At 70.8% G+C, this 922746-nt stretch carries 846 protein-coding genes, 10 tRNA genes, 4 pseudogenes and 3 riboswitches (2 of these 863 running past the window's edge); of the genes and pseudogenes, 402 read left to right on the top strand and 458 right to left on the bottom strand.

What is annotated here, in order from left to right:
- Positions 1-587 carry the end of an acyltransferase family protein gene (locus HNR67_RS13345; protein WP_185002346.1) on the top strand. The gene continues 739 nt to the left of window position 1, outside the view, so 587 of the gene's 1326 nt are visible here — the last part of the coding sequence; its start codon lies beyond the left edge, outside the window; it ends in the stop codon at positions 585-587.
- On the opposite strand, the gene HNR67_RS13340 is transcribed toward HNR67_RS13345, so the two are convergent.
- Positions 582-1910 carry a glutamate-1-semialdehyde 2,1-aminomutase gene (locus tag HNR67_RS13340; protein ID WP_221489882.1) on the bottom strand — a complete coding sequence of 443 codons (1329 nt, stop codon included), beginning with the start codon at positions 1908-1910 and terminating at the stop codon, positions 582-584. The two genes, HNR67_RS13345 and HNR67_RS13340, sit on opposite strands and share 6 nt — an antisense overlap.
- Positions 1910-2566 carry a GNAT family N-acetyltransferase gene (locus HNR67_RS13335; RefSeq protein WP_185002344.1) on the bottom strand — a complete coding sequence of 219 codons (657 nt, stop codon included), beginning with the start codon at positions 2564-2566 and terminating at the stop codon, positions 1910-1912. Before HNR67_RS13335 ends, HNR67_RS13340 begins: the two co-directional genes overlap by 1 nt.
- A 42-nt stretch (positions 2567-2608) precedes the next feature.
- Between HNR67_RS13335 and HNR67_RS13330 the strand changes: the two genes are divergently transcribed.
- Positions 2609-3361, top strand: a complete 753-nt coding sequence (locus HNR67_RS13330; protein WP_185002343.1) for a WecB/TagA/CpsF family glycosyltransferase — start codon at positions 2609-2611, stop codon at positions 3359-3361.
- 25 nt (positions 3362-3386) lie between these two features.
- A complete protein-coding gene (locus tag HNR67_RS46205) occupies positions 3387-4505 on the top strand; it encodes a glycosyltransferase (protein WP_185002342.1) in 1119 nt (372 codons plus the stop codon).
- Positions 4506-4532: 27 nt separating this feature from the next.
- Here HNR67_RS46205 and HNR67_RS13320 read toward each other — a convergent pair whose 3' ends face one another.
- From HNR67_RS13320 to HNR67_RS13280, 9 genes are all read right to left on the bottom strand, one after another.
- Positions 4533-4910, bottom strand: coding sequence for a hypothetical protein (locus tag HNR67_RS13320; protein ID WP_185002341.1), 378 nt, complete (start codon positions 4908-4910; stop codon positions 4533-4535).
- A complete protein-coding gene (locus HNR67_RS13315) occupies positions 4900-5505 on the bottom strand; it encodes a DUF1707 SHOCT-like domain-containing protein (protein WP_185002340.1) in 606 nt (201 codons plus the stop codon). The genes HNR67_RS13320 and HNR67_RS13315 overlap by 11 nt, the downstream gene beginning before the upstream one ends.
- Before the next feature lie 329 nt (positions 5506-5834).
- The gene (locus tag HNR67_RS13310) at positions 5835-6974 is read right to left on the bottom strand and encodes a glycoside hydrolase family 6 protein (protein WP_185002339.1); all 1140 of its coding nucleotides are present in this window, start codon (positions 6972-6974) and stop codon (positions 5835-5837) included.
- 59 nt (positions 6975-7033) lie between these two features.
- Entirely contained in the window at positions 7034-8521 is a 1488-nt protein-coding gene (locus HNR67_RS13305; RefSeq protein WP_185002338.1) for an oligosaccharide flippase family protein, read from the bottom strand.
- Positions 8518-9342: a glycosyltransferase family 2 protein gene (locus HNR67_RS13300; protein WP_185002337.1), complete on the bottom strand. Its 825-nt coding sequence runs from the start codon at positions 9340-9342 to the stop codon at positions 8518-8520. Before HNR67_RS13300 ends, HNR67_RS13305 begins: the two co-directional genes overlap by 4 nt.
- A gap of 2 nt (positions 9343-9344) precedes the next feature.
- Positions 9345-10286: a glycosyltransferase family 2 protein gene (locus tag HNR67_RS13295; protein WP_185002336.1), complete on the bottom strand. Its 942-nt coding sequence runs from the start codon at positions 10284-10286 to the stop codon at positions 9345-9347.
- Positions 10283-11575: an O-antigen ligase family protein gene (locus HNR67_RS13290; RefSeq protein WP_185002335.1), complete on the bottom strand. Its 1293-nt coding sequence runs from the start codon at positions 11573-11575 to the stop codon at positions 10283-10285. Before HNR67_RS13290 ends, HNR67_RS13295 begins: the two co-directional genes overlap by 4 nt.
- Positions 11572-12303: a hypothetical protein gene (locus tag HNR67_RS13285; protein WP_185002334.1), complete on the bottom strand. Its 732-nt coding sequence runs from the start codon at positions 12301-12303 to the stop codon at positions 11572-11574. The genes HNR67_RS13290 and HNR67_RS13285 overlap by 4 nt, the downstream gene beginning before the upstream one ends.
- A gap of 14 nt (positions 12304-12317) precedes the next feature.
- Positions 12318-14462: a glycosyltransferase gene (locus HNR67_RS13280; RefSeq protein WP_185002333.1), complete on the bottom strand. Its 2145-nt coding sequence runs from the start codon at positions 14460-14462 to the stop codon at positions 12318-12320.
- A 28-nt stretch (positions 14463-14490) separates the two neighbouring features.
- Between HNR67_RS13280 and HNR67_RS13275 the strand changes: the two genes are divergently transcribed.
- Positions 14491-15036 carry a dTDP-4-dehydrorhamnose 3,5-epimerase family protein gene (locus HNR67_RS13275; RefSeq protein ID WP_185002332.1) on the top strand — a complete coding sequence of 182 codons (546 nt, stop codon included), beginning with the start codon at positions 14491-14493 and terminating at the stop codon, positions 15034-15036.
- Between the two features lie 173 nt (positions 15037-15209).
- On the opposite strand, the gene HNR67_RS13270 is transcribed toward HNR67_RS13275, so the two are convergent.
- The 6 genes from HNR67_RS13270 to HNR67_RS13245 form a co-directional block, all read right to left on the bottom strand.
- Positions 15210-16244, bottom strand: coding sequence for an NAD-dependent epimerase/dehydratase family protein (locus tag HNR67_RS13270; protein WP_185002331.1), 1035 nt, complete (start codon positions 16242-16244; stop codon positions 15210-15212).
- Between the two features lie 5 nt (positions 16245-16249).
- Positions 16250-16903, bottom strand: a complete 654-nt coding sequence (locus HNR67_RS13265; RefSeq protein WP_185002330.1) for a PIG-L deacetylase family protein — start codon at positions 16901-16903, stop codon at positions 16250-16252.
- A gap of 1 nt (position 16904) precedes the next feature.
- On the bottom strand, positions 16905-17738 hold the full coding sequence (locus HNR67_RS13260) for a glycosyltransferase family protein (RefSeq protein ID WP_185002329.1): 834 nt from the start codon (positions 17736-17738) through the stop codon (positions 16905-16907).
- Positions 17735-19003 carry a class I SAM-dependent methyltransferase gene (locus HNR67_RS13255; RefSeq protein WP_185010587.1) on the bottom strand — a complete coding sequence of 423 codons (1269 nt, stop codon included), beginning with the start codon at positions 19001-19003 and terminating at the stop codon, positions 17735-17737. Before HNR67_RS13255 ends, HNR67_RS13260 begins: the two co-directional genes overlap by 4 nt.
- Positions 19000-20373: a sugar transferase gene (locus HNR67_RS13250; protein WP_312987157.1), complete on the bottom strand. Its 1374-nt coding sequence runs from the start codon at positions 20371-20373 to the stop codon at positions 19000-19002. Before HNR67_RS13250 ends, HNR67_RS13255 begins: the two co-directional genes overlap by 4 nt.
- A 443-nt stretch (positions 20374-20816) precedes the next feature.
- Positions 20817-21560, bottom strand: a complete 744-nt coding sequence (locus HNR67_RS13245; RefSeq protein ID WP_185002328.1) for a hypothetical protein — start codon at positions 21558-21560, stop codon at positions 20817-20819.
- A 106-nt stretch (positions 21561-21666) separates the two neighbouring features.
- Between HNR67_RS13245 and HNR67_RS13240 the strand changes: the two genes are divergently transcribed.
- From HNR67_RS13240 to HNR67_RS13225, 4 genes are all read left to right on the top strand, one after another.
- A complete protein-coding gene (locus HNR67_RS13240) occupies positions 21667-22152 on the top strand; it encodes a MarR family winged helix-turn-helix transcriptional regulator (protein ID WP_185002327.1) in 486 nt (161 codons plus the stop codon).
- A gap of 16 nt (positions 22153-22168) precedes the next feature.
- Positions 22169-22792 carry a TetR/AcrR family transcriptional regulator gene (locus HNR67_RS13235; protein ID WP_185002326.1) on the top strand — a complete coding sequence of 208 codons (624 nt, stop codon included), beginning with the start codon at positions 22169-22171 and terminating at the stop codon, positions 22790-22792.
- A gap of 10 nt (positions 22793-22802) precedes the next feature.
- Positions 22803-24821 (top strand): MDR family MFS transporter, encoded by a 2019-nt coding sequence (locus HNR67_RS13230; RefSeq protein WP_185002325.1) that lies wholly within the window; start codon positions 22803-22805, stop codon positions 24819-24821.
- 96 nt (positions 24822-24917) lie between these two features.
- Positions 24918-25121 carry a hypothetical protein gene (locus tag HNR67_RS13225; RefSeq protein ID WP_185002324.1) on the top strand — a complete coding sequence of 68 codons (204 nt, stop codon included), beginning with the start codon at positions 24918-24920 and terminating at the stop codon, positions 25119-25121.
- A gap of 63 nt (positions 25122-25184) precedes the next feature.
- Here HNR67_RS13225 and HNR67_RS13220 read toward each other — a convergent pair whose 3' ends face one another.
- From HNR67_RS13220 to HNR67_RS13195, 6 genes are all read right to left on the bottom strand, one after another.
- A complete protein-coding gene (locus HNR67_RS13220) occupies positions 25185-26516 on the bottom strand; it encodes an FAD-binding oxidoreductase (RefSeq protein ID WP_185002323.1) in 1332 nt (443 codons plus the stop codon).
- Positions 26517-26545: 29 nt separating this feature from the next.
- Complete coding sequence (locus tag HNR67_RS13215; RefSeq protein WP_185002322.1) at positions 26546-27517, bottom strand: penicillin-insensitive murein endopeptidase; 972 nt, start codon at positions 27515-27517, stop codon at positions 26546-26548.
- Positions 27518-27571: 54 nt separating this feature from the next.
- Positions 27572-28546: a hypothetical protein gene (locus tag HNR67_RS13210; protein ID WP_185002320.1), complete on the bottom strand. Its 975-nt coding sequence runs from the start codon at positions 28544-28546 to the stop codon at positions 27572-27574.
- Positions 28543-30753: a hypothetical protein gene (locus HNR67_RS13205; protein ID WP_185002319.1), complete on the bottom strand. Its 2211-nt coding sequence runs from the start codon at positions 30751-30753 to the stop codon at positions 28543-28545. Before HNR67_RS13205 ends, HNR67_RS13210 begins: the two co-directional genes overlap by 4 nt.
- Positions 30747-31427, bottom strand: a complete 681-nt coding sequence (locus HNR67_RS13200; RefSeq protein WP_185002318.1) for a hypothetical protein — start codon at positions 31425-31427, stop codon at positions 30747-30749. The genes HNR67_RS13205 and HNR67_RS13200 overlap by 7 nt, the downstream gene beginning before the upstream one ends.
- Positions 31428-31511: 84 nt before the next feature.
- The gene (locus HNR67_RS13195; protein WP_185002317.1) at positions 31512-32168 is read right to left on the bottom strand and encodes a Crp/Fnr family transcriptional regulator; all 657 of its coding nucleotides are present in this window, start codon (positions 32166-32168) and stop codon (positions 31512-31514) included.
- Positions 32169-32375: 207 nt separating this feature from the next.
- Between HNR67_RS13195 and HNR67_RS13190 the strand changes: the two genes are divergently transcribed.
- Both HNR67_RS13190 and HNR67_RS13185 read left to right on the top strand, forming a co-directional pair.
- Positions 32376-33320, top strand: a complete 945-nt coding sequence (locus tag HNR67_RS13190) for an NAD-dependent epimerase/dehydratase family protein (protein WP_185002316.1) — start codon at positions 32376-32378, stop codon at positions 33318-33320.
- 14 nt (positions 33321-33334) lie between these two features.
- Positions 33335-33949: a flavin reductase family protein gene (locus HNR67_RS13185; protein ID WP_185002315.1), complete on the top strand. Its 615-nt coding sequence runs from the start codon at positions 33335-33337 to the stop codon at positions 33947-33949.
- 13 nt (positions 33950-33962) lie between these two features.
- On the opposite strand, the gene HNR67_RS13180 is transcribed toward HNR67_RS13185, so the two are convergent.
- Positions 33963-34310: a hypothetical protein gene (locus tag HNR67_RS13180; RefSeq protein ID WP_185002314.1), complete on the bottom strand. Its 348-nt coding sequence runs from the start codon at positions 34308-34310 to the stop codon at positions 33963-33965.
- A gap of 146 nt (positions 34311-34456) precedes the next feature.
- Between HNR67_RS13180 and HNR67_RS13175 the strand changes: the two genes are divergently transcribed.
- From HNR67_RS13175 to HNR67_RS13155, 5 genes are read left to right on the top strand one after another with little or no spacing between them, the layout of a single operon-like run.
- On the top strand, positions 34457-34990 hold the full coding sequence (locus tag HNR67_RS13175) for an RNA polymerase sigma factor (protein ID WP_185002313.1): 534 nt from the start codon (positions 34457-34459) through the stop codon (positions 34988-34990).
- Positions 34980-35447 (top strand): hypothetical protein, encoded by a 468-nt coding sequence (locus HNR67_RS13170; protein ID WP_185002312.1) that lies wholly within the window; start codon positions 34980-34982, stop codon positions 35445-35447. Before HNR67_RS13175 ends, HNR67_RS13170 begins: the two co-directional genes overlap by 11 nt.
- 10 nt (positions 35448-35457) lie before the next feature.
- Positions 35458-35793, top strand: coding sequence for a nucleotide pyrophosphohydrolase (locus tag HNR67_RS13165; RefSeq protein WP_185002311.1), 336 nt, complete (start codon positions 35458-35460; stop codon positions 35791-35793).
- Positions 35794-35818: 25 nt separating this feature from the next.
- On the top strand, positions 35819-36778 hold the full coding sequence (locus HNR67_RS13160; RefSeq protein WP_185002310.1) for a LysR family transcriptional regulator: 960 nt from the start codon (positions 35819-35821) through the stop codon (positions 36776-36778).
- A 29-nt stretch (positions 36779-36807) separates the two neighbouring features.
- Positions 36808-37887 (top strand): NAD(P)-binding domain-containing protein, encoded by a 1080-nt coding sequence (locus tag HNR67_RS13155; protein ID WP_185010583.1) that lies wholly within the window; start codon positions 36808-36810, stop codon positions 37885-37887.
- On the opposite strand, the gene HNR67_RS13150 is transcribed toward HNR67_RS13155, so the two are convergent.
- The 3 genes from HNR67_RS13150 to HNR67_RS13140 are packed head-to-tail and all read right to left on the bottom strand — an operon-like array spanning position 37798 to position 41382.
- Positions 37798-39348, bottom strand: coding sequence for a PH domain-containing protein (locus HNR67_RS13150; protein ID WP_185002309.1), 1551 nt, complete (start codon positions 39346-39348; stop codon positions 37798-37800). The two genes, HNR67_RS13155 and HNR67_RS13150, sit on opposite strands and share 90 nt — an antisense overlap.
- Complete coding sequence (locus tag HNR67_RS13145) at positions 39348-39863, bottom strand: PH domain-containing protein (RefSeq protein ID WP_221489880.1); 516 nt, start codon at positions 39861-39863, stop codon at positions 39348-39350. Before HNR67_RS13145 ends, HNR67_RS13150 begins: the two co-directional genes overlap by 1 nt.
- Positions 39864-39867: 4 nt before the next feature.
- Positions 39868-41382 carry a glycosyltransferase family 39 protein gene (locus HNR67_RS13140; RefSeq protein ID WP_185002308.1) on the bottom strand — a complete coding sequence of 505 codons (1515 nt, stop codon included), beginning with the start codon at positions 41380-41382 and terminating at the stop codon, positions 39868-39870.
- A gap of 98 nt (positions 41383-41480) precedes the next feature.
- On the opposite strand from HNR67_RS13140, the gene HNR67_RS13135 reads away from it, so the two are divergent.
- Genes HNR67_RS13135 through HNR67_RS13115 form a run of 5 tightly spaced genes read left to right on the top strand, consistent with a single transcriptional unit; the run spans position 41481 to position 45555 of the window.
- On the top strand, positions 41481-42182 hold the full coding sequence (locus HNR67_RS13135; RefSeq protein ID WP_185002307.1) for a TetR/AcrR family transcriptional regulator: 702 nt from the start codon (positions 41481-41483) through the stop codon (positions 42180-42182).
- Between the two features lie 18 nt (positions 42183-42200).
- Positions 42201-42686 (top strand): hypothetical protein, encoded by a 486-nt coding sequence (locus tag HNR67_RS13130; RefSeq protein ID WP_185002306.1) that lies wholly within the window; start codon positions 42201-42203, stop codon positions 42684-42686.
- A 26-nt stretch (positions 42687-42712) separates the two neighbouring features.
- A complete protein-coding gene (locus tag HNR67_RS13125; protein ID WP_185002305.1) occupies positions 42713-43786 on the top strand; it encodes a sensor histidine kinase in 1074 nt (357 codons plus the stop codon).
- Positions 43783-44430 carry a response regulator gene (locus HNR67_RS13120; RefSeq protein WP_185002304.1) on the top strand — a complete coding sequence of 216 codons (648 nt, stop codon included), beginning with the start codon at positions 43783-43785 and terminating at the stop codon, positions 44428-44430. The genes HNR67_RS13125 and HNR67_RS13120 overlap by 4 nt, the downstream gene beginning before the upstream one ends.
- A gap of 54 nt (positions 44431-44484) precedes the next feature.
- Positions 44485-45555 (top strand): alpha/beta hydrolase, encoded by a 1071-nt coding sequence (locus tag HNR67_RS13115; RefSeq protein WP_185002303.1) that lies wholly within the window; start codon positions 44485-44487, stop codon positions 45553-45555.
- Between the two features lie 37 nt (positions 45556-45592).
- Here HNR67_RS13115 and HNR67_RS13110 read toward each other — a convergent pair whose 3' ends face one another.
- Positions 45593-46480 carry an SGNH/GDSL hydrolase family protein gene (locus HNR67_RS13110; protein ID WP_185002302.1) on the bottom strand — a complete coding sequence of 296 codons (888 nt, stop codon included), beginning with the start codon at positions 46478-46480 and terminating at the stop codon, positions 45593-45595.
- Positions 46481-46646: 166 nt separating this feature from the next.
- Here HNR67_RS13110 and HNR67_RS13105 point away from each other — a divergent pair, with 166 nt between their 5' ends.
- Both HNR67_RS13105 and HNR67_RS13100 read left to right on the top strand, forming a co-directional pair.
- Complete coding sequence (locus HNR67_RS13105) at positions 46647-47819, top strand: sensor histidine kinase (RefSeq protein ID WP_312987146.1); 1173 nt, start codon at positions 46647-46649, stop codon at positions 47817-47819.
- Complete coding sequence (locus tag HNR67_RS13100; protein WP_185002301.1) at positions 47810-48454, top strand: response regulator transcription factor; 645 nt, start codon at positions 47810-47812, stop codon at positions 48452-48454. The genes HNR67_RS13105 and HNR67_RS13100 overlap by 10 nt, the downstream gene beginning before the upstream one ends.
- Here the strand turns inward: HNR67_RS13100 and HNR67_RS13095 are convergent.
- Both HNR67_RS13095 and HNR67_RS13090 read right to left on the bottom strand, forming a co-directional pair.
- Positions 48451-49068, bottom strand: a complete 618-nt coding sequence (locus tag HNR67_RS13095; protein ID WP_185002300.1) for a DedA family protein — start codon at positions 49066-49068, stop codon at positions 48451-48453. The genes HNR67_RS13100 and HNR67_RS13095 overlap by 4 nt on opposite strands.
- A 108-nt stretch (positions 49069-49176) precedes the next feature.
- Positions 49177-49623: an SRPBCC family protein gene (locus HNR67_RS13090; protein WP_185002299.1), complete on the bottom strand. Its 447-nt coding sequence runs from the start codon at positions 49621-49623 to the stop codon at positions 49177-49179.
- Positions 49624-49691: 68 nt separating this feature from the next.
- On the opposite strand from HNR67_RS13090, the gene HNR67_RS13085 reads away from it, so the two are divergent.
- The 3 genes from HNR67_RS13085 (at position 49692) to HNR67_RS13075 (ending at position 51856) form a co-directional block, all read left to right on the top strand.
- Positions 49692-50267 (top strand): TetR/AcrR family transcriptional regulator, encoded by a 576-nt coding sequence (locus HNR67_RS13085; protein ID WP_312987144.1) that lies wholly within the window; start codon positions 49692-49694, stop codon positions 50265-50267.
- A gap of 68 nt (positions 50268-50335) precedes the next feature.
- Positions 50336-50971, top strand: a complete 636-nt coding sequence (locus HNR67_RS13080) for a Crp/Fnr family transcriptional regulator (protein ID WP_185002297.1) — start codon at positions 50336-50338, stop codon at positions 50969-50971.
- A 117-nt stretch (positions 50972-51088) separates the two neighbouring features.
- Positions 51089-51856 carry a hypothetical protein gene (locus HNR67_RS13075; RefSeq protein ID WP_185002296.1) on the top strand — a complete coding sequence of 256 codons (768 nt, stop codon included), beginning with the start codon at positions 51089-51091 and terminating at the stop codon, positions 51854-51856.
- 5 nt (positions 51857-51861) lie between these two features.
- Here HNR67_RS13075 and HNR67_RS13070 read toward each other — a convergent pair whose 3' ends face one another.
- Positions 51862-52434, bottom strand: a complete 573-nt coding sequence (locus HNR67_RS13070; protein WP_185010577.1) for a ClpP family protease — start codon at positions 52432-52434, stop codon at positions 51862-51864.
- A gap of 124 nt (positions 52435-52558) precedes the next feature.
- Positions 52559-52861 carry a DUF6355 family natural product biosynthesis protein gene (locus HNR67_RS13065; protein WP_185002295.1) on the bottom strand — a complete coding sequence of 101 codons (303 nt, stop codon included), beginning with the start codon at positions 52859-52861 and terminating at the stop codon, positions 52559-52561.
- A gap of 264 nt (positions 52862-53125) precedes the next feature.
- On the opposite strand from HNR67_RS13065, the gene HNR67_RS13060 reads away from it, so the two are divergent.
- Genes HNR67_RS13060 through HNR67_RS13045 form a run of 4 tightly spaced genes read left to right on the top strand, consistent with a single transcriptional unit; the run spans position 53126 to position 56662 of the window.
- Positions 53126-53701: a hypothetical protein gene (locus HNR67_RS13060; protein ID WP_185002294.1), complete on the top strand. Its 576-nt coding sequence runs from the start codon at positions 53126-53128 to the stop codon at positions 53699-53701.
- A gap of 52 nt (positions 53702-53753) precedes the next feature.
- Positions 53754-54455: an RNA ligase family protein gene (locus tag HNR67_RS13055; protein WP_185002293.1), complete on the top strand. Its 702-nt coding sequence runs from the start codon at positions 53754-53756 to the stop codon at positions 54453-54455.
- Complete coding sequence (locus tag HNR67_RS13050) at positions 54442-55569, top strand: AAA family ATPase (protein ID WP_185002292.1); 1128 nt, start codon at positions 54442-54444, stop codon at positions 55567-55569. Before HNR67_RS13055 ends, HNR67_RS13050 begins: the two co-directional genes overlap by 14 nt.
- Before the next feature lie 10 nt (positions 55570-55579).
- A complete protein-coding gene (locus tag HNR67_RS13045) occupies positions 55580-56662 on the top strand; it encodes a glycosyltransferase family 4 protein (protein WP_185002291.1) in 1083 nt (360 codons plus the stop codon).
- A 13-nt stretch (positions 56663-56675) separates the two neighbouring features.
- Here HNR67_RS13045 and HNR67_RS45620 read toward each other — a convergent pair whose 3' ends face one another.
- On the bottom strand, positions 56676-57410 hold the full coding sequence (locus tag HNR67_RS45620) for a glycosyltransferase family protein (RefSeq protein ID WP_312989572.1): 735 nt from the start codon (positions 57408-57410) through the stop codon (positions 56676-56678).
- A gap of 78 nt (positions 57411-57488) precedes the next feature.
- On the opposite strand from HNR67_RS45620, the gene HNR67_RS13035 reads away from it, so the two are divergent.
- Positions 57489-58508 carry an LLM class flavin-dependent oxidoreductase gene (locus tag HNR67_RS13035; RefSeq protein WP_185002289.1) on the top strand — a complete coding sequence of 340 codons (1020 nt, stop codon included), beginning with the start codon at positions 57489-57491 and terminating at the stop codon, positions 58506-58508.
- Positions 58509-58567: 59 nt separating this feature from the next.
- Here HNR67_RS13035 and HNR67_RS13030 read toward each other — a convergent pair whose 3' ends face one another.
- Positions 58568-59152, bottom strand: a complete 585-nt coding sequence (locus tag HNR67_RS13030) for a hypothetical protein (protein WP_185002288.1) — start codon at positions 59150-59152, stop codon at positions 58568-58570.
- A 493-nt stretch (positions 59153-59645) separates the two neighbouring features.
- Positions 59646-61826, bottom strand: coding sequence for a UvrD-helicase domain-containing protein (locus tag HNR67_RS13025; protein WP_185002287.1), 2181 nt, complete (start codon positions 61824-61826; stop codon positions 59646-59648).
- A 178-nt stretch (positions 61827-62004) separates the two neighbouring features.
- Here HNR67_RS13025 and HNR67_RS13020 point away from each other — a divergent pair, with 178 nt between their 5' ends.
- On the top strand, positions 62005-64479 hold the full coding sequence (locus HNR67_RS13020) for an AAA family ATPase (protein ID WP_185002286.1): 2475 nt from the start codon (positions 62005-62007) through the stop codon (positions 64477-64479).
- Between the two features lie 35 nt (positions 64480-64514).
- The gene (locus HNR67_RS13015) at positions 64515-64895 is read left to right on the top strand and encodes a hypothetical protein (protein WP_185002285.1); all 381 of its coding nucleotides are present in this window, start codon (positions 64515-64517) and stop codon (positions 64893-64895) included.
- A 57-nt stretch (positions 64896-64952) separates the two neighbouring features.
- Here HNR67_RS13015 and drmB read toward each other — a convergent pair whose 3' ends face one another.
- From drmB to HNR67_RS12990, 5 genes are all read right to left on the bottom strand, one after another.
- Positions 64953-66809 carry a DUF1998 domain-containing protein gene (gene drmB, locus HNR67_RS13010; RefSeq protein WP_221489878.1) on the bottom strand — a complete coding sequence of 619 codons (1857 nt, stop codon included), beginning with the start codon at positions 66807-66809 and terminating at the stop codon, positions 64953-64955.
- Positions 66806-69985 carry a helicase-related protein gene (locus HNR67_RS13005; protein ID WP_185002284.1) on the bottom strand — a complete coding sequence of 1060 codons (3180 nt, stop codon included), beginning with the start codon at positions 69983-69985 and terminating at the stop codon, positions 66806-66808. Before HNR67_RS13005 ends, drmB begins: the two co-directional genes overlap by 4 nt.
- Entirely contained in the window at positions 69985-71859 is a 1875-nt protein-coding gene (locus HNR67_RS13000) for a UvrD-helicase domain-containing protein (protein WP_185002283.1), read from the bottom strand. The genes HNR67_RS13005 and HNR67_RS13000 overlap by 1 nt, the downstream gene beginning before the upstream one ends.
- Positions 71856-76577, bottom strand: coding sequence for a DEAD/DEAH box helicase (locus HNR67_RS12995; protein ID WP_221489877.1), 4722 nt, complete (start codon positions 76575-76577; stop codon positions 71856-71858). The genes HNR67_RS13000 and HNR67_RS12995 overlap by 4 nt, the downstream gene beginning before the upstream one ends.
- Before the next feature lie 328 nt (positions 76578-76905).
- Positions 76906-76980 (bottom strand) — tRNA-Ile (locus tag HNR67_RS12990).
- A gap of 205 nt (positions 76981-77185) precedes the next feature.
- On the opposite strand from HNR67_RS12990, the gene HNR67_RS12985 reads away from it, so the two are divergent.
- The 3 genes from HNR67_RS12985 to HNR67_RS12975 are packed head-to-tail and all read left to right on the top strand — an operon-like array spanning position 77186 to position 79725.
- The gene (locus tag HNR67_RS12985) at positions 77186-78469 is read left to right on the top strand and encodes an SAM-dependent methyltransferase (RefSeq protein WP_185002281.1); all 1284 of its coding nucleotides are present in this window, start codon (positions 77186-77188) and stop codon (positions 78467-78469) included.
- Positions 78466-79254, top strand: a complete 789-nt coding sequence (locus HNR67_RS12980) for a DUF1295 domain-containing protein (RefSeq protein WP_185002280.1) — start codon at positions 78466-78468, stop codon at positions 79252-79254. Before HNR67_RS12985 ends, HNR67_RS12980 begins: the two co-directional genes overlap by 4 nt.
- A 12-nt stretch (positions 79255-79266) precedes the next feature.
- Positions 79267-79725, top strand: coding sequence for a peroxiredoxin (locus HNR67_RS12975; RefSeq protein ID WP_185002279.1), 459 nt, complete (start codon positions 79267-79269; stop codon positions 79723-79725).
- Position 79726: 1 nt separating this feature from the next.
- Here HNR67_RS12975 and HNR67_RS12970 read toward each other — a convergent pair whose 3' ends face one another.
- From HNR67_RS12970 to HNR67_RS12925, 10 genes are all read right to left on the bottom strand, one after another.
- Positions 79727-80992, bottom strand: coding sequence for an SAM-dependent methyltransferase (locus HNR67_RS12970; RefSeq protein WP_185002278.1), 1266 nt, complete (start codon positions 80990-80992; stop codon positions 79727-79729).
- A complete protein-coding gene (locus HNR67_RS12965; RefSeq protein WP_185010573.1) occupies positions 80989-81717 on the bottom strand; it encodes a DUF1365 domain-containing protein in 729 nt (242 codons plus the stop codon). Before HNR67_RS12965 ends, HNR67_RS12970 begins: the two co-directional genes overlap by 4 nt.
- Complete coding sequence (locus HNR67_RS12960; RefSeq protein WP_185002277.1) at positions 81711-82973, bottom strand: NAD(P)/FAD-dependent oxidoreductase; 1263 nt, start codon at positions 82971-82973, stop codon at positions 81711-81713. The genes HNR67_RS12965 and HNR67_RS12960 overlap by 7 nt, the downstream gene beginning before the upstream one ends.
- The gene (locus HNR67_RS12955) at positions 82970-83674 is read right to left on the bottom strand and encodes an alpha/beta hydrolase (protein WP_185002276.1); all 705 of its coding nucleotides are present in this window, start codon (positions 83672-83674) and stop codon (positions 82970-82972) included. Before HNR67_RS12955 ends, HNR67_RS12960 begins: the two co-directional genes overlap by 4 nt.
- 84 nt (positions 83675-83758) lie before the next feature.
- A complete protein-coding gene (locus tag HNR67_RS12950) occupies positions 83759-86392 on the bottom strand; it encodes a PEP/pyruvate-binding domain-containing protein (RefSeq protein WP_185002275.1) in 2634 nt (877 codons plus the stop codon).
- A complete protein-coding gene (locus HNR67_RS12945) occupies positions 86379-86867 on the bottom strand; it encodes a MarR family winged helix-turn-helix transcriptional regulator (RefSeq protein ID WP_221489876.1) in 489 nt (162 codons plus the stop codon). The genes HNR67_RS12950 and HNR67_RS12945 overlap by 14 nt, the downstream gene beginning before the upstream one ends.
- A 109-nt stretch (positions 86868-86976) precedes the next feature.
- Entirely contained in the window at positions 86977-88134 is a 1158-nt protein-coding gene (locus HNR67_RS12940) for a trypsin-like serine protease (protein ID WP_312987136.1), read from the bottom strand.
- A 197-nt stretch (positions 88135-88331) separates the two neighbouring features.
- A complete protein-coding gene (locus tag HNR67_RS12935) occupies positions 88332-88970 on the bottom strand; it encodes a hypothetical protein (RefSeq protein WP_185002274.1) in 639 nt (212 codons plus the stop codon).
- Between the two features lie 216 nt (positions 88971-89186).
- Positions 89187-89723 (bottom strand): chloramphenicol phosphotransferase CPT, encoded by a 537-nt coding sequence (cpt, locus tag HNR67_RS12930; protein ID WP_185002273.1) that lies wholly within the window; start codon positions 89721-89723, stop codon positions 89187-89189.
- A gap of 124 nt (positions 89724-89847) precedes the next feature.
- A tRNA-Asn gene (locus HNR67_RS12925) sits at positions 89848-89920 on the bottom strand.
- A 131-nt stretch (positions 89921-90051) separates the two neighbouring features.
- Here HNR67_RS12925 and HNR67_RS12920 point away from each other — a divergent pair.
- Positions 90052-90336: a hypothetical protein gene (locus HNR67_RS12920; protein WP_185002272.1), complete on the top strand. Its 285-nt coding sequence runs from the start codon at positions 90052-90054 to the stop codon at positions 90334-90336.
- Positions 90337-90346: 10 nt separating this feature from the next.
- On the opposite strand, the gene HNR67_RS12915 is transcribed toward HNR67_RS12920, so the two are convergent.
- The 3 genes from HNR67_RS12915 to dnaG all read right to left on the bottom strand — a co-directional run bounded on the left by HNR67_RS12915 (position 90347) and on the right by dnaG (position 93653).
- On the bottom strand, positions 90347-91108 hold the full coding sequence (locus HNR67_RS12915; protein WP_185002271.1) for a trans-aconitate 2-methyltransferase: 762 nt from the start codon (positions 91106-91108) through the stop codon (positions 90347-90349).
- A 100-nt stretch (positions 91109-91208) separates the two neighbouring features.
- Positions 91209-91754 (bottom strand): hypothetical protein, encoded by a 546-nt coding sequence (locus tag HNR67_RS12910; RefSeq protein WP_185002270.1) that lies wholly within the window; start codon positions 91752-91754, stop codon positions 91209-91211.
- Positions 91755-93653 (bottom strand): DNA primase, encoded by a 1899-nt coding sequence (gene dnaG / locus HNR67_RS12905; protein ID WP_185002269.1) that lies wholly within the window; start codon positions 93651-93653, stop codon positions 91755-91757.
- Between the two features lie 34 nt (positions 93654-93687).
- Here dnaG and HNR67_RS12900 point away from each other — a divergent pair, with 34 nt between their 5' ends.
- A complete protein-coding gene (locus tag HNR67_RS12900) occupies positions 93688-94614 on the top strand; it encodes a sigma-70 family RNA polymerase sigma factor (protein ID WP_312987133.1) in 927 nt (308 codons plus the stop codon).
- Here the strand turns inward: HNR67_RS12900 and HNR67_RS12895 are convergent.
- The 9 genes from HNR67_RS12895 to HNR67_RS12855 all read right to left on the bottom strand — a co-directional run bounded on the left by HNR67_RS12895 (position 94595) and on the right by HNR67_RS12855 (position 101785).
- Positions 94595-95224: a carboxymuconolactone decarboxylase family protein gene (locus HNR67_RS12895; protein WP_185002267.1), complete on the bottom strand. Its 630-nt coding sequence runs from the start codon at positions 95222-95224 to the stop codon at positions 94595-94597. The two genes, HNR67_RS12900 and HNR67_RS12895, sit on opposite strands and share 20 nt — an antisense overlap.
- Positions 95225-95320: 96 nt before the next feature.
- On the bottom strand, positions 95321-95530 hold the full coding sequence (locus HNR67_RS12890) for a hypothetical protein (RefSeq protein WP_185002266.1): 210 nt from the start codon (positions 95528-95530) through the stop codon (positions 95321-95323).
- A gap of 43 nt (positions 95531-95573) precedes the next feature.
- Positions 95574-96842: a deoxyguanosinetriphosphate triphosphohydrolase gene (locus HNR67_RS12885; RefSeq protein ID WP_185002265.1), complete on the bottom strand. Its 1269-nt coding sequence runs from the start codon at positions 96840-96842 to the stop codon at positions 95574-95576.
- Positions 96829-97512 carry a YdcF family protein gene (locus tag HNR67_RS12880; protein ID WP_185002264.1) on the bottom strand — a complete coding sequence of 228 codons (684 nt, stop codon included), beginning with the start codon at positions 97510-97512 and terminating at the stop codon, positions 96829-96831. Before HNR67_RS12880 ends, HNR67_RS12885 begins: the two co-directional genes overlap by 14 nt.
- A 362-nt stretch (positions 97513-97874) precedes the next feature.
- Positions 97875-98480: a response regulator transcription factor gene (locus HNR67_RS12875; RefSeq protein WP_185002263.1), complete on the bottom strand. Its 606-nt coding sequence runs from the start codon at positions 98478-98480 to the stop codon at positions 97875-97877.
- On the bottom strand, positions 98477-99562 hold the full coding sequence (locus HNR67_RS12870; RefSeq protein WP_185002262.1) for a sensor histidine kinase: 1086 nt from the start codon (positions 99560-99562) through the stop codon (positions 98477-98479). The genes HNR67_RS12875 and HNR67_RS12870 overlap by 4 nt, the downstream gene beginning before the upstream one ends.
- 20 nt (positions 99563-99582) lie before the next feature.
- Positions 99583-100320, bottom strand: a complete 738-nt coding sequence (locus HNR67_RS12865; protein ID WP_185002261.1) for an ABC transporter permease — start codon at positions 100318-100320, stop codon at positions 99583-99585.
- Complete coding sequence (locus HNR67_RS12860; protein WP_185002260.1) at positions 100317-101249, bottom strand: ABC transporter ATP-binding protein; 933 nt, start codon at positions 101247-101249, stop codon at positions 100317-100319. Before HNR67_RS12860 ends, HNR67_RS12865 begins: the two co-directional genes overlap by 4 nt.
- 68 nt (positions 101250-101317) lie before the next feature.
- Positions 101318-101785, bottom strand: coding sequence for a MarR family winged helix-turn-helix transcriptional regulator (locus HNR67_RS12855; RefSeq protein ID WP_185002259.1), 468 nt, complete (start codon positions 101783-101785; stop codon positions 101318-101320).
- A 41-nt stretch (positions 101786-101826) separates the two neighbouring features.
- Between HNR67_RS12855 and HNR67_RS12850 the strand changes: the two genes are divergently transcribed.
- Together HNR67_RS12850 and HNR67_RS12845 are read left to right on the top strand one after the other, a co-directional pair.
- Positions 101827-102555 carry a Type 1 glutamine amidotransferase-like domain-containing protein gene (locus tag HNR67_RS12850; protein ID WP_185002258.1) on the top strand — a complete coding sequence of 243 codons (729 nt, stop codon included), beginning with the start codon at positions 101827-101829 and terminating at the stop codon, positions 102553-102555.
- 126 nt (positions 102556-102681) lie between these two features.
- Positions 102682-103584 carry a hypothetical protein gene (locus tag HNR67_RS12845; protein WP_185002257.1) on the top strand — a complete coding sequence of 301 codons (903 nt, stop codon included), beginning with the start codon at positions 102682-102684 and terminating at the stop codon, positions 103582-103584.
- 26 nt (positions 103585-103610) lie between these two features.
- Here HNR67_RS12845 and HNR67_RS12840 read toward each other — a convergent pair whose 3' ends face one another.
- The 5 genes from HNR67_RS12840 to HNR67_RS12820 all read right to left on the bottom strand — a co-directional run bounded on the left by HNR67_RS12840 (position 103611) and on the right by HNR67_RS12820 (position 110017).
- Positions 103611-104996 carry a glycine--tRNA ligase gene (locus HNR67_RS12840; RefSeq protein ID WP_312987129.1) on the bottom strand — a complete coding sequence of 462 codons (1386 nt, stop codon included), beginning with the start codon at positions 104994-104996 and terminating at the stop codon, positions 103611-103613.
- Positions 104997-105667: 671 nt separating this feature from the next.
- Positions 105668-106069: an acyl-CoA thioesterase gene (locus HNR67_RS12835; RefSeq protein ID WP_312987128.1), complete on the bottom strand. Its 402-nt coding sequence runs from the start codon at positions 106067-106069 to the stop codon at positions 105668-105670.
- Between the two features lie 315 nt (positions 106070-106384).
- Entirely contained in the window at positions 106385-107848 is a 1464-nt protein-coding gene (locus HNR67_RS12830; protein ID WP_221489875.1) for an FAD-binding protein, read from the bottom strand.
- Between the two features lie 34 nt (positions 107849-107882).
- Positions 107883-108389: a class F sortase gene (locus HNR67_RS44300; protein WP_312987125.1), complete on the bottom strand. Its 507-nt coding sequence runs from the start codon at positions 108387-108389 to the stop codon at positions 107883-107885.
- A 413-nt stretch (positions 108390-108802) separates the two neighbouring features.
- Positions 108803-110017: a hypothetical protein gene (locus HNR67_RS12820; RefSeq protein WP_185002254.1), complete on the bottom strand. Its 1215-nt coding sequence runs from the start codon at positions 110015-110017 to the stop codon at positions 108803-108805.
- 192 nt (positions 110018-110209) lie between these two features.
- Here HNR67_RS12820 and HNR67_RS12815 point away from each other — a divergent pair, with 192 nt between their 5' ends.
- Positions 110210-110545: a hypothetical protein gene (locus HNR67_RS12815; RefSeq protein WP_185002253.1), complete on the top strand. Its 336-nt coding sequence runs from the start codon at positions 110210-110212 to the stop codon at positions 110543-110545.
- Between the two features lie 50 nt (positions 110546-110595).
- On the opposite strand, the gene HNR67_RS12810 is transcribed toward HNR67_RS12815, so the two are convergent.
- Positions 110596-110979: an antibiotic biosynthesis monooxygenase family protein gene (locus HNR67_RS12810; RefSeq protein ID WP_185002252.1), complete on the bottom strand. Its 384-nt coding sequence runs from the start codon at positions 110977-110979 to the stop codon at positions 110596-110598.
- Between the two features lie 58 nt (positions 110980-111037).
- Here HNR67_RS12810 and HNR67_RS12805 point away from each other — a divergent pair, with 58 nt between their 5' ends.
- The 3 genes from HNR67_RS12805 to HNR67_RS12795 all read left to right on the top strand — a co-directional run bounded on the left by HNR67_RS12805 (position 111038) and on the right by HNR67_RS12795 (position 112199).
- Positions 111038-111310: a DUF6703 family protein gene (locus HNR67_RS12805; protein WP_185002251.1), complete on the top strand. Its 273-nt coding sequence runs from the start codon at positions 111038-111040 to the stop codon at positions 111308-111310.
- Positions 111311-111441: 131 nt separating this feature from the next.
- Complete coding sequence (locus HNR67_RS12800) at positions 111442-111786, top strand: ArsR/SmtB family transcription factor (protein ID WP_246493137.1); 345 nt, start codon at positions 111442-111444, stop codon at positions 111784-111786.
- Positions 111783-112199, top strand: coding sequence for a Fur family transcriptional regulator (locus HNR67_RS12795; RefSeq protein ID WP_185002249.1), 417 nt, complete (start codon positions 111783-111785; stop codon positions 112197-112199). Before HNR67_RS12800 ends, HNR67_RS12795 begins: the two co-directional genes overlap by 4 nt.
- A 141-nt stretch (positions 112200-112340) precedes the next feature.
- Here the strand turns inward: HNR67_RS12795 and HNR67_RS12790 are convergent, their stop codons facing one another.
- From HNR67_RS12790 to HNR67_RS12780, 3 genes are read right to left on the bottom strand one after another with little or no spacing between them, the layout of a single operon-like run.
- Positions 112341-113882 (bottom strand): alpha/beta fold hydrolase, encoded by a 1542-nt coding sequence (locus HNR67_RS12790; RefSeq protein WP_185002248.1) that lies wholly within the window; start codon positions 113880-113882, stop codon positions 112341-112343.
- Positions 113883-113898: 16 nt separating this feature from the next.
- Positions 113899-114693 carry a TIGR03943 family putative permease subunit gene (locus tag HNR67_RS12785; protein ID WP_185002247.1) on the bottom strand — a complete coding sequence of 265 codons (795 nt, stop codon included), beginning with the start codon at positions 114691-114693 and terminating at the stop codon, positions 113899-113901.
- Positions 114693-115721, bottom strand: a complete 1029-nt coding sequence (locus HNR67_RS12780) for a permease (RefSeq protein WP_185002246.1) — start codon at positions 115719-115721, stop codon at positions 114693-114695. Before HNR67_RS12780 ends, HNR67_RS12785 begins: the two co-directional genes overlap by 1 nt.
- Positions 115722-115890: 169 nt before the next feature.
- On the opposite strand from HNR67_RS12780, the pseudogene mtnA reads away from it, so the two are divergent.
- The 4 genes and pseudogenes from mtnA to mtnC all read left to right on the top strand — a co-directional run.
- Positions 115891-116886: pseudogene (gene mtnA, locus HNR67_RS12775) on the top strand (S-methyl-5-thioribose-1-phosphate isomerase); the annotation flags it as partial.
- Positions 116887-117278: 392 nt separating this feature from the next.
- Entirely contained in the window at positions 117279-117896 is a 618-nt protein-coding gene (gene mtnB, locus HNR67_RS12770) for a methylthioribulose 1-phosphate dehydratase (RefSeq protein WP_185002244.1), read from the top strand.
- On the top strand, positions 117893-118471 hold the full coding sequence (locus HNR67_RS12765; RefSeq protein WP_185002243.1) for a 1,2-dihydroxy-3-keto-5-methylthiopentene dioxygenase: 579 nt from the start codon (positions 117893-117895) through the stop codon (positions 118469-118471). Before mtnB ends, HNR67_RS12765 begins: the two co-directional genes overlap by 4 nt.
- A complete protein-coding gene (mtnC, locus tag HNR67_RS12760) occupies positions 118468-119160 on the top strand; it encodes an acireductone synthase (protein ID WP_185002242.1) in 693 nt (230 codons plus the stop codon). Before HNR67_RS12765 ends, mtnC begins: the two co-directional genes overlap by 4 nt.
- A gap of 863 nt (positions 119161-120023) precedes the next feature.
- On the opposite strand, the gene HNR67_RS12755 is transcribed toward mtnC, so the two are convergent.
- The 7 genes from HNR67_RS12755 to HNR67_RS12725 are packed head-to-tail and all read right to left on the bottom strand — an operon-like array spanning position 120024 to position 125167.
- Positions 120024-120449, bottom strand: a complete 426-nt coding sequence (locus tag HNR67_RS12755; RefSeq protein ID WP_312987121.1) for a YbjN domain-containing protein — start codon at positions 120447-120449, stop codon at positions 120024-120026.
- The gene (locus HNR67_RS12750; protein ID WP_185002241.1) at positions 120446-121333 is read right to left on the bottom strand and encodes an isoprenyl transferase; all 888 of its coding nucleotides are present in this window, start codon (positions 121331-121333) and stop codon (positions 120446-120448) included. The genes HNR67_RS12755 and HNR67_RS12750 overlap by 4 nt, the downstream gene beginning before the upstream one ends.
- A gap of 29 nt (positions 121334-121362) precedes the next feature.
- Complete coding sequence (gene recO, locus HNR67_RS12745) at positions 121363-122124, bottom strand: DNA repair protein RecO (RefSeq protein WP_185002240.1); 762 nt, start codon at positions 122122-122124, stop codon at positions 121363-121365.
- 31 nt (positions 122125-122155) lie between these two features.
- Positions 122156-123064 carry a GTPase Era gene (gene era / locus HNR67_RS12740; protein WP_185002239.1) on the bottom strand — a complete coding sequence of 303 codons (909 nt, stop codon included), beginning with the start codon at positions 123062-123064 and terminating at the stop codon, positions 122156-122158.
- Positions 123048-123458, bottom strand: a complete 411-nt coding sequence (locus HNR67_RS12735) for a hypothetical protein (protein ID WP_185002238.1) — start codon at positions 123456-123458, stop codon at positions 123048-123050. The genes era and HNR67_RS12735 overlap by 17 nt, the downstream gene beginning before the upstream one ends.
- Positions 123459-123479: 21 nt before the next feature.
- Positions 123480-123818, bottom strand: a complete 339-nt coding sequence (locus tag HNR67_RS12730) for a (2Fe-2S) ferredoxin domain-containing protein (RefSeq protein WP_312987120.1) — start codon at positions 123816-123818, stop codon at positions 123480-123482.
- Positions 123819-123829: 11 nt separating this feature from the next.
- Positions 123830-125167: an MFS transporter gene (locus HNR67_RS12725; RefSeq protein WP_185002237.1), complete on the bottom strand. Its 1338-nt coding sequence runs from the start codon at positions 125165-125167 to the stop codon at positions 123830-123832.
- A gap of 19 nt (positions 125168-125186) precedes the next feature.
- Between HNR67_RS12725 and HNR67_RS12720 the strand changes: the two genes are divergently transcribed.
- Complete coding sequence (locus tag HNR67_RS12720; RefSeq protein WP_185002236.1) at positions 125187-126158, top strand: GlxA family transcriptional regulator; 972 nt, start codon at positions 125187-125189, stop codon at positions 126156-126158.
- A gap of 46 nt (positions 126159-126204) precedes the next feature.
- On the opposite strand, the gene HNR67_RS12715 is transcribed toward HNR67_RS12720, so the two are convergent.
- From HNR67_RS12715 to hrcA, 9 genes are all read right to left on the bottom strand, one after another.
- Positions 126205-126537, bottom strand: coding sequence for a cytidine deaminase (locus HNR67_RS12715; protein ID WP_185002235.1), 333 nt, complete (start codon positions 126535-126537; stop codon positions 126205-126207).
- On the bottom strand, positions 126530-127861 hold the full coding sequence (locus HNR67_RS12710) for a hemolysin family protein (RefSeq protein ID WP_185002234.1): 1332 nt from the start codon (positions 127859-127861) through the stop codon (positions 126530-126532). The genes HNR67_RS12715 and HNR67_RS12710 overlap by 8 nt, the downstream gene beginning before the upstream one ends.
- A 13-nt stretch (positions 127862-127874) precedes the next feature.
- Complete coding sequence (ybeY, locus tag HNR67_RS12705) at positions 127875-128507, bottom strand: rRNA maturation RNase YbeY (protein ID WP_185002233.1); 633 nt, start codon at positions 128505-128507, stop codon at positions 127875-127877.
- Positions 128504-129541, bottom strand: coding sequence for a PhoH family protein (locus HNR67_RS12700; RefSeq protein ID WP_185002232.1), 1038 nt, complete (start codon positions 129539-129541; stop codon positions 128504-128506). Before HNR67_RS12700 ends, ybeY begins: the two co-directional genes overlap by 4 nt.
- Positions 129542-129653: 112 nt before the next feature.
- On the bottom strand, positions 129654-129995 hold the full coding sequence (locus HNR67_RS12695; protein ID WP_185002231.1) for a histidine triad nucleotide-binding protein: 342 nt from the start codon (positions 129993-129995) through the stop codon (positions 129654-129656).
- Positions 129992-130618 (bottom strand): TetR/AcrR family transcriptional regulator, encoded by a 627-nt coding sequence (locus HNR67_RS12690; RefSeq protein WP_185002230.1) that lies wholly within the window; start codon positions 130616-130618, stop codon positions 129992-129994. The genes HNR67_RS12695 and HNR67_RS12690 overlap by 4 nt, the downstream gene beginning before the upstream one ends.
- Before the next feature lie 444 nt (positions 130619-131062).
- A complete protein-coding gene (locus tag HNR67_RS12685; RefSeq protein WP_312989568.1) occupies positions 131063-131830 on the bottom strand; it encodes a 16S rRNA (uracil(1498)-N(3))-methyltransferase in 768 nt (255 codons plus the stop codon).
- Positions 131830-133005, bottom strand: a complete 1176-nt coding sequence (dnaJ, locus tag HNR67_RS12680; protein WP_185002228.1) for a molecular chaperone DnaJ — start codon at positions 133003-133005, stop codon at positions 131830-131832. The genes HNR67_RS12685 and dnaJ overlap by 1 nt, the downstream gene beginning before the upstream one ends.
- Positions 133006-133042: 37 nt before the next feature.
- Positions 133043-134077 carry a heat-inducible transcriptional repressor HrcA gene (hrcA, locus tag HNR67_RS12675; protein WP_185002227.1) on the bottom strand — a complete coding sequence of 345 codons (1035 nt, stop codon included), beginning with the start codon at positions 134075-134077 and terminating at the stop codon, positions 133043-133045.
- A 79-nt stretch (positions 134078-134156) separates the two neighbouring features.
- On the opposite strand from hrcA, the gene HNR67_RS12670 reads away from it, so the two are divergent.
- Positions 134157-134450 carry a type II toxin-antitoxin system VapB family antitoxin gene (locus tag HNR67_RS12670; protein ID WP_185002226.1) on the top strand — a complete coding sequence of 98 codons (294 nt, stop codon included), beginning with the start codon at positions 134157-134159 and terminating at the stop codon, positions 134448-134450.
- Here HNR67_RS12670 and hemW read toward each other — a convergent pair.
- Positions 134447-135664, bottom strand: a complete 1218-nt coding sequence (hemW, locus tag HNR67_RS12665; RefSeq protein ID WP_185002225.1) for a radical SAM family heme chaperone HemW — start codon at positions 135662-135664, stop codon at positions 134447-134449. The genes HNR67_RS12670 and hemW overlap by 4 nt on opposite strands.
- An 84-nt stretch (positions 135665-135748) precedes the next feature.
- Between hemW and HNR67_RS46640 the strand changes: the two genes are divergently transcribed.
- The 12 genes from HNR67_RS46640 to HNR67_RS12610 all read left to right on the top strand — a co-directional run bounded on the left by HNR67_RS46640 (position 135749) and on the right by HNR67_RS12610 (position 145893).
- The gene (locus HNR67_RS46640) at positions 135749-135841 is read left to right on the top strand and encodes a putative leader peptide (protein ID WP_407645127.1); all 93 of its coding nucleotides are present in this window, start codon (positions 135749-135751) and stop codon (positions 135839-135841) included.
- 124 nt (positions 135842-135965) lie between these two features.
- Positions 135966-137651: a nitrite/sulfite reductase gene (locus tag HNR67_RS12660; protein ID WP_185002224.1), complete on the top strand. Its 1686-nt coding sequence runs from the start codon at positions 135966-135968 to the stop codon at positions 137649-137651.
- Positions 137648-137806, top strand: a complete 159-nt coding sequence (locus HNR67_RS12655) for an Insertion element protein (protein ID WP_185002223.1) — start codon at positions 137648-137650, stop codon at positions 137804-137806. The genes HNR67_RS12660 and HNR67_RS12655 overlap by 4 nt, the downstream gene beginning before the upstream one ends.
- Positions 137803-138498, top strand: a complete 696-nt coding sequence (locus HNR67_RS12650; protein ID WP_185002222.1) for a phosphoadenylyl-sulfate reductase — start codon at positions 137803-137805, stop codon at positions 138496-138498. The genes HNR67_RS12655 and HNR67_RS12650 overlap by 4 nt, the downstream gene beginning before the upstream one ends.
- A gap of 10 nt (positions 138499-138508) precedes the next feature.
- The gene (cysD, locus tag HNR67_RS12645; protein ID WP_185002221.1) at positions 138509-139420 is read left to right on the top strand and encodes a sulfate adenylyltransferase subunit CysD; all 912 of its coding nucleotides are present in this window, start codon (positions 138509-138511) and stop codon (positions 139418-139420) included.
- Positions 139420-140757, top strand: a complete 1338-nt coding sequence (locus tag HNR67_RS12640) for a sulfate adenylyltransferase subunit 1 (protein WP_185002220.1) — start codon at positions 139420-139422, stop codon at positions 140755-140757. Before cysD ends, HNR67_RS12640 begins: the two co-directional genes overlap by 1 nt.
- Before the next feature lie 32 nt (positions 140758-140789).
- On the top strand, positions 140790-141881 hold the full coding sequence (locus HNR67_RS12635) for an ABC transporter substrate-binding protein (protein ID WP_185002219.1): 1092 nt from the start codon (positions 140790-140792) through the stop codon (positions 141879-141881).
- A gap of 10 nt (positions 141882-141891) precedes the next feature.
- Complete coding sequence (locus HNR67_RS12630) at positions 141892-142680, top strand: ABC transporter ATP-binding protein (protein WP_185002218.1); 789 nt, start codon at positions 141892-141894, stop codon at positions 142678-142680.
- Positions 142667-143551, top strand: coding sequence for an ABC transporter permease (locus HNR67_RS12625; RefSeq protein ID WP_185002217.1), 885 nt, complete (start codon positions 142667-142669; stop codon positions 143549-143551). The genes HNR67_RS12630 and HNR67_RS12625 overlap by 14 nt, the downstream gene beginning before the upstream one ends.
- Entirely contained in the window at positions 143551-144318 is a 768-nt protein-coding gene (locus HNR67_RS12620; protein WP_185002216.1) for a sirohydrochlorin chelatase, read from the top strand. Before HNR67_RS12625 ends, HNR67_RS12620 begins: the two co-directional genes overlap by 1 nt.
- Before the next feature lie 184 nt (positions 144319-144502).
- Entirely contained in the window at positions 144503-145030 is a 528-nt protein-coding gene (locus tag HNR67_RS12615) for a cyclase (RefSeq protein ID WP_312987112.1), read from the top strand.
- A gap of 86 nt (positions 145031-145116) precedes the next feature.
- A complete protein-coding gene (locus HNR67_RS12610; protein ID WP_185002214.1) occupies positions 145117-145893 on the top strand; it encodes an enoyl-CoA hydratase-related protein in 777 nt (258 codons plus the stop codon).
- 22 nt (positions 145894-145915) lie between these two features.
- Here the strand turns inward: HNR67_RS12610 and HNR67_RS43445 are convergent, their stop codons facing one another.
- Positions 145916-146515 (bottom strand): superoxide dismutase family protein, encoded by a 600-nt coding sequence (locus HNR67_RS43445; RefSeq protein WP_221489873.1) that lies wholly within the window; start codon positions 146513-146515, stop codon positions 145916-145918.
- Positions 146503-147345, bottom strand: coding sequence for a GNAT family N-acetyltransferase (locus HNR67_RS12600; RefSeq protein WP_246492504.1), 843 nt, complete (start codon positions 147343-147345; stop codon positions 146503-146505). Before HNR67_RS12600 ends, HNR67_RS43445 begins: the two co-directional genes overlap by 13 nt.
- Here HNR67_RS12600 and HNR67_RS12595 point away from each other — a divergent pair.
- Positions 147344-148339 (top strand): hypothetical protein, encoded by a 996-nt coding sequence (locus HNR67_RS12595; protein ID WP_185002213.1) that lies wholly within the window; start codon positions 147344-147346, stop codon positions 148337-148339. The two genes, HNR67_RS12600 and HNR67_RS12595, sit on opposite strands and share 2 nt — an antisense overlap.
- Here HNR67_RS12595 and HNR67_RS12590 read toward each other — a convergent pair.
- From HNR67_RS12590 to HNR67_RS12580, 3 genes are read right to left on the bottom strand one after another with little or no spacing between them, the layout of a single operon-like run.
- Positions 148336-148626 (bottom strand): barstar family protein, encoded by a 291-nt coding sequence (locus HNR67_RS12590; RefSeq protein WP_185002212.1) that lies wholly within the window; start codon positions 148624-148626, stop codon positions 148336-148338. The two genes, HNR67_RS12595 and HNR67_RS12590, sit on opposite strands and share 4 nt — an antisense overlap.
- On the bottom strand, positions 148623-149093 hold the full coding sequence (locus HNR67_RS12585; protein WP_185002211.1) for a ribonuclease domain-containing protein: 471 nt from the start codon (positions 149091-149093) through the stop codon (positions 148623-148625). The genes HNR67_RS12590 and HNR67_RS12585 overlap by 4 nt, the downstream gene beginning before the upstream one ends.
- Positions 149080-149274, bottom strand: coding sequence for a hypothetical protein (locus tag HNR67_RS12580; RefSeq protein WP_312987110.1), 195 nt, complete (start codon positions 149272-149274; stop codon positions 149080-149082). Before HNR67_RS12580 ends, HNR67_RS12585 begins: the two co-directional genes overlap by 14 nt.
- A 78-nt stretch (positions 149275-149352) precedes the next feature.
- Here HNR67_RS12580 and HNR67_RS12575 point away from each other — a divergent pair, with 78 nt between their 5' ends.
- The gene (locus HNR67_RS12575) at positions 149353-150318 is read left to right on the top strand and encodes a zinc-binding dehydrogenase (RefSeq protein ID WP_185002209.1); all 966 of its coding nucleotides are present in this window, start codon (positions 149353-149355) and stop codon (positions 150316-150318) included.
- Positions 150319-150361: 43 nt separating this feature from the next.
- On the opposite strand, the gene HNR67_RS12570 is transcribed toward HNR67_RS12575, so the two are convergent.
- Positions 150362-150976 (bottom strand): MOSC domain-containing protein, encoded by a 615-nt coding sequence (locus tag HNR67_RS12570; RefSeq protein WP_312987107.1) that lies wholly within the window; start codon positions 150974-150976, stop codon positions 150362-150364.
- A gap of 164 nt (positions 150977-151140) precedes the next feature.
- On the opposite strand from HNR67_RS12570, the gene HNR67_RS12565 reads away from it, so the two are divergent.
- Positions 151141-152592, top strand: coding sequence for an amino acid permease (locus HNR67_RS12565; RefSeq protein WP_185002207.1), 1452 nt, complete (start codon positions 151141-151143; stop codon positions 152590-152592).
- On the opposite strand, the gene HNR67_RS12560 is transcribed toward HNR67_RS12565, so the two are convergent.
- Complete coding sequence (locus tag HNR67_RS12560; protein ID WP_185002206.1) at positions 152583-153644, bottom strand: nitronate monooxygenase; 1062 nt, start codon at positions 153642-153644, stop codon at positions 152583-152585. The two genes, HNR67_RS12565 and HNR67_RS12560, sit on opposite strands and share 10 nt — an antisense overlap.
- Before the next feature lie 16 nt (positions 153645-153660).
- Between HNR67_RS12560 and HNR67_RS12555 the strand changes: the two genes are divergently transcribed.
- From HNR67_RS12555 to HNR67_RS12545, 3 genes are read left to right on the top strand one after another with little or no spacing between them, the layout of a single operon-like run.
- Positions 153661-154131, top strand: a complete 471-nt coding sequence (locus tag HNR67_RS12555; protein ID WP_185002205.1) for a bifunctional (p)ppGpp synthetase/guanosine-3',5'-bis(diphosphate) 3'-pyrophosphohydrolase — start codon at positions 153661-153663, stop codon at positions 154129-154131.
- Positions 154132-154187: 56 nt separating this feature from the next.
- Positions 154188-155423: an MFS transporter gene (locus HNR67_RS12550; protein ID WP_312987103.1), complete on the top strand. Its 1236-nt coding sequence runs from the start codon at positions 154188-154190 to the stop codon at positions 155421-155423.
- A complete protein-coding gene (locus HNR67_RS12545; RefSeq protein WP_246492503.1) occupies positions 155393-155752 on the top strand; it encodes a helix-turn-helix domain-containing protein in 360 nt (119 codons plus the stop codon). Before HNR67_RS12550 ends, HNR67_RS12545 begins: the two co-directional genes overlap by 31 nt.
- Before the next feature lie 22 nt (positions 155753-155774).
- On the opposite strand, the gene HNR67_RS12540 is transcribed toward HNR67_RS12545, so the two are convergent.
- From HNR67_RS12540 to HNR67_RS12510, 7 genes are all read right to left on the bottom strand, one after another.
- On the bottom strand, positions 155775-156173 hold the full coding sequence (locus HNR67_RS12540) for a type II toxin-antitoxin system VapC family toxin (RefSeq protein ID WP_185002204.1): 399 nt from the start codon (positions 156171-156173) through the stop codon (positions 155775-155777).
- Positions 156170-156526, bottom strand: coding sequence for a type II toxin-antitoxin system Phd/YefM family antitoxin (locus HNR67_RS44290; RefSeq protein WP_185002203.1), 357 nt, complete (start codon positions 156524-156526; stop codon positions 156170-156172). The genes HNR67_RS12540 and HNR67_RS44290 overlap by 4 nt, the downstream gene beginning before the upstream one ends.
- 119 nt (positions 156527-156645) lie before the next feature.
- On the bottom strand, positions 156646-158487 hold the full coding sequence (lepA, locus tag HNR67_RS12530) for a translation elongation factor 4 (protein WP_185002202.1): 1842 nt from the start codon (positions 158485-158487) through the stop codon (positions 156646-156648).
- Positions 158488-158586: 99 nt separating this feature from the next.
- Positions 158587-159003: a nuclear transport factor 2 family protein gene (locus HNR67_RS12525; protein WP_312987099.1), complete on the bottom strand. Its 417-nt coding sequence runs from the start codon at positions 159001-159003 to the stop codon at positions 158587-158589.
- A 55-nt stretch (positions 159004-159058) separates the two neighbouring features.
- Positions 159059-159901, bottom strand: coding sequence for a transglutaminase family protein (locus HNR67_RS12520; protein WP_185002201.1), 843 nt, complete (start codon positions 159899-159901; stop codon positions 159059-159061).
- Complete coding sequence (locus tag HNR67_RS12515; RefSeq protein ID WP_185002200.1) at positions 159898-160845, bottom strand: alpha-E domain-containing protein; 948 nt, start codon at positions 160843-160845, stop codon at positions 159898-159900. Before HNR67_RS12515 ends, HNR67_RS12520 begins: the two co-directional genes overlap by 4 nt.
- 36 nt (positions 160846-160881) lie before the next feature.
- Positions 160882-162492 carry a circularly permuted type 2 ATP-grasp protein gene (locus HNR67_RS12510; protein WP_185002199.1) on the bottom strand — a complete coding sequence of 537 codons (1611 nt, stop codon included), beginning with the start codon at positions 162490-162492 and terminating at the stop codon, positions 160882-160884.
- Between the two features lie 106 nt (positions 162493-162598).
- Here HNR67_RS12510 and HNR67_RS12505 point away from each other — a divergent pair, with 106 nt between their 5' ends.
- The 4 genes from HNR67_RS12505 to HNR67_RS12490 all read left to right on the top strand — a co-directional run bounded on the left by HNR67_RS12505 (position 162599) and on the right by HNR67_RS12490 (position 167577).
- Complete coding sequence (locus HNR67_RS12505) at positions 162599-163207, top strand: class I SAM-dependent methyltransferase (protein WP_185002198.1); 609 nt, start codon at positions 162599-162601, stop codon at positions 163205-163207.
- Positions 163208-163270: 63 nt separating this feature from the next.
- On the top strand, positions 163271-163903 hold the full coding sequence (locus HNR67_RS12500; RefSeq protein WP_185002197.1) for a PadR family transcriptional regulator: 633 nt from the start codon (positions 163271-163273) through the stop codon (positions 163901-163903).
- Positions 163900-165471 (top strand): FAD-dependent monooxygenase, encoded by a 1572-nt coding sequence (locus HNR67_RS12495; RefSeq protein WP_185002196.1) that lies wholly within the window; start codon positions 163900-163902, stop codon positions 165469-165471. Before HNR67_RS12500 ends, HNR67_RS12495 begins: the two co-directional genes overlap by 4 nt.
- A gap of 609 nt (positions 165472-166080) precedes the next feature.
- The gene (locus HNR67_RS12490) at positions 166081-167577 is read left to right on the top strand and encodes a serine/threonine-protein kinase (RefSeq protein WP_312987094.1); all 1497 of its coding nucleotides are present in this window, start codon (positions 166081-166083) and stop codon (positions 167575-167577) included.
- Between the two features lie 64 nt (positions 167578-167641).
- On the opposite strand, the gene HNR67_RS12485 is transcribed toward HNR67_RS12490, so the two are convergent.
- The 7 genes from HNR67_RS12485 to HNR67_RS12455 form a co-directional block, all read right to left on the bottom strand.
- Positions 167642-167968 (bottom strand): DUF1048 domain-containing protein, encoded by a 327-nt coding sequence (locus tag HNR67_RS12485; protein WP_185002195.1) that lies wholly within the window; start codon positions 167966-167968, stop codon positions 167642-167644.
- Between the two features lies 1 nt (position 167969).
- On the bottom strand, positions 167970-168326 hold the full coding sequence (locus HNR67_RS12480; protein WP_185002194.1) for a DUF1048 domain-containing protein: 357 nt from the start codon (positions 168324-168326) through the stop codon (positions 167970-167972).
- Positions 168323-168649, bottom strand: coding sequence for a PadR family transcriptional regulator (locus tag HNR67_RS12475; RefSeq protein ID WP_185002193.1), 327 nt, complete (start codon positions 168647-168649; stop codon positions 168323-168325). The genes HNR67_RS12480 and HNR67_RS12475 overlap by 4 nt, the downstream gene beginning before the upstream one ends.
- A 135-nt stretch (positions 168650-168784) precedes the next feature.
- On the bottom strand, positions 168785-169234 hold the full coding sequence (locus HNR67_RS12470) for an SRPBCC family protein (RefSeq protein WP_185002192.1): 450 nt from the start codon (positions 169232-169234) through the stop codon (positions 168785-168787).
- Entirely contained in the window at positions 169231-169542 is a 312-nt protein-coding gene (locus HNR67_RS12465; protein ID WP_185002191.1) for an ArsR/SmtB family transcription factor, read from the bottom strand. The genes HNR67_RS12470 and HNR67_RS12465 overlap by 4 nt, the downstream gene beginning before the upstream one ends.
- A gap of 33 nt (positions 169543-169575) precedes the next feature.
- Positions 169576-171153, bottom strand: a complete 1578-nt coding sequence (locus HNR67_RS12460; RefSeq protein WP_185002190.1) for a hypothetical protein — start codon at positions 171151-171153, stop codon at positions 169576-169578.
- The gene (locus HNR67_RS12455) at positions 171138-171908 is read right to left on the bottom strand and encodes an ABC transporter ATP-binding protein (RefSeq protein ID WP_312987089.1); all 771 of its coding nucleotides are present in this window, start codon (positions 171906-171908) and stop codon (positions 171138-171140) included. The genes HNR67_RS12460 and HNR67_RS12455 overlap by 16 nt, the downstream gene beginning before the upstream one ends.
- Before the next feature lie 99 nt (positions 171909-172007).
- On the opposite strand from HNR67_RS12455, the gene HNR67_RS12450 reads away from it, so the two are divergent.
- From HNR67_RS12450 to rpsT, 5 genes are all read left to right on the top strand, one after another.
- Positions 172008-172913, top strand: a complete 906-nt coding sequence (locus tag HNR67_RS12450) for an SPFH domain-containing protein (protein WP_185002189.1) — start codon at positions 172008-172010, stop codon at positions 172911-172913.
- A 12-nt stretch (positions 172914-172925) separates the two neighbouring features.
- A complete protein-coding gene (locus HNR67_RS12445; protein WP_185002188.1) occupies positions 172926-173168 on the top strand; it encodes a hypothetical protein in 243 nt (80 codons plus the stop codon).
- Between the two features lie 66 nt (positions 173169-173234).
- The gene (locus HNR67_RS12440) at positions 173235-174014 is read left to right on the top strand and encodes an esterase/lipase family protein (RefSeq protein ID WP_185002187.1); all 780 of its coding nucleotides are present in this window, start codon (positions 173235-173237) and stop codon (positions 174012-174014) included.
- Positions 174015-174164: 150 nt separating this feature from the next.
- Positions 174165-176450: a glycoside hydrolase family 3 N-terminal domain-containing protein gene (locus HNR67_RS12435; RefSeq protein ID WP_221489868.1), complete on the top strand. Its 2286-nt coding sequence runs from the start codon at positions 174165-174167 to the stop codon at positions 176448-176450.
- A gap of 172 nt (positions 176451-176622) precedes the next feature.
- Positions 176623-176883 carry a 30S ribosomal protein S20 gene (rpsT, locus tag HNR67_RS12430; RefSeq protein ID WP_185002186.1) on the top strand — a complete coding sequence of 87 codons (261 nt, stop codon included), beginning with the start codon at positions 176623-176625 and terminating at the stop codon, positions 176881-176883.
- A gap of 137 nt (positions 176884-177020) precedes the next feature.
- Here rpsT and HNR67_RS12425 read toward each other — a convergent pair whose 3' ends face one another.
- Complete coding sequence (locus HNR67_RS12425; protein WP_185002185.1) at positions 177021-177578, bottom strand: RNA polymerase sigma factor; 558 nt, start codon at positions 177576-177578, stop codon at positions 177021-177023.
- Between the two features lie 361 nt (positions 177579-177939).
- Between HNR67_RS12425 and HNR67_RS12420 the strand changes: the two genes are divergently transcribed.
- Positions 177940-178335 (top strand): SSI family serine proteinase inhibitor, encoded by a 396-nt coding sequence (locus HNR67_RS12420; protein WP_185002184.1) that lies wholly within the window; start codon positions 177940-177942, stop codon positions 178333-178335.
- Between the two features lie 714 nt (positions 178336-179049).
- On the opposite strand, the gene holA is transcribed toward HNR67_RS12420, so the two are convergent.
- Entirely contained in the window at positions 179050-180030 is a 981-nt protein-coding gene (gene holA, locus HNR67_RS12415) for a DNA polymerase III subunit delta (protein WP_185002183.1), read from the bottom strand.
- Between the two features lie 112 nt (positions 180031-180142).
- Positions 180143-180273, top strand: a riboswitch (SAM riboswitch).
- Positions 180274-180284: 11 nt separating this feature from the next.
- Between holA and thrC the strand changes: the two genes are divergently transcribed.
- Entirely contained in the window at positions 180285-181550 is a 1266-nt protein-coding gene (thrC, locus tag HNR67_RS12410; RefSeq protein ID WP_185002182.1) for a threonine synthase, read from the top strand.
- Positions 181551-181642: 92 nt separating this feature from the next.
- Here the strand turns inward: thrC and HNR67_RS12405 are convergent, their stop codons facing one another.
- From HNR67_RS12405 to nadD, 7 genes are all read right to left on the bottom strand, one after another.
- On the bottom strand, positions 181643-183718 hold the full coding sequence (locus tag HNR67_RS12405; protein WP_344965711.1) for a DNA internalization-related competence protein ComEC/Rec2: 2076 nt from the start codon (positions 183716-183718) through the stop codon (positions 181643-181645).
- A gap of 1084 nt (positions 183719-184802) precedes the next feature.
- Positions 184803-185642 (bottom strand): ComEA family DNA-binding protein, encoded by an 840-nt coding sequence (locus HNR67_RS12400; protein ID WP_185002180.1) that lies wholly within the window; start codon positions 185640-185642, stop codon positions 184803-184805.
- Positions 185643-186114: 472 nt separating this feature from the next.
- Positions 186115-186966, bottom strand: coding sequence for a DegV family protein (locus HNR67_RS12395; protein WP_185002179.1), 852 nt, complete (start codon positions 186964-186966; stop codon positions 186115-186117).
- Positions 186967-186977: 11 nt separating this feature from the next.
- A complete protein-coding gene (octT, locus tag HNR67_RS12390; RefSeq protein WP_185002178.1) occupies positions 186978-187694 on the bottom strand; it encodes a diglucosylglycerate octanoyltransferase in 717 nt (238 codons plus the stop codon).
- On the bottom strand, positions 187691-188302 hold the full coding sequence (locus HNR67_RS12385; protein WP_185002177.1) for a histidine phosphatase family protein: 612 nt from the start codon (positions 188300-188302) through the stop codon (positions 187691-187693). Before HNR67_RS12385 ends, octT begins: the two co-directional genes overlap by 4 nt.
- Positions 188299-188694: a ribosome silencing factor gene (gene rsfS, locus HNR67_RS12380; RefSeq protein ID WP_185002176.1), complete on the bottom strand. Its 396-nt coding sequence runs from the start codon at positions 188692-188694 to the stop codon at positions 188299-188301. The genes HNR67_RS12385 and rsfS overlap by 4 nt, the downstream gene beginning before the upstream one ends.
- 59 nt (positions 188695-188753) lie before the next feature.
- Positions 188754-189350, bottom strand: a complete 597-nt coding sequence (gene nadD, locus HNR67_RS12375) for a nicotinate-nucleotide adenylyltransferase (protein WP_185002175.1) — start codon at positions 189348-189350, stop codon at positions 188754-188756.
- Positions 189351-189638: 288 nt separating this feature from the next.
- Between nadD and HNR67_RS12370 the strand changes: the two genes are divergently transcribed.
- Entirely contained in the window at positions 189639-190328 is a 690-nt protein-coding gene (locus HNR67_RS12370; RefSeq protein ID WP_185002174.1) for a nitroreductase family protein, read from the top strand.
- Between the two features lie 13 nt (positions 190329-190341).
- On the opposite strand, the gene HNR67_RS12365 is transcribed toward HNR67_RS12370, so the two are convergent.
- The 5 genes from HNR67_RS12365 to HNR67_RS12345 form a co-directional block, all read right to left on the bottom strand.
- A complete protein-coding gene (locus HNR67_RS12365) occupies positions 190342-190569 on the bottom strand; it encodes a ferredoxin (protein WP_185002173.1) in 228 nt (75 codons plus the stop codon).
- Between the two features lie 12 nt (positions 190570-190581).
- Positions 190582-191802, bottom strand: a complete 1221-nt coding sequence (locus tag HNR67_RS12360) for a cytochrome P450 (protein ID WP_185002172.1) — start codon at positions 191800-191802, stop codon at positions 190582-190584.
- A gap of 10 nt (positions 191803-191812) precedes the next feature.
- The gene (locus HNR67_RS12355) at positions 191813-193015 is read right to left on the bottom strand and encodes a cytochrome P450 (protein WP_185002171.1); all 1203 of its coding nucleotides are present in this window, start codon (positions 193013-193015) and stop codon (positions 191813-191815) included.
- 108 nt (positions 193016-193123) lie between these two features.
- The gene (locus HNR67_RS12350) at positions 193124-193693 is read right to left on the bottom strand and encodes a TetR/AcrR family transcriptional regulator (RefSeq protein ID WP_185002170.1); all 570 of its coding nucleotides are present in this window, start codon (positions 193691-193693) and stop codon (positions 193124-193126) included.
- Between the two features lie 58 nt (positions 193694-193751).
- Positions 193752-195056 (bottom strand): glutamate-5-semialdehyde dehydrogenase, encoded by a 1305-nt coding sequence (locus HNR67_RS12345; RefSeq protein ID WP_185002169.1) that lies wholly within the window; start codon positions 195054-195056, stop codon positions 193752-193754.
- 70 nt (positions 195057-195126) lie between these two features.
- Between HNR67_RS12345 and HNR67_RS12340 the strand changes: the two genes are divergently transcribed.
- Complete coding sequence (locus tag HNR67_RS12340; RefSeq protein ID WP_221489864.1) at positions 195127-197250, top strand: RecQ family ATP-dependent DNA helicase; 2124 nt, start codon at positions 195127-195129, stop codon at positions 197248-197250.
- Here the strand turns inward: HNR67_RS12340 and HNR67_RS12335 are convergent, their stop codons facing one another.
- Positions 197251-198516, bottom strand: coding sequence for an FAD-dependent oxidoreductase (locus HNR67_RS12335; protein WP_185002168.1), 1266 nt, complete (start codon positions 198514-198516; stop codon positions 197251-197253).
- 112 nt (positions 198517-198628) lie between these two features.
- Here HNR67_RS12335 and HNR67_RS12330 point away from each other — a divergent pair, with 112 nt between their 5' ends.
- Positions 198629-199255 carry a TetR/AcrR family transcriptional regulator gene (locus HNR67_RS12330; RefSeq protein WP_312987077.1) on the top strand — a complete coding sequence of 209 codons (627 nt, stop codon included), beginning with the start codon at positions 198629-198631 and terminating at the stop codon, positions 199253-199255.
- Here HNR67_RS12330 and proB read toward each other — a convergent pair.
- The 6 genes from proB to HNR67_RS12300 form a co-directional block, all read right to left on the bottom strand.
- Positions 199252-200355, bottom strand: coding sequence for a glutamate 5-kinase (proB, locus tag HNR67_RS12325; RefSeq protein WP_185010546.1), 1104 nt, complete (start codon positions 200353-200355; stop codon positions 199252-199254). The two genes, HNR67_RS12330 and proB, sit on opposite strands and share 4 nt — an antisense overlap.
- Positions 200356-200372: 17 nt before the next feature.
- Positions 200373-201848: a GTPase ObgE gene (gene obgE, locus HNR67_RS12320; RefSeq protein WP_185002166.1), complete on the bottom strand. Its 1476-nt coding sequence runs from the start codon at positions 201846-201848 to the stop codon at positions 200373-200375.
- A 107-nt stretch (positions 201849-201955) separates the two neighbouring features.
- Positions 201956-202213, bottom strand: coding sequence for a 50S ribosomal protein L27 (rpmA, locus tag HNR67_RS12315; protein WP_185002165.1), 258 nt, complete (start codon positions 202211-202213; stop codon positions 201956-201958).
- Between the two features lie 15 nt (positions 202214-202228).
- Complete coding sequence (gene rplU, locus HNR67_RS12310; protein ID WP_185002164.1) at positions 202229-202537, bottom strand: 50S ribosomal protein L21; 309 nt, start codon at positions 202535-202537, stop codon at positions 202229-202231.
- Between the two features lie 237 nt (positions 202538-202774).
- Positions 202775-205555 carry a translation initiation factor IF-2 N-terminal domain-containing protein gene (locus HNR67_RS12305; RefSeq protein WP_185002163.1) on the bottom strand — a complete coding sequence of 927 codons (2781 nt, stop codon included), beginning with the start codon at positions 205553-205555 and terminating at the stop codon, positions 202775-202777.
- Between the two features lie 188 nt (positions 205556-205743).
- Positions 205744-206505 carry a TIGR03936 family radical SAM-associated protein gene (locus HNR67_RS12300; RefSeq protein ID WP_185002162.1) on the bottom strand — a complete coding sequence of 254 codons (762 nt, stop codon included), beginning with the start codon at positions 206503-206505 and terminating at the stop codon, positions 205744-205746.
- A gap of 154 nt (positions 206506-206659) precedes the next feature.
- Here HNR67_RS12300 and HNR67_RS12295 point away from each other — a divergent pair, with 154 nt between their 5' ends.
- The 3 genes from HNR67_RS12295 (at position 206660) to HNR67_RS12285 (ending at position 211157) form a co-directional block, all read left to right on the top strand.
- Positions 206660-208189 carry a S8 family peptidase gene (locus HNR67_RS12295; RefSeq protein WP_185002161.1) on the top strand — a complete coding sequence of 510 codons (1530 nt, stop codon included), beginning with the start codon at positions 206660-206662 and terminating at the stop codon, positions 208187-208189.
- A gap of 94 nt (positions 208190-208283) precedes the next feature.
- Positions 208284-209684 carry a S8 family peptidase gene (locus HNR67_RS12290; RefSeq protein WP_185002160.1) on the top strand — a complete coding sequence of 467 codons (1401 nt, stop codon included), beginning with the start codon at positions 208284-208286 and terminating at the stop codon, positions 209682-209684.
- A gap of 78 nt (positions 209685-209762) precedes the next feature.
- Positions 209763-211157 carry a S8 family peptidase gene (locus HNR67_RS12285; RefSeq protein WP_312987075.1) on the top strand — a complete coding sequence of 465 codons (1395 nt, stop codon included), beginning with the start codon at positions 209763-209765 and terminating at the stop codon, positions 211155-211157.
- Between the two features lie 63 nt (positions 211158-211220).
- On the opposite strand, the gene HNR67_RS12280 is transcribed toward HNR67_RS12285, so the two are convergent.
- The 8 genes from HNR67_RS12280 to HNR67_RS12245 form a co-directional block, all read right to left on the bottom strand.
- Entirely contained in the window at positions 211221-213185 is a 1965-nt protein-coding gene (locus HNR67_RS12280) for a TIGR03960 family B12-binding radical SAM protein (protein WP_185002159.1), read from the bottom strand.
- A 420-nt stretch (positions 213186-213605) separates the two neighbouring features.
- Positions 213606-214550 carry an ABC transporter permease gene (locus HNR67_RS12275; RefSeq protein WP_185002158.1) on the bottom strand — a complete coding sequence of 315 codons (945 nt, stop codon included), beginning with the start codon at positions 214548-214550 and terminating at the stop codon, positions 213606-213608.
- 1 nt (position 214551) lies between these two features.
- Positions 214552-215391 carry an ABC transporter permease gene (locus HNR67_RS12270; RefSeq protein ID WP_185002157.1) on the bottom strand — a complete coding sequence of 280 codons (840 nt, stop codon included), beginning with the start codon at positions 215389-215391 and terminating at the stop codon, positions 214552-214554.
- Positions 215391-216323: an ABC transporter ATP-binding protein gene (locus HNR67_RS12265; RefSeq protein ID WP_312987072.1), complete on the bottom strand. Its 933-nt coding sequence runs from the start codon at positions 216321-216323 to the stop codon at positions 215391-215393. Before HNR67_RS12265 ends, HNR67_RS12270 begins: the two co-directional genes overlap by 1 nt.
- 114 nt (positions 216324-216437) lie before the next feature.
- The gene (ndk, locus tag HNR67_RS12260; protein ID WP_185002156.1) at positions 216438-216854 is read right to left on the bottom strand and encodes a nucleoside-diphosphate kinase; all 417 of its coding nucleotides are present in this window, start codon (positions 216852-216854) and stop codon (positions 216438-216440) included.
- A gap of 67 nt (positions 216855-216921) precedes the next feature.
- Positions 216922-217323: a LapA family protein gene (locus HNR67_RS12255; RefSeq protein WP_185002155.1), complete on the bottom strand. Its 402-nt coding sequence runs from the start codon at positions 217321-217323 to the stop codon at positions 216922-216924.
- Between the two features lie 442 nt (positions 217324-217765).
- On the bottom strand, positions 217766-223549 hold the full coding sequence (gene pulA / locus HNR67_RS12250) for a pullulanase-type alpha-1,6-glucosidase (protein ID WP_185002154.1): 5784 nt from the start codon (positions 223547-223549) through the stop codon (positions 217766-217768).
- A gap of 86 nt (positions 223550-223635) precedes the next feature.
- Positions 223636-225723, bottom strand: coding sequence for an MMPL family transporter (locus tag HNR67_RS12245; protein WP_185002153.1), 2088 nt, complete (start codon positions 225721-225723; stop codon positions 223636-223638).
- 111 nt (positions 225724-225834) lie between these two features.
- Between HNR67_RS12245 and HNR67_RS12240 the strand changes: the two genes are divergently transcribed.
- The gene (locus HNR67_RS12240) at positions 225835-226536 is read left to right on the top strand and encodes a response regulator transcription factor (RefSeq protein WP_312987069.1); all 702 of its coding nucleotides are present in this window, start codon (positions 225835-225837) and stop codon (positions 226534-226536) included.
- Positions 226536-227930 (top strand): sensor histidine kinase, encoded by a 1395-nt coding sequence (locus tag HNR67_RS12235; RefSeq protein ID WP_185002152.1) that lies wholly within the window; start codon positions 226536-226538, stop codon positions 227928-227930. The genes HNR67_RS12240 and HNR67_RS12235 overlap by 1 nt, the downstream gene beginning before the upstream one ends.
- 1 nt (position 227931) lies before the next feature.
- Here the strand turns inward: HNR67_RS12235 and HNR67_RS12230 are convergent, their stop codons facing one another.
- Positions 227932-229503, bottom strand: coding sequence for an alkaline phosphatase D family protein (locus HNR67_RS12230; RefSeq protein WP_185002151.1), 1572 nt, complete (start codon positions 229501-229503; stop codon positions 227932-227934).
- A 171-nt stretch (positions 229504-229674) separates the two neighbouring features.
- Between HNR67_RS12230 and HNR67_RS12225 the strand changes: the two genes are divergently transcribed.
- Entirely contained in the window at positions 229675-229923 is a 249-nt protein-coding gene (locus tag HNR67_RS12225; protein WP_185002150.1) for a hypothetical protein, read from the top strand.
- A 135-nt stretch (positions 229924-230058) separates the two neighbouring features.
- On the opposite strand, the gene HNR67_RS12220 is transcribed toward HNR67_RS12225, so the two are convergent.
- The 6 genes from HNR67_RS12220 to HNR67_RS12195 are packed head-to-tail and all read right to left on the bottom strand — an operon-like array spanning position 230059 to position 234862.
- On the bottom strand, positions 230059-230427 hold the full coding sequence (locus tag HNR67_RS12220; protein ID WP_185002149.1) for a hypothetical protein: 369 nt from the start codon (positions 230425-230427) through the stop codon (positions 230059-230061).
- A gap of 56 nt (positions 230428-230483) precedes the next feature.
- Complete coding sequence (locus tag HNR67_RS12215; protein ID WP_185002148.1) at positions 230484-230867, bottom strand: DUF4233 domain-containing protein; 384 nt, start codon at positions 230865-230867, stop codon at positions 230484-230486.
- Positions 230864-232240, bottom strand: coding sequence for a bifunctional tetrahydrofolate synthase/dihydrofolate synthase (gene folC / locus HNR67_RS12210; protein WP_312987065.1), 1377 nt, complete (start codon positions 232238-232240; stop codon positions 230864-230866). The genes HNR67_RS12215 and folC overlap by 4 nt, the downstream gene beginning before the upstream one ends.
- 26 nt (positions 232241-232266) lie before the next feature.
- Positions 232267-233022 carry an FAD:protein FMN transferase gene (locus HNR67_RS12205; protein WP_221489862.1) on the bottom strand — a complete coding sequence of 252 codons (756 nt, stop codon included), beginning with the start codon at positions 233020-233022 and terminating at the stop codon, positions 232267-232269.
- A complete protein-coding gene (locus HNR67_RS12200) occupies positions 233022-233459 on the bottom strand; it encodes an FMN-binding protein (RefSeq protein ID WP_185002147.1) in 438 nt (145 codons plus the stop codon). Before HNR67_RS12200 ends, HNR67_RS12205 begins: the two co-directional genes overlap by 1 nt.
- A gap of 35 nt (positions 233460-233494) precedes the next feature.
- Complete coding sequence (locus HNR67_RS12195) at positions 233495-234862, bottom strand: ferredoxin reductase family protein (RefSeq protein WP_312987062.1); 1368 nt, start codon at positions 234860-234862, stop codon at positions 233495-233497.
- A 165-nt stretch (positions 234863-235027) separates the two neighbouring features.
- On the opposite strand from HNR67_RS12195, the gene HNR67_RS12190 reads away from it, so the two are divergent.
- Both HNR67_RS12190 and HNR67_RS12185 read left to right on the top strand, forming a co-directional pair.
- Positions 235028-235735, top strand: a complete 708-nt coding sequence (locus HNR67_RS12190) for a response regulator transcription factor (RefSeq protein ID WP_308301070.1) — start codon at positions 235028-235030, stop codon at positions 235733-235735.
- Positions 235732-237219 carry a sensor histidine kinase gene (locus tag HNR67_RS12185; RefSeq protein WP_185002144.1) on the top strand — a complete coding sequence of 496 codons (1488 nt, stop codon included), beginning with the start codon at positions 235732-235734 and terminating at the stop codon, positions 237217-237219. The genes HNR67_RS12190 and HNR67_RS12185 overlap by 4 nt, the downstream gene beginning before the upstream one ends.
- On the opposite strand, the gene HNR67_RS12180 is transcribed toward HNR67_RS12185, so the two are convergent.
- The 4 genes from HNR67_RS12180 to HNR67_RS12165 are packed head-to-tail and all read right to left on the bottom strand — an operon-like array spanning position 237165 to position 242584.
- The gene (locus HNR67_RS12180; protein WP_185002143.1) at positions 237165-238043 is read right to left on the bottom strand and encodes an oxygenase MpaB family protein; all 879 of its coding nucleotides are present in this window, start codon (positions 238041-238043) and stop codon (positions 237165-237167) included. The genes HNR67_RS12185 and HNR67_RS12180 overlap by 55 nt on opposite strands.
- Entirely contained in the window at positions 238040-239338 is a 1299-nt protein-coding gene (locus HNR67_RS12175) for an MAB_1171c family putative transporter (RefSeq protein ID WP_185002142.1), read from the bottom strand. The genes HNR67_RS12180 and HNR67_RS12175 overlap by 4 nt, the downstream gene beginning before the upstream one ends.
- Positions 239335-239907, bottom strand: a complete 573-nt coding sequence (locus tag HNR67_RS12170; RefSeq protein ID WP_185002141.1) for an ImmA/IrrE family metallo-endopeptidase — start codon at positions 239905-239907, stop codon at positions 239335-239337. The genes HNR67_RS12175 and HNR67_RS12170 overlap by 4 nt, the downstream gene beginning before the upstream one ends.
- Before the next feature lie 43 nt (positions 239908-239950).
- A complete protein-coding gene (locus HNR67_RS12165; protein ID WP_185002140.1) occupies positions 239951-242584 on the bottom strand; it encodes a valine--tRNA ligase in 2634 nt (877 codons plus the stop codon).
- Positions 242585-242717: 133 nt separating this feature from the next.
- Between HNR67_RS12165 and HNR67_RS12160 the strand changes: the two genes are divergently transcribed.
- The 3 genes from HNR67_RS12160 to HNR67_RS12150 all read left to right on the top strand — a co-directional run bounded on the left by HNR67_RS12160 (position 242718) and on the right by HNR67_RS12150 (position 247020).
- A complete protein-coding gene (locus HNR67_RS12160; protein WP_185002139.1) occupies positions 242718-243638 on the top strand; it encodes a hypothetical protein in 921 nt (306 codons plus the stop codon).
- A 246-nt stretch (positions 243639-243884) separates the two neighbouring features.
- The gene (locus tag HNR67_RS12155) at positions 243885-244655 is read left to right on the top strand and encodes a sugar phosphate isomerase/epimerase family protein (protein ID WP_185002138.1); all 771 of its coding nucleotides are present in this window, start codon (positions 243885-243887) and stop codon (positions 244653-244655) included.
- A gap of 55 nt (positions 244656-244710) precedes the next feature.
- On the top strand, positions 244711-247020 hold the full coding sequence (locus HNR67_RS12150; protein ID WP_185002137.1) for an FdhF/YdeP family oxidoreductase: 2310 nt from the start codon (positions 244711-244713) through the stop codon (positions 247018-247020).
- A gap of 3 nt (positions 247021-247023) precedes the next feature.
- Here the strand turns inward: HNR67_RS12150 and HNR67_RS12145 are convergent, their stop codons facing one another.
- The 5 genes from HNR67_RS12145 to HNR67_RS12130 form a co-directional block, all read right to left on the bottom strand.
- Positions 247024-247650, bottom strand: coding sequence for a hypothetical protein (locus HNR67_RS12145; RefSeq protein WP_185002136.1), 627 nt, complete (start codon positions 247648-247650; stop codon positions 247024-247026).
- The gene (locus HNR67_RS12140) at positions 247647-247928 is read right to left on the bottom strand and encodes a hypothetical protein (protein WP_185002135.1); all 282 of its coding nucleotides are present in this window, start codon (positions 247926-247928) and stop codon (positions 247647-247649) included. Before HNR67_RS12140 ends, HNR67_RS12145 begins: the two co-directional genes overlap by 4 nt.
- Positions 247929-248019: 91 nt before the next feature.
- Positions 248020-248772: a VOC family protein gene (locus HNR67_RS12135; RefSeq protein WP_185002134.1), complete on the bottom strand. Its 753-nt coding sequence runs from the start codon at positions 248770-248772 to the stop codon at positions 248020-248022.
- Between the two features lie 60 nt (positions 248773-248832).
- Complete coding sequence (locus tag HNR67_RS46830; protein ID WP_425554130.1) at positions 248833-248946, bottom strand: MFS transporter small subunit; 114 nt, start codon at positions 248944-248946, stop codon at positions 248833-248835.
- The gene (locus HNR67_RS12130) at positions 248946-250310 is read right to left on the bottom strand and encodes an OFA family MFS transporter (RefSeq protein WP_185002133.1); all 1365 of its coding nucleotides are present in this window, start codon (positions 250308-250310) and stop codon (positions 248946-248948) included. Before HNR67_RS12130 ends, HNR67_RS46830 begins: the two co-directional genes overlap by 1 nt.
- Positions 250311-250401: 91 nt before the next feature.
- Between HNR67_RS12130 and fdhD the strand changes: the two genes are divergently transcribed.
- From fdhD to HNR67_RS12115, 3 genes are all read left to right on the top strand, one after another.
- A complete protein-coding gene (fdhD, locus tag HNR67_RS12125; RefSeq protein WP_185002132.1) occupies positions 250402-251232 on the top strand; it encodes a formate dehydrogenase accessory sulfurtransferase FdhD in 831 nt (276 codons plus the stop codon).
- A 19-nt stretch (positions 251233-251251) separates the two neighbouring features.
- Positions 251252-252430: a CaiB/BaiF CoA transferase family protein gene (locus tag HNR67_RS12120; protein ID WP_185002131.1), complete on the top strand. Its 1179-nt coding sequence runs from the start codon at positions 251252-251254 to the stop codon at positions 252428-252430.
- Positions 252431-252558: 128 nt separating this feature from the next.
- On the top strand, positions 252559-253476 hold the full coding sequence (locus HNR67_RS12115; RefSeq protein ID WP_185002130.1) for an alpha/beta hydrolase: 918 nt from the start codon (positions 252559-252561) through the stop codon (positions 253474-253476).
- Here the strand turns inward: HNR67_RS12115 and HNR67_RS12110 are convergent.
- The 7 genes from HNR67_RS12110 to tig form a co-directional block, all read right to left on the bottom strand.
- The gene (locus HNR67_RS12110) at positions 253448-254206 is read right to left on the bottom strand and encodes a trypsin-like serine peptidase (RefSeq protein ID WP_185002129.1); all 759 of its coding nucleotides are present in this window, start codon (positions 254204-254206) and stop codon (positions 253448-253450) included. The two genes, HNR67_RS12115 and HNR67_RS12110, sit on opposite strands and share 29 nt — an antisense overlap.
- Entirely contained in the window at positions 254203-255558 is a 1356-nt protein-coding gene (locus HNR67_RS12105) for a S8 family peptidase (RefSeq protein ID WP_185002128.1), read from the bottom strand. The genes HNR67_RS12110 and HNR67_RS12105 overlap by 4 nt, the downstream gene beginning before the upstream one ends.
- A gap of 12 nt (positions 255559-255570) precedes the next feature.
- Positions 255571-256167: an RBBP9/YdeN family alpha/beta hydrolase gene (locus HNR67_RS12100; protein ID WP_185002127.1), complete on the bottom strand. Its 597-nt coding sequence runs from the start codon at positions 256165-256167 to the stop codon at positions 255571-255573.
- Between the two features lie 208 nt (positions 256168-256375).
- Positions 256376-257656, bottom strand: a complete 1281-nt coding sequence (clpX, locus tag HNR67_RS12095) for an ATP-dependent Clp protease ATP-binding subunit ClpX (protein WP_185002126.1) — start codon at positions 257654-257656, stop codon at positions 256376-256378.
- A 227-nt stretch (positions 257657-257883) separates the two neighbouring features.
- A complete protein-coding gene (locus HNR67_RS12090; protein ID WP_185002125.1) occupies positions 257884-258513 on the bottom strand; it encodes an ATP-dependent Clp protease proteolytic subunit in 630 nt (209 codons plus the stop codon).
- Positions 258514-258542: 29 nt separating this feature from the next.
- On the bottom strand, positions 258543-259124 hold the full coding sequence (locus tag HNR67_RS12085) for an ATP-dependent Clp protease proteolytic subunit (RefSeq protein ID WP_185010531.1): 582 nt from the start codon (positions 259122-259124) through the stop codon (positions 258543-258545).
- A gap of 164 nt (positions 259125-259288) precedes the next feature.
- On the bottom strand, positions 259289-260653 hold the full coding sequence (gene tig / locus HNR67_RS12080) for a trigger factor (protein WP_185002124.1): 1365 nt from the start codon (positions 260651-260653) through the stop codon (positions 259289-259291).
- A 289-nt stretch (positions 260654-260942) separates the two neighbouring features.
- On the opposite strand from tig, the gene HNR67_RS12075 reads away from it, so the two are divergent.
- Both HNR67_RS12075 and HNR67_RS12070 read left to right on the top strand, forming a co-directional pair.
- Positions 260943-261524 (top strand): hypothetical protein, encoded by a 582-nt coding sequence (locus HNR67_RS12075; RefSeq protein WP_185002123.1) that lies wholly within the window; start codon positions 260943-260945, stop codon positions 261522-261524.
- Positions 261525-261540: 16 nt separating this feature from the next.
- Positions 261541-262134: a response regulator transcription factor gene (locus HNR67_RS12070; protein ID WP_185002122.1), complete on the top strand. Its 594-nt coding sequence runs from the start codon at positions 261541-261543 to the stop codon at positions 262132-262134.
- Between the two features lie 165 nt (positions 262135-262299).
- On the opposite strand, the gene HNR67_RS12065 is transcribed toward HNR67_RS12070, so the two are convergent.
- A tRNA-Pro gene (locus HNR67_RS12065) sits at positions 262300-262373 on the bottom strand.
- A gap of 67 nt (positions 262374-262440) precedes the next feature.
- Here HNR67_RS12065 and HNR67_RS12060 point away from each other — a divergent pair.
- From HNR67_RS12060 to HNR67_RS12050, 3 genes are all read left to right on the top strand, one after another.
- Positions 262441-262514 (top strand) — tRNA-Gly (locus HNR67_RS12060).
- A gap of 179 nt (positions 262515-262693) precedes the next feature.
- Complete coding sequence (locus HNR67_RS12055) at positions 262694-263341, top strand: TetR/AcrR family transcriptional regulator (RefSeq protein WP_185002121.1); 648 nt, start codon at positions 262694-262696, stop codon at positions 263339-263341.
- Entirely contained in the window at positions 263325-263819 is a 495-nt protein-coding gene (locus HNR67_RS12050) for a nuclear transport factor 2 family protein (protein WP_185002120.1), read from the top strand. Before HNR67_RS12055 ends, HNR67_RS12050 begins: the two co-directional genes overlap by 17 nt.
- Positions 263820-263822: 3 nt before the next feature.
- Here the strand turns inward: HNR67_RS12050 and HNR67_RS46200 are convergent, their stop codons facing one another.
- From HNR67_RS46200 to HNR67_RS12035, 3 genes are all read right to left on the bottom strand, one after another.
- Positions 263823-264680 (bottom strand): HNH endonuclease, encoded by an 858-nt coding sequence (locus HNR67_RS46200; RefSeq protein ID WP_312987048.1) that lies wholly within the window; start codon positions 264678-264680, stop codon positions 263823-263825.
- 66 nt (positions 264681-264746) lie between these two features.
- Positions 264747-265415 (bottom strand): lysophospholipid acyltransferase family protein, encoded by a 669-nt coding sequence (locus tag HNR67_RS12040; RefSeq protein ID WP_185002119.1) that lies wholly within the window; start codon positions 265413-265415, stop codon positions 264747-264749.
- 116 nt (positions 265416-265531) lie between these two features.
- Positions 265532-266071 (bottom strand): NADAR family protein, encoded by a 540-nt coding sequence (locus HNR67_RS12035; RefSeq protein ID WP_185002118.1) that lies wholly within the window; start codon positions 266069-266071, stop codon positions 265532-265534.
- 73 nt (positions 266072-266144) lie between these two features.
- Here HNR67_RS12035 and HNR67_RS12030 point away from each other — a divergent pair, with 73 nt between their 5' ends.
- Positions 266145-266723: a suppressor of fused domain protein gene (locus HNR67_RS12030; RefSeq protein WP_185002117.1), complete on the top strand. Its 579-nt coding sequence runs from the start codon at positions 266145-266147 to the stop codon at positions 266721-266723.
- A gap of 415 nt (positions 266724-267138) precedes the next feature.
- On the opposite strand, the gene HNR67_RS12025 is transcribed toward HNR67_RS12030, so the two are convergent.
- Positions 267139-267843 carry a maleylpyruvate isomerase family mycothiol-dependent enzyme gene (locus HNR67_RS12025; protein ID WP_185002116.1) on the bottom strand — a complete coding sequence of 235 codons (705 nt, stop codon included), beginning with the start codon at positions 267841-267843 and terminating at the stop codon, positions 267139-267141.
- Between the two features lie 58 nt (positions 267844-267901).
- Between HNR67_RS12025 and HNR67_RS12020 the strand changes: the two genes are divergently transcribed.
- Positions 267902-269110 carry a GNAT family N-acetyltransferase gene (locus HNR67_RS12020; protein WP_185002115.1) on the top strand — a complete coding sequence of 403 codons (1209 nt, stop codon included), beginning with the start codon at positions 267902-267904 and terminating at the stop codon, positions 269108-269110.
- A 103-nt stretch (positions 269111-269213) separates the two neighbouring features.
- Positions 269214-269960: a hypothetical protein gene (locus tag HNR67_RS12015; protein ID WP_185002114.1), complete on the top strand. Its 747-nt coding sequence runs from the start codon at positions 269214-269216 to the stop codon at positions 269958-269960.
- On the opposite strand, the gene HNR67_RS12010 is transcribed toward HNR67_RS12015, so the two are convergent.
- The 3 genes from HNR67_RS12010 to HNR67_RS12000 are packed head-to-tail and all read right to left on the bottom strand — an operon-like array spanning position 269961 to position 271625.
- Positions 269961-270767: an Fpg/Nei family DNA glycosylase gene (locus HNR67_RS12010; RefSeq protein ID WP_185002113.1), complete on the bottom strand. Its 807-nt coding sequence runs from the start codon at positions 270765-270767 to the stop codon at positions 269961-269963. It abuts the gene before it with no gap.
- A gap of 19 nt (positions 270768-270786) precedes the next feature.
- The gene (locus HNR67_RS12005) at positions 270787-271134 is read right to left on the bottom strand and encodes a hypothetical protein (RefSeq protein WP_185002112.1); all 348 of its coding nucleotides are present in this window, start codon (positions 271132-271134) and stop codon (positions 270787-270789) included.
- A gap of 17 nt (positions 271135-271151) precedes the next feature.
- Entirely contained in the window at positions 271152-271625 is a 474-nt protein-coding gene (locus tag HNR67_RS12000; RefSeq protein ID WP_185002111.1) for a ribose-5-phosphate isomerase, read from the bottom strand.
- A gap of 66 nt (positions 271626-271691) precedes the next feature.
- Here HNR67_RS12000 and HNR67_RS11995 point away from each other — a divergent pair, with 66 nt between their 5' ends.
- The 3 genes from HNR67_RS11995 to HNR67_RS11985 all read left to right on the top strand — a co-directional run bounded on the left by HNR67_RS11995 (position 271692) and on the right by HNR67_RS11985 (position 274455).
- Positions 271692-272453 carry a 2-phosphosulfolactate phosphatase gene (locus HNR67_RS11995; protein ID WP_185002110.1) on the top strand — a complete coding sequence of 254 codons (762 nt, stop codon included), beginning with the start codon at positions 271692-271694 and terminating at the stop codon, positions 272451-272453.
- A 13-nt stretch (positions 272454-272466) separates the two neighbouring features.
- Positions 272467-273282, top strand: a complete 816-nt coding sequence (locus HNR67_RS11990; protein WP_185002109.1) for an MBL fold metallo-hydrolase — start codon at positions 272467-272469, stop codon at positions 273280-273282.
- Between the two features lie 180 nt (positions 273283-273462).
- On the top strand, positions 273463-274455 hold the full coding sequence (locus tag HNR67_RS11985; RefSeq protein ID WP_221489858.1) for a hypothetical protein: 993 nt from the start codon (positions 273463-273465) through the stop codon (positions 274453-274455).
- Positions 274456-274531: 76 nt separating this feature from the next.
- Here the strand turns inward: HNR67_RS11985 and HNR67_RS11980 are convergent, their stop codons facing one another.
- The 4 genes from HNR67_RS11980 to HNR67_RS11965 all read right to left on the bottom strand — a co-directional run bounded on the left by HNR67_RS11980 (position 274532) and on the right by HNR67_RS11965 (position 278738).
- Entirely contained in the window at positions 274532-274735 is a 204-nt protein-coding gene (locus HNR67_RS11980) for a cold-shock protein (protein ID WP_185002108.1), read from the bottom strand.
- 442 nt (positions 274736-275177) lie between these two features.
- Positions 275178-276551, bottom strand: coding sequence for an L-serine ammonia-lyase (locus HNR67_RS11975; RefSeq protein WP_221489857.1), 1374 nt, complete (start codon positions 276549-276551; stop codon positions 275178-275180).
- 84 nt (positions 276552-276635) lie between these two features.
- Positions 276636-278009 carry an aldehyde dehydrogenase family protein gene (locus HNR67_RS11970; protein WP_185002106.1) on the bottom strand — a complete coding sequence of 458 codons (1374 nt, stop codon included), beginning with the start codon at positions 278007-278009 and terminating at the stop codon, positions 276636-276638.
- 114 nt (positions 278010-278123) lie between these two features.
- Entirely contained in the window at positions 278124-278738 is a 615-nt protein-coding gene (locus HNR67_RS11965; RefSeq protein ID WP_185002105.1) for a mycothiol-dependent nitroreductase Rv2466c family protein, read from the bottom strand.
- A 167-nt stretch (positions 278739-278905) separates the two neighbouring features.
- Between HNR67_RS11965 and pepN the strand changes: the two genes are divergently transcribed.
- Positions 278906-281467 (top strand): aminopeptidase N, encoded by a 2562-nt coding sequence (gene pepN, locus HNR67_RS11960; protein WP_185002104.1) that lies wholly within the window; start codon positions 278906-278908, stop codon positions 281465-281467.
- A 69-nt stretch (positions 281468-281536) separates the two neighbouring features.
- Here the strand turns inward: pepN and HNR67_RS11955 are convergent, their stop codons facing one another.
- Both HNR67_RS11955 and ctaJ read right to left on the bottom strand, forming a co-directional pair.
- Positions 281537-282013, bottom strand: coding sequence for a DUF5130 family protein (locus HNR67_RS11955; RefSeq protein ID WP_185002103.1), 477 nt, complete (start codon positions 282011-282013; stop codon positions 281537-281539).
- Positions 282000-282254, bottom strand: a complete 255-nt coding sequence (ctaJ, locus tag HNR67_RS11950) for an aa3-type cytochrome oxidase subunit CtaJ (protein ID WP_185002102.1) — start codon at positions 282252-282254, stop codon at positions 282000-282002. Before ctaJ ends, HNR67_RS11955 begins: the two co-directional genes overlap by 14 nt.
- Before the next feature lie 549 nt (positions 282255-282803).
- Here ctaJ and HNR67_RS11945 point away from each other — a divergent pair.
- Complete coding sequence (locus tag HNR67_RS11945) at positions 282804-283379, top strand: DUF2345 domain-containing protein (protein WP_312987041.1); 576 nt, start codon at positions 282804-282806, stop codon at positions 283377-283379.
- On the opposite strand, the gene HNR67_RS11940 is transcribed toward HNR67_RS11945, so the two are convergent.
- The gene (locus HNR67_RS11940) at positions 283380-284045 is read right to left on the bottom strand and encodes an HNH endonuclease (protein ID WP_407645126.1); all 666 of its coding nucleotides are present in this window, start codon (positions 284043-284045) and stop codon (positions 283380-283382) included.
- A gap of 153 nt (positions 284046-284198) precedes the next feature.
- Between HNR67_RS11940 and HNR67_RS11935 the strand changes: the two genes are divergently transcribed.
- The 9 genes from HNR67_RS11935 (at position 284199) to HNR67_RS11895 (ending at position 293722) form a co-directional block, all read left to right on the top strand.
- On the top strand, positions 284199-286310 hold the full coding sequence (locus tag HNR67_RS11935) for a prolyl oligopeptidase family serine peptidase (RefSeq protein ID WP_185002101.1): 2112 nt from the start codon (positions 284199-284201) through the stop codon (positions 286308-286310).
- Positions 286311-286492: 182 nt separating this feature from the next.
- On the top strand, positions 286493-286900 hold the full coding sequence (locus HNR67_RS11930; protein ID WP_185002100.1) for a hypothetical protein: 408 nt from the start codon (positions 286493-286495) through the stop codon (positions 286898-286900).
- Positions 286897-287523 (top strand): DUF3558 family protein, encoded by a 627-nt coding sequence (locus HNR67_RS11925; protein ID WP_185002099.1) that lies wholly within the window; start codon positions 286897-286899, stop codon positions 287521-287523. Before HNR67_RS11930 ends, HNR67_RS11925 begins: the two co-directional genes overlap by 4 nt.
- A gap of 23 nt (positions 287524-287546) precedes the next feature.
- Entirely contained in the window at positions 287547-288779 is a 1233-nt protein-coding gene (locus HNR67_RS11920) for a hypothetical protein (RefSeq protein WP_185002098.1), read from the top strand.
- A 20-nt stretch (positions 288780-288799) separates the two neighbouring features.
- The gene (locus HNR67_RS11915) at positions 288800-289609 is read left to right on the top strand and encodes an ESX secretion-associated protein EspG (RefSeq protein ID WP_185002097.1); all 810 of its coding nucleotides are present in this window, start codon (positions 288800-288802) and stop codon (positions 289607-289609) included.
- Between the two features lie 52 nt (positions 289610-289661).
- Complete coding sequence (locus tag HNR67_RS11910) at positions 289662-290639, top strand: mechanosensitive ion channel family protein (protein ID WP_185002096.1); 978 nt, start codon at positions 289662-289664, stop codon at positions 290637-290639.
- A 22-nt stretch (positions 290640-290661) separates the two neighbouring features.
- Complete coding sequence (locus tag HNR67_RS11905) at positions 290662-291045, top strand: globin (RefSeq protein WP_185002095.1); 384 nt, start codon at positions 290662-290664, stop codon at positions 291043-291045.
- A 99-nt stretch (positions 291046-291144) separates the two neighbouring features.
- Complete coding sequence (locus HNR67_RS11900) at positions 291145-292743, top strand: glycoside hydrolase family 13 protein (protein WP_407645174.1); 1599 nt, start codon at positions 291145-291147, stop codon at positions 292741-292743.
- Positions 292744-292798: 55 nt separating this feature from the next.
- Entirely contained in the window at positions 292799-293722 is a 924-nt protein-coding gene (locus HNR67_RS11895; protein ID WP_185002094.1) for a DMT family transporter, read from the top strand.
- A 4-nt stretch (positions 293723-293726) separates the two neighbouring features.
- On the opposite strand, the gene HNR67_RS11890 is transcribed toward HNR67_RS11895, so the two are convergent.
- The 6 genes from HNR67_RS11890 to HNR67_RS45605 all read right to left on the bottom strand — a co-directional run bounded on the left by HNR67_RS11890 (position 293727) and on the right by HNR67_RS45605 (position 307558).
- A complete protein-coding gene (locus tag HNR67_RS11890) occupies positions 293727-294362 on the bottom strand; it encodes a hypothetical protein (RefSeq protein ID WP_185002093.1) in 636 nt (211 codons plus the stop codon).
- Positions 294355-294786 (bottom strand): acyl-CoA thioesterase, encoded by a 432-nt coding sequence (locus tag HNR67_RS11885; RefSeq protein WP_185002092.1) that lies wholly within the window; start codon positions 294784-294786, stop codon positions 294355-294357. Before HNR67_RS11885 ends, HNR67_RS11890 begins: the two co-directional genes overlap by 8 nt.
- Entirely contained in the window at positions 294786-299708 is a 4923-nt protein-coding gene (locus HNR67_RS11880) for an NAD-glutamate dehydrogenase (RefSeq protein ID WP_312989563.1), read from the bottom strand. The genes HNR67_RS11885 and HNR67_RS11880 overlap by 1 nt, the downstream gene beginning before the upstream one ends.
- Before the next feature lie 275 nt (positions 299709-299983).
- A complete protein-coding gene (locus HNR67_RS11875; protein WP_185002090.1) occupies positions 299984-304933 on the bottom strand; it encodes a GGDEF domain-containing protein in 4950 nt (1649 codons plus the stop codon).
- 12 nt (positions 304934-304945) lie between these two features.
- Positions 304946-306622 (bottom strand): energy-dependent translational throttle protein EttA, encoded by a 1677-nt coding sequence (gene ettA / locus HNR67_RS11870; protein WP_185002089.1) that lies wholly within the window; start codon positions 306620-306622, stop codon positions 304946-304948.
- Between the two features lie 183 nt (positions 306623-306805).
- Complete coding sequence (locus HNR67_RS45605; protein ID WP_185002088.1) at positions 306806-307558, bottom strand: single-stranded DNA-binding protein; 753 nt, start codon at positions 307556-307558, stop codon at positions 306806-306808.
- Between the two features lie 207 nt (positions 307559-307765).
- Here HNR67_RS45605 and HNR67_RS11860 point away from each other — a divergent pair, with 207 nt between their 5' ends.
- From HNR67_RS11860 to HNR67_RS11850, 3 genes are read left to right on the top strand one after another with little or no spacing between them, the layout of a single operon-like run.
- Positions 307766-308395, top strand: a complete 630-nt coding sequence (locus HNR67_RS11860; protein ID WP_185002087.1) for a TetR/AcrR family transcriptional regulator — start codon at positions 307766-307768, stop codon at positions 308393-308395.
- A gap of 31 nt (positions 308396-308426) precedes the next feature.
- A complete protein-coding gene (locus HNR67_RS11855) occupies positions 308427-309371 on the top strand; it encodes an ATP-binding cassette domain-containing protein (protein ID WP_185002086.1) in 945 nt (314 codons plus the stop codon).
- 11 nt (positions 309372-309382) lie between these two features.
- Positions 309383-310207: an ABC transporter permease gene (locus HNR67_RS11850; RefSeq protein ID WP_185002085.1), complete on the top strand. Its 825-nt coding sequence runs from the start codon at positions 309383-309385 to the stop codon at positions 310205-310207.
- A 19-nt stretch (positions 310208-310226) separates the two neighbouring features.
- Here the strand turns inward: HNR67_RS11850 and HNR67_RS11845 are convergent, their stop codons facing one another.
- A complete protein-coding gene (locus tag HNR67_RS11845) occupies positions 310227-312191 on the bottom strand; it encodes a cytochrome c oxidase assembly protein (protein WP_185010518.1) in 1965 nt (654 codons plus the stop codon).
- Between the two features lie 154 nt (positions 312192-312345).
- Here HNR67_RS11845 and HNR67_RS11840 point away from each other — a divergent pair.
- From HNR67_RS11840 to HNR67_RS11815, 6 genes are all read left to right on the top strand, one after another.
- Positions 312346-312419, top strand: a tRNA-Arg gene (locus HNR67_RS11840).
- Between the two features lie 200 nt (positions 312420-312619).
- Positions 312620-313384: an SDR family oxidoreductase gene (locus HNR67_RS11835; protein WP_185002084.1), complete on the top strand. Its 765-nt coding sequence runs from the start codon at positions 312620-312622 to the stop codon at positions 313382-313384.
- A gap of 100 nt (positions 313385-313484) precedes the next feature.
- Complete coding sequence (locus tag HNR67_RS11830; RefSeq protein ID WP_185002083.1) at positions 313485-314234, top strand: SDR family oxidoreductase; 750 nt, start codon at positions 313485-313487, stop codon at positions 314232-314234.
- Between the two features lie 64 nt (positions 314235-314298).
- Positions 314299-315759 carry an MFS transporter gene (locus tag HNR67_RS11825; protein ID WP_312987036.1) on the top strand — a complete coding sequence of 487 codons (1461 nt, stop codon included), beginning with the start codon at positions 314299-314301 and terminating at the stop codon, positions 315757-315759.
- Between the two features lie 198 nt (positions 315760-315957).
- Entirely contained in the window at positions 315958-319830 is a 3873-nt protein-coding gene (locus tag HNR67_RS11820) for an nSTAND1 domain-containing NTPase (RefSeq protein WP_185002082.1), read from the top strand.
- 213 nt (positions 319831-320043) lie between these two features.
- Positions 320044-320559, top strand: a complete 516-nt coding sequence (locus HNR67_RS11815) for a DUF2165 domain-containing protein (RefSeq protein WP_185002081.1) — start codon at positions 320044-320046, stop codon at positions 320557-320559.
- Here HNR67_RS11815 and HNR67_RS11810 read toward each other — a convergent pair.
- From HNR67_RS11810 to HNR67_RS11795, 4 genes are all read right to left on the bottom strand, one after another.
- Entirely contained in the window at positions 320510-321271 is a 762-nt protein-coding gene (locus HNR67_RS11810; RefSeq protein ID WP_185002080.1) for a MerR family transcriptional regulator, read from the bottom strand. The genes HNR67_RS11815 and HNR67_RS11810 overlap by 50 nt on opposite strands.
- A 5-nt stretch (positions 321272-321276) precedes the next feature.
- Positions 321277-321828 (bottom strand): hypothetical protein, encoded by a 552-nt coding sequence (locus HNR67_RS11805; protein WP_185002079.1) that lies wholly within the window; start codon positions 321826-321828, stop codon positions 321277-321279.
- A 57-nt stretch (positions 321829-321885) separates the two neighbouring features.
- A complete protein-coding gene (locus HNR67_RS11800) occupies positions 321886-322863 on the bottom strand; it encodes a DUF1996 domain-containing protein (RefSeq protein ID WP_185002078.1) in 978 nt (325 codons plus the stop codon).
- Positions 322864-323009: 146 nt separating this feature from the next.
- Positions 323010-323558 carry an NADPH-dependent FMN reductase gene (locus HNR67_RS11795; protein ID WP_185002077.1) on the bottom strand — a complete coding sequence of 183 codons (549 nt, stop codon included), beginning with the start codon at positions 323556-323558 and terminating at the stop codon, positions 323010-323012.
- Between the two features lie 73 nt (positions 323559-323631).
- On the opposite strand from HNR67_RS11795, the gene HNR67_RS11790 reads away from it, so the two are divergent.
- The 5 genes from HNR67_RS11790 to HNR67_RS11770 all read left to right on the top strand — a co-directional run bounded on the left by HNR67_RS11790 (position 323632) and on the right by HNR67_RS11770 (position 327397).
- Entirely contained in the window at positions 323632-324288 is a 657-nt protein-coding gene (locus HNR67_RS11790; protein WP_185002076.1) for a 4'-phosphopantetheinyl transferase family protein, read from the top strand.
- 110 nt (positions 324289-324398) lie between these two features.
- A complete protein-coding gene (locus HNR67_RS11785) occupies positions 324399-325301 on the top strand; it encodes a hypothetical protein (RefSeq protein ID WP_185002075.1) in 903 nt (300 codons plus the stop codon).
- Positions 325302-325375: 74 nt separating this feature from the next.
- Positions 325376-326056: an SRPBCC family protein gene (locus HNR67_RS11780; protein WP_185002074.1), complete on the top strand. Its 681-nt coding sequence runs from the start codon at positions 325376-325378 to the stop codon at positions 326054-326056.
- A complete protein-coding gene (locus HNR67_RS11775; RefSeq protein WP_185002073.1) occupies positions 326053-326757 on the top strand; it encodes a DUF4166 domain-containing protein in 705 nt (234 codons plus the stop codon). Before HNR67_RS11780 ends, HNR67_RS11775 begins: the two co-directional genes overlap by 4 nt.
- Positions 326750-327397: a TetR/AcrR family transcriptional regulator gene (locus HNR67_RS11770; protein ID WP_312987032.1), complete on the top strand. Its 648-nt coding sequence runs from the start codon at positions 326750-326752 to the stop codon at positions 327395-327397. The genes HNR67_RS11775 and HNR67_RS11770 overlap by 8 nt, the downstream gene beginning before the upstream one ends.
- An 88-nt stretch (positions 327398-327485) precedes the next feature.
- On the opposite strand, the gene HNR67_RS11765 is transcribed toward HNR67_RS11770, so the two are convergent.
- Positions 327486-328166: a DUF3800 domain-containing protein gene (locus HNR67_RS11765; protein WP_185002072.1), complete on the bottom strand. Its 681-nt coding sequence runs from the start codon at positions 328164-328166 to the stop codon at positions 327486-327488.
- A gap of 153 nt (positions 328167-328319) precedes the next feature.
- On the opposite strand from HNR67_RS11765, the gene HNR67_RS11760 reads away from it, so the two are divergent.
- The 3 genes from HNR67_RS11760 to HNR67_RS11750 all read left to right on the top strand — a co-directional run bounded on the left by HNR67_RS11760 (position 328320) and on the right by HNR67_RS11750 (position 329976).
- Positions 328320-328637 (top strand): hypothetical protein, encoded by a 318-nt coding sequence (locus HNR67_RS11760; protein ID WP_185002071.1) that lies wholly within the window; start codon positions 328320-328322, stop codon positions 328635-328637.
- Positions 328634-329017, top strand: coding sequence for a ribbon-helix-helix protein, CopG family (locus tag HNR67_RS11755; protein ID WP_185002070.1), 384 nt, complete (start codon positions 328634-328636; stop codon positions 329015-329017). The genes HNR67_RS11760 and HNR67_RS11755 overlap by 4 nt, the downstream gene beginning before the upstream one ends.
- A gap of 215 nt (positions 329018-329232) precedes the next feature.
- A complete protein-coding gene (locus HNR67_RS11750; protein WP_185002069.1) occupies positions 329233-329976 on the top strand; it encodes a S1 family peptidase in 744 nt (247 codons plus the stop codon).
- A gap of 69 nt (positions 329977-330045) precedes the next feature.
- Here the strand turns inward: HNR67_RS11750 and HNR67_RS11745 are convergent, their stop codons facing one another.
- From HNR67_RS11745 to HNR67_RS11730, 4 genes are all read right to left on the bottom strand, one after another.
- Positions 330046-330666 carry a hypothetical protein gene (locus HNR67_RS11745; protein ID WP_185002068.1) on the bottom strand — a complete coding sequence of 207 codons (621 nt, stop codon included), beginning with the start codon at positions 330664-330666 and terminating at the stop codon, positions 330046-330048.
- Positions 330667-330730: 64 nt separating this feature from the next.
- The gene (locus HNR67_RS11740; protein ID WP_185002067.1) at positions 330731-331327 is read right to left on the bottom strand and encodes a DUF6875 domain-containing protein; all 597 of its coding nucleotides are present in this window, start codon (positions 331325-331327) and stop codon (positions 330731-330733) included.
- The gene (locus HNR67_RS11735; protein ID WP_185002066.1) at positions 331324-331944 is read right to left on the bottom strand and encodes a hypothetical protein; all 621 of its coding nucleotides are present in this window, start codon (positions 331942-331944) and stop codon (positions 331324-331326) included. Before HNR67_RS11735 ends, HNR67_RS11740 begins: the two co-directional genes overlap by 4 nt.
- Entirely contained in the window at positions 331941-333302 is a 1362-nt protein-coding gene (locus HNR67_RS11730; protein WP_185002065.1) for a pyridoxal phosphate-dependent decarboxylase family protein, read from the bottom strand. Before HNR67_RS11730 ends, HNR67_RS11735 begins: the two co-directional genes overlap by 4 nt.
- A gap of 142 nt (positions 333303-333444) precedes the next feature.
- Here HNR67_RS11730 and HNR67_RS11725 point away from each other — a divergent pair, with 142 nt between their 5' ends.
- The 4 genes from HNR67_RS11725 to HNR67_RS11710 all read left to right on the top strand — a co-directional run bounded on the left by HNR67_RS11725 (position 333445) and on the right by HNR67_RS11710 (position 335960).
- Complete coding sequence (locus tag HNR67_RS11725; RefSeq protein ID WP_185002064.1) at positions 333445-334104, top strand: PadR family transcriptional regulator; 660 nt, start codon at positions 333445-333447, stop codon at positions 334102-334104.
- 140 nt (positions 334105-334244) lie between these two features.
- A complete protein-coding gene (locus HNR67_RS11720; RefSeq protein WP_185002063.1) occupies positions 334245-334643 on the top strand; it encodes an SgcJ/EcaC family oxidoreductase in 399 nt (132 codons plus the stop codon).
- Positions 334644-334716: 73 nt separating this feature from the next.
- The gene (locus HNR67_RS11715; RefSeq protein WP_185002062.1) at positions 334717-335205 is read left to right on the top strand and encodes an acyl-CoA-like ligand-binding transcription factor; all 489 of its coding nucleotides are present in this window, start codon (positions 334717-334719) and stop codon (positions 335203-335205) included.
- Complete coding sequence (locus HNR67_RS11710; RefSeq protein WP_185002061.1) at positions 335190-335960, top strand: alpha/beta fold hydrolase; 771 nt, start codon at positions 335190-335192, stop codon at positions 335958-335960. The genes HNR67_RS11715 and HNR67_RS11710 overlap by 16 nt, the downstream gene beginning before the upstream one ends.
- Positions 335961-336010: 50 nt before the next feature.
- Here the strand turns inward: HNR67_RS11710 and HNR67_RS11705 are convergent, their stop codons facing one another.
- Entirely contained in the window at positions 336011-336889 is an 879-nt protein-coding gene (locus tag HNR67_RS11705; protein WP_185010513.1) for a lipase family alpha/beta hydrolase, read from the bottom strand.
- 146 nt (positions 336890-337035) lie between these two features.
- On the opposite strand from HNR67_RS11705, the gene HNR67_RS11700 reads away from it, so the two are divergent.
- The 3 genes from HNR67_RS11700 to HNR67_RS45600 all read left to right on the top strand — a co-directional run bounded on the left by HNR67_RS11700 (position 337036) and on the right by HNR67_RS45600 (position 339275).
- Entirely contained in the window at positions 337036-338238 is a 1203-nt protein-coding gene (locus tag HNR67_RS11700) for a PucR family transcriptional regulator (RefSeq protein WP_185002060.1), read from the top strand.
- A gap of 2 nt (positions 338239-338240) precedes the next feature.
- On the top strand, positions 338241-338927 hold the full coding sequence (locus tag HNR67_RS11695) for a TetR/AcrR family transcriptional regulator (RefSeq protein ID WP_185002059.1): 687 nt from the start codon (positions 338241-338243) through the stop codon (positions 338925-338927).
- 69 nt (positions 338928-338996) lie between these two features.
- Complete coding sequence (locus tag HNR67_RS45600; protein WP_185002058.1) at positions 338997-339275, top strand: DivIVA domain-containing protein; 279 nt, start codon at positions 338997-338999, stop codon at positions 339273-339275.
- 888 nt (positions 339276-340163) lie between these two features.
- Here the strand turns inward: HNR67_RS45600 and HNR67_RS11685 are convergent.
- Positions 340164-342239 carry a phosphocholine-specific phospholipase C gene (locus HNR67_RS11685; RefSeq protein ID WP_185002057.1) on the bottom strand — a complete coding sequence of 692 codons (2076 nt, stop codon included), beginning with the start codon at positions 342237-342239 and terminating at the stop codon, positions 340164-340166.
- Between the two features lie 155 nt (positions 342240-342394).
- Between HNR67_RS11685 and HNR67_RS11680 the strand changes: the two genes are divergently transcribed.
- Genes HNR67_RS11680 through HNR67_RS11665 form a run of 4 tightly spaced genes read left to right on the top strand, consistent with a single transcriptional unit; the run spans position 342395 to position 346940 of the window.
- Entirely contained in the window at positions 342395-343204 is an 810-nt protein-coding gene (locus tag HNR67_RS11680; RefSeq protein WP_185002056.1) for an SAM-dependent methyltransferase, read from the top strand.
- A 2-nt stretch (positions 343205-343206) separates the two neighbouring features.
- Positions 343207-344004, top strand: coding sequence for an SAM-dependent methyltransferase (locus HNR67_RS11675; protein WP_185002055.1), 798 nt, complete (start codon positions 343207-343209; stop codon positions 344002-344004).
- Positions 344001-344816 (top strand): SAM-dependent methyltransferase, encoded by an 816-nt coding sequence (locus HNR67_RS11670; RefSeq protein WP_185002054.1) that lies wholly within the window; start codon positions 344001-344003, stop codon positions 344814-344816. Before HNR67_RS11675 ends, HNR67_RS11670 begins: the two co-directional genes overlap by 4 nt.
- A gap of 6 nt (positions 344817-344822) precedes the next feature.
- Positions 344823-346940 carry a putative bifunctional diguanylate cyclase/phosphodiesterase gene (locus HNR67_RS11665; protein WP_185002053.1) on the top strand — a complete coding sequence of 706 codons (2118 nt, stop codon included), beginning with the start codon at positions 344823-344825 and terminating at the stop codon, positions 346938-346940.
- A gap of 155 nt (positions 346941-347095) precedes the next feature.
- Here the strand turns inward: HNR67_RS11665 and HNR67_RS11660 are convergent, their stop codons facing one another.
- Complete coding sequence (locus tag HNR67_RS11660) at positions 347096-347986, bottom strand: LysR family transcriptional regulator (RefSeq protein WP_185002052.1); 891 nt, start codon at positions 347984-347986, stop codon at positions 347096-347098.
- Positions 347987-348056: 70 nt separating this feature from the next.
- Here HNR67_RS11660 and HNR67_RS11655 point away from each other — a divergent pair, with 70 nt between their 5' ends.
- From HNR67_RS11655 to HNR67_RS11635, 5 genes are read left to right on the top strand one after another with little or no spacing between them, the layout of a single operon-like run.
- Entirely contained in the window at positions 348057-348785 is a 729-nt protein-coding gene (locus HNR67_RS11655; protein ID WP_185002051.1) for an SDR family oxidoreductase, read from the top strand.
- Positions 348786-348799: 14 nt separating this feature from the next.
- Positions 348800-349177 carry a nuclear transport factor 2 family protein gene (locus HNR67_RS11650; protein ID WP_185002050.1) on the top strand — a complete coding sequence of 126 codons (378 nt, stop codon included), beginning with the start codon at positions 348800-348802 and terminating at the stop codon, positions 349175-349177.
- A gap of 18 nt (positions 349178-349195) precedes the next feature.
- The gene (locus HNR67_RS11645) at positions 349196-350284 is read left to right on the top strand and encodes a quinone-dependent dihydroorotate dehydrogenase (RefSeq protein WP_185002049.1); all 1089 of its coding nucleotides are present in this window, start codon (positions 349196-349198) and stop codon (positions 350282-350284) included.
- Between the two features lie 48 nt (positions 350285-350332).
- Entirely contained in the window at positions 350333-351910 is a 1578-nt protein-coding gene (locus HNR67_RS11640) for a glycoside hydrolase family 10 protein (RefSeq protein WP_185002048.1), read from the top strand.
- Complete coding sequence (locus tag HNR67_RS11635) at positions 351910-353169, top strand: C39 family peptidase (RefSeq protein WP_185002047.1); 1260 nt, start codon at positions 351910-351912, stop codon at positions 353167-353169. Before HNR67_RS11640 ends, HNR67_RS11635 begins: the two co-directional genes overlap by 1 nt.
- Positions 353170-354167: 998 nt before the next feature.
- On the opposite strand, the gene HNR67_RS11630 is transcribed toward HNR67_RS11635, so the two are convergent.
- Positions 354168-354356, bottom strand: a complete 189-nt coding sequence (locus tag HNR67_RS11630) for a hypothetical protein (RefSeq protein WP_185002046.1) — start codon at positions 354354-354356, stop codon at positions 354168-354170.
- Between the two features lie 140 nt (positions 354357-354496).
- Here HNR67_RS11630 and HNR67_RS11625 point away from each other — a divergent pair, with 140 nt between their 5' ends.
- The 3 genes from HNR67_RS11625 to HNR67_RS11615 are packed head-to-tail and all read left to right on the top strand — an operon-like array spanning position 354497 to position 356936.
- The gene (locus HNR67_RS11625; protein ID WP_185002045.1) at positions 354497-355342 is read left to right on the top strand and encodes an ABC transporter substrate-binding protein; all 846 of its coding nucleotides are present in this window, start codon (positions 354497-354499) and stop codon (positions 355340-355342) included.
- Positions 355339-356190, top strand: a complete 852-nt coding sequence (locus tag HNR67_RS11620) for an amino acid ABC transporter permease (protein ID WP_312987024.1) — start codon at positions 355339-355341, stop codon at positions 356188-356190. Before HNR67_RS11625 ends, HNR67_RS11620 begins: the two co-directional genes overlap by 4 nt.
- Positions 356187-356936 carry an amino acid ABC transporter ATP-binding protein gene (locus HNR67_RS11615; RefSeq protein WP_221489855.1) on the top strand — a complete coding sequence of 250 codons (750 nt, stop codon included), beginning with the start codon at positions 356187-356189 and terminating at the stop codon, positions 356934-356936. The genes HNR67_RS11620 and HNR67_RS11615 overlap by 4 nt, the downstream gene beginning before the upstream one ends.
- A 51-nt stretch (positions 356937-356987) precedes the next feature.
- On the opposite strand, the gene HNR67_RS11610 is transcribed toward HNR67_RS11615, so the two are convergent.
- From HNR67_RS11610 to HNR67_RS11595, 5 genes are all read right to left on the bottom strand, one after another.
- Positions 356988-357137 (bottom strand): DUF6307 family protein, encoded by a 150-nt coding sequence (locus HNR67_RS11610; protein ID WP_185002044.1) that lies wholly within the window; start codon positions 357135-357137, stop codon positions 356988-356990.
- 10 nt (positions 357138-357147) lie between these two features.
- On the bottom strand, positions 357148-357291 hold the full coding sequence (locus tag HNR67_RS46635; protein ID WP_374206961.1) for an RGCVC family protein: 144 nt from the start codon (positions 357289-357291) through the stop codon (positions 357148-357150).
- Positions 357292-357420: 129 nt separating this feature from the next.
- A complete protein-coding gene (locus HNR67_RS11605; protein WP_185002043.1) occupies positions 357421-357921 on the bottom strand; it encodes a hypothetical protein in 501 nt (166 codons plus the stop codon).
- Between the two features lie 49 nt (positions 357922-357970).
- The gene (locus HNR67_RS11600) at positions 357971-358636 is read right to left on the bottom strand and encodes a M23 family metallopeptidase (RefSeq protein ID WP_185002042.1); all 666 of its coding nucleotides are present in this window, start codon (positions 358634-358636) and stop codon (positions 357971-357973) included.
- A gap of 320 nt (positions 358637-358956) precedes the next feature.
- Positions 358957-359433, bottom strand: a complete 477-nt coding sequence (locus HNR67_RS11595; RefSeq protein WP_221489853.1) for a MarR family winged helix-turn-helix transcriptional regulator — start codon at positions 359431-359433, stop codon at positions 358957-358959.
- An 88-nt stretch (positions 359434-359521) separates the two neighbouring features.
- Here HNR67_RS11595 and HNR67_RS11590 point away from each other — a divergent pair, with 88 nt between their 5' ends.
- Entirely contained in the window at positions 359522-360628 is a 1107-nt protein-coding gene (locus HNR67_RS11590; RefSeq protein WP_185002041.1) for a serine hydrolase domain-containing protein, read from the top strand.
- Between the two features lie 16 nt (positions 360629-360644).
- Here HNR67_RS11590 and HNR67_RS11585 read toward each other — a convergent pair whose 3' ends face one another.
- Both HNR67_RS11585 and HNR67_RS11580 read right to left on the bottom strand, forming a co-directional pair.
- On the bottom strand, positions 360645-361424 hold the full coding sequence (locus tag HNR67_RS11585) for an FHA domain-containing protein (RefSeq protein WP_185002040.1): 780 nt from the start codon (positions 361422-361424) through the stop codon (positions 360645-360647).
- A 144-nt stretch (positions 361425-361568) separates the two neighbouring features.
- Complete coding sequence (locus tag HNR67_RS11580) at positions 361569-363329, bottom strand: serine/threonine-protein kinase (RefSeq protein WP_185002039.1); 1761 nt, start codon at positions 363327-363329, stop codon at positions 361569-361571.
- 133 nt (positions 363330-363462) lie between these two features.
- Here HNR67_RS11580 and HNR67_RS11575 point away from each other — a divergent pair, with 133 nt between their 5' ends.
- Complete coding sequence (locus HNR67_RS11575; protein ID WP_185002038.1) at positions 363463-364155, top strand: hypothetical protein; 693 nt, start codon at positions 363463-363465, stop codon at positions 364153-364155.
- Positions 364156-364245: 90 nt separating this feature from the next.
- A complete protein-coding gene (locus HNR67_RS11570) occupies positions 364246-365256 on the top strand; it encodes a sporulation protein (protein ID WP_185002037.1) in 1011 nt (336 codons plus the stop codon).
- A gap of 77 nt (positions 365257-365333) precedes the next feature.
- Here HNR67_RS11570 and HNR67_RS11565 read toward each other — a convergent pair whose 3' ends face one another.
- Positions 365334-366089 (bottom strand): thioesterase II family protein, encoded by a 756-nt coding sequence (locus HNR67_RS11565; RefSeq protein WP_185002036.1) that lies wholly within the window; start codon positions 366087-366089, stop codon positions 365334-365336.
- A gap of 231 nt (positions 366090-366320) precedes the next feature.
- Here HNR67_RS11565 and HNR67_RS46195 point away from each other — a divergent pair, with 231 nt between their 5' ends.
- The 7 genes from HNR67_RS46195 (at position 366321) to HNR67_RS11530 (ending at position 371209) form a co-directional block, all read left to right on the top strand.
- Positions 366321-366953, top strand: coding sequence for a DUF4097 family beta strand repeat-containing protein (locus HNR67_RS46195; protein ID WP_185002035.1), 633 nt, complete (start codon positions 366321-366323; stop codon positions 366951-366953).
- Between the two features lie 93 nt (positions 366954-367046).
- On the top strand, positions 367047-367616 hold the full coding sequence (locus HNR67_RS11555) for a DUF3558 domain-containing protein (protein ID WP_185002034.1): 570 nt from the start codon (positions 367047-367049) through the stop codon (positions 367614-367616).
- A gap of 142 nt (positions 367617-367758) precedes the next feature.
- Positions 367759-368073, top strand: coding sequence for a PE domain-containing protein (locus HNR67_RS11550; RefSeq protein WP_185002033.1), 315 nt, complete (start codon positions 367759-367761; stop codon positions 368071-368073).
- Positions 368066-368653 carry a DUF3558 domain-containing protein gene (locus HNR67_RS11545; RefSeq protein ID WP_185002032.1) on the top strand — a complete coding sequence of 196 codons (588 nt, stop codon included), beginning with the start codon at positions 368066-368068 and terminating at the stop codon, positions 368651-368653. Before HNR67_RS11550 ends, HNR67_RS11545 begins: the two co-directional genes overlap by 8 nt.
- 11 nt (positions 368654-368664) lie before the next feature.
- Positions 368665-369846 carry a PPE domain-containing protein gene (locus HNR67_RS11540; protein ID WP_185002031.1) on the top strand — a complete coding sequence of 394 codons (1182 nt, stop codon included), beginning with the start codon at positions 368665-368667 and terminating at the stop codon, positions 369844-369846.
- A 4-nt stretch (positions 369847-369850) separates the two neighbouring features.
- On the top strand, positions 369851-370639 hold the full coding sequence (locus HNR67_RS11535; protein ID WP_185002030.1) for an ESX secretion-associated protein EspG: 789 nt from the start codon (positions 369851-369853) through the stop codon (positions 370637-370639).
- Positions 370640-371209 (top strand): ASCH domain-containing protein, encoded by a 570-nt coding sequence (locus HNR67_RS11530; protein WP_185002029.1) that lies wholly within the window; start codon positions 370640-370642, stop codon positions 371207-371209.
- Between the two features lie 163 nt (positions 371210-371372).
- Here the strand turns inward: HNR67_RS11530 and HNR67_RS11525 are convergent, their stop codons facing one another.
- Entirely contained in the window at positions 371373-373088 is a 1716-nt protein-coding gene (locus HNR67_RS11525; protein ID WP_185002028.1) for a thiamine pyrophosphate-binding protein, read from the bottom strand.
- Positions 373085-375781, bottom strand: coding sequence for an aldehyde dehydrogenase family protein (locus tag HNR67_RS11520; protein ID WP_185002027.1), 2697 nt, complete (start codon positions 375779-375781; stop codon positions 373085-373087). Before HNR67_RS11520 ends, HNR67_RS11525 begins: the two co-directional genes overlap by 4 nt.
- A gap of 844 nt (positions 375782-376625) precedes the next feature.
- On the opposite strand from HNR67_RS11520, the gene HNR67_RS11515 reads away from it, so the two are divergent.
- On the top strand, positions 376626-377192 hold the full coding sequence (locus tag HNR67_RS11515) for a hypothetical protein (RefSeq protein WP_185002026.1): 567 nt from the start codon (positions 376626-376628) through the stop codon (positions 377190-377192).
- Between the two features lie 190 nt (positions 377193-377382).
- Here the strand turns inward: HNR67_RS11515 and HNR67_RS11510 are convergent, their stop codons facing one another.
- The 4 genes from HNR67_RS11510 to sph form a co-directional block, all read right to left on the bottom strand.
- Positions 377383-378324, bottom strand: coding sequence for a tetratricopeptide repeat protein (locus tag HNR67_RS11510; RefSeq protein ID WP_185002025.1), 942 nt, complete (start codon positions 378322-378324; stop codon positions 377383-377385).
- 71 nt (positions 378325-378395) lie between these two features.
- Positions 378396-380168: a GMC family oxidoreductase N-terminal domain-containing protein gene (locus HNR67_RS11505; protein ID WP_185002024.1), complete on the bottom strand. Its 1773-nt coding sequence runs from the start codon at positions 380166-380168 to the stop codon at positions 378396-378398.
- Positions 380168-381067 (bottom strand): hypothetical protein, encoded by a 900-nt coding sequence (locus HNR67_RS11500; protein WP_185002023.1) that lies wholly within the window; start codon positions 381065-381067, stop codon positions 380168-380170. Before HNR67_RS11500 ends, HNR67_RS11505 begins: the two co-directional genes overlap by 1 nt.
- Before the next feature lie 1299 nt (positions 381068-382366).
- Complete coding sequence (sph, locus tag HNR67_RS11495; protein WP_185002022.1) at positions 382367-383320, bottom strand: sphingomyelin phosphodiesterase; 954 nt, start codon at positions 383318-383320, stop codon at positions 382367-382369.
- A 168-nt stretch (positions 383321-383488) separates the two neighbouring features.
- Here sph and HNR67_RS11490 point away from each other — a divergent pair, with 168 nt between their 5' ends.
- From HNR67_RS11490 to HNR67_RS11465, 6 genes are all read left to right on the top strand, one after another.
- The gene (locus HNR67_RS11490) at positions 383489-383689 is read left to right on the top strand and encodes a hypothetical protein (RefSeq protein ID WP_185002021.1); all 201 of its coding nucleotides are present in this window, start codon (positions 383489-383491) and stop codon (positions 383687-383689) included.
- A gap of 2 nt (positions 383690-383691) precedes the next feature.
- Positions 383692-384210: a GNAT family N-acetyltransferase gene (locus HNR67_RS11485; protein WP_185002020.1), complete on the top strand. Its 519-nt coding sequence runs from the start codon at positions 383692-383694 to the stop codon at positions 384208-384210.
- Positions 384211-384288: 78 nt separating this feature from the next.
- A complete protein-coding gene (locus HNR67_RS11480; protein WP_185002019.1) occupies positions 384289-386193 on the top strand; it encodes an SDR family oxidoreductase in 1905 nt (634 codons plus the stop codon).
- 22 nt (positions 386194-386215) lie between these two features.
- Positions 386216-387850: an AMP-binding protein gene (locus HNR67_RS11475; RefSeq protein WP_312987017.1), complete on the top strand. Its 1635-nt coding sequence runs from the start codon at positions 386216-386218 to the stop codon at positions 387848-387850.
- Between the two features lie 248 nt (positions 387851-388098).
- Positions 388099-388620 carry a PH domain-containing protein gene (locus HNR67_RS11470; protein ID WP_312987015.1) on the top strand — a complete coding sequence of 174 codons (522 nt, stop codon included), beginning with the start codon at positions 388099-388101 and terminating at the stop codon, positions 388618-388620.
- Complete coding sequence (locus HNR67_RS11465; protein ID WP_185002018.1) at positions 388617-390233, top strand: PH domain-containing protein; 1617 nt, start codon at positions 388617-388619, stop codon at positions 390231-390233. Before HNR67_RS11470 ends, HNR67_RS11465 begins: the two co-directional genes overlap by 4 nt.
- Here HNR67_RS11465 and HNR67_RS11460 read toward each other — a convergent pair.
- Positions 390230-391756 (bottom strand): helicase HerA-like domain-containing protein, encoded by a 1527-nt coding sequence (locus tag HNR67_RS11460; protein WP_185002017.1) that lies wholly within the window; start codon positions 391754-391756, stop codon positions 390230-390232. The two genes, HNR67_RS11465 and HNR67_RS11460, sit on opposite strands and share 4 nt — an antisense overlap.
- A 118-nt stretch (positions 391757-391874) precedes the next feature.
- On the opposite strand from HNR67_RS11460, the gene orn reads away from it, so the two are divergent.
- Both orn and HNR67_RS11450 read left to right on the top strand, forming a co-directional pair.
- Entirely contained in the window at positions 391875-392495 is a 621-nt protein-coding gene (orn, locus tag HNR67_RS11455) for an oligoribonuclease (protein ID WP_185002016.1), read from the top strand.
- Between the two features lie 66 nt (positions 392496-392561).
- Positions 392562-392634 (top strand) — tRNA-His (locus tag HNR67_RS11450).
- 217 nt (positions 392635-392851) lie between these two features.
- Here the strand turns inward: HNR67_RS11450 and HNR67_RS11445 are convergent.
- Entirely contained in the window at positions 392852-394066 is a 1215-nt protein-coding gene (locus HNR67_RS11445) for a L,D-transpeptidase (RefSeq protein ID WP_185002015.1), read from the bottom strand.
- 300 nt (positions 394067-394366) lie between these two features.
- Here HNR67_RS11445 and HNR67_RS11440 point away from each other — a divergent pair.
- Positions 394367-394439: transfer RNA gene (locus HNR67_RS11440), tRNA-Lys, on the top strand.
- Between the two features lie 117 nt (positions 394440-394556).
- Here the strand turns inward: HNR67_RS11440 and HNR67_RS11435 are convergent.
- The 10 genes from HNR67_RS11435 to HNR67_RS11370 form a co-directional block, all read right to left on the bottom strand.
- Positions 394557-395504, bottom strand: coding sequence for an NAD-dependent epimerase/dehydratase family protein (locus HNR67_RS11435; protein ID WP_185002014.1), 948 nt, complete (start codon positions 395502-395504; stop codon positions 394557-394559).
- 28 nt (positions 395505-395532) lie between these two features.
- On the bottom strand, positions 395533-397059 hold the full coding sequence (locus HNR67_RS11430; RefSeq protein WP_185002013.1) for an alpha/beta fold hydrolase: 1527 nt from the start codon (positions 397057-397059) through the stop codon (positions 395533-395535).
- A gap of 256 nt (positions 397060-397315) precedes the next feature.
- Positions 397316-406495 carry a type I polyketide synthase gene (locus tag HNR67_RS43425; protein ID WP_221489850.1) on the bottom strand — a complete coding sequence of 3060 codons (9180 nt, stop codon included), beginning with the start codon at positions 406493-406495 and terminating at the stop codon, positions 397316-397318.
- 69 nt (positions 406496-406564) lie between these two features.
- Positions 406565-407608, bottom strand: a complete 1044-nt coding sequence (locus tag HNR67_RS11400) for a ketoacyl-ACP synthase III family protein (protein WP_185002011.1) — start codon at positions 407606-407608, stop codon at positions 406565-406567.
- A gap of 30 nt (positions 407609-407638) precedes the next feature.
- A complete protein-coding gene (locus HNR67_RS11395) occupies positions 407639-408829 on the bottom strand; it encodes a cytochrome P450 (RefSeq protein ID WP_185002010.1) in 1191 nt (396 codons plus the stop codon).
- A gap of 104 nt (positions 408830-408933) precedes the next feature.
- Positions 408934-411195, bottom strand: coding sequence for an ATP-binding cassette domain-containing protein (locus tag HNR67_RS11390; RefSeq protein ID WP_185002009.1), 2262 nt, complete (start codon positions 411193-411195; stop codon positions 408934-408936).
- 85 nt (positions 411196-411280) lie between these two features.
- The gene (locus HNR67_RS11385) at positions 411281-411583 is read right to left on the bottom strand and encodes an antibiotic biosynthesis monooxygenase family protein (protein ID WP_221489848.1); all 303 of its coding nucleotides are present in this window, start codon (positions 411581-411583) and stop codon (positions 411281-411283) included.
- 76 nt (positions 411584-411659) lie between these two features.
- Complete coding sequence (locus HNR67_RS11380; protein ID WP_246492499.1) at positions 411660-413111, bottom strand: NDP-hexose 2,3-dehydratase family protein; 1452 nt, start codon at positions 413109-413111, stop codon at positions 411660-411662.
- A 256-nt stretch (positions 413112-413367) separates the two neighbouring features.
- The gene (locus tag HNR67_RS11375; RefSeq protein WP_185002007.1) at positions 413368-414189 is read right to left on the bottom strand and encodes an NmrA family NAD(P)-binding protein; all 822 of its coding nucleotides are present in this window, start codon (positions 414187-414189) and stop codon (positions 413368-413370) included.
- 71 nt (positions 414190-414260) lie between these two features.
- Positions 414261-414911 carry an FMN-dependent NADH-azoreductase gene (locus HNR67_RS11370; protein WP_185002006.1) on the bottom strand — a complete coding sequence of 217 codons (651 nt, stop codon included), beginning with the start codon at positions 414909-414911 and terminating at the stop codon, positions 414261-414263.
- Between the two features lie 184 nt (positions 414912-415095).
- Between HNR67_RS11370 and HNR67_RS11365 the strand changes: the two genes are divergently transcribed.
- Both HNR67_RS11365 and HNR67_RS11360 read left to right on the top strand, forming a co-directional pair.
- Positions 415096-416058 carry an NAD-dependent epimerase/dehydratase family protein gene (locus tag HNR67_RS11365; RefSeq protein ID WP_185002005.1) on the top strand — a complete coding sequence of 321 codons (963 nt, stop codon included), beginning with the start codon at positions 415096-415098 and terminating at the stop codon, positions 416056-416058.
- 1 nt (position 416059) lies between these two features.
- Positions 416060-417178: a DegT/DnrJ/EryC1/StrS family aminotransferase gene (locus HNR67_RS11360; protein ID WP_185002004.1), complete on the top strand. Its 1119-nt coding sequence runs from the start codon at positions 416060-416062 to the stop codon at positions 417176-417178.
- Between the two features lie 67 nt (positions 417179-417245).
- Here HNR67_RS11360 and HNR67_RS11355 read toward each other — a convergent pair whose 3' ends face one another.
- The 3 genes from HNR67_RS11355 to HNR67_RS11345 form a co-directional block, all read right to left on the bottom strand.
- A complete protein-coding gene (locus HNR67_RS11355; RefSeq protein WP_185002003.1) occupies positions 417246-418388 on the bottom strand; it encodes a glycosyltransferase in 1143 nt (380 codons plus the stop codon).
- Between the two features lie 62 nt (positions 418389-418450).
- Complete coding sequence (locus tag HNR67_RS11350) at positions 418451-419254, bottom strand: ABC transporter permease (RefSeq protein ID WP_185002002.1); 804 nt, start codon at positions 419252-419254, stop codon at positions 418451-418453.
- On the bottom strand, positions 419251-420261 hold the full coding sequence (locus HNR67_RS11345; protein WP_185002001.1) for an ATP-binding cassette domain-containing protein: 1011 nt from the start codon (positions 420259-420261) through the stop codon (positions 419251-419253). Before HNR67_RS11345 ends, HNR67_RS11350 begins: the two co-directional genes overlap by 4 nt.
- Before the next feature lie 303 nt (positions 420262-420564).
- Between HNR67_RS11345 and HNR67_RS11340 the strand changes: the two genes are divergently transcribed.
- Both HNR67_RS11340 and HNR67_RS11335 read left to right on the top strand, forming a co-directional pair.
- Positions 420565-421071, top strand: a complete 507-nt coding sequence (locus HNR67_RS11340; RefSeq protein ID WP_185002000.1) for a hypothetical protein — start codon at positions 420565-420567, stop codon at positions 421069-421071.
- A gap of 115 nt (positions 421072-421186) precedes the next feature.
- Positions 421187-421681 (top strand): hypothetical protein, encoded by a 495-nt coding sequence (locus HNR67_RS11335; protein WP_185001999.1) that lies wholly within the window; start codon positions 421187-421189, stop codon positions 421679-421681.
- A 146-nt stretch (positions 421682-421827) separates the two neighbouring features.
- Here the strand turns inward: HNR67_RS11335 and HNR67_RS11330 are convergent, their stop codons facing one another.
- The 5 genes from HNR67_RS11330 to HNR67_RS11310 form a co-directional block, all read right to left on the bottom strand.
- Positions 421828-422250 carry a nuclear transport factor 2 family protein gene (locus tag HNR67_RS11330; protein WP_185001998.1) on the bottom strand — a complete coding sequence of 141 codons (423 nt, stop codon included), beginning with the start codon at positions 422248-422250 and terminating at the stop codon, positions 421828-421830.
- 55 nt (positions 422251-422305) lie between these two features.
- Positions 422306-423070, bottom strand: a complete 765-nt coding sequence (locus HNR67_RS11325; protein WP_312987008.1) for an AfsR/SARP family transcriptional regulator — start codon at positions 423068-423070, stop codon at positions 422306-422308.
- Positions 423071-423465: 395 nt separating this feature from the next.
- On the bottom strand, positions 423466-424245 hold the full coding sequence (locus HNR67_RS11320; RefSeq protein ID WP_185001996.1) for an SDR family NAD(P)-dependent oxidoreductase: 780 nt from the start codon (positions 424243-424245) through the stop codon (positions 423466-423468).
- A gap of 20 nt (positions 424246-424265) precedes the next feature.
- Positions 424266-425171, bottom strand: coding sequence for an MBL fold metallo-hydrolase (locus HNR67_RS11315; RefSeq protein WP_185001995.1), 906 nt, complete (start codon positions 425169-425171; stop codon positions 424266-424268).
- On the bottom strand, positions 425171-425638 hold the full coding sequence (locus tag HNR67_RS11310; RefSeq protein WP_185001994.1) for an SRPBCC domain-containing protein: 468 nt from the start codon (positions 425636-425638) through the stop codon (positions 425171-425173). Before HNR67_RS11310 ends, HNR67_RS11315 begins: the two co-directional genes overlap by 1 nt.
- Before the next feature lie 139 nt (positions 425639-425777).
- Between HNR67_RS11310 and HNR67_RS11305 the strand changes: the two genes are divergently transcribed.
- Both HNR67_RS11305 and HNR67_RS11300 read left to right on the top strand, forming a co-directional pair.
- Positions 425778-427043, top strand: a complete 1266-nt coding sequence (locus HNR67_RS11305) for a beta-ketoacyl-[acyl-carrier-protein] synthase family protein (RefSeq protein ID WP_185001993.1) — start codon at positions 425778-425780, stop codon at positions 427041-427043.
- A complete protein-coding gene (locus HNR67_RS11300; RefSeq protein ID WP_185001992.1) occupies positions 427040-428254 on the top strand; it encodes a beta-ketoacyl synthase N-terminal-like domain-containing protein in 1215 nt (404 codons plus the stop codon). Before HNR67_RS11305 ends, HNR67_RS11300 begins: the two co-directional genes overlap by 4 nt.
- 331 nt (positions 428255-428585) lie before the next feature.
- Here HNR67_RS11300 and HNR67_RS11290 read toward each other — a convergent pair whose 3' ends face one another.
- The 4 genes from HNR67_RS11290 to HNR67_RS11275 all read right to left on the bottom strand — a co-directional run bounded on the left by HNR67_RS11290 (position 428586) and on the right by HNR67_RS11275 (position 431406).
- The gene (locus HNR67_RS11290) at positions 428586-428780 is read right to left on the bottom strand and encodes a hypothetical protein (RefSeq protein WP_185001990.1); all 195 of its coding nucleotides are present in this window, start codon (positions 428778-428780) and stop codon (positions 428586-428588) included.
- A 346-nt stretch (positions 428781-429126) separates the two neighbouring features.
- Positions 429127-429396 carry an acyl carrier protein gene (locus tag HNR67_RS11285; RefSeq protein ID WP_185001989.1) on the bottom strand — a complete coding sequence of 90 codons (270 nt, stop codon included), beginning with the start codon at positions 429394-429396 and terminating at the stop codon, positions 429127-429129.
- A 36-nt stretch (positions 429397-429432) separates the two neighbouring features.
- Positions 429433-430380 (bottom strand): aromatase/cyclase, encoded by a 948-nt coding sequence (locus HNR67_RS11280; RefSeq protein WP_185001988.1) that lies wholly within the window; start codon positions 430378-430380, stop codon positions 429433-429435.
- Between the two features lie 24 nt (positions 430381-430404).
- Entirely contained in the window at positions 430405-431406 is a 1002-nt protein-coding gene (locus HNR67_RS11275) for an acyltransferase domain-containing protein (protein ID WP_185001987.1), read from the bottom strand.
- Positions 431407-431586: 180 nt separating this feature from the next.
- On the opposite strand from HNR67_RS11275, the gene HNR67_RS11270 reads away from it, so the two are divergent.
- Both HNR67_RS11270 and HNR67_RS11265 read left to right on the top strand, forming a co-directional pair.
- Entirely contained in the window at positions 431587-433017 is a 1431-nt protein-coding gene (locus HNR67_RS11270; protein ID WP_185001986.1) for an alpha/beta fold hydrolase, read from the top strand.
- A gap of 39 nt (positions 433018-433056) precedes the next feature.
- Positions 433057-433785, top strand: coding sequence for a class I SAM-dependent DNA methyltransferase (locus tag HNR67_RS11265; protein ID WP_185001985.1), 729 nt, complete (start codon positions 433057-433059; stop codon positions 433783-433785).
- Positions 433786-433859: 74 nt separating this feature from the next.
- Here HNR67_RS11265 and HNR67_RS11260 read toward each other — a convergent pair whose 3' ends face one another.
- The 3 genes from HNR67_RS11260 to HNR67_RS11250 all read right to left on the bottom strand — a co-directional run bounded on the left by HNR67_RS11260 (position 433860) and on the right by HNR67_RS11250 (position 437003).
- A complete protein-coding gene (locus tag HNR67_RS11260) occupies positions 433860-434813 on the bottom strand; it encodes an NAD-dependent epimerase/dehydratase family protein (RefSeq protein ID WP_185001984.1) in 954 nt (317 codons plus the stop codon).
- An 8-nt stretch (positions 434814-434821) separates the two neighbouring features.
- Positions 434822-435958 carry a nucleotide disphospho-sugar-binding domain-containing protein gene (locus HNR67_RS11255; protein ID WP_185001983.1) on the bottom strand — a complete coding sequence of 379 codons (1137 nt, stop codon included), beginning with the start codon at positions 435956-435958 and terminating at the stop codon, positions 434822-434824.
- A gap of 166 nt (positions 435959-436124) precedes the next feature.
- Positions 436125-437003, bottom strand: a complete 879-nt coding sequence (locus tag HNR67_RS11250) for a sugar nucleotidyltransferase (protein ID WP_185001982.1) — start codon at positions 437001-437003, stop codon at positions 436125-436127.
- A gap of 109 nt (positions 437004-437112) precedes the next feature.
- On the opposite strand from HNR67_RS11250, the gene HNR67_RS11245 reads away from it, so the two are divergent.
- Positions 437113-438333, top strand: coding sequence for a class I SAM-dependent methyltransferase (locus tag HNR67_RS11245; RefSeq protein WP_185001981.1), 1221 nt, complete (start codon positions 437113-437115; stop codon positions 438331-438333).
- A 72-nt stretch (positions 438334-438405) separates the two neighbouring features.
- Here HNR67_RS11245 and HNR67_RS11240 read toward each other — a convergent pair whose 3' ends face one another.
- Positions 438406-439740 carry an aminotransferase-like domain-containing protein gene (locus HNR67_RS11240; RefSeq protein ID WP_185001980.1) on the bottom strand — a complete coding sequence of 445 codons (1335 nt, stop codon included), beginning with the start codon at positions 439738-439740 and terminating at the stop codon, positions 438406-438408.
- A gap of 86 nt (positions 439741-439826) precedes the next feature.
- On the opposite strand from HNR67_RS11240, the gene HNR67_RS11235 reads away from it, so the two are divergent.
- Positions 439827-440447 (top strand): DJ-1/PfpI family protein, encoded by a 621-nt coding sequence (locus HNR67_RS11235; protein ID WP_185001979.1) that lies wholly within the window; start codon positions 439827-439829, stop codon positions 440445-440447.
- A 4-nt stretch (positions 440448-440451) separates the two neighbouring features.
- Here the strand turns inward: HNR67_RS11235 and HNR67_RS11230 are convergent, their stop codons facing one another.
- Positions 440452-441357 carry a LysR family transcriptional regulator gene (locus HNR67_RS11230; protein WP_185001978.1) on the bottom strand — a complete coding sequence of 302 codons (906 nt, stop codon included), beginning with the start codon at positions 441355-441357 and terminating at the stop codon, positions 440452-440454.
- 102 nt (positions 441358-441459) lie between these two features.
- Here HNR67_RS11230 and HNR67_RS11225 point away from each other — a divergent pair, with 102 nt between their 5' ends.
- Genes HNR67_RS11225 through HNR67_RS11205 form a run of 5 tightly spaced genes read left to right on the top strand, consistent with a single transcriptional unit; the run spans position 441460 to position 445304 of the window.
- Complete coding sequence (locus HNR67_RS11225) at positions 441460-442251, top strand: inositol monophosphatase family protein (protein ID WP_185001977.1); 792 nt, start codon at positions 441460-441462, stop codon at positions 442249-442251.
- A gap of 32 nt (positions 442252-442283) precedes the next feature.
- Positions 442284-442955, top strand: a complete 672-nt coding sequence (locus HNR67_RS11220) for an NADPH-dependent F420 reductase (protein ID WP_185001976.1) — start codon at positions 442284-442286, stop codon at positions 442953-442955.
- A gap of 50 nt (positions 442956-443005) precedes the next feature.
- Complete coding sequence (locus tag HNR67_RS11215) at positions 443006-443359, top strand: GntR family transcriptional regulator (RefSeq protein ID WP_185010491.1); 354 nt, start codon at positions 443006-443008, stop codon at positions 443357-443359.
- Positions 443356-444270, top strand: a complete 915-nt coding sequence (locus tag HNR67_RS11210) for an ABC transporter ATP-binding protein (protein WP_185001975.1) — start codon at positions 443356-443358, stop codon at positions 444268-444270. The genes HNR67_RS11215 and HNR67_RS11210 overlap by 4 nt, the downstream gene beginning before the upstream one ends.
- Entirely contained in the window at positions 444267-445304 is a 1038-nt protein-coding gene (locus tag HNR67_RS11205; protein ID WP_185001974.1) for a hypothetical protein, read from the top strand. The genes HNR67_RS11210 and HNR67_RS11205 overlap by 4 nt, the downstream gene beginning before the upstream one ends.
- A gap of 7 nt (positions 445305-445311) precedes the next feature.
- On the opposite strand, the gene HNR67_RS11200 is transcribed toward HNR67_RS11205, so the two are convergent.
- Entirely contained in the window at positions 445312-445911 is a 600-nt protein-coding gene (locus tag HNR67_RS11200; protein WP_185001973.1) for a TetR/AcrR family transcriptional regulator, read from the bottom strand.
- A 69-nt stretch (positions 445912-445980) separates the two neighbouring features.
- Between HNR67_RS11200 and HNR67_RS11195 the strand changes: the two genes are divergently transcribed.
- Positions 445981-447492 carry an MFS transporter gene (locus HNR67_RS11195; RefSeq protein WP_185001972.1) on the top strand — a complete coding sequence of 504 codons (1512 nt, stop codon included), beginning with the start codon at positions 445981-445983 and terminating at the stop codon, positions 447490-447492.
- Here HNR67_RS11195 and HNR67_RS11190 read toward each other — a convergent pair.
- From HNR67_RS11190 to HNR67_RS11180, 3 genes are read right to left on the bottom strand one after another with little or no spacing between them, the layout of a single operon-like run.
- Positions 447476-449287 carry an FAD/NAD(P)-binding protein gene (locus HNR67_RS11190; protein WP_185001971.1) on the bottom strand — a complete coding sequence of 604 codons (1812 nt, stop codon included), beginning with the start codon at positions 449285-449287 and terminating at the stop codon, positions 447476-447478. The genes HNR67_RS11195 and HNR67_RS11190 overlap by 17 nt on opposite strands.
- Positions 449287-451416 carry an aldehyde dehydrogenase family protein gene (locus HNR67_RS11185; RefSeq protein WP_185001970.1) on the bottom strand — a complete coding sequence of 710 codons (2130 nt, stop codon included), beginning with the start codon at positions 451414-451416 and terminating at the stop codon, positions 449287-449289. The genes HNR67_RS11190 and HNR67_RS11185 overlap by 1 nt, the downstream gene beginning before the upstream one ends.
- Positions 451413-452333, bottom strand: a complete 921-nt coding sequence (locus HNR67_RS11180) for a ribonucleotide-diphosphate reductase subunit beta (RefSeq protein ID WP_221489847.1) — start codon at positions 452331-452333, stop codon at positions 451413-451415. The genes HNR67_RS11185 and HNR67_RS11180 overlap by 4 nt, the downstream gene beginning before the upstream one ends.
- A 665-nt stretch (positions 452334-452998) precedes the next feature.
- Between HNR67_RS11180 and HNR67_RS11175 the strand changes: the two genes are divergently transcribed.
- From HNR67_RS11175 to fabF, 8 genes are all read left to right on the top strand, one after another.
- Positions 452999-453667 (top strand): GNAT family N-acetyltransferase, encoded by a 669-nt coding sequence (locus HNR67_RS11175; protein ID WP_281403232.1) that lies wholly within the window; start codon positions 452999-453001, stop codon positions 453665-453667.
- 56 nt (positions 453668-453723) lie between these two features.
- A complete protein-coding gene (lanKC, locus tag HNR67_RS11170) occupies positions 453724-456363 on the top strand; it encodes a class III lanthionine synthetase LanKC (protein ID WP_185001967.1) in 2640 nt (879 codons plus the stop codon).
- 211 nt (positions 456364-456574) lie between these two features.
- Positions 456575-456667 carry a SapB/AmfS family lanthipeptide gene (locus tag HNR67_RS11165; RefSeq protein WP_185001966.1) on the top strand — a complete coding sequence of 31 codons (93 nt, stop codon included), beginning with the start codon at positions 456575-456577 and terminating at the stop codon, positions 456665-456667.
- 52 nt (positions 456668-456719) lie between these two features.
- The gene (locus tag HNR67_RS11160; protein ID WP_185001965.1) at positions 456720-456812 is read left to right on the top strand and encodes a SapB/AmfS family lanthipeptide; all 93 of its coding nucleotides are present in this window, start codon (positions 456720-456722) and stop codon (positions 456810-456812) included.
- A gap of 145 nt (positions 456813-456957) precedes the next feature.
- Entirely contained in the window at positions 456958-458253 is a 1296-nt protein-coding gene (locus tag HNR67_RS11155) for an MFS transporter (protein ID WP_185001964.1), read from the top strand.
- 27 nt (positions 458254-458280) lie between these two features.
- Positions 458281-458487, top strand: a complete 207-nt coding sequence (locus HNR67_RS11150; RefSeq protein ID WP_185001963.1) for a DUF5708 family protein — start codon at positions 458281-458283, stop codon at positions 458485-458487.
- A gap of 281 nt (positions 458488-458768) precedes the next feature.
- Positions 458769-459728, top strand: a complete 960-nt coding sequence (locus HNR67_RS11145) for an ACP S-malonyltransferase (protein WP_185001962.1) — start codon at positions 458769-458771, stop codon at positions 459726-459728.
- Positions 459729-459741: 13 nt separating this feature from the next.
- Complete coding sequence (fabF, locus tag HNR67_RS11140; protein ID WP_185001961.1) at positions 459742-461022, top strand: beta-ketoacyl-ACP synthase II; 1281 nt, start codon at positions 459742-459744, stop codon at positions 461020-461022.
- 43 nt (positions 461023-461065) lie between these two features.
- On the opposite strand, the gene HNR67_RS11135 is transcribed toward fabF, so the two are convergent.
- From HNR67_RS11135 to HNR67_RS11125, 3 genes are all read right to left on the bottom strand, one after another.
- Positions 461066-462613: a carboxylesterase/lipase family protein gene (locus HNR67_RS11135; protein WP_246492497.1), complete on the bottom strand. Its 1548-nt coding sequence runs from the start codon at positions 462611-462613 to the stop codon at positions 461066-461068.
- Between the two features lie 143 nt (positions 462614-462756).
- Positions 462757-463725, bottom strand: a complete 969-nt coding sequence (locus HNR67_RS11130; RefSeq protein ID WP_185001960.1) for an isopenicillin N synthase family dioxygenase — start codon at positions 463723-463725, stop codon at positions 462757-462759.
- Positions 463722-465059, bottom strand: a complete 1338-nt coding sequence (locus HNR67_RS11125) for an MFS transporter (protein ID WP_185001959.1) — start codon at positions 465057-465059, stop codon at positions 463722-463724. The genes HNR67_RS11130 and HNR67_RS11125 overlap by 4 nt, the downstream gene beginning before the upstream one ends.
- 263 nt (positions 465060-465322) lie before the next feature.
- On the opposite strand from HNR67_RS11125, the gene HNR67_RS11120 reads away from it, so the two are divergent.
- The gene (locus tag HNR67_RS11120) at positions 465323-466372 is read left to right on the top strand and encodes a chitinase (RefSeq protein ID WP_407645125.1); all 1050 of its coding nucleotides are present in this window, start codon (positions 465323-465325) and stop codon (positions 466370-466372) included.
- Positions 466373-466418: 46 nt separating this feature from the next.
- Here the strand turns inward: HNR67_RS11120 and HNR67_RS11115 are convergent, their stop codons facing one another.
- From HNR67_RS11115 to HNR67_RS11105, 3 genes are all read right to left on the bottom strand, one after another.
- A complete protein-coding gene (locus tag HNR67_RS11115; RefSeq protein ID WP_185001957.1) occupies positions 466419-466964 on the bottom strand; it encodes a hypothetical protein in 546 nt (181 codons plus the stop codon).
- Positions 466965-467075: 111 nt separating this feature from the next.
- Entirely contained in the window at positions 467076-467471 is a 396-nt protein-coding gene (locus tag HNR67_RS11110) for a hypothetical protein (protein WP_185001956.1), read from the bottom strand.
- Positions 467472-467771: 300 nt separating this feature from the next.
- On the bottom strand, positions 467772-469076 hold the full coding sequence (locus HNR67_RS11105; RefSeq protein WP_185001955.1) for an MFS transporter: 1305 nt from the start codon (positions 469074-469076) through the stop codon (positions 467772-467774).
- A gap of 191 nt (positions 469077-469267) precedes the next feature.
- On the opposite strand from HNR67_RS11105, the gene HNR67_RS11100 reads away from it, so the two are divergent.
- From HNR67_RS11100 to HNR67_RS11070, 7 genes are all read left to right on the top strand, one after another.
- Positions 469268-469918, top strand: coding sequence for a hypothetical protein (locus HNR67_RS11100; RefSeq protein ID WP_185001954.1), 651 nt, complete (start codon positions 469268-469270; stop codon positions 469916-469918).
- An 85-nt stretch (positions 469919-470003) separates the two neighbouring features.
- Positions 470004-471260, top strand: a complete 1257-nt coding sequence (locus tag HNR67_RS11095) for an MFS transporter (protein ID WP_185001953.1) — start codon at positions 470004-470006, stop codon at positions 471258-471260.
- 122 nt (positions 471261-471382) lie between these two features.
- Positions 471383-472933: a substrate-binding domain-containing protein gene (locus tag HNR67_RS11090; RefSeq protein WP_185001952.1), complete on the top strand. Its 1551-nt coding sequence runs from the start codon at positions 471383-471385 to the stop codon at positions 472931-472933.
- Positions 472934-472986: 53 nt separating this feature from the next.
- Positions 472987-474159 (top strand): bis-aminopropyl spermidine synthase family protein, encoded by a 1173-nt coding sequence (locus HNR67_RS11085; RefSeq protein ID WP_185001951.1) that lies wholly within the window; start codon positions 472987-472989, stop codon positions 474157-474159.
- Positions 474156-474620 (top strand): GNAT family N-acetyltransferase, encoded by a 465-nt coding sequence (locus HNR67_RS11080; protein ID WP_221489846.1) that lies wholly within the window; start codon positions 474156-474158, stop codon positions 474618-474620. Before HNR67_RS11085 ends, HNR67_RS11080 begins: the two co-directional genes overlap by 4 nt.
- Positions 474621-475685 (top strand): HAD-IIIC family phosphatase, encoded by a 1065-nt coding sequence (locus HNR67_RS11075; RefSeq protein ID WP_185001950.1) that lies wholly within the window; start codon positions 474621-474623, stop codon positions 475683-475685. It begins immediately after the preceding gene.
- Positions 475682-475936, top strand: coding sequence for an acyl carrier protein (locus HNR67_RS11070; RefSeq protein WP_185001949.1), 255 nt, complete (start codon positions 475682-475684; stop codon positions 475934-475936). Before HNR67_RS11075 ends, HNR67_RS11070 begins: the two co-directional genes overlap by 4 nt.
- Positions 475937-476015: 79 nt before the next feature.
- Here HNR67_RS11070 and HNR67_RS11065 read toward each other — a convergent pair whose 3' ends face one another.
- Positions 476016-476192, bottom strand: a complete 177-nt coding sequence (locus HNR67_RS11065; protein ID WP_185001948.1) for a DUF3073 domain-containing protein — start codon at positions 476190-476192, stop codon at positions 476016-476018.
- A gap of 168 nt (positions 476193-476360) precedes the next feature.
- Positions 476361-477077: a YwaF family protein gene (locus tag HNR67_RS11060; protein ID WP_185001947.1), complete on the bottom strand. Its 717-nt coding sequence runs from the start codon at positions 477075-477077 to the stop codon at positions 476361-476363.
- A gap of 112 nt (positions 477078-477189) precedes the next feature.
- Here HNR67_RS11060 and HNR67_RS11055 point away from each other — a divergent pair, with 112 nt between their 5' ends.
- The 3 genes from HNR67_RS11055 to HNR67_RS46190 all read left to right on the top strand — a co-directional run bounded on the left by HNR67_RS11055 (position 477190) and on the right by HNR67_RS46190 (position 482145).
- A complete protein-coding gene (locus tag HNR67_RS11055; RefSeq protein WP_185001946.1) occupies positions 477190-477879 on the top strand; it encodes a TRADD-N-associated membrane domain-containing protein in 690 nt (229 codons plus the stop codon).
- A gap of 79 nt (positions 477880-477958) precedes the next feature.
- Positions 477959-479794, top strand: a complete 1836-nt coding sequence (locus tag HNR67_RS11050) for a VWA domain-containing protein (RefSeq protein WP_185001945.1) — start codon at positions 477959-477961, stop codon at positions 479792-479794.
- A 1229-nt stretch (positions 479795-481023) separates the two neighbouring features.
- The gene (locus HNR67_RS46190) at positions 481024-482145 is read left to right on the top strand and encodes a glycoside hydrolase domain-containing protein (RefSeq protein WP_185001944.1); all 1122 of its coding nucleotides are present in this window, start codon (positions 481024-481026) and stop codon (positions 482143-482145) included.
- Here the strand turns inward: HNR67_RS46190 and HNR67_RS11040 are convergent, their stop codons facing one another.
- A complete protein-coding gene (locus tag HNR67_RS11040) occupies positions 482146-483123 on the bottom strand; it encodes an ArsR/SmtB family transcription factor (RefSeq protein WP_185001943.1) in 978 nt (325 codons plus the stop codon).
- A 135-nt stretch (positions 483124-483258) separates the two neighbouring features.
- Here HNR67_RS11040 and HNR67_RS11035 point away from each other — a divergent pair, with 135 nt between their 5' ends.
- Complete coding sequence (locus tag HNR67_RS11035; RefSeq protein WP_185001942.1) at positions 483259-483924, top strand: C39 family peptidase; 666 nt, start codon at positions 483259-483261, stop codon at positions 483922-483924.
- A gap of 92 nt (positions 483925-484016) precedes the next feature.
- On the opposite strand, the gene HNR67_RS11030 is transcribed toward HNR67_RS11035, so the two are convergent.
- Genes HNR67_RS11030 through HNR67_RS11015 form a run of 4 tightly spaced genes read right to left on the bottom strand, consistent with a single transcriptional unit; the run spans position 484017 to position 487556 of the window.
- The gene (locus HNR67_RS11030; protein WP_221489845.1) at positions 484017-485243 is read right to left on the bottom strand and encodes an ABC transporter permease; all 1227 of its coding nucleotides are present in this window, start codon (positions 485241-485243) and stop codon (positions 484017-484019) included.
- A complete protein-coding gene (locus tag HNR67_RS11025) occupies positions 485240-485923 on the bottom strand; it encodes an ABC transporter ATP-binding protein (protein WP_185001941.1) in 684 nt (227 codons plus the stop codon). The genes HNR67_RS11030 and HNR67_RS11025 overlap by 4 nt, the downstream gene beginning before the upstream one ends.
- Complete coding sequence (locus HNR67_RS11020) at positions 485920-487020, bottom strand: peptidoglycan-binding protein (protein ID WP_185001940.1); 1101 nt, start codon at positions 487018-487020, stop codon at positions 485920-485922. Before HNR67_RS11020 ends, HNR67_RS11025 begins: the two co-directional genes overlap by 4 nt.
- Complete coding sequence (locus HNR67_RS11015; RefSeq protein ID WP_185001939.1) at positions 487017-487556, bottom strand: hypothetical protein; 540 nt, start codon at positions 487554-487556, stop codon at positions 487017-487019. Before HNR67_RS11015 ends, HNR67_RS11020 begins: the two co-directional genes overlap by 4 nt.
- Before the next feature lie 129 nt (positions 487557-487685).
- Here HNR67_RS11015 and HNR67_RS11010 point away from each other — a divergent pair, with 129 nt between their 5' ends.
- From HNR67_RS11010 to glyA, 5 genes are all read left to right on the top strand, one after another.
- Positions 487686-488339 carry a response regulator transcription factor gene (locus HNR67_RS11010; protein ID WP_185001938.1) on the top strand — a complete coding sequence of 218 codons (654 nt, stop codon included), beginning with the start codon at positions 487686-487688 and terminating at the stop codon, positions 488337-488339.
- Positions 488320-489498 (top strand): sensor histidine kinase, encoded by a 1179-nt coding sequence (locus HNR67_RS11005; RefSeq protein WP_185001937.1) that lies wholly within the window; start codon positions 488320-488322, stop codon positions 489496-489498. The genes HNR67_RS11010 and HNR67_RS11005 overlap by 20 nt, the downstream gene beginning before the upstream one ends.
- 53 nt (positions 489499-489551) lie before the next feature.
- Positions 489552-489651, top strand: a riboswitch (glycine riboswitch).
- A riboswitch (glycine riboswitch) is annotated at positions 489652-489747 on the top strand.
- Positions 489748-489814: 67 nt separating this feature from the next.
- Positions 489815-490906, top strand: a complete 1092-nt coding sequence (gene gcvT / locus HNR67_RS11000; protein ID WP_185010483.1) for a glycine cleavage system aminomethyltransferase GcvT — start codon at positions 489815-489817, stop codon at positions 490904-490906.
- 43 nt (positions 490907-490949) lie between these two features.
- Positions 490950-491321 (top strand): glycine cleavage system protein GcvH, encoded by a 372-nt coding sequence (gene gcvH / locus HNR67_RS10995; RefSeq protein ID WP_185001936.1) that lies wholly within the window; start codon positions 490950-490952, stop codon positions 491319-491321.
- 15 nt (positions 491322-491336) lie between these two features.
- Positions 491337-492587 (top strand): serine hydroxymethyltransferase, encoded by a 1251-nt coding sequence (gene glyA, locus HNR67_RS10990; RefSeq protein ID WP_185001935.1) that lies wholly within the window; start codon positions 491337-491339, stop codon positions 492585-492587.
- A gap of 160 nt (positions 492588-492747) precedes the next feature.
- Here the strand turns inward: glyA and HNR67_RS10985 are convergent, their stop codons facing one another.
- The 3 genes from HNR67_RS10985 to HNR67_RS10975 form a co-directional block, all read right to left on the bottom strand.
- Positions 492748-492954: a hypothetical protein gene (locus HNR67_RS10985; RefSeq protein WP_185001934.1), complete on the bottom strand. Its 207-nt coding sequence runs from the start codon at positions 492952-492954 to the stop codon at positions 492748-492750.
- A 136-nt stretch (positions 492955-493090) separates the two neighbouring features.
- Positions 493091-495331 (bottom strand): FtsX-like permease family protein, encoded by a 2241-nt coding sequence (locus tag HNR67_RS10980; protein ID WP_185001933.1) that lies wholly within the window; start codon positions 495329-495331, stop codon positions 493091-493093.
- Positions 495328-496023 (bottom strand): ABC transporter ATP-binding protein, encoded by a 696-nt coding sequence (locus tag HNR67_RS10975; RefSeq protein ID WP_185001932.1) that lies wholly within the window; start codon positions 496021-496023, stop codon positions 495328-495330. The genes HNR67_RS10980 and HNR67_RS10975 overlap by 4 nt, the downstream gene beginning before the upstream one ends.
- 278 nt (positions 496024-496301) lie before the next feature.
- On the opposite strand from HNR67_RS10975, the gene HNR67_RS10970 reads away from it, so the two are divergent.
- The gene (locus tag HNR67_RS10970) at positions 496302-497585 is read left to right on the top strand and encodes a sensor histidine kinase (RefSeq protein ID WP_312986977.1); all 1284 of its coding nucleotides are present in this window, start codon (positions 496302-496304) and stop codon (positions 497583-497585) included.
- Positions 497582-498241: a response regulator transcription factor gene (locus tag HNR67_RS10965; RefSeq protein ID WP_312986975.1), complete on the top strand. Its 660-nt coding sequence runs from the start codon at positions 497582-497584 to the stop codon at positions 498239-498241. Before HNR67_RS10970 ends, HNR67_RS10965 begins: the two co-directional genes overlap by 4 nt.
- Here the strand turns inward: HNR67_RS10965 and HNR67_RS10960 are convergent.
- Positions 498231-499205 carry a TetR/AcrR family transcriptional regulator gene (locus HNR67_RS10960; protein WP_185001931.1) on the bottom strand — a complete coding sequence of 325 codons (975 nt, stop codon included), beginning with the start codon at positions 499203-499205 and terminating at the stop codon, positions 498231-498233. The genes HNR67_RS10965 and HNR67_RS10960 overlap by 11 nt on opposite strands.
- A gap of 84 nt (positions 499206-499289) precedes the next feature.
- On the opposite strand from HNR67_RS10960, the gene HNR67_RS10955 reads away from it, so the two are divergent.
- The 5 genes from HNR67_RS10955 to HNR67_RS10935 all read left to right on the top strand — a co-directional run bounded on the left by HNR67_RS10955 (position 499290) and on the right by HNR67_RS10935 (position 508010).
- On the top strand, positions 499290-501290 hold the full coding sequence (locus HNR67_RS10955) for a prolyl oligopeptidase family serine peptidase (RefSeq protein WP_185001930.1): 2001 nt from the start codon (positions 499290-499292) through the stop codon (positions 501288-501290).
- A 183-nt stretch (positions 501291-501473) separates the two neighbouring features.
- Positions 501474-502271 (top strand): DUF3995 domain-containing protein, encoded by a 798-nt coding sequence (locus tag HNR67_RS10950; RefSeq protein ID WP_185001929.1) that lies wholly within the window; start codon positions 501474-501476, stop codon positions 502269-502271.
- A gap of 161 nt (positions 502272-502432) precedes the next feature.
- Positions 502433-505723, top strand: a complete 3291-nt coding sequence (locus HNR67_RS10945) for a GH92 family glycosyl hydrolase (protein ID WP_312986972.1) — start codon at positions 502433-502435, stop codon at positions 505721-505723.
- A 268-nt stretch (positions 505724-505991) separates the two neighbouring features.
- Positions 505992-506933, top strand: coding sequence for a ricin-type beta-trefoil lectin domain protein (locus HNR67_RS10940; protein ID WP_246492496.1), 942 nt, complete (start codon positions 505992-505994; stop codon positions 506931-506933).
- 24 nt (positions 506934-506957) lie between these two features.
- On the top strand, positions 506958-508010 hold the full coding sequence (locus tag HNR67_RS10935; protein ID WP_246492495.1) for a zinc-binding dehydrogenase: 1053 nt from the start codon (positions 506958-506960) through the stop codon (positions 508008-508010).
- 76 nt (positions 508011-508086) lie between these two features.
- On the opposite strand, the gene HNR67_RS10930 is transcribed toward HNR67_RS10935, so the two are convergent.
- The 4 genes from HNR67_RS10930 to HNR67_RS10915 all read right to left on the bottom strand — a co-directional run bounded on the left by HNR67_RS10930 (position 508087) and on the right by HNR67_RS10915 (position 524418).
- Positions 508087-511980, bottom strand: a complete 3894-nt coding sequence (locus HNR67_RS10930; protein WP_185001928.1) for a glycoside hydrolase family protein — start codon at positions 511978-511980, stop codon at positions 508087-508089.
- Between the two features lie 248 nt (positions 511981-512228).
- Positions 512229-516137: a glycoside hydrolase family protein gene (locus tag HNR67_RS10925; RefSeq protein WP_185001927.1), complete on the bottom strand. Its 3909-nt coding sequence runs from the start codon at positions 516135-516137 to the stop codon at positions 512229-512231.
- A 212-nt stretch (positions 516138-516349) separates the two neighbouring features.
- Positions 516350-520249, bottom strand: coding sequence for a glycoside hydrolase family protein (locus HNR67_RS10920; RefSeq protein ID WP_185001926.1), 3900 nt, complete (start codon positions 520247-520249; stop codon positions 516350-516352).
- 254 nt (positions 520250-520503) lie between these two features.
- Positions 520504-524418, bottom strand: coding sequence for a hypothetical protein (locus HNR67_RS10915; protein ID WP_185001925.1), 3915 nt, complete (start codon positions 524416-524418; stop codon positions 520504-520506).
- A 243-nt stretch (positions 524419-524661) separates the two neighbouring features.
- Between HNR67_RS10915 and HNR67_RS10910 the strand changes: the two genes are divergently transcribed.
- A complete protein-coding gene (locus HNR67_RS10910) occupies positions 524662-528231 on the top strand; it encodes an nSTAND1 domain-containing NTPase (RefSeq protein ID WP_185001924.1) in 3570 nt (1189 codons plus the stop codon).
- Positions 528232-528318: 87 nt separating this feature from the next.
- On the opposite strand, the gene HNR67_RS46185 is transcribed toward HNR67_RS10910, so the two are convergent.
- Complete coding sequence (locus tag HNR67_RS46185; protein WP_185001923.1) at positions 528319-530070, bottom strand: sensor histidine kinase; 1752 nt, start codon at positions 530068-530070, stop codon at positions 528319-528321.
- Positions 530067-530750: a response regulator transcription factor gene (locus HNR67_RS10900; RefSeq protein WP_185001922.1), complete on the bottom strand. Its 684-nt coding sequence runs from the start codon at positions 530748-530750 to the stop codon at positions 530067-530069. The genes HNR67_RS46185 and HNR67_RS10900 overlap by 4 nt, the downstream gene beginning before the upstream one ends.
- Positions 530751-530903: 153 nt before the next feature.
- Between HNR67_RS10900 and HNR67_RS10895 the strand changes: the two genes are divergently transcribed.
- The gene (locus HNR67_RS10895; protein ID WP_185001921.1) at positions 530904-531740 is read left to right on the top strand and encodes a serine hydrolase; all 837 of its coding nucleotides are present in this window, start codon (positions 530904-530906) and stop codon (positions 531738-531740) included.
- Here the strand turns inward: HNR67_RS10895 and HNR67_RS10890 are convergent, their stop codons facing one another.
- The 3 genes from HNR67_RS10890 to HNR67_RS10880 form a co-directional block, all read right to left on the bottom strand.
- Positions 531741-532682: a ribose-phosphate diphosphokinase gene (locus HNR67_RS10890; protein ID WP_185001920.1), complete on the bottom strand. Its 942-nt coding sequence runs from the start codon at positions 532680-532682 to the stop codon at positions 531741-531743.
- A gap of 152 nt (positions 532683-532834) precedes the next feature.
- Complete coding sequence (locus HNR67_RS10885; RefSeq protein WP_185001919.1) at positions 532835-534127, bottom strand: cytochrome P450; 1293 nt, start codon at positions 534125-534127, stop codon at positions 532835-532837.
- Between the two features lie 13 nt (positions 534128-534140).
- Positions 534141-535415, bottom strand: a complete 1275-nt coding sequence (locus HNR67_RS10880) for an MFS transporter (RefSeq protein WP_185001918.1) — start codon at positions 535413-535415, stop codon at positions 534141-534143.
- A 99-nt stretch (positions 535416-535514) separates the two neighbouring features.
- Between HNR67_RS10880 and HNR67_RS10875 the strand changes: the two genes are divergently transcribed.
- The 4 genes from HNR67_RS10875 (at position 535515) to HNR67_RS10860 (ending at position 542991) form a co-directional block, all read left to right on the top strand.
- Complete coding sequence (locus HNR67_RS10875) at positions 535515-536798, top strand: hypothetical protein (protein WP_185001917.1); 1284 nt, start codon at positions 535515-535517, stop codon at positions 536796-536798.
- An 83-nt stretch (positions 536799-536881) separates the two neighbouring features.
- Positions 536882-539269 (top strand): HAD-IC family P-type ATPase, encoded by a 2388-nt coding sequence (locus HNR67_RS10870; protein ID WP_312986967.1) that lies wholly within the window; start codon positions 536882-536884, stop codon positions 539267-539269.
- Between the two features lie 368 nt (positions 539270-539637).
- On the top strand, positions 539638-541698 hold the full coding sequence (locus HNR67_RS10865) for an NPCBM/NEW2 domain-containing protein (protein ID WP_185001915.1): 2061 nt from the start codon (positions 539638-539640) through the stop codon (positions 541696-541698).
- Positions 541699-541899: 201 nt separating this feature from the next.
- Entirely contained in the window at positions 541900-542991 is a 1092-nt protein-coding gene (locus HNR67_RS10860; protein ID WP_185001914.1) for a glycoside hydrolase family 5 protein, read from the top strand.
- 71 nt (positions 542992-543062) lie between these two features.
- Here HNR67_RS10860 and HNR67_RS10855 read toward each other — a convergent pair whose 3' ends face one another.
- Both HNR67_RS10855 and HNR67_RS10850 read right to left on the bottom strand, forming a co-directional pair.
- The gene (locus HNR67_RS10855; protein WP_185001913.1) at positions 543063-543977 is read right to left on the bottom strand and encodes a hypothetical protein; all 915 of its coding nucleotides are present in this window, start codon (positions 543975-543977) and stop codon (positions 543063-543065) included.
- A 72-nt stretch (positions 543978-544049) separates the two neighbouring features.
- On the bottom strand, positions 544050-544946 hold the full coding sequence (locus tag HNR67_RS10850; protein ID WP_185001912.1) for a LysR family transcriptional regulator: 897 nt from the start codon (positions 544944-544946) through the stop codon (positions 544050-544052).
- A 105-nt stretch (positions 544947-545051) separates the two neighbouring features.
- Here HNR67_RS10850 and HNR67_RS10845 point away from each other — a divergent pair, with 105 nt between their 5' ends.
- The gene (locus HNR67_RS10845; protein WP_185001911.1) at positions 545052-545909 is read left to right on the top strand and encodes an aldo/keto reductase; all 858 of its coding nucleotides are present in this window, start codon (positions 545052-545054) and stop codon (positions 545907-545909) included.
- Between the two features lie 122 nt (positions 545910-546031).
- Here HNR67_RS10845 and HNR67_RS10840 read toward each other — a convergent pair whose 3' ends face one another.
- Positions 546032-546976 (bottom strand): hypothetical protein, encoded by a 945-nt coding sequence (locus HNR67_RS10840; protein ID WP_312986965.1) that lies wholly within the window; start codon positions 546974-546976, stop codon positions 546032-546034.
- 229 nt (positions 546977-547205) lie between these two features.
- On the opposite strand from HNR67_RS10840, the gene HNR67_RS10835 reads away from it, so the two are divergent.
- Together HNR67_RS10835 and HNR67_RS10830 are read left to right on the top strand one after the other, a co-directional pair.
- Entirely contained in the window at positions 547206-547754 is a 549-nt protein-coding gene (locus tag HNR67_RS10835) for a sigma-70 family RNA polymerase sigma factor (protein WP_185001910.1), read from the top strand.
- Entirely contained in the window at positions 547751-548431 is a 681-nt protein-coding gene (locus tag HNR67_RS10830; RefSeq protein ID WP_185001909.1) for an anti-sigma factor family protein, read from the top strand. Before HNR67_RS10835 ends, HNR67_RS10830 begins: the two co-directional genes overlap by 4 nt.
- Before the next feature lie 64 nt (positions 548432-548495).
- Here the strand turns inward: HNR67_RS10830 and HNR67_RS10825 are convergent, their stop codons facing one another.
- Positions 548496-552137 carry a S8 family serine peptidase gene (locus HNR67_RS10825; protein WP_185001908.1) on the bottom strand — a complete coding sequence of 1214 codons (3642 nt, stop codon included), beginning with the start codon at positions 552135-552137 and terminating at the stop codon, positions 548496-548498.
- Between the two features lie 299 nt (positions 552138-552436).
- Here HNR67_RS10825 and araD point away from each other — a divergent pair, with 299 nt between their 5' ends.
- Together araD and HNR67_RS10815 are read left to right on the top strand one after the other, a co-directional pair.
- Positions 552437-554161: an L-arabinonate dehydratase gene (gene araD / locus HNR67_RS10820; RefSeq protein ID WP_221489841.1), complete on the top strand. Its 1725-nt coding sequence runs from the start codon at positions 552437-552439 to the stop codon at positions 554159-554161.
- 7 nt (positions 554162-554168) lie between these two features.
- Positions 554169-555056 carry a dihydrodipicolinate synthase family protein gene (locus HNR67_RS10815; protein ID WP_185001907.1) on the top strand — a complete coding sequence of 296 codons (888 nt, stop codon included), beginning with the start codon at positions 554169-554171 and terminating at the stop codon, positions 555054-555056.
- A gap of 70 nt (positions 555057-555126) precedes the next feature.
- Here HNR67_RS10815 and HNR67_RS10810 read toward each other — a convergent pair whose 3' ends face one another.
- The gene (locus HNR67_RS10810) at positions 555127-555351 is read right to left on the bottom strand and encodes a hypothetical protein (RefSeq protein ID WP_185001906.1); all 225 of its coding nucleotides are present in this window, start codon (positions 555349-555351) and stop codon (positions 555127-555129) included.
- A 324-nt stretch (positions 555352-555675) separates the two neighbouring features.
- Here HNR67_RS10810 and HNR67_RS10805 point away from each other — a divergent pair, with 324 nt between their 5' ends.
- Together HNR67_RS10805 and HNR67_RS10800 are read left to right on the top strand one after the other, a co-directional pair.
- Entirely contained in the window at positions 555676-556707 is a 1032-nt protein-coding gene (locus HNR67_RS10805; protein ID WP_185001905.1) for a helix-turn-helix domain-containing protein, read from the top strand.
- A gap of 50 nt (positions 556708-556757) precedes the next feature.
- The gene (locus tag HNR67_RS10800; RefSeq protein WP_185001904.1) at positions 556758-557330 is read left to right on the top strand and encodes an HD domain-containing protein; all 573 of its coding nucleotides are present in this window, start codon (positions 556758-556760) and stop codon (positions 557328-557330) included.
- 44 nt (positions 557331-557374) lie between these two features.
- Here HNR67_RS10800 and HNR67_RS10795 read toward each other — a convergent pair whose 3' ends face one another.
- Positions 557375-558523 carry an ABC transporter permease gene (locus HNR67_RS10795; protein WP_185001903.1) on the bottom strand — a complete coding sequence of 383 codons (1149 nt, stop codon included), beginning with the start codon at positions 558521-558523 and terminating at the stop codon, positions 557375-557377.
- Complete coding sequence (locus HNR67_RS10790; protein ID WP_185001902.1) at positions 558520-559452, bottom strand: ABC transporter ATP-binding protein; 933 nt, start codon at positions 559450-559452, stop codon at positions 558520-558522. Before HNR67_RS10790 ends, HNR67_RS10795 begins: the two co-directional genes overlap by 4 nt.
- Before the next feature lie 71 nt (positions 559453-559523).
- On the opposite strand from HNR67_RS10790, the gene HNR67_RS10785 reads away from it, so the two are divergent.
- Both HNR67_RS10785 and HNR67_RS10780 read left to right on the top strand, forming a co-directional pair.
- Positions 559524-559793, top strand: a complete 270-nt coding sequence (locus HNR67_RS10785; RefSeq protein WP_185001901.1) for a helix-turn-helix transcriptional regulator — start codon at positions 559524-559526, stop codon at positions 559791-559793.
- Complete coding sequence (locus tag HNR67_RS10780) at positions 559790-560299, top strand: hypothetical protein (RefSeq protein ID WP_185001900.1); 510 nt, start codon at positions 559790-559792, stop codon at positions 560297-560299. Before HNR67_RS10785 ends, HNR67_RS10780 begins: the two co-directional genes overlap by 4 nt.
- Here HNR67_RS10780 and HNR67_RS10775 read toward each other — a convergent pair.
- From HNR67_RS10775 to HNR67_RS10760, 4 genes are all read right to left on the bottom strand, one after another.
- The gene (locus tag HNR67_RS10775; RefSeq protein ID WP_185001899.1) at positions 560287-560886 is read right to left on the bottom strand and encodes a hypothetical protein; all 600 of its coding nucleotides are present in this window, start codon (positions 560884-560886) and stop codon (positions 560287-560289) included. The two genes, HNR67_RS10780 and HNR67_RS10775, sit on opposite strands and share 13 nt — an antisense overlap.
- Before the next feature lie 133 nt (positions 560887-561019).
- Positions 561020-562843, bottom strand: a complete 1824-nt coding sequence (gene ggt / locus HNR67_RS10770) for a gamma-glutamyltransferase (RefSeq protein ID WP_312986961.1) — start codon at positions 562841-562843, stop codon at positions 561020-561022.
- A 36-nt stretch (positions 562844-562879) separates the two neighbouring features.
- On the bottom strand, positions 562880-565444 hold the full coding sequence (locus tag HNR67_RS46180) for a bifunctional lysylphosphatidylglycerol flippase/synthetase MprF (protein WP_185001898.1): 2565 nt from the start codon (positions 565442-565444) through the stop codon (positions 562880-562882).
- Positions 565445-565456: 12 nt separating this feature from the next.
- Positions 565457-566764 carry an alpha/beta hydrolase gene (locus HNR67_RS10760; RefSeq protein ID WP_185001897.1) on the bottom strand — a complete coding sequence of 436 codons (1308 nt, stop codon included), beginning with the start codon at positions 566762-566764 and terminating at the stop codon, positions 565457-565459.
- 103 nt (positions 566765-566867) lie between these two features.
- Between HNR67_RS10760 and HNR67_RS10755 the strand changes: the two genes are divergently transcribed.
- From HNR67_RS10755 to HNR67_RS10730, 6 genes are all read left to right on the top strand, one after another.
- Positions 566868-568541, top strand: coding sequence for a beta-N-acetylhexosaminidase (locus HNR67_RS10755; protein WP_185001896.1), 1674 nt, complete (start codon positions 566868-566870; stop codon positions 568539-568541).
- 41 nt (positions 568542-568582) lie between these two features.
- Positions 568583-568948: a hypothetical protein gene (locus tag HNR67_RS10750; RefSeq protein ID WP_185001895.1), complete on the top strand. Its 366-nt coding sequence runs from the start codon at positions 568583-568585 to the stop codon at positions 568946-568948.
- A 57-nt stretch (positions 568949-569005) separates the two neighbouring features.
- Complete coding sequence (locus tag HNR67_RS10745; RefSeq protein ID WP_185001894.1) at positions 569006-570112, top strand: PLP-dependent cysteine synthase family protein; 1107 nt, start codon at positions 569006-569008, stop codon at positions 570110-570112.
- Complete coding sequence (locus tag HNR67_RS10740; protein WP_221489839.1) at positions 570064-571359, top strand: MFS transporter; 1296 nt, start codon at positions 570064-570066, stop codon at positions 571357-571359. The genes HNR67_RS10745 and HNR67_RS10740 overlap by 49 nt, the downstream gene beginning before the upstream one ends.
- Positions 571360-571679: 320 nt before the next feature.
- The gene (locus HNR67_RS10735; RefSeq protein ID WP_185001893.1) at positions 571680-572024 is read left to right on the top strand and encodes a hypothetical protein; all 345 of its coding nucleotides are present in this window, start codon (positions 571680-571682) and stop codon (positions 572022-572024) included.
- A gap of 142 nt (positions 572025-572166) precedes the next feature.
- Positions 572167-572769, top strand: a complete 603-nt coding sequence (locus tag HNR67_RS10730; RefSeq protein WP_246492494.1) for a TetR/AcrR family transcriptional regulator — start codon at positions 572167-572169, stop codon at positions 572767-572769.
- A gap of 26 nt (positions 572770-572795) precedes the next feature.
- Here HNR67_RS10730 and HNR67_RS10725 read toward each other — a convergent pair whose 3' ends face one another.
- Positions 572796-573017, bottom strand: coding sequence for a DUF3618 domain-containing protein (locus HNR67_RS10725; RefSeq protein ID WP_185001892.1), 222 nt, complete (start codon positions 573015-573017; stop codon positions 572796-572798).
- Positions 573018-573135: 118 nt separating this feature from the next.
- On the opposite strand from HNR67_RS10725, the gene HNR67_RS10720 reads away from it, so the two are divergent.
- Positions 573136-573209 (top strand) — tRNA-Leu (locus HNR67_RS10720).
- 474 nt (positions 573210-573683) lie between these two features.
- Complete coding sequence (locus tag HNR67_RS44245) at positions 573684-574271, top strand: hypothetical protein (RefSeq protein ID WP_246492493.1); 588 nt, start codon at positions 573684-573686, stop codon at positions 574269-574271.
- Positions 574272-574666: 395 nt separating this feature from the next.
- On the opposite strand, the pseudogene HNR67_RS44240 reads toward HNR67_RS44245, so the two are convergent.
- A pseudogene (locus tag HNR67_RS44240) lies at positions 574667-574822 on the bottom strand (TetR/AcrR family transcriptional regulator); the annotation flags it as partial.
- A 67-nt stretch (positions 574823-574889) separates the two neighbouring features.
- Here HNR67_RS44240 and HNR67_RS10710 point away from each other — a divergent pair.
- Positions 574890-575663: an NAD(P)-dependent oxidoreductase gene (locus HNR67_RS10710; RefSeq protein ID WP_185001891.1), complete on the top strand. Its 774-nt coding sequence runs from the start codon at positions 574890-574892 to the stop codon at positions 575661-575663.
- Here HNR67_RS10710 and HNR67_RS10705 read toward each other — a convergent pair.
- Positions 575626-576087, bottom strand: coding sequence for an Lrp/AsnC family transcriptional regulator (locus HNR67_RS10705; RefSeq protein ID WP_312986956.1), 462 nt, complete (start codon positions 576085-576087; stop codon positions 575626-575628). The two genes, HNR67_RS10710 and HNR67_RS10705, sit on opposite strands and share 38 nt — an antisense overlap.
- A 70-nt stretch (positions 576088-576157) precedes the next feature.
- On the opposite strand from HNR67_RS10705, the gene HNR67_RS10700 reads away from it, so the two are divergent.
- Positions 576158-577096: a threonine ammonia-lyase gene (locus tag HNR67_RS10700; protein WP_312986955.1), complete on the top strand. Its 939-nt coding sequence runs from the start codon at positions 576158-576160 to the stop codon at positions 577094-577096.
- A gap of 176 nt (positions 577097-577272) precedes the next feature.
- Positions 577273-577821 carry a snapalysin family zinc-dependent metalloprotease gene (locus tag HNR67_RS10695; protein WP_185001889.1) on the top strand — a complete coding sequence of 183 codons (549 nt, stop codon included), beginning with the start codon at positions 577273-577275 and terminating at the stop codon, positions 577819-577821.
- Between the two features lie 61 nt (positions 577822-577882).
- Here the strand turns inward: HNR67_RS10695 and HNR67_RS10690 are convergent, their stop codons facing one another.
- Both HNR67_RS10690 and HNR67_RS10685 read right to left on the bottom strand, forming a co-directional pair.
- The gene (locus tag HNR67_RS10690) at positions 577883-578218 is read right to left on the bottom strand and encodes a tetratricopeptide repeat protein (RefSeq protein ID WP_185001888.1); all 336 of its coding nucleotides are present in this window, start codon (positions 578216-578218) and stop codon (positions 577883-577885) included.
- Between the two features lie 279 nt (positions 578219-578497).
- On the bottom strand, positions 578498-579706 hold the full coding sequence (locus tag HNR67_RS10685; RefSeq protein WP_407645124.1) for an ROK family transcriptional regulator: 1209 nt from the start codon (positions 579704-579706) through the stop codon (positions 578498-578500).
- Between the two features lie 212 nt (positions 579707-579918).
- Between HNR67_RS10685 and HNR67_RS44235 the strand changes: the two genes are divergently transcribed.
- From HNR67_RS44235 to HNR67_RS10665, 4 genes are all read left to right on the top strand, one after another.
- Positions 579919-582174, top strand: coding sequence for a histidine kinase (locus tag HNR67_RS44235; protein WP_185001887.1), 2256 nt, complete (start codon positions 579919-579921; stop codon positions 582172-582174).
- 1 nt (position 582175) lies between these two features.
- Entirely contained in the window at positions 582176-582826 is a 651-nt protein-coding gene (locus tag HNR67_RS10675; protein WP_185001886.1) for a response regulator, read from the top strand.
- A gap of 159 nt (positions 582827-582985) precedes the next feature.
- On the top strand, positions 582986-583618 hold the full coding sequence (locus HNR67_RS10670; RefSeq protein WP_185001885.1) for a response regulator transcription factor: 633 nt from the start codon (positions 582986-582988) through the stop codon (positions 583616-583618).
- 38 nt (positions 583619-583656) lie between these two features.
- A complete protein-coding gene (locus HNR67_RS10665; protein ID WP_221489838.1) occupies positions 583657-584181 on the top strand; it encodes a Pvc16 family protein in 525 nt (174 codons plus the stop codon).
- Here HNR67_RS10665 and HNR67_RS10660 read toward each other — a convergent pair whose 3' ends face one another.
- The gene (locus HNR67_RS10660; protein ID WP_185001884.1) at positions 584182-585111 is read right to left on the bottom strand and encodes a cation diffusion facilitator family transporter; all 930 of its coding nucleotides are present in this window, start codon (positions 585109-585111) and stop codon (positions 584182-584184) included.
- 82 nt (positions 585112-585193) lie between these two features.
- Positions 585194-586870 carry an SDR family oxidoreductase gene (locus HNR67_RS10655; protein ID WP_185001883.1) on the bottom strand — a complete coding sequence of 559 codons (1677 nt, stop codon included), beginning with the start codon at positions 586868-586870 and terminating at the stop codon, positions 585194-585196.
- 101 nt (positions 586871-586971) lie between these two features.
- On the opposite strand from HNR67_RS10655, the gene HNR67_RS10650 reads away from it, so the two are divergent.
- Positions 586972-587046, top strand: a tRNA-Arg gene (locus tag HNR67_RS10650).
- Between the two features lie 68 nt (positions 587047-587114).
- Here the strand turns inward: HNR67_RS10650 and HNR67_RS10645 are convergent.
- The 8 genes from HNR67_RS10645 to HNR67_RS10610 all read right to left on the bottom strand — a co-directional run bounded on the left by HNR67_RS10645 (position 587115) and on the right by HNR67_RS10610 (position 597631).
- Complete coding sequence (locus tag HNR67_RS10645; RefSeq protein ID WP_185001882.1) at positions 587115-588845, bottom strand: ABC transporter ATP-binding protein; 1731 nt, start codon at positions 588843-588845, stop codon at positions 587115-587117.
- A complete protein-coding gene (locus tag HNR67_RS10640; protein ID WP_221489837.1) occupies positions 588842-590584 on the bottom strand; it encodes an ABC transporter transmembrane domain-containing protein in 1743 nt (580 codons plus the stop codon). Before HNR67_RS10640 ends, HNR67_RS10645 begins: the two co-directional genes overlap by 4 nt.
- Complete coding sequence (locus tag HNR67_RS10635) at positions 590581-591771, bottom strand: alpha/beta hydrolase (RefSeq protein ID WP_185001881.1); 1191 nt, start codon at positions 591769-591771, stop codon at positions 590581-590583. Before HNR67_RS10635 ends, HNR67_RS10640 begins: the two co-directional genes overlap by 4 nt.
- Positions 591768-592613, bottom strand: coding sequence for an ABC transporter ATP-binding protein (locus HNR67_RS10630; RefSeq protein ID WP_312986950.1), 846 nt, complete (start codon positions 592611-592613; stop codon positions 591768-591770). Before HNR67_RS10630 ends, HNR67_RS10635 begins: the two co-directional genes overlap by 4 nt.
- Positions 592610-593647 (bottom strand): FecCD family ABC transporter permease, encoded by a 1038-nt coding sequence (locus tag HNR67_RS10625; protein ID WP_185001880.1) that lies wholly within the window; start codon positions 593645-593647, stop codon positions 592610-592612. Before HNR67_RS10625 ends, HNR67_RS10630 begins: the two co-directional genes overlap by 4 nt.
- Positions 593648-593715: 68 nt before the next feature.
- Positions 593716-594762, bottom strand: coding sequence for a FecCD family ABC transporter permease (locus tag HNR67_RS10620; protein WP_185001879.1), 1047 nt, complete (start codon positions 594760-594762; stop codon positions 593716-593718).
- Positions 594759-595742 carry an ABC transporter substrate-binding protein gene (locus HNR67_RS10615; protein ID WP_185001878.1) on the bottom strand — a complete coding sequence of 328 codons (984 nt, stop codon included), beginning with the start codon at positions 595740-595742 and terminating at the stop codon, positions 594759-594761. Before HNR67_RS10615 ends, HNR67_RS10620 begins: the two co-directional genes overlap by 4 nt.
- Positions 595743-595780: 38 nt before the next feature.
- Complete coding sequence (locus HNR67_RS10610) at positions 595781-597631, bottom strand: siderophore-interacting protein (RefSeq protein ID WP_185001877.1); 1851 nt, start codon at positions 597629-597631, stop codon at positions 595781-595783.
- Positions 597632-597763: 132 nt separating this feature from the next.
- On the opposite strand from HNR67_RS10610, the gene HNR67_RS10605 reads away from it, so the two are divergent.
- On the top strand, positions 597764-599365 hold the full coding sequence (locus HNR67_RS10605; RefSeq protein ID WP_221489836.1) for a helix-turn-helix transcriptional regulator: 1602 nt from the start codon (positions 597764-597766) through the stop codon (positions 599363-599365).
- A gap of 219 nt (positions 599366-599584) precedes the next feature.
- A complete protein-coding gene (locus HNR67_RS10600; RefSeq protein ID WP_185001875.1) occupies positions 599585-600274 on the top strand; it encodes a S1 family peptidase in 690 nt (229 codons plus the stop codon).
- Between the two features lie 41 nt (positions 600275-600315).
- On the opposite strand, the gene HNR67_RS10595 is transcribed toward HNR67_RS10600, so the two are convergent.
- The gene (locus tag HNR67_RS10595) at positions 600316-601215 is read right to left on the bottom strand and encodes an XRE family transcriptional regulator (RefSeq protein ID WP_185001874.1); all 900 of its coding nucleotides are present in this window, start codon (positions 601213-601215) and stop codon (positions 600316-600318) included.
- Between the two features lie 211 nt (positions 601216-601426).
- On the opposite strand from HNR67_RS10595, the gene HNR67_RS10590 reads away from it, so the two are divergent.
- A complete protein-coding gene (locus HNR67_RS10590) occupies positions 601427-602260 on the top strand; it encodes a ThuA domain-containing protein (protein ID WP_185001873.1) in 834 nt (277 codons plus the stop codon).
- On the opposite strand, the gene HNR67_RS10585 is transcribed toward HNR67_RS10590, so the two are convergent.
- Positions 602238-602645 (bottom strand): pyridoxamine 5'-phosphate oxidase family protein, encoded by a 408-nt coding sequence (locus HNR67_RS10585; protein ID WP_246493064.1) that lies wholly within the window; start codon positions 602643-602645, stop codon positions 602238-602240. The two genes, HNR67_RS10590 and HNR67_RS10585, sit on opposite strands and share 23 nt — an antisense overlap.
- A gap of 203 nt (positions 602646-602848) precedes the next feature.
- Here HNR67_RS10585 and HNR67_RS10580 point away from each other — a divergent pair, with 203 nt between their 5' ends.
- Positions 602849-603403, top strand: a complete 555-nt coding sequence (locus HNR67_RS10580) for an RNA 2'-phosphotransferase (protein WP_185001871.1) — start codon at positions 602849-602851, stop codon at positions 603401-603403.
- On the opposite strand, the gene HNR67_RS10575 is transcribed toward HNR67_RS10580, so the two are convergent.
- Together HNR67_RS10575 and HNR67_RS10570 are read right to left on the bottom strand one after the other, a co-directional pair.
- Positions 603400-604269, bottom strand: coding sequence for an alpha/beta fold hydrolase (locus tag HNR67_RS10575; RefSeq protein WP_185001870.1), 870 nt, complete (start codon positions 604267-604269; stop codon positions 603400-603402). The two genes, HNR67_RS10580 and HNR67_RS10575, sit on opposite strands and share 4 nt — an antisense overlap.
- Positions 604270-604294: 25 nt before the next feature.
- Complete coding sequence (locus HNR67_RS10570) at positions 604295-605179, bottom strand: helix-turn-helix domain-containing protein (protein WP_185001869.1); 885 nt, start codon at positions 605177-605179, stop codon at positions 604295-604297.
- Between the two features lie 149 nt (positions 605180-605328).
- Here HNR67_RS10570 and HNR67_RS10565 point away from each other — a divergent pair, with 149 nt between their 5' ends.
- Entirely contained in the window at positions 605329-606183 is an 855-nt protein-coding gene (locus HNR67_RS10565) for an oxidoreductase (protein WP_185001868.1), read from the top strand.
- 8 nt (positions 606184-606191) lie between these two features.
- On the opposite strand, the gene HNR67_RS10560 is transcribed toward HNR67_RS10565, so the two are convergent.
- Positions 606192-607946: an ABC transporter ATP-binding protein gene (locus HNR67_RS10560; protein ID WP_185001867.1), complete on the bottom strand. Its 1755-nt coding sequence runs from the start codon at positions 607944-607946 to the stop codon at positions 606192-606194.
- A 121-nt stretch (positions 607947-608067) separates the two neighbouring features.
- On the opposite strand from HNR67_RS10560, the gene HNR67_RS10555 reads away from it, so the two are divergent.
- Positions 608068-608652 carry a TetR/AcrR family transcriptional regulator gene (locus HNR67_RS10555; protein WP_185001866.1) on the top strand — a complete coding sequence of 195 codons (585 nt, stop codon included), beginning with the start codon at positions 608068-608070 and terminating at the stop codon, positions 608650-608652.
- Here HNR67_RS10555 and HNR67_RS10550 read toward each other — a convergent pair.
- Positions 608606-609217 (bottom strand): TetR/AcrR family transcriptional regulator, encoded by a 612-nt coding sequence (locus HNR67_RS10550; RefSeq protein WP_185001865.1) that lies wholly within the window; start codon positions 609215-609217, stop codon positions 608606-608608. The genes HNR67_RS10555 and HNR67_RS10550 overlap by 47 nt on opposite strands.
- Before the next feature lie 92 nt (positions 609218-609309).
- On the opposite strand from HNR67_RS10550, the gene HNR67_RS10545 reads away from it, so the two are divergent.
- The 4 genes from HNR67_RS10545 (at position 609310) to HNR67_RS10530 (ending at position 612272) form a co-directional block, all read left to right on the top strand.
- The gene (locus HNR67_RS10545; protein WP_185001864.1) at positions 609310-609879 is read left to right on the top strand and encodes a TetR/AcrR family transcriptional regulator; all 570 of its coding nucleotides are present in this window, start codon (positions 609310-609312) and stop codon (positions 609877-609879) included.
- Positions 609880-610076: 197 nt separating this feature from the next.
- Positions 610077-610421, top strand: a complete 345-nt coding sequence (locus HNR67_RS10540) for a hypothetical protein (RefSeq protein WP_185001863.1) — start codon at positions 610077-610079, stop codon at positions 610419-610421.
- A 16-nt stretch (positions 610422-610437) separates the two neighbouring features.
- Positions 610438-611463: a WXG100 family type VII secretion target gene (locus tag HNR67_RS10535; RefSeq protein WP_185001862.1), complete on the top strand. Its 1026-nt coding sequence runs from the start codon at positions 610438-610440 to the stop codon at positions 611461-611463.
- A complete protein-coding gene (locus tag HNR67_RS10530; RefSeq protein ID WP_185001861.1) occupies positions 611460-612272 on the top strand; it encodes an ESX secretion-associated protein EspG in 813 nt (270 codons plus the stop codon). The genes HNR67_RS10535 and HNR67_RS10530 overlap by 4 nt, the downstream gene beginning before the upstream one ends.
- On the opposite strand, the gene HNR67_RS10525 is transcribed toward HNR67_RS10530, so the two are convergent.
- The 6 genes from HNR67_RS10525 to HNR67_RS10500 all read right to left on the bottom strand — a co-directional run bounded on the left by HNR67_RS10525 (position 612190) and on the right by HNR67_RS10500 (position 619646).
- Positions 612190-612681 carry a methylated-DNA--[protein]-cysteine S-methyltransferase gene (locus HNR67_RS10525; protein ID WP_185001860.1) on the bottom strand — a complete coding sequence of 164 codons (492 nt, stop codon included), beginning with the start codon at positions 612679-612681 and terminating at the stop codon, positions 612190-612192. The genes HNR67_RS10530 and HNR67_RS10525 overlap by 83 nt on opposite strands.
- Positions 612682-612689: 8 nt before the next feature.
- Complete coding sequence (locus tag HNR67_RS10520) at positions 612690-614159, bottom strand: AlkA N-terminal domain-containing protein (protein ID WP_185001859.1); 1470 nt, start codon at positions 614157-614159, stop codon at positions 612690-612692.
- Positions 614160-614230: 71 nt separating this feature from the next.
- Positions 614231-615637: a glycoside hydrolase family 28 protein gene (locus HNR67_RS10515; protein WP_185001858.1), complete on the bottom strand. Its 1407-nt coding sequence runs from the start codon at positions 615635-615637 to the stop codon at positions 614231-614233.
- A 405-nt stretch (positions 615638-616042) separates the two neighbouring features.
- A complete protein-coding gene (locus tag HNR67_RS10510; RefSeq protein ID WP_185001857.1) occupies positions 616043-618199 on the bottom strand; it encodes a putative bifunctional diguanylate cyclase/phosphodiesterase in 2157 nt (718 codons plus the stop codon).
- 180 nt (positions 618200-618379) lie between these two features.
- Positions 618380-619225, bottom strand: a complete 846-nt coding sequence (locus HNR67_RS10505) for an NAD(P)H-binding protein (RefSeq protein ID WP_185001856.1) — start codon at positions 619223-619225, stop codon at positions 618380-618382.
- The gene (locus tag HNR67_RS10500) at positions 619218-619646 is read right to left on the bottom strand and encodes a nuclear transport factor 2 family protein (RefSeq protein ID WP_185001855.1); all 429 of its coding nucleotides are present in this window, start codon (positions 619644-619646) and stop codon (positions 619218-619220) included. Before HNR67_RS10500 ends, HNR67_RS10505 begins: the two co-directional genes overlap by 8 nt.
- Before the next feature lie 71 nt (positions 619647-619717).
- Between HNR67_RS10500 and HNR67_RS10495 the strand changes: the two genes are divergently transcribed.
- Both HNR67_RS10495 and HNR67_RS10490 read left to right on the top strand, forming a co-directional pair.
- Positions 619718-620344 carry a TetR/AcrR family transcriptional regulator gene (locus HNR67_RS10495; RefSeq protein ID WP_185001854.1) on the top strand — a complete coding sequence of 209 codons (627 nt, stop codon included), beginning with the start codon at positions 619718-619720 and terminating at the stop codon, positions 620342-620344.
- Between the two features lie 17 nt (positions 620345-620361).
- Complete coding sequence (locus HNR67_RS10490; RefSeq protein ID WP_185001853.1) at positions 620362-620790, top strand: nitroreductase family deazaflavin-dependent oxidoreductase; 429 nt, start codon at positions 620362-620364, stop codon at positions 620788-620790.
- Position 620791: 1 nt separating this feature from the next.
- Here the strand turns inward: HNR67_RS10490 and HNR67_RS10485 are convergent, their stop codons facing one another.
- The gene (locus HNR67_RS10485) at positions 620792-621844 is read right to left on the bottom strand and encodes a phosphotransferase (protein ID WP_185001852.1); all 1053 of its coding nucleotides are present in this window, start codon (positions 621842-621844) and stop codon (positions 620792-620794) included.
- Positions 621845-622088: 244 nt separating this feature from the next.
- On the opposite strand from HNR67_RS10485, the gene HNR67_RS10480 reads away from it, so the two are divergent.
- Genes HNR67_RS10480 through HNR67_RS10470 form a run of 3 tightly spaced genes read left to right on the top strand, consistent with a single transcriptional unit; the run spans position 622089 to position 628444 of the window.
- Positions 622089-624299, top strand: a complete 2211-nt coding sequence (locus tag HNR67_RS10480) for an FtsK/SpoIIIE domain-containing protein (RefSeq protein WP_185001851.1) — start codon at positions 622089-622091, stop codon at positions 624297-624299.
- A gap of 8 nt (positions 624300-624307) precedes the next feature.
- Positions 624308-626569, top strand: a complete 2262-nt coding sequence (locus HNR67_RS10475; protein ID WP_185001850.1) for an FtsK/SpoIIIE domain-containing protein — start codon at positions 624308-624310, stop codon at positions 626567-626569.
- 24 nt (positions 626570-626593) lie between these two features.
- Positions 626594-628444: an FUSC family protein gene (locus HNR67_RS10470; RefSeq protein WP_312986941.1), complete on the top strand. Its 1851-nt coding sequence runs from the start codon at positions 626594-626596 to the stop codon at positions 628442-628444.
- Here HNR67_RS10470 and HNR67_RS10465 read toward each other — a convergent pair.
- On the bottom strand, positions 628431-628775 hold the full coding sequence (locus tag HNR67_RS10465; protein ID WP_185001849.1) for an RNHCP domain-containing protein: 345 nt from the start codon (positions 628773-628775) through the stop codon (positions 628431-628433). The two genes, HNR67_RS10470 and HNR67_RS10465, sit on opposite strands and share 14 nt — an antisense overlap.
- 15 nt (positions 628776-628790) lie before the next feature.
- Between HNR67_RS10465 and HNR67_RS10460 the strand changes: the two genes are divergently transcribed.
- The 3 genes from HNR67_RS10460 to HNR67_RS10450 are packed head-to-tail and all read left to right on the top strand — an operon-like array spanning position 628791 to position 631839.
- Positions 628791-629837: a FecCD family ABC transporter permease gene (locus tag HNR67_RS10460; RefSeq protein ID WP_312986940.1), complete on the top strand. Its 1047-nt coding sequence runs from the start codon at positions 628791-628793 to the stop codon at positions 629835-629837.
- Positions 629838-629839: 2 nt separating this feature from the next.
- Positions 629840-630850: a FecCD family ABC transporter permease gene (locus HNR67_RS10455; RefSeq protein WP_312986938.1), complete on the top strand. Its 1011-nt coding sequence runs from the start codon at positions 629840-629842 to the stop codon at positions 630848-630850.
- Between the two features lie 11 nt (positions 630851-630861).
- Positions 630862-631839, top strand: coding sequence for an ABC transporter substrate-binding protein (locus HNR67_RS10450; RefSeq protein ID WP_185001848.1), 978 nt, complete (start codon positions 630862-630864; stop codon positions 631837-631839).
- A gap of 19 nt (positions 631840-631858) precedes the next feature.
- Here the strand turns inward: HNR67_RS10450 and HNR67_RS10445 are convergent, their stop codons facing one another.
- Positions 631859-633070 carry a lipase family protein gene (locus HNR67_RS10445; RefSeq protein ID WP_312986937.1) on the bottom strand — a complete coding sequence of 404 codons (1212 nt, stop codon included), beginning with the start codon at positions 633068-633070 and terminating at the stop codon, positions 631859-631861.
- Between the two features lie 126 nt (positions 633071-633196).
- Between HNR67_RS10445 and HNR67_RS10440 the strand changes: the two genes are divergently transcribed.
- Positions 633197-633838 (top strand): TetR/AcrR family transcriptional regulator, encoded by a 642-nt coding sequence (locus HNR67_RS10440; protein ID WP_185001847.1) that lies wholly within the window; start codon positions 633197-633199, stop codon positions 633836-633838.
- Here the strand turns inward: HNR67_RS10440 and HNR67_RS10435 are convergent.
- Together HNR67_RS10435 and HNR67_RS10430 are read right to left on the bottom strand one after the other, a co-directional pair.
- Positions 633835-634290 (bottom strand): hypothetical protein, encoded by a 456-nt coding sequence (locus HNR67_RS10435; protein WP_185001846.1) that lies wholly within the window; start codon positions 634288-634290, stop codon positions 633835-633837. The genes HNR67_RS10440 and HNR67_RS10435 overlap by 4 nt on opposite strands.
- Positions 634291-634319: 29 nt before the next feature.
- Positions 634320-635024, bottom strand: a complete 705-nt coding sequence (locus tag HNR67_RS10430; RefSeq protein ID WP_185001845.1) for a DUF998 domain-containing protein — start codon at positions 635022-635024, stop codon at positions 634320-634322.
- Between the two features lie 112 nt (positions 635025-635136).
- Here HNR67_RS10430 and HNR67_RS46175 point away from each other — a divergent pair, with 112 nt between their 5' ends.
- Together HNR67_RS46175 and HNR67_RS10420 are read left to right on the top strand one after the other, a co-directional pair.
- Positions 635137-636390: a sensor histidine kinase gene (locus HNR67_RS46175; protein WP_185001844.1), complete on the top strand. Its 1254-nt coding sequence runs from the start codon at positions 635137-635139 to the stop codon at positions 636388-636390.
- Entirely contained in the window at positions 636387-637088 is a 702-nt protein-coding gene (locus tag HNR67_RS10420) for a response regulator (protein ID WP_185001843.1), read from the top strand. The genes HNR67_RS46175 and HNR67_RS10420 overlap by 4 nt, the downstream gene beginning before the upstream one ends.
- Positions 637089-637092: 4 nt before the next feature.
- On the opposite strand, the gene HNR67_RS10415 is transcribed toward HNR67_RS10420, so the two are convergent.
- From HNR67_RS10415 to dhbC, 3 genes are all read right to left on the bottom strand, one after another.
- Positions 637093-637758, bottom strand: coding sequence for a glycoside hydrolase family 75 protein (locus HNR67_RS10415; RefSeq protein WP_185001842.1), 666 nt, complete (start codon positions 637756-637758; stop codon positions 637093-637095).
- Between the two features lie 111 nt (positions 637759-637869).
- Complete coding sequence (locus tag HNR67_RS10410; RefSeq protein ID WP_185001841.1) at positions 637870-639054, bottom strand: 3-deoxy-7-phosphoheptulonate synthase; 1185 nt, start codon at positions 639052-639054, stop codon at positions 637870-637872.
- Between the two features lie 14 nt (positions 639055-639068).
- Entirely contained in the window at positions 639069-640238 is a 1170-nt protein-coding gene (dhbC, locus tag HNR67_RS10405) for an isochorismate synthase DhbC (RefSeq protein ID WP_185001840.1), read from the bottom strand.
- A gap of 187 nt (positions 640239-640425) precedes the next feature.
- On the opposite strand from dhbC, the gene HNR67_RS10400 reads away from it, so the two are divergent.
- Positions 640426-641364 (top strand): hypothetical protein, encoded by a 939-nt coding sequence (locus HNR67_RS10400; RefSeq protein WP_185001839.1) that lies wholly within the window; start codon positions 640426-640428, stop codon positions 641362-641364.
- A gap of 52 nt (positions 641365-641416) precedes the next feature.
- Here the strand turns inward: HNR67_RS10400 and HNR67_RS10395 are convergent, their stop codons facing one another.
- A complete protein-coding gene (locus HNR67_RS10395) occupies positions 641417-642574 on the bottom strand; it encodes a S8 family peptidase (protein WP_185001838.1) in 1158 nt (385 codons plus the stop codon).
- A gap of 190 nt (positions 642575-642764) precedes the next feature.
- On the opposite strand from HNR67_RS10395, the gene HNR67_RS10390 reads away from it, so the two are divergent.
- The 3 genes and pseudogenes from HNR67_RS10390 to HNR67_RS10385 all read left to right on the top strand — a co-directional run bounded on the left by HNR67_RS10390 (position 642765) and on the right by HNR67_RS10385 (position 647801).
- Positions 642765-645620 carry an ATP-binding protein gene (locus tag HNR67_RS10390; protein ID WP_221489834.1) on the top strand — a complete coding sequence of 952 codons (2856 nt, stop codon included), beginning with the start codon at positions 642765-642767 and terminating at the stop codon, positions 645618-645620.
- A gap of 372 nt (positions 645621-645992) precedes the next feature.
- Positions 645993-646223, top strand: a pseudogene (locus tag HNR67_RS46630) (helix-turn-helix domain-containing protein); the annotation flags it as partial.
- A 186-nt stretch (positions 646224-646409) separates the two neighbouring features.
- Entirely contained in the window at positions 646410-647801 is a 1392-nt protein-coding gene (locus HNR67_RS10385) for an NB-ARC domain-containing protein (RefSeq protein ID WP_246492492.1), read from the top strand.
- Between the two features lie 102 nt (positions 647802-647903).
- Here the strand turns inward: HNR67_RS10385 and HNR67_RS10380 are convergent, their stop codons facing one another.
- Positions 647904-648506 carry a class I SAM-dependent methyltransferase gene (locus HNR67_RS10380; RefSeq protein ID WP_185001836.1) on the bottom strand — a complete coding sequence of 201 codons (603 nt, stop codon included), beginning with the start codon at positions 648504-648506 and terminating at the stop codon, positions 647904-647906.
- Between the two features lie 354 nt (positions 648507-648860).
- On the opposite strand from HNR67_RS10380, the gene HNR67_RS10375 reads away from it, so the two are divergent.
- Both HNR67_RS10375 and HNR67_RS10370 read left to right on the top strand, forming a co-directional pair.
- The gene (locus HNR67_RS10375) at positions 648861-649379 is read left to right on the top strand and encodes a pyridoxamine 5'-phosphate oxidase family protein (RefSeq protein ID WP_185001835.1); all 519 of its coding nucleotides are present in this window, start codon (positions 648861-648863) and stop codon (positions 649377-649379) included.
- A 118-nt stretch (positions 649380-649497) separates the two neighbouring features.
- Positions 649498-650475, top strand: a complete 978-nt coding sequence (locus HNR67_RS10370; protein ID WP_185001834.1) for a GNAT family N-acetyltransferase — start codon at positions 649498-649500, stop codon at positions 650473-650475.
- 65 nt (positions 650476-650540) lie between these two features.
- Here the strand turns inward: HNR67_RS10370 and HNR67_RS10365 are convergent, their stop codons facing one another.
- A complete protein-coding gene (locus tag HNR67_RS10365; protein WP_185001833.1) occupies positions 650541-651770 on the bottom strand; it encodes an aminotransferase class I/II-fold pyridoxal phosphate-dependent enzyme in 1230 nt (409 codons plus the stop codon).
- A gap of 349 nt (positions 651771-652119) precedes the next feature.
- Between HNR67_RS10365 and HNR67_RS10360 the strand changes: the two genes are divergently transcribed.
- The 5 genes from HNR67_RS10360 to HNR67_RS10340 all read left to right on the top strand — a co-directional run bounded on the left by HNR67_RS10360 (position 652120) and on the right by HNR67_RS10340 (position 656858).
- Complete coding sequence (locus tag HNR67_RS10360) at positions 652120-653193, top strand: WD40/YVTN/BNR-like repeat-containing protein (protein ID WP_185001832.1); 1074 nt, start codon at positions 652120-652122, stop codon at positions 653191-653193.
- A gap of 141 nt (positions 653194-653334) precedes the next feature.
- Positions 653335-654564, top strand: coding sequence for a cytochrome P450 family protein (locus HNR67_RS10355; RefSeq protein WP_312986930.1), 1230 nt, complete (start codon positions 653335-653337; stop codon positions 654562-654564).
- Positions 654565-654709: 145 nt separating this feature from the next.
- Positions 654710-655054 carry a hypothetical protein gene (locus HNR67_RS10350; protein ID WP_185001831.1) on the top strand — a complete coding sequence of 115 codons (345 nt, stop codon included), beginning with the start codon at positions 654710-654712 and terminating at the stop codon, positions 655052-655054.
- 2 nt (positions 655055-655056) lie between these two features.
- Complete coding sequence (locus tag HNR67_RS10345; protein WP_185001830.1) at positions 655057-655653, top strand: DUF3558 domain-containing protein; 597 nt, start codon at positions 655057-655059, stop codon at positions 655651-655653.
- The gene (locus HNR67_RS10340) at positions 655653-656858 is read left to right on the top strand and encodes a hypothetical protein (protein WP_185001829.1); all 1206 of its coding nucleotides are present in this window, start codon (positions 655653-655655) and stop codon (positions 656856-656858) included. Before HNR67_RS10345 ends, HNR67_RS10340 begins: the two co-directional genes overlap by 1 nt.
- 65 nt (positions 656859-656923) lie before the next feature.
- Here the strand turns inward: HNR67_RS10340 and HNR67_RS10335 are convergent, their stop codons facing one another.
- Positions 656924-657343 (bottom strand): organic hydroperoxide resistance protein, encoded by a 420-nt coding sequence (locus HNR67_RS10335; protein WP_185001828.1) that lies wholly within the window; start codon positions 657341-657343, stop codon positions 656924-656926.
- Positions 657343-657804 (bottom strand): MarR family winged helix-turn-helix transcriptional regulator, encoded by a 462-nt coding sequence (locus HNR67_RS10330; RefSeq protein ID WP_185001827.1) that lies wholly within the window; start codon positions 657802-657804, stop codon positions 657343-657345. Before HNR67_RS10330 ends, HNR67_RS10335 begins: the two co-directional genes overlap by 1 nt.
- Before the next feature lie 173 nt (positions 657805-657977).
- Between HNR67_RS10330 and HNR67_RS10325 the strand changes: the two genes are divergently transcribed.
- The gene (locus HNR67_RS10325) at positions 657978-659411 is read left to right on the top strand and encodes an FAD-dependent monooxygenase (RefSeq protein WP_185001826.1); all 1434 of its coding nucleotides are present in this window, start codon (positions 657978-657980) and stop codon (positions 659409-659411) included.
- A 1-nt stretch (position 659412) separates the two neighbouring features.
- Here HNR67_RS10325 and HNR67_RS10320 read toward each other — a convergent pair whose 3' ends face one another.
- Positions 659413-660363 carry an acyl-CoA desaturase gene (locus HNR67_RS10320; RefSeq protein WP_185001825.1) on the bottom strand — a complete coding sequence of 317 codons (951 nt, stop codon included), beginning with the start codon at positions 660361-660363 and terminating at the stop codon, positions 659413-659415.
- A gap of 153 nt (positions 660364-660516) precedes the next feature.
- Here HNR67_RS10320 and HNR67_RS10315 point away from each other — a divergent pair, with 153 nt between their 5' ends.
- Positions 660517-661572, top strand: a complete 1056-nt coding sequence (locus HNR67_RS10315) for a Gfo/Idh/MocA family oxidoreductase (RefSeq protein WP_185001824.1) — start codon at positions 660517-660519, stop codon at positions 661570-661572.
- A gap of 1 nt (position 661573) precedes the next feature.
- Here the strand turns inward: HNR67_RS10315 and pdxR are convergent, their stop codons facing one another.
- The gene (gene pdxR, locus HNR67_RS10310; protein WP_185001823.1) at positions 661574-662929 is read right to left on the bottom strand and encodes a MocR-like pyridoxine biosynthesis transcription factor PdxR; all 1356 of its coding nucleotides are present in this window, start codon (positions 662927-662929) and stop codon (positions 661574-661576) included.
- Between the two features lie 65 nt (positions 662930-662994).
- Between pdxR and HNR67_RS10305 the strand changes: the two genes are divergently transcribed.
- The 4 genes from HNR67_RS10305 (at position 662995) to HNR67_RS10290 (ending at position 665193) form a co-directional block, all read left to right on the top strand.
- Entirely contained in the window at positions 662995-663456 is a 462-nt protein-coding gene (locus HNR67_RS10305) for a carboxymuconolactone decarboxylase family protein (RefSeq protein ID WP_185001822.1), read from the top strand.
- Entirely contained in the window at positions 663449-664207 is a 759-nt protein-coding gene (locus HNR67_RS10300; protein ID WP_185001821.1) for an isocitrate lyase/PEP mutase family protein, read from the top strand. The genes HNR67_RS10305 and HNR67_RS10300 overlap by 8 nt, the downstream gene beginning before the upstream one ends.
- A gap of 72 nt (positions 664208-664279) precedes the next feature.
- On the top strand, positions 664280-664669 hold the full coding sequence (locus tag HNR67_RS10295) for an SSI family serine proteinase inhibitor (protein ID WP_185001820.1): 390 nt from the start codon (positions 664280-664282) through the stop codon (positions 664667-664669).
- Between the two features lie 89 nt (positions 664670-664758).
- Positions 664759-665193 (top strand): SSI family serine proteinase inhibitor, encoded by a 435-nt coding sequence (locus HNR67_RS10290; RefSeq protein WP_185001819.1) that lies wholly within the window; start codon positions 664759-664761, stop codon positions 665191-665193.
- 242 nt (positions 665194-665435) lie between these two features.
- On the opposite strand, the gene HNR67_RS10285 is transcribed toward HNR67_RS10290, so the two are convergent.
- The gene (locus HNR67_RS10285) at positions 665436-667802 is read right to left on the bottom strand and encodes a glycosyl hydrolase family 95 catalytic domain-containing protein (RefSeq protein ID WP_185001818.1); all 2367 of its coding nucleotides are present in this window, start codon (positions 667800-667802) and stop codon (positions 665436-665438) included.
- Positions 667803-668036: 234 nt separating this feature from the next.
- Between HNR67_RS10285 and HNR67_RS10280 the strand changes: the two genes are divergently transcribed.
- The 3 genes from HNR67_RS10280 (at position 668037) to HNR67_RS10270 (ending at position 669904) form a co-directional block, all read left to right on the top strand.
- Positions 668037-668906 carry a trypsin-like serine peptidase gene (locus tag HNR67_RS10280; protein WP_185001817.1) on the top strand — a complete coding sequence of 290 codons (870 nt, stop codon included), beginning with the start codon at positions 668037-668039 and terminating at the stop codon, positions 668904-668906.
- A gap of 324 nt (positions 668907-669230) precedes the next feature.
- Positions 669231-669590 (top strand): YidH family protein, encoded by a 360-nt coding sequence (locus HNR67_RS10275; RefSeq protein ID WP_185001816.1) that lies wholly within the window; start codon positions 669231-669233, stop codon positions 669588-669590.
- Entirely contained in the window at positions 669587-669904 is a 318-nt protein-coding gene (locus HNR67_RS10270) for a DUF202 domain-containing protein (protein ID WP_185001815.1), read from the top strand. Before HNR67_RS10275 ends, HNR67_RS10270 begins: the two co-directional genes overlap by 4 nt.
- On the opposite strand, the gene HNR67_RS10265 is transcribed toward HNR67_RS10270, so the two are convergent.
- The 3 genes from HNR67_RS10265 to HNR67_RS10255 form a co-directional block, all read right to left on the bottom strand.
- Complete coding sequence (locus HNR67_RS10265) at positions 669888-670985, bottom strand: glycosyltransferase (protein WP_185001814.1); 1098 nt, start codon at positions 670983-670985, stop codon at positions 669888-669890. The genes HNR67_RS10270 and HNR67_RS10265 overlap by 17 nt on opposite strands.
- Positions 670986-670998: 13 nt before the next feature.
- On the bottom strand, positions 670999-672090 hold the full coding sequence (locus HNR67_RS10260) for a nucleotide disphospho-sugar-binding domain-containing protein (RefSeq protein ID WP_185001813.1): 1092 nt from the start codon (positions 672088-672090) through the stop codon (positions 670999-671001).
- A gap of 76 nt (positions 672091-672166) precedes the next feature.
- Positions 672167-673309, bottom strand: a complete 1143-nt coding sequence (locus tag HNR67_RS10255; protein ID WP_185001812.1) for a nucleotide disphospho-sugar-binding domain-containing protein — start codon at positions 673307-673309, stop codon at positions 672167-672169.
- Positions 673310-673991: 682 nt separating this feature from the next.
- Between HNR67_RS10255 and HNR67_RS10250 the strand changes: the two genes are divergently transcribed.
- From HNR67_RS10250 to HNR67_RS10225, 6 genes are all read left to right on the top strand, one after another.
- On the top strand, positions 673992-674927 hold the full coding sequence (locus HNR67_RS10250) for a hypothetical protein (protein ID WP_185001811.1): 936 nt from the start codon (positions 673992-673994) through the stop codon (positions 674925-674927).
- A 98-nt stretch (positions 674928-675025) separates the two neighbouring features.
- Positions 675026-676141 carry an ABC transporter ATP-binding protein gene (locus HNR67_RS10245; protein WP_185001810.1) on the top strand — a complete coding sequence of 372 codons (1116 nt, stop codon included), beginning with the start codon at positions 675026-675028 and terminating at the stop codon, positions 676139-676141.
- Positions 676141-676971 carry an ABC transporter permease gene (locus HNR67_RS10240; RefSeq protein WP_185001809.1) on the top strand — a complete coding sequence of 277 codons (831 nt, stop codon included), beginning with the start codon at positions 676141-676143 and terminating at the stop codon, positions 676969-676971. The genes HNR67_RS10245 and HNR67_RS10240 overlap by 1 nt, the downstream gene beginning before the upstream one ends.
- Before the next feature lie 38 nt (positions 676972-677009).
- Positions 677010-680759: an ABC transporter ATP-binding protein gene (locus tag HNR67_RS10235; RefSeq protein ID WP_185001808.1), complete on the top strand. Its 3750-nt coding sequence runs from the start codon at positions 677010-677012 to the stop codon at positions 680757-680759.
- Positions 680760-681139: 380 nt separating this feature from the next.
- Complete coding sequence (locus tag HNR67_RS10230; RefSeq protein ID WP_185001807.1) at positions 681140-684823, top strand: multifunctional oxoglutarate decarboxylase/oxoglutarate dehydrogenase thiamine pyrophosphate-binding subunit/dihydrolipoyllysine-residue succinyltransferase subunit; 3684 nt, start codon at positions 681140-681142, stop codon at positions 684821-684823.
- Positions 684824-684895: 72 nt separating this feature from the next.
- Positions 684896-685078, top strand: coding sequence for a DUF6104 family protein (locus tag HNR67_RS10225; RefSeq protein ID WP_185001806.1), 183 nt, complete (start codon positions 684896-684898; stop codon positions 685076-685078).
- Here HNR67_RS10225 and HNR67_RS10220 read toward each other — a convergent pair.
- A complete protein-coding gene (locus HNR67_RS10220; protein WP_185001805.1) occupies positions 685075-686028 on the bottom strand; it encodes a helix-turn-helix transcriptional regulator in 954 nt (317 codons plus the stop codon). The genes HNR67_RS10225 and HNR67_RS10220 overlap by 4 nt on opposite strands.
- A 61-nt stretch (positions 686029-686089) precedes the next feature.
- On the opposite strand from HNR67_RS10220, the gene HNR67_RS10215 reads away from it, so the two are divergent.
- The 3 genes from HNR67_RS10215 (at position 686090) to HNR67_RS10205 (ending at position 689754) form a co-directional block, all read left to right on the top strand.
- Entirely contained in the window at positions 686090-687382 is a 1293-nt protein-coding gene (locus HNR67_RS10215; protein WP_185001804.1) for an FAD-binding oxidoreductase, read from the top strand.
- A 93-nt stretch (positions 687383-687475) separates the two neighbouring features.
- Complete coding sequence (locus tag HNR67_RS10210) at positions 687476-688462, top strand: DNA cytosine methyltransferase (protein WP_185001803.1); 987 nt, start codon at positions 687476-687478, stop codon at positions 688460-688462.
- Positions 688463-688560: 98 nt separating this feature from the next.
- The gene (locus HNR67_RS10205) at positions 688561-689754 is read left to right on the top strand and encodes a DNA cytosine methyltransferase (protein WP_246492489.1); all 1194 of its coding nucleotides are present in this window, start codon (positions 688561-688563) and stop codon (positions 689752-689754) included.
- 15 nt (positions 689755-689769) lie between these two features.
- Here the strand turns inward: HNR67_RS10205 and HNR67_RS10200 are convergent, their stop codons facing one another.
- The 5 genes from HNR67_RS10200 to HNR67_RS10180 all read right to left on the bottom strand — a co-directional run bounded on the left by HNR67_RS10200 (position 689770) and on the right by HNR67_RS10180 (position 695318).
- Entirely contained in the window at positions 689770-690651 is an 882-nt protein-coding gene (locus HNR67_RS10200) for a DUF6339 family protein (protein WP_185001802.1), read from the bottom strand.
- Complete coding sequence (locus HNR67_RS10195; RefSeq protein ID WP_185001801.1) at positions 690648-691628, bottom strand: hypothetical protein; 981 nt, start codon at positions 691626-691628, stop codon at positions 690648-690650. Before HNR67_RS10195 ends, HNR67_RS10200 begins: the two co-directional genes overlap by 4 nt.
- Complete coding sequence (locus HNR67_RS10190; RefSeq protein ID WP_312986916.1) at positions 691625-693724, bottom strand: helix-turn-helix transcriptional regulator; 2100 nt, start codon at positions 693722-693724, stop codon at positions 691625-691627. Before HNR67_RS10190 ends, HNR67_RS10195 begins: the two co-directional genes overlap by 4 nt.
- A 103-nt stretch (positions 693725-693827) precedes the next feature.
- On the bottom strand, positions 693828-694250 hold the full coding sequence (locus tag HNR67_RS10185) for a very short patch repair endonuclease (protein WP_185001800.1): 423 nt from the start codon (positions 694248-694250) through the stop codon (positions 693828-693830).
- A gap of 99 nt (positions 694251-694349) precedes the next feature.
- Entirely contained in the window at positions 694350-695318 is a 969-nt protein-coding gene (locus tag HNR67_RS10180; protein WP_185001799.1) for an aldo/keto reductase, read from the bottom strand.
- A gap of 69 nt (positions 695319-695387) precedes the next feature.
- On the opposite strand from HNR67_RS10180, the gene HNR67_RS10175 reads away from it, so the two are divergent.
- From HNR67_RS10175 to HNR67_RS10165, 3 genes are all read left to right on the top strand, one after another.
- On the top strand, positions 695388-695939 hold the full coding sequence (locus tag HNR67_RS10175) for an AAA family ATPase (protein ID WP_185001798.1): 552 nt from the start codon (positions 695388-695390) through the stop codon (positions 695937-695939).
- Between the two features lie 67 nt (positions 695940-696006).
- A complete protein-coding gene (locus HNR67_RS10170; protein WP_185001797.1) occupies positions 696007-696675 on the top strand; it encodes a response regulator transcription factor in 669 nt (222 codons plus the stop codon).
- Entirely contained in the window at positions 696672-697880 is a 1209-nt protein-coding gene (locus HNR67_RS10165) for a sensor histidine kinase (RefSeq protein WP_185001796.1), read from the top strand. The genes HNR67_RS10170 and HNR67_RS10165 overlap by 4 nt, the downstream gene beginning before the upstream one ends.
- 22 nt (positions 697881-697902) lie before the next feature.
- Here HNR67_RS10165 and HNR67_RS10160 read toward each other — a convergent pair whose 3' ends face one another.
- Positions 697903-698223 carry a hypothetical protein gene (locus HNR67_RS10160; RefSeq protein ID WP_185001795.1) on the bottom strand — a complete coding sequence of 107 codons (321 nt, stop codon included), beginning with the start codon at positions 698221-698223 and terminating at the stop codon, positions 697903-697905.
- Positions 698224-698329: 106 nt separating this feature from the next.
- Between HNR67_RS10160 and HNR67_RS10155 the strand changes: the two genes are divergently transcribed.
- Positions 698330-699391: a pentapeptide repeat-containing protein gene (locus HNR67_RS10155; protein ID WP_185001794.1), complete on the top strand. Its 1062-nt coding sequence runs from the start codon at positions 698330-698332 to the stop codon at positions 699389-699391.
- Here HNR67_RS10155 and hutI read toward each other — a convergent pair.
- From hutI to hutH, 6 genes are all read right to left on the bottom strand, one after another.
- Complete coding sequence (gene hutI / locus HNR67_RS10150; protein ID WP_185001793.1) at positions 699355-700512, bottom strand: imidazolonepropionase; 1158 nt, start codon at positions 700510-700512, stop codon at positions 699355-699357. The two genes, HNR67_RS10155 and hutI, sit on opposite strands and share 37 nt — an antisense overlap.
- A complete protein-coding gene (locus HNR67_RS10145; protein WP_185001792.1) occupies positions 700509-701819 on the bottom strand; it encodes a formimidoylglutamate deiminase in 1311 nt (436 codons plus the stop codon). The genes hutI and HNR67_RS10145 overlap by 4 nt, the downstream gene beginning before the upstream one ends.
- On the bottom strand, positions 701816-703018 hold the full coding sequence (locus HNR67_RS10140; protein WP_185001791.1) for an allantoate amidohydrolase: 1203 nt from the start codon (positions 703016-703018) through the stop codon (positions 701816-701818). The genes HNR67_RS10145 and HNR67_RS10140 overlap by 4 nt, the downstream gene beginning before the upstream one ends.
- A gap of 2 nt (positions 703019-703020) precedes the next feature.
- On the bottom strand, positions 703021-704340 hold the full coding sequence (tnpB, locus tag HNR67_RS10135) for an IS607 family element RNA-guided endonuclease TnpB (protein ID WP_312986911.1): 1320 nt from the start codon (positions 704338-704340) through the stop codon (positions 703021-703023).
- Between the two features lie 2 nt (positions 704341-704342).
- The gene (hutU, locus tag HNR67_RS10130) at positions 704343-706034 is read right to left on the bottom strand and encodes a urocanate hydratase (protein ID WP_312986909.1); all 1692 of its coding nucleotides are present in this window, start codon (positions 706032-706034) and stop codon (positions 704343-704345) included.
- Between the two features lie 172 nt (positions 706035-706206).
- On the bottom strand, positions 706207-707745 hold the full coding sequence (gene hutH / locus HNR67_RS10125) for a histidine ammonia-lyase (protein WP_185001790.1): 1539 nt from the start codon (positions 707743-707745) through the stop codon (positions 706207-706209).
- Positions 707746-707834: 89 nt separating this feature from the next.
- Here hutH and HNR67_RS10120 point away from each other — a divergent pair, with 89 nt between their 5' ends.
- Positions 707835-708626 (top strand): IclR family transcriptional regulator, encoded by a 792-nt coding sequence (locus HNR67_RS10120; RefSeq protein ID WP_185001789.1) that lies wholly within the window; start codon positions 707835-707837, stop codon positions 708624-708626.
- Positions 708627-708630: 4 nt separating this feature from the next.
- On the opposite strand, the gene HNR67_RS10115 is transcribed toward HNR67_RS10120, so the two are convergent.
- From HNR67_RS10115 to HNR67_RS10100, 4 genes are read right to left on the bottom strand one after another with little or no spacing between them, the layout of a single operon-like run.
- Positions 708631-709521 carry an ABC transporter substrate-binding protein gene (locus HNR67_RS10115; RefSeq protein ID WP_185001788.1) on the bottom strand — a complete coding sequence of 297 codons (891 nt, stop codon included), beginning with the start codon at positions 709519-709521 and terminating at the stop codon, positions 708631-708633.
- Complete coding sequence (locus tag HNR67_RS10110) at positions 709518-710300, bottom strand: ABC transporter permease (RefSeq protein ID WP_185001787.1); 783 nt, start codon at positions 710298-710300, stop codon at positions 709518-709520. Before HNR67_RS10110 ends, HNR67_RS10115 begins: the two co-directional genes overlap by 4 nt.
- Entirely contained in the window at positions 710297-710974 is a 678-nt protein-coding gene (locus HNR67_RS10105; protein WP_185010443.1) for an ABC transporter permease, read from the bottom strand. Before HNR67_RS10105 ends, HNR67_RS10110 begins: the two co-directional genes overlap by 4 nt.
- On the bottom strand, positions 710971-712065 hold the full coding sequence (locus HNR67_RS10100) for an ABC transporter ATP-binding protein (protein ID WP_185001786.1): 1095 nt from the start codon (positions 712063-712065) through the stop codon (positions 710971-710973). Before HNR67_RS10100 ends, HNR67_RS10105 begins: the two co-directional genes overlap by 4 nt.
- Positions 712066-712188: 123 nt before the next feature.
- On the opposite strand from HNR67_RS10100, the gene HNR67_RS10095 reads away from it, so the two are divergent.
- Both HNR67_RS10095 and HNR67_RS10090 read left to right on the top strand, forming a co-directional pair.
- A complete protein-coding gene (locus tag HNR67_RS10095; protein WP_185001785.1) occupies positions 712189-713742 on the top strand; it encodes a bis-aminopropyl spermidine synthase family protein in 1554 nt (517 codons plus the stop codon).
- Between the two features lie 52 nt (positions 713743-713794).
- Positions 713795-714565 (top strand): alpha/beta fold hydrolase, encoded by a 771-nt coding sequence (locus HNR67_RS10090; RefSeq protein ID WP_185001784.1) that lies wholly within the window; start codon positions 713795-713797, stop codon positions 714563-714565.
- Here HNR67_RS10090 and HNR67_RS10085 read toward each other — a convergent pair.
- Both HNR67_RS10085 and HNR67_RS10080 read right to left on the bottom strand, forming a co-directional pair.
- Entirely contained in the window at positions 714562-717819 is a 3258-nt protein-coding gene (locus HNR67_RS10085) for a bifunctional diguanylate cyclase/phosphodiesterase (RefSeq protein ID WP_312986906.1), read from the bottom strand. The genes HNR67_RS10090 and HNR67_RS10085 overlap by 4 nt on opposite strands.
- Positions 717820-718103: 284 nt before the next feature.
- Positions 718104-719285, bottom strand: a complete 1182-nt coding sequence (locus tag HNR67_RS10080) for an NAD(P)-dependent malic enzyme (protein WP_185001783.1) — start codon at positions 719283-719285, stop codon at positions 718104-718106.
- A 321-nt stretch (positions 719286-719606) separates the two neighbouring features.
- On the opposite strand from HNR67_RS10080, the gene HNR67_RS10075 reads away from it, so the two are divergent.
- Positions 719607-720221, top strand: a complete 615-nt coding sequence (locus tag HNR67_RS10075) for a dTDP-4-dehydrorhamnose 3,5-epimerase family protein (RefSeq protein ID WP_185001782.1) — start codon at positions 719607-719609, stop codon at positions 720219-720221.
- A gap of 54 nt (positions 720222-720275) precedes the next feature.
- On the opposite strand, the gene HNR67_RS10070 is transcribed toward HNR67_RS10075, so the two are convergent.
- Positions 720276-720575: a S26 family signal peptidase gene (locus tag HNR67_RS10070; protein ID WP_312986903.1), complete on the bottom strand. Its 300-nt coding sequence runs from the start codon at positions 720573-720575 to the stop codon at positions 720276-720278.
- Between the two features lie 102 nt (positions 720576-720677).
- Here HNR67_RS10070 and sodN point away from each other — a divergent pair, with 102 nt between their 5' ends.
- From sodN to HNR67_RS10055, 3 genes are all read left to right on the top strand, one after another.
- Positions 720678-721088, top strand: a complete 411-nt coding sequence (gene sodN / locus HNR67_RS10065) for a superoxide dismutase, Ni (protein ID WP_185001781.1) — start codon at positions 720678-720680, stop codon at positions 721086-721088.
- Positions 721089-721171: 83 nt separating this feature from the next.
- The gene (locus HNR67_RS10060) at positions 721172-721768 is read left to right on the top strand and encodes an acid phosphatase (RefSeq protein WP_185001780.1); all 597 of its coding nucleotides are present in this window, start codon (positions 721172-721174) and stop codon (positions 721766-721768) included.
- 17 nt (positions 721769-721785) lie between these two features.
- Positions 721786-722271 carry a GNAT family N-acetyltransferase gene (locus HNR67_RS10055; RefSeq protein ID WP_185001779.1) on the top strand — a complete coding sequence of 162 codons (486 nt, stop codon included), beginning with the start codon at positions 721786-721788 and terminating at the stop codon, positions 722269-722271.
- A 1-nt stretch (position 722272) separates the two neighbouring features.
- Here HNR67_RS10055 and HNR67_RS10050 read toward each other — a convergent pair whose 3' ends face one another.
- Positions 722273-722788 (bottom strand): mycothiol transferase, encoded by a 516-nt coding sequence (locus HNR67_RS10050; RefSeq protein ID WP_185010440.1) that lies wholly within the window; start codon positions 722786-722788, stop codon positions 722273-722275.
- Between the two features lie 93 nt (positions 722789-722881).
- Here HNR67_RS10050 and HNR67_RS10045 point away from each other — a divergent pair, with 93 nt between their 5' ends.
- Positions 722882-723178 carry a DUF2695 domain-containing protein gene (locus tag HNR67_RS10045; RefSeq protein WP_246492488.1) on the top strand — a complete coding sequence of 99 codons (297 nt, stop codon included), beginning with the start codon at positions 722882-722884 and terminating at the stop codon, positions 723176-723178.
- Here the strand turns inward: HNR67_RS10045 and HNR67_RS10040 are convergent.
- Together HNR67_RS10040 and HNR67_RS10035 are read right to left on the bottom strand one after the other, a co-directional pair.
- Positions 723121-723831: a tRNA-dependent cyclodipeptide synthase gene (locus HNR67_RS10040; protein ID WP_185001778.1), complete on the bottom strand. Its 711-nt coding sequence runs from the start codon at positions 723829-723831 to the stop codon at positions 723121-723123. The genes HNR67_RS10045 and HNR67_RS10040 overlap by 58 nt on opposite strands.
- Before the next feature lie 53 nt (positions 723832-723884).
- Positions 723885-724808, bottom strand: a complete 924-nt coding sequence (locus HNR67_RS10035) for a LysR family transcriptional regulator (protein WP_185001777.1) — start codon at positions 724806-724808, stop codon at positions 723885-723887.
- Positions 724809-724880: 72 nt separating this feature from the next.
- Between HNR67_RS10035 and HNR67_RS10030 the strand changes: the two genes are divergently transcribed.
- Positions 724881-725858 carry an EamA family transporter gene (locus tag HNR67_RS10030; RefSeq protein WP_185001776.1) on the top strand — a complete coding sequence of 326 codons (978 nt, stop codon included), beginning with the start codon at positions 724881-724883 and terminating at the stop codon, positions 725856-725858.
- Here the strand turns inward: HNR67_RS10030 and HNR67_RS10025 are convergent.
- Positions 725759-726178 (bottom strand): hypothetical protein, encoded by a 420-nt coding sequence (locus tag HNR67_RS10025; protein WP_185001775.1) that lies wholly within the window; start codon positions 726176-726178, stop codon positions 725759-725761. The two genes, HNR67_RS10030 and HNR67_RS10025, sit on opposite strands and share 100 nt — an antisense overlap.
- Before the next feature lie 322 nt (positions 726179-726500).
- On the opposite strand from HNR67_RS10025, the gene HNR67_RS10020 reads away from it, so the two are divergent.
- Both HNR67_RS10020 and HNR67_RS10015 read left to right on the top strand, forming a co-directional pair.
- Positions 726501-727415 (top strand): diacylglycerol/lipid kinase family protein, encoded by a 915-nt coding sequence (locus tag HNR67_RS10020; protein ID WP_185001774.1) that lies wholly within the window; start codon positions 726501-726503, stop codon positions 727413-727415.
- A 232-nt stretch (positions 727416-727647) separates the two neighbouring features.
- The gene (locus HNR67_RS10015; protein WP_185001773.1) at positions 727648-727902 is read left to right on the top strand and encodes a WhiB family transcriptional regulator; all 255 of its coding nucleotides are present in this window, start codon (positions 727648-727650) and stop codon (positions 727900-727902) included.
- 140 nt (positions 727903-728042) lie between these two features.
- Here HNR67_RS10015 and HNR67_RS10010 read toward each other — a convergent pair whose 3' ends face one another.
- Positions 728043-729545 carry a sensor histidine kinase gene (locus tag HNR67_RS10010; RefSeq protein WP_185001772.1) on the bottom strand — a complete coding sequence of 501 codons (1503 nt, stop codon included), beginning with the start codon at positions 729543-729545 and terminating at the stop codon, positions 728043-728045.
- A gap of 124 nt (positions 729546-729669) precedes the next feature.
- Between HNR67_RS10010 and HNR67_RS46625 the strand changes: the two genes are divergently transcribed.
- Positions 729670-729744 (top strand): 50S ribosomal protein bL37, encoded by a 75-nt coding sequence (locus HNR67_RS46625; protein WP_143174383.1) that lies wholly within the window; start codon positions 729670-729672, stop codon positions 729742-729744.
- A gap of 83 nt (positions 729745-729827) precedes the next feature.
- On the opposite strand, the gene rsrA is transcribed toward HNR67_RS46625, so the two are convergent.
- On the bottom strand, positions 729828-730187 hold the full coding sequence (rsrA, locus tag HNR67_RS10005) for a mycothiol system anti-sigma-R factor (protein WP_185001771.1): 360 nt from the start codon (positions 730185-730187) through the stop codon (positions 729828-729830).
- Complete coding sequence (locus tag HNR67_RS10000; RefSeq protein ID WP_185001770.1) at positions 730184-730882, bottom strand: sigma-70 family RNA polymerase sigma factor; 699 nt, start codon at positions 730880-730882, stop codon at positions 730184-730186. The genes rsrA and HNR67_RS10000 overlap by 4 nt, the downstream gene beginning before the upstream one ends.
- 184 nt (positions 730883-731066) lie before the next feature.
- Here HNR67_RS10000 and ybaK point away from each other — a divergent pair, with 184 nt between their 5' ends.
- Both ybaK and HNR67_RS09990 read left to right on the top strand, forming a co-directional pair.
- A complete protein-coding gene (gene ybaK / locus HNR67_RS09995) occupies positions 731067-731546 on the top strand; it encodes a Cys-tRNA(Pro) deacylase (protein WP_185001769.1) in 480 nt (159 codons plus the stop codon).
- Positions 731547-731583: 37 nt separating this feature from the next.
- Positions 731584-732414 carry a PPK2 family polyphosphate kinase gene (locus HNR67_RS09990; protein ID WP_185001768.1) on the top strand — a complete coding sequence of 277 codons (831 nt, stop codon included), beginning with the start codon at positions 731584-731586 and terminating at the stop codon, positions 732412-732414.
- Here the strand turns inward: HNR67_RS09990 and HNR67_RS09985 are convergent.
- The 4 genes from HNR67_RS09985 to HNR67_RS09970 are packed head-to-tail and all read right to left on the bottom strand — an operon-like array spanning position 732411 to position 735344.
- Positions 732411-733022 (bottom strand): alpha/beta hydrolase family protein, encoded by a 612-nt coding sequence (locus tag HNR67_RS09985; RefSeq protein WP_185001767.1) that lies wholly within the window; start codon positions 733020-733022, stop codon positions 732411-732413. The genes HNR67_RS09990 and HNR67_RS09985 overlap by 4 nt on opposite strands.
- Entirely contained in the window at positions 733019-733834 is an 816-nt protein-coding gene (locus HNR67_RS09980) for an SOS response-associated peptidase (protein WP_185001766.1), read from the bottom strand. Before HNR67_RS09980 ends, HNR67_RS09985 begins: the two co-directional genes overlap by 4 nt.
- A gap of 26 nt (positions 733835-733860) precedes the next feature.
- Positions 733861-735009, bottom strand: coding sequence for an HAAS signaling domain-containing protein (locus tag HNR67_RS09975; protein ID WP_185001765.1), 1149 nt, complete (start codon positions 735007-735009; stop codon positions 733861-733863).
- On the bottom strand, positions 735006-735344 hold the full coding sequence (locus tag HNR67_RS09970; RefSeq protein ID WP_185001764.1) for a PadR family transcriptional regulator: 339 nt from the start codon (positions 735342-735344) through the stop codon (positions 735006-735008). The genes HNR67_RS09975 and HNR67_RS09970 overlap by 4 nt, the downstream gene beginning before the upstream one ends.
- 94 nt (positions 735345-735438) lie before the next feature.
- Here HNR67_RS09970 and aroA point away from each other — a divergent pair, with 94 nt between their 5' ends.
- From aroA to HNR67_RS09945, 5 genes are all read left to right on the top strand, one after another.
- The gene (aroA, locus tag HNR67_RS09965; protein ID WP_312986900.1) at positions 735439-736734 is read left to right on the top strand and encodes a 3-phosphoshikimate 1-carboxyvinyltransferase; all 1296 of its coding nucleotides are present in this window, start codon (positions 735439-735441) and stop codon (positions 736732-736734) included.
- A 13-nt stretch (positions 736735-736747) separates the two neighbouring features.
- Entirely contained in the window at positions 736748-737764 is a 1017-nt protein-coding gene (gene rsgA, locus HNR67_RS09960; protein ID WP_185001763.1) for a ribosome small subunit-dependent GTPase A, read from the top strand.
- Positions 737765-737883: 119 nt separating this feature from the next.
- The gene (locus HNR67_RS09955) at positions 737884-738732 is read left to right on the top strand and encodes a hypothetical protein (RefSeq protein ID WP_185001762.1); all 849 of its coding nucleotides are present in this window, start codon (positions 737884-737886) and stop codon (positions 738730-738732) included.
- Positions 738733-738991: 259 nt separating this feature from the next.
- The gene (locus HNR67_RS09950) at positions 738992-739780 is read left to right on the top strand and encodes a hypothetical protein (protein ID WP_185001761.1); all 789 of its coding nucleotides are present in this window, start codon (positions 738992-738994) and stop codon (positions 739778-739780) included.
- A gap of 27 nt (positions 739781-739807) precedes the next feature.
- Positions 739808-740647: a hypothetical protein gene (locus HNR67_RS09945; protein WP_185001760.1), complete on the top strand. Its 840-nt coding sequence runs from the start codon at positions 739808-739810 to the stop codon at positions 740645-740647.
- 65 nt (positions 740648-740712) lie between these two features.
- On the opposite strand, the gene pruA is transcribed toward HNR67_RS09945, so the two are convergent.
- From pruA to HNR67_RS09930, 3 genes are all read right to left on the bottom strand, one after another.
- Positions 740713-742341, bottom strand: coding sequence for an L-glutamate gamma-semialdehyde dehydrogenase (gene pruA / locus HNR67_RS09940; RefSeq protein WP_185001759.1), 1629 nt, complete (start codon positions 742339-742341; stop codon positions 740713-740715).
- 97 nt (positions 742342-742438) lie between these two features.
- Positions 742439-742942: a DUF6912 family protein gene (locus tag HNR67_RS09935; RefSeq protein WP_185001758.1), complete on the bottom strand. Its 504-nt coding sequence runs from the start codon at positions 742940-742942 to the stop codon at positions 742439-742441.
- On the bottom strand, positions 742939-744351 hold the full coding sequence (locus HNR67_RS09930) for a WS/DGAT/MGAT family O-acyltransferase (protein WP_185001757.1): 1413 nt from the start codon (positions 744349-744351) through the stop codon (positions 742939-742941). Before HNR67_RS09930 ends, HNR67_RS09935 begins: the two co-directional genes overlap by 4 nt.
- Positions 744352-744426: 75 nt before the next feature.
- Here HNR67_RS09930 and HNR67_RS09925 point away from each other — a divergent pair, with 75 nt between their 5' ends.
- Both HNR67_RS09925 and HNR67_RS09920 read left to right on the top strand, forming a co-directional pair.
- On the top strand, positions 744427-745185 hold the full coding sequence (locus HNR67_RS09925) for a TrmH family RNA methyltransferase (RefSeq protein WP_185001756.1): 759 nt from the start codon (positions 744427-744429) through the stop codon (positions 745183-745185).
- A 21-nt stretch (positions 745186-745206) separates the two neighbouring features.
- Entirely contained in the window at positions 745207-745839 is a 633-nt protein-coding gene (locus HNR67_RS09920) for a hypothetical protein (protein WP_185001755.1), read from the top strand.
- Here the strand turns inward: HNR67_RS09920 and HNR67_RS09915 are convergent.
- A complete protein-coding gene (locus HNR67_RS09915) occupies positions 745828-746247 on the bottom strand; it encodes an HAD-IA family hydrolase (protein WP_185001754.1) in 420 nt (139 codons plus the stop codon). The two genes, HNR67_RS09920 and HNR67_RS09915, sit on opposite strands and share 12 nt — an antisense overlap.
- A 30-nt stretch (positions 746248-746277) precedes the next feature.
- Between HNR67_RS09915 and HNR67_RS46170 the strand changes: the two genes are divergently transcribed.
- A complete protein-coding gene (locus tag HNR67_RS46170; RefSeq protein ID WP_185001753.1) occupies positions 746278-746745 on the top strand; it encodes an Rv3235 family protein in 468 nt (155 codons plus the stop codon).
- Positions 746746-746894: 149 nt separating this feature from the next.
- Here HNR67_RS46170 and secA read toward each other — a convergent pair whose 3' ends face one another.
- From secA to mtrA, 6 genes are all read right to left on the bottom strand, one after another.
- On the bottom strand, positions 746895-749705 hold the full coding sequence (gene secA / locus HNR67_RS09905) for a preprotein translocase subunit SecA (protein ID WP_185001752.1): 2811 nt from the start codon (positions 749703-749705) through the stop codon (positions 746895-746897).
- 241 nt (positions 749706-749946) lie between these two features.
- A complete protein-coding gene (hpf, locus tag HNR67_RS09900) occupies positions 749947-750630 on the bottom strand; it encodes a ribosome hibernation-promoting factor, HPF/YfiA family (protein ID WP_185001751.1) in 684 nt (227 codons plus the stop codon).
- 299 nt (positions 750631-750929) lie between these two features.
- Positions 750930-751751 carry a ComF family protein gene (locus HNR67_RS09895; protein WP_185001750.1) on the bottom strand — a complete coding sequence of 274 codons (822 nt, stop codon included), beginning with the start codon at positions 751749-751751 and terminating at the stop codon, positions 750930-750932.
- A 107-nt stretch (positions 751752-751858) separates the two neighbouring features.
- Complete coding sequence (locus HNR67_RS09890) at positions 751859-753586, bottom strand: LpqB family beta-propeller domain-containing protein (RefSeq protein ID WP_185001749.1); 1728 nt, start codon at positions 753584-753586, stop codon at positions 751859-751861.
- A complete protein-coding gene (gene mtrB, locus HNR67_RS09885; RefSeq protein ID WP_185001748.1) occupies positions 753583-755283 on the bottom strand; it encodes an MtrAB system histidine kinase MtrB in 1701 nt (566 codons plus the stop codon). Before mtrB ends, HNR67_RS09890 begins: the two co-directional genes overlap by 4 nt.
- 34 nt (positions 755284-755317) lie before the next feature.
- Positions 755318-755995, bottom strand: a complete 678-nt coding sequence (mtrA, locus tag HNR67_RS09880; protein WP_221489828.1) for an MtrAB system response regulator MtrA — start codon at positions 755993-755995, stop codon at positions 755318-755320.
- A gap of 312 nt (positions 755996-756307) precedes the next feature.
- Between mtrA and HNR67_RS09875 the strand changes: the two genes are divergently transcribed.
- A complete protein-coding gene (locus tag HNR67_RS09875) occupies positions 756308-756796 on the top strand; it encodes a VOC family protein (protein ID WP_185001746.1) in 489 nt (162 codons plus the stop codon).
- Here HNR67_RS09875 and HNR67_RS09870 read toward each other — a convergent pair.
- From HNR67_RS09870 to HNR67_RS09860, 3 genes are all read right to left on the bottom strand, one after another.
- A complete protein-coding gene (locus HNR67_RS09870) occupies positions 756793-757440 on the bottom strand; it encodes a dTMP kinase (protein WP_185001745.1) in 648 nt (215 codons plus the stop codon). The two genes, HNR67_RS09875 and HNR67_RS09870, sit on opposite strands and share 4 nt — an antisense overlap.
- Positions 757441-757525: 85 nt before the next feature.
- Positions 757526-758305 carry a hypothetical protein gene (locus tag HNR67_RS09865; RefSeq protein WP_407645123.1) on the bottom strand — a complete coding sequence of 260 codons (780 nt, stop codon included), beginning with the start codon at positions 758303-758305 and terminating at the stop codon, positions 757526-757528.
- On the bottom strand, positions 758302-758895 hold the full coding sequence (locus HNR67_RS09860; RefSeq protein WP_185010434.1) for a papain-like cysteine protease family protein: 594 nt from the start codon (positions 758893-758895) through the stop codon (positions 758302-758304). The genes HNR67_RS09865 and HNR67_RS09860 overlap by 4 nt, the downstream gene beginning before the upstream one ends.
- A 331-nt stretch (positions 758896-759226) precedes the next feature.
- Between HNR67_RS09860 and HNR67_RS09855 the strand changes: the two genes are divergently transcribed.
- Entirely contained in the window at positions 759227-760171 is a 945-nt protein-coding gene (locus HNR67_RS09855; RefSeq protein WP_185001744.1) for a hypothetical protein, read from the top strand.
- A gap of 64 nt (positions 760172-760235) precedes the next feature.
- Here the strand turns inward: HNR67_RS09855 and ahcY are convergent, their stop codons facing one another.
- Positions 760236-761699: an adenosylhomocysteinase gene (gene ahcY, locus HNR67_RS09850; RefSeq protein WP_185001743.1), complete on the bottom strand. Its 1464-nt coding sequence runs from the start codon at positions 761697-761699 to the stop codon at positions 760236-760238.
- 173 nt (positions 761700-761872) lie between these two features.
- On the opposite strand from ahcY, the gene HNR67_RS09845 reads away from it, so the two are divergent.
- Entirely contained in the window at positions 761873-764185 is a 2313-nt protein-coding gene (locus HNR67_RS09845; RefSeq protein ID WP_185001742.1) for a hypothetical protein, read from the top strand.
- Here the strand turns inward: HNR67_RS09845 and HNR67_RS09840 are convergent.
- On the bottom strand, positions 764182-765489 hold the full coding sequence (locus tag HNR67_RS09840; RefSeq protein ID WP_185001741.1) for a glutamate mutase L: 1308 nt from the start codon (positions 765487-765489) through the stop codon (positions 764182-764184). The two genes, HNR67_RS09845 and HNR67_RS09840, sit on opposite strands and share 4 nt — an antisense overlap.
- 30 nt (positions 765490-765519) lie before the next feature.
- On the opposite strand from HNR67_RS09840, the gene HNR67_RS09835 reads away from it, so the two are divergent.
- A complete protein-coding gene (locus HNR67_RS09835; protein ID WP_185001740.1) occupies positions 765520-766062 on the top strand; it encodes a hypothetical protein in 543 nt (180 codons plus the stop codon).
- Positions 766059-766694, top strand: a complete 636-nt coding sequence (locus tag HNR67_RS09830; RefSeq protein WP_185001739.1) for a hypothetical protein — start codon at positions 766059-766061, stop codon at positions 766692-766694. Before HNR67_RS09835 ends, HNR67_RS09830 begins: the two co-directional genes overlap by 4 nt.
- A 1-nt stretch (position 766695) precedes the next feature.
- Here HNR67_RS09830 and HNR67_RS09825 read toward each other — a convergent pair whose 3' ends face one another.
- The 7 genes from HNR67_RS09825 to HNR67_RS09795 form a co-directional block, all read right to left on the bottom strand.
- Complete coding sequence (locus HNR67_RS09825) at positions 766696-768231, bottom strand: amino acid permease (protein ID WP_185001738.1); 1536 nt, start codon at positions 768229-768231, stop codon at positions 766696-766698.
- A gap of 204 nt (positions 768232-768435) precedes the next feature.
- Positions 768436-769365 carry a cation diffusion facilitator family transporter gene (locus HNR67_RS09820; protein ID WP_185001737.1) on the bottom strand — a complete coding sequence of 310 codons (930 nt, stop codon included), beginning with the start codon at positions 769363-769365 and terminating at the stop codon, positions 768436-768438.
- A gap of 58 nt (positions 769366-769423) precedes the next feature.
- Positions 769424-770659, bottom strand: coding sequence for a mannose-6-phosphate isomerase, class I (gene manA, locus HNR67_RS09815; protein WP_185001736.1), 1236 nt, complete (start codon positions 770657-770659; stop codon positions 769424-769426).
- Positions 770660-770700: 41 nt separating this feature from the next.
- Entirely contained in the window at positions 770701-771783 is a 1083-nt protein-coding gene (locus HNR67_RS09810; RefSeq protein ID WP_185001735.1) for an SIS domain-containing protein, read from the bottom strand.
- Between the two features lie 5 nt (positions 771784-771788).
- Positions 771789-772007 carry a Trm112 family protein gene (locus HNR67_RS09805; protein ID WP_185010431.1) on the bottom strand — a complete coding sequence of 73 codons (219 nt, stop codon included), beginning with the start codon at positions 772005-772007 and terminating at the stop codon, positions 771789-771791.
- Positions 772008-772030: 23 nt separating this feature from the next.
- Positions 772031-773380, bottom strand: a complete 1350-nt coding sequence (locus HNR67_RS09800; protein WP_185001734.1) for a phosphomannomutase/phosphoglucomutase — start codon at positions 773378-773380, stop codon at positions 772031-772033.
- Between the two features lie 72 nt (positions 773381-773452).
- Positions 773453-773812 carry a DUF3499 domain-containing protein gene (locus tag HNR67_RS09795; protein WP_185001733.1) on the bottom strand — a complete coding sequence of 120 codons (360 nt, stop codon included), beginning with the start codon at positions 773810-773812 and terminating at the stop codon, positions 773453-773455.
- An 81-nt stretch (positions 773813-773893) separates the two neighbouring features.
- Here HNR67_RS09795 and HNR67_RS09790 point away from each other — a divergent pair, with 81 nt between their 5' ends.
- Positions 773894-774361: a metallopeptidase family protein gene (locus tag HNR67_RS09790; protein ID WP_185001732.1), complete on the top strand. Its 468-nt coding sequence runs from the start codon at positions 773894-773896 to the stop codon at positions 774359-774361.
- Here HNR67_RS09790 and HNR67_RS09785 read toward each other — a convergent pair.
- Together HNR67_RS09785 and HNR67_RS09780 are read right to left on the bottom strand one after the other, a co-directional pair.
- Positions 774345-777623, bottom strand: a complete 3279-nt coding sequence (locus HNR67_RS09785) for a glycosyltransferase family 2 protein (protein WP_246492486.1) — start codon at positions 777621-777623, stop codon at positions 774345-774347. The two genes, HNR67_RS09790 and HNR67_RS09785, sit on opposite strands and share 17 nt — an antisense overlap.
- A gap of 147 nt (positions 777624-777770) precedes the next feature.
- The gene (locus tag HNR67_RS09780) at positions 777771-778037 is read right to left on the bottom strand and encodes a WhiB family transcriptional regulator (protein ID WP_185010429.1); all 267 of its coding nucleotides are present in this window, start codon (positions 778035-778037) and stop codon (positions 777771-777773) included.
- A 226-nt stretch (positions 778038-778263) separates the two neighbouring features.
- On the opposite strand from HNR67_RS09780, the gene HNR67_RS09775 reads away from it, so the two are divergent.
- From HNR67_RS09775 to HNR67_RS09760, 4 genes are all read left to right on the top strand, one after another.
- Positions 778264-779028 carry a site-2 protease family protein gene (locus HNR67_RS09775; protein ID WP_312986892.1) on the top strand — a complete coding sequence of 255 codons (765 nt, stop codon included), beginning with the start codon at positions 778264-778266 and terminating at the stop codon, positions 779026-779028.
- 64 nt (positions 779029-779092) lie between these two features.
- Complete coding sequence (gene cofD, locus HNR67_RS09770) at positions 779093-780079, top strand: 2-phospho-L-lactate transferase (protein ID WP_185001731.1); 987 nt, start codon at positions 779093-779095, stop codon at positions 780077-780079.
- Entirely contained in the window at positions 780072-781412 is a 1341-nt protein-coding gene (locus tag HNR67_RS09765; RefSeq protein ID WP_185001730.1) for a coenzyme F420-0:L-glutamate ligase, read from the top strand. Before cofD ends, HNR67_RS09765 begins: the two co-directional genes overlap by 8 nt.
- Complete coding sequence (locus tag HNR67_RS09760) at positions 781409-781951, top strand: NUDIX hydrolase (protein WP_185001729.1); 543 nt, start codon at positions 781409-781411, stop codon at positions 781949-781951. Before HNR67_RS09765 ends, HNR67_RS09760 begins: the two co-directional genes overlap by 4 nt.
- Here the strand turns inward: HNR67_RS09760 and HNR67_RS09755 are convergent.
- The 6 genes from HNR67_RS09755 to HNR67_RS09730 form a co-directional block, all read right to left on the bottom strand.
- The gene (locus HNR67_RS09755) at positions 781936-782865 is read right to left on the bottom strand and encodes a DNA-3-methyladenine glycosylase family protein (protein WP_185001728.1); all 930 of its coding nucleotides are present in this window, start codon (positions 782863-782865) and stop codon (positions 781936-781938) included. The genes HNR67_RS09760 and HNR67_RS09755 overlap by 16 nt on opposite strands.
- Positions 782862-783983 (bottom strand): mannose-1-phosphate guanylyltransferase, encoded by a 1122-nt coding sequence (manB, locus tag HNR67_RS09750; RefSeq protein WP_185001727.1) that lies wholly within the window; start codon positions 783981-783983, stop codon positions 782862-782864. Before manB ends, HNR67_RS09755 begins: the two co-directional genes overlap by 4 nt.
- Before the next feature lie 359 nt (positions 783984-784342).
- A complete protein-coding gene (locus tag HNR67_RS09745) occupies positions 784343-784705 on the bottom strand; it encodes a hypothetical protein (RefSeq protein ID WP_185001726.1) in 363 nt (120 codons plus the stop codon).
- Between the two features lie 167 nt (positions 784706-784872).
- Positions 784873-785751, bottom strand: coding sequence for a glycosyltransferase family 2 protein (locus tag HNR67_RS09740; RefSeq protein ID WP_185001725.1), 879 nt, complete (start codon positions 785749-785751; stop codon positions 784873-784875).
- A 19-nt stretch (positions 785752-785770) separates the two neighbouring features.
- The gene (locus HNR67_RS09735) at positions 785771-786901 is read right to left on the bottom strand and encodes a glycosyltransferase family 4 protein (RefSeq protein ID WP_185010428.1); all 1131 of its coding nucleotides are present in this window, start codon (positions 786899-786901) and stop codon (positions 785771-785773) included.
- Positions 786902-787005: 104 nt separating this feature from the next.
- The gene (locus HNR67_RS09730) at positions 787006-788136 is read right to left on the bottom strand and encodes a glycosyltransferase family 4 protein (protein WP_185001724.1); all 1131 of its coding nucleotides are present in this window, start codon (positions 788134-788136) and stop codon (positions 787006-787008) included.
- A gap of 42 nt (positions 788137-788178) precedes the next feature.
- Between HNR67_RS09730 and HNR67_RS09725 the strand changes: the two genes are divergently transcribed.
- On the top strand, positions 788179-789093 hold the full coding sequence (locus HNR67_RS09725; RefSeq protein WP_185001723.1) for a glycosyltransferase family 2 protein: 915 nt from the start codon (positions 788179-788181) through the stop codon (positions 789091-789093).
- Here the strand turns inward: HNR67_RS09725 and HNR67_RS09720 are convergent.
- Positions 789090-791213 (bottom strand): AAA family ATPase, encoded by a 2124-nt coding sequence (locus HNR67_RS09720; protein ID WP_185001722.1) that lies wholly within the window; start codon positions 791211-791213, stop codon positions 789090-789092. The two genes, HNR67_RS09725 and HNR67_RS09720, sit on opposite strands and share 4 nt — an antisense overlap.
- Entirely contained in the window at positions 791210-791728 is a 519-nt protein-coding gene (locus tag HNR67_RS09715; protein ID WP_185001721.1) for a ClpX C4-type zinc finger protein, read from the bottom strand. Before HNR67_RS09715 ends, HNR67_RS09720 begins: the two co-directional genes overlap by 4 nt.
- Before the next feature lie 135 nt (positions 791729-791863).
- Here HNR67_RS09715 and HNR67_RS09710 point away from each other — a divergent pair, with 135 nt between their 5' ends.
- The 5 genes from HNR67_RS09710 to HNR67_RS46620 all read left to right on the top strand — a co-directional run bounded on the left by HNR67_RS09710 (position 791864) and on the right by HNR67_RS46620 (position 798110).
- Positions 791864-794377: a glycosyltransferase gene (locus tag HNR67_RS09710; protein ID WP_312986887.1), complete on the top strand. Its 2514-nt coding sequence runs from the start codon at positions 791864-791866 to the stop codon at positions 794375-794377.
- A 14-nt stretch (positions 794378-794391) separates the two neighbouring features.
- Entirely contained in the window at positions 794392-795483 is a 1092-nt protein-coding gene (locus tag HNR67_RS09705) for a glycosyltransferase family 4 protein (protein WP_312986886.1), read from the top strand.
- A gap of 123 nt (positions 795484-795606) precedes the next feature.
- The gene (locus HNR67_RS09700) at positions 795607-796956 is read left to right on the top strand and encodes a hypothetical protein (protein ID WP_185001720.1); all 1350 of its coding nucleotides are present in this window, start codon (positions 795607-795609) and stop codon (positions 796954-796956) included.
- Between the two features lie 25 nt (positions 796957-796981).
- A tRNA-Glu gene (locus HNR67_RS09695) sits at positions 796982-797055 on the top strand.
- A 107-nt stretch (positions 797056-797162) separates the two neighbouring features.
- Positions 797163-798110, top strand: coding sequence for a cold-shock protein (locus HNR67_RS46620; protein WP_185001719.1), 948 nt, complete (start codon positions 797163-797165; stop codon positions 798108-798110).
- Positions 798111-798317: 207 nt separating this feature from the next.
- Here the strand turns inward: HNR67_RS46620 and HNR67_RS09685 are convergent.
- From HNR67_RS09685 to HNR67_RS09675, 3 genes and pseudogenes are all read right to left on the bottom strand, one after another.
- Positions 798318-798874: pseudogene (locus tag HNR67_RS09685) on the bottom strand (transposase).
- A gap of 158 nt (positions 798875-799032) precedes the next feature.
- Positions 799033-801012: a hydantoinase/oxoprolinase family protein gene (locus tag HNR67_RS09680; protein ID WP_185001718.1), complete on the bottom strand. Its 1980-nt coding sequence runs from the start codon at positions 801010-801012 to the stop codon at positions 799033-799035.
- A 103-nt stretch (positions 801013-801115) separates the two neighbouring features.
- Positions 801116-801760 (bottom strand): GntR family transcriptional regulator, encoded by a 645-nt coding sequence (locus HNR67_RS09675; protein WP_185001717.1) that lies wholly within the window; start codon positions 801758-801760, stop codon positions 801116-801118.
- Between the two features lie 127 nt (positions 801761-801887).
- On the opposite strand from HNR67_RS09675, the gene HNR67_RS09670 reads away from it, so the two are divergent.
- Positions 801888-802772 carry a hydroxymethylglutaryl-CoA lyase gene (locus tag HNR67_RS09670; protein ID WP_221489825.1) on the top strand — a complete coding sequence of 295 codons (885 nt, stop codon included), beginning with the start codon at positions 801888-801890 and terminating at the stop codon, positions 802770-802772.
- A gap of 52 nt (positions 802773-802824) precedes the next feature.
- Here the strand turns inward: HNR67_RS09670 and HNR67_RS09665 are convergent, their stop codons facing one another.
- The 3 genes from HNR67_RS09665 to rfbB all read right to left on the bottom strand — a co-directional run bounded on the left by HNR67_RS09665 (position 802825) and on the right by rfbB (position 805526).
- Entirely contained in the window at positions 802825-803478 is a 654-nt protein-coding gene (locus tag HNR67_RS09665; RefSeq protein WP_185001715.1) for a hypothetical protein, read from the bottom strand.
- A 133-nt stretch (positions 803479-803611) separates the two neighbouring features.
- Positions 803612-804529, bottom strand: coding sequence for a dTDP-4-dehydrorhamnose reductase (gene rfbD, locus HNR67_RS09660; RefSeq protein ID WP_185001714.1), 918 nt, complete (start codon positions 804527-804529; stop codon positions 803612-803614).
- Between the two features lie 4 nt (positions 804530-804533).
- Positions 804534-805526 carry a dTDP-glucose 4,6-dehydratase gene (rfbB, locus tag HNR67_RS09655; protein ID WP_185001713.1) on the bottom strand — a complete coding sequence of 331 codons (993 nt, stop codon included), beginning with the start codon at positions 805524-805526 and terminating at the stop codon, positions 804534-804536.
- A gap of 167 nt (positions 805527-805693) precedes the next feature.
- Between rfbB and HNR67_RS09650 the strand changes: the two genes are divergently transcribed.
- From HNR67_RS09650 to HNR67_RS09640, 3 genes are read left to right on the top strand one after another with little or no spacing between them, the layout of a single operon-like run.
- Positions 805694-807427 carry an LCP family protein gene (locus tag HNR67_RS09650; RefSeq protein ID WP_246492485.1) on the top strand — a complete coding sequence of 578 codons (1734 nt, stop codon included), beginning with the start codon at positions 805694-805696 and terminating at the stop codon, positions 807425-807427.
- Between the two features lie 47 nt (positions 807428-807474).
- Positions 807475-809082, top strand: a complete 1608-nt coding sequence (locus tag HNR67_RS09645; protein ID WP_312986883.1) for an LCP family protein — start codon at positions 807475-807477, stop codon at positions 809080-809082.
- Between the two features lie 13 nt (positions 809083-809095).
- Positions 809096-809800: a TIGR03089 family protein gene (locus tag HNR67_RS09640; protein WP_185001712.1), complete on the top strand. Its 705-nt coding sequence runs from the start codon at positions 809096-809098 to the stop codon at positions 809798-809800.
- Here HNR67_RS09640 and HNR67_RS09635 read toward each other — a convergent pair.
- The 3 genes from HNR67_RS09635 to HNR67_RS09625 form a co-directional block, all read right to left on the bottom strand.
- The gene (locus HNR67_RS09635) at positions 809797-810213 is read right to left on the bottom strand and encodes a DoxX family protein (protein WP_185001711.1); all 417 of its coding nucleotides are present in this window, start codon (positions 810211-810213) and stop codon (positions 809797-809799) included. The genes HNR67_RS09640 and HNR67_RS09635 overlap by 4 nt on opposite strands.
- 104 nt (positions 810214-810317) lie before the next feature.
- Positions 810318-810746 carry a DoxX family protein gene (locus HNR67_RS09630; RefSeq protein ID WP_185001710.1) on the bottom strand — a complete coding sequence of 143 codons (429 nt, stop codon included), beginning with the start codon at positions 810744-810746 and terminating at the stop codon, positions 810318-810320.
- A gap of 248 nt (positions 810747-810994) precedes the next feature.
- Complete coding sequence (locus tag HNR67_RS09625) at positions 810995-811696, bottom strand: hypothetical protein (RefSeq protein WP_185001709.1); 702 nt, start codon at positions 811694-811696, stop codon at positions 810995-810997.
- 132 nt (positions 811697-811828) lie between these two features.
- Between HNR67_RS09625 and HNR67_RS44205 the strand changes: the two genes are divergently transcribed.
- The 5 genes from HNR67_RS44205 (at position 811829) to HNR67_RS09605 (ending at position 815611) form a co-directional block, all read left to right on the top strand.
- Positions 811829-812902, top strand: coding sequence for a sensor histidine kinase (locus HNR67_RS44205; RefSeq protein WP_246492484.1), 1074 nt, complete (start codon positions 811829-811831; stop codon positions 812900-812902).
- A complete protein-coding gene (locus HNR67_RS44200) occupies positions 812899-813573 on the top strand; it encodes a response regulator transcription factor (protein WP_312986880.1) in 675 nt (224 codons plus the stop codon). Before HNR67_RS44205 ends, HNR67_RS44200 begins: the two co-directional genes overlap by 4 nt.
- A gap of 519 nt (positions 813574-814092) precedes the next feature.
- On the top strand, positions 814093-814644 hold the full coding sequence (locus HNR67_RS09615) for an SMI1/KNR4 family protein (RefSeq protein ID WP_185001708.1): 552 nt from the start codon (positions 814093-814095) through the stop codon (positions 814642-814644).
- Positions 814641-815036: an SMI1/KNR4 family protein gene (locus HNR67_RS09610; protein ID WP_185001707.1), complete on the top strand. Its 396-nt coding sequence runs from the start codon at positions 814641-814643 to the stop codon at positions 815034-815036. Before HNR67_RS09615 ends, HNR67_RS09610 begins: the two co-directional genes overlap by 4 nt.
- A complete protein-coding gene (locus HNR67_RS09605; RefSeq protein WP_185001706.1) occupies positions 815033-815611 on the top strand; it encodes a DUF3885 domain-containing protein in 579 nt (192 codons plus the stop codon). The genes HNR67_RS09610 and HNR67_RS09605 overlap by 4 nt, the downstream gene beginning before the upstream one ends.
- A 20-nt stretch (positions 815612-815631) precedes the next feature.
- Here HNR67_RS09605 and HNR67_RS09600 read toward each other — a convergent pair whose 3' ends face one another.
- Complete coding sequence (locus tag HNR67_RS09600; protein WP_185001705.1) at positions 815632-816789, bottom strand: acyl-CoA dehydrogenase family protein; 1158 nt, start codon at positions 816787-816789, stop codon at positions 815632-815634.
- 144 nt (positions 816790-816933) lie between these two features.
- Between HNR67_RS09600 and HNR67_RS09595 the strand changes: the two genes are divergently transcribed.
- Positions 816934-818220: a pyridoxal phosphate-dependent aminotransferase gene (locus HNR67_RS09595; protein WP_185001704.1), complete on the top strand. Its 1287-nt coding sequence runs from the start codon at positions 816934-816936 to the stop codon at positions 818218-818220.
- The gene (locus tag HNR67_RS09590; protein ID WP_185001703.1) at positions 818204-819043 is read left to right on the top strand and encodes a MurR/RpiR family transcriptional regulator; all 840 of its coding nucleotides are present in this window, start codon (positions 818204-818206) and stop codon (positions 819041-819043) included. The genes HNR67_RS09595 and HNR67_RS09590 overlap by 17 nt, the downstream gene beginning before the upstream one ends.
- Here HNR67_RS09590 and purE read toward each other — a convergent pair.
- The 3 genes from purE to HNR67_RS09575 are packed head-to-tail and all read right to left on the bottom strand — an operon-like array spanning position 819031 to position 821587.
- Complete coding sequence (gene purE / locus HNR67_RS09585) at positions 819031-819534, bottom strand: 5-(carboxyamino)imidazole ribonucleotide mutase (RefSeq protein ID WP_312986876.1); 504 nt, start codon at positions 819532-819534, stop codon at positions 819031-819033. The two genes, HNR67_RS09590 and purE, sit on opposite strands and share 13 nt — an antisense overlap.
- A gap of 1 nt (position 819535) precedes the next feature.
- Positions 819536-820729 (bottom strand): 5-(carboxyamino)imidazole ribonucleotide synthase, encoded by a 1194-nt coding sequence (locus HNR67_RS09580; protein ID WP_185001702.1) that lies wholly within the window; start codon positions 820727-820729, stop codon positions 819536-819538.
- 30 nt (positions 820730-820759) lie between these two features.
- Entirely contained in the window at positions 820760-821587 is an 828-nt protein-coding gene (locus HNR67_RS09575) for a GGDEF domain-containing protein (protein ID WP_312986873.1), read from the bottom strand.
- 186 nt (positions 821588-821773) lie between these two features.
- On the opposite strand from HNR67_RS09575, the gene HNR67_RS09570 reads away from it, so the two are divergent.
- From HNR67_RS09570 to HNR67_RS09560, 3 genes are all read left to right on the top strand, one after another.
- Positions 821774-823993, top strand: a complete 2220-nt coding sequence (locus HNR67_RS09570; RefSeq protein WP_185001701.1) for a sigma-70 family RNA polymerase sigma factor — start codon at positions 821774-821776, stop codon at positions 823991-823993.
- A gap of 114 nt (positions 823994-824107) precedes the next feature.
- A complete protein-coding gene (locus HNR67_RS09565) occupies positions 824108-824692 on the top strand; it encodes a GtrA family protein (RefSeq protein WP_312986871.1) in 585 nt (194 codons plus the stop codon).
- Positions 824693-824728: 36 nt separating this feature from the next.
- The gene (locus HNR67_RS09560; RefSeq protein WP_407645122.1) at positions 824729-825364 is read left to right on the top strand and encodes a GtrA family protein; all 636 of its coding nucleotides are present in this window, start codon (positions 824729-824731) and stop codon (positions 825362-825364) included.
- A gap of 3 nt (positions 825365-825367) precedes the next feature.
- Here the strand turns inward: HNR67_RS09560 and HNR67_RS09555 are convergent, their stop codons facing one another.
- Together HNR67_RS09555 and HNR67_RS09550 are read right to left on the bottom strand one after the other, a co-directional pair.
- Complete coding sequence (locus tag HNR67_RS09555; protein WP_185001700.1) at positions 825368-826645, bottom strand: sensor histidine kinase; 1278 nt, start codon at positions 826643-826645, stop codon at positions 825368-825370.
- Between the two features lie 16 nt (positions 826646-826661).
- The gene (locus tag HNR67_RS09550) at positions 826662-827336 is read right to left on the bottom strand and encodes a response regulator transcription factor (protein WP_185001699.1); all 675 of its coding nucleotides are present in this window, start codon (positions 827334-827336) and stop codon (positions 826662-826664) included.
- A gap of 17 nt (positions 827337-827353) precedes the next feature.
- Between HNR67_RS09550 and hisN the strand changes: the two genes are divergently transcribed.
- Positions 827354-828145 carry a histidinol-phosphatase gene (hisN, locus tag HNR67_RS09545; protein ID WP_185010415.1) on the top strand — a complete coding sequence of 264 codons (792 nt, stop codon included), beginning with the start codon at positions 827354-827356 and terminating at the stop codon, positions 828143-828145.
- 64 nt (positions 828146-828209) lie between these two features.
- On the opposite strand, the gene HNR67_RS09540 is transcribed toward hisN, so the two are convergent.
- A complete protein-coding gene (locus tag HNR67_RS09540) occupies positions 828210-828581 on the bottom strand; it encodes a winged helix-turn-helix transcriptional regulator (protein ID WP_185001698.1) in 372 nt (123 codons plus the stop codon).
- 92 nt (positions 828582-828673) lie between these two features.
- Between HNR67_RS09540 and HNR67_RS09535 the strand changes: the two genes are divergently transcribed.
- Positions 828674-829513: an SDR family oxidoreductase gene (locus HNR67_RS09535; RefSeq protein WP_185001697.1), complete on the top strand. Its 840-nt coding sequence runs from the start codon at positions 828674-828676 to the stop codon at positions 829511-829513.
- A gap of 108 nt (positions 829514-829621) precedes the next feature.
- On the opposite strand, the gene HNR67_RS09530 is transcribed toward HNR67_RS09535, so the two are convergent.
- Genes HNR67_RS09530 through HNR67_RS09515 form a run of 4 tightly spaced genes read right to left on the bottom strand, consistent with a single transcriptional unit; the run spans position 829622 to position 832833 of the window.
- Complete coding sequence (locus tag HNR67_RS09530; protein WP_185001696.1) at positions 829622-829903, bottom strand: hypothetical protein; 282 nt, start codon at positions 829901-829903, stop codon at positions 829622-829624.
- A complete protein-coding gene (locus tag HNR67_RS09525; RefSeq protein WP_185001695.1) occupies positions 829900-832059 on the bottom strand; it encodes a TNT domain-containing protein in 2160 nt (719 codons plus the stop codon). Before HNR67_RS09525 ends, HNR67_RS09530 begins: the two co-directional genes overlap by 4 nt.
- Before the next feature lie 37 nt (positions 832060-832096).
- Entirely contained in the window at positions 832097-832405 is a 309-nt protein-coding gene (locus tag HNR67_RS09520; RefSeq protein ID WP_185001694.1) for a WXG100 family type VII secretion target, read from the bottom strand.
- Positions 832402-832833: a YbaB/EbfC family nucleoid-associated protein gene (locus HNR67_RS09515; protein ID WP_185001693.1), complete on the bottom strand. Its 432-nt coding sequence runs from the start codon at positions 832831-832833 to the stop codon at positions 832402-832404. Before HNR67_RS09515 ends, HNR67_RS09520 begins: the two co-directional genes overlap by 4 nt.
- Before the next feature lie 99 nt (positions 832834-832932).
- Here HNR67_RS09515 and HNR67_RS09510 point away from each other — a divergent pair, with 99 nt between their 5' ends.
- Together HNR67_RS09510 and selD are read left to right on the top strand one after the other, a co-directional pair.
- Entirely contained in the window at positions 832933-833379 is a 447-nt protein-coding gene (locus HNR67_RS09510) for a MaoC family dehydratase (RefSeq protein WP_185001692.1), read from the top strand.
- Positions 833380-833387: 8 nt separating this feature from the next.
- Positions 833388-834359, top strand: a complete 972-nt coding sequence (gene selD, locus HNR67_RS09505; RefSeq protein ID WP_185001691.1) for a selenide, water dikinase SelD — start codon at positions 833388-833390, stop codon at positions 834357-834359.
- On the opposite strand, the gene HNR67_RS09500 is transcribed toward selD, so the two are convergent.
- The 5 genes from HNR67_RS09500 to HNR67_RS09480 are packed head-to-tail and all read right to left on the bottom strand — an operon-like array spanning position 834332 to position 836758.
- Positions 834332-834880, bottom strand: a complete 549-nt coding sequence (locus tag HNR67_RS09500; RefSeq protein WP_185001690.1) for a hypothetical protein — start codon at positions 834878-834880, stop codon at positions 834332-834334. The genes selD and HNR67_RS09500 overlap by 28 nt on opposite strands.
- Positions 834881-834898: 18 nt before the next feature.
- Positions 834899-835048: a hypothetical protein gene (locus tag HNR67_RS09495; protein ID WP_185001689.1), complete on the bottom strand. Its 150-nt coding sequence runs from the start codon at positions 835046-835048 to the stop codon at positions 834899-834901.
- Entirely contained in the window at positions 835045-835581 is a 537-nt protein-coding gene (locus HNR67_RS09490) for a hypothetical protein (RefSeq protein ID WP_185001688.1), read from the bottom strand. The genes HNR67_RS09495 and HNR67_RS09490 overlap by 4 nt, the downstream gene beginning before the upstream one ends.
- Positions 835578-836060, bottom strand: coding sequence for a hypothetical protein (locus HNR67_RS09485; protein WP_185001687.1), 483 nt, complete (start codon positions 836058-836060; stop codon positions 835578-835580). The genes HNR67_RS09490 and HNR67_RS09485 overlap by 4 nt, the downstream gene beginning before the upstream one ends.
- Positions 836060-836758: a hypothetical protein gene (locus HNR67_RS09480; RefSeq protein ID WP_185001686.1), complete on the bottom strand. Its 699-nt coding sequence runs from the start codon at positions 836756-836758 to the stop codon at positions 836060-836062. The genes HNR67_RS09485 and HNR67_RS09480 overlap by 1 nt, the downstream gene beginning before the upstream one ends.
- A gap of 219 nt (positions 836759-836977) precedes the next feature.
- On the opposite strand from HNR67_RS09480, the gene HNR67_RS46155 reads away from it, so the two are divergent.
- Positions 836978-839713 carry an ATP-binding protein gene (locus tag HNR67_RS46155; protein ID WP_185001685.1) on the top strand — a complete coding sequence of 912 codons (2736 nt, stop codon included), beginning with the start codon at positions 836978-836980 and terminating at the stop codon, positions 839711-839713.
- Here the strand turns inward: HNR67_RS46155 and HNR67_RS09470 are convergent.
- The 5 genes from HNR67_RS09470 to HNR67_RS09450 form a co-directional block, all read right to left on the bottom strand.
- Positions 839682-840320, bottom strand: coding sequence for an adenosylcobinamide amidohydrolase (locus tag HNR67_RS09470; protein ID WP_185001684.1), 639 nt, complete (start codon positions 840318-840320; stop codon positions 839682-839684). The genes HNR67_RS46155 and HNR67_RS09470 overlap by 32 nt on opposite strands.
- Positions 840317-841267 carry a hydroxymethylglutaryl-CoA lyase gene (locus HNR67_RS09465; protein ID WP_185001683.1) on the bottom strand — a complete coding sequence of 317 codons (951 nt, stop codon included), beginning with the start codon at positions 841265-841267 and terminating at the stop codon, positions 840317-840319. Before HNR67_RS09465 ends, HNR67_RS09470 begins: the two co-directional genes overlap by 4 nt.
- Entirely contained in the window at positions 841267-841797 is a 531-nt protein-coding gene (locus HNR67_RS09460; protein WP_185001682.1) for a PH domain-containing protein, read from the bottom strand. The genes HNR67_RS09465 and HNR67_RS09460 overlap by 1 nt, the downstream gene beginning before the upstream one ends.
- 83 nt (positions 841798-841880) lie before the next feature.
- Positions 841881-842762, bottom strand: a complete 882-nt coding sequence (locus HNR67_RS09455; protein WP_185001681.1) for a biotin--[acetyl-CoA-carboxylase] ligase — start codon at positions 842760-842762, stop codon at positions 841881-841883.
- A gap of 35 nt (positions 842763-842797) precedes the next feature.
- Positions 842798-843544, bottom strand: coding sequence for a CAP domain-containing protein (locus HNR67_RS09450; protein WP_185001680.1), 747 nt, complete (start codon positions 843542-843544; stop codon positions 842798-842800).
- A 167-nt stretch (positions 843545-843711) separates the two neighbouring features.
- Between HNR67_RS09450 and HNR67_RS09445 the strand changes: the two genes are divergently transcribed.
- On the top strand, positions 843712-845091 hold the full coding sequence (locus tag HNR67_RS09445) for a sigma-70 family RNA polymerase sigma factor (RefSeq protein WP_185001679.1): 1380 nt from the start codon (positions 843712-843714) through the stop codon (positions 845089-845091).
- On the opposite strand, the gene HNR67_RS09440 is transcribed toward HNR67_RS09445, so the two are convergent.
- Positions 845088-846134: a questin oxidase family protein gene (locus tag HNR67_RS09440; protein WP_185001678.1), complete on the bottom strand. Its 1047-nt coding sequence runs from the start codon at positions 846132-846134 to the stop codon at positions 845088-845090. The two genes, HNR67_RS09445 and HNR67_RS09440, sit on opposite strands and share 4 nt — an antisense overlap.
- A gap of 108 nt (positions 846135-846242) precedes the next feature.
- Here HNR67_RS09440 and HNR67_RS09435 point away from each other — a divergent pair, with 108 nt between their 5' ends.
- The 3 genes from HNR67_RS09435 to HNR67_RS09425 are packed head-to-tail and all read left to right on the top strand — an operon-like array spanning position 846243 to position 849204.
- Positions 846243-847892 carry an acyl-CoA carboxylase subunit beta gene (locus HNR67_RS09435; RefSeq protein ID WP_185001677.1) on the top strand — a complete coding sequence of 550 codons (1650 nt, stop codon included), beginning with the start codon at positions 846243-846245 and terminating at the stop codon, positions 847890-847892.
- Positions 847889-848995 carry a hypothetical protein gene (locus HNR67_RS09430; protein ID WP_185001676.1) on the top strand — a complete coding sequence of 369 codons (1107 nt, stop codon included), beginning with the start codon at positions 847889-847891 and terminating at the stop codon, positions 848993-848995. Before HNR67_RS09435 ends, HNR67_RS09430 begins: the two co-directional genes overlap by 4 nt.
- Positions 848992-849204, top strand: coding sequence for an acyl-CoA carboxylase subunit epsilon (locus tag HNR67_RS09425; RefSeq protein ID WP_185001675.1), 213 nt, complete (start codon positions 848992-848994; stop codon positions 849202-849204). Before HNR67_RS09430 ends, HNR67_RS09425 begins: the two co-directional genes overlap by 4 nt.
- Before the next feature lies 1 nt (position 849205).
- On the opposite strand, the gene HNR67_RS09420 is transcribed toward HNR67_RS09425, so the two are convergent.
- Both HNR67_RS09420 and HNR67_RS09415 read right to left on the bottom strand, forming a co-directional pair.
- The gene (locus HNR67_RS09420; RefSeq protein ID WP_185001674.1) at positions 849206-850747 is read right to left on the bottom strand and encodes a carboxylesterase/lipase family protein; all 1542 of its coding nucleotides are present in this window, start codon (positions 850745-850747) and stop codon (positions 849206-849208) included.
- Entirely contained in the window at positions 850723-851340 is a 618-nt protein-coding gene (locus HNR67_RS09415; protein ID WP_221489824.1) for a TetR family transcriptional regulator, read from the bottom strand. Before HNR67_RS09415 ends, HNR67_RS09420 begins: the two co-directional genes overlap by 25 nt.
- Before the next feature lie 167 nt (positions 851341-851507).
- On the opposite strand from HNR67_RS09415, the gene HNR67_RS09410 reads away from it, so the two are divergent.
- The gene (locus tag HNR67_RS09410; RefSeq protein ID WP_312989553.1) at positions 851508-853430 is read left to right on the top strand and encodes a Xaa-Pro dipeptidyl-peptidase; all 1923 of its coding nucleotides are present in this window, start codon (positions 851508-851510) and stop codon (positions 853428-853430) included.
- A gap of 961 nt (positions 853431-854391) precedes the next feature.
- On the opposite strand, the gene HNR67_RS09405 is transcribed toward HNR67_RS09410, so the two are convergent.
- A complete protein-coding gene (locus HNR67_RS09405) occupies positions 854392-855537 on the bottom strand; it encodes an ROK family protein (RefSeq protein ID WP_185001673.1) in 1146 nt (381 codons plus the stop codon).
- A gap of 67 nt (positions 855538-855604) precedes the next feature.
- Here HNR67_RS09405 and HNR67_RS09400 point away from each other — a divergent pair, with 67 nt between their 5' ends.
- From HNR67_RS09400 to HNR67_RS09390, 4 genes are all read left to right on the top strand, one after another.
- The gene (locus HNR67_RS09400; RefSeq protein WP_185001672.1) at positions 855605-857407 is read left to right on the top strand and encodes an alpha-galactosidase D; all 1803 of its coding nucleotides are present in this window, start codon (positions 855605-855607) and stop codon (positions 857405-857407) included.
- 43 nt (positions 857408-857450) lie between these two features.
- Positions 857451-858083: a Maf family protein gene (locus HNR67_RS09395; protein ID WP_185001671.1), complete on the top strand. Its 633-nt coding sequence runs from the start codon at positions 857451-857453 to the stop codon at positions 858081-858083.
- 77 nt (positions 858084-858160) lie between these two features.
- A complete protein-coding gene (locus HNR67_RS46615) occupies positions 858161-858238 on the top strand; it encodes a putative leader peptide (protein WP_374205690.1) in 78 nt (25 codons plus the stop codon).
- A 56-nt stretch (positions 858239-858294) separates the two neighbouring features.
- Positions 858295-859617, top strand: a complete 1323-nt coding sequence (locus HNR67_RS09390) for a dicarboxylate/amino acid:cation symporter (protein ID WP_185001670.1) — start codon at positions 858295-858297, stop codon at positions 859615-859617.
- Positions 859618-859624: 7 nt separating this feature from the next.
- Here HNR67_RS09390 and HNR67_RS09385 read toward each other — a convergent pair whose 3' ends face one another.
- The gene (locus HNR67_RS09385) at positions 859625-860377 is read right to left on the bottom strand and encodes a hypothetical protein (protein ID WP_185001669.1); all 753 of its coding nucleotides are present in this window, start codon (positions 860375-860377) and stop codon (positions 859625-859627) included.
- Between the two features lie 181 nt (positions 860378-860558).
- On the opposite strand from HNR67_RS09385, the gene HNR67_RS09380 reads away from it, so the two are divergent.
- From HNR67_RS09380 to HNR67_RS09340, 9 genes are all read left to right on the top strand, one after another.
- The gene (locus HNR67_RS09380; RefSeq protein WP_185001668.1) at positions 860559-862316 is read left to right on the top strand and encodes an acetyl/propionyl/methylcrotonyl-CoA carboxylase subunit alpha; all 1758 of its coding nucleotides are present in this window, start codon (positions 860559-860561) and stop codon (positions 862314-862316) included.
- Between the two features lie 5 nt (positions 862317-862321).
- A complete protein-coding gene (locus HNR67_RS09375) occupies positions 862322-862591 on the top strand; it encodes a hypothetical protein (RefSeq protein WP_312986861.1) in 270 nt (89 codons plus the stop codon).
- Between the two features lie 68 nt (positions 862592-862659).
- Positions 862660-863154 (top strand): DUF1707 SHOCT-like domain-containing protein, encoded by a 495-nt coding sequence (locus HNR67_RS09370; RefSeq protein WP_185001667.1) that lies wholly within the window; start codon positions 862660-862662, stop codon positions 863152-863154.
- 9 nt (positions 863155-863163) lie between these two features.
- Entirely contained in the window at positions 863164-863628 is a 465-nt protein-coding gene (locus tag HNR67_RS09365) for a DUF1707 SHOCT-like domain-containing protein (protein WP_185001666.1), read from the top strand.
- A 10-nt stretch (positions 863629-863638) separates the two neighbouring features.
- Positions 863639-864178 (top strand): GNAT family N-acetyltransferase, encoded by a 540-nt coding sequence (locus tag HNR67_RS09360; RefSeq protein WP_185001665.1) that lies wholly within the window; start codon positions 863639-863641, stop codon positions 864176-864178.
- A gap of 20 nt (positions 864179-864198) precedes the next feature.
- Positions 864199-864777: a DUF3558 domain-containing protein gene (locus tag HNR67_RS09355; protein ID WP_185001664.1), complete on the top strand. Its 579-nt coding sequence runs from the start codon at positions 864199-864201 to the stop codon at positions 864775-864777.
- 100 nt (positions 864778-864877) lie between these two features.
- Positions 864878-865264: a transcriptional regulator gene (locus HNR67_RS09350; RefSeq protein ID WP_221489823.1), complete on the top strand. Its 387-nt coding sequence runs from the start codon at positions 864878-864880 to the stop codon at positions 865262-865264.
- A 14-nt stretch (positions 865265-865278) separates the two neighbouring features.
- Positions 865279-866424 (top strand): PPE domain-containing protein, encoded by a 1146-nt coding sequence (locus tag HNR67_RS09345; protein ID WP_185001663.1) that lies wholly within the window; start codon positions 865279-865281, stop codon positions 866422-866424.
- Positions 866421-867215 (top strand): ESX secretion-associated protein EspG, encoded by a 795-nt coding sequence (locus HNR67_RS09340; RefSeq protein ID WP_312986856.1) that lies wholly within the window; start codon positions 866421-866423, stop codon positions 867213-867215. Before HNR67_RS09345 ends, HNR67_RS09340 begins: the two co-directional genes overlap by 4 nt.
- Positions 867216-867388: 173 nt before the next feature.
- Here the strand turns inward: HNR67_RS09340 and glpD are convergent, their stop codons facing one another.
- Positions 867389-869131: a glycerol-3-phosphate dehydrogenase gene (gene glpD, locus HNR67_RS09335; protein ID WP_374205680.1), complete on the bottom strand. Its 1743-nt coding sequence runs from the start codon at positions 869129-869131 to the stop codon at positions 867389-867391.
- A gap of 179 nt (positions 869132-869310) precedes the next feature.
- On the opposite strand from glpD, the gene HNR67_RS09330 reads away from it, so the two are divergent.
- Both HNR67_RS09330 and glpK read left to right on the top strand, forming a co-directional pair.
- Positions 869311-870048 (top strand): MIP/aquaporin family protein, encoded by a 738-nt coding sequence (locus HNR67_RS09330; RefSeq protein WP_185001662.1) that lies wholly within the window; start codon positions 869311-869313, stop codon positions 870046-870048.
- A gap of 30 nt (positions 870049-870078) precedes the next feature.
- Positions 870079-871599 carry a glycerol kinase GlpK gene (gene glpK / locus HNR67_RS09325; protein WP_185001661.1) on the top strand — a complete coding sequence of 507 codons (1521 nt, stop codon included), beginning with the start codon at positions 870079-870081 and terminating at the stop codon, positions 871597-871599.
- Positions 871600-871701: 102 nt separating this feature from the next.
- Here glpK and HNR67_RS09320 read toward each other — a convergent pair whose 3' ends face one another.
- The 6 genes from HNR67_RS09320 to HNR67_RS09295 all read right to left on the bottom strand — a co-directional run bounded on the left by HNR67_RS09320 (position 871702) and on the right by HNR67_RS09295 (position 876232).
- Positions 871702-872340 carry a class F sortase gene (locus HNR67_RS09320; protein WP_312986853.1) on the bottom strand — a complete coding sequence of 213 codons (639 nt, stop codon included), beginning with the start codon at positions 872338-872340 and terminating at the stop codon, positions 871702-871704.
- Positions 872321-872944 carry a hypothetical protein gene (locus HNR67_RS09315; RefSeq protein ID WP_185001660.1) on the bottom strand — a complete coding sequence of 208 codons (624 nt, stop codon included), beginning with the start codon at positions 872942-872944 and terminating at the stop codon, positions 872321-872323. The genes HNR67_RS09320 and HNR67_RS09315 overlap by 20 nt, the downstream gene beginning before the upstream one ends.
- A 178-nt stretch (positions 872945-873122) precedes the next feature.
- Positions 873123-873677 carry a class F sortase gene (locus HNR67_RS09310; protein WP_185010399.1) on the bottom strand — a complete coding sequence of 185 codons (555 nt, stop codon included), beginning with the start codon at positions 873675-873677 and terminating at the stop codon, positions 873123-873125.
- 35 nt (positions 873678-873712) lie between these two features.
- Positions 873713-874417, bottom strand: a complete 705-nt coding sequence (locus HNR67_RS09305; protein ID WP_185001659.1) for a hypothetical protein — start codon at positions 874415-874417, stop codon at positions 873713-873715.
- Positions 874414-874728 (bottom strand): hypothetical protein, encoded by a 315-nt coding sequence (locus HNR67_RS09300; RefSeq protein ID WP_185001658.1) that lies wholly within the window; start codon positions 874726-874728, stop codon positions 874414-874416. The genes HNR67_RS09305 and HNR67_RS09300 overlap by 4 nt, the downstream gene beginning before the upstream one ends.
- Positions 874729-874828: 100 nt before the next feature.
- Entirely contained in the window at positions 874829-876232 is a 1404-nt protein-coding gene (locus tag HNR67_RS09295) for an NAD(P)H-quinone dehydrogenase (RefSeq protein WP_185001657.1), read from the bottom strand.
- A gap of 135 nt (positions 876233-876367) precedes the next feature.
- Here HNR67_RS09295 and HNR67_RS09290 point away from each other — a divergent pair, with 135 nt between their 5' ends.
- Entirely contained in the window at positions 876368-876829 is a 462-nt protein-coding gene (locus HNR67_RS09290) for a gamma-glutamylcyclotransferase family protein (protein WP_185001656.1), read from the top strand.
- Positions 876830-876902: 73 nt separating this feature from the next.
- Here the strand turns inward: HNR67_RS09290 and HNR67_RS09285 are convergent, their stop codons facing one another.
- The 7 genes from HNR67_RS09285 to xylB all read right to left on the bottom strand — a co-directional run bounded on the left by HNR67_RS09285 (position 876903) and on the right by xylB (position 885100).
- A complete protein-coding gene (locus HNR67_RS09285) occupies positions 876903-877802 on the bottom strand; it encodes a hypothetical protein (protein WP_185001655.1) in 900 nt (299 codons plus the stop codon).
- A 157-nt stretch (positions 877803-877959) separates the two neighbouring features.
- Positions 877960-879246 (bottom strand): M20 family metallopeptidase, encoded by a 1287-nt coding sequence (locus HNR67_RS09280; protein ID WP_407645121.1) that lies wholly within the window; start codon positions 879244-879246, stop codon positions 877960-877962.
- Positions 879243-880463: a M20 family metallopeptidase gene (locus HNR67_RS09275; protein WP_185001654.1), complete on the bottom strand. Its 1221-nt coding sequence runs from the start codon at positions 880461-880463 to the stop codon at positions 879243-879245. The genes HNR67_RS09280 and HNR67_RS09275 overlap by 4 nt, the downstream gene beginning before the upstream one ends.
- Positions 880464-880688: 225 nt before the next feature.
- The gene (locus tag HNR67_RS09270; protein ID WP_185001653.1) at positions 880689-880997 is read right to left on the bottom strand and encodes a hypothetical protein; all 309 of its coding nucleotides are present in this window, start codon (positions 880995-880997) and stop codon (positions 880689-880691) included.
- 109 nt (positions 880998-881106) lie between these two features.
- Positions 881107-882270, bottom strand: coding sequence for a xylose isomerase (xylA, locus tag HNR67_RS09265; protein WP_185001652.1), 1164 nt, complete (start codon positions 882268-882270; stop codon positions 881107-881109).
- Between the two features lie 2 nt (positions 882271-882272).
- Entirely contained in the window at positions 882273-883562 is a 1290-nt protein-coding gene (locus tag HNR67_RS09260) for an ROK family transcriptional regulator (protein WP_185001651.1), read from the bottom strand.
- A 137-nt stretch (positions 883563-883699) separates the two neighbouring features.
- The gene (gene xylB, locus HNR67_RS09255; RefSeq protein ID WP_185001650.1) at positions 883700-885100 is read right to left on the bottom strand and encodes a xylulokinase; all 1401 of its coding nucleotides are present in this window, start codon (positions 885098-885100) and stop codon (positions 883700-883702) included.
- 139 nt (positions 885101-885239) lie between these two features.
- Between xylB and HNR67_RS09250 the strand changes: the two genes are divergently transcribed.
- Genes HNR67_RS09250 through HNR67_RS09240 form a run of 3 tightly spaced genes read left to right on the top strand, consistent with a single transcriptional unit; the run spans position 885240 to position 889433 of the window.
- A complete protein-coding gene (locus HNR67_RS09250; protein WP_281403339.1) occupies positions 885240-886931 on the top strand; it encodes a serine/threonine-protein kinase in 1692 nt (563 codons plus the stop codon).
- Between the two features lie 31 nt (positions 886932-886962).
- Positions 886963-887772, top strand: coding sequence for a purine-nucleoside phosphorylase (locus HNR67_RS09245; protein ID WP_185010395.1), 810 nt, complete (start codon positions 886963-886965; stop codon positions 887770-887772).
- Entirely contained in the window at positions 887769-889433 is a 1665-nt protein-coding gene (locus HNR67_RS09240) for a phospho-sugar mutase (RefSeq protein WP_185001648.1), read from the top strand. Before HNR67_RS09245 ends, HNR67_RS09240 begins: the two co-directional genes overlap by 4 nt.
- A gap of 198 nt (positions 889434-889631) precedes the next feature.
- Here HNR67_RS09240 and HNR67_RS09235 read toward each other — a convergent pair whose 3' ends face one another.
- The 4 genes from HNR67_RS09235 to HNR67_RS09220 form a co-directional block, all read right to left on the bottom strand.
- Positions 889632-890624 (bottom strand): aldo/keto reductase, encoded by a 993-nt coding sequence (locus tag HNR67_RS09235; RefSeq protein WP_185001647.1) that lies wholly within the window; start codon positions 890622-890624, stop codon positions 889632-889634.
- Positions 890621-891022 (bottom strand): MerR family transcriptional regulator, encoded by a 402-nt coding sequence (locus HNR67_RS09230; protein WP_185001646.1) that lies wholly within the window; start codon positions 891020-891022, stop codon positions 890621-890623. The genes HNR67_RS09235 and HNR67_RS09230 overlap by 4 nt, the downstream gene beginning before the upstream one ends.
- A 63-nt stretch (positions 891023-891085) precedes the next feature.
- Positions 891086-891472, bottom strand: a complete 387-nt coding sequence (locus HNR67_RS09225; protein ID WP_185001645.1) for a type II toxin-antitoxin system death-on-curing family toxin — start codon at positions 891470-891472, stop codon at positions 891086-891088.
- 21 nt (positions 891473-891493) lie between these two features.
- Positions 891494-891700, bottom strand: a complete 207-nt coding sequence (locus HNR67_RS09220; protein ID WP_185001644.1) for a ribbon-helix-helix protein, CopG family — start codon at positions 891698-891700, stop codon at positions 891494-891496.
- A 90-nt stretch (positions 891701-891790) separates the two neighbouring features.
- Here HNR67_RS09220 and HNR67_RS09215 point away from each other — a divergent pair, with 90 nt between their 5' ends.
- The gene (locus HNR67_RS09215; RefSeq protein WP_185001643.1) at positions 891791-892393 is read left to right on the top strand and encodes a TetR/AcrR family transcriptional regulator; all 603 of its coding nucleotides are present in this window, start codon (positions 891791-891793) and stop codon (positions 892391-892393) included.
- 65 nt (positions 892394-892458) lie between these two features.
- Here the strand turns inward: HNR67_RS09215 and HNR67_RS09210 are convergent, their stop codons facing one another.
- The 3 genes from HNR67_RS09210 to upp form a co-directional block, all read right to left on the bottom strand.
- Positions 892459-893802 carry a glycoside hydrolase family 18 protein gene (locus HNR67_RS09210; protein WP_246492482.1) on the bottom strand — a complete coding sequence of 448 codons (1344 nt, stop codon included), beginning with the start codon at positions 893800-893802 and terminating at the stop codon, positions 892459-892461.
- A gap of 78 nt (positions 893803-893880) precedes the next feature.
- Positions 893881-895824: a glycosyl hydrolase family 18 protein gene (locus HNR67_RS09205; protein ID WP_221489820.1), complete on the bottom strand. Its 1944-nt coding sequence runs from the start codon at positions 895822-895824 to the stop codon at positions 893881-893883.
- Positions 895825-896331: 507 nt separating this feature from the next.
- The gene (gene upp, locus HNR67_RS09200) at positions 896332-896955 is read right to left on the bottom strand and encodes a uracil phosphoribosyltransferase (protein WP_185001642.1); all 624 of its coding nucleotides are present in this window, start codon (positions 896953-896955) and stop codon (positions 896332-896334) included.
- Positions 896956-897052: 97 nt separating this feature from the next.
- On the opposite strand from upp, the gene deoC reads away from it, so the two are divergent.
- From deoC to HNR67_RS09185, 3 genes are read left to right on the top strand one after another with little or no spacing between them, the layout of a single operon-like run.
- Positions 897053-898057, top strand: a complete 1005-nt coding sequence (gene deoC / locus HNR67_RS09195; protein ID WP_185001641.1) for a deoxyribose-phosphate aldolase — start codon at positions 897053-897055, stop codon at positions 898055-898057.
- Between the two features lie 2 nt (positions 898058-898059).
- On the top strand, positions 898060-899499 hold the full coding sequence (locus tag HNR67_RS09190) for an aldehyde dehydrogenase family protein (protein ID WP_185001640.1): 1440 nt from the start codon (positions 898060-898062) through the stop codon (positions 899497-899499).
- A complete protein-coding gene (locus HNR67_RS09185; protein WP_185001639.1) occupies positions 899492-900358 on the top strand; it encodes an aldehyde dehydrogenase family protein in 867 nt (288 codons plus the stop codon). Before HNR67_RS09190 ends, HNR67_RS09185 begins: the two co-directional genes overlap by 8 nt.
- Before the next feature lie 39 nt (positions 900359-900397).
- Here the strand turns inward: HNR67_RS09185 and HNR67_RS09180 are convergent, their stop codons facing one another.
- From HNR67_RS09180 to HNR67_RS09165, 4 genes are all read right to left on the bottom strand, one after another.
- Positions 900398-900937 (bottom strand): hypothetical protein, encoded by a 540-nt coding sequence (locus HNR67_RS09180; protein WP_185001638.1) that lies wholly within the window; start codon positions 900935-900937, stop codon positions 900398-900400.
- Positions 900934-901455 (bottom strand): hypothetical protein, encoded by a 522-nt coding sequence (locus HNR67_RS09175; protein ID WP_185001637.1) that lies wholly within the window; start codon positions 901453-901455, stop codon positions 900934-900936. The genes HNR67_RS09180 and HNR67_RS09175 overlap by 4 nt, the downstream gene beginning before the upstream one ends.
- A 75-nt stretch (positions 901456-901530) precedes the next feature.
- The gene (locus HNR67_RS09170; protein ID WP_185001636.1) at positions 901531-902112 is read right to left on the bottom strand and encodes an SMI1/KNR4 family protein; all 582 of its coding nucleotides are present in this window, start codon (positions 902110-902112) and stop codon (positions 901531-901533) included.
- Between the two features lie 139 nt (positions 902113-902251).
- Positions 902252-902614 carry a PadR family transcriptional regulator gene (locus HNR67_RS09165; RefSeq protein ID WP_312986843.1) on the bottom strand — a complete coding sequence of 121 codons (363 nt, stop codon included), beginning with the start codon at positions 902612-902614 and terminating at the stop codon, positions 902252-902254.
- Between the two features lie 180 nt (positions 902615-902794).
- On the opposite strand from HNR67_RS09165, the gene HNR67_RS09160 reads away from it, so the two are divergent.
- From HNR67_RS09160 to HNR67_RS09140, 5 genes are all read left to right on the top strand, one after another.
- Positions 902795-903115 (top strand): type VII secretion target, encoded by a 321-nt coding sequence (locus HNR67_RS09160; RefSeq protein WP_185001635.1) that lies wholly within the window; start codon positions 902795-902797, stop codon positions 903113-903115.
- A gap of 19 nt (positions 903116-903134) precedes the next feature.
- Positions 903135-904289, top strand: coding sequence for a C40 family peptidase (locus HNR67_RS09155; protein WP_185001634.1), 1155 nt, complete (start codon positions 903135-903137; stop codon positions 904287-904289).
- A 14-nt stretch (positions 904290-904303) separates the two neighbouring features.
- Positions 904304-904705, top strand: a complete 402-nt coding sequence (locus HNR67_RS09150; protein ID WP_185001633.1) for a YbaB/EbfC family nucleoid-associated protein — start codon at positions 904304-904306, stop codon at positions 904703-904705.
- On the top strand, positions 904702-905157 hold the full coding sequence (locus HNR67_RS09145) for a YbaB/EbfC family nucleoid-associated protein (RefSeq protein ID WP_185001632.1): 456 nt from the start codon (positions 904702-904704) through the stop codon (positions 905155-905157). The genes HNR67_RS09150 and HNR67_RS09145 overlap by 4 nt, the downstream gene beginning before the upstream one ends.
- A 62-nt stretch (positions 905158-905219) precedes the next feature.
- Positions 905220-906449 carry a primosomal protein gene (locus tag HNR67_RS09140; protein WP_185001631.1) on the top strand — a complete coding sequence of 410 codons (1230 nt, stop codon included), beginning with the start codon at positions 905220-905222 and terminating at the stop codon, positions 906447-906449.
- Positions 906450-906514: 65 nt separating this feature from the next.
- Here the strand turns inward: HNR67_RS09140 and HNR67_RS09135 are convergent, their stop codons facing one another.
- Entirely contained in the window at positions 906515-907603 is a 1089-nt protein-coding gene (locus HNR67_RS09135) for an adenosine deaminase (protein WP_185001630.1), read from the bottom strand.
- A gap of 407 nt (positions 907604-908010) precedes the next feature.
- On the opposite strand from HNR67_RS09135, the gene HNR67_RS09130 reads away from it, so the two are divergent.
- Positions 908011-909276: an apolipoprotein A1/A4/E family protein gene (locus HNR67_RS09130; protein ID WP_246493015.1), complete on the top strand. Its 1266-nt coding sequence runs from the start codon at positions 908011-908013 to the stop codon at positions 909274-909276.
- Between the two features lie 599 nt (positions 909277-909875).
- On the opposite strand, the gene HNR67_RS09125 is transcribed toward HNR67_RS09130, so the two are convergent.
- From HNR67_RS09125 to HNR67_RS09100, 6 genes are all read right to left on the bottom strand, one after another.
- Positions 909876-911153 carry a thymidine phosphorylase gene (locus HNR67_RS09125; RefSeq protein WP_185001628.1) on the bottom strand — a complete coding sequence of 426 codons (1278 nt, stop codon included), beginning with the start codon at positions 911151-911153 and terminating at the stop codon, positions 909876-909878.
- On the bottom strand, positions 911150-911551 hold the full coding sequence (locus HNR67_RS09120; RefSeq protein WP_185001627.1) for a cytidine deaminase: 402 nt from the start codon (positions 911549-911551) through the stop codon (positions 911150-911152). Before HNR67_RS09120 ends, HNR67_RS09125 begins: the two co-directional genes overlap by 4 nt.
- Positions 911552-911553: 2 nt before the next feature.
- A complete protein-coding gene (locus HNR67_RS09115; RefSeq protein WP_185001626.1) occupies positions 911554-912825 on the bottom strand; it encodes an ABC transporter permease in 1272 nt (423 codons plus the stop codon).
- Positions 912822-913895 (bottom strand): ABC transporter permease, encoded by a 1074-nt coding sequence (locus HNR67_RS09110; protein WP_246493014.1) that lies wholly within the window; start codon positions 913893-913895, stop codon positions 912822-912824. Before HNR67_RS09110 ends, HNR67_RS09115 begins: the two co-directional genes overlap by 4 nt.
- Before the next feature lie 2 nt (positions 913896-913897).
- Entirely contained in the window at positions 913898-915466 is a 1569-nt protein-coding gene (locus HNR67_RS09105) for an ABC transporter ATP-binding protein (protein ID WP_185001625.1), read from the bottom strand.
- Positions 915467-915548: 82 nt separating this feature from the next.
- Positions 915549-916679 carry a BMP family lipoprotein gene (locus tag HNR67_RS09100; protein ID WP_185010385.1) on the bottom strand — a complete coding sequence of 377 codons (1131 nt, stop codon included), beginning with the start codon at positions 916677-916679 and terminating at the stop codon, positions 915549-915551.
- 391 nt (positions 916680-917070) lie between these two features.
- On the opposite strand from HNR67_RS09100, the gene sdhC reads away from it, so the two are divergent.
- Genes sdhC through HNR67_RS09080 form a run of 4 tightly spaced genes read left to right on the top strand, consistent with a single transcriptional unit; the run spans position 917071 to position 920471 of the window.
- Positions 917071-917499, top strand: a complete 429-nt coding sequence (gene sdhC / locus HNR67_RS09095) for a succinate dehydrogenase, cytochrome b556 subunit (RefSeq protein WP_185001624.1) — start codon at positions 917071-917073, stop codon at positions 917497-917499.
- Position 917500: 1 nt separating this feature from the next.
- Positions 917501-917923, top strand: a complete 423-nt coding sequence (locus HNR67_RS09090) for a succinate dehydrogenase hydrophobic membrane anchor subunit (protein ID WP_185001623.1) — start codon at positions 917501-917503, stop codon at positions 917921-917923.
- A gap of 14 nt (positions 917924-917937) precedes the next feature.
- Positions 917938-919689 carry a succinate dehydrogenase flavoprotein subunit gene (sdhA, locus tag HNR67_RS09085; RefSeq protein ID WP_185001622.1) on the top strand — a complete coding sequence of 584 codons (1752 nt, stop codon included), beginning with the start codon at positions 917938-917940 and terminating at the stop codon, positions 919687-919689.
- On the top strand, positions 919689-920471 hold the full coding sequence (locus HNR67_RS09080) for a succinate dehydrogenase iron-sulfur subunit (RefSeq protein WP_185001621.1): 783 nt from the start codon (positions 919689-919691) through the stop codon (positions 920469-920471). The genes sdhA and HNR67_RS09080 overlap by 1 nt, the downstream gene beginning before the upstream one ends.
- 993 nt (positions 920472-921464) lie before the next feature.
- Here HNR67_RS09080 and HNR67_RS09075 read toward each other — a convergent pair.
- The gene (locus HNR67_RS09075; protein WP_185001620.1) at positions 921465-921812 is read right to left on the bottom strand and encodes a hypothetical protein; all 348 of its coding nucleotides are present in this window, start codon (positions 921810-921812) and stop codon (positions 921465-921467) included.
- A gap of 43 nt (positions 921813-921855) precedes the next feature.
- Positions 921856-922101 carry an SCO4848 family membrane protein gene (locus HNR67_RS09070; RefSeq protein ID WP_185001619.1) on the bottom strand — a complete coding sequence of 82 codons (246 nt, stop codon included), beginning with the start codon at positions 922099-922101 and terminating at the stop codon, positions 921856-921858.
- Between the two features lie 60 nt (positions 922102-922161).
- On the opposite strand from HNR67_RS09070, the gene HNR67_RS09065 reads away from it, so the two are divergent.
- Positions 922162-922746 carry the 5' portion of a D-alanyl-D-alanine carboxypeptidase family protein gene (locus HNR67_RS09065; protein ID WP_312986835.1) on the top strand. 738 nt of this gene lie beyond the right edge of the window, so 585 of the gene's 1323 nt are visible here — the first part of the coding sequence; its start codon is at positions 922162-922164; the stop codon falls past the right edge of the window.

Raw genomic sequence — 922746 nt, 5'->3', positions numbered from 1 at the left:
TCGGGCCGTACCCGCCGGCGCCGATCGGGCTGCCGGACGTGCCGGTGTCCAACCTGGCCCCGCCCACCGTGCTGATGGTGCTGCTGGGCATCGCGCAGGTGGCGCTGCTGGCCCGGTTCACCCCGTGGCTGGAGCGGAAGCTGGACGGGGCGCGGACCCGGAAGCTGTTGCAGCGCGGGAACTCCACCCTGATGACGGTCTACCTGTGGCACATCCCGGCGGCGCTGCTGGTGGCCGGGGTCTGCCTGCTCGCGCCGGAGCTGCTGCTGCCGCAGCCGGGCGCGGCCTGGTGGTCCTCCCGGCCGATGTGGCTGCTGGCCTGCGGGCTGGTGCTGTTCGTGCTGGTGAAGTGGTTGCGCCACTTCGAGACCGGCGAGCGGGAGACCCGGCGGTCCGGGCCGGTGTCCGCGCCGCTGATCGTGGCGGGCACGGTGGCCGCGGCCTTCGGGTTGCACGAGATCTTCCTGTACGGCCTCGACCTGGCCGCGCAGGACGCCGCGGGATCGTGGCGCGGGGTGCTCGCACTGGGGGTGGGCGCGGTGCTGTTGCGCGTCGCCGAGCGGGCTACCTCATCCTCAGCGTCATAGTCGCCGTGGTTCGGCCCGGCTCCGCAACGCGGGGGCGACCGGGCGGCCCTGGAGCAGGCCCTCGACCGAGCCTGCCTCCAGGGCCTTGCGGTACACCCCGAGCGCGCCCTGCACCGCCTCGGCGGTGTGCGCCAGGTCGGCGTCGGTGTGCGCGGCGGAGATGACGAAGGACTGGCCGAGCACACCCCGGCTGAGCAGCTCCTGCAGGAACAGCGTGCGGTAGGCCTGGGACGGGCGGCCCTGGGCGTCGCGGGTGGTGAAGACCAGGCAGGACGGGCGGCCCAGCGCGGCCACCGCGTCCTGCACGCCGTACTCCCTGGCCAGCTGGTTCACGGTTCCCGCCAGTGATGTGCCCTGGCGTTCCATCACCGCCACCGGATCGGACTCCCGGTACACCGCGGCCACCGCCCGGAACGCGGCCAGCGAGACCGATTCCGCGCCGTGCGTGGTGGAGAGCAGGAACACCCGGTCCGCGTCGGTGGCCAGGCCGCCCAGCTCCATCAGCTCCCTGCGACCGGCCAGCGCGGCGATCGGGAAGCCGTTGCCCATCGCCTTGCCCCAGCAGGACAGGTCGGGGCGCACCCCGTACACCTGCTGCGCGCCACCGGCGGACCAGCGGAAACCGGTGATCATCTCGTCGAAGACCAGCACGATGCCGTGCCGGTCGCAGATCTCCCGCACGCCTTCCAGGAAGCCGGGCTCGGGTTCGGCCAGCGCGGTGGCCGCCTCCAGCACCACGCAGGCGATCCGTCCACTGTGGATGTCCACAACGGACCGCAGCGAGTCCAGGTCGTTGTAGCGGAAGGCCACGCTCAGCGCGCGGACCGCGGCCGGGATGCCGGCGGACATCGGCACGGTGCCGATGAACCAGTCGTCGGTGGAGAAGAACGGCTGGTCGGCGCAGAGCGCGACCAGGTCGCGGCCGGTGGCGGCCCTGGCCAGCCGGACCGCGGCGGTGGTCACGTCCGAGCCGTTCTTGGCGAACTTGACCATGTCCGCGCCGGGCACCGCGGCCAGGAAGTCCTCGGCGGCGGCCAGTTCCAGGGTGGTCGGGCGGGTGAAGTTGAGGCCGTCGGCCAGCACCGCGCGCACCGCGTCGACCACCGGGGCGTAGCCGTGCCCGAGGGTCACCGCGCGCAGGCCCATGCCGTACTCGACGAACTCGTTGCCGTCGGCGTCGGTGACCCTGGCGCCGGCGCCCTTCACCAGAACCGGGGTCATGAATTCGGGGTACTGGTCGGCGCCCCTGGCGTAGGTGTGCGCACCCCCGGGCACCAGCTCGTGCAAACGCGCCTGGAGCTGGGCCGATCGGTGGAAGCTCATCAACCCACAATATTCGCCGGGCTCCGCAGCCATTCCGCGTCCTCCGGCAACAGGCCCCAGAGCTGGTGGTCGAGCAGTTTGCCGCCGACGTGCATGTGCGAGCGCAGCACGCCCTCCTTGCGGAAGCCGTTGCGCGCCACCAGGATGCCCGCCGCCCGGTTGCCGACCCCGACCGGTGCGGTGAGCCTGCGCAGGCCGACCGGGCCGAAGCCGTGCCGGATCAGCGCGCGCATGGCGGTGGCGGCCACCGCGGTGCCGTGGAAGGCGGAGTAGACCCAGCCGCCGAGTTCGGCCAGGCCCTGGTCGCGGTCGATCCGGTCCAGCATCATCTCCCCGGCGAAGCGGCCGTCCACCTCGACCACCATCGGGATCATGCCGCCGCGCCGGGCCGCGCGCAGGAAGTTGTCGCAGCGGGCCCGCCAGACCTGCTGGCAGGACCGGCTGTCCCAGGAGGCGGCGCTGGTCGGCCACCAGGGTTCCAGCCACTTGCGGTCCGCACGCACCGCCTCGCACCAATCGGGTGCGTCGGCTGGTCTGGGTGGACGCAGGGTGACCGCGCGGTCGTGTCCGGACATCGGGCCGAGCACCGCGGGCCAGCCCGGGTGGTGTGGCCGCAGCCGCCGGGTCACCGCGGCCAGTAATACGCCGCTGCGCATGAAATTCCACTCCTCACAGCCATTCGACGGCAAGATACTGACATGCGCTCGAACGTCCCGACAGTGACCGTGCTCGGCATTCGGGTGGTTTGCCTGCCCCGGAAGCAGGTGCTCTCCGTAGTGGGCGAACTGCTCGACTCGCCCGCCCCGCGACTACTCGCCTACGCCAACGCGCACTCGCTCAACGTGGCCGTCCGAAATGCCGCCTACCGGCGGGTTCTGGACGACGCGGCGCTGGTGCTCAACGACGGCGCCGGCCTGGCGATCGCCGCCAGACTGCAGGGAAAAAGCTTTCCGGACAACCTCAACGGCACCGACCTGACCCCGGAGATCCTGCGGGTGGCGGCGGAGCGTGACGCCCCGGTGTACTTCCTTGGCGGCGAACCGGGCATCGCGGAGACCGCTGCGAGAAACCTCACCACCAGGATCCCCGGGTTGCGGGTTGCGGGCACCCGGCACGGCTATTTCACCCCGGCGGAGCAGTCCGAGGTGATCGAGGGGATCAAGGCGTCCGGGGCGCGGATCCTGGTGGTGGCCATGGGAAATCCGCGGCAGGAGCTGTGGCTGGACCGCCATCTGGCCGATACCGGCGCCCGGTTGGGGGTAGCCGTTGGCGCCTTCCTGGATTTCGCCGCGGGCAAGGTTTCCCGGGCGCCTGAGTGGATGCGGAAGGCCGGGATCGAATGGCTCTACCGGCTCGGACTGGAGCCGCGCAGGCTGTTCGCCCGCTACGTGCTGGGCAACCCGCTGTTCCTGGCCAGGGTGCTGGCCGAGCGGGTCTTCACGAAAAGGTGACCGGGGGCGAGTACAAATCGAGGCCGTGACGACTTCCCGGGTGTGCTTCGTGACCACCTACCCGCTGGGCCGGGCCGAACTCGGCGGCAGCGGCTGGGTGGACCGCAGGCTGGTCGCCGTGCTGCGCTCCACCGGCGTCGAGGTCGAGGTGGTGTGCGTCACCGGCCCGCCCGGCCAGTGGGCCGAGCAGGAGGTGGTCTGCCACGCCGCGGGCGATGTCCCGCTGGAGATCCGCGGCGACCGGGCCAAGCTGCTGCGGGTCGCGGCTGGCATGGCCGTGACCGAACAGCCCTACCTCTCCCGCAAGTTCACCGCCTTCCCCGGCTGGCGGGCCGCCGCCAGGCTGCTGCGGGAACGCGCGGCAGGCCGGAAGGTGATCACCAGTGGCTGGCCGGGCCTGCTGCTGGCCGAGGCGGCCGGGGTGCCGGTGGCCGCGCACATCGCGCACAACGTGGAGAGCACCATCGCGGTGGAGCATTCGCCGCGGCCACTGCGCCTGCTGGGTGAGACCTGGCGGCTGCCGAAGGCGGAACGGCGGCTGCTCTCCTTGCCGCGCACCGTCTTCGCGCTCTCCCGCACCGACGCGGAGTTCATCACCCGCTGGGCCGCGCCTGCCATGCCACTGCCGCTGACCGTCCGGCCGGTGCCGGATCCCGTTGCGGCGCAGGCGGTCGGCTTCATCGGCAAGGCCAGCTGGCCGCCCAACGAGCGGGCGCTGGCCAGCCTGCTCGGGCCGGTGCACGAGGAGCTGACCCGGCTGGGCACCGATGTGAAGTTCGTCCTGGCCGGGTCGGGAACCGAGGTGCACCAAGGACATCCGCGCACCACCGCGCTGGGCCGGGTGGCCGACGAGGCCGAGTTCTACCGGCAGGTCGGCCTGGTGGTGGTGCCGCGGTTCGGGGCGAGCACCGGGATCAGCGTGAAGATGCTGGAGGCGGCCGAGTACGGGCTGCCCTCGGTGGTGCCGCCGCAACTGGCCGAGGCGGTGGACCCGGCCGGTCCCTGGCTGATCGCCGACGGCCCGGCGCAGACCGCCGAGGTGATCCGGCGCTGGCACCGCGGTGAGACGCGGGTGGACGTGCCGGGGTGGACGGCCGCGCACGACGGCACGGAGACCGGGCAGGCGCTGCTGGCGGCGCTGTAGCGGCCGGGGGTGGCGGGCCGGGTGGCGCTACAGGTCCGGCAGTGGGTCGGGCGGCAGGAAGGTGGTCTCGTCGATCTCCGCGTCCGCGCAGCGCACCACCGGGATGTACTCGTCCTCGATCTCCAGCATGGTGCTGCCGATCTCGATGGTCGCGGTGGTGCGGATGTCCACCGGGCCGAGCTGGATGGTCCTCGGGTAGTGCGCGAGGACCCCGTTCGGCCGGTTCCTGCGGAGGAAACTGCAGGTCAGGATGGTCACCGTGCGGCTGGTGACGGCGACCAGCACCGGGGCCATGCCCGGGTTGAGGGTGATCGCCGGGAAGAGGTAGCGCAGTTCGGCGCCCGCGGGCAGGAACCCGCGGCACCGCTCGCGCACCTCACCGGATAACGGCACCTCAGTCGTCATCCCCGCGGGAGATGGCCTTGCGCGCGGACTTGGTCCGGATGTCGATGCCACCCATCACGGCGAAGCCCTTGACGTGCACCACGGGCGCGTTCGGCGGCAGGTCCTCGTCGTCGACCTTGACCTCCTTGCCACCCATGAAGCTGAACCCGCCGACCTCCACCCGCACCCCGGGCGGCACGGTGATCTCCACCCCGCCCATGACGGCCACCGCGATGATGGTGATCTCCGGCGCGCTGAACTCGGCCCGGCGCAGATCGATCTCGGTGCCACCCATGACCGCGATCGTCGCGGTTCTACGGGAGACCCGCCAGCGCCCCTTGCGCGTCGCGCCGGAGAGGAAGGCGACCACCCACTTGGTCTTCTCCCCCACCGGGCTGTGCCGGATCGGCACCGGGGTCGGCGCGGGCGCGGCGAGCACCGGCAGGTCGGCGACCACCCGGTCCAGCTCACCGCGGGTCACCGCGGCGTAGGCCAGCCCGACCCGCTCGTTGTACTCGGTCAGGGTGATTCGCCCCTCGCCGACCGCCTGGTTGAGGCGCTGGGCGATCAGGTCGCGTTCGGCGTCGCTGACCCGCATCTCGGGGAGGTCGTTCATGGGAGCCAGGCTAGTGGGTGCCCTCCTCAGCACGCCGAGTGTTGGCCGAACTGGTACGGCGTGTTTGCCGTTGTCGTACGCCTCGTTGGCCGTTGTGGGACGGGTCGGTGCACGGGCGAAGATCAAGAGCCACCCCGGCCGCCCGTTCGGGCTTCGCCGTCCCACAACGGCCAACATCCCGTACGACAACGGCCAACACGGCGTACCAGTTCGGCCAACACGGCGTACGACAACGGCCAACACGCGGGGAGGGGTTCAACCCCACCGGCGTGTTGGCCGTTGTGGTACCGCGTGTTGGCCGTTGTGGACGGTGTGTTGGCCGTTGTGGGCTAGATGCCGTTGAGGAGGCTCATGGCCAGTTCGGGGACGAAGGCGCCGGAGTCGGTGCCCTTGCCGGTGCCGCAGTCGCCGTCGGAGGCGCCGGGTTGCTTGATCCAGAGGAGCGCGTCGGGTACCTGGGGGGAGGAGCCGTCCACCGAGGGGGACTGGCCGATCTTGCGGCCGGGTGGGTTGCACCATTCGCCGTTGGAGCCGTTGCCGTTGCGGCTCACGTCGATGATGAACCCGTGTTTGCCGCCGCCGCGGGCGGAGATCGCGGCCTGCACCAGCCTGCCGTAGGCGATGGCCTCGTTGGTGGTGTTGAAGTTGGACACGTTGACGGCGAAGCCACGGGCTCCGCTCACCCCGGCGTCGATGAGGCGCTGGGCCAGGGTGCCGGGCGGGTTGTACCTGCCGTCACCGCCGTCGAGGTAGGTCCAGGTGTTGGGGGCGCGCTGGCTGAGGGTCGCGACCGCCTCGGCGAGCATGCGCAGCCGGTCCTGCTTGCCGGTGGGGTCCAGGCAGGACAGGTGGATCAGGGCGTCCGGTTCCAGCACCACCAGGGCAGGCGTCTTGCCGATGGCGTCGGCCACCGTCTCCACCCACTGGCGGTACTTGTCCACCGAACCGGCGCCGCCCGCGGAGTGGTTTCCGCAGTCCCGGTTGGGGATGTTGTACGGCACCACCACGGGGAGCTGGTCCTCGCGGGCGGCGGCCTGCACGTAGGCGCCCAGCCAGCTCCGGATGTCGCCGTCTCCGCCGATCCAGCGGGCCATCGGCTGGGCGGCGATGCGTTCGTTGATCAGGTGTGCCCGGCCGTCGCCCTTGTTGGCGCGCACCCAGCGGGCGGCGTTGCTCTCCGAGTCCACGAACAGGCCCCTGGTCTCCGCGATGGGGCTGGGCGCGGCGGGCCCGGCGGGCGGGCGGGGCTGGTTGCCCGGTTTGCTCGTGGGCGGGTTGCCCGAGGGCGCCGGGGCCGGCATCGAGCCGGACGGCAGCTCGGGCACCGAGGTCGAATCGGCCAGGGCCGGTGGTTCCGTCGAGCTGGAGGGGGCGGCCGCGGGCTCCGGAGTTGTGCACGCGGCCACGGCTAAGAGCACCGCGAGCGCGGTCGCCGCCAACCCCCGTCGGCGCGCTGTGTTCGATCCCATCAGCTTTGCTCCCGTGTGGGTTTGTTTTTCCCCTGCTGGGGGTGCCAGAACCTGTGAGACTAAGACCCTTCCCTGAAGGTCGCGACTGGTCGATGGGGTGATGCGCCGTTCAGCGCACGATCGATGTGGTGCCGTCGGGCGTACCAGCCCACGCCGACGATGGCGGCCGTCAGCGCACCGCCGAGTGCCACGTCCAGCAGCGGTGACTCGGCGAAGGCGCGGATGGCCAGCAGTCCGGTGACCGCGAGCAGCCCGGCCAGCGCCGGGTAGGCCAGCCCCTTGGCCAGCGCGCCGAGGGAGATCCCGGCGCGGTGCAGCCGCCAGGCGTGCACCGGCACGGCCACCGTGAAGGCGACCACCGCCTGCGCCCAGCCGACCCCGACCAGCCCCCACATCATCGCCGCGAAAATGGTCGCGGGCACCAGCGCGACCAGCCAGGACACGTTCACCAGGGCCGAGGACAGCGGGGCGCCCACGGCCAGCAGCAGGTGGAAGGCGAGATCGGTGAGCACCCTGGCGACCGCGGCGATGGCCAGCGCGCTGAGCACGTGCGCGGCCGGCGCCCAGACCGAGCCGTAGATCACCTCGACGATCGGCCCGGACAGGATCGCCAGCGCCAGCCCGCCCGGCAGCACCGCGATGCCGACCATGCCGACCACCTCGCCCGCGGCCCGGTTGAGATCGACACCGCGGTCCCTGGCCCGGGAGAAGGTCGCCAGCGCGATGCGGTCCAGGGTGGTGGACACGATCGACACCGGCCAGTTGGCCACGTTGTTGGCCACGTACAGGAAACCTAGAGCGGTGCCGCCGAGCACGCTGCCGGTGACCACCTGGGGCACCGCGTTGGACAGCACGATCACGATGCCGGAGGCCACCACGGTGATCCCGTACCGGCCGACCTCGCCGAAGTGCCCGCGATCGAAACCGAAGCGCGGCAACTGCCTGCTCACGCACAGCAGCACCACCACGACCACGAAGGTGCCGGCGACGTGCCCGATGGCCAGCGCCCAGGCGCCGAAGCCGGCCAGGGCCAGCCCGCCGGTCAGCGTCAGGTTGACCACCACCCCGGACAGGTCGGCCACCATCCGGCTGGCCTGACGCAGTTCCCTGGTCAGCAGCGCGCCAGGCACGGCGGCGAAACCGTCCAGGAACACGTTGGCGGCCAGCAACCGCACGATGTCGGTGGCACCGGGGCTGCCCAGTCCGGTGGCCAGCGCGGGCGCGATCACCAGGCACAGCACGAAAGCCGTGGTGCCACCGCAGACCGCGACCGTCCACGCGGTGGGCAGCAGTGGCCGCACATCGCCGGAGTGCCGCACCACCGAGGCGGCCGCGCCGAGGTCGTTGAAGGTCAGCAACAGCATCTGCACGATCAGCGCGGCGGCGTAGATGCCGAACTCGTCCGGGGTGAGCAGCCGGGCCAGCAGCACGCCGAGCAGGAAGGTGCCCAGCCGGGACAGCAGTGTGTTGAGCAGGCTCAGGCCAAGGCCGCGGCGGAAGCGCCCGCCGAGTTCGGCCTGCTGCACGGCTCCGTCGGCGGCGGTCACCGGTCGGCTCCGAGTGCCTCGGTGGTCCACTCGCTGAAGTAGCTGCCGGCGTGCACCGCGTAGTCCACGGTCACCTCCGGCAGGTGCTCGACGCGGAGTCGCGCGGAGAGCCGATGCACCAGTTCCCAGTCCTCTCGGGGGTGTACCCAGCCGGGCCTGGCCCATGGATCGAAGCGCAGGCCGGGGAAACGGCGCACGGCCAGCGCGTTGACGTCCACCCAGGCGGTGTCGGCGTGCGCGCGGCGGTCGAAGTCCCGGCCGAGGATGTCCACTGTGGACCCGTCGGGGCGGGTGCGGTGCAGGTCGGTGTAGACCAGTCCGGCGCCGCGGCGCAGTGCGGGCAGCACGGTGGCCAGGTGGTGCGGGCGCCAGGTGTTGTCGTCGTCGAGGAAGGCCACGAACGGCGATCGGGTCAGCCGGATGGCGACGTTGCGGGCCAGTCCGGGGCTGTGGTGGTTGCGCCCCAAGGACAACACGGTCAGCCGCGGGTCGGCTGGCAGCTCGCCGAGTTCGCCGCCGCCGTCGTCCACGACGATCACCGACAGGTCGGTGACGGTCTGCGCGAGCGCGCTGCGCACCGCCCGGCCCAGTGCTTCCGGCCGCCGGTAGGTGGGCACCGCCACGGTGACCAGCGCGGTCGGCCGCACCGGCAATGTCGGTGCCAGCCGGGCGATCTCACTGTCCTCCGCCTTGGCCGCCGCGGTCCGGTCGGCGGCGAACTTCAGCCGCCACCAGCCCTCGGCCACCACATAGCGCCCGACGGTGCGGCGCAACGCCTGTTTCACCCCGTCGGGCAGCAGCCCGTAGTCCCGGTTGCCCATCCTCACCCTTCCGCGAGCTGAGCTGAGACCTCGGCGGTGGCGGCCGGGTTGGTCGGGAACCCGGCGAGCAGCCGGGCACGTCCGGTCAGCAGTTCCCGCAGCGCGCGCCGGTGCGTGCCGCGCCGCAGCGGGAGTCGCAGCGCCTGGCCGAGCACCAGGGCGAGCCAGCCGGCCACGGCGGCGCGGCGGGACTCCCAGGTGGCCAGGTGCACGACCTTGTTGGTGATCAGTTGCGCCCACAGCGCGGGCGAGACGCCGAACTCGCCGCCGCGGTGCAGCGCGTGCGCGCGCGGGGCCTGCCGGATCCGCCAGCCGGCGTCGGTGACCCGGCGGCAGTAGTCGGTCTCCTCGGAGTAGAGGAACAACTCGGCGCGCCAGCGGCCGACCCGGTGCGCGACCCCTGGCGCGAGCATCAGCGCGGCCCCGTTGGCCCAGTCGATCCGCTCCCTGGCCGGTCCGGGCGGCAGCTGCTCGCCGTAGGCCCCGGCACGCGCGCCCAGCAGCGTCTCGGCCAGCACCCGCAGCGGGGTGGGGCGGCGGCGCAGGGTGGACTCGGGGTGGCCGTCCGGGTGGCGCACCAGCGGCACCGCGATGCCCACCGCGGGATCGGCGCAGACCTCCAGGAGTTCGCGCACCGCACCGGATTCCAGCCGCACGTCCGGGTTGAGCACCAGCACGGCCTCGTCCGGGCCCGCCAGTTCCAGGCAGGCGTTGACCCCGGCCGCGTAGCCCAGGTTGCCGCCGGTGTGCAGCACGGTGGCCTTGGGCGCGAGTTCGGCGACCAGTTCGGCGCTGCCGTCGCCGGAGGCGTTGTCCGCCACCACCAGCCGCCACTCCGGCACCCCGTCCAGGGCGGCGGGCAGGGCGTCCAGGAAGGCGGGCAGGTCGGCCGCGGAGTTGTAGGTCACCACGGCCAGCACCACGCCGGGTACTCGCGGGCTCATCGTTCTCCTCCGGCTTGGGTCACGATCGCGCCCGCCATCCCGATCATCAGGAAGGTCAGCGCCTGGAACTGGGGGAAGGACAACGCGTCGAAGGTGGCGAAGCAGACCGCGCACACCACTAGTCCCGCGGCCACCGCCCACGCCGCGTCGCGAAGCTCGGGCGCGATGGTGCCAGGCCGCCGGAAGATCCGCCAGGCCAGCCAGGCCGGGATCAGCAGCAGGACCACCAGGGCGAGCACGCCGGGCAGGCCGGATTCCACCGCGGTGAGCAGGTACTGGTTGTCCAGGTAAGGCTGTGGTGGCGCGGTGTAGGTGCCGAAGCCCTGGCCGCTCAACGGCGCGGCGGCCAGTTTCTCCGCCACGTAGCTGTAGTCGTCCAGCCTGCCGGTGAGGCTGTTGTCGGTACGCGCGCCCAGGATCGAGTTGCCAAGCACCTCGGCCAGCCTGGGCACCGCTACCGCGGCGAGCGCGACCCCGCTGCCCAGCAGCACCACCCCGGTGCCCCAGCGCAGGCCGCCGATCCGGGGCAGGCTCAGCAGCAGCACGATGACCAGGCCGAGCAGGCCGGTGCGGGAGATGCTGACCACGATGCCGCCGCCGAGCACGGCCACGCAGGCCCACCACAGCAGCGGGTGCCGGGCGTGCCTGGTCAGGTGCAGGGCCAGCGGGACGGCGGTGGCGCAGACCGCGGCCAGTTCGATCGGGTGGTTGGCGAAGCCCAGCGCGCGTTCCAGGCCGCCGCGGGCCAGGTCCACGGTGCCAAGGCCCTGGGCGGTCAGGCCGGGGAAGCTGAGGTAACCACGCAGGTCGATCTTGAGCGCGAAGTGCACGCCCGCGGCGAAGGCGGACACGGTGGCGCCGAGCACCACCGCGCCGAAGACCGCGCGCAGCATGGCAGGCCGGTTCAGGCCGTCGCAGGCCAGCAGCGCGACCCCGGTGCACACCGCCAGCAGCAACGTGTTCCGGTCCGCCGAGCCGAGCCGGTCATCCGGCACGCCGAGGAACAGCGCGAGCGCGTTGGCCGCGGCGAAGACCAGCAGCGCGCCGAAGAGGGTGGCCCGCACCGGGTTGGGCGCGGGTTTGAGGCCGAGGCCGCCGCCGAAGCGGGCCACCAGCCACCACAGCAGGCACAGCGCGCCCAGCAGGCGGCCGGGGGTGAGCGAGCCGCCGACCCCGGAGATCACCAGGTTCTGCGGCAGCGCGAACAGCAGCGTGGCCGCCACCAGCACCCGGTGCGGTGGCAGCCGCCGTGCCGGGGCGACCGGGACGGCCGCCACGCGCACGTTCACTGGCGTTCCTGGGGGAGGACTTCGGCCACCTCCGCGAGCTTGATGTGCTCGGTGGCCTCCGCGTCGGAGTCCTGCAACCGCTTGCGCGGCGAGGGTTTGGGCTCGGGTTCCGGTGCGGGCGGCTTGACCCGGTTGCCCCGGCGGTCCACCAGGATCACGGTGAGCACCACGATGATCAGGCCGATGCCGCCGGTGATGCCCAGCGCGCGCAACTGCCCGGCCCTGGTGGTGCTGACCTCGTTCGGCGAGAGCACCTCGTTCAGGGTGAGATGTTGCTCGACCGGCACCAGCAGGGTGTCCTGCCGCCGCTTGAGTTCGTCCTTGATCCGCTGCGTGGCCAGCTGCCCGGTCTTGCGCACCGCGGCCTCGCTGGTCCCGGTGGCGATCACGGTGATGAACGGACTGTCCACTGTGGACACCCCGCCGCCCTCGTTGGAGACCTCGAGGGCCGCGGTGCCGCCCTGGGCGGCCAGCTCCCTGCGGGTCTGCGGTGCGTTGAGCACCGCGATCACCACGACCGCGATCTGCCCCTGCGAGCGATCCATCGCGGCGAAGGGGTTGCGGTCCTGGCCACCGTACTGGCGCAGGACCATGGTGAGGCTGTTCGCCCGGTACTGCTGCGGCACCGCGAAGGCGACCGCGCCCAGTAGCAGGACCAGCCCGGCGAGCAGCAGGGCGGTGAGCTTCCACCGTCGCCGCAACACCCGAATGACATCCAATGCGTCCACGTGCTCTCTCCCGATCACCGATCGTCCGGGCGTCCCGGCCCGGTGATCATTCTCGCGCCGTCCACCGCTGCCCGCGCCACGTTGCGCGCCATCGGTACCGCGTTGGCCTGGAACCAGGGTCGCAGCGCCCACAGCGCCCTGCCCAGTTCGGTCCCCCGCAGTGGTGAGTTACGCACCGCTTTGAGGTACCAGCCCGCCTCCTCGACGTTGGGCAGCACCAGTTTGCGCCCGTCGGTGCGCTGTTGCCGGTACCAGTCCCGCTGGGAGACGCTCTGGGTCAGTCTGCGCTCGTGCAGCCGGTGGAACAGCAGGTCCTGTTCCACCTCGGCGAAGGGTCCGTGCAGCGCCAGTTCGGCGACCAGGATGCGGTCGTTGTTCTTCACCGGCGGCAGCAACAGCGTACGCAGCAGCACGTCCCGCTTCATCAGGCCGTAGCAGTGGTAGTTCTCGTGTTCCAGCCCGATCAGGTCGCGCAGCCGCACCACCGGGTCCAGGTGGTTGGTCCGGCACGGGTTGCGCCAGACCTCCAGGGTGTTGCCGTTGCTGTCGATCTGCCGGGCGGCGCTGAAGGACAGCACCGCGAACGGGTCCCGTTCCAGGGCTTCCAGCAGCAGCCGCAACCGGTCCGGGTGCGAGGCGTCGTCGGAGGCCGCCCACAGGAAGTAGGGGCTGTTGACCTCGCGCACCAGCATGTTGTGGTTGGCGGTGACGCCAACGTTCTCGGTCCGGCGCTGGTAGTGCACGCGTTCGTCGTTGGCGGCCAGTTCGCGGCAGATGTCCTCGGTGCCGTCGTCGGAGCAGTTGTCCGCGATGTGCAGCTCGAAGTCCACCCCGCGCTGGGCCAGCAGCGAGTCCAGCGCGCCCTGCAGGTACGGCTTGCCGTTGCGCACCGGGAAGCCGATCGCGATGGGCGCGGGGGCCTTGCCGATGAGCGCGGGAGCCGGACGCGGGGCACTGGCGGGTCGGTCGTCGGTCGGGGCGCTCATCGGGGGTTCCTCTCGGCTCGGCGGCTGCGCGGCTCGTGGCTCGGGTTCGGCGATGACCCAGCCGGTGATCTCCGGGTAGGCGGCCCGGACCTCGGTGAGCAGGTCCGGCAGGAACAGCAGCACCTCATCGGGCGCGGCCGCGATCAGCTCGGGTGGCGCGACCACGGGCACCCCGCTGCCCGGCATCCGCCGTCCGTGCTTGGCCGGGGAGGCATCGGCCACCGCCGGCAGGAGTTCTGGTCCGACCCCGGCCGCGCACAGCAGCGCGACGGCCCTGGAGGCGGCCCCGTAGCCGAGCACCCTGGTCCCGGCGGCCCGCCGCTGGGTCAGGTAGCCGTGCAGGGCCTTGGCGCTCACGCTGACCTGGCGCTGCAAGGTGGCCAGCACGGCCGGGTCGGTCACGCCGAGGGAGTTCTCCCCGATCAGCAGCGCGGACAACCCGGGTTCGGGCGCGGCCGGTCCCTTGACCGCGGCCAGCAGCACGGTGCCGCCGTAGAGGTCGAACACCCAGGCCGCGCGCGGGCTGAGCCCGGCCACGGTGAGCATCCTGGCCAGCGCCGGGGTGGAGTAGTAGGCGTAGTGGCCGTGCCGCAGCGCGTTCCACTGTCCACATCGGAGGATGGTGGCCAGCGAGTGGAACTGCACCAGCAGCACGCCGCCGGTCTCCAGGCGGTCCACCCGTTCCTTGAGCGCGGCGGCCTGGTCGGCGTGGTGCATCAGCCCGAAGCAGTCCAGCACCACCTGGGCGGTCTCGCCGGGCGCGACCGGATGCAGGCCGCGTTCGGTGAGCCGGGGCAGCCAGGAACCGCCGTGCGGGCTGCCGTACTCGGCGACGGTGGCCCCCTCCGGCAGCAGCCCGGCTGCGGCCACCCGGTGCACGGCGTCGGCGGCCTGCTCGGCCAGCGCGGCCGGTTCGGTGGCCCGAGGCTCCTCGGGCACGGTCGGGTCGTCGAGCAGCTGGGCCAGTCCGCAGTTGTCGCACAGCCACAGCTGCAGCGGGTAGGCCGGATCTGGCCCGGGGTCGGTGGCCGACGGGAAGTGGTCGCAGGCGGGCTGGGTGTGCAGGTCCAGCACGACCGCGCCCCGGCCACCGCGGCAGAACCGGCAGGCGTGCCGAGGAGCGGTGGCGGATTCTCCTTGTGCCGCAACGACACTCTTCTGGTCAGTGCGCATCGGTGCCTCGCTGGGGCAGGATGCCCGGGTGGAGATTCGCCGCACCGACCTCGCCGACGTCCTGCTGTTCGTGCCCGCCCCGCACCACGACGGCCGGGGCCTGTTCACCCGCACCTTCGACGCCGACATCGCCGCCGCGCACGGCCTGGACCCCGACTCCTTCCGGCAGGACTCCCAGTCCAGGTCCAGGGCCGGGGTGCTGCGCGGCATGCACGGCCGGATCGGTCGCGGCGAGGCCAAGCTGGTCCGCTGCGCCCGCGGCGCCGTGCACGACGTGCTGGTCGACATCCGACCCGGCTCGCCCACCTTCGGCCACCACCAGGCCTTCCGGCTCGACGACGAGACCTTCGCCCATCTCTATGTCCCGCCGGGCTTCCTGCACGGCTTCCAGGTACTGAGCGAGACGGCTGACGTGTGCTACCGGATCGACCGCGCGCACGACCCCGCCGAGGACGTCGCGGTGCGCTACGACGACCCGGACCTGGCCATCCCCTGGCCACACCCGGTCCAGACGATCAGCCCCCGCGACGCCGCCGCCGGCACCTGGGCGGCGTTGCGCGACACACTGCGCTAACCCCTCCCGGGCGTGTTGGCCGAACTCGTACGCGGTGTTGGCCGAACTGGTACGCGGTGTTGGCCGTTGTGGGCGGCCCGGCAGGACCCGACCGTCCGTATCGGCCAACCTGGCGTACGACAACGGCCAACGTGGCGTACGACAACGGCCAACACTCGGGGGGATGGGGGCGGTCACGGGACCGGCTCCCAGACCGGGCGGAGGTCCTCGGCCAGGGTGCCTGCCGCCATCCGGTCGGAGAGGCGGGGCAGGCGGGTGAAGGTGCGTTGGAAGGTTTCCTGGGTCAGGTTGTACTTCCGGTAGGCGTCGGCCAGTTCCGCTGCCCCGCCCAGGACTGTCCACTGTGGACGGTACTCGGGCAGTGCCTCGGTGATCTTGGCGAAGTCGACCCGGTAGGAGCGCGGGTCGTTGCCTGCCTCGCCGGTGATCAGCAGTTCCGCGCCGGGCACCGCGGCCACCACCGATTCGGCGATCTGGGCCACGGTGAGGTTGTTCTCCACCATGCCCACGTTGAACGCCTGGCAGTGCACGGTCTCCGCGGGCGCGTGCAGCGCGGCCAGGAAGGCCGCGGCGATGTCGGCGGCGTGCACCAGCGGCCGCCAGGGCGTGCCGTCGGAGAGCACCCGGACCTGGCCGGTGAGGATGGCGTGCCCGACCAGGTTGTTGAGCACGATGTCCGCGCGCAGCCGCGGTGAGAAGCCGAAGGCGGTGGCGTTGCGCAGGAACACCGGGCTGAACCCGGCCCCGGCCAGGTTGACCAGGTCGTCCTCCACCCGCACCTTGCTCTCCGCGTACGGGGTGACCGGCCGCAGCGGCGCGTTCTCGCCGACCAGCTCCTCGCCTGCCGCGCCGTAGACCGAGCAGGTGGAGGCGTAGAGGAACCGGGTGACCCCGGCCTCCTTGGCCAGCCGGGCCAGCCGCACCGAGGCGGCGTGGTTGATGTCGTAGGTCAGGCCGGGGTCCAGCGAGCCGAGCGGGTCGTTGGACAGCGCGGCCAGGTGGATCACCGCGTCGAACCCGGCCACGTGCTCGGCGGTGACATCGCGCAGGTCGACGAGGTGGCCGTCCGGATCGGCGGGCTCGGGGCCGAGCACGCAGTCGGCGAAGAGCCCGGAGTCAAGGCCGTGCACCTGGTGCCCGGCCGCGATCAGCGCCGGGGCCATGACACTGCCCAGGTAACCCTGGTGCCCGGTGAGCAGCACCCGCATGGATCTCACCCTTCTGTGTCCAGCCGGAGCTGGATCTTGTCCGTGTGGAAGGCCTCCGCGTACCGGGCGCGGGTCTGCACGCCGCGGATCCGGGCGAGGCCGAGGAAGGTCTCCCGGTCGAACCAGTCCTTCGCCCGCTGCGACGGGTAGTGCTCGTCCAGCAGCGCGGCCTTCGCCTGCGCGACGGTGGGTTCGAGTGGCTGGAAGACGGTGGGCTGGGCGAGGTCGCTCTCCCACTTGAGGATCTCGTAGCCGAGGCGGAGCTGGTCCCGGAAGACCTGGGGGACCAGTTCGGCCAGGGCGCGGTGGTCCTGGTGCACGTCGTGCGGGGCCGGGGCGAAGACCAGCTGGGCCTCGACCCGGTCCCGGAAGGCGGCCAGCTCGTCCTTGGCCCGGCCCCAGTGCTGGGGCACCCGGCCGTCGGGCAGGTCGAGCACGGTCACCTCGAGGTCCGCGCCGGGACAGAACGCGGCCAGTGCGGCGCGTTCCTCGTCCTCGCGCTTGGTTCCGGCGCCGGTGAGCACCAGCGCGCGCACCCGTTGCCCCGGCCGGGCCGCGCACAGCGACAGCAGCGTGCCGCCGCAGCCGATGGCGATGTCGTCGCAGTGCGCGCCGAGCACCACCACGGGCGCGGGTCCGGCCGGGGACAACGAGAGCACCTCACACCCCGCTCAACCGGAGCACCTTGGCCACGGGCGCGGAGTCCACGGCGGCCGCGGACTCCTGTTCCCACAACATCCACGGCCGGTCACCGGCCTGGTACCCCTGTTCGAGTGCGACCCGCTCCTTGACCGTGTCCGCGGGCTGCCAGAAACCGCGGTAGGGATAGGCCAGCAACTTGCCCTGCTTGGCCAGTGCGCCGCAGCCGTCCTCGACCAGGTCGCCGTTCTCCGGGATGTGCTCGAAAACCTCCGGGCGCAGCACGAAGAAACCGCCGTTCTCCCACAGCGGCAGGCTGCTCACCGGGGTGATCCCGGAGACCTTGCCGTTCTCCCCCAGGTCCACGCAGTGGAAGGAGGACTGCGGCGGCACCACCATCATCGAGGCCGAGGCGCCGCTGGTGCCGAACCGGCGGACCATCTCATCCAGCGGGGCGTCGGTGAGCACGTCGGCGTAGTTGGCCAGGAACATCTCCTCGCCCTCGAGGAGGTGCCGTACCCGCCGCAGCCGCTCGCCGATCGGCGAGTTCTGGCCGGTCTGGGCGAAGGTGATGGTCCAGTCACTGATGTCGGTGGAGAGCAGCTCGACCTTGCCGTCACGCAGCACGAAATCGTTGGACGTGGTTTCGGCGTAGTTCAGGAAGAAATCCTTGATGTACTGCGCGCCGTATCCCAGGCACAGGATGAAGTCCTTGTGCCCGAAATGCGCGTAGTACCTCATCACATGCCAGAGCAACGGCCGTGGGCCAACCGGGTGCATCGGCTTGGGCAGATCGTCGGCGGAACCGTTGCGCATGCGCATCCCGTAACCACCGCAGAACAGCACTACCTTCATGGGTTCACCTCATTGTGTCCGCCGGCCGTGCCTGCAGCGGGATCGACTATCGAGAGTCGCGGAATGGGAAAAACCAGACGACCGCCCCATTCCGCCACACCGCGGAGTTGTTCGGTCAACTCGGCGCGCAGGTTCCACGGCAGCACCAGGACGTAGTCCGGGCGGTCCGCCTCGATGCGCTCCACCGGCAGCACCGGGATCCGGGTGCCGGGGGTGAACCGCCCGTGCTTGTACGGGTTGCGGTCCACGGTGTAGCGGAGCAGATCGGGCCGGATGCCGCAGTGGTTGAGCAGGGTGTTGCCCTTGCCGGGCGCGCCGTAGCCGACCACGGTCTTGCCGGCCTCGGCCGCGTCGAGCAGGAAGCGCAGCAGATCCCGGCGCACCCGCTCGACCTGCCGGGCGAACTCGCCGTACCCGGCGACGGTGTGCAGCCCCGCCGCGGCCTCTTCCTCGAGGATCGCGGCGACCCGTGGACCGGGTTCCCCGGCGATCTCACTTGGCCGCGCCCACAGCCGGATGGACCCGCCGTGGGTGGGCAGCAGCTCGACGTCGAGCAGGGTCAGCCCGCCGCTGGCCAGCGCGCGCTGGGCGGAGGCGACGGTGTAGTACTGGAAGTGCTCGTGGTAGATCGTGTCGTACTGGGTCTGCTGGACCAGCGTGAGCAGGTGCTGGACCTCGATGGAGACCCAGCCGTCCTCGGCCACCAGCGCCCGCAGGCCCTGGCTGAAGCCGAGCACGTCCGGGATGTGCGCGTAGACGTTGTTGGCCACCACCAGATCGGCTGGCCCGTGTTCGGCGCGCACCTTCGCCCCGGTCTCCGGGGAGAGGAACTCGGTCACGGTGGGCACGCCCTTGGCCCTGGCCGCCTCGCCCACGTTCACCGAGGGCTCGACGCCGAGGCAGCGGATGCCCCTGGCCAGCACGTGCTGCAGGAGGTAGCCGTCGTTGCTGGCCACCTCCACCACGAACGAGTCGCCGTCGAGCCCGAGGCGCTGGGCGGCCTCGGTCACGAACTTCTCCGCGTGCGCCACCCAGGAGGTGGAGAAGGAGGAGAAGTAGGCGTACTCGGTGAAGGTCTCCTCGGGCGTGATCAACGGCGGCAGCTGCGCGAGCAGGCAGTCCGCGCACACCCGCAGGTGCAGCGGGAAGGTCTGCTCGGGCAGGTCGAGTTCCGCGGCGGTGAGGAAGTGCTCACACGGCGGGCTCGCGCCCAGGTCGACCACGCTGTGCAGCGCGGCGGAGCCGCACAGTCGGCAGGTCATCAGTAAGCACCCCGCCCACCGACGACCGCCGACGCGGTCTTCCACAGGATCACCAGGTCCATGAACAACGACCAACTCTCCACATAACGCAGGTCAAGCCGCACCGACTCCTCCCATGACAGGTCGCTGCGCCCGCTGACCTGCCACAACCCGGTCAGACCGGGTTTGACGAGCAGGCGCCTGCGGGCATCGGGGCCGTAGCGGGCGACCTCCTCCGGCAGCGGCGGGCGCGGACCGACCAGGGACATCGAGCCGGCGAGCACGTTGAAGATCTGCGGCAGCTCGTCCATCGAGTAGCGCCGCAGCACCGCGCCGACCCTGGTCACCCTGGGGTCGCTGCGCATTTTGAACAGCGGTCCGGCGGCCTGGTTGGCCCCGGCCAGCTCGGCCTTGCGGTGGTGCGCGTCCGGCACCATGGACCGGAACTTGAGCATGGTGAACATCCGCCCGTCCCGGCCCACCCGCGACTGCCGGTACAGCACAGGGCCGCGGCTGGTCGTCTTGATCGCCAGCGCGATGACCAGGAACGCCGGGCTGAGCAGCACGGCCAGCAGCAGCGCGGACAACCGGTCCACCACCGCCTTGACCAGCCAGCCCGCTCCGCTGAAGGTGGGCGCGCTGACCCAGAGCATGGTCAGCCCGAACACCGGGGCCACGTGCAGCCGCGGTCCGGCGATCTCCACCAGCGAGGGCGCCACGACCAGTTCGGCCGTGCTGCCCTCCAGCTCCCAGGCCAGCCGCTGCAGCCGGGCCGGGGTCCAGTCGGTCGACCCGGCCACGGCCACCATCCGGTAGCCGCCCAGCCGGACCCGGTCGACCAGGTCGTCCAGGTCGCCGACCACCGGCACGCCGGCGATCTCCCCCGGCACGCGGCGGCCGTAGCCCGCCCCGTGCGGGGTGCAGACGGCTTCCACCCGCCAGCCAAGGTGTGAGTCCTTGCGGGTGCGTTCGATCAGGTCGCGCACTGCCTCCGGGCTACCGGCGGCCAGCACCGGCAGCAGGCAGCTGCCGAGCCGGCGGCGCCGGTGCAACACCCGGCGCAGCAGGTAACGCACCGGGATGGCGATCCCGGCGAAGGCGGGCAGCGCGGCGAAGACCCAGCCACGCAGTCCCTGGATGTCGGTCGCCAGCGCGACCAGCGCCAGCGCGACCATGCCGGTGAGCGCGGCGCGCCCGACCCGGCGGAACTCCTCGGGGCCCTGCCCCAGCACCCGTGGATCCCAGGCCCGGCTCAGCGGCAGCGCCAGCAGCGCGGTCGCCCCGGTCGCCAGGCCCAGCATCAGCGCGAGGCGGCTGGTCCCGGCCGCCTCGGTGGTCTTGAACACGCCGACCGCCACCACCGCGCAAACGATGGTCAGCAGGTCTCCCACCACGACAGCCAGTTGGTAACGCAGCTCCCACCCTGCGAAAACCTTCCGGGCCTGTAACGCGGGGGCCTCGGTTGCCGATAATTTCTTCTCTCCCGTTTGCCACAAAGCGGCTCGCACTTATTCACCTCGCGGTAACGCCACCGTTTTTTGGGCACAGAAGAGCCACGATTGTTACCTAATCCCCCGTGACCAGGTAACGGTCAACGCCTGCCTGTCGGAGACTTACTGAAAGCCGCCTGGCCGCGCCCAGGCTGAAGCTTCTGTCGCCGTAGATTCCGCGCTGCGTGAAACTCCCCGTCCCGAACGGAAGGTAGTCGACGACAAAAACAGACAAAAATCGTCCGAACGGGGGACGCAACTGACCGGTAGTCAGCTTTTACTCCATTTGGTCTAGAGAATGACCCCGAACAGCCTATTAACCCAGCTGCCGTTTGGCCCCTCTGGGATCACTCGGAGACATCGGCCACAGCCGACTCGTTACGACTCGGTGACCTCATTTCACCCGCACGAGGGACCTTCGGAGAGGTACTCCGGTCCACCGGCGGGCGGGCTACCGGGATGTTCAGCCGGGACGGGTCCGGCCGGGCGGGTTTGGTCAGGTAGGGCCGCAGCAGCCGGGTGAGCGCCAGACCGGGGGCCAGCAGCGGAACCATGCCCGAAAGGGCAGCCGCGACGGCGCCCGCGGTGAGCACGTCCATGGGCAGCAGCCGGGGCCGCCGGTCGACCAGCTTGCCGCGGTTGGGCAGCGCGCACAGCGCGAGCAGCGCGATGAACCCTGCCAGCACGCCCACCGCCCTGGAGATGGCGGGCTGATAGCCCAGCCCCTCGGCGGCGGCCATCACCACCAGCCAGCCGGCCAGCGCGGGCAGCTGGGCGCGTTCGCTGGTGGCCGCCCAGAGCAGTCCGGCCGCCCAGGCCGCCGCGGTGAGCACCCCGGCGTGCGCCGGATCACGCAGCCAGGCGCCGACCACGTCCAGCCAGCCGGTGGCGCCCGCGCCGAAGCGGGCCAGCACCGCCCTTGGCGCGTCCAGCGGGGTGAACACCGCGCCGGTGGTGGTGAACTGGGCGCCGACCCAGACCAGCACCCACAGCGAGATGGGGAAGGCCAGCACCAGCTGCCAGCGTGGGCGGGTGACCGCCGCCGCCCAGGCACCGGGGAGTTCACGCCACCTCGACCACACCACCGCCACGGATCGATCCTGGTGCGCTCGCGTTCGGTGAGCAACCCACGACAGAGCGCGGTCGATGGAAAATCGTTCAACCGGGGAATTGTTGCCCCGGCAGTAGAGTGCCCCCATGCACCACGGCGGCTATCCCCAGGGCGGCAGCGCGGCGTTCCTGCTGGCGCAGCTCGGATTCGCCGCGGCCCGGCGCTTCGCCGAGCGGCTGGCCCCGCTGGACCTGGAGCCCCGGCACGTGGGGCTGCTGCGGATGGTCGCCGGGGCCGAGGGCCAGTCCCAGCAGGCCATCGGCGAGCGGATGCGGATCGCACCCAGCCGGATGGTCGCCTTCGTCGACGACCTGGAACAGCGCGGCCTGGTGCAGCGCAGGCGCAACCCGGCCGACCGCCGCGCCTACGCCCTGTACCTGACCGACCGCGGCCGCGACCTGCTGGAGACCGCACTGGCCGAGGCCGCCACCCACGACGCGGAGGTCACCGCCCCGCTGACCGAGGAGGAGCGGACCCGGCTGCACGAGCTGCTGACCAAGCTGGCCGGCGCGCAGGACCTGGAGCGACACCGGTTCCCCGGCGGGCACCCGCGCGCCACCCGCGAGTGCTGAGCGGCGAGGAGGAGCAGTGACAGGCTCGCGGAAGAAGGTCCCGCTCAGCGATCCGGACCGGTACCGGGAGGTGCTCTCCGCGGCCCGCGCGGTGCTGGCCGAGGTCGGCTACGAGCGGTTCAACATGGACCTGGTCGCCCGCCGCGTGCAGGCCAGCAAGGCCACCCTGTACCAGCGCTGGCCGTCCAAGGCGGCGCTGATCATCGACGCCGTGCACGCCTACCGGGCCCGCCCGGAGTGCCCGGACACCGGCTCGCTGGTGGAGGACTTCCGGGTGCTGGGCCGGATGGCCGTCGCGCAGAGCAGCGCCGACACCCGCGGCCTGGTGATCGGCCTGCTGGAGGGCAGCCGCCGGGACGAGGAACTGGCCAGGCTGTACCAGGAGCGCATGCAGCAGTCCGGCCCCGACCTGGCCGACCTGGTGGTCCGCCGGGCCGAGGCCCGCGGCGAGCTGGCCCCCGGCGTGGACCCGGAGATGCTGCGCGACCTGGTGGGCGCGCTCTACCTGTTCCAGTTGCTGGTGCGCGGGGTGCCGCCGGACGACGCGCTTATCGATCGGGTGGCCGACGGGCTGATCGCGCCGCTTTCCACCGAACGGGCGATCTCCGCCGCCCAGCAGACCCCCGGGGCAGCGCCCTAGGTTCCGAGGTATGACGGCTGCCGTTGAGGTCGAAAGCGGGTCCAGGACCAACCTGGTGTTCGGCGCGATGGTGCTCGGCCTGCTGCTGGCGGCCCTGGACCAGACCATCGTGGCCACCGCGCTGCCCACCATCGTCAGCGAGCTGGGCGGGGCGAACCACCTGTCCTGGGTGGTCACCGGCTACATGCTGGCCGAGACCATCGCCACCCCGCTGTTCGGCAAGTTCGGCGACCTGTTCGGGCGCAAAGTGGTCTTCCAGATCTCGGTGGCGCTGTTCACCGCGGGCTCGCTGTTCTGCGGGATGGCCACCGGCATGTTCGGCCTGGTCGCGGCGCGGGCGTTGCAGGGCTTCGGCGCCGGCGGGCTGATGGTGACCTCGATGGCGCTGGTGGCCGACCTGATCCCGCTGCGCGAGCGCGGCAAGTACCAGGGCCTGATGGGCTCGGTCTTCGGCGTGGTCACGGTGGCCGGGCCGCTGCTGGGCGGGCTGTTCGTGGACCAGCTCAGCTGGCGGTGGGCCTTCTACATCAACGTGCCGCTGGGCCTGCTGGTGCTGCTGGTGGCCGGCGCGGTGATGCCCAAGGTGCCCAAGGGCTCCCGGCCGGTGATCGACTACCTGGGCATCCTGCTGCTGGCGCTGGGCGCGGGCGGGCTGACCCTGGTGACCAGCTGGGGCGGCACCACCTACGCCTGGGACTCCGCGGAGATCCTCTGGCTGGGGGTGGCCTCGCTGGTGGCGGTGGCGCTGTTCGTCTGGGTGGAGCTGCGCGCGAGTGAGCCGGTGCTGCCGATGCGGCTGTTCCGCGGCCGGGTGTTCTCCGTCTCCGGCGTGCTCAGCTTCGTGATCGGCTTCGCCATGTTCGGCGGCATCACCTACCTGCCGATCTTCCTGCAGGTGGTGCAGGGCCACTCGGCCACCGAGTCCGGGCTGCGGATGCTGCCCATGGTGGCCGGGCTGATGGCGGCCTCGATCTTCAGCGGCAACATGGTCGGCCGCACCGGCCGGTACCGGCACTTCCCGATCATCGGCACCGGCATCACCGCGGTCGGCCTCTGGCTGATGTCGCACCTGGACCGGGAGACCACCCTGGTCACCGCCTCGCTGTACATGATCGTGCTCGGCATCGGCATCGGGCTCGGCATGCAGGTGCTGGTGATCGCGGTGCAGAACACCTGCGACTACGCCGACCTGGGCGCGGCCACCAGCGGCGTGACCTTCCTGCGCACCCTGGGCAGCTCCTTCGGCGTCGCGGTCTTCGGCGCGATCTTCTCCGCCCAGCTCACCGCCAACCTGGCAGGCGCCAACCTGCCGCCCGGCTTCGATCCCGGCGCGGCCGCCAACCCGGAGATGATCAGGCACCTGCCCGCCGAACTGCTCGGCCCGCTCGCCACCGCCTACCAGGACAGCCTGCAGACGGTGTTCCTGTGGGCGCTGCCGGTGGCGCTGCTGGCCTTCGCCATCGCCTGGCTGCTGCCCGAGGTCAAGCTGCGCGACTCGGTCCGGGACAAGTCCGGCGACCTGGGCGAGGCATTCGGCATGCCCGAATCGCACACCAGCGAACAGGAGCTGGAGAAGTCGGTGGCCGCGGTCTGGCAGCGCCGCCGCAAGGAGCTGCGACCGCTGCTGCGCGAACGGCTGCGGCACTGCATGGACGAGACCGACGCCTGGCTGCTCGGCCAGATCTTCCGCAACAGCAAGCAGGAGGGCCGCACCACCCTGGCCGAGATCGCCGAGCCGCTCGACCTGCCGCCGGGCATCCTGGCCCCCACCGCCGAGGACCTCATCCGGCGCGGGCTGCTGGTCCGCGACGGCGACTGGCTCAGCTTCACCACCGAGGGCGAGCAGGCCGTGGTGCGGCTGGCCGGGGTGTGGCGGGAATGGCTCACCGAGCTGCTGACCACCGAGGACCCCGACCGCGAGGCCGAATTGACCGCCGCGGTGGACCGGCTGGCCCGCCGCATGATCGCCGACCACACCACGCTGCGCGAACGCCGCTGGGATCGAACCGGTCACGCCGCGCACACGTGAGCACGGCCCCGGCAACAGGTTGGCCAAAACCTCCTACGGAACGAGCCCGATCGGGTTAAAGTCCACCGCTCGTCTCACCGTTCCAAGGAGTACACCGTGCAGTTCGGCATCCTGCTTCTCGTCCTGGGCGTCGGTTCCTTCGTCCTGCCCATGATCGGCTTCCAGTTCAGCCTGATGAGCCTCATCGAGGACTACCAGCCCTGGGCCGGCATCGGCGTCGCCGCCATCGGCGCGATGATCACCATCGCGTTCATGCTCAACCGCAAGCCGCAGGTCGCGGACGGCCAGCAGGCCGCCTGAGCAGAGCTTCTCTGGGGGAGATGACCACCTGCTGAGCCGGGTGGTCGTCTTCTTGCCCGTGCCCTAGGGCTGGACCAGCCTGCGGTCCCCGCCGAACAACCCGGCCGGGTCGTAGTGCGCCTTGACCGCCGCCAGCCGCTCCCGGTACTCCGCAGGGAACGCCGCGGCCACCTGCTCCGGCAGCCCACCGGCCTCCGGCGGCGCGAGCAGGAAGCTCATCAGGTTGTGCCCGGTCCGGTAGGGCGCGCACACCTGTGCCACCTTCCGGCCGAACTCCCCGGCCTCGGCCACGCTGGTCTCATCCGGCGTCACCGCCATGGTGAACACCAGGAACTCCGCGCCCTCCGCGCCCAGTCGCGCGCCCGCGCCCGCCACGTGCCTGGCCTCCAGCGAGACGAAGGACTCCCCCGTCCTGGCCAGCTCCACCAGACCGGCGGGCAGCTCGGTCACCGCGGTGGAATACCCGGTGCGCGGCAACGGTTTCACCGGGTCGTTGGTCACCGTGTCGATCTCCCGGTAGGCCATCTCGCGGAAGCTGTCCAGCACCGCGCCCGGCCGGGAACGCAAGGGGCGCAACACTTCCACCGCCGCCGACTCGCCACCGGCGTAGACCCCGCGCAGGGCGACCAAGGTGCGGCCGCGCAAGGGTTCCGGCAGTGCGGGGCTCTCCGGGTACTGCAGGAAGGTCAGCGCGGAGGTCAGCTCCAGCGGGGTGCCCGCCACCCAGTCCCGGTACAGCGCGAAGACCTCGGCGGCGTCCTCGATCGGCCAGTAGGTGGCCCCGGCGAAGACCTGCGGGACCGAGACCAGGCCCAGGCGCAGCTTGGTGATCACGCCGACGTTGGGGCCGCCGCCGCGGACCGCCTGCCACAGCTCGGGTTCGCGGTCGGTGTCGACCCAGCGCAGCCTGCCGTTGGCGGTGACGATCTCCGCGGCCAGGATGCTGTCCGAGCAGAGCCCGTGCTTGCGGGCCAGCCAGCCGGAGCCGCCGCCGAGGGCGTAGCCGGTGACGCCCAGGTTGCCGGAGGAGCCGGACAGCCCGGCCAGGCCGTAGGGGTGCGCGGCCTCCAGGAGTTCCTGCCAGCGGGTGCCAGCGCCCACCTCGGCGGTGCGGGCCACCGGGTCAAGGCGGATGCCGGTGAGCGCGCTGGTGTCCAGCAGCAGTCCGCCCTCGGCGGCGGCCAGCGCGCCGTGACCGGTGGACTGGACCCGGACCGGCAGGCTCAGCTCGGCGGCGAAGCGGACCGCGGCCTGCACGTCGGCGGCGTCGCCCGGGGTGACCACGACCTCGGGGCGATGCCGGATCCGGCTGTTCCACCCGGTGCACACCTCGGCGTAGCGCGGCATGTCACTGGTGATGATCCGGCCGGTCAGCCAGCTCAGCTGTTCGCTCACCCGGGAAGCAGACCACAGACCGGCGGAGATCAACAGGCGTAGAGCGGGTTCGGATGCACCGGCGCGCAGTACCGGATGTGCAGGTGGTTGTCGTGGTTGTCATACCGGGTGGTCAGGCCGGCCCTGATCAACTCGGGATCGTTGAAGAAGATCAGTTTCACCCGGCCGGGGGCGGCCGAGCGCAGGGCCTGCACCAGCGCCCTGGTGGCGGCCCGGTCGTAGCCGGCGGACTGCCAGGTGATCCGGCCCGCGGTGCACTGCGCGCTGTCGGTGCGGATCGGCCACAGGTCGGCGTCCAGGCCGACCTCGTGGCTGGCGTGGCCGCCGATGTCGCCGCCGTGTTCCTTGCTGATATCACCCAGCGGCACTTTGCCCTGGCCGGTGGCGGCGAAGGTCCGGGCCGCGGCCTCCAGCTGGCCGATGGCGGACGCGGTGCCCCAGTTGGCGGTGCCGTTGCCGTCCGGGTCCTTGTCGCACAGGTTGGTCAGGTCGGGATAGTCGTAGTGCCACAACAGGTTCCGCCAGGTGTCCGGACCGGCCACGCCGTCGGCGCCGATCCCGGCGTGCTGCTGGAAGGCCAGCACCGCGGACCGGGTGGCCGCGTCGAAGGTGCCGTTGACCGGCAGGCTCAGCCCGCGTTTGGCGTTGAGCTGGGCCTGCAACGCCGAGACCGCCGCACCGCTGTCCCCCTGGCGGCGGGTGACCAGCAGCGCGCCCCAGGTCGCCGCGCCCGCGACGCCGTCCACCGCCAGTCCCTTGGCCTGTTGGAAGGCCCGGACCGCGGTGGTCGTGCTCGCGCCGAAGACCCCGTCCGCGGGCGGGGTCTGGCCCTGCTGACGCAGCAGCTGCTGGAGCGCCAGCACATCGGCGCCCCGGTTGCCCGCGCCCTGCGCGGGGAGGAACGCGCCGGGGAAGGCCGCGGCCGGAGCGGCCGTGCTCACCAGCGCCAGGGTCGTCACGGTCAGGGCGAGCGCCGCCCGTCGAACCACACGCGCGAACATGTCAAAATTTTTCGCACATGTCTTACTTCAGGACAATCCTCCACCAGTCGGGAGTCAGAGTGACCCCTGGCCGTTGCGCGGGTCCGGCGGGAACCGGGAGGCGGCCGGGTAGTCCGGCATCTCCGGCAGCTGGGTGCGGTTGGCCGCGAACTCCCGCAGCGCCCGCCCCGGCCCGGCCTGCAGGTGCGCCAGCACCCGGCGCAGCGCCTCGCCGCCGAGCTGGTCGATGTCCACGTCCTGGGCGAAGCCGGAGTCCAGCAGCGACTGCACGATGCCCCGGCTGGTGTCCAGGCTCAGCTTCTCCTGCTCGGCCAGCAGCTGCACCACCTTCGCGGTGTCGCCGGGATGCTCGGCCAGGTGCAGGGCCAGCACCGCGTAGTGCCCGTCCTCGACCAGCCTGCGCAGCCGCTGCGCCCTGGTCACGATCAGCTCGCCCTGCTGCTGGTCGGCCAGCATGGCCAGCCGGTGCTCACGCAGCCGGTGGTCCTGGGTGATCCGCACGTGGCAGCGGAACAACGTCACGCCCTCTGGCAGCACCGCTGGCGAGACCGCGGGCAGCTGGTTGAGCGCGGTCTCGGCCAGCGCGGTGGCCGCCGGGTCGAACCGGCGGGACTCCTGCCGGAGCTGGGCCAGCAGGTGCCTGCGGCACAGCTCCACCGCGTCGGTGAGCCGGTTGCGCACCACCTGCACCGGATCGTGCACCCGCCAGCCGAACTCCAGCTCGGTGTGGAACTGGAACAGGTCGCCGTGGCAGGGCAGCAGGACGGTGGTCAACGCCCAGTGATCGGCCAGGTCCACCTCGTAGAGCCAGCGCACCCCGGTGGAGCGCCATTCCCTGGCACTGGGCATCCGGGTCGGCACGTAGGCGTTGCCGTCCACCGTGGACAGCACGAACGTGGTGTGCGGGCGGGGCGCCGGACGGTTGGCCAGCAGCCTGCGGGCAGGCAGTTCGATCTCACTGCGGATGGGGCTGCGGAGGTCGGCGGAGAGGTGGGGTTCCGCCGTGTGCTCGTCATGGGGTGCGGTCAAGGCCGTGCTCCTCGGACTGGTGACGACAGCGCGTCGAGCACCGCGGCCGCGGCCGCGGTGGCTGGCGGGTCGGCGTCCGGCCAGGTGAGCGCGGCGCGACGCAGGATCTCAACCTCCCTCGGCAGTCGCGCGACGGAGCGGGCCAGCCTGGCCAGGGCCGTGGTGGCGGCGGTATCACCTTCGCAGGACTGTGCCCACCAGCGCAGCACCCACCTGGCCGGGCGATTGACCAGCGGGTCGATCAGCGCCCGCCGCCACAGCCCGGCCAGCGCCAAGGTCGGCTCCGCGCCCTGGTCAGCCCACTGCAACAGCCGCGGCGCGCTGTGCTCGCCCGGTCGGCACAGGTCGGCGCAGAGCTGCAGGAAACCGTAGACCCCCACGTGCCTGCGGTGCGCCCGGTGCGAGGTCGCCCAGCTCTCCACCGTGGCCACCACGGTGGCCAGCAGCGCGTCGTCGGCGGAGCGGGCCAGCTCCACCAGGCTCTGCGAGATCGCGAACACCCCGCCCGGATCGGACTGCCCGGCCAGCTCGCCGAGCACCTCGAAGGCGGTGTCCGGCACCAGGTGCCCCAGTGACTCGCCGAAGGCGCGGGCCGCGGTGCGCCGCAGCTGCCACTCGCCGGAGCGGGACCAGCTGTGCGCCAGCCGCACCACCGCGCCGGTGAGCTGGAAGTCCCCCGCGGCCACGCCCAGTGCCACCAGCGCGGCCTCCCGGCCAGCCGGATCGTCCCCGGCGGCCCATGGCTCCAGCACGGCCCGGCGGAAGGTCTCGAACTCCCTGGACATCAGCAGCCCCACCGCCGCCCCTGCCCCGCCGCGCACCGGCCGGGCGTGGTGCGTGCCCAGCTCGCGCAGCCAGCGCAGCAGCGCGGGGCGGCCGTAGTAGCCGGCGCACCAGAGCTGGTCCACGATCCACGGCCGGTGGTCGGCCTGGCGCAGCCGGACGATCTCGGTGGGCACCCGGCCGTACGGCGTGTGGCTCCAGGCCCGCAGGATCTCGGTGCGGGTGCGCTCGCAGCGCGCCTGGCGGCCGTGCGGCGGCCCGTCCACCCTGGCCGCGGCCCGGCCGGTGGTCAGCCGGTCCAGCCGTTCGGCCAGGTCCACCACGGTGCCGTAGGCCAGGCCGTCGAACATGGCCACGCACAGCAGGAAGGCCCGGTCCGGCGAGGACACCTCGTCCAGCCAGGCCCGCAGCTCCTCCTTGGAGCGCACGGTCAGCCGCTGGGCCAGTTCGGTCACCCCGACGCCGCGGTCCAGCCTGGCCAGCTCCTCGGCCAGCCGGACCAGCGCGGCGGCCTCGAACGGCTCCTGGCAGCTGCCCTCGATCAGCTCGGCCACCGCGTGCTGCCCGGTCAGCTCGGCCACCCGCTCGGCGGCCAGCAGCCTGCCCAGGTGGGCCAGCAGCAGCGCCCTTGGCTCGGGATGGTCGGAGACCGGGAGCTGGCAGGGCTTGGCCGCCGCACCCGCCCCGGCCACGGTGAGCACCAGCCGGGCGCCCCTGGCGGTGACCTCCTCGTCCAGCCGGTGCAGGTCCGCGCCGCGGGCCGCGGTCAGCACGTGCGGCGGCAGATCGGTGACCAGGTAGCCGCGCCCGGCCTTGAGCGCGCCGGTGGGCAGCCGCAGCAGGTCCTCGATCGGCTCGAACTCATACACCTCGCCCTGGCAGCGCTCGGCCAGCAGCACCATGCCCAGCGCGGTCTTGCCCCAGCCCCTCGGCCCGGCCAGCAGCACCAGCCCCGGCCTGGCCAGCCGGTCCCTGATCGCCCCGGCGCTGCCGGGTTCGACGAAGGCGCCGCGGAAGCCGGCCAGCACCGGCGCGGCCACCCGGCGGGCCACCGGCTCGGCGGTGTCCACCCCGCCGCCGCGGCGGCCGACGAAGGAGTCCCGGCCGACCACGTCACCGGTGACATCACCCATGATCACGATCGGCGCGGCCGCCTGCCCGCCGCCACCGGCCGGGCGCAGCGTGCTGACCTGGCGGTGGATCTCCTCCACCAGCGAGACCGAGTCGAGCAGCCGGGCCGGGTTGCTGAGCTGTTCCTTGATCTTGTCGATGGTCAGCGCCCTGGCGGCCTCCCGGTGCGGGCCGCCCTCGCCCTCGGGCGCGCCCGGCCCGCCGCTACCGGCGCGGCCGGTGTGGTCGACCCCGTGGTGTGCCCGATCCGGCAGCGGCTCGGCCAGTCCTCCGACGCGGTCGGCACTCACCATGGCCCGCCGACGTGCTTGTCCCGGCCGACCACGTCACCGTTGACGTTGCCGCGCACGGTGATCGCGGGCGGTCCGCTGCCGCCGCTGTCCAGCTCCAGCCGGGCCAGCGGGGCCAGGATGCCCGGCACGTGCACCCACGCCTCGGCGCTGACCTCCTTGCGATGCACCTCGATCTGGTGGAAGGAGGCCGGGTCGACCGCGCCGTAGCCGTGCCGGACCACCGCGTTGTGGATGGCCTCGGAGACGATCACCACCAGCTCGGCCTCTGGCACCGCGGCCAGCACCTCGTAGAGCGCCTCGCTGCCGACCAGGCGGAAGGCGAAGTTCAGGTCGGTGCCGGACCAGCCGTCCCGGTCCCGGTGCACCTCACCGGCGTGCACCGACATGCGCAACCGGATCTGGCCCTGCTCGCTGGTGAACTGGTTGTGCTGGCGCAGCGCCACCGCGAGCCTGCCGATGAGCGGGTCCAGCAGCCGGACCTTGGACACCGAGGCCGGGATGAGCAGGCACTTGCCGTCCCCTCGGTCCTCGATCGCGAGTTCGTCCCAGTCGATGCCGGACTCCTCGAACGCCTGCTTGAGCACAGCCGTCAGCCCGCTGCGCAGCAGCAGCTGGAACCGGTCATCTCGGGTGCCGAACTTCGCGATGTCCACGACCACGATCGAGAAATGCACCGGGTGGTATTGCATCAGCGTGTGTTTACCCTAAAACCGCAGGTCAATCTGTGATCCAACGCACTTTCGGGGTGTGATTCAGCCTTACGTCCCAAGGTAGGAGTCCAGCCGGGTGGGCGCCAGAATCGTGATCCGCCTGCGTGCGGTGCTGAGCAGACCGTCGTCGCGCAGCTCGGCCAGCGCCCGGGAGACCGACTCCCTGGTGGCCCCGATCGCGCTGCCCAGCTCCTCCTGGGTGAGCTGCGCGGCGATCTCCACCCCGCCGTCGGCCCGCTCGGTGCCGTGGGTGGCGGCCAGCTCGCCGAGGAAGCGGGCCAGTCGCTGGGACACCGTGCAGGTGCCGACCTCCAGCCGCCGCCGGTCAGATTCATCCACTCGGGTGACGAGTAAAGACAGCACGTCGCAGGCGAGTCCGGAGAACTGGCGCAGCAGCGAGCGGAACCGGGCCGAGGCGATCACCACGACCGTCGAGTCGGTCAGCGCGACCACGGTGGCCGAGCGCCGACGTGCTGTTATGGCGCCGAACTCGCCGACCAGCTCACCGCTGCCGCGCAGGGCGAGCACGCTGTCGGTGCCGTCCTGGCTCACCACCGAGATCCGCAGCAGCCCGTGCTCGACCAGCAGGACCGAGTCGGACTCGTTGTCCTGCCTGAACAGCACCGTGCCCCGGCGCACGCTGCGACGACGCCCGACGTCGGCCAGTAAAACCCGGCTGGCCGCCCCGAGCCCTTCCACGCTCATAGAGGAAGGGTCGACGTTGACGCCAGGGAATATGGAGGGGAAAGGTCCACTACTCACCCGATAGCCAGCAGATAATGCCCCGAACGGCCCAATGCGAACAACTCCCTGTCACAGCGTTTCTCCCTACCGGAGTAAGGTAATCCCGACCTCCGTGTGAAGGCCACAAAACTTGCCGGTGCACCCATTTCCTTCTGGTGAGATGGTGCTATGCGAGTCCTCGTCACCGGCGCGAGCGGCTATGTCGGACAGGCCGTCGTACGCCAACTTTCCCAGACCGGCCACGATGTCGTGGCATTGGTCCACCGCTCAGTGGTCAACGTGCCCGAGGGGGTGGAGCTGCGCAGGGGCGACGTGCTGGACGGCGAGGGCCTGCTCGCGGCCGCGGACGGGGTGCATGCCGCGGTGCACCTGGTCTCGCTGACCCGGATCAGGGAGGCGTTCGCGCACCCTACGCTGTACTACCGGGTCAACCTGGGCGGCACCCTGCACGTGCTGGAGGCGCTGGCCAGACAGGCCGAGGTCACCGGCGTCAAACCCCGGCTGGTGATGGCCTCCACCGCCAGCGTCTACGGCACCCCGGCCCGCCAGCCCATCGACGAGACCACCCCGGTGGCCCCGGAGAACCCCTACGCCGCCTCCAAGGTCGCCGCCGAGGAGGCCATCCGCTGGCAGGTGGCCACCGGCGGCCTGGGCGCGGTGGTGCTGCGGATCTTCAACATCGCCGGCGCGGTCGGCGAGCTGGGCGACTACGACGACACCCGGATCATCACCAGGGCGGTGGGCGTGGCAGCCGGCCACCTGCCGTCGGTGGAGATCAACGGCGACGGTTCGGCGACCAGGGACTTCGTGCACGTCAACGACGTGGCCAGGGCCATGGTGCACGCGCTGGAGGACGCCACGCCGGGCCGCTTCGACGTCTACAACGTGGGCGCCATCCCGGCCAGCGTGGCCGAGATCGTGGACACCGTGCGCGCGGTGACCGGCCGGGAGATCCGGGTCACCCACCGCCCGGCCAACCCCGGCGAGACCCAGCGCTCGGTCGGCGACAACACCCTGATCAGGGAGCGTCTGGGCTGGTCACCGCAGCAGTCAACGCTGACCGAGATGGTCCGCGGCCAGTGGGAGGCGGAACTGTTGCGCCGACACCGCTGAGTGAGAATCAGGCCATGCGCCTGGACTTCGCCCCGGACACGACGGGCATCGGCCGGTTCTACCGGCTGCTCACCGCCGTCGTGGTGCCGCGCCCGATCGCCTGGGTGTCCACGGTCTCCGCCGAGGGCGTGGACAACCTCGCCCCGCACTCCTTCTTCACCGTGGCCTGCGTGACCCCGCCGATCGTCCAGTTCACCTCGGTCGGCCGCAAGGACACCCTGACCAACGTCGAGGCCACCGGCGAGTTCGTGGTCAACCTGGCCAACCAGGACAACTTCGCCCAGGTCAACGCCACCGGCACCGACTTCCCCCCGACCACCAGCGAATTCGACGCCGTCGGCCTGGCAAGGGAACCCAGCAGCAAGGTCAAGCCGTTCCGGGTGGCGAGCAGCCCGGCCGCGCTGGAGTGCGTGCTGCACAGCACGGTGCGGCTGGGTGACTCGACGGTGGTGTTCGGGCGGGTGGTGCACGCGGCGGTGGCCGAGGAGATGTTCACCGACGACCTGCCGGGGATCGAGCTGCTGCGGCCGCTGGCCAGGCTGGGGCGGGATGAGTGGGGGACGGTGGGCGAGGTGCTGGAGACGACCCGGATCCGGCATCAGGACTGGCCGGGGCACTACCGGGGCTAGACCGCGCCCCGGCTCAGAATCGCGCCTCCCGATCCCGGTCCTCCGGCGCCCTCGGCCGCAACGCCCCCCTCGGCACCAGGTTCTTGATCTCCAGCGGCGGCACCGCCCCACCCGGCCGCGCCGCCACGTAGTAGGACACCAGCCCCGCCCAGTACCCCTCCTCGGTCCGCAACCAGGCGTGCAGCGTCCCCGGCACCCGCCCGGTCAGCACCAGGCCCTGTTGCCGGATGAGCAGGCTGGCGGCGGTGCGGTCGCCAAGGAAGCTGTGCCGGTACAGCTCGTTGAGGTCCACCCAGACCGGCTTGCTGCGGTCGTAGACCCGGCCGAGGGAGGGAGCCAGCTGCACCGTTCGGTCGAACACGTGTGCGAGTCTGGATGACTAGGTAGATCGACAGCAAGCCGGGTCACGGGGGCTGATCAGGTCGTTACCCAGGGTGGGTGTGGCGGGTCGTGAACCTTTCCGGGGTGCACACCGACTGAGCCGGTGACCGACTGGGAGGTGAGTGCGTGACCGAGGACCGGGACACCGCGTTGCTGGTGGTGCGGTGCCAGCTCGGCGAGCCCGCGGCGCTGGCCGAGCTGGTGCGGGCCTGGCACCCGCCGCTGTGGACCTACCTGCGCCGGATGAGCACCCCGCAGACCGCCGACGATCTCGTGCAGGAGACCTGGCTGGCGGTGCTGGGCGCCTTGCCGCGGTTGCGGGAGCCGGGGCGGTTCGCGCCCTGGGTGTTCACCATCGCGCGGCGGACGTTGCTGGACCGGCTGCGCGAGCGGTACCGGCCCGAGCCGCCGCCGCCCGAACCGGTGGCCGGGCCCGCCGCCGAGGCCGTGCTGGATGTGCTCGAACTGCGGGCCGGGCTGGCCGAGGTGCCATTGCCCGAACGCGAGGTGCTGGTGCTCTTCCACCTCGCCGATCTGTCCCTGCGGGACTGCGCCGAGGTGCTCGGGGTGCCGGTGGGCACGGTCAAGTCCCGGTTGTCCCGCGCTCGCGGACTGCTCCGCGAACGCCTGCTGGAGAAGGGGTTCCGCCATGACGGATGACCGTTTCGACGTTCCCGCGCGCTCCGCGGAGGACATCCTGGCCACACTCGCGCCCGCCCGGCGACTGCGGCTGGTGCTGGTCGGGCTGGCCGGACTGACCGGGGCACTGCTGACCGGCGCGCTGTGGCTGACCGAACCGGCGCTGCCCCTGCCCACCCAGGTGGCCTTCGGGTTGCTGACGCTGGTGGGGACGACCTGGGCCGCCTTCGCGGGGTGGGCGCTGACCCGGCGTGGGCCGTTGCTGGCCAGGGACAGCGTGGTCGCGGGGTGGCTGGCGCTGACCTTCGCCACCGGGACCGCGGTCGGGCTGGCCGTGGTCACCGCGCAGCGTGGTGGGTTGCCGGTGGCGCTCGCGCTGGGCGGTGGGCTGGTGGTGCTGGCGGGGGTGGTGCTGGGCAGGGCGATCCGGCGGCGGCGGGAGCTGACCCTGCTCAAGCGGGAGCTGGGTGGGTTCTAGGGTTGCGGGCATGTCTGGATTCGACGAGCTTGTCCCCCGGTTGCGGGCGTTCGCGGCGGCGCGGGAGTGGGAGCCCTTCCACACCCCGCGCAACCTGGCCATGGCGCTCTCCGGCGAGGTCGGCGAACTCGTCGCGGAACTGCAATGGTTGAGCGACAAGGAGATCCGCGAGCAGCTCGACGGCGGCGCGTTGCGCGAGCGGGTGGCCGACGAGGTCGCCGACGTGCTGCTCTACCTGGTGCGTTTCGCCGATGTGTGTGGTCTGGACCTCGCGGCCGAGGCGCACGCCAAGATCGACCGCAACGAGCACCGGTTCCCACCGCTGGAGGCAAACCCTTCCGCCTGAGCCGCAAGGGATTTAGCGTCGACGTATGGAACTGGAGCTGCGGCATCTGCGGGTCATCTGCACTGTCGCGGACACCGGCAGCGTGACCAAGGCGGCGGCCAGGCTCGGACTCGCCCAGCCCGCGTTGACCGCCCAGCTCAACCGGATCGAACGCGCACTCGGCGGCACCCTGTTCGAGCGGGACCGGCGCGGCTCCCGGCCCACCCCGCTCGGCGAGCTGGTGCTGGCCAGGGCCCGGATGTTGTTGCCGGCGGTGAGCGAACTGCGCGAGGAGGCCGCCCGGCTGGCCAACTCCGCGGGCGAGGACACCGCGCACTACCGGATCGGCGCGACCAACGGACCGATGCTGGGCGGGCTGATGCACCACCTGGGCGCGGCCCGGCCGCAGGCCCGGATCTCCCCGCAAAGCTCCTGGTCCGCCGATGAGCTGACCGACCTGGTCGCCGCGGGCCGGCTGGACTACGCGCTGGTCGGGGTGTGCGGGGAGTCCGCGCCGCCCGCCGCGGCCGGGGTGCGATGGCGGTTGCTGGCGGTGGACCCAGTGTTCGTGCTGCTGCCCGAGGACCACCCGCTGGCGGGCAAGGACGAGGTGGACCTGAGCGATCTGGCCGAGGCGCGCTGGTCGGCCACCCCTGGCGACGGCTGTTTCGGCGACTGCTTCGCCGCCGCCTGCGCCCGCGCCGGATTCGCGCCACGGGACCTGTACGAGACCGATGTGGTCAGCTGCGTGGACCTGGTCCGCTCCGGGGACGCGATCGCGCTCTGCCAGCCCACCTTCCGCGAGATGCCGGGCGTGATCCCGGTGCCGATCGCCGGGATCCCGTTGCGCTGGCGGCAGTTCATCGGCTGGCACAGCGGCTGCCAGTCCCCGGAGGAGGTGGCCAGGCTGGCCGGGCACGCGCTGTCGGCCTACGCCGACGTGCTGGCCCGCAGCCCGCGCTACACCGACTGGCTGGCCGGGCATCCCGGCTTCGGCATGAACTGAGCGCCGGTGTGACCTTCCCCCGCGGGGGAATGCCCGCCGCGCCCACCGGCGTTGTCGCGGACGTGGACACGGACGTGGTGGTGATCGGGGCCGGCCAGGCCGGTCTGTCCAGCTCGTACTTCCTGCGCCGGGCCGGGATCGGGCACGTGCTGCTGGACTCGGCCCCGCACGCCGGTGGCGCCTGGCAGCACTACTGGCCCTCGCTGCGCTACGCCGACGTGCACGGTTTCCACGCCCTGCAGGACCTGCCGCTGATCGTGCCTGACCCGGAACGTCCCGCGGCCGAGGTGCTCTCGGCCTACTTCACCGAGTACGAGCAGCGCTTCGACCTGCCGGTGATCCGCCCGGTCCAGGTCCGCTCGGTCCGGCACGACGGCCCTGACTTCCTCGTCGAGGCCCCGGAGGGCAGCTGGCGGGCCCGCGGCGTGATCAACGCGACCGGCTCGTGGAGCCACCCGCTGTGGCCGCACTACCCGGGCGCGCGGGAGTTCCTCGGCCGTCAGCTGCACACCGCGCACTACCGCGGACCGGCCGGATTCGCCGGGCAGCGGGTGGTCGTGGTCGGCGGCGGGGCCTCCGCGCTGCGGTTCCTGGACGAGCTGTCCCCGATCGCGGAGACGATCTGGGTGACCCGGCGGGAACCGGAGTTCAGCGAGGCCGAGTTCACCCCCGAACGCGGCCGGGCGATCATCGCCAGGGTCGAGGAGTCGGTGCGGGCCGGGAAACCCCCGCGCAGCGTGGTCTGGAACACCGGGCTCGCGCTCACCCCGCTGATCAAGGACCTCACCGCGCGCGGGGTGCTGCGCCGCCGCCCGATGTTCGAGCGGATCACCCCGGACGGCGTGACCTGGGCCGACGGCAGCCACGAGCGAGTCGACACGATCATCTGGGCCACCGGGTTCCGGGCCGCGCTCAACCACCTGGCCCCGCTGCGGCTGCGCGCGCCCGGCGGCGGGATCGTGATGGCCGGTGGCCACCCCGCCGCCGAGCCGCGGCTGCACCTGGTGGGTTATGGCCCCTCAGCGAGCACCATCGGCGCCAACCGGGCCGCCCGCACCGCAGTCGGCGAACTCCGCCGGGAGCTGTTCCCCCTCGGCGTCGCGGTCTAGGAACTCGGTCAGGATCCCCGGCACGGCCCGGTCGGCGAACCCGGCCGAGTCCGCCGCGGCCATGTCCGGCACCCGGTAGCCACCGGCGGCGGTGGCCACCGCGGCGGTCAGCGTGACCACCCCGGCCCGGCGGGCGAACGGGCTGTCGGTGAAGGTCCAGGACAGCACGTCGTCGCGGCGCAGCGCCGCGGTGTCCCGGCTGAACGTGCCCGAGCGGGTCAGCAGGTAGGACCCGGACAGGCCGTGCCCCAGGTTGCGGTAGGCGTCCCTGGCGAACCACAGCACGAACGGCAGGGACGCCAGCGCGGTGCTCCAGGCCAGGTGCAGCAACACATCCGTGAGCAGCCAGCCCAGGATCCCCTGCACCACCAGCAAAGGCGCGGTCACGAACAGCAGCCCGCGCACGATCCGCCGCCGCAGCGCCACCCGCGGATGCCCGGCCAGCACCGGATCCACCAGTGGCCCAACGGGTTCGCGCAGCACACCCGCGGTCACCCGCAGCGCCTCGGGCAGCGGCGCGGGCGGCAGCACGGCACTGCGCGCGCTGTCCTGCTCCTCGTTGCCCAGCCCGCCCGCCACCACCTTCACCGTCGCGCCACCCCCGGCGCGCAGCAGCAGGGGTTCGCGCAGCAGCACGCCGAAGAGGCGGTTGCGCTCGATGGAGACCGAGCGGGTGGTGAGCAGGCCGCGGCGCACCCGCAGCAGGTGATCGCTGACCCATTCCAGCCGGTAGTGCCACCAGTTCTCCAGGTACAGCCCGAGCGCGCCGATCACCCCGAGCAGGGTGGAGGCCAGCAGCACCAGCGGGATGGTCAGCCACAGCGCGCTGGAGCCGAACTCCACCGCCAGCTGCTGCACCAGTGGCAGCCGCCAGGCCTCGATGCCGATCGCCTCCAGCGCCCGGTAGCCGAGCCCGAGCACCAGGACCACCCCGCCGAAGACCCAGAAGGTCAGCGGCGCGTACCGCAGCCAGCGCGGGTTCATCACCGAGACCACCGGGTCCTGGGCGGCGGCGCGGGTGACGTGCGCGAGCAGTTCGGCACGCAGGGCCTGGGCGTCCGTCCTGGACAGCGCGTCCAGCTTGATCTCACTGCCGGTGTCGTTGGACCCGGCGGTGCCGATCCGCAGCGTGGTCACCCCGAAGATCCGGTGCACCGGGCTGGCGGTGAGGTCGACGTTGCGGATCCGGTTGAGCCGCACCGTGCGCAGGGTTTTGATGAACATCCCGGTGCGCACCTCCACCGCGTCGGCGGTGATCCGGTACCGGGTCTTGGCCCAGGTGGCGATCCCGATCGTGGTGAAGGTCAGGAAGCCCAGCGTCACCCCGGCCAGGGTGAGCCAGGAGCGCAGCTCCAGCCTGCCGCCGGAGATCAGCAGGGTGAGCAGGAGGGAGGCCGCGGGCGCGGCCAGCCAGCTCACGTGCACCGCGATCATGCGCGGGTCCAGCCTGCGCCAGTCCATCACGCCTCCTCGACCGCGGCGGCCTCGCCGATCCGCCTGGCCAGCTCGTTCGCCTCGTCCATGGCCAGCCCGGAGATCCGCACGTCGCCGGCGGTGGAGGCGGTGGTCACGATCACCGTGGCCAGGCCGAAACCACGCTGGATCGGGCCGATCACGGTGTCCACGGTCTGCACCTTGGTCAGCGGGGTGATCCGCCGCCGCTGCCAGAACCAGCCGCTGGCCGAGTAGACCGCGTGCTCGCCCAGTTCCCAGGCGTGCACCCGGTACCGCCACGGCGGCATGACCAGCAGGTAGCCCAGGCCGGGCAGCACCAGCACGCCGAGCAGCAGCGGGCCGAGCCAGCCCAGCGCGCCGGGGAAGAACAGCAGGGACAGCGTGGTCATGGTCAGCGCGACCAGGAACGCCGGTCCGGTCACGGTGAGCAGCGCCTGCACGGTCCACCAGCGGCGCGCGCTCGGATCCACCCGGTAGCGCGGCGGGCGCAGCCTGGGCGCGGAAGTGTTCAGCATGGTCATGGGGTCACCCCAGCTTCCGGAATCGGGGCCACAGCTCGGCCCAGCTCTGCGTGCGCCCCGTCGCCAGCAGCAACGGCGCGCCGTCCACGGCCTTGTTGGCCTTCAAATTCGTCTCCAGCACCCGCAGCTGGGTCACCGTGCGGAAGGACTCGGCCAGCACCGGCTGCGGGCGGCCGACGAAGAGCACCGCGTCCGCGGACTCCGGCGGCGCGCCGAAGTACCAGTAGCCCCGAGACCCGCTCTGCGGCGCGGGCAGTCCGCGCGCAGGCCCGAACCAGGCCAGCGCGCTGGCCGTCCAGTAGCCGTTGGTCAGCACCGCGGTCCTGGCCCGCTGCTCCGGCGGCAGCCTGCGGTACTCGGCGGCCACCTGATCGGCCAGCTCGGTCCAGCCCACGCTGTGCGTGCTGATGAAGTCCACCGAATCGGTCCCGGCCCGGCTCGCCACCGGCTCCAGCGGCAGTGCGAAGAAGGACATCGCCAGCGTGGAGACCAGTGCCACCGGCAGGCTCGCCGACCAGCGCCACCAGCCGGCCACCCGGTTGCGGGACAGCTCCACCGCACCGGCCGCCCACAGCACCGGGAACATCCCGGCCACGTAGTACGGCCTGCCGCCCGCGACCAGGAACAGCGCCGCCACGCCGAGGAAGGTCCAGCCCAGGAAGGCGTACGGGCGCAGTTCGGCCGAGCGCAGCAGCCGCCAGGTCCCGTAGAGCAGCACCACCAGCCCGCTGATCAGCCCGGCCAGGAACAACATCATCGGCACGAAGCCGAGCAGTCCGCCGTGCATCAGCTCGCCCTCGGCGGCGATCTGCCCGGTCATGCCCAGCTGCGGCCAGCCGTGCCTCGCCTGCCACAGCAGGCTGGGCAGCGTGGTCAGCAGCGCGATCCCCGCGCCCAGCCACAACATCGGCCTGCGCAACAGCTCCCTCGGCCCGGCCACCAGCACGGCCACCGCGAGCACCACCCAGAACCCGGCGATGAGGAACTTGCTCTGCACCGCGATCGCGGTGACCACGCCCAGCCAGGGCAGCACCGCGTCCCGCCGGGTACGCACCCAGCGCACCAGCAGCCAGCAGGCCAGCGCCCACATCAGCACGTCCGGCGAGTTGGTGGTGAGCAGGTGCCCGTTGCCGACGAGGAACGGCGAACCCGCGGTGACCAGCGCGGCCAGCGCCTGGGCGCGCCGGGCGCCGCCGAGTTCGCGGGCGATCAGCGCGGTCACCGCCACGGTGGCCAGCACCATCAGCACCGAGGGCAGCCGCAGCGCGGTCAGCGAACCGGGGAACACCGACTCCATCACCAGCGCCAGCAGCGGCGCCAGCGGGCCCTGGTCGGCATATCCCCAGTCCAGCCGCTGCCCGGCGGCGAGGAAGTACAGCTCGTCGCCGAACCACCCGTACCGCTCGGCGAAGGCCACCAGCAGCACGCCGAGCACCCCGGCGATCGCCAGTACCGGCACCCTGGCGAACGGCGGCAGCGCCCGCGTCTCCGATCCTCGCTCGCTGACCTGGACTTGCATCACGACTCCCCCAGTTGATCCCCTGGTAACCAGCTCCCCGCCGGTTACAATGCAGGTGCATGGTAACCACCACGTGGAAGCCGTTGCAATGCGTCCGCATGAAGAAAGTGTGGCTGTCCGTGCCGAAGCAGGTTGACCACGAGGAACGTCGGCGGCACATCGCCGAGGCGCTGTGGCGGATCATCGCCAAGCACGGCATGGAGGCGGTGAGCCTGCGCGATGTGGCGGCCGAGGCGGGCGTCTCGATGGGCTCGGTCCAGCACTACTTCAAGACCAAGGACCACATGCTGGAGTTCGCGCTGGAGTTCAGCAGCGTGCAGACCGGCGACCGGGTGCGCGCCCGGCTGGCCCGCGAGCTGGCGGGCGACCCGCCGCCGTGGGCGGTGCTGCGCGCCTGCATGGTCGAGACGCTGCCCATCGACGAGCACACCCGCACCGGCCGCCTGGTCGGCATCGCCTACTTCATCCGCGCGCTCAACGAGCCCTCGCTGCGCCGGATCTACCTGCAGGGCCAGCCGAAACTGTTCAACTTCTTCGCCGACATGATCCGCGCGGCCCAGGAACGCGGGGTGACCGCGCCGGGCATCGATCCGGACAAGGAGTCGATGCTGCTGTGGTGCATCATCGACTCCCTCGGCTCGGACATCCTGCTGGACAACAGCACCCCGGAGGAGGCGACGGCCACCGCCGACTACTACCTGCGGCGGCTGTTCCCCGGTGTGCCCGAGGACGAGTGGCCGCCGGCGGGCTCGATCTCCACCCCCGGCTCCACCCCTGAGCCCACGAACTCCACCCCCTGATCTTCCTACCGTGCTCCCATGACGATGAGCACGCTGTTCAACGGGGCCCTGGCCATCGCCGTGGTGGTCCTGGTGATCGTCCGCCGGATGAACTGGCGGGAGCTGACCAAACGCGGTGAGGACGTCTGGGTGGGCCCGGCGGTGATCGCGGTGATCGGCCTGTTCCAGCTGAAGAACAAGCTGGGCGCGGACTACCACATCGCGCCGATCGACCTGACCTTCCTGGTGCTGGGCCTGCTGCTGGCGGCAGGCGCCGGGGTCGGCCTGGGCCGGACCAGCGAGGTGCAACTCCGCGAGGGCCGGATCTTCACCCGGATGCGTGGTCCGGCGATCGGGGTGTGGGTCGCCTTCATCGGGCTGCGGGTGCTGCTCGGCTTCCTCGGCCACGCCATGGGCGCGACCCTGACCAGCGGCGGCGGCGCGATTTTGCTGACGCTGGGGGTCAGCCTGCTGGTCCAGTCGCTGGTGCTGGCCACCCGGGTGGGTCATCCGGTGCGGCACTGAGCCCCCGGCACCCGCAGACTGCCCCCATGCATCCCACGCCGTCGGTGCACGACCGCAGGGCCATGCACGTCCTGGTCACCGCGCTGCTGGTGTACGCGCTGCTCAGCTCGCCGAACACACCGCGGTGGGCCTGGCTGGTGCTCGGCCCGGCCTTCCTGGGCTGGCTGGTGTTCCTGGCGCTGACCCGGCGCGCACCGCGGGTGGCACTGGCCGCGCTGGCCGCCTGCTCGCTGCTGGCCTCGGCCATCGTGGGCGTGCCGGAGGCATCGGCCACCACCATCGCCGCGGTGGCGCTGATGGTCTTCATCTCGCACCCGGTGCCCAGCCTGGGACTCGGCTTCGCGCTGACCGCCGCGGACATCACCCTGGTCACCGTCAGCGGCCTGCTCTGGGAGCGCGGCACCGGCGCCCTGCTGAGCAACCTGGGCATCTTCGCGCTGCTCACCCTGCTCGGCCTGGTCCAGCGGCAGCACCGGCAGCAGAACGCGCAGGCCGCCCGGCTGCTCGCCGAGACCGAGCGGACCAGGATCGCCAGGGAACTGCACGACGTGCTGGCGCACTCCCTCGGCGCGCTGGCGGTGCAACTGGAGGTGGCCGAGGCGCTGCTCAGCGAGGGCCGGGACCCGGAAGGGGCGCTGGCCAGGGTGCGGCGGTCCCGGCGGCTGGCCGTGGACGGGCTGACCGAGGCGCGGGCCGCGGTGGCCGCGCTGCGCTCGGACGTGCCGCCGCTGCCTGCCGCGCTGGCCGAGCTGACCCAGGCGCACCAACGGGATCACCAGTCCGAGGTCCGGCTGCGCACCGACGGCGGGACCCGCGCACTCTCCCCAGCCGCCGAGGTCTCGTTGCTGCGCACCGCCCGCGAGGCGCTGACCAACGCGGCCAAGCACGCCGCGGGCGCGCCGATCGAGGTCGATCTGTCCTATGTGGACGGAGCGGTCCGGCTGTCGGTGCGCAACGCGGCGGGCACCGCGCGCACCGAGTTGCCCGGCGGCGGGTTCGGGCTGACCGGGATGCGGGAGCGGCTGGCGCTGCTGGGTGGCACACTCACCGCGGGCCCGGACGGGGACGGCTGGCTGGTGCGCGCGGAGGTGCCGGAATGACCATCAGGGTGATGGTGGTCGACGACCAGCAGATCATGCGCGAGGGCCTGGTCGCCCTGCTCGGCCTGGTCGAGGACATCGAGGTGGTCGCTGACGCGGGCGACGGCGAGCAGGCCCTGGCGCTGCTGGCCGAGCACGAGGTGGACCTGGTGCTGATGGACCTGCGGATGCCGGTGCTGGACGGGGTCGAGGCCACCCGCCGGATCACCGAGCGCTTTCCCGGGGTCGGCGTGCTGGTGCTGACCACCTACGCCGACGACGAGTCCATCGCCGACGCGCTGCGCGCGGGCGCCCGCGGCTACCTGACCAAGGAGGCCGGCCGGGCCGAGATCGCCGCCGCCCTGCGCGCCGCCGCGGCGGGCCAGTCCACCTTCGCCCCCGCGGTCTCCCAGCGCCTGGTCGCCGCGCTGACCCGCCAGGAACCAGCGAAACCACACCGCCCGCCGGACGGCCTGACCGCCCGCGAGGCCGAGGTGCTGACCCTGATCGCGGGCGGGCGCAGCAACCCGGAGATCGCCGCCGCCCTGTTCATCAGCGAGGCCACGGTGAAGACCCACATCAACAACGCCTTCGCCAAGATCGGCGCGCGCAACCGGGCCGACGCCACCCGTTACGCCTACCGCACCGGCCTGACCGCGCCCTGAACCAGCCGATCAGCTTGGCTGCCAAGCGCACTACCCGTGGGTAGCATCGGGGCCATGACCCCTCCTCGTCCGGCACTGCGTGAGTTGGTCGAACGCTCGCTGGCCACCGCGGTCGGCGCGCTGCCCGCTCCGGCGCAGCGCGTGATCGGCGGCCGCACCACCGTCATCGACGGTCAGGAACTGCACCCCGAGGTGCAGTCCATGCTCAAACTGATGAGCCTGGCCAAGGAGAACCCGCTCAGCGCGGGTTCGGTCGCGCAGGCGCGACGCGGGCTGCGCCAGACCGCGGCCATCATCGGCGGGGCCGCGCTGGAGGTGGCCGAGGTGCGCGAACTGAGCGTGCCCGGCCCCGGCGGCCCGATCCGCACCAGGGTCTACCTGCCCGCCGGGCTGCCCAGCCGGGCCCCGGCGCTGGTCTTCTACCACGGCGGCGGCTGGGTGGTCGGCGACCTGGAGACGCACGACAACCTGTGCCGGTTCCTGGCCGTGCACGCCGGGGTGGCGGTGCTGTCCGCGGACTACCGGCTGGCCCCCGAGCACAAGTTCCCGGCCGCCACCGAGGACGCCCTCACCGTCTACCGCTACGCCTTGGAGAACGCGGACTCCCTCGGCCTGCACCCCGGCCAGATCGCGGTCGGCGGGGACAGCGCGGGCGGCAACCTGGCCGCGGTCACCGCCCAGCTGGCCAAGGCCGCGGGCGACCCGGTGCCCGCCTTCCAGCTGCTGATCTACCCGGCGGTCGACTTCTCGGTGCGCCGGGAGTCCCGCCGCCTCTTCGGCGAGGGCTTCGTGCTGACCTCGGACAAGATGGACTGGTACCAGGAGCAGTACCTCAACTCCACCGACGAGGTGCTCGACCCGAGGGCTTCGCCGCTGCTCACCGAGGACCTCTCCGGGCTGCCGCCTGCCTACCTGGTCACCGCCGGTTTCGACCCGCTGCGCGATGAGGGCGAGGCGTACGCGGACAAGCTGATCAAAGCCGGGGTGCCGGTGTTCCTGCGCCGTCAGCGCGGCCTGATCCACGGCTTCGCCAACGTGCTCGGCATCGGCCACACCGGCCGGGACGCCGCCCTGGAAGCCGCCGCGGCCCTGCGCATGGGCCTGTCCTTCGCCGCCGCGAAGTAGCCGGTCCCGGGGGCGCGGTCGCCCGCGCCCCCGGGCCTCAGCCCTTCTTGACCCTGGTGTTGAGCGCCCGCTGCACCGCGTCGGCCATGCCGACCATGCCGGTGCGGAACGGGTGGTAGCTCAGCGCCGCGAGCAGGTCGGTGTGCTGCCCGTTCACCCAGGCCACCCCGCGCCGCTGGCAGGCGTCGTGGCCGAGCGAGGGGCCGTAGGTGTCCACGTAGGTGTCGCCGGTGACCCCGGCCGCCCGCCGCAGCGCCGCGTTGAGCTGCTGCTCCACCCCGTCCAGGAACGGGTAGTCGCCGGTGGCGAAGGGCAGCGTGGACGGGCAGGTGCCGCTCGGCGGCGCGATCCGCGGATAGCCCACCACCAGCACCCTGGCCTTGGGCGCGCGTTCCCGGATCCCGCGCAGCACGGCAAGCACCCGGCCCTCGGTCTGGCCGATCCGCTTGCTCAGCTCGTCGCCGAACTTCTTCGCGCACGGCGCGCCGTCCGGATCACTGCCGCGCAGGCTCGCGCAGGTGGAGATGGTGTCGCCGAAGACGCTGAAGTCGTTGCCGCCGATGCTCACCGAGACCAGGTCGGTGTCCTTGGTCAGCGCGGAGAACTGGGCGGGGTTGCGGCCCAGCGGCACCGACTGCGGCTCGAGCATGTTCGTGGTGTCCGCGGCCCCGCAGCTGATGTCGGTGAACCGGGCCGGCCGGATCCGCCGGTTCAGCAGGCTCGGGTAGTTCTCGGTGGATCGCGCGCAGCCCAACGGGTTCAGCCGCGGCAGCGGGATCAGCGGACCCGAGGTGAACGAGTCACCCAGGGCCACGTAGTGCCGCGCCTGCTGGACCGCGGCCTCCGCCCCGGAAGCGAACAACGCGGCCGCGGCGACCGCCACCGCCCCGATGGTCGTGAGCCGACCTGCGATGCCTACCGACATGCCACACCTCGCTGTGAGCCCGGCCACACCATGACGGACTGACGCTAGGTTCGCCCGCGCGCACCGGTCAATCGTCCGATGAGGTCAGCCACGCTGCGGGTTTCCCCAGCCACTCGTACGGTTTTCCACAGTCCCCCGAACGGCCCTGCCCGCTAGCCTGCACGCTGTGCGTCCGCTGCCCCTGCTCACCGCCGCCGCGCGCATCGGGGCCGGACTGACCCTGGGCGCGCTGGCCGCACTGGCCGAACTCGCCTACCTGCTGATCTCCGCTCTGCCGCTGGTGTTGCTGCTGCCCTGGCCGTCCACCCGGAAACGGCTGGACGAACTGCTGCTCCGCGGCGCGCGGTGGCTGGCCCGCCGGGACGCCCGCCGGGTGGCGAGGTACTTCGGCGGCGGCGAGGCCGAGGCGCAGAGCCGCCCGTGGATGTACCTGCTGCTGCGGACGCCGGTCGGCCTCGGCGGCGGCGTCATCCTGTTCCTGCTGGGCTACGGCCTGCTCACGGTGGTGGCCAGCTTCGGCGCCTGGTTCACCGGCGGCAGCATCTTCACCGGCAACCCGGCCGGCCGGATCACCACCGAGTCCATCCTCGCGCTCAGCCTGCCCGGCCTGGTGCTGCTCTACCTCGCCCTGCAAGGGCTGTACGCACTGTCCACTGTGGAGCGCCGACTGGTCCGCGAGTTCCTCGGCCGCAGCCCGGCGCAACTGCGGCAACGGATCGAGGACCTCACGCTCACCAGGGCGGGCGTGGTCGAGGCGGTGGACGCCGAACGCCGCCGGATCGAACGCGATCTGCACGACGGCGTGCAGCAACGCCTGGTCGCCCTCGGCCTGCTGATCGGCCGGGCCCGCCGCGGCGCCGACCCGGCCAGGTCCGAGGCACTGCTGGCCCAGGCACACCAGGAATGCCAGGAGATCCTCAGCGATCTGCGCGAGGTCGCCTGGCGGGTCTACCCCACCGCGCTGGACAACCTTGGCCTGCCCGAGGCGATCGCCAGGGTGGTCGAGGGTTCCCCACTGCGCACCACGGTCACCTGCGAGCTGCCGCCACAACGGCCGCCCGCGCAGGTCGAGGCCGCCGCGTACTTCATCGTGTGCGAGGCCGTCACCAACGCCACCAAACACGCCGACGCCGCCACCATGGCCGTGCGGCTCACCTGCCTCGACGCCCCGGCCCGGCTGCTGGTGGAGATCGCCGACGACGGGGTCGGCGGCGCCGATCCGGCAGGCGGCGGACTCTCCGGCCTCGCCCAGCGGGTGGCGGCCATGGACGGCGAGTTCCAGGTGCGCTCACCCCTGGGCGGCGGCACAGTCATCGGAGCCAGCCTGCCATGCGCCTGATCCTCGCCGACGATTCGATCCTGCTCAGGGAAGGGCTGGTCCGCCTGCTCGTGGAGGAGGGCCATGAGGTGCTCGCCGCGGTCGGCGACGGCGCCGCGCTACTCGCCGCGGTGGCGCACGAGCAGCCGGACGTGTGCGTGATCGACGTTCGAATGCCGCCCACGCACACCGCGGAGGGCTTGCAGGCCGCGCTGGAGATCCGGGCCCGCTGGCCAGAGGTCGGCGTGCTGATGCTGTCCCAGTACGTGGAGAAGCGCTACGCCACCGAGTTGCTCACCGGGGAGAGCGCCAGGGTCGGCTACCTGCTCAAGGACCGGGTGGCCCAGGTCGGGGAGTTCCTGGACGCGCTGGACCGGGTCGGCTCCGGCCGGGCCGCCTTCGACCCGGAGGTGGTGCGCCAGCTGCTGGCCCGCACCACGCACACCGACCCACTGGCCAGGCTCACCGAACGGGAGCGGGAAGTGTTGCGGCACATGGCCCAGGGCCACACCAACGCGAGCATCTCCACCGCGCTGCACATCTCGCAGAGCGCGGTGGAGAAGCATGTGAACGCGATCTTCGACAAACTCGACCTGTCGCACACCACCGGCTACAGCCGCCGGGTGCTGGCCATCCTGCGCTACCTGGGCAGTTAGACCCGCTGCCTACTCCGGCGGCGCACCCTGGACACCACGAAGGCGATCACCGCGACGGCGACCACGGCCAGCACCGCCTTGGACAGGAACCCGGCGTAGGTCTCCACCAACGTCCAGTTCTCACCCAGGAAGTACCCGGCGAGCACGAACACGGTGTTCCAGATCAGGCTGCCCAGCGCGGTGAACAGCAGGAACACCCCCAGCCGCATCCGCTCCACGCCCGCTGGCACCGACACCAGGCTGCGGAAGATCGGGATCATCCGGCCGAAGAAGACCGCCTTGACCCCGTGCTTGGCGAACCAGGCCTCGGTGCGATCCAGGTCGGAGACCTTGACCAGCGGCAGTTTCGCCGCGATGGCCCTGGTGCGGTCCCGGCCGAGCAGCGCACCCAGGTAGTACAGCGCGACCGCGCCGACCACCGAGCCCGCGGTGGTCCAGATGATCGCGGCCAGCAGGCTCATCCCGCCGCGGCTGGCGGTGAACCCGGCCAGCGGCAGGAACACCTCGCTGGGCAAGGGCGGGAACAGGTTCTCCAGCGCGATGGCCAGACCGGCGCCCGGCGCGCCGAGGGTGGTCATGAGGTCGGTGACCCAGTTGATGATTCCGTCGAACATGGTGCCAACGCTAGGAATTCCGGACTGAGAACACCCTGAGGCCGACCACCCGATCAAGGCGGGCCGACCACAGCGAAACTGTGCGGGAAACCGCAGTGCGCGCCCGGCTCAGCGCTGATTGGCGTGCTCGGCCAGGCCCAGCGCGCAGCGGCGGATGAACGCGCCGAGCACCAGCCGGTACAGCCAGCCGGTGCCGGGGAAACGCGGCCGGAAGCTGGAGTACCAGTGGATCTCGGTGCCCGCCGCGGTCGGCGCGAGGTCGATGGTGGCCCGGTAATCCCGGATCGGCAGCCCGGACAGCAGCGTGTAGCCGAGCCTGCGGTCCGGCACCAGCTCCACCACCCGCTCCCGGCTGACCACCGACCCGATCGGCTGCTTGGTGCGGAACACCCGGATCGCGCCCAGGCTCTCCTGCCCCTGCTCGCCCTCACTCTCCAGCTCGAAGGAGCTGATCGGCGACCACACCGGCCAGCTCGGCCCGCTGCGCACCAGCGCGTAGACCGCGGCCGGGGCCGCCGTGGACCGCACCCGGACATCGATCCGCTGCACCGCCATCAGACACCTCCATCGTGTACCGGTTGGTACATGTACCATATGGTTCACCCAGACGGAAGGCGGTGCCGGTGTCGGCGGCGAAGGAGAAACTGCTGGCCGCGGCGGTGGCCTGGTGCGCCGAGCACGGCGTCGGCGAGGTGAGCCTGCGGCAGCTGGCGACCGCGCTGGGCACCAGTCACCGGATGCTGATCTACCACTTCGAGTCCAAAGAGGGCCTGCTGGTCGAGGTGGTCCGCGAGGTCGAACGCCGCCAGCGCGCCGCCTTCGCCGAACTGGACCGGGCGGGCGCCTCCCCGGCCACCGCGCCGCGGGAGTTCTGGCGCAGGCTCACCGATCCGGAACTGGCCCCGCTGATCCGGCTGTTCTTCGAGCTGTACGGCCAGGCCCTGCAGGGCCGCCCCGGCACCACCGAGTTCCTGGACGGCATCGTCACCTCCTGGACCGAACCCATGGCGGACTGGCTGCGGGCCAACGGTTTCCCGGACGCCGCGGCCAAGGCCCAGGCCCGCCTCGGCGTCGCGGTCACCCGCGGCCTGCTGCTGGACCTGCTCGCCACCGGCGATCGGGCGGGCGTGGACGCGGCGATGGAGGCTTTCATCCTTTCCACCGAGGACACCCAGCGCCGACTTGCATCGATCGGGTGACCGGAGCAGCCACCGTTCACCCGGTCGGTCCCTCCCTGCCGAGCTGGCCGGTTGGAGATGATGCGGTGATGGCGAGGGAGGACGCGGTCCGGGCGGTGCTGCGCCGATACGGCAGGTCCAGGGACTTCCACCGACAACAGACCCTGCTGTCCGAGGGCGCCGAGAGCGACGAGGTCCTGCTCATCGAGCAGGGCCTGGTCAAGGTGCTGCTCTCCGGCGGCAACGGCACCGAACTGATCGCCGGTTTCTACGGGGCCGGCGAGCTGATCGGCGAGCTGGGTGTGATCGAGGAGGTGCCGCGCAGCGCCACGGTCATCGCGCACACCGCGGGCAGCGCCGTGCACGTGCCCAGGGCGGTGTTCCTGAGCCTGATGCGCACCAACCAGGACGTGCTGCTGCTGGTGAACTCCACCCTGCAACGACGACTGCGCAACGCCGATCACCGCGGCCTGTCCGTGGCCTTCCAGGACGTGCCGACCAGGGTGGCCAAACAGCTACTGAGCTGGGCCGATGACCGCGGCGAGCAGACCGAGCACGGGGTGGCCATCCGCGGCATGAGCCAGAAGGAACTGGCCCAGTCGGTGGGCGCCTCGGCCAAGACGGTGGACGCCGCGCTCAAGCGGTTCCGCGCCCAGGGCCTGGTCCGCACCAGCCGCCTGCGCTACCTGCTGCCCGACCCACGCCGCCTGGCCGAACAGGTCTGAGCCAGTCGAGCCGTTCTCCCTGGGACGCGGGAGAACTCATCGGCCATTCGCAGCACACTCCCGCCCATGGCGTGGCCTATCCGTCTGGCACCCGTGTGGAGGTAGTGCGTGGCCCTCATGCCCGTAAACCGGACCGTGCTCGGCATCGACCTGATCGACTCCGGCAGCAACCCCGGCTACCACCTGGACGTGGCGGCCCAGAGAATGCGCGAACTCACCGAGCAGGCCCTGGCCGCCCGCGAGCTGACCAGGGCCGACGCCGTGGACTGGCAACACACCGGTGACGGCCTGCTCGCCGCCTTCCCCCAGGAGACCCTCGGCAACCTGCTCGACGCCACCCAGCTGCTCGACGAACTGGCCGCCGAGCACAACCGCTGGCACAAGCCCGACGTCCGCCTGCGGGTATCCCTCGGCATCGGCCCCCTGCCCGCGCACGAGGGCCTGCACCGCACCAACATCGACTGCGCCCGGATGCTGGACGCCCCCGCCTTCCGCACCGTGGTCCGCCACTGCGCCCAGGCGAACCCCACGGAGTTCAACACCGCCCTGATCCTCTCCGCCAAGGCCTACCAGGACGTCTTCGGCGGCCCCTACACCGACCTGGTCAAACAATCCGACTTCGGTCGAATCACCTTCCAGCACAAGGAAACCGAGAACACCGCCTGGCTCCGCGTCCCCGGCTTCGCCGCCGACCGCCTCACCGCCTTCGCCGAACCCCAGCCCCTGCCCGAACCCGCGACCACGCCGGAGAGCAAGCCCGGTGAGGCGGCCCGCCGGATCGCGGCCGGGGGCGGGGTGGCGAACACGGTCCACGGCGAGATGAACGGGGTGCAGGCGGGGGAGATCCACGGCGGCGTGCACTTCGGCGACCGACGCCGCCGCTGAGGACCTCAGCCCAGCGCACCCGGCCGGCTGACCACCTCATCCGCCAGCCCGTACGCCACCGCCTCCGGCGCGTTGAACCACCGGTCGCGGTCGGCGTCGGCGGTGATCTGCTCCACCGTCTTGCCGGTCTGCGTCGCGGTGATCTCCGCGACCAGCAGCTTGAGCTTGCCGAACTCCTCGGCGCGGATGGCGATGTCCGAGGCGGTGCCGGAGAGCCCGGCGTGCGGCTGGTGCATGAGCACCCTGGTGTGCGGCAGCACGTATCGCTTGCCCGGCGTGCCGGAGGAGAGCAGGAACTGGCCCATCGAGGCAGCCATGCCCATCGCCCAGGTGGAGACGTCCGGGGCGATCAGTTGCATGGTGTCGTAGATGGCCAGGCCCGCGCTGACCGAGCCGCCGGGGGAGTTGATGTAGAAGACGATGTCCCGTTCCGGGTCCTCGGCGGCCAGCAACAGCATCTGGGCGCTGATTCGGTTCGCGCTCTCATCGTCCACTTCGGACCCGAGGAACACGATGCGCTCACTCAGCAGCCGGTCGAACACCGAATCGCTGAGACTGAACCCGGCCCCCGCGCGCATCCGCAACCCATTGTCCTGAGCCACGTTCCCACCTCCCTGGTCGTTGTCCGTGCTCGACGGTAGACCGGGCGGCCGGGAGGCGGGACCGGGTTCGCTCTCGGCGCATCCCGGTCCCGCCGGCCGGTCAGCAGCCGTCGCGCAGGTAGTAGGCGTTGGAGATGAACCGGTCACCCGAGTTGCCCTGGCGTTCCAGGTTCGTCACACCCTTGCCGACGCACCGGTCCGCGGTGCCGCCGAAGCCGCCGTACCAGCGCACCCGGATGGTGATCCGGTCCGCGGCGCCGCAGTGGTTGTACTTGGCGTAGTTGTTCTCCACGAAGAATCCACACGGCGCCTGTGCGGCCGACGGGGACGCGAGGGCGACCGCACTGCCGGAGAATGCGGTCACCGCGAAAGCGAAAACGGTGAGTGATCGAGCGATACGCATACCCGGAAGTATGTCGGCGACCCCGGGGGGCACGCACGGCGAATCAAGATCATCGCCGCCACGTTCATTCGATGGTGGCCTGAGGGTCGCCGACGCACGAGCCGGGCGAAGGTTGCTTACCACCTCCGCGACCAGCAAATATAACGACTCGATATACCCGGCAGACCTGCTGGCAACCCCCGGGCCCCAGGAGGCGTCTTCTTCACGGAGCCACCAAGACCGCCCCAATTACGCGGCGGCGATCCATCAAGGGGGAAAAAGGAAATGGGTACTCGTCTCGCATTCACCGGAATTACCGCGGCCGCTATCGCCACCGCATTTCTCGCCGCGCCGGTCGCGTTCGCCGCGGACGAGGTCATCGGCGCCATCGGCGTCCAGGACAAGTCGATCCGGGCCGGCCAGGAGGTCCTGGTGCGGGCCTACTGCAAGGACCCCAGGTTCACCGGCTCGAAGATCACCTCCGCGGTGCTGGACGCGCCGCCGCTGACCGGCAAGCCCGGCCAGTCCTACACCTCCGACGGCCGGATCAAGCCGGACGCCAAGCCTGGCACGCACACCCTGTCCTTCACCTGCGCGGGCAAGACCATCACCGGCAGCTTCGAGGTGCTGCCCAGCCAGCGCCGTCCCGGCACCACCCCGCGCAAGCCGGTGGAGACCAAGGCCAACGAGCAGGTCAAGGTCAAGCCCAAGGGCGCGGCCGAGACCGGTGGCGGCGCACTGGCCCAGCAGGGCCTCGGCGAGAGCCTGGACTGGATGTCCGTCGGTGGCTTCGCCGCGGGCGGTCTGGCCGCCGTGGCCGCCGGTGTGATCATCTTCCGGAACCGCCGCCAGAAGGTCTGAACCGGCCAAAACCGTTCGCCGGGGGGATGAACGGGCAGGTAGAACAACACCCATGCTTCGCAAGTACCCGCGCACGCCGCACCTGGAGGGGTCCCGGCTGCAGCCCGGTGACCACGACCTCGCCGCGGTCGGGTACGCCGAGATCGCCGGCCGCCACCTGGTGGTGGAGGAGAAGCTGGACGGGGCGAACGCCGCGATCAGCTTCACCGCCGAGGGCGAGCAGCGGTTGCAGAGCCGCGGCCACTACCTCACCGGCGGCCCCCGGGAACGCCAGTTCGACCAGTTCAAGTCCTGGGCCGCCGCGGCCGCGCACCTGCTGTGGCCGCGGCTGACCGACCGGTACGTGCTGTACGGGGAATGGCTCTACGCCAAGCACACCGTCTACTACGACCGGCTGCCGCACTACTTCTGCGAGTTCGACGCCCTGGACCGGCACACCGGGGTCTTCCTGTCCACCACGGCCCGTCGCGCACTGCTCGACGGGCTGCCGGTGTGCCCGGTGCCGGTGCTGCACACCGGCCCACTGTCCACCGTGGCCGAACTGACCGCGCTGCTCGGCCCGTCCACCTGCGGACCGGAGCAGATGGAGGGGCTCTACATCAAGGTCGAGCAGGGCGCGGAGACCGTCGGCCGGTACAAGTGGGTGCGCCCGAGCTTCCTGACCGAGGTGCTCGACTCCGGCGGCCACTGGCTGGACCGCCCGATCACGCCCAACCGGCTCGCCGACCCGGAGGCGCTGTATGCGGGTCTTTGAGCGACTCTGCCCGACCGGTCCACAGTGGACAGTGCCATGGGCGGAGATCACCGAGGCGTTCGACTGGGTGCGCCGGCTGCGCGGCGTGGCCCAGGATCCGGTGCACCACGCCGAGGGCGATGTCTGGACGCACACCAGGATGGCCTGCGAGGCGCTGGCCGCCCTGCCCGAGTGGCGCGCCCGCCCGGCCGCGGAGCGGGTCCGCCTGTTCGCCACCGTGCTGCTGCACGACGTGGCCAAACCGGTGTGCACCCAGGTGGATGCGGAGGGCAGGATCACCGCCCGCGGCCACTCCCGCCGCGGCGAGATCATGGCCCGCCGCATCCTGTGGGAGCTGGACGCGCCCATTGCCTGGCGCGAGCACGTCTGCTGCCTGATCCGGCACCACCAGGTCCCGTTCTGGGCGCTGGAACGCCCTGACCTGGACCGCATCGCCTTCCGCGCCAGCCTGCTGGCCGGCAACGCCGACCTGGTCCTGCTGGCCACCGCCGACATCCTCGGCCGGAGCTGCGCGGACACCGCCGAGGTGCTGGAGAACATCGCGCTGTACCAGCAGTACTGCGCCGAATCCCGCTGCCTGGACGGTCCACGCGAGTTCGCCTCCGAGCACGCCCGCTTCACCTACTTCCGCACCCCCGGCCGTGATCCGGACTACGCCGCGCACGACGACACCCGCCTCACCGCCACCGTCCTGAGTGGACTCCCCGGCGTCGGCAAGGACCACTGGATCGCCCGGCACCGCAAGGGAATCCCGGTGGTCAGCCTGGACGCGCTGCGTGCGGAACTACGCATCGCCCCCGACGGCGACCAGCGCCCGGTGGCCGCCGCAGCGCACGAGGCCGCCCGCGAACACCTGCGCGCCGGCCGGAGTTTCGTCTGGAACGCCACCAACATCTCCCGCCAGCTCCGCGAGCGCTGCATCGGCCTGGCCGCCGCCTACCACGCCCGCATCGACCTGGTGTCGCTGGAAGCCCCGCCCGCGATCCTGCGTGCCCGCAACCGGTCCCGCCCCGCGCCGGTGCCGGAGGCGGTGCTCGAGCGTCTGCTGCACCGCTGGGAAACCCCCGACCCCACCGAGGCCCACCGGGTGAGCTGGCTCAGCACCGCCGGGTAGAACTGGAGGCATGGCGTCGCGCGTGACCTTCATCCTGCCGGTGTTCCCCCGGACCCCCATCGGCGGCTTCCGGGTGGTCTACGAGTACGCCAACCGCCTCACCGCCCTGGGCTGCCAGGTCACCGTCGTGCACGAACGCTGGCGCGAAGGCCGCCGACACCCCCTCCGTCACCTGCGCGAACAGGCCCGCGACCACCGCAACACCCGCGACCCGCACCGCGCGATCCCCTGGCTGCCGATAGACCCCCGGGTCCGCCTGCTGATCGTCCCCACCCTCACCCCAGGGCACATCCCACCCGCCGACGTGGTCGTGGCCACCCACTGGCGAACCGCCACCCTGCTCCCCCGCCTCACCCCGGCCCACGGTGTCCCGTTCCACCTGGTCCAGGGCTACGAGACCTGGAACGTCGCGGACCCCGCCCCCGTCGACGAAGCCCTGCTGCTCCCCATCCCCAAGATCACCGTCTCCACCCACCTCACCCGGATCCTCACCGACCTGGGCGTCCACAGTGGACAGATAACCACCATCCCCAACGGCCTGGACCACACCATCTACCACCCACCACCCCGCGCCCAGCCCCGCGCGGGCGTGGCCGTCCTGCTCAGCGACAGCACCGCCAAGGACTCCCCCACCGCCCTGGCCGCCCTGCGCCAGGTACACGCCAAACACCCCGGCCTCCAGGTCAGGGCCTTCGGCGTCATCCCCAAACCCCACCACCTGCCACCCTGGATCGACTACGCCCAGGGCCTGACCGGCAAGGCCCTCGCCGACCGTGTCTACCGCCAGAGCGCGATCTACCTGTGCAGCTCCAGCACCGAGGGCTGGGGCTTCCCGGCGGCCGAGGCGATGGCCTGCGGCGCCGCCGTGGTCAGCACCCGCAACGGCGGCGTGGAGGACTTCTGCCACCACAACAAGAACGCCCTGCTGGTCAAGGTGGGCGACCCCACCGCCATGGCGGATGCCATCCTCCGCCTACTCCGCAACGAAACCCTGCGCACCCACCTGACCACCGCCGCCCAGGCCACCACCGCGACCATGGACTGGCAGTCCTCCGCCACCAAACTCCTGACCACCCTCGAAAAAGCAACCTAAATCCCTGCCCCCACTACCCCAACCTCATCCCCAATCCCCGCAACGCGTCCGCCCGCTCCCCCATCAACTTCATCCGCGCCGCCCACTCCACCGCCTCATAGTGCGCACTCCCCGCCGCCGACCCCTGCCCCGGCCACTTCCGGTAGTGCAACCCCACCGCGGACTCGAAAAACCCACCAGCCACCACACTCGCGGCGAGCAACAACCCGGTGTCATCACTCCCGGGAACAGCCATCCACCCACCCAGCAGAACCGCCAGCTCCCGCCGGATACACAGGGTCGTCGGATGCACCGGCAGCCGAAACCCGTTCTCCCGCCACCGATCCAGCACAAACCCCGGCTCCAGCCACCCCGCGGCCGGATCCCCCTCGAACCCCACCAATTCCCCATCAGGCAACAAATCCAACGCCCGCGAGGTGGTCCACCCCACCCCGTCATTCCCGGTGACCGCGGCGATATCCCGCGCCAGCACCCCCGGCGTCAGCACATCATCCTGATCCAGGTTCTTCACCAACTCGCCCGAAGCGCGCGCCAGCGCCAGATTCCGGGTGATCGCCACCCCACCCGGCCGCCCGTCCCCGAACCGGATCCGCTCGTCCGCGGGCAACACCTCCACCGCGACCCCGGTCCGCCCATCCTCCTGAACCAGCCATTCCCACCGCCACCCCGCGGGCAACTCCTGCCCCCGCAACGATTCCCAAGCGGCCAGCAAATGCTCAACCCGAGGCCGGTACACGGCGGTGATCACCGAAATCGCACGCACCACCCCACCCTACTGAGCCACCCGCGAGAATCCCGGTAACCACCGGCCCCGCGAAGGACCCCCATGAGCACCCCCACCATCCGCCTTTCCATCCTGGACACCTCCCCCATCGTCCAGGGCGCCACCCCCCAACAGGCCCTGCACAACACAGTCGACCTGGCCGCCCTGGCCGACACCCTGGGCTACCACCGCTACTGGGTCCCCGAACACCACGGCATGCGCGGCGTGGCCAGCACCTCCCCCGCAGTCCTCATCGCCCACCTGGCAAACACCACCAAAAACCTCCGCCTGGGCGCCGGCGGCGTCCTGCTCCCCAACCACGCCCCCCTGCTGATCGCCGAACAATTCACCACCCTGACCGCCCTGCACCCCGGCCGAATAGACCTCGGCATCGGCAAAGCCCCCGGCGGCCGCCAACAAGTGATCAACGAAATCCGCCCACCCCAAGCCCGAACCGCAAAACCCTTCCCCCACCAACTAGCCGAACTACAGACCTACCTCAACCCCCCGGAAAACGCCCCCATCAAAGCGATCCCCGCCATCAACGGCACCCCACCACCCCTCTGGCTACTCGGCTCCTCCCCCACCAGCGCCAAACTGGCCGCCACCCTGGGCCTCCCCTACGCCTACGCCCACCACCTGAACCCCACCCAAGCGACAGAAGCCCTGAACACCTACCGCTCCCACTTCCGCCCCACCCCCCAAACCCCAACCCCGACAACCCTGATCAGCCTCACCGTGATAGCCGCGGAAACCAACACCCAAGCCGAATACCTGGCCGGCCCCATCCGCCTGAAAGTCCTCAGCCGCCACCAAGACACCCGAATCCAACTCCCCACCCCGGAACAAGCCGCCGCCCATCCCTACACCGCGGCCGACCAAACCCACCTGGCCACCCACTCCGCCAAGCTCCTACTCGGCAACCCGGAAAAACTGACCACCGACCTACAGGCGATCCTGGACGCCACCGGCACCGGAGAACTCATGGTGACCACTCCGGTGTATCGCCACGCGGACCGCCGCCGGTCCTACGAACTACTCGCCACGATCACTGACCAGCTGAACGTGACCTCGAAACCCTGAACCAGTCCGGCTCCAAGGCGTACCCAACAGGCACCAGCAACCACCCTGCTGGACAGAACTTAGTCACCAAGCCTAAGCAGGGCGTAAAGCTTTCCGTTCTCAGGCGAAGCCTCGACGGTCACTTTTCCTCGACGACTGACCTCGACCTGATATAACTCGTGCCCAACCGGTACTTTGGCGACAGCAATCGGAAAGTTGCACACGTCAGCAGACTGACTACCGGCACGCCCCTTACCCAACGAACCAACCGCAATAATCTTGCTCGCCGCATCGTACACCTTCACCTCCGCACCCTCTGCGATATCCCGATAGCCACGACTGCCACGACTGCCACGACATTCATACATACCGTCGGCGCCTTCCACTGTTCGATCGAGAACGACAATGCTGCGCGAACTGAAAGTGGCGTCACCGTCCTTGAGACTCATCACCCCTGACAGCTCGTAGACGCTTGTCCCAGCAGCACCGTTGATCGCGACCACAGACACCGCGATGACGACCGTGGTGGCCACTCCGACAAATGCCCACTGCCACCAAGAAAGTTTCCAGCGGGACCGAACCCGCGCCGCGACCGGCAACATGAGATCCGACGACAAGGACTCAGCAACAGTGGGTTGATCACCGTCTTGAGGCGAAGCGCTCATTATGGCTCCTCATCAGGAAGCTGCCAGAGAAACTGCGGCGTCGCCCCACACGTCGAGACTTACACGATGGCCGTTAACAGCTGATGGCCTACCGTTATGTTCCAGCAACTCCAAGGACATAATCGGCATACAGGTCTAGACCCATCCCACCCGACCCCGACTCCACGAACCAGCGGACCCGGCGCGACTCCGACAGTTGCTGCCCACGTCAGGGACAGAGCTCAATGTTGATCACCGATCTGCCACTGCCGGGGATCATCGGCTTGCCGGAGTTACCCGCCGGTCAAGCCTCAAGTCGCGATCTTGCCGTACAGATCCGATCCAGGCCGCAAGCCTCCAGAGGAACGCGGCATGCCGCCCACGTTGCCTCAGTTCGTTGAGGCAGGATGGGTTCCGATCCACGCCAACGGGCAAGTTCGACGGAATCGTTCGCCCCCAGGTCCAGCGTGGCGAACAGCAGCACGCAGCAAGTGAGTTGCTTGCTCAGCAACGATCACTTCGCCGGCGGACCCTGTTGAATTTCAGATGGGAGGTACCTTGACGGTTCCCCTGCCCAAGTGATGACCAGTTGATCACGAGCGCGTGTGCAGGCCACGTAGAGCAGGCTGCGCGCCTTCCGTTCGATGTCGGCCTGATCGTGCCCGCTCGCTTGCTCGAGAGTCCACCGCAGCGGGATCTTCTCGGACTGCACGTCCGCCACGATGCACCGAGCGAACTCGGTGCCCTTCGCTCGGTGCATCGTGGCCACTTGAACGCTCGTCGGGTCCAACGGGCCATTTTCGTTGACCTCTGTGACCGGAACTCCCGCCCGCTCCAACGCCCGAATCACCTCTACAACGGCAGTGCCATCCGGAACCAGCACCGCAAGCGAATCGGGCGCGGGTGCGGGCACGTCGACCAACCATCTTTTCACGGTCTGGACGATGTACCGTTTCTCGTCGTCCCAATCATGGGCCGGGTACTTCTTCGGGTCAGGACCTGCCAACAATGACCTGTAATGCCGGGTTGACTCTTCCTCCTCCTCCATATCCTGGAAGGTCTCACCTACAAGCACCTGGGTCGCATACTTCAGCACCTGCTTCGTAGTGCGGTAGTTCAATGTGAGTCGCTGCGACCGGCCTCTGGTCTCGATTCCGAGCTTGCTCAGTACCACACGTTCGCCGTAGATCCGCTGATGGGCATCTTCGCAGATGAACAGGTCATTGGGACCGCTTGCCACGACGGCCCGCAGCAATCGCCAGTGCGCAGGCGAGAGATCCTGCCCCTCGTCCACCACCACGTGGTCGTACGTGTTGGCAACCGGTCGGTCCGAAGACTGCGCGATCGCCGCCGCTCTGGCCGCCGTCAACGCCCAGGTGGTGCACTTGTCCACCGACAGCAGCCTGCGGAACTCATCGACGATCCGCCAGACCCGCAACTTCTGGCTCGGGTCGATCGAAACTCGGCCTCGCCGATACGCCTCCAGGTACTTGTGCTTGTCGTGGTTGGCCATGCCCAGCACAACCTGCTTGTGCTCACTTGCGAGGAAGTACGGGGTGAATACCGCACGATCCTTGGCCGAGAGATCCGGGACATTCGCCACTGCATTTTCCCAGTAGCGGCGTTCGTCCTTCTCCCTCAGGATGGCGAGCCGATCCCCGGTCGCCCTGCCCACGACATCTCGAACCAGCTGGTCTATGTTGCAGACTTCGATCCGCGCATACGTATCGGGGTCAGCAAGGTGCCTCAGTCCCGCCTTGAGCTGGTGGGCGAGATTCTTCGTAAACGTGGTGAGCAGCACGCGGGCCGCGGGGTTCCGCTTGGCGAGTTCCGCCGCGCGGTGCAGGGCGACGATTGTCTTACCGGTCCCCGCGCCACCGGTGACCCGGTAGGGGCCATTACGGTCCTTTTCGACCACCCGCCGCTGTTCAGGATGCAGGAACAGTCGCCAGGCGGCGAAATCTCCCTGGAGCATGCGACGCAGATGCTCGTCACCCTCGACAACGACGAACTCCATCCGCGACGAGAAGTGACTGAGCGAATCGCGTAGCTGATCCGGATTGCTCGCGTCGGTGGGGACATCCTGGCGTGCGCTCTTTCCCTCGGGGCGTGAATAGGACGAACGCACTTCTTCCAGAGACTTGCCGTCGGCGAGGTCGAGCAGTGCGTTGCTCTGCCATCTGGGCGCGGTCTCGCAGAGTTTCAGCAGCTCGTCCACATCACGGATCTGGACAGCTCGCTCGGCAAGTTCGGACATGATGCCGACGCTCTTCAGCTCGGCGGCCAGGAACGGCACCAGGAAGCGGCGATCGTCGGCCACGGTGCGCTCAGGTGCCAAAGGAACCGGGGGAGCAGGCGTGAGGTCACGCAGCACTTCGAGGACGCCGTTGGTCGGGTTGAGCTGCGTGGTGATCTGCGCGGCGTACCGGTAAGCGTCGTCATGCGGCCGAATGGCGACCAGCAGGTAGTACTGATCGGCGTCCGAACCGATGGCGAACAGCACCGCACGGTGGTTGTCCGTCACCCGCGCGGTCCGCACTCGCGGATCCCGCGCCCCCTTCGGGATCTTGAGATCCAGGCCGGTGAGGTCCTGGTCAGCCATGAGTTTGCTGAGCAGGTCCCATGCCCTCGGCTTGAGTGATCCGTCGACCGCCAGGTTTTTCTGGAGTTCCTTCGCAAGCACCACCGTGGCCATCGGCGTCCAGCCCCCTGGTCCATCGCCCTTGTTTCCCACCCGAACCAACGACCCTACCGGTCACTCCCCGTCGCGAACCACGCACTGGCTCGAATCGGTCGCAATGCTAGGTTGCCAGTGATTGAGGGGGCCGGTCTTGTTCGACTCATCCGAGGATCGCCGCACCACACGCACCGCCATGACCGTTGCAGAGCTCGACGCGGTACTGCTGCCCGGCGGAGTGTCGGATGCCGTCGACGAGATCGTCAGCGGTGTGCTGCGTCGCTGCCGCGAAAGCGCCCACACCGACGAGGACGTGCTGCTCGACGCGCTGGCTGCCGGACCGTGGGCGCTGCGCTCCGTTGAGGTGAGCGGCTTTCGTGGGGCAGCCAACGGAACCGACCCGGACGGCGCCTACCCGGATCCATTCCGGTTGGAGCTGCCGAACTCCGCTGGCGTTGTGGTCGTGCACGCTCCGAACGGCACCGGTAAATCGACCATCACCGATGCCCTCGAAGTCGCCCTCTTCGGTGGTATCAAACTTTCCCCCGCATTCGACTCGACCGACGCCCGCAGACCGACTGCGCTCCACGCGGACGCCGAACGTGCCGACGTGCTGGTGATTCTCGATAATGATCGAGGCGACCGGCTTCGATTGAACTGGCGTCTGGCCGCGGGCGTCGAGAAGACAGCCGTGACCTGGTACTCACACGACGCTCCGGAAGACATCAGCGAAATTCCCGGCTCTGTCTGGGCGGCAGCCGTCGCCGCCCGACGCCCGGTGGTCGGCTACGACCACCTGGCGCACCGACTGAGAGGAGGCCGCCTCGCAGACTTTGTACAAGACACTCTGAGTCTCGGCGATGTCTGGTGGCAGGTCCTGAACCTGCTGAAGACCGATCACGACGCCGCGTTGCATGCGCACGACGAATGGCTCCGGGTCCGCGGCGAGGTCACCGACGCGCTCGAGCTGTTGGACGAAGAATTCGCCCGGCGATACCCGGAGATTCGGGCACCCCGTGCAGTCGAACTGCCCGAGACGCCTACAGAAGACGTGGCGACATGGTTCTCTACTTGTTTCGGTTCCACAGCCGAATCGATGTCGGCGGTTGAGGTTGATCGCCTACTCAGTCGTGAAGTGGCGCAGGCGAGAGCATCGGCGCTGGCAGCGCTGAACCGCAGCGAGCGGGCTCAGGCACAAAGCAACCAAGAACTCTGGTCCGGCGGTGGACTGTCTGCACTGGGCGATCTCCTCGATCACCTGAGCGCCCACGAAAAGGGGCCGTGCCCGATCTGCGGCGGTGCGACCGGGGATTGGTCGGACAAGGCTCGGAGCACCGTGGCCGATCTACGACTCGTCCGGGAGGAGTTCAACCTGGCCCAAGCCGAACTGCACGCGCTGGGCGAGCTACTGGTCGACAAGCTACTTCCTCTGCTGCGGATCGCGGACTGCATAGCGCACACGGACGGAGTGACGGACCGGTTGTGTGCGCTGATCGAGCCGTTGATCGACAGGAGTCCACGGTCGGAACACGATCGCGCCTGGCAAGCCCTGCGTGCAGTGGCCGAAGACGAGGAATTCGATCACCAGGTACACAGTGTGCTGACCAAGCTGGGCACGGTCTTCGACGAACTCGCGCATTGGCGGGCGGCCCGACGCAGGTGCTGTCTCCCACTGGTCGAGGCGCAGACGAAACACGGCGCGGCGGCGGTCCGACTGGAAGACCACCGCAAAGCACTCGACCGCGTTGCCCATGCCTTCGACGCGGTACACGGCGACCGCCGGAACGCAGTCCAGAGCGCAGTGAACGAACAGCTGCACCGACTGTTGGCCGACGTGCAGTTCGGCGGCCTCACGCTGACTGCAGGCGCTTCCGACCACGACGGCTTCGGCGAGACGACAACCCTGCAACTGTCCTTGAACGGTCGGGACACCGGGATGGGTCTGCTCTCCGCAGGCCAGTACAACGCATTGGTGTTGGCCCTGGTCCTGGGGGTAAGCGACGCCGGACCGTTCCGTTTCCTGGTCCTGGACGATCCAGTACACGCTTTCGACGAGTTCCGCACCGACATCTTCGCCGAACTGGTGACTCGCCGCGCGGCGGCAGGCGGGCAGGTCGTACTGCTGACCCACGACACACAGCTGGTCGACATGTTGCGGCACCACGTGCCCGATCTGTGTCTGATCAAGCTCGCTCGAGATGAAGCAGGCAACATCGAGCAGGTCGACGCCACCCACCCTTGGCAGCCGCTGATCGCGGACGCACGTGCACTACTGCGGTCCAACACCGACAACACGGGCCGCTCCCTGGTGTTGTCCGACACCTCCGCGGGCCTGCTGGTGCTGGGCTTCTGCAGGCAGGCGATCGATGCCGCATTGCGTGAATTCGTACTCGCCTACGGGCACCGGGCCGGCAATTCGCGAGCAGCTCTTGCGGGCCTGAATCGAGCCTTCAGCACCAATGCGGCCATCGACGTGGCCAAGAGGCTTGCCGGTGAAGGGCACCCAGCCCAGCCTGTGTTGGAAAAACTCGATCCACGCTACGTGCATGAACTGAACGGTGGCGCGCATGCCGATACCACAACGCTGCAATCGATAGCCGGGCACCTGGCTGACCGGGTACAACGTGCCGAGAAATTCTGCATCGACCTGCTCAGCACGGTGGACCGCTGATGTGGACACCTGCAGACGGCTGGCAGGAGGCAGCAATGGCCGAACTTCCGGCCGTGTTGCGGGCCCGATGCCAGATCTTGCTACTTCGGATGCGGATCGAAAATCTGATCAAGTCGGCGCCTTCAGAACTCCTGGTGACAGGCCCGGGTACCAACAAAGTACGACTCCGGCTGTGGGGTCTGCTCTCGTCGATCCCGCAGCAAGACCGTCCGCGCGCAGACAGGCTGATCCGGCAGGTGCACAGGGTCTATGGACTGAGCAGCGACTACCTGCACAGCAGACAGTCCTCGATCGTTCCGTCACCCGCCGAGTTGGCGGCCTGGCTCGCCTGCGTCGAAGCGTTGGAGCTCCTGGTCACGTCCGCTGATCCGGACCGCGGAACAGCGGGAGCTGCAGAACAACCGCCGGCAGGCTGAGCGGAATCAGCCTGCCGAACGACGTCTCCTCGATCTCGCCCCAAGAATCGGTTGCGATCAGGTCCGAGAGAAGAACCCGACCTCCGGTTGCCCTGCGGTGCCGATCAGCAGCCCACGGTCCAGGAAGCTGTTGTTGGTTTCACAACTGCTCTCCGGGACCATCACGCAGGCGTAGCAGGCGGCCAGGTTCAGGCTGTCCGTCCCCGCCGCCTCGGCCTCCGCGCACGGCGGGTCCTGCGAGCACCACGCGAGTCGGTCCATCGCCGACGCCAGACTCGCGGCCAGCCTGCTGTGTTCGCCCTGAGCTACCACGCCGCCGAGACTGCCTGCAGAATCACTGGTGGCGGTGTAGATCAACAGTCCTGCGTGCTGGTCGGCGACGTAAATCCGTTCTCGGAGCGAGGCTGCCGGATATCCGGCGTCCAGACTCCATTCATTGATCAGGGCATGCGCCAGCGTGTGCAGGAGCACGTATCGGGCCGAAATCGGCGAGTCCAGGATCTCCGGGGAGCGGTCATCGCCGAGAGACCGGGCAGAGTTGCGCAGCACCCTGTTGTGGTGCTCCTGCATGATCCCGGCACGATCACGAACGGCCAGCTTCGCTTCCCACTCCCGCAGCCGCTCGGAGTCCATGGCGAGGAAAACTCCCTCCCCGCTGACCTCGATGGCGGGCAGCCAGTCCTTGGGCTCTTTCGAGAGAGCGGCGTATCGACTCCGATCCGGCACCGGTCCGGGTGGGGCGACCCTGGTGAAGGTGTGCAGGGCCCGGACCTCACGCAGCCGCTTGACCAGCATGCTGCGTTCGATGCCTGTCGGCGGCGCCACCGTGCCGAAGTCACCTGGCCTGGTGCACTCGAAGTCGTCCCCTTCATGCGCCTCATCCGTACCGAAGTGCAGGTGCGGGTACTCCTCCATGCGGAACTGACTGAACGCCTCGATCACAGCCGTGGATTCGGCATCGGGCGAGCCGTCCTCTTCGTACTGCTTTCGCTGCCGCGTGGCCTTGAGCATCTCCACCGGGTCGAACTTGTTGTTCATGCCCACGGGCGTACTCTTGATCAGCTTGACCGCCGTCGCCAGGTCGAGTTCCAGGTAACCGACAAGATACTGGAAGTGCTTGGCCACGTGCTTGTCCAGAGTGTTCGACCACGGCGGGATCGACAGAGACGAACGAACCACCGCGAACCAGGACGCCGAGGCTCCTCGTTGCAGGGCACGGGGAGCGGCAATGCACCCGGGCTGGTCCGTCCCCTTGCCAAGCCAGGGTCGCCTGCCCGTACACCTGATGCCCAGTCCGTCGAGGGCCTTCTTGCCGAAAGCTCCCTCCAGTGAACGCTTGTGCCCACAGGAGCACTCGACGATGACCGACCGCAGCGAAGCCGATCGGCCATCGCTGTACAGCAGCAAGTCGTGCGGGCCCGATCGGGACTCGTTCTGGTGATGGACCCACTCCCAGTACGGAAAGTCGTCCAGGTGCCCGTTCTCGCAGGCAACCACGAACCTCGACGGTACGAGGGTGCGATCGCAGATGCACTTGTTCTTGGTCGGCGTCGCCCCGAACTTGCGGTACTCCTGGAGCTTGCGGCACGTAGGACTAGGACAGGAGTACATGGTCGGGAATCGACGGACGCCGACACCCTGGTTGTACCGGGTCTCGTCCGCAGGCGGCATGTGGAACCGCTGAACTCCCAAACGTCGTTCCAGACGCGGTTCGCGCAGTTCGGCGCCGTCTCCGATCTTCCAGTCGTCCAAGCCGCAGACGACGAACGACTGGTCGTCGACCGCGATCATGGCGCCCACTCCGTAAGTGGTCACAGCCTGTCCACGCCGAACGTTGCCCACCTTCGTGTTCGACGCGGTGCGGGCGGGGCCGAACGGCCGGTTCTGCGGGGGTTTACGCAAGGCCATGCTCATCGCTCCAGGAAAAGACGGGTCTCGGCGTCGACGTCACGCAGACTCCACAGGGTGGGGAATGCCTCGGTCAGGTCCTCGTCGGTGTAGTTCCGGAGGAGGGCGTCGTAGGGCCCTCGTGCCGTGTCCTGCCGCGGAGGCGCCTCGTACTTCAAGTCGCTGTTGCAGATCGCCAGGCCACGCCACCAGTCGATGATGTCGTCGATCTGCGCTTCGGTGCTCTCGTACTCGTCCTTGGCGACCCGTTGCACCCGGTTGAGAATCAGGTCTTTGACCTCTTCCAGTTTCGACGGGTACCGATCGATGTCGGCGGCCGCGTCATTCGGCCGCAGTTCCTTGTGCAGCAACCGGGCCATGCCCACCACCACTGCGTGCAGGCCGCGGTCTCTGGCGCGCGCGGAGAACGGGGTGACGCTGGTGGACTCCACCGTCCGGTAGAGCGCCGAGTGGTAAGAGGCGAAATTCTCGTAGTGAGAGCGGTCTCGGGATCGAGCCGCGTTGAGCAGGGTCACCACCATGCCGGGGTGGGATCGCCCCACTCTGCTGCTCGCCTGGATGTACTCGGCCGTTGTCTGCGGTTGTCCCATGATTGCCATCAGGCCGAGTCGATCGACGTCCACACCGACTGAGATCATGTTGGTGGCAAGCACAACGTCCAGCACATCGTCGTCGGGCAGTTCCTGTTCCAGTTGCTTGAGGTGCTTGGGCACCTGGGTGGACTTGATCCGGCTGGTCAGCTCGATGACAGCATCCACGGGCCGGGCATCCTGCTCCGACTCGTTGACGAGCTGCCCCAGTCGTTCCCGAACGTCGGCGTGGACCTGAAGTTCAGCCGCCGCCAACAGGCGGAGGCTGTTGAAGTAGCCGACCAAAGTCCAGTAGGCGTCCCGGACCGAGTCCTTGCCTTCGTTCCTGGCCGCGCGGTCGAGCAGCGCCGCGTAGACCCGTACCAACAAGGTGGCCTGGCTGGTGTTCGGCGCGAGCAGGCCGACATACCGACGGTTTGCCTTGTCCGCGGAGGGGGTCTCCACGGCGAACCACGAATCACGGGCATCGAGCCCCGGTGGCGGGAACTGCGCGACCTCTCGGTCGAACAGGTGCAGAGCCTGTTCACGTGCTCGCCGGATTGTCGCGGTCGATGCGATCACCTTCGGCCGCTTCGCAATTTCGTCGATGGCCGTCTCGTAGAGGCCGGCCAGACTGCCGAGCGGGCCGGAGATCAGGTGCAGTTCGTCCTGCACGATCAGTTCCGGTGGCAACCCGTCTTCGATGTCGCAGTTGAACAAGCTCGCCACGTCTTCCCGCCACGGCAGCCGAGCGAACTTGTCGGAGGTGGCGATGATCAGAGTGGGGTGTTCGCGGTAAACCATCTCGTCCACGACGTGGACGGGCAACGCATCTCGGTAAGGGCAGTCCGGCCTTCCGCAGAAGATCCGCATGTTGTCGTGCTCGACGTCGACGACGTAGTTGCGGTGGTCCATCTTCGTTCCACACCAGGGACAGGCATGCAGCTGGACCGGGTTCTTCTCGTTCAGATCGGGGTTTGTCTCGAGCTTCTTCAGCGCAGCCTTGGCATCCTTCAACGAGTTGGGCGTTGCCGACTGTCCCACCCACATGCCCAGAGAGATGGGTGTCGTGCCGAGCCTGCGCTCGTTCCGACGGCGGATCTGCTCCATGGCGCAGATCAGTGCTGCTGCACGCTCGAACTGCTGCAGGGTGAGCAGCCTGAGCGTGTACCGCATGATCGCCGTGACGCCTTCTCCCGCAGCCCCTCTACGCAGCCTGCGAAGAAAGACGGTAAAGGCGATGAGTCCTAGATACGCCTCGGTCTTTCCACCACCGGTCGGGAACCACAACAGATCGACCAGCTTCCGGTCGTCGTGCTCGGGATCGACGATTCCGTCCAGGCATTGCAGCATGAACGCGATCTGGAACGGCCGCCATCTCCCGTTGTATACCGGTTCGCCGTTTCGGCCGCCCTTGATCCAGACTGTCCGACCCCGCTGCAGTGCCATCGCCTCGTTGGCGAGCTGGAAAGCCTTGTATGCCTCGGCATTCGAGCGCAGGAGGCGGATGCCGCTCTCAATGCGCCGCTTCGCTTCGACACATCGATCGAGGTGTTCGCCAGCACGAACGCGGAAGGACTCCGTCGAGAGTCGGGTTGCGTCAGTCCGCCGTTCCTCGATCCAGTCCCCGTAAGCCGCTGCCAACCGATTCAGCGTCTCGACCAGATCCTGCCTGTCCGCCCTGGCCAGCTCGCGCATCATCAGCGATCTGCTGTCGATTTCGGTGTTGGAATCGGTGAGCAACACGTCGTGCGACGGCACGAACGTGGTTCGAACCTCCGGCACGGTGATGTCACGCTCATCCACTCCGACAAGTTCCGCAGGTGCAGGCGGAGTCCAATCCCACTCGACTGAGCATCCGTGGCCAACGGCGAACGTGGGCGCGTACCGGTGCAGGAGCCTGCTCCCGATCACCTCGTCCTCGTCACCCCCACCAGGCCCCGGGCGCTGAACAATTGCACCGCGCACGGTGATCCCAGCCTGGCAGAAGCAGTGCTCGTCGTGAAGTCCGTTTTCGGGAATCTTGGTGATGTTGATCAGGGTGACTGTGATGGAAACCGTGCCGTCCTTCGGTTTCCGCACCCGAAGTCTGCATTCCAGACGTTTGTCTACAACAGACACACGATCCGGCGCGTCTGCCAGATCCAGCGTGGTGGAGAAGGCAGGAACAGGCACGCGCCGCCACCGGATGTCGTCCTCACCGGTGGCACCCCGCGTCGAGCGCTTCGCCTCGACTCGGTTGCCGTCGGGCCCGATCGGATCATACGAAGCGACGGTGACCTCGATCGTCAGTGCCGAGGACACCTCGCAATCGACGGCAAAGGTCAGTCCCATCGAGGACGGAGCTTGCACATTGGCCATGGCAACGCCGGTGTCGACCACTTCGTCCACATCACCCGGCAGCACGGCCACGGACGACAGGTCGACGTCGGTCTCGGCAGTGTGCTGTCGCTGCTCGCGCACCGGGAAGAGAATCCCGGTCACATAGGTGGTTGCAGGAGGATCATTGACGATCTCCTCGTCGTCCTCCTTGTCCACCGGCCCGAAGAGGTCTCGACGCAGTCCATCACGCATCTGGTCGCGAAAGGTGTAGTGCTCGTCGTACCTGGACATCACAGATCTCCCAGACTGGAGTGGCCGCCGTAGACAAAGGAGCTCAGACCGACCAACTTCGGAACGAGCCACACTCCGTGTGGGCCAAGGCCCGCTTCGACGCCTGTGGCCTCGCTACCGCAGACCGCCTCGATCGCGTCGACCCGGACTCGTTCCAGCCTGCGTGGCCATGTCGGTTCGCCGCCATACGCACCTGTCTGCAGAAACCGCCGGATATCCAGCCGGAATCTGCGCGAGGTGGTGGCGATCGCGCGGCCGTGGTGCAGCACCAGGTAAGGCGGACTCTCCTTGTCCCCCAACGGCAGATCGTGCAGACGTTCCAACACCACCTCATCTCCCGGGCGGACCTTGTTCATCAGGTAGACCTGCAGATCCGGACAGTCGGCCGTGAAATCCACCGTTCCGGGTGGATCATCTCCGGACACATCGTCACCCCGGATCTCCATGCCATGGCGCTGCCTGCGATCCCAGCCGACCTTCACCCACCGCGTGCTGACTGTGTCCTTGCAAACCCGACCGTTCGGGTAAGCAGGTGTTTCGATCCAGGCCACGTCGTCACGCGCCCTGGTGAGGGCGACGAACAACATGCGTGCCTCATCGGCCGACTCGGCGTCGGACTCCTCCCTGCCCATTCCCGGATCGGCGACGATCACCCGATCGAATTCGAGGCCCTTGGCACGGTGATAGGAGGAAACGACCAAGTTCGTCGACGGCTGCTCGACCAATTCGTCCGGCAGCATCCCGCCTGCCATCCGCACACGCAGGATCGACAGGTCGACTGCTCTGGTGCCACGGCCGGCCGCAGTGGCTCGGACCAACCAGTCCCACAGCAATTCGGGATCGTCATCCGATCCGAAGGGCAACTCGGGCAGACGACGATCGAACTCTGCGCGCGTGATCGTGGTGCTCCGGACAGTCGACATCAGCCTCCCGATCCAGGCAGGCACTACCTGGTCGACCGCCGATCGCTGCAACCGGTGCCGGATACCTGCATCATGCAGCTCCTCCGAAACCAGCAGCGCATGTCCGTTGGTCCGGCAGAGCACGGCCGTGGTTACGCCCTCGGCCGACAACATGGCGCGCTCGAACTGTCCACTGAGCGATTCCAACGGCATGGTGCCGCGAAGCATGCTGTGCAGACCTCGGCGGAGCATCTTGCCGTCGCCCCCGTTGCTGCGGAGGCGCGTGCCGAACGACAATGCGCCCTCAGCCTCCGGATACCGAACCCGAAAGTTCTCGGTCAACGCAAGTTCGACGAGTTCATCGGCAAAAATCTCGCGCAGCCATGCAGCGAAGCGACCGTTCTCCGCAGCACGCTCCACCAGGTTTCGGATTTGAAATCCATAGATCGCCTGAGCCGGATCGCCGACAACGGTGAAACCGCAATCGAAGCGGTCGAGCAACGACTCGACCATCACCCTTCGTTCCCCCACCAGATCCTGGAACTCGTCGATCGCGACGTGCCCGAGTTCCTCGCAAAAGTCATCAGCCTCCCCAATTTGGATGGCTGCTGCCGCGGCGCGGATCCGGGCATCGAAGGGCTGGATCCGCCAGTCCACCTCGCCTCGAACCGTGGTCAGCAGTTCCAATGCCCACGCGTCGAAGGTGTGCACGCGCACATATCGCGCGGCCTGGCCGTGCCGAGCGAGTCTGGCGCGCAGCTCCCGTACAGCGGCACGAGAGAAGGTCAGTACTAGGAGATCTCCTGCCGTCGCCTCACCGTCGTCGACCAACATTTCCAGCCGTCGCACCAACGTGTGTGTCTTGCCCGCTCCCGGTCCCGCAGTCACCAGCGCCCGGGTTTCCACCGGCAAGTCCACAACTGCGCGCTGCTCGGTGGTGAGCAGACCGAATGGCTTCTCCGCCACCCTCATCCGCGGCTCCAGAGGTGCTCAAATCCGGTAAATGCAAGGGCACTGCGGTAGTTGGTGATGTTGTCCCGAACGTCCAGGATCAGACAGGTGTCCTTTCCGCCGTTCTTCGGACCGCGCAGGCCGCGACCGATCATCTGGGTGTACACATTCGGGCTGTAGGTCGGGCGAGCCACAATGACGACCCGGGTCGCCGGCGCGTCGAATCCCTGGGCCAACACACCGTAGTTGGTGATCACTTGGATCTTCCGTTCGCGGTAGTCCTCGACGATCTTCCATCGTTGCGCGGCCGGAGTGGAACTTTCCAACGCGGCTGCCTTGATCCCCTTGTCGTTGAGGATCGCCGCCATCAGCTTGGCATGGTTGACCGAGGTGGCGAACAACAGCACCGGCCAGTCCCTCGGCAAACGCTCGATCTCGGCAACCAGCATCCGGTTGCGCTCGCTGTTGCCGGACAGGCGCCGTTCGGCCGTGCTCGGCAGGTTGTGCTGAAACGGCAGGGCCAACTTCTGCAGTTCGTCCTCAGTCAGCTGGAGAGTCGTGCCTGCCAATTCCCGATGTTCGACCTGGGCCAACATCCCGAGCGACTGCAATGAAGTGTAAGGATCAGCATCGAAGACGCCCGCGTCCAGTCTGCGGCCCTCATACCGGTCGACGAGCTTTCGAGTCTCGACATCGTTGTTGCCGCGGAACGGGGTAGCGGTCAGGCCGACCAGCGGACGTGCGTTCGAGTGCGAGGTGAGGCCGAGTTCTCGGAAAAGCTTCGTGTAGGTGTCGTTGGTCGAGACATGTGCTTCGTCCACCACAACCAGCGCGGCATCACGCAACCAGGCGTAGCGGGAGGCCGCCAGGCATCGGTGCAGCTTCGCATCAGTGGCAACCACGAGGTGTGCGTTAGTGGTCACCGCGACGGCCTCGTTGCTCGACCACAGCCTGCTGACCGTGAGACGTTCCTCTGGACCGACCTTGCCCCACACGAACATCCAGCTCTGCACGGCCTGCTCGCACAGCTCGTCGGTCTGGGCGATCCACAGCACCGGTTTGCCCTCGAGACCGCGCTCCTTGATGACCCGGATCACCGACTCGGCTGCGATTCTCGTCTTGCCCGCACCGGTGGGCAGGCACAACATTCCCCGCTGCGGAGCCGGCGTCGTCAGCAGCTCGAACATGTTCCGAGCCAGACGCTCCTGGTAGTCGTGCAATGCCGGGTACGGAGTCGGGCCGCTGACGGTCTCGGTGGCACTCCTGGTCTGAGCCGTCTGGACCCCAGCGAAGGAGTCCGGGAACTGAAGATCACTCACCAGTTGACGGGAAGCACTGTCACCCCTGAAAGAACGGCCACTTCCAGGTAGGCGCTCTTCCAGATCCTTGACGTGCTGGTGCAACAGTTGGTCGCCGTGGGCGGCAACCGCGAGTTCGGCCAGCCTGTGGTGATCCGGCTCTTGGCCGGCCTCCGCCGCCGCGTAGTCCACCAGTCCGTCGGGAAGCTGCCGCTTCAGCTGTTCTGGCTGGAACAACCGGACCGCCTTGTCCGGCACCGTCGGTGCCGCCCTTACTTCCTTGATCTTGTTGTCGTCCCGTGCCTTCTGCCGCTTCCTGATGACTTCCTGGCAGCCGCCCTCACCCAGCCCGAGCTTGAGCACGCGGTCGACGACTCGCAGCGCAGTCAGGTCCTCCGGCGGATTCAGCACGAGCACCCGCCTGTCCTTGACTGCGGACGGGATCGACTCTGTCCGTACGCCGTTGGGCGTGTGCGTGATCTCCTCGAGCTCGCTGCACCGCACCAGCGACCAGCCCTCGATCTTGTTTCGCCCCATCAGTTTGAGGGGTGGAAACTCGTCCGTCAGCAGGAGCGGCTCAGCTTGCTCCACGTACCGGAATTCCTTCTCGACCACGTCCCCCGGGTCGAGCAATCCCCAGTTCGCCATCATGAGCTGCGCGGTCTCTTCGGACGGCACGAGGATCGCGGGCACTTCTTCCGCAACGAGCAGGTCGTACTCCTTGCGCTCGGCCGTCACCGCGATCTCGTTGTCGGGGCGGTCGTTCGTCCACTTTGCGCCAACCCGACACCGGGTGTTGCCGATCGACTCGGACAGTTCGACGTCGAATCGGAACAGCAGGTCGTAGGCCCGGCCCGGAAACTCGTCGTCCTCGCTCACGGCAACCTCTGCCAGAAGCGATGTCCAGAACCGCTCCGGCAAGGCGGCCATGTCATCGGGCAGGCGAAGCGATTCGGCCGTGATGATCGGCAGGTCCGCCACCGGGAAGAAGTCGGAGTAGGCGACCAATGCGGGGCTGACGGCTCTGGCCAGCGGCACCACACCCTTCGAGGTGTGCAGCCGACCGTGTTTGCGCGCCATCCACACCATCGGCGAGGCAACCGTGCGACGCACTACCTGCTGGCCGCCTGCGTAGTAGTTCCACTGTGAAATCAGGCTGGCCCTTGGTAGGGCCTTGAGGAACTCCGCTCGTCCTTCCTCGGACAGCTCGGTCAGCAGGTGCAACGGCCCTGGTGGATTTGTGCCGGACACCTTGACGTTGCGCAGCTGAACCCGAGGCGCTTCCGTTGGCAACGTCTCCAGGTGCCGGTTCCAACATTCCTCAACGTAGCTGCCGAACCACGCCTCTCCGGTCGGGTCCACGCTGTTGCGAGGGGTGTCGATCAGGCCGAGATCACGCAGAACCGAACGATCCGGTCCGTGGAAACGGAGATCGACCGCGATGGTGTCGTCCCGAGTACCGTCACCCGGCACCACCACGCCTGGCAACAGGCAGTCGCCCAGTCGGCGGTATCGCCCCGAAACCGTACGCACGTGCACAAATCGCCGAGGGTCCTCACCAGTTCCCCGCAGAACCGTCAGCACCGTGTCCAGTCCGGCTTTCCTGGAAAGCATCCACAACTCGGTCCACCGCTGATCGTCGTAGTCGGCGAAGCCCTGATCGACCACGGCGGCGAAGCGACCTGCCGCATCGGCCTCGTGGATGCCCAGTGTGTCCAGGGCACTGGTAACACCGAACTCCACCGTCACCCGGTCGTCCACGTAGACATTCGAGTCGGCGAGGGAGTCATCGGACACCCGCCGGAAGACCTGGCCGCGGACCGGTGCGACCAGTCCATGCGACTCGGTCAGAAGAATGCGGGCCTTCTGCGCTTCGTCGGCAGCCATGTCCTTGCCACGCACCATGTCGGCCGCGATCCGCAACGCAGTCGCTGAAGCTGCAGGAGTCCCGTCCTGTGCAAGAGCTTCGAGCCATTCCCGGACCGAGGCGATCGGCACTGTGGCCGTGTTGCAGATCAGCTCCGCACTCGCCCGGCGCATCCGGCTGCTGTCCACCGAGTGGTGTACCCAGTCAATCGGTCGCCCGTCGTAGTTCCGCCACAGTTCGAGCCACTCACGTTTGAGATCGGCCGGGTGAAGCCGAACCTCCGCCGGGATCCGCAACCGGCCGTGTTGATCCGGCAGCGAAGGCTTCGAGGTGGTGGCCACCCACACCGCGCTGACGAGCTGGTCGGATGCCCATTGCGGCTCTTCCCGGCCACGGGCGGGAGTGGCGTCCAGATAGGCAGCCGGATCGACGTCGCGGGTCAACGCCTGCAGGGAGTCGACGACCAGGTCTGCCATGACTCTGATCAGCTCGCGGTTGAACTCGTTGCCGCCGTACAGATTTTGCCGGTCCTCGCTCGTCTTCCACGGAGCGTTGACAATCCCGCGCAGAGTGGTCTTGTACTTGGTGGGGAAATATGCCCAGAACTCCCCGAGCTTGTTGTCCCGACCGAGTCGGTCCGGCACCGCCCAGGCGATGTCGATCTCGGGGCGATCGTGCAGTTCACCGGCCGCTTCCAGCGCGGAGTCGGTAGGCCGATGCACACGGGAGAACACTCGCCAATACGAGGTCGAACTCGCCCCATTCGCCGATTGCTCTTCAAGCGCACGCCGGTCGCCCTCGCTGCGTTGAAAGATCTGGCGCCGTACCACCACGCTGGTGCGGCGATCCTCCAGAGTCACCGTGCCGACATGCGGGGAGAACAGCAAGAACTCGGCAGGAAAGGTGGCCAGGTCACGAGCCAGTCCGTTCACTGCCCGCGGCTGCAGGGGGAGGCGCACCACGGTCGTGGCCCATTTCAGCAGGCCGGCCAACACGCCATCGGTTTCGACCGCGCGTTCCTGACTGATCGGGCGGGCCATACGGAGCACTGGAACGTCATCGACCTCGGGCTGAACCTCTCGGATGCGCGATGCGGACCATTCCTTGTCGAATCCGAACGAGCCGGTGGCGCTGAAGAACTCCGGCGAGTCGGAGACGCTGAGCACCGACTTGACCCCGACCCCGAAGCGACCGATCTGGCCACCTCGCTTGCGAGACGAGCTCATGCGAAGGATGACGTCGGTGCCCTCCGGAGTGATCGGGCTACCCTGATTCGCGCAGTACAGGTGCGACTTCGTCAGCACGACGGCGATCTCCCCACCGACCTGCCGAGCGGACTCGTGATACTCCTGTCTCAGCTCATCAGCACCGTTCTGTACCAGCTCGTAGATCTGCCGGTCACCATAACCACCCTGCGTGATGCGGCGTTCGGCGTTCGCGTGCTCGCGGATGAGCCCGGGATCGATCCGATATGTCTCGAGAACTCGCTTCGACTGCTCGAGAACGACCTGCAGAACGGACAGAGCTGTGGTTTCCACCGCTTGATCAACCTCACGACGGTCTGCGCTGTTCAACGAGTGAACTTCCGGCTCGAGCAGGCAAAACCCAGCTCCTCGCATTGCCGAACCAATTCGCTACCCCCTCTATCGACAGGCGAACCTGACAGGATATTCGCTCTGTCAACCCCTGATGTTAGCCAGATCACAGGACCCGGCCGAACCGTTATGCATGGCGCCCCCGTCACGCCGTGATCACACACGGTGATCCTAGAGGTGTCGGCGCGTGCGAGACAGGCACTTCAGAGAACTCGGCAGAGCTGCCGGATACCACCTGAAAAGCGGGAGACGGCGGCGATGATCCCAAAACAAGAGCGAGCGACGACCTGTCCCCAGCGATGAAAGGTGGGGCAGGTGGGGCTCGAACCCACGACCTGACAGATTATGAGTCTGCTGCTCTGACCAGCTGAGCTACTGCCCCCAGCGACGTCCGCCGCACCCGGGATGGGATGCGGATCACCCTACCAACGCCGCCCTCGCCCCCCGTCGCGAACCCGGCACACTCCCCCCACCCCTGGCAAGTGACCCACGCCACACCGCGCACCCCGATCCGAACCCCCGCCACGCACGAACCCCCTGCAGACCCCCCGGTCCCACCGCGGGGTCCTGAGTGGAGGTGGCACGGCATGCCGGAGGTGGCCGCAACGCTGGGCAGGCTGGTGGAGGACGTGCTGGGCACGGGGTTGCCGGTGCGGGTCCGGGGGTGGGACGGGAGTGAGGTGGGGCCTCCTGGTGGGCCGGTGGTGGTGTTGCGGTCGCCGGTGGGGGTGCGGCGGTTGGTGTGGGATCCGAGCGAGTTGGGGTTCGCGCGGGCTTTTGTGGCCGGGGAGATCGACGTGGAGGGCGATCTCTACGAGGCGTTGCGGCTGGTGTGGGCGTTCGCGCGGGAGCGGGGGCGGCCTCGGGTGGGGTGGCGGCAGCGGGTTCGGGCGGTGCGGGTGGCGGCTCGGCTGGGGGTGCTGGGGCGGCGGCCCGCGGCACCGGCGGAAGAGGCTCGGTTGCGGGGGCGGATGCATACCCGGGGGCGGGATCGGGCGGCGATCGCGCATCACTACGACCTGGGCAACGAGTTCTACGAGGCGTTGCTGGAATCGCACATGGCCTACTCGTGCGGGTACTGGACCTCCGGCGAGGCGGACTACACGCACTCCGACGCGCAGCGGGACAAGCTCGACCTGGTCTGCCGGAAACTGGGGCTGCGGCCGGGAATGCGGTTCCTGGACGTGGGTTGCGGGTGGGGGTCGCTGATCCTGTTCGCGGCCGAGCACTACGGGGTGCGGGCCACCGGGATCACGCTGTCGGCCAGGCAGGGCGAGTTCGTGCGGCGGCGGATCGCCGAGCGTGGGCTGGGCGAGCTGGTCGAGGTGCGGGTGCAGGACTACCGGGAGCTGACCGGGGAGCCGTTCGACGCGGTGGCCTCGATCGAGATGGGTGAGCACGTGGGCGCGGTGAACTACCCGGCCTACACCGCCACCCTGTTCCGGATGACCAAGGCCGAGGGCCGGTTGTTGCTGCAGCAGATGTCCCGCGGTGCGGTGGCGCCCGGCGGCGGCGCGTTCATCGAGGGCTACGTGGCCCCGGACATGACCATGCGGCCGGTCGGGCAGACCGTGGACGCGCTGGAGCAGGCCGGGTTCGAGGTGCGGGACGTGCACGCGTTGCGCGAGCACTACGTCCGCTCGGTGCTCGCCTGGGCCGGCACCCTGGAAGCGCGCTGGGAGGAGTTTGTGCGACTGGCCGGCGTTGGGCAGGCGCGGGTGTGGCGGCTCTACCTGGCGGGTGGGGCGCTGGCCTTCGCGGAGAACCGGATGGGGGTGGACCAGATCCTCGCGGTGCGGCCCACCACCGCGGGGGTCAGCGGAATGCCGGCTACCCGGGAACACCTGCTGGGCGCGAGGATGCCCGGATGAACCCGGTGCTGCTCAACCTGCTGATCTCCCTGGGCGCCCTGCTCGTGCTGCTGGGCGTGACCTTCCTGATCTCGGTGACCCGGCGGCGCTACGACATCATCGACGGCTTCTGGGGCGCCGGGTTCGCCGCGGTCGCGCTGGTCAGTTTGTGCCTCTCCGCCGGGCACGGGGTGCTGTGGCAGCGGGCGCTGATCACCGCGCTGACCGTGGTCTGGGGACTGCGGCTGGCCTGGCACATCCTGCGCCGCAACCACGGCCAGCCCGAGGACAAGCGCTACGTCGAACTCATGGCCAAGGCCACCGGGAACCCGTTGGCGCACCTGGTGAAGCGGGTCTACCTGCCGCAGGGCGCGGTGCTGTGGTTCGTCTCGCTGCCGGTCCAGATCGGACAGTACGCGCAGCCGGTCAGCACGCTGCTGACCGTGCTCGGCGTCGCGGTGTGGGCGATCGGGTTCGGCTTCGAGGCGGTCGGGGACGCCCAGCTCAAGCGGTTCAAGTCCGATCCGGGCAACAAGGGCCAGGTCATGGACTCGGGGCTGTGGCGCTACACCCGGCACCCCAACTACTTCGGCGACGCCGCGATCTGGTGGGGCCTGTACCTGCTGGCCTGCCAGAGCTGGCCAGGGGCGGCCACCGTGCTGTCCCCGGTGCTGATGACCTACGTTCTCACCAGGCGCACGGGCAAGGCGCTGCTGGAGCGCCACCTGCTGGTCTCCCGGCAGGGATACCGCGACTACGTGCGGCGGACCAGCGGGTTCTTCCCGTTGCCGCCCAAGAAGTACTGAGGAAGGAACGTCATGCGCGTCGGAGACCTCGTCGACGAGTTCGAGCTGCCCGACCAGGACGGCAAGCCCCGCACGCTCAGCGGGCTGCTCGCCGACGGTCCGGTGGTGCTGTTCTTCTACCCGGCCGCGATGACCTCCGGCTGCACCGCGGAGAGCTGCCACTTCCGGGACCTGGCCGCGGAGTTCGCCGCCGTCGGCGCGCAGCGGGTGGGCATCAGCGCGGACCCGGTGGACAAGCAGCGCCAGTTCGCCGAGACCAACTCCTTCGACTACCCGCTGCTGTCCGATGTGGACCGTACCGTGGCCAAGAAGTTCGACGTGGCAAGGCGATTCGGCCCGCTCGCGGTCAAGCGGCACACCTTCGTGATCGGCCAGGACCGCCGGATCATCGCGGTGATCAAGAGCGAGCTGCGGATGAGCGTGCACGCGGACGACGCTCTGGCCGCCCTCCGCGCGCACGCCCAGTCCTGAGCTATCCCTTGCGGGACAAGGCGATCTGCCACACGTTGAGATAGCCGGAGCGGAACCCGGCCTCGGAGTAGGCCAGGTAGAACTCCCACATCCGGCGGAAGGTGCGGTCGAAGCCGAGCTGTTCGACGCGGGGCCAGTTGGCCAGGAACCGTTCCCGCCACAGCCGCAGGGTCCGCGCGTAGTGCGGACCAAGCGGCCTGCGGCCCGCGCCGGTCAGCTCGGTGTCCTCGCGCACGTTGCGCCCGATCGACTCCAGCGACGGGCAGATGCCGCCGGGGAAGATGTACTTGTGGATCCAGGTGTAGCCGGCCGCGGTGGCCAGCATCCGGTCATGCGGCATGGTGATCGCCTGGATCGCCACCCGCCCGCCTGGCCTGGTCAGCCGGTTCAGCGTGCTGAAGTACACCGGCCAGAACTCCCGGCCGACCGCCTCGATCATCTCCACGCTGACCACCGCGTCGTAGCCGCCCTCGGCCTGCCGGTAGTCCTGCAGCCGCACGGTGATCCGCTCACTCAGCCCGGCCGCGGCGATCCGCTGCTCGGCGAGCTGCTTCTGCTCCGGTGAGATGGTCAGCGAGGTGACCTCGGCGCCGCGCTGGGCGGCCCGGATCGCCAGCGCGCCCCAGCCGGTGCCGATCTCCAGCAATCGGGTGCCCTGACCCACACCCGCGTAGTCCAGGATGCCGTCGATCTTGCGGTGCTGGGCCAGTTCCAGGTCCTCGCCGTCCGCGGCGAACCAGGCCGCGGAGTAGGTCATGCTGGGGTCCAGGAACAGGCTGAACAGCTCGTTCGACAGGTCGTAGTGCCGGTGAATATTCTCCCGGGCGCCGTCCACGGTGTTCTTCTCCGCGACCGGCTGGGTGCGTTCCACCCAGTGCCGCAACGCCTGCAGGGGTTTCGGGATCAGCCGGGACATCCGGGCGGCGAACGGGGTGAGCAGGTCGGCCAGCTCGGAGGCGGTCCAGTCGCCGGCCATGTAGGACTCGCCGAAGCCGATCTTGGCGTCCGCGCCGAGCCGGTGGAAGAAGTCGCGGGGCCGCAGCACGCGCATGACCGGCGTGCCCGGTCCGCCCGCGCCGAGGCGTTCGCCGCCTGCCAGCAGCACCCGCACCGGCAGATCGCGCACCGCGTGCCGGAACAGCCGTTCGGCCACCCACGCGCGCACCGGCGAGTGCGGTGCGGTGGCCAGGCCGGGCCAGCGTTGCTCGGCCGGCCGCGGCAGTTCGCGTCCGGCCTTCGCGGCAGGACCAGCGGATAGTGTCGTCACTGGATGCCCTCCTGGGGAACGTGCGCGAGTCGGCGGACCACGGGTACCCGGCGTAGCCACAACGCTATGCCGTGCAACCGGATCAGCGCGCTCACCCGATAGGTGAGCAACGGGCGCCGCAGCAGCAGGCTGGCCAGCACACCGGGGGTGACCGGTCGCCGTCGACCGCGCAGGGTTGCCACGAACGGGGGTTTCTCCGGCTGGCGCAACGTGATCGTCACCGCCACGCGCTCCCCCGGCTGGCTGATCCGCATGTGGTAGCGGCCGCCCATGGCCAGGAACGGGGACACGTAGAACTCCTTGTCCACCTGGACCCGTCCGTCCTCGTCGGGGTGCAGCACATAGCAGTGTCGTTCGCCGTAGGTGTTGTGCACCTCGGCCAGCACGCATTCCAGTCCACCGTCCGGGCGGTGGCACCAGAAGACGCTGATCGGGTTGAACACGTGCCCGAGCAGGCGAGCGTTCGCCATCATCACAACCCGGCCGCCGCGCAGGTCTATTCCGCGCGTGGCCAGGAAGTCGGTCACGTTGGCCCGGATCGTCCGCTCGGGCGAGCCCAGGTGGTCGCGGGCCTCGAACCGGGCGAAGGGCCGCAGCCACCAGGGCAGCCGGGGCAGCTCGTCCAGGTCGACCAGCCACAGGTACACCTTGTGCCGCAACACCCGGTGCAGGCGTTCCCGGCGCACGTGCCTCACCTCGGCGTCATACAGCGCGGCGCTCACCAGGCCACGCCCAGCGCCCGCGCGGCCCGCACCCCCGCGGCGCAGCCGTCCTCGTGGAAGCCCCAGCCGTGATAGGCCCCGGCGAACGCGGTGACCCCGGTGTTCAGCTCGGGCAGACGTTGTTGCGCGGCAACGGACTCCGGCGTGTACACCGGGTGCTCGTAGACCATCTTCGCCAGCACCGCGTGCTCCGGGATGCGGTCGGTGGCGTTGAGGGTGACCACGTAGTCCAGTGGTTCGGCCAGCCGCATCAGCCGGTTCATGTGGTAGCTGACCAGCACCGCTCCGCCCTCGGGCGCGCAGGCCGGTTTGCGGTAGTTCCAGGCGGCCCTGGCCCCGGCCGCGCGCGGCAGCACCGCGGGGTCGGTGTGCAGCCAGGTCTCGTTGCGGGAGTAGCGGAACGCGCCCAGCACGGCCTGTTCGGCCGGGGTCGGCTCGGCCAGCAGCGCCAGGGCCTGATCGGCGTGGGTGGCCAGCACGACCTTGTCCACCGCGTGCAGCTCGTCGTCCTCGCCGCGGACCAGCACACCGTCCGCGCCGCGGTGCACCGCGCGCACCGGGGTGGCGGTGTGCACGGCGGCCAGGTTCTTCGCCGCACGCTCCACATAGGACCGGGAGCCGCCGGTGACGGTGCGCCACTGGTGACTGCCGCCGACCGACAGCAGGCCGTGGTTGCGCAGGAACTCGAACAGGTAGCGGGCCGGGTACTGGCGGCTCAGCTCCGTTCCGGCCGACCACACCGCGGAGACCACCGGCAGCATGAAGTGGTCGACGAAGTAGCGCGAGTAGCCGCCGATGGCCAGGAACGCGCCCAGGGTGACATCCCAGGTGTCCGGATCGGCCAGCAGCCGCCTGGCGTGCCGGTGGAAGCGGGTGACCTCGCCGAGCATCCGCAGGTAGCGCGGGTTGCCGAGGTTGCCGGGCTGGGCGAACAGGCCGGGCAGCCGCCGCGCGCCGGCGTACTCCAGCCCGCAGCCCTCGCAGGCCACGCTCATCGACATCTCGGAGGCCTGGGTGGCCACCTCGAGTTCGCCGAAGAGCTTGAGCAGGTACGGGTAGGTGTGCTCGTTGTGCACGATGAAGCCGCTGTCGATGGCGGCCAGCCTGCCGTCCGGGGTGAGCACGTCGTGGGTGTGCGCGTGCCCGCCGAGCCGGTTCTCCTGCTCGAACAGGGTGACCTCGTAGCGGCGTTGCAGCAGGTAGGCGGCGGTGAGTCCGGCCACCCCAGCGCCGATCACGGCGACCTTGGGCCGGTTCATGCCCGCACCCCCGCCAGCGGCACCCGCAGCCCGTCGGGCGCGGGCAGGGCGAAGGCCCTGGCCAGTTCGCTGTCCCAGGGCCCGATGCCGAGCACCCCGAAGACGAACCGGCGGACCAGCGCGGTCCACTCGGCGGCCCGGCGCAGCATGGCGTGGTTGTCGCCGTGCACGTCGAAGCGGCAGACCCGGTCGGCGACCTGGCGGGCGTGCACCGCGTAGCGGTAGGACAGCCCTGGGTCGGTCCAGCGTTCCCGGTCGCCGTGCGCGATGAGCACGGTGGTCCCGGCGAGCTGTTCGACCGGTTCGCCCGCCGGCAGCCAGGGCGCGAGCGCGGCGACCCCGCGGACCGCCTCGTCCCCGGCCACCCTGAGCGCGGCCCGGCCGCCCATCGAGTGCCCGACGAGCACCACCGGTAATCCGGGATGCTGTCGTTTGGCCTGGTCCAGGGCCCAGCGGGCGTCCTGGACCGGGTCGAGGTCGGGGGCGTTCCAGCCGCGGAAGCGGTAGCGCAGCAGCCAGACCAGCAGGCCGTGCCGCCGGCCGGCGCGGTGCAGTTCCTTGGCGAAGGGCAGCATCCGCAGGTAGGTCAGGCGGCCCCGGTGCGGGCGGCCGTGGCTGTGCTCACGGCCGCCGTGCAACAGGACCACCAACGCGCGGGGGGCCGGGACGGGCCATTCCCGCAGGCGCGGAGTTCGGGGCATCGGACCTCACCTGAACCGGGGGGGTTTCATCGGGTACCGGGAGTTCGTCTCCAGGCATCGATCGGTTCTCCGGTGAGGTCCAGATCACACTTCCTCGACGGTGACCTGCCCGCTGGAGCCGTTGACCGTGACCCGCTGCCCGGTGCTGATCCGCTCGGTCGCCCCGGACACCCCGACCACGGCCGGGATGCCGTACTCGCGGGCGACCACCGCGCCGTGCGAGTTGGGCCCGCCCATCTCCATCACCAGGCCGCCCGCGGTGAGGAACAGCGGGGTCCAGCCGGGGTCGGTGGAGGGGGCGATGAGGATCTCGCCGGGTTCCAGGTGCGCGCCGGTGGGGTCCATGACCACCCTGGCGATGCCGGTGACCGACCCGGCGGAGGCGGCGGTGCCGGTGAGCGCGCCCTCGATCTGCTCGGTGCTGGCCAGAGCCTCGGCCTCGGGCTCGGCGCCGTCGGAGAGCAGGAGCCGCGGCAGGTGCTTGCGCCGCAGTTCCCGCTGGTGCTCGGCCTGCCGGTGCGTGATCAGCTCCCGGTGGTCGGCGCCGCCGAGTGCGGCCCTGACCTCCTTGGTGTCCAGGAAGAACACGTCCTCGGCCGTGGTGAGCAGCCCGCGGGTGGCGAGTTCCTCGCCCAGCAGCCGCAGCTGGGCACGCATCCGGGCCAGGGTCAGCACCAGCAGGTACTTGGGCAGCTCGCGCAGTCCGGCGATGCCGCGCACCCGGTGCAGCGCGAACCGCAGCAGCTTCCCGCGGAGCCGGCTGCGCCTGCTCACCTTGGCGACGAGTTCGGCGGCCTTGGCCTCGGCCTCGGCGGTGGCGCGGGCGAACTGGGCGTCCGCGGCCAGGTCCGGGTGGTCCGCGCGCAGGTAGTTGGCCAGCACGCCGAGCACGTGCGTGGGGTCCTCCGACCAGCGCGGCACCCCGAGGTCGATCTCGGCCACCGCCCGATGTCCGTACCTGGCCAGGAAATCGGTCAGTCCACTGTGGATCGTCTCGGGCAGCAGACCGGCCCGGAAGCGGATGAGGAGGTCCTCCTTGGGCGTGTCCAGCAGCTCACAGGCTGCCGCCTGGTCGGCGCGGATGGCGGTGGCCAGCCGCCACAGCTCCAGGTCCATCTCGGTGGTCGGGTTGTGCGGGATGCCGCTGAGCACCATCCGCAGCTCCTCCGCACCCCCGTCCTTGCCGAGCAGCTTCCCGGCCAGCGCGAGCAACGCGAACCCGGCAGGCACCAGCGGCATGATCCGGGCGATCCGGGGTGCGGTGATCTCCGGCATGGCCGCCTCGACGAAGGCCAGCCGCTGGGTGTGGGTGAGGCCGTCGGAGACGGTGAGCAGGCGGTCGATCTCGGCGGTGACCCGATCCGCCTTGGCGCGTGCTCGGGCCGGATCGCGCAGCGCGCCGAGCACGGTGACCGGGGCGTGGGTGCGGCGGGCGAACCTGGCGATGGTGCGCAGGAACGGCCACGGCGACTTCTGGGTGACGCTGAACCGCTCGTCGTGGAACAGATCCCGGAGCAACTGGGCGGACCTCGCCTCCATCAGGTCGAGCAGTCTGGGCGCGAGCGCGCGGCCGACCGTGCTGCGCACGACCGGGGTGAGGTCGAAGAACAACCGGCCGGCGGCCACGGCCAGCAGCGGCGGCCCGGCCACCGGATCGGGCACCCGCAGGCCGACCGCGGCGCTGATCCCGCCGGTGGCCAGCCGCAGCCCGGCCACCCCGGCCGGGGTGATCGGCCGGTACACGCCCTGGGCGACACTGCCGTTGAAGAACACCCGCGGACCTGGTTTGTCGGTGTGCGGCAACGGGAACAGCGTGGTGATCGGCCGGGACTGGGTCAGCCACAGCGTGCCGTGGGCATCGATGGCCCACTCGGTGTCCTGCGGCGCCCCGTAGTGCTGCTGCACCCGGCGGCCCAGCACGGCCAGATCGCGCAACTGCCCAGGGTGCAGGCAGGGTTGGTCATCGGCCGCGGCGCGGGTGCTGTGCTCGGTGCCGCCACCGGCCTTGCCACGGATGACCAGCAGCTTGTCGCCGAGGCGGCTCTGCTTGATCGCGCCGGTGTGCCCGTCGAGCACGAAGTGGTCCGGGTTGACCGACCCGGACACCACGGCCTCGCCGAGTCCCGGGCTGGCGTCGACCACGATCTCGTCGCGGTGGCCGGTGACCGGGTTGGCGGTGAACATCACCCCGGCGATCTCGGCGGCGACCATCCGCTGCACCACCACGGCCAGGCGCACGGTGGTGTGGTCGATCTGATTGGTCTCCCGGTAGCTGACCGCGCGGTCGGTCCACAGCGAGGCCCAGCAGCGGCGGACCGCTTCCAGCAGGGCGTCCGCGCCGACCACGTTGAGGTAGGTGTCCTGCTGACCGGCGAAACTGGCGAAGGGCAGGTCCTCTGCGGTGGCCGAGGAGCGGACCGCGACCGGTTCGTCCCTGCCGAGCCGGGCGTAGGCGGCGGTGATCAGCTCGATGAGTCCGGCAGGCACCGGCGCGGTGCGGATCAGCTCCCGCGCCGCGGCCGGGTCCAGTGCCGCGCCGCTCAGCTCCAGCGGATCGGCCACCGCCCGGTAGGCGTGTGTGGTGAGCACGAACCCCGGCGGCACCGGCAGATCCGCGCCGATCATCTCCCCCAGGTTGGCCGCCTTGCCGCCGACCAGCTCCCCCGCACCGGCCCTGACCTCGCTCAGGTCAAGGACAACCGGCTCACCTGTGTTCATCCCCGTGCCTCCTCGCCGCATCGGCCAGCAGCGTCATCGCCTCGCGGACGGTGCGCTGCTCTGTTTCGGAGAGGTAGGTCATCAGCCGCAACTGGCCCTCGGCCCGGCTCCTGGCGACACCGAGCAGGAACCGCGTGCCCGCCTCGGTCAGGCCGACCCGCTTGGCCCGCCGGTCGCTCTCGTCCTCGCGCCGGTGGATCAGCCCGCGCTGGGCGAGCTGGTCGAGCAGTCTGCTGGTCGCCGAGACCGAGCGGCCGATGCGTTCGGCCAGCTCACGCACTGTCGGCTCGCTCCCCCGGTCGAGCGTGAACAGCGTGGCGATCTGCACCAGCTGGAGGTCGGCGCCGCCGGTGCTCCGGCTCAGGTTGATCAGCATCTCGCCGATCAGCTCCCGCCGGACCACCCCCAGCTCCTCGACCAGCCGGTCCCGCTCCGTCGCGCTGATGACTTCCTCCAAACCCTTGCGTGCACGCAACTAATGCACTGGCGCAACGGTAGCGCGGAGGCGAGCGGCAAGTCAACAGGCGTTGAATAAAAAGCGGTGGGACGGGGCCGCAACCCCGTCCCACCTGGCAGAACGCCGACTACCGGGTGACGGTGAGGACGAACTCGGCGCTGCCGGTCTTGCCGTTGGAGGTGCCGGTGATCTTGAGCGGGTAGCTGCCCGCCGGAGTATTGAAGCCGGTCCAGACGAAGGCGGTGGAGGTGCCGCCGGAGCTGACCGTGGCCGGGGAGAAGAACACGCTGGTCCCGGCGGGCGCGCCGGTGGCGGTCAACGTGGTCTGGCCGCCACCGGTGACGGTGACCTTGGTCTGCAGGAAGCCGCCGGGCCGGGCGCTGCCGCTGTCCGGGGAGAGCGCGAGCTTGATGTCCCCCGGCGGGGGCTCCTCGCCGCCTTCGAGCTGCAACTTGACCCAATCGCCCATGTCGTTGTTGAGCCGGCCGTAGACGGAGTACCAGCGGAAGTCGCTGCGGCTCCAGGAGGCGACGCCGACCACCTTGCCGTCCACGGTCAGCGGTCCGCCGCTGTCGCCCTGCAGGATGGTGATCCGGCCGTCCGGGTAGCCGGAGCAGATCATGGTGGCCTCGCGGAACCCGGCGCCGACCCCGTTGCAGTTGCTGCCCTCCACGATGGGCAGCTCGAACTTGTGCAGCTCGACGTTGCGGGTGTTGTCGTTGTGGTCCTTCTTGCCGTAGCCAAGGCCGAGGCCGGTCTTGCCGGGGGCGTGCAGGCCGGTGTCGGCGGAGGTGGCGACCTTGGCGTAGGCGCCGCCGGGCACCGGGATGTCATCGGCCACGGTGACCACCGCGACGTCGTAGCCCTGGTCGAAGTTCACGTACTTGGGGTGCTTCTTGTACTCCAGCACCTTGGTGCGGAACCCGCCGCCGGCGTTGAGGTCGTCCAGCCCGTACAGGAAGGACTTCGCGCCCGCGGCGTCCGCGCAGTGCGCCGCGGAGAGGATCTTGCGCGGCGCGATCACCGAGCCGGTGCAGGTCTGCCCCTGTGGCCGGGGCCCGCCCTCACGCAGTCCGCCGATCATGAACGGGTAGTCCTTGACCGAGGCCCGCTGCCCGCCGATGGACAACGTGCCGGGTCCGGCCGGGGGTGTCTGGGCGAGGTCGGTGGGCGCCACAGCACGCCCGCCGGGCTCCTGCTCCGCCAGCGCGAGGCCGGGTAGCAGGGGCACGGCGAGCGCGGTGACCGTCAGGGCGATCAAGCTCGCCCTCCGGGTGATGTTCACGGTGTTCCTCCCGCGAGGTGGTGGCGGTCGGCAGGGAAATCGGCCGCTGCCAGCACCTTCCGGTCGGGCGAGGTCGCCGGACAATCCGGGGGAACATCCGTAGGGGTACGCGACTTTTTCCGCGGCACCCGGGGTGCGGCGGGCCCGCCGAGTCCCCTGGGGCGGACTCGGCGAAGGACCCCGTCGCCGCGAACCGGCTAGGCGATGGCCTGCCAGATGGTGCTGAAGTTGGCCAGCGCCCCCGCCACCGAGGCGTCCAGCCGCTTCGGGGAGGCGTTGGCGCGCAACCGGAACAACTTGCCCCGGCGCACGTCCAGGATGGCCGCCCGCCCCCCTGGCAGGATCTCCGCGAGCTGCCGCTCGACCATCCACAGTGGAATGTTGGCCGCGGCCTGGGTCAGCTCGGGCTTCTTCAGGTAGAGCATGACCGCGTGCGGCCGAGGATCAGTCCCGAGCGTGAGCCCGAGGTGCGGACTGATCCCAACCTCGCCGTCGCTGCCCCGCCACACCGAGCCGCCGACCGGAACCAGCGCGGGCCGTGCCTTCGCGAACCATGTCAGAAATCCCCCTCGTAGTTCTTGGAAATGCGCAGCCTTAGCCGGATCGTCAATCCGCCGCACCACTGAATCCAGCACTTCCCCCGGTTCTTCACTGGCCAGCGCGCGCTTTATCCCATTGACCATCGGCTCGTAGTAGAACCAAGGCCGAGCGGCCTCGTCGAGATACATCCGCCGAAGGTTCTCCACCGTCCTGGTCTGCAACCCCGGACCACTGACCACGAAGTCGATGATCGCCCCAAGCTTCACCTGGGGAACCTCGGTCTCCGCTGCCGTCATCCACCACCTCCAGTAGCTCTGACCTGCATCTTCCGTGCCTGTCGAACTACTGTTAACCCTATCGCCGCCCCCCGACAATTCCGGCCCCCCAGAGCCCCCAACCCCATTTACCTACGCAAACTTCAACCCCCGGAACTTTCCCCCACGAATCACCCCAACACCACCCGTGTCAACCCCCACTTCCCCCAAACAATCACCGCAAGAAAAAACCCGCCCTCACCGCCGAACCCACCCCGCGATAACCCGCGCACACACCACCGACTCCACCCCAACGGTGTCCACCTCAAGGTCGTACACCACCCCCCGGTGCACCGACTCGGCCTGCGCGACCGCCATCCCCGCGATCCGATCCCCCCGAGCCATCTCCCGCCCAGCCGCGACCTCAGCCGAACACCGAACCCCCACCCACAACACCTCAAGCCCAGCCAGCGCCACCCCCCACCGCCGCTGCCCCTCCACACCCCCCAGCAACACCTCGTCGATGATCACCCGAGCCCCCGCCCGCACCATGGCCGCGATCCCAGCGGCCCAGGTGTCCTCCAACGCCCGAAACCCCGCCCCCACCACAACCTGCCCATCCGCCCCGAACTCCACCCCACCGGAGCCACCCCGCAAGGACGCAGGCAACAGCTCGATGAACGTGTCCACCCCCACCAGCAACCAGGGCTCAGGCAACACAGCCTGCAAACACCGAGCGATCCCGGACTTCCCCGAGCTGGACCCACCATTGAGCACAATCACCTGCGTCGCCATGCCAGCAACCTACGAACCCAGCCCCCACCCGGCATCCCAGTTTCCGGGCACCCACACCAGAAACCCCAGACCGGCAACTTGCCCTGAAAAGCAAACAACCCCAGGCCAATGACCTGGGGTGAAGCTCCTCCGGTTGGACTCGAACCAACAACCCTGCGATTAACAGTCGCATGCTCTGCCAGTTGAGCTACGGAGGACTGGCATGTGTCCGGCGGTGCCTGACGGGTAATACCTTAGCGCACCCCGCGGAGCGGTTTTCACCACCCCCCTTCCCAGGGATCTTCGCCCCGCGAGCCTGGGTGTTCGTGCAGGTCAGAGAGGAGTGGTCATGATCAGGTTCGCGTTGGGGGTTGCGGTGGGGTACGTACTCGGGACTCGGGCGGGGCGGGAGCGGTACGACGGTCTGGTCCGGATGTATCACCGGTTGGTGGGTCACCCGGCCGTGCAAGGAGCCGCGGGAGCGGGGCGGGCCAAGATCGACGAGTGGCTGGGGCGGCGGAGTCCTCGGGATGTGGTGACCGGGCTGGGCGAGACGGTGGTGTCCGAAGTGGATCGTCAGCGGGTGCGCGCCGAGTCTCCCCCGGCGGCGACGCCGGCCGCGACGGCGCCGTAGCCACCGCGGGTCATTTCTTGTGGCCCACGGCGAAGATCCGGCGCATCGGGAACCAGGTGACGTCCTCGCCGTGGGCGGGGTAGGCGGCGCGCAGCCGGGGCGCCAGTTCGGCGGTGAACTCCTGCCAGCGGGTCTCGTCCAGGGCGGCGCGAACGGGGCGCAGGGCGGTGCCGCTGATCCAGTTCAGCACCGGGTCGGCGCCGCGCAACTCGTGCAGGTAGGTGGTCTCCCAGACGTCGGCGGCGAAGCCTGCCTCGGCGAGCACACCCGCGTAGACCTCGGGCCGGGGCACCGCGTCCACCGGGCGGAACGTGCCGCCCAGGGTGTCCCGCCAGGCCGGGCTCTCGGCGATGCCGCGCGGGATGGTGTGGCTGTGCTCGGCGAAGTTGCCGGGCACCTGGAAGGCGAACCAGGCGCCGGTGGGCAGGCGGTCCAGCCAGGCGGGCAGCAGGTCGAGGTGGCCGGTGACCCACTGCAGCACGGCGTTGCAGACCACCACGTCGGTGTCCGGGTCGGGCTGCCAGTCCCGCACGTCGGTGAGCGCGGCGTCGATCCCGGCGGCCCTGGCGGCCTCGACCATCTCGGCCGAGGAGTCCAGCGCGGTGATCTTGGCCGCGGGCCAGCGGTGGGACAGCACCGGGGTCAGCTGGCCGGGGCCGCAGCCCAGGTCGACGACCTGGCGGGGGTCGGTGGCGCCGACCCGGGCGAGCAGGTCGTGGAACGGGCGTTCGCGGTGGCCGGCGAAGGCCAGGTAGGTGGTCGGATCCCACATGGGACAGCCTCCAGCTCGCTTAGCAAACCGTACGTACGTACTTTATGGCGCGAGCGAGGCGGCCGGAAGAGGGTGCGGGTGTGTTCTGCCAGACGGTGTTCTAGAAGGCGTTGGCCTGGGCCTCGCGGAGTTTGCGGGCCACGTCCGCGGCCAGCGCGCTCACCGCCGCCTCGTCCGTGCCGGGATCGGCGCGCACCTGGAGCTGCACGCCGTCGCGGCCGGGGATCTTGCGCTGGACGAACCAGGCGCCGCCGCCGGGCAGCTCGTGCCGGTGGGTGGACCGGATCGAGCCGGTGACCCTGGCGTGCACCACGTCGGGCAGCTTGGCCGGCTGGGCCAGCGGGTAGCGCCGCGGCGGCAGGTCGGCCAGCAGCACCGCCTCGCCCGCGGTGCCGTGCTCGGCGGCCTCGGTCACCACCAGCACGTCGTTGCCCCACACCGCCTTGCTGACCAGGTGCCAGGAGATCCGCCGCTGCCCGTCGTCCTCGGCCACGACCAGCGCGTAGGAGGTCGCCACCAGGTGCCCGCCGCCGGCCAGCTCGGCCACGGCCATGATCCGTTCCTCACCGGTGAGCGGCACCCGAAGGCCCTCGGGCAGCCGGACGCCGCCGGTGATCTTCTCGATGAAGCGTTGCCACCAGCTCATCTACACGCCGCCCATCGCCTGTTCGCGGAGTCCCTTGTGGTACTGCTCCAGGGCCACCAGATCACCGAAGAGCGACCGGTACTCATCGGCGTCGGTGACCGGGGAGATGCGTTGCAGCCTGGACTTGATGTCGGCGATCTGCCGGGCCACCAGGTTGGCCTGCAGGTTGGCGATCAGCCCGTGCACGTACCGGTCCTCGGCCGAGCGGGTGCGCAGCGGCTCCACCGACAGCTCGGTGATCAGCGAGCGGACCACGGTGTGCTTGCACTGCTTGCCGACCGCGTCCACGAAGGTCGCGCCGGACAGGCCGCTGGAGGTGCCGCCCGCGGCCAGGATCGCCTGGTGCAGTTCCAGGTAGGCGGGGTGGGTGAAGGCCTCTTCGGAGATCGAGTCGTAGGCCGGTCCGGCGATGCCGGGCAGCTGGATGGCCGATTTCAGCACCTCGCGCTGGGAGTGCAGCTGCGGGTCCTGCGGGGACGGCCGGGCCGGTCCCTCGACCTCCACCGCGAGCGCGCCCTGGTTCGGGTCGACCGGGCGGCGGCGCGGGGTCTTCTCCGGGGCTGCCTTGCCGCCCGCGGTCTCCCGGACCCGCCGCAGCACCCCGGGGATGTCGTCCCAGCCGACCCAGCCCGCCAGCTGCCGCGCGTACTCATCCCGCAGCGCGACCTCCTTGATCCGGGCGATCAGCGGCACGGTGCGGCGCAGTGCCTCCACCCGGCCCTCGGCGGTCTCCAGGTTCTGCTCGGCGAGCAGGGTGCGGATGGCGAAGGCGAACAGCGGTTGCCGCCGGGCGACCAGGTCCCGCACGGACATGTCGCCCTTGGACTGGCGCAGCTCGCACGGGTCCATGCCGTCCGGGGCGATCGCGATGAAGGTCTGCGCGGCGAACTTCTGCTCGTCGTCGAAGGCCTTGAGCGCGGCTTTCTGCCCGGCCGCGTCGCCGTCGAAGGTGAAGATCACCTCGCCGCGGAAGGCGTCGTCGTCCATCAGCAGCCTGCGCAGCACCGAGATGTGGTCGGCGCCGAATGCGGTGCCGCAGGAGGCGACCGCGGTGGGCACGTCGGACAGGTGCATGGCCATCACGTCGGTGTAGCCCTCGACCACCACCACCTGGTGCCGACGGGCGATCTCCCGTTTGGCCAGGTCGATGCCGAAGAGCACGTGGGACTTCTTGAAGATCGGGGTCTCGCTGGTGTTGACGTACTTGGCCTCGATCGGGTCGTCCGGGAAGATCCGGCGGGCGCCGAAGCCGACGACCTCGCCGCCCAGGTCCTTCAGCGGCCACAGCAGCCTGCGGTGGAACCGGTCGATCGGGCCCTGCCTGCCCTCCTTGGCCAGCCCGGACTTGTACAGCTCGTCCATCTCGAAGCCGCGGCCGATGAGGTGTTTGGTCAGCCGGTCCCAGCCCGCGGGGGCGAAGCCGCAGCCGAACCGGTCCGCGGCGGCCTGGTCGAAGCCGCGTTCGGCGAGGAACTCGCGGGCCTTGACCGCATCGGGGGTGTGCAGCTGCTCCATGTAGAACTGGGCGGCCGCCTTGTGCGCCTCCAGCATCCGGGTCTTGGTGCCCCGGTCACGCTGCACGGTCGCGCCGCCGCCGGTGTAGGTGAGCCGGTAGCCGATGCCGTCGGCCAGCCGCTCCACCGCCTCGACGAAGCCGATGTGCTCGTACTGCTGGATGAACTGGATGACGTCGCCGCCGACGCCGCAGCCGAAGCAGTGGAAGGTGCCCTTGCTGGGTCGCACGTTGAACGACGCGGTCTTCTCGTCGTGAAATGGGCACAGCCCTTTCAGCGTGCCACCGCCGGCTCGGCCCAGGTTGACGTACTCGCCGACCACGATGTCGATCCGGCAGCGATCACGGACCTCGGCTATGTCGCTGTCCCGGATTCGTCCTGCCACGAGGGCAAGTCTAGGAGTACGTCAGGATGGACGTGTGACCGTCAGCGACGAGACCCTGGCCACGGTGTTCAGCGAGCACCGCGGGCACCTCATCGGGGTCGCCTACCGCATCACCGGGACCAGGGCCGACGCCGAGGACGCGGTGCAGGACGCCTGGCTGCGCCTGGCCGGGCAGAGTGCCGCGGCGCGGGCGGAGATCCGCGATCTGCGGGGCTGGCTGACCACGGTGGTGGGGCGGATCTGCCTGGACCGGCTCAAGTCGGCCAGCGCCCAGCGGGAGAGCTATGTGGGCTCGTGGCTGCCGGAGCCGGTGGTGCGGCCGTTGACCACCCAGCCGAGTGAGGATCCGCTGGATGTCGCGGTGCGCGAGGACGGTGTGCGGATGGCGGCCATGGTGGTGCTGCACGAGCTGAGCCCGGAGCAGCGGGTGGCCTTCGTGCTGCACGACGCGTGCGGGGTGCCGTTCCCGGAGATCGCCACCGCGCTGGGTACGACCCCGGCGGCGGCCCGGCAGCTGGCTTCCCGGGCGCGGCGCGCGGTGAGCGAGGCGGACGCTCCGCCGCGGATCGAACTGGCCGAGCAGCGGGCGGTGCTTGAGCGGTTCACCGCGGCGCTGGCCAGCGGCGACATGGACGAGTTGCTCAAGGTGCTGCACCCGGACGTGGTGGTCATCGGCGATTCCGGCGGCAAGGCCAGCACCGCGCGGCGGCCGGTGTTCGGTGTGGACAAGGTCGCCCGCTTCGCCTTCGGCCTGCTGAACAAGTACGGGGCGGACTCGGTGTTCACCGGCATGATCCCGATGCTGGTCAACGGCGATCTGGGCTTCCTGGCCCAGACCGAGGGCGACGACGAGCACCGCCCGGTGGACCGCCGGGTGGTCACGCTGGCGGTCCGGGACGGGCGGATCGTGGCGATCTACGACGTGGTGAATCCGGACAAGCTCACGAACGTTCCCTGGTGATCCCGGTCGCGGTGATCCCGGTCGCGGCGGCCTCGGCCGGGGCGACCGGCAGCGGCACCCGGCAGGCTTCGCCGGAGGTGAAGCCCTGGTCGAGGATGCCCAGCGCGTCGTTGAACCGGGCCCGCTGGTTCTCCACCGTGATCAGGTAGGTGAGTTCGATCAGTCCCTTGTCCCCCAGGCGTTCCCGGAGTTCGGCGACCTGCTCGTCGGTGACCCGCACCGGCGTGGCGGTGATCGCGTCGGCGTAGCCGATGGCGAGTTTCTCGGTCTCGGTGAACCGCGGCGAGTCGGCGTAGGCGTGGATCTCCTGGAGCCGCTCGATGTCCAGGCCCTTGTGCCGCTGCAACATGGTGCCGAAGTCCACGCACCAGGAGCAGCCGAGTTCGGTGGCGACCCGGTAGACCACCAGGTCGGCCAGGTTGTCCGGCAGGTGCTTGGCGGCACGTTCCACCGCGGTCTCGGCGAGCGCGGCCGCGATCATCAGGCCCCGGTGGTGGGCCAGGACCGCGAACGGCTCGGGCACCGCGCCGAAGCGCCTCTTCGCGTAGCCGTACATGCGCCGGATGAACCAGCCGGCCTGGTCGACGGTGCGGGCGGGAATGCGTGGCACGACGATCTCCCCGTGGGTCGGTGACGCTGTCCCACGGTGGACGAGCACCCCGCGCCCACTGTGACAAGCCGCTGCTCAGCGACGGCCCGCCACTGCTCAGCGACGCGGATCGGGCAGCGTCACCCGCTGCGCCGGCGCGGGCGGCTCAGCTGCGGCGGCCCCGCTGAGCGGGCCGGGCGGACGCGGCCGCCGGGGCTCGCGCACCCCGGCGCCGCCCGGATCGTCCCGCCGCCGGGGCGGGGCACCCGCGGGCACCTTGCGCCGTAACGGGCCGAACACCGCACGCAGTACCTCTCGAAGTCCCATGACCTCGAGTAAACCAGAAATCGTCAATGTAGGTTGACGACGTTCAGGTGGTCAGCCGCCGGTGCCAGCTCACCGCCTGGGCGTCGGTGAGCAGCGCGACCTGGTCGATGACCACCCGCAGCCGCTCCGCGTCGTCACCCGCGGCTGCCCACGCCGGCCGGAACGCGGGGTCGAGTGCCTCCGGCGCGCGCAGGCAGAGCGCCTCGGTGAGCTGGGTGATCAGCTCCCGCTGCCGGATCTGCACGGCCAGTCGTTCCGGATCGCTCATCACGTACCGCAGCGCGACCGCCTTGAGCAGCGCGACCTCGGCGGCCACCGGCGGCAGCACGACCAGGTCGGCGTCGTAACGGCGCAGTGCTCCGGTGCCGTGTGCCTTGCGGGTGCCGGTGACCGCGGCGGAGGCGAAGCGTCCGACCAGTTCGCTGGTGAGCTGTTTCAGCGCGACCTGGTCGGCCAGGGTGCCGTCGTAGTCGTGCCGGGCGAGCGCGGCCACCGCGGGCAGTCGCAGCAGTCCGTCGGCGGCGGCCTCGATCGCCTCCACCGGTTCGTGGCTGAAGTGCGCGGCGGCCAGCGCGGCGATGACGTGCCGTTCGGCCGGGCTGCCCAGCGCGCGCAGTGAGATGCGTCCGGCGAGCACCCCGTCCTCCACGTCGTGCACCGAGTAGGCGACGTCGTCGGACCAGTCCATCACCTGGGCTTCCAGGCACTGCGCGTCGGCGGGCGCGCCCTGCCGGAGCCAGCCGAAGACCGGGAGGTCGTCGGCGTAGACCCCGAACTTGACGGTGCCTTCCCGCCGCGGCCACGGGTACTTGGTCGCGGCGTCCAGCGCGGCCCTGGTCAGATTGAGCCCGTACTGGCGCCCGTCCGGTCCGAGCGCCTTGGGTTCGAGCCGGGTGAGGATGCGCAGGGTCTGCGCGTTGCCCTCGAACCCGCCGCAGGGCCCGGCCAGCGCGTTGAGGGCGCGTTCGCCGTTGTGCCCGAACGGCGGGTGGCCGATGTCATGGGCCAGCCCGGCCAGGTCGACGATGTCGGGATCGCAGCCCAGTTCCCCGCCGATGCCCCGCCCGATCTGGGCGACCTCCAGGGAGTGGGTGAGCCGGGTGCGCGGCACATCCCCCTCCCCCGGCCCGACCACCTGGGTCTTGCCTGCCAGGCGGCGCAGCGCGGCGGAGTGCAGCACCCTGGCCCGGTCCCTGGCGAAGGGCGTGCGCGCCTCGGTCTCGGCTTCGGCCAGGGTGCCGTGCTTGGCGGGTTCGGGCAGCAGCCGCGCGGTGTCGTGCGCGGAGTAGCCGTGCGGTTCAGCCGAGACCATTGTCAGCCATGTGGGTGGAGGTGTGGGTGAGCCGGTAGTAGAGCACGCCCGCGGTCTCCCGCAGGATGTAGCGCAGCTGGGTCTCCCTGGTCTGCACGATGGGCCCGCGCCGGGTCGGCGAGGCCCAGGCGGCGAGTCCAGTGTCCCCGGCCATGGTGCGGGCCCGCAGCGAGTGCCAGGGATCGCTGACGATCACCGCGCTGTGCCAGCCGCGTTTCTCCGCCTCCCTGGCCACGGCCTGCAGGCTGCCGAGGGTGTCCGCGCCCTCGTTGACCGCGACCACCTTGTCCTTGGGAATGGCCTTCTTCGCCGTGCCGGACTTGGTCTCATCGCCCACCAGCCACCGCTGCCCCGCCTCGGCCTCGGTGTAGGTGTCGCCAAGCCCGCGCCCGCCCACGGTCACCACGGTCTTGGCCACCCCGCGCTCGAAGAGCTGCTGGGCGTGCGCCAGCCGCGCCTCCAGCACATCGGAGGGCCGCCCGCCGTACTGCGCGGCGCCCAGCACCACGGCGATGTCCGCGGTGGACCGGTCGTCCAGCCGAGCGACCTGCCACACCCGGAAGGCGGTGCCACCGACGATCAGTAAGGGCAGCAGCACGATCCCGGCCAGCACGCGCCGCAACAGCCGTGCCGTCGCCCGCCGGCCGGTGGTGGGTGCGTGTGCAGTCATGCCGCAATGCTGTCACGAACTCGGCCAAGATCGAGTTCCGGTCACCGCCGGATTCCCGTTTTGTCAGCCCCCACCGGTAAAATGGAAATCGGGGGGTTTCCCCGCGCGCGCGTGTTGTGTGCCGGGCCGGTTGGCCGGGTGTGGCGGGGGCGTGGAATACCCGGTTGAGGGGACCTGGGATTGGGTTCGTACCGGCGGTACGGCCATAAGCGCGGTCAACAGCTCGTGGTCGGCGCCGATCAGGCCGAGCTGACCCGGGCAGTCGCCACGCACTCTCGGCAGGATCGCCTCGCCTGACACCGCTCGCCACCACTGATCGGTCCGCACGCGGCCGGTCACCTGATCCCGGCCACCGCCGCGGGTCACAGCCAGCCGCGGTCGTCGGCGATGCGCACGGCCTCGGCCCTGGTGCGCGCGCCGGTCTTGCCGATCGCCGCCGACAGGTGATTCCGCACGGTCCCCTCCGACAGGTGCACCGCCCTGGCCAAATCGGCCACGGTGCCGCCGTCCCGCGCGGCCGCCAGCACCTCGCGTTCCCGCCCGCTCAACGGGCTGGCCCCGCTGGACAGCGATTCCGCGGCCAGCCCGGGGTCGACCACGCGCAGCCCCGAGTGCACCCGCCGCACCGCGTCGACGAGCTGTTCCGGCGGGGCGTCCTTGACCACGAAGCCGGCCGCGCCCGCGCTCATCGCCCTGGCCAGGTACCCCGGCCTGCCGAAGGTGGTCAGGATCAGCACCCGGCACCGGGGCAGGGCGTCGCGTAGTTCGGCGGCCGCGGCCAGCCCGTCCTTGCCGGGCATCTGCACGTCCAGCAACGCCACGTCCGGCCGGTGTTCCAGGGCCGCGGCGAGCACCTCGTCCCCCGAGCCGACCTGCGCGACGACCTGGATGTCGGCCTCCAGCCCGAGCAGCGCGGCCAGTGCCCCGCGGATCAGGGCCTGGTCGTCGGCGAGCAGGACCCGGATCACTCGTCGTCCCCGATCTCCGCGCGCAGCCGGAAGCCGCCTGCGGGCAGTGGCCCGGCCGCCAGGGTGCCGCCGACGGCGGCGAGTCGTTCGGTCAGGCCGGTGAGCCCGGTGCCGGTGCGCCCGGTGGTGGCCTGGGGCGCGCCGTCATCGGTGACCTCCAGCCAGGACAACCCGAAGCGCACCTCGCAGCGGGTGGCGCCGCTGTGCCGGAGCACGTTGGTGACCGCCTCGCGCAGCACGTAGGCGAAGACCGGCTGGTGCCGCGGCGCGACGTTGTCCACGGCGTGCGGCAGGTCGGCGGTGATCCCGGCGGCCTGCAACGCCACCCGTGCCCCGGCCAGTTCCGCGGCCAGCGAGGTTTCCCGGTAGCCGGAGACGGTGGCGCGGACGTCGGTGAGCGCGGCCCTGGACAGCGCTTCGACATCGCTGACCTCGACGATCGCCGCCTCCCGCTGTCCGGCTTCCAGCAGTCGCCTGGCCAGCCCCGCCTTGATGGTGATGGTCGTCAGGCTGTGCCCGAGCACGTCGTGCAGGTCGCGGGCGAGCCGGGCACGTTCCTCGGCGACGGCGAGCAGCGCGGCCTGTTCCTGTTCGCGGTACAGCTTGATGTTGCCGCGGATCAGCTCGGCCACGCCGAGCACGCTGAAGGTGCTCAGCAGCATGGCCAGGATGATCCAGGCCAGCCAGAACGGCCCGCCGTCGAGCACGGCGCGCACCGCGACGATGCTGGGCACGACCGGCACCAGCACGGCCAGCCAGACCGGCAGCAGGATCGCCGCGGTGGCGGCGAGGTAGACGAACAGGCTGAGGAACTCCACCCCGAAGGCCAGCGTGATCAGCGTGATCAGCGCGGCCTGGCCGAGCACGAGCGCGATCCGCTGCCACATCGGCGCCTCGAACAACCGGGGCGGCACCACCAGGTAGGTGACGCCGATGACCCCGATCCCGATCAGTCCGGCGATCTTCCACAGCACCGGGAGACCGCCTGCGAGCAGGTAGTAGACCGGGAAGAGCAGGAACAGCAGGAAGAAGCCGGCGAACAGCTCCCAGGAGCGCATCCTGGGTCCGGCTCTCGTGGTCATGGCGTTCACCGTAGGCAAGGTCAGCGTCCGGCGCTGAGCCGGTACCGCCTGGCCACGAACAGGCCGAGCACCAGGGTCACGCCGCTGAGCACGGCGATCGCGGGCAGGCTGACCGTGCCCTCGGCGATCACCCGGATCCCGTTCTCCCGGAACCAGAAGCTGGGCAGCGCCCTGGCGATGTTGCCGACCCAGTCGGGCATGATCTCCACCGGCACCATGAGTCCGCCGACCATGGCCATCGCCATCATCACCGCGGGGGTGACGGCCTGGGCGGATTCGGCGCTGGCGAGTTGACCGATGGCCATGCCCAGCAGCGCGAACGGCACCGAGCCGAGGATGAGTCCGGCGATCAGCATGGCCCACTGCGCCAGGCTGAGGTCGATCTGGCGCACGAGCATTCCGACGGCGAGCACGCCGAGCATCGCCGGGATGGCGACCAGGACGGCGATGAGTCCCTTGGCCAGCAGGTAACCGCCACCGCTGAGCGGGGTGAGCCGGAGCTGCCGGTGCCAGGCGATCTGGCGTTCCAGCGCGATCCGGCCGCCGGTGACCAGGGCGGCGGACATGGCGGCGAAGCTGGCCATGCTGACCATGGTGGCGGCGCTGACCGGGGTGCCGTTGCGGAAGGTGGCGGTGCTGCCGCCGAAGATGCCGGAGAAGATCAGGAACATCGCGGTGGGCACCACGATGGTGAAGAAGAGGAAGGCGAACTGCCGGACGATGAGCTTGACCTCGATGAAGAGGTAGGTCGGGTTCACTTGTCCTCCTGGCTGGTCAGCGCGAGGAAGGCGTCTTCCAGGCCGACGGTGGTGATCTCGATGTCGCGGGCGCCGGGGTAGTGGTTGAGCAGGGCGCGCAGGGTGGCGTCGGAGTCGGTGGAGGCGATGGTGGCGTGCTCGCCGCGCAGGTCGGCGTGGGTGACGCCGGGCAGCAGCACGAGCGAGCCGTGATCACTCCCAGGGAGCACGGCGCGCAGGGTCCGTCCGGCGGCGGTGGCCCGGATCTGGGCGACGGTGCCGTCGGCGACGACCGCTCCGGCGCGCATGAGCACGACCCGGTCGGCGTAGCTCTCGGCCTCTTCGAGGTAGTGGGTGGCGAACAGGACGGTCTTGCCGGTGGCGGTGAGGGCGCGGATGTTGTGCCAGAAGTGCCGCCGGGTCTCCACGTCCATGGCCGCGGTGGGTTCGTCCAGGATCAGCAGGTCGGGGTCACTGACCAGGGCGATGGCGAAGCGGACGCGTTGCCGCTGACCGCCGGAGAGCTTCTTGCAGCGGCGTTTGACCAGGTCGGCGACGCCGGCTTCGGCGAGTGCGGTGGCGGCGGCCTGGGGGCGGCGGTGCAGGGCGGCGACCATGCCGACGACTTCACCGACGGTGGCGTCCTCGATCAGCGCGCCGCCCTGGAGCATGGCGCCGATGACGCCGTCGCGGACGGCCTGGTCGGGGCGCCTGCCGAAGACGTGCACCTCGCCGGCGTCGGGGCGGGTCAGGCCGAGGATCAGGTCGACGGTGGTGGACTTGCCCGCGCCGTTGGGGCCGAGCAGGGCGAGCACCTCGCCGGGGGCCACGGTCAGGTCGACGCCGTCCACGGCGCGCACCGGTCCGAAGTGTTTGCGCAGGCCACGGAGGCTGATCGCGGCGCCGGCGGCGATCTCTCGCTCAGTGCCGGGCAGGGTTGTGGTGGACATGCCACCACGGTGCCGCCCGCGGGGGTCCTGGACGCAGGCCGCTCGTCACGGCCCGGCCATGACATCTGTCAGGGGTGCTCGGCCTTGCGGACGCGTTCGCGCACAGCGGTCATGACCTCGTCGACCACGGCCCGTTGCTCGGGGGTCATGAGGTCGATGAGGTAGTCCCGGACGGTGTCAACGTGGCCGGGGGCGATCTTGTCGAGCAGGCGCTGGCCGGTGTCGGTGAGCACGGCGACGACGCCGCGTTCGTCGGTGGCGCAGGATTCCCGGCGCACCAGCCCGGCTTTCTCCAGGCGGCTGACCTGGTAGGTGAGGCCGCTCTTGGAGACCACGGTGCGGCCGGCCAGTTCGGTCATCCGCATGCGCCTGCCGGGGGCCGCGGACAGGGTGGAGAGCACGTCGTACTGGGCGTGGGAGAGCCCGCCGTCGGTCTGCAGCTGGTGTTCCAGCCTGCGTTCCAGTAGATGGGTGGCCTCGACAAAAGTGATCCACATCCGCAGCTCGGCCTCGGACAGCCAGCGGGGCTCGTTCATGTCCGGACCCTAACCGTCGGCGGGGATGGCACGATCGAACCATGCCTGCTGAGCAACCGACGATCCTGGCCACCTCGGGTGGTCTGCGCCGTGGTCACCGCACCGATCTGGAGTTCGCGCCGCTGTTGACCTACGCGGTGGATCTGGCCGGGGTCGAAGGCAGGCGCCCGAAGTTGTGCCACATCGGCACGGCGCTTGGTGATCAGCGGGGATTCAACGCGACCTTCGCCGAGGCCGGGGAGGTCGCCGGGGTCGAGGTGGTGCACCTGAACCTGTTCCCGATGCCGCCGACGGCTGATCTGCTCGACTACGTGCTGTCCTGCGATGTGGTGTGGGTGGGCGGGGGTTCGGTGGCGAACCTGCTCGCGGTGTGGCGGGTGCACGGGCTGGATTCGGTGTTGCGGGAGGCGTGGCTGCGCGGGGTGGTGCTGACCGGGGTGAGCGCGGGCTCGTTGTGCTGGCACGTGGGCGGGCCGACCGATTCCTTCGGGCCGGAGCTGCGGATCGTCACCGACGGGCTGGGTTTCCTGCCCTATGGCAACGGGGTGCACTTCGACTCCGAGGCGGCGCGGCGGCCGGCGGTGCTGGGCGCGGTGGCCAACGGGGTCATCCCGGACACCTACTGCACCGATGACGGGACCGGGTTGCTCTACCGCGGCATCGAGCCGGTCGAGGCAGTCTCCGAACGCAAGAACGCCGGTGTCTACCTGGTACGACGCGAGGACGAGGGCTCGGCGGTGGAGCACGCCCTGGACGTCCGCCGCCTCTGACCCCCACTACCACATCCCCGGCCGCACCACCCCTTCAAGATCGCGACCTATCCACAATCGCCCACTTGTCCACAGCCCGCTCCGGCGCCGCTGGCCCCCGCCCAGCCGCCGGAGCAGGCTGGCCCCATGACCACAACCCTCGTCCCGGTCCGCCTTGACCGCCTGGCCGCGATGTTCCCGCACCAGGTGGCCCGCACCTCCGAGCTGTACCGGCTGGGCGTGCCCGGCAAGCTGGTGAGTTCCTGGCGGGAGGCGTTGCCGGGTGTCGTGCTGCTCACCGGAAACCGCCCCACCAGAGCCGGTTTCCTGCGCGCGGCCCTGCGCTACGCCGAACCGAACGCCGTGATCACCGGCTATGACGCCCTGCAGCTGCACGGCATCCCGATACCGGGGCTGGACGGCACGGTCCACCTGCTGGTCCCGTTCGCCAACCCCCGGCTCACCCCGGTCCCGTCGTTGCATGTGGACCGGCTGCGGGTGCTGCCGAAGTGGACGATGTCGAGGGGGTTCCCGGTGGCCTCGGTGGCCAGGGCGACCTTGGACGCGGCCCGTCGGACCCGGGGCCCGACCGAGTTGGACACACTGCTGCGCCTGGCCTGTGCCCATGGCGGGGTGTCCCCTGCCGAGCTGTCGACGGAGCTGGCCGAGTCGCCGCAGCGGGGCCGTCCCGCGGTGCGCGAGGCGCTGGACAAGCTGCCGCGCAACGTGGTGGACATCCAGCAGGCGCGGGCGAAGCGGATCCTGACGGTGGCCGGGTTGCCGCGGCCGACCTGGGACAGACGGATCACCTCGGACGGCCGCCAACTGCTCGGCACGGCCAATGTCTGGTGGGACGAGGTGGGCCTGGCCTGGATCTGGCTGGAAAACCGGCGGCCGGACGGTCCTGATCCGTTGGCGAACGCGGGTGTGCACGTGGTGCGCACGCCAATGGGGCGGTTGGCCGAGGCGCCCGAGGCGCTGGCCGAGGAACTGCGGATGGCCTATTCCCTGGCGCGGCTCAGCCCGCGACCGGGTGTGATCGCGAGCTGAGCCGGGAAGGAGTGGGAGTCGTGACCTCAGCAGCCGAGCAGCCGCGCGGCCAGGTAGGCCTCGATCTGGTCGATCGAGATCCGCTCCTGGCTCATGGTGTCGCGCTCGCGCACGGTCACCGCGTGGTCGGTGAGGGTGTCGAAGTCGACGGTGACGCAGAACGGGGTGCCGATCTCGTCCTGGCGGCGGTAGCGGCGGCCGATGGCGCCCGCGTCGTCGAAGTCGATGTTCCAGTTCCGGCGCAGCGCGGTGGCCAGGTCACGGGCCTTGGGCGAGAGGTCGGCGTTGCGGGACAGCGGCAGCACGGCGGCCTTGACCGGCGCGAGCCTGCGGTCCAGCTTGAGCACGACCCGCTTGTCCACGCCGCCCTTGGCGTTGGGGGCCTCGTCCTCGTGGTAGGCCTCCAGCAGGAAGGCCATCATCGGACGGCCGACACCGGCGGCGGGCTCGATCACGAACGGCCGGTAGCGGGAGTTGGTGGCCTGGTCGAAGTAGGACAGGTCCACACCCGAGTGGTTGCTGTGGGTGCCCAGGTCGAAGTCGGTGCGGTTGGCGATGCCCTCCAGCTCGCCCCACTCCTGACCGGCGAACTGGAACCGGTACTCGATGTCGGCGGTGCGCTTGGAGTAGTGGGACAGCTTCTCCTGCGGGTGGTCGTAGATCCGCAGGTTGTCCTTGGCGATGCCCAGCTCGGTGTACCAGCGGGTGCGCTCGTCGATCCAGTACTGGTGCCATTCCTCGTCGGTGCCGGGCTCGACGAAGAACTCCATCTCCATCTGCTCGAACTCGCGGGTCCGGAAGATGAAGTTGCCGGGGGTGATCTCGTTGCGGAAGGACTTGCCGATCTGGCCGATGCCGAACGGCGGCTTCTTGCGCGAGGTCGTCTGCACGTTGAGGAAGTTGATGAAGATGCCCTGCGCGGTCTCGGGGCGCAGGTAGTGCAGGCCTTCCTCGGTCTCCACGGGGCCGAGGTGGGTCTTGAGCATCATGTTGAACTCGCGGGGCGCGGTGTACTGGCCGCGGGTGCCGCAGTTCGGACACGGGACGTCGGTGATGTCGTCCTCGGTGGTGGGCTTGCCGGTGCGCTCGGCGTACTCCTCGGCAAGCTGGTCCGCCCGGAACCGCTTGTGGCAGGAGGTGCACTCCACCAGCGGGTCGTGGAAGGCGTTGACGTGCCCGGATGCCTTCCACACCTCACGGGGAAGAATCACCGAGGAGTCCAGTCCAACGACGTCCTCACGCCCCTGCACCATGAACTTCCACCACTGGCGCTTGATGTTGTCCTTCAACTCCACGCCGAGCGGCCCGTAGTCCCAGGCCGACCTCGTACCGCCGTAGATCTCCCCACAGGGGTAGACGAAGCCTCGGCGCTTGCAGAGGTTGACGACGGTATCAATCCGATCGGCCGACACGGACACTCCAGAGCAGGTCATAGGCATTCAGCGGGAGGCTGCAAGGGTAGCGACCGCCTCCCCGCCCCCGACAACCGCGTTCCACCACCCCCCATTTCCACCCCACCCCAGCCCCCCTCACCCCACCAAACCCACCCCCAACCAACCACGCCACCTCACCCCCTTCCCCCAACCACAACCCACCACGTCCGCGCCCACCTCACAGCCGGCCCACCCCCGCCAAACCCCCGGCCCGCCCCACCCCCGCCTCCGCACCAAGACCCCTCACCCGCAACTCGTCTCCCCGCCCCCGGCTTGCCCCCAGCCCCAACCTCTTGCACCGGCCGCCAACTCCCCCGACCACCCCGTTCCCGGCTCCGGCTCGGCTTCAACCCCAGACCCGGCCCCAGCCCCGCCCCCGCCCCGGCCTTAGCCCTGGCCCCGGCTCACGAAATCCCCAGTCCCCAATCCCACAGCCGCCCTTCTCAACTCGGGCCAACCGCCCCCTCCCCGAACCATCCCCACTTCAAGGCCACTCCCGCCCGCCCACTCCCCGCCGCACCGCCGCACCGCCGCACCGCCGCACCGCCGCACCGAGACCACCCGGTATCAAGCGCTCCCACAGCCACAAGAGCCCCCAGCCAAGCAAGCCCCCACCGCAAAACCCGGCCCCACGAAAAACCCCGAATCCCCTACAACCCAACCAACTCCGGCACCACCGCCAGCCTCCGAAACACCGCCTCCGGATCCGCCACCAGCCGTCGGGTCCCCAGATCCAGCACCCCGCCCACATTCACCACTTCGGCAACGAGTTCCGCTCCGCGCCGAACCTCCTGCCGCACCCGGAAGACCTTCCCCTGCCCCCACTCGAACACGCAGTCCAACTCAACCTGGTCGCCCGCCCGAAGTTCCCGGTGATACCGAATGGTCTCCTCGATCCGCACCGGCGCGACCCCCAACTCCCGCAACGCCTCCAGGCCGATCCCCGCCGCCAGCAGACACTCCCACCGCACGTGCTCGGCGTACTGCAAATACACCGCCCCGTTCACGTGCCCCAACGAGTCCAACTCATAAGCCCGGACCCCGATCCCCACCCGAAACCCATGCCCCATAACCACTCCCCACGCCAGCCTCGACTGGCGCGCACGCTAACCCCCACCCCCGACAACCACCCGCCCACACATCCACCAACCGACCAGCCCCGCCCGGCCACCTCGCCTCGGCGAAACCGGGCCCAATTCATCCCACCCAACCGGCACGGCAAGGCATCGCCCCCAAACCGCCCGCACCAGCCAAGCCCATCCCCCGACCTGGCTCCAGGCTCATTCCCACCCCTCAGCCGTGCTCCGGCATCCGTGCCCCGCCGCTCCCCTCCCACACGTCCGCCGCCGCGACAACCAACTTCCGCCTCAACGCCCCAGTTCAGCCCGGATCGCCGCGGGCAGCCCCGTCCCCTGGTTGAGCTGCAGGTGCGGGTTGTATCGCGCGACCGTCTCCGCGAAGTCGCGCCAGTGCTCCCCGAGCCGCACCGCATGTGGCCACACCCCGTCCCAGCAACCCCAGATCGGGTAGGCCACGCCCCCGTCGGCGCGTGCCTGTTCGTGCGCGCCCCGCCTGCTGCCGCGCACGGTGGCGGTCCAGGACGGGTCGGCGCCGGGCAGGCCGCGGTCGCGGAGGGTGTCGACCAGCACGATCCGGTCGCTGTCCCCGGCCGGCACGGCGAATGCCGGGCGGGTGAAGGCGGACCTGCGGTGCGGGAAAGCGAGCACGAACTGCGGGATCTCGGTGGCCCAGTCCGCCGGGGTGAACGCGGCGACCCGGCGGGTCAGGTAGTGCTCGGCGTGCTGGCCGGACAGCAGCACGTCGTCCCAGAGCTTTGTGGTGTCGTCCCAGGAAAGTGAGGTGCGGAAACTGTCGAACATCTCGGTGATCATCCGGCTGCGTTCGGGGTAGGTCACCAACTGCGTCAGGCGATGCTCCGGTTCCGGTTCCACCGGCAGCGGCTGTGTCTCGTGGCGGTCGGTGTGCTGGTAGGCGTGCACCTGGAAGGTCGCGCCGGGCCTGCCGCCGGTGCCGGGTCGTTGGACCCACAGGTAGACCTCGTCGGCGGCCTCGTTGTCCATGAGGCAGTCCATGGCGGCGAAGGCGGTCGCGGCGGCGGCGTAGTCCAGCAGGTCCAGTTGCACGCGCGGCTGGGCCGGGGTCAGTTCGAGCCAGGCGTCGGTGATCACGCCGACGGCGCCGAGTCCGGCCAGCGCGGCCTCGAACAGGTCGCGGTGTTCGGCGGCCGAGGCGAGCAGGATCTCGCCGCGGCCGGTGACCACCCGGAGGCGGCGGACCCGGTCGGCCAGGGTGCCTTCGCGCCACCACGCGGAGATGCCGCCGACCGCGAGCACGCCGCCGACGGTCAGTCCGTGGTAGTCGGGCAGGCCTGCGGCCGGGCGGTAGCCCGCGGCGAAGGCCGCGGCGTCCAGGTCGGCGAGCATGACCGCGGCGCCGACCTGGATGACGCCCTCGGTGTCGACCTCGCCGATCCGGCCGAGGCCGCCGACGAGGGTGAGCACCACACCGTCGGTGAGGGCGTGCCCGGACAGGCAGTGGCCGGCGCCGCGGACCGCGACCGGGATGCCGCGCGCGCCGGTGTGCCGCAGCAGTTCCGCCACGGCCTCGGCGGTTCCGGCGCGGAACACCGCGGCGGGGCGCCGGTGGTCGAGGTTGCCGGCGTCGGTGGCCGCGGCCTCGCGGGCGGCCGGGTCGACGGTGAGGTCGCCGGACCAGTGGGTGGCGCGTTGTTCCAGCTCGGCCAGCCAGGCCGGGGGCGGAGCAGCGGCCTGGTCGGGCTGGGTCGCCGTCACGGGTTGGGCCACGCTCATGGACGTCTCGGCTTTCCGGCCGGTGGCTGCCGGCTCAGTTGAGGTGTGCCTGTGGCGACACGGGTTCGGCCACCACGATGCGATTGTCGCGGTAGCCGTCGGTGCCACCGACGAAGTCCCCGCCACAGGTGACGAGCACGACCCGGTGTGGTCCGCGCGCGTTGAACAGCCGTTCGGCGTGCCGGGGCAGCTCGTCCTTGTGCAGGGTGAGGATCTCGGTGACGCGGTAGGTCCAGCGCAGACCTGCGGCGTCGGAGATCGTCACCGGCTGACCGCGCTCGGCGCGCCACAGCTCGTCGAACGGTCCGGTGCGGCCACGCCAGTTGACGTGGCCGGAGAGCACCGCGGCCCCGTTCGGCGCGCCCAGGCCGACGCCCCACCAGGCGGCCTCGTCGAGGCTTTCCGGGATGGGCAGGGTGCCGTCGGGAGTGATCTCCCGACGCACCAGCCGTGCGCTGCCGCCCGCGGCGAGCCGGATGGTGCCCGGCCGTTGCCCCGGCGGCGGTGTGGTGACCGTCGTCGGCGCGCTGCTGGCGGTCACCGGCGGCGTGCTGCTCCGCGACGTCGCCAGCGGCAGCACAAGATCAGGAGCGGCGGAGGTGGGGAGGGGGTGGGGGGTGGGCCCCCTGAAGGCGGCGGCGACGGCGACGGTCGCGCCCACGGCGAGTGCCGTGAGCACGACCGCACCGATCACGAGTCGCCTGCGAGGAGGCCGCGACTTCTCCCCGTTGGCGGGCTCGAGGTTCGTGGCGGACGCCGGCGGGGTGGCCGGTGCGGCGTCAGCCTCAGGTGGTGCGTCCGGCCGGGGGTTCCCGGCTGACGTGCCGGTGATCGCCGACATGCCGGTGGTCGCTGATGAGGTGGCGGCTTGGGTAGGCGGGGTGGTCTTCTCCTCGCCTGGCGGGTGGGTCGGGGGGAGGCCCGGCTCGGGGTCCGATCCCGACCACATCTGGGTCAGTCCTCGTGGCCGCGGCGGACGCTGGTGGCGCGTTGGCGGCGGGCTAGTGCGGGGACGGCGCGGCGGCGCAGGATCACGGCGGCGCCGGTGGTGGCGAGCAGGGCCAGGCCGAGCAGGGCCAGGGGGAGGGTGTCCGGGCCGGTGCTGGTGGTCGTGCCGGGGATGGCCTGGGGGTGCTGGCCGGGGTGGTCGGCGGGGTTGGTCTGGGGGCCTGCCGGGATCTTGACCGGGACGGTGGGGGTGCTGGTGGTGGTCGCGGTGGGGTCTGGCTTGGGGGTGAAGTCCTTCGCGGTGGTGCACAGGGCGGCGCCCAGGACGAAGGTGTTGTCGGCCAAGACCGGGCCCTTGCCGTCAGCGGGGCTGGTCTCGCCGGGGGCGGGGCTGGTTTCGCCGGGGGCGCCGTTGCCGTTGGCGGGGGTTTTGCCGTCGGGGGCGCGGTAGTCGAGGACGTCGACCCGCCAGCCCGCGACGGCTTCCACGCCCCGGCTGGCCAGTGCGGTCTGGGTGACCAGGTCGGCGAGTTTGGTGACGCGGCGGATGGTGATGTCGGAGACGATCTCGCCCGCGTCGGTGGTGCGGCCGGTAGGCACGTTGGTGCTGGTGAGGGGTTCAGCGCCGGTGGGGAGGTTGACCTTGCGGAGCTGGCCGTCGGCGTAGCGCAGCCACAGGCCGTCGGCGGTGGTGTTGCTGGTCAGCGTGGTCGGGGTGGCGCAGCTCGCCTCGGTGACGGCGTTCTGCAGGTAGACCAGCTGGCCGTGGTCGGTGGTGGAGACGCCCAGGTCGCCGGTGATCTTGGCGGTGGGGGCGTTGTTGGCGCGGAGGGTGGCTTCGGCGCGGTAGCGAGCCTGGCCCGCGGGCACGCCGGGCGGTGGGGTGTCCTTGTGTGCGGCCGCGGTGCCGGCGCCCAGGCGGAAGCGGCCCTCGGTCTGGGGGTCCGGCAGGCTGAGGCGGTCGCCTGCCTCGATGGTGTCGCCGGGGTTGAGCGGGGAGCGCAGCAGCTTGCTCAGTGCCGGGGACGGGGTGAGGGCCGTGCCCTGTCCGGCCAGGACCAGGGCGTGCGCGAGGGGGCCGGTGTGCTCGTCGACGGGGTCCGCGAGGGCGGCGCCGGGGGTGGCCAGCAGCAGCGCGGTGGCGGTCGCGAGTACGGCGACGCCGGTGGCGGCGTGGCTGATGACCGGGCGGGTCCCTGGGCAGGGCGGTCGGACAGACATGAGTGCTCCCCCATGAGAATCACCCATCAGAGGTGTGTTGAGCACTGTGCCAGAGGTGCTCAGCACTAAGGAAGGGCTTGTGAAAAAAGGGGCAAGTTCACCCTTTCAGGGCAGAGCCGGCCACTGGGTGAGCAATGCACAGGTGCGCATATGAGTATCGGTTGGTCATCGAGTCCAGAAAGGCCATTCACCATGACCAGCACCCTTGAGCACCGGCCCGCCGAAACGCACCGGCACACCCACGGTCCCGGTTGCGGGCACGACGCGGTGGTGCACGGCGACCACGTCGACTACCTGCACGACGGGCACGTGCACCGGGAGCACCAGACCGAGGACGGGGTGCACTACGACGAGTGCGCGCTGTGCCAGTGCGCGAACTGCTCGGACTCCTGCGCGTTGTGCCAGTGCGCCGACTGCACCTGCGCGACCTGCAACCACGCCCGCTGTGACTGCGCGGGGTGTTCGGACGCCTGCGCCAACTGCACGTGCGCGGACTGCTCCTGCGCGACCTGCGACCACGCGGCCTGAGCCGCGGCAGGGTGAGGGGCGGTCTCAGCCGCGGCGAGGCGGGGGCGGGGCTAGTGGCGGGGAGTTGCCGGGCCGCCTGCCTCGCCAAGGCGGACCGTGCCCGCGTCCTTGGCGACCAGGCTGTCGCGGCGTTCGGCGACGCCTCCGGTGACGTCCCACAGCTCCTCGTAGGCCGCGGGTTCATCCGCCAATGCCTGGGAGAGCAGGGGGATGACGTGTTCGCGGACCTCGAAGGGGGACAGTGCCCTGCGGTAGGCGGGGACGGAGTCGAATTCGGCGATCAGCACCCAGCGGTCCGCCTCGTCGGTGGCCCGGCTCAGCCTGCCGCGGCGGCAGTGCGGGCCCGCGGTGAGCAGTTCCAGGGCGTGTTTGGCCCTGGCCAGGAAGTCCTCGACCTCGGCCTCGGGCACGGCGAACCGGCAGACGAGCAGCACACCGGCGACGGTAGACGCCGCCGGTGAGGGGTTGGCGGGCTGGGTGTAGGAAAGGACTGTGAGCGGGTCGCAGTCTCAGCCTGGCCGGACCACCGGTGCCGGGCCGCGCAAGTCCTTGCCGCCGCCGGTGGCGTTCCTGGTGGTGGCGGCGGTGTTCGCGGCCGGGGTCATCACCGGCGGGGTGATCGGGGCGGTGTTGCTGGCCGCGCTGGGGTTGTTCGTGCTGGCCATGGTGGTCAGCACCTGGTCCCGGTTGCGGACGCCGGATCGGGTGTTGCGGATCGTGGTGCTGGCCATCCTGGTTGGGGTGATCGTTTCGCTTTTCCGCTAGGTGTGGCGAACTGATCGGTAACCGGGTTGCCTAGGATGACGGGTAGCCTCGGTCGTTCACGGGTACGTAGCTGCGTGCCCCGGCGCCGGGTGGTGAGAGGAGCGCACATCGTGAACAGGGAGATCGCGCCACTGGCCGATGACCATGTGCACTCCCCCGATCGTGCGCCGGTGCCGCCCGCCCCGCAGCGTTCGGGTGACGTGCTGGCCATGGCCGGTGACCTGCTGCGCGCGCTGGCCGCGCCGGTCCGGATCGCCATCGTGCTGCAGCTGCGGGCCTCGGAACGGTGCGTGCACGAGCTGGTCGACGCCCTGGGCGTGGCCCAGCCGTTGATCAGTCAGCACCTGCGGGTGCTCAAGTCCGCCGGGGTCGTACGCGGGGAGCGGCACGGCCGGGAAGTGGTGTACCGCCTGGTGGACGAGCATCTCTCGCACATCGTGGTGGACGCGGTCGCGCACGTCGAGGAGGGGCAGTGACAGTGAGCGAACGACCGGCCGCGGTTCCCGGACTGCGCTCGACCCGGCAGCGTGCCGCGGTGTCGAAGCTGCTGGACCAGGTGGACGAGTTCCGGTCGGCCCAGGAGATCCACGAGGAGCTGCGCCGGCGCGGCGAGGGCATCGGGCTGACCACGGTCTACCGCACGTTGCAGAGCCTGGCCGAGGTCGGCGAGCTGGACGTGCTGCGCACCGACTCGGGCGAGGCGATCTACCGGCGTTGTTCCCAGCACCACCATCACCACCTGGTGTGCCGCCGCTGTGGCCGCACCGTGGAGGTGGAGGGGCCGGATGTGGAGAAGTGGACCGAGCGGGTGGCGGCCGAACACGGGTTCGGCGAGGTCAGCCACACCGTGGAGATCTTCGGCACCTGCGCCGACTGCACCAGGGGCTGAGCAGGGCCGCACCCGGGCCGGACGGGCCCAGAGGCTGATGGATCCCGGGTCTGACTGCCCCAGGGACTAGCTGGCCAATCGTGCTGACCAGACGGGCCGCGCCCGGGACTGTGCTGTCCCGGACGCGGCCCGATCTGCTGATCACGCGGGTGCCGGGTCGTCCTCGCAGCGGGCGCCGCGGGCCGGGAGCTTCTTGCTCACCAGGTAGTCCGCGGTGGCCTGCCGGGCGCAGGCGCTGTTGCTCATTCCGCTGTGGCCCTCGCCGACGAAGGTGAGCAGCCGGGCGTTGCGCAGCGTCCGGGACAGCACCACCGAGTCCTGGTACGGGGTGTCCGGGTCGCCGGTGGTGCCGATGACCAGGATCGGGTCCGAGCCCTTCGCCGACCAGGGACCGGCGTAGCGGCTGGCCTGCTTGGCGGGCCACTGCTGGCAGACCGCGGCGTGCGAGTGGTCGTAGCCGGGGGTGCCGTAGGCGGCGACCGGGCCCAGGCGCGGGGCCACCGCGGCCGCGATGGCCAGGCGGGCGCGCAGCTGGAGGGTGCTCTTGGGGTAGACGCGGTCGGCGCATTCCACCGCGGTGTTGGCGGCGAAGAACGCGGCGTTGGCGGCGATGGGGCGCAGCAGCCTGCCGGTGCGGGTCTGCGCCTCGGCGAGCTGGGTGCCCAGGGTCGGCCAGCTGGGGCTGCCGCCGTTGACCGCGAAGATGATCCGGTAGGCCAGGCTGGCGCCGTTGGCGGTCACCTTGCCCTCGGCGTCCTTGACCGGGTCGCGGTCCAGGTCGGCGACCAGCTTGTCGAAGGCCTGGCCGGGGTTGCCGTTGCCGAACTTGCACTTGTCCGGGGTCTTGGCGCACCAGTCCAGGAAGCGATTGAAGGCGGCCTCGGTGGCGCGGAACTGGCCCAGGTCGTAGCGGTACGGGTCGTTGGCGTAGGACTCCGGGTCGTAGCCGCCGTCCAGGGCCAGCACCCGGAAGTTCTTCGGGAACAGGTTGGCGTAGACGGTGCCGATGTAGGTACCGAAGGAGACGCCGTAGTAGTTGAGCTTGGCGTCGCCCAGTGCCGCGCGCAGCACGTCGATGTCGCGGGCCACGTACTCGGTGCCCACGTACGGCAGCAGCGCCCCGCTGCGGGCCTGGCAGCCTGCGTGGAACTCGGCGGCGAAGGCCTGGCCGCGCTCGAAGTCGCCGGGGCGGCGGGCGGCGGTCATCCGGGCGAAGGCCGCGCGGGTCTGTTCGGGGTCCAGGCAGGCCAGCGCGGAGCTGAGGCCGACGCCGCGCGGGTCGAAGCCGACCACGTCGAAGCGTTCGGCCACCGCCGCGGGCAGTTCCTCGACCACGCCGCGGGCGAAGCCGACGCCGGAGCCGCCGGGACCGCCGGGGTTGACCAGCAGCGAGCCGATCCGCTGCTCCGGCTTGCTCGCCGGGCGGCGCGCCAGGGCGAGGGACAGGGTGCCGGCGGACAGGTCGCGGTAGTCCAGGGGCACCTGGGCGGTGGCGCACTGGAAGCCGTCGCCGGTGCCACAGTCCTGCCAGTTCAGGCTGGGCACGGCCACGCCGGCGACGCCGCCGGGGGCCTCGGGCGCGGGCGCGGCGGTCGCGGGCGCGGCGGTCGCGGCCGGGCTGGCCACGACAACGAGGGCCAGCACGGCGGCGATGGCCACCGGGCGGCGCAGGGTCACCCGCATGCGGGGTCCTTTCAGGTCAGGATTCGTACTGTTCGGCGGGAGCGGGGATCGGCTTGATCTCGCTCACGTCGAAAGCGGGGGTGTAGGCGTTGGCCTCGGTGGCCGTGCCGGGTTGCACTTTGCCGGTCAGCTCCAGCCAGGAGTCCATCGGGATCTCCTTGACCTCGCCGGCGCGCGGGCCGTCCAGGCGGACCTTCATCGGCTGGGCGTCGGCCGCGCAGCAGCCGATCACCATCCGGGTCAGGTAGCTCACGCCCTTGTCCCGGTACATGAACCCGGTGAGCCGGACCTCGCGCCCGTTGAGCGTGCCCGAGTCGTCCCACACCACCCTGGTCAGGAAGTCGGTCATCTTCATCGGGATCACCGGACCGGCGGGCAGGGGCTCGAAGTTGGCGCTGCCGTTGCGTTTGCTGGGTTCGGTGACGGTGCGGGTGTCGTTCGGGTTGACCGAGGCCGCGCCGAGTGCGGGCGGGGCGATCAGGAAGATGGTCAGCACCGGCAGCAGCAGGAACCAGGGGCTGCGTGATCTGCCGTGCTCGTGCCCGTGGTCATGCTCGTGCCCGGACTCGGCCGCGGCGGGCTGGGCGCCCTCGGCGCAGACCGGGACCGGGACCGGCTTGTCCTTGTGCCGCATGCGGATGATGTCCTGGGTGATGGCCACGAAGGCCAGGCCCAGCATGACCACCGCGGCGGCGATCAGGAACGGCAGGAACGAGGGTTTGACGTAGCGCAGGTACTGGCCGTTGAGCGCGATCTTCAGCAGGGCGCCGCCGAGCAGCACCAGCAGGACGTTCTGCGTCTCGCGTCGCATCAGCGCACCTCACCGAAGACGAGCAGGAAGGCGCCGACCCCGCACAGGATCGCCACCAGGAAGGTCAGCGGCGCGAACCGCACGACGAACTTGCGGCCGAAGGTACCGGCCTGCAGCGCGATCAGCTTGACGTCGACCGCGGGTCCGACCACCAGGAACACCAGCCGGGGCAGCAGCGGCAGCGCGGACATGCTGGCCGCGACCAGCGCGTCGGCCTCGCTGCACAGCGCCATGACCACCGCGGCCACCGCCATGACCAGCACGCCGAGCACGATCTGGCCGGAGAGCGAGCTGAAGAAGTCGGACGCGGTGACCTTGAGCACCGCGGCGATGATGCCGCCGATGACCAGGAACCCGCCTGCCTCGACCAGGTCGTGCCGGGCGGTCTCGGCGAAGACGCCCCAGCGGGAGGTCCCGGCCGGGCGTTCGTAGCGGCGCAGCGCGCGTTCGGCGATCCACTCGGTCTTGCCGATGCGCACCCACAGCCAGCCCATGACCAGCGCGGTGGCCAGCGAGCCGACGAAGCGGGCCACCACCATCAGCGGCTCGCCCTGGAAGGCCACGGCGGTGGAGCCGAGCACGATCGGGTTCACCGCGGGCGCGGCCAGCAGGAAGGTCAGCGCGACCGCGGGCCGCACGCCCTGCTGCATGAGCCTGCCCGAGACCGGCACCGCGCTGCACTCGCAGCCGGGCAGTGCCACCCCGGCCAGCCCGGCCACCGGCACCGCGAGGGCCTGGTTGCCGGGCAGCAGCTTGCGCAGCCGCTCCGGGGAGACGAAGGCCGCGATCGCGCCGCTGATCAGCACCCCCAGCACCAGGAACGGCATGGCCTGGATGCAGACGGAGATGAACACCGTGGAGGCGGTGCGGATCCGCTCGTCGGTCAGCAGGGAGGCGATCTGCCCTTGGAACACGATGGCCAGCAGCAGGACCCCGCAGAGGATTTCCAGCGAGGTGATGCCCCGGCCCCGTGGCTTGTGCCCGGTGGGCTCGGCCGTCTCGGTCGCAACGGTGCTCACGGGAGTCATGCTGCCATGCGATTGGGCGAATTGATAACCGTTGCCGAGAGGCAGCCATCCGGGCTACCGGGTTGCGCCCATCGGGGCCCAGGTGCTGGGACGGGCTCCCTGGGGGCTGGCGCGGATGAATACCGTGGGGGGGTCGAGCCGGACCACGGCGTATCGATTGGGGTGGCGGATGACCTACACACTCGGCTGGGACGACGGCGTGGTCGTGGCCATCGACCAGCGGGTGCTGCCGCACGAGCTGCGGTGGTTGCGGCTGGCCACGGTCGAGGAGGTGATCGAGGCGATCACCACGCTGGCCGTGCGCGGGGCGCCCGCGATCGGCCTGGCCGGGGCGTTCGGGGTGGCGCTGTCCGCGCACCTGCACGCCGACCCGGCGGTGGTGCGCGCGGACGCGGAGCGGCTGGCCAAGGCCCGGCCGACCGCGGTGAACCTGGCCTGGGGGGTGCGGCGGGCGCTGGGCAGGCTCGATCAGGGCGCGCCGGCGGTGCTGGCCGAGGCGTCGATGATGCTGGCCGAGGACGAGGCGACCAACCGCACCGCAGCCCGGCTGGCCGCGGGCCTGGTGCTCTCGCTGACCCCGGACCGGCCGCTGCGGGTGCTCACGCACTGCAACACCGGCAGGCTGGCCACCGCGGCCTGGGGCACCGCGCTGGGCACGATCAGCGATCTGGCCGGGCGCGGCCTGATCGAGGAGGTGCTGGTCGACGAGACCCGCCCGCTGCTGCAGGGCGCCCGGCTGACCGCGTGGGAACTGGCCGAGCAGGGCATCCCGCACCGGTTGCTGGTGGACTCGGCGGCCGCGGCGGCGATGTCGCTGGGTCAGGTGGACGTGGTGCTGGTCGGCGCGGACCGGATCACCGCCCGCGGCGATGTGGCCAACAAGATCGGCACCTATGGGCTGGCGGTCTCCGCGGCCCGGCACCGGATCCCGTTCATCGTGGTCGCGCCGGAGTCCACCGTGGACAACACGCTGGCGCACGGCTCGGAGATCGTGGTCGAGGAGCGGGCCGCGGCGGAGGTCACCTCCTTCGGTGGCACTCCGGTGGCCCCGGCCGGGGTGGCCGTGTTCAACCCGGCCTTCGACGTGACCCCGGCCGAACTGGTCAGCGCGGTGGTCACCGAGCGGCGGGTGTGGCGGCCCAACCACGGCGCCGAGCTGGCCCGGCGGATCACCGAGGCGCTCGGCGAGGGCCTGGACCTTTCCGGGGTGTACACCGACCCGGCGTTGTTCGGGGCGACCGCGGGCGCGCTGGCCGAGGAGTTCCGCGGGTCCTTCGACGCGGTGCTGGGGCTGGCCTCCGGTGGTTTGCTGCTGGGCGCGGCGCTGGCCAGGCACGCCGAGGTGCCGCTGGTGCTGCCGGGCAACCCGGTCGCGCCGGGCACCAGGGTGCTGGTGGTGGACGAGGTGCTCGGCGACCGGCTCGGCGATGCCGCCGAACTGGTGTGGGGCAGTGGCGGCACGGTGGCCGGGTTCGGCGTGCTGCTGGTGGAGTCCGGGTCCGGGGATGCGGAGAAGCTGGCCCCGCACAAGGTGGTCGCGCTCGCCGAGGTGTCCGGATGAGTCCCGGGGCGGTGCTGGCCGCGGCCGCGCGGGAGCTGTACCAGCGGGGCTGGCTGCCCGGCACCTCGGGCAACATCTCGGTGCGGCTGAGCGCGGACACGGCGCTGATCACCGCCAGCGGGCGGGACAAGGGCGCGCTGACCGAGTCGGACACGGTGCTGGTCTCGGTGGATACCTCCGCCGCGGTGCGGCCCGAGGCGCCGAGGCCTTCGGCCGAGACGACCATCCACACCGCGATCTACCGGGCCACCAAGGCCGAGGCCGTGGTGCACACCCACTCCCCCTACGCCACCGCGGTCGCCACCCGGGCAGGCAACCGCGCTGAACTGTCCACAGTGGACTTCCGAGACTTCGAGCTGTTGAAGGGCCTGGGATTGCGCGATCCCAGCGCGACCTCGATCCCGGTATTCCCCAACCACGCCGACGTGCCGCGGATCGCCGCCGAGGTGGAGCGGTACCTGATCGAGCACCCGGACGCGCCGCCGGTGCTGCTGATCGAACATCATGGGCTCACCACCTGGGGTGCGGACTACGCGCAGGCCCGCAACCGGATGGAATGCGTGGAGTCCATCTGCCAGTTGTCGCTGTTGTTGAAAGGACGTGCGTTCTCATGACGCTCCTGCAGGTCATGCCGGAAAGCGAGCCCACCACCGTCGAGTTGCGCACCAGGGACAGCGAGAAGATCGCGGCCACCCTGGCCGAGCTGGGGGTGGAGTACGAGAACTGGGCGACCAGGGACCTGCCGGCCAAGGCCGACCAGGACACCGTGCTGGCCGCCTACGCCACCGAGGTCGAGGACCTCAAGGCCAAGGGCGGGTTCCGCCTGGTCGACGTGGCCGCACTGCGCCCCGACCCGGAGGACGAGACCTATCCCGCCCGCGCGGCCAAGGCCCGCGGCACCTTCCTGGACGAACACCGCCACGCCGAGAACGAGGTCCGCTTCTTCGTCGCCGGCCAGGGCTGCTTCTACCTGCACCTCAACGAGCGGGTCTACGCGGTGGTGTGCGAGGCGGGCGACCTGTTGTCGGTGCCGGCCGGGACCACACACTGGTTCGACATGGGCCCCACCCCCGACTTCGTCGCCATCCGCTTCTTCGAGGAGGAGGACGGCTGGGTTGGCGACTTCACCGGCGACCCCATCGCCGCCAACTTCCCCCGCCTGGACGAGTTGGTGGCGGACCCCGCGTGAGCAGGCCACAGGCGGTGGTCCTGGACATCGAGGGCACCACGAGTCCACTGTCCGCCGTGCACGACCAGCTCTTCCCGTACGCCCGCGCCCGGGTGGCCGACTGGCTGTCCGGGCACCGCGGCACACCCGAGGCGACCGAGGTCGTCGAGGGCGTGCGCGCGGAACTCGGCCAGCCAGGGGCGTCGGAGGCCGAGGTGGTGGCGGCGTTGGTGGGCTGGATCGACCAGGACGTGAAGGCCCGTCCGCTCAAGCAACTCCAGGGCCTGATCTGGCACAGCGGCTTCCAGGCCGGTGAACTGCGCGGACAGGTCTATTCGGACGTGCCGGTGGCGTTGAAGAGCTGGCAGGCCGCGGGTCTGGGGCTGCATATCTACTCGTCCGGGTCGGTGGCCGCCCAGCGGGACTGGTTCCGCCACAGCGACCATGGTGATCTGTCCGGCCAGCTCAGTGGGCACTTCGATCTGACCACGGCGGGGCCCAAGCGGGAGGCCGCTTCGTATCGGCGGATCAGTGAGGCGCTGGGTGTGCCGGCGGGGGCCACGTTGTTCCTGTCCGACGTGACCGCGGAACTGGACGCGGCGGTCGAGGCGGGTTGGCAGGCGGTCGGTGTTCGACGTCCGGGTGAGGCACATGGACCGGATGGCGACCACCGGTGGATCACGGAGTTCGGCGAACTCGACTTGAGCTGACCACAACGGCCAACACGCGGGATGTTCTTCAACGCCTTGGGCGATCGCGTGCGGGCGGAGCCCGAACAGGTGGCTGGGGTGGCTTTTCAACACTCCCCGAGCGGTTCCCCCATCCCCGTCAGCCTGGAGAGGACACACCACATCCCGGGCAAGCGGCCTGCAACCTGCCGCCGCCCTAGCCTCTCAACCGCAACGGGCCGCTTGCCCGGGATGTGGTTTGGTATCGGAAGGCTGACGGGGATGGGGGAACCGTACGAGCACTGCTCTTTGCTCTTGCCCTTGTCTTTGAATTTCCCCCCCATCCTTTGATTCCTGCCCGTCCGGCGAGGACGATCTTGATCTTGATTTTCGTTCGAGTACCTCAGCAACAGAGGCCACAAGCGCAAAGATCAAGAGCGGAAAAGATGGCCTCGCCGGCCGGGCAGACCACCGGAGGGGGGAGGGCAGATCAAGAACCGGGATGAGCAGGTTGCGGGGCTGGGTTTGTGCTGCCGGGGCCTGAACCAGCGTGGCTCCGAGGGCTCGTGTGTTCTCCGCACGGCCTTCCGCAAGCCAACCACACCTCACCGAGCGGCCCCCGTCACGTTGGGAGGCTAGGGCGGCGGCAGGTTGCAGGGGCCACTCGGCGAGGCGCGGTCAGCAAGCTCCAGGCCGTACGGAGAACACACGAGAACCCTCGTCGTGGGGTTTTCACCCCAACCCCAAACCCCAACCCCCGGCCTGCGGCCGTACGACAACGGCCAACGACCCGTCCCACAACGGCCAACACGGCGTACAAGAACGGCCAACACGCGGTACGACAACGGCCAACACGCGGGGAGCTGGGTGAGCCTTTGTGCGTGTTGGCCGTTGTGGGGTGGGGGTTAGGGGTTGGTTTGGGCTGCTGCGTCCAGCAACTCGGTGCGGAGTTGGGAGGCTGTGGAGACGACCAGCATGAGCAGGGTGCTCAGGGGGGCGGCGCCCATGCCTTCGGCGGGGAAGGCGTAGCGGAGGGTTACGTCCATGCCGGTGCCGGTGCGGATCACGCCCAGGGTGCCGAAGAGGCCTTGGCCTGCTCGTTCGGCTGCTGAGGCGGCCAGTTTCTCGTCGTCGGGGAGGTCCCAGGCGACCACGCAGGTCAGGCTCAGGACGGTCAGGCCCTCGGAGAGTTGCATGGCCTGTACGGCGCAGGGGACCTCGCCGTGGCGGAAGGTCAGCGCGCCGTCGTCGTCGACGTGCACGTCGTGGAACATCTCCAGGGCTTCCCTGGCCGCGGTCAGCAGGGTCGCGGTGGTCAGCGCTTCGGTCACCGGGTGCCTCCGGTCACGGGTTCGATGCCCACGGCCTGGATGGGGTCGATGTGTTCCAGGGAGAACTCCTCGGGTTTTGCCGAGACGGGGTTGGGCAGTGCCCCTCCGTATCGGCGGTCGCGCATGGCGAACTGCTCGCAGGCCCGCCACAGGTCCCTGCGGTCGAAGTCCGGCCACAGGATGTCCTGGAAGACCAGTTCGGCGTAGGCGGACTGCCAGAGCAGGAAGTTGCTGGTGCGCATCTCGCCGCTGGGGCGGATGAACAGGTCCACGTCGGGCATCTCCGGCTGGTACATGTGCCGGGACAGCATCTTCTCGTCGACCTTGTCCGGGTTGATCTTGCCGGCGGCGACCAGGCGGGCGATCTCGCGGGCGGCGTCGCCGACCTCGGCGCGGCCGCCGTAGTTCAGGCACATGGCCAGGTTGATCACGGAGTTGTCCTTGGTGCGCTCCTGCGCGACCTCCAGCTCCTTGATCACGCTGCGCCACAGCTTGGGGCGACGGCCCGCCCAGCGGATGCGCACGCCCAGCTCGTCCAGCTCGTCGGTGCGGTCGCGGATCACGTCCCGGCTGAAGCCCATCAGGAACCGCACCTCATCCGGGGTGCGCTTCCAGTTCTCGGTGGAGAAGGTGTACAGCGAGATCCATTTCACACCCAGCTCGATCGCGCCCTTGACCACCTCGACCACGACCGCCTCGCCGCGCTTGTGCCCCTCGGTGCGCGGCAGCCCGCGTTCCTTGGCCCAGCGGCCGTTGCCGTCCATCACCACGGCGATGTGCTTGGGCACCAGGTCAGCCGGGATCGCCGGCGGGCGCGCGCCGGAGGGATGCGGATCCGGTGGCCGGACGCTCGTATCGGCGCGTCCAACCCGCCGTCGCAGCATCGTCGGCTTCCTCCTCATCGTGAGAACAACTAGATCTGTGGCTCGGGCACCACGGCCGAGCGCTTCCGTTCCACCAACGGTAGCGAACGCAGCTGGCGCTCCAGATGCCACTGGAGGTGCGCGGCCACCAGGCCGCTGCCCTCCCGTCGCGCGGAGTGGCCGGCCTGCTCGGCGACCGGCCAGTCGCCGTGCAGCAGCGCCTCCAGCAGGCCGATGGTCTCCTGGGTCGGTTTGGTCGACCCCGGTGGGCGGCAGCGGTGGCACACCGCGCCCCCGGCCTGCACGCTGAAGGACTGGTGCGGACCCGGCACCCCGCAGCGCGCGCACTCGCTGAGCGCGGGCGCCCACCCGGCGTACCCCATGGCCCGCAACAGGAAGGCGTCCAGCACCAGCGGCGCGTCCCGGCTGTTGTCGGCCAGTGCCCGTAACGCGCCCACCACCAGCATATACAGCCGCAGCGCCGGCGCGTTCTCCTCGGCGGTGAGCCGGTCGGCGGTCTCCAGCACCGCGCAGCCGGCGGTGTAGCGCGGGTAGTCCCCGACGATCGGCGCGCCGAAGGCGTCCAGGGTCTGCACCTGGGTGATCACATCCAGCGTGCGGCCGGTGTAGAGCTGCACGTCGATGTGGCAGAACGGCTCCACCCTGGCGCCGAAGCGGGAGGTCATCCGGCGCACGCCCTTGGCAACCGCGCGCACCTTGCCGTGCCGGCGGGACAGCAGCGTGACGATGCGGTCCGCCTCGCCCAGCTTCTGCACCCGCAGCACCACGCCGGTGTCGCGGTAGAGACTCACCCGGTCATCGTCCCATGCCCGGGTGTCAAGCTCAGAATCCCAGGCGGCGGAGCTGCTTGGGGTCCCGCTGCCAGTCCTTGGCGATCTTGACGTGCAGGTCCAGGTAGACCTTGGTGCCGAGCAGGCTCTCGATGTGCTTGCGCGCGGTCGAGCCGACCTGCTTCAACCGGGCCCCCTTGTGCCCGATCATGATCCCCTTCTGGCTGTCCCGCTCCAGGTAGACCACGGCGTGCACGTCGATCATGTCGGTGCGGCCCGGGTGCGGCACCATCTCCTCGACGGTGACCGCGATCGAGTGCGGCAGCTCGTCCCGCACGCCCTCCAGCGCGGCCTCCCTGATCAGCTCGGCGACCAGGGTGGCCTCCGGCTCGTCGGTCAGCTCGCCGTCGGGGTAGAGCTGCGGGCCGCGCGGCAGGCGGTCCACCAGCAGCTGGGTCAGCGTCTCGACCTGGAAGCCGTCCACCGCGGAGACCGGGATCAGCTCGGTGAACTCCATGATCTCCTGCAGCGCGAGCAGCTGCTGACCGACCACGTCCTGGCTGACCAGGTCGGTCTTGGTGATGATGCCGATCACCGGGGTGCTCTTGGCGATCTTCTTCAGCTCGGCGGCGATGAACTTGTCGCCCGGCCCGACCGGCTGGTCGGCAGGCACGCACAGCCCGACCACGTCGACCTCCGACCAGGTCTCCCTGACCAGGTCGTTGAGCCGCTGGCCGAGCAGGGTGCGCGGGCGGTGCAGGCCGGGGGTGTCCACGATGACCAGCTGCGCGTCCGGCCGGTGCACCACACCGCGGATGGTGTGCCGGGTGGTCTGCGGGCGGCTGGAGGTGATGGCGACCTTGGTGCCGACCAGTGCGTTGGTGAGGGTGGACTTGCCGGCGTTGGGCCTGCCGACGAAGCAGGCGAAGCCGGAGCGGTGGGTGTCACTGACGCTGGTCACCCGTCCATTCTCGCAGCTCCCCGGCGAACCACTCCCTGGCCTCCGCCTTGAGCAGGGCCCGCAGCACCAGCGCGGCGAAGACGAACGGGACCAGCGCCTGCGGGGTGAACCGGCCGAGGAGGAGTCCGCCGGCCAGGTTGAGCAGGGCGCCGGCGACCACGATCCACTCCACTGCCAGCGTGGTGTGCCGCACCCACGGCTCGCGCCGGTGGAACCGCAGGGCGCACACCAGCAGCAGCGCCATGATCAGCATCGAGGCCACCAGGAGCACGCCCTGCTGGTTCACCGGCCTGGCCTGCTGGACGAGCAGGACCAGCGCGAACCCGTTGAGCCCGAGGTTGAGCAGGGCCTGGACCACCACCACGACCGCGGCGATCAGCAGAAACTTCGGCATGCGCCGTGTTGTAGCCCGGGTCTACCGGGATCCTTCCCGGACCGGCGGGCTGATCCGGTGCAGTTCCAGGGTGTCCGGCAGCGGCGCCCGGCCGGGTCCGCCCGCGGCCAGCCAGCGGTCCAGGTCGCCGAGCACCGCCTCGCCCAGGATCAGGCCCAGCCAGACCGGTTTGCCGCCGCCTGGGCGTTGCACCACGACCACGTTGGACTGGGCGCACACGTCCAGGCAGTCCGAGACGGTCACCCTGGCCCCGTGCGCCGCGGCGATCTCGCGCAGTCGCCTCAGCTGGAGATCGTGGTCGATCTCGGGGTGCTTGCGGGTGGTCCCGCAGCAGCAGTCACGGCACACGGTCAGACGCACAGGCGTCCACGCTACGGGGCGACCGGGGCCGGGGCCGAGCGCTGAACGCGTGAGGTGGCGATCATCATGGAGCAGACCGCGGCGATCATGCAGAGTCCGGCGGCCAGGTACCAGGAGGCGGTGTAGGTGCCAAGGTGCTCGCGCAGCAGGCCGGCGCCGGTGGCCGCGATGGCCGCGCCGATCTGGTGCGAGGCGAAGACCCAGCCGAACACGACCGGTCCGTCGGCGCCGAAGTGCTCCCGGCAGAGCGCGACCGTCGGCGGCACGGTGGCCACCCAGTCCAGGCCGTAGAAGATGATGAAGACCAGCATGCTGGGCCCGGCGCTGGCGTCGAACAGGCTGGGCAGCACGAACAGGGACACCCCGCGCAGCAGGTAGTAGGCGCCCAGCAGCAGCCGGGAGTCGACCCGGTCGGTGAGCCAGCCGGAGAAGACGGTGCCCACGATGTCGAAGATGCCGACCAGGGCGAGCAGTCCGGCGGCGGTGGTGGTCGGCATGCCGTGGTCGTGCGCGGCCGGGATGAAGTGCGTGCCGACCAGGCCGTTGGTGCTCATCCCGCAGATGGCGAAGCCGACGACCAGGAACCAGAACGTCTTGACCCGGGAGGCGGCGGCCAGCGCGGTGAGTGCCCGCCGGGCCGCGCCGCCGGCAGGCCGGGCCGGGGCCTGGGGTTCGCCGGTGGCGCCGTAGGCGGTGAGGCCGACCTCGGCCGGGTGGTCGCGCAGCAGCCACAGCACCAGCGGGGCCACCGCGAGCGCGCCCAAGGCCACCACGAGCGAGGCCCAGCGCCAGCCGTAGGACTCCACCAGCAGCGCCTGCACCGGCAGGAACACCAGCTGACCGGCGGCGCTGCCCGCGGTGAGCACGCCGGTGACGATGCCGCGGTGCTTGACGAACCAGCGGGTGGTGACGGTGGCGACGAAGGCCAGTGCCATCGATCCGGTGCCCAGCCCGACGAAGACGCCCCACAGCAGCACCAGCTGCCAGGAGGCGGTCATGAACACGGTGAGCCCGCTGCCCGCGGCGACCAGCACCAGCGCGCAGGCCACCACCTTGCGGATGCCGAAGCGTTCCATCAGCGCGGCGGCGAAGGGCGAGGTCAGCCCGAACAGCAGCAGGTTGATCGAGACGGCCAGCGAGATGGTGCCCAGTGGCCAGCCGAACTCCTGTTGCAGCGGGTTGATCAGCACGCCGGGGGTGGCGCGGAAGCCGGCGGCGCCGACCAGCGCGACGAAGGCGACAGCGGCCACCACCCAGGCCCGGTGCAGCCGGGGACGGGTGAGCTGGGTCTGGGTCACCGAGTCAGCCTCGGTCAGTCCGGGTCCGGACACGAGTGGCCCGAAGGCCATCCTGTGCAAGGATCGGGCCATGGCCCGTCCGCATCGTGTCGCCGTGCTGACCTTCGACCACGCCGCCGGGGTGGACCTCGGGGTGCCGCCGCAGGTCTTCGGCACCGCGCGGGACGAGGACGGCAGGCGGCTCTACGAGGTGCGGGTGTGCACCCCGGACGGCGGTCCGGTGTGGGCCACGGCCGGGTACCAGGTGCTCCCGCAGCACGGCCTGGAGGCGTTCGAGTGGGCGGACACGATTGTCGCCTGCGGGGTGCACGACGGCCCGATCGTCACCGAGGGCGTGCTGCCCGAGGGGGTCGGCGAGGCGTTCCGGGCGGCGGTGGCGGCGGGCAAGCGGGTGATGTCGATCTGCACCGGGGCGTTCGCGCTGGCCGCGGCGGGTTTGCTGGACGGTCGGCCGGCGACAACGCACTGGTGGTGGGTGAACCGGTTCCGGCGGCTGTTCCCGGAGGTGCGGCTGAACCAGGAGGTGCTCTTCGTCGACGACGGCCAGGTGCTGACCTCGGCCGGGGTGGCCGCCGGCCTGGACCTGTGCCTGCACGTGGTGCGGCTGGATCACGGCAGTTCGGTGGCCAACCGCAGTGCCCGGCGGTGCGTGGTGGCGCCGTGGCGGGACGGCGGGCAGGCCCAGTTCATCGAGCGGCCGCTGCCGGTGGAGCCGGATTCGGGCACCACCGAGGTCCGCGAGTGGATGCTGGGCAACCTGGAACAGCCCCTGGAGCTGCGCGAACTGGCCGTTCGGGCGCGGATGAGCGTGCGCACCTTCACCCGCCGCTTCCGCGAGGAGACCGGGCTGAGCCCAGGCCAGTGGCTGGTGCGGCAGCGGGTGGAACTGGCCAGGCGGCTGCTGGAGGAGACCGATCTGCCGGTGGACCGGATCGCCGGCCAGGCCGGTTTCGGCACCTCGGCGTCACTGCGCGCGCACCTGCGCAGCCAGCTCGGCACCGCGCCCAGCAGCTACCGCCGCACCTTCCGCCGGACCGGCTGATCCTTCAGCTCCCGCCGCCGGGCTGCTCGCCGCCGTCGTCCACGGCTCAGTGCGTGGTGTGCACCACGCCGTCGCCCGCGGCCACGTGCACCGGCGCCTTCGGCGCCAGGTCGCGCACCGCGGCCAGCGAGTCCGCGTCCGCACCCTCGGCGGCGGTGACCACCACCGCGGCCTCCAGCCCGTCCACCCCGCTGGCCACCGCGGCGGCCACCGCGGCCTGCAACGCGGTCAGCTTCAGCGAGGGCAGCGCGACCGTGGTGGCGGCGTAGGTCCGGCCGTCGGTGTCCCGGACCGCGGCGCCCTCGGCCGCGCCGGTGCGGGCGCGGGAGGCGCGGGCCAGCACGACGAGTTTGGTGTCTTCAGCGTCCAGCTCAGGCACGGCTGTCCTTTCCGTCGGTCTCGGCCACGGCGGCCGCGGTCAGCGCGGCGGCCGGGGTCACCAGCACGGTGGTGATCCGCATCCGGCCGCGGTTGTCCTTGCCGCCCTCGGCGCGCAGCCGCAGGCCCTCGATCTCGGCCTCCGCGCCGGGCAGCGGGACCCGGCCCAGCCGCTGGGCGAGCAGGCCGCCGACCGTCTCCACCTCGGAGGCGTCCAGTTCCACGCCGAAGTACTCGCCGAGGTCCTCCACCGGCAGCCGGGAGGAGACCCGGACCGCGGGGGTGCCGTCGCCGAGCACCTCGATCGGCGGGCGTTCGTCGGCGTCGTGCTCGTCGGTGATCTCGCCGACGATCTCCTCGATGATGTCCTCGATGCTGAGCAGCCCGGCGGTGCCGCCATACTCGTCCACCGCGATGGCCAGGTGGTTGCGGGAGAGCTGCATCTCCTTGAGCAGTTCGGCCAGCCGCTTGGAGTCGGGCACGAAGCTGGCCGGGCGCATCAGCTCGCGCACCCCGACCGTGCGGTCGGCCTCGGCGACGCCCTCCACCGAGGAGCGCACCAGGTCCTTGAGGTTCACCACGCCGACCACGTCGTCCACGCTCTCCCCGATCACCGGGATCCGGGAGAACCCGGTGCGCAGGCACAGCGCGAGCGCCTGCCGGACCGACTTGTCCTGTTCGATCCAGACGATCTCGGTGCGCGGCACCATGACCTCGCGGGCGATGGTGGCGCGCAGCTCGAACACCGAGTGGATCATCTCGCGCTCGCCGGCGGCGACCACGCCGCGTTCCTGGGCCAGGTCGACCAGTTCGCGCAGTTCGACCTCGGAGGAGAACGGGCCTTCGCGGAAGCCGCGGCCGGGGGTGATCGCGTTGCCGATCAGGATCAGCAGCCTGGCCAGCGGGCCGAGCACCGAGACCAGGGCGCGCACCGGTCCGGCGACCAGGGTGCCCACGCTGTAGGGGTGCTGGCGGCCGATGGTGCGCGGGCCGACGCCGACCAGCACGTAGCTGGCCACCAGCATGCTCAGCATGGCCACCAGGGCGGCCAGCCATTCCGGCTCGAACCAGAACAGGCAGGCCAGGGTGACCAGCACGGTCGCGGCCAGTTCGCAGCCCAGCCGCAGCAACAGCAGCAGGTTGATGTGCCGGGGCCGGTCGGCGACCACCAGCGCGAGCTGGCGGGCCCCGGCGCGGCCCTGCCGGACCAGGGCGTCCACCCTGGCCCTGGAGACCGTGCCGAGTGCGGCGTCGGCGGCGCCGAAGAGTCCGGCGGCGAGCACCAGCAGGACCGCGATGACCACGAGCGAGACGGGGTCGGACATCGCCGCGGCCGCCTCAGTTCGCGGAGTCGGAGTCCGCGCGCCGCTCCGGCTCCGCCGCCACGGCGGGCGCCTCGGCCTCGGCCACGGCTTCGGGCTCGGCCGCGGGTTCGAGGGCCTCGCCGGTCTCCGGGTCGTGCAGGCCGACCGCGCCGAGCACCTTGTCGTCGGCTGCGCGCTGCTGTTCCTGGGCGCGGGCGCCGCGGAAGTCGGCGAGGATGCGGTTCTGCAGGGAGAACATCTCCCGCTCCTCCTCCGGCTCGGCGTGGTCGTAGCCGAGCAGGTGCAGCACGCCGTGCACGGTGAGCAGGTGCAGTTCGTCGGTGAGGCTGTGCCCGGCCTTGCGGGCCTGGTCCTTGGCGAAGGCCGGGCAGAGCACGATGTCGCCGAGCAGCGCGGGCCCGACCCCGGCCGCGTCGGGGCGGCGCGCGGAGTCCAGCTCGTCCATCGGGAAGGCCATCACGTCGGTGGGACCTGGCAGGTCCATCCAGCGTTCGTGCAGGTCGGACATGACGTCCAGCTCGACAAGCAGCACGGACAGCTCTGCCAGCGGGCTGACACCCATGCGATCCAGCGCGAACCTCGCCGCGTCGACGATCGAGGTCTCCTCGACCCCGACCCCGGACTCGTTGGCGATCTCGATGCTCAACGCCTTGCCTTTCGGGTGTGGGCGCGCTGCCCGGCAGCGCCGTTCTCTGCGTTGTCCTGCACGACCTGCCAGCGGTCGTAGGCGTCCACGATCTCCCCGACCAGGCGGTGCCGGACGACGTCCTGGCTGGTCAGGATGGAGAAGTGCACGTCGTCCACGCCTTCGAGGATGTCCCTGACCACCTTGAGACCGCTGCGCTGCCCGCCGGGCAGGTCGATCTGGGTGATGTCGCCGGTGACCACGATCTTGGAGCCGAAGCCGAGCCGGGTGAGGAACATCTTCATCTGCTCGGGCGTGGTGTTCTGCGCCTCGTCCAGGATGATGAAGGCGTCGTTGAGGGTGCGGCCGCGCATGTAGGCCAGCGGCGCGACCTCGATGGTGCCTGCCTGGGTGAGCCGGGGAATGGACTCCGGGTCGACCATGTCGTGCAGCGCGTCGTAGAGCGGCCGCAGGTACGGGTCGATCTTGTCGTAGAGGGTGCCTGGCAGGTAGCCCAGCCGTTCGCCTGCCTCGACCGCGGGCCTGGTCAGGATGATCCGGCTGACCTGCTTGGCCTGCAACGCCTGTACGGCCTTGGCCATGGCCAGGTAGGTCTTGCCGGTGCCTGCCGGGCCGATGCCGAAGACCACGGTGTTCGCGTCGATGGCGTCCACGTAGTGCTTCTGGTTCAGCGTCTTGGGCCGGATGGTGCGCCCGCGGCGGGAGATGATGTTGAGGCTGAGCACCTCGGCCGGGGATTCCTCGGTGCCCGCGCTGAGCATGGCCACCGTGCGGCGCACCGCGTCCTGGCCGACCGGCTGGCCCTTGCCCGCCAGGGTGACCAGTTCGGCGAAGACCCGTTCGGCGAAGGCGACGTCGGCCGGTTCGCCGGTCAGGGTCAGCTCGTTGCCGCGGACGTGCACGTCGGCGGTGAGCAACTCCTCGAGCAGGCGCAGGTTCTCATCACTGGAACCCAGCAACGCCAGGACTGCGGTGTCGGGCAGGGAGATCTTCGACCCGGGCTGGGTCGCTTCACCAGGTGCGGTTCCGGCCACGTGGCCTCGGGCCTGCTTTCTGCTGACGACTGGACTGGACGACGGATGTGGTCTGTCGCCTCAGATGCTAACGCCAGGCCCTGACGCGTCCCCACCGCAATAGGCGTCGTGCCTAGCCAGGCCAGTTCAGGCGGGTGCCGCCGAGCAGGTGCAGGTGGGCGTGGAAGACGGTCTGGCCGCCGCCGGGGCCGGTGTTGGCGATGAGCCGGTAGCCGGGTTCGGCGATGCCGGTGGCCGCGGCCACCTCGGCGGCCAGGCCGATCAGTTCGGCGGCCAGGCCGGGGTCGGCGGCGGTCATGCCCGGCACGTCGCGGTGGTGTGCCTTGGGCACGATCAGCACGTGCACCGGGGCCTGCGGCGCGATGTCGTCGAAGGCCAGGGCATCGGGGCTGCTCGCGCGCACCCTGGCGGGCAGTTCACCAGCCACGATCCGGCAGAAGACGCAGTCGCTCACGTGCTCAGGTCCCGGCCGGGGAACACCTCGCGGAGGTGGTCCTCCAGGAGCTGGACCATGAGTTCCGGCGGCATCGCCTCCGGGGTGATCAGGCCGTGCAGGGCCAGGCCGTCGGTGAGCGCGAGCAGCCGCAGCGCCTCGCGCACCGGGTCGGCGCCGGTGCGCAGGATGCCCTCCTCTGCGGCGTCCCGCAGGCGGTCCAGCAGCCACTCCGCGATCAGCTCGTCGCCCTTGCGCCCGGCCGCGCGCAGCACCGGGTCGACCCTGGCCCTGGTGACGAAGGCCATCCACACCTCGGCGGAGACCTTGCTGTCGGCGTCCAGCGGCAGCAGCGTGGTCAGCAGCCTGCGGACCCGCCAGGGCGCGGAGTGCTCCTGTGGCGGCACGCCGTGCTCGTCGAGGGCGCGGGCCCGTTCGGTGAACTTCTCCGCGGCCAGGTCCATCGCGAAGTGCAGCAACGCGTCCTGGGTCGGGAAGTAGTGCCGGAGCGCGCCTGCCGACCAGCCGGACTCGGCGGCCACCGCGCGCACCGAGGCGCGTTCGACGCCGTCGCGCTGGACCACCCGCCACACGGCCTGGGCGAGTTCCCGGCGACGGGCCTCGTGGTCGACGAGTTTGGGCACTGTACTTTTCTAGCACAGCCGTGTTATAAAAAAATCCACAAGCGATTCCACCGGCAGAGTGGACACGAACCTCGACACAGAACAGCCGAACCCCGGACTTGCCACAGGGTGGGTGATGGGGGTGGTTGCGTCGCGACGGAGCCTGGGGGTCACTCCGTCGCGACGCAACCGCGCCGGACCGAGGGGGGAGGTGTCCGGCGATCCTTCGGGTGCCCGTCACCCGAGGCCAGCTTTGGCAAGTGCTCTGAGGTGGGCCGACGAAGGCTGCCCCAGAACTTTCTTGCCCGTCGGCGACAGAGCGTAGCTCCTTTCCGGCCCCTCGCGCTACACCTGGACCGAATGGATCACGCCGCTCGGCGCGCCAAAGCTGCCGTTTGGCGATCGATCGCTGGGCCGGTCGCCATTTGTCGTGGACGCGATAACAGAACTGCGCGGAAGTCGTTGCTAACGAGCAACTTCGCCGGTGCTTCCGGTGGGTTGCCAACGCCTGGTCAGCACCCCGATCGCGCCCAGCGCGACGGCCGCGGCGGTGGAGGCGCGCAGCACGGTGGGTCCGAGCCGGACCGGAACGGCCCCGGCTTCGACGAGTCGCGAGACCTCGCTCTCCGTGATACCGCCCTCCGGACCGACCACGATGAGCAGATCGCCCTCGGCAGGCAGCTCGACCTCGCCGAGCACCACCTCGGCCGCCTCGTGCAGCACCAGGGTGGCCGCGGCGTGCTGGACGAGCTGGGCGAGCTGGCCGGTGCCCAGTGGCTCACCGACCTCGGGCACCCAGGCGCGGCGGGCCTGTTTGGCCGCCTGGAGCGCGGTGGCGCGCCACCGGCCCAGCGCCTTGGCCCCGCGTGGTCCGTCCTCCCAGCGGGCCACACAGCGGGCCGCACGCCACGGGTGCACGGCGTCCACCCCGGCCTCGGTGGCCAGTTCGACCGCCAGTTCCCCTCGGTCGCCCTTGATCAGCGCCTGCACCAGCACCACCCGGGGGCTGGGCGCGGGCTCGGTCCAGCGCGCCAGCACGTCCAGGTCGAGGAAGTCCTTGCCGACCGCGGTCACCGCGCACCGGGCCAGGCCGCCCGCGCCGTCGGAGAGCACCAGCTGCTCCCCGACGCGCGTGCGCAGCACGGTGGCCGCGTGCCTGCCCTCCGGCCCGTCCAGCCTGGCCTGATCACCCTCGGGCAGGCCCTCGGTGTGGAAGACCGGGATGCCGTGGATCAACGCTGTCCGAAGGAGTGCCGCAGCCGGGAGAACAGCCCGCCGCCGTTGCGCCCGTTGGCGTTGGTGGCCAGTTCGGATGCCTCCTCGCCGCGGAGTTCGGCGAGCTGGCGCAGCAGCGCGGTCTGTTCCTCATCCAGCTTGGTCGGCACCACGACCTCGACGTGCACGTGCAGGTCGCCGCGGCCGTCGACCCGGCCGGAGGAGCGCAGCCGGGGCATGCCCTTGCCGGGCAGCACCAGCTCGGTCTCCGGCTGGGTGCCGGGGTCCAGCGGCAGTTCCTGCACGCCGTCGAGGGTCTGCATGGGGATGGTCGCGCCGAGTGCGGCCGCGGTCATCGGCACCCGGATCGTGCAGTGCAGCTCGGTGCCGTCCCTGGTGAAGGTGTCGTGCGGCAGTTCCTCGACCTCGACGTAGAGGTCACCTGCCGGTCCGCCGCCGGGGCCGACCTCGCCCTGGCTGGCCAGCCGGACCCGCATGCCGTCGGCCACGCCCGGCGGGATCTTGACGTTGATGGTGCGCCGCGAGCGCACCCGGCCCTCGCCGGCGCACTGCTGGCAGGGGTCGGGGATGACCTCGCCGAAGCCGCGGCAGACCGGGCAGGGCCGCGCGGTGACGACCTGGCCGAGGAAGGAGCGCTGCACGGACTGGACCTCGCCGCGCCCGCCGCAGGTGTCGCAGCGGACCGGGGAGGCGCCCTCGGCGCAGCCTGAGCCCTCGCACAGGGTGCACAGGATCGCGGTGTCCACGGTCAGCTCGCGGGTGATGCCGCTGGCGCATTCCTCCAGGCTGGCCTCCAGCCGGATCAGCGCGTCCGAACCGGGCTGGGTCCGGCTGCGCGGTCCCCTGCTGGCCGGTCCGCCGCCGAAGAAGGCGTCCATGATGTCGCCGAGGCCGAACCCGGCGAACGGGTCGCCCATGCCACCGCCGCCACCGCGTCCGCCGCCACCGCCGCCGGGCGAGAGCGGGTCACCGCCGAGGTCGACGATCTTGCGCTTCTCCGGGTCGGAGAGCACCTCGTAGACCGCGGTGACCTCACGGAAACGCTGCTGGGCACTCTCCTCCGGGTTCACATCCGGGTGCAGCTCGCGGGCGAGCTTGCGATAAGCCCGCTTGATCTCCTCCTGCGATGCGTCCGAACGCACGCCGAGAGTGCCGTAGTAGTCCCTTGCCACCGTCTCCCAGTCCCTACTTCCCCACAGCCGGCGCCGCTCAGCGACCGGCCAGGATGTCTCCCACGTATGCGGCAACGGCGCGGACGGCCGCCATCGTTCCCGGGTAGTCCATTCTTGTCGGCCCGACCACGCCCATACCGCCGAGCACGGTGCCCGCGGAGGAGCCGTAACCGATGGAGACCACGGAGGTGCTGCGCATCTCCTCGGCCTCGTTCTCCTCACCGATCCGCACGGTGATCGTCGACTGGTCGTGCGCCGCCTGCAGCAGCTTCAGCACGACGACCTGTTCCTCCAGCGCCTCCAGCACATTACGCAGGGAGTTGGGGAAGTCGGCCACGTTGCGGGTCAGGTTGGCGGTGCCGCCCAGCAGCAGCCGCTCCTCCGGGAACTCCACCAGCGATTCGATCAGCGCGGTGCACACCCGGATCATGATGTCGCGCAGTTCGGTCGGGGCGGCCTCGGGCAGCTCGGCGACCCGCGCGGAGGCGTCGGCGAGCCTGCGCCCGACCAGGGTGGAGTTGAGCACCGACCGGACCCTGGCCACATCGTCCGGGCTGATCACGTCGCCGAGGTCGACCATGCGCTGCTCGACCCGGCCGGTGTCGGTGATGGTCACCAGCATCAGCCTGGCCGCGGTGATCGGCACCACCTCGATGTGCCGGACCGAGGACCTGGTCAGGGTCGGGTACTGCACCACCGCGACCTGCCTGGTCAGCTGGGCGAGCAACCGGACGCTGCGCCGGAGCACGTCGTCCAGGTCCATCGCCCCGTCCAGGAAGGCCTGGATGGCCCGGCGCTCGGCGGTGGACAGCGGTTTGACCTCGGAGAGCCGGTCCACGAAGACCCGGTAGCCCTTGTCGGTGGGCACCCGGCCCGCGCTGGTGTGCGGCTGGGTGATGTAGCCGTCCTCCTCGAGCACGGCCATGTCGTTGCGCACGGTCGCGCTGGACACCCCGAGGTTGTGCCGATCGACCAGCGCCTTGGACCCGACCGGCTCCTGGGTGTTGACGTAGTCGGCGACGATCGCCCGCAACACCTCGAAGCGCCGGTCCTCCGGCGACCCTGTGTTCACCGCGCGTCACCTCCCTGTCGGCACCAAGTCTAGGGTCTGGGGTGGGGTGCACGGCGCGAGTGCTGGCAGGGAGGCCGGGGTGATCTTCAAGGACGTCCGGGACGGGCGGCCGTACCCGGACCACGGGCTGAGTACCAGGGAGTGGGCGAAGATCCCGCCCCGACCGGTCCGGCTGGACGAATTGGTGACCACGAAGAAGGTCCTGGAGCTGGACCGCCTGCTCAGTTCCGACTCCACCTTCTTCGGCGACCTGTTCGCCCACGCGGTCCAGTGGCGCGGGGAGATGTTCCTGGAGGACGGGCTGCACCGGGCGGTGCGGGCGGCACTGCAGCAGCGCAACTTCATCCACGTCCGGGTGCACGTGCTGGGTTAGGGCACCAGGCGCCGGACCACCGCGTCGGCCAGCAGCCTGCCCTGGTCGGTCAGCACGCACCGCCCGCCGTCCAGGCTCGCCGGATCCAGCAGCCCGTCCGCCGCCGCCACCCGCGCCTCCGCCCGCCCTGCCGGATCCAGCACGTCCACCGGCAGCCCCTCCACCAGCCGCAACTCCAGCAGGATGCGCTCGACGTCCCGGTCGGCCGCGGTCAGCGTCTCCCGTCCGGCCGCGGGCGAGTGCCCCTCGGCCAGCAGCGCGGCGTACCGGCTCGGGTGCTTCACGTTCCACCAGCGCACCCCGCCAACGTGGCTGTGCGCGCCGGGGCCCGCGCCCCACCAGTCGCCGCCGAGCCAGTAGCCGAGGTTGTGCCGGCAGCGGGCGGCGTCGTCGGTGGCCCAGTTGGAGACCTCGTACCAGGTCAGGCCCGCGCGCTGGAGGGTCTGGTCGACCTGTTCGTAGCGTTCGGCGAGGACGTCGTCGTCGGTGTTGGCCAGTTCGCCGCGGCTGATCCGGCGGGCCAGGGCGGTGCCCTCCTCGACGATGAGGGCGTAGGCGGAGACGTGGTCGACGCCGCCGTCCAGGACCACGTCCAGGGATTCGGCCAGGTCCTGGGGGCGTTCGCCGGGGGTGCCGTAGATGAGGTCGAGGTTGACGTGCTCGAAGCCGGCGGCCCGTGCTTCCTTGGCGGCGGCTCGGGCGCGGCCCGGTGTGTGCGTGCGGTCCAGGATCTGGAGCACGTGCGGGGCGGCGGACTGCATGCCGAGGGAGACCCGGGTGTAGCCGGCGGCCAGGATGCCCGCGAAGAACTCCGGGGAGGTGGACTCCGGGTTGGACTCGGTGGTCACCTCGGCGCCGGGGGCCAGGCCGAAGGTGTCCCGGATCGCGCCCAGCACCGTGGCCAGGCCGTCCGCGCCGAGCAGGGACGGGGTGCCGCCGCCGATGAACACGGTGTCCGCGGCCGGTGGGCTGCCCAGCACCCGCGCGCCCAGTTCCAGCTCCCGCCGCAACCCCGCCAGCCAGGACTGCGGGGAGGCGGAACTGCCCAGCTCACCGGGGGTGTAGGTGTTGAAGTCGCAGTAGCCGCAGCGGGTGGCGCAGAACGGCACGTGGACGTACAGCCCGAACGGGCGGGAACCCAGGCCGGTCAGGGCGGCGGCGGGCAGCGCGCCGTCCTGCGGCGCCGGATCGCCGTCGGGAAGTGCAGAGGGCATAACAGCAGTGTCTCAATCCGTCTCGTTATCCCACTATGCGGATGGCGGTAGACCCATCGGGGGACGCGTGGCACGCTGGTCCACATGACCTCGCCTGGACGCCGTGTTGTCCTCGTGGCTCGCCGCCACGTGGACTACCTGCGCGTCTCCAGCGCGCTCTGCCGACAGTACGTCTAGTCGGCCGCTGCATTTCTCTTGACCAGCCGGCGACGGGCGTCCCGGCTGAAGATCCCCTTCCCACCATGTGAAACCTGGGGCTTCGACGGTGCGCACGGCCGCCTCGAATCCCGGAGGTCGGACCATGGTCCCCCCAACCTCTCCCCCGGCGCGGGCCGCGAAAGCGCGCCGCGGTGAAGGGCAGTGGGCGCTGGGCTACCGCGAGCCGCTGAACCCGAACGAGCGCTCGAAGAAGGACGACAACCCGCTCAACGTGCGGGCCCGGATCGAGAACATCTACGCCCATGGCGGCTTCGCCTCGATCGACCCGGCTGATCTGCGCGGGCGCTTTCGCTGGTATGGCCTCTACACCCAGCGCAAACCCGGCATCGACGGCGGGCGGACCGCCGTGCTGGAACCGGAGGAACTGGACGACGAGTACTTCATGCTCCGGGTCCGGGTCGACGGCGGCGCGCTGAGCACCGAGCAGTTGCGGGTGCTTGGCGAGATCTCCCAGACCTACGGCCGGGACACCGCCGACATCACCGACCGCCAGAACATCCAGTACCACTGGATCCAGATCGAGGACGTGCCCACGATCTGGGAGAAGATCGAGGGCGTCGGCCTGTCCACCACCGAGGCCTGCGGGGACAGCCCGCGGGTGGTGCTGGGCTCGCCGGTGGCCGGGATCTCCGCCGACGAGATCATCGACGGCACCCCGGCCATCCACGAGATCGTCAAGCGCTACATCGGCGACCCGGCCTACTCGAACCTGCCGCGCAAGTTCAAGAGCGCCATCTCCGGTGTGCAGGACGTGGCGCACGAGGTCAACGACATCTCCTTCGTCGGCGTGGACCACCCCGAGCACGGGCCCGGCTTCGACCTGTGGGTCGGCGGCGGGCTGTCCACCAACCCGATGATCGCCAAGCGACTCGGCGTGTGGGTGCCGCGGGATGAGGTGCCGGACGTGTGGGAGGGCGTGATCAGCCTCTTCCGCGACTACGGCTACCGGCGGCTGCGGCACCGGGCCCGGATCAAGTTCCTCATCGCCGACTGGGGTGTGGACAAGTTCCGCGAGGTGCTGGAGACGGAGTTCCTCAAGCGCAAGCTGCTCGACGGGGTCGCGCCGCCCGCGTCAGGGCCGATCGACCACGTGGGGGTGCACCCGCAGAAGGACGGCAAGTTCTACATCGGGGTCGCGCCGATCGCCGGGCGGGTCTCCGGCTCGATCCTGGTCGAGGTGGCCAAGGCGGTGGAACGGGCAGGCTCGCGCCGGGTCCGGTTGACCGCACAGCAGAAACTGGTCGTGCTCGACGTCGCCGAGTCCGAAGTGGACACCCTGGTGGACGAGCTGGCCGGCCTCGGTCTGCACGCCCGGCCCTCGCCGTGGCGGCGCAGCACCATGGCCTGCACCGGGATCGAGTTCTGCAAGCTCGCCATCGTGGAGACCAAGGCCAGGGCCGCGCGGCTGGTGGACGAGCTGGAGAAGCAGCTCGCCGACGTGCAGCACACCCTGGCCGAGTCCGCGATCAGCGTGCACATCAACGGCTGCCCCAACTCCTGCGCCCGGATCCAGACCGCGGACATCGGGCTCAAGGGCCAGATCGTGACCAACGGGGAGGGCCAGCAGGTCGAGGGCTACCAGGTGCACCTGGGCGGCGGGCTCGGCCTGGACGCCGGATTCGGCCGGAAACTGCGTGGCCACAAGGTGACCAGCGCCGAACTCGGCGACTACGTGGAGCGGGTGGCGCGCAACTTCGTGGCCCAGCGCACCGACGGCGAGCGGTTCGCCCAGTGGGCGGCCCGCGCGGAGGAGGCGGATCTGCGATGAGCGAACGAGCCACGCCGTTCTACTGCCCCTACTGCGGGGATGAGGACCTGCGCCCGCAGGAGGAACCGCACGGGGCGTGGGGCTGCACGGGCTGCCAGCGGGTGTTCTCGCTGAAGTTCGTCGGCCTGCGACGCCCGGTGGAGGTGATCCGGTGAGCGCGGTGACCGACCTCAAGTCGCTGGCCGAGCGGGCCGCGGACGAACTGGCCGAGGCCACCGCGCTCGAATCGCTGACCTGGGTGGCCGAGACCTTCCCGCTCAACCGGTGGATCCTGGCCTCGAACATGCAGGACGCGGTGCTGATCGACCTGGCGGCCAAGGTGGTCAGCGGGTTCGACGTGCTGTTCCTGGAGACCGGGTACCACTTCGCCGAGACCATCGGCACCAGGGACGCGGTCGAGTCGGTGTACCCGTTGACGATCGTCAACGCGCTGCCCGATCAGACCGTGCCGGAGCAGGACGCCGAACACGGGCCGAACCTGTTCGAGCGGGCGCCGGATCGCTGCTGCGCGCTGCGCAAGGTGATCCCGTTGCAGCGCACGCTGTCCCGCTATGACGCCTGGGTCACCGGCGTGCGCAGGGTGGACGCGCCGACCAGGGCGAACACGCCGATCGTCGGCTGGGACGAGCGCAACGGGCTGGTCAAGATCAACCCGATCGCCGCCTGGACCGACGAGGAGTTCAACGCCTACATCGCCGAGCACGGCATCCTGGAGAACCCGTTGGTGGGCGCGGGATATCCGTCCATCGGCTGTGCGCCCTGCACGGCGAAACCGTTGCCGGGCGCCGACCCGCGCAGCGGACGCTGGGCGGGCCAGGGCAAGACCGAGTGCGGACTGCACGGATGAGGGCGGGGGAATGACGAGCACACTGCCTCAGGCACAGGACAATCTCACGGCACTGGAATCGGAAGCGATCCACATCTTCCGCGAGGTGGCCGGGGAGTTCGACCGGCCGGTGGTCCTGTTCTCCGGCGGCAAGGACTCCACGGTGCTGGTGCACCTGGCGCTCAAGGCCTTCTGGCCCGCGCCGGTGCCCTTCACCCTGCTGCACGTGGACACCGGGCACAACTTCGAGGAGGTCATCTCCTTCCGGGACGACCTCATCGCCAAGCACGGGCTGCGGCTGGAGGTCGCGCACGTGCAGGACTGGATCGACGACGGACGGCTCACCGAACGACCCGACGGCACCCGCAACCCGTTGCAGACCGTGCCGTTGCTCGACTCGATCACCGCGCACAAGTTCGACGCGGTCTTCGGCGGTGGGCGGCGGGATGAGGAACGGGCTCGGGCCAAGGAGCGCATCTTCAGTCTGCGCAACGCCTTCGGCCAGTGGGAGCCCAAGCGGCAGCGGCCGGAGCTGTGGAACCTCTACAACGGACGGCACCGCCCCGGCGAGCACGTCCGGGTCTTCCCGCTGTCCAACTGGACCGAACTGGACATCTGGCGCTACATCGACCGGGAGAACATCGAGCTGCCCTCGATCTACTACTCGCACGAGCGCGATGTCTACCTGCGGGACGGCATGTGGCTCACCGAGGGTCCGTGGGGCGGTCCGAAGCCCGGGGAAACGGTGCAGCGCAAGGTGATCCGCTACCGCACGGTCGGCGACGGCTCCTGCACGGGGGCGGTCGAGTCCGAGGCTGCCGATCTGGCCGCGGTGATCGCCGAGGTCTCCGCCTCCCGGCTCACCGAACGCGGCGCCACCCGCGCCGACGACCGGCTCAGCGAAGCGGCCATGGAAGACCGGAAGCGAGAGGGCTACTTCTGATGACCGACCTGCTGAGGCTGGCCACCGCCGGATCCGTCGACGACGGGAAGTCGACCCTGGTCGGCCGCCTGTTGTACGACACCAAATCCGTGCTGGCCGACCAGCTCGAAGCCGTGCAGCGGGCCAGCGTCGACCGGGGACTGTCCACACCGGACCTGTCCCTGCTCGTCGACGGCCTGCGCTCGGAACGTGAGCAGGGCATCACCATCGACGTGGCCTACCGCTACTTCGCCACCCCGCGACGCAGCTACGTGCTCGCCGACACCCCTGGGCACGTGCAGTACACCCGCAACACGGTCACCGGCGCGTCCACCGCGCAGCTGGCGATCCTGTTGGTGGACGCCAGGAAGGGCGTGATCGAGCAGACCAGGCGGCATGCCGCCGTGCTGGCCATGCTCGGCGTGCCCCAGCTCGTGCTGGCCGTGAACAAGATCGACCTGATCGACTACGACGAGAACCGGTTCGGGCTGATCGCCAAGGAGTTCCTGGCACACGCCAACGCACTGGGCTACCCCGAGTCCTCGGTGGTGTCCGTACCGGTGTCGGCGCTGGTCGGCGACAACGTGGTGGACCGCTCCGAACGCACCCCCTGGTACACCGGTCCGACCCTGCTGGAGCACCTGGAAACCGTTCCGGTGCAACCGGATCCGCATGACGTGCCGTTCCGGTTCCCGGTGCAGTACGTAATCCGGCCGCGCACGCCGGAGTACCCCGACTACCGCGGCTACGCCGGCCAGGTGGCGGCCGGGGTGGTGCGGCCGGGCGATGAGATCATCGTGCTGCCCGCCGGCCTGCGCAGCACCGTGGTCCGGATCGACACCGCGGACGGCGAACTGTCCGAAGCGGGCGCCGGTCAATCGGTGACCCTGTTGCTGGACAACGATTTGGACATCTCCCGTGGCGATCTGATCGCGGGCGCGGAACAATATCCAGCAGTGAGTGACGAACTCAACGCCACCGTCTGCTGGCTGGCCGAGAAACCGTTGCTCCCCAACGCCCGTGTCCTGATCAAACACGGCACCCGCACCGTCCCGGCCATCGTCACCGAGTTGGCCGACCGCTTCGACGAACAGCGCCTGTCCACTGTGGATACGCCGGATTCGTTGCAGCTCAACGAGATTGGCCGAGTGCTCATCCGGACAGCAGAGCCGCTGCCGGTTGATGAGTACACCAGCAGCCGGCGCACCGGGTCCTTCCTCGTGATCGACCCGAACGACGGCGCCACCCTGGCCGCCGGTCTCATCGGCGCTCCACTGCCCATCCCGGATGTCAACGAGGACACCGGACTCGGCGGCGCGACCGCCGACGACCGAGCCCTCGTCTCGCCCGGCCCCTAGCCTTCTTTCCCTTTGTCTCCAGGAGGAACCCCGTGCGTACCCCGCGACGCCGTCATCGCGTCCTGCCCGCAGTGCTCGCCGTCACCGCGCTGATCGCCGCGGTCAGCGGCTGCTCGAGGGCAGCCGAATCCACCGCCTCGGCCAATGACTCCGGTCCGGCGGCGGAACTGCGGCTCGGGTTCTTCCCGAACGTCACGCACGCCCCGGCCCTGGTCGGCATCGACGAGGACAAGAAGTTCATCGCCAAGGAACTCGGCGGCACCAAGCTGAGCACCCAGGCGTTCAACGCCGGTCCCTCCGCGGTGGAGGCGCTGCTGGCCGGGTCCCTTGACGCGACCTTCATCGGTCCCAACCCGACCATCAACGCCTTCACCAAGTCCAACGGCAAGGCGGTCCGGCTGATCGCGGGCGCGGCCACCGGCGGCGCGCAACTGGTGGTGCGCAAGGAGATCAACGGTCCGCAGGACCTCAAGGACAAGAGCATCGCCACCCCACAGCTCGGCGGCACCCAGGATGTGGCGCTGCGGGCCTGGCTGGCCGGGCACGGGCTGAAGGTGGAGACCACCGGCGGCAAGGACGTCAAGATCGCCAACACGGAGAATCCGCAGACCTTCGACGCCTTCCGCACCGGTCAGCTCGACGGCGGCTGGCTGCCCGAGCCCTGGTCCTCCCGGCTGGTGCTGGAAGCCGGCGGCAAGGTGCTGGTGGACGAGCGGGACCTGTGGCCGGGCGGGAAGTTCCCGACCACGGTGCTGATCGTGCGCACCGAGTTCGCGCAGAAGCACCCGGCCACCGTGCAGGCGTTGCTGCGCGGGCACGTCGCCGCGACCAAATACCTCACCGACAGCCCGGCCGAGGCCAAGAAGACGGTCAACGCCGCACTGGGCAAGTACGCGGGCAAGCCACTGCCGGAACCGGTGCTGGAGCGGGCGTTCAGCCAGATCTCCTTCACCACCGACCCGGCAGCCGGCACCTTCCCGAAGCTGTCCAAGGACGCCGTGGCCGCCGGGGTGGCCAAGCAGGAGTTCGACCTCAAGGGCCTGGTGGACCTGGCCGCGCTCAACAACGCGCTCAAGGCCGCGGGCCTGCCCGGGGTGGACGCGTCCGGACTCGACGGAAAGTGAGGGCACGGCGATGACCGCGACTCTGGAACACACCCGCCCGTCCGGCCACGTCGGGGACGCGGTGGTGCACCTGGACAACGTCAGCAAGTCCTTCGGCCGAGGCACGAACACGGTGGTGGCGCTGGACGGGGTCGACCTGACCGTGCGCCCCGGCGAGTTCGTCTGCCTGCTCGGCGCCTCCGGCTGCGGCAAGTCCACCCTGCTCAACCTGGTGGCCGGACTGGACAAGCCGAGCACCGGCACCGTCTCCGTCCACAGTGGACGGCCCGCGGTGGTCTTCCAGGAGCCCGCGCTGATGCCGTGGCTCACCGCCGCGCGCAACGTGGAACTGCCGCTGCGGCTGCGCGGACTCGGCCGGACCGAACGCGCCGCCGCCGCGACCAGGCTGCTGGACCTGGTGCGGCTGGCCGAGGTCGGCCGCAAGCGCCCGCACGAACTCTCCGGCGGCATGCGCCAGCGGGTCGCGCTGGCCCGTGCGCTGGCCACCACCCTGGACGAGGCCGAGGGCGGCAACCCGTTGCTGCTCATGGACGAGCCCTTCGCCGCGCTGGACGCGATCACCAGGGACGCGCTGCAGGGCGAGCTGCGCCGGATCTGGTCGCAGACCGGCACCGCGGTGCTGTTCGTCACCCACGACGTGCGCGAGGCGGTGCGGCTGGGTCAGCGGGTGGTGCTGCTGTCCTCCCGGCCCGGCCGGGTGGTGCGCGAGTGGCAGATCACCGAGCAGGACACCGACAAGCTCACCGAGGAGATCACCGGCCACCTGCGGGAGGTGATCTCCAGCCATGGCCGCGCCTGAAGCCAAGTCCAGCCCGGACCTGGCCGCGCTCGAAGCGGGCCTGGACGCACTGGACGCGCCGCCGCCACCGCGCTCGACCGGCGGGTGGCGGCGGTTCGCGAGCACCGCGCTGCCCCCGCTGGTCGCGCTCGCGCTGATCATCCTGGTGTGGCAGCTGTTCTGGGCCTCGGCGATCGAGCCCGAGTACAAGCTGCCCTCCCCGCTCACCGTGGCCGGCGTGCTGTGGGAACGACTGCTGGATGGCCGGGCCTGGGAAACGCTGTGGGTCTCCACCCACCGCGCGGTGCTCGGCTTCCTCGCCGCGGTGGCCATCGGCACCCCGCTTGGCCTGCTGGTGGCCCGGATCCCGTTGGTGCGCGCGGCGATCGGGCCGCTGCTGAGCGGGTTGCAGAGCCTGCCCTCGGTGGCCTGGGTGCCTGCCGCGCTGCTGTGGCTGGGCCTGAACGACTCGATGATCTACGCCGTGGTGCTGCTGGGCGCGGTGCCCTCCATCGCCAACGGCCTGGTCGCCGGGATCGACCAGGTGCCACCGTTGTTGCTGCGGGTGGGCACGGTGCTCGGCGCCGGCCGGTTGCAGTCGGCCCGGCACGTGCTGCTACCCGCCGCGCTGCCCGGTTATCTGGCCGGGCTCAAGCAGGGCTGGGCGTTCTCCTGGCGGTCGCTGATGGCCGCGGAGATCATCGCCCGCTCCCCCGACCTGGGCATCGGCCTCGGGCAGATGCTGGAGGAGGGCCGTCAGCTCACCGACATGTCGCTGGTGATCGCGGCGATCCTGCTCATCCTGGCCGTGGGCATCGGGGTGGAACTGCTGTTCTTCCGTCCACTGGAGCGCGCCGTGCTGCGTGCCCGCGGCCTGGCGGCGGCGGTGTGATGAACAGCCGGATCCCGTTGGTGGCACTCGCGCACGGCAGTCGCGACCCGCGTTCGGCGGCCACCGTGCACGAGCTGGTCACCGTGGTCCGCGCGCTGCGGCCGGGCCTGGACGTGCGGGTGGCCTTCCTTGACCTGTCCGCGCCACGCCTTGGCGATGTGCTGACCGGACTGCACAACGAGGGCCACCGCGAGGTCGTGGTGGCGCCACTGCTGCTCGGCCGGGCCTACCACGCCAAGGTGGACGTGCCCGGCGCGGTGGCCGAGACGGTGACCCGGCTGCCCCGGCTGTCGGTGCGCATCGCCGACGTGCTCGGCCCCGACCCCCGGCTGGAATCGGCCGCGCTGCGCAGGCTGGCCGCGGCCGGAGCCCTGCCAGGGGACGGAAAACTCGGTGTGGTGCTGGCCGGTGCGGGCTCCTCGCACGCCCCGGCCAACGCCGCCGTGCACCAGCTCGCCCGCCGCTGGTCCTTCGGCGCGGGCTGGGCCGGGGTGGAGCCCGCCTTCGCGGCCAGCACCCAACCGGACGTGCCCACCGCCCTCGCGCGACTGAAAGCCCGTGGCGCGCAACGGATCGCGCTGGCCTCCTGGTTCCTGGCCCCCGGTCTGCTGCCGGACCGGGTGGCGGCCGCGGCACTGGCAGGCGGGCTGGACACCGTAGTGGCCCAACCACTCGGTGACGACCCCGAGGTGGCCGAGCTGGTGCTGCACCGCTATGCCGAGGCGTGTGCCGCCGAACGGCGCAACATCACGACTTTAGTGGGTTAACAACAGAATGATCGTCGTGTGAGACTCACCTCAACCGCCGCCGTGTCGGGAGGAATTTTCTACAGCGAGGTGGGATATGTCCCCTGCACGACGCTCCACCGCTCGACTGTTGTTAGTCGCGACCGCTGTTGTCGCTCCACTACTCACCCTTGCCGGTCCCGCCGCGGCCTCCCCTGCGGCCGCGGTGACCTTCGCCTGTCAGGCCAGCAGTCCACTCGGCCCGGTTGACGCCACCTTCAGCCAGGACCTCACCGCCGCCGCGCCGGCCACCGTCGCCCCCGGCGGCGAGGTCACCGCGGTGTTCGACCCGGCGCCGAACAAGGTGCCGGACAAGGTCGGCAACTACACGCTGCGCGAGATCAAGACCTTCGTGCTCACCGTCCCCGTCCCGGCCAACTCCAGCTACGTCTCGGCCACCCTCTCCGGCGGGTCCGGTGTGGGCACCCCGACGATCACCAAGGTCGGCAACAACCTCGAGGTCAAGTTGAGCGCGGCGCTCAAGGGCGGCGCGGCCTTCGAGATCCCGACCATCACGGTGAAGCTGACCGCTGGCGCCAGCGGCACCATCGAGACCAAGCTCGGCGGCTCCAGCTTCGCCAACCCGGGCCTGACCTTCGTCGCCACCGCGGTGGTGTTCGGGTTCCCGGTCGACGCCCCCACCAAGTGCTACCCCAACCCCAACCCGGCGTTGACCACCACGACGATCGGCTGAACTGCCTCCTTTCAGCCGTTCCAGACCGCATCGGGGAGAACCGCCCGTCTCCCCGATGCGGTCACTTTTATGTCTAGGGTGCGTGCATGGCTGACGAACTCGTCCACTACGCGGTCGACCGCGGGATCGCCGAGATCACCCTCGACTCCCCGCACAACCGCAACGCCCTCTCCGCCCAGCTCCGCCGCGAACTGCGCGCCCACCTGAGCGGCGCGATCGCCGACGAGGCGGTCCGGGTGATCGTGCTGGGCCACACCGGCACCGTGTTCTGCTCCGGCATGGACCTCAAGGAGTCCCGCGGCGCGGGCGCGGACGCCCAGGGCGTCAACGAGTTCCCGGCGATCCTGGAGGACATCTGGACCAGCCCCAAGCCGGTGGTGGCCAAGATCGCCGGTCCGGCACGGGCCGGTGGCGTGGGCATCATCGCCGCCTGTGACATCGCGGTGGCCACGCACGAGTCCAGCTTCGCCTTCACCGAGGTCCGCATCGGCGTGGTCCCTGCGGTCATCTCGGTCACCGTGCTGCCCCGGCTGCTGCCGCGCGCCGCGCACGAGCTGTTCCTCACCGGCGAGAAGTTCGACGCCGCCCGCGCCGCGGCCATCGGCCTGATCAACTCCGCGGTCGCCGCCGACGCGCTGGAGTCCGAGGTCCGCCGCTACACCGACATGCTCGCCCTGGGCGGCCCCACCGCGCTGGCGGCCACCAAGGCCATGCTGCGCCGCTCCCCCGCGTCCGGTCTGGGCGAGGACTTCGCCGACATGCTGGAACTCTCCGCCGAGCACTTCGCCAGTGCCGAGGGCCAGGAGGGCATCCGCGCCTTCGCCGAGAAGCGCCCGGCCTCCTGGGTGCCGCCCGCCGGATGAGCCCGGCAGGCGGCCGCAGGGGCTAGCGGAACGGGGTGGTCAGGCAGGCCAGGCGCTCGCCCGCGGTGCCTGCCTTGCCCGGGTCGTGGTGGTTGGTGTGGTCGATGTGCAGGACCACCGAGTTGGCCTCGTTCGGCCGCCACTTCCAGGCCACGGTGGCGCTGGCCTTGCCCGCGCCGCTGGCGTCGGTCTCCAGGTCCAGCCAGACCTCGTTCTTGGGGTTGGCGAAGGCCGGGTCGACCGAGGGCTGCACCGGGTCCAGCTTGTCCTGGTAGTGCGGGCCGGAGTCCAGCGGCTTCGGTCCGCACACCTTGGTGTGCACGTGCGAGCCGTACTTGCGGTTGGGGCGCAACCCTCTGACGTCCAGGCTCACCGTGGTGCCAGTGCCCGCGGCGTTGGCCGTGACCATGGCGGCGGCGCCCGCGGGCACCAGCTCGGTGTTGTGCACCACGCCGGCGGGCTGGGCGCCTGCGGCGGCCGGTGGGGCGAAGGTCGCCGCGGCCACCGGGGCCGCGCTGCTGGTGGGGGTCTGCGTGCCGGTGGACCCGGTGCCGCCGGACGAGCACGCCGTGAGGCCGATCATCGCCACCGCGGTCAGCACGGCCGGTGTCATTCGTCGCATGCCGGCCGATTCTGCTGGGGTGGCGGGGCCACCGCCAGACCGGGTGCACCTTCGTACATCCCGGATGCCGCTGCGGGCACCGCGTGCTCGGTGAAGCTTCCGCAGGCCTGGAAACCCAGTCGCCGGTACACCGGTTCGCCGTCGGCCGATGCCTGCAACACCGCGGTCCGGTACCCGGCTTCCCTGGCCACCCGCAGGGCCGCGTCGGTGACCGCGCCGCCGAAACCGCGGCGGCGGTGGGTGCTCGCGGTGGCGATGTTGTAGAGCCCGGCGACCCCGGCGTGCAGGGTCACCTCGGCGGTGCACACCGGCTCGCCCTCGGCGTAGCCCACCAGGAATCGCGCGGAGCAGTCCAGCGCGCCGGGCCTGGCGTAGTAGGCGGGCACGGTGGGCGAGGGCGGGTCCCAGAGCGCGGCGAGCACGGTGGCGTAGTCGGCCAGCTGTGCCTCGGTGCCGGCCACCACCAGGTCCAGGCCCTCGGCCAGCCGGGGCGCCGGCAGTTCGTCCAGGCTGAGCCACATCGCGGTCTCGGACTCGGTGGCGGGCAGTCCGGCCGCGCTCAACCGCGCGGACAGGTCAGTCGGTGTGGCGGCCGGGCCGACCCACCAGGAGAACGGGCGGCCGGTGCCGCGCAGGGTGGCCACGGTCTCGGCGATCCGGCGATCCGCGGTGGCCTCGGTGAAGCGGGCCCCGGCCACGATGTTGAAGGTGTCATCGGCCAGTCCGCTGTCCGCGTGGAACAGATCCGGGGTCTCGGTGACCCGCGCCGGATCGTGCAACAGACTCGCGTGCCGGGCCAGATTGGCCTCCATCTGGCGGAGCAGATCCATGCCACACACCATAGGCTCGATCTTCGTGCCGAAGATCTTCCCGTGGCGGCGGTCCAGCACCCTGCCCGAGGCCCGTGAGGGCCTGACCTACGGCAGCCCCGAACTGGAGGCGGTCAGGGCGGCCGCCCGTGCCGGGGACCGGACCGCGGTGGCCGCGCTGATCGCCTGCGCGCAGGATTCCGACGACCGCTCCGACACCGTGCTGGTCGCGGCGAGCACGGTGGTGGCCGGGCACGGCGGCACCGTGCCGCGCTGGCTGCTGGACTGGGTCACCGGCGAACCCGGTGACCCGATCGGTTGGACTCTGCGCGGGGCGGTGGAGGTGTTGCGCGCCTGGGAGGTCCGCGGTTACCACCGGGTCAGGGAGCCGGGTCCGGGCTTCCCCCGGATGCTGGACGCGGCCGAGGTGATGTGCGCCCGCGCCGCCGAACTCGACCCGGCCGATCCGACGCCGTGGGTGTGGCTGGTGCACCTGGCCCGCGGCCAGGACGGCCCCCCGACCGCGCTGCGCGAGCGCTGGACGCGGCTGCGCGCGCTGGCCCCGCAACACCTGCGCGGGCACGAGCAGATGCTCATCTCGCTGTCCCCGAAATGGGGGCACCCGCCACGGGTGATGACCGAGTTCGTCGCCGGTGCGGTGGCCACCGCGCCGGTCGGCTCCGCGCTGAACCTGTTGGTGCTGCGCGGATACCTGGAGGAATGGGTGGAGTGCTCCCCCGGCGGGCAACGCCGGTTGCTGGAGCGGCCCGAGGTGCGCGCGCACGCCCAGCAGGCGGTGGACCGCTGGCTGCACCCGCACGGCGTGGACCCTCGGGCCCGGATCAGCGGGCACAACCTGGTCGCGTTCTGGTACTCGCTGTGCGGTGAGCCGGAGCTGGCCCGGCCGCATTTCGAGGCCACCCGAGGGCACGCCGACCGGTATCCCTGGTCCTACCTGCGCGCCGACTTCTTACGCGCCTACCTGCGCTGCAGGCAGCGCTCCGGCCTGGTCTAGGCGGTGACCCGCACGGTCAGCAGCGGGTTGGCCGCGACCGCGTCGGCGAGCACCTCGCTGATCCCGGCGAAGGCGTCCGGATCGTTGCGCCGCAACACCTCGGCGTGCGTCCAGTGCACGTGGTGCTCGACCGCGGGCAGCCAGGACAGGTCGGTCAGGCAGTCATAGAGCGCGTCCAGGTTGCCGCCGAAGTAGTCCGGGAAGGACAGCGCCTCGGCGAAGGCGGCCAGCGCGGCCCGCCCGGTGCGCAGGGTGCTGCCGTCGACCACGTGCTCCACCGGGGTCATCGGTTCGGATCCACCTTCACGAAGCTCTCGTAGTGGTCGGCGGTGTAGTACAGCTCCTTGGTGCCGCCGCCGGTGACCAGCCGCCGCGCGCCGCGGGTGCGCTCGCCCGGCGTGGGCACGGTGTACTCGCGGTAGTAGCCCTTGCCCTGACTGGGCAGCCGCTTCTCCCGGTTGCCGAACTCCACCCCGTCCCGGTCCGGGTGCGGGAAGGGCCCGTTGCTCTGGATCAGCTTCCAGGTCCTGGCCGCCTCGGCGGGCAGCTTGGACAGCGCCTCGGTGACCTCCCCGCCGGAGCGGGTCGCCTTGCCGGAGCTGGTCGCGCCACCGGCCTGCTGCGAGCTGACCACGGTGGTCTTCGACGGCGGCGCGGTGGTGTCCCCGCCGATCAGGCCGCGGGCGAACCAGCCGACGAGCACCAGTCCGAGCAGTCCGGCCAGGGCCAGGGTGATGCGCTTACGAGAGGTCACTGTTGCGGTCCCGGATCCTCGACAGTCCCGCGGAGACCTGGTCGACCGCACGGTCGATCCCCCAGGCAACCGCCCAGCACAACGGCAGCAGCACGGCCATCACCAGCAGGAACTGGAACGGGAACCACTGCTGGGCGAGCCACAGCCCGACCGCGTCCCAGGAGTCAGCCAACCACTGCACGGCCCCGAGCCTACGCGGGGTCATCGCAGTGACCGGCATCACGGGCGGGTGACCGGGTCAGGCGATAAGTTTCCCACCATGTTCGCCGTATACGCCGACAAGCCGAATCCCGAGGATCCCCTGGCCGGCCTGGTGGTCGGCGAGCGCCCTGAGCCGGAGGTCCCAGCGGGCTGGGTCGCGGTCAACGTCAAGGCCGCCAGCCTCAACATGCACGACCTGTGGACGCTGCGCGGGGTCGGCATCAAGGCCGAGCAGTTCCCGATGGTGCTGGGCTGCGACGGCGCGGGCACCCTGGCCGACGGGTCCGAGGTGGTCATCCACGGGGTGATCAACGACGAGGACTGGCGCGGGGACGAGACCATGGACCCCAAACGCACGCTGCTGACGGAGAAGCTGCAGGGCTCCTTCGCCGACACCATCGTGCTGCCCAAGCGCAACGTGCTGGCCAAACCGGCCGGGCTGTCCTTCACCGACGCCGCCTGCCTTGGCACCGCCTGGCTGACCGCCTACCGGATGCTGTTCACCAAGGCCGCCGCCCGTCCGGGGCAGACCATCCTGGTGCAGGGCGCCTCCGGTGGCGTGGCCACCGCGCTGGTGCAGCTGGGCAAGGCGGCGGGCCTGCGGGTGTGGGCCACCGGCCGCTCCGAGGACAAGCGGGCGCTGGCCGAACGGCTGGGCGCGCACGGGGTCTTCGAGCCCGGCGCCCGGCTGCCCGGCAAGGTGGACGCGGTGTTCGAGACCGTGGGCGAGGCGAGCTGGTCGCACTCCATGCGCGCGCTCAAGCCCGGCGGCGTGATCGTCTGCTCCGGCGCCACCACCGGCGGCAACCCGCCAGCCGAACTCCAGCGCCTGTTCTTCTTCCAGCTGCACGTGGTCGGCTCGATGATGGGCACCAGGGACGAGCTGGCCGACCTGGTCACCTTCCTGGACCTGACCGGCCTGCGCCCGCAGGTGGGCCTGGAGCTGCCGATGGAGAAGGCCGAGGAGGGCTTCCGGGCCATGCTCGGCGGCGAGACCGCCGGGAAGATCGTCTTCACCCGCTGAGCCTGCTGTGCGCGGGGACTGCCCACGCGGTCCCCGCGCCGCCTCAGACCGCCGCGTGCTCCCGCACCCAGCCCTGCACCTTCGGCGGGAAGTCGGTCATCGCGGGCAGCAGTTCCGGCACCCGGTCCCGGTTGTTGCGGCCCACGAAGTCGAACACGGTCGCGATGTCCACCCCGTGCGCCGGCGTGGACAAGGTCTCCACCGCGTCACCCGGCCGCACCTCGCCGGGGGTCTCCACCGCGAAGTAGGCCCCGGTGCGCCCGGCCACGGTGAACCGCTTCACCAGTCCGCGCACATCCCAGAACCCGGCGAAGACCTGGCAGGGGATGCGTGGCGCGGTCACCCGCAGCACCGCGGTGCCGACCCGCAGCCGCTGGCCGATCACCAGCGCCTGGGTGTCCACTCCGGACAGCGACAGGTTCTCCCCCGCGTTGCCCGGCGTCAGCGTGCGATCCAGTTCGGCCGACCAGAACGCGAGGTCCTCCACCGCGTAGGCGTAGACGGCCTGGAACTCGCCGCCGTGGTGCTCCAGATCGCTGATCTCGTCCCCGGCCAGGCCGAGCCGCTCGATCCGGGCGAGTTCGACCGGCCGCTTGTCGATACCGCTCTTGCCCTTGCGCCCGGCCCAGTCCACGGCCTGGATGGCGCCGACGTTCACTGAAACGACACTCCCTGCACCCATGCCACCAACCTAGTCGGCACGGATCACCCCAGCCTGGCGATTTTCTGGTCTTGGACGAGGTACTGACGCTGCCGTGAGCAGGTCCGGTCGTCTACGGTGTGCGCGGCACAGCGGCGTGCCCGGGTGGAGGGAGCAGGAAGATGACAAGGGCGCAGAGTCCGTCCGGCGGCCGGAGTGTGTTCCGGCGCAAACCGATCGAGCAGGTGAGCGCGGAGTCCGAGGGTGGGCTGGCCAAGTCGCTCGGGCTGTGGCAACTGACCGCGATCGGCGTCGGCGGCATCATCGGCGCCGGCATCTTCTCGCTGGCCGGTGCGGTGGCCAACAAGACCGCCGGTCCGGCGGTGCTGATCTCCTTCCTGATCGCCGGCATCGCCAGCGCGGCCGCGGCCTTCTCCTACGCCGAGTTCGCCGGCCTGATCCCCAAGGCCGGATCGGCCTACACCTACGGCTACGTGGTGCTCGGGGAGCTGGCGGGCTGGTTGATCGGCTGGGACCTGTTGCTGGAGTACACCGCGATCGTGGCGGTGGTCGCCATCGGCATCTCGGGCTACTTCAACAACCTGCTCGGTCTGCTGGACCTGCAACTACCGGCCTGGATGCTGGGCGCGCCGGGCACCGAACCCGCGGGCGTGGCCCCTGGCAGCTACAGCGTGAACCTGTTCGCCGCGCTGCTCTGCCTGCTCATCGCCTATGTGCTCAACCTGGGCATGAAGAGCGCGGCCCGGTTCGAGAGCGCGCTGGTCTGGCTCAAGGTCGGCGTGGTGCTGCTGGTCATCGTGGTCGGCGTCTTCCACATCAACACCGGCAACTACAGCAACTTCTTCCCGTTCGGCTTCGGCGGCGCGGTCACCGGTGCGGCCACCGTGTTCTTCGCGGTGTTCGGCTACGACGCGATGAGCACCGCGGCCGAGGAGTCCAAGGACTCCCAGCGGCACATGCCCAAGGCGATCATCTACTCGCTGGCCATCTCGATGGTGCTCTACGTGCTGGCCTGCCTGGTGCTGACCGGCATGGTGCACTACACCAAGATCAACGGTGAGGCGGCCTTCGCCAGTGCCTTCGCCGACGTCGGCCTGCCGGTGCTCGGCATGATCATCTCGGTCGGCGCGATCCTGGGCATCCTCACCGTGATGTTCACCTTCATGATGGGCGTGACCAGGGTCGGCTACGCGATGAGCCGGGACGGCCTGCTGCCCCAGTTCCTGGCCAAGACCAGCGTCAAGCGCAAGGTGCCCAGCCGGATCACCTGGATCGTCGGTGTCTGCTCGGCCTTCATCGCCGGGTTCCTCAACATCAACGAGGCGGCCGAGCTGACCAACATCGGCATCCTGCTGGCCTTCGTGGTGGTCTGCATCGCGGTGATCGTGCTGCGCTACCGGCAGCCGGACCTGCCGCGCACCTTCCGCACCCCCGGCATGCCGGTGGTGCCGATCATCGGCGTGGTGTTCTCGATCTGGCTGATCACCTTCCTGCAGCCGGAGACCTGGCTGCGCTTCGCGATCTGGTTCGCGATCGGCCTGGTCGTCTACTTCGCCTACTCCTACCGCAAGTCCAAGCTCAACCAGCCTGCCGAGCAGTCCACTCAGGACTGATCGAGCCAGCGACCACAGGCCCGGGACCAGGCGTCCCGGGCCTGTGTCATGAGCAGCTCCACCAGTTCGGCCGCGGGCAGTTCGGGGGCCAGCCGGTAGGTCTGCCCGGCCCACAGCGACATCGCCTCGGGGTCACCGGCCTTGGCCGCGGCCGCGCGCACCGGCCTGGTCAGGTGGTGCAGCTGCGGGTAGGCGGCCGGGGCGGCGGGGCTGTGCTCGGTGAGCACCCGGTTGACCAGTCCGCGCGCCGGGCGGCCGGTGAAGGCGCGGGTCAGCGCGGTCTCCCGGTCCGCCGCGGCCAGCGCGGCCCGCTGCGCGGGCTGGGTGCCTGCCTCCGGGCAGCGCAGGAACGCGGTGCCCAGCTGCGCGGCCGCCGCACCCGCGGTGAGCACCGCGGCGACGTCCGCACCGTGCACCAGCCCGCCGGTGGCCACCAGCGGCAGCTCGGTGACCGCGCCGATCAGCCGCAACGCGGCCAGCAGCCCGTACAGCGGCGCGGCGCCGGGCTGCCCTGGGTCGTTGGCGAAGGCGCCCCGGTGCCCACCGGCCTCCATGCCCTGCACCACCAGCACGTCCGCGCCGACCCCGGCGGCGAGCCGGGCCTCCGCCGGCGTGGTGACCGTGACCCACACCTCGGTGCCCACGGCCTTGAACCTGGTGACCAGTTCCGGCGCGGGGTGACCGAAGGTGAAGGACACCACCGGCACCCGCCGGGCCAGCAGCAGTTCGGCCTTGGCCGGGTAGTCGTCGTCCTCCCAGCGCGGCTGCCCCAGCTCGGCCCCGTACCGCCGCGCCTCCGCCGCCAGCCGCTCGGCGTAGTCCCCGACCGGCACTCCCGCGTCGGCGCCCGGCACGAACAGGTTGACCCCGAAGGCATCCACCCCGAGTGCCCTGGTCCGCTCGATCTGGCCGTCCAGGGCTTCGACGCTGAGGTAACCGGCGCCGAGGAAGCCGAAGGCCCCCGCCGAGCCTGCCGCGGCGAGCAGTTCCGGGGTGGACGGGCCGCCCGCCATGGGCGCGACGATCAGCGGCACGCGCGAGGTAGCGATCATGTGCTCGAATCTAGCCATGCCGAGCAGCTCTGACAGCTTCTCGCTCGCGCGTGCGGTGGAGATCGCCACGCGGGCGCACGAAGGCCAGATGGACAAGGCCGGACTGCCCTACATCCGGCACCCGTTGCGGGTGATGGACAGCGTGACCGGCGAGTGGCCCAAGATGGCCGCGGTGCTGCACGACGTCATCGAGGACACTGAGGTCACCGCGGATGACCTGCGCGCGGCGGGCTGCCCGGAGCGGGTGGTGACCGCGGTGCTGGCGTTGAGCAAACGGCCCGGCGAGCCGATGGAGGGCTACCTGCGCCGGGCCGCCGCGGACGAGATCGCGATCGTGGTCAAACACGCCGACATCGCCGACAACAGCGGCCCCGACCGGATGGGCCGGCTGGACCCCGCGACCCAGGACCGGCTGCGCGCCAAGTACGCCAAAGCCCTGTCCCTGCTCGCCGAGTACCGCGCTGACCAGGAGAAACCCAAAACCTGAGTCTTCACGACTCAAGCTACTTGCGCCCATCACACTCAAGCTGCCACAGTGCCCTGGTGACCAAGGACACCGCCCGGCGGCCCGGCGGGCTGCTCCGGCAACGGGACTTCCGGCACCTGTGGGCGGCCGACGTGCTCAGCCAGCTCGGCACCCGGGTCAGCCACCTGGCCCTGCCCCTGCTCGCCGCCGAGACCCTGCACGCGGGCGCCTTCGAGGTCTCCGCGATCCGCACCCTGCAGACCGCGGCCTTCCTGGTGCTCGGCCTGCTGGTCGGCGCCTGGTGCGACCGGATGCGCGCCCTGCCGGTGCTGGTTGTCGCCGACCTGGCCCGCGCGGCGGCGTTCTGCTCGATCCCGGTGGCCGCCGCCTTCGACGCGCTGACCCTGACCCAGGTGTACGTGGCCGTGCTGATCGCCGGGGTCTTCTCGGTCTTCTTCGAGATCGCCCACCAGACCTACCTGCCCCGCCTGGTCCCGGCCCAGGACCTGATCGAGGCCAACGCCAAACTCCGCGGCAACCACGCCGTCGCCGCCACCGCAGCCCCCACCGTGGCCGGCCTGTTCTTCCAGTCCTTCGGCGCCCCGGCCACCGTGCTGGTCAACGCCGCCGGCTACCTCTGGTCCGCCCTGTGGCTACGCGGCATCCGCCACCACGAACCCCAGCCCCCGGCCCCCACCCAGCGCCACCTCGGCCGCGAGATCACCGAGGGCCTGCGCCTGGTCTTCGGCCACCCCCTGCTGCGCGCCTTCGGCCTGCACGGCGCCACCTTCGTCCTCTTCCAGTCCATCCAGGTCGCCCTGGGCGTGCTGTTCCTGCTCCGCGAGATCAACCTCTCCCCCGGCGCCATCGGCCTGCTCAGCAGCCTCGGCCTCACCGGCGCCCTGGCCGCCGCCCTGCTGGCCCGCCGCCTGGCCACCCACCTGGGCCAGGACCGCACCATCCTGTGCTCCGGCACCGCCCTGGGCGTGCTCTTCCTCGGCTTCCCGCTGACCACCCCCGGCTACGGCCTGATCTGGTGGGCGGTGGCCGCCTTCGGCACCGCGTTCAGCCTGATCGTGCTCACCGTGTCCATGTCCAGCCGCCAGCAGGCCCTCTGCCCACCGGCCCTGCTCGGCCGGATGAACGCCACGATGTTGTTCCTGGTCTGGGGCGCGATCCCGGTGGGCAGCCTGCTCGGTGGGGTGCTGGGCGAGGTGATCGGGTTGCGCGGGGCGCTGTGGGTGGCCACGGCGGGGGCGATGCTGGCCGCGTTGTGGCTGGTTTGCTCGCCACTACGCAGAAGCAGCGACTGACAGCGGTCCAGGCGGACAAGGAGAAGCTCGATCGCGACGCAGGCCGGGACGTCCACGCCGCCCGCGCCGACGCTCGTCGGCACACCGCGGCCTACGTGGTCGGCTATCGCCTGGCGGAGCTGCGCAAGGAAGCCGGGCTGACGCAGGTCGAGGTGGCCAAGCGGATGGGGATCAGTCAGGCGCGGGTCAGTCAGGTGGAACGCGGCGAGGTCGGCGAACTCGAGGTCGACACGGTGCACCGGTACGTCACCGCGATCGGCGGGCGGCTCCGGCTGATCGCCCAGCTCGACGAGCACGAGGTGCCGTTGTCGACCGGCATCTCCGCCTGAGCGTGGCCCCGCGGCCGAGCGCTCAGGTCCGGGCCGCGCCCGGCGCCCGCACCGTCAGCCCGGCCTTGGCCGCCGCCTCGTTCAACCGCCGGTCGTAACTCACGAACCGCGTCGTCGGCACCCGCAGCGCGGTGGCCAGGTGCAGGGCGTCCAGGCTGCGCAGGTACCGGTCGGGCAGGGCGGCGGCGGCGCGGACCACCGGGGCCAGTGGGAGCTGGGTGATGTTGTCCAGTAGCTCCTCGGCCAGGGTGCGGGCCTGCTCGCCTGCCTCGATGCGGGTGAGGGCGCGGTGCACCTCGACCACGGCCAGCTCGGAGCTGACCAGTGGTTCGGTGCGGGTGTCCAGGTAGCCGAACAGGTCCTCGGACAGGGGTTCCGGCACGATCAGTTTGATCAGCGCGCAGCTGTCGAGGTAGATCACCGATCGGTGTCCTCGCGGTCGGCGAGCACCGCGGCCGAGCCGCGGTCGTCGCCGGGCTTGGCGGTACGGGCCGGCAGGGTGCGGAGCAGGCCGCGCAGGGTGCTCTGGCGGACCCGCCAGTCGGCGGCGACCTGGCCCGCGGCGGCCAGCTCGTCCAGCGCGACCTCGTCCGGGTCGGGCGCGGTGAGCACGGCGACGACCTTGCCGTTGCGGGTGACCTGGACCCGCTCGCCATCGGTGATCCGGCCGAGCACGCTGGGCCAGTCGTGCAGCAAGGTGCCAACGGGGACCTGGATGGTCACCGCGGCAGCAGGCCCACTCACCAGCAGGCCGTACTCCTTGTGCTTCCCCATAACCCCCAGGGTACCCCCACCACCCACCCCCCGCACCCCCACTTTCCACAGGGTCCGGCCGGTGGGTCACCACCACACCCGCTCCGGTGACCGGGCCAGCAGACCCGGTCACCGCGCGGCTACTTCTTCTTCTTGTCCCCGGCCTCGTCGGTGGACAGCGCGGCCACGAACGCCTCCTGCGGCACCTCGACGCGGCCGACCATCTTCATCCGCTTCTTGCCTTCCTTCTGCTTCTCCAGCAGCTTGCGCTTACGGGTGATGTCACCGCCGTAGCACTTGGCCAGCACGTCCTTGCGGATGGCGCGGATGGTCTCGCGGGCGATCACCCTGGACCCGACCGCGGCCTGGATCGGCACCTCGAACTGCTGCCGCGGGATCAGCTCGCGCAGCTTGCTGGCCATCCGGGTGCCGTAGGCGTAGGCGGCGTCCTTGTGCACGATCGCGCTGAAGGCGTCCACCGGCTCGCCCTGCAGCAGGATGTCCACCTTGACCAGGTCGGAGGCCTGCTCGCCGGCCTCCTCGTAGTCCAGGGAGGCGTAACCGCGGGTGCGCGACTTCAGCGAGTCGAAGAAGTCGTAGATGATCTCGGCCAGCGGCATGGTGTAGCGCAGCTCGACCCGGGTCTCGGAGATGTAGTCCATGCCGCCGAGCTGACCGCGCCGGGCCTGGCACAGCTCCATGATGGTGCCGACGAACTCCGCGGGCGCGATCACCGTGCACTTGGTGATCGGCTCGAAGATGTCCTTGATCTTGCCGCCCGGCCAGTCCGAGGGGTTGGTGACGATGTGCTCGGTGCCGTCCTCCATGACCACCCGGTTGACCACGTTGGGCGCGGTGGAGATGAGTTCGAGGCCGAACTCGCGCTCCAGCCGGTCCCTGGTGATCTCCAGGTGCAGCAGGCCGAGGAAGCCGCAGCGGAAGCCGAAGCCCAGCGCCGCGGAGGTCTCCGGCTCGTAGGTCAGCGCGGCGTCGTTGAGCTGCAGCTTGTCCAGCGCCTCGCGCAGCGCCGGGTAGTCCGAGCCGTCCAGCGGGTACAGCCCGGCGTAGACCATGGGCTGCGGTTCGCGGTAGCCGGAGAGCGCCTCGGTGGCGCCCTTGCGCTCGGAGGTGATGGTGTCGCCGACCTTGGACTGGCGGACGTCCTTCACGCCGGTGATCAGGTAGCCCACCTCGCCGACGCCCAGCCCGACCGAGACCTTGGGCTCCGGCGAGATGATCCCCACCTCGAGCAGCTCGTGGGTGGCGCCGGTGGACATCATCCGGATCCGCTCGCGCGGGGTGATCCGGCCGTCCACCACGCGGATGTAGGTGACCACGCCGCGGTAGATGTCATAGACCGAGTCGAAGATCATCGCGCGGGCCGGCGCGTCGGAATCGCCGACCGGGGCCGGGATGGTCTGCACGACCTTGTCCAGCAGCTCCCTGATGCCCACGCCGGTCTTGGCCGAGACCCGCAGCACGTCGTCGGCCTCGCAGCCGATGATGTGCGCGATCTCCGCGGCGTAGCGGTCCGGGTCAGCGGCCGGCAGGTCGATCTTGTTCAGCACCGGGATGACCGTGAGGTTGTTCTCCATGGCCAGGTACAGGTTGGCCAGCGTCTGGGCCTCGATCCCCTGCGCCGCGTCGACCAGCAGGATCGCGCCCTCGCACGCCTCCAGCGCCCGGGAGACCTCATAGGTGAAGTCGACGTGCCCCGGGGTGTCGATCAGGTGCAGCACGTACTCGGTGCCCTCGTGCACCCACGGCAGGCGCACGTTCTGCGCCTTGATGGTGATGCCGCGTTCGCGCTCGATGTCCATCCGGTCGAGGTACTGCGCGCGCATGGAACGGTCGTCGACGACGCCGGTGAGCTGCAACACCCGGTCGGCCAGCGTGGACTTGCCGTGGTCGATGTGGGCGATGATGCAGAAGTTCCGGATGCGCTCCGGCGGCGTGAAGGTCTTGTCGGCGAACGTGGCCACTGATTCCCTCGCTGAAACGGACGGGTGACGACCTATCGTCCCATGCCGGAGGGAGTGCCCCGAACAAGTCCCGGTGATCTGTGTCTCGACCGGCTTCCGTCACCGGTCCGCGCCGGTGCAGGCCGCCGCCACCGCCGCGGTGTCCCAGTAGAACGGCCGGACCTCGGCCAGTCGACCGTTGCGCAGCCGGATGAGCTGCAGGATCGGGAACTCCAGTTCGGTCCCGGTGGCCCGCCCGCGCGCCCTGACCTGGCTCAGCACGCTCACCCGGTCACCGTCGACCAGGGTCTCCTGGGCCAGGATCTCGAAGGACGCCCAGGTCCGCGCCATCTCCGCCATGAACCGGGCCAGCCCGTCCGGCCCGCGCCACTGCCCGCCGTAGGGCAGGCCCTCGGCCTGGTGCAGCACGATCTCCGGGTCCAGGAACTCCGCGACCGGCTCGAACCCCGTCGCACCGGAGAGGTAGGCCAGCTCGGCGGCGTAGAAGCGGTCCAGGATCGTCAACGTCTCACTCACCAGGCCAGCCAACCAACGGCCGCGGCCGGACTCCGGCGGGAATCGGCCGCCTTGTTCAGGCCAGCCGGGTGATGTCCACGGTCACCTCCAGCGCGGAGGACCCGCCGCCGGAGTAGATGCCCTTGAGCGGGGCGACGTCGGCGTAGTCCCTGCCCAGCGCCACCCGCACGTGCCTGGAGCCGATCGGCACGTCGTTGGTCGGGTCATAGCCCCACCAGCCGCCGGTCCAGGCCTCGATCCAGGCGTGGCTCTCCCCGCGCACGGTCTGGCCGAGGCGGGCATCCGGCTGGGTGTGCAGGTAGCCGGAGACGTAGCGGGCCGGGATGCCGATCGCGCGCAGCAACAGCAGGGTCAGGTGCGCGTAGTCCTGGCAGACGCCCTCGCGGGCCCGCCAGGCGTCGATGGCCGAGCTGTGCACGCCGGTGGTGCCGGGCCGGTAGGTGAGCTGCTCGTGCACCCAGGCGCACACCGCGAGCACCGCGTCCGCCGGTTCCAGGCCGCGCTGCAGCTTGCGGGCCACCGCGGCCAGCTCGCGGTTGGTCGGCACGTAGGAGCTGGCCTCCAGCAGTTCGCCGAAGCGGTCCAGCACGTCCGCGGAGGCCAGCCCTGACCACTCGGTGACCCGGATCGGCTTGTCCTCGTCCGCGGTCTCCACCACCGAGGAGGCGACCACCTTCATCTCGGTGTGCGGGGCGTGCAGGTCGAAGGAGGTGACCGCGGTGCCCCAGTAGTCGGTGTACTTGTAGGCGCGGGTGGCCGGGGTGGTCTCCACCCGGTTGACCACCAGGTTCTGCCTGCCGTCGCCGCGCGGGGTGAGCCTGGCCTCGTTGTAGGACTGGATCACCGGCTCGTCGTAGCGGTAGCCGGTGGTGTGCACGATGCGTACCCGCCAGCTCACGAGGTCACCTCCGCGTTGGTCCAGGCCACCCAGGGCGCGGCGTGGAAGTACTGCAACGACACCGCCTCGCCGACCTCCCGAATGGTGCCCTGCAGCGAACTGAGCCGCTTGGGCAGGTCGTCCAGCAGGTCGGCGGGCCGCAGGAACTCCAGCTCGCTGCGGGCCCGGCCGAGCAGCCGCAGCGCCTCGGCCTTGGCCCCGATGCGCACGCTGGGCCGGTGGTCCAGCTGTTCCAGACATGCCTCGGCGTTGCGCAGGGCGTGGAAGACCGAGCGCGGGAACAGCCGGTCCAGCAACAGGAACTGCACCACCCGCCCGGCGTCCATGGCCCCTCGGTAGGTCCGCAGGTAGGTGTCGTGCGCGCCCGCCGAGCGCAGCACGGTGACCCAGCCCGGCGAGGATGCCTTGTCCCCCACCCGGGAGAGCAGCAGCCGGACCACCATGTCCACCCGTTCCACCGAGCGGCCCAGCAGCAGGAACCGCCAGCCGTCGTCCCGGCTCATGGTCGAGTCGGCCAGTCCGGCGAACATGGCCGCGCGCTCCTCCACGAAGGAGAAGAAGGCGTGCGGGCCCATCTGCCTGGCATAGCGCTGCCGTTCGGGAAGCGCATTCCAGGTGGCGTTCAGGCATTCCCACATCTCGGTGGAGACCACCTCGCGGGCGCCCCTGGTGTTCTCCCGCGCGCTGGTCAGCGAGGCCACGATGGAGCCGGAGTTGGCCGGGGCGTAGGCGACCAGCTCGGTCAGCGACCAGGCGTCCAGCTCACGGCCGTCGGGCGGCTGGATGCCCAGCACGTGCAACAGCGCCCGGCTCGCCGAGTCCGGGTCGACGGTGGCGTCCTCCAGTAGCTGGTGGACGGAGACGTCGAGGATGCGCGCCGTGTCGTCGGCCCGTTCCACGTAGCGGCCGATCCAGTACAGCGACTCTGCGTTGCGGGCCAGCATGACACCACCCTCTGCCGTCCGTGTTTCCGTGACATGTCACTGCTGTTGCTGCTGTTGCTGCTGACTCGTGGTCAGCTCGGGGCCGTGCTCGGCGGCCTGTCCGTCGGTCACCGCCCCGGCCAGTCCCGGCTCGGCCAGTTCACTCTCCACAGTGGACGATCGGGGGGCCAGCACCCAGGTGTCCTTGGAGCCGCCGCCCTGGGAGGAGTTGACCAGCAGGCTGCCCTCGCGCAGCGCGACCCTGGTCAGCCCACCGGGCAGCACGAAGACGTTCTCGCCGTCGTTGACCGCGAACGGCCGCAGGTCCACGTGCCGCGGCGCCAGCTTGTTGCCGATCTTGGTGGGCACGGTGGAGAGCTGCACCACGGGCTGGGCGATCCAGCCGCGCGGATCGCTGCGGACCCGTTTGCGCACCGAGGCCAGCTCGCGCGCGCTGGCGTCCGGGCCGAAGACGATGCCGTACCCGCCGGAGCCCTCCACCGGTTTGATCACCAGCTCGTCCAGCCGGTCCAGCACCTGCTCGCGCTCCTCGTCGAGCCAGCAGCGGAAGGTGTCCACGTTGGGCAGCAACGGTTTCTCGCCGAGGTAGTACTGGACCATCTCGGGCACGTAGGTGTAGACGAGCTTGTCGTCGCCCACCCCGTTGCCGACCGCGTTGGCGATCACCACGTTGCCCGCGCGGGCCGCGTTGACCATGCCGGCCACGCCCAGCACCGAGCTGGGGCGGAAGTGCAGCGGGTCAAGGAACTCGTCGTCGATGCGCCGGTAGATGACATCGACCCGGCGTTCGCCCTCGGTGGTGCGGATGTAGACCGCGTTGTCCCGGCAGAACAGGTCCCTGCCCTCGACCAGCTCCACACCCATCTGCCTGGCCAGCAGCGAATGCTCGAAGTAGGCGGAGTTGTGCACGCCGGGGGTGAGCACAACCACGGTGGGGTCGGCGGCGTTGGGCGCGGCCGAGGCACGCAGCGCGCGCAGCAGGTGCCCGGCGTAGTCGCCGACCGCGCGCACCCGGTGCCGGGCGAACAGGTCGGGGAAGACCCTGGCCATGGTGCGCCGGTTCTCCATCACGTAGGACACCCCGGACGGGCAGCGCAGGTTGTCCTCCAGCACCCGGAAGACGCCCTCGCCGTCGCGGACCAGGTCGATCCCGGCGACGTGGATGCGCACGCCGTTGGCCGGGGAGATGCCGGCGGCCTCGCGGTGGAAGTGCGCGCAGGAGGTGATCAGCCGCCGGGGCAGCACCCGGTCCCGCAGGATCTGCGCGTCGCCGTAGATGTCGGCCAGGAATGCCTCCAGCGCGCGGACCCGCTGCACGATGCCGCGTTCCAGCCGGGCCCACTCGGTGGCGCCGATCACCCGGGGGATCAGGTCCAGCGGGAACGGGCGCTCCTGGCCGGAGAGGGAGAAGGTGATGCCCTGGTCGACGAAGGCGCGGCCGAGCGCCTCGGCCCGCGCGGCCAGGTCGGCCACCTCCGAGGGCGCGATCGACTCGTACAGCCTGCGGTAGGCCTGCCGGACCTGGCCGTCCTCGTCGAACATCTCGTCGTGCACGCCCGCGTACGGGCCGTCGGGATCCTGGTAGCCCTCGAACAGCGGGCTGCGCGGGGTGCGGGTGCGGCGCGCGCGGGTCACGGCGGGGCTCATTCAGTCATCCTCACCCGAGGGACGATCTTTGCGCACTACCTCCGAGTGAAGGAATTTCAGGGAAGTCCCCGATGCGAGCAGCCACGATGCGAGCTGTGCTGGAGGTATGGCTACTTCCTTCCCGCGGATCGTGGACTCCGCGTTCGGGCATCCCCGCGGCCTCGCCGGCCGGATCGGCGGGGCGATCATGGCGCGCGCCAACGCCGCCACCGAGCGGGAACTGGTGGCCGAGGCCGGTTTACGGCACACCGACACGGTGCTGGTGCTCGGCCCCGGCCCCGGGGTCGGGCTGGCCGCGGCGGCCGCGGCGGCTTCGGCCGGACGGGTGATCGGGGTGGATCCGGCCGAGGAGATGCTGCGCCAGTGCCGGGAGCGCTGCGCCGAGCAGGCCAGAACCGGACACGTGCGGCTGCACCGGGGTGACGCCGAGGACACCGGGCAACCCGACGGCAGCGTCGACGTGCTGCTCACGGTGAACACACTGCACCTGTGGCCGGACCGGACCAGGGCACTGACCGAGCTGTACCGGGTGCTGCGGCCGGGCGGGCGGCTGATCATGTCGGCGCACCGGATGCTGCTGGAGGGCAGTCCGGCCACGCTGCGGCTGGATGTGGAGTGCGCCGGGTTCACCAGGGTGCTGCTGCGGCTCAACGACCGCCGCGGCCTGCTCGGCCCCAGCTACGAACTGCACGCCGGCCGCCCGGAGAACCGCTGACCACTCCCCCTGAGTCCCCCTCGGGGTTGCCATAGTCATAATCTCACTAGTAGGTTTATGACTATGGCAACCCCGATCCGTCGTTCGCCGCTGGCACTGACCGTGTTGTGCCTGGTGATCGAGGCCCCGGTGCACGCGTACCGGATTCAGCAGCTGATCAAGGAACGCGGCAAGGACCGGGTGGTCAACGTCCGGCAGCGGGCCAGCGTCTACCAGACCATCGAACGCCTGCTGAAGGCCGGACTGATCAAGGTCAAGGAGACCGAACGGGCCGACAACCGGCCGGAGCGGACCATCTACGAGATCGGCCCGGAGGGGCTGGCCACGGCCCGCGCCTGGCTGCGCGAGATGTTCACCGCGACCGGCACCGAGTTCCCGGAGTTCCCGGCCGCGGTGGCGTTCATGCCGCTGCTGGAGCCGGGCGAGATCCGCGCGCTGCTGGCGGTGCGCGCGGACAAGCTCGCCGAACTGGTCGCCGAGATCGACACCGTGATGGCCGAGGCGCTGGCCACCGGCCTGCCCCGGCTGTTCCTGCTGGAGGAGGAGTACCAGCGGGCCACGCTGGTCGCCCAGCTCGACTGGGTGCGCGCGACGGTGGCCGAACTCGACGACGGCCGGATCAGCTGGGACCAGGAGTGGCTGCGCGCGGTCGGGGACAGCTTCAGCACACCAACCGACGAGGGGGAATCGTCATGAGCAGCAACGCCGAACGAGTGCCGGTGCTCATCACCGGCGGCGGCCTGGCCGGCCTGACCGCCTCGCTTTTCCTGTCCTCCCACGGGGTCGAGTCGATCCTGGTGGACAAGCACCCCGGCCCGTCGCCGCAGGGCAGGGCGCGCGGGATCAACGTGCGGACCATGGAGATCTACCGCGCCTTCGGCATCGCGGAAGCGGTGTACGAGGCGGGCAAGCCGTTCGAGAACGACAAGGGCGGCGTGCACTGCCAGTCACTGGCCGGCGAATGGCGCTGGCTGTTCCGGCTGGGCGCCACCGCGAGCTACGACGAGTACAGCGCAGGCCGGTTGTGCCTGGCCGACCAGAGCACGGTGGAGCCGGTGCTCAGCGCGGCGGCCCAGGCCCGCGGCGCGGAGCAGCGGTTCAACACCGAGCTGGTGTCCTTCACCGAGACCGCCGACGGCGTGCACGCGGTGACCAAGGACCGCGCCACCGGCGAGGAGTACCGGATCCACGCGGACTACCTGATCGCCGCCGACGGCAACCGCGGCACCATCCGCGAACAGCTCGGCATCCGCCGCGACGGCCCCGGCATCCTGGGCGACTTCCTCGGCGTGCTCTTCGAGGCGGACCTGTCCGAACTGATCCCGGAACGCGCCGTGATGTGGTTCGTGGTCAAGCCCGGCGGCCCGCCCGGCTTCCTGACCACCACAGCGCACCCCGGCCGCTGGGCCGCCGCGTTCAGCTACGACGCCGCGGTGGACACCCCGGCCGACTTCACCCAGCAACGCCTGACCCCGATGCTGCACGAGCTGCTGGGCCGGGACGACATCCCGGTCAAGGTGGTCGACGTGACCCCGTGGCAACAGGTGGCCGCGGTGGCCGAACGGTTCCGCCAGGGCCGGGTCTTCCTGGCCGGGGACAGCGCGCACGTGTGGCCGCCCGCTGGTGGCTACGGCGCGAACACCGGCGTCCAGGACGCGCACAACCTGGCCTGGAAACTGGCCGCGGTGCTCAAGGGCTGGGCCACGCCCGCCCTGCTGGACAGCTACGAACCCGAACGCCGCCCACTGGCCAAGGAGTTCGTGGACATCACCATCAACCGCCAGGAGAGCCGCACCAGCAGCGACCCGGAGGAGGAGGCCAACTCCGACATCCGCTGGATGTTCGGCCAGCGCTACACCTCCCCCGCCATCCTGGGCAGGCCCTACGAGTCCGCCTTCACCCAAGACCACCACCCCGTCCCCGAACCAGGCCACCGCGCCCCCCACCTGTGGCTGACCCACAACGGCGACCGCCTGGCCCTGCACGACCTGGTCTCCACCGGCCTACTCCTGCTCACCGGCCCCCAGGGCGACGACTGGCGCCGGGCAGCCACCGAACTGGCCGAGCGCTCCGGCATCCCGCTGACCGCCCACCGGATCGGCACCGACCTGCTCGACCCGGAAAACCAGTGGCCAACCCGCTACGCCCTGCCCGAGGGCGCGGTGCTGATCCGCCCGGACGGCTACCTGGCCTGGCGCACCGAGTCCGACGCCAATCCACACGACCAGCTCAGCGCCGCACTGGAACAACTGCTCCGCGCCTGACCCCCCGGACCCCGGACTCCCGGCCTCGGACTCCCCGGCCCTCAGCCTCGGACTCCGGACCCCGGACTTCGGGCCTCGGGCCTCGGGCCTCGGGCCTCGGGCCTCGGGCCTCGGGCGCCACCATCCCCGCACCCTCGCGTCCCCGCGCACGGCGCCTCCCGCCGTGCGCGGGGACCCCACGCCGCCGAATCGACGACAGCGTGACCAACGCCACGCCGACCGGATCGTTATCCCGCGCCCGCCGCGCCCACCCCGCCGCGATCCGCTGACCAGGCATCCAACACCGCCAGCCACCACGGCCACACCGCGGGCGACCACCGCGCACTGGCCGTCCCCGGCCCTGGGCTGCGCCGGAGCCCGGGGCCAGGACCTGCCCCTCCGGCAGCGTCTCGACACCGAACGTGATCAAGGCCAGACTGCTTGCGCCTGAAAGTTGCCGCAATTAGTCCATTTGTCGTAACGCCAGTGAGTCCCTAGGCACTATTTTCGCCAACCTAACGCTCACCAACCCCCTCCAGCGCGTCAATTAGGGTGGACGCGTCTGGCAGACGGCGTGGGGCCGTCACCACTCATCAGGACGAGGAGCGATCGGCCATCGACAGGGGCCAGGTGATCGCCGGGAACTACCGGCTGGTCGAGCACATCGGCAGCGGCGGCATGGGCGCGGTGTGGCAGGCATACGACGAGCGCCTTCAGCGCCCCGTCGCCATCAAGCAGCTCCTGCTGCAGCCGGGCCAGTCCGAGGATCAGACCTTGGACGCGCGGCGCAGGGCGATGCGGGAGGCCCGGATCGCCGCCCGGCTGTCCCACCCCAACGCGATCACCATCTTCGACGTGGTGCAGCACAACGGGGACCCCTGCCTGGTCATGGAGTTCCTGCGCTCGCGCAGCCTGGCCGACCTGCTCGACGAACGCGGCACGCTGCCCATCCGCGAGGTCGCCGCGATCGGCGGCCAGGTCGCCGGCGCGCTGGCCGCCGCGCACCAGGCCGGGATCGTGCACCGGGACATCAAGCCGGCCAACATCCTGGTCAGTGAGTCCGGGCTGGCCAAGATCACCGACTTCGGCATCTCCAGGGCCGCGGGCGACGTCACCGTCACCCAGACCGGCATGATGGCCGGCACCCCGGCCTACCTCTCGCCGGAGATCGCCAAGGGCCACGACCCGGCCCCGCCCTCGGACGTCTTCTCCCTCGGCGCGACGCTCTACACCGCGATCGAGGGCAAGCCGCCCTTCGGCAACAACCCGAACCCGCTGGCGCTGCTGCACCTGGTCGCCGCAGGCAAGGTCGAGCCGCCCCGGCAGGCAGGCCCGATGACCGCGGTGCTGATGAGCCTGCTCCGCGAGGAGCCGGCCGACCGGCCCAGCATGTCCCAGGCCGCCGCCACGCTCAGCTCCCTGGCCAACGACCCGAACCTGGCCAACGCCCAGCCCACGCCGCTGCGCCCGGCGCCGAGCACCCGGGTACTCGGCGGCAACACGCCGCCACCGCCCTACCGGCCGCCGACCCAGCCGCAGCTGAACCGACCGACGCCGAACCCGACCATGTCCACGCCGCGCCCGCGCCCGGCGGCCTACGTCCGCGACCCCGCCTCGCCACCGCGCAAGAAGTCCCGGCGTGGCCTGGTGATCGCCATCGCGGCCGCGATCGCCCTGCTGGCCGGCGTTGGCGGCGCCTACTACGGGCTCCGCGGTACGCCCCAGAACTCCGCGGGCGGCCAGACCAGCAACTCCAGCACGCCCCCGCCGCCGACCTCCGTCGCGGACAAGCCGACCCCGCCGGATGACTCGGCGCCGATCGGTTTCCGCGAGGCGGGCCAGTTCGTGGTCGACTACTACGGTGCCGCCGGCCGGGCGGCCGACCGCGGCCAGGCCTTCGACATGCTCACCGACAACGCCAAGGGCCTGATCGGCGGCGAATCCGGGTTCACCCAGTACTGGTCGCAGTACAAGCTGGTGTACAGCCAGAAGGCGACCGGCAAGAAGACCTCGGACAACGCCGTGGACGTCACCCTCACCGTGGTCTACCCCAACCGGTCCGAGCAGCGCACGATCCGGGTGATCCGCTCCGGCGGCGGCCTGAAGATCGACAGCGACGCCCGCTAGTCACGTCGTCCCCGAGCGTGGGCCAGGGGCTGCTCGCCCCGGGTTCGCGCCGGGACGGCGGGTGTCACCTCTCGGCCGGGCCGGATTTCCCGCTGATGGACTCCTGATAGATGTCCGCGTTGGTGCGCGAGTCCTTGATCAGGTCGTCGCAGAAAGCGGCCACGTCATCGCCGATGAGTTCCAGGACGCCCTTGCCGCCCGCTACTCCCTCCTCGAAGAAGTCGACAATCCCGGAGAGCAGGGTGCCCTCCAGTAAGTCGACCGGCCCGACCTTGAAGAAATACCGCTGCATCTCCTTGTAGACGATCTGATAGTCCGGCGGGAGCGCCTTGACCCGCGCCATATGCGCCCGCCACTGCTTCTTGCCCTCGATCATGTCCCGGATGCCCACATCAGCCTCCCAGCCTGCCCAATTTCCTGGCGACATTCCTGTTCAACTGCTCACGCCACCGGTCGCGGTAATCCCGGCTTCGTTCTTCGCCGGCCAGCGCCGCGCAGAAACCCTTGACGTCATCACCCAGCACCTCGTGAATGCCCTGGCCATCGGCCGCGGTCTCCTCGAGCAGGCCCAGGGCGCTGTCGAGGATCGGCATCAGGTTCCGGCCGGTGAAGTCCGAGTAGGGCATGAGATGGCCCTTGATCTGCTCCCACGCCGCCCGGTGCTCCGCGGGCAACACCTCGGCCCTGGCCTCGAACGCCTTGAAATCCCTGGTGATATCGCTACCGGTGATGGTCTCCCAGAAATTCATCGCCCGCCCTCCTTGAGCTTGTCGATCCGCGATGTCATGTACTCCCATTTCGCCCAGAACTTCACGAGTTCCGCGCGCCCGTCATCGTTGAGCGCGTAGAACTTGCGCGGCGGCCCCTGCCCGGACGGTCGTTTCGTCACCAGGACGAGCCCGTTCTTCTCCAGGCGCAGCAGAATGGTGTACACCGTGCCCTCGACGACATCGGTGAAGCCGAGTTCGTTCAGCCGACGCGTGATGGCATACCCGTAGGTCTCCTCACTGGCGATGATCTCCAGCACGCAACCCTCAAGCGTGCCCTTCAGCATCTCCGTCAGGTCGTCCATCGTGAGCCCTCTTCGATCTCCGAAGTACTCGGTGGTACCGAGTACCGGTACAACGTATCACCGAGTAGTGGCTCATGGCCAGCGCGGCCGGACCGCGGGTCGTTCAGATCGCGGAGGAGTGTGCGACGGACACCGTCAGTCGGTCTCCTCGTCCAGTAATCGCGCCAGCGCCGCGGCCACACCCGAACTCCAGCCACTGCCCATGAACTTGCGGGAGAGCTGCTGGAACTCGTTGTCCGGGTCGAATCCGGTGTGCGCCAAGAACAACCGGGTGCCGCGACCCTCGGGCTCCAGGGTCCAGGTGATGGTGGTCCGCATGCCGTTGTCCGGACCGCTGTCGTCGAAACTGATGCGCAGCAGGCGTTCCGGCTCGATCGCCAGCACCTCGCAGTGCGCGATGCCGTCGGTGCGGACCGCGGGCAGCGGTTCACCGCGATTGAAGGTGAAGCGGTGGCCGAGCACGGGCTGGAAATCGTTGGGCATCAGCCAGCGGGCCAGCCGGGCCGGGTCGGTGAGCGCCCGCCAGACCTTGGCGGGCGGATGGGCCAGGTACTGGTCCACCTTGATGTCGGTGGCGTTGGTCATTCCTCTTCTTCCTCCTCGTCGAGCAGGTCGGACAGCGCGGACAACCGCTCCCGCCAGAACCGCTCGTACGGCGTGAGCCAGTCCCGAAGCTCCTGCAGGGGCTCGGGTTCGAGCTGGTAGTGCCGTTCCCGGCCGCGCCTGGCTTCCGCGACCAGCCCCGCGTCCTTGAGCACCCGCAGGTGCTCGGACACGCTCGGGCGGCTCATGTCGAAATGCTCCGCGAGGGACTGCACCGGCCGCGGCCCACGCAGGAGCAACCCCAGCAACTCCCGGCGGGTCGGATTGGCCAACGCAGCGAACACATCCATGCGGAGGAGAATAGGTAGGAAATCTCCTACGCGTCAAGTCCGGACGGCGGCCAGCAGCTCAGGGCCGCGTTCGGCCAGCCGCCGGGCCGCGAGCGCGCCCCACCACCAGCCGAACAGCACCCCGGAGCCGATCCCGGCCGGCAGTGCCAGCCAGGTCAGCACCGCGTTGCCGGAGAGCGCGCCACCGAGCAGCAGCAGCCCCGGCGGCACCGCCGCGACCACCAGCAGCAGCCCGATCACCAGTTGCAGCAACACTTTCGCGCAGCCGGGGTTCCCGGAACCGGCGAACGGGTTGCCGCGCTGGGGGGCCACCGGGAACGGTGCGAACACCGAGAGGATCACCAGCAGCCCGGCCCCGCCGCCGAGCAGCGCGGGCAGCAGCGCGAGCACGTAGGGATATGCCTGCGGCCGCCCGGTCACCGCGGGCAGCACCAGCACCGCGAGCAGGGCCACCGGCGCCACGTAGACCAGCCAGCCGAGCTGCCTGCCGCGGATGTCGGCGCGGGCGGCGTCGGGCTGCACCAGGATGTGCCACAGCGCGGTGCCGTCGAAGCCGTACAGGTTGCCCGCGTTGAGCGCGGCGAAGCCGACCACGAGCAGCCCGCCGGCCGGCGCGACCATGCCCGCCGCCGGGTTGACGCTGGACAGCACCAACGGCAGCACCAGCCCGATCACCAAGGCGGGCAACAACACCGCCCGCCGTCGCGGATCACGCCACCAGGTGCGCACCTCCTTGGCGGCCACCGCGCCGACCGGCCCGGACGGCAGAAACCTTTGCAGCAGCCCGTTCCCGGCGCGCACGTCCGCGCCGCGCAGCCCGACGCTGGGCCGGGTCATCCTGCGCCGCAACAGGATCGCCCACACCTGCGCGAGCGCAAGGGTCAGCGCCACCAGTCCACCCAGCCCCGCCACCACGGTAAGCCAGTCACCCCGCACCGACGCGGCGACCGCGGCAGGCGCCCAGCCAGGGGGCAGCCACCGCAGCACCGCACCCAGTTCCGGCGGAAACCCCAGCACCAGCCCGGCGGAGACCGAGTTCAGCACGTACTGCAATGGCAGCACCAGCAGACCGACGCAGGCCGCGAGCAGCACCCCCAGGTCCTGCCCGCGCCGCGAGCGCAGCACGTCGCCGAGCGCCCCGACCACCACCCGGGACAGCGTGAGCACGAACGCCAGTTGCGCGAGCACGCCGACGATCGCGACCAGCGCGGGCACCAGGCCGTCCGCCGAGGCACGCAGCACCAGTCCGCCGAAGGCGAGCAGGCTGGCCACCGCCGGCACGCCGACCACCGCGGCGACCAGCAGGCCGACGGCCAGTTTCCGCGGACTCACCGGCAGCAGCCGGAAGTGCTCGGGCTGCAGGGTCTCATCACTGCCGGCCACGAAAATCGGTCCGAGCACCCAGCCGAGGGTCCACCCGGCGAAAATCCCCGCGGTCAGGTCGTAGCCGGGCACCGGTGCGCCCAGGAGGTCGATGTTCATCAGGAACACCGAGAACCCGGCCGCGATCAGCCCGCCCAGCACCCCACCGATCAGTGTGATCGCCCGTGCCACCCCACGCAGTCCGTGGCTGAGCAGGCGCAGTTTCATCCGGATCAGGACGCCAACCACGACAGCCCCTCCCCACCACCGGTGCGACCGCCGACCAGGTGCACGAACCGTTCCTCCAGGCTGCCCGCACCCCGTACCTCGGCCAGCGGACCGGCCGCGACCACCCGGCCGCCCGCGATCACCGCGACGTGGTCGCACAGCCGCTCCACCAGGTCCATCACGTGGCTGGAGAGCACCACCGCACCGCCCCCAGCGACGAAGCGCTGCAGGATCACCCGGATGGTGCTGGCCGAGACCGGGTCCACCGCCTCGAACGGCTCGTCCAGCACCAGCAGCCGCGGCCCGTGCAGCAACGCGGTGGCCAGCGCGATCTTCTTGCGCATCCCGGCCGAGTAGTCCACCACCAGGGTGCGCTCGGCCCCGGTCAGCTCCAGCACGCCGAGCAGTTCGGCCACCCGCGCGGCGACCGTGGCCTCGTCGATGCCGCGCAGCAAACCCATGTAGGTCAGCAGTTCCCGCCCGGTGAGCCGCTCCGGCAGGGACAGCCCGTCCGGCAGCACGCCGACCAGGGCCTTGGCCCGCACCGGGTCCTCCCACACCTCCACCCCGAACACGCGCGCGGTGCCCGCGTCCGGCCGCAGCAGGCCGACCGCCATGGACAGCGAGGTCGTCTTGCCCGCGCCGTTCGGCCCGACCAGTCCGAAGAAGGACCCGCGCGGCACCACGAGGTCCACCCGATCCACCGCGATCGTCTCGCCGAAGCGCTTGCACAGGCCGGACAGCCGCAGCGCCGGTCCGTCGGTCTCGATCTCCACCGGCTTCCCTTCCCCCCGGCGCGTTGCCGGTTCCGACTTAAAGTGATATCACTTTGCTAGGCACCGCGACAGGCGGCGCATGGGGAGAGTGGACCAGAGATGACTACATCGACGCTTGTCAAAGCGCCCGTGGCGGGCGTACGGGAACGGGTGCCCTTCACCTTGCCGGGGATCGCCGCGGCGGCCGCCCTGCTGTTCTTCGGGCTGGCCAGCCTGGGCGGGATCGCGCTGGGCCTGTTCGTCACCGGACCGGCCGCCGTCGTGGTGAGCGCGGTGGTGCTGGTGACCGTGCTGACCCTGGCCTGCGGGCTGATCATGGTCTCCCCCGGCGAGGCGCGGGTGCTGCAGTTCCTCGGCCGGTACAACGGCACCCTCCGCCAGGACGGCCTGAGCTGGGTGAACCCGTTCACCAAGCGCACCACGGTGTCCACCAGGATCCGCAACCACGAGTCCGCGGTGCTCAAGGTCAACGACGCCGACGGCAACCCGATCGAGATCGCCGCGGTGGTGGTCTGGCAGGTCGAGGACACCGCGAAGGCCGTCTTCGACGTGGACAACTTCGTCGGCTTCGTCGGCATCCAGACCGAGACCGCGGTCCGGCACATCGCCACCAGCTACGCCTATGACAACCACGGCGAGACCGGACTGTCCCTGCGCGAGAACGCCGATGAGATCACCGAGAAGCTCAGCGCGGAGATCTCGGCCCGGATCACCTCGGCCGGCGTGCACGTGATCGAATCCAGGATCACCCACCTGGCTTACGCCCAGGAGATCGCGCACGCCATGTTGCAGCGGCAGCAGGCAGGCGCGATGGTCGCGGCCCGGCAGCGGATCGTGGAGGGTGCGGTCGGCATGGTCGAACTGGCGCTGGCCCGGCTGGCCGAGCACGACGTGGTGGAACTGGACGAGGAGCGGAAGGCGGCCATGGTGAGCAACCTCCTGGTGGTGCTGTGCGGGGATCGTGCGACCCAGCCGGTCGTCAACGCGGGCTCGCTCTACCACTAGTGGCCGGCCACCGTGGCTGACCGCAAGAGTTTCCTGCTCCGCCTGGACCCGGCCGTGCACGACGCGCTGACCAGGTGGGCCGGGGACGAACTGCGCAGCGTCAACGCGCAGATCGAGTTCCTGCTGCGCCGGGCGCTGAGCGAGCAGGGGCGGATGCCCAGCGAGGCCGGGCGACCGGCCAAACGGGGCCGCCCGCGCAAGCCCGTCGCAGAGGACCAAACGGAAGATCAGCAGGGCGACCGTTCAGCGGAGTGACCTCCACTGTGACGCACCTTACATTGGTGTCTCCCAGGTTACCGCCAGGTAATAACGGAGGACGCCATGCGCCGGACGCTCGCCCTGCTGGGCACCGCGATCCTCGTCCTGCTCGCCGGCCAGCTTCCGGCCGCGGCCACGCCAGCGCAATCGTTGGCCGACGTCGCGGGCTGCCAGTCGGACAAACGCCCGGTGGTGCTGTTGCACGGGACGTTCAAGAAGTCCGGCTGGAGCTGGGGCGGCCTCGCACCCGAGCTGTCCCGCAACGGTTACTGCAGCTACACGCTGGACTACGGCAACGGCGGCCTGAACCCGGTCGCCGACTCCGCCGCCGAGCTGGCCAGGTACGTGGACCAGGTCAGGGCGAGCAGCGGGTGGTCCACAGTGGACATCGTCGGCTACAGCCAGGGCGGGATGATGCCGCGGCACTACCTGAAGTTCCTCGGCGGCGCGGCCAAGGTCAACGCGCTGATCGGCATCGCCCCGTCCAACCACGGCACCAGCCAGCCGCTGGCGAAGCTGCTGGGCGCCACGTTCTGCCCGGCCTGCGGCGACCAGGCGTCGAACTCGGCCTTCATCCGGCGGCTCAACGAGGGCGGCGACCTGGCCGGGTCGGTGAAGTACACGACGATCACCACCCGCTACGACGAGGTGGTCACTCCCTTTGCCAGCCAACACCTTTCCGGTCCGGCGAACCGGGTGACCAACGTGGTGCTGCAGGATGCCTGCCCGGCCAACCTGAGCGAGCACCTCTACATCCCGCACTCCTCGGCCACCATCAAGTGGGTGCTCAACGCACTGGGTCGCGGCGGCGTGGCCGACCCGCGGTTCCGCCCCTGCGGTTGAGCCGAAAGCACCTTAATTCAAGCCAAAAATAATGGGCGTACTTCATCTACCTGAAAGCGCTCTCACATTCCGCCGTTCAGCCGATGGACGTGGCCGGTGCCGGGCAGCAGGGTCGGTCCCTGACACCGCTCTCACGCCACTGGAGGCTTTGTGCTGCGGACACGTCCCACACTCGCGTTGACGGCCGCCGCGGCCCTGATGCTGGCATCCGCCCATGCCGGCACCGCCCAGGAACCAGGTGCGGAGCAGGGACCCGCGGCCTACCAGGACGCCGCCGCGCCGGTGGAGCGGCGGGTCAACGACCTGCTCCGGCGGATGACGCTGGAGGAGAAGGTCGGGCAGATGACCCAGATCCGCGTGGGCAAGCTGCGCGGGGACTGCAACAACGTGCCGGGGCCGCTGGTCGAGTCCTGCATGAAGACCGTGCTGGGCGAGGCCAAGGTCGGCTCGATCCTCTCCGGCGGCGGTGACAACCCGGCCCCGGACCCCGGTCCGAAGGCCTGGGCCGAGATGACCAACCAGATCCAGAAGTACGCGCTGGACAACAACCGGCTCAGGATCCCGGTGATCTACGGCGCGGACGGCGTGCACGGGCACAGCAACCTGCCGTCGGCGGTGATGTTCCCGCACCAGATCGGCCTCGGCGCGACCTGGAACCCGGAGCTGATCCAGCAGGCGGGCAAGGCCACCGGCGAGGCCATGCGGGCCACCGGCGTGTTCTGGAACTTCGCCCCGGTCTCCGACATCGCCAGGGACACCCGGTGGGGCCGCTACTACGAGGCATACAGCGAGGACCCGTTCCTGGCCGGCTCGCTGGCCGCGGCCGCGGTCAAGGGCATGCAGACCCCGGCCAAGGACACCGCGCAGCTCACCGCGACGGCCAAGCACTTCGCCGGGTACTCCGAGCCGAAGAACGGCCACGACCGCAGTGCCGCGTTCATCCCGGTGCGGCAGTTGCAGGACACCGTGCTGCCGCCGTTCCAGGCGCAGTTCGACGCGGGCGTGAAGACCGTGATGATCAACTCGGGCGCGATCAACGGCATCCCGGTGCACGCCTCGCGGTACATGCTCGTCGAGCAGCTCCGGGAGCGGATGGGCTTCCAGGGCGTGGCCGTCAGCGACTGGGAGGACCTGCGGAAACTGGTCACCCACCACAAGGTCGCCGCGGACTACCCGGCCGCGATCGCGATCTCGGTGAACGCGGGCGTGGACATGGCGATGGAGCCGTCCAACGCCGCGGAGTTCACCCAGGGCCTGCTCACCGTGGTCCGTGACGGGCGGGTCAGCCAGCGCCGGATCGACGAGGCGGTGCGGCGGATCCTCAAGCTCAAGTTCGAGCTGGGGCTCTTCGAGCGGCCGTTCGTGGACCCCGCGGCGGCGGAGCGGGCCGTGATCGGCAACGGCGTGGACATCGCGCGCAAGGCCGCGACCGAGTCGATGGTGTTGCTGCGCAACGAGAAGTCCACCCTGCCACTGTCCACTTCGGTCAAGAAGCTGGTGGTCGCCGGGGACACCGCGGACGACGCGCGGCGGCAGCTCGGCGGCTGGACCGTGGAATGGCAGGGCGTGCCCGCGGAGGGCCCGTTCCCGGAGACCACCACGGTGCTGGAAGGCCTGAAGGCCGCGGCGCCGCAGACCGAGATCAGCCACGCCAAGGACCAGGCCAGTGCGGTCGCCGAGGCCAAGTCGGCGGACGCGGTCGTGGTGGTGCTGGGTGAGAAGGAGGGCGCGGAGGGCCCCGGCGACACCGAGGACCCGTCGCTGAGCCCGGCGCAGCAGCAGTTGGTGGACGCGGTGCAGGCCACCGGCAAGCCGGTCGTGGTGGTGTTGCTGACCGGCCGCGGCCGGGTGCTGGGTTCGGTCTCCGACGCGGACGCGCTGCTCTCGGGCTGGCTGCCCGGCACCGAGGGCGGGCACGCGGTGGCGGATGTGCTCTTCGGCAAGGCCAACCCCAGCGGCAAGCTGTCGGTGTCCTGGCCCAAGACCGTTGGCGACCAGCCGATGTCCTACGACCAGCTGCCCGGGGCCAACGGCGGCGCGAGTTCCAAGTACGACCCGGCCTACCCGTTCGGGTACGGGCTGTCCTACACCAGCTTCGAGGTGGGAGCGCCGACCACGCCGAGCGTGGCCAAGGCACGGGACAACGTGAAGGTGTCCTTCACCGTGCGCAACACCGGCTCGCGGGCGGGCACCGAGGTGGTGCCGGTCTACATCCAGCAGCCGGTGAGCGCGGTGCAGGTGCCGGAGCGGCGACTGGTCGGGTTCGCCAGGGCCACGCTGAACCCCGGTGAGCAGAAGACGCTGGAGGTGACCTTCGACACCGACCAGCTGGCGCTGACCGTGGGCGATGTGGACGGCGCAGGCCGTCGCGAGGTCGCCAGGGGCGGGTATCTGGTGGAGGCCGGCGGCAAGACGGCCCCGCTGACCCTGCGCTGATCAGGCGGTCCGCTGGTCGCTGACCAGCCTCGATTGGGATCCCGCACGGCACGGCTGATAGCATCTCCAGCCGTGCCGTGCGGCATTTCCGCCCTGGAGGAAGGCTGCGCGTTCCGCGTAGCGCCACTACAGCGCGGCACGACTTCCGATCAGATGAGACCGAGGTAGCACCATGGCCAACATCAAGTCGCAGATGAAGCGCATCCTGACCAACGAGAAGGCGCGCCTGCGCAACAAGTCCGTCAAGTCGGAGGTCAAGACCGCCGTCCGCAAGTTCCGCGAGGCCGCCGAGGCCGGGGACAAGGACAAGGCTCTTGAGCTGCTCCGCGTGGCCAACCGCAAGTTGGACAAGGCGGCGAGCAAGGGCGTGATCCACGCCAACCAGGCCGCGAACAAGAAGTCGGCCCTCGCGCTGCGCGCCAACAAGATCTGAGTCCGCCGCTCCGCACGGAGTGAGCAGGGCACGGAACGCTGAACGACGAAGGCGCCGCCCCACCGGAAGGTGAGGCGGCGCCTTCGTCGTATCGGGTCCCCGGTGCGGTGCCCTGCACACCGCACCGGGGTCCCTATTTAGTAGCCGGCTCGCTCCCCTGCTGAGCGGAGCCGACGAGCCATCCACCGGCGAACCCGGCATCGCGCCCTGCTCGCGATGCACTCGGTCGCCCTGCGCGTGGTGCCGAGCAGACGTGAGATCTCCTCATGAGGAAGTCCCTGGTCAAGCCACAGCAGGACGAGCCATTCGCGCTGACTCAATTTCCCACACCTGGCCAGCAACCAGCGAGCCTCATGCCGATCCGTCACCACATCGGCGGGATCGATCACCTGCATGGGCAACAGTCCGGGGTGGGTGCACACTTGCTGTGCTGATGCCCGCCGCCGCAACTCGTCCACACCCAGGCGTTTCACCACCGTGACCAGGAACGGCATCAGCCTTCCGTGGTCGAGCTGTGCGTACTGTGCGGCGCGGAGGAACGCATCGTGCACGACGTCCTCCGCTTCGGCCGGGTTCACACCCTGCCGCCGGGCCACCCGGATCAGCGCGGGCCGCAGCCGCAGGCACTCCCGCCAGAAGCTCTGCCGCGTACCCACGGCAGACGTCTCACCATCCAGACCACCTTCGTTCTTCACCAACTGCCCCTTCGCCCCGTGAGAAATCAACCCGGTAGATCCTGGGGTAATCACCGGTAATTCCTTTCGAGGCGCGTCCCGTCCGAGGGCGGTCATCCGGAAGTGCGTTACACCCTGATGACACCGCAGAACCGGCGCGTTGGCAAGCATGGTTGCTTTCGAGGACAAGCTTCGTATGTTTCGGGACTGTTGCGTACCGCCGTTCGTGGGACAGGAAAGGGTGTTACCCGGGAGTCATGTGACCACAGTCACCGTGCGCCGAAATCACTGTATTCGTATTCATCATGGCGGCCGGAACAGGCGGCCACAAACAGACTCATTCCTTGAAAGGCGAACAATGTCTCGCAAGCGACTTCTGCCGTTGGCACTCGGGCTGACAGCGACCCTGCTGCCCCTTGCCGTGGTCACCGCGCCCACCGCGACGGCCACGACGGCGACTCCGCGAGCAACCAGCTGGCTGGTGCTGACCAGCAACCCCGGCGAGGCCCCGACCAGGGACGCCCGCGCACGCACACTGACCTGCGAACCCGCAGCCGGCGCGCACCCCCAGCCCGCCTGGTCCTGCCACGAGCTGAAGAAGACGGCAGGCGACTTCCGCCGAGTGAACGTCGGCCCCCAGGAACCGTGCTACCTGATCTACGCTCCCATCACCGTCACCGCCCGCGGCATGTGGAACGGCCGCCCCGTCACCTATCAGGAAACGTTCCCCAACGATTGCGTGCTGTATCAGGAAAAGGGCCCACTCTTCCGTTTCTGATCAGGCCTCCAGGTATCACCCGGTCGCCGTATTGACAGAAATACGAAAATCGAGCGCAACACCCACGCGATGACCTTTCGGCGCAGGCAACCGATTGCCAGGCACAACCGAAGGCAATCTGCGACTCGCAATATGCGCCACCACTCTCCGCACATCACTCACCCAAGCGGCAGAACAAAGGCAAACAAAGCCGGTACACACGGTGACAAACACTTCCCCACAGCCCCCGGCACACAAAACCCGTGGTACCGAAGTGCCATACCCCCGTCATCAACGCACACCCACCACCGGCCCCCAACAACCCGAACAACCAACCTCTACCCAGCCCACCCACTAGTTACCTAGGTATCTCCAGGTCGGCGGCCGGCCAAATCCCGGCTCGGCCCGCCCCCAACCCCCAACCCCCAGCCGCCTGCCGATCGGCAGGCCCCGGCGAGGTTCCTCGGCACGCCGCTGGCCGAGGAACCTCGCCAGCACCACCTCCGGCCGGATCGCGCGATCAGCACGATCCACGCGGATCGGCTCAGCCGGTCCGGCCCAGCACCATCAGCCGCCGTGGCCGACTCCTCGACTCAACCGGCTCCGACTCCGGGCCCAGGCCCAGCACTCGGATCAGCCTTAGGGCTGGTGCCAGGTCCTAGGACTGGCACCAAGTCCAAGGCCCCGGCCAGACCGGGGCCGGGGTCGAGTCCGCGGCCTGGCCTCACTGCCGGCTCAGCGACCTCGCCGAACCAGGATCAACCTCAGCACCGCTCGCTCCAGTGCGTAACCGCCGTCGGCGGCGACGCCCTTCACATCCGCGTTTAGCCTGGCCACCAGGTTCATGGCCTCGGCGAGTCCTTCTGGTTCCCAGCCGCGGGACTGGGCCAGGGCCTTCTTGACCTTCCACGGCGGCATGCCCAACTGACCGGCCAGCGCGAACGGGTCGGCCCGGCCGCCGGCGGTCACCCTGGCGATGGTGCGGACCGCGTCGGCCAGGGCGTCCGCGATCAGCACGTGCGGCACGCCGGTCTGCAGTGCCCAGCGCAATGCCTCCAGCGCCCCGGCGCGGTCGCCGGTCACCGCCTTCTCCGCGACCACGAACCCGGTCACCTCGGCCCGGCCGCGGTGGTAGCGGCGCACCGCCTGCTCGTCGACCTGGCCGCCGGTGTCGGCCACCAGTTGCGAGGCGGCGGCGGCCAGTTCTCGCAGGTCCGAGCCCACGGTCTCGATCAGCGCGGCCAGGCCTGCCGGGTCGACCCGGCCACCGGCCCGGCGGAACTCCTCCTTGACGAAGGACTCGCGCTCGCCAGGCTTGCTCAGCTTCCCGCAGGTAGTGACCTTGGCGCCGGCCTTGCGCAACGCGTCCGGCAGTTCCTTGGCGAGCTTGCCCCGGCCGCCGCCGCTGTGCACGACCACCAGCACAACGCCCTCGCTGGGCGCTTTGCAGTAGGCGCCGATCGCCTCCGCGATCTCCTTGCCCGCCTCCTGGGCGGCCTCCAGCACGATGACCCGGCCCTCGGCGAACAGGGACGGACTCACCAGTTCGATCAGCTCCGGCGGGGTGAGGTCGGTCACCCGGACCTTGCTCAGCTCGGTCTGCGGATCGGCCAGCCGCGCGGCGTCCAGAGACGCCTTGACGGCCCGCTCGACCAGCAGTTCCTCTTCCCCGATCACCAGATGCAGTGGCTCCGGGGTGACGGCTGGGGCGCTCACGTCGGCAATCCTTTCACGGGGGTCTGACAGCCCCGCGGGCTCCCGCATACTGGGCTGACGGTAGCTCTCAGTGGCGACCGTGCCGTACGGTGAGTCGCAGACAACTGAATACAGCTCATCCAGAGGGGTAGAGGGATCGGCCCTACGACACCCCGGCAACCGGCACAGGCTCGACGCGTATTCCGCGAGGGAGCAGGTGAACACGGTGCCAAATCCGCCCCGCGCCAGCGGGAAAGATGAGGAGAGACCTCGCGATGACGACCATCGAGGCGCCCAACAGCGCCCAGCAGACCCTTGACCTCGGCCCGGCGCGCAGCCTGGTCTGTCGGGAGTGCGGCCACCAGGTCCCACTCGCCGCCGAGTTCGCCTGTTCCGAGTGTTTCGGTCCCCTTGAGGTCGGCTACGACTTCGGGACCGTCCGCCGGGAGGACATCGAAGCCGGCCCGCAGTCGATCTGGCGCTACCGCAACCTGCTCCCCGTGCCGTCCACTGTGGACGCCCACCCGAACACCGACCCCGGCTGTACCAGGCTGGTCCGCGCGGACCGCCTGGCCAAGGCACTGGGCGTCCGCCGGATCTGGGTGAAGGACGACACCGGCAACCCCACCCACTCGTTCAAGGACCGCGTGGTCGCGGTGGCCCTGGCCGCCGCCCGCGAGCTGGGCTTCAAGGTCCTGGCCTGCCCCTCCACCGGCAACCTGGCCAACGCCGTCGCCGCGGCCGCCGCTCGCGCCGGCTGGGAGTCGGTCGTGCTGATCCCGTCCTCGCTGGAACGGGCCAAGATCCTCACCACCGCCGTGTACGACGGCGCCCTGATCGCCGTCGACGGCAACTACGACGACGTGAACCGCCTGGCCACCGAACTGGCCGCGGACCACGAGGACTGGGCGTTCGTCAACGTCAACGTCCGGCCCTACTACGCCGAGGGCTCCAAGACCCTGGGCTACGAGGTCGCCGAGCAGCTCGGCTGGCGGCTGCCGGACCAGATCGTGGTGCCGATCGCCTCCGGCTCCCAGCTCACCAAGGTCGACAAGGGCTTCCGCGAACTGGGCGAACTGGGCCTGGTCGAGCAGTCCCCGTACCGCGTCTTCGGCGCCCAGGCCACCGGCTGCTCCCCCGTCGCCGCCGCCTTCAAGGCAGGCCACGACGTGGTGACCCCGGTCAAGCCGGACACCATCGCCCGTTCCCTGGCCATCGGCGCCCCCGCCGACGGCCCGTACGTGCTCGACACCGTCCGCCGCACCAACGGCTCCATCGAGAACGTCTCCGATGAAGAGGTGGTCGAGGGCATCCGGCTGCTCGCCCGCACCGAGGGCATCTTCGCCGAGACCGCGGGCGGCGTGACCGTCGCGACGGCCAAGAAGCTCATCGAGACCGGCCAGCTCGACCCGGACGCCGAAACCGTCCTGCTGATCACCGGCGACGGCCTCAAGACCCTGGACGCGGTGCAGGACCGGATCGGCCCGCGCGCCACCGTTCCCCCGTCAGCCGCCGCGGTCCGCGAGGCCCTCGGCCTCTGACCCCAAGCTCCGCCTTCCGGCGTGTCACCTGGTCTCTTGCGACCGGGTGACACGCCGGACGTGTTTGTGGCGGGTGACAGGGTTCTGGGGAGTCATCGTGCTGTCCGGGATTCTTGTTTGCCGTGGCGGGAGATCACCGGGCCGTGAGGGCTGGGGGCGATGGCCAGGTCGCCGTCCTGGTCGGTGCGGAGGATGTGGGTTCCCTGGGCGCGGAGGGTTTCCAGGATCAGGGGGCTGGGGTGGCCGTAGTCGTTGCCGGCGCCGACGCTGATCAGGGCGATCCGGGGGCGGACGGTGGCCAGGAATCTGGGCAGGCTGTAGCGGGAGCCGTGGTGGGGGACCTTGAGGATGTCGGCCGCTAGCTCGGATCCCTTGTCCGCCAACAGGTCTGCCTGGCCGGCCAGTTCGATGTCGCCGGTGAGCAGGACCCGGCCCGCGGTGGTGTGGGCCCGGATGACCACGGAGGCGTCGTTCAGGGCCGTGCCGCCGACGCGTTCGCCGGTGGCGCCCAGGGCCGCTGGGCTGCGGGGGCCGAGGATGTCGATGGTCAGGCCGGGCCAGGTGGTGCTGGTGCCGGGGCGGAGTTCGGTCAGGGGGACGCCCGCGGACTCGGTGGCGCGGCGGATTTCCTTGATGGCCCAAGGTGGTTGCTGGACGGGGCTGATCGCCACCGCGCCGACCTGGTGCCCGGCGAGTACCTCGGCCAGGCCGCCGATGTGATCGGCGTGCAGGTGGGTGAGGACGAGTAGCGCGATCCGGTCGATGTCCAGGTCCCGGAGGCAGTTGGTGATGGCGATCGGGTCCGGGCCGGTGTCGACGAGGACCGCGCGACCGGGTTCGGCGGTGGACAGGACGATGGCGTCACCTTGATCCACATCGCAGGCGACCACGGCCCAGTCCGGTAGTGGCCAGCCGGGACGCAGGGCTCGGATCGGGACGAGGACCAGGAGCGCGAGCAGGATCGCCGCGATGAGCAGGGCGCGGAAGCGGCGTTGGCGTAGGACCAGGGCGAGGACGATCAGGACGCCGATGAGCAGGAAGCCGCCGCCGAGTCCACTGGGCCAGGGCAGGGTGGCCATCGGGATGGCTGCGGCCTGGTGCGCGACCGTGACCAGCCACCACATCGCCGGTCCGGTGAGGTGGACCAGGAGTTCGGCCGTGCCGGGGTGGATCACCGACAGGACGGCTGCCAGCACGCCGAGCACAGTGGCCAGGGCGACCACCGGGGCGGCGAGCAGGTTGGCGAGGATGGCGGTGAGGCTGAGTTCGCCGGTCATGCCGACCACCACGGGGGCGGTGAACAGGTGCGCGGCGGCGGGGATGGCCAGGGCTTCGGCCAGACCACCAGGGACGTGTCGGCGGCGCAGGGCGTCGGACCAGCGTGGGGCCAGGAGCACCAGCGCCGCGGTGGCCAGCACGGACAGGACGAAGCCCAGGTCACCGGCCAGTTCCGGATCGGCGAGCAGCAGGATCGTGACGGTACCGGCCAGGGCGGGGATCGCGGCTCGGTCGCGGCCGGTGGTCAGTGCGTACAGGGCGATGGCGGCCATGACCGCCGCGCGCAGGACGCTCGGTTGTGGCCGGGCCAGGATGACGAATCCGAGTAGTGCCAAGGCGGCCACCGCCGTCGCGGTGCGCGGACCGGTGCGGACTGCCCGGCACAGCAGGAGGACCGCGCCGCAGACGATCGCGAGGTTGGTACCGCTGACGGCGAGTAGATGCGCCAGGCCCGCGGTGCGGAAGTCGGCGATGACGCGGGGAGCCAGGGTGGTGGTGTCGCCGACGACCAGGGAGGGCAGCAGACCGGCCTGGTCGGTGGGGAGGACTGCGCTGGCTTGGCGGAGGCCGGCGCGGATGTGAGTGGCGGCGCGTTGCCAGAACGGTGGTGTGCCAAGGAGTTCGGGCGCGTTGTGGACGCGGAGGGCGGCGACGGTCAGGTCGCCGGGGTGGGCTGGGGCGAGTTTTCCGGTGGTGCGGAGGCGTTGGCCGGGTGAGATGTCGGACCAGGACTCGTGCATGGCGAGCAGGAGGACCGTGCCGCCGACGGACATGGTGTCGCCGGTGGTGTGGGCGGTGTCGAGGGCGAGGGTGAGGACGGTGCCGTTGCTGTTGGCGGGGCGGCCGCCGTAGGCCGGGGTGCGCATGGGGCGGGGGTCGCCGGTGACCACGCCGGTAAGGGTCGCGGTGGCGCCTCGTTCGGCGGCTGCGTGCAGGGGATGTGTTGTGGCGGCGTGGGTTTTGAGGGCGATGCCGATGGCCGCGGCTCCGGACAGGGCGCAGGCGGTGAGGACTGCGGCGGCCAGGCGGTGGCGTCGGGAACGTTGGTGGGGAAGGGAATGGGGATGGGGGCGTTGGTGGGGAAGGAGATCGAGGTGGGGGCGTTGGTGAGGGCGGGGCGGGGTTCCCGGCGAGGAGGTTTGGGGGGCGGAGGTTTGGGATGGGGAAGTTTGAGGGGCGGGCGTCTCGGGTGGGGTGAGTTGAGGGGCGGGGGCTTGTGGTGGGGAGGCTTGCGGGACAGAGACTTGCGGGGCGGAAGGCTGCTGGGCGGAGGCTTGTGGAGCGAAGGGCTGCGGTGGGGAGGACCGCGGCGGGGCGGTTTGTGGGGCGGATGGTTGTGGGGCGGATGGTTGTGGCGGGGATGGTTCGGGGGTGCACGTTTGGGGTGCGGGCGTTTGGGATGTGGCGGGTCGAGGGGCGGGTGTTTCGGGTGGGGAGATTCGAGGGATGGTGGTTTGCAGGGGGGATGTTTCGAGTGTGGGAGTTTGGGGTGGGAGGAGTGAAAGGGGTTGGGGGGCAGGGGTTTGGGGTGAGTGGACCGGTGGTGATGGGGGTGGGGTGGGTGTTGGGTGGGTGGGTTTGGGGTGGGGGCGGAGCAGGAGGCATGCGGCGGTGGCCGCGGTTGCGGTGAGCAACGCGGCGGCCAGGGTGGCGGGGAGCCAGCCTGTGTGGAGGCCGAGCAGGGTTACCGCCCAGGTGGTCAGGGCGGCGGGGACTAGACGGAGGTCCGGGCCGGAAGGTGTTGTTGGCTCGGAGTCCGGTGGTTCGGGTGGCTCGCGGAGAACAAGTCGTTCGCGCGGTGCGCTGTTGTCGCTTCCCTCCTTTCCGCGCCTTCTCGCCGTGGATACAGGTGCACGCTTTCCCCTTTCTCGTGCGTCGGCCACGGCGAGCTGCCGCGTCGGACGACTTGTTCTCCGCATGTGTGCCCCTTGCCTCGATGCTCTGACCCAGCGCGCCCGGTCCTGGCGCGCTGGGTCAGAGGCTCACCAGCTCGCGGAGCCGGGCGAGGCGGGACTCTCCGATGCCCTCGATCTCTCGTAGCTGATCGACCGAGGTGAAACGGCCGTGCTTGGTCCGCCACTGGACAATGCGTTGCGCCGTCACGGGACCTACTCCTGGCAGTGCGTCCAGGGCGGCGAGGGTCGCGTTGTTCAGGCTGACTTTGGCGGTGCCGCCGGGTGGCATTCCCAGGGAGTCCTGGGGCTGCTCGGGTGGCGGCGTTATTCCGACGTGCACCTGCTCCCCGTCCGCCAACCGGCGGGCCATGTTGAGGCCGTTGAGGTCGACGTTCGGGTGTGCGCCGCCTGCCGCCTGGACGGCGTCGGCGACGCGGGCCCCTTCGGTGAGGGTGACCAGCCCGGGTTTGGTCACCCTCCCGACCACGCTGACCACCAGGGTGGCGCCGGCGCCGGTGGTGGTCGGGGGTTTGGTGGTCGGAGGGACGGCGGGACCGGCCGACGGGGAGAGTTCCGGAGCCATCTCCCTGGTCGGCCGGTCCTGCCACACCAGCAGTGCGGTCGTCGCTACAGCCAGGACTGCGACGACCGCGACCGCCAGTGCCGCCAGCCGGCCGGGGTCCCACCTGACTCCCCGCGGACTCCTTGGCAGGAGCCGGGAAAGCCACTTCGGGGTGCGGGACAACGGCCGGGCCGGCAGTTGGTGGCCTGACTCGTCGAGCTGGATGACTTTGATGCCGTCCAGTTCGGGGGGCGGGTCAGGGCCGGGTCTGGCGCGTGCGGCGGCGGCCAGTTCGGACAACCGGGTCCGGGCGAGGTCGCGTCGGGTGTTGGTTGCCGCGGTGAGGAAGCGCCACATGGGATCGACGCTAGGGGTGGGCGGGGGTGTGGGGTAGCTGGGGCGGGGGTGGCTGTGGATAGGTGGGGTGTTGTGGATAAGTGCTGGTTGAGGGGGTTGTTGGGGGAGGTGGTGGGGGTTGGGTGGTGTAGGGTGCCGCGCTCGGCGAGGGCGAGGGCGAGGGCGAGGGCGAGGGGGGCGAGGGCGAGGGGGGAGGTGGGGCCTGGGGCGGGCCGGGGCGGCCGAACGGAGGCCAGGGCGGCGAGGCGGGGCGACCAGGGGGCGGCAGGGCGACCGGGGGCGGGGCGGCGGGGCGGCGGGGCGGCGGGGCGGCCGAGAGTGCAGGGTCAAGGGGATGACGAGGCTTGGGCGCGCGGGGGTGCGGGGCTGGGTTCGAGGCGGGCAGGTGCGGAACGGCTCAAGGCAGGGCTCGGCGCCGGCGCGGCCGGGGACCGGGGACCGGGGACCGGGGACCGGGGCGAGTGTGGGTGGGTTAGCGGGGGCGGTGTGGGAGGACGACTACGCCCAGGACGCCGGGGCCGGTGTGGGCGCCTACTACCGCGCCTACCTCGGAGATGACGCAGCCGTCGCAGCCGGGGAGGCGTTCGTCGAGGCGGCCTGCCAGTTCGGCCGCGCGTTGGGGGGAGCCCAGGTGGTGGACCGCCACCTCTACCGGGCCCTGGCCCGCGGCTTCGGTGGCGAGGTCGACCAGGCGGGCTACTGCTCGGCTGGTGGTTCGCACCTTCTCCAGGGGGAGGATTCGGCCGTTTTCCACGTGTAGCAGGGGTTTTACCGACAGGGCGGTGCCCAGCAGTGCTGCTGTGGGGGTTATTCGGCCGCCTCGGCGGAGGTGTTCGAGGGTTTCCAGGCAGAAGAAGGTTCTGGTGTGGGTGGCGGTGTGGGTGGCCACCGCTTCCACCTCGGCGGGGGTGGCTTGCCGGGTGGCGGCTTTGGCGGCTGCCAGTACGGCGAAGCCCAGGCCCATCGCGGTGGAGCGGGAGTCGACCACGCGGACCCGGTCGGGGCCCACCTCCAGCGCGGCCAGGCGGGCGGCGTCCCAGGTGCCGGAGAGTTCGCGGGACAGGTGGATGGAGACGACCGCGGTGGCGCCTGCTTCCAGGGCCTGGCGGTAGGCGGTGGCGAACTCGGCGGGGGTGGGGCGGGAGGTGGTGACGGTGCGGCGTTCGGCCAGGGCCGCGGCCAGCTCGCTGGGGCCGATGTCCTTGCCGTCCAGGCCGCCGGCGCCGTCCACCGTGACGTGCAGGGGCACCTCGTGGATGCCGTGGCGGGTCGCGAAGCCCTCCGGCAGGTACGCGGTGGAGTCGGTGAACACGGCGACGGACACGGGGACGCAGCCTACGGAAGCATCGGGCGGAGCAGGTCCGCTACCGCTGTGCCGACTTCGGCGTGTGCGGAAAATCCCCAGTGCATGCCGTCGGGGTTGCCGTCGCCGTCGAAGATGTGCGCGCGGACCAGGGCGGGCAGGTCGAGCAGCGGCACCCGGGTGCGGGCGGACCAGGTGCGCAGGGCCGCCACCGCGGGGGCGTGGCCGGTGTGGACGTGGCCGTACTCGGGTGAGTTGTGCACCGACGGGAGCATGCCGATCACCGGCAGGTCGGGGCGGATGGTGCGCACCGCCTGCAGGCAGCGGTCCAGGTAGGACACGGTGAGGTGGGCCGGCAGGGCCACCGGGCGGCCGCGCAGGAAGCGGGCCAGGTGCGGCTGGGCGGCCTGGTAGCGGGCGCGGGCGAAGCGCCGGACCGGCGTGGGCCGCAGGTGGCGCAGGCCCTCGCGCAGGTACGTGGGCAGCGGGCTGGGCAGGGTGTCCATGCTGCCAAGGGCCAGCACCAGGGCGTCGGTGCGGGGCAGCAGCGACCACACCCGCGGATCCCCGGTGAGGGCCCACCAGCCGTGCCGGGCGGTCCAGCCGAACCCGGCGACCAGTTCGGCCTCGCGGTCCAGCCCGGCCGCGGCGATGTTGGGCCACAGCCGGGGATCGTCCGCGGGCAGGGCGTACTCCGGCCCGTGGAAGGCCAGCGAGTCGCCGAGGACCAGCAGGCGTCCCCGGCTCAACCAGTCGCCCCCACGTTGTGACTGAGCAACCGCCACCTGATGTCGTCGGCCCGCCTGGCCAGCACGGTCCAGTGGCAGTTGCTCAGGCCGCCCAGCGACGGCCACAGCTCCACCGGCAGCCCCAGCAGCCGCCCGATCAGGCCGGTGATGAGACCCCCGTGCGCGCACAGCAGGGCGGTGCCGTCCTGGGTTAGGTCCAGTTCGGCGACCACCTCGACCGCGCGGGCGGCCACCTCCAGGCGGGTCTCGCCGCCGGGTGGGGCGAAGGCCGGGTCGGCCCGCCAGTTCGCCAGCGCGCCCGGCCAGTCGGCCTCGACCTCCGCGCCAGACATGCCCATCCACTGGCCGACGTCGGTCTCCCGCAGTCGCTTGTCCACCCGCGGCGCCATCCCGGTGACCGCGGTGAACGCGGCCGCGGTGTCCGCCGCGCGGCGTAAGTCGGAGGTGACCAGCAGATCGGGTTCCAGTGCCGCCACCAGGGGCGCGGCCTGCCGGGCCTGGGCCAGTCCGATGTCGTTCAACTCGACGTCGAGCTGGCCCTGCAGCCGGCCCGAGGCGTTGTGGCCGGTCTGACCGTGCCGCCACAGAATCAGCCGGGACAGGGTCACGCCTGGACGTCCTCGTCCTCGGGCTGGTGCGCCACGACGTCCTCGAACTCGATCCGCGGGCAGTCCTTCCACAGCCGCTCCAGGCCGTAGAACGAACGCTCCTCGGTGTGCTGGATGTGCACCACCAGGTCCACGAAGTCCAGCAGCACCCAGCGCCCCTCGCGGGCGCCTTCCCGCCGCACCGGCTTGCTGCCGGCCTCGCGCATCTTCTCCTCGACGCTGTCCACGATCGCCTGTACCTGGCGCTCGTTGGGCGCCGAGGCGATCACGAAGACGTCGGTGATCACCAGCTGGGTCGACACATCCAGCACCACGATGTCGTGGGCCTTCTTGTCGGCCGCCGCGAGTGCGGCGACATGGGCCAGCCGGCGGGACTCCTCGGTCGCTGACACGTTGCTCCTCCCCGTGCGACCTACGGGGGTCCGCACAGGTCACTCAGGGTACCGGGCGGTCAGGGCGCCGGGTCGCGGTACAGGTTCCGCTTGGAGATGTACTGCACCACACCATCGGGCACGAGGTACCAGACCGGCATCCCCTTGGCCACGCGCTCCCGGCAGTCGGTGGAGGAGATCGCCATCGCGGGCACGTCCACCAGGCTGACCGCGCCGCGCGGCAGGTGGTCGTCGTCGAGCTGGTAGCCCGGCCGGGTGACGCCGACGAAGTGGGCCAGCTCGAACAGCTCGTCCGCCCGCCACCAGCCCAGGATCTGCTCCAGCGCGTCGGCGCCGGTGATGAAGAACAGCTGATCGTTGGGATGCTGTCTGTGCAGGTCGGACAGGGTGTCGATGGTGTAGGTGGGACCGGTCCGGTCCACGTCCACCCGGCTCACCGAGAACCGGGGGTTGGACGCGGTGGCGATCACCGTCATCAGGTAGCGGTCCTCCGGCGAGGAGACCACGTGGTGCTCCTTCTGCCACGGTCGCCCGGTCGGCACGAAGATCACTTCGTCCAGGTCGAACCGCGCCTGCACCTCACTGGCGGCCACCAGGTGCCCGTGATGCACGGGATCGAAGGTGCCGCCCATCACGCCAAGTCGACGCCCGGACATAACAGGTCAGCGTAGTTGGCGCGGGTGACAAAAGGCAGATCGGGAGAGCCGGGCCACACGCCGCCGCGCAGGAGGCCCGCCGGTCGCTCTCCCCGACCGGCGGTCCTCCGCGCGAACCGGCGGCGGTGGCTGGGGGTCCCGGCCGCCGGGTTCGCGGGCTGCTCCCCCGTGGGAGCCCGCAGCACCGGGACGCTCGATCGGGTGACATGTGACGCGGATTTCAGAGAAGTTTTCCGTTCACTCGTTCGGCCCTGCTTACGTCCGAAGGCCGGGACAATACTGTCCGCCATGAGGACATGGACCCCGTTGCACGGCGAGCCCTACCAACCGGTTCCGTACTCCCCCGCGCGGATCCCGGACCAGGAGGCGTTGCGGATCTCCGCCGAGCTGCGCGCGCGGATGGACCAGCGGCGCACGGTGCGCAGTTTCGCCCCCGACCCGGTGCCCGAGGAGCTGGTGCTCAACGCGATCGCGGTGGCCAACACCGCGCCCTCCGGCGCGCACCAGCAGCCGTGGACCTTCGTGCTGGTGGAGGACCCCGAGGTGCGGGCGCGCATCCGGGCGGCCGCGGAGGCCGAGGAACAGGTCTCCTACGACGGCCGTCTCGGCGAGGAGTGGCTCTCCGCGTTGCGCCCACTGGGCACGGACGCGCACAAGCCGCACCTGACCGACGCGCCTTACCTGATCGTGGTGTTCCAGCAGCGCTTCGGGCTGCGCGCGGACGGCAGCTCCTACAAGCACTACTACGGCGACGAGTCGGTGGGCATCGCGGTCGGCATGCTGCTGACCGCCCTGCACCTGTCCGGGCTCGCCGCGCTCACCCACACCCCCAGCCCGATGCGTTTCCTCGGCGAGGTGCTCGGGCGGCCGCGCAACGAGAAGGCGTTCGCGGTGATCCCGGTCGGGTACCCGGCCGAACAGGCGCAGGTACCCGACCTGGTGCGCAAGACCATGGACCAGGTGCTGGTCCGGGTCTGACCCCTTCCGGGATCTAGTCGACCGGCGCCAGCGTCTTGCCGGAGGCCACGTCGACCACCGAGATCGCCTCGGCCGGGCACTGGTCGGCCGCGTCGGTCACGACCTCGTCCGGGTCGATCTCGGTGTGGACCGGTTCGGCGTAACCGTCGACCAGCCGGAAGAACTCGGGCGCCGCGCCCGCGCACATCCCGGACCCGATGCAGTCGTGCGAAACCTCGACGTGCCAACGATCAGTGCTCACCACGTGCTCCCGTCACCAGGCGATCGGCAGGGACAACGGGCCGCGTGCGAGCAGCCCGGCCTTCCACGGTATCGCTTCGGCCGGGGCGGCGAGTCGCAGGTCCGGAAAGCGCTCAGCCAGGTGCCGCAGGACCAGGCGCAACTCCATCTTGGCCAGCAGCGCGCCAAGGCAGTGGTGCACGCCGTGCCCGAAGCCCAGGTGCGGGTTGTGCTCGCGGTCCAGTTTCACCACATCGGGGTCGGTGAAGACCTTCGGGTCCCGGTTGGCCACCGCGAGCTGGATGAGCACGGTCTCGCCCGCCCTGATCAGCACCTCGCCGATCCGCACGTCCTCGGTGGCCACCCGGGGGAAGCTGCCCGAGGTGCGCAACGGGGTGGCCCGCAACAGCTCCTCCACCGCGCTGGGCACCAGGTCCAGGTCGTCGCGCAGCTGGGCGAACAGCTCCGGCCGCTGCAGCAGCACGTAGGCGAAGTTGGCGATCTGGCTCGCGGTGGTCTCATACCCCGCGATCAGCAGGTTCACCCCGACCCGGACCAGCTCCTCCTCACTGAGCCGGTCCTCCTCGTCGCGGGCCTGCACCAGCGCGCCCAGCAGGTCGTCACTGGGTTCGGCGCGCCGCCGTTCGATCAGCGCCCGCAGGTAGTCCTCGAGCTGGTCGCGGGCCTGGTTGACCTGGGCCGCGGTGTACTTGGTGGTCGCGCCCATCACCTCGGTGAAGGCCCGGAAGTGGTGCTCGTCCTCCTTGGGCACGCCGAGCAGGTGCGAGATCACCGTGATCGGCAGCGGCAGCGCCACGTGCTGCACGAAGTCCGCGGGCGAGCCGTGCGCGACCATGTCGTCGAGCAACCCGCTGACGATCCGCTCGGTGTCCGGGCGGAGTTTCTCCACCCGGCGCATGGTGAACTCCTTGGCCACCAGCCGCCGCAGCCGGGTGTGCTCCGGCGGGTCCATGGTCAGCATCATGCCGCGCCGCAACGGCCACGGGGTGACCCGCGGGGTGTCCGGCGCGGTGGCCGCGTCGCCGCTGAAACGCATGTCCACCAACACCTGTTTGACCTCGGCGTACCCGGTCACCAGCCAGGCCTCGGCGGGTTCGCCGTCCCGCCCGCCGTAGGGCAGGCGCACCTTGGCCACCGGCTCATCCCGTTGCAGCACAGCGTATTCCGGATACAGGTCGAGCTTGACCGCCTCCCCGAACGGGTAGGCGGGGCAGGTCCGCGGTTCGACGGTCATGTCCCCCTCCTCACCAGGCCACCGGCAGCGACAGCGGCTGCCTGGCCAGCAGTCCGGGCTTCCACGGGATTTCCGTGGCCGGCACCGCCAGGCGCAGTCCGGGGAACCGGCTGACCAGGGCGGCGAGCACGAGCTGGAGTTCCATCCGGGCCAGCAGCGCGCCCAGGCAGTGGTGCACCCCGTGCCCGAAGGCCAGGTGCGGGTTGTGCTCACGGGCGAGATCGCGCAGCTGCGGCTGCTCGAACACCCGCGGATCGCGGTTGGCCTGACCCACGTTGATCAGCACCGCCTCGCCCTCGCGCACCAGCACCCCGCCGACCTCGATGTCCGCCTTGGCCACCCGGGGGAAGCTGCCGACCGAACGCAGCGGGATGATCCGCAGCAGCTCCTCCACCGCGGTGGGCACCAGCGCCGGATCCTCGACCAGCTGCTCGTACAGCTCGCGCTGGGACAGCAGGGTGTAGCTGAAGTTGCCGATCTGGCTGGCGGTGGTCTCGTGCCCGGCGATGAGCAGGTTGAGCCCGACCCGGACCAGCTCGTCCTCGGTGAGCCGGTCGCCCTCGTCGCGGGCCAGCACCAGCGCGCCCAGCAGGTCGTCGGTGGGGTCGGCGCGGCGCTGGGCGATCAGCTCGCCCAGGTAGCCCTCCAGCTCGCCCCAGGCGTGGTTGATCTCCGCCGGGGTGTGCGCGGTGGTCGCGGTGAGCACGTCGGAGAAGGTGCGGAAGCGGTGCCGTTCCGCGTACGGGACCCCGAGCAGCTCGCAGATCATGGTGATCGGCAGCGGCAGTGACAGGTGCTGCACCAGGTCGGCCGGCTGGCCGTGCGCGGCCATCTCGTCCAGGAACTGCGCCACGTGTTTCTCCGTGTGCGGGCGGAGTTTCTCCACCCGGCGCATGGTGAACTCCTTGGCCACCAGCCGCCGGATCCTGGTGTGCTCCGGCGGATCCATGGTCAGCAGCGGACCTGGGCGCAGCGGCAGCGGCTCGACGCGCGGGGTCGCCGGGTCCATGGCCCGCGCCATGCTGAACCGGTGGTCGCCGAGCACCTGCCGCACGTCGGCGTGCCGGGTGGCCAGCCACGCCTCGGCGGGCTGACCGTCCCGCCCGCCGAAGGGCAGCCGGATACGGCTCATCGGCTCCTCGTCCTGGAGCCGGGCATACATCGGATGAAGATCCAGTCGAACGGTTTCCCCGAATGGGTAAGTCCGTGCCATGGCTGGAAGTTAGGTATCGGCTGACTGACTGGTCAATGCAGACATCCGACCGATTCGGAGTTCCCGTTATGCCTGCCCACTGGTCCGTTCTGGTGGTATACGCGCGGCTCAGTCGGCGGTTTTCTCCAGCAGCGCGGCCACACCGAGCCGGACATAACGCTCGACCACGGCCGGATCGGCGGCGGCGAACTGGTCCGACTGGAGCACCGAGCGGGCCAGGCCGATACCCATCAACCAGGACAGCACCAGGGCGGCCCGCAACTCCGCGTCCGGGCCCTCGGTCAGCGTGGACAGCGCGGTGAGGTACTTGTCGCCGACCTCCCGGCGCAGGAACGCGGCGGCCTCGTCGTGACTGGCCGAATGGAGCAACGCGGCGAAGGCCCGTGCCTCGGCGTCGACCTCCTTGTCCAGGAGCTGACGCAGCATCCGGGCGGGGATGTCCTTGGCCGGACCGGCCAGCAGTTCCCGCGAACTTCCTGCCACTACTTCACGGAACAACTCTTCCTTGGAACCGAAGTAGCGGAACAGCAACGCCTGGTTCGCCCCGGCCAGCGCGGCGATGTCGCGGACCGTGGTGCGCTCGAAGCCGCGTTCGGCGAACAGCTCGGCACCGGCGGTCAACAACGCGGCGCGGGTCGCGGCGGCATCACGGCGGCGTGGCTTCGCGGGCTCGGTCACCCCGACATTCTGAGTGACCGAGCTGCAAAAAAGGTGCAATCTTTCCTGCTCGGAGGGGTCAGGACACGCCGCGCACGTGCCCGTCGCCCCAGACCACCCACTTCGAGGAGGTCAGCTCGGCCAGCCCCATCGGGCCGCGGGCGTGCAGCTTCTGGGTGGAGATGCCGATCTCGGCGCCCATGCCCAGCTCGGCGCCGTCGGTGAAGGCGGTGGAGGCGTTGACCATCACCGCGGCCGCGTCCACCCTGGCGGTGAACTCCCTGGCCGCGCGCACGTCGCCGGTGACGATGGCCTCGGTGTGCCCTGACCCGTGCTCGTTGATGTGCGCGATGGCCTCCTCCAGGGAGTCGACCACCTTGGCCGCGATGTCCAGGCTGAGGAACTCGGTGTCCCAGTCCTGCTCGGTCGCGGGCACCGTCGGGACCCCGGCCAGCGCGGCGAAGCGCTCGTCGGCGTGCAGGGTGACCCCGGAGGTGGACAGCTCCCTGGCCAGCTGCGGCACCAGCGCCTCCGCGATCGCGCTGTGCACCAGCAGCGATTCGGCCGCGTTGCACACGCTGACCCGGCGGGTCTTGGCGTTGAGCACGATCCGGGTGGCCATGTCCGGGTCGGCGGCGGCGTCCACGTAGACGTGGCAGTTGCCGACCCCGGTCTCCAGGGTGGGCACGGTGGCCTCGGTGACCACCGCGGAGATCAGTCCGGCGCCGCCGCGCGGGATGACCACGTCGACCAGGCCGCGCGCGGTGATCAGGTGCCGCACCGAGGCGCGGTCGTGGCAGGGCAGCAGCTGCACGGCGTCGGCGGGCAGGCCCTGGCCGGTCAGCGCGTCACGCAGGATGGCGACCAGGGCGGTGTTGGAGCGCTCGGCGGTGGAGGATCCGCGCAGCAGCACGGCGTTGCCGGACTTCAGGGCGAGCCCGGCGGCGTCCACGGTGACGTTCGGGCGGGCCTCGTAGACCATGCCGAGCACACCCAGTGGCACCCGGACCTGGCGGGTCTCCAGGCCGTTGGCCAGGATGCCGCCACGCAGCACCTCGCCGATCGGGTCCGGCAGCCCGGCCACGGTGCGCAGGCCGTCCGCGATGTCCTCGATCCGGGCCGGGGTCAGCGCCAGGCGGTCCAGCAGTGACTGGGTCAGGCCCGCCGCGCGGCCCGCGTCGAGATCGGCGGCGTTGGCGGCGAGCACCTCCTCCACCCGGCTGGTCAGGGCCTCGGCCATGGCGTGCAGGGTGGCGTCCTTGACCGCGCGGGTGGCCACGGCGAGCGCGCCGGCGGCGGCCCTGGCCCCGCGGGCGGCGCCTAGCACCTGCTCACGCAGCTCATCGGTGGCTGGCACGACTTCCTGCTCGGTGATGCTGCTCACCCGGTCAAGCCTACGGGGCGGTATCAATCGAGTTCACGGGGCCGCCGGAGGACTGTCAGGGCGATGCGGCATGGTGGGGGCCGTGGACGAACAGGTCTTGCGCGAACTGGCCGAGGAACGCCTACGAGCACTGGCGGGCCCGGAGGCCCGGCTGCGCGAGGACCAGTGGGCGGCGATCCGCGCGCTCGTGGTCGACCGCAGGCGAACGCTGGTGGTGCAGCGCACCGGGTGGGGCAAGTCGGCGGTGTACTTCGTGGCCACCGCGTTGCTGCGGGAACTCGGCGAGGGCCCGACGGTGATCGTCTCGCCGCTGCTGGCCCTGATGCGCAACCAGGTCGCCGCGGCCGCCAAGGCCGGGGTGCAGGCGGCCACCATCAACTCGGCCAACGCGCAGGAGTGGGAGACCGTGCAGGAGGCCGTCGCCATGGGCGAGGTCGACGTGCTGCTGGTGAGCCCCGAACGGCTGAACAACCCGGACTTCCGTGACTCGGTGCTGCCGGAACTGGTGCAGGACACCGGTTTGCTGGTGGTCGACGAGGCGCACTGCATCTCCGACTGGGGTCACGATTTCCGCCCGGACTACCGCAGGCTGCGCACGCTCATCGGCGAGCTGCCCGCGGACATCCCGGTGCTGGCCACCACCGCCACCGCCAACGACCGGGTGGTGCACGACGTCGCCGAGCAGCTCGGCCTCGGCGACCAGCAGGCCCTGGTGCTGCGCGGCCCACTGGACCGGGAGAGCCTGCGGCTGGCCGTGGTCGGCCAGCCCAACGCGGCGCAGCGACTGGCCTGGCTGGCCAAGACCCTGCACGAGCTGCCCGGTTCGGGCATCGTCTACACGCTCACCGTGGCCGCCGCGGCCGAGGTGTCCTCCTTCCTGCGCGAGCACGGGCACACCGTGGCCGCCTACTCCGGCCAGACCGATCCGGCCGAGCGGCAGCAGGCCGAGGAGGACCTGCTGGGCAACAAGGCCAAGGCGCTGGTCGCCACCTCGGCGCTGGGCATGGGTTTCGACAAGCCGGACCTCGGTTTCGTGGTGCACCTGGGCGCGCCGCAGTCGCCGATCGCCTACTACCAGCAGATCGGCCGGGCCGGCCGTGGCGTGCGGCGGGCCGAGGTGATCCTGTTGCCGGGCGCCGAGGACCGCGATATCTGGAACTACTTCGCCTCGCTGGCCTTCCCGCCGGAGACCGTGGTGCGCCAGCTGCTGGACACGCTGCGGAGCGCGAGCGGTGCGATGTCCACCGCGGCGCTGGAACCGAGGGTGGAGCTGAGCCGCGGTCGCCTGGAGGTGGTGCTCAAGGTGCTCGACGTGGACGGCGCGGTGCGCCGGGTGCGCGGCGGCTGGGAGGCCACCGGCGAGGACTGGACCTACGAGGCCGACCGGTACGCCAGGGTGGCCAAGGCCAGGGACGCCGAACAGCAGGCGATGCTGGACTACCAGTCCACCACCGGCTGCCGGATGGAGTTCCTGCTCCGCCAGCTCGACGACCCTGGCGCCGCGCCCTGCGGCCGGTGCGACAACTGCACCGGGCAGAACTGGTCCGCCGAGGTGCCTGCCGAGGCCGTGGCCGAGGCGGGCGCCCGGCTGCGGCGTCCGGGTGTCGAACTGGCCCCGCGCAAGCAGTGGCCGACCGGCATGTCGACCATGGGCATCGAGCTGAGCGGGCGGATCCCCGGCGATGAGTCCGCGGAGACCGGACGGGCGCTGGGCAGGCTCACCGACATCGGCTGGGGCAACCGGCTGCGTGGCATGTTCGCCGCAGGCGCGCCGGACGAGCCGGTCGGCGACGAGGTGTTCAACGCCTGCGTCACGGTGCTGGCCGACTGGAAGAACCACTGGTCGGCCCGCCCGGTCGGGGTGGTCGCGATCGAGTCCCGCAGCCGCCCGCAGCTGGTGTCCAGCCTGACCAAACGCCTGGCCGCGATCGGCAGGCTGCCGTTGCTGGGCCGGGTCGCGGTGGACGCCGGGGTGCGCCGCTCCGGCGCGAACAGCGCGCACCGGGTGGCCGGACTCACCGCCGCGCTGCGGCTGCCCGACGACCTGGTCGCCAACCTGTCCACTGTGGACGGTCCGGTGCTGCTGATCGACGATTTCACCGACTCCGGCTGGACCATGACGGTGGCCGCCCGGCTGGTGCGCCGTGCGGGCGCGAAGGGAGTGCTGCCGTTCGTGCTGGCCAGCACCAGCTGATCAGTTGGCGAAGCGGCGCTTGAGCGGCGGCAGCACGGCCGCGGTGCGCAGCACACTGCGGAACATCAGCCTGCGGAGCCGGCTGGCCGAGACGAACTGGCCGGCCGCCCCCAGTGACTCGCGCACGGCCTGGAAGCCGTAGTCCAGCATCCGCCGCTCGTAGTCGCCGAGCGCGGTCAGCAGGCCACGCTCGCCCCGGTGTGCGGCGATGATGTTCTGGCGCAACAGGTTGGCGTCGCGCAGTGCGGTGTTGGCGCCGATCCCGCGGAACGGCGTCATGCTGTGGATGGCGTCGCCGAGCAGGGTGATGTTGGTGGTGGGCCAGGGATCCACCGGGGTCGAGGTGCGCAGGGTCATCAGCGACACCACCGCCGGATCGGTGTCGGCGACCAGCCGCCGCAGCAGCGGGTGCCAGCCGCCGATCAGCCTGCCCGCCTCGGCGCGCAGCCCGGCGGCGTCGAGTCCGCCCAGGCCGCGGTCCTTGGTGGCGAAGGCCCACATGAGGTAGCTGCTGGTGTTGTCGAACAGCGCCGCGTCCGCCACGTAGGTCTCGTCGTTGCCGCCGATCCCGGCGTGCCGGTCGCCGTCGAGTTCGTGCGGGGCCAGGAACATGCCGTGATCCCTGGCCGCGGTCACCACATTGGCCCTGGACAACAGGAACTCGGGCAGCCAGGCCCGGTTCGCCGGGGTCAGCGGCAGTTTGCCGACCACCCCGCGCAGTCCGACGTCCACCCGCTCGGCATGCGGCAGGAACTGGCGGCGCACCCGGGAGTTCGCGCCGTCCGCGCCGATGAGCAGGTCGGCCCGAGCCGTGCCGCCGTCGGCGAAGTGCACGGTGATCTCGCCGTCGGCCGACCGCTCGTAACGCTCGAACACCTTGCCGTACTGGATGATCGGCTCGATCCCGGCGGAGAGCACCTGGTGCAGGGTGATCCGGCTGACCGAGTGGTGCGCGTCCAGGGGACCCGGCGGTTCGGCCGGACCGTCGAGCACCAGCAACGGTTCCAGCTGCTCGGTGAGGAAGGCGAAGCCGTTGGCGGAACTGCCGCCGGTGGTGTCCAGGAACGCCCGCCAGGTCTCCGGCGGCAGGCAGTCGTGCAGCGCCCGCGCGCCGTCGGGGTTGATGTGCACCCGGTAGCCCTGCAACCGCTCGGTGCGGGTGGGCGAGCGCTCGTACACCGCCACCTCCACGCCTGCCCGGTGCAGCCCCTGGGCCAGGCACAGCCCGCCGGTACCGCCGCCGATGACCGCGACTCGAAACGTCATGACCTGCTCCTCGCTCGCCGACCACTGTCCAGACCGATAATCAACCAACTGGATGATTAAGTCAAACAGATGGCTGATTAGCCGGATCCAGGTGATCGGTTACCGTGGCCGGGTGGCAGATCCCCAGGACTCCGCGCCCAGGTCACGCCGCTCCCCCGCGGCGGGTGAGCGGCAGCGCGACGCCGAGCGCACCAAGGCGCGGATCGTCGAGGCGGCCATCGCCGAGTTCGCCGCGAAGGGCTACCGCGCGGCCAGGGTCAGCGAGATCGCGGACCGGGCCGGGGTGAACAAGCAGCTCATCTCGTACTACTTCGGCGGCAAGGAGGGCCTCTACCTGGAGGTCAACCGGAGCTGGGACCTGATGAGCAGGCCGATGACCGCACCCGGCCTGCCGATGACCGAGGTGATCGCGGGTTTCGCCCGGCACAGCGCGGAGAATCGCGACCTGGGCCGGATCATGGTGTGGGAGAACCTGTCCGCGGACTTCCCGGACGATCCGGGCCAGCGCGAGTTCTTCCAGGCCAGGGTCGCGGAGCTGCGCCAGCGCCAGGAGGCCGGCGAGCTACCGGCCGACCTGGATCCGGACTGCCTGCTGCTGGCCCTGATGGCGGCCACCAGCGCCCTGCTCACCCTGCCCAGGATCGCCAAGATGATCACCGGCGAGGAAGCGGACGCGCCGGAGCTGACCGAGCGCTACACCGAGCAACTGGTCAAGCTCATGCAACACATCCAGGGTTAGAACGGCACCAGATCGTCCGCGTGCACGACCTCGCGCCGCTGTTCGGCGGGCAGTTCGTGGCTGGACCGGCCGATCAGCCCAGGCAGCTCGACCGCGTCGAACCCGGCCACACCCCTGGCCACCACCTGACCACGCAGATCGAGCAGCTCCACCACGTCCCCGGCCTCGAAATCGCCGTCCACGCCGGTGATCCCGGCCGCCAGCAGCGATCGGCGCCGACCGACCACCGCGGCCACCGCGCCGTCGTCCAGGTGCAACCGGCCTGCCGCGCCCGCCGCGTGCCCGAGCCAGAACCGGCGTGCGGACAACCGAGGACCGGTGACCGCGAACGCGGTGCCCACCTCGGCCGGGCCGAGCGCGCCTGCCGCGTCGGCGGCCGCGGTCAGCAGCACCGGGATGCCGGCGGCCGAGGCCAGCCGGGCGGCGGCCAGCTTGGAGGCCATGCCGCCGGTGCCCAGTCCGGAGCCCGCCGCGGTCACGTCCACATCGTCCACATCGGCGGAGTCACCGACCTCGGCGATGAGTTTCGCGCCCGGCTCCTTGGGATTCCGGTCGTACACACCGTCCACATCGGACAGTAAAACCAGCGCGTCGGCGCCGACCAGGTGCGCCACCAGTGCGGCCAGCCGGTCGTTGTCGCCGAAGCGGATCTCGTCGGTGGCCACCGTGTCGTTCTCGTTCACCACCGGCACCGCGCCCAGGGCGAGCAGCCGGTCGAAGGTGCGTTGCGCGTTGCGGTAGTGCGCCCGCCGCACCACGTCGTCCGCGGTCAGCAGCACCTGCCCGACCACCAGGTCGAAGCGGGCGAAGGAGGCCGTGTAGGCGTGTGCGAGCTGGAGCTGGCCGACGCTGGCCGCGGCCTGCTGGCTGGCCAGGTCCCTTGGCCGCCGCCGCAGGTTCAGCGGCGCCAGCCCCGCGGCGATCGCGCCGGAGGAGACCAGCACCACCTGGCTGCCCGCGTGCCTGCGTGCGGCCAGCGCGTCCACCAGGGCGTCCAGCCGCGCCGGGTCCAGCCCGCCGGCGGCCGTGGTCAGGGAGGACGAGCCCACCTTCACCACGATCCGCCGGGCGGCGGCGATCCGGCTCCGCGCCTGCGACAGCGTTGCCACCGGAGTGGTCACCCCTTGTCGTTCGTGGTTTCCTCGTCGCCGAAGTCCTCGACCTCGACCAGCCCGCGCCGCACCCGCTTGGCGTGCTTGCGCTCGGAGGCGCCGATCCGGTCGTTGGGCTCCAGCCGGGTGTCCGTGCCGCGACCGCTGGTCGGGCCCATCGCGGCCACACCGGCCGGGGTGGAGGGCTCCCAGTCGAAGGTCATGTCGCCGATGGTGACCGGGCAGCCCGGCACCGCGCCCATCCTGGCGATGGTCACCTCGACGCCCAGCCGGTTCAGCCGGTCCGCGAGGTAGCCGATGGCCTCGTTGTTGTCGAAGTTGGTCTGGCGCACCCAGCGCTCGGGCCGCTCGCCGCGCACGATGAACCCGCCCGGCCGCTCCGGGTCCTCCACCACGGTGAAGTCCTGCTCGTCGACCGCCCTGGGCCGCAGCACGATCCGGGTGGCCTCCTGCTTGGGCTGGGCGGCCCGGTACGCCTCGACCTCGGCGGCCAGCGCGTAACTCAGCTCCCGCAGGCCCTCGCGGGTGGCGGTGGAGACCGGGAACACCTTCAGGCCACGGGACTCGAACTCCGCGGTGACCATCTCGGCCAGCTCGCGGGCGTCCGGCACGTCGATCTTGTTCAGCACCACGATCCGCGGCCGGTCCTCGAGCTTGGTGCCCAGCGACGGCGTGTAGCGGGCCAGCTCCAGCTCCAGCGCGTCCACATCGGACACCGGATCACGGCCGGGCTCGAAGGTGGCGCAGTCGACCACGTGCACCAGCACCGCGCACCGCTCGATGTGCCGCAGGAAGTCCAGGCCGAGGCCACGGCCCTCACTGGCGCCGGGGATCAGACCGGGCACGTCGGCCACGGTGTAGACGATCTCGCCCGCGGTGACCACGCCCAGGTTGGGCACCAGCGTGGTGAACGGGTAGTCAGCGATCTTGGGCCGGGCCGCGGACATCACCGCGATCAGCGAGGACTTGCCAGCCGAGGGGAAACCGACCAGACCGGCGTCGGCCACCGACTTGAGTTCCAGCACCAGGCTGCGCGTCTCGCCGGGCTCACCCAGCAGCGCGAACCCCGGCGCCTTGCGGGCCCGGCTGGCCAGGGAGGCGTTGCCCAGCCCGCCGCGGCCGCCCTGGGCCGCGATCAGCCGGGTGCCCTCGCCGACCAGGTCCGCGATCACCTCGCCGTCCTCGCCCAGCACCACGGTGCCGTCCGGGACGCGCAGCTCCAGGTCCTCGCCGACCGCGCCGTCCTGGTGCGATCCCTTGCCGAACTTGCCGTTGCCAGCGCGGGCGTTGGGGCGGAAGTGGAAGTCCAGCAGCGTGTGCACGTTGCCGTCCACCACCAGCACGACGTCGCCACCGCGGCCGCCGTTGCCACCGTCCGGTCCGCCGAGCGGCTTGAACTTCTCCCGGTGCACCGAGGCGCACCCGTTCCCGCCGTTGCCGGCCGCCGCGTTGATCACAACGCGGTCGACGAACCGAGACACTGCTCCTCCAACATTTTCACTCTGCGATTACACGACGCGAGGGGCGGGCCGGATATTCCTCCGGCCGCGCCCCTCGCCAAGGTCGTGCAGTGTCTCGAGACGAAGCCTCAGGCCTCGACCGGGACGATGTTCACGGTCTTGCGACCACGCTTGATGCCGAACTTGACCGCACCGGCGGACAACGCGAACAGCGTGTCGTCCTTGCCGCGGCCGACGTCCACACCCGGGTGGAACTTCGTGCCGCGCTGACGGATGAGGATCTCCCCGGCCTTGACGACCTGGCCGCCGAAACGCTTCACACCCAGGTACTGGGGGTTGGAATCGCGGCCGTTACGGGAGCTGGATGCGCCCTTTTTATGTGCCATGGCTAGTCAGATCCCTTACTTCGCGATGCCGGTGACCTCGACCTTGGTCAGCCGCTGGCGGTGACCCTGGCGCTTGTGGTAGCCGGTCTTGTTCTTGAACTTGTGAATGCGGATCTTGGGGCCCTTGGAGTGCTCCACGACCTTGCCGGTCACGGCGATCTTGCCCAGGGCGTTCGCGTCGGTGATGACGTCGTTGCCGTCCACGACGAGCAGCGCGGGGAACGAGACCTCAGCGCCCGGCTCGCCGGTCAGCTTCTCGACCTCGACGACGTCGCCGACAGCCACCTTGTACTGCTTGCCGCCGGTCTTGACAATCGCGTACATAGGTCCGGAAGTCTCCTGCTACTCGGTGTCGGTATTTCCTCGCAGTCAGCACCGGACCCGTAGGTCCTGATCCTGACTGAGCGGGCGCGCCTTACGCCCTGGGTGTTGCTCCTGGGCGGGCTGCGCTTCATGACCGAAGGCCATGATTCAGCCCGCCTGACGGCGGGCCGTACATCAGGTTACGGCCCCGCCGTCAACTGGGTCAAACCGGGGTGGTGCCCAGCACGTTCTCGCTTGTCAGCCTTCTTTGATCCCGGCCACCGGCGGGCCGGCGGCCCGGCGAACGGCCCGGCGCGGCTGGCGCCTGCGGGCGGCCGCGGGGACCGTCGCCGGCTCCCGCTCCTCCTCGTGCTGGCCACCGTGGCCGTTGAGCGCCGCACCGGCGGGCTCGGCCGCCACGGGCTCGGCCACCGCCTGCACGGGCTGCTCGACCGCCACGGGCTGTTCGACCGGCTCCGGCGCGGCCTGGGCCCGCGAGCGGCGCACCCTGGTCCGTCCGGTGGCGGGCTGCTCGGGCGCGGCCACCTCGGCCTGCACCGTCACCGGCGCGATCTCGACCGGGGCCTGCTCGGGCGCGGCGACCTCGACCTGGACCGCCTCGGCCTCGGTGGGCGTCGCCTCGGCAGCGGGCTGCTCCTGGCCGCCACCGCGGTTGCGCTGGCGGGACCGGCGGCCTTCCTTGCCTTCCTTGGCTGCCGAACCCGAACCCGAACCCGCTCCGGCGGCGGCGGGTGTGCCCGCCGAGGAGCCGTTGCCATTGCCGTTGTGACCGTTGCCGCTCTTGCCGTTGCCGTTCTTGGCCCCGCCATTGCCCCCGCCGTGGGAGTGCAGCGGCTCGGTGGAGACCACCAGGCCACGTCCACGGCAGTGCTCACAGGTGGAGCTGAACGCCTCCAGCAGACCGGTGCCGACCCGCTTGCGGGTCATCTGCACCAGGCCCAGCGAGGTCACCTCGGCCACCTGGTGCCGGGTGCGATCCCGCCCGAGGCACTCGGTGAGCCTGCGCAGCACCAGGTCGCGGTTGGACTCCAGCACCATGTCGATGAAGTCGACCACGATGATGCCGCCCACGTCGCGCAGCCGGAGCTGGCGGACGATCTCCTCGGCCGCCTCCAGGTTGTTCCTGGTGACCGTCTCCTCGAGGTTGCCGCCCGACCCGGTGAACTTGCCGGTGTTCACGTCGATCACGGTCATCGCCTCGGTGCGGTCGATGACCAGGTAACCACCGGAGGGCAGCCAGACCTTGCGGTCCAGCGCCTTGGTGATCTGCTCGGTGATCCGGTGCTCGGTGAAGACGTCGTTGGCGCCGACGTGCTTGCGCATCCGGGAGGCCAGGTCGGGAGCCACGTGCTGCACGTAGTTCTCGATCACCTCACCGGCCTGCGCGCCCTGCACGATCAGCCCGGAGAAGTCCTCGGTGAACAGGTCGCGGATGACCTTGATCAGGAGATCGGGCTCCTCGTAGAGCAGCTGCGGAGCCTGTGCCTTTGGCACGTCCGCCTTCTCCTTGATGATCTCCCACTGCGCGCGCAGCCTGCTGACGTCGCGGCCGAGGGCGTCCTCGCTGATGCCTTCGGAAGCGGTCCGGATGATCACGCCGGCGTCCTCGGGCACGATCCGCTTGAGGATGTCCTTGAGGCGCTTGCGCTCGGTGTCCGGGAGCTTGCGGCTGATGCCGGTGGCGCCGCCACCTGGCACGTAGACCAGGAAGCGACCGGGCAGGCTGATCTGGGTGGTCAGCCGGGCGCCCTTGTGCCCCACCGGGTCCTTGGTGACCTGGACCAGCACGCTGTCCCCTGTGGACAGTGCCTGCTCGATCTTGCGGGCCTTGCCCTCCAGTCCGGCGGCGTCCCAGTCGACCTCACCGGCGTAGAGCACCGCGTTGCGGCCCTTGCCGATGTCGACGAAGGCGGCCTCCATGCTGGGCAGCACGTTCTGCACCCGGCCGAGGTAGACGTTGCCGACCAGCGAGCCGCTGCCGGAGGAGGTCACGAAGTGCTCAACGAGCACCCCGTCCTCCAGCACCGCGATCTGGATCCGGTCCTCGCGCTCGCGGACCACCATCTTGCGGTCCACCGCCTCGCGGCGGGCGAGGAACTCGGCCTCGGACAGGATCGGCGCGCGGCGGCGACCGGCCTCGCGGCCGTCCCGGCGGCGCTGCCGCTTGGCCTCGAGGCGGGTCGAGCCCTTGACGCTGCGGACCTCGTCGTCGGAGGACAGCGGTCCGGGCGGGGCGTCCTGGCGGTTCTCCCGCACCTCGCGGACGTGCACCACGGTGTTCGGCGGGTCGTCGGCGCGCGGCGAGGACTCGTCGTCCGCTCCGCCCTTGCGCCGACGGCGCCGACGACGGCGGCGGGTGCCCCCGGCCTCGTCGTCCTCGTCATCGTCCTCGGCGACCGGCTCCTCGGCGGCGGGCGCGGACTGCTCGGACTCGTCGAGCCCGTCCTCACCCTCCTCGCCGTCCTCGGCCGCGCCACGACCACGACCACGACCGCGACGGCCCCGGCGGCGACGGCGGCGGTTGCCCGCGTCATCGTCGTCGTCCAGACCGCCCTCGGCGCCCTCGTCGTGCTGGTCGTCGTCCTCGGCCTCCGGCTCCTCCTCCACCGGCGCGGCGACCGGCTCGGGCGCGCGCTTGCGGGCCGGTGCCGGGGCAGGCTGGGTAGGCGCCATGAACAGCGGCTGCGGTGCGGCGAAGACCGGTGCGAACGGGGCCGCTACCGGCTCCGGTTCGGCCTCGGCGACCGGCGCGTCCAGCGTCGTGTCGTCGAGATCCACCTGGTCCTCGGCAGGCAGCAACGCCTCGGCGACCCGTTCGGCCACGTCCCGGCTGATACTGGACTGCGCACTGCGCACGGTCTCACCGAGCTGCTCGAGCGTCGCCATGACGTCTCGAGAGCTGGCGCCGAGCAGCTTGGCCAGCGCGTGTACCCGCAGCTTGGGGGGCAGGCTCGCCAGCTCCCCGGATGCGGTGCTATCCCCGCCGGTGCTGCCGGCAGGGCTTTCCATGTTCGACATGCAGCTCCTCCGCCCCCGGGCGCGTCCAACTCGGACGCGGCCGCGCAGGGGCCTTTCTGTTCCAGTCACCGCCGCACCGCTTGAGCAGCCCGGCAGGAATCCTCCACAACCCCCTGTGTCCCCGGACATGGGTCCGGGCGCCAGACGGTCAGGTCATTTGACGACGTTCTGCGCCGTCTACCTCCGACCTACCGCGGTGCTTCGAGCACCGGCGGGGTTGCCTCCCGGTCAGGGGCGAGCGGATCAGTGAGGTCACCACTGTCGTCAAGCCGTCCTTGAGCCAGTCGGCTCGCTTTCGCGGGTACCGGTGGCACGAGATCGGCGACGACGCGGAGCGCGCTCAGCACGTCATCCGGCCGGACGGTAGGTGTTGTCTGCCGTACGACCGCTGTGAGTATCCCACACCGAAGGCCGGGTTGCGGCCCATCACCCACATGGGTGGTTGTCGTCTCAACTTCCGAATCCACCCGGAGATCGACCACGGCCGCCCTGGCGTCGATCATCCGGCGGCCGTCCTTGAGCAGTCTCTCGACCTCGACGACCTCCCTGGCCAGCAGCTCCTCGGCCGCCTTCGCCAGTTCGACCGGGTCCACCCCGGGCAGTTCGATCCGCCACCGGCTGGCCTCGATCCGCTCCGGCAGCGTGCCCGGACCAGCCTCGACCGCCTCCAGCACGTCCAGTCCCGGTGGCAGCGCCGCGTCCAGCTCGACCCGCAGCGTCTCCGGGTCGACCCGGATCGCGAGCTGGATCTCCACGTACTCCGCCTCGCTGGCCACCCCGGTCGGCGCGGCGCCGATCCAGGAGACCTTCGGGTGCGGGCTGAAGCCCTGCGAGTAGGCCATCGGCACCCCAGCCCGGCGCAGCGCCCGCTCGAAAGCGCGAGCGACGTCACGGTGTGAGGTGAAACGCAGCCTGCCCCGTTTGGCGTAACGCAGACGCAGTTTCTGCACCGCGGACGCGGAGGGGTTGGGCTGGTGCTGAGTGGACAGGTCTGCTCCTCGGGCGGGCTGTTCTGGTCTGACTGGTCGAAGAGGCTACCGGCATGACCCGGTCGACACGCTTGTCTGACCGGTCCACCATGGCTACCGTCCGGGCGGAATCGGTATGCGGACACCCCCGAGACGTCCGATTTACCGAGCCGACGTACACGATGACGGAGGTCCCCCCGTGCCTCTGCCCTTCCGTGTCCGGATCGGCGCGACCCTGCTGGCCGCGCTGACCGGGGCAGGGCTGCTCGCCGTGCCCGCTGGCGCCAACCCCGAGGCGCCCGAGCGGACCGGCGAGTCGGTCGCGCCCTGCCGGACTGGGCTGACCCTGCGCTACCTGGTGCTCTTCCCGGCCGGCACGACGGCGGCCACGGCGGAGGCCCAGGTCAAGGCCAACTGCGGCACCACCACCGCGTACTACCCGGAGATCGGGGTCGCGGTGGCCGGTGCGGCCGATCCCGACTTCGTCAGCAGGCTCGGCGCGGACCGGGTGGTCAGCGCGGAGGCCCAGATCAGGGCCGCGCGCAAGAAGTCGGCCAGCCGCGGACCCGCGGGTCCCCGCCTCGCCCCTGACCGGCGCCCGGCCGGCGTGGACCGCTCCGACGAGCAGTGGGACATGGCCGCGATCCGCGCCGACCAGGCCAACCAGATCACCGTGGGCAGCAGGGACGTGCTGGTCGGCGTGCTCGACTCCGGCGTGGACGCCGAGCACCCCGACCTGGCAGCCGCGGTCGACCCGGCCGCCTCGGCCGGTTGCGTCACCGGCCGCGCCGACCAGCGGCGGAGCGCCTGGCTGCCCACCGAGTCCCCGCACGGCACGCACGTGGCGGGCACCATCGCCGCGGCCAAGGACGGCCGAGGCATCACCGGGGTGGCCCCCGGGGTGCGGCTGGCCTCGGTGAAGGTGGTCGACGACGACGGCTACGTCTACCCGGAGTCGGTGGTCTGCGGGTTCATGTGGGCCGCGGCCAAGGGCATGCGGGTGGTCAACAACAGCTTCCTGGTCGACCCGTGGGTGCTGACCTGCCGGGACCGGGCCGGTCAGCGGGTGGTGCACGAGGCGGTCAGCCGCGCGGTGCGCTACGCGGTCGGCCGGGGTGTGCTCGCGGTGGCCGCGGTCGGCAACGACGCGGTCGACCTGGCCAATCCCGGCGCCACCGCGGCCAAGCTCGGGCTGCCCGGTGGCCGGGTGGACAACCGGTGCGAGGCGCTGCCCGCCGAGTTACGCGGGGTGGTCGCGGTGTCCTCGGTCGGCGCCGAGGGGGTCAAGGCCAGTTACAGCTCCTACGGCCTGGGTGTGGCGCAGCTCACCGCGCCCGGCGGCGACCACCGGCAGACCCCGCCGGGGGTGGACAACGGCTGCGTGCTCTCCACCGTCCCGCACGGCGGCTACGGCTACCTGTGCGGCACCTCGATGGCGACCCCGCACGTGACCGGGGTGGCCGCGCTGCTGGCCTCCCGCTATCGCTCGGCCAGCCCGGCGCAGCTCACCCGGCTGCTCGGTCAGCAGGCCGTGTCGCTGGACTGTCCCGCCGACTACGACCTGAACTCCGACGGCGCGCAGGACGCCACCTGCAACGGCTACGCCGGCTACAACGGCTTCTACGGCCACGGCATGGTGGACGCGCTCGCCGCGGTCCGGGACTGACCCCCGAACGGTTCGAATTTCCCCGGGGCTCTGGGAACACAGGGTGCTTCCGTGATCGACTGTGCCCGTTTTCCACGCTGGCGAGGAGGATCGGATGTCGAAGCTCGGCCGCCTGGGGGCGGCGACGCTGGCCATGACGACCGGGGCGGTGCTGCTGGGCGCCGCACCGGCCGCGGGAGCAGCGCCGACGAGTGCGCCGTGCGCCACCGAGGGCACGTCCTACCAGTACGTGGTGGTGGTCAAGCCGCACACGCGCGAACGCGAGGTGCGCGGGGAGATCACCGGGAACTGCGGGCGGTTCGACCACTACTACCCGGAGATCGGCGTCGCGGTGGCCACCTCGGTGGACCCGTCCTTCGACCGGCGGGTCGGGCTGGACAAGGCCTACAGCGCGAAGAAGGCCAAGGACGCGGTGACCGGTCTCGGCCGTAGCCGCACCGCCAAGCTGGAGTCGGTGCAGGCCGTCGTCGCGGGTGACGAGGACCTGTCCGGGCAGTCCTGGGACATGCGCGCGATCGGCGCGGACAAGGCGAACAAGATCGACCAGGGTTCGCGGGACGTGGTGGTCGGCGTGCTCGACTCCGGCGTGGATCCCAAGCACCCGGACCTGGTCAAGGCGCTGGACCCGAAGCTGTCCGCGGGCTGCGAGACCGGCAAGCCGGTCAACGAGGTCGCGGCCTGGTCCCCGCTGGGCTCCGCGCACGGCACGCACGTGGCTGGCACCATCGCCGCGGCCAAGGACGGCAAGGGCATCACCGGTGTCGCGCCCGGCGTGCGGATCGCCTCGGTCCGGGTGATCAACGACGAGGGCATGATCTACCCGGAGTCCGCGGTGTGCGGGTTCATGTGGTCGGCGGCGAAGAAGTTCACCCTGACCAACAACAGCTGGTTCGCCGATCCGTTCTTCTTCTGGTGCCAGGACAAGCCGGGCGAGCGGGTCGGTTTCGAGGCCATCCGCCGGGCGGTCGCCTACGCCCACCGCGCCGAGGTGCTGACCGTGGCCGCCGCCGGCAACTTCGCGCTGGACCTGACCGATCCGACCTACGACCCGGCCGCCGAGCACCCGGTGGACAAGAAGTGCAAGCTGCTGCCCGGTGGCCTGCCCGGCGTGGTGTCGGTGTCCTCGACCGGCTTCGACGGCTCGCTGTCCAGCTTCAGCGACTACGGCCGCGGCGCGATCACGGTGAGCGCGCCCGGCGGTGACTTCACCGAGCCGCCGCCCGGTCAGGGCCCCGGCTGCCCGCTGTCCACCATCCCGGACGGCCAGTACGGGTCGATGTGCGGGACCTCGATGGCCTCCCCGCACGCCGCGGGCGTGGCCGCGCTGATCGCCTCCGGACTGCCCTTCCGCTCGGCCGCCCACCTGCGGTTCCTGCTGGCGGCGCAGGCCGACCCGAAGGCGTGCCCCGGTGGCGACGAGCGCTGCACCGGGTCGAGGCTGAACAACTCGTTCTTCGGATCCGGGCAGGTCAACGCGTTGCGCGCGGTGCGCTAAGCCATCCGGCCGCTGTGCCGCACCGCCTCACCCTTCTAGGTTCCTTCACCGGAAGTGTCACCTAGTTGGGGAGGCAGTGTGTCGGCAACACGTCGATGGAGCACCGCGCTGGCGGCGACGGCCTTGATCGGCGGCGCGCTGGGGGCAGCCCCGGCCGCCGCCGAACCGGCGGCGGCGCCCTGTGACCCCAGCGGGACCGCCTACCGGCACGTCGTGCTGTTCACCCCTGGCACGCCGGAATGGGCGGCGACCAGGGAGATCAGCCGCAAGTGCGGCAAGACCGACAGCTACTACCGGGAGATCGGCGTGGCGGTGGCCACCTCGGCCGATCCGACCTTCGAGTCCCGGTTCACACTGGAACGCGCCTACAGCGCGGAGAAGGCCGCCAAGGCACTGGCCGCGACCTCCCGGCTGGTCGCGCCGACCGCGGAGGTCAGCGCGCGGGGTGTGACCGAGGACCTCTCGCCGCGGTCCTGGGACATGCGCCAGATCAAGGCCGATGAGGCCAACAAGATCAACGTCGGCTCGCGGCGGGTCGTGGTCGGGGTGCTCGACTCCGGCGTGGACGCCGATCACCCCGACCTCAAGGCCGCGGTGGATCCGGCACTGTCCGCGGGCTGTACCACCGGTCATCCTGACCAGAGCAAGCCCGCCTGGATGCCGAGCAACTCCTCGCACGGCACGCACGTGGCAGGCACCATCGCCGCGGCCAAGGACGGTCAGGGCATCACCGGCGTCGCGCCCGGCGTGCGGCTGGCCTCGGTGAAGGTGGTCAACGACGAGGGCATGATCTACCCGGAGTCCGCGGTGTGCGGGTTCATGTGGTCGGGCGCCAAGGGTTTCCAGGTCACCAACAGCAGCTGGTTCATGGACCCGTGGATGTTCTGGTGCAAGGACAAGCCGGGTGAGAAGGTCGGGCACGAGGCGGTCCGGCGGGCGATCTCCTACTCGGTGCGCAACGGCTCGCTGAACGTGGCCGCGGTCGGCAACAGCGCGATCGACCTGGCCAACACCACCAGGGACCCGGCCAAGCCGCACCCGGTGAACGAGAACTGCGATGAGGCGCCCGCCGAGTTCGCCGGTGTGGTCGGGGTGTCGGCCACCGGGTACGCGAAGAAGCTGTCGGGTTACTCCAGCTACGGCAAGGGCGTGGTGGACGTGACCGCGCCCGGTGGCGACGGCGCGCAGCCGCCGCCCGCCGGTGAGGGCACCGGCTGCCCGCTGTCCACCCTGCCGGGTGGCCGCTACGGCACCGCCTGTGGCACCTCGATGGCCTCGCCGCACGCGGCCGGGGTGGCCGCGCTGCTGGCCTCGAAGTACCGGGGCGCGCCGCCGCAGGCGCTGGCCTGGCTGCTGGGGCACCAGGCGGACGAGCTGCCCTGCCCGGCCGGTGACGCCCGGTGCACCGGTCCGGCCAAGGACAACGCGTTCTTCGGCAAGGGCCTGGTGAACGCGCTCAAGGCAGTCAGCTAAGTACGCCAAAGGCCCCCGGTTTCCCTTGTGTGTCAAGGGGAACCGGGGGCCTTCGCGTTGACCTCAGCCCTGGCTGAACGCCGGGTTGCTGACCGGGCTGCCGGTGCCGACCGGGGTGATCGGCAGCAGCACGCGGCCGGTCGGGCCGACCTGGATGTCGGTGTTCATCGCCGGGCACACGCCGCAGTCGAAGCACGGGGTCCAGCGGCAGTCGTCCAGTTCACGCTCGTCCAGCGCGTCCTGCCAGTCCGACCACAGCCATTCCTTGTCCAGGCCCGAGTCCAGGTGGTCCCAGGGCAGGACCTCCAGCTCCTCGCGTTCCCTGGTGGTGTACCAGGCGAGGTCGACGCCGACCTGTGCCAGCTCGATCTCGGCGCACTTCACCCAGCGGTCGTAGGAGAAGTGCTCGCCCCAGCCGTCGAACTGACCGCCCTCGCGCCACACCCGCTCGATCACCCGGCCGAGCCTGCGGTCTCCTCGGGAGAGCAGTCCCTCGATCAGCGCGGGCTTGCCGTCGTGGTAGCGCATGCCGATGTTGCGGCCGATGGACCGGTCGGTGTTGATCTCGTCGCGGAGCTTGCGCAGCCGGCTGTCCACGGTGTCCGGATCGCACTGGGCGGCCCACTGGAACGGGGTGTGCGGCTTGGGCACGAACCCGCCGATGGAGATGGTGCAGCGGATGTCCTTGCGCCCGGAGGCGGCCCGGCCCGCCTTGATGACCTCCTTGGCCATCCGGGCGATCTGCAGCACGTCCTCGTCGGTCTCGGTGGGCAGGCCGCACATGAAGTACAGCTTCACCTGCCGCCAGCCGTTGGCGTAGGCGGTGCTGACGGTGCGGATCAGGTCCTCCTCCGACACCATCTTGTTGATCACCTTGCGCAGCCGTTCGCTGCCGCCCTCGGGGGCGAAGGTGAGCCCGGAGCGGCGGCCGTTGCGGGACAGCTCGTTGGCCAGGTCCACGTTGAAGGCGTCCACCCGGGTGCTGGGCAGGCTCAGCCCGGTCTTGGTGCCCTCGTAGCGGTCGGCGAGGCCCTTGGTGATCTCGGCGATCTCGGAGTGGTCGGCGCTGGAGAGCGAGAGCAGGCCGACCTCCTCGAAGCCGGTGTTGGCCAGCCCACGCTGCACCATCGCGCCGACGCCCTCGATCGAGCGTTCCCGGACCGGCCGGGTGATCATGCCCGCCTGGCAGAACCGGCAACCGCGGGTGCAGCCGCGGAAGATCTCCACGCTCATCCGCTCGTGCACGCTCTCGGCCAGCGGGACCAGCGGCTGCTTCGGGTACGGCCAGTCGTCGAGTTCCATCGTGGTCCGCTTGAACACCCGGTAGGGCACCCGGTCGCGGTTGGGCACGACCCGCTGGATGCGGCCGTCGGGCAGGTACTCCACGTCGTAGAACCGCGGGATGTAGACCCCGCCGGTCTCGGCGAGCCTGGTCAGCACCTCGTCCCGGCCGCCGGGGCAGCCCTCGGCCTTCCACGCCCGGATGATGTCGGTGATCTCGAGGACGGCCTCCTCGCCGTCGCCGAGCACGGCGGCGTCCAGGAAGTCCGAGATCGGCTCCGGGTTGAACGCCGCGTGGCCACCGGCGAGCACGATCGGGTGGTCCTCGGTGCGGTCCTTGGCGAGGATCGGGATCCCGGCCAGGTCCAGCGCGTTGAGCAGGTTGGTGTAGCCCAGCTCGGTGGCGAAGCTGACGCCGAGCACGTCGAAGGCGCCCACCGGCCGGTGCCCGTCAACGGTGAACTGCGGGACGTCGTTCTCGCGCATCAGTTTGGCCAGGTCAGGCCAGATGGCGTAGGTGCGCTCGGCGAGCACGTCAGGCAGCTCGTTGAGGATCTCGTACAGGATCATGACGCCCTGGTTGGGCAGGCCGACCTCATAGGCGTCCGGGTACATCAGGCACCACCGGACAACGGCCTCTTCCCAAGGCTTGACGGTGGCGTTCAGCTCCCCGCCGACGTACTGGACGGGCTTGGACACCTGCGGAAGCAGCGGTTCAAGCTGGGGGAAGACGGACTGCACACTCACGCGACCAGGGTAACGCCCATCGGCCCATACCTCTGCCTGAGCAACCCCAAGATCGCGAGTTATCCACAATAGCGAGTTATCCACAGCCTCAGCCCCGACCCGCTGGACCCATCGCCCGCACCGGTCCAAGCTCGCCTCATGCCCACAACCACGCTGCTCCCACCCCGCCCCCGAGCCTCGCTCCAGACCACTCTCAGCGGCTACCGCCGCGCCCAGGGTCCAGGGCGCGACCTCCGCGAACACCTGTCAGCGGGCAGAGAAGAGGGCCTGCGCGACAAGTCCAGGGGGGAGGGGACGTCAGGCGCGCAGGCCCGCTCCGATCTTAGCCACGCCCCTTGGCAAAACCCGCCCACCTTCACCCGTCCGTGCAGCACCTTTCCCAAGCCAGTCAACAAATCCCCGCGAACCCGCGACCCCACCTCACCGCAGCAGCAGCTTGTCCAGCCGCCGGGTGGTCACCCACACCCCGACGCCCGCGATCACCACGAAGTACGCGAGATGCCCCAGCATCCCGACCCCGACGTGCCCCGTGGTGAGGCCGCGCATCAGCTCGACCGCCCGGTACAGCGGCAGCCACTCCACGATCCACTGGAGCGGCCGCGGGTACACCGACAGCGGGTAGAAGGTGCTGCAGAACAGGAACATCGGCAGGATCGCGAGCTGGATCAGGTCGAAGTCCTGCCAGGAACGCATGAACGTGGTGCAGGCCATGCCCGCCGCGGCGAAGGCGAAGGCCACGAACAGCGCGGCCGGCACCACCAGCAGCGCCCAGGGTGAGGCGATGAGGTCCATGCCGAGCATCACCAGCAGGAAGCCACTGGAGTACAGGCCGCCGCGGATCACCGCCCAGGTGATCTCGCCGACGGCGACGTCCAGCGGGCCGAGCGAGGTGGCCAGCACCGCGTCGTAGAGCTTGGCGTACTTGAGTTTGAAGAAGACGTTGTAGGTGGCGTCGTTGATGGCGCCGTTCATCGCGGAGGAGGCCAGCAGCGCGGGCGCGAGGAACATCGCGTAGTCCATCGGCTGACCGTCGGGCCCGGCGACCTGGCCGACCATGCTGCCGAAGCCGATCCCGAGGGAGAGGAGGAAGAACAGCGGTTCGAGGATGCCCGACACCAGGTTCAGCCAGGACCTGCGGTTCACCAGGAACGCGCGCTCCACCAGCATCCGGCCCCGGCCGGCGTACAGCCCGGCAGGCAGGACGCGCAGCAGCGGCCCGTTGGACCGGAGCCCGGGTCGGGCCGCCAGGCCACCGGCCACACCACGGTCAGCCGCACCCTTGGCTACACCACGGTCAGCCACACCACGGTCAGCCACGTCGTTGTCGGCCACGCGATCACCGGTCAGCCGGTCGTCGTTGGTCATGTCAGTTCGCCAGCCTTCGCCGGAAGTTGCGGGCAGCCAGCGCGGCGCCACCGGCCAGCAGGGCGAGCAGGTAGGCGAGGTGGCCCAGGGCCGGCCAGAACTGCAGGCCGCCGAGCACCGTGCCGCGGGCCAGTTCGGTGCCGTGCCAGAGCGGGGTGATCCAGGCGATCGGCTGGACGAAGTCGGGCAGCCGGTCCAGTGGGAAGAAGGTGCCGGCGAACAGGGTCATCGGCATCAGCACGAAGCGGAAGATGTTGCCGAGGGTCTGGCCCTCGTCGTCGACGGTGGCGACGTAGGCGGTCAGCGGGGCGGCGAAGGCCATCCCGGCCAGCGTGGCGAACAGCAGTGAGATGAGCACCAGCGGGCTGCGGACACCACCGAAGAACGCGGCCACCACCAGGTAGACGGCGCCGGAGAGCAACAGCCGGGCCGCCGTCCACAACAGTTGTCCACCAACGATCTGATGGGGGGTGATGGGTGAGGCGTTGATGCCCCAGTAGACCCGTTGCCACTTGAACGAGGACAGCACCGGGAAGGTCGACTCCCCTGTCGCGTTCTGCACGGCCGAGACCACCAGCAACGCCGGCGCCAGGTACTCCAGATAGGACACGCCGCCGGGCACGGCCCCTGGTTTGACCTGGGAGCCGATACCCAGCCCGAGGGCGAGCAGGAACAGCAGCGGCTGGCCGACACTGGAGAAGAAGGTGGCTCGCCAGTTGCGCCGGTACCAGGTCCACTTTCCTTCCACCACAAGGAAAGCGGCCCGCAGCGCGCCTACCGGCCTGCCGGTGGGACGCGGGTGCCCACGTTCGGCGCGGTCCTCGGTCGGGTGGCTGGTCATCAGTCCACCAGGGTTCGGCCGGTGAGCCGGAGGAAGACGTCCTCCAGCGAGCTGCGGCGGACCAGACTGGTGATCGGGCGGATGCCGCGTTCGAGGGCGGCAGCCAGCGCGGACTCGCCGTCCGCGGTGTAGAGCAGCAGGCGGTCGGGCAGGATCTCGACGCGTTCGGCCAGGTCGGCGACGGTGGGCGCGGCCTCGGTCTGGTGGCCGGGGGCGAAGCGGAGTTCGAGGACCTCGCGGGTGGAGTGGGCGGCGATCAGGTCGGCGGGTGAGCCCTCGGCGACGATGCGGCCGTTGTCCATCACCACCAGGCGGTCGCAGAGCTGCTCGGCCTCATCCATGTAGTGGGTGGTGATGATCAGGGTGACGCCTGCCTGCTTGAGCCGGAACAGCCGGTCCCAGAGCAGGTGGCGGGCCTGCGGGTCCAGGCCGGTGGTCGGCTCGTCGAGCAGCAGCAGCTCGGGGTCGTTGACCAGTGAGCGGGCGATGGTCAACCGGCGCTTCATGCCGCCGGAGAGCGAGTCGACCTCGGCGTCGGCGCGGTCGGCGAGCTGGGCGAAGTCCAGCAGTTCGGTGGCCTTGGCCTTGACGTGCGCGCGGGAGAGGCCGAAGTAGCGGCCGTAGAGCTGGAGGTTCTGCCGGACGGTCAGCTCGGTGTCCAGGTTGTCCTGCTGCGGGACCACGCCGATGCGAGCGCGGATCCTGGGCCCCTGCACGTCCGGGTCCAGGCCGAGCACGGACAGCTCGCCGCCGCTGCGCGGGGACACGCAGGCGATCATCCGCATGGTGGAGGACTTGCCGGCGCCGTTGGGGCCGAGGAAGCCGAACGCCTCACCGGCGCGGACCTTCACATCGATGCCGCGGACCGCCTCGAAGTCGCCGAAGCGTTTGGAGAGCCCGTTCGCCTCGACCAGCCAACCGTCGCCGTTCACGCAGGCGACCGTAGCCGAGGGCACCGACGGAACTGAACGTGTTTTCCCGGCCACACACCGAAGGCGTCCCCGCTGACCTGCGAGGACGCCTCCGGAACTGCTGTTGTGCCCGGCTCAGCCAGCCAGGTTGGGGAACCAGAGCTTGATCTCGCGGGCGGCGGACTCGGGCGAGTCGGAGCCGTGCACGAGGTTGAACTGGGTCTCCAGGGCGAAGTCGCCGCGGATGGTGCCGGGGGTGGCCTTCTCGACCGGGTCGGTGCCACCGGCGAGCTGGCGGAACGCCGGGATGGCGCGGGTGCCCTCGACCACGGCGGCCACCAGCGGGCCGGAGGTGATGAAGTCCAGCAGGCTGCCGAAGAAGGGCTTGCCGTCGTGCTCGGCGTAGTGCTGCTCGGCAACGCCGCGCTCGACGTTGCGCAGCTCCAGCGCGACCAGCTTCAGGCCCTTGCGCTCGATGCGGGAGATGACCTCACCGACCAGGCCGCGGGCAACGCCGTCGGGCTTGACCAGGACCAGGGTGCGCTCGCTCACGACGTACGTTCTCCTTGTTCGGGGTACCGGCTCGGGATACTCGCGCGCAGGTTACCTGGCGGGCCGCTCAGCCCCGCCCGCTCCCCCGCTTCGCACTCCGGCGGAGCTGGATGATGCGCGCGTACCCCGGCACCGCCACCAGCAACACACCCAGGATCGCCGACAGCAACAACGCCACGCCCAGCGGCAACGTGCCGGCCACCCCGAAGTAGGAGATCTGCACGTCCTGGCTGTTCTCCAGGATGAAGACGAGCAACAGCAGCAGCACCACGGCCGCCACCACGAACACACTCCACAGCCCACCGAGACGGCTGCGTCCCGGCTGCGCACCACCGGGCTGGGCGGCGGCACGTTCATTCGCGCGGCGACGGGCGGCGCGGGGATCGGTGCGTTGCTCGGCGCCGGGGTCGGGGCGCTGGTGCTCGCCGGAGTGCTGACCGGGGCCGTCGGGGGTGTGGGCTTCGCTCATCGTGGTGCCTGCCTTCCAGCGCGGGATCTCCCCAGGTACTTCGGCTACCCGCAGCGACCACTCGATTCACCGGTCGGGCGAAACACCGCCCGACCGAGACCGGGACGCACGCCACGCGCACCACCAGCTGACCCTACGGCGACCCGGCGCACCACCCAAGCAGCCGAGCCGCAGTCCCCTGGCGGGATTCAGCTCGCCCGCACCAGCAGGCCGAGCGTGCGGGTCCGGCGGCGGTCGCGACGGTCTGGCGGCGCTCGCGGCGGGTCCGGCGGCGGCCCAGCCAGGTGCACGGCGCCGCGGCCCAGTCAGGCTGTGTCGCGGTCGCGGTCGCGGCCAGGCCGGTCGCGGCGCGGCGCGGCGCGGCGCGGCCAGATCAGGCCCGGCCGCGGCGCGCGGTCAGGCCCAGCCAGGCCGGAGGCGCGACCAGGCGCGTGGCGCGCGATCAGCGCACCAGAACCGCCACCGTCCGCCCCGGCACCCGCGCCCGATCCCCCGTCACACCCGTCTCCCGCACCACCGGATCCCCGCCACCGGCCTGCAACTCGTGCAACCGCCACCCACCCCCCGCGGGCAACACCACCTCACGCACCCCCGGATCCGGGTTGATCACCACCAGCACCCCCCGCCGCGCCGGATCCACATCCGGTCCGGCCGTGTCGTCCAGGTGGGCGAGCACCGTGCCGGGGGCGGCTTGCGGGCCTGGGTCGGGGAAGGTGAGTTTCTGCTGGACCAGGGGCTGGTTGGGCAGGGTGAACAGTGGGGAGGACTGCCTCAGCCGCAACAGGTCCAGGGTGCGGTCCAGGGTGGTGCGGAGGTCTGTCGGGGTGGGTTTGAGGGTTGGGTTGGCGAGCAGGGGTTTGGCGTAGGGCCACTTGTCGCGGTTGTCGTGGGCCGGTGGCAGGCCGGCGCCGAAGGCGGAGGTGCGCAGGGATGGGTCGTAGCGGTTGAACCAGTCGCCGGAGTCGTAGCTGTTGCGGTCCAGGGACTTGGAGCGCAGGAACTCGGTGCCGGCGTGCACCAGGGGCTGGCCTTGGCCGAGTAGGGCTGGGGCCAGGGCGAGGGTGTGCATGCGGATGCGGTCGGCCATCGGGGTGCCTGGCGGGAGTTTGTAGGCCAGGGCGTCGTAGAGGGACTCGTTGTCGTGGGCGTCGACGTAGGTGATCGACTCGGCCGGCGCGGCGGTGTATCCGGCGCGGGCGCCGTTGTAGCGGACGTCGCGGCCGATGATCTCGGTGCCGTTGGTGGCGCGGAAGCGGAAGTCCGCGGCGTTGCCCGCCAGGCCGAGTTTGACCAGGTCGGTGTAGTTGGTCAGGCGGGCCAGTTGCTCGGCGGGGGTGCCGTTGGCCGGACTGCCGTTGGGCGCGCCCGCCAGGCCGGAGCCCAGTCCCTGGACGCGGGGGTCGGCGTCGAAGGGGCCGCCGCCGCGGACGCCGTCGCGCAGCCGGTCGTTGAAGGTGCCGACGCCGGTGCCCGCCATGTTGGCCTGGGTGGCCTGCTCGAAGCGGGCGTTGCCGCCGACCTCGCCGAAGTCCCAGCCCTCGCCGTAGAGCCGGATGTTGCGGCCGTCCACCCCGTCCCTGGCCACGGTCAGCCCGTCCAGCGCGGCGCGCACGGCCAGGATGTTGGCCTTGGGGTGGTGGCCCATCAGGTCGAACCGGAAGCCGTCCACCTTGTACAGCCGGGCCCAGCGCAGCACCGAGTCCACCACCAGCTTGCCCATCATGGCGTTCTCGGTGGCGGTGTTGGCGCAGCAGGTGGAGTTGGCCACCGAGCCGTCCTCGGTGAGCCGCTGGTAGTAGCCGGGCACGACCCGGTCCAGCACCGACCTGGGGTCGTTGCCCGCGGCGGCGGTGTGGTTGTAGACGACGTCGACGACCACCCGGTTCCCGTTGGCGTGCAGGGCCTGCACCATCTCGCGGTACTGGCGGGCGCGGGCCTGGCCGGACTGGGCGTCCGGGGTGGCGTAGGAGCCCTCGGGCACGTCGTAGTGCCACGGGTCGTAACCCCAGTTGAACCCGTCCTTGGCCGCGGCGCGGGTCACGCATTCCTGCTGCTGTTCGGAGTCCGCGGGCATCCCGGCCAGATCGCAGGCGGGTCTCTGCTGGTCGGCGCGGCGTTCGGGGATGGTGGCGATATCGAAGGTGGGCAGCAGGTGCACGGTGTCCATACCCGCTTCGGCCAGCGCGCGCAGGTGCCGCATGCCGGTGGAGTCGCGGTGGGTGAACGCCTTGTAGGTGCCGCGGTCGGACTCGGGCACGCTGGTATCGCCGATGGAGAAGTCGCGGACGTGCAGTTCGGTGATGGCGTGCCGGGCCGGGTTCGGGCCCAGCCCCTTGGCCACCTCGCGATCCCAGCCGGGCGGGGCCTCGCGCAGGTCGGTGAGCTGGGAGTGGGTGGAGTCGACGGTCAGCGCGAGCGAGTACGGGTCGGTGACCACGGCGGTCTCGACCTTGCCGGTGCGCGGCTGCCAGGCGGTGACCTCGAACTGGTAGTAGCGGCCCAGCCAGTCGCCGAACCCGCTCCACGCCCCGGAGGCCGGATCGCGTTGCAGGGCAAGGGTTTGGCTGGGTGCCGTGGTCGCGTCCGGCGGGGTGCGCTCGAACAGTCGCAGGTTGACCGACTTCGCGGTCGGCGCCCACAGCCGGACACCGGCGGGCTGGGCCAGCGGACCGAGAGTCAGGCCAGCCGCGGCCGGGGCGTAGTGCGCGTCGAGCACCCCGGCCAGCTGCACCCCGGTGGCGTGCCGGAGTGCGCCGCCCGCGTCCCGGTGCACGGCGACGACCTGGCCGCGCACCGCGTCCCGCCCACTGTCCACATCGGACGCTCTCAGCCGGTAGACCGGTTTTCCGCGCAGGTGCGGGAATTTCGCCGCCAGTTCCGCGGGCAGTCCACCGGGATCGGGCGCGAGTCGCAGTACCCGGCCGCCCTGGACCTGACCGGCCACCACGGCGATCCGCCCGTCCGGGTCGTGCCGCAGCTCGTAACCGTCGCTGTCGGATGCGGGCACGTCCCAGACGACCCGGTCCTTGCTGACCCAGATCGCCTTGGCCTTGCTCAGATCCGCGTCCGCCGGGGCCGCCACCGAGGGCGGCAGCACGTAGGACACCGAGCCGTCCGGCCGGGTGGCACCACTGGCGTACCAGACCTCGTGGCCGGTCGCGCCGAGCTGGATCCGCTGGTCCGGGCCGGGATCCTTGGTGTCGCCGCGATGCAGCAGGTAGCTCAGCCCGGTCGCGCCCTCGGCCAGTGGCACCGACCAGGTCAGCCCGAAGCCGTCCTGCCGGTCGGGTCGCTGGGACTCGTTCCAGGACGGGCTCGGTGTGGCCGATCCACCCCAGTGGTACAGCGTCCAGTCGGCGTAGTCACCGGCCGGCCGGTGGTAGTGCAGCACGATCCGCCGCTCGGCCGCGGCCCGGCTGGTGTGCACGGCCTGATCTCCTTGGCGCAGCCAGGCTTCGGCCCCACGCACGGGTTCGATCCGCCCGATGACGTCGGTCGCGCCGTCCTTGAGCACGGTCAGCTCGACCGGCGCCCCAGTGCCGTTGACCCGCACGCTCGCCCGGACGCCGTAGTCGTCCCTGGCCTCCAGGGGCAGTTCAGCGGGCTGGTCCACGGCGATGCCGCCGCCCACCCGCAACCGCACGCCGCCGTAGTCGCCGCCGGGCCGGTGGTACCGGATCTCGACCGCGCCGGTGGCCGCGCTCTGGCTCGGGAACACCGGCGCCTGCCCCTGTTTCAGCCACACCTGCGGCGTGATCGAGGGGTCGACGAACCGGTCACCGGCAACGTCCTTCTCCTCGCCCTTGTGCACCAGGAAGCCGACCTGTTTGGCGCCCGGCTTGAGTTTCACCCAGGCGAATCGCCCGTACCCGGTCTCCCCGGCGAAGGGCAGCGGCCGCTCCCACGCGGTGGGTTCGGCGACCTCGCCCCACACGTGCAGGCCCCAGCCGTCGTAGTCCCCGGTAGGCCGGTTGTAGTGCACCACCAGCCAGTCCGGGCTCGGCTGCGCGCCGGTGCCACCGCCCGGCGCGGCCACCAGCGCGACCTCGGCGCCGTCCGCGGTGAGCCGTCCGGCGGCGTCCTTGACCACGGTGCGCAGCTCGACCCGCGCGCCCGCCTTGGCCCCGGGCAACGCGGCGAGGTCGGCGTAGACCCGGTACGGCGCGGCGTCGTCGGTACCGAGCACGGTCCAGTCCCGCTCCCCCGCCACCCTGGCGGCGAAGGTGGCCTGGGCGAACGGCGCGGTCACGTGGTCCGCGCGCAGTTCCACCCGATCACCCAGTCCGGTGCCCACCGGCGGCACGACCAGCGTGGGCTGCCCGGAACCGCTGCCCGGCACCGGGATCCGGCCGGTCGAGCGCAACACCACCGCGGACAGCGGCGGCACACTCACCCGCACCGTGCCGTCCACCCCGCTGGTCAGCGCCGCGTCACCGCCCCAGACCGTGCGGAAACCCAGTCCTGGCGCGGAAACCGGCACCCGCGCCTCGGCCGGGGTGTTCCCGCCGTTGGCCAGCACCACGTGCTCGACCTGGGTGTCCCGGTCGATCCGGCTGAAGGCCAGCACATCCCGTTCGGCCAGGCGCAGCACCTGGTTGCCGCGCCGCCATACCGGATCACCGTCCACAAAGGACGACAGTTGGCCGAGGTGCCGGTACAGCGGGTGCTTCGGGTCGAAGTTGTCCGCGGCCGGGGTGGCGTCGGTGCCGATCTGGTCCTGCTCCAGCCATTCCGGCACCTTGCTGGGGAACATGTCCTGCCGCGCGTCCTTGTCGCCACCGGTGCCGACGAAGCCCTGTTCGTCGCCGTAGTAGACGACCGGGTTGCCGCGCCAGAAGTACATCAGGCTGTGCGCCAGCCGCAGCCGCGCCAGGGTCTCCGCCTCGGACATGCCGGGGCGGTCCTGGCGCAGCATGGTGGCGATGCGGCCCATGTCGTGGTTGCCCAGGAAGGTGGGCAGCGCGTTGGCGTTGGAGTCCGCGTCGGTGTAGCGGTCGTCGGCGAGCAGCACCTCGGCCAGCCGGTCCGCGCCCTGACCGGCGGCGAAGGCGCGCGCCCCGCCCTGGAACGGGAAGTCCAGCACCGACTGCAACCGGCCACCGGTGGTGTACTTCGAGGTGATCGCCGGATCGCCGTCGTAGACCTCGCCGAAGACGAAGAAGTCCTTCTTGCCCTTTCGCCGGGCGTGTTCCTGCACCCTGGGCGCCAGCGCCCGCCAGAACTCCAGGTTGACGTGCTTGACCGTGTCCACCCGGTAGCCGTCGATGTCCAGCTCGTCGATCCAGCTGGTGAAGATGCCGGTCATCCCGTCGACCACCCGGGGATGCTCGGTCATCAGGTCGTCGAGCCCGTCGAAGTCGCCGTGCGTGGAGGATTCCCCGGCGAAGGTCGAGTTGCCGCGATTGTGGTAGAGCGTGACGTCGTTGAGCCACCTGGGTTTCTTCGCCTCGGCGTCCCCGGCACGCAGCACCGGCTCGTAGGCGAAGGACCGGCGCGCGTCCAGCTTCGGGAAGTCCTTGCCACCGGCCAGCGCGGCCAGGTCGATCGGCCGTCCGTCGGCGTCCAGGTAGGGCTGCGCGCCGGAACCGCGGTAGTCGTGCTTGCCGCCGGCGTAGTCGATGACGTCGGCGGTGTGGTTGGCCACGATGTCGAAGAAGACCTTCATCCCGCGGCCGTGCGCGTCCTTGATCAGCGCGCGCATCTCCTGCACCGTCCCGAAATGCGGGTCCAGCGCGGTGTAGTCGGTGGTCCAGTAGCCGTGGTACCCCGCGGAGGCGGTGCTGCCAGAGCCCTGCACCCAGCGGTTGCGGAACATCGGGGTCAGCCACACCGCGGTGGTGCCCATGCCGCGCAGGTAGTCCAGTTTGGACCGCAGTCCGGCCAGGTCGCCACCGTGGTAGTAACCCTTGTCCGCCGGGTCGAAGCCGTGCTTGGACCGGCCGCCTGGACTGCCCGCGGTGTCGTTGCGCGGGTCTCCGTTGGCGAACCGGTCCGGCAGCAGGAAGTAGAACCGTTGCCCGGCCAGGTCCGCGCGCAACGCGTCCCGGCCGAGCCGCCGATCGCCGTCCCGCACACCGGCTGGCAGGTCCGCGACCGCGCCGACGGCCAGCGGCGCCGCCGGTGGCAACGCGGTCGCCGGCGCGGCGAGCGCGGGCAGCATGGTCACCACCAGCGCCGCGCCCAGCAGGGCTGCACCGGTTCGCTGGATCCGCCTGCGCTGCCGCACGGCGACCTCCTTGTCGCAAGTTTTTGCAAACCCATACGGGCGGGTCGGCAGAAAACCATGCGGCTCACGCAATGGCAATACTCCATTTACCTGCAAGAATTTTCAGCGGGCAGCCGGAGCAGCCGGGCCGCCCAGGGCGGCAGCCACCAGTTCCAGCGGCCCAGCATGGCCACGGTCGCGGGCATCAGCACCGAACGGATGAGGGTGGCGTCGAGCAGGATGCCCAGCGCGACCCCGGAGGCGAAGATCGCCACGTCCAGCTCGCCGCCGGTGGCCATCGCGGCGAAGGAGCAGAACAGGATCAGCGCCGCGCTGGTGATCAGCCTGCCGGTCCGCCCGATGCCCTCGACCACGGCCTTGTCGGTGTCGCCGGTGCGGTCGTGTTCCTCGCGCATGCGGGCGATCAGGAACACCTCGTAGTCCATGGTCAGCCCGTACAGGAAGGCGAAGATGGTGACCGGCACGAAGGTGCCGATGGCCCCGTCCGGCCGCAGTCCGAGCAGTGCCTCGGTGCCCCAGCCCCACTGCCACAGCAGCACCATCGCGCCAAGCACCGCGCCAAGGGAGAGCAGGTTGAGCAGGATCGCCTTGAGCGGCAGCAGCAGCGAGCGGAAGGCCCTGGCCAGCAGCACATAACTGAGCAGGGCGAGCACGGCCAGCATCCACGGGAACGCGGTGTAGGTGGCGCGCACGTAGTCCATCTGCTGGCGCACGTTGCCACCGACCAGCGCGCCGGGCGCCGCCCCGACCACCCGTTCGACGGTGTCCTCCCCCGCGGTCGAACCGCCCTCGGCCACCGGCAGCACGGTGAGCAGCGCGGCCCCGTCCCGGTGCACGGGTGCGGTGACCGCGTGCACGCCGGGCAGTCCGGCCAGGGTGGCGCGGAGGGGTTCCGGGGCCTGTCCCGGCGGCAGGTACACGTCGAAGGCGGTCAGCACCCCGGACGGGATCCCGTTGCGCTGCAACGCGGTGAGCCCCTCCCGGCCCGGCCCCTCGGTGGCGAGGTGGTCGGTGGTCGGCACCCGCAGGTTGAGGTCCAGCGCGGCCGCGGACAGCGCGAGCAGCACCCCGGCGGCCAGCACCGCGGCCACCCCGCGGAAGCGGACCACCAGTCGCGCCCAGGAGAACCAGGTCCGGCCCGCCGGTCGCGGGGTGCCCGGGTTGGCGCGGGCGAGCAGCAGCGGCAGCACGGTCAGCGAGACCGCGGCGCTGGTCAGGGTGACCAGCATGCCGCCGACGCCGAGGCTGCGCAGCAACGGGATCGGCAGCACCACCATGGTCATCAGCCCGATCGCCACCGCGCCCGCGCTGAACAGCACCGCGTGCCCGGCGGTGGCCATCGCCCGGTGCACCGCCTCGTCCCCGGCCACCCCGTTGCCGCGTTCCTCACGCCAGCGGCTGACCAGGATCAGCGCGTAGTCGATGCCGATCCCGATGCCGAACAGCGGCAACATGATCAGCGTGGTCTCGTGCACCTCGATCAGCAGGCTCGCCGCGAGCAGGCCGAGGAAGGACACCGGGATCGCGATCAGCGCGGTCAGCAGCGGCACCAGGGCCAGTGCGGAGCGGAACACCCAGGCCAGCACCAGGATCGCGGCCCCGATCGTGATCAGCAGTTTGACCGGCACGTTCAGCCCGCCGGTGTCCGCGGCGGTGGCCAGCGCGTCCAGGCCGGTGATCCGCAGCTCGGACCCGGCAGGCAGGTGCGGGCGCATGGCGGCGGCGACCGGGCCTTCCAGTCCGGCGCCCTCACCCAGCGCGCTGCCCGGCAGGCCGCCCTGCTCGACCGGGCCGCCGAAGACCAGGCCGAAGGTCGTCCGCCCGTCCGCGCCGACGAAGCCGCGGTCGCCGGTGTCGGCGAAGCTGGCGACCCTGGCCCCGGTCGCACTGGTCACCGCGGCGAACGCGCTGCTCAGGGCCGCGCGGGCGGAGTCTGCGGTACTGCCCTCCGGCAGGGTCACCACCGGCACCACCGGGCGTTCGTAGCCGCCGGTGCCGTAGGTGGCGGTGATGCGCTGGTTGGCCTCGAACCCGGGCAGGCCGGGGTAGGCGTTGCGCTCGGAGACCTGGGGCAGCAGCAGTGCGATCGCCGCGCCACCGGCCAGCAGCAGGGTCAGGGTGAGCAGGCCGACGAGCCGTCGCCTGGCCAGCACCCAGCGGGAGAGAGCTTCCATGGTTCCCAGGTCACCAGGCGGATCTTCGACGGTTCCGCGCTCGTTCTGGGAGTTCTCTGTCAATCGGGCGAACCGGGTGCCCGCGCGGTCCGGCTGTCCGACACTGGGCCGGTGAGCCGACCGCCGATCCGCGTGCTCGTCGTCGAGGACGAGCGATATCTGGCCGACCTGGTGGCCATGGCGTTGCGCTACGACGGGTTCGAGACCGCCGTGGCGGGCACCGGAGCGCAGGCGCGGGCGCTGACCACGAGCTTCGCCCCGGACCTGATCGTGCTGGACGTCATGCTGCCGGACATCTCCGGCGTGGAGTTCTGCCGCGCGCTGCGCCGGGACGGGCGGGATGTGCCGGTGGTGTTCCTGACCGCGAGGGACGCCACCGAGGACAAGATCGCCGGTTTGACCGCGGGCGGCGACGACTACCTGACCAAGCCGTTCAGCCTGGCGGAGCTGACCGTACGCATCCGCACGGTGCTGCGGCGCGGGCGCACCAGGGCGGCTGAGGCGCTCACGCTGGCCGACCTGGAGCTGGACGAGGACGCCTACCTGGTGCGCAGGCACGGCGCGGAGGTCGACCTGACCCCGACCGAGTTCAAGCTGCTGCGTTACCTGCTGGCCAACGCGGGCCGGGTGCTGACCAAACAGCAGATCCTCGATCACGTGTGGCAGTACGACTTCAACGGCGACGCCGCGGTGGTGCAGACCTACATCTCCTACCTGCGCCGGAAAATCGATCGCCACCAGCCACAGCTCATCCACACCGTGCCGAGGGTCGGCTACGTGCTGCGGCTGCCGAGAGAAACCGGGAACGCCTGATGTCACTGCGTAAACGCCTGGTGCTGACCGTGCTCGTGCTGCTGGTGATCGGGCTGGGCAGCTCGGTCGGCGCGATCTTCGGCGCCCTGCAGGACTGGTCCGGTGACGCCAACGACGACGTGCTGTCCTCGGTGGGCAAGGACTTCCGCGCCGACCTGCTGGCCGGCGGCGGGGTGCCCCGGCTGCGGCCCGGTGGCGATCCGGGCACGGTGACCGGGCTGTGGCGGGCCGGGGCGCGACGCGGTGAGCTGCCCTCGTTCTTCCAGATCCGCGGCGCGGACGGCGCGGTGATCGACACCATCACCTATGGCAGCGCGCCGGAACTGCCCGATCCGCTGCCGACCACGTTGTGGCCCGACAACGGCGAGCGGCTGGCGAACGTGCCTGGCTGGCTGGTGCACAGCTCGCGACTGACCGAGGGCGGGCCGATCCTGCTGGTGGCCATGCGCACCGCGGCGACCGAGGAGCTGATCGACCGGGTGGCCAACGTGGCGGTGATCTCCAGCCTGGTCGCGCTGGCGCTGGTGGCGTTGCTGTCCGCGCACGCGGTGCGGCGCGGGCTGCGGCCGCTGACCGCGATCTCGGCGACCGCGGCGGCGATCGGGTCCGGCGATCTGAGTCAGCGGGTGGCCGGTGCGGGCGCACGCACCGAGGTCGGCAGGCTCGGGACCTCGCTGAACGCCATGCTCGCCCAGTTGGAGACGGCCTTCGCCCAGCGCAGTGCCGCGGCCGAGCGGTTGCGGCGGTTCGTCGGGGACGCCTCGCATGAGCTGCGCACGCCGATCGCGACGATCCGGGGCTACGCCGAGCTGTTCCGGCGTGGCGCGGCGAGCAGGCCGGACGATCTGGCCCTGGCCATGCGGCGGATCGAGTCCGAGGCCGAGCGGATGGGCGTGCTGGTGGACGAGTTGCTGTTGCTGGCGCGGCTGGACCAGGGACGGCCGCTGGAACGCGAGCCGGTGGACCTGACCGCGCTGGCCGCGGACGCGGTCGCGGACGCGAACACGCTGGCCGGTCACGACTTCCGGCTCGTCGCGGACGGACCGGTGACCGTGCCGGGTGACGCGGCCCGGCTGCGGCAGGTGCTGGGCAACCTGCTGGACAACGTGCGCAGGCACACCCCGCCCGGCACGGCCGCGACCGTGCGGGTCGCGGCCGAGGCCGGGCAGGCGGTGCTGACCGTCGCCGACACCGGGCCGGGCCTGGGCGAAGCGGCCCAGGCCAAGGTGTTCGAGCGGTTCTACCGCGGCGAGACCGCCCGCGCCGAACAGGACGGCGCGGGTCTCGGATTGTCCATTGTGGATGCGGTGGTCGCCGGGCACGGCGGCGCGGCGACCGTCCACAGTGGACAATCGGGCGGGGCGACCTTCCGGATCACCCTGCCGTTGAACTGATTCAGCGGCGCTCGGGCTCCAGAGTGGTGGACCAGAGCGAGCGGGCGTCCTGATCGCGCAGGTGCACGGTCAGGCGTCCGCTGGGACCGTCGATCTTGACCTGGCCGAAGTGCTGGAACCCGGCCATCGGCGAGGTGTTCGGCGCGGGCGGAGCGTTGACGAACACCGCGCGCGGCCCGAAGGTCGGGTCCAGCTTGTTCGGGCCGAAGGCACCCGCGTGCAGCGGGCCGGAGACGAACTCCCAGAACGGGCTGAACTCGGTGAAGGCGGCCCGTTCCGGCGCGTAGTGGTGCGCGGCGGTGTAGTGCACGTCCGCGGTCAGCCACACCACGTTGCGCACCCGGCGGCGCTGGATCTCCCGCAGCACGATGGCGAGTTCGGCCTCGCGACCCGCCGGTGCGCCCGGCTGACCGTTGGCCACACCCTCGATGTTGGCCCCGTCCGGCACGATCAGGCCGATCGGCAGGTCCGCGGCGATGATCTTCCAGGTGGCCCGCGAGCGGTCCAGTTCCCTGGTCAGCCAACGGGTCTGGGCCGCGCCGAGGATCGGCTCGAACGGCGCGGTGCCCGGGGTGTTGGGGCCCTTGTAGGTGCGCATGTCCAGCACGAAGACGTCCAGGTGCGGACCGTAGGAGACCTTGCGGTACACCCGGCCGTCCACCGCGTCGGCCTTGCGCACCGGCAGCCACTCGTGGAATGCCTGGAAGGCCCGCTCGGCCAGTACGTCCACCCGCTTCTCGGTGTAGCGGGCGTCGTCCAGGATCTCGCCGGGGTACCAGTTGTTGGTGACCTCGTGGTCGTCCCACTGATTGAGCTGCGGCACGCTCGCGTTGAACCGGCGCACGTGCTCGTCGAGCAGGTTGTAGGCGAACTGACCGCGGTATTCGTCCAGGGTCTCGGCGACCTTGGTCTTGGCCGGGGTGACCAGGTTGCGCCAGGTGCGGCCGTCCGGGAGCAGCACGGTCTCGCTGAGCGGGCCGTCGGCGTAGACGGTGTCGCCGCTGCACAGGAAGAAGTCCGGGCGCAGCGCGGCCATCCGGGAGTAGATGGTCATGCCGCCGAGGTCGGGGTTGATGCCCCAGCCCTGGCCGACGATGTCGCCGGACCACAGGAAGTTGACGTCCTGGCGGCCGCGCGGGGCGGTGTGGAAGGAGCCGAGCACGGGCTCACTGCCGGTGCGGCCGTGCAACTCGTGCGTGGTCACCCGGACGTGGTAATCCCGGCCGGCGGTGAGCCCGGCGACCCGGAGTTCGCCGGTGCCGTCGGTCTCCGGGGTGAGCACCGGGCCCCAGAATTTGCGGGCGTGCCGGAAGTTCTCGTCCCTGGCCACCTCGACCAGCAGCCGGGACGGCCGGTCGGCGCGGGCCCAGACGACGGCGCTGTCCGCGTCGACCTCGCCGAACTGGATGCCATGGCTCAGTTTCGGGCGGGTGCTGGGGATGAGCGGGGCGGCCGACGCGGTGGTGGACGCGGCGGCGGTGGTGGGCAGGAGCAGGCCGGTGGCGATCGCCCCGGCACCCGCGGCGCCGTAACGCAGCAGGGAGCGTCGGTTCAGGGCTGGGGTTTCGGGCACCCCCGGGTTGTAGTCGCCAAGGGCGACCGCAGTCCAACGCGGAAGCAGACAGAAGGTGAACCTGTCCTCCGACCGGATGAAGCCACGCAACCCGATTGGGCGCTTTGTCGTCTAGGTATGTGACGGGCTTGTCGGGGGCCCGGCGAGAAGGGGTAGCGCATGGAGAAACACATGACCGCCCTCCGTTTCCTGGTGGCCGCCGGCTGGTCCGGCACCCCACTCGGGGACGTGCGTGATCCGGACGCCCTGCTCTACGTGCGCAGGCTCGGCGCCATCGCGGACGCGGTCCTCGTGCTCGGACCCGAGGAGGCCGAGGCGAAACGGATGATCGACGGCCGGGTGACCTGGCACATCAGCGGTTCGGTCGCCGAGGTCGTCGACGCGGTCCTGGAGCTGCCGCATCTACTAGTCGCCGGCTGACTGTGCAAGCCGGGGCTCCCCGGAACCGGGCACCTGTCCACAACCAGGGAGTTATCCACAGCCAGCCACGCTCCCCCTGGTCCCACTCCAGTCGACCGTGTCATGGTCCTGGAGTGGGACCCCCGGCTCCCGGACTCACCAGAGTTCGTCGAGGCGCGCCAGGTGCTGGCGGAACATCCTGGCGTCCTTGGTGGGCAACCGCGCCGCGATCAGGCTCAGCATGCGACGCAGCTCGTCCGGGTCGGGGCAGCACATCGGCACGCCGCATGAGGTGCTGGTGTCCCACAGGCGATGGATCGGGTCACGGAGGAACCGCTGCCAGGACAGCAGGACCTCATTGGCCGTGACCGGCCAGAGCCTGGTGCGTTCCAGCCTGGCCAGGCTCGCCCGGCCTCGTGGTGACAGCCGCGCGAGGGCGGGCGGGGTGACGTACCCGGGTCCGACCGGCCGGGGTGCCCGCCGTGGCGGGTCCGACCGGACCTGGCTCGGCGATCTACGAGCCATGCCCCTTGGGTGTGGTCAGCATGACCTGATTCTGGCAGCGGAACGAGCGCGGCGCATCAGCCCTGTTCGGCCGCTGCCGCGGCAGCCAGACTGCGGGCCAGTTCCCGCCGGAGCCAGAGGAGGTACGCCCAGATCAACGCGAAGATGACGCCGAGCACGCCCAGGGTGAACACGACGGCACCCGCCGCGATCATCGCCACCTGAAGCGCCACCGCGACCCAGACTCCCCACGGGAAGCGGATCAGCCCGGAACTCAGCAGCATCGCCACGGCCAGCACGGCGACCAGGACGCCGCCCGCGGTGTCGATGCCGCCGCCGAGCTTGGCGACCACCGGTAGCGCCAGGGCCACCACGATCGCTTCCATGATCAGGGTGCCCATCATGATGCCGCGGAGGGCCTTGGCCGGGTTCTTCATCGGCTTGGGTGCGCCGTGACTCATGCGGGTGCCTTCCCCAGCAGGGCGCGGGTCTCGCCCGCGGTGACCACGGAGCCGGTCACCACGACGCCGCCGCCGTAGACGGGCTCGTCCGGGTTGTCGGTCTCCTCGGCCAGCCGGATCGCGGCTTCCAGGGCGTCCGGGAGGTGGGGTTCGACCAGGACCCGGTCCTCACCGAAGATCGGCAGGGCCAGCACGGCCAGGTCGTCCACGTCCATCGCGCGGGGCGAGGAGTTCTGGGTCAGCACGATCTCGTGCGCCACGGACTCCAGCTCGGTGAGGATGCCGGTGACGTCCTTGTCGGCCATCACGCCGACCACGGCGACCAGCTTGCGGAAGCCGAACTCGGCCTCCAGCGCGGCGGCCAGCGCCTTGGCCCCGTGCGGGTTGTGCGCGGCGTCGATGAGCACGGTCGGCGCGGTGCGCAGGCGCTCCAGCCTGCCCGGCGAGCTGACCGTGGCGAAGGCCTCGCGGATGGCCTCGATGTCGAGCTTGCGCTCCGGTCCGGCGCCGAAGAACGCCTCGACCGCGGCCAGCGCGAGCGCGGCGTTGTCGGCCTGGTGCGCGCCGTGCAGGGGCAGGAACACGTCCTCGTACACCCCGCCGAGTCCCTGCAGGCGGAGCAGCTGGCCGCCCACGGCGACCTCGCGCTCCAGCACGCCGAACTCGGCGCCCTGGCGGGCCACCACGGCGTCGGTCTCGGCGATCCGGCGCAGCACCTCGGTGGCGGCCTCGGCGGGCTGCTCGGCCATCACCACGGTCGAGCCGGGCTTGATGATCCCGGCCTTCTCCCTGGCGATGCCCGCGAGGTCACCGCCGAGGAAGTCGACGTGGTCGATGGCGATCGGGCAGATCACCGCGACCCGGCTGTCGGCCACGTTGGTGGCGTCCCAGCTGCCGCCGAGGCCGACCTCGACCACGGCCACGTCCACCGGGGCGTCGGCGAAGGCGGCAAAGGCCATGCCGGTGAGCACCTCGAACTTGCTCATCGGCACCGGCTGGCGGCCGTCCACCAGCGAGATGTACGGCTCGACGTCCCGGAAGACCTCGACGTAGCGCTCGGGGCTGATCGGGACGCCGTCGACACTGATCCGCTCGGTGACCAGCTGCAGGTGCGGACTGGTGTAGCGGCCGGTGCGCAGACCGATCCTGGTGAACAGGGCATCGATCATGCGGGAGGTCGAGGTCTTGGCGTTGGTGCCCGCGATGTGCACGACCGGATAAGAGTGCTGGGGGTCGCCGAGCAGCTCGGTCAGCAGGCGGATCCGGTCCAGCGAGGGCTCGATCTTCGTTTCCGGCCAGCGGGTGTCCAGCTCCGCCTCGACCGCGCGCAGTGCGGCCAGCGACTGCACCGGCTCGGTCTGACTGTCTGTCACGTCGTCCGAGTCTACGTACCCGCCGATCAGACCAGCGGCAGGCCCGGTGAGCTGAACACGCTCCGGTCCGCGCGCACCGCGAACACCGAGCAGCCCGGCTCGGCCGCGGCCCAGGCGATGCCGTCCTCGCCGAGGGCGAAGGCGGCGGTGGCGGTGGTGTCCGCGATGGTCAGGTCGGCGGCGAGCACCGTCACGCTGAGCAGCGCGTGCCGCGGTGGCAAGCCGGTGCGGCCGTCCACGATGTGCGCGCCGCGCTCGTAGGCGGCCGAGGTGGCCACCGCCGCCGAACCGACCTCCAGCACGCCGCAGAGCTGGTCGGCCTCATCCGGGTGCCGGATACCGACCCGCCACCGCCTGCCCGGCCCCGGCTCGCCGTGGGTCACCACGTCGCCACCGGCGTTGAGGCAGAAGTTGCGGGCCCCGGCCCGGCGCAGCAGCCCGGCGGCCCGCTGCACCGCCCAGCCCTTGACCACCGCGCACGGGTCCAGCGCCCGGCCCGGCAGCCAGGCCCGGAACGCGCCGCCGGTGCGCTGCTGGTAGTCCACGCAGACCTGCAGCACGTACCGCAGATCGGTGCTCAGCTCGGACTCGGCCAGCTCGCCCCGGCTGAACAGGCTGACCTCGCTGTCCAGCCGGAACGGGCTGAACCGGGCGTCGACCTCGTGCAGCCAGTCGAAGACCCGCTGCACCGCCTGCTCGCCGATCAGCTCGTCCCGCAGGTCCACCGACACCGGCAGGCCCATCACCTGCTCAACCCTGCGCACCGTGCCCACCGCGGACATCAGCGTCCCTTCGCATCGATCGCGGCCTGCAACGACTTCGCGTAGGCCTGGCTGGTCTGGGTGGCGCCGGAGACGGTGTCGATATCGGCGCTCTGCGCGCTCAGCGCGGACTGCCGAAGCTGCGGCAACGCGCCCTGGGTGCGGGTGCTGGTCGGCGCCCGCAGCGCGCGGACCTCGGTGATCCGGTCCCCGGTGAAGGTGACCTGGACCTGCACCGACCCGTAGTTGGTCGACTCGCTCGACCCAGTGGTGCTGGTGCTCGCGGGCTGGCCGCCGCCTGCGGGCGGCGCGCCGCTGGTGCTGGGGGCGGCGGAACCGGTCTCGGCGGGGGCCGGGTCGGCGAGCACGGCGGTGCTCTCGTGCGGGGTGGCCTCGAAGCGCCACAACGGGATGAGCCCGGCGACGGTGAGCAGCAGGACGGGGATGACCCGGCGCATGGGGAGGGTCCTTTCGCGTCTCGAGAGTGGGGGGGTCAGCTCGCCAGGCTGAAGCGTTCGGCGTGGATCTGGTCGCGGGGGACGTCCAGTTCGCGCAGGCCGCGCAGGACCGCGTCGGTCATCGGGGGCGGGCCGCAGACGAAGACGTCCCTGGAGCGGATGTCGGGCACCAGCGCGGCCAGGTTGGCCGCGCCCAGCAGCGGGCCGTGTTCGCTCTGCGCGTCGTTGGGGCCGGTCAGCAGGTGCAGCACCGCTCCCCTGGCGTGGGCGAGCTGGGCCAGTTCGCCGAAGAGCACCGCGTCGCCGTGCGCACGCACCCGGTAGAGCACCACCACGTGCCCGGCCATGTCCTCCAGCAGCGCCCGCACCGGGGTCACGCCCACGCCACCGGCGACCAGCACCGCGTTCGGGGTGCGCTGGTGCATGGTGGTGAACGCGCCGTAGGGACCCTCGGCGAAGACCCTGGTGCCCGGCTGGATGTGCCGCAGGCCCGCGCTGCCGGGGCCGAGGGCCTTGGCGGTCAGGCGCAGTGAGCGGCCGTCGGGGGCCGCCGAGAGCGAGAACGGGTTGGCCTGCCACCAGCGGTCCTTGGCCAGGAAGCGCCACAGGAAGAACTGGCCCGCGCGGGCGGGCAGGCGGTCCAGGTGGCGGCCGGTGATGTAGACCGAGACCACGCTGTCGGACTCCGGCACCACCGCGGTCACCCGGAACCGGTGCCGCAGGTTGCGCCACAGCGGCAGCAGGAACCGGCCCAGCACCACCGAGCCCAGCGCCAGGCCCCACAGCGTCCACCAGTAGGCGCGGGCGAACGGCGAACCGGCGAAGGTGCGTCCGGCCGCGAGCTGGTGGCCGAAGGCGAGCACGACCGCGAGGTAGGTGTAGAGGTGGATGAAGTGCCAGGTCTCGTAGGCGAGCCTGCGCCGGGCCGCGCGCACCGACACCGCGCCGACCATCATGATCAGCAGCAGCGCCACGATGGCCCGCAGCACACCGTCCACTGTGGTCGCCAGCTCGGCGAACTGGGTGACCACCGGCAGGTTCTCCGCCTGGGCGTAGCCGTAGGTGATGAACACCGCGTGCGCCAGCAGTGTCCACAGCAGACCGAAACCGGTCCACCGGTGCCAGGAGGTCAGCCGGTCCATCCCGATCCGGCGGTCCAGCCAGGGCAGCCTGGCCACCAGCACCAGCTGGAAGGCCATGATCAGCGCGCCGTACAGGCCGGTCAGCCTGCCGAGCAGGATCAGCGCGTTGTCGTCGAACCCGGCCGCGGCGAACAGTCCGGCCACCACGGCCGCGTTCGCCGCCAGCAGCGCGTACAGCCCGGTCCGGGCCACCGCCTTCGGGCGCAGGGACGGGGTCGGGGTGGGCGGCGTCGGCGGCGCGGGGGCTTCAAGCGTGGTCACTGGTCTGCTCCTGCTCGGGTCTGCTTCAAGCGCTGGGGGCTTCGGTTGTGAGCCTCGCCAACGAAGCTGTGTCCACGCTGTCCCGAAGCTGTCGACTTGCTGTCTCGTGCCCCGCAGGCCGCCCACGGCCTCGCCGCGGGGCCCGGACTGACGCACCATGTGCAGGTGAGCAACGACAGCCAGGTCCGTCTGCTGGTGGTGGACGACGAACCGCACATCGCCGACCTCGTCGCCACCGTGGCCCGCTACGAGGGCTGGCGGGCGGCGACGGCGGGTACCGGCGCGGAGGCGCTGCGGCAGGCCGCCGCGTTCAACCCGGACATCGTGGTGCTCGACCTGATGCTGCCGGACCTGGACGGCTTCAGCGTGCTGGACCGGCTGCGGGAGAGCGGCTCACTGGTCCCGGTGGTCTTCCTCACCGCCAAGGACGGCACCGCCGACCGGATCGTCGGCCTGACCCGCGGTGGCGATGACTACCTGGTCAAACCCTTCTCGGTGGAGGAGCTGATGGCCCGGCTGCGCGCGGTGCTCCGGCGCAGCACCGCCCAGGCCTGGACCCCGCAGGCGCGTTCGGTGCTCCAGGTGGCCGACCTGACCCTGGACGAGGACACCAGGGAGGTCCGCCGGGCCGGGAAGCTGGCCACGCTCACCCCCACCGAGTACGAACTGCTGCGCTACCTGATGCGCCGCTCCCCCGCGGTGCTGACCAAGGCGCAGATCCTGGACCACGTCTGGGAGTACGACTTCGGCGGCCGCTCCAACGTGGTCGAACTGGTCATCTCGCACCTGCGCCGCAAGGTCGACAACGGCCATGAACCGCTGATCCACACCATGCGCGGGGTCGGCTACGCGCTGCGCCAGGCCGTCCAGTGAGCTGGGGCGGCCGCTGGCGGGCTGCCTGGCAGCGGACCCGGCTGGGCACCAGGCTGTCGCTGGCCCTCGGCGCGTTGTCGCTGGTGGTCTTCGCCGTGGTGGGCACCGTGATGGTGACCAGCATGGAGGAGTACCTGGCCGCCCGGCTGGACGAGCAGATGAAGAAGAGCCAGATCGAGCAGACCGCGGCCTGGCGCAAGGACGGCGCCCCGCAGCCGCCGTGGTCCTGGCAGTCGGTGCTCTTCGACATGCGCGAGGGCAAGCCGAAGATGGTCAAGTCCACCGCCGGCACCACCCCGCAGAACATCGACCGGCTGGCCAAGGTCGCGCAGAAGGTGCACGGCCAGGACGAGGACCTCTACGAAACCCTTGACCTGTATGGGAAAGAGGGCACCTTCCGGGTTCGGGCCTGCACCATCAGCGGCAACGAGGTGCTGGTCAGCGCCGCGCCACGGGACGACCTGGACGGCACGGTGAGCTGGTTCATCACCGTGTGCGTCGCCATGTTCCTGGTGGCGCTGCTGGTCCTGGTGGTCTCCGGCCGCCTGGTGCTGCGCCGCGGCCTGCGCCCGCTGGCCGAGATGGCCGGCACCGCGCACGACATCCGCTCGCACGACCTCACCGACTCCGCCCAGCTGCCGGTGCGCGCCACCGGCGACGGCGGCGGTGGGGTCGAGGTGGAGGAGCTGCGCAGCGCGTTCAACCTGATGCTGGAGCACATCGACTCCTCGCTGGCCGCGCGCACCGCCGCCGAGCAGCGGCTGCGCCGTTTCGTCGCGGACGCCTCGCACGAACTGCGCACCCCGCTGACCTCCATCCGCGGCTACGCCGACCTGTTCAAGTACGCCGCCGCCAACGAACCGGCCGAACGCGACCGGCACCTGGCCCGCATCCGCGAGGAGGCGGCCAGGATGACGGTGCTGCTGGACGACCTGCTGTTGCTGGCCCGCCTGGACGCCGCCGAGGTCGAGGAACCACTGCGCCCGGAGGACATCGACCTGGTCGCGCTGGCCAACGCCGCCGCCGACGCCTTCCACGCCGCCCGCCCCAGCCACCCGCTCACCGTGGTGCTGGCCCAGGACCAGCTCGCCCTGCGCGCCGACCCGATGCGGCTGCGCCAGGTCCTGGACAACCTGCTGACCAACGCCGCCGTGCACACCCCACCCGGCACCGAGGTCGAACTGGCCGTCTGGGCCGCCGACGAGCACGCGCTGATCCGGATCAACGACAACGGCCCCGGCATCCCGGCCGCCGACCAGGAACGCATCTTCGACCGCTTCTACCGGGTGGACGACTCCCGTTCCAGGAACAAGGGCGGCAGCGGTCTGGGCCTGGCCGTGGTCCGCTCGCTGGTCACCGCGCACGGCGGCACGGTCGAACTCGCCAGCGCGCCGGGCCGCACCACGTTCCTGCTCCGCCTGCCGCTGAGCTACTCCGGCGAGCCCGGCGCCCGCGGCGTGGCCGGGCCCAGATCCGAGAGCTGATATCCGTCCGGATAAGCCTTCATCTGTCCGCCCGGGGTAAAGGCACTGCTGGTCCTCGGCTTGAGCAGCCGCTGGATCCGGGCCCGCAGCCGGAAGCCCAGCTTCACCGGGCCGCGCAGTACCCACGGGGTGCGCGGCACGCCCAGCGCCCGGCGCAGTGGCTCGTCGTCGATCACGTCCAGCAGTGCCAGGCCCAGCAACCGGCCCAGCCCGCGGGCGCGGGGTGGGAAGCGGTCGGCGATGAGTTGCTGGGAGGCGCGCAGCAGGCGGGTGTTGGCCGGGGTGTGCGCGAAGTGCTCGCGCTCGTAGGTGTCGAACCAGTGCTCGTACTTCTCCCAGCTCGCCGGGATGTCCGTGATGCCCATCCGGGAGCCCAGCTCGCGGTAGAAGTGATAGGCGGCGATGCGTTCGGCCTCCACCGGGCGGCGCCAGCCGTAGCGGTCCAGCCAGCGGAAGGGCACGAACATGAAGGTGCCCAGCACGTACAGGTAGTCCTCGTTGCTGATCGTCCACGGGCGGTGCGCGCCGTTGGTGATCCGCAGCGCGCCGCGGGCCCTGGGGTGGTCGAAGCCGTGCTCGACCATCTCGAAGATCAGCAGGCCGGTGTCCTCGGCGCGTTTGACCGGGTCGTGCTCGATGTGGCCGGTGTGCGCGAGCAGGCCGGAGATCGAGGGCACCGCGTAGGTGCGGTAGAAGGCCAGCTGCAGGGCGATGCTGACGTCGAAGCTGAACTCGTACAACGCGGTCAGCCGGTAGATCTCGGCGTAGTCGCGTTCGGGGTCCAGCTCCTGGATGCGCGCCAGGTGCACGAGTCGTCGTTTCATCGTCCGGCTTCCTCCGGCGCGGCGGGGGTGGCCGCGCGTGTGCCCAGGTGCTCGGCGAGCACCTGTCTGACCACCGGGTCCCTGGTGAAGGCGCGGGTGATCGCACGCCACCGGTCCACCAGTTCGGCCAGGTCCTCCGCGCCGGCGGCGCTGCCGAGGGGGTTGTTCGTCACGTCGGGTATGCCCAGTTCGCGGCGGCGCAGCGCGACCGCGTACCCGGCGGCGGCACTCACCGCGGCCACCTGCTCGGGCGGCCGGCCACCGGTCAGCTCCCGGACCCTGGCCGGGATCTCGGGCGGGATGGCCGGGCGGAGCTGCTTGCCGCCGTCCTCCAGCTCGATCAGCCTGCGGTAGAGCCTGCGGCGGCCCGCACGCAGGTCGAACAGGTCGGCGCGGCGGGACTTCGGCGGGTCCAGGGTGATCTCCGGCAGCACCTCGGCGAAGCGGGCCCACAGCGGGTAGAGCGCGTGGTGCGCGCGCAGGAACCGCCACCAGGCCGCGATCGCCCCGGCCAGCCGGACCAGCGGCGCGCAGTGCCGCCGCACCCACCTGGCCACGGTCTCGCCCAGCGCGCACGCGCTCACGCCCAGCGTGGCCAGCGCGCAGGCCGCGGGCATCAGCCAGCCCTCCACCGAGTTCGCGGTCCAGCCGGGGGTCACCCCGAACAGCACCGCGAGCTGGAAACCCAGTTTGTGCGCGCAGAAGGCCAGCGTGAACACGTGCGCCACCACCTGCAGCCGCAGCCCGACGAAGAGCCACCACACGTCCCTGGCCTTGGTCGACCACTGCCAGGCCAGCCGCATCAGGTTCAGCGCCGCCCAGCCCAGGTACAGGCTGAAGGTGGCGAAGGCCAGCGCGGCCACCGGATCGCCCGGCCCGCCCGCCTCGTTGCGCCCGGCAGGACCGTGCAGGAAGTCCCTGGCCCTCGGCGCGGCGGCGAAGAGCAGCAGCATCACCGCGGTGACCGCGAACAGCACCAGCGCCTGCCGGGCGGCCCGGCGGGCAGCCTGCTCCGGTTCCTCGATGGAGTACAGGAAGAAGACCTGGATCAGGTACGCGGTGCCCAGCACCAGCCCGTGCTGCACCGGCCAGGCCAGGTTGAAGCCGACCTGGTTGATCACCGGGTAGACCACCGGGAGCTGCACCGACAGCGCCAGGGCCAGCGCCAGGCAGCCCAGCAGCAGCGAGCGCACCGCCGGGTTGCCCGCCCGGCCGATGAGCTGGCGCAGCCGGGTCAGCACGGTGGCGAGCGTGGCCAGCACCACGGCCAGCACCAGGAGGCCTGCGGCGCTCACTGCTGGGTGGGGCCCAGTCCGTGCGCGAGCCGGTCGATCACCTGCGCCTCGTGCGGCGGCAATCGTTTGGCCTTGCGGCTCAGCAGGCCGGGTGCGGCGTCGAGCAGCCGGGCGGAGAACTGGGTGGCGAAGCTCTCCGCCTCCCGCTCCTGCAGGTCCTGGAACCCGGCCCGGCACAGCGCCTTGCCCAGCAGCTCTTCCCGCCGGGCCTCGTCGAGGTGCGGGAACAGCAGCCGCAGCATCGGCAGCCGGGGCTGGCCGCCCTCGCCGATGCTGCGGTGCTCCAGGACCAGGTGGCCGATCTCGTGCAGCACCGTGTTCTGCTGGTGCAGCGCCGAGGTGGTGTCGTCGTAGAAGACGTAGTCCGCGTCGTAGGCCGAGACCAGCAGCCCGTCGAAGGGCGCGACCCGGCCACCCAGCACCTGGCTCAGCGGCATCAGCTCGATCGGATGCCCGCGCCGCTCACCCAGCCTGCGGCAGAACTCGCCGACCGTGAACGGCTGGGGCGGCGCCACCGAGGAGAGCACCTGGTCCAGGACGCGTTCCACCCTGGCGGGTACTTCGGTCATGCGCTCGCCCCCTCACCGGTTCCTGGCGCGGGTGGCCAGCTAATCAGGCTTCGGGCAGCGAAGCCAACCTCGCTGTGATGCGTTCGATCTCCGCCTCGGCCGCCGCCTTGCGCTCGGTGATCTTCTCCACCACCGCGGCAGGCGCCTTGTCGGTGAACGCCGGGTTGCCCAGCTTGGCCACGCAGCCCGCGAGTTCCTTCTCGTTGACCGCGAGGTCCTTGGCCAGCCGCTTGCGCTCGGCCGCCACGTCGATCGTGCCGGAGGTGTCCAGCTCGATGGTGACCGCGCCGGTGGGCAGGTTCAGCTCGAAGTCGGCCGTGGCGGCGAACTCCGCGCCCGGTTCGTCCAGCTTCACCAGCGCGCGCACCGAGGCGGTCAACGCGGTCAGCCCGGCGGCGTCCATCCCGGTCAGCCGGGTGGCCACCCGCTGGCCGGGCTTGATGCCCTGGTCGGAGCGGAACCGGCGGATCTCGGTGACGAGCTGCTGCACGGCCGCGATCCGTTCCTTGGCGACCGGATCCGCACTCGCGCCGCTGACCGACGGCCACTGCGCGATGACCAGCGACTCCTCACCGGTGAGCGCGGTCCACAGCGTTTCGGTGAGGTACGGGGAGACCGGGTGCAGCAGGCGCAGCACCACGTCGAGGACGTGGCCGAGCACCGCGCGGGTCGCGCCCGCCCGGTTCTCGTCGTTGAGCTGGACCTTGGCCAGTTCCAGGTACCAGTCGCAGAACTCGTCCCAGACGAAGTGGTAGAGCGCCTCAGTGGACTTGGCGAACTGGTAGTCGTCCAGCAGACCGTCCACTTCGGACACCAGCGCGTCCAGGCCGTCCAGGATCCACCGGTCGGCGTCGGTCAGCGCGTCCCGCGCGGGCACCGGCTCGGCAACGGTGGCGCCGTTCATCATGGCGAACCTGGTGGCGTTCCACAGCTTGGTGCCGAAGTTGCGGGAGCCGGCCACCCACTCCTCGCTGATCGGCACGTCGGTGCCGGGGTTGGCGCCGCGGGCCATGGTGAAGCGCAGCGCGTCGGTGCCGAAGCGGTCCATCCAGTCCAGCGGGTCGACCACGTTGCCGACGGTCTTGGACATCTTCTTGCCGTGCTGGTCCCGGACCATGCCGTGCAGTGCGATGGTGTGGAACGGCGGCACGCCGTCCATCGCGTAGATGCCGAACATCATCATCCGGACGACCCAGAAGAACAGGATGTCGTAGCCGGTGACCAGCACGCTGGTCGGATAGAACTTGGCCAGGTCGTCGGTCTTCTCCGGCCAGCCCAGGGTGGAGAAGGGCCACAGGCCGGAGGAGAACCAGGTGTCCAGGACGTCCTCGTCCTGGCGCCAGCCCTCGCCCGCGGGCGGCTGCTCGTCCGGGCCCAGGCAGATCTGCTCGCCGTTGGGGCCGTACCAGACCGGGATCCGGTGGCCCCACCACAGCTGGCGCGAGATGCACCAGTCGTGCAAGTTGTCGACCCAGTCGAAGTAGCGCTTGGTCATCTCCGGCGGGTTGACCGCGACCTTGCCCTCGCGGACCGCGTCCCCTGCCGCCTTGGCCAGCGGGGCGACCTTGACGAACCACTGCAGCGAGAGCCGCGGCTCGATCGGCTCCTTGGACCGCGAGCTGTGCCCGACGCTGTGCAGGTACGGCCGCTTCTCCGCGACGATCCGGCCCTGCGCGCGCAGTGCCTCGCGGACCGCGACCCGCGCCTCGAACCGGTCCAGGCCGTCGAACTCGGTGCCGGTGTGCGCGATCCGGCCCTGCTCGTCCATGATCGTCGGCATCGGCAGCTCGTGCCGCTTGCCGATCTCGAAGTCGTTCGGGTCGTGCGCCGGGGTCACCTTGACCGCGCCGGTGCCGAACTCCGGGTCGACGTGGGTGTCGGCCACGACCGGGATCTTGCGCCCGGTCAGCGGCAGCTCGATCAGCGTGCCGACCAGGTGCTTGTACCGCTCGTCGTCCGGGTGCACCGCGACCGCGGTGTCGCCGAGCATGGTCTCGACCCGGGTGGTGGCGACCACGATCGAGGCGTCGCCGTCGCCGTAGCGCATGGAGACGAGTTCGCCCTCGACCTCCTCGTGGTCGACCTCGGCGTCGGAGAGCACCGAGCGCAGCGTGGGCGACCAGTTGACCAGCCGCTCGGCCCGGTAGATCAGGCCCTCGTCGTAGAGCTTCTTGAAGATGGTCAGCACCGCGCGGTTGGACTTCTCGTCCATGGTGAACCGCTCGCGGGTCCAGTCCACGCTCTCGCCGAGGCGGCGCATCTGGGCCAGGATCTTGCCGCCGTACTCGGCCTTCCACTCCCAGGTGCGCTCGATGAACGCCTCCCGGCCCAGCTCCCGGCGGCTGGTGCCCTCGGCCGCGAGCTGCTTCTCCACCAGCGCGTGCACCGCGATGGAGGCGTGGTCCATGCCCGGCAGCCACAGCGTCTCGAAGCCCTGCATCCGCTTGCGCCGGATGATCAGGTCGATCAGCGTGTGCTCGAAGGCGTGCCCGATGTGCAGGCTGCCGGTGACATTCGGCGGCGGGATGACGATGGTGAACGGCGGCTTGTCGCTGGCCGCGTCGGGCGTGAAGTAACCGCGCTCGACCCACCGCTGGTACAGCTCGCCCTCTACCTCCGCCGGAGCGAACTGGGCGGGGAGTTCGGTGCGGGCCTGCTGCGGAAGGGTCTCGGTCACAGCAGTCGATTCTACGGGGGCGCCGAAACCGCGATTCCCGCTGGTCGCACCGACCCCGACCAGCGACAAGACTCCCGGACCGGTACCGGCCGCTGCTAACCTCGGCACGTTTTCACTCATTCGGGGGGTTGGCATGACCGAGGACCCACAGGTGCGGGAGATCAGGCGCCGTGCGTTCTGGCGCCGCAACGGCGGCCGCTTCCTCGGATTCGGCCTGGTCATCGCCATCGGCGTGACCGGGGCGGTGCTCTACCGGACGGGCCACCTCAACGGCCTGGCGCCGGACGGCATCGGCGGCTCGACCCCCACCAGCAGCACTCCCAAGGTCAACCTGACCACCCCGTTCCTGGGCACCGAGGCCGGGCTGTGGGCCGACGGCGCGGCCGGGATCACGCTGCCGGAGACCGGCAAGCTGGGCAAGTACAGCGCGGAGCAGGTCAGGGCCTTCGCCGAGCAGGTGCGCAAGGTGCTGATCACCGCGAGGCTGGACCGCAGGGTGATCGTGGAAGGCAAGACCGAGCACGTCTTCGCGCTGATGGCCCCCGAGGCGCAGGAGCAGTACGACGAGCACCGGGAGAAGGAGAAGCTGCCCGTGGACGGCGGCTCGTTCCTCTACACCCGGATCGCCCCCGGCTACCCACTGCTGGAGGTCGAGCCCAAGGTCAAGGGCGAGCTGAAGGTGTTCCTGGACGGCAGGGGCAGGCTGACCGCGAGCACCAACTACGTGATGGCCTACGCCTTCAAGCCCGACCAGCCGGAGAAGATCACCGACCCGCACGAGCTGATCGCCATCCAGCGCCGCGAGGCGGAGTGGTTCCTCGAGGACAACAAGCAGATCCGCAAGAGTCAGCACGGCCTGTGGTGGGGCGAGAAGTTCAACGGCTACGACTACCTGATGAGCTGCCCGGCCTCGGAGAAGGAACTGCTCGCGCCGACCTTCCGGGAGAACCAGCAGCGGCGCACGAACGGTCCGGAGCCGACGGCCAAGCATGACCGCAAGCACTACTTCGATCCGAACTCGCCGGTGGGCGATGAGGACGGGTGCAAGAAGTAGCTGGGTGTATTTGATCGGCTGGGTCGGACGCATCGCAACGCGAAAAATCAACCGCACCGAGGGTGGGCGGCTCGCCGTGTCGCCGCGCGCAATGTCAGGTCACAACAGGTGATCGCGCCGTCGAACCGCACGCCGCACCTTCTCCTGGCCGATGGTTGGGGTGTGCGCTGCGCCTTCTCGCCGTGGGTTTATGCACGTACGATCCCCTGGGAAAGCGCATTCCACCCCTGGCCGCAAGGAGATCCGTTGATCGTTCCTGGTCTGGTTTCGGTGACCTTCCGGCAACTCGGTGTGCCCGAGGTGGTGCGGTTGACCGCCGCCGCGGGCCTGGCAGCGATCGAGTGGGGTGGCGATGTGCACGTCCCCGCCGGGGATCTCGCCGCCGCCGAGACCGCCCGCGAACTGACCGCCGCGGCCGGGCTGACCGTGGCCGCCTACGGCTCCTACTACCGCGCGGGGCACAGCGATCCGGCCGACCTGGACCCCGTGGTGCGCACCGCGGCGGCACTGGGCGCGCCGTTGATCCGGGTCTGGGCCGGGCAGCTCGGGTCGGCCGAGGCTGATCCGGCGCAGCGGGCGGGCACCGTGCAGGCGTTGCGGCGGGCGGCGGAAGCGGCCGCGGGGCACGGGATGCGGATCGCGCTGGAATATCACCGGAACACCCTCACCGACACGCTCGCCTCCGCTACCGCGCTGTTCGCCGAGGTGGATCGGGCAGAGGTGGTGCCCTACTGGCAACCGGCAGGCGGACAGCCCTCGGCGGTGGCGCTGACCGAGGTGCGGGCGTTGTTGCCGGAGCTGGTGACCGCGCACGTGTTCAGCTGGGGTCCAGGTGGTGGGAAGGATCGGCTGCCGCTGGCCGAACGGGCAGACCTCTGGCGGCCGGTGCTGGCCGAACTCGCCGCGGACGGCCGGGACCGGTTCGCGCTGGTGGAGTTCGTGCCGGATGACTCGCCGGCGATCTTCCTGCGGGATGCGGCCACCCTGCGTGATTGGTTGACCCACCCACTCGGGTGACATTTGGTGGGCACCCGATTGGTGGTTTGCGGGCACCCGAGCGCAGGATGTGGCCATGGCGCGTGAGGCACCCGAACACGATGTCGACGAGACCGGCCTGACGGTCTCCCGGCCGAAGACCTGGGCCGCCGGGATCCCCGGGGTCCTGGTGTCCTTGCAGCACGGCGTCGAGCAGATGGGTGCCATCCGCTCGGCCCGCACCCTGCGGCTGCTCAACCAGCGCGAGGGCTACGACTGCCCCGGCTGCGCCTGGCCGGAGGCCCAAGGCCACCGCAAGCTGGCCGAGTTCTGCGAGAACGGCGCCAAGGCGGTGGCCGAGGAGGCGACCAAGCGCACCGTGGGGCGGGAGTTCTTCGCCGCGCACCCGGTGGCCGAGCTGGCGGGCAAGACCGACTACTGGCTGGGGCAGCAGGGTCGGCTGACCGAGCCGATGGTGTTGCGGCCCGGTGGCAGCCACTACGAACCCATCTCCTGGGACAACGCCTTCGAGCTGCTGGCCGAGGAACTGCGCGGGCTGCCCTCGCCGGATGACGCGGTCTTCTACACCTCCGGCCGCACCAGCAACGAGGCCGCCTTCCTCTGGCAGCTCTTCGCCCGCAGCCTGGGCACCAACAACCTGCCGGACTGCTCCAACATGTGCCACGAGTCCTCCGGCGCGGCGCTGAAGGAGACCATCGGCATCGGCAAGGGCTCGGTGAGCCTGGCCGACCTGGAGTCGGCCGACCTGATCGTGGTGGTCGGCCAGAACCCTGGCACCAACCACCCGCGCATGCTGTCCTCGCTGGAGCAGGCCAAGCAGCGCGGCGCCAAGGTGGTCGCGGTGAACCCGCTGCCAGAGGCCGGGCTGATGCGGTTCAAGAACCCGCAGAACGTGCGTGGCCTGATCGGCCGGGGCACCCCGCTGGCCGATCTGTTCCTGCAGATCAAGCTGGGCGGTGACCTGGCACTGTTCCAGGCGGTCGGGCACCTGCTGCTGCTGGCCGAGCGGGCCGCGCCGGGCACCGTGGTCGACTGGGACTTCGTGCAGGAGCACACGCACGGCTTCGATGCCTACGCCGAGCACCTGCAGAAGCTGGACTGGTCCGAGGTGGACCGGGCGACCGGGTTGTCCCGCAAGGAGATCGCCCGGTTCAGCCGGATGCTGATGGACTCCGAGCGCACGGTGATCTGCTGGGCAATGGGGCTCACCCAGCACCGGCACTCGGTGGCCACCATCCAGGAGGTCGTCAACGTCCTGCTGACCCGCGGCATGATCGGCAAGCCGGGCGCGGGCGTGTGCCCGGTGCGCGGCCACTCCAACGTGCAAGGCGACCGCACCATGGGTGTGTGGGAGAAGATGCCGGAGGAGTTCCTGGCCGCGCTGGAGCACGAGTTCCACATCACCGTGCCGCGCAGGCACGGCTTCGACACGGTGGACTCCTTGCGCGCCATGCGGGACGGGCAGGCCAGGGTGTTCCTGGCCATGGGCGGCAACTTCGCCGCGGCCACCCCGGACAGCGAGGTCAGTGAGGCCGCGCTGCGCAACTGCTCGCTGACCGTGCAGGTCTCCACCAAGCTGAACCGCTCGCACGTGGTGCCCGGCCGGACCGCGCTGATCTTCCCCACCCTGGGCCGCACCGACCGGGACCAGCAGGCGGGCAAGGACCAGTTCGTCACGGTCGAGGACTCGATGTCGGTGGTGCACCGCTCCCGCGGCAGGCTCAAGCCCTCCTCGCCGGTGCTGCTCTCGGAGATCGCGATCATCTGCCGGGCGGCCAGGGCGACCCTCGGCGACGGGCATCCGGTGCCGTGGGCGGAGTTCGAGCGCGACTACGACAAGATCCGGAACCGGATCGCGCACGTGGTCCCCGGCTTCGCCGACTTCAACCGCCGGGTCCGCCAGCCGGACGGGTTCGTGCTGCCGCATCCGCCGCGGGACTCCCGCCGGTTCGAGACCAGCACCGGCCGGGCCAACCTGACCGTGAACGCCTTCGAGGCCCCGGAGATCCCGGCCGGCAGGCTGCTGTTGCAGACCATGCGCAGCCACGATCAGTACAACACCACCATCTACGGCCTGGACGACCGCTACCGCGGGGTGCAGAACGGCCGCCGGGTGGTGCTGGTGAACCCGGAGGACCTGGCCGAGCTGGAGATCCCGGACGGCGCGATCGTGGACCTGGTCAGCGAGTGGGCGCAGGATCCGCAGAAGATCAAGGAACGCCGGGCCGAGCGGTTCCGGGTGATCGCCTACCCGACCGCGCGCGGCTGTGCGGCCGCCTACTTCCCCGAGGCCAACGCGCTGGTGCCGCTGGATGCCACGGCACGGATCTCCAACACCCCGATGTCCAAGTCGATCGTGATCCGGCTGGAGCCACGCCGGGCCTGAGCGCTACCGCGCGGCGGTGGTCGCGGTCAGTTCCCTGGCCGCGGCCACACCGCCGTCCTGCATGCGCCGCAGGCCATCCGCGAGCCCGTCCGCGTCCGAGCGCACCGCGTCCAGCAGCGCGGCCGAGTCGGTCAGCGCGTCGGAGACCAAGCCGGTGAAGGCCAGTGCGCTGCCCGGGTCCAGGGCCAGCACCGGCAGCAGCAGGCTGACCTTGTGGCCCAGGTCGACCAGGCGCTGGTGCAGTTCCTCGTGTTCCCGCCGGGCCTGGGCGAACCGCTCCGCGTGCCCGGCCAGTAACGCCGCCGTGGCGCCCAGGATCTCCGCGTCCTCGCCGAGCCGCCTGCCCTCGGCCGAGATCACCGTGGCCGCCTCGGCGGCCGCTTTCCCTTGCCAGGGCTGGTTGTCGGCGTACTCGGCGAGCAGTTCCGCGCCGGTGTCCCGCAGCTCGGTGGCCGCCGCCCGGTAGGCCCCGGCCAGGTCGGCCAGCCGGTCCGCGTCGCCGGTGAGCGGGCCGAGCTGGGTCATGGCCATCCGGATGCTGTCCTCGATGGTGCCGACGGTGAGCGTCCCGGCCAGGTTGGTCAGCCGGGTGGCGCGCAGGGCCAGGTCCTGGCTGTCACCGCGGCTCATCGCAGGCCCTGCTTGTCATCGGCGCTGGCATAGCCCTGCAGGCTGTCCCTGGCCTGGCCGGTCAGCGTGTCGAAGGCACGCACCCGCAGGCGCAGGGTGTCGAAGAGGTGTTGTTGGAAGGCCAGGTGGGACTTGCCGGCGTCGGTGGTCGCGAAGGTCGCGCCGTCCCTGGTGCCCGCGTCCCAGCTCTTGCGAGTGGCCTCGATGTCCTTGGTGGCCAAGGACAACCGCTGGGCCAGCGCGCGCAGCTCGTCCTGGTTGAGCCCGAATCCGTTCATGTCCGCCCCCTCCCGTGCGGGAGGCTATCGGGTCGCGGACACGCCTGGGTGCCGGGAGCGACAATTCGATCACTCCCGGTCCCGGCGAAACTCATTCCCCCAGGTGCAGCACGGCGAACACGGCGCCCCACGGGTCGGCCAGCACCGCGATCCGGCCGTAGGCGGTCTCGGTGATCTCCTCGACCACGGCGCCGCCCAGCTCGCGCGCGGCGGCCACGGTGGCCTCCACATCGGACGTTCCGAAGTAGACCAGCCAGTGCGGGCGTTCCTCCTCCCGGTGCACCGGCTCGGCGCTGGCCACCTGCTGCCCGGCCAGCTCGAACACCGGGTACTCCGGCGCGCCCCGCACCTCGCTGTAGCCGTAGTCGAAGAGGTTGCCGTAGAAGGACTTCGCCGCCGCCACCGCGGTGGTGCGCAGCTCGTTCCAGACCAGCGTGCCGTGCTCGTTGACCAGTCCGGCGCCGTGGTGCTCGTCGGGCTGCCAGAAGCCGATCAGCGCGCCCGCCGGGTCCAGCGCGATGGCCATGGTGCCGAAGGAGCCGACCGTCATCGGCTCCACCACCACCGTGCCGCCTGCCGAACGTGCCCGCGCCACCACGCCCTCGGCGTCCTCGGTGTGCAGGTAGGTGCCCCACATCGGCGGCGCGTCCGGCTGTGCCGGGCCCAGCCCGGCCACGATCCGCCCGCGCAGCAACGCGTTGACGTAGTAGCCGTACTTCTCCTCGCCAGGGGTGTAGCTCCAGCCGAAGAGCCCGGTGTAGAACTCCTTGGCCGCGTCCAGATCCGGCGTGGACACGTCAACCCAGCTCGGCGTGCCCGCGGTGTAGCCGTCCCGCTCCGGCATGGTCGGTTCCTTCCGTGAGGTGGGCACCCAGTGTGTCCCGCCTCACCGACAACCGCGCTCTCAGCCGGTGAACAGCTGGGTCACCTTGCGCACCAGCTCGAAGAGCCCGTAACCGAAGGGCAGCCCGACCCACAGCCAGGCGAAGGCCATGACCGGCTTGTACCGCGGGTTCATCAGACCGCCTCCGCCTTGCTCGGCGCGGCCACCGGCCGCTGTGGTTCGTGGAACCTCGGGTGCACCGGCCGGACCAGCTCGTTGGCGATGAAGCCGATCACCAGCAGGCCGATCACGATGTAGAGCGAGGTGGTGTAGAGCGCCGGACCGGACTTGCCGGCGGCCTTCTGCGCGTCCGCGATGGCGTTGATGATCAGCGGCCCGAGCACCCCGGCCAGCGACCAGGCGGTGAGCAGGCGGCCGTGGATGGCGCCGACCTGGTAGGTGCCGAAAAGGTCCTTCAGGTAGGCCGGGATGGTGGCGAAACCGCCGCCGTAGAAGGACAGGATCACCATGGCGCACACCACGAACAGCGGCGTGGAGACGTCCCCGGCCAGTGCGATGGCCAGGTAGAGCAGCCCGCCGACGCCGAGGTAGAGCCGGTAGATGTTCTTGCGCCCCACCAGGTCCGAGGTGGAGGACCAGACGAACCGGCCGATCATGTTGGTCAGCGAGAGCAGCGCGACGAACCCGGCGGCCGAGGCCGCGCTGACCGGCAGCGCGGAGTTGGCGAAGAAGTCCCTGATCATCGGCGCGGCCTTCTCCAGGATGCCGATGCCCGCGGTCACGTTGAAGCACAGCACCACCCAGAGCAGCCAGAACTGCGGGGTGCGGATGGCGTTGTTGGCCGAGACCTGGGCGGTGGTGATCATGCCGCCTGCCGCGGCCGGTTTCGGCGTCCAGCCCTTGGGTTTCCAGTCCGGCGCCGGCACCCGCACCAGCAGCACGCCAACGGACATGAACACCGCGTAGACCAGGCCGTGCGTGATGAAGGTCTGCGCGATGCCGGTGACGTCCTTGCCGAAGCCGTCCAGCATGGCCGCCGACCAGGGCGAGGCGATCAGCGCGCCGCCGCCGAAGCCCATGATGGCGATCCCGGTGGCCATGCCCGGCCGGTCCGGGAACCACTTGATCAGGGTGGACACCGGGGAGATGTAGCCGATGCCGAGCCCGATCCCGCCGATGCCGCCGTAGCCGAGCACCACCAGCCAGTACTGCCGGGTGGCCACGCCGAGGGCGGCGATCAGGAAGCCGGAGGAGAAGCAGACGGTGGAGACGAACATGGCCCAGCGCGGACCGTTACGCTCCACCAGGGTGCCGCCGAAGGCCGCGGAGAGCCCGAGCATCACGATGCCGAGCTGGAACGGCAGCGCGCTCGCGGTGCCCGACAGCGACAACGCGCCTTCCAGCGGCGACTTGAACACGCTCCAGGCGTAGGCCTGACCGATCGCCAGGTGCACCGACAGCGCGGCAGGCGGGATCAGCCAGCGGCTCCAGCCGGGCGGCGCGACCACCCGGGAGCGGTCCAGGAAGCCGAGCGCCACAGCGCACCTCCAGGCATATAGTTGAAGTGACAACCTAAGTGCGCAACCTAGGCTCTGTGTCCCAGGTTGTACAGGGTTTGGAGGTCCTCGGATGGGACGGGTGACAGCACGTCGTCCAGTGCTCCGGATCTCGCCGAAGGGAGTGGTGCGCAGGCCGGACGCGCTCGCCGTCGAGGAGCCACTCGAACTGCGGGTCAACGGTCGCGCGCTGGCGGTGACCATGCGCACGCCAGGGCACGATGTCGAGCTGGCGCACGGCTTCCTGCTCACCGAGGGGGTCATCGGCGGCGCGCCGGACGTGCGCACCGCGCGCTACTGCGACGGCACCGACGACGAGGGCCGCAACACCTACAACGTGCTCGACGTGGCACTGGCCGAGGACGTGCCCCCGCCGGATGTCGGCGTGGAGCGCAACTTCTACACCACCTCCTCCTGCGGCGTGTGCGGCAAGGCCGCGCTGGACGCGGTCAAGCTCAAGACCCGCTTCTCCCCCGCCGCCGACGAGTCCCGGATCACCCCGGAGGTGCTCACCGGCCTGCCCGACTCCCTGCGTGCCGCGCAGCGGGTCTTCGAGGCCACCGGCGGCCTGCACGCGGCCGGACTGGCCACAATGGACGGTGAGCTGCTGGTGGTGCGGGAGGACGTCGGTCGGCACAACGCGGTGGACAAGGTGCTCGGCTGGGCACTGCTGGCCGGCCGGGTGCCACTGGGCGGGCACGTGCTGATGGTCTCCGGCCGGGCCTCCTTCGAGCTGGTGCAGAAGGCCGCGATGGCCGGGCTGCCGATGCTGGCCGCGGTGTCCGCGCCCTCCTCGCTGGCGGTGGAGCTGGCCGCCGAACAGGGCATCACCCTGATCGGCTTCCTGCGCGGGGAGTCGATGAACGTCTACACCGGGGCGGAGCGCATCGTCCTGCCGGAGTAGCACCGGCGAGACTGGGCCGGTGCAGCCACTTGAGGGAACCACCGTGCTCGCGCTCGAGCAGGCCGTCGCCGTGCCCTATGCCACCCGCCTGCTGGCCGACCTCGGCGCCCGGGTGATCAAGGTCGAACGGCCGGGGACCGGGGACTTCGCCCGCGGCTACGACACCGCCTGCGGTCCGGTGTCCAGCTACTTCGCCTGGGTCAACCTGGGCAAGGAGTCCCTCACCCTGGACCTCAAGCACCCGGACGGGCGGGCCGTGCTGGACCGGCTGCTCGACCGGGTGGACGTGGTGCTGTGCAACCTCTCCCCCGCCGCGGCCCGCCGCCTCGACCTGGACGCGGACACCCTGCGCGAGCGCCGCCCCGGCCTGATCGCCGGTGAGCTGTCCGGCTACGGCGGGGAAGGTCCCTACGCGGCCCGCAAGGCCTACGACGCGCTGATCCAGTCCGAGGCCGGGCTGATCGACCTGACCGGCGAGGGCGCGGTCACCGGGCGGGCCGGGATCTCGGTGGCCGATATCGCCGCCGGGGTCCAGTTGCACGCCGCGGTGCTGGCCGCGCTGCTGCGCCAGGCCCGCACCGGCGAGGGCGCCACCCTGCGGCTGACCCTGCTGGAGGCCCTGGCCGAGTGGATGCACCAGCCGATGCTCTACGCCACCGGCACCGGTGTGGTCCCGCCGCGCACCGGGGCGCACCACGCGAGCATCGCGCCGTACGGGCCGTTCCGCTGCGGGGACGGCGACAGCGTGCACCTGGCGGTGCAGAACGAGGGCCAGTGGCGGCGGCTGTGCGAGGTCGCCGGGCAGCCGGACCTGGCCGAGGACCCGCGGTTCCGCACCGTCGCGGGCCGGGTCGAACGCCGGGCCGAGCTGCACGCGGAGTTACAGCCCGCCTTCGACCGCACCACCGCGGCCGAACTGCTGGCCGCCCTGGACGCCGCCGACGTGCCCGCCGCGCGCACCCGCACCGTGCTCGACCTCGCCGAGCACCCCCAGCTGGCGGTCCGGGATCGCTGGGCGGAGGTGCCGATGCCGGGTGGCACGGCGGTCCGGATGCTGCGCCCGCCGGTGGACGATTCGGGCTCCGCCTGGGCCCCAGCACCGGTGCCGGACCTGGGTCAACACAACGATCTGGTACTTGACTGGCTCGGCTATCACCCAGAAGAGATCAACAACCTCCGGCGGAACGCGGTTATCTAGTCACATTCCGTGACAGTGTGTCCTGAATCACCCCCACCTGTGGCGAACCAACCGACCGAAAATGGCGTCTGCCATGTAACACAAACGGAGCAGTGGACGGTTTCTCTCTGTGAGGGGGTGTGCAGGGGATGCACGAACACAAAGCCAGGGGGCTCGTCTCCCGGCGCACGGTGCTGTGGGGGGCACTGGCCGGGGCTGCCGCGGTCGCCGGATTCGGCGCCACGCTGAGTCACCAGGACGAGCTGGGCCAGGTCGATCCGAGTGTGCTGCGCACGCTGGGGACCGCCGGAACCGGTGCGACCACCCGGCCGGGCGGCGGCACGGTGCGGGTCGAGCGGGTCTTCTCCGCGCACCGCAACCGCGAGGTCGACCTGGTGACCATGGCACCGCAGGCCGATCGCAGCGGTCTGCCGGTCTGCCTGCTGCTGCACGGCCGCTTCGGCACCGCGCGCAACGCGGCGCCGGGGGCACTGCCCTCCGCACTGGCCGCCGCGGTCGCCCGTGGCCAGGTGCCGCCGTTCGCCTTCGTCGCGGTCGACGGTGGCGGCAACAACTACTGGCACGCCCAGCCGGGGGACAACCCGATGGGCATGCTGCTGGACGATCTGCCCGGCTGGCTGGCCGAACGCGGTCTCGGCGGTGGCGACGGCCTGCCGTTCGCGGTGGCGGGCATCTCCATGGGCGGCTTCGGTTCGCTGCTCTACACCCGCCGCCGCCAGGAACGTGGCCGTCCGGTGCGCGCGGTCGCGGCCATCTCGCCCGCGCTGATCACCAACTGGCCGGAGATGAACAAGCGCAAGGCGTTCCGGGACAACGCCGAGTGGGAGTCGATGAACCCGTTGCGGCACATCGACAAGCTCGGCTCGGCCAGGGTCGGCCTGTGGTGCGGCACCGAGGACAGCTTCATCGACGGCAGCCGCCAGTTCATCCGGCAGGCCCGGCCGCTGGTGGGCTCCACCGGACCGGGCCGCCACGACAGCACCTACTTCGACCGGGTCAGCCCGGACATGGTCCGCTTCATCGGCCGGCACCTGCCGTCGGCCTGACCTGCTGGGCCCGCTCGTACAGCGTCCGGACCTGGGCGCCGAAGTACGGGCTGTAGTTGTGCAGGATCTCGTCCCCGCCGAACTGGTAGCCGCCGACCACGCCGAGCACCTCGCCGCGCGCGGTGAGCCAGGGCCCGCCGCTGGTGCCGATCAGGTAGCCGCGACAGTCGAACCCGCGCTGGGCCGGGCTGAACTCGGCGGTCCAGTTCCGGCAGGTCACCGGGCGCTCGTTCCGGACCGGGTAGCCGGGCACCTCGACCACCTGGTCCCGCCGGGTGTCCAGGAGCAGCCGGTGCGCCCCGGTCCGGTCCTCGATGCCGGGGTCGAGCACCAGCACGGCCACGTCGTGGTCCGGATCGGCCCGCTCCCGCCACTGCGGGCTCACCACCACCTCCCGCACCGGCCAGGTGCCGTGCGGCCGGTGGCCGTCCCGGTAGCCGGGCACGAAGGCCACGTCCCGCCGCGGTGGCCCGGTCTCGTTCTCGAACATGCAGTGCGCGGCGGTGATCAGCAGGTTCCGCCCTGGACTGGTGATCACGGTCGCGGTGCAGAAATGCGGTCCGGCCCCGCCAGCGGCGAACAGCGCGCCCACCGCGGGCCGCCCGTCGAAGGCCACCGCGACCGGCGGCTTCGGCGGCCTGGGTGGATAGCCGCCCGCGCCATCCGCGACGGCCACGCTGGCGGGCACCGCCAGCAGCACCAGCACCGCGCCCGCCAGCGACCACCTCATCCGGCCCGCACCGCCTTGGCCGCGTCAACCAGCCCGTAGCCGTAGAAGCTGGTGCGTCCCTGCTTGTCCGTGGTGCAGCGGGCGTCCCCGGCCGGGCAGGCCAGCGGCTGGACCCCGGTGCGCAGCAGCAGTTCCTTGAGCGCCTTGGGCGGCAACTTGCCGTACTTGCTGGCCAGCAGCGCCAGCACGCCGGCGACCTTGGGTGCGGCGGCCGAGGTGCCGCCGAAGGAGCCGTACCCGCCGTCCGGGGTGGTGGACAGCGGCATCGCGGGCCCCTCACCCGCGGGCGGCACCTGGGCGCGGTCGCCGCCGGGAGCGGTCACGTGCACGACCCCGGCGCCGTAGTCGCTGTAACTGGACAGCGAACGGCCATAGCCGACCGCGGACACGGTGACCACCTCGGGCAGTTGGTTGGGCAGCAGCCGGCAGTTTTTGTCGATGGTGTTGCCCGGCGGCCGCAGCGGGTCGGTCTTCGGGTCGGTCAGGTCGGCGGCGAAGTTGCCCGCCGAGGCCACGTGCAGCACCCCGCGCCCGGTGGCGTGCCGGACCGCCCTGGTGATCGCCTCGATCGCCACCTGCTCACCCGGCCGGTCCGAGCACAGGAAGGCCCACGGGCCGCTGGACCAGCTGCCGTTGGTCAGGGTGAACCGGTGCTTGGCCGCCCACATGAACCCGCACACCACGCCCTCCGGGTCCATGTAGCCGTCCGGCCGCATGAGCTGCACCGAGGCGATCCGCACCCCGGGCGCCACCCCGGTGATGCCCTTGCCGTCCGCGGCCGCGGCGAGCACGCCCGCGACCCCGGTGCCGTGCCCGTGCTTGGGTCCCCAGGCCGCCGGATCGGTGTCCGGCCTGCCGGTCTCGCAGCCCGCGGACAGCGCCGGGTCGAGTGCCCCGGCCAGTTCCGGGTGCTTGGCGTCCACCCCGGTGTCCAGCACGCCGACCACCACGTCCCGGCTGCCGGTGGTCACGGTGTGCGCCTGCGCGGTGCGCAGCATCCGCATGTCCCACTGCTCGCCGGTGCGGTCCGGCGCCTCGGTCACGGCCGGCGCGGCGGCCTCGGCGGCCGGGCCGCGGGCCTTGGCCGCGCTGAAGGCCCGGTCCACCCCGATCCGGCGGTCGAAATCGGCATCGGCACTGGCCACGGCCACGCCGATCTCCGGGTAGTAGTGCACTGGCGTGCCGCAGTGCGTGGTGAGCTGCCGTTCGACGGTGGCCCGCGGGGTGTGCGGGCCGAACAGCACGGTGTAGGTGAAGGCCGCGGGCGCGCAGTCCGCGGTGGCGGCGACGGCCGGCGTCACCGGCGCGAGCAGCGCCAGCGCGAGCAGACCGGACACGGAACGAAGGATCACCCGATCGTTCTACTACGTGCGCGCCCGCGCCGGGCTGGCTCCGAGCAGACTCGGCGCCCGGCCCAGCGTCCAGGCCAGCACCTCCGGCCACGGCCCGTACCCGGTGTCCTCGTCCAGGTGCTCCCCGCCGGGCACCAGGTCCAGCTCCACACCCAGCCCCGTGGCCAGCCCGTAGGCGTCCAGCCGGGCGCAGTAGGGATCACCCTGCCCGGCCACCAGCCGGGTGATGCTGGCCGCCCGGCGCATCGCCCTCGCATCCACCGGCGGCGGGTTGAGCCCCCGCACCTCCGGATGCCGCCAGCCCGGCCCCGGCGGGGCCACCAGCAGCACCCGGTGCGCCCGCCGGTCCCGCCCGTCCACCCCGGCCGCGTGGTGCAGCCACAGCGTCGCGCCCAGCCCGTGCCCGAGCACCACCAGGTCGGCCGAGGGCGGCGCCGCGGCCAGGCTGGCCCGCAACACCGGCAACCAGCCACCCAGCTCGGGCGCGGGCAACGCGGGCGCGTCCACCACGACCCCCAGCCCGCGCAACTGCCCGGCCAGCCAGCTCAGCCAGTGCCCGGAACCGGCGCCCCGCCACCCGTGCAGAAGGACCACATGCAGCGCTCGCATGATCCAGACATACCGCCCGGCCACCCGCCACCGATCCCCCACACGGCGAAAACAACCGGATCAGGCGTCCCACAACGGCCAACACCCCGTACAAGAACGGCCAACACCCCGTACAAGAACGGCCAACACGGCGTACAAGAACGGCCAACACGCGGAATGCTGCTCCGCGTGTTGGCCGTTGTCGTACGGGGTGTTGGCCGTTGTGGGACTAGGCCGACTTGTCGCGGCGCTCCCGGCGGCTGGGCTGGCGGGAGACGATCGTGGGGTTCACGTTCTCGCGGACCGTCTGCTCGGTGATGACCACCTTGGCGACGTCGGTGCGGCTGGGAATGTCGTACATCACCGGCAGCAGCACCTCCTCCATGATCGCGCGCAGCCCACGGGCGCCGGTGCCACGCAACACCGACTGGTCGGCGATGGCCTCCAGCGCGGTCTTGGTGAACTCCAGCTCCACGCCGTCCATCTCGAACAGCTTCTGGTACTGCTTGACCAGCGCGTTCTTCGGCTCGGAGAGGATCTTGACCAGGCTGACCTTGTCCAGGTTCATCACGCTGGCCACGATCGGCAGGCGGCCGATGAACTCCGGGATCAGGCCGAACTTGATCAGGTCCTCGGGCATGACCTGGCCGAACACGTCGGTGGCGTCGACCTCGGCCTTGGAGCGGATCTCCGCGCCGAAGCCGACCCCGCGCTTGCCGGTCCGCTCGTGCACGATCTTCTCCAGGCCAGCGAAGGCCCCGGCCACGATGAACAGCACGTTCGTGGTGTCGATCTGGATGAACTCCTGGTGCGGGTGCTTGCGACCGCCCTGCGGCGGCACGCTCGCGGTGGTGCCCTCCAGGATCTTCAGCAGCGCCTGCTGCACGCCCTCGCCGGAGACGTCCCTGGTGATCGAGGGGTTCTCGCTCTTGCGAGCGATCTTGTCCACCTCGTCGATGTAGATGATGCCGGTCTCGGCCCGCTTGACGTCGTAGTCAGCGGCCTGGATCAGCTTCAGAAGAATATTCTCGACGTCCTCGCCGACATACCCGGCCTCGGTCAGCGCGGTGGCGTCCGCGATGGCGAACGGCACGTTCAGCAGCTTCGCCAGCGTCTGCGCGAGGTAGGTCTTGCCGCAGCCGGTGGGCCCGAGCATCAGGATGTTCGACTTGGCGATCTCGATGCCGTCGTCCCGGCCGTCCCTGCCCCGGTCACCGGCCTGAATCCGCTTGTAGTGGTTGTAGACCGCCACCGAGAGCGTCCGCTTGGCATCGTCCTGGCCAATGACGTACTGGTCGAGGAACTCGTGGATCTCCAGGGGCTTGGGGAGTTCGTCGAGCTTGACGTCCCCGGCCTCGGCGAGTTCTTCCTCGATGATCTCGTTGCAGAGGTCGATGCACTCATCGCAGATGTACACGCCGGGGCCGGCGATGAGCTTCTTGACCTGCTTTTGGCTCTTGCCGCAGAAAGAGCACTTGAGCAGGTCTCCGCCGTCACCGATACGTGCCATGGCCGCTGACCTCTGTCCCCTCTGGCGCGCCCTGCCGACGCGCCTGGCCGTGTTCGCTGTTGACGGTACCCGCACTACCCCGGGCAGCGGGAGGTCGACAAGCTCTCTGAAGCACCCAGACCTGTCACTGAATACTTCCGAGGGCCCCAGCCTCCCCCGTACCCGCCGAGCACCGCCAGTCCTGGGCGGCGCTCGGCGTGTCGCGGATCACGGGGTACCGGCGTTGATCAGGACTGGGCGGACAGCTTCCGGTACGGCAGCACGGTGTCCACGATGCCGTAGTCCTTGGCCTCGGCCGCGGTCAGGATCTTGTCGCGGTCGATGTCCTGGCGAACCTGCTCCGGCGTCCTCTCGGTGTGCCGGGCCAGGGTGGACTCGAGCTGACGGCGGATGCGGTCGATCTCCCGGGCCTGGATCTCCAGGTCCGACACCTGACCGTACACGCCCTCGGTGGAGGGCTGGTGGATCATGATCCGCGCGTTCGGCAGCGCGCCCCGCTTACCTGGAGTGCCCGCGGCCAGCAGCACGGCGGCCGCGGAGGCGGCCTGGCCGAGGCAGAAGGTCGCGATGTCCGGGCGGATGTACTGCATGGTGTCGTAGATGGCCATCAGCGAGGTGAAGGAACCACCCGGCGAGTTGATGTACATCGTGATGTCGCGGTCCGGGTCGTCGGACTCCAGGAACAGCAACTGCGCCATGACATCGTTCGCCGAGGCGTCGTCGATCTGCACCCCGAGGAAGATGATCCGCTCCTCGAAGAGCTTGTTGTAGGGGTTGGACTCCTTGACCCCGTAGCTGGTGCGTTCCACGAACGACGGCAGCACGTAACGGGACTGAGGGCGGTAAAGCTCGCTCATCTTCTTACTCCTCGTACTCGTGCTGGCGCTCAGCCGCGCGGCAGCTGGCTGGCGGAGGTGGCCACGTGATCGATGAAGCCGTACTCCTTGGCCTCCTCCGCGGTGAACCAGCGGTCGCGGTCGGAGTCGACGACGATCTTCTCCACCGGCTGCCCGGTCTGCGTCGCGATCAGCTCGGCCATCTCCTGCTTGTGCTTGATCAGCATCTCCGCCTGGATCGCGATGTCCGCGGCGGTGCCGCCCAGCCCGGCCGAGGGCTGGTGCATCATGATCCGCGCGTGCGGCAGGGCGGACCGCTTGCCCCTGGCGCCCGCGGAGAGCAGGAACTGACCCATCGAGGCGGCCAGGCCCATGGCCACGGTGGCCACGTCGGGCTTGATCAGCTCCATGGTGTCGTAGATCGCCATGCCCGCGGTGACCGAGCCACCGGGGGAGTTGATGTAGAGGTAGATGTCGCGCTCGTCGTCCTCGGCCGCGAGCAGCAGCAGCTGAGCGCAGATCTGGTTCGCGATGTTCTCCTCGACCTGGGAACCCAGGACGATGATGCGCTCACGGAGCAGCCGCTCGTACACCGAGTCGTTGAGCGTCAGCCCTGCGCTGCCTGCCCGCATCTGGGGCGCCGGGACGGTCGGGTACTGCGTCACGTGTGCCTGCCTTCGGTTCTGGAGGATCTCTATAAACGACCCTAACGAACGCGGGCGGTGTCGTACTCCCGACACCGCCCGCGTTCGCTATCAGCGTGTTCCGGAATCAATTCGGCAACGCGCGGTGTTGATCACTCCGCGGTGGCTTCGGCCTGCTCGGCCTCGTCCTTCTTGTTCACGTTGCCGAACAGCTCATCCAGGTCGACCTTGTTGCCGGAGGCGTCGGTGACGGTGGCCTGGGCCACCACGCCGGCCAGGGCCTTGCCGCGGCGCACGTCGGCGTAGATCGCGCCGAGCTGGCCGGACTGCTGGGCCCGCTGCACGTACTCGTCCGGGCTGATGCCGAAGCTCTGCGCCTGGTAGACGATGCGCTCGGTCAGCTCGTTGTCCGAGACGGTGGTCTGCTCGGCGTCCGCGATCGCGTCCAGCACCAGCTGGGTCTTGACCGTGCGCTCGGACTCGGCGCGGGTCTCCGCGTCGAACTGCTCGACGGTCTTGTCCTGGGTGGCCAGCCACTCGGCGAACCGGGCCTCGTCGTGCTCGAAGCGGTGCACCGCGTCGTGCTTGCGGACCTCGATCTCGGCGTCCACCGCGGTCTCCGGCATCGGGACCTCGGTGGCCTCCAGCAGCGCCTCGAGGACCTTGTCCCTGGCCTCCATGCCCTGCTGCATGGCCTTGACCCGGCCGAGCCGGGTCTGCAGGTCGGCCTTCAGCTCGTCCAGGGTGTCGAACTCGCTGGCCAGCTGGGCGAACTCGTCGTCCAGCTCGGGCAGCTGCCGCTCCTTGACGGTCTGCACGGTGACGTTGACCGCGGCCTCGCGACCGGCGTGCTCACCGGCCACCAGGGTGGTGGTGAACGACTTGGTCTCCCCGGCGGAAGCGCCGACCAGTGCCTCGTCGATACCGTCCACGAGCTGGCCGGAGCCGATCTCGTAGGACAGGCCGTTGGTGCGGGCGTCCTCGACCTCGTTGCCGTCCACCGTGGCGGACAGGTCGACCGAGACGAAGTCACCGGTGTCGGCCGGGCGCTCGACGCCGACCAGGCTGCCGAAGCGGGCGCGCAGCTCATCGAGCTGGCTCGCCACGTCCTCGTCGGTGACCTCGACATCGTCGACGGAGACGGCCAGCTCGCCGAAGGCGGGCACGGTGATCTCCGGACGGATGTCGACCTCGGCGGTGAACTCCAGGCTCTGCCCGTCCTCGATCTTGGTGACCTCGATGTCCGGGCGGCCCAGCGTCTTCACCTCGCCGGCGTTGACGGCTTCGAGGTACTTCGCGGGGATGGCCTCGTTGACGACCTCGTCCAGGACAACGCCACGGCCAAGTCGGGTCTCCAGCACCCGCGCGGGTGCCTTGCCCGGACGGAAGCCCGGGATCCGGACCTGCTTGGCCAGCTTGCGGTATGCCCGGTCGAAGCTCGCCTTGAGCTCGTCGAACGGCACCTCGACGTTGATCCGGACGCGCGTCGGGCTCAGCTGCTCGACGGTGCTCTTCACGTATTCTCCTCGTGCGAACAAAAACAGGCGCGTGCAGACACCCGAGCGCTAGTGACGCCGGGTCCTCCGGCGAGTCTAAGCGCACCCGTGGAGTAAGTCGGTCGCGGGTGCGGCAAGGCCCCCGCGCGGGGCCGCGCTGCGTGATCGCCGGATGACCCCGCGTCGCCACGACCGTTGTGTCCGACTCCCCGCTTGCCTACCCTCGTCAATGGATCATCCCGCCGCCGGTCCGTTCGTGGGAGAGGGCGTGTTGATGACGAAAAATCGTTGCGGGCAAGGAATTCTGGCCGTGTTGGCCAGCCTGCTCCTGGTGGCCGCGTGCGGCGGCGGCCAACCGACCGAGCCCGCCGACGCGCATGGCGGACACGGCGCGCACGGCGCGTCCCCCAGTCCGACGGCCACCGGCGCACGCGCCGGCTCTGCCTCCCTCGGCACCCAGCTGACCTCGATGGACCAGGTGATCGACTGGGTCAGGCAGAAGACCGGGGCCTGCACGGACGCCAAGACTGTGAGCAAGACCGAACTGCCCGGCTACCTGGGTGAACTGCGGGCGAAACGGTACGAGCCGTTCATCGCCGAATGGGCCACCTGCGCGGTGCCAGAGCACGCCAAGATCGGCCTGGTGCTGTTCACCCCGGACAAGATCAAGGAATTGCAGCGGTTCTGGCTGCGCGGACTGAGCGAGGGCACCCTCGGCGAGAACCCGGACTTCGGCTTCGGCAACGGCTTCGCGGTCACCTCGGCCGAGTTCGGCACCGAGAAACTCGGCCTGCGCCACCTGTGGTGCAAGCCGGTCCATGGCGTGCAGGCGGACACCTTCCCGGCGGACGCGGAAGGCTGCGTCTTCGCCGCCCTCCCCGGCCACCACTGACCGCAGCAGCCCGCACATGCCGCCGCCGCCGCTGCGCATCCTGATCGCCGACGACCACCCGCTGTTCCGCATCGGCCTGCGCGACCTGCTCACCGCCGACGGCCACGACATCGTCGGCCTGGCCGCCGACGGCATGGAGGCGGTCCGCCTGGCCGCCGAGACCGCACCGCACCTGGTCCTGATGGACCTGACCATGCCCGTCATGGACGGCTTCGAGGCCACCACCCGGATCCTGGCCAGGAACCCCTCGATCCGAGTGGTGGTCCTCACCGTCTCAGAAGACCAGGAAGCCATCCTCAAATCCATCAAGGCAGGAGCCGCCGGCTACCTCCTCAAAGGAGCAGGCCCCCCAGAACTCCGCGCCGCCATCACCCAGGCCTGCACCGGCGAACCCCTCACCGCACCCCCCGCAACCCACGACCTCACAGACCGAGAACACGAACTACTCCGCCTACTGGCCAGACGCCTGGACACCACCACCATCGCCGAACACCTACTGGTGAGCCCCAAAACAGTCCGCAACACCATCACCAGACTCCAAACCAAGCTGGGAGTCCCAGACAGAGCAGCGCTGATCCGCTACGGGGTACGGCGGGGGTGGGACGAGTGACACAAGCAAGCAACGAGCAAGAGGAACGAGCGAGGGACTAGCAGCTCAACCACGCTGGTTCGGCACCAACCGCACCGTGGGGGTCCGGGGGCTCGGGCCCCCGGGAGACGCTACGAGCCGAAGTGGCCTGCGCTTTCCAGCAGGCACACTTCGGCCAGAGGATCGTCGGGATGACAGGATTTGAACCTGCGACCCTCCGCTCCCAAAGCGGATGCGCTACCAAGCTGCGCCACATCCCGGGGTCTCGTGCAGACCATACCGCGCGACCCGGTAAGCTCACACCGGAGCCCGGGAAACCGGGCCCACGCGGGCGTAGCTCAATGGTAGAGCCCTAGTCTTCCAAACTAGCTACGCGGGTTCGATTCCCGTCGCCCGCTCCACGCCGCACGCCCCGTGGTCGCGCTTTGCGCTTCCCCGGGGCGTTCCGCATTTTCAGCGGGGGCCGAGCCCCCGCACCCCACGCCGGCGGGCTTCGCCCCCGGACCCCCTTGCTCGGGCTCGGCTTTGCCGTCGCTTCGTACCTGACGCTTGTTAGGTTTTGGTGTAGGGTACCTAACTGATGTCAGGTAACTCTGGGCGTAGGCGGCTTAGTCCTGGTGAGCGGCGGGAAGTGATCCTGCGGGCCGCTGGGGAGGTGTTTGCCTTGCGGGGGTACGGCGGGGCTTCGATGCGGGAGGTGGCTGCTGCGGCTGGGATCACTACGCCGGTTCTGTATGACCACTTCTCTGCCAAGGATGGGTTGTACCGGGCGGTGATTGAGCGGCATGCGGATGGGCTCAATCGGGCTTGGTCTGTGCCGCCGTCGGGGGTGTCGGCGGAGGGGCTGGTGCGGCACACGTTGTCGTTGATCTTTGGGTGGGTTGAGGGGAATCCGGTGGGGTGGCGGCTGTTGTTCGGGGAGCTGCCGGGTGATCCGGCGGTCTCGCCTGCCCACGAGCGTGGGCAGCAGGATGCTTCTGCCTCGTTGGCTGGGTTGCTGGGGCGGCTTCCGTACCTGGATCTGCCTGTGGGGATGCCTCGGGCTGCGGCGGAGGAGGCGTTGGCGGAGGGGACCAAGTGGACGTTGAACGCCATGGTCGCCTGGTGGTTGCGGAATCCGGGGGTTGGGCGGGAGCAGGTTGAGGGGCTGACTGCGGATTTGGTTTGGCGGGGGCTTTCTGGGCTTACCGCTTCTACTGAGGGGAAGCACGATGAGCTTGGCGACTGAGCGCTACCGGGCCGCTGGCGAGGCCGGGGACCTGGAGGGGGTGCTGGCCACGTTGGCTGAGGACGTGGTTTTGCACTCGCCGTTGACCATGCGGGTGCGGTTTGTGGGGAAGGGGGAGGTTCGGGCGGTGCTGCGGGTGGCGCTGCGGGAGCTGAAGGGGTTGCGGTATCGGTCGGATGTCGGGGATGAGCGGGTGCGGGTTTTGGTGCATACGGCGACCGTTGGGGGGCAGGAGGTTGAGGAGACTGCCCGGGTTGAGGTGAATGACGAGGGGTTGATCTCGTCGATCACCTTGTCGGTTCGGCCGTTGCCGGGGCTTACCGCGTTGATGGCGGCGTTTGGGGGGCCGATCGCGCGGGAGCTGGGGAAGCCTTGGTGGGTGGTGGCTTTGCTGACGCTGGCGGGGAAGCCGTTGGCTTTTTTGACCAGGGTTGGGGATCGGCGGCTGGTGCCGCTGGCCACGCCCGACCGGGGGTGAGGGTCAGACGTGGTTGCGGAAGTAGTCGCGGTGCCAGGCGAGGTAACTCACCTCGACGTTGTGGCCGGAGACTGTCCGCAACTCGCCGATGTTCTTGCCGGTGATCGCGTCGATGATGCTCAGGTCATCCTCGATGAGGATGGCGCCCCGATCGAATCGAGTGTGGTCGTTCGGGCACAGGCAGAGGGTGTTCTCGACAGCGTCTGGGCCGTTGAATGGCTTGCCTAGTGGCTTGATGTGCGCGGTCTCCGCGTAAGCATTTCCTCCCGGCAGCATGAGCCGCTGCCCACACACCTGGCAGGAGTGAGCGTGCCGTTCCCGCACCCAGCTCGCCACCCGAATCGACCTGCTAACTCGCCGCAAGAGAGCCTCCTGCACACGAGGCTCGGTTGACACCTCAACATCCACATGTGCCAGCCTCAACAGGTCAGCCACACTCTTTCCAGCAAAGAACCGCTTTGCGATCTCCTTGGAGAACAACGCGCGAACGTCATCCCGCGCCAAGGAATGATAAGCGCTCGACACGAGCCCTCCTTCTGGATCGCGCCACGCCATCCACCCGGAAAGACTGACGCTGCCCCCTGGAGCGGGCGTCTGATCCGCATCAACGGAGATTTCCCAGAATGGCGTTTGCGCCAGCGCAATGAACCACCGGTCCGGGGAGAAGGACCGATCGCCGGGAGCACGGAACTGGCTGAAGAGTGCGTTAAGTTCATCCTTCACTGACAACCAAAGGGCCATGCGAGGCAAGCCTTGAGCAGCCCTCCCGGCGGCCCACAGCAACAACAGTGGTTGCTGCCAGGCAGGACGGCCCGAGTCGGTCAGCTCAGGAAGTTTCTCCAGTTCCCCCACCACGTCCACGTCAACAGACACTAGTGAGGATCAGTCGACAGAACGAAATCAGGTTGTGGCACAACGAGACCTTGGTCAGGCGGCGGCCGGGGGCTTCTCGTAGCGGTCCACGTACTCCTGCCCCGACAGCTCCATGATCTGGTACATGATCTCGTCCGTCACCGAGCGCAGGATCGGCAGTGATTCGTTCATGCCGTCGTAGCGGGTGAAGTCCAGCGGAGTGCCGAAGTGGATGGTCACCGGGCGGATGCGCGGGATCTTCTTGCCCAGTGGTTGCAGGCGGTCGGTGCCGATCAGGCCGACGGGGATGACCGGGGCGCCGGAGGTGAGGGCGAGGCGGGCGACGCCGACGTGGCCGCGGTGGAGCTGGCCGTCGCGGGAGCGGGTGCCTTCGGGGTAGATGCCGAAGGCGCCGCCTGCCTGGAGGACTTCCAGGGCGGTGTCCAGGGCCTGGCCGGCGGCTCGGCCCTTGCCTCGTTCGACCGGGATCTGGCCGAGGGCGGTGAAGACCCAGCGCATGAGCGCGCCCTTGAGGCCCTTGCCGGTGAAGTACTCGGCCTTGGCCAGGAAGGCGACCTGGCGGGGGACGACCAGCGGGAGCATCAGGCTGTCGGCGAAGGAGAGGTGGTTGGCGGCCAGGATGAACGGGCCGTCCTTGGGCAGGTTCTCCAGTCCGAGCACCGTCGGGCGCCACACCAACCGGACCAGCCGACCCAGTAGCCGCTTGAGCAACCTGTACAGCACCGAACCTCCTCGACACGCTCGCTTCGTTGAGCCTACGACCTCAGATGACCGGCGATGGACGGTGTCGTTACGACCGGGGTCGTAACCGGACAATTCCCCGGTCGGGGTGCGCGCACTCACATCGCGGCGCGGAGGCGGGCGCGCACGGTCATCAGGGCGAAGCCGAGCAGGTTCTCCCCCGGCCACTGGGCCGGGTCGGCGGCCCTGGGGTCCTCGGCGGACAGGCCGATGCCCCAGACCTCGTCCAGGGGGCTGGCCTCGACCAGGATCTGGTCGCCGGTGCCGAGCAGGTAGGCGGACAGGTCGGGGTGCTGGGTGAACTTGAGTTCGTTGCCGGTGGTGACGATGGCGACGCGGCGGGCGGCCCAGGTCGCCGAGTCGAAGGATTTCACCTGGCGGCCCAGGGTTTTGGCCTCGCCGGGGTCGTCGGCGGCCAGGATGCGGGCCGCGGTGTCCTGGTCCTCGAAGAGCAGGGCCTTGTGGAACATCATGTAGTGCTCGGCACTGCGGAAGCGCAGGCCGTCGTCGTCGAGTTCCACCGGCCACCACTGGCTCAGGCAGCCCTTGCCGGCACTCCCGTCGGACTCGGGCCGGTGGCCCCAGAACAGCAGCAGCTCGGGCCGGTCCGGCCGGGCCAGCAGATCGGCCTTGGTCATGCCGGGATCCTCTCACCCGGTTCACGCCACTGACCCACAGACAACCGGCCCCGCGTCGACCAGACTCCGCCGGGTGCAGCTGAACCGACACCTGGAGCACTACCTCGGCCCGCCCGAACACGAGTGGGACACCGACGACACCGGGGCGCCGATGCCGTTCCGGATCGCCCAGTTCGGGCCGGACCGGCCCTTCGGCGGGGTGCGCACGCACGTGACCGTCGGGCTGTCCGGCGCCCGGCTGGAACTGCCCGGCGGCGGGTGGGTGTGCCAGGAGCTGGTCATGCACACCAGGGACGAGCAGCTGCAGGAGTTCGTGCCCGCGTTGCTGGACCAGGTCGGGGCCGAGTTGCTGGGCACCGGACGTGGGCTGGCCAGGGGGCAGGTGATCGGGCCGAGGGGGCAGATCTTCCCGGTCGGCGAGCTGACCGCCTTCTACGCGGCGTTACCGGTCTATCTGCCGGATGAGTTCCGGACGGTGCTGGAACCGGACCGGCCGGTGCAGCTGACCTGGCTGATCCCGATCACCACCGGCGAGGCGGAGTTAGCGCTGCGTATCGGCTGGGCGCAGCTGGAGAAGGCATTCGAGAACGAGGACCCGGATCTCACGGATTTCCGCCGGAGCGGTGTTTCCGCGGCTCGCCAGTTCGAATAGCGGAAATGGTGAATGCCGCGCTGGTGTCCCGTTTACGGGGAGGAACACCAGCACGGCGCCTTGCTACCCAGCCACCTACGGTGACGTCCACTCCTTCGAGCTAGCTGTTCTCGGGGGATTCTTTCAGTGTTTCCTGTGCGGGTCGCGGGCCGCACGGGCAATAGTTAACCGGGAATTGGCGCGGCTGTCGCTTCTCGAACGAGTGAGAACATGAGCACTCCTCGTAGTCGGCAAACACCGACCGCAACGGTGACAAGCAGTGACATCGATCTTGCCGCCATCTGGCCGCAACTCCCTTCTCGGGTGATAGCTGAGCGTGACGACTTTCTCGTCTGAATGGGTGGTCACGCGGATCCCCAGTCGGGCACAGTTGCCGCCCGCCGTCGGGTGAATCTCACCTGGATGGCCCAGGGGTTCAGGTGACCGCGGCGATGGCGGAGCGCAGTGCGGCCACGGCTGACTGATCGCCTTCGACGGTCAGCTCGGCAGCGTCCCCGCGTCCCCACAGCCACAGGTCCAGCGCGGAGGCCGGGCCGCGCAGCACCGCGTCCGGTTCGGCGTCGACGTGGTAGTCGATCACCCACGGGTTCAGGCCGATGATCCAGGCGCGGCCCGGGATCTCAAGGCGCACAACGTGTTCGCCGGCGACCTTGGGCGGCTGGCGGGTGCCCAGCCACAGCGTCAGCAGCTCGTGCACGCCGTCCGCGGCCAGTCCGGCCGGGATCGGACTGATCGCGCCGAGCGCGGACTCGGCGTCGGCGCGGTGGATCACCGCCTCGTGCGCCATCCGCCGGATCCAGAAGCCCAGCGTGTGATCCCACGGGCACCAGGTCGCGCAGGGCCGGGCCGCCTGAGCCGGGTCCAGCAGGTCGAGCAGGGTCTGCGCGGAGACGGTGAAGTGGTCCAGCGCGGTCGCCGGGACCGGCATCGGCTCCCGTCGGCGGCCGGTCCGGATCCAGTCCACGACCAGGGCGAACACCTGGCCCACATGCGCGGTCAATTGGTCCACCGTCCAGCCGGGGCAGGTGGGTACCGGCGCGTCCGGCGCGGCGGTGGTGACGGCGGCCCGGAACTCGCCGATCGCCACCCGCAGGGCGAGGGCCAGGGATTCGGGGCACATGGCCCCACCCTGCCCAAATCCGTTCGCGCCCGTCCAGTACCTGCGGTAGCAACACGGCATGACCTCTTCGCTGACGGTCCGCCCGCTCACCGCCGACACCCTGTCCGCCCACCTCGACGTCTGCCGCACGGCCTTCTACGCCGAGGCCGACGAGCCCACCCGCGCCATGCATCTGCGGCTGTGGGAACCGGCCCGCTTCCGCGGGGTCTTCGACGGGGACGAGCTGATCGGCGGCGGTGGCATCTGGCCGCGCCGGATCACCCTGCCCGGCACCGGCCCGCAGCCCTTCGCCGGCGTCACCATGGTCGCGGTCGCGCCGGGGCACCGCCGCCGGGGCGCGCTCACCGGGCTGATGCGCTCGCTGCTGCACGACCTGCACGCCGAGGGCGCCGACCCGCTGGCCGCGCTGTGGGCCTCCGAGGGCGGCATCTACGGCCGCTTCGGCTACGGGATCGCGGTGGAGGCCAGCCGGGTCGAGATCGCCAAGGGCACCCGGTTCCTGTCCACTGTGGACACCGGACCGGACCGGGTGCGTGAGGTGTCGCGGGCGGTGGCCGAGCCGCTGATCCGCGAGCTGCACGCCAAGGTGGCCGCGCAGCAGGTCGGCTGGCTGGAGCGGGACGAGCCCACCTGGGAGTACCGGCTGCTCGACGGTCCCCCGCAGCGCGGCGGCAAGCAGGCATGGCGGTTCGCGGTGCACCCGGAGGGCTACGCGTTGTTCCGGGTCGACGCCGCGCACGACGGGGTCAAGCTGGCCGTGCAGGAGATCGTCACCACCACCGCGACCGGGCATGCCGCGATCTGGCGGCACCTGCTCGACTCCGACCTGGTCAGCTCGGTCGACTACTGGGGCTGCGCGCCGGATGAGCCGCTGCGGCACCTGCTGGCCGATCCGCGCGCGGTCAGGATCGAGCGCGACGACTCGTTGTGGGTGCGCCTGGTGGACGTGCACCGCGCGCTGCCGATGCGCACCTACGCCGGACCGCTGGCGACCGTGCTGGAGCTGACCGACGAGTTCTGCCCGTGGAACGCGGGCCGCTGGCGGCTGCGTGTCGACGCGGCCGGGCAGGCCGAGCTGACCCGCACCGAGGACGCGCCCGAGCTGACCCTGAGCAGCACCACGCTGGGCTCGGTCTTCCTCGGCGGGGTCCGGCTGACCACGCTGGCCGCCGCCGGCCGGGTCCGCGAGCACCGCCCCGGCGCGGTGGCCGCGTTGAGCAGGGCTTTCCTGGTAGACCCCGCTCCGCACACGATGGAGATCTTCTGAGTGCGCTGGTTCACCCCACTGTGGGGAACCAGGACGACGGAGGTGCCGTTGGACAGGGTGACCGCGGGGGCCACCCGCGGCGCCCTGCGAACGGGAGGCACCCTTGGGTACCGCAATCGTGCTGCTGTTGATCGCGGTGGTGGTGGTCGGCGGGGTGCTCTACGCATCCCGGCAGAAGGCCGCGCGCGCCCAGCAGCAGCTCGCTGACGAGAAGGCCGAGGCCCGCCGCTGGAACGAGCGGCTGGGCGGCCAGGTGCTGAACCTGGTCGGCACCAACGAGGCGGCCCGACAGGCGCTCTCGGACGCCTCCGGCAGCTACACCGCGGCAGGCTCGCAGATCGAGCAGGCCACCTCGGCGGCTCAGGCCCAGCTGGCCAAGCAGACCGCGATGGAGGGCCTGTACTACGTGCGGGCCGCGCGGATCGCGATGGACATGGACCCCGGTCCGGAGCTGCCCGACCTCAACGGCCAGCGCAGCGCGGGCACGGTGTCGGAGGACCGCGAGGTCAGCGTGGAGGGCCACCAGTACGCGGTGTCGCGCACGCCCAGCTCGCACACCCCGCACTACTTCCCCGGCGGCATGGTGGCCGGTCGGCCGCTGCCGCAGGGCTGGTACAGCGAGCCGATCTGGAAGCCCGCCAGGGCCACCGGTTCCTGGGGCTCGGGCGCGGGCCTGCTCTTCGGCGCGATGTTCGCCGGTATGGCTGGCGTGGCGATCGCGAGCATGGCAGGCGACGTCTTCGGCAGCATCGGCGAGGGCCTCAGCGACATGGGCGACAGCCTGGCCGACGGTTTCGGTGACTTCGGCGGCGACTGGGGTGGCGGCGGCGGGGGCGGCGACGACTGGTGATCAGGCCGGCTGGCAGCCGGGACACCAGTAGAGGTTCCGGCTGACCAGCTCGGCCATGGCCACCGGGGTACCGCAGATCAGGCAGGGCGCTCCGGCGCGGCGGTAGACGTAGACCTCGCCGCCGTGCCGGTCCACCCGCGGCGCCCGGCCGGTCGCCTCGGGCAGGTGCTCGGGGCGCACGGTGTCGATCCGGCCCACCCGCACCCCGTCAGCCATCAGCAGCACCAGGTCGGCCCAGATCAGCTCCCACTCGGCACGGGTCAGGTCGCGACCGGTGCGCAGCGGCGGGATGTGGTGCCGGAACAGCACTTCGGCCCGGTAGACGTTGCCCACCCCGGCCAGCACCGACTGGTCCATCAGCAGCGCGGCGATCGAGGTCCGGGACTTGGTGATCTTGGCCCAGGCCCGGTCCGGTTCGGCGTCCGCACGCAGCGGATCGGGGCCCAGCCGGGCACGCAGGATGTCCAGTTCGGTCTCGCCGAGCAGGCGGCAGGCGGTCGGGCCACGCAGATCGGTCCAGTGGCCGGGTCCGACCAGGCGCATCCTGACCTGGCCCTGCGGCGGCTCCACCGGCAGCTCGCGCTCGCTGAAAGTCCCGTACAGCCCCAGGTGCACGTGCACGGTGACATCGCCGTAGTGGTGGAACAGGTGCTTGCCGTGCGCCTCGGCCGACTCGAAGATCCGCCCGTCCACCACGGCCGCCTCGGTGGCGAAACGACCCTGTGGGCTGGACACCGCCACCCGGTGCCCGGCGAACTGCCGGTGGTGCAGCAGGGCGAAGCGGTGCAGGGTGTGGCCCTCGGGCAACGTCGGCGCTCCTCGTCGGCTACTTCGGCCACCAGGCGATCACGGACTGGATCGCGTAGGCCAGCAGGCAGTAGCCACACACTACGAACCCGCGCAGCACGGCCGAAGCCCGGTCCGCGGTGTCCCGGTGCCGACGGCCCAGCCAGATCCCCACCACGGCCGCGACCAGCACCAGGAGCACCGCGGCGGCCATCATCTGCAGCCCGACGCCGAGCACGCAGTCCGGTTGACCGCAGGGCGGATCGCCCGGCCCGGACAGCCAGGGCACCAGGGCCGCCTCACCGAAGTAGAGCGCCAGCACACCCGCGAGCGTGCCGAGGGTCGCGACCAGCGGGGTGGCCAGCCAGGTGGTTCGAGATCGACTCACCCGGCTGGCTTACCCGGTCAGGCGCTCGGCAAAGCAGGCGGCTCGCCGGTGCGCTCGTACTCGGTGAGCAGGCCGATCCGGCGGGCGTGCCGCGGCTCGGTGGAGAACTCCCCACCCAGGAACGCCTCCACGATCGCGGTGGCCTCCTCGGTGCTGTGCATCCGCGCGCCAACGCCCGCGACCAGCGCGTTGTTGTGCTGGCGGGCGAGCTGGGCGGTCTGCACGCTCCAGGTCAGCGCGGCGCGGCAGCCGGGGACCTTGTTCGCGGCGATCTGCTCGCCGTTGCCGGAGCCGCCGATCACCACGCCGAGGCTGCCCTCGTCGGCGACCACCCGGCGGGCGGCCTCCACGCAGAAGGGCGGGTAGTCGTCCTCGGCGTCGTAGGTGTGGGGGCCGACGTCGACGACCTCGTGGCCGTGCTCGGACAGGTGGGCGGCGAGGTGGTTTTTCAGCTCGAAGCCCGCGTGGTCGGAACCAAGGTAAACGCGCACGGACACGCAGTCTGCCAGCCCCGATATTCGCCTGACCTGGGCGGTCGCCTTTGCGAGGCTGGTCACATGACGGTTTTCGGGCAGGACGGCTACCGGGTGCGGTTGGAGTGGGGCGGCGAGGGGGTGACCGCGCTGGCGCCGCACTGCGCGGTGCTGGTCGTGGTGGACGTGCTGGTGTTCACCACCACGGTGGACGTCGTGGTCGGCCGGGGCGCGCGGGTACTGCCCTTCGCCATCGGCGACGAGGCCGCCAAGGCCGGGGCGGAGGCCCGCGGCGCGATCATGGCCGGGCTGGGGCTGTACACCAGTCCTACCGGATCGGTGGCGACCAGGGAGAAGTGGTCGCTGCGGCCGTCCTCGCTGACCGAGGTGCCCGCGGGCACGCTGCTCGGGCTGTCCTCGCCCAACGGCGGCACGCTGTGCGCGCGGGCGGCCGAGGCGGGGGCGATCGTGCTGGCCGGGTGCCTGCGCAACGCGAGCGCGGTGGCGGCCAAGGCACTGGAACTGGCCGGGGACCGGCCGATCGGGATCATCGCGGGCGGCGAGCGCTGGCGGATCGGCCCGGAGCGGCCACTGCGGCCGTCCCTTGAGGACTACCTGGGTGCCGGGGCGATCGCGCACGGTCTGCGGCACGGGCGGTCGGCCGAGGCCGAGCTGGCCGCGACCGCCTTCGCCGCGGTGGCCGACCGGGTGCCGGAGCTGCTGGCACACTCCGTCTCCGGCCGCGAACTCGCCGAGGCCGGGATGGCGGCGGACGTCGAACTGGCCGGGGCGGTAGACAGCAGCACCGTCGCCCCGGTACTCGTGGACGGGATCTTCGGCGCCTAGGAGAGGACGTGCGGTGGACGGTCGCTGGGTCGAGGTCGCCGAGGGCGTGCTGGTGCGCAGGCACACCGAGCTGGACCTCAACACCGGGCTGGTGCTCGGTGAGACGGGCTGCCTGGTGATCGACACCCGCGGGGACGGGGTGCAGGGCGCGGAGCTGGCCGCCGCGGTCCGCGAGGTCACCCCGCTGCCCTGGCGGGTGGTGCTCACGCACGCGCACTTCGACCACAGCTTCGGCAGCCAGGCGTTCGAGCCGTGCGAGATCTGGGCGCACGAGCGCTGCGGACCGGCGCTGGCCGCGGGTGCCGAGGCGGACCGGAAGGCCTGGAGCGAGTACTACCGCGAGCAGGGCCGTCCCTCGGTCGCCGAGGCCATCCAGGCGGCCAGGATCGTGCCGCCGACGCACCCGGTGAGCGGGCCGGTCGAGCTGGACCTGGGCGGGCGGGTGGCGCACCTGCTGCCCGCCGAGTTCGGGCACACCGACCACGACCTGCTGGTGTGGCTGCCCGACGTCGAGGTGGTCTTCACCGGCGATCTCGTCGAGCAGGGCGCGCCGCCAGCGTTCAAGGGGTCCTGGCCGCTGGCCTGGCCCACGGCGGTGCAGCAGGTTCTTGAACTGAAACCGGCGGTGGTGGTGCCGGGGCACGGCGAACCGGTGGACCGGGCCTTCGTGCGGGAGCAGCTGGCCGAGTTGAGCCGGGTGGCCGAGCTGTGTGCCGAGGTCGGCGCGGGGCGGCTGGACCGGGCTGCGGCGCTGCGTAAATCGCCTTACCCTGAAGACTTCACCGCAGATGCACTCGAAAGTGTGAGGACTAACCCTGGCCACGCCTAACGGCGCCGGATACTTGTGACGCTGAGCCAGCGGTCTGTTGCGTAAAGTCCGACAGTACCTACTCAATCGGGCTTCACCTCGCCTGGCTCGGTGAGCTGAACTATGCTCCGTGTGACAAGTGTCAAGTCAGCGTCGTAGGTAACACCCTGTGATTGCCTGCCACGTGGCGAGGAGGTGCTCGTGCACCAAGAGCCGCAGCCGACCACGACTGCGCAAAGGCCGGTGTACGCCAACGGCTCGCCCACTTTGCCCGAACCCAGCCGTGAGCTGGCCGAAGTGTTGCAGAAGGGCCCGTTCTCCAGAGCCCTGCACCTCGCGATCGAGGCAAGCGGGCTCAGCCTGGACCGGATTCAGTACCGGCTCGCCCAGCGGGGCGTGAAGGTCAGCTTGACCACGCTGAGCTACTGGCGGCATGGGCGCAGCCGCCCGGAGCGGCCGGACTCGCTGCGCGGCGTGCACATCCTCGAAGAGGTGCTGCGCCTGCCGGCCAATTCACTGATGAGCCTGCTCGGTCCGCGCCGTCCGCGCGGCCGGTGGCTCTCGCACACCCCGGGCAGCCTGGACACCGAACGCCTCTGGGAATCCCCGGACGGCCTGACCAAGCTGCTGGAGCGGCTGGAGGTCCCCTCCACCGCACAGCTGACCCGGCTCAGCGTGCACGACACGTACCTGCTGGGTGCGGACCGCTCGGAGAAGAGCCTGCGGGTGCGCGAGGTGGTGCGCGCCGAGGTCGACAAGGTCTCCCGGCACTTCCTGTACTACCGCGGCGACGACCCTGACCGGCCGGCGCCGCTGATCACCTCGACCCGCTACTGCAGGCTCGGCCGGGTGCGCTTCGACCCGGAAAGCAACTTCATGGTGGCCGAGCTGGTGCTCGACCGGGTGCTCTCCGCAGGGGACACCACGATCATGGAGTTCGAGCTGGAGTGCCAGTCGACCACTCCCGCGCACTTCTACGACCGGCGTTTCCGGACCCCGGCCAGGGACTACGTGCTCCAGGTGCACTTCGACCCGGCCATGGTCCCTGCCCGCTGCTTCCGCTACCACCGCCAGCTCGCCAACGCGCCCGAACAGGACGTGCAGGAGCTGTGGGTGGGCGCCTCCAACACCGCGCACTTCGTCTCGCTGGACGTCTCGCCCGGCATCTACGGCGTGCGCTGGGACTGGGACTGACCGCCCGGTAGCAGGACACAGACCGAGGGCCCGCATCCGGGAAACGGATGCGGGCCCTCGGTGCGTCGAGACGGGATCAGATAGCGCTGACCCGGTCCGCCTGGGGACCCTTGGGACCCTGGACGACCTCGAACTCCACTGCCTGGTTCTCCTCGAGGGAGCGGTAGCCCGAGCCCTGGATCGCCGAGAAGTGCACGAACACATCAGGTCCGCCGCCGTCCTGGGCAATGAAGCCGAAGCCCTTTTCCGCGTTGAACCACTTGACCTTGCCGGTTGCCATAAAACTCCTCGTCAATGCGAGCGGGACCACCAATGGCAGTGGCCTCGTCTCACCCCCGCGGTGTCCACGAGCAGGCCTCGTGGACTATGCGAGCGGCCATGACGCTACAGGGTGACACCGACGGGAAACAGGTGGGCACGGAGAGAACCCTGATGACCTGGGCGGTTTCCACCGGCCGCCGATCACCCGATCAGGAGCGCCGAACCGGCCCTACGGGGTGCGTGACCTGGTCGTTGTGTGATCAGAGCCCGGGTAGTCGGCCCGGCACAGCCAGTTGCCGGCCGCGGCCGCGATTTCCCGATCACCCGAAGGGCCGTGCCGACTGCCTGCTCCGCCCGGCCCAACGAGCGGTCCCGGTCCGGCCGGGCTGGCCGGTTTCCCGGCCCTGACAGCGCTTCTGCGGGCCGGGCGGACCCTGGCGGGGTGGTGACGGCGAACCGGCTCAGCACTCGATCACGTTGACGGCCAGTCCGCCCCGCGCGGTCTCCTTGTACTTGACCTTCATGTCGGCGCCGGTCTCCCGCATGGTCTTGATCGCCTTGTCCAGGGAGACGAAGTGCGTGCCGTCCCCGCGCAGCGCCATCCGGGAGGCGGTGATGGCCTTGATCGAGGCGACCGCGTTGCGCTCGATGCACGGGATCTGCACCAGGCCGCCGATCGGGTCGCAGGTCAGGCCCAGGTTGTGCTCCAGGGCGATCTCCGCGGCGTTCTCCACCTGTTCCGGGGTGCCGCCCAGCACCTCGGTGAGGCCTGCCGCGGCCATCGAGCAGGCCGAGCCCACCTCGCCCTGGCAGCCGACCTCGGCGCCGGAGATGGAGGCGTTCTCCTTGAACAGCTGGCCGATGGCGCCCGCGGTGAGCAGGAAGCGGACCACGCCGTCCTCGGTGGCCCCCGGCACGAACCTGGCGTAGTAGTGCAGCACCGCGGGCACGATCCCGGCCGCGCCGTTGGTGGGCGCGGTGACCACCCGGCCGCCCGCGGCGTTCTCCTCGTTGACCGCCAGCGCGAACAGGGTCACCCAGTCCATCACCCGCAGCGGATCGGTGGTGTAGTGCTCGTTGGACAGGGTCTGGAACAGTCCAGCCGCCCGCCGCTGCACCTTGAGCCCGCCGGGCAGGGTGCCCTCCCGCGCGCAGCCGCTGCGCACGCAGTCCTGGATGACCTGCCAGATGTGCAGCAGGCCGCCGCGCACCTCGGTCTCCGGCCGCCAGGACAGCTCGTTGGCCAGCATCACGCCGCTGATCGGCAGGCCGGTCTCGATGGTGCGTTCCAGCAGTTCCACGCCGTTGCGGAAGGGGTGCCGGACCGGGGTGTCGTCGACCTTGATCCGGTCGGCGCCCGCGGCGGTCTCGTCCACCACGAACCCGCCGCCCACCGAGTAGTAGGTCCGCGAGCGCAGCACCTGCCCGGTGGCGTCCAGCGCGGCGAAGGTCATGCCGTTGGGGTGGTACGGCAGCGACTTGCGCCGGTGCATGACCAGGTCGGTGCGCTCCTCGAAGGCGATCTCGTGGCTGTCCAGCAGCCGCAGCCTGCGCCGTTCGCGGATGCCGGCCACCCTGGGCTCGACCGAGGCGGTGTCCACCGTCTCCGGGTCCTCGCCCTCCAGGCCGAGCAGCACCGCCTTGTCGCTGCCGTGCCCGTGACCGGTGGCGCCGAGCGAGCCGAACAGCTCGGAGCGCACCGTCACGGTGTCGGCCAGCAGCCCGTCCGCCTTCAGGCCGTTGGCGAACGTGCATGCGGCCCGCATCGGACCCACGGTGTGGGAACTCGACGGTCCGATACCGATCTTGAACAGCTCAAAGACGCTGATTGCCAACTCGCCACGCTCCGTTGAGTGGGGATGGGACGGCAGCCCCATCCGGTCACCTACGAGTGTGACACGGCGGGCGGAGTGACCTGGTTAACGCTGAATGGCTTTCAGCTCGGTGAACTCCTCCAGCCCGTGCAGGCCCATCTCCCGCCCGTTGCCGGACTGCTTGTAGCCGCCGAAGGGCGCGACCGGGTTGAACGCGCCGCCGTTGATGTCCACCTGGCCGGTGCGCATCCGCCTGGCGACGGCCAGCGCGCGGTCGGCGTCGGCGGAGTAGACCGAGCCGGAGAGGCCGTAGATGGAGTCGTTGGCGATGGCCACCGCCTCGTCCTCGTCGGCGTAGGGCAGCACGGCCAGCACCGGCCCGAAGATCTCCTCCTGGGCGATGACCATGTCGTTGCGCACGTTGGCGAACACGGTCGGCCGGACGTAGTAGCCGACCGGGGTCTCCGCCGGGGTGTCCGCGCCGCCGATGGCCAGCGTGGCGCCCTCGTCGATGCCCTGCTGGATGTAGCTCTTGACCCGCTCTTGCTGCGCCTTGGTGACCATCGGGCCGACCCTGGTGGCCGGATCCGTGGGGTCGCCGGGGGTGTACTTGGCCGCGACGTCGGTGAGCAGGCTCACGAATTCGTCGTGCAGCTGAGCGGGGATGAGCACCCTGGTGCGCGCGGTGCAGGTCTGCCCGCTGTTGATGAAGCAGTGCGCGATGGCCTGCTTGGCCGCGGCTGCCAGGTCGGCGTCGTCCAGGATGATGTTGGCGGACTTGCCGCCCAGCTCCAGCGAGACCCGCTTCACCGTCTCCGCGCCCACCGCGGAGATCCGGCGGCCTGCCGCGGTGGAGCCGGTGAAGGAGATCATGTCCACCAGCGGGTGCGAGACGATCGCCTCGCCGACGGTCGGCCCGAACCCGTGCACCAGGTGGAAGACGCCCTCGGGCACCCCGGCCGCGCGCACGATCTCGGCGAAGGCCTCGGCGGTGAGCGGAGTCACCTCACTGGGCTTGAGCACCACGGTGCAGCCAGCCACCAGCGCGGGCACCACCTTGGCCACCACCTGGTGCAGCGGGTAGTTCCACGGGGTGATCGCGCCAACCACGCCGATCGGCTCGCGCAGCACCAGCGAGTTGCCGATCTCCTCGCTGAAGTCGTAGCCGCCGTCGACCAGGTCCACGATCCCGCTGGCCACCGCCACCGGCAGGCTGGCCTGCACCCTGGTGGAGAAGCTGATCGGCGACCCCATCTCGGCGGTGATCAGCTCGGCCAGCTCGTCCCGCCGGGCCGCGACGCCCTCGGCGATCCGGCGGCCGATCGCGGCCCGTTCGGCCAGCGGGGTGGCCGCCCAGCCGGGGAAGGCCGCGTGCGCCGCCCGGACCGCGGTGTCCACCTCGGCGGCGGTGTTGGCCTTGACCGAGCCGATGACCTGTTCGGTGGCCGGGTTGACCACCTCGATGAGTTCGTTCGCCATGGGATCAGGGTGTCATGGGTTGTGCTGGGTGTTCGCGTAGCGAACCCCGGTGGTGTCCACAAGGGACCGCGAGACCGCCCGCCGGCGTCACCGGCGGGCGATCCGTGCCCGGGTTCAGGAGAAGTCCGGGTCCTCCGTGCGGGTGCGCTTCAGCTCGAAGAAGTGCGGGTAGCCGGCCAGCAGCCGGGCGCCGTCGAAGATCTTGCCGGCGTCCTCGCCACGCGGGATCTTGGAGAGCACCGGGCCGAAGAAGGCCACCCCGTCCACGTGGATGGTGGGCGTGCCCACATCCATGCCGACCGGGTCCATGCCCGCGTGGTGGCTGGCGGTCAGCTCCTCGTCGTACTCGGTCGAGGTGGCCGCCTCGGCCAGCTCGGCAGGCAGGCCCAGCTCGGCCAGCGATTCCTTGATCACGCCTTCCAGGTCGGCGCCGCGCCCCTCGTTGTGGATCCGGGTGCCCAGCGCGGTGTAGAGCGGGCGGAGGATGTCCTGGCCGTGCGCCTTGGCCGCGGCGATGGCCACCCGGACCGGCCACCAGCCCTTGTCCAGCAGCTCCCGGTACTGCTCCGGCACGTCCCGCCCGGAGTTCAGCACGGACAGGCTCATCACCCGGAAGTGCAAGTCGATGTCGCGGACCTGCTCGACCTCCAGGATCCACCGCGAGCTGATCCACGCCCACGGGCAGATCGGGTCGAAGTAGAAGTCGACGCGGGGGGTCTCACCGCTCATGACGCCTCTTTCGGTTTATGACTGTTGACGAGCCATCAGCGGCACGTCCTGCCTGCTACCAACCCCGCGCGAGGGCGAACTCTTCCCGGAGTCGGGAAACCGTTTCGACGTTCGTGGTTTGATGCCTGACGTCGTGCATCCCCAAGAGCAAGAACACGAGGTGACCCGTGGCCGCACCGAACCTCACGGTCGAGCAGGCACAGCAGCGTGCCGCGCTGCTGGAGGTGGAGTCCTACGCGATCGAGCTGGACCTCACCGACGGCTCCGGCGGGCCGGGCGAGAACACTTTCCGCTCGACCAGCACGGTCCGTTTCGCCAGCCGTGAGACCGGCGCCCAGACCTTCGTCGACCTGGTCGCGGCCGGGGTGCGCAGGGCCGTGCTCAACGGCGTCGAGCTGGACGTCTCCGCCTTCCGCGAGGAGGACGGGATCGTCCTGCCCGGCCTGGCCGAGCGCAACGAGCTGGTCATCGAGGCGGACTGCCGGTTCATGAACACCGGCGAGGGCGTGCACCGCTTCGTCGACCCGGTGGACGACGGGGTGTACCTCTACACCCAGTTCGAGACCGCGGACGCCAAGCGCATGTTCGCCTGCTTCGACCAGCCGGACCTGAAGTCGGTCTACCAGCTCACCGTGCTGGCACCCGCCGACTGGAAGGTGCTCTCCAACAGCGCCACCGAGTCCACGGAGAAGGCAGAGGGCGGCGTAAAGCACGTCTTCGAGACCACCAAACCGATGTCGACCTACCTGGTCGCGCTGGTCGCCGGTCCGTACGCGGAGTGGCGCGATGTGTACACCGACAGCGAGGGCGATATCCCGCTGGGCCTGTACGTGCGCGCCTCGCTGGCCGAGTTCGCCGACAGCGAGCGGCTGTTCACCGAGACCAAGCAGGGCTTCGAGTTCTTCAACAACGCCTTCGGGGTGCGCTACCCCTTCGGCAAGTACGACCAGTGCTTCGTGCCGGAGTTCAACGCGGGCGCGATGGAGAACGCGGGCTGCGTGACCTTCCGCGAGGAGTACATCTTCCGCTCCAGGGTCACCCGCTACGACTACGAGCGCCGCTGCGAGACGCTGCTGCACGAGATGGCGCACATGTGGTTCGGCGACCTGGTCACCATGCGCTGGTGGGACGACCTGTGGCTGAACGAGTCCTTCGCCACCTGGGCCTCGGTGCTCGCGCAGGCCTCGGCCACCGAGTACAAGCACGCCTGGACCTCCTTCGCCAACATCGAGAAGTCCTGGGCCTACCGCCAGGACCAGCTGCCCTCCACCCACCCGGTCGCCTGCGAGATGCCCGACCTGGAGGCCGTGGAGGTCAACTTCGACGGCATCACCTACGCCAAGGGCGCCAGCGTGCTCAAGCAGCTGGTGGCCTACGTGGGGCTGGACAACTTCCTGGCCGGGCTGCGGGTCTACTTCGACAAGCACGCCTGGGACAACGCCACCCTGGCCGACCTGCTGGTCGCGCTGGAGCAGGCATCCGGCCGGGACCTGTCCTGGTGGAGCGCGCAGTGGCTGCAGACCACCGGCCTGAACTCGCTGCGGGCCCGCTTCGCGGTGGACGCCGACGGCAGGTTCACCGAGTTCGCGGTGCTGCAGGGCGGCGCCCGGCCCGGCGCCGGCGAGCTGCGCACGCACCGGCTGGCCATCGGCATCTACGCCGATGACGCCGACGGCGGGCTGGTCAGGGTGCACCGGGTCGAGGTCGACGTGGACGGCGAGCGCACCGACGTGCCAGAGCTGGTCGGCGTGCACCGCGGCAAGCTGGTGCTGGTCAACGACGACGACCTGACCTACTGCACCATGCGGCTGGACCCGGACTCGCTGGTCACCCTGATCGACCGGATCGCGCACATCGCCGAGCCGCTGCCGCGCACGCTGTGCTGGTCGGCGGCCTGGGAGATGACCCGCGAGGCCGAGCTGAAGGCCCGCGACTTCGTCACCCTGGTGCTCGGCGGCGTGCACGCCGAGACCGAGGTGGGCGTGGTGCAGCGGCTGCTGGCCCAGGCCCAGACCGCGCTGTCCTCCTACGCCGACCCGGCCTGGCGGCCGGAGGGCTGGTCCCGCTTCTCCACCCGCATCCTGGACCTGGCCACCACCGCGGCGCCGGGTTCGGACCACCAGCTCGCCTTCGCCAACGCGCTGACCTCCTCGGTGCTCGGCGAGACCGAGCTGGCCGTGCTGCAGGGCTGGTACGACGGCACCAACGTGCTCGAGGGCCTGGTCGTGGACGCGGACCTGCGCTGGCGGGTGCTGCGAGCCCTGGTGGCGCACGCCCGTGCGGACGAGACCGACGTCGCGGCCGAGCTGGCCCGCGACGCCACCGCCACCGGGCAGCGGCAGGCCGAGCTGGCCACCGCGCTGATCCCGACCGAGGAGAACAAGGCGGAGACCTGGCGGCGGGCCGTGCACGACGACGAGCTGTCCAACTCCACCAACGAGTCGCTGATCAACGGCTTCTCCCACCCCGGTCAGAAGGAGCTGCTCGCCGGGTACACCGGCCGCTACTTCGCCGAGGTCTCCGAGGTGTGGCAGCGCCGGGGCAGCGACCGGGCCATGCCGGTGGTGGTCGGCCTGTTCCCGTCCTGGGCGGTGGAGCAGGCCACGGTCACCGCCGCGGATGCCTGGATCGCCTCGGACACCCACCCGCCTGCCCTGCTGCGGCTGGTGAACGAGGGCCGGGCCGGGATCGTCCGGGCACTGGCCGCCCGCGAGTTCGACCGGTCCTGATCTGACAACGAAAGCGGCGGCGTTCCCCTCAGCCCGAGGGGGACGCCGCCGCTTTGTGAGTTCAGTCGGTCAGTGCTTGGGACCGGCCTGGTCGGCCAGCATGCGCAGGCCGCTGATGAGTCCACCGGCCAGGTCGCCCTCCTTGAAGGAGGCGACCATGCTCATCACCGCGAGCTTGCAGCCGCGGTCGGCCAGCCGACGCCCGGACTCGGCGCCGGTGACGATCTCCACCACACGCTGGCCAGGCGAGACCGCGACCAGCACCGCGTTGCCGGCCTTGGCGCCGAGGCTGGCGTGCAGCTCTTGGGCGCGGGCGTGGATGTCCTCGCCCAGGTCGCCGAGGTAGATGCTGAAGTCCAGGCCGGAGCTGCGGCTGGACAGGGTCAGCGCCTCGTCCAGGGTGGCCAGCTGGACCGGGCTGAACGGCAGCTTCGGGCCGGAGTCGCTGACGTGCCGGGCCGAGGACACCCGGCCGTGCGGCATCAGCACCTCACCGAAGGCCAGATCCTTGGGATCGACGCGGGGCGCGAGTTCACCAGTTGCCACGGGCACCTCCCCGAGCGGTACCGGCGGCCGCGGCCGCCTCGTTGTCGTGCGCCGCGGGAGCGGCGGAGGTGGTCAGGCCTGCGGGGTTGGCACTCCACCACACTGGCTCGTGGGGCCACTCCTGGCCGGGCCGGTAGCGCTGGCCCCGGCTGGAGTCAGGCCACATCGTCAGCAGGGTGATCCCGAGGTACAACGCCAACGGGATCCCCGCGAAGACGAGGATGGTCTCCAGGACGGTCACGGCGGCAACTCTAGATGGTGGGTGCCTGCCCCGCTGGCAGTGGTCCCCGTGCCGCCGTTCGGGGGGATTCGCCAGGTTTCGGCCGGAGGCCGCGGAAGGTAACCCGGAAGTGTGACCGGCACCTCCCCGATGCCCGGATGCCACTCGTCCGGCCGAGCCCACTGGGCCGATCGGCCCCGATCCGAACAGCGGCAAATGGCGGCCGCTTTGGCGGCTTGTCTGCGGCGGGCCGGGCTTCTACTTTTCACCTATCCGGGTCTTGTGCACGCAGACTCTTCCACGCAGAGCAGCATCCCACCGATGGGAGACGCCAACATGTCGGATATCAAGACTCTCGAACAGAGCAACGACCACACCCTTTCGGGGAAGCGGTCACTCATCCGCAATGCAGGCGTGCGCATCAGCAACTTTGATGGCTTCCGGCCAAGCGGAGCCACCGGGGTACGCATCAGCGCCGTTGATGACGTTTGCGCCTCCGGTTACGCAGGGGTGCGAATCAGCTCGCGCCAGGGTGTCCGGATCAGCTCGATGGACACGGTGCGTGACGGAGTGCGTATCAGCGGAGTCGATCGCGGGGTGCGGATCTCCGCCAGCGACGGCGTCCGGATCAGCGGCCGGGCCGGAGTGCGGATCAGCGGCGAGTCAGGGGTGCGGATCAGCGGCCAGGCGGGCGTGCGGATCAGCGGCGCCGACCGCGGGGTGCGGATCAGTGGCGAGGCGGGCGTGCGGATCAGCAGTGACGCCGGGGTCCGGATCAGCGGTCAGGCGGGTGTCCGCATCAGCGGTCAGCGTGGCGTGCGCATCTCCGCCCAGGACGGCGTGCGGATCTCCGCCCGCGACGGCGTGCGCATCAGCGGCGAAGCAGGCGTCCGGATCAGCGCGCGGGACGGCGTGCGGATCTCGGCACAGGACGGCGTGCGCATCAGCGGCCAGGCCGGGGTGCGGATCAGCGCCGCCGAGCGCGGGGTCCGGATCAGCGGGGCCGACCGGGGTGTGCGGATCTCGGCGCGCGAGGGCGTGCGGATCAGCGGGCAGCACGGCGTGCGGATCTCCGGACACGCCGGAGTCCGCATCAGTGCTCGGGACGGGGTGCGGATCAGCGCCCAGGCAGCCCTGGCGGCCTGATCAGGCCGCGGGCTCCCCGAGGTAGGGCAGCCACTGCGGGTCCGCGTCGGGCACACCGGCCAGCAACCGCCAGTGCTGCCCACGCGGGGTGCGCGGCACCACCCGTAGCCGCCAGCCCAGCTCACTGAGCAGCTTGTCGGCCTTGCGGTGGTTGCAGCGGGCGCAGCAGGCGACCGTGTTCTCCCAGGTGTGCTGACCGCCCTTGCTGCGCGGCACCACGTGGTCGATGGTCTCGGCCCGTGCGGCGCAGTACGCGCAGCGGAACCGGTCGCGGTGCATCAGCGCGGCGCGGGTCAGCGGGATCCGGCCACGGTAGGGAACCCGGACAAACGTGCTCAACCGGATCACCGACGGGACCGCCACGACCTCACTGGCGGAGTGAACCTGCAGGCCAGCGGAGTCTCCATGGACGATTTCCGCTTTGCCGCAGACAAGAAGTACGATCGCTCGGCGCACCGGGAGAGCCGTCAGCGGCTCGAAGGTGGCATTCAGCAACAACACACGGCGTCGGCCCCATCCAGGGGTCGTCTCGCTAGGGGCCGCCCGTTCCTGCGCAGGTACAGGAACGCACGCGGCCAAGGCCGGCGGGATACCGTTCGAGGACGAACGGACCCGCGGCGTCTGCCCACCGGCTATGCCGATGGGAGTCGGTTGTCGGTCGGGCACGCGACCACCTCCACCGGATCACACGTAGTCGACCACATAATGCGCTGTTCGCGCACCTGTGATCTGTAACGTGTCGGGCAGGCTCGCCCGAATCTACGGTGAACGAGCGGCTAACCAGTGGAGTGACAAGCACGCATCGGTAGGGTTCCGATCGTGAGCCAGCACTCGTCCGCCCCCCGCTCCTACCCGCCCGCCGAGCGCCTCGACCTGGTCGACGAGCTGCACGGACATCGGGTGCCGGACCCCTATCGCTGGCTGGAAGACGCCGCCGACACGCGCACCCAGGAGTGGTCGGCCGCCCAGGACGCCCTCGTCGCCCCACTGCTGTCCGAACTCCCCGGCCGCGAGGCGGTGGCAGGCCGGATCGGCACCCTGCTGCAGTCCGGTTCGGTGTCCGCCCCCTTCTGGCGCAACGGCCGTGCCTTCTTCACCCGCCGCCTGCCCGGCCAGGAGCACTCGGTGCTGCACGTCCGCGACGCAGGCGGCGACGAGCGCGCCCTGATCGACGTGGCCACGCTGGACCCCTCCGGCCTGACCACCCTGGACTACTGGGTGCCCAGTCTGGAAGGCGACAAACTCGCCTACCTGCTCTCCAGCGGCGGCGACGAGGAGTCCCAGCTGCACGTGGTCGACGTGGCCACCGGCGCGCTGCTGGACGGCCCGATCGACCGCGCCCGCAACTCCCCCATCGCCTGGCTGCCCGGCGGCCAGGAGCTGTTCTACGTCCGCCGCCTGGCACCCGGCGAGGTGCCAGCGGGCGAGGAGCTGTTCCACCGGCGGGTGTGGCGGCACCGGCTGGGCGCGGACCCGGCCACCGACGAGCTGATGCACGGCGAGGGCCTGGACAAGACCAACTACTACGGCGTGCGGCTCTCCGCCGACGGCCGCTGGCTGGTGGTCGACGCGACCCCGGGCACCGCGCCCAAGGAGTCGGTGTGGATCGCCGACCTGGCGGGCGACGGCAAGCTGCGCCAGATCGTGGACGAGGTGGACAGCGCCTACTGCACCGCCTGGGTCGAACGCGACGGCAGGCTGTACCTGCTGACCACGCTGGACGCCCCGCGCTGGCGGCTGTGCGTTGCCGATCCGACCGAGCCGGGACGGCAGCACTGGCGGGAACTGATCGCCGAGGACCCGGGTTCGGTGCTGGAGACCGCCCGCTGGCTGGACGGCACGCTCGCGGTGCTGCGCAGCCGGCACGCGGTCTCCGAGATCCACCTGCACGACCCGTCCGACGGCAGCCACCTGACCCAGATCCCGTTGCCCGGCACCGGATCCGTCAACGGACTCTCCACTGTGGACAGTCTGACCAGGACGGACCAGGACACGCTGTGGATCGGCTGGACCGACTTCGTCACCCCGCCCAGCGTGCACCGGCACGTCCGCTCCACCGGCGTCACCGAACTGCTGGAGGCGGCTCCAGGCGCGGTCGAGGTGCCCGCGGTGCACACCCGGCAACTCGCCTACACCTCAGCCGACGGCACCACCGTGCACATGTTCGTGCTCTCCCCCAGCGCCGAACCCGACCAGCCCCGCCCCACCCTGCTCGGCGGCTACGGCGGCTTCTCGATCAGCTACTCCCCCTCCTACAGCGCCTCCGCCCTGGCCTGGGTCGAGGCGGGCGGCGTGTACGCGCTGGCCTCCCTGCGCGGCGGCGGCGAGGAGGGCGAGTCCTGGCACCAGGGCGGCATGCGCGCGAACAAGCAGAACACCTTCGACGACTTCCACGCCGCCGCCGAACACCTCATCAACCAGGGCTGGACCACCAGCCCGCAACTGGCCATCCAGGGCGGCTCCAACGGCGGCCTGCTGATGGGCGCGGCGATCACCCAGCGCCCCGAGCTGTACCGCGCCGTGGTCTGCTCGGCCCCCCTGCTGGACATGATCCGCTACGAGGAATTCCTGATCGGCCGGATCTGGAAGGACGAGTACGGCACCGCCGCCGACCCCGACGAACTGGCCTGGCTGCTCGCCTACTCCCCGTACCACCACGTCAAACCCGGCGTGGCCTACCCCGCGGTCCTGTTCACCGTCTTCGAGTCCGACTCCAGGGTCGACCCCTGCCACGCCCGCAAGATGTGCGCGGCGCTGCAAGCGGCCACCGCCGGCGAGACGGCCACCCACCCGATCCTGTTCCGCCGCGAGACCGACGTGGGCCACAGCACCCGCTCGATCTCCCGCACCATCACCCTGACCGCCGACACACTGTCCTTCCTGGCCAACGCGACGGGCCTGACCTTCGGCGACAACCGCTCCGGAGCGTGACCCACTCCACTCCCGCGTCATGATCGCCATCTCACTGCGTCACCAGCGTTGACGGACTGTGTCCAACCCGGGGCACAGTCCACAAACGAGGGTGGGGAACCTGTGGGAACCCGCCCTGCGATGTCGGCGTCGAACGATACGATGCGAGACGGCATCGAGCGCAGTAACTGGGAGGGTGTGACATGCCGCCACGGGATCCGGATGCGGATATCTCGCCAGAGCAGGCGAGGCTGAACCAGCATTACGCGACCGACTACTCGGCCGCGAAGACTGGCGGCAAGTTCAAGGTCGACAAGGCGCACGCGCAGAAGGCCATCACCGGCCTTGAGCTGGCGATCGAAGAACTCAAGAAGATCAACCAAGAGGCCGAGCGTCTGAGACTGACTGCTGGACCTGGCCGTGATCCTTACAGTGCGGTCGCGGCCGAGAAGATCAACGATCGCGCGGTCACCGGTGACGGCTGCCACGCCACTGCCAACAAGAAGTACCGCGAGGCTCTGGAAGCCATGGTCGCCAACCTCAACGCGATCATGAAGGGCTATGCGGACGCCGAGGACATGAACCGCCAACTCGGAGGCAAGACCCAGTGAACCGCGTCGCCCTCAGCACGCTCGTTGTTGCCGCCCTGGCCCTGGTCGCAGGATGCTCTGGTGGCTCGAACACACCGAGCACCAGCGCGCAGCCGCCGAGCAGCGCCGCCGCGACCAGCACCAGCTCGGCCGGTCTCGCGCCGCCGATCACCCAACCCAAGTTGGACAAAGCGGCGCAGTACGCGCCCAAGCCCTGCGAACTACTCACCGCAGCACAGGTCGGCACGGTCCGGGTCAGCAAACCGGGCAAAGAGGGCGACAGCGTGCTCGGCAAGGAATGTTCCTGGACTACCGCGCAGAACCCGAACACCAGCCTGAGCGGCCTGTTCAGCGTTGCACTGAGCACCAAGGCCGACGCGGGTCTCAACGCTCTCTACGAGAAGAAGAGCACCTACGCGGCCTTCGAGGCGGCCACGGTTGCCGGCTATCCCTCGGTGCACGCCAACAGCGGAGTCCCCTTCGGCCAAGGTGACTGCTTCGGATACACCGCTGTGAGTGACGCCGTGACAATCAGCGTCGGGGTGCAGATCAGCGACAAGGCGGCGGCCGAGTACAAGAACGCGTGCGGTCTGGCGGACAAGGTCGCGGAAATGGTGATCTCGACTATCAAGGGGGGTAGCTAGTCATGGCTCCGGATCCCTCATGCATGCCCCGTCCCAATGCCTTCGACGGGAAGACGATCTACGAGTTCTTCCACAAGGACGCCAAGGGCGCCGAGGCCACCACGGACCCGAACTACGAAGCCTGGCAGAAGCTCGGCGACCGCTACCTGACCGTCCGGGACATGGTCGAGAAGGCACTGGCCGACGGCAAGGTGGCCTGGGAAGGCCAGGCAGCCGACCAGGCGCAGCTCGTGGCCTCGCCGCTGGCGGCCTGGGCCGGCGCCGCCAAGACCGTGTGCACCGACACGGCCTACAAGGTCGCTTCCCAGAGTGGGGACTTCCGGACCGTCAAGGACAAGGTCGAGCTGCCCCCCGACCCGGGTTCGGAGCCGTGGTTGAACGGTGCCGCCTGGTGGGAGACCGACTACGACGAGGCCAAGCGGGTCCAGGGCGAGAAGACCAACGCGAACCAGCAGGCGCTGCTGGAGTACAAGACGCAGAGCGAGACCAACACCACCAACATGCCGCAGTTCATCCCGCCGCCTCCGGTGACCCCGGAGACGAGCACGGGCGACCCGAAAGAGGTCGACCCCGGCAAGCGGGACCCGAGCGGCGATGTCGGGCGCGTCGGTGGTGGGGATCGCAACGGCAGGGGCACGCCGCCGAGCATGCCGAACCTGCCGCCCGGTTCGGACGGGCGTCCGCCCGGTGGCAACGACCAGCTCGACCCGAGCTGGAACAAGCCGCCGGTGGAGCCGCCGAAGCTGCCGCCGTTCACCCCGCCGCCCGGTCCGACCCCGCCTCCTGGTCCGCCGAACCCGCCGATGCCGCCGCCCATTGGCGGCTGGCCGCCTGGGCAGGGGCCCGGTCAGGGACCTGGGCGTGGGCCTGGTGGTGGCGGTGGTACGCCGCCGCGGATGCCGGGGATGCCCGGTGGCGGTAGTGGTGGTGGCCGTGGTGGTGGCGGCGGTGCCGGTGGGTTCGGGCCGCGGGGTGGCGGGTTCGGTCCCAGTGGGACCGGGTTCGGGCCTGGCGGGTCCGGTGGTGTCGGTGCCGACGGGCACGGGCCCGGTGGTGGGCGCGGTGGCGCCGCCGGCGGGGCCGGTGGCCGGGGCGGCATGGGTGCCGGTGGCGGCATGGGCGGCGCCGGGGCCAAGGGCGATGAGGACAAGGAACACAAGCGGCCCAGCTACCTGGTCGAGTCCGATGACATCTGGGGCGACAACACGCTGGTCGCACCGCCGGTCATCGGTGAGACGCCGCCCGGGTACCGCTGACGCTGAACTAGGAAGAAGCCGTGCTGAGAGCCAGAGTCACCATCTCGCTGCCCGCCTACGACGTGGTGTGGGAGAGCGAGAACCTGCAGGACAAGCACCCGACCCTGGGCATCCCCTCCTACGGGGAGACCTACCAGGACCGGCTTGACGTGCAACGGCGAGCCTGGCAGGAGCTGGAGGGGCTGGGCCTGGCCCGTGGCGGGCGGGCCCACCCCGACCTGGTGGACACCTTCCACATGCTCGAACGGCCGCAGCGGGAGTTCTACGGCTGGTACAGCGTGCCCGGTGGTGGCGAGCAGCGGGCCGCGCTCGCCGCCGCCTCCGGGGACGACGCGGTGCTGGCCGAGATCCTCGAGGAGAAGCTGGTGCTGACCCCGGTGCGGCCGACCGGGCTGGTCGACGCGCTGGTCTCGGCGCTGCCGGACAAGCCTGCCGCGCGCGGGCAGTCCTTCAACTTCCCGGCCGAGACCTTCGGTGGCGGGGACGGCGGCGGCCGGGGCGGCGGGCGGCACTCCCGGCCGGCCGAGGACGAGGGCGGGTTCATGATGTCCTCGCGCAACAGCGGCGGGGCCAGCCCGCAGCGGCTCAAGGAGATCATGGACAAGCCGCGCACCGGGGGCGGTCAGCTGTTCGTGGCTGCCCGCGACCGGCTTGGCTCGCGCAAGCGTGCCGAGAGCCCGCTCACATTCATCGACAACGTCGACGGGCGCTACCTCGGGCAGAAGATGCGAGGTCCGGACGGTAGTCAGTGGGTCATCGTGGCCCCGGCGGACAAGCGCACACTGGCCCAGAAACTCACCGAGATGGCTGCCTCGGTCGCCGGTCGCTGAGACCGCTCCGTAACATGGCACCGTGCCGAACGTTGTCACCCAAGTTAGTGACATGACCGCCCAGCCGTCCGTGCGTGAATCACAGGAATGGCTGCTCAGCTCGGCTGAGTGGCTAGCGAACAACCCGTGGATCATCACCAAGCCGATCAAGATCATCCTGATCATGGTCGGCGCGTTCCTGCTGCGCTACCTGCTCCGGCGGATGATCGACAAGCTGACCTCGAACTCCGGGGCCGGCCGGGTGCCGGTGCTGCTGCGGCCGCTCAAGGAGCGGGCGCCGGAGGCGATCAAGGCGGCGGCCGGGCCGTTGCTGTCCGAGCGGCGGGCGCAGCGGGCCAAGACCATCGGCTCGCTGCTGAAGTCGATCACCTCGCTGCTGGTCTTCGGCATCGCGTTCCTGATGATCCTGGAAACGCTGACCATCGACATCACGCCGATCATCGCCTCGGCCGGCGTGCTGGGCGTGGCCATCGGTTTCGGCGCGCAGAACCTGATCAAGGACTTCCTGTCCGGCATCTTCATGATGCTGGAGGACCAGTACGGCGTCGGCGACGTGGTCGACCTCGGCCCGGCCACCGGCACCATCGAGACGGTTGGCCTGCGGGTCACCACGCTGCGGGATGTCAACGGCACGGTCTGGTACGTGCGCAACGGCGAGGTGCTGCGGGTGGGCAACTCCAGCCAGGGCTTCGCGGTCGCGGTGGTCGACTTCCCGGTGGCGCACAACGTGGACGCGGCCAGGGCCACCGAGCTGATGGCCGAGGTGGTCACCGACGCGGCGACCAGGACGCCGCTGCTGGAGGACGTGCTGGAGCCGCCGGAGGTGCTCGGCGTGGAGAAGGTCACCGCGGACACGGTGACCCTGCGGATGACGGTCAAGGTCCGCCCCGGCCGCCAGTGGGCGGTGCAGCGGGCGCTGCGGGCCAAGATCATGGCCGCCTACGACGAGGCTGGCATCGAACCGCCTTACCCGAACGGGCGGCCCAACGGACCCGAGGCGCCGCCTGCCCCGGAGAAACCCAAGACCTGAGGCAACGGGGAGAATGGCAGTCATGGGCACTCCGGAGACCTTCTACGACCTCGTCGGCGGCGAGGACACCTTCCACCGCATCGTGGGGCGCTTCTACGCCGAGGTGGCCAAGGACGAGGTGCTGCGGCCGATGTACCCGGAGCAGGACCTCGGCCCGGCCGAGGAGCGGCTGCGGCTGTTCCTGATGCAGTACTGGGGCGGCCCGCACACCTACTCCGACCAGCGCGGGCACCCTCGGCTGCGGATGCGGCACGTGCCGTTCACCATCGGGCCGATCGAACGGGACGCCTGGCTGCGCTGCATGCGGGTCGCCGTCGACGAGGCCGGACTGGCGCCGGAACGCCGTGACCAGCTGTGGGCCTACATGGAGATGGCCGCTAACAGCTTGGTCAACTCCTGGGTGTGATCCAGACCGCGAAAGTCGGGAAACTCACGGATCACCCAACCCGCCCTTGAATGTCGGACCCGGGTGGCAGGATGAACCATCGTGCGACGATCGCCCGAGGTGGACCCCGACATCGCCGGGGGCAGTGTTGATCCTGCCGCGGCGCCTCCCTGGTGGCGGGACTCCGTCTTCTACCAGGTCTACGTCCGGTCCTTCGCCGACTCCGACGGCGACGGAGTGGGTGATCTGGAGGGCATCCGGTCCCGGCTCGGCTACCTCGAACTGCTCGGTGTCGACGCGCTCTGGCTGACCCCGTTCTACCGCTCCCCCATGGCCGATCACGGCTACGACGTGGCCGACGCGCGCGATGTGGACCCGCTCTTCGGTGACCTCGCCGCCTTCGACCGGCTCATCGCCGACGCGCACGCGCAGAACATCAAGGTCACCGTCGACCTGGTGCCCAACCACAGCAGCGACCAGCACGACTGGTTCCAGGCCGCGCTGGTGGCCGGGCAGGGCAGCCCGGAGCGGGAGCGCTACATCTTCCGCGAGGGCCGCGGCCCCGACGGCGCGGAGCCGCCGAACAACTGGCCGAGCATCTTCGGCGGACCGGCCTGGACCAGGGTCGACGACGGCCAGTGGTACCTGCACCTGTTCGCCCCCGAACAGCCCGACCTGAACTGGCAGCACCCCGAGGTCTGGGCCGACCTTGAGCAGACCCTGCGGTTCTGGCTGGACCGCGGGGTGGACGGGTTCCGCATCGACGTCGCGCACGGCATGGTCAAGCCCGCCGGGCTGCCGGACATGAACCCCGAGGACATGCCCGGCCCGCACCTGCTCTTCGACAACAACCGCGATCCGCGCTTCGACAACGACGGCGTGCACGACATCCACCGCATGATCCGCAAGGTGATGGACGAGTACCCGGGCCGGATGGCCGTCGGTGAGATCTGGGTGCAGGACGACGAGCGGATGTCCCGCTACGTCCGCCCGGACGAGCTGCACCTGGGCTTCAACTTCCGCCTGGTGGAGACCGACTTCGACGCCGACGGCATCCGCGGCGCCATCGACCACTCGCTGGCCGCGGTGCGCGAGGTGGGCGCGCTGCCCACCTGGACGCTGTCCAACCACGACGTCGTCCGGCACGTCACCCGCTACGGCGGCGGCGAACTGGGCGTCAAGCGGGCCAGGGCGATGACCCTGGTCGAACTGGCCCTGCCCGGCGTGGTCTACCTCTACAACGGCGAGGAACTCGGCCTGCCCAACGTGGAGCTGCCGGACTGGGCGCTGCAGGACCCGTCCTGGGAACGCTCCGGGCACACCGAACGGGGCCGGGACGGCTGCCGGGTGCCGATGCCATGGGAGGGCGAGAACCCGCCGTTCGGCTTCTCCCCCGGCGACAACACCTGGCTGCCGATGCCGCCGGAGTGGGCCGCGCTGACCGTGGAGGCCCAGCTGGAGGACCCCGCCTCGATGCTCTCGCTGTACCGGCAGGCCCTGGAGCTGCGCAAGAGCCACGAAGCGCTGCGTGGCGACGAGGTCGAGTGGTACGGCGCGCCTGCCGGCTGCTTCGCCTTCCGCCGCAAGCCCGGCGGGCTGATCTGCGCGCTCAACACCTCCGGCGCGCTGGTCCCGCTGCCGCCCGGCGAGGTGCTGCTGACCAGCGGTCCCCTTGAAGGCGAACACCTGCCGCCGGACACCGCGGCCTGGCTCGTCTGAGTTGGTGGGAAACCCGGTCGACTCAGGTCGGCCGGGTGCCGCAGGATCGGCGGCGATGAACACTGGACGCGCTGCCCTGCTGGTACTGGCCGCCGCGGTGCTGTTCGGCACCACCGGCACCGCCCAGGCCCTCGGCCCCACCGGCCTGGACCCGCTGACCGTCGGCTCGGCCAGGGTGGTGCTGGCCGGGGCGGTCCTGCTCGGCCTGGCCGCGCTGCGTGGCGCGTTCCGGAACGTGCCGAGGGCGTCCTGGCCACTGGTGCTCATCGGCGCCGTCGGCGTGGCCGTCTACCAGGTCGGATTCTTCTCCGGGGTGTCCATGGCCGGGGTCGCGGTCGGCACCATCACCGCACTCGGCTCCTGCCCCGTGTGGACCGGACTGGTGCAGTGGCTGGTCACCGGGCAACGGCCCGGCGGCACCTGGCTGGCCGCCACCGGGCTCGCCGTGGCCGGGGTCGGCACCCTGGTGCTCTCCAGTCCCGGCACCGGCGGCAGTGGCTCGGACGCGGTGCTGGGCGCGGTGCTCGCGCTGGCCGCCGGACTGGGCTACGCGATCTACACCGTCTGCGCGGCAAAGATGATCTCCGCAGGGCAGCGCTCGGACGGGACGATGGGCCTGCTCTTCGCCGCAGGCGGACTCGCGCTGCTGCCGGTGCTGCTGTGGCGTTTCCCCGGTGGACTGGACGGCGGCGACCCGGCCTGGCTGTCCGGGCTGGGCGTGATCGGCTACCTGGTGCTGGTGCCGACCGTGCTGGCCTACCTGCTCTTCGGCGCCGGCCTGCGGGTGCTGCCCGCGGCCAACGTGGCCACGCTCAACCTGGCCGAGCCGGTGGTGGCCGCGCTGCTGGGCGAGCTGGTGCTGGGCGAGCCGTTCACCGGCGGCGGCGTGCTGGGCGCGCTGCTGGTGCTGGCCGGCCTGGGGCTGCTCGCGTTGCCACGCAAGGAGAAGCGGCGGGAGCCGGTGGCCCCCGCCGCCTGAGACCTCAGACCAGCAGCGGCAGCAGGGCGTGCCTGCGCCGGACCACCGCGCCGAAGCGGGCGTCGATGCGCATCCAGGCGTCCGTCGCGGTCACCTTCACCACGTCGTCGGCCGGGCCACCGCTGAGGAAACCCATGCCGGACAAGGCGAACAGCGCCCGCAGCGGCACCTTCACGTCCAGCCCGCTGCCGGAGACCGTCAGCACGGTCTGGTCCAGCAGCGAGGCGGGCGGGGTGCCGGTCGGGCCGGTGTTCTCCTTGGCCAGCTCCACCCCCCGGTCGGCCAGCTCGCTGATCACCGCGACCGGCAGCAGGTCCACGTGCAGCCAGCCGATGGCCGGCGGCAGCGCGGAGCGCCACAGCATGTCCCTCGGCGGCCCCGGATCGACCCGTTCGCCGCCGACCACGGCCAGCGCGGTGAGCAGCTCGTTGCCGGTCACCGTGACGTCCGAGGGCTGGATAGCGCCCTGGACGGACCTGGTGGCCAGCACGTCGAACGGGGTGCTCGCCCAGGCGTCCAGCAGCCCGCCCTCGCGTTCCTTCAGCCGCACCGCCACCTGCTGGTCCAGCCGTACCGCCCTGGCCACGAACGCGCCGAGATCGTCCCGCTCCACCGGATCGGGCACGTGCAACTCAGCCAACACTCTCCCCCACCTGGTAACCGGCGAGGAACTCCCGCTCGGCTCCACTCAATCGTCGTGGTCGTTGTGCGGACACGTCGAAGGGGACCAGCGTGGTCCGCGCCGTCACCGCGACCGGGTCCTCCGCATTCGCGCCCGTGTGCAGAGTGTGCCGCACCACGAAGCTGGCGTGCCGCAGGTTCTCGATGCTCACCTCCGCGTAGACCTCGCCGCCGGTGTAGCGCAGCTGGCCCTTGTAGTCGACCTCCAGCCGGGAGAGCACCAGGCCGTTGGACAACTCGGCGAACCCGAGCCGCGCTGCCTGCACGAACAGCAGCCCGGCTCGGGCCTCCTCCAGCAGGGTGACCACGGCGGCGTGGTTGACATGGTGGAACACGTCCATGTCGGCCCAGCGCGGCCGCACCTGCGTGATGTAGACGGGCATCAGCGGACGATACTGCGCACCCGGCGAGCCACCACCGACAGCGTCGGCAGATCCAGCTTGCCGACCTCCTTGATCTCCTGCAGCGCGGCGCGGGCGCGGGTCAGCCTGGAGACGTTGGCCTGCTCCCACTTCTCGATCTTCACCTCGACGCTGTCGTCCACGTCGCTGGTGCGCAGCACGTCCAGGGTGATCTCCCGCAGCGAGGCGTAGAGGTCGTCCCGCAGTGCCAGCCTGGCCAGCGCGTGCCAGCGGTTGCCGCGTTCCAGCGCGCTCACCGAGGTGAGCATCCGGTCCACGTCCAGGTGCTCGGACATCGCGAAGTACAGCTCGGCGGCCTCCCGCTGGCTGTGCTCGCCCGCCACGTTGTCCCGCTCGGCCAGTTCGGCCACCTCGGTGACATCGAGCAGGCAGTAGGTGTGCAGCAGCGAGGCGATCCGCCTGGCCAGCTCCACCGGCACGCCGTCGGCGACCAGCTGTTCGGCGTGCTCGACCACCTGTTCGCGTTCCCGGCCGTGCAGCAGGTCGACGGTGTCCGGGCCGACCTCGCCGAGCAGGTCCTGGAAGCGGGCGATCTCCGCGCCCACCGCCAGTGGCTGCGGCCGGTTGGACAGCAGCCAGCGGCTGGCCCGGTCCAGCAGCCGCCTGGCCTCCAGGATCATCGAGTCGGCCACCGCGGTGGGCACCACGTTGTCCAGCTCGTCGATGGCCCGCCACAGCGAGGGCAGGTCGAAGACCTTGGTCACGATGGCGAAGGCGCGCACCGCGTCGGTGGCGCTGGCGTTGAGTTCCTCGGTCAGCCGGAAGGCGAAGGACACCCCGCCGCCGTCCACGACCTCGTTGACCAGCAGCGTGGTCGTGATCTCCCGGTGCAGCGGGTGGCGGGGAATTGCCTCGCCGAAACGCTCCCGCAGCGCGGACGGGAAGTACTCGGGCAGCCGCCTGGCGAACGCGCCGGACTCGGGCAGGTCGCTGGCCAGCACCTCGTCCTTGAGCGCGAGCTTGACGTGCGCCATCAGCGTGGCCAGTTCCGGCGAGGTCAGCCCCTGGCCGCTGGACTCCAGCGCCTTGAACTGCTCGCGGGTGGGCAGCGCCTCCAGCGCGCGGTCCAGACCGGTGCGCTTCTCCAGGTCGGCGACCAGCCTGGCGTGCACGGACAGCATCGGCGCGGCGTGCGCGCGGCTGATGCCGAGCACCGCGTTCTGCCGGTAGTTGTCCGCCAGCACCAGCTCGGCGACCTCGTCGGTCATCTCGGCCAGCAGCTCATCCCGCTGCGCGCCGTCCAGCCTGCCGTCGGCGACCAGCCGGTCCAGCAGGATCTTGATGTTGACCTCGTGGTCGGAGCAGTCCACGCCGGCGGAGTTGTCCAGCGCGTCGGTGTTGACCTTGCCGCCTGCCCTGGCGAACTCGATCCGGCCGAGCTGGGTCAGGCCCAGGTTGCCGCCCTCGCCGACCACCTTGACCCGCAGCGCCCTGCCGTCCACCCGCAGCGCGTCGTTGGCCTTGTCGCCGACCTCGGCGTGCGATTCGGTGGAGGCCTTGACGTAGGTGCCGATGCCGCCGTTCCACAGCAGGTCGACCTGCGCGAGCAGGATGGCCTTCATCAGCTCGGCCGGGGACAGCTTGGCGATGCCCGCGGGCAGGCCCAGCGCCGCGGCCACCTGCGGGGAGACCGGGATCGACTTGGCGCTGCGCGGGAAGACCCCGCCGCCCTCGCTGATCTTGGCCCGGTCGTAGTCGTCCCAGGAGGAACGGGGCAGCGCGAACAGCCTGCCACGCTCGGCGAAACCGACGGCCGCGTCCGGGTTCGGGTCCAGGAAGATGTGCCGGTGGTCGAAGGCGGCCACCAGCCGGATGTGCTCGGAGAGCAGCATGCCGTTGCCGAAGACGTCGCCGGACATGTCGCCGACACCGACCACGGTGAACTCCTCGGTCTGGGTGTCCAGACCCAGCTCGCGGAAGTACCGCTTCACGCTCTCCCAGGCGCCGCGGGCGGTGATGCCCATGGCCTTGTGGTCATAGCCCACCGAGCCGCCGGAGGCGAAGGCGTCGCCGAGCCAGAAGCCGTAGTCCTTGGCCACGCCGTTGGCGATGTCGGAGAAGGTCGCGGTGCCCTTGTCCGCGGCGACCACCAGGTAGGTGTCGTCGCCGTCGTGCCGGACCACCTGGTCGGCCGGGATCACGGCGCTGCCGTCCGGGCCTGCCTGCAGGTTGTCGGTCAGGTCGAGCAGGCCGGAGATGAACATCCGGTAGCAGGCGATGCCCTCGGCCCAGAACGCCTCACGGTCCAGCCCGGCGTCCCCGGTGGGCTTGGGCGGCTGCTTGACCACGAAGCCGCCCTTGGCGCCGACCGGCACGATCACCGCGTTCTTCACCGCCTGCGCCTTGACCAGGCCCAGGATCTCGGTGCGGAAGTCCTCCCGCCGGTCGGACCAGCGCAGACCACCGCGGGCCACCGGGCCGAAGCGCAGGTGCACGCCCTCGATCCGCGGCGAGTACACGAAGATCTCGAACCGCGGCCGCGGCTCCGGCAGGTCGGGGATGGACCTGGGCTCCAGCTTGAAGGCCACGTAGGAGCGCGGCTGGCCCTCGGCGTCCCGCCAGAAGTAGTTGGTGCGCAGGGTGGCGTTGATCAACGTGAGGTAGCTGCGCAGGATGCGGTCCGCGTCCAGGCTGGTGACCTCGTCGATCCGGGCGGCCAGTTCGGCGTGCAGGTTGTCCGTCTGCACCTTCCTGGTCTCCTCGGAGACCGCGGGGTCGAACCGGGCCTCGAACAGCCGGACCAGCGCGGTGGCCACCTCGGTGTGCGCCAGGAAGGCGTCCTCGATGTAGTCCTGGCTGTAGGGGGTGCGGGCCTGACGCAGGTACTTGGCGTAGGCGCGCAGCAGCGCGGCCTGCCGCCAGGTCAGTCCGGCGCGCAGCACCAGCTGGTTGAAGCCGTCCACCTCGGCCTCTCCGCGCCAGGCGGCGGCGAATGCCTCCTGGAAGCGGGTGCGCACGGTGACCAGGTCCTCGGTGCCGATCCGCTCCAGCACCGCGGTCTCCAGCCGCAGGCCGAAGTCGAAGATCCAGCACTGGGCGCCGTCCTCGCGGCGGATCTCATACGGCCGCTCGTCGACGACCTCCACGCCCATCCGCTGCAGCATCGGCAGCACCTGGGAGAGGGTGACCCTGCGCCCGCACAGGTACAGCTTGAACCGGCGCTCGCCCGGCTCGGCGTGCTCCGGCACGTAGAAGGAGAGCGCGGACTGCCCGTCCTGGTCCAGCAGGCCCTGCAGCCTGCGCAGGTCGGCCAGTCCCTCCTCGGCGGAGAAGTCCTCCTTGTATGCCTCCGGGAAGGCCAGCGAGTACCGCTGTCCCAGCTCGTTGACCGACTCCGAGCCCGCCAGCGTCACCGCGCCGGTGGCCTCGAACTGGGCCTGCCGCTCGGCCAGCACCGCGTCCACCATCAGGTCGTCCCAGCTGCGCACCGCGTCGGTGAGCTGCTGCTGGATCCGGGTGGTGTCCGGCACCGAGTCCACCGCCGGGTCGGTGTGCACCATGAAGTGCACCCTGGCCAGCTGGGACTCGCCCACCCGCGCGCTGTACTCCAGCGAGGTGCCGGACAGCTCGGCGAGCAGCACCTCCTGCATGGCCAGCCGCGAGGTCGTGGTGTAGCGGTCGCGCGGCAGGTAGACCAGGCAGGAGTAGAAGCGGCGGTACGGATCCCGGCGCAGGAACAGCCGCAGCTTGCGGCGTTCGGCCAGCGCCAGCACCTTGGTGACGGTGTCGTAGAGCGCGTCGGTGTCGATGGAGAACAGCTCGGTGCGCGGGTAGTTCTGGATCTCCTCCAGCATCCGCTGCCCGGAGTAGGACTCCAGCGGGAACCCGGCGCGCCGGATGACCTCGCGCACCCGGTTCTCGATGACCGGGATCTCCAGCACGTTGTCGTGCAACGCGATGGTGGTCAGCACGCCGAGGAAGCGGTGCTCACCGGTGACCTGGCCGTCCGCGCCGAAGGTCTTCACACCCACGTAGTACGGGTAGACCGAGCGGTGCACGGTGGAGGGCGCGGATGCCTGGGTGAGCACCAGCAGCTCGGGTGCCAGCGCCTGCGCCGCGGAGTCGGGCCCCGCGGTCAGGCTGCGCGCGGCCAGGCTGTCCTGGCGCAGCACGCCGAGGCCGGAGGCGAGCACCGCACGCAGCGCCGGGTCGCCGTCCGGGGTGTCCCTGACCAGCTCGTAGTGCCGGTAGCCGAGGAAGGTGAAGTGGCCGTCGGCCAGCCAGCGCAGCAACGCGGCGCCGTCGGCGACCTCGGTGCCCGGCAGCGGCGGCGGGGTGCTGCTCAGCTCCTCGGCGAGCTGGATGGCGGTGCCGCTCATCTTGTCGGTGTCCTCGACGACCTCGCGGACGTCGTTGAGCACCGAGAGCAGCCGCTGTTCCAGCTCACGGGCCCGGTCCGGGTCGGTGATGAGGTCGACTTCCAGGTACATCCAGGACTCGGCCAGCGCCTCGGCGGGCGGGTTGGCCGGATCGGCGTCGGTGAGCACCTGGTGCAGCCCGCCCGCGACGTCCCGGCGCACCACGACGATGGGGTGCACCACCCGCTGGGCCTGCACGCCACCGCGGGACAGCTCGGCGGCCACCGAGTCGACCAGGTAGGGCATGTCGTCGGTGACGATCTGCACCACGGTCGCCGGGCAGCTCCAGCCATCGGCCCCGGCGCTGGGGTTGAGCACCCGGATCGCGGGCCGGCCCGGCACCCGGGCGGCGGCGAGTTCGTAGTGCGAGCGGACGGTCCCGGCGAGCACGGCAGGCTCGTCGTCGGTGACCTCCTCCGCGGGCGCGTGCCGGTAGTACAGCCGGATGAGGTCGCCGATCTCCGGCGCGGTCGCGGCTGCGCGTGCCAGCAGCTCGTCGCGGACCTGTTCGGGGCTGGCCTGCACTTCGGGGGTGTGGTCAGCGGGGGTGGTGGTCTCGGTACGTGACGGTGCGGCGCCCAACGGTGCTCCGGTCGGTTTCAGGTGCGGCTTGCTCCACAGCTCCCCGGCACCTCGGTGTGCCGGGACCAGGTTCACCCTACGACTCCAGTTCGCTTCCCGTGGGGGCAGGGAGTCTCGGAAAGGGCGCTGGCCAGCAACGGAATCGGTAACCGAAACGATCAAGCGTCCACCAGGTGGTGAGGTGTGACTGAGATCGCGTCACTTTGGTGCCGTCCCCATCACCCGAAGGACGGATCCCGATCAGGCGGCGTCCACGCCTGCTCCCGCGGCACATCGACCACCCGAGGCTGCGGTTCGGTCGGATCCTCGACCTCCGGATACCGCGGCGGATCGGGCAGCATCGAGGCGTTCGCGGTCGCGTCCATGGCTCGGGCATACCCGAACGGATCCGGCTCAGGCACCGCGAACGGGTCGGGTTCCCCGGTGATCTGGGGTCCGCACCGACCGGTGAACGGCCCGTCGTCCTCCTCGGCCGCCGCGGGCTGCAGGGGCAGGTGGAAGCCGCTGACCTCGGCGGACCGCGGTTCGGCGCGGTGGAAGGAGACCTCGGTGCGGAGCAGGTCGGCCGGGTTCATCGGCTCGACGACGACCACCGGCGGGTAGACCGGTTCGGCGGCGGCGACGGGATGGGCTGGCACGGCCGGGTCGTAGGAGAAGTCCGCGGCACCGGCCGGGGCGCCGTAGCCGGATTCGGCGGGGGGCGCCGGATCCCGGTCGTAGGCGGACTCGGCCGAATGGGGTGAGTCCTGGCCGTAGCCCGGTTCCGGGGGAGGCACCGGGTCGTGTCCGTAGCCGGATTCAACGGGATGCGCAGAGTTTGCGGTGTATGCGGGGTAGCCGGTGGGGTCCGGCGAGTAACCCGGTTCCGCCGGATGCGCGGGTTCCGGGACGGCGGGCTGGTAGCCAGGGGCCGGAACGCCGTCGACGGTGAAGCCGTGGCTGTGCTCGGCTGCCGGGGGCTCGGGGTCGCCCGGTGCCGGGCTCGGGTCGGCGTAGTCGGTCTCGGGGTCCTCGCGACGGCCGGTCTCGTAGGCGGCGAGGGCCTCGGCGAGCAGTTCGGCGAGCTTGGCGTCGCCGCGGGAACGGCGTTCGAGCTGGTCGGTGTGGTGAGTGTCGGCGTGCTGGGACTCGGTGTGGTGCGCGTTGGCGTGGTGGTCGTTGCTGTGCCGGGTGTCGGCGGGCCGGATGTCGGCGTGCTCGAAGTCGGCGTGCTCGATGTCGGCGTGCTGGGCGTCGGTCTGCTGGATGTCGGTCCAGGCCGGGGGTTGCGGGGTGGGGTCGAGGTCCCGGGGGGCGAGGTCCGGGTGTGGCTGGGGGGCCTCGGGCTGAGCGGGCCCGGGGTGGGCGGTCTCGGGGCGGACGGACGCACGCGGGGCGAGATCCGGATGCCGGGCTTCCGGCTGCGCGAACTCGTGGTGCACGACGGGCTGGTGGTCCAGCTCGTGCGGTGGCTCGGGTCGGGCGTCCGGCTCGTAGTGCGCCACCGGCCGATGGCCCGGCTCGTGGTGCCCGACGGACCGGTCCTGGCGTGCGCCCGGTTCCTGATCCAGCGCGTGGTGCGTGCTGGGCTCGTGGTCCACGGCATGGTGCGCGACGGACCGGTGCTCCTGCGTCTGGTGCGCCACCGGCTCGTGCTCCAGCACGTGGTCCGGGGCGTGATGCGAGGCGGGCTCGTGATCCAACGTGTGGTGCGCGACCGGCTCGTGGCCCGGGACGTGGTGCGCGACCCGCTCGTGGTCCGAGGCATGGTGCGCGACCGGCTCATGGTCCGCGGCGCGATGCGCGACCGGCTCGTGGCCCGCGGCGTGGTGCGCGACCTGCGCCTGTTCCTGGGCGTGGTGCGGCACTGGCCCGGGTTCCGGGGCGTGGTGCGTGAAGGGCCGGGCTTCCGGCGCTTCGGCCGGCCGGGGCGGCGGCGGCAGCGCGGGTTCGTAACCGCCATCCGATTCGGTGTCCCGCAACGCCTGCGACCAGTCGAAGTCCAACGCCTCCGCCAGCGAGGACCGCCGCCGGACCCGCGGCTCCGGAGCGGGCGCCGGTTCCTCGCTGACCGGCGGCTCCACGACCACCGGCTCAGGCACGGGCTCGACGGCAACCGGTTCCGGCTCAGGCGCGGGCACTGGCTCTTCGACCGGGACCGGGACCACGGGCTGGGCCTGGTAGTCAGCGGTGGCCGCCCGCACGGACGCGAAGTCCGCGGGCGGCGCGACCGGTTCCGCGACAACCGGCCGCAGCCCGGTTAACGAGGCCGCGTCCAGTTCCGCCGGCCGGGGCGTCTGGTCGGTGATGATCGGCTGCGGCGCGGTCGGCGCCTCGAAGAACAACGGCTGCTCGGACTGACCAAGCGGCGCGGGCTCCACGGGCTCGGACGGCGGCAGCGCGGCGAACCGGGCCTCGCGCTCGGGAGCGGCCCGGCGACCGGTGGCTTCGGTGCGGGTGTGACTGCCAGTGGCCTCGGCGGGGGGCTGTTCTGGGGTCGGGGGGAACTCGCCGGTGGCGGGGCGGGGGGTGGCGAGGGGTTGGGCGGGGTTGGCGAACTCGCCGGTGGTGGCTGGGGCGGGGAACTCGCCGGTGGCGCGGGGGGTGTTGGTGGGCGCGGCGGGGGGCCGGGGGCCGGGGGCCGGGCTTGGGGTGTCGAACTCGGCGGGGTCGGCCGGGCGGTGACTGGGGGTCGCGTTCGAGGGGGCGAAATCGGGGGCTTCGGCCGGGTGGCGGCTGGTGGCGGGGGTGGGGACCTCGAACTCGCCGGTCCCGGTGGCACGGCGGGAGGGGGGCGCGGTTGGCGACGGGAACTCGCCAGTCTCGTCGGCGCGGCGGGGCGGGGTCGCGCTCGGCATCGCGAACTCGCCAGTGTTGGCAGCGCGGCGACCGGGGGGTGCGCTGGGCAGCTCGAACTCACCAGTCTCGGCGGAGCGGCGGGCGGGAGTCGCACTCGGGATCGCGAATTCGCCAGTCTCCGTGGCGCGGCGGGCGGAGGCTGCTCCCGGCATCGCGAACTCGCCGGTCTCGCTGGCACGGCGGGATGGGGTCGCTCCCGGCAACACGAACTCGCCAGTCTCCGTGGCACGGCGGGCGGAGGTCGCGCTCGATGGTGCGAACTCGCCGGTATCGGCCGCGCTGCGACCGGAGGTGGCGTTCGGTGCGGTGAACTCGCCGGTTTCGCTGGTGCGGGGGCCGGGGTTCGTGCTGGGGGGCGCGAACTCGTCGGGGTCGGCCGCACGGCGGTTGGGCGGCGTGCTTGGTGTTGTGAAGTCGGTGGGTTCGGTGGTGCGGGGGTTGGGGGGTGTGCTGGGCAGCTCGAAGTCGGGGGCTCCGGCTGTGTGGTGATTGGGGGTGGGGCTTTGGGGGTGGGGTGCCGGGGACTCGAAGTCGGGGGGCCGGGGGGTGTCGAACTCGGTGGGTGGGGTTGGGAGGGCGAAGCCGGGGGTTGGGGGGTGGGCGGTGAAGGTGGGGGTTGGAGGTTGAGGGGTGTTCGGGTTTGTGGTGCTTGTGTGGCGGGTGGGACGGGACTCGGTGGGGGGTGGGAGGTCTGTGGCGCGGAAGCGGGGTGGGGTGGTGGCGTGTTTGGCTCTGGCCAGGGCTCGGTCGGCCTCGGTGATGAGGACGTCGGCTCTGGTGCCCGGACGGTGCTGGGCGACGCCGGTGTTGACCGTGACCGGCAGGGCCGGGGACAGGCCGGCCACCTCGGTGCGGAGTTGTTCGGCCCAGCGCTGGGCCTGGTCCTGGGTGGCGCCGGGGAGCAGGACCGCCAGTTCCTCGCCGCCGACCCTGGCCACCGCGGCCTGTTGGGGGGCGGTGTCGCGGACGCGGTCGGCCACGGTGCGCAGCAGTTGCTCGTTGACGTGGTGGGGGGCGGTGTCGTCGAGTTTGCCGACGTCGAACAGGACCAGGGCGAGGGCGTGGCCCGGGTCGCCGCCGTTGACCACGGCGTCCAGTCTGCGGCGGAAGCCGCTCTGGTTGAGCAGGCCGGTCAGGTCGTCTATCTCGGCTGCGGTGCGGCGCAGCATGGGGACCGCGCCACGGGGGGTGTCGCGGCGGACCCTGCCCCGGCGGAGCATCGCGGTGACCTGTTCACGCAGGCCCGCGGCTGTCTCGCCCTGGAGCTGGGGTACCGGGATCTGTTCGATCAACGCCACCCGGACCCGGTGCACGGCGCGCTGCCGACGGCGTTCGGCGGCGTAAGCCGTGCGCAGGCAGGACAGCGCGTCGGCGTAGTCGCCGCCCATCTCGTGCACGTGCGAGAGCGCGGTGAGGCTTTCGGCCAGCAGGGGTTCCAGGCCATGGCGTTGGGCTGAGTCGGCGGTGGCGCCGAGGAGTTCGGCCGCGGTGTCCGGTTGGCCGGAGGGCAGGTAGTGGCGGGTGGCCAGGGCCAGCCGGATCCAGCCCGCGCTGGAGGCCACCGGGGCGCGGACCGGTTGGTCGAGCAGGTCGTGCGCTGCCGAGCGCGCCTCGCCGGGGCGGTTGGAGTCCAGCAGCGCGCAGACCAGTTGCAGGATCAGGCGGGCGCGGGCGTGTCCGCTGTCCGCGGCTGGGTCGGCGAGCTGATCCAGCAGGGCCAGGCCTTCCTGGGCCGCGTGCACCGCGGCGGGCAGGTCGCCCCAGCGGCGGTGGTGGGCCGAGGCCACCGAGTGCAGCAGGCCGCGCAGCACCAGCACGACGTCCGGCTCCAGGTCCGGGTCCTCGCCGTAGAGCTGGTCGGCCTCGGCCAGTGCCTCGGCCAGCTCCGGCACGCTGCCCAGGTGGGCCAGGCAGTCCACCAGCTGGACCATGGCCGCCGCGCGCAGGCTCCGGGGCGCCGTGCCCGCCTCCAGTACGGGGCGGAGCACGGCGAAACCGGTCAGTGGCGCGCCGACCACCCTGGCCGCGTTGGCCAGTTCGACCCGCAGCCGCCAGGCCAGTTCGGTCTCGTCCATGGCCTCGGCGGCCCGGAGGGAGGCCACCGCGCGTTCGGCGACGACCACCCCCTGGCCGAGACGGTTGAGCGCGAACAGCGTCAGCGTCTCGGCCCGGAGGCGGGTGTGCTCGTCACCGTCGGCGACGGCCAGCTCGGCGGCCCGTTCGCTGAGCAGCCTGCTCAGCTCAGGCGCACGCCAACGAAGCTGCCAGGCCGAGACGACGAGTGCCCCGGCCTTGCCGTTCTTCGCCCGCTCTGCGCCAAAGGCCGCCACGGAGTTCCCCGTTCAGCCTCGTGTGAGCTTGCGATGTGTGACCCGGTGCGGACGCGCGGCGTCCGCACCAAGCCGTTCGACCTTGTTCTTCTCGTAGCCCTCGAAGTTGCCCTCGAACCAGAACCACTTCGACTCGTCCTTGTCGGTGCCCTCCCACGCCAGGATGTGGGTGCAGACACGGTCCAGGAACCAGCGATCGTGCGAGATGACCACCGCGCAGCCGGGGAACTGCTCGAGCGCGTTCTCCAGTGAGCTGAGGGTCTCCACGTCCAGGTCGTTCGTGGGCTCGTCGAGCAGGATCAGGTTGCCGCCCTCTTTGAGCGTCAACGCCAGGTTCAGCCGGTTGCGCTCACCACCGGAGAGCACGCCCGCCGGCTTCTGCTGGTCCGCGCCCTTGAAGCCGAACGCGCCGACGTAGGCGCGCGAGGGCATCTCGACGTGGCCGACCTTGATGTAGTCCAGGCCGTCGGAGACGACCTCCCACACGTTCTTCTTCGGGTCGATGCCCCCGCGGTTCTGGTCGACGTAGGACAGCTTCACCGTCTCGCCGACCTTGACCACACCGGCATCCGGCTGCTCAAGACCGACGATGGTCTTGAACAGCGTGGTCTTGCCGACGCCGTTCGGGCCGATCACGCCGACGATGCCGTTCTTCGGCAGGCTGAAGGACAGCCCGTCGATGAGCACGCGGTCGTCGAAGCCCTTCTTCAGGCTCTCGACCTCGACCACCACGTTGCCAAGGCGCGGGCCCGGCGGGATCTGGATCTCCTCGAAGTCCAGTTTCCTGGTCTTCTCCGCCTCGGCGGCCATCTCCTCGTACCGGCTCAGCCGGGACCTGGACTTGGTCTGCCGGGCCTTGGCGTTGGAGCGGACCCAGTCCAGCTCGTCCTTGAGCCGCTTGTGCAGCTTCGCGTCCTTCTTGCCCTGGACGGCCAGTCGCTCGGCCTTCTTCTCCAGGTAGGCGGAGTAGTTGCCCTCGTACCCGATGGCGCGGCCGCGGTCCAGCTCCATGATCCACTGGGCCACGTTGTCCAGGAAGTACCTATCGTGGGTGACCGCCAGGACGGCGCCCGGGTAGCTGGCCAGGTGCTGTTCCAGCCACAGCACGCTCTCCGCGTCCAGGTGGTTGGTGGGCTCGTCGAGCAGCAGCAGGTCGGGCTTGGACAGCAGCAGCTTGCACAGCGCGACCCGGCGGCGCTCGCCACCGGAGAGGTGGGTGACCTCCGCGTCGCCCGGCGGGCAGCGCAGCGCGTCCATGGCCTGCTCCAGCTGGGAGCCGATGTCCCACGCGTCGGCGTGGTCCAGCTCCTCCTGGAGCTTGCCCATCTCCTCCATCAGCTCGTCGGAGTAGTCGGTGGCCATCTGCTCGGCGATCGCGTTGAAGCGGTGCAGCTTCACCATGATCTCGCCGACACCCTCCTCCACGTTGCCGAGGACGGTCTTCTCTTCGTTGAGGGGCGGCTCCTGCAGCAGGATCCCGACCGTGGCGCCTTCAGCGAGCTGTGCGTCACCGTTGTTCGGCTGGTCGAGGCCCGCCATGATCTTGAGCACGCTCGACTTGCCCGCCCCGTTGGGACCGACGACGCCGATCTTCGCGCCCGGATAGAAGGCCGTCGAGACGTCATCGAGGATCACCTTGTCCCCGTGCGCCTTGCGGACCTTCCTCATGGTGTAAATGAACTCGGCCATGGCCGCGATCGTAGAGCGGTGCCCAGGGGGCCACGTACTGCGGTCGGGCGGATCCGCTCAGAGAGCGTCCGGACTTCTCGGTGAACGGCTCCGCCCACGATCGTCTTCTCGGTGGACACAGCACCGCTTGTCGCGTGTTTTCGACCGCATGACGCAATTCGGGGACAGCGGGCTCCTGGCTGGTCAGGCGGCGGGGACGACCTCCCGTTCGGGGTCGATCAGCTCGGTGAGGAGGTCTTCGAGGGAGCCGTCCGTTGGCAGGCCGAGCGCGACCCGGCCGGCCAGCGCGGCGTTGCGGACGGCCGCGCTGGGACTGCCGGCCGGGGTGGCGGCGGGGGTGTCGGGGTGGCGCGGGGTGGGGAGGGCGGTCAGGACCGCGGGGGCGGTCGGGGAGTCGGTGGGGGTGCAGGCGGTGGGCGTGGAGTAGGCGGGAACGGGGTCGGTGGGGGTGTCGGTGGGGATGGGGGCGGCGAAGTCGGGGGCAGCGGAGTCGGGGGCGGCGGGAGTGGGGTCGGTGCGGGTGGGACTGGCGGGGGTGAGGGCGGTGGGGGCGGGGTAGGCGGGCTGGTCGTACAGGGGTGGGCGGAGCACGTCGGCGGTGCAGTGGCGGAGGTTGGGGCCGATGGCCTCGGCGCGCATCTCGGTGGAGGTGCGACGGGTGCCGTCGGAGGCGTCGTACTCGCGGGTGCTCATCGGGCCGTGCACCACGACCTGATCGCCGCGGCGGAGGCTGGCGGTGACGCCGGAGGCCACTTGTTCCCAGCAGTTCACCCACAGCGACACCGAATCGCCGTTGGTCCACTCCTGGCGTGCCTTGTCGTACCGGCGGGAGCGGCTGAGCAGGCGGAAGCTGACCACGCGGGCGTTGGCGGCGGTGTGCCGGACGCGGATCTCGCTGGCGATGCGGCCGGTGACGGTGATGGTGGTCTCGAACATGTGGGGCTCCTTGGGGGTGGGGGTGTGGGGGGTGTTGGGGTCGAGTCTTGTGGGGGATGGGGGGTGGGGAAAGGCGGGGCGGTGGGGGCTGTGGACAGGTGGTGGGTTGTGGAGCAGTGGCGATCTTGGGGGCGGGGTGGGGTGGGGAATGTCGGTGGGGAGTGGTAGCGAGTTGACTGAGTGAGGACTCACTCATAACGTGGTGGCATGGTGGTTGACGAGACGGGGGCGGTGCGGCGGCGGCGGCGGGCGCCCGCGATGAGTCCGGAGCAGCGGCGGACGGAGATCATCCGGAGCACGTTGCCGTTGCTGGCCACGCACGGGCTCAACGTCACCACCAGCCAGATCGCCAAGGCGGCCGGTATCGCCGAGGGCACCGTGTTCCGGGCCTTCGCTGACAAGACCGAGCTGATCACCGCCTGCGTGGAGGCCGCGCTGCGGGTGGACGAGCTGGTCGATCAGCTCACCGCGATCCCGCCGGAGGGGCCGCTGCCCGGCAGGCTCGCCGCGGCCGTCGGGACCATGGACGCCTACTTCTTCCGGATGGGCTCGGTGCTCAGCACCCTGGCCACCACCGGTTACCGGCTCGACGACGCCAAACACCGCGCGCAGACCAAGCAGACCGAACGCCTGGAGCACCTGCGGCCGGTGCTCACCGCGGTGGCCGGGCTGCTCGGCGCGGACGGCGCCCGGCTGCGCGTGCCGACCGAGCAGGCGGTCCGGTTCCTGTTCGGCCTGGTCGTCTCCAGCGGCCTCGGCCGGGCGCCCCGGCAGCTCGACCAGGCGGAGATCGACGACGTCGTCGGCTTCTTCCTGCACGGCGCGCTCACCAACTGATCCCACACCTCTTGGGGGAGGAACCTCACCGATGACCGAACTGATGATCAGGGCCTCGGAGGTCAGCAAGACCTTCGGCAAGGTCACCGCGCTCGACGGGGTCAGCGTCGAGGTGCCGCAGGGCACCGTGCTCGGCCTGCTCGGGCACAACGGAGCGGGCAAGACGACGCTGGTGAACATCCTCAGCACGATGTTCCCGCCCAGCTCCGGCACGGCCAGCGTGGCCGGTTACGACGTGGTGGCCCAGCCCACCGAGGTACGCCGCCGGATCGGCCTGACCGGGCAGTTCGCCTCGGTCGACGAGGACCTCACCGGCACCGAGAACCTGGTGCTCATCGCCAGGCTGCTCGGCGCCGGCAGGCGCTCGGCCCGGCAGCGGGCGGTGGAGCTGCTGGAGACCTTCGACCTGGCCGACGCGGCCGGGCGGGCGGTCAAGACCTACTCCGGCGGCATGCGGCGCAGGCTGGACCTGGCCTCCAGCCTGGTCGGGCAGCCGCGGATGGTGTTCCTGGACGAGCCGACCACCGGCCTTGACCCCTCCAGCCGGGTCGGCATGTGGGAGGTGGTCGAGGGCCTGGTCGCCGGCGGCACCACCATCCTGCTGACCACCCAGTACCTGGACGAGGCCGACCGGCTGGCCGACTCGATCACCGTGCTGAACAAGGGCCGGGTGGTCGCCCAAGGCACCGCGGCCCAGCTCAAGGCGGAGGTCGGACAGCGCACCGTGGCGGTGTCGCTGGAACCCGGCACCGACCCGTGGCACGCGGTGGAGGCGATCCGCCGCAGCGGCAAGCTGCCCACCTTCGACCCGGAGCGCAACTCGATCAGCGTGCCGGTGCTGGCCTCCAAGGAGCTGGTCACCGTGGTGCGCGCGCTGGATGAGGCAGGCATCGAACCCGCTGGTCTCGCGCTGACCGAACCCACCCTGGACGACGTCTACCTGGCCCTGACCCACAGCTCCCCGAGCGCGGCCTGAGAGGACATGTGATGACCGCGACCATCGCCAGGCCGGAGCTGCCCGAGGTGTCCACCCCGTGGCAGGGCAGCGGCCTGTTCACCCAGATCTGGGTGCTGACCGGGCGTTCGCTGCGCCCGGTGTTACGCGACCCCAAGACGCTGGTGTTCAGCCTGATGCAGCCGCTGCTGATGCTGGTGCTGTTCAGCCAGGTGTTCCGGGTGATCGCCGAGGGGCCGATGTTCCCCAAGGGCGTGGCCTACATCGACTACCTGCTGCCCGCGATCATGGTCACCACCGCGACCATGGTCGGCGTGCAGGCCGGGGTCGGGCTGACCAGCGACATGAAGAACGGCGTGCTGGCCAGGTTCCGCTCGATGCCGGTGAGCCCGGTGGCGGTGCTGATCGCCCGCAGCGTCGCCGACCTGACCCGTGGGCTGATCGAGCTGGTGGTCATGCTGATCGCGGCCGCCCTGCTCTTCGGCTTCGCCCCGGCAGGCGGACTGCTGGGCGTCATCGGCGCGCTGCTGCTGGCGCTGGCGGTCGGCTGGAGCCTGGGCTGGCTGTTCCTGGCCGCGGCCGCCTGGCTGCGGGAGAGCACCACCGCGCAGATGGTGGGCATGATGGCGCTGTTCCCGCTGCAGTTCGCCTCCAGCGCGTTCGTGCCGATCCAGAGCCTGCCGGGCTGGTTGCAGGTGGTGGCCGAGGTGAACCCGATCTCCTACGCCATCAACGCCGCCCGCGATCTGGCGCTGAACAACCCGGTCGGCTCCGGCGTGACCTCGGCGCTGGTGGTCAGCGCGGGTATCGCGGTGGTCGGCGCGGTACTGGCCGAACGCGGGTTCCGCCGCCCCTGAGCAGGAAGGTGGCCGGGGGTCAGCCGTCGCGCTTGCCCCCGGCCATCCGCTTGAGCATCTCGTTGTACGCGGTCAGGTCGGCGTCCCCGTCGGACTCGGCGTGCCGGTCGGCCCGCTTGGCGTCCTTGGCATCGGCCTTTGCCCACTGGGCGAGCAGCGCGATCACCACCACCAGCAGCGGCAACTCACCGGAGGCCCAGGTCAGGCCGCCGCCGAGGCGCTGGTCGGAGAGCAGGTCGGTGACCCAGGGCAGCGCGAGCTGGTGGTAGAAGGACGCGCCGATCACGGTCGAGCCGCTCATCAGCGCGATGCCGAAGAAGGCGTGGAATGGCATCGAGGCGAACACCAGGCCGAGGCGGCCCAGCGGCGGCAGTCGGCGCGGCGCCGGGTCGATGCCGATGACCGGCCAGTAGAAGACGTACCCGGCGAGCAGGAAGTGCGCGTTCATCGCCAGGTGCGCCCAGTGCAGCGGCAGCGCGGCGTCGAACAGGCCGGAGAAGTAGAGGCCGTAGAAGGAGCCGACGAACAGCGCGAGCGCGACCAGCGGATGCGTCAGCAGCCTGCTGACCGGCGAGTGCACCAGCGCCAGGATCCACTCCCTCGGGCCGGTCGGGGCGTCCTTGCCCGCGGTGGGCAGCGCGCGCAGGGCCAGCGTGACCGGGCCACCGAGCACCAGCAGCACCGGGGCGAGCATGGACAGCAGCATGTGGCTGCCCATGTGCACGCTGAACATCGCGGGCGAATAGCGGCCGATGCCGGAGCTGGTGGCGATCAGGATGGTCAGGCAGCCCGCCACCCAGGCGATGGTGCGGCCGACCGGCCAGGCGTCCCCGCGCTTGCGCAGCCTGCGCACCCCGGCCAGGTAGACCAGTGCGGCGGCGATCGAGAGGGTGCCGAAGAGCAGGTCGAACCGCCAGTCCAGCAGCAGGGCCAGGAAGGTCGGCGGGCCGTCCAGGTTGTAGCCGATGAGCAGTTCGGTGGTGCTGGGCTGGGCGCTGATCTCACCAGGCGGCGGGGTGCCGCCCAGTGCGACCGCGATGCCGATGGTGGCCAGCATGAGCAGCATCTCGATGCCGCCGAGGCGCATCAGCACCGAGCGGGACTCGTCCGCGCCCAGTGCCCGGACCCCGCGCTGCCGCTGGAAGTAGCCGACCACGCCGAGCACGCCCAGCGCGCCGATCTTGGCCAGCACCAGCGTGCCGTAGGGCGTGCTGAACACCTCGGCTGGCGTGAGCCGGACCAGCGCGTTGATCACACCGGAGACGGCCAGGGTGATCCAGCAGATCAGCGCGAGCTTGGAGAAGCGGCGGTAGGCGAGCTGGAGGTGGCCGCCGCCGCGATAGGCGTGCGCGACCAGGGCGACCAGGCCGCCGACCCAGAACGCGGTGGCGAGCAGGTGGAAGATCAGCGAGTTGGTGCCGACGTCGTGCGAGCCGCCGGAGGCCGAGTGCCCGGTGACCGCCACCGGCATCAGGCACAGCAGCGAGAAGGCGAACGCGGCGAAGGTCCAGCCCCAGGACAGCACGATCCGGCAGGCGATGGCCAGCAACCCGGCCAGCAACGCGGTGGCCACCCACGCCTTGGCCTGCTCCAGCGCGTCGATGTAGACGATCAGCTGGGTCGGGTTGAGCACCTCAGAGACCGGCTTGCCCAGCGCGTTGGCCACGAACAGCGGCACCATCGCCGAGGCGGCCAGGAACCAGCCCAGCGCCGCCCAGCCCGCGGCCCGCACCGCGGCGTACCCGTCGGCGGCCAGCAGCCCACCGCGCTGGGCCGGGGTGAGGAAGACCGCGAACAGCAGCGAGCCGACCGCGATCGCCGCGCACACCTCGGCGATGGCCCGGACCAGCGACTGGCCGAACCGGGTCACATCGCCCGGATCGGGCAGGCCGTACTCGGCGTACACCCGGCCGGGTGATAGCGCGGTGAGCGCGACCGCCACGCTCAGGGCCAGCAGGATCCCGACGATCACCAGCACCGCCATGCCGCCGGTGGGACGTCGAACGGGGGTGGGGTCGACCTCGTCGGTGCGCTCGGGTGCCACGGGACGAGCGTAGGCAACGAAGAACCTGGAAGGGGGCGCGACCCCGGTCCGGGTTCCGGCTACGATTTCGACCCGGCGGGCTCGCCCCGCCGCTGCCCTCATAGCTCAGCTGGATAGAGCGAGAGACTTCTAATCTCTAGGTCGCAGGTTCGAGTCCTGCTGGGGGCGCTCCCTCGGCATACCCCTGTCCGCGGAAAGCGCGGACCGGGTCGGCGGGCTCCGCCCCCGAACCCCCGAGCCTCCGCTGCCACTCCCCCGGGCCTCGCACCTCGAATTTCCCCCTCCTTGAAACCCCCGGCTCTCCGGTGGCGCACCGCCTAGCCTGGACGGGTCACCTGGCCCATCTGGAGAGAACGGTGAGTACTTCCGTGACCACACAGCCCAAGACCGTGTTCGTGACCGGCGCGTCCACCGGGTTCGGGGCGGCCATCGCCCGCCGGTTCGCCGGGGAGGGGGCGCGGGTGGTGGCCACCGCGCGGCGCAAGGACAAGCTGGAGGCGCTGGCGGCGGAGTTCGGGGACCTGATCCACCCGGTGGCCCTGGATGTGCGGGACAACCACGCGGTGGAGCAGGTGGTGGCCGGACTGCCCGCGGAGTTCGCCGCGATCGACGTCCTGGTCAACAACGCGGGGCTGGCGCTGGGACTGGAGCCCGCACAGCGGGCCTCGCTGGCGGACTGGGAGCAGATGGTCGACACCAACTGCAAGGGGCTCATGTACTGCACCCGGGCCGTGTTGCCGGGGATGGTGGAGCGGCGGCGGGGGCATGTGGTCAACATCGGGTCGGTGGCGGGGATCCACCCCTACCCCGGCGGCAACGTCTACGGCGGCACCAAGGCCTTCGTGCACCAGTTCAGCCTCAACCTGCGCAGCGACCTGCACGGCACCGGGGTCCGGGTGACCTGCGTGGAGCCGGGCATGTGCGGCGGGACCGAGTTCTCGCTGGTCCGGTTCCAGGGTGACTCGGGCAAGGCGGCCGGGGTCTATGACGGCATGCAGCCGCTGACCGCCGACGACATCGCCGAGACCGTGCACTGGGTGACCGGGCAGCCGGCGCACGTCAACGTCAACACCATCGAGCTGATGCCGGTGGCGCAGAGCTTCGCCGCCTTCCAGGTGCACCGCGACGGGTGACCCTCGGCACTTTTCTAACGTTCGATACACATCGAACTTGACGACTGGGTGACGTGGCGACTACTTCTGTACTAGACATTACAGAAGTAGGGAGCTGGTCATGGGCAAGCAACTCGTGGGCAAGGTCGCGCTGGTCACCGGGGGTTCTCGGGGCATCGGCGCGGCCACCGCGCGGGCGCTGGGCGCGGCGGGCGCGGATGTCGCGATCAGCTACACCTCGCGGCCGGACAAGGCCGAGGCCGTGGTCGAGGAACTGAAGGAGGCCGGGGTCCGGGCACTCGCGGTGCGCGCGGACCAGGCGGACTCGGCGCAGGTCAAGGAGCTGGTGCGGACCGTGCACGAGCACTTCGGGCGACTGGACGTGCTGGTCAACAACGCCGGGGTGATCGCGGTCGACACGCTGGACCCGGCCACCCAGGACGATGCCGCGCTGGACCGGCAGCTGGCGATCAACATCGGCGGGGTGGCGGCGGGAGTGCGCGCGGCCGCGCCGCTGCTCGGCGACGGCGGGCGGATCGTCACCGTCGGCTCGGTGCTGGCCACCCGGCAGGCGGGCGGCGGCGTGGCCGAGTACTCCGGCACCAAGGCCGCGATCGCCGCCTTCAGCAAGGGCTGGGCGCGGGACCTCGGCGGCCGCGGGATCACCGTCAACACCGTGCACCCCGGTCCGATCGAGACCGACATGAACCCCAACGAGGGCGAGGCCGCCGCACAGCGGACCGCGCTCACCGCGCTCGGCCGCTACGGCCAAGCATCCGAGGTGGCCGCCGCGATCGTGTTCCTGGCCGGCCCGGACGCGGCCTACATCACCGGCGCCGAACTGCACGTCGACGGTGGCATGGGCATCTGAGGAGAATCGTTCCCACCAGGCGGAACGAGTTGCCCGCGCCCTGGCGGATTCGCAGACTGCCGGGGTGAGCCAGCCAGAACCCGTGCTGATCCGCTCGGCCCGCGATGTCACCGACCTGGTGAACTCGGGGGCCGCGCGGGGCAGCCACGCCACCATGATCGTGATCATCGCGCTGGGCGGCATCTTCATCGACGCCTACGACTTCAGCTCGCTGGCCTACGGCATGCGCGACATCACCGTCCAGTTCGGGCTCAGCCCGGTCGGCGCCGGCATCGTGAACGCCTCGATCATGGTCGGCGCGGTGGTCGGCGCGCTCGGTGGCGGCTACCTGGTCGACAAGATCGGCCGGTACCGGGTGTTCATGGCGGACATGCTCTTCTTCGTCATCGCCGCGCTGGGCTGCGCGCTGGCGCCCAACGCCGAGGTGCTGGTGGTGTTCCGGTTCCTGATGGGCGTCGGGGTCGGCATGGACCTGCCGGTGGCGATGGCCTTCCTGGCCGAGTTCTCCCGGCTGCGCGGCAAGGGCAGCAAGGGCTCGCGCACCGCGTCCTGGTCGGCGGCCTGGTTCGTGGCCACCAGCGCCTGCTACCTGATCATCCTCGGCCTGTACTTCCTGATCCCGGCCGAGAACCACGGCGTGCTGTGGCGGTTCACCGTGGGCTTCGGCGCGGTGCCCGCGCTGGTCGTGCTGCTGATCCGGCACCGCTACATGAACGAGTCCCCCGCCTGGGCCGCCGGTCAGGGCGACCTGGAGGGGGCCGCGGCGATCCTGCGCAAGTCCTACGGGGTCAACGCGGTGGTCGCGCCAGAGGCCAAGATCGTCAAGGCGCCGAAGCGCTCGATCCGGGCCGAGTTCGGGCGGCTGTTCAACCGGACCTACCGCCGCCGCACCTGGCTGTCCCTGGCCGTCGCGCTGGCCCAGACCTTCGGCTACAACGCGGTCGCCTACGGCCTGCCGGTGATCATCGCCGGGTTCCTCGCCCAGGGTCCACTGACCACGATCAGCGCCTCGCTGGTGCTCAACGTGTGCTTCGCGGTCACCGGCGGCCTGCTCGGCATCCGCTGGGTGCGTAGCCAGGGCGCCTGGAAGCTGACCGCGCTCGGGTTCGCGGTGCAGTTCGCCGCGCTGGTCGCGCTGGCCCTGATCGGGCGGCCCAGTGGGCAGGAGCTGGCCGTGGCGGCACTGCTGGCGCTGGGGGCGTTCCTGTTCGCCCAGGGCTGGGGGCCGGGCGCGAACTACATGACCTTCGCGACGCTGAGCTATCCGACCTCGCTGCGCGGGGTGGGCGTCGGGTTCAACCAGGGCATGCTGCGGATCGGCTCGACCGCCTCGCTGTTCCTGTTCCCGGTGCTGAGCGCGAGTCTGGGCACCGGGGTGTTCTGGGTGATCGCCCTCGCGCCCGCACTGGGTCTGCTCGCGCTGCTGCTGGTGCGCTGGGAGCCGGTCGGGTATGACGTGGATGCGGAAGACAGCGAAACAGAAAAGGGCGGCGTCCCGACGGATCCGGCAGAGACGCGCCGCTGAGAAGTACCCCCAGTACCGACTCTCAGCAGCGCTTCCCGCCGAACCGACGAACACCTGCCCGAGGCCAACCTTTCAAGCCCGGGTTGCGCACCGCACGGACCCGGTCCGACCGGATGACCTAAGCCGCTGGTCAACGGCATAGGATGGGTTTTCCGGTCCGGATAGGCGGAACGCTGGGGAGCGGGGAGAGCAGGTCGGTTGTCGGTCGTATCCGGGGCCCGCGCGGCCTTCGCCGAACGATTCGCGCTGCTGTACGCCGAGGCCGGCGACCCACCGTTGAAGCGGGTCGCCGAGTCGGTGGCGCGTGCCCGGCGCGCCGACGAACGCGGCAGGCCGGTCCAGGTGACCACCCAGCGGATCAGCGACTGGCGGCGCGGGCGCAACGTGCCTGCCCGCTTCGCCGGACTCGCGGTGGTGCTGGAGGTCCTCATCGGCGAGGCCCGCACCCGCAAGCCGGTGCCCGCGCTGCCCGGACTGTATGACCGGGAGGGCTGGCAGAAGCTGTGGTCGGCCGCGCAGGCCAGCCCGGTGGAGGAGACCGAACCACCGCCACCGCCGGACACCGCGCTCTGCCCCTACCGCGGCCTGGCCGCCTTCCAGCCCGAGGACTCACCGCACTTCTTCGGCCGGGACCGGGCCACCGCCGCGCTGCTCGGCCTGCTCCGCGCCGAGGACGGGCTGGCCATGCTGGTCGGGGCATCGGGGGCGGGCAAGTCCTCGCTGCTGCGGGCCGGGCTGGTGCCCGCGCTGGCCGCCGAGGCCGAGTCGGCGGACTGGCCGGTCACCCTGATCACCCCCGGCGTCAACCCGGTCAAGGAACTGGACCGGCACCTGCCAGGACTGGCCGAGGCGGACAGCGCGGAGCAGGTGCACACGATCCTCGGCGAGGCCCGCCGGGTGATCATCGTGGACCAGTTCGAAGAGGTCTTCACGCTCTGCCCGGACCCCGAGGTCCGGCGCTGCTTCATCCGGCTGCTGCACCTGGCAGGCACGCCGGGACCCGCGCTGGTCGTGCTCGGCCTGCGCGCGGACTTCTACGGCCGCTGCCTGGACCACCCGGAACTGGTCGCCGCGCTACAGCACCGGCACCTGGTGCTGGGCCCGATGACGGTGGCCGAACTGCGGGCCGCGGTCACCGCGCCCGCCCGCGCGGTCGGCCTGCAACTGGAGACCGGGCTGGTCGAACTGCTGCTGCGCGACCTGGGCGTCAGCGAGCGGCGCAGCCGGGCCCGCGGCGACAAGGACAGCTACGACGCCGGCGCGTTGCCGCTGCTCTCGCACGCCCTGCTGGCCACCTGGCAGCACCGCCATGGCGGACGGCTCACCGTGGCCGGGTATCGCGCGGCAGGCGGCATCCAGGGCGCGGTCGCGGCCACCGCGGAACGTGCCTGGGCCGAACTCGACGCGGCGAGTCAGGCCGCCGCCCGGCCACTGCTGCTGCGCCTGGTGCGGATCGGCGAGGACACCGAGGACACCCGCCGCCGGGCAGGCCGGGACGAGGTGCTGGACCAGGCCAACGACCGGGCCGCGACCGAGGCCGCGCTGGAGGCGCTGGTCTCCGCGCGGCTGATCACCATGGACGCCGAGTCGGTGGAGATCACCCACGAGGCGCTGCTGCGGGCCTGGCCCCGGCTGCACGGCTGGCTGGACCAGGACCGGGAAGGCCACCTCACCCGGCAGCGGCTGGAGGAGGACGCCAAGACCTGGGCCGCCCAGGACCAGGATCCCTCGCTGCTCTACCGCGGCGCCCGGTTGCAGACCAGCAGGCAGGCGGTGGCCGGTGCCGGGCCGACCGAGGTGGCCCGGCAGTTCCTGGCCACCTCCACCCGGCAGTGGCGGCGCGCGGTGTGGCTGCGCCGGGGCGCGGTGGCCGTGGTGTGCGTGCTCGCCATGATCGCCTCGGTCGCGGCGGTGGCCGCCCTCAGCCAGCGCGATGACGCCCAGTTCCGCCAGGTCCTCGCCGAGGCCGACCGGGTGCTGGAGTCCGATCCCTCGCTCTCCGCCCAGCTCACCCTGGTCGCCGAGGCGCTCCGCCCGGACGACACCGAGGTCCGCACCCGGCTGCTGGCCACCCAGCAACTCCCGCTGGCCACCAGCCTGACCGGGCACACCGGCGCGGTCTACCTGACCGCGTTCAGCCCGGACGGCCGCACCCTGGCCACCGCGGGCTACGACCGCACCGCCCGGCTCTGGGACGTCAGCGACCCGACCCGGCCGCGCCAGCTCGGGCAGCCGCTGACCGGGCACACCAACTGGCTCAGCTCCGCGGTGTTCAGCCCGGACGGCAAGACCCTGGCCACCACCGGCGCGGACAACACCATCCGGCTCTGGGACGTGCGCAACCCGGCCCAGGCCAGGCAACTCGGCCCGACACTCGGCACCGGCGCGGGCACCGCCTACCTGCTCGCCTTCAGCCCGGACGGCAAGCTGCTGGCCACCGCCAACGAGGACCGCACCGCGCGGCTGTGGGACGTCAGCGATCCGGCCAAACCCGCCCAGCTCGGCGAGCCACTGGCCGGGCACCGCGGTCAGGTGCGCGCGCTGGCGTTCAGCCCGGACGGGAAACTGCTGGCCACCGGCAGCGACGACAACACCATCCGGCTGTGGAGCCTGCGCGATCCGGCCAGGGCCACCCCGCTCGGCGCGCCGCTGACCGGGCACCTGGCCGGACTGCACTCGGTGGCCTTCAGCCCGAACAGCAGGATGCTGGCCTCCGGCAGTGACGACAAGACCGTCCGGCTGTGGGATGTCAGCGACCCGAACGCGGTGGTCCCGGCCGGTCCGCCGCTGCTCGGGCACACCGCCCAGGTGTGGTCGGTGGCCTTCAGCCCCACCCAGAACCTGCTCGCCTCGGCCGCCGCGGACGGCACCGCGCGACTGTGGGACATCAGCGACCCGAACGCGGTCGCCCAGTTCCGGCCGGCCCTGTCCGGCCGCAGCAACGAGTTGTACGCGGTCTCGTTCAGCCCGGACGGCCGCGGCCTGGCGGTGGGCGGCGAGGACGGCACGGCCCGGCTGTGGACGCTGCCGCACGGCATGCTGCTGGGCCACACCCTCGGCCTGGGCACCCCGGAGTTCCGCCAGGACGGCCGGGTGCTGGCCACCAGCGGCGCCGACCGCACCATCCGGCTCTGGGACCTGGCCGACCCGGACCGGCCCGGCACGCTGTCGGTGATCAGGGACGGGCATACCGACGCGGTGTGGTGGACCACCTTCCGCGGTGACGGCAAGGTGCTGGCCAGCGCCTCCACCGACCGCACCATCCGGCTCTGGGACGTCAGCGACCCGGCCCGGCCGCGACCACTCGGCGAACCGATCACCGGCGGGCAGAAGTACAGCCTGCCGATCCGGTTCAGCCCGGACGGCAAGCTGCTGGCCGCGGCCATGGACGGCAACACCATCCAGCTCGTCGACGTCAGCGACCCGGCCCGGCCCCGGCCGCTGGGCGGGCGGACCGCGGCGCACACCGGCTCGATCACCTCGCTCCGGTTCACCCCGGACGGCCGGACGCTGATCTCGGCCAGCGACGACCGCCGGATCCGGCTCTGGGACGTCGGCGACCCTGCCGCCCCGACCCCGATCGGCGAGCCGCTGACCGGCCACACCGAACCGGTGCGCTCGGCCGACCTGAGCCCGGACGGCAAAACCCTGGCCAGCGGCAGCGGGGACAACACCATCCGGCTGTGGGACCTGACCGACGTGCGTCACCCGGTCCCGGGCAAGGTGCTGACCGGGCACACCGAGGGCATCGGCCAGGTGACCTTCAGCCCCGACGGCAAGACTTTGGCCAGCGGCAGCGCGGACAAGACCGTGCGCCGCTGGCACATCCCCGACGGCGAACCGGTCGGCGTGCCCCTGGTCTCCAGCTTCGCCACCTGGGGCAGTCCGGTGTTCAGCCCGCACGGCGGCTACCTGGTCACCCCCGGCTCGGACAACACGGTGCGGCTGTGGGACGTGGACCTGGCCGACGTGCGGCGACAGGTCTGCGCGCGCACCAAGGGCGTGCTCACCGAGGAGCTGTGGAAACTCCACTTGCCACAGTTGGATTTCGAGCCGCCGTGTGCGGAGTAGCTGACTGGATCCAACGGCTCGCGAAACAGGCGTGGCGCGCAGCGACACGGCGGGCTCTTCGCCCTCAGTGCGGTTGATTTTTCGCGTTGCCTTGCCGTGTGCTCGACGCATCCGAAGCTTGCTTCGCGTGCGGCGAGTGCACGGCGAGGCGACTTCGGGAGCGAAAAATCCCGCGTGCAGCGCACGCCAATCAACACGTCTAGAGTCCGCCGCATGCGTTTGCTGATCGGACTGGGTGGGCCGCGCACCGTGGGCGCGGTGCTGACCGGTGTCACCGCGCTCTACCTGACCCTCGTGGTCTTCAACAACCTCACCGACTTCGGCACCAACCACGCCTTCGTGCAGCACGTGTTCGCGATGGACACCACGTTCAAGTCGCCGAACACCATGTGGCGGGCGATCACCAGTCCGGCGCTGGTGAACATCGCCTACGTGCTGATCATCGCGTGGGAGGCGGCGACCGCGGTGGTGCTGATCATCGCGACGGTGAGCTGGTTGCGGTCATCCACCGAGGTGGCGCGGCGGATCGGCAGCCTGGGGCTGGCCATGATGCTGCTGCTCTTCGGCGGTGGGTTCATCGCGGTCGGCGGCGAGTGGTTCTGCATGTGGCAGTCCAAGCAGTGGAACGGCCTGCAGGCCGCACTGCAGAACGTGATCATCGCCGGAGTGGTGCTGATCGTCACCCAGGTGCTCGACCGGGTGCGGACAACCGCTCCCCCAGCAGCGTGATCACCCGGCGCTGGGCCGCGGAGAACCCCTTGAGGTAGTCGGCCAGCAACGCGGCCCCGCGCCGGTGGCCTGGCTGCTCGGCGACGGTGTGCCACTCCCCCACGACGGCCAGCGCGGCCATGTCCGCGACGAGTTCCTCGACCTCCGGCGCATCCGCCGGGACGTCGGTCAGCGCCTGGAACCGGGTGGCCACCCGCTGGGCGAGTTCGCGCTGGTCCACCCACACCTGCCGGGAGAATTCGGCCATCCGGTCGGTGTGCTCGGGGGCCAGGGCGTGCAGCAGCAGCACCGCGCTCTGTTCCAGGTCCTGCATCCGGTCGGAGATCCCGGCCTCGGTCAGCGCGAGCCGGTCGAACATGCCTGCCACCGGTTCGGGCAGGTCGAGATCGGCGGTGGAGGCACGCAGTTCGGCGATCTTCTTGCGCTGCCTGCTGATCTCGCGTTGCCGCTGGGCCAGGTCCCGGTCCAGCTCGTCCAGGGCCGCGCGCACGGTGGCCGGGCCCTCGTCGAGCAGCTCCCTGATCCGCGGCACGGACAGGCCCAGTTCGCGCAGCCGCCGGATCCGCAGCAGCTTGACCAGCGCGGCCGAGCCGTAGCGCCGGTAACCCGAGTGGTCCCGTTCGGGCTCGGGCAGCAGGCCGTGCGCGTGGTAGTGCCGCACCGCCTTCACCGTGGTGCCCGCGAGCTGGGCCAACTCCCCGACGGTCAACACGATCCTCACGGTAGCCGGGCACCGCTCAGGATGGTCACCGCCGCGGCCGGATCGTCGGCGTACAGCCGGATCCGCTCGATCAGGTGCCGCCCGCGCTTGCCGAGGTCGACCTCGTGCGGCTCGGTCAGCTCGACCACCACCCCGGTCGTGCCGAGCACCGCGAAGGACAACGTGCCCGCCTCGACCTCGATCGACTGCTCGTGCCTGCCGCACAGTTCCTTGCGCACCGCGCCGACCTTGCCCAACGGCACCGCCACCTCGGTCAGGCAGGCGAACCGCAGCAGCAACTCCGCCGGTCCGACCGCGTGCGGGTAGACCCGGGTCGAGGCCAGGAAACCCAGCACCCACAGCAGTCCGTAGACCCCGGGCACCAGCAGCACCAACCGGAGCCACCACCAGGGCACCAGCAGTTCGCCCGCGGCGATCTCGACCACCGCCAGCACCACCATGATCACCAGCGGCAGGGTCAGCCCACCCGCGTACCCGATGGTCCGCGCCCCCGCGGGCACCGCTCGCCTGCCCCGCAGACCCAGCCACAACGCCCCGAACACCCGCACGCTGTCCCCCTTCTCGATGGGGACAGCGTGCGGGCCTGCCCCTGGGGCAGGGTCAAGTCACTGCTGGATCGGCCTGCCGTCGTTCCCGCAGATGTACCCGGCGTTGATGCAGTCCCGGACTCGTCGTTGCAGCTCAGGACCTTGCCAGGCGTTGAAGAAGTCGCCGTGGAAGGTGAACCCGCGGGCGGTGGTCAGGTTCACCCCGTTGATCGTGCCCGCCAGACTGAGCCCGCCGCCGTTGACCGGGTAGGTGATCAGGAACTGCACCCGGGGGATCGGCGTGGGATGACTGGCCGGGCAGGTGCCGCCGAGCCCGCCGGGCGCGTAGATCACGTGGTCGCGGTGGTTCGGGCTGTCCAGCCGGACGCCGTCCCAGCAGGTCGGGAAGTCCAGGTAGGTCTGGAGTTTCGAGCCCGGCGGGCAGATCAGGAAGTCCCGGCTGGACTCGGACGCGCCCAGGCAGGACCAGCGCGCGTGCGGGTTCTCCGCGGCGGTCTTGGCCAGCGCGTTGCCGACCACGTACCGCAGGCCCAGCGGTGGCGGCACGGCCCGCTGCGGTTCGGTGATGCCCTGGTAGTACACGGTGACCCGCTCCGGCGGCACCGGCTGCCCGTTCTGGTACAGCGTCGGCGTCCAGTAGGAGGACAGGTCCACCTTCGGATCGCAGTTGGTGGTGCCCGCGGCCAGGGATTGCAGGGTGGAGCGGGCGTTGGCGGTGCGGTTGCCGAAGAACTCGTGGATGTGCGAGACCCCCGGCTGGTTCGGGTAGACGATCGGATCGTCCCCGGCGCGGTGGCTGCTCACGCAGTCCGCCCGGAACTCCGAGCCACGCACCGGCGCGGCGGCCTGGGCCAGCAACGCGGTCTCCTGGCCAGGATCCGGCCGGATGCCGTGCGAGCTGTGATCGACGGTCGGGATGGCGGCGTCAGTGCGCGGGCTGGTCAGCACCAGCCCACCGAGCAGCAGACCGGTCACCACCACGAGCACGGTGACCACGGTTCCGGTGGTCTCGCGGGAACTCCGACGGACTCGCAAAGCAACACCTCCGCACGGTTGAGGACACCGTGGCGGCGGCGTGAGAGCGCTCTCAAACTGACTCGGAAACGGTAACCCGCCACCTCGTGGATGTCCACGGGATGCGGACCTCCAGACCGCATCCCGTGGACTCTCCGCCGGTGGACTCAGGCCGCGTAGGGCCGCTTGATCCGGGCCTCGCGCAGGGCGTCGGCCCACCAGACGAGCTGGTCCAGCAGGACCTTGGCCGCGGCCGCGCTGTGCTCGAACTCGGCCAGCGGGCCGTTGGCGTCGAACTTCTCGTAGACGGAGTGGAAGCTCACGGTGTCCCGCACCGTGGTCGCGTGCATCTCGGCCAGCACCTGGCGCAGCTGCTCCACCGCGCGCAGGCCGCCGGACATGCCGCCGTAGGAGACGAAGGCGACCGGTTTGGCCCGCCATTCGCCGTAGGAGGCGTCAATCGCCTCCTTGAGCGGGGCTGGGTAGCCGTGGTTGTACTCGGGGGTGACGATCACGAAGGCGTCCGCGTCGGCGATCCGGGCGGCGAAGCCTGCCACGCCGTCGGCCAGGTCGACCAGGTCCAGCTCGACCTCGTGGTTGGTGGCGGCCTCGCCGAGGAACCAGTGCGCCACCGCGGGGCCGAGCCGGCCCTCGCGGGTGCTGCTGATGATGACGGCGATCTTGAGGCGGTTGGTGGCGGGGATCGAAGTTGTCATGCCATCAGCCAACAACCTCCACTTAGGTTGAGGTCAAGCGCCGGAGTTCTTGCAGCTCAGGTACTTTGATGTCGTGCTTGAGAAGATCCTGCTGCCGGACATCGCGGTCGCCGAGGCGTTCGGGGACCCGCCGGAGGCCGTGCTCTTCGCCGAGGAGGAGGCCCTGCTGGGCCGTTCGGTGGAGAAGCGGCGGCGCGAGTTCACCACGGTCCGGCACTGCGCCCGGCGCGCGCTGGCCGAACTGGGCCGTCCGGCCACCCCGCTGTTGCGCGGGGAGCGCGGGGCGCCGATCTGGCCGGGCGGGATCGTCGGCAGCATGACGCACTGTGACGGTTACCGGGCCGCCGCGGTGGCCGAGGACACCGCGGTCCAGACCATCGGGATCGACGCCGAACCGCACGCGCCACTGCCCGAGGGCGTGCTGGACGCGGTGTCGCTGCCCGAGGAGCGGGACTGGCTGAGCACGTTGTCCCGGAGTGAGCCAGGAGTTCACTGGGACCGGTTGTTGTTCAGTGCGAAGGAGTCGGTCTACAAGGCTTGGTTCCCGCTCGCCCGGCGCTGGCTGGGCTTCGAGGAGGCCCGGCTCACCGTGGATCCTTCGGCCGGTTCCTTCCAGGCTGACCTGCTTGTTCCCGGTCCGGTCGAGGGCTTTTCCGGGCGCTGGCTGGTGGCCGAGGGGCTGGTCGTCACGACCATCGCCGTCCCCCGATCCGGTGGCCAAAATCTGTGACGAAATCTGTTAACTGAACGCGTACTCGGTGACGTCGCACCAGTCTTTCCGAGAGGGCAAGAAGGTTGCCTTTCGGCAGGTAGTCTCGCCCTCGCCGGAGGGAGGGGAACATGGCGGCCGCATCGGGTCGGTCCGAACGGGATCCGTTCTCGGACAAGGACTTCAGCAACAGTGTTGATCCACTCGCCGGGGCTCTCGCCGACGGTCCGTTCGGACGGGCGCTGGATCTGGCCATCCAGCGCAGCGAACTGACCCTGGAGCACATCCAGCGCGAGCTGATCGCCCGCGGTTCGCGTCTTGACCTGAACACGCTCAGTGACTGGCGATGTAGTGGCACGGCCCCCGACGGCGACAGCGAGATCGCCGCGCTGGAGAGCGTGCTCGGCCTGCCGCCCGGTTCGCTGGGCGCGCTGCTGGCCGATGAGGATCCGGCCGATCCACGCACCGACCTGGCCATGCTGCGCCGCCGGACCCGGCAGCCGCGGCTGGAACGCCTGCTGGTGCAGGAGAACTACCACCTTGGCCCGGATTTCGCGCACCGGCTGCTGCGGGTGCGCGAGGTGGTGCGGGCCAAGCGGGACGGCGTGACCCGCGGTTTTGTCTACTACCACGGCGAACGCCTTGACCAGCCGCTACCGACCCTGCACGACACCGCGGGCTGCCGGATCGGCCGCGTCCGCACCGATCCCACCGCCGGGATACTGCTGGCCGAGCTGCTGCTGGAGCGCCCGCTGGCCGAGGGCGAGACCGCGGTGCTGGACTACGAGCTGACCTTCACCGGCGACGCGCCTGCCGATCACCACGAGCGGCGACTGCCCCAGGGCGCCAAGGACTACCTGCTCCAGGTGCACTTCGACCCGAGCGCCGTGCCCGCCGACTGCCTCGGCTACCTCCGCCCGGACGGCGAGCCCGCCGGCGAGCAGCAGCTGTGGATCGGGCAGTACCACACCGCGCACCTGGTGGTGCCGGACCCGGTCGCGGGCAACTACGGCATCCGCTGGATCACCGGCTAGCCACTTGAGCGAGTGCTCAAGAACGGTTACGCTGCGCCCATCGATTTGAGCAACCGCTCAACAGTGAGGGTGACATGCGGATCTACGTCGAAACCCGGATCAGGGCCGACCCGGCGGCGCTGTGGGCACGCACCCAGGACCCGGCCCAGCACCAGCGCTGGGACCTGCGTTTCCGCCGCATCGAGTACCTGCCACCTGCGCCTGGCGAGCCCCAGCGCTTCCGCTACGCCACCTTCGGCGTGGCCGGGGTCGGGATCAGCGTCGGCGAGCGCCGCACCCCGGACGCCTCGAGCACCTCGGCGCTGCGCTTCGCCTCCGACCACCCGCTCTCGCTGATCCGCGCCGGTTCCGGGTACTGGCGCTACCGGCCCGGCCCCGGCGGCGTCCGCTTCATCACCGGCTACGACTACCGCCCCGGCTGGGGTCGCCTGGGCCCGTTGGCCGACCTGGTGTTCCGGCCGCTGATGGGCTGGGCGACGGCCTGGTCCTTCGACCGGCTGCGGCTGTGGCTGGAGGAGGGGATCAACCCCGAGACCGCCCTGCGCCGGGCCCTGTCCGACCTCGCCGTCCGGCTGCTGCTGATCATCGCCACCCTGCTGCTCACCCCCTGGCCGACCGCGCTGGCCACCGCGTTGCTCGCGCTGCTCGCACCACCCGCCCCCGGCGTCCCGGCCGCCCGCCGCTGCCTGCGCCGCCCACCCGACGCCCTCGCCGCCACTGTCCCGGCCACCCTGTCCCGCCTGGAGCTGCCATGACCACCACCCTGAACAAGACCGATTCGATCTTCCGCACCGCGCTGGGCGCGGATTTCGACCGCCTGCACCCGGAACTGCAGCGCCGCTTCGGCTTCGGCAGCGCCGACGGCGTGGCCTGCGTCGGCGAGGGCGTGATGGAGGAGATCTGGCGCGGGTCCACCTTCACCGTGCCGTTCCTGCGGCTGGGCGCGGCCCGCAACATCCTGTTCCCGGAGACCGGCAGGAACGTGCCGTTCGTGATCGAGAACTACGCCTACCTGGACGATTTCGGCCGCGACACGGTGACCTTCGTCCGCACCTTCGAACTGGGCAACGGGTTACGCCGCCGCTTCGACGCCACCATGGTGCACAGCGCGCGACGCGGCTGCGTGGTCGACTACCTTGGCACCCACCAGCACGTGGCGGTCGACCTCGACCTGTCGGTGGACTCCCGCGGCGGGTTGCTGATCCGCAGCGGCGAGCAGCGGCTGCGCGAGGGCCTGCTGGACCTGCGGGTACCCCGGGCGCTGCTCGCGCACGCCGAGGTCCGCGAGTGGTATGACGAGCAGGCCGCGGAGTTCCGGATCGAGGTGCGGGTGTCCAGTCGCTGGGCTGGCCCGCTGTTCGGTTACCGCGGCAGGTTCACCGCCCGGTACTGGGACACCGCGGCGGCTCGGGTGCCGGCGACCGTCCGGCCCTACCGGGAGGAACTGCGTGACTAAGGACGCCCGCACCGCGGAGACCCGCAGGCGGCTGATGGACGGCGCGATCGAGACGATCCGCGCCCAGGGCATCAGCGGCGTGTCGGCGCGCTCCATCGCGAACACCGCGGGCGTCAACCAGGCGCTGATCTTCTACCACTTCGGCAGCGTGGACGAGCTGCTCGGCGCGGCCTGCCTGGTCTCCACCCAGAACCGGGTAGCGGCCTACCAAGACCGCTTCGCCAACACCGACAACCTGCGCGACCTCCTGAACCTGGGCCGAGCCCTGCAACACGAGGAACGCGCCGCAGGCAACGTCACCGTCCTGGCCCAGATGCTGGCAGGCGCCCAGGGCGACCCCAAACTCGCCGAAGCCACCCGCACCGCCCTGGCCCTGTGGGTCGCCGAGATCGAACTCGTCCTGCACCGCATCCTGGCCGCGTCCCCGATCGGCGAACTGGCTGAGCCGCGGGGGCTGGCGCGGGCGGTGGCGGCGAGTTTCATCGGGATCGAGTTGTGGGCGGCGGCGGATCCTCGGGGGGCGGAGGATGGGTTGGCGGCGTTGGAGCAGTTGGCGGTGCTGGCCGAGGTGGTGGACAACCTGGGGCCGGTGGCTCGGCGGGCGCTGAAGGCGAAGCTGCGTGGGGCGAGCAAGGCATGATCCACCGCTGGCAGCCAGAGACAGCAGGTGCTATTGTGAACGTGCGGACCCGTCCCACTCACGTGGAGAAGCGGGTCCAGCTTCTTTTCTAGGGTTCCAGCAACAGCGGCTGACCGCCCACCATGCAGACACCGCCCAGCAGGTCGGGGTACCAGCCCCACATCAACTGCTTGGCCGGGTGACGCAGGACCTGCATGTAGGCCGAGTAGGCCACCAGATCCGCGATCTGCATGAGCTGGCTGATGTGTGATCCCTGGAACGCCGGGTCCTCGACAATCCGGCGGGTGGCCAGTTTTAGGTTGCGGTGGGCACTTCGGTAGGACGGATCGGTGCCGTCGCCGTCCATGGTGATCAGCCCATACTCGTCGTTCTCAGTCAGTCTCCGGTCAAGCGCGGTAACCAGATCGGCGTACAGCGCTGCCTTGTCCGCGGCGTGGGTGTGGTGTCCACTTCGGCGGCACACAGCCCCGACCCGGACACCCGGCAGCGCCGCGAGGGTGGTCAGCGTTTCGACCATGACTGCCGAGCGGTTGGCCTTGCGCAGGTCCCAGTCGGTGTTGGTCGGCCTGCCACGACCATTGACGAATTTCGTGGCGTGCAGTTCGTAGCTGGCAGGCAGGCCGATCGTCTCGTACAGGTGTTGCCGCCAATCCAGCCACGCCCGCAGGGCCGGTCGCCAGTCGGCGATGTTCATCTCGACCCATCCGTAGACCGCCCAGCGGCTGGCGTCCGCTCCGGAGTCATCGACGTAGAGCAACCGAGTCGTCACGCTGAGACTCTAGAATGTGGTCTACCAGCTGAAATAAGCGCCCGAGACCCCGCTTGTCACCATTGAAGAGGTCGAGCGGATCGCTCGGCAGGCAGTGAAGGCCAGCAGACCTGACCAACCGCACGCGTGTGCAGATGTGTGACAATGTATGTTGTGACCATCGGGCTGTGGTGGGATGATGAGGATGCGGAGCACATTCGCCAGCGCTCCCTTCGCTATCCGGGAGCCACCGACATCGAACCCGCCTGGACGCTGGAGGCAGCAGCCGATCCGCATCGGATCACCCGCGAACCCGACCCGAAGAGCCGAAGCGGTCACACCCGGGTCCTCGGCTACTCGCTGTCGGCCGGGTTCGTGCTGACCGTGATCATCGATCCGGAGGATCACTCCGGGGTCACGGCGTGGAAGACGAGCGGGGCCGATCTGCGGGAGTATCTGGGCGATCGACGGGAAGGGGACGGCAGGTCATGACGGACAAGACCACCCAGGACGAGGCCCTGGTCGCCATCCGCCAGGAAATCGCGGACAAGCGGGCCTCGGCTGAGACAGAACCGGATCCGGTGAAGCGCGAGCGGCGAGTGCGGCACGCGCGATTGCGCGAGGAGATCGCGGCCGAAGAGGCTGAAGCCATCGCCGCGGAGTCCGCGGAGAACCAGCAGGCCGCCCTCTCCCTGCGTGTGCCGGCCTCGTTGGTGGCTGAGCTGAAGGCCCGAGCGGATGCCGAACACATCCCCACATCAGCGCTGGTACGACGCTTGCTCACCGAGGCACTCCGTGCGCCCGTCGCCCCGGCGCTCACCGTCGAACAGGTCGAGGAGATCGCCAGGCGGGTCTACCACGAGTCCGCCTGAGCCTGCGCGGCCCGACATACTGAGTCACCCACACCCCGTCCGGCCCCGGCCAAAAGTAGGGACCGTTTCACTCTCCTGCGTGTGAAATTCCGGCCCTTCCCTCACCCGCGCCCCGTGGCGGATTCTCTGTGCGAAGCCCGAACACCACCGTCCGATTAACGGTCCCCGCCCCCCTGCTTCGCGGGTGACCGGTGGACGGGAAGGAGCGCTTTCCCATGAGGATTCGTCGTATCGCGGTAAGTCTGTTCGTTGCCGCGGCCGCCGCCGTGACCGGTCTGGCCGGTTCCGCCTCGGCCGCTCCGGCGCCGAGCGAGGACGTGTCGCCGCTGATCGTGGGTGGCGGCAACGCGACCCAGACCTACTCGTTCATGGTGTCGCTGGACACTGGTTGTGGTGGGTCGCTGATCAAGCCGACCTGGGTGGTGACCGCCAAGCACTGCACCAACACCGCGCCGCGGCAGGTGCGGGTGGGGTCGCTGTACCGCAACCAGGGTGGTAGCACCGCCGCGGTGAAGCGGGTGCTGCGGCACTCCTCCGCCGACCTGGCGCTGCTGGAGCTGGCCTCGCCGGTCAGCCAGGCGACCGTGCCGCTGGCCTCGACCTCCGGCGCCGTCGGCACCGCCACCCGGATCATCGGCTGGGGTGCGACCAACGCGAGTGGGTCGGGGGCGGCTACCTACCTGAAGGAGCTGAACACCTCGATCGTCGCGGACAACCGGTGCACCAACGGGATGAACGCGGCCGCTGAGATCTGCACCAACAACCCCGGTGGCAACCAGGGCGCCTGCTACGGCGACTCGGGTGGTCCGCAGGTCAAGCAGGTTGGTGGGGCGTGGCAGCTGGTTGGCGCGACCAGCCGGTCCGGCAACGGCGACCCGCGCTGCGCCACCGGCCCGTCGATCTACGTGGACGTGCCCTACTTCCGCAGCTGGATCGGCCAGTACGTCGGCTCGGTGTGATCTGTCCTTAGTGGACCGTCCGGCCCGCCTGCTCCCTGCGCAGGCGGGCCGGACTCCGCTGTAGTCGGCTCAGCGCACGCGGGTGATGACCACTCGCCGGATCAGGAACTTGCCGGGCTCCCTGACCTGCTCGAAGGCACTGCTGTTGAGCAGCACGCAACTCCCGGAGGGGCCGGTCACCGGCACCGTGGTGGACTTGTTGTTGTCCAGGTTGGTCACCTTGAGCAGGGTGCCGACCGGGAATTGGTTGCTGGTCGCGCCAGGTGTGCCGCCCTCGGCGGAGAGGGTGACCGTGTTGCCGCGGCAGACCACCTCGCCCGCGCCGCCGCCGGGGGCCGGGGCTGGCGCACTGCTGGGTGGCGGGGCCGCGTTTCCGCCCTGGCCGGGGTTTTCCGGGCTGACCGCGGCGGTGCAGCCCGCGGTCTGACGGCGTTGCTGGATCAGGTCGACCACCGCCTGCCGGTTGGCGATGCGCGCGGTGGAGAGCGCGTCCGGGTTGCGCTGCTGGCCCTGGATGAAGCTGAGGTTGTTGCGCAGCGCGGTGTCCAGGCCCGCGCAGGACTCCGCCGCCTCACCGGTGCCGGTGCTGATCGCGATCGCGCCGCCGGTCAGCGCCGCCACGCCGAGCACCGCGGCCGCGCCGATGGTCGCCGTCTTCCGGTGCCGTCCACCGCTGCCGAACAGAGGCATGCCGTTCTCCTTCGTCGTCACTGCCTGGTCAGGACCGGACAACGGAAAAGTCCCCGGTCGCGGTTCAGCGAAAGATGAGCTGGGCTCGCAACCGCGCCGGGATGCCCGGGGCGAACCGGGCCAGGTAGGCGTCCAGCTGACCGGGTTCGGCCAGCAGGAACGGCAGGTCGACCGGGAGCAGCCGCCGGATGGCCAGTAGCGGCAACGGCGAGCGCAGCGGACGGAACTCCTGGTTCCACAGGCCGGGTTCGGCGCAGTGCGGGTGGAACTGGCCGAGCATCAGGCCGTCGGCGACGAACCTGGACTTGAGTTCCCGTTGCACCGTGTCGATCTCGTCCGGATCGGCCGCGGGCAGCACGAGCACGTAGGTGAGCAGCTCGGCATCTGATGAGTCCATTGTGGACAGAGTTGCGGTGTAGGCGGCGCGCAGGCCGGTGAGGGTCTCGCGCAGGTCGCCGGAGCCGCCGAGGCCGAGGTGGAACAGGTCCCGGCGCAGCGCGGGGCGGGTGTACGGGCAGACCGGGCCGGTGCGGCCGAGATCGGGGTGGCCGGGCACCAGGAACTCCTTGGCCCAGCGCAGGATCCGGGCCAGCGGCGGCAGGTCGGCGGCCGGTGGTGACCCGGCCTCGATCTCGCTCGCGGTCCACAGTCGCGGGGTCATCGGACTGTCCTGGGCGCGCGCCACATCGGGCGCAGGCTGGGACCCTCGGGCAGCCGGATGTCCTGGCCGTGCGCGGTGAAGCCGAGCAGCCGGGCCGCGGCCGCGCCACCGGGTGAGCTGGCCTCCAGGTAGATCGGCAGGCCGAGCCGGTCGCAGCGGTCGATCACGTACGGGGCGAGTTGCCTGCCGCGGCCGGTGTGCTGGAGATCCGGTGCCACACAGGCAAAGCTGAAGTAGCAGTGCGGCTGGTCCTGCGGGTGCGCGGCGTCCTGGAGCCGGCCGATGGCGCGCACCTTGGCCGCGTCCGGGCCAAGCGCGGCGGTGAACCGGCGGTCCAGTTCGGCCTGCTGGAACGCGGTCAGCTCGGTGGCGCCCGGCGGCAGGGTGAGCAGCACCGAGTCCAGGTCGACGGTGGTGTAGACGCCGTGGTTGGCCAGGGACAGATCCAGGAACACCCGGAACATCCGCGGCAGTTGCGCGGCCCGTTGCCGGGGGTCCGGGAAGATCCACTCGGCCAGCGGGTCCGCGGCGAAGGACTCGGCGAGCAGCCGGGTCAGCGTCGGGACGTCGGCCGGGGTGCCCTTGCGCACCAGGCGGTCCAGGGTGGTGGTGATCATGTGTCCTCCCGTTGCCGTACGAGTTCGGTGACCCGCCGGTGCAGCCGGTCCACACACGGCTCCGCCTCGGGTTTGAGCAGCACGCTGCGCAGCACCCGGGCGCAGGCGGCATCCGCACGCAGGCCGGGGTGGCGGCGGCCGAGTTCGGCGGCGGGCACACGCAGGGTGCTGAGGTAGACCGGGTCGGCCGGATCGGCCATGCCCGCGGCCAGTGCCCGCGCCGATGCTCCGTCCACTTCGGACAGTGAGTCGCGCTGCGGGAAGTAGGTGAGGATGTCCAGTTCCGGCGGCTGATACAGCGCCAGTTCCGCGGACTTCTCGATCAGCTCGGCCCAGTGCAGGGCGGCCCGGCGTCCGGCCGCGACCACCTCGCCGAGGCCGGATCTGGTCAGTGGCAACACCTTCAGCGTCAGCCACAGTGCGGCGGCCGCGGCGCCGGCCCGGCTGCATTCCAGGGAGATCTCACCCAGGTGCAGTTCGTCGGAGGTGAAGTAGGTGTAGGGCGAGTCGTGCCGGTAGAAGCGGCCGACCCGCGGGTCGGCGAACAGGACCGCGCCGCAACCGTAGGGCTGCAGGCCGTGTTTGTGCGGGTCCACGGTCACCGAATCGCAGTGCCGGATCGCGGCGAAGGGTTCGGCCGGCACGCCCAGCTCCCCCGCCAGCAGCGCGAAGAACCCGCCGTAGGCCGCGTCCACGTGGATCCGGACGCCGTACTTCTGCTTCAGCGCCACGGCTTCGTGGATCGGGTCCACCGCGCCGAGTCCGGTGGTGCCGGGGGTGAGCACCACGGTGCCGACATCACCCCGGCGCAGCCTGCGTTCCAGCGCGACCATGTCCATCCGGCCCAGGCCGTCCACCGGCACCGGTTCGCTGGGCATGCCGAGCACCTGGCACATCCGGCCGTGCGTGTAGTGCGCCTCCGCGCTGTGCAGCACCGGCTTGCCGGGGTGGGTTTCCCTGGCCACGAACAGCGCTTCCAGGTTGGCGATGGTGCCGCTGGTGGTCAGGTGACCGAGGTGGGTGGGCAGCCCGAACATCCCGGCCAGCTGGGCGATCACCTCGCGTTCCATCCGGGCGGTGGCCGGGCCGCCGTCCAGGGCGTGGTTGTTCGGGTTGAGCAGCATCGCGGCCAGGTAGCCGGTGATCGCGGCCGGGTGTGGCGGCTTGACCATCTGCGCGGCGTAGCGCGGGTGGAAGAACGGGTAGTTGTCCCGCATCCGCTCGCCGAACTCGGCGAAGGCACGGCCGAAGTCGGCGTCGCTGACCGCGTTCGCCGGGTGCGGGGTGACCGGGCCGAACCCGGCCGCCCAGTCCCGCGCCTGGTCCACCGCGCTGCCCAGCCAGTATCGGAGATCCACGTGATCCAGCCTGGTCAGCGCACCCGCCAGGCACCTCCCGCCGGGAGGGGACCCGGCTCCTCCCCCGGCGGGAGCGGGTCCCGGTTGCCAGGGGACCTCCGTCTCCGTATATTCGGAAACGAGTAATCGGAACGGAGTACAGATGGCCACCAGGTACCGCCGCTCGAACCCGCTGGCACTGGCACTGCTGTCACTGCTCTGGGAACGCGAGATGCACCCCTACGAGATGGCCACCACGCTGCGCGAGCGGCACAAGGACGAGAGCGTCAAGCTCAACTGGGGCACGCTGTACACGGTGGTCGAATCGCTGACCAAGCACGGCCTGATCGAGGTGGTGGAGGCCGAGCGGGACGGGCGCAGGCCGGAACGCACCCGCTACCGGCTGGCCGCGGCCGGGCTGACCGAGCTGAACGACTGGCTGCGCGAGCTGATCTCGGTGCCGCACAAGGAATATCCGCGGTTCGAGGCCGGCGTGTCGCTGCTCGGCATCCTGCCGCCGGAGGAGGCCGAGCGGCTGCTCGGCCAGCGCGCGGACACCCTGGCCGAGCAGGCCGACGGGCTGCGCGCGGTGATGGCCATGTTGCGGGAGCAGGGCTTGCCCGCGCTGGCCTGGATCGAACTGGAGTACCGGGTGACCATGATCGAGGCCGAGCAGCGCTGGGTGCGCGGGGTGGCCGAGAGCATCCGGGCGAACACCATCGAGGGCGCGGACTGGTGGCGCGACTGGCACGCACGGGGTGCGCAACCGGGTCAGCTGCCGCCGTTCGGGCCCACCACAGACGTCCAGTCCGAAGTGGACTGACGAGCTTCTCGGCGCGGTGCGCCAACACCGCGCCGAGAAGTGGCTCGCGAGCACCGCGTGGCGGCTCCCGCGTTCCGGTAACGCGAACCCAGGATAGCCGGGGCGCCACGCGGATCTTCCAACACACAAGGAGCATCCGCATGTCCGACATCAGCAGGGTTTTCCAGCGTCTGGTCCAGGCCTGGAACAACGGCGACGCCACCGCCTACGCCGCCCAGTTCACCGAGGACGTCGACTACGTCACCTTCCACGGCTTGCACATCCGTGGCCGCGCCGAGCTGGAAGCGGGGCACGCCAAGCTGTTCGCCGGTCCGCTCAAGGGGGTCAAGCTCGGCGGCGGGTCCGGTGCGGCCGAGCCGCCCGCGGTGAAGTTCCTCGGCCCGGAGGTCGCGGTGGTGGTCAACTCCGGCGGCAGCACGCTGCCCGAGGCCGACTCCCCCGCACCCGAGCGCGACTCGGTGACCACCGCGGTACTGGTGCGCACCGGCGGGGACTGGCTGATCAGCGCGTTCCAGGTGACCCGGCGGCAGGCGTTCTGACGCACCGCCGACCACTTGACGCCTGACGTCAAGTACTTTACGTTTGCCGTCAAGTAGCAAGCGGAGGTACTCGATGTCCGTCCCGACGTCCTTCCACACCGCCCTCGTCGCGCAGCTGCTGCGGCTGAGCGAGCAGCGGCTGCTCGACCCGCTGGAAATCCTGCTCCAGTCAGCGGATCCGCTGACCACGGTGCGCACCTACCTGCGGGCCGCGGTGGAAACCCAGGCGGCACAACTGCTCGGGCGCGATGAACGGCTGGCCACGCACGCGGTGGCCCGGCTGATCAGCGCGTTCTACCCGGGCGATGAGCCGTTCGACCCGCCGCTGGAGTGGTGGCAGACGCCGTTGGGCCAGGTCGTGGCGCGCCGGGTCGGACACCCGGCCGCCGAGGCGGTGCCGTACTCGGTGGCCGGGGCGATGCTCGGCGTCACCCGGCAGGGCGTGCACGACCTGGTCAACCGGCACAAGCTCGACCGGCATCCCGACGGTGGCGTGCGCACCGAGTCCGTCCGCATCCGGCTACTCACCAGAAAGGACGGATTCGCATGGGGGACAACGTGATGGAGCTGGTGGTCGAGTCCGGTCCGGTGCCGCTGGCGGTGCGGGACCACGGCGGGGACGGCCCGCCACTGCTGCTGTTGCACGGACTCGGCGGGTCGATGGCGCACTGGGATCCGCTGCTCCCGGAACTGACCGCGACCCACCGGGTGGTCCTGATGGACCTGCGCGGGCACGACGGTTCCGGGGTCGGGCCGTGGAGCTGGGCGGCGGCACTGGCCGACGTCGAGGCGGTGATCACCGCGCTGGACCTGGGCGACCCGGCGGTGGTCGGCATGTCGCTGGGCGGCATGGTGGCCACCCGCTGGGCCGGGCGGCCAGGCTGCCCTGGCGCGGTGAACCTGGACGGCCTGCGTGGTTTCCTGACCGCGCCGGAGAACTACCCCGGGCTGGACCCCGCCTTGCGGGACAAGGAGATCGAGCGGTTGCGGGTGCTCTTCGACGGGCACGCGGCCGCGGTCACCGGACCGCTGGCACAGATCATCGCCGAGGCCAGGGCGGCTCTGGAGGAGGACCACATCGGCGCCTGCCTGGCCGCCCAGTCCCCGCTGCTGGTGGTCGTGGCCACCGAGAACCTGCCGGCGCAGCAACAGTTCCCGGAACTGGCCGAGGCGTTCCGCCGTGGCCTGGAACGGGATCTGGCCGCACTCGACGATGTGTGGCACGTGCAGGTCGAGCGGATCGGCAGCTCGCACGCCATGGTCACCCAGCACCCGGCCGAGGTGGCCAAGCTGATCCGGCGGTTCCTGGCAGGCTGAGCACACCGCGACCCACCGTCCACAATGGAGGGTGGGTCGCGGTGCTCAGGTCAGCAGCGGATCGGCTTGGCGTGCGCCGGATCCAGCGCGTTGAACACCAGCTGGGCGACCAGCGGGTCCACCGCGACCAGGATGTGCTCGGAGAGGTTGAACGGGCACAGGTCCTGCAGCACGTAGTTCTTCGCGTTGGGCGCGTGCATCCAACCGCTGGTGTGCGGCCAGACCGCCTCGTCGTAGCGGGTCATCACGTTGGTGTAGCTGACCCCTGGCACCGCGACGCCGTCCTGGTTGAGCTTCTTGAGGAAGTCCGAGCCGTTGAGGAACTGCAGCGCGGAGGGGAACACCGGCCCCATGATGCCGTCGATGACCGGGCCGAGGCCGAGCTTGCGGGCGAAGTCGAGCAGCCTGGGCAGGGCCAGCAGTTCGGTGCCGTTCCACAGCGGGGTCAGCGCGACGTAGCGGTTGACCTTGTCCTTGCCGCCGAGGAACTTCACGTAGTGGTTGGGCATCAGGCTGCCCTCGGAGTGCCCGACGATGTCGACCTTGCGCGCCCCGGTGTGCTTGAGCACCCGGTCCACGAACGCGCCGAACTCCTGCGCGCTCTGCTCCATCGGCAGCCGGCCACCGATCTGGTTGATCGGGAACGGGGTCCCGGCAGGCACCCCGTAGGTCAGCGCGAACACGCAGTAGCCCCTGGCCTTGAGCTGTGGGGACAGCGTCAGCCAGTTCACGGTCATGTTCGCGCTGGCGCCATGCGCGAGCACCACCGGTTCGGGGTGGGCCTTGCTCGGCTTACATGCCCAGTTGTTGGCTCCGGGCGGCGATCCGGGTTCGGTCGGCGGTACCGCGGCAGCGGCCGCACCAGCGCCCACCACCAGCACCGTCAAGGCTGTGACCAGGGCAAAGACCAGGGCACGCAACGTCCTCATCGACACCAGGTGTCCCTTCCGTGAACAGGGTGGCCCCGGACCAATCGTGATCGTGGTCACGCTGTGGTGGAATGGGTGCGAGCACAGCCTTGACCCGTCCTCGTTTGTGCTCGCGCACAACGACGAGGTTGGGCGGTGCGACGGCGGTGACTACCCCGAGTTTCCCGGGCGCGGTGCGCAGGCTGGCCAGGCAGCTGACCGGTCAGGTGCCTGGGCTCGCGCTCGCCCTGGCCACCCGGATCCGCACCGAGGTGCCCGCCTACCAGGACGACCGGCTGGTCAGCTTCGCCGACCTGGTCGCCGAGTGCGAGGCCAACCTGTTGCAGGGCCTGCGCGATGTGGAGAGCCCGTCCTGGAGCGGCACGGACGCCGCGCGGGTGCTGGGGCACCGCCGCGCCGAGCAGGGTTTCCCGGTGGAGGCGACGCTGCGCAGCTACCGCATCGGCGGGCAGTTCATGTGGGAGACCTTCGTCAGCGCGGCAGGCTCGGACCTGGGCGACCAGCGTGCGGTGCTGGCCGCCGCGACCACGCTGTGGACCTTCATCGACACCTACTCCGCCGCGCTCGCCGAGGGCCACCGGCTGGCCAGCGAGGACCGGGCGCGCACCGACACCGAGGTCCGCTCGGCCCTGCTGGAGGCGTTGTTCGCGGGCAAGTCCGCGGCCGGGCGGTCCCTGCTGGACTGCGCCGCGGACCTCCGGCTGCCCGCGGCCGGGCGGTTCCTGGTGGTGGTCGCGGACACGCACGCGCTGCCCCGGATCGAGGAACGGCTGCGGCTGCGCGGCACGATCTCGGTGTGGCGACAGGAGATCGACGCCCAGGCGGGCATCGTGCTGTTGCCGCCCAGTGGTTCGGTGGAGCAGTTGTGCGCGCACCTGGCCGGGCACACCAGGGCCAGGGTCGGGGTGAGCGCGGAGTACCACCAGATCGAGGCCACCCCGGCCGCCAGGCACGCCGCCGGACTGGCCCGCGCCGCGGTCGGCCCGCACGGACCGGGGGTGCTCAGGCACGACCGGGAGCCGGTGCCGATCCTGCTGGCCAGTGCCCCGGAGGCGGCCCGCGCGGTGGCCCAGGCCGCGCTCGGCCCGGTGCTGGAGCTGCCCGCGCGGGACCGGGAGCTGCTGCTGGCCACACTGCGGGTCTGGCTCGGCCACGACGGCGCGACCAGTGCCGCGGCCGCCGAGCTGCATTGCCACCGGAACACGGTCCGGTATCGGTTGCGCAGGCTGGAGGACCTCACCGGACTGTCGCTGACCAGCCCGAAAGCCTTGAGCGAGTTACACCTCGCGCTGGAGGCTTTGCGTCTTCTGCCTCAGCGTGACACCCCCGCTGAGCGGGTAGGTTCTTGATCGTGACTACTTCTCCGCCGGAGGGCGGCCGACGCCGACCGGGTCCCGCCCCCCGGTTGAGCCGGGACCTCATCGCCGAGGCGGTCCTGGGTGTCGGTTTCGAGGAGGTCACGGTCACCGCGGTGGCCCAGCGACTCAGCGCCACCCACGCGGCGTTGTACCGGCACGTCACCGACCGGGACGATCTGGTGCGGGCCGCGGTGGAACGGGTCGCCGACCGCGCGCCCCAGCCCGAACTCGGCCCGGACTGGGACCAGCTGCTGCGCGGCGAGGCATGGGTGCGCTGGCGGATCTTCACCGAGTACCCGGGCATCCGGCAGGCGGTGGCTGGCCTGTCCTGGTCAACCGACCCCTTCGGCGCCCGCTCCCTGCCGGTGATCCGGCACCTGATCAGCCTGGGTTTCCCGGCCGAGGCGGCGTTACTGGCCACCGATGTGGTGATCGACATGGTGGACGAGTCCGCGGTGACCGCGGTGGACACCCGGCGACTGGGCCCGGAGGCGGTGGGCCAGCGGATCCAGGACTCCTTCCCGGACCCCGAGCTGGACACCGATCTGCGCCGGATCGCCTTCCAGGCCATGGTCGAAGATCAGGACGTCTGGTTCGGCAACAAGCTGGACGTGGTGCTCGCGGGGATCCGCGTCACACTCGCTCCGGGGACAGCGGGTACCCCGACGGGTGACGCCTGACCCACTGAGCCCGCACACACCCCGGCCCGGCGTGATACTGCGGCGGTCACCCACCCGGGGAGGACTGCCATGAACGACCGGGGACTCACCCCGACCGATGTCCGCAACGTGGAGTTCAGCACTTCCTCGCTGCTCCGCCGCGGCTACGACGAGGGCGAGGTGGACGCCTTCCTCGACCGCGTCGAGGCCACCCTGCGCGGCGCCGACTCAGTCACCGCCCGCGACGTCGACGAGGTCACCTTCAGCAAGCCACCACTGGGCCGCCGCGGCTACAACGTCGACGAGGTAGACGCCTTCCTCGACCAGGTAGTAGCCACCCTCAGCACCCTGGACGAAGCCACCGGCTGAACCCAATCCCCCCGCGTGTTGGCCGTTCTTGTACGGAGTGTTGGCCGTTCTTGTACGGGTCGTTGGCCGTTGTGGGACGGGGCGGGGTTTGGGGTTGGGGGTAAACCCCACGACGAGGGTTCTCGCGTGTTCTCCGTACGGCCTGGAGCTTGCTGACCGCGCCCCGAGGAGCGGCCCCTGCAACCTGCCGCCGCCCGGCCCACCCAACGTGACGGGGGCCGCTCCTCGGGGTGTGGTTGGCTTGCGGAAGGCCGTGCGGAGAACACGCGAGCCCTCGGAGCCACGCTGGGTCCGGCCCCGGCAGCACAAACCCAGCCCCGCAACCTGCTTGCCCGGCTCTTGACTTGTCCACCCCCTCCGGTGGTCTGCCCGGCCGGCGAGGCCATCCTTTTTCGCTCTTGGCCTCTGTTGCTGAGGTACCCGAACAAAGATCAAGAGCGTCCTCGCCGGACGGGCAGAAATCAAAGGATGGGGGGGAAATCAAGAACAAGGGCAGAGAAGAAGAGCAGTGCTCGTACGGTTCCCCCATCCCCGTCAGCCCTCCGATACCAAACCACATCCCAGCCAGCGACCGCCGTCACGTTGGGTTGGCCGGGCGGCGGTTTGTGTTGCAGCGGCCGCTGGCTGGGATGTGGTGTGTCCTCTCCAGGCTGACGGGGATGGGGGACCCGCTCGGGGTGTGTTGAAAAGCCACCCCGGCTGCTGGTGTTCGGGCTTCGCCCGGTCGCAATCGCCTAAGGCGTACAAGAACGGCCAACGTGCCGTCCCAGAACGGCCAACACTGGGTACGACAACGGCCAACACGCGCGGAGGGTTGAGGGTTGAAACCCTCGTCGGCGTGTTGGCCGTTCTGGGACGGTGTGTTGGCCGTTGTTGTACGCGAGGTTGTTAGCCGCTGATGCTGTCGCGGTTGTTCTCGATGTGGCCTGACAAGCGGCGGTGGAAGGGGTCGTTGCCTTGGACTCGGATGGTGAGGTCGTACCAGCCTTGGGTGGCTGCGGTGGAGTGGTGCACGGTGCGGTTGGTGTGGGGGCCGACCTGGACCTTGCGGCCGCCGACGTCGAAGGTCAACGGGGTGGCGCCGGTGTTGCGCAGGGTCAGGCGGAGTAGGCGGGCGGTGCTGGCGATCTCGGTCTCGACCTCGGCGGGGCTGTCCTTGGTGCCGCCGAACTCGCGGCGGAAACCGTTGGGGCCCAACAGGGTCAGGCGGTAGTTGGGGCCGGGGAGGGGGACTGCGTCGTTCTTGGCTCCTGCCACGTCGTAGTGCCTTGGCACGGGGAACTCGCCTGCGTAGGCGTGCAGGGACAGGTGGGTGCTGGACTGGCCTGAGTTGCGCAGGCGCAGCAGCAGGTGGGTGCGGGTGGTGTCCAGGGTGGCGGAGGCGTCGGGCTGGTAGGGCAGGGCTCGGGCTGGGCGGGCGCCGGGTTCGGGGGCCGGCATGGCGGCCTTGGCCGGTGGGGTCGGGCGCCAGCGGGAGAGGGCGGGTGGGGTTTGCGCCGGTTCGACCGGGACCTTGCCGGGGCGGCGGCCGTGGAAGTCGAAGGCCGAGGTCAGGTCGCCTGCCACGGTGCGGCGCCAGGCGCTGATGTTGGGCTCGCGCACGCCCAGCCAGCCTTCCAGGAAACGCAGTACCGAGGTGTGGTCGAAGACCTGGGAGTTGACGTAGCCGCCGACCGTCCACGGCGAGACGATGGTGGCAGGCACCCGGAAGCCCAGGCCGATGGGCAGGCCGTCCACGTACTCGTCCGGGGTGCCGGGCGGTGGGACGGGCGGGGGCACGTGGTCGAAGTAGCCGTCGTTCTCGTCGTAGTTGATGATCAGCGCGGTGTGCCGCCAGACCTCCGGGTCCGAGGCGAGTGCGTCCAGCACCTGGTAGGTGATGCCCGCGCTGGCCGCCGGGGAGGACGCGCCGGGGTGTTCGGAGTCCAGGGCCGAGGGCACCAGGTAGGACACCTGGGGCAGTGTCCCGGCGGCGATGTCGGCGCGCAGGTCGGCGGCCAGTCCGCCGGTGGGTACCCGGTGCAGGCCGCGGTCGTACAGCGCGCGCTCCTCGCCGGTCAGGGTGGCCACGCCCTTGGCCAGCAGGTCGAGAAGTCGTTGCCGCTCAACGGGTTCGGCGTCGCGGACCTTGCCGTAGAAGGTGTCCAGGCTCTTGAAGTCGCCTGCGGGCGCGAGTGCCTTGCGGGCGATGGCCTTGAAGCGGGCGAAGAACTCCAGCGCGTTGTCCTGGAAGTTGTCGAACTCCTGGTAGACCTTCCAGCTCCGCCCGGCCCGCTGCAACCGCTCCGGGTAGGTGGTCCAGTCATAACCCGCGTGTGTGTCCTCGGCGTAGGCCCAGTTGCGCACCGAACGGCGCGTCTGGTTCGGCGGCGGCTCGAACCCGACCGTGCCGGTCATCAGGTACATCCGGTTCGGGTTGGTCGCGCCGAAGACCGAGCAGTGGTAGGCGTCGCACAGGGTGAAGGTGTCGGCCAGCTCGTGGTGGAACGGGATGTCGGTGCGGTCGTAGTAGGCCATGGTGGCCGGGGACTTCGCGCCGATCCAGCCGTCCAGCCTGCCCTGGCCCCAGGCCTTGTGCCCGCCGTCCCAGTCGTGGTCCAGGTCGCCGATGTAGTGCACGGCCGCGCCCGGTCGCTGGGCGTCCTTGGCCGCCTGCCGCACCGAGAACGGCAGCACCGGCTCGCCACCCGCCCTGGGCTGGGCGAACACCGAGGCGCCACCGGGCAGTTCCAGGGCGTTGCGGTCGCCGAAACCACGCACCCCGCGCAGGGTGCCGTAGTAGTGGTCGAAGGCCCGGTTCTCCTGCATGAGCACCACGACGTGGCGCAGGTCGCGCAGTCCTCCGGTCGGGGCCGGCAGGGCCAGTGCGCGGTGCACGGAAGGCGGCAACAACGAGCCGAGTGCGGCGGCGCCAAGGGTGGCGGCGCCGGCGGTGAGCACCCGGCGGCGGGAAACAGCGTTCATACCGCCAACCTGACCTGCCGCGACAGTCCTCTGGTAGGGGCGAAGGGGTGACCATCGTGTGAACGAATGGCCTGGACCGTTCCGGTCAGTACACTCACCGCTACGGACCGGGCGCACTCGGTTCCGGTCGGTCACCAGGGCAGGGAAGGTGAGCCGTGGAGCAGCGGCTGAGCTGGGTGCCGAAGGAAGTCGACGTCTCCAAACCGTCCGCGGCCCGGGTCTATGACTACTTCCTCGGCGGGAGCTACAACTTCGCGGTCGACCGCGCCTTCGCCCAGCAGCTGCTCGCCGTCGCGCCCACCATGCCGATGGTGTGCAGGCAGAACCGCTCCTTCCTGCGCCGCGCGGTGCAGCACATCCTCGGCCACGGCGTGCGGCAGTTCCTCGACATCGGCTCCGGCCTGCCCACCACCGGCAACGTGCACGAGATCGCCCAGGCCGCCTACCCGGACGCGCGGGTGGTCTACGTGGACAACGAGCCGGTCGCGGTCGCGCACAGCGAGTTGATGTTGAAGGACAACGACTCCGCGATCATCCTGCACGCCGACGTGCGCGATCCGGAGTCTATCCTCAACGCCCCGGAGACCCGGTCGCTGATCGACTTCGACCAGCCGGTGGCGCTGCTGATGGTGGCCCTGCTGCACTTCGTGCCTGATGTCGACCAGCCGGCCGAGTTCATGGCCCGCTACCGGGACGTGCTCGCGCCGGGCAGCTTCCTGGCGCTGTCCCAGGGCACCGAGGAGCGGCAGCCGCCGCAGGTGCACGCCGTGCGCGACCTGTACAACCAGCGCGCCAACCGGGTCACCACCCGGACCAGCGCGGAGATCACCTCGTTCCTCGGCGATTTCGACATCGTCGAACCGGGCCTGGTGTTCACCCCGGAGTGGCGGCCGGAGTCGCCATCGGACGTGCCGGACGAACCCGAACTGGCCGGGTTCTACGCGATTGTGGGGCGTAAACCGTGACCGTGGCAGACCGTCGGCTGTGGGTGCCGACCGAGGTGAACGTGGACGCGCCGAGCGCGGCCAGGGTCTATGACTACCTGCTCGGCGGCAGCTACAACTTCGCCGCGGACCGGGAGTTCGCGCGCAAGGCCATCAGCATCCACCCCGGGCTGCCGATGGTGTGCCGGGAGAACCGGTCCTTCCTGCGCCGCGCGGTGCGGCACTGCGTGGCCAACGGGATCACCCAGTTCCTCGACATCGGCTCCGGCCTGCCCACCAGCGGCAACGTGCACGAGGTCGCCCCGGAGGCGCGGGTGGTCTACGTGGACAACGAGCCGGTCGCGGTCGCGCACAGCCGGATGATGCTCAAGGACAGCGACCGGGCCGCGATCGTGCACGCCGACCTGCGGGATCCGGACACCATCCTCAACGCCCCGGAGACCCGCCGATTACTCGACTTCGATCAGCCGGTCGGGTTGCTGATCGTGGCCGTGTTGCACTTCGTGCTGGACACCGACCTGGTGAAGACTGTGCTCGCCCGCTACCGCGAACAGCTCGCACCAGGCAGCTTCCTCGTCCTCTCGCACGGCACCCTCGAACAGCAGGCGCCATCGGCCAAGGCGATCCAGGACCTCTACAACCGCAGTCCCAACAAGGTCATCACCCGCACGAAGCAGGAGTGCATCGAGTTGATGGACGGATTCGACCTGGTCGAGCCCGGGGTCGTGTTCACGCCGCTGTGGCGCCCCGAGTCGCTGGCCGAGAAGCCCGAACGACCGGAGGACGCGGGCTGGTACGGGATGGCTGGCAGGCTGCTATGACCGAGACCCCCAGGTCGAGCTGGGTGCCCCAGGGTGTGGACGTGGAGCGCCCGAGTGCGGCGCGCATCTACGACTACTACCTGGGGGGCGGGTACAACTTCGAGTCCGACCGGCAGTTCGCCCGCAAGGCCATCTCGCTGCTGCCGAGCCTGCCGATGATCGCCCAGCAGAACCGGGTGTTCCTGCGCCGGGCGGTGCGCTTCTGCGTGCAGAACGGGATCCGGCAGTTCCTGGACATCGGCTCCGGCATTCCCAGCGTGGGCAACGTGCACGAGGTGGCCAGGCAGGTCGACCCGGCGGCGCGGGTGGTCTACGTGGACAACGAGCCGGTCGCGGTCGCGCACAGCCGGATGATGCTGGCCCAGGACCCGCAGACCGCGGTGGTGCAGGCCGATGTGCGTGATCCGGAGTCCATCCTCGACTCGCCGGAGGTCCGGCGGCTGATCGACTTCGACGAGCCGGTGGCGGTGCTGATGGTGGCGCTGCTGCACTTCATCCCGCACGCCGACGAGCCGAAGGCGTTCCTGGCCCAGTACCGGGACGCGATGGCGCCGGGCAGCTTCCTGGCGCTCTCGCACGCCACCCTTGAGCACCAGCCGGCCATCACCGAGCAGGTCCGGCAGCTGTATGAGAACAGCCAGAACCCGATGACCGCGCGCAACCGGGCCGAGCTGGAGATCCTCTTCGACGGCTTCGAGCTGGTCGCCCCCGGCATCGTGTTCACCCCCGCCTGGCGGCCGGACAGCCCGGAGGAGGTCGGGGACGACCCCGAACGGTCGGTGATCTACGCCGCGGTCGGGCGACGGCGGTGACCCTGGATGGCTGACCACGCGGCGTTCGCCAGTGCCTGGACCGCACAGGTCTACGGCACCAGCTTCGTCTCGCTGTCCCGGCCGGAGACCGAGCGCTTCCTGCTCGGCCTGACCGGCAGGCTGGTCGCCGCCCTCACCACCGACCCGTTCAGCGCGGTGCCTGCCGCGCAGGTCGCCGAGGACCTGGTCGCCGCGCACTACACCGGACCCACCGTGCTGGACCGGACCCTGCGCCTTGTCGGCGACCACTTACTGTCCACAGTGGACTTACCAGCCAATGGCGAGCTGCCAAGCCGGGTGGTGGCGCTGATGGCCGCGCTGGCCGCCGGGTACGCCGATGCCTTGCGGGAGCGCACTTTCGACGAGCAGGAGACGATCAAGCGGGCCGTGCTGCGGGCCCGTGACGACGCGGAGAGCGCGCTGCGGGCCAGCGACGCCCGGTTCCGGGCGATGTTCTCGGTGTCCCCCATCGGCATCGCGATCACCGGTCTGGACGGGCGGATCGTGGAGGCCAACGGCGCGCTGCAGGAGATCCTGTGCAGCTCGGTCTCGGCACTGTCCGGCTGCACCCTCGTCGAGCTGGTGCACCCGGACGACGCGGCCGCGCTGACCCGGTGCGAGGCCGAGCTGGACACCGGCGAGGTCGAGCTGTACCGCACCGAGAAACGCTTCCTGCTGCCCGACGGCGACCTGGTCTGGGCCTACGTCTCGGTGGCCCTGATCCACGACAGCCGGGGCGCGCCCGCCTACCGGATGGCCATGGTCGAGGACATCTCCCAGCGCCACCTGCTCTACGAACAGCTGCGCCGCCAGACCCTGCACGACCAGCTCACCGGCCTGCCCAACCGGGCCAGGTTCACCGCGGCGGTGGACGGCCTGCTCGGCCAGGCCGGGCCGCACGCGCGGGTGGTGCTGTGCCTGTTCGACCTGGACGGGTTCCGGGTGGTCAACGGCGGACTCGGGCCGGTGGTGGGCGATGAGGTGCTCAAGGAGGTGGGCGCCCGGATCCGGGAGAGCGTGGCCGCGGAGCCGGGTGCGCTGGCCGCCTACCTCGGCGGGGACCGGTTCGCGGTGCTGCTGCCCCGCTGCGGCAGCGTGCAGGCCGCGGTGGCCGCCACCGAACGGGTGCTGGCCGCCATCGGCGAGCCGATCCAGGTGGTCGGGCACCGGCTGACCGTCTCGGCCAGCGCAGGCGTGGTGGAACGCGCCGCCCAGGGCGTGCGCACCCCGGACCTGTTACGCGATGCCGACATCACCCTGCACTGGGCCAAGACCGACGGCCGCGGCCAGTGGACCCTCTTCGACACCGACCGGGCCAAGCGTGAGCGGATCCGCTACGAGATGGCCACCACCATCGCGCTGGCCATGGACAACGAGGAGTTCTACCTGGAGTACCAGCCGGTGGTGCGGCTGCGGGACGGCCTGGTGCGCGGGGTGGAGGCGCTGCTGCGCTGGGACCACCCCGAGCTGGGCGTGCTGGTCCAGGACGATTTCTGCGAGCTGGCCGAGGACATCGGCCTGATCGTGCGGCTGGGCAAGTGGGTGCTGCGGCTGGCCTGCGCCCAGGCCGCGACCTGGTCGGCCGAACTGGGTGCGCGGGCGCCCGCGGTGAGCGTGAACCTGTGCCCGCGCCAGCTCCGCGACGCCGATCTGGTGCGTGATGTGCAGACCATCCTGCGGGAGACCGGGCTGGCGCCGGAGCGGCTGTGGCTGGAGGTCCCGGAAAGCGCCGTCCCGGTGGAGGCGACCGAGGCCATCGAGACGCTGACCATCCTGGCCGAGATGGGCGTGGAGATCCTGCTCGACCGCTTCGGCAAGGACCCGGCCGATCCGGCGCACCTGCGGAACCTGCCGCTGCACGCGGTGAAGGTGTACCGGGTGCCGCTGGCCGGCCTCGGCGGCACCGGCGCCGACCCCGCGCGGGAGCGGATGGTCTCGGACCTGATCGCGCTGGCACACGTGCTGGAGCTGCCGGTGATCGTGGAGCACGTGGCCGACGCGGACCAGGCCCAGCGGCTCACCGAAATGGGCTGCGACGCGGGTCAGGGGCCCTACTTCGGCGTCGCGGGCACCCCGGAGGACGCGCGGGCGCTGCTGTCCGGGCACTCCGCCAGCCGAGGTTGAGTAGTTCCCCGCTGTGCCGGGGCCGCGGTGTCGAGGAGTATTTCCGGCAGACGGCGCGCCCGGTGACTCGGGGGAGGGCGATTGCCAGGGGGAACCGGCGAGGGGGCTTGCCGGACTGGTTCGGGGTGATCGAACCGGGCGCGTCGTCTATGGGGCTATCCGGCGAGCAGGGGTTCGCCGACGAGATCCAGTGCCACCCGCACGAAGCGGGCGATCCAGGGCGAGCGCGAGCCGGCCGGCCAGGCGATCACCGTCCGGTACGGGCTGGCATCGCGAACCGGCCGGTAGACGACGTCCGAGCGCGGGTTGAGGCTGGCCAGCGAGGACGGGATCAGGCCGACCGCCTGCCCGAGTGCGACGGTCTCCAGCAACTGCGAGCTGTCCGACACCTCGGGTCCGTCCGGCAGGTCGTGCGCACGCCCGGCCCAGTACGCCCGCTCGGCCTCGGTCGCGCCCAGCCACCTCGGCATCGGCTGACCGATCAGATCGGCGCAGTCGAGCACGGCGCGCTCGGCCAGCGCGTGCCCCAGCGGCAACGCGGCCACCCTCGGTTCGCTGAGCAGCGGTTCCACGTCGAACCCGGTGTGCTCGGCCGGAGAGCCGATCAGGGCCAGGTCGGCGCGGCCGTCCCGGAGCATCGGCGCCTGCTGACCGTAGCCGCTGACCACCACCTCCACCCGCTGCTCGCCCGGCAGTTCCGCGTAGGCGGCCACGATCCGGCGGAGCAGGTCGGTGGCCACGCCCGCCTTCGCGGTGACCACCACGGTCGGTGTGGCCGCGCCGGAGCGCCGGGTGCGGTGCACCGCGGCCGAGAGCGCGTCGAAGACCCGCCCGGACTCGGTGACCAGGGCCTGCCCGGCCGCGGTCAGCTCCACCCGCCGGGTGTCCCGGAGGAACAGCGGCACGCCGAGGCGGCGCTCCAGCTGGCGGATCGCCCTGGACAGCGCGGGTTGCGCGATGCCAAGCCCGGCCGCCGCCCTGGAGAAGTTCAGCTCCTGCGCGACCGCCCGGAAGTAGCGCAGTTCCCGCACCTCCAGCTCACTCATGCCGCCAGGGTATAAGCACAGACCAAACCGGTCTTTCCGGAACCGGGCAGGGCGCTGCTGAAGTGGGGGCGTGAACAACGAGGTGGCGCTGGTGACCGGCGCCAACAAGGGCATCGGCAAGGAGATCGCGCGAGGTCTGGCCGCCGCGGGACTCACCGTGTACCTGGGCGCCCGCGATCTTGAACGCGGCGAACAGGCGGCCCGGGAGCTGTCCGGCGACGTCCGGGTGCTCCGGCTGGAGGTGACCGACGAGGCCGGGGTGCGGGCCGCGGTGGACCGGATCGAGGCCGAGACCGGCAGGCTGGATGTGCTGGTCAACAACGCGGGCGTGGCCCTGGACTGGGACGCCGGGCCGGACCTGGCCACCGCCGAGGCACTCCGGCGGACCTTCGAGGTCAACGTGTTCGGCGTGGTCGCGGTGACCAGGGCCTGCCTGCCACTACTGCGCAAGGCTCCGCTCGGGCGGGTGGTCAACGTGTCCAGCCCGCTGGGCTCGCTCAGCCTGCTCAGCGACCCGGACCACCCGATCGCCCAGCGCCACCTGCTCGCCTACAGCTCGGCCAAGGCCGCGCTGAACGCGATCACCCTGCTCTACGCCAACGCTCTGCGCCCGGACGGCGTGCTGGTCGATGCGGCCAGCCCAGGCCTGGTGGCCACCGATCTCAACACCGACTCGCCCTTCCCGAGGGGCGAGCGGACCCCGGCCGAGGGCGCCGAGGTGCCGCTGCGGCTGGCGCTGCTCGGCGCGGACGGCCCGACCGGACAGTTCTGGGGCGAGGACGGCCCCATCCCGTGGTGATCGAAGTAGGAGACATGACCGAAACGCACAAGCAGACCGTCCGGGAGTTCCTCGACCTGGTGTTCAACGACAAGGACCCGGCGGCGGCCTTCGCCAGGTACGTGCACCCGGACTACGTCCAGCACAACCCGCACGCCCCGGACGGCGCCGCGGCCTCGGCGAGCTTCCTCGGCGGCTTCCTCGGGCAGTTCCCGGAGCTGCGACTGGAGATCAAACGGGTCTTCGCCGACGGGGACCACGTGATCACGCATTGCCATATGAGGCTGACGCCGGAGAGCCGGGGGTCGGCGATCATGGACATCGTGCGGCTGCGCGACGGGCTGATCGCCGAGCACTGGGACGTGGCCCAGGACGTGCCCGAGTCGCCCGCGAACGGCAACACCATGTTCTAGGTCCTAAGCTGGGCACTCGTGCTCTACCGACTGCTCTTCACCCTGGTACTGCGGCGACTCGACGCCGAGCAGGCGCACCACCTCAGCTTCCGCGCGTTGCGGCTGCTGGCCGCGATCCCCGGGGTGCTGCCGCTGATGCGCAGGCTGTTCGCCCCGCGTGATCCGGCGCTGCGCACCAGGGTGCTCGGACTGGACCTGCCGGGGCCGCTCGGGCTGGCCGCCGGGTTCGACAAGGACGCCACCGCGCCGGACGCGCTGGCCGCGCTGGGCTTCGGGTTCGTCGAGATCGGCACGCTCACCGCGCAGGCCCAGCCGGGCAACCCGAAGCCGCGGTTGTTCCGGCTGATCGCGGACCGGGCCATCGTGAACCGGATGGGCTTCAACAACGGCGGTTCGGCCGCCGCGGCCCAGCGGCTGCGGGCCCGGCGCGGGCAGCCCGCCGTGGTCGGGGTGAACATCGGCAAGACCAAGACCACCCCGGAGGCCGAGGCCGTCGGCGACTACGTGACCAGCGCGAAGCTGCTGGCCGGGGTCGCCGACTACTTCGTGGTCAACGTCAGCTCGCCGAACACCCCCGGACTGCGCAATCTGCAGGCCGTCGACCAGCTCCGGCCGCTGCTCACCGGGGTGCGGGCGGCACTGGACGAGGCCAGCAGCCGCCGGGTGCCGCTGCTGGTCAAGATCGCGCCGGACCTCTCCGACGAGGATGTGGACGCCGTCGCCGACCTGGCCCTGGAGCTGGGCCTGGACGGGATCATCGCCACCAACACCACCATCGGCCGGGACGGCCTGGCCACCCCGGCCGCCGAGGTCGAGGCGGCAGGCGCCGGTGGGCTCTCCGGGGCGCCGCTGAAGGACCGGTCGCTGGTGGTGCTGCGCAGGCTGCGGGCCAGGGTGGGTGACCGGCTGGTGCTGGTGGCGGTCGGCGGCATCGAGTCGGCCGAGGACGTGTGGCAGCGACTGCGCGCTGGTGCGAGTCTGGTGCAGGGCTACACCGGGCTGATCTACGGCGGCCCGCTGTGGCCGCGGCGGATCCACCGCGACCTGTCCAGGAGGCTTCGTGCCAGCGGATATCAGTCCCTCGACCAGGTGGTTGCCACCGACTGACCCGGTCAGCGGTTTACAAGGTCGGGCCGGATCTTGAAAATCACTGGCATGCTTCGCCTCCTGCGCATGCTCGTGTGCCTGCTGCTGGTGGCGCCGCTGCTGGCCTCCGGCCCGGTGGGCGCGACCGCTCCTGCCGGCGCGGCCACCCCGGCCGCCTGCCCGGAACCGGCCCAGCCCAAGCGGCAGTTGCGCGGGCTGTGGATCGCCAGCGTGTCCAACATCAACTGGCCGTCCCGGGCCGGGCTGTCCGTCGCCCAGCAGCAGGATGAGTACCGGCGGCTGCTGGACCGGGCCAAGGCCATGCGGTTCAACGCGGTGTTCATGCAGATCCGCCCGGCCTCGGACGCGTTCTACCCGTCCGCGCGCGAGCCGTGGTCGCAGTTCCTGACCGGTGTGCAGGGCCAGGACCCCGGCTACGACCCGCTGGCCTTCCTGATCGCCGAGGCGCGGGCCAGGAACCTGGAGTTCCACGGCTGGTTCAACCCGTACCGGGCCAGCATCCAGCCGGATCCGGCCCGGCTGGTGCCGAGTCACCCGGCGCGGGTGCACCCGGACTGGGTGATCCGCTACGGCACCCAGCTGGTCTACAACCCCGGCGTGCCAGCGGTGCGCACGCACGTCCGGGAGGTGCTCGCCGACGTGCTCGGCCGCTACGACCTGGACGGCGTGCACTTCGACGACTACTTCTACCCGTACCCGATCGCCGGGCAGGAGTTCCCGGACGAGGCGACCTACCGGCAGCACGGCGCCGCCCAGTTCCCGGTCAAGGCGGACTGGCGGCGGGACAACGTGAACAAGCTGATCCGCGAGATCGGCGACATGATCGGGGCGAGCAAGCCGCACGTGGCTTTCGGGGTCAGCCCGTTCGGGGTGTGGCGGGACAAGCGCACCGACCCGACCGGTTCGGAGACCACGGCCGGGGTGCACAACTACGACGATCTCTACGCCGACACCCGGACCTGGATCCGCAACGCCTGGATCGACTACGTGGCCCCGCAGGTGTACTGGAGCATCGGCTTCCCGCCCGCGGCCTACGACAAGCTGATTCCCTGGTGGGCCAAGGAGGTCGAGGGCACCGGGGTGTCCCTCTACATCGGACAGGGCGCCTACAAGATCGGCACCACCAACCCGGCGGCCTGGGCCGACCCGGAGGAGATGCCGAAACACCTGGCGCTGAACAAGAACCACCCCGCGGTCGGCGGCGACATCTACTACAACATCAACAGCGTCTTCGCGAACCCACTGGGCATCGCCGACCGCCTGCAGAACGACCACCAGCGCTACCCGGCCCTGATCCCGATCCGCCGCACCATCCCCGGCACCCCGCCGGGCGCGCCGATCGCCTTCCGCGCCACGGTGAACCCGGGTGGCGGCTACCAGCTGACCTGGCAGCCGAGCACGGCCGCGGCCGCGTACGCGGTGTACCGGCTGCCCGGCCACCAGTCCGTCAACGACTGCTCCACCGTCGACCCGGCCACCCTGCTGGGCACCACCCGCGGCCTGTCGCTGCTCGACGCGAGCGCCCCGCTGGACCGCCGGTTCACCTACCTGGTCACCGCGCTGGACCGCACACACCGGGAAAGCGCACCGCGCCCTGTCTGGGTGCCCGCCTTCTGGGAGTTCTGATGCGCCGCACGTTAGTCGCCCTGCTGGCCGCGTTATGCGCTGTGCTCGCGGCCCCCGCCACGGCCAACGCCGGAAAGTCCACCATGATCGACTTCCACACCTGGCAATCCGTCCACGACTTCCACCAGGGCGCCAACGAGGGCACCACCCCCACCCCCACCGGCCTGACCCTGTCCCGCCCCGCCGGCACCAGCAGTTACGCGGACCCGCACACCGGCAAGACCCGCGACTACGAGTACGCCCGCTGGACCTCGACCCGGCGCACGGTGCCCTTCCCCGCCACCGAACTGGTCACCTCCTGGAACGCCACCACCCCCGCCGACACCTGGCTACAGGTCGAGCTGCGCGGCCGCGGCGGCGGGTCCACAGTGGACAGCAAGTGGTACGTGATGGGCCGCTGGGCGTCCGCGGACTCCCTGATCAAACGAACCACAGTGCCCAACCAGGGCGACACCAACGGTTTCGTGGACGTGGACACCTTCAAGGCCACCAAACCCTGGACCTCGTACCAGCTCCGCATCACCCTGTACCGCGTCCCCGGCAGCACCGCGACCCCGAAGCTGACCATGGCAGGCGCGATGGCCTCAGCCATCCCCGACCGCTTCCTGGTCCCCACCAGCGGCCCCGGCGGCGCCTGGGGCATGGAACTTCCCGTCCCCCGCTACTCCCAGAACCTGCACCGCGGCAACTTCCCCGAGTACGGCGGCGGCGGTGAGGTCTGGTGCAGCCCAACGTCGACCCAGATGGTGCTGGAGTACTGGGGCCGAAAGCCGTCGGCCCAGCAGATGTCCTGGATTCCCAAGGGCTACACAGATCCCTCGGTGGCCTACGCGGCCAGGAACAACTACGACTACGACTACGAAGGCACCGGCAACTGGCCCTTCAACACCGCCTATGCCGCGAGCTTCGGGCTGGCCGGTCACATCACACGGTTGAGTTCGCTGACGGAACTGGAACGCTATATCCGGCAGGGAATCCCGGTGATCACCTCGCAGTCATTCCTGGCCTCCGAACTGGACGGCGCGGGGTACGGGACGTCCGGGCACATCATGGTGGTGGTCGGCTTCACCCGCACCGGCGACGTAATCGCCAACGACCCGGCTTCGCCGAACAACCAGGCGGTCCGGCACGTGTACAAGCGGGCCCAGTTCGAGAACATCTGGCAACGCACCAAGCGCTACCGAGCCGACGGCACAGTGGCCAGCGGCCCAGGCGGCATCGCCTACGTAATCCACCCCCGCTGGCTCCCCCTCCCCTGACCCATAACGGCCAACACGGCGTACAAGAACGGCCAACACGCCGGGAGGGGTTCGGGTTTGAACCCCCTCCGCGCGTGTTGGCCGTTGTCGTACCCAGTGTTGGCCGTTCTGGTACGGCACGTTGGCCGTTCTTGTACGCCTTGGGCGACTGCGTGCGGGCGAAGCCCGAACAGGCGGCCGGGGTGGCTTTTCAACACTCCCCGAGCGGTTCCCCCATCCCCGTCAGCCTGGAGAGGACACACCACATCCCGGGCAAGCAGACCGCAACCTGCCGCCGCCCTAGCTTCCCAACCGCACGGTCTGCTTGTTCGGGATGTGGTTTGGTATCGGAAGGCTGACGGGGATGGGGGAACCGTACGAGCACTGCTCATCTTCTCTGCTCTTGTCTTTGACTTTCCCCCCCATCCTTTGATTCCTGCCCGTCCGGCGAGGACGCCCTTGATCTTGACTTTCGTTCGGGTACCTCAGCAACAGAGGCCAACAACGCAAAGATCAAGAGCGAAAAGATGGCCTCGCCGGCCAGGCAGACCACCGGAGGGGGGAGGGCAGATCAAGAGCCGGGCAAGCAGGTTGCGGGGCATGGGTTTGTGTTGCCGACTCAAGACCCAGCGTGGCTCCGAGGGCTCGCGTGTTCTCCGCACGGCCTTCCGCAAGCCAACCACACCCCGAGGAGCGGCCCCCGTCGCGTTTGTGTGGCTAGGGCGGCGGCAGGTTGCAGGGGCCGCTCCTCGGGGCGCGGTCAGCAAGCTCCAGGCCGTACGGAGAACACACGAGAACCCTCGTCGTGGGGGTCTACCCCCAACCCCAACCCCCGCCCCGTCCCACAACGGCCAACGACCCGTACAACAACGGCCAACACTCCGTACGACAACGGCCAACACACGGTACGACAACGGCCAACACACGGTACGACAACGGCCAACACGCGCGGAGAGAGTAAGCCCTCCGGGCGTGTTGGCCGGTTTGGTACGGCGTGTTGGCTGTTGTGGGCGGGTGGGTTAGGGGCGGTAGTAGCCGCCGCCTCCGCCGTGGCCGCCGCCTCGGCCTCGGCCGGTGAGGCGGGCTAGCAGGCGTTGGAGTTTGGCTCGGTTGCCGGGCTTGGCGGCGTGTTTGCGGGCCTGGTGGATCAGGCGCTGGCCCTTCGGGCTTGATGCGAAGCGGGCGAGCTTGGAGAACAGTCCGGCCATCTCAACTCCTCAAGTTCAGCGGTCGGGTGTTCCTGGTTTACCCGGACGGGGGATGTCCGAATCGCCGGGAACGTGTCCGCCCATTGGAACGTACGCATGGCACCTCCGGTTCCCGGGCGGCCTGGGGCAAGATGCGCAGCATGCGCGTTTCCATGCTCGCCGCCACCCTCGCCCTGGCCGTGGCCGCCACTGCCTGCGCCCCGGCTGACCAGCCCGGACCTGCCAATCCGGCGGACTGCGCCAAGGGCTCGCTGAAGACCGTCGCCGGGGGCAAACTCACCTTCGGCACCGACGAACCCGCCTACGAGCCGTGGTTCGCCGGGAACGACCCGGCCAGTGGCAAGGGCTTCGAGTCGGCGGTGGCCTATGCCGTCGCGGGCAAGCTCGGGTTCGCCAAGCCGGAGGTGTCCTGGGTGCGGGTGCCGTTCAACGCGGCCATCCAACCTGGGCCGAAGACCTTTGACGCCGATCTGAACCAGTTCTCCATCACCGATGAGCGGCGCAACGCGGTGGACTTCTCCGCCCCGTACTACACCGTGCGCCAGGCCGTGGTCGCGCTGAAGGAGTCCCCCGCCGCCACCGCCAAGTCCGTGGCCGAACTCACCGGGTTCACCCTGGGCGCCCAGGTCGGCACCACCAGCTACGACGCGGTGAACAACCAGATCAAGCCGAAGAAGCAGGCCGCGGTCTACAACACCAACGACGATGCCAAGCAGGCCCTGCGCAACAACCAGATCCAGGCGCTGGTGGTGGACCTGCCCACCGCGTTCTACATCACCTCCGCGGAGATCTCCGACGCGGTCATCGTCGGTCAGCTGCCCGCGGGCGGCGGCAAGCCGGAGCAGTTCGGCGCGGTGCTGGACAAGGGCAGTGCGCTCACCGGCTGCTTCACCAAGGCCGTTGACGCGCTGCGTGCGGACGGCACGCTGAAGAAGCTGGAGCAGGAGTGGCTGGCCGCCGCGGGCAAGGCGCCGGAACTGTCGTGACCGCGCTGGAACCCAGTCCGATCCAGCGGGAACGCCTGGCCTACCAGCGTTCCCGCAGGCACCGCTCCACCGCGGTCGCGCTGCTGTCCACCGTGGTCTTCGCGGTCGCGGCCTGGCTGGTCATCACCAGCGCGCCGGGCTGGCCGCGGGTGCGGGACTCCTTCTTCAACTACGACGCCGCGGTCAAGGCGCTGCCCGCGGTGCTGGACGGGCTCTGGCTCAACATCCGGGTGCTCGTGGTGTGCGAGGTGCTGATCCTGGCGCTGGGCCTGGGCATCGCCGCGCTGCGCAGCCTGCGTGGCCCGGTCTGGTTCCCGCTGCGCGCGCTGGCCACCGGCTACGTGGACCTCTTCCGCGGCCTGCCGCTGATCATCGTGCTCTTCCTGGTCGGCTTCGGCCTGCCCGGCCTGCGGCTGACCGGCATCCCGAACGAGCCGGTGATCCTGGGCTCGATCGCGCTGGTGCTGGTCTACTCCGCCTACGTGGCCGAGGTGTTCCGGGCGGGCATCGACTCGGTGCACCCCTCGCAACGCGCCTCGGCCCGCTCGATCGGCCTGACGCACGCCCAGACCATGCGGATCGTGGTGCTGCCGCAGGCCGTGCGCCGGGTGCTGCCACCACTGCTCAACGACTTCGTCGCGCTGCAGAAGGACTGCGGGCTGATCTCGGTGCTGGGTGCGGTGGACGCGGTGCGCGCGGCGCAGATCTCCTCGGCCACCGCCTACAACTTCACCCCGTACGTGCTGGCCGGGTTGCTGTTCGTGCTGCTGGCGGTGCCCTCGGGACGGCTGGCCGACTGGGCGAGTGCCCGCGCCGCGCGGCGGCAGAGTGGTGGGGGGCTGGCATGAGCGAACCCGTGTTGCGGGTGCGGAACCTGGTCAAGCGGTACCACGGGAACCTGGTGCTGGGCGGGGTTGATCTCGATGTCGCCGAGCACGAGGTGGTGGTGCTGATCGGCGCCTCCGGCTCCGGCAAGTCCACGCTGCTGCGCTGTGTGAACCTGCTGGAGGAGCTGGACGACGGGCAGATCCTGTTGGACGGCAACGACATCTCGCACCCGCGCACCGATCCGGACCTGGCTCGGCGGCGGATGGGCGTGGTGTTCCAGGCATTCAACCTGTTCCCGCATCTGTCCGTTGTGGACAATGTGACCCTCGCACCCCGGGTCGTGCACAAGGTCGCCAAGGAGCAGGCCGAGGCTCAGGCGCTCGCGCTGCTGGAGCGGGTTGGCTTGGCGGACAAGGCGAACAGCTACCCGGACCGGCTCTCCGGCGGCCAGCAGCAACGGGTCGCCATCGCCCGCGCGCTGGCCTACGAACCCCGGTTGCTGCTACTGGACGAGATCACCAGCGCGCTGGACCCGGAACTGGTCGGCGAGGTGCTCGCCCTGGTGCGGGAACTGGCCGGACAGGGCCGGACGCTGCTGATGGCCACGCACGAGATGGGCTTCGCCAAACAGGTCGCCGACCGGGTGGTCTTCCTCGACGGCGGCGTGGTGCTGGAGCAGGGCCCGCCGGAACAGGTGCTCGGCGACCCGGTCGAACCCCGCACCCGGCAGTTCCTCAGCCGGATCATCGCCGCGGGCAGGCTCTAGGCATACGGTGGCCGCGCTCCGGGAGAGGGTCCGCCCGGAGCGCGCCGCCGGTCAGCGGACGGTCTCGGCGATGTGGTCCATCGCGTAGAGCACGTGCTCGGCCAGCTCGAGCGCGGCCTTGTCGCTCATCTTGGAGTGTTGCTTCAGGGTCGCCTTGACCAGCTCGACCCGGCGTTCGTAGAGGGAAGTGGTGGCGGTCATGGGACTGCTCCTAACCCGTGCAGACACAACCTCGGTCGAGTCCACTGCTTGCCGACGCCGCGCAGAACCGCGCGGCGATCTGGTCGTGACTGCTCCACGCATGCTGGCAAGCAACGCACACGACGTCCTCGCCGTCCTGGAGATCTGAGGCCATCGGGATCATCCCGGCGCTCCCGCCTCCGGCCGCACTCGGCGACCGGGCATTGTGGTGCGCCCAAGGCGGCGTCGGCTTGATTGCCTCCGCGCGACATACCCTCGGTAGGGCCCACTCTACGGGGCCCGCCTAGACCCGGCTCAGCGCCTCACGCAGGCTGCGGGTCAGGCCCTGCGGGGACAGCTCCTTGGTGAGGTCGTTGAGGCACTGGCATTCCGCAGGCGGCCGCTGCATGCGCACGCACGCGTAGAGCCCGAGCACCTGCAAGGCCCGCGCGGTGGCCAGCCTGCCCTGCCCGGCTGGCAGCCGGCAGCTCCGGCGCACCCGGTTGGCGATCTTGCGCTCCACCGACCAGCGACCGGGCAGGAACCCGCCAACCCTGGCCGTGGCCCGGCGGAAGACGTTCGGCGACAGCAACCGCCGGGACTGCCGGGCGAGCCTGCGGCAGCTCGCCGGGCGCAGCCCGAACTGGAAAGAGGTCCACAGCGCCGACCCGGCCAGGTCGATGGTCCGGCGGCGCACCATCCGTTTCCACTCCGCGGTGGCGATCACCGCGACCAGGTGTTCGGCCTGGGCGTCGGACAGTGGACGCGCGCGATGTCGCGCACGTCCACCGCCCACCCGGATCATGGTCCGAGACTGCTATGAACCCCGGGCCTGTCACCAGCCGCTATCGGGGTTAGAGCCGGATGCCGCGTTCGGCCAACCAGGTGCCTGGGTTCACCTTTTTGCCGCCGCCGGCCCACACCTCGAAGTGCAGGTGCGGTCCGGTGGACTGGCCGCGGTTGCCCATGGTCGCGATCTGCTGGCCCGCCTGCACCTTCTGGCCCGCGCGGACCATCGAGGTGTTGATGTGGCCGTAGACGGTGATGGTGCCGTCGTTGTGCTGCACCCGCACCCACAGGCCGAAGCCGCTGGCCGGGCCGGATTCGACCACGGTGCCGTCGGCGGCGGACAGGATCGGGGTGCCGATGGAGTTGGCGATGTCCACGCCGTAGTGCATGACTCCGCCACGCATGCCGAAGTTCGAGGTGAACCGGCCCTCGGCTGGGCGGACGAACTCGCCACTGGCCTTGATCGTGGACTTGGCGGCGGCCGCGGCGGCCCGCTTGGCGGCTTCGGCGGCGACCTTCTCGGCTTCCGCCTTCTCCGCGTCGGCCTTGGCGGTCACGGCGGCCTGGCGCTCATCGGCCATCCGCTCGGCCTTGGCCAGCTTCGCCAGTTCGATGCCGGGGTCGGTGGTGACCGCCCTTGGCAGGACCTCTGGGGCCGTACGGGCGACCGCGGCGAGGTTCGCCTGCAGGTCGACCGGCTCGGGGGATGCCTCAGAGGAGGAGGACGTCATCAGCTGGAACGGGGCGCCGACCACGACTGAGGTGGTCAGGGCGGCAGCCGCCAGCGTGCTTCCGCGCCACTTCGGGGGTGTGGCGCGGGCTCTATGTCGAGCCAAGACTCGTTGCCTTTCCGTCTCGGGGAGCCCGGTCGAGACCACCCGGCGGGGGATCCGGGTGTTGAGGCGGATTCGGGGTCCACCTCAAGGTTGTCTCGCGTGACCGAACCGTGACGTTCGGCCGGGACGGTAACCACCGGTGACAACGGGAAGCAAGCTTCCGGGGTTCAAAGGGCGGACTTTGGTGACAGATACCACTGGGTAACCACAGAGCGTCAGGACCCGTGTATGGGCCGCAACCGGCGCGCGGTCAGCTCGGCCAGGGCCCCGGTCTCGGTGGCCAGCCGCCGCAACCCCTCGGCCACCGCATCGGCCGCCGCCGCGCCGAGAATGTCCTGGTACGAGGCTCGAAGATCAGCTCGCGCGGTCCTGGCCGCCTCGATCGCACCGGTGGCCCGCTCGGTCAGCTGCACCATCCGGGCCCGCTGATCACCCTCGCCCACGCTGCGCCGGACGTAGCCCAGCTTCGCCAGTTCGGTCACCGTCTTGGACACCCCCTGCGGGGTCAGGCCGAGTTTGGCCGCCAGGTCGGAGATCCGGGCCGGGCCGGGGATGAGGTGCTGGAACAGGTAGCCGTGCGAGCGGCGCAGCCCGGTGAACCCGGCCGCCTCGACCCGCCGCTGCACCTCGGCGTCGGCGGCCGCGGACAGCGCGGTGAACAGCAGCACCAGATCATCGGCCGGGTCGAGCACGGGCGGTCCCTCCGCAATTTACGAAACCATGGTTGCGTAACTATGGTTGACTAGTTCCGGGCAGCGTACCGAGGAGAGGACGGATCCGATGGTCGACGGCTACTGCGATCCCGCGTTCACCGCCGTGCGGGAGGCGTTCGCGGCCGGGTTCGCCGCGGGCGAGGACCGCGGCGCGGCGGTGTCCGTGCAGGTGGACGGGCGGACCGTGGTCGACCTGTGGGGCGGCTCCTGGCAGCGGGACACCGTGGTGAACCTGTTCTCGGTGACCAAGGGCGTGCTCGCGGTGTGCGCGCACCAGCTCGTCGAACGCGGCCTGCTGGACCCGGCCGCGCCGGTGATCGACTACTGGCCCGAGTTCGCCGCCGCGGGCAAGTCCGCGATCACCGTGGCCGACCTGCTCGCGCACCGGGCCGGGCTGCCCGCCCTGCGCGAGACCCAGCCGCCCGGCGCGCTGTTCGACTGGACCCGCCTGACCACCGCGCTGGCCGCGGAGACGCCCTGGTGGCCGCCGGGCGAGCGGCACGGCTACCACGTGGTGACCTGGGGCTGGCTCCTCGGCGAGGTGCTGCGCCGCGCCTCCGGCCGGACCCCGCGCGAACTGGTCGCCGACCTCGGCCTGGACCTGTACGTCGGCCTGCCCGCCAGCCAGGCCCACCGCGCCGTGTCCACCATCGCCGCGCCGTTCACCCCGCCGGCCGCCGGCGCGCCCGGCAGCGAGCTGCTGGCCGCGATGGGCGCGCCGGGTTCGATGGCGGCGCAGGCCTTCGTCAACCCGCCCGACCTGCTGACCCCTGATCTGGTGAGCGACCCGCGCTGGCGGGCGGCGGAGATCCCGGCCGCCAACGGCCACGGCAACGCCCGCGCCATCGCCGAGCTGTACGGCAGCCTGGTCCGCACCCAGTCCCCGCTGCTCGCCTCGCTGGCCGGGGCCACCGAGGAGCGCTCGGCCGGCCGGGACGCGGTGCTGTGCGGCCACACCCGATTCAGCCTGGGTTTCATGCTGCCCGGCGAACTCCGGCCCTTCTCCCCCGGTCCGCGCGCCTTCGGCCACCCTGGCGCGGGCGGCGCGCTGGGCTTCGCCGATCCGGACGCCCGGCTGGGCTTCGGCTTCAGCCCGGACCGGACGATCACCACCCTGCACGGGGCGGATCCACGCTGGCAGCGGCTGGTCCCGGCGGTCTACGCCTGCCTGTGACGGCGTTTGGCGGGACTCAGTCCTCGTAACCGAGCAGCCGCAGGTCCGGCGGCACCAGCGTGGTGCTCTCCAGGAGTTCGCGGATCAGGTTGTGGTTGACCGTGTTGCCGACCGGGTGGTTGATCTCCTCCCGGGTCAGGCCGGGCACCCCGCCCCGGCTCAGCCGGTTGCGCACGCTCAGCACCAGGTGCTCGACCCGCTTGGAGGTCCACTCCTCGCCGGGCCGGATCTCGGTCAGGTGCTCGGCGGCCTGCCGCCAGGACAGCGGGGTCGGGTACGCCTCGTGCAGCAGGTAGCGCTGGCCGAGCACCACCAGCACGAGCTGCTCCACCGGCGAGAGCGCCCAGATGTTCGGCGGCCGGGTGGCGGCCTCGTGCTCGGGTCCGCGCTGGTCCTCCGCGCCCTGCACGTGCACCTCGAGCAGGTGCTCCCGGTGGTTGGAGCCACGCACGAACACCGGGGTGTAGCCGGGACCGAGCGGGATCGGCTCGTCCTGGTTGAACAGCAGCCGGGCCCCCGGCAACCGCACTGGCAACTTGCCGAGGGTGCTCAGCCACCACCGGTCGTCCCGGTAGGTCACGCACCCGTGCCTGCGGCTGATCCGCCGGTCGTTCTCGCCGACGCAGACGTGCACGTCCGGCCGGTTGCGCCCGAAGAGCACCTCCCGGCCCTCGCGCGGACCGACCGTGATGCCACCGGCCACCGCCAGCACGTTCAGCGTGCCCGGCGCGCCCCCGGCCATGCCCCAGGCCAGGCTGTGGTGCGCGGGCGGCAGCACCCCTGGACGCTCACCCATGTCCCCGGCCTCCTCCCGTCCCGCCGACCGCTCCAGCATGCGGCAGAACCGCCGGGATCGATCCCCGGCGGATCGCGGTAGAACGATGCCGCAACGGCGGACGGCTTGCCGGTTCCAGGGGGTGCGGGCAAGCCGTCCGTGCGGTCAGCGCGGTGGGAAGAACGCGGTGGCCAGCTCCCTGGCCAGGGCGCACCGTTCTTCCTGGGTCTTCCGGTTGCTGGTGACGCTGGCGTACACCACCTCGTGCTTGGGTGAGTTGTAGGCGTTCCGGTACGAGCGGGTGGCCACCCTGATCCAGCAGGCGTTGGTGTGTTCGCCCGTCTCCTGGTCGACGTAGGCGGGCAGTCCGGCGATGGTGGTGCTGGTGCCCCGCGACTCGGTGAACGGGTCGCTCCTGGCCAGGTCCAACTCCAGCAGCTCACTGCGGTCACCGTTGGCCCAGACGCAACTGAACCGGCCGAAGCCGGGCGTGGGGCCGGACGGGTCGATCCCCGCCATCCGGGGGAACTGCGCGGAGTTCCGCATCGCGCACGCGTCCAGGTTGGCCAGCGAGTCCGGATCCGGGTCGCGCCGGGGGAGCTGCCCCTTGGCCAGCGCCGCGCTCGCCGACTCGACCACCGCCTCGGCCATCCCGCAGAGGTCGGCGTCGACCACCGTCTTCACCCGCACCGAGATCTGGATCTCGAAGCGGTCGGGCAGCAGCAGGCGCCGGGCGCAGCGGCCCGGCACCTTCGGTTCCCGCAGCACGCTGAACCGGCCCCGTTGCTCCACCTGCCCCTCCGGCTGGGCGGCTGGGTCGGTCTGGGCGAAGTACACCGTGATCGGGGTTTCCCCGGTGGTGTCGTCGATCTTGATGATCACATCGCACCGGTCGAACCGGTACTCGTCGGGAACCAGGTTGACGTCGCCGAACTTCTCCAGCGCCAACAGGTTGAACACCTTGCACGGGTCGGCGGTGCGGGTGTCCCCCATCAGCGACACCGTCTGATCCACCGCAGGCGGCAGGTTGACCACCGCCAGCCAGACGGCCAGGCCCAGCACCACCACCAGCGCACCCACGCTCAGCAGCCACCGGCGCACAACCGCCTGCCTGGACCGGCGCCCCGCCCCGGCCAGGTCGGCCAGCATCCGCCTGGTGGCCGCCGCGTCCGGCCGCCGTTTCGGGTCCACCCGCAGCATCTCGGTCAGCACCGGCGCCAGCGGACCGCTGTTGCGGCTGGGCGTGAGCCTGCCCTCGGCGGCCCGGCGCAGCCGCAGGAACGGGTTGTCCGTCTTGCCGCCGACCGGGGAGGCGCCCTCCACCGCCGCGTACAGCGTGGAGCCCAGCGAGAAGATGTCCGAGGCCGCGATCGGGTCGCCGCCGTTGGCCACCTCCGGCGCGACGTAGCCGGGAGTGCCGGCCAGCAGCGAGGAGCCGGTCACCGTCTCCTCCCCGGCCAGCAGCCGGGAGATGCCGAAGTCGCCGAGCTTGGCCTCGTCCTCGGAGATCATCAGGATGTTGGCCGGTTTGATGTCCCGGTGCAGGATGCCCTTGGCGTGCACCGCGGCCAGTGCGCCGGCGATCTGCGCGCCCAGCCTGGCCACGAGTTCCGGCGGCAGCACCCCGCGTTCGGCCAGGCTCTGCGCCGGCACGTACTCCAGCACCAGCCAGCACTCGTGGCCGTCGTCGAGCACGTCGTAGAGGGTGACGATGTGCCGGTGGTTGAGCTGGGCCAGCAGCCGGGCCTCCCGCCGCAGCTGCTGGAGTTGTTCCGCATGCTGGCCCGCGGCGCCGGGCAGTGCTCGTTTGAGCGCGACCAGCCTGCCCAGGTGCTCGTCGGTGGCCCGCCACACCACCCCGTTGCCACCGGCGCCGACCTGGTCCTCCAACCGGTACCGGCCGGCGATGACCTGCCCCGCCCGCATCTCTCCTCCTGACCACACGGTGTGCACCTTCTCGCGCACCCGGAGTGACCACAACGGGCGGGGTGGTGGTCAGCTGGGGCTTACACCTGTTTGTGACGTTGTCGGCGGACCCGATGCCTGCCAGGGTGATCACGTGGACTGGAACGCCCCGCTGGACAACTACTGCGAACGCGTGGCCCCCGGTCTGTGGGGCGAGCCGCTGAACGCGCTGAGCAACGGCGGGTTCATCCTCGCCGCGCTGGTGCTGTGGTGGCTCATCCGCCGCCGCCCCGGCGGCCCGGCGGCCCCGGCCAGCCTGCACACGCTGGCCGCGTTGCTGCTGCTGATCGGCCTGGGCAGCCTGGCCTTCCACACCTTCGCCAACCGCTGGTCGGTGCTGCTGGACGTCGGCTTCATCGCGCTGTTCATCCACTTCTACGTGGTCTGCTTCCTGCACTGGTTCTGGGGCCTGAAGTGGAAGTGGGCCTGGCTCGGCGTGCCCGCCTACCTCATCGCGGGCCAGTTGATCTCCTTCACCCTCGGCGGCCTGATCGGCTCCGGCGGTGGCCAGTACCTGCCCGCACTGGTCACGATGATCGCCTTCGCCATCGCGCTGGGCTTCCACCCGGACGAGTCGCTGCGCCAGTACCGGAAGTGGTTCGGGCTGACCGCTGCGCTGTTCGCGGTGTCGCTGTTCCTGCGCACGGTGGACGGCCCGGTCTGCGGCGATATCGTCATCGGCACCCACTTCCTGTGGCACCTGTGCAACTCCGGCGTGCTCTTCCTGGTGGCATACGCGCTGGTCCTGCGCTGGCGCGAGGTGACGGAACGGCAAACTCTCCAGTGAAAACGTGGTGACGGGAACGCGGCGTTCGTCCCGTTCGTTAGCCCCTACGCTGGGCTACACCATCAACACAGGGGATAAGGACGGTTTCTGGTGTTCAAGCGGATGCTCCAGGCTTTCGGCGTCGGCGGGCCGACCGTGGACACGGTGCTCCACGACCCCAACTGCCGGCCGGGCGGGCAGCTCTCCGGTGAGGTCCGCCTCTCCGGCGGCAACAGCGACGTCGAGATCGAACACGTGACCCTGTCCCTGGTGACCCGCATGGAGGTCGAACACGGGGACAGCGAGCACAACACCGCTGTCGAGTTCTTCCGGGTCGCGGTGGCGGGCCGGTTCCAGCTGCGCGAGGGCGAATCGCGCAGCATCCCGTTCCAGCTGCCGGTGCCGTGGGAGACCCCGCTGACCATCGTCGGCGGCGCCCCGCTGCGTGGCATGTCGGTCGGCGTGCGCACCGAGCTGTCGGTGGCCAAGGCCGTGGACAAGGGCGACCTGGACGCGGTGCACGTGCACCCGCTGCCCTCCCAGGACGCGGTGCTGGAGGCGTTCGGGCGACTGGGCTTCCAGTTCCGCAACGCCGACGTCGAGCGCGGTCACCTGCACGGCGTGCGCCAGGAGCTGCCGTTCTACCAGGAGATCGAGTTCTTCCCGCCCGGCCAGTACGCGGGCCGGATCAACGAGGTCGAGCTGACCTTCGTGGCCAACCCCAGCGAGCTGGTGGTGGTCCTGGAGGCGGACAAGCGTGGCGGCATGTTCCGCGCGGGCGGCGACGCCTTCGGCCGTTTCCACGTCAGCCACCAGGAGGCCGAGCGGACCGACTGGGCCGCGCACCTCGACGGCTGGATCGGCCAGGCCGCGGGCCGGATGGCCCAGCACTACGGCAGCCAGCCCGGCTACGGCCAGCCCGCCTACGGGCAGCAGGGCTACGGCCACGGCGGGGGCCACCCGCAGCACTACCGCGACCACGACGACGACCACGGTCGCCGCGGTGGTGGCATGGGCGTCGGCGGCATGGTCGCCGCCGGTGCGGCCGGTGTGGTCGGCGGTTTCGTGGCCGCCGAGATGATCGACGAGGTCGGCGACTTCTTCGGTGGCGACGACGAGTGAGTACTGCCGGGTCCTGACTGACCCGCGCTGAGCGAGGAGTCGGGGCGGTCCCGCTGGGGCCGCCCCTTTTCCTTGTCTCAGAACAGGTTCGCCCCGGTGAGCGCGGCCATGTGCCGGGGCAGGTTCGGCCAGACCTCGCCGGTGTAGAAGTGCGCGCCGGGCAGCTCGTCCACCCGGAAGTCCCCGGCCGCGACCTCCCGCCAGCGACTCGCGCCCGCCAGGGTCACCGGGTCCCGCGCGCCGATGAGCGCCTGCACCGGGGCGTGCACCACGGTGCCGGGTGTGTAGCGGTAGGTGCCGTGCAGGGCCAGGTCCGCGCGGAAGGCGGTCAGCACCACCCCGGCCAGGTCCGGGTCTTCCAGGATCTCCTCCGGCAGCGTGCCGTACTCCCTGATCCAGGCGAGCAGCTCGTCATCGGCGTGCCGCGCCACCGGCCCGGTGTCCCCGGCGAAGCCCAGGTGCGGCGGCGCCGAATGCCCGGACACCACCAGCGCCGACGGCATCGGCCCGCCGGCCGCCTCCAGCCGCGCCGCGGTCTCGAAGGCGACCAGCGCGCCCATGCTGTGCCCGGCGAGCACGAACGGCGCCCGCGCCACCGACCGGACCGTGGCCACCACATCGGTCACCAGGTCGGCGAAGACCGAGGGCATCGCCTCGGTGAACCGCCGTTCCCGCCCCGGATAACAGACCAGCACGAGTTCGGTGTCCGCGGGCACGGCCTGGGCCCATGGCCGCAACGGGGCGGTGCCGCCGCCGGCGTAGCTCAGGCCGATCAGCAGCCGGGTGGCCTCCGGGCGCGGCTCGGGCCGGGCCACCGATGTCTGTCCGCTCAACGCGGCGACCTCCGCGAGTCAAGGGGGTGAGTCGCTGTCCGACCCTACGCGGCCGCAGGTCGCGGATCCGGTACGACCACAGGCCGACGCCCGCGCCGCCGGGGTCCCCCGCCAGGCCGATTTGCCGCGCTGCGCGTCGACGGCCACCGCCGCGGCGGGTACACCTGGGCCGACAGCGTGGACCACGGGCCCGGTCCGTCATCCCTCCGGCGCAAGAAGAGAGCCAAGCCAGTGAAGTTCCCCGCCAAGGTCGTGCTCGCCACCACCCTCGCCCTGCTCGCCACCGGATGCGCCGCGGTCAACAAGGTCACCGAGGAGGTCGAGCACCAGTCCAGCGAGTACGGCAACGAGATCAAGGCCGTGGACCTGGAGAACCTGATCGGCACCATCAAGATCACCGGCGGCGACCGGCTGGTGGTGAAGCGCGCGCTGACCCAGCAGACCACCCGCCGCTCGCACGCCGCGCTCACCCCCGACGGCGACACGCTCCGGCTGATGGGCGGCTGCTCCGGCGCCGCCGGTGAGTGCGATGTGGACTGGGACATCACCCTGCCCAAGGATGTGAAGGTCAAGGTGGCCAACAAGACCGGCGGCATCACGCTGAGCGGGGTGAGCGCGCCGGAGATCGACGTCCGGACCAAGCTCGGCGAGATCACCGTGGCGGCCACCGGCGGCTTCGACCGGCTGAGCGCGCATTCCGAGGGCGGCGAGGTCACCGTGACCGTGCCGGGCGACCGGGCGTACCAGGTGACCACCAAGGTCAGGGAGCGCCTCGGCAAGGCTGATGTCCAGGTGCGGCAAGGGCCGGGGCCCGGGATCGCGGCGAGTTCGGACCGCGGCGGGGTCACGGTGCGGAACGCCTGACAGCCACGGGGAAGGGCCCGGCGCACGTTCGGTAATCTGCGCGGCACGCAGGGTCCGGACCGAGCCGGGCCGCACAAGCGCCAGGAGACACCCGTGCCCGCCGTGTACGACCGCCGCCGCCCGCTCGTCGCACTGACGATCGCCGCTCTCGCCCTAGGCCTGGCCGGTTGTGGCAGTTCAGCAGCGGACTCCGAGGCGCCCAAACCGCCTGCCCGGCCACGCGAACTGGCCTTCGACAACGTCAAGCCGTGCGCGCTGCTGTCCCAGCCGCAGCAGGGCGAGTTCGGCGTGGACCAGCCGGCCGAGGACGGCACCAGCCCGACCTTCAACGCGCCGAGCTGTGTCTACATCAGCCAGAAGGAGAAGGTCAGCCTGTCGGTGGTGCTGGTGACCGACCGCGGCATCGCCGAGTTCGCCCCCGGCAAGGCCACCGGCCAGACCGACGCGGTCACCGTGGCGGGCTTCCCCGGCTACCGGGTGCGCACCGACCAGCCCGCCGGCGAGCAGTTCTGCACCGTGCACCTGGACGCCGCCCCCGACCGGGTGCTGACCGCCGCCTACAACGAGGAGGGCCGCGACAAGCCGCTCTCCAAGGACGAGGTCTGCCAGCGCGCCACCAAGGTCGCCGAGGCCGCGCTGGGGACGCTGACCAGCGCTAAGTAGTTACCCCTCACCCGATCGGGTGGAGTCGCCTGAGCTGGCCGAACAGGCCGGTGAGGGCTGTTTGGCGCGGCTACGATCTGAGACGAGCTGATCTCAGGGGGTAGTTGAGGTGGCACCACAAGGCAGTGTGTCGGTGGACGGCATGAAGATCGACTTGGCCCAGGTCCCGGCCGCGATCCGGCTCTACCAGCAGACGAAGGACCGGATCGACGAGCTGGTCAGCCGGGCCGCCAGCGACTTGCAGATCGAGCCGATGGGCAACGACGACGTCAGCCGGGATGTCGCGGCCGAGTTCAACAACCGGAACCTGCGCAGCACCGGATCCATCAGCGCGGCGATCTCCGCCTTCCGCGACCGGCTTCAGTCGATCATCGAGCAACTCACCGCGGTGCAGCGGCAGTACCGCCTCTCCGAGGACGGCAACCGGACGAAGTTCCCGGGAGACGTGCGTGCCTGACCGCCGTCTCCTCGCCACCGCCTTGGTGCTCGCCTTCGGCCTGGCCGGATGCGGCGGCGGCAACGCCGCGCCAACCACAGTCGCCACCGCCACGTCGCAGGCGACCACCAGCGCCGCCGCGACCAAGCCCGCCCGGCCCCGCAGCCTCGACCTGACCTCGGTGGTGGCCTGCGAGCTGTTGTCCGAGCAGCAGCGCAGCGCCCTCGGGGTGGATCAGCCGCCGAAACCCGGGCACAGCACCACCTTCGACGCCGATGACTGCTTCTTCCTCAACCGCGCGGAGAACACCAACTTCTTCCTGGTGCCGATCAGCAAGCAGGGCATCGAGCGGTTCGCCCCTGGCCGGGTCAATGGCGAGGTCCGCCAGGTGAGTGTCTCCGGGTACCCCGGCTACGAGGTGTGGACGGAGGTCGCGCCCGGCAGCCAGTTCTGCACCGTGCAGGTGGATGTGGCCGACGGGCAGGTGCTGCGCGCGCATTACGCCGAAGGCGGCCGCAAGCAGCCGTTGGGGCGCGAGGAGTTGTGCAAGCGAGCGAGCCGGGTGGCCGAGGCCGCGCTGGTCACGTTGTCGAGGAAGTAGCAGGGGGAGTCATGTTCAACTCGCTGGACGTGTGCCGGAACTGGCTGGCCGTTCCGCACCAGAAGCTCTACGACGACCTGCAGCAGGGCCGTGGCCCGGCCACCGCCGAACCCGCCAAGAAGTTCCAGGCCGAACTGGCGCAGGGGTTCTTCAACGCGGTCAACGATCTGAAGACCGGTCTCAAGACCCTCGGCGGGGTCTGGCAGGGGCAGGCGGCGGACAACGCGCAGGCGGCCATCGGCGGGCTGGGGCCGTGGCTGGAGCTGGCCAGGACCGCGGTGGAGAACTCGGGCAAGGCGACCGGGTCCCAGGCCGAGGCGTTCAGCACGGCCAAGACGGCGATGCCCAAGCCGGTGGAGGTCAAGACCGGGGAGGACTGGGCGCCGGTCAAGGGGGTCAAGAACTTCTTCGGGGTCAAGACCGATCGGCAGGACGAGGAGGAGGCGGCCAAGGAGGCGCATCTGCGGGCGGCGCAGGTGATGTCCACCTACTCGACCTCCTCCAGCGCGAACGTGCGGGCGTTGCCGACGATCTCCGAGCCGCCGCAGGTCGCGGTGGACCAGCAGGTCACTCCCCCGCCGCCGGGACCCGGTGGCCGGGGTGGCCGGACCGCGGTGCCGACCCGGCGGGGCGCGAGCGGCGGCGGGGATCAGTCGCGGCCAGGTACGCCGGATGGCGGGATTTCCGTTGTGCCGCAACAGCAGGACGGTCCGCCTGCCCAGGACGGGACGCAGCGGCCGGGTGGCGCGGTGGACGATCCGCGAGTGGCGGCGGTGACGCCGAGCCAGTACACGCCGGTGCCACCGCAGGGCACGTCGAACGTGCCGGGCAACTTCGGGCCTGGCGCATCCGGTGGCGTCTCGGGTGGTGGCAGTGGGTACGGCGGGTTCGGTGGGGGTGTGGTCGGCGGTGGGTTCGGCGGGGCCACCGGTGGTCCGGCCGGGCCGGGGAATCCGTTGGGGCGTGGTGGATCGGCCGGGGTCGGCGGCGGCACGCAGGTGCCCGCGGCGCGCACCGGGTCGCCGGGGACCGGGCGGGGCGGGCAGTTCCTGCAGCAGGCGGCGCCCGGCGGGGCGGCCCGGCCCGGCGAGGAGGACGAGGAGCACGAGAACCAGTACGTGCTTGATTCCGACGAGATCTTCACCGACGATCGGCTGGTCGCGCCGCCGGTCATCGGCGAACACCAGGAGTAGAACCGTGCTGGACATCGACACCGCCCCGGCCTTCCGGCTCTCCGCCTCGGCCTATCAGGTGCTGTGGGAGAAGTTGCGGCTGCCCGAGATGCCCGTGGTGCTGCACGTGCACCCGCAGGGGTTCGAGGAGCACGAGCGCACCGCGGCGGTCAACGCGGCCTGGGACGAGCTGCACCGCGACGACCTGGTGCGCAACGGCGGCATCCGGCCGGAACTGGTGGACGCGCTGACCCTGCTGGCCAGGCCGGCCCGCGCGGTGGACGCCCGGCTGTGGCTGGGGCACGAGGTGCGGGCGCTGGCCGCCGGATCCGGGCAGGACGCCGTGCTGGCCGTGCTCGAGGCGGAGGTGCTGAGCCTGCGGGCGATCTACCCCGGCGGGCTGGCCAGGGCCGTGGTCGGGCTGCTGCCTGCCCGCGCGGCCGGGCCGGGTCACTCGGTGTCGCTGCCCAGTGCGGTGATCGACACGGCCACCCAGGAGGCGGGCAGTTCGGTCAAGGCCTTCGCCGAAGCCTTGCGGGACAACGGGGTCAGCGCCGCGGACGCGAAGGCGGTGGCGGAGATGATCGAGGGCGCCGACCAGAGCGGGCAGTTCGGCGCGACGCTGACCGACCGGCTGGGGCGGCGTAACCGGGCCGATCACGTGGTGGCCTTCTTCGACACCGCGGCCGGGCGCTACCTGATGGAGGAGCACCGCGGCTCCGACGGCACGCCGTGGACCACGATGAGCCCGGCCGACGGCACCCGGCTGACCGGCCAGCTGGACCGGTTGCTCAGTGGGCTGGCCGAGGACTGAATGCTGTTCACCGCGGCCGTCCTGGACGGCATCACCGGCGGAACGGTGACGCTGGCCTTCCGGCGCTGGCGGCGGCCCAGCGTGCGCGCGGGCACCGTGCTGCGCACCGCGACCGGACTGGTGGAGATCCTCGCGGTGACACCGGTGGCCGACCTCACCGACACGGAGGCGGCCCAGGCCGGATTCCCTGACCGGGCAACGCTGTTACGCGGTCTCCGGTCCGGCGCGGACGCCGAGCTGTACCGGATCGAGCTGCGACCGGCCGGGGCCGATCCGCGGATCTCGTTGCGGGAGAAGGACGAACTGTCCGCGGCCGACCGCGCCGAGCTGGACCGGAAACTGTCCGGAATGGACAGCCGGGCCAAGCACGGGCCGTGGACGGCGCGGGTGCTGGCACTGATCGCCGAATGTCCCGGCACCCGGGCGGCCGAACTGGCCACCCGGGTGGACCGGGACACCCTGGCGTTCAAGAACGACGTACGCAAACTCAAGGAACTGGGCCTGACCGAGAGCCTGGAAATCGGCTACCGCCTGTCCCCCCGCGGCACGGCCTACCTACGCGGAAGCTAGCCGAGCCACCCGCCCCCGTGTTGGCCGTTCTCGTACGGTGTGTTGGCCGAACTGGACGGTGTGTTGGCCGCTATGGACGCCGTGTTGGCCGAAGAGGTGTACCAGTTCGGCCAACACTGTGTACGACAACGGCCAACACGCCGGTGGGGTGCGGACCTGGGAGCTAGTGGCCGCTCTTGTCGTTGCCGCCTGGGAAGTCGCCTTCCAGGTCGCTGATCCCGGGTGGGGCGTCGGAGAGTTCCACCGGCACGTGCACCACGGTGACCCGGCCCTCCAGGGAGGCGGTCACCGCCTTGCCGAGGCCCTCGGCCAGCGCGGCCTTGTCCGAGATGACCACCTGCTCGACCCGCGGCGGGGTGGCGTGCGCGGCGGCCGCCAGCTCACCGGAGACGAACGGGTACCGGTCGGCAGGCAGGCCGTGCTGGTCGAGCTGGGACTGCAGCCAGCCGTAGCCGCCGTTGCGCAGCACCACGTAGACCACGCCGATGCCTTCCCGGCCCAGGGTCTCCAGGTCGCTGCGGAACAGGTTGAACGCGCCGTCGCCGACGAAGGCGATCACCGGGCGGTCCGGGGCGGCGATCTTCACCCCGGCCGCGGCTGCCGCGCCGAAGCCGAGCGTGGTCTGCTCGGAGGGCACCACCGAACCGCCGCGCGCACCGCAGGAGTAGTAGGGGTAGATGTAGGACCACATGTCCTGCAGGCCGTTCTCCTGCACCAGGATCCGGGACTCGGGGGCCACCGTGTCGATGGCCGCGAGCACCTCGGCCACGTGCACGTAGGCGTCCTCGCCGAAGATCTTCAGCCTGGCCTGCGCGGCCGCGGCGGCCTCGGCGCGGCAGCGGGCGATGGTGGCCACCCAGTCCGCGTCCGGGGTGTGCCCGGCCAGCGCGGTCAGCCAGGCGGCGACCGTGCCCGCGCCGTCGCCGATCACCTTGGGCCCGGCGTACTCCACCGAGAGCCCGCCGGCGTCGATGTTGACCTGGACCACCGGCACGCTGGTGCCGATGCCCTCCCAGCCGAAGGTCGCGGTCTCCTCCAGCCGGGAGCCCAGCGTGATCAGCAGGTCGGTGCCGCTCCACAGCTCCGCGGTCTGCTGCGGCGAGTACAACCCGGCCAGCCCGCAGAACTGGGCGTGGTTCTCATCCACCGTGGAACGGCCGGTGGCGGTGCTGTAGATCCCGGCCCCGATGGCCTCGGCGAAGCGCTCCACCACGCCGTCGGCGTTGCGGTGCCGCATGCCGCCGCCGACCAGGATCAGCGGGCGCTTGGCCGCCTTGATCGCGGTCAGCGCGGCACTGTCCGCCGCGGCCACCGCGTGGTCGACCCTGGTGACGTCGGCCGGGGTGTGCCACGGCCGGGTGCGGTTGATCTCTTCCTTGAGCAGGTGGTCCGGGAACTCCAGGTACACCGGGCCGGGGGTGCCGCTGGTGGCGATCAGCAACGCCTTCTCCAGCGCGGCGGCCACCCGGTCCGGGTGGTCCACCCGGTGCGCCCACTTGGTCAGCGGCGCCACCAGCGCGAGCTGGTCCAGCTCCTGGAAGGCGTTGGAGCCACGCTGTTCCACGCTGGTGCCGCCGGCCAGCACCACCACCGGCGCGGCCGAGCAGTGCGCCTCCAGCAGGCCGGTGACCGCGTTCGCGGCGGCCGGGCCCTTGCCGATCACGGCGATGCCGGGCTTGCCGGACTGGAGCGCGAACCCGGTGGCCATGAAGATCGCGTTGCGCTGGTCCCGGCACAGCACGATGCGCCGGTCGGTGGGCTGCAGGGCGCGCAGCATGCCGAGATCGTCACCCGGCAGGCCGAAGATGGTCTCCACCCCGGCCGCGGTGAGGAAGTCGACGGCGGCGTTCCAGGCGCCCTGGTAGGTCTGTTCAGTCATGCGTTGGCCATCCTGCTCTGCTGGGCTGCGGGGAGGTGCTCGGCGACCGCCTTGGAGATCAGGATCGGTTCGGCGTGCCGCTCACCCCGGTAGGCGATGTAGTTGGCAGCCACGCCGTGGCCGCCGAACGGCTTGTTGCCGTTCTCCACCTCGAAGATCGTCATGTTGGCGCACACCGCGTGCCGCTTGGCCAGCAGTTCGGCAGCCGCCTGGTCGTCGCCGTAGATCATCGCGGCCATCGCCCGTTCGTTCACGATCGGCGAGTTGATGAAGGACCGGAGCTGCTGCGAGTTCTCGTACACCACCAGGTTGAAGATGGGCGAGAACGTCTCCTCGATGGGCATCTTCTTGTTGTACCTGCGCACGAGCACCGTGGGCTCGACATGCCGGGACCGGAAGTCCACCCGGCCGCCGTGCACGATGTGTTCTCTGTTGATCCGCAGGTAGTCCGCCGCAGCCTCTAGCGCGGTCTCGTAGCAGAGGGAAGAATAGTCCGCTTCGGGGTCGGTGTAGCTGCCGTAGCGCAGGTCGGCCACCCGCTTGACCAACAGGTCGGTGAACCGCTCCGCGTCGGCGGCGTTGACCATGAACACGTCCGGCCCGAAGCAGTCCTGGCCCGAGTTGAGCATCCGGATCCGCAGGGCGTCGGTCACCGCGAGGTCCAGGTCCGCGCCGGGGGTCACGATGAACGGGTTCACGCCCTGGCCGAAGAACAGCAGCAGCTGGTCCTCGCGCAGGTAGGAGCGGACCTGCTCGGCGTTCTGGTAGGCGCCGGTGAAGACCAGCACGTCGGCCTCGGCCACCGGCACGTCGACGAACTGGCGCTGGCTGAGCGTGGTCAGCTCGATCGCGTCCAGCCGGTGCACCGGCGCGAGCAGGTCGTGCAGGCGGCGGGTGGTGTCCAGCACCTGGCCGGACGGCCGGAAGATGATCTCCTCCGAGTACAGCGCCGGGATCAGCAGGTACAGCGCGTAGGAGTAGAGCAGCACGTTGGAGGACATGAACACGGCCATCTTGCCGACCTGGCCCGGCCGGTAGGCCGAGACCTCCTCGACCGCGCCCTCCAGCGTGCCGATGGTCGCCTCGATCTCCTCCAGCACCGCCTTGTGGTTGGAGATCTCGGTGAGCACGTCGACGACCTGCTGCGGGTTGGTGCGCAGGAACTCCACCACGGCCTGGATCGCCCGCACCCGCTCCGGGAAGTGCAGTGCGCTCAGGTCGGCGGCCGGTTCCACCGCGGTGGTCTGGGCCACCCGGTTGCGCGGGGTGGGCAGGGCGTCCAGCACGAGTCGCTCCAGCTGCCTGGGGTCGGGCTTGCCGTTGGCGTTGAGCGGGAACTCCGAGATCACCAGCACGTGGTTGGGCTGCTCGTAGGGCGGCAGTTCGGCGCAGATCAGCTCGCGCCAGTGCCGGGCCTCGCGCAGCTCGGGGTCGGCCACCACGAAGACCAGCTGGCTGCCGCGGCGCTCGTCGTCCAGTGCGACCACCTTGATCGGCGCGCCCGCGGCCTCGGCCTTGCGGGCCAGTGCCTCCGGGTAGAGCGTGTGGCCCATCCGGTGCACGGCGAACTTGCGGCCGACCACGTAGAGGTTGCCCTCGGCGTCGGCGTAACCGATGTCGTTGGTGCGGTAGGTGTCGTTGTCCCTGGGCACCACGCTGCCGTCGGCGGCCAGGTAGCCCTGCATGAGCCCGCCGGAGCGGACCAGGATCTCGCCGATCTCCCCCGGCGCGGCGGTGACGCCGTTCTCGTTGATGATCAGCAGTTCCACCCCGTCAAGGGGCTTGCCGCAGCCGATGGCGTTGCCGGGCGCGGCCAGCGCGATGTTGCCGACCTCGGTGCTGCCGTAGCCGTCCAGCAGCGGCTGGCCGGTGGCCGTGACGAACTTGTCGGCCAGCGCCCGGTCCAGCGGCGCGCCGCCAACGCACCACATCCGCACCCCGCGCAGGCCCTCGGCCGAGTCCGGTCGGCGTTGCACCAGGTTGAGCAGGGTGTGATAAGTCGCGGGAGTCGCGTCCACCACGGTCGCGTGGTACCGCCCGGCCATGTCGACCGCGTGGTCGAGGCGGGTGTAGGGCGCGACCACGAAGGAGCAGCGGGCCACCCACCAGAGCAGCACGAGCGAGAGCCCGTACTGGTGGGAGAAGGGCAGCAGCGGCATCAGCACGTCGGCCTCGGTGTAGCCCATCCGCTGCTGGGTGCGCTCGATGTTGCCAAGGAAGGAGTGCCCGGAGCGCACGATGCCCTTGGGGTCCCCGGTGGTGCCGGAGGACCAGGCGATCAGCGCGTCGGAGCGGGAGAACCAGTCCACGAAGCTCAGCGAGCCCAGCACGTCATCGGTGCGCGCGGCGGCCTCGGCCAGCAGGTCGTCCAGGTAGAGCGCGCCCGCCGGGCCCACGCCCGCGTCGTCGGCTGGCAGGGCCGGCTGGAGCACTGCCCACCGTGCTCTGGCCAGCCCCGCGAACCGGAGGGTTTCCTCCGGGGTCTGCCGGTGGTCGACCAGCACGATCGACACATCCAGGTGCACCAGCGCGAGCAGCGCGGTGACGTAACCGGCGGAGTTGTCCGCCTTGAGCACCACCCGGTCGCCTGGCGCCACTCCCCTGCCCCGCAACACCGCCGCCACCCGGAGCGCGTCCTGCTCGACCTCGGTCACCGAACGCACCGAGTTCGCCGTCACCAGTCTCGCTGCCACAGGATCCACCGCCGTCTCCCACGTCACCACAGCCATCGCCACCACGACGTCGCCACCCGTCGCCGGGACCATCGAGATCCCCGTTGTCCCGTGTCGCCGATGTGAACGGCGGGCGCGATGCGCACTCGCCCACAGGACTGTTCAGCACAGTTACTGGCACCCACCCCAGATGCTTCGATAGCCAGCCTAACGACGGAACTACACGAACCGGGGGCCACTTCAAAAAGTTGGGGCGAACGGAGCACGAACCATGCTCCGATCAGGTCGCATTACCCACGTTCAAGGCAGTCCACATCAATAATTTCAAAGCAATTAACGCTGCGTGACAACGTAAATACACGGAGCGCGATCGGTTGTCCTGGGGTCAACGTCATGGGAATGTCAAAGAAAACATGAGCCGCCCTATAACGTTTCCGTACACTTGCCCTGGCAAAAATTTCCGCCTGCGAGATTGGTGTGACTATTCACTCCACTGGCAGAAAAACGTCAAAACTGCGGACTTGCCCGGCTGACCTGCGTAAATGCCTGGACAGACGTCGTCGTGCCTGCTACTTCGGGTGGCCGGGGTCCGGTATAGCTGGGGGTCAATACCGGACAACCCGGCCACGGGAACGTTCTCACGCAGCCGCCGCCGAGTCCAGTGCGGATCGCAGCTAATAGCTCCGGAGGACTACCTGGGGGTGATATGGAGGTCATCCTCCAGTCAGTGCCCGGGACCAGTCCCGATCGACGCAGGTAGCGTGCTTATACACCCCTGGACTCAACTTCGGCCACTCCTGGCCGCCGCCGTGCTTGAATCGCCTGGTAAGCAGCACAAACCGGCCACGCACCAGGAGACAAACCCGTGTTGTACGTTGTCATCATCGCCTGCGAATTCGCCTTCTGGGCGGTTCTGTTCGCCGGTCTGTTCGTGCGCTACGGATTGCGGATGCCGCGGTTGTCCACCGTCGTGCTGCTGCTGACGCCGCTGGTGGACCTGGTGCTGCTGGCGGTCGCGAGCTGGGATCTGCTCAGTGGCGGGACCGCGAACCTGGCGCACTCGCTGGCCGCGATCTACCTCGGCTACTCCCTGGCCTACGGCAAGCGGCACATCGGCAAGCTGGACCGCTGGTTCCAGGCCAGGTACGCGCGCAAGCGTCAACAGCCGGTGCCGGTGTTCCAGGACATGGAGAAGGAACTGCCGCGCTCCCAACGGGAACGGCGGGCCTGGTTCCGGCTGCTGCGCATGTACCTGGTGCTGGCCACGCTGATGGGCGGCGCGATCCTGCTGACCGGCGATCCGGCCCGGACCCAGGCGCTGCACGCCCCGCTGCTCATCTGGACCTTGATCGTGCTGGTGGACGGCGTGATCAGCTTCGCCCGCAGGGACGAGCCCGCCGCGCCCGCGGGGGCGGACCGGGCCGGGAGCTGATGGATCAGGTGCACGCACGCCTCCCCGGGAGTGAGTTGGTGATCGAGGTGCCCGAGCAAGTATCGGCCAGCATCGCGGCAAAGTCGTCTGTCGCAAGTACCAGTCCCCGATGCGGCTTAACCGCTTCAGGATGAGCCCAAACGCCGAATAGTCCCTCCGAGGGATGAGCCCAATAACGAAACGACCGCGTTTAGTAGCCGCGGCGCAGCCTGGCGAGCACTACCGCGACCGCACTGCTCAGACAGGTCAGCACGGGAAGTTGCAGGTCACCGGGCTGGAACAGCGAGATAATGGTCCAGACCAACAGGCACAACACACCCAGTGAGAGCGCGAACACGGTCAGTCCGAGGCGTGGTTGGGTTCCGAGGATTCGAACCAGCTTCCGCCGCGCGGAGGACGGCAGCCTGCGCACCGGGCGGGCGGCCAGCACGCCGGTCGCGGCCAGGAGCAGCACGCCGAGCCAGACGTGGCCGCGGCCGGGCTCGGGCAGGCCGCCGATGATCAGCGCGAGCGAGCCGAGGCTGAGTACCAGCGTCAGGGTGCGCACGGTCGGCCACAGCACGGCCGCGACCACGTTGGCCGGGGGCGGCGGTGGTTCGGCCGCGGGGAGCTGGCCGCCGACGGGTGGGGGCGGGGCCGGGGCGGCGGCGCGTTCGCGGACCAGGGCGAGGTTGAGCTTGGCGTGCTGGTTGCCGGGGTCGAGCCGGAGCGCGGCCTGGTAGGCCTGTTCGGCGATGTCCCAGCGCCTGGCTCGCAGCGCGATGTCGCCGAGCACCTCGAAGCAGCGGGGTTCGGCCGGGTTCAGCTCCACCGCGCGCCGGGCCGCGGCCACCGCCTGGTGGCCTTCGGGGCGCTGCGGGTCGAGCATGGCGCCGCCCGCGCCGAGCGCCTCGGCCAGCGCGATCTGGCCGCGCCAGTCCGCCGGGGCCAGCCGGACCGCCTCACGCGCGGCGGCCACGGCTTCCGGGTGCCTGCCCAGTTCGGTCAGCGCGAGGCTGGCCAGCCGGTGCGGGGCCTCGTCGTCGCGGTTGAGTTCGGCGGCGCGCCGGGCTGCTTCCAGGGCGCGCTTGGGCTTGTCGTGCTGGAGGTAGGCCGCGGCCTGGCGGCACAACGCCTCGGGCGCATCGGTCACGGTGTGCAGTCTTCCACGTGCCCCGGGTGACCCCGGTCCACGGCCCTTGGCAGGCCGTGGACCGGGTGCCGTCACAGGCCGAGGCGGCCAAGCGCCTGGCTGATCCGGTGGTCGGTGGACACGATCGGCGCTTCGGCGCGCACCCACGGCGACCCGCCGAAGTGGGTCTGGAAGATGTGCTCGGCGGTGCGGGTGGCCACGGCCTGGGTGGTCAGCGTCGGGTTGGGCCCGCCGAGGGCGTTGGCCAGCGCCGAGTTGTCCGCGATGTAGAGCCCGCGGACGGCCCTGGACTCCCCGGTCGGGGTGGTGACGCTGTTCTGCTCGGACAGGCCCATCCGCATGGTGGACTGCACGTGCAGGATCAGCGGCGCCCAGTCGATCCGGAACACCCGCTTGGCGCCCGCGCCGCGGAGCAGCTGGGTGGCGCGTTTGGCCAGGTACTCGCGGTTGCGCTGGGTGCGGGCGGTGCGCTGACGCTGACGGAACTCGACCTTGGCGATCGGCCCGTGCTCATCGGCGGGCAGCACCGAGGGCACCACCCGGTTCTGCGCCTCCACGTCGTCGTCGGTGATCACCAGCACGTTGAGCAGCCGGTTGATCCCGCCGGCGAGGACCTCCTTGAGTTCCGGCCCGATGAGCCGGCCCGCCGGTCCGTCCCATGGTCCGGTGGCGCCGCGGCCGTTGCCGTAGCGACCGCGGATGCCGCTGTCACTCAGGGTCATGCTGAAGGCCTGCAGGGCGGGCGGCAGGCCGACGTTCTCCAGGCCGCCGTAGCCGGGGAACTCGCAGCGCGCGGAGGAGCCCACGCCCTTGGTGGAGTCGGTGTCCCGGTCGAACTGCCCGATCACCCAGTCGAAGTGGTGGTCGGTGTAGCCGCGGCCAACCCAGCCGTTGGGGTTGGGCAGCCCGCTGTTGAGCCACAGCCGAGGGGTCTCGGTGCACCCGGCGGCCATCACCACGACCTTGGCGTCCTCGCGGTGTTCCTGGCCGGAGCCGGTACGCCAGGTGACCCCGGTGGCGGTGAGCGCGGAGCCCCGGCGTTCGGTGTGCACCCTGGTGACGAAGGCGTCCGCGATCAGCGTGGCGGCCTTGGCCGATGGCCGGACCGCCGGGGCGGTGATGGCCAGCGGGACGTAGCTGTTGTCGGTGGAGCGCTTGGCGAACTGGTTGCGCGGCGCCCGCGCGGGCTGCATGCAGCCCTGGAAGCAGTAGCCGCAGAAGGTGCAGCCGGTGGCCATCGGGAAGGTCAGCTTGGACGCGTCGGTGGTCCGGCCCGCGGTGCCCCCGGGTTGCAGGATCGCGTTCTCCTGCGGCCGGTAGGAGGCGCCCAGGGTGGTTTTGGTCTTCTGCACCGGGATGTCCATGGTCTCGCACCCACGGAAGAAGGTCTCCTCCTTGAGTCCCATGGCCGCGGTCTGCACCGGCAGGGTGGCCTCGACCCACTCGTAGTAGGGGACGAGATCCTTGTAGCCGAAGGGAAAGCGGTGCTCGACGTCGTAGTTGGCCGCGTCCGCGCCGTCGTAACCGGCGAACACGCCGGGGTAGGCGCGCGGGCAGTTGCCGTAGTAGTGCTGGGTGGTGCCGCCGACGCCGGAGAGCTGCCAGAGGAAGGAGTTCTGCGGCGTTTCCCGGAACCAGGCTGGCTTGTCCCGGGATTGCGGCCCGAAGCGCAGGTAGCCGGTGAGCGGGTTGTTGGCGTCGTTCTCGAAGTGCGTCCACTCTTCCCGCGGCTTGGCGTGCCGAGGCCCCGCCTCCAGCAGCAGCACGTCCAGCCCACGCCCGGCCAGTTCAGCGGCCACAACCGGTCCACCGCCACCGGCGCCGATCACGATGACGTCGCGCATCAGTCCTCCACCGAGGTTCGGCCCTGGTAGTAGCCACGGAAGTCGTCCCAGCCCTCGACCGGCCCGGCGGGCTGGTACCCCGTCAGCTGCCAGCCGGCAGGCCGTGACTTGAGCTTCCGCGTCTTCTTGTCAAAGACCTTCCACTCGGAGAACGCGCCAAAAGCGGGAAACTCCAACAGCGCCCCACCCACGAACTTCAACAACCCGGAAACACTCCCCCGCAACGGCTGCGGCAGATTCCCATCCAGCAACGCGACCAGATCCGCGTCCGGCCCTTCCAGCAACTCGAACGCCCGAGCCTTGTCCGCGAAGGACAGCCGGGCGAACGGCGACAGAAAGACCCCGTTGAGCGCCAACGGATTCACCTGCGTCGCGAGCAGGTTGAGTAGCAGCGCGATCACCAGGGACAGCGGCAGCGACTCGTCGTTCTGGAGCACGATCGCCAGCGCCTTGTCCAATGTGGACACTTGAAGGTCGATCAGCCCGAGCAGACTGTCCGGGAGCTTGATCCCGGTGTCGGCGAGCGCGGTGACGAAGGCCGTGGAAAGCGGTTTCGCGAGCTGATCCGGGAACGGCACGAAGTGATCGAGTGCCTCGATCATGAAGTCGGTCGCACCCATTTCCAGCGCACCGGGGCTTGATACCGGGGTGCCTTGAGCGCGGGAGTAGTTGTCCGGGCCGGGGACTACGAAGGTGGTCAGGCCGTTGAGGGTGTCGCGGGCCAGCTCGGCGAGGATGGGGCGGAGCAGGTCGACGAGGATGGGCAGTGGTGGGGCGGCGGCAGTGGCGACGGGGGCCGCGGCCAAGGCGGGTGGCAGCAGCACCCCCGCTCCGGTGACCGCGCCCAGGACGCCAATGCGGGCAAGGAAAGCCCGGCGCGCCAGATCAGAGGAGGACATTCCGCGTCCTTGCGGCAGGAGGTGTGGTGGTGCCCGCGGGGGTCGGGGTGGTGGCAGGAATACAGCGGGGGGCGGGGGGTGGCAAGTGGGGGGCGCGGAGTCCACTCGGTTGGGTGGCGACGATGGTTGGAGGGTGGGGCGGGCGACCGATCGCCGGGGGGCTGGGCGGGGGGGGCAGGAGTCGGGAGGCCGTGCGGGCGGGGCTTGCGGGCGGGGCTTGCAGGCGGCGCGGGCGGGGCTTGCAGGCGGTGATCGCTTCCAAGGGCGCGGTTCGGGGCGGTGGGCTTGTGGCCCGGGGTGGCCGGGGGCCACTGCCCGGAGATGGCCGGGGCTTGTGGTCCAAGGGGGCCGGGGTCCGCTACCCGGAAACGGCAGGGGTGGTGACCCAAGGTCGGCTGGGGTTTGTTGTCCGGAAGCGGCGAGGCTTGTGGTCCAAAGTCGGCCGGGGTCTGTTGCCCGTGGCGTGGATGGGGATTACGGCCCGGGGGCGAGCCGGGCTTGCGACAACGGCAATCCCTCCGGGCGTGGGGTTGCAACCTTCCCGCGCGTGTTGGCCGTTGTCGTACAGAGTGTTGGCCGTTCTTGTACGGAGTGTTGGCCGTTGTGGGACGGGTCGTTGGCGGTTGTTGTACGGCCGCAGGCCGGGGGTTGGGGTGTGGGGTTGGGGGTGAAAACCCCACGACGAGGGTTCTCGCGTGTTCTCCGTACGGCCTGGAGCTTGCTGACCACACCCCGAGGAGCGGCCCCTGCAACACAAACCGCCGCCCTAGCCTCCCAAACGCGACGGGGGCCGCTCCTCGGGGTGTGGTTGGCTTGCGGAAGGCCGTGCGGAGAACACACGAGCCCTCGGAGCCACGCTGGTTCTCAAGTCGGCAACACAAACCCATGCCCCGCAACCTGCTTGCCCGGCTCTTGACTTGCCCTCCCCCCTCCGGTGGTCTGCCCGGCCGGCGAGGCCATCTTTTTCGCTTTTGATCTTTGCGTTGTTGGCCTCTGTTGCTGAGGTACCCGAGCGACGATCAAGATCGTCCTCGCCGGACGGGCAGGAATCAAAGGATGGGGGGGAAAGTCAAAAACAAGAGCAAAGACGAAGAGCAAGAGCAGTGCTCGTACGGTTCCCCCATCCCCGTCAGCCTTCCGATACCAAACCACATCCCGGGCACGCAGACCGTTGCGGTTGGGAGGCTAGGGCGGCGGCAGGTTGCGGTCTGCGCGCCCGGGATGTGGTGTGTCCTCTCCAGGCTGACGGGGATGGGGGAACCGCTCGGGTGGGGTTTGAAAAGCCACCCCCGCCACTCCCTAGCTGGCGCTCGCGAACACCGGGTAATGGTCCGAGTAATCGCTATACGTGTACTTCTTCCCCCAGGACTCCACCGTCCACTTCGGCGAGTGGATCTCCCGCGTCTCGTTCACCCAGTTCACAGGCCCCGCATGGCCGTTCAGCAGCAGGATGTGGTCGAGCTGCTGGCGCGGGCTGCTCGCGTCCCGCTCCTTCGCGATCGAGTTGGTCTGCGGGTCGTACGAATACGGATGCCCAGTAACTCTTTCAGGGTTCCTCGCATTCAAAGTACCCAATGCCGAGGTATACTCAGAAGTACCCCGGTCGACATTCAGATCCCCCGCGACAATCACCGGCTCACTCGCCGGAATGTTGCGACTCCGAATGTACGCCGCCATTTCCGCCAACTGGCCAGCCCGAATCGCGGGAGCATTCCCGTTGCACCCACCATCATCAGCCTGGAGGTGCGTACCCAGCACATGCACCGGACCACCGGGCGAACTGATCCGGACATACGCGAACCCCTTCGCCGAGAACCCGTCCGTCCCGCACTTGGGCTTGTAGACGTGCTGGACCCGTTCCGTGATGGGCCAGCGGCTGAGGATGGCGACGCCGCCGTCCTCGGGATACAGGTCCGTGTAGTCGCCTCGGGTTACGTCCCAGCCCGCCTTGCTTCGGCCTACCACCGGGGTTCGGTGGGGGTAGGTGTCGGACAGGTTGGTGAACAGGCGGTCGGAGGCTGTGTTGTCGAATGCCTCTTGCAGGACCACCACGTCCTGGTTGGCGAGGACGCCCTGGGTTTTGATCAGGTCTGCTCGGTGGTCCTGGCCCCAGTTGGGGTAGATGAGTTTGGAGAACAGGAAGACGTTGTGGCTGGCGACCCTGGGGAACTGCTGCTGGGCCTGGGCCACTGGCGTCAGCAGGGCTGTGGCGCCCAGGACCAGCAGGAACGTGAGTAGCGTTCGGGTTCGCATGGGAACCAAGAATGAGCGTGCTGCGTCACACTGTCGATACCTCCATCGGTCAAGTGGACCAACGAAACGGAAAACCTGCGCGAACGTGCGTCACGAAGCGCAACCCGAGACGTCCCGGTTCCGCGAGCGTCCTTGGACGCGAGACGGCAAGGCTGGAGGTCGGGGGCTGTGGTTGTCCGACGGGAGTGGCAGGTGTGGTGCCGAGACGTGGCTGGGCGGCGGCGTGAGCTGACCGTGTTCGTCAAGCAAGGCTCGGTCGTGATCGTCGCGCCACCTGGCGAAGCCGCTGTGCTCGAACCGCTGGAGGTAGGACGATTGCGGGCCGCCCTGCGGGAGGCGGCCATCTACGCGGCGGTGACTACGGAGTAGTGATGTCAGAGACCAGGGGGCGACTGACCGTGCGGCGCGGCACGGTCAGGGACGCGGACACCATGCTCGCGCTCTTCGACGACGCGGTGCGCTGGCTGACCGAACGCGGCAACACGGGGCAGTGGGGTACCGCACCGTTCTCCGCCATTCCGCAGCGGGTGCAGCAGGTGCGGGGATGGGGTGAGGCGGGCGCGTTGCGGGTCGCCGAGCGGGATGGGCTTGTGGTCGCGATGAGTTCGGTTGGGCCTGCGCCGGCTTACGTTTCGCCTGCTACCGAGCCTGAGTTGTATGTGATGGGACTTGTCGGGCGGCGGGCGCCCGCGGCTCGTGGGGCCGGGGCGGCGCTACTGGCCGACGCGCGGGACGAAGCCGCGGGGCTGGGGCTGGCCAAGGTCCGGGTCGACTGCTGGGCGGGTGGGGACGGGGCGCTCGTGCAGTACTACGTGAAGGCCGGGTTCACGCCGGTGGAAACGGTTCAGGTCGAGGCATGGACGGGGCGGGTGCTGGAAGTCCGGGTGTGATCAGAAACGGACCAATGTCCGACTGGGACTAGCTACTCATGAGTAGGTAGTGCCAGAATCACCGCCAGGGAGGTGGCGGTGAGCACCTACTTCGTTACCGGGGCGACCGGGTTCCTGGGCAGTCAGCTGGTTGCGCGACTACTGGCGCGTGAAACCTGCGACCGGGTCTATGTGCTGGTCAGACCGGCATCGCAGGACAAGCTGGAGCGGATCGCGGACCGCTGGCCACGACGTGAGCTGGTCATGCCGGTGCTCGGCGACCTGGCCGAGGACGGGCTGGGACTGGGCGCCGCGGACCTGCTGCGGCTCTCCGACGGCGTCGATCACCTGCTGCACCTTGGCGCGGTCTACGACCTGACCGCCTCCGAGGAGCACAACACCGAGGTCAACGTGGACGGCACCCGCCGCGTGGTGGAGCTGGCCGAGCAGCTCGGCGTGCGCTGGCTGCACCACGTGTCCTCGGTGGCGGTGGCCGGTGAGCACCGCGGTGTGTTCACCGAGGAGGACTTCGACCTCGGCCAGCACTTCGCCTCGCCCTACCACGCGACCAAGTTCGCCGCGGAGCAGATCGTGCGCTCCCAGCACGCCGTGCCCTGGCGGATCTACCGGCCCGCGGTGGTGGTCGGCGACTCCCGGACCGGCGAGATCGACAAGATCGACGGTCCCTACTTCTTCTTCCCCACCTTCGCCAGGCTGGCCAAACTGCCAAGGCAGTTGCCGCTGGTCGGGGCGGACATCGGCGCGACCAACGTGGTCCCGGTGGACTTCGTGGCCGACGCCATCGACCACCTCGCGCACGCCGCGCACCCGCCCGGCCGCACCTTCCACCTGACCTCCCCGCGCCCGCAGCCGGTCACCGAGGTCTACAACGCCTTCGCCGCGGCCGCGGGCGCGCCAACGATGGCGTTCTCCCTGCCGCACACCGCTTCCACGCCACTGCGCGCGCTCAGCGACCGCGGTCTGCGCGCGCTGAGCCGGACCGCGGAGCGCGTCCCCGGCTCCACGCTGCTGTTCGAGTGGCTCGGCGTGCCCGCGGCGGCCCTGCCGCACCTGACCCTGACCGCCACCTTCGACTCCGGCGCCACCCAGGGCGCGCTGGCCGGCAGTGGGCTGCGGGTGCCCGAGCTGCGCGAGTACGCGGACACACTGTGGCGCTACTGGTCCGACCACCTCGACCCGGACCGGGCCCGCCGTCCCCGGTCCGGGGGCGAGCTGGGCGGGCGCACCGTGATGGTCACCGGGGCCTCCTCCGGCATCGGCCGGGCCACCGCGCTGGAGGTGGCCCGGCACGGCGGCATCCCGCTGCTGGTGGCCCGGCGTGCCGAGGAGCTGGCCGAGGTGCGCGCGGAGATCATCGCCGCCGGCGGCACCGCGTACGCCTACCCCTGCGACCTCACCGACCCGGAGGCCGTGCGGGCCATGCTCAAGGACGTGCTGACCCAGCACGAGGCGGTGGACATGCTGGTCAACAACGCCGGCCGGTCCATCCGCCGCTCACTGCTGCGCTCCACCGACCGGCAGCACGACTTCGAGCGCACCATGGCGATCAACTACCACGCCCCGGTCCGGCTCATCCTCGGTCTGCTGCCGCACATGACCCGGCGCCGCTTCGGCCACATCGTCAACATCTCCACCCAGGGCACCCAGGTCGGCACCCCGCGCTTCGCCGCCTACCTGGCCTCCAAGGCCGCGCTGGACGCCTTCACCAGGGTGGCCAGCGCGGAGGCGCACGGCAACGGGATCACCTTCACCACCGTGCACATGCCGCTGGTGCGCACCCCGATGATCGAACCGACCAAGGTCTACCGGCGACTGCCGGCGGCCTCCCCGCAGCGCGCCGCCGAACTGGTGATCACCGCGCTGACCAGGCGCCCCACCAGGGTGACCCTGCCGCTGGGCACCGCATTCGCCACCGCCTACGCCCTCGCCCCCAAGGCGGTGGACCGGGTGATGAGCCTGGTCTACCGGCTGGGAGCGGTGTAACCCCTCGCCGAAGGAGTTGAGCGTGACCACCGTGGTCGCCACCGCCCGTCGACTACTCGGTCAATGCGGCGTCAGCCTGCTCGGACTACTCGTGCTGGCCCGCACCGGACTCGTCATGCCGATCCGCCCTGACCGGCTCTACACCATGGCCCAGGCCCTGCGCCGCTGGTCGCTGACCCTGCCCGGCGGCTACGCGGTCGGCGCGGGCAGACACCCGGACGCCCCGGCCATCATCGACGAGCTGGGCACCCTGACCTGGGCCGAGGTGAACAACCGCAGCACCAGGCTGGCACACGGCCTGGCCGGGCTGGGCCTGCGGACCGGCGACACCCTGGCCGTGCTCTGCCGCAACCACCGCGGACTGATCGAGTCCATGGTGGCCGCGGGCAAACTCGGCGCGCACCTGGTGCTGCTCAACACCGGCGCGTCCGCGGCCCAGATCGGCGCGGTGCTGCGGGATGAGGAGATCACACTGGTGGTGGCCGACGCGGAGTTCCGGCCGCTGCTGGCCAAGGCCCCGCGCGGGGTGCGCCGGGTGACCGCCTGGACGGATGAGAAAACCCGCAGCGAGACAGTGGAATCGCTGATCGCGGCCTCCCCGGCCACCGAACTCCCCGCGCCGTCGGCGCACGGGCGGGTCATCGTGCTGACCTCCGGCACCACCGGCACACCCAAGGGCGCCCGGCGGCCAGAGGTGCACGGGCTGTTCACCGCCTCCACCCTGCTGTCCAAGATCCCGCTGCGCTACGGCCAGCGGGTGCTGGTGGCCGCGCCGCTGTTCCACACCTGGGGCCTGGCCGCGTTGCAGCTGGGCATGCTGCTGGGCAGTCCGCTGGTGCTGCAACGCCGGTTCGACCCGAAGTCCACTGTGGACGCACTGGCCCGGCACCGGTGCGCGGTGCTGTTCGCGGTGCCGGTGATGCTGCAACGCATCCTGGAACTGCCGAGGGAGGTGCTGCGCGAGCACCACCCGGCCGAGTTGAAGATCGTGGCCTCCAGCGGGTCCACCCTGCCCGGTGCGCTGGCGGTGGAGTTCCAGCGCGAGTTCGGTCCGGTGCTCTACAACCTCTACGGCTCAACCGAGGTCTCCTGGGTCAGCGTGGCCACCCCGGCCGAGCTGACCGTCGCGCCAGCCACCGCGGGCAGGCCGCCGCTGGGCACCCGGCTGGCCATCCTGGACGAGGCAGGCGAACCGGTGCCGCCGGGCGGAACCGGCCGGATCTTCGTGGCCAACGGGCTGCTCTTCGACGGCTACACCAACGGCAAGTCCAAGGAGGTCCGCGACGGCATGATGAGCACCGGCGACGTGGGCTACCTGGATCCGGCAGGCCGGTTGTTCGTGGCTGGCCGGGACGACGACATGATCGTCTCCGGCGGCGAGAACGTGTACCCGCGCGAGGTCGAGGACCTGCTCGCCCGGCAGCCGCAGGTGCGCGAGGTGGCCGTGCTCGGCGTGCCGGACCGGGAGTTCGGCCAGCGGCTGGCCGCCTACGTGGTGCTCGACGAGCAGGCCGACCTGGACGCAGCCGGGGTGCAGGAGCTGGTCAAGGCCAACCTGGCCCGGCACTGCGTGCCCAGGGACGTGGTGTTCCTGGAAGCCTTGCCGCGCAACGCCACCGGCAAGGTGCTCAAGCGCGAACTGCCCCGGCCGAGCTGACCCACCCCCGCGCGCGGTGAGCCAGGGCACACCGGGCAGACTGGTAGTTGATCAAGAACTCCGGTCGGTCCGGCATACCGAGTCGCTGCCCCCCGAGGCTCGACGGACCGGCCGGTCGGCGCGGCAGGGTGATCCCCCGAAGAGCACCACCCTGCCGCGCCTCACGAAAGTCGAGATCCGCTTGTCCAAAGTCGGGCTCGGCACCGAACGCATGGCATCGCCCTGCCAACTGGGGCACAGTTGCCCCTGTGAACGTGGCATCAACACCGAACACCCCTGATCGCCTGCAGCTCCGGCTGCGCGAGCCTGCCAACCAGGTCAGCCCGCAGGCCAAGACCTGGTGGGCGCTGCAGAGCGTCATCCTCTGGGTGATCGCCCTCATCGCCCTCGTGGTGTCCTACCTGCTCTGGGGCGCGACCATCTGGTGGTCGCTGGCCGCGGTTGTCATCGTGGTCTGGGCGGTCCTGGACCTGCTCGTCGGGCCGCGGCTGCGCTACCGCTGGCACCGCTGGGAGACCACCGACCAGGCCGTCTACACCCAGACCGGCTGGATCACCAGGGAGTGGCGGATCGCGCCGCTGTCCAGGGTGCAGACGGTGGACACCGAACGCGGCCCGCTGCAGCGCGCGCTCGGGTTGTCCACGGTCACCGTCACCACCGCCTCGGCCGCGGGCGCGCTCAAGATCGTCGGCCTGGACAAGGACGTGGCCGCCGCGCTGGTCGACCAGCTCACCGCGATCACCGAGGCCACCCAGGGTGACGCGACATGAGCCAGGAGGCACGTCCGTCCGAAGTGGACGGCTTCGCGGTCGCGCCGGAGGCCCCGGACGCGGTGGTGGTGGAGCAGGACTGGCAGCGGCTGCACAAGCGGACCGTGGTGGTCGCCCCGCTCTCCGAGCTGGCAGGACTGCTCGGCGTGGCCTTCCTGCTGCTGGTGGTGCGCGGGTTCTCCGGGCTGAGCTGGATCGAGATGGGCATCGGCATCACCGCCGCGGTGGCGCTGATCGTCTTCGGCGTGCTGCGCTGGTACACCACCCGCTACCGGGTCACCTCCACCCACGTGGAGCTGCACACCGGGCTGGTGTTCAAGAAGGAACGCTCGGTGGCCAGGGACCGGCTGCGCACCGTGGACGCCACCGCGGACGTCTTCCACCGGATCTTCGGCCTGTCCGTGGTCAAGATCGGCACCGGCCGCCAGGACCAGGGCACCGAGGACGAGCTGGCGCTGGACGCGATCGACCACGCCGAGGCGGACCGGCTGCGCGCGCTGCTGCTGCGCAGGCTGCCCGCACCGGTGGCCAGCACCGAGTCGCTGCCGCCGGTGCGCCCGGACGGTTCGGTCGCCGATCCCGCCGAGGCCGGCGCCGAGGCCGTGGCCGCGGAGTCCGAGCGGGTGCTGACCAAGCTGGACCCGAAGTGGCTGCGCTTCGCCCCGTTCACCCTGTTCGGCCTGATCGCGGTCGGCGCGCTCGGCGCGGCAGGCGCCTGGCTGGCCCGCACGCTCAACATCGACGTGGCGCACCTGCCGGCCTCCGAGGCGTTGCTGGGCTGGATCCGGCACACCCCGATCGCGCTGGTCATCGTGCTCGCGCTGGGTGTGCTGCTGGTGCTGGCGGTGCTCGGCTCGCTGGTCGTCTACGTGATGTCGTACTGGAACTACCGGCTGACCCGCCGCGACGACGGCACCCTGCACGTGGCCTACGGCCTGCTCACGCTGCGCTCGGTGACCATCGAGGAGAAGCGGATCAAGGGCGTGGAGCTGCACGAGCAGCTGCTGTTGCGCCAGGTCAGGGGCGCCACGCTGAAGGCGGTGGCCACCGGGCTGGGCACCGGGCAGGACAGCGGCATGCTGTTGCCGCCGGCCCCCGTGGCCGAGGCGCACCGGGTGGTCGCCGACGTCCTGGAGGTCGACCCCGCGCCGACCGCCATCCCGCTGCGCAAGCACCCCAGGGCCGCGCTGCGCAGGCTGATGCTGTGGGACTTCGTGGTGCTGCCGGTGATCATCGGCGGGCTGGCCGTGCTGGCCTGGCAGGACATCTTCCCGGACTGGCCGTGGCAGGCCGCGCTGGCGCTGATCCCGGTGGTGCTGCTGATCAGCTGGGACGAGTACCGCAGCCTCGGGCACGCGCTGACCGAGAAGTACCTGGTCAGCCGCTCGGGTTCGGTGCTGCGCAACACCGTGGTGCTGCAGCGCACCGGCATCATCGGCTGGCGGATCCGGCAGAGCATCCTGCAGCGGCGCGCGCACATGCTCACCGTCGGCGCGACCAGCGCCACCTCCGCCGGGGTGTACGAGGTGCAGTACGTGGACCAGACCGACGGCCTGGAACTGGCCGAGGCGGCCGTGCCGGAGCTGCTCACCCCGTTCCTGGAACGCGGCTAGCGGCGGCGCCGGGCGGTGCCGAACATGCCCCTGGTGATCTCCCGGCCCAGCGCGCTGGCCGCCGAGCGCAGGAAGGACTTCACCGCGGAGTTGCCGAGCACCTGCTCGACCAGGCCGGGCTCGGCCTTCGCGGGCGGTTCCTGACGGGGCTCCTCGGCTTCCGCTGACGGCTGCTCGGCGCCGGAGACCTTCGCGGTGAGCTTCTCGTAGGCGGATTCGCGGTCGATGGTCTCGGCGTAGCGGCCGTGCAGGTCGCTGTCCCTGGCCGCCTGGGCGATCGCCTCCGGGCCGATGGTGTCCATCAGCGAGCGCGGCGGGCGCAGCCGGGTCCAGGCCACCGGGGTGGGCGCGCCGCGTTCGGAGAGCACGGTGACGATGGCCTCGCCGATGCCGAGCGAGGTCAGCGCCTCGCCCAGCTCGTAGTGCGGGGTGCGCGGGTAGGTCTTGACCGTCTGCGCGAGGGCCTTGGCGTCGTCGGGGGTGAAGGCGCGCAGGGCGTGCTGGATGCGCGCGCCGAGCTGGGAGAGCACCGGGTTGGGCAGGTCGGTGGGCAGCTGGGTGCAGAAGAACACCCCGACGCCCTTGGACCGGATGAGTTTGACCGTCTGGGTGATCCGCTCCACGAACGCCTTGGACGCGCCGTCGAAGAGCAGGTGCGCCTCGTCGAAGAAGAACACCAGCTTGGGCTTGTCCAGGTCGCCCTCCTCCGGCAGGTGCTCGAACAGCTCGGCGAGCAGCCACATGAGGAAGGTGGAGAACAGCGCGGGCTTGGTCTGGAGGTCGCCCACCTCGAGCAGGTTGATCACGGCGCGGCCGTCGACCTGGCGCATCAGGTCGGCGACGTCGAGTTCGGGTTCGCCGAAGAAGGTGTCGCCGCCCTGGGACTCCAGGTTGACCAGGGCGCGCAGGATCACTCCCGCGGTCGAGCTGGAGACGCCGCCGATGCCGGAGAGGTCCGCCTTGCCCTCGTCGCTGGTCAGGTGCTGGATGACCGAGCGCAGGTCCTTGATGTCGAGCAGCGCCAGGCCCTGGGTGTCCGCCCAGTGGAAGATCAGGCCGAGGGTGGATTCCTGGGTCTCGTTGAGGCCGAGGACCTTGCTGAGCAGGATCGGGCCGAAGCCGGTGATGGTGGCGCGGACCGGGACGCCGAGGCCGCCGGAGCCGATGGAGAGGAACTGGACCGGGCAGGCGGTCGGCTGCCAGTCGTCGGCGAGTTCGGTGGCGCGTTTGGCGAGCTTGTCGCTGGTCTCGCCCGGTCTGGACAGGCCGGAGAGGTCGCCCTTGATGTCGGCCATGAGGACCGGGACGCCCGCGGTGGAGAGTTGTTCGGCGATGAGCTGGAGGGTTTTGGTTTTGCCGGTGCCGGTCGCGCCTGCGACGAGGCCGTGGCGGTTGAGGGTGGCGAGGGGGAGGCGGACTCGGGCTTCGGCGTCGGTTTCACCACTGATGACCACCGCGCCCAGTTCGAGGGCGGCGCCGTCCGAGGCGTACCCGGCGGCGATCTCGCGTGCCTGCTCGGCCATGCCGACCTCCTCCAGACCGGGCGCCGTGCCCGCCGAACGAGGGTAAGACGGAAAAAGGCCGCCGACCTGCTGTGCGCCACGGGAGTGTGACGCGCCGTCGCGGGATAGGCTCACCCGGGTGACAGACCGTCTAGTGTGGATCGACTGTGAGATGACCGGGCTGGACCTCAGCAAGGACGCCCTCATCGAGATTGCCGCTTTGGTCACCGACGCGGAACTCAACATCCTCGGTGACGGGGTGGACATCGTGATCCACGCCGCCGACGAGGTGCTGGACAGCATGCCGGACGTCGTGCGCGACATGCACGCCCGCTCCGGCCTCACCGAAGAGGTCCGGCGTTCCACGGTGACCCTGGCCGAGGCCGAGCGCCAGGTGCTCGACTACATCAAGGAGTACGTGCCCGAGGTGCGCTCCGCGCCGCTGGCAGGCAACTCCATCGCCACCGACCGCGGCTTCATCGCCAGGGACATGCACCTGCTCGACGCCCACCTGCACTACCGCATGGTGGACGTCTCCAGTATCAAGGAGCTGGCCCGGCGCTGGTACCCGAAGGTCTACTACGGCCAGCCGGCCAAGGGCCTGGCCCACCGGGCCCTCGCCGACATCCGCGAGTCGATCACCGAACTCGCCTACTACCGCCGCACCGTCTTCGTCCCCCAGCCCGGCCCGACCACCGAGCAGACCCACGCCGCCGCCCGCGCTCTCCAGGCCCAACGCCCCAAGAAGGCAGCCGATTAGAATCTTGTGGCACCGGCACGCTAGTATGTGTCCGTACCGCTCACCGGCAACGGTGAGCAGCACATGGTGGGTGTAGCTCAGCTGGTAGAGCACTCGGTTGTGGTCCGAGATGTCGCGGGTTCAAGTCCCGTCACTCACCCGCTCACGGGACCCCTCTCTCCGCTTCGCGGGAGAGGGGTTTCGCGTTTTCGTATCCCACACCGGGGGCCGAGCCCCCGGACCCCCACGGTGCGGGTGGTGCCGAACCAGCGTGGTCGGGTTGGGTGGGCACTGCCTCTTGTCTTCCTCTTGTTACGCCGAAGGGGTCCCGCGCCTGGCGCGGGACCCCTTCGGCTTTGGTGCTTTTGTGGTCTTGGTTACTTCTTGCCGCCCTTGAGCCATTCGACCCACGGGACCTGCCAGTCGCCGAAGCCGTCCCACGGCTGCAGCGTCGGTCCGCCCGTGTTGGTCACCACGACGATGTCGCCCTTTTTGGCGTTGTCGTAGAACCACTTGGCGTTGTCGAGGGAGGCGTTCAGGCAGCCGTGGCTTACGTTGCGGCGGCCTTGGTCTCGGACTGACCAGGGGGCGCCGTGGATGAAGATGCCGCCGTTGCTGATGCGGGTGGCCCACTTGACCGGGGTTTTGTAGCCGCCCTGGTCCAGGGAGAGGCCGTAGGTGGTGGAGTCCATCAGCTTGGAGGCGTGGCGTTCGGTCACGACGTGGGTGCCGTTGTTGGAGGGGAAGGCGGGGCGGCCCATCGAGATGGGCATCTCCTTCACTACCTTGCCGTTGACCTTGATGATCATTTGGTGGGACTTGCCGTCGGCTTCGGCGACGAACTCGTCGCCGACGGTGACCGCGGCCTTGCGGTCCTCCATGCCGAAGGTGTTGCCGCCCAGGCTCTTGCCGTAGATGGCGGCGTTCACGTTGATCTTGGTACCGGGCTTCCAGTAGTGCTCGGGGCGCCAGCGGACCTCCTTGTCGGAGAACCAGTAGAAGGCGCCCTCGGTCTTGGGCTCGGTGGTGATCTGGATGGCCCGCTCGGCGGCCTTCTTGTCCGGCGGCGCGGTGGAGAAGCCGAACTGCAGCGGCATACCGACGCCGACGGTCTCCCCGTTCTTGGGGTTGAACACGTTGATGGCGATCTGCTTGCCCGGCTTCACCGTGCTGAACGCCGACTTGGCGGTGCTGTCCTTGCCGTCGGCGCCCTTGCCAGCGGCGGAGAGCGTGTACTTCTTGTCGTAACCGAGTGCCTCGGTCGAGGTCCACTTGGTCTTGTCCGGGGTGAACTCACCGGGGACCTGCTTGCCCTCGGCGTTGGTCAGCGCGATCTCGCCGAGCGTGCCGTTGCTCGCCACCACCGTCACCGGCTCGCCCGGGGCGACGTTGGCCGCCGCGTCCGCGGGCGTGAGCGCCAGGTTGATCGGCGGTTTGGGCGCGGCTGTCGAAGTGTCGGCGGCCTGCTTCGGCTGCGTCTCCGCGGGCGCGCTGCCCGTGCAACCAGCAACCAGCACGGCTGCCAGGCCCAGCGTCGCCACCAGCAGCGCGCGAGGCGTGCGGCGAACCGCGGGGCTACCGAACACCACCATGGTCGATCCGTCCGTTCGAAGTCGTTCAGAGGCGGAACACAGTGTGCTACATGGGCGCACCGTCCGTGTGTGTGGAAACCGTAAGACCTCGGACGAGGAGTCCAGATCGGACGGAGCACTCTCTTCTACCCCAAAGGACGCCAGGGCCCCGCACCGGGTTGCCCACTTCCCATGATCACCCAAAGATCCCCTGAACGGAGTAGCACCAACGTCATGACCAGCCGATTTCTAGTCTGCGAAACCCCTGTGCTAATGTTCTCCACGTCGGACGGGGAGCCCCCGGAAGACACGGAAAGACCAGCGCCGCTAGCTCAATTGGCAGAGCAGCTGACTCTTAATCAGCGGGTTCGGGGTTCAAGTCCCTGGCGGCGCACAACATGGATCGACCCCATCAGCTCCGGCTGGTGGGGTTGTTTTTTTCTCTGTCCACTGTGGAGCGATGGCGACGGCCGGCGAACTCGGGGTTCGCCGGCCGTTGTTGTTCCTGGGGTCAGGCCAGGAGTTGGCGGTACCAGGCGATGGTGGTGTCCAGGGCCTTCTCGATGGGGGTCGGGTGCAGGCCGAAGGTGTCGGCGATGGCCTGGCAGTCCACGATCTGCGGTTCCAGGTACTGGTAGAACAGCTCGGCGTACTCGCGCATGAGGGTGGCGTCGAAGGGGCCCCAGGCCTGATCGGTTGGCGTGGCCAGGATTTCCGGGGTGAGCCGGTGGCCGAGGCGGTCGCCGATGAGCTGGTGGACCTCGCGGGTGCTGTGCGTCGAGGTGGTCGGGACGTGCCAGGCGCGGCCGGGGGCGTCGGGGTGTTCGCCGAGGGTGGCCAGTGCATCGGCGACGTCGCCGATGTAGCTGTAGGCGTGCGGCTGGTCGAGGTCGCCGAAGGCGATGACCGGTTCTCCCTTGAGGGCTGGGATGAAGGTGGCGCCGCCGAGTGCGGAGTTGAGCACGCGCGGGCCGTAGAAGTCGGCGGCGCGGGCGATGGTCACGGTGGCCTCGCCACTGGCGTGCGCGGCCAGGTAGCGATCGGCGATCTCGGCGCGCAGCCTGCCCTTGTGCGAGGTGGCGTGGTGCGGGGTCTGCTCGGTCATCGGGGCGCCGCCGGTGGGGCCGTACATGTAGAGCGTGTCGGTGACCACCAGGCGGGCGCCGCTGCTGGCCGCGCCGGCCAGGAAACCGGCCTGGAAGCGGAAGAGCAGGTCGGCCCAGAGTTCGTACGGGGCGTGCGCGCAGTGGTAGATGGTGGTGGCGCCCGCACAGATCGAGCGCATGGCGTCGAGGTCGGTGACGTCGGCGGCGAGCAGTTCGACCTCGGGCGGGACCGGGGCGGAGCCGCTGCGGTTGACCGCGCGGACGTGGTGACCCCGGGCGAGCAGTTCGTCGATCAGGGTCAGCCCGGCGGGGCCGGTGCCGAAGACGATGTGCGTTTCACGGTCGGCGTTCATGCTGGAATTCCTTTGCAGGTGAGGGGATTCAGTTGGTGCAGAGCGCGCCGGGCGCGGGCAGTCGTCGTTCGGTGAGGTAGGTGTCCATGGCGTCGCGGACGCAGGGGGAGAACAGGATCATCGAGTAGTCGTCGCCCTCGCGGGAGAGCACCACGCTGCCGGGCAACCGGGCGGAGAGGCCGAAACCCCACTGGTAGGCGGCCGAGGACTGGTGGGTGGACTGGACGATCAGGGCGGGCGGCAGGTCGCGCAGCGGCGCGGTCACCGGCTGCTTGGTCCGCACCGGCCAGCCCTGGCAACCGGCCAGGTGGCTCCAGCCCTGCACGGCGCCGCCGAGGTGCGGCGAGAGCTGCTTGGCCATCAGGGCGAGCTGGGCGAGTTCGGCGTAGCCGGTGGCGGCGGGCGTGGTGTCCAGGCAGGCGCGGGTCAGGGCCTGGACCCGGTTGAGGGTCTTGTCCTGCACCACGGTGAAGGCGGTCGCGTCACCGGCGACGGCCTGCTTGATCGCCTGGGCGGTCTCCGGCCACTGCGGGAACCTGATGTTGAGGAAGTCCTGCATGGCCGAGCGGATGTCCTCACCGGAGAGCGAGCGCCGGGGGTCCTTGGTGGCGATCGGCCGCCGGTCGGCGTCGGCGACGAGCCGGTCGAACAGCCCCGCGACGTCCTGTCCGTGCAGCACGCACTGGGCGTCGGTGCGGCACCAGTCGACGAACCGGTTGAACGACTGCTCGGCGGTGCTGATCTCCGCGGCCAGCCGGGCGATCGGGGACTGCGCGTCGTCCAGGGCGCTGTCGGCGAACAGGGTGCGCAGCCTGCCGGGGAAGAGCTGGGCGTAGGTCTTGCCGAGCAGGGTGCTGTAGTGGATGCCGTACCAGTTGAGCTGCTTCTCGCCGAGCCCGATGCGGACGGCTTCCATGTCGCGGGCGGTGCTGGCGAGATCCACGTTGGCCAGCAGCTGCTGGTTCTCACACGCCGCGGCCAGCGCGCGGTTGTTCTCCACCAGCGCGCGGTACTGCTGCTCGTTGGCGGGGAAGTAGGTCACGCCGGGGGCGCGCTCCGGGCGGTTCGCGCAGGTCGTCGGGGTGCTGTGGCCGACCCCGCGCGGGTCGACCGCGACCAGGTCGAACCGCTTGCCAACGGGTAACTGCTCGACGAAGCCGAACCGGATGGCGTACCGGAGCTGCTCGATGCTCGACCCGCCCGCGCCGTTGTTGAGCAGCAGACTGCCGATCCGGCGTGCGGGTTCGTCGGCCTTGCGCCGGATGAGGGAGAGGGAGATCTCGCCCGCGCGGGGGCGGGACCAGTCGACGGGGACCCGGGTGGTGCCGCAGTCGAGGCCCTTGAAGTCGGGGTCGGTGCAGGGCTGCCAGGTGATCGGGGCGGGCTTCGGGGTCAGGGGTGAGGCGGAGGCTGGGGCGGACTCGGCTGTCGCGGTGTCGGCTGCCGTGCCGGTCGCGGTCGTGGCGGCGGTCGGTGCCGCGGGTGCGGCCGCGGCGGGCATGGGGGCGAGCACCGCGGCGGCGAGTGCGGCGGCCACCAACTTGACGGCGATCATGGCTTGTCCTCTCGGTAGTGAGTGATGGACCACTCACTCTTTCGTTGAGGAGTAATTAACCACTCACACATGGCGGTGTCAACGGGTGGGGGTGGCCGGAACCGGCCGACCAGGTCGCCGCGCGGTATCAGCCCGTCCGCTTCATCCTGTTGCCCGCCTCGCGACCATCGGCTCGCATCCGTGGCAGCCCTTCGGTCTGGCTGTTCGGGGCGGGCCGGATCGCGCTGGTTCGGGCAGCGCGATCCGGCCCGGCGCCTCAGTCCGCCCGCACCTGCTCCAGAAGATCCGCGAACTGTTCCGTGAGGTGCCCCAGAGGGTGCTTGGACTCCCCCGCCGCGGTGAGGAGTTGGCGGAGGTGGTCGATGGCGGCCAGCAACGGGGTGTCCGGGTTTGGTTCGGGGATGGCGAGTTGGTCGAGGAGGTGGTCGGCCAGTTCGGCGGCGGAGGGGTACTCGAAGGCGATCGCCGTGGGGAGGCGGAGGGTGGTGGCCTTGTTGAGGCGGTTGCGGAGTTCCACCGAGGTGAGGGAGTCCAGGCCCAGGTCGTCGAAGGGGTGGTCGGGGGTGATGTCGGCGGGGGTGTCGTGGCCGAGTACCGCGGCCAGGTGGGTGCGGACCAGGTTGGTGAGTAGGTGTTTGCGGTCGGGGGTGGGGAGGGGGAGCAGGCGTTCGGGCAGGGTGGCTTCGGATTGTGGTTGGGGGGTATGGGTTCTGGGGTGGGGGGTGGGGGTTACCAGGCCGCGGTAGAGGGTGGGGAGGGTGGTGGCTTGGGCTTGCAGGGCGGACTTGTCGAGGGGGGTGGTGATCACTACTGGTTCGGCAAGGGACTGGGCCGCTTCGAGGAGGGTGAGGCCTGCTTCGGGGGTGATGGGGACGAAGCCGTTGCGGGTCATGCGATCCAGGTCCGCCTGGGTCAGGTGGCTGGTCATGCCGGTCGCCTCGGACCACAGGCCCCAGGCGAGGCTGGTGGCGACCTGGCCTTGGCGGTGGCGGTGGTGGGCCAGGGCGTCGAGGAAGGTGTTGGCCGCGGCGTAGTTGGCCTGGCCGGGGGTGCCGCTGGTGCCTGCGATGGAGGAGAAGAGCACGAACGAGGTGAGGTCGAGGTGCTGGGTCAGTTCGTGTAGGTGCCAGGCGGCGTTTGCCTTGGGGCGCAACACGTTGTCCAGTTGAGCCGGGGTGAGGGCGGTGGTCATGGCGTCGTCCAGGACGCCTGCCGCGTGCACGATGTCGGTGAGCGGGTGGCTGGGTGGGATGTCGGCCAGCAGGGTGGCCAGGGCCGCTCGGTCGGACAGGTCGCAGGGGGTGATGGTGACCTTGGCGCCGAGGGTGTGGAGTTCGGTGGACAACTCGGTGGCGCCGGGGGCCTGGGGGCCGCTGCGGCTGGCCAGCAGGAGGTGGATGCCTGGGTGTTGGGTGGCCAGGTGGCGGGCCACCCTGGCGCCCAGGACGCCGGTGCCGCCGGTGATCAGGGCGGTGCCGTGGCTGGTGGGTGGGATGGTGAGGACGACCTTGCCGACGCCCTTGGCCTGGGACAGGTGGCGGAAGGCCGCATTGGCGCGGCGGATGTCCCAGGTGGTCAGGGGGGCGGGTTGCAGGACGCCCTTGTCGAAGAGGGTGAGGACCTCGGCGAGGATGTCGCGCAGGCGGTCCGGGTCGGCGCCGGGGAAGTCGGCGTCGGTGCGGGCCAGGGTGGTCAGGTCGAAGACCCGGTAGGTGATCCCTGGGTGGGCGGACTCGACCTCGGCGGTGGCGCGGATGTCGGTCTTGCCCATCTCCAGGAAGCGGCCGCCGGGGGTGAGCAGGGTCAGGGAGGCGTCGATGAAGTCGTCGGCGAGGGAGTTGAGCACCACGTCGACGCCGGTGCGGAACCGGTCGCGGAAGTCCAGGGTGCGGGAGTTGGCGATGTGGTCCTCGGGGATGCCGAGGGCACGCAGGGTGTCCCACTTGGCGGGGCTGGCGGTGGCGTAGACCTCGGCGCCGAGGTGGCGGGCCAGTTGCACCGCGGCGATACCGACTCCGCCGGCGGCGGCGTGGATCAGGACCGACTCGCCGGGCTGGAGCTGGGCCAGGTCGACCAGGCCGTAGTAGGCGGTCAGGTACACCAGGGGCACGGCGGCGGCCTGGGCGAAGGTCCAGCCGTCCGGGATGGGGGCCAGCAGGCGGCGGTCGGCAACGGCTTCCGGGCCGAAGGCGCCGTCGAAGTAGCCCATCACCCGGTCGCCGGGGGCCAGGTCGGTGACGCCTGGGCCGGTTTCCAGGACCACGCCCGCACCCTCGGCGCCCATGGTCACGTTCCGCTCCGGCACCATGCCCAGGGCGATCAGCACGTCGCGGAAGTTCAGGCCCGCTGCACGTACCGCGAGCCGGACCTGGCCCGTGCCAAGGGGTTCCGTGACACGGGGGACATCCACCAGTGCGAGGTCGTCGGGGGCGGTGTGCGTCACCGGGACCAGTCGCCAGTGACCGGTGGCGGGTGGGGTGAGGGTGTCGGTGACCGCGGGGGCCAGCCTGGGCACCTGGATCGCGCCGTCGCGCAGGGCGAGCTGGGCCTCGCCGGTGGCCAGTGCGGCGGGCAGGGCGCGGGTGGAGGAGTCCCGGCCGTCGGTGTCCAGCAGCACCAGGCGGTCCGGGTTCTCGGTCTGGGCACTGCGGAGCAGGCCCCAGACGGCGGCGGCCGAGGGGCTCACCTGTTCGGCGTCGGTGGTGGGCATGGCCCTGCGGGTCAGCACCACCAGGCGGGAGGCGGCGAAACGCTGTTCGCCCAGCCAGTGCCGCAGGGTGGTCAGCAGCTCGCGCAGCACGGTCGCGGTGTGCTCGACCGGGTTGGTGTCGTCGCCGGTGATGGGCAGCAGCACCGTGGCCGGGACGGGGTTCGCGGCGGCGAGTGCGGTGAGGTCGGGGTGGGTGGTGATCGTTCGGCCGAGGGCGGCCGGGGTCAGTGACTCGTCCTGGCCGAGGAGGGCCCAGGTTTCGGCGGTGCTCGGCGGATTGGTGGCCGCGATGGTGGGCCAGTCCAGGCGGTACAGGCCCTCCGGCCGGGCGGGGCGCAGGCCGGTGGCGGTGATGGGGCGCAACAGGAGTGAGTCGATCGTGGCGATCAGGCCGCCGGCGTGGTCGAGCAGGGTGAGTGCGGCGGAGACCGAGTCGGCGGACTCGGTGTTCAGGCGCAGGCGGACCCTGGCCGCGCGGGCGCCGAGGGCGTGCACGGTGACGCCGGTCCAGGCGAAGGGCAGCACGGCCGGGTGGGTGCCCTCGGTCACGCCGAGCAGCAGCGGGTGCAGGGCGGCGTCCAGCAGGGCGGGGTCGAGGACGAACTCGCCGGTCAGGCCGCGGCGGGGCGGCAGTTCGACCTCGGCGAGCAGGTCCGTGCCCTGACGGGCCAGCCGGCGCAGGCCGCGGAAGGCCGGGCCGTAGGCGTAGCCCTGGTCGGCGAGCCGGGCGTAGAACTCGGCCAGGTCGATCTCCGTGCCGCTGTCCGCCGGCCAGTCCGGTGTGCCGGCCGGCGCGGTGTCGGCGGAGAGCACCCCGGCGGCGTGCCGGGTCCAGGGTTGGGTGGGGTCCGGGCGGGAGTGCACGCTCAGCGTGCGGCGGCCGGACTCCTCCGGTGCGCCGACCACCACCTGCACGTCGACGCCGCCCTGCTCGGGCAGGATCAGCGGTTCCAGCAGGGTCAGCTCGTCCACCCGGGGGCAGCCGGTCCGCTCCCCCGCGCGCAGCGCCAGGTCCAGCAGCGCGGCCCCTGGCAGGATCACCGCGTCCAGCACCCGGTGGTCGGCCAGCCAGGGGTGGGTGTGCTGGGCGAGTCGGCCGGTGAGCAGGGTGTCGCCGCCGGTCGCGCTGTCCACGGTGGCGCCCAGCAGCGGGTGGTCGGCCGTGGCCAGCCCGGCCCCGGCGAGGTCGCCCGCGCCGGAGCGGGCGGTGAGCCAGTAGCTCTCCCGCTGGAAGGCGTAGCCGGGCAGTTCGGCCGGGCGGGCGCCGGTGCCGTCGAACACCGTGGTCCAGTCGAGCGGGACGCCGTGGGTGAACGCGGTGGCGAAGGCGGTCAGCAGCTGGTCCAGGCCGCCCTGATCGCGCCGCAGCGTGCCGGTGACCAGGGCGTCCGCGCCGAGGTCGTCGACGGTTTCCTGGAGACCCACGGTGAGCACCGGGTGCGGGCTCATCTCCAGGAACGCGTCGTACTGCTCGGCGAGCAGCGCCCTGGTGGCCTCCTCCAGCCGCACGGTCTGGCGCAGATTCCGGTACCAGTAACCGGCGTCGGCCTCGTGGTCGGTCAGGAACCGCCCGGTCACCGTGGACAGCAGCGGCACCAGCACCCGCCCCGGCTCGATCGGCGCGAGCAGGCCGGCCAGTTCCTCGCGGACCAGCTCGACGTGCGCGGAGTGCGACGCGTAGTCCACCGGGATCCGGCGGGCCTGCACGCCGGCCGCGGTCAGCTCGGCGAACAGCTCGTCGAGGGCGGTGGCGTCGCCGGAGACCACGGTGGAGGACGGTCCGTTGACCGCGGCCACCGAGATCCGGCCGTCCCCTGTGGACAGTCGCTGATCGACCTCGGCGCGCGGCAGCGGGATGGAGACCATGCCGCCCTTGCCTGCCAGCGCGAGCAGGGCCTTGCTGCGCAGGGCCGCGATCCGGGCCGCGTCGGCCAGGGAGAGCGTGCCTGCCACGTACGCGGCGGCGATCTCGCCCTGGGAGTGGCCGAGCACCGCGGCGGGTTCCACCCCGTGCGCCCGCCAGAGCGCGGCCAGGGAGACCATCATCGCGAACAGCGCGGGCTGGACCACGTCCACCCGGTCCAGTTCGGGCGCGCCCGGTTCGCCGCGGACCACGGCGAGCAGCGACCAGTCCAGGTGTGGGGCGAGGGCCTGTGCGCAGTCGGCCATCGCGGCGGCGAACACCGGGGAGGTGGCCAGGAGTTCCCTGGCCATCCCGGCCCACTGGGAACCCTGGCCGGGGAAGACGAACACGACCTTGCGCCGCTTGGCCGGGGTGTCCGCGGTGATCAGGTTGGTGGCCGGGGCGCCGGTGGCGAGTGCGGTCAGGCCGCCGGTCAGCCGGGTGCGATCGCCCAGCAGGACCGCCCGGTGCTCGAACACCGCGCGACCCGAGGCCAGCGACCAGCCGATGTCCACAGTGGACAGACCTTCGGTCGTGGCACGCAGTCGTTCCGCCTGTGCGCGCAGGGCTTCCGGGCTGCGGGCCGACAGCACCCAGGGCAGCACCGCGGGTTCGCCCTCGGTGGTCGGGGCTTCGGGTTCGGGGGTCTCCTCCAGCACGACGTGCGCGTTGGTGCCGCTGATGCCGAAGGAGGACACCCCGGCCCGCCGCGGCGCGCCCTCGCGCGGCCAGGGCTGGGCCTCGGTGAGCAGGCGGATGCCGCCGCCGGACCAGTCCACCAGCGGGGTCGGCTCGGTGACGTGCAGGGTGCGCGGCAGCACGCCGGCGCGCAGGGCCTGCACCATCTTGATCACGCCGCCGATCCCGGCGGCGGCCTGGGTGTGGCCGATGTTGGACTTCAGCGAGCCCAGCCACAGCGGGCGGTCCTCGGGACGGTCGCGGCCGTAGGTGGCCAGCAGCGCGTCCACCTCGATCGGGTCGCCCACCCTGGTGCCGGTGCCGTGCGCCTCCACCACGTCGACGTCCACAGTGGACAGTCCGCCGTCGGCGAGGGCCCGCCGGATCACCGCCTGCTGGGCCGCGCCGCTGGGGGCGGTCAGGCCGTTGGACGCGCCGTCCTGGTTGACCGCGGATCCCCGCACCACGGCCAGGATCCGGTGGCCGTTGCGGCGGGCCTCGGACAGGCGTTCCAGCAGCACCAGGCCCACGCCCTCGGCCCAGCCGGTGCCGTCGGCGGCCGCGTCGAAGGCCCGGCAGCGGCCGGTCGGGGACAGTCCGCGCAACCGGCTGAACTCCAGGAACGCGCCGGGCGAGGACATCACCGTGACGCCACCGGCCAGTGCCAGCGAGCACTCCCCCGAGCGCACCGAGCGCACCGCGTTGTGCAGGGCCACCAGCGAGGAGGAGCAGGCCGTGTCCACGGTGACCGCGGGACCGGTGAAGCCGAACTGGTAGGCCACCCGGCCGGAGGCCACACTGCCCAGGTTCCCGGTGTAGAGCAGGCCTTCCAGGTTCTCCGGCATCCGGTCATAGCTGGGTCCGTAGTCGTGGTACATGAGTCCGGCGAAGACCCCGGTGTCGCTGCCGCGCAAGGATTCCGGGTCGATGCCCGCGTGTTCCATGGTCTCCCAGGCGGTTTCCAGCAGCAGCCGCTGCTGCGGGTCCATGGCCATGGCCTCCCGAGGGGACAGCCCGAAGAAGGCGGGGTCGAACTCGTCGGCCTGGTGCAGGAAACCGCCCTGGCGCACCGCGGATTTCCCGGCCTGGGCCGGATCGGCGTCGAAGAGGTCCATTGGCCAGCCGCGGTTGTCCGGGAAGCCGGAGATGGCGTCCACCTCGTCGGCGACCAGTCGCCACAGCTCCGCCGGGGAACTCACCCCGCCGGGGAAACGGCAGGCCATACCGACGATCGCCACCGGCTCGTCCACCTCGGCGGTACGGGCCGGGGCGGTGTTCGCCGCGGTGCCGGTGAGCGCGGCCAGCAGGTGCCCGGCGAGGGCGTGCGGGCTCGGGAAGTCATAGACCAGGCCGGTGGGCAGGCGCAGGCCGGTGGCCGCGGCCAGTGCCTCGCTCAGGCTCACCGACATCATCGAGTCGAAGCCGAGTTCGGAGAACGGCGTGCGCAGCTGGACGGGCGTGCCACCGGCGAGGCCCATGGCCACCGCGACCTGGGTCGAGACCAGGCCGGCGACCGCCTTTTGACGCTCCACAGTGGACAGACCGGTGAGTCGTCCGGCGAACCCGGTCTCGACTGGAGCCGGTGTCGCCTCGGCGGTGTCCAGCCAGTGCCGGTCCCGCTGGAAGGCGTAGGTTGGCAGTTTGACCCGGTGTCCGGCGCCCGCGCTGAAGCTGTGCCAGTCCACTGCCGCACCGCGCACGAAGACCTGGCCGAGCGCGGTCAGGAAGCTCTCCCGTTCCGGCTTTCCCTTGCGCAGCACGGCGGCCGTGATCCCCCCGGACTCGGGCAGGCAGCGGGCGGCCATCGGGGCCAGCACGGCGTCCGGGCCCAGTTCCAGGAAGGTGCCCACGCCCGCGGTCCGCAGTGCGAGCACCGCGTCCAGGAAGCGGACCGGCTCGCGCACGTGCCGCACCCAGTACTCGGCGTCGGGCGCCACCGGTTCGCCGGTCACCGTGGAGATGATCGGGATTCGCGGTGGGTAGTGGGTGAGTCCGGCGCAGACCGCGCGGAACTCGGCCAGCATCGGTTCCATCAGCGGCGAGTGGAAGGCGTGGCTGACCCGCAGTGGCCGGGCCCGGTGCCCGCGCGAGCGCAGTTGTTCGACCACCACGCTGACCGCGGTCTCGGCGCCGGAGAGCACCACCGCGTTGGGGCCGTTGACCGCGGCGATGCCCAGCCGGTCCTCCTGCCCGGCCAGCAGCGGCAGCACCTCGGCCTCCGGGGCGAAGACCGCGACCATGGCCCCGTCGGGCGGCAGCGCGCCCATCAGCCTGCCGCGGGCGGCCACCAGGGTGCAGGCGTCGGCCAGGGAGAGCACACCGGCCACGTGCGCGGCGGCCAGTTCGCCGATGGAGTGCCCGGCCAGGAAGGCCGGGTCGAACCCGCGGGAGCGGACGAGCTGGAACAGCGCGACCTCCAGCGCGAACACCGCGGGCTGGGCGAACTCGGCCCGGTCCAGTCCCTCGCCGGAGTTGATCACCTCGCGCAGTGAGCGGCCCAGCAGCGGGTCCAGCTCGGCGCACACCTGGGCGAAGGCCGCGGCGAACTCGGGGAACGCCTGGTACAGCTCGCTTCCCATGCCGGGCCGGTGCGCGCCCTGGCCGGTGAACAGCACCGCGGGCACGCCCTCGGCGAGCCGGCCGCGCACCACGCCGGGTGCGGGCCGGTCCTCGGCCAACTCGGCCAGGCCGACGAGCAGCTCGTCGCGGTCGGCGCCGAGCACCACCGCGCGATGCTCGAACAGGGTGCGGGCGCCGACGAGTGCGCGGCCGACCGCGGCCGGGTCCAGTTCCGGGTCGGCGAGCACGAACTCACGCAGTCGCCCGGCCTGGGCGGCCAGTGCGGCCTCGGTCCGGCCGGACAGCACCCACGGTCCGGCCGAATCGCCTTGGCCGACCAGGGTTTCCGGTCGCGGCCAGTCGGTGACGACCAGGTGGCAGTTGGTGCCGCCCATGCCGAAGGAGCTGACCCCGGCCACCAGCGGCCGATCCGGGCTGGGCCAGTCGCCGAAGTCCTGCTGTACGGCCAGGTTCAGCCGGTCCAGGTCGATGGCGGGGTTGGGCTCGCGGTAGTTCAGGCTGGCCGGGATGCCCCGGTGCCGCACGCTCAGCGCGACCTTGATCAACCCGGCGATGCCCGCCGCGCCTTCGAGGTGGCCGATGTTGGTCTTGACCGAGCCGACCTGCAACGGCGGCCCGTCCCGGCGGGCGCCGAGCACCGCGCCCAGTGCGGCCGCCTCCACCGGGTCGCCCGCCTTGGTGCCGGTGCCGTGCAGCTCGACGTACTGGGCCGCACCGGGTTCCAGCCCGGCGTAGGCGTAGGCGGCGCGCAGCACCTCGCCCTGGGCCTGTTCGCTCGGCACGGTCAGACCGGTGCCCGCGCCGTTGTTCACCGCGCTGCCGCGGATCACGCAGTAGATGTCATCGCCGTCGGCGATCGCCCGTTCCAGCGGCTTGAGCAGCACCGCGCCGCCGCCCTCGCCGCGCACGTAGCCGTTGGCCCTGGCGTCGAAGGTGTAGCAGCGGCCGTCAGGGGACAGCCCGCCCCAGGCGGCCGAGATGGCCGCGGTCTCGGCCAGCAGGGCCAGGTTCACCCCGCCCGCGATGGCCAGTTCGGACTCGCCGTGCCGCAGGCTCTCGCAGGCCAGGTGCACCGCGACCAGCGAGGAGGACTGCCCGCTGTCCACCGCCATGCTCGGCCCGTGCACGCCGAGGAAGTAGGAGAGCCGGTTGGCCAGGATGCTGCGGTGGATGCCGGTGGTGGTGTGCTGCGCGGCCTGCTCGGCCTGCCGGTAGGACAGCTGGGCGTAGTCGTCCCAGATGGCGCCGACGAACACGCCGAGCCTGCTGCCCGCGACCGTGCCGGGCACGATCCCGGCGTCCTCCAGGGCCTCCCAGCCCAGTTCCAGCATCAGCCGCTGCTGCGGGTCCATCGCGGCGGCCTCGCGCGGGGAGATGCGGAAGAAGGCCGGGTCGAACGTGTCGATCTCGTCCAGGAACGAGCCGAACTGGCCCTCGGCCGGCCACCGCCGGGACGGCACCTCGCCGATGGTGTGCTGCCCGGCGCGGAGCAGCCGCCAGAACTCACCAGGAGCCGCGGCCCCGGGAAAGCGACAGGAAATGCCGACGACGGCGATGCCATCCATATTGGTGTCTCCACAGTGGCGGGGGAAAAGCCGTTGTGGCGACGGTAAAAACCCCAACCGGACTACGACTCAAGAACCACTGATCCCCAGCGAGGGCATGGGTTCCTCGATTTCCACTACAGCACAACCCCAGCTGTATCCCGCACCGACACTGACCAGCACGCACTTCTCCCCCGGTTTGACCGCGCCGGTGCGCACCAGGTGGTCCAGACCGGCGAACTGATCGCCCGCGCCCAGGTGGCCGACGGTGCGGCCCCAGTCCCAGGCGGTGCGCGCCTGCTCGATGCCGAACCGGTCGTAGTACAGCGATTCCAGCCGGATCCGGCCGAAGTTGGGCAGGATCACCCAGTCCGCCTCGGCGAGTTCGAGTTCGGCCTCGGCCAGCGCGTGCTTGAGCACGGTGGTCTGCCCCTGCGCCACCCGGCGCAGCGCGAAGGACATCCCGTGCTTGCGGTTGAACGACTTGGTGACCTCCTCGAAGCCGATCGGGCTGCGGTGCGACAGCGGCGCGTCGCCGAAGGGGTCCTCACCGCGGTGCGAGGGTTCCAGCTCGGGGTCGGCGAAGGTGGCCAGCGAGCGGAGCCGGGCGAACCCGCCGCGCCGGGACAGCACCACCGCCGCGCCGCCGTCCCCGTACGGCGTGCCGGGATCGGCTCGCCAGCGGTCGAAACCGGGTGGGCAGTACCGGTCGCCGGTGGTGATCAACGCGTCCCGGCGGCCCGGCCCGGCGAGCAGGTAGGAGGCGGCCAGGTCCAGTGCGGCCAGGCCGCCGTTGGACATCTGCCGGATCTCGATCGCCGGGCACTGGTTGCCGACGGTCTCGCGCTGGATGTAGGAGGCCACCGCCCAGACGTCGTGGCCCTGGTAGTAGGTGTCGGCGTGCAGGATCAGGTCCACGTCACCGGGTCCGGACCCGGCGGTGGCCAGCGCGGTCCGCGCGGCCAGCACGGCCATCTCCGGCGCGGACTCCCCAGCCGAGACCGCCACCGCGTCCATGCCGGTGCGCTCGGGCAGCATCGCCGGGCACTCCCCCGCGGCCACCGCCTCGGCCAGCGTTCGTCTTGGCGGCAGCCAGGATCCGGTGCCACGCAGGTAGATGTCGTCAAATCGCACCGGGCACCTCCGGCCGGTCGGCTAACGGGCTCACCAGGTGACCTTGAGTTCCCACAGGCCGTAGACGATCGCGCGCTCCTTGGCCGGGATCTTCTCCACCGGGTCCACCAGTCCCAGGGTGGGAATCCGCTCGAGCAGCCGGGACAGCACGACCTCCAGCTCCAGCCGGGCCAGGTCCGCGCCGATGCACAGGTGCGCGCCGTAGCCGAAGCCGATGTGCCTGCGGCTGCCGCGGGTGATGTCGAACTCGTCCGGGCGGTCGAACTCGCCGGGATCGCGGTTGGCCGCCTGCAACAGGCAGAGGATGCCCTCGCCGGCGCGGATGACCTCGCCGCCGAGTTCGATATCGGCCAGCGCGACCCTGGGCACCGCGAGGTCGCCGAGGCTGAGCCAGCGCACCAGCTCCTCGATCGCCGGCTTGAGCAGCTCCGGGTCCGCGCGGAGTTTGGCCAGCTGGTCGGGGTGGGACAGCAACGCGGCCACGCCCATGGTGATGTGGTTGGCGGTGGTCTCGTGGCCGCCGTTGATCAGCATCCGGCACATGTGCACCAGCGAGGTGACGTCGAAGTCCTCGTTCTCGGCGCGGTGCTCGGCGATGGCGCGGCTGATCAGGTCATCGCCGGGGGTGGCCATCTTCTGGCGCACCAGCGTGTCCAGGTACTGGGCGACCTCGACCATGGCGGCCTGGCGTTCGGCGTGCGAGGAGCTGCCGCCGAAGAGGTTCTCGCCGTGCTTCTGCAGGAAACCCTGGTCCTCGCGGGGCACGCCGAGCAGCTCGCAGATCATGATCATCGGCGCCGGCAGCGAGACCAGCTGGTGCAGGTCCGCGCCGGGTCCGGCGGCCAGCAGCTGGTCGATGCACTCGTCGGTGTTGCGCTCCAGCGCGCCGCGCAGCTGCCGCACCTGGCGGTGGGTGAAGGAGGCGGCCACCTTGCGGCGGGAGTTGGTGTGCTGCGGCGGGTCGTAGGCGATGAAGGAGGTGTCGGTGCGGAACTCCGGCGGCGCCTCGAAGTAGAACGGGTAGCCGGGGTGCTTGCGCGAGGCGCTCACCCGCGAATCGGTGAGCAGCTGCCTGGCCTCGGCGAAGCCGGAGACCAGCCAGGCGTCGATGCCGGTGGCCAGCCGCACCTTCGACACCGGCCTGGCGCCGATGATCTCCTCGTACCGCGCCGGCGGCGAGAACGGGCATTTCCGCTCGTAGGGAAAGGTTTCTGCGGCCATCGGTGCCCCCGGATCGGCTTGGGTCCTGGATCGGCCGAAGCCTCCCCGGGGCACCTTGGAGGCCAGTGGAACCGAACTAGAGCGGTTCCGCCGCCTCGACTCGATCAGCCCTCGAGATACCTGCGCAGATGCTCGCCGGTGGCCGATCCGTTGGCGGACAACAACTCCCGCGGGGTGCCGGTGAACACCACCTGGCCGCCGTGCTTGCCGCCACCCGGCCCGAGGTCGACCACCCAGTCGGCCTGGCGCACGATGTCCAGGTTGTGCTCGATCACGATCACCGTGTTGCCCCGGTCCACCAGCCGGTTCATCAGCGCCACGATGGTGTCCACATCGGACAGATGAAGGCCGGTGGTCGGCTCGTCCAGCACGTAGATGTTGCTGCTCCCGGCCAGCTGACCGGCCAGCTTCAACCGCTGCCGCTCACCGCCGGAGAGCGTGCTCAGCGCCTGGCCCAGGCTGATGTAGGCCAGCCCGACGTCGAGCAGCCCGGCCAGCCTGCCCGCGATCTCCGGCTCGGTGAAGAACTGCACCGCGTCCTCGGCGGTCAGCTCCAGCACATCGGCGATGGTCTTGCCGCGCAACCGGTGCGCCAGCACCTCCGGCTTGAACCGGCGGCCGTCGCAGGACTCGCAGTGCATCCGCACCGGGTCCATGTAGGCCAGTTCGGTGACCAGCTCGCCGCGGCCCTTGCACTCCTCGCAGGCGCCGGCGGAGTTGAAGCTGAACAACCCGGCCGGCGCACCGCTGGCCTTGGTGAACAGCTTGCGGATCGGGTCCATCACGTCCAGGTAGCTGGCCGGGGTGGACCGGGAGGAGGCGGTGATCGCGGACTGGTCGACGAAGATCGTGCCAGGGTATGCCTGCACGAACGCCTCGGCCACCAGCGAGGACTTGCCGGCGCCCGCCACCCCGGTGACCGCGGTGAGCACCCCGGTGGGGAAGCTGACCGAGACGTCCTTGAGGTTGTGCAGCGAGACGTTGTCCACCGGCAGCTTGCCGGTGGGCGTGCGGAAGGTGTCCTTGAGCGAACCGCCGCGGCGCAACGCGGTACCGGTGCGGGTACCGGACTCGCGCAGCGCCTCGTAGGGACCGGCGAAGACGATCTCGCCGCCGTGCACGCCCGCGCCGGGGCCGACGTCGACCACGTGGTCGGCGATCTCCATCACGTCCGGGTCGTGCTCGACCACGACCACGGTGTTGCCCTTGTCCCGCAACGCCCGCAGCAGGTCGTTGAGCCTGCCGACGTCCGCCGGGTGCAGGCCGGTGCTGGGCTCGTCGAAGATGAAGGTCATCCCGGTCAGGCTGCTGCTGAGGTGGCGCACCATCTTCAGCCGCTGCGCCTCGCCGCCGGAGAGCGAGGAGGTCGCCCGGTCCAGCGAGAGGTAACCCAGGCCGATCGAGGCGATCCGCTCCAGCGAGGTGCGCACGCTGCGCGCGATCGGGGTGGCCACCGGGTCGTCGATGGCGTCCAGCACCGTGATCAGCTCGCTGACCTCCATCCGGGACCAGTCCACGATGGTGCGGCCGTCGATGGTGGCGGCCAGCGCCTCCGGGTTCAGCCGGGCGCCACCGCAGGCGGTGCACTCGCCGAGCTGGATGAACTGCTCCAGCGCGGCCCGCTTGCGTTCGCCGAGCGAGCTGAGGTCCCGGTTGAGGTTGGTCCGCACGAAGCGGTCCACCAGGCCCTCGTAGCTCAGTGAGCTGGAGCTGTTGGCGGTGCGCACGGTGACCTTGCCGCCGCTGCCGTGCAACAGCATGTGCCACTCGGACTCGGTGTAGTCACCGAGCTTCTTCGCGGTGTCGAAGTGCCCGGAGTTGGCGTACTGCTGCCAGTCCAGGCTGCCCACCTTGTGATTGGGCAGCAGGATCGCGCCCTCGTCCAGTGACCTGGTCCGGTCCACCATGCGGTCCGCGTCGGCCTGCCGCTGCTGGCCGAGGCCCTCACAGGCCGGGCACATGCCCTGCGGGGCGTTGAAGGAGAACATGAACGGCGGGTGCGACGGCGTGGCGTGCCGGGAGAACAGCACCCGGATGACCGAGTAGATGTCGGTCATGGTGCCCACGGTGGAACGGGCGTTGCCGCCCACCGGCTTCTGGTCCACCACGACCGGCGTGGTCAGGTTCTCGATGGCGGCCACGTGCGGGCGCTGGTACTTCGGCAGCTGGTTGCGGATGAACCAGTTGAACGTGCCGTAGAGCTGGCGCCGGGCCTCCACCGCCAGGGTGTCGAACACGATCGAGGACTTCCCCGAACCGGAGACGCCGGTGAACACCGTGATCTTGTTCTTCGGAATGCGCAGCGAGACGTCCTTGAGGTTGTGCTCGCACGCGCCGACGATGCGGATGTCGTCATGATCGGTCACGCGCGCACGGTAGTGCCGGCCGCTCAAGCCGCGCTTGAGCCGCCTGTGGGATACCCGTGCGCCCGCGACCGCCGGTCGACCGGCCTCAGCCCTGGACGCGGTGGCGGTCCTGGTAGAGGTCGGAGGTGCTCACCGCGAGCTGGCGCAGCGCGCCCACGTGCGAGCCGAACTCCGGGTGCGAGACCGCCGCGCGCAGTGCCTTGGCGTCCTCCCAGAGCGCGATGTTCACGTACTGCTGCGGGTCCTCGGTGTGCCGGGACAGCGTGTAGCCCTTGATCCCCGGCTGGTCCGCCATGAACTTCGCGACCTGGGCGAAGGCCCGCTCGAACTCCTCCGGGTCGCCCTTGACCGTGAAGCGGTTCACGAAGGTCACGCCACCGTTGCTCATGTCGATCTCCATGGGAGTGCGGATGGTGCCTGGTGAGGCGGAAGTCTGCGGGCGCGCCCTCGAACCCGGATCGAACTCAGCCGGACAGCCCGTGCAGGCAGGCGATCAGGCTGCGTGCCTGCACGTTGATGTAGTTGCTGTGCCGCAACAGGTCCACCAGCTGGGCCAGGGTCAGCCAGCGGTAGCCGGGGTGCTCTGGTTCGAAGTCCTCGGCCACCTCCACCACCAGGTACCGGTTGCGGGCGTGGAAGAACCGGCCGCCCTCCTCCGAGTGCACCGCGTCGAAGCGGATCTGGCTGTCCTCGGCCTCCAGCACGGTGTCCAGGAAGGCGGGCCGGGCCTGCGGCGGCAGCGCGTCGTAGTTGGACACCGAGCACTGCACGGTCGGCGCCAGCTCGATCACGTCCACGTAGCCGGGCTCGGTCTTGGCCTGGGCCAGCAGGTGCAGCACGCCGTTGATCCGCTTGGCCAGGAAGGCCACCACGCCCTCGTCGCAGGGCTCGATCATGGGCTGGCTCCAGGCCCGCACCTCGCGGCCGGCCGCGGTGACGCTGACCCCGATCACGTTGAAGAACAGCCCGCTGTCGTGCCGGATCCGGCCGTCCTCGTGCCGCCAGTCGCTGACCTCGCGCAGCGGGATCAGCTCCACCTGGCAGAGCTGCTGACTGCGCACCTCGGTGATCCAGCTGAGCACCTCGGCCATGCTGTGCCTGGCCGCGGACTCCACCGAGTAGGAGCGGATGAGCGCGGCGGTGAACTCGGTGCGCACGTCCTCGAACAGCGGCAGCAGGTCGCGGCCGGCGAAGGGCATGCAGGACAACACGGTGCGCGCGTCCATGTTCACCAGGTCGTCCACCGCGAGCAGCTGGTGCAGCTGGCCGAGGGTGAGCCAGCAGAACCCCTCCAGCAGCTCCACCTCCTCGCTCACCTCCACCACCATGTTGCGGTTGCGCTTGCGGTGGAACCAGGAACCCTGCTCGGACTGCCGGACGTCGGCGAGCACCCGGTGCGCCTCGGTGTCCCGGAAGTACTCGAGGTAGGGCACGGCCGAGCCCTGGTGCACCCTGGTGTAGTTGCTGCGGGTGGCCTGCACGGTGGGCGAGAGCTGCAGGCCGTTGCAGTTGCCCGGCTCGATCTTGGCCTGCATCAGGCAGTGCAGCACGCCGCCGAAGCGGGCGACCAGGATGCCGAGGATGCCCACCTCGGGCTGGTTGATGATCGGCTGCTGCCACCAGGTGACCGGGCCGCCGGGCACCACGACGTCCAGGCCCTCGATGGAGAAGAACTTCCCGGAGTCGTGGCCGATGTTGCCGGTCTGCCCGTCGACCCGCCAGCCGCTGAGGCTGTCCAGCGGCACGGCGCGGACGTCCATGTGCGAGCGCCGCTTCTCATCGGCCATCCAGCGGTGGAAGTGCTCCAGTTCGGCGATGCGGCCGGAGCGGGCCAGCACGGATCTCGCGATCAGCTCGGCGGGCTCATCGGCCAGTAGGGCTCCGGCCGAGCGGGCGGTCCGGGAATAAGTGGTCAAAGCGGCCTCCAGATGGCTCTGGTCGCAGGGAAAGACACGCAGCCCGCAAGCCACATCGTGTTGCGCGGCTCATATGTTCAATTCCTGGACTCAACGCCGCCTGTATTCGCACTCGAATCCCGCACGTCAAACGTTTGACAAAAAATTGCCGTAGAAATGCCCGTCAAATCGATGCCGTGCCTGGCAATGAAAAAAGGGCCCCGGCCCCCGGTGGCGGTCAGCCACCCTGGCACCGGGGCCCTGGCCCCTGCCGCGCTCAGCCGCCGAAGGCCGCCGCGTTCTCCCGCACCCACTGCGCGAAGGTCCGCCCCGGCTTGCCGGTGACCTGCTCGACCGTGGGCGCCACGGTGGCGCCCAGCTCCGGCGGGTTCTGCCGCATGCCGAGGAAGAACCCGATGTCCTCGGCGGAGTAGCCCTGCGCGCGCCACTGCTCGATGACCTCGGCCTCGGTCAGGTCGACGTAGCCGATCTCCCGGCCGAGCACCTCGGCGATGATCCGCACCTTCTCCGGCGGGGTGAGCGCCTCGGGGCCGGTCAGCCAGTACTCCTTGCCGGTGTGACCGTCGCTGGTCAGCACGGCCGCGGCCACCGAGGCGATGTCCGCGTCGTGCACCACGGCGCTCTTGACGCCGGAGAAGCCCTCCCGGACCAGGCCGTCCTTGGTGATCGACTCGGCCCACTCCAGGGTGTTGGACATGAACTCCACCGGCCCCAGGTAGGCGTGGTCCAGCCCGGCCGCCGCGACCGCCGCGTCCAGCGCGCTGGGCTCCACATCACCGCGGAGCACGGTCACCTTGCGCACACCGGCCTGCTTGACCAGCGCCATGATCTCCGCGCCGTTGAACAGCGGCACGTAGTTGTCGCCGAAGCTGATCAGGTGCGCGGCGGTGACGCCGGTGAACACCTCGGCCAGGCTGTCGGTGTTGTCCAGGTTGCCTGCCACCACCTCGACACCTGCCGGCAGATTCGCCTTCGCCGGATTGCGGGTGAGCGCGCGAACCTGGTGTCCAGCCGCCAGCAACTCCTCGACAAGCGGACGACCGACGTTGCCGGTGGCGCCGGACACGAAAATGGTCATGGATTACCCTTCTCCAGTTATTCGGAAACCATGGGAAACAACGGAAAATCCGGACGCGGAATGGCGTCCGGTCAGGCCTGCGTCAGGCTCTCGGCCACCTGCTGGGCGCGCTCGGCCACCGCGGTCTCGGCCTGCCGCAGCGAGGCGAAGCCCTTGGCCTGCTCGGCCGGGTCCTTGGCGGTGAACGCGGCCAGCGTGTGCTCGACGGTGATCAGCTCCAGCTCGTAGCCCAGCACCTTGCCCAGCACGGTGCGCAGGTACGGCGCGCAGTGGTCCATGTCGGCATCCGGCGAACCCTCGCCGTAGCCGCCGCCGTAGGCCAGCAGCACGGTGGCCGAGCGGCCGCCCAGCGGCTGGTGGCTCGGGTCGTAGGGCAGCGTGCGGCCCAGCACCAGCGACTGGTCCAGCCACGCCTTGAGGTTGGACGGGATGGTCCAGTTGTACATCGGCGCGCTGATCAGCAGCGCGTCCGCGGTCAGCAGCTCGGCCACCAGCTCCTCGTGCAGCGCGGCCGCGGCCTGCTGGCGTTCGGTCTGCGGCGGGGACATCAGGGTGAGCACCGCGTCGATGTCGGGGTGCGGCACCGGATCGGCGGCGAGGTCCCGGTAGGTCACCGTGCCCTCCGGGTGCTCCTTCTCCCACACCGCGCGGAATTCCGTGGCCAGCTTGCGCGAGACCGAGTGCACGGAGCTGGACGAATCGATATGCAGCAGCTTGGCCACTGGGCACCTCTCAGGTACGCCGCGGGCACGCGCCGGACGGCGCGCTCCTGGCCGTGCGACCTTCTCCGGTTCCGCTCGAACCACGTCGGAGCCCGGCTCGGCGTCGGGCGGGACTTGAGTCAGCCGTGACCGCCCCCGTCCACGATGCGGCCGAAGTGCCAATTCGCAGCGGAGGAAGGACGCCATGTCCGCTAACGGCAGCGCGGTGGTCCTGGGCGGTACGGGATTCGCCGGACGGCACGTGTGCGCGGAGTTGCGCCGCCGTGGCTTCGACGTCGTCGTCGTGGCCCGGAAACCGCCCGATCACGAGCCGGCAGGCCGGTTCCTCGCCCTCGACCTCGGCCAGCTGAGCGCCGGGGAACTGGCGCGGGAGCTGGAGGTGATCGGTCCGAGGGTGATCGTCAACGCGGCAGGCAGCAGCTGGGGCCGCACCGAGGAGCAGATGTGGGCGGCGGTGGCGCCACCCACGTTCCGGTTGCTGGACGCGCTGGCGCTGCTGGCCGAGCGGCCCCGGCTGGTGCAACTGGGTTCGGTGCTGGAGTACGGCCAGGTGCAGGCGGGCACCACGGTCGGCGCGGCCACCGTGGCCCGGCCCACCGGCGCCTACGGCATGGCCAAACTGGCCACCACCCAGGCGGTGCTGAGCCAGACCCGCACCGGCCGGCTCACCGGCATGGTGCTGCGCATCGCCAACCTGGCCGGACCCGGCAGCCCGGAGGTCAGCCTGCTCGGCCGGGTGGCCGGCCTGCTGCTGGGCGCGCAGGGGCAGCGGGCGGTGATCGAGCTGGATCCACTGCTGGCACACCGGGATTACGTGGACGTGCGCGATGTGGCCGACGCGGTCGCGGCCGCGGCGCTGTCCCCGGTGTCCGGCCGGCTGGTGGACATCGGGCGCGGCCAGAGCTTCCCGGTGCGCACCCTGGTGGAGATGTTGATCACCTGCAGCGGGCTGCCCGCGGTGATCGTGGAGCGGCCGGGATCGGCGATCCGGCACTCCACCGAGGAGTGGTCCCAGGTGGACATCGAACCGGCCGAGCGGTTGCTCGGCTGGCGGCCGCACCGCTCGCTGACCGAGGCGGTGGAGGCGTTCTGGCACGAGTTCGTCCAGCGACAGGGCAAGACAAACGCGAAATGGAGTGCGGTCTGACATGACTACCTACGTGTGGGACTACCTGCCCGAGTACGAGGCCGAGCGGGCGGACCTGCTCGACGCGGTGGAGACGGTGTTCCGCTCCGGCAAACTGGTTCTCGGCCCCAGCGTCAGCGCCTTCGAGCAGGAGTTCGCCGCCTACCACGGCCGGTCGCTGTGCACCGGGGTGGACAACGGCACCAACGCGGTCAAACTCGGCCTGGAAGCCCTCGGCGTCGGCGCGGGCGATGAGGTGATCACCGTGTCCAACACCGCCGCGCCGACCGTGGTGGCCATCGTCGGGACCGGGGCCACCCCGGTGTTCGTGGACATCCGCGAGCAGGACTACCTGATGGACGTCGACCAGGTGGCCGCGGCGATCACCCCGCGCACCAAGGCTTTGCTGCCGGTGCACCTGTACGGCCAGTGCGTTGACATGGCGCCGCTGCGCGAACTCGCCGCCCAGCACGGCCTGGCCATCCTGGAGGACTGCGCGCAGGCGCACGGCGCGCGCCACCACGGCGAACTGGCAGGCACGATGAGCGATGCCGCCGCGTTCTCCTTCTACCCCACCAAGGTGCTCGGCGCCTACGGCGACGGTGGTGCGGTGCTCACCGCGGACGCCGCCATCGACGAGCAGATGCGGCGGCTGCGCTACTACGGCATGGAGAAGACCTACTACGTGGTGCAGACGCCGGCGCACAACGCCCGGCTGGACGAGATCCAGGCGGAGATCCTGCGCCGCAAGCTGGGCAGGCTGGACGAGTACATCGCGGGCAGGCGCGCGGTGGCCCGGCGCTACGAGGAGGGTCTCGGCGAGCTGGCCGAGCGCGGATTGGTGCTGCCCAGCACGAATCCGGGCAACGAGCACGTCTACTACGTCTACGTGGTCCGCCACCCCGAGCGGGACCGGATCATCGAGGCGCTCAAGCAGTACGACATCTCGTTGAACATCAGCTACCCGTGGCCGGTGCACACCATGTCCGGCTTCGCGCACCTGGGCTACGCCAAGGGTTCGCTGCCGGTGACCGAGCGGCTGGCCGAGCAGATCTTCTCGCTGCCGATGTACCCGGCGCTGCCGGAGGACCTGCAGGACAAGGTGATCTCGGCGGTGCGCGAGGTGCTGCTCGCACTGTGACCGGGCACGAGGAAAGGGGCCACCCGGTGATCGGGTGGCCCCTTTCCGTTGTGGGGAGCGGGTTTTCTCAGACGAGCTTCTCGATCTCCTTGACGATCTCGGCCGACGGGGTCAGCCCGGCGATCTCCCGGGAGATCTCCTGCGCGCTGGCCCGGTAGCCGGAGTCGCCCAGGATCTTGCTGATCGCCCCGGCCACCTCGGCCACCGGCGGGTTGTTGCCGTCCAGGGTGATCGCCGCGCCCCGCTCGTCGACCCGGCGCACGGACACCGCGGAGGTGGGGATCTCCGGCAGCACCACCTGCGGCACCCCGGCGTTGAGCAGGGTCATCACCGTGACCCCGCCGCCGTGGTGCACCACCAGGTCCGCGGTCGGCGCGACCACGTCCAGCGGCACCCAGCCGGCCTTGATGTCCGGGAACTCCGCGCGCAACTGCTGGGCCACCGGCTCGGTGGTCGCGATGACCACCTCGACCGAGCCGTCACTGAGCGCGGGGTTGGCCAGCAGCGGGCGGAAGAAGTCCGCGCCCAGCGCGGGCACGAACTTGCTCCGCGAACCCGAGGTGATCACCACCCGCGGCTTGTCCCCCTTGGCGCACATCCACCGCTCCAGCCCGACCTGCTGGTTGCCCGGCGTCCAGCGCATCAGCCGCGCGGGCACCGCGTCGTCCGGGCGCAGGCTGGGCGGGGTGATGTCCACGAACAGCTCGGCCTCCGGCAGCGCGGACAGGCCCAGTGCGGACAGCTCCGGCTCCAGCTCGGCGGTGGCGGCCTGCCAGTCGGTCTCGGCCCGGTCGTAGAGGGCGTAGGTGTGGCTCACCAGCGGCAGGCCGAGCTGCTTCGCCACCAGCTGGGCGTGGTGGTTGTACTCGCCACCGATGATCACATCCGGCTTCCAGGTCCTGGCCAGGGCCAGGGTTTCCTGGTGCGCCGCCGCGGAGAGCCTGCCGAAGCCGCGGCCGATGAAGTCGAGCTGGGCGGTGAAGTCCTCCGGGATGGGCAGTGGATCGCCCGCCCGGTCCTTGAGCATCGCGTCCGCGATGCCCACCGGGGTCACCGCGTAGGCGGGCAGACCCACGTGGGCGATGAGGTCGCGGTTCTCCTCGGGGCAGGCGACGATCACTTCGTGCCCCGCGGTGCGGGCCGCCCACGCCAGCGGGATGCCGGCGTGGACGGGAGCCGAGCCGCCCCCGGTGATGAACAGGAATCGCACAGTTTCTCCTTGTGCATCAGGGACCGGGAGCCACGGCCGCACCGCGCCCAGCGGTCCACCAGCTACTTGCTGACGGCCTTCGTGTACCGGCGGATGGCCAGCGGGACGAAGATCGCCAGGATCAGCGCCACCCAGAGCAGGGAGGCGGCGATCGGGTACTGCAGTGGCAGCACTTCAGGCGCCACCCGGCCGGGCGGGATGTTGCCGAAGAGCTGCCGGCATGCCTCGACCACGGCCGAGACCGGGTTCCAGTCCGCGACCACCCGCAGTGCGGGCGGCAGGACCTCGCTGGGCACGAAGGAGTTCGAGATGAAGGTCAGCGGCAGCAGCACCATCAGCATGATGTTGCCCAGCACCTCCGGCGATTTGATGGTCAGGCCGATCGCCGCGGTGATCCAGGACGCCGCGTAGGCGAACAGGAACAGCAGCAGGTAGCCCAGCACCGCGTCCAGGAAGGAACCGCGGATCCGCCAGCCCATCAGCAGGCCGGTGATGGACATCAGGATCATCACGATGACGTTGTTGAGCGCGTCGCCGTTGGTCCGGCCGACCAGTACCGCGGCCTGCGAGATGGGCAGTGAGCGGAACCGGTCGACCAGGCCCTGCTTCATGTCGTAGGCGATGCCGGCCCCGGTGTTGGAGGCGGTCATCAACATGGTCTGGGCCAGGATGCCCACGATCATGAACTCCCGGTAGTTCGCCCCCTTCATGTCGATCGCGCTGCCGAAGACGAACCCGAACAGCAGGGCGAAGGCGATCGGCGCCGCACTGGAGAACACCACGATGTCGGGGTTGCGCAGGCTCTTGAGGAAGCTGCGCTTGCTCAGCGTGAGGCCATCGCTGATCGCGCTGGTGACCACGTTCACTGGACCTGCTCCTTCACCTTGCCGCGGACCTCGTCGCCAGTGCTGGTCTTGCCGGACTCGTACTCCTCGGTGCCGCTCTCCCCGGTCAGGGCGAGGAACGCCTCGTCCAGGGTGGGCCTGCGCACGTTCGCGCCGACCAGGGCCACACCGGCGTTGTCCAGCAACCGGATGCTGGCGATCAGCGCCTCCGAGCCGGTGCTCACCGGCACGATCACGTGGTTGGCCTGCTCGTCCACGGTGATCTCGCCCTGGGCCAGGCCTGCCAGCGCCTGCCGGGCCGCGGGCAGGTCGGCCGCACTGGCCACGGCCAGTTCCAGCCGCTCGCCGCCGACCTTGGCCTTGAGCGCGGCCGGGGTGCCCTGCTCGATCACCTTTCCGTGGTGCATCAAGGTGATCAGGTCGGCCAGCTGGTCGGCCTCCTCCAGGTACTGGGTGGTCAGCAACAGCGTGGTGCCCTCCCGGACCAGTTCGGCGATCACCTCCCAGAGCGCCATCCGGTTCTGCACGTCCAGACCGGTGGTCGGCTCGTCCAGGAACAGCACCTCGGGTTTGGCCACCACCGCGCAGGCCAGGTCGACCCGGCGGCGCATGCCACCGGAGTAACCCTTGACCTGCCGGTCGGCCGCCTTGTTCAGGTTGAACCGCTCCACCAGCTCGTCGGCCCGCCGCTTGGCCGCGGGCCCACCGAGGTGGTACAGGCGGCCGATCATCTGGAGGTTCTCCCTGGCGGTGAGGTCCTCGTCCACCGCGGCGTACTGGCCGGACAACCCGATCCGGCGGCGCACCTTGACCGCGTCGGCCACCACGTCCAGTCCGGCGACCGAGGCCCGCCCGGAGTCGGGACGGAGCAGGGTGGACAACACCCGCACCATCGTCGTCTTGCCGGAACCGTTGGGCCCCAACAAACCCATCACCGTGCCTTCCTGGACGGCCAGGTCGATCCCGTCCAGTGCGATGGTCGAGCCGAAGCGCCTTCTCAAGCCCTCGGCGACGATCGCGTCCGTCATCACTCCTCCATCACCTTGCGAAACATGTGATCGCGTAGGCAGACCACCGGTCGGTGGTTCGTGCTGTCACGGTTGGGCTCGTCGTCGAGGCGAGCCCAGTCTGGGTCCACTCGCTGGACCTCCGGTCGAATGCAGCCGGATCCCTTGCGGTCAAGGGGGAATCCAGTCCTCCCATAGCGCACGTCGCCAGCGTGGCAGCACCGCATCCGGGAGGCGGTGGCACGGGTACGGGCCGTCGCGCTGCCAGGTGCTGGTCACTTGTCTTGTCAGACAGGCCCGGACAGGGCCGGAAACGGATGACGGATGTTCAGAAGGACACTGCGCACGATGGCCGCGGTCACGGCCATCGGCACCGCCGCGATGCTTGTCCCGGCAACGGTTTCCGCCGCGGCCGAGGGCAGCGCGCCCAGCTCGGCCCAGGACGTGATCGGACCGCCGATCGGCGTGTGGGACGGAAAGATCAGCTTCCCGGATGGTGCGGTCGATATCAAACTCTCCTTCCGTCTCAACGGAACCCTGTGCTTAATCGCGCCGCCGCCCGACCCGGGCGGTGGCATCGAGGGCTCCGGCCGCTGGCGGCTGACCGACCCGAACTCCTTCAACTTCAACGGCAGGGAGCGCTACTTCGACGGCTCGGGCGCGACCACCGGCTCGCTGACCTTCGACATGAACGCCGACTACCAGGGGCTGACCAACTTCGTCGCCGACGGCTCGGCGACGCTGTTCGACGCGCAGGGCAACAACCTGGGCACCATCCCCACCACCTCCCGCTTCAAGCGGATCTCGCTGGTTCCGGCGAACTGCCAGTAGCACCGAACCCCGGCCGCGGCCTGAGTTCTCAGGCCGCGGCCGGCTGTTCGAACCGAAGCGCTCTCCCCTGCCCTGCCGAACAGGCCCGCCCAGGGCCGGAAATGGATGACCGACGATGAGAAGGACGCCGCGCACGATCGCCACCGCGGTGGCGGTCGCCGCCGCAATGCTGGTCCCCGCAACGGTTTCCGCCGCAGCCGAGGGCAATCCGCCCGGCTCGGCGCCGGGCGTGATCGGACCGCCGATCGGAGTGTGGACCGGCAAGATCACCTTTCCGTCGATGCAGGTCGATGCCAAACTCTCCTTCCACCTCAACGGCACGCTGTGCTACCTCACCAAGCCGGAAGACGGGGTGGAGGGCAGGGGCCGCTGGCAGCTCACCGGGCTGACTTCCTTCGACCTCAACGGGATCGAACGATTCTTCGACAGCAGCGGGACCACCACCGGCTCGCTGACCTTCGCCATGGCCGCGCACCACCAAGGCCTGACCACCTTCGTCTCCCAAGGCAGCGCGACCTTCTACGACGCACAGGGCAACAAACAGGACACCGTCCCGATCTCCGCCCACCTCAAGCGACAGTCGATGCTCCCAGCCCCCTGCCCATCCTGAGCAATCCACCGTGTTGGCCGTTCTCGTACGGTGTGTTGGCCGAACTGGACGGTGTGTTGGCCGTTGTGGACGGTGTGTTGGCCGAACGGGCGTACCAGTTCGGCCAACACCATGTACGACAACGGCCAACACGCCGTGTTCCGGGATCAGGCCGCGGCCGGCCGGTCGCGCACGAGGGTCCGTAAGCGCACGAGCAACTTCCCCTGCGCGCGGACCAGTTCGTCGGTGACCGCGAAGGTCGACTCGAAGCGCACCTTGCCCTCCTTGTCCGTCAACGTGACCAGCGAGCAGTAGCCGACGGTGAGAGTGCCGTCGGCGTCCTGCTCGATCTCGTAGTGGTCGTTCCAGTGCCGGGGCACGTTCTCCCGGTACCGCGGCAGCGCCGCCTCGGCGAAGGCCCGCATCGCCGCCCTGCCCTCGAGCTTCTTGCCGTGATGGACGTGGTGGGTGACCCCGTCCTCGGTGAAGGTGCCCAGGTAGCCGTCCAGGTCCAGCCGGTCCAGCAGGGCCATCTGCCGGGCGTAGAACCTCAGCACCTCGACGTAGCGCTCGGCGTCTACCTCCGCCATACCCCGTCCTTTCCCTTCTCGGTCAACGCTTTGGTGGTCAACTCGACCCCGGCGGTCAGCCGAGGCCGACCCGGCGGGCCGCGCCGACCGGCTCGGGCAGTTCGAGATCCAGCTCGGAGCGCAGCACGGCCTGCTGGAGGTTGCGCAGCCGCACCGAGGGCTCGACCCCCAGCTCCTTGTTCAGCGTGTTGCGCAGGGTCTTGAACGCCTGCAGGGCCTGCCACTGCCGCCCCGACCGGTACAGCGAGACCATGTAGTGCGCGCAGAGGTTCTCGTGCATGGGATGCCGGGCGGTCAGCACAGTCAGCTCGCTGAGCACCGCCTGGTGCCTGCCGAGTCCGATGTCCGCCCCGATCCGCGCCTCCAGCGCGTTGAGCCTGCTCTCCTCCAGCCGGGCCACCTCGATGCTCAGCGGCATCCCGATCCGGACGTCGACCAGGGCCTGCCCGTGCCACTTGGCCAGTGCCATGCCCAGGAAACGGGACGCCGCCTCGAAGTCCCGTTCCTCCACCGCCCGGTTGCCCACCTGGATGAGGGACTCGTACGCGCGGACATCGACGTTGTCCGGGTCGATGTCGAGCACGTAGCCGTCGAAGCGGGTGAGCAGCACGTCCTTGGCGGTGCCACTGGCCTCCGGCGGCATGGCCGACTCGATCAGCCTGCGCAGCTGCAGGATGTAGGTCTGCAGTGTGGTCCGGACGCTGAGCGGGGGGCGATCACCCCAGAGCTCCTCGATCAGCGTCGGGACCGAAACGATCTTTCCCGCGTGCAGCGCGAGCAGCACCAGGACCTGTCGTGGCTTGGCGGCGGTGGGTGCCACCGACCGCCCATTCAATGTTGCCTCTAACTCTCCTAGAAGACGTACCTGCATTACAAAAGCCCCCAGAGATACGGATTCAGCTGATGAGGTTGCTTACCCCAGGAATCCACGATGCTACGTCGTTGTAGGCGGGATCTGCCGCTGCATTCAGCGACCAGTAAACCATGCCTTGCCCCCAGACCGCCCAGTACTCGGCCTGCTGATCAGCCTAGGGGGTGATCGCGAGATGGTCGAGCAGCCCACTCGAACCTGACTCAAATCCCCGGGCGCGGAGTTTTCCGTACAAAGATGTCTTGACAAGGTGATCGATTTTCTGATAGCCGCCCTAAGTACACTATCTCGTTTTTATAACGCAGGTGGTAAAGCAGGCAACCGTCAATAGGGAATTTCGGGTGTTAGTAGTTGCCCAATCCGCCGCAGACGTTGAGCGCCTGGGCGGTGATGGCGGCCGCGGCGTCCGTGGTCAGGTAGCCGACCAGGCCCGCGACCTCCTCCGGAGTGGAGTAGCGGCCGAGCGGGATCTTGGCGTTGAACTTCTCCAGCACCTCCTCCTCGGTGGTGCCCCAGTACTGGGCGAAGCCCTGCCGGACCCGGACCGCCATCGGGGTCTCCACATAGCCGGGGCACACCGCGTTGACCGTGATCCCGGACTTGGCCAGCTCGAAGCCGACCGACTTGGTGAACCCGATGACCGCGTGCTTGGAGGCGGTGTAGGGCGCGGCCAGCATCACGCCCTGCTTACCCGCGGTGGAGGCGATGTTGACGATCCGGCCCCAGCCGGACTTCGCCATGCCACCCGCGTTGAGCACCTCCCGGGTCAGCCGAAACACACTGTTCACATTTGTGTTGAAGACGTCGTGCCAGATCGCCTCGTCCATGGTGGCGATCTCGCCGCCGCCACCGCGGCCGGCGTTGTTGACCAGGATGTCGATCCGGCCGAACCGGGCCACCGCGGCGGCCACCGCGGCCTGGATGTCCTCGGGCGAGGTGACATCGCAGGAGGTGCCTTCCGCGGTCGCGCCCTGGTCCCGCAGCTCCTTCATCACGGTGGCCACCCGCTCGGCGTCCCGCGCGCAGCCGAAGACGGCGATGCCCTGGGCGATGAGGTTCTTCGCCACGGCCAGGCCGATCCCGCTGCTGACACCGGTCACGAAGGCGATCTTCTGGTTGCTCATGCTGTTCTCCTCCAAGGGGTTCAGGCCGCGCAGTGCGGCAGGCCGCCGTGGAACTCGGCCATCTCGCGGAACGAGGCGCCCACGTCCAGCCGGGCGCCCGGCGCGAGGCCGTCCAGCTCGGCGTAGGCGCGGTGCAGGTTGCCGACCAGGCGTTCCGGGTCGACCAGCGCGGCGAACGGACCGAGATCGGCCGCCCTGGCCACCTCCAGCGCGGACTGGCCGGCGCGCAGCCCGTCCTTGGCCAGCTCACGCACCCAGCGCAGGTACGCCTCGGTGGCGTCGAGCACCTCGGGTCCGGCCACCGGGCCGTGCCCGGAGACGACCACCGCCGGGTCCAGCGCGCGCAGCCGCTCCAGCGCGCGCAGCGAGCCCTCGATCGAGCCCATCAGCACGTACGGGGTCACCCCCGACCACACCACGTCGCCGGTGAAGAGCACCCGCCGCTGCGGCACCCAGGCGATCACGTCGCCGGCGGTGTGCGCCGGGCCGACCATCTCCAGCTCCACGGTCAGCTCGCCCACGTGCAGCCGCAGCCGGTCGGTGAAGGTCACATCGGGCAGGGTCAGCTCCAGCTCGCCCCACTCCACCCCCGGCCACAGCCCGCACAGCGCCAGCCCGGCCTCGGCGCTGTCCGCGCGGGTCTGCTCGTGCGCGATCACCGTGGCCTTCGGGGTGAACTCGGTGTTGCCGAAGACGTGGTCGCCGTGGAAGTGCGTGTTCACCAGCAGGTCCGGCCCGCCCGGCACGACCAGCTCGGTCTGCGCGCGCAGCCGCCGGGCCCTGGCCTGGGTGGCCGCGGTGTCGATGAGCACCGCGTGACCCCTGGAGGTGATCAGCCCGGCGTTGTTGAGACACCAGCCACCGGGCAGCTGCTCGTAGGCGTGCACGCCCTCGGCGATCTCCCGCAGCGTCGGTTCGGCCGACATCAGACCACCTCGGCGAAGCGCTGCAGGGTCTCGCCGGGGCTGGGGCCGTCCAGCGCCTGGAAGATCCGCTCGGCGTCCGGGCCGTGCTTGTCCAGCCGCACGTGCGCCAGCTCCACCCTGGTCTGACCGGGGCCGGCCGGGGTGAAGCTCACCTCGATCTCGCTGGCCCGCTCGTCGTCCGGGATGGACTGCCAGCGGCCGTCCACCCGCCAGGTCATCCGCAGCCCGTGCGGCGGGTTCCACTCCAGCACCACGCCCCAGGCGATCTCGTTGCCCTCGGCGTCCCACTCGTAGTACCGGCCGCCGACGCCCGGTTCGATGGCCAGGCCGATCCGCGGCGTGCGCAGCAGCACGTGTGAGGGCGGCCACCAGTCGGCTGGCCGCTGGGTGAACGCCTCGAAGCACTGCAGCGGGCTGGCCCGCACCACGACTGACTTGCGCACGTCCGGGATGACGCGTTGAGGCATGGGTCCTCCGACCACGAGTTGCTCGGTACTGGCCGGGCCAGGCTCGCCGGGGCGGCTCGATCTCCTTTTGAACGGGCCTGGACCGTGAGTCGAGAGACCGCCCGCACGCTGCGCCCTGACGGCATCTCAAGGAGGCCCCATGGCCCGACGGGCAGTCATTACTGGAATCGGCGTGACCGCGCCGGGAGGGATCGGGACGCAGCCGTTCTGGGACCTGCTGGTCAGCGGCAGGACCGCGACCCGCAGGATCACCGCGTTCGACCCGGCCGCGCACCGCTGCCAGGTCGCCGCCGAAATCGACTTCGACCCGCTGTTACACGGCCTGACCCGGCAGGAGGTCAGACGGACCGACCGGGCCACCCAGCTCGCGCTGGTCTCGGCCACGGAGGCGGTGCTGGACAGCGGCCTGGTCATCGACGGTGAGCTGGCCGAGCGCACCGGGGTGGCGCTGGGCAGCGCGGTCGGCGGCACCACCACGCTGGAGCGGGAGTACGCCGTGTTGTCCAACGGCGGCAAGGACTGGGTGCTGGATCCCGCCTACGCCGTGCCGCACCTCTACGAGGGCTTCCTGCCCAGCTCGATCGCGGCCGAGGTGGCCATCCGCACCGGCGCGCTCGGCCCGGCCTCGGTGATCTCCACCGGCTGCACCTCCGGCATCGACTCGGTCGGCTACGCCGCCGAACTGGTCCGCGACGGAGCGGCGGACGTCATGATCACCGGCGCCACCGACGCGCCGATCTCGCCGATCACCCTCACCTGCTTCGACTCGATCAAGGCCACCTCGGCCCGCAACGACGATCCGGCCACGGCCTGCAGGCCCTTCGACCGCAACCGCACCGGGCTGATCCTTGGCGAGGGTTCGGCCGTGCTGGTGCTGGAGGAGTACGAGCACGCCCGGCGGCGCGGCGCCACCATCTACGCGGAGGTGGCCGGGTACGCCGCCCGCTGCAACGCCTTCCACATGACCGGGCTCAAGGCCGACGGCAGGGAGATGGCCGAGGCGATCAACCTGGCGATGGCCGAGGCCGGGCTCAACGCCGAGGACATCGACTACGTCAACGCGCACGGCTCCGGCACCAAGCAGAACGACCGGCACGAGACCGCGGCGGTCAAGCGCAGCCTCGGCGAGCACGCCTACCGGACGCCGATGAGCGGCATCAAGGCCATCGTCGGGCACTCCCTCGGCGCCATCGGCTCGATCGAGATCGCCGCCTGCGCACTGTCCATCAAGCACGGGGTGGTGGTGCCGACGGCGAACCTGACCGAGGCCGATCCCGAGTGCGACCTGGACTACGTGCCCAACACCGCGCGGGAGCGGCGGCTGGACGCGGTGCTCACCGTGGGCAGTGGCTTCGGCGGCTTCCAGAGCGCGCTGGCGCTCACCTCAGGGGGGCGGGCGGCATGAGCGATCAGGACGTGGTGGTCACCGGCATCGGCGTGCTCGCGCCGAACGGCACCGACACCGAGAGCTATTGGGCGGCAACGCTCAAGGGTGAGTCCGCGATCCGGCCCTTCACCCGCTTCGACACCACCGGCTACCCGGTCCGGCTGGCCGCCGAGGTGCCCGAGTCCGAGGCCGAACTGGCCTTCCCGCGCAAGCTGCTGCCGCAGACCGACCGGCTCACCCGGCTGGCCATGGTGTGCGCGGACGCGGCACTGGCCGACGCGGCGGTGGATCCGGCCGCGCTGGGCGAGTACTCGATGGGCGTGGCCGTCTCCGGCGCCACCGGCGGGCTGGAGTTCGGTCAGCAGCAGTTGCAGAAGCTGTGGGGTCAGGGCTGGGAGGAGGTCAGCCCGTACATGTCCTTCGCCTGGTACTACGCGGTGAACTCGGGCCAGATCTCCATCCGCAACGGCATGCGCGGCCCGAGCGGGGTGGTGATCTCCGAACAGGCGGGCGGGCTGGACTCGCTGGCCTTCGCCCGCAGGCGGGTGCGCAAGGGCACCGCGGTGATGACCGCTGGCGGCTTCGACAGCATGTTGTGCCCCTACGGCCTGTCCACCCTGTCGGTGGCCGCCGGGGTCTGCCGGGGCGATGACCCGGACCGGGCCTACCTGCCCTTCCACCCGGACAGCGGCGGTTTCGTGCCGGGCGAGGGCGGCGCGGTGCTGATCATGGAGACCCGGGCGGGCGCGGCCGAGCGCGGCGCGCCCTCGGTGTACGGGGTGCTGGCCGGCCACGGCGCGGCCTTCGACCCGGAGCCCGCCGGCGGCGGCGCCCTGGTCCGGGCGGCGCGGGCCGCGCTGACCGAGGCCGGGATCACCGCCGCGGACGTCGACGTGGTCTTCGCCGACGCGGCCGGGGTGCCCGCCCTGGACACCGCGGAGGCCACCGCGTTGCGCACGATCTTCGGCGACCGCCGGGTCCCGGTCAGCGCACCCAAGGTGCTGGTGGGCAGGCTGCTCTCCGGCGGCTCCGCGCTGGACGCGGCCACCGCGCTGCTCAGCCTGCGCGACGGCATGATCCCGGCGGTGCCGGGCATCGAGCCGGAGCAGGCCGACCCGGCACTGGACCTGGTGGTGGGCTCGCCGAGGGCGCAGGAGATCGGCACCGCGCTGGTGCTCTCCCGCGGTCACGGCGGGTTCGCCTCGGCCATGGTGCTGACCAGGCCGTGAACGCAAAAGGCGGGGCGGGTGCGCAAGCCGTGCGCCCGCCCCGTTCCCGCATTTGGCATCAGATCTGCGATCCACCAGGCTGGCGGCGAACGGGAATGCCACCCATTTCCTGGAGCGGATCCTACTTGGACCTCTCGCGGTTCTTCCCGGAACGCGCGGACGCAACCGTGGCGATGAACACGCCAAGTGCCACGACCGCGATCGGCACGCCCACAAGAGCCGGCACCGGCGAGCCTTTGATTGTCGGCGACATAATCCCGAGTCCGAATATCGCCATGCAGACCAGGAAGACCGATTTCTGACGAAAGTTCAAGGTGCCGCCTCCCCGGAACTAGTCCTGGCTTGCTTCTGCGATGCAGCCGGCGATGTTGGCGCTCGTGACGCCCGCGGGAACAGCACCAGTGGCCTTGAACTGCCCTTCAGCAGACACGATCTTGCCAAGTGACAGCTTGCCGTCATTCCGGACACTCACCTGCGCTGAATTATTCTCCCGAACGGAGATGAGCATCTCAGCCGTAAAGGCCACCGACTCGACCCTGGGGTCGAACGTAACCCCCTGGGGGCGCAGGCAACGGCCAATGCCGTGTCAAATTTCTCCCTGCGGGCCGGCGAGGCGTTCTCCAGCTTTTCGAAGGTCGCTCTCACTTCGCCAGGAGCGCCGACAGGGAGTGACCGGAGAGCAGATGACTTCAACTTATGATCTCCTACTCACCCGGCGGGTAAAGATGACCCTAGGACAAGGAGCAGGGAGACAACACTGAATAGTCACACCAATAGTCCATGAGTTACTCACTGGCAATACCAGACCAGGGGCGCCACGCCCAGCGCGAGCGTGGCGCCCCTGACCAGCCCAGGAAGGTGGCAGCCCAGCCTCAGACCGTGGACCCGGCCAGCGCGACCTGCTGGTTGACCAGGTCGAGCAGGTGCCGAGGGGTCTCGATGTCCGCGGCCGCCGACTCCGGGATCTTGATCTTGAAGTGCCGTTCCAGCCTGCTCGTGGTGTCGATGATCGCGAGCGAGTCGAAGCCCAGGTCCATCAGGTTAGTGTCCAGGACGTCGCCGTCCAGGTCGACGGACTCGTCCTCGCCCACCGCGCGGGCCAGGAACTCCTTCAGCTCGTCCAGGGTCAGCTGGGTACTCATGCGGAGATCACCTTCATTCTGTGGTTCGGTCGGGGGTCAGCGCGCTTCGACGTGCTCGCGCGCCTTGGCCAAGGTCGCCCGGCTGTTCGCGCCGAGCGCGTTGCGCACCGCGGTCCTGGCCGCCGCCAGCGACTCCGGCGGGGTGGGCAGGGCGGCGATGCCCTCGGGGTCCAGGTACACCTGGTGCCGGGCGGTCACCAGGACCCGGCCGTCGGCGGTCGGCTCGAAGCGCCACTCGCCGTTGTGCGCGCGCAGCGCGGCCGGCAACTTGACCTGCTTGTAGGAGATGAGCCGGTTCGGCTCGCAGACCCGGCCGGAGATCGTGGTGTGCACCGAGCCGTCCGGCGAGCGGGTGTCCATCTCCATGTGCTGCAACCCGGTGGTGTCCTCGCGCAGGTCCAGCCGCACCACGTGCGGCAGCCGCTCGGGCCACTTGGCCGCGTCGTAGAGGAAGTCGTAGACCTGTTCGATCGGCGCGGCGAAGGTCTCGGTGTCGGCGAACTCGAAGAGCAGCTCGGCCTCCTCGGCCGCGCGCTCGGCCACCCGCTTGAGGTTGGCCAGCTCGGCCACGCTGTTGGTCTCCACCGCGCTGGCGATCCGGGCCAGCTTCGCCGGATCGTCGCCGACGGCCCGGTAGTGGTGGTCCAGCGCGATCTCGCAGCCGCCGTCGGTGGGCAGCACCGTCCAGGTCCCACCCATCGCCGCCACCGGGTCCGCGGTCACGACCTGCTCGAACTCCACCCGGAACCGGTCAGGGAACAGCCTGCGGCGGGACTCCCAGCTGCGCAGGTCGCCGTTGGCCAGCGCGCAGATCCGGATGCGTTCCTCGGTGTCGTCACCCGCGATCCGCTCGGCCCGCACCGTGGGCGGGAAGTACAGCGGCCACCGGGACACGTCGGCGACGATCCGGTAGACCGCCTCCGCCGGTGCGGCCACCGCGATCCGGTGGGTGACCTCGGTGCGGGTCGATTCGGTGCTGGTCATCAGGCGCCTCTCTGCTTTCCGTGATCACGCAGTGGGAACGGGCGCGGACAGGGCGAGCCGCGCCGCGGTGGTGGTGTCCTGGTCGAGCTGGTCGCCCCGGTGCCGGTCGGGCAGCAGCGGCAGCACCCGGCCGCCGCCCTTGACCACCGAGGGCTGGCGGCGGCCCAGCACGCTCAGGCTGGTGCCCGGCCCGGCCTCCACCAGCACGCAGTCGCCGTGCTCGGCCAGCAACCTGGTCAGCGTGGGCGCGAAATACACGGTGTCGGCGGCCTGGTTGGCCCAGAACACCGGATCCCGCGCGGTCTCGTCGGTGAGCACGCCCTGGGTGTAGGCGGAGTAGAGCCGCAGCCGCGGCGGGGCGAGCGGCACCGAGCGCCAGCCGGGCAGGGAGGCGGTCACCGCCCGCGCCACCACCGGGCTGTGGAATGCCTGCCGGGCAAGCACATCCCGGCAGACCACGTGCCGCTCGGTCAGCGTCCGGGCCGCCTCGGCCAGCGGCTCGGCCTCTCCGGCCAGCAGCAGCTGACGGGGCGCGTTCACCGCGGCCAGGTGCACCCGCTCGCCCAGCAGGTCCGCGACCTCGGCCACCGAGGCCGACACCGCGAGCATCCCGCCCGGCGGGGTGTTGGTGAACTCGGTGATCCGCTCGTCCATCAGCCGGATGCCGTCGGCGAACTCGAGCACCCCGGCCAGGGTGGCCGCGGCCATCTCGCCCACGCTGTGCCCGAGCAGCGCCACCGGGCGCACGCCCCAGTCCAGCACCATCCGGCCCATCGCGTGGTTGACCGCGTAGAGCAGCGGCTGGGCCACCGACACGTCGTCGTAGTCCGGCCCCGGTTCCGCGGCCAGCCAGGCCGCGCGCAGCCGGGGACCGTCCGCGCCGAACAGCTCGAAGGCCCGGTCCATCCAGGCGGTGAAGGTCTGCTCGTGCTGGTAGAGGCCGGCCGCCATCCGCGGGTGCTGGGCGCCCTGGCCAGGGAACAGCAGCACGACCGGCGGCTCGGACCGCGCTGTCACTGGTGACATCTCCGATCCCTTTCCTCGGTTGGGCCGAGGGTGCGGGCGGCCTGTCGAGGCTCGCCTGAGCCTGGCCGGATCGAGGCCGGGAACCACCGGCAGGTCAAGCCCGCTTCCACGGGCATTCAAGGTGGCCTGGCGACCCTGAGCCTCGGGAATTTCCTATTTATGGAGGTCGAGCTGAGCGCCATGACCACTGAAACGCCACCGCCCGGCCTGTCCGAGTTCTATCGCCAGGAACCGGTGTGGTCCGGCTCGACCGAGGACGATGGACTCGAATACGCGACCATCGCGGTCCCGCTGAATTACGCCGACCCCGGCGGCGAAAAGCTGTCCATTGCCATTAGCCGGAAAAAGGCGACGGACCCGGCCACTCGACGCGGCATCCTGCTCACCCTCAATGGCGGCCCCGGCGGTTATTTCGGCCTCGGCACCCGTTTCCCGGCCGTGCTGGCGCACACCCGGCTGACCGAGCGCTACGACGTGATCGGGTTCGACCCGCGTGGCACCGGCGGCTCCACCCCGCTGCTCGCCGAGATCACCGCTGTCCAGGCGAAACCCGACTCCAGGCCGCCGGATGCCCTGTTCGCCACCATCGCCGAGGACGCTCGGGCGCGTGAGGAAGGCGCCCAGCGGGCCGGTGGTCCGCAGCGCCCGCACTTCAACACCCCGAACGTGGTCAGGGACATGGACGTGATCCGGGCCGCGCTGGGCGAAGACAAGATCAATTACCTCGGTTACACCTACGGCACTTACGCAGGCGCGGTCTACGGCGTGCTGTTCCCGGACCGGCTGGACCGCAACGTGCTCGATTCCTGCGTGCACCCGGACTGGTCCTGGCGGGAACAGCTCATGGCGCAGGGCACGGCAAATCGGGCAAATCTCGATAAATGGGCGGAATGGGTCGCGGGACGATCCGGACATTTCTCACTCGGCGATTCCGCGGCGGCCGTGCTGGCCACCGTGGAGGAGGCGGTGGCCGCGCTCGGCGCCCAGCCGGAGAGCACCGCGTTGCGCACCCTGCTGGACTGCGCGCTGGGTTCCCGCTCGGCGGACCGGGCCCGCTGGGAGGAGCTGGGCAGGCTGGTCGCCGACCTGCGCACCGGCGACAAGGGACTGGCCGAGAAGTGGCTGGCCGACGAGCGGATCTGGCCGCCGGCGGAGACCGAGGGCGAGACCCGCTGCGGCGTGCTGGACGCGGTGATCGCGGAGAAGGACTGGCCCACCGACCTGGAGACCTACTTCGCGGACATGCGCGAGTTCCGGGAGAAGTTCCCCTACGGCTACGGCGTGATGCGCGCCCAGCCCTTCAGCGGCGCCTTCCGCACCTTCACCCCGCCGGAGCGACCCGCCACGCTGCGCCGCGCGGGCTACCCGGCCGGGCTGATCGTGCACGCCGACGGCGACCCGATCGACTACTACCCGGGCGGCGCGGCCATGGCCGAACGCCTGGGCCACCGGCTGATCACCGTCGAGGACTCCGGCCAGCACGAGATCTACGCCTTCCGCGGCAACGCGGCAGTGGACGAACTGGTCGAGCGGTACCTGCTGGACGGCGAGCTGCCCGCCGCGGACACCGTGTGCGCGAGCACCGTGCCGCGACCGAGCCTGCCCGCCTGACCCCTGGATCCCCCATCCCACACCGAGGTTGGTGATGACATGTACGGCGCGGCCTACGCCGAGATCTACGACCTGATCTACGCCAGTCGTGACAAGGACTACGCGGGCGAGTCGGCCGAGTTGGCCGCGCTGGTGCGCGCGCGCAAACCCGATGCCGCCTCGCTGCTGGACGTGGCCTGCGGCACCGGCGGGCACCTGGCCCACCTCAAGCAGGAGTTCGGCACCGTGGCCGGGCTGGAGCAGTCCGAGCACATGATCGCCAGGGCGAACCGGGCGATGCCGGATATCCCGGTGTACCAAGGAGATATGCGCGATTTCCACGTCGAGCGCACCTTCGACGCGGTGGTCTGCATGTTCAGCTCGATCGGCTACGTCGGCAGCACCGCCGCGCTGGACAGCACGCTGAAGAGCTTCGCGCACCACCTCAACCCGGGCGGGGTCATCATCATCGAGCCCTGGTACTTCCCGGACGGTTTCCTGCCCGGCTACATCGCCAACGACCTGGTGCGCACGCCGGACCGGGTCACGGTGCGGGTCTCGCACTCCACCAGGGAGGGCGACCAGGTGCCGATGACCGTGCACTACATCGACGCGCAGCGGGACGCGGGCATCAAGCACTACACCGATGTGCACTGGATGACCCTGTTCGAGCGCGAGCAGTACGAGGCGGCCTTCGAGCAGGCCGGCTGCCGGGTGGAGTACCTGCCCGGCGGCCGGTTCAACTGCGGCCTGTTCGTCGGCACCCGCACCGATCAGCCACTGCGCTGAGCACCGCACGCCACTGGGCCGGTCCCCGGAATCGGGACCGGCCCAGTGGCGTTTTCGTTGGTACTAAAGGGTTTTCAGCTTCCGGCGACGACCTGTTCGGCCACCGCGGTGCGCCACATGTCGCGCAGCGAGTCCGCCAGCGGGATCCGCGGCGACCAGCCGAGCAGGTCCCTGGCCAGTCCGATGTCGACCTGGGTCCAGTCCCCGCCGAGGCTGGCCACCCGCCGGTTGCGCTCGTGCAGCATCTCCGGCGGCAGCCCGGCCGCGGCCACGAAGGTGCGCACCAGTTCGCGGATGCTCACCGCGCGGCCGCTGCCGAGGTTGATCATCCGGCCGGTCACCGGCGCCCCGGCGGCCAGCCGGACCGCCTCGGCGGCATCGCGCACGTCCAGGTAGTCCCTGGTCGCCTCGGTCACGGTCACCGCCATCGGCACGCCGGAGTCCAGTGCGGTGCACAGCATCGCGACCAGTTTCCCGACGAAGCTGGCCGGGGAGGGGTGCGGCCCGGAGATGTTGGACAGCCGCAGCACCACCCCGTCCACCGTCCCGGCGGCGGCCGCGTCCAGCACCGCGACCGAGCCGTCCAGCTTGGTCCGGGTGTACGGGGTGCGCGGGTCCGGCACCAGGTTCTCGTCGATCAACGTGCCGGCGGGCACCTCGCCGTATTCCAGGATGGTGCCCATGTGCACCAGCCGCGGCCGCCAGGGCAGCGCGCCGACCGCGCCGAGCACCGCGCGGGTCAGGCCGACGTTGCCGCGGGCCAGCTGTTCCTCGGTGTTGGCCCAGCCGTCGGTGGCGTTCGCCGCGTCGGTCGCGTTGACCACCACGTCCACCCGCTCGGCACGCAGCAGGTCCGCGATCGTCTCCGGCGCGGCCAGCGCCAGGTCCAGCCGGGCGAACCGGTGCTCGGCCAGGTAGGGCGCCGGGTTGCGCGCCACCACGATGACCTCGTCACCGTGCCGGGCGAAACTCGCGCACACCTGCCTGCCGAGCCATCCGGTGCCGCCGAGCACCGCCACCCGGGTCACGGCCGCGGCTACTTCGCGACGAGCTTCTCGAGCACGGGCACCAGATCGGCAGGCGAGGGCAGCTGGGCGATCTGGTCCCGCACCTCCCTGGCCCGCTCGCCGTAGCTCTCGTCCGCGAGCAGCGCCCCGGTGGACTCCAGCAGCAGTTCCGGGGTCAGGTCCCTCGGCTCGATCCGGCGGATGGCGCCGAACTCGGCCAGCCTGCCGATCGCGGAGAGCGGCTTGCCCATGCCGGGGATGACCACCTGCGGCAGCCCGTGCGTCAGGCAGGTCATCATGGTGCCCGGCCCACCGTGGTGCACCACCGCGTCGCAGCCGGAGAGCACCGAGGTCAGCGACTGCCAGCCCGCCGCGACCACCGAGTCGGGCAGCTGACCCATCTGCGGCACCAGGAAATCGGCCACCGCGACCACCAGTTCGGCCTCCAGCGTGCCCAGCGCCTTGAGCAGCTGCACCAGCACCGGCAGCCCACCGGCCTGCGGCTGCACCGAGCCGAGGGTGACCAGCAGCCGGGGCTTGGTCCGCGGCCGCAGCACCCACTCGGGCAGCAGCCCTGGCTCGCCGTAGGGCACGTACCGCATGGGCTGCGCGCCGGCGATGGAGTCGCCCAGCAGCGGCGGGGTGTTGTCGATGACCAGATCGGCCTCGGGCAGCCGGTCCAGGCCGAAGCGGGCCAGTTCCGGGGCCAGCTCCGCATTCAGCGCGGACACGATCGGCAGATCGCCGGGACCGACGGTGTGCTTGACCCACGGCACCCCGTTCACCTTGGCCGCGATCGCGGCGGTGGCGAAGGAATAGGATTCGGCGACAACCAGATCCGGTTTCCAGCTGGCCACCAGATCCACGGTGCCATCGAGGGTCTTCTCGGCGAGCCGGGCGAATCCGGCCCCGGTCATCCCACCCATCTGGTCGTGCGATTCAGGGAATTTGAGCGGATTGCCCGCGCGATCCTTGCCCATCACATCGCGCATCTCGATCGAACCGGACACCGCGGCCATCGGCAGACCGGAACCACGGACCACCGCGTCCCAATTCTCCGGCGCCGCGACCAGAACCTCGTGCCCGGCCGCGCGCAATGCCCAGGCCAGTCCGACGACCGGGAAGTACAGCGGGTGGGCGGGACCGGTGTTGACCAGAATCTTCATCTTCGCACCTCAGAAATAAGGACAGGAGAGCTGGAACAGAGCACGGACCGGGTTTCGCGCGATTCCACAGAACTTCCCCGGCCGATATCTCACCAATCGCACAGCATCCTGGTTCAGGGTGCTGGCGATTCCTCGAACGCGACTGGAGACCGGCTGGACGCGGTGCTCAGACCGGGCCCAGCTCGGCCGCGATGGCCATCACGTACTCGCCGTAGGGCGAGCGGGCCAGCCGTTCGCCGAGCCGGTGGCAGTCCGCGGCGCTGATGAATCCCATCCGCAGCGCCACCTCCTCCAGACAGGCGATCCGCGCGCCCTGCCGCGCCTCCAGGGTGCGCACGTAGTGGCCGGCCTGCAGCAGCGACTCCGGCGTCTCGGTCTCCAGCCAGGCGAAGCCCCGGCCGAGGTCGACCAGCTTCGCCTGCTCTCGCCGCAGGTAGGCGCGGTGCACCTGGGTCAGGTCCGGCTCGCCTGGCCCGGCAGGCGGCAGGTTCTTGACCAGGTCAACCACCTCGTTGTCGTAGAACCCGAGCCCGGTGACCGCCCGCCGACCGCGCCGGGACACCGGCTGCGCGCCGACGGAGAGCAGCCGCCCGTGCTCGTCAACTTCCGCCGCCCCGCACCGGCCCGGCTCGCCGACCGGCGACCCGAACAGCACGCAGCCACGCACCTCCGCGCTGTGCTCGGCGAGCACCGAATAAAAACGCTGGCCGTGGAAAATATGGTCCCCGTGGATCAGCGCGACCGAATCCTCGCCGATGTGGTCGGCGCCGAGCACCAGTGCCTCGGCAATTCCACCCGGCTCGTCCTGGACCCGGTAGTCGATACGCAGTCCGAGTTCGCCGCCGTCACCCAGCAGGTGCCGGATCCGGGGCAGTTCCGCGGGTGCGCCGATGAGCAGGATGTCCCGGATTCCGGCCAGCATGAGCACGCTGAGCGGATAGTAGATCATCGGTTTGTCACCGACCGGCAGCAGTTCCTTGGGCACCGCGAGCGTCATCGGGTGAAGCCGGTTCCCCGATCCGCCCGCGAGTACGATTCCCCGCATGCCCGCCTCCCGGTGTCCCGCCGGTCGCTCCAGCGTCGGGTGCAGTACCGCAGGCGCGGTCTGAGCCCAGCTCGACCACCACTCGATCCGGCGCGCTTACGGTGCGGATATGTCTACCTGCCGCATCTGCCGGGGCCCGGTCTACCAGTTCTTCGATTTCGGCCAGCAGCCGATCTCCGATGCTTTCCGCAAGCCGGAGGACACTTCCGAGGAGTTCTTCTTCCACATGGCCATCGGCGTGTGCCAGCAATGCACGATGGTTCAGCTGATGTCCGAGGTGCCGAGGGAGAAGATGTTCCACGAGGAGTACGCGTACCACTCCTCGACCTCGGCGCGCATGCAGGAGCACTTCGCCGGCACCGCGCTCCGCCTGCTGGAGACCGAGTGCCGCGACGTGGCCGACCCGCTGGTGGTGGAACTCGGCTGCAACGACGGCATCATGCTGCGCACCGTGGCCGAGCGCGGGGTCCGCCACCTGGGCGTGGACCCCTCGGCGAACGTGGCCGAGGTGGCCGCGAGCAAGGGCGTGCGGGTCAGGGTCGCCTTCTTCGAGGAGTCGGTGGCCAAGGAGATCCGGGCGAGTGAGGGCCCGGCCCAGGTGATCTACGCGGCGAACACCGTCTGCCACATCCCCTACCTGGACTCGATCTTCCGCGGCGTGGACGCGCTGCTCTCCCCCACCGGCGTGTTCGTCTTCGAGGACCCCTACCTCGGCGACATCGTCGAACGCGCCAGCTTCGACCAGATCTACGACGAGCACTTCTACCTGTTCTCGGCCACCTCGGTGCAGGCCGCCGCCCGCCAGTTCGGCTTCGACCTGGTCGACGTCGAACGCCTGCCAACGCACGGCGGCGAAATCCGCTACACCATCGGCCGCCCCGAGCACCGCCGGCCGACGGAGCGGGTCGCCGAACTCATCGCCGAGGAACGCGAACGCGGCATCGACACCCTGGCCACCCTGGAGCAGTGGGGCACCGAGGTGAAGCGCAACTGCGGTGACCTGGTCACCCTGCTGCGCAAGCTCAAGGACGAGGGCGCCACCGTGTACGCCTACGGTGCCACCGCCAAGAGCGCCACCGTCACCAACTACGCCGGCATCGGCCCCGACCTGGTGGCCGGGGTCTTCGACTCCACCCCCGGCAAGCAGCACCGCCTCACCCCCGGCGCCCACCTGCCGGTCCGCCCCCTCGAAGAGTTCACCACCCCGTACCCCGACTACCTGCTGCTCTTCGCCTGGAACCACGCCGAGGAGATCATCAAGCGCGAGCAGGCATTCCGCGAGCAGGGCGGCAAGTGGATCCTCTACGTCCCCGACGTGCACCTGCTGTGACCAACCCGCCCAACCCCCGCCGCCCCAGACGATCCCACCTGCACCGCGGGTGGGATCGTCCTTTGTAGACACTCAGCGGCACGCGTCCTCCTCCACCACCCGCCGAACCGCACGCAACGTCTGTTCCAGCTCGGCCGGCCCGACCGACCCCAGCGCCAGCCGAAGTGCCCGCGGCACCACGGCGGTGGCCGCGAACGCCTCCGCCGTGGAGACCGCGATCCGTTGCCGGGCAAGCGTTGCCGCGATCCGATCCGCCCGCGCACTCTCCGCCAGCGGCAACCACCGGAAGTAGGACGCCGGGTGCCCGATACTGGGCAGCCCGGCGAACACCTCCCTGGCGATGTCCTGCCGTGCGACGGCATCGGCCCGCTTCCGGACTTCCAGCCGATCCACGGTGCCATCCTCCAGCCAACGACAGGCGATCTCGGTGGCCAGCGCGGGCGTGCTCCAGGTGGTGGCCCGGACAACCCGAGCGATCGCCGCCACCCGGTCCACTGGCGCCACCACGAACCCAACCCGCAGCCCCGTCCCCACACTCTTGGACAGACTGGACACATACACGGTGCGCTCCGGCGCCAGCACCGCCAACGGCGGCGGCGGATCCTCGACCAGGTAGGCGTAGGCGGCGTCCTCGATGAGGATCAGATCGTGCCGCCGCGCGACCGCCACCAACCGTGCCCGAGCGGTAGCGGACATGACCCACCCCAACGGATTGTGCAGCGTCGGCATCGCATAAACCGCCCGCACCGGCCGCCGCACACAAAGCTGTTCCAACGCAACAAGATCCGGCCCCGCCCGACCCCCAGGCACCGCCACCAGCTCCAGCCCCAGCGACTGCGCGAGCACCTTGAACCCCGGATAGGTCAACGCGTCCACCGCCACCACATCCCCATGCTGCAACGTGGCCATCGCGGTCACCGCGAGCCCATGCTGCGCACCACTGACCACGAGCACCTGCTCGGCGTCCACACTCAACCCACGCCGCAGAAGGTGCCGGGCCACCGCACCCCGATCCTGGCCTCGCCCCCGATGCGGTTGGTACCGCAGCAAAGCATCCAGATCCCCCGCGGTCGCCAACTCCCGCAACGCCTGCCGCAACAGATCGGCCTGCCCAGGGATCGAGGGATGGTTGAACCGGAGATCAATCGCATCCGCCGCCACGAACTGCTGATCAACCCCCTCTCCCGGCAACGACAGATCCCGCACGAACGTGCCCCGCCCCTGCTCCCCACTCACCAGCCCCATCGCCGCCAACTCGGCATACACCCGAGAGGCGGTCACCAGCGCGATGCCCTCCCTGGCGGCGAGTTCCCGATGCGTGGGCAGCCGGGTCCCCACCGGCCAGCGCCCCGACCGCAACTCCGCCGCGAGCGAGTCCACCACCCGCTTGTACCGAGGGATCCGCATGGCCCCCGATTGTATCCATGACAATTATTCGACTGTCATGCATACCGCTCCTAGGCTGCCGCCACCAGGCCGAAAAGGAGCAGTCCATGCACATCGCGATCCTGACCTTCGAGGGCTACAACGAACTCGACTCCCTCATCGCCCTAGGCGTCCTCAACCGGATCAAGCGCCCCGACTGGCGAGTCACCATAGCCAGCCCCACCCCCAAGGTCCGCTCCATGAACGGCGTCGTCATCGAGTCCATGACCACCCTGTCCGAAGCCTGCACCGCCGACGCCGTCATCATCGGCAGCGGCAAACAAACCCGCGAGGTAGTAGCCAACCCCACCATCATGACCACCCTGCAATCCCTCGACCCCACCCGCCAACTCCTGGCCGCCCAATGCTCCGGCACCCTGGTACTGGCCAAACTCGGCCTACTCAACGACATCCCCGCCTGCACCGACCTCACCACCCGGCCCTGGGTGGTCGCCGCCGGAATCGAAGTCCTGAACCAACCCCTGTACGCCAGGGGCAACATCGCCACGGCCGGTGGGTGCCTCGCCTCGCATTACCTGGCCGCGTGGGTCATCACCCGGCTGGTGGGGGTGGAGGCTGCGGAGGAGGCGTTGCATTATGTGGCGCCGGTTGGGGAGAAGGAGGAGTACGTGGCCCGCGCCATGCGCAACGTGACTCCGTACCTGGGGTCGGAGGTCGCGGTCGGTTAGGGATTCAGGCGAGGCCGCACAGTTCCGCCACCACGGCGCGGGTCTGCGTGCGCAGCCAGGTGTGCGCCGGATCGCCGGTGTAGCGCTGATGCCAGGACATGATCACCGGGATCGGCGGGGTGGGGAACGGGAGCGGACGGATCAGCAGGCCGGTGTCCTGGCTGGCGGCGCGGGTCATGTGTTCGGGGAGGACCACCAGGAAGTCGTTGTCGCGTAGGCAATGCAGGGCGGCGGTGGCGGTGGGGACGGCGGCGTGGACCTGGCGGTGCAGGCCGTGTTCGGCGAGGAGGCCGTCCACGGGGTCGGTTAGTTGGCCGCGGCGGGAGACGATGAGGTGGGGGGCCTTGGCGTAGCGGGCCGGGGTGAGTTTCCTGGCCGCTGCCGGGTGGTTCTCGCGCATGGCCACGACCAGGCGGTCGTGCGCGATGGTTTCGTGCGCCAGGTCAGGGGATTCCGGGGTGGCGGCGGTGATTTCCAGGTCCACGCGGCCGTGGCGGAGGTCGGTGTCGTCGGTGCCGGCTTCGGGGAGCAGGCGCAGGCGGACGCCGGGGGCCTGGGTGCTGATCCTGGCCAGCAGGGCGGGGGCGGCGGCGGTGGTGACCGCGTCGTGCCAGCGCAGGGTGAAGGTGCGGTCCAGGGTGGTCAGGTCCAGGGCGTGGTCCGGGGTCAGCACGGTGTGGGCCTGGCGGACCAGGGTGTGCACCTGGGCCTGGACGGCCAGTGCACGTGGGGTCGGGGTCATGGTCCTGCCGGTGCGGACCAGGATCTCATCGCCCATGGCGCGGCGGATCCGGCCAAGGGCACGGCTCATCGCGGGCTGGGTCAGGTGCAGGCGGGCGGCGGCGCCGGCCACGCTGCCCTCCTCCAGCAGGGCGTCCAGTGCGGTCAGCAGGTTCAGGTCCAAATGCATGGCGGTAATGTTAGTACTGAATAGCATGCATTTGACGACATGTGTTCTTGGATTTAGCGTGGGTTTTGTCGAACCAATCCGTTATCCAGGAATGGGAAACCCATGTCTGACAAGAAGTTGCTGCCTGCTGTCGTGACCGCGGTACGGGCCGCGGGCTACCGGGTGCGTCAGCGGTTCGCCGAGGACGCCCGGCCGGGGAGCCTCGAGGAGATCCTCGATTCCTTGCGCGCCAACGACGACACCTCGCTGGAGGTGTTGCGGGAGGCGTTGCGCCGGATCCGGCCGGGGGCGGGCTGGGTGGACGATGAGCTGGCGGGGAGCGCGTTGCCCGCCGGGGAGTGGTGGGTCACCGATCCGGTGGAGGGCAACATCAATCACGTGCACGGGCTCGCCGACTGGGCGGTGACCGCCACCCTGGTGCGGGACAACGAGGCCGTGCTCACCGTGGTGCACCTGCCGCTGACCGGGGACCTCTACACCGCGATCCGCGGCGAAGGCGCGTGGCACAACGGGATCGCTTTGCGGGCCTCGACGAAGACGAGCCTGGACGCCGCGTTCGTGGCCACCGGGCAGGCGCGGCCGGGCGAGGATGCCTTGACCCTGCGGCGGATCGGGGAGTCGATCACCGCCATGCTCGGGGCGGCGCTGGTCGCGCGGATGTCGGTACCCGCGACCTTGCAGCTCGTGCAGCTGGCGGCCGGGCGGCTGGATGTGTTCTGGCAGTACAGCGATGTGCGGTCCGGACTGCTGGCCGGGGCGCTGCTGGCGCGGGAGGCGGGCGGCGTGGTCACCGACACGCACGGCAGGCCATGGCAGCCGGGTGCGGCGGACTTCCTGGCCAGTGCGCCCGCGGTGCACCGGGCCGCGGTCGACGTGCTCACCGCGGTCGCCTGATCACACCACCTCGAGCCAAAGGGAGACAACGCATGACCACCATCGCCATCCTCGGCTCCGGCCGGGTCGCGGCCAATCTGGCCGACAAGCTCGGTGCGGCCGGGCATTCCGTGCTCATCGGCACCAGGAATCCAGCTGCGGCAACGGAAAGTTGGGCCGGGCTTCCGGTCACCTTCACCACCGCGCGGGAGGCGGCCGACCGGGCCGGGATCGTCATCAACGCCACCCCTGGCGACAGCTCGCCGCAACGGCTGCGCGCACTGCGGGATGTGTTGCGCGGCAAGGTTCTCGTGGACATCGCCAACGCCACCCGGCGCGGCCCGGACGGACTGCCGGGCGGGCTGTGCTTCCCGGACAGCAGTCTGGCCGAGGTGCTCCAGGACGCGCTGCCGGAGACCCGGGTGGTCAAGACGCTCAACACGATGCTGTTCACCGTGATGACCAACCCGCGCCTGCTCGCCACCCCGCCGACCGCCTTCCTCTCCGGCGCGGACCCGGCGGCCAAGGACCTCGTGCGCGGACTGCTCGGCGACCTCGGCTGGCCGCCGGAGTGGATCGAGGACCTGGGCGGGATCGACACCGCGCGCGGCACCGAGGCGCTGGTGCTGCTGGTGCCCGCACTGCTGCGCAAGCACGGCCCGCGCCCCTTCGCGCTCACCATCGCCCGAGAGTTGCTACAGTCTTCTAGTGTTACAGTTGACTAGCACAATCTCGGAGTGATGCCGTGGAGTTCCGGGTGGATCGGGCCGCAGGCATGCCGGCGTACCGGCAGCTCATGCACCAGGTGCGCGATGCCGTGCGGCTGGGCTGGCTACGGCCGGGTGACCGGTTGCCGACCGTGCGCGAGGTGGTCGCCACCTGCGGCGTGAACCAGAACACGGTGCTCAAGGCGTACCGGGAACTGGAGCTGGCCGGGCTGCTGGAGGTCCGGCAGGGCTCGGGCACGTTCGTGCGCAGCACGGTGGAATCCACCGCCACGGACCTCTCCCCCGAGCTGCGACGACAATTGGAGGACTGGGTGCGAAGCGCACGCGAGGCCGGGTTGAACGACGAGGACATGCGGGCCCTGCTCGGCGCCGCCCTGACCCGCGAGGACGGTGGCGCATGAGCGCCGCCACGGACGCGCTCGAGGTCACCGGGATCGGCAAGCAGTACCGGCGGCTGTTCGGCCGCGGCTCGAACTGGGCGTTGCGGGACTGCACCTTCCGGGTCCCGGCCGGGCGGGTGGCCGCGCTGGTCGGGCCGAACGGAGCGGGCAAGACCACCCTGCTGACCATGCTCGCCGGACTGCTCACGCCGACCGAGGGCAGTGCCCAGATCGGCGGCCGACCGGTCGCGGCCGGGCGCAGCCGGGGTGGCGAGGGCCGGGTTTCCTTTGTCGCGCAGGACAAACCGCTGTACCGGCAGCTCCAGGTGGCCACCATGCTGGAGGTGGCGGCCCGGTTCAACCACGTGTGGGACCCCTCGCGCGCCGCCCGCTGGCTGGAACGCTTCGAGATCCCGCTGGACCGCCCGTGCGGCAGGCTTTCCGGCGGGCAGCAGGCACAGGTGGCCTTCGCCATCGCGCTGGGCTCCTGCCCCTCGGTGCTACTGCTGGACGAGCCACTGTCCAATTTGGACCCGTTGGCCCGGCGCGAGGTCACCCAGGAACTGCTCACCGAGGCGGCCGACACCGGGATGACCGTGCTGCTGTCCACCCACGTGGTGGCCGAACTCGGCGGGGTGACCGACCACCTGGTGCTGCTGGCCGACGGCGCACTGCTGGTCGACGACGCGGTGGACGACATCCTGGGCAGTCACCGCTACTACGTCGGCCCGCGTTCCACCGCGCCGCCGGTGCCCGGCGAGGTGGTGCGGGCCAGCCACACCGACCACCAGTCCACCTTCCTGCTGCGGGTGCCGCCGCCGCTGGAACCACCGGCGGTCGCCGCGCCGTGGACCAGCCGGGAGATGACCCTGGAGGACTTCGTGCTGACCCAGCTGGAGACCAAGCGCGCGAACAGCCGGAGGGCGGCATGACCACCAGCCTGACCCGGAGCACCCCGCAGCGCCGCCGGGGCGCGGGCACCCTGGACCTGGCCTGGGTGACCTGGCGCCAGCACCGCTGGCTGATCGTGGGCACCGCGCTCGCGGTGGCCGCGCTGGCCGGGTTCTACCTCTACACCTACTTCGCCGCGGTCGCGCTGCCACCCTGCGGCGCGAGCTGCCCGGACGGCGGCAGTTCCCCTGCACTGAAGGACCTGATCCGCCGGGCGGGCCTGACCGAGTACCCGGTGCTGGTCTTCGCCGGGTTCATCGCGGCCTTCTGGGGCGCGCCACTGCTGTCCCAGGAGTTCGAGCACCGCACCCACCTGTGGGCCTGGACCCAGGACATCTCCGCCACCCGCTGGCTGACCACCCGGATCCTCGGCCTGGTCGCGGTGATCACGGTGCTGACCAGCGCGCTGGGCCTGGCTGGCACGTTCGCGCTGCGCCAGCTGCACGAGCTGGACTCCTCGGCGTTCCCGCCGTTCACCTCCTTCGTCTTCGGCCTGTGGCCGCCACTGCAGGTGGCCTACGCGCTGTTCGGCTTCGCCCTCGGCGTGGCGGTGAGCGCGATCTCCCGGCGCACGGTGATCTCGATGCTGGTGACCCTGCTCGGTTTCACCGCGGTGCGGTTCTTCGTCGCGGAGTACCTGCGCCCGCACTACCTGACCCCGATGCGGATCGGCACGCCACTGGGCGAGCGCGCCGCCGACCTCGGTGGCGAGGGCCTGACCGTGGGCACCGGCTACCTGAACACCTCCGGCGAGACCATGCGGTGGAGTCCGGTGGTCGACGGCTGCCGGGCCCAGGCCGACCAGGTCGTCGGCGCCACCGCCCGCTACAGCGAGCACCAGGCCGCGCTGAACTCCTGCCTGGGCCAGCGTGGCTGGACCCAGACCTACCTCGACTACCAGCCCGCCGAACGGCTGCTGTCGATCCAGCTCATCGAGACCGGGATCTTCCTCGGGCTGGCGATCGTGCTGCTGGCGGTGGCGTTGCGGCTGGTGCACCGGATGACCACGCTCTGAGGCGGTCTCAGCGCGGCGACAGCAGTTCGCGCAGGGCCACGCCCAGTCCCGCCAGCAGCTCCGCCGCCTCCGGCGCGTCCAGCGGCAGGTGCAGCAGCCGCAGCGCGAACCCGTCGCTGAGTGCCAGCACCAGGTCCGCCATGGTCGGCACCGGCAGGTCGAGGCGGACCTGGCCCGCACCCTGGGCGATCCGCAGGAAGGTGGTGGTGCCGGTGCGCATGTCCTCGTCGTTGGCGCGCAGGCGTTCCGCCCAGTCGGCGCGGATGGCGGCGCGGGCGGTGAAGGCGGTCACGATGATCGCCTCGGCCCGGCGTTCGGCGTCCAGCGGCAGGGTCGCCAGCAGCAGGCGGTGCAGCAGGTCGAGGTAGTCGCCCTGGGGGGTGAGGGTTTCCCAGCGCCGGGAGACCCCCTCGCCGGTGAGGTCCAGGGCGAACTCGAAGATCTCCTCCTTGGTGCCGAAGTACTTCTGCACCGCGCCCGCGGAGACCCCGGCCTCGGCGGCGACCGTGCGCACGCTGACCGTCTCGATCCCGGACCTGGCCACCAGCCGCAGCAGCGCCTCGGCAATGGCCCGCCTGCGCTGACCGTGGTCCACGATCTTCGGCACCCGACCTCCGATTGCCCCGTTCGCCCTCTTGCGGATACGATCGTATTCTAATAGGGGAAGGGGCCGCACATGGCACAGGCCGTCACCGAGACGCGGCACTCGAAGTCCCAGCAACTGGCCGCGGCGCTGACCAAGGGCCCGGTCGAGGTGCTCGACTTCCTGCTGCCGCTGTGGGCGGGCGCCGCGCTGGGCCTGTCCCCGGCGCTGGTCGGCACCCTGACCGCGGCCGAGACCCTGGTCTCCTTCCTGATCAGGCCGCTGGCCGGGGTGCTGGCCGACCGTTTCGACCGGGCCAAGCTGGCCGCGCTCGGCGCGCTCGGGTACGCGGCCTCCTTCGTGCTGTTCGCGCTGGCTGCCTCGTTCCCGCTGGCCCTGGTCGCGGCCATGGTCGGCGGCGCGGGCGGCGCCTTGTTCTGGGTGTCGCTGCGGGCCAAGGTGGGCGAGGACCTGCCCACCGACAGCGGTGCGTTCAGCAAGTTGTTCGCGGCCGAGGGCGTTGGCACCTGGGTGGCGATGGTGATCGCGGTCAGCCTGGTCTCCCGGATCGACTACCGCGGCGTGTTCTGGCTGTGCGCGGCCGGCTGCGTGGCCGCGGCGGTGGTGCTGTTCACGCTGAAATCCCCACCCCGCGCCGCGCTCGACCCGGCCTCGCCGAAACTGCGTGAGCTGGGCGGGCGGATGTACCCGCTGCTCGGCGTCATCGTGATCACCGCGATCGCCGAGGCCGGGGTGGCGCTGCTCCTGCTGCTGCACCTGCAGCGCGGGCACAACCTGCAGCTCGGCGCGATCGCACTGGTCTTCCTGCCCGGTTTCATCGTCTACAGCACGCTGCCGGAGTACCTGCACGGCGTGGTCACCCGGCTCGGCCGGACCAGGGTGGTCACGGTGGCGCTGCTGCTCAGCGCGGTGTTCGCGGTCGGACTGTCCTTCGCCCCGCATCCGGTGGTGCTGGCCGGGATGTGGATCCTGTCCGCGGCCGCCTTCGCCGCGGCCATCCCGGTCGAGCAGTCGGTGGTGGCCGAGGCCGCGGGCGGCAGCCTCGGCCGGGGCATGGCGATCTACGAGAGCGCCACCCTGCTCGGCGCGACCATCGGCACCTTCGGCGCCGGTCTGCTCTACAACTCCGGCAGCGGCTGGCAGATCGCCTGCGTGGTCGCGGCCGTGCTGCTGGCGACCGCCGCGGTGCTGGTGCGCGGCGCGATCCGGCGGATCGGCGTGTCCGACCGGGTGCCCGTCCCCGAACCCGCGCCGGTCGCCGAGGCCGAGGTCACCGCGGACCCGGTCGCCGAGGCAACCCCGGAGCAGGCCGAAACCGCACCGGCCAAGCCGGGCGAGCCGACCCTCAACACCTGGGCCGGGCACGCGGTGATCTTCGTGGTGGCCCAGATCGTGCTGGCCGTGATCGGCTACTCCTGGCCGTACGAGGCGCTGTTCAACGGCCCGCACCCGGCCGAGTGGTACTGGAACTCCAGCGGCCACCTGCTGCTCAACATCGGCCGGATCTGGTGCGCGGTCTTCGTCATCGACACGATCTACTCGGTCGGCCGGTTCGCGATCTTCCGGCTCAGGAACCGAGGCTGAGCACCGCCCGCGCCACCCGGTCGTTCTGCCCGAACGGCTCGATCTCCGGGGTCACGCCCGGCGTGTGCACCACGCCCACGCCGGGTCCGACCGCGAACCGGGCCGGGTGCGCGCCGCCGTCGGCGGCCAGCAGCCGGTGGTCGGCCGGGCGCACCGCGAGCCGCCCGGTGCGGTAGTCGCCGGTCTCGTCGGACAGCTCCTCCTCAGCGCACTCACCGCGGTCGAACAGCTTGCGCAGCAACGGATCCGCCGTGCCGGCCAGATCGGGTTCGGCCAGCCGGGACTCGATCAGGAACCGCGCCGGCGTCTCCCCCGGCACCCGAGGGCTGCTGCCGACGAACAGCCCGGACGCCTCGTCCGCACGCACCCGGGACTCCGGGCCGAGGAACCGCAGCACCCCGGCCTGGGCCAGCGCGAGCAGCTCGGCCAGCCGACGGCCAGGCGGCCCACTGGTCAGGAAGCTCATCAGCGGCAGGAACCCGCGCTCGACCTCCCGCACCATCGACTCCGCGGTCAGCCGTCCGGCCCCGGCCAGCTCCAGCACGGTGAGCACGGCCATGTTCACCCCGGCCAGCCCGCCGATCTCCGCACTCCACCGCGGATCGCCACGCCGATGCAGGTCCGTCCGCACGTAGTCGCGCACCCAGTCCTGGAACTCCGCCGCGTCCGGGAACCACCGGCCGGCCAGCGGATCCGTCCAACTGTCCGGATCGACCCGGTCAGTCGGATCCGGCACCGCCGCCTCGATCAGCTCCACGAGTTCCGGACTGGCCCAGTCGTAGCCGTCCAGCCCGGCCAGGAACTCCGCCCAGGACAGCCGCACCCGATCCGGGTGGCCGAGGAACAGCTCGTGGTAGTGCCCGTAGGCGACGTCCTTGCACACCAACGGCCACAGCTGCTCCCGGAAGCGCAACGGGCCAGGGGGCACGGTGTCGTGCCGGAAGTAGCGGGGCAGCTCGGGGGAACCGGCGAGCAGGCTGCTCTCCGGTTTGGCGTGGTAGGGCACGCCGGTGCGGGAACCCGCGTACAGCACGGGTTCCAGCCCGGAGGGCTCGTAGGCCAGCTCCCCGTCCAGGGTGCGCCGGAACTTGCCGCCGCGGCCCTCGGTGAGCAGCACCATGGTGTCCACGAAGGTCAGCCCGAGCCCGCGCAGCAGCACCGGTTCACCGGCCGGGACCGCGGCCAGCGCGTCCGCGTCCGCCTGCCCGCGCGGCAGGTAACCCAGGCCGTGCCGGTCCGCGAACTCGCGGGCGGCCAGCTCGGCCGGGGTCGGCCGCGCGTCCAGGTGGCCCTGGGCCAGCACCACCGCGTCCACCGTCAGCACCACGCCACTGGCCAGCACGACTTGCTGACCCTCGGCGGATTCCCGCAGGTCGACGGCCTGGTCCCGGTGCACCCGCACCTGGCCGAGCCGGTCGGCCGCGCGCTGGAACACCCAGGAGAAGTACGCGCTCGCCAGGGGCCGGGAGGCGAACCACCGCGGGGTGGTCCGGCCCACCTCCTCGGCCAGTTCTCCCCTGGCGAGCGCGTGGCCGCCGGCGGCGCGTGCCCAGTCCCACAGCGACGGGACGTCGTTGTCCGCGCCGGAGAACGGGGTCACGCCTGCCGCCCGCGAGTTCATCCACAACAGGTTGGGCTGGGCCCGCCGCCAGATCCGCCCCGGCCCCGCCGGGTACGGGTCGACCACGTGCACCTCCACCGGCCCGGAGGCCAAGGCGCACAGGCGATCCAGCACCCCGGTGCCGCGCGGGCCCGCGCCGATGACGCAGACCCGCAGCGGCCGGGTCCGCGACATCAGGCGGTGGCGCGCCGGGCCAGACCGGCCGGCGGCTTCAGGTGGTCGGCCACCGCCTTGGACACCAGCAGCGGTTCGGCGATCCGCCTGCCGCCGATGGCCACGTAGTTGGCCAGCATGCCCAGTCCGCCGAACGGCTCATTGCCGTTGTCGGTGCTCAGCAGGGTGGTGTTCTGGTAGACGTCGTGCCGCCTCGCCAGCAGCTCGACGGTGGACGGCAGGTTGCCGTAGACCATCGCGCCCATGGCCCGCTCCTCGAAGAACGGCGTGGTCAGCGTCTCGTGCAGGGCATCGAGATCGTCGTAGCTGACCACGTTGAAGATCGGCGCGAACAGCTCCTCGTAACTGGAGCGCCGGGTCAGCTCCCGGCACAGCACGGTGGGCTGCAACCGCCGCGCGCGCAGCTCGACCTGGCCGCCGTGCACGATGTGCCCGGAGTTGCGGTGCAGGTACTCCAGCGCGAAACCGAACGCCTGGTCGTAGTACATACAGCCGTAGTCGGCCCGCGGATCGTCGTAGGAGCCGAAGACCAGCTCGTCGATCCGCTTGCCGAGCAGGTCGAGGAACCGCTCGCGCACCGAGGAGTGCACGAACATCACGTCCGGCCCGAAGCAGTCCTGACCGGAGTTGATCAGCCGGATGTCCACCGCGTCGGCCACCGCGAGGTCCACGTCCGCGTCCGGCCCGACCACGACCGGGTTGATGCCCTGGCCGAAGTAGAGGAACAGCTGCTGCTCGCTGATCTGACCGCGGATCCGCTCGGCGTTGGCGTAGGTGCCGGTGAACAGCACCAGTTCGGCGCCTGCCACCGGACCGGTGGTGAACTGCCGCTGGGTGCTGGCCGCCAGGGTCACCGGCAGTCCGTGCACCTTGGCCAGCAGCTCGTGCAGCCGGGTGAGCTGGGACTGGATGTGCGCCGAGGGCCGGAAGGTGACCCGCTCGCAGTACAGGCTGGGCACCAGCACGTAGAGCACGTAGGCGTAGAGCGGGATGTTGGACGGCATGAACACCGCGGCGCTGCCGATCAGCCGCGGCTGGTGCGCGGTGACCTCGGCCTCCGCGCCGCGCAGGGTGCGGATCGCGGTCTCCAGCTCGCCGACGGCGGTGCGGTGGTTGGACACCTCGCACAGGATCGCCAGCACCTCGTCCCGGCGCTCGTCCAGGAAGGTCTCCACCGCCCGCAGCGCGGCCACCCGGCTGGGCAGCGGCACCGCGGCCGAGGTGGGTTCGGGTTTGGCCAGGGATCGAACCGAGCCAGTGCTGTTCACGGCATGTGCAGGGAGTGCGCGCATGTCGTCCTTCCCATCGCGGTTGAGCGAAGTAATCGGGGTGGCCGAGTTCCGGCCGGGTCGTTCGCGCAGCGGCACACCCTCGACGCACCACCGCCGCACCGAGCGCAGCGTCGCGGCCCGCACCGGCCGCAGCTCCAGCAACCGGCACAGGCCCTGACTGGCCGCCGGGGTCCCGTCCACCACGGTCACGTTCATCCGGGTGATCGCCTCCACCGCCAGGTCCAGCCGGTCGGCGGGCAGCACCACCGCGCTGCTGCGGCTGAACCACCACAGCAGCAGCAGGACCAGGCCGTACGGGTGGGAGAACGGCAGCAACGGCAGCAGCACGTCGGTGTCCTTGTACCCGGCCCGCTGCTGGGCCCGCCGGACCGCGAACCGCACCGTGCCCCCGGCCCGGATCACCGCCTCCTTGGCCCCGGCAGGCCAGACCTCCACCGCGTGCGAGCGCTGCCACCACTTCGTCAGGTCCAGCTCGAACCCGGCGGGCGCCGGCGATGCCTCGCGCTCCAGTTCGGACAGTCGCAGCCGGAACCCGGCCACCTCGGCGGGCAGTTCCACCGATCCGTCGTGCAGCAGCCAGCGCACCGGCGCTCGCCGCAGGATGGCCGCGGTCTCCTCCGCCGACTGGTCCTCCTCCAGTAGGACCAGGGTGGCGTCGGAGTGCAGCAGGGTGAGTAACGCGATCACGTAGCCGATCGAGTTGCCCCCTTGGATCGCGACCCGGTCACCCGGGGCGAATCCGTTGTCCCGCAGGTGTTCCGCGAAGACCCGACATCGTGCGCGTAGGTCCTCGAAGGACCGTACGCCGGTCTGGCCGATGAGGCCGACGCCGGTCATTGCCGGGCCAGGCTCAGGTCGTAGGGGTTGGTCAGGTGCGCGACGAACTTGGGGTCCGCGCCGATGTTGCCCAGGTGGCGGCGCAGGATGTCCACGCTCATCTGCCGGATCTTGTCCTGCTCGCGGGAGTCCCCGCTCTCGAACTCCTCGTCCATCCGCAGCGCCAGCGGCACGGCCTGTTCGAGTGCCTCGTAGATGTAGTCGCCATAGCCCTCCTGCACGCCGGTGCGCAGCGCGTGCAGGCCGAAGCTGATGTGCCGCGACTCGTCCCGGCACATCGCGGTGAAGGCCGCCTTGATGCCGTCGAACATGCGGGTGTCGCGCAGCGAGTGCACCAGGGCACGCTGCCCGATCAGCGCCAGCACGCCTTCGGTGATCAGGTGGAACAGCGTGCAGGCCTGCAGCCAGCGGCCGTAGTCCGGCGGGCTGTTGGTCAGGTCGCGCACGATCGAGGTCTCCAGCATGCTCAGCTCGCGGTGCGCCGGAGTGGCGATCTGCCAGGCCTCGGCCAGCATCGCCCTCGGGTTCTCACTCATCTCCAGCACCTCCTCGCCGAGCCGGAACACCGCGCGGGCGTGCCGGGTCTCATCGGCGATCTGGGTGCCGAGGAACAGGGCGTACTCCTCATCCGGACAACCCATGAGGATCGGGCCCAGCATGTCCAGCCCGGTGTACTCGCCGATGATGAAGGTGGCGATCGCCTCCTTGAGCATCACCCGCACGTTCTCCGGCAGCAGGGGGTGGTTGAGCATGTCGTGGTCCTTGCCGAGGGAGAGGTCCTCGGCCGACCACTGCTGCCGCTCCCAGCGCTGGTACAGCTCGATCGGCTTGGGCTTGCGGCCGATCACCAGGTCCGCGTGGCGCAGGACGGCGTCCGCCGGCAGCGACGGCAGCTCTCCGAGCTTCGCCTCGTCCATGTGAAACGTGCTCCACCTGCTCACAACCGACCTCCTAGCTCATTCGCGCGCACCACTTCCCCAAAAGAGGTGACAAATACGCGAGGAAACATCAGGGGGTGCAGATTCTGCAGAGCGCGAGCAGCGGCAAAACTATGGCGATTGGCCTGCGACATGGCCGAATGAGGCCGACCGTACCTGAGGCTCAAGCGAGGCTCAACCGTCAACGGTATACCCCTCATCGGGTATTTTTATGAGGTGGAGGCCAGCATGTAGGCCGATCACCCCTCAAACCCGCCCCATCACCTGGAGTAGCCCCCAAGGATGACTACCGGCAGACTTGGTCTGGTCCCAAGGTATTAAATCTTCCGGTTGACCCGGGTAGCTCTTCCTAGTACTTTCCGGGGCAGATGCAGTCTGTACTGGGGTTTTCGCACAGAGGTGTGGACAAGGGCGCGGCGACGCGAGCCCCCCTGAGCACGGGCAGCGGCATCAGTGGCGGCCATCTGCGGCGATGTGCGCACTAAGCACAATATCTGAAACAAAACTGGGGTAAGACTTCGACTCGGTAAGAGTCGTGTGCGTGTTTTCAGGCTAGGTCATTGCCTGGTAACCAACCACTCAACCGATGTTTAACTGAATTGTCCTTTTTTATCCAGCGACCCTGACCTCTGGAAGGGCCGGCGATGCTGCGCGAACCAAAATGCACGTTGGATAGCCTGACCGGAGACGACTATGTCACCGTCTCCGACTGGCTCCGGCCCATGGCCCTGACCAGCGCACTCACCTCCGACGCGAACGAGCAGATCACCCCCGAGGCGATCCGGGCGGTCAACGAGAGCGGCCAGGTCCGCTACTTCATGGTGGTGACCGCCGCGGGCGATCGGGTCGGGGTCGTCAACTACCGGCGTAGTGGCGGACACGGGGCCTACACCATCGGCGGGGCCATCGGGGACCCGGCGCGGTGGAACTCCGGGGTCGGCGGCGAGGGCCTCGGCCTGCTGGTGGATCACCTGTTCCACCAGCTCAACGCCCATCGGGTGGAGTTCAGCACGGCCTCCTACAACAAGCACACGATGAGCCTGCTGACCAAGGGCGGCTTCGTGCTCGAGGGGATTCTGCGCGACTACCACTTCCTTGATGGCGAGTACCACGACCGCACGGTGTGGTCCCTGCTGCGCGAGGAGTTCGAGGCGGGCGCCAGGGAACTGAGTGAGCAGATGCCGGTGGTCGATCTGGTGCCTGCCAAGGAGAAGCAGCGGGCCAAGGAGCTGCTGGCCAAGTACCTGGCCAACCAGCAGGACGCGGCCTGGCTCAGCTTCGCCAACCGGGCCGCCCGCGAGCGCCCGTACTAGGTCGGACCGGACCACCGGGCTAGACCACCGGACCGGACCGCGGAAGGGGCAGGCCGATGAAACCGTTGGTGGAACTGTATTCCCTGGCCGACCGGGTCTTCTTCGAGGACCCGGTCCGCTGGCAGACCGAGACCGCCTTCCCGCTGACCGAGGGTGAGCTGCCGCAGGGCTGGCGCCGCTCAGGGCGCGGGGAGTGGGTGATGCTGCGTCCGCCAGCGGACCAGCTGCCCGCGCAGGGCTGGAAGATCCACGTCTCGGCCACCCCGGAGACCGCCGCGGAGATCGTGGCCCTGGTGTCCGAGTACTGCCTTGACCGCTGGATCCCGTTCAAGTTCCTGCGGAGCACCGCGTTGCTGCGGGCGTTCAACCTCAAGTACGCCCCGCGCGCGGCCAGCGGCAAGCTGATCACCATCTACCCGAGGGACGAGGTCGAACTCGCCGACACCCTCGTCGCGCTGGACCGCCGGATCGGCGGCAGGCCGGGGCCGTACATCCTGACCGACCTGCGCTACCACCAGGGTCCGCTCTACGTGCGCTACGGCGGTTTCGACGCGCGCTACTGCACCGCGCCCGACGGCGAGCGGGTGCTGGCCATCGCGCGCCCGGACGGCACCCTGGTGCCCGATGACCGCAGGCCGGTGTTCACCACCCCGGACTGGGTCACCATGCCGAGGGTGCTGAACGAGAGCGTGGCCGCACGCGGTGCCACCGGCGCCACCCTCGACTACAAGATCGTCGAGGCCATGCACTTCTCCAACGGCGGCGGCGTCTACAAGGCGACCCGCAACTCCGACGGCCTGGAGGTCGTGCTCAAGGAGGCCCGTCCGTACGCCGGGCTGGCCGCCGACGACACCGACGCGATCGTCCGGCTGGACAACGAGGCCGCCGCACTGCGGGCGCTGGACGGGGTGCCGGGCGTGCCAAGGGTGCACGACGTGGTGCAGGTGTGGGAGCACCGGTTCCTGGTGATGGACCTGGTGCCGGGCACCAACCTGCAGCACTGGTTCGGCCAGCACTACCCGCTGATCGGGCTGGGCTCCACGCCGGAGCAGCGCCGCGAGTACGTGGCCCGCGCGTTGCGGGTGCTGGACCAGGTGACCGAGCTGGTCGCCGCGGTGCACGAGCGCGGCATGGTCTTCGCCGACCTGCACCCGGCCAACATCATGATCAGCGAGCAGGACGGCCAGGACGTCATCGGCCTGGTGGACTTCGAGGCCGCCTTCCCGATCGCGGAGAACCGCAACCAGCGCTTCGGCCACGCCGGGTTCACCAGCCGGGACAAGACCGGCGCGGACATCGACCTGCACGCGCTGGCCGTGCTCAAGCTGTGGCTGTTCCTGCCGCTGACCTCGCTGGTCGGCCTGGCGCCCGGCAAGCTGGCCGAACTGATCGAGATCGCCACCGGGCTCTTCGAGCTGCCAGCGGACTTCGCCACCTCGATCCTCGATGTCGTCGGCGAGGTGCCAGCGCCCACCACCACGGTGTCCGCGCTGCCGCGCACCTCACCGGCGCGCGCGGGCGGTGACTGGTCCGAGGCGCTGCCCTCGATCGCCGCGGCGATCACCGCCAGCGCCACCCCGGACCGGGCGGACCGGCTCTTCCCCGGCGACCTGGAGCAGTTCCGCTCCGGCGGCGGGACCTTCGCCCACGGCGCGGCCGGCGTGCTGTGGGCCTTGCACAGCACCGGTTCCGACCTCGATCCCGAGCACGAGCGCTGGCTGCTGGCCGACGCGGCCAAGCCAAGGGAGAAGATCGGCTTCCACGACGGGGCGCACGGGATCGCGCACGTGCTCGACCTGCTCGGGCACCCCGGCGCGGCCGCGGACCTGTTGGCGGGCACGGACGAGACCCAGATCAGCGATGTCAGCCTGCACAGCGGTCTGGCCGGCGCCGGACTCAACCTCCTGCACCTGGCCGACCGGCATGATGAGGCAGCGCACCGGAAACGGGCCCTGGCCATCGCCGAACGCCTCGGCGCGGCCATCACCAGCGGCGAGCCGCACGGGGTGGACAAACCCGCGGGCGAGCTGGGCCGGGCGAGACAGGCAGGCACGCTGGCCGGGTTGCTGCGCGGCTGGTCCGGGCCCGCCCTGTTCCTGCTCCGGCTCTATCAGTCCACTCAGGACAGTCAGTGGCTGGAACTGGCGGTGCGGGCAGCACATCGGGACCTGGACCTGTGCGTGGACGCGCACGACGACTCACTACAGGTCGACGGTGGCTACCGGACGCTGCCCTACCTCTCGGTGGGCTCGGCGGGCATCGCGCTGGTCGCCGACGAGCTGGTGCGCGAGATCGCGGACGAGCGGCTGCTGACCGCGCTGCCCCGGCTGGTCCAGGCCTGCCAGAGCGAGTTCGTGATCGATTCGAATCTCTTTCACGGCCGGGCCGGATTGATGGCGGTAATCGCTGGACTTTCCAGGGGCGCGTCTGAAATAATTAGTGACAGGCGGGTGAGAGAGCATCTCAACGGGATGCACCACTACGCACTCGCCTACAATGGACATGTCTCTTTTCCCGGTGACGGATGTAGCCGCTTGTCCATGGATGTCGCAACAGGTAACGCCGGCGTGCTGGTCGCTTTGACCTCGGCACTGCGCGGCGGGACTGCTTTCCTCCCGTTCCTGTCCGGCACGGATCATCGTGCCCAGCCCGGGAATGCGCACCAGACCAGCGGTAACAACCACCAGGAAGGGTGATGACCATGGCTATCCTCGACTTGCAGGGCATGGAGACCGGAGCCGTCGAACTGAACATGACGGGCAGCTCCTTCAGTATGTCCTGCTGATCAGACCGGCCGGGCGCGCGCTACCCGGCTTAGTGGACATGTTCCTTTTCCCCGGCGACGAATGTGGCCGCTTGTCCATGCACAACGCACCACCCGTCAGGACAAACGAATCGTCAGGAAAGGTGAATACAATGGCTATTCTCGACCTGCAGGGCCTCGACACCAACGCCGCCGAGCTGACCATGACCGGCAGCACCGTCTCCAACGGCTGCTGAATCAGCTCCACGCGTAACACCTGAACACAAACCCGCAATTCTTCAGGGAAAGGTGAATACAATGGCTATTCTCGACCTTCAGGGCCTGGACACCAACGCGGCTGAGCTGACCATGACCGGCAGCACCGTCAGCAACAACTGCTGAATTAGCCGGGTACGGCGAGAGATCCGTCTGGGTTGCTCGCCTTCCAGGTGACGTCCGGTGCAGGCGCTCGACGCGGGCGCCTGCACCGGACTTTCCGCACCTCGCCCGGGTCCGCCCGGACGGATGGGGGAAGAGGTCAAGGACCATGACCGCAGCGCCGGCCAGGCCGTCCGGCAGGCATCGCAAACCCGCCCCCGGCAGGCACCGGCTCCGCAAGGACCGCCGCGCCGGGCAGTACTCGGTCGCCCAGTTCGCCTTCGGCGTCAACCTGGTCGGCAACGGGATCGGCGGGGTGGGACTGCCGCTGTTCGTGCTGGACAGCACCCATGACATCGCCTTCACCGGGATCATCGTCACGGTCGCGGTGATCAGCTCGATCGGCACCGGCCTGTTCATGGGCCCGGTGATCGACCGCTTCGGCATGCGGATCTCGTGGATCTTCTCCATCACCATCGGCTCGGCCATCACGGTGCTGATGTACGTGCTGCACCTGGCCGGATCCCTGCCGCCGTGGCTGCTGCTGGCGCTGTGCTTCGTGCGCGCCGCGGCCGACGAACCGGGCCGGGTCGCCACCTTCGGCCTGCTGCCCGCGCTGGCGGAGAGTTCCGGCCACTCGCTGGAACGGGCCAACGCCACGCTGCGCGCGATGAACGCGATCGCCACCATGTCCAGCCCGATCCTGGTCGGCGGGATCGTGAGCCTGTTCGGCAGCTCGACCATCCTGCTCATCGATGCCATCGCCGGTCTGCTGGCCGCCGTGATCGTGGTGTTCTTCCTGGTCAACGCGGTGGAACAGGTACCGGCCGGTGATGAGCCGAGCGAGCAGGACGAGTTCGAGGGCCTGAGCTACCGCCGCCGGTTCTCGATGGCGATGAAGTTCTTCTGGGGCGACAAGGTGCTCAAGGTGCTGATCATCAGCACCACCGTGTTCGCCGCCCTGGACACCGGCCTGGCCAGCATCGGGCTGACCGCCTACGCCAATGAGATCCTCGGCTCGGTGGCCTGGTACGGCGGCCTGGTCGGCGCGTTCGGCCTCGGCTCGCTGGCAGGCACCATCGGCTACGGCGTGCTCGGCCCCAAACTCCCCCGCCGCGGCGTCTACCTGACCGCCTACATCGGTATGGCGGTCATGCTCCTGCTGCTGGCCTGGCAGACCGAGGTGCCGATCGCGCTGGCCATCATGGCCATCGCCGGGATCCTGACCAGCCCGGTCGACCTGCTCTACATGCAGGCCTTGCAGGAACGGGTGCCCAAACCGATGTTCGGCGGTGTCACCAGCATCGCTACCACTATCGTGTCAGGGCCGAGTCCGATCGCAGTCTCCTTGCTCACCTGGCTGTTGGCCACCATGGGCAGCCATCACACTTTCGTGGTTATCGGAAGCTGCTATCTTCTGCTCGCGCTGTCACTGTTCCTTGTCCGCCCGCTGCGTGAGCTGTGAGCGGCACCAGCGTTACTGGGAGGTTCCATGTCGAAAAACGTGAAGTCGCTGTTCATCGGCGCGTTCATGCTCATCGTCGGCCTGATTCTGGCCTTCACCACCAAGGGGATCGAGACGCCGATCATCTCGCTGGACAAGGTGGGCGTCGTGCTCGCCATCCTCGGCGGTATCGAACTGGTCATCACCGGCGCAATGATGATCTTTCCGTCGAAGAAGGACGCCGGCCGCGCCTGAGCCAGCCGATCCTGAACAACACGTTGCGGCCGGGAAAACTCTCCCCCCAGGGGGTTTTCCCGGCCGTCGCACGTTTCGGGCATATCACGATTACCAATGTTGTTTCATCCGATCGGGTTGTTCCGCGCCGGTCCTCGGTTACCATTGTTCCGCTGGCCTGTGGTTGCTCCGGCGCGCTCGATGAGTTCTGGGGTTGATGCCTCGCGCGAGGCTCCTCATCGATGCTTCTTACCGCCGCACCACCGGGTCTGGAACTGTGATGACCATCCCTGGAGGCGGCCATGGCCGATGCCATCTACTTTCCCGGACTTGTTCCGACCACGTTCCCTGCCATCGCGAGTTTCCTGCAGGAGAACGAGTACGCGCAGGCGCGGTTACGAGCCGCGGACGAAGTGCTCGGCTACTCGTTGATCAAGGCATACGAACACGCCGAGATCTACGACTGGGAGGTCTACGAGGCCGGGTACATGGCGCTGACACTGGCGCTGGCCGACTGGGCCGACGATCACCTCGACCTGTCCCCGGTGGTCTTCGGCGGGCAGAGCTTCGGCGCCATCATCGGCTCGGTCTACGCGGGCGTGCTGTCCTATGCGGACGGTCTGACCCTGGTGCGGGAGAGCGCGAAGGTGGAACTCGACTACTTCGCCGGCCTGGCCGAACCGCTGGGCTGCTTCTTCTTCTACCGCCTGGACGGCCCGGCGGTGGACCGCCTCGTCGCGCGGTGCCGGGCCGAGGGCCGCAACGTGGAGGCATCGGTCTACCTCGACAACTCCGTGCACGCGGTCTCCGGTGTGATGGCCGACCTGGAGTACTTCCGCGAACTCGTCCGCGAGGAGGGCGGGTTCCCGTTCTACCTGATGAACCGGGCCGAGCACTGCACCATGGTGGCCGGGCTGCGCCAGCGGCTGGAGACCGAGGTCTACAGCAAGCTGGACTGGCGGCCTGCCAGGGTGCCGATGCTCTCCGACGTCACCGGTGAACTGATCACCGATCCGCAGGCGATCATGACCGACCTGCTGGACGGCTGGGTCACCCCGGTGCGCTGGGCCACCGTGGTGGAGGGGATCCGGCGCAGCCGGGCCGAGCAGGCCTACATCATCGGCCCGCGCAACATGTTCTCCCGGCTCACCGGCAACACGGTGCCGACCGCGGTGGTCACGCCGAAGGCCGTTGAGGACTACCGGGTCAAGGGTTTCGCCGGCCCGCACGGCCGGGTGCTGCCCGTGCCGGCGAGTGCCTGAACCGGAGGTCGAGATGAGCCAGCGCAGCGAGGCGGTCCGGGACGAGTTCCGCCGATTACGTCGCCGGGTGGTGGTCACCGGCTGGGGCGCGGTCACTCCACTCGGGGTAGGGGTCGCCGACACCTGGGCGGCGATGTTGGCAGGACGCAGCGGGATCCGCCAGTTGTCCGCGATCGACTCCGGTGACCTGGGCAGTCACATCGGGGGCGAGATCCACGACTGGGATCCGGAAGCACACCTGCCGCGCAAGATCAGCAGGCGCACGGACAGCTTCGCCCAGTACGCGCTGGCCGCGGCCGCGGAGGCGGTCGAGACCGCGAAACTGATCATCGGACCGGAGCTGGCACCGCGCACGGGCGTGCTGGTGGGCAGCGGCTACGGACCGGTGAACTACAACAGCAAACTGCCGGACCTGTTGCGGGACAAGGGTCCACGCGGAATCAGCCCGCTCTCCCAGGTGACTGGGGCGATGGACAGCGCGGCGGTGGAGATCAGCCTGCTCTTCGGCACCACCGGTCCGTGCCGCTCGCTGAGCACGGCCTGCGCCACCGGCACCGACTCCATCGGCGAGGCGGCCCGGCTGATCCAGTACGGCGCGGTGGACGTGGCCATCGCCGGTGGCGCGGACAACTGCATCAGCCGGGCCGACCTGGCGGGCTGCGGCAACGCCCGCGCGCTGTCCACCCGCAACGAACAGCCGGAGCTGGCCTCCCGGCCCTTCGACGAGGACCGGGACGGCTTCGTGATGAGTTCCGGCGCGGGCGTGGTGGTGCTGGAGGCTGCCGAGCACGCGATCGAGCGTGGCGCGCCGATCCTGGCCGAGGTGGCCGGGTTCGGCGCCACCTCGGACGCGCACCACTGGACCGCCCCGCACCCGGAGGGCACCGGGGCGAAGGCGGCCATGCGGGAGGCGCTGCGGGACGCCGGCGTGGCGCCCGCGGAGATCGACTACATCAACGCGCACGGCACCAGCACCCCGCTGGGCGATGCCAGGGAGGTGCGCTCGATCCGCGAGGTGCTGGGCGAGCGGGCCACCCGGATCCCGGTCAGCTCCACCAAGTCGATGACCGGGCACATGATCGGCGCGGGCGGCGCGGTCGAGTTGATCGTGTGCGGACTGGCCATCCGGGACGGCATCGTCCCGCCCACGATCAACTGCGACCGGCCACTGGATCCGGAGATGAACTTCGTCGCGCACACCGCGCAGCGGCACGACATCCGGATCGCGATGAACAACTCCTTCGGCTTCGGCGGGCACAACGCCGTGCTGGTGCTGCGCCGCTGGGAGCAGTGAGCCCCCGTCCGTGCCCGGTGTGCGCTCCCGGGCACGGACGTGGTCAGCGCGCGGTCCAGAGGCGGCAGTGGTGCTGGGCGCCCGCGTTGACCGATCCGGTGTCCCTCGGGCTGAAGGACTGCGCGTTGACGCCGTCGAAGCGCGGCCAGCCCGGCGCACCGGCCAGGTTGGGATCGCCGTGCCGGGCGAACTGCGCCCAGTGCCGGATCAGGTCGCCTGCCAGGCCGAGCCTGCCCGGCTCCGCCGGGGCGTCCCAGAACAGGTACTGGAGTTCGGAGCCGTGGTACGCGCCGAGCGGGAAGTCCGCTGGCGCCTGGTAGCCGAGGTTGGGCGCGTCCCGGTCGGCGAAGACGTAGGTGTAGACCGGGGCCTGGCCGCGGTTGAACGCCTGCGCGTCGGCCAGCGTCGGGCAGGCCCAGCCGGCGTCGGTGCTCACCGCGGACCAGGCCAGCGCCGAGGTGTACTTGTCCGAGCCGGTCAGCGGGTAGGCCGCGCCGATCTCCTTGGCCCGCGGCCCGAAGCTGTCCCGCATCAGGTGCTCGTAGTCGTAGCTGGCCCCGCCGACCAGCGCGCTGCCGGTGTGCAGCCGCAGCTCGTCCCTGGTGAAGCCCATGATCATCGGCACCTGGTGCGCGCGGCCGGCGTGCAGCACCGCGGCCGGGTCCTCCGGCAGCAGATCGGTGTGGAACCCGGCCTGGGAGAAGTGGTTGATCAGCCCGGTGTCCAGCCACCGCTGCGCGTCCACCCGGCGCAGGCAGGCCAGATCAGGGCAGTTCAGCGTGCTCGCCGCGTCCACACCCAGTGCTTCGAGCTGGGCCCTGGGCACGAGCAGCCGGTACTCGCCGGAGCCGGGGAAGGTGCCGTTGCGCGGCAGGTGCACCGAGCAGGAGCCGCTCTGCACGATGGCCCGGTCGATCAGCGGTTTGGTGGCGGGCACGGTGAGCAGCGCGCAGATGCTGAACGCGCCCGCGGACTCGCCGAGCAGGGTCACGTTGCCGGGGTCGCCGCCGAAGCCACCGATGTTGCGCCGCACCCACTGCAGCGCGGCCACCTGGTCCTGCAGGCCGAACGCGCCACCGGCGGCGCCGAGTTCGGGGTGGGCCAGGAAACCGAAGGCGCCCAACCGGTAGTTGACCGTCACCACCACCACATCGCCCTGCGCGGCCAGCCGTTGCGCGTGGTAGGAGGAACCCGCGCCCCAGATGAACCCGCCGCCGTGCACCCACACCAGCACCGGCTTGCGGCCGATCTGCCCGGCCGGGGCGGTGACGTTGAGGTAGAGGCAGTCCTCGGCCGCGGTGGCCGGGCCCTCCCCGCTGGCGGTCTGCGCGCACCGCGGACCGGGCGCAACGGCCGGCCGCACCCCGCGCCAGGATCGGACCGGGCGGGGTGCGGCCCAGCGCAGCTCGCCAACGGGCGGCTCGGCGAACGGAATCCCCTGGTACTCCCGCACCTGGCCGCCGGCCAGTCCCCGCACCAGCCCAGCCTCGGTGCGTGCGACCAGCGGTTCGGCCGCGGTGGCTGGCAGCCCTGCCGCCACCGCGATCAGCGCCAGCATCAGCGGGAACAGTCGTCTCAACCAGCCGGACATCGTCAGCCTCTCAGGTCATCCGCCTCCGCAGCACCGTCCATTGTGGAGGGTGGAAGCAGGCGTCCGCCGCACGAGCGGATCCGCCAGGGGAGGGGGTGGGTGTGCCCCGAATAGTGCTGACTCAGCCGGGTCAGGCCACCGGATCAGGCCGGATTCGAGTCGAAGGTTGCCGGAATGTGCCCGGAAGTCCCTGTACTCGCAGCCACAAGATTCACACCCAGGAACAGCTTCTCCATCTTCTGGGTGATCCACTGTCCGGCGGTGCCGTTCTCCGCGGGCGCGTCGTGGTTGGGCTGGTAGAAGAACGGGACGGAGAGCCGGGAGGATGTGTTGCCCTGCAACGGGTTCACCACCCGGTGCAGGGTGGACCGCCACGCGCCGCCGGTCCACAACGCCATCAGGTCGCCGATGTTGACCACGAAGCTGCCCGGGATCGCCCGCACGTCCACCCACTGTTGCCCTTGCCACACCTGGAGACCGCCGAGGTCGTCCTCCTGGTACAACACGGTCAGGCAGCCGAAGTCGGTGTGCGCGCCGCGCCGGAGCTGACCGGGCAGCGGCGGGGTGAGCTGCGGGTAGTAGTAGTTGGCCACCAGCGCGGAGACGTGCCGGTCGAAGCGCTCGTCGAAGTGCCCCTCCTCGAATCCCAGTGCCAGCGCGGACAATCGCAGCAACTCGGCGGCCAGTCCGGACAGCGCGGTCAGGTACTCATGCCAGGTTTCCTTGAAGTCACTGGGATCACGCGGCCAGGTGTTGGCCTGCTTCCAGCTCGCCCGGTAGTCGCCGAGCTGTTCCCGTTCGGACTCGGGCAGCTCGCCGGTGACGTGCGCGGTGAAGGACTCGCACAGGTCCGGTGGGCTCTCCAGGTCCATGCTGCGCGCGGTGGTGCCGCCGGCGGACCGGAAGGACGGCAGGTCCTTTTCCCTCTCCGGCAGGCGGAAGAAGGCGTTGGTCACCGCGATCATGCGGTCGATCAGCTCCTTCGGCACGTCGTGGCCGACGATGACGTAGAACCCCGAGGTCGCGCAGGCCGCGCCGATCTCCTTGGCCAGCAAGGCTTTTCCGGCCGCGGTGTGCCGCGCCGCGAGGTCGATGACCGGGATGTGGTTCATGCGGGTCGTCCTTCCAGGTTGACGAACAGGTGCAGCAGCGCGGCGAGCAGCAGCACGCCGAGGCAGGCGGTGAGCGCGCCCGCGCTGATGCCGAGGGTGTTGAGCAGCGCGGTGCCCAGGGCCGCGCCGAGCTGCTGACCGGCGTGGTAGGTGGCCGAGGCGGCGCCGAGGTCGGCGGGCGCCGCACCCGCGGTGGCCAGCATCGCGGTCGGCGGCAGCACGCAGCCAAGGCCGAGACCGGTGAGCACCATGGCGGGCACCAGGTACAGCGGCAGGATGTCGGTGCTGTCCGGGGTGAGCCGGGTCAGCACGAACATCCCGGCCGCCGCGGCCAGCAGTCCGCCCTGGATCAGCAGCGCGGGCCGGACCCGCCCGTGCAGCCGCCCGGCGATGAAGGTGGACCCGGCCAGCGCGGCCAGCGCGTTGACGATCAGCGTCAGCCCGGCCCGCACCGGCGAGTACCCCAGCACGGTCTGCGTGTAGTAGGTCATGAACAGGAAGAACCCGAACATCCCCAGGAACATCAGGGTGATCGCCAGGAACGCGCCGCCACGCTCCCGGTGCCAGAGCAATCGCCGCTGTGCCAACACGAACGCCACCAGCAGGACCACCCCACCGGCCAGCAACCCGAGCACCACCGGCGATCCCCAGCCCCGGGACTCTGCCTCCGCGCAGCCGTAGACCACCCCGGTGAACCCGCCGGTGCCCAGCAGCGCGGTGGTCAGGTCCAGCCGACCGCCGCGCACCGGCAGGCTTCGCGGCACGAACACCGTGCCCAGCAGGGCCAGCAGCGCGACCGGGATGTTGATGTAGAGGCACCAGCGCCAGCTCGCGTACTCGGTCAGCAGGCCGCCCGCGATCAGCCCGACCGCCGACCCGGCCGCGCCCACCGCCGCGAACACCCCGAAGGCCCGCCCGCGCTCCCGGCCCTCGGTGAAGGTCTCGGCCAGCAACGCCAGTCCCGCGGGCGCCAGCAGTGCCGCGAACACCCCTTGCAAGGCCCGCGCCGCGAACAACGTGCCCGGCACCTCGGCCATCCCACCCAGCGCGGAGGCCGCCGCGAACCCGGTCAGCCCGAGTGCGAAGGCCCGCCGGTGGCCGAGCGCGCCGCTGATCCGGCCGCCGACCAACAGCAACCCGCCGAAGGCCAGCGCGTAGGCGGTGATCGCCCAATGCCTGCTGCCATCGGACATCCCGAGTGCCTGCTGCGCCGAGGGCAGCGCGATGTTCACGATCGTCCCGTCCAGCACCACCAGCAGCTGGGCCGCGCTCACCACCGGCAAGGTCCACCACCGGCGGGTGCCACCGAGAGGTTCCGCCGTCCTGATTTCCATGCACCGCAACGTATTCCGGTTGCCCGAGGCGTCACATGAACCGGCAACCCGGGCAACTCGGTTGCCCGGCGCGGGCAACCCGGCTGAACCACCCGGGGATCGGGGCGCCCGCGAGCACGCCAGGTTCGCCCCCGGAAGTAGGTGGTCTAGTCCACCGAGGTTTGGTCGAATGGAGGGGCGCACCAGGCGCGATGGGTAGATCGTGCGCGGAGTGTCCTTGCCGCCGGGGCCAGCCGCGGGATGAGGGGTTGGTTATGGGTGGCATGTCACGACTGCTGGGACTGGCGACCGCGGTGCTGTGCGCCGCTTCGGTGCTCGCCGCGCCGGTGAGCGCGGCCCCCGCGAGCGCACAGGCGGAGACCTGCGCGGTGAAGTCCAAGCCCGCGGGCAAGGTCCTGCACGGGTACTGGGAGAACTGGGACGGTGCGGTCAACGGCGTGCACCCGCCGTTCGGCTGGACGCCGATCACCGATCCGCGGATCAGGGAGCACGGCTACAACGTGATCAACGCGGCCTTCCCGGTGATCCGCTCGGACGGCACCGTGCTGTGGGAGGACGGGATGGACGCGACCGTCAAGGTCGCCACCCCGGCGGAGATGTGCGCGGCCAAGGCGGCCGGGCTGACCATCCTGATGTCCATCGGCGGCGCGACCGCCGGCATCGATCTCAGCTCCCGCGCGGTGGCCGACAAGTTCGTCGCGACCGTGGTGCCGATCCTGAAGAAGTACAACTTCGACGGCATCGACATCGACATCGAGACCGGCCTGGTGGGCAGCGGCAACATCAACCAGCCCTCCACCTCGCAGGCCAACCTGATCCGGATCATCGACGGCGTGCTGGCCGCGATGCCGTCGAACTTCGGCCTCACCATGGCCCCGGAGACCGCCTACGTCACCGGCGGCAGCGTGGCCTACGGCTCGATCTGGGGCGCCTACCTGCCGATCGTGAAGAAGTACGCGGACAACGGCAGGCTGTGGTGGCTGAACATGCAGTACTACAACGGCAGCATGTACGGCTGCGCCGGCGATTCCTACCAGGCGGGCACGGTGCTGGGCTTCACCAAGCAGACCGACTGCCTGGACAAGGGCCTGGTCATCCAGGGCACCACCATCCGGGTGCCCTACGACAAGCAGGTGCCCGGTCTGCCGGCCCAGCCGGGCGCGGGCGGCGGGTACATGTCCACCGCGCTGGTCGGCCAGGCCTGGCGCACCTACACCAACCGGTTGAAGGGCCTGATGACCTGGTCGATCAACTGGGACGGCTCGAAGAACTGGACCTTCGGCAACAACGTGAAGTCCCTGCAGGGCCGGTGAAGCCACGGAGGGCCGCGTCTGCCAACGCGGCCCTCCCCTCTCCGGCTCACCTCTTCCGCAGCCTGCCCCACGGCTTGTACACCGAGATCACCGTGGCGAACAGCAGCGCGGTGGTGGACACGATCGGCGGGTAGATCAGATCCCCCGGCCCCCGCGGTCCGACCTGGCCCGCGGCCAGCTGGCGGCCGTACTCGGCGGCCTCGGTGACCCCGGACCGCAGCGCGAAGGCCACCAGCGCCAGCAGCGCGAGGTTGAGCACCAGCTTCACCGTCACCCACCAGTACCGGACCAGCCCGTACTTGCTGCCCAGCCCCAGCACCACGCCGCTGACCAGGCACAGCACCGCCAGGCTCAGCATCGGCCAGACCAGCAGCTCCAGCGCCTGGTAGCAGAGCGCGGCCAGGGCGACCTCCGAGGTGCCCGCCGCGGTGAACACCAGCACCGCGAGCACCACGTCGAGGCCGATCCAGCCGCCCGCGCCGACCAGGTGCGCCACCAGCACGGCCTTGCGGGTCCGCCGCGGCAGCAGCTTCTCCCGCCCGGCGCCACGCACCGGCGTGTTCCTCGGCCTGATCGCTTCCTGGGTGGTCATCGGTGCTCCCTCGCCCGCCTGGTGTGGTCAGCGACCATGCTCGGCGGGCGCGGCCTCCCGGTCGTCCGTTGAGGCGGTGAACCCGGCTACGCAGATCTGCGTAGCCCCGGCTCAACGGCCCCGGCACAGCCTGGGCAGCCAGTACCGGAAGTAGTCGCACAGGTCGAAGACGGGCGGCGGCGGCTGGGCCGAGGGCGGTGCGGCGGGTGGTGGCGGCGGTGGCGCGGGCGGCGGGCTGGGGCGGACCGGCGTGGGCCTGGCCGGGCGGGCCACCGGCCTGGGCACCCGGGTGGCCGAGTTGACCACCGGCGGCGGTTCGGGCGGGACGGCGTAGACCGGCTCCGGGGCCTGGGTCAGCCGGACCGGCACGACCAGGATCGGGCTGGCGATCAGCGGCGGAGCTGGTTCGGCAGGCCGGTCGAACAGCACCGCGCCGCCGGTGGCGGTGAGCACGCCGAGCAGGCCGAGCAGCAGGAGTCGTGTGCGACGGTGGGCGGTTTCTCGCACGGGGCACCCCCGAGAGTGGGTTTGTCCCGGTTAACGGGGGTGCCGTCGGATCGGTTCAGCGCACTCAGGGGCGCCAACGACGAACGGCCCGGCCGCGTGACCTGAGTCACACAACCGGGCCGTTGGCCGGAAATAGCGTAGGCCGGTGGTCGATGGCCGTGGGCCAGACCCCTGGGGGTTAGGCCCGCCCACGACGATCCCGCCCGGCCTACGGTTGTCACTGTAAACACATCTGGGGCTCCGTGGGGGAAATCTGTCCGATTGACACCCCTGGTTCAAGGAATTCCCTAGAGAATCGGCTCAGGTGAGGGTGCGTCCCTCGGTCTCCGGCAGCGGCAGCGCGAGCAGCACGGTGGCCACCAGGAAGGCGTTGATGACGAGCATGATCACAGCGAAACCGCTGGCCTGACCCAGTAGCAGCCCGATCGCGGCCGGCGCGGCGGTGCTCGCGATGAGCTGCATGGCCACCGAGTAGGCGGCCCCGGTGCCCCGGCTGGCGGTCGGGTAGAACTCGCCGTTCCAGGTGTTCCACACGCCCCAGGCGCCCAGGCTGAAGAAGGCCAGGGTGAAGTTGCCGAGGTAGAGCTGGGTCAGCGAGTCGGCCGTGCCGAACAGGAACCCGCCCGCACAGGCGGCCAGCACGTACAGCAGGAAGACCTTCTTCCGGCCGAACCGCGCGGTCAGCACCGAGGCGCTGAGGTAGCCGGGGATCATCATCAGTGCGCTCAGCGCGGCGAAGGCCAGCGAGGCGTCCAGGGTCAGCCCCTGCTGGGCCAGCAGCGTCGGCAGCCAGTTCTGCAGCCCCCAGTAACCCCAGCTGAAGACGAAGTTGACCAGCAGCGCCGGGATCGCGATCCGGGCCAGCCCACCCCGGAACAGCTCCAGCGGGTTGCCGATCCGCCCACCGCTGCCGGTGAGCGTGGCCTCGGCGTCCGGACTGGCCAGCCCGCGCAACACCACCCGCGCCTCCTCCTGGCGGCCCTTGGCGACCAGCCAGTACGGCGACTCCGGCACCACCGCCCGCAGCACGAACGCCCAGCCACCGGCCGCCGCCCCGGCGAGCATGATCTGCCAGCTCCAGTCCCTGATCACACTGGAGGCCCCGATCGCGCAGAGCAGCCCGATCGGCCACCCCATGGACAGGTACACCGCGGCCCGCCCGCGAACCCGGGTCGGCACCAGTTCGAGGAAGTACGGGAACGTGATCGTGTACACCCCGGCCAGCGCGAACCCGGAGACCACCCGCAGCGCGATCAGCACGGTGGCGTCCGGCGCGAACGCCGAGGCGATGGCCAGCACGCTGTAGGCCACCATCGACCAGAAGCACGCCGGCCGCCGCCCGATCCGGTCCGCCACCGGCCCCCACAACAGGGCTCCCGGGATCATCCCGAAGGACAACGCCGACAACACCAGCCCCACCGTCGCCGCGTCGATCCCCAGCGAGGCGGCCAGATCCGCCTGCACGTAGACCAGCGCGACCAGCTCCCACGAGTCGATCACGAACGCGGTGAACAGGGCCAACCCGATCAACCAGTGCCGCCGGGTGAAGGGCATGCGATCGAACGCGGCGCCAACGGGCAGCGTCCGGGGTACGGCGGCGGTCATGAATCTCCTCGGAAGTCGCCAAGAGTCCCCGAAAGATAGTGCTCCGTACCCAACCGATCACTGTGCGCCATGCCCAGGGCGTCCCCGACCGTCAGGCAGGCCGCCCAGCCACCCACCCGGGTAGACCTCTTGCCCCTGGTCAGCCCCACCGCTTACCGTTCGTGCTTCACGTTCCAGGGGGGAACTTCCACATGCGTCGTACTCACGCGCTCGTCTTCGTGCTGCTCGCCGCCGTCCTATCCGGCACCGCCTGCACCACCCCACCACCGGCCCCGGCGCCCACCGGCCTCGCCGAGTCCCCGATACTCCGGCTGGCCCGCGCGGTGCCCACCGCAGCGGATATGGCGAAGGCCGGCTACCGGGAAGACGTCGTTTTCCAGCCGTTCATCGAGTCGGAGAACCGCAAGAACGCCCTGGTCCACTCCTGTGATCGCACCCAGGCAGACCAGCGCATCGACCACATCGCCAGGGTCGAGTGGCAGGCGACCGATCCCGAGTCAAAGATCATCGTGCTGGAACAGTTCGTCGTGCACCACCGCGACGGCCGGGCGGCCGAGGCCATCGCCCAGGCGAAGCAGCAGCTCGGCTGCGGCGCCTATCGGGACTCCCAGCTGACCTTCACCATCACCGGGGAAGTGCGGTTGCCCGCGCTGCCCGGTGTGGACGCGCAGCACGCGGCGTGCGGGTGGCAGGAGGAACAGGGCTTCGGTTCCTGCCTGCTGCTGACGGCCAAGGGGGACATCGCGGTCGCCACGGCGCTGCGCAGCCGGTCGGAGCAGGCGGTGCACAAAGAACTGAACCGGATGGCGCCGGTGGTCGCGGCCGCCATCGCCAGGGTCTGAACCGCCCCGGACCTGTCCGGAAGTTGCCGCGCTCGGCCCGTTCGGGTGCTTGTCGCCCCCGGGTCCAGCGGGTGTGATCAACGTCATGACGGTGACGGATCGGGCAGGGGTGGTCGCGCCGGATCCGGTGCGGGCGTGGACGGTCACCGGGATGCTGGTGATCTTCATCGTCATCAACTGGGCGGACAAGTCCATCCTGGGCCTGGCGGCCGAGCCGTTGATGGCGGAGCTGCGGATCTCCCCAGCCGAGCTGGGCTTCATCGGCAGCTCGTTCTTCCTCCTGTTCAGCGTGACCGGGGTGCTGGTCGGGTTCCTGGCCGACCGGGTGCGGGCGCAGTGGGTGCTGATCGGGCTGGCCATCGCCTGGTCGCTGACCCAGCTGCCGGTGCTGCTCTCGGCCACCGGTACCTCGCTGCTGATCAGCCGGATCGCCCTGGGCGCGGCCGAGGGCCCGGCCACCGCGATGGCCGCGGCGAGCGCGTTCACCTGGTTCCCCAAGGAGAAGCGGGCGCTGCCCGGGGCGTGGATCACTGCCGGGTCCTCGATCGCCAAGATCGCGGTGGCGCCGGTGCTGACCTTCATCATCGTCGGCTACGGCTGGCGGGCGGCGTTCGTGACGCTGATCCTGCTGGGCGTGGTCTGGTCAGTGGCCTGGTTCTTCGTCGGCGGGGACGGACCGCTGCGGGTGGAGGGCAGGCGGAAGGTGGTGCCGTTCCGCCGGATCGGCCTCTCCCGCACCTTCATCGGCTGCGTGCTGGCCGCCTTCCCGATGTACGCCCTGGTCTCCATGCTGCTCACCTGGCTGCCCTCCTACCTGGAGAAGGCACTCGGCTTCAGCCGCGTCCAGGCGGGCGTGATGTTCGGCCTGCCCAGCATCTCCTCGATCATCGTCATGGTCGGCATCTCCGCGATCAGCGACCGCCTGCTCAGCCGCGGCGCCTCCAGCCGCCTCACCCGCGGCATCTTCAGCGCCGTCGGCCTGCTCGTCGGCGGCGGCCTGCTGATGCTGGTCCCGTTGCTGGACAACAGATATCTCGCCCTCACCGTGGTGGTCCTCGGCTACGGCATCGGGGTGGCCGTCTTCCCACTGGCCACCGCGGCCGTCTCACACATCGCCCCGGCAGGCCAACAGGCCAGCACAGTCGGCTTCCTGGTCGCCGTCTACAGCCTCGCCGGCCTGCTCGGGCCCTGGCTGACCGGCGTGCTGGTGGGCGCGGCGGAATCGCCCGCGGCCGGGTTCAGCCAGGCGTTCCAGCTCTTCGGCGGCTGCGCGGTGCTCGGCGGGGTGGCGGCCTGGCTGCTGATCCAGCCGGACCGGGACGCCGCCGCCATCGCGCGCTGAGTTTCACCGGCGTTCAACCCCCGGCCACCCACGTAGCGAAGCCATCCCGCTTCCGTAACCCCCGTCCCCCACCCCCCGCGCGCCTGCCACCGTTGGCCAGCCGAGCTGCCGAGGGGGCGGGCATGGCCGGATTCTTCGGCACCGTGTTGGGGATGCTGGATCTGCTGGGTGGCGCGCTCACCAGTGAGACCGGGTTGTGGGTGCTGGTCGCCGGGTTGACCGTGGTGGTGGTCTGGCTGGTGGTGGACCGGTACCTGTTCGAGCGGAACCGGCTGGCCTGGCGGGTGGTGTTCGACTCCGGGCTGAACCTGAGCCTGCCGGGGGAGTTCGGCGAGCTGGAGCACTTCTTCCTCGGGCGCAAGGTGGATCAGCCGAGCATGGTGATCCTGGCCATCCGCAACTCCGGCAGCACCGATGTGGCCGAGCCGGAGTACGTCAACCGGTTGCGCTTCACCTTCGGCGCGCGCGAGGTGGTGGCGGTCAAGGTCTCCGAGGCATCCGATGACATCAAGGAGCGGTTCAGCACCGAGCTGGAGCACGCCGGCAACGAGGTCACCCTGCCCAAGGTGCACCTGAACCGGCGGGAGCGGTTCAAGTTCGCGGTGCTGCTCTCCGGCACCGAGAAGGGCGTGCGGCAGAGCCGGGGGCAGTTGCACGGCGGGCTGATCCAGGACGAGGCGGCGCAGCGGCGGGTGACCCGGCAGCGGGTGTTGCGCTGGGTGGCGGGCGCGCTGACGCCGATGGTGCTGGTGGTGCTGATCGTCTCCACCAGGACGGCGCCGGAGGACTGCGGGGGCGACGGGCAGGTCCGGGTGATCGGGTCCACCGCGTTCGCGCCGATCGCCGAGGAGATCACCAAGGGCCACCTGGCCGACTGCGCCGGCACCGAGATCAAGTTGGAGCCCAACAGCAGCCTGGAGGGCCTGCAACAGCTCCAGGCGGCCGGGCCGACCGAGCGGCTGGCCACCATCTCCGACGGGCACGCCGGGGACGTGGCGCCCGAGCTGAAGCCGAAACCGCTGGCCGCCATCGTGTTCAGCGTGGTGGTCAACGAGGAGGTGTCCAAACAGGGCATCACCGACCTGACCCTGGACCAGCTGCGCAAGATCTACTCCGGCGAGTTCACCAACTGGGGCCAGGTCAGGGCCGGGGTCAGCCTGCCGATCCGGATCGTCAGCCGCACCGGCTCCTCCGGCAGCCGCACCACCTTCGAGAAGTACGTGCTGGGCTTCCCCGAGGACCGCCTCTCCCCCAGCCTGACCTCCCAGTTCTGCGAGACCAACGACCGCAACCCCGGCGTGCCCTGGACCCGCTGCGAACGCGCCCGCACCAGCGAACTGCTGGACCGGGTGAACGCGGTGGACGGCGCGATCGGCTACGCCGAGGCCCAGACCGCCGCGGACCGGGCGAAGTACCCGAAGCTGGTCCGGGTCCGGCTGGGCGGCAAGGAGCCGATCTACGAGCACATCGACCCGAAGCAGGACACCAGCTACCCGTTCTGGACGGTGGAGTACCTCTACACCAACGGCACCCCGGCCAGCTCCTCCATCCTCGGCCACCTGCTCCGGCACCTCGGCTCGGATTCGGCTCGGGAGAAGCTGCGCGCGGCCAGCTACCTGCCGTGTGCCAAGGGCGAGGACTCGGTGCTGGAGCTGTGCCGCAACCCACGCTGATGGCCTAGTTATACTCGGCCAATCATGCAGATCAGCGCGGGTGGCGACCCATTGTGAGCACGCACGGCAACGAGGTGCTGGCCGAGATCGCCGAGGCGGTCCGGCTTCAGGAAGGGCCCGCCGGGGTGCGGGCCGTGGTCCGCGCGTTCCGGCAGATCGGACCCGCCTCCACCAGGGATGTGAGCAGGCATACCGGGTTGCCGGTGCCGATCGTGGCCGCGGTGGGCAATGAGCTGCGGCGGCACGGGTTGCTGGGCGAGCAGCGGCCGTCCCGGCTGACCGAGGACGGGCTGGAGCTGATCGCGCACCTCGGGCTCGGGCTGGACCTGGACACCGACTGCTCGCGCTGCGGCGGGCTGGAGATCCCGATCCCGCGGGCGTTGCAGGAGGCCGTCGAGCAGTTGCGGCGGATCTCCGCGGCCGGGCCGGGGGCGGATCTGGCGCTGGACCAGTCGCACTGCACCGCCGAGACCAAGGTGCGCCGGGTGCTGGCGCTGATCAGGGCGGGAGTGCTGCCCGGGTCCTCAGTGCTGCTGGTCGGTGACGACGACCAGATCTCCATCGCGATCGCGGTGGTCGAGCAGGCGCTGGGTGTCTCGCTGGTGTCCCGGCTGGCGGTCGCGGACATCTCCGACGAGGTGCTCGACTTCATCGCCGACACCGCCTCCACCATGGACTTCCGGGTCGACCTGGCAAAGCACGACCTGCGGGAGCCACTGCCGCAGCGGCTGGCCGGGCAGTTCGACGCGGCCATGACCGACCCGCCCTACACCGCCGAGGGCGCGCGACTGTTCCTGTCCAGGGCGGTCGAGGGGCTGCGGCCGGGGCCCGCGCAGAGCATCTTCTTCTCCTTCGGCGCCAAGGGGCCGGATGAGATGCTGGCGGTGCAGAAGGAGATCCTCGGGCTGAACCTGGTCACGCACAGCCTGATCCGCAACTTCAACGAGTACCAGGGCAGCGGCATCCTGGGCGGCACCGGCTTCTTCCAGCACCTGCTGACCACCGAGGGCACCGCCTCGGCCGTGTCCGGGGCCTACCAGGGTCCGCTGTACACCAGGGAGAAGCGCAGCAGGCAGCGCGAGTACGAGTGCGGCAACTGCGCGGCGAAGTTCCCGGTCGGCGCGGGCGCGGAGTGGAACTCGGTGGCCGACCTGCGTGCCGCGGGCTGCCCGAAGTGCGGCAAGGGACCGTTCCGGCCGCTCCAGCTCATCGGAGAGAGTTCGTGACCGATTTCCAGGTGCGGCCCGCGGTCGAGTCCGATCTGCGCAGGCTGGCCGAGTTCGAGGCGGAGATCGCCCGGATCTCCTTCCAGGACGACGCGATCGACGACCTGGACGTGCAGGAGAAGCGGATGGCCAAGGCGATGGCCAAGTCCGCCGAGGGCATGTTCGTGGCCTGCCGGGGTGACGAGCCCGCGGCGGGCTGGCTGTGGATCACGGTCAACACCAACCCGATGAGCGGGCAGCGCTACGCCAACTTCCGCTCGCTGGCCGTCGCCGAGATCCCCGAGCGCACCCAGGTCGGTGAGCTGCTGCTGCAGGCCGGGCTGGACCACGTGGACGCGCACGGCGTCACCGAGGTGGTGGGCAAGGTGTTCTCGGGCAACCTGCCGATGCGGGTGCTCTACCGCCAGTTCGGGTTCGAGGCCGCGCACCTGACCATGAAGCTCGACCGGCGGAAGCGGTAGATGAGCGTCAAGTGCGTGGTGTGGGACCTCGACGGCACGCTCTGGGACGGCATCGCCGTCGAGCAGACCACCGAGACCCTGCCCGCACCCCGGCCCGCGGTGCTGGCGCTGATCGACGAACTCGCCGCGCGCGGGGTCATGAGCAGCATCGCCAGCCGCACCGATCCCTCCATCCTGGACCTGCTGCTGGCGGATGAGCCGCTGGCCGAGCGGTTCGTCGCGCCGCAGGCGGACTGGCAGGACAAGAGCGTGGCGCTGCGCCGGATCAGCGCCGAGCTGGGCATCGGGCTGGCCGCGCTGGCCTTCGTGGACGACAACCCGTTCGAGCGGGCCGAGGTGGCCGCGGCCCTGCCCGAGGTGCTGGTGCTGGCCCCGGAGCAGGCGGCCGGGCTGCTGGACTCGCCCGAGCTGGACCCGGCGGCGCTGACCCCGGAGGCCCGCGGCCGGGTCAGCCGCTACCGCGAGGAGGCCCGGCGCAAGGACGCCGAGACCGCCTTCACCGGCTCGCGGGCGGAATTCCTGCGCTGGTGCGGGATGCGGCTCACGCTGTGCCCGGCCACCGCGGCCGATGTGCCGCGGCTGGTCGAGCTGGCCCGGCGCACGCACCGGATGAACACCACTGGCGATGTGCCGCCGGTCGAGGAAGTACTGACCAGGCTGACTGACCCGGACGGGTGGTTCTTGCCGGTGGCGGAACTCTCGGACCGGTTCGGCGGCTACGGGCTGATCGGCGCGGCGGTGATCGAGAAGGCCGCGGCGGGCGAGCGGGATCCGGTGACCTGGCGGGTGCGGTTGCTCGCGTTGTCCTGCCGGGTGGCCGGGCGAGGCGTCGCACCCGCGTTCCTGCGCTGGGTGATGGACCGGGCGCTGGCCGAGGGCGCGCGGGAACTGCACGTGCCGGTGCGGCCGACCGGGGCGAACGTGGAGCTGCGGGTGCTGTTCCGGCAGTGCGGGCTGCGCGTCACCGGCCCGCAGCCCGCGGACCTGGCGATCCTGGGCCGCAGGCTGGACGAGGGCGTGCTGCCCGACTACCCCGAGTACCTGGAACTGGAGACCACGACATGAGCGTCGAGGCGGAGATCCGCGGTCTGCTGGCCGAGGCCGTCGAACTGGACCGCGCGGCGATCGACGCGCTGCCCGCGGACACCGGCCTGTTCGCGCCGGAGATCGGCCTGACCTCGCTGGCCGGGCTGAAGTTGCTCAGCGCGATCCAGCAGCGGTTCGGCGTGGATGTGGCGGATGAGGACATGAACCTGGACTCGTTGGAGTCCATCGCCAGCCTGGCCGCGTTTGTCGGCACGAGAACCCGCCGATGACGCGGACAGCGCCACCGGCGGGACTCGGGCATCAGTAGGTACGCCGGGCACCGTCACGGGGCCCGGTGAGTGGACAGTCTCAATACCTGTCTTGGTAACGATCGTCGCTGTTGTCAAATCGATCGTCGACCTGACGGCCGCCGCTCGATGGTCCGGACAGCTCTCGCTGAAGGGCCTCGAGGTCGGTGGTCGGCGAGCTGTACTTGATCTCGCGTGCGACCTTCGCCTGCTTGGCCTTAGCTCGGCCGCGCCCCATGGCTCGACCCCCTCGTACCCGGGGCAGGGCGGTCGGCCGATAGCCGACGGGCCCCGCTCGTCTCAGTATTTGTCCTGGCCGCAGCATACCTGGTGCGCAGAGCGGAGCAAGCACACATACCCCGCGATCATGTCGCGGCGCGGCCTGGTAAAACATGCCGATTGAGGGTCAGCCGGCCGGCTGGCGCGATCTTGCCGTGATCACGACCCAGGGCCAGGTCATCAGCGCCCAAGCCCCGCTGAGCAGGGCGTATCCCAGGAACAGGTACCACGGCCAGCCGCCCATCTGATCCAGCAACGTGCCTACCGGGGGCTTCTCGCTGAGGAAGCCGTAATTGGTTCCGGCCAGTGGATTGAAGACGGACATCACCACGGCCCAGGTCGCGGTGACCACCAGGGTGAGCCGGTAGCTCCACCAGTCAGGGCGCAGCCGCAGGCCCCAGATCAGGAAGACCGCCGCCCACACCTCGAAGATGTGCTGGCTGAAGAACATCAGGAAGCCGAAGTCGGGGAAGTCAGGGCCGCGCAGCACCGGGGTGACCAGGGCCTGCACGGTGAGGGTGAGGTTCCAGTAGTAGGTCAGCGCCAGCGCCCAGCGGGCGTGCGTCCACAGCGCGATCACCGCGGCGATCCAGGCCAGGTCGGAGAGCTGGAAGGGCAGTGAGTGGCCGATGCCGAACTCCGAGGGCAGCAGCACGTAGAGCTGCATCGGCAGGTGGAAGACCAGCAGCAGCACGGCCAGGATCCGGCTGCCGCGCAGCCGGGCGGACTCGGTGGCCAGGCCGCGGCCGAACACCACCAGCGCCGCGGCGCCGAGCGCGAACACCGCGAGCGCACCCCAGTGCGAGGGACCGAATGGGGTGAAATCGGCGGCCAGGACCGTCACCCGGCCGAGGTTAGCCCGAGCCGGTCAGCCGGGGTGCCGGAACGCACCTGTTCGGCCCAATGTGCCCGGTTTGCCTGGGTTGTGGCACAGCGTGCGCGTACGGTCACCGACCGTGGACAGCTGGGTGGCGGTGGCCGGGTTGTTGTTCTTCGTGGTCGGCGTGGCAGGCGCGCTGCTGCCGAGCGTGTCGGTGCTGCGGCACCAGCTGCGCACCCGCCGCCGCGGCCGCTCGCCAGTGCGCGAGCTGGCCGAGGGCGTGGCCGCCGGGCTGCGCAGGGAACCCGCGCCCGCGCAGCCGAGCGAGCCGGACCCGGACCCGGGGCCGGAACCGGACCCGGCGGCCGGGGTGCGGCGGCCCGAGGCGGACTTCACCGCGCGGCAGTTGCAGCTCTACGCCGACTACCACGAGACCGCGCTGACCGAGAGTTCGCTGAGCTTCCGGCTGGCCGCCGGGGCGGCCGGGGTCGGGTTCATGGTGATCCTGGCCTCGGTGGGGCTGCTGGTGTTCCAGGGCGGGGACGCCGCGTGGCTGGGCACGGCCAGCGGGGTGGTGTGCGAGGCGGTGGCCGCGCTGTTCCTGAGCGAGGCCCGCTCCACCAGGGAACGCGCGGCCCGGATGTTCGACCTGTTGAACGCCGAGGTGGTGCGCAGCGCGCACACCATGCGCGCGGTGGAGATGGCCACGGCGCTGCGCGATGACCGGGAGCGGGAGCAGCTGCTGGCCGCGATCGCGTTGAAGCTGATGGACGCCGCGCCCCTGCCGCAGACCCCGGCGCCCGCGGAGGAACCGGCGGCTCCGTGACCCTTTCGGCGGCTGGGCCGTAACCACTGAGCGTGTCCGCTCGACAACGATAGGTATGCCGAGTTGGCGAGGGGGATCCATGGCTGGTGACGGGCTGCTGCGGCAGCTGCGGTGGCCGTTCGTCGGGCTGGCGCTCTTCGGCGCGGTGCTGCTGCTGGTGGTGTTCCTGCCAGGACTGGACTCCGACCCGCCACCGACCGCGGCGGAGTGCGCCGGGGAGCGGGTGGAGATCACCGTGGTGGTCTCGCCGGAGAAGGCCGACCTGATGAGCACGCTGGCCAAGGACTACAACGCGGCCCGGCGCCCGGTGCGGGACAAGTGCGCGGCGGCGCGGGTGGTGAAGTCCTCGGCGCTGGGCAGTGGCGGCGCGGTGGAGGGCATGGCGTGTGGCTGGAACACCCAGCAGATGGGCGATGTCCGCCCCGACGCCTGGAGTCCGGCCGCGACCACCTGGCTCAAGGTCGCCCAGCAACGTCACCTGCAATGCCCCGACAAGCCGACCGGCGTCTCCCCCACCGCCGACCGCGAGGCGGTCAGCCTGGCCAAGTCCCCACTGGTGGTCGGTATGCCCCGCCCAATGGCGGAGGCCCTTGGCTGGCCGGACAAGCCCATCGGCTGGCGCACCCTGCTGGAGCTGGCCCAGAACCCGGCGGGCTGGGCGCAGTACGGCCACCCGGAGTGGGGCGCCTTCCGCCTGGGCAAGACAAACCCGAACCTGTCCACCTCCGGCCTGCACGCCACCATCGCCACCTTCTTCGCCGGCACCGGCAGATCCGACGACCTGACCGAGGCAGACCTGGCCGACCCCAAGGCCGTGGCCTACGTCAAGGGCGTGGAGAACAGCGTCGTGCACTACGGCGAAACCACCCTGACCTTCCTGCAGAACCTGTACGAGGCCGGGCGAGGCCCCAACGCCAGCGGCCTGGACTACATCAGCGCGGTGACGGTGGAGGAGAAGTCCATCGTCGATTTCAACCGCGGCCAGCCCGAAGGCCGCACCGAGGGCAAGGCGGAACCGCCCAAGGTCCCCCTGGTCGCGGTCTACCCCAACGACGGCACCCTGATGTCGGACAACCCGTACCTGGCCTTGGACTGGCCGGACACCGACCCCGTGCGCAAGGACATCGCCAAGGATTTCCAGACTTACCTGTCGGGGAAGCGGGAACAGTTCATGGCGGCCGGTTTCCGGGACGCGGAAGGGAAAGCAGGCCCGGAACTCAGCCGGGAGAAGGGGCTGCTGACGGACCGGGAACTGAAGCTGATCCGGACGCCGTCGGGCCCGGTGATGGCGAAGCTGCCGGAGGTGTGGCAGCAACATCGCAAGCGCGCCAACGTCTTGATGGTCATCGACGTGTCGGGATCAATGGCCGACCCTGCGGTGCCCGGCGGCCCGACCCGGTTGGACGCGGCGAAAGCGGCGGCGGTCGGACCCGCACTGGACAACCTGGCACCGGATGACCGGCTGGGGTTGTGGACGTTCAGTTCGGCCGCGCCAGGGGAATCGACGCCGTGGCGGGTGCTGGTGGAATCCGGTCCGGTGTCGGCGGTGCTGCCCGGGTACCGGAAACAGGTGGAAAAGCTGGTGGCGCGCGGCGATACCGCGTTGTACGCGACGATCCGGCAGGTACAGCGGGAGATGCGGCAACACCTGGATCCGACCCGGATCAACGCGGTGGTGCTGTTGAGCGACGGGGCGAACCGGTATCCGGAGGACGAGAACCTGGAGAGTCTGGTCGCGGATCTGCGGCAGCACAGTCCGGAGCGGTCGGTTCGGGTTTTTCCGATCGCTTATGGGGAGAGCAGCGATTTGCGGGTGCTGGAGCGGATCGCGCGGGCTTCGCGGGCGAAGGCTTATGACTCGCAGGATGCCCGGTCGCTGGAGAAGGTTGTGGCACAGGTGCTGTCGAACTTTTAGTGGTGGGTTGGGGTTGGGGTAAAACCCCACGACGAGGGTTCTCGTGTGTTCTCCGTACGGCCTGGAGCTTGCTGACCGCGCCCCGAGGAGCGGCCCCTGCAACCTGCCGCCGCCTGCCCACGAATCCGCAACGGGGGCCGCTCCTCGGGGTGTGGTTGGCTTGCGGAAGGCCGTGCGGAGAACACGCGAGCCCTCGGAGCCACGCTGGTTCAGGCCCCGGCAGCCTGCCCAGCCCCGCAACCCGCTCATCCCGGTTCTTGATCTGCCCTCCCCCCTCCGGTGGTCTGCCCGGCCGGCGAGGCCATCTTTTCCGCTCTTGATCTTTGCGCTTGTGGCCTCTGGTGCTGAGGTACCCGAGCGACAGTCAAGATCGTCCTCGCCGGACGGGCAGGAATCAAAGGATGGGGGGGAAAGTCAAGAACAAGAGCAAGAGCAAAGAGCAGTGCTCGTACGGTTCCCCCATCCCCGTCAGCCTTCCGATACCAAACCACATCCCGGGCAAGCGGCCCGTTGCGGTTGAGAGGCTAGGGCGGCGGCAGGTTGCAGGCCGCTTGCCCGGGATGTGGTGTGTCCTCTCCAGGCTGACGGGGATGGGGGAACCGCTCGGGGAGTGTTGAAAAGCCACCCCGGCCGCCTGTTCGGGCTTCGCCCGGTCGCGGCGCGTGTGAACCGCCTAGCCGCAGCGTTCCCGGGCTTCGCCCGCCTGCCTGGTTGGCGTCCCAAAACGGCCAACGTGGCGTACAAGAACGGCCAACACTCGGTACGACAACGGCCAACACGCGCGGAGGGGGTTCAAACCCGAACCCCTCCCCGGCGTGTTGGCCGTTCTTGTACCCAGTGTTGGCCGTTGTCGTACGGTGTGTTGGCCGTTCTTGTACGCCGTGTTGGCTGTTGTGGGCGTTGGGCTTCCGCGATGTCGTGGTGGGGGCGTTTTTGCCGTCCGTCACGGGGTCCGGACAGGGGGCGGGGCATTCCGGGGATCATGCAGGCTCGGTTGCCGGGGGGCTGAGCTGGGCGTCGTGGGACTCACCCTTCGGGGTGGATAACGTGGCGCGGTCCGGCGCGGTTCGGGGTGCGGTGGCACGCTGCTGGTCGAGCGCAGCGCGCATCCGGGAGGCATCATGCCGCTCAGGTCCCTGTCAGCACACCCGATTCGCGGATTGGTCGTCCTTTTAGGACTTACCGCCGGACTGTCCACTCCGGACGCACTTGCGGAACCGTTACGGCTGGTGGACTACCGGGGCTACCAGGTGCTGGTGCCTGGGTCGTGGGAGGTGGTCGACCTGGACGCCGCGCCGCGGCGGTGTGTCCGGTTCGATCAGAACGTGGTTTACCTGGGGAAGCAGGGAGATCAGCCGATCTGTCCGTCCACTGTGGTGGGTCGGACCGAGGCGCTGCTGATCGAACCCCTGGCGGAGGCGCCGGTCCGGTCGGACACGGTGACGGCGGGTGCGGGGGCGGCCGGGGTGGCGGTGCTGCCGGAGACCGCCGGGCACGAGATCAGCCTGCAGGTGCCTGCGGCGGGAGTGCTGGTCACGGCCTCCTACGGGGATTCGGTGGCGGGGATCCGGGCGGTGCTGGACTCGGCGCGGCTCACCGCGCGCGCGGTGCCGATGGCGGCCCGGTCGGTGACCGAGGCGCTGCCGCGGACCACCTCGTGGGTGAACACGCCGGGTGACTTCACCGGGCACGGGTTCGACACCTGTACCGCGCCGGCCAACGAGGGCATGGACACCTGGCTGAAGTACTCGCCCTACCGTGCGGTCGGCATCTACATCGGCGGCATCAGCAAGGCGTGCAGCCAACGGTTCCTGAGCTGGGACTGGGTGCACCGGCAGACCAACCGCGGCTGGCGGCTGCTGCCGGTCTACGTCGGGCTGCAGGCCCCGTGCACCGGGTTCCGCAACAAGATCGACCCGGCCAACGCGGGTCACCAGGGCTGGGCGGACGGGGATGACGCGGCGCACCAGGCCGGGCGGCTGGGCATCGGCGGTGGCAGCACGATCTACAACGACATGGAGAGCTTCGACCCTGGCAACGGGGAATGCCGGGACGCGGTGCTGAACTACCTGCGTTCCTGGATCATCCGGGTGCACCAGCGTGGCTACCGCACCGGCGTCTACAGCAGTGCCGCCACCGGTATCCAGGCCATCGCCAACGCGCCCGGCTTCCCGTTGCCGGACCACATCTGGATGGCGCACTGGGACGGCGCGGCCAACGTGGAGAGCCGGTACGTGCGCGGGGACATGTGGCAGCGGCGGCGGATCAAGCAGTACACCGGCGGCCACCTGGAATCGCACTACGGCTGGGAGATCTACGTGGACAGCAACTTCGTGGACCGGACCTGGTGATCAGGGCCGGAGCAGCCGGGCGCCCAGCGGGGTCTGGGTGTGCAGCACCACCGGGCCGTTGCGGCGGCTGGTGATCAGGCCCGCGTTGCGCAACACCGTGGTGTGCTGGCTCGCCGAGGCCGGGGAGATCCGGAGGCGGCGGGCCAGCTCCCCGGTGGTGCAGCCGATGCCGACGGTGGCCAGCACCGCCGCCCTGGTGCTGCCCAGCAACGCGGCCACCGCCTGCTCGGTGGACTCGGCCGGGCCGCCGAACCAGGCCGGGTCCTTCTCCACCGGGTAGACCAGCACCGGCGGCTGGGTCGGGTCCAGCAGGCTGATCGGGTGCCGCCAGCAGAAGAACGAGGGCACCAGCAGCAGCCCCCTGCCGTCCAGGTGCAGTTCCTGCTCGGTCGGGTAGTCCACCTCCAGCACCGGGTTCTGCCAGCGCATCATCGGCCGCAGCCCGGCCAGCAGGCCCTCCGCGCCGCCGTCGAGCAGCGAACGGGCCCGCAGCGCGCGGTCGGCGTCCAGGTGGGCCTGCAACGCGCCGCTGAAGGGGGCCACCGCCAGCTCGTAGTACGCGGTCAGCGCGGCGGCCAGCCGTTGCAGCAGGTCAGGGTCGCCATCGGCCAGTCCGGCCGCCCAGGACGGCAGGTGCTGGCGGCCGGCCAGCAGCTCCAGTTCCGAGCGCAACCGGCTGGCCGGGGTGTGCAGCAGCGCGTCTATCCCGGCCTGCCAGCCCGACCTGGCATCGGCCGGGGTGAGGAAGTCCGGGAAATAACCGCGCTGGGGCACCAGCGGCAGCAGCATGCGCAGTTCCGGGCGGCACTGCGCGGTGGCCAGCCCGCCGCGCACCCGCGCGCGCCACTGGCCGAACACCAGCGTGCCGTCCCTGGCGCGCAACCGGTGCAGGCTGAGCATCGACTCCCAGAGCGGATCGGGCGCATTGGCCACCCTGGTCCGCCCCAGGTCCTCCGGTGTGAAATGTATTCGCAGCATGGGCGGTCTCACTTCCCCGAACACCGCGAAAGCTAACTGGACCTGCGCTTTTCAGATATAGGTGAATAAGAAAGCCAAAACACCCACCGTCCAGTGAAACTTCCACTACCGCAACTGGCAAGGACGGGAGCGAGCATGACTCGACGACTCATCACGATGGTGCTGGTCAGCGCCGTCGCCCTGCTGATGGGCAGCGCCGGTCTGGCAACCGCCACAGAGGCCCCGGCACCGGAGAAGGCGGCGGCCATCGCCTCTCACGACCTGGGTGTGCAGGCGCAAAGCCGAGTTCTCAACTACAGCTGGCAACGACAGCAGACCGGTTACTGGTGTGGTCCCGGTTCCACCTGGATCGCGCTGAGCACCCGGGTCAGTCCGCCCAGCCAGCAGACGCTGGCCAACTACATGGGCACGCACACCGGCGGCACCGACCACATCGGCCTGGTCCGCAACGCGCTCAACCGGTTCGCGAACACCCAGTGGTTCGCGGCCAAGAACATGTACGACCCGCCCACCCAGGCCCAGCGGGACCTGCTCAAGCGGGATGTGCTGCTCAACCTGGACAACGGCTACCCGATGGTGGCCAACGTGATCAGCGGCTGGCGCCCGCCGGGCTACCCGGGCGGCACCATCTACCACTACGTCGCGATCGTCGGTTACGGCGACTACGGCAACACGGTGCTGATCGCCGACCCGGCCGGTGAGGGAGCGGGTGGCGGTGGCTGGTCCAACGTGCCGCGCGCCTACTGGATCAGCACGCACAACCTGGGCACCTGGATCGGTGGAAAGGGCTACGCCGCATAATCGTAATACGACTACGGAATAACAAGCGAAATCAGGCGCCTCTCCCCTACCGTTCCCCGGGGGAGAGGCGCCTGATCTCTGTGGTGTGCGGCTCAGGCCGCCGCGAGCGCAACCGTCGGCGACAGCTTGGCCGCACGCCCGGCGGGGAACCACCCCGCCAGGGTGCCGATGAGCACCGAGGCCCCGACGCCGCCGGCGATCGCCTCCACCGGAAGCGCCACCGGCCAGTCGTTGCTCATCGCGTAGACGATGCTGACCCCCAGCCCCAGCAGGACCCCGAACACCCCGCCAAGCCCGGACAACAACACCGCCTCGGTGAGGAACTGCGCCCGCACCTGTCCGCGACCCGCCCCGAGCGAGCGCCGCAGACCGATCTCGGATCGCCGTTCCAGCACGGAGATCACCATCGTGTTCGCCACCCCGACGCCGCCCACGAGCAGCGCCACCGCGCCCAGCCCGAGGAAGAGCGTGGTGAAGGTGGCCTTGGCCTGGATCTGCGCGGCCAGCGCGTCCGAGGGCCTGCTGACCTTGACCTCATCCGGGTTCTTCGGGTTCACCGTGGCGGCCAGCACGTTGCGCACCTGCTCCACGGTGGACTCCAGCGAACGCTCGTAGACCGTGGTCGGGTGACCGTCGAAACCGAGCTGCTCCTTGGCCACCTGCCAGCTCACCATGGCCGAGCGGTCCAGCTCCTCGGCCAGCGGCATCGGTTCCAGGATGCCGATCACGGTGAACCACTTGCCGCCCAGGAAGACCTGCTCGCCCGGCTGGGTCACCGCCAGCCGCTGCGCCGCCACGCTGCCCAGCACCACGGCCGGGTACTTGGCCGTGGCCGCGTTGAACCAGGCACCGGACTTGATCTTGCCGCCCAGTGGTTCGAGCAGGTTCTGCTCGACCGCCTCGACGCTGAGCCCGCCGGTGTTGTTCGGGTTCTCCTTGTCGCTGCGCAACACCTTGGCCTTGAGTGCGGCCACCGAGGCCGCCTGCTGCACCGAGCGGATGTTGCGCACCATGGCCGAGGCGTCCTCCGGCAGCTTGGCCGCGTCGCCGAACATGGTCTGCCCGGCGCCGACCTTGAGCATGTTGGTGCCCAAGGCGGCCAGCTTGGCCTGCAGTTCGGCCTGACTGGAGGCGGAGATGCCCAGCACGGACACCATGGCCGCGACCCCGATCGCGATGCCAAGCGCGGACAGGATCGCCCGCGCCGGGCGGCCGAAGACGCCGGTGAGCCCGGCCCGCACCAGGTCCAGCACGCTGATCCGGGCCGAGCGCGGCAGTTTCGGCAGCTCGCCCGGCGCGGTGGATCTCCGTCTGATCATGCCGCCACCAGCCCGCTGTCGTGCCGCACCATGCCGTCGAGCAGTTCCACCCGGCGCGGCAGCGAGCGGGCGATCTCCATGTCGTGCGTGATCACCGCGATCGTGGTGCCGTCCTCGTGCAACTCGTGCAACAGGTCCAGCACCCCGCGCCCGGAGGCCGAGTCCAGCGCGCCGGTCGGCTCGTCGGCCAGCACGATGGCCGGCCGCCCGACCAGTGCCCTGGCGATGGCCACCCGCTGCCGCTCGCCACCGGAGAGTTCGGCTGGCTTGTGCTCCACCCGGTGCCCGAGGCCGACCCGCTCCAGCGCGTGCACGGCCCGCTTGTGCCGCTCCACCCTCGGCACCCCGTGGTAGAGCAGTCCGGTGGCCACGTTCTGCGCCGCGGACAGGTACGGGGTCAGGAAGAACTGCTGGAAGACGAACCCGATCCAGTGCGCGCGCACCGCGGAGAGCTGCCGGTCCGACAGCGATTCGACCTCATGGCCGAGCAACCGCACGATCCCCGAACTCGGGTGGTCGAGGGTGCCCATGAGTTGCAGCATGGTCGATTTCCCCGAGCCGGACGGGCCGACAACGGCGAGCAATTCCCCGGAATCGATGCGCAGGCTGGCGCCACGCAACGCGTGCACGCCGCCCGGGTATTCCTTGGACACATCGGTCAGCTCGATCACGGGCGTCATAGTCCGGCCACTTTCACCGTGGCGCCCTCGGTCAGGCCGGACCCGCTCACCTCGACCTTGCCCTTGGCGAACATGCCCAGCTCGACCGCGACCAGCTTGCCGCTGCCGTCCGGCTGCACGATCTCCACCGCGTACCCGCCCTCGGAGAGCGCGAGCAGCGCGCCGATCGGCACGGTGAGCACGCCTTCCTTGCGGCGGCTGGTGAATTCCACCTGCACCGGCGCGGCGTCCAGCTTGCCCACCGCCTCCGGCTCGTTGAGCTGCACCTCGACCTTGATCACGGTCTTGCCGCCGCCGACGCCGTTCTGCTCCTCGGTCTTCTCCGCGACCGAGCCGACCGAGGTGACCTTGCCCTTGGTGGACTTGCCACCCGGCAGGTTCACCACCACCTCGGCGCCCTCCTGGGCCAGCGACTGCTTCTCCACCGGCACGTCCACGGTGACCGTGCGGGTGGTGCCGGTGCCCGAGACCACCTTGCCCTGGGCCGGCGCACCCAGCAGAGCGTCCACAGTGGACACCCGGAAGGCGCCGGGCTGGACCACCACCGAGGCCGGGTCGACCGCGCCGCTCTGTTCCAGGCCGAGCTTCTTCTGCCACTTCTTCACCGCGGCCGCGGTCTTGGCGTCGAACTTGTCGTCAACGGTGAACCCGGTGTAGCCCAGCGCCCGGAGGTTCTGTTCCAGGATCTTCACGTCGGCGCCCTTGTCCATCCCGGACTCCAGCTTGCGCCAGAACGGCTTGTCCCCGAACAACAACGGCACCGGCTTGTCGTTGACCTTGTACACCGCGTCGCCGCGGCCGAGGTGGTCACCGGGCTTGGGCAGCCAGGTGATCACCCCGGCGCCACCGGCCGCGGTGACGTCGAACTTGCCGCTGTAGCCGAGCTTGCCGGACAGCTCCTCGTGCTCCTCCAGCGTGCTCCGCAGCACCTTGCTGGTCTTGCTGTTGGTCTGCTGGTTTCCCTTGTCCGCCTTGGCATCCCCGCCCTGGCCCAGCACCAGCACCGCGGTCACGCCGACCGCGGTGACGGTGGCGGCGGTCAGGATCACGTAGGGCCAGCGACGGCGGCGTGGGCGCTGCGTTTCCTGTTCGATCATTTCGCCGGCTCCACACCGACCGCACCCGCGGCGCCCATGCCGCATTCCTTCATGATCTTCTCGGCCTTCTCCTTGTCCCCGCCGAAGTCGATCGTCGCGCCGTTGCCGCCCTCGGCCTCCTTGACCTCGATGCCCTTGTCCCGCAGGCACTGGTTCATCTTGGCCCTGCGGTCCTTCTCCTTGGGGTCGTTGGGGTCGTAGTTGCTCTTGGGCAGGTACTTCTTGCAGGCCTCACTGGCCTTGTCCATCTTGTTCTTGTCCAGGCCCTCGGCCGGGATCGCGCGGGCCATGCCGCCCGATTCCGGGTCGGGGTCCGGGAAGTCCACGCCGTTCTCCCGCATACAGGAGGCGAACTTGAGCATCGCCGCCTTGGGGTCCTTGGGCACGTCGTCGCCGGCCTTCTGCTCGTTGCCCTTGTTGCCGCCGTTGAGGCTGGCCGGACCGTCGCCGTTGTTCTCGCCTCCACCACAGGCACTCAGGGTGAATGCGGCCACCAGCGCGGTGGCGCCCAGGCCCAGCCGGGTCAGCGTCTTCATCGTTCCTCCTCACCGCGTCGGACCCGTTGGCCCGGCGTTCGGTGCCAGGTCTACGCGGACGGGTGTTTCCGGAGGCTCTCCGCGAGCGGAAACGTTTCGGAAACCCCGGCCCGGCGCATACTCGGTGCCATGCGGGTACTGGTGGCCGAGGACGAGGTCGTGCTCGCCGAGCTGGTGGCCTCCGGGCTGCGCGCGGAGGCGATGGCGGTGGACGTGGTGCACGACGGGCTGGACGCGCAGGAGCGGCTGGCCGTGCACGACTACGACGTGCTGGTGCTCGACCGCGACCTGCCCGGCAGGCACGGCGACGACGTGTGCGCCGAACTGGCCACCCAGGGCAGCCGCACCAAGGTGCTGATGCTCACCGCCGCCGGATCGCTCGAGGACAAAGTGGACGGTCTGCAGCTGGGCGCCGACGACTACCTGACCAAGCCGTTCGAGTACCCCGAGCTGCTGGCCAGGGTGCAGGCACTCGGTCGGCGCAGCCAGCCCGCGCTGCCGCCGGTGCTGACCCGCAACGGCGTCCGGCTGGACGTGGCCAACCGCCTGGTCAGCCGGGACGGGCGGCGGGTCGACCTGTCCCCCAAGGAGTTCGCCGTGTTGTCGGTGCTGCTGCGCGCCCAGGGCGCGGTGGTCAGCTCGGAACGGCTGCTCGAACTGGCCTGGGACGAGCACGCCGACCCGTTCACCAACGCGGTCCGGGTGGCCATGTCCAAGCTGCGGGCCAAACTCGGCGAGCCGCCGGTGATCGAGACGGTGCCCGGTGCCGGCTACCGGATCTGACCGCAGGCCGACCCGGCTGACCGTCCGGGTCAAGCTGACCGCGCTCTACGGCGCGCTGTTCCTCGGCAGCGGCGCGGTGCTGCTCACCGTGATCTACCTGCTGGTACGCGACCAGCTCTCGTTCCGGCTCGGCACCGCGGTGGCCCGCACCATCCCGATGGAGGGATTGCAGGCCTCGACCGCGCTGCGCCAGACCCGGCCGGACGGCACGCTGGCCTTCCTCCCCGCCGCCGAGGTGACCAGGGCGGTGGAGGCCACCACCCTGGAGACCCTGCTGCTGATCTCCATCCTGTCGCTGATCGGGGTGGCCGCGGTGTCGGTGGCCGCCGGCTGGTGGCTCTCCGGCCGGGTGCTCCAGCCGCTGCACACCATCACCGCCACCGCGCAACGGCTCTCCTCCTCCAACCTGCACGAGCGGCTGGCGATCAAGGGCCCGCCGGATGAGCTGACCGAACTGGCCGAGACCTTCGACCGGATGCTGGACCGCCTCGAATCCTCCTTCGACAGCCAGCGCCGGTTCGTGGCCAACGCCTCGCACGAACTGCGCACGCCGCTGGCCGTGCAGCGGGCTGCGGTGCAGATCGGGCTGGCAGGCAACCCCACGCCGGAGAAGGCGGCCGAGATCCGCGAGCAGCTGCTCACCGCGAACCGGCGGATCGAACGGCTCATCGACGGCCTGCTGGTGCTCGCCCGCAGCGACCGCGGCCTGGCCAAACGCACCAGGGTGGAGATGCACACCGTGGTCACCGAGGCGGTCGAGCAGTACCGGGCCGAGGCCGCGCGGCGGGAGATCGAACTCCAGGTGCGGATCACCGAGGCGACCGTCTCCGGCGACCGGGTGCTGCTCACCCAGCTGGTCACCAACCTGGTCTCCAACGCGATCCGGCACAACCTGCCTGCCGGCGGCACGGTGTGGGTGCGCACGGACGTCTTCGGCGGCCTCACCGTGTCCAACACCGGCCCGAAGGTGCCGGTGAGTCAGATCCCACAGCTGTTCGAGCCGTTCCGGCGCGGCGAGGGCCGCACCGCCAAGGGCGAAGGCGCTGGCCTCGGCCTGTCCATCGTGGACTCGATCACCCGCGCGCACGGCGGCACGGTCAAGGCGGAGCCCCGGCCGGACGGCGGGCTGCGGGTCAAGGTCGAACTGCCCAGGGGTTGACAGACCCCTCGGCCGTCCCGGAAGGTTCGCGGCACAACCGCATATCGGCCGTTTGAGCTCGGGCGGGAGAGATCCCGGCACGAAGCACGCGCGGGACGCCGAAGGAGCAACCACTCCCCGGAAACTCTCAGGCAACGTCACCGTTCGAGCGAGGCGACTCTGGAAAGCAGGTGGGTTCGCCCACCTCACCCACGGTGCAACCCGCGTCCGCGCGGCGAAGCTCTCAGGTCCCATGACAGAGCGGGGAGGCTCAGCAGCGGTGTCCGCATGCCGGTGGACGCCTCGACCCCAGGAGCCTCCCGTGACCGCCGTCGGCCTGTCCCGCCGCAGCCCCCTGCACGCTCAGCACGTCGCGCTGGGCGCCCAGTTCACCGACTTCGCCGGGTGGTCGATGCCGCTGCGTTACGGCAGCGAGCTGGCCGAGCACAAGGTGGTGCGCGAGGCGGCCGGGCTCTTCGACCTCAGCCACATGGGCGAGATCGAGATCTCCGGGCCGGAAGCCGGCCGGGTGCTGGACTACGCGCTGGTCGGCGCGATCGGCTCACTGGCCATCGGCCGGGCCCGCTACACCATGCTCTGCCACACCAACGGCGGCGTGCTGGACGACCTGGTGGTCTACCGGCAGGCCGAGCGCAAGTTCCTGGTGGTGGCCAACGCATCCAACGCCGCGGTGGTGCGGGCGCTGCTGGGTGAGCGGGCACACGGGCTGAGCGCCGAGGTGATCGACCGCTCCGCCGAGACCGCGCTGATCGCGGTGCAGGGCCCGGTCGCCGCCGAGATCGTCACCGCGGTCACCGGCGAGGACCTCACCGGCCTGAAGTACTACGCCGGGCGCCCCGCGGTGATCGCCGGGCACCCCGTCTACCTGGCCCGCACCGGCTACACCGGCGAGGACGGGTTCGAGGTCTACGTGGCGGCCGAACTGGCCGAGGCGGTGTGGCGGCGGATCGCCGAGGCCGGTGAGCCGCTTGGCCTGCGCCCGGCCGGGCTGGCCTGCCGGGACACCCTCCGGCTGGAGGCGGGCATGGCGCTGTACGGCAACGAGCTGCACGTCGGACTGACCCCCTTCGACGCCGGGCTGGGCCGGGTGGTCCGCTTCGACAAGCTCGGCGACTTCGTCGGCCGCAGCGCGCTGGAAGCCCGTCAGCACACCACCCGCGCCCTGGTCGGGCTGGCAGGCAAGAGCCGCCGCAGCCCGCGGGCCGGTCAGCTGGTCAAGCTCGCCGACGGCACCGTGGTGGGCGAGATCACCAGCGGCGCGCCCTCCCCCACCCTGGGTCACCCGATCGCGATGGCCTACCTGGACCACGCGCACACCGCGGCGGGCACCGAGGTCGTGGTGGACGTGCGCGGTAACGCCGAACCGGCGGAAGTAGTCGCGCTGCCGTTCTACAAGCGCTCGCGCTGACCCCTCCCACCTGCACATACTTTCCCGAAAGGCTGTACAAGCGATGCCGGTTCCCCCCGAGCTGCACTACACCAAGGACCACGAGTGGATCACTGACGGTCCGGTCGCCACGGTCGGGATCACCGCCTACGCCGCCGAGGCACTGGGCGATGTGGTCTTCGTCCAGCTCCCGGAGGCGGGGGCGGTGGTGAGCGCCGGAGAGGCGTGCGGTGAGATCGAGTCGACGAAATCGGTCAGCGACCTGCTGGCCCCGGTCTCCGGCACGGTGACCGAGGTCAACCAGGCGGTGGCCGAGGATCCGGCGTTGCTGAACTCCGACCCGTTCGGAGCCGGGTGGCTGATCAGGATCAACCGCGCGGCCCCGGACGGGGAGCTGCTCACGCCGGATGAGTACGACGAGCTGACCGCAGGCTGAAAGGAAGACCCGATCATGTCCACTTTGGACACGCCGCTCGCGCAGATCGACCCGGAGATCGCCGAGGTGCTCGGCGCCGAACTCCGCCGCCAGCAGTCCACCCTGGAGATGATCGCCTCGGAGAACTTCGCCCCGGTGGGCGTGCTCGAGGCGCAGGGCTCGGTGCTGACCAACAAGTACGCCGAGGGCTACCCCGGCAGGCGCTACTACGGGGGCTGCGAGCACGTCGACGTCTCCGAGCGCCTGGCCATCCAGCGGGTCAAGGACCTCTTCGGCGCCGAGCACGCCAACGTGCAGCCGCACTCCGGCGCGCAGGCCAACGCCGCGGTCATGCACGCGCTGCTCACCCCCGGGGACAAGATCCTCGGCCTGGAGCTGGCGCACGGCGGGCACCTCACCCACGGCATGCGGATCAACTTCTCCGGCAAGCTCTACGACGTGGCCGCCTACCAGGTCCGCGAGGACACCGGCCTGATCGACATGGCCGAGGTGGAGCGCCTGGCCAAGGAGCACCAGCCGAAGATGATCGTGGCCGGCTGGTCGGCCTACCCGCGTCAGCTGGACTTCGCCGAGTTCCGCCGGATCGCCGATGAGGTGGGCGCCTACCTGATGGTGGACATGGCGCACTTCGCCGGGCTGGTCGCGGCCGGGCTGCACCCCAGCCCGGTGCCGCACGCGCACGTGGTCACCACCACCACGCACAAGACCCTGGGCGGACCGCGCGGCGGCACCATCCTGAGCACCCAGGAGTTCGCCAAGAAGATCGACTCCGCGGTGTTCCCCGGTCAGCAGGGCGGGCCGCTGGAGCACGTGATCGCGGCCAAGGCGGTGGCGTTCAAGATCGCCGCGAGCGAGGAGTTCGCCGAGCGGCAGCGGCGCACCCTGTCCGGGGCCAAGATCCTGGCCGAGACGCTGGTCAAGGCAGGCGGCGGGGTGGACGTGCTCACCGGCGGCACCGACGTGCACCTGGTGCTGGCCGACCTGCGCAACCACGAGCTGGACGGCAAGCAGGCCGAGGCCCGGCTGCACGAGGTGGGCATCACGGTCAACCGCAACGCGGTCCCGTTCGACCCGCGCCCGCCGATGGTCACCTCCGGCCTGCGCATCGGCACCCCGGCGCTGGCCACCCGCGGCTTCACCGACCCGGACTTCGCCGAGGTCTCCGACGTGATCGCCAAGGCGCTCACCCCGGACTTCGACGCGGCCGCCCTGCGCGCCAGGGTCACCGACCTCGCCGCCAAGCACCCCCTCTACCCCAACCTCTGACCCACAACGCCCAACAAGGCGTACAAGAACGGCCAACACACCGTCCCAAAACGGCCAACACTCCGGCGGGTCTGAAACCCAGCCGGAGTGTTGGCCGAACTTGGACGGTGTGTTGGCCGTTGTGGACGGTGTGTTGGCCGTTGTGGGGCGGGGAAGCGGGTCAGGCGGCGATGGGGCCCGCGTGGCGGACCGGGCGGTGGGTCTTGCGGGCGGCGCGGACGGCGCGGGTGGCCTTGATCCGCTCGGTGCGGGCCACCTTCACGGCCTTCGGCTCGCCCTGGCCGTCGACCACGGCCGGGAGGATCATCAGCGCCAGCACCAGCAGGCTCAGCACCGCACCGGTCCAGGTCAGCACCATCTCCAGCATCGTGGTCTCCTTCACTTCGCGCTCTCTGTGTCTGGAACCAGTTTGCGCTGGTAGACCCCTTCCGCGGATCGGCCGTTAAGCCATTCCGACCCCGACCGTTCGGCCAGTCGGCGGACTGGCCGAACGGCCGAGGCACTCACTCCTCGGCGTAAGCCTGGGGAGAGATCCTGCGCAGCAGCGGACCGCACGCCGAGGCCGCGACCAGGGCCACGCCGAAGCCGATCACCAGCGGCGTGACCAGCCAGTAGTTGACCGTCAGCGGCGCCTGGACCAGCGTCATCAGCGCCCCGCCGACCGCCAGCCCGGCTAGCCCGGCGCCCAGTGTGGCCACCAGCGAGGGCAGCGCCGCCTCGGTGCGCAACGCCCTGGCCAGCACCCGCACCGGGGTGCCTGCCGCGATCAGCGCGGCCAGCGTGCGCCTGCGGTCGACCACCGACCCGGCCGCGGTGATGGCGGCGCTGATGCCGCCGAGCAGTCCGGCGATGATCAGGCCGATCAGCGCGATCCGGCGCATGTCGCCGACCTGCATGTCGTCCCGGCCGCGCTGGGCCTCCAGCGAACCGATCCGGCCGCCGGGCACCTGCTCGATCAGCAGCGTGCGCACCAGCTCGGCGTTGGCCGGGCTGGTCATCACGGTCAGCGTGTACCCGGTGAGCTGGGCGCCCTTGGGGATCAGCGCGGGGTCGATCACGATCACCCCGCCGGTCTTGCTGTTGTCCCCGGCCATCTGGTGCACGACCGGTTTCTCCGGCAGCGGCGTGCTGCCCTCGTCCCGGCCCGCGTAGGTGGACAGCTGCAGCGGGCCCGCGGGGTACTGCTGTCCCTTGCCGACCCGGACGCCGGGCGCGCCGCCGCACGGGCCGAGCGGCAGCCACATCAGCGCGGTGGCCTCCTCGCAGCCGAGCACCACGGCCCGGCCGACGTAGTGACCGCTCTTGTCCTTGAGGTTGCCGTGCGCGGCCGCCCCGACCGGGGTGTTCACCCCGCGCTTGGCCAGCTCCACCCGCAGCCGTTCGGCCGCGGTCTGCACCTCGGTCGAGCTGACCGTGGTGTAGAGCACGCCCTCCTTCCACGGCTGCCAGGTCCGGTTGTCCACCTTCTGTTCCAGCGAGGGCAGCACGGTCAGCGCCAGGCTGCCGGCGAACACCGCGAGCACCACGCCGGAGGCGGCCCGGTAGGCGGCCTTGGGGTCATCGCGCAGCCGTCGCCCGGCGAGCAGGGTGGACGGACGGCGCCAGACCTTGGTGAAGATCCGGCCGACCACCGAGGTCAGCCACGGTCCGACCACCGAGGCGGCCAGCGCGATCCCGGCCAGTCCGCCGACCAGCACCGAGGTGCCGCCGGTGGCGCTGGCCACGCTGATACCGCCGATGAAGGCCCCGGCCGCGCCGATCAGGATGAGCAGCCGCCACGCGCTGGGCGCCTTGCGGCTGTGCTGCTGCGCCGCGCCCAGCGGCTGGGTGAGCACCCGGCGCAGGCCGAACACGGCCGCGCCGATCACCAGCAGCGGGGTGCCCAGGCCGATGCCGAGGGAGAGCAGCCAGCTCGGTTCCAGGTCGGCGGCGAACCAGGTGCCGCCGTTCCACGGCAGTTGCGTGGTCAGTTCCCTGGCCACCGGGCCGAGGGCGAGGCCGAGCAGGGTGCCCAGCACGGTGGCGACCGCGATCTCCACCACCGTGATCGCGACCACCTGCCCAGGGGTCGCGCCTGCCAGGCGCAACGCGGCCAGACGGCGTTCCCGGCGGGCCGCGGTGAGCCGGGCGGAGGAGGCGATGAGCACCAGGCTCGGCACCACCAGCACGACCAGGCCGACCTGGGAGAGCAGCAACAGCATGAACTCGGGCCGGGGTTGGCCGGTGGGGACGAGCCCGGCGGCCGGGTAGCTGTCCTCGACCAGGGTCTGCTGGCTGTGCCCGACCACCGCGACGAGTTCGCCCGGGTAGATCAGGGCCTGATCGCCGAGTTCGCCGATCACCTTGCCCTGGAAGCGTTTGGCCAGCTGGTCGGCAGGCAGGTCACGGGCCAGCGCGGCCAGTGCCGGGGACAGCAGCACCTCCCCCGGCTGCGGGACGCGCAGCAGGCCGGGCGCGGCCGGGGCGTCCGGGGTGAGCGCGGCCACGTCGACCCGGGTGATGACCTTGTCCCGCACCCGGTCCTGGCTGTTCTTGACCCGGACCGTGGCCGCGGACTCGTTCACCAGCGGTCCGGGCTGGCGCCATGCCTCGTGTTCGGCGCGGGCGTCCAGGGCACCGGGCACGGCGGCCAGCCAGGACACCAGGGTGACCGCGATGGCCACGCCGAACAGGGTGCACACGGCAGCGACCAGGCTGCGCCGATCCCCGCGGAGCACCCGCAGGGCGAGCTGGAAAGGATTCACGCGGCGACCCGCCGGGCGATCAGTCCGTCCCGGATCTCCACCACGCGCTCGGCCCTGGCGGCCACCTGCGGATCGTGCGTCACGATGACCACCGCGGCCCCGGATTCCTTGGCCGCGGCCAGCAGCGCGCCGATGGTCTCATCCGAGGTGCGCGAGTCCAGCGCGCCGGTCGGCTCGTCGGCGAAGATCACCCGCGGCCGGTGCGCCAGCGCCCGCGCGATCGCCACCCGCTGCGCCTGCCCACCCGACAGCTCACCTGGCCTGCGGCCCTCCATCCCGGCCAGGCCGAGCCGGGTCAGCCACTGCCGCGCGGCGGTCAGCGCCTGGTCCTTGGCCATGCCGGCGAGCAGCATCGGCAGCGCCGCGTTCTCCTCCGCGGTCAGCTCGCCGACCAGCATCCCGGCCTGGAAGACGAACCCGAAGGCGGAGCGGCGCAGCTTGCTGCGCTCGGTCTCGCCGAACTGGTCGATCCGCTTGCCGTCCAGCATCACCACGCCGTCATCGACGGGCAGGATGCCGGCCAGCACGTGCAGCAGGGTCGATTTGCCCGATCCGGACGGTCCGATGATCGCGACCACCTCGCCAGGTGCGATCGAGATGTCCACCCCGGCCAGGGCGTGGGTCTGCCCATAGCGCTTGATGAGGTGATGGCCGGTGAGCACCGGCTGCGCACCGAAACCCGGAACCGTCACGTTGTCCTCCTGTATCGATTGGCGCGCTCCGCGCGCGGGATTTTTCGCTCTAAGTCGCCCCGCCGTGCATCCGCCGCACGCGAAGCAAGCTTCGGATGCGTCGGACGCACGGCAAGGCAACGCGAAAAATCGGTACCGCGCTGCTGGTGAAGTGCCCGCCGTGTCGCTGCGCGCCACGCCTGTTTCGCAACATCGGGGGGCGGGGCGCTTGTGTCTGACGGGACTAAAGACTGGCCGAGTGCGGCCCCTGGTGACTTCGGCCAGCGGGTCAGGCGTGCGTGGCCGTCCTCGGCCGATCGGCCGAGGGCCGGGGTGGCCACCCGGCCGAGGTGCGCGCGCCGGGCGAACACGTACCGTGTTCCACTGTGGACACCACGTTGACCGGCTGGCGGCCGTTGTTGCGGCGGCAGTGGCCGATCGCCGGCGCGCTCGGGTTCATGTTGCTGGTCGAGTTCAGCACCGCGGCCGGGGGCACTCGCTCGGATGTGCTTGGACTGGCCTGGATCGCGGACGCGATCATCGCGCTGATCGCCGTGGTGGCCCCGCGCCGTCCGGTGGAGTCGGCGCTGCTGGCCTCGATGACCATGGTCGGGCTGACCGCGGGCCTGCGCTACACCGGGGTGAACCACTGGGACGCGGTCTCCGGCATGGGGCCGGTGGAGACCGCGGCCGGGATGGCGCTGATCGCCACCGTGGTCCGCCAGGCCTCGCCGAACAAGTCCACCACCGCGGTGTCCGCGATCGTCTTCGCCGGCATCCTGGCCGGGGTGATCCGCCCCGGCGGCAACCTGTTCGACAACCTCGGCTCGGTGGCCATCCCGGGCATGCTGCTGCTGTTGTCCATCGGCACCGGGGTGTACTTCCGGGCCCGCGACGGCGACCGGCGCCGGGTGGTGACCGCCGCGGTCAGCTCCGCCCAGCAGGACGAACGGCTGGCACTGGCCCGCGAACTGCACGACGTGGTCGCGCACCACGTCACCGGGATCGTGGTGCAGGCCCAGGCCGCGCAGGTGGTGGCCGAACAGGATCCGCTTGCCGCGCAACGGGTCCTGCCCTATATCGAACGGGCCGGGGTGGACGCGCTGACCGCGATGCGCTCGCTGGTGAGCAGCCTGCGGGACACCCACGCGGTCGGCGAGGTCGGCGCCAGCGACTCGGCCACCACCGATCCGGTCGCCGACATCCGCAAGGTGGTCGACGACGCCGCGGCCGCCGGGCTGCCGGTGTACCTGACCCTGGACCTGCCGCGCACGCTGTCGGTGGAACTGGCCCGCTCGGTGCTGCGGGTGGTGCAGGAGTCGCTGACCAACACCCAGAAGCACGCGGTCGGGCTGACCGCGGTGCGGGTCGCGGTGAGCACCGCGGACGAGATGGTGCACGTCCGGGTCACCGACGACGGCAAGGGGTCCTCCGCCGCGCCCGCCGGTGGTTCGGGGGGCTACGGTCTGGTCGGAATGCGGGAACGGGTTGAGCTGCTGGGCGGCCGGTTCAGCGCCGGGCCGAGGCTGTCCGGTGGCTGGGAGGTGCACGCCTGGCTGCCGGTGCGGGAGGCAACGCGGTGACGATTCGGGTCTTGATCGCCGATGACCAGGAGATGGTGCGGGTCGGCTTCCGGATGATCCTGGAGGTCCAGCCGGACATCGAGGTGGTCGCCGACGTGCCCGACGGCATCAGCGCGGTGCGCAGGGCCAGGGAGCTGCGCCCTGACGTGTGCCTGATGGACATCCGGATGCCCGGCATCGACGGCCTCGAGGTCACCAAGCAGCTCTGCGGCCCCGGCGTGACCGACCCGATCAAGGTCGTGGTGGTGACCACCTTCGACCTGGACGAGTACGTGCACACCGCGCTGGGCTACGGCGCGAGCGGGTTCCTGCTCAAGGACGCCGGTCCGGCACTGCTGGTGGAGGCGGTCCGGGCGGCGGTGCGCGGGGACGCGCTGATCTCGCCACAGATCACCGTGCGGATGCTGGAGCACTTCAACAAGTCCGGCGGCGGCAGGCCCAAGTCGGAGGACCCGTCCGAACCGCTGACCGAGCGGGAGATGGACGTGGTGCGCGCGGCGGCCCGCGGGCTGACCAACACCGAGATCGGCGCGGAGCTGTTCCTGTCGCTGTCCACGGTGAAGACCCACCTGGCCTCGGTGCAGGCCAAGCTGGGCGCGCGCAACCGGGTGGAGATCGCCGCCTGGGCCTGGCGCTCCGGCCTGCTCAACGAGTGAGCGCGTAGCCGGCGCCCGCGCCGTCCGCGCGGGCGGCGATCCGGCCGCCCTCGACCCGGATCGCGGTTTCCTGGCCGGTCATGCCGAGGCGTTCGGCGATGGCCGGGACGCTGGCGTCGCACACCACCCGCAGCTGCCCCGGCTTACCGCCCGCGGCCCGCAGGTTGTGCCCGAACCCGGCCAGGGTGAGTCCGGCGAGCACGCGTAGTTCGGCCGACCAGCGCGCGCCGAGCACCAGCGTGACCGGTTCGCCGGTGCCGTGCGCGAGGTCCTCGACCGCGCCGAGCCGGTCCGGGCCGAGGAACAGGATCAGCCCGTCGGCGTTCAGCTCGATCATGGTGGCGTGCACGGTGCACACCGCGACCGACTCCGGCCAGGCACTGCCCGGCCGGGTCAGCTGGGGCAGGGCCGTCGGCGGTGACCAGGGATCGGCCACCGGCAGGTCGGCGAGCTGGGCGCAGGCGGCGGCCACCGCGTCGGCGGCGACGAAGTCCGGGGCGAGGGTGGCCAGCTGGTTGGCCCCGTGCAGCGCGGTCAGCGCGAGCCGGGCCCGCTGCGCGCCGCCGTCGCCGAGTCCGGTCCCCAGCATCACCGCCTGGATCTCCAGCAGCTGCGCGTAGACCCCTCGGGTGTCCTCCTCGGCGAGCACCTCGCCGATGAGTTCCGGGTTGGCGGTGCGGGCCAGCCAGGACCGGGCGAAGGCAGCCAGCGCGCCGCGGGTGCTGCCGTCCACCGGCTCGGTCGCGGCGGGCTGGGTCAGCGCCGCACCGGCGAGCACGGCGAAGTACAGCGCCCGCTTGCCGGGGAAGTTGGAGTAGACCGCGCCCCTGGTCAGCCCGGCCCGGTCCGCGATGTCGTCGATCTTGGCTTCCCGGTAGCCGCGCTCGGCGAACTCGGCCCTGGCCGCGTCCAGGATCCGGCCGCGGTTCTGTTCCTGCAGCTCCGCCCTTGTCAGTCTCGCCACTTGACAAACCCTAGCCACTCACCGAAATACTCTCACCATCCAGATGATACGACCATCTGAAATATTCGGGAAGAGGGTGGGGGCATGACCACGGACGCCTACGCGTGGCTCAACGAGGACACCGCGGAGGTCCTGGCCTGGCAGGAGCAGCAGGTCAGCGCGGCCACCGCGGCCGCGCGGGACTTCCCAGGCTTCGCCGAGCTGGTCGAGGAGCTGAAGCCGTTGCTGGCCGGTCAGCTCGCCGGGGTGCTGGCGGATCGGCGGCTGGTGGCCGGGCGGTGGTTCTGGCTGGGGCAGGACGAGGCGGGCACCGGGCAGGCGATCCGGGTGGCCGAAGCGCGGGACTCGCCGGGCCGGGTGCTGGTGGCCGCGGCCGCGCTGACCGCCGAGCGCGGTGACGGCCGGGCGACCTCGCTGATCTACCCGGAGCCGTCGCCGGACGGGCGGCTGCTCGCGGTCAACGCGGCGGCGGGCGGGGATCCGTTCGGCCGGTTCCTGGTGCTGGACGCCGAGACCGGCGAGCGGCTGCCGGTGGCGGCGCCCGCGATGCAGGGCAACATGGTGCGCCCGGCCTGGCTGCCGGACAGCTCCGGGTTCTACCTGGGCGGGCGGTCGGCCGAGGGCGCGCACGAGCTGCGGTTCTTCCCGGTACACGGCGGCGAGTCGGTGCCGCGCGCACTGCCGGGGGTGCCGCCGACCTCGCTGTCGGTGGTGCCGCAGGTGTCGCCGGGGGGCAGCCGGGTGCTGGTGGTGACCGCACCGCACGAACACCTGGCGACGCTGATCGCCGACACCGGGTCGGGCGCGTTCCGGCCGTTCGCGCCGGCGGGGTTCCACGGGGAGCTGTACGGGGACTGGGTTGACGAGGACACCTACGTCGCGATCAGCACGGACACGCCACGGGGGCGGGTGGTGCGGATTCCCGTTGCCACGTCCACGGATCCGGACACCTGGGTGGAGCTGATCCCGGCCGGGGACCTGGTGCTGCGGAGCCTGTACCGGCTGGGCGGGCACCTGGTGGTGACCGCGTTGAACGACGTCTCGCTGGACGTGCGGTCGTACTCGCTGGACGGGACGCCGGTGGCACGGGCGGCGTTGCCCGCGGCCAGTGCGAGTTTCGCGCTGACGGTGTTCTCCCGGCTGCCCACCGGGTCGGCGGCGCTGACGTTCACCGCGAGCAGTTTCACCAGCAGCGACACCATGTACGAGCTGGATCCGGCCACCGGGGCGCTGGAGGTGCTGGAGCCGGGGGCGAGCCTGTCCGGGATCACGGTGGAGCAGCACTTCGCGACGTCGGCGGACGGCACCCGGGTGCCGTATTTCGTGCTGGCCAAGGCGGATCTGGACCGGAGCGGGCCGCGGCCGACGCTGGTGAACGCCTACGGGGGGTTCAACATCCCGAAGCTGCCCACCTTCCTGGGCTCGATGACGCCGTTCGTGCGCTCGGGCGGGGTGTACGTGCACGCGAACCTGCGTGGTGGCAGCGAATACGGGCGGGAGTGGTACGAATCCGCCCGGCGGGAGCACAAGCAGCGGACCTTCGACGACCTGCGGGCGGTGGCCGAGGACCTGGTTTCCCGAGGGGTCGCGACGCCGGAAACCCTTGCGTTCCAAGGATCCTCGAACGGCGGGCTGCTGGCTGGGGTGGCGGTGACGCAGCAGCCGGAGCTGTGGCGGGTGGTGGTGCCGACCATGCCGGTGCTGGACGTGCTGGCGCCGCTGGCCGAGGGACCGGGCACGGCGATGATCAGGGCGGTGTACGAGAAGGACTACGGGAACCCGGCCGATCCGGTGGACGCGGCGGCGATGGCCGGGTATTCGCCCTGCCAGAACATCCGGGCCGGCGTGCGGTATCCGGCGGTGTTCGTGGTGGTGGGCAACAGCGACATCAGCTGTCCGCCGTCACAGGCCCGGCGATTCGTGGCCGGGGTGCGGGATGCCTCGCGGAGTGGGCGGGAGGTGTTCCTGCGGGTGTGGACCGCGGTCGGGCACGGGAGCATGGACGCGGGCGTGGGGGCGGAGATGCAGGCCGAGTGGTTGGGCTTTGTGTTGCGGGAACTGGGAATGTCGTTCGTGCCGCGCTAGGTCTGGGGTTGGGGTGGCGGAGTTCCCTCGCAGGAGGGAGCCCGCTCCCTCCCCCTCGGGAGGTGGCCGGGCCCGGGGTGGCGCAGGGTGCCGGGTATGAGCGAACTGGGTGGGCGGTGGGAGCGCTGGGCGGTCTTCGTCGTGGCGGCCCAGATGGTTTTCTACGCCGGGGAGAAGGTCTACATGGCCGCGGTCGGGCAGGTGGGGCTGCCCGGCATGGTCGCAGTGGATTCGGTGCAGGCGCAGTATTCGCAGACCTGGTTGCCGCAATTGGGGAATGCCGCGCTGGGGATTGTCGCGGCCGGGATTGTGCTGGCCACGTTGCGGCGGTGGGGGCCGGTCGCGCGGTGGGTTCTGCTGGGCGCGTTGGTGCTGACATTGGGGGCGATGGCGGCCGGGGTGGTGTTGCTTTCCGTTCGTGGGGTGTGGACGGGCTGGGTGCAACTGCCGTTGGTGGTGCTGGTGTGGCCCTGGCTGGTGTGGCGGTTTGTGACGCGGTATTGGCGGCCGGTGTTGCCGGGGGCGGCCTGGGTGGCGTTGGTGTGCGCGATCGCCTATGGCGGACTGAAGGTGGCCTGGGCATTCGGGTCCGAGTTGTTGATGGCCGAGACGCCGTTGACCGGAGCGGAGCGGGAATTGTTGCTCGGGGGCGGGCCGGTGGCGTTCTGGGTGCACGTGCTGACCGCGATGATCGCGGCGGCGGGGGCGTTGGTGATCCTGGGATTGGCCACCTCGTGGCGGGACCGGTTGCCGCGGTGGTTGTTGCTGGGGCCGGCCTGGGTGGGGATCGCTTTCCTGCTGGTTCGCGGCGTCTCCGGGGTCACCAACGCGTTGATCACCTTGTTCGGGGCCGCATCGGCTGAGGACCGGTGGTACGCGGGGTGGGATCTGGGGTTGTGGGCGCCGCTGTGGCTGGTGCTCGGTGTGGCGCTGGTCCGGGTTGTCCTCCGGAGAGGAGTACGCCGGGTGGTGGCCGCGTAGTCCAATTGACTGAATCCTGGTCAAGGTTGTCGGCCAGAATCGGACAGGTTCCATTCGCACCCCTTCACTCGCCTCTCACCTGCACGTACGTTCTGACCCGCCGCCAGGCATGACCGTTTGTCAACGTTGTCTGCACACGTCTTGCGAATGGGGTCGGACAGGTGAGAAGGACACGGGCTCTGGCCGGTGCGGTGACCGCCGTGCTGGTGCTGGGTACGGTCGGGGGGACGGCCTCGGCCGAGCCTCTTGACGGGAGCGGATTCCCGCTGGTTCGGGATCCCGCGGCCTACGTCGATCCGTTGATCGGGACCAAGAACCTGGGCAATGTCTTTCCCGGTGCGGTGATGCCGTTCGGCATGCTGTCCTGGAGTCCGGAGAACACCAAGGGAAACGCCACCCGGACCGCGGCGCCCGGCGGCTACCACTACGACGCGACCAAGATCCGCGGTTTCAGCCTGACGCACATGTCGGGCACCGGATGTGCGGGTGGATCCGGGGATATCCCGTTCTTCCCGCACGTGGGTGAGGTGACTTCCTCGCCCGCGGTGGACGGCAAGGACGAGGTGTACGCGAGCACCTTCAGCCACGCCAACGAATCGGCGAAGGCGGGCCGGTATTCGGTCACGCTGGATTCCGGCGCCAAGGCCGATCTGTCCGCGACCCTGCGCAGTGGCGCCGGGCGATTCACCTTCCCGGCGGGCAAGGCCGGGTCGCTGCTGGTGCGCACGGCCAATTCCGAGGTGGGGTCCACCGACGCCGCGGTGGCGGTGGATCCGGCCACCCGGACCGTGACCGGATCGGTGACGAGTGGGAATTTCTGCGGCTACCTCGACAAGGAGGGGCGCCGGTCCTACTACAAGCTGCATTTCGTGGCCGAGTTCGACCAGGCGTTCAGCTCGGTGGGCACCTGGCAGGACGACAAGCTGAACCCCGGCGCGACCACCTCGACCGGCGGCACCACCTACGGCACCAACGGGTGGCCGGTGGTGGGCAAGGGTTCCGGGGCCTATCTGGGCTTTGACACGGCGAAGAACCCGGCGGTGAACGTCCGGGTCGGGATCTCCTATGTGAGCCTGGACAACGCCAAGGCCAACCTGCGGGCGGAGAACCCGCGGCGGGCGGCGGTGGAGGAGGTCGCGGCGGCGGCGCGGGAAGCCTGGACGCGGCAGCTGCGGCGGATCCAGATCGGCGGCGGCACCGAGGCGGACCGGACCAAGTTCTACACCGCGCTGTACCACTCCCTGTTGCACCCCAACGTCTTCAGCGACGTCAACGGGGAGTACGCCGGGATGGACGGGAAGGTGCACCGGCCCGTTCCCGGGCAGCAGGTGCAGTACGGCACCTTCTCCGGCTGGGACGTCTACCGCTCGCAGGTGCAGCTGCTGACGTTGCTGGAACCCAAGATCGGCTCGGACATCGCGCAGTCGCTGCTCAACCAGGCGCAGCAGAACGGCGGCGTGTGGGACCGCTGGACGCACGCCAACGGCGGCACGCACGTGATGAACGGCGACCCGGCCGCGCCCTCCATCGCCGGTATCCACGCCTTCGGCGGCACCGACTTCGACGTGCGGACCTCGTTGCGCTCACTGGTCAAGGCGGCCACCGTGCCGACCGCGCTGGACCTCAAGCGGGACGGCTGGAACGTGATGTCGGTCGGCCAGCGGCCCTCGCTGGACAAGTACCTCAAGCACAACTACATGCCCTCGGTGTCCAACGCCTGGGGTGGGGCGGCCGAGACGCTGGAGATCTCCACCGCCGACTTCGCCCTGGCCCAGCTGGCGGATCGGTTGGGGGACAAGCAAACCGCGAAGACCTTCACCGAGCGGGCGCAGTGGTGGCAGAACAACTTCGACCCGGCCGCGCACGCCAGTGGCGGCTACATCCGCAACCGGCACGCCGACGGCAGCTGGACGCCGAACTTCACCCCCGGCACCGGGGACGGCTTCGTCGAGGGCAGCAGCGCCCAGTACACCTGGATGGTGCAGCACAACGTGGCCGGGCTGACCCAGGCCATGGGCGGTGCGGAGCGGGTGAACAAGCGGCTGGACGAGTTCTTCCACAACGCCGACGGCAGCTGGGCGCTGAGCAAGTCCGGCGACGAGAAGTCCGAAATGGACAATGAGCCCTCGGTCAACGTGCCCTACCTCTACAACTACACCGGGCAGCCGCACAAGGCACAGCAGACCATCCGCGAGGTGGTGAACACGCTGTGGACCACCGGACCCGGTGGCATCCCCGGCAACGACGACCTCGGCGCGATGTCCTCCTGGTACGTCTTCTCCGCGCTGGGCATGTACCCGCAGGTGCCATCCCGCGCCGAACTGGTGCTGTCCAGCCCGCTGTTCCCGTTCGCCAGGATCAACCGGGACCGCGGCAAGGACATCACCGTGCTGGCGCCCAAGGCCGCGGCCGACGCGCCCTACATCCACAAGCTCCGGGTCAACGGGCGCGAGTCGGCCAAGCCGTGGCTGCCGGAGTCCTTCGTGCAGCGCGGTGGCCTGCTCGAGTACACAATGGACACCAAGCCGAACACCGCCTGGGGTGCGGCGGCCGCGGACGCGCCGCCGTCCTGGCGGGACGGGGAGCAGCCCTACCAGATCGGGGTCGGGCCGGACCACCTGGTGACCACGCCGGGCGGCAGTACCAAGGCCGAGGTGACCGTCTACCACCTCTCCGGCGCGCAGCCCGAGGTCCGCTACTCGATCGCACCCACGCCAGGGCTGAAGATCGAACCGTCCAGTGGGCTGGTGCCGATCAAGGACGGGGTGGGCAAGGTCGAGTTCACGGTGACCGCGGAGACCGCCGGGCAGGGCTACCACCCGGTCAACGCCACGGTCACGGTCAGCGGCGGCAAGACCACCACCCGGCAGCTCACCGTGAAGGTGGCCGCCCCGCGGACCTGGTTCGCCGCACTGGACAACACCGGTGTCTCCGACGATCCGGGCACGCACGAGGAGGCCAACTTCGACGGTGGCGGCTACAGCTATTCCAAGCAGGGCCTGGCCGCCGCCGGCCTGGTCGCCGGTCAGCCCGGCACGGTGGCGGGGCTGAACTTCACCTGGCCCAGTGAGCCGTTCGGGCGGCCGGACAACATCGCCGCCAACGGCCAGACCGTGCAGCTGACCGCGCCGGTCAGCCGACTGTCCTTTGTGGGCAGTGCGATCAACGGCAGCCGGACCGCGCCGGGCACCGTCACCTACACCGACGGCAGCACCGGCACCTTCGACCTGGGCTTCAGCGACTGGACCCTGGGCGGCGGAGGCGGCAGCCTGATGTACGAGAACGTGATCGTGGCCAAGACCCCCTACCGCAACGGAATCGGCGGCAAACAAGAGGTGCCCACACACATCCTGGCCACCAAACCCCTCACCGCCCCCGAGGGCAAACAGATCGCCAGCATCACCTTCCCCCGCAACAGCGGCCTACACATCTTCACCCTGGCCACCAGCTGACCCCAACACCACCGTGTTGGCCGTTGTCGTACGGTGTGTTGGCCGTTATGGACGGTGTGTTGGCCGGATTGGTGTACCAGTTCGGCCAACACTGGGTACGACAACGGCCAACACGACGGTGAGGGGGCTTTCCGGTTTCGTCCGGAAAGCCCCCTTTTTCATCCGCAAATTGTTAAGAAACCTACCTAACCATGGTTGTCCGCCCGACCTCCGGCGCGGGACGCTCAACTGCACCGCCGCCGATGCCACCGGATCCCGCGGAGGAACCATGCGCAGCCGTCTGTTGTCGGTGACCACGCTCGGCCTGATGATGTTGAGCCTGCTCGGTCTGGGCGCCGCCCAGGCCGCTCCCGCCACGCCAGCCGCCCCGGCTGCCCCCGCCGCCGCGCAGAAGGTCTTCTTCACCTTCTACGGCTGGTGGGACAACACGCCGCCGGGCGGGGCCATCGCCTATCCGCAGATCCACAACACCGCGGGCGGCAAGGGCACCTACGCCGACCCGATCACCCTGGCCACCTCCAAGAAGGAGCTGAAGCCCGGCACCAAGGTCTGGGTGCCCAGGGTGAAGAAGTACTTCATCATGGAGGACGACTGTTCGGCCTGTAACCAGGAATGGGACGGCCAGGGCCCCAACGGCGGCCCGAAGCTGTGGCACTTCGACCTGTGGATCGGTGGCAAGGGCGGCAACGCGATGAACGCCATCGACTGCGAGGACGCGCTCACCAACTACCACCCCGACGGCAAGCCGGTGATGGAGGAATCGATCATCAACCCGCCGTCGAACCTGACCGTGGACCCGACGCCGATCTTCAACACCAGCACCGGTGAGTGCTACGGCGGCGCGAAGCCGAAGACCACCGTCGGCGAGTACAAGAACACCGCCACCGGCCAGTGCCTGGAGAACCCCGGCGACAGCACCAAGCCGGGCACCGCGCTGAAGGTGGCCGCCTGCAACAACTCCACCGCGCAGCGCTTCTCCTTCCACGGCGCGTTCATGGAGCACAACAAGCTGTGCACGGCCCAGTCCGGCAGCAACGTGGTGCTGAACAAGTGCGACGGCGGACCGAAGCAGCAGTGGTCGGTCAACCCGAACGGCACCATCTCGGACATGCAGTCCAACACCAAGTGCTACCGGGCTTCCGGCGGCAACGTGACGGCTGGCAAGTGTTCGGGCAACGAGAGCAAGTGGGTGTTCAAGTCGGCGGTGTGACCGCGGACGTGTCAGGGTGGGGACATGGACAAGGTCATGACGGCCGCGGTCCTCACCCGGCACGGCGGCCCGGACACCCTTGAGCTGCGCCGCGACCACCCGGTGCCCGAACCCGGTCCCGGCCGGGTGCTGGTGCGGGTGCGCGCCGCGGCGCTGAACAACACCGACATCTGGACCAGGGAGGGCGCCTACGGCCGCCCCGGCGATCCGGACGCGCGCAGTGGCTGGCGCGGCCCGATCGCCTTCCCCCGGGTGCAGGGCGGCGATATCGCCGGGGTGATCGCGGGCGTGGGTCCCGATCTGCCAGCGGACCTCATCGGCGGGCGGGTGCTGGTCGATCCGGCGCTCTACCGGGACGAGGGCGAGCACGCGCCGCCGGTCGGGCTGCTCGGCAGCGAGGCCGACGGCGGGTTCGCCGAGTACGTGCTGGTGCGGGCGGACCGGGTGCACCAGGTCGCCGATTCCCCGCTCTCCGACGCCGAACTGGCCTGCCTGCCGGTGGCCTACGGCACCGCGATGGGCATGCTGGAACGCGGCGGCATCGGCCCCGGCGAGACCGTCCTGGTCACCGGCGCCTCCGGCGGCGTGGGCGCGGCCCTGGTCCAGTTGCTGGCCGCCCGCGGCGCGCACCCGATCGCGATGACCACCACCGCCAAGGAATCCGACGTCCGCGCCCTGGGCGCCACCGGCGTGGTGACCAGGGACGCGGGCGATCTGGCCGACCAGATCCGCGCCCAGGCCCCGCACGGCCTGGACGCGGTGGCCGACATCGCCGGCGGCGCCGCGGTCAACGACCTGCTGCCACTGATCCGCGACGACGGCCGCTGGGTGATCGCCGGCGCGGTGGCGGGCCCGACCATCCACTTCGACCTGCGACGGCTGTACCTGCACAACATCGGCCTGATCGGCTCGTCCATGCACACCCGCCCGCACTTCGCCGAACTGGTCACCGCCGCCAGGGCGGGCGCCGTGCGACCACCGGTCGCGGCGACCTTTCCCCTGACGGCGGTGCACGCCGCACAGCGCCGATTCCTCGAACGCGGGCACGTGGGCAAGATCGTGCTCCTGCCCGGCTGACCCGCGACAGTGTCGAACGCCGAACCGGCCCGGTCCGCTGAGGGGACCGGGCCGGTTCGTGGGTGGGCGTCCCGGGTCAGCCGGGCAGCACCGCGCTGCTGGTCGCGGCCACGGTGGCCGCCAGGGCCTGGCCCCAGGCCAGCCGCAGCCTGCCGCCCGCGGCCACCACGCCGGGCGGGTGGTTGGTCGCCGCGCCGCGGGCCACGGTGTACAGCGGTGACCACGCCGCGCCGTCGGTGGTGAACGAGCCGGACAACACCGCGGTATCCCAGCCGCGCCACACGGCGTACAGCTTGCCGCCGTGCGAGGCCAGCACCGGACCGCCGTCGACGGTCGCTTCCAGCCCGCCGACCCTGGTCGGCGCGCCGACCCAGGTCACCCCGTCCGAGGAGGAAGCCATATAGGCACGCGGATGCTGGTCGTGACCGCGCCAGGCGACGAAGAGCTTGCCGTTGTGCACGGTCATGCCAGGCCGCTGGTTGGTCATGTTCCCGGCCAGCGTGTGCACGGCCGGGCCCCAGTTGACCGCGTCGGTGGTGCTGGTCAGGTACAGCTGCTGATCGGTGCCCCGGTAGAGGCCGAACAGCTTGCCGTTGAACACCGTCAGCGTCGGCGAGTCCAGGTTGTGCAACTGACGGCGCGGCGCCGGGACCTCGGTGATCGTCCAGCTCTTGCCGTCCGCGCTGACCGCGGTCTTCTGCATCGGGAACTGGGCACCTGGCGTGAAGTCCTTCCACACCACCACCAGCTTGCCGTTGAACTCCGCCACGGTGGGCGCGAACGGGGCCTTGGAGGTGATGTCGGCGATCTTCACCTTGGCCGGAAAGCCCGGCCGTCCGGCCAGCGATCCATACAGGTGCCCGTCGGTCCCTCGCCAGGCGACGAACTGGTTGCCCTTGAGCATCGCGGTCGCCACCCCGGACTCGTAGGAGGCTTCGGCGTCCACCGTCTCCGGCTCCTGCCAGATCCCGGCCGAGGGCGCGGGCGGTGCTGGGGCCTCGATCGCCGGACCGAAGTCGTAGTTCGGGTGCACCGAACGCAGGGTCAGCCACAGCGTGCGCAGCTGGGTCTGCAGGCCGGGCAGGGTCTGGTCCGCACCCTCCCAGCGCAGGATGAACTGCGTGGCCAGCCGCGCGCTGAGCCGGTCCTGCCGGAGACTCATGTTGTGCCGCAGGCAGGCGCCGACGGTGTCCTTGCCCGCGGCGAGCTGGGCGCAGAAGCTCGCCTGGTCCGAACGGGCCTGATCCCAGGCAGGCTTGTCCTCGAGCACGTTCTGCGCAGCCAGCTTGTACTCCTCGACCAGGAAGTTGTTGTCGTTCTGGCCCGCGCCGTAGAGCGCCTTGGGTCCATAAAGCGCGGACCGCAGGTACTCGTCGGTGTTGAGCGCCCGGGGGAAGCCCGCCTCGGTGTAGGCGCGCAGCAGCCGCGCGGACAGGTTCAGCTCCCGGCCGGCCGGGCTGTCCCGCACGTAGTCCGCGGCCCGCTTGTAGAACTCGGCCCGCTTCGACTTGAGCACCTGCTCGCCCAGCTTGGCGAAGCGCGGCGTCAGGAAGTCCACCCCTGGCTCGACCTTGGCGTCCCGGTCGAAGATCGGCTTGAGCTTCGAATCCCAGTTCTGCTTGATGAAGGTGAGGGCGTTGTCGGTACTGCCGGGCGGCCAGCGGTGCACCACCGCCTCGGTCGGCCTGCTGGTCCACCGGGTGCCATCCGGGAAGAAGAACTCGTCCCGCATCTGCATGACCAGGTCGTGGGCGCCAGGCTGCCCGGCGACAGCCCGGTGGGTGAAGTCCCAGCACGGCTTGTAGGTGACCTGGTCGGGACGGAAGTAGCGGTAGAACAGGATGGGCGCGGTCATGTGCTGCCCGTCGTGCGCCCTGGCCCTGGACAGCGGGAAGTTCTGCGTCGGGTCACTGGTGACCCGGCAGGTCGGGAACTGCTCCGGCGCGTACAGGCCAGGCGTGCCGGCGGGCGCGCCCTGCTCAGGCCCGCGGAACAGCGACAGCGTCTTGCCCTCGCTGACCTCGCCCTCCCGCTTGGCCACCTCGGCGATCAGCTCATCCGCCTTGGCCCCGTAGTTGGCCTGCAAGGACTGGAAGGTCTTGTTGACCGCGCCGTCGGGGCCGGGCTGGCTGAAGGACAGCAACTGGTCCCTGATGTCCCGTCCCCCGTCGAGCGCCTTCTTGCCGCGCTCGTCGGTGCTGGTTCCGCTGAGCCACTGCGGGTTCTGCTTGACCAGCAGCCCGTAGGCGTTCGCGCCGATGCCCCACGCCGCGGCGTTGCCGCCCTGGCCGGTGTGGCCGAAGCCGGGGTCCAGCTTCTCCCTGGCGTAGAAGGCCAGGAACGCGGCCGTGCCACCGTCGCCGTGCAGGTTGAGGTTGGTCAGCACGGTCTCCGGGTCGGTGCGGTAGTTGGCCTGCGGCACCACGAACAGGTCGTTGATCGGCGCCTGCACCGCGGTGACCCAGAAGGCGCTCTCCGCGTCGATGAAGTCGCGCTCGGGCATGTCCCGCCCGGCGTGCTTGCGCTTGTAGTCCAGGTAGCGGTCGACCTTGCCCCACTGGTCCAGCTTGTGCAGCCCGTCGATCGCCTTCAGCAGGGTGGCGCCCACGACCTGCAGCTGGACGCTGAGGCTGGTCAGCGCCCCCAGCATCTGCTTCTGGTTCTCCCGGACCCAGGCGACGCTGTTGTCCAGCTTCTTGAACTCCTCGATCATCCGGTTGTACATCTGGTCCAGCTTGCCGTCGATCCGGTCGAAGCGGTCGTTCATGTTCTGCTGGATGGTCTCCAGCTGTTTGCGCATCTCCTTGATCTGCTCCAGGATCCGCTCCTCGACCGTGGGGCCACCCATGGTGAACACCGAGATCAGCGTGCTGATCGCGCCGATCACGTTGCCGGTGAAGGCCGCCGTGGCCAACGAGAAGGCCGAGTTGATCAGCGTGAACGCGGTCACCGCCTTGTTCACCGCGTAGGCCACCTTGACCGCACCCTCGGCGAACTTGGTGATCCGCTTGCCGAAGTTCGGGTCGATCAGGCCGACCACGAAGGCCAGCCCGTCCAGGCCGCCCTTGACCGTGTCGATGTAGCCCTTGCGCTTCTCCTCCAGCGCCTTGGCCGCGGTCTTCTGCTCCGCGGTCGGCTCGCTGGGCCTGCTGTCCGGCGGGGTCTGCTTCAGCGCGCTGGAGACGTGGTCCAGCGCTTCCTGGCGCTCCTTGTACAGCTTGCCCGCGAGGTCCTTGAACGTGGTGTCGGAGACCTCCCGCAGCTGCACCTCGCCGAGCTTGGCCGCGGCCTGCAGCTTGCTGACGTCCAGCACCGAGCGCAGCTGCTCGCCCTGGGCGAACTCGGCGGAACCGCCACCGGAGTTGACCCTGGAGCGGTCGCCGATCTCGGCGTTCCAGGCACCGCGGAAACCGGCGTCGGCGCGGGCGGTCTGGGCCACCCCGGTCCACACCTCGCGCTGGTTGTCGGCGTAGCCGGACTCCCAGGCGAACTGCTGTTGCGCGCCGGAAACCCGGTCCTCGGGCCTGGTGGACACCGGCACCGTGTCCAGTCCCAGCAGAGTGTTGTTCAGCTTGCCCAGCCGGGCCCCGTCGACGGTCGTGCCGGGTGCGCCGCGGACCGCGACCAGCGCGGCGCTGACCGTCTCCACCGGCTCGCGGCTCCACGCCTGGTTCGGCACGGCGGTGTCCACGTGCTTGCGCACCGCGGTCAGGTGCGCGGTCACCGCGGCGGGAGCGGCGGCCGGGTTCTTCGCCCGCCAGTCCAGCAGTTCGGCGCTGGTCACCAGGTTCTTGGCCAGGTCGTCGTCCCGGTTGACGATGCGCATGGTGGCGCCGAAGAGCGCGTTGGCCAGCCCGGCCTCGTCCACCGGGACGGCGGCGTGTGCGATCGGCGCGGCGGACAGGGTGCCCGCGAGCAGCGCGCCGCTGAGCACTGTCACGGTGATTCTTCGGTACAGGGGCGTTCGCATGGGTCTCCTTCGAGGTCGGCCGCCGCGGAGATCGCTGCCCGATGTGCCGGCCGCCGGGTCGTGGTGCTGACCGGGGCCGTGCAACGGGATCCGCGAGCCGAAACGAGTCTGTTCGCGGCCGGGCGGATTGAGGAGACCCGCACCGTATTCTCGGCTACCACAACTGCGGAATACCTAGCCTGAACAGCGGAAACGCACGAACCGGCCCGGTCCGCTGAGTGGACCGGGCCGGTCCGCGTAGTGCTGGGTCAGCCGGGCAGCACCGCGCTGCTCGCCGCACCCAGGTGGTTGCCGTGGTAGAGGCTGGCCTCGGGTGGGCCCCAGGCCAGGTGCAGCCTGCCGCCGAGCACCGTCACGCTGGGCGCGAAGTAGGTCTGCGCGGTCCGCGCCACGCTGTACTGCGGTGACCACTCCGAGCCGTCGGTGGTGAAGGAGCCGAACATCGCCGGGTTGTTGTAGGCGCCGCGCCACACCGCGTACAGCTTGCCGCCGTAGGAGGCCAGCACCGGACCGCCGTCGATCGCGGCCGCCAGCCCGCCGACCCTGGAGGTGGCCGGGGTCCAGTTCACGCCGTCGGCCGAGGAGGCCATGTACGCCCTCGGGTGCTGGTCGTGACCGCGCCAGGCGACGAAGAGCTTGCCGTTGTGCACGGTCATGCCCGGCTTCTGGTTGGTCATGTTCCCGGACAGGGTCAGCGCGGCCCCGGTCCAGTTGACCGCGTCCGTGCTGGTGCTCAGGAAGAGCTGGTTGTCCGCGCCCCGGTACAGGGCGTGCAGCTTGCCGTTGAACACCGTCAGCGCTGGCGAGTCCAGGTTCTGCAACTGGCGGGGCAGAGCCATGGTGGTGGTGTTGGTCCAGTTCCGGCCATCCGTGCTGACCGCGGTGAACTGGGTGACCAGGGACTGGGTGGGCAGCCGGTACTTCCAGACCAGCACCAGTTTCCCGTTGTACTCCGTCACCGAGGGGCTGAACGCGGCAGGCACCGGGTTGTCGATGATCCGGCTCTTCGGCGCCCAGCCCCGGGCGGTGGCCGGCGATCCGTACAGGTAGCCGTCCGTACCCCGCCAGGCGACGAACTGCTTGCCCTGGAAGGAGGTGGTCGCCACCCCGGCCGCGTTGGACACCGCGTCGTCCACCCGATCCGGCTGGTTCCAGATCCCGGCCGCGGGCGCTGGCGGCGCCGGGGCCTCGATCGGCGGGCCGAAGTCGTAGTCCGGGTGGATCGAGCGCATGGTCAGCCACAGCGTGCGCAGCTGGGTCTGCAGGCCGGGCAGGGTCTGGTCGGCGCCCTCCCAGCGCTGCTTGAACTGCTCGGCGAGCCGTTCGGCGAACCGCTCCTGCCGCAACCGCATGTTGTCCCGCAGGCACACCCCGACCATGTCCTTGCCGGGGATCGAGGCACAGCCGCGGTCCGAGCGGTTCTGGTCCCAGGCGGGCCTGCCCTCGGCCACGTTGGCGGCGGCCCGCTGGTACTCGGTGACCAGGTAGGTGTTGTCGTTCTCGTTCACGCCGTAGAGCGACCTGGGCCCGTACAGCGCGGAGCGCAGGTACTCGTCGGTGTTGAGCGCCCTGGGGAAACCGGCCTCGGTGTAGGCACGCAGCAGCCGCGCGGACAGGTTCAGCTCGCGGCCCGCTGTGCTGTCCTTGACGAAGGTGGCGGCCCGGTTGTAGAAGTCCACCCGCTTCGACTTGAGCAGGTCCTCGCCGAGCTTGGCGAACAACGGCGTGGTGAAGTCGGTGCCCGCCTCGGGCACGGCGGTGGCGTCGAAGGTGGTCTTGAGACCGCGGTCCCACTCGTTCTTGATGAAGTTCTGGATCTCGTGCGGGGCGGGCAGGCCGTTGTTCCAGCGGTGCACGACCGCGAGGGTCCGCTTGGTGCTGTGCTTGTTCCCGTTGGGGAAGGTGAACTCGTCGGCCATCGCCAGGACCAGGTCATAGGCGTTCAGGGAACCCTGGACGAAGCGCACCTCCCTGGTCCAGCAGGCCCGGTAGCCGAACTCGTGGCCCCGGAAGTACCGGTAGAACTGCACCGGCGGGCTCAGGTGCTGTCCGTTGTGCCGGTTCGCCCTGGACAGTTTGAAGTTGTCCGCCGGATCGCTGCCCGGCGTGCAGGGCTCGATCTGGGGTGTCGCGTCCAAGGCCGGGGTGCCCGCCGGCGCGCCCTGTTCCGGACCGCGCCACAGCGACAACGTCTTGCCCTCGTTGACCTCGGCCTCCCGCTCGGCCACCCTGGCGACCAGCTCGTCGGCCTGGGTGCCGTGGCCTGCCAGCAGGGACTGGAAGGTCTTGTTGACCGCGCCGTCCGGGCCCGGCTGGCTGAAGGCCAGCAACTGGTCCCGGATGTCCCTGCCCTCCTTGAGCACCGCCTTGCCACGCACGTCGGTGGCGGTTGCCTTGGCCCACACCGGGTTCTGCTTGTTCAGCAGTCCGTAGGCGGTCGCGCCGATGCCCCACACCTCCGCGTTGCCACCGTGGCCGGTCGAGGCGAAATCGGGGTCCAGCTTGGCCTTGGCGTAGTAGCCGAGGTACGCGGCGGCGCCGCCGTCGCCGTGCAGGTTCAGGTTGGTCAGCACAGTCGGGATGTCGGTGCGGTAGTTGGCCTGCGGCACCACGAACAGGTCGTTGGTCGGCGCCTGCACGGCGGTCACCCAGAAGTCGCTCTCGCCCTTGATGTAGTCGTTCTCGGGCAGCTCCCGGCCGCTGTGCTTGCGCTTGTAGTCCAGGTAGAGATCGATGACACCCCAGCGGTTCAGCTTGTACAGCCCGGAAATCGCCTTCAGCAGGGTGGTGCCGGTGACCTGGAGTTCGGTGCTGAGCGAGGTGAGCTTCTCCAGGATGCGCTCGGTGTTCTCCCGTACCCAGGCGACCCCGTTCTCCAGCTTCCGGAACTCGTCGACCATCCGGTTGTACATGTTGTCCAGCTTGGCGTCGACCTTGTCAAAGCGGTCGTTCATGTTCTGCTGCACCGCTTCGAGCTGTTTGCGCATCTCCTTGATCTGCTCCAGGATCTGTTCCTCCACGGTCGGGCCGCCCGCGGTGAACACCCCGATCAGCGTGCTGATCGCGCCGATCACGTTGCCGGTGAAGGCCGCGGTGGCCAAGGAGAAGGCCGAGTTGATCAGGGTGAAGGCGGTGATCGCCTTGTTCACCGCATAGGCGACCTTGACCGCGCCCTCGGCGAATTTGCTGATCCGCTTGGCGAAGTCCTTGTCGATCAGTCCGACCACGAAGGCCAGCCCGTCCAGCCCGCCCTTGACCGTGTCGATATAGCCCTTGCGCTTGTCCTCATCGGCCTTGGCCGCGGTCTTCTGCGCCTCGGTGGGCTCGGTGGGCTTGGCATCCGGCGGGTTCTGCCTTGCCGCACTGGAGAGGTGGTCCAGCGCGGCCTTGCGCTCGGCGTACAGCTTGCCGGTCAGCGCGCCGAACTGGGTGTCGGATGCCTCCCGCAGCTGCACCGGCCCGAGCTGGGCCGCCGCCTGGAGCTTGCTGACGTCCAGCACCGAACGCAGCTGCTCGCCCTGGGCGAACTCGGCGGAACCACCACCGGAGTCGACCTTGGCCCGGTGGCCGATCTCGGCGTTCCAGGCGCCGCGGAAACCGGCGTCGGCCCGCGCGGTCAGCGCTACGCCGGTCCACACTTCGGCCTGGTTGTCGGCGTAACCCGTCTCCCAGGCGAACTGCTGCTGCGCGCCGGAGACCCGGTCCTCCGGTTTGGTGGAGACCGGCACCGTGTCCAGTCCCAGCAGGGTGGTGTTGAGCTTGCCCAGCCGCGCGCCGTCGACGGCGGCGCCGGGCGCGGAGCGGGCCGCGACCAGCGCCGCGCTCACCGCCTCCACCGGTTCCCGGTTCCACGCCTGGTTCGGCACGGCGGCCTCGATGTGCTTGCGCACCGCGCTCAGGTGCGCGGTCACCGCGGCGGGGGCGGCCGCCGGGTTCTTCGCCCGCCAGTCCAGCAGTTCGGCGCTGGCCACCAGGTGCCTGGCCAGGTCGTCGTCCCGGTTGGCGATGCGCATGGTGGCACCGAAGAGCGCGTTGGCCAGCCCGGCCTCGTCGATCGGCACGGCGGCGTGCGCGATCGGCGCGGTGGACAGCGTGCCGGCGAGCAGGGCGCCGCTGAGTAGGGTCACGGTGAGTCTTCGGTACAGGGGCGTTCTCATGGGTCTCCTTCGGAGTCGGCCGCCGCGGAGATCACTGCCCGAACGGGGATCCGCGAGCCGAGGTGAGTCTGTGGTCGGCCATGCGGCTGGTGGCGAACCTCGTCGTATCCTCCGCTCCCACGACTTTGGATACCCCTGCTGAACTGCGGAAATACCGAACCACCCCGGTCCATTGAGCGGACCGGGGTGGTTCGTGTGGTGTCCTGCGGGGATCAGCCGGGCAGCACCGCGCTGCTCGCGGTGATCAGGGCGGAGCCCTCCAACATCCCCTGTGGTCCCCAAGCCAGGCGCAACCTGCCCTCGAGCAGGGTCACGCTGGGCGACTGCCATGCCTTGCCGGTACGGGCCACGGTGTACTGCGGCGACCACTCGGTGCCGTCGGTGGAATAGGCCCCGTACATCGCCTGGTCACTGGTGCTCAGCCACACCGCGTACAGCTTGCCGCCGTGTGCGGCCAGCACCGGACCGCCGGCGACCGAGGCCGCCGTCCCGCCGACCCGGACCGGGGCGGCCGCCCAGTTGACACCGTCCACAGAGGACGCCAGGTACGCCCTGGGGTTCGAGTCGTGACCGTGCCAGGCGACGTAGAGCTTGCCGTTGTGCACGGCCATGCCCGGTCGCTGGTTGGTCATGTTCCCGGCCAGGGTGTGCACGGGCGCGGTCCAGGTGAGGCCGTCGGTGCTGGTGGTCCGGTACAGCTGCTGGTCCTCCCCTCGGTGCAGGGCGTAGAGCGAGCCGTTGAACACCGCCAGCGCCGGGGCGTCGAAGGTGCGGACGCCCGGTGTCTGCTGGTGTGCGATGGCGGTGGTCCAGGTGATCCCGTCCGTGCTGACCGCGTGCGCCTGCACCGGCACCTCGCCGCGGCCGCGCTTCTTCCAGGACACCACCAGTTTGCCGTTGAACTCGATCGCGGTGGGGCCGAACCCGACTCCCCCGGTCCCGCCGTCGATGAGCACCTTCGGCGCCCAGCCCCGGCTGCCCGCCAGTGACCCGTACAGCTTGCCGTCGGTCCCCTGCCAGGCGGTGAACCGGTTGCCCTTGAACGAGGTGATCGCCGGGGCGGTCATGGCGTTGAACGTGTTGTCGACGGGTTCCGGCTGGTTCCAGATCGCCGCCGCGGGCGCCAGCGGCTCCGGGGCCTCGATCTTCGGACCGAAATCGAACTCCGGCCACACCGAACGCAGGGACAGCCACAGCGTGCGCAACTGGGTCTGCAGGCCGGGCAGGGTCTGGTCGGCACCCTCCCAGCGCTGCTTGAACTGCTCGGTGAGCCGGGCGGCCAGCCGGTCCTGCCGGGACTTCATGTTGTCCCGCAGGCAGTTGCGCACCGTGTCGGTGGCGTTGGTGGTGGCGATCACGGCGCAGGCGGCGCTGACATCCGAGCGGGCCGGATCCCAGGCCGGCTTGCCGGCTGCCACGTTGGACGCGGCCAGCTGGTACTCCCAGACCAGGTAGCCGTTGTCGTTCTGGCCCGCGCCATAGAGCGACTTGGGCCCGTGCAGCACGGACCGCAGGAACTCGTCGGTGTTGAGCGCCCGAGGGAAACCGGCCTCGGCGTAGGACCGCAGCAGCCGCGCGGCCAGGTTCAGGTCCCGGCCCTCCAGACTGTCCTTGACGAAGGTGGCGGCCCGGTTGTAGAAGTCCACCCGCTTCGACTTGAGCAGCTCGTTGCCCAGGTCGGTGAAACGCTGGGTCAGGTCGAAGCCGCCCTGCTTGTTGTCCCGCTCGAAGTTGGCCTTGAGACTGCGATCCCACTCGTTCTTGATGAAGGCCATGATCTCGTTCGGCGAGGGCGTGCCGTTCTCCCAGCGGTGCACGAACCCGATGGAGTCCTTGCCCCGCAGCCGCTGGCCGTTGGGCCCGAAGAACTCGTCGACCATGACGATGTTCAGCTCGCGCACGGTCGGGCTGACCTGTCGCAGCTCGTACTGCCAGCAGGGCTTGTACTGGAACTGGTCGCCGCGGAAGTAGCGGTGGAACTGGATCGGCGCGCTCATGTGCTGCCCGTCGTGCCTGCTCGACCTGGACAGCTTGAAGTTCCACGCCGGATCACTGCTGCTCACGCAGGGCTCGAACTGCGCGGGCGCGTACAGGCTCGGCGTGCCCGCGGGCGCGCCCTGCTCCGGACCGCGCCACAGGGCCAGCGTCTTGCCCTCGTTGACCTCCCGCTCCCGTTCAAGCACCTTGGCCGACAGCTCATCGGCCTTGGTCTGGTAGTCGGCGAGCAGGCTCTGGAAGATCTTGTTGGTGCTGCCGTCGGGGCCGGGCTGGCTGAAGGCCAGCAGCTGGTCCCGGATGGCCTTGCCCTCGTCGAGCAACGCCTTGCCACGCACGTCGGTGGCCATTGCCCTGGCCCACGCCGGATTCTGCTTGATCAGCAATCCGTAGGCGTTCGCGCCGATGCTCCACACCTCGGGGTTGCCGCCGTGGCCGGTGTGGCTGAAGCCCGAGTCCAGCTTGGCCTTGGCGTAGTAGGCCAGGAACGCGGCCGCACCGCCGTCACCGTGCAGGTTCAGGTTGGTCAGCACGGTCTCCGCGTCGGTGCGGTAGTTGGCCTGCGGCACCACGAACAGGTCGTTGGTCGGCCCCTGCACCGCGGTCACCCAGAAGTCGCTCTCGCCGTTCTTGAAGTCGGCCCAGGGCAGTTCCTCGCCGTGGTGCTTGCGCTTGTGGTCCAGGTGGCGGTCGATGACGCCCCACCGATTCAGCTTGTACAGCCCGGCGACCGCCTTGAGCAGGGTGGTGCCGGTGACCTGGAGTTCGGTGCTGAGCGAGGAGACCTTCGACAGGATCTGCTCGGTGTTCTCCCGGACCCAGGCGACCCCCATCTCCAGCTTCGCGAACTCGGCCAGCATCCGGTTGTAGATGTTGTCCAGCTTGGCGTCGACCTTGTCGAAGCGGTCGTTCATGTTCTGCTGCACCGCTTCGAGCTGTTTGCGCATCTCCTTGATCTGGTCCAGGATCTGCTGCTCGACGGTCGGCCCGCCCGCGGTGAACACCGAGACCAGCGAGCTGATCGCGCCGATCACGTTGCCGGTGAAGGCAGCCGTGGCCAACGAGAACGCCGAGTTGATCAGTGTGAACGCGGTGATCGCCTTGTTCACCGCGTAGGCCACCTTGACCGCGCCCTCACCGAACTTGGTGATCCGCTTGGCGAAATCCGCGTCGAACATGCCGACCACGAAGGCCAGCCCGTCCAGCCCGCCCTTGACCGTGTCGACGTAGCCCTTGCGCTTGTCCTCATCGGCCTTGGCCGCGGTCTTCTGCGCCTCGGAGGGTTCGGTGGGCTTGGCATCCGGCGGGTTCTTCGTGGACGCGCTGGAGAGGTGGTTGAGCGCTTCCTTGCGCTCGTTGTACAGCTTGGTGACCAGCTCGCCGAACTGCTTGTCGGAGGCTTCCTTGAGCTGCACCGGGCCGAGCTGGGCCGCCGACCGGAGTGCGCTGACATCCAGCACCGTGCGCAGCTGCTCGCCCTGGCCCAGCTCGGTGGCACTGGCCGCGGAGTTGACCTTGGCCTGGTCACCGATCTCGGTGTTCCACGCGGTGCGGAACCCGGCGTCGGCACGGGCGGTCAGCGCCACCCCTGACCACACCGCACGCTGGTCGTCGGCGTAGGCCGCCTCCCAGGCGAACTGCTGCTGGGCACCGGAGACCCGGTCCTCCGGCTTGACCGAGACCGGCACCGTGTCCAGGCCCAGCAACGTGTTGTTCAGCCGGTCCAGTCGGGTGCCGTCGGTGGTCGCACCGGGTGCGGACCGCACCGCGGCCAGCGCCGCGCTGACCGTCTCCACCGGTTCCCGGTTCCACGCCTGGTTGGGCACCACGGCGTCGACGTGCCTGCGCACCGCGTTCAGGTGCGCGGTCACCGCGGCGGGCGCGGCCTGCGCGTTCTTCGACCGCCAGTCCAGCAGTTCCGCGCTGACCACCAGGTTCTTGGCCAGCGCGTCATCCCGGTTGGCGATGCGCATGGTGGCACCGAACAGCGCGTTGGCCAGCCCGGCCTCGTCCACCGGCACGGCGGCCTGGGCGATCGGGGCGGCGGACAGGGTGCCCGCGAGCAGCGCGCCGCTGAGCGCTGCCACGGTGAGTCTTCGGGACAGGGACGTTCGCATGGGTCTCCTTCGGGATCGGCCGCCGCGGAGATCGCTGCCCGGAGTGCCTGCCGCCGGGTCGGTGCCGCTGACCAGGGCCGTGGTTCGGGGATCCGCGAGCCGAGGTGAGTCTGTGCGCGACCAGGCGGCTTGAGGAGACCCTCGCCGTATCCTCCGCTCCCACCACTTCGGGATACCTGCGCTGACCTGCGAACATGCCGAACCGCCCCGGCCAGTCGAACAGGCAGGGGCGGTTCGTGGGGGTTATGCGGGGATCAGCCGGGCAGCACCGCGCTGCTCGCGACGGCCACCGTGTTGCCCTGGAGCAGGTCGTTCGCCGGGCCCCAGGCCAGGCGCAGCCTGCCGCCGGAGACCGTCACGCTGGGCGCGTGGTTGGTCTTGACCCCGCGGGCCACGCTGTACTGCGGCGACCACTCCACGCCGTCGGTGGTGAACGAGCCGTACAGGGCCGTGCTGCCCGCGCCGCGCCACACCGCGTACAGCCTGCCGCCGTAGGAGGCCAGTGCCGGACCGCCCTCGACGGCCGCCTCCAGCCCGCCGACCCTGGCCGGCGCGCCGACCCAGGTCACGCCATCCACGGAGGAGGCCATGTAGGCCCTGGGGTGCGAGTCGTGACCGCGCCAGGCGACGAAGAGCTTGCCGTTGTGCACGGTCATGCCGGGACGCTGGTTGGTCATGTTCCCGGCCAGGGTGGGCACGGCCGGGCCCCAGTTGACCGCATCGGTGCTGTCGGTCAGGTAGAGCTGCTGGTCGACGCCCCGGTAGAGGCCGAGCAGCTTGCCGTTGAACACCGTCAGTGTCGGCGAGTCCAGGTTGTGCAGCTGCCGCCGGTGCGCGGGCATCTCGGTCACGGTCCAGTTCTTGCCGTCCGTGCTGACCGCGGTCCGCTGCATCGGGTACTGAGCGCCGGGTGTGAAGTCCTTCCACACCACCACCAGCTTGCCGTTGTACTCCGCCGTGGCGGGTGCGAACGGGGTCTTCTTGGTGTCCAGGTCGGCGATCTTCACCGGCGCCGGCACGCCCCGGCTGTCGGCCAGCGACCCGTGCAGGTTGCCGTCCGTGCCCCGCCAGGTGACGAACTGGCGGCCCTTGAACATGGTGGTGCCCACCCCGCTCTCGAACGCGGCCTGGTTGTGCACCGCCTCCGGCTCGTTCCAGATCGCGGCGGCAGGCGCGATCGGCGCCGGGGCCTCGATGGCCGGACCGAAGTCGTAGGTCGGGTGCACCGAGCGCAGGGTCACCCACAGTGCGCGCAGCTGGGCCTGCAGGCCGGGCAGGGTCTGGTCGGCGCCCTCCCAGCGCTGCTTGAACTGCTCGGTGAGCCGGGCGGTGAGCCGGTCCTGCCGGAACGTCATGTTCTGCCGCAGGCAGGAGGCGTGCGGGTCGGTGCCCGAGGTCCCGGCGAGCTGGGCGCACAGACTGAAGTTGTCCGCCCTGGCCGGATCCCAGGCCGGCTTGCCCTCGGCCACGTTGGCCGCGGCCAGTCGGTACTCCCGGACCAGGTACTCGTTGTCGTTCTCCCCAGCGCCGTAGAGCGCCTTGGGGCCGTAGAGCACCGACCGCAGGAACTCGTCGGTGTTGTTCACCGCCCTGGGGAAGCCCGCCTCGGTGTAGGCGCGCAGCAGCCGCCCGGTCAGGGTCAGTTCCCTGGCCTCCTCGCTGCTCTTCACGAACTCGGCGGCCTTGTTGTAGAAGTCGACCCGCTTCCACTTGAGCAGGTCCTCGCCCAGATTGGTGATGATCGGGTGCTCGGTGATGCCCTCCCGCTTGGCATCCCGCTCGAAGATGCCCTTCAGGTTGTTGTTCCACTCGTTCTTGATGAACGCCACGATCTCCTGCGGCCGGGGCGAGGTGCCGCCCTCCCAGCGGTGCACCACCGCGCTGGTGTCCTGCAGGTGCAGGATGCGGCCGTCCGCCAGGCGGAACTTGTCGCTCATCTTGACGCGCAACTCGCGCACCATCGCGCTGACCGGCCGGACCTCATAGCTCTGGCACGGCTGGTAGGCGATGCTGTCGGGACGGAAGTAGCGGTAGAACTGGACCGTCGGGCTCAGGTGGTGCCCGTCATTGGTGCGCGGCCGGGACAGGTTGAAGTTGTACGCCGGATCGCTGTTCAGGTGGCACGGTTCGAACTGCAGCGGCCCGGCCAGGCTCGGCGTGCCAGCGGGCGCGCCCTGTTGCGGCCCACCGAACAGGGACAGGACCTTGCCCTCGTTGACCTCGCCCTGCCGCTGGACCACCCGCTGCATCAGCTGATCGGCCCGTGCGGGGTAATTCGCCAGCAGGCTCTGGAAGGTCTTGTTGACCGCGCCGTCCGGGCCCGGCTGGCTGAAGGCCAGCAACTGGTCCCGGATGTCCCTGCCCTCCTTGAGCACCAGCGCGCCGCGCTCGGCGTTGGCCGGCATCTGCTTCGCCCAGTTCGGGTTCTGCTTGACCAGCAGCCCGTAGGAATTCGCGCCGATCCCCCACACCGAGGGGTTGCCGCCGTGCCCGGCCGCGGTGAACCCACCGTCCAGTTTGGCCTTGGCGTAATAGGCAAGGAACGCGGCCGTGCCGCCGTCACCGTGCAGGTTGAGGTTGGTCTGCACGGTCGGGGTGTCGGTGCGGTAGTTGGCCTGCGGCACCACGAACAGGTCGTTGGTCGGCGCCTGCACCGCGGTCACCCAGAAGTCGCTCTCGCCCTTGATGAACTCGGACTGCGGCAGGTCCTGCCCCTGCTTGCGCTTGTAGTCCAGGTAGAGGTCGACCTTGCCCCAGCGATCCAGCTTGTACAGCCCGGCGACCGCCTTCAACAGGGTGGTGCCGACGACCTGGAGTTCCACGCTGAGCGAGGTGAGCGAATCCAGGATATGCACGGTGTTCTGGCGAACCCAGGCAACGTCCTTCTCCAGCTTCCGGAACTCGTCGAGCATCCGGTTGTACATGTTGTCCAGCTTGGCGTCGACCTTGTCGAAGCGGTCGTTCATGTTCTGCTGCAGCTTCTCCAGCTGCTCGCGCATGGCCTTGATCTGCTCCATGATCTGCTGCTCGATGGTCGGGCCGCCAACGCCGAACACCCCGATCAGCGAGCTGATCGCGCCGATCACGTTGCCGGTGAAGGCAGCCGTGGCCAGCGAGAACGCCGAGTTGATCAGCGTGAACGCGGTGACCGCCTTGTTCACCGCGTAGGCCACCTTGACCGCGCCGTCGGCGAACTTGGTGATCCGCTTGCCGAAGTCAGGGTCGATCAGACCGGCGATGAAGGCCAGTCCGTCCAGGCCGCCCTTGGCCGTGTCGATGTAGCCCTTGCGCTTCTCCTCATCGGCCTTGGCCGCGGTCTTCTGCGCCTCGGAGGGCTCGGTGGGCTTGGCGTCCGGCGGGTTCTGCTGCAGCGCGCTGGACATGTGGTCCAGCCGCTCCTTGCGCTCGGCGTACAGCTTGGCGGCGAGGTCCTTGAAGGAGGTGTCGGTCGCCTCCCGCAGCTGCACCGGGCCCAGCTTGGCCGCGGCCTGCAGCTTGCCGACATCCAGCACCGAGCGCAGCTGCTCGCCCTGGGCGAACTCGGCCGAGCCGCCGCCGGAGTTGACCTTGAACTGGTCGCCGATCCCGGCGTTCCACGCGGTGCGGAAACCGGCGTCGGCGCGGGAGGTCTGGGCCACCCCGGTCCACACCTCGCGCTGGTTGTCGGCGTAACCCGTCTCCCAGGCGAACTGCTGCTGGGCACCGGAGACCCGGTCCTCGGGTTTGGTGGAGACCGGCACGTTGTCCAGGCCAAGCAGGGTGTTGTTCAGCTTGCCCAGCCGCGCGCCGTCAGTGGTCGTGCCGGGCGCGGAGCGCACCGCGGCCAGCGCGGCACTGACCGTCTCCACCGGCTCGCGGCTCCACGCCTGGTTGGGCACGGCGGTCTCGACGTGCTTGCGCACCGCGTCCAGGTGGGTGGTCACCGCGGCCGGGGCGGCGGCCGGGTTCTTCGCCCGCCAGTCCAGTAACTCGGCGCTGACCACCAGGTTCTTGGCCAGTGCGTCGTCCCGGTGGGTGATGCGCATGGTGCTGGCGAAGAGCGCGTTGGCCAGCCCGGCCTCGTCAACCGGCACCGCGGCCTGGGCGATCGGGGCACCGGCCAGGGTGCCCGCGAACAGGGCGCCGGTCAGCACCGTCACGGTGATTCTTCGACGTAGTGGCGTTCTCATGGGTCTCCTTCGCGGTCGGCCGATGCCGACTTCACTGCCCGATGGGGAGGCCGCCTGGCCTGCGCGACCGGACGCCCGGCCCGAGCGGGTGGCAGGGCGGCGCCGATCGCGCTGACCAGCGTCCTGACCCGGGTGCTCCACGGGCCGAAGTGAGTCTGCGTGCGGTCTGACCGCCCGGGGAGGCGCTGGCCGTATCCTCTGCCGAGGGATACCGGGATACAGGCGCTGACCAGGGAGAACGGCATGAGCGGCGAGATCGGGTTCGCCGCGGAGCTGCGGCGGTTGCGGCGGGAGCGGGGACTCTCGCTGGCGGCGCTGTCGGAGCGGACGCACTACAGCAAGGGCTACCTCAGCAACCTGGAGCACGAGCGCAGGCCGGCCACCCTGGACCTGGCCCGGCGGCTGGACGAGGTGCTCGACGCGGACGGGGCGCTGATCACGCTGGCCGCCGCGGTGCCGGAGCCGGTGTGCCCCTATCGCGGGCTGGCGGCCTTCCAGGCGGCGGACGCGCGCTGGTTCTTCGGGCGGGAGCGGGTCACCGGGGAACTGGTGGCCGCCCTGGACGCGGCCAGGGAACGCGGGGCGCCGCTGGTGGTGTTCGGGGCCTCCGGGGCGGGCAAGTCCTCGCTGCTGCGGGCCGGGCTGGCGCCGCGACTGGACGCGGTGGAGATCATCACGCCGGGGCCGGACCCGCTGCGGCGGCTGCCGGGGACGGGGCCGGTTCTGGTGGTGGACCAGTTCGAGGAGGTCTTCACCCTCTGCGAGTCCGCGGCCGAGCGCTCGGAGTTCATCGCCGAGCTGTGCCGCCGGGCCGCCGACGGGGTGGTGCTGGCGGTGCGCGCGGACTTCTTCCCGCAGTGCCTTGCCCAGCCCGAGCTGCTGGAGGTGGTGCGGCACAACCAGTTCGCGGTGGGCGCGATGTCCAGGGCCGAGCTGGTCGAGGCGATCACCGGACCGGCCGAGGCGAGCAGGCTCACCGTGGAACCGGGCCTGGTGGAGCTGCTGCTCACCGATCTCGGCGCCGGGGAACGCGGTTACGAGCCAGGCGCGCTGCCGCTGCTGTCCTACGCGCTGCGCGGCACCTGGGAGCACCGGGTGGAGGACCGGCTCACCGTGGCCGGCTACCGGGCCACCGGCGGCATCCGCGGTGCGGTGGCGGCCGCGGCGGAGCAGGTGTTCACCCAGCTCGACGAGGACGCCCGGCGGGCGGCGCGGCACCTGCTGCTGCGGCTGGTCCGGGTGGGCGCGGACGGCGAGGACACCCGGCGGCGGGTGCCACGCGACCAGGTCGCCGCGGGCAAGGGACAGGACCCGGCGCTGGTGGCGATGGAGGCGTTCGCCGCCGCCCGGCTGCTGGTGCTCGACCACGACACGGTCGAGCTGACCCATGAGGCGCTGGTGCGGGCCTGGCCGCGGCTGCGCGAGTGGATCGACACCGACCGGGCCGCACTGCGCGCCCGGCAGCGGCTCGGCGAGGCGGTGGACGCCTGGGTCGGGCACGACCGGGCCGCCGCGCTGACCTACCGCGGCATCGCGCTGGCCACCGCCCAGGAGTGGGCGGCCGGTCACCCGGGGGACCTCAGCCAGGTGGAGCGGGACTTCCTGCGGGCCGGGTCCCGCGAGGAGCTGCGCGGGGTGCGGCGGCTGCGCACGCTGGTGGCCGCGCTCACCGCGTTCGTGCTGATCGCGGTGCTGGCCGGTGGCATCGCGCTGGTGCAGCGGCAGCAGGCGCTCACCGCGCGGGACGAGGCCACTTCGCGCCAGGTCGGCGAGCACGCGAGCAGCCTGCTCGGCACCGATCCCGCGCTGGCCGGGCAGCTCGCGCTGGCCGCCTACCGGCTCGCCGAGACCCCGGCCGCCCGCGGCGCGGTGCTCTCGGCCTTCGCCACCGCCTACCCGACCCGGTTGCACGGCGGGGCCGAGCAGGTCGACGTGGTCGCCTTGCGCCCGGACGGCGGGCTGCTGGCCACCGGCGGCCTGGACGGGGTGGTGCAGCTCTGGGACGCCACCGACGGCCGCCGGGACGAGCCGCTGCGCACCCTGCCCAACACCGGCCGGGTCAGCGGCCTGGAGTTCAGCCCGGACGGCCGCACGCTCGCGCTGGCCGGTGCGGGCGGGGTGGCGTTGTGGGATGTCACGGTGCCGCACCAGCCCGCGCTACTGGCCGCGCTGCTGCCGCGGACCAAGGTCAACCAGCTGGCGTTCAGCCCGGACGGCAGGCTGCTGGCCACCGCGGGCGCGGCGGACGCCCTCACCAGGGTCTGGTCACTGGGTGATCTCCGTGCGCCACAACAGGTTTCGGCGCTGCCGGGGCATGTGGGCGAGGTGTACGGGCTGGCGTTCAGCCCGGACGGGCCCACCCTGGCCACCGCGGGGCAGGACGGCGCGGTGCTCGGCTGGCGACTCGCCGATCCGGCTGATCCCGGCGCCCCGCGACGGATCCTGACCGCACGCGGCCCGATCAGCGCGATCGCCTACAGCCAGGACGGCCGCCGCCTGGTCATCGCCGACGAGACGCACACGCTGTGGCAGGTCAGCGACGGCGTGCCGCGCATCGTGCCCGCGCCGGACGTGCTGGTCCGCGGTCTGGCCTTCGGCCCGGATCCGGACCGGGTGGTGCTGGGCGCCAACGACGGCGTGCTGCGGGTGCTGGATCTGGTGGCGGGCCGGGAGATCGAGCGGCTGCGGCAGCCGAACCGGGTGCGCGCCATCGCCTTCGACCGGGCCGGGCGGCTGCTCGCCTCCTCCAGCAGCGGCGGCCGCTCCTACCTGTGGCACGAGCCGCTGGCCAGCCCGGTCGGCCGGGACAGCGAGATCGACGGCGTCTTCGGCCACCCCGGCAGCAACCTGCTGGCCACCACCGGCGTGCAGGACCCGAGGGTCCGGCTGTGGCGCACCGACTGGTCACGGCTGCTGCCGCTGGGCACGCTGACCGGGCACACCGGCGCGGTGCAGCACGTCGCGTTCAGCGCCGACGGCCGCCGCCTGGCCACCGCCTCCCGGGACCGCACCGTCCGGCTCTGGGACCTGAGCGATCCGGCCCACCCGGTCGAACTGTCCACTATGGACGGATATCGGGAGACCGTCGGCAGGCTCGCGTTCAGCCCGGACGGCACCCTGCTGGCCAGCGGGGACGACGCCGGGGACCTGGTGCTGTGGAACATCGCCGACCCGCGCGCACCGCGGCGGCTGGCCATCCTGGCGGACAACTTCCGCAACGTGAACACGGTCGCGTTCAGCCCGGACGGCCGCTACCTGGCCTCCGGCAACACCGACCGCTCGATCCGGCTCTGGGACCTCGCCGACCAGCGCGACCCACGCCAGACCGCCAAGATCACCGGCTTCCGGGAGGCGGTGCTCGGGGTCGCGTTCAGCCCCGACGGCCGCACCCTGGCCGGGGCCGGGCTGGACCAGACCGTCCGGCTGTGGACGGTCGCCGATCCGGCGCGACCGGTCGGGCTGGCCACCGTCAGCGGCCACCTCGGCCCGGTGCACACCGCCGAGTTCAGCCCGGACGGCCGCACCCTGATCACCACCAGCGGCGATCGCACGGCCAGGCTGTGGGACCTGACCGACCCGGTGCGGCCCACCCTGTACGCCCCGCTGGCCAGCCCGGACGCCCCGGTCACCAACGTCTTCCACGCCGGTGGCCGCCGGATCGCGGTGGCCGCGGCCGGGCATACGCTGCGGTTCTGGGACACCGATCCGGCGGCCGCGGTGAACCGGCTGTGCGCGCTGAGCGGCAGCCCGGTCACCGCGGCGGAGTGGGCGGCGCGGTTCCCGGACTACCCGTACCGGCCGCCGTGCCGGTGAGGCCGGGCAGGAGTCGGCCCGCACCCGGTCCCGTTCGGCCGCGGCACCACCAGGTCCGGGCGGCGGGCGCGGCCATCGGCGAAAAAACTATGAACTCGCTGACCTGGGCAGACACACGGTGAACCGGGCGCCGCCCGGACTCTCCGCGGTGATCACGCCGCCGTGCGCGGTGACGATCTCGCGGGCGATGGACAGGCCGAGTCCACTGCCGCCGGTGGCCCTGGCCCTGGCGTCGTCGGCCCGCCAGAACCGGTCGAAGACGAACGGCAGGTCCGCCGCGTGGATGCCGCTGCCGGTGTCGGACACGGTGAGCACCGCCTCGGCGCCCTCGATCCGGGCGGTCAGGGTGACCCGGCCACCGGCCGGGGTGGCCCGGATCGCGTTGCTCACCAGGTTGCCCAGCACCTGCCGCAGCCGGTTCGGATCGCCGTCGACCACCGGCGCCGGATCGTCCACAGTGGACACCAGTGCGACCTCGGCCGCGGTGGCCACCGCCTGGAAGCCGGTGCGGGTGGCCGCGACCACCTCGCCGAGGTCCACCGGGCCGCGTTCGTAGGCCAGCGATCCGGCGTCGGCCAGTGCGAGCAGCTGGATGTCCTCGATCAGCCGTTGCTGCAACAGGGCTTCCTCGTGCAGTGAGGCGAACAGCGCGCGATCCGGTGGCAGCACACCGTCCTTGAGCGCCTCCAGGTAACCGCGGATGTTGGCCAGCGGGGTGCGCAGCTCGTGCGCGATGTCGGCGATCATCCGCCGTTGCCGTTCCTCGCTGCGTTGCAGGGAATCCGCCATCCGGTTGAAGGCCCCGGCCAGCTCGGCGATCTCGTCGTCCCCGCGCACCGGCACCCGCTCGGCCAGATCACCGGCGCCGAGCCGGGTGGAGGCGGCTCGCAGCGCGCCCACCGGCCGCAGCACCCGGCGGCTGACCAGCCACATGCCCAGGGTCGCCACCAGCGCCACCCCGGCCGCGGCCAGCAACGCGGGCAGCAGTGGCACGGTTCGCGAGGGCGGCGGGTCGCCCGCGCCCAGGGAGAGCAGCAGCGGCGCGGGCATGATCGCGCCGATCTGGGCCCGGAAACTGTTGAGCAGGCAGTTCGACAGGTCCTTCTCCGCGCAGGACTTGAAGATGTCGGCCTCGGCCCGGCCGTTGACCTGGCGTTCCCGCGTCGTCGCGCAGTCGATGAGGGCCATTTTCCGGGCCATGTCCAGGTTGCCTGGCATCAGGTCCACCACCGGAATCCCGTCCGGCTGCGGTTTCTGCTCCACCAGGAAGCCCCTGCCGATCAGGCAGGTCGCCAGCTGCACCTGGCGGCGGTAGTTGATCAGTCGCGAGATCCAGGACTCGGTGGGGACGGCGATGAAGCCACCCGTGGTCGCCGGCAGGTCCCGCGTCGTGGTCGGGGTCACCGGGGTCGCGGTGCGGAAGGTGGTCGTCAGCACCGCGCCGCCGAAGCCGTCGGGCGGTGGGATCGGGGTGGGCACCGGGTCGACGAGCTGGGGCGCCCGGTTGCCCACCGGCCGCGCGCCGCCGCCGTCGAGGGTGTCGCTGTCCACCAGCACCTCACCGGCCATGGTGGTGAGCCGGATCCGTTGCCCGGTGCGGTCTTTGAGTGCCCGCACGGTGCCGGAGACCCCGTCCCAGTTGCCGCGCAGCGCGCCATAGCCGACCAGTTCGTCCACAATGGACTTGGCAGCCGCCTCCTCGGCGGCCGCGGTGGAGGAGACCTGCTGACTGGCCTGGTACACCGTCAGCCAGGCGGTCAGCCCGGCCGCCGCCACCGCGACCACCGCGGTCAGCACCAGCAACCGGAACCGGAGACTGCCGTGCCAGCGCGGACTCACAGCGCCTCGGCGAGCTTGTACCCGCGCCCGCTCACCGTGAGCAGGTAGCGCGGGCTGGCCGGATCGTCCTCCACCTTGCGCCGCAGGTTCTTCACGTGCGCGTCCACCGTGCGCTCCAGCACGTGGTTGTCGAAACCGAAGGCGCGCTCCAAAATCTGCGTCCTGGTCAGCGGCACACCCGGCTGCCGGGCCAGCGCGTGCAGGATGTCGAACTCCTTGGCGGTCAGCTCAACCTGCGCGCCGCGCAGCCGCACGGTGTACCGGGTCGGGTCGATCTCCAGCTCCCCCACCGTGATCAGCTCCGGCGCGGCAGGGGCGGCGGAGCGGCGCAGCAGCGCGCGCACCCTGGCGGTCAGCTCGGCCGGGCTGAACGGTTTGACCATGTAGTCGTCGGCGCCCAGATCCAGGCCCAGCAACAGATCCGCCTCGGTGGAGCGCGCGGTGAGCATCAGGATCGGCACCGCGGACTCCGCACGCAGGATGCGGCACACGTCCAGGCCGTCCACCTCGGGCATCATCACGTCCAGCACGATCAGATCCGGTCGCCTGGTGCGCGCCAGTTCCAGCGCGGTCCGGCCGTCCGCGCAGGCCAGCACGCTGTGCCCGGCCCGTTCCAGGTAGACGCGGATCAGGTGCGCCTGCTTCTGGTCGTCCTCGGCGAGAAGGATGCGCGCGCTCACCGGCCCAGTGTCGCAGCCACCCCCGCCGGGGCCGTGAAGAAATGATGAAGGCCGGCCCCGGAAGCCGTGAAATCACCCGGCCGCGTCCGATCGCACCGCCCTCGCACAGCTTCTTCGTCAATTCTTCATCAGGCCGTTCCTAGCGTCCCCGGCATGAGTCGCAAATGGACTGTGGTCGCGTTTGCCCTGCTCATGGTGGCCGTCGGCGGCTGCCAGCGGGCACTGCCCACGGTGGCAACCAGCACCACCGACTTCGGTCTGCCCACCCTGACCCAGGCGCCGGAACCGGAGACCCAGCCCAGGGCGAACACCCCGCAGGTCCAGGTGGACACCCCCGGCCAGTACTCCTGGTCGCTGCGCGACACCAAAACCGGCGAGACCCGCGGCTCGGCCAACCAGAGCGCCTTCGCCAATACGGTGGAGTCGATGGTCAAGGCCTGGATCGCCTTCGACTTCCTCAACGGCCTCGGCCCGGCCAGCCCCAGCCAGGCCGACCTGAAGACGATGCACCGCATGCTCAACGTCTCCGACGACCAGGCCGCGCAACAGCTCTACCGCAGGCGCGGCTCGGACGCGGTGATCCAGCGGCTGATCTCCACCTGCGGCCTGACCGGCACCAGGATCACCACCGGCTGGTGGTCCAAGACCCGGATGACCGCGGCCGATGCCACCAGGATGGGCCAGTGCCTCTTCGACGGCCGCCACCTCAGTCCACAGTGGACCGAGTGGCTGCGCGCCGAGATGCGGAACGTGGCCCCCTCCAACGCCTTCGGCATCGCCGAGGCCCCCGGACTGGCCGGGCAGCGGCTGGCGATCAAGAACGGCTGGACCGAGCACAGCGGCACCCGCAACTGGGCGGTGAACTGCCTGGCGGTGTGGGCGGACAAGGTGCTGGCCGTGCTGGTGAGCTACCCGATCGGACTCGGGCAGGCACACGGCGCCTCCGTGTGCCGCCAGGTCGCCGAGCAGCTCTTCCCAGCCGAGAAGTGACTAGGCGTCGAAGAGCGCGCTGACCGACTCGCCGTTGTGGATCCGCCGCATGGCCTCGGCCAGCGCGGGCGCGATGGAGAGCACCTTCAGCTTGGGCACCCGCTCGCCGTCGGGGATCGGCACCGTGTTGGTGCACACGATCTCCAGCACGTCGGGCTGATCGCCGATCCGCTTGAGCGCGCCACCGGCGAACAGGCCGTGCGTGCAGGCCACCCGGATGGTGCGCGCACCCAGGTCGCGCAGCTTGTCCAGCAGCTCCAGCACGGTGCTGCCCTTGGCGATCTCGTCGTCCAGCACGATGATGTCCCGCCCGGCCACCTCGCCGATCACCGAGCTGATGGTCACCTTGTCATCGGCGAAGCGCTGCTTGGCCCCGGCCGCCACCGGCACCCCGAGCAGGCGCGCGAAGTGCGATGCCTCCTTGGCGTTGCCCAGGTCGGGGGAGACCACGGTGGTGTTGGACAGGTCGTACTGGCGGAAGTGCAGCGCCAGCTCGCGCAGCGCGTGCAGGTGGTCCACCGGCACGCTGAAGAACCCGTGCACCTGCGGGGAGTGCAGGGTCATCGCGAGCACCCGGTTGGCCCCGGCCGCCACCAGCAGGTCGGCCACCAGCCTGCCGCCGATGGAGATCCGCGGCGCGTCCTTCTTGTCCGAGCGCGCGTAGGCGTAGTGCGGCATGACCACGGTGGTGCGGGCCGCCGAGGCCCCGCGCGCCGCGTCCAGCATGAGCAGCAGCTCGACCAGGTTCTCCTGCACCGGGGTGACCAGCGGCTGGATCAGGAAGACATCCCGCTCCCGGCAGTTGGCCTGCAACTGCACCTCGATGCAGTCGTTGGCGAAGCGCTGCGTGCGCACCGGCCGCAACGGCACTTCGAGCTGGGCGCAGATCTCCGCCGCCAGCTCGGGGTGGGCACTGCCGCTGAAGACCGCGATGTCCCGCACGAAACCTGCTCCCAATCAGCCGAGGACCGCCAACGCCCCGAATGCTAATGCCCGAAGGGGCAAAAGCCCTGGTGAAGGTGGTCCGGGACACGCCAGATCAGGATGGCGGCCGCGACAACCCTGGGGGTGGTCACCGCGGCCGCCTGGTCTGGTCACTGACTGCGTTGCGCCGGGAACTTGGCGGTCACCGGGAACGCGCGCAGCCCGCGGATGGTGCTGCTCTCCCGTCGTTCCAGCGGACCGGCCTGCCGCAGCAGCGGCATCCGTTCGGCCAGGCTGCGGAAGAGGATCTCGCCCTCGATCCGGGCCAGCCGGGCGCCGATGCAGTAGTGGATGCCACTGGAGAAGGCCAGGTGCTCGGGTCCACCGGTACGGGTGATGTCGAACTTGTCTGGCTCCGGGTAGACCTCCGGGTCGCGGTTGCCGGCGGCCAGCATGACCCCGACCAGCTGGCCTGACTTGATGGTCTCGCCGGCCAGTTCGATGTCGGCGTGCGCGATCCGCATGGTGGCCTGCACCGGCGGGTCGTACCGCAGGGCCTCCTCGGTCATGGCGGCGGCCAGCTCCGGCTTGTCGCGCAGCTGCGCCCACTGCTCGGGGTGGGCCAGCAGGGCGTGCACGCCGTTGCCGATCAGGTTCACCGTGGTCTCGAACCCGGCCAGCAGCAGCAACATCGCGGTGCCGTGCAGTTCGCGGGCGGTCATCTTCTCCTCGCCGACCGCCGTGGCCAAACTGCTGATCACATCGTCGCCGGGATCCTTGGTGCGTTCCTTCAGCAGCCGGTCGAACAGCGCGACCAGCTCGCTGCCCACGTGGATGAGGTCCTTGGCCTGGCGGATCGAGTGCACCCCGCTGAGGCCCTCGCCGATCCGCGCGCCGTACTCGGCGAAGTCGCCGCGGTCGGCGTCCGGGATGCCGAGCAGGTCGCTGATCACCGTGATCGGCAGTGGCGCGGCCAGGTCCTTGATCAGGTCGAAGGTCTCCTGGCCCTCGATCTTGTCCAGTAACGAGTCCACGATCTGCTGCACCCGCGGCCGGTAGCCGTCCACACGTTTGGGGTTGAACGCGGGGGCGGCCAGCCTGCGCAGCCGGGTGTGGTCCGGCGGGTCCTGGTCCAGGAAGCTCTCCGGGTAGGTGTTGGCCACCGCACCCAGCGCGCCGCCGGTCACCGGGGAGCCGTCGGCGTTCTTCACCCCGAAACGGCGGTCCCGCAGCACCTGGTTGCACAGCGCGTGCGAGGTGGTGGCCCAGGTGCCGCTGAGCCCGCGGTAGAGCGGGCCCTTCTGCCGGATCTGTTCATAGAGCGGATAGGGATTTTCCCGCCATTTCGGGTTTTCCACCTGCACCAGCAGATCACCGAGCCCGCCGAGCAGCCAGTTGGTGGCCTTGGCAGCCTGGATCTGCGAGCCGAGCCGAAGGGAGGCGGCGGGGCCCAGGTTGTTCATCGGTTTCCTCTCATCACGTGGTCACCTTCTGCTGCGCCGGAGCGAACGGCGCGTCGGAAGGTTCGATCTTGCGCAGCCCAGGGGTGAGGGCGGCGTAGACAGTGGCCAGCAGGCAGCCGATACCGATGATCAGGAAGGCGGTCGCCGGGCCGGAGTACTCCACGATGGGTCCGGCCACGACCGCGCCGAGCGGGCTGGCGGCCAGCGAGAGCGAGGTGATGGTGCCGATCACCCTGCCCCGCATGACCTCCGGGGTGCGCTCCTGCATGACCACCGCGGTGACCGGGTTGATCGGACCGGAGACCACGCCGGTGACCAGGGCCAGGGCGAGCAGCCAGCCGAAGTTGGTGCTCAGCGCGAACCCGAGGAAGGCCAGTGAGGTGAGCAGCAGCGCGACCAGCAGCACGATCCGCCTGCCGGCGAAGCGGGCGATCACGCCGTAGCCGATGGCGCCGATGATGCCGCCGACCGCGAAGACCGCGAGCACGAAGCCGGTCTGTTCCGGCTTGCCGGCCTGGAACATCATCGCGGGCATGATCACCGAGGACAGCGGGGTCAGGAACAGCACGATCAGCATGCCGGTCAGCGCGGTGGCGCGCAGTGCGCCCTCGGTCCAGACGAACTTCAGGCCCTGCCACACCGACTGCCAGTACGGCTCCACCGCCGGGCGTTCACCACCGGTGTGCTGGACCGAGGGCACCACGGTGAAGGTCAGCACCGAGGCCAGGAAGAACATGATCACGGTGGCCCACAGCGTGTTCATCGGGCCGATGATCGCGATCAGCACGCCGGCCAGACCCGGACCGGCCACGCCGCCGATCCCGTCCACCGCCTCACCCCAGGAGTTGATCTTCTCCAGGGGCAGCTTCGCCTTGGCCGCGACATCCGGCCGCAGCGCCTCGCGCGCGGCCATGCCGGGACCGTCGAAGACCGCGCCGAGCGCGACCAGGCCCAGGATCAACGGGATCCCCAGACCGAGGGTCATGTCCAGCAGCGGCAGTGCCGCCACCGCCGCGGCACTGAGCAGGTCCGCGGCCACGCTGGAGCGCCGCCGCCCGAACCGGTCCACCAGGGCCCCGCCGAACAGCGCGGAGAGCACCAGCGGCGCCATGGCCGCGGCGGCCACCACACCGGCGAGGACCGCACTGCCGGTGCGCTGCAGCACCAGGATCGGCATCGCGACACTCACGATCGCGTTACCCGTGACGGACAACGCCGTCGAGCCCAGAAGGCCCCAGACAGGTACCCGGGAAGGCCGCGCGGCCTCCTGGCCCAATTGGACGTCCACGAGTCAAACGATACACCGATGTCTCATTCTTGGCCGCTGACTTCCCATCCCAGGAGTGCCGCCACACCCGATCGCGGGGACGCCGATAGCCTCGGCCGGGTGGCCAAGGACAAGCAGCGGCACAGCCTGCCGATCAAAGAGGTCGAGCGCTGGTTCCTGCGCGAGGGCATGCCGTTCGTGGTGCGCAACATGCGCAAGCACCCGGTGCTCGCGCGCTCACTTCCAGCGCTGATGTTCTTCCTGGGCGGGGTGCTCGGCTACATCGTGGTGTCGGTCAGCTGGCGCTGGAGCCCGCCCTACCGCGGCCTCTCGGCGGCCCAGGCGAGCGTCCGGATGGCCGAGGACGACGGCTACCAACTCACCGGTCTGGGTGTGGCCACTGTCACAGCGATCGGCGCCGCGCTGTTGTTCCTGTGGCTGCGCACCGGTCGCCGCTACCTGCGCAGCCGGACCGCGGGCATCACCGGCGCGGTGATCACCCTCAGCACGCCGCCACTGCTGGAGGGCCTGCTCAACTGGAGCTGGTCGGACGCGCGGGAGGACCTGGTCATCGGCGCCGCGCTGGTGCTGGTGATCTACGCCTTCACCAGGGCCGGCATCGGCTCGCTGGTGCACTGGTCGTTCTGGCACCTGGTCCCGCACCTTGGCAACCTGGGCAGGCTGGTGACGAGGGCGGTGCCGTTGCTGCTGCTCCTGGTCACCTTCTTGTTCATCAACACCGAGAACTGGCAGATGTCGGGCAACCTGGACCGCCCGCGGCTGTGGGGCATCGCCTGGTTCTTCATCGTGATCATCGCCCTGTTCCTGTGCGTGCGGCTGCCCGAGGAGCTGAAGAAGCTGCGGGTGGAGATCACCCCGGACTCGGTGCGCGCGGCCTGTGCCGGCACCGAGCTGGGCAAGCTGGCCGAGCAGCTGCCCGATGAGGACCTGCAGTTCGACCGGCACCCGATGAAGCTGGGCGAGCGGCTCAACGTGCTGCTCATCGCCTTCGTCAGCCAGGGCATGCAGATCGCCCTGCTCGGCCTGCTGGTCTTCCTCTTCTTCGTCACCTTCGGCGCGATCGCGATCAAGGACTCGGTGGCCGAGGCCTGGGTCGGGCACCCGCTGACCGAGGGCACCTTCTTCACCATCCCGATCCCGATCGACGGGATCAGCAACGAGCTGATCCAGGTCTCCATCGTGATGGCCGCCTTCTCCGCGCTCTACTTCGCCGTCTACGCGGTCAACGACGCCAGCTACCGGGAGCAGTTCTTCGAGGAGATCCTGGAGGAGCTGCAGAAGGTGCTGCTGGCCAGGGAGTGCTACCTGCGGCTGCTGGAGGTCGACGGCCCGCAGTCCCCCGAAGGATGGACCAAGCTGGCCGAGGTCACCCAGCGGAGCTAGCAACTCCCCCGGTCCCGTCGCTCGGCGGAGTGGACCTGCGAGTCAGCCCGCTCCCGGCCACCCCTGGCGCGTACCCTCGCGCAGTGTCGACGACGGAAGAACCGGTCGCGCTCGCCGGGGTTGACCCCGCCAGTGGACTGACCGAGCAGCAGGTACGGCAGCGCGTCGCGGCCGGCCAGTCCAACGACGTCCCAGCACGGGCCAGCCGCAGTGTCGGCGAGATCATCCGGGCCAACGTGTTCACCCGGTTCAACGCGATCATCGGGGTGCTCTTCGCGATCATCCTGGTCATCGGGCCGATCCAGGACGGCCTCTTCGGCGTGATCATCGTGATCAACACGCTGATCGGCATCGTGCAGGAGGTGCGGGCCAAGCGCACCCTGGAGCGGCTGGCCATCGTCGGTGAGGCCAAGCCGACGGTGCGCAGGGACGGCCGCGCGGTGGAGGTCTCCCCGCACCAGGTCGTGCTGGACGACGTGATCGAGATCGGCCCCGGCGACAAGATCGTGGTGGACGGGCTGGTGCTCACCGCCGAGGCCCTGGAGGTCGACGAGTCGCTGCTCACCGGCGAGTCCGACCCGGTGGTCAAGCAGCCGGGCGACGAGGTCATGTCCGGCAGCTTCGTGGTCGCCGGCACCGGCGCCTACCAGGCCACCAAGGTCGGGCGGCAGGCATACGCGGCCCGGCTGGCCGAGGAGGCCAGCAAGTTCACCCTGGTCTCCTCCGAACTGCGCTCGGGCATCGACAAGATCCTGCGCATCATCACCTGGATGATCGTGCCGATCGGCGCGCTCACCATCTACAGCCAGCTCGCCGACAACAAGGACGTGCCGGACGCGATCCGCCGGATGGTGGCCGCGCTGGTGCCGATGGTGCCCGAGGGCCTGGTGCTGCTGACCAGCATCGCCTTCGCGGTCGGCGTGGTCAGGCTCGGGCGGCGGCAGTGCCTGGTGCAGGAACTGCCCGCGATCGAGGGCCTGGCCAGGGTGAACGTGGTGTGCGCGGACAAGACCGGCACGCTCACCGAGAACGGCATGCGGCTGGCCGAGGTCCGGCCGCTGGACGGGCACTCCCCTGCCGACATCGCCGCCGCACTGGCCGGGCTGGCCAGCGCGGACCCACGCCCGAACGCGAGCCTGCAGGCCATCGCCGAGGCGCATCCGGACGGCACCACCTGGCAGGTCAGCGCGATCGCCCCGTTCTCCTCCGCGCGCAAGTGGAGCGGCGCGAGCTTCCACGCCGACGGCGACTGGGTGCTCGGCGCGCCGGATGTGTTGCTGGCGCCGGGTTCCGCGGTCCGCGCCGAGGCCGAGCAGACCGGTGCGCAGGGCCTGCGGGTGCTGCTGCTGGGCCGGGCGAGCTGCGCGGTGGACGAGGCCGCCGCACCCGGCGTGGTCACCCCGGTGGCCCTGGTGGTGCTGGAGCAGAAGGTCCGCCCGGACGCCAAGGACACGCTGGACTTCTTCGCCGCACAGAACGTGGCGGTGAAGGTCATCTCCGGGGACAACGCGGTCTCCGTGGGCGCGGTCGCCGCCTCGCTGCAACTGGCGGGCGCGGACCGGCCGGTGGACGCGCGCACGCTGCCGGAGGGCAAGGAGGCGCTGGCCGATCCGGTGGACAACGGCGTGGTCTTCGGCCGGGTCACCCCGACGCAGAAGCGGGACATGGTCGGCGCGCTGCAGTCACGCGGGCACACCGTGGCGATGACCGGCGACGGCGTCAACGACGTGCTCGCGCTCAAGGACGCCGACATCGGCGTGGCCATGGGCGCGGGCAGCCCGGCCACCCGGGCGGTGGCGCAGATCGTGTTGCTGGACAACAAGTTCGCCACCCTGCCCTATGTGGTGGCCGAGGGCCGCCGGGTGATCGGCAACATCGAGCGGGTCGCCAACCTGTTCCTCACCAAGACGGTGTACTCGGTGCTGCTGGCGGTGCTGGTGATCATCGCCCAGGTGCCGTACCCGTTCTACCCCAGGCATTCCACCCTGCTCAACGCCTTCACCATCGGCATCCCGGCCTTCTTCCTCGCGCTGGCGCCGAACAAGGAACGGGCCCGCAGCGGGTTCGTGGCCAGGGTGATGCGACTGGCCGTGCCCGCGGGCGCGATCGCCGCGGTGGCCACCTTCACCAGCTACCTGCTCGCCATGGGCGATGCGAGCGCCACCCAGGCCCAGCGCAGCACCGCCGCGGTGGTCACGCTGTTCCTGGTGGCCTTCTGGGTGCTCGCGGTGATCGCCCGGCCGTATGTGTGGTGGAAGGCCGCGCTGCTGCTGAGCATGGCGGCCGGGTTCGCCTTCGCCGTGCTCATCCCGTTCGGTCAGCGCTTCTTCGACATCGACCCGAACCACTCGCCCACGCTGTTGCTGAGCTTCGTGGTGGCCGGTGTCGGCATGCTGCTGATCGAGCTGAGCTGGTGGATGGACGGCTGGCTGCGCCAGGAGAAGGAGCGGGTGGGCCTGCCCGCCGACTGACGCGTTCCGGACGCACCCAACAAAGGCCGCCTGAGCAATCAGGCGGCCTTTGTTATAGCCAAAAGTACAACAAAAAAGAACAGGGTGAACGCACCGAGCCGCCACTCGGTGCGTTCACCCCTGCCCTGGATCGGCGGTAGCCATCCAGGGAGTTCAGTGGACTGACTGATCAGACAGTAAGCCTCGGACCTGCGGTTCGTCAAGCCCATCGCGGATGAATACGTTGTCATCCGCAGGCTACTCCATGTTTACCAACCTCACCCCAGGCGTATTGACAGCCCGTTGGCTTCTGGTTGAACTGTGCGTGCTTGTGTCTGTTTCCGTTTGATTCTGACCGGTTGCCTGTGACGCCAACCTGAGGAGTTCGAATGAGGTCCCTGTCCAAGCGGCGGTTGGCCGCGCTGGCCGCCACGTTCGCCGTGGCCGTTGGCAGCGGTGCGCTGGCCATCGCGCCACCCGCGCTCGCCGAGCCGCCGCCCCCTGCCGTGGTCGACGAGCCGGCCCCGCCCGCGGTGGCCATCGACGACGGCCTGGCCCTGACCCCGCCGATGGGCTTCAACAACTGGAACACCACGCACTGCCGGGCCGAGTTCAACGAGAAGATGATCACCGATATGGCGGACATCTTCGTCGACCGCGGCCTCAAGGCGGCCGGTTACCAGTACGTCAACATCGACGACTGCTGGGCGCTGCCGCAGCGCGCCGCCGACGGCAACCTGGTGCCCGACCCGGTCCGCTTCCCGCGTGGCATCAAGTGGCTGGCCGACTACGTGCACGCCAAGGGCCTCAAGTTCGGCATCTACACCAGCGCGGGCATCAAGACCTGCAACAAGGTCGGCGGCTTCCCCGGCGGACTGGGCTTCGAGGAGCTGGACGCCAAGCTGTTCGCGAGCTGGGGCGTGGACTACCTCAAGTACGACAACTGCAACAACCAGGGCGTGGACGCCAAGCTCCGCTACACCAAGATGCGGGACGCGCTCAAGGCCACCGGCCGCCCGATCGTGTTCTCCATCTGCGAGTGGGGCCAGAACAAGCCGTGGGAGTGGGCCAAGGACGTCGGCCACCTGTGGCGCACCACCGGTGACATCAACGACACCTGGACCAAGACCGTCGACCTGCTCAAGCGCAACATGGTGCTGGCCGACTACGCCGGGCCTGGGCACTGGAACGACCCGGACATGCTGGAGGTCGGCAACGGCCAGCAGTCCACCACCGAGTACCGGTCCCAGTTCGCGCTCTGGTCGATCATGGCCGCCCCGCTGCTGATCGGCGCCGACCTGCGCAAGGTCTCGCCGGAGCACTTCGAGATCCTGACCAACAAGGAGATCATCGCGATCGATCAGGACAAGCTCGGCAAGCAGGGCAAGCCGATCCGGATCCAGAACGGGCAGTACGTCTTCGTCAAGCCGCTGGCCAACGGGGACAAGGCGGTCGCGCTGTTCAACGAGACCGACCAGCCGGCCCGGATCAGCGCCACCGCGGCCGAGGTCGGCCTGGCCAAGGCCAGCGGCTACAAGATCCGCGACCTGTGGACCAAGCAGGACGCGCACACCGCGGGCACCATCGCCGCCACCGTCCCCGCGCACGGCACCGCGATCTACCGGATCTCCGCCGACCGCGCCTGGCCGCTGTACCCGCCGGCGGTGGACAGCCACACCGACCTGGAGCTGCTCTACCCCGGCGCCGCGCCGGTGGTCACCCCCGGCAAGGCCGCCAGGGTGAGCACCGCGGTGCACAACGCGGGCAAGCTGCCTGCCCTGTTCGCCAAGGCCAAGGTCACCGCGCCGGAAGGCTGGACGATCAAGGCCGAGTCCCCGGCGAGCACCCCGCTGCTGCGGCCGGAACAGACCTGGCGGACCCACTTCGCGATCACCCCGCCGGCCGGCACCAAACCCGGCAAGTACCCGGTGACCAGCACCGTCACCTTCCACGGGCCGCGGCCGACCACGCACACCCAGAGCTTCGACCTGCTGGTGCCCGAACCCGCGCCCAGCGGGACCGTGCAGCTCTCCGACACCAAGTGGCTGCGCTCGGCCAACGGGTTCGGGCCGGTCGAGTTGAACACCAGCAACGGCGAGAGCAAGGCGGGCGACGGCAAGCCGATCACCATCAACGGCGTGGTCTTCGCCAAGGGCCTTGGCGTGCACGCGCCGAGCACCGTGGAGTACCACCTCGGCGGCCGCTGCTCGACCGTGTCCGCACAGGTCGGCGTGGACGATGAGAAGAACGCGGGCTCGGTGGTCTTCCAGGTCTTCGCCGACGCGACCAAGGTCGCCGACAGCGGGGTGCTGACCGCGGCCGACCCGGCGAAACCGTTGCAGGCCAGCGTGTCCGGCGCGACCCTGCTGCGCCTGGTGGTCACCGACGCCGGTGACGGGCAGAGCAACGACCACGCCGACTGGGCCGACGTGCGGCTCACCTGCTCCTGACACGAAACAGACCCCGCTCACCAACCAACCCCCCTTGACGGTTGGTGAGCGGGGTCACTAACATCCAGCCCACTGTTAGGAAACTAACCTAACAATGTTTTCCCAGCACAGGTACCGCCGCCGCCATGCACCGCCGCCGCCTTGTACCGCTCGGAGACCCCACCCCTGCCCTGGGTCTCCGTTCCGAGAGGAGCGCAAACGATGGGACGGCTCAACGTAGTCAGCCGCGCACTCGCCGTGATCGCGGCGGCCGCTCTGGCCACAACCGGCGTGCTCGCCACCAGCGCGCAAGGTTCGCCAACCCCCCAACTTCCGGCGTCTTCGGACACGGTCTCCACCCAAGCGGCGGCCGCCCTGCCACCAGGGACGCCCGCGGCGATCAACGGTCAGCTCCGGGTCTGCGGTCTGCAGCTCTGTAACAAGGATGGCAAGGCCATCCAGCTTCGCGGCATGAGCACGCACGGCATCCAGTGGTACAGCCAGTGCGTGAAGACGGCCTCGCTGGACGCGCTGGCCAAGGACTGGGGCGGCGACGTCCTGCGCATCGCGATGTACATCCAGGAGGGTGGGTACGAGACCAACCCCCGGAAGTTCACCGACATGGTGCACGGCTACATCGAGGAGGCCACCAAGCGCGGCCTCTACGCGTTGATCGACTGGCACCAGCTCACGCCGGGCGACCCGAACCACAACACCGCGCGGGCCAAGACCTTCTTCAAGGAGATCGCCCAGCGGCACAAGGACAAGACCAACATCATCTACGACATCGCGAACGAGCCGAACGGCGTTTCCTGGGCGAGGATCAAGACCTACGCCGAGGCGGTCATGCCCACCATCCGCGCGGAGGACCCGGACAGCCTGATCCTGGTCGGCACGCACGGCTGGGGCTCGCTCGGGATCTCCGATGGCCGCAACGAGCAGGACATCATCAACAACAAGATCAACATCCCGAACATCATGTACACGTTCCACTTCTACGCGGCCTCGCACAAGCAGAACTACCTGGACGCGTTCACCCGCGCGGCCGCCAAGCTGCCGCTGTTCGTGACCGAGTTCGGCACCCAGACCTCCAGTGGTGACGGTGGGAACGACTTCACCTGGTCGCAGAAGTACATCGACTTCATGAAGCAGAAGAAGATCAGCTGGACCAACTGGAACTTCTCCGACGACAACCGCTCGGGCGCGGTGTTCAAGAGCGGCACCTGTGCGGGCAACAACTTCTCCGGCACCGGCGTGCTCAAGCCGGCCGGCGCGTGGATCCGGGAGCGCATGCGCACCCCGGACGAGTTCTGATCGCTCCTCCACAGGGAAAAAACCCCTGCACTGTCCACTTCGGACAGTGCAGGGGTTTTCCCGGTTTTCGGCTAGCGGCCGCAGATCGCGAAGGCCTGCGCGCCGGAGCGGGACGGCGGTTCGTTGTGGTAGTAGATGCGCCAGCCCTCGCCCTGCGGGTGCGAGTCGGTGACCCTGGGCGCGAAACCGCCACCGCTGACCACCCAGCTGTCGCCGGGGCAGGTGATGCTCGCCTCGCCGTAGTAGTCCCACGGCGGCATGATGTAGTGGCCGGACTTCACCAGCGTCTGGCCCTGGATGCCGTTGGCGCAGACCGCCTGGCTCTGCACGGTGCGCGCCGCGCCGTCCTTGTTCAGGATGCCGAAGCGCCAGGCCCGCAGGTCATCGCCGGGGTTGGCGTCGACCCGGCTGAAGTAGGTGTCGGCCGAACCGCCGCCGCCGACCAGCGCGACGCCATTGGGGCAGCCCGCCCAGACGTCGCCGAAGGTGTTCGGCTGGACCAGCCGCTTGGCGTAGCTGTGCTGGTAGTTGCTCAATCCGCTGTAGCAGACCGCGTAGACGTGCAGCGTCACCTCGGTCGCGCCCAGGTTGGTGACCTGGACCTTCCAGCCGCGGCCGCCGTCGAGGGCCAGGCTCTTGTGCAGGGTCACCGAGCCCGCGTTGGAGTTGTACTCACCGCCGCCGGTGGCCAGCATGCCGTCCGGGCAGTAGGCCTCGGGCTCCTGCCACCGGTTCGGTCCGATGGTGACCGGGCCGTACCGGGTGATGTGCCGCCGGGGCAGCGCCAGTGCCGCGGCCGGCCCGGCGATGGTGGGTTCCGGCTTGGCCGCGGTGTCCGAGGGGAACTGGGCCGTCCCCGGCGCGACCTGCACCGGACCGCCGTTGCCCGCACCCGTGGGCGTGGCCTGGGCCTGACCGGAGACGGCGGTCAGGACGAGCAGGGCGGCGGCCAGCACGGCCGCGCCCAGGTTCTTTCGCACTCGCATGCCGCCACTGTTCAACCGCGGCGAGGCGAAGTCCCGGACCCGCGGCCGGACTAAGGTGCGATGATCACTGCCCTACCCGACGGGCAGCGCGTCACTGCCCAGCACCAGCCGCAGGAACGCCTGCGCGGACGGGCTCACGTGCTCGCCGGAGCGCAGCGCGATGCTGGCCTCCCAGTTCGGCGCGGCCGGCGCGTGCAGTTCGGCGATGGCGACCTGGAAGCCCTTCTTGTAGGCCATCGGCCGCGGTACCACCGCGACGCCGAGACCGTGTCCGACCAGCTCCAACAGGCTGTGCACGTCGTTGAGTTCCAGTGCCACCCGCCGGGCCATGCCCGCCGTGGTGAACACCCGGTCGGTGAGCTGGCGGGCGCCCCAGTCGCTCTGGAAGTCCACGAAGACCTCATCGGCCAGCTCGGACCACTCCACCTTGTCCCGGCGGGCGAAGCGGTGCTCGCGGCCGCAGACCAGCAGCATCGGCTCGGTGGCCAGGTGCGCCAGGCTGACCCCGTCCGGGGCCGGTCGCGGCTGGTCGACCAGGGCCAGGTCCAGGCGACCGGCCTTCACACCTTCGATGAGCTTGGCGCCACCGGCCTGGGTGAGCCGGACCTCGACGCCGGGGTGCGCGGCGTGGAAGCGGGCCAGCAGCGCGGGCGCGTCGATCACGCCGAGGCACTGCACCATGCCCACCGACAGCGTGCCACGCAGCACGCCCTGCACCGCGGCCACCGCGTCCTTGGCCGCGGCCACGCTGACCAGCGTGCGCCTGGCCTCCACCAGCAGGGCCCGGCCCGCCTCGGTGAGTTCCACCCGTCTGGTGCTTCTGACGAACAGTGGCGCGCCCAGCTCCCGTTCCAGTGCTTTGATCGAGGCGGAGAGACCGGACTGGGCGACCCGCACCCGCTCGGCGGCCCGCGTGAAATGCCGTTCTTCCGCTACCGCGACGAAGTACTCCAGGTGCCGAAGCTCCACGACTGTGCACGTTAGCCGATGAGTGCCAGCAGGTTCTTCTGTTGGACATAACCGAGACCACAACGCAAGCTGAAGAAACCGCTTACACCCACGACAGGAGCAAGTATGAGGACCCGCCGCATCGGCGATGTCGAGGTGAGCGCGATCGGCCTGGGCGCGATGCCCATGTCATCGGAGTTCGGCAAGGACAAGCAGGCCTCGCAGGCCACCCTGCACGCGGCGCTGGACGCCGGGGTCACGCTCATCGACACCGCGGACGCCTACTGCACCAACAGCGCCGACTTCGGCGACAACGAGCGCTTCGTGGCCCAGGCGCTGGCCGCCTATCCAGGGGACACCAGCGACGTGCTGGTCGCCACCAAGGGCGGGCACACCAGGGACGAGCAGGGCGCCTGGGGCCTCAACGGCGACCCCGGCTACCTCAAGCAGGCCTGTGATGCCTCGCTGAAGCGGCTCGGCGTGGACGTGATCGGGCTCTACCAGTTCCACCGGCCGGACCCGTCGGTGCCGATCGGTGACTCGGTGAGCGCGCTGCGCGACCTGCTGGACGCCGGGAAGATCCGCTACGCCGGGGTGTCCAACTTCGACCCGGCCGAGATCGTCGAGGCGAACGAGATCCTCGGCGGCAGGCTGGTCTCGGTGCAGAACCAGTTCTCCCCCGCCTTCCGCAGCAGTGAGCCGGAGCTGGAGCTGTGCGCCGAACTGGGCATCGCCTTCCTGCCGTGGAGCCCGCTGGGCGGCATCGCCAAGGCGGCCGAGCTGGGCAGCGGGTTCGCCGCCTTCGGTGAGGTCGCGGCAGGCCGAGGGGTCAGCCCGCAGCAGGTCTGCCTGGCCTGGATGCTGGCCAAGTCCGAGGTGGTGGTGCCGATCCCGGGCGCCAGCCGGATCGCCTCGGTGCTGGACTCGATCGCCGCGGTGCACCTGGACCTGTCCGCGGAGGAGATCGCGCACCTGAACGGCTAGTCCCACCATCGCTTCCCCGTCCACTGTGGACGATGGCCATCGGGAAGCACCGCACCCCCACCGGGATTTCCACTCCGGTGGGGGTGTTGGTTTCGCGGAAGTCGTTGCGCCATCAGGGATTCTCAGTAGCCGCCGTAGCCACCGGCGCCGCCACCGCCCTGGGTGCCGCCGCTGGCGCTGGCCGTGGTCTTGGCCTTCTTGCCGTCGGGGGCGGCCACGAACCAGGTGCCCTGCACGGCCTGGCCCTTGGTGTCCCCGGCCTTGGTGTCCTGGGCGAAGCGGTACAGCGGCCAGCCGCCCAGGGTCAGCTGCTCCGAACCGTCGGGGCGCTTGACCGAACCGACCAGTGCCTCGTCAACGCCCTGCACCCGCACGCTGCCGGTGACCAGCGCGGGCGGCCATGCCTCCAGGCACTTGGCGGCGCAGTTGGACTTGGACGGCTTGGCGGTGTCCTTGTCGAAGCGGTACAGGGTCAGGCCGTTCACATCGGTGACGATGTTGCCCAGATCGCTGGAGGCCACCACGTTCAGCGTGGCCGCGGCGTTCTGGCCACCGGCCGCCGCCTTGGCCTTCTTGCCGTCGGGGGCCGCCACGAACCAGGTGCCCTGCACGTTCTGGCCCTTCATCTCACCGGGGCCGGTGTCCTTGGCGAAGGTGTAGAGCGGCCAGCCCGCCAGGGTGAGCTGCTCGGTGCCGTCGGCCCGTTTCAGCGACCCCACCAGCGCCTGGTCAACGCCCTGCACCGTAGGCTGCCCCTCGACCAGCGCCGGCGGCCAGGCCTCCAGGCACTTGTCCGCGCAGTTGGATTTTGAGGGCTTGGCGGTGTCCTTGTCGAAGCGATACAGGGTCTTCCCGTTGGCGTCGGTGACGATGTTGCCGAGCTGCGCCGTGCTCGAGACGTTCAGCGCGGCGGCGGCAGGCACCTCACTGGTGCTGGAACGCTGCGGCGCCGGGGGCTGGACCTGCGGAGCGGCACCGTCCACTCCGGACCCGCAGGCTCCGGCGAACAGCACGGTGGACACAGCGGAAACGGCCAGGATCATGGTGCGAACGCGTCGAGTCTGCACGGTCTGTTCCTCTCCACAAGGTTTCGGTCGTTGTGCTCAGCTCCGAACGCCGTGGGATACGCGGAGGTCACCGCCCCGGGTTCAGCCCCGGCGCAGAAAAAAACAAAAGCCCAGGATCACACCGGAATCCTGAACCGGAATAGCGGGCTCCTCGTATCCCACGGGAAGGACGCCCTGTGAGCAGCGCAAAGGAGCGAGGCCAGATGATGCGGCGACGAAAGGCAGCGCGGTGAACGTACGGCGCTTCGGCAAGCCGGAGAAGCGCGAGGACGAGGCGGAGCGCCAGCTCATCGCTCTGCTGTACCGCCAGTACGGGCAGGTGCTGATGCGGCATGCCATGCGCCTCACCGGCAACGACAAGTACTGGTCCGAGGACGTGGTGCAGGAGACGCTGCTGCGGGCCTGGCGGCACGCGGAGAAGCTGGACCGCGACCCCGACCTGCTGCGTGCGTGGTTGTTCACCGTCGCGCGCCGGATCGTCATCGATGCCAGGCGTAGCAAGGGAATCCGGCCGCAGGAGGTGGACCCGGCCCCGCTGGAGGTGATGCCGGAGCCCGCGCGGACCGACGAGGCCCTCTCCCGCATCGTCATCAAGGGCGCCCTGGACAGTCTCAGTGCCGAGCACCGGGAGGCGGTCGAGCAGACCTATCTGCGCGACCGCTCGGTCAGTGAGGCCGCCGCCGTACTGGGTGTCCCGCCGGGCACCGTGAAATCGCGGGTGTTCTACGCGCTGCGCGCACTGCGCCGGAATTTGGAAGAACAGGGGGTCACGTCATGACGCCGCCGATCGAGCACACCGACGTGGGCGCCTACGTCCTCGGCGTGCTGGACGCGCACGAGGCCGAGGCGTTCGAGGCGCATCTGCTCAGCTGCGAGATCTGCCAGGCGGAGTTGAAGGCGCTCTCCGCCCTGCCCGACCTGCTGGACGAACTCCGCGAGCAGCCCGTCGCCGCGGCCGAACCCCTCGGCGCGGCCGATCCGATGCCGAGGCTGCTGGACGAGCTGGCGGTGCGCCGCCGCAGGCGCAAGGTGATCACCTGGGTGGCCGCGGCCGCCGCCACCATCGCGATCATCGCCGGGCCGATCCTGACCGCGGCGTTCACCGCGACCGACCCGAACGTGGTGGCCTTCCCGGAAGGTGTGCCGAAGCTGACCGGCTCCGGGCCCACCGGGGCCTCGCTGGAGCTGACCGTGCAGGGCCGCGGCTGGGGATCGGATGTGGTGCTGGCGCTCAAGGGTGTGCGCGGGCCGGAGGCGTGCGAGCTGATCGCGGTGTCCAAGACCGGTCAGGAGGTCACCGTGAACAGCTGGCTGGTGCCCGACCGGGGTTACGGCGTGCCCGATTCGCCGAAGCCGCTGATGATGCGGGGTGGCGCGGCGCTGAAGCCGGGCGACATCGCCAAGTTCGAGGTGCGCACCCTGGACAAGAAGGTCCTGGTGAGCATCCCGGCCTGAGCAGCCGGTTCGACCGGGACCGGGGGCGGACCAGCGCGGTCCGCCCCCGGTCCCGCTTCCCGGCTCACTTCAGCGCGTAGGCCCTGATCAGGGTCTGCTCGACGGAGTTGCCCTCGGCGTCGGCAGCCTGGACCTTCAGCGAGACGAACCCGCTGCTGTCGGCCTTCCTCGGGTGCTGGATCGCCCCGCTGTAGCCGCCATCGGACCCGAGCGCGCGCAGGTCGACCGCCTCCCAGCTGCCGCCGTCGTTGTAGGAGACCTCGGCCCTGACCTCGGTGACCTTGACCGGGGGCGCGCCCGGCTGGGTGGCCGCGGTCAGGTTCAGCGCGTGGACCCGGTCGGCCGGGGCCGCGTTGTCCAGGTCGAGGTCCAGGTTCCAGCGGGCCTGGAGCACCGGCAGCGGCACGGTCTTGCCCGCCTCCCCGCGTGCGGAGCCGAAGCTCCACGAGGAGAAGGACTCGGTGCCCACCGACCAGCCGGGGCGGCCCTGGTTGACGTCGAGTTCGACCCGGTAGTTCGCCTTGTCCGCCACGCCGACGGCGAGTTCGCCGAGGGCGTGCGGTTGTTCGGCGACCTGTTCGCCGTCCCGGTAGACCCTGGCCACCGTGCTCGCGCCGAGATCACGCAGGTAGTGGTCGGGGTCGCTGTCCAGGTACTCGGCGAAGTTGAGCCGCAGCTTGTCGTCCACCCGGCTGACCGGGACCAGTGCCTTGGACACGCCCGGCTGGAACGGTCCCTGGTACCAGTTCACCGTGCGGTCGCTGCCCGCCACCGGCAGTGGCGCGGACCCGTTGCCCGCCACGCTGTCCCCGTCAGGGCCGCCGTAGAACAGCGGGTTGAACCGGGTGTTGTTGGCGGAGAAGTACCGCACGTGGTCATACGGGAAGCGCCGGTCGTAGGTGCTGGTCAGCCCGATGAAGTCATACGGCCGGAAGCTGAACATGCCCAGCATGCCGACCTGGTCCGGGCGCACCGCGTGCAGTTTGGTGCGCTCGGTGGCCAGGGTGGCCGGACTCGCGTCGAAGGACAGGTCCGCCGGGATGCTCCCGGCGAACGGCGCGACCAGGTGGTACTGCACCGGGCTGTGCGAGACGCCCTTGAGTTCCAGCGTCACCGGCCCGCGGCCGAGCAGTTCGAGCAGCCGCTTACCCTCCACATTGGACAGTTCAAGGCCGGGGATGGCCGGGTTGCGGGTGGTGTAGTCGGCGAAGCGGCCCGGTCCGGAGCCGAACACCGCGGCCACCCCCGCCTTGGCGTTGGCGGCGTTGCGCACCTGGTCGTTGGGCGTGATGTCCTTGGACTGCTGGATCAGCGCGATCTTGCCGCGGACATCCCGCCCGGCGAACTCGGCCGGGGTGCCGGTGCCGACGTAGACCACCGGCAGCCGGTGGGTGCCGTCGATCCGCTTGCCCAGTTCCTGGCCGCCGCCGAGGTAGTCCGGCCGCAGCACGGTGTCCGGGGACACCACCCGGGCGGCCAGCTTCGGCGTCTCCAGCCACATCCGGTTGGCCAGCTCGAACTCGCCGCGGGTGACCGGGGCCGAGGGCACGGCGTAGATCCGGTCCACGGTGCGGCCGTAGAAGAAGCCGCTGGTGAACCGGCGGGCGCCGCTGGCCCTGGTCCAGGTCTGGGACAGGGTCACCGCCTCGGTCTTCTCCGGTGTGCGGGCCTGGATCTCCTTGGCGCCGCGGCCGTCCAGGACGATCGAGGTGGATCCCTTGACCTCCACCTCGTCCTTGGTCACCACGGTGTACTCGGTGTCGTTGCGGCTGGGGTCGGCGGTGGAGAGGAAGCTGCCGACGAAGTACTTGCCGGGCGGCAGCAGCAGGCCGCCGGAGCCGGTGGCGTCCACGTTGACCCGGTGGTACTTGCCGTCGTCGAGGTTCCACAGCGCGACCGAGGCGTAGCCGGGGGCCTTGCCGTCGCGGGCGGTGGCGGTCACCGAGACCTTGTGCTGGAGGTCCTTGTTGAAGCCCAGCACGGTCCGCAGCACCGCGGCGCCACCGCGCTGGGTGGCGGTGAGCGCGCCGGTGTAGAGGCCGACCTCGCCCGCGTTGGGGTTGAGCGTGACGGTGGCGGTGGCCGAGCCACCGGCCGGGATCGACAGGGTGGCCGGGCTGACCGAGAGCGCCTCGGCGGGCGCGGTCGCGCCACCGGCTGATCTGGCCTGCACGGTCAGGTCAAGGGTGGCTTCGGCGCTGCCGTCGTTGGTGTAGGTGACCTTGCGGGTCACCGGGTCCACCGAGCCGTAGGGCCCGAGAAAGCGCCCGAGGCTCAGCGAGCCCGCGTCCGCCCGCAGCTGCTGCTGCGCGGTCGCGGCCACCCCGGCCTCCAGCCGGCCTGCGCCCTGGTCGTAGGTGGAGATGCCGTTGAGCGGTTTGGCGGTCTGCATCAACGCGGTCTTGAGCTGCGCTGGCGTCCACTTCGGGTTGCGCTGGGCCAGGATCGCGGCCGCGCCCGCCACGTGCGGGGTGGCCATCGAGGTCCCGTTGGCCGAGACGTAGCGCTCGCCACCGGCGGAGTTGGCCTTGGCCGCGCTGATCGCCACACCCGGCGCGGCGATGTCCGGCTTGAGCGCGTGATCCCCGAACCGGGGTCCCTTGCTGGAGAACGGCGCGAGCTGGTCCTGCTTGTCCACCGCGGCCACGGTCAGCGCGGAGTCGGCCGTGCCCGGCGAGGACACCGTCTCCTGCCCGCCGAACCCGGAGTTGCCAGCGGCGATGACGAACAGCGCGCCGGTGTCGGCGGAGATCCGGTTCACCGCGACGCTCATCGGGTCGGTGCCGTCGGTTGGCCCGCCGCCCAGGCTCATGCTGACCACCTTGGCCTTGCCCGCGGCCCACTCCATCCCGGCGATGATCCCGGACTCCGAGCCCGAGCCACCGTCGTTCAGCACCTTGCCGCTCAACAACTTCGCCCCTGGCGCGACGCCCTTCTTGGCGCCACCGGAGGCGGCGCCGGACCCGGCGATGGTCGAGGCGACGTGGGTGCCGTGCCCGTGCTTGTCCTCGGCCGCAGGCGCGTCGCTGAAGTTCTTGTGCTCCACCACTTTCCCGGCCAGGTCCGGGTGCGTGTCGTCGATCCCGGTGTCCAGCACCGCGACCGTGCCGCCGGTGCCGTCGAACCCGGCCTGCCACGCGGCCGGCGCGCCCACCTGCGGCACACTGGTGTCCAAAGTGGACTGGACCTTGCCGTCCAGCCAGACCTTGGCGATCCCGCCGTTCAGGCTCGCGCCCCGCCCGGCCAGCGCGCCCCAGAACTCACCCATCTTGCCGCGCTCGGCCCGCACGGCCTGGGCGCTGGCACTGGCCAGCACGGCCTGCCGGGCACTGCCCCGTGGCGGGGCGGCGGCGATCGACATGTCCTGCTTCGGGTAGCTGAGGATCAGCGGCAGCGAGCCCTGGCGGTCGAAGCCCTGCTCGACCAGCTTGGTCACGTTGAACAGCCGCTCGTCCAGCACCCCGGCGGCAAGGTACGGCTCGGCGGCGAAGGGCACCACGTACGCCTGTTTGTCCAGCGTGTAACTGCGGTACTGCTCCGATCCCTTGACCCTGGCGGCCTGCCTGCCGTCGGGGTAGTAGTCCAGGGTGACGGTGTCCCCGGTGACCAGGGTCAGCTCGGCGGTCCGCACCGGCACATCCGGACCGGGCCGCGCCTCCGGGGCCGGCGCCGCGGCCGCCGATCCAGTCGCGAGAGCGCTTGCCACCAGGCCTAACGCGGTCAACCCCGCGGTGATTCTCCGACGTCTCGACAAGGTGCCCCTCCAACCCACCAGGCGATACCGGAGGCCGAAGCTAGCGGCGGGCCGCGGACACCGGACACCTACGAAGGTGGTCTAAACCTCGCGTTCGGGTGAACCCCGGCGGGGCCGAGAGATCGGAGCATCGCCTGGTGGACGGGCCTCGCCCACCAGCCAGGAAAGGTCCGACCTCTCCCTTGACCAGCCCTCCGCCGCGGTGTTGACTCAGGGCTTGAAAACGTTTCCAAGACTGTGGAGCGGGATCGATGGTGTTACGGCCCGAGGAGTTGCGGAGTCACCGGTGGTACGGCGGGGAGGGGCTGCGGTCGTTCAGTCATCGGGCGCGGACCCGGCAGCTGGGCATCGGGGCCGAGGAGCACCTTGGCAAGCCGGTCATCGGGGTGATCAACACCTGGAGTGAGCTGAACCCCTGCCACAGTCACCTGCGGGAACGGGCCGAGGCGGTCAAGCGCGGGGTGTGGCAGGCAGGCGGTTATCCGGTCGAGCTGCCAGCGGGCGCGCTGTGCGGGGAGACCTTCCAGAAGCCGACCGCGATGCTCTACCGCAACCTGCTCGCCATGGAGGTCGAGGAGCTGCTGCGCTCCTACCCGCTGGACGGGGCGGTGCTGCTCGGCGGATGCGACAAGACCACGCCCGCGTTGCTGATGGGCGCGTTCAGCGTCGACCTGCCGGTGATCTTCGTCCCGGCCGGGCCGATGCTGCGCGGGCACTGGCGCGGCGAGACGCTGGGCAGCGGCAGTGACATGTGGCGGTACTGGGACGACCGCAGGGCCGGGCTGATCGGCGAGGAGGAGCTGGCCGGGCTGGAGCAGGGGCTGGCCCGCTCGCCGGGGCACTGCATGACCATGGGCACCGCCTCCACCATGACCGCGGTGGCCGAGGTGCTGGGCCTGACCCTGCCGGGGGCCAGTTCCATCCCGGCGGTGGACTCCGGGCACGTGCGGATGGCCGCGGCCAGTGGGCGGCGGGCGGTGGAGCTGGTGTGGCAGCAGGTCACGCCTTCGTCCATTGTGGACAAGGCGGCCTACGAGGACGCGATCACCACCGTGCTGGCGCTGGGCGGGTCCACGAACTCGGTGATCCACCTGATCGCGATGGCCGGGCGCAGCGGGATCGCGCTGGGGCTGGACGAGTTCGACACCGCATCCCGCGGGGTGCCGGTGCTGGCCGACATCCGGCCGGCCGGGCGGTTCCTGATGGAGGACTTCTACTACGCGGGCGGGCTGCGGGCCCTGCTGGCCCAGCTCGGCGACCTGATCCACCGGGAGCGACGGACCGTGGGCGGCTGCACCCTGGAGGTCGCGCTGCGCGATGCCGAGGTGTACAACCCGGAGGTCATCCGCACCCAGCAGAATCCGGTGTTCGCCGAGGGCGGGCTGGCCGTGCTGCGCGGCAACCTGGCGCCGGACGGCGCGGTGATCAAGAGCATTGCCGCCGAGCCGGAGTTGTTGCGGCACACCGGTCCCGCGGTGGTCTTCGACGGATACGCGGACATGCAGCGGCGGATCAACGACGAATCGCTGGGGATCACCGAGCAGACCGTGCTGGTACTGCGCGGCGCCGGGCCCCAGGGCGGGCCGGGGATGCCCGAGCACGGCATGCTGCCGATCCCGGAACACCTGCTGCGCCAAGGGGTCCGGGACATGGTGCGGATCTCCGACGCGCGGATGAGCGGGACCAGCTACGGCACCTGCGTGCTGCACATCGCGCCGGAGAGCCACGTGGGCGGCCCGCTCGCGCTGGTGCGGGACGGCGACCTGATCAGCCTGGACGTGCCGGGCCGAACACTGGAACTCCTTGTCCCCCAGGAGGAACTGGATGGCAGGCGGGCTGCTTGGACTGCTCCGCCACCGGTATACGGGCGGGGCTACGGGCAGCTCTACGCACAGCACATCGGTCAGGCCGACACCGGCTGCGACTTCGACTTCCTGGCCCGCGACGGCGCGGTGCCCGACCCCGAGGCTGGGTGAGACAGGCATGGAACTTCGGCAGGCACTGCGGTCGGTCGTGGTCATCACGGTCACGCCGTTCGACGCCGAGGACCGGATCGACGAGAAGGCCTACGGCGCACTGGTGGCCAGGGTGGTCGAGGCCGGGGTCGGCGTGGTCACGCCGAACGGCAACACCAGTGAGTTCTACTCGCTCACACCGGCCGAACTGGACAGAGCGCTGGATCTGACCTTCGAGGCCGCCGGGGACGCGCTGGTGTTGCCTGGCATCGGTTTCGACGCCGCACGGGCCGCGGAGATGGCGGTGCGCGCGCACCGGGCCGGGGCACGGGCGGCCATGGTGCACCAGCCGGTGCACCCGTTCCTGTCCGTGCGCGGCTGGGTGGACTACCACCTGCGGATCGCCGCGGCCGCACCGGAACTCGGCCTGGTCGCCTACGTCCGCTCGCCCCAGGTGACCACGGCCGCGCTGGCCCAGCTCGCGCGGGAGTGCCCGAGCTTCATCGGGGTCAAGTACGCGGTGCCCGACCCACTGGCACTGGCCGACGCGGTGGCCGTGATCGGCCAGGACCGGCTGACCTGGTTGTGCGGCCTGGCCGAGAGCTGGGCGCCGTTCTTCGCCACCGCGGGCGCGCAGGGTTTCACCTCCGGCCTGGCCACCATCGCGCCCGAGCTGTCGATCGGCCTGCTGGACGCGCTGGAGTCCGGCGACCGGGCGCGGGCGATGTCCTTGTGGCACAAGGTGAAGCCCCTTGAGGACGCGCGGGCCCGGCTGGGCAGCGCGAACAACGTGTCGGTGGTCAAGGAGGCACTGGCCCAGCTCGGCCTGTGCGGACGGGCCGTGCGGCCGCCGATCGCCGAACTCACCGAGCCCGAACGGGCCGAGGTCAGCCGGATCCTGGCCACCTGGGACTAACCGGTAGCAGGCTCGTGTCCCCCGCCCGCGACCAGGGAGAGGCACGGGGGACACGAGCCCGGGAGGGATGTCACCGTTCGATCTCGTGCTGGTGCGGCATCGGGATCCGCGCCACGCACAGGACGCATGGCATCCCGGAGCTTGTCGGTTCGATCACTGCCAGCGGGGCCACATGTCCGCACAAGGCGGTGAGATCATCCGGCGGGGTCTCCGGGCGCAGTGTGGCCACCTGGAAACCGTGCACCTGCTTGTCTCGCCAGCTCCGCCACCAGGCCAGATCGTCATTGGCCGCCATCCGCACCACCGTCCCGCGGTGCGCAGTAGTGGCACACGACTTCTCCCCTCCGACACAACCGGCTGATCGGAGGGGTCCGACCGAGCGGCTGTCCCCGGTAACCTGCTTACCCATGGCAGTGGATCAACCACTGTCCGTACAACGTTAGGGAACCTGACGCGACAAGAGGACTGACCGGAAGTACGGGTTGGCTCCCATCGGTCGGTGCGTGGCGAGAGGGCGAGCACCGTGGCCGGACGAACGGGAAGACTGCGAACGGGTCAACGTTCTCCGCGCTGTGTCGGAATCGTCTCCGGCTATGTGCTGAAGCTGGCCAGGGAGTCCGTGCCGTTGAGCCAATCGGTGCTGGCCGAGCATCTCGGGGTTGACCTGACCACCGTGCAGGGATGGGAAAGCGGCCGCCGTCCGCTGACCGCGATCCGCACCGCCGACCTGATCCGATTACGCGCCAAACTCATCCGGTTGGGCGTGCCCCCCAAGGTGTTCGCCGCCCTGGAGGACGCGCTGGAGGCGGATCTGCTGATCGGGCACGCGGTGGAGGCAGGCGACCGCCCGGCCAGGGCGGTGGACCACCCGCTGGCCCAGTGCGTGCACCGGCGCAACCTGACCAACATGATCACCTGGCCGTTCACCGGCCTGACCCCGCCCAACCTGCGCGACCTTGACCGGCAGAGCCACCAGCGCCGCGGCCCGGTGCCGGACCGGCCCGCCCTCGGCTCCACCGAGACCAACCGGTTCTTCGACCACCTGCTGGTCACCGCGGACGCCGAGTCCGAACAGGAGGACGCCCTGCTCCGCCGCCAGGCCGTCTACCTGCTCGGCTTCGACGACCGGGGGGCCACCGCGGAGTGGCTGGGCACCGAACAACGCCGGGCGCTGCGCAGTGCGGGCCGCACCGACCACGTGCCGTCCTGGGTGGAGGTGCGCTCCTCGGCCATCGCACTGAGCCGCTACGGCGACCGGGACCCGTTACGCGCCTTCGTGCGCACCGCGCTGACCAACGAGGCGCAGGAGATCGCCAACCTCAACTACTGGGCGTACTGGGTTGGCGAGGTCGACGACGTGCAGACCGACGACGGCTTCATGACCGAACTGGGTGTGCGGTCCTGGACCGGCGAAGACCTGCTGCGCCACCTCCTCGTTCGCCTGCAACCAGGCAGCGACCACGCCGAACTGAACATCCACAGCCTCTGGTCCCTGGTGCTGGCCCGCCCGGCGCTGCTCAACGGCAGCCCCGGCCTGCGCAGGCTGGCCAGGGAACGGGTGGACGGGATGAGCGAGGACGCCGAACTGGCCAAGCAGGCCCACCGCGAACTGACCGGACTGGACTACGCCATCCGGCTGGCCGCTCGCTGAGTCAGCCGGTCCGGCCAAGGCACGTGACTGCCGAGGAGAGAGGTCAGCCAGTGAACGACAAGCACGACCGGGACGCGGCCGCGGTCGCCGAGTTCGCCTTCGAGCTGGGGGTGCTCAAGCGCACCCGCCGGGCTGGTTGGTGGCACATCGGCGTTCGCGACCCCGAATCGGTCGCCGAGCACAGCCTGCGGGTCGCCCAGCTCGCCACGATGCTCGCCGCCATGGAAGGCGCCGACCCCGCCCGCGCGGCGTTACTCGCGCTCTGGCACGACTCCCAGGAGACCAGGATCGGCGACCTCACCCACACCGCCCGCGACTACCTGCAGTCCGCCTCCAACGAGCAGATCACCGCGGACCAGACCGCGGCGCTGCCGGACACCGCGCGCAAGACGGTGCAGGAGGTGGTCAACGAGTACGAGGCGGCTGGCACCGCCGAGGCGCACTGCGCCAAGGACGCGGACAAGCTGGAATGCCTGTTCCAGGCGGTGGAGTACCGGGAAAGCGGCTACCGAGGGGTGCAGGGCTGGATCGACTCCTCCCGCCAGTCGCTGCGCACCGACGCGGCCCGGCGGGTCGCCGAGGCCGCGCTGAGCGTGTCCACCCTGGCCTGGCGCGGACGCTGAGCACCAGGACGCCCCCGGCCGCGAACGGGCCGGGGGCGTCGGACTCACCTGCGGCTCAACGCCTCGGTGAGTTTGCTGCGCGCCCCCACCCGCAGCACGGTGTTGGCATAGACCCGGCCGCCCAGCCACAGCAGCAGCCCGATCGCCGGCAGCATCAGCCCGGCGGCCAGCAGCTGCTGCCACAGCGGGGCCGCGCCCAGCGCCGCGCGGATCGGCATCAGCATCGGCGCGAACGGCGGCAGCAGCGAGACCCACTCGACGAGCTGGTCGTTCGGGTTGCGCAGCAACAGCGGCAGCCCACCGGCCATCGGGATGACGATCAGCATCATCACCGGCATGATCACCGACTGCATGTCCTCCTGGCGGGAGACCAGCGCGCCGGTGGCGGCGAACAGCGTGGCGTAGAGGGTGAACCCGAGCAGGTACCAGCCGATCAGCGCGGTGATCGTGCCCACCGTGCCACTGGGCAGCGACACCGACCCGGTGGCGGTGGCCGCGACCAGTCCGGCCCCGGTGACCAGCGCGAGCTGGGCCAGGCCGACCAGACCGATGCCGATCACCTTGCCCGCCAGCAGCTGCCACGGCCGGACCGCGGCCAGCAGCAGCTCGACCACCCGGCTGCTCTTCTCCTCCACCACGCCCTGGGCCACCGTGATCCCGTAGCCGAGCAGGGCGAAGTACAGCAGCATCGCGGTGGCGAAGGCCAGCGCCAGCCGGGACCCGCGATCCGGATCGGCCGGGGTCAGCGCCCGCACCTGGGCCGGTTCCGGCGCCCGCCCGGCCTGGTCCAGCACCGACTTGACCGCGAGCACGTCCAGTGCCCCGCGCAGCTCGCTGTCGGTGTCCTTGTCCACGATCGCGCGCACCCCTGGACCGCTGTCCAGGAACACATCCACCTCGCCCGCGCGGACCAGGCGCTCGCCCTCGGCGGCGTCGGCCACCGTGCGCAGCGCCAGCTTCCCGCCGGTGGCCTGTAGTTGTGCCTGCAACGCCGCGCCGGCCTGCGTGCTCCGCGCGGTGACCGCCGCGGTGCGCTCGGTGCCGCCGCCGAGCGCGGCGAAGCCGACCAGGGCGCCGACGATGGCCAGCATCAGCAGGGTGCCGAGCACGAAGGACTTGCCGCGCATCCGGGTGGCGATCTCGCGACTGGCCACCAGCCAGGCGCCGCGGGCCGGTCCGAGCTGGGTGTTCACGCGCTCGCCTCCTCGGTGACGATGTGCCGGTAGGTCTCGGTCAGGCTCGGCTGGTGACGGCCGAAGCCCCGCACCGGCCCGGTGCGCAGGGCAGCCCGCAGCACCACCTGGTCGTCCACGCCCTCGGCCAGTTCCAGCACGGTCTGACCGTCCACTGTGGACACAATGCGGACACCGGGAATGCGTTCCGCCCAACCGGGATCGGCCGAGGGCGCGTCCACCACCAGCCGGGCCGAACCGGCCCGCTGCAGCTCGGAGACGGTGCCGCAGGCCACCATCCGGCCCTGCCGCACGATGCCCACCCGGTCGCACAGCCGCTCCACCAGGTCGAGCTGGTGGCTGGAGAACAGCACCGGCACCCCTCGGGCGCACTGCTCGCGCAGCACCTCGCTGAGCACGTCCACCGCCACCGGGTCCAGCCCGGAGAACGGCTCGTCCAGCACCAGCAGCATCGGCCGGTAGACCAGCGCCGCGGCCAGCTGCACCCGCTGCTGGTTGCCAAGGCTGAGCTTCTGCACCTCATCGTCGCGGCGCTCGGCCACGCCCAGCCGCTCCAGCCACTGCTCGACCTCCCGCCGGGCGGCCTTCGGGCCGAACCCGTGCAGCCGGGCCAGGTAGGTGAGCTGCTCGCCGACCTTCATCTTCGGGTAGAGCCCGCGTTCCTCCGGCATGTAGCCGATCCGGCGGCGGCCGGCGAAGTCCAGCGGCGCCCCGTCCCAGCGCACCTGTCCGGAGTCGGCGGCCAGCACACCCAGCACGATCCGCATGGTCGTGGTCTTGCCGGCGCCGTTGCCGCCGACGAAGCCGAACAGCTCACCGGGCCGCACCAGGAAGCTCATCCCGTCCAGCGCGCGCAGCTCCCCGTAGCGCTTGCCGAGCCGGTCCACCTCCAGGCCGGGTCCCGCCCCCACCGTTGCTGATGTGTTCATGTGGCGAAGTGTTGTAAAAACCCAACAGCTTGTCAAGTTGTCCAACCAGCCGGTTGTGCCAGACTTACCCGGTGAGCCCAGTGCGACGGGGCAAGGACCTGCCGATCCACAACCGGCTCCCGGTGCTGCGCGCCGAACGGGGTCTGTCCAGGGTCGCGCTGGCCGAGGCGGTGGAGGTCAACCCGCAGACCATCGGCGCGCTGGAACGCGGCGACCACTACCCGAGCCTGGATCTGGCCTTCCGGATCTGCGAGGTCTTCGGGCTGCCGGTGGAGGCGGTGTTCAGCCGGGAACCGTTCACCCCGCTGTCCCAGCAGGTCTACCGAGGGGGGCAGGGATGAGCCTGCGCGAGCGGTACACGGAGTACGAGCGGCGGCGGACGGCGAAGTTCAGCCGTCGGCTGCCCAGCTGGCGCACCCGGCGGCACCGGCGGCGGCTGACCGTGACCTGGGCGCTGTTCCCGGTCTTCCTGGTCGTGGTGCTGCTGACGGACCTGCGCGGCACCGGCTGGTTCCTGCCACTGTGGCTGGCCCTGTACGCGGGCTGGATCCTGGTGTGGGGCCTGCTCCGGGTGCTGACCGCGGCCCTCACCGAGACCCTGTCGCCCTCCCTGGACGAGCGCCAGCGCGAACTGCGCGACCGCGCGATCTTCCTCGGCTACCAGTTCGGCCTGCTGACCCTGCTCCCGCTACTGGCCTACCTGCTGCTCAACCAGCGCAGTCCGGATCTGGGCATCAACGCGAGCATCCTGCTGGCGATCGCCTTCGTGGTACTGGCGGCGGCGCCAACGGCCCTGCTGGCCTGGGTGCTGCCGGACGATGATCCAGAGGACTTTCAGGACCAGTAGGGCTCGGCCCGTTGTGCCGCCGCGGCGATCGCGGTGCCGTCGACCTTGGCGGTGGTGTTGATCCCGGCGCTGGCCCACTCGATCCGCAGCTCGAACTCGGTGTCGGGCAAGGGATGCAGCCAGAGCTGGAAGTGCGAGTCCACCCGCCCGCTGTCCGCGGTGCCACCGTCCGGGCTGCACACCAGCAGGGGTCCGGCCGGCTGGTCCTCCGGCGCCTGGCCGACCGCGGCGATCTCGGTGCCGTCGGCGAGGCGGATGCTGAAGTGCGGGGCGGATTCGGTGGAGGGATCCCGGTTCCAGCGCCTGCGGTGCGCGCCGAAGAGCCCGTCGTGCAACTCCCACCAGGCATCCTCGGCCAGCCCGTCCCGCCGGGCGGCGACCCTGGCCTCCACCTGGCAGCCATTGGGGTAGGCCCGTGCGCCGACGACGAGCACCACCGCGTTGTCCGTCCTGGTCACCACGGCTTCCAGCGGCACCAGCACACCGGGCACGTCCTCCGGCGGCCCCAGCCACACCGCACGCGCGGCTCGCGGCGGCTCAGCGGCTGGCGCGGGAACAACATCCGGCTCATCGTCGAAAAAGCCCATGGCGCCCAACCCTAGCCGCCCGTACGACAACGGCCAACGTGCCGTACGACAACGGCCAACACGCGCGGGAGGGGTTCAAAGCTCCCGGCGTGTTGGCCGTTGTCGTACGTCGGTTTGGCCGTTGTCGTACGGGTCAGGGGCCGGTGGGGAACAGGACCTTGGCGCTGCCGCCGCCGCGGCGGACCGGCTCGGCCACCGCCTGGATCCTGCCGTGGCCCAGGAACTCCAGCGCCGCCACGGTGCCGATCTCCGGGTTCGGGGTGAAGGTGGTCGAGGGCAGCTCGAACTGTTGGCCGTACGCCTCCAGTTCAGCCCGCTTGGGTGAGTTGAAGAAGGCCGGTTCGGCCTCGGTCTTGGCCCGGTTGCGCTGGGACAACCGGGGCGCGGCCACGGCCTGCGGCAGGGTCATGCCCAGGTCGATCCGGTTGAACAGGGTCTGCAGGACCGTGGTGATGATGGTCGAACCACCCGGGGATCCCAGGGCCAGCAACGGTTTGCCGTCCTTGAGCACGATCGTGGGCGACATGCTGCTGCGCGGGCGCTTGCCGCCCTCGGGGGCGTTGGCCGGCCACGGCTGACCGGCGGCGGGCGGGGCGAAGTCGAAGTCGGTCAGCTCGTTGTTGAGCAGGAAACCCCGGTGCGGCACGGTGATCGCGCTGCCGCCGGTCTGCTCGATGGTCAGCGTGTAGGCCACCACGTTGCCCCAGGCGTCCGCCGTGCTCAGGTGGGTGGTGGAGGTGCCCTCGTAGCGGTCAGGGCCGGGGGCGGTGGTCTTGCAGCCGCCGGGCTTGAGCGGGTCGCCGGCGGGGGCGGGGTGCGGCATGGCCTTCTTCGGGTCGATCAGGCAGGCCCGGTCCTTGGCGAAGCTGTCCGACATCAACTGGCGCAACGGAACGTCCACGAAGGCCGGGTCGCCGATCCACTTGTTCCGGTCCGCGTAGGCCAGCCTGCTGGCCTCCAGGTAGGTGTGCGTGGCGCCGTTGACATCCTTGCGGGACAACGGGAATCGCTCCATGATGTTGAGCGCCTCGCCGACCGTGGAGCCACCGGAGGACGGCGGGGCCATGCTGTACACGTCCAGCCCGCGGTACCCGATCTTCGTCGGCGCCCGGTCCTCCACCCGGTACCCGGCCAGGTCACCGGTCTCCATCAGGCCAGGCCGGACCTTGATCGTGGCGCCGGCGGCCACCGGCGGCTGGTTCACCGTGTGCACGATCTCGCGACCGAGTTCACCTCGATACAGCCAGTCCAGGCCACGCTGCCCCAGGCCCTCGTAGGTCTGGGCCAGGTCGGGGTTGCGGAAGGTGCTGCCCACCTCCGGCAGCTTGCCGCCGGGCAGGAACAGCTTCGCGGTGGGCGCGATGGCGCGGAAGCGGGCCTCGTTCTGCCAGGTGTGGTCGCGGTACTCCTTGTCGACGGTGAACCCGTCGCGGGCCAGCCTGATCGCCGGGCGCAGGTTCTCCGCCAGGTCCTTGCGGCCCCACTTGTCCAGGGCGCGCTGCCAGGTCTGCGGGGTGCCGGGGACGCCGACGGACAGGCCGGAGGTGACCGCCTCCTCGAACGGGATGGCCTTGCCGTCCTCGACGAAGGAGTCCCGCTTCATCCGCTTCGGCGCGGTCTCCCGGCCGTCGATGGTGTGCACCCTGCCGGTGCGCGCCTCGTAGTAGACGAAGAACCCGCCGCCGCCGATCCCGGCGGAGAACGGTTCGGTCACGCCCAGCGCCGCGGCCGCGGCCACCGCCGCGTCAACGGCGTTGCCACCCCGGCGCAGTGCCTCGATACCGGCCTTGGTGGCGTCCTCATCCACCGTGGACACCGCGCCGCCGTAGCCGGTCTGACTTGGCCTCTTACCGCTCTGACCAGCCTCGACCGCACCTGCGGCCGGGCCGCTGGTCAGGGTCACCGCCGCGGTGGCACACAGCACCACCGCCGCGCGCAAGGGTCGTGAGGTCCGCACGTCGCCGCCTTCCGCCGGGTTCGTTACCCGGGCAAACTAACGGCTCAGGACCCTGCGCACCAGGCGCAAACCCTGCCTTGCCCCCATGTTCGGCAGATATGCCCGGCCGATCGCGTTGGCGATGCGCGGCAGCGCGGCCGGGTCGGGGTAGGCCATGTACATCGGCTGATAGGTCGGCTGGAACTTGGCCTTGAAGGCGAACAGCGAGCGGAACCCGTACACCGGCTCCAGCGCCCGACCGGCGAAGTCGAGCAGTCGTTGCAGCGCGCCGGGCTGCTGACCGCGGTCCAGCCGGGCCAGTGGGGCGCCGGAGAGGCTGAGGAACTCCGCGCCCTCCTCCTTGAAGCTGAGCGCGGCCGAGGCGATCAGGAACTCCATCACGCCGCGGAAGCCGGTGGCCCGCCTGCGCATGAAGTCCAGCGTCCAGCCGACCACCTGCCCGTCCCGGTGCACCGGCAGCCAGCTGGTGATGCCGTGCACGGTCCGGTCGGCGTCCAGCGCGACCAGGCAGCGGACCTCGTTGTCGTTCAGCTCGTCCAGTCCGCCCAGGGTGAAGCCCATCTCGGGCAGGCCCTTGTCCGCCACCCACTCCTCGGAGATGGACCGGACCTGGTCGGTGATGGCCAGCGGCGCCTTCGGGTAGCTCCACCACTCCGCGGTGATCCCGGCCTTGCCCGCCTTGTTCAGCGCGGTGCGCACGTCCTGCCACTTCTTGCCGGTGAAGGCCAGTTCGGGCAGTGGCACCAGGGTGTCCTCGGCGACCTGCACCGCGCTCCAGCCGAACGCCTTGGTCTCGTCCTTGACCGCCTCGGTGACGCTGTAGAAGCAGGGCGTCCAGCCGTTGCGCGCACAGAAGTCGGCGAATCCGCGCACCGCCTCGATCCGCGCCGCCGGTTCGCCGACCGGGTCGCCGGTGGTGATCGCGATGGTGGCCACCACCCGGTAGGCGACCACGGCCCGCTCGTCCGGGGTGAACCAGTAGTTGTTGCCGCGCCAGGTGGTCATGTGCGCCAGGTTCGAGCCGCCGAACTTCTCCACCAGGTCCCTGGCCCGCGCGGCCGCGGTCTCGTCGGTGGGTGGCGCGGCCCGCCAGAAGGTGACCAGCAGCGCGCCCAGCACCAGCAGCCAGAACACCACACCCAGGTACTCGCACAGCAGCTCGGCCATGCCGCCGGTGGCGATGAACCGCACCGGGAACAGGTCCAGGTAGCCCGGTGGCAGGAAGCGCGATGGCGCGTCCGCGATGAGCTGGCCGAAGCCGGGCTGCGGGTCGAACTGGTCCCGCCAGGCGTACCCGCCGAGCACGTACACCACGCCCAGCGTCACGAACGCGCCCAGCACGAAGGCGACCAGCCGCCGCCTGGACCTCCTCGGCCCGGCCACGATGAACTGCCTGCGGGTGACGAACAGCCCGGTCAGCATGGCCACCGACAGCAGCACCGGCATCGCCGAGTCGAACACCAGCTGGCCCTTGGTGTGCGGCGAGATGTCGCCGAACTCCTCGGTCGGGGTCAGCATCAGGTCCGCGACGGACTGCACGAACCAGACCAGCAGCGCCAGGTTGGCCACCGCGGCCGCCCACCAGGCCAGCTTCCGGCCCCGCCGCAGCCCCTCGGCCAGCACCAGCAGGAACAACGCGGGCAGCACGGACATGATCGCACTGGGCAGGCCGTCGAAATTGGCCCTGGCCTTGAGTTCCCGGCACCGTTCGGCGAAGTCCGGTTCCGCGCAGATGGCCTCGATCTGCTCGGGGCTGGGCACCGGCGAGGTCAGCACATCGCCGAGCGCGATCAGCGGACCGGCGGTGTAGGGGGTGAGCAGCATGAACACCGGTCCCAGCGCGCAGGCCGCGAGCAGCAGCGCGACCAGCACCCTGGTCTCCGAGCGGGACGGCGCGCCCACGGTCTTGCTGGAGCGGCCGAGCATGGCCAGCCCGGCGAGCATGCCGACCAGCCCGCCACAGAGCCGCACCACGTCCTGGGAGTAGCCGGAGAACAGCGCCAGCGTCACCAGCGCCACGATCAGCACCAGCCGCAACCGCCTGCGCCACAACGCGGGCAGCCGTGAGCTGAGCGCGAGGCCGAGGCCGACCGCGCCGGTGGACGGGCTCAGCGCCAGCTCGATCGGATCGTCCAGGAAGTTCAGCCACAGCCAGCCGGCCACCGAGCCGAGTTTGATCATGCCGATGCCCAGCAGGGTGCCGCCGACCTGGCTGATCAGGAACAGCACCGCGGTCCGGCCGGGGCCGAGCAACCGCTCCCCCGCCGCGCCGAAGCCCAGCAGCAGCACCGAGGTGGCCAGGTAGCCGACCAGGTCAAGGCACCACAGCGCACTGCTCAGCGGCGCCCACCAGTGCCCGTCGGCCAGCGAGGAGGTGCCGATGCCGACCTGCGGCAGCAGCTCGCCCTGGGGCCCGTCCAGCAGGCTGCCGGTCAGCGCGCCCACGGTCCACAGCGCGACCAGGAACACCAGCGTCAGCGGGGCGTGCGCGAGCAGGCCGAGCAGCCTGCGCAGTGCGGCGATCCCCTGGTGCACCAGCCTGATCGGAGCAGGCCGGTGCGGTGCGGAGGGAGGCTCGACCTGACTGTCCTCAGTGGACACTTCGGGCTCCGATCATCGCGGGGTCAGTCCGGTGTGCTGGGCCAGCCATGGCATGGCCTGGGCCAGCGCGGGCCGCCACACCACCCAGTTGTGCGGGCCGGGGATCTCCAGCCAGTCCACCTGCATGCCTGCCCGGCGACAGGCCTTGAGCACGTCCTGCTGCTGCGGCCGGAACTCGCCGTCCTTGTTGCCGACCACGATCAGGCCCGCGGTCCTGGGGAACTTCGCGGTTGCCAGGATGTCCAGCGGGTTGACCCGCTTGAACGCGGCCTCGTCCCCGCCGAAGGCCGCGTTCACGGTGTCCTTGCGGGTGCCGAGCGAGGGCTCGCGCTGCCCGGAGATGTCGATGAAGTTGCGGTAGACCTCGGGCGCGCGCACCGCCAGCTGCAACCCGCAGGTCCCGCCCTGGGACAGCCCGCCGATGGACCATGCCTGCGGATCCGGATCGGCCTGCAGGTTCTGCCGGATCCAGTTCGGCACGTCCTTGGCCAGGTAGGTCTCGGCCGCGCCCAGCTTGGAGTCCAGGCACAGCGGGTTGGCCAGCTCGCTGCCCAGGTGGTCCGGCAGCACCACGATCGGCGCCAGCCCCCGGTTGTCCGCGGCGTACTTGTCCATCGTCGTGGCCAGCTGACCTGGGCCGAGCCAGTCCGACGGCGAGCCGGGCTGCCCGGCCAGCAGCACCAGCACCGGCAGCTTCGGCCGCGGCGTGGCCTGATACGCCGGGGGCAGGTAGACCCGGCCGGTGCGGGTGTTGAACCCGGCCGAGGACGGGATGGTCACCTCGGACACCGTGCCCTGCGCCGGCAGGTCCGCGGGCGGCTGCCACACCTCGCTGAGCGCCTTGCCCGGCGGCACCACCACGGTGGAGGCGGCCGGCTTGGCCGCCTGGGACAGGTCGGTGGTCGGGCCCTGCCCACTGCCGAAGAGCGCGCCAACGGTCGGGAACTGGCCGAAGTACCGGTTGATGTCGGCCACCCCGCACACCGCGAGCACCACCACCGCCAGCGCGATCCCGATCCGGGCAGGCCAGCGCTGGGGCAGCGCGCGCAGGACCCCGAGCACCAGCGCGCCGACGATCATCGTGATCCACAGCGTCGTGTTGGTCGGCACCCGGTCCGCGAACGGCCGCCACACCTGGTTGACCAGCACCTCGATCAGCACGCCGAGCACCAGCATGCCCAGCAGCACCAGCGGCAGGATCCGCCGCCACCACACCCGGCGGCCGTCGGCGAGCAGCACGGCGAAGGCCGCTCCACCGGCGAAGGTCAGCCCAGCGGGGACGGCCCCGTCGATAAGGGACCAATCGAGCAGGCTAGCCATGGGCACACCCTGGGTCCGCGCGGCCCGGTGGCACAACGCGACAACCTGTCCGTTCATCAATTAGGGCGGTTCGTGTCCCCGAAATTGGTGAAGTATGTGATCTGTGACCGATCGACTCGCCACCCTGTTGCCCCGCCCACGGAGCGCGCGAGGGCTCGCTGGTACGTTCCACTTCACCGAACGTACCGTCATCGTCGCTGGTCCGGGCGCCGAGAGCACAACCGACCTGGTGCGCCGCGCACTGGGCTTCCTGCGCCTGCCGCTACCCCAGCGCGGCACCCCCGACCCCGGTTCGGTGGTGGTCACCCTGGACGCCGCCGCGCACGGCCCCGAGGGCTACCAGCTGCTGGTCCGGCCGGAGCGGCTGGACATCGTGGCCGGGTCGACCGCGGGCGCGACCTACGCGGTGCAGACCCTGCGCCAGCTGCTGCCGGACGCGGCCTGGCGGGCCGCCGCGCCAAGGGGCACGGTCTGGGAGCTGGCCTGCTGCGAGGTCACCGACGCCCCGGCCACCGCCTGGCGCGGCCTGATGCTCGACGTGTCCCGGCACTTCCTGCCCAAGCGGGAGGTGCTGCGGATGATCGACCTGCTCGCCATGCACAAGCTCAACCGGCTGCACCTGCACCTGGCCGACGACCAGGGCTGGCGGATCGAGAGCGCCCGCTACCCCCGGCTCACCGAACTGGCAAGTCACCGGCCGGAGACCATGATCGGTCACGGCCACTCCCCCGACGGCGCGGACGGCACCCCGCACGGCGGCTGCTACAGCCGGGACGACCTGGCCGAGATCGGCGCCTACGCGCAGGACCGGGCGGTCACCGTGGTGCCCGAACTGGACGTGCCCGGCCACGCCTCCGCGATGCTGACCGCCATGCCCGAACTGGGCTCGGTGCCCGGCGGCGGCTACCAGGTCCAGTCCACCTGGGGCATATTCCCCAATCTGTTGTCCCCGCTCCCGGCGGTGGAACAGGTGGTGGACGAGCTGCTCGGCGAACTACTGGAAGTCCTGCCGAGCCCGTACGTGCACCTGGGCGGGGACGAGTGCCCGCTCGGCCAGTGGGAGGCCAACCCGGAGATCCAGGCCTACCGCGAATCCCGCGGCCTGCCGACCATGGCCGCGCTGCACGGGGACTTCCTGCGCAGGCTGGCCGACCGGCTGGCCGGCCGCGGCGTGCGCGCGGTGTTCTGGGACGAGGCATTCGGCAGCGGCGGACTGCGGCCGGACTCCATCGTGATGGCCTGGCGCGGCGACGAGGTGGCCCGCAAGGCCGCAGCCGCCGGGTTCCAGGTGGTGCGCACCCCGGTCTTCCCCACCTACTTCGACTACTACAGCGACGCCGACCCGAGGGAGCCGCTGGCCATCGGCGGTCCGGTGCGGCTGGCCGACGTGGCCGCGCTCGACCCGCGCCCCGCCGGGTTCAGCGCCGAGGAGAACGCCAACATCATCGGCGTGCAGGCCCAGCTCTGGAGCGAGTACCTGCCGAACCCGCGACTGCTCGACTACCGCGCCTTCCCCAGAGCCTGCGCGCTGGCCGAGGTGGCCTGGACCGGCGCTCCGTCGAGCTGGCCGACGGAGCCGGACCGGGTGCGCGCGCAGCTGTCCAGATTGGACGCGGCTGGCGTGGAGTACCGGCCCTTCGACGGCCCGAATCCTTGGCAGCAGGGCGGATCCGGCGCCCGCGCCTTCCAGCCCGGCTTCCCGATGGCCGAGGTCACCAAGGCCCTTGGCGATCTCGCCGCCGAAGACAACCCGGAAGGACTACTACCTTCGTCGTAACCTGGCCGTGACCGGCTCCCAAGATCCGGTACGTTGGCGGTGTGCGTCTGATCCGCCCCGCGGTGGCACTGCTGCTCGGGGTCCTCTACCTCACTCTCCACCTCGGTGGCGAGTGCTTCGTGACGCACACCGCTGCTGTGCATTCCCATGCATACAGCGATTCCACGACTGATCACAGCACGCACGACTGCGATCACACCCAGCACGACGGCACCGACGAGATGTGCCTCGCGCTGCCCCGCGGCGCCGATCCGCTGAGCCCCGCCACCGAGCTGCCGGACCCCGCCGTCATCCCGCCGGTTCTCCTTGCCCCGCAAGCGGAATCCGCCCCGGTGTCGCTCGCACGGCGAGAGACTGTCCACAGTAGACAGTCAGTCCAGCTTCTCAACTGCGTGTTCCGGACCTGAGCAGCAGCCGGTAACCCGCCTTCACCCGTACCTCTTTCCCGAGGAAGAACCACAGACATGGATCTGCTGCTCCCGCATGCCCGCACGTCCCCGGCCCAGTTGCTCACCACCGCACCCCGCTGCCAGAGCCTGCCCGCCGCGGTCGGCAACACCCCGGTGTTGTGGATCGACGAGCCCTTCGCCAAGGCAGGCAACGGTTTCTGGGCCAAGCTGGAAGGCGCCAACCCCGGCGGCATGAAGGACCGCCCGGCGCTGCACATGATCGACTGCGCCCGCCGCCGCGGCGAACTGGCGCCCGGCGCGATGATCGTCGAATCCACCAGCGGCACCCTCGGCCTCGGCCTCGCGCTGGCCGGAATCGCTTACGGGCACCCGGTCACACTGGTCACCGACCCCGGCATGGAACCGATCCTGCACCGGCTGCTGGCCGCCTACGGCGCGCGGATCGAGCTGGTCAGCGAACCGCACCCGACCGGCGGCTGGCAGGAGGCCCGGCGGCAGCGGGTGGCCGAGGTGCTCGCGGACAACCCTGGCGCGTACTGCCCCGACCAGTACCACAACCCGGACAACGTCTCCGCGTACTCGGCGCTGGCGATGGAACTGGTGGCCCAGCTCGGCCGGGTGGACGTGCTGGTCTGCTCGGTCGGCACCGGCGGGCACTCCGCCGGGGTGTCAAGGGTGCTGCGCGAGTTCTGCCCCGACCTGCGCCTGGTCGGGGTGGACACCATCGGCTCGACCATCTTCGGCCAGCCCGCCCGCCGCAGGCTGATGCGCGGCCTCGGCTCCAGCATCTACCCGCGCAACGTGGCCTACGACAGCTTCGACGAGGTGCACTGGGTCGCGCCGCGGGAATCGGTCTGGGCCAGCCGCGCGCTGGCCGCGACCAACTTCGCCACCGGCGGCTGGAGCGTGGGCGCGGTCGCCCTGGTCGCGGGCTGGCTGGCCCGCAACGCCGAACCGGACACCCGGATCGCGGCGATCTTCCCGGACGGCCCGCAGCGCTACTACACCACCGTGTTCAACGACGAGTACTGCCAGGCGCACGGCCTGCTCGACGGCCCGCCGCCCACCGACCCGGCCGAGATCTCGCACCCGCTGGCCGCCGAGGTGACCGGATGGACCCGCTGCCACACCGTGATCGACCCCGCGGCGGGCACCCGGTGATCCAGGTCCTGTCCCAGTACCGGTCCTTCCCCCGGCCGGTACGGCTGCTGCTGGTCAACCAGCTCACCATCAACCTGGGCTTCTACATGCTGATGCCCTACCTGGCCGCGCACCTCTCCGGCGGGCTGGGCCTGGCGGCCTGGCTGGTCGGGCTGGTGCTGGGCGTGCGGAACCTGTCCCAGCAGGGCATGTTCCTCTTCGGCGGCGCACTGGCCGACCGGTTCGGCTACAAGCCGATGATCATCGCGGGACTGGCGCTGCGCACCGTGGGCTTCGGGCTGCTCGGCTTCGTGGACAGCCTGCCCGCGCTGATCGCCGCCTCGGCCGCCACCGGACTGGCCGGGGCGCTGTTCAACCCGGCCTCCAGGGCCTACCTGACCGCCGAGTCCGGCGAACGGCGGGTGGAGGCGTTCGCGCTGTTCAACGTCTTCTACCAGGTGGGCATCCTGATCGGGCCGCTGATCGGGCTGGCGCTGACCGGGGTGGCCTTCTCGCTGACCTGCCTGGTGGCCGCGGTGGTCTTCGCGGTGCTGACCGTGATGCAGGTCAGGGAACTGCCCGCGCGCTCGGCGCCGGGGGGCGGCGGCGGCCTGCTCGCCGGGGTCGGCACGGCGGTGCGCAACCGGCCGTTCCTGTTCTTCGCCATCGCCATGATCGGCTCGTACGTGCTGTCCTTCCAGATCTACCTGACCCTGCCGTTGCAGGTGCGGGCGATCGCGGGCGGCGAACTGGCAGGCACGATCGGGGTCGGCGCGCTGTTCGCGGTCTCCGGGCTGGTCGCGGTGCTCGGGCAGTTGCGGATCACCGCCTGGTGCCGTAGCCGCTACGGCCCTGCCCGGTGCATCACGCTCGGGCTGGCACTGATGACCGGCGCGTTCCTGCCGCCACTGCTGACCGGCCTGCTGGACCCCCAGCAGCAGGGCGGACTCGCGCTGTGGCTGCCCGCGTTACTGCTGACCACGCTCCTGCTCACCCTGGGCACGGTGGTGACCTATCCGTTCGAGATGGACACCATCGCCGCGCTCTCCGGCGGCAGGCTGGTCGCCACGCACTACGGGCTCTACAGCACCCTGTCCGGCATCGGCATCACCATCGGCAACCTGGTGGCCGGGCGTGCCCTCGACCTGGCCAGGGAGGCGGGCGTGCCCGCGATCCCCTGGCTGACGCTGCTGGCACTGGGCCTGCTCGGCACCGTGGCCGTGCACCGGATGGATCGCTCGGGACGGCTGACGCCGGTCCCGGTCTGAGTTGTTGCGGGTGGCTCCCGATTCCGCGTCGACCGGGAGCCGCCCGCACCTCCCGCATGCCCCTTCAACACGGGAAGCCCAGCGACGCGCGGTGAAGACCCCCGCCGCGGCCGCGCTGCCCCTGCTCGACCGCGGCGGGACCTCGACCGGAACCGCGCCACTGCCCCGGATATCTGTTCTGTCCCCTCCCGGGTTACACAGGCATCGCAGGTCCACTCGGACGAGTGAGTACGACCAACTGGGGGATGTCACCCGCCAACCCGTCATGCGCTCACCCCTGAGGTCTCTCACCATGGGAAGAGGCCGAGCGGGAGGCGTCTATGGACCACACACCGATCACCGTCGACTACATGCCCGAGGGCGATGACTGGACCGTCACGGTCCGGTACGGCCAGCTCGAGGAAACGGCCACCGCACCGGGCCTGATCGCGGCCAGGGACCAGGCCGACCAGATCCTGGAGCGGATCGCCCCCGGCATCCCCAGCCGCGCGGTGCACCTGCTCGACGGCGACGCCTTCGCCTTCACCACCGCCTATCTGCACGCCCGGCACGGCCTGGCCCCGCTCGGCGGAGCGCCGCTGACCCAGGCGCCGACCCAGCCCGACGGCGAACCGGTGGAAGAAGAGGAAGAACAAGGGGCCCAGGCGGCCACGAACAGCGGCTGACCTTCCACTTCGGACGACCGGTTGACACCCCGGCCCGCTCAGCGGCCCTAGGATGACAGGACACGGGCGGTCACGCCGCCGACACAGACGTCGGCAGCGGTGAGAGGGGGCAGGTTTGGCGACTGCGCCAGGCACTGACGAGTTGCACAGCAGCCGAGCCAAGGAGGCGGGCGGGGCGCCCCGCGGCAGACCCCGCGACGCCAGCAGGGACGACGCCCTGCGCAAGGCCACCCTGGAGGTGATGGCCGAGGTCGGCTACCGCGCGCTGACCATGGACGCGGTCGCGGCCAGGGCCAAGGCGGGCAAGGCCACCATCTACCGCCGCTGGGAGTCCAAGCTCGAACTGGTCATCGACACCTGCAACGAGCTGGTCAGCCGCAGCGTGCCGGAACCCGACACCGGTTCGGTGGCAGGCGACCTGCGCGAGTTCCTGCTGGGCTACGCCGACTTCCTGACCGGTCCTTCCGGCAAGGCGGCCCAGGCCCTGGTCGGCGAACTCCCGCACGAACCCGAACTGGCCACCGCCTTCCGGGACAGCTTCCTCACCGGCCAGCGCGGCATGCTGCGCCGGATCCTGGAACGAGGAGCCGAACGCGGCGAGATCAACCGCCACGCCCCGCTGGGCATGGTCAACGAACTGGCCGGCGCCACCCTGACCTACCGGCTGATGCTCACCGGCGAACCCATCGACGAGGCCTTCGTCGACAAACTGCTGGAACAGGCCCTGCTACCGCTGCTCAACTGAGCCAACGGCAGCCGGACCCGTTCCAGTCAGCGGAAGATCTTGCGCAGCAACGCGAGCACCACGAGCGCCCCGAAGGCGATCAGCGAGTACTTCACCCGCGGATCGTCCAGTTTGGACTTCACCGCGGCCTTGGACTCATCCACGAACTTCTTCGGGTTAGCCCGCACCGCCAACTCGTCCAACGTCGAGGCCAGCGAGTCCCGCGCCTGCTCGATGTCACGCTGAATGCTCTCCGGATCCCGAGCCACAGGTCCCCTCCTCGCAGGACGATGTCTGACGCGGGATCACGGTAGCCCCAACCCGCCACGCCGCGTCACCCAGTCCGCCTCCACCGGCGAGGTGTCGCCGGTTAGGCTGTACGCCGACGGGGCCGTAGCCCAATTGGCAGAGGCACACGGTTTAGGTCCGTGCCAGTGTGGGTTCGACTCCCACCGGCCCCACGTCGACTGGGTTGACCCTGCTCGCGCTATGCGCTTCGCCGGGTCGACGTGTCAGTCACACCGGGGGCGAAGCCCCCGGACCCCACCCGGCGGGCTCCGCCCCCGGACCCCCGCGCGCCTGCGTGCCTACCTGCCCACGTGCCCGGCCCCGCCATCGTGCTGCCCTGTCTGCGCGGCTCCGCCGCCGCCTTGCCTGCCGTTCTCCCCCTCCCCGCGTGTTGGCCGTTCTTGTACGCCGTGTTGGCCGTTCTCGTACGCCTTGTTGGCCGTTCTTGTACGGCCTTGGTCGGGTTGTGGCTTGTCACCCTGTGGGGGTGATCGGCTGGTCTGATCAGGGAGTTCTTGGGTTGGCGCGGGCCGGCGGCTGGCTTTCGGTGGAGTATCGAGGGGACATCACCCGGGGGACTGATGGGAAATCCTGATCAACCGCGGAACAAGCTGGGGCAATGGCAGAGGGGGCCGAGTGTCGCGGCCATGGCGGCTGTGGCCGTGGTCGCCGGGGTGGTTTCGGTTGGCGGTGGGGTCGGTGCCGGGGGTGGCGCCTCGGTGGAGTCGTCGTTGGCGCAGGCGATTCGCGGCAGTGTGCGCGAGGGCAAGGAAGCCGCTCGGACAGGGCGGCGGAATGATGTCTGGCGTGGGATGCGGCTGAAGCGACTCAAGGAGACGGCCCGGAAAGCGACTTCCTGCGCGGTGCACTCCTATGGCGATGTCCAGCAGTTCTTCGCCCGGACGCCGTGCCGCTCACTGGACCGGATGCTGTTCGCCCTCGACGCCGGGCAGGGCGACACCATGATCGTGTCCGTCGCGTGGGTGCGCATGCCGGCCCCGGCTGAGGCCGACCGGCTCCAATCTCTCGTCGACCGCGACGGAACCGGAAACGTGTCCCCGCTGGCGGGCGGTCTGGTCGGCGCGCTGGGGGTGCGGTTCACCGGGCGGTACTACGACTCACGGCGGGATGGGCGGCTGCTCGTGGTCGCCGAGGTGGAACCGGTGACCGGGGCACCCGCGCCGGAACTCCTCGACGGCGTGGCGGAGGTCGTCGCCGAGCTGCTGCCTCCGTGATCCGCTCTCGGGTCGAGTGAGCTGACCAGGATCTTGACTGCGGCGGTGATCGCCTTGGTTCGTGCGATCCGGCCGGTGGCTGCCGCGCTGGCCAGGCCGTCGAGTGAGCTGAACAGGCCGACCAGAACAGCTGGGCTGGCCGACGCGAAGGGCTTCACCGCCGCTCGCAGCTCATCCAGGTAGAACCGCTCCGAGCGTGCCCGGAAGTCCCGGGTCTCCGGATGTCCGGACAGCGCTGCCTGCACCTCGGCGCAGTCCGGGCCCGCCGCGATCATCCCGTCGACGTACGCCGCGCACACCGCGGTCACCGCCTCCCCCAGCGACCCCGCCCCGGACCGTGCCTCGCGCATCGCGCGCGCCAGGTGCTCGTCGTAGTCCCGGTACATCGCCAGCAGCAGGCCCTCGCGGGTGCCGAAGTGGTCGTAGGTGACGGGTCTGGACACGCCTGCGTGCTCGGCCAGGGTGACCAGGGTCAGGGCGTTGGCGCCGTTGGTGTGCAGGATCTCGGTGGCCGTGCGCAGGAGGTGTTCGCGGCGGTCCGGTCTTGACATGCGGTGCTCGGCCATGAACTCATCCTACAGAATGTAGGTTACGTTTTGTAGGTAACGGGGAGGGTTCATGGTCGCGGTGGTGGGGACTGGGGCTCGGGCGGTGGGGCTGGCCGGGGTACTGGGCGAAGCGGGTGGGGCTGGGCTGGTGGTGGTGTGCGCGGAGGGGCACGGGGAGCTGGCGGAACTGCTGGCGCCGGAGCTGGGTGGGGTTGATCTGGTGAACCTCACCTCGGGGACCGGTGCGGAGGCGCGCGCGGCCGCGGAGCTGGTGCGGGCGCGGGGTGGGCGGTACCTGGACGGGGCGTTGATGGCGCATCCCGAACACCTGGGCAGGCCGGAGACGGTGCTGGTCTACAGCGGGGACGCGGCGGTGTTCCGGCGGCAGCGCGCGGTGCTGGCACGGCTGGGCGAGGCCAACTACCTGGGGCCGGACCCTGGCACGGCGGCGCTCTACGACCTCGCGTTGCTCAACTTCGCCTGGGCCACTCTGATCGGCTACCTGCAGACCGCGGCGCTGCTCGGCGCGGACGGGGTGCCTGCGGCGGCCGTCACGCCGATGCTCACCCGCTGGCTGCGCGGCACGGTGGCCGAGGTGATCGAGGACTACGCGACCCAGCTCGACGCCGGGAGCTACCCCGGCGAGCAGGAGTGGCTGGAACTGGACGCGCCGCTGATGGGGAACCTGGTGCTGGCCAGTGCGGAACGCGGGCTGGACCTGGGGCTGCCGCGGCTGGTCGAGTCGCTGACCGCGCGCGGGATCGCGGCGGGGTTCGGGCGGGACGGCTTCGCCAGCCTGGTCGAGGTCATCCGGGGGTCAGCGGCAGCGCCAGCCCGGACTTGATCGCGGTGCTGGCCGGCAGTGTCTCGTAGCGCCGCACCGTGCCCGCGTCCACGAACAACCGCCGGGACAGCTCCCGGTTCTCCGCCAGGTCGCGGCTGATCAGGATCACCACGTAGTCCCACTGGCCGACGATGGCGAAGCACTGCTGGACGTGGGGTTCGGCGCGCATGCGGGCGCAGAACTCGTCGTGGTGGGCGCTGTCGTCGTCGGCCAGGGCGATGAGGACCACGGCGGTCAGGGTGGCGCCCACGGCGCGTGGGTTCAGCACCGCGACCTCGCGTTCGATCACGCCGGTGGCGCGTAGCCGGACCAGTCGGCGTTGCACCGCACTGGGCGAGAGGCCGACCAGGTCGCCGAGTTCGTGCAGGGGGCGGGTGGCGTCGGTCTGGACCAGGGTCAGCAGGTGTCGGTCCAGGGCGTCCACGCAAGAATCTTGCGCGGGAGCGGGAGAAGTTTCAATCGTCATCGGCTGCCCGCCACCTAGCGTGAGGTGGGTGACCGACCTTTCGCTTGATCGCATCCTCGCCGCGGCGAAGGTGATCGATCCCGTGTTCCTGGACAGCCCGCAGTACGTGGACGAGCAGCTGTGCGCCGCGCTCGGGCGCCGGGTGCTGACCAAGGTGGAGCTGCTGAACCCGTTGCGCTCGTTCAAGGGCCGCGGCGCGGAGTACTTCGTCAGCGAGGTGGCCGAGGGCGCCACGATCGTGTGCTCCTCCACCGGCGGGAACTTCGGCCAGGCCGTGGCCTACGCGGCGCGGCGGCGCGGGCTGCGGGCCGAGGTGTTCGTGCCCACCGGCACCTCGCCGGTGAAACTCGCCCGGATGCGGGCCTTCGGCGCGGTCCTGCACGAGGTGGACGGCTCCCCGCTGGAACTGGCCGAGGCGTACGCGGCGGAGTCCACTGACCGGGTGTACGTACTGGACGGCCGGGATCCAGCGGTGGCCGAGGGCGCAGGCACGATCGGGGTGGAACTGTTGCGGGACAACACCTTCGACACACTGGTGGTGCCGATGGGCGATGGCGCGCTGATCTCCGGGGTGGCCGCCTGGGTCAAGGCGCACGCGCCGGAGGTGCGGGTGATCGGGGTCGCCGCGGCCGCCGCGCCCGCGCTGGCGCGGAGCTGGGCGGCGGGTGCGGTGCTGACCGTGGAACGCGCGAGCGCCTTCGCCGCCGGGATCGCGATCAGCCGCCCGACCGAGGTGGCGGTGGCCAGGACCAGGGCGCTGCTCGACGATGTGGTGCTGGTCAGCGAAGCGGAACTACGGCAGGCCATGCGGCTGGCCGCGCGCACCCTCGGCGTGCTGCTCGAACCCGCGGGCGCGGCCGGGCTGGCCGCCATCGCCAAGGGCATTCCGGGCGAAACGGTCGCCACCGTGCTCACCGGCGGCAACGCGGACCTGGCCGACTATGCCGGGCTCGACGCAAGCGACTGAGCCACAACCCGCCATTGGTCTGCTCCGACTGCGACTAACCACCCGGGCCGTCGGTCTGTTTTTCCGCCATAACCCCAGGATTGGGGGGCATTGGTATATGCGTGGCCGTTGATGTGTCCGGCCCGGCGCGATTAGCTGAGGGCAGCTCTTTTCCCTGCATCGGTAGGAGATGAACCGTGCTCCAGAACAAGATCAGGCGATTGGTCGTCGGGGTGGTCACCGCCGCGGCGTCGCTGCTCGTGGTCATCTCGCCAGCGGCCGCCGAGACCAGCGCGGTCCGAGTGATCAAGTACGACACCAGCCAGGCGCAGGAGTTCAAGGCGGCCTGGGACGAGGGCGCCCGGGTCTGGAACGCCTCGGTGCGCAACGTCCGCCTCGAGCCCGGCACCCCGGCGCAGATCCGGATCCTGGCCGACAACGGCTGGCCGCGCGCGCAGGTCAGCGGGCTCGGCAGGGGCACCGTGTGGATGGGCCGCACCGCCGTCAACGACGGGCACCACATCCCGCGGATCACCGCGCACGAACTGGGTCACATCCTCGGCCTGCCGGACCGGCGCACCGGCCTGTGCGTTGACCTGATGTCCGGCGCCAGCGCGGGCACCAGCTGCAAGAACACCAACCCGAACGCCGCGGAGAAGGCCCAGGTGGAGCGCAACTTCGCCGGCGGCTTCCAGGCCGTCACGCCGAGCAGCCCCGACGGCAGCGACTGGGCCCTGGCGGGCTGATCAAGCACCCGGACGGCCCGTCCGCGATCCTGACGCGGGCGGGCCGTCCGGCTGGGTTGGCTCAGCAGACCCTGGCCAGCGCCTCGACGTAGTCCGGGCTGGCCGAAAGCGCCGCGGCCAGCCGGAAGTGCCGCACCGACTCCGGCCGCCGGCCCGCCCGCTCCAGCGTGCGGCCCAGCAGGAACCGGGTGTAGTGGTCGGTCGGGTCCGACTCGATCAGCTCGGTGAGCAGCGTCTCCGCCCGGCCCAGCTGCGCGGAGTGGTAGTAGGCGCGGGCGGCCAGCAGCCGCACCGAGAAGGTGGCGTCCGTGCTCAGCAGCGGCGCCAGCACCTGCAGCGCACCCAACGGGTCGCCCTGGGCCAGCAGCGATTCCGCCCAACGGTAGTTCTCTCGCATTCGACCCTCCACAGTGGACTCGATGGTGCGTGTGCACCGGCTCAACACCGTGTGAGGTCAGGGCATTCCCGCCCAGGAATTGGGGGGAGCCCTGCCTGCTCCAATGCCCTGGGGAAGCTCTGGAACCAGGCAGGGCCCGCAGCGCCGGCCGGGTGGGACGGGGTGCGGACACCCCGAACAGCCAACGCCTACGGTCGAAGGCGGCAGCAGCGCAGCGGGCCTGCCTTCGACATACTCAACAGTAGGCAGCCGCGCTGACGTTTCGCTGACGCGCGCCGTTCAGCCGGCGTGCACATGCCGCTCGAACACGGTCTCCTCGGCCGCGCGCAGCCCGACCGCGACCGCGCCGGCCAGCACCGCGTCATCGCCCAGCTCCCCGCCGACCACGGTCGGCAGCAGCGGGCTGAGGTAGCGCAGCGCCCGTTCCATCGGCTCGATCAGCAGCTCGAAGTTGCGTCCGATGCCACCGCCGAGCACCACCAGCTCCGGGTCGATCACCGCGGTCACCGAGGCGATCCCGTAGGCCAGCCGGGCCGCGATCAGCTCCACCACCCGCATCGCGGTGGCCTCGCCCGCCGCGGCGGCGGTGAAGACGTCCTTGGCGTTGCGGGCCTGGGTCAGGCCCAGCTCGTGCGCCAGTTCCACCACCGGCTCGGCCGCGGTGGCCTGCTCAAGCAGCCCGCGCGGCGGCGGCGCCAGCTCGCCGGAGAGCACCGCCTGCTCGTCGAAGCGCCCGTAGGGCAGGTAGCCGATCTCCCCGGCCGCGCCGTGCGCGCCGCGGAAGAGGTGCCCGTCCATGACAATGCCCATGCCGACCCCGGTACCCACGGTGACCAGCACGAACACCCTGGCGTCCCGGGCCGCGCCGCGTTCCCGCTCGCCGAGCGCGGCCAGGTTCGCGTCGTTCTCCACGATCAGCCCCGGCCCGAGCACCGATTCCAGCTCGTCCAGCAGGCCCTTGCGGCCCCAGCCGGGCAGGTTCGGCGCGAGCTGCAGCGCCCGGCTGTTCCGGTCGGCCACCCCCGGGCTGCCCACCACCTTGGCCACCACCTGGTCGAACCGGATCCCGGCCGCGCCCACGATGCGCTCGGCCAGCTCCCTGACCTGCCGGACCAGCGCGCTGGCCGAACGGCAGCGGTTGCGCTCGTCGCAGCGGGACACCTCGGCCCCGCCCAGGTCGACCAGGGACAACCGGATCCGCTCCCGGCCGATGTCCACCGCGAGCACGTAGCCAGCGGCCGGATCGGCCTCGTAGACCACCGCCGACCGGCCGGGTCCGGCCGAGGTCCGGCCCGCCGGGCGGACCAGTCCGGCCTGCTCCAGCCCGAGCAGCGCCTGCCCGACGGTCGGCTTGGACAGGCCGGTGCCCCTGGCCACCTGCGGCCTGGTCGCGGGCCCGGACCGGCGTAGCAGTTCGAGCACCGCACGCTGGTTGAGCACCCGCATGCTGGCCGGGGTTCCGACCGGATGGCTCGACTGACCAGTCACGCGTACCCGCTTTCGTCAACACCCTGTGTGCCAAAGTCTAGGACCGCGCGTGTGCGGCGGGATTACGGCCTGACCTGCCGCGGTAAGAATTCGGTGCCAGAACGTTGTCGCACTCGATCCGGGTATGCAGCACGATTACCCCCGTGTCGGGTTCGAGGGGGCGCGTGATCCTGGTGGCGGCTTTCGCTGTCATCTCGGTTGTGCTCGCGATCATGAGCGTGTTCAGCCGCGACCACGCCGCCTCGGACGGCACCCTGATCAACAAGAACGACTTCGCCACGCCCAGTGGCCAGGTCGAGGTGATCGAGGTGCGACCGGGCAGCCAGCTCCAGGTCGACGACGTGATCGTCTCCATCGCGGGCCGGGACGTGATCGAGCACAGCCGCCGGCCCGGCGGCCCGGAGTTCCAGGTCGGCGACACCCTTGAGTACAGGGTGGTGCGCAAGGGCAAAGAGGCCGAAGGCCCGCAGCCGTACAACGTCACCCTCGGGCACTACCCGGTCGGCGATCAGCTGCTGCACAGCTGGCCCAGCCTGCTCGTGCTGTTCATGCTCTTCGGCAGCGCCATCTACCTGTTCGTCCGCCGCCCCCGGTATCCGGCCGCCCGCGCCGCCGTGGTCGCCTCCTCGCTCGCGATGATCACCCTCGCCGGGTCCGGCTACTTCGGGCTGGAGGCACTCGACCTGGTGGCGGGCGAGCAGTTCTGGCGCTGGTACGTCGGGCAGATCTTCTGGGTGCTGCTGTGGGGCGGCATCCTGCACTTCGCCTTCGCCTACCCCGAGGTCACCTCCAAGATCAGGTACAGCCTGCTGGTCGCGCTCAGCTACGGCGGCGGCCTGCTGCTCTACGGGCTGACCATGCTCATCGGCCTACCGCTGAGCAAAGGCCCGGTGGAGGGGCTCGCCGTATGGGCCTCGCCGATCAGCACCGTGCTCTTCGTCTACCCGGTGCTGGTGCTCGGCGTGCTCGTCTACAAGTACCGGACCTGCGAGGACAACCTCACCCGGATGCGGCTGCGCTGGCTGGCCGCCTCGCTGGGCACCGCCGCGGTGCTCTACGCGGGCATCTGGGGCCTGCCGACCCAGTTGCTGGGCGCCAACCTGGTCGCCTACCAGTACCACACGCTGGTCTTCCTGCCGGTGCCGCTGACCGTGGCGCTGGCGGTGCTGCACTACCGGGCGCTGGACATCGAGATCGCGCTCAGCCGCTCGCTGACCTACGTCATCCTCTCCGTGCTCATCGCCGTCGGCTACCTGATCATGGTCGGGCTGCTGCGGCTGATGGTGATCCCCGACCTGGGTTCGCCAGCAGGCCAGGCGGTGGCCGCCGCGGCCGCCGCGGTGATCGTGCTGCCGCTGCGTGACCGGCTGGCCAAACTGGTCAACGAACGCCTCTTCGGGTACCGCGACGATCCCTACCGGGTGGTCACCGCACTCTCCGCCCGGCTGGAGCAGACCCAGACGCCGGAGGCCATGCTGCCGACGCTGGTGGAGACCATCGGGCACGCGCTGAAACTGCCGTACACCGCGATCGAGCTGGAACGGGACAAGGGCCTGGAGGTGGTCGCCGACTACGGCGAGCCGGTCGGCGAACCGGTCCGGCTGCCCCTGGTCTACCAGGGTGAACGCATTGGCGACCTGGTCGTCTGCGCGCGCGGTGTCGGCGAGGGCTTCAACGACTCCGACCTGCGGGTGCTCACCGACGTGGCCCGGCACGCGGGCGCGGTGGCCTACACCGCCCGGCTGACCACCGACCTGGCCCGCAGCCGCAGCCGCCTGGTCCGCACCCGCGAGGAGGAACGGCGGCGGCTGCTGCACGACCTGCACGACGGGGTCGGGCCCACCCTGGCCGCCGCGGCGCTGGGACTCCAGGTGGTCCGGCAGGTGATGGGCGCCAACCAGGTCGCGGCCGAGGAGATGCTGACCCGGCTGGAGGACGAGCTGCAGGGCGCGATCGGCGAGATCCGCCGGGTCGCGCACGGCCTGCGGCCCCCGGTGCTGGACCAGCTGGGCCTGGCCACCGCGGTGCGCGAGCACGCCAGCACGCTGGCAGGCCGGATGGGCGGCAACGGCGACACCCCGCTGACCATCGCGGTGGACGTCTCCGACGAGCTGCCCCAGCTGCCCGCCGCGGTCGAGGTGGCCGCCTACCGGATCGTGTGCGAGGCGCTGACCAACGTGGCAAGGCACTCCGGCGCGAACAGCTGCACGGTGCGGGTCTGGCTGGACCGGGACCTGCACGTGGAAGTGCTCGACGACGGCGCGGGACTGGGCGAGACCAGGCGCAACGGGGTCGGGCTGCGGTCCATGCGGGAGCGGGCCGGGGAGCTGGGCGGGGACTTCCTGGTGGAATCCCGTGACCTGGAATCCCGGAACCAGGACGGTGCCAAGGCCGAGGCTGGGGCACGATCAGCGGTGAGAGGCACCCGCGTCGCGGCGCGGTTGCCCGTGCCGAGGGAGGAAGCCTGAGTTGGACCAGCTCCGCATCCTGGTGGTGGACGATCACCCGCTGTTCCGCTTCGGCCTGTGCCAGACGCTGCAGCAGGTGCCTGATGTAGAGGTGGCAGGCGAGGCCGCCACCGGCACGGCGGCGGTGGCCATGGCCGACTCACTGCAGCCCGACGTCGTGGTGATGGACCTGAACATGCCGGACTTCAACGGCGTGGAGGCGACCAGGCGGATCGTGCGCACCAGTCCGCACGTCGGCGTCCTGGTGCTGACCATGTTCGACGACAACGAGTCGGTCTTCGCCGCCATGCGGGCCGGGGCCAGGGGCTACCTGCTCAAGGGGGCCACCCCGGAGGAGATCGTGCGGGCGATCCGGGCCGTGGGACAGGGACAGGCCATCTTCGGCCCGGCCATCGCCTCCCGGCTGCTCGGCTTCTTCGGCAACAACGCGCGGGCCGCCCAGATGGAGGCATTCCCCGAGCTGACCGCCCGCGAGCACGAGGTGCTGGTGCTCATCGCCCAGGGCGAGGGCAACGCCGCGATCGCGCGCAAGCTCGTGATCAGCGGAAAGACCGTGCGCAACCACGTGTCCAACATCTTCTCCAAGCTGCACGTGGCCGACCGCGCGGAGGCGATCATGCGGGCGAGGGAAGCCGGTTTGGGCGAAAACTAGCGACCATAAGTACCTTGCTTGTTGGAGATTAACGGGGCTTGTATAACGATTCGTGAAATCGAAGCACAACGGGACAGCTAGTCCCATGTCCCTGGGACACCGGGTGGGCCACGCTCTCAAGGTCAGCGCAGCACACTTGGCTTGAGGGGGCCAAACATCATGACGAACACGGAACGTGTTCCGGTAGTTCTGCACGCCACGGATGCGATCTCACGTGCGGGCGTCGCGGCCGCACTTCGCTCCCGGCCGGAGGTCCTGCTGGTCGACTCGCTGGAGGCCCGCCCGGACGCGGTGGTCCTCGTGGTGACCGACCGGACGGACACCCGGACCCAGCAACTGCTCAGGGGACTGCAGGTCCGAGGCAACACCAAGGTCGTTCTCATCGCCGGGGAGATGGATGACACGGACCTGCTGACCGCGGTGGAAACCGGGGTCAGCGCGGTGGTCCGCCGCTCCGAGGCCACTCCGGAGACCCTGGTCCGCCTGGTGCGGGCCGCGGCAGCCGGTGAGGGCGCACTGCCGCCGGACCTGCTGGGCCGGCTGCTGAACCGGGTCTCCCGGTTGCAGCGCAACGTCCTGCGACCGAACGGGATGAGCCTGGCAGGCATGTCGGAACGGGAGACCGACGTGCTCAGGCTGGTCGCCGATGGTCTGGACACCCGCGAGATCGCCGAACAGCTCTGCTACTCGCAGCGCACGGTGAAGAGCATCCTGCACGACATCACCAACCGCTTCCAGCTGCGCAACCGCTCACACGCGGTCGCGTTCGCGCTCCGGGAGGGGCTGATCTGAGCCGCCCGTTCGGGTCGTGCGTGAAGACGGGGAGCGTCATGGAGTACTCGTCACGGCCCGAACGGTCGGATGAGCCGGCGGGCGGGGTGATCCGCGAGGTGGACACCGCGCTGTGCCGGTTGCTGGGCAGCAGGCTGCCGCAGGGGGTGGAGGTCCGGCTGGAACCGCCGACCCCCACCTGGATCAACGAGGCGAACCCGCTGCCCGCGGTGCACGTGTTCCTGTACGAGTTGCGGGCGGGCCGGTCGCACCGGCCCGCCCGCGATCTCGAACTGTCCTACCTGGTCGCCGCGCGGGCGGGCAGTGTGGCCGGGGAACACGAGTTGCTGGGCGAGGCGCTGGACGCGCTCACCGCGCAGGAGTCGGGGCAGCCGGTGGCGGTGCGGCTGGCCGAGCACGGGGTGGGCGGACTCTGGTCGGCCCTGGGGATGCCGGCGAGGGCCGCGTTCGTGATCTCGGTGACGGCCACGCTGCCCGCCACGCCCGACGCGGAAGGGGCCGCACCGGGTGGGACCGCGGTCCCACTCCAGTCCGACCCCCGCGGCTGGCGGTTGCCTTCCTGATTACCAGGCCAGTTCCCGGCACTTGGCCACATGGCCGGCCGGTTCGACCTGCAGGGTCGCGTGCTCGATGTGGTAGCGCTCGGCGAGCAGTTTCTGCGCCGCGGCCAGCACCTCGGTGAAGTCGACCTCCGGTTCCGCGGTCAGGTGCGCCGAGGCCACCTCCATGCCCGAGGTCAGCGTCCAGACGTGCAGGTCGTGCACCTCGATGACGTTGGGCAGCTGCTGGAGTTCGCCGGCCATCTCCGAGACGTCCAGGCGCTCAGGGGCGTGCTGGAAGAGGATGCGCAGTGCCTTGCGGCCCAGCACGTAGGCCCGCGGCAGCACGAAGAGTCCGATGGCCACCCCGATGATCGGGTCGGCGTAGCGCCAGCCGAAGAGCATGGTGACCAGACCGGAGATCAGTACGCCCACCGAGCCGATCGCGTCCGCCACCACCTCCAGGTAGGCGCCCCGGACGTTGATGCTCTCGTCCGCGCCGCCGCGCAGCAGGAGCAGTGCGATCAGGTTGTTGATCAGACCGATGATCGCCACGATCGTCACCGGCAGCCCAGGCACCTCCGGTGGCGAATCGAAGCGGTTCACCGCCTCGATCAGCACGCCGATGGCCACCCCGAAGAGCAGCAGCGTGTTCGCCAGCGCGGCCAGCACCTCGGCCCGGTAGAGGCCGAAGGTGCGCCCGGCGCGCTTGGCGGCCCGCTGCGCCACGATGATCGCGGCCAGCGCCATGCCCACGCCGAGGACGTCGGTGAAGACGTGCGCGGAGTCCGACAGCAGGGCCAGCGAGGAGGTGTAGAGCCCCACGGTCACCTGCATGACCAGCGTGACCAGCCCCAGTCCGACCGCCCACCACAACCGGCTCACATACTTCGCCGAGGCGCTGGCGGCCTGTGCCGCCGGCAACCCATGACCGTGCCCGTGTCCCTGCCCCATCTCACGCTCCCTTCCGACACCCAACATATAGTGACATGCGCATATGAACAACGGTGACCCCAGTCACCCCAGCCCAGCCAAGCTACCGCCGCGGACCGATGTCCACCCGCGCCGCCGCGCGCAAAACCGCAGGTGAAAGCCGCGAAAGCAGTAGCCCCAGCCGGGCCTCGGCGGTCACCGGCGCCACCGCCACATCCCGCTCAACGGCGTCCAGCACGGCCGCCGCCACCCGCTCCGGCGGGAACCCCCGCCGCAGGTACCGCCGCGTGGTCACCTCCCGCAACCGCTCCTGCGTCGCCGCGTCCACCCCCGCGAACCGAGCCGCCCGGGTGATGTTGGTGTGCACGAACCCGGGACAGATCGCGGACACCCCGATCCCCCGCCCGGCCAGCTCCGCCCGCAGGCACTGCGCCAGCATCAGCACCGCGGCCTTGGTCGTGGCATAGGCGGGCAACGTCCGCGAAGGCGTGTAGGAGGCCATCGAGGCGGTGACCACCAACTGCCCGCCCTCCCCGCGTTCGACCAGCTGCGGCGCGAAGGCCCGCAACGTGTGGATCACCCCCCACACGTTCACATCCACCACCCGGGCCCAGTCCGCGGCCGAGGTCTCCAGAAACCCACCGCTGACCGCCACTCCGGCGTTGGCCACCACCACATCCGGCACCCCCACCTCGGCCCGGACCCGCTCGGCCAACGCCGCGACGGCCTCCCCATCCGTCACATCGACCGCGTACCCGAAACCCCCGACCTCAGCCGCCACCGCCGAGGCGCCGGCCCCATCCACATCAACCACCACAACCTCGGCCCCCGCCGCGGCGAACGCCCGCACACAGGCCCGCCCGATCCCACTGGCCCCACCCGTGACCAGCACAACCTTCCCGCCGAACCGCTCAGTACTCGCTGCCGCCCGCAACCCCCGGCTGGCCGGCGCCCCCTCCACGTGATCAACGAACTCCCCCACCATCCGGGCCAGCACCACCGGATGCGTACGCGGCATCCAGTGCCCGGCCGGCACCTCCCGCCGCCACAACCGCGCCACCCACCGGGCCGTCCCGGCCACATGCGCGGGCGTCACATACGCATCCCGGGTCGGCACCACCAGCTGCACCGGCAAGGAGGCCCACCGCTCCCGGGGCCGCCGCACGAACCCGGGCAGATTCGCCCGGTAAAGCTCAAGCCCCCGCCGGACATCCCGGACCCGCCCGCCAAACCGCCAAGCCACCAAGGGAGAGACCAGCTCCCCCAGCCGAGACCGGAACACCCCCATGTAGGCCGACCGCACGACCAGCGTCGCCAGCCCCCGCAACCCCTGCCACGAAGGCCGCCGCAACGCCCCCCGAACCCACCATCCCACGTGATCAAGGCAGGGCCCCGACACCGACGTGAAGGAGGCGAACACCCCGGAGTTTGTGGGGTCGGTCACAGCCTCCCAAGCCTGCGCCGACCCCCAGTCATGCCCCACCACATGCACGGCCCGCCCCGGCGACACCGCCCGAGCCACCGCGACCAGATCAGCGGCCAACCGCTCCACCCGGTACCCATCCCGCCCCCGCGGCGCCCCCGACCGCCCGCAACCCCGCACGTCATACCGCACAACCCGGTACCGCCGCGCCAGCTCCGCCACCACCGGCCCCCAGAGTGCCGAGGTATCCGGAAACCCATGCACCAACACCACAACAGGCGCCCCCGGCACCCCCTCAACCCACACGCCAAGCCGCAGGTCACCAGAATCTACTGAGGAGTAGCCAACCTCGGTCATGCTCCAAGACGGTAGGCCGTGCAGACCCTCTCCGGCTATGCGCTAAGCTTCTGCACGTCGCCACGGCGAGGGGTTCACCCCAGACCACGGAGACCGGGTTAGCCCCCGTAGCTCAGGGGATAGAGCACTGCCCTCCGGAGGCAGGGGCGCAGGTTCGAATCCTGCCGGGGGCACCACAAAGATGGGAACAAGATCATCGGCTGCGGCTGGTGACGCTTGTTCCCTTTTTTCTTGTTCGCGCTGTTCATGATCCCCTCGGGGCAGGTTTCCGCCCGTCCTGCCATGCCGACCACAGCCTGGCGTAGCGCCCGCCCGCGGCGATCAGCTCAGCGTGCGTCCCGCTCTCGGTGATGCGGCCGTGCTCCATGACCACGATCCGGTCGCACGCGGCGGCCTGGGAGAGCCGGTGGGCGATCACCAGCCCGGTGCGGCCGGCGAGAGCCGCCTCGGCCGCACGGTCGAGTTGCCCCGACTGCGCGGAGTTGGCTTCGGCGGTCGCCTCGTCGAGGATCGCCAGTCGCGGGTCGGCGAGCAGCAGGCGGGCGAGCGCGAGCTGCTGCGCCTGGGCGTCGGTGAGCGGATGACCGCCAGTGCCGACCACCGTGCCGAGGCCCGCCGGCAGCAGGTCGAGCAGCTCGGTCGCGCCGGTGGCCTGGAGTGCGGCGCGCGACTGGCCGTCAGTGGCGCCGGGAGCGGCGAGGGTGAGGTTGTCGCGCAGGGTCCCGGCGAACACGTGGATCTCCTGGGTGATCACCACGGTGCGCTCCGGCCGGGCGACGGTTCCGGTAGCGGGCGGGTGGATGCCGGCGATCACCGCGGCCAGGGTGGTCTTGCCAGCCCCGGACGCACCGACGACGGCGATGCGCGCACCAGCGGGGATGTCGAGAGTGATGTCCGCCAGCACGAGAGGGCCGGTCCCGTAACCGAAGGCGACCCCGCGGAGCCGGACGGCATGGGCGGACTCCGGTGGCGTCGGCGGCTCGTGCGCCACCGGGATGGTGGCGACGCCGATCATGCGGTTCAGCGATGCGAGCGCGGACTGGAGGGTGTCGATGACGAACATCAGCTGGTTCACCGGGCCGAGCAGGCGCAGCACGAGCAGCATGGCCGTGGTCGCACCACCGACGGTCGAGGCTCCGTGGTCGATCAGGACGAAGCCGACCACGAGCACAGCGGCCAGGCTCAGCCACTCGCCGAGGTTCAGGCGGGCGTTGAGCATGCTCTGCACGGTGCGGGCCCGCAGCGCCTGCGCGGCGACCGCCCAGGAGGCGGTCAGCACGGCACGATGACGTTGTGCGCCGAGCCCGAAGCCGAGCACGGTGGCGTAGCCGCGCTGGGACTCGACGATCTGCTGGGCACGGGCGCTCATCGCCGCCCGTTCCGCGCGGTACACCTCGGGCCCGGCGCGCAGGTACCACCGCAGGGCGAGTGCGTAGACGGGCAGCACGACGGCGAGTGCCGCGGCGTAGGGCCATTCCAGCGCCGCCAGCCCGCTCAGTGACACCACGATGGTGAACGCGGTGGTGGTCAGCACGCCGATCACCGCCGGGGCGGCATCGGCGACGGCGGTCACGTCGTCACTGGACCGCGAGATCAGGTCCCCGGTGCCTGCTCGCTCCACGCGGTGCTGCGGCAGCGTCAGGGCGCGGGCGACGAGCTGTTCGCGCAGGCCGGCCAGGATGGTGTGGTAGGCCCTGGTGGCCAACACGATCGTCGCCGCGGTGCCTGCGGCGCCGAGGATGGCCGAGACCGCCAGCACAGCGGTGACGGTCAGCACGGCGCCGTGGTCGGCGGTGCCCGCCTGGACCCGGTCGACGAGCAGCCCGATCACGACGGGCCCGATCAGGTCGGCGGCCGCGCTGACGATCCCCAGCGCCACGACGGCGGCGAGCCGCCGCCGGTGGCCACGGCTGAGCCGCCACACCTCCCGTGCGGTCTCCCGCCCGCCCGCGACCGGCAGCGCGTCGCCGGTCACGTCGCGACCGTCCTGCCGGGCGCCGGCACGTCCCCGCGCAGGTCGACGATGCGGTCGCAGCCGCCCAGCAGTGCGGGGGACGAGGCGATCAGCAGCGTCGAGCGACCCGTGCGGATGTCGGATATCCGCTCGGCGACGGCCTGCTCGGTCACCGGGTCGACCGCGGTGGTCGGGTCGTGCAGCACCAGCACCGGCGCGTCGCTGGCCAGCGCCCTGGCGAGCGCGACCCGTTGCCGCTGGCCACCGGAGAGCCGGTTGCCGTTCTCGCCGACCGGACTGTCGAGATCGGTGGCGAAGTCCGCGCACGCCGCTGCCCGCAGCGCCGCGTCCAGCAGCCCAGGCGCACGGGCGGACAGGGTGAGGTTGTCGCGGATGGTGCCGGTGAACAACGTGACCTGATGGGGCGCGACGGTGACCAGAGCGCGGTACCCGGCCGCGGTCAGCTCCCGCGCCGGCCGTCCGTCCAGACGCACTTCGATGCCGTTGCCTGCCTCGCCAGGGAGGTAGGGGTTCATCAGCGCGGCGGCGATCTGGGCGGCGGTCCGGTCGTCGGCACGCACTCCGACGAACTCGCCGGGCCGCACCCGGATCGTCGCGCCGGGTACGGACACCTCCAGCACCGGCGCGGGTGTGGCCTCCGGCGGTGGCGGGTCGCCAGGCAAGGCCGCGGGCGCGCCCGCTCCGCGCAACACGTCGAGAATGCGCTGGGACGAGGCGCGCGCACCCGCGAGGTTGGGGATGGAGGCGCTCGCGATCCACTGCATCTGCGGTAGCAGCGCCTGGGTGAGGCCGATCGCGGCGATGAACCCGCCGACGCTCAGCCGCCCGTCCACCGCGAACCAGCCCGCCAGCCCGGTCACCGCGGCGACGAACACGCCGTTCACCGCGCCGGAGCCCACGAGGAACCTCCCGAGCAGGCCGGCGTTGCGCTTGGCCCCGGCCAGCGCCGCCCGGCTGGCCTGCCGGTACCGCCGGGTCGCCTCGGCCTCCGCGCGCACGCCCTTGATCACCCGGTAGCCGGCGACCAGATCGGTGGCCCGCCCCACGGTGTCGGCGAGGAGATCCTGGTAGGCGCGGGTGTCGTGGGAGAGCCGTTCGCTCAGCAGACCCATCAACCAGACCGCCACCGGCGTGCCGAGCAGCACCATGACCCCGAGCGGCCAGTACGCCACCAGCAACGAGACCGCGATGAACCCGATCGCGGTGATCCGCGCGATCGGCAGGACCACGAGCAGGCCGGCGTTGGCCAGGCGGGCGACGTCATTGGTCATCGCCGAGGCCACATCGCCGCCCGGCGCCCGCGCTGATCCGCCGTCGGGGTGCAGCACCCCGGCCGACAGCGTGGCCCGCAGCCGGTGCTGCAACAGCTGGATCGCATAGGCGTTGAGCCGATTGGTGAGCCTGGCCGCCGTCGTCAGCGCGACGTACAGCGCCACCAGCACAGCGATCCACAGCACCAGCTGCCCGAGGTCGCCGGTCGCCAGCGCCCGGTCGATCGCGAGGCCCATCACCACCGGGACGGCCGACTCACCGACCTGCCACACGATCGCCAGCAGCATCGCGGGGATCGTGATCCTCGGCAGGGATAGCACCACCCGCGCCACGAACCGGCCGGGACGCTCGCGCGCACCGACCTCGAACGGCGGGAGATCGGGCGGCTCGCCGCGGGCCTGGCCGAGCACCGGCAGCCACCGGGTCAGCGGCCCCCGGCCCAAGCCGGCGGGGTCGGAACGGGTCACGCTTGCGGCTCCGCAGTGAGCGGGAAGCACCAGAGCAGGGCATCGGCGAGCAGTCCTCGCCACCACGCGTAGTCGTGGCCACCGGCGAACTCCCGGTAGGCGGTGTCGTAGCCCTGCTGCGTGAGCACCTGGTCCAGCCAGCGGCTGTGGGTGCTCGAACTCTCCAGCTCGCCGACATCGTGGAAGATCCGGACCGGTGCCGGTGCCGCGGCCAGGTAGTCGGCGATCAGCGTCGGCACGGGGGTGCGGCGCAGCAGCTCGCCTGCCCCGGTGCCCCACCTGAGGTCAGGGTGGTACCCGCAGGAGGGGGACTGGATGATGGCGTTCCCGAACGTCGCCGGGTGGTGCAGCGCTGTCCATGCGGCGCACAGGCCGCCGAAGCTCTCGCCGGCCAGCGCCACGTCCCTGGGGTCCCGCGAGAGCGGATACCGGTCGTGCAGCCATGGCAACAGCTCGTCGGCCAGCATCCGCGAGAACACCGGATCGCAGCGCAGCTCCTGGTCGCGCCGCGGTCCGAGCTGATCGAGGAGAACCACCGCACAGGGCCGGATCAGTCCCGCCTGGACAAGGGCATCGCGAACGCTCGGCGCGCTGTGCTCCGGCGTGCCGTCCAAGTGGATCACGAATGGCAGCGCGCTCTCCTGCGGGAACTCGCCACGGGGCATCGAGATCCAGACGCGGCGCTCGTTTCCCAGCAGCTCGCTCGCGAACACCACGGACTCCACGGCCTGCGCCGGCCGCGCTTCGGCCTGATCGAGCCAGGGCAACGGCTCCGCGTCGGGCAGCACCGCCACCGAGGCCCCGGAGAACCTCTCGACCGAGCACTCGGAGAACCTCGGTGGCGGGTTGAACGGGTCCGGAACCCGTTCGCCCTCCCCCGTCGGCCCACACCGGGTGAACACGTACGAGAAGCGCAGATCGGCACGCATCCGCAGGGTGAGCACACGAAACGGCGTCCCCGGCACCGGAGCGAACTCCGTGTCGATCTTGTTGAAGCCGATGACGGGACCGATGACCACCGAGAGCGTGACCGTCGTGGCACCCCCGGGCTCGTCGACGAAGGTCACGTCCACCTCGTCCGCGAGGACCCGCTCGACCAGCGGGGCGCCCGTCTCCGCGAGGTGCCGCCGGAACCGCTCAGGACTCCACTCCCCGGTCGACAGCTTCTCGACGAACGGATTGGTCATTTCCTGCTCTCTTCACGTGTGTTGTCAGCGGGCTGCTGCCGGGTTCGTTCCCGGCCGAGCGGCACGACCTGCGGGGTGCCTGCCACCGGATCGGGCACGACCAGGCAGGGCAGACCGAACACCTCCTCGACCAGTTCGGCGGTGACGATCTGGGCGGGGGTGCCTTCGGCGACGACCTGGCCGTCCTTCATGGCGATCAGGTGGGTGCCGTAGCGGGCGGCGTGGTTGAGGTCGTGCAGGACGGCGACCAGGGTGTGGCCTGCGTGGTGCAGATCGGTGAACAGCTCCATCAGCTCGATCTGGTGGGCGATGTCGAGGAAGGTGGTCGGCTCGTCGAGCAGCAGGATGTCGGTGTGCTGGGCAAGCGCCATGGCCACCCACACGCGCTGCCGCTGCCCGCCGGACAGCTCGTCCACCAGGCGGCCGGACAGGTCGGCGACCGCGGTCTGGTTCATCGCCCTGAGCACGGCCTGCTCGTCGGTCTCGGTCCACTGCCTGCCGAAGCCCTGATACGGGTACCGGCCCCTGGCCACCAGCTCGGCCACGGTGATCCCGTCCGGCGCGATCGAGGTCTGCGGCAGCAGCCCGACCCGCCGCGCCACCTCCTTGCTCTTGAAGGAGTTGATGGCCGCCCCGTCCAGCACCACCTGCCCGGCGCTGGGTTTGAGCAGCCGCGACAGCCCGCGCAGCAGGGTGGACTTGCCGCAGGCGTTCGGGCCCACGATGACGGTGAACGAGCGGTCCGGGATGGCCACCGACAGGTCCGCGCAGATGACGCGTTTGTCGTAGCCGATCGTCGCCGACTCCACCCGCAGGCGTGGGCCACCAGGGGAAGTGATCACAGGCGTCTCCTGGCTTCGGTGAACAGCAGCCAGCCGAGGTAGCCACCGCCGAGCACGACGGTGATGATCCCGACCGGCAGCGGGGTGGGCGCGGCGTGCTGGGCGAGGTAGTCCGCCGCCAGGCACAGCAGGGCGCCGACGAAAGCGGCTGGTGCGAGGGTGATCCCCGCGGTGCGGGCGATCCGGCGGGCGATCTGCGGTGCCAGCAGGGAGATGAACGTGATCGGCCCCGACGCGGCGGTGACCGTCGCCGTCAGCGCGACCCCCACCGCGATCAGGCCGAGGCGGGCAGGCGCGACCCGCACCCCTTGGGCGGCGGCCGCTTCATCACCCAGTTCCAGCTGCCGCATCGGCCGGCTCAGCACCGCGGCCAGCAGCAGCAGTACGGCGATGCAGGCGCCGCCGATGAGGACCTTGTGCCAGGACACGCCGTTGAGGGAGCCCGCGCCCCAGGCGGCGGCGGCCATCGCGACTTTCAGGTCGGCTTTGAGTATCAGCCAGGTGTTCAACGATCCCAGCATGGCCGAGATGCCGATGCCGACGACGATCAGCCGGAACCCCTGCACCCCACGCCGGTAGGCGAGCAGGTACACGGCGACGGCGGTGGCCATCCCGCCCAGCAATGCCCCGCCGACCAACTGCCAGTAGGTGCCGTTGACGACCAGGATCACGATCAGCGCACCGGTGTAGGAGCCCTGGGAGAACCCGATGATGCCGGGCTCGGCCAGCGGGTTGCGCAGCAGCGACTGGAAGACCGCACCGGAGACCCCGAGCGAGGCGCCGAACACCAGCGCCGCCGCCACCCTGGGCAGCCGCCACTGGACCACGATGTCGTGGACGAGCCCGGTCTGGCCGCCGGTGAGCGCCGAGACCACCTGCCCGGCGCTGAGCTGGTACGAGCCGGTCATCAGCGCGAGTACCGCCATGCCGGCGACCGCCAGCGCGAGCACCGCGCAGGCGAGGACCGAACGCCACTCCAGCCGTACCGCGATCCGCCGGCGCCGCAGCACCAGCACCCGCTGCCCGAAGTCCACCCGTCCCGGCTCCGGCGGTCGGGCTGTTCGTGCGGCACCGGTGTGCGTATCGGGCCTGACGCGGGTACTCACAGTCCGCTCGCCTTCTTCCGCAGCACCAGCGCGATGAGCACGGGGGCGCCGACGAACGCGGTGACGATGCCGACGGGGATCTCGTTGGGGCGCATCACGATCCGGCCGAGGATGTCGGCGGCCAGCAGCAGGATCGGGGCCAGCAGGACGCTGTAGGCGAAGATCCAGCGCTGGTGCGGGCCGACGATCCAGCGAGCCACGTGCGGCACCATGAGACCGACGAAGGCGATGGGTCCGGCGATCGCGGTCGCTCCGCCGGCGAGCAGGGTGAGCGCGATGATCGCCAGGACGCGGGTGCGGGTCAGCCGGACGCCTTGGGTGGCCGCCAGCTCGTCGCCAAGGGCCATGGCGTTGAGTGGACCTGACACCGCGAAGGCCAGGATGAGTGCCACCGCGAAGAACGGCAGGATCTGCCACACCAGCTCGAGTGGCCTGCCCGCGATCGAACCGGCGTTCCAGGACCGCATCGCGTCGAAGGCCTCCGGGTTGATCAGTTGCAGCGCGTCCCCCGCACCCCTGAGCACCGCGCCGACGCAGACCCCGGCGAGCACCATCAGCACCGGCGAGGAGCCCTGCCGGGTCGACCCGAGGGCGAGCACCATCAGCGTGACGATCAACGCCCCCGCGACGGCGAACCACATATAGCCGCTGATGTCGCGGACGCCGAGCACGCCAACCGCGACCGTCACCGCGAAGGACGCACCCGCGTCGAGGCCGAGCAGGCCCGGATCGGCCAGCGGGTTGCGGGTGAGCGCCTGGATCAACGCCCCGGTGAGCCCGAGCGCCATTCCCACGACCAGACCGACGACGGCACGCGGCAGCCGGTAGTCGCGGATCGCGAACTGATCGATGTCAGCGGATGGCTGGAACAGGGCATCCCACACCACCGATGGCGCGATCGCCGTCGACCCGATCAGCACGCTCGCCACCAGCAGGACCAGCAGCACCACGAGCGCGCCGACCAGGCCGGCCAGGCGGCGCTGCCGCGGTCCCGGCACCCGCGCGGTGCCCGGGGCAGCGGGTGGCGGAGCGAGGGCGGTCATTTCTTGGCGGGCAGGGTGGACAGCGCTCGGTCGAGCGAGTCCAGGTACTGCAGGACGGGCCGGTAGGAGTTGTTGCCGGGGCAGAAGAGTCCGAGCGCGCGGCCCGAGTTCACGGCAGGCAGCGCCTTCCAGGTGTTGGTCTCGACCACGGGCGCGAACGCCGGTTTCGGGCGGCCCTCGGCGTCAACGGGGTAGGTGATCACGTCGTACTTGGCCAGTCCCGCGATCTGCTCGAACGGCAGGGACGTCCAGCCAAGGGGGTCTTTGCCGTCGGCCGCCTTGGGGAAGTTCATGCCGAGGTCGTCCTGGGCGATCTCGACACAACCGAAGTCCGCGATGGAGAACGTGCCGGGATCGGAACTCTCCCAGCGGTCGACGTTGACGAACGAGGTGCCGTCGATGGTCTTGCGGTAGGTCTCCTTGATCTTGGCGATCTTCTTCTCGAACTCCGCCTTCTGCACGCTGAACCCATCCGTGAGGTTGCCTGCCTCCGCGACTCCGCCGGCGAGGGCCTTCCACTCGGTGTCGAGCCCCCAGAACAGCGTCGAGGCGATCGGTTTCAGCTGATTCTCGATCTTCTTGAACTCGCTCTCGGGCAGCTGGGCCAGGATGAGGTCCGGCTTCAGGTTGGCGAGCTTCTCCAGGTCGACCTGGTCACCGCTGGAGCCGAGGCTCGTGGCCGCCTTGAACGTGGCTTTCTGCTTTTCCGGAATGAGGGCGAGTTCGGAGGCGGTCACCTCGGTGACGCCCACCGGCAGGCCACCCATGTCGATGAACGGAAGAGTCGTGTTGCCGATCGTGACGACCCGCTGTGGTTTGGCGGGCACGCTGACACTGCCGTTGTCGGCCTTGACGGTGCGCATCTCCACGGCCGGGTTGGTGGCGTCACCGCCGTTGCCGCCGCAGGCGGAGAGGACGAGCGTGGCACTCAGCAAGGCGGCCAGGGCCGCGCCCCGTCGTCCCAGGGGTGTCATGGTCATGATTGTGCTCTTTCTCTTCTTTTTCGCTGTGCGAAAGGTCAGTGGGTCTCGGCCGGTACCAGGTCGCGGATCGTGGTGCCCCAGCCGACGGTGTGCCGCGCGTGGCAGCGGAGTCCGGCTCGGGCGATGACGGCGTCGAGTTCGCCGTCGGTGCGCAGTCCGGAGCCGTGCACGGTGAGGGCGAGCAGGTCGGCTCCGCCGTCGTGCTCGCCGAGGGTCTCCTCGATCAGCAGCACCCGGCCACCGGGCAGGAGCTGCTCGGCTGCCCGGCGCAGGGCGTGGGCGGCATCGGCATCGGCCAGGGCCTTGAAGGCGCGGATGATGAACACGGCGTCCGCCGGTGGGCTTGGTTCGAAGACGGACTGCTCGACCACCGTCACCCGCGCGCGCTGCGCCCCGTCGGGAATGGTGGCCGGCAGGTCCCGGCGCAGCCAGTCCGCCTGGGCGGGCAGCGCGCAGATCGTCACGCGCAGATCGGGGTGGGCGGCGACGAACTCGCGGGCCTGCGCACCGGCCCCGCCGGAGTGCAGCACCAGGTGCTCGACGCCGGTGAGGACGTCCGAGGTGGCGATGGGTCCGGCCAGCGCGGGCTGGAACTTCGCCAGGCGCTCCAGGTAGCGGTCCTCGTAGTCCTGCTCGGCGCGTGCCTCGGCGTAGGTCTGGCCGGTGACCGAGGCGTAGGACGCCCGGCCGGTGCGGATCGACTCGGTGAGCCCGTGGATGCCGAGCATCTCGCGGCCGATCACCCCGGCCGGGTGCAGGGTGTCGACCATGAAGTCGTTGGTCAGCACCTCGCCCACCGGGGCGAGTACGTAGTGGCCCGGCTCGGTCTCGGTCAGCACGTCCAGGGTGCGCAGGTAGCGCAGGAGCTTGCGCAGCGCCCGCTCGTCCGCGCCCGCCTTGACGGCCAGGTCCGCGACGCTGGTGACGCCGCGGGAGATCAGGTCGGGGACGCCCAGCTCGACGGCGGTGCGGATCGCGGTCGGCGCCATCAGCTCGGTCAGCTCGGTCAGCCGCTCGAACGGGGTCTTCGTCTGCTCCGGGTCGGGTACCGCCGCGTCGGTCTCCAGGGCGACGACCTCGCCGCGTCGCCAGTACCCGGCGAAGTCGATGTCCTCCTTCGGCACGCCCCGGTCCTCGACCAGGTGGCGCCGCAGGTCACGTACTGACGTGTGCTCCCCGGCGAGCCACGCGAACGGTTGCCCCTCCCACCAGCCGCCGTTCTTGACCGCGTCCAGGAGAAGGGTGCTCGTACCCGCCTCGGCACCGCCGCGCACCAGCCAGGTCACCTCGACGTGCGGCAGCTCGCGCAGTGCCAGCCGGTGCGAGTCCTCGGCGACCTCGATGAACACCCGTGCCCGGGTGTCCGCCGGCAGCTCGTCCAGCAGCCGGGCGATGGCGGGAACGGCGGTGTCGTCCCCGGCCGCCAGGAGCCAGTCCGCCTCGCCGGGGAGCGCGCGCGACTTGCCTGGGCCGTAGAGGTGGACGCGGTCGCCTGGTCGCGCGCGGTAGGCCCAGGTGGTGCCAACGCCGATGCCGTGCTTGACGAAGTCCACGTCCAGCTCGCCGGCCTCGGCGTTCCAGCGGCGGACGGTGTAGACCTTCGACAGGGGCCGGGGGTTCCTCGGCAGGTCCACGCCCCGCTCCTGCTGCACCGGCAGCACCGGCTCGGCGTGGCCGGGGGCGCGGAAGACCAGCCGGATGTCGTCGTCGAAACCGAGCGAGTCGAATGCGGGCTGCGGGAAACCGTTGGCCGAGGTGAACGCGCGCAGCTGCGCTCCGCCCAGCGTGATCCGCCGCATCCCCGGCGTCAGGTCCGCCACCCGAAGGACCTCGACTTCGCGCAGGGTCACTGGGCGCACGGTGAGCCGGCGTGAGGTCTTCGGCATGAAGGCAGTCCTTCCTGGTCCTTCGACGGGGAGTTCGAGCCACGCGCGCCGGAGCGGCGGAGCAGCGGCCCGGCTAGGTTAGGCAATCCTTACCTTAAATTGTGTGCGCAGACTGCCGTATTGTTTATGGGTGTGGCGCGCTCATCGCTGTTCCCCGCCGACGCGAGCGAGGCCCCGCCGATTCCGGCGGCACGGTCGGACTCGACCGGGCATCCCCGCCGCCCGCTGCTGATCTGGGTCCGCACCGGCACAGCGCACGTGCGCGTCGACGGTGACGTGGTGTTCCACCTCACCGCCGGGCACGGCGCCTGGATTCCCGCGGCCGGGTGGAACCACCGCGCGATCAACACCGAGCCAGGCACGGTCGCCTTCCCCCTGTGGCTGCACCCTGGTGCCGATGGGCCACCGGAAGCGACCCGGTTCCAGGTCCCGGACGGTTGGCAGGACTGGCTGATCCAGCACTTCAACCTGCAGGTGACCCCGTTGATCGGGCACGGGTACCTCCAGGACGCGATCATCGATCTCCTCGGCCGCCACCGGGTGCGCCCGCAGGCGCCCGCGCCAGGCGAGCACGCGAGCCTCTCGGCACCGTGCACACCGCCGGAGATGCCGAGAGCCGCCGGCGCCAGGGCGGTGGCCGAGGAGTTGATCCGCGACCCGGCGATCGACCTCACCGTCGAGCAGTGGGCGGCCAGGGCGCTCGCCAGCCCGCGGACCCTGCGCCGCGACTTCCTCGCCGGCACCGGGCTCACCTTCGAGCAGTGGCGACTGCGCAACCGGCTGATCGCGGCCGTCGAGTTCCTGGCCGCGGGGTTCGACGTCGACCAGGTCGCCGCACGGGCAGGCTTCGCCAGTCGCAACGGCTTCACCCGCGCGTTCAAGCGGCAGTACGGACCGACGCCGCACGAGTTCAGCAGGAAGCTCGCCGCCAGTTCCACGCAGGTCGACCTGACACCGCGCGCCACCTTGGCCCGGCAGACCGATCAGCTCATGGACATGGTGCGCGGCGACGGTTCCCTCGCCACCGCCTCCGAACTGCTCCCCGCCGCCCGCACCCCCCGGCACGCCAACGACATGCACGTGCTGAGCTGGATCTACCGCGGCAGCGGATACCTCGACATCGGCGAGAACCGTTACGAACGGCACCGCGGCGTCGCGACCTGGATCCCCGCGGGCCGCAAGCACATCACCGGCCTCCGCGAGAACTCCATCTCACTGCCCCTCGGCAGCGCGACCACCGCCGACCTGCAACTGACCGAGCCGCTGCAGGTGCGGTTCGCACCCGCCTGGGACGACTACCTGATGCACTGCTCCATCAGCGCCCGATCCGGACTGCACCCCGACGACTACAACCCCCGGCACATCCTCGACCTGTTCGCCGAACACCTCGCCGCGCAACGAGCGCTGTCGGTGCCGATGCCCACCGATCCGCGTGCGCGCGCGGCCGCGATGGATTACCTGCGCCACCTCGACATCTCCCGCGAATCGGCCGTGTTCGACGTCCCCGCCGAGGTCCACCGGGCCTTCCGCGGCGAGACCGGCATGACCTTCGCTCGCTGGCGCTACGCCGCCCGCATGCGCGTCGCCCGCGATCTGCTCGCCGGCGGCGCCAAGCCCAGCGCGGTCGCCCGCCGCATCGGCTACGCCCACCTGCCGGCCTTCAGCACCGCCTTCACCCGCCTGCACGGTCTATCCCCACGCGAGTTCCAGGAACGCGAGCGAGCTTCCCCCTGAAGCCGGCCAGCACCATTTTACTCTTGACAGATTCGAGCCAAAACCGCAGCTCACGGCCCCACCGAGCAGGGATCACGAAATAAGCGCCCTTGAGCCGACCGCTTTCCGATCCTATAGTTCGAATTGTCACCCCAACGAATTCCCCGTGATTGCCCCCTGAACAATCATCTCGTTGTGGGCGCGACTCCGACAATCCCTGCATCGGATAGGAGTTCTTCAATGCGCGCGAAAAGGTTCCTGGTCGCTTTGTGCGGCGTGATCGCGGCCGGTGTCAGCAGCGTTCCCCTGGCCTCGGCCAGCCCGGCCGGCGACGTCCAGCCCCTCATCATCAACGGGAAGTACGCCGCCAGCGGACCGTGGGCGGTGGCCCTCATGGTCAACGGTCAGCAGGACTGCTCCGGCACCATCATCAACTCCCGGTACGTGCTCACCGCCAAGCACTGCGCGAAATCGGGCGTCAGCTTCCTGATCGGGAACGTCGACCGCACGGCCGGCCAGTCCCGCAAGCCGGTGCGGGCGATCTCGCACCCGTCGGCCGACATCCTGCTCTACGAGCTGAACTCGCCGGTGAGCACCACGTACGCGAGCCTGACCGGCAGCCAGCCCGCGGTCGGCAGCACCGAGGAGGTCTACGGCTTCGGCCGGACCGAGTCCGCCCGCGACTCGCGCTACCTGAAGGTGGCCGCCATGCGGATCACCAAGGTGTCCGGCTCCTTCATCGACGCCACCGCGGGCAACGGCTACACCGGGCCCGGCGACTCCGGTGGCGCGGTGTTCCAGAACGGCAGGCTGATCGGGGTGCACTCCTACGGCGACACCTCGGCAGGCACCTCGGGGCACGTCAACATCAGCACCTACCGCCAGTGGGTGCTGAGCAACAGCGGCAGCCAGGGCCTGCCCGCGGCCTGACCCCAGGACGGGCTGCCCGCGCCACCGGGCGGGCGGCCCGTTCACCACTCCCAGTGCACCGAGTAGCGGCCGGGCTTGGCGTTGGAGACCGCCAGCCGGACGCAGTGCGCGCTGTCGACGGGGAGTTCGCCGCCGCGCTCGGCCGCCTCGTCGCCGTAGAAAGTCCAGCCGCAGCGCGCGGGCACCGCCTCCGGGTGGAAGCTGACCTCGGCGAAGTACTCGCGCACCGGGAAGCGCAGTTTCCGCTCGCTGCGGACCGAACGCCCGGACGCGGACCTGTTCAGCACCTCGTACTCCACCAGGATCACCTCCCCTCGGGCCAGTTCGCGGTCGAACTCCAGCGAGGCGACCAGATACCCCTGCCGCGGCAGGTACTCCACCGTGCCCACCGAGCAGTGCCGCAGCGGCCGGACCAGCAGGCTGCTGTGCTCCGGCTGGTCCGAGGCGTAGGCGATCGGGAGGGTGGACACGCCGGAGCGGGTGGCCCGCAGCACCAGGCGCACCAGCATGGACCGCTCGGAGCCGTCCGGTCCCAGCGTCACCAGGTCCTGCTGGCTCAGCCGCACCAGGAACTCGTCCTCGGCGTCCACATCGCGCAGCAGCGCGGGAATGGCCGGATCGGCCGGCCACATCGCCTCCACCGGCACCCGGCGCTGGCCGTTCGGCCCTGGGCCCCGGTAGCGGGGCTGGCCAAGGGCCGAGGACAGGGTGCCTGCCGGCACGGCCAGGATCCCCTCCAGCGCGGCCAGGGCGGCCAGTGACTCCCGGCGTTCCGGCCTGCGCTGCCCGCTCTGCCACAGGCTGAGGGTGGCCATGCTCAACGGGTGGCCCTGCTGCGCCAGCCGGTACCGGATGCGCTCAAGGCCCAGCCCGCTGCGCCGCACGGCCGCACGCAGCACCTGGTGGAATGCCCGGTCCTCCGCCGGTTCCCCGTTCGCCACGCCGCACCTCCGCCGCCGGATCGGCGTGGGATTCTAGCTCCTGCCCGGCAGCGTCAGTTCGGAAAGTATCCCTACGAAGGTCTGTTCAGCTTGACCGATCCCGCGGCTACCGTTGAGGGCGTGGACGGCTGCCTTCCCACTGCCGTTGGCCGGCCACGATCCCGTCGCCATGACTCTGTTCTCACCGCCCTGGAACAGGAAGAGGATCGGCATGTCCAACGGCAGGCGTGCCCGGGTTACGCAGGTGCTTGCGTTGCTTGTGGCGTTGGTGGCTCTTGTGTTGGTTCCCACGCAAGGGGGTAGTGCGGCGCCGGCCGCGCCTCGGTACAAGGTGTTGGGGTTGTACCAGGGGACCTGGGATGCGGCTCATATCGCGTTTGTCAAGGAGGCCAATCCTTGGTTTTCGCGGATGGCCACGCAGCACAACTTCTCGTATACCGCGAGTACTGACTGGAATATCTTGGCCAATGACGGCGCGTTGAACCAGTACCAGGTTGTGCTTTTCCTGGATGCCTTGCCAGGGTCGGCGGCTCAGCGTAGTGGGTTCCAGCGGTATGTCGAGCGGGGTGGCGGCTGGCTGGGGTTCCATGTGGCCGCTTACAACGACAACCCTGGCGGCTGGAACTGGTACCACAACACGCTGCTGGGGACCGGGCGGTTCAAGAACAACACCTGGGGGCCGACCACGGCCAAGTTGAAGGTGGAGAATCGGTCGCATCCGGCCACTGCCGGGCTGCCTTCGGTGTTCACCTCGGCGGTGAGTGAATGGTACAGCTGGACGAATGACCTCCGGCAGAATCCGAACATCCAGATTCTGGCTTCGGTTGATCCGTCCAGCTTCCCGTTGGGGACCGATCCGAACCAGACCTGGCGGTCGGGGTACTACCCGATTATCTGGACCAACAAGAACTATCGGGTGCTGTACGCCAACTTCGGGCACAACGCGATGGACTACCCCAATAACCGGCCGTTGTCCTCGACATTCGCCAGTGAGACCCAGAACAAGTTCATCATCGACGGGCTCAACTGGCTGGGGAGCCGCTGATCCAGGACTCCGGGCGCATTCCGAGCAGGACCGCGTCCGGGGTCCGGGTGTTGTCGACGAAGCGGGCCGCCGCATCCGCCGGTAGGTAGCGGGTGGTCAGGCGGACCAGGTCGGCGCGGGCCGGATCCGGTTGCCAGGTTGTCACGGGGCCTTCGACGGTGACGTAGCCGTAGGGCGGTTCCGGGTGTTGCACAGCCAGGGTGAAGCGGCCGGCTTTGCGGATCAGGAGTGCTTTGCGGGAGCTGGACCGGGTCCAGACCAGTACCTCGCCGTCCCGGAAGTCATACCAGACCGGGACGGCGAGGGGACCGCGGTTTTCCCTGGTCACGGCAAGAATGGCGACTCGGGGAGCGGCCAGGAACTCGATGCGGTCCTGGACGGGCATGGGCACGGGGCTCTCCTCGTCGGGGGGTGGTGGCGGGGTGCGCGGCTCCCGTGGGGTGGGAGAGCCGAATTACCCGATCGTGTCAGGCGGGGACTTGGTTTGGGAGGGCTCCTTATATATCCCGATATGCCTGCAACTTCCGGTCAGTCGGCGGGATAAATCTGTGGGTGGTTGACGGGGTCACGCGGTTCACTTGTCCGGACATGAATGAGAAGCAGATGGTTCGGGTGTCCAAGCGACTGTCGCGGCACCTGCGGCACGCGCCAGGGGAGATCGGGCTGGAGTTGGCCGACGGGGGCTGGGTTTCCGTCGAGGAGTTGCTCACCGCGCTGGCCCGGCACGGGTTCCGGGTCAGCCGGGATGAGCTGGACGAAGTTGTCGCGCGGAATGACAAGCGGCGGTTTGCCTTTGACGACACCGGGATGTTGATCCGGGCCAGTCAGGGGCATTCGGTGGCGGTCGAGCTGGCGCTGCCGGTGGCGGTTCCGCCACCGCTGCTCTTCCACGGGACCGTGGCGGCCGCGTTGTCGGCCATTCGGCGGGAGGGGTTGCGGCCGATGCGACGGCATCACGTGCACCTGTCCGCCACCGAGGAGACCGCGGTGCGGGTGGGGGCGCGGCGGGGCAAGCCCGTGGTGTTGCGGGTGGACGCGGCCCGGATGGTGGCCGATGGGCGGGTGTTCTACGTCAGCGCGAATGGGGTGTGGCTGACGGATGGGGTGCCGCCGGAGTACCTGGGGTGGGCGGCTCTGGGTTAGCGGCGGGTGTTCTGGGTGACCTCTTCGACCAGTCGCGGCCAGATCGGGCGGGGTAGGTCGTGGCGCAGGTCGGGGATGAGGGTGAGGGTGGCGCCGGGGATGGCGGCGGCGGTGGCCTTTCCGCCGCTGACGTCGATCAGGGGGTCGTCGACGCCGTGGATCACCAGGGTGGGGATGTCGATGCCGGCCAGGGCTTCGGTCCGGGGTGGGGCGGACCAGATCGCGGCCAGCTGGCGGGCGCCGTCGGCTGGGCGGTAGGCGCGGTCGTAGGCGGCGGCGGACACGGCTCGCATGTCCGCCTCGGTCACGCCGAGGCGGGTGGAGGAGATCGCCAGGCCGGCCTGGGCGCCGTGTTCGATGATGTCCGCGCGGGTGCTGGGGCTGGGGCGTTGCAGGAACGCGGCCGTGTCCGGGTGGCTCTGGCCCACGGTGCGGTCGCCGGTGCTGGACATGATCGAGCACAGGCTGAGCGCGCGGCCGGGGTGGTTGATCGCGATCAGCTGGGCGATCATGCCGCCCATCGAGGCGCCGAGCAGGTGCGCGGCGTTGATGCCAAGGTGATCCAGCAGGCCGACCGCGTCGGTCGCCATCTCGTCGAGGGAGTACGGGACGGTGCGGTGGTCGCCGGCCACGATCGCCGGGAAGTCCGGGGCGGGTGAATCGGGGACTCCGCTGGACAGGCCGACGTCACGGTTGTCGAAGCGGATGACGAAGAAGCCCTGTGCCGCGAGCAGTTCGACCAGCCGGTCGTCCCAGGCGGTCAGCTGGGCCAGCTGGCCCGCGATCAGCAGCAGGGCCGGATCGGTCGCGGCGCCGTGGGTCTCGTAGGCCAGCTCGATGCCGGTGGGCAGGATTGCGCGGGGCATGGGACCGATGCTGCCAGCGCGGTGGTCAGCCAGGCCGCTCGTGCACCGGGATCTCGCTCAGGGCTGAATCCGTTGCCCAGTTGGCCAGGAAGCGCAGGGCCTCGGCGGAGCGGGAGCCGGGTTCGGCGGTGTAGACGATGAGTTTCTGGTCCGTGCTGTCCCGCAGGTCCAGTGCCTGGTAGTGCAGCGTCAGCGGGCCGGCGATCGGGTGCTCCAGGGTCTTGCGGCCGTGCATCTGCGCGCGCACCCGGTGATCTGCCCACCAGCGGCGGAAATCCGGGTCCTTCAGCGACAGTTCGCCGACCAGTGCGGCCAGTTTGGCGTCGTCGGGGTACCGGGAGGCGTCTTCGCGCAGGTAGGCCACGCAGTCGCGGACGACCTCGTCCCAGTTCCGCAGCCGAGGGCGGATCTCCGGGTCCAGGAAGGTCAGCCGGAGCAGGTTGCGCTGGGCCGGTGGCAGCCGGGCGAAGTCGAGGTAGAGCGCGGCGGCCAGGGCGTTCCAGGCCAGCACCTCCATCCGCCTGCCCAGTACCAGGGCGGGCAGGCCCTGCATGCTGTCGAGGATCTGCTGGGTCTGCGGGCGGACCGACGCGGTGGCGGCGCGGATTCCGGGCGCGTGCACCCCTTCGGCGATGCGCAGCAGGTAGGCGTGCTCGTCAGGGCGCAGGTCCAGTGCCCTGGCCAGGGCGTCCAGCACGGCGCGGGAGACGTTGCGGGTGCGGCCCTGTTCCAGCCGGACCAGGTAGTCCACGCTCACGCCCGCGAGCTGGGCCAGTTCCTCGCGGCGCAGGCCGGGCACCCGGCGCAGGCGGCCGTCCTCGGGCAGACCGCGCGCCACCGGGTCCACCCGCGAACGGCAGGCGCGCAGGTATTCGCCGAGTGCGGCGCCTGCGGAGGGAGTGCGGTCCATGGGCCCATTGTGACCGTCGGCGGGGGCCGGTGCCTGGTACTGCCAGTCCCAGGGACGGGGAGTCCCAGGGACGAACAGTCCCTGGATAGGCCCTGGCGAAGTGGGCAGAGTCGTTGGCAGCAGAGCACAACGACCTTGGGAGCACAGCAATGACCACGTGGTTCATCACCGGCGCGTCGCGGGGCTTCGGCCTGGAAATCGCCCGGCAGGCGCTGGAACGCGGTGACTCGGTGATCGCCACCGCCCGCGACACGGCGGCCGTCGCCGCGGCACTGCCCGGCTTTGGCGAGCGACTGCTGCCGGTGCGGCTGGACGTCACCGACGAGGCAGCGGCCGGGCAGGCCGTGGCGGCCGGACTGGCCCGGTTCGGCCGGATCGACGTGCTGGTCAACAACGCCGGGCGCGGACTGCTCGGCACGGTGGAGGAGGTGACCGACGCCGAGGTGCGGGCGGTCTTCGACACCAACGTTTTCGGGCTGCTGGCGGTCACCCGCGCGCTGCTGCCGGTGTTCCGGGCCCAGCGCGCGGGCAAGATCCTCAACATCAGCTCGCTCGGCGGGGTGGTGAGCTGGGCGGGCTGGGGCGCCTACTGCGCGACCAAGTTCGCCGTGGAGGCATTCTCCGAGGCACTGCGGCTGGAGCTGGCATCGCTGGGCGTGCAGGTCACCTCGGTGCAGCCGGGGCCGTTCCGCACCGATTTCCTGGACTCCAGCTCACTGGTCCGCTCGGCCACCGTGATCGAGGACTACGCGGCATCCGGCGGGGTCATGCGGGACTGGGCCGACACCAGCAACCACGCCCAGGAGGGCGACCCGGTGAAGGCGGTGGAGGTCATCCTGGCCGTCACCGACCGGGAGGTGCTGCCCGCCCGGCTGCCGCTGGGCAGCACCTGCGTCTCCGATATCGAGACGCACCTGGCCGAGGTCACGCAGGAGCTGGCAGACCTGCGTGACCTGGCCCTGTCCACGGATTTCGCCGGGGCGGGCGCCCCGCTGCCCCGCTAGGCGCCCGCTCAGGCGGCGCTGGTCACCGGAGCGATCCGCAGCGCCGCCACCAGGTCCCGGTACAGCTCGTCGTTCTCCAGGAGGTGGGCGTGGTTGCCAAGGGCACGCCGTTTGCCCTTTTCCAGCAACAGGATCTGATCGGCGTCGAGCACGGTGGAGAGCCGGTGCGCGATGGTGACCACCGCGCCGCGGCGGGCCACCCTGGCGATCACGTCCTGCACCGCGGCCTCGGTCAGCCCGTCCAGCTGGGCGGTGGCCTCATCCAGCAGCAGGATCTCCGGATCGCTGACCAGGGCGCGGGCCAGTGCGATGCGCTGGCGCTCGCCGCCGGAGACCACCGAGCCGGAGAGCACGGTGTCCAGGCCGTCCGGCAGCGTGCGGGCCCGTTCGGCCAGCTGCACCGCCTCCAGCGCGGTCCACAGATCCGCCTCGGTCGCGTCCGGGTGGGTGTACTGGAGGTTCTCCCGGAGCGTGCCGGGCAGCAGCGGGGTGTCCTGTTCGACGTAGACGATCCGCCTGCGGACCTCGGCCAGCGACCACTGCTCGTAGCCGGTGCCGTCCAGTGCCAGCTCACCGTGTTCGGGCTGCAGGAAGCGCAGCATCAGGGAGAACATCGTGGTCTTGCCGGAGCCGGAGGGTCCGACGATGGCGGTGTGCCCGGTGCGTGGGATGTCCAGGTTGACCCCGTCCAGCGCGGCGGGCGCGCCGGGTGCGTAGCGGGCGGTGACCTCGCGGAAGGAGAGCACGGGGGCCTGCGCGGCCGGCTCCGGCTCGCGGGCCAGCGGCTCGGTCTGCTCGATCGAGAGGTTCTCGATCTCCTTGATCCGGGCGGCGGCGGCGATGCCGGACTGGAGCTGGGTGAAGGTCCTGGTCAGTGTGGACACCGGCTCCATCACCTGGAAGGCGTAGAGCAGGAAGGCGACCAGGCTGGACACCGGCAGCGCGCCGGAGCTGACCCGCCACGCGCCAAGGGCCAGGATCAGCAGGATGGCGAGCTGGATGCCCCAGCTCGCGGTGGTCCAGGCGACCGCTTCGATCCGCACCGCGCGCACGCTCTGCCGCGCGGATTCCTTGGCCTCGGTGAGGATCCGGTTGCTCTCCCTGGCCTCGGCCCGGCTGGCCTTGACCGTGCGGATGGCCCGCAGCGCGCCTTCGAGCACGCCGCCGAGCCTGCCGACCGCGGCCTGGGCGTTGCGCTGGGCGTCGGCCAGCGGGGACATCAGGATCGCCACCACGGTGCCGACCACGATGAGCACGATCACGGTGCCGGTGAGCAGCACCCAGTCGAGCACGCCCATCAGGATCAGCGCGCCGGCCAGCGCGACCGCGCCGTTGACGAAGTTGACCACGCTGTCGGTGGCCGCCTCACGCAGCAGCACCGTGTCCGAGGTGACCCGGGTGACCAGCTCGCCACTGGGGCGGTTGGCCAGCTCGCCGACCCGGACCCGGAACAGCCGGTGCACCATGGTGCTGCGGGCGTCCAGCACGATCCGCTCGGCCAGCCTGCCGAGCAGGATCCACTGCGCCAGCCCGAGTCCCGCGCCCACCAGCAGCAGGCTGACCAGCAGCACCACCGCGGGCAGGATCGGCGCGGACACGGCTAGACCGTCCAGCACCGACTTGGTGACCAGTGGCGTGGCCAGCGTGGCCCCGGTGGTGCCCAGGCCCAGCACCAGGCCCAATAACAGTGTCCGGCGGTGCGGCCGTACGAAGTGCCACAGCACGCGGGTGTGCTGCCAGCGCGTCGAATCGGGTTCTGACATGTCTGCGCCCCAAGTTGTCCGTTCAGGTCAGGGCACCAACGTACCAGCGTGGGACACCTATGTCCCATAATTTGTAGGGAAAGCCCCTAACTGGGAGGACGTGGTACTAGACTGGTTCCTTATGACGAGCACCACCCGGGAGTCGGGCAGCCGGAGCCGGACCCGCAAGGCGATCCTGGACGCGGCTGTCACCGTGCTGGCGCAGCGGTCCACCGCCTCGATGGCGGAGATCGCCGATGCCGCCGAGGTCGGGCGCAGCACGCTGCACCGCTACTTCCCGGAACGCTCCGAGCTGATGACCGCGATCTTCCGGATGACGGTGGAACGGCTGGGCACCGCGCTGGCCGAGGCGAAGCTGGCCGAGGGCACCGCCGCCCAGGCACTGCGCCGGGCGGTGCACGCCTACTTCGAGCTGACCCCGGCGCTGATCCAGGTGTGCAGCGAGGGTCAGCAGCGCAGCGAGGACGGCTGGCTGAACGCGGCCTTCGAGCAGGCGGACAAGCCGGTGGTCGGCCTGATCACCCGCGCGCAGGCCGAGGGGTACCTGGACCAGTCGATCAGTCCGGAGTGGATCTACAAGGTGCTGTGGTGGAACGTCTTCGCCGGCATCGAGGCCACCGGCGAGGGGCTGATGGGCAAGCACCAGGCGGCGGAGTCGGTCATCCGGCTACTGGAGCGGGGGTTGCTGGCCCAGGCAGGTTCGTGACCGCGGCGCCGACGACCTCGCCGATGGTCTGCTCGGTCAGGCCACCGCGGCGCAGCAGTTCCACCCCCTGCAGGGTGGCCAGCAGCACCCTGGCCTGGGCCGAGGTGTCGGTGTCCTGATGCAGTTCGCCCTCGCTCACCGCGGCGGCCAGCGCCTGGGCCACCAGTTCCTCGATCGCGGCGAAGGTGGACTGGGTGCGGGCCAGCACCTCCGGGTCGTCCTCGCCGAGTTCGGTCGCGCCGCGGACCAGCAGGCAGCCGAAGCGTTCCTCGGTACTGGGCGTGGTGGCCATCCGGACCAGCAGGGCACGCAGGCGCTCCAGCATCGATCCACTGCCATCGCGCAGGCCCGCGCACAGGGCCGCGATCTGGCGTTCGCGGTTGATGTCCAGCGCGCGCAGGAAGAGCTGCCGCTTGTCGCCGAAGGCCCCGTACAGGCTGCCCTTGCCGAGGCCGGTGACCTGCATCAGGTCATCCAGCGAGGTGGCCGCGTAGCCGACGCGCTCGAACTGGGCGCAGATCGCGGTCAGCACCTCGCGTTCGTCGAAGCTGCGCGGGCGTGGCATACCCCGATGCTAGTCCGCGGGCCGGCCGGCACCGCTGGATCGCACCGGAACGTCACATTCCGAGAAGAACGAACGTTCTGTACGATAGGGGCATGAGCACCGATGTGAAGGTTTCCGAGCCCAGGGAGCGGCTGCTGGCCACCGCTTCGGAGTTGTTCTACGCCGAGGGCATCCAGGCCATCGGGGTGGACCGGCTGGTCAAGGAGGCGTCGGTGACCAGGGCCACCTTCTACCGGCACTTCCCCACCAAGGAGGACCTGGTGGTGGCCTACCTGCGCGGCAAGCACGAGGAGATCCGCGGCGGGGTGGAGGCTGCGGTGGCCGGGCAGGACCCGGCGACCGCGCTGCACATCATGCTCGGCGCGTTCGCCCAGGCCAGTTGCGGTCCCGGCTTCCGGGGCTGCGCCTTCCTCAACGCCGCGGCGGAGTACCCGGATCCACAGGCGCCGGTGCGGGTGCTGGTCCGGGAGCACCGGGGCTGGTTCCACGACGGGTTGCGGGGCAGGCTGACCGAGGCCGGACACCCCGACCCCGGGCACGCGGCCACCGCGCTGGTGCTGTTGCGGGACGGCATCATGTCCGGCGGATACCTTGACCAGCCGACGGGTATCCAGTCCACTGTGGACCGAATGGTGGACGGCGTGCTGGCCGGGAACTGCTGACCACCGACTTTCGCCGGGTAATCCGCCGGTCTGCGTCACATGCGGCCGAACAGGTGATTTCCCGCGTCCGGATAGTGGACAGTGCCTCGCACACAGCCTTTCCGACCTGCGAACACCGTGATCCACAGCCCGGCATCGCTTATTGGACAACGGATCTGCCAGTTTCGGCGGAGCCCGGAGTGATCTAGCGTCGGCGCGTGTTCACCACCGCCGCCCCGGTTCCGCTCGCCCCCGGCAGGCTGCTCGTGGACGCCGAGGAGATCGAGGCCACCAGGGCCGCCTTCGTCGAGGCGATCAACGAACTGGCTCCGTTGTTGCGGCAGGCCCAGCACAGCCTGGTGAGCTGGCCGGCGGCTTCCGACGAGGTGAGCCGGGACGCGGCCGGGGAGCAGACCCGGCGCGGGGTGCAGTCGGAGGACTCCGCGCTGGCGGTGCTGACGGTGTACCTGGCCGAGCTGTTCCACGCGGTCGAGCAGCTGGACGCGGCCGCGGCGCAGTACCGCGCCGCGGAGGACACCGCCACGGCGAATCTCCGTGTCTGAGAAGGGAAGGACCGGCATGCGAGGCGCCCATGGACGCTGCTGGCTGGCCGTCCCACACCTCAAGATCTACCTGGACATCCACAGTGGCCCCGGGGTCGGCGCGACCGAACCCGCGGTGACCACCTACCGTCAGCTCGCCGAGGCACTGCACCAGGTCGACGACAACCTGCACGCCCGGCTGGCCAAGTTGCGCACCGGCTGGCAGGGCAAGGCCGCGATGCACACCGCGCACGCGCTGGCCCCGCTGGCCGCCTGGGCCGCGGACACCAGGGTGGCGATGGCGGCCGAGGCCGAGGCCACCCAGGAGTGCGCCGACGCCTACGCGGACGCGCGCAATCACGTGCCGCCGCCACAGTTCCTGCCGACCAAACCGGTGACCGCGGTGGCCTGGCTGCCCGCGCTGGTGGACAACCGGATCGACTACGAGCCGGTGGAGGTCGAGGTGGACGCCGCGCACGCGGAGGCCGCGCGGGCGATGGAGGTCTACGAGGAGCGGGTGGACACCGCGCTGGCCGAGCTGCCGCCACTGCTGAACCCGCCGCGGCTGGACATCTCGATCGTCGCGCCCGGCTCACTGCTGTCCGGGCTGTCGCTGAAGGATCCGTTGGGGCTCAACGCCTCGGTGTCGGTGAGCGGCGCGGGTCACCCGGTCGCGCACCCACACCCGCACCAGCCGGTCGCGCCGGTGCACTCGATCCTGCCCGAGCCCGCCCCGGTGCCACTGGCCGACCAGCGGCAGTCGACGCCTCGATCGTCCACTGTGGACCGTTCGCAGATCTGGTCCGCGACCGGGGACGGCACCCCGGCCGAGGAACGCAGGCAGCAGCAACAGAATCCGCCGCGGCCCGGCAACATGGTGCGCGCGGTGCCGGAGCCGAGGGTGGAGAAGTCCACTGTGGACCGCCGGCGGGCCGAGGCCGAGCCGGAACAGGCCGGGATCGGGCTGCGTGACGGGGTGCTGGGCTACCACCCGGCGCCGCGCACCTCGCCGGAGGCCGAGGAGGACACGCCGGTGGTCATCGGCCCCTCCCCCGTGCTGTGACCGCGTTCACGCTCTCCGTCGCGGCCGTGGACCTGGTGTGGCGGCGGCTGGAACTGGGTCCGCAGCCGCTGGTGATCCGGGTGCCGCCGCAGGCGCACTCCGCGGCCGAGCGGGCCGGGCAGACCGAGCTGGCCGAGGCCGAACTGGCCGCCGCCGGGCTGATGCTGCGTGGCGGGGTGCACCCGGAACTGGTGGCACTGCTGCGCATGCTGGCCCGGCCGGAGCGGGAGCTGGACGCGCGGCTGTTCCTGGAGTCGCCGGTGCGGGCGCTGGCGGCCAGTGCGGGCGAGCAGGCCGCGCTGGTGGTCTCCGACGGCGCGCGCTGGCAGGTCACCGTGCTGGAGCCGACCGGGCTGGCGCACGCGATCCTGTCCCCGCTGCCGGAACGGCCAGCCGGGCCGGGGGAAAGCGTGTCGGTGCGGTCCGCGGCGCTGAGCACCGCGGCGGCCTCGGGCGACCTGGAGGCGTTCGAGCCCGCGCTGGTCGAGTTCGGCGTGCCATCGGCACAGGCCACCGCGCTGGCGCTGATGTTCCGGGATCCGGTGGACTTCGGGCAGTTCGGCGTGGCCGGGCAGGACGCCACCGGACGGCGGCGCCGGGCCGAGCGGGTGGTGGCCTTCCACGACACCAGCTACGGGCGCTACCTGGTGGAGGAGCACCGGGCCGGCGACGGCACGGCCTGGACCACGGTCAGCCCGGCGGACACCCGGCGGCTGCACGGCCAGCTCACCACGCTGTCAGCTGATCTCGACCTCGCTCGAAGTCCAGCAGCCGCCGCTTCTTCGCCAGTCCTCCCCCATATCCGGTGAGGTTGCCGGTCGAGCCGATCACCCGGTGGCAGGGCACGATGATGCTGATCGGGTTCTTGCCGTTGGCCAGGCCGACCGCGCGGGCGGCCAGCGGATTGCCGAGCCGCTGCGCGAGTTCGCCGTAGGTGGTGGTCTCGCCGTAGGGGATCTCGAGCAGCAGCTCCCACACCGAGCGCTGGAAATCGGTGCCCTGCAAGGTCATCGGCAGCTCGAAGCGGCGCAGCTCGCCGGCGAAGTACCGGGTGAGCTGGTCGATCGCCGCACCAAACGCGGCCGGATCGGGTTCGCCGAAGCTCTCCAGCGGTGGGAGATGACGCTGCTGGTCCATGTAGATCCCGGCCAGCGCCCCGTCCTGGGCGACCAGGGTGAGCGGGCCGTAGGGGCTGTCGATGACGGTGTTGGTGCGCATGCTCTTCCTTACGCGGGCAGCAGGTTGATCGGGTGGTCGCCGGTGGCCCAGAGGTGCTGGACGGCGTAGGCGCGCCAGGGTCGCCAGAGGCCGGCGTGCCGGGTGAGCGCGGCGGGGGTGCTGGGCAGGCCGAGGTTCTCGGCGGCCTGGCGGATGCCGAGATCGGTGGGGATGAAGGCGTCCGGGTCGCCGAGGGCGCGCATGGCCACGGTTTCCACCGTCCACGGGCCGAATCCGGGCAGCGCGGCGAGCCGGTCGCGGGCGGCGGTCCAGTCACTGCCGGGGCCGAGGTCCAGCTCACCCTCGGCCAGCGCGTGCACCAGGGCGAGCAGGGTGCGGCGGCGGGATTCGGGCATGGCCAGGCTCGCCGGGTCGAGCTGGGTCAGCGCCCGCGGGGCAGGGAACAGGTGGGTGAGGCCGCCGCAGGGATCCTCGATGGGCTCGCCGTGCGCGGCGACCAGGCGGGCGGCGTGCGTGCGGGCGGCCGCGGTGGAGACCTGCTGGCCGAGCACGGCGCGCACGGCGAACTCGGCCGGGTCGACGGTGCGCGGCACCCGGCGGCCGGAGTTCTTCTCCACCAACGGTTTCAGCACCGGGTCGGCGCGCAGCTGCTCGTCAACGGCTGCCGGGTCGGCGTCCAGGTCGAGCAGCACCCGGCAGCGGCTGATCGCCACCGGCAGGTCGCGGATGTCGGTCAGGGACAGCCGGCAGCCGATGTGGTCGGGCAGCGGCCAGAGTTCGGCGATGCCGTGGCCGTGCGGCAACCGCAGGGTGCGGCGGTAGGCGCCGTCCCGCCACTCCTCCACGCCGGGCACGGCGGTGGCGGCGAGGTGGCCGAACAGGTTGTCCGGGCACAGCGGCTTGCGGAAGGGCAACCGCAGCAGCAGCGCGCCGGTGGTCACGGCCGGGATGCCGCGGCCTGCCCTGGCACGCAGTTCGCTCGGGGAGAGCGCGAAGACCTCGCGCACGGTGTCGTTGAAGGTGCGCACACTGCCGAAGCCGGCGGCCAGCGCGATGTCGGTCATGGTCAGCGCGCTGGTCTCGATGAGCAGCCGGGCGGTCTGCGCGCGCTGCGCCCTGGCCAGCGCCAGTGGTCCGGCGCCGAGTTCGGCGTTGAGCTGGCGTTCGACCTGGCGGGTGCTGTAGCCGAGCCGGGCGGCCAGTCCGGGCACGCCCTCGCGGTCCACCACGCCCTCGGCGATCAGCCGCATGGCCCTGGCGACCGCGTCGGCACGGTGGTTCCACTCCGGCGAGCCGGGGCTGGCGTCCGGGCGGCAGCGCTTGCAGGCGCGGTAACCGGCCTGCTGAGCGGCTGCCGCGCTGGGGTGGAAGACCATGTTGCGCGCCTTGGGCGGGCGCACCGGGCAGCTTGGCCTGCAGTAGATGCCGGTGGTGCGGACCGCGGTGAAGAACCAGCCGTCGAACCGCTCGTCCTTGGCCTGGACCGCCCGCAGGCACCGCTCGAAGTCCTCGTGCACGGGTACAGCATCGACCCTGGCCGACGTGGTTGCTAGCAGGAATCCGACATCCACGTCGGCCAGGGGTCAGCTCAGGGTTGCATGGGTTTGCCGTTGACGGTGCTGCCGGTGAGTTTGAGGCCGTCGACGAACTTGATGGTGTTGCCGGTGCTGGCCACGCCGTTGAACTTGCAGTCGGTCAGCTCGAGGCCGTTGATGTGCGATTCGTCCAGGCCTGCCACGTTGAGCACCGAGGCGGCCTTGGTGCTGCCGCAGTTGCTCAGCCGGAACGGGCCGAACTTGGGCGGGGTGTTGCCGGTCTGGTTGTTGTAGGTGGAGTTCACGTACACCACCGAGCGGACGTAGGTGCCGGTGACCGAGTCCAGGTTGATGTTGGTGGAGAAGCCGCCGCGCTTGGTGTTGGACTTGACGTAGAGCGCGAACTTGGTCTCCCCCACCACGTTGAGCCGGTAGGCGTAGACGTTGCGGATGCCGCCGGTCTGCTCGCTGCCGCAGGTGATGGCGCCCCAGTTGCCGTTCATCCGGCAGTCGGCGACCACGATGTTCTGGCACGGCACGTTGATCCGGCGGCCGTCGGCGTCCCGGCCGGACTTGATCGCGATGTTGTCGTCGTGCGCGCCGAGATCGCAGTTGACGATCACCACGTGGTCGCAGGACTCCGGGTCGACGCCATCGGTGTTGTTCGCCGAGGTGGTCGGGTCGGTGCTGACGCCGTCGACGGTGACATTGCGGCACAGCGTGGGGTGGATCTGCCAGAACTTGGGGTTCTTCAGCGTGATGCCCTGGATGAGCACGTTCTCGCACTTGTAGGGCTCGATGAAGGTCGAGCGCATGGTGTGGCCGGAGCCGGGCACGATCCGCTTCTCCGGCGCGGTTCCCTTGGCCACCAGCGATTCCAGGTAGGCGCGGTCGTTGCCCTTGTTCCACGGCGAGGTGCCGCCCGCGTCCAGGGTGGCCTTGCCGGTGATCGCGATGTTCTTCTCGCCGTAGGCGTAGATCATCGGCGACCGGTTCATGCACTCGATGCCCTCGTACCGGGTGAGCACGGTGGGGAACTTGGTGCCGTCACCGCTGAACTTGAGCACCACCCCGGTCTCCAGGTGCAGGTGCACGTTGCTGCGCAACCGGATCGCGCCGGTGACGTAGGTGCCCTTGACCACCGTGACGTGCCCGCCGCCCGCCTTGGTGCAGGCGTCGATGGCCTTGGCGAACGCCTCGGTGTTGTCGGTCTTGCCATCGCCCTTGGCACCGTAGTCGGCGGCCTTGAACAGGCGGTCCGGGAAGGTGGGCAGGGTGGTCTCGGCGACGATCTTGTTCGCCTCCGGCCACGGCAGCGTGGGCACGGCGGGCGGCGCGAGGTAGGGCGCGACGGGCACCGGGCTGCCGATCGCCTGGGCGGCGGCCGGGACGAGCAGTGGGGCGGCCGCGGCGGCGGTGAGGCCGGTGATCAGCGTCCGGCGGTTGATCCTGCCTTCCATGGCTCCTTCTTCCGCGTCGAACGAAGGGTGGGGCGGGGCGGCGTGGTTGACCGTAAACGTTTTCGGTCGGGGCGGCCAGAGCCGATCGGCGGAGTTGGGGTGGGTTCGGTGGGGTGCGGGGCGCGGGGAGGGCGGTGGGTTCGGGCGCAAGGCGGGCGGAGCAGGCGGGGGCCGGGGCAGACGGGGCGGGCAGGCGGGGAGAGTTGGGGCAAGGGGCGAGGCGGAGGGGCGGGCCGGGGCCGCGGAGATGGAGGCAGCTCCGGGCGAGGGGGCACCCGGGTGCCGGGGCGAGGGGCCGGGGCTGGGGCCGGGCGCCAAGGGCTGGGGCCGGGTGTGGAGGTGTGGGCGCGTAGCCGCACGAGGTGTGTGGCAGGGCTCGGGTGCGCGGCGCGGGGGGGCGGGTGGTTAGTCCGCTGGATCGGCTGCCGGGTCGGCGGTGAAGAGGTCGCCGGTGGCTGATTCGGCGCCGACCGCGCGCCACCAGTCCGCCTGGGCCTGGGTGTGGATGCCGTCCACCAGGACTGTCGCGCCTGCCAGTTGCGCGGTGGCGACCAGCTCGCGGAGGGCCTTGCTGGTCAGCGAGGCGGGGTGGGCCGCCTGGCGGGCGACCAGGGTGCGGGCGACGCGGACGGCGCTGACCGGGAGGTCTTCCAGGTACTCGATCTCGCCGGTGGCCGAGCCGAAGTCGTCCAGGGTGATGCGGACGCCGGAGTCGGCCAGGTCGGTGAGGTTGTCCACGGCCATGGGGGAGGTCAGGGCCGTGACGGGGACGCCAAGGCGGAGTTGTTCATACGGCAGGCCGGTGTCGTTGACCACCTGTTGCACCACGCAGGTGAAGTCGGGTTCGACCACCTGGGTCGGGGTGAGGCTGAGCAGCAGGGGTTGTTCGCGGCCGGCCCGCTGGACCCGGCGGCGGTTGCGCTCGGCCGCCGCTTGCAGCAGCCAGGAACCCAGCGGGATGATCAGGCCGGTGGACTCGGCCAGGGCCCGGCAGCGGTCGTTGTCCAGTGGGCCGAACTCGGGGCTGTCCCAGTGCAGCAGGGCTTCCAGGCCGAGGAGTTCCTGGTCGGCCAGGCGGACCACGGGGCGGTGCCGGAGCTGGACCTCGCCGTTCTCCCAGGCGCCCGCCATCGCGCCCGCGATGCGGAAGTCGTCGCGGTCGGCGCAGTCCTTGCCCTGGTCGAACATGGCCCACTGACGGTGGCCGGTGCGCTTGACCCGGCGCAGGGTCAGGTCCCCGGTGCGCATCAACTCGACCGCGCTGATGCTGGGGCGCGGCTGGTGCACCACACCGATGGTGGCCGAGACCGCGACGCCGGTGGTGTCGTTGAGGTAGACCGGTTCGGACAGCTCCTCGTCGATCCGGCGCACCATGGTGAGCACCTTCGGGGTGTCCGCGGAGTTGCGCACCAGCACCGCGAACTCGTCGCCGCCCAGGCGGGCGATGATCGTCTCCTCGCCCTCGAAGATGGTGAGCAGCCGATCGGCCACGATCCGCAGCAGCCGGTCGCCGACCTCGGCGCCGTAGCCGTTGTTGATCGCGGCGAAGGCGTCCAGGTCGAGGTGGTACAGGGTGACGCCGGTGGCCGGGTCGGCCCGGCGCAGCATGGTCTCGGCCGCGGTGCTGAAGTACTGGCGGTTGGGCAGCGTGGTGACCATGTCGTGCAGCGACTGCCGGTTCAGCGTCTTCTGCAGCGCGGTGACCTGGGTGTCGTCCGCGATCACGGTGACCAGCCTGCCCGGCTCCTGACCCTCACTGGGCTGCAGCGAGACGCTCAGCAGCGCCCACAGCGGCTCCTCCTCCTTGTGCAGCATGCGTTTCCGCTGCTGCCGGAGCCGGTCCACCCGGCCGGCCCGCAGGTCGGCGCAGGCGTTGCGCAGCGAGGCCCGCTCGTCCGGCGCGACCAGGTCGAACAGGGTCAGCTCGGTGAGTTCCTCCGCGGTGTAGCCCAGCAGCTCGTGCACGGCGGTGTTGGTCTTGAGGAAGGCGCCGTCCAGGTCGGTGATGGCGATGCCGCTGGCCGAGCAGCGGAAGACCTCCTCCAGCCGGGCGTCGCTGTCCTTGCGCTGCCGCTCGGCGTCGTTGGCCGCCTTGAACAGCGCCCGGTTCAGCGCCTCCTGCTGCTGGAAGATGAAGGCCCGGAACGCCTCCAGGTAACCCGAGGTGAGCGCGGCCAGCACCATCACCACGCGGTCGGTGAGCTTGTTGACCCGGCGCAGGCTGGGCAGTGCGAGCAGGGCCCGGCCGAGCACGTCGACACTGCGCTCCAGGCTCTCCGGCCCGACGCAGTTGAGCGCGACCAGCTCCGCGCCGACCGGTCCGGCCGGAGCGGAGACGAAGGGCTCTGCCCGCACGGTGCCGACCAGGATGTCCACCAGGCCCTGCAGCCGCTGTTCCACCTCGGGGTGGGAGAGCGGGATGTAGGCGGTGGTGCTGACCAGATACGCCCACTTCCTGGCAAGTTTCTCCCGCTCACGAGGATTATCGGCTGGGGAGCCGCCCTGATGAGCTGACACCGGGCGCCGCGGCGCCGGGAGGTCTTCCGGGAGTGGCAGTGTCATGGTTGCTGGCCTGTTGTACGCGGTAGTCGGGGTGTCCACGTGCACGTCGGGAAGTGCAAGGCACGGCGACAGGGAAGCCTACCGACGCCAGCCCGGAGTCGGCTAGCTACGGTCCGTTCCTGATCGACTGACTTCGTGTCCGGCAACTATTACCGTCCGCAAGCTTTTTGCCACTCCGAGTCACCCGTTTGCCGGTACCTGTCCGGCCGTCGCGCCCAGCAGCACCGTGCGAAGGGCGCAGGGCTCGCGTCCGGTCAGCCGCCGCACGGTGTCGGTGACCCGGTCCTCCGCGCCCTGCCGGATGTCCTCGTCCAGCCCGGCCAGCAGGGCGGCGAAGTCCGGCGGGTAACCAGCGGCGATGTGACGCTGGGTGAGTTCGGTCACCGAGACGGCGTGGTGCCGGGCAGGCACGCCGAGTTCGGTCCAGATCGCGGCCGCGTCGGCGTAGCTGAGCGCTTCCGGCCCGGTGAGCACCAGTTCGGTGTTCAGCGGGGTCTCGGCCAGCAGCGCGTGCCCGGCCACCGCGGCGATGTCCCCGGCGTCGATGAAGCCGATCCGCCCGGTCCCGGTCGCGCTGACCAGTTCACCCCTTTCGCGCAACCCCACGGCAAGCGGGTGATCACCGAGGAAGTTCTGCATGAACCAGGACGGCCGCAGCACTGTCCATTCAGGACACTGCAGGCGCACCAGCGCGTGCAGTTCCCCCAGCGCGGGCGCGCCCTCGGGTACCGCGGAGGAGCTGAGCAGCACCACCCGCGCCAGCCCGGCGGCCAGCGCGGTCCGCAGGAACTCCGCCACCAGCGGCAGCGGGTCGGCCACGCCCGGCGGCGCGACCAGGTACATCCGCCGCACCCCGGCGACCGCGGCGGCGTGCGTGCCCGGATCGGCCCAGTCGAAGCGGACCTGGTTGGCGGCACCCGGATTCCGGCTGGCCGCGCGCACCTCGTGCCCGGCCGCGAGCAGCCGCCGGACCAGCCTGCCGCCGGTGGTCCCGGTGGCGCCGGTGACCAGGATCGGCTCAGCCACGGGTGCCGCCCGGCAGGGTCACCGCGCCGTCGAGCAGTCCGGCCAGCGCGGTCGGGCTCCAGTAGTCGCGGTAGGTGTGGATCTCGCCGTCGCGGATGGTCAGCACCGCGACGTAGCCGATCCGGTAGGGCGCCCCGCTGGCCACCACGAACCCGGCCGCCTCCAGCTCGACCACCAGCACCTCCGGGTCGGTGGTCTCGTGCACCAGGACGCTCGGGAACTCCCGGATGTCCAGGATCTCCGGGTAGTCCCGCAGGTACTCCCAGACCGCGTCCCGGCCCTCGATCCGCCGCGGCGCGCCCGGCGCGGCGAACGGGAACTCCATGATCCCGGCCGGCGCCCACAGCTGGACGAAGGCGGCCATGTCCTTGGCCAGCAACAGTTCCAGCCCGTGCTCGAAGGTCTGTCGGGCAGTGCGCATGTTCACTCCTCTAACCGGACGGAACGGTACCGTCCCGACGTTAACATAGCCGGGACGGTACCGTTCCGTCCATGACCTCCCGTCGCACCCCCACCGGCGCCGCCGTGCTCCAGCCCCAGGTCACCGCCGCGATCACCGAGGCGGCCCTGGACGAGCTGGCCGAGGCCGGTTACGGCCGGCTGTCCATGGAGGCGGTGGCCAAGCGGGCCGGGGTGGGCAAGAGCGCGCTGTACCGGCGCTGGCCTGCCAAGCAGGACATGGTGCTGGCGGTGGTCGCCGAACTGGGCGTGCCGATGGCCGCCACCCCGGACACCGGCTCGCTGCGCGGCGACCTGCTGGCCGCGCTGACCGCGTTCCGGGACTTCCTGACCCACCCGCGGTTCGCCCGGATCGTGCCGGACCTGATCGCCGAATCGGCCCGCCGCCCTGAGCTGGGCGTCGCCATGGCCGAACTGCTCGGCGAACCCAGGCGGGCCAGGGGCGCGGTACTGCTGCGGCGGGCGATCGAGCGCGGCGAGCTGCCCGCCGACACCGATCTGGAGCTGGCCCTTGACCTGGTCGCGGCGCCGGTGTTCTGGCGGCTGGTGGCGCGGCGGGCGCCGCAGGAGGAGGGCTACCTGGACTCGGTGGTGGAGTTCCTGCTGCGCGGACTTTCCGCGGGCGCACCGGCGTTGATCCACGGCGAGGGTGGCCGCTGAGTCAGAAGGAGCGCAGGGTGAGCGCGGAGCCGATCGACAGCCCGACGGGGTGGGTCCGGGAGCACATCGACCGGTACGTCTCCTCCGACGGCGTGCACGGACACGAGTGGAACGGCACCACCACGCTGCTGCTGACCACCACCGGGCGGCGCAGCGGGGAGCCGCGACGGACGGCGTTGATCTACCAGCGGGCCGGGGAGGACTACGTGGTGGTGGCCGCCCAGGGCGGGGCGCCGACGCATCCGGCGTGGTACCTGAACCTCCAGGCGCGGCCGGAGGTCCAGGTGCAGGTGGCCGGGGACCGGTTCACCGCGCGGGCGCGGACCGCGGACGAGGCGGAGCGGGCGCGGTTGTGGCCGGTGATGACCGAGGCCTGGCCGGACTACGACCAGTACCAGACCCGGACCTCACGGCGGATTCCGGTGGTGGTGCTGGAACGGCTCTGACTCACCAGCCAGGGCCGGTGAGCAGGCGGTGCACGTGGGTCTTGTGCATCGGGTCGTAGAGGTCGAACTGCTCGACCAGGCCTGGCCCTCGGCGGCCGTCCAGCAGCACCTCGCGGATCACCTCGATCAGCGGCGGCACGGTCCTGGTCAGCAGCAGCGGCATCAACAGCTGCTCCTGGCCCTCGGCGAGGAGGTTGTTGCGCACCGCGCAGTCCAGGAACTGGGCCAGGGCGCGGCGCTGGGCGGTCTCGCCGACCCGGACCCTGGCCGCGGTGTCGGCCAGCGCGGCCAGGTCCAGCAGCGGGTCGCCCGCGTGCAGGGCGCCGAAGTCGAGCAGGCCCAGCACCTGCGGGTCGCGGCCGCCGGAGAGCACGAACTGCTTGGCGCACAGGCTGCCGTGCACCACCGCGGACACCTGGCGCGGGCGGATGGCGGCCATCAGGCCCTCGGCGGCCACCACCCCGCGCAGCATAGCCGCGCAGGCCCGGCCCCAGTCGTCGGTGCGGTGCGCGGCCACCGGCAGCAGCGTGGTCCTGGCCTCCTCCACCGCGAGCCGCCAGTCCGCGGACTCGACTCTCGAGGTCGCGGCCAGCGCGGTGACCAGGTGCGCCGGGATCTCGTCCAGGCTGGCCCGCAGCCGCAGCCCGGCCCGGACCACCGCGACGATCTGGTCCTGGCCGGCGTGGTTGGGCACCGCGCCCTTGAGCATGGGGGTCAGCTCGCAGGCCAGGTCGTCCCGCCAGGACACGGTGCCGCCGTCGGCGGCCGGGACCGGGTTGGGCGCGGGCACGCCGTGCCGTCGGCAGTGCGCCATCACCTTCTGCCGTAAGGGATACATCGCCGGCGCCACCTGCTCAGCCGGATCCAGCCGGATCTTGAGCACATGCGGGTGGCTGCGGGCGTGCACCAGCCAGGAATCGCCGGTGGCCCGGCCCTGCCAGTCGGTGAGGGGGTTGAGTGGGACCCGGGCCCACTCCGGACCCCAGCCCCTGGTCAGCGCCGCGCGGATCCAGTCAGCGTCGATGCGGGTGCGAGTGTCGAGCTTCTGCGTCAAGGGGGGCCTCCGCCATTTCACACAGTCGAGCCTGGTTCCAGCCCCCGAATGGCGGATACGGGGGATGTTGGTGACAGTCTGACGCTGAATCCGCGTCTACGCCATCCACAGGCCGACCGATGCGTGCGCCCCCGGATGGCGGCAGCCCTTCGATCAGCGACTACGCCCGACTGGCGTCGGCGAGTGTGGCGAGTACGTCAGGATGGGCGGCGGAGTTGATCGATGAGCACGGGGGGATCCGGGGTTGAGCGGGTGGCAGGCGCGACCGGCGGCACAGCGGTTGCGGGTGACTGTTGGGTCCACTGTGGACGGACAGCCGGTCGAGGTGGACCTGAAGCCGCCCTCGCTCGGCGGGATCGGCACGCACGGGCTGCTGACCGGTATCGCGGCCAATGTCCGGCTCGACCTGCTGCACACGCTGCTGGGCGGGCTGATCGGCACGCACGCCCCGGACACGCTGCAGCTCGTGCTGGTCGACGGCGAGGACGAGCACCTCTTCGAGCCCTTCCACCGGGCCCCGCACCTGGCTGATCACGCCCTGGGGCAGGGCCGCGCGCACCTGGTCGAGGCGCTGGCCGCGACCAGCGCCACCCGCAGGCGGCTGTTGCGCGAGCACGGCATGCGCACCCTGCACGACTACGACCGGGCCCGGCACTACCGGCCGGAGCTGCCGGTGCTGTCGCCGCTGGTCGTGGTGGTGCACCGGCTCAGCCTGATCCACCGGGAACACCCGGAACTGACCGCGCTGCTGGCCAGGCACTGCGCGGTCTGGCGGGACCACGGCGTGCACCTGCTGGTGGCCGAGGACCGCCTGGTGGACCTGCCCGCGGAGCTGGACGGCTACTTCGGTTTCGAGCTGGCCACCGGTGATCACGGGGCCGAGCTGCGGGTGCCCGGCCGGGAGCCGGTGCCGTTCACCCCGGCCACGCCGCCGGAGCCGACCGCGCTGCTGGCCGGGATGCCGCCGCCGGCCGGGCAGTGGTTCGCCCCGCCGAAGTCGATCGACTTCGGCGACCTGACCTCGCTGGCCTCGACCGAGGAACGCGGTCTGCAGGCCGAGTTGGCCAGCCGGAGCAGCGTGCTCGTCGGCGAGTTGCTCGGTCCGGAGCGGGGGCGCTCGTTCCAGGTCCCGGTGCAGTTCGGGCAGGTGCTGGTGGTGGGCGCGGAGCGGCTGGGCGTGCCCAGGGTGCTGTGTTCCTTCGCGCTGGGCCTTGCCCTGCACCGGACTCCGCGGGAGCTGCGGATCTACCTGCTCGACTTCAACGGCAGCTCGCTGACCGGCCTGGCCGGGTTGCCGCACGTGCGGGTCGCGCTCAGCGGCGTGGACGACAGCCTGCGGGACAAGGCCAAGGCCGAGCTGGCCGGACTGATCAAGGAGCGGGAGGAGCTGTACCACCGCTGCCCGACTCCTGAGGAACGTGCCGAGGCGGCCGCGATCGCGGTGATCGTGCACGGCTGGCCCGATCCCGACCTGCACCCTGAGCTGGCCAGGGTGCTGCCGCAGCTGGTGCTGCGCGGTCAGGCGGTTGGCGTGCACGTGGTGCTCGGCCTGCACCGGTGGGCGGACCTGGAACCCCGGCTGCACGGCGCGTTCCGGCACCGGCTGGAGCTGACGCTGGACGATCCGGACAGTTCACCGCTGCCCGGCCGGGCGCCGCGGCTGGGGCCGATGCGCGGCCGGACCAGCGAGGGCCAGACCTTCGCCATCGCCGAACCGCGCTACGCCGGCCGGGACCTGGTGCCGGAGATCGCCGCGGCCTGGCCGCACCCCGTGCAGCGGCTGGCCGCGTTGCCGTACAAGGTGGTCTACGCCGAACTGCCCGGCGATGCCCGCAGCCACAAGCTCGGCCTGGTGGAGGGCTCCGGCCTGCCGTTCACCCTGAACACCCGGCACCTGGCCTGCTTCGGCGATCCGGCGAGCGGGCGCAGCACGCTGATCAAGACCTTCCTGCGCGGGCTGGTCGCGTTGCGGAGCCCGGAGCAGGCACGGGTGGTGGGCGTGGACTACCGGCGGACCTGGTTCAACGCCTACTGCGAGGGGATGTTGCTGGAGTACGTCCGGGATCCCGGCAAGTTCGAGACGGTCATGGCCGAGATCCGGCAGTCCCTGGACCGGCGCCGCACCGCCGAGCACGGCTGGCAGGGCCCCGACCTGTACCTGGTGATCGACGACTACGACCTGCTCTCGACCAAGTCCCGGCACCAGCTGGCACCGCTGCTCACCGAGGCGGACAAGACCGGGTTCCACCTGGTCCTGGCCGGGCGGCATCTGGCCCAGCTGGACGAGGTCACCAAGGAGCTGGACCGTACGGACACCACCGTGCTGGCACTCAGCGGCGGCTTGAAGACGCCGACGCCGGTGACCAGGATCATCACCCGGCCGCTGCCACCGGGCCGGGCGATCACCCGGCGCGGGACGACCGAGGAGACAGTGCAGATCACGTGGACGGAGTAGGGGGAGCTGTGACGGAGGCGTCCTGGCCCGTGGTCCCGGTGGGACAACGGTTGCGGGTGGCGGTGGGGTCCACTGTGGAGGGTCAGCCGGTGGCGGTGGACCTGAAACCCCGTTCGCTGGGCGGGATCGGCGCGCACGGGCTGGTCACCGGACTGAGTGAGGCGGCCAGGGGTGACGCGCTGCGCGCGCTGCTGCTGGGGCTGGTCGGCACCCATTCGCCGGACACACTGAACCTGTTCCTGCTGGACGCCGAGGCCGGGGCGGTCTTCGCCGGGTTCGAGACCGTGCCGCAGCTCGCCCACCTGCTCACCGGCCCGGACGCGGCCGCGCAGGTGCTGACCGCGTTGCGCGCGGAGAGCACCAGGCGGGCGGAGTTGTTGCGGCAGCGCGGGATGCGCACCCAGCACGACTACGAGCGGGCCCGGCACTACGACCCCGCGCTGGACCCGATGACCACCCTGGTCGTGGTGGTCAACCGGCTGCTCAAGCTGGACCGGCTGGCGCCGGGGCTGGTCGAGCTGATCCGGGACGAGGCGACCGGCTGGCAGGACCGGGGCGTGCACCTGGTCGCGACCGTGGACCAGGTCACCGACCTGCCGGGTGGGCTGGCGAAGTACTTCGGCTTCGAGCTGAACATCAGGGACAGCGATCTGGTGCTGTGGCCCTCGGGGCAGGATCCCGTTGTCTGCCAGCCACTTCCGCCCGTGGATGTGACCGAGGGCCTGGCCGCGTTGCCCTTCGGCGGCGCGATCCCGGAGCCACTGCTGCTGCCGCCGCTGGCCGAGCGGATGGCGCTGGACACCATGCTGCCGCCCCTGGCCACCAGCGCGGAGCTGGGCCTGCACTCCCCCGGCGAACCGCGGCTGGCCCCGGTCGTCGGTCTGGTGGACCGGCGCGACGAGCGGCGGCGAGCGCCGTACCGGCTGGATCTGTCCACAGGGGACGGTCACGCGCTGGTCGTCGGCGATCCGTCCGCCGGGGTGGAGGAGGTGCTGCACAACGCCGCGCTGAGCCTGGCGCTGGCCAACACCCCGGCCCACCTCCAGCTCTACGTGCTGGACTTCGCCGGTGAGTCGCTGCTGGCGCTGCGCGAGCTGCCGCACACCAGGGTGGCCGCCGGGTACCAGGACTTCTCCCTGCTCTGGCACACCGCCACCGACCTGGCCGCGCTCGTGGACCGGCGGGAACTGGCCCGGCGCAACGGAACCGGGGAGCGGGAACCGGCCGCGGTGGTGGTGCTGGTGCACGGCTGGTACGGCCTGCGCCGCACCACCAACGTGCACGACGCGGTGTGGGACCTGATCTGCCGGGGGCCGGGGGTGAACGTGCACGTGCTGCTGGGCATCCACCGCTGGGTCGAACTGGACGGCGCGCTGGCCGACGCCTTCAGCACCCGGCTGGAACTCCGGTTGTCCGCCCCGCACTACTCGGCGGTGGATCCGGTGCTGGCCAAGCAGATCACCGGCCGAGGGCACGGGCTGACCGGCCAGGCCGAGCCGTTCCTGGCCGCGCTGCCGGTCTTCCAGGACGAAGCCCAGCCGGTGGCGGCCATCGACCTGGCCTGGACCGGGGATCGGCCCAGGCAGTTGCGGCCGTTGCCCACGATGCTGCCGATCGCCGAGGTGCCCGCGGGCGAGCGGTGGCCGCTGGGGGTGCTGGAGGGCGAACTCCAGGGCTTCGGGTTCGGCTGGAAGCAGCACCTGCTGTGCTTCGGCGAGTTCCACAGCGGGCGCACCAACGTGCTGCGCGCACTGCTGCACCACCTCACCAGCTCGCTCACCCCGGACAAGGCCGTGGTCGCCGGGATCGACCCCCGGCGCAACTGGCTCGGCGCGGTCGAGGGCGAATGGCTGCTCACCTACCTGACCCAGACCGGCAAGCTGGAGGTCCCGATCGGCGAGATCCGGGCCTCCCTGGTCAAACGGCGGGACGAGGGCCGCGGCACCGGCCCCGACGTGTACCTGGTGATCGACGACTACGAGCTGACCCAGTCCACCGAGGTGCTCGACACCCTGGCCGAGCTGCTGCCGCACGCCAAGCAGATCGGGCTGCACCTGATCATCGCCGGGCGCTACCTGCGCCGCACCGACCCGCTGCTCACCGCGCTGGACTACGGCGAGACGCTGGTGCTGCTGCTCAACGGCGATCCGGCGACCCCGGACGTGGTCACCGGCCTGAACCCGTACGTGCTGCCGCCGGGCTGTGCCCAGCTCTACCGGGACAACCGGCCGACTCAGCTCGTGCAGCTGGGCTGGGTCCCCGAGCAGTGAGCGGCGATCCGGCATGATCGGCGGGTGAGTACCAGCGCGCCCCGGTCCGGGGGTCCCTCCGCCCTGATGCTGCCGGTCATGATGATCGTGGTGATCGGCGGGGTGGCCGGGCTCGGTTTCCTGGCCGGACTCGGTCCCGCCGCGGTGCTCGGCGCGTTGTCCGCGATGTTCTGCCTGATCGCGGCCTTCGGCGGCGCGCTGTGGCCGGACCTGAAGCTGCTCGCGGTGTTCGCGCCGGCCATGGTGCTGGTGGTGGCCGGGCCGCGGTTGCTGGCCGAGGTGTCGGTGGCCGCGGCCATCGCGGTGCTGACCGTGATCGTGTTCGCGGTGGCCTTGCTGCCCACCTTCGGGCCGCGGTTCATCACCGTCGGGCTCGGGCTGGGCATGGGCGCGCTGTTCGGGTACGCCTTCCAGACCACCGGCACCGCCAGTGTCTGGCAGGTGGTGTTCGCGCCCGCGCTCGGCGCGGCCGTGGTGATCGTGTGCCGGCTGCTGCTCGGGCTGCGGGACCCGGACAAGCCGACCAGGACCGCGGTGGCCGGCATGCTCACCGCCACCGACGTGCGCGGACCGGACGCGGCGATCCGGGCCTGGCGCGGGGACCGGCAGCGGAAGTGGCTGGGGCAGGTGCTCGACGGCGGACTGCGCTACCGCACCAAGCTCTTCCTGCTCACCGACCGGGTGCACCAGCTCGACGAGGCACTGGCCACCGAGCTGCGCGCGCTGCTGGACGCGGCCAAGGCCGAGGCAGCCGCACTGGCCGCGGCGGTGGTGGACGGCAGTGCGCCGCCCGCGCCGGAGCGGCCCGCCACCCCGGCCGAGCTGCCCGGCGAGACCTCGGCGATGGTGGTCACGCTGTGGGACGGCCTGGACCGGGTGCGCACCGCGCTGACCGACCGGGACCGGACGCCGACCGAGTCCCGGCTGGGCGCGGAGTACCCGGGCGAGCGGCTGATCGAGGCCATCTCCTGGCAGTCCGCCCAGTTCCGGCACGCGCTGCGCTGCGCGCTCGGCGTGCTGCTGGCCCTGCTCATCGCCGCCCAGCGACCAGGCGACCCGCTGATGCCGTCCTTCCTGATGGCGGTGTTCATGATCATGCAGCCGGACTGGCGGGCCAGTGCGCTCAAGGCCTGGCAGCGCTCGGCTGGCACCCTGCTCGGCGCGCTCGCCCTGGTCGCGGTGCTGTGGGTGCTGCCGCAGGCCGCGCTGATGCCGATCGGACTGGTCGCGATGATGATCGGGTTCGGCTTCCAGCAGCGCTATCCGATCATCTTCAACGGCTGCATGGTGCTGATGCTGGTCGGCATGAACGCCACCACCCGGCACCTGGACCCGGGCCCGGTGCTGGTGGAGTACGTGCTGCTGATCTTGCTCGCGGTGGGCATCGGGCTGCTGTTCGGCTTCGCCGTGGTGCCTGGCATGCGCACCCCGTCCCCGCTGGAACGGCTGCGCCGGGCCACCGAGGGCGCCAGGGCCGGGCTGACCGCGATCACCGAACGGCTCGGGCAGTCCTGGGCCGAACTGGACGTGCGCGCGCTGATCAGGGACCAGCGCCGCAGTGCCGCGCGGCTGCACGAACTGCTCGGCGGTCAGCTCAAGGGCCGGGACGACACCGAGGTGAACCGGACCGCGCTGGCCCAGGCCGACGACGCGTTGCGCGGCCTGCGCAGCGGCACCGCCGGCCTGCTCATGCACGGCGGCGACCCGGCACTGACCAGGGACACCCTGGACTGGCTGGTGCGCGCGCTGGAGGAGACCGGGCAGGCGGCCGAACCGCCGGAGCCGCGCACCGAGGAGCAGCGGCTGCTGATCGACAGCCTGGCCGCGGACGTGGTCGGCCTGCGGCGGGCGACCTCGATGATCAGCCCGGGATAGGGCGGCCGAAGTACGTGAGGATCGTCTCCCTGCTGTCCCTGGGCGCGGTCTTGTTCCGCCGCTGGTGGCCGCACTTCTCGCAGCGCTGCACCACGAAGTAGGCGTCCTTGCTGATGCCCGCGGCCACCGGCGGCATCAGTCCGCCGCAGGTCGCGGCCCGGTCGCCGGGGTTGACGTCCACGTGCCGGGACCACAGGCAGTGCGGGCAGTGGTTGGTGTAACCGTTACCACGCACCGTGCGCTCGCAGTGACCGCAGGTGAAGTCCTCGACCCGCCGGGTGAACCGGGCCGCCCCCGCGCCGGAATCGGTCGCGTCCTCATACTTAGGCATGGCTATCCTCACCGCGTGACCACGGTCGATAAGCGGCAACCGGTGACGACCAGGCGGTCGGCACGGGCCGGTCTGTCGCGCCCACTCGGCTTGCTCCTCGCCCTCGGTGTGCTGCTGCTGATGTCCGTGCTGTCCATCATGGTCGGCAGCACCGACCTGGGTTTCGGCGAGGTCTTCCGCGCGGTGTTCCGGCCGGATGACCCGGACTCCAGCGCCATCGTGCAGGGCCTGCGGATGCCGCGCACCGGCTTCGGCCTCGCGGTCGGCGCGGCGCTGGGCCTGGCCGGCGCGCTGATGCAGGGCGTGACCCGCAACGCGCTGGCCGACCCTGGCATCCTCGGGGTCACCTCGGGCGCGGCCTTCGGCGTGACGCTGTCCGCGCTGCTGGGCGGGCTCGGCTCGTTCTACGGCTACGTGTGGTTCGCCTTCGCCGGCGCGCTGATCGCCACCGTGGTGGTCTTCGGCCTGGGCAGCCTCGGCCGGGACGGCGCGCGACCGGCCAAACTCGCGCTGGCCGGGGCCGCGGTCTCGGCGATGCTCAACTCGATGGTCTCCGCGGTGCTGCTGCTGGACGCGGCCACCCTCAACCGGTACCGGTTCTGGGCGGTCGGCGCGATCAACGGCCAGGACCCGAAGGTGCTCGCCCAGCTGCTGCCGTTCCTGCTCGTCGGCGCGGTGCTGGCGTTCGCGGTCAGCCCGGCGCTGAACAGCCTGGCGCTGGGTGAGGACGTGGCCAAGGCGCTGGGGCACAACGTCGGGCGGATCAGGGTGATCTCGATCGTCGCGATCACCCTGCTGGCCGGCGCGGCCACGGCCGCCTGCGGACCGATGGTCTTCCTCGGCCTGGTGGTGCCGCACATGGCCAGGCAGCTCACCGGGCCGGACCACCGCTGGGTCATGGTCTACTCGGCGGTGCTGGCGCCGATCCTGTTGCTGGCCGCGGACATCCTCGGCCGGGTGCTGGCCCGGCCGGAGGAACTCCAGGTCGGGATCATCGTGGCCTGCCTCGGCGCGCCCTTCTTCATCGCGCTGGTCCGCCGCCAGCGCCTCCCGGAGCTGTGATCGTGACGACCACCGTGAAGCTGGGCAACCGGGTCCGCGTCAGCGTGCTCTCGGCACTGCTGGCCGCGTTGACCCTGCTGATGTTCTGCGTCAGCCTCGCCGTCGGCGAGTTCCAGCTCGGCCTGGACGAGGTGGTGGCCGCCCTCGGCGGCATCGGCGACTACGCCACCCTGCTGGTGGTGCAGGAACTCCGGCTGCCAAGGGCGCTGGTCGGACTGCTGGTCGGCCTGGCCTTCGGCATCTCCGGCGCGCTGTTCCAGTCGCTGACCCGGAATCCGTTGGCCAGCCCCGATTTCATCGGCATCACCGGCGGCGCGAACGTGGTCGTGGTGGCGGGCACCGCACTCGGCCTCGGCAGCGGGCTCGGCGTGCCGCTGCTGGCGTTGCTGGGTTCGCTGGCCTCGGCCTTCGCCGTGTACACCCTCGCCTGGAAGCGCGGCACCACCGGCTACCGGATCGTGCTGGTCGGTATCGGCGTGCAGGCGGTGTGCACCGGCGCGACGAGTTATCTGTTGCTGCGCCTGGGGGTCTACGACGCGCAGGGCGCGATGGTGTGGCTCACCGGCACGCTCAACGCACGCGACTTCGGCCACGTGGCCTGGATCGCGGTGGCCCTGGTGCTGTTGCTGCCGCCCACCCTGCTGCTGCGCCGCTGGCTGGACGCGTTGCAGTTCAACGACGACACCGCCACCGGGCTGGGCATCCCGGTGCAGCGGGCCAGGCTCTCCCTCGGCCTGATCGCGGTCGGCCTGGCCGCGGTGGCCACCGCGGCCGCCGGACCGATCGTCTTCGTCGCACTGGTCTCCCCGCAGCTCGCGCTGCGGCTGTGCCGGTCGGCGACCCCGCCCCTGCTGGCCTCCGGGCTGACCGGGGCCCTGCTCCTGCTCGTCAGCGACCTGATCGCCCGCACCCTGCTGCCCGCCGAACTGCCGGTGGGCGTGGTGACCGGGGTGGTCGGGGCGCCGTTCCTGTTGTGGCTGCTGGCCAGGGCCAACCGCGCCAACGCCGGCTGAAAGGAAAGAACATGCTGGGAAGGACCCGTCACCTGCTGCGAGGGGGCGCGCTGCTGGCCGCCGCCGGACTGCTCGCCGCCTGCGGCGCCACCGGCCCGACCGGCGGTGGCTCGTGGGAGTTCACCGACGACCGCGGCGAGAAGATCAGCCTGCCGGCCAGGCCGACCCGGATCGTGGCCCAGTCCGCGGCCGCTGGCACGCTGTGGGACTTCGGGGTCAAGGTCACCGGCGTGTTCGGCCCGCAGAAGCTGGCCGACGGCCGCACCGACCCGCAGATCGGCAACGTGGACCTGAACTCGGTGCAGTCGGTGGGCTCCACCTACGGTGAGTTCAACCTGGAGAAGTTCGCCTCGCTGCGGCCAGAGCTGACCATCACCACGATGTATGACGAGACGCTCTGGTACGTGCCGGACACCGCCAAGGACAAGGTCAAGCCGACCGCCGGGATCAAGATCGGCGGCAAGCCGATCCCCGAGGTGCTGTCCCGGTTCAGCGCGCTGGCCGAAGCACTCGGCGCGGACGTCAAGGGCGGTCCGGTGGCCGCGGCCAAGGCCGACTTCGACAAGGCCGAGGCCGGTCTGCGGGAGGCGGCCAAGGCCAAGCCGGGCCTGAAGATCCTGGTGGTCAGCGCGACCAAGGACGACCTCTACATCGTGCGCCCGCAGGAGTCCGGCGACCTCAAGTACTTCCGCTCGCTCGGCCTGGACATCTACGAGCCCAAGGCGGGCGCGGACTACTTCCAGAAGGTGAGCTGGGAGCAGGTCAGGGAGTTCCCGGCCGACCTGGTGCTGGTGGACAACCGGGAGGCCCAGGCGCTGACCCCGACCCAGATGGCCGGGATCAGCACCTGGAAGCTGCACCCCGCGGTGCAGGCCGATCAGGTCGGACCGTGGTTCGCCGCGGCCCCGATGAGCTACCAGTCCTTCGCCAAGGTGATGAACGAGCTGGCCGAGCTGGTCCGCCGCTCGCGCACCGACGTGGTCGGCTGAACCGGCGGCCCGCCGCGCCTCAGCAGGAGGTGGCGGCGGGCACCCCGGCGAACCGGGACTTCAGCCAGGCCACCGCCATCGGCACCCCCGCGATGTTGCCCAGGATGTGCTCGGTGAGGTGGGTGGTGCGCCATTCCACCGTGGCACCGCGGGCGCAGTAGTCCGCGAGCAGTGGTTTGGCCACCTTGAACGGGATGACCTCGTCGAAGTCCCCGTGGAAGAGCAACACCGGCGCGGTCGGCTTGTGACTGCCCGGCACATCCGCTGCCAGCCGGGCGTCCCAGCGCGGGTCCTTGATCGGATCCGGCACCGTGCTGAGGTCCTTGAGCCGCTTGAACGCGCCGGTCAGCAGCATGGTGCCGATGATGCACTCGGTGCGCTGCTTGGCGATCAGCCGCTTCCCGGCCTCGTTGATGAACTCCGCTGGCAGGTCGGGGTAGGCGCCCATGTGCCCGGAGACCGCGCCGATCATCAGCGCGGAGAACGGGCCGCCGTCGATGGTCGGGAACAGCTGGCGCAGGTCCCGCGGGATGCCACCGGCGACCACGCCCGCCACCTGGAGTTCCGGCGCGTAGCTGGGCTGCAGCTCCCCCGCGTGGCTGGCGGCCTGGCCGCCCTGGGAGTAGCCGTAGATGCCCACCGGGCCGACCCCGAGTTCCGGTCCGGGGGTCTTCTGCGCGGCGCGGGCCGCGTCCAGCATGGCGTGCCCGGCGGCCGGGCCGACCGCCATCGTGTGCGGACCAGGGGTGCCGAGGCCCTGGTAGTCGGTGATCACCACGGCGAACCCGGCGAGCAGGAACTGGCCGATCAGGGCCACCTCGTTCTCGGTGCCGGTGCGCATCTTGTAGGAGGGCGCGCAGGTCTCGTGCAGGCCGTGCGCGCCGACGGCGTAGCTGACCAGCTGACGCGGTTTGCCGGTGGACGGGGTGCGCGGCACCAGGATCGTGCCGGAGACCGCCATCGGCGCGCCGGCGGCCGAGGTGGAGCGGTAGAGGATCTGCCAGGCCGAGACCGGCACCTCCAGGCCGAGCACGGTGACCTTGACCTGACGGGATCGCAGCAGGTCACCGGGCTTTCCGGCGGGCAGCGGATTCGGCGGTTGGTAGAAGGGGTCGGCGGAGGGCAGGGGTACCGCGGCCGGGGCTGCGGTGGCGGTGCCGGGCAGGGTGGTCAGCGCCAACACGGTCAGCAGACAGGCGCTGAGCAGGCGGAGTCGGGGGGACGGCGACACGGGCGACCTCCTGGACGCTCGCTCTGGTAATCGAGATTTTCACACGCTAGGCCGTCCGGACCAGATGTGGCAATGGTCATGACCACTTAACAATCGAACACCCCCCGAACGATCTACGCTGGTCGTATGGCCCAGGAGACGGGGACCACCGCGCGCATCTACCGCGGCATGCGTCCCGAACAGCGCAAGGCCGACCGCCGAGCCCGGCTGGTCGAGGCCGCGCTGGAGCTGTTCACCACCGCCGGCTACCACGGCACCCGCATCGAGCAGCTGTGCACGCACGCCGGGGTCTCCACGCGGAACTTCTACGAGGAGTTCGCGAACAAGGAGGCCCTGCTGCTGAGCCTGCACAACGACATCAACGCGGTCGCGCTGCACCACGTGGTCGGCGCGCTGCGCACGCTGCCGGAGGCCGCGGACGCACCGGCCCGCATCGGCACCCTGCTGGATGTGTTCATGGCCGACATCACCGCCGACCCGCGCAGGCCCCGGCTGGCCTACGTGGAGGCGGTCGGGGTGAGCCCGGCGATGGAGCGCCAGCACCAGCGCTGGGTGGCCGAGTGGACCACGCTGATCGAGGGCGAGGCCACCCGCGCGGCCCGCCGCGGCCAGGCCCCTGACCGGGACTACCACCTGATCGCGACCGCGCTGGTGGGTGCGGTGACCGGGCTGCTGCGGGAGTGGCAGGCGGCCGAGCGGCCGTTGCCGGCGGCCGAGGTGACCGCGGCCATGCGGCACCTGATGGTCGCCGCGATCACGACCCCCTAGACGTCGTAGTCCAGGCTGTACTTCACCGTGGTCTCGGTGTCGAAGACGATCGTGCCCTCGCCCTCGATACCCCGGAACCGGCCGGTGCCGCCGACGATGGCGGCCCGGTGGGTCTCCTGGCTGGCCAGCTTCCTGGTCACCCGGGCGGTGGTGTGGATCTCCGCGTTGTCCTGGAAGCGGAAGATGTGCAGGCACTGCGCCTCGATCAGCGGCGGCAGGTCCACGGTCAGCGCGACCACGGTGCAGTTGATGGTGAGCTTGCCCGCCGCCGAGCCGTCGGTGTTGGCCAGCTCGGACTGCACCGCGTAACCGGTGCCGGGCACCGGGAACTGCGGCAGCGTGATCAGCTTGCGGGTGGCGGTGAAGTTCAGCGTGGTGCCGGGGGTTGCGGTGGCGGCTGGGCTGACGGCGACGGCCGCGAGCAGGGCGGCCAGGGCGGCGATTCGGCGCATCCGTCCACGCTAGGGGTCCATTGTGGACGTCAACAGCGTTCGCCACGGACGAGTGCGGGTTCCCGCTTCGGGGTGATCTCCGGCTGCGCTGCGTGCCTGCGCAGCCGCCAGGCCAGCACCAGCAACAGCAGCACGTGCACCGCCAGCAGCAGCCGTTCGGTGAGGCCGCTGTAGCCGCGTTCGCCGAGCAGCCACAGCGGTCGCGCCAGCGGCAGGAAGGTGACCAGGAAGGCCAGCACCCCGGCCAGTCCGAGGGTGGAGAGCACCCGCAGTGTGCGGGTCAGCGAGGCCCACTCCGGATGCGCGCGGAACTGCGCCGCCAGCAGCAATCCGGCCAGTGGCAAGGTGATGAACCCGGTCAGCGCGGCGTAGCGGTGCACAGCCCCGTGCGCGGTCAGCGGCTCGTGCACCGGTTCCATCGGGAACACCGCGGCGATGCCGAGGCCCACCGCCCACACCCCGATCAGCCAGGCCGCGGCCCGGCAGCCCGGCACCTTGGCGCTGATCAGCGCGGCGCCGAGGACCAGTGAGGCGAAGGCGGTGGCCAGCATGCTGATGCCGACCAGCCTGGCCCCCTGCCGGGTGAAGATGAACTCACTGAAGGTGGACCGGAACGGGTCCAACGCTCCGAAGTAGACGTAGTCGATGAAGAAGGCCACCGCGGCCGCGCAGGCCAGCCAGCACAGGGCCGAGGTGGCGAGCAGCCGGGTGAGCAGACGCAGTGTGGGATCCATGCGTTCGAGACTGGCCAGACCGGTTCTGTCTCGTCGTCACACCACGGGTTGACTCCGGAAACCGGACCAGCGGTTGACGATCGGCGGCCGGATCCTGGCTAGCGTCGGCGCCATGCGGAAACACCTCCAAGCCGGGTGGCGGGTGCTCGTCACCGCCAGGGACGCCGAGTGTGGCCCGCCGGTGGCCGGACTGCCCGGTCCGCTGTGGGTGCGCCACGCCATCACGACGGTGCTGTTCCTGTACCTGACCGCGGCCAACATCCTCACCTGGGGACACCTGTTCGGCACGCTGGTCGCGGTGGTGTTCGTCCTCGCGCACCTGCTGCCCTGGGCACTGAGCACGCGGTCGCCGCTGACGGCGTGGCGGCTGGCGATGGGCGTGCTGGTGACGCTGACCGTGGTCTCACCACTGCTCGACTTCCCCCGGATCCTCATGGGTCTGCCCAACCTGGAGCGGCCCTGGTCGATGGGCGCGCTGGCGCTGATCCCGGCGATCTACCAGGCCGCGGCCCGTGCGCCGCGCCAGTACCGGCTGCCGATCGGGGTGATCACCGTGGGGCTGACCATGCTCGCCAGCATGATCCCGCTGGGCGGCCGGGTGGACTCGTTCTTCCCGCCGCTGTTCGCCCTGGCCGCGGTGCTGGCCGGGGTGAGTCGCAGCCAGTTGCGCGACACCGAGTCCGAACTGGCCTGGGTGCGCCAGGACATGGCCGATGAACAGGCGAAGACCGCGGTGCTGCAGGAGCGCACCCGGATCGCCAGGGAACTGCACGACATCATCGCGCACCACCTGTCGATGATCGCGGTGCGCACCGATTCCGCGCCCTATCGACTGTCCATTTCGGACGATCGGGTGCGCGAAGAGCTTGCCCAGCTCGGCGTGGCCGCCCGGCAGGCGCTCGCGGAGACCCGCGGCCTGCTGGGGGTGCTGCGGGCCGAGGACGCCGGGCCGGAACTGGCGCCACAGCCGACGCTGGGCGAGTTGCCGGGACTGGTCGCGGCGGCGAACGAGTCGGGGCCCGCGGTGACGCTGACCGTCGAGGGCGAGCCGCGGCCGGTTCCGGCGGCGGTCGGGCTGGCGGTGTACCGGGTGACGCAGGAGGCGCTGAGCAACGCCCGGCGGCACAGCCCGGGGGCCGCCGTGCAGGTGTGGCTGCGGCACTTACCGGATGGGCTGCACCTGGTGGTGGACAACGATCCCGGCGCCGACCCGCCTGGCGAGGCCGGGCCGGGCAACGGGATCACCGGGATGCGCGAGCGGATCGGCATCGTCGGCGGCAGTTTCCAGGCCGGGCCGCGGCCGGACGGCGGGTATACCGTGCGGGCGAGCATTCCGTTGGCCGGCAACACCGAGGGGGCGGCGTGATCCGGGTCTTCGTGGTCGATGACCAGGCCATGGTGCGGGAGAGCTTCGCCGGGCTGCTCGGCGCGCAGGAGGGCATCGAGGTGCTCGGCGGCGCGGGTGACGGGATCGAGGCGCTGGCCCGGATCGCCGAGCTGGAGGCGCGCGGGCAGCGGCCGGACGTGGTGCTGATGGACATCCGGATGCCCCGCCTCGACGGCCTGGAGACCACCAGGCGACTACTCGGCGAACTGTCCACTTCGGACGATGAGTCGGCGGGGAACCCGTTGCGGGTGCTGGTGTTGACCACCTTCGATCTGGACGACTACGTGTTCGAGGCGTTGCGCGCCGGGGCCAGCGGGTTCCTGCTCAAGGACGCCCCCGCCGCCGAGCTGATCGCCGCGATCCGGGTGGTCGCGGCCGGGGAGGCGTTGCTGGCGCCGACGGTGACCCGCCGGTTGATCAGCGAGTTCGTCCGCACCCGGCCGGCCGCCCCGACCGCGCGGCCGGAGCGGCTGGCGGTGCTGACCAACCGGGAGACCGAGGTGCTCACCCTGGTGGCCAAGGGCCTGTCCAACACCGAGATCGCGGTGGAACTGGTGCTCTCCGAACAGACCGTGAAGACGCACCTGAACCGGATCCTGGCCAAGCTCGCGGTGCGCGACCGGGCCCAGGCCATCGTGCTGGCCTACGAGACCGGTCTGGTGCGCCCCGGTGTCTGAGCGGTCAGCTCCCGACGAAGGCGGTGGCGAGTTGCTCGCCCGCGCTGACCGCCTTGGCCGCGTTCTCGATCGGGGAGACCTTGGAACCCTTGAAGAAGATGTAGGTCACCGGTCCGTCGCTGCCGCCGTGGTGCGGGTCCGGGTTGATGCCCAGGTTCTTCGCCGCGGCGTAGGAGGCCTCGCCGATGATGCTGGCCGGACCGGTGTCGCCGACCACCGCGTACTGCACCTTGTTGTTGTAGATCACCGCGACCACGCCACCGCCGACGATCCCGTGCTTGCGGTAGTCGAAGGTCCCGCTCGGGCTGGGCACCACCACGTAGGGCAGCCTGGCCGAGATCAGCGGTTTGCCGTCGGACTGGTGGAAGGCGGTGTCCGGCTGGAACCACGGATCGGTGTTCTTGTTGCACTCCGGGGTGATCTGGCCGTCGCAGTCGATGTCCAGGTCCGCCCGCCAGTGCACCACCTTGGACTGGCCGCACACCGGCACGGTCGCGCCGGTCCCGGTGTCGGTGCGGTACTTGCCGGTGGAGATCTGGTTGCAGGAAGCCACTTTCGCCAGCAACTGCGCCGCGGTGGGTCCGCCTGCCGGCGCCGCGGCCACCGCCGGTCCGGTGAGTCCGGTGACGGCGAGCAGGGCTCCGGCGGCGAGCACGATCAGCTTGCGCATGTCCACCTCCCAGGTAAGAAAGATTTCCTTACGTGGCGGCGTTCTCCGAACTATCGACCCGGTGCGGGCGCCGGCGCAACCGACCTGAGTAGGTTCAGCCGGACAAAGCGGTCAGCGCCAGGCCGCGGCCAGGGTGATGGCCTGCTGCTGGTTCAGCCGGGGGTCGCACAGCGAGGTGTAGCAGCGGCCCAGGTCATCGGGCTCCACGCCGGCGCCGAGGCATTCGGTCACCGGGTCCGGGGTGGCCTCCAGGTGCAGGCCGCCCGCGATGCCGCCCTGTTCCGGCACGATCCGCTGGAACTGGCTGACCTCGGAGATCAGATCGGCCAGCAGCCGGGTCTTGACCCCGCCCGCCGCGCTGACCGTGTTGCCGTGCATGGGATCGCTCAGCCACACCACCGGATGCCCTGCCGCGCGCACCGCGGCCACCAGCGGCGCCAGCTCCGGCGTCCGGCGCGCACCGAAGCGGGCGATCAGGGTCAGCCTGCCGGGGGTGCGGTGCGGGTCGAGCACCTCGCACAGCTTGAGCAGGTCCGCCCGCGGCGTGGTCGGGCCGACCTTGCAGGCCACCGGGTTGGCCACCGAGGCGAGCAGGCGCACGTGCGCGCCGTCGGGCTGCCGGGTCCGGTCGCCGATCCACGGCCAGTGCGTGGAGGCCAGGAAGGTCTCGCCGTCGGGGTTCTTGCGCAGCAACGGGAGTTCGTAGTCCAGCACCAGGGCCTCGTGCGAGGTCCACACCGGCTGCCCGAACGGCCTGCGCGCACCGCGCAGCGCGCCGACGGCCACGCCGGCCGCGTCGTAGCAGGAGAGCAGCCGGGCCGAGTCCGGGCGCCGGGCGGCGGGATCGGCCTCGGGACCGTTGACCAGGTGCCCGCGGTAGGAGGGCAGGTCCAGCTGGCCGTGCCGTTCCGAGGGCTTGGAGCGGGGTTTGGCGAACTGGCCGGCGAACCGGCCCACCCGCGCCACCGGCAGTCCGCTGCCGCCGCCGACCACCCCGGCCAGCGCGTCCAGCATGGCCACCTTGCGCGCGATGTGTTCCGGCGTGCACTCGGCCGGGTCCTCGGCGCAGTCACCGGCCTGCACCACCTTGGCGCTGCCGGTGGACACCTCGGCCAGCCAGCGGCTCAGTCCGTCCACTTCGGACCAGTGCACCAGCCCCGGCCGGGCGGCCAGTTCGGCGCGGTGCGCCGCGGCCAGCGTCGGGTCGGTCCAGTTGGGTTGCTGCCGTGCGGGTAGTAGCTGCCAGTACGCCAGTTCCTCGGCCGCGAGCGACTCGCGGATCAGTTCGGTGTGCATCGGAGACCTCCAGCTCAGGCGATCTGCTCGATGCCCATGGCCAGCAACAACGTGCGGAACTTAGCGGCTGTCTCAGCCAGTTCGGCCTCCGGGCTGGAGTCCCCGACGATGCCGGCCCCGGCGAACAGCCGCAGCGAGTGGTCGTCGGCCTCGGCGCAGCGGATGGTGACCACCCAGTCGCCGTCGCCCCGGCCGTCGCACCAGCCGACCATGCCGGTGTAGAAGCCGCGATCGAAGGGCTCCAGGGCGTTGATGGTCTCCCTGGCCGCCTCCACCGGGGTGCCGCACACCGCGGGGGTCGGGTGCAGCGCGGCGGCCAGCTCCAGCGCGGAGCTGCGCTCGTCGGCCAGCTCGCCGGTGACCCTGGTGGACAGGTGCCACATGGTCGCGGTGCGCACCAGCTCGGGGGCGGCCGGCACGTCCAGGGTGCGGCAGTAGGGGCGGAGCGCGGCGGCCACCGCGTCCACCACCACCGCGTGCTCGTGCCGGTCCTTGGCCGAGACCAGCAGGGCGGCGGCGCGGCGCTGGTCCTCCTCCGGATCGGCACTGCGGGCGGCCGACCCGGCCAGCGGGTTGGACAGCACCTTGCCGCCCCGCCGGGACAGCAGCAGTTCGGGGCTGGCCCCGATCAGCGTGCGGCCGGGCAGGTCGGCGGCGAAGGAGTAGCCGGCGGGGTCCCGGCGGATGAGGTTGTTGAGCAGGCGGCCGAGGTCGACCGTGGTCGGCGCGGTCAGCGCCAGCGAACGGGCCAGCACCACCTTGTCCAACTCGCCCGAACCCAGCGGCGTGAGCGCGGCGCGCACCGAGCGCACATAGGCCGCGGGTTCGGGCACCGGGGTGATCTCCCACTCCGGCACGTTCATGCTCAGCTCGGGCAGCCGCACCTCACTCGAGAAGGCCTCGGCCCGGCGCACCACCTCCGGCACCACCAGGCTGGCGGCGGCGTTGTGGTCGAAGGGCACCGCGCCGACCACCAGCGCACCGGGCTCGGCCTCGGCCAGCACCTGGGCGACCCGGCCGGGCAGCGCGCGCAGTTCGCCCGGGGCGGCGACACTGGGCACGGGCGCGGCCACGCCTTCGGCGAGCAGCACTCCCCGTGGCGAGGAGAAGAAGAAGGACGATCCGGCGCGGTACTCCGACAGCAGCTCGACCGGGCTCACGGTGCTGGCGTGCCGCGTGGTCATGCGTCCTCACTTCGTCAACTACTTGCTAAGGGCAGGCTAACCTTCGTTAGTAGAACCTAGTCTGCCGCGCGGCCTCGACTACCACCCGGACGGGTGACTCTGATCACCGGTACGAATAAGTCGCGTACCCCCTACCTACCGGCCTCCGGATTGTTCGGCCGCCGAAGACCGCCGGACAGTGACGGCCATGCACCTGCGCTCGTTCCCGCTGCCCGCCCCCAGGACCGGGGAGCCGGACCTGACCGTGCCGGACAGCTTCCCGGCCCTGCTGACCAGCGCCATCGAACGCAGCGGGCTCAGCCTGGACTCGCTGCAACGTCGGCTGGCCCAGCGCGGGGTGCGGGTCAGCCTGTCCACCCTGAGCTACTGGCGGCGCGGCCGGTCCCAGCCGGAGCGGCGGGAGTCACTGGCCGCGGTGGGCGTGCTGGAGGAAGTGCTCGGGTTGCCCAGGCACACCCTGCTGGCCTTGCTCGGGCCGCGGCGGCCGAGGGGGCGCTGGCTCAGCCGGAGTTTCCCGGTGCGGCCGCTGGACACGCTGTGGGAGGACGCGGCCACCCTGTCCGGGCTGCTGGAGTCGCTGGGCGCGCCGACCGAGGAGCAGCTGACCTACCTGAGCCTGCACGAGGTGCACGTGGTCAACGAGCACGGGGTGGACGGGTCCAGCACGGTGCGGGCGGTGATCAGGGCCGAGGTGGACGGGGTGGACCGGTGCGCGGTGACCTACCTCGGCGAGGGCGCGGCGCCGGCGGTGTCGGCCCGGCGGTCCTGCCGGTTGGGGCGCAGCCGGGTCGGGCCGGACCAGCGGCTGATGGTGGCCGAGCTGATCCTGGACCGGATGCTGCGCGCGGGTGAGACCGCGGTGCTGGAGTACGAGGTGGTCTGGCCGGCCGGACAGGCCTCGGCGAGCAGATTGCACCGGTTCCGCCGCCCAGTGCGGGAGTACGTGGCCCAGGTGGAGTTCCACCGGGACGCGGTGCCCAGCCGCTGCTTCCAGACCTATCGGCATGGGTTGTGGGCGGCGGAGGTCGGGCGGCAGGACGTGTGGATCGGCGCGTTCCGCACCGCGCACCTGGTGGCCCTGGACGTTCCCGCCGGAATTGTCGGACTGCGCTGGGAATGGAACTGAGCACATCGCCCCCGCCCGCGAATGCGATAGCGGGCGGGGGCGATGTGAAATTTCACTTACCCACGTAGAGGAGCTTGTTCGGCGAACCGGAACCCGGGTTCTTCACCACGTTCGGCGTGGACTTGTCCAGCAGCGCCTTGAGCACCTCGGCGGGGCTGGCGTTCTTGTTCGCGCCCAGCACCAGCGCCGCGCCGCCTGCCACGTGCGGGCTGGCCATCGAGGTGCCGCTCATGCCGGTGGTGCCGGTGTCCGAGCTGTGCGAGGCCGAGGTGATGCTCTCCCCCGGCGCGAAGATGTCCAGGCAGCGGCCGTAGTTGGAGAAGCCCGCGCGGTTGTCCGTGCGGCCGGTGGCGCCCACGGTGATCGCCTCCGGCACCCGGGCCGGGCTGGTGCCACAGGCGTCGGCGGAGCTGTTGCCTGCGGCCACCACGTAGGTGAACCCGGCGCGCACCGAGGCCTTGAGCGCCTCATCGCCCACACCCACGTTGTCCATGCCCAGGCTCATGTTCACCACGCCCGGCCGCACCCCGTTCTTGGTGACCCACTCCATCGCGCTGACCGCGGCCGAGTCCGGCGCGCTGCCGTTGCAGCCCAGCGCGCGCAGCGCGACGACCTTGGCCTCCTTGGCGATGCCGTAGGTCTTGCCCGCGATGGTCCCGGCGACGTGCGTGCCGTGGCCGTGGCAGTCGTTGCCGTTCTGGCCGTCGTTGAGGAAGTCCGCGCCGATCGCGGCCCGGCCGCCGAACTCGGTGTGCGACTTCCGGATGCCGCTGTCGATCACGTACGCGGTCACGCCCGCGCCGGTGCCTGCCGGGGCGTACTTGCGGTCCAGCGGCAGTGCGCGCTGGTCGGAGCGGTCCAGGCCCCAAGTCACGGTCTGCGCGATCCGCGCGGTGCCGTCCTGGTACACGGTGCGCACCGCCGGGTCCGCGGCCAGCCTGCGGGCCTGCGTCGCGGTCAGGTTCCGCACGTGGAAACCGCGGATGGTGGCGGTGTAGGTGTCCCCGAGGTCGCCGCCGTAGCGGGTGGCCATGGCGGCCGCCGAGGCGGCGGAGGGGACATCCTTCAGCACGGCGATATAGCTGCCCGGCACCGGCGCCGACGCGCCGACCACCGCCGCCTCGGCGGCGAAGACCGGACCGGCCCCGATTCCCGCGGCAGCGCTCAACGCCACCGCGGTCAGACAGACAACGACCGTCGACTTTCGCATGTGCCCAGCCTTCCGATTGCAGGGGAATCGTCTCTGGCGAACAACTCGAACGGTAAGCGGAAACAATGGCTTCACAGCCGTTTCAGTTTCCTTCGGCCGGTACTCACTGAAAACCCTTCGTCCGGAGGGACGCGCTCGCCAGCGGGACCAGCGAAGATGGCGATTGGTCCACACACCTGGGGAGCGTGCGATGGCGAGGGACAACGGCCTGCGCACCAGTTCGCCGGTGCTGGTCGGCAGGCACCGCGAACTGGGCATCCTGGCCGAGGCGGTGGCCCGGCCACCCGCGCTGGTGCTGGTCGAGGGCGAGGCCGGCATCGGCAAGACCCGGCTGCTGCGCGAACTGCTCACCGGCATCGGCACCCCGGTGCTGCTCGGGCACTGCCAGCCGCTGCGCGAACCCTTCCCCTACGGCCCGGTGCTGGAGGCCCTCGGCGGGCTGGGCAACCGGGTCGGCCCCGGCCTCAACCCGGTCACCGGCGCGCTGCGGTCCCTGCTGCCCGAGATCGCGCACCGGCTGCCGGCCCAGCCCGAACCACTCGGCGACCCGGCAGGCGAGCGGCACCGGCTGTTCCGGGCCGTGCGCGAGCTGCTGGTGGCCGCCGGACCGGCGCTGCTGGTGGTCGAGGACCTGCACTGGGGCGACGACGGCAGCCGGGACCTGCTGCGTTTCCTGGTCGCCAGCCCACCGCCGGAGCTGGCCCTGGTGGTCACCTACCGCCGGGAGGACCTGGGCGGCGCCCTGCTCGGCAGCGCGTTCCGGCCCGCGCACGGGGTCAGCGCGGCCATGCTCCGGCTCGCCCCGCTGGACGTGGCGGGGGTCCATGAGATGTCCCGCGCAATCCTTGGCACTCCGCTGCCCGCCGCCGGGTTCGCCGCCCGGCTGCACGAACGCACCGCGGGCATCCCGTTCGTGGTGGAGGAAGCCCTGCACGCCCTGCGCGACCACGCGGGCGAGGTGCGCACCGCCACCGCCCGCAGGCTGCTCGACCACCTGCGGGTCCCGGTGCTGCTGCGCGAGGCCACCACCGAACGCCTGGCCGCGCTGGACCCGCTGGCCGCCCGGATCGTGCGTGCCGCCGCCGTGCTCGGCGTGCCAGCCGAGGAGGACCTGCTCGCCACCGTGGCCGGGATGACCGCGGGCGAGGTCGGCGCCGCCCTGGTGCAGGCGCTGGCCGGAGTGGTCCTGCACGAGCTGCCCGGCCGCCGCTACGGGTTCCGGCACTCGCTGGCCCAGGAGGCCGTCTACGACACCATTCCCGGCCCGGACCGGCGGCAGCTGCACGCCCGCGCCGCCGCCGAACTCGCCGCGGCCGAACCCACCCCGTGGGTGCAGCTGGCCCGGCACAGCCGGGAGGCCGGCGACCTGGCGGGCTGGCGGCGGCACTGCGAGGCCGCTGCCGACCACGCCGCCGCGGTCGGCGAGGCCGGGCTGGCCACCGACCTCTACCAGCAACTGGTCGAACTGCCCCAGCTCAGCACCCCCGACATCGACCGGCTGGCCGGCAAACTCGGCGCGAACGCGGTCCGCGGGGTCGAGCAGCTCGACGTCTCCGCGGTGCTGCGCCGGGTGCTCGACGACCCCCGGCTCTCCCCGGCCGCCCGCGGCGCCACCCGGATGAACCTCGGCTTCCTGCTGGTCCGCCAGGCAGGCGGGCTGGAGGAGGGCCGCCGGGACATCGCGATGGCCATCGAGGAGGTCGGCGCGCAGTCCCCGCTGGGCGCCAAGGCCATGTCCGTGCTCGCCCAGCCCTTCCGCGGCACCGTGGCGCTGCGGGAGAACCTGCGCTGGATGGCCAGGGCGCAGAAGGCCATCGAGGCCGACCTGGACCCCGAACTGACCCTCAACCTGCTGGCCAACCAGCTCGGCTCGCGGGTGCACCTCGGCGACGCCGGGGTCCGCCCCGACCTGGACCGGCTCCCCCGGCAGGCCCCCACCGAGGCCGGCAGGCAACACCTGACCAGGGCCTACTGCAACCTCGGCGACGCCTTCGCCACCACCGGCCATTACCGGCAGGCCCGCGCCTGGCTGGACCCCGGGCTGCAGATGGCCATCGAGGGCGGCATGCCGTTCATCGTCAGCGTGGCCAGGGCCACCGCGGCCCGGCTGGACTTCTCCACCGGCTGCTGGGACGGCCTGGCCGACCGCTGCGCCCGGCAGCTGGAGGACTACCGGGACCTGCGGCCGGTGGCCACCGAACTGTCCCTGGTGCTCGGCCAGCTCGCGGTGGCCCGCGGCGAATGGCCGGAGGCCGAGGCGCATCTGGGCGCCACCGGACTGGACACCCCGGACGACGCCTTCACCCCGGTGATCATGGTCGCGGCCGCCGCCTACACCCGGATGCAGCTGTCCAGGGCCGAGCACGAGGCCGCGCTCGCGCACGCCGAACAGGGCCTGGCCATCGTGCGCCGCACCGGCATCTGGCTGTGGGCGGCCGAACTGCTGCCACTGGCCCTGGTGGCCAGGATGCACGCCGGGCAGCTGCCGTCAGCCGCCGAACTGCTGACCACCTTCACCGCCGAGACCACCGGCAAGGACGCGCCACTGGCCGCCGCCGCGGTGCTGGCGGGCCAGGGCCTGCTGCTGGGCGCCCGCGGCCGGTTGCTCGCCGGGGCCGAGGCACTCACCGCCGCCGCGACCGCCTACGCCGCGCTGCCGCACCCCTACCTGGCCGCGCAGGCCCGGCAGGAGGCCGCCCGGCTGCGGCTGACCGCGGGCGAGACCGCGGTGGACGAGCTGACCGAGGCGGCCGCCGCCTTCGACCTGCTCGGCGCCACCAGGGATGCCGCCAGTTGCCGCCGCCACCTGCGCGAACACGGGCTCACCGCACCCGCGGCCCCGGCCAGGCGCGGCCGCCGCGGCTACGGGCCGGAACTCTCGCCGAGGGAACGCGATGTGGCCAGGCTGCTCACCCACGGCCGGACCAACCGGGAGATCGCCGAGGTGCTCTTCCTGTCCCCGCGCACGGTGGAGCAGCACGTGGCCAAGGTGCTGCGCAAGCTCGGCCTGGCCTCCAGGAGTGACCTGGTAGATCTTCCGAGTTAGCTCGATCGTGCAGCCAGACGTCCGCCCGATCGGGCGATCTGTACCCGGTTGACGTCGGTTTCACGCCAGCAAAACGGGCTTGATCAGCCGGAATCTAGGTGAAACTGCAGAGTCTGGAGATCACGCTGAGCTGGGGTACCGGCCAGTCACCCCCGTCGTTGTCACCGAGGGTTACAGGACAGTGCTCATCATTACGTGATTCAGGTGAGACGGCGCAGCTTCATTTGAGCTTTTGTCAACACACTGGCGAGGGTTGCGACACAGCGTCCAGACTGGCTATGGGGCGGCAGGTCGATCACCACCGGGGCCCGGTGGTCGACCAATTCGGGGTGCCCGTCAGCCCGATTGCCGCAGCGCGCACCGGGAGGAAGGATGTCAACAGTTCAAAATTCAACACCGGATGAGGTTCGCTTAACTTCAGGAGACTTCGGGGGAATGCTCCTGCGGCACCGGCGAGCCAACGGCCTGACCCAGGAAGATCTGGCGATGTGCTCCGGGTTGAGCGTAAGGACGATCAGTGATCTGGAGAGGGGGAGAGCGAGGGGACCGCAGCAGCGCACCGTCGGTGCACTGGCGGCGACCTTGCGACTGGCCGGCGACGAACTGAGGGAGTTCGAGCGGGCCGCGAGGGCAGGGCGATTCCGGTTGAGCCGTCATGGGGACAGGCCGACCGTACTGCCGGCGCACGGCACATCTGGGGTAGCACGTGCCGCGTTCGGCAGCCTGGAACTACCGAAAATCACCGAGGAACTGACCGGGCGCAGTGCCGATCTGGACTGGCTGCGAGCCATGGCGAGGGCGTCTCGTGCGTCCGCGCCGCGGACCGTGGTGCTGTCCGGACCGACCGGGGTGGGCACCACCTCGCTGGCTGTCACCCTGGCCAGGCAATTGACCAGGGACTTCCCTGGTGGTCAGTTCTTCGTCAACCTCCGGGCCAACAGCGATCGTCCGCTGCACCCGGGGGCGGCCATGGGGATGCTGCTCGGCGCGCTCGGTGTGCCGAGGGACGGGATCCCCACCGAACTGGAGGCGCGGGCAAGGCTCTACCGCTCGCTGCTGCACGGCAGGCGCGCGTTGATCGTGCTGGACAACGCGGTCAGCGAGGCACAGGTGCAGCCACTGCTGCCGGTCAGCTCAACCTGTCTGGTGATGATCACCAGCAGGCAGCCGCTGACCGGACTCACGGCGGTGCAACGACTCCAGGTCGAGCCACTGGCCGAACACGAGGCGATGGCCGTGCTGGGGCGCGCCGTCGGCCCACACCGGGCAACCGCCCAGCAGGAGCAGTTGCGCCACCTCGCCCGCCTGTGCGGGCGGCTGCCCCTGGCACTCCGACTGGTCGGCGGCATGCTGGCCGGTCATCCCCAACTGCCCGCCGTCGAGCTGAGCAAGCGGTTGCTCGAGGTGGGCAGGCGGATCGCACCGACCGTGCGGGGAAGCGTGCAGGTGCACGCCGCACTCGCCGTGGCCTACCGGTTGCTGCGACCCGCGGCACAGCTCGCACTGCGCAGGCTGGCCCTCTCTCCGGAGAGCCGGTACTGCGCGGAGATGACCAGTGTGCTGACCGAGTGCACCTCCACCGAGGGCACCGCGCTGCTCAACGAGCTGGCGGTCAGTGGACTGATCACGCCGATCGGCGACTCGGAGTACTTCACCTGTCACGAGGTGGTGCGGGCCTTCGCGGAGGACCGGTTGCGGGAGGAAAGCGATCCCGTCGCCAAGTTCGCCGCGGAGAACCGGCTGCTGGACTGGCTGATCCACACCGCGATCAGCATCAGCAGCGTCTACGAGCAGCCGAAGCCGACCACGGTCTCCGGGCGGTTCGCCGCCAGGGAACTGCGGTCCCCGCTGGAGGATTCGGGTTCGGTCGAGTTCGACCGGCTCCGGGCCACCTCCGGCATGGACCTCGGCGGCGCCGGTTCGCAGGAGGGCCAGGCCCTCAGGTTGCTGCGGCAGGCGCTGGTGCTGGCCAAGCGGCTGGGCGACAAGCGCAAGGAAGGCTACGTGCTGCTCTACCTGGGCACCGCCAACGAGCGGTTGCAGCGACACCAGGAAGGGGTCGACCACTACCTTCGGTCGGCCGCGGTGTTCCGGGAGATCGGCAGCCGGACCGGAGAGGCGGCGGCGCTGGGCAACATCGCGCACGCGGCGGCTCCGGCCCAGCGCTACGCCTCGTCGTAGCGGCAGGCAGCTAGGCAAGAGGAAGGGGGTTCCCGCCGGGCGATGGCGGGAACCCCCTTTTTCCTCATGGGCAGCTCGGGCGGAGCTGCGGTGAGGGTGGTCTCAGCTGTGGATCTTCGGGCGGGCGGTGAAGACCCTGGCGGAGCCGAGACCGGTGGTGCCGTGCAACTCCAGGCCCTGTCCGCGAGCAGCGGTGGAGATCTCGGCCCAGGAGTTGTCCGGCGCGAAAGTGCCGTCCTTCTGGCTCATCTGGTGGTAGTACTGGGAAAGCTTGTGGCCGTCGGTGGTCAGCGTGCTGACCGCGATCTGGCCCTCCTCGGAGACGACCCGGCGCAGCTCGCCGAAGACCGCGGACTTGTCGTGGAAGCAGTGGATGCCGAACATCGACACCGCCCCGGCCATGGTGCCGTCCACGATCGGCAGCGCGCAGGCGTCCGCGCGGATGATCAGGTGCCGCTTCGCGCCCACCGCCTCGACCTTGGCCGCCAGCTGCTTGAGCAGGTGCCAGGACAGGTCGGCGAAGATCCACGGGCCGCGGTCGCGGTACCCGGCGGCCTGCTTGAACAGCGGGCCGTTGCCCGCCGGGATCTCCAGGATCGGACCGTCCGGCAGGCCGGCGATGCGGTCGGCCATCTCGCTGTAGTAGCGCTTGACGTCCAGGCCGAGCAGCCAGGAGTCCAGCCGCTGCCGGGTGGGGCTGCTCATCAGCCAGCCGTACAGCTTGGCGTTGAGGCCTTCGTAAGGTTTGTCACCGGCAGAAACCGGACCGGTAGAATTAGCGACCAGATCGAGAACGCCATCGACAAATGGCGCGAGATGCCCACAGGAATCGCAGTCCAACCCCCGAGACCCGATCGTCAGGGCCGGGATCGAGCAGGCTGGACACCGCAGCAGCGGAACCAGTCCGGCCAGCACTTCCCGGTCAATGGAGACACCCGTCATGACAACCTTCCCGTTGTGATCACAGACTGCCGGATCCTGGCGCGCCGGTGGTGAACCCAGTAGCATTCAAGCGAAATCCGGGCGGTTTATCAACACACATGTAGTTCAGGAGGAGCTGTGGGTCAAGAATTCACCGAAGCCACGGACCGGGCAATCTCCATTCTTCGGGAGAACCGGTACGTGACGCTGGCCACGGTGGACGCCGCAGGTCCCTGGGCCGCCGCCCTGGCCTTCGCCCCGGCCGCGCCCGGCTACCTCTACTTCGCCTCCCAGAACGACTCCCGGCACGGCCTGGCCATCGCCGGGGACGCGCGGGTGGCCGGCGTCATCTACAACTCCACGATCACCTCCGACGAGGCCGACGGCGTCCAGTTCAGCGGCACCGCGACCGCCGTCGAAGACGATGACCAGCAGCTTCTGCTCTTCCTCAAGCGCACCGGCGACCTGCTGATCGACCCGCTGGAGGAGGAGTTCGCCTTCTTCAAGCAGGCCGAGGGCCTCACCCTGTACCGGATCACGGTGGCGGCGGCCTACGTGCTGGACCAGAAGCGCTACGTGGAGGAAGCGGTTGACGCGCGCGAGGAGGTCAACGTGAGCCGGCTCTTCGCCGAGACCGAGGCGCGCTATGCCGAGTGAGCCCGGCACACTACTCGTCCGGACCTCAAAAAAAATTGATGTCGATCCGGCAGAATGGGCGAAACTAACTCTGCCGGAACCACCCCGCTCGGCGCCGTACCTGGATCTGCTGAGCCGGATGGAGATCGACGGCGACCTCCGCTTCTTCACCGCCGAACGTGATGGCCAGCTGATCGCCGCCGCGTTCGGCGCGTTCATGCGTTATCCGGTGTGGAAGAATATCAAGATCCCGTTGTTCCTCGCCGGTTCACCGGCGAACCTGGGCTGCGGTTTCCTGTTCCGCGACGAGTCCGTGGTGGCCGAGACCCTGCCGCTGCTTTCCGCCGCGATGACCACCGAGGCCAAGGCGCTGGGCGCCAAGGTCCTGCTGATGCGCGACTTCTGGGACCCGGGGCCGGAGGCGGCGTTCGCGCCGCGCTTCGCCGAGCTGGGTTTCCGCCGGGTGGCGCAGTTCCCGGACGCGGTGCTGGACGTGCCGTGGACCGAGGTGGACGGCTGGCTGGCCTCGCTGCCGGCCAAGGCGCGCAAGACCGCCAAGCGGGACGCGCGCCGGGTGGAGGCCGCCGGGTTCCGGTTCGAGGTGCACCGCGGCCGGCCGGGCCCGAAGCTGGCCGGGGACATGGAACGGCTGTGGCTCAACCTGTTCCACAAGTACAACGACCCGGACCAGATCCTGCTGCCCGGTGAGTACTTCCGCGAGGTGCCCGCGCTGGCCGAGAGCGTGCTGCTGCTGACCTGGCAGGGCGATGACCTGGTGTGCTTCGACATGCTGCAGGAACGCGGGCACCTGCTGGAGTCCACCTACAGCGGCGCGGACTACGAGCGGATCGGCAGCACCCCGGTGCACCGGTTCATGGGGCACCAGATCATCCGGCACGCCATCGAGGGCGGCTTCACCCTGATCGACTTCGGCCTGTCCAACGAGGCGGCCAAGCTCAAGATGGGCTGTCACCTGCGGGTGGCCTGGGGCTACAGCAAACCGCTGTCCCCCTTCGCCAAACTGTCCCGGCTGGACAAGCTGGTCTTCCCCGACCAGGACCCGATCGCGGACCTGAAGAAGGAAATGGCCAAGCAGCAACAGGCCGACGAGGACTGATTCCGTTCCCACCACAGCGAAAGAGGCGGTCCCCCGGCGGGACCGCCTCTTTCGGGTGCCAGGACTCAGAAGTCGTGCTTGGCCTTCAGCTCGGCCAGCGTGCTCAGGAAGTACTCGAGCTGCTCTTCGGTGTGGTCGTTGTTGATGATCAGCCGCATGACCGCCTGGTTGCGCTTGACGGCGGGGAACATGAACATCGGGATGAGGAAGCCCTTCTCGATGAAGGCGTCCTTCACCAGGTCGGCGGTCTCGTCCTTGCCGATCAGCACCGAGGTGATGTAGCTGGGCGTCTCGAACGGCGGCGCGCCGATCTCGGTCAGCCGGGCGCGGAAGCGCTCCACCCTGGCCAGGTAGTTGTCCACAATGGACGGATCGCCGTCCAGGGTGCGGATCAGCAGGCCCACGGTGGAGGCGGTGGGCGGCTGCATGGCCGCGGTGAACATCGAGGTGCCCGAGGTGATCTCGAAGGCGTTGATGGCATCGGCCGGGCCGGCGATGGCCCCGCCCTCGATGCCGATGGCCTTGGAGAAGGACATCATCACGAAGGTGGCCCGCCGCATGGCGGCGAACTCCTCGGCGAAGGGCCGGTTCTCCGGGCCGTAGAGCATGAAGCCGTTGGCGTCGTCGACGAAGCTGAGCGCGCCGTACTTCTCGCAGATGTCGATCAGCTCGTTCATCGGCGCGATGCTGCCGTCAGCGGAGTAGACGCTCTCGATGACCACGACGACCTTGGGCGAGCTGACCCGCTTGAGCACCTTCTCCAGGTCCTCCGGCGAGTTGTGCCGGAAGGTGTGCAGCCGCTTGCCGTGCTCCAGGTGCTCGGCCGCCTTGAGCAGGCTCCAGTGCGAGTGCCGGTCCATGATCACGACCGCGTCGGAGTTGTCGCACTTCATGCCGGCGCCCCAGTCGATGTACTTCGTCATCGCATTGAGGAATCCGAAGTTCGCCAGCAGACCGGTGGCGAAAGAAATCGCGCGCTCCTTGCCGGTGACCCGGCAGATTTCCTGTTCCATTTCCAGGTGCGGGCGGCTGATCCCCTGGGTCATTCGGGATCCGCCGGTGGTCAGGCCGTGTTCCCGCGATGCGGAAAGGAAGTGCTCCAGCACGTCAGGGCGCTGGTGCAGGTTGAGGAAGTTGATGCTCGCGAAGTTCACGAGCTCCCGGCCGTTCTGGACAATGGTCGGGCCGACCGCACCGTCCACCACGGGAGGATCGACCTTCGCGTTGACGGACTCGGCCGCGGAAAGCAGCTCGGCGAAGGGCCAATTAGCGGTCGGCGCGAGGGCTGTCGTCATTTTTTCTACTCCTGCGCATAGAGCCGGGGACTCGTCTGGGTTGTGGCGATATTCAGTAAACCCAGACCGGCGAGCCGCAGACCACGAAGAAGTGCAGGTGACCGATTACGTGGCTAATACTGCCGGTTGAGTCCTCCGGTTAACCAAGGAGTTTTTTCTGTTGACCGCGTCACCAGCGGCTTTGTCGCCACCGGGACGGCAGATCTGAAGTTGTCGCCGGCGTCGTTCTGCCCGGAATCTAACCGCTCCCGCTCCGCCGGGCTAGGCCGAACGAACGAACCGGCGGCAAGAACTTTGCATCGCCTGGCCCCCTGCCGAACCAGGGCCGCACCGGGTAGTTTCCGCCGTCATGAGGCTGTTCGCCCTGATGGGGCTCTGTGCCACCGCCGCGCTGACCCTCGCCGGGGCGGTGCCTGCCACCGCGGCGCCCGCCGAGGTGAGTTCGGCCACCAGGCTGTCCTGGGAACTCCAGCCGACCGGCACCGACGTCCGCTTCCGCGGCCTGGCCGCGGTGAACCGGCAGGTCGCCTGGCTGGGCGGCAGCAAGGGCACCGTGCTGCGCACCACCGACGGCGGCCGCAGCTGGCAGAACGTGAGCCCGCCCGGCGCGAGCGCCCTGCAGTTCCGCGACATCGAGGCATTTGACGCCCGCACCGCGGTGGCGCTGACCATCGGCGAGGGCGAGGACTCCCGGATCTACCGGACCGGCGACGGCGGCAAGACCTGGACCGAGTCCTTCCGCAACACCGAACCGAAGGCCTTCTACGACTGCGTTGCCTTCTTCGACCGGCACAACGGCCTGGCCATGAGCGATCCGGTGGACGGCAAGTTCAGGGTGCTGTCAACGCGGGACGGCGGCCGGAGCTGGACCGTGCTGCCCAGCGCGGGCATGCCCGCCGCACTGCCCGGCGAGGCAGGCTTCGCCGCCAGCGGCCAGTGCCTGGTCACCTCGGGCCCGCGCGATGCCTGGATCGCCACCGGCGGCAGTGCCAAGGCCAGGGTCTTCCACACCGCCGACCGCGGCCGCAGTTGGACGGTCAGCGAGACCCCGCTGGCCAGCAAGCCGAGCGCGGGCGTGTTCGCACTGGCCTTCCGGGACAAGCACACCGGCATCGCCATCGGCGGCGACTTCGAGCAGCCGAGCACCGCCAAGGACGCGCTGGCCCGCACCGGCGACGGCGGCCGCGGCTGGCAGGTCCCGCCGCAGGCCCCCGGCGGCTACCGCTCCGGCGCGACCTGGCTGCCCTACTCCTATGGCGGCGTGCTCGCGGTGGGCCCATCGGGCAGTGATCTCAGCCTGGACGGCGGTCGGCACTGGAAGCAGTTCGACGCGGGCAGCTTCGACACCGTCACCTGCACCCCGGACCTGTCCTGCTGGGCCGCGGGGGAGAAAGGCCGGGTCGCGAGGTTGCGGCTGGGCTGAGTCACTGCCAGGGTCCGCGGCGTGGCCACCTCCGCGCACCAGCCGGTGACAGCAACATCACACTCGGTTCATCCGCTGGTGAGCCCGGTGCCCACCGAGCGGCGGGAGCTGTCGCACCCCCCGGTCTGGCATGGTGAGGACGTGGCCACTGAGGAACCCGGCGTGTGCCCGCGTCTGCACGGCGCGGAGTTCGACGCCAACCCGTACCCGGCCTATGACTGGTTGCGCCGGAACTCGCCGGTGCACCGCATCGACATGCCCGGCGGGGCCTGGGCCTGGCTGGTCACCCGGTACGACGACGCGCTGGAGGCGCTGGCCCACCCGAAGCTGCACAAGAGTCCGGCCAAGGCCAACGTGGTGTGGCAGCGCTCCGGCATGGGCCTGCCCTTCGACCACCGGCCGACGCTGGCCCGCAACATGCTCAACGCGGACCCGCCGGATCACGCCCGCCAGCGCCAGGCGGTCAGCGCGTTGTTCAGCGCGCAGCGGATGGAGCGGCTGCGCGAGCGCTGCCGCCGGATCACCGAACAGGCCATCGCCGGCTTCGCCCCGGCAGGCAAGGCGGACCTGATCGCCGAACTGGCCTACCCGCTGCCGGTCACCATCATCTGCGACCTGCTGGGCATGCCCCAGGAGGACCGGGCCAACTACCACCGCTGGGCCGCGGTGATCGACTCCTCCGAGGTCGCCGCGATCGACGAGGTCTGGGGCGTCACCGACTCGCTGGAGCGCTACGTCATCGGCCTGATCGCGCGCAAACGCGAGAACCCGGCCGATGACCTGGTGAGCGCGCTGGTGGAGTTGCAGGACAAGAAGGTGCTCAGCGCCGACGAGGTCAGCTCGATGGTCTTCCTGCTGCTCATCGCGGGCCACGAGACCATGGTCGCCCTGATCGGCAACGGCCTGCTCACCCTGCTGCGCAACCCCAAGTACGCCGAACTGGCCCGCACCGACTCCAGCACGCTGAGCGCGATCATCGAGGAGGTGCTGCGCTACGCGGGCCCGGTGCGCAACGCCACCTGGCGCTTCGCCATCGAGCCGATCACCATCGGCGGCCAGCTCGTGCAGGCGGGCGAACCGGTGCTGGTCTCCCTGCTCTCGGCCAACCACGACCCCGAGGTCTTCGACTCCCCCGCCGAGTTCGACCCGTACCGCCGCGCCCAGCACCACCTGGCCTTCGGCCACGGACCGCATGTGTGCGTTGGCCAGTCCATGTCCCGGGTGCTGGGTGAGGTGGCGATCGGGACGGTGCTGCGGTACCTGCCGGATCTGCGGCTGGCGGTGCCTGCGGAGAAGCTGAGCTGGTGGCCGAGCGCGATCATGCGTGGGGTTTACGAGCTGCCGGTGGAGTTCACTCCCCGAAAGATGTGATTTCTCTAGAAAACCGCACTGCTTCTTTTGGGTGACCCGAAAGCAAAGCTGACGCATTCTCGCCATACCCACTGCCTACCCTGCTATTGCGGCAATTTGCCAGGGGACGGGGGGAAATGCGGCGATGGTTGAAAAAGGCACCAAGGTGTCGATCGACTTCGGCGGGGGCGACCGGTTCGTGGTCGAGGTCGCCGAGCTGGATGGCCTGATCAGGGGCCTGTCCGAGGCCAGGGACGCGATCGTGAAGATCAATCGTGACGTCAAGCGCAGCCTGGACATGAACATATCGCCGAGCGATGACCCATACAGCCCGGATGCCATACAGAAGATCATCGAATGCGCGGTCAGGCCGGGGCCGGGCGGCCACTCCTCCGCAAATCAGGTATACCAGGAAGCGGTCCAACAAATGATCGACAAGTTGGTCGCGGCGAAACAGCAGTACGAGCGTGCCGAAGGCGCCAACCGATCCACCCTCGGGGGCAAGGGATGAATGTGATCGCCGATCGTTTCCGCCTGCTCGCGGCCGCGGGCTGCGCCGCGCTGGTGCTCAGCGGATGCGCCGCGGTGCCGGGCGCCCCGACCCCTGCGCCCTCCTCCAGTGCGAACAAGCACGGCGCGCCGGTGCTGGCCCAGCCCGAACTCGACACCGCGCAGTTCGTGCCCGAGCCCTGCCGGCTGCTCGCCGCCACCCAGCTCGCCCAGCTCGGCATCACCGTCTCGGGCCAGCCAGAGGACAGCCCGCTCGGCAAGGCCTGTCGCTGGATCGCCACCGACACCGCGGCCAAGGTCGACTTCTCGCTGGACATCAACACCCAGATCGGCGGCCTCGACCAGCTCTACGGCCGCAAGAACGTCTTCCGGGTGTGGCAACCACTGGAGATCTCCGGCTACCCGGCGGTGATCGCGGATGAGGCCGACAAGCCGTTCGGGCAGTGCCGGACCAACGTGGCGGTGTCCAACACCGTGCTCATCGCGGCCGGGCTGCAGCTCAAGGCCGGACAGGACAAGCCGACCGACTTCGACGACCCCTGCCCGCGCGGGGTCAAGATCCTCGAGCAGGTCATCCACACCCTGAAGGGCGGCCGCTGATGCCGTTGCCGTTACTGCTCATCGCCGCCGGGGCCACCGCGGGCGGACTGACCGCAGCCGGTTTCCTCACCTCGGACACCCCGCGCCCGGAAGGCCACCCAGGCGACCGGATCTACAAGTGGTTCCACGAGGAAGCCAAGACGCCGTCGGCCGGGCTGGTGCCGATCGAGCGGATCTGGGCCAAGGCGGCAGGTGACTACCGGGCCATCCGGGACCGGATCGAGAAGGTGATCACGGCCTCGCACGGGGTCTGGCAGGGTGCGGCGGCGGAGGCGGCGCGGCGGCAGCTCAGTCCGCTGGCCGGGTATGCCGAGGCGGCCGGGGCCATGGCCGACCGCACGGCCGAGGCGGTGGCCCAGCAGAGCACGGACTGGTACGGCTGCAAGAACCAGCTCAAGCCGGTGCCAGCCGATCCACCGCAGAACAACCTGCTGAACAAGGTGAACCCGTTCAGCACCGACCTGGACCGGGAGATCGAGCGATTCCGCGCCGACACCGGGGACAACCAGCGGGTGCTCGCCGGGTACGGCGTGCGCAAGGAGGACAACGTCACCAGGCTGCCGAGCTGGACCGCCCCGCAGGCGGCAGGCGGGGAGGTGTCGGTGGTCGAACCCGGTGGTGGCGGGGGTGTCGACGGCCGGGATCGCGGGCGCGGCACGGAGCGTGGGACCGGTGGTGGGCAACCAGGCGGGGGCCTCGGCGGTCCTGGCACCGGGGCTGGCGGCGGTGGCACCGGTGGCGGTGGGGCTGGCGGCGGCACGGGTGGCGGCGACCCCGGTGGGCAGGTGGCCGGGCCGCCGAACCGGGATGGCACCGGGTTGGCGGGCTGGGCCGAGCTGCCGCCGGGCACTGCCACCGGTGGTCACGGACTCGGCGCGGGTGGCCCGGCTGGTGGTTCGGTCGGCGGGTCTGGCGGCGGCCTCGGTGGTGCCATCGGGTTCGGGCCTGGTGGCGGCGGGCTTGGGCCAGGGGCGGGCTTCGGGCCGGGTGGCAGTGCCGGGGTTGGCCGGGCGAGCGGCGGCGGGGCCGGTCCGGTCGGTGGCCTCGCGCGGCCGGGTGCGCCGGGGCTGAGTGGGCTGCCGGTCGGTGGGGCCGGGGCGCGCCGGGAGGACGACGAGGAGCACGAGCGGCCCTCGTATCTGCTGGAGACCGAGGACGTCTTCGGGGACAGCCGGTACGCCGCGCCGCCGGTGATCGGCGAGTAGGCCGGAACGAGCAGAACCCGCTCACCACCTGGGGGTCGTGGTGAGCGGGTTCTGGGGCGGGTCGGTCAGACGACCGTGACCTGCACCTCGATGTTGCCACGAGTGGCGTTGGAGTAGGGGCAGACCTGGTGAGCCTTGGCCACGAGGTCCTCCGCGACTGCCCTTTCGACCCCGGGGACGGTGACCGCGAGGGCCACGGTCAGCTGGAAGCCGCCCTCGGCGCGCGGGCCGATGCCGACCTTGGCGTTGACCTCGGAGCCGTCGACGGGGGTCTTGTTGTTGCGGGCGACCAGCTGCAGGGCGCCGTTGAAGCAGGCCGCGTAGCCCGCGGCGAAGAGCTGTTCCGGGTTGGTGCCGTCGCCACCGGCGCCGCCCAGTTCCTTGGGCACCGACAGGCTCTCGTCCAGCACGCCGTCGGAGGAGACGATCTCGCCGCCCCGGCCGCTGCCGGTCGCGGTCGCCTCTGCGGTGTAGAGCACGCTCATCACTGGCCTTCTTTCTGTCGTACTGCTGTCATCGAGTCGTTCAGCCGCCGCAGCCGCGTGTGCAGCTCGGTCAGCTCGTCAAGGGGCAGGCCCATGCCGCAGGTCAGCCGTTCCGGGATGCCCAGCGCCCTCGCCCGGAGGTCGCGGCCCGTCTCGGTCGGCTCGACCAGGACGCTGCGTTCGTCCTCTTCGCTGCGCCGCCGCCGGAGCAGGCTCGCCGACTCCATCCGCTTGAGCAGCGGGGAGAGCGTGCCGGAGTCCAGGTGCAGCGCGTCGCCGAGTTCCTTCACCGACACCGGGCCGCGTTCCCAGAGCACCAGCAACACCAGGTACTGCGGGTAGGTCAGGCCCAGTTCGTCCAGCATCGGGCGGTACAGGGCGGTGACCGCCCGAGAGGCGGCGTAGAGGGAGAAGCACAACTGGGAGTCCAGGGTCAGTTCCGGCCCCGTCTGCTTCGTCATCCCGCTCACCTCGTCCCGTCGTCGTTCTGAAGAGAACAGTAGCGCACAACTGAGTTGTGCACAACCTACTTGCTAAATCGATCGCCCGGGGAGTCCGCCACGGCTACCTTCTCCCACAGCACCCGGCCCGGCCATCTGAGCGCCCGGCCGCGGGATCACCTCTGGGGAATCTCATGAACTTCGAAAACTCTCATTCCGACGTGCTCGTGGTCGGCGCCGGACCGGTCGGTCTGCTGCTGGCCGCCGAACTGCGCCTGGGCGGCGCGTCCGTCCTGGTCCTGGACCGGCTCGCCGAGCCAAGTGCCTTCTCCAAGGCCTTCGGCCTGGGTGGGCGCACCCTCGACCTGTTCGACCAGCGCGGACTGCTGGGCCGGCTGCCCGCCGACGCGCACCGCTGGCAGGCCGGGCACTTCGCCGGCCTGCCCACCTGGCTGACCTACGACCGGCTGCCCACCGCGCACCCCCACGTCGTCCGGATCGCCCAGCACGAGACCGAACGAATCCTCGCCGAACGCGTCATCGAACTCGGCGGCGAACTACGCCGTGGCCACGAAGTGACCGCGCTGCAACAGGATCCCGATGGCGTCACCGCCACAGTGGACAGTCCACAAGGGACATACACGATCCGCTCGGCCTACCTGGCCGGGTGCGACGGCGGCCGCAGCTCGGTCCGCAAGCTCGCCGGGATCGACTTCCCCGGCAGCACCGGGGAGACCGCCAGCCTGCTCGGCGACGTGGTGCTCACCGAGGAGACCGGCACCGGACTGACCCGCACCGGCACCGGCACCGTCTTCGTCGGCCCGCTCGGCGACGGCCTGCACCGGGTGGTGCCCACCCGCTTCGACCAGCCACCGCCCGAGGGCGATGCCGACCCAACCCTGGACGAACTGCGAGACGCCCTGCGCGCGGTGCTCGGCACCGATCTCGGCGCGCACTCGCCGCGCTGGCTGTCCCGGTTGCGGCACAACAGCCGGATCGCCGCGAGCTACCGCGACGGCCGGGTGCTGTTGGCAGGCGATGCCGCGCACGTGCACGCGCCCATCGGCGGCCAGGGCCTGAACCTGGGCTTCGGGGACGCGGTGAACCTGGGCTGGAAACTGCTGGCCGCACTGCGTGGCCGGCCGGATCTGCTCGACACCTACGAGCTGGAACGCCGTCCCGCCGCGGAGAACGTGCTGGCCAACACCCGCGCCCAGTTCGCCTTGTTCCGGCCCGGCGAGCAGGTCGACGCACTGCGCGATCTCCTGGACAGCCTGCTGGACATCCCAGAGGTCAACGACCGGCTGGCCGCGCTCACCACCAGCAGCACGCTCACCTACGACCTGCCCGGCGAGCACCCGCTCACCGGCACCTTCCTCGCCGACCTGCCCCTGACGGTGGACGGTCGGCCGACCCGGCTGGCCGAACTGCTCCGGACCGGCAAGGGCGTGCTGCTCGACTTCACCGACGCGGACTTCGACCTCGCGGAGGTGCCGGTGGTGCGCGCCAGAACCGAGAACCCGCCCGCACCGGCACTGCTGATCCGGCCGGACGGGCACATCGCGTGGGCCGCCGGTCCCGAAGGATCCGACGGCCCAGGCGAAGCAATAAAGCGGTGGTTCAGCTAGCTCAGTCGTCCTGGCCCTTGGTGATCCGGGCCAGCCGACGCGGGGTGGGCCACCGGACCTGGGTGGCCCAGCCCAGCTTCTCGAAGATCCAGATCACTCGCGCCGAAATGTCCACCTGACCGCGCAGCACGCCGTGGCGGGCGCAGGTCGGGTCGGCGTGGTGCAGGTTGTGCCAGGACTCGCCGAAGCTGAGGATGGCCAGCGGCCAGAAGTTCGCGGCCTTGTCCTTGGACTTGAACGGGCGGTCGCCGATCATGTGGCAGATCGAGTTCACCGACCAGGTGATGTGGTGCAGGAAGCTGACCCGGACGAAACCGGCCCAGAACAACGCGGTCAGCGCGCCCCACCAGGACCAGGTGATCAGGCCGCCGAGGATGCCGGGCAGGATGAAGCTGAGCGTGGTGATCGGCACCAGCAGCTTGTCCACCGCGCGGATGTTCTTGTCCGCCATCAGGTCCGGCGCGAACCGGTCCAGGTTGGTCTTCTCCCGCTCGAACATCCAGCCCATGTGCGCGTGCCAGAAACCCTTGGCCAGGGCCAGCGGGGAGTCACCGTAGAGCCACGGGGAGTGCGGGTCGCCCTCCTTGTCGGAGAAGGCGTGGTGGCGGCGGTGGTCGGCCACCCAGTCGGTCGGCGAGCCCTGCACGGCCAGCGTGCCGGCCACCGCGAGACCCACCCGCAGCGGGGTGTTGGCCCGGAACGAGCCGTGGGTGAACAGCCGGTGGAAGCCGACGGTGACGCCGAGTCCGCTGATCGCGTAGAAGCCAAGCGCCAGACCGATGTCCAGCCAGCTCAGCCCCCAGCCCCAGGCCAGCGGCACGGCCGCGATCAGGGCGAGGAAGGGCAGGACGACGAAAATCTTGACGCCCAGGTACGAGGCGGCAGAGCGTTCGCCGTCGAGCATCGGTTTGGGCCCACCAGGCTGCACCGGGGTTTCAAGAGTCGCTGTCACGAGGCCGACGCTAGGTGCGGTTTCTGGGCAAAGCGAGGTCTGGGGCGAAAGAGGGGAGGTAACTCCCCCATGAAAGAAATGCCACCACTACCTTCGGCCCCTCCTTTCGGGCGCGCGGGCGCGCGTAGGGGGCCGCGCTCCTAGTCTGATCGCATGACAGTGCGCGCGGCCCTGGTGGGCTATGGACTGGGCGGCTCGGCCTTCCACGCCCCCTTCCTCGACAGCACCCCCGGCCTGCGACTGGCCGCGGTGGTCACCGGCAACCCGGAGCGGCAGCAGGCCGTGCTGGACCGGTACCCGGGCACCGAGATCATCCGCAGCCTGGACGACCTGCTGGTTCGCGCCGACGAGTTCGACCTGGCGGTGATCTCCACGCCGAACCGGGAGCACTACGCCAACGCCTCGGCCGCACTGCGGCACGGGCTGCCGGTGGTGGTGGACAAGCCGTTCTCGGCCACCGCCGCCGATGCCCGCGCACTGGCCGACCTGGCCGCCGGCCGGGGCCTGCTCGCCGCGCCGTTCCACAACCGGCGCTACGACGGGGATTTCCTCACCGTGCGGCGACTTCTCGGCGAGGGAGCAATCGGAAATCCGACCCGGTTCGAATCCCGGTTCGAGCGCTGGCGGCCGGATCCCAGCACCAGCTGGAAAGCGTGGAAGGAAAGCGCGGACCCGGCCGACGCCGGTGGCATCACGCATGACCTGGGCAGTCACCTGATCGACCAGGCGGTGGCCTTGTTCGGGCGGCCGGTGCACGTCTACGCCGAGATCGGTGTCCGGCGCTCCGGCGCGGTGGCCGATGACGACGCCTTCGTCGCGCTCACCCACCACGGCGGCGTGCGCTCCCAGCTCTGGATGAGCGCGCTGGCCGCCGACCTCGGCCCGCGGTTCCGGGTGCTCGGCGACGGCGGCGCCTACGTCAAGCACGGCATGGACCCGCAAGAAGACCTGCTCAAGCAGGGCGCGGTGCCCGGCGGTCCCGGCTGGGGCGAGGAGACCGAGGACGCCTGGGGACGGCTGGGCTCGGTCGGCGGGTTCCGGCCGGTGCGCACCGAGGCAGGCGGGTACCAGCACTACTACGCGGGCATCGTCAAGGCACTCACCGAGGGCGCGCCACCGCCGGTGACCGCGCTGGACGGGGTGACCACCGCGGAGATCGTCGAGGCCGCCTACGCCTCCAGCCGCACCGGCCAGGTGATCGAGCTGTAGCTCAGCCCTCGCGCAGCAGCGCGTCCAGCGCCTCCACCGAACGGCGGGCCTGGGCGGCCGGGACCCGGCTGTAGGCCAGCACCAGCCCAGCACGCCGCGGTTCGCCGTGCCAGTACGGCTCCAGGCCCTCCAGCGCGATGCCGCGCCGGGCCCCGCGCTGGACCAGTTCCCGTTCCAGCGCAAGACCTTCGGGCAGTTCCAGCACCGCGTGCAGACCGGCGGAGATGCCGGTCAGCCCGGCGCCGACGGGCAGTTCGGCCAGGGTGGCCACCAGGTGCTCGCGGCGACGGCGGTAGGCGGTGCGGGTGCGCCGGATGTGCGCGTCGAACCGGCCGCTGGTGATCAGTTCGGCCAGGCCGAGCTGATCCAGCGCGGGCGCGGTCTGGTAGGTCAGCACGTCCACCACCGGGTCCACCAGCTGCGCGGGCAGCGCCAGCCAGCCCAGCCGCATGCCGGGGGCGAGCAGCTTGGAGGTGGTGCCGCCGTAGATCACCCGAGACGGGTCCAGCTCGTGCAGCGCGCCCACCGGCTGCCGGTCGAAGCGGTACTCCCCGTCGTAGTCGTCCTCGATCACGTACCCGTCCACCCGGCGGGCCCAGTCCACGATCTGCTTGCGCCGCGAGGGACTCAGCGTGTAGCCGAGCGGGTACTGGTGCGCCGGGGTGACCAGTGCGGCCCGGCCGGTCAGCTCGGCCACCGCCAGGCCCTCGGCGTCCACCGGGGTCGGCCGGATGCCCAGCCCGGCCTTGGTCACCACATCGCGGTGCCGGTACAGGCAGGGCTCCTCCATGTGCAGTTCGGTGATGCCCAGCCGCTGGAAGGTCTCGCACAGCACCCGCAGTGCCGGGGAGAAACCACTGCAGATCACGATCCGCTCCGGCGGGCAGCGCACCTTGCGCGCCCTGGCCAGGTAGCCCGACAGCGCGGTGCGCAGCTCGATCCGGCCGCGCTGGTCGCCGTAGCCGAAGGCCGAGGACGGGGCACTGCGCAGCACCGTGCGCAACGCGGCCAGCCAGGAGCTGCCGGGGAACAGCGAGGCGTCCGGCTCGCCGGGGCGGAAGTCCCAGCGCGGGCCCTGCTCGGCCGGGCGGTGCGCGCTCGGCTGGTCCAGCGCGGGGGCGGCGGCCACCACGGTCGGCGCGCCCTGCCTGCTGCGGAACCAGCCCTCGGCGGTGAGCTGGGCGTACGCCTCCACCACGGTGCCGCGGGCCACGCCGAGCTGGGCGGCCAGCACCCTGGTCGAGGGCAGCGGGTCACCAGGGCGCAGCCTGCCGTCCCTGATCGCCCCGCGCAGGGCCCGCTCGATGGCGGCATGCCGGGTCAGACCGGGTTCCAGGTCCAGATACAGCTCGGCCACTGGTCCAGATTACTTGGCTCGCACTGGTCCAGTTTTGTGGACCAGTTCCGCCTAGGCTGGTTCTCGTGAGCAACAACAGACCACTCTTCGCGAAGTCCTGGCCCGCCGGCTACAAGGCCATGCTGGCCTTCAACCAGACCGTGGCCGACTCCGGCCTGGACAAGATCCTGGCCGAACTGATCAAGATCCGCGCCTCGCAGCTCAACGGGTGCGCGTTCTGCCTGGACATGCACGTGCGGGACGCGGTCAAGCTGGGCGAGACCCAGCAGCGACTCGGCCTGATCGCCGCCTGGCGGGAGGCCGCCGGGGTGTTCACCGAGGCCGAGCGGGCCGCGCTGGCGCTGACCGAGGCGGTCACGAACATCAACCACGGCGGGGTGCCGCAGGAGGTCTACGCCGCGGCCCTGGCCGCCTTCGGCGAGGAGACCCTGGCCAAGGTGGTCTACGCCATCGTCACCATCAACGCCTGGAACATGCTCAACGTGACCCAGGAGCTGCCGTTCAAGGTCGAGCACGCGCATGGGTGATCTAGCCACGCAGGCCGCCGAACTGAAGTCGCGGCACGTGCCAGGGTCGCCGCTGGTACTGCCCAACGCCTGGGACGCGGCCACCGCGCGACTGGTGCACGGACTGGGTTTCCCGGTGGTCGCGACCTCCAGCTACGCCGTGGCCGCGGCCGCGGGCTACCCCGATGACAACTCGATGCCGCCCTCGGTCGCCTTCGCCGGCCTCGCCGCCATCGCCGCGGCCACCCCGGCCCCGGTGACCGCGGACCTGGAGGCCGGTTACGGCCTCTCCGCGGTGGAGTTCACCGAGGCGCTCTTCGACGCGGGCGCGGTCGGCTGCAACCTGGAGGACGGCGACCACCACGGCGGCCTCAAGCCGGTCGAGCGGCAGGCCGAATGGCTGGCCGAGCTGAAGGCGGTCGCCCGCACGCCGTTCGTGCTCAACGCGCGGATCGACTGCTTCATCCTGGATGCCGGTGCGCCGCAACGGGATCTGGCCGAGGCGATCGAACGCGGCCGGGCCTACCTGGCCGCGGGCGCGGACTGCGTGTACCCGATCGGCCTGCGGGATCCGGTGCAGATCAAGGAGTTCACCGCCGCGGTCGGCGGTCCGGTGAACGTGCACTACTACTTCGACGGCCCGTCCGTGCCGGAGCTGGCCGCGCTCGGCGTGGCCCGGATCTCGCTGGGCGCCGGGCTGTTCGCGGTGGCACAGCGCGCGATCAAGGACGCGGTGGCGACCCTGGGTGACCACTCGTCCACTGTGGACTGAAGTCCAGGCACGATCCGGTGGTCCCGCTGACGGAGCGGCGTTTCGCCAGCCCCGGCGCGGGACCATCGAAGCATGCCCCTCCCCACCTTCCTGCCCCTGCTGGCCGCGGCCGGCCTGCTGGCTCCCGGCCTGCTCACCCCGCCGCCGGAGAGCGTGCTCGAACTGACCGTGGAGAACGTCGGCCAGGCCAACCTGCCGGACGCGGTCACGCTGACCTGCGGCCCCGACGAGGGCACGCATCCCACGCCCGGACTCGCCTGCACCGAACTGACCAGGGTGGGCGGCGACGTGCAGCAGGTCGGCGACCACGAGACCGCCTGCACCGACCACATCGAGAACCCGAAGCGGGCCACCGCGCGCGGGCACTGGCAGGGCCGGGCGGTCGACGTGGAGCTGTACTTCGGCAATCCCTGTGAGTTCGCGACCCGTGCGGGACACGTGTTCCGCATCAACGGAGAGTGAACATCCACGACCGGGTGTCACGCGATCCGGCGGACCCGGCAGCGCAGACCTCGGCCCCCGCGCGTGGCTCCGGTAGACCGGGTCGCACTATGCGTACCTCACACCTACTCGCCAGCACGGCGCTGACCGCGGCCGCGCTGTTCGCGATGACCCCCGCCGCCACCGCGGCGTCCACGTCCGGACTCGATGTTTCGGCGATGACGCTGTCGGTGTCCTACGGCGAAACCGATTCACTGATCCCGGACGAGACCGCGATCCTGGCCTGCAACCCGGCGCTCGGCACGCACCCGAGCCCGACCAGGGCCTGCCGTTCACTGGCTCGCGCGGGCGGCGACATCGCCCAGCTCGCACCGAAGGACGGCTACGCCTGCACGCTCGACTACCAGCCGCGCACGGTGTCGGTGAAGGGCACCTACCGCGGCAAGGAGCTGGACTGGCAGGGCCGGTTCCCCAACACCTGCACCATGCTCGCCGAGACCGGCGACCTGTTCACCTTCGCCGGCGGCGCCAACCTGCCGCAGTAACACCCCGAACTAGTTAGCCCACAGAGCTAACTGCGCGCGCGGGCGGCTCACCTGTACTGCGAGCAGGTGAGCCGCTCGCACCTGTGTCCGGCCCCTGCTGCCGGACACCCATCCCCCGGCCCCTGCTGCCGGAGGAAGTTGGACGGGGCGCCCCGATCGCCCCGCATCTCTAACTAATCATCCAGGGCTGAAGCAATCGTGTGAGCGATCTGAGAAAAAGCTGTGAACCCGGCATCGGTTCGTTATGCGGGTAAACCCCAGGGGGCGGCCGGTGTGTTCGGGGTCACCGGTCCGATGCGCAGGTCAGGGCGGACTCCCTTGCGGTGCACCAGGACCTCTTCACCCGCGCGCAGGAACAGCTCGATCCTCCCCTCGCCCAGGTCCTTCCACCGCCGGGGCAGGCCCCACCGGTCCCGCACGCTGAGCTGGCCCTCGATGCCCGGTCGCAGCACGCACGGGGCGCCGGCCTCACTGCGTAGCCGGACCCACTGGGTGGCGCCGCCGGATCGCTTGGCGGACAACAGGAACGCGCCCTCGGTGCGGAACTCGTGCAGCACCGCCTCGCGCCAGCTCGCCGGCACCGCCGGGAACACCCGGATCACCCCGCCCCAGCTCTGGCACAGCATGTCGTGCAAGGACTGGGCCGCGGACAGCGGGGTTTCGATCACCGGCCCGGATTCCTGGTACATGGTGTTGGGTTTGACGAAGCGGCGCAGCAGCTCACCGAGGTAGAACTCGGCCTTGTCACCGCGGCCCATCTGCGCGGAGATCGAGGCCGCGCCGGTGAAGCTGTAGCCCTGCAGCGCGCCCTCGAAGCTGATCCAGTGCTCCAGGGAGGTCTCGATGAGCTTGCGGTGCTCCGGCTGTTCCCAGGTGATCTCATACAGCGGGTAGACCTGCAGCAGGTGCGAGTAGTGCCGGTGCGATTTCGCGAACGGCGCGCCCGCGCCGATCATGTAGCCGTTGGCGTCCACCGGGTAGCCGGTGAGCTTGTCCAGCACCTCGCGCCAGCGCCCGGTCATCGGATCGGCGACCCGCAGGATCTTCGCCGCGTCCAGGAGGGTCTTGCAGCCCCAGCGCAGCAGGGCCAGGTCGTAGGTGCAGTCCGGCGCGTTGACCCCGTACTCGGGGGAGAAGGTGAAGGGCAGGTGCAGCCTGCCGTCCGGGCCGGTGCCGAGGAAGTGCAGGTAGTAGCGGATCGCGCCGCGCAGCAACGGGAACAGCACCTCGCGCAGCAGGTGCTCGTCCATGGTGTGCCGGTAGGACAGCCACACGTTGTGCAGCGCCCAGACCAGGTTGCCGACCTCGGGGGTCGGTTCGGCCTTGCCGGGGATGCCGATGCCGTAGCCGGCGGTGCCGGTGCCGGATCCGTTGCGCAGGAACATGTCCGTGGTGCGTGGCACGCCGTAGCTGCCGTCCCGGTAGGCCGCGTCCACCTGGTCACGCAGGGCGTCGCGGTGCCGGTCCAGGCTGCGGGTGACCGCGTCCAGCTCCAGGTGGTTGGAGCCGTGGATGAGCCAGTACTCCAGCTGCACGTTGAGGTTCCACCAGGTGGCCGGCCACGGGGTGGGTTCGAGCCATGGCCCGGTGGTGGCCATCACCGGGGCGTCCGCGCGGGCCGCGGAGGCGATCTTGTAGAGCTGGATCCAGTAGAAGCTCTGCAGCCTGCCGTCCGGCACGGACAGGAAGCTCTTCCGGTAGTAGTCGTTCCACCAGCGCCGATGACCGCGGGCGAAGGTGTCGAGGGACTGGGCGGCCGCGGCCCGGACCGTGTGCAGTGCCTTGGCCCTGGGCAGGGCGCCGGGGTGCGCCCAGGCCACGGTGGCGTACAGGGTCCGGCGGTCGCCGCGGGTGGTCTCGCGCCAGGCGGTGACGTGTCCGCCGCCTGCCAGCAGGGGCTGGGCCGCGAGGTGGGTGTCGCCGTGCTGTTCGAGTTCCGGGGCCGGGTTGGGCCGGAAGCCGGGGGGTGGCGGCTTGTTGAAGCGCGGGTCGGTGCGCGGACTGATCGCGGTGGCCGGGTGGAACTTCCAGGTCAGGCCGTGTTCACCGGCGCTGGGGGTCAGTTCGACCGCGAGCACTGATCGTCCACTGTGGACAATGGCACGCAGGCCGATGGTGCCCGCGGCGGTGGTGATGGTGCCGCGGAGTTCGGCGTTGTGCAGGTCCAGCCGCCAGTCCACGCCGGTGATCGCGCCGACGGGGGTGAGCGCGAGGTGGCCGATCGGGATCCGGGCCAGGCCGAACAGCGCGCCGAACTCGGGGCGGTGGTCCTGGACCTCGGAGTGCTGCACGTTGAACCGGATGCTGTTGCCGCCGGCGGGCGCGTAGATGCCGGAGCCGAGGAACCCGTTGCCGAGGAAGGGACCTTCGGCCCAGGTGGCCGGCAACCGGCGCCAGATCAGGTCGCTGGTGGCGAGGAAGTCGGTCCAGCCGCGGTCACCGGGGCCATCGACCCAGCCGCCCCCTGCCGAGCCGCTGCCCACGGCTTCGACGGGGGCGGCCGGGTCTTCGGCGCCGGCCAGTGCCGCGGGTGCTGCCACCGCACCCGCCACCCCGGCCAGCGCGCCACCCAGTAGTCCGCGTCGGGTCAGTTCGCCCGCACTGTCCATCCCCAGCACCCCTCTGTGCGATGGGTAAGCGCATTCATCCGATCTATCCGGTCGAAAGTAGGAAAGAAAAGGTTACCCAGTCAAGAGTTCCCGGCAAATACACCGACCTTTGGCCAGGTTTTTGGGTCCATTCACTGAATGGCCCCCGCCGAACGGACCCTGCCTGCCGCCCGCGTGCGCCTCCTAGCGTCGGAGTCCTCATGCCCCCTGCACATGAGGTGGAAGGAACTTCCGATGAAGCTCACCCGCTTGCTCGCACTCGGCGCCTGCGCCGCCGCCCTGGCCGCGATCCCGGTCGGCGCGGCCACCGCCAGTCCGACCCAGGAGGTGTCCGCGCAGCAGACCGCTGACTACTGGACGCCAGAGCGGATCAAGGACGCGGTGAACAACCCGATGCCGCTGCCCGGACCGGACATGAGCAGCACCGGCGGCCTCTCCGCCGCCGCGCCGCAGGCCACCATCCAGCCGGTGCCCGGCCCGTACACCACGGAGAAGATGCGCAGCCAGGGCAGGCTGCTGTTCACCACCGGCGGCCGCAACTCCAGCTGCTCGGCGACCTCGGTGGTGGCGGCCAACAAGAACCTGGTGTGGACCGCGGCGCACTGCCTGCAGTACGGCGGCAACACCTCGGCGAACGTGAGCTTCCTGCCCGCGTTCCTGAACAACGCCCGCCCGTACGGCACCTGGCCGGCCACCAAGCTGCACATCCCGGCCCGGTGGACCTCCAGCCAGCAGCGTGACTTCGCCTACGACTACGCGGCCTTCTCGGTGGCCTCGCAGGCGGGCAAGTCGCTGACCGACACGGTCGGCGCGAAGAGCATCGTGTTCAACGACAAGCGCGCCCAGCAGTCCACCCTCTACGGCTACCCGGCCGAGTCCCCCTACACCGGTCAGCAGAGCTACAACTGCAGTGGCCAGGCCCGCGTGCAGACCTACGACGCGACGCTGGCCTGCAACGGCATCGGTGGCCAGAGCGGTGGCGCCTGGCTGAACGCCAGCGACCAGATCTGGGCGGTCAACAGCCGCTCCGACCGGCGCACCACCACCTGGGGCACCCTGTTCGACGCCAACGCCAAGACCTTCTACACCCAGGTCCAGGCCTGAGCTGAGCAGTAGCCGGGCGGTGTGCCCGTTGCCCTGGCACACCGCCCGGCTACTTCCCCCCTCGCGCCCCACCCGGTCAGCCACCCCGCCCCCCGGGCGGCGCGGCGGCCTTCACCATCTCGCATCCCGCTCGGGCCGAACACCTCGTTTCAGGGGCTCGGCGCGGGGCTCGTGCCTGGTATCGGCCGTGCCACGGCGCGTCCGGCAAGACGCCGGGGCACCCGCGTACCGGGCGTACGTGGGTGTCCCGGCAACGCCGCCGGTCGTGTCGTGGTGCGGTCGAGACCTGGTGCAGGCCCCGCGCCGAGCCCCTACGGTGTTGCGGTGACCTCGCGACGCTGGCCCGGGTTCGTCTACGACGCCGGTGACGAACCCGACGCGCGGTTCACCCTGGCCAACGAGCGCACCTTCCTGGCCTGGATCCGCACCTCGCTCGGCCTGATGGCGGGCGGGGTGGCGGTGGAGGCGCTCGGCTATCCGGGGCACGGCGCACTGCGCACCGTGCTGGCGGTGTCGTTGCTGCTCGCGGGCGTGCTGTGCGCGGGAACCGCGTTCTTCCGCTGGGCCGCCGCCGAACGCGCCATGCGGCTGGGTCAGCCGTTGCCGGGCCCGTTCCTGTTGCCGGTGCTCGGCGCGGTGCTGGTGCTGGCCGGACTGCTCGCGGTGCTCATGGTGCTGCTGTGATCGACCCCGGCCTGCAGCCGGAGCGGACCGTGCTGGCCTGGCGGCGCACCCTGCTGGCCTTCCTCGGCGCGGCCCTGGTGCTGCTGCGGCTGGCCGCGCACCGCAGTCCGCTGCTGGCCGCCGGGATCGTGCTGGTGGCCGGGCCGGTGGCGGCGCTGGTGAGCCTGGACCTGCGGCGGCGGTACCGCCGCGTCCGCGCCGACCTGCCCGGTTCGGCGAGTCGGTGGGACGGGCGGCTGCCGCTGTGGACCAGCCTGTTCGCCGGGCTGCTCGGCCTGGGCGCGCTGCTGTACGTGCTCAGCGCCCCGCGATGACCTCCAGGTTCGGCACCAGTTCGGCCGGACTGGGCTGGGCGGCGATCTCCGCCCTGACCTCGGCCACCGCGGTCTTCAGCCCTTCGTCGTGCAGCAGCCCGTTGATCTGCTCGGCGGTGACCTGCCCGCCCATCGCGGCGTAGCCGACCCCGCGCTGGAGGACCAGGTCGGCGTTGATGAACTGGTCCGCGCCGTAAGGCGAGAGCAGCTGCGGGATCCCGGCGACCAGCGCGGTCAGCGTGCTGCCCGAGCCGCCGTGGTGGATCGCGGCGTCGCAATAGGCCAGCAGCGAGTTCAGCGGCAGGTAGCCGATCACCCTGGCGTGCGGCGGAAGTTCCAGGCCGGACAGGTCCCACGGACCGGCGGCCAGCACCAGTTCGGCGCCGCTGCCCTGTGCCGCGTCCAGGATCCGCTGCCACGGGCTCAGGTCGGCCTCGCCCTGGTCGATGGTGCCCATGGTGACCAGGATCCGCGGCCGTTGTCTCGGCACCGCCAGCCACTCGGGCAGCACCGCGCCGCCGTTGTAGGGCACGTACCGGGTGCTGATCCCCTTCAGCCCGCCGTGCATGCTCGGCGGGGCCAGGTCCAGCGCGGTCTCCGGGATGGCCAGCGGCTCGGTGACGTGCCGGTGGATCTCCTCGATCAGCCCGTGCCCGCCGCTGAAGCCGAACCCGTGTGCCACGCAGGGCACGCCGAGCCGGGCGGCGATGATCGGGCCGGTGGTCTCGCACAGCTCGTAGACGATCAGGTCCGGCCGCCACTGCTCGGCGTGCGCCAGTGCCCCGGCCAGCATCAGCTCGCCCATGGTGGCGAACATCAGGCCTGCCTCGCCCACGGTGTCCGGCGGCTCGGCGCCCGGTTCGGGCTTGGCGTGGGCGTCGAAACGCAGGCCGAGCGCGGCCTTGAGGTCCACGCCGGGTGCGGCGTCGACCACGGTCAGGCCGGCGTTCGCGGCCGCGGTGGCGGCGGAGTCCGCGGTGACCAGCCGGACCTCGTGGCCTGCCGCGCGGAGCGCCCAGGCGGTGGAGATCAGCGGGAACAGGTGGCCGAGGCCGGGGGTGCTGGTGAGCAGAACGCGCATGTCACCAACCTACTCAAGTTTGAGCAATGGCCGCCAGTGCCGGGACGAGTTCGGCCGGACTCGGCATCGCGGCCAGCTCGGCCAGCACCTCGGTCACCGCGGTGCCGATATCCGCATCGTGCAGCAGCCGGTGGATCTGCCCGGCGCTGACGCCCTCGTGCTCGGCGGTCAGCCCCACGCCGCGGGCCGCGATCCGCTGACCGTTGTAGAACTGGTCCGCGCCCTGCGGCAGCACCAGCTGGGGCACCCCGCAGGCCAGCGCGGTGAGCGTGCTGCCGGAGCCGCCGTGGTGCACCAGCGCGTCGCTGACCGGCAGCAACGCGCTCAGCGGCAGGTACTCGAGCACCCTGGTGTGCGGCGGCAGCTCACCCAGTCCGGACAGGTCGATGGACCCGGCGGCCAGCAGCAGTTCGGCCTCGGTGTCCTTGGCCGCGGTCAGGATGCTCCGCCACGGCTCGTCGTCCAGGTGGGTCAGCACGGTGCCCATGGTGACCACGATCCGCGGCCGTTCCCTCGGCGCCGCCAGCCAGTCCGGCAGCACCGCGCCACCGTTGTAGGGCACGTATCTGGTGCGCAGGCCGCCAAGGTCGCCGCCGAGGCTGGGCGGGGCGATGTCGATGGTGGTGGCCGGGGTGGCCAGGTCGGCGACCCCGTGCCGGTCCAGCGCCGCGCCGAGGAAATCGCGGATCCGGTCGAAGAGCGGGCCGACCGAGGTGATGCCGAACCCGTGGTGCACGCACGGGATGCCGAACTTCGCGGCCAGCAGCGGGCCGGTGGCGTCGATCAGCTCGTAGACGATCAGGTCCGGCCGCCAGTGCGCGGCCTGGCGCACCGCGCCGTCGCTCATCAGGTCGGCCATCCTGGCGAACCGGCTGGCGACCCTGGTCAGCAGGTCCACCTCGCCGGGCGGCGGGGTGAGTTCGGCCTCCCAGTCCACCCCCGGCGCGGCCTCGACCACCGGCAACCCGGCCCTGGCCCCGGCCGCCGCGCCGGCCGCGGTGCTGAGCAGCAGCACCTCGTGCCCGGCCGCGCGCAGCGCCCACATGGTCGGCACCATCGGGAACAGATGGCCAAGGCCCATCGAGCTGACCACAAGAACTCGCATGTCCGACTCCCCGGTTGAGCGGATCCGGGTGGACGGCGGCCCCACCGCACGCCGTCCACCCGGACCGGTCCGGGAGTCAGTGTCCCGCGATGGCCTCCAGCTGCGGGACCAGTTCGGCCGGACTCGGCTGCGCGGCCATCTCCGCCTTGACCTCGGCCACCGCGGTCTTGATGTCGGCGTCGTGCAGCAGCCGGTGGATCTGCTCGGCGGTGACGCCCTCGTGCTCGGCACTCAGGCCCGCACCGCGCTTGGCGATCCGCTCGGCGTTGTAGAACTGGTCAGCGCCCTGCGGCACGATCAGCTGGGTCACCCCGGCGTCCACCGCGGTCAGCGTGCTGCCGGAACCGCCGTGGTGCACCAGCGCGTCGCAGACCCCGAGCAGCGCGCCCAGCGGCAGGTAGCCGATGGTGCGCACGTGCGGGGGCAGCTCGCCCAGCTCGGTCAGGTCCATCGACCCGGCGGCCAGGATCAGCTCGGCGTCGGCGTCCACCGCCACGTCCAGGATGGCCCGCCACGGGTTGAGGCCCACGTGGGTGGCCATCGCGGTGCCCATGGTGATCACGATCCGCGGGCGTTCCTTCGGCCCGGAGAGCCACTCCGGCAGCACCGCGCCGCCGTTGTAGGGCACGTACCTGGTGCTGATGCCCTTGAGTTCGCCCTCGAGGCTGGGCGGGGCCACGTCGATCGCGGCCGCCTTCTCGGCCAGGCCGTCGACGCCGAGGCGGGTGAAGGTGTCCGCGAGGAAGGGCACCATCGCGTCGAACAGCTCCTGCGCGTTGGTCAGGCCGAAGCCGTGCTGCACGCAGGGGATGCCGAGCTTGGCGGCCACGATCGGGCCTGTCGCGTCGGTGAGGTCGTAGATCACCAGGTCCGGGCGCCACAGCGCGGCCTGGCGGACGGTCTCGTCGGTGGCCAGATCGGCCATGTGCGCGAACATCACGCCCGCGGAGGCCATCGAGTCGGGCCGGGGCTCGCCGGGCTTCGGGGAGGCCATGCCCTCGGCACCGAAGTTCTCCTGGATGATCCGCTGGATCTCGGCTTCCCAGTCGATACCGGGACAGGACTCCACCGCGACGAGGCCCGCGTTGGCCGCCGCGGTGGCGGCGGGGCCGGTGGTGGCCACTCGCACCTCGTGCCCGGCGGCCCGTAACGCCCAGGCGGTGGAGATCATCGGGAACAGATGGCCGAGGCCGGCGGAGCTGGTGAACAGGACGCGCATGACTTCCTCCCGTGGACGATCACCCTCCTCACCCATCTAACTCGCACACTGAGAATCTTGTCGAGTGAGATAAATAAGGAACACGGAACGAACCGGACGGGTCCGCGTGGGATCACCCTGTCGTGGGATTGCGCGAAGAGGGACCAACAGAATGTTGATCAGACAAGAAGGGGCGACCCGCTCAACCGGCCTGGGGGTCACCGGGAGCGAGCCGCCTCCACCAGTCTACTCAGACCGGCGCGGTGCCCACGACCGGCCCTCGAATACTTTTTGCTCCCAATTCGCGGCCAGGTGCAGGCAATCGAGTGACGGGCCAGGCATGCGAGTGATTTCGCTGGTGAGCACTCCATGACAGCCCGTGCCCGGCCGATTACTCCTCCATGCCCATGCCCAGTGCGCCGAACGCGGTCAACCCGCTGCTCGCGCCGCTGCGGCTGAGGTCAGCCGAGTGCTCCCGGGGCCGGGCCACCGCCCATGGGTGAACCACGCTGGTGGGTGGAATGCGATGACCCCTTCGGACGGGCTCGGTCGGTGACCCTGCTCGCCGAACCAGACTCAGTGTTACTCATCACACCGCCGGGAGAGACGGCCGTCCTGTCCGCCACGCAGACCCGGGCTCTGCACGCGGCACTGGACGACGCCCTGGCGGAGTCCTCCCCAGCGAGACGAGGAGACGACCAGGATGGACGACGTGCTGCGCCAGGCGGTGCTGGACCGGCTCGCCCTGCTTGACCAACTGGCCGAGGAGGGCGACGCCAACTCGCTGCTGCCGCTGGCGCGCACCGAGCTTCAGCGCCTGGCCGAGGGCTGGCGGTTGCTGCTGACCGTGCACCAGCCGGATGAGGACGGCCGCTGCAAGGCCTGCCCAGGCGGGTTCCTCGGCCGCGGCAGGCGCTGGCCCTGCCAGATGTGGCTGACCGCGCACCGGCATCTGATCAACGACGGCTCCGGGCACCGGGAACGCCGGATGGCCAAGCGGAACCCGTTCAGCCGCAAGGCCCCCCGCGCCGCGCCACCGGTGCCGCCCTCGCTGCCCGGCCCGCCGCAGGGCAGCACCATCCCGCCGGACGTGCTGGCCGCGCTGGTCACCCAGGCGGGTGGTCCGCCGCAGCAGCGGCAGCAGGGCACCCTGCCGCCGGGGGCGATCCCGCCGTTCACCGGCCACAACGGCACCATCACGCCGGAGACCACACCCCCGCTGACCGGCACCCTGCCGCCGGGCGCGGTGCTGCCGGTGCGCATCCCGCAGGCGGTGACCGGCACCATGCCGCCCGGCCAGCTCGCGCCGCTGTCCCCGCTCGGGGGACAACAGCAGACCGTCGCGCCACCGGTGATCGGCGCGGTCAGCGTGGTCACCGCGAGCGCCTGCGCGGCCGCCCAGACCCCGCTGCCCAGGGCCGAGGTCCCGGTCGAGGGCGCGGCCGAGGTGACCACCGAGATCCCCCGGATCCGGCTCACCCTGCCCAGCGAACTCGACCCCGAACTGCTCGAACAGCTCAGCGCCACCCTGGACCCTGACCGGCCGACCCCGCTGGAGACCACCGACCCCGGCATCCACCGGGCGGCGGTGGTCGAACGCGAGCCCACGCTGCCCCGGATCCGGCAGCGGCCCGTGTAACGGATCACTCCGGGCGCCACGAGGTCGGCAACTGTCCTACGCGAAGCCGACCAATGCGGCAGTATTGCGGCCGTACCCCGTGGCACCTGGAGGAACGCGTGCACGACGGCAGCGGCCGGATCGTGGTGGGGAACCTGACGAAGCAGTTCGGGAACATCACCGCGGTGCAGGACCTGAGCTTCATCGTCGAACCCGGCACTGTGACCGGCTTCCTCGGCCCCAACGGGTCGGGCAAGACGACCACCCTGCGCATGGTGCTCGGCCTGGTCCGGCCCAGCGGCGGGCAATCGACCATCAACGGGGTGCCCTACGAGCGGCTGGGCACCCCTGGCCGGGTGGTCGGCTCGGTGCTGGAGGCGCAGAGCTTCCACCCCGGCCGATCCGCGCGCAACCACCTCAAGATCTACGCCGCCGCGCTGATGGTGCCGGACGAGCGGGTGGACCAGGTGCTCCAGCTGGTCGGCCTGGCCGCCGCGGCCGACCGGCGGGCGGGCAGCTTCTCCCTCGGCATGCGGCAGCGCCTGGCGCTGGCCACCGCGCTGCTGGGCGATCCGCAGGTGCTGGTGCTGGACGAGCCTGCCAACGGGCTGGACCCGGAGGGCATCGCCTGGCTGCGCACCTTCCTGCAGTCCTTCGCCCGCAGCGGCCGCACCGTGCTGGTCTCCAGCCACCTGCTGGCCGAGGTCGAGCAGACCGTGGACCACGTGGTGATCATCAGCCGCGGCCGGACCGTCTACAACGGCGGCCTGGACACGCTGCGCCAGTCCCAGCAGAGCCGGGTCATCGTGCAGCCGGCCGACCCGCACAAGCTGGTCGAGGCGTTGCAGGCGGCCGGGCACACCATGATCGAGCCGACCCAGGACGGCAGGCTGGCCATCACCGGCGTGCACACCAAGCAGGTCGCCGACGTGGCACTGGCCGCAGGCGTGGCGATCTACGCCATGCAGGAGGAGCAGGTCGACCTGGAGCGGCTGTTCTTCCAGCTCACCAGTGCGCAGTACACCGGGGCGGCGCCCGGCCAGTACCCGCCGCCGACCCCGCCGGGCGGGGGCTGGGGACCGCCGTCGGGCGGGCTGCCTGCCCCGACCTCCTACGAGCAGGCATACCAGCAGGAACAGGCGTACCCACCGGGATACCCGCAGCCGCAGCCGCCGCAACCCGGTTACCCGCCACAGCCCGGCCAGCAGGGCAACCAGTACGGAGGTAACGCCTGATGGGCGCCCTGATCAAGAGCGAGCTGCGCAAGATCTTCACCACCAACGTCTGGTGGGCACTGCTGATCCCGGCGGCACTGGTCACGCTGCTGGTCACCCTCGGCGGCAGCGCGTTCGGCATGCTGATCTCCAGCGTGGCCTCGCAGGCCCAGGACACCGAGATCAACGTGCCGCTGGCGCTGCTGGTCTTCCCGGCCGCGGTGAACTTCGGCACCATCTTCACCACGATCTTCGGCGGGCTGGCGGTGGCCGCGGAGTTCCAGCACCGCACCATCACCACCACCTACCTCACCGCGCCCTCGCGCACCTCGGTGCTGCTGGCCAAGCTGGCCGCCTACGCCGGTTTCGGCCTGCTCTACGGCGTGGTCATCGCCCTGTTCGGCTCGATCGGCGCGCTGCTCACGCTGGACATCGACAACTTCCCGAACCTGGGCTCCTGGCTGCTGCTGTGCCTGGTCGCGGTGCTGTCCAACGTGCTGTGGGCGGTGCTGGGCGTCGGCCTCGGCGCGCTGATGAGCAACCAGATCGCGATCGTGCTGGTGGTGCCGCTGGGCGCGCTGGTGGAACGGCTTCTCCGCGGCCTGCTGGGTGCCCAGGGTGTGGGCGAGGTCGGCAACTTCCTGCCAAACGCGGTGGGCAACGGGCTGGTCAGCGGGGTGGGCCAGGACCTGTTCCTGGACAACATCCCCACCAGCATGCGCACCATGGGCCGGGCGCTCACCGACGTCAGCGAACCGGCCTGGTGGGTCAGCGGCCTGGTGTTCCTCGGCTACATCGCGCTGTTCCTCGGCCTGGGCAGGCTGGTCGCGCAGCGGCGGGACATCGCCTGAGCGAAAAAGGTGTCGGCACCCCGGACTAGCGTGAAGGGGTGCCCGAACCGACCACCACCGCGCGGGAACCCGCGGGCCCCGGCTGGATCCGCAAGCTGAGCCGCGCCTGCTGGGCGCACCCGAGGATCGTGCTGGCCGCGGTGCTGGCCGCGGTGGTCGGGGTGGGCCTGCAGGCCGTCGCGCCGCTGCTGCTGGCGCGGGCGGTGGACGACGCGGTGGCCGGCAGCACCGAGTGGCTGGGCTGGATCGTGGCCGGGCTGGGCGCGCTGGCGCTGCTGTCCTTCGGCACCGGCTTCGTGCGCCGCTACCTGGGCGGACGGCTGGCCCTGGACGTGCAGCACGACCTGCGGCGCTCGGTGTTCGCCTCGGTGCAGCGGCTGGACGGCGGCACCCAGGACTCGCTGCGCACCGGGCAGGTGGTCTCCAGGGCGATCACCGACCTGCAGCTGGTCTACTCGCTGCTCTCGATGGTGCCGCTGGCCATCGGGCAGGTGGTCTTCGCGGTGATCGCGCTGGCCGCGATGCTGTGGCTGTCCCCGCTGCTCACCCTGGTCGCGCTGCTGGTGGTGCCGATGGTCTTCGTGACCGTGCTGCGCAGCCGCGGCGTGCTGTTCCCGGCCACCTGGTCGGCCCAGCAGCGGGCCGCGGACGTGGCCCAGCACGTGGAGGAGACGGTCACCGGGGTCAGGGTGGTCAAGGGCTTCGGCCAGGAGGCCAGGGAGATCGGCAGGCTGGAGGCGGCGGCCACCCGGCTCTTCGGCGAGCGGCTGCGCGCGGCCCGGCTGACCGCCCGGCCCAACGCCACGCTCGCCGCGCTGCCCGCGCTCGGCCAGGTCGGCGTGCTCGGCTTCGGCGGGGTGCTCGCGCTCAACGGGCAGGTCACCCTGGGCACCTTCCTGGCCTTCGCCACCTACGTGGCCAACCTGATCGGCCCGGCCCGGATGCTGTCCAGCCTGCTGATCACCAGCCAGCTGGCCAGGGCCAGCGTGGAGCGGGTGTACGACCTGATCGACTCCCAGCCCGAGGTCACCGACGCGCCGGACGCGGCCGAGCTGCCGGACGGACCGCTGGCGGTCTCCTTCGAGGACGTGCGGTTCGGCTACAGCCGGGGTGAGCCGGTGCTGGACGGGGTGAGCCTGCAGGTGGCGCCGGGCGAGACGCTGGCACTGGTCGGCACCGCGGGCTCCGGCAAGTCCACCGTGTCCCTGCTGCTGCCCCGGTTCTACGACGTGCACGCGGGCGCGGTGAAGCTGGGCGGGTCGGACATCAGGGGGCTGCGGATCGCGGCGTTACGCGGGGCGATCGGGGTGGTGTTCGAGGAGGCGTTCCTGTTCTCCGACAGCGTGCGCGCCAACATCGCCTACGGCAGGCCAGAGGCCACCGAGGCCGAGGTCGAGGCGGCGGCCAAGGCGGCGGAGGCGCACGAGTTCATCGAGGCGCTGCCGCACGGCTACGACACCGTGGTCGGCGAGCGCGGCCTCACTCTTTCCGGTGGACAACGGCAGCGGGTCGCGCTGGCCCGCGCGCTGCTGTCCGACCCCAGGGTGCTGATCCTGGACGACGCCACCTCCGCGGTGGACCCGGCCACCGAGGCCGCCATCCACGCCACCCTGCACGCGGTCACCGCGAGCCGGACCACCCTGCTCATCGCGCACCGCCGGTCCACCCTGGCGCTGGCCGACCGGATCGCGGTGCTCGACGGCGGCAAGGTGGTCGACGTCGGCACCAGGGCCGAGCTGACGCAGCGGTGCGCGTTGTTCCGGGCACTGCTGGCCGGTCCGGGCGAGGTGATCGAGGAGGCCCAGGCCGAACCGCCCGAGCGGCTGGTGCCCGGCCCCGACGGGATCACCCCCGCGCTGTGGCCGGACCCGCCTGCCGAGACCTGGCGGCCGGGCGCCGCGGCCCGCCAGGCCGCCGCCGGTGGCCGACCGGGCCGGGGCGGCCGCGGCGCCGCGCTGGGTGCGCTGGAACCGACCCCCGAACTGCTCGCCCAGGTGGACAAGCTGCCGCCGGTGCGGGACGAGCCGGAGCTGCCGGGCATCGACGCCCGCGCGCCCGACCCCGGCTTCCGGCTGCGCAGGCTGCTCGACCCGGTGCGCTCGCTGCTGCTGCTCGCGGTGGCCTTCGTGGCGGTGGACGCGGCCACCTCGATCGCGCTGCCCACCCTGTTCCGGCACGGCGTGGACGCCGGGGTCGGCGGGCGCTCCGGCTGGGCGCTGGCCGGGCTGGTGCTGCTCGGCGTGCTGATCCTGGGCGTGGGCTGGGTCGCGGTCAGCACCCAGACCCTGGTCACCGCGCGGGCCGGGGAGAGCGTGCTCTACCTGCTGCGGGTGCGCAGTTTCAGCCAGCTGCAACGGCTCGGGCTGGACTACTACGAGCGCGAGATGGCCGGGCGGATCATGACCCGGATGACCACCGACGTGGACGCGCTGTCCACGTTCCTGCAGACCGGACTGGCCACCGCGGTGGTCAGTGTGCTGACCGTCGGCGGCATCGCGGTCGCCCTGCTGGTCACCGATCTGGCGCTGGCCCTGGTCGCGCTGGCCGCGCTGCCCATCCTGCTGGGCGCCACGGTGATCTTCCGGCGGTACTCCTCGCAGGCCTACGCCGAGGCGCGGGAACGGGTCTCGGTGGTCAACGCCGACCTGCAGGAGAACGTCTCCGGGCTGCGCGTGTCCCAGGCATTCACCAGGGAGGAGCACTCCGCGGCCGCCTTCGCCGAGCGCAGCGACGCCTACCGGCGGTCCCGGCTGCGCGCCCAGCGCTACATCGCGACCTACTTCCCGTTCGTCACCCTGCTCTCCGACCTGGCCCAGGCCGCGGTGCTGGGGGTGGGCGCCTACCGGGTGGCCACCGGCTCGCTGACCGCGGGCGTGCTGCTGGCCTTCCTGCTCTACCTCGGCCTGTTCTTCGCCCCGATCCAGCAGCTGTCCGGGGTCTTCGACGGCTACCAGCAGGCCAAGGTCGGCCTGCGCCGGATCGGCGACCTGCTGCGCACTCCCACCTCGGTGCCCCCGGCCACCCACCCGCGCGCGGTGCCGGCCCGGCTTCGTGGCGCGGTGGAGCTGCGCGGCGTCGGATTCACCTATCCGGGCACGGATCGGCCCGCGTTGAGCGATATCTCGCTGACCGTGCGTCCCGGCGAGACCATCGCCCTGGTCGGCGCGACCGGCGCTGGCAAGTCCACCCTGGTCAAGCTGATCGCCCGGTTCTACGACGCCACGCAGGGCGCGGTGCTGGTCGACGGCGTGGACATCCGCGCCTACGACCTGCCCGGCTACCGCGGCAGGCTGGGCGTGGTGCCGCAGGAGGCACACCTGTTCACCGGCGACGTGGCGGGCAACATCGGTTACGGCAGAACGGAATCCACCCCGGCCGACCTGGAGGCAGCCGCCCGCTCGGTCGGCGCGCTACCCATGATCGCCGGCCTGCGCGCGGGCTTCCGCCAGCCGGTTGGCGAACGCGGCCAGGGCCTCTCCGCTGGCCAGCGCCAACTCGTCGCCCTGGCCAGAGCCCGCCTGGTGGACCCGGACCTGCTGCTCCTGGACGAGGCCACCGCCGCCCTCGACCCGGCCACCGAAGCCGCCGTCCTGGACGCCAGCGACCGCCTCAGCGGCGAACGCACCACCTTCGTGGTCGCCCACCGCCTGGCCACCGCCGCCCGAGCGGACCGCATCGTGGTCCTCGCCAACGGCCGCATCGAAGAGGAAGGCACCCACACCCAACTCCTCGCCATGGGCGGCGCCTACACCCGCCTCTGGACCGCCGGCTCCCTAGACGCCGCCTAACCCCCACCCCACCCGGCGTGTTGGCCGTTCTCGTACGCCGTGTTGGCCGTTCTCGTACGGGGTGTTGGCCGTTGTGGGCGGTCCGGGCGGACGCTCGGACCGCAGGGCCTGGGGGCGGCCCGCCGGAGCCCGCTCGCGACGGGACACGCCGTACCGCAACGGCCAACACGGCGTACCAAAACGGCCAACACGCGGGTGCGGAGACCCCGCTTGAGCTGGGCTTGAGGTGCCGATTTCACACTAAAACGATCCAGTAAACGATTCTGTGACCTAGCCCTCCGCGAGCTGCCCCCGCCCTGTACCACGGTGGCGCGCGGTAGGACTAGCCTAAAAGAGAGTGTGTCTTACCCCGAGCAGATGGATCGAGGCGAGTGTCGGCCGTGTCCAGCAGCAGCCCTGCGTCACAGTTCGGCCCCAATGAGTGGCTAGTCGAGGAAATGTACGAGAACTTCCTCGCTGATCCCACCTCCGTAGACCCGGCGTGGCATGACTTCTTCGCCGACTACAAGCCGACGCAGAAGTCCGCCGACACCGGCGAGACAGCGGCGCAGTCGGCCGCCGCCAGCACTGTGACAACAACCCAGGCAGCCCCCCCGAAGGCGCCGGAAACCAACACCAACGGTCAGGCCCCGGCCGCCGCTCCCAAGGCGGTCACCCCGGCCAAGGCGAAGCCGACCCCGTCGGCCGCCGCGACCGCGACCCCGGTGAAGCAGCCCGCGGGCCCCGGCGAGCGCAAGCCGCTGCGCGGCGCGGCCGCGGCTATCGCGCGGAACATGGAGCAGTCGCTGACCGTGCCGACCGCCACCTCGGTGCGTTCGGTCCCGGCCAAGCTGCTCGCGGACAACCGGATCGTGATCAACAACCACCTCAAGCGGACCCGCGGTGGGAAGGTCTCCTTCACCCACCTCATCGGTTACGCGATCGTTCGGGCGCTGGAGAGCTACCCGAACATGAACCGGTTCTTCGCCGAGACCGACGGCAAGCCGACCATCGGCACGCCGGAGCACGTCAACCTCGGCCTGGCCATCGACCTGCCGGGCAAGGACGGCGCCCGCACGCTCGTGGTGGCCTCCATCAAGAGCTGCGAGTCCATGTCCTTCCTGCAGTTCTGGCAGGCGTATGAGGACCTGATCCGCAAGGCGCGTGGCGGCAAGCTCGGCAACGACGACTTCACCGGCACCACGATCTCGCTGACCAACCCCGGCACCATCGGCACCAACCACTCGGTGCCCCGGCTGACCGCAGGCCAGGGCGCGATCATCGGCGTCGGCGCGATGGAGTACCCGGCCGAGTTCCAGGGCGCCAGCGAGAAGGCCCTGATCAAGATGGGCATCAGCAAGATCATCACGCTGACGTCCACCTACGACCACCGGATCATCCAGGGCGCCGAGTCCGGCGAGTTCCTGCGCCGGATCCACCAGCTGCTGCTGGGCGAGGACGGCTTCTACGACAGCATCTTCGCCTCGCTGCGCATCCCGTACGAGCCGATCCGCTGGGTGGCCGACATCCCGGACGGCGCGGTGGACAAGACCGCCCGCGTGCTGGAGCTGATCGACGCCTTCCGCAGCCGCGGCCACCTGATGGCCGACACCGACCCGCTGAACTACCGCCAGCGCCGCCACCCGGACCTGGACGTGCTCTCGCACGGCCTGACCCTGTGGGACCTGGACCGGGAGTTCGCCGTCGGCGGCTTCGCGGCCCAGGAGCGGATGAAGCTGCGCGATGTCCTCGGCGTGCTGCGCAACTCCTACTGCCGCACCGTGGGCATCGAGTACACCCACATCCTCGGCCCGGCCGAGCGCAAGTGGCTGCAGGAGCGGATCGAGGTCCCGCACTCCAAGCCGGACCAGGCCGAGCAGATCTACATCCTGAGCAAGCTCAACGCGGCCGAGGCCTTCGAGACCTTCCTGCAGACCAAGTACGTCGGGCAGAAGCGGTTCTCCCTCGAAGGCGGCGAGACGGTCATCCCGCTGCTGGACGCGGTGCTGGACAAGGCAGCCGAGTACGACCTGGACGAGGTCGTCATCGGCATGCCGCACCGGGGCCGCCTCAACGTGCTGGCCAACATCGTCGGCAAGCCGATCTCGCAGATCTTCCGCGAGTTCGAGGGCAACCTGGACCCGGGCCAGGCGCACGGCTCCGGCGACGTGAAGTACCACCTCGGCGCCGAGGGCAAGTACTTCCGGATGTTCGGCGACGGCGAGGTCAAGGTCTCGCTGACCTGTAACCCCTCGCACCTGGAAGCCGTGGACCCGGTGCTGGAAGGCATCGTCCGGGCCAAGCAGGACATCCTGGACAAGGGCGCCGAGGGCTTCACCGTGGTGCCGGTCATGCTGCACGGCGACGCGGCCTTCGCCGGCCAGGGTGTGGTGGCCGAGACGCTGAACCTGGCGCTGCTGCGCGGATACCGCACCGGCGGCACCGTGCACGTGGTGGTCAACAACCAGGTGGGCTTCACCACCGCGCCGGAGTACTCGCGCTCCAGCCAGTACTGCACCGACGTCGCCAAGATGATCGAGGCGCCGGTCTTCCACGTCAACGGCGACGACCCCGAGGCCTGTGTCTGGGTGGCGAAGCTGGCGATGGAGTACCGCCGGGCCTTCGGCAAGGACGTCGTGATCGACATGATCTGCTACCGGCGCCGTGGTCACAACGAGGGCGACGACCCGTCGATGACCCAGCCGGCCATGTACGACCTGATCGACACCAAGCGCTCGGTCCGCAAGACCTACACCGAGGCGCTGATCGGCCGGGGCGACATCTCGGTCGAGGAGGCCGAGAGCGCGCTGAAGGACTTCGGCAGCCAGCTGGAGCACGTCTTCAACGAGGTCCGCGAGCTGGAGAAGCACCCGGCCGTGGTGAGCCCGTCGGTGGAGGCCGAGCAGGTCATCCCGACCAAGCTCAAGACCGCGATCTCGCTGGAGACGCTGACCCACATCGCCGACGCGCACGTCAACCTGCCGGAGGGCTTCAGCCCGCACCCTCGGGTCAAGCCGGTGCTGGAACGCCGGGCCAAGATGGCCCGCGAGGGCGGCATCGACTGGGCCTTCGCCGAGCTGCTGGCCTTCGGTTCGCTGGTGATGGAGCAGCGCCGGGTCCGGCTGGCCGGTCAGGACTCCCGCCGCGGCACCTTCGTGCAGCGGCACTCGGTGCTGATCGACCGCAAGACCGGCAAGGAATACACCCCGCTGCAGAACCTGTCCGACGACCAGGCCAAGTTCCTGGTCTACGACTCGGCGCTGTCGGAGTTCGCCGCGCTCGGCTTCGAGTACGGCTACTCGGTGGCCAACCCGGACGCGCTGGTGCTCTGGGAAGCCCAGTTCGGTGACTTCGTCAACGGCGCCCAGCCGATCATCGACGAGTTCATCTCCTCGGGCGAGGCCAAGTGGGGCCAGCGCTCCGACGTCGTGCTGCTGCTGCCGCACGGCCACGAGGGCCAGGGCCCCGACCACACCTCGGGCCGGATCGAGCGGTTCCTGCAGCTGTGCGCCGAGGGCTCGATGACCGTGGCGGTGCCCTCCACCCCGGCCAGCTACTTCCACCTGCTGCGCCGGCACGCCCTGGACGGGATCAACCGCCCGCTGGTGGTGTTCACCCCCAAGTCGATGCTGCGCCTGAAGACCGCGACCAGCCCGGTCGAGGACTTCACCGAGAGCAAGTTCCACTCGGTGCTGGCCGACCCGCTGGTGGCCGATGCGAACAAGGTCGACCGGGTGCTGCTGTGCAGCGGCAAGATCAGCTACGAACTCAACGCCGAGCGGCAGAAGCGCGGCGCGGACAACGTGGCGATCGTGCGCATCGAGCAGCTCTACCCGGTGCCGCACAAGAAGCTGGCCCTGGTGCTGGACAAGTACCCCAACGCCAAGGACGTCCGCTGGGTCCAGGAGGAGCCTGCCAACCAGGGCGCGTGGCCGTTCCTGGGGCTGTCCCTGCCGGAACTGCTGCCGGAGCGGCTGGCCGGGCTCAAGCGCGTCTCGCGGCGCGCGATGGCCGCCCCGTCGGCCGGGTCCAGCAAGGTGCACGAGGTCGAGCAGGCGGCGCTGATCGCCAAGGCTTTCGACTGATCGTTTGAAGTGTTTCCGAGCCGCCAGGTCCACTGTGGACTTGGCGGCTCGGCCTTATCCCGGAGGAAATCCGTGTACTTCACCGACCGCGGTATCGAGGAGCTGGAGCAGCGGCGCGGCGAGGAGGAGGTCACCCTGGCCTGGGTGGCCGACAAACTGCGCGCCTTCGTCGACGCCAACCCGGACTTCGAGACCACCATCGAGCGGCTGGCCACCTTCCTGGCCCGCGACGACGCCGACGACCTGGACGACTAGCCCAGCCGGTCCCGGGCCGCGCCCAGCTCGGCCCGGACCAGCTCGTCCGCCTCGACGATCTCCAGCCCGGCCCCCAGCGCGGCCAGGCTCAGCACATCCCTGGCCACCTCGCGCGGCTGGTCGGCGCTCAGCAGCACCTCGCTGCCGCCCTCGGCCTCGGTGACCCGCGCGGGCAGCAGCCGGAACACCCAGCCGAGCACCTCCCGCGGTGGCGCGGCGATCCGGACCACCGCGCGGTGCCGGTAGGGCGTGGTGGCCAGCACCCGGTCCAAGTAGGCGCCGGTGTCCGCGGCGGGCAGCTCGCGCGGCGGGAACCGGCGGCCGGTGGGGCGCGGATCGGTGATCCGGTCCACCCGGAAGGTGCGCCAGTCGGCCCGTTCCGGGTCGTAGGCCAGCAGGTACCAGAGCCGGTAGGCGGTGACCAGCCGGTGCGGTTCGACCCGCCGGTCCCCGGCCGAGCCGTCCCGCCGCCGGTAGCCGAAGCCCAGCAGCTCCCCGTCCCGCACCGCCGCGCCCAGCACGGCCAGCACCGCGGGGTCGACCTGCGCGCCGCTGACCGCCGGTACCGACTCGGTGGCCTGGGCCAGCACCGCCACCCGGTGCCGCAGCCGGGAGGGCAGGATCTGGGACAGCTTGGCCAGCGCGCGCACCGCGGTCTCGGCCACCCCGCCGACCCCGCTGCCCGCCGCGGTGAGCAGCCCGGCGGCCACCGCGACCGCCTCCTCCTCGTCCAGGGCCAGCGGCGGCATGTTCCGGCCGGAGACCAGCCGGTAGCCGCCCGCGGTGCCGGTGGAGGCGTGCACCGGGTAGCCCAGTTCGCGCAGCTTCTCCACATCGCGGCGCACGGTCCGGTCGGTGACCGCCAGCCGCTGCGCCAGCTCCGCCCCCGACCACTCCCGGCGGGCCTGCAACAACGACAGCAACCGCATGACCCTGGCCAGTGGACTCATGCCCCCAGCCTGTCACCGTTGCGGACAGAACCTGTCCGGAACGGCTCCTAACGTGGGCCGCATGTTGACCTTCGAGCCGCACTCCCCCGGCTACGACACCGAACGCGCCGCCTTCCAGACCAACTCCGGCTACCGCCCGGCCCTGGTCGTCGGCGCCACCTCCGCCGCCGATGTGCGGGCCGCGGTCCGGCTGGCCGCCGAGCGGAACCTGCCGGTCGCGGTCCAGTCCACCGGCCACGGCCTCGCTCCCACGGGAGAACCCGGAGTGCTGATCACCACCCACCGGATGCGCGAGCTGGCCATCGACCCGATCGAACGCACCGCCCGGGTCGCCGCCGGAGTGCGCTGGGGCGAGGTCCTCGACGCCGCCGCCCCGCACGGCCTGGTCCCGCTGCTGGGCAGCGCCCCGCACGTCGGCGTGCCCGGCTACACCGTGGGCGGCGGCCTGAGCCTGTTCGGCCGGGCCTTCGGCTGGGCCGCCGACCGGGTCCGCGAACTGGAGGTGGTCACCGCCGACGGCGAACTCCAGCGGGCGGTCCCCGGCTCGGACCTGTACTGGGCCCTGCTCGGCGGTGGCGCGAACCTGGGCATCGTCACCGAGTTGACCTTCGAGCTGGTCCCGATGCCGGAGCTGTGGGCGGGCGGGTTGTTCTTCGACGCCGACCTGATCCCCGAGGCACTGCGGACCTGGACCGAGTGGACCCCGACCGTCCCGGACACCCTGACCAGCTCGATCGCGGTCATCCCGTACCCGGACTTCCCCGGCGTGCCCGACCTGCTCCGCGGCCGCCGCGTCGCCCACATCCGCATCACCCAGGCAGGCCCAGCCGCCGACGCCCTGGTGACCCCACTACGCGCCCTGGGCCCGTTCCTGGACACCCTGGGCCCGATGAAGCTGACCGAGGTCGGCACGATCTACAGCGACCCCACCACCCCGGCCCCGTACTACTCCACCAACCGCCTGCTCCGCGACGCCGACGCCCTCACCACCCGCCGCCTGCTCGCCCACACCCCGGCTGGCCCGCACATCACCGAACTCCGCCACCTGGGCGGCGCGCTGGCCAGCCCGGCGCCGAACGCGGTGGGCGGCCGGGACGCGAAGTACCTGGCCACCATCACCACGCTGCGCCCGGAGCAGGCCACCGCCGCCGCGCACGAGGCGCTGTTCGCCGCGCTGGCCCCGTGGACCAGCGGCGGCCGCTTCCGCAACTTCCTCACCGACCCGGCCCAGGCCCGCTACCCGCGCCGGCTGCACGAGCTGAAGGCGCGGCTGGACCCGGCCGGGCGGTTCGGCCTGCTGCCTGGAACGACCACGGTGGCCTGCACTACCCAGGGGAATCACCACGGTCGGTGACGCCTGCACCGAGGCACCTGCTCTGCGCCAAGGAATTGACAGTGGTCGGCTCTACCCTGGAATCACGACCGTGGCTCGAAGGGAAAGCAGACCATGTCGACGGAACGACTTACCTCGCTGGAAATCTGCGCAGGCGCAGGTGGCCTGGCGCTCGGCTTGGAGCAGGCAGGCTTCGAGCCGCAACTGCTCCTGGAAAACCGCCCCGTCGCCTGCACGACACTGACAGCCAACCGTCCCAACTGGCCGGTCCTGCAGCACGATCTGATCGACTTCGACCCGGTGCACCACAAGCAGGTCTACGACGTGGACCTGCTGTCGGCAGGACTTCCGCGGGTACAGGCCGCTGCCACGGTGCACCGCACTCGTGGCAGCGACATCGAACTCGAGCTGCTCAAGGCCGCCGTAATGCTCGTGCACGGGGTTCGCCCGCGAGCGTTGTTGATCGAGAATGTGCCTGCCTTGGTGACCAAGGACGAGTACGCTCCGATCCGCGATTTCGTGGAGCAGGAACTCCACCACCTGGAATACCGGTTCGAGTGGTTTGTGATCAACGCGATGGACCACGGCGTTCCGCAGGACCGGAAGCAGGGTGTGCTGGTCGCGCTCGCCGGGGATGCGATGGCGGCGTTCAAACAGCCCGCACCCCTGCTGGGGGAGACGATCACGGTGGGGGACGCGCTGCGGGAATCCATGGCGTCTCGTGGTTGGCCGCAAGCCGACGAGTGGGCAGCGCAGGCGAACCGGGTCGCGCCGACGCTGGTCGGCGGCTCCTGGGAACGAGGTGGCGCCGATCTCGGACCAACCGGCTCAAAGCGGATCTGGGCAAAGATGGGAGTGAACGGCGGCACGGTCGCGAACGAGGTACCCGGGCCGGAGTTCCGCTGGGATCCAGCCGAGACGGATCCGCGCAAGATGGTGCGGCTGACAGTGCGGCAAGCCGCTCTGTTGCAGGGTTTCCCGGCTGACTGGACGTTCGCCGGGCGCAAGACCGCGAGCTACCGTCAGGTCGGAAACGCCTCACCGCCTGCGGTGGGCAAGGCGCTGGGCACTGCCATCCGGGACGCGCTGAACGCAGGATGAGGGCACGTCGAAGGGTCGTCGCCGACGGCCCTATAACATCCGATCTCATGTCTCCCGCTCCAGCACCGTCGTCCTGTCTCGCGGAGGAACAACTCCACTTGGACATCGAGGTCGGCGAGCTGGAGCGGGCCAAGCTCACTCCTGCTCGAGAACTGACCGTGCGAACGCGGCCCGACCGGATCCACATGGTCGATCTGTTCGCGGGCCCTGGCGGACTCGATGTGGCCGCGCACTGGCTGGGTTTGCAGGTCGACGGGATCGAAATGGACGCGAACGCCTGCGCCACCCGCGACGCAGCCGGACTTCGCACGGTAGAAGGCGATGTGCGCGACCACGGGCCTGCGGAGTTCTACGATTCCGGCGATTTTCGGATCTTGGCCGGTGGGCCCCCCTGCCAGACCTACACGGTGGCAGGCGGCGGTGCAGGTCGACGGGCGCTGAACGAAGTACTCGAGCTGGTGAAGGCCATGTCTCCCACCTCAGGGGAGGATCCGGCCGCCAAATGGCAGGGCATCAACGCACGGCTGGACGAGCTGGACGATGTGCGCACGGGCCTGGTGGTCGAACCGCTGCGGTGGGTGCTGCAGGCGCACGAGGCGAAGCGGCCCTATGACGCCATCGTGTTGGAGCAGGTTCAGACCGTGCTCCCGGTGTGGTTGGCGGTGAAGGAAGTACTCGAACAGCTCGGCTACCAGGTGGTGTGCGGGATCCTGCGTACTGAGGAGTTCGGGGTCCCCCAGACCCGCCGCCGAGCCATTCTGATTGCCCGACTCGGTTGCGCACCCAGCCTTCCGGAGCAAACCCACCAGCCGTACCGCAAGCAAGGCAAGTACTCCGAGGAGGAACTGAAGCGGATCGAGTGCACCACGATGCAGGATGCGCTCAAACGCTCCGAAGAGTTCAAGGTGATCTCCAACTACGGCACCGGCGGCGATCCCAAGGCACGGGGGCAGCGCACGTTCAACCAACCTGCCGCCACCATCACCGGGAAGGTGTCCCGGAACCGGCTCGAACGGCTGGATGGCACCGCACTCAAGTCTGATTCACCTCGGCTAAGCCTGGACGAGGCCGGCAGGTTGCAGACATTCCCGGCCAAGTACCCCTGGTCAGGCAAGGACCAGGCGCAGCAGATCGGCAATGCCATTCCGCCGCGCCTGGCCGCACACATCCTGGCCGCCACACTGGGATGGCAGCTCGACCAGCACGCGCTGAAGGACGCCGTCTACGGGCCGTGGGAGGAGACCAAGAGCAGCAAGCCGCTGGCTCCCCGGCTCCCCGGCGAGGACGACTGACCCCGAGCACCGCGCTCACTCGTCCTCCTCTACCGCCCGTTGCCGTTGCCGGAGTGGAGCTTCGGCGAGCAACCGCTCGAACAGGGGCAGCAACGCGTCCACCGCGTGTTGGCTCACCGCTCCGTCGTCCGGTCCGTCGGGCAGGCGATCCCATGGGACTGCCGGGGCCAGTGCTCCCGCGGTGATCCAGTCCGCCAGTGCGTCCTCGTCAGCGGGCTCGTCCGGCGCCAGGACGTCGTAGACCAGGGTGCTGCCTGCCGCGTTCACCGCGGAGGACAGGGTGTTGGCCCGGTCGCCGAGTCCGGAGACACCGCTGTCTTCCAGCCGTTGCAGGAGTTGGATGATCGCCGCTGCAGTCGGCCGGTGGTCGATGACGTCCAGCCGCATGGTGGTGTTCAGCACGTCCTGGATGCGGCAGGCGACTTCCACCGGGCGGTAGTCCTCGCCACTGCGGAACAACTCGGCGGCCCACCAGAGGCGGGAGAACGCCTGGGTGTAGTGCGGTCCGACAAAACGAGCGACCTGTGCGATCTCCCTGCGCCGATGCCGCCAGACCACGTAGTCCGGTGCGACGATCATGCTCAGGAAGTTCCACCGGCGGCTGTCAGCCGCCTCGGCCCTGGTCATCCGCAGGGTGGCGTGTAGACGCGGCGCGAGCCAGCGGTCGGCCAGAGGCGGATCACCGTCAAAACGGTTCATCGCCTCGTCGAGCAGCCTGCGCACCGGCTCGACGTGCCAACGCTCCTCGGTCTCCGGCAGCGCCACGGACATCTTGGCCAGCGCACCCCGGGGCGGTTTCTCCTGGCCTGCCTGCATCCCGCGGCTGAGGTACTTGGTGACGGCCGCGTCGGACAGCAGTCCCAGCCCCGACGGGATGGCGGGAGTGTTGCGACTCATGGCTTCCTGCCCTCCTCGGCGCGGTCCAGCGACCGCATCGCGTTGGTCAGCTTCTTGGTGACCTGGCTGCGTTTGCCCGCGGCATATTGGATCCTGGTCTGCAGCTCCGGCCAGCCGTAGCCCTTGGTGCGCCGTTCGTTGATGTTGAACAGCGCGTCGGTGAGCTGTCGCTCGGGCAGCACGTCCGGCAGCATCATGCGCAGCACCTGTTCCCGCCAGCCTGCGGGCATGACCGGGGTGTCGTCTTCGTCGGTGTCGAGGTCGCTGATCGCGGTGTGGAACATGGCGGTCCAGGCGTCCTGGGCGATCTGGCTGGCCGTCATCTCCCGCACCACCTTCTCCGCAGCCGTACCGCCCGTGCCGTCCACAACATCCAGCAACCCCTCCACCGCCGTGGTGTTGAGGTAAACGACCGGGGTATCCCCGGTTGTCTCGACGACCCACAAGGATTCTTTGAAGGAGCGCAACCAGTCGGGATCGCCCTCGCGGAAATCGGTCTGCACGATGGGGATCTCTTGCTGCCGCACGGGTACGTCCCGGTTGAGGTCGACGTACCAGTCCCGCTCCGTGGTGCCGACGGCGCGGCCTGCCACGCCGCTGACCGTTCCCACCACGGTGAGGGACAGTTCGGCCCGGTTCAGGTGCCGAGAACGGACCAGATCGATGGCGCCTTGCCACCTACCGTCATCGGCCCGCTTGAGGCGTGCGGTGTGCCGGGCGTTGGTGGCCTTCTCCGCCAGCACCGCCAGGCACACCAGGTCGGTCCACGGGCCTGCCGCGATCTCCTGGTCGGGCAGCGTGGCTCGCAGACGCAGCGAGGCAATCTCCCATTCGTCCCGACCGATCTGGTGCAGTGCCACTGCCTGGTCGAGCTTGGAGATCTTGCTGTAAGGCAGCTCGATGCCGTCCACGGTCACCGCAACCACCTCGAGCTCGACGATCCCGATGAACGTCTGGTACGGGAACACCGGTTTCACGCAGCACCTCCACGAGCCTTGTGCACGTCCACGATCAGCCGGGCGTAGCTGCTGCGCACGGGGTGCGTGCGCGGATCGGTCAGGCCGGTGAAGACGGCCGAGCGGGCCCCTGCGGCGACGACCAGGTTGCCGTTCTCGATCCGGCAGTTGTCGGCTGCGGTCAGCAGCGACCAGCCGACCACCGGTCTGCCACCGGAGCGCACGTCGAACTTGGCGACCGGGGTGAGCAGCCACGGGTCCTCGGCATCGGGCAGTCTGAGATCGACTCGGACGTGCCAGGAGCCGGATTCCTCGACCTCGGCAATAACGCTGCGTACCGTCGGCACGTTGGGCGCTCTGCGCTTGCCCACTGCTCCCGGCCCGTCCAACTTCAGCAATTCACGTAGCACCGATGGCCCGCCGTCACTGCGGATCTCACGGCGCCCGATCAGGTTGCGTACGGCCTCGTCGATCGCTTCCCGGAACTCGCGCAGCCTGCTGAGCGCCCCCCGCTGGTAGATCGAGGTCAGTTCCTCCGTGCGGCCCCACTGGTTGTGCTCCGGGGGTTCGGAGGCACGCAGGAACCGCTCGGCGAGTTCGGTCTCCGGGCCGTTGCCGCCGGTCGCGTACCCGGCCAACAGGACGGCTTGGAACGGGGAGGCGCCCAGTGGCAGATCCCGCGGCCGCCGCTCCACGACCGTCATCCGGTTGCCACGCATGTACACGATCTTGTTGCGCTGTTCGGTGTCGTCCGCGGGCGTGAGCAACAGGACGGCCGAGTGCACGCACTCCTCGCCCGTGGTCCGCCCCGCCGAGCGCAACGGCGGAACGGTCAACGGGACGACGGTCTTGGCAACCTGGTCGCCGGAGATCAACGCATCGACTGTCTCGCCGTCCAGGTATGCCTGGAACGCCCGGCACAGTGCAGGCCTGCTGGTGCGGGGGTCGACCCGCTGCTCGGGGATGAGCACGTGGCCGTTGCGCAGGGTGGTGACCCGGGCCTCCAGCAGTGGGCCCGCGTCTCGGCCGCCGATCATCGCGGCCCAGAACGCCTCGGCCAGCGAGTTGACCAGCTTCTCGTGCATGTCCGACAGGCCCTCGGCATCGCCGGAGGCGTCATGCGCGCCGACCACCAGGAACGAGGTGCCGGGATCGGCGACGGGCCGCTCCAGGTGCAGATCGCGGACCGTGCGCTCGTCGGCCCACCATGAGCGGGAGACACCGTGGTGGCTCGGCTCGGTGTCGGGTTCGCCGAACCAGGCGGGCCCCGCGTACGCCTGGCCGTCGACCGTACGCCAGGGCAGGTCCAGCCTGCCGACGAGCCGCCGCTCGGTGTGGCCCTCGTGCGGTTCGGAGAGGGTGGAGTTCATCAGCACCAGGCTGAAGCGGCTGGTGGCCCACAGGGTGACCTTGCCGAGGCCGTAGGACCCACCCGCTGCCTTGTCCGACTTGTTGTGGCTGTCCAACTGCCTGCGCACCACCGCCGCGAACCGACCGTCGCTGTACTCCGGACCGGTGAGCCCGGAGGCGTTGTAGTCGTCGATGCGCAGCAGGAGCAGGGACCGACTGGCATCCAGGTCGTCCAAGGCGGCACGGAGACTGCGGCCGACCTTCTGCTGAGTGTCCGCGGCCGCTCGGTAGTGCTCGGCCAGCTCATCCCAACGCAGTGACTTGAGGAAGGCGTCCAGGTGCTCGCCGGTCAGCTCGTGCAGCGTGTAATGCACCCGCACCGGGCTGGTTGGATCCCGACGTTCGTCGAGGGAGTTCTGGGTAGCCTCGCGGGCGAGCACCGACAGGTCCGCGCCAAAGGCGAAGGCGGCGGCGTTCCCGTACTCCCGGCCGCCGTCGGGGTGCGCGGGCCGATGGTGCCATTGGAGCGGCAGGTTGCCTGCCACGTTGTCGGCCAGGTTGCGGACCGCGTCCATGTCGATCTCGAGGATCTCGGCGATCCTGCGCTGGGTCTCCGCACGGGGCACGGCGCGACTGGTTATCCAGGCGGAGACCGCGGCGCGGGTGAGATTCAGCTTGTCGGCGAGCTGAGCCTGGGTCATGCCTGCCCGCCGGAGCTGGCGGCCCAGCCACGGGCCGAATTCCTTGTCCTGGTCCGCGTTCAACACGGGCGGCACCCTCCGTTGCGGTCCCGACCCCGAACATGAGGCAGGAGCGGAATGTCGTCCGTTTGACTATCCATCACTCGTCAAATGATGTCAAACAAGCAGGTCAGTGGGCAGCTCGGCGGAGTTCCACCACCGCACGCACCCGCTCGGCCGCCGCCTCCGCCGACTCGTGCTCCCACACTCGAACGGCCAGCCACCCGGCCTCGGCAAGCCGGGTATCCGTATCGAGGTCTCGGCTCCGATTGCCCTCGATCTTGGTTCGCCAGAACTCGGCATTGCGCTTCGGCCAGGTGGCGTGTTCGGGGCAGCCGTGCCAGAAGCACCCGTCAACGAACACCGCTACCCGGGCCGACACGAAAACGATGTCGGCCTCCCGCCGAACCCCGCGCACCGGCCGCCGGTGAACCCGGTACCGCAGACCCGCCGCGTACAACGCGCGACGCAGGGCCAGCTCCACCTGGGTATCGCGCGAACTCTGCTTGCTCATCCGAGCCCGAACGGCAGGCGTCGTCTCCAGTGGCTCCACTGTGCCATTCTGGCAAGCACCTCAGTCGGCCGAATTGCCGGAATCCACGGCGTCCTGCGGCGGCGAACGCCGTCCACCGCCGCAGGACATTTGCGTTGGCTAGAACCCCGAGACGGCGTGCGGCGTGTAGGGCGCCTCCAGCCGGGCGATCTCATCCTCGGACAGCTCAAGCCCGACCGAGGCGACCGCGTCGTCCAGGTGCGACATCTTGGTGGCGCCCACGATGGGGGCGGTCACCGCGGGGTTGTGCAGCAGCCAGGCCAGGCCGACCTGGGCCCTGGGCACCCCGCGTTCGGCGGCCACCGCCGCCACCGCGTCCACCACGACCCGGTCGCTGTCCTGGTAGAGGGTCCGGCCGAAGCCGTCGGTCTCGGTGCGGGCGGTGACCTCGTCCCAGTCCCTGGTGAGGCGGCCGCGGGCCAGTGGGCTCCACGGGATGACGCCGATGCCCTCCTCCGCGCACAGCGGCAGCATCTCGCGCTCTTCCTCGCGGTAGATCAGATTGTAGTGGTTCTGCATGGAGACGAACCGGGTCCAGCCGTTGAGGTCGGCCAGGTAGAGCATCTTGGCGAACTGGTAGCCGTGCATCGAGGAGGCGCCCAGGTAGCGGACCTTGCCCGACTTCACCGCGTCGTGCAGGGCTTCCAGGGTCTCCTCGATCGGGGTGTGCCGGTCGAAGCGGTGGATCTGGTACAGGTCGATGTAGTCGGTGCCCAGCCTGCGCAGGCTGTTGTCCAGCTCGGTGAAGATCGCCTTCCGGGACAGCCCGCGCCGGTTCGGCCCCTCCCCCATCGGCAGGTACACCTTGGTGGCCAGCACGATCTCGTCCCGCCGCCCGTACTCGCCGAGCAGCTTGCCGACGATCTCCTCACTGGTGCCGTCGCTGTAGGCGTTCGCGGTGTCGAAGAAGTTGATCCCCAGCTCGACCGCCTTCTTGATGAACGGCCTGCTCTGCTCCTCGGTCAGCGACCACGGGTGGGTGCCGCGCTCGGGCACGCCGTAGCTCATGCACCCCAGGCAGATCCGCGAGACATCCAGCCCGGTGGCCCCCAGCTTCACATACTCCATGCGGCCGAACCTACGCCGCCCTCGCCCGCGCGGCAGCGCATTTCCAGTCCCTGGGCCATCATCGACGGCATGAGCGAGCCCGTGTCACCAGGACAGGTCATCGTGCTCACCGGCCCGCCGGGAGCGGGCAAGAGCACGGTGGCGCGGTTGCTGGCCGATGAGCTGTCGCCCAGCGTGCACCTGCACACCGACGACTTCTACAAGTTCATCCGGCGCGGCGCGATCGCGCCCTACCTGCCCGAGGCCCAGCGGCAGAACGAGATCGTGATCGACGTGCTGGCCACCGCCGCCTTCGGCTACGCAGCCGGTGGCTACGACGTGGTGGTGGACGGCGTGATCGGCCCGTGGTTCCTGGACGTCTTCCGCAAGGCGGGCGCCGGGTTCGCCGTGCACTACGTGGTGCTGCGGCCCAACGAGGCGATCACCATCGGCCGGGCGGTGGACCGGGGGCCCGGCGCGCTGACCGAGGTGGCGCCGATCCGGTCGCTGTACAAGCAGTTCAGCGGACTGGGTGAGCTGGAACGGCACGTCGTCGACTCCGGGTCGCTGGACGCCGAGGACACCACCACCGCGGTGCTGGCCGGGATCGCCCGCGGCGCGTACCGGCTGGCCGAGGGCTGAGTCCGGGCCGAAAATCCACCGAAAGCGTGGCCGGACCCGGGGTCGGCGGCGGGATACCGTCGGCGGGGTGCGACTGCTGATCGTGGAGGACGAGGCGGACCTGGCCAGTGCGCTGCGCACCGGCCTGAGCCACGCCGGGTACGCGGTGGACACCGCGGCCACCGGCGCCGAGGCGCTGGCCAAGTTCGGGGTGCACGCCTACGACCTGGTGGTGCTGGACCTGAACCTGCCGGACGGGGACGGGCTGCTGCTGTGCCGCCGGATCCGCTCGGTCAGCGGGGTGCGCATCCTGATGCTCACCGCCCGCGCCAGCCTGGCCGACCGGGTGCGCGGCCTGGACCACGGCGCGGATGACTACCTGGTCAAGCCGTTCGCGCTGGCCGAGTTGCTGGCCCGGCTGCGCGCACTGCTGCGCCGGGACGGGGACACCGGGGAGCCGGTGCTGCGCGCCGGCGGGCTGGAACTGGATCCGGCCAGCGGCGAGGTGTCCCGGGGTGGGGTGCCGATCACGTTGACCCGCAAGGAGTTCGGCGTGCTGCGCTACCTGATGTCCAGGCCCGGCAGGCTGATCCCGGCCGAGGAACTGCTCGAACACGTGTGGGACGAGTTCGCCAACCCGTTCACCGAGACCGTGCGGGTGACGGTGGGCACGTTGCGGCGCAAGGTGTCCAGCCCCGGCGGGACGCCGCCGATCGAGACCGTGATCGGCCGCGGCTACCGGCTGGTGGACCGGTGAGCGCGCGCCGCTGGCTGACCACGATCCGGTTCCGGCTCACCGTGTCCTACTCGGCCTGGGTGTTCGTGCTGGGCGCGCTGGTGATCACCTCGATCTACCTCGGCGTGCTGTACACGCTGGAGAGCGCCCCGCCGTTGGAGCAGGAGGGGCTCAAGGTGTTCATCCATGACGTCGGGGGCACCACGATGGGCTGGACGGTGGACAAGCAGAACGCGGTGGAGAGCTTCGAGCGCAAGATCCAGTACCGGGCGATCTCCCTGCTCGGCCGGTACTCCGCGATCGCGCTGTCCGCGTTGTTCCTGCTGAGCCTGCTCATCGGCTGGTGGCAGGCCGGCCGCGCACTGCGCCCGATCCGCCGGATCACCCAGCGCGCCAGGGAGATCGGCGCCACCGACCTGTCCCGCCGGATCGCCCTGGACGGTCCCCCTGACGAACTGCGCGGCCTGGCCGACACCATCGACGACATGCTGGCCAGGCTGGACACCGCCTTCGCCGACCAGCGCCGCCTGCTCGGCGACGCCTCGCACGAGCTGCGCAACCCGCTGGCGATCATCCAGGCCAACGTGGACGCGGTGCTCACCCGCCCGGACGCGACGGTGTCCGAACGCGACCAGGCGGGTGAGGTGGTGCGCCGGGCGGTGCTGCGGATGAGCGGCCTGGTCGAGGACCTGCTGGCCACCGGCCGCCGGGACGCGCCCGCCTTCGCCGAGACCGAGTCCGACCTCGCCGCACTGGCCGAGGAATCAGCCGCCGAACACGACCAGCTCGCCACCGAGGCCGGGCTCGCCCTCACCCGAGAGCTGACCCCAGGGCTGCGGGTGATCGGCGACCGCGACGCGCTGAAACGCGCCACCGCCAACCTGTTGAGCAACGCGCTGCGCTTCGCCCCCGAGGGCAGCGCGGTGCGGCTGGCCACCGGCCGCGGCGACGGCTGGTGCTGGATCGCGGTGCACGACGAGGGCCCCGGCATCCGCCCGGACGACCAGCCCCGGGTTTTCGACCGGTTCTGGCAGGCCGGCGAACACGCCGCGCACAACGGCCACAGCGGACTGGGCCTGGCGATCGTGCGGCAGATCATGGAGGGCCACGACGGCCGCGTCACCGTGCACAGCGTCCCCGGCCAGGGCTGCACCTTCGTGCTGTGGCTACCGGATCAGACGGCCGCACACCGCACCGCGTCACCCCAGCCGGCCGGGCAGGGCTGACCACCCCACCCGGCCCCGGACCTCAGCCCTTGCGGCAGGCGGCCTTGACGTGCGCCGACCCCAGGTAGAGCTTCTCCGACTTCTTCTCCACCGTGACCAGCCCACCCAGCTTCTTGCAGGTGGTCCCGGTCCGCTTCTCGTGCTCGGCGATACCCCGGTCCACCCCGTCCTGCGCCAGCCGGATGGCCTGGTCCGCGGTCTCCGCGAGGGCGGCGGCCCCGAACGAGATCACTCCCGGCTTGCCCGGCTTCGCGGCCTCGTCCGCCATGGCGACCGAAGCGGTACCCAACGGCAGCCCGATGGCCAGCGCGCCGACCAGGAGGATGGACTTCAGCGACCTCATGGAATTTCTCCTTGGTGTAGGTGGGAAAACCACGAGCAGTCAACCGAAACAGGGGGAAAACCAACCGAAAGCCAAGATCACCCGGGCGGGCTGGGACCATGGGCGGATGACTGCTCCGCGGGTGCCGTTGACGCCGTTGCGCTGGTGGTGGGTTGCCGTGTCGGCTGGGGTGGTCGTGCTGGCGGGGCTGGGGATCGGGTGGTGGTTGTGGCGGGCGGCGGGTGGGTTGCCGGAGCCGGAGGCGACGAAGGCGCAGATCGAGGCGATCCGGACCGGGCTGACCACCTCGGCGGGGGTGGGTGCGGCGCTGGCGTTGCTGCTGGCGGTGCGGCGGCAGCGGGCGACCGAGATCGGGCTGGGGTTGCAGGACGCGGATCTGGCGCAGAAGGAGCAGGTGGCGGCGGACGTCCGGCATGACGCGGCGGAGAAGCGGATCACTGAGCTGTATACGAAAGCGGCGGATCAGCTGGGGTCGGACAAGGCGCCGGTGCGACTGGCGGGGTTGTACGCGCTGGAGCGGCTGGGCGAGGGCAATCCGGACCACCGGCAGACGGTGATGAACCTGTTTTGCGCGTACCTGCGGATGCCGTACGAGGGCGGAGAGGAGGAGCGCCAGGTCCGGCTTACCGCGCAGCGGATTCTGGCCTGGCACCTGCTGCGGGAGACCGCGCAGTTCTGGCCAGCGATCAGCCTCGACCTCAGCGGCGCGGTTCTGCTGGACTTCACCCTGAGTCAGTGCGTGGTGGACAGCGTGAACTTCCGCGACGCCGAGTTCCAGGGTGACGCGGACTTCTCGGGGACCGAGGTTCACCTGTCCACCGACTTCACCGGCGCGAAGTTCACCCGCCGAGCCGAGTTCGCCGATGTCGATCTGGCCCACGCGAGCTTCGAGGAGGCGCGTTTCCTCGGTTCCGTCGACTTCGGCTACGCGAAATTCCCTTGGATGGCCAGTTTCCTGGGAGCGGTCTTCACGGTGCCCGCGGTCTTCAGCGATCCGGTGCCGGACAAGGTCGATCTGGACCTGGCCCGCACCCGGGTCGGCACCGATGATCACTGGCCCGAGGGCTGGATCGTGCGGCCACCGGCCCGCGAGGCCGAGGGCCGGATCGACGGTCTGCCAGGGACCTGGGGCTACTTGACCCGCAGCCCGGACCGCCAGACCGAGTGAGTCAACGGCACCCCCGGCCGGTAAGCCAGGTGCGTCGCCGACGGCGCGTTCAACACATGCACGTCCGCGCGAGAACCCGGACGCAGCACCCCGACCGCCCCATCCCCGCTCTCCCGCCCCAGCGCCCGCGCCCCACCCCAGGTGGCCGCGCGCACCGCTTCCTCCACCGTGAGGCGCATCTGGAGGACCGCGGTGGTCACGCAGAAGGCCATGGACGAGGTGTAGCTGGAGCCGGGGTTGCAGTTGGAGGCCAGGGCAATGGTGGCCCCGGCGTCCACCAGCTTGCGGGCTTCGGGCAGCGGCTGGCGGGTGGAGAGGTCGCAGGCGGGGAGCAGGGTGGCGACGGTGTTGGAGTTGGCGAGGGCGTCGATGTCGCTGGGGGTCAGGTGGGTGCAGTGGTCGACGCTGGCTGCGCCGAGTTCCACCGCCAGGCGGACGCCGGGGCCGTAGCCGAGCTGGTTGCCGTGCACGCGCAGGCCGAGGCCCTTGGCGGCGGCGGCTTTCAGGACGGTGCGGGACTGGTCCTCGTCGAAGGCGCCGGTTTCGCAGAAGACGTCGGCCCAGCGGACGTGCGGGGCGACCGCGTCCAGCATCTCGCCACAGACCAGATCCACGTAGTCGTCGGCGTCCCAGCCTGGTGGCACCAGGTGTGCGCCCAGGAAGGTGACCTCGTCGGCGAGTTGGGCGGCGATGCGGGCGGAGCGGAGTTCGTGTTCGGTGTTGAGGCCATAGCCGGTTTTGGTTTCCAGGTAGGTGGTGCCCTGGGCGACGGCTTCGGCGAGGTGGCGGCGCAGGCCCTCGAGCAGCTCGGTGTCGGTGGCCTCGCGGGTGGCGTTGACGGTCACCGCGATGCCACCGGCTTTGTACGGCTGGCCCGCCATGCGAGCGGTGAACTCGGCGGTGCGGTCGCCGGCGAAGAGCAGGTGGGTGTGGCTGTCCACCCAGCCGGGCAGCACGGCCCGGCCCTCGACGTCGACCAGGTTGTCCGCGGCGGGCGCGCTCGCGGCCGGACCGGCCCAGACCACCCGGTCGCCGTCGAGCACCAGGGCGGCGTCGGTCAACTGGCCCAGTCCGGGGTCGTTGGTGGTCAGCTCACCGATGCCGGTGATCAGGACGGTCATGCCCACACCTCGTTGATCGCCTTGGCCAGCAACGGACCCACCGGGCCGAGCCGGACGTGTTCACCATGCCGGACGACCATCTGGCCGCCGTTGACCACACTGTCCACATCGGACGCGGTGGCTGCCAGCAGGACCTGGTCCGGACGGCAGCCCGCGGTACGCACCGAGTCCAGCCGCAGTGCCACCAGATCGGCTCGCTGGCCGACCGCGATCTGGCCCGCGTCCGGCCAGCCGAGTGCCCGGTGACCGTCCACTGTGGATGCTTTGAGCAGTTCGGCCGGGGTGAACCGGCCGCGCTGGCCGGTGCGCAGGCGTTCGTGGTGCTCCAGCGCCCTGGCTTCCAGGATCGGGTCGTTGACCGCGTGCTGGTCACTGCCCAGGGAGAGCGGGCTGCCCGCGTCGGCCAGCTCGCGGGCCGGGCCGATGCCGTCGGCGAGGTCGGCCTCGGTGGTCGGGCAGAAGCAGGAGCCGGTGCCGGTCTCGCCGAGCAGTGCGATGTCGCCGGGGGTCAGGTGGGTGGCGTGCACCGCGGTGGTGTGCGGGGACAGCGCGCCCGCGGCGTGCAGGAGTTCGGCCGGGGTCAGGCCGTGCGCGGCCTGGCAGGCCTCGTTCTCGGCTGGCTGTTCGGACAGGTGCACGTGCAGTGGACGGCCCGAAGCGCCCGCGACCACGTCGGCGAGCTGGTCGCGGGGCACCGCGCGGACCGAGTGGATGGCCGCGCCGATCCGGGTGTTGGCGTCCTCGGGCATGGCGGCGACCCGGGCGGCCCAGCTCGCCGCGTCGCCGTCGCCGAAGCGGAGTTGTTCCGGGGCGAGCGGAGCGCCGAAGCCCGCGGACAGGTAGCAGGTGTCCAGCAGGGTGAGCCGGATGCCTGCCTCGGCGGCGGCCTGGCGCAGGGCCTCGCCCATCGCGTTGGGGTCGCGGTAGGGCTTGCCGCCGGGGGCGTGGTGCACGTAGTGGAACTCGCCGACCGCGGTCACCCCGGACAGCGCCATCTCGGCGTACACCGCGCGGGCCAGCCGCCGGTAGTTGTCCGGGTTGAGCTTGGCGGCCAGCGCGTACATGCCCTCCCGCCAGGTCCAGAAGGTGCCGCCGTCGCCGTGCGTGCGCCCGCGCAGCGCCCGGTGGAAGGCGTGCGAGTGCGCGTTGGCGAACCCGGGCAGCACCACCCCCGGCAGCCGCCGGGCACCAAGTGGCGGTCTGTCCACTGTGGACACCTCGGTGAACAGGCCGTCCTCGGTGCGGATCAGCACGCCGCTGGTCACTCCGCCGGGCAGCCAGGCCTGTTCACACCAGTAGCTGCTCATCGGGTGAGCTGTTCCACGACGTGGGCCAGTGCGGTGACCCCGGCCTCGCAGTCGGCCGGTTCGGCGTGTTCGGCCGGGGCGTGGCTGATGCCGGTGGGGTTGCGCACGAACAGCATCGCGGTGGGCACCTTGGCGGCCAGGATCCCGGCGTCGTGCCCGGCCCCGGTCGGCAGCGCGGGCACCCCGCCGAGCTGGGCGGCGAGCTGATCACGCAGGGCCGGATCGAAGATCACCGTATCGCCGTAGGACTCCTCGGTCACCGCGACCTCGCAGCCCTCGGCCTCGGCGGCGTCCCTGGCCGCGGCGGTGATCTCGGCGACCACGTTGCGGGTGACCTCGTCGGTGGCCGCCCGCGCGTCCAGCCAGACGTCCACCGCGGAGGCGATCACGTTGGTACCGCCCGGATTCGGGATGAGCTTGCCCACCGTGGCCCGAGCCCCGTCCACCGCCCGCGCCGCGGCCCGCGCGGCCAGCACCAGCTGGGCGGCCGGCAGCATCGGGTCGGTGCGGTCGCCGATCAGGGTGGCCCCGGCGTGGTTGCCCTCGCCGGTGAACCGGAACCGCCAGCGGCCGTGCGCCAGGATCGAGCTGGCCACCCCGACCGGCGCGTCCACGTCGACCAGCCCCTTGCCCTGTTCCACGTGCAATTCGACGAAGCAGCCGATACCGGCCAGTGCTTCCGGGTCCGGCCCGAGCCGGGCCGGGTCGAACCCGGCCGCGTCCACCGCGTCGGCCAGGGTGATCCCATTGAGGTCGGTGAGCCGCCGCGCCGCGTCCGGATCGATGCTGCCGGCCATCAGCCGGGAGCCGAGGCAGGGCACGCCGAAGCGCCCGCCCTCCTCCTCGGCGAACACGGTCACCGCGAACGGCCGCCGCGGCTGGAATCCCCTTGCCTGCAACACATCCACCGCGGCCAGCGCGGAGACCACGCCGAGCGGCCCGTCGAAGGCGCCGCCGCCGGGCACTGAGTCGAGGTGGCTGCCGGTGATGACCGCGTCCTTGCCGGGCGCGCCCCACCAGGCCCACAGGTTGCCGTTGCGGTCGTTGTCCACCGTCAGGCCGCGTTTGCCGGCCTCGGCGATGAACCACTCGCGCAGTTCCAGTTCCACCACGTCGAACCCGTGCCGGGAGTACCCGCCGCGCTGGCGGTCGGCCCCGACGCCGCTGATGTCCGACAGCAACCCCGTCGCAGTGCTCATACTTACTCCGATACCGTTCGGGAGACGTCTGAAAACGTGTCCTGAGCCATCGCCTCGCGGCGCCGCGTTGCCCTCGTGGGGCTTCCCGTGGCATTACCCGTTGCCCGCGCGATGCAGGTCTGACGTGGGTTTCCAGCGGGCCCGTTTTCCGTCGCCCTGCGACTCAGGGAGGACGTGTCTGCTGCCTGCGCGCCAGCCAACGCGGCCAGGTTCCTGGCCGCGTTGTGATCGCGGTCCATGACGACGCCGCAGTGTTCGCAGTCAAAAGTACGTTCGGACAGACGAAGCTTGGTTCTCACCACGCCACAACCCGAACATGTCCTGGAAGAGGGAAACCACCGGTCAGCACGCTGAACGCGCACGCCCGACCAGGCGGCCTTGTACTCGATCTGTCGCCGGAATTCAGCCATGCCGACATCAGCGACCCGACGGGCCAATCCGCGGTTGCCCAGCATCCCCGAGCGGATCATGAGGTGCAGTGCTGAGATGCGGGCTCTGGCCCGGAGCCATCGCCTCGAGGGCAGTTGTCCCGTTCGTCGGTCCGGGCCGCTGCGTCGGGACATTCTCCGCCGAAACCGGCGCAGCCGGGGCAACGCGGTCTCCAGCGGCCGCGGGTTGGGCACCGTTTCCCCGGTGGACAGCACCGCCAGGTACCGCACACCGAGATCAATGCCCACCACCTCGCCCGGCCGGGTCGGGGCGGGATCCACCCTGGTGATCTCCACCGAGAACGACACCTGCCATCGACCGAGCCGGTGTGCCACCGTGGCCGACCGAACTCGCGCAGTGCCGCGCTGGAGGTGGCGAAAGAGCTTGCGGGTGCTCTCGTGGGTTCGCACGGTGCCGATCCTGGGCAGTCGCACGTGTCGTCGATCGTCCTCGACCAGGCCGAACGCACCCGTGGAGAACCGACATGAACCAGCCACCCGCTTGCTCTTGAACCGGGGAAACCGGACCACGCGGCCAGCACGCTTACCGGTGCGGGAGTCGTTCCAGTTCCGCAGTGCACTCGCCAGGTTCGCCAATCCTGAGCTGTATGCCTCCTTGGAGTTCTCCGACCACCACGGCGCCACCTCGTCCTTGCGCTGGTTCCAGGTCTTGCGCAGGCCGTAGGCAGACCAGTTCGACGAAGGGGTGAGACCGGCGTCGGTGATGCCATAGGAGCGCTCGGCCGCGCGCTGATCCAGGTTCGCGCGCACCAGACGCAGTCCCCAGTTGAACGCATACCGCTGCGCACCACAGTGCGACCGCAGAGTGCGTTCCTGTTCAGGGGTCGGGTCAAGCGCGTACTGATATGCCTGGACCACCGCGCGGCCGGACACTGTCAGCCAGCCTGCCCAGGATGCTGGGCGCCGGAGCTTCCTTCCATGGGCACCCGCACACCGCGTTCCGCCGCAACCTCGTCCGCCCGGGAGTACCCGGCGTCGACGTGGCGGATGACGCCCATGGCGGGGTCGTTGGTCAGCACGCGTTCGAGCTTCTGCGCGGCCAGTTCGGTGCCGTCGGCGACGGTGACCTGGCCGGCGTGGATGGAGCGGCCGATGCCCACGCCGCCGCCGTGGTGGATGGACACCCAGGTGGCGCCGCTGGCGGTGTTGATCAGGGCGTTGAGCAGGGGCCAGTCCGCGATGGCGTCGGAGCCGTCGGCCATGGCCTCGGTCTCCCGGTACGGGGAGGCGACCGAGCCGCAGTCCAGGTGGTCCCGGCCGATGACGATGGGGGCGGAGAGTTCGCCGCTGGCCACCATCTCGTTGAACTTCAGGCCGGCCAGGTGGCGTTCGCCGTAGCCGAGCCAGCAGATCCGGGCGGGCAGGCCCTGGAACTCGACCCGCTCCTGGGCCATGGTGATCCACCGGTGCAGCTGCTTGTTCTCCGGGAACAGCTCCAGGATGGCCCGGTCGGTGGCCTCGATGTCCTTGGGGTCACCCGACAGCGCGGCCCAGCGGAAGGGGCCCTTGCCCTCGCAGAAGAGCGGGCGGATGTAGGCGGGCACGAAGCCGGGGAAGTCGAAGGCCCGCTCGTAGCCGCCGAGCTTGGCCTCGCCGCGGATGGAGTTGCCGTAGTCGAAGACCTCGGCGCCGCGGTCCATGAAGCCGACCATGGCCTCGACCTGCTCGGCCATCGACTCCCGGGACCGGTCGGTGAACTCATCCGGCTTCTTGGCCGCGTAGTCGTGCCAGTCGGCCAGCGCGACGCCCTTGGGCAGGTAGGCCAGCGGGTCGTGCGCGGAGGTCTGGTCGGTGACCACGTCGATGTCCACGCCCCGGCGCAGCAGCTCGGGGAAGACCTCGGCGGCGTTGCCGATGACCGCGACGGACAGCGCGCGCCGGTCCCGCTTGGCGGCCAGGCAACGCTCGATCGCGTCGTCGAGGTCGTCGGCGATCTCGTCCAGGTAGCGGGTTTCCAGGCGGCGGCGGGCGCGGTCGGGGTCGACCTCCACGCACAGCGCGACGCCCTCGTTCATGGTGACTGCCAGCGGCTGGGCGCCGCCCATGCCGCCGAGGCCGCCGGTGAGGGTGAGGGTGCCGGCCAGGGTGCCGCCGAAGCGCTTGTTGGCCACCGCGGCGAAGGTCTCGTAGGTGCCCTGCAGGATGCCCTGGGTGCCGATGTAGATCCAGGAGCCCGCGGTCATCTGGCCGTACATGGTGAGCCCGAGCTGTTCCAGCCGCCGGAACTCCGGCCAGGTGGCCCAGTCGCCGACCAGGTTGGAGTTGGCGATGAGCACCCGAGGCGCCCACTCGTGCGTGCGCATCACGCCGACCGGGCGGCCGGACTGCACCAGCAGCGTCTCGTCCGGGGCCAGCGTGGTCAGCTCGCGGCTGATCGCGTCGAAGCTGTTCCAGTCCCTGGCGGCCTTGCCGGTGCCGCCGTAGACGACCAGGTCGTCCGGGCGTTCGGCGACCTCGGGGTCGAGGTTGTTGTGGAACATGCGCAGTGCGGCCTCGGTGGACCAGTCACGCGCGGTCAGCTCGGTTCCGCGCGCGGCGCGCACCGGACGGGGGCCTGCGGTACTCACTTCACCCTCCCATTGATGGCGATTGGGTCTGCATAAGGAATCGCGCACGCAATAGCCGCGCCGAGGCGGCCCCTAGCGGCACGGCCGGACCATCCGAATACGTCCGGTATGAGGACGGTCCGGCCGCACCGCCAGGAACCACCTCGATCACGACTCTCACGCACACGATTCCTCATGCAGACCCAAGGTGCGGTTCGACCGCGGCGTGCAGCTCGCCGGAACGCACCACGCGTTCGGCGGCGGCGATCTCCGGGGCCAGGTGGCGGTCGGGGCCCGGACCGGCGACGTGCTCGCGGAGCACGCGCAGCGCGGCGGCGGTGGCCGGGGCCGGTTCGAGCGGGGCGCGCAGGTCCAGCGCGCGGGCCGCGGTGAGCAGTTCGATGGCCAGCACGGTGGTCAGCCCGTCCACCGCCTTGCGCAGCTTGCGCGCGGCGGACCAGCCCATGGAGACGTGGTCCTCCTGCATGGCCGAGCTGGGGATGGAGTCGACCGAGGCCGGGTTGGCCAGCCGCTTCAGCTCGGAGACCAGGGCGGCCTGGGTGTACTGGGCGATCATGTGGCCGGAGTCCACGCCGGGGTCGTGGGCCAGGAACGGCGGCAGGCCGTGCGAGCGGGACACGTCCAGCATCCGGTCGGTGCGGCGTTCGGCGATGCTGGCCACATCGGCGATCGGGATGGCCAGGAAGTCCAGCGCGTAGGCCACCGGCGCGCCGTGGAAGTTGCCGTTGGACTCCACCCGGCCGTCGGCCAGCACCACCGGGTTGTCCACCGCGGCGGCCAGTTCCCGGTCGGCCACGGTCTCCACGTAGGCCAGGGTGTCCCTGGCCGCGCCGTGCACCTGCGGGGAGCAGCGCAGCGAGTAGGCGTCCTGCACCCTGGTGCAGTCCGGGCCGCGGTGGCTGGCCACGATCGGCGAGCCGGCCAGCGCGGCGAACATCCGGGCGGCCGAGCGGGCCTGGCCCGGGTGCGGGCGCAGGGCCTGGAGTTCGGGGGCGAAGGGCCGGTCGGTGCCCAGCAGCGCCTCCACGCTCATCGCCGCGGTGAGATCGGCCAGGTCGAGCAGCCGGTGCAGGTCGGCGGCGGCCATGACCAGCATGCCGAGCATGCCGTCGGTGCCGTTGATCAGCGCCAGGCCCTCCTTCTCGGCCAGCTGCACCGGTTCGATCCGGTGTTCGCGCATGGCCTCGGCGGTGGGGCGCAGCAGCCCGGACTCGTCCCGGACCTGCCCCTCCCCCATCAGCGCCAGCGCCACCGCGGACAGCGGCGCGAGGTCGCCGGAGCAGCCGAGCGAGCCGTACTCGTGCACCACCGGCACCAGTCCGGCGTTGAGCAGCGCGGCCATGGTGGCCGCGGTGCGCGGCCGGATGCCGGTGTGCCCGCTGGTCAGCGTGCGCAGCCGGAGCAGCATCAGCGCGCGGACCACCTCGGCCTCGACCTCCGGCCCGGCGCCTGCGGCGTGCGAGCGGACCAGCGAACGCTGCAGCTGGGCGCGTTTCTCCGGCGGGATGTGCCGGACGGCGAGCGCGCCGAAGCCGGTGGACACGCCGTAGGTGGGCGTGGTCGCCTCGGCCAGTGCCTCGATGTGCGCCCTGGTGGCCGCCATGGCCTCCTGGGCCTCCGTGGTGATCTCCACGGACGCGCCGCCGCGGGCCACCGCGACGACCTGCTCGCGGGAGAGCGGCTTCAAGCCGACGGGTACCGGTTGCTGCATGTGCCCATCAGAACCTGTGCCAGGCTGGCACGCCATGCCGGTTGGGGTGACACTGTCTGGGATCCCAGACGTGTTGAGGAGCGGGCCGAGTGGGCGAGAGCAGCGACGTCCCCGCGCTACGGCGTGGGCTGGCCGTGCTGCGGCTGCTGGCCAAGCGGGCGGGCCCGATCTCCGCGGCCGCCATCGCGCGTGAGCTGGAGCTGCCCCGCTCGACCACGTACCACCTGCTCACCGAGCTGGTGGCGGCCGGATTCGTCACCCATCTGACCGAGGAACGCCGCTACGGCCTCGGCGTGGCCACCTTCGAGCTTGGCTCGGCCTACCTGCGCCACGACCCGCTGGAGCGGCTGGCCCGGCCGCTGCTGCGCCGCCTGGTGGACCGAGTGGAGACCACCGCGCACCTGGGCGTGCTGCACGGCGCGGAAGCCCTCTACCTGCTCAAGGAGCAACCGCACCGGCCGCAGACCCTGGTCACCGACATCGGCGTGCGGCTGCCGGCCCAGCTCACCGCCTCCGGCCGGGCCATCCTCAGCGGCCTGCCCGCCGCCCAGGTGCGGGCGCTGTTCCCGTCCGCGCGGGCGTTCGTGGACCGCACCGGCCGCGGCCCGCGCGACCTGCCGGCGCTGCGCAGGCTGCTCACCGCCGAACGGCAGCGCGGCTGGTCGGTGGAGGACGGCCACGTCACCCCCGGCTTCGCCTCGGTCGCGGTGCCGGTCTTCGACCACAGCGGGCGGCCGGTGGCCGCGATCAGTCTGACCGTCCGGCACGAGTGCGAGCAGGAATGCGGCCAGGACTGGCCCGAACTCGCCGCCGAGGCAGTGCAAAGCGCGGCCGGGCTGACGGCCAGGATCGGCGGTCAGCCCGGCCGCGCCGGGAGCTGAGGGATCAGGCGTTCTGCTTGACGAAGTCCGCGGCCACGTCCACCGGGTTCTCCTTGTCGACCTCGATCCGCTTGACCGCGGCGGCCAGCTTCTCGGTGGTGATCTTCTTGGAGATCTGGTTGAGCGCCAGCTTGGCGGCGTCGGTCAGCTTGCCGGACTTGAACAGCGGGATGATGTTCTGCGCCGGGTACATGTTCTTCGGGTCGGCCAGCTGCACGAAGTTGTTGGTGCCGATCGCCGATGCGGTGGTGAACAGGTTGGCCACCTGCGCGGTGCCGGACTTGATCGCGTCCAGGGTGACCGGGCCACCGGCGTCGGTGGAGCGGATCTCCTTGAAGGTGCAGCCGTAGAGCTGCTTGATCTTGGCTTCCCAGCGGGTCTTCCACTCACCGGCCGCGGCCAGGGTGAGCTGCGAGCACTTCGGCCCCAGGTCGGCCAGGGACTTCAGCCCGAACTGCTGGGCCACCTGCTGGGTCACCACCAGCACGTCCTTGTCCTCACCCGGCGCGGGCTCCAGGACCTCCAGGTCCGGGCCGACCTTGGTCTTGAGCGCGGCGAAGATGTCCTCGGACTTGGTCGCGGTGTTGCTGGAATCCAGTGCCTGCAACAGGTTTCCGCTGTAGTCCGGCACCAGGGTGAACGAGCCGTCCTTGAGGCCCTTGAGCATCACCTCGCGCGCGGAGACCGGGCTCTGCACCTTGACCTCGGCCCCGGCGTCGTCGAGCACCGCGGCGTAGATCTCGGCCAGCAGCTTGTTCTCCGGGAAGTCCACCGAGCCGACGTGGATGGTCTTGTCGGTGACCGGCGCGCCGTTCTTGAGCGGGTCCGCGGGCGCCCCGCAGGCGCTCACCGCGGCCACGACCAGCACGGCCACGGCCGCCAGATTCCGCTTCATGACTTTGTCCCTCCAGCGACACCGGACTCCGTGGTCCGGGTCTCGATCTTGGTCAAGTTGTTGTGCCCGTTGGGTTTCACCCGCACCCGGGTGGCCCCGCGGGCCAGTGCCGCCGCGCGCGCGGCCACCCGCAGCCCACGCGGCACCACGATCCGCTGCAGACCCGCGAGCAGCAGGTCCAGCGTCACCGCGAGCAGCGCCACCGCGAACGCGCCCGCCACCACCTTGGGGTAGTCATAGATCCGCATGCCGTCCAGCAGCACCCGGCCCAGCCCGCCGAGGCCCACGTAGGCCGCCACCGCGGCGGTGGCCACCACCTGGAGCATGGCGTTGCGCAGGCCGCCGAGCAGCAGCGGCAGCGCGTTGGGCACCTCGACCTGCCACAGTCGTTGCCAGCCGGTCATGCCCATGCCGCGGGCGGCGTCGACCACCCCGGCGTCGGTGTCCTGCACACCCGCGTAGGTGCCGGCCAGGATCGGCGGCACCGCGAGCACGATCAGCGCGATCAGGGTGGAGACCTGGGAGCCGCCGCCGAGCAGGAACAGGAAGGTGACCAGGCCAAGGGTGGGCAGCGCGCGCATCGCGTTGGACGCGCCGACCAGCACCAGCCCGCCGCGTCCGGTGTGCCCGACGAACAGCCCGAGCGGGATGCCGATGGCCGCGGCCCCGAAGACCGCGATCAGCGTGTAGTAGAGGTGCTCGGCCAGCCGGGTGGGCAGGCCGTCGGTGCCCTGCCAGTGCGCCGGATCGGCCAGCCAGGCGAAGAGTTGCTGGATCACGGCGCGCCTCCGGTGCCGAGGCGGGTCCACGGGGTGAGCAGGCGGCGCAGCGCGACCAGGGTCAGGTCCACCAGCGCGGCCAGCAGCAGGGTCAGCACGATGCCGACGATGATCGGCGGCAGGTACTGGATGCCGAAGCCGGAGGTGAACAGCACGCCCAGCCCGCCGGTGCCGATCAGCGCGCCCACGCTGACCAGGCTGATGTTGCTCACCGCGGCCACCCGCACCCCGGCGGTGAGCACCGGGACCGACAGCGGCAGGTCGACCACGAAGAACCGGTGCGCGGGCTTGAACCCGATCGCGGTGGCCGCGGCCAGCACCGGGCTGGGCAGCGAGTCCAGCGCGTCGATCACCGGGCGCACCAGCAGCGCGGTGGTGTAGACCGTCAGCGCCACCACCACGTTGAGCGGATCGGTGATCCGGGTGCCCAGCAGGCCGGGGATCACCACGAACAACGCCAGCGACGGGATGGTGTAGACGATGTTGGCGGTGCCCAGGAAGACCGTGCGCAGCCAGCGGGTGCGCTGGGCCAGCCAGCCAAGCGGGATGGCCAGCAGCAACCCGATCAGCACCGGCGCCAGCGACAGGTAGACGTGCTGGAGCAGCCCGTCGAGCACCGCGCCGACGTTGCGCGGGTTGCCGAGGTACTTGGCGAGGTCGTCGAACACCCTCAGACCCTGCCCGTCTCCTGCTCGCGGCGGTGCTCCAGCAGGTCGAGCACCTGCTGCGCGGTGACCACGCCGGTGTACCCGCCGCCCTCGTCCACCACCACGCCGAGCCCGGCCGGGGAGGACAGCGCCGCGTCCAGCGCGCCGCGCAGCGCGGTGCCACGCACGTGCAGCGAACCACCGGGCACCAGCGAGCTTTCCGCCACCTGGCCGTCCGCGATGGACTCCGGCGGCAGCCAGCCACGCGGGTGGTTGTCCGCGTCCAGGGCCAGTGTCCAACCGGTGCCGGCCTGCCGTCGCGCACCGACCTGCACGGTGTCCACCGAGCGCACGTCCAGCTCGCCGTCCTCCACAAAGGACAGTCCGCGGTAGCCGCGGTCCTTGCCGACGAAGTTGGCCACGAAATCGTTGGCGGGCCTGGTCAGCAGCTCCGCCGGGGTGGCGTACTGGGCGAGCACGCCGCCCTGCCGGAACACCGCGATCTTCTCGCCGATCCGGACCGCCTCGTCGATATCGTGGGTGACGAAGACGATGGTCTTGTCCAGTTCGGCCTGCAACCGCAGCAGTTCGTCCTGAAGTCCTTCGCGCACAACGGGATCCACCGCGCTGAACGGCTCGTCCATGAGCAGCACCGGCGGATCGGCGGCCAGCGCACGGGCCACCCCCACCCGCTGCTGCTGCCCGCCGGAGAGCTGGGCCGGGTACCGCTTGCCCAGTTCCACCGGCAGCCCGACCGTCTCCAGCAGCTCGGCCGCGCGGGCGCGCGCCTTGCGCCGGGTCCAGCCCGACAGCAGCGGCACGGTGGCGATGTTGTCCAGCACGCTGCGGTGCGGGAACAGTCCGGCCTGCTGGATCACGTAGCCGATGCCGCGGCGCAGCAGCGCCGGGTCGGAGTCCCTGATGTCCTTCCCGTTCACCAGGATGGTGCCACCGGTGGGTTCCACCATCCGGTTGACCATCCGCAGTGAGGTGGTCTTCCCGCAGCCGGACGGCCCGACGAACACGGTGATCGTGCCCGCCTGTACGGAAAGGGTCAGCTCGTCGACGGCGACGGTGCCGTCATCGAAGCGTTTGGTCACGGCCTGGAACTCGATCACGCGAGCCCCCTTAAGGTCGTGACGGCCACTGGCCGGCCGCCGCCTGAGCAATCGACCTTAGTCCGATGGACTGACAACGGCGAGGTCAACACCCAGTGGCCAGCCCTTTACAGTAAACGTTTTGTGACCGTCGAAGCGCCGCTGGACCCGCTCGCTGCCCACCTGTCCGCGGCCGGTCCGGCCGCCCGCCGGCTACGCCGCGTACTCGCCCTGCTGGCCGGCGGCTGGCAGCCGCTGGCCGAGTTGATCCGCAGGCCAGCCGCCCCGCGCCGCTCGGTGGAGGAGCTGCTGGCACTGCTCGGGCCGGACCTGGAGAGCCAGGGCGATCGGCACCGCATCCACCCCGCCAGGGCCGCGGCCTACCGCACCGCCTTCGAGCTGGACGAAATCCCCGCACCGGCGGATCCACTGGCCGAGGCTGTGAGCCAGCACACAGCCACGCTGTCCACCATCCGAACCGACATCGCGGGCAATCCGCCGCCGCTGCCCGCGCTGGACCACGTGCCTGCCACCGCGGAGTCGGTGCTGCGCCGCGCGCTGTGGCTGGAGCGCACCTACGACCTGGCCGGCGCCAGGGTGCTGTGCCTGGGTGATCACGACCTGACCTCGCTGGCGCTGGCCGCGGTGCGCCCCGACCTCGAGATCACCGTGGTCGACCTGGACGAACGCCTGCTCGCGCACATCGACGCCACCGCCCGCGAGCGCGGCCACCGGATCCGCTGCCTGCACGCCGACCTGCGCTTCGGCTTCCCGCCCCCGGCCATCGGCTGGGCCGACCTGGTCTTCACCGACCCGCCCTACACCCCCGAGGGCATGGGCCTGTTCGCCACCCGCGCGGTGGAATCGTTGCGTGATCCGGCCACCGGACGGATCCACCTGGCCTACGGCTTCAGCGAGCGCAGCCCGGCCCTTGGCTGGAAGGTGCAGCAGGAACTGCTCCGGCTCGGCCTGGTCCTGGAGGCGCTGCTGCCCGACTTCGACCGGTATGTCGGCGCGCAGGCGGTGGGCAGCGCGAGTTCGCTCTACGTCTGCCGCCCGACCGCCAAGGCGAAGAAAACCGTTGCCGGCACCGGGATCTACACCCACGGCCCACAGTCGATCGAGTCCACCGCCACCGACCGCACCGGCCCGGTACGCGAACTCGCCGCCAGGGACGGCCTGGAAGTCGTGCTCCGCCAACCGGGTTGGGCCGCCCCGGTGACCGCCCGCGGCGCGGTCGTGCTGGACACCACCGCCGACCCCGGCCCGTGGGCACTGCGGCACCTGCTGGCCATCTCCGCCGACCGGGTGCTGCTGCTGGTGGACAACAACCACCCGGACATCACCAGCGAACGCGGCCAGCGCGGCCTGGCCGATCTCGTTGCCAGTAAATACAAACTCCGCTTCCTGCGCAGCAACCCGGACCCGAAGTCCGCGGTGATCGTCGCCGACCGGATCAGCGAAACCACTGAGCCACAACGGATCCAGCGCGCGCTGCTGGATCGCGCGCACGGCAAGCCCGGCAACATCTGGCGCGAGGCGCTCACCAGGACCGGCCTGACCAAGAACGAGGCCCGCGCCCGGATCACCGGGCTGGTGCCGCACCTCGACCTCAGCGCCCGCCTGATCGACCTGCCCCGGCACCAGCTCGCCGAGCTGCTCACCGCACTGGGCGCGGAAGTTCTTACCGATCGCTGACAACACCCAGTCGATCACCCGGCGGCGCGGGTTCCGGGGCTAGCTTCGGGACATGATCAGCAGAAGGGCGTTCACCGCGCTGGGCGCGGGCGCGGCACTGACCTCGATGACCGGCCTGCCGGCCGCGGCGGCCACCCCGCGCGGCGTGCGGGAGGTGGTGCTGGTGCACGGCGCCTACGCCGACGGCTCCTGCTTCGGCGCGGTCATCGAGCGCCTGCAGGACGCCGGCCTGCGGGTGACCTCGGTGCAGAACCCGCTCACCTCGCTGGCCGAGGACGTGGCCGCGACCAACCGGGTGCTCGACGAGCTGACCGGACCGGCCGTGCTGGCCGGGCACTCCTGGGGCGGCGCGGTCATCACCCAGGCCGGGCTGCACCCCAACGTGGCCGGTCTGGTCTACCTGGCCGCCCGCGCCCCCGAGGTGGACGAGGACTACGCCGCGCTCGCCGCCCACTTCCCCACCCCGCCGGCCAACGCCGGGATCATCGAGTCCGGCGGCTTCCGGCGACTCACCGAAACGGCCTTCCTGCGCGACTTCGCGGTCGACGTGCCACCCCGCCAGGCCCGCGCGCTCTACGCCGCGCAGGGCCGGGTGGCCGCCACCCTGTTCGCCGGCCGGACCAGCATCGCGGCCTGGCGGCACAAGCCGTCCTGGTACGCGGTGTCCCGGCGGGACCGGACCACCGCACCCGAACTCCAGCGATTCGTGGCCGGGCGGATGGGCGCGCGCACGGTCGAACTCGACACCGGCCACCTGGCCCCGGTCTCCCGCCCGGCCGCGGTGGCCAGGCTGATCCGCACCGCCGCGGCGAGTCTCGGCTAGACGCCGGAGTCCGCCTTGGGCACGTGCAGCCGCCCGAGCGAGAGCACCGCGCGGAACTCCCTCGGCGGCACCGCCCTGGAGAACAGCCAGCCCTGGTAGGCGTCCACACCGACGCCCTGCAGGATGTTGAACTGGGTCGCGGTCTCCACGCCCTCGGCCACGCAGCTGCGGCCCATCGCGCGGGCCATGTCCACCACCGCGCGGGCCACCGCGAAGTCCGAGGGGTCCTTGCCGACCCCGGCGACGAACCGCCGGTCCACCTTGATGATCTGCGCGGGCAGGTCCTTGAGCCGGGCCAGCGAGGAGTAGCCGGTGCCGAAGTCGTCCACCGCGAAGCGCACCCCACGCTCGACCAGCTCGGCCATCACCGCCCTGGTCTTGGACGGCAGGTCGACCAGGCTGGTCTCCACCAGCTCCAGGATCACCCGGTCCCACTCGATGCCCGCCTCGGCCACCGCGGTGGCCACGATGTCCACGAAGTCCTGGTCACCCGGCAGCAGCCCGGCCAGGTTGACCGCTACGCCAGGGGCCTTGGCGCCGTTGGCCGACGGCCAGTTCGCCGCCTCCTTCAACGCGGTGCGCAGCACCCAGCGGTCCAGCTCGCGCAGCAGGTCGCCCTGTTCGGCCACCGGCAGGAACACATCGGGGGAGAGCAGGCCGCGATCCGGGTGCGGCCAGCGGACCAGCGCCTCGGCCGTGACGATGGTGCCGGAGGGATCCACCACCGGCTGGAAGTGCAGGGCAAGGCCGTCGCGGGCCAGCGCGTCCCGCAGCTGACCCTCCAGGTGCACCTGCCAGTCCGCCGAGGCCATCAGCGCGGCACTGGCCAGCGAGACCCGCCCGGCGCCCCGCCGCTTGGCCTCGAACATGGCCGCGTCGGCGAAGCGCAGCAGGTCATCGCCGGTGGCGCGGGAGCCGTTGGGCACCGCGGCGCCGATCGAGGCGGAGATCCGGACCAGCTGGCCGTGCACCGGGACCACCGTGCGCAGCAGGCTGGAGACCTTGGTGGCCAGCGCGTCCACCCCGCCGACCTCGTCGATGTTCTCGCAGATGATCACGTACTCGTCGCCGGAGAGCCTGGCCGCGGTGCAGCCCTTTGGCAGGCCGCCCTCCAGCCGCCTGGCCAGCACCACCAGCAACTCGTCCCCGGCGTCGTGGCCGAGGGAGTCGTTGACCCGCTTGAAGTTGTCGATATCGCAGAACAGCACCGCGACCCCGTGCGGGTGGTCGCCGTGCAGCAGTCCGGCCAGCAGCTCCTTGACCGCGGCCCGGTTGGGCAGGCCGGTCAGGTCGTCGTGGGTGGCCTGGTGCTTGAGCGCCTCGGCGGTGCGCCTGCGCTCGGTGATGTCCTGGAAGACCACCAGGGAGAACCGGCGGCCGTCGTCCTGCACGGACAGCGCCACGTGCAGTTCACAGTAGACCGGCTCGTTGTCCGAACGCAGCAGCACCCGCTGCGGGATCTTGAGGTTCTTCTGGTCCTCGGCGGCCATCAGCGCGCCGACGGAGAGCTGTTCGGCGGGCTCGTCGGGGTGGGTGAGCTGTTCGGCGGTCATCCCGCGCAGCTGCTCCAGGTCGAAGCCGAGCAGCTCGCACAGCGCGTCGTTGGCGTCGACCAGCCGTTCGCTGTCGTCGAAGATGCCGATGCCCACCGGGGTGACCGAGACCAGATCGGCGAAGCGCTGGCTGGAGCGCTGCATCCGGGTCTCCACCACCCGCTGCTCGGTGATGTCCTGGGCGGTGCCCACCATCACCGTGACGCCCTCCGGCGAGAGCACCGCGGCGCCGTGACAGCGGAAGACCCGCACCGCGCCGTCCCCGCGCACCAGCCGGTGCTCGCACTCCACCGGCTGCTCGTCCGCGGCGAGCTGCTGCCACAGCTCGTCCACCCACTGCCGGTCCTCTGGGTGCACCAGGTTGAGGTAGTCCTGGTAGGTGGTGCGCTGGCCGGGCGGCACGCCGTACAGCTCGAAGAGCATCTCCGACCAGGAGGTCTCGCCGGTGCCCGGGTACCACTCCCAGGTGCCCAGCCGGGACACCCGCTGCGCGTCGTCCAGCCTGCGCCGGTCGCGCAGCAGCTGGCGTTCCAGCGCGCGCTGCTCGGTCACGTTCTGCACGGTGGCCTGCAACCGGGCCACCTTGCGGTCCTCGCCGTGCTCGGCGCGCACCCGCAGCATGTAGACCTTGTCGCCCAGCTCGCCGCGGAACTCGGTCTCGGCGGTCTCGCCGTGCTCGGCCACCAGCAGCCGGTCCCGCAGATCGGCCAGCGCCTTGAGGTCGCCGGGGTGCACGCCGGAGAGGATGTCGTTGTCCGGCACCGAACCGACCTCGTCGAACAGCTCGATCAGCGCCTCGCTGCGGTAGATCGTGCCCGCGGCGACCTCGTAGGTCCAGCTGCCCATGCGCGCGATCCGCTGTGCCTCCAGCAGCCGGACCCGCTCCTTGGCCAGCTCGTTCTCCACCAGCCACGCCTCGGTGATGTCCCGGATGTAGCCGGTGATCCGGACCAGTTCGCCGCGGGCGTCGCAGTGCGATTTGGCCTCACCGCGGATGCGCCGGATGTTCCCGTCCGGGCGGATCACCCGGTACTCGATGTCGATGGCGTCGCCGGAGTGCTTGTGATCGCTCCAGTAGGCCGCGACCAGGTCCCGGTCCTCGGGGTGGGCCACGTCCAGCACGGCCTGCGCACCAGGGGTGACCGTGCCGGGGGTCAGGCCGAGGATGTCGTAGTGGTTGGCCGACCAGATGGTCTCGCCGGTGGCCGGGTCGAACTCCCAGGAGGCGATCCCGGCGACCCGCTGCACGTCGTTGAGCCGGCGCTCCTCCTCGCGCAGGTCCTGCGCGGCGCTGGCCAGGTCGGAGATGTCCACCAGCAGCACGATCTGCCTGCCCAGCCCTGGCGCGGGCAGCCGGACCACCCGCACCGGCACCTCGCCGCCTGCCGGGCGGCACAGTCTGGTGTCCGGGTCGGCGCCGATCAGCAGCGCGCCCAGCTCGAGGCCGATGAGTTCGTCCACGGTGGCGCCTGCCAGTTCGGCGGCGGCCTTGTTCGCCCTGACCACGTAGGTGTTGGCGTCACAGAGCAGCGCGGCGGCGTCCGGGAAAGCGATCTCCAGGGACTCCACCGAGTCGGCGTCGGCGGCCGGGCCGACCTCCTCGGCGGTGGCCGGGGCGCCGTTGTCCGGACATGGCGCAGCGGCCTCCGCGGGTTCGAGCACGTGCGGTCCCCGCAACGCCCGCTGGACCTGCTCGGTCACCATGTCCACCCTTCCGCATCGACCGCCGCGGCGCAGGGTGGCCCGGCCGGCGGCTGTCTCAGCAGTGCACCCGAGTCGGGGTGGCCACGCCAACCCCCACCCGGATGCCTACCTGAACGAGTGAAGGTAGTAGGTGGGACCCGGTTGGCCCACCCCCCAGAGTTGGCAATTCAGCGGCAACTTGACAAACGCCAAGAGCTGGGAGAACTGCCTTCACTCGGTCAGTGATAGCGCTGAGTAGCCGGAACGCTCGGTAACCCGGTGAACCTTGTGCCCCGACCCTTTCAGGCTACCCCGTCCCGGCGGGCCGCTTCGGCCACCGCGGCGGCGACTTCGAGCGGAACGCGCGGGTCGAGGGCGCTGGGCACGATCGCGTCCACCGACAGGTCCTCGGCGGCGACCTGGAAGATGGCCTCGGCCGCGGCCAGCTTCATGTTCTCGGTGATCCGCCGGGCGCCGCAGTCCAGCGCGCCGCGGAACACGCCGGGGAAGGCGAGCACGTTGTTGATCTGGTTGGGGAAGTCGCTGCGGCCGGTGGCGACCACCGCGGCGTGCTGGGCGGCCAGTTCCGGGTGGATCTCCGGATCCGGGTTGGACAGCGCGAACACGATGGAGTCCGCGGCCATGAGCTGGATCTGCTCCAGTCCGACCTTGGAGGAGGACAGCCCGATGAACACGTCCGCGCCCTTGAGCGCCTCGTCCAGGGCACCGGTCAGGCCACGCGGGTTGGTGATCTCGGCCAGTTCGGCCTTGACCGGGTTGAGCCCGTCCCGTCCCTTGCTGATGATGCCGCGGGAGTCGAGCACGGCCACGTCCGCGACCCCGGCCGCGTGCAGGATCTTCGCGCAGGCCACCCCAGCCGCGCCCGCGCCGGAGATGACCACCTTGAGCGGGGCGAACTCGCGCTTGAGCGCGGCAGCGGCGCCACGCAGGGCGGCCAGCACGATGATCGCGGTGCCGTGCTGGTCATCGTGCATGACCGGGCAGTCCAGCGCCTCGATCAGCCGCGCCTCCAGCTCGAAGCAGCGCGGTGCGGCCACGTCCTCCAGGTTGACCGCGCCGAAGGAGGGGCGCAGCCGGACCAGCGTCTCCACGATCTCGTCCACGTCGGTGGTGTCCAGCACCAGCGGGATCGAGTCGAGTCCGCCGAAGGTCTTGAACAGCGCGGACTTGCCCTCCATCACGGGCAGGGAGGCGCGCGGGCCGATGTCGCCGAGGCCGAGCACCGCGGTACCGTCGCTCACCACGGCCACCAGGCGGTGGGTCCAGGTGTAGCGGGCGGCGAGGCTCGGGTCGGCCGCGATGGCCAGGCTGACCTTGGCCACCCCCGGCGTGTAGGCGATGGACAGCGCACGCGGGTCGGCGAGTGAGGCGGTCGGGGCGATCGCGAGCTTGCCGGCCTCGTGCGCGGAGAAGATCTCCTCATCGGTGAGCTGACCGGTGGCCTGGTCGTCCACGGTTGTCACAGCGTCCCTCCTGGAGGGGGCGAGAGTTGTGGGCGTGCCCGAATAGGCACGTGACGCGGTCCGCCGGACGCTGTCGCACCCTGGCGTTTCGCGGGATCAACGGGTCGACCACTGGACTACGGGGTGGAGTCCGGTGATCAACACACGCTGCGGTGTCGACAGTGTGGCACCACTTCCTGATCGTGTCTGCGGCGGGGATCACAGTTACCTTTTTCCTTCCGGCGCAGGTCAGGACGTGTTTTGCAAGACGTCCGTCCGGCTTGTTTCCGCCACAGGCGGTCCTCCGCAGGTCGCGGGACTCGCGCCGTAAGCTCAAGCACCATGCAGGTGCGGAAAATGACGATCCCCGATGCGTACGAATTCACTCCGAAAAGTTTTCCGGACGACCGCGGACTTCTGGTGGTTCCGTTCCAGGCCGACCTGGTCGCCGAGACCGTCGGATACCCGCTGCCGCTGGCCCAGAGCAACCACTCGGTGTCCCGCCGCGGGGTCATCCGCGGTGTGCACTTCGCCGACACCCCGCCGGGACAGGCCAAGTACATCTACTGCGCCCGCGGCGCCCTGATCGACATCGTCATCGACATCCGGCTGGGCTCGCCGACCTTCGGCAAGTGGGAGGCGGTGCGGCTGTCCTCGGAGACCTACAACTCGATCTACATCAGCGAGGGTCTCGGGCACTGCTTCCTCGCCCTGGAGGACGACACGGTGATGAACTACCTGTGCTCGACCCCGTTCACCCCCGCGCGCGAGCACGCGATCAACCCGCTGGACCCGGCACTGGGCCTGCCATGGGCGGAGTACCTGGACGGCGCCGCGCCGGTGCTCTCGGCCAAGGACACCGACGCGCCCAGCCTGGCCGAGGCCGAGGCAGCCGGTCTGCTGCCCAAGTACCAGACCTGCGTTGACCACTACGCCAGCCTGCGCGCCAACGCCTGACGCTCCCCACCCCCGCCAGGTCGGCCACCGTCGCCACGACCTGGCGGGCCTGCCTCAGCCCCGCCGCCGCACCCGTCCCGGCCGCGGCCACAGCCGCCAGCGCACCACCCCGAGCACCTCGGCCGCGCCGAGTGCGGCGGAGTCGGTGGAGCCGAAGGTGTTGTCCCCCAACACCCACCAGCCGCCGGCGACCGGCCGCACCGCCCGCTTGACGGACAACTGCCCCGGCCGCGCCGCCCAGCGCACCAGCACCACATCCCCGGCCCGCGGCCGGACACCCCGCCGGACCAGCACGACATCCCCGTCGGCCAGCGCCGGAGCCATGGACGGCCCGCGCACCAGCAACCTGCGCACCGGCAGAAGCCCGAGCCCCAGGACGATCACCTCCGCCTGCCGGTCCGGTACGCCCGGAGTAGGGTCACCCGCGTCGGAGCATCCATTGTTCAGGAGGACATGATGCGACTGTTGTCGCGCATCCTCGCCCCGCGTCTGGAGGTCACCGCGCACTGCGACCTCCCGTGCGGCGTGTACGACCCAGCCCAGGCGCGGATCGAGGCCGAGTCGGTCAAGGCGATCCAGGAGAAGTTCCAGTCCAACGAGGACCCGGAGTTCCGCCAGCGCGCGATCGAGATCAAGGAACAGCGCTGCGAACTCGTCAAGCACCACCTGTGGGTGCTGTGGACGGACTACTTCAAGCCACCGCACTTCGAGAAGTACCCGGAACTGCACGAACTGTTCAACCGGGCCACCAAGGCCGCGGGCGCCGGTGGCGCCAAGGGGTCCACCGACCCCAAGACCGGCGCTGAACTGCTGGACTACATCGAACAGATCTCCACCATCTTCTGGGAGACCAAGAAGGCGGCCTGATTCGTGTGGTGGGACGCCCCAGTCACCCGGGTGGTGGCTGGGGCGTCTCGCTGTCCTGGGCAACTCGGCGCAGAATCGGCGGCGTGACCCACGACGAGCACCGGGAGCCCACCGTCTACCTGCTGCGGCACGGTGAGACCGAGTGGTCCCGCTCCGGTCAGCACACCGGCCGCACCGACATCCCGCTCACCCCGCAAGGCCGCGCCCAGGCCGAGGCCGCCGGCCGTACCCTGGCCGCGCTCGGCGTCAAGGGCCGGGTCCTGGCCAGCCCGCGCGACCGCGCCAGGGTGACCGCCGAGCTGGCCGGGCTCACCGTCGACGAGGTCACCGAGGACCTGGCCGAGTGGGACTACGGCGACTACGAGGGCCTGACCACACCGCGGATCCGCGAGTCCGTGCCGGACTGGACCGTCTGGACGCACCCGATCCCCGGCGGCGAATCCGCCGAACAGGTCACCGCCCGCGCCGACCGGTTGCTGGACCGGGTGCGGGCGTTGTTGCCGGAGACCGACGTGGTGCTGGTCGGGCACGGGCACTTCAGCCGGGTGCTGGTGGCGCGGTGGCTGGAGCTGCCCGCGACGGCCGGGGTGCGGTTCGGGTTGGGCACGGCGGGGATCGCTGTGCTGGGATTCGAGCGGGGTGTGCCGCAACTCGTGCGGCTCAACCTGCCGACCGCCTAGCACTGGGGAGGAAAACCGTGACCGACGAGCGCATTCGCCGGGTCCGGCCGTCCGATGTGGACGCCGTGATCGGACTGATCGAGGGGCTCGCGGAGTACGAGCGCGCGCCGGAGTCCTGCACCATCACCGCCGACCAGCTGCGCACCGCCCTGTTCGGCGACAGCCCGGCGCTGTTCGGGCACGTCGCCGAACTGGACGGCGTGGTGGTCGGTTGTGCCCTGTGGTTCCTGAACTTCTCCACCTGGGAGGGCAGGCACGGCATCTACCTGGAGGACCTGTTCGTACTGCCCGAGCACCGGGGTTCGGGGCTGGGCAAGGCGTTGCTGGTGGCGCTGGCCCAGGAGTGCGTGCGCCGCGGCTACGCCCGGTTCGAGTGGTCGGTGCTGGACTGGAACACACCGGCCATCGACTTCTACAAGTCCCTCGGCGCGGTGGCCATGGACGAGTGGACGGTCTACCGGGTGGACGGGGCCGCACTGGCGGAGCTGGGCAAGCAGGCCTGACTCAGGTGATCAGCGGGTCCCCGGCGGCGGCCACCAGCTGGAACGCGGTGGCGCCGTCCAGGGACTCGCGCAGCAGGTCGGCGTGACCGGCGTGCCTGGCCAGCTCGGTGATCAGGTGCAGCAGCACCCAGCGCACGGTGCGCACCTTGCCGGCGACCAATGGGTGGCCCTGCAGGCCGACGTCCACCGGCTGGTCCAGGTCCAGCTCGCGCACCTGGTCCTCGGTGCGGGCGGCGACCTCGGCGAGTTCGGCCAGGGCCTGGGCCACGGTCTCGCCGGGGCCGAGCGCGTGCACCGGGCCGCGGTCGCCGATGTGCACGCCACGCACGATGTCCAGCCAGTTGCGTTCCACGCCGGCCACGTGTTTGACCAGCCCGGCCAGGGTCAGCTCGCTGACCAGCGGGCGGCTGGTGGCGGTCTGCTCGGTCAGGTTGAGCACGCTGCGGCGCAGGGCGGCGCGCTGTTCGGCCAGGAACGCCAGCAGCGCGTCCCGTTCGTCGGCGACTTCTCGGACCATGGCCACGGCGGGACTCCTTCGGTGGGAACGTCGTCATGCTCGCCGGGGAAGACCGGGCCCGCGGCCGGTTTCGCCACGGGTGAAACTGGGCGCATGAGCCAGGACAAGGCGCGGCGGAAGCAGTTGCGCGAGGCCCACAAGGCCGCCGAGCGGGACAGGCGGATCGCGCTGTGCCCGCTCACCGAGCAGGAGCTGGCCGACCTCGTGGCGGATCTGGAGGCCGCGGTCGAACTGCACGGCTGCGACCACAGCACCCGGTTCGCCGAGGTCTGGGCCGCCGCGCACGGGCGGGACTGGGCCGACCTGGACGAGGGGCTGGCCGAGCTGGGTGGTTACTGCGACTGCGAGATCTCGGTCAACTGCGATCCGGACACCGTGTTCGGCCGCTGAGCCGGCGCCGAGCGCAGGGTCAGGGCGAGCTGGCCTGGCCGTGGGCACAACTCGGGTGGGGCGGCGGCGAGCAGTTCGGTGAGTTCCAGCGGGCGGGGCTGGCAGCGGGTGGACTCGGGCACGCCCAGGATCCCGGCGCCGTCCAGGGCCAGTGGCAGTTCGGCCAGCAGGGAGTGCACGGCGATCTGCACCTGGCCGCGGGAGCACAGCGCGCCCGGCACCCGGTCGGCGAGCATGGTCGCGGTGGCCCGCAGGCAGGCCGCGCGGAAGACCAGGCTGCTGTCGTAGGCGTGCCGGACCTGGTCGAAGAGCACCTGGTAGCGGTAGCGGGCGGCCACCTCGGCCCAGGGCACCACCAGCGAACCGGGCAGGCCGAGCACGGCCAGTGCGCGCCGGGCCCTGGCCTGCAGGCGTTTGCCCTCGCTGCGGGCCTTGTGCAGGGCGCGGTGGGTCTTGTAGCCGACCGCCCGGTAGGTGTGTGCCGCGGGCAGGTCGACCAGCACCACCTGCACGGCGGTGAAGTTGCCAGCGGCCCAGCCCGCGTAGCCGAGCAGATCCTCCTCGGCGTGATCGAAGAGGCCGAGGGCGAGCAGCGCGTGGCCGCCCCGGCCAACGGACGTACGCGGTCGCGGGATCTGACCGTCAGGCGTCACACATCGATTGGAGCACGACACGCGCGGGCGCTCCCAGTCCCTTCTTTGAGTGATCAACCCATCGGAGCAGGAGCGGTGTCCCGATCGGCCCAGTGCGCACGCAGCGCGGCCACCGTCACCGAGATCGCCGGCCTCCGGGTGGCCTGCTGCCGCCACACCGCGAACAACCGCCTGGTCGGCGTCGGGACCAGCGGCCGGACCACCACGTGCGCGGGCACCGGACCGCGGCCGAGCCTGGGCAGCAGGCACACGCCAAGGCCCTTGGCGGCCAGCGCGAGCTGGGACTGGTACTCGGTGACCTGGTGCGCGAGCACCGGTTCCACCCCGCCGCCGCGCAGGGTGCGGATCAGCCAGTCGTGGCAGATCGAGCCGGGCGGCTGGCAGATCCAGCGCGCGCCGGTGAGTTCCAGCGGGCTCAGTTCGGCCCGCGCGGCCAGCGGATGGCTCTCGTGCAGCAGCACATCGGCCACGTCCACGCCGATGTCGGCCCTGGCCAGCCCTTCGGGCACGGGCAGCGGGGTGTTCTCCCAGTCGTGCACCACGGCCAGGTCCAGCTCGCCCCTGGCGACCAGGTCCAGCGACAGGTGCGGGTCCAGTTCGGTCAGCCGCAGGTCCAGCTCCGGGTACTCGCGGGCCAGTTCGGCCAGCGGCCCCGGCAGCAGGCCGCGGGCGGCGGTGGCGAAGGTGCCAAGGGTGAGCCGCCCGACCGGCTGGCCGCGCTGTTCCTCCAGCCGCACCTCGGCCTGTTCGACCAGGGCCAGGATCTCCTTGGCGGTGCCTGCCAGCTCGGCGGCCGCGTCGGTGAGCGCGATGCCGCGGCCCCGGCGTTCCAGCAGCGTGGTGCCGGTCTCGCGTTCCAGTTTGGCCAGCTGCTGGGACACCGCGGAGGGGGTGTAGCCGAGTGCGGCGGCGGCCGCGTTGACCGAGCCGTGCACTGCCACGGCGTGCAGCGCGCGCAGTCTGCCGATATCGAGCATGAAGCAATACTAAACAGATCCGGGTAGATAGTTTCGCTGGTGCTTAACTCTCCGCCGGGTCAGGCTGAGCTGGTGAAGCCCGCACACGTCGCCCTCGCCGTCCTGGTCGCGCTGATCTGGGGACTCAACTTCGTGGTCATCCAGGTCGGTCTGGCCGAGGTGCCACCGTTCCTGTTCTCCGCGCTGCGCTTCACCGTGGCCGCGCTGCCCGCGCTGTTCTTCGTCGGCTCGCCCCGGGTGGCCTGGCGCTGGGTGCTGCTGATGGGCCTGACCCTGGGCGTGGTGAAGTTCGGGCTGCTCTTCGGCGGCATGTACGCGGGCGCACCGGCCGGACTGTCCTCGCTGGTGCTGCAGAGCCAGGTGCTGTTCACCGTGTTCTTCGCCGCGCTGCTGCTCAAGGAGCGGCCCACCCCGCTGCGCCTGGCCGGGACCGGGGTCGCGCTGGCAGGCATGGTGCTGGTGATCCTCGACTACGGCGCGGGCAGCCCGCTGGGCGCGCTGCTGATGGTGGTCGGCGCGGCCGCGGTGTGGAGCCTGACCAACATCATCACCCGCTACGCGGCCCCGCCGGACATGCTGCGCTTCATGGTCTGGGTCAGCGCGGTGCCGATCCTGCCGCTGCTCGCGCTCTCGGCCACCTTCGAGGGCGTGGACACCGGGCTGACCGCGTTGGCGCACCTGGACCTGGCCGGGATCGGCGCGGTGCTCTACGTGGGCTGGGCGGCGACCCTGGCCGGCTTCGGCATCTGGGGTTTCCTGCTGCGCAGCTACCCGGCCACCGCGGTCGCGCCGTTCTCGTTGCTGGTGCCGGTGTTCGGCATGTCCTCGGCCGCGCTGCTGCTGAACGAGGAGCTGACCACGCTGCGACTGGTCGCCGCGGTGCTGGTCATCATCGGGGTGGCGCTGGCCTCGGGCGTGGTCAGGCCAAGGGCGCGCAAGCCAGTGCCGGATCAGCCGGGCTGCCGCTCCGAGTCGTCGTACGGCCCGATGCCCAGCACCCAGGCCCGCGCGTGCGTGCTGAACAGCAGCACCAGCACGGCCGCGCAGTAGATCGCGGCCAGCGAGCCGATCAGCCAGCGCCCGGACGGCCCGAGGGTGTACCAGGCCACGCCCAGCAACAGGATCTCCACCACCACCGCGGGCGAGCGCGCCCAGCGCTTGCCGCGCAGCAGCCCGATCGCGGCCGCGAGCACCCCGGCGGTCAGCACCGCGAAGTAGGCGGCCTCACCGAAGACGTTGCCCGGTTTGGGCGCGCCGTCGAGTGCGCGCACCAGCAGGGCGAGCACCAGCACCACCCCCGCCAGGCCCTGCAACCCGACCAGGAGACCCGCCACACGCACCGCACGCGGCGCACCCAGGGCTTGCGACATGCAGACAGGCTAGGGCCTGTGTGCGGAGCCTCGTGCGTGAGAGTCGTGATCGAGGTGGTTCCTGGTGGCGCGGCCGGGCCGCCCTCATACCGGGCGTATTCGGGTGGTCCGGCCGTGCCGCCAGGGGCCGCCTCGGCGCGGCTATCGCGTGCGCGGCTCCGCACACAGGCCCTGGATCGCTCTTTCGGGGCGATCTGGCAGCTCACGGACGTGACTTGCGCCGCATATCAGTGATCATCCAGGCACAACGCCCCAGCTCGGCCTCCACCATCGGGTCAGGGGTGGAGCGCGGGGCGTCACGGGCTGTCATACGCTTCAGGGCGTGCGCGCACTCCTAGTGGTCAATCCCCAGGCCACCGCCACCTCGGCGGCGGGGCGCGATGTCATTGCCCACGCACTGGCCAGCGACGTGAAATTGGACGTCGTCGAGACCAGCTACCGGGGGCACGCGGCGGATGCCGCGGCCGAGGCCGCGCACGACGGTTTTGACCTCGTGGTGGCGCACGGCGGGGATGGCACGGTCAACGAGGTCGTGAACGGACTGCTCTCTGACGGCGTCCGGGACGATGTGCCGATGCTGGGTGTGGTGCCGGGCGGATCCGCGAATGTCTTCGCGCGCGCCCTGGGTCTGCCGGTCGATCCGGTGGAGGCCACGCACCGGTTGCTGCAGGCGATCGAGGCCGGTGCGAGTCGCCGGGTCGGGCTGGGCCGGGCGGATGACCGCTGGTTCACCTTCAACGCCGGACTGGGCTGGGACGCCGACGTGGTCGCCGGGGTCGAACGGCACCGGGTCAAGAAGGCCACCCCGATGCTCTACGCGCGGATGGCCGCCACCAGCTACTTCAAGCTGGACCACGGGCACCCGAAGCTCACCGTGCACCTGCCCGACGGCGAACCGGAGACCGGGCTGCACCTGGCCTTCGTGTCCAACACCGATCCGTGGACCTACCTGGGTGAGCGGCCGCTGCGGATCAATCCGGGTTCCTCCTTCGAGGACGGATTGGGTGTGTTTGCTCTCCGTAACGTCGGGGTACCCACCGTCGTGAAGCACGTATGGCAGATCCTGCGGCCCGGCGGAAGTCCGCAGGGCGGGAATTTGTTGCGGCGGGATGACGTTGAGTGGATTAGAGTGACCTGCGCGGAACCGGTCCGGCTCCAGGTAGACGGCGATCTTCTTGGCGAGCGGACCGATGTGCGGTTCATGTCCGTGCCGGCGGCACTGTCCGTCGCGGTGTGACCTGTGCGTGATCGGGTCGTCACCTGGGCGTGACCTTCGCCAGCGCGCGGAATGTCACCCTTTGAAACCGCCAAGCAAGTGCGTGTCGATCTTTCGGGTGAGTTGCCTCACCGGATTGGATCGGGCCTCTTGACTTTGCCGTAGTTCGTGAAAGCATTCACAAGCACCCACAAACACCCCCGAAACCCACTATCGGCACTATTGCTATGTGCCTAGCGAGGAGCAAGGAACCATGGACTGGCGCCACCGCGCGACCTGCCGCGACGAGGACCCCGAGCTGTTCTTCCCCGTTGGGAACAGCGGTCCTGCGTTGCTCCAGATCGCCGAGGCGAAGACCGTCTGCCGCCGGTGCCCCGTGATGTCCGACTGCCTGACCTGGGCGCTGGAGTCTGGACAGGACGCGGGAGTCTGGGGCGGTATGAGCGAGGACGAGCGACGCGCGCTGAAGCGCCGCAACGCCCGCACCCGGGCTCGCACTGGAGCCTGAGAGGGTCGCAACCTCCGAACGGCCGACTGACCGGCACTCGCGCGAACGAGTGCCGGTCAGTTGCTTTTTCTGCCTCTCCGGCGAAAACCCCGGCTGGAACTGGCAGAAACATGACTAGATAAACCCACATCTCTAATGGTCTAACGGCGGCGTTGCAGCGGCACCCGCAGTACCGCCTCGGTGCCCTTGGTCCCCTGCCGGCGGCGCAGGCTGAGCGAACCCCGCAGTTCGGACTCGACCAGGGTGCGCACGATCTGCAGGCCGAGCCGGTCGGTGCGCTCCAGTGAGAAGCCCTGCGGCAGGCCACGGCCGTCGTCGGTGATGACCACGTCCAGCCACTTCGCCGAGCGTTCCGCGTGCACCACCACCTCCCCGCGCTGGCCTGGGGTGTAGGCGTGCTCGAAGGCGTTCTGCACCAGCTCGGTCAGCACCATCACCAAAGGTGTGGCCAGTTCTGCCTGTACCACCCCGAATTTGCCCTCGCGGCGGACCACCACCCTGGTCTCGGCGGTGGCCACGTCGCTCATCATCGGGATCACCTGGTCCACCACGTCGTCCAGGGACACCCGCTCGTCCACCGACATGGACAGCGTCTCGTGCACCAGCGCGATCGAGGTGACCCGGCGGACCGATTCGGCCAGCACCTGCCGGGCCTCGGTGTTGTTGGTCCGGCGGGATTGCAGCCGCAGCAGCGCGGCCACCGTCTGCAGGTTGTTCTTGACCCGGTGGTGGATCTCCCGGATGGTCGCGTCCTTGGACATCAGTGCCCGGTCCCGCCTTGTCACCTCGGTGACGTCGCGGACCAGCACCAACGCGCCAGCCGCCTTGCCACGCGGGCGCAGTGGCAGCGCCCGGAAGAGCACGGTGGCGCCGCGGGCCTCGGCCTCCACCCTGGTGCTGGGGTTGCCGTCCAGCGCGGTGCGCATCCGCTGCGCGACCTCGGTGGCGTCGAAGGGGTCGGAGACCAGCGAGCGGGTCAGCGGCGCGAGCGCCACCCCGACCAGGTCGGCGGCGTGGCCCATCCGGTGGTAGGCCGAGAGCGCGTTCGGGCTGGCGAATACCACCGTGCCTGCGGCATCGAGCCTGATCAGGCCGTCGCCGACGCGCGGACTGGTGTGCGCGCCCGGCGAGGGCTCCGGCGCGGGGAAGGTGCCGTCGGCGATCATCTGGCAGAGATCGGCCGCGCTACCCAGGTAGGCGATCTCCAGTGGGCTGGGCACCCTGGGCACGGCCAGGTTGATGTCCCGGCTGAGCACCGCGACCACCTTGCCGCCGAAGCGGACCGGGATGGTCTCCCGGCGCACCGGCACGCCGAGGTGCCAGCGCGGGTCCTCCTCCCGGCAGATCCGCTCCTCGACCACAGCCCGGCGCAGCTGCGGGTGGTCCGGCGCGGCGACCACCGTGCTGACCATGTCCTCGGGGTGCGCGGTGGGCGCGGTCTGCGGACGGGCCTGGGCCACGCACAGGAATCGCTCCTCGGCGACCCCCTCCGCGGTGGCCGCCTCCAGCGGCACCCACATCAGGAAGTCGGCGAAGGACAGGTCGGAGAGCAGCTGCCACTCCCCCACCACCAGTTGCAGGTGGTCGACGGCGGCGCCCGGCAGGCGGGTGTGTTCGGCGAGCAACTCACTCAGGGTGGACACGGTGGTCCATTGTGCTCGACCAGCGCCCCGCCGTCGGCCAGCCGGTGGGGCGAGCCCCCCGCCGACCTCGGCCGTCGGGCGTGACAGACTGAGGGGAAGCAAGTCCCGGACCAAGGAGAACGCGATGTCCAAGCGCGCCCGCAAGAAGCGCGACCGCAAGAAGCGCGGCGCCAACCACGGCAAGCGTCCCAACGCCTGATCGTGGTTCATGCCGGACCAACCGGCAGAACAAAGCCCCCGGGACCATCAGGTCCTCGGGGGCTTCGTGCGTCTGGCGCCTGGTCAGTCGTCCTGTTTGACCGGCTCGTGCAGTTCGATCCGCTCGACCCGCAGGGAGACCTCGACGGTCTTGCCGTCCGGGCCGCATTCCACGGTGACCTCGGCCTGTTCCAGCACGGTCCGCCGGATGGAGGCGCGCAACCGCTGTTTCAGCGTGTCCGGGGCGGCCTCACCACCGCATTTCCGGGCCAGCAGGGCCTTGAGGTACTCGTCGATGCCGTACTGCTCCAGGCACGGGCTGCACTCGTCCAGGTGCTGGCGCAGCAGTTCGCGGCGGGTCCGGTCGCACTCCTGGTCCAGGAACATCCAGACCTCGGCGAGTACGTCCTTGCAGTTGGTCTCGGCGGATTCGTCGCAGCTCATGACCCGGCCACCTCCTGGGCGGCGCGGCCGCGCAGGAAACCGCGGTCCTTGGCCACGTCGGTGAGCAGTTCCTTGAGCTGACGCCTGCCGCGGTGCAGCCGGGACATGACGGTGCCGATGGGCGTGCCCATGATGTCGGCGATCTCCTTGTACGCGAACCCCTCGACGTCGGCGAGGTAGACCGCCATCCGGAAGTCCTCCGGCAGCTGCTGCAGCGCGTCCTTGACATCGCTGTCCGGCAGCCGGTCCAGCGCCTCCACCTCGGCCGAGCGCAGACCGGTGCTGCTGTGCCGTTCGGCCTGGGCCAGCTGCCAGTCGGCGATCTCGTCGGTCGGCGACTGCTGCGGCTGCCGCTGCTTGCGCCGGTACCCGTTGATGTAGGTGTTGGTCAGGATGCGGTACAGCCAGGCCTTGAGGTTGGTGCCCTCGGCGAAGGAGGAGAAGGCGGAGTACGCCTTCAGGAAGGTCTCCTGCACGAGGTCTTCGGCGTCGGCCGGGTTGCGGGTCATCCGCAGCGCGGCCGCGTAGAGCTGGTCGAGCAACGGCATCGCGTCCCGCTCGAAGCGGGCCGCGCGGTCATCCGTTGTCTCGTCCCCGGTTCTGGTCTCTGGTGCGGTGCCTGGCACCTGGCTCCCTTCCCGCACGCCGGAGCGTGGGCTTGGGCTTGTGGTAACAACCGCAGGCAGCTCCACCATCGGAAATGCCGGCGATGGTGCTGAGGATACGCCGCGCAGCGCGCCTCGGCCGGGCCGCGCGGCGGCCGGGCGGAGCGGGCAGGTCATCTCGGTTCCCACGATTCGCACAACGCGGCGCGGTGCGCGGGCATTCCGGGCCGGCGGGCGGTGTGCGCCACAAAGCCTGGATCTAAGCTCCGCGGTCATGGCGGGACGAGGCACTCCGGCGACCGCGCTGCTGGTCAAGCAGCGGATCGCGCACACACTGCACTCCTACGAGCACGATCCCCGGCACGAGTCCTACGGGCTGGAAGCCGCCGAAGCACTGGGGCTGACGCCCGAGCGGGTGTTCAAGACCCTGGTGGCCGAGGTGGACGGCGCGCTCGCGGTGGGTGTGGTGCCGGTCACCGCGCAGCTGGACCTCAAGGCGCTGGCCGCGGCACTGGGCGGCAAGAAGGCGAAGATGGCCGCGGTCCCGGACGCGGAGCGGGCCACCGGCTACGTGGCGGGCGGGATCTCGCCGCTGGGGCAGAAGAAGCGGCTGCCGCTGGTGCTCGACGATTCCGCGCAGGGCTTCGAGACGATCTTCTGCAGTGCCGGGCGGCGCGGGCTGGAGGTCGAACTCGCCCCCGCTGACCTGGCCACCCTGACCAAGGCGGTGCTGGCGCCGATCGCGGCAGGCTGAACAGGCGGGATCACCGCCGGGTCCCTACGCTGCGGCCATGACCAGGAAGTCGGTTCGGGACGTGCTGCGGCTGACTGCGGTGGACCTGTCCGCCCTGGACCCGGCTGGCAGGCCGATCGGTCCGAAGACCAAGAAGGACGCCGCCGAGGACCTGCTCGCCACCGGCGCCGAGCTGGAGGACCTGCAGGAGGCGCTCTACGCCGAGGACGCCCGCGCGGTGCTGCTGGTGTTGCAGGGCATGGACACCTCCGGCAAGGGCGGCACCATCCGGCACGTGCTCGGGCTGGTGAACCCGCAGGGCGTGCACATCGCCTCGTTCAAGAAGCCGACCAGGGCCGAGGCCAGGCACCACTTCCTGTGGCGGGTGCGCAAGGTGCTGCCGGAGCCGGGGCGGATCGGTGTGTTCGACCGCTCGCACTACGAGGACGTGCTGGTGCCCAAGGTCGAGGGCCTGCGCACCGCGGCCGAACTGCGTGCCAGGTACCGGGAGATCAACGAGTTCGAGCACGAGCTGGCCGAGGCCGGGGTGGCGGTGCTGAAGTGCTTCCTGCACATCTCGCCGGAGGTGCAGCGGGAGCGGTTGCTGGCCCGGCTGGACGATCCGCGCAAGCACTGGAAGTACAACCCGGCCGACATCGACGCCCGGTCCAAGTGGTCGAAGTACCAGCAGGCATACACCGCGGCACTGAAGAACTGCTCGGCCACGCCCTGGTACGCGGTGCCCGCGGACCGGAAGTGGTACCGGAACTGGGCGGTGAGCCGGTTGCTGCTGGAGACCATGCGCGAGCTGGACCCGAAGTTCCCGCCGCCCGCCTACGACATCGCCGCCGAGCAGGCCCGGCTGCGCACCGACGACCCGCTGCGTTAGTCGAGTGGGCGCAGCACCCTGGGCAGCCAGTCGGCGACCGCGCGGTAGACGCCCTCGACGTCGGCCTTGAGGCTGTGGTCCCCGGCCAGCGTGACCAGTTCGCGGTGGTGACCCGCAGCGGGCATGCCGAAGGGGTCCTGCACGCCCTGCACGACCAGCGCGGGCACCTCGATGCCGTCCAGTTCGGGCATCCGGGACTTCTCCGGCTTGCCCGGCGGATGCACCGGGAAGGCCAGGCACAGCACGGCCGCGGCCTGACCGGGCGCGGCGGTGCGGCAGGCCACCCTGGCCCCGGAGGACCGGCCGCCGAAGATCATCGGCAGGCCGTCGCACCAGCTGGTCGCGAGTTCCCCGACCACGGCCAGCCAGGCCGCGTCGAGCTGTTTGGCCGGGGCGGGCGCGCGGCGGCCCGCCACCCGGTAGGGCTGTTCGACCAGCACCACGTGCACCCCGGCGGCGGTGGCGGCCCTGGTCGCGGCGACCAGGTCGGGCGCGTCGATGCCGCCGCCCGCGCCGTGGCCGAGCAGCAGCGCGGCCCTGCCCTCGGCGGCGCAGTGCAGTTCGGCCCTGGCCGGGCCGTGCGGGGTGGCCAGCTCCATCCTGGTCATGGCAGCTCGAAGAGGGCCTGGCCGTCGTCAGCGGGCTGCTTCTTCTTCGCCGGGGCCTTGCGCTTGGGCGCGGGGTCGAGCTGGACCGAGCCGGGTTCGACCCGGTCCATCAGCTCGGCGGTGTTGTTGCGGACGTTGTTGACCGCGGTGGACACCGGCCGCAGTTCCAGTGCCTCGATCAGTTCGGGCGCGGGCGGGGCGAGCAGGTCGGCGACCTCGCCGCGGTCCGGGTCCAGCCAGTCGGCCCACTTCTCCGGCGGCAGCAGCAACGGCATCCGGTGATGGATCCCGGCGAGCGGGCCGAAGGCGTCGGTGGTGAGCACCGCGCAGGTGACCAGCGGGGACTCATCCGGCGCGCCCGGCCGGCGCCAGGTGGCCCACAGCGCGGCCATGGCCAGGCTGGAGCCGTCCGGGTTGGTCACGTAGAAGGGCTGCTTGACGCCGCCCTCCTGCTGCCACTCGTACCAGCCGTCGGCAGGCATCAGGCAGCGGTAGTGCTTGACCGAGGTGCGGTAGGCGGGCTTCTCGGCCGCGGTCTCGGACCGGGCGTTGATCATCTTGGCCGCGATGCCGGGATCCTTGGCCCACTTGGGCACCAGCCCCCAGCGCATCACCCGCAGGGTGCGTTCGGTGGTGTCCGGGTCGGGGTTGCCCTCGGCGTCGCGTGGGTGCCGCTGCACCACGGCGATCACCGGTTTGGTCGGCGCGACGTTGTAGTCCGGCCCGTTGATCAGGCCGCCGGTCGCGTCCGCCGCGCCGAACTCCTCCACCAGCCGAGCCGGGTCCTTCACCGCCGAGTACCGCCCGCACATGGTGCATACGGTACGCGGCGGGGCCGTCACCGCCTGGCGACGCCGGTGCGCCAGGCGGCCAGCAGGGGCAGCGCGACCACGAACAGCAGGCCGAGGCCCAGCCGCAGGTTCCGGTCGGCGGGCACCCAGGCCGGGCCGGGCGCGTACGCGGTGGCCGGGATGGTCTGGGCCTGGGCCTCGTCGTACCAGGCGGAGCCCAGCCTGCGGCGCTCCTCCGGGTCGGCGGGCAGCGGGTACAGCGCGGTCTGGCGGAGGATCCCGTTGTTGCTCGTGGTGTGCTGGGCGAGCAGCACCACCCCGATCGGCGCGGTGACCACGGCCAGCGCGATCAGCACCTTGGCGGTCAGCGCCAGGCCGGGCCTGGTCACCAGCAGCGCGCCCACGGCCAGCAACAGCACGCCGGCCACCCCGGCCAGCACGATCAGCGGGGTGCCCACCAGCGTGCTGACCTCCCGGTCGCGGCGCGCGCCGGAGAGCAGCAGCGCGGTGGCCAGCCCGACCGGCGCGGTGAGCAGCAGGGCCAGCCCGCCAAGGAACAGCCGGGAATCGGCGGCGGCCGGGCGGCGCAGGCGGAGTCCGGCCAGCACCGGCAGGCCGAGGCCGAGTACCAGCAGCGCGAGCTGCCCGAGCGCGGCCAGCCACGGATCGGTGTGCCAGGAGACGGACAGTTCCTTGCCCGGCCCCAGCGGCAGGTTCACCCCGGGGTTCACGCCTGCCTGGAAGACCTTGTCCAGGATGCCGCCGAGTCCGGCCAGCGGCGGCGCGAGCGCGCCGAGCACCCCCAGTGCTCGGGCGCTCGCCGCCGCGCCGGAACGCAGCACCAGGGTGAGCACGGTGATCGCGGCCAGCAGGATCACCGCCATGTTCAGCAAACCCGGTGGCAGCGCGGGGACCAGGTAGAGCAGGCCGGTCAGCGGCAACAGCAGCAGGCCGGTGGCCGCGCGGGACTGGGCGGCGGACACCGCCGGCGCGCCCTCGGCGGCCACGATCTCGGCCGGATCGCCCAGCCGCGCCACCGCGGCGGCCAGGTCCGGCTCGCCCTCGGCGATCAGCGCGTCCAGGTGTTCGACCAGCTCGGCACGCAGTTCACCGCGACGGGGCTGGGGCAGTGCGGCGGCGGCGCGGTCGAAGCGCGCCAGCCAGTCCTCGGTGATCGGATGGCTCAGGGCGTTCATTTCTCTCCCTCGAGAACCTGGTCCACCGCGGCACTGAAACTGCGCCAGTGGCGGCGGAATCCCTCCAGTGCGGTCCGGCCCGGCCCGGTCAGCTCGTAGTAGCGACGCGGCGGGCCCTGGTCCGAGGGCTGCCAGCTGGTCTCCAGCAGCCCGTCCTTCCGCAGCCGGGACAGCAGCGGGTAGATCGTGCCCTCGGTGGTGCCGAGGCCCTCGACCGCGGCCAGCGCGCGCACCAGGTCGAAGCCGTAGCGGGGACCCCGGTCCAGCAGGGCCAGCACACAGTGCTCGATCACGCCCCGGCGGAGCTGGGCGAGGAGTTGCGCATCGGTGCTCACGGACGCAAGGTACCTTGCGCGGCAAGGTAGCGGCAAACCGGAACGAATCGAGGCTGTTCAGAGGCTGTTCAGCGGGATAGGGGACGATGTGCGGGTGAACGCCACCGTCAGCACTCCGTGGTCCGCACCCCTGGCCGAGGGTCCGGTGCGCGCGACCGTCCCGGTCCCCGGCTCGAAGTCGATCACCAACCGGGCCCTGGTCATCGCCGCGCTGGCCGAGGACGTCAGCACCCTGCACGCGCCACTGCGCAGCCGGGACACCCTGCTGATGGCCCAGGCCCTGCGCGCGCTCGGTGTCGGGGTGGCCGACAACCCGGCCGACGGCTCCTGGACGATCACCCCCGCCCCGCTGGCCGGTCCGGCCGAGGTGGACTGCGGGCTGGCGGGCACCGTGATGCGCTTCCTGCCGCCGGTCTCGGCGCTGGCCGACGGTGAGATCCGCTTCGACGGCGACCCGCACGCCCGGCTGCGCCCGATGGGCACCGTGCTGGACGCGCTGCGCGCGCTCGGCGCGGAGATCACCGGCGACGCGCTGCCGTTCACCGTGCACGGGCAGGGCGGTCTCGGCGGCGGCCAGGTCACCATCGACGCCTCCGGCTCCTCCCAGTTCGTCTCCGGGCTGCTGCTCTCCGGCGCCCGCTACGACCAGGGCGTGATCGTCCGGCACAGCGGCAAGCCGGTGCCCTCGCTGCCGCACATCGAGATGACCGTGGCGATGCTGCGCGCGGCCGGGGTCATCGTGGACACCGCCCAGGCCGATGTCTGGACCGTGCTGCCCGGTCCGATCGCCGCGCACGACGTGGTGATCGAGCCGGACCTGTCCAACGCCACCCCGTTCCTGGCCGCGGCCGCGGTCACCGGCGGCGAGGTCACCGTGCCGCACTGGCCGAGTGAGACCACCCAGGCCGGGGACGGCATCCGCGAGCTGCTGACCAGGATGGGCTGCCAGGTCGAACTGACCGCCGACGGCCTGACCGTGCGCGGGCCCGACCGCTTGCAGGGCATCGACGCCGACCTGCGGGACGTCTCCGAGCTGACCCCGACCATCGCGGCACTGTGCGCGCTGGCCGAGGGGCCCTCGCAGCTGCGCGGGGTGGCGCACATCCGCGGCCACGAGACCGACCGGCTGGCCGCACTGCGCACCGAACTGGGCAACCTGGGCGCCGAGGTCGAGGAGACCGAGGACGGCCTGCGCATCCAGCCCCGTCCGCTCACCGGCGGGCCGTGGCAGGCCTACGCCGACCACCGGATGGCCACCGCGGGCGCCATCCTCGGCCTGCGGGTGCCAGACGTGGTGGTCGACGACATCCTCAGCACCACCAAGACCATCCCGGACTTCCGCGGGATGTGGACCGCCATGCTCGGCCAGCCGGTCGGGGTCGCCGGGTGATCGGGGTTCCGCGGTGAAGCAGGGCTGGCGCAACCTGGACGAGTCCGATGTGCGGGTGCGCCCCACCAAGGGCACCCGGCCCCGCAGCAAGCAACGACCCAAGCACTCTGACGCCGAGCAGGCCATGGTGATCACCGTGGACCGCGGCCGGTGGACCTGCGCGGTCGGCGACGACCCTGACCGCAAGGTCACCGCGATGCGCGCCCGCGAGCTGGGCCGCACGCCGATCGTGGTCGGCGACCGGGTCGACCTGGTCGGGGACATCTCGGGCCAGACCGACACCCTGGCCAGGATCGTGCGGGTGGCCGAGCGCAGCAGCGTGCTGCGCCGCACCGCCGATGACACCGACGCCTTCGAGCGGGTGGTGGTGGCCAACGCCAGTCAGCTGGTGATCGTGGTCGCGCTGGCCGATCCGCCGCCCCGGCCCGGCTTCATCGACCGCTGCCTGGTCGCGGCCTACGCGGGCGGGCTGGCCCCGGTGCTGTGCCTGACCAAGGCCGACCTGGCGGGCGCCGAAGCGCTGCTCGCCGCCTACTCCGGCCTGGACTTCAACGTGGTGGTGACCCGCTTCGACGAGGAGCCCGCCGAACTGCGCAGGCTGCTGGCCGGACAGGTCTCCGCGCTGGTCGGGCATTCCGGCGTCGGCAAGTCCACCCTGGTCAACAAGCTGCTGCCGGGAGTGGACCGGGCCACCGGCGCGGTCAGCGGGGTGGGCAAGGGCAGGCACACCTCCACCTCCACCCTGGCCCTGCCCCTGCCGGTGGAGGTGGGCGGCTGGGTGATCGACACCCCCGGCATCCGCTCCTTCGGCCTGGCGCACGTGAAGCCGGATGACCTGGTCAAGCACTTCGACGACCTGGCCGAGACCGCCGAGGAATGCCCGGTCAACTGCGGCCACCTCGGCCCGCCAGCCGACCCGGACTGCGCGCTGGAGACGCTGCTCGCCAAGGGCGGCCCGACCGCGGACCGGATCGTCTCGCTGCGCAGGCTGCTGGTCTCCAAATCAGGCAAGGAAGAGCTGGTCGACTGAGCGGACCGGCGAAAACCCGGGCGTACCGGGCCGGGCGCGCGTACGGTGGCGGACACGACGTCGACGGTGACCATGGGGGACACCGGGGCGTCGTGACGCGCATTCACTGGGGGAACATCTTGCGTACGACGCTGCCCGCTGTCTCGGGCCTGGTACTGCTGACCGCTCTGGCCGCCTGCACCTCCGGCACGCCCACGCCGCCACCGGCGCCCGCGCCGTCCAGCACCCCGGCGGCCACCTCGGCCGCGCCGCCGGTGGCCAAGCCCACCGACGCCACCACGCTGGCCACCGCCATCACCACCGCGATGCGCGGCAAGAAGACCGCCGCCGCGAACACCACCGTGGACACCCCGATCGCGAACGTCGCGACCAAGGCCACCGCAGCGGTGCGCTTCGAGGACGAGCAGGTCTCCTTCACGGTGACCGGGGAGAACCCCAAGCTCGCCGCGATCGCCCTCAGCGCGGTGGTGCTGGGCGAGACCACCTACGCCAAGGACCAGGCCTCGACCAAGGCGGACCCGGCCAAGCCGTGGCGGCTGCTCAGCGAGAAGTCCACCAGGGACCGCCAGAACAGCGGCGAGCTGATCGAGGTGAAGACCCTGGCCGAGACCGCGCTGCCCACCCAGCAGCTGGCCTGGTTCCGCACCGGCGGCAAGCTGGAGGCCACCGCCGAGGAAACCGTGGACGGCACCGCCACCACCCGCTACACGATCACCGTGGACCTGGCCAAGGTCGCCGCGGCCACCAGCGACCTCCAGCAGCAGGTCCAGCTGGAGTCCGACGTGAAGTCCGGCATCACCAGCGTCAAGCACGAGATCTGGCTGACCGCGGACAACCTGCCGCTGCGCTGGCAGCGCACCTGGCCCACCGGCCTCGGCGGCAAGCCCACCATCACCGACACCCGCTTCACCGACTGGGGCAAGGCCGCGGAGATCACCGCGCCGCCCGCCGCGCAGATCCAGAAGTGACCCGATCCCCCAGCTAACCGGCCCGCTGTCGTCGCGGCTAGTGCGACGACAGCGAGGCGTCAGCGGGTTTGTTTAGGTTCTTCTCCAGGGGGGAACACCAGCAGGCTCGCCGGCCTTGACCGGCCGGCTGCTGGGGGGAGGGCAGCGGTACGACGCCTGCGACGACCAGGGGGGACGTCGTGGCGTCGTACTGCGAGCCCGGGTTGGTTCTCAGGGGGGTTCCACAGGGGGGATCTCTCGCGCAGCGCGAGGAAACACCATGCGTCGACTGCTGCTCGCCACGGCGAGCGCACTGCTCCTGTCCGGGTGCGCGAGCACCCCGGCCGCCCCGGTGGTGCCGGAGCTGCCCAAGTTCGGCAATCCGGCGGAGTTCATCAGCAAGGTCACCGCCGCCATGCGGGAGAAGAAGACGGCCAGCCTCTCCGGCGCGATCACCGACCCGGACAGCGGGTACGTGGGCTCCGTCCGCCCCCGGGTTCTGCTCCGGCACGAGCCGGGCGACCGGGTGTCCACGCACTACGACGACACGGCCACCAGCCACAACCCCATGATCATCGTCAGCCTGCCGGAGGGGACCTTCGCCAAGTCCAAGAACTCCGAAGAGGACTTCCCGGCCAGGCCGTGGCTGCGGATCAACGATGAGGACGACCCGGAACTCGAGTACGTCTCCAAGATCATCAAGGGCGGGGTGTCCTGGCTGGCCGAACCGAGCAGGCACATCGGCCTGCTCGCCCAGGCCAACCTGGATGGCGTGACCCAGGACGAGCTGAACGGCGTCCGGGTGGTCAAGTACGCCTTCACCGTCGACCTGGCCAAGGCCATCACCACCGTCACGGACAAGGCGGCGAGACTCCAGCTGCAGCGGCGGCTCGACAAGGGCCGGACCTCGGCCAAGCACGAGATCTGGCTCAGCGCGGACCACCTGCCGCTGCGCTGGTCAACGCTGGAGCTGCGCACCAACGGCCAGCCGGCCAGCACCGACATCCTCTACTCGGACTGGGGCAAACCGGTCGAGATCGTGGCGCCGCCCGCCAAGCAAGTTCGCTGATCCGGTCACGGAAAAAAGGGAAACATCATGCGTCGACCCCTGCTCGCCACCACCAGCGTCCTGCTGCTGACCGCGCTGGGCGCCTGCTCCGGCGGCGCCGCACCGTCCAGTAGCGCCCCGGCCACCTCCTCGGCGGCCACCTCAGCGGCCGCCGCGGCCAAGCTGACCAACGTCACCGAGTTCGTCACCGCGGTCAACGCGGCCATGCTGGCGAAGAAGACGGTGCACCTGAGCACCGCCGCCGCCGACTCGCGCAAGCCCGCCGAGTCCGCCAAGACCAAGACCCAGCTCCGGTTCGAGGAGGGCGGCAAGGTCTCCTCGCTGCTGGTCGCGGAGGACGGCGAGGGCAAGACCACCGTCGTGCAGCTGCCCACGGAGTTCTTCCTGCAGACCGCCGACAACGAGAAGGAGACCCCCGGCAAGCCGTGGCGGCAGGTCAAGGCGGGCGGCGACGACCTCTTCTCGAAGGTGATGACGCCGGTCGTGGTGCGGATGACCGAGGCGAGCGACCCGAGCCGGGGCATCGCGCACTTCGGCACAGCGGGGCAGTTCGACGCGCCGGTCCCCGAGCAGGTCGACGGCGTGGCCGCGACCAAGTACACGATCACCGTGGACTACGCCAAGGTCGTGGCGGCCACCACCGACAAGTTCGTCAAGGGCAACTTCGAGTCCAAGATCAAGCTCAACCGCAGCGCGCTCAAGCACGAGGTGTGGCTGGACGCGAACAACCTGCCGCTGCGCTGGCGGGCCACCGAGTCCGGCAAGGTCGAGTTCACCTCCACCGTGGACGCGAAGTTCCAGGACTGGGGCAAGCCGGTGGAGATCGCCGCGCCCCCGGCCGCGCAGATCGGCGTATCCGCGGGCTGAACCAACGGAGAACGGCCCGCCAGCGATCAACTCGCGGCGGGCCGTTTCACGTTGTGCCGTCAGGCTCAGCCCATGTGCGGGTAGCCGGTGGAGGTCGGCGGCACGAAGGTCTCCTTGATGGAGCGCGGGCTGGTCCAGCGCAGCAGGTTCAGCACCGAACCGGCCTTGTCGTTGGTGCCGGAGCCGCGGCTGCCGCCGAAGGGCTGCTGGCCGACGACCGCGCCGGTCGGCTTGTCGTTGACGTAGAAGTTGCCCGCGCTGAACCGCAGCGCCTGGTGCGCCTGCTCGATCGCGACCCGGTCGGTGGCGAAGATCGCCCCGGTGAGCGCGTACGGGGTGCTGTTGTCGGCGAGTTCGAGCACCTTGGCGTAGTCGGCGTCCTCGTAGACGTGCACCGCGATGATCGGCCCGAAGTACTCGGTGGTGAACACCTCGTTCAGCGGGTCGGTGCCCACCAGCACGGTCGGCTGCACGAAGTAGCCGACCGAGTCGTCGCAGGTGCCACCGGCCAGAACCTCGATGGTCGGGTCCGCCGCGGCCTTGGTCAGGGCCGCCTTGTGCTTGGCGAAGGCCCGCGCGTCGATGACCGCGCCACCGAAGTAGCTGAAATCGGTGACGTCGCCGTAGGTGATCTGCTTGGTCAGGTCGGCGATCTGCTCACGCAGGCCGCCCTCCCACAGCGAGCGCGGCAGGTACGCGCGGCTCGCGGCCGAGCACTTCTGGCCCTGGTACTCGAACGCGCCACGCACCACGCCCACCGCAACGGCGGTCGGGTCGGCCGAGGGGTGCGCGACGATGAAGTCCTTGCCGCCGGTCTCGCCGACCAGGCGCGGGTAGCTGCGGTAGTTGTCCAGGTTGCCCGCGATGTTCTTCCACAGCGCCTTGAAGGTCGCGGTGGAGCCGGTGAAGTGCAGCCCGGCCAGCTCGGGGTCGGTCAGCGCGACCTCGCTCACCGCGTGCCCGTCACCGGTGACCAGGTTGATCACGCCTGCGGGCAGGCCGGCGGCCTCCAGCAGCCGCATGGTGTGGTGCGCGGCCAGCTGCTGGGTCGGCGAGGGCTTCCACACCACGGTGTTGCCCATCAGCGCCGGGGACAGCGGCAGGTTGCCCGCGATGGCGGTGAAGTTGAACGGGGTGATGGCCACCGTGAAGCCGTCCAGCGGCCGGTGGTCGAACCGGTTCCACATGCCCGGCGCGGAGATCGGCTGCTCGGCGATGAGCTGGCGGCCGAACTGCACGTTGAAGCGCAGGAAGTCGATGAACTCGCAGGCGGCGTCGATCTCGGCCTGCTGGGCCGACTTGGACTGGCCGAGGACGGTGGCCGCGTTGATGGTGTCCCGCCACGGTCCGGCCAGCAGGTCGGCGGCGCGCAGCAGCACCGCGGCCCGCTCGTCGAAGGGCAGGTCCCGCCACGCGGGCGCGGCGTCCTTGGCCGCGGCAACGGCCTGCGCGACATCCTCGTTGGTGGCCTGGCCGGTCACGCCCAGCACGTGCTGGTGGTCGTGCGGCTGGACCACGTTGATCCGGTCGCCACCGGCCATCCGCTGCTGGCCGCCGATGGTCATGGTCAGCTCGAGCTGCTCGGCCTCCAGCTCGGCGATCCGCCGCTGGAGCGAGGCCCGCTCGGGAGAGCCGGGCGCGTAGCCGCGAACAGGCTCGTTGACCGGGGCCGGGACGGACGTGATGGCGTCCATGGTGAGGCGCCTCCTTGCGCGAGACATGGGACGGGTCGGTACGGCCCATCCTCGCATCCGTACCGGCAGGTAGCCGACCAGCGCACAGTGACGGGGGCTACATCAGCTCCAGCAGGAACGGCAGCTCCTGGGTGGCGTACCACTGCAGCTCGTGGTCCTCGGCCTCGCCGAGCAGGAACTCGGCGTCCGGATCACCCAGATCGGCCGCGTCCACCACCCCGGAGGCGTCCCGGACCGCGTCCTCGGCGTCCGGGCCGTCCACGTGCACCGCGGCCACCTCGGACAGCTTCACCACGCCGGGCAGCTTCACCACGGCGTAGTCCAGGTCGGGCCGCAGCGTGACGCCCTCGATGTCGGCGGAGACCACCGCGCGGCGCAGCGGCGGCTTGTCCCCGTTCTCCAGTTCGGCCGCGATCAGGCGTAGCGAGGCACGGGATGCCTCGGTCATCGCCGCGTACTCCAGCTCCTCGGTGTCCCCGGCCGCGTAGGACTCCCGCAGCATCGGGGTGAGCGCGAAGGCCGTGCCGCCGATCGCGGTGATCTCGCCGCTGTCGACCAGCTTGCGCAACATCGGCACTGTCGCCGGAAGGTAGACCCTCATGCCGAGACCGCTCCCACAAGTTCCTCCAAGGACTCCTCGACCATGCTCGCGAGCACGTCCACATCCGACATGGCGTCCCGATCGGCGTTGAGTCCGAAGTAGACACCGCCGTCGTAGGAGGTGACCCCGATGGACAGTGCCTGGTTCATCGCCAACGGGACGACCGGGAACATCTCCATCATCCTCGCTCCAGCGGCGTAGAGCGGTAACTGCGGCCCCGGCACGTTGGTCACCACCAGGTTGAAGATCCGCCGGGAGAACGAGCTGGCCGCACGGGCGCCCAGCGCGTGCAGGGTGGGCGGGGCGAACCCGGACAGCCGAACGATCGCGTCGGCCGCGACGGACTGGCCGGATTCCTGGTGCGCGCGCATGGCGTGGCTGACGTGGTGCAGCCGGACCACCGCGTTCGGCTCGCCGACGGGCAGGTCCACCAGGTAGGAGGAGACCGCGTTGCCGCCAACGCTGCTGCCCGCGCCGTTGACGCCGCCCTCGGTCTCCCTGACCGAGAGCGGGACCATCGCCCTGATGGTGGTCGAGGAGGTCACCGCCTCGCCGCGGGAGAGCAGCCAGGTGCGCAGCGCGCCGGTGAGCACGGTGAGGATCACGTCGTTGACCGTGCCGCCGTGCCGACGGCGGACCGCGCGGTAGTCCTCCAGCTGGGTGCGGGCCACCGCGTACCGGCGCTGGGTGCCGATCCGGGCGTTGAGCGGGCTGCCGGGGGCCGGCCGGTAGGCGGTGCCGACCGCGGAGGCCAGGCCGCCGACCGCGTCGGTGACCTTGCGCACGGTGGCCGCGGCGTCCAGCGCGGCCGCCCGCATGTTCTCCACCAGTTCGCCCGGCCGCTGCACGATCTCGGCCATCGCGTCCAGCACCAGCTGGGCGGTGCTCGGCTCCGGCTGCGGCATCCACAGCTCCTCGCCCGCCTGCCGGGGCGAGGGCGAGACGTCCAGGATCACCTGGGTCAGGTCGATCGCGGCCGCGCCGTCGACCATGGCCTGGTGCGTCTTGGTGATCACCGCGGCCCGGTTCTTGGCCAGGCCCTCGACCAGGTAGACCTCCCACAGCGGGCGGGTGTGGTCCAGCGGCCGGGACATCAGCCTGGCGACCAGCTCGTGCAGCTGGGCCTCGCTGCCCGGTTTGGGCAGGGCCGAGCGGCGCACGTGGTAGGTGATGTCGAATTCCGGGTCGTCGGTCCACACCGGGCGGGCCAGCCTGCCCGGCACCTGGGTGACCCGCTGCCGGTACCGCGGCACCAGGCCGAGCCGTTGCTCGATCAGACCGACCAGCCGGTCGTAGTCGAAGCCCGAACGGGGGCGGCGGAAGACCGCGACACCACCGACGTGCATGGGCGTCGTCGAGTCCTCCAGGTAGAGGAAGGACGCGTCCAGGGCAGACAACCGGTCCGGCATGTCAGCGATCCTGGCACACCGGCGGGCGGGTGCGGACCGGTGATCGGATCTGCTGAACGCGTAACCTGTGCCTTCGTGCAGGAAGCTGTCTCCCCGAAAGATCGGTTCGTCACCGTCTACGGCCGCAAACCGGTGCTGGAGGCCCTGGCCGACGACCGGCTCGAGGTCGACAAGGTCATGCTCGCCGACAACGCCCGCGGCCCGGCCGCCCAGGAGATCCTCAACGCCGCGGCCCGGCGCGGGGTCCAGGTGCAGCGGGCCAGCGGCCAGCGGGTCAAGGTGCTGGCCGGCAACGGCAAGCAGGACCAGGGCGTGCTGGCCGATGTGGTGGCCACCAGGATGCGCACGCTGGCCTCGGCGCTGAGCACCGGCAGGCTGCCCGACTCGGTGCTGCTGCTGGACGGGATCACCACCCCGGCGAACGTGGGCATGATCCTGCGCGCGGCGACCGCGGCCGGGATCGGCGGCATCGTGGTGCCGCGCCGGGGCGTGGCCAGCATCGACCCGCTGGTGGTCAAGGCATCGGCCGGGGTGGCCTTCCACGCGCCGATCCTCAAGGCGGTCACCGCCGGCGAGGCAGCCAGTGACCTGCGCTCGGCCGGGTACCGGCTCTTCGGCATGGACGCCGGGGCGAAGGACACCCTGTTCACCGCGAACTTCCCGCGCCGGGTCGCCTTCGTCATGGGTGGGGAGACCTCGGGCCTGTCCCCGGAGGTCGCCAGGCAGGTGCACGGCTGGGTGTCGATCCCGATGGCGGGCGGGGTGGAGTCGCTCAACGTGGCCACCGCGGCGGCGGTGCTGTGTTTCGAGCTGGTCAGACGGGGATCTCACTGAGCCTCGCCTACCGTGGGTGGCGTGCGTGCGAGCCGTGAACTGCTGACCGCCCTGGTACCGCTGGCGGTGGCCGGTGTGGTCCTCGCGGGATGCATGAACGTCATCCCCGGCACCGCCGAGCTGCCGGACAACATGGCGCTGGGCTCCACCAGGAGCACCGGCACCGTGCCGCCGGACACCGCGCCGCCGGGTTCGGTCTCGCCGCAGACGCTGAGTTCGGTCCCGCTGGTGACCGGGGTGGTGGCCGATGAGTGCCTGCTCAGCGCCGAGGAATTCACCACCATGATCGACAAGCCGACCCGGACCGGCCGCAACGCCCTGGTCGAGCTGGAGGGTCAGGGCCCCGCGCGCAGCTGCTACTACGACGCCGCCGACGGCGACCGGTACAGCGGCTGGATCAACATCTACGGCTCGGCCGGACCCAGCACCCCGGACCTGATCACCCGGATCAACCAGAACGTGCTGATCAGCCGCAAGCTGGAGGGGGTCGGCCTCTCCGCCGTCTACCACCCGGCCGCGCAGATCATCGACGGCGGCACGATCTACGTGGCCACCCAGAAGTACCTGGTGGAGATCAGGCTCAAGACGGTGATCGCGGACGACCAGAAGCTGGTGGACGCGGCCAAGGCCGCCCTGGCCCGGCTACCCGCCTAGTTTCAGCGCGAACAACGTCTCCAGCTCCTCCACCGTGCGGGCCACGCTGGTGTGGTGCACGCCGACCATCCCGGTGGCCGCGGCCGCCCGGACGTTGCCCGGCAGGTCGTCGACGAACACGCACTGCCCAGGCGCGAGCCCCAGCCGGTCCGCGGTCAGCCGGTAGACCCGCTCGTCGGGCTTTCTGACGCCCACCTCGCCGGAGAGCACCATGGTGTCGAACAGCGCACCGAACGGACTGTCCGGATCCGGCCCCGGCCCCTCGGCGTTGGACAGCAGCGCGGTGCGCAGCCCGGCGGCTCTGGCCCGGCGGAGCACCCCGAGCAAGGGTGGTTCGGACGCGGCGGGGTCATCGCCCCAGTCGGTGAGCACGCCGCCGTAGTCGACCAGCAGTGCGACAAGGTCCACGGCACCAGCTTAGGTCGATCACCTCATCGGGTGCTCCAGGTATCCACCCGGCCGCTGGCGGCTCTGTTCGGCATGCGCTGTGAGGAACTGCCCCGCCCCCGCCTGCACAAGCTGAGCATGATCATCCCGATCCCGCGCGCCCACGACCCGGCCCAGCTCACCCTGGACCTGTGGCGCAAACCGCAGGCCCCACCACCGGATCCGCGGCGGGAGATGGTCTGGCGGTTGTTCGTGGTCGCGCTGGAGGTGCTGGGCGGACACCGGCCGCTGTGGCAGCTGCGCCCGCTGGTGAGCAGGCGGGTGTTCGAGTCGTTCCTGGCCAGGCGACCGGGCGGGCCGGTGAGTTACCGGCTGCGCACGGTGCACGTGCACTCGCCGGTGTGGCGGGTGATCGAGGCCAACGGCACGGCCACCCGAGCGGGCCGGGTGCGGGCGATCGCGGGGCGGCTGGAGTGCCGGGACGAGGAGTGGGTGGCGACGGCGCTGGCGCTGTTGTGAGCGCGCGCCGCGGCGCGAGCCGCGCGGGCGAGACCGGGCCGGGCTGGGCTGGGCCGGGCATGACGAACGCGGCGCCCGGGTCCGTGGTGGACCGGGCGCCGCGTTCGGGTGCGCTGTTGGTCAGGTGCCCTGCGTTCGGGCGCCCTGGGTCAGCGGCGGCGCTTCTTGTTCGCGGCGCGGGCGGCGGCGCGGCGTTCGCGGCGGGTGCCGCCCGCGTCGTCGTCATCGGGGTCGCCGTGGGATTCCACGCCGCCGTCCTCGGTCGGGCCCGAGTAGGTCAGGTGCTGCTGGCCTGGACCGCCAAGACCCTTGCCGCGCAGGGCGGGCGGGATCTGGGTGCCGGCGTCCAGCTGGCTCATGGCCGGGCCCGCGGGGGCCTCCATGGGCTGGATGATCGGCAGGATGGTGGTCGGCGGGCCGTTGTCGGGCTCCGGCTCCGGCTCGGGCTCCGGCGCGTCCTCCGGCTCCACCGCCTCGACCTGCAGGTTGAACAGGAAGCCGACCGACTCCTCCTTCAACGCCTCCAGCATGGCGTTGAACATGTCGAAGCCCTCGCGCTGGTACTCGATCAGCGGGTCGCGCTGGGCCATCGCGCGCAGGCCGATGCCCTCCTTGAGGTAGTCCATCTCGTAGAGGTGCTCGCGCCACTTGCGGTCCAGCACCGACATCAGCACCCGGCGCTCCAGCTCGCGCATGGCGCCCTCGCCGACCCGGCTCTCGATCTCGGTCTCGCGGTCCTGGTAGGCCTGGACGATGTCGGCGACGACAAGCTGGGTCAGCTTCTCCTTGTCGACGTCCTCCTCCTCTTCCAGGATCTTCTTCCAGTCCAGCGTGATCGGGTACAGGGTGCGCAGCGCGGTCCAGAGCTGCTCCAGGTCCCAGTCCTCGGAGTAGCCGCCGGCGGTGGCGCCCTCGACGTAGGCGGTGGCCGTGTCGGTGATCATGTTCGAGATCTGCTCCTGGAGGTCCTCGCCCTCCAGCACCCGGCGGCGCTCGGCGTAGATCACCGTGCGCTGCTTGTTCATGACCTCGTCGTACTTGAGGACGTTCTTGCGGATCTCGAAGTTCTGCTGCTCGACCTGGGTCTGCGCGCTCTGGATGGCCTTGCTGACCATCTTGGCCTCGATCGGCACGTCCTCCGGCACCTTCAGCCGGGTCATCACCATCTCGACCATGCTGGCGTTGAACCGCCGCATCAGCTCATCGCCGAGGGAGAGGTAGAACCGGGACTCGCCAGGGTCGCCCTGCCGGCCGGAGCGGCCACGCAGCTGGTTGTCGATCCGGCGGGACTCGTGCCGCTCGGTGCCCAGCACGTACAGGCCACCGGCGTCGCGGACCTCCTCGGCCTCGGCCTTGACCGCGGCCTTGGCCTCCTCGACGGCCTTCGGGTAGAGCTTGTCGTACTCCTCCGCGGTGGTCACCGGGTCAAGGCCGCGGGCCCGCAGCTCCATGTCGGCCATGAACTCGGGGTTGCCGCCGAGCATGATGTCGGTGCCCCGGCCTGCCATGTTGGTGGCCACCGTGACCGCGCCCTTGTGCCCGGCCAGCGCGATGATCGCGGCTTCCCGCTCGTGGTGCTTGGCGTTGAGCACCTCGTGCGGGATGCCCTTCTGCACCAGCAGCTTGGACAGGTACTCCGAGCGCTCCACGCTGGTGGTGCCGACCAGCACCGGCTGGCCGTTCTCGTGCCGCTCGGCGATGTCCTCGGCGACCGCCTCGAACTTGGCGGGCTCGGTCTTGTAGATCAGGTCGCCCTGGTCCTTGCGCAGCATCGGCCGGTTGGTCGGGATGGGCACCACGCCGAGCTTGTAGATCTGGTGCAGCTCGGCCGCTTCGGTCTGCGCGGTACCGGTCATGCCGGAGAGCTTGTCGTAGAGCCGGAAGTAGTTCTGCAGGGTGATCGTGGCCAGAGTCTGGTTCTCGGCCTTGATCTCCACCTTCTCCTTGGCCTCGATGGCCTGGTGCATGCCCTCGTTGTAGCGGCGGCCCGCCAGCACGCGGCCGGTGAACTCATCGACGATGAGCACCTCGCCGTCGCGGACGATGTAGTCCTTGTCCCGCAGGAACAGCTCCCTGGCCTTGATCGCGTTGTTGAGGTAGCCCACCAGCGGGGTGTTGGCCGCCTCGTAGAGGTTCTCGATGCCGAGCTGGTCCTCGACGAAGGTGACGCCCTCCTCCGAGACGCCGACGGTGCGCTTGCGCTCGTCGACCTCGTAGTGCACGTCCTTCTTCATCAGCGGGATGATCCGGGCGAACTCCTGGTACCAGCGCGAGGACTGGTCGGCCGGACCCGAGATGATCAGCGGCGTCCTGGCCTCGTCGACCAGGATCGAGTCCACCTCGTCGACGATGGCGAAGTTGTGGCCGCGCTGGACGCACTCCTCCAGGCTCCAGGCCATGTTGTCGCGCAGGTAGTCGAAGCCGAACTCGTTGTTCGTGCCGTAGGTGATGTCCGCGTGGTAGGCGGTGCGGCGCTGGTCCGGGGTCATCGAGGACAGGATCGCCCCGACCTCCAGGCCCAGGAAGCGGTGCACCCGGCCCATCCACTCCGCGTCGCGCTTGGCCAGGTAGTCGTTCACCGTGACCACGTGCACGCCGTCGCCGGAGAGCGCGTTGAGGTACGCGGGCGGAACACAGGTCAGGGTCTTGCCCTCACCGGTCTTCATCTCCGAGATCTGGCCGAGGTGCAGTGCGGCGCCGCCCATGAGCTGGACGGTGTAGTGCCGCTGGCCGAGCACCCGCTTCGCCGCTTCCCTGGCGACCGCGAAGGCCTCCGGGAGCAGCTGGTCCAGGGTCTGGCCGTCGATGTACCGCTTCTTGAACTCCTCGGTTTTCCCGCGCAGCTCAGCGTCGGACAACTCGACCACATCGTCCTCGAGTGAGTCGATGTGTGTCGCGATCGAGCGGAGTCGCTTGAGCGTCTTGCCTTCTCCGGCGCGGAGCAGTCGGGACAGGACCATCCGAGGTCGACCTCACTAGCTGATCGGATGCGCCCCTGGACAGGACGCCTTGACGTCATCGTAGGCAACCAGCCAACACCGGCCGCCATGAACTCCAGAAAACCAGAAACCCGGCAGCCTGCCCAGAGTGCGGCAATACGGTGTTCGACTACCTCCGCCCGGGGGTGGACAGCGGACGGCCCCCGTGCGGCATTCAGCCGAACGGGGGCCATCGGATGGCTAGGGCTGGTAGGGAGGGAGGTCAGGCGAGGCGGATGACGCCATAGTCGAAGCCGCGACGGCGGTAGACGACGCTGGGTCGTCCGCTGTCGGCGCAGGCGAACAGGTAGAAGTCGTGTCCGACCAGTTCCATCTCGTAGAGGGCCTGGTCAACAGTCATGGGCTTGGCCGGGTGCTCCTTCTCCCTGACCACTCGGCCAGGCAGGTAGTCCTCGTACTGGTCGCTGTCCCAGCGCTGTTCAGGCACCTGGGCGTCACCGGAGGGGAGGTCGGTGGCTTCGAGCAGCGCGGTCCGAGACCGCTGCTGCTGGCCGTTTCCGGCGGAGTGGTCGATCTCGTGCACGAGGTTGGCGGCGGTGGCCGCGGTCGCCTCGGCAACGGACTTGGGGGCATGCCGGCCGTGGTGCACACGGCGTCGGTCATGCGCCTTGCGGAGTCGGCCCTCCAGCTTGCTGACGGCCGCGTCGAGGGCGGCGTAGAAGTCGCCTGCGCATGCTTCGGCCCGGATGACGGGGCCTCGACCCTTTCCGGTAATCTCCACTCGCTGGCAGTTCTTCATCTGCCTGCGGTTGGGTTCGTGGAAGAGTTCGACGTCGAAGCTGATGACTTTCCTGTCGTAACGTCCAAGTCGGGAGAGCTTGTCGGTGACGTGCTCCCGGTAGTGATCAGGCACCTCGACGTTACGGCCCTTGACGACGATGTCCATACACGACCTCCCTTGCGTCGCGCGGTGTTGCCAGAAAAGTGGTCATTGCGGCGCCGATAACTGACGGAGGTAGTCAGCTCCCTGCCGGCGCCAGGTCCATGGGCTGTTCGCCTCCTCCCCAAAGCCCGGAGTCGCTGATAGCGGAGCACGTTAGCCCGGCTTCTCCGAAGGCAACAGCCCCCTGTACGGAGGACGTCAATCCCCCGCACGCCGTGACTGTGCGCGACCAAACAGGGGCCAGAGCTGGCCTGCGGCTCTCCTCGAAGATCACCCAGGTGATCGTCAAACCCTCCTCACCATCACTCGATCGGGGGATGGGATTGCAGACCGTTGTCTGAAGTCCCGATACTCCGAACGGGGGTTTGCGCGGGCTCATACTCGGCGAACGGCTCACGCCGTCCAGACGTTCCCCGACCCGCCGACCTGCGGGTTTTTCTCAGGGTTTTCTTGGTGTCCAGCTCTGGTTCAAGCCGTCCGGCCGGTCCGGTCAGGGCGAGCAACCCGGTCACCCGCAGCCCCGCGGCACGCAGCACCGAGCTGCAGACGGCCGCGGTCGCGCCGGTGGTGACAACGTCGTCAACCAGCAGCACCGGCGTACCCGGCGGCAACCGCCATCGCCCGCTCAGGTGTACCCGGTCCCGCAGGTTGGCCAACCGCTCGCCGGGGCCGAGCCCAACAGAGTCTGTGGCCGTTCTGTCGAGCCCCAGGATGGGGACGCTGCTCGCTCGTTCGAGGTGCGTGGCGATGCTCGCGGTGAGCCTGAGCGTGTGCGAGCCACCCCTGGCCCTGGCCGCCGTGCTCCGGGAGGGTGCGGGCACCAGCCACCAGCGCCCCGCCGGATCCGGACTGCCGCGGGGCAGCCGGGGGATCGCGGCGGCCAGCGCCAGCCCGAGTCCGGCGGCCAGATCGCGGCGGCGGCGTTCCTTGTAGGCCAGCACCGTCGCCCGCGCTGCCCCGGAATATTCCGTCAGCACGTGCACCGGCGGCAGCCTGGGCAAACCGAGCCGGACCCGGTAGAGAGAGTCGAAGCGGGCGCGACAGGGCACGCACCAGGGCGTGCCGGCCCGGGAGCAGCCGGCGCACAGTCGTGGGAGCAGGAGGTCGAGCAGGGCGGTCAGCACCCGTTCAGCCTGCCGCGGATCGGCGACTCACCCCAATCGCCCATCCACAGGCCCGGAGTTGTCCACAGATCCCAGGACAGGACCCTGGGTTGTCCACAAAGCCCAGCTCAGCCGGGATAGAACGGAACCACGCCCGAGGGCAGCGTCGGGGAGACCTGGTTCCACAGCTCTTCCGGGCCCTGGGTGGTCCAGAGTCCGCGCCGGTCCGCGACCAGGATGGCCCTGCCGGGCGCCGCGGTGATCGCGGTGAACTCGGGCGAGAGGTTGGTGGACTGGAACCGCTGCCAGCTCTGCCCGTCCGCCTGCACCCGGACCACCTGGCCCGAGGAGCCAGCGGTGGCCACCACCAGCTGGTCGGACTGCGCCCAGTCCACCCCGATCACGGTGGCCAGCGCGCCGGCCGCGAGCTGACGCACCGAGCGGATGCTGGCCGCCTCGCCGCCCTCCCTGACCACCGAGCCGACCATCAGCTTGCCGCCGACCACCGCCGCGACCCGGATGCCGTCCCTGGACAGCCGCAGGTCGGTGATGGGCTCGCCGAGTTTGGCCAGCTCCTCCGCGTTGACCCGCAGTGCCTTCCAGTTGCCGCCCTGTTCCACCACCTGCATGACCGTGCTGTGATCGACCACCGTCCACAGTTCGGCCCCGTCCGGCCGCCAGGTCGGCCGGGACAGCTCGTCCGCGGCCAGGCTCACCAGCTTCAGGTTGCCCGGCGGGCCCACCCGCAGCGTCACCTTGCTGCCCGAGCGGGACACCACCGCGATCCGGTCGCCCTTGATCGACTGGGCCGCGGTCACCACGGACAGCGCGCCGTCGCCCGCCTGCCCTGGGAAGGGCTCCCCGCCGGGCAGGTACCGGAGCACGCCGTTGACCACGGCCAGGTCCTTGGCCTCTGGGCTGAGCGCGAAGTTGTTCTCGTACCGGGAGACATCCCCCGGCCGCCACTCGTGCTTCTCCGGGAACATCGGCACGCCGTCGGTCTTGAGCCGGATCCGGCTGTTGGACACCGCCTGCAGCGAGATCACCACCTGCGCGGCGACCAGCTGCCGGTCCTCCTTGGACAGCTCGTTGAGCCCGGAGAGGTTGACCTCCATCGCGCCGCCGGAGTCCTCGGTGACGTTGGTGACCAGGTTCGCCCCGCCGGGCAGCGCGGTGCGCACCGCGTTGCGCAGGGCGGCGGCCGGCCCGAGGATGAGCAGCTCCATCGTGCGCTGCGGCATGGAACTGTTGGGGCGCAACGGGATGTACCGGGTGTCCCGGACGATCGAGGGACCGCCGGGGTCGAGGAAGGCCAGCCGGACCTGCTTGTAGTTGGCGTCCAGGTCCTCGCGCGCGACCAGGATCTCCGCCGGCGGCTCCTGGATCCGCCACTGGCCGTCCTTCTGCTTGGCCACCTTCACGGTCAGTTCGAGGTCGAGGGCGTCGGTGGTGGCGGTGAACACGCTGTCGGTGCCGAGCTGGCCGATCCGGCGGCCCCGGACGGTCACCAGCTGGCTGTCCCCGCTGCCCGCGTCGGCCAGCACCTGGGTGCTGAAGTTGTCCTCGATCACCGTCAGCGCCCGGTTGCCGTCCCAGGAGTTGTTCAGCGGCGGCACCAGGTACTGCCGGGCCTCGGCCCGCTTGCCCTCGGGCTTGGCCGAGGCGCCGACGAAGTTGCGGACCAGCGCGGCCGCGTCCTCCGCGCCCTTGGGACCGGCCGGTTCGGGGGTGCGCGCGGTGTCCCCGGTGGTGGCGTTGATCGGCTTGGGGTTGCCGGACTCCGGGATGGCGGCGCAGCCGGTGAACAGCAGCACACCGCCGATGGCGCAGGCCGCCAACAGCACTCGCCGGGTCATTCGCGCTGGTCCTCGTCTCCTCCGGGTCCCGCGGTCACCGCGACCGCGGCCGGCGGGCGGCCCGCGTTCGGGATCGGCGGGGGCAGCGGCAGCGGACTGCCACTGTGCAGTTCGACGTCCTGGATGCGAGGCAGGGTCAGCCGGAAGCAGGCGCCCTCCCCCAGTTCACCCCACGCGTCCAGTCTGCCACCGTGCAGGTGCGCGTCCTCGATGCTGATCGAGAGTCCGAGACCGGTTCCGCCGGTCTGCCGGTCCCTGGAGGGGTCGGCCCGCCAGAACCGGGTGAAGACCAGCTCGGCCTCGCCCGGCCGCAGCCCGACGCCGAAGTCCCGGACGGTGAAGGCCACCGCGTGCCGGTCGGCGGCCAGCTGGAGCTGCACCGGGCGGCCCTCGCCGTGGTCGATCGCGTTGGCCAGCAGGTTGCGCAGGATGCGTTCCAGCCTGCGCGCGTCCACCTCGGCGGTGACCTCGGTCTCCGGCAGGTACAGCTCGACCGGGACGCCTGCCTTGCCGGAGATCACCCGGACCGAGTCGACCGCGCGCTGCACGATGCTGCGCACGTCCATGGCGTCCACGGACAGATCGGCCACGCCCGCGTCCAGCCTGCTGATCTCCAGCAGGTCGGCCAGCAGCGCCTCGAACCGGTCCAGTTCGGCCACCAGCAACTCGGTGGAGCGGGCCAGGCCCTGCGGGAACTGCTCCCGGGAGGCGTGCAGCACGTCGGCGGCCATCCGGACCGTGGTCAACGGGGTGCGCAGCTCGTGCGAGACGTCGGAGGTGAACCTGCGCTGGAGCTGGCCGAACTCCTCCAGCTGCTGGATCTGGCGTTGCAGGCTGGCGGCCATCTCGTTGAAGGAGTCGGCCAGCCTGGCCACGTCGTCCTCGCCGACGACGTCCATCCGCTCGTCCAGCTTGCCGTCGGCGAAGCGTTCGGCGACCTCGGCGGCGTGCCGCACCGGGCGGACCACCTGCCTGGTCACCAGGTTGGTGATGCCAGCCAGCAGGAACAGCAGCACCAGGCCGCCGATGCCCAGGGTGGACTGCACCACCCCGACGGTGCGCTGTTCGGCGGTGAGCGGGAAGAGCAGGTAGAGCTGCAGCGCACGGCCGGCGCTGGCCACCGGCAGGCCGACCACGAGCAGGGTGACCTTGCCGGAATCCCTGGTCACCGTGACGATCTGGGTGGCCTTCTTGTCCTGCTGGACGTCGTTGCGCAGCTGGACGGGCACGTCGTTGTAGGGACCGGCGTAGGCCGGGCGGGCGCCGGGGGTGACCGGCGTGGCCGCGCCGTCGACCAGCACCGGCTCGAACGCGCCAGCGGCCGGGTTGGCCACATCGCGTTCCAGGTTCGGGCTGGTCAGCTTGGCCAGCGCGCCCGCCAGCCTGGCCGAGATGGCCTCCGTGCTGGCCGGGTCGATGGCCAGCAGCTCCCGCTGCACCACATCGGCGCTGCGGAAGGCCTGCGCGATGGCCGCGGCCTCCTTGGCGTTCATCAGCCGGTCGGTGACCTGCGTCTGCAGCACGATGCCCAGCACGAAGACCACGGCGGAGGACAGCGCGAGGGTGCTCACCACGACCCGCAGCTGCAGCGAACGGCGCCACAGCGCGGCGAAGGCCAGCCAGCGTCGCCGACCCTGGTACACCAGCCGCTTGCACCGGCGGACCAGGGTCGGGAACCGACGTTGGAGGGCCGTCACGACCGTCCACTCAGGACGGTCACGGCGGCGCGCCTCACGGCGGACCGGCCTTGTACCCCACGCCGCGGACGGTCAGCACGACCTCCGGACGTTCCGGGTCCTTCTCCACCTTCGAGCGCAGTCGCTGGACGTGCACGTTCACCAGCCGGGTGTCCGCCGCGTGCCGATAACCCCACACCTGTTCCAGGAGCACCTCGCGGGTGAACACCTGGCGTGGCTTGCGGGCCAGCGCGACCAGGAGGTCGAATTCCAGGGGGGTCAGCTGGATCGCCTTCCCCTCCCTGGTGACCTCGTGGCCTGGCACGTCGATGGTCAGATCGCCGATAGCGAGCACCTCGGCCGGTTCGGCCTCGGTGCGGCGGAGCCGGGCCCGGATGCGGGCGACCAGCTCCTTCGGCTTGAACGGCTTCACCACGTAGTCGTCGGCCCCGGATTCCAGGCCGAGCACGATGTCCACGGTGTCGCTCTTGGCTGTGAGCATGACGATGGGGATGCCTGATTCGGACCTGATGGCCTTGCAGACGTCGATGCCGTTCATTCCTGGCAGCATCAGGTCCAGCAGGACAAGGTCCGGTTTGAGCTCGCGGAGTGCGGGCAATGCCCGCGTCCCGTCCCCGACGACGGCGGTGTCGAAGCCTTCCCCGCGGAGCACGATGGTCAACATCTCCGCCAGCGCAGGGTCGTCATCCACCACGAGTACGCGCGCCTTCATTGGCCACATGTTTCCACTGCCCGCTACCCGGGTGCGAACCACCCGTTGACCATTGCCGCCGTTTGCAGACCCGTTCGTTATCGATTGAGCCCCCGGCGGGCCCATCGACTGCCCGATCGGGCGGTTACCCAGAGTTATTCGCGTGTGCCTGTCCATCACGACCTCCCGCCCGACGGCCCCGGCAACGTTGCCGTTCACCGCCTACAGCGCTCGCCCATTGCCCCGCGTTACCGATTTGCGACCAATCGAGTCAACTTTGTCAACCTATCCGGCGGTAAGTTGAACATTGAACTACCAGTGGAGGGAACCTCGATGGCCATCCGGCGTCTCAACCACGCTGTCCTCTACGTCCGCGACGTGACCCGCAGCCTGGCCTTCTACCAGGACATTCTCGGTTTCCGGGTGGTGCACCAGTTCCCCGGCGCGGCCTTCCTGCAGGCCGAGGGATCCGACAACGACCACGATCTCGGCCTGTTCCAGATCGGCGACCACGCGGGCCCGTCCACCGCGGGCCGGGACAGCGTGGGGCTCTACCACCTGGCCTGGTCGGTGGGCACGCTGCACGAGCTGGCCGAGTACGCCAACCGATTGCGCACGGTGGGCGCGCTGGTGGGGGCCTCGGACCACATCACAACCAAGGCGCTCTACGCCAAGGACCCGGACGGGCTGGAATTCGAGGTTTCCTGGCTGGTTCCGTTGCCCAAGGTGACAGCGGAGATGCGGGCCAACCCCACGACGTTGCCACTGGACCTGGACGCGGAAATCACCCGATGGGGTGGAGATTTGGTCGGCGCGTTCTAGCTCGAACCGAGGGTCCGGGCGGCCAGACGGGCGAAATCGACCTCGGTGACGCCGTCGACCACGTGCCAGTCGGCCAGCCAGTGCTCGGCGGCCAGCTGCTGGTAGACCTTGGCGCAGCGGGCCTGCAGGCCGGCGTCGGTCTCGTAGGAGTCGCGGGCCCGGTCGGCCTCCACCGCCTCCCGGTGCACCGCGCGGGCCGCGGCCACCTCGACCGGGACCTGCAGCAGCAGGTGCAGGTCGGGCACTGGCAGGCCGAAGCGGCGGATCTCCAGGTCGTAGGCCCAGCCGACGAACTCGCCGTGCGCGTCCTGGTGCAGCCGGGCCGCGCAGTAGGCGGCGTTGGAGGCGACGTAGCGGTCCAGCAGGACCACGTCGTGCGCGGCCAGGTCGGCGCGCAGCGAGTCGGCGGCGCCGCGCCGGTCCAGCGCGTAGAGCACGGCCATCGCGTAGACCGAGTCCACGGTGTCGCCGAGGCGGCCCTGTAGCGCGTCCCGGACCAGGTCGGCGTGCACGTCCTCGCCGTAGCGGGGGAAGGCCCGCCGGGCCACCGTCCTGCCCAGCCTGGTCAGTTCCGCGGTGAGCGCGTCGGCGAGCGTGCGCTTGCCCGCGCCGTCCAGACCCTCGATGACCACCAGTCGACCCACGCCGTCATCTAACCCGACGCGGGGATGAGTCCCACGGGGCGGGGGCTTCCGGGCAACACCCGCCCCGTGGGACTCCTGGTGTTCGCTACGCCTTGCGGCGCAGGAACACCGAGCCGAACCCGATCACCAGCAGGGAGCCCAGCAACACGAGGACCAGCGGCAGGGAGCCGCCCTCGGTCGCGGGAGCGGCGTAGCCGTAACCACCGGCCTGGCCGCGCTGGGCGTAGTTCGAGTCGGCCTGCTTGTCGCCGTACTTGGCGGCGACGGCGCGCTGGTAGTCCGCGATGGAGACACTCGCGCCGTCGCCGTCGAGGCGGCGGACGGTGTCACCCTGCACGGCGTACCAGGCGTCGATCTGCGGTTCCTGCAACAGGTACGCGCCCTGCGGCAGCTTGTCGGCGAACTGGCGTTCCCGGTCACCGGAGGCGATGTTGCCGACCTGCCAGCTCCCGCGTTCGTCCCGCACCGTCCACAACGTCGCGCGCACACCACCCGCGCCGGTGGCCGGCACCGCGACGTAGGCCAGCGCGCCGGGCGCCTGGCCGCGGCCCGCCACGAAGTCCTTGGCGAGCTGGTAGACCGGCACCGGCCGCGGCGCGACCGCGATCTCCGCGTCCAGGCCGGGCGCGCCACCGGTGGAGGACAGGCCGCCGGTGGAGGAGTTCTTCGGGTCGGCCTGGAAGAACTTGCCGAGGGTGGCCCGCACCGAGGGGCTGTCCGCGACCTGGGCCGCCGCGGCCAGGTCCTGGGCCGAGGGCTCGTTCGCCGCCGGCGCCGCGCTGGCGCCCCAGCCGTTGGCCAGCAGCAGGCCCGCGCCCAGTGCCGCGGTCACGAGCGTCCTGGTGATCCCGCGCATCGCGCTCACCTCCTGATCCCGGTCAGCGTGTGCGTCCAGGTGAAGCTCGAGTTGCTGCGGTAGTAGTTGTAGGTGGCCCAGTTGTAGCGATTGCTGGACTGCCACGGGTCGCCCCAGTACACCCAGCTCTTGGTGGTGTCGTAGCCGTAGAGCACGTGCATGTGGCCACCGCCGGACTGCCAGCCGATGCGGGTCTCGACCGGCTGGTCGGCCGCGGTCTGCTGCTGGATGCCCGCGTAGCTCAGGGTGTTGCTCAGGTACTGGCCTGGGTTGGTGAAGTTGAGCCTGCGCAGGGCGTTCTGCACCTCGCCGAGGTGGGCCTGGTCGTTGGGGCAGGCCGAGCCGGTGGCCCGGTTCTTGGCCAGCGCGCAGAAGTGGTTCTGGCTGACCGAGAGGCCGTGCCAGGCGGCGATGGTGTTGCCTGCGGCGGCCCAGCACCAGTTGGTCTTCTCCTGGGCCTGCATGGTGATGTTGACGCGGTAGGCGGCGGGCAGGGCCGCGATGCTCTGGGCGGACGCCGCCTGTTCGATGGCCGGGGCCGGTGCGGCGAAGGCTCCGGGGACAGGGATGAGCAACCAGCTGGCGAGAACCGCGGCCATCCCGGCCACAGCTCTACGTAGTTCGGACCTCCGTGACACGGTGGTCTCTCCTCTCGCCGGTCCGCCCGGTGACCGCACGCCGCAGGGTTGGCGTGGGCAGGTCGGGCGGTGGTTGCGGAAGAGTCGGGCGCAAACGGTTGAGCGGCAACCGACCTTGGTTGGTGTTCTTCCTCACGCAGGACCGTTCCGGGGTGGGCGGTGTCCCGCGAACGCGTGAACGGCCCGCCTGACCAGCCTTGTTTACTCTTGGATCAACCACGTCCGGGTGGTTACCGTGAACGTTCACAGCACGTTCACAGGCCGTGAAAATCGCGGCTGGAAGGTAAGTGGCATGGTGTCCGAACTTCCCGACGGCCTGGTGGACGCACTGCGCTACGGCCCGTTCCACCGCGCCCTGCGCGAGGCCATCAGCTGCCGCGGCCTGTCCCTGGCCCGCATCACCGCGCACCTGGGCAGGCTGGGCATCAACACCGGCCAGTCCACCCTGAGCTACTGGCAACGCGGCATGCGCCACCCCGAGATGCCGGCCTCCCTGCCCACCGTGCGCGCACTGGAGACGGTGCTGCGGCTGCCGTCGGACTCACTGGTGGTGCTGGTCGGCCCACAACACCGGCCACCGGGCTTCGACCGGGAGAAGGCGACCTCCTTCGCCGACCTGGTGGAGGTCGGCAAGATCACCGCGGACCTGCTGGAGGAGTTGGACGCCGCACCGGAGGTGCACCGCTGCAACACCTCGATGCGGGTCCGGATGGTGCAGGAGGTGGTGACCTTCGGCGCGGACCGGGTGCAGCGCAGCGTGCGGTCGAAACTGGTGGTCAAGGCGGTGCAGCCGGGGCCGTATCGGTATCTGGCGGTATATCACGGAGATGACGGCGCGGACATGACGCGGGTGGTCGTCCGGGCCGAGGAGGGCTGCCGGCTGGGCCGGGTGCGGTGGCGGGACGGCGGGCCGGGGGCGCTGGCGATCGAGCTGCTGTTCGACCGGCGGCTGGCCGAGGGGGAGACGCACGTCTTCGAGTACTCGGTGACGGACGGGACCGGGGTGGAGTCGCCGGGGTACCACCGGATGTTGCGCACGCACTGCGCGTCGTATCTGTTGCAGCTGCGGTTCAACCGGAAGGCGCTGCCGGCGCGGTGCACGCGGCGGGTGCTCGCGCGGGAGGACGCGGTGCCCGCGGAGTCGGAGGAACTCGTGTGCACGGCCGACGCCCTGGTCAGCGCGTACTTCCCGGACGCTGGACCGGGACTGGCCGGGATCGCGGTGGACTGGCGCTGAAACGAACGGCGGGCCCGCCCCGAAGGACGAGCCCGCCGTGAAAAACCCGAACTGACCGGCAGGATCAGTAGCGGTAGTGGTCCAGCTTGTACGGACCCTCGACGTCCACGTTGATGTACTCGGCCTGCTCCTTGGTGAGCTTGGTCAGCTCGCCGCCGAGGGCCTCGAGGTGGATCTTGGCGACCTTCTCGTCCAGTGCCTTCGGCAGACGGAAGACCTCCTTGTCGTACTCCTTGTTCTTGGTGAACAGCTCGATCTGCGCGATCACCTGGTTGGAGAAGGAGTTCGACATGACGAAGCTGGGGTGCCCGGTGGCGTTGCCCAGGTTCATCAGGCGGCCCTCGGAGAGCACGATGATGGTGCGGCCCGACGGGAAGCGCCACTCGTCGACCTGCGGCTTGATGTTGGTGCGGTGGATCTTGGGGTAGCGGGCCAGGCCGGCCATGTCGATCTCGTTGTCGAAGTGACCGATGTTGGCCACGATCGCCTGGTGCTTCATCTTGGACATGTGCTCGACGAGCAGCACGTCCTTGTTGCCGGTGGCCGTGATGATGATGTCGGCCTGGTCGATCAGCTTGTCGATGGTGCCGACCTGGTAGCCGTCCATCGCCGCCTGCAGACCACAGATCGGGTCGATCTCGGCCACGATCACCCGGGCGCCCTGGCCGCGGAGGGACTCGGCGCAGCCCTTGCCGACGTCGCCGTAACCCGCGACGAGCGCGACCTTGCCGCCGATGAGCACGTCGGTGGCGCGGTTGAGGCCGTCGATCAGGGAGTGCCGGCAGCCGTAGCGGTTGTCGAACTTCGACTTGGTGACCGAGTCGTTGACGTTGATCGCCGGGAACAGCAGCTGCTTGGCCTCGGCCAGCTGGTACAGGCGGAGCACGCCGGTGGTGGTCTCCTCGGTGACGCCGAGGATGTCCTCACCGATCTTGGTCCAGCGGGTGTCGGACTCCTTGAGGGACTGGCGCAGCAGCTCCAGGAAGACCTGGTGCTCCTCCGGGTCGTCCGCCTCGGTGTTCGGCACGACGCCGGACTTCTCGTACTCGGTGCCCTTGTGCACCAGCATGGTGGCGTCGCCACCGTCGTCCAGGATCATGTTCGGGCCCTGGCCGTCGGCGAAGTTGAAGAGCTGGCGGGTGCACCACCAGTACTCCTCCAGGCTCTCGCCCTTCCACGCGAACACCGGGACGCCCTTGGGCTCCTCCTCGGTGCCGTACGGGCCCACCACGGTCGCCGCGGCGGCGTGGTCCTGGGTGGAGAAGATGTTGCAGGAGACCCAGCGGACGTCCGCGCCGAGGGACACGAGGGTCTCGATGAGCACGGCGGTCTGCACGGTCATGTGCAGCGAGCCGGCGATCCGCGCGCCGCGCAGCGGATAGACCTCCGCGTACTCACGGCGCAGAGCCATCAGGCCCGGCATCTCGTGCTCGGCCAGTCGGATCTCCTTGCGACCGAACTCGGCCAGCGAAAGATCGGCAACGGCAAAGTCGATGCCATTGAGGGTCTGCAGCCTTTCGGCGGTCATGAACCGGCTCCATCCAAGTCTTGGGAATCCGCTGGCCACCCTACAACCAGCCACGCCGGGAACGGCATATGACGTAATTCAACAGCTCGATGTCCGAAGATGACCCCTCGGCTGGATTTCACCGGTTCCGCTGTGAGCCGGGACACCACAAGATCACATGTTCGGAGTTGACTGTGCTTCTCCCCGGTCCCGACACCCGTGTCATCGAGCTGCGTGTGCCGGGGGTGCTGGGGGCCACTCCGGAGTCGGTCACCGGCTCTGCCAGCGCCGTAGACGTGGCCGGGGACGGACTGGGCCGGGTGGTGCGGCCCGCCGACCGGATGGACCGGCCGGTGGCCGGGCCCTCGCTGTCACTGGGCGGGCGGCCGATCTCCCGGGTCGTGGAGGGCTACGTCTGGGGTGCGATGACCTCCGGCGGTGTGGCCAAGGCCACCTGGGCGCTGCTGTTCCCGTTCACCCTGGCCAACGTCGCGCACTGGATGCTGCCGCCCGTACCGCCGGGTTCCCGGGTGGCGCGGGGGCTGGGCACGGTGCTGCGGGCGTTGCTCCGGCTGGCCGCGCTCGGGCTGACCATGCTGTTCATCGGGCAGTTCGCGGTGGTCTCGCTGGACCTGATCGCGGCGCAGTGCCTCTCCCCCGCGCTGGAGTGCGCGGGCGGGCTGACGCCAACCTGGCTGCGGGACTCCCCCACGTTGCGGATGATCTCCGGACTGCTGCCGGTGCTGCTCGCGATCGGGGTGCTGTTCCGGGTCTCCGGGGTGGACTGGGAGCTGTCCGTGCCGCAGCCGGCCGCGGACCCGCCGGGTCACGCGATGTCCAGCCTGCCGGGCGCGGGCGTGGCCGCCGATCCGGACACCCCGGCACTGCGCGGCCTGCACACCACGGCCGCGCTGGCCACGGTGGCCTGGCTGCTGCTGGGTGGTCCGCTGGGTCCGCTCCGGGCCGACCTGACCGCGCTGTGGAGCACCACCCTGCTGATCCTCGGGCTGTGCGCGCTGGGCGTGCTGCTGCTGGACGACCCCAACGGCAGCCACCCGGACCGGGCCGGGCGCTGGCTGCGGGCCGCGCTGGCGCCCGCGCCGCGGCGGATGCTGGTGCTGGCCGCGCTGGCCCTGCTGGGCGCCTCGGCGGCGTTCGCGCCGGAGCTGTCCGGGCCGCTGGCCGCCTCCGACGCCACCGTGCAGGGCATCGCGGTCGGGCTCGGGCTGTGCTGTGTGCTGTTCGGGCTGCTGCTGATCCCAGCCGCCCTGCTGGCCCGCTCGACCTGGCGGAAGCTGCCGCGCGGACTGCGGCCGTGGGCCGGTGGCTGGATGGCCGCGCCGGTGCTCGGGCTGGCCGGGTTGCTGGGCGGCGGGTTCGGCTCCGGGATCGCGATCACCTTCGAGCAGGTGCTGACCCCGGTGCGGCTGGTGCTGCCCGACGGATACCGCTGGGTGACCCTGGTGTGGGGCACCGCGGCCGGGGTGGCGCTGACCGCGCTGGTGCTGTGCGCGCCGGTGCTGGTGCTGCTGGGGCGGCTGCGCAAGCGGCGCGGCACCTTCGTCCCGCCAGAGGTCGCGCTGCTGCACAAGGACCGGCCGCAGGACGAGGCCCGCGCGGCCAGGGCCTGGCGGCAGGCGGAGTGGCAGCGTCGGCACGCGCACCAGGTGCTGATCTGCTTCGCCGGACTGCTCGGCGTCGGCGCGGCGGCCTCGGTGACCGGGCAGGCGCTGGGCGTGCCGCTGCCGACCGGGCTGGCCCCGCTGTCCGGGGCCGGGGTGGTGGCGCTGGCCCTGCTGGGCGGCGGGCTGCTGTACCTGGTGTGGCTGGCCGCGCGGCATCCGGAGCGGGCCAAGCAGGTGGGCGTGCTGGCCGACCTGGCCGCGTTCTGGCCGCGGGAGGCGCATCCGACCGTGCCGCCGTGTTACGCGATGAAGGTGGTGCCGGAGCTGGTGGCCAGGGCCGAGGAGCACCTGAAGGCGCCGGGCAACCGGGTGGTGCTGGTCGGGCACAGCCAGGGCAGTTTACTGGCCGCGGTGGCGGTGTCCCGGCTGCTGGAGACCTGCTCCGCGCATGATCGGGAGCGGATCGGCCTGGTCACCGCCGGGTCGCAGTTGCAGTGGGCGTACCCGAGGGCGTTCCCGGCGGTGGTGCCACACAGCTCGCTGGCCAAGCTGCACGGCGAACTGGGCGGGCGGTGGCGGTCGCTGTGCCGCGGCACCGATCCGCTCGGCGGCGCGGTGACCACCTGGGCGCGGCAGGTCTACGACGGCCGGATGCTGGGTGTGGGCTTCCGCGCGGACGGCAGCACCGGTCCGCTGCCCGCGGCCAAGGTCGGCCCGCACGGCGCGCTGGTGCTGGGCGGGGACCACTGGCTGCCGGACCCGATGCGCGGCCCGTTCCCGTTGCGCCGCTGGGCGCCAGGGGTGCTCGGACATGTGGAGTACCAGCCGGATCCGGAGTGGGACCGGGCGGTGAGCATCGCGGCCGGACTGGAGAAGCCCTAGGTCAGCGTCGAGGTGAGCAGGGTGCGGGCGGCCGCGGTGTGTCCGGCGTCGGTGAGCAGGCCGGCCGGGGCGAGCACGTAACTCTGGTCCACCACGGCCCTGGCGTTGCGCAGCACCGGTCGCAGCACCGGATCGGCGCGCAGCGTGGCCACGGTGGCGGCCACCCGTTCGGGCCCGGCGTGCCGGAAGACGCCGCCGGAGAGCACCAGCAGCCCGATGCCCTGCGGTCCCAGCCGCCCGGCGACCAGCCGCAGATGGCGGCGCACCGCGATCACCGCGGCCAGCTCGGCGATCCGGCCGTCCACCGCGATGTCCCCGGCCTCCGTCGGCACCCAGTCCACCGCTCCCGCCCGGAACTGCACCTTCGGTGCCAGTTCCGCGGCCTCGGCCGGTTCGACCAGTCGCTCCGCGGTGGCCTCGGCCAGCACGCCGGGGGCCGACCAGCGCATGCCGAGGTCGCCCTCCACCGTGCGCCGGTCCGGCGGCAGCTCGACCGTGCTGCGCCCGGCCAGTTCGTCCACAGTGGACACCGCGGAGTAGACGTCGGTGGTCGCCCCGCCCACGTCCACCACCAGCACCGCGCCCGGGGATTCGGCCTCGGCCAGCACCGAGGCCAGCTCGGCCACCCCGCGCAGCACCGCGTCCGGCGTGACCGCCCGGACCAGCCGCCGGAACCGCGGCCCACGGGAGAGGCCCTTGCCGCCGATGACGTGGGTCAGGAACATCTCCCTGATCGCCGCCCTGGCCGGTCCTGGGGCCAGTTCGCCCACGTCGGGCAGCACGTTGTCGGTGGCGATCACGGTCCGCCCGGCCGCGCGCAGCGTCTCGGTGGCCGCGGCCCGCACGTCCTGGTTGCCCGCCAGCACCACCGGCGCCCGCAACCGGTTCGCCGCCACCCGCGCCACGTTGTGCGCCAGCACCCTGGTCTCCCCGCCGTCGGTGCCGCCGACCAGCAGCAGCACGTCCGGCGCACTGGCCCGCAACGCCCTGATGCCCGCCCCGTCCAGCTCCCCAGCCGCCACGTGCACGATCTTCGCCCCGGCCGAGAGCGCGACCCGGTAGGCCGCCTCCGCGCTGACCAGCCGTTCCTGGCCGACCACGGCCAGCCGCAGGCCGCCGCCGGCGGAGGAGCAGGCCAGCACCTCGGCCTCGGCGGCGTCCAGGGCGGCGGTGACCGCGTTGATGCCGGTGAGCACCTCGGGCGGGGTGGTGGGGTGCTGGGCGGTGCCCAGCAGCGTGCCGTCCGGGCCGAGCAGCGCGGCCTTGGTCCAGGTCGAGCCGACGTCCAGGCAAAGGATGGTCACGGCGGCACGCTACCGGCACACTGGATCGTGATGCGTGAACACGGACAGCCCTCGTGGACCGTCTCCATCAGCGAGGACAGTGCGCTCAGTGGCGCACTGTTCGTTCGGGACGCGCTGGCCCTGAGCGCTCCCGAAGATCCCTTCCCCCTGGTCGAGCCGTCGGTGCCGGTGATCGGGGCGAATCGGATCGACCGGGCCGCCGCCGAGCGGGAGTGGGTGGCCTGGCTGGATGAGTTGCTCTACGGGCAGCGGCGCAACGCCAGGGACCGGCCGGTGCTCACCGAGGCCGCGCTGGAACTGCTGGAACCGTTGCGGGTGTGGGAACGCACCCGGCGTGGTGGGCTGGAGGGGCCTCGTTACGGCGGGTTGTTCATCACCGAGTTCGTCAACTCCTTCGAGGATCGCCTTGGCAGGCCGGTGCGGCCGTTCGGGCTGACCATCACGGTGGCGCCGGTGCAGGGGCGATTCTTCTGGCAGCGGGGGTCGGCGGATCTGCTGGCCTCGCGGGCGCTGCTGGAGGATCCGAAGGCCTTCGAGATCGAGTTCGACCCGGTCGTGCGGGCACTGGCGTGAGGCCGCCGCCGAAGCTCGCGCCCAAGCTGATCCTGGAGGGCACCCGGCTCACCGGGAAGACCGAGCTGGCCTTCGCGCTCAACGAGCACCCCCGGCTGGTCGGGCCGCGCAAGTACCGGTACCACTCGCCGTTGATCTCCGCGGAGTGGTGCGGGTTCACCAACCGGCCCTGGGGTCATGGGCTGATCAACTTCGACGAGTCCGAGGCCGCGCTGGCCAGGGAGACCTACTCGACCTGGCTGCGGATGTTCGAGTTGCAGCGGTACTACTCGTGGCTGGTGGACCGGTTCCACCTGTCCACCGCGGCCTTCCAGCACCAGGCCGGGCGCCCGTTCGACTTCGGCTGGATCGAGGACCGGCTGCGGCCCTTGGGTTTCGGGCTGGTGCTCTGCCTGCGGGAGCCGTCGACCTTCCCGGCGGCGCGGGCGGAACGGCTGGAAGTGTCCGGGAATCCGGCGCAGTACGACGATCTGTCGGTGTTCCTCCGCGAGCAGGAGCAGCTGCGCGAGCTGGCCGCGCGTTCGGTGCTGCCGGTGCTGGAACTCCAGGTCGCGGGGCGGAGCGAGGCCGAGCTGGCCGAGGAGGTCGCCGACTGGTGTGCGGCCAGCGACCTCCTCGGCCTGCGGGACTGAGCTACTCCTTGCCGACCGGGGCGGTGGCGGCCTCGCGCTCACGCCGGGCCAGCACGGACTTGTGCTTGCCGTAGGCGAAGTACACGACCACGCCGAGCAGCATCCAGATGCCGAACCGGACCCAGGTCAGGGCGGTGAGGTTCAGCATCAGCCACAGGCAGGCCAGGATGGCCACGATCGGCACGAACGGCACCCACGGGGTGCGGAAGCCGCGCTTGAGGTCGGGCCGGGTCTTGCGCAGCACCAGCACACCGGCGGAGACCAGCGCGAAGGCGAACAGCGTGCCGACGTTGACCATCTCCTCCAGCCGGCCCGCGTCGAAGAAGCCGGCCGCGATGGCGACCACGCCACCGACGAAGAGGGTGGCGCGCACCGGGGTGCCGTGCTTGCCGGTCTTGGCCAGGCCCTGCGGGACCAGGCCGTCCCTGGACATGGCGAAGAGCACCCGGCTCTGGCCGAGCAGCAGCACCATGACCACGGTGGTCAGACCGGCCAGCGCGCCGACGGCGATGATGCTGGCCGCCCAGGTCACGCCGACGTCGGCGAAGGCCGAGGCCAGCGTGGAGCGGACCGGTTTGCCGTCCGGGCCGACCTTGGTGGCCAGCGCGGTGTACGGGCGCATGCCGGTGACCACCAGGGACACCGCGATGTAGAGCACGGTCACCACGGCCAGCGAGCCGAGGATGCCGCGCGGCACGTCGCGCTGCGGGTTGCGGGTCTCCTCCGCGGTGGTGGCCACGATGTCGAAGCCGATGAAGGCGAAGAAGACGATGCTGGCCGCGGCGAAGACGCCGAAGAGGCCGTAGGTGCTGCTCGAACCGCCGAAGATCAGCGAGAACAGCGACTGGTCCAGCCCGCCCGCGGCGTGCGCCACGGATCCGGCCTCGGCGGCCGGCGGGATGAACGGGGTGTAGTTGGCGGTGTTGATGTAGAAGAAGCCGACCAGGATCACCAGCAGCACCACCGCGACCTTGATCGCGGTGATCACCAGGCTGACCCTGGAGGACAGCTTGGTGCCCACGGCCAGCAGCACGGTCAGCGCCCCGACCACGAGCACCGCGCCCCAGTCGAAGTCCAGCCCGCCGAGGGAAATCGTGGTGGCCGCCTTGATCCCGGCGATCTCCAGCACGTTCTGCAGGTAGGACGACCAGCCCTTGCCGACCACCGCGGCGGCCAGCGCGAACTCCAGGATCAGGTCCCAGCCGAGGATCCAGGCGATGAACTCGCCGAAGGTGGCGTAGGAGAAGGTGTACGCGCTGCCTGCCACCGGCACGGTGGAGGCGAACTCGGCGTAACACAGCGCGGCCAGGCCGCAGGTGATCGCGGCGAGCACGAAGGAGATCGTCACACCTGGGCCCGCGATGTCACCGGAGGTTCGCGCGGCCAGGGTGAAGATGCCCGCGCCGATCACCACCGCGACCCCGAAGACCGTGAGGTCCCAGGCGTTCAGATCCTTCCTGAGCTTGGTGTCCGGCTCATCGGTGTCGGCGATCGACTGCTCAACGCCCTTAGTGCGCCACAAGCCACTGCCTGGCACGCCCAACCTCCTGAAAAAGTTCTCCCGCCTGTGCCCGTGAGGGCAGCCCGGACAACACTGTCGTGGGCGGCGCTCACCCTACCGGCGGACGTATGACGGTTTCCGCCAGTCATCTACAAAGTCGAAATGCCCGTATGGGTGACTCTGCACAAAACGACGCATCGCCCCAGGTGAGCCCTGGGGCGATGCGGACATGCGGGGTGCTTATGCCTTGGCTTTGGCCTTGGCCGCGTGATCGAGATCGGGTTCGAGGTACATCAGCCGGGCCTCCGGCACCTTGGCCCGCACCCTGGCCTCGGCGTCGTTGATCGCCTGGGCGACCTCGGCAACGGTGAGGTTGGGCAGCAGCGCGATCTTGGCCGCGACCAGCAGCTCGTCCGGGCCGATGTACTGGGTGCGGATGTGGATGACGTGGTCCACGGTGGCGGTGGACAGCTCGTCCACGATCACCGCGAGCACGTCCGGGTTGGCGCCCTCGCCGATGAGCAGGCTCTTGGTCTCGATGATCAGCGTGATCGCGATCACGCCGAGCAGCACGCCGATGCACAGGGTGCCGATGGCGTCCCAGATCGGGTCGCCGGTGAGCACGGTCATGCCGACGCCGCCGAGTGCGAGCACCAGGCCGACCAGCGCGCCGAGGTCCTCCAGCAGCACCACCGGCAGTTCCGGGGTCTTGGCGTTGCGGATGAACTGCCACCAGGTGGCGTCACCCTTGATCTTCTTGGACTCCTGGATCGCGGTGTGGAAGCTCCAGCTCTCCAGCAGGATCGCCACCACCAGGATGCCCACCGCGACCAGCGGCGAGGTCAGCCCTTCCGGGGCCTCCAGCTTGTGGATGCCCTCGTACAGCGCGAACGCCGAGCCGAGGGTGAACAGCAGCAGTGCCACCACGAAGGAGTAGAAGTACCGGTCCCGGCCGTAGCCGAACGGGTGCGATTCGGTTGGCTTGCGTGCCGCCGTCTTCTGCCCGACCAGCAGCAGCGCCTGGTTGGAGGTGTCGGCCACCGAGTGCACGCCTTCGGCGAGCATCGAGGACGAGCCGGTGATGGCGAAGCCGACGAACTTCGCTACCGCGATCCCCGCGTTGGCGACCAATGCCGCCACGATCGCCTTGGTGCCGCCCCCTGCTGCCACAAGTACTCCTCATGCGTACGTGTCCGGATTGTCCTGCCCCGGATGGTCGGGAGGGAGACTAGCCGTCCATCCCCGCGGTCGCGCGGAAGACCTGCAGATCCGCGTCCCCGGCACTGGAGATCCGGGTTTTCGGGTCACCGGCGGCCAGCCAGGCCGAGGTGCCGCGGGGCAGTTCCAGCCGGGTGCCGTCCTCGGCGGTGAGCAGGGCTTTCCCGCTGGTGCAGATGAGGATCTGCGGACCGTCGCTGGGCAGCAGCACCTCCTCGGTCGCCTCGGCGCCCGCCGGGATGTCCACTCTGGACAACTCGAACTCGGGTGCGGGCGTCGGGTAGGCGGTCAGGTGGCGGCTGACCTGCTCGCCGCGCAGCACCGGCATGTCCCCGCAGGAGAAGTCCAGCACCCGCAGCAGTTCGGGCACGTCCACGTGCTTGGGGGTGAGGCCGCCGCGCAGGATGTTGTCGGAGTTGGCCAGGATCTCCACGCCGGTGCCGTGCAGGTAGGCGTGCAGGTTGCCGGCCGGCAGGTGGATGGCCTCGCCTGGTTGCAGCACCAGCCGGTTCATCAGCAGCGCGGCCAGCACGCCCGCGTCGCCGGGGTGGCGTTCGCCCAGTTCCAGCACGGTGCGGCATTCCAGGCTGAACTCGCCGTGCGCGCGCAGGTGCCGGACGCAGGCGTCCAGCAGTGGCGGCAGCAGTCCTTCCAGCGCGACCTGGGGCAGGGTGATCCAGGTGGTGAACAGCGCGCGCAGGCCGTCCGGGCCGGGGTCGGCGGCCAGCAGCTGGGCGTGTCCGGCCAGCTCGGGCACGTCCAGCGCGGCCAGCAGCGCGACGGTCTTGTCAGCGGCCCGGAATCCGGCCAGCGCGTGGAACTCCGAGAGCGCGCAGATCAGTTCGGGCTTGGCGGTCGGGTCCGGGTAGTTGCGGTTGCCCGCGTCCCTGGCGATGCCTGCCGCTTCTTCCTTGGCGTAGCCCTCGGCGGCCTGGGCGGCCGAGGGGTGCGCCTGGATGCTCAGCGGTTCCTCCGCGGCGAGCACCTTGAGCAGGAAGGGCAATCGGTTGTCCCAGCGCCGGGCGCAGGCCGGGCCAAGGTGGAACTCGGGTTCGGCGTTGATCGCGGCCAGCAGCGAGGTCTCCGCGCCGTCCGCGCCCAGGAGCGTGGAGGGGTCGCCGGGGTGGGCGCCCATCCACAGCTCGGCTTCCGGGTGCGGGGCCGGGACCTCGCGCCCGAGCAGTTCGGCGATCACGGTGCGCGAGCCCCACGCGTAGGGCCGCACCGCGTTGCGCAGCAGGTCCACTGTTCCTTCTCGCTTCCTGGTTTTGGTCTCGCGGCCCGCACTCAGGCGATGACCGGCGACACCACTCCCGGCCCGCCCAGCGTGCCGGCGGCCAGCCCCAGGTACAGGGCGGCCAGATCGAAGCGCACCGCGAGCAGCGCGGCGCACAGAGCTTCGTCGCCGGTGACCTCGTCCGCGGGGGCCACCAGGTCGGCGCCGGGGAGGGTGTCCTCGGCGGCCCGGCGGGTGGCCTCGGCGATCGGGCCGCGGCGGACCGCGAGCAGCAGCACCCGCGGGGTCGGCCCGGCGGTCAGGTCGTCCGGGTCGGCGAACAGGTCGTGTCCGGAGGTGGCCTGCACGGCCGCGCGGTGCAGCGCGGGCCGGAGCACGGCCTGGGGGTACCCGGCCACATCGGAGACCACCCCGGAGAAGGTGGCCAGGGACTGCGCGGCGTGTGCGGCGACCGCGGTCGCCGCGTGGTCCAGGCCCCACAGCAGCGGGGTCCGGTCGGCCAGCCGCAGCGCGAGCGCCTTGGCCGGGTTGACGAAGGACTCGTGCATCGGGTGGTCGCGTTCGGCCTCCCGGTCCAGCTCGTCGGCGATCTGGCCGACGTCGGTGCGCAGCAGGCCGAGCTGGTTGACCGCGAGCAGTCCGGCGGCCAGCGCGCGGGCCATGCCAAGGCCGTGCGGCACGTGCACCCGCGGCGGCAGCAGCAGCGCCTGGCCGGCGGCGGCCGCCGCCACCGGGCCGTCCTCGGGCGCGGTGAGCACGATGCGCGCGCCACGGCGAGCGGCGCGGTCGAGGGACTCGGCCAGCACCGGGTCACCGGGATCGTCGGCGTGCGCGATCACCACGTCGAGCGCGCCGATCCAGGTGGGCACCACGTCGGTGACCACCACCGGCACCGGGCAGGCCGGGCCGAGCAGGGCGGCCAGCAGCTCCGCCGCGGCCGGGCCGACCCCGGGCCTGGTGAGGAGCACCAGCGCCCTCGGCCGATCCTCGGCGAGGCGGTCCAGGCCGAATTCGCGCGCGGCCTCCACGGTCGAGCGCATCTGGGCGCCCGCCGAGGCGGCCGCCCGCAGCAGCCCTCCGGTGTCGGCCTCGGCGAGCCGGGCCGGATCGTCGAGCAGGACGTCGTCGAGCACCAGGGTCACCCGGCGGCGGACGGCCCGTCGGCGGCGGGGCCGCCCTCGGCTTCGTCGAGCAGGAGCACCGGGATGCCGTCGCGCACCGGGAACCGGCGGGCGCAGGCGGTGCAGGTCAGGTAGTCGGCCTCGGCGTTTTCGGGCGTGCCGGGGGTCAGCTTGCCGTGCGCGGGGCACGGGCAGGCCAGGATCTCCAGCAGGTCCGGGTCAAGCTGCACGGACACGGTGCTCACCTCTGTTTCCCTCCTCAGCCGCGGACGATCGCCAGGACCTCGTCGCGCAACGCGGCGACGGCCTCGGCGTCCTTGGCCTCGATGTTCAGTCGCAGCAGCGGCTCGGTGTTGGAGGCCCGCAGGTTGAACCAGGCCCCGTCCGGCAGCTCGATGGTCAGCCCGTCCAGCTCGTCCAGGGTGACCCCGTCGCGGCCGCCGTACGCGGCCTTGATCGCGGCCAGCCTGCCAGCCTGGTCGTCCACGGTGGAGTTGATCTCACCGGACGCGGCGTAGCGGGCGAACTCCCTGGTGATCTCGGCGAGCGGCTTGTCCTGCTCCCCGAGTGCGGCCAGCACGTGCATGGCTGCCAGCATGCCGGTGTCGGCACGCCAGAAATCCCTGAAGTAGTAGTGCGCGGAGTGCTCGCCGCCGAAGATGGCGCCGGTCTCGGCCATCGTCTGCTTGATGAAGGAGTGCCCGACCCTGGTCCGCACCGGCTTGCCGCCGTGCTCGGCCACGATCTCCGGCACACCCTTGGAGGTGATCAGGTTGTGGATGATCGTGCCGCCCGGCTCCTTGGCCAGCTCGCGCACGGCGACCAGCGCGGTGATCGCGCTCGGGGACACCGGGTCGCCGTTGGCGTCGACCACGAAGCAGCGGTCGGCGTCGCCGTCGAAGGCGATGCCCGCGTCCGCGCCGATCTCGCGCACCTTGGCCTGCAGGTCCACGATGTTCTTCGGGTCCAGCGGGTTGGCCTCGTGGTTGGGGAAGTTGCCGTCCAGCTCGAAGTACATCGGCACCACCTCGATGGGCAGGCCGTTGAACACCTCGGGCACGGTGTAGCCGCCCATGCCGTTGCCCGCGTCCACCGCGATCTTCAGCGGCCGGATGCCGGAGAGGTCGACCAGGTCACGCAGGTAGGCGGCGTACTCCACCAGCAGGGTGCGCTCGGAGAGCGAGCCGCGGGCGCCGAGGAACTCGGGCACGCCCTGCTCGACCATCTCGCGGATCTCGGTCAGCCCGCTGTCCTGGCCCACCGGCGCGGCGCCGGCGCGGCACAGCTTGATGCCGTTGTAGGCGGCCGGGTTGTGGCTGGCGGTGAACATCGCGCCGGGCAGGTTCAGCTTGCCGGAGGCGAAGTAGAGCATGTCCGTGCTGGCCAGGCCGATGGAGACGGCGTCGACGCCCTGGGCGTTGACGCCCTCGGCGAAGGCCGCGGCGAAGCCGGGGGACGAGTCGCGCATGTCGTGGCCGATGACCACGGCCGGGCCGCCGACGAGCCGGGCGAATGCCGCGCCGAGGTCGCGGACCACGTCGGTGTCGAGCTGTTCGCCCACCAACCCGCGAACGTCGTACGCCTTGACGATGCCGGACAGGTCTCGCACGCCTTACTCCTGACTTCGGCTCACTTGGACAGCTAGCCCGAAGCCTACCGGCGGCGTGTGCGCGCCTGTGGCTCAGTCCTCATGGGGGTCGGGAAGGACCCGTAGATGGCCGCGTCGGCCCGCGCCGAACACCGGCTCGCTCGCCTCGATCGGGCGGTCCGCCCGGCCGGCCTCACGCACTGCCTCGGCCAGCGCGGTCAGGTCGTCCACCGTAGGTTGGGGAACGGCGAACTCGCCCTCGTGCCGGACGACCTCCCACCCACGGGGGGCGGTGAGCCGCATCGCGTGCTGTTCACACAGGTCATAGCTGTGCGGCTCGGAGTAGGTGGCCAGCGGCCCGACGACCGCGGTGGAGTCGGCGTAGGCGTAGGTCAGCGTCGCAACGGCCGGGTTCGTGCACCCGGTCCGCGAGCACCTTCTTACGCTCCGCACGATTGGGGACGATAGCGCCTCCGGTCCACCCTGTGCGGCAGGCACGCGGACAACATCCGCGTACCCTCAGTGGCCGTGGTGATGGCGAGGGGTACCCGACGGGGGATCAGGCAGCGTCGGGACCGGCATGGGCGAGGTATGCGAGGGCAGTTGTACCCCTCGACGATGCCTGCTGCCCGCAGTCGTTCGGAGCGGTTCGACGCGGTGGTGCTGGAGGCCCTGGAGCCGATCGAGCAGCGCTGGCGCAACGAGCTGACCCAGCTGGACGTGGCCGTCGACGACGTTCCCGAGCTGCCCTCGGCCGATGCCGAGGAGCTGACCTGGGGCGATGACGTGGTCGAGGACGGCAACGTGCCACTGGCCCGGCTGGTGCCGGCCGGGGTGGACCGGCGCGGACTGCCCACCAGGGCGCGCATCGTGCTCTACCGGCGGCCGCTGGAAGCGCGGGCCAAGGACGGCGCGGACCTGTCCGACCTGGTGCACGACGTGCTGGTGGAGCAGGTCGCCACCTACCTCGGGCTGGACCCGGAAGTCATCGACGGCGACTAGGCAGCGCGGTGAGCGCGGTGAACAACGCGGCCGCGGCCTGGACGAGCAGGAGCAACGCGGCCAGGCCAGCCGGAACTGTGACGCGGATCTCGCTGGCTGATTCCGGCAGCGCGACCGCGACCAGGTGGCCGTAGGCCCTGGCCAGCGGCACCTCACGGCCGTCGACGGTGGCCAGCCAGCCGCGTTCGTCCTCGGCGGCGAGCACCAGCACCCGGCCGAGTCCGCCCGCGCTGACCGCGACCGCGATCTCCGGTGGCCGGGCCTCGACGCCGGTGGCCTCGATCTGTCCGGCCGGGGTGCCGCCGGTGCGGGCGCGCAGCGCGGCCTCCCCTGCCAGCAGGGTGACCGGGCCGCGGGACTGGGTCAGGCGCAGCACCGGGCGGCCGTCGGTGGCGGTGGCATCGGCCACCACCAGGTCGGGGGCGGCGGCGCGGATCTTGGTCGCGGCGGCGGGGTCGGGCAGCAGCAGGAATCGGACGCCACTGGCACCGGCGGAGAGCAGTGCGCCGCGGACGGCCTCGGTGGTGCCCGCGCGCAGGGCGGTGGCGGTGTCCTGGACCCGCTGGGCGGCGGCGGGCACGGCGAGCACGTCGTCGTCGCCGAAGCGCGGCAACCGGCCAGCGGTCTGGCGGCTGGGCTGCCCGTAGGCGCCGACCTCCAGCACCCCGGCGCCGGTGGCGGCGAGTTCGGCGAGCTGGCTGTTGACCAGCAGTGGCGGGGCCGAGCGCAGCGGGCCGTCCTGGCCGAGGAGCAGGGTGCTGACGGCGAGGGCGGCCAGCACGGTCGCGCCCGCGCCCGCGAGCGCGCGGATGGGCACGGTGACCGGGGCGCCGGGCAGGGCGGCGGCGAGCACGATCCAGGCCAGGCCGCAGCCGGTGAGCAGCAGCGGGGCGCCGGTCCAGCCGGTGCCTGCCGGGCCGCCGTTGGCCGGGGTCACCTCGATCAGCCCGACCGCGATGGCCGCGGCGGCGCCCAGCAGCGCGAGGCCGAGTCCGGGCAGCATGGCCGGGCGCGGGCGGAGCAGGGCCGCGGTCAGCGCGGCCAGCACGGCGATCAGGCCCAGCCAGGGCAGTGCGCCGGGGCCGCCGGGGTAGAGCGCGAGCAGGTCCAGGGGGTTGGCCCTGGCCTCGCGCAGCGGGGCGCCGGTGCCGTGCAGCAGCACCGAGGGATGGCGCAGGACCAGCGCGGGCCACGGGAGCTGGAGGGCCAGTGGCAGCAGCACCAGGGTGAACAGCGCGGCCACCCGCCTGCGGCCGGAGCCGGGCACCAGCACGAACCCGATCAGCGCGGCCAGCAGCACCAGCAGGTGCGGCAGCGGGTGGAAGGCGCCGAGCACGGCCAGCGCGAGCGCGGTGGCGCAGGTGATGGAGAGCCAGCCGATGTCCGGCCTGCGCGGCCACAGGATGGCGGCCACCCCGGCCAGCACCGGCGGCAGCAGGAGATGGACCACGATCACGTCGAGACGGCCCTGGGCGGTGGCGGCGGTGGCGATGGGCAGCAGCGCGTACCCGGCGGCCACCGCGGCGCGCACGGTCCTGGGCACGCGCAGGCGGCGGGTGGCCAGGTAGGCGGCCAGCCCGGCCAGTGGCAGGTCGCCGAGCAGCAGCACGGTGAGCGCGATCGAGGGTCCGCCCAACAGGGTGCCGAGCACCGCGAGCACGCCGGTGGCCGCGGGCGCGGGTGCGATGCTGCCGCCCGCGACGGGTTGCCAGGCGGCCACGTACCCGGCCCAGGTGTCACCGATGTCCCCTGCGGGCAGCAACCGGCCGCCCGCGAGGTCGCCGCCGAGCCGGGCCCACTGGGTGGCCAGCGCGAGCACGGCCAGGCCGAGCACCAGGAACAGCACCGGGCTGAGCAGCAACTCGCGCAGCACCCGGCCGCGGTCGATCTCCACCAGCACCAGTTCGGCCGGTCGCGGGGTCCCGCGCGGCACCGGTGAGGGCCGGGGGCGTGGGCTGGGGCGGCGGCGGTACAGCTCGGGCGCGGCCACCTCGACCACCACCGGTCCGGCGGGCCTGCGCAGTCCGGCCGGGCCCAGTCTGCGGGCCGCGCCGCGGCGGCGGCTGGGGCCGAGTGCGCCGGCGGGCAGCGCGGGCGGGCCGGGTTGGCGTTGCGGGGCACCGGGTTCGGTCCACTCCGGCACCGGACTGGCCGGCAATCGGCCGAGGCTGGCATCCGCGCGCACCCGGCTGCGCAGCACGTGCAGCAGGCCGCGGTGCCCGGCGTTGCGCGACCGGGTCAGCCGCGAGGTGAACAGGCCGCGGATCTCCCTTGGCGACACGGTCCTGGTGGCGGCGCGGGAGCGGCGGGCGGCCAGCAGTCCGGCCCGGCCACCGAAGAGGTAACCCAGCGCGGCCAGTTCGTCACCGGCCCGCCGTCCCCGGCGCAGCAACAGGAATCCCAGTGCCCGCAACAGGCACAGCAGCGCGAGCCGGGGCAGGCCGATCAGGAAGGAGGGCACGCTGGTGTTGACCAGGAAGGTGCGCAGGCCGTGCGCGCGCCGGGCGCGGGCGAGTGCGGGCACCGCGTGCACCGGGCGCTGATCCCGTTCGGCGGCACGGGCGTGCCGGATCCGGGCCGAGGGCACCAGCAGCACCAGGTGCCCGGCCAGGTTGGCCCGCCAGCCCAGGTCGATGTCGTCGCCGCCCAGCGGCAGCGCGGGGTCCAGCCCGCCGAGTCGTTCCCACACCTCGCGCCGGATCAGCGCGCCCGCGCTGCCGACCGCGAGCACGTCCCTGCTCTGCTCGAAGCCGCCGCCGTAGGCCAGTTCCGCGCCGGAGATGCCGGTCTGGGTGTGGCCGGAGGCATCCAGCGACAGCCCGCCCTGCACCACCAGCCTGGGGTCGGCCCAGTCCACCGCGAGCGGGCCGAGCACGGCAGCGGACGGCGCGAGTTCGGCGGTGCTCAGCAGTGCGGGCAGGCAGTCGGGTTCGGGCGCGGAGTCGTCGTGCAGCAACCAGATCCACTTGCCGGGGTCGCCCCAGCGTTCGGTCGCGGTGGCCACGGCCTTGCCGACGGCGGCGCCGAACCCGGTGTCGGGGGCTTCGGTGAGCACGCCGTCGAGCAACTGGTCCGGACCGGTGGCCGCGGCGGCCAGCACCCTGGCGGTGGCGTCGGTGGATCCGGTGTCCACGGCGAGGATGTGCCGTGGTCGCACGGATTGGCGGCGCAGCGCGGAGAGCAGTGGCCGCAACCATTCCGCGCCGTCATGGCAGACGATCACGGCGAGCACCGGCGCGGTGCTCAGCGTCGGGTGCGGCAAGCTGGTCCCTCGGCTCGGCGGTGACAGGTCCCCCGTGCGGGGATCGCGAGCGCCCCCACCACGTGCCGGTGGAATCCACTGGCACGTGGTGGAAAACGCTACGGGGTGCGACCGGGCGAACTCACCCGGCCACACCGAACCGTTATGTCACACCGCTCGGCGTTTGAGCTTGCGGCGCTCTCGCTCGGACAGACCACCCCAGATGCCGAAGCGCTCATCGTGCGCAAGGGCATACTCGAGGCACTCTGGCCGAACCTCGCAACCGGCACAGATCCGCTTGGCCTCCCTGGTGGATCCACCCTTCTCAGGGAAGAACGCCTCCGGGTCGGTCTGCGCGCACAGTGCCCGTTCTTGCCAGTCGTGCTCCTCGTCCGCCTCGAGGGCGGGGTCGAAGAGATCGACCAGCACTCCCACGCCAGTGGGTGCGGTGTCCCGCTCTCCCACTCGGCTCCCTTCGTTCTCTTCCACTGTCCGCTCCTCCCGCACTCCCCGGTGGCGGACCCCATTCGCCGTCCCACCCGACGAATGACACCAATGTGATTAGACCTGTGGGATGCAAGAGGGTCAAGCCAAGTACACACGACGGGGGACGAATCTGGCCCGCTGGCAAGGATGTTCACTGGCAAGGCAGAGTGTTGGTGTGACGAGATCCTCGGTTGCCCCGAGTCCGCTGTTCCTAATCCTGCTGGCCGTCACGGTCGGCGGCGGCGTGCTGTCCACGGTGGACCAGAATGTGGCACGCACTGCCGGAATCGTCCTGCTGGTGCTCGGCGGCTGGGCTGTCTCGCTCTGCCTGCACGAGTTCGGGCACGCTTATCTAGCCCTGCGCGGCGGCGATTATTCGGTGCGGCACAAGGGATATCTCACCCTGGACATCCGCAAGTACACCGATCCGGTGCTGAGCATCCTGATGCCACTGCTGTTGCTGGCCGTCGGTGGAATCCCGCTGCCCGGCGGGGCGGTGTGGATCGATCGACACGCGTTGCGGACCAAGCGCGCGGAGTCGTTGGTGTCGTTGGCCGGGCCAATGGCGAACCTGGTGATCGGTCTGTTGCTCATTGCGACGGTGGCACTGACAAATCCACCCGTTGGGCTGGCAGCCGGACTGTCCTATCTGGCCTACCTGCAAATGCTCGCGTTCGTGCTGAACATCCTGCCCATTCCGGGTCTGGACGGTTTCGGCGTGATCGAGCCGTACCTGTCGTACCAGGCGAGGGAGTTCGGCGCGAAGGCCCGTCCGTGGGCGCCGTTCGTACTGTTCGCCCTGCTGATCGGGGTGCCGGTGGTCGGCCAGTTGTTCAGCACGGTGGTGCTGTGGGTCTTCGAGACCTTCGGCGGCAACGTGCTCGACGTGTTCTACGGGCAGCGCTGGTTCCGGTTCTGGGAGGGTGGGTTCGGGTCGTGACCTTGGTTACGGAGCGCGGCCCCCAAGTTCGCCCGTTCGGGCAAGGCGGGGAGGATGGCCCCCTGTGAAGGTCGTTGTGCTGGTAGGTGGCGTCGGTGGCGCCCGTTTCCTGCAAGGGGTGAAGGCCGCGCTGGGCCTTCCCGCCATTGGTCCCGGCGAGTCGCCGCACGAGATCACCGCGGTGGTCAACAACGGTGACGACGTCTGGCTGCACGGGCTGAGGGTGTGTCCGGACCTGGACACCTGCATGTACACCCTGGGCGGTGGCATCGACACCGAGCGCGGCTGGGGCCAGGCCGGGGAGAGCTGGACGGTCAAGGAGGAGCTGGCGGCCTACGGCGCCGAGCCGAGCTGGTTCGGCCTCGGCGACAAGGACATCGCCACCCACCTGGTGCGGTCCCGGATGCTGCGTGCCGGTTACCCGCTCTCCGCGGTGACCGAGGCGCTGTGCGCCCGCTGGCAGCCGGGGGTCCGGTTGCTGCCGGCCAGCGACGACCGGGTGGAGACCCATGTCTCCGTCGACGATCCGGAGACCGGCGAGCGCAGGGCGATCCACTTCCAGGAGTGGTGGGTCCGGCACCGGGCGCAGTTGCCGGCACACGCGATCGTGTCGGTCGGGGCCGAGGAGGCCAAGCCGGGACCGGGGGTGGCCGAGGCCATCACCAACGCCGACATCGTGCTGTTCGCGCCGTCGAACCCGGTGGTCAGCGTGGGCACCATCCTTGCCGTGCCGGGCATCCGGGCGGCGATCACCGCCACCGAGGCGCCGGTTATCGGGCTTTCACCCATCATCGACGGCAAACCGTTGCGCGGGATGGCCGATGCCTGCCTGACCGCGATCGGGGTGGACTCGACCGCGGAGGCGGTGGCGCGGCACTACGGATCGCGCAAGGCCGGTGGCGTCCTGGACGGCTGGCTGATCCACACCGGCGACTCCGCGCTGGTCGAGGGGGTGGAAGTGCGCGCAGTGCCACTGCTCATGTCCACTGTGGACGCGACCGCGCGGATGGCACTGGACGCCTTCGAGCTGGGCGGGGTGCGCGTTGGCTGACCACGCCGCGGCTTCCCTGGAGATCCTGCCGGTCACCGGACTGCCCGAGTTCCGGCCCGGCGACGACCTGGCGGCCGCGCTGGCCGCCGCCGCGCCCTGGCTGCGCGAGGACGACGTGCTGGTGGTGACCAGCAAGGTTCTGTCCAAAGTGGAGGGCAGGCTGGTCACCGCGCCCACCGACCCGGAGGCGCGGGACGCCCTGCGCCGGGAGCTGGTGGACGCCGAATCGGTCCGGCTGGTGGCGCGCAAGTTCCGCACGCTGATCACCGAGAACCGGCTGGGCGTGATCCAGGCGGCCTCGGGTGTGGACGGCTCGAACGTGGCCACCGACGAGCTGGCGCTGCTGCCGGTGGACCCGGACGGTTCGGCCGCGAAGCTGCGCGAACGGTTGCGTGAGCTGCTCGGCGTCACGGTCGCGGTGGTGGTCACCGACACCATGGGCCGGGCCTGGCGGATCGGCCAGACCGACGCGGCCATCGGCGCGGCCGGGCTGGCCGTGCTGCACCGCTACGCCGGATCCGTCGACCCGCAGGGCAACGAACTGCACGTCACCGAGGTCGCGGTGGCCGACGAGCTGGCCGCGGCCGCGGATCTGGTGAAGGGCAAGCTGGGCGGGCTGCCGGTGGCGGTGGTCCGCGGAATGTCCATTGTGGAGGACGGCTCCACCGCGCGGGACCTGGTCCGGCCATCGGATGAGGACCTGTTCCGGCTGGGCACGGATCTGGCGATCGAGCAGGGCCGCCGGGAGGCGGTGCTGACCCGGCGCTCGATCCGGACCTTCAGCCAGGAGGAGGTGCCCGCGGAGCTGGTGCGCCGCGCGGTCGGGGTCGCGCTGACCGCGCCCGCCCCGCACCACACCCACCCGGTGCGGTTCGTCTGGCTGCGCGACCGGGTGCTGCGGGCCAAACTGCTCGACGGCATGCGCGAGCAGTGGCGCTCGGACCTGCGTGCCGACGGCTGGCCGGCGGAGCGGATCGACCGCCGGATCAAACGCGGCGACCTGCTGTACGGGGCGCCGGAGATCGTGTTGCCGTTCGGGGTGCCCGACGGCGCGCACGACTACCCGGACGAGCGCCGCACCGCGGCCGAGCAGACCATGTTCACCGTGGCGGGCGGCGCGGCCGTGCAGGGCCTGCTGGTGGCGCTGGCCGCCGAGGGGCTCGGCTCCTGCTGGGTCTCCTCCACCATCTTCTGCCCGGACACCGTGCGCTCGATCCTGGACCTGCCTGCCGATTTCGCGCCGCTGGGCGCGGTCGCGGTGGGCTATCCGGCGGACGGGCCGCTGGCGCCGCGGGAACCACGGGACCTGACCGGGGAGCTGATCGAACTGTGAACCTGCACGCTGAGGCGGTCGCTGAGCTGTCGGCCTGGCGGCCGGCGGACCCGTGCCAGGAGAGCCAGCGGCACGCGTTCCTGAGCTTCCTGGCGGCGCGTGCGGACGCTTGTCAGCGTTCCTGCGAACCCGGCCACCTGACCGCGTCCGCGATCGTGCTGGACGCCACCGGCGAACACGTGCTGCTGACCCTGCATCCCAGGGTGGGGCGCTGGTTGCAGCTGGGCGGGCACTGCGAACCGGCGGATCCGACGCTGCTCGCGGCGGCGCTGCGGGAGGCCACCGAGGAGTCCGGCATCGACGGCCTGGTGATCGAACCGGGGCCGCTGCAGCTGGAGGTGCACCCGATCACCTGCTCACTGGGCCTGCCCACCCGGCACCTGGACGTGCGGTACCTGGTGCGCGCGCCCGCCGGCGCCCAGCCGGTGCGCAGTGCGGAGTCGGTGGATCTGCAGTGGTGGCCGGTGCACGCGTTGCCGTCCAATGTGGACAGTGTGCCGAAGCTGGTCGAGCTGGCGCTGCGTCAGATCGCGCGGTAGTCCCGGCCGGCGAACCGGGGTCCGCGGCGAGGTTTGCGGGCCCCGGTCAGCTCCAGGTAGCGGACCGCGCGCTGGCGGTGCGGGGCGTAGGGGGCGAGCAGGGCCAGCATCTCCTCGTCGGTGGCGTCCCGGCCGGTCAGCGCCCAGCCGACCGCGTCGTGCAGGTGGTAGTCGCCGACGCTGACCGCGTCCGGGTCGCCCCAGGCCCGTTGCGCGATCTCGGCCGCGGTCCAGACCCCGATGCCGGGGACCTTGCACAGCAGGTCGCGGCCTGCCTCGCCGCCGAGGTCGACGGCGCGTTCCAGGCGGGTGGCCACGGAGGCGGCGGCGAGCAGGGTCCGGCGGCGGGCGCCGTCGACGCCGGCGCGGTGCCAGTCCCAGTCGGGGATGGCGAGCAGGGCCTTGGGGGTTGGCGGGGCGAAGAGAAGTTCGGGCGAGACGCCCGCCGCTCCGGGGGCCGGGGTGCCGAATCGGCGGCACAGCTCGCGCCAGGAGCGCCATGCCTCCTTGCCGGTGACCTTCTGCTCCAGCACCGCCGGGATCAGCACGTCCCACACCTGCCCGGTCCGCCCGAGCCGGAGTCCGGGCGCCCGCCGCCGCGCCTGCGCGATCAGCTCGTGGTGGGCGAGGAAACCGGTGTCGTCATCCCGCGCGCCGAGCAGGTCCGGCAGCCCCGCCAGGGCCAGTTCCGCACCCGGTCCCCAGGCACTGGCCCGGATCTCGCCATGTGCCCGGCGCAGTGCGATGGTGGCGACCCCGGCCGCGGTGTTGCTCGCCCGCCACACGCTGCCGTCCGGCCCGATGCGCAGGCACGGGTCGGCCGGACCGCGGCGCAGCGGTCCGAGCACGGCGGCCAGGTCGAGCGGGAACGGCGGTGTCCAGGCCCGTTCCACGGCCGGGGCGGCCAGGGTCATGCGTCGTGCGAGAAGCGCACCGAGCCGTCGGCGAGGGAGGCGCCCGGCCACAGCCGCAGGCCCTCCAGGAGTTCGCAGCGGGCGCCGACCACGGCGCCGTCGCCGATGACCGCGCCACGCAGCACCGCACCGTCGCCGATCCGCGCGTTGGCGCCGATCACCGAACCGGTCACGACCGCGTTCGCACCGATCACCGCGCCGTCGAAGACCACCGAGCCGTCCACGGTCGCGCCGGGGCCGACCTGGGCGCCCGCGCCGATGGTGCTGCCGTTGACCAGCTTGGCGCCCTCGCGGACCAGCGCGCCGTCCAGCACGATGGCCTCGCCGGTGGGGCCGGGCAGCGCGTCGGAGGGCGCCAGCCCGCGGACCAGGTCCGCGGAGCCCTTGACGAAGGCCGCCGGGGTGCCAAGGTCCAGCCAGTACGAGGTGTCCACGTGGCCCTGCAGCCGGGCGCCGCGCTCCAGCAGGCCGGGGAAGGTCTCGCGTTCCACCGACACCGGGCGGTCGGCCGGGATCTCCTCCAGCACGGAGCGCTTGAAGACGTAGCAACCGGCGTTGATCTGGTCCGCAGGCGGGTTCTCGGTCTTCTCCAGGAAGGCGAGCACCCGGCCGTCGGCGTCGGTGGGCACGCAGCCGAAGGCACGCGGGTCGGCGACCTTCACCAGGTGCAGGGTGACGTCGGCGTCGTTGTCCAGGTGGCTGTGCGCGACGGCGCCGAGATCGACGCCGGAGAGGATGTCGCCGTTGAAGACCATGATGTGCTCGGCGCGCAGGCGGCTGGCCGCGTTGCGGATACCGCCGCCGGTGCCCAGCGGGGTGTCCTCGACCACGTACTCCAGTTCCAGGCCCAGCCGGGACCCGTCACCGAAGTACTCCTCGAAGACCGAGGCCTTGTAGGAGGTGCCCAGCACCACGTGGGTGATGCCCGCGGCCCGGATCCGGGACAGCAGGTGGGTGAGAAACGGAACACCAGCGGTGGGCAGCATCGGCTTGGGCGCGGACAGCGTCAGCGGACGCAACCGGGTGCCCTGGCCGCCGACCAGCACCACCGCGTCGACCCCGGACAGTTTTTCCACGCGTTCCCCCTGCTTCTCGACTGGTGCCGGACTGGCCGACATGCCGTTACTCCTCCTTCACCCTGACGAGACCGCCTGGAACGGAATACTCTTGCAGAGAACCCGGACCAGGCGACCGGCGGCTCCGGAGAGCGACCACCACAGCGTGAGGGATGATCTCCGTATCCGCCTGCCGGCAAATCCGCCCCAGGCGACGAGGCAACGCAGGAGAGGCCAGCGCGATGGATCCCCGCGAACGGGCCGATGAGCTGCTAGCCCGTGCCAGGGCGCGTGGCTCCTTCGTCGTCACACCAGACGACGCAACCTCGCCGATGGATGCGGCCAACACGGTACAGATACCGCGCATCGTGGTCGCGGCGAACGATCCGCACCACGCGGACCCGGACTCAACCGTGATCCTGTCACCGGAGGCGGTCCAGGCCATGCAGGCAGGGTACGGCCCACAACACGGGCAATCCCCACACCTGCACCAGGGTGCCCAAGGTCACGGGCCGCAGACCATGCCACCGATGCCGAGGCCGCCGCACGGGCACCAGCCCACGCAACCGATGCAGCACGGGCAACCAACGCCGCACGCGCAACCGACGCAGCCGATGGGTCACCCGCATCAGGGGCAGCCGATGCAGCAGCATCCGCAGCCGACCCAGCCGATGCAGCAGCAACCGGGTGGACCGCAGAACGGCGGCCATCCGCAACAGCAGCCTCCGCAACCACAGCAGGGTCAACCCCCGCAGCACCAGCAGGGACAGCCACAGCCTCCGCAATGGCCGGAACGCCGCTCCTAAGCCACCCATAACGGCCAACACACCGTCCCACAACGGCCAACACGCGCGGAGGGTCGAACCCTCGCCCGGCGTGTTGGCCGTTGTCGTACCGAGTGTTGGCCGTTCTTGTACCGCGTGTTGGCCGTTGTTGTACGGCGGGTTGGCCGTTATGGGCGGGGGGTGCCTCGGGTTTCGAGTTTCAGGCGGAGGGCCAGGCCGAGTTTGATGGCCAGGCGGAGGGGGGCGTTGAGGGGGCCGGGGTTGCGGTCGGCCAGGAAGCGGTAGGCGCTGTCGTGGTGGGCGGCGAGCATCTTGGGTTTGACCTTGGCGGTGGAGACGCCGCCGATGTGCATCACCTCGGCCGCCGGGACGTAGATGTTCTGCCAGCCTGCCTTGCCGAGGCGGTCGCCAAGGTCGACGTCCTCGAAGAACATGAAGTAGCGGGGGTCGAAGCCGTGGATGGAGTCGAATGCCTCGCGGCGCAGCAGCAGGCAGGAGCCGGACAGCCAGCCCGCGGGGCGTTCGCCGACGGCGCGGTCCTCCTGGCGGTAGGCGCGGGTCCACGGGTTGCCCGGCCACAGCTTGCTGAACAGGGCGTGGCCCACGCCGCGGCCCAGGGACGGGACCAGGCGGGCCGAGGGGTAGACCTCGCCGTTGGGTTCGCGGATCAGGGGGCCGAACGCGCCGGCCCGGGGCCAGCGCTTGGCGGCCTCGCGCAGGGTGTCCAGGGAGCCGGGGCCCCATTCCAGGTCCGGGTTGGCGACCACGACCCAGCCGTACTCGGCCGGGAGCTGGACCACGCCGCGGTTGGCCGCGGTGCCGTAGCCGACGTTCTCGCCGATGACCAGCAGCTGGACGTGCTCCCGCTCGGCCGCGGCCTGCTCGGGCGCGCCGTCCACCGAGCCGTTGTCGGCCAGCACGACGGTCACGGGTGACTGGCTGCTCGCCTCGTCCAGGGTGTCCAGGAACCGCTCCAGCGTCTTGCCGGGCGAGTAGGTCACGGTGATGACGGCGAGGCGATCTCCGTACTGCTTCTGCTCGGCCACGCCGAGACATTCTGCCGTCTCAGCGACCCCGGCGGTGCAGCACGTCCGCCCTGGCGTAGGCCTCGCGGTGTTTGACCGCGCTGACCTGCCAGGAGAAGTCCTTGGCCCGCTGCTGGGCGGCGGTGGCCAGTCCGGCGCGGCGGGCCGGGTCGTCCAGCAGTTCGGCCACCGCGGCGGCGATGTCGCCCGCGCCGACCCCGCAGTAGGCGACCGCGTCGCCGCCGACCTCGGGCAGGCTCAGCCGCCGGGTGGTCAGCACGCACGCGCCGCAGGCCATCGCCTCCAGCACGGGCAGCCCGAAACCCTCGCCCAGACTCGGGTAGGCGACCAGGTCGGCGCCGCCGAGCAGGCCGGAGAGGCGCTCGAACGGCACGTACCCGGCCCTGATCACCCGCAACCGGTGCGGCACCGAGTCCAGCGCGCGTTCCACGTGGGTGTCCCAGCCCGGCTGACCGGCCAGCACCAGCGCGGGCGGGTTGACCCGGCCGCGGCAGGCCCTGGCGAAGCCGCGGATCAGCGCGGGCACGTTCTTGCGTGGTTCCAGCGCGCCGAGGAAGGCCACGTAGGGGGTGTCGGTCAGGTCCAGTTCGGCGCGGACCGCGGCCACCTCCTCCGGCGCGGGCGGGTGGAAGCGGTCGGCGTCCACCCCGTGCGGGGCGACCTGCAGCATCCGCCGGTCCGCGCCCGCCACCCGCACCAGCTCGGTCGCGGTGGCCTTGGACGGCACCACGCAGACCTCGGCGCGGCGCAGCGAGGCCCTGGTCCAGCCGCGGAAGAACCGGGACTTGACCGGGGAGTGCAGCGCGGAGTCGGTGAAGAAGGTGGCATCGTGCAGGGTGACCACCGAGGCGACCGGGTTGACCAGCGGCAACGTGTAGTGCGGGGAGTGCACGACCTGCACCGCGAGCCGCCTGGCCAGCACCGGCAGGCTGCTCTGCTCCCAGGTGAGCCGGGCGGTGCGGGTGGCCACCGACTCGGTGGCGACCACGATCCGGGAGCCGGGGGCCATCTGGTGGTACAGCTCGGCGTCCCTTGGCTGGCAGACCACGCTGATCCGGGCCCCGTCCGCGTCCAGCGCGGCGACCAGCGAATCCACGTATCGACCGACGCCACCGCGGTCCGCCGGGACGGCCGTCGCGTCGATCAACACGCTGGGTTCTGCTTGCGCCACCCATGCAGACTAAGGCCAGCCCGAACAACGCATTGCTGGAATGCGAACTTCTCAGGTTCAGCAGCTGGTCACGCTGCCCTTGATCACCCGCGAGTGGGACGCCGGTACAGCTCCACGTGCACCCGCCAGACCGCCTCGGCCGCGGCTCGCCAGCCATACCGCCCGGCCCGCCGCAGACCAGCCTCGACCATCGTGGCCGCCCGCCGCGGATCGCCACTGACCTGCCGCAACGCCGCCGCCAGCGCCGTCGCGTCACCACGCGGCACGGCGATGCCCGCGCCCCCGGCGACCTCGGCCAGCGCGGGCGCGTCCGAATGCACCACCGGCACCCCGGCGGCCATCGCCTCCAAGACCGGCAGTCCGAAGCCCTCGGCCCGGCTGGGCGCGGCCAGCACGGTGGCCCGGCCGAGCACCACGGACAGCTCCCGGTCGCTGATCCGCCCGAGCACCACCAGCCGCTCCGGCGCCAGCCCGTGCCGCCGGGCCAGCTCCCCCACCGACACCCCGCCCCACCCGGGCGGCCCGACCAGCACCAACGGCAGTTCGGGCGCGGTCGGCCGGGCCATCGCCTCGATCAGCACGTCGATGCCCTTGCGTGGCTCCACGGTGCCCACGGCCAGCACGTACCGCTCGGGCAGCCCCAGCCGCCGGACGATGGTGGTGGCCGAATCGGCCGGGATGGCCGCGGTGAGCACACTCGCCACCCCCTCCCCCACCACGTGCACCCTGGCCGGCCCCGGCACGAACCGGGCGAGTTCGGTCTCCACCGCCGCGGTCGGCACCACCAGCGCGTCCGCCCGGCGCACCGCCCGGCCGATCACCGACCGGTGCCAGGCCACGCCGCGGCGGGTGAGGGTCTCCGGGTGCGTCCACGGCACGGTGTCGTGCACGGTGACCACCAGCCCGCGACCGCGGCGCGGGGCGGCCGGGGCCAGCGGGGTCGGCGCGTGCACCGAGTCCCCGCCCGGCCACAGCGGCAGTCCGTACTGCCAGGCCAGCGTCAGCGCCCGCCGCGGCAACGGCAGCATCCGCGGCCCGAGCACCCCGGGGATCACCGCCGCGGTCGGATCGGGATGCCGGGCGATCACCCCGGTCACCTCCCAGCCCGCCGGCGCGGTCGCCGCCAGCGCCGCGGCCAGCTCCCTGGTGTAACGACCGGTGCCGCCGGGGACGGGGGCGAGGAGCTGTTCGGTGAGCACGACTAGCTCGGGCATCCGGTCAGCCTGCCACGTCGCCGACGCATTAACGTCCACCGCATGTCGCAGCAGCCCCGCACGACGGTCGTCGTCGTCACCTGGCGCGGCCGGGACCACATCGTGGACTGCCTGGACGCCCTGTCCGCGCAAACCCGTCCACTGTGGACAATCATCGTGGACAACGCCAGCGACGACGGCACCGCCCAGTTGCTGGCCGAGCACCCGATGTCCGGCACCATCCTCCGCCTGGACGAGAACGCGGGCTACGCCGGCGCACTGGAATCCGCCCTCTCCATCGTCGACACGCCCTACATGGCCTGGCTCAACGACGACGCCGCCCCCGAACCCCGCTGGCTGGCCGCCCTGGAATCAGCCCTGGACGCCGACCCCAAGGCCGCAGCCGCCAGCTCCCGCCTGGTCACCGAGGAGGGCGTGGTCCAGTCCCTTGGCGTGCGGCTGACCGCCGACGGCCACGGCGCGGACCGGATCGAGGTGGGCGAGCCGTTCGGCTTCTGCGGCGGCGCGGCGTTGTTGCGCACCGAGGTGCTGCGTTCGGTGGGCGGGGTGCCGGGGGATTTCTTCTGCTACTACGAGGACACCGACACCTCGTGGCGGCTGCGGCTGGCCGGGTGGCGGGTGGTGAGCGTGCCGTCGGCGGTGGTGTGGCACCGGCATGGGGCGAGTTCGGAGCCGGGGTCGCCGCGGTTCCACCGGTGGAATGAGCGGAACCGGTTGCTGATGCTGTTGCGGTGCGCGCCGGCGGTGGTGGCGGGGTGGCAGTTGGTGCGGTTCTGGCTGATCACGGTGAAGTTGTTGGTGCGCAAGGATTCTTCGGGGGCGGCGAATTTCCGGGTGGGGTTACGGGTTGGGGTGCTTGGGGAGGTGTTGCGGCGGTTGCCTGCGACGTTGCGGGAGCGGCGCGGGGTGAACGGGAACCGGAAGGTGTTGTGGCACGACTGGGCGGGGCGGGGTTAGCGGAGGTCGGCGCGCAGTAGTTCGGCCAGTTCGAGGAACTCGGGCTCGTGGTGCCGTTCCACGATGGCCAGCGCCCGCGACCGGCAGTCCCGGGCTTCTTCCGGTTGTCCGGCGTCGGCCAGCAGTGAGCCGAGCAGGCCCAGCGCGTATCCGGCCACGCTGTCATCCGCCACCTGCTCGCCCAGTTCCGCTGCCTCCCGGCCGCACTCGATGGCCTCGGCGGTCCGGCCCAGATTGGCGTGACTGCCGGACAGCCGGACCAGGCCGACCGCCAGAAACGGCCGGATCCCCAGTTCGCGGCTCAGCCCGACGAAACGCTGGAGGCACTCGGCTGCCTCGCCATCACGGCCAAGCTGTTGGTAGTCATCGGCAAGACGAAACCACCCGATTGCCTGCGCTTCCCGCCGCCCGGAGATCCGCACCGACTCGGCGACCAGCGCCAGCCCCTCATCGACCCGACCGAGCCCGAGGTGGGCGCGGCCAAGACCGGCGAGCGCGTCCGCGACCCCACCGGGTTGTCCCAGTTCGCGGCTGAGTTCCAGCTGCCGCTGGTGGCATTCGAGTTGCGCCGCGAAGTCCCCGGCCCGGTGCAGCGTCGCCCCGAGCGTGCCCTGCGCCTTGAGCACGAACTGCGGCTCCTCGGTCCGCTCGGCGAAGGTCACCGCGTACTCGGCACACCGCACCGCCTCTTCGACCGCCTCGGCGGCGAGCAGGGCCTCCGCGCACTCCACCGCGGTCATGTACTGCATCTGCGGGTTGGCAAGCGATATCGCGGAGTCCAACGCGAGCGAGGCCAGCTCGACGTGGTCGGCGACCCGGCGCCGCAGGGAGAGGTAGGCGGTCAGCGTGGTGCTCAGCAGGAGCACCAGACCGTGCTCCTCGTGCGCGCGGGCGAGGTGGGCCAGCTCGAGCAGGGTGCGGTGTTCCAGATCCAGCCAGTCCATTGCCGCCGCGAGCGTGGCGAACCGGTTGTCCGGCGGATTGTCCCTGTTCATCACGTGATCACTGGCCTGCTCGGCCACCGGCCCGTAGTGCTGGACCATGCGGCCCAGCGCCGGTGCGCGACCGTCCTCCGGCAACTCCGCGGCGTACGCGGCGAGCAGGTCGTGCAGCCGCCACCGGTCCCAGCGCGAGCCTTGCTCGATCAGGTGTGCGCGAGCCAGCTCGGACAGCAACCGCCGCGCCGCGGGCTCGGACAGGTCGGCAATCGCCGCGGCCGCCTCGGTGCTGACCTGCTCGCCAGGATTGACCGGCAGCAGCCGGAACATCCGGGCCTGCTCGGGTGGCAACTGCCGGTAGGACAGGTCAAAAGACGCCCGGACCGCCAACTCCGAGCCGAATTCCAGTTCGGACAGCAACTCCCGTTCGTCAGCCAGGGCCTGGCCCCGGGCGGACAGTGGCTGGCCGGGGTGGGCGGCGAGGTCGGCGGCGGTGATGCGCAACGCCAGGGGCAGATAGCCGCACAACCGAGCCAGGTCGGCGAGTTCCGGACCGAGGCGGGAGTCGTCGCCGGTGGCCTGGCGGAGCAACTCGGCGAGCAGGGCCTCGGCCTCGGCTGGTGGCAGCACTGCCAGGTCGAGCAGGCGGGCGTCCAGGTCGGCCAGGGTGTGGCGGCTGGTGACCAGTAGGCGGTGTGGGCCGTCGGGGAGCAGGGGCTGGACCTGGGTGGTGGTGCTGGCGTTGTCGGCGACCAGGAGCAGGGGCTGGTGGCGGTGCAGAGCCGAGCGGTAGCTGCGTTCGCAGGCGTCCTGGCCGGTGGGGGCGGGTTCGCCGAGGGCGGTGAGCAGGTCGGTGAGGGCCTGTTCGCCGGTGATGGGGGTGTCGTAGCCGCGCAGGTCCAGGAACAGGACGCCGCCGGGGAACTCCGGGCGCAGCTCGTGCGCGGCGCGGACGGCCAGGGCGGTCTTGCCGACGCCGGGCAGGCCGGTGACCACGACCGAACCCGCGCGCAGGCTGTCGAGCAGTTCGGCCAGCTCCCGGTCGCGGCCGACGAAGACCGGCTGTGGTGGCAACCCGGACAGGGCCTGGGACGGGACCACCGGCTGCTGCACGGTGATGTCCCTGCCCTGCACGACCAGGTTGGCCCACACCTGGCCGCTGATCCGGTTGTGCGTGCTCACCCGCCCAGTGTGGCGGCAAGCACCTCGGCGGCGAAGCCGGCGCAGCCGCCGCAGATCCGCACGCCGGGGCCGGTGGCGACCGGGCCTACCTCGGTGGCGGGTTTGGCGCAGAAGGAGCAGGTGAAGCGGCCCGCGGCCTGGTCGAGGCGGCTGGGGTGACCTGCCAGGACGAGTTGGGCCTGGTTGACGCAGTTGTCGCAGATGAAGATCTGCGGGCCGGCGACCAGGCGGGCGGACTCCTCCTCCGGGGTGGCGCAGAAGGAGCAGGCCCGGCCGGAGGGTTCCTTCCTCGGCCGCCAGTCCGGCACGCCGCCGGCGGCCTCGACCAGCTGGTGTACCCGCTGGTGGCTCAGGTCCAGGGCGTCGGCGATCTCGCGCAGGGAGGCGCCGGAGAGGTGCAGGCGGCGGACCGAGCGCTGGTACTCGGCCTTGGCCTGCTCGGTGGCGCGCTGGGCGGCCCGCCACCCCTCGGTGGCGGCGCGGGTGGCGGCGAGCAGGGTCTCGTCCAGGGGCATGCGTCTAGGATAGGTAGACAAAGTTGTGTGCGTCTAGGTGTGATTGACACCTTTTGGGTGCGGGCCGTACCTACGATCAACATCGGATGAGGCAGGCTTAGCGAGTTCGTGCGGTCTGCGGGGAGGAGTCGGGACGTGGCGGAGTTGCCCCTGGTGTCGGTGGTGGTGGTCAACTACCGCGGCGCCGAGGACACCATCACCTGCCTGCGGGCGTTGCGCGAGCAGCTCGACTACCCGACCGAACGACTCCAGCTGATCTGCGTCGACAACGCCTCCGGCGACGGCTCGGCCGAGCGGATCGAGGCCGAGGCGGACGGCGTGATGCTGGTGCGCGCCCCGGCCAACCTGGGCTTCGCCGGTGGCTGCAACCTCGGCGTCGAGCACTCCCACGGCGAGGTGCTGGCCTTCCTCAACAACGACGCCCGGCCGGATCCGCAGTGGGTGCGGGCCGCGGTCTCGGTGCTGCGCGCGGAGCCGACCGTGGGCGCGGTGGCCAGCAAGGTCCTGGACTGGGATGGCAAGGCCATCGACTTCGTCGACGGCGGGCTCACCTGGTTCGGCATGGGCTACAAGCGGCACGCCGGGGAGCCCGACGACGGCTCGCACGACGCGCCGCGCGATGTGCTCTTCGGCACCGGGTCGGCGCTGCTGGTGCGGGCCAACCTGTTCCGCGCGCTGCACGGCTTCGACGAGCGCTTCTTCATGTTCTACGAGGACGTGGACCTCGGCTGGCGGCTCAACCTGCGTGGCTGGCGGGTGCGCTACGAGCCCGCCTCGCTGACCTACCACCGGCACCACGCCTCCATGTCCGGCGTGCACTCCGCCCGCGAGTACTACCTGCTGGAGCGCAACGCCCTGGCGATGCTCTACAAGAACCTCTCCGACGCCTCGCTGGCCAAGGTGCTGCCCGCCGCGCTGGCGCTGGCCGTGCGCCGCTCCACCGCCCGCGGCGAACTGGACCCGACCCAGCTGGAGATCACCCGCCGACCGGCCGACCGGGCCGAGGACGACGCGCCGGTGCAGATCTCCCGGGAGACCCTGGCCGGGTTCCTGGCGATCGACCAGTTCGTGGAACTGCTGCCCTCGCTCGGCCCCTCGCGGGCCGAGGAGCAGGCGGCCAGGGTGTGCACCGATCACGACCTGCTTCCGTTGATGCGCAAGGCGATGGAGCCCGCCTACCCGCTGCCGCGCTACCTGGCCGCGCACGAGGTGCTGGTCAAGGCCTTCGGCCTGGACGAGGTGTTCGGGCGGCCGCGGCGGATCCTGGTGATCACCGGCGATGTGGTGGCCGAACGGATGGCCGGACCGGCGATCCGGGCCTGGAACATGGCGCTGACCCTGGCAGGCGAGCACGAGGTCCGGCTGGTCAGCATCAACAAGTCCTTCGCGCCGCCGCCCGCGCCGTTCGCGGTTGTGCAGGCGCCGCAACGGGATCTGCCGCAGCACGTGGACTGGGCCGACGTGGTCGTGCTGCAGGGCCACGTGCTGGAACTGGTGCCCTCGTTGAAGCGCAAGGACTCCACCAAGATCGTGGTCTGCGATGTCTACGACCCGATGCACCTGGAACTGCTGGAGCAGAGCAAGGACAACGACGACGAGCGCCGGGCCAAGGACGTCATCGGCGTCACCAAGGTGCTCAACGCCCAGCTCCAGCGCGGTGACTTCTTCCTCTGCGCCTCCGAACGCCAGCGGCACTTCTGGCTGGGCAACCTGATGGCGCTGGGCAGGCTCACCCCCGCGCTCTACGACGCCGACCCGACCGTGCAGTCGCTGCTCGCGGTGGCCCCTTTCGGCCTGCCCGGCAAGCCGCCGGAGCGCAACGGCCGCGGCATCCGCGGCGTCGCGCCCAACATCGGCGAGTCCGACAAGGTCGTGCTGTGGGCCGGTGGCGTCTACAGCTGGTTCGACCCGCTGACCCTGATCCAGTCGGTGGATCTGTTGCGGCACAAGCGTGATGACCTCCGGCTGTTCTTCCTCGGCATGCGCCATCCGAACCCGGACGTGCCCGAGATGGGCATCACCGCGGAGACCCGGCGGCTGGCGCACCAGCTCGGCCTGGTCAACCGGCACGTGTTCTTCAACGAGAGCTGGGTGCCCTACCACCAGCGGCAGAACTTCCTGCTGGACGCCGACTGCGGGGTCACCACGCACTTCGAGCACGTGGAGACCACCTTCGCCTTCCGCACCAGGGTGCTGGACTACCTGTGGGCCGGCCTGCCCATCGTGACCACCGACGGCGACTCCTTCGCCGACCTGGTGCGCGCCGAGGGCCTCGGTCTGGTCGTCCCGGCCGAGGACCCGGCGGAACTGGCCGAAGCGCTGGACCTGGTGCTCTACGACACCGAGTTCGCCGCGGCCTGCCGGGACCGGATCGCCGCCATCCGGGACGAGTTCACCTGGGAGAACGCGCTGGCGCCGCTGGTGGAGTTCTGCCGCAACCCGCGCCCGGCCGCCGACCGGCTCTCCGCCAGCTCGCCGCTGACCAGGACACCACCGCTCAACTCCGGCCAGCGACTGCGCCGGGACCTGGGCCTGTTCCGGGAATACCTCAACGCCGGTGGCGCGGGCGAGGTCGCCCGCCGGGCCGGTGGTCGGCTGGCGCGGCTGGCCAAGGACCGGTTGCGCGGCGGGGACGAGAGAAGCCAGTGAGAGGAAACGCTGACGTGAAGCCGCTCCGGGTGCTGCTGGACGGCAACCCGCTGCTCGGGGACCGGACCGGGGTCGGCCGGTACACCGCCGCACTGGCCGAGGAACTCGCCTCGATGTCCACTGTGGACGTACGCGCGGTGGCCTTCACCCTGCGCGGCTGGCGGGCGTTGCGCTCGGCCGTGCCGCACGGGGTGCGCGCCCGCGGCCTGCCGGTGCCCGCCCGGTTGCTGCGCGCGGCCTGGCTGCGTTCGCCGCTGCCGCCGATCGAGGTCTTCGCCGGGTTCACCGACGTGGTGCACGCGACCAACTTCGTGCTGCCGCCCTCGCTGCGCGCGGGCAGTGTGCTCACCATCCACGACCTGGCCTTCCTGGACGCGCCGGCGGAGATCCCGGCCAGTGAGTCCGACCTGCCCGAACTGGTCCGGCGCTCGGCCAAGCGCGCCGACGTGGTGTGCACGCCGACGCACGCGGTGGCCGAGACGGTGAGCGAACGCCTCGGCGTGCCCAAGGACCGGATCAAGGTCACCCCGCTGGGCGTGGACCCGGCCTGGTTCGTGGCCAGGGCGCCGAGTGAGAACCTGCGCCGACGGCTCGGGCTGCCCGAGCAGTACCTGCTCTTCGTCGGCGCTGAAGGCCCGCGCAAGGGCCTGGCCAGCCTGGTCGCCGCGCACGCCGCCGATCCGGAGCTGCCACCGCTGGTACTGGCCGGACCGGGCACCGACACCGTGGGTGGTGAGGCTGACCGGGTCATCCGCACCGGGTACCTCTCCGAGCTGGACCTGCGCCGGGTGGTCGCGGGGGCCGCGCTGCTGGTGCTGCCGTCCAGGGACGAGGGCTTCGGCCTGCCGGTGCTGGAGGCCATGGCCTGCGGCGTGCCGGTGGTGTGCTCGGACGTGCCCGCGCTGCGCGAGGTGGCCGGTGGCCTGGCCACCCTGGTCCCCTTCGGCGACGTGGACGCGCTCACCGCGGCCCTGTCGTCCACATTGGACGATGGCGTGTCAGCGGACACCCTGGCCAAACGACGGGCGCACGCCTCGGAGTTCACCTGGCGGCGCTGTGCCGAGGAGACCGTGGCGGCCTACCGGCAGGCGGCGGGCAGGCGCTGACTTCCGGCGTTGCCAAGGCGCGTGTGACAGTGCTGTCACGACGGAGTAACCCGTTGCTCCAAACGCGTTCCAGGAAGCCGGAAGTGCTCGTGAGCGTGACGTGATGCTGCCAGCATGGAGGCCATGACCCCAGGCGAGGAAGCCGAGTCGGCGCTCAAGGAGCTGCACGCCTCCCTCGACGAACGGCGTCGTCCCGAGGACGTCGCCGAACTGGTGCTCCAGGCCCTCGGCGGCAAGCTGACCGCGGCGGAGTCCGCGTTGCTCGGGGTCGCCGCGGCCAAGGGCCGGGGCAACGGCTACTTCTCCTCCATGCCGGAGGACTTCGCCCGCCCGGTCGGCGGCACCGCGCAACTGGCCTGCGCGGCCAAGGTCTTCGGCCTGCCCGAACCACCCGCGGTCAACCCGGACGACCCGCAGGCACTGCGCGCGGTGGCCAACTCCCTCGGCGAGACCGTTGGCTGGCACACCGACCACGCCGACTTCCTGGCCCACCGGCTGGACCGGCAGGAACGCCAGCGGGCCGGGATGGAGATCACCGGGCGGCAGTACAACCGGCGCTGGCGGGCACTGCACCGGCTGGCGGCCAAGGCGAAACAACTCGAACACGAGCAGTTCAAGCGGCGACTGGTGATGCTGGGCCGCTCCGGGTTCGCCGGACAGCTCGACTTCGCCCGCTTCCGCGCCGATGAGGACGCGGCCTGCTTCATCGCCTACTACACCGCCCGCCGCAACCTGCGCCGCGAGTTCTCCTTGGCCGGGCGGGCCAACCCGTTCGACCAGATCGCCGACGCGCTGCTGGCCCGCTGCGAACGCGGGGCCGCGACCGACTGGGCGATGATCGCACTCGTACTGCCCAGCCAGGAGGTGCTCTACCGGCTCGACGACGCCCAGCGCGGCGAACTGCTGGGCCGCTGGTCAGCGGTGATGCACCAGGCCGCGACCCTGCTCGGGCAGATGTGGCGCACCGGCGGCTTCGACCGCGTGCGGATGGTTGTGCGCCGAGGCAACGATTCCAGCACCTGGAACCTGCTCGCCCAGGGCTACAACGCCGCCCGCGCGGCCTGGCTGTCCTGCCTGGCCGCCACCGGCACCGAACGCCTGCTGGAGGTCGCCTGCCCCGGCAAGGCGATGCGGCTGATGGCCGCCGACCTGGTGCAGTGGCACGCGGCAGGCACCGAACTCTCCCCCGACACCGCGGTCTGGGCCGGGCTGCCGCTGCCATGGGACGTGCTGGACGGACACGTGGAATGCGGCCGGGCCAAGGTCGAGGAGGTCTGCGCCAGGGTCGGGCTGGATCCGCGGCTGTCCGGCTGGACCGCGCCGCGACCGGACGAGGGCGTCGCCGAGTTCACCCCGACCCCGGAACTGGTGCACGGGGTCAGCATCGCCGACCCGGCCTGGGCGCAGGTGCTGCGCCGGTCCGGGTTCTTCAGCGGGCGGCCGATCGGGCGAAGTTCTGGCGCGACCGAGTAGTCCTGTGCCACTGTGGAAAGTCCGACTCGCTGTAGCTCAGTGGTAGAGCGCTCGGCTCTCAGGACCGAGTAGTCACCGGTTCGAGCCCGGTCAGCGAGGCTGTATTGATTGGCGCGCTCCGCCCGCCGGTGGGCCCGGCCCGACGGACCGGAGGTCTGTCAGAGAGACTGGGGGCCAGTGCCCGCCCTCTCAACCTGGAGCCTTTGATGCCGCAGGGGACCGTCCGTTGGTTCGACGCCGAACGAGGTTTCGGCTTCCTCGCGCCCGAGGACGGCTCGCCGGACGTGTTCGTGCACGCCTCCGAGATCGTCGGGGACGGCGGCGCGAAAGTGCTCCGCGAGGGTCAGTCCGTCGTGTTCGAGGTCGGCGAGAACGACCGCGGGCCCCAGGCGCTGCGCGTTCGCGTCACCGCCGATGCGCCCACCGGCAGCGCCGTCGGCCTGCTCGGCACCGTCAACTGGTACGAGCCGGGCAAGGGGTACGGCTTCGCGTCGCCGGACGGCGGCGGCGCCGACATCTTCGTGCACAGCTCCGCCATCGTGACCGGCGGCGTGGTCACCGAGGGGCAGCGGGTGGCCTTCCTGATCGTCGAAGGCGAGCGCGGCCCGCAGGCCGGGCACGTGATCCCGCTGGGAGCAGGGGCAGGCTCACCCGCTGCGGCTGGCATCGCGGACGGTGCCGACGGCACGGTGGCCTGGTACGACGAGGACAAGGGCTTCGGCTTCATCAACCCCGACTCCGGCGCCGGGGACGTCTTCGTTCACACCCGGGCCCTGGCCGAGGGGCTGACGTGGCTCGCGGAGGGCGACCGCGTCGCCTACGAGGTGGCTAGTGGAGACAAGGGCCCGCAGGCCCGCGACGTGCACCTGGTCCGAGGCGCCGAGCCCCAGACGGCGCCGCAGCGGTCGGCACCTGCCGCGGCCGCAGGGCCGGCGGCGCGGGACGTGCCCGTACGAGGCGGCGAGGGCGTCGTCGCGCGCTACGACGGCGACCGCGGCTTCGGCTTCATCACCCCGGACGCAGGCGGCGACGATCTCTTCGCCCACGCGTCCGTGATCATGGGGTCGGAGCCGCTGCAGAAGGGTGACCGGGTCCGGTACGCGGTGCGTCAGAGCGACCGGGGCCCGCAGGCCGACCGCGTCGAACGCCTCTGAAGAGGCGGCCCCACCGATGGCTGATCACTTCCCGACGAGAGTGCTCGTTCATCCCCGTCGATGGTGCCGTCAGCAACGCGGCTGCAGCCTCCTCCAGGAGATCGATCTCCCTGACCCGAGGACCTGCTCCGCGCTCAGAAGCTCACCAGTCACCCCCACCCAACGACACAGAGCTACCGATGTATCCCAAACGAGTGAGGGGATGCGTTAGACCTGGTTTATGAGCCGGCGGACGTTGATCACAGTGCAGGCCAGCGTGAGGAGCGCCAGCGTGGTGCGTTCGGTCCGGTCGTAGCGCAGCCCGAGGCGTTTGAACCGCAGCAGCCAGGAGATGGTGCGTTCGACGACCCAGCGGACCCGGCCGTGGTGGCCGCGCACGGTCGGGTTCGTGTCCAGCAGCGGCTCGAACAGCATGCTGTCGTGGGTGTTTGCCGCCGACAACATGATGTGCGGCGGTAGCCCGTTCGCGTCGCACAGAACGTGGTACTTGGAGCCGGCTTTACCCCGGTCAGTGGGGCTGCGGCCGGTCAGCTCGCCTCCCTTTTCGACCGCACCGACACCGCGTCGATGCAGCCTCTGGTCCAGTCGAGCTCGTCGATGTTGGACAGCTCGTCGAGCACGAACAAGATCCCCTCCAACGCGGCACGGTCATCGATCCGGGGCCGCCCACCCGGACCGCGCGGCGCTGGTCGGGACGGGATCAGGGGTTCGATCAGCTCCCAGAGCCGGTCTTCGACCCGCCGCTGCTGTGTCGTCTTCGCCACGACTGCCCACGATCGACGACCAGGACCGGCAGGTTACGCAGTGACACACCCTTGAGTTTTGAGACCAGGTCTTAGTCGCCTCGCCGCGTACCCGCCGTGTCGCTGCGCGCCACGCCTCTTTCGCAACAAGTGGTGGTGGTTGCGGTGGGCTGGTTCGGCTACTCGGGGTTGATGAGCAGGCAGCCGCTGGGATGGACCTTGGCCGCGTGTCCTGGTTGCACCAGGGTTGTCGAATCCGGTTCTACGATCAGGGCTGGGCCGGGGATTATGTTGCCTGCCAACAACTTGGTCCGGTCGTAGACGTCCGCGGCGACCAGGGTCGAGTCCACCATGATCTTCTTGGTGCGCAGCAGGGCGTCCGGGATCGGGTTCTTGCGGCCGGGTAGGGGCTCGTGGGTGAGCAGGGGCGGGCGCGGGCCGCGGACGATCACCCTCAGTTCCACGATCTCGGCCTCTGGTTCGATGCCAAGGGCACCGCGTGGGTCTCCGGCGCTCAGCGCGGAGCTGTCCAGGTCGGCCAGCAGTTCGGTGATCCGGCCGCCGGGCAGGGACAGCGTGAGGTCGGCCTGGGCCTTCAGGTCGGTGCGCGGCACTCCCCTGGCGGCCAGGCGGTCGCCCGCGGAGTGCACCAGGTCGGCCAGGACCGCGCGGAGCCGGACCGGGCCCGCGCCGGTCAGGCCGGGGGCGGCCACCACCTCTTCGCTGGGTTCGGTGCCTGCCAGGCCGTAGGCGGCCAGCGTGCCAGGGGACGGCGGGACGATCACCGGCCAGGTGCCGGCGATCCGGGCCAGGGCGTTGGCGTGCAGGGGGCCCGCGCCGCCGAAGACGACCAGGGGGAAGTCCTTGGGGTCGTGACCGTTGCGGACGCTGACCAGGCGCAGGGCCCGGAAGAGTTTGTCGTTGACCAGGGCCAGGACCTCGCTGGCCGCACGTTCTGGGGTGGGCAGCGCGAGGGCGTCGGCGAGGGCGGCCACTGCTTTGCGGCCGCCTTCCAGGTCCAGGCGGATGCGGCCGCCCGCGATGGCCTCGGGTAGGTAGCCCAGGGCCAGGTTGACATCGGTGACAGTGGGCTTGGTGCCGCCGTTGCGGTAGGAGATCGGGCCGGGCAGGGCGCCCGCGGAGGCCGGGCCGATGCGCAGTTCCATGGTGCTCTTGGAGACCCGGACCAGCGAGCCGCCGCCGAGGGCAACCGTATGCACGTCAACGCCGGTGGCCCGCAGGGTCAGGTCGCCGACCGCGGTCTGGCGGTCGATCCGGGGCCGCCCGTCCCGCACCAGCGCGACATCGGCCGAGCTGCCGCCCAGGTCCAGGCTGAGGAAGTCGGTGAACCCGGCCAGTCCGGCGAAGTGCGCCGCCCCGCGCAGCCCGCCTGCCCGGCCGGAGGAGACCGCGGCGATCGGGCGTTCCGCGGCGTGCCCGGCCGCGGTGGCCCTGCCGTCGTTGCGCAGCACCGAGATCCGCGCGGTGATCCCGGCCGCGGCCAGTGCCGTCTCCAGGTCCCGGACCGCCCTGGCGGCCTGCGGGCGCAGGTAGCTGTTGACCACCGCGGAGACCGTGCGCTCGTACTCGCGCGGCTCGGCGAGCACGTGCGCGGACAGCGACACCGGCACCCCTGGCAGCTCCTCGGCGGCCAGCCTGCCCAGCAGCCGCTCGTGCCGGTCGTTGACCCCGGCGTTGAGCAGCGAGATGGTCAGCGCCTCCACCCTGGCCGCGCGCAGGCGGCGCAACGCGATCCGGGCCGCGCCGGTGTCCAGCGGCAGCAGCACCGAGCCGTCCGGCCCGATCCGCTCGATCACCTCGACGGTGTCCTCCGGGCGGGCCAGTGGTTCGGCGGCGTAACTGCGGGCCAGTTGCAGCACCTGGCGGAAGCCGCTGGTGGTGACCAGTCCGACCCGCGCGCCGCTGCCCTGCAGGATCGCGTTGCTGCCGACCGAACCGCCGTGCAGCACATGGCCGATCAGCTTCGGGTCCACCCCGGCCGCGCGGCAGGTGTCCCGGATGCCGTTGAGCACGGCCACCGCGAGGTTGTGCGGGGTGGTCGGGATCTTGGCGCGGAAGGCCGCGCCGGTGCGCTCATCGACCAGCAGGACGTCGGTGAACGTGTCTCCGACGTCGACCCCGAGTCGAAAGCCCCCCACCGAGTTCTCCCTGTGCCCCACCCTGTCGCCATCCTTGTCCCAGGACCCTAGAGGACCCTACGCGTCTGCCGCGCAAGGACTTCCGCCGCCATCCCACGCCGGTCTACCTGGTATACACCCGGAGCAGAACCCGTTTCGCGGCCAGCACATGCGCCCGCATCACCGCCTCCGCCCAGTCCGGATCGCCCTCGGTCAGCGCGTCCACCAGCTCGCGGTGGTGGGACAGGCTGCGGGCCAGTTCGGCGGGCTGGTAGTCGTGGAAGGTGCGCAGCACCAGCGGCAGTTCGATCACCGTGGTGAGCATGGCCAGCACCCGGGGACTGGCCGCGGCCGCGGCGATGATGGCGTGGAACTCGTAGTTGGCCTCGGCCACCCTGGTCAGGTCCTGGTCAGGACCCGCGGTCGCCGCGGCGGCCATGACGTCGCGGAGCTGGGCCAGCCGGACCAGCGCGCCCTGGCCGATCCTGGTCGCGGCGCGGGCGGCCACGAAGGACTCCAGCAGCATCCGCAGGTCGTACAGCTCCTCCACATCGGCCCTGGTCCACTGGGCCACCCGCGCGCCGCGGTGCGGCTCCAGCTCGACCAGGCCCTCGACCTCCAGCCGCCGCAACGCCTCCCGGACCGGCGTGCGGGACAGCCCGAGCCCCTCGGCCAGCTCGACCTCGGCCAGGCGCTGGGCCGGCTGGTGCGTGCCGTCCAGGATGCCCGCGCGCAGGGTTTGGTACGCCTTCTCCGCCGCCAGCGCCACTGGTCACGCTCCGAAATGCAAGCTGCATCATTTTGTATGCAAACTAGAGCGATGCAGCGACTTGACACAAGTTGCCAACGCCTGGATGCTCCGCTCGAACGTTTGCTTTGTATACATGGAGCCGTCCTTGGACGCTGTTGAGCTGGTCGAGATCGCACCCCGGGACGGACTGGCCGGCGGCGGCCTCGCGCTGTCCCCGGTGGACACCATCGAGCTGGTGGAATGCCTGGCCGCGGCCGGGTTGCGGCGGATCGAGGCGGCCTCGTTCTGCCCGCCGTTCTCCCCCGCCGCCGAACAGGTGCTCAGCGCGCTGCCCCGGCTGCCCGGCCTGCGCTACGGCGCGCTGGTGCCGGACCAGGCGGCGCTGCGGCAGGCCGCTGCCTACCTGGACGAGGCCCAGTTCGTGCTGCCCGCCACCGAGGATTTCGCGCAACGGCAGGAAAAGCGCTCCCAGGCCGAACTGCTCGCCGAACTCGCCGAGGTGACCAAGGCCGGACTGGAGGCAGGGGTGCCGGTCTCGGTCGGCATCGCGGTGGCCTTCGGCTGCCCGTTCGCCGGCGAGGTGCCCAGGGCCGCGGTGGTCGAACTGGCCGGGAAGGTGGCCGGAACCGGACCGGCCGAACTGTCCCTGGCCGACACCCTCGGCGTGGCCACCCCGGACCAGGTGCGCGCGATGATCACCGAGGTGCGCGCGGCCGCACCGGGGATCCGGCTGCGCTGCCACTTCCACAACACCCGCAACACTGGGTATGCCAACGCGATCGCCGCGGTGGAGGCCGGGGTCAGGGTCCTCGATGTTTCCGCAGGTGGCTTCGGGGGTTGCCGGTTCGCCCCCGGCGCCGCCGGCAACATCGCCACCGAGGACGTGGTTTACGCCCTGGAGCGGATGGGTATCGCAACCGGCGTGGACATGATCGCGGTGGCCGACACGGCAGGCTGGCTCGCCCAGCGCCTCGGCAGGCCCGTACCCGCGCTGCTCGGCCGCGCGGGCATGTTCCCGCCGACCATCTGACCAGCCCGGCCGGCGCCTGACCCCCAGGGGCGCCGGTCGGGCCCCTCGTGGCCTACCGGGCCAGTGCCCGGAGCTTCACCCCGCGCCGGATCGAGTACCAGAGCACCACCGCCAGCATCAGCAACGGCGTCACCCAGGGCAGGAACTGCCCGGCCAGGTAGGCCACCGGTGGCACCGCACCGGCCGCGTAGACGTGCGAGACCGGTGCGGTGGCCTGCTTGCCCGGCGGCGTCCACGGCGTGCGCTTGCCCGGCTTGGCCACCGAAAGCCAGGCCTGGAAAGCGATTCCGCCCACCATGAAGGCCGAGGCCACCGCCAGCCACACCGCCGGTCCGCGGCCGCCGGTCTCCGCGGCCAGCACCGAGGCGTGCAGGTTGCCGCTGAGGATGAAGATGCCGATGTAGAGCTGCAGCAGGGTGATCGCGAACTTGATCAGCACCCACCAATGCCGGAAATAGCCCCACGGCGTCAGCGCGGAGAGCATGAACCCGGTGAACGCCGAGGTCTCCGCCAGGATCTGCAGCACCCGCAGGTCCAGCACCTCGGCCATCCGGAACGCGGCCAGCCGCAGTCCAGGGTCCGCCACGCCGATGCCGTAGGTCACCAGCGCGAACAGGGTCAGCGCCAACGACATCCAGCCGACCGAACTCACCACGTGCAGCCACACCAACAGGTTTCGCGCCCGCTGCGCCCCGGATTTCGCCATGCCCCCAGCGTCATCGGGTGGCGGCCGCCGGACATCGGGTCAACCCCCGAGGCGGTCCCCGACCCCGGTCGACACCCGCCGTACGCCCCGGCTACGACACCCGCCGTACGTGCGGCGGGTGTCGCGGGGTTGCTCAGGCCGCGCGGAAGCGCTCGCCCTGCTCGGCGAAGGCGGCGGTCAGCGCCTCCCGCCAGGGGCGCAGCGGGGTCAGTCCGGCCGACTCCCAGGACTTCGGCGAGAGCACCGAGTACGGCGGACGCTTGACCGGACTGGGGAAATCGGCCGAGGTGCAGGGCTTGACCCGCTCGGGATCCGCGCCCAGCTCGGTGAAGATGGCCTGGGTGAACCGGTACCAGGTGGTCTCCCCGCCGCCCGCGCAGTGCAGCAGCCGCTGCTCCGGCGGGTTCGGGCCGGTGGCCAGCACAGCCAGGTCCAGCAGACCGGCCGCCAGGTCCACGGTCCAGGTCGGGCAGCCCACCTGATCGTCCACAACGGACAGTGTGTCCCGGCTGGACTCCAGCCGGACCATGGTGCGCACGAAGTTCTTGCCGGTGGAGCCGTAGACCCACTGGGTGCGCACCACGTAGGCCAGCGCGCCCGAGTCCAGCACCGCGCGTTCCCCGGCCAGCTTGGTCCGCCCGTAGGCCGACCGAGGGCCGGTGGCGTCACTCGGCTCGTACGGCCGGGTGCCGTCGCCGGGGAAGACGTAGTCGGTGGAGAGGTGGATCAGCGGCACATCCCTTGCCGCACAGGCCTTGGCGAGCAGCCCGGCACCCGTGCCGTTGATCGCCAGCGCCCGGTCCTCGTCGGTCTCGGCGGCGTCCACCGCGGTGTAGGCGCCCGCGCTGATCACCACCGGACGCAGGCCCGCGTCCCTGGCCGCGCAGGCGATCCCGTGCACCGCGTCCTCGACCGCGTCCGCCTCACTGACATCCAGCTCGGCCGAGCCGGGCGCGTGCGTCAGCCAACCGTCCTTTGTGGACGCGAGTGCGGCCAGGTCGGTGCCGAGCTGACCGCGGCCGCCGGTGACGAGCAGTCCCAGTCCAGGCACCGGCTCAGCCCTTGGCCAGCTCGGCGCGCTGCTTGAGCGCCTCCCACCAGGTGCGGTTGTCCCGGTACCACTTCACGGTCTGGGCCAGGCCCTCGGTGAAGGGCACCCTCGGCGCGTAACCCAGCTCGGTGCTGATCTTGGTGATGTCCACCGAGTAGCGGCGGTCGTGCCCCTTGCGGTCGGTGACCGGAGTCACACTGCCCCAGTCCTTGCCGGTGGCCTCCAGCAGCAGCCCGGTCAGCTCCTTGTTGGTCAGCTCGGTGCCGCCGCCGATGTTGTAGATCTCACCCGCCCGGCCGCCCTCGGCGACCAGCTGGATGCCCCGGCAGTGGTCGTCCACGTGCAGCCAGTCCCGGATGTTGAGGCCGTCGCCGTAGAGCGGCACGGTCTTGCCGTCGATGAGATTGGTCACGAACAGCGGGATGACCTTCTCCGGGAACTGGTACGGACCGTAGTTGTTCGAGCAACGGGTCACGCAGACCGGCAGTCCGTGGGTGCGGAAGTAGGAGCGGGCCAGCAGGTCCGAGCTGGCCTTGGAGGCCGAGTACGGCGAGTTGGGCTCCAGGATGTGCTCCTCGGTCCACGAACCGGACTCGATGGAGCCGTACACCTCATCGGTGCTGACGTGCACGAACCGGCCGACGTTGGCCTCCAGCGCGCCCTGCAGCAGGGTCTGCGTGCCCAGCACGTTGGTCAGCACGAAGTCGGCCGCGCCCAGGATGGAGCGGTCCACGTGCGATTCGGCCGCGAAGTGCACCACCACGTCCTGGCCGGACATGAGCTTGCGCACCAGCTCGGGATCGCAGATGTCGCCTTCGACGAAGGTCAGCCGGGGGTTGTCGGCCACCGGTTCGAGGTTCGTCCTGGTGCCCGCGTAGGTGAGCTTGTCCAGCACCGTCACCTCCGCCTCGGCGAAGGCCGGGTAAGCGCCACCCAGCAACTGACGGACGTAGTGCGAGCCGATGAACCCGGCACCGCCTGTGACCAGTACCCGCATCCGTATCCTCCCCGAAACCCTGCCGCGTGATCTCGTGCTGATCCGGTCGCAGTCTGTCACGAGCAGCAACCAGGAAACCTTCTGATGCGTCCACGTTATGTCGGCAACCGCGAACGCGGTGCCGGACCCCAGATAATCTGGTCCGATCGACCGGGAGGAGAACGGAGTTGGACGAGCGGCCCCCGCGGCCCGGTGACCCCCAGGGTCGCCCGCGCCGCCCCGCACCGCCGGCTGGCCAGGGCGACCGGCGACGTCTCGCCCCGGACTCAGGCGCGGCCAACCGGGGAGTCGGCCGTCCGGCACCGCGCGAGCAGGCCGGAGCCCGGCCCGGCGAGCGGACCCGTGCCAACGCCGCCGCCGTGACCACCAAGGCGCGCACGCCCGAGCAGCCGAAGCTGTCCGCCCAGGAACAGGGCAGGCGGCAGGCGCTGCGGGTGGCCAAGATCGTGCTCGCGGTCAGCTCGGCCACCGTGCTACTGGCCTCCGGAGTCGCCTACGGCATGCTCGACAACCTGGACAGCGGGCTCACCAAGAACGACGTGATCGGCAAGAAGCAGCAGGGCGAGATCGCGGCCGACGGGGCAACGGACATCCTGCTGGTGGGCAACGACTCCCGGGTCGACGCGCAGGGCAACCCGCTGCCCAAGCAGATCCTGCAGGAGCTGCGGGCAGGCGACAACGAGGGTCACCTGACCGACTCGCTGATCCTGATCCGGATCCCCAACGACGGCAGCAAGGCCAGCGCGATGTCCTTCCCGCGCGACTCCTACGTCGATGTGCCGGGACACGGCAAGAACAAGGTCAACTCGGCCTACGCCTTCGGCCGCAACGCCGCGCTCCGGCAGCTGCGCAACAGCAGCAAGAGCAAGCCGGAGCAGGAGCGCGACGCCAACACCGAGGGCTCCAAGGTGCTGATCAAGACCCTGGAGAACCTGTCGGGGGTGGAGATCGACCACTACGCCGAGGTCAACCTGCTCGGCTTCTACGAGATCACCAAGGCCGTCGGCGGCGTGGACGTGTGCCTGACCAAGGCGGCCAAGGAGGAGAAGTCCGGCGCGAACTTCAAGGCGGGCCCGCAGACCATCTCCGGCGGCGACGCGCTGGCCTTCGTGCGCCAGCGCTACGGCCTGCCCCGCGGCGACCTGGACCGGGTGGTGCGCCAGCAGGTGTTCATGGCCGGGCTGGCCAAGAAGATCCTCTCCGGCGGCACGCTGACCGACCCCACCAAGCTGAGCAACCTGTTCGAGGCGCTGAAGAAGTCGATCGTGCTGGACAAGGAATGGGACGTGATCGCCTTCGCCCAGCAGATGCAGGGCATGGCGGGCGGCCGGATCAGCTTCGAGACCATGCCGCTGGGTGAGCCGATCAAGACCTCGGACGGGCAGGAGGCGTTCAGCGTCAACCCGTCCAAGGTCAAGGACTTCGCCAAGCAGCTCATCACCGGCGGCCCCGCCGCACCGACCAGCACCCAGGCAGGCAGCGGGAACAACGGCGGCAACGGCGGCAACGACACGGCGGCCGCCAAGGTCGACGTGTTCAACACCACGACCACCACCGGCCTGGCCACCAAGGTGCAGGACGCGCTGGCGGCCAAGGGATTCGCCAAGGGCAAGAGCGACAACGCGCCGGCCAGGCCGAAGACCGTGGTGCGCTACGCCAAGGGCGAGAAGGCACTGGCGGACAAGGTGTCCGAGGCGCTGGGCGGCGTGGCCGTCGAGGAGAACGCCAAGGTGGTCGCGGGCACCGTCGAGGTCTACCTCGGCAAGGACTACAAGGGCCCCGGCGCCCGCGGGTTCACCGCCCGAGGCCCGGTTTCACTCGATGGAGTGGACTCGGTCGCCCCGGCCGCCGCACCGGGCCAGCAACCCATCACGGCGGACGGTGTCACCTGCGTGAACTAGGCTGGTGACCGGGGGAAATCCAGCACGTTCAATAGGGAGGCAGGGACGTGGAGGAGCAGAAACCACGTCCGAACCAGGACGACGCGCAGGCGTCGGCCGGGGACATGGATGCGGACACGGCGGCCGGGCGGGTCGCCGAGCAGGACGAGCGGAACGACGCCGTCGAGGTGGCCGGGCGGGCCACCGCGGCGGGTGTGGGGGCGGGGGCCGGGCAGGCCGCCGTTGCCGGTGCGCCGGCGGTCGAATCGGTCACGCCCGCTGACCAGCGAGCGACCGAACCGGCGGAGGGCGCGGCGGAACCGGCGGCCAAGCCGGTCGCGGACGCCGCGACCGCGGCCGTCGCCGTTGGGCCGCAACAGAAGTGGGCGCCGCTGGACGACGCCGAGTCACCACCAGTGCCGCGCAGGCGCAGCCGGTGGAAGACCGCGGGCCTGGTCTCGGTGCGCACCGTGGCCGCGTTGCTCTCGGTGGCGGTGCTCACCGCGACCGGGATCAGCTGGGCCACGGTCTCGCGCATCGAGGACAACGTCACCACCACCAACCTGATCGACGAACTGGGCCAGGCGCCGAACGCGCCGGAGGCCAAGGACGGTGCGACGGACATCCTGCTGGTGGGCAGTGACAGCCGCACCGACGCCGAGGGCAATCCATTGCCCGCCAAGGTGTTGAAGCAGTTGCGCACCGAGGCCAACGACGGCGGGGTGAACACCGACACCATCATCGTGCTGCGGGTGCCCGACGACGGCCGCAAGGCCACCGCCTTCTCCATCCCGAGGGACACCTACACGACGGTGCCCGGCATCGGCGAGGAGAAGATCAACTCCGCCTACACCCGGGGCAAGAACCGCAAGATCGACCAGCTCCGGGCCGAGGGCGTCACCGAGCACGCCAAGCTGGACAAGGAAGGTCACCAGGCCGGGCGGCTGGCGCTGGCGCTGACCGTGCAGGAGCTGACCGGGCTGCGCATCGACCGCTACGCCGAGGTCAACCTGTACGGCTTCTACCTGCTGACCGAGGCGGTCGGCGGGGTGGAGGTGTGCCTGCGCCGCTCCACCAGCGATCCGGACTCCGGCGCGAGCTTCCGGGCCGGGCCGCAGACCATCTCCGGCGGCGACGCGCTGTCCTTCGTCCGGCAGCGCAACGGGTTGCCCCGCAGCGACCTGGACCGGATCGTGCGCCAGCAGACGTTCATGGCCGCGGTGGTGAGCAAGATCCTTTCCTCCGGCACGCTGACCAACCCCGGCAAGCTGGGCGCGTTGATGGACGCGGCGAAGAAGTCGATCGTGATGGACTCGGGCTGGGACCCGCTGCAGTTCGCCCAGCAGATGCAGGGGCTGGCCGGCGGCAACGTGGAGTTCCGCACCATCCCGGTCACCGGCGTCGGCGCTCGCAACGAGCGCGGGCAGAGCATCATCACGGTGAACCGGGACCAGGTGCGGTCCTTCGTCGCCGGGCTGACCAAGCCGGAACCACCGCCCGCCTCGCCGCAGCCACCGCCGTCGTCCTCGGCGCCGCCGCCGAGTTCGCCACCAGCACGGTTGGGTGCGGCCGGGTCGGTGCGTTTGGATGGGGCGGTCGGCCCGCCCGGCGCCCGGCAGCAGCCGGTCGAGGTGGACGAGCCGATCACCGCCAACGGTGTTCGCTGCGTGTACTGAGTTTGGGGCCGAGATGAGCATCACCGAGAAGCTGTTCCGCCCGCTGCTGCGCGCCGACCCGGCGCGGCCGCTGATCACCTACTACGACGACGCGACCGGCGTCCGGATCGAGCTGTCCAGGGCCACCATGGCCAACTGGGCGAGCAAGACCGCCAACTGGCTGCGTGATGAGCTGGACGTGGAGGCAGGCACCCCGGTCGGAGTGCTGCTGCCCACGCACTGGCAGACCGTCGGGGTGCTGCTCGGCTCGTGGTGGTGCGGGGCGAGCGTGCGCTTCGACCCGGCAGGCACCGAGGTGTGCTTCACCGCGCCCGGCGGGGACGCGCCGGGCGCGCGCACGGTCGCGGCGGCCTCGCTGGACCCGATGGGCCGCGGACTGACCAGCACCCCGCCGGGCGTGCTGGACTACATCTCCGAGGCCAGGGTGCACGGCGACGACTTCCTGCCGTACGAGCCGGTGCCCGGCGACACCCCGGCCCTTGGTTCGTCCACTGTGGACGAACTGCTGGACCTGGCGGCCAAGCGGGCGGCCGAACTCGGCTTCGGCGCCGAGGACCGGATTCTGTCCACTGTGGACTGGAACACGGACGCTGGCGTGCTGGACGGGTTGCTCGCGGTGCTCGCGGGCGGCGGCTCGCTGGTCCAGTGCGTCAATCTGGACGAGAGCAAACTCGCCGCCCGCAAGGAAACCGAGAAGATCACCCGCGAACTTCGTTAGGCGGCAACGGGATGACGGCGTCGGCGGTAGTAGCCGCCGACGCTGACCTCGCCACCGGCGAAGCCCAGTGCCAGCGCGGTGCCTGCCAGTACCAGCTCGTACTCGTAGCCGCCGTTCCCGGCCCAGAAGCCGTTCTTGGCGGTGACGAACAGGATGCCGAGCACCGAGACGATCGCGAGCAGCACGCCGATCAGCGGCAGGGCCACCCCGAGGATGAACAACGCGCCGCCGAGCAGCTCGACCAGCGCGGTGAACCAGGCCATGAACTCCGGGGCCGGGAAGCCCAGCTTGCCGAAGTTGGCCGTGGTGACGTCCATCCCGTCGGTCATCAGCTTGCGCCAGCCGTGCAGGATGAACACCAGACCGACCGCGATGCGGCCGATGAGCAACGCGAAACCCGCTGAGCGCACCATCTTGCGGCTCCTTCGCTCGTTGAGGGGAGTTCCGGGTACCGGAGTTCCCCGTCACACGAGCGAGTGAACGTCGATGCGTCAGCGGGTTTCGGTTGAGCGTGCAATCAGGCTGATACGGTCTGCCGCTCACGCTTGGGCTGACCGATGCCGAAGACCGCGTCCAGGGAGTACCGGCCGCCGTTGAAACCGAGGGCCAGACCCGCCGCCAGCAGGGTCAGGATGTACTCGAATCCGCCGGGCAGGCCAAAGCCGTTCTTGAAGTGCACGAAGAATCCAGCGCCCGCCATCACGAACGCGAACAGCACGCCGACCAGCGGCAAACCGATGCCGACAATGAAGGCGGCGCCGCCGACCAGTTCGACCAGTGCGGTGAACCACGCGGACACCGTGGGCAGCGGAATGCCCATCTTCCCGAAACCTGCCGCAACCCCGTCGATCCCGCCGGTGACGAGCTTCTGCCAGCCGTGGTAGATGAACACCACGCCGACGACGACCCGCCCCAGCAGCAGGGTGAGATCCCGAAGTGGCTGCATTGACTTGACTCCTTCCAGTTCCGGCGCCGCCGTCAGCGCCGGAGATCCCCAGTACCGCCGAAAGTACTGGTTCAACTTGGAACCACCTACGGGATGGCGCTTTCCAACAGGAAACAGACAGGAAACCCCCTACGAAAGAAGGGTCATTCCGTCAGCTCATCCCATGTCCAGGGAAATACTTGCGCGTCAATGCAGTCGTAGGTTACCGGAATAGGTGCGCGACGAAACATCCGTGCGAATTACGGTGGTCAGCCCATGGTGGAGAGCCAGCCAAGGCCGGCCGCGCCTACCACCACCGCGGCGAACTTGACCATGCCCGCGCGGTCCGGCCGCCCGCCGGTGCGCAGCACCCGCACCCCGAGCGGGACCAGGGCCAGGCACAGCGCCGCCGCCGCGACCACCGAGGAGATCGTGCTGCCCTTGAGCACGCCAACCGGTAACGCGGCCATGGCCGCCAGCGCCAGCCCGCCTAATGGCCCGAACACCCCGGCCCGGTAGGCGCCGAAGGCCAGCAGCGGCCAGCCGAACACCGCCGCGGCCGCGGTGACGCTGAACACGTGCGGCACGCCGTACCCGGCCGCGACCACCTCGGTGGCCACGGCCGACTGCCGCGAGTCGACCAGTCGGAAGGCCAGGTGGTCGACGCCGGCGTGGAAGACGCGGGCGAACAAACCGATCAGCACGAAGGCGGTGCCGAACGCGCCCCAGGCGTTGCCGATCCGGGCGGACAGCGCGAGCACGGCCGGGCACAGCAGCACCAGCCCGGCCGCGACCAGGCTGTAGGACACGGTCAGCCGGAGGGGTTCGGCGGCGTAACCGGCGAGCTGGGCCGGGAAGAAGAAGTACACGCCGAAGCGGGTCAGCACACCGGCGAGCAGCAGCGCGGGGCCGAGTACCAGGCTGATCCCGCCGAGCCAGCGGCCGGGAAACTGTTGGGGCTGCGTGGTCATGGCACCACCGTGCCGTGCGGGCGGCCGCCGCGGATCGGACCACAATGGACACCTTTGACCGCCAGGTCATACCTGGGTCTGATCCACCCTGGGCTGATCCCAGATCCCCGTCCGCGGATTAGCGTGCTCCCCATGCCCCCACCCACCCCACGCCGTCACCTGGTCCTGCTGGACGTGCTCGCCGGGTTGCTGCTGGCCGCCGCCAACTTCGGCGTGGCCGGGAACCTGTGGCTGGCCAAGGCGAACCAGGTGCCGACCATGCTGCTGGCCACCGCGGCCGCGCTGCTCGCCGGCACGGCGGTGGCGCTGCGCAGGCGATGGCCGTTGCCGTGCCTGGGGATCGCGGTGGCGATCGCGCTCACCGGACTGCTGTGGGATCCGTTCGTCACGGTGGCACTGGTGCTCTACGTGGGCAGCACCCGGTGGTCGCGGCGAGACTCGCTGCGCGTGCTGGCCCTGTGCCTGGTCGCGGCCGGGCTCGGCGCGTTGTGGTTACCGCTGGGCTGGGTGTTCGGGCCGGTCGCGGCGGGACTGTGCGTGCTGGCCTGGCTGGCCGGGGACGCGGTGCGGCAGCGGCGACGGCAGGCGGGCCTGCTGGCCGCCCAGCAGGCCCGGCAGATCCGGCTGGACGAGCGATTACGGATCGCCAGGGAGTTGCACGACGTGGTGGCGCACGGGATGGGGCTGATCGCGGTGAAGGCCGCGGTGGCCAACTTCGTGGCCGAGACCCGGCCGGAGGAGACCAGGGACGCGCTGCGGGTGATCGAGGCGACCAGCAAGGAGGCCCTCGCCCAGACCCGGCGGCTGCTCGGCGTGCTGCGCGCCGAGGACCCGGATCCGCCGGACCTGGACGAGTTGTTCGAGCAGGCCGGTGGTGCCGGGGTGCGGATCGAGGCCGCGGTGCCGATGGCGGAGTTACCCGAGGCGGTGCGGCCTGCCGTGCTGCGGATCGTGCAGGAGGCGGTGACCAATGTGATCCGGCACGCGGCCCCGGCGGACTGCCGGGTCAGCGTCATCAACACTGGCGAGGCGGTGACGATCGAGGTGACCGACAACGGTCCTGGCGGCGAACCCCGTCCCGGTGGCCACGGCCTGACCGGCATGCGCGAGCGGGTTGCCCTGCACGAGGGCGAGTTCAGCGCGGGCCCCGGCCCGGACGGCGGCTTCCGGGTGCACGCCACCCTGCCGCACCGGCGGCACCCGTGACCGGCATCCGAGTGCTGGTCGCCGACGACCAGGCGCTGCTCCGCGGCAGTTTCCGGGTGCTGCTGGAGACCGCGCCCGGCCTGTCCGTGGTCGGCGAGGCGGCCGACGGCGCGGAGGCGGTCCGGCTGGCGGTCGAGCTGCGCCCCGACGTGGTGCTGATGGACGTGCGCATGCCCGTCCTGGACGGCATCGAGGCCACCCGCCGCCTGCGCGCCGAGGCCCCGGAGGTCCGCGTCCTGGTCCTGACCATGTTCGACGACGACTCGGCCGTGTTCACCGCCCTGCGCGCGGGCGCGGCGGGCTTCCTGCTCAAGGACACCCCACCCGCGGACCTGTTGCGCGCCATCACCGTCATCGCCGCGGGCGAGTCCCTGCTCGCCCCCACCGTCACCCGCCGCCTGATCGAGGAGTTCACCCGAGGCCCCGACCCCACCCCCACCCTCACCCCAGGTCCGGTCCGCCCGCTCACCGGCGTCACCGACCGCGAACAGCAGGTCCTGACCCTGATCGCCCGCGGCCGCGCCAACGACGAGATCGCAATTGAGCTGCACCTGAGCCTGGCCACGGTGAAGACTTACGTCGGCCGCCTGCTGGCCAAGCTGCACGCCCGCGACCGGGCCCAGCTGGTGATCATCGCCTACGAGAACGGCCTGGTACGAGCCAACCCCTAACCCCCACCACCCCACTCACGACCACCCCGGCCACCCAGGCTTCGACACCACCTAGGCCCGCCACGGCCCAAACCGGAGACCCAGAACTGCGAGCACAGCCACGCCACCCGCCCGCCCACGGCCCACCACGACCTCCCACACCAGGCCGCCCGCGAACTACCCCGACCTCCCGTACCAGGCCAGCCACGGCCGGCCTCGACTTTCCTCCGCCAGGCTGGCCACGGCAACGCGATCCCACACCACGGCTGCCCCGCTTGGCAGCCCCGCCCGCCCCACAAGGTGATCAATCAGCACCGCACCCCAACCGCCCGCCCGCACCGTCGACCAGCCCCCAGATCCCCAGTCCCCACTTGCCCGGCCACGCCGCCGACCAGCACCGCACTCCGGCTTCCCGGCCACCCCGCTCCCACACACCGCGCCCAACAACCCCGCGGCCACCGCTCCCCCGCCCGGCGACTTCCACGACCTACACCCGGCCTGCCCGGCCAACCACACCACCGACAACCGACAGGCCCGCTCATGACCACCTGGAACGCCGAAGAGATCCACTCGGCCCTGGCCGCCGCGGCCACCGCCGACCCGGGCAACACCGCCCTCGGCGCCGCCCGCCACCGGCACCGCCTCGGCCCACCGCTGTCCGAGTCCGGGATCCAGGACTTCGAGCACCGCCACGGCATCCGCCTGCCCGCGAACTACCGCGACTTCCTGTGCCAGGTCGGCCACGGCGGCGCGGGTCCGCACCACGGCCTGTTCCGCCTGGAGGACCCCCTGCTGCCCGGCTACGTCGTCGAGCAGCACAACACCCGCGGCTTCCTGGCCACCCCGTTCCCGCACACCGAGCACTACAACCCGGCCGTGCCCGAGCCACTGCCCCCGGAGCAGGACTACGACGACGCCTGGGTCACCGGCTCCCTGGTCATCGGCGAATTCGGCTGCGGCGCCTACCACCGCCTGATCGTCTCCGGCCCCGCCCGCGGCCAGGTCTGGTTCGACGACCTGGGCAGTGACGGTGGCCTGACCCCGAACGGCGACTTCCGCGACTGGTACCTGACCTGGCTGGCCCGCTCATGACCACCTGGAACGCCGATCACATCCGCGCCACCCTCACCGCCGCGGCCGCCAAGGACCCGGCAGGCGACTACACACTGCACCCGGTCCTGTCCGAAGCCGCCGTGGCCGGATTCGAGGCCCAGCACGGGATCACCCTGCCCGAGGACTACCGGACCTTCCTGCTCCAGGTCGGCAACGGCGGCGCGGGCCCCGACTACGGCGTGCATCCCCTTGGCGAGACCGAACCCAGCCCCGGCGGCACCCTGGAAATCGCCGAGATCGGCTGCGACCACTACCACCATCTGGTGCTCACCGGCCCGTCCCGCGGCCGGATCTGGCTCGACCCGAACTCCGGCGCTGGCTCCGCCGCGAACTTCCACGACTGGTACCTGACCTGGCTGGCGGCGCTGTGACCATCCCCGAGGACCTACTCCGCTGCTGGCACGAGCAGTGGCACCCCTGCGACCCGATCGGCCACGAACTGCGCGGCCCGCACCGCGAACGCTGGGTCCGCTTCCACAGCCTGCCCAAGTCCCAGCGCTACGCCGAAACCCCGGCCGAGTACGAGATCCTGTTGCACCGCTACAACACCGTGCTCGACGAACTGTTCGCCGGCGAGGACGTCTACCTGCTCACCCCGGACTGGAACGACCGCCCCGCCCCGGACCCCCGCCCCGCCGACCACGCCGCCTGGCACCCGGGCGCCGAACACTGGACCTCGGTCTGCACCGACAACGACCCCGAGTACCGCGCCTACACCCACCTCTACCTGAGCCGGGTGTCCTGGCGGCCAGGCTGCCTGGACGAACTACTGCGCGCGGCGGCCGACGACCAGCACGCCGGGGCACTGATCATGAGCCTGGACCTGACCCGCCTGCACCACCCTTACGACGGCGGCCAGGACATCTTCCTGCCCAGCACCGCCGACCGCGACGCCCTACGCGACCGGCACGCCGCCTGGCTGTCGAAACACCCAGGCGGCCTATGACCGGTCAGCCGCCGAACCACTCAGCCCTTGAGCAGGGCCCGGCTCATCACGACCCGCTGGATCTGGTTGGTGCCCTCGTAGATCTGGGTGATCTTGGCGTCGCGCATCATCCGTTCCACCGGGAAGTCCCTGGTGTAGCCGGCGCCGCCGAAGAGCTGCACCGCGTCGGTGGTGACCTCCATGGCGACGTCGCTGGCGAAGCACTTGGCGGCGGCGGAGATGAAGCCGAGGTTGGGTTCGCCGCGTTCGGCTCGGGCGGCGGCGACATAGACCATGTGGCGGGCGGCTTCGACCTTCATGGCCATGTCGGCGAGCATGAACTGGACGCCCTGGAAGTCACTGATCGACTTGCCGAACTGCTTGCGCTCCTTGACATAACCCAGTGCCGCGTCCAACGCGCCCTGGGCGATGCCGACGGCCTGGGCGCCGATGGTCGGGCGGGTGTGGTCCAGGGTGCGCAGGGCGGTCTTGAAGCCGGTGCCGGGGTCGCCGATGATGCGGTCGGCGGGGATGGTGCAGTCGGTGAAGTAGATCTCGTTGGTGGGCGAGCCCTTGATGCCGAGCTTGCGCTCCTTCGGGCCGACCTCGAAGCCGGGGTCGTCCTTGTGCACCACGAAGGCGGAGATGCCGTTGGCGCCCTTGCCTGGTTCGGTGACCGCCATGACGGTGAACCAGGTGGACTTGGCCGCGTTGGTGATCCAGCACTTGGTGCCGTTGATGACCCAGTTGTCGCCGTCCAGGCGGGCGCGGGTGCGCATGCCTGCCGCGTCCGAACCGGCCTCGCGCTCGCTCAGCGCGTAGCTGGCGCTCGCCTCGCCGCTGGCGATGCTGGGCATGACCTGCTTCTTCAATTCCTCCGACGCCGACAGCAGGATCGGCATGGTGCCGAGCTTGTTCACCGCGGGGATCAGCGAGGAGGAGGCGCAGGCACGGGCGACCTCTTCGATCACGATGCAGGTGGCGACCGAGTCGGCGCCCTGGCCGTCGTAGGCATCGGGCACGTGCACGGCGGCGAAGCCGGCCTTCACCAGGGCTTCGTGCGCCTCGATCGGGTAGCGCTCGTCCTCGTCGACCGCGGCCGCGTAGGGCGCGATCTCCTTGTCCGCCAAGGCCCGCACCGCTTCGCGGAGCGCGTCATGCTCCTCGGCCAGCTGGTAGGTGCCGAAGCTCGAGTCCACGGTATGTTACCTCCGAGTAGCAGCGTCGCTGTCGAGCATGTTAACCCCCGTTCACCCAGTGCGCCCTGTGCCCTCGCCCACCCCGGATGCAAGAGAACTTGCAGGATCCACTGAATCCTCAGCAATCTTTGTAGCGTGCTGGCCATGCTGACCCAGTCCGCGACGCTCGCCACCAACGAACGCATCCAGGCCCTGCGCGCCAATGGCGTGCCAGTGACCCACCTGGCCTTCGGGGAGGCCGGGTTGCCGGTCGCGCCGGAGATCGCCGCCGCCCTCGCCGCGGCCGCCGGGCGCAACTCCTACGGCCCCACCGCGGGCATCCCCGAACTCCGCGCCGCCGCGGCCGGGTACTTCGACCGCCGCGGCCTGCCCACCGCGCCCGGCCAGATCGTGGCCGGGCCGGGCAGCAAACCGCTGCTGCACGCGTTGCTGTCGGTGCTGCCCGGCGACGTGGTGCTGCCGCGGCCGAGCTGGGTGAGCTACGCGGCGCAGGCTTCGTTGCTGGGCAAGGAGGTCGTGTGGGTGCCGGTGCCCGAGGGCTCGGGCGGGGTGCCGGATCCGGCGTTGCTCGGACCGGCGCTGGTGGCGGCGCGGGCACGTGGGCTGCGGCCGGGGATCCTGGTGCTGACGTTGCCGGACAACCCGACCGGGGCGCTGGCCGGGGCCTCGACGGTCCGGGCGGTGTGCGAGATCGCGGCCGAGCACGGGCTGATGGTGATCTCCGATGAGATCTACCGGGATCTCGCGCACGAGCCGGGTTCGGTGCTCAGTCCGGCGGAGATCATCCCGGAGCGGACCGTGGTGACCACCGGGCTGAGCAAGGCGACCGCGCTGGGCGGCTGGCGGCTCGGGGTCTGCCGGTTGCCGGAGGCGGAGCTGACCGCGCGGCTGATCGGGGTGGCCAGTGAGATCTGGTCGAACCCGACCACGCCGGTGCAGGTCGCGGCGGCCTACGTGCTGGCCGAGCCGGAACCGGTGCGGGCCTTTGTCGCGGCCGGGCTGGGGCTGCACCGGGCGGTGGTGCGGGCGGCCTACGAGACGGTGCTCGCGGCGGGGGCCGGCTGTCCCGCGCCGGGCGGGGGTTTCTACCTGTACCCGGATCTGGAAGCGGCACGAGGAAATGCGAGCAGCAGGGCGGACCGGGACGCGGCGGGCAGCGGGGCCGGGCTGGGCGGCGCGGCGGATCTCGCCGAGTTGCTGCTGGAGCGCTACCGGATCGGCGTGCTGCCGGGCTCGGCCTTCGGTGATGATCCGCGGGGGCTGCGGTTCCGGCTGGCCACCAGCCTGCTCTACGGCGACACCGACGAGCAGCGCTGGACCGCGTTGCGCAGCACCGATCCGGCGCGGCTGCCCTGGATCGCCGAAGCACTGGCGCGGCTGGGCACGGCCGTCGCGGAACTGACCGGAAAGGGCCATGGAGACCTTCGCTGAACTGACCGCCCTGCTGCGCACCGCCGAGCTGAGCCCGGCCCAGCGCACGCTGGCCGAGCGGGTGCTCGCCGACCCCGAGGGCGTGGCCTTCCAGACCGCCGCGGAGCTGGCCGGGGCGGTGGGGGTGACCGAGGGGACCGTGGTGCGGTTCGCCCAGCGGTGTGGGCTTTCCGGGTATCCGGCGCTGGTGAAGCTGTGCCGGGCGCACCTGTCGGGGCAGGCGCAACTGGTCCGGCGGTTCGACGCGCTGGACGGGGACAGCGTGCTGGAGCGGGCCGCCGAACTGGACCGGCAGAACCTGGCCCGTACCTTCGCCCAGGTTGATCCGGCGGCGTGGCGGCTGGCGGTGGCCTCGATCGCGCGGGCGCGGCGGGTGCACGTGATGGGGCTGCGGAAGTCGCACACCGTGGCCTATTTGCTTGGCTATCAGCTGGATCTGGTGTGCCAGGACGTCACGCTGGTCACCCCTGGGCCGGGCACGCTCACCGACAAGCTGCGGCGGCTGGACCCTCGGGATGTGTTCATCGCGGTCTCGCTGCGCCGCTACGCCGCGGACACGGTGCGCGCGGTGCGGCACGCCAAGGCCGTCGGCGCCACCACGGTGGCCTTCACCGACACCGCCGCCTCACCACTGGCCGGACTGGCCGACGCGGTGTTCCTGGCCGATATGGCCGGGGCGGGGCTGCTGCGCTCGGTGACCGCGCTGACCAGCCTGGTGCAGGCGCTGGCCACCGCGGTCGCGGTGGAACGCGGGGAGGCCGCCTCGACGGCACTCCGTCAGCAGGAGGCCCTGCTGACGGAGTTCGCCACCTACGAACCCTGAGCGATGCGTTCCCGCAGCTTCGCGTCCTTGTCCAGCACCATGGCCTCCAGGTCGGCCTGGAACTTCTCCACCCTGACCCGCAGCGACTCGTCGTGCGAGGCCAGGATGCGCACCGCGAGCAGGCCCGCGTTGCGCGCGCCCGCCACCGACACGGTGGCCACCGGGATGCCCGCGGGCATCTGCACGATGGAGAGCAGCGAGTCCATCCCGTCCAGGTACTTCAGCGGCACCGGCACGCCGATCACCGGCAGTGCGGTGGCCGAGGCGACCATGCCGGGCAGGTGCGCCGCGCCGCCCGCGCCGGCGATGATCACCTTGAGGCCGCGGCCAGCCGCCTCGCGGGCGTAGTCGAGCATGCGCTGCGGGGTGCGGTGCGCCGAGACGACGCTGATCTCGTGGGCCACCTCGAACTCGGTGAGCGCCTCGGCGGCGGCCTGCATGACCGGCCAGTCCGAATCGCTTCCCATGATCACGCCAACCTGCGGTGCCACGTCAGTTCCCTCCGTGCACGTCGTATCCGTCGGTCCACTCGCCGTGCGAGAGCCAGTGCGCGGCCAGCGTGGCCCGCCTGCGCGTCTCGGCCAGGTCCTGGCCGAGCACGTTGACGTGCCCGACCTTGCGACCGGGCCGCTCCGCCTTGCCGTAGAGGTGCACCCGCGCTTCCGGGAACCGGGCGAACAGGTGGTGGATCCGCTCGTCAACGCCCATCTTCGGCGGCGCGGGGGCGCCCAGCACGTTGGCCATCACCACCGCGGGGGCCTTGAGGTCGGTCAGGCCCAGCGGGTAGTCCAGCACGGCGCGCACGTGCTGCTCGAACTGGGAGGTGCCTGCCCCGTCCATGGTCCAGTGGCCGGAGTTGTGCGGGCGCATGGCCAGCTCGTTGACCAGCACGCCGTCCGCGGTCTCGAACAGCTCCACCGCGAGCACGCCGACCACGCCCAGCTCGGCCGCGATCCGCAGTGCCAGCTCCTGGGCCTGCTGGGCCAGTGCCTCGGACAGGTCGGGGGCCGGCGCGAGCACCTCGACGCAGATGCCGTCGGACTGCACGGTCTGCACCACCGGCCAGGCCGCGCCCTGCCCGAACGGCGAGCGGGCGATCAGCGCGGCCAGCTCGCGACGCATCGGCACGCACTGCTCGACCATCAGCGGGGTGCCCGCGGCCAGCAGCTCGGGCACGGTGCGCTCGGCGCTCTGCGGGGTGTTGAGCATCCACACGCCACGCCCGTCGTAGCCGCCGCGGACGGCCTTGAGCACGCACGGCCAGCCGTGTTCGGCGCCGAAGCGCAGCACCTCGGCCACCTCGGTGACCTCGGTGAACGGCGGCACCGGGACGTCCAGCTCACGCAGTTTGACCCGCATCCTGAGCTTGTCCTGGGCGTAGATCAGCGCGTCAGGGCCGGGGTGCACGGTGACGTCCTCGGCGACCAGCGCGTGCAGGTGCTCGGCAGGCACGTGCTCGTGGTCGAAGGTCAGCACCTCGCAGCCCTTGGCGAAACTGCGCAGGGCCTCAAGATCGGTGTGCGTGCCGATCTGCACGTCCCGCGCGACAAGCGCGGCGGGATCGGCCTCGGAGACGGCGAGCACCCGCAACGACTGACCGAGGGCGATCGCCGCCTGGTGAGTCATCCGCGCGAGCTGTCCGCCGCCGACCATGCCAACTACTGGGGTGCCGGTTCGGGGGTCCACGGGCAGGTCAGCCTAGTGCAGCGGGGCAGGTCAGCCGCGACCGAGGTCGTTGACGAGGTCGCAGGCCGCCTGATGGGTGGGTGGCAGCGCCTCCAGCCACACCCGCAACGGCACGCTGCCCTCCAGATCCGGGTCGGCCGCCAACCGTTGCTCCACCAACCAGCGGGCGGTGGCCAGTCGCAAAGGCAATCTTTGATCACGCCGAGTGAGTACTGCTCCAACCGAGGGACCCACGACCGCCAGAGTCTCGCCCCGGTTGAACACCAGGCGTAGCACGTCGGCGACCAGCACCATGGCCACCACCCGGGACCAGCCGGTGGCCTGGCTCAGGTCGATGCCGACCATGGCCAGCACGTGCCGGTCCTCGGTCCGCTCCCCTGCCGCGGTGGCCTCGTGGTAGACCTCGCGCAGCCGTGTGCGCAGGTAGGAGGCGGTGGCGAGGCCGGTGAGCCCGTCGGTGGCCTCGGCCGTGGTGACCCGGCCGGACATCTCCTCGGCCCAGCCGAGCGCGACCACCCGCAGCAGCCGCGCCGGCACCGCGTCCGGGTCGGCGGAGACGATGCCGTCCCGGCCGTCGGGGGCCTCCAGCACCGCGTGCAGCGCGGCCAGATCCTGCAGTGTCTCGGCCAGGCTGGCCCCGGCCTCTGCCCGCCGGTGCCCCAGTCTGATCAGCGCGGATGCCACATCCCCGTGTTCGACCACGGCCCGGCAGACCGCGTCCACCTCGGGCAGGGTCCAGTCAGCGGGGAACGGCCAGCCGGCGGCCAGGCTCGCGGTCCGCCACCGCGAGCGCAGTGCACGCAGGTCCGCGTCGCTGCCACCGCGGCTGGGCCGGGGCGCCACCTCACGCACACTCACGCTCGATCGGTCTCCTTCTCGAAAGGCCCCTGGTTCTGCTCCGATGCGGTGACGCGCCAGACACCTCTTCGTGACGCCGTTCGAGGTGACGAAGCACAAACCGTTCCGTCACACTGAGCGAGCACACCAGGTGGGCGACATCGGAGCAGCCGGTGCGATGTCGTGCGCCACACATGGAGGACGGGCGTGGCAACAGTTCAGGACGAGGTACAGGGTCCCAGTGACGCGGAGCTGATCGACTCGGTGCGCTCGGGTTCGATGGACTCCTACGCCCTGCTGTACGAGCGGCACGTGTCGGCCGCCTACAACCTGGCCCGGCAGATGTCGCGCTCCCCCGGCGAGGCCGACGACCTGGTGTCGGACGCCTTCGCCAAGGTCCTGGACACGCTGCGGGCGGGCAAGGGCCCGGACGCGGCCTTCCGCGCCTACCTGCTGACCGCGTTGCGGCACAACGCCTACGACCGGTCCCGCCGGGAGAAGAAGGTCCAGGTCTCCGACGACGTGGCCGCCTTCGACTCCGGGGTGCCCTTCACCGACACCGCGGTCGCCGGGCTGGAGAAGACCCTGGCCGCCAAGGCCTTCGCCCGGCTGCCCGAGCGCTGGCAGGCCGTGCTCTGGCACACCGAGGTCGAGCAGCAGTCCCCGGCCGAGATCGCGCCGATCCTGGGACTGACCGCCAACGGCGTCTCCGCGCTGGCCTACCGGGCCCGCGAGGGCCTGCGCCAGGCCTACCTGCAGGTGCACCTGGACTCGGTGGCCGAGGAGCAGTGCCGGGCCACCGTGGACCGGCTCGGCGCGTGGACCCGCGACGGCCTGTCCAAGCGGGAGACCGCGCAGGTCGAGGCGCACCTGGACACCTGCGCGAACTGCCGGGCGCTGGCCGCTGAGCTGCACGATGTGAACGGGGCCATGCGGGTGTTCATCGCCCCGCTGGTGCTCGGTGGCGCGGTCATGGCCTACCTGGCGCTCTCGGCCACCGCGGCCAAGGCGGCTGGCGTGGCCGCGGTCGCGGTCACCGCGGGCGCCGCGGCCGGTGGCGCGGGTGGCATGGCCGGGGCGGCCAGTTCGGTTCCCCGGCAGTTCCTGGCCACCGGGGCCTCGGCGGCGGCCGTGGTGGCCGCGGTCGCGGTCGCGCTGGCCGCCGGCGAGTCCCCGCAGAGCCCGCCGGTGGCCGCACCGCCGTCGAGCAGTTCGGTGGTGGTGCCCAGCCCGGCCCAGCCAACCCCCAAGCCTCCGCCGCCGCCCAGCCCGCAGCCGCCGCCACCCTCGCAGCCGCCGCCCAGCTCCCAGCCGAGCCAGCCCCCACCGCCGCCCCCGCCGCCGACGACCACCCCGCCGCCGCCCGCGCCGACCCCCGCGCTGTCCGCCTCCGCGCCCAGCGAGCCGGTGCAGCTCACCCCCGGGGGCGCCCCGGTCGACCTGCCGGTGACCGTGCGCAACAGCGGCACCGGGGTGTCCGAGCCGGTCACCGCGGCGCTGAACCTGCCGCCGGGTGTGCTGGCCGAGGTGCCCGGCGCCGGGCAGCGCTTCGCCCGCACCGGCGTGCTCGCCCAGGGCGCCAAGGCCATCGGCATCAGCTGCCAGGGCGGCACCGGCAAGATCTCCTGTGTCACCGGCCGCGGGCTGGAGCCGGGTGAGTCGGTGACCTTCGGGTTCCGGCTCAGCGCCGGGCCGGACGTGCAGCCGGGGCGGATCACCGGCAACGTGAACGCGGGCGCGAGCATCAGCCTGTCGCTGTCCGAGGTGACCGTGCGGGTCAAGCAGAACGACGCCCTCGAACTGCGCGCGGAGACCTGGCACCACGGCTGGTGGTGGCCGATCAGGATGGATGTCACCGCGATCAACCGGGGCACCAGGGAGGCGCCGCTGACGGTGACCATCACGCTGCCCGAGCGAACCGTGTCCTTCGCCTGGACCAAGCACTGCAAGGGCTTCGGCAACGTGGTGACCTGCACCGGCAGGCTCAAGCCCGGCGAGCGGGTGGTGTTCCGCACCTGGCTCACCTCGCTCGGCGTGATCAAGGACGAGGCGCGGGTCAGCGGCACCCTCGGCGAGGCCAAGGCCGAGATCACGGTGCCCATCCACATCCGCGAGCACCCCGGCCCGGTCGACCCGGACCGCCCGCCGAACCCGCCGGTGCCCGGCACCACCACGCCGACCACGACCACCACGACTCCGGTGAAACCGACCACGCCGAGCAGCCGGAAGCCGACCACGAGCGGCCGGGAGCCGGGCAACTCCGAGCAGCCGAGCACCCAGCCACCGCCCGCCGCTCCGCCGTCGACCAAGCCGGTGCAGCCACCCAAACCGACCTCCCCGGCCCGCACCACGACCTCCGCGCCGCCACCGCCGACGTGCAAGCCGACGCTGCCGCCGTGGCTGTCCTGGCTGCTGCCGGAGTGTTGATCTGGCGTGTCGGCCGGGAGTGTCACTGACAAACCCGGCAAACCCGGCCGTTAGTTGGTGAATAAGGCACGGGCCGATCGGGGGGTGTGATCGTCGATCTCTAAACTCCCCCGGGTGTTCGCAGCCGAAGCCGTGTTCGCCAAATTGCCCCCGCGATACCGCGACTGGATTCGGCAGAACCGGGAGATGTTCCGCTTCGCCGTGGTCGGCAGCGCGACCTTCCTGGTCGACACCGTGGTGATGTACAGCCTCAAGTGGACGATCCTGGACACCAAGCCGGTGACCGCGCGGGCGATCGGCGTGATCGTGGCCACCGTGGTCGGCTACGTGCTCAACCGGGAGTGGTCCTTCCGCACCCGCGGCGGCCGCGAGCGGCACCACGAGGCCGCGCTGTACTTCCTGATCAGCGGCGTCGGCGTGGTGATCAGCTCGGCGCCGATGTGGGTGGCCAGGTACGCGCTGTTCCTGGAGGAGCCGCACGTCAGCTGGGCCGTGCAGGAGATGTCGGACTTCCTCAGCGGCCTGATCCTGGGCACCCTGCTGGCGATGGTGTTCCGCTACTGGGCCTTCCGGAAGTTCGTCTTCCCCGCGCCCAAGGCCGCCACGCCGAGCAAGCCCGAGGTGCACACCATCATCCGCACCGTCCGCGCGGAGAAGCGCCTCGCCAGTGCGGAGGAGCGGTCCGTTCCGCTGCGCTGAGGCCAACCGGGTGAACGGGATCCGTAGACTGCCGGAGTGGCCGTAGTGGAGACCGTGCTCGGAATGCTGCCGCAGGGCTTGCGGCGGCACCTGCTCAAGCACCGTGAGCTGCTGAAGTTCGCCCTGGTGGGCGGAACGACCTTCCTCATCGACAGCGGCATCTTCTACGGCCTCAAGCTGACGGTGCTGGAGACCAAGCCGTTGATCGCCAAGGGCATCGCGGTGCTGATGGCGACCATCGTCTCCTACGTGCTCAACCGGGAGTGGTCCTTCCGCACCCGAGGCGGCCGCGAGAAGCAGCACGAGGCCGCGCTGTACTTCCTGGTCAGCGGCATCGCGGTGGGCATCTACACGGCCCCGCTGGCCTTCTCCCGGTACGTGCTGGACCTGCGCTACCCGGACGTGAGCCTGCTCTCCCAGGAGCTGGGCGACTTCTTCATCGGCCAGATCGGCGGCGTGCTGATCGGCATGCTGTTCCGCTGGTGGGCCTTCCGGAAGTTCGTCTTCCCGGAGGAGGGCGTGCGCCCGCACAAGACCTACCAGGTCGGCGAGCCGGTGGTCACCGACCTCGCGGCCAACGGGACCGCGACCAACGGCAACGGCAGTGGCAAGGTCCGGCGGAGCGCGCCCAAGCGCACCGATGAGGACGAAGAGCAGCTCGGCCACTCCTGAGGCTCAGCGCGGGCTGGCCTCGGTCGGCCAGCGCAGGTCGGGCACGTCGTCGGCGCGCGGCACCGGCAGGAAGATGCTGAAGGTGGCCGTGCGCGGCACGGACAGTTCCAGCCGCCCGCCGTCGGCCTCCACCAGCGCCCTGGCCAGCGCCAGGCCAACGCCGGTCGAGCCGCCGCCGGAGACGCCACGCTCGAAGATGTGCGCGGCCAGGTCCTCCGGCACCCCGCCACCGCCGTCGGTGACCTCCACCACGATCATCGCGTCGCCGCGCCGGGCGCTCACGTGCACGGTGCCGCCGCCGTGCCGCAACGCGTTGTCCAGCAGCACGCCAAGGGTCTCGCGCAGCCGGGACGGGGTGGCCCTGGCCAGCAGCCCGTTGGGCGCGCGCAGCCGCAACGCGCGGCCGTGCTGGCGCAGCGAGGCCCGCCACTCCTGGACCATGATCGGCAACTGCGAGGCGAGGTCCACCGGTTCGGCGTCCACCGCGCGGGCCGCGTGCGCGGCGGCCAGCAGCTCGTCCAGCACCGTGGAGAGGCGTTCGGACTGCTCAAGGGCGGCGTTGGCGTCCTCGGCGGTGGCCTCCTCGGCGTGCATGGCCAGCGATTCCAGCCGCAGCTGCATCGCGGTCAGCCTGCTGCGCAGCTGGTGCGAGACGTCACCGATCAGCTCCCGCTCCCGTTGCAGCAGCTGGGCCAGTGCCGAGGCCGAGGTGTCCAGCGCCTCGGCCAGCTTGTCCAGTTCGTTTATCCGGTAGCGCCGCGGATCGGGCCGGAAGTCACCGGCGCCCAGCCGGGCGGCCCGGTCGGCGACGTGCCGCAGCGGCTCGGCCAGCCGGCGCGCGGTCACCGTGGCCACCGTCGCGCCGATGCCGACCGAGAGCACCACCAGCAGGGTCACCACCCCGGCGACCTCCAGCTGGTCGGTGCGCAGCGGCGCGGCGCTGGCGGCCACCGTCACCTGGCCGTGCTGGGCCATCGGCACCGACTCGCTCATCTCGTCCGGCCCAGGGCTGGTGCCCAGCGTCCGGTCGCCTGAGGACAGCCCGGTGACCCTGACCTGCCCGCCCTCCGGCCGCAGCACGTCCACCGCGGCCATGTCGATCTGCCTGCGCTCGGCGAGCTGGCTGTCCAGCACCGCGGCGATCTGCCGGGCCCGGTTGGCCAGGTCCCGGTGGGTCACGTCGTGCACCACGGTCAGCGCCGTGTACCCCAGCGGCAGCCCGAGGGCGACCCCGGTCACCGCCACCGCCAGCAGGGTGGACTGGAGGATTCGGCGACGCACCGGCACCCCTCCGCTCCTAGTCGCTGTTGAACCGGAAGCCGACGCCGCGCACGGTGGCGATCCGGCGTTCGGTGTTGCCGCCCTGGGTGTCCCCGATCTTGCGGCGCAGCCAGGAGATGTGCATGTCCAGGGTCTTGCTGCCGCGCAGTTCGGGGTCGTTCCAGACCTCTTCCAGGATCTCGTCCCTGCTGACCACCTGGCCTGCCCGCTGCATCAGCACCCGCAGCAGCTCGAACTCCTTGTTGGCCAGGGTGACCTCGTGCCCGTCCACCAGCACCCGGCGCGCGGCCAGGTCCAGCCGGACGCCGCTGGCCTCCAGCGTGCCCGGCGAACGGCGGCGCAGCAGGGCCCGGATCCGGGCCATCAGCTCGGCCAGCCGGAACGGTTTGGCCACGTAGTCGTCGGCGCCGGCGTCCAGGCCGACCACGAAGTCCACCTCGTCGGCACGCGCGGTGAGCATGAGCACCGGGATGCCCCGCCCGTTCGCGCGCAGCCTGCGGCAGACCTCCAGGCCGTCCAGCCGGGGCAGGCCGAGGTCCAGCACCAGCAGGTCGACCTCGCCGTTGCTGGCCGCCTCCAGCGCGCTGACCCCGTCCGCGACCACGTGCACCGCGTAGCCCTCACGCTGTAACGCGCGGGACAACGGGTCGGCGATCGCGGGGTCGTCCTCAGCCAGCAGCACCACACTCACGGCACCAGCCTAGGCTCATCGGCGTGACCACGTATTCCGCGGATCTTGATCTCGCGCTGCGCCTGGCCGACACCGCCGACTCGATCACCCTGGACCGCTTCCGCGCCCGCGACCTGGTGGTCGAGCGCAAACCGGACCGGACCCCCGTCACCGACGCCGACCTGGCCGTCGAGGACGCCATCCGGGCCGTGCTGACCGCCGAACGCCCCGGCGACGAGGTGGCAGGGGAGGAACGCGGCGGCACCGACACCGGCGCGGGCCGGGTCTGGGTGCTGGACCCGATCGACGGCACCAAGAACTTCCTGCGCGGCGTGCCCGCCTACGCCACCCTGATCGCCCTGGTCGAGGACGGCCGCCCGGTCCTCGGCGTGATCAGCGCCCCCGCCTTGCACCGCCGCTGGTGGGCGGCCCGCGGCGCCGGGGCCTGGGCCGCGCCCACCGGTGGCGAGCCGCAGCGGCTGGCCGTCTCCGGCGTGCGCGAGCTGGCGGATGCCTACCTGTCCACCACGCACCTGGGTTCCTGGGTGGAGTACCACTCGCGGGAGGCCTACCTGCGGCTGGTGGACGCCTGCTGGGAGAACCGGGCCTTCGGCGACTTCTGGCAGCACTGCCTGGTGGCCGAGGGTGTCATCGACCTGGCCGCGGAGGCCATCGTGAACCCGTGGGACGTGGCCGCGGCGCAGGTGCTGGTGGAGGAGGCGGGCGGCCGGTTCACCGACCTGTCCGGCAAGCCCGACTACACCGGCGGCAGCGTGCTGACCAGCAACGGGCTGCTGCACCAGCCGGCGCTGGACCAGCTCGCCAGGTGATCGCGGCGAGCCTTTCCCGCCACGGGCGGCGGATACGGACCAGTCGCACCAGGCCCTCGCCGCGCTATCCCAACTCGCGCGGCGGCAGCCGCCGGGTGATCCGGTCGAACAGCTCCGCCAGCGGCTCGCCGAGGTCCCGGCCGAACTCGGTCAGCCCGTAGGTGACCTGGGGCGGTGTCGTCGGCTCGACCTCTCGCCAGACCAGGCCGTCCTTGACCAGCGCGCGCAGGGTCTGGGCGAGCATCTTCTCGCTGATGCCCTGGATGCTCTCGCGCAGCTCGTAGAACCGGAGGTCGCCGCTCCGCAAGGAGATCAGCACCCAGATGCCCCACCTGCTGGTCACGTGGTCGACCACCTCGCGTGCGGGGCAGTCGGTGTGAAACACCTCATACCGCGTACCCGCCTCGGCCGGTGTGAGCTGCGCGCCTCCCGTCATGTACTGAGCTTACCTCAAGGTATGTCCTTACCGAGAGTTAGCTCAGCTCCTAGCGTCGTGCCCACAGCGGACATCGGACGAAGGAGCTGTTCATGATCGTGGTAACCGGGGCTACCGGGAATGTGGGCCAGCCGTTGACGCGGGCGCTGGCCGAGGCCGGCCGGCAGGTGACGGCGGTGTCGCGGCACGCCGCGGCGGTGCCCGACGGCGTCCGCCATGTGGTGGCCGACCTGGCCGACCCGGCAGGCCTCGAGCCCGCGCTGGCCGGGGCGAAGGCGTTGTTCCTGCTGCTGTCCGGCGACCTGCACGCGGCCGGGGCCAGCCCGGCCGACATCATCGGCCAGGCCGCGGCGAGCGGGGTCCGCCGGGTCGTCCTGCTCTCCTCACTGGGCGTGGCGACCAGGCCTTTCGGCACGACGCGGATCGCGCTGAGCGCGCTGGAGGACGTGCTGCGGGAGTCCGGCCTGGACTGGGCCATCCTGCGGCCGGGCGGCTTCGCCTCCAACGCCCTGTGGTGGGCCGAGTCCATCCGCGCGCGACAGGTCGTCGCCGCGCCCTTCGGCGACACCGGGGTGCCGATCATCGACCCGGCGGACATCGCCGAGGTCGCCGCGGCCTGCCTGTTGGATGACCGGCACACCCGCGGCGTGTACGAGCTGACCGGACCGGAGGTGATCACGCCGCGCCGGCAGACGGAGGTCATCGCCGCCGCGCTGGGCTCGCCAGTGCGGTTTCACGAACTCACCCGCGAGCAGGCCAAGGCCACCATGACCCAGAGCATGCCTGCCGAACTCGCCGATGACACCCTGGACATCCTCAGCTCCCCGAACCCGGCCGAGCTTCGGGTCAGTCCGGACGTGCGACAGGTCCTCGGCCGCGACCCGCGTTCCTTCGCCGACTGGGCCGCCCGCAATATCGCCGCGTTCCGCTGAGACCGGTCAGCGCCGCCGGAGCGGCCGGTGCGGCGGAGAGCCGCGCCGGTTCGCACCCGCTGCCACCGGCTCCCCATGGCGAGAACACCCGCGCGGGGCACGCCGATGTCACGGCACCTGCTGCACGACTCCCAATGCCCCTCGGGACACCTGCGCCCAGGTCAGCCTGCCGAACAGGTAGAAGCAGGCCACCTGCTCGTTGGAGAAGCGGGCCCAGTCGTAGCGGTTGCCCTGTTCACGCCAGAAGACCTCCCAGCCGAACTGGCCCTCCTCGTCGGCGACCTCGTCGCGCAGCAGGCACCAGGCGTTGTCGGCCTCCGCGCCGATGGACACCACCTGCGGCGGCACCCCCAGCGCACGCAGCCATTCCCCGATCGACTCGGCGTTCACGCGTTGACTTCCTCTCCCAGTTCGACCAGGAATCCCAGGGCGAGCAGTTCGGCGACGGAGTGGGTGGCCCGGAACCGGACCCCGCCGCCGGCCTGACCGAACCACGGCGCGGCCACCGTGCGCCACACCGGCAGCTCGCGGGCCACCTGGAACCGGTGGTAGCCGAGGCCGATCAGCTCCGGCGGCAGGCCGCGTTCGGTGAACGGGGTGCCGTCCACGGCGAAGACCCGGCCGTCCCGGGGGCCGAAGCGGTCCACGACGGAGCCGACCGAGAGCACGATCGGCTCAGCCCCGTCCGGGTCGACCCCGCCCTCCGGGCACAGCTCGGCAGGCGGCCAGGCGTACTCGGCAGGCCGGTCAGCACTGGCCGCGCGGGCCAGGAAGCGGCGGTCCCAGTCGCGTTCGTGCTGGCCGCCGAGCGGGTCGTAGTCCGGGATCAGCGCCAGCACGGCCGGGTGGTCGGCGGCCAGGCCGGGGGTGCGCGGCACCGGCGCGACCGGGTAGCCGGTGATCAGCCCGGACTGGGGATGGTCGTGCGGGGCGAAGCGCAGACCGGCGGCGTAGTCCAGTTCGGCGCGCGGCCTCGGCAGCTGGCGGTCCGGGCGGTTGGCCGGCCGTGGCAGGTGTCCCAACGGGAACAGGTGCACCAGGAACAGGGCCAGCTCGTCGTCCTTGCGGGCCGGGAGCGGGACCTTGGCGGCCACCGGGCGGTCCGGTTCGACGATCGGCTGCACGCCGGGAGCCATGTCCAGGTACCCGGCGCCGGGGCGGACCCCGCGCCAGTCCTTGTTCGGGCCGAACCCGCCGTCCATCCCGACGCCACCACGCCCGCCGTGCACCGGCACCGGCGCGACACCGGCGGCGGCACCAGCACCGGCGCCCGCGTGCGGGGCGCCGACGGCGGAGTGACCTGGTCCGGCGATCGGCTGGGCGGCGGGCGGCGCGGCCGGGGGCGGCGCCAGCGGTGCGGCGGGCGCACCCGGTCCGAACTGCTGGAAGTTGGGTGGCGGCTGTGGCGGGGGCGGCCCGGGGGCCGCGGTCACCGGGGCCGGCGCGGCGGGCGGTGCGGCGACTGGTTCCGGCGAACCCGCCCAGGAGAGCTGGACCTGGTTCGGGGCCGGTTTGGCCGGTGCGTTGTGCACCGGGGTCGGCGTGGGGTCGTAGTAGACCGGCGGCGGAGCCGGCGGGCCGGGCTGGGGCTGTCTGGGCAGCTCGATCGGGCCGGTCCGTGGGCTCGGGTCGTAGTAGGGCGGCGGCGCGCCCTTGCCCGGCTGCGGGCCGAAGGAGGGCTGCTCGTGGTCGCCAGCGCGGCCGGGGTCCGGCTGACGCGGATCCGTCGGCAGGCCGGGCAGGGTGCCGGGTGCGGCGGCCGGGGGCGCGCCCGCTGCCCCGCCGGGGAGCGGGAACTCGCCGTCCCGTGGCTGGAGCACCTTGGCCAGGTCCACCGGCTGGCCGGAGTTCTGGTAGACGAGGTTGCCCTCGCCGTCACGCACGTACTCACCTGGCATGCCCAGCAGGTTGCCGCTTTCCGGGTGGATCAGTCGACCGCTCTTCGGGTCCAGCAGCCAGCCGGTGGCCGGGTCGACCTGGTAGCCGGTCTTCCCGTCCCTGGCGCCGGGGCCGGTGACCGGGTAGGCGTCGGACTCCACCGAGCCGTCGCCGCCGAGCACCACGGTGCCCGCGAGCTTGTCGGTCAGGCTGGTCAGGTTGGCCAGTGCGCTGCTGGCCTGGGAGTTGCCCGAGGCGAGTGCCTCCAGGCCGCCCTCGGAGGCCAGCAGCTGGGCGACCTCGCTCTGCCGGACCAGCTTCAGCAGCTCTGCGATGATCTTGGTCTTGGTGGCCGCGATCTCGGTGGCCGCGTGCTCCAGGCGCTGGGCGGCCCGCAGGCAGCCCTTGGCGATGGCGGGCATCCGGCCGGTGTCCGCGGCGACAAAGCCGTTCCAGTGCTTCCTGGCCGACTCGGCCGCGTCCCCCTTGGCCGCCTGCAAGGCATGCTGGGCGACCGCGTCGGTCTCGGTGGACAGCCGGGTGACCCCGTCACCGGCCGCGCGCCAGGCCTTGGCGGCCAGCCGCATCTTGTCCTCATCGCCCTTGGGCCACTGCACCCGCAGCGCCTTGGCGACCTGGGCCACCTCCGGCGGTAGCTCGATCCCCATACCGTCCTCTCCCCGACTTCCCGGCGCCCACCTGGACTCAGGTGAGTTTCAGCTTCTGCTCGGCGTCCCGTTCGCTGCTCCGGTACTCCTCGGCGGTGTCCGCGAGCTTGCCGCTGACCGCCACCAGTGCCTCCGGCAGGTCGCCGAGGGCCTTCAAGGTCGCCTCCGCGTCCGGCAGGTAGGTCCGGGCGAAGTTGCGGCCCACCGCGTCCGAACCCCAGCACTCGCCCTGTTCGGTCAGGGCCCGCTCCAGTTCGGTGGCGATGGTCCCGGCCCGGTCGCCGTAGTCGTCGAAGTCCCCGGCGGCCCGGCTGAGCCGCTCGTGTTCTACCCGGAACCCGCTCACCGCTCTCCTCCCGCACGCAGCCAGTTCTGCTGTTCGAAGTCCTCATCGGCCCGCGGCGGCCGCAGGTTCAGCTCCGCCTCGGTGAGATCGCCGCTGCCGTCGAGCACCGCCCGCGGATCCGCGTCGACCGGCAGCAGCGGGGCCAGCGCGCGCTCGGCGCTGACCGCGGCCAGCGCGGCGGCGGCCTCGGTCACCCGCAGCACCACCTGGGCCAGTTCGGCCGCCCGGTAGCGCTGGTAGGCGTTCTCGGTGATCCGGAGATCGACCAGCGTGCCGCGCGGGCCGACCGTGGCCGTGACCAGGCCGTCCTCACTGCTGGCCGTCTCCCTGACCTCGCGGAAGGCGCGCTGCACGGTGCCCAGCTGGTCACGGCTGCGCCGGTAGTCGGCGATCAGTTCGGCCACCTGGGCCTTGTGGTCGGTCGGCACGAGACCTCCAGGGGTGGGACGCAGGTCACCCCTTTGACGGCCGAACACCCCTCCCGGTTCCCTCTCGTTCGAGGTTTTTCTCCTGGCACGATCGTTGGCATGCCAGCCATCGCGTTCGAGGACCTCACTCCAGGGCTGATCATCCAGCTCGGCGAGATCGTGATCGACAAGGACGAGATGCTCGATTTCGCCGAGCGCTTCGACCCGCAGCCCTTCCACCTGGACGAGGCCGCGGGCGCGGCCTCGGTGCTGGGCGGGTTGTGCGCTTCCGGCTGGTACACCAGCTCGCTGTGGATGCGGTCCTATGTGGACCACGTGCTGGCCGGTTCCACCTCGCAGGGCTCGCCGGGCTGCTCCGAACTGCTGTGGCCCAAGCCGGTCTTCCCCGGCGACGTGCTGCGCAGCGAGCTGGAGGTGATCTCCGCGCGCCGGTCCAAGAGCCGGGAGCGGCTCGGGCTGGTGGAGATCACCGGACGCGCCTACCGGGGTGCCGAGGTTGTCATGCGGACCACCTTTGTCGGCATGTTCGGCACCCGCGAGCCATGATCGGGTGAGTGAGACTCACTCAGTACGCGCGCGGCGGTGGCTGCGCCTGCAAGATCCCGCCAGGTGAGCTGGAATCGGTGCTCTCCGGCCTGGCCGCCCCGCACCCGGATCTGGTGGTGGGCGCGGAGAACGGCGACGACGCGGCCGTGCGCCGGCTGGACGAGACCCGCGGCCTGGTGCTCACCACCGACTTCTTCACCCCGGTGGTCGACGACGCGGCGGACTGGGGCCGGATCGCCGCGGCCAACGCGCTCTCCGACGTCTACGCGATGGGCGGGCGGCCGGTGCTGGCGGTGAACCTGCTGGCCTGGCCGCGTGAGGTGCTGCCGATGGAGCTGGCAGCCGAGGTGCTGCGCGGCGGCGCGGAGATCGCGGCCAAGGCAGGCTGCCCGATCGGCGGCGGGCACAGCATCGACGACGCCGACCCCAAGTACGGGCTGGCGGTGACCGGGCTGGTCGAGCTGGCCAGGATGCTGCGCAACGACGCCGGGCGCGCCGGCCTGCCGCTGTCGCTGACCAAACCGCTGGGCACCGGCGTGCTCAACACCCGGCACAAGCAGACCGGCGAGGTCTTCCCGCAGGCCATCGCCACCATGATCGCGTTGAACGACAAAGCCGCCGAGGCCGCGGTGGCCGGTGGCGCGCGCTGTGCCACCGACGTGACCGGCTTCGGCCTGCTCGGCCACCTGCACAAGCTGGCCAGGGCCAGCGGGGTCACCGCGGTGCTCGACCCGGCCGCGGTGCCCTACCTGGACGGAGCCCGCGCGGCCGCCGAGGCCGGGTACGTCAGCGGCGGCACCCGGCGCAACCTGGACTGGGTGCGCCCGCACGCCGAGCTGGCCGGACTGTCCGAAGTGGACGCCCTGCTGCTGGCCGACGCGCAGACCTCCGGCGGCCTGCTGGTGGCGGGCGAGGTGCCGGGCGCACCGGTGATCGGCGAGCTGGTGGCGGCTCAGGGCCCGACGATCACGCTGGTCTGAGCCAGCACGAAAGCCAGGCACAGCAAGGCGGCCAGCGACCGGGAGTGCCGGAGCCAGGCCGCGTCCCAGGCGCCGGGCGGGCCGTGCCGGCGGACCCCGAAGGTCATCACGGCCCGCCCGGCCCCGAACGCCAGTCCGGTGAGCACCGCGGTCAGCGGACTGGCGAACAGGGCCAGCAACACCAGTGCGGCGTACGGCAGGCCGCTGGTCACGTAGGTGCGCATGCCGGTGCCCATCTCCAGCCCGAACTGCAGCGGGCCGAACACCGGGCCGTGCCGGAACACCGTCTCCGGCACCAGCCGGGCGTTCTGCGGCAACGGGAACCGGAGCAACCCGAACTCCCGCAGCACCAACGTGATCAGCCACCCGGTGACCAGCCCGGCGAGCACCACCGTTGGCAGCAACGGCCGCAGCACCGAACCGAGGACCAGCAGCCCGAAGGCGCTGAGCACCCCACCGAGCAACAATCCCCCCGCGAACGCGAAGGGCGCGACTCCCCGCCAGACCGGCGAGGCCAGCACCGAGGCTGAGTTCTTACTTCAGGTGGAGCCGCTGACCGCGAAGCCCGCGGCGGCGCCGACCACCAGCCAGGACCAGCCGGCGCCACCGCGGTCGAGCGCGAATCCGGCCAGCGCCACCAGCGCGAGCAGGACCGCCGAGGTGAGCGGATGCCAGAGCAGCCTGCTCATCGCACCAGGGCTCGGCAGATGGTGAAGTAGGTGTTCGTGGTGCCGTTCTTGGTGACCGTGAGGTTGCCGTCGGAGCAGCGGTACACCCGGCCGTCCGGGGTCCGCCACTTCCACGCGTTCTTGCCGCTGCACGAGCTGCTCACGGTGGCGTAGACCTCCGCGCCGAAGGTGCCGGAGCGGTGCCAGCCGTTGGCGCAGTACTCGCTGGAGCGGAACTCGCCGCCGAAGCAGGCGCCGGCGGCGGTGCGGAACTGGCCGCCGGTGTCCTTGTCCTCCTCGTAGCCCTGCGGGTAGGCGTCCTTGCAGTCGTTGCGGTCCCAGCCCTCCAGGCCACCCGGCCCGGTCTCGGCGTGCGCCTTGCGGTCGCCCCAGGTCAGCGACAGGGTGCCCAGGGTCAGCGCGGACAGGGCCATCCCGCGCAGCACGCCCCGGCGGCTGGCCGGGGTGCGCAGCGCGCGCAGGCCGCCGGTGGAGGAGTAGCCGCCCTCGGGGACGACGTCGGCGTGCGGGATGAGGTCGAGGCGGAGGGTCACGAGGGCTGCCTTTCCGGGGCACGCAGCGCGCGGAGCACGTCCGCGGCGGAGGTGGGCAGGACCAGGGAGTCGATCCGGCCGTCGGCGGCCACCGACAGCAGCATCGGCGGGTTGAGGTGGGCCAGGCCCTGCCAGGCGTCCCGGTCGGTGATCAACTCGACCGACTCGGGCAGTTCGGGCCAGGCGGCGCGGTCCTCGTAGGTGAGCAGGGCCGGGCGGTCGGCGTGCCGGGCCAGTTCGGCGGCGGTGAACTGGCACAGCGGGCAGCCGGAGTCGGCGACCAGCACGGTGCGCGGGCCGCCGAGCTTCGCGGTGACCGAGTCCGGCAACCGCAGGTCGGTCACGCCGAGTCCGGTGGCCTGGCCCGCGGTGAGTTGTTTGCGCAGCAGCCGCACCTCGCGCAGCACCGCGGCCAGCGCCAGGTACAGCAGCACGATCGCGGCCCAGGCCAGGATCAGCAGGGCGAGCACGGGATCCATCAACGGCCCGCCCAGGCCACGTTCAGGCCGCCGACCCAGTCCAGCAGCTCCTCGGTGGAGGCCACGGTGTCCCGGCTGAGCTGCACCTCGGCCGCACCGCGCGGTCCGGCCAGCACGAACAGGTAATCCCGCGCGTCCGCCGAGCCGGTGCGGCCGGGCAGCGCCAGCCGCCACAGCTCGCCGCCGGGGGTGGCCGCGCCGCGATGCTTGGGCAGCACCTGGCGGGCGGTCTCCGGGCCGGGGATGGTCACGGTGCCGCGGCCGTGCACGGTGAGCGTGATCCGTTCCAGGACCTGCTCGACCACCGCCCGCACCCGCAGGCCAGCGGGCTGATCGTCCAGGTCGAGTCCGGCGAAGAGCGCGACCAGGGTCTCCCGGTCCGGCGCCGGACCGCTGAACACGGTGAGCAGCTCGTGGAAGGGACCCAGCCAGCTCACCACCGTGGTGTCCCGGTCGGCGGTGGCCGCGACCACGATCTCCCGCCCGGCGCCGAGGAACCGGTCCACCGGCGTGGCAGGCAGCACCTCCCGGCAGGCGAACTCGTGGTAGCCGCGTGGGCCGATCTGGAAGCCCCGGCTGTAGACGCCGCCGGCGAACCGCACCTCTGCCGCGACCGCGGTCACCCGGGCCTGATCCGGCAGCCCGACGGTCACCTCCCGGCCACTCGGACCGCGCAGGCGCAGTGTGGAACCGGCCACTTCGGACCTCCCGTTCACTCATCCGTGGTCATTCGTTCGTGTGCACCTTTGAGCCTGCTCATCAGCGAAAGTCGCGGCCTCTCGGCAGGGTCCGAAAGGTTTCGGGTTTGCACTGCTCCCGGTAGGACAGATCACGAGAGGTATCGCTCAATCGGGTCAACCTGAGTGAGGATCAGGCGTCCATGCTGAAGGCGGCCCGCGAAGAGAAAGAGGGAGTGGGTGGATCTCGTCGGACGTGCGGTCGAGCTGAACGCGGTCGACGAGCTGCTCTCCCTGGCGCACGCGGGCCACGGGACCAGCGCGCTGCTGCGCGGCCCGGCCGGAGCCGGTAAGAGCGCGCTGCTGCGCGCCGTGCTGGCCCGCGCGCGGGCCGCGGGCGATCTGGTGCTGGCCGCGGGCGCGGATCGGTGGGAGGCGGATTTCCCGCTCTGCCTGCTGCGCCAACTGTTCTCCGAACGTTTGCTCGGCCAGGAGATCGACCGCGGCCGGGAACTGACCTCGGTCAGCGCGGGCGGCCGCGCCCCCGGCGTGCCCGCCGCCGCAGTGCGCTCACTGGGGCGGCACGAGACCCGGTACCTGGGCTATGACGCAGTGGACGAGCTGTACCGGGTCGCGGTGGGGCTCAGCGAGAAACGCCCGCTGGTCATCGCCATCGACGACCTGCACTGGGCGGACACCGCCTCGGCCCGCTGGCTGGCCTACCTGCTGCGCCGGATCGGCGGCGAACGCGTGCTGGTGCTGGGCACCACCGCGCCGGCCGAGGTGTGGCCGGCCGATCTGGCCGACCGGTTCGCGCACCACATCGTCCTGGACGGACTGTCCATCCCGGACGTCACCACGATCGCGGGCGCGCTGCTCGGGGTGCCGGTGGCCGAGGGTGTCGGCGCGGCCTGTCACGCGGCCACCGCGGGCAACCCGTTCCTGGTGCACGCCCTGTTGCGCGGACTGCGCCAGGGCGGCGTGCCGCCAACGGTGAGCACGGTGCGCGCGCTGCTGGAGCGGCCGCCGGCGGAGATCGTGAGCTGGCTGCGGCTGGTGCTGGCCGAACTCGGACCGGGCGCCGCCGAACTCGCGGGCACCCTGGCCGCACTGGGCGACGAGGTCGAGCTGGACCTGGCAGGCGCCATCCGCGGGCTGTCCCCGGAGCGGGCCGCCCGGCTGGCCGACGCGCTCACCGAGGCCGGGCTGCTGAACTGGCGGCGGGACCAGGTGTCGCTGCGCCAGCCACTGGTCCGGGCGGCCGCGGCGGCCGATCTGAGCCAGGAGGCCCGGCAGCACGTGCACGGCGGCGCGGCCCGGCTGCTGCACGCCAGGGGCGCGGGCGCGGAACAGGTCGGCGCCGAACTGCTGCGCGCCGGACCACTCGGCGAGACCTGGGCCGCGCAGGTGCTGGAACTGGCCGCGGTCGAGGCGGTCACCGCCGGCCGCACCGGGCACGCCGTGCGCTACCTGCGGGCCGCGCTGCGCGAACAGCTCGGCAACCGGCAGCGGGCCGGGATCCTGGTCCGGCTCGGCTCGGTGCTCAGCCACCTGGACGTGGCGGGCGCGGTGGCCGCACTGCGCCGCGCGCTGACCGTGAGCACCGACCCGGCGCAACGCGCGGAGATCGCCCGCCAGCTGGCCGGACTGCTCTGCCTGAGCCGTCGGCACGAGGACGGGCTGCGGGTACTGACCGAGGTGCGCGAGCAGTGCGCCGACCCCGAGGTCACCGAGGCGCTGCTGGTCGGCGAGGCCCTGCTGGCCCTGCTGCACTCCTCCACCGCCGCGGCCCGGCTCACCCCCGAGGCCGGCGCCGAACTGCCGCCGGTGCTGTGGAGCGTGCGTGCCATCCTGGCCGGGTCCGAACGCGACCAGGTGCTGACCTGGGCCAGTGCCGAGGCGGACACCGCGCTGCTGGCCGGTCCGGCCACCGCGCTCGCACTCACCATCGCCGGGGCCAACGCGGCCGCCGCCGAGGAGACCGACCGGCTCTTCGACGCCGCCAGCTCACCGGCGGACCTGGCCTTCGCACTGGCCGTGCGCACCGAGGTCGGCTACCGGCTGGGCAGGCTCACCCAGTGCCGCGACGACGCCCGCGCCTGCCTGAACGCGCTGGTCCGCTTCGGCCCCCGGTACGCGCACGGCCTGGCCGTGACCGCAGCGACCAGGCTGGCCGACACGCTGTCGGAGACCGGCGATGTGGAAGGCGCGCACCGGCTCTACGAGGAGATCCTGGCCGCCGACCAGCTACCCGGCGGCCTGGCCGGGGCCTGGCTGCTGGCCGGTCGCGGCAGGCTGCGGATCGCCACCGGCGCCGCGGCCGAGGGCGTGGAGGACCTGCTCTGCGCGGGCCGTCGGCTGGATGCCTGGCGGATGCCCAACCCCGCGGTGGTGCCCTGGCGCTCGGCCGCCGCCATCGGCCTGGCCACCCTGGGCAGGCTCGGCACCGCCAAGGCGCTGGCCATGGAGGAGCTGGAACTGGCCCGCGCCTGGGGCAGCCCGCAGGCCATCGGCGGCGCGCTGCGCGTCTCCGGCGTGCTGGCCCGCGGCAGCGCGGCGGTGGAGCTGCTGCGCGAGGCGGCCAGGGTGCTCGCCGAGGCCGAGGCCCCCCTCGAACACGCTCGCGCACTGGCCGACCTGGGCACCGCGTTGCGCAAGACCAACCAGCTCGCCGAGGCCCGCGACCAGCTCCGGCTGGCAGGCGCGCTGGCCCAGCAGTGCGGGGCGACCGTGGTGGACCGGCGGATCAGGGCCGAACTCCGGGTCTCCGGCGCCCGGCCCCGGCGGCAGGCGCACAGCGGCCTGGAAGCGTTGACACCGACGGAGTTGCGGGTGGCCAACCTGGCCGCGCACGGGCTGAGCAACCGGGAGATCGCGGCCCGGCTGTTCGTGGTGCGCCGGACCGTGGAACTGCACCTGAGCAGCGCCTACCGCAAGCTCGGCATCACGAGCCGAACCGAGCTTCCCCCGCCGTGAGCCGCAGCCCGGTGCTGATCGCGGTGTGCACGGCCTGCGCCAGCGCCGACCCGATCAGCGAACGCGGCCCGCCGTACCGTTCCGCGTGGCCATCCGCCGGGCACAGCAGCACCGTGGCGTCCGTACAGGTCCCGGTGCCCTCGATACCGGCCTGCACCAGCGCCTGCGCCTTGGCCTCTGCCACCGTGGCCACCGCGTTCACCAGCGCGCCCTCGGTCAGCCGCACCGGCAGCCAGCCCACCACGTTGATGGTGCCCGGCGGCGGCAACCACACCGGCGGTTCGGCCGAGGCCGCCCACAGCGGCTGACCGACCCCGGTGGTCGCGGTGACGCTGACCCCCGCGCCCTCGCTGAGCACCGCGTGCCGCACGTCCACCGCGGTCAGCAACGCGGTTCCGTTGCCGGACAAGCCGATCCGCTCCGCCATCTGTGCACAGTGGACTTCCGGGTCGGTGCGGTCGTAGCCGGTGGGCACGGTCGCGTTGAGCACCCAGTCCCGCTCGCCGAGGCCACCGCCGAGTACCGCGGAGGAGATGGCCAGCCAGGGCCGGTCGAGTTGCCAGGCCAGCACCGGAAACCCGTCCAGCCACTCGGTTTCCGGCGTCACTTGGCCAGTGCCTGCACCACCCGGGACGGACTCGGCCGGCCAAGCCGCTCGGCCATCCACACGCTGGTGGCGACCAGCTTGTCCAGGTCGACCCCGTGCTCGATGCCCATGCCGTCCAGCATCCACACCAGGTCCTCGGTGGCCAGGTTGCCGGTGGCCGACTCCGCGTACGGGCAACCACCAAGCCCACCGGCTGATGAGTCTATTGTGGACACTCCGCAGTAGAGCGCGCTCAACGAGTTCGCCAGCGCCTGCCCGTAGGTGTCGTGGAAGTGCACCGCGAGCATGGACGGGTCGACCCCGGCCTCGATGAAGCCGCCGAGCACCGCCTCCACATGCCCCGGCGTGGCCACCCCGATGGTGTCGCCGAGGGAGAGCTGCCAGCAGCCCATCTCCAGCATCCGGCGGCCGACCTCGACCACCTGCTGCACCGGGACCGGGCCCTCCCACGGGTCGCCGAAGCACATCGAGACGTAGCCGCGCACCGACATGTCCGCTTCCAGCGCCCTGGTGACCACCGGGTCGAACATGGCGAACTGCACGTCCAGGCTGCTGTTGAGGTTGCGCTGGGCGAAGGTCTCGGTGGCGCTGCCGAAGATCGCGATGTGGTCCACCCCGGCGGCCAGCGCGCGGTCAAGGCCGCGTTCGTTGGGCACCAGCACCGGGTAGATCACGTCCGGGCGGCGGGTCAGCCCGGCCAGCAGGTCCTCGGCGTCGGCCAGCTGCGGCACCCACTTGGGGTGCACGAAACTGGTCGCCTCCAGCACGGACAGGCCGCTGTCGGCCAGCCGGTCCAGGAACTCCAGCTTCACCTCGACCGGCACCGCGCTCTGCTCGTTCTGCAGCCCGTCGCGGGCGCCGACCTCCCAGATGGTCACCCGGCCGGGCAGGTCCTCGGTGTTGACCGGCAGCACCGTGCTCGGCAGCCCCACCTCACGCGCGCCCATCAGCGGCCGTCCTCACGCGGTTGACGATTGCGGACGAAGTCGTCGTCAGGGTCATCGTTGACCTCTCGGTAGAGCAGGGTGTGCACGCGTTCCACGCCGGGGATGTCGTCGAACTCCAGTGGTTCGTCCGAGGCGGACTCCACGATCAGGGTGCCGCAGCCGAGCACCCGGTCCAGCAGGCCGTGCTTGAACCGGACGCTGTTGATCCGGGACAGCGGGATGTCGATGCCGGTGCGGGTGACCACGCCCTCCCGGACCATGATCCGCTGGGTGGTGACCACGAAGTGCGTTGACCGCCAGCGCACCAGCGGCACCAGCACGAAGACCACCACCACCAGCACGCCGAGCGCGCCGAGCACGATCCAGCCGATGCCTGCCCAGCTCAGGTCCTGGATGAGCGCGGCGAGGTAGAGGCCGAGCCCGATGGTGACCAGCAGCACCAGCACCGGGATGAGCAGCATCTTCCAGTGCGGATGTCGATGGACCACGACGTGCTCGTTGTCGGCGAGCAGGTCGTCCGGATAGGCCACGGCTCTTCCTCCAGGAATGGCACACCGTTCGGTCGACGATCACGGTACCGGCGCGCACTGACCGCGCACCCCGGCGACAGGCCCTAACCAGGCACGCCGGTCGGCGTGACCGGCCGCAGGTGCACCACGTCACCTGCGGAAACAGGTTTGAGTTCGCCGGTGGTGGTGCGGATCACCAGGCGGCCGTCCAGGTCCACGTCGGCGGCGAAGCCGGTCAGGTCCGCACCGCCGGGCAGTTCCACCCTGACCTGTTTGCCCAGGGTCGCGCAGGCCGAGCGGTAGTCCCCGACCAGTCCGCACCGGCCGGGATCGCCCTCGGCGTCCCGCCAGTGCGCCTCGGCCTTGGCCAGCTCCTCCAGCAGCCGGACCGCGATGAGCTGGCGGTCCAGGCTGGCGGCCTGTTGCAGCGCGAGCGAGGTCGGCCGCAGCCCACCGGGGCCCACCGGCAGCTCGTCCCTGGTGTGGTGCACGTTGACGCCGATGCCCAGCACCACCGCGGGTTCGAGCTGCCCGGCGACCACCTCGGCCAGGATGCCGCCGCACTTGGCCAGGTCCGGGCCGACCAGCAGGTCGTTCGGCCACTTCAGCCGGGCCTGCACCTCGCACAGCTCGCCGACCGCGTTGACCACCGCGACCCCGGCCAGCATCACCAGCCAGCCCAGCCGCGGGAACGGCACCCCGCCGGGGCGCAGCAGCACGCTCAGGTAGAGCCCGGCCCTCGGCGGGGAGAACCACTGCCGGTCGTGGTTGCGGCCACGACCGGCGGTCTGGGTCTCGGCGATCAGCACCGTCCGGTCGGCCGCGCCGGACTGCGCGGCGGCGACCAGGTCGGAGTTGGTGGATCCGGTGCAGGAGACGACCTCCAGCGCCGCGTACGGCCCACCTGGCCGCACGAGCTTCTCGCGCAGCCCCTCGGCGTCCAGCGGGGGCCGTTCCGCGGGCGCCTGATCGTCCCAATCACGCACCGGGCCAGTGTACGAAAACCCGGGTGAGCAGCCGGTCAGGACAGCCCGAAGTTCTGCGTCCAGTAGAAGCGGTAGCTGCCACCGCGGTGCAGGCCGACCCCGAGCGACTTGTAATCGCAGTTGAGGATGTTGGCCCGGTGCCCAGGGCTGTTCATCCAGGTCTTCATGACCGATTCGGGAGTCTCCTGGCCTGCGGCGATGTTCTCGCCGGCGCCGCTGTTGTAGCCCTCGGCCTTGACCCGGTCGGACGGGGATCGCCCGTCCTGGGAGGTGTGCGAGAAGTAGTCCTGGTTCGCCATGTCCGCGCTGTGCTTGTCCGCGGCCCTGGCCAGCCGGTCGTCCCAGCGCAGCGCGGTGCAGCCGGCCTTGCCGCGTTCGGCGTCGACCAGCGCGCGCACGGACTGCTCGGCCGCGTCCCCGGACGGCGGGTTCGGGGTGCGGCTGGGCGCCTGGCCGCTGGGCGTCGGCTTCGGGCTGGGCTTCGGGCTCGGCTTCGCGCTGCTGGTCGGGTTCGCGCTGGTGGGGCTGGGTTTCACCGAGGTGGTGCTGGTGGTCGTGCTGGTCTCACTCGGGTCGGCGGATGCGGACGGGGCAGGGCCACCCACGCCGGAACCTGGGTCGACGATCCCTGGCGGCAGCGTCGTCAATGCCGCCACCGGCAGCGGCTGCGGCGCCGGCGTGGTCAGCCATACCGCCACACCCACTCCCACCGTCGCCGCGGCCAGCACGGCGATGATCGTCCGGTTCCGCCGCCATCGTCTGCTCCTCTCGAGTGCGGTCACTTGTCAGGGGTTCCTTTCCGGGGTGCCGGACACGGGTAGTGGCTGGGCCCGAGCAGGGGTGCGGGCCCAGCCACTCGTCTGGAGGACGGAAACTCGCCCGGAGGGATTACGGTCTGAGTCGAAAAAGTCCGGGAAAGGTTTGGCACTCGCGTCCGGAGGCCCCGCTCGTGCAGACCCAGGAACCCACTGACGCGGATCTCGTCCGCGCCGCGGCCGCCGGTTCGTCGCAGGCGTTCGCGACCCTCTACGCCCGGCACCGGCCAGCGGTCGCCGGTTTCGTCCGCAGGCTGGTCCGCGATCCGCATCTGGCCGAGGACATCAGCCAGGAAGCCTTCGTCAGCGCCCTGCGCAACCTGACCGACCTGCGCGAACCCGAACGCTTCCGGCCTTGGCTGGTCAGCATCGCGCACCGGGCCGCACTGGATCACCTGCGCAAACCAGGTCCGGCGCTGCTGCCGGAGCTGCCCGAACTCGTCGACGGCGAGGCGTCCCCCGCCGAGGCCGCCGCCGCGCACGAGGCGGCCCGGCTGGTCTGGGACGCCGCGGCCAGCCTGGAGCCGCGGCAGCTCGCGGTGCTGGAGCTGACCGTGCGCGAGGGCCTGTCCGGTCCGGAGCTGGCACAGGCCCTGGACGTGCGGGCCAACCACGCCGCGGTGCTCGCGCACCGGGCCCGTTCCGCGCTGGGCAACGCGGTGCGCATGCTGCTGGTGGCGCGCAACCCACGCCGCTGCCCGCGACTGGCCGAGCTGGTGCCCGGCCGGCCGCAATCGCTGTCATTGCCGCAGCGGATGAGCGTGGACCGGCACCTGCGCCGCTGCCCGCAGTGCCGGGACCTGGCCGGCCGCCTGACCACGCCGCTGACCGTGCTGGGCGTGCTGTTCGCGGGCGCCTCGGTGGCCGCCGACCACCCGGCGCTGCTGCCGGTGAACGCCGGGAACTCCCTGGTGTTCAAGGCTTCCGTGCCGGTCGCACTGGCCGCCACGCTGGCCGTGGGTTACTACCTGCTGCCGCACCCGGTCGAGCAGCCGCAGGCCGCCCCACCGCCCCCGGCCACCAGCACCTCGACCACCACCGCGGAACCCAGCACGACCACCCCGCCACCGCCGAGCAGCTCCACACCGCTGACCTCGACCACCCGCCCGCGCCCGAGCAGCACCCCGCCGACCACCGCCCCGGCCGGCCCCGGCGAGGCGCTCACGGTGCTGATCAACGACCGCCGCTCGGCCGCGGGCTGCCAGCCGCTGCGCCAGGACCCTCGGCTGAACACCGCGGCCCGCCAGCACAGCGCGGACATGATGAAGAACAGCTACGTCGGCATGTCCAGCCCGGACGGCACCTCCATCGACGACCGGGCCCGCGCGGCCGGCTACCAGCAGACCGCGGGCGCCTACGTGGCCGCCTACCGGGAATCGGCCAAGGACATGGCGCCCACGGTCGCCGACGACGGCTCACCCGCGCTGCGCTGCGATGTGCGCTCGGTGGGCATCAGCCGGGCCGTCGGCGGCGAATGCCACTACTACTGGACGGTGATCTACGGCCGGGCCTAGGGCCACCGGTCGGCCATGGCGTGCGCGGCGTGTAGCAGCGCCGCGTCGCCGGTGCGCGCGTGCTCCCGGAAGGCGGCCTCGGTCAGCTTGATCACGTGCGCGTCGCCGGAGGCCACCGCCCGCGCCACCAGCTCCTCGGCGGCCGGCGGTTCCGCCGGCACCACGTCCAGGCCGTCGAGCCGGTCCGGGGAGAACGCGGCCACGATCCCGCCGACCACCTGCCAGGAGGCGGCCACCGCGGGTGCGGCGAACTCGGCAGGCAGGTGCGGCAGCACCAGCCGGACCGCGGCTGGTGCGGTGACCGCGTGGCAGAACTCGATCGGCGCCTCCGGCCTGGCCAGGAACACCCTGGCCGCGGCGCTGATCAACTCGTCCAGCACGGCCGAGGGATCGGCAGGGGCGCCGTAGCCGTCCAGGCCCTCGGCGAAGCCGGGCAGCTCGTCCAGGTGCGCGAGATCGCCGCTGATCCCGCCGCCCAGCCCGATCTTGTCCGGGGTGAGCCGGGGCAGCCGGGCCAGGGCGACGCCCAGCGGGTCCGGGCCGCGCAGCGCGGGCGAGCCGGGCAGCTCCTGGTAGCGGGCGGCCCAGAAACCCAGGCCCTTGGCCAGTTCGTCCACCAGCAGCGGGTCCGGATCCGGCCCGGCCAGCTCCAGCGCGCGCACGCCGTGCGCGGTCCGGATCACCCCGTGCGTGGCGCTGGCGGCCAGGCCGGGCAGCAGCCGCGGCCACCAGGAACGCAGCACCTCCGGCCAGGGCCGCTCGGCGAGTTCGCGGCGGAACAGCCCGGTCCAGTCGCCGAGCCGGTCGATCTCGCCGAGGTGTTCGGGCCAGTCCGCCGGGTCCAGCCGGAACCGTTCGGCGGGCTCTGGTTCCAGGATCGGCCGGTACCGCAGGGCCCAGTCCGGGGCGGCCGCGGACTGGCCGAGGGTCACCAGCGCCTCGGCCGCCATCGGGCCGTGGTTGGCCAGGTAGCCGCGCCGCTCGGCCCCGGTGCCGGCCAAGACCTCCAGGCTGGCGAGGAGTTTGTCCAGGTCATCACGCATGGGTCCACGGTGTGACCTCCAGCGCGGTGGAGGTCAAGGGGTGACGTCGACGTGACATGGGCTACGGGCCGGTAGCTTCCGCCGTGATGCTGGTTACGCTGCCTGGTCATGAGCAGTGCCACCGCGCCGATGGGGCAGCCGCTGGAGTCAGCCCCGGCCGAACCGGACATCCACACCACGGCAGGCAAGCTGGCCGACCTGTACCGGCGCAACGACGAGGCGGTGCACGCCGGGTCGGCGCGGGCGGTGGAACGCCAGCACGCCAAGGGCAAGATGACCGCCCGCGAGCGGCTCGACCTGCTGCTGGACCCGGGTTCGTTCGTGGAGCTGGACGAGCTGTCCCGGCACCGCTCCACCAACTTCGGCCAGGAGAAGAACCGGCCCTACGGCGATGGCGTGGTCACCGGCTACGGCACCGTGGACGGGCGGCCGATCTGCGTGTTCAGCCAGGACGTGACCGTCTTCGGCGGCTCACTGGGCGAGGTCTACGGCGAGAAGATCGTCAAGGTGATGGACCTGGCGCTCAAGACCGGGCGGCCGCTGGTGGGCATCAACGAGGGCGGTGGCGCGCGCATCCAGGAGGGCGTGGTCTCCCTCGGCCTCTACGGCGAGATCTTCCGGCGCAACACGCAGGCATCCGGGGTCATCCCGCAGATCTCGCTGATCATGGGCGCGGCCGCGGGCGGGCACGTGTACTCCCCCGCGCTGACCGACTTCACCGTGATGGTGGACAAGACCTCGCACATGTTCATCACCGGCCCGGACGTGATCAAGACCGTCACCGGTGAGGAGGTCGGCTTCGAGGAGCTGGGCGGCGGGCGCACGCACAACACCAAGTCCGGCAACGCGCACTACCTCGGCTCGGACGAGGAAGACGCGATCTCCTACGTCAAGGCGCTGCTGTCCTACCTGCCCTCGAACAACCTCACCGAACCGCCCGCCTACCCGGGTCCGGCGCTGACCGAGTCCTCCATCGCGGACTCGCTCACCGATGAGGACCGCGAGCTGGACACGCTGATCCCGGACTCGGCGAACCAGCCCTACGACATGCACGAGGTGCTCACCAGGGTCCTCGACGACGGCGAGTTCCTCGAGGTGCAGCCGTTGTTCGCGCCGAACATCCTGATCGGCTTCGGCCGGGTGGACGGGCGCAGCGTGGGCGTGGTGGCCAACCAGCCCACCCAGTTCGCCGGCTGCCTGGACATCGACGCCAGTGAGAAGGCGGCCAGGTTCGTGCGCACCTGCGACGCGTTCAACGTGCCGGTGCTGACCTTCGTGGACGTGCCGGGCTTCCTGCCGGGCACCGACCAGGAGTGGAACGGCATCATCCGGCGCGGCGCGAAGCTGATCTACGCCTACGCCGAGGCCACCGTGCCGCTGGTCACCGTGATCACCCGCAAGGCCTACGGCGGCGCCTACGACGTGATGGGCTCCAAACACCTTGGCGCCGATGTGAACCTGGCCTGGCCCACCGCGCAGATCGCGGTGATGGGCGCACAGGGTGCGGCCAACATCGTGCACCGCAAGACATTGGCCCAGGCCGCTGAGCGCGGCGAGGACGTGGACGCGTTGCGCGCCAAGCTGCAGCAGGAGTACGAGGACGCGCTGTGCAACCCGTACGTGGCCGCCGAACGCGGTTACGTGGACTCGGTGATCCCGCCCTCCTACACCCGGGGTTACGTGGCCCGCGCGCTGAATCTGCTGAAGGACAAGAGGGAGACCCTGCCGCCGAAGAAGCATGGGAACATCCCGCTGTGAGAACCGGTTTGCTGCTGCTGGCCGCCGCCATGGCCGTCGCGGTCCCCGCGCCGGCCGCCGCGGCGGCGCCCCCGGATCTGTGTGTCGCACCGGCGAACCTGGACCTGCGCAAGCAGGCGCACTACGACTTCACGATGATCTACAAGTCGCGCTGCGCCGTGACCAGGAACTGGAACCGCGAGTTCGCTGACCTGACCGCGGACAACGGCACGGTGTCGGTGACCACCTCCACCGCGCTGGCCGGGTCGATCGCCTCGGTGCGCTGGGGCGGCAGGGAGATCATCGGCAGCGGCGGGCACGGCGCGGCCTTCCAGTGGGCACTGCGCCCGCTGGTGAACCGGCTGGACAACCCGGGCGGCAAGCCGGGGCCGACCGAGTGCTTCAACCCGACCCAGGCCGGCAGCCAGGACGATGACCGCGGTACGAAGCCGCCCTTCCACGGCGACAGCACCAGCGCGCTCTACGACCCGAAGCTGACCGGGGCCACCATCAGCTCGGTCAACCGGATGGCCAACTACGTGCCGTACGGCCAGGAAGGCCACCCCAACCCTGGCGAGACACCGAACTGCAAGGCCACCGACTACCAGGAGTTCAAGTCCCCGTTCAGCGACGGCCTGTCCCCTTACGTGCTGTGGAGCCAGATCGCGCTGGCGCCGGACCACGAGCTGCCGCTGCCCAACGTGTTCCGCATCCGCGGTGACATCAGCACCGAGGACGTCCCGCGCACGGTGGCCGGCACCCTGGTCGCCTACACCCACCGGGACTTCAGCGCGCAGTACAAGTACAACCCGGACACCAAGGCGCTGGCCGAGTTCGGCCACGACGAGGGCGGTCAGGACCAGCCGGTGCTGCGCTGCACGCCGACCGGTTCGCACTGCCTGGCCTTCTACCTGCAGCGGTCCCGGTTCCCCGCCTCCGGGACCTACTTCTGGGCGCACAGTGAGGCGCCGCGCGCCTACAACGCCTGGGGCGGGGCCTACACCATGGAGATCACCAACTACACGCACGAGTTCCGCGGCCTCAACGCCGAGGTGTTCGCCGCGGTCGGTGACCGGGAACTGGTGCTGCGCACCCTGGACAAACTGCGGGAGTTGAAGCCATGAGCGAACGTCCCCTGCTCAGGGTCGTCCGGGGCACCCCGGACGACCTCGAACTGGCCGCGCTGACCGCGGTGGTGGCCGGACTGGCCAGCGCACCCCAGCCCGAGCCGGAGCCGGAGCCCCGCTCGGCCTGGGGTGACCGGGCCCGTCTGCACCGCCCGGAACTGCGCCCCGGTCCTGGCGCCTGGCGTGCCTCGGGGCTGCCGCGCTGAATCAGCGCGGGTTCCGCCAGAACTCCAGCCGGTGCTGGGCCGCGAAGTCGACCTGTCGCGTCCCGGCGCCGGGCGCCAGCGCCTGCACGTACTTCTCGCCGCCGAACTCCGCCCAGCGCGGCAACCCCGGGCCGTTCGGATCGCCGGTGCGGGCGAAATTGGCCCAGTACTTCAGCATCCGCTCGGACAGTTCGCGTTGTTCCGGTTTGGCCTTGTCCCGGAAACCCTGGTCCGGGAACAGGTATGGCGTGTCCGCGGCGTGGAATGCGCCCGGCGGCAAGGATTCCGGGAACGGCAGGTACACCGGCGCGTCCCGGTCAGCGAAGGAGTAGGCGAAGGTCTTTCCCTTGCGGGCGGCCAATTCCGCCTGCTCGAAGGTCGCGGTGGCCCAGAGGCCGTCGGTGAGCACGGTGGACCAGGCCAGCGCCGGTGAGTCGAACCGGCTCAGCGGGTACTCGCGCAGGATCGCCGCCGCCCGCCCGCCGAATGCCTCGGTCACCAGGCCCGGGTACTCCGCCGCCGTCACCTTCTCCCGGAACACGCCGACGAAGGTCCGGTGCTCGTCCCTGGTCATCCCGGTCATCACCGGCATCGCCTGGGATCGCCCGTCCCGCAACGCTTTCGCGGGCAGCTCGGGCAGCACCTCGCCGCCGAAGGCGTAGCTCTGGAACATCCGCATCAGCGGGAACAGCTTGTCCACCGGGAGCTTGCGCAGGCAGTCCAGGTCCGCGCAGCCCAGTTCCCCGGCCACGGCCGCGCCCAGCTGCTCGGTCTCGGCCAGCGAACGCCAGATGAACCAGTCCACCGCCGGGATCCCCGGCAGCAACGCGCCGGCGGGCAGCGGCATCAACGCCTCTCCACTGTGGAGGGACGCCCGCTGGAAAAGTCCTTGTGCCCCAGGTGAAACCAGGTGCGCGCTGATCGAGGAGGCGCCGTAGGAGGAGCCGATCGCGGTGACGTTGCCCGGATCCCCGCCGAAGGCGCCGATGTTGCGCTGGACCCAGCGCAGGGCCGCCTGCTGATCGGCCAGTCCGAACGTGCCCGACCCGGCCAGCCCCGGGTAGCCGAACCCGCCGAACACGCCGAGCCGGTAGTTGATGGTCACCACCACCGCGTCCCCGGCGGTGGCCAGCGGCGCCCCGTCGAACAACGCCCCGGAGCCGACCACGCCGTCACCGTGGATCCACACCAGCACCGGCCGCCTGCCGCCCAGTCCCGGCGTGGTCACGTTGAGGTACAGGCAGTCCTCGGTGGTGCTGCTGGTCTTCGCGTACTGGGTGCCCTCCTGCGGGCACGCGTTGCCCGGTTTGGTCGCCTCGCGGACGCCGGTCCAGGCCGCCACCGGCTTCGGCGGCTGCCAGCGATCCGCGCCCACCGGCGGCGCGGCGTACGGAATCCCTTGGTAGCTCAGGTGATTGGCCGCCACCGTGCCGCGCAGCTCACCCGTGTCGATCCGCACCAGCCCGTCCGCCGTCGGCGGCGCGCTCGTGCATCCGGCCAGCAGCAATGCCGCCAGCACTAGTCCCGCTGTTCTCCCGCCCATGTCTCCCCCGGTTCACACGTGGCCAACTCGAACATCCGCACCACCTCCACCGCGCAGGCGGCCAGGTCGAGTTCCGGCTCGACCGCCAGCCTGCGCAGCACCCCGTCCCGCACCGAGCGGATCGCCAGCGCCAGCACCCTCGGGTCGAACTCGCGGAACTCCCCGCGCCGCTGGCCATCCCGGAGCAACTCCGCCAGCCCGGCCAGATCGCTTTCCAGCAGGCCCGGATCCCCCGCGCCAGAACGCAGTGCCGGGCCGATCTCCAGCAGGGCCAGCAACTTCGGCCGGTGCGTGGCCATGAAGTCGAAGTTGGCCAGCAGGAACGCGCGCAGCTGGGCGCCTGCCGAGTCCAGCCCGGCCATCCTGGGCAGCACGTGCTCCCGGAACTCCGTCAGCACGGTGGCCGCCACCTCGGTGATCAGCTCCTCCTTGCCTGCGAAGTGGTAGCTGATCAACCCGGTGCTGCTCAGCCCGGCCCGCCTGGCGATCCGGGCGAACGAGGTCCGCGCGTGGCCCAGCTCGGCCAGCGTCTCGATCGCGGCGGCCACGATCTGCGCCCGCCGCGCGGTCTCGGTGAAGGTCTTTTTGCTCATCTGAGCAAAAAGTAGCACAGCCGAGCAAAACCAAGGACACGCCCAATAGTCCGGACAGTCGGACCTGGCAACTGAAAAGGAGTGGGCCTAGCGTCCAAGCCAGATCACAGGAGGTGTTCGTGACCCACCGCCGACCCGTGCGCGCGTTGACCGCGCTGCTGGCCACCGTGGCCAGCAGCATCGGCGCGCTGACCCTCGTCCCCATGGCAGGCGCCGCACCAGAGCAGGCGCCCCAGCCGCGGGCCGGGGTCAGCGACCCCATCTACTCCTACGCGAACGCGATCCGCGAGACCGTGTACGTGCCCACCGGGTTCGACCTGGACGGGGACAACGTGGTCGACCGGGTCGCCGCGGACATCGTCCGGCCTTCGGAAGCCGCCCAGCAGGGCAAGAAGGTCCCGGTGATCATGGACGCGAGCCCGTACTACGACAATCTGGGCCGGGGCAACGAGAGCGAGAAGAAGACCTACGACGGCCAGCAGCGGCCGCAGGGCTTCCCGCTGTTCTACGACAACTACTTCGTGCCGCGCGGTTACGCCGTGGTGCTGGTGGACCTGGCCGGGACCACCCGGTCGGAGGGTTGCAGCGACATCGGCGGCAAGTCGGACGTGGCCTCGGCCAAGGTGGTCATCGACTGGCTCAACGGCAACGCGGACGGGTTCACCACCAAGGCGGGCAACGTCAAGGCGTCCTCCTCGTGGAGCACCGGCGCCACCGGCATGATCGGCAAGTCCTATGACGGCACCATCGCCAACGGGGTGGCCGCCACCGGCGTGCCCGGCCTGAAGACGATCGTGCCGATCGGCGCGATCAGCTCCTGGTACGACTACTACCGCAGTGACGGCGTGTCCTTCGGCTTCAACCCGGTCGGCCTGGCCAACACGGTGGAGAAGGGCGGCCGCCCGGACTGCGGCGCGCAGAAGACCAAGCTCACCAACGGCGCCACCGGCAATGGTGACTACAACGCCTTCTGGGCCGAGCGGGACTACCTGCCGAACGCGAGCAAGGTCAAGGCCAGCGTGTTCGTCGTGCACGGCCAGGGCGACCTCAACGTCAAGGCGCTGCACTACGGGCAGTGGTGGGACAAGCTCGGCGCGGCCGGGGTGACCCGCAAGATCTGGCTGACCCAGGCCGGACACGTGGACCCGTTCGACTTCCGCCGCTCGGTGTGGGTGGACACCCTGCACCGCTGGTTCGACCGCTGGCTGCTGGGCGTGAACAACGGCATCGAGAACGAGCCAAGGGCCACCATCGAACGCGCCCCCGACACCTGGGTGAACGAACCGACCTGGCCGCTGGCCGGTACTGAGCGGGTGAACCTGCGCATCCGCAAGGGCCAGACCGCGGGCCTCGGCCAGCTGGGCACCACCCAGGCCACCCCCGGCAGCACCGAGAAGTTCACCGACACCGCGGGCCAGGGCTCGGCGAACTGGGCAGCCAACCCCAACACGGCGTCGAACGCCCGGACCCTGTTCAGCACCGGCCCACTGGCCAAGGACCTGCGCATCTCCGGCACCGGCTCGGTGACCGTCCGGGTCACCCCGAACACCAGCACCGCCCACCTCAGCGCGGTCCTGGTGCACTACGGCCCGACCACCATCCGCAACTACGCGGGCTCCGGCGAGGGCATCAGCACCCTGGCCACCGAGTCCTGCTGGGGCGATGCCACCCCCAGCGACAACGGTTGCTACAAGAACACCGCCACCACCACCGCGAACGTGGGCCTGGAGGTCTTCTCCCGCGGCTGGGCCGACCTGGCCAACTCGGAATCCCTGACCAGCCAGACCCCCATCGTGCCCGGCCAGGCCAGAACCATGACCTTCCGCCTGGCCAGCACCGACCACGTGATCCCAGCGGGCCACCGCCTCGCGGTGATCATCGCCGGCACCGACTCAGGCCGCATCGTGGCCCCAGCCAACCGCCCCACGGTCACCATCGACCTGGCCCGCTCCTTCGTCACCCTCCCCATCGTGGGCGGCGCGGCCACAGTGCCCCCCGCGGCCCAGGACACCCTGACCCCTGACCTGCCCGGCCACCTCCCGCAACTCGACCCGGCCGAGCAGACCAACGGAGACTTCGTGCGGCGCTGACACTCCACACGAATCCCAAGGCGGGGCACCCCTCCCCCAGGGGCTGCCCCGCCTTTCTTTTTCACGCGTGTTGGCCGTTCTTGTACGGAGTGTTGGCCGTTCTTGTACGGGTCGTTGGCCGTTATGGGACGGGGCGGGTTGGGGGTTTGGGGTGAAACCCCACGACGAGGGTTCTCGCGTGTTCTCCGTACGGCCTGGAGCTTGCTGACCGCGCCCCGAGGAGCGGCCCCTGCAACCTGCCGCCGCCCTAGCCACCCAAGCGTGACGGGGGCCGCTCCTCGGGGTGTGGTTGGCTTGCGGAAGGCCGTGCGGAGAACACGCGAGCCCTCGGAGCCACGCTGGTTCTCGAGTCGGCAACCCAAACCCATGCCCCGCAACCTGCTTACCCGGCTCTTGATCTGCCCTCCCCCCTCCGGTGGTCTGCCCGGCCGGCGAGGCCATCCTTTTTTGATCTTGACCTAAAACCCAAAGTCAAGATCAAGGGCGTCCTCGCCGGACGGGCAGAAATCAAAGGATGGGGGGGAAAGTCAAAGACAAGAGCAAAGAGCAGTGCTCGTACGGTTCCCCCATCCCCGTCAGCCTTCCGATACCAAACCACATCCCGAACAAGCAGACCGTGCGGTTGGGTGGCTAGGGCGGCGGCAGGTTGCGGTCTGCTTGCCCGGGATGTGGTGTGTCCTCTCCAGGCTGACGGGGATGGGGGAACCGCTCGGGGAGTGTTGAAAAGCCACCCCGGCCGCTGGTGTTCGGGCTTCGCCCGCACGCAATCGCCTAAGGCGTACAAGAACGGCCAACACGGTGTCCCACAACGGCCAACACTGGGTACAAGAACGGCCAACACGCGCGGAGGGTTGAGGGTTGAAACCCTCGTCGGCGTGTTGGCCGTTCTGGGACGGTGTGTTGGCCGTTCTGGGACGGTGTGTTGGCCGTTCTTGTACGGCACGTTGGCCGTTGTTGTACGTCAGGTGGGGCTGAGTAGGGCTTCGATGCCTACTACTGCCGCGCCTCGGGCCCAGTCCTCGAAGGAGAGGGGGCGTAGTTCCAGGGTGCAGCGGGATGCGGCGCCGAAGGCGTGGGCGGTGAAGGTTTGGCGGAGGTTTTCGCCGATGAGGTCGTAGGCGGCCAGGCCCTCGCCGGAGACGACGATGCGTTCTGGGCCGACCAGGTTGGCCAGGGCGGCCAGGCCGAGGCCGATGGCGTGGCCTGCTTGGGCGAAGACCTCGCGGAGGGGTTCGTTGCCGGAGCGGGCCTTGGCTACCGCTTCGGCCAGGGTCAGGGGGGTGCCTGCCACCTCGCTGGCTCTGGCCACGATCGCGCGTTCGGCGGCGACCGCTTCGACGCAGCCGGTTCGGCCGCAGGGGCAGCGGGGGCCGTCGGGGACGACCGGGACGTGGCCCAACTCCCCGGCGACCCCGTGTGCGCCTGCCACCAGCGCACCGTTGACCACCAGGCCGCAGCCGACGCCGGTGCCCAGGGTGACCAGGGCGAAGGAGCTGGCGCCCAGGCCGCTGCCGAACCAGCGTTCGGCGGCGGTGAGGGCCTTGACGTCGTTCTCCACCAGGACGGACAGGCCGGTGGCGGCGTGCAGTTGGGCGGCCAGGTCCACCTGGGTCCAACCCAGGAAGGGGGAGGAGCGCACCACGCCGGTGGCTCGGTCGATGTCGCCGGAGACGGCCACGCCCAGGGTGCGGACGCGGGCTCTGCGGCCGGGTTCGGTCAGGAGTTCCTCGACCAGGGTGGCGATGGCGGGGACCACCGCCTCGGGGGTGCACTCGGGCAGGGGGCGGCGGGTGGTGGCGCGGACGCCCGCGCGCAGGTCGGTGACCACCGCGATCAGTTCGGCCGCGGTGACCTTGACGCCCAGGAAGAACTCGCGGTCCGCGCGGATGGCCAGTGGGCTGCGCGGTCTGCCCCTGCCGGATGGGTCCTCGGCCGGTTCCTCCACCAGGTAGCCGTTGTCCAGGAACGGCCGGGTGGCCTTGGTGACCGTGGCCGAGGACAGCCCGGTCAGCTCGCCGATCTCCACCCTGGACAGCGGACCCCTGGTCAGGACCGTGGTGAAGACCAGCGCACCGGCCGGTGTGGGCTGGGGGCTGTTGTAGTGCACACCACGATGCTAATTTTCCTTCCCAAGGAAAGAAAACCCGGTCCCCGCCAGTGAAGGGTCAGCAACGATGCGGTCCTTACCCCGAATCCTGCTCGCGCTCGGCCTCGTGGCCAGCGGACTGGGCGCCGCCGCGCAGGCCGCACCCGCTGCCCAGGCGCCGGCCAGCCAGCAGGAAACCCAGTCCGCCGACGCCCAGGCCGCGCCCGCGGTGCGCCCCTACATGGGCTGGAGCAGCTGGAGCCTGCAGACCACCTCCTACCCGGGGGTGAACCCGAAGGGGCGCGCCAGCTTCCTCACCGAGGCCAACGTGCTCAAGCAGGCCGAGGTGCTGGCCCGCGACCTCAAGCAGTACGGCTACAACTACATCAACATCGACGCCGGCTGGTGGCACACCTGGGGCTGGGTGCCCCAGTTCGACGAGTACGGCCGCCCCAAGGCCGACCAGGAGAAGTTCCCGCACGGCATCAAGTGGCTCTCCGAGCAGCTGCACCGCAAGGGGCTGAAGTTCGGCATCTACCAGCCCGTCGGCCTGCAGAAAGAGGCATTCGGCCTGGACCAGGCCAACCGGCGCAACTTCCCCATCCAGGGCGCGCCCGGCTGCACCGGCAACGACATCGTCTACCCGGACTGGCGCACCACCAACGGCTGGGACAACGCCTACAAGATCGACTTCGACAAGCCCTGCGCGCAGAAGTACATCGACTCGATCACCCGGATGTTCGGTGACTGGCAGGTCGACTTCTTCAAGCTGGACGGCGTCGGCCCCGGCTCGTGGAAGGAAGGCCCCAACTACGACAACCGCCCGGACGTGGCGGCCTGGCGCAAGGGCCTGGACAAGACCGGCCGCAAGATCATCCTCGAACTCTCCTGGTCGATCGACATCAAGGCGATCGACTTCTGGAAGGAACACGCCACCGGCTGGCGGATCAACACCGACGTCGAGTGCTACTGCCCGACCCTGGTGACCTGGCAGAACTCCGTGGACGACCGGTTCGCCGACCTGCCGCAGTGGCTCCAGCACGCCAAGCCGGGCCAGTGGAACGACCTGGACACGCTCAACGTGGGCAACGGCGTGATGGACGGCCTGACCCCGGACGAGCGGCGCAGCTACATGACCCTGTGGGCGGTCACCAACGCCCCGCTCTACATCGGCGACGACCTCACCCAGCTGGACAGCTACGGCAAATCGCTGCTGACCAACCGCGAGGTGCTGGCGATCAACCAGAACGGCATGCCTGCCAAGCCGGTGCGCACCGGGGTTGACCAGCAGGTCTGGTCGGTCAAGAACGCCGACGGCAGCCACACCGTTGCCCTGTTCAACCTGGGCGCGGCCAAGGCCCCGGTGGACGCGGTCTTCGCCGAGCTGGGCATCACCGGCCCGGCCCAGGTCCGCGACGTCTGGGCGGGCGCCGCGCTGGGCACCTACCAGCACGGTTTCACCGCCGAGGTGCCCACGCACGGCACCCGGCTGCTCAAGATCACCCCGGGCGGCCAGCCCACCGGGGTCGAGGCCGAGGCGACCGAGAGCGTGCTGGCCGGTGGCGCCAAGCTGGCCGACTGCGCCGGCTGCTCGGGCGGCCGCAAGGTCGGCGACCTGGGCAACGGCTCGGTCACCCTCAACGGCATCACGGTGCCGAGGGCGGGCGACTACACCGTGCGGGTGGGCTACGTCTCGGGCGACCAGCGGTCGTTCGCGGTCGGCGTGAACGGGGCCGCGAACATCAACTTCGACCTGCCGCCCACCGGCGGCTGGGGCACCCCCGGCGTGGCCGAGATCGTGGTCAAGCTCAAGGCAGGCGCGAACTCGCTGAAGTTCAGCAACCCGGGCAACTACGCCCCGGACCTGGACCGCGTCGAGGTCGTGAAGTAGAGCCGGATCAACGCGCACGGCCGGGCAACTAAGCTGCCCGGCCGTGCGCTTTGTTCTGGCTTCCCAGTCCCCCGCCCGGCTCAACGTGCTCCGCACCGCGGGCATCGACCCCGTGGTGCACGTCTCCGGCGTTGACGAGGACGCGGTCGCCGCCGCGCTGCCCGACCCCAAGCCCGCCGAGGTGGTGGTGGCCCTCGCGGCGGCCAAGGCCGAGGCCGTGCTGCCGGTGGTGACCGCCGAACTGACCGAGGCCGTGGTGGTCGGCTGCGACTCGATGCTGCTGATGGACACCCCGGACGGCCCGGAGATCGTCGGCAAGCCCGCGAACACCGAGATCGCCCGGCAGCGCTGGCTGCTGATGGCCGGCCGCACCGGCGAACTGCTCACCGGGCACGCCGTGGTCCGGATCAGCGGCGGCCAGGTGGTGGCCCGCGCGCAGGAGACCATGAGCACCACGGTGCGCTGGTCCGCGCCCAGCGAGGCCGAGCTGGAGGCGTATCTGGCCAGCGGCGAACCCCTGCACGTGGCTGGCGGGTTCACCCTGGACGGACTGGGCGGCTGGTTCGTCGAGGGCATCGACGGCGACCACGGCAGCGTGATCGGGATCAGCCTGCCGCTGACCCGCCGGCTACTCAGCGCGGTCGGCGTCTCGGTAGTTGATCTTTGGGTTAAATAGCCTGCTCAACGTGACTGTCCTCACCCGTTAGGGGGTCGGGGAAGACGTGAACAGGATTTACAGTTCTACCCATAGTCATGGGCATCCGATGGTTCTTCACCGAGCGCCGCCACGTCGATCTGGGACGTCTGGCGAGTTCGCTCTGTCCGGCCTGAGCTTCGCCCCCGCTCAGCCCTGAACCGTCCCAACCCATGATTCCCTGGGGGAATTCGTGCTGTCCGCACTCAAGAAGTTTCCGTTCTGGGCGCAGACCGTCACCGGTCTCGTACTCGGCGTCCTACTCGGTGTTCTCGCCAGGGCAAACGATCTGACCTGGCTTTCCACCACACTGGCCACCGTCGGCAGCACCTTCGTGCAGCTGCTCACGCTGGCCGTGGTGCCGCTGGTGTTCACCGCGATCGTGGTGAGCATCGCCAACCTGCGCAACGTCAACGGCGGGCCCGGCACGGTGGCCAGGCTGGCCGGCAAGACCCTGCTCTGGTTCGGCATCACCTCGCTGATCGCGGTGCTCGTCGGCATTGGCGTCGGCCTGCTGACCAACCCCGGTCAGGGGGTCACCCTGCCGGTGGACCCGGGCTACAAGCCGAAGAGCCAGGGCGGCTGGCTGGACTTCCTCAAGGGCCTGCTGCCGACCAACCCGGTGCTGGCCTTCACCGAGGGCCGGGTGCTGCAGATCGTGTTCCTGGCCGTGGTGATCGGCATCGCCGCGTACAAGGTCGGCAGCAAGGCCGAGCCGTTCGTGAACTTCAACCGGTCCCTGCTGGAGATCACCCAGAAGGCGCTGTGGTGGGTCATCCGGCTCGCCCCGCTGGGCACCCTCGGCCTGATCGGCCGGGCCACCGCGCAGTACGGCTTCGACCTGCTGCGCCCACTGGCCACCTTCGCCATCGCGGTCTACGCGGGCTGCGCGATCGTGCTGTTCGTGGTCTACCCGCTGCTGCTGGCCCTGGTCGGCAAGGTCAACCCGGTCCGCTTCTTCGCCAAGGCGTGGGCGCCGATCCAGCTGGCCTTCGTCTCCCGCTCCTCCATCGGCACCCTGCCGCTGACCCAGCAGACCACCATCCGCCGCCTCGGCGTGCCCGAGCAGTACGCCAGCTTCGCGGTGCCCTTCGGCGCGACCACCAAGATGGACGGCTGCGCCGCGGTCTACCCGGCCATCGCCGCGATCTTCGTGGCCCAGGTCTACGGCGTGCAGCTCTCCTTCACCGACTACGTGCTCATCGCCGCGGTGTCGGTGTTCGGCTCGGCCGCGACCGCCGGGCTCACCGGCGCGATCGTGATGCTCACCCTCACCCTGTCCACGGTTGGCCTGCCGCTGGCCGGGGTCGGCCTGATCATCGCCATCGACGCGATCCTGGACATGATCCGCACCGCCACCAACGTGGCCGGTCAGATGGTGGTTCCGGTGCTGGTCGCGCGCAGCGAGGGCACCCTGGACGACGAGGTGTTCAACGCCCCGGCCACCGGCGACCCGCTGGCCCAGGACGCGACCGAGGAGAGCAAGGACGAGCAGCGGGTGCCCGCGACGGTCTGATCCCCGCTCAGCACTCCCGGAGCTGCTGCTTGGTCGGCGCCAGATTGGGCCAGCCGGGCAGCAGCTCCTTGCGGTTCACCACCGCGGTGCAGCCGAGGAAACTGCCGTCGTGGTTGAACGCCCGGAGCACGAACCGCTTGCAGCCCTGGAAGTTGCCGTTGCCGTCGCAGGCGGTCTCCACGCTGAGCACCTCGGGGATGCCGTCGTTGTTCACATCCCGCAGTTGCAGCACACCCAGGTCGGACGGGTAGGAGGCCTCCACCCGCACCCATGGCCTGCCCGGCGGCTTCTCATACAGCGTGCCCATCCTGGAGCCGTCGTCGGACTGGGCGAAGGTGACCAGGCAGGCCTGGTACTTGCTGGCGGCCACGCAGGTCAGCGAGCCCTTCTGCACCCGGCCGCCCAGTGAGATGGCCAGCGTCTCGTGCACGTTGATCGGCGAGTCGCCGCCCTCGTTGAACCGCACCCGGCTGAACGCGCCTGCCGAGTCGGCGAGCAGCTCCACCTTCACCCCGTCCAGGGTGGCGCTGTCCACCTCGACGCAGGGACCGGAGCCGCACCGCAACGCGGGCCCGGCTGGCGCGCTGCTGGCCGGGGCGCGCAGCTCGGTGCTGGGCAGCGCCGAACCCGACACACCGCCCGAGGCCGAGGGCGCCTCCCGCAGCATCGCCGAACCCAGCAACGCCGCGACCGTCAGCACCGCGGACAACCACATCGCGACCTTCACCGCCCGTGGCACCCTGGCCGTTTGCTCGGCCACCGCAGCTCACCTCCGCCTTTCACCCAACGCGCTCATACCACCGACGCGGACACACCACGTGAGGTTGCTCTCGCCCAGTGCATCACCCCTGGACCCTAGACTCGCCGAACACCACCCTTTTCGATGACGTGTCGTCTCGTATGAACGTGTCGTTCCGGGGTCGCCAGCACATGGAGGTGCCGTGCCACTGCGCAAGGTGCTCATCGCCAACCGCGGTGAGATCGCCGTCCGAGTCATCAGGGCCTGCCGGGACGCCGGGCTGACCAGCGTCGCGGTCTACGCCGACCCGGACCGGGACGCGCCGTTCGCGCGCCTGGCCGATGAGGCGTTCGCGCTGGGCGGCGCCACCGCGGCCGAGTCCTACCTGGTCGCGGACAAGCTGATCGACGTGGCCAAGCGCGCGGGCGCGGACGCGGTGCACCCCGGCTACGGCTTCCTCTCCGAGAACGCCGAATTCGCCCAGTCGGTGCTGGACGCGGGCCTGACCTGGATCGGCCCCACCCCGCAGGCCATCCGCGACCTCGGCGACAAGGTGACCGCCCGGCACATCGCGCTGCGCGCGGGCGCCCCGCTGGTGCCCGGCACCAAGGACCCGGTGAACGGACCGGCGGAGATCATCGCCTTCGCGCAGGAACACGGTCTGCCGGTGGCGATCAAGGCCGCGTTCGGCGGCGGCGGGCGCGGGCTGAAGGTGGCCAGGACGCTGGAGGAGATCCCGGAGCTGTTCGACAGCGCGGTGCGCGAGGCGGTCACCGCCTTCGGCCGCGGCGAGTGCTTCGTGGAGCGTTACCTGGACAAGCCGCGGCACGTCGAGGCCCAGGTGCTGGCGGACACACACGGCAACGTGATCGTGGTCGGCACCCGTGACTGCTCACTGCAGCGCCGGCACCAGAAGCTGGTCGAGGAGGCCCCCGCGCCGTTCCTCTCCGCCGAGCAGCGCGCCACCATCCACACCGCGGCCCGCGCGATCTGCGCCGAGGCCGGGTACCACGGCGCGGGCACGGTGGAGTTCCTGGTCGGCCAGGACGGCACCATCTCCTTCCTGGAGGTCAACACCCGGCTCCAGGTCGAGCACCCGGTCAGCGAGGAGACCGCAGGGATCGACCTGGTGCGCGAGCAGTTCCGCATCGCCGCCGGGGAGAAGCTGCGCTTCGACACCGACCCGGAACCACGCGGCCACTCCATCGAGTTCCGCATCAACGGCGAGGACGCGGGCCGCAACTTCCTGCCCGCACCCGGCACGGTCACCCGGTTCCTGCCGCCCACCGGCCCCGGCGTGCGGGTGGACGCGGGTGTGGAGAGCGGCAGCGTGATCGGCGGCCAGTTCGACTCGCTGCTGGCCAAGCTGATCGTCACCGGCGAGACCCGCGAGCAGGCCCTGGAACGCTCCCGGCGCGCGCTGGAGGAGCTGGTGGTGGAGGGCATGGCCACCGTGATCCCGTTCCACCAGGCCGTGGTGCGCGATCCGGCGTTCACCGCCGAGGACGGCTTCACCGTGCACACCCGGTGGATCGAGACCGAGTTCGACAACACCATCCCGCCCTTCGGCGCCGGTGCGGAGGCCGAGGAGGACAGCCCCCGGCAGACCGTGGTGGTCGAGGTCGGCGGCCGTCGGCTGGAGGTCTCGCTGCCCGGCGACCTGGCCATCGGCGGCGGTGGCGCGCCCGCGGCCAAGGCCAAGCCGCGCAAGCGGGCCGGTGGCAAGGCCGGGGCCGCGGTCTCCGGCGACGCGGTGGCCGCGCCCATGCAGGGCACCATCGTCAAGGTCGCGGTCGAGGACGGCCAGCGGGTCAGCGCGGGCGAGCTGCTCGTGGTGCTGGAGGCGATGAAGATGGAGAACCCGGTCACCGCGCACAAGGACGGCGTCGTCACCGGCCTGTCAGCCAAGGCCGGGGAGACGGTGACCCAGGGCAGCGTGCTCTGCGAGCTGAAAGACTGACCACAGTGGACAGTCCAATCCAGACTGAGAACCAGAGTCTCCTACTGGTCCTGCACGACCGCCAGGAGGCGGAGGACCTCGCGGCGGAGTTGCGCGCCGACGGCTGGGTGGTCGGCGGCGTGCACCGCGAGATGCTGGCAGGCGAGGACGACGCCGAGGACGTGGACTGGGTGGTGGTCCTGGAGACCGCCCCCGACGGCCTGGCGGCCACCTGCTGGCAGGACCGGCTGGAGGAGCTGGCCGAGGCGCACGACGGCTTCGTCAGCCAGCCTTAGCCAAAAGTCGGCGACCGATAGCCAAAAGGCCGAGGGCGCACCCGTCCCCGATCCCTAACGTCGACGGTGTGAGCACACATGGGGATCACGTCGAGCTGCGGATCGGGGACACCGAGCGGACCGAGGCCGAGCGCTTGCTCGGCGAGCACCTCAGGGTCGGTCGGCTGACCGCGGAGGAATTCGGCGAGCGGGCCAACATCGCGGTCTCGGCCCGCACCCGCCGGGAGCTGTCCATGCTCTTCGAGGACCTGCCGGCACCGCACCCGACCTTCGAGCTGCCCGCGCCGCTGCAGTACCAGCCGCTGACCGAGCCGGTGGCGATGCCGGTCGGGATGGTGCCGATGCGGTCGCAGTCCACTGACGCCGCGCACACCGTGGCCAAGGTGCTGGCGGTGCTGATCGGCATCCCGGTGGCCGGGCTGACCCTGTTGGCCGGTGGCGGTTTCACCCTGGCCATCGTGGACCGGCTGCCGCATTCGCTCGCCATGCTGACCGCGGCCGCCATCGGCGTGCTGGTGCTGGCCGGGATCGTGGTCGGAGTGCAGCGGTTCAAGCCGAAGTAGCATCGGGTTGTGCCGGACAACGAGCCTGAACTGCGGATCAGCGATACCGAACGGTCCGCGGCGCTGAGCGCGCTCGGCGAGCACTTCGCCGTGGGCAGGCTGCAACTCACCGAGTACGACCAGCGGGCGGCGAAGGTGGCCGCCTCGATGACCCGCGGCGAGCTGCGCGGACTCTTCGCAGACCTGCCCGAACCGCACCCGCGCTTCGACGGCCTGCCTGCCACCACCGCGGTGGCCAAGGTCGAGGGCGGTGGCGAGGTCGCGGTCCCCACCGACCCGCGCACACCGGCCCAGCGGGCCGCCGCGGTGAGCCTGGTGGTGCTCGGCGCGGCCTGGATCCCACTGCTGATCTTCCTGGGCTGGTGGTGGTGGATCTTCGTGCTGATGGGCGTCGGCGCGGTGTACGGCTCGCTGTGGGGCGAGGACTGGAACGGCGGGCAGGGCAGGAACAAGCGCAAGAAGAAGCGCAAGTAGGTTCAGCGGCATGGAGCCGGTGGAGATCAACGCGGGCGCGTACTACCTGCGGCAGCTGCGGGCGGACCGGCTGCTGGACGACCGGCCCGCGGTGCTGGCCGCCTTCGTCGACCCGGAGCTGCGGCGCTGGGTCACCGGCTACCAGGTCGAGGACCTGGACAGCGCGGGCCGCTACATCGCGCTGCGCGACCGGGAGTGGCAGGACGACCTGCGCTGTTCCTGGGCGGTGGCCGAGCCGACCACCGGCGAACTGCTCGCCGAGGTCGGTCTCAAGGACCTGGACCTGGTGCGCGGCATCGGTTCCGCGGCCTGCTGGACCCATCCGGAGCACCGCGGCCGCGGCGTGATGACCCAGGCCCTGCAGACCGCGCTGCGCTTCGGCATCGACGGCCTCGGCCTGCGCCGGATCGGCTACCGGCACGCCGCGGCCAACGAGTCCTCCCGCCGGGTCGCGGAGAAGTGCGGCTTCACCCTGGAGGCCACCCTGCACCAGGCCACCACCGTCGACGGCGAACTGCACGACGTGCTCGCCTGGTCGCTGGTGGTCTGAGGTCGGCTAGCCTGCCCGGCATGTCGAGACCGCCCCGGCTCCCAGTGCTGCTGCTCGGCTGCCTCGCCCTCGCCGCGTGCACGCCCCCGCCGCAGAAGCCCGCGCCCAATCCGCCGCCGGTGGCGATCACCACCCCGTCGATCTCGCTGCCGCCGCGCCCGCGCGAGATCAAACTCGATCGGGTGGATCCGTGCGCGCTGCTGACCACCCGCCAGCGCAAGGCACTCGGCATGGATCGCCCGCCGCTGGCCACCCGCTACCCGACCATGGGCAACGCCAGGGTGTGCGACTTCCGCGACTCCACCAGGGCGCTCACCGTGCGCATCGGGCTGGTGCTGGTGCAGGGCGTCGGGGTGTGGCTGGAGGAGACCGCGCAGGCCGACGTCAAGGCCGCCACCGTGGCCGAGTTCCCCGCGGTGATCGTGCGCACCGCCGAGCAGACCCGCTTCTGCAACGTCGAGGTGGACGTGGCGCAGGGCCAGTTCCTGGACATCCAGTTCGGCGACGCGGGCAACGCGGCGCCGCCGGGTCTGGACGCGATGTGCGCTTCCGCACAGGAGGTGGCGACCGCGGCCATGACCACCCTGATGGCCCGTTGACAGTTCACCGGTAGGTGGGATCGTTACGGAGACCACCCCAAGTGATCACTGACGGTCGCTACAGTGGCCGCGCAAGGATTGTCCAGTTCGGGGAGACACCGTGCCGCGCACCAACTCCGCCAGTGGCGACGCAGTGCAGTCCGGTCTCGACGCCGTCAACGGCGGCGGATCGCGGGTCCGGGTCGAGCAGGCCGCCATCCCGACCATGCGCAAGGCGTTCCAGAAGGCGCTGGACAAGCTGACCCCGCAGATCGGGCACGCCCGCACCGACCTGCGGATGCGGCCATGGGCCGGTGATCCGGTCAGCGATGAGGCCGCGCAGAAGTTCAACGACCGCTCCATGGACGGCGGGGACGCCGCGCTGAGCGCGCTGGAGGGTTACCAGCAGCAGCTGCAGACCGCGGTCCGGGCGCTGCAGGAGGTCGAGTACGAGTACCGCGCCACCGAGCGCGGGAACGCCGACTCGGTGCGCACCAGCGGCTGCTGATCTAGGGGGCGACGATGAGTGACCACCGCTGGCAGGGCTACTCGCACGCGGAGCTGTACGGACAGCTGCACAACGGACCTGGACCCGCCGCCTCGGCCGCCTCGATCACCCGCTGGTCGGACATGTCCGCGGCGCTGGCCGACATCGACGCCGACATCAAGCAGGCCCTCGGCAACTCCAGGGCGGACTGGACCGGCAAGGCCGCCGACGCCGCCGACGCCGCGCTGCACCCGCTGGCCCAGTGGGCCCGGGACGCGCAGGCAGGCGCCGAGGTGATGCGGGTGTCCGCGGAACTCCAGGCCGAGTACGTTGGCAAGGCCCGCGCCGACATGCCAGCGCCGAAGGAAGTGAGCGCGGAGAAGCCGAACCCGGTGGTCACCGGCATCGTGCACCTCTTCGGCGGGCAGACCGACTACGAGATCCAGGAGGCGGCGCAGAGCGCGGCCGAGCAGCGGGCCTTCGAGGTGATGGAGGTCTACCAGACCAGCACCGCGGCCAACGTGTCCACGCTGGGCCAGTTCAGCAAGCCGCCGGAACTGCACCTGGACACCGGCCACGGCAGCCCGCAGGGCAGCGGCCCGATCGGCACCACCGCGCCACCCCCGGCCCGGCCCCGCCTGGTCCCACCGGCCCGCAGCGCGCCCAGCCCGGTCAGCGGCCGGTCGGGTTCCGCGCCGGTGCCCGCCCCACCGCGCGCCGGCACGCCCATGTCCACCGGCGGCAGCACCACCCCGGTCGGGCCCGGCACTCGGCTCAGCGGCGTCACCCCGCCCGCGGCCACCCCCGCGCCCAGCACCGGAACCAGCGCCACCGCGCCCTCCGGCGGCAACACCAGCCCAGCACCGGCCCGCGGCCTGCCGCACCCCCGCGTGGAGGGCACGACGTCCTCGGCCGCGACCACCCGCCCCGGCCCGCAGCACCGACCGGCCTGGGACGCGGCCGAGGCCACCCACCTCGCCGAGTCCCGCCGCGGCGGCGATGTCCCCGGCGGCGTGCTCGGCCTCGACCCAGAACCGGCTCCGGCGGCCCGATCCGCCGCCGCGGCCCCGGTGGGCCGGGCCCGGCGCGAGGAGGACGGGGAACACCAGAGCTTCCTGGTCGAGGACGACGACGTCTTCGGCGACGCCCGCCAGTACGCGCCACCGGTGATCGGCGAGTGACCCTGTTCGAGCAGGGGCTGCGGGAGCCGTTCGCGCTGACCGCGCTGGAGTTCGACGTGCTGTGGCAGCACCTCGGCCTCGGCCAGCCGCCACTGGTGATCAAGGTGCCCTCGCCCGGCCGCACGCACACCGAGCGGGCCGGGCTGGAACGGCAGGCCTGGGACGCGCTGGAGTCCCGAGGGCTGGGCCGCCCGGTCGCGGTGGACGCCGAACTCTCCGAACTGCTGCACCTGCTCGCCGATCCGGCGCGTGAGGTGGACGGCAGGCTGTGGCTGGGCCGCAGCGTGCGGGTGCTGGCCGCCGCGCGCGAGGAGGAGGGCGCGCTGGCCGTGCTGGACTCCGGTCAGCTCACCGTCAAGGCCGTCTCCGGCCTGAGCCTGCCCCGCGAGGCCATCGCCGTGCTGCGTCCGCTGGCCGCGGGGCCCGGCCGCTCGGTCACCCTGCCCAGCGCCGACCTGGACGCCGCCGCCGCGGCCGCGGGCAACTCAGCGGACCGCCTCGGCCCGGAACTGATCGAACGCGGCATCCGCCCGGAGGACGCCCAGGTCATCAGCGAGATGACCAAGGACGCCGGCGACCTCGGCCAGTTCGGCGTTGCCGCCAAGGAACAGTGGTCCCGCCGCCGCCGCGCCGACCGGGTGATCGGCTTCTTCGACACCCCGGCGGGCCGCTACCTGCAAACCCGCCGCAGCCAGGACGGCGGCGCGGCCTGGAGCACCATCGCCCCCGTCGACACCCGCCGCCTCACCCAACACCTGGAAGAGGTCCTAACCGACCTCCTCACCCCCTAACCCAAACCAGCCAACACACCGTACGAAAACGGCCAACACACCGTCCCAGAACGGCCAACACGCGCGGCGGGTATGAACCCCTCCGCGCGTGTTGGCCGTTGTCGTACCGTGTGTTGGCCGTTCTTGTACGCCGGTTTGGCCGTTGTCGTACGGCGGGTTGGCCGTTGTGGGCGTTAGCTGACTGGTTCGATGACCTCGGGGCGGGCTTCCGGGGCGGCCGAGCGCCGGGCGTCGGCGGCCTGGTCGTCCGGCTGGGTCTGCGAGTCCCGTTCGGCCTCGACCCTGGCGGTGTAGACCTCGATCTCGTGCGCGACCCGCTTGTCGTCCCAGCCGTGCACGCCTGCCATCAGCTTCGCCGCGGCCTCCGCGCTCTCCACACCGCGGTGCGGGTACTCGATGGAGATCCGGGTGCGCCGGGTCAGCGCGTCCTCCAGGTGCAGCGCGCCCTCGCAGGCGGCCGCGTAGACGATCTCGACCTGGAGGTAGTCCGGCGCGCCTGCCAGCGGGCGGAGCAGCTCCGGGTTGCCGTCGGCGGTGGCCAGCACCTGGTGCACCAGCGAGCCGTAGCGGTCCAGCAGGTGCCGCACCCGGTAGGGGTGCAGGCCGTGCTTGGCGCCGAGCTGGTCGGCCTGGTTCACCAGCGCGTGGTACCCGTCCGCGCCCAGCAGCGGCACCTTGTCGGTGATCGAGGACATGATCCGGCCGGGCAGGTCGGGGCTGGCCGCGTCGATCGCGTCCGCCGCCATCACCCGGTAGGTGGTGTACTTCCCGCCCGCGATCGCCACCAGGCCGGGCGCGACCCTGGCCACCGCGTGTTCCCTGGAGAGCTTGGAGGTGTCCTCGCTCTCCCCGGACAGCAGCGGCCGCAGGCCCGCGTACACACCCTCGATGTCGTCATTGGTCAACGGCGTGGCCAGCACCTTGTTGACGTGGGTGAGGATGTAGTCGATGTCCTTCTTGGTGGCCGCCGGGTGCGCCAGGTCCAGGTTCCAGTCCGTGTCGGTGGTGCCCACGATCCAGTGATTGCGCCACGGGATGACGAACAGCACGGACTTCTCGGTGCGCAGGATCATGCCGCTCTCGGACACGATCCGGTCCCTGGGCACCACGATGTGCACGCCCTTGCTCGCCCGCACCCGGAACCGCCCGCGGGTGCCGGCCAGCCGCTGGATCTCATCGGTCCACACGCCGGTGCAGTTGATCACCGCGTGCGCCTTGACCTCGATCTCCGCGCCGGTCTCCACATCGCGCACGTGCACGCCCGCCACCCGGTCTGCCTCCCGGAGCATGCCGGTGACCTGGGTGGAGGTGCGCACCACCGCGCCGTAGTGGGCCGCGGTGCGGGCCACCGTCATGGTGTGCCGGGCGTCATCGGCCTGCGCGTCGTAGTAGCGGATGCCGCCGATCAGCGCGCTGCGCTTGAGCGCGGGGACCATCCGCAGCGCGCCCGCCCTGGTCAGGTGCTTCTGACCGGGCACGGACTTGGAGCCGCCCATGGTGTCGTAGAGGAACAACCCGGCCGCGGTGTACGGGCGCTCCCAGATCCGCTTGGTCAGCGGGTAGAGGAAGCTCACCGGCTTCACCAGGTGCGGGGCGATCCGGGTGATCATCAGCTCCCGCTCCCGCAGTGCCTCCCGGACCAGGCCGAACTCGAGCTGTTCGAGGTAACGCAGGCCACCGTGGAAGAGCTTGCTGGAGCGGCTGGAGGTGCCGGAGGCCAGGTCCCGCGCCTCGACCAGGGCCACCCGCAGCCCGCGCGTGGCGGCGTCCAGGGCCGCGCCCGCGCCGGTCACGCCGCCGCCGATGATCACCACGTCGAAGTGCTCGGAACCCAGTCTGCGCCAGGCTTCCTGCCGTTCGGCCGGTCCCAAACGACCCTGCACGATCTCCGCGCTGCTCTCCTTGGCCTTGGCCACTGACGTCGCCTCCCTGCTTGGCTTGGACGCGGCCCTTACGCTACCGGTCCACACGTGTCCACGTGCACTGACAGTAATAACGAAACTGTCCCGTTTCGAATTCTACCGTAGACAGTTGATCGGCCCAGGACTACGTTCCCGACCTCAGACGCAATGGAGCGGACTGAGGGAGGACGCGCATGTCCAGCGGAGCAATCTTCGTCTGGGAGCTGATCGGCACCGCGGTGCTGATTCTGCTCGGCGCCGGTGTGGTGGCCAACACCGTGCTGAAGAACTCACTGGGTAACAGCGGCGGCTGGCTGCTGATCAACTTCGGCTGGGGCTTCGCGGTCTTCGCCGGCGCCAGCATCGCGGCCCCGAGTGGCGCGCACCTCAACCCGGCGGTGACCCTCGGTCTGGCCACCGCGGGCAAACTCGACTGGGCACTGGTGCCGGTCTACTTCGGCGCCCAGCTGCTCGGCGCCTTCATCGGCGCGGTGCTCTGCTGGCTGGCCTACAAACTCCAGTTCGACACGCACGACGACCCCGGCGGCACGCTCGGCATCTTCTCCACCGGCCCGACCGTGGACAACAAGTTCTGGAACACCGTCACCGAGGTCATCGGCACCTTCGTGCTGGTGCTGTGGATCCTGTTGAGCCCCAGTGCCAAGGCCGCCGCCGAAGGCGTGCCGCAGTTCGGCAACTCCGCGCTTGGCTACGCCGCGGTGATGTTCGTGGTCGTCGGTATCGGCGCCTCGCTCGGCGGCCCGACCGGCTACGCCATCAACCCGGCCCGCGACCTCGGCCCCCGGATCGCCTACGCGCTGCTGCCGATCAAGGGCAAGGGCGGCGCGAACTGGGGCTATTCCTGGGTTCCCGTCGTCGGCCCGCTCATCGGCGCGGTGCTCGCCGGACTCCTGTCCCTCGCACTGGCCTGATCAACGTCCACACGAAAGGCAAGCAGCATCATGTCCGCTGAGAAGCGCTATGTGGCCGCCATCGACCAGGGCACGACCTCCACGCGTTGCATGGTCTTCGACCACTCCGGCCGGGTCGTCTCGGCCGTCCAGACCGAACACGAGCAGATCTTCCCCAAGGCAGGCTGGGTAGAGCACAACGCCGAGGAGATCTGGGAGAACACCCGCAAGGTGTGCGGGGGCGCGCTGGCCAAGGCCGACATCCAGAACTCCGAGATCGCCGCGGTCGGCATCACCAACCAGCGCGAGACCGCGGTGGTGTGGGACAAGAGCACCGGCAAGCCGGTGTACAACGCGATCGTCTGGCAGGACACCCGCACCGACGCGATCTGCGAGTCGCTGGCCGCGCTCGGCGGCGGCCAGGAGCGCTACCGCTCGCGCACCGGCCTGCCGCTGGCCACCTACTTCTCCGGCCCCAAGATCCGCTGGATCCTGGACAACGTCGAGGGCGCCAGGGCCAGGGCCGAGGCGGGCGAGCTGCTCTTCGGCAACATGGACACCTGGGTGCTGTGGAACATGACCGGCGGCCCGGACGGCGGTCTGCACTACACCGACCCGACGAACGCCTCCCGCACGCTCCTGATGGACCTCGACACCCTGAACTGGGACGAGGAGATCTGCGGCGAGATGGGGATCCCGCTGGCGATGCTGCCGGAGATCCGCTCCTCCTCCGAGCCATACGGCAACGTGCGCGAGCGCGGCGTGCTGGCCGGGGTGCCGATCGCGGGCATCCTCGGCGACCAGCAGGCGGCCACCTTCGGCCAGGCCTGCCTGTCCCCCGGCGAGGCCAAGAACACCTACGGCACCGGCAACTTCGTGCTGCTCAACACCGGCACCGAGAAGGTGATGAGCGAGAACGGGCTGCTCACCACGGTCTGCTACAAGATCGGCGAGAACGCCCCGGTCTACGCCCTTGAGGGCTCGATCGCGGTCACCGGCTCGCTGGTGCAGTGGCTGCGGGACAACCTGGGCCTGATCAGCTCGGCCGCGGACATCGAGCCGCTGGCCAAGGGCGTTGAGGACAACGGCGGCGCGTACTTCGTGCCCGCCTTCTCCGGCCTGTTCGCGCCGTACTGGCGGGGCGACGCGCGCGGCGCGATCGTCGGCCTGACCCGGTTCGTGAACAAGGGCCACCTGGCGCGCGCCGCGCTGGAGGCCACCGCCTTCCAGACCCGCGAGGTCATCGACGCCATGAACGCCGACTCCGGCGTGCCGCTGACCTCGCTCAAGGTCGACGGCGGCATGGTGGTCAACGAGCTGCTCATGCAGTTCCAGGCGGACATCCTCGGCGTGCCGGTGATCCGGCCGGTGGTCAACGAGACCACCGCGCTGGGCGCGGCCTACGCGGCCGGTCTCGCGGTCGGCTTCTGGGCCAGTGAGGACGACATCCGGGCCAACTGGGCGCAGGACAAGCAGTGGGACCCGGCCATGGACGAGACCCACCGCGACAAGCAGTACCGCAACTGGAAGAAGGCGGTCACCAAGACCTTCGACTGGGTCGAGGCCGACTGACCAACCGGACTGGCTGAACGCGAGAACGGGGCGTGCCGCCTGGGCACGCCCCGTTCTGTCGCACCGAAGTCACCGCTGGGGGCCGGCGCTTCAGCGCGGGTCTCAGGCCACCAGCGTGGCGTAGACGATGGTGTTGTCCCGGTAGCTGCCCGCGGCGCGGTCGAAACTGCCGCCGCAGGTGATCAGCCGGAGTTCCGGGCTGGTGGTGTTGCCGTAGACCTCATCGGTCGGGAAGTCGCTCTTGGGCACCTGCGCCGAGCGCCGCACCACGAACTTCGCGGTGCTGCCGTCGGCCCGTTTGACCAGGATCTCGTCCCCTGGCTTCAGTTCGCGCAGCTTGTAGAAGATGCCCGGCTTCTTCGCCCCGTCGATGTGCCCGAGGATCACCGCCGGTCCCTGCTCCCCTGGCGTCGGGCCCTTCGAGTACCAGCCCGCCTGCATGGGCTGGCTCACCGGCGGCACCTGCACGGTGCCGTCCTTGTTCAGGCCCAGCTTGCTCAGCGAGGACCTGGCCCCGATCTTGGGGATCTCGATGGAGACCGGGTCGGACTTCCGCATGGGCTTGCCCGGTGTGCCCGCGACCGGCTGGCCGCCGGGATCGTGGGCTGCCTCGGCGAACACGTCACCCCAGAGATCCCGTGCGCCACCGCTGATGAGCACCGCCCCGACGGCGAGCAGCAGTACGGACAGGACCGCGGCGAGGACACGCCCGCCCCGCCGCTCAGCCCTGCGCGGACGCACGACGCCGCCGCAGCGCCATCACCCCGATGCCGGCCCCGGCGGCCAGCGCGACCGCGCCACCGGCGATGGCCAGGCCCTCGCCACCGCCGTCAGCGGTGCCGCCGCCACCGGTCTCCGGCGCGCCCTTGGGGGTCTTCGCGCTGGTGGAGGTGGTCGGCGCGGTGGTGCTCGGCTTCGGCCGGACCGAGGTGCTCGACGGCACCGGCTTGGACGTGGTGGGCCGGACGGTCGGCTCGGTGGGCTTGGTGGGTTCGGTCCCGGTGGCCGAGACGGCGAACTTGGCGTTGCTGGTCTGGTCCTGGCAGGCGAAGGAGACCTCGTACGGACCGGGCTGCGCGTCCTTCTTCACATTCGCCGACCACTTGGCGATCAGGGTCTTGCCGTCGTAGCTGACCCGCTTCACGTTCTCCAGCACCGCGGCACTCGGCTCGCGGAAGTTGGAGGTGAGTCCGCATTCGGTGGTGATCTCCACCCGGCTGCCCGGACGCACGTCCGTGGCGGACAGGCTGATGCTCGGAACCGCGGCCAACGCGATCGGCGCTGCGATGAGCACGCCGGTCGCACCCAGTGCGGAACCGGCGGCAAGAATGCGACCAATACCCATTGCTACTACCCCTATTCCCCGACTTGTCCAATGGCGGGCAGTTCGCCTGCCCACACCACCTAAGACGCCAGGGCCGTCGTTGGGTTGCCTGGATCGGCGCTGGTCAGCGACCTATGACCAGATGGCCATTCTTCGAGAAGCCAGGCAACCCCGACGTTGATCGAACGTCCTACGCGGACTATTCGACCATGGTTGCATACACGATGATGTTGTCCTGATAACTGCGCGCACCCTTGTCGAATACCCCGCCACAGGTGATCAGGCGGAGTTCCGGACGGTCCGTGTCGCCGTAAACACGGTCCGTGGGAAAACCCTTCTTCGCGACCTGCTGGGTCTCGTGCACGACAAACCGGACGGTTTTCCCGTCCTGCCGGTCGATCAGGATCTCATCGCCCACCGCGACATCGCGCAGCTTGTAGAAGATGCCCGGTTTCCCGGCCCCGTCCACATGGCCGAGCACGATCGCTGGCCCCTTCTCCCCCGGCGTCGGCGCACCGTCGTACCACCCGGCCTGCATCGGCTGGGTGACCGGCGGCACCTGCACGGTCTGGTCCTTGTTCAGGCCCAGCGACACCAGGCTGGAGTCCGCGCCGATCCTGGGCACCCGCACCCTGGTGGGCGTGGATTTGGCCAGCACGGCCACTTCGGGCGCCGCCGCACTGCTGCTGGCCGGTGCGGACGGCGGCGGGCCCGCTGCGGGCGCGGGCGCACCACAGCCGGTCAGGACGACCATCGCGGCCAGCGACAACCCGGCCACACCGACCTTGCTCACGCCGGTTCACCCCCTCCGGTCTCCACGCCGCCCACCGGCTTGATCCGCACCTGGCCGCCGTTCACCGGCGGTGGCGGCTGCTGGCCGGGCGGGGCCTCCACGATGAAGAACACCGTACGACCGGTCCCACCACAGCGGAACGACACCTGGTAGCGACCGGGTTTCACCCCGGCCCTGACCTTGGTCTCGAAGGTCTGCTCGGACGCGGTGCCGGTCCAGTGCGTCATCGGCTCCAGCGCGGCCGAGACCGGCACCGTGTTCGGCTTGTTGGCCTTGTAGCAGGTCCGCACGACCTTGACCTTGTCGCCGACCCGGCCCGCGGACGGGCTGACCTGCAACCGCGCCTGCCCGATGGTCTCCGGCGGCTGCACGGTCACCCGCAGGGTGCGGCTGACCGCACCGCAGCCGAAGCTGACCGCGTGCGTGGACCCGGCGGTCAGCCCCTTGGCCAGGTACCCGGTGCCGAAGCCCCAGGTCGGGTTGGCCGGGTAGGAGGCCAGCCGCACCGGCTCGGTGAACAGCGTCGAGCGCACCGGCTGCCAGTCCTGCTCCGGGCACACCACGTTGAGCGGGATGTGCTCGCTGCCCAGGTAGATCGTCGGCAGGTGCAGCACCGGCTCGGTGCTCGCCACCGCGGGCCCCGCGGCCAGCCCGGTCAGCAGCGCCGCGGCCGCCAGCACCCCCATGCCTCGTGCCCTCATGACAGACCTCCTCCGGTCTCCACGCCGCCCTTGGGCTTGACCACCACCGGGCCGGGGCCCGGCGGCGGGGCGGGCTTGTCCTTGTCCAGCACGGTGATCGTCTTGCTGTACCGGCTCGGGCCGCAGTAGAAGGACAGCTTGTGCGCACCCGGCACCGCGTCCCGCCGGATGGTGGCGGCGCCGATCAGCTCAGCCTTGCCGGCCGCCCTCCGGTGCAACGGGGCGGGCGCGGTGAACGCCGGGGACTCGGCCGGACCCGTGGCCAGAGCCGCGGTAGTCGTCAGTAACCCCGGCACTCGCGCGTGTCGCATGATGTGCCTCCCTCATCAGCGAGTGATGTAGGGGACACGCGCGAGTGCCGGTATCCGTTGTCCGCGGTGACCAGGTCGAGACCTGGTGCCTGGAGTCCGCTCAGTCCAGGTCGTCGTGCCGCATCAGCTTGCGCCCGGCCTCGGTGATCGAACCGGACAGCGAGGGGTAGACCGAGAAGGTGTAGGCAAGGTGTTCCACGGTGAGCTGGTTCTGCACCGCCAGCGCGATCGGCGTGATCAGCTCACTGGCCACCGGGGCCACCACCACGCCGCCGATGACCACACCGGTGGCCGGGCGGCAGAACAGCTTCACGAAACCGCGGCGCAGGCCCTCCATCTTGGCCCGCGCGTTGGTGGCCAGCGGCAGCATGATCGTGCGCGCCGGCACCTCACCGGCGTCGATCGCCTGCTGGCTGATGCCCACGGTGGCGATCTCCGGGTGGGTGAAGACGTTGGCCGCCACGGTCTTGAGCTTGATCGGCTGCACGCCCTGGCCCAGCGCGTGCCACATCGCGATCCGGCCCTGCATGGCCGCGACCGAGGCGAGCATCAGCAGTCCGGTGCAGTCACCGGCGGCGTAGATGCCCGGCACGGTGGTGCGGGAGACCCGGTCCACCGGCACGAACCCGCCGGGGCCAGCCTCGATGCCGACCTTGTCCAGGCCGATGTCGGCGGTGTTCGGGATCGAGCCGACGGTCATCAGCGCGTGGCTGGCCTCCACGGTCCGGCCGTCGGCCAGGAAGACCTTGACCCCGCCCGCGGTCCGCTCGACCTTGTCCGCCCGCGCGTGCTTGAACAACGCGGTGCCCCGCTCGGTGAACACGTCCTCCAGCACGGCGGCCGCGTCGGCGTCCTCGTGCGGCAGGATGCGGTCCCGGCTGGAGACCACGGTGACCTTGACGCCCATCTCGGTGTAGGCGGAGGCGAACTCGGCGCCGGTGACACCCGAGCCGATCACCACCAGGTGCTCGGGCAGCTGCGGCAGGTCGTAGATCTGCCGCCAGGTCAGGATGCGCTCGCCGTCGGGCTGGGCGCCGGGCAGGATCCGCGGGTTGGCGCCGGTGGCGATCAGCACCACATCGGCGGCCAGCTTCTCCACCGACCCGTCGGCCCCACGCACCGCCACCCGGTGCTGGGCCAGCCCAGGCGCGTCATCGCACAACCGGGCGTGCCCGTTCATGATCCGCACACCCTCGCGCTGCACCCGCGCCCTGATGTCCGCGGACTGCGCCAGTGCGAGCCCCTTGACCCGTCCGTGCACCACGGGCAGCTCGACGCCGATGGGGCCGTCCCCGGTGTTGATGCCGAGTTCGGGCCCGTTGCGGAAGGCGGAGCGGGCGCCCGCGGAGGCGATGAAGGTCTTGGAGGGCACGCAGTCGTACAGCACACAGGCGCCACCGAGGCCGTCGCTCTCCACCAGGGTGACGTCGGCTCCGTGCTGGGCGCCGACCAGCGCGGCCTCATATCCGGCCGGCCCGCCTCCCATGATCACGATGCGGGTCACGGGGGTCCTCCTGTGGTGGGTGATGCGGTCAGGTTGTCGGCGGGTCCAACCGTACGCGCTACCCGTCCGGGGTCAGTTCGGAGGCTGTGCGCACGGCGCGTCCCGATGGCGCGAGCGGGTCGCTAGGCTAGGGCCGTGCCGCTCTATGCCGCTTACGGGTCCAACATGGATCCGGACCAGATGACGGAGCGCGCTCCGCACTCGCCGATGGCCGGTACGGGGTGGCTCGTCGGCTGGCGAATGACCTTCGGAGGCGAAGACCTCGGCTGGGAGGGCGCGCTCTCCACCATCGTCGAGGATCCCGGCAGCCAGGTCTTCGTGGTCCTCTACGACGTCAACAACGACGAGGACCGCCTGGACCGCTGGGAAGGCGCCGAACTGGGCCTCTACAAAAAGATCCGCCTCCGGGTCCAGACCCTGGAAGGCTCGGTCCTGGCCTGGCTCTACGTCCTGGACGCCTACGAGGGCGGCCTCCCCTCAGCCCGCTACGTAGGCGTGGTCGCCGACGCCGCCGAAGCAGCCGGAGCCCCCGCCGACTACGTGAACGACCTCCGCACCCGCCCCTGCAACGGCATAGGCCCCAACAGCAACAACTAACCCCACCCGAGTGTTGGCCGAACTCGTACGGTGTGTTGGCCGAACTCGTACCGGGTCTTGGCCGTTGTGGACCTCATGTTGGCCGTTCCCTGCTCTCGAAGGCCGCCCGGAGTCGCCCGAACAGCGCCTCCGGCGACCGGAGGTCCCGCGCACCGGCCCGCACCGTGAGCCAACCCCGCCCTGCCATCCGCTCGTCTCGATCGGCATCCTGCTCGGCCCGGTTCTCGTGCGCCTCGAACCCGTCGTACTCCAGCGCTATCCGGTGCCGCCGCCAGGCGAAGTCCAGCCTGCACACCACCCGGCCGTCCAGGTCCAGGATCTCGTGCTGGAGATCCGGAATCGGGAACTGGCCGTCGAGCACGAGGGTCAGCAGCATCAGGCTCTCCGCGGGTGACTCCGGCAGCCCGGTGGCCAGCTCGAGCAGCAGGAGGGCCCGCCCCACCCCTCGGTGATCGTCCCTGGCCCGCAACCGGGTGTCGATCTCCTGCCGAAGCTCCTCCTGGAGCCCCGGCGGCAGCGATCGGAGCGCCTGATCGGTGCAGGCGAACCCGTCCCGGTGCGACCGGCCGCACAGCAACTCGGCGAGCACGTACTCCGGGGCGAGCACCCGCAGGTCATCCAGCACGACGACGTCCTCCGGCGTGAACCGGTCATGGTGCACGACCAGCCCCGGCCGGTTCTTGGCCCAGCGCGAGTACGGCACCGTGATGTGCACGGCTGAGCTGGTCAACGGGGTCCACCCGTACACCTCGGCGGCGGTCGGCCCGCTCAGCGCGGCCTCCGGACCAGCCAGCAGCAGGGCCGCCCTGGCCCTGGTCCGAGGGTCGTGCGCACGGGTGACGGGCACGAACAGGTTTTTCCAGATCCGGGTCAGCCAGCCGGAGTTCAGCGCGGTGCGCAGGCCGCGTTCGCCGAGAGCGGCGACGGCCTGCGCGCGGGTACAGGGGACGGGGAGCGGGATGGTCGTGGGCATGGCATGACGATCGACGCTGACCCGGGGTGCGGGCCAGGCGTCGATCGACGAGCTGTGGATAACTGCCCGGTTGTGGACAACTCCGTCCCACAACGGCCAAGACCCCGTACGAGTTCGGCCAACTCACCGTACGAGTTCGGCCAACACGAGTGGGGGGTTAGGACTGGAGGGTGTCGAGGGCGGCTTGGGTGAGGATGCGGATGCCTACTGGGAGGGCGCGCTCGTCGAGGTCGAAGGTGGGTTGGTGGAGGTCCTTTTGCGGGCCCTGGCCGGACCAGACGCCCAGCCTGGCGAAGGAGCCGGGCACGTGTTCCAGGTACCAGGCGAAGTCCTCGCCGCCCGAGGACTGCTCGGTGCCGGTGATGGCGTCCTCGCCGAGCGCGGTCTGGGTGGCCGTGCGCAGCAGGCGGGTGCTCTCCCGGTCGTTGACCACCGGCGGCACGCCGCGGCGGTGCAGCAGGTCGAAACCAATGCCCAGCGGGCCCAGCAGGGCGCCGACCAGCTCGCGGACCACCGGCTCCAGCTCGGCCCAGGTGTCCCGGTCGCCGGTGCGCAGGGTGCCGCGCAGCAGACCGTCCTGCGGGATGGCGTTGGCCGCGTCGCCGGCGTGCACCGCGCCCCAGACCAGCACCGTGCCCGAACGCGGGTCGACCCGGCGGGTGAGCAGCTCGGGCAGCCTGGTGATCAGCGTGCCGAGGCCGTGCACCAGGTCGGCGGTCAGGTGCGGGCGGGAGGTGTGGCCGCCGGGCGAGGTCAGCCGGATCTCCAGCAGGTCGCTGGCGGAGGTGATCGCGCCGATCCGGGTGCCCAGCTTGCCCACCTGCAGCCGCGGCGCGCAGTGCAGGCCGAAGATCCGCTCCACCCCGTCGAGGCCACCGGCGGCCAGCACGTCCAGCGCGCCGCCTGGCATGACCTCCTCGGCGGGCTGGAAGATCAGCCGGACCCGGCCGGGCAGCGAATCGGCACTGGCCAGGGCCAGCGCGGTGCCCAGCAGCACGGTGGTGTGCGCGTCGTGCCCGCAGGCGTGCGAGACGCCGGGCACGGTGGAGGCGAAGGGCAGGCCGGTGTCCTCGGTCAGCGGCAGCGCGTCGATGTCGGCGCGCAGCGCGACGCAGCGCGAGCCGCTGCCGACCTCGCAGATCAGGCCGGTGCCGCCGGGCAGCACGCGGGGCCGCAGGCCGGCGTTGGCCAGCTCGCGGAAGAGGAACTTGGTGGTGTTGTGCTCGTTGCGGGACAGCTCGGGGTTGGCGTGGATCTGCCGCCGCCAGGCCACCACCTGGCCGAGGTTCTTCCCCAGCCACTTGTCCAGCCAGGACGGTCCCCGCCCCGCGCCAAGATCCTCCACAGTGGACATGGTGCGGCCGGAGCCGGGGCTCAGCACGTCGATGGGTCCGCGGGACTCCGGTCCGAAGGGCGGGCCGGGTCGGGAATCCAGGACTGTCACGCCTCAAAACCTCCTGCCGTGGCTGGCACGGCAACGCGGCTGTTCACACGATCAGCGGTGTCCGCGAGCAGCCGGGCTCGCTGGGCATCATCCGAGGCGGCGGCCACCGCGGTCCAGGCCAGCGCGAGCGCGCCGTCCAGCACCGCCTTGTCCGCGGAGGGCGAGGCGCAGGCGGCCGCGAACTCCGGCTGGTGGTTCACCGAACTGCCACAGTCGATGGCGATCGTGGGATGGATGGCGGGCAACGCGTGGGTGATGTTGCCCATGTCGGTGCTGCCGGTCTGGCGGTTCGCCTCCTCGGCGGGGCTCAACGGCTCCCGGCCCAGTTCCGTCACGGCAGCGCGGTACGCCAGGGCCAGCCACGGGTCCGGGGCCAGCTCGGCGTAGTTCGGGGACACCTGGGTGATCTCGTGCGCGCAGCCGGTGGCCACGGCGCCGGCCTCGAAGCACCGGCGGATCCGCTCGTCCAGGTGGCTCAGCGAGTCCATGTTCTCGGCTCGCAGGTAGAACAGCCCGGCGGTGCGCGCGGGCACGATGTTGGGCGCGGCGCCGCCGTGGGTGACGATGCCGTGCACCATCTGCCCGTGCTCCAGGTGCTGGCGCAGCAGGCCGATGGAGACCTGGGCCACGGTCAGCGCGTCCGCGGCGTTCACGCCGAGGTGCGGCGCCGCGGCGGCGTGCGAGGCACGGCCGGTGTAGGCGACCTCGAGGTCGGTGATGGCCAGCGAGGAGCAGGCGCAGGTCTCGTGCGGGGCGGGGTGCACCATCATCGCCATCGACACGTCGTCGAAGGCCCCGCGCTCCAGCATCAGCACCTTGCCGCCACCGGCTTCCTCGGCCGGGGTGCCGAACAGCTTGACCGTGATGCCGAGCCGGTCGGCGACCTCGCGCAACGCGAGCGCGGCGCCGACCGAGGAGGCGGCGATGATGTTGTGCCCGCAGGCGTGCCCGACCTCGGGCAGCGCGTCGTACTCCGCGCACAGCCCGACCACCAGCTCACCAGAGCCATAGGTGGCGGTCAGCGCGGTGTCCAGGCCCGAGGTGCCGCGTTCGACCTTGAAGCCCTCGCGGCCCATCAGCTCGGCGACCTTGTCGGCGCTGCGGTACTCGGCGAAGGCCAGCTCGGGTTCGGCGTGGATGCTCCGGGAGAGCCCGACCAGCGCGTCCGAGTACCGCTCGACGGCGGAGCGGCACTGGACTTTGGTGTCGGTACTCATTTGCATCCAATCCTGCACTACCCGTTTTGGCCAAGATCCAAAGATCGACAACGAGCCGCCTGGCGGTTGGTTCGCTGCGCCGAGCGGAGCCGTGCCCTTCGGTCTGGCTGTACCCCGGTCCCGTCCATCCGAACGTGCCCACTCCACCACAGTCAATGCGGACGAAGGGGTTCCTATCCGGACAGCGTTTCTTCCGGCTGGCCAAAATACCAGGTCAGAGCGGGGTCACCCGGCGCTCTTACCCCACTTCTTGCGGTATTTCCGCCCGAGAAAAACGATGCCGAGCAGCACCACCGCGATGATCGCGATGGTCACCCGACGCTCGTTGTCGGCCTGCTGTTCCGGCGTGATCGGCGGCGCGGTGCTGGTCGAGGACGGGCTCGTGCCGCTCGGCTTCGGCGAACTCGGGGGCTGCTGCTGCGCGAGCACCCGGACCACGGCCACCGGCTCGGCCGCGGCGGCCGCGGTCGGCGTGGCCAGCAGCGCGAGCCCGCCCAGCAGGGCGGCTACCACCGCGTTGGCCCGACCTCGCATCGTCGCCTCCTCCACAAGCGCGCACCATGTGTGCACCGTCGAGAAGAGCATGCCCTGTCGCCCGGTCGATGGTCACCCCACCCGGGGATCTTGGTGGCGGATCGTGAGTTCAGCGCACCCCGAACAGGTGATCGAGTGCCAACTGATCGAGTCGCTCGTAGCCCATTCCGCGCGTCGCCGCCGACTCCGGGTCAAAGGACTCGGCACGCAGTCCGGCCAGGTCCTCCCCCGGCAGCAGGGTGGGCACGGCCAGTGCGCTGATCCGGGACGCCTCCTTGGCCGCGGCCACCTCGGGATCGGCGTGGAAGGCGGCGGCCCGTTCGGCGAAGATCAGGTAGTTGCGCATGCAGGCGGCCGCCGCGGCCCACACGCCGTGCTCGTCCTCGGTGCGCGCGGGCTTGAAGTCGAAGTGCCGCGGACCGTCGTACCCGGCCCGTTCCAGCAGGTCGACCAGGTGGAAGGCGGCCTTGACATCGCCGTTGCCGAAGCGCAGGTCCTGGTCGTAGCGCGGCCCGGTCTGGCCGTTGAGGTCGATGTGGAACAACTTGCCTGCCCACAGCGCCTGGGCCACCCCGTGCGTCACCGACAGCCCGGCCATCTGCTCGTGCCCGACCTCCGGGTTCACCCCGACCAGCTCGGGATGGGCCAGCCGCTCGATGAAGGCCAGCGCGTGCCCGATGGTGGGCAGCAGGATGTCCCCGCGCGGCTCGTTCGGCTTGGGCTCCAGCGCGAACCGGATGTCGTAGCCCTGCTCGCGCACGTACCCGCAGAGCAGGTCCACCGCCTCGGCGTAGCGGTCCAGCGCGACCCTGGCGTCCTTGGCCACCGGGGTCTCCGCGCCCTCGCGCCCGCCCCAGAGCACGTACACGCCGGCGCCCAGCTCGGCGGCCAGGTCCAGGTTGCGCAGGGTCTTGCGCAGCGCGAACCGGCGCACGTCGCGGTCGTTGGCGGTGAACGCGCCGTCCTTGAACACCGGGTGGGTGAACAGGTTGGTGGTCAGCATCGGCACGGCCAGCCCGGTGTCGGCCAGCGCCTTGCGGAAGCGGTCCAGCAGTCGCCCACGACTGGCGTCCTGCGCGCCGAACGGGATGAGGTCGTCGTCGTGCAGGCTCACCCCCCACGCGCCCAGCTCGGCCAGCCTGCCCAGCGCGTGCTCGGGTTCCATCGCGGGCCTGGTGGGCTCGCCGAAGGGGTCGTTGCCGCGCCAGCCCACCGTCCACAGCCCGAAGCTGAAGCGGTGTTCCGGCCGCGGCCGATACGGATCAGTGCTCACGACTACCTCCGGCTGTCCACTGTGGACTGTGCGGGGACGAGTTCCCAGCGGTTGCCCGGCGCGGGCACGGGGGCCAGCGTCGGGTCGGTCAGCACGTGCTCCATGGCCGCGTACGCGCCGCCGCGCACGGCCGCGGTGAACCCGAGGTCCGAGGGCAGCAGGCGGCAGGCGCCGGGCTGTTCGGCCCCGGTGGCGACCACCCTGGCGGTCAGCTCGCGCTCGGCCGGGGCGATCAGCCAGTCGGCGAGCACCGCGAAGTAGCCGCCGAGCACCACCGCGGCCGGGTTGAGGATGTTGACCAGGATGGACGCGCCGACGCCGAGCGCGGCGCCTATCCGCTCCAGCGCGGCCAGCGTGCGCTTGTCCCCCTCGCGGGCCCGGCTGACAATGGTGGCCAGCCGTTTCTCCAGGTCAAGCGAGGGATCGCGAATCGGGTCGCCCTCCTCGGCGACCGAGCGCAGCAGCGCGCCGAGGCCGACCTGGGTCTCCCAGCAGCCCTTGCGCCCGCAGCCGCAGTCCGCGCCGGAGGGGTCCAGCGGCATGTGCCCGACCTCGCCGGTGAACCCGGTGGCCCCGCGCAGCAGCCGCCCGTCGGCGATCACGCCGCCACCCACGCCGACCTCGCCGGTCAGGTAGAGCAGGTCGGTCGCGCCCGCGGCCACCCCGGTGACGTGCTCGGCCACCGCGGACAGGTTGGCGTCGTTGTCCACCGCGATCCGCCCGGCAGGCAGGTCCAGGCTGGCGCTGAGTTGATCGACCACGGCCGCGTTCCGCCAGCGCAGGTTGGGCGCGAACCGGACCACGCCGCCGTCCACGTCGACCAGGCCGGGCACCGCGGCGGTGACCCCGGCGACCCAGCCGCCCATGGCCTCCACCGTGCGGCGGGCCTCGGCGGCCAGGCCGGCCAGCAGGTCGATCGCGCCGACCGCGCCCAGCCCGGCCACGTCGGTGGGCACCCTGCGGTGCAGCACCAGGTCGCCGGAGAGGTCGAGCACGGCGACCGCGGCGTAGTCGACGTTGGCCTCCAGGCCGATGCCGCACACCGTGCGCGGGCGCAGCTCGACCAGCTGCCCCGGCCTGCCGATGGCGCCGCCGACCACGGCGCCGAGCCGGACCAGCCTGCGCTGCTCGAGTTCGGCGACCAGACTGGACATGGTCGCCTTGTTGAGCCCGGTCATCCGGGCCAGCCGGGCGCGGGACTGCGGCCCGTCGGACCGCAACGCACGAAGCACCAGGGCCAGGTTCGCCTTGCGCAACCCGGCATGGTCGGCGGGACGGTCCGGACCCTGCACCCTGCACCTCGATTCGTTTGTTGCCCAGTCAAACTAAGACTCCGACGGCCGCAGGTCAACCTGACCCCGCCCTGAGTGCCTATCGGCTGAACGGCCGCACGTCACCCCGCTGAAGAGTGGATCACCCGTTCAGTCCATCAGTAATCGTGTACTTGACCCCTGGCGGTGGAATAGGCGGCGCGGACCTCGGCGTAATCGTCGGGGTTCGCGGCCGGGCAGGGCTCGGACCGGAGCTGCCACACCGGCGGCTCCGCGGTGCCTGCCGCGGCCCAGGCGGCCTGCCGGGCCGCGCCCAGTGCGACGTACTCAGCGGGCTCGGGCGCCTCCACCGGCGCGGCGAAGAGCCCCGGCGCGACCGCGCGCACCGCGGCCGAGCGGGCCGCGCCGCCGACCAGCAGCACCCGGCGCACCTCGACCCCGTGCGCGCGCAACGCGGCCAGCCCGTCGGCCAGCCCGCAGAGCATGCCCTCGACCGCGGCCCTGGCCAGGTTCTCCGGGGTCATGTTGGCCCGGCGCAGCCCGGTCAGCGTGCCGGAGGCGTTCGGCAGGTCCGGGGTGCGCTCGCCGTCCAGGTAGGGCAGCAGCACCAGCCCGCCAGCACCCAGCGTCGCGGCCAGCGCCAGCCGGTCCAGTTCGGCCAGGTCAACGCCCAGGAGCTGGGCGGTCGCGGTGAGCACCCTGGCCGCGTTGAGCGTGCAGACCAGCGGCAGGTAGCGGCCGGTGGCATCGCAGAACCCGGCCACCGCGCCACTGGCGTCCGCGGCCGGGTGCTCGGCCACCGCGAACACCGTGCCCGAGGTGCCCAGCGAGACCACCACGTCCCCCGGCCCGGCGCCCAGGCCGAGCGCGGCGGCCATGTTGTCCCCGGTGCCCGCGCCGAGCAGCCAGCCCTCCGGCGTCTGACCGGCGCTTTCCGCCGGTCCGAGGATCCGCGGCAGCTCCGGCACCCGACCGAAGGCCGCGGTGAGGATCTCCGGCAGCCACTCCCCGGTGGCCGGGGCGAAGTAGCCGGTGCCGGAGGCGTCACCGCGGTCGGTCGCCGGGAGCTGACCGGGTTCGGCGAGCCGGCTGGTCAGCCAGTCGTGCGGCAGCAGCACCCTGGCCACCCGGTCGGCGAGCGCGGGCTCGTGCCGGGCCAGCCAGGCCAGTTTGGTCACGGTGAAACTCGGGCCGGGCACCGAGCCGGTCCGCCGCGCCCACTCCCCCGGCCCGCCCAGTCCGGCCGCCAGCTCGGCCGCCTCGGGGGCCGAACGCAGGTCGTTCCACAGCAGCGCGGGCCGCACCGGCGCGCCCTCGGCGTCCACGGTGACCAGCCCGTGCTGCTGCCCGCCCACCGCCAGCGCGCTGACCGGCCCCGGCAGCTCGGCGGTGGCCTGGGCGAGCGCGTCCCGGCAGGCCGCCAGCCAGACCCGGGGATCGACCTCGGTGGCGTCCGGGTGCGCGGCGCGGCCCTGGGCGAGGACCTGGCCGGTCTCGGCCTCCACCACGAGGGCCTTGGTGGACTGGGTCGAGGAGTCGATGCCGATGGTGAGTGCCATAGCGCGGCATCATGCGCTGTCGGCGGAGGAGCGCGCCACCGTCCGGCCGAGCGGCCGAGCGTGCAAAATGGACCTTGTGCCACCCGCTGACACCCCCTCCGACCAGCCCGAGCCGACCGATGTCCCGGTCGAGCCGGACCTGCCGGTCCGCCGCATCGCCGAGCGCTACCGGCTGAACGGGCTGCTCGGCAGGGGCGCGATGGGCACGGTGTGGTCGGCGCACGACGAGATGCTCGGCCGCCGGGTCGCGGTCAAGGAGGTCCGGCTGCCGCCGGGCATCCCGGTGGCGGAGGCGGACGCGCTGCGCGAGCGGACCCTGCGCGAGGCGCGGGCCATCGCGGTGCTCTCCCACCCCAACGTGATCACCCTCTACGACGTGGTCCGCCAGGACGGCGAGCCGTTCGTGGTGATGGAGCTGCTGCCCTCGCTCAGCCTGGCCGAACTGGTCCGCGAGCAGGGCCCGCTGTCCACCACGCAGGCCGCGGCCATCGGCGACGCGGTGGCCGCCGCGCTGGAGGCCGCGCACCGGGCCGGGGTCACCCACCGCGACGTCAAACCCGGCAACGTGCTGGTCGGGGTGGACGGGCAGATCAAACTCACCGACTTCGGCATCGCCCGCAGCGTCAGCGACCACACGCTGACCAGCACCGGGATCATGCTCGGCACGCCCGCGTTCATCTCGCCGGAGGTGGCCTCCGGCGATCCGGCGACCCCCTCGGCCGACCTGTGGGGACTGGGCGCGACGCTGTTCGCGGCGCTGGAGGCGCGGCCCCCGTATGACGCCGACGGCGACCCGCTGGACACCGTCACCGAGGTGGTGCACGGCGAGGTGCCGCAGGTCGACGCCGAGCATCCGCTGCACCCGGTGATCGCCGGCCTGATGACCAAGGAAACCGGCTCCCGGATGTCCCTGGCCGAGGTGCGCAGGCTGCTGCACCCGCTGCTGCCCGAACCCGGCGAGCGCCTGTTCGAGGTGAATCCGAAGGACCTCCAGCCGGAGTCCGCCGAGCTGCTGGAACAGCCGCGCACGCCCACCCCCGGCTCCGGGGTGCTGCCCGCGCTGCTGGCCAGCGACCCCGGTCCGCTGCCCTTCATGACCAGTGCGGGCGAGCCAAGGCGCCGCTCGCGCACGGGCAAGGTGCTGCTCGCCGCGCTGGCCTTCGTGCTGTTCACCGGGGCAAGCGGCGGCGGGTTCGCGCTGGCCAGGGTGCTCGGCGGCAAGCCGGTGCTGCCCACAACCGCGCCCGCCCGCACCACCGAGCAGCAGCTGCTGTCCCCGGTGCTGGAGCTGGGGCCGCGCACCGAGCGGGCCAGCAGCACGCCGAATGACTCCGGCGGCGAGTTCACCGTGAACGTGCCCAAGGACTGGACCACCTTCCGCGAGCTGCGGGTCGGCTCGCCGGCGGTCAGCGCCGCGGTGCGCTTCGTCTCCGCCGACGGCCGCCAGGAGCTGGTGATCGAGCGCTTCGCCAACTACTACCCGCAGTTCCGGCTGTCGAACTTCCTCAGCAACCTGCCGCGCAACGCGGTCAGCACTCAGGGCACCTACAACGAGACGCCGACCCGGCCAGGGACCAAGGCCCCGGACTCGCCGGAGGCGCCCGTCGAGTTGCTGTACCGGGTGGCCGACCCCGGTCCGTTCACCACCGTGCCCAAGCCGACCGATTCCGGCGCCGAGGGCAACCTGGTCCGGCGCTCCACCTACCTGCTGCTACTGCCCAAGGTGCGGGATCTGTGGGTGGTGCAGGTCACCGTGCCCACCGAGTCCGAGGACACCGGGCAGAAGGAGCTGTTCGGGCCGATGGCTGCCAGCTTCATCCCCGCTGGCTAGGGTCCTTGGTGTGACCGAGACAAGCACTTCTCTGAACGTCAGCCCCGCGGCGGACCCCGACGCGGCTGCCGCCGCCGCTGCCGCGGAACTGGCCGCTCGAACCGGCATCGCATCCCACGACATCGCCCTGGTGCTGGGCTCCGGCTGGCGGCCGGCCGCCGACGTGCTCGGCGAGCCGGTCGCCGAGGTCCCCATCGGCGAACTACCCGGTTTCGTCGCGCCCAACGTGGTCGGCCACGGCGGCACCGTCCGCTCGGTCCGGGTGGGCGAGAAGAACGTGCTGGTGCTGCTCGGCCGCACGCACTACTACGAGGGCAGGGGCATCCCGCAGACCGTGCACGGCGTGCGGGTGGCCACCGCGGCAGGCTGCACCACGGTGGTGCTGACCAACGCCGCCGGTGGCCTGCGCCAGGGCATGCGGGTCGGCCAGCCGGTGCTGATCAGCGACCACCTGAACCTGACCGCGGCCTCGCCGCTGGTGGGCGCCAGGTTCGTCGACCTCACCGACCTGTACTCGCCGCGGCTGCGCGGGATCGCCAAGGAGATCGACTCCTCGCTGGAGGAGGGCGTCTACGCCGGGCTGCCAGGCCCGCACTTCGAGACCCCGGCCGAGATCCGGATGCTGCGCACCATGGGCGCGGACCTGGTCGGCATGTCCACCGTGCTGGAGGCCATCGCCGCCCGCGCCGCCGGGGCCGAGGTGTTCGGGCTGTCCCTGGTGACCAACCTGGCCGCGGGCATCACCGGTGAGCCGCTCAACCACATCGAGGTCCTGGAGGCGGGCAAGGCCGCGGCCACCGAGATGGGCGAGCTGCTGCGGAAGCTCGTGGAGCGCGCATGACGAAGCTGGGCACGGAGCTGCGCGACGCCGCGTTCCGCTGGATCGCCGATGACGTCGACCCTGATGCCCGGCTGGAGCTGCAGAAGGTGCTGGCCACGGCGATGGCGGGCGATGAGTCCGCGGTGGCCGCACTGGCCGACCGGATGGCCGGGCCGTTGCAGTTCGGCACCGCTGGGCTGCGCGGACCGCTGCGGGCCGGGCCGAACGGGATGAACCGTTCGGTCGTGGTGCGCACCACCGCGGGGCTGGCCGAGTACCTGCGGGTGCAGGGCCGCTCCGGCGGGCTGGTCGTGGTCGGGCGGGACGCCCGGCACGGCTCGGAGAACTTCTGCTCCGACGTGGCCGAGGTGCTCACCGGCGCGGGCTTCGACGTGCGGGTGCTGCCCAGGCCGCTGCCGACGCCGGTGCTGGCCTTCGCGGTGCGCGCGATCGGCGCGGTGGCCGGGGTGCAGGTGACCGCCTCGCACAATCCCAAGGCGGACAACGGTTACAAGGTCTACCTGGACGCGGGCGCGCAGATCGTGCCGCCCGCCGACCGGCAGATCGAGGCGGCCATCGCGAAGGTGCCTGCCGCGGTCTCGGTGCCCAGGGTGGCCGCCTGGCAGCCGGTGGGCGAGGACCTGATCGAGGCCTACGCGGACCGGGCCTCCAGCCTGCCGCGGGGGAAGGCGCGGGAGCTGCGGGTCGCGGTCACCGCGTTGCACGGGGTGGGCTCGGAGACGTTACTGGAAGTGCTGGGGCGGGCCGGTTTCACCGATCTGCACCTGGTCGAGTCGCAGGCCAGCCCGGACCCGGACTTCCCGACCGTCTCCTTCCCCAACCCGGAGGAGCCGGGCGCAACCGACGAACTGCTCGCGCTGGCCGCCGCGGTGCAGGCCGACCTGGCGATCGCGCTGGACCCGGACGCGGACCGGTGCGCGCTGGGCGTGCGCGGTCCGGACGGCTGGCGGATGCTGCGCGGCGATGAGACCGGCGTGCTGCTCGGCAACCAGGTTCTGTCCACATTGGACAAGCAGGCGAACCCGGATCCGTTGGTGGCGACCACGATCGTCTCCTCGGAACTGCTGCGTTCGGTGGCAAAGGCACACGGCGCGCGTTACGACGAGACGCTCACCGGCTTCAAGTGGCTGGTGCGCGCGGGCGATGGCAACGGCACCGGACTGGTCTATGCCTACGAGGAGGCGCTGGGTCACTGCGTGGACCCGGACTACGTGCGGGACAAGGACGGCATCAGCGCCGCGGTGCTCGCCTGCGATCTGGCCGCCACGCTCAAGGCCGAGGGCCGCGACCTGCTGGACGCGCTGGACGACCTGGCCGTGGCGCACGGGCTGCACCTGACCGACCAGGTGTCGCTGCGGGTGGCCGACCTGGCCCTGATCGGCGCCACCATGCGCCGCTTCCGCGGCACGCCGATCACCGAGCTGGGCGGCACCGAGGTCAGCCAGACGGACCTGGAGCCCAAGGCGGATGTGCTGGTGCTGCGGGCCGAGGGCCTGCGGGTGCTGATCCGCCCCTCCGGCACCGAGCCCAAGGTGAAGGCGTACCTGGAGGTGGTCACCCCGGTCACCGGCCTCGACGCCCTACCCCAGGCCCGAGCCGAGGGCAAAACCCGCCTGACCAAGGTCCGCGAGGCCATCACAGCCCTACTGACCGCCCCCTAACAGCCAACCACCCGCCCCACAACGGCCAACCACCCGTACAACAACGGCCAACACGCCGTACCAAACCGGCCAACACGCCGGGCGGGGTCCAACCCTCCCGGCGTGTTGGCCGTTGTCGTACCGAGTGTTGGCCGTTGTGGACGGTGTGTTGGCCGTTGTTGTACGCCGTGTTGGCCGTTCTGGGACGGTGTGTTGGGGTCAGCCGTTGAGGAAGGCCATGCCCTGGTCGGGGTAGCGGTTGCCGGCGATCTCGGCGAGTGGGACGGCGGCCTCGACCGCGGCGATCTCCTTGGCGGTGAGGGTGATCGTGGCCGCGGCGATGTTCTCCTCCAGGTACTTCAGCCGCTTGGTGCCGGGGATCGGCACCACGTCCTGGCCGCGGGACTGCACCCAGGCCAGCGCGAGCTGACCGGTGGTCACGCCGCGCTCGGCCGCGATGGCCTCCAGCGCGCGCACGATGCCGAGGTTGCGGGCCAGGTTCTCCTCGCTGAACCGGGGCTGTCCGACCACCCGGAAGTCGTTCGCGTCGAAGTCCTTGGTGCTGGCGTACTTGCCGGTCAGGAAGCCGCGGCCGAGCGGGGAGTACGGCACCAGCCCGATGCCCAGCTCGCGCGCGGTTGGCAGGATCTCCGCCTCCAGGTCGCGGGTCCACAGCGACCACTCGGTCTGCAGCGCGGTGATCGGGTGCACCGCGTGCGCCCGGCGCAGGGTGGGCGCGCTGGCCTCGGACAGGCCCAGGTAGCGCACCTTGCCCTCGGCGACCAGCTCGGCCATCGCGCCAACGGTCTCCTCGATCGGGACGTTCTGGTCGACCCGGTGCAGGTAGTACAGGTCGATGTGGTCGACGCCGAGCCTGCGCAGCGAGCCCTCGGCGGCCTCCCGCACGTAGGCGGCGTCGGCGCGGACCCCGCGCACGTGCGGGTCGGCCGAGCGCACGATGCCGAACTTGGTGGCCAGGGTGACCCGGTCCCGCCGGTCCTTGATGGCCCGGCCGACCAGCTCCTCGTTGCGGTGCGGGCCGTAGGCGTCCGCGGTGTCCAGCAGGGTCACGCCGAGGTCGAGCGCGCGGTGGATCACCTGGATCGAGGCCGCGTCGTCGGTCTCGCCGTAGAACTCGCTCATCCCCATGCAGCCCAGGCCCTGGGCCCCGACCTGCAACGCACCGATCTTTCGGGTGGGCAGGGTGGTCATGCGCTCGCCTCCTCGTGGATCAGATCGGCCGCGGTCATCTGCTGCTCGATCTGGTCGTAGTGCTCGATCTTGTAGTCCAGGATCTCCAGGCAGGCCTGCAGCTCGGCGATGCGCTCGCGCACCGAGGCGCGCTGATCGGTCAGGATCGCCTTGCGGCGGCCGTAACTGGCCGCGCCGCGGTGCCGGAGCTGGGCATATTCCCGCATCATCCGGATGGGCATGCCGGTCAGCCGGAGTTTGGTGAGGAACCCCAGCCAGCCCAGGTCGTCATCGGAGTAGGACCGCCGCCCGCCGGAGTCCCTGGCCGGCGGGTCCAACAGGCCGATGCGCTCGTAGTACCGCAGGGTGTCCACGGACAATCCGCTGCGCTCGGCCGCCTGGGCGATGGAGTAGCTCACGTCGTCGACGGTAGGAGCTGGAGTGCACTCCAGGTCAACCCGGAACCACGAACGGGTTTTCGCTCAGTCCTCGTCCTTGGGACTGGCCCACTCCTCGAACCGGTCGGCCACTTCAGATACTTCGATCAGACCGCGGCCCAGATCGCGGACGACGTCGAGCGCCTCGTCCTCGTCGGCGTCGATCCACCAGCCGTTGATGTCACACAGGGTCACCGCGGCAACCCAGCCCAGTCGCCAGTTCCCTTCGAGCAGCGGACGGGTGCGCACGATCGAATCGAGCAGAGCGGCAGCCTTCAACCAGAGCGTCGCGTACGCCTCGACGCCGAGTACGGCGGCACGAGGTCGGTGCGCGGCGGAGTCCAGCAGTCCGACGTCGCGCACCACAAGGTCACCCCCAGTGACCGCGGTGGCCAGCACGAGCAGGTCGCTGGCATCCAGATAAGTGATCACTAGCCAGGGAATACCAGAAAATCAGGTCGAGCCGAGCCTTTCGAGCAATCCCCGATAGCGGGGAAGAACACGTTCCAGCGCATCGGAGAGCTGTTGCTCCTTGTGCAACCGCGACCATCGGTCGGCCAGCGCCAGGCGCACGATCTCCTGTTTGGAGCGGCCCTCGACGGTGGCTAGCTCGTCGAGTTGCCGATTCTCCTCTTCGGTCAACCGCAGCGTCATGGCCATGCGGGGGATGGTACCGATCTGGTATCACCGTATCCAGAGGTCAGATACGTCCATTCGGGTTACGTAACAGTGTTGCAGTACGATCGAGGGGTGCCTCGACCGAAGACGCACGACGAAGCGCTGCGCGGGAAGCTGCTCGACCGGGCAGGAGAACTGCTGGCCGCCAAGGGCCCCGGCGCACTGGGTCTGCGCGGGCTCGCCCAGGACGTGGGCACCTCCACCACCGCGGTCTACTCGCTCTTCGGCGGCAAGCCGGGGCTGCTGCGCGAGCTGTACCTGGAGGCGTTCCGGCGCTTCGGGCAGTGGCAGGCCGCGGTGCCGGTGACCGAGGACCCCGCGCACGACCTGACCGAACTCGGGCTGGCCTACCGCTCCGCCGCACTGGCCGACCCGAACCTGTACCCGGTGCTGTTCAGCTCATTGGAACTGGACTTCGAGCCGGACGAGGAGACCATCGCGGCCGCGATGAACACGCTGGCGCCACTGCTCGCGGTGGTGCGCCGGGGCATCGAGGCAGGCGTGTTCGCGGCGGAGTCGCCGGAGGAGCTGGCCAACTCGGCCTGGGGACTCACCCACGGGCTGGTCAGCCTGGAACTGGCCGGGCGGCTGGTGCCGGGGCCGGCGGCCGAGCAGAACTACCGGCGGGCGATGGCCGCGCACACCCGCGGCTGGCTCGCGCCCCTGTCGGACTGACAGAGGGCGCGAGGCCCGGGACACCCCGCCGCCAACGGTTCCCCGGGCCTCGCTGAACTGTCCGTCTAGGACAGTCCTCTGTGGATCGCCGAGAACAGCTCACCGTTGTCGGTGTCACCGTCCAGCGACCAGACCATGGCGCCACCCAGCTTCTGCTGCCGGATGTAGCGCGTCTTCGCCCCGATGGAGACCGGGTCGTCGAAGTTCCAGAACGTGTTGCCGTCGTACAGCCAGCCGGTGGCCGCCTTCGGGTCCCGGTGCAGGGTGAAGCCGGGCAGCTGCTTGATCTTGTTGTAGTTCAGGTAGCCGCACTCGTGCGTGCTGGGCGCGCAGCCGGTGGCCGGCTGGAACAGGCCGTTGCCGCCACCGGTCACGCCGGTCCAGCCACGCCCGTAGAAGGGCACGCCGAGCACCAGCGAACGCCGGGGGGCGCCGCGGTCCAGGTAGTCCTTGATCACCTGGTCCAGGTCCAGTTTCCCGGGGGTGGGGTCGTTGTCCGGGGCGTGGATGGCGGACTGGTGGTTGGTCACCGAGTCCCAGGCGCCGTGGATGTCGTAGCCCTGGATGGTGGCGAAGTCCAGCAGCCGGAACACCTTGGGCACCTCGATGCCCGCGTCCAGCGTGGCAGCCCCGGCAGGCAGGAAGGCGGTCAGCTCGTAGTGCTTGCCGGTGCGCCAGGACAGTTCGGCGAACTGCTTGCGGAACTCGACCAGTGCCAGGGTGAAGTTCTGCTTGTCCTCCGGCCGGACCACGTTGCCGGGCGCACCGGCCGCGCCGGGCCACTCCCAGTCCAGGTCGATGCCGTCGAAGAGCCCAGCGGCCGCGCCCTGGCCGCCCTGGGCCAGTCCGTCCAGCTTGGGCAGGTCGCCCTTGAGGTAGAGGTCGACGCAGCTCTTCACGAACGCCTTGCGGGAGGCGTCGGTGAGCACCGCGTTGGAGAAGTACTTGGACCAGGTCCAGCCGCCGAGGCTGATGTTGACCTTGAGGTTGGGGTACTTCTTCTTCAGCTTGCGGATCTGGTTGAAGTTGCCGGCCAGTGCCTGCTCCGGCTTGTCCGCCACCCCGTCCACCGATTCGGCCGCGGTGTGCAGCCGCTGGTAGTCGGCCTTGGCGTCACCGAGTCCGGCGGTGCTGCTGGCGAAGCACTTGCCCTCCTCGCTGACGTTGCCGAAGGCGTAGTTGAGGTGGCTGAGCTTGCCAGCGGTGCCGGAGCTGACCAGCTTGTTGACGGTGTAGCCGAACTGGTTGGCGCTCCACTGCGTGTAGTAGCCGACCCTGCGCTGGGACTGCCCCCAGTGCTCGGCCGCGGCCTCATCGGCCACGGCTGCCGGTCCCAGTGACGCCAGGAGACCGGCCAAGGTGGTGACAACGACCGCGGCGATCCGGCCGCGGCGCTGAGTGGTCATCATCTGCGAGCACTTCTCCTTGATTCCGGAGGGTGGTCGCGGCCCGGGGGCAGGGAGTCCCGGGCCGCGACCGTGGTTTTCCTATCCGAGCGCGGTGGCCAGGGCCTTGATCAGCTCACCGTCCGCGGTGTCGCCGTCGAGGGACCAGATCATCGCGCCGCCCAGGCCCTTGCTCTTGGCCCAGTTGACCTTCCTGGTGATCTCGGTGGGATCGTCGAAGGTCCAGAAGGTGCTGCCGTTGAACAGCCAGGCATGTCCCGCGGTGGTGTCGCGGTGCACCGTGTAGCCGGAAGCGATCAGGTTCTTGACCTTCTTGTAGTCCTCGATGCCGGGCTCGAAACTGCCCGGCGCGGGGCCGGTGGCGGTCTGGAAGAGACCGTTGTTGGCATTGGTCACCCCGGTCCAGCCCCGGCTGTAGAAGGGCACGCCGAGCACGACCCACTTGGCCGGTGCGCCGCGGCTGGTCCAGGCGTCCACCGCGATCTCGTCGGAGTAGGCGATCGGACCCGGGTCGCCCGCCGGGAGCTTGACCGAGGACTGCTGGTTGGACCGGTTCTCCCAGCCACCGTGGAAGTCATAGCCCTGGACGTTGCCGAAGGTCAGGTTCTTCACGACCTCGCCGACCTCGAACCCGGAGTCGACCTTGCGCGGGTCGGCGGGCAGGAACGCGGTCAGGTCGTACTTCTTGCCGGTGCTCGCGCCGAGCGCGTCCAGCTGGGCCCGGTACTCCGCGGCCAGCAGGCTGAAGTTGCGCTTGTCCTCCGGCCGCACGATGTTGCCGGTGTTGCCCTCGGAACCGGGCCACTCCCAGTCGATGTCGATGCCGTCGAAGATGCCTGCGCCGGAGCCAGGTCCGCCCTGCGGGTCGCCGCCGATGACCGGCAGGTTGCCCTTGATCCACATGTCGATGCAGGAGCTGACGTGGGCCTTGCGCGAGGCGTCGGTGAGCGCGGCGTTGGAGAAGTACTTGGACCAGGTCCAGCCGCCAAGGCTGATCAGCACCCGCAGGTTCGGGTACTTGGCCTTGAGCTTCTTGAGCTGGTTCAGGTTGCCCGCGACCGGCTGGTTGTAGACGTCGGCCACGCCGTCGATGGCCTGCTCGGCTGGCAGCCTGCGCTGGTAGTCCGCCCAGGAGTCGCCCTGGCCTGCCTGGTTGACCTGGAAGCACTTGCCCTCGGCGTTGACGTTGCCGAAGGCGTAGTTGAGGTGGGTCAGCCGGGCCGCGGTGCCGGAGGTGTCCAGGTTCTTCACGTGGTAGGCGCGGTCGTAGACGCTCCACTGGGTGTAGTAGCCGACCTTGCGGTTGCCCGCCGGGCCCGGGTCGCCACCGCCGGTGGAGGTCTTGCCGCTGACCGAGGGGCTGGCCGCGGAGGTGTTGCCCGCGGCGTCCTTGGCCCGCACGGTGAAGCTGTAGGAGGTGTCCGCGGCCAGGCCGGTCACGGTGACCGAGGCGCCGGTGGCGGTCGTGACCACGCCGCCGGCGCCGAGGACCTCGTAGCCGGTGACGCCGACGTTGTCGGTGCTGGCGGGCCAGCTCAGCGAGATGGTGGAGCTGCTGACGCTGGTGACCGTCGGCTGACCGGGCGCGGTGGGCGCCTGGGTGTCGGGTTCGCTGCTGCCGCCGTCACAGGAGGCGCCGTTGACCTTGCAGCCGGACGGGTCGGCGTAGGCGCCGGTGAACTGGACCCCGAAGCCGAAGCTCGCGGACTGCCCGGCGGCCAGATTCCCGTTCCAGGACTGGCTTTTCGCGGTCACGTGCTGGCCGCTGACGGTGTGCGTGGCCTCCCACAGCGAACCGAGCCGCTGACCGGAGGGCAGGTCGAACTCCACGGTCCAGCCGGTGATCGAGGCCGGGCCGTTGTTGGTCACGGTGAACCTGCCCTCGTAGCCGGTTTCCCAGCCGGAGGTCTTGGTGAACTTCGCGGTCACCCCGGTCGCCGCGTGGGCGGGCAGGGCGGCCAGGCCCACCAGGGTGAGCAGCAGGGCGGTCAGCATCGCGGTGGCACGCCATCGGCGGATGGGCATGTCTCTCCTCGCGTCAGGAGCGAAAGGCGCAGCAGGGGGTGGTGAGACTGGAGGTGCGGTGAGACCGGCCGGGCTCCGGGGGACTAACGGCACCCCGGAGCCGGCCGGAAGCCGGTCACCTCGGTCAGCCGAGCACAGGGAGTCTTGACGCGGGTACGGCGATCTGCGGCAGCCATCGCGACCTCATCTCTTCAGGGCTCCCTGGGTTGGCGGACCCATGGCGTGGATGGAGCACGTGCGAGGCGGCGGCGAAACTCAGGTGGTGCTTGCGCGGTGTTGCCGCGCTTGCAATCACCATGTGGTTCAGACCACAGATCGTCAAGGTCTAGACCAATCAGTCACTCGTTCGGCCTAGCAAAACGTGAAAGTCGTTCAACCCCAACCGTTTGGGCCAACCGGGCATGTGCGCACTGGTCCAAACGGACCCACGAACGGGCTAACTCAAAGGGCCTCCCCGCGACTGTCGCGAGGAGGCCCTTCGGCGGGTTGACCGGCTGGGAGCTGCGGTTACACCGCCCCGTAAAGGCGGTCCCCGGCATCGCCGAGGCCGGGCACGATGAACCCGGAGTCATTGAGCCGTTCGTCCACGCTGGCGGTGACCACGCGCACCGGAAGGTCCGCGGAGGCCAGTTTCTCGACCCCTTCCGGCGCGGCCAGCACGCAGACCGCGGTGATGTCGGTGGCGCCCCGGTCCACCAGCAGCCGGATCGTGTAGATCATCGAGCCACCGGTGGCCAGCATCGGGTCCAGCACCAGCACCGGGCGCCCGGCCAGGTCCGCGGGCAGCGACTCCAGGTACGGGGTCGGCTGCAGCGTCCGCTCGTCGCGGGCCAGCCCGACGAAGCCCATCTGGGCGTCCGGGATCAGGTTGTGCGCCTGGTCGGCCATGCCCAGCCCGGCCCGCAGCACCGGCACCAGCAGCGGCGGGTTGGCCAGCCGGAACCCGTCGGTGCGGGCCACCGGGGTGTGGATGCGCTCCACCGCGACCGGCGCCTCCCGCATCGCCTCGTAGATCAGCATCTGGGTGAGTTCCTGGAGCGCGGCCCGGAACGCGGCGCTGTCGGTCCTCGCGTCCCGCATGGTGGTCAGACGGGCGCGGGCCAGCGGGTGTTCGACGACGAGAACGTCCATGGTCCAAGACGGTAGCGCGGTAGGCCATTTGGGTCTTGAACTGCCGGTTGTGGATGGATGACCGGGTGAGCGGGGTCACGACCCTAGACTCTGGCGCATGGCTGCACCGTCATCGGCGACGGCTGCCGGACCGGGCGTACCCGCCCCCTCCGGTGGACCGGCGCTCCCCCCTGAACTGGCCGACGCGACCAGGGACGACACCGCACTGCGCCGGTTCCTGCACGGCCTGCCCGGCGTCGACGCGGTCGGGCTCGAACAGCGCGCCGCGACCCTGGCCACCCGGAGCATCAAGAAGGCCTCCAAGCTCTGGGCCATCGACACCGCCATCAGCATGGTCGACCTGACCACGCTGGAGGGCGCGGACACCCAGGGCAAGGTGCGCACCCTGTGCGCGAAGGCCCGCAGGCCCGATCCGGAGTACCCGGAGGTGCCCAGGGTCGGCGCGATCTGCGTGTATCCCGACCTGGTGGCCACCGCGGTCGAGGCACTCGGTGACAGCGGGGTCGGCATCGCCAGCGTGGCCACCGCCTTCCCGTCCGGCCGGTCCAACCGCGCGGTGAAGCTGGCCGACACCGAACTGGCGGTGCAGGCGGGCGCGACCGAGATCGACATGGTGATCGACCGGGGCGCGTTCCTCTCCGGGCGCTACGGCCAGGTCTTCGACGAGATCAAGGCGGTCAAGGCGGCCTGCGGGTCGGCGCACCTCAAGGTCATCCTGGAGACCGGCGAGCTGGCCACCTACGACAACATCCGGCGCGCGTCCTGGCTGGCGCTGCTGGCCGGTGGCGACTTCATCAAGACCTCCACCGGCAAGGTCTCCCCCGCGGCCACCCTGCCCACCACGCACCTGATGCTGCAGGCGGTGCGGGACTGGAAGGACCAGACCGGCGAGCTGCGCGGGGTCAAGCCCGCAGGCGGGATCCGCACCACCAAGGACGCCATCCGGTACCTGGTCGCGGTGCACGAGGTCGCGGGCCCGGAATGGCTGACCAACACGCTGTTCCGGTTCGGCGCCTCCAGCCTGCTCAACGATCTGCTGATGCAGCGGCGGACCCAGCTTGAGGGCCACTACAGCGGCCCCGACTACGTGACGGTGGACTGACGATGAGCAATCCCGTGTGGGAGTACGCCCCGGCCCCTGAGTCCAGGGCGATCGCCAACCTCAAGGCGAACTACCAGATGTTCGTCGACGGCAACTTCGTCGACGGCGAGGGCGAGCCGCTCAAGACGGTGAACCCGGGCACCGAGGAGGTGCTCGCCGAGGTGAGCACCGCCGCGCCGTCCGATGTGGACAAGGCGGTCAAGGCCGCCCGGCGTGCCTACGACAAGGTGTGGGGCCGGATGCCCGGCGCCGAGCGGGCCAAGTACCTGTTCCGGATCGCGCGGATCATGCAGGAGCGCGGCCGCGAGCTGGCGGTGCTGGAGACCCTGGACAACGGCAAGCCGATCAAGGAGTCGCGGGACGTCGACATCCCGACCGCGGCCGCGCACTTCTTCCACCACGCGGGCTGGGCGGACAAGCTCGGCTACGCCGGGTACGGGCCGGACCCCAAGCCGCTTGGCGTTGCCGGTCAGGTCATCCCGTGGAACTTCCCGCTGCTGATGCTGGCCTGGAAGATCGCGCCCGCACTGGCCTGCGGCAACACCGTGGTGCTCAAGCCAGCCGAGACCACCCCGCTGAGCGCGCTGGTCTTCGCCGAGATCTGCCAGCAGGCCGGACTGCCGGCCGGGGTGGTCAACATCCTGCCCGGCGCCGGTGACGTCGGCAGTGAGCTGGTCAACCACGGCGGCATCGACAAGGTGGCCTTCACCGGCTCCACCGACGTCGGCAAGCTGATCCAGCGGTCGCTGGCCGGCACCGGGAAGAAGCTGACCCTGGAGCTGGGCGGCAAGGCGGCCAACGTGGTCTTCGACGACGCGCCGCTGGACCAGGCGGTCGAGGGCATCGTCAACGGCATCTTCTTCAACCAGGGCCACGTCTGCTGCGCGGGCTCCCGGCTGCTGGTGCAGGAGTCCATCGCCGAGGAGCTGATGGCCAAGCTGCGGGCCAGGGTGTCCACGCTGCGCCTTGGCGACCCGATGGACAAGAACACCGACATCGGCGCGATCAACTCCAAGCCGCAGCTGGACCGGATCCGCGAGCTGGTCGCCTCCGGTGACGCCGACGGCGCGGAGCGCTGGACCAGCCCGTGCCCGGTGCCGGACAAGGGTTTCTACTTCGCGCCCACCGTGTTCTCCGGTGTGCAGCAGGCCATGCGGATCGCCCGCGAGGAGATCTTCGGGCCGGTGCTGTCGGTGCTGACCTTCCGCACTCCGGCCGAGGCGGTGGCCAAGGCCAACAACACCCCGTACGGGCTCTCCGCCGGGATCTGGACCGAGAAGGGCTCGCGCATCCTGTGGATGGCCGAGCAGCTGCGGGCCGGTGTGGTGTGGGCCAACACGTTCAATCGGTTCGACCCGACCGCGCCCTTCGGCGGGTTCGGCGAGTCGGGCTTCGGCCGCGAGGGCGGCCGGGCGGGTCTGGAGGCGTACCTCGATGTCTGAGCGGATCAGCGTGGCCAAGACCTACAAGCTGTACGTGGGCGGGAAGTTCCCCCGCTCCGAGTCCGGACGGGTGTACCCGGTGAACGACGCACGCGGGAAGTTCCTCGCCAACGCGTCCCTGGCCTCGCGCAAGGACGCGCGGGACGCCGTGGGCGCGGCCAGGTCGGCCTTCGCCAAGTGGTCCGGCGCCACCGCCTACAACCGCGGCCAGGTGCTCTACCGGGTGGCCGAGATGCTGGAGGGCCGCCGCGAGCAGTTCATCGCCGAGGTGGCCACCGCCGAGGGCATCGCCGCCAAGAAGGCGGAGACCCTGGTGGACGCCGCGGTGGACCGCTGGGTCTGGTACGCGGGCTGGACGGACAAGCTGGCCACCGTGCTCGGTTCGGCCAACCCGGTCGCGGGCCCGTACTTCTCCTTCACCACCCCAGAGCCCACCGGCGTGGTCGCGGTCTTCGCCCCGCAGGCATCCTCGCTGCTGGGCCTGGTCAGCGTGGTCGCCCCGGTGATCGCGGCGGGCAACACCTGCGTGGTGGTCACCAGCGAGGACCGCCCGCTGCCCGCGATCACCCTGTCCGAGGTGCTGGCCACCTCCGACCTGCCCGGCGGCGTGGTCAACCTGCTCACCGGCAAGGCCGCGGAACTGTCCCCGTGGCTGGCCGAGCACGCCGATGTGAACGCGATCGACCCCACCGGCGTGCCGCTGGAGGCCAGGGCCGACCTGGAACGTTCGGCGGCAGGCACGGTCAAGCGCGTGCTGCGCGCCCCGGCCAAGGAACCGGACTGGACCGCCACCCCGGACATCAGCAGGCTGCGCGGTTTCCTGGAGCACAAGACGGTCTGGCACCCGACCGGCGTCTGAGCCCGACGGTGGGGGCGGTTCCGGCCGCCCCCACCCCGCTCAGTGCGGCACGTACGGCCGGTACTCACTCGCCTGCACGTGCACCGCCCGGCGGGCCCGCCCCTGCTGGTGCAGCCAACTGGCGCCGCCCAGGCACAGCAGGAGCAGCACGATCCCGATCACCATCAGGATCACCACCAGCTCCGCCGGGGCCAGCAACAGCACGGTGTCCCGCACCTCCGCGCTCAACCCGTTCCGCACCACCGGCTCGCCGAAGCTGCTCAGCCCGGCGAGCGCCAGCACCAGCACGGCGCCCAGCACGCCCCAGCGCCGGAGCCTCGGGTTCGGGCCCGGCTCGACCTGGCGCGCCGAGAGCACCGCCATCCCCAGCGCGTAGACCACAACACTCAGCGGCAGCACCGCGTTGAAGACCAGGTGGACCAGCCCGCCGGTGGTGAGCCACAGCCAACCGTCGCTGATCTGCCGCTGGCCCCGTGTCCCCACGATGAGCATCAGCACCCCTGCCACGCCCATCAGCACCCAGGTCCAGCCCAGCGCGCGACCGATCCCGAGGTGGCGCAGACCTCCCGCCTCGCTCACCTCGGCACGTCCAGCCAGTACTGGCTCGGCTGCACGTTCGCCGCCCGCGCCGCCTGGACCCGGCGGTGCGCCCGCGCCCCGGCCCAGCCCATCAGCCCCAAGGCCAGCAGACCCGCGATCAGCAGCCCGATCGGCACCAGCACCGGCACGTCCACCAGCACGCTCCGGCGCACCTCCCGGCCCATCTGCTCGTAGAAGAACATCTGGACGAAGACCGTGGCGCCCACGAAGAGGACGAACCCCACCGCCACCAGCACACCCCGCTTGCGCAGCGCCCTGGACCGTTCCGGCCCGGTGCGCCCGGCCGAGACGGCGAACAGGACCAGCACGATCGACACCCCGCCCAGCGTGCTCAGCACCGTGCCTCCCGCGTCGAGCAGCTCATCGCCGGTCAGCACGGTCCGCCCCTGCCCCGTGTGCAGCAGGCCCTGGAAGGCAGCGGCGATCAGCAGCACGCCGACCACCGACCCCAGCACGTACCAGCCTAAGAACGTGCGGTCCTTTGCAACGTTGTACATCCGCCCCCCAGTGCTCCCCGATGTGAGCACCCATCGTACCGGGAAACCACCGCTCACCAGGGAAGAACTCCGGATTCAGCGGATCCGCCAGTCCAGCCTGCCGTCCGGGGTCACGGTCGGGTGGCTGTGCCGCACCGGCGTGCCCGTCTCCAGGGCCTCGGCCACCTCGGCCGCCATCTCGCCCAGGCTGGGCCACTCCGGCTTGTGCACCTCGGAGCGTTCCTGGTCCCACTCCAGCACGCAGCCGTGCAGCGGGCCGGGGCGCAGGTCGACGACCAGGGCGTCGCCGCAGCCGTCGAAGGCGATGGGCACCCAGGCCGGGTGGAAGCTGCGGGCCGCGGTGCCCGCCTCCGGTTCGGCGTCCGGTTCGGCCCAGGTCGCGCGGTACCGCAGCCGCCGCCATTCCCTGGCGTCGAAGGCGCTGCGGGTGCTGTGCGGGGTGTAGAAGGGCGGCAGGATCTCGGCGAACTCGGTGCGCTCGGTGCCGTCGCACAGCGTCCACCACCGGCACAGGTCGGCCGGGAAACCCAGGCCCAGGCGGCGTTGCAGCTCCTCGACCTCGGCGGGCGCCGCACCCGGCCGGAGGAGTTCGTAGGTGGTGGGCGCGCTCGCGGCCAGCCAGGTCCTCAGCCGGCCCCAGCCCTCGGCAACGTCCATAAGCACATGATCGCAGCTCACGGGCTTGATCGGTGCCGCCAACCCGTGATCATCGTTGGGCCGGTCGGAGCAAGTACCCGATCAGGTTCGGTGGAGCCGGCCCCCGACGCCGGCCCCACCGAAGCATCATCGCGGCAGGTCAGCCGCTCAGCGCCGCCTCACGCATACCGCGCTGGACGACCGTGGTCGCCGCGCCCGCGAAGGCTGTCCACTGTGGAGCGTGCTCGGCCAGCAGCCGTCTGCCGCCGCCGCTGATCTCGTAGAACTTGCGGCCCGGCCCGCCGTCGCCGGCCCGCCAGGCGCTGTTGAGCAGCCCGGCCTCCTCCAGCCGGTTGAGCAACGGGTACAGCGTGCCGCCCTTGACCTCGCCAAGGCCGGACTCGGCCAGCTGCTGGGAGATCAGGTACCCGTAGCTCTCCCCGCTCTCGGCGAGCAGGGCGAGCACGGCCAGGTCGAGCACGCCGCGCAGCCACTGCGCCTGACGCACCTCGACCGGACTCACGACTAGAAGGTATCGCCATCTAGCTGGCTGTGCAACCTAGTCGGTCGCGTGAATCCGGCCATCCACGCCCCCAAGCGGCCTGACGTGCGGCAAGCTGGGCTATCCGGCCGGAACCGCGGAGCGCGCACCCGCGTCGAACCGGTCACACAGGGGCTCATGGGGAGAGGCAGACGGGGAGCGATGGCCGAGAAGGGTTTCAAGGTCGACCCGGCCGCGTTGACGAGTTACGCCAACGCGGCCAAGGGCATGTCCGGCGAAATCGGCAAGGTCGGCAGCGGCACGCTGGCCGGGGCCAACGCGGTGCCGGGCAACGCCTTCGGCAAGATCGGCGCGGAGGTCTCCGGCGCGCTGACCCCGGCCGCGCAGTCGATCATGGACGCCATCGCGGCCGCGGCCAAGGCACTGGGCGAGCTGGGCACCGCGGTCAGCGGCACGGTCACCGACTACCACCAGCAGGACGCCGAGCACGCCGCCAGCGTGAAGCGCGCCGGACAGCGCTGAGCACAGGGGGATCCAGGACATGTCCGACGTCGAAGCAGTGCTCAACGGACTCACCGAACCGTTGCGCAACAACCTGAAGGACATCGAGGGCGACCACGGCGCCGCCCAGCGCGCGGCCACCGCCTTCGGACAGGCCAACACCGCGCTGGCCGATCTCAAGGGCAGGCACAACGGCGCGTTCAAGGGCGCGATGAACGGCTGGTACGGCGACCGGGCCAACGTCTTCCAGGGCCGGGTCGCCACCCTGGAGGGCTCGCTGGACAAGCTGGCCGCCAACTGCAAGACCGCCCAGGACGCGGTCAACGGCGCCTACAACGCGGTCACCTCGGCCAAGGGCAACATCGAGCGGCTGGTCAACGAGCTGCGTGGCGCGGTCACCCCGCAGGTGCAGGCGGCGCTGGCAGGTAAGGCAGGCGGCAACAAGGCCAGCGTGCCCGAGGCGATCAAGCAGTGCTGGTGCACCGCGGCCAACTTCCACCTCAAGGGCACCCAGGAGATCACCAAGGCCAAGCAGGCACTGAGCGAGGCCGCGGGCAAACTGCGCGGCCTGCCAGGGGTGGACGTGGGTTCACTCGGCGGCATGGGCGGCGCGCTCGGCGGCGGCGTGGACGGCACCGGCACCGCGGGGTCCAACGGCCGCAACGGTTCCGGCGGCAATGGCAGCGGCTCCAACGGGGGCGGCGGCGGCGGTTCGGGCAGTGGTGGCGGCGGAGGGGGCGGCGGTGGCGGCGGCGCGCCCGCGTCCAACCTGCCGGTGGCCATCCCGCCGCAGCCGGGTTCGGGTGTGGACGTGAACCTGCCCGGCGGCAAGACCGTGCAGGCGCCCAACGAGATCGCCGCGGCCGCGGTGCGCAAGGCGCTGACCGCGCTGGGCACGCCGTACGTCTGGGCGGCCTCCAATCCGCCGCAGGGCACCGACTGCTCCGGGCTGACCAAGTGGTCCTACGCGGCAGCCGGGTTCGAGCTGCCCAGGCACTCCGCGGCCCAGGCGATGGGCGCGCAGGTGCCGCCCGGCCAGCTGCTGCCCGGCGACCTGGTGGTGTGGAAGGGTCACGTGGCGATGTTCATCGGCGACGGGCAGATCATCGAGGCCGGTGACCCGGTGCAGATCGGCAAGCTGCGCACCACCAACAGCGGCATGCCGTTCATGGGCTTCTTCCGGCCCACCGGCTGAGCGGGGGTAGGTCGATGCACGAGGACTACGTCGAGGCGGACAACGCGCGGGCGGCGGCGAGGATCGCCGAGACCGATCAGCGGGTAACCGAACGGCTGGCCCGGTCCGGGCCGGTGCTCGGCCGGGCCCGTTCCGGCGACGGCGCGGTGAGCGTGACCGTGGTGCCCGGCGGGGAGATCCAGGAGGTCCTGATCGACCCGAGGGCCCTGCAGCTGGGTTCCGCGCAGCTGGCCGCCGAGGTGCTCAAGCAGGCCCAGCGGGCCACCAGGGACGCGGCCGGGCGGCTGCACCGGACCCTGCACGGCGTGCTGGACACGCGCGCGGCCGAGGGGCTGACCGCGCTGGGCATGGCGCCGCAGCCGGTGCCCGACGACGATGACGAGGACGGCGGGTCTTTCCTGCGGAGGGCGCGATGAGCGAGCCGGATGAGGTGCGCGAGGCCGAGGACCGGCTGCTGGCCAGTCAGCGGCTCGAGGCCGACATGGCCAGGGTGGTCGGCCAGGCACGCAGCCAGGACGGCCTGGTCGCGGCCACCGTCAACGCCAGCGGCGAACTGTTGCAGCTGTGGCTGGACCCGGCCGCGGTGAACCTGGGCGCGGACCGGCTCGGCCAGGCGATCACCGAGACCGCCCGGCAGGCCGCCGAGTTCGCCGTGCAGCGCTCCTACAACGTGCTCGCCCGCGCGCTGGGCGATGAGTTCACCGCGGTGGTGGAGGCCGTCGGCGGCACCGTGCCGGCCCGCGCGGCCGGCTGGGACAGCGCCGCGGTGACCGGTCCGGCCGCCACGCCCGGCAGGCCCGCGCTCGCCGCTGAGGAGGACGAGGACGTGTTCTCCTTCGATCTGTCGAGCCTTCGTTCGGACCGGTGATCCGCAGCGCGCGGTGAACCCGTAGGCTGCGGCCGAATCCGTCGGCGACCCGGAGGCAGGGAATGGCCCAGGACATCGTCCCGATCGAACTCGGTCTTCCGCAGGGTGACCTGGTCACACTGTGGGCGCCGAAATGGCGTGAGGACGGCGAGGAGTGGGAGGCCTTCCTCGGCCACGGCGAGGACCTCTACGGCTTCGCCGACGCCGCCCACCTGGCCGCCTACCTGCGCAAGGCGCAGGAGCACGACCTCACCGACCACCCGGCCTGGGCGCAGGTGCCCGGCCTGCACGCCGGTGAGCTGATCCCGGACGACGAGCACCGCTTCGACCTGGTCGGCGTGCCCGAGCTGGTCGCCGAGGAGCCGGACACCTGGACCATCGGCGAACTGGCCGAGACCGTGGCCATCGTGCGCTCGCTGGCCGATGTCTGCGAGCTGGAGGCCGTGCACGAGGTGCTGGACTCCGCGGACGGGTTCGCCCTGCTCAACCAGGGCACCTACCCGTTCCAGGGGCGCGACGGCGAGGCCAGGTGGAACGCACTGGCCAAGGTCGTGATCGACGAGTGGGACAAGGTCCTGGACGCGATCGACGCCGTGGTCACCCAGCCCGAGGTGGACGAGGCCGCGCTGACCGTGGCCCAGGCCGAGCTGGACGAGCTGGAGACCGAGGCCGACGAGGAAGCCGCCGAGGGCGAGCAGGCCGAGGCCGAGGAGGAGGCGCCGACCGGCTTCTGGGCCGAGGTCGGCATCGACCCGATCAAGATCATCACCTCGGTTGGCGAGCACTACACGCTGCGCTGCTACCTCGATGACAAGCCGGTCTTCCTCGGTTCCGAGGGCCAGATCGACGTCTTCGGCACGCCGCGCGCGCTGGCCCGCTTCCTGGCCACCGGCGAGGGCGATTCGGCCGAGGACCACGCCAACGACCTGTCCGCCGTGGTCACCTGGGAGGACGTGGTGGCCGCGGCCACCAACGGCGACCTGGAGATCGAGGTCGAGCAGGACAACACCTACGTGCTGACCGGGTTGTCCGACGACCTGGCCGGTGGGGTCGAACAGGTGGACCCGTACCAGCTGGAGCTGGCCGTCGAGCTGATCACCGACTCGGCCCAGTGGGCCGAGGACGAGTCGGCGGAGAAGGCGCTGGCCAAGTCGGAGAGCCTTGGCTGGCTGGTGTCCTTCGTGATCCGGCCGGACCCGAACCGGCTGGCGCCGAGCGCGCCGTTCACCGCCGAGGTGGAGTCCTGGGAGAAGCTGGTCGCCGGCTTCGAGGAACGCCTGCGCGCGCACTGAGCGCTGTAACTCCTTTATAGACAGTGGGGCCGCACCGGATCATCGGTGCGGCCCCACTGTTGTGCTCATGCCTGGAGCGCGGCGTAACCGGGCTTGATCACATCGTTGATGATCGCCAGGCGCTCGTCGAAGCCGATGAAGGCGGACTTCATCGCGTTGACGGTGAACCACTGCAGGTCGGCCCAGCCGTAGCCGAATGCCTCCACCAGCGCGGCCATCTCACCGGACATCGAGCAGTGGCTCATCAGCCGGTTGTCGGTGTTGACGGTGACCCGGAAGCGCAGCCGGTGCAGCAGGCCGATCGGGTGCTCGGCGATGGAGGCCGCGGCGCCGGTCTGCAGGTTGGAGCTGGGGCACATCTCCAGCGGGATGCGGCGGTCGCGGACGTAGCTGGCGAGGCGGCCCAGGTGCACGGTGCCGTCCTCCTCCACCTTGATGTCGTCCACGATGCGCACGCCGTGGCCGAGCCGTTCGGCGCCGCAGTGCTGGATGGCCTCCCAGATCGAGGGCAGGCCGAAGGCTTCACCGGCGTGGATGGTGAAGTGCGCGTTCTGCTGGCGCAGGTACTCGAAGGCGTCCAGGTTGCGGGTGGGCGGGAAGCCCGCCTCGGGGCCCGCGATGTCGAAGCCGACCACGCCGGCGTCGCGGTAGCGCACGGCCAGTTCGGCGATCTCCAGCGAGCGGGCGTTCTGCCGCATGGCGCAGAGCAGCGTGCCGATCCGGACCTTCTTGCCACGCGCGGCGGCGGTGGCCTCGCCCTGCCGGAAGCCCTCCTGCACGGCTTCCACGATCTGTTCCAGGGACAGGCCGCCCTCGGTGAACAGTTCGGGGGCGTAGCGGACCTCGGCGTAGACCACACCGTCGTCGGCGAGATCCTCGGCGGCCTCGGCGGCCACCCGGATGATCGCGTCGGTGTTCTGCATGACGCCGACGGTGTGCGCGAAGGTCTCGAGGTAGCGGACCAGGGAGCCGGAGTCGGCCGCCTCGGCGAACCAGACGCCCAGTTCCTCGGCGTCGGTGGTGGGCAGGTTGGCGTAGCCGCCGGCGTCGGCCAGGTCGATCACGGTCTGCGGTCGCAAGCCGCCATCGAGGTGGTCGTGCAGCAGCACCTTGGGTGCGGTGCGGATGGTTTCCAGAGTCACCGGGGTTGACATGGCGACACGGTACCCGTGCTCGACCGGCGTGTTGGCAAGCCGTTCCGGAGAGCACCCGCTATGATCATTTGACCTGTACGACGAGTGGCAAGTCCACTCTGTCGGATGGTTCTTTGATGTTCTCGCGGCTCCTTCGCCACGGAACGTCGATCATGGTCGGGGAAGCAAGTAGCTCGAATGGGGAACGCGGTTCTGCGCTGATCAACCACTGAAGATCAAACCACTGGCGTTTCCTGCAGCCAGTCACCCGAATGGCGTACTCCTAGCCAACTTTCACCGAAGTTCGGCCGGGGGTCGGTGACCAACAACTCGGGCGACTGGCTAGAGTCGCGTCCGTCGGTCCCCTCCCTTCGACGAAGGTCCCTGCCGTGAGCGAGAACAACCACTCCACAATGTCTTTCGATCGGATGCGCAACACGCTGATCCGCGCAGCCGAGATCCGTGAGAGCGAACAGCAGCAGATCTTCGACGCGCTGGACGAGATCCACGCTCGACTCTCGCCGCTGGAATCGCTCGGCTCGGTGCGCAAGCGCCTCTCCGAGCTGCCCGACCGCACCGAGGTCAGCGTGCTGGCCGAGCGCCTGGACGAGACCCTCGCCCGGCTGGAGGCCCAGGACGGCGCGATCGCCGGGCTCGGCCGCGCGGTGGAGAGCCTGGTCGACAAGCTGGCCAAGCCCTTCGCCCAGCTGGACGGCCGCCTGGACGGCGTCGCGGGCCGGTTCGAGGGCGTGCAGGGCAAGATGGACGGGCTTGAGGACAAGCTCTCCAACATCCACAAGCGCCTGGACGACCTCGGCGGCAACGTCGAGCGGCACCTGGACAAGCAGGACGCCCGCCTGGAGGCACTGCCCGCCGCGATCACCAACCCGGTGCGCGAGCGCGTGGAGGCGCTGGAGACCGTGTTGCGCGGCCGGATCGACGAGGTGGACGAGGGCGTGCACGAGCACCTCGACGGCACCCGCGAGGCGCTGCAGCGCTCGCTGACCGAGAGCACCGACAGCCTGCGTGGCCTGATCTCCGAGGGCACCGACACCCTGCGCAGCTCGATCAACGACGGCACCAGCTCGCTGCGTGGCGCGATCACCGAGGGCAACAACACCCTCAAGAGCACCATCACCGAGGGCAACACCGGCCTGCGCAACACCATCGGCGACGGCAACAACAGCCTGCACAACGCGCTGGCCGCGGCCCGCGACGAGCAGAACGACAAGCTGGACGACCTGCTCGGCCGCCCCGCGGTCGACCCCACCGAGCGGCTGCAGGGCCTTGCCGACCGGCTGGAGGCGCTCAACGCCCGGCTGGAGCAGGTCGGCGGCCGGATCGACGAGGTCGAGGACAACGTCAGCGGCCGCCTCGGCGACCTGGACGGCAACGTCAAGCAGGGCCTGAACCGGGTCACCGGCGCGGTCACCGAGCGCCCGGACAACGACGCCCTGATCGGCCTGGTCCGCCAGGCCAACCAGGAGTCCGACCAGCGCCACGCCGGCCAGCTGGACGAGGCCATGGCCACCTTCGCCGAGCTGATCCTCGGCGGCGGCGCCCCCACCCCGCCCCCGCCCCCCGCGGTCATGCCCCGCCAGCAGCGCCGCAGCCGCGCCAAGAGCACCGGCAAGTCCCGCGACGCGGAGAAGTCCGTCGACCCCGATGGCGTGGACGTGGACATCGACAGCTGACGCACACCAGGACCGACCATCGCGCCCCGGGAGCCCCAGGCTCCCGGGGCGCAGTGCTGTCTGCCCTTGCCCGCCCGCGCGGGTCAAAGTCAAAAGCGAAGATCAAGGGCGTCCTCGCCGGACGGGCAGAAATCAAAGGATGGGGGGGAAAATCAAAGGCAGAGAAGAAGAGCAGTGCTCGTACGGTTCCCCCATCCCCGTCAGCCCTCCGATACCAAACCACATCCCGGGCAAGCGGCCGGTCGCGTTGGTGTTGGTTCGGCGGCGGTTTGTGTTGCGGGCCGCTTGCCCGGGATGTGGTGTGTCCTCTCCAGGCTGACGGGGATGGGGGAACCGCTCGGGGAGTGTTGAAAGCCACCCCCTCCGCCTGTTCGGGCTCCGCCCGCTCGCGGCGCGCGTGAACCGCCTAGCCGCAGCGTTCCCGGGCTACGCCCGCCTGCCTGGTTGGCGTCCCAAAACGGCCAACGTGGCGTACGACAACGGCCAACACGCCGACGGGTTTCAAGCTCTGTCGGCGTGTTGGCCGTTGTCGTACCGTGTGTTGGCCGTTCTTGTACGCCGTGTTGGCCGTTGTTGTACGGGGTGTTGGCTGTTGTGGGTCAGCCTCGGAGGGTGTCGAGGATGAGGGGCTTGGCTTCGGGGGTGGAGTCGCCGATTTGGTAGCCGCCGGTGAGGGCGGCCAGGGCTCCGGTGAAGGCTTCTGGGGTGTTGGTGTGGAGTTCCAGGAGGGGTTGGCCCTTGGTCACGTGGTCGCCGGGTTTGGCGTGGCAGAGGATGCCGGCGGCGTGCTGGACCGGGTCTTCCTTGCGGGCCCGGCCCGCGCCCAGGCGCCAGGCGGCGACGCCGACGGCGTAGGCGTCCAGGGTGGTGAGGGTGCCGGTGGCAGGGGCCTCGACCACGTGGATGTGGTTGGGCTTGGGCAGGGCGGCGTCCGGGTCGCCGTGCTGGGCCTTGATCATCCGGCACCAGGTCTCGTAGGCCTGGCCGGAGGCGAGTACGGGGGCCGGGTCGGTGTCGATGCCTGCCAGGGTGAGCATTTCCCTGGCCAGGGCCACGGTCAGCTCGGTGACGTCGGCTGGGCCGTTGCCCTGCAGGACCTCGATGGACTCCGCGACCTCCACCGCGTTGCCGACCGCGCGGCCCAGCGGGATGGACATGTCGGTGAGCAGGGCGCTGATGTTGAGGCCGTTGGCCTTGCCGATGGCTACCAGGGCCTTGGCCAGGTCGCGGGCGGCGGCCTCGGTCTTCATGAACGCGCCGGTGCCGGTCTTGACGTCCAGGACCAGGGACTGGGCGCCCTCGGCGATCTTCTTGCTCATGATCGAGCTGGCGATCAGCGGGATGGCCTCGACCGTGCCGGTGACATCGCGCAGCGCGTAGAGCTTGCGGTCGGCCGGCGCCAGGCCCTCGGTGGCCGCGCAGATGACCGCGCCGACCGAGTTGAGCTGGGCGGTGATCTCCTCGGTGGACAGGTTCGCCCGCCAGCCGGGGATGGACTCCAGCTTGTCCAGGGTGCCGCCGGTGTGGCCGAGGCCCCGGCCGGACAGCTGTGGCACGGCCGCGCCGCAGGCCGCCACCAGTGGGGCCAGCGGCAGGGTGATCTTGTCACCGACGCCGCCGGTGGAGTGCTTGTCCACCGTGGGCCGGGTGACCGCGGACAGGTCAAGGTGCTCGCCGGAGGCGACCATCGCGGCGGTCCAGCGGGCGGTCTCCTCGGCCGTCATCCCGTTCAGGAAGATGGCCATGGCCAGCGCGGACATCTGCTCGTCGGCCACCACACCCCGGGTGTAGGCGTCGATCACCCAGTCGATCTGCTCGTCGGTCAATCGATTGCGGTCGCGCTTGGCGCGGATCACGTCAATGGCGTTGTGACTCATGCTGGCGGCTCCGGCAGCTGATCGGGTCCAAAGGCATCCGGCAGGACCTCGCTCATCGGCAGGATCCCGCGCGGGGTGTCGAGCAGGCAGTCCGGACCGCCCAGCTCGTAGAGCACCTGGCGGCAGCGGCCGCACGGCATCAGCAGTTCGCCGGTGCCGCTGCGGCAGGTCACCGCGACGAACCGGCCACCGCCGGTGAGTCGCAGCTGACCGGCCATCGTGCACTCCGCGCACAGCCCGAGGCCGTAGGAGGCGTTCTCCACATTGCAGCCGGTCACGATCCGGCCGTCGTCGCAGACGGCCGCCGAGCCCACCCGCAGCCCCGAGTAGGGGCAGTAGGCGTGCCCGGCGGCCTTGACCGCGGTCTCGCGCAGCAGTTCCCAGTCCACAGTGGACATTGTCAGCCGCGCCGGTACTCGACGCCGTTCGCCGCCGGTGGGCGCAGTCGTTGCGCGGACACCGCCAGCACCACCAGCGTCACCAGGTGCGGCAGGTAGGTGGTGATCTGGCTGGGCAACTCGTTGAAGGACCAGTACACCCAGTACAGGATCAGCGCGCCGGAGACGGTCACCGCGGTGGCCACCCAGCGTCGCCGCCAGAGCTGCCAGATGACGACCACGCCCAGCGCCAGCACCGCCGCGTACAGCAGCGCGAGCACCGCGCCGCCACCGCTGCGCAGCTGCAACCCGTCGGCGTAGCCGAACAGCGCCGCGCCGCCGAGCAGGCCGGTGGGCCGCCAGTTGCCGAAGATCATCGCGGCCAGGCCGATGTAACCGCGGCCGTTCGTCTGGTTCTCCAGGTAACCCGACTGGCCAGGGTTGAGCAGCAGCGCCGCCCCGCCGAGACCGGCCAGCGCGCCGGAGACGATCACCGCGGCGTACTTGTGCAGGTAGACGTTGACGCCGAGCGACTCCGCGGCCACCGGGTTCTCGCCACAGGAGCGCAGCCGCAGGCCGAACCGGCTGCGCCAGAGCACCAGGTAGGTGATCGGCACCAGCAGGATGGCCAGCATGGTCAGCGGGGACACCCCGGTGACCAGGCCCTTGAGGATGCCCGCGACATCGGAGATGCCGACCCGCTGCTCGTTCTCCAGCTCGGCCAGCCAGTCGCCGAGCGGCTGCATGGAGAAGGTGTCGAACTTGGGCACCGGCGGTGATTCCCGCGGGTTGTGCGAGACCGGCTGGAACAGCAGCGTGGACAGGTACTTGGTCACGCCCGCGCCGAGCAGGTTGATCGCCACACCGGAGACGATGTGGTTGACCCCGAAGGTCACCGTGGCGATGGCGTGCAGCAGGCCGCCCAGCGCGCCGAAGACCGCGGCCGCGACCAGTCCGGCCCACGGGCCCCACTGGTAACCGGCCCAGGCCCCGCCCCAGGTGCCCATGATCATCATGCCTTCGAGGCCGATGTTGACCACGCCCGCGCGCTCGGCCCACAGGCCGCCGAGCCCGGCGAGCAGGATCGGCATGGCCAGCTGGACCGCGGTCTGGAAGGTGCCGGAGGAGGTCAGCTGCGGCACGCCGGTCAGGTAGGAGGCGGTGGACAGCGCGCCGATGGCCGCGGCCACCAGCAGCAGGCCGACGCTCCAGCCGGGCAGCTTGCGCTTCGGTCCCGGACCGGCCAGGAACGCCGCGCTGTCCGGGCTCTGCGGGGTGTCGACTACGGCGCTCATGCGGCCACCTCGTCCGTCGTGCCGAGCTGCTGCCCGACCTTGCGTTGTTCGGCCGCCAGGGTGATCCGCCGGACCACCTCGTAGGCCACCACCACCGACAGCACGATCGAGCCCTGCATGATGGTCACGATCTCCTTGGGCACGCCCACGTTCTCCAGCGCGACCGAGGACTTGTCCAGGAAGGCCCACAGCAGCGCGCCGAAGGCGATGCCGACCGGGTGGTTGCGGCCCAGCAGCGCCACCGCGATACCGGTGAAGCCGTAGGCGGCCGGGAAGTTCAGCGTGTAGGTGTAGTCGCGGCCGAGCAGCTCGGGCATCGCGACCAGGCCGGCGGTGGCCCCGGAGAGCAGCATCGCGACCAGGACCATCTTCTTCGCGTTGACCCCGCCCGCGGTGGCCGCGGTGGCCGACTCGCCGGAGGCGCGCAGCTCGAAGCCGAACCGGGTGCGGTTCATCAGCACCCAGTAGCCGACCCCGGCCAGCACGGCCAGCACCACCAGGCCGAAGATCGTCCCGGCGCCGCCGAGGGAGATGCCGGGCACCCAGCCGGACTCGGCCACCACCGGCGTGCCCAGGTTGTTGCCGCGCAGCTCGCCGAAGACCGACTGCTGGATCAGGTACGCGGCGATGCCGGTGGCGATCCAGTTGAGCATGATCGTGGAGATGACCTCGTTCACCCCGCGGGTGATCTTGAGGATGGCCGGGATGGCCGCCCACATCGCACCCACCAGGGCCGCCACCACCAGGATGAACAGCGTGTGCAGCACCGGCGGCAGGGCGACCGCGCCACCGGCGATCATCGCCACGATCGCGGCCAGCTTGTACTGACCCTCGACGCCGATGTTGAACAGCTTCATCTGGAAGCCGATGGCCACCGCGAGCGCGGCCAGGTAGTAGGTGCTGCCGGTGTTGACGATGTCCACCGCGGTGGTGCCCCTGCCGACCTGCGCGATCATCGCGCCGAAGGCCTCGAGCGGGTTGCCGCCGGAGATCATCAGCGCGATCGAGCACAGCAGCAGGGCCGCGATGATCGCCAGCAGCGGGGGCAGCAGGACAGCGCGGGCGTTCAGCTTCACTGCTCGGTCCCCTCGTCGATGGCGCCGGCCTCGTACTCGCAGTCGCCGGTCATGGCCGCGCCGAGGTCCTCGGGCGTCACCACGTTCGGGTCGGCGTCGGCCACCAGCCGTCCGCGCGACATGACCTTGATCGAGTCGGACAGCCCGATCAGCTCGTCCAGGTCGGCCGAGACCAGCAGCACGGCCAGGCCGTTGGCCCTGGCGGTGCGGATCTGCTCCCAGATCACCGCCTGCGCGCCCACGTCCACGCCCCGGGTCGGGTGCGAGGCGATGAGCAGCACCGGGTCGCCGGAGAGTTCACGGCCGACCACGAGCTTCTGCTGGTTGCCGCCGGAGAGCGCGGCCGCGGGCACCTCGATGCCAGGGGTGCGCACGTCGAACTGCTCGACGATCCGCCGGGTGTCCGCCCGCGCGCCCTCGATGTCCAGCCAGCGGCCGCGGACCACCGGGCGGCGGGTCTGGTAACCCAGGATGCGGTTGGCCCACAACGTCTGGGTGAGCAGCAGGCCCTGCCGGTGCCGGTCCTCGGGCACGTACCCGATGCCTGCCTCCCGCCTGGCCAGCGTCGGGGTCTTGGTGATGTCCTCGCCGCCAAGGGTGACCGAGCCGCTGTCGATCTTGCGGATGCCCATCACGGCCTCGACCAGTTCGGTCTGGCCGTTGCCCTCCACGCCCGCGATGCCCAGCACCTCGCCCGCGTGCACGGTCAGCGTGATGTGGTCCAGCAGCGGCCGCTGCCCGCCCGCGGCGCACAGCCGCACCTCGGACAGGGTGAGCACGGCGCGGTCGGTGACGGTGGACTCGCGGGTCTCCGGGCTGGGCAGCTCGCTGCCCACCATCAGCTCGCCGAGCTGGCGGGAGGTGACGGTCCTCGGGTCGGCGGTGCCGACCGTGCTGCCGCGGCGGATCACGGTGAGGCTGTCCGCGATGGCCCTGACCTCGTCCAGCTTGTGCGAGATGAACAGGAACGTGTAGCCCTGCTCGCGCATGCCGCGCAGGGTGAGGAACAGCTCCTCGACCTCCTGCGGCACCAGCACCGCGGTGGGCTCGTCCAGGATGACGATCCGCGCGCCGCGGTAGAGGACCTTGAGGATCTCCACCCGCTGCCGGTCGGCCACGCCGAGGTGCTCCACCGGCAGGTCCGGGCTGACGTGCAACCCGGTCTGCTTGGCCAGTTCGGCGATCCGCTTGCGTGCCTTGGACCCGATGCCGTGCAGCGCCTCCGCGCCCAGCACCACGTTCTCCAGCACGGTGAGGTTGTCGGCGAGCATGAAGTGCTGGTGCACCATGCCGATGCCGGCCTTGATCGCATCCGATGGCGAGCGGAAGTGCACCTGCTCGCCGTTGACCTCGATCATGCCCTCATCGGGCTGCTGCATGCCGTAGAGGATCTTCATCAGCGTGGACTTGCCAGCGCCGTTCTCCCCGCACAGCGCGTGCACCTCGCCGTGCGCCACGGTCAGGTGCACGTCGGAGTTGGCGATCACGCCGGGGAAGCGTTTGGTGATGCCGGTGAGCCGGACCGCGGGGCGCGAGTGCTGGGCGGCATCGAGGGAACTGCTCATCGTCGAGTTCTCCCGGTGGGTGGCGGCTAACACGCGATGGGCCCGGAGCCTCGCCCCGGGCCCATCGCGTGTTGATGCTTGCTCAGCTGCTCGGCTTGTCCGAGACCTTGATCTGGCCGGAGACGATCGCGGCCTTGTAGGCGTCCACAGTGGACTTGATGTCGTCGACCTTGCCGCCGCTGGTGGCGTAACCGACGCCGTCGACGCTGAGGTCGAAGGACTTCGGCAGCGTGCTCAGGTCGTTCTTGGCGGCCGCGGCGATGTAGTCGTAGACGGCCACGTCGACCCGCTTGAGCACCGAGGAGATGATGATGTCCTTGGACTCGGCCACGGTGGTCTGCTTGTACTGGTCGGAGTCCACGCCGATGGCCAGCGCGCCGCGGGCCTTGGCGGCGTTGAACACGCCCTTACCGGAGGCGCCGGCCGCGTGGTAGAGCACGTCCGCGCCGCCGTCGATCAGACCGTCCGAGGCGACCTTGCCCTTGGTCGGGTCGTTGAAGCCGGAGACGTCACCCGCGGGGGTGAGGTACTTCTTCTCGATCTTGATGTTCGGCGCGGCCGCCTTGGCGCCCGCGTAGAAGCCCGCCTCGAACTTCTGGATCAGCGGCACGTTCACGCCGCCGACGAAGCCGACTGAGCATTTCTTGCTCTTGTACGCGGCGATCACCCCGGCCAGGAAGGAGCCCTGCTCCTCGGCGAAGACCAGCGGGGTGACGTTCTTGGCGCCGTCCACGCCCGCGTCCACGATGGCGAAGCGGGTGTTCGGGAACTGCGCGGCCACCACCTTGAGCGCGTCGGCGTAGGCGAAGCCGACCGCGACCACCGGGTTGAAGCCCTCGCTGGCCAGCTGGCGCAGGCGGCTGGCCTTGACGTCCTCGGTGTCACCGGCGGCCGCCGACGCCTCCTTGACGTTGCTCTTCTGCACGCCCAGCTCGGCGATCGCGCGGTCGATGCCCGCGGCGGCCGCGTCGTTGAACGAGGCGTCGCCCCGGCCGCCGATGTCGTAGGTCAGACCCACCTTGAGCGCCTTGGCGTCGGGCTTGGTCCCGGTGGTGCTGCTGCTGGTCGAACCGGCCTGCACGGTGGGCGGGGTGGCCTTCTGGCACTCGGCCCCGGCGGCGTTGCCGCCCGGGGTCGTCCCGCTGTCCTTCGCGCACGCGACCAGCGACAGGACGCTGGTGATCGCGACCGCGGCCACCGCGGCGTTTCGCATCCGACGCACGGCTCTCGTCTCCTTCACATGGCCTCACCGAGCTACCTCACGGCCGCCCGGCACAACCCCCGGCTCCATCGACGGGGGCTTCTACAAACGCCGAACCGTACCCGCCGGTATGGCGTACTCCGCAGGCAGTCTGCCGTACGTGACCGAATTGTTGGCCGCTCCATCCACAGGCCGCCCCCGTTCGCGCCGAAGTTCGCGCGCGCGGGTTACGCGCGTGTTGCGTCGCGTGCGCGAGTCCCCCTGGAGGCTGTCTCGTCGATCACAGCGGGCGACGCCAAGTGGGTCGACCGGCGCCTACACGGCTAGCATCCCGTGGGTCAAGGCCCCGGCTGCCCGAACACCGGTGCCAGAGATCCAGCAATGACGTTGGAGGCCGTCCACCATGGCCAGCACAGAGGCCGCGGCGACGCAGCAGCAGCGGGGTTCCCGCGGCGGCGGCAAGCTGTACCGGGGAGACCTGGGCATGTGGTCGTGGGTCGCCCACCGGATCACCGGGGTGCTCACGTTCTTCTTCCTGTTCGTGCACGTCCTGGACACCGCGCTGGTGCGGGTGTCGCCGGAGGCGTACGACAAGGTCATCGCGACCTACAAGGAACCGTTCTTCGTCCTGTTCGAGCTGGGCCTGGTGGCCGCGGTGCTCTTCCACGCGCTCAACGGCATCCGCGTCATGCTGGTGGACTTCTGGGGCAAGGGCCCGCGATTCCAGCGTCCGATGATGTGGACCGTGCTGGTGATCTGGGCCGCGCTGATGATCCCCGGCTCGTACCACCTGCTCGCCAAGGCGTACAGCATGTTGATGGGCGGGATGTGACATGAGCGAAGCGACCCTCAACGCGCCCGACCTGGCGCCGCCGCGGCATCCGCGCCGCCGGGCCGCCCGCCGGAGCAACTTCGAGCTGGCCAGCTGGCTGTTCATGCGCCTGTCCGGCCTGGTGCTGGTGTTCCTGGTGCTCGGCCACCTGCTGATCATGCTGTACCTGGACGGCGGTGTGCACAAGGTCAACTTCGCCTTCGTGGCCGGCCGCTGGGCCTCGCCGTTCTGGCAGTTCTGGGACCTGTCCATGCTGTGGCTGGCCATGATCCACGGCGGCAACGGGATGCGCACGATCATCAATGACTACTCGCGCAAGGACAGCACCCGGTTCTGGCTGACCACGCTGCTGTACGTGTCCGTGATCCTGACAGTCGCGCTCGGCACGTTCGTGATCTTCACCTTCACCCCGAACTTCGGCTGAGCGAGGCTCCCACCATGCAGTTCCACAAGTACGACGTCATCATCGTCGGCGCTGGTGGCGCCGGGATGCGGGCCGCGATCGAGTCCGGCCAGCGCGCCCGCACCGCGGTGCTCACCAAGCTCTACCCGACCCGGTCGCACACCGGCGCGGCCCAGGGCGGCATGTGCGCCGCGCTGGCCAACGTCGAGGAGGACAACTGGGAGTGGCACACCTTCGACACGGTCAAGGGTGGCGACTACCTGGTTGACCAGGACGCCGCGGAGATCATGGCCAAGGAGGCCATCGACGCGGTGCTCGACCTGGAGAAGATGGGCCTGCCGTTCAACCGCACGCCCGAGGGCAAGATCGACCAGCGCCGGTTCGGCGGGCACACCCGCAACCACGGCGAGGCCGCCGTGCGCCGGGCCTGCTACGCCGCCGACCGCACCGGTCACATGATCCTGCAGACGCTGTACCAGAACTGCGTCAAGCACGGCATCGAGTTCTTCAACGAGTACTACGTGCTCGACATCTGCCTGACCGAGACCGACAACGGCCCGGTCTGCACCGGCGCGGTCGCCCTTGAGCTGGCCACCGGCGAGATCCACGTCTTCCAGGCCAAGGCGGTCGTGTTCGCCTCCGGCGGGTTCGGCAAGGTCTTCAAGACCACCTCGAACGCGCACACCCTCACCGGTGACGGCATGGGCATCGTCTTCCGCAAGGGCCTGCCGCTGGAGGACATGGAGTTCTACCAGTTCCACCCGACCGGCCTGGCCGGCCTGGGCATCCTGCTCACCGAGGGCGCCCGCGGTGAGGGCGGCATCCTGCGCAACTCCTCCGGCGAGCGGTTCATGGAGCGCTACGCGCCCACCATCAAGGACCTGGCGCCGCGGGACATGGTCGCCCGCGCGATGGCCACCGAGGTGCGCGAGGGCCGCGGCGCGGGCCCGCACAAGGACTACGTCTACCTCGACCTGACCCACCTGGGCGCCGAGGTGCTGGACGCGAAGCTGCCCGACATCACCGAGTTCTCCCGCACCTACCTTGGCATCGACCCGGTGACCGAGCAGGTGCCGGTGTACCCGACCGCGCACTACGCGATGGGCGGCATCCCGACCAAGATCTCCGGCGAGGTGCTGCGGGACAACGACAACGTGGTCCCCGGCCTGTACGCCGCCGGTGAGTGCGCCTGCGTGTCCGTGCACGGCGCGAACCGGCTGGGCACCAACTCGCTGCTGGACATCAACGTCTTCGGCCGCCGCGCGGGCATCGCCGCCGCGGAGTACGCCAAGACGGTCGAGCACACCGAGCTGCCGGACAACCCGGCCACGCTGGTGGAGAGCATGGTCAGCGGAATGCTGACGGCCGACGGCGGCGAGCGGGTGGCCGACATCCGCGGCGAGCTGCAGACCACGATGGACCTCAACGCGTCGGTGTACCGCACCGAGGAGACCCTCAAGCAGGCCCTGCACGACGTGCAGGCGCTCAAGGAGCGGTACGCGCGGGTGGCCATCCAGGACAAGGGCAAGCGGTTCAACACGGACCTGCTGGAAGCGATCGAGCTGGGCTTCCTGCTGGAACTGGCCGAGGTGCTGGTGCAGGGCGCGATCAACCGCAAGGAGTCCCGCGGCGGGCACGCCCGCGAGGACTACCAGCAGCGCGACGATGTGAACTTCCTGCGGCACACCATGGCCTACAAGCACGGTGAGGGCCTGGCCGCGGACATCCGCCTGGACTACAAGCCCGTCACCATCACCCGTTACCAGCCGATGGAGCGCAAGTACTGATGACCGCGACTGCGCAGGCCCCCGCGGCTGGTTCCCGCGGCGCCCTTCCCCCCGCCCCCGAGGGGTCCACGCTCGTCACCGTCCGGATCCGGCGTTTCACCCCGGAGACCGACGCGGAGCCGCGCTGGGAGTCCTTCTCGGTGCCCGCACTGCCCACTGATCGAGTGCTCAACCTGCTGCACTACGTGAAGTGGTACGTCGACGGCTCGCTGACCTTCCGCCGCTCCTGCGCGCACGGTGTGTGTGGCTCGGACGCGATGCGGATCAACGGCGTGAACCGACTGGCCTGCAAGGTCCTGGTCAAGGACCTGATGGCGAAGAAGGGCAAGCCGACCACGATCACCCTGGAGCCGATCAAGGGCCTACAGGCCGAGAAGGACCTCCTGGTGGACATGGAGCCCTTCTTCGAGGCATTCCGGGCGGTCAAGCCGTACCTGATCAACTACGGCCAGGACCCGTCCAAGGAACGCATCCAGTCCGCGGCCGACCGCGAGCGTTTCGACGACACCACCAAGTGCATCCTGTGCGCCTGCTGCACCACGAGCTGCCCGGTGTACTGGGTGGAGGGGTCCTACTTCGGGCCCGCGGCGATCGTGAACGCGCACCGGTTCATCTTCGACAGCCGGGATGAGGCCGCTGAGGAGCGGCTGGACATCCTGAACGACGTTGATGGCGTTTGGCGCTGCCGGACGACGTTCAACTGCACGGATGCCTGCCCACGCGGGATCCAGGTGACGAAGGCGATCCAGGAAGTAAAGCGCGCACTGCTGTTCCGCCGCTGACCACAAAAGCCAAACCAACGTACGACAACGGCCAACACACCGACAGGCTTCACAAGCCCCCGGCGTGTTGGCCGTTCTTGTACGCCGTGTTGGCCGTTGTTGTACGGGTCGTTGGCCGTTATGGGACGGGGCGGGGTTTGGGGTTGGGGGTGAAACCCCACGACGAGGGTTCTCGCGTGTTCTCCGTACGGCCTGGAGCTTGCTGACCGCGCCTCACCGAGTGGCCCCTGCAACCTGCCGCCGCCTGCCCACGAATCCGCAACGGGGGCCACTCGGTGAGGTGTGGTTGGCTTGCGGAAGGCCGTGCGGAGAACACGCGAGCCCTCGGAGCCACGCTGGATCCGGCCCCGGCAGCCCAAACCCCGCCCCGCAACCTGCTCATCCCGGCTCTTGATCTGCCCTCCCCCCTCCGGTGGTCTGCCCGGCCGGCGAGGCCATCTTTTCCGCTCTTGATCTTTGCGCTGTTGGCCTCTGTTGCTGAGGTACACGAGCGACAGTCAAGGGCGTCCTCGCCGGACGGGCAGAAATCAAAGGATGGGGGGAAAATCAAAAACAAGAGCAAAGACAAAGAGCAGTGCTCGTACGGTTCCCCCATCCCCGTCAGCCCTCCGATACCAAACCACATCCCGGGCAAGCGGCCGGTTGCGGTTGGGTGGCTAGGGTTTCGCAGGTTGCGGGCCGCTTGCCCGGGATGCGGTGTGTCCTCTCCAGGCTGACGGGGATGGGGGAACCGCTCGGGGATGTTTGAAAAGCCACCCCGGCCGCCTGTGCGGGCTTCGCCCGGTCGCGGCGCGCGTGAACCGCCTAGCCGCAGCGTTCCCGGGCTTCGCCCGCTTGCCTGGTTGGCGTCCCAAAACGGCCAACGTGGCGTACAACAACGGCCAACACTCCGTACGACAACGGCCAACACGCGCGGAGGGTTGAAACCCTCGTCGGCGTGTTGGCCGTTGTTGTACGTCGGTTTGGCTGTTGTTGTACGGCTGGGTGCTGGGGTCAGCGCCAGAAGACGGCTACGCCGACGTTGAGGACGGTGAGGGCGGCCAGGGTGGGGACGAGCCAGGTGGCGATCTTCTGTTTGCTCAGGTTGGCTGCTACGACCGCGCCGATGGCGATCAGGACCAGGAGTTTGACGCCGATCTTGATGTTGTCGACGTCCTTGCCGAGCGGGTAGGCGATGCCGACCAGGGCGACCCCGGTGACCAGCTGCAACAGCACTCCGTGCAGCCAGCCCTTGTTCAGCGGGCCGTCCTTGGCCGTCTTGAGCTGGAGCAGGATCATCCCGACCAGCATCGCCATGCCGAGCAGGTGCAGGAAGATCAGGACAAGCCGCACGAACTCCACGGCGGTCTCCTTCGTGGTGGGAAGAATTCAGCAGTTCTTCAGATCAGGATGCCGTAGTCTGCCTACGTATGGCACGGAAGCCGCGCCAACCCATGACGCCGATCACAGTTCCGAGCACCAGCGACGTGATGACCAGCACCAGGTGCACGGTGAAGAAGCCGGTCGGGGAGCCGTCGGCGGCCCAGGAACGGGCGTCCCGGGAGATGTTCACCAGGAACGTCGGCCAGATCCACCAGCTCCAGAGCGCGAAGGCCAGCAGGAACAGCGAGGCGCGGCGGGACAGGGTCACCAGCGCAGTATTCCGGTGGGCCGAATACCGTTCCCGGGCTGGGGTGGCTAGCCTGCCCTTGTGCCATCTACCGCCCACCGCCCCGCAACGGCGCTGGTCGCCTCTGTCTGCGCGCTGCTGGCCGCTGCGGTGCTGAGTGCTCCGGTCGTGCTGGCCCAGCCGTCGCAGACCACGACGCCGACCTCGTCGACTCCGTCTGCCTCCTGTCAGGACCGCAGCATTCCGCCGCCCGCGGTGGACATGTCCGAGCAGCCCAAACCCGGTAAGACCGCGCCCGGCCCGCTGCCGGTCCCGGCCAAGCCGGTCGGTGGCTCGCGGCTCTACGACTGCGGCGTGATCACACCTGGTGGCGCTGCCGCCCCGCCGGGCCCGAACCTGCTCAACGCCCAGTCCTGGGTGGTCGCGGACCTGAACTCGGGCGCGATCATCGCGGCCAAGGACCCGCACGCCCGGCACCGGCCCGCCTCCATCATCAAGGTGCTCACCGCGCTGGTCGCGCTCAAGGAGCTGGACCCCTCGACGGTGATCGTCGGGGAGAAGGCGGACACCGAGCAGGAGGGCAGCAAGGTCGGGGTCGGGGTCGGCGGCAAGTACACCGTCAAGGACCTGATCACCGGCATGATGCTGGACTCGGGCAACGACGCG

The sequence above is a fragment of the Crossiella cryophila genome, from assembly GCF_014204915.1.
In the GTDB taxonomy this organism is placed as follows: Bacteria; Actinomycetota; Actinomycetes; order Mycobacteriales; family Pseudonocardiaceae; genus Crossiella; species Crossiella cryophila.
The sequence above is the reverse complement of the archived record's forward strand: the minus strand, read 5'-3'. Positions and strand labels throughout refer to the sequence as shown.

Coding starts and splice junctions, on each gene's coding strand:
- HNR67_RS12565 (WP_185002207.1), top strand. CDS start 151,141: ATGACAAGGGCGCAGAGTCCGTCCGGCGGCCGGAGTGTGTTCCGGCGC.
- HNR67_RS13100 (WP_185002301.1), top strand. CDS start 47,810: ATGCGCCTGATCCTCGCCGACGATTCGATCCTGCTCAGGGAAGGGCTG.
- HNR67_RS10985 (WP_185001934.1), bottom strand. CDS start 492,954: ATGCTGGAGATGGTGCTGACCTGGACCGGTGCGGTGCTGAGCCTGCTG.
- HNR67_RS12205 (WP_221489862.1), bottom strand. CDS start 233,022: ATGTCCGCGGTGGGCACGGTGCGCAGGGTTGAGCAGGTGATGGGCCTG.
- HNR67_RS11920 (WP_185002098.1), top strand. CDS start 287,547: ATGCCCCGTCCCAATGCCTTCGACGGGAAGACGATCTACGAGTTCTTC.
- HNR67_RS11130 (WP_185001960.1), bottom strand. CDS start 463,725: ATGAACCACATCCCGGTCATCGACCTCGCGGCGCGGCACACCGCGGCC.
- HNR67_RS09420 (WP_185001674.1), bottom strand. CDS start 850,747: ATGGGCGGGAGAACAGCGGGACTAGTGCTGGCGGCATTGCTGCTGGCC.
- HNR67_RS11725 (WP_185002064.1), top strand. CDS start 333,445: ATGGCCACCAGGTACCGCCGCTCGAACCCGCTGGCACTGGCACTGCTG.
- HNR67_RS11150 (WP_185001963.1), top strand. CDS start 458,281: ATGTCGAAAAACGTGAAGTCGCTGTTCATCGGCGCGTTCATGCTCATC.
- HNR67_RS13155 (WP_185010583.1), top strand. CDS start 36,808: ATGCCCGCCGCGCCCACCGGCGTTGTCGCGGACGTGGACACGGACGTG.
- HNR67_RS10015 (WP_185001773.1), top strand. CDS start 727,648: ATGGACTGGCGCCACCGCGCGACCTGCCGCGACGAGGACCCCGAGCTG.
- HNR67_RS10865 (WP_185001915.1), top strand. CDS start 539,638: ATGAGGTCCCTGTCCAAGCGGCGGTTGGCCGCGCTGGCCGCCACGTTC.
- HNR67_RS10930 (WP_185001928.1), bottom strand. CDS start 511,980: ATGCGAACGCCCCTGTACCGAAGAATCACCGTGACAGTGCTCAGCGGC.
- HNR67_RS46615 (WP_374205690.1), top strand. CDS start 858,161: ATGGGCATCCGATGGTTCTTCACCGAGCGCCGCCACGTCGATCTGGGA.
- HNR67_RS11275 (WP_185001987.1), bottom strand. CDS start 431,406: ATGTCACCAGTGACAGCGCGGTCCGAGCCGCCGGTCGTGCTGCTGTTC.
- HNR67_RS10515 (WP_185001858.1), bottom strand. CDS start 615,637: ATGGAAGGCAGGATCAACCGCCGGACGCTGATCACCGGCCTCACCGCC.
- HNR67_RS12630 (WP_185002218.1), top strand. CDS start 141,892: ATGACCGCGACTCTGGAACACACCCGCCCGTCCGGCCACGTCGGGGAC.
- HNR67_RS11395 (WP_185002010.1), bottom strand. CDS start 408,829: ATGGCCGCAGAAACCTTTCCCTACGAGCGGAAATGCCCGTTCTCGCCG.
- HNR67_RS09140 (WP_185001631.1), top strand. CDS start 905,220: ATGGCCCAGGACATCGTCCCGATCGAACTCGGTCTTCCGCAGGGTGAC.
- HNR67_RS12020 (WP_185002115.1), top strand. CDS start 267,902: ATGACCTCTTCGCTGACGGTCCGCCCGCTCACCGCCGACACCCTGTCC.
- HNR67_RS11670 (WP_185002054.1), top strand. CDS start 344,001: ATGACCGAGACCCCCAGGTCGAGCTGGGTGCCCCAGGGTGTGGACGTG.
- HNR67_RS11850 (WP_185002085.1), top strand. CDS start 309,383: ATGACCGCGACCATCGCCAGGCCGGAGCTGCCCGAGGTGTCCACCCCG.
- clpX (WP_185002126.1), bottom strand. CDS start 257,656: ATGGCACGTATCGGTGACGGCGGAGACCTGCTCAAGTGCTCTTTCTGC.
- HNR67_RS10790 (WP_185001902.1), bottom strand. CDS start 559,452: ATGAACACATCAGCAACGGTGGGGGCGGGACCCGGCCTGGAGGTGGAC.
- HNR67_RS12495 (WP_185002196.1), top strand. CDS start 163,900: ATGAGCAGCAACGCCGAACGAGTGCCGGTGCTCATCACCGGCGGCGGC.
- HNR67_RS11285 (WP_185001989.1), bottom strand. CDS start 429,396: ATGAGTACCCAGCTGACCCTGGACGAGCTGAAGGAGTTCCTGGCCCGC.
- HNR67_RS09835 (WP_185001740.1), top strand. CDS start 765,520: ATGCGTGAACACGGACAGCCCTCGTGGACCGTCTCCATCAGCGAGGAC.
- HNR67_RS09160 (WP_185001635.1), top strand. CDS start 902,795: ATGGCCGAGAAGGGTTTCAAGGTCGACCCGGCCGCGTTGACGAGTTAC.
- HNR67_RS09240 (WP_185001648.1), top strand. CDS start 887,769: ATGACGAAGCTGGGCACGGAGCTGCGCGACGCCGCGTTCCGCTGGATC.
- HNR67_RS11050 (WP_185001945.1), top strand. CDS start 477,959: ATGGCTGGTGACGGGCTGCTGCGGCAGCTGCGGTGGCCGTTCGTCGGG.
- HNR67_RS12465 (WP_185002191.1), bottom strand. CDS start 169,542: ATGGATGTGTTCGCTGCGTTGGCCAATCCGACCCGCCGGGAGTTGCTG.
- secA (WP_185001752.1), bottom strand. CDS start 749,705: ATGGTCCTGTCCCGACTGCTCCGCGCCGGAGAAGGCAAGACGCTCAAG.
- HNR67_RS09525 (WP_185001695.1), bottom strand. CDS start 832,059: ATGGGGATCGAGCTACCGCCGGAGGTGGCCCAGGTCGCCAAGGCGCTG.
- HNR67_RS12890 (WP_185002266.1), bottom strand. CDS start 95,530: ATGGGACTTCGAGAGGTACTGCGTGCGGTGTTCGGCCCGTTACGGCGC.
- HNR67_RS11040 (WP_185001943.1), bottom strand. CDS start 483,123: ATGCTGCGAATACATTTCACACCGGAGGACCTGGGGCGGACCAGGGTG.
- lanKC (WP_185001967.1), top strand. CDS start 453,724: ATGAAACCGTTGGTGGAACTGTATTCCCTGGCCGACCGGGTCTTCTTC.
- HNR67_RS10600 (WP_185001875.1), top strand. CDS start 599,585: ATGCGCGCGAAAAGGTTCCTGGTCGCTTTGTGCGGCGTGATCGCGGCC.
- HNR67_RS10585 (WP_246493064.1), bottom strand. CDS start 602,645: ATGCCCGTCCAGGACCGCATCGAGTTCCTGGCCGCTCCCCGAGTCGCC.
- HNR67_RS11185 (WP_185001970.1), bottom strand. CDS start 451,416: ATGACCGGCGTCGGCCTCATCGGCCAGACCGGCGTACGGTCCTTCGAG.
- HNR67_RS12960 (WP_185002277.1), bottom strand. CDS start 82,973: ATGAACCGGCCCAAGGTCGCCGTGATCGGCGCTGGGGTGGCCGGACTC.
- HNR67_RS12750 (WP_185002241.1), bottom strand. CDS start 121,333: ATGCTGCGACGGCGGGTTGGACGCGCCGATACGAGCGTCCGGCCACCG.
- HNR67_RS09510 (WP_185001692.1), top strand. CDS start 832,933: ATGCCAGCCATCGCGTTCGAGGACCTCACTCCAGGGCTGATCATCCAG.
- HNR67_RS10495 (WP_185001854.1), top strand. CDS start 619,718: ATGACCTCCCGTCGCACCCCCACCGGCGCCGCCGTGCTCCAGCCCCAG.
- cysD (WP_185002221.1), top strand. CDS start 138,509: ATGACGAGCACACTGCCTCAGGCACAGGACAATCTCACGGCACTGGAA.
- HNR67_RS11155 (WP_185001964.1), top strand. CDS start 456,958: ATGACCGCAGCGCCGGCCAGGCCGTCCGGCAGGCATCGCAAACCCGCC.
- HNR67_RS09115 (WP_185001626.1), bottom strand. CDS start 912,825: ATGAGCGCCGTAGTCGACACCCCGCAGAGCCCGGACAGCGCGGCGTTC.
- HNR67_RS11970 (WP_185002106.1), bottom strand. CDS start 278,009: ATGGCGAACGAACTCATCGAGGTGGTCAACCCGGCCACCGAACAGGTC.
- HNR67_RS10525 (WP_185001860.1), bottom strand. CDS start 612,681: ATGCGCACCAACACCGTCATCGACAGCCCCTACGGCCCGCTCACCCTG.
- HNR67_RS09590 (WP_185001703.1), top strand. CDS start 818,204: ATGGAGACCTTCGCTGAACTGACCGCCCTGCTGCGCACCGCCGAGCTG.
- HNR67_RS09635 (WP_185001711.1), bottom strand. CDS start 810,213: ATGGTGCGCTCAGCGGGTTTCGCGTTGCTCATCGGCCGCATCGCGGTC.
- HNR67_RS46175 (WP_185001844.1), top strand. CDS start 635,137: ATGCGGAAACACCTCCAAGCCGGGTGGCGGGTGCTCGTCACCGCCAGG.
- mtrA (WP_221489828.1), bottom strand. CDS start 755,995: ATGAAGGCGCGCGTACTCGTGGTGGATGACGACCCTGCGCTGGCGGAG.
- HNR67_RS43445 (WP_221489873.1), bottom strand. CDS start 146,515: ATGCGACGAATGACACCGGCCGTGCTGACCGCGGTGGCGATGATCGGC.
- HNR67_RS12600 (WP_246492504.1), bottom strand. CDS start 147,345: ATGGATCTGCTCCGCCAGATGGAGGCCAATCTGGCCCGGCACGCGAGT.
- HNR67_RS13215 (WP_185002322.1), bottom strand. CDS start 27,517: ATGTTCGCGCGTGTGGTTCGACGGGCGGCGCTCGCCCTGACCGTGACG.
- HNR67_RS09305 (WP_185001659.1), bottom strand. CDS start 874,417: ATGAGGGCACGAGGCATGGGGGTGCTGGCGGCCGCGGCGCTGCTGACC.
- HNR67_RS10145 (WP_185001792.1), bottom strand. CDS start 701,819: ATGAGCAGCTACTGGTGTGAACAGGCCTGGCTGCCCGGCGGAGTGACC.
- HNR67_RS10435 (WP_185001846.1), bottom strand. CDS start 634,290: ATGCGCCGAATCGCCGCCCTGGCCGCCCTGCTCGCGGCCGTCGCCGTC.
- HNR67_RS10155 (WP_185001794.1), top strand. CDS start 698,330: ATGACTGCTCCGCGGGTGCCGTTGACGCCGTTGCGCTGGTGGTGGGTT.
- HNR67_RS09610 (WP_185001707.1), top strand. CDS start 814,641: ATGACCACCTGGAACGCCGATCACATCCGCGCCACCCTCACCGCCGCG.
- HNR67_RS09170 (WP_185001636.1), bottom strand. CDS start 902,112: ATGGACGTTGCCGAGGGCTGGGGCCGGCTGAGGACCTGGCTGGCCGCG.
- HNR67_RS13110 (WP_185002302.1), bottom strand. CDS start 46,480: ATGTCGGTAGGCATCGCAGGTCGGCTCACGACCATCGGGGCGGTGGCG.
- HNR67_RS46830 (WP_425554130.1), bottom strand. CDS start 248,946: ATGAACCCGCGGTACAAGCCGGTCATGGCCTTCGCCTGGCTGTGGGTC.
- HNR67_RS11090 (WP_185001952.1), top strand. CDS start 471,383: ATGGCCGGATTCTTCGGCACCGTGTTGGGGATGCTGGATCTGCTGGGT.
- HNR67_RS11590 (WP_185002041.1), top strand. CDS start 359,522: ATGGTCGACGGCTACTGCGATCCCGCGTTCACCGCCGTGCGGGAGGCG.
- HNR67_RS10215 (WP_185001804.1), top strand. CDS start 686,090: ATGTTGACCTTCGAGCCGCACTCCCCCGGCTACGACACCGAACGCGCC.
- HNR67_RS11855 (WP_185002086.1), top strand. CDS start 308,427: ATGACCGAACTGATGATCAGGGCCTCGGAGGTCAGCAAGACCTTCGGC.
- HNR67_RS10050 (WP_185010440.1), bottom strand. CDS start 722,788: ATGGTCCGAGAAGTCGCCGACGAACGGGACGCGCTGCTGGCGTTCCTG.
- ettA (WP_185002089.1), bottom strand. CDS start 306,622: ATGGCCGAGTTCATTTACACCATGAGGAAGGTCCGCAAGGCGCACGGG.
- HNR67_RS11860 (WP_185002087.1), top strand. CDS start 307,766: ATGGTGGTTGACGAGACGGGGGCGGTGCGGCGGCGGCGGCGGGCGCCC.
- HNR67_RS12920 (WP_185002272.1), top strand. CDS start 90,052: ATGATCAGGTTCGCGTTGGGGGTTGCGGTGGGGTACGTACTCGGGACT.
- HNR67_RS11105 (WP_185001955.1), bottom strand. CDS start 469,076: ATGACCGCCGCCGTACCCCGGACGCTGCCCGTTGGCGCCGCGTTCGAT.
- hutH (WP_185001790.1), bottom strand. CDS start 707,745: ATGCAGCAACCGGTACCCGTCGGCTTGAAGCCGCTCTCCCGCGAGCAG.
- HNR67_RS11980 (WP_185002108.1), bottom strand. CDS start 274,735: ATGGCAACCGGCAAGGTCAAGTGGTTCAACGCGGAAAAGGGCTTCGGC.
- HNR67_RS09985 (WP_185001767.1), bottom strand. CDS start 733,022: ATGACCAGGATGGAGCTGGCCACCCCGCACGGCCCGGCCAGGGCCGAA.
- HNR67_RS10090 (WP_185001784.1), top strand. CDS start 713,795: ATGATCAGCAGAAGGGCGTTCACCGCGCTGGGCGCGGGCGCGGCACTG.
- HNR67_RS12360 (WP_185002172.1), bottom strand. CDS start 191,802: ATGACCGTCGAACCGCGGACCTGCCCCGCCTACCCGTTCGGGGAGGCG.
- HNR67_RS11600 (WP_185002042.1), bottom strand. CDS start 358,636: ATGACGTCCTCCTCCTCTGAGGCATCCCCCGAGCCGGTCGACCTGCAG.
- HNR67_RS10260 (WP_185001813.1), bottom strand. CDS start 672,090: ATGCGAGTTCTTGTGGTCAGCTCGATGGGCCTTGGCCATCTGTTCCCG.
- HNR67_RS10955 (WP_185001930.1), top strand. CDS start 499,290: ATGACCACGGACGCCTACGCGTGGCTCAACGAGGACACCGCGGAGGTC.
- HNR67_RS11220 (WP_185001976.1), top strand. CDS start 442,284: ATGACCACCATCGCCATCCTCGGCTCCGGCCGGGTCGCGGCCAATCTG.
- HNR67_RS10780 (WP_185001900.1), top strand. CDS start 559,790: ATGAGCCTGCGCGAGCGGTACACGGAGTACGAGCGGCGGCGGACGGCG.
- HNR67_RS13070 (WP_185010577.1), bottom strand. CDS start 52,434: ATGCGCGCGGGGGCCGGGTTCAGTCTCAGCGATTCGGTGTTCGACCGG.
- HNR67_RS11685 (WP_185002057.1), bottom strand. CDS start 342,239: ATGAACGCTGTTTCCCGCCGCCGGGTGCTCACCGCCGGCGCCGCCACC.
- HNR67_RS13030 (WP_185002288.1), bottom strand. CDS start 59,152: ATGAGCGCTTCGCCTCAAGACGGTGATCAACCCACTGTTGCTGAGTCC.
- HNR67_RS10910 (WP_185001924.1), top strand. CDS start 524,662: ATGAGCGGCGAGATCGGGTTCGCCGCGGAGCTGCGGCGGTTGCGGCGG.
- HNR67_RS10615 (WP_185001878.1), bottom strand. CDS start 595,742: ATGACCATGACACCCCTGGGACGACGGGGCGCGGCCCTGGCCGCCTTG.
- HNR67_RS10250 (WP_185001811.1), top strand. CDS start 673,992: ATGGACGACGTGCTGCGCCAGGCGGTGCTGGACCGGCTCGCCCTGCTT.
- ahcY (WP_185001743.1), bottom strand. CDS start 761,699: ATGACCGCCGAAAGGCTGCAGACCCTCAATGGCATCGACTTTGCCGTT.
- HNR67_RS12985 (WP_185002281.1), top strand. CDS start 77,186: ATGCCGGAGGTGGCCGCAACGCTGGGCAGGCTGGTGGAGGACGTGCTG.
- HNR67_RS10500 (WP_185001855.1), bottom strand. CDS start 619,646: ATGCGCACTGCCCGACAGACCTTCGAGCACGGGCTGGAACTGTTGCTG.
- HNR67_RS12655 (WP_185002223.1), top strand. CDS start 137,648: ATGAGCGAACGAGCCACGCCGTTCTACTGCCCCTACTGCGGGGATGAG.
- HNR67_RS11650 (WP_185002050.1), top strand. CDS start 348,800: ATGACCGAAACGCACAAGCAGACCGTCCGGGAGTTCCTCGACCTGGTG.
- HNR67_RS12220 (WP_185002149.1), bottom strand. CDS start 230,427: ATGGCTCGTAGATCGCCGAGCCAGGTCCGGTCGGACCCGCCACGGCGG.
- HNR67_RS12340 (WP_221489864.1), top strand. CDS start 195,127: ATGGTGGGGGCCGTGGACGAACAGGTCTTGCGCGAACTGGCCGAGGAA.
- HNR67_RS10325 (WP_185001826.1), top strand. CDS start 657,978: ATGAACTTCGAAAACTCTCATTCCGACGTGCTCGTGGTCGGCGCCGGA.
- HNR67_RS12860 (WP_185002260.1), bottom strand. CDS start 101,249: ATGTCCACCACAACCCTGCCCGGCACTGAGCGAGAGATCGCCGCCGGC.
- HNR67_RS12145 (WP_185002136.1), bottom strand. CDS start 247,650: ATGAGCCGCGGTGACAGCCAGGACCTGGCCCTGCGCGCCACCCGGCTG.
- HNR67_RS12225 (WP_185002150.1), top strand. CDS start 229,675: ATGACCGCCCTCCGTTTCCTGGTGGCCGCCGGCTGGTCCGGCACCCCA.
- HNR67_RS09435 (WP_185001677.1), top strand. CDS start 846,243: ATGAGCAGTGCCACCGCGCCGATGGGGCAGCCGCTGGAGTCAGCCCCG.
- HNR67_RS12780 (WP_185002246.1), bottom strand. CDS start 115,721: ATGACTCCCGTGAGCACCGTTGCGACCGAGACGGCCGAGCCCACCGGG.
- HNR67_RS10815 (WP_185001907.1), top strand. CDS start 554,169: ATGGAACTTCGGCAGGCACTGCGGTCGGTCGTGGTCATCACGGTCACG.
- HNR67_RS12720 (WP_185002236.1), top strand. CDS start 125,187: ATGGCCCGTCCGCATCGTGTCGCCGTGCTGACCTTCGACCACGCCGCC.
- HNR67_RS09310 (WP_185010399.1), bottom strand. CDS start 873,677: ATGGTCGTCCTGACCGGCTGTGGTGCGCCCGCGCCCGCAGCGGGCCCG.
- HNR67_RS10430 (WP_185001845.1), bottom strand. CDS start 635,024: ATGGATCCCACACTGCGTCTGCTCACCCGGCTGCTCGCCACCTCGGCC.
- HNR67_RS13060 (WP_185002294.1), top strand. CDS start 53,126: ATGGGTACTCGTCTCGCATTCACCGGAATTACCGCGGCCGCTATCGCC.
- hpf (WP_185001751.1), bottom strand. CDS start 750,630: ATGGACATCGTCGTCAAGGGCCGTAACGTCGAGGTGCCTGATCACTAC.
- HNR67_RS10440 (WP_185001847.1), top strand. CDS start 633,197: ATGGCCCAGGAGACGGGGACCACCGCGCGCATCTACCGCGGCATGCGT.
- HNR67_RS12575 (WP_185002209.1), top strand. CDS start 149,353: ATGTTCGCCGTATACGCCGACAAGCCGAATCCCGAGGATCCCCTGGCC.
- HNR67_RS09125 (WP_185001628.1), bottom strand. CDS start 911,153: ATGAGTCACAACGCCATTGACGTGATCCGCGCCAAGCGCGACCGCAAT.
- HNR67_RS09625 (WP_185001709.1), bottom strand. CDS start 811,696: ATGACCACGCAGCCCCAACAGTTTCCCGGCCGCTGGCTCGGCGGGATC.
- HNR67_RS09270 (WP_185001653.1), bottom strand. CDS start 880,997: ATGCGAGGTCGGGCCAACGCGGTGGTAGCCGCCCTGCTGGGCGGGCTC.
- HNR67_RS11115 (WP_185001957.1), bottom strand. CDS start 466,964: ATGACCACCCAGGAAGCGATCAGGCCGAGGAACACGCCGGTGCGTGGC.
- HNR67_RS11640 (WP_185002048.1), top strand. CDS start 350,333: ATGCTTCGCCTCCTGCGCATGCTCGTGTGCCTGCTGCTGGTGGCGCCG.
- HNR67_RS45605 (WP_185002088.1), bottom strand. CDS start 307,558: ATGTTCGAGACCACCATCACCGTCACCGGCCGCATCGCCAGCGAGATC.
- HNR67_RS10580 (WP_185001871.1), top strand. CDS start 602,849: ATGAATGAGAAGCAGATGGTTCGGGTGTCCAAGCGACTGTCGCGGCAC.
- HNR67_RS11205 (WP_185001974.1), top strand. CDS start 444,267: ATGACCACCAGCCTGACCCGGAGCACCCCGCAGCGCCGCCGGGGCGCG.
- HNR67_RS11665 (WP_185002053.1), top strand. CDS start 344,823: ATGGCTGACCACGCGGCGTTCGCCAGTGCCTGGACCGCACAGGTCTAC.
- HNR67_RS09950 (WP_185001761.1), top strand. CDS start 738,992: ATGCGTCGACTGCTGCTCGCCACGGCGAGCGCACTGCTCCTGTCCGGG.
- HNR67_RS09700 (WP_185001720.1), top strand. CDS start 795,607: ATGACCCCAGGCGAGGAAGCCGAGTCGGCGCTCAAGGAGCTGCACGCC.
- HNR67_RS13270 (WP_185002331.1), bottom strand. CDS start 16,244: ATGCGGGTGCTGCTCACCGGGCACCAGGGTTACCTGGGCAGTGTCATG.
- HNR67_RS12450 (WP_185002189.1), top strand. CDS start 172,008: ATGACTACATCGACGCTTGTCAAAGCGCCCGTGGCGGGCGTACGGGAA.
- HNR67_RS13125 (WP_185002305.1), top strand. CDS start 42,713: ATGCATCCCACGCCGTCGGTGCACGACCGCAGGGCCATGCACGTCCTG.
- HNR67_RS11100 (WP_185001954.1), top strand. CDS start 469,268: ATGCGTCGTACTCACGCGCTCGTCTTCGTGCTGCTCGCCGCCGTCCTA.
- araD (WP_221489841.1), top strand. CDS start 552,437: ATGGTGTTACGGCCCGAGGAGTTGCGGAGTCACCGGTGGTACGGCGGG.
- HNR67_RS13050 (WP_185002292.1), top strand. CDS start 54,442: ATGCGGGTCTTTGAGCGACTCTGCCCGACCGGTCCACAGTGGACAGTG.
- rfbB (WP_185001713.1), bottom strand. CDS start 805,526: ATGCGGGTACTGGTCACAGGCGGTGCCGGGTTCATCGGCTCGCACTAC.
- HNR67_RS09315 (WP_185001660.1), bottom strand. CDS start 872,944: ATGGGTATTGGTCGCATTCTTGCCGCCGGTTCCGCACTGGGTGCGACC.
- HNR67_RS09145 (WP_185001632.1), top strand. CDS start 904,702: ATGAGCGAGCCGGATGAGGTGCGCGAGGCCGAGGACCGGCTGCTGGCC.
- HNR67_RS09090 (WP_185001623.1), top strand. CDS start 917,501: ATGAGCGAAGCGACCCTCAACGCGCCCGACCTGGCGCCGCCGCGGCAT.
- HNR67_RS12050 (WP_185002120.1), top strand. CDS start 263,325: ATGAGCTTGGCGACTGAGCGCTACCGGGCCGCTGGCGAGGCCGGGGAC.
- HNR67_RS10620 (WP_185001879.1), bottom strand. CDS start 594,762: ATGACCGCCCTCGCTCCGCCACCCGCTGCCCCGGGCACCGCGCGGGTG.
- HNR67_RS11020 (WP_185001940.1), bottom strand. CDS start 487,020: ATGATCGAACAGGAAACGCAGCGCCCACGCCGCCGTCGCTGGCCCTAC.
- HNR67_RS13055 (WP_185002293.1), top strand. CDS start 53,754: ATGCTTCGCAAGTACCCGCGCACGCCGCACCTGGAGGGGTCCCGGCTG.
- HNR67_RS13035 (WP_185002289.1), top strand. CDS start 57,489: ATGAGCACCCCCACCATCCGCCTTTCCATCCTGGACACCTCCCCCATC.
- HNR67_RS11070 (WP_185001949.1), top strand. CDS start 475,682: ATGAGCGTCGAGGCGGAGATCCGCGGTCTGCTGGCCGAGGCCGTCGAA.
- HNR67_RS11120 (WP_407645125.1), top strand. CDS start 465,323: ATGTCACGACTGCTGGGACTGGCGACCGCGGTGCTGTGCGCCGCTTCG.
- HNR67_RS12560 (WP_185002206.1), bottom strand. CDS start 153,644: ATGATCGCTACCTCGCGCGTGCCGCTGATCGTCGCGCCCATGGCGGGC.
- HNR67_RS11365 (WP_185002005.1), top strand. CDS start 415,096: ATGTCCGCTAACGGCAGCGCGGTGGTCCTGGGCGGTACGGGATTCGCC.
- HNR67_RS12180 (WP_185002143.1), bottom strand. CDS start 238,043: ATGAAACGACGACTCGTGCACCTGGCGCGCATCCAGGAGCTGGACCCC.
- HNR67_RS10180 (WP_185001799.1), bottom strand. CDS start 695,318: ATGGAGTATGTGAAGCTGGGGGCCACCGGGCTGGATGTCTCGCGGATC.
- HNR67_RS12110 (WP_185002129.1), bottom strand. CDS start 254,206: ATGAGGTGGTCGCTGGCGGGCGCGGTGCTGGTGCTGCTGGCGGTGCCC.
- HNR67_RS11885 (WP_185002092.1), bottom strand. CDS start 294,786: ATGCCCGTCTACATCACGCAGGTGCGGCCGCGCTGGGCCGACATGGAC.
- xylB (WP_185001650.1), bottom strand. CDS start 885,100: ATGGCACTCACCATCGGCATCGACTCCTCGACCCAGTCCACCAAGGCC.
- HNR67_RS09790 (WP_185001732.1), top strand. CDS start 773,894: ATGGCGAGGGGTACCCGACGGGGGATCAGGCAGCGTCGGGACCGGCAT.
- HNR67_RS12215 (WP_185002148.1), bottom strand. CDS start 230,867: ATGAGTCACGGCGCACCCAAGCCGATGAAGAACCCGGCCAAGGCCCTC.
- HNR67_RS09465 (WP_185001683.1), bottom strand. CDS start 841,267: ATGGGCGCGCGTGAGGTGGGGCTGCCGAGCACGGTGCTGCCGGTCAAC.
- HNR67_RS09285 (WP_185001655.1), bottom strand. CDS start 877,802: ATGCCCACGACCATCCCGCTCCCCGTCCCCTGTACCCGCGCGCAGGCC.
- HNR67_RS09855 (WP_185001744.1), top strand. CDS start 759,227: ATGGTGTCCGAACTTCCCGACGGCCTGGTGGACGCACTGCGCTACGGC.
- HNR67_RS11310 (WP_185001994.1), bottom strand. CDS start 425,638: ATGCCTCAACGCGTCATCCCGGACGTGCGCAAGTCAGTCGTGGTGCGG.
- HNR67_RS13170 (WP_185002312.1), top strand. CDS start 34,980: ATGACGGATGACCGTTTCGACGTTCCCGCGCGCTCCGCGGAGGACATC.
- HNR67_RS13090 (WP_185002299.1), bottom strand. CDS start 49,623: ATGGCGGTGCAGCGGATCGATGTCCGGGTGCGGTCCACGGCGGCCCCG.
- HNR67_RS12765 (WP_185002243.1), top strand. CDS start 117,893: ATGACGCTCCTGCAGGTCATGCCGGAAAGCGAGCCCACCACCGTCGAG.
- sdhA (WP_185001622.1), top strand. CDS start 917,938: ATGCAGTTCCACAAGTACGACGTCATCATCGTCGGCGCTGGTGGCGCC.
- HNR67_RS11905 (WP_185002095.1), top strand. CDS start 290,662: ATGGGCACTCCGGAGACCTTCTACGACCTCGTCGGCGGCGAGGACACC.
- HNR67_RS11175 (WP_281403232.1), top strand. CDS start 452,999: ATGCTGCGCGAACCAAAATGCACGTTGGATAGCCTGACCGGAGACGAC.
- rplU (WP_185002164.1), bottom strand. CDS start 202,537: ATGTACGCGATTGTCAAGACCGGCGGCAAGCAGTACAAGGTGGCTGTC.
- HNR67_RS09275 (WP_185001654.1), bottom strand. CDS start 880,463: ATGAGTACCGACACCAAAGTCCAGTGCCGCTCCGCCGTCGAGCGGTAC.
- HNR67_RS12025 (WP_185002116.1), bottom strand. CDS start 267,843: ATGTGCCCCGAATCCCTGGCCCTCGCCCTGCGGGTGGCGATCGGCGAG.
- HNR67_RS13080 (WP_185002297.1), top strand. CDS start 50,336: ATGGCGAGGGAGGACGCGGTCCGGGCGGTGCTGCGCCGATACGGCAGG.
- HNR67_RS11615 (WP_221489855.1), top strand. CDS start 356,187: ATGAGCGAACCCGTGTTGCGGGTGCGGAACCTGGTCAAGCGGTACCAC.
- HNR67_RS10575 (WP_185001870.1), bottom strand. CDS start 604,269: ATGCCCCGCGCAATCCTGCCCACCGGCATCGAGCTGGCCTACGAGACC.
- drmB (WP_221489878.1), bottom strand. CDS start 66,809: ATGAGCATGGCCTTGCGTAAACCCCCGCAGAACCGGCCGTTCGGCCCC.
- HNR67_RS10335 (WP_185001828.1), bottom strand. CDS start 657,343: ATGAGCGTGCTCTACACCGCAGAGGCGACCGCGACCGGCAGCGGCCGG.
- HNR67_RS10240 (WP_185001809.1), top strand. CDS start 676,141: ATGGGCGCCCTGATCAAGAGCGAGCTGCGCAAGATCTTCACCACCAAC.
- HNR67_RS09155 (WP_185001634.1), top strand. CDS start 903,135: ATGTCCGACGTCGAAGCAGTGCTCAACGGACTCACCGAACCGTTGCGC.
- HNR67_RS12910 (WP_185002270.1), bottom strand. CDS start 91,754: ATGAGCTGGTGGCAACGCTTCATCGAGAAGATCACCGGCGGCGTCCGG.
- HNR67_RS12950 (WP_185002275.1), bottom strand. CDS start 86,392: ATGAACACAGGTGAGCCGGTTGTCCTTGACCTGAGCGAGGTCAGGGCC.
- HNR67_RS12305 (WP_185002163.1), bottom strand. CDS start 205,555: ATGTCGAACATGGAAAGCCCTGCCGGCAGCACCGGCGGGGATAGCACC.
- HNR67_RS10465 (WP_185001849.1), bottom strand. CDS start 628,775: ATGCCTAAGTATGAGGACGCGACCGATTCCGGCGCGGGGGCGGCCCGG.
- HNR67_RS13295 (WP_185002336.1), bottom strand. CDS start 10,286: ATGAGCCCGCGAGTACCCGGCGTGGTGCTGGCCGTGGTGACCTACAAC.
- HNR67_RS11625 (WP_185002045.1), top strand. CDS start 354,497: ATGCGCGTTTCCATGCTCGCCGCCACCCTCGCCCTGGCCGTGGCCGCC.
- HNR67_RS12335 (WP_185002168.1), bottom strand. CDS start 198,516: ATGACGTTTCGAGTCGCGGTCATCGGCGGCGGTACCGGCGGGCTGTGC.
- hutI (WP_185001793.1), bottom strand. CDS start 700,512: ATGACCGTCCTGATCACCGGCATCGGTGAGCTGACCACCAACGACCCC.
- HNR67_RS12085 (WP_185010531.1), bottom strand. CDS start 259,124: ATGCGGGCAGGCAGCGCAGGGCTGACGCTCAACGACTCGGTGTACGAG.
- HNR67_RS12275 (WP_185002158.1), bottom strand. CDS start 214,550: ATGACCAACGACGACCGGCTGACCGGTGATCGCGTGGCCGACAACGAC.
- HNR67_RS11715 (WP_185002062.1), top strand. CDS start 334,717: ATGTCCGTCCCGACGTCCTTCCACACCGCCCTCGTCGCGCAGCTGCTG.
- HNR67_RS11255 (WP_185001983.1), bottom strand. CDS start 435,958: ATGAAGATTCTGGTCAACACCGGTCCCGCCCACCCGCTGTACTTCCCG.
- HNR67_RS10610 (WP_185001877.1), bottom strand. CDS start 597,631: ATGCCGAAGACCTCACGCCGGCTCACCGTGCGCCCAGTGACCCTGCGC.
- HNR67_RS10175 (WP_185001798.1), top strand. CDS start 695,388: ATGAGCGAGCCCGTGTCACCAGGACAGGTCATCGTGCTCACCGGCCCG.
- HNR67_RS11775 (WP_185002073.1), top strand. CDS start 326,053: ATGACCACCACCCTGAACAAGACCGATTCGATCTTCCGCACCGCGCTG.
- HNR67_RS12710 (WP_185002234.1), bottom strand. CDS start 127,861: ATGTCCGACCCCGTCTCGCTCGTGGTCATCGCGGTCCTGCTGGTGCTC.
- HNR67_RS11445 (WP_185002015.1), bottom strand. CDS start 394,066: ATGGTGGTGTTCGGTAGCCCCGCGGTTCGCCGCACGCCTCGCGCGCTG.
- HNR67_RS12640 (WP_185002220.1), top strand. CDS start 139,420: ATGACCGACCTGCTGAGGCTGGCCACCGCCGGATCCGTCGACGACGGG.
- HNR67_RS12845 (WP_185002257.1), top strand. CDS start 102,682: ATGACCACAACCCTCGTCCCGGTCCGCCTTGACCGCCTGGCCGCGATG.
- HNR67_RS12290 (WP_185002160.1), top strand. CDS start 208,284: ATGTCGAAGCTCGGCCGCCTGGGGGCGGCGACGCTGGCCATGACGACC.
- HNR67_RS11345 (WP_185002001.1), bottom strand. CDS start 420,261: ATGACGGACGCGATCGTCGCCGAGGGCTTGAGAAGGCGCTTCGGCTCG.
- HNR67_RS12610 (WP_185002214.1), top strand. CDS start 145,117: ATGGCTGACGAACTCGTCCACTACGCGGTCGACCGCGGGATCGCCGAG.
- HNR67_RS11965 (WP_185002105.1), bottom strand. CDS start 278,738: ATGAGCGGTGAGACCCCCCGCGTCGACTTCTACTTCGACCCGATCTGC.
- HNR67_RS10140 (WP_185001791.1), bottom strand. CDS start 703,018: ATGAGCACTGCGACGGGGTTGCTGTCGGACATCAGCGGCGTCGGGGCC.
- HNR67_RS13240 (WP_185002327.1), top strand. CDS start 21,667: ATGCACCACGGCGGCTATCCCCAGGGCGGCAGCGCGGCGTTCCTGCTG.
- rpsT (WP_185002186.1), top strand. CDS start 176,623: ATGGCCAACATCAAGTCGCAGATGAAGCGCATCCTGACCAACGAGAAG.
- HNR67_RS12470 (WP_185002192.1), bottom strand. CDS start 169,234: ATGACCAACGCCACCGACATCAAGGTGGACCAGTACCTGGCCCATCCG.
- HNR67_RS11375 (WP_185002007.1), bottom strand. CDS start 414,189: ATGACCATTTTCGTGTCCGGCGCCACCGGCAACGTCGGTCGTCCGCTT.
- HNR67_RS12660 (WP_185002224.1), top strand. CDS start 135,966: ATGGTCCCCCCAACCTCTCCCCCGGCGCGGGCCGCGAAAGCGCGCCGC.
- HNR67_RS10075 (WP_185001782.1), top strand. CDS start 719,607: ATGCAGGTGCGGAAAATGACGATCCCCGATGCGTACGAATTCACTCCG.
- HNR67_RS10925 (WP_185001927.1), bottom strand. CDS start 516,137: ATGAGAACGCCCCTGTACCGAAGACTCACCGTGACCCTACTCAGCGGC.
- HNR67_RS13130 (WP_185002306.1), top strand. CDS start 42,201: ATGACGATGAGCACGCTGTTCAACGGGGCCCTGGCCATCGCCGTGGTG.
- HNR67_RS11500 (WP_185002023.1), bottom strand. CDS start 381,067: ATGTCCTCCTCTGATCTGGCGCGCCGGGCTTTCCTTGCCCGCATTGGC.
- HNR67_RS11460 (WP_185002017.1), bottom strand. CDS start 391,756: ATGGCCGAGCAGGCACGCGAGATCGCCGCCGGGTACGCCTCGGACGGC.
- HNR67_RS12980 (WP_185002280.1), top strand. CDS start 78,466: ATGAACCCGGTGCTGCTCAACCTGCTGATCTCCCTGGGCGCCCTGCTC.
- HNR67_RS12850 (WP_185002258.1), top strand. CDS start 101,827: ATGCCTGCTGAGCAACCGACGATCCTGGCCACCTCGGGTGGTCTGCGC.
- HNR67_RS10660 (WP_185001884.1), bottom strand. CDS start 585,111: ATGGGGCAGGGACACGGGCACGGTCATGGGTTGCCGGCGGCACAGGCC.
- HNR67_RS43425 (WP_221489850.1), bottom strand. CDS start 406,495: ATGGATGGCATCGCCGTCGTCGGCATTTCCTGTCGCTTTCCCGGGGCC.
- HNR67_RS11465 (WP_185002018.1), top strand. CDS start 388,617: ATGAGCCAGGAGGCACGTCCGTCCGAAGTGGACGGCTTCGCGGTCGCG.
- HNR67_RS13320 (WP_185002341.1), bottom strand. CDS start 4,910: ATGACGACTGAGGTGCCGTTATCCGGTGAGGTGCGCGAGCGGTGCCGC.
- HNR67_RS12955 (WP_185002276.1), bottom strand. CDS start 83,674: ATGCCCCGAACTCCGCGCCTGCGGGAATGGCCCGTCCCGGCCCCCCGC.
- HNR67_RS12135 (WP_185002134.1), bottom strand. CDS start 248,772: ATGCCGGAGCGGGACGGCTACACCGCGGGCACGCCGAGCTGGGTTGAC.
- HNR67_RS10315 (WP_185001824.1), top strand. CDS start 660,517: ATGACAGTGCGCGCGGCCCTGGTGGGCTATGGACTGGGCGGCTCGGCC.
- HNR67_RS10450 (WP_185001848.1), top strand. CDS start 630,862: ATGCTGGGAAGGACCCGTCACCTGCTGCGAGGGGGCGCGCTGCTGGCC.
- HNR67_RS10365 (WP_185001833.1), bottom strand. CDS start 651,770: ATGACGACAGCCCTCGCGCCGACCGCTAATTGGCCCTTCGCCGAGCTG.
- HNR67_RS11270 (WP_185001986.1), top strand. CDS start 431,587: ATGACCACTGAAACGCCACCGCCCGGCCTGTCCGAGTTCTATCGCCAG.
- HNR67_RS11505 (WP_185002024.1), bottom strand. CDS start 380,168: ATGCGCGACGTCATCGTGATCGGCGCCGGTGGCGGTGGACCGGTTGTG.
- HNR67_RS09595 (WP_185001704.1), top strand. CDS start 816,934: ATGCTGACCCAGTCCGCGACGCTCGCCACCAACGAACGCATCCAGGCC.
- HNR67_RS11660 (WP_185002052.1), bottom strand. CDS start 347,986: ATGAGTGAGCTGGAGGTGCGGGAACTGCGCTACTTCCGGGCGGTCGCG.
- HNR67_RS13145 (WP_221489880.1), bottom strand. CDS start 39,863: ATGACCATGCTGAACACTTCCGCGCCCAGGCTGCGCCCGCCGCGCTAC.
- HNR67_RS12200 (WP_185002147.1), bottom strand. CDS start 233,459: ATGCGCCGGGTCATCCCCGTCCTGCTGCTCACCGTCGCCGGGCTCATC.
- HNR67_RS12590 (WP_185002212.1), bottom strand. CDS start 148,626: ATGACCCCGGTGGAGCACGTGGTCGACGGCAGCACCCTGCGCACCGGG.
- HNR67_RS11145 (WP_185001962.1), top strand. CDS start 458,769: ATGGCCGATGCCATCTACTTTCCCGGACTTGTTCCGACCACGTTCCCT.
- fabF (WP_185001961.1), top strand. CDS start 459,742: ATGAGCCAGCGCAGCGAGGCGGTCCGGGACGAGTTCCGCCGATTACGT.
- HNR67_RS12115 (WP_185002130.1), top strand. CDS start 252,559: ATGCACGAACACAAAGCCAGGGGGCTCGTCTCCCGGCGCACGGTGCTG.
- HNR67_RS10935 (WP_246492495.1), top strand. CDS start 506,958: ATGGACAAGGTCATGACGGCCGCGGTCCTCACCCGGCACGGCGGCCCG.
- HNR67_RS11190 (WP_185001971.1), bottom strand. CDS start 449,287: ATGTCGCGGACCCGGCCGCTGCGGGTCTGCGTCATCGGCGCGGGCCCG.
- HNR67_RS12735 (WP_185002238.1), bottom strand. CDS start 123,458: ATGCCGAAGTTTCTGCTGATCGCCGCGGTCGTGGTGGTGGTCCAGGCC.
- HNR67_RS10735 (WP_185001893.1), top strand. CDS start 571,680: ATGGACCACACACCGATCACCGTCGACTACATGCCCGAGGGCGATGAC.
- HNR67_RS09535 (WP_185001697.1), top strand. CDS start 828,674: ATGATCGTGGTAACCGGGGCTACCGGGAATGTGGGCCAGCCGTTGACG.
- HNR67_RS12830 (WP_221489875.1), bottom strand. CDS start 107,848: ATGAGCGTGGCCCAACCCGTGACGGCGACCCAGCCCGACCAGGCCGCT.
- HNR67_RS10285 (WP_185001818.1), bottom strand. CDS start 667,802: ATGGACAGTGCGGGCGAACTGACCCGACGCGGACTACTGGGTGGCGCG.
- HNR67_RS09150 (WP_185001633.1), top strand. CDS start 904,304: ATGCACGAGGACTACGTCGAGGCGGACAACGCGCGGGCGGCGGCGAGG.
- HNR67_RS11025 (WP_185001941.1), bottom strand. CDS start 485,923: ATGACGCCCGTGATCGAGCTGACCGATGTGTCCAAGGAATACCCGGGC.
- HNR67_RS12790 (WP_185002248.1), bottom strand. CDS start 113,882: ATGCGGGTGACCCTGCGCCGCCCGGTGGCCATCGCCGCCGTGCTGGCC.
- HNR67_RS12070 (WP_185002122.1), top strand. CDS start 261,541: ATGCCGCCGCCGCCGCTGCGCATCCTGATCGCCGACGACCACCCGCTG.
- HNR67_RS13195 (WP_185002317.1), bottom strand. CDS start 32,168: ATGAGCGTGGAAGGGCTCGGGGCGGCCAGCCGGGTTTTACTGGCCGAC.
- thrC (WP_185002182.1), top strand. CDS start 180,285: ATGACGACCATCGAGGCGCCCAACAGCGCCCAGCAGACCCTTGACCTC.
- HNR67_RS10300 (WP_185001821.1), top strand. CDS start 663,449: ATGGGTGATCTAGCCACGCAGGCCGCCGAACTGAAGTCGCGGCACGTG.
- HNR67_RS09485 (WP_185001687.1), bottom strand. CDS start 836,060: ATGGATCCCGTGCTCGCCCTGCTGATCCTGGCCTGGGCCGCGATCGTG.
- upp (WP_185001642.1), bottom strand. CDS start 896,955: ATGGACGTTCTCGTCGTCGAACACCCGCTGGCCCGCGCCCGTCTGACC.
- HNR67_RS13280 (WP_185002333.1), bottom strand. CDS start 14,462: ATGCGCACTGACCAGAAGAGTGTCGTTGCGGCACAAGGAGAATCCGCC.
- HNR67_RS12140 (WP_185002135.1), bottom strand. CDS start 247,928: ATGAACGGATTCGGGCTCAACCAGGACGAGCTGCGCGCGCTGGCCCAG.
- HNR67_RS09120 (WP_185001627.1), bottom strand. CDS start 911,551: ATGTCCACTGTGGACTGGGAACTGCTGCGCGAGACCGCGGTCAAGGCC.
- HNR67_RS12090 (WP_185002125.1), bottom strand. CDS start 258,513: ATGAGCGAGCTTTACCGCCCTCAGTCCCGTTACGTGCTGCCGTCGTTC.
- manB (WP_185001727.1), bottom strand. CDS start 783,983: ATGTCGGCCAGTCCGGCACCAGTCGAGAAGCAGGGGGAACGCGTGGAA.
- HNR67_RS10280 (WP_185001817.1), top strand. CDS start 668,037: ATGAAGCTCACCCGCTTGCTCGCACTCGGCGCCTGCGCCGCCGCCCTG.
- sph (WP_185002022.1), bottom strand. CDS start 383,320: ATGCGAACCCGAACGCTACTCACGTTCCTGCTGGTCCTGGGCGCCACA.
- HNR67_RS11755 (WP_185002070.1), top strand. CDS start 328,634: ATGACGGACAAGACCACCCAGGACGAGGCCCTGGTCGCCATCCGCCAG.
- HNR67_RS11015 (WP_185001939.1), bottom strand. CDS start 487,556: ATGAAGACGCTGACCCGGCTGGGCCTGGGCGCCACCGCGCTGGTGGCC.
- HNR67_RS10885 (WP_185001919.1), bottom strand. CDS start 534,127: ATGAACAACCTGGGCCCCGCCGCCTCCCTTCGGCTCGGCTCGCAGATC.
- HNR67_RS13260 (WP_185002329.1), bottom strand. CDS start 17,738: ATGAAGGTAGTGCTGTTCTGCGGTGGTTACGGGATGCGCATGCGCAAC.
- HNR67_RS10415 (WP_185001842.1), bottom strand. CDS start 637,758: ATGCGCAAGCTGATCGTGCTCGCCGCCGGAGCCCTGCTCGCCGTCACC.
- HNR67_RS11250 (WP_185001982.1), bottom strand. CDS start 437,003: ATGCGGGGAATCGTACTCGCGGGCGGATCGGGGAACCGGCTTCACCCG.
- HNR67_RS11745 (WP_185002068.1), bottom strand. CDS start 330,666: ATGCCTCTGTTCGGCAGCGGTGGACGGCACCGGAAGACGGCGACCATC.
- hemW (WP_185002225.1), bottom strand. CDS start 135,664: ATGCCCTCTGCACTTCCCGACGGCGATCCGGCGCCGCAGGACGGCGCG.
- HNR67_RS11610 (WP_185002044.1), bottom strand. CDS start 357,137: ATGACCGCCACCACTTCCCTCTACGAACGCCGGGTCGAGCTGGTCAAG.
- HNR67_RS12785 (WP_185002247.1), bottom strand. CDS start 114,693: ATGCGACGCGAGACGCAGAACGTCCTGCTGGTGCTGCTCGGCGGCGCC.
- HNR67_RS12625 (WP_185002217.1), top strand. CDS start 142,667: ATGGCCGCGCCTGAAGCCAAGTCCAGCCCGGACCTGGCCGCGCTCGAA.
- HNR67_RS12160 (WP_185002139.1), top strand. CDS start 242,718: ATGACCGAGGACCCACAGGTGCGGGAGATCAGGCGCCGTGCGTTCTGG.
- HNR67_RS10510 (WP_185001857.1), bottom strand. CDS start 618,199: ATGACACTGCCACTCCCGGAAGACCTCCCGGCGCCGCGGCGCCCGGTG.
- HNR67_RS11230 (WP_185001978.1), bottom strand. CDS start 441,357: ATGCATTTGGACCTGAACCTGCTGACCGCACTGGACGCCCTGCTGGAG.
- HNR67_RS09355 (WP_185001664.1), top strand. CDS start 864,199: ATGTCGAGACCGCCCCGGCTCCCAGTGCTGCTGCTCGGCTGCCTCGCC.
- HNR67_RS13230 (WP_185002325.1), top strand. CDS start 22,803: ATGACGGCTGCCGTTGAGGTCGAAAGCGGGTCCAGGACCAACCTGGTG.
- HNR67_RS11210 (WP_185001975.1), top strand. CDS start 443,356: ATGAGCGCCGCCACGGACGCGCTCGAGGTCACCGGGATCGGCAAGCAG.
- HNR67_RS13330 (WP_185002343.1), top strand. CDS start 2,609: ATGCGCTCGAACGTCCCGACAGTGACCGTGCTCGGCATTCGGGTGGTT.
- HNR67_RS11335 (WP_185001999.1), top strand. CDS start 421,187: ATGAGAAGGACGCCGCGCACGATCGCCACCGCGGTGGCGGTCGCCGCC.
- HNR67_RS11180 (WP_221489847.1), bottom strand. CDS start 452,333: ATGGACGAGGCGAAGCTCGGAGAGCTGCCGTCGCTGCCGGCGGACGCC.
- HNR67_RS10920 (WP_185001926.1), bottom strand. CDS start 520,249: ATGCGAACGTCCCTGTCCCGAAGACTCACCGTGGCAGCGCTCAGCGGC.
- HNR67_RS12035 (WP_185002118.1), bottom strand. CDS start 266,071: ATGACCAAGGCCGATCTGCTGGCCCGGCCGGACCGGCCCGAGCTGCTG.
- HNR67_RS10860 (WP_185001914.1), top strand. CDS start 541,900: ATGGGACGGCTCAACGTAGTCAGCCGCGCACTCGCCGTGATCGCGGCG.
- HNR67_RS13020 (WP_185002286.1), top strand. CDS start 62,005: ATGACCGTTGCAGAGCTCGACGCGGTACTGCTGCCCGGCGGAGTGTCG.
- HNR67_RS12915 (WP_185002271.1), bottom strand. CDS start 91,108: ATGTGGGATCCGACCACCTACCTGGCCTTCGCCGGCCACCGCGAACGC.
- HNR67_RS11710 (WP_185002061.1), top strand. CDS start 335,190: ATGGGGGACAACGTGATGGAGCTGGTGGTCGAGTCCGGTCCGGTGCCG.
- HNR67_RS10210 (WP_185001803.1), top strand. CDS start 687,476: ATGTCGACGGAACGACTTACCTCGCTGGAAATCTGCGCAGGCGCAGGT.
- HNR67_RS10740 (WP_221489839.1), top strand. CDS start 570,064: ATGGACCCGCTGCCACACCGTGATCGACCCCGCGGCGGGCACCCGGTG.
- HNR67_RS11735 (WP_185002066.1), bottom strand. CDS start 331,944: ATGATCACCACCACCCTGGACCGCCTGGTGCGCAAGGGCACCCCGGCC.
- HNR67_RS12975 (WP_185002279.1), top strand. CDS start 79,267: ATGCGCGTCGGAGACCTCGTCGACGAGTTCGAGCTGCCCGACCAGGAC.
- rsrA (WP_185001771.1), bottom strand. CDS start 730,187: ATGAGCTGCGACGAATCCGCCGAGACCAACTGCAAGGACGTACTCGCC.
- HNR67_RS13005 (WP_185002284.1), bottom strand. CDS start 69,985: ATGTCCAGGTACGACGAGCACTACACCTTTCGCGACCAGATGCGTGAT.
- HNR67_RS11030 (WP_221489845.1), bottom strand. CDS start 485,243: ATGATCAGACGGAGATCCACCGCGCCGGGCGAGCTGCCGAAACTGCCG.
- HNR67_RS13115 (WP_185002303.1), top strand. CDS start 44,485: ATGACCCCTCCTCGTCCGGCACTGCGTGAGTTGGTCGAACGCTCGCTG.
- HNR67_RS13065 (WP_185002295.1), bottom strand. CDS start 52,861: ATGCGTATCGCTCGATCACTCACCGTTTTCGCTTTCGCGGTGACCGCA.
- HNR67_RS12170 (WP_185002141.1), bottom strand. CDS start 239,907: ATGACCGAAGTACCCGCCAGGGTGGAACGCGTCCTGGACCAGGTGCTC.
- HNR67_RS10560 (WP_185001867.1), bottom strand. CDS start 607,946: ATGTCAGAACCCGATTCGACGCGCTGGCAGCACACCCGCGTGCTGTGG.
- rpmA (WP_185002165.1), bottom strand. CDS start 202,213: ATGGCACATAAAAAGGGCGCATCCAGCTCCCGTAACGGCCGCGATTCC.
- HNR67_RS13000 (WP_185002283.1), bottom strand. CDS start 71,859: ATGAGGGTGGCGGAGAAGCCATTCGGTCTGCTCACCACCGAGCAGCGC.
- HNR67_RS10045 (WP_246492488.1), top strand. CDS start 722,882: ATGAGCCAGGACAAGGCGCGGCGGAAGCAGTTGCGCGAGGCCCACAAG.
- HNR67_RS09415 (WP_221489824.1), bottom strand. CDS start 851,340: ATGAGCAAAAAGACCTTCACCGAGACCGCGCGGCGGGCGCAGATCGTG.
- HNR67_RS09890 (WP_185001749.1), bottom strand. CDS start 753,586: ATGACCCGGCGAGTGCTGTTGGCGGCCTGCGCCATCGGCGGTGTGCTG.
- HNR67_RS11305 (WP_185001993.1), top strand. CDS start 425,778: ATGGCCCGACGGGCAGTCATTACTGGAATCGGCGTGACCGCGCCGGGA.
- HNR67_RS44290 (WP_185002203.1), bottom strand. CDS start 156,526: ATGGGGAAGCACAAGGAGTACGGCCTGCTGGTGAGTGGGCCTGCTGCC.
- HNR67_RS11785 (WP_185002075.1), top strand. CDS start 324,399: ATGGCGGCCGCATCGGGTCGGTCCGAACGGGATCCGTTCTCGGACAAG.
- HNR67_RS10025 (WP_185001775.1), bottom strand. CDS start 726,178: ATGTCGCAAGCCCTGGGTGCGCCGCGTGCGGTGCGTGTGGCGGGTCTC.
- HNR67_RS10745 (WP_185001894.1), top strand. CDS start 569,006: ATGGATCTGCTGCTCCCGCATGCCCGCACGTCCCCGGCCCAGTTGCTC.
- HNR67_RS12505 (WP_185002198.1), top strand. CDS start 162,599: ATGGCTACTTCCTTCCCGCGGATCGTGGACTCCGCGTTCGGGCATCCC.
- HNR67_RS11135 (WP_246492497.1), bottom strand. CDS start 462,613: ATGTCCGGCTGGTTGAGACGACTGTTCCCGCTGATGCTGGCGCTGATC.
- HNR67_RS11895 (WP_185002094.1), top strand. CDS start 292,799: ATGAACACTGGACGCGCTGCCCTGCTGGTACTGGCCGCCGCGGTGCTG.
- HNR67_RS11845 (WP_185010518.1), bottom strand. CDS start 312,191: ATGGCGGTGCTGGTGATCGTCGGGATCCTGCTGGCCCTGAGCGTGGCG.
- HNR67_RS12500 (WP_185002197.1), top strand. CDS start 163,271: ATGGCAACCCCGATCCGTCGTTCGCCGCTGGCACTGACCGTGTTGTGC.
- HNR67_RS13190 (WP_185002316.1), top strand. CDS start 32,376: ATGCGAGTCCTCGTCACCGGCGCGAGCGGCTATGTCGGACAGGCCGTC.
- HNR67_RS11430 (WP_185002013.1), bottom strand. CDS start 397,059: ATGATCGCCGTCAAGTTGGTGGCCGCCGCACTCGCCGCCGCGGTGCTC.
- HNR67_RS09130 (WP_246493015.1), top strand. CDS start 908,011: ATGCGCAACACGCTGATCCGCGCAGCCGAGATCCGTGAGAGCGAACAG.
- HNR67_RS09345 (WP_185001663.1), top strand. CDS start 865,279: ATGAGTGACCACCGCTGGCAGGGCTACTCGCACGCGGAGCTGTACGGA.
- HNR67_RS11340 (WP_185002000.1), top strand. CDS start 420,565: ATGTTCAGAAGGACACTGCGCACGATGGCCGCGGTCACGGCCATCGGC.
- HNR67_RS12100 (WP_185002127.1), bottom strand. CDS start 256,167: ATGCGAGCGCTGCATGTGGTCCTTCTGCACGGGTGGCGGGGCGCCGGT.
- HNR67_RS10810 (WP_185001906.1), bottom strand. CDS start 555,351: ATGGCGGCCAATGACGATCTGGCCTGGTGGCGGAGCTGGCGAGACAAG.
- HNR67_RS10370 (WP_185001834.1), top strand. CDS start 649,498: ATGGAGATCGACGGCGACCTCCGCTTCTTCACCGCCGAACGTGATGGC.
- HNR67_RS09440 (WP_185001678.1), bottom strand. CDS start 846,134: ATGCGTGATGACCTGGACAAACTCCTCGCCAGCCTGGAGGTCTTGGCC.
- HNR67_RS09100 (WP_185010385.1), bottom strand. CDS start 916,679: ATGCGAAACGCCGCGGTGGCCGCGGTCGCGATCACCAGCGTCCTGTCG.
- HNR67_RS12055 (WP_185002121.1), top strand. CDS start 262,694: ATGTCAGGTAACTCTGGGCGTAGGCGGCTTAGTCCTGGTGAGCGGCGG.
- HNR67_RS10295 (WP_185001820.1), top strand. CDS start 664,280: ATGCCCCTCCCCACCTTCCTGCCCCTGCTGGCCGCGGCCGGCCTGCTG.
- HNR67_RS13315 (WP_185002340.1), bottom strand. CDS start 5,505: ATGAACGACCTCCCCGAGATGCGGGTCAGCGACGCCGAACGCGACCTG.
- HNR67_RS11740 (WP_185002067.1), bottom strand. CDS start 331,327: ATGACCCCGCGACTGTGGACCGCGAGCGAGATCGAGGCCGGGTCACCA.
- deoC (WP_185001641.1), top strand. CDS start 897,053: ATGGCTGCACCGTCATCGGCGACGGCTGCCGGACCGGGCGTACCCGCC.
- HNR67_RS12440 (WP_185002187.1), top strand. CDS start 173,235: ATGCGCCGGACGCTCGCCCTGCTGGGCACCGCGATCCTCGTCCTGCTC.
- HNR67_RS13205 (WP_185002319.1), bottom strand. CDS start 30,753: ATGGTGAGTGCCGACCGCGTCGGAGGACTGGCCGAGCCGCTGCCGGAT.
- HNR67_RS13340 (WP_221489882.1), bottom strand. CDS start 1,910: ATGAGCTTCCACCGATCGGCCCAGCTCCAGGCGCGTTTGCACGAGCTG.
- HNR67_RS10635 (WP_185001881.1), bottom strand. CDS start 591,771: ATGACCAATCCGTTCGTCGAGAAGCTGTCGACCGGGGAGTGGAGTCCT.
- HNR67_RS12510 (WP_185002199.1), bottom strand. CDS start 162,492: ATGAGCCCCGCCGTGACCCGCGCGCGCCGCACCCGCACCCCGCGCAGC.
- HNR67_RS11930 (WP_185002100.1), top strand. CDS start 286,493: ATGCCGCCACGGGATCCGGATGCGGATATCTCGCCAGAGCAGGCGAGG.
- gcvH (WP_185001936.1), top strand. CDS start 490,950: ATGCCGGTTCCCCCCGAGCTGCACTACACCAAGGACCACGAGTGGATC.
- HNR67_RS11780 (WP_185002074.1), top strand. CDS start 325,376: ATGCGGATCTACGTCGAAACCCGGATCAGGGCCGACCCGGCGGCGCTG.
- HNR67_RS13075 (WP_185002296.1), top strand. CDS start 51,089: ATGCCCGTAAACCGGACCGTGCTCGGCATCGACCTGATCGACTCCGGC.
- HNR67_RS09930 (WP_185001757.1), bottom strand. CDS start 744,351: ATGCCGGACCGGTTGTCTGCCCTGGACGCGTCCTTCCTCTACCTGGAG.
- HNR67_RS09725 (WP_185001723.1), top strand. CDS start 788,179: ATGTCGCAGCAGCCCCGCACGACGGTCGTCGTCGTCACCTGGCGCGGC.
- HNR67_RS10665 (WP_221489838.1), top strand. CDS start 583,657: ATGGAGTACTCGTCACGGCCCGAACGGTCGGATGAGCCGGCGGGCGGG.
- HNR67_RS09935 (WP_185001758.1), bottom strand. CDS start 742,942: ATGAGGGTCTACCTTCCGGCGACAGTGCCGATGTTGCGCAAGCTGGTC.
- HNR67_RS11225 (WP_185001977.1), top strand. CDS start 441,460: ATGTCTGACAAGAAGTTGCTGCCTGCTGTCGTGACCGCGGTACGGGCC.
- HNR67_RS10115 (WP_185001788.1), bottom strand. CDS start 709,521: ATGAAGCGGAATCTGGCGGCCGTGGCCGTGCTGGTCGTGGCCGCGGTG.
- HNR67_RS09425 (WP_185001675.1), top strand. CDS start 848,992: ATGAGCGAACGTCCCCTGCTCAGGGTCGTCCGGGGCACCCCGGACGAC.
- HNR67_RS13140 (WP_185002308.1), bottom strand. CDS start 41,382: ATGCAAGTCCAGGTCAGCGAGCGAGGATCGGAGACGCGGGCGCTGCCG.
- HNR67_RS10160 (WP_185001795.1), bottom strand. CDS start 698,223: ATGAGGTCGCTGAAGTCCATCCTCCTGGTCGGCGCGCTGGCCATCGGG.
- HNR67_RS12555 (WP_185002205.1), top strand. CDS start 153,661: ATGCCGAGCAGCTCTGACAGCTTCTCGCTCGCGCGTGCGGTGGAGATC.
- HNR67_RS09990 (WP_185001768.1), top strand. CDS start 731,584: ATGACCAGGAAGTCGGTTCGGGACGTGCTGCGGCTGACTGCGGTGGAC.
- HNR67_RS09185 (WP_185001639.1), top strand. CDS start 899,492: ATGTCTGAGCGGATCAGCGTGGCCAAGACCTACAAGCTGTACGTGGGC.
- ybaK (WP_185001769.1), top strand. CDS start 731,067: ATGGCGGGACGAGGCACTCCGGCGACCGCGCTGCTGGTCAAGCAGCGG.
- HNR67_RS11530 (WP_185002029.1), top strand. CDS start 370,640: ATGCTGTTCACCGCGGCCGTCCTGGACGGCATCACCGGCGGAACGGTG.
- HNR67_RS11265 (WP_185001985.1), top strand. CDS start 433,057: ATGTACGGCGCGGCCTACGCCGAGATCTACGACCTGATCTACGCCAGT.
- HNR67_RS09630 (WP_185001710.1), bottom strand. CDS start 810,746: ATGCAGCCACTTCGGGATCTCACCCTGCTGCTGGGGCGGGTCGTCGTC.
- HNR67_RS09400 (WP_185001672.1), top strand. CDS start 855,605: ATGCGGTCCTTACCCCGAATCCTGCTCGCGCTCGGCCTCGTGGCCAGC.
- HNR67_RS11280 (WP_185001988.1), bottom strand. CDS start 430,380: ATGACCAGCACCGAATCGACCCGCACCGAGGTCACCCACCGGATCGCG.
- HNR67_RS10545 (WP_185001864.1), top strand. CDS start 609,310: ATGAGCACCGATGTGAAGGTTTCCGAGCCCAGGGAGCGGCTGCTGGCC.
- HNR67_RS12150 (WP_185002137.1), top strand. CDS start 244,711: ATGGCGCGTGAGGCACCCGAACACGATGTCGACGAGACCGGCCTGACG.
- HNR67_RS11125 (WP_185001959.1), bottom strand. CDS start 465,059: ATGGAAATCAGGACGGCGGAACCTCTCGGTGGCACCCGCCGGTGGTGG.
- HNR67_RS11795 (WP_185002077.1), bottom strand. CDS start 323,558: ATGACAACTTCGATCCCCGCCACCAACCGCCTCAAGATCGCCGTCATC.
- HNR67_RS10395 (WP_185001838.1), bottom strand. CDS start 642,574: ATGCGAAAGTCGACGGTCGTTGTCTGTCTGACCGCGGTGGCGTTGAGC.
- HNR67_RS11540 (WP_185002031.1), top strand. CDS start 368,665: ATGTTCAACTCGCTGGACGTGTGCCGGAACTGGCTGGCCGTTCCGCAC.
- HNR67_RS12935 (WP_185002274.1), bottom strand. CDS start 88,970: ATGACGGCAGCGGAGACCGAGGTTCCCCAGGTGAAGCTTGGGGCGATC.
- HNR67_RS44245 (WP_246492493.1), top strand. CDS start 573,684: ATGGCGGCTGTGGCCGTGGTCGCCGGGGTGGTTTCGGTTGGCGGTGGG.
- sodN (WP_185001781.1), top strand. CDS start 720,678: ATGCGACTGTTGTCGCGCATCCTCGCCCCGCGTCTGGAGGTCACCGCG.
- HNR67_RS10775 (WP_185001899.1), bottom strand. CDS start 560,886: ATGGGCTTTTTCGACGATGAGCCGGATGTTGTTCCCGCGCCAGCCGCT.
- HNR67_RS10655 (WP_185001883.1), bottom strand. CDS start 586,870: ATGACCGAGGTTGGCTACTCCTCAGTAGATTCTGGTGACCTGCGGCTT.
- HNR67_RS09190 (WP_185001640.1), top strand. CDS start 898,060: ATGAGCAATCCCGTGTGGGAGTACGCCCCGGCCCCTGAGTCCAGGGCG.
- HNR67_RS11435 (WP_185002014.1), bottom strand. CDS start 395,504: ATGAACGCCGACCGTGAAACGCACATCGTCTTCGGCACCGGCCCCGCC.
- HNR67_RS09980 (WP_185001766.1), bottom strand. CDS start 733,834: ATGTGCGGGCGGTACTCGGCGGTGAAGGACCCGGCTCGGCTGGTGGAG.
- HNR67_RS10330 (WP_185001827.1), bottom strand. CDS start 657,804: ATGACGAAGCAGACGGGGCCGGAACTGACCCTGGACTCCCAGTTGTGC.
- HNR67_RS11245 (WP_185001981.1), top strand. CDS start 437,113: ATGTCTACCTGCCGCATCTGCCGGGGCCCGGTCTACCAGTTCTTCGAT.
- HNR67_RS09875 (WP_185001746.1), top strand. CDS start 756,308: ATGGCCATCCGGCGTCTCAACCACGCTGTCCTCTACGTCCGCGACGTG.
- HNR67_RS46635 (WP_374206961.1), bottom strand. CDS start 357,291: ATGGCCTCAGATCTCCAGGACGGCGAGGACGTCGTGTGCGTTGCTTGC.
- HNR67_RS10950 (WP_185001929.1), top strand. CDS start 501,474: ATGGCCGCGGTCGGGCAGGTGGGGCTGCCCGGCATGGTCGCAGTGGAT.
- HNR67_RS11315 (WP_185001995.1), bottom strand. CDS start 425,171: ATGTCGGCCGAACCGACGCTGCGGGAGATCGCCGAGGGCGTGCACGCC.
- HNR67_RS12725 (WP_185002237.1), bottom strand. CDS start 125,167: ATGGCCTTCGGGCCACTCGTGTCCGGACCCGGACTGACCGAGGCTGAC.
- HNR67_RS13165 (WP_185002311.1), top strand. CDS start 35,458: ATGTCTGGATTCGACGAGCTTGTCCCCCGGTTGCGGGCGTTCGCGGCG.
- HNR67_RS45600 (WP_185002058.1), top strand. CDS start 338,997: ATGAACGACCGGGGACTCACCCCGACCGATGTCCGCAACGTGGAGTTC.
- HNR67_RS46640 (WP_407645127.1), top strand. CDS start 135,749: ATGACCTCGCCTGGACGCCGTGTTGTCCTCGTGGCTCGCCGCCACGTG.
- HNR67_RS13335 (WP_185002344.1), bottom strand. CDS start 2,566: ATGCGCAGCGGCGTATTACTGGCCGCGGTGACCCGGCGGCTGCGGCCA.
- HNR67_RS12245 (WP_185002153.1), bottom strand. CDS start 225,723: ATGGAAGCTCTCTCCCGCTGGGTGCTGGCCAGGCGACGGCTCGTCGGC.
- HNR67_RS12885 (WP_185002265.1), bottom strand. CDS start 96,842: ATGGTCTCGGCTGAACCGCACGGCTACTCCGCGCACGACACCGCGCGG.
- HNR67_RS09540 (WP_185001698.1), bottom strand. CDS start 828,581: ATGACGGGAGGCGCGCAGCTCACACCGGCCGAGGCGGGTACGCGGTAT.
- HNR67_RS13160 (WP_185002310.1), top strand. CDS start 35,819: ATGGAACTGGAGCTGCGGCATCTGCGGGTCATCTGCACTGTCGCGGAC.
- HNR67_RS13045 (WP_185002291.1), top strand. CDS start 55,580: ATGGCGTCGCGCGTGACCTTCATCCTGCCGGTGTTCCCCCGGACCCCC.
- HNR67_RS10570 (WP_185001869.1), bottom strand. CDS start 605,179: ATGGACCGCACTCCCTCCGCAGGCGCCGCACTCGGCGAATACCTGCGC.
- HNR67_RS09360 (WP_185001665.1), top strand. CDS start 863,639: ATGGAGCCGGTGGAGATCAACGCGGGCGCGTACTACCTGCGGCAGCTG.
- HNR67_RS13120 (WP_185002304.1), top strand. CDS start 43,783: ATGACCATCAGGGTGATGGTGGTCGACGACCAGCAGATCATGCGCGAG.
- HNR67_RS13025 (WP_185002287.1), bottom strand. CDS start 61,826: ATGGCCACGGTGGTGCTTGCGAAGGAACTCCAGAAAAACCTGGCGGTC.
- HNR67_RS09175 (WP_185001637.1), bottom strand. CDS start 901,455: ATGTACAACGTTGCAAAGGACCGCACGTTCTTAGGCTGGTACGTGCTG.
- HNR67_RS11585 (WP_185002040.1), bottom strand. CDS start 361,424: ATGGGTGAGCGTCCAGGGGTGCTGCCGCCCGCGCACCACAGCCTGGCC.
- HNR67_RS09210 (WP_246492482.1), bottom strand. CDS start 893,802: ATGATGACCACTCAGCGCCGCGGCCGGATCGCCGCGGTCGTTGTCACC.
- HNR67_RS11320 (WP_185001996.1), bottom strand. CDS start 424,245: ATGAGCAACCAGAAGATCGCCTTCGTGACCGGTGTCAGCAGCGGGATC.
- HNR67_RS11525 (WP_185002028.1), bottom strand. CDS start 373,088: ATGACTGAACAGACCTACCAGGGCGCCTGGAACGCCGCCGTCGACTTC.
- HNR67_RS11815 (WP_185002081.1), top strand. CDS start 320,044: ATGCGTTTGCTGATCGGACTGGGTGGGCCGCGCACCGTGGGCGCGGTG.
- sdhC (WP_185001624.1), top strand. CDS start 917,071: ATGGCCAGCACAGAGGCCGCGGCGACGCAGCAGCAGCGGGGTTCCCGC.
- HNR67_RS13135 (WP_185002307.1), top strand. CDS start 41,481: ATGAAGAAAGTGTGGCTGTCCGTGCCGAAGCAGGTTGACCACGAGGAA.
- HNR67_RS10690 (WP_185001888.1), bottom strand. CDS start 578,218: ATGCGAGAGAACTACCGTTGGGCGGAATCGCTGCTGGCCCAGGGCGAC.
- HNR67_RS12515 (WP_185002200.1), bottom strand. CDS start 160,845: ATGCTGGCCCGCAACGCAGAGTCGCTGTACTGGATCGGCCGCTACGTG.
- HNR67_RS11010 (WP_185001938.1), top strand. CDS start 487,686: ATGCGGGTACTGGTGGCCGAGGACGAGGTCGTGCTCGCCGAGCTGGTG.
- HNR67_RS44205 (WP_246492484.1), top strand. CDS start 811,829: ATGCCCCCACCCACCCCACGCCGTCACCTGGTCCTGCTGGACGTGCTC.
- HNR67_RS10830 (WP_185001909.1), top strand. CDS start 547,751: ATGACGCCGCCGATCGAGCACACCGACGTGGGCGCCTACGTCCTCGGC.
- HNR67_RS10400 (WP_185001839.1), top strand. CDS start 640,426: ATGCACCTGCGCTCGTTCCCGCTGCCCGCCCCCAGGACCGGGGAGCCG.
- HNR67_RS11300 (WP_185001992.1), top strand. CDS start 427,040: ATGAGCGATCAGGACGTGGTGGTCACCGGCATCGGCGTGCTCGCGCCG.
- HNR67_RS10940 (WP_246492496.1), top strand. CDS start 505,992: ATGCGCAGCCGTCTGTTGTCGGTGACCACGCTCGGCCTGATGATGTTG.
- HNR67_RS12235 (WP_185002152.1), top strand. CDS start 226,536: ATGTCACTGCGTAAACGCCTGGTGCTGACCGTGCTCGTGCTGCTGGTG.
- HNR67_RS09640 (WP_185001712.1), top strand. CDS start 809,096: ATGAGCATCACCGAGAAGCTGTTCCGCCCGCTGCTGCGCGCCGACCCG.
- HNR67_RS11705 (WP_185010513.1), bottom strand. CDS start 336,889: ATGAGGACGTTGCGTGCCCTGGTCTTTGCCCTGGTCACAGCCTTGACG.
- HNR67_RS11075 (WP_185001950.1), top strand. CDS start 474,621: ATGAGCGTCAAGTGCGTGGTGTGGGACCTCGACGGCACGCTCTGGGAC.
- HNR67_RS10035 (WP_185001777.1), bottom strand. CDS start 724,808: ATGCTCGATATCGGCAGACTGCGCGCGCTGCACGCCGTGGCAGTGCAC.
- HNR67_RS11605 (WP_185002043.1), bottom strand. CDS start 357,921: ATGATCCGGGTGGGCGGTGGACGTGCGCGACATCGCGCGCGTCCACTG.
- glpK (WP_185001661.1), top strand. CDS start 870,079: ATGTCCGCTGAGAAGCGCTATGTGGCCGCCATCGACCAGGGCACGACC.
- HNR67_RS09755 (WP_185001728.1), bottom strand. CDS start 782,865: ATGACCCTGGCCGCCCCGGCCGTGGAACGGGCCTGGACACCGCCGTTC.
- HNR67_RS12880 (WP_185002264.1), bottom strand. CDS start 97,512: ATGACTGCACACGCACCCACCACCGGCCGGCGGGCGACGGCACGGCTG.
- HNR67_RS12370 (WP_185002174.1), top strand. CDS start 189,639: ATGAGGACATGGACCCCGTTGCACGGCGAGCCCTACCAACCGGTTCCG.
- HNR67_RS10340 (WP_185001829.1), top strand. CDS start 655,653: ATGCCGTTGCCGTTACTGCTCATCGCCGCCGGGGCCACCGCGGGCGGA.
- HNR67_RS13095 (WP_185002300.1), bottom strand. CDS start 49,068: ATGTTCGACGGAATCATCAACTGGGTCACCGACCTCATGACCACCCTC.
- HNR67_RS11360 (WP_185002004.1), top strand. CDS start 416,060: ATGACTACCTACGTGTGGGACTACCTGCCCGAGTACGAGGCCGAGCGG.
- HNR67_RS12355 (WP_185002171.1), bottom strand. CDS start 193,015: ATGGCACGGACTTACCCATTCGGGGAAACCGTTCGACTGGATCTTCAT.
- HNR67_RS11635 (WP_185002047.1), top strand. CDS start 351,910: ATGCGCCGCACGTTAGTCGCCCTGCTGGCCGCGTTATGCGCTGTGCTC.
- HNR67_RS13310 (WP_185002339.1), bottom strand. CDS start 6,974: ATGGGATCGAACACAGCGCGCCGACGGGGGTTGGCGGCGACCGCGCTC.
- HNR67_RS11195 (WP_185001972.1), top strand. CDS start 445,981: ATGGCACAGGCCGTCACCGAGACGCGGCACTCGAAGTCCCAGCAACTG.
- HNR67_RS09715 (WP_185001721.1), bottom strand. CDS start 791,728: ATGCCCCTGGACGAGACCCTGCTCGCCGCCACCCGCGCCGCCACCGAG.
- HNR67_RS09975 (WP_185001765.1), bottom strand. CDS start 735,009: ATGAACGCCCTGAGCCATCCGATCACCGAGGACTGGCTGGCGCGCTTC.
- HNR67_RS10895 (WP_185001921.1), top strand. CDS start 530,904: ATGAGTCGCAAATGGACTGTGGTCGCGTTTGCCCTGCTCATGGTGGCC.
- HNR67_RS09135 (WP_185001630.1), bottom strand. CDS start 907,603: ATGTCAACCCCGGTGACTCTGGAAACCATCCGCACCGCACCCAAGGTG.
- HNR67_RS44235 (WP_185001887.1), top strand. CDS start 579,919: ATGAGCGTGTTCAGCCGCGACCACGCCGCCTCGGACGGCACCCTGATC.
- HNR67_RS12270 (WP_185002157.1), bottom strand. CDS start 215,391: ATGACCAGCCACCCGACCGAGGACCGCGCCGAACGTGGGCACCCGCGT.
- dhbC (WP_185001840.1), bottom strand. CDS start 640,238: ATGACCACGCGGCACGCCAGCACCGTGAGCCCGGTCGAGCTGCTGTCG.
- HNR67_RS11215 (WP_185010491.1), top strand. CDS start 443,006: ATGCCGGCGTACCGGCAGCTCATGCACCAGGTGCGCGATGCCGTGCGG.
- HNR67_RS11035 (WP_185001942.1), top strand. CDS start 483,259: ATGACTCGACGACTCATCACGATGGTGCTGGTCAGCGCCGTCGCCCTG.
- HNR67_RS10845 (WP_185001911.1), top strand. CDS start 545,052: ATGAGGACCCGCCGCATCGGCGATGTCGAGGTGAGCGCGATCGGCCTG.
- HNR67_RS10555 (WP_185001866.1), top strand. CDS start 608,068: ATGACGAGCACCACCCGGGAGTCGGGCAGCCGGAGCCGGACCCGCAAG.
- cpt (WP_185002273.1), bottom strand. CDS start 89,723: ATGGCGACGCAGGTGATTGTGCTCAATGGTGGGTCCAGCTCGGGGAAG.
- HNR67_RS11385 (WP_221489848.1), bottom strand. CDS start 411,583: ATGAGCAACGGTGGCGTGACCTTCGTGAACCGCTTCACGGTCAAGGGC.
- HNR67_RS10200 (WP_185001802.1), bottom strand. CDS start 690,651: ATGAGTCGCAACACTCCCGCCATCCCGTCGGGGCTGGGACTGCTGTCC.
- HNR67_RS10410 (WP_185001841.1), bottom strand. CDS start 639,054: ATGCACACCGAACTGATCCGCGAGTCGCTCGCGGCCGAGGAACTGGCG.
- HNR67_RS11580 (WP_185002039.1), bottom strand. CDS start 363,329: ATGCGGGCGGGGCAGGTCATCGCCGGCCGGTACCGGTTGGAGGACCAG.
- HNR67_RS10915 (WP_185001925.1), bottom strand. CDS start 524,418: ATGAGAACGCCACTACGTCGAAGAATCACCGTGACGGTGCTGACCGGC.
- HNR67_RS10535 (WP_185001862.1), top strand. CDS start 610,438: ATGCGAGGCGCCCATGGACGCTGCTGGCTGGCCGTCCCACACCTCAAG.
- HNR67_RS09105 (WP_185001625.1), bottom strand. CDS start 915,466: ATGAGCAGTTCCCTCGATGCCGCCCAGCACTCGCGCCCCGCGGTCCGG.
- HNR67_RS09205 (WP_221489820.1), bottom strand. CDS start 895,824: ATGCCCATCCGCCGATGGCGTGCCACCGCGATGCTGACCGCCCTGCTG.
- HNR67_RS10265 (WP_185001814.1), bottom strand. CDS start 670,985: ATGCGCGTTCTGCTCACCAGCACCCCCGGCCTCGGCCACCTGTTCCCG.
- HNR67_RS10565 (WP_185001868.1), top strand. CDS start 605,329: ATGACCACGTGGTTCATCACCGGCGCGTCGCGGGGCTTCGGCCTGGAA.
- HNR67_RS10385 (WP_246492492.1), top strand. CDS start 646,410: ATGGCGAGGGCGTCTCGTGCGTCCGCGCCGCGGACCGTGGTGCTGTCC.
- HNR67_RS46620 (WP_185001719.1), top strand. CDS start 797,163: ATGCCGCAGGGGACCGTCCGTTGGTTCGACGCCGAACGAGGTTTCGGC.
- mtnB (WP_185002244.1), top strand. CDS start 117,279: ATGAGTCCCGGGGCGGTGCTGGCCGCGGCCGCGCGGGAGCTGTACCAG.
- HNR67_RS09330 (WP_185001662.1), top strand. CDS start 869,311: ATGTCCAGCGGAGCAATCTTCGTCTGGGAGCTGATCGGCACCGCGGTG.
- HNR67_RS10380 (WP_185001836.1), bottom strand. CDS start 648,506: ATGAGCAGCCCCACCCGGCAGCGGCTGGACTCCTGGCTGCTCGGCCTG.
- HNR67_RS09080 (WP_185001621.1), top strand. CDS start 919,689: ATGACCGCGACTGCGCAGGCCCCCGCGGCTGGTTCCCGCGGCGCCCTT.
- HNR67_RS12870 (WP_185002262.1), bottom strand. CDS start 99,562: ATGACCACGAGAGCCGGACCCAGGATGCGCTCCTGGGAGCTGTTCGCC.
- HNR67_RS13185 (WP_185002315.1), top strand. CDS start 33,335: ATGCGCCTGGACTTCGCCCCGGACACGACGGGCATCGGCCGGTTCTAC.
- HNR67_RS10220 (WP_185001805.1), bottom strand. CDS start 686,028: ATGAGTCCACTGGCCAGGGTCATGCGGTTGCTGTCGTTGTTGCAGGCC.
- HNR67_RS11330 (WP_185001998.1), bottom strand. CDS start 422,250: ATGGCGGAGGTAGACGCCGAGCGCTACGTCGAGGTGCTGAGGTTCTAC.
- HNR67_RS10590 (WP_185001873.1), top strand. CDS start 601,427: ATGTCCAACGGCAGGCGTGCCCGGGTTACGCAGGTGCTTGCGTTGCTT.
- HNR67_RS12480 (WP_185002194.1), bottom strand. CDS start 168,326: ATGAATTTCTGGGAGACCATCACCGGTAGCGATATCACCAGGGATTTC.
- HNR67_RS09235 (WP_185001647.1), bottom strand. CDS start 890,624: ATGACCACCCTGCCCACCCGAAAGATCGGTGCGTTGCAGGTCGGGGCC.
- HNR67_RS11995 (WP_185002110.1), top strand. CDS start 271,692: ATGACGGTTTTCGGGCAGGACGGCTACCGGGTGCGGTTGGAGTGGGGC.
- HNR67_RS09615 (WP_185001708.1), top strand. CDS start 814,093: ATGACCACCTGGAACGCCGAAGAGATCCACTCGGCCCTGGCCGCCGCG.
- HNR67_RS11550 (WP_185002033.1), top strand. CDS start 367,759: ATGAAGATCGACTTGGCCCAGGTCCCGGCCGCGATCCGGCTCTACCAG.
- HNR67_RS11485 (WP_185002020.1), top strand. CDS start 383,692: ATGTCAGAGACCAGGGGGCGACTGACCGTGCGGCGCGGCACGGTCAGG.
- HNR67_RS12475 (WP_185002193.1), bottom strand. CDS start 168,649: ATGGACGACCTGACGGAGATGCTGAAGGGCACGCTTGAGGGTTGCGTG.
- HNR67_RS10760 (WP_185001897.1), bottom strand. CDS start 566,764: ATGGCTAGCCTGCTCGATTGGTCCCTTATCGACGGGGCCGTCCCCGCT.
- HNR67_RS11720 (WP_185002063.1), top strand. CDS start 334,245: ATGTCCGACATCAGCAGGGTTTTCCAGCGTCTGGTCCAGGCCTGGAAC.
- HNR67_RS10550 (WP_185001865.1), bottom strand. CDS start 609,217: ATGCCACGCCCGCGCAGCTTCGACGAACGCGAGGTGCTGACCGCGATC.
- HNR67_RS13015 (WP_185002285.1), top strand. CDS start 64,515: ATGGCCGAACTTCCGGCCGTGTTGCGGGCCCGATGCCAGATCTTGCTA.
- fdhD (WP_185002132.1), top strand. CDS start 250,402: ATGGGACGGGTGACAGCACGTCGTCCAGTGCTCCGGATCTCGCCGAAG.
- HNR67_RS13150 (WP_185002309.1), bottom strand. CDS start 39,348: ATGGACTGGCGCAGGCTGGACCCGCGCATGATCGCGGTGCACGTGAGC.
- HNR67_RS12595 (WP_185002213.1), top strand. CDS start 147,344: ATGCCACACACCATAGGCTCGATCTTCGTGCCGAAGATCTTCCCGTGG.
- HNR67_RS10670 (WP_185001885.1), top strand. CDS start 582,986: ATGACGAACACGGAACGTGTTCCGGTAGTTCTGCACGCCACGGATGCG.
- HNR67_RS09860 (WP_185010434.1), bottom strand. CDS start 758,895: ATGGCCGCGGTTCTCGCCAGCTGGTTGCTCATCCCTGTCCCCGGAGCC.
- HNR67_RS10390 (WP_221489834.1), top strand. CDS start 642,765: ATGGCGAGGGACAACGGCCTGCGCACCAGTTCGCCGGTGCTGGTCGGC.
- pruA (WP_185001759.1), bottom strand. CDS start 742,341: ATGGACGCCATCACGTCCGTCCCGGCCCCGGTCAACGAGCCTGTTCGC.
- HNR67_RS11065 (WP_185001948.1), bottom strand. CDS start 476,192: ATGGGGCGCGGCCGAGCTAAGGCCAAGCAGGCGAAGGTCGCACGCGAG.
- HNR67_RS12255 (WP_185002155.1), bottom strand. CDS start 217,323: ATGAGCGAAGCCCACACCCCCGACGGCCCCGGTCAGCACTCCGGCGAG.
- HNR67_RS09220 (WP_185001644.1), bottom strand. CDS start 891,700: ATGGCCATGACGCTGCGGTTGACCGAAGAGGAGAATCGGCAACTCGAC.
- HNR67_RS09495 (WP_185001689.1), bottom strand. CDS start 835,048: ATGAGCAGGCTGCTCTGGCATCCGCTCACCTCGGCGGTCCTGCTCGCG.
- HNR67_RS10290 (WP_185001819.1), top strand. CDS start 664,759: ATGCGTACCTCACACCTACTCGCCAGCACGGCGCTGACCGCGGCCGCG.
- HNR67_RS11910 (WP_185002096.1), top strand. CDS start 289,662: ATGACCGCCCAGCCGTCCGTGCGTGAATCACAGGAATGGCTGCTCAGC.
- HNR67_RS09730 (WP_185001724.1), bottom strand. CDS start 788,136: ATGCCCGAGCTAGTCGTGCTCACCGAACAGCTCCTCGCCCCCGTCCCC.
- HNR67_RS12620 (WP_185002216.1), top strand. CDS start 143,551: ATGAACAGCCGGATCCCGTTGGTGGCACTCGCGCACGGCAGTCGCGAC.
- HNR67_RS12820 (WP_185002254.1), bottom strand. CDS start 110,017: ATGTCTGTCCGACCGCCCTGCCCAGGGACCCGCCCGGTCATCAGCCAC.
- HNR67_RS11240 (WP_185001980.1), bottom strand. CDS start 439,740: ATGCGGATCCCTCGGTACAAGCGGGTGGTGGACTCGCTCGCGGCGGAG.
- HNR67_RS09665 (WP_185001715.1), bottom strand. CDS start 803,478: ATGGCGAAATCCGGGGCGCAGCGGGCGCGAAACCTGTTGGTGTGGCTG.
- nadD (WP_185002175.1), bottom strand. CDS start 189,350: ATGTCCGGGCGTCGACTTGGCGTGATGGGCGGCACCTTCGATCCCGTG.
- HNR67_RS12295 (WP_185002161.1), top strand. CDS start 206,660: ATGCGGACACCCCCGAGACGTCCGATTTACCGAGCCGACGTACACGAT.
- HNR67_RS13300 (WP_185002337.1), bottom strand. CDS start 9,342: ATGGGCAACCGGGACTACGGGCTGCTGCCCGACGGGGTGAAACAGGCG.
- HNR67_RS12815 (WP_185002253.1), top strand. CDS start 110,210: ATGACCAGCACCCTTGAGCACCGGCCCGCCGAAACGCACCGGCACACC.
- HNR67_RS11750 (WP_185002069.1), top strand. CDS start 329,233: ATGAGGATTCGTCGTATCGCGGTAAGTCTGTTCGTTGCCGCGGCCGCC.
- glyA (WP_185001935.1), top strand. CDS start 491,337: ATGTCCACTTTGGACACGCCGCTCGCGCAGATCGACCCGGAGATCGCC.
- HNR67_RS10360 (WP_185001832.1), top strand. CDS start 652,120: ATGAGGCTGTTCGCCCTGATGGGGCTCTGTGCCACCGCCGCGCTGACC.
- HNR67_RS11095 (WP_185001953.1), top strand. CDS start 470,004: ATGACGGTGACGGATCGGGCAGGGGTGGTCGCGCCGGATCCGGTGCGG.
- HNR67_RS10000 (WP_185001770.1), bottom strand. CDS start 730,882: ATGGTGGAGCTGCCTGCGGTTGTTACCACAAGCCCAAGCCCACGCTCC.
- HNR67_RS11630 (WP_185002046.1), bottom strand. CDS start 354,356: ATGGCCGGACTGTTCTCCAAGCTCGCCCGCTTCGCATCAAGCCCGAAG.
- HNR67_RS11235 (WP_185001979.1), top strand. CDS start 439,827: ATGCACATCGCGATCCTGACCTTCGAGGGCTACAACGAACTCGACTCC.
- HNR67_RS10710 (WP_185001891.1), top strand. CDS start 574,890: ATGGTCGCGGTGGTGGGGACTGGGGCTCGGGCGGTGGGGCTGGCCGGG.
- HNR67_RS11830 (WP_185002083.1), top strand. CDS start 313,485: ATGGGCAAGCAACTCGTGGGCAAGGTCGCGCTGGTCACCGGGGGTTCT.
- HNR67_RS10255 (WP_185001812.1), bottom strand. CDS start 673,309: ATGCGCGTCCTGTTCACCAGCTCCGCCGGCCTCGGCCATCTGTTCCCG.
- HNR67_RS12400 (WP_185002180.1), bottom strand. CDS start 185,642: ATGTGGCGCTTCCTCACCGCGGCAACCAACACCCGACGCGACCTCGCC.
- HNR67_RS09945 (WP_185001760.1), top strand. CDS start 739,808: ATGCGTCGACCCCTGCTCGCCACCACCAGCGTCCTGCTGCTGACCGCG.
- HNR67_RS09300 (WP_185001658.1), bottom strand. CDS start 874,728: ATGCGACACGCGCGAGTGCCGGGGTTACTGACGACTACCGCGGCTCTG.
- HNR67_RS10855 (WP_185001913.1), bottom strand. CDS start 543,977: ATGCGAGTGCGAAAGAACCTGGGCGCGGCCGTGCTGGCCGCCGCCCTG.
- HNR67_RS12855 (WP_185002259.1), bottom strand. CDS start 101,785: ATGAACGAGCCCCGCTGGCTGTCCGAGGCCGAGCTGCGGATGTGGATC.